The organism is Psychrobacillus sp. FSL K6-1267, from assembly GCF_038003265.1.
GTDB lineage: Bacteria > Bacillota > Bacilli > Bacillales_A > Planococcaceae > Psychrobacillus > Psychrobacillus faecigallinarum.
The window spans coordinates 1-922746 of record NZ_JBBOOR010000001.1; the positions used below are offsets into that span (position 1 = coordinate 1).

At 37.3% G+C, this 922746-nt stretch carries 883 protein-coding genes, 19 tRNA genes, 12 rRNA genes, 2 other RNA genes, 8 pseudogenes, 5 riboswitches and 2 other annotated features (1 of these 931 only partly in view); of the genes and pseudogenes, 688 read left to right on the plus strand and 236 right to left on the minus strand.

Translation table 11 applies throughout. The features are described 5' to 3' along the window. The 12 genes from dnaA (at position 1) to MHB55_RS00060 (ending at position 18509) form a co-directional block, all read left to right on the plus strand. Positions 1 to 1344 carry a chromosomal replication initiator protein DnaA gene (gene dnaA / locus MHB55_RS00005; protein WP_144540297.1) on the plus strand — a complete coding sequence of 448 codons (1344 nt, stop codon included), beginning with the start codon at positions 1 to 3 and terminating at the stop codon, positions 1342 to 1344. A gap of 170 nt (positions 1345 to 1514) precedes the next feature. Further along, positions 1515 to 2651 (plus strand): DNA polymerase III subunit beta, encoded by a 1137-nt coding sequence (gene dnaN / locus MHB55_RS00010; RefSeq protein ID WP_144540300.1) that lies wholly within the window; start codon positions 1515 to 1517, stop codon positions 2649 to 2651. Between the two features lie 165 nt (positions 2652 to 2816). Then, positions 2817 to 3044 (plus strand): S4 domain-containing protein YaaA, encoded by a 228-nt coding sequence (gene yaaA, locus MHB55_RS00015; RefSeq protein WP_144540301.1) that lies wholly within the window; start codon positions 2817 to 2819, stop codon positions 3042 to 3044. Between the two features lies 1 nt (position 3045). After that, positions 3046 to 4158: a DNA replication/repair protein RecF gene (recF, locus tag MHB55_RS00020; protein WP_144540304.1), complete on the plus strand. Its 1113-nt coding sequence runs from the start codon at positions 3046 to 3048 to the stop codon at positions 4156 to 4158. Positions 4159 to 4206: 48 nt separating this feature from the next. Then, entirely contained in the window at positions 4207 to 6129 is a 1923-nt protein-coding gene (gyrB, locus tag MHB55_RS00025; protein WP_144540335.1) for a DNA topoisomerase (ATP-hydrolyzing) subunit B, read from the plus strand. 27 nt (positions 6130 to 6156) lie between these two features. Beyond that, positions 6157 to 8667 carry a DNA gyrase subunit A gene (gene gyrA / locus MHB55_RS00030; RefSeq protein WP_144540306.1) on the plus strand — a complete coding sequence of 837 codons (2511 nt, stop codon included), beginning with the start codon at positions 6157 to 6159 and terminating at the stop codon, positions 8665 to 8667. Between the two features lie 106 nt (positions 8668 to 8773). Continuing rightward, positions 8774 to 9883: an HD-GYP domain-containing protein gene (locus tag MHB55_RS00035; RefSeq protein ID WP_151111899.1), complete on the plus strand. Its 1110-nt coding sequence runs from the start codon at positions 8774 to 8776 to the stop codon at positions 9881 to 9883. A gap of 384 nt (positions 9884 to 10267) precedes the next feature. After that, positions 10268 to 11821, plus strand: a 16S ribosomal RNA gene (locus MHB55_RS00040). 196 nt (positions 11822 to 12017) lie between these two features. Then, a 23S ribosomal RNA gene (locus MHB55_RS00045) occupies positions 12018 to 14945 on the plus strand. Between the two features lie 179 nt (positions 14946 to 15124). Further along, a 5S ribosomal RNA gene (gene rrf / locus MHB55_RS00050) occupies positions 15125 to 15240 on the plus strand. Together the 16S, 23S and 5S rRNA genes form the textbook arrangement of a ribosomal RNA operon. Before the next feature lie 338 nt (positions 15241 to 15578). Then, positions 15579 to 17045 (plus strand): IMP dehydrogenase, encoded by a 1467-nt coding sequence (gene guaB, locus MHB55_RS00055; RefSeq protein WP_151111895.1) that lies wholly within the window; start codon positions 15579 to 15581, stop codon positions 17043 to 17045. Between the two features lie 153 nt (positions 17046 to 17198). After that, a complete protein-coding gene (locus MHB55_RS00060; RefSeq protein ID WP_370455761.1) occupies positions 17199 to 18509 on the plus strand; it encodes a serine hydrolase in 1311 nt (436 codons plus the stop codon). Positions 18510 to 18636: 127 nt separating this feature from the next. Here the strand turns inward: MHB55_RS00060 and pdxR are convergent, their stop codons facing one another. Continuing rightward, positions 18637 to 20040 (minus strand): MocR-like pyridoxine biosynthesis transcription factor PdxR, encoded by a 1404-nt coding sequence (gene pdxR / locus MHB55_RS00065; RefSeq protein ID WP_151113807.1) that lies wholly within the window; start codon positions 20038 to 20040, stop codon positions 18637 to 18639. 108 nt (positions 20041 to 20148) lie between these two features. Here pdxR and pdxS point away from each other — a divergent pair, with 108 nt between their 5' ends. The 3 genes from pdxS (at position 20149) to serS (ending at position 23220) form a co-directional block, all read left to right on the plus strand. Continuing rightward, positions 20149 to 21033, plus strand: a complete 885-nt coding sequence (gene pdxS, locus MHB55_RS00070) for a pyridoxal 5'-phosphate synthase lyase subunit PdxS (RefSeq protein ID WP_191697987.1) — start codon at positions 20149 to 20151, stop codon at positions 21031 to 21033. 1 nt (position 21034) lies between these two features. After that, a complete protein-coding gene (gene pdxT / locus MHB55_RS00075) occupies positions 21035 to 21628 on the plus strand; it encodes a pyridoxal 5'-phosphate synthase glutaminase subunit PdxT (protein WP_154311976.1) in 594 nt (197 codons plus the stop codon). Between the two features lie 24 nt (positions 21629 to 21652). Continuing rightward, positions 21653 to 21867, plus strand: a binding site (T-box leader). A 78-nt stretch (positions 21868 to 21945) separates the two neighbouring features. Then, the gene (gene serS / locus MHB55_RS00080; protein ID WP_154311975.1) at positions 21946 to 23220 is read left to right on the plus strand and encodes a serine--tRNA ligase; all 1275 of its coding nucleotides are present in this window, start codon (positions 21946 to 21948) and stop codon (positions 23218 to 23220) included. A 96-nt stretch (positions 23221 to 23316) separates the two neighbouring features. Here serS and tadA read toward each other — a convergent pair whose 3' ends face one another. Then, positions 23317 to 23793 carry a tRNA adenosine(34) deaminase TadA gene (gene tadA, locus MHB55_RS00085; protein WP_144541962.1) on the minus strand — a complete coding sequence of 159 codons (477 nt, stop codon included), beginning with the start codon at positions 23791 to 23793 and terminating at the stop codon, positions 23317 to 23319. 76 nt (positions 23794 to 23869) lie between these two features. Between tadA and MHB55_RS00090 the strand changes: the two genes are divergently transcribed. From MHB55_RS00090 to MHB55_RS00105, 4 genes are all read left to right on the plus strand, one after another. After that, positions 23870 to 25006 carry a glycosyl hydrolase family 18 protein gene (locus tag MHB55_RS00090; protein ID WP_340862340.1) on the plus strand — a complete coding sequence of 379 codons (1137 nt, stop codon included), beginning with the start codon at positions 23870 to 23872 and terminating at the stop codon, positions 25004 to 25006. A gap of 105 nt (positions 25007 to 25111) precedes the next feature. Beyond that, a complete protein-coding gene (locus tag MHB55_RS00095; RefSeq protein ID WP_144541958.1) occupies positions 25112 to 25744 on the plus strand; it encodes a deoxynucleoside kinase in 633 nt (210 codons plus the stop codon). Position 25745: 1 nt separating this feature from the next. After that, entirely contained in the window at positions 25746 to 26420 is a 675-nt protein-coding gene (locus MHB55_RS00100) for a deoxynucleoside kinase (protein ID WP_151111886.1), read from the plus strand. A gap of 172 nt (positions 26421 to 26592) precedes the next feature. Further along, a complete protein-coding gene (locus MHB55_RS00105) occupies positions 26593 to 27012 on the plus strand; it encodes a GNAT family N-acetyltransferase (protein ID WP_340862341.1) in 420 nt (139 codons plus the stop codon). A gap of 119 nt (positions 27013 to 27131) precedes the next feature. Here the strand turns inward: MHB55_RS00105 and MHB55_RS00110 are convergent. Continuing rightward, positions 27132 to 27224 (minus strand) — tRNA-Ser (locus MHB55_RS00110). A 151-nt stretch (positions 27225 to 27375) separates the two neighbouring features. On the opposite strand from MHB55_RS00110, the gene ffs reads away from it, so the two are divergent. The 19 genes from ffs (at position 27376) to rsmI (ending at position 44442) form a co-directional block, all read left to right on the plus strand. Then, an RNA gene (gene ffs / locus MHB55_RS00115) (signal recognition particle sRNA large type) lies at positions 27376 to 27642 on the plus strand. A 149-nt stretch (positions 27643 to 27791) separates the two neighbouring features. Further along, complete coding sequence (dnaX, locus tag MHB55_RS00120) at positions 27792 to 29543, plus strand: DNA polymerase III subunit gamma/tau (protein WP_340862342.1); 1752 nt, start codon at positions 27792 to 27794, stop codon at positions 29541 to 29543. Between the two features lie 14 nt (positions 29544 to 29557). After that, positions 29558 to 29878 carry a YbaB/EbfC family nucleoid-associated protein gene (locus tag MHB55_RS00125; RefSeq protein WP_144541950.1) on the plus strand — a complete coding sequence of 107 codons (321 nt, stop codon included), beginning with the start codon at positions 29558 to 29560 and terminating at the stop codon, positions 29876 to 29878. A gap of 11 nt (positions 29879 to 29889) precedes the next feature. After that, positions 29890 to 30486, plus strand: coding sequence for a recombination mediator RecR (gene recR / locus MHB55_RS00130; RefSeq protein WP_144541947.1), 597 nt, complete (start codon positions 29890 to 29892; stop codon positions 30484 to 30486). A gap of 17 nt (positions 30487 to 30503) precedes the next feature. Next, the gene (locus tag MHB55_RS00135; RefSeq protein WP_144541945.1) at positions 30504 to 30716 is read left to right on the plus strand and encodes a YaaL family protein; all 213 of its coding nucleotides are present in this window, start codon (positions 30504 to 30506) and stop codon (positions 30714 to 30716) included. A 58-nt stretch (positions 30717 to 30774) separates the two neighbouring features. Beyond that, positions 30775 to 31032 (plus strand): pro-sigmaK processing inhibitor BofA family protein, encoded by a 258-nt coding sequence (locus MHB55_RS00140; RefSeq protein ID WP_186318286.1) that lies wholly within the window; start codon positions 30775 to 30777, stop codon positions 31030 to 31032. A gap of 233 nt (positions 31033 to 31265) precedes the next feature. Continuing rightward, positions 31266 to 32819: ribosomal RNA gene (locus tag MHB55_RS00145) — 16S ribosomal RNA — on the plus strand. A gap of 197 nt (positions 32820 to 33016) precedes the next feature. Beyond that, positions 33017 to 35944 (plus strand): 23S ribosomal RNA (locus MHB55_RS00150). Between the two features lie 179 nt (positions 35945 to 36123). Beyond that, positions 36124 to 36239, plus strand: a 5S ribosomal RNA gene (rrf, locus tag MHB55_RS00155). A 1020-nt stretch (positions 36240 to 37259) separates the two neighbouring features. Continuing rightward, positions 37260 to 38681: an aminotransferase class I/II-fold pyridoxal phosphate-dependent enzyme gene (locus MHB55_RS00160; protein WP_154311970.1), complete on the plus strand. Its 1422-nt coding sequence runs from the start codon at positions 37260 to 37262 to the stop codon at positions 38679 to 38681. Between the two features lie 2 nt (positions 38682 to 38683). Continuing rightward, on the plus strand, positions 38684 to 39325 hold the full coding sequence (gene tmk, locus MHB55_RS00165) for a dTMP kinase (protein ID WP_151111874.1): 642 nt from the start codon (positions 38684 to 38686) through the stop codon (positions 39323 to 39325). Positions 39326 to 39374: 49 nt separating this feature from the next. After that, complete coding sequence (locus MHB55_RS00170; RefSeq protein ID WP_151111872.1) at positions 39375 to 39704, plus strand: cyclic-di-AMP receptor; 330 nt, start codon at positions 39375 to 39377, stop codon at positions 39702 to 39704. 24 nt (positions 39705 to 39728) lie between these two features. Continuing rightward, positions 39729 to 40169, plus strand: a complete 441-nt coding sequence (locus MHB55_RS00175; RefSeq protein ID WP_151111870.1) for a YaaR family protein — start codon at positions 39729 to 39731, stop codon at positions 40167 to 40169. A gap of 138 nt (positions 40170 to 40307) precedes the next feature. Next, complete coding sequence (gene holB, locus MHB55_RS00180) at positions 40308 to 41318, plus strand: DNA polymerase III subunit delta' (protein WP_144541583.1); 1011 nt, start codon at positions 40308 to 40310, stop codon at positions 41316 to 41318. After that, positions 41311 to 42141 (plus strand): PSP1 domain-containing protein, encoded by an 831-nt coding sequence (locus tag MHB55_RS00185; protein WP_151111868.1) that lies wholly within the window; start codon positions 41311 to 41313, stop codon positions 42139 to 42141. Before holB ends, MHB55_RS00185 begins: the two co-directional genes overlap by 8 nt. Before the next feature lie 9 nt (positions 42142 to 42150). Beyond that, positions 42151 to 42507, plus strand: a complete 357-nt coding sequence (gene yabA, locus MHB55_RS00190) for a DNA replication initiation control protein YabA (protein WP_144541563.1) — start codon at positions 42151 to 42153, stop codon at positions 42505 to 42507. A 64-nt stretch (positions 42508 to 42571) separates the two neighbouring features. Further along, on the plus strand, positions 42572 to 43318 hold the full coding sequence (locus MHB55_RS00195; protein WP_340862343.1) for a tRNA1(Val) (adenine(37)-N6)-methyltransferase: 747 nt from the start codon (positions 42572 to 42574) through the stop codon (positions 43316 to 43318). After that, positions 43305 to 43562 (plus strand): GIY-YIG nuclease family protein, encoded by a 258-nt coding sequence (locus tag MHB55_RS00200; protein WP_151111862.1) that lies wholly within the window; start codon positions 43305 to 43307, stop codon positions 43560 to 43562. The genes MHB55_RS00195 and MHB55_RS00200 overlap by 14 nt, the downstream gene beginning before the upstream one ends. Before the next feature lie 4 nt (positions 43563 to 43566). Then, positions 43567 to 44442, plus strand: a complete 876-nt coding sequence (gene rsmI, locus MHB55_RS00205; protein WP_144541557.1) for a 16S rRNA (cytidine(1402)-2'-O)-methyltransferase — start codon at positions 43567 to 43569, stop codon at positions 44440 to 44442. 45 nt (positions 44443 to 44487) lie between these two features. On the opposite strand, the gene MHB55_RS00210 is transcribed toward rsmI, so the two are convergent. Next, positions 44488 to 44763: an AbrB/MazE/SpoVT family DNA-binding domain-containing protein gene (locus MHB55_RS00210; RefSeq protein WP_144541581.1), complete on the minus strand. Its 276-nt coding sequence runs from the start codon at positions 44761 to 44763 to the stop codon at positions 44488 to 44490. 333 nt (positions 44764 to 45096) lie between these two features. Between MHB55_RS00210 and metG the strand changes: the two genes are divergently transcribed. Further along, a complete protein-coding gene (metG, locus tag MHB55_RS00215; protein WP_151111859.1) occupies positions 45097 to 47058 on the plus strand; it encodes a methionine--tRNA ligase in 1962 nt (653 codons plus the stop codon). 409 nt (positions 47059 to 47467) lie between these two features. On the opposite strand, the gene MHB55_RS00220 is transcribed toward metG, so the two are convergent. The 3 genes from MHB55_RS00220 to MHB55_RS00230 all read right to left on the minus strand — a co-directional run bounded on the left by MHB55_RS00220 (position 47468) and on the right by MHB55_RS00230 (position 48876). After that, a complete protein-coding gene (locus tag MHB55_RS00220; RefSeq protein ID WP_225216180.1) occupies positions 47468 to 47683 on the minus strand; it encodes a spore coat protein in 216 nt (71 codons plus the stop codon). Between the two features lie 230 nt (positions 47684 to 47913). Continuing rightward, positions 47914 to 48336 carry a spore coat protein gene (locus MHB55_RS00225; RefSeq protein ID WP_151111857.1) on the minus strand — a complete coding sequence of 141 codons (423 nt, stop codon included), beginning with the start codon at positions 48334 to 48336 and terminating at the stop codon, positions 47914 to 47916. A 30-nt stretch (positions 48337 to 48366) separates the two neighbouring features. Then, on the minus strand, positions 48367 to 48876 hold the full coding sequence (locus MHB55_RS00230) for a spore coat protein (RefSeq protein WP_144541551.1): 510 nt from the start codon (positions 48874 to 48876) through the stop codon (positions 48367 to 48369). Between the two features lie 756 nt (positions 48877 to 49632). Here MHB55_RS00230 and MHB55_RS00235 point away from each other — a divergent pair. The 26 genes from MHB55_RS00235 to MHB55_RS00360 all read left to right on the plus strand — a co-directional run bounded on the left by MHB55_RS00235 (position 49633) and on the right by MHB55_RS00360 (position 72216). Beyond that, positions 49633 to 50403 carry a TatD family hydrolase gene (locus MHB55_RS00235; protein WP_144541549.1) on the plus strand — a complete coding sequence of 257 codons (771 nt, stop codon included), beginning with the start codon at positions 49633 to 49635 and terminating at the stop codon, positions 50401 to 50403. 122 nt (positions 50404 to 50525) lie between these two features. Then, the gene (locus MHB55_RS00240; RefSeq protein WP_340862344.1) at positions 50526 to 51743 is read left to right on the plus strand and encodes a ubiquitin-like domain-containing protein; all 1218 of its coding nucleotides are present in this window, start codon (positions 50526 to 50528) and stop codon (positions 51741 to 51743) included. 173 nt (positions 51744 to 51916) lie between these two features. Beyond that, positions 51917 to 52483 (plus strand): ribonuclease M5, encoded by a 567-nt coding sequence (rnmV, locus tag MHB55_RS00245; protein WP_154311967.1) that lies wholly within the window; start codon positions 51917 to 51919, stop codon positions 52481 to 52483. Next, positions 52480 to 53361, plus strand: coding sequence for a 16S rRNA (adenine(1518)-N(6)/adenine(1519)-N(6))-dimethyltransferase RsmA (rsmA, locus tag MHB55_RS00250; protein WP_154311966.1), 882 nt, complete (start codon positions 52480 to 52482; stop codon positions 53359 to 53361). The genes rnmV and rsmA overlap by 4 nt, the downstream gene beginning before the upstream one ends. Before the next feature lie 154 nt (positions 53362 to 53515). After that, entirely contained in the window at positions 53516 to 53779 is a 264-nt protein-coding gene (gene veg / locus MHB55_RS00255; protein ID WP_144541541.1) for a biofilm formation stimulator Veg, read from the plus strand. Positions 53780 to 53913: 134 nt separating this feature from the next. Continuing rightward, positions 53914 to 54090 carry a small, acid-soluble spore protein, alpha/beta type gene (locus tag MHB55_RS00260; protein WP_144541539.1) on the plus strand — a complete coding sequence of 59 codons (177 nt, stop codon included), beginning with the start codon at positions 53914 to 53916 and terminating at the stop codon, positions 54088 to 54090. A 152-nt stretch (positions 54091 to 54242) separates the two neighbouring features. Then, positions 54243 to 55109, plus strand: a complete 867-nt coding sequence (gene ispE, locus MHB55_RS00265) for a 4-(cytidine 5'-diphospho)-2-C-methyl-D-erythritol kinase (protein WP_154311965.1) — start codon at positions 54243 to 54245, stop codon at positions 55107 to 55109. A 55-nt stretch (positions 55110 to 55164) separates the two neighbouring features. Beyond that, on the plus strand, positions 55165 to 55995 hold the full coding sequence (gene purR / locus MHB55_RS00270; RefSeq protein ID WP_144541536.1) for a pur operon repressor: 831 nt from the start codon (positions 55165 to 55167) through the stop codon (positions 55993 to 55995). Continuing rightward, positions 55995 to 56366 (plus strand): RidA family protein, encoded by a 372-nt coding sequence (locus MHB55_RS00275; protein WP_144541577.1) that lies wholly within the window; start codon positions 55995 to 55997, stop codon positions 56364 to 56366. Before purR ends, MHB55_RS00275 begins: the two co-directional genes overlap by 1 nt. A 191-nt stretch (positions 56367 to 56557) precedes the next feature. Further along, on the plus strand, positions 56558 to 56854 hold the full coding sequence (spoVG, locus tag MHB55_RS00280; RefSeq protein ID WP_144541534.1) for a septation regulator SpoVG: 297 nt from the start codon (positions 56558 to 56560) through the stop codon (positions 56852 to 56854). A 422-nt stretch (positions 56855 to 57276) separates the two neighbouring features. Then, the gene (gene glmU, locus MHB55_RS00285; protein WP_191697931.1) at positions 57277 to 58647 is read left to right on the plus strand and encodes a bifunctional UDP-N-acetylglucosamine diphosphorylase/glucosamine-1-phosphate N-acetyltransferase GlmU; all 1371 of its coding nucleotides are present in this window, start codon (positions 57277 to 57279) and stop codon (positions 58645 to 58647) included. A 22-nt stretch (positions 58648 to 58669) separates the two neighbouring features. Continuing rightward, complete coding sequence (locus MHB55_RS00290; protein ID WP_144541530.1) at positions 58670 to 59629, plus strand: ribose-phosphate diphosphokinase; 960 nt, start codon at positions 58670 to 58672, stop codon at positions 59627 to 59629. A gap of 88 nt (positions 59630 to 59717) precedes the next feature. Then, positions 59718 to 60320: a 50S ribosomal protein L25/general stress protein Ctc gene (locus MHB55_RS00295; protein ID WP_144541528.1), complete on the plus strand. Its 603-nt coding sequence runs from the start codon at positions 59718 to 59720 to the stop codon at positions 60318 to 60320. Positions 60321 to 60489: 169 nt separating this feature from the next. Further along, positions 60490 to 61053, plus strand: a complete 564-nt coding sequence (pth, locus tag MHB55_RS00300) for an aminoacyl-tRNA hydrolase (RefSeq protein WP_144541526.1) — start codon at positions 60490 to 60492, stop codon at positions 61051 to 61053. 46 nt (positions 61054 to 61099) lie between these two features. Then, entirely contained in the window at positions 61100 to 61330 is a 231-nt protein-coding gene (locus MHB55_RS00305; protein ID WP_144541524.1) for an anti-sigma-F factor Fin, read from the plus strand. Positions 61331 to 61423: 93 nt separating this feature from the next. Further along, positions 61424 to 64951, plus strand: coding sequence for a transcription-repair coupling factor (mfd, locus tag MHB55_RS00310; RefSeq protein WP_191697930.1), 3528 nt, complete (start codon positions 61424 to 61426; stop codon positions 64949 to 64951). Between the two features lie 88 nt (positions 64952 to 65039). Next, positions 65040 to 65576, plus strand: a complete 537-nt coding sequence (spoVT, locus tag MHB55_RS00315) for a stage V sporulation protein T (protein ID WP_144541520.1) — start codon at positions 65040 to 65042, stop codon at positions 65574 to 65576. Between the two features lie 83 nt (positions 65577 to 65659). Next, the gene (locus MHB55_RS00320; protein ID WP_191697929.1) at positions 65660 to 67270 is read left to right on the plus strand and encodes a putative polysaccharide biosynthesis protein; all 1611 of its coding nucleotides are present in this window, start codon (positions 65660 to 65662) and stop codon (positions 67268 to 67270) included. A gap of 12 nt (positions 67271 to 67282) precedes the next feature. After that, the gene (mazG, locus tag MHB55_RS00325; protein WP_191697928.1) at positions 67283 to 68740 is read left to right on the plus strand and encodes a nucleoside triphosphate pyrophosphohydrolase; all 1458 of its coding nucleotides are present in this window, start codon (positions 67283 to 67285) and stop codon (positions 68738 to 68740) included. Between the two features lie 7 nt (positions 68741 to 68747). Next, positions 68748 to 69038, plus strand: coding sequence for an RNA-binding S4 domain-containing protein (locus MHB55_RS00330; protein WP_144541514.1), 291 nt, complete (start codon positions 68748 to 68750; stop codon positions 69036 to 69038). Positions 69039 to 69248: 210 nt separating this feature from the next. Further along, the gene (yabP, locus tag MHB55_RS00335) at positions 69249 to 69551 is read left to right on the plus strand and encodes a sporulation protein YabP (protein ID WP_144541512.1); all 303 of its coding nucleotides are present in this window, start codon (positions 69249 to 69251) and stop codon (positions 69549 to 69551) included. After that, entirely contained in the window at positions 69548 to 70054 is a 507-nt protein-coding gene (gene yabQ, locus MHB55_RS00340) for a spore cortex biosynthesis protein YabQ (RefSeq protein ID WP_191697927.1), read from the plus strand. Before yabP ends, yabQ begins: the two co-directional genes overlap by 4 nt. Before the next feature lie 11 nt (positions 70055 to 70065). After that, positions 70066 to 70464 (plus strand): FtsB family cell division protein, encoded by a 399-nt coding sequence (locus tag MHB55_RS00345; RefSeq protein WP_229653979.1) that lies wholly within the window; start codon positions 70066 to 70068, stop codon positions 70462 to 70464. Positions 70465 to 70604: 140 nt separating this feature from the next. Continuing rightward, entirely contained in the window at positions 70605 to 71036 is a 432-nt protein-coding gene (locus MHB55_RS00350; protein ID WP_144541508.1) for a S1 domain-containing RNA-binding protein, read from the plus strand. Positions 71037 to 71275: 239 nt separating this feature from the next. Next, the gene (locus tag MHB55_RS00355) at positions 71276 to 71734 is read left to right on the plus strand and encodes a DinB family protein (protein ID WP_151111847.1); all 459 of its coding nucleotides are present in this window, start codon (positions 71276 to 71278) and stop codon (positions 71732 to 71734) included. A gap of 119 nt (positions 71735 to 71853) precedes the next feature. Beyond that, positions 71854 to 72216: an NUDIX domain-containing protein gene (locus MHB55_RS00360; RefSeq protein ID WP_154311958.1), complete on the plus strand. Its 363-nt coding sequence runs from the start codon at positions 71854 to 71856 to the stop codon at positions 72214 to 72216. A gap of 265 nt (positions 72217 to 72481) precedes the next feature. Here the strand turns inward: MHB55_RS00360 and MHB55_RS00365 are convergent, their stop codons facing one another. From MHB55_RS00365 to MHB55_RS00375, 3 genes are all read right to left on the minus strand, one after another. Next, positions 72482 to 73213 (minus strand): nucleotidyltransferase domain-containing protein, encoded by a 732-nt coding sequence (locus MHB55_RS00365; RefSeq protein WP_154311957.1) that lies wholly within the window; start codon positions 73211 to 73213, stop codon positions 72482 to 72484. Between the two features lie 66 nt (positions 73214 to 73279). Next, positions 73280 to 73351 (minus strand) — tRNA-Glu (locus MHB55_RS00370). Positions 73352 to 73357: 6 nt separating this feature from the next. Next, positions 73358 to 73431: transfer RNA gene (locus MHB55_RS00375), tRNA-Met, on the minus strand. A 297-nt stretch (positions 73432 to 73728) separates the two neighbouring features. Here MHB55_RS00375 and MHB55_RS00380 point away from each other — a divergent pair. The 35 genes from MHB55_RS00380 to MHB55_RS00550 all read left to right on the plus strand — a co-directional run bounded on the left by MHB55_RS00380 (position 73729) and on the right by MHB55_RS00550 (position 105353). After that, positions 73729 to 76101 carry a SpoIIE family protein phosphatase gene (locus tag MHB55_RS00380; RefSeq protein WP_154311956.1) on the plus strand — a complete coding sequence of 791 codons (2373 nt, stop codon included), beginning with the start codon at positions 73729 to 73731 and terminating at the stop codon, positions 76099 to 76101. Positions 76102 to 76163: 62 nt separating this feature from the next. Beyond that, a complete protein-coding gene (gene tilS, locus MHB55_RS00385) occupies positions 76164 to 77558 on the plus strand; it encodes a tRNA lysidine(34) synthetase TilS (protein ID WP_154311955.1) in 1395 nt (464 codons plus the stop codon). Positions 77559 to 77570: 12 nt separating this feature from the next. Then, positions 77571 to 78113, plus strand: a complete 543-nt coding sequence (gene hpt / locus MHB55_RS00390; RefSeq protein WP_144541496.1) for a hypoxanthine phosphoribosyltransferase — start codon at positions 77571 to 77573, stop codon at positions 78111 to 78113. 185 nt (positions 78114 to 78298) lie between these two features. Then, entirely contained in the window at positions 78299 to 80332 is a 2034-nt protein-coding gene (gene ftsH / locus MHB55_RS00395; RefSeq protein ID WP_144541493.1) for an ATP-dependent zinc metalloprotease FtsH, read from the plus strand. Between the two features lie 113 nt (positions 80333 to 80445). Next, complete coding sequence (locus MHB55_RS00400) at positions 80446 to 81228, plus strand: type III pantothenate kinase (protein WP_144541491.1); 783 nt, start codon at positions 80446 to 80448, stop codon at positions 81226 to 81228. Next, positions 81229 to 82110 (plus strand): Hsp33 family molecular chaperone HslO, encoded by an 882-nt coding sequence (gene hslO, locus MHB55_RS00405; RefSeq protein ID WP_151111834.1) that lies wholly within the window; start codon positions 81229 to 81231, stop codon positions 82108 to 82110. Further along, complete coding sequence (locus tag MHB55_RS00410; RefSeq protein ID WP_191697925.1) at positions 82094 to 83023, plus strand: peptidyl-prolyl cis-trans isomerase; 930 nt, start codon at positions 82094 to 82096, stop codon at positions 83021 to 83023. Before hslO ends, MHB55_RS00410 begins: the two co-directional genes overlap by 17 nt. Positions 83024 to 83463: 440 nt before the next feature. Further along, positions 83464 to 84387, plus strand: a complete 924-nt coding sequence (gene cysK / locus MHB55_RS00415) for a cysteine synthase A (protein WP_144541485.1) — start codon at positions 83464 to 83466, stop codon at positions 84385 to 84387. Positions 84388 to 84558: 171 nt separating this feature from the next. Further along, positions 84559 to 85938, plus strand: coding sequence for an anthranilate synthase component I family protein (locus MHB55_RS00420; protein WP_191697933.1), 1380 nt, complete (start codon positions 84559 to 84561; stop codon positions 85936 to 85938). Continuing rightward, complete coding sequence (pabA, locus tag MHB55_RS00425; protein ID WP_144541483.1) at positions 85935 to 86522, plus strand: aminodeoxychorismate/anthranilate synthase component II; 588 nt, start codon at positions 85935 to 85937, stop codon at positions 86520 to 86522. The genes MHB55_RS00420 and pabA overlap by 4 nt, the downstream gene beginning before the upstream one ends. Then, positions 86523 to 87362: an aminodeoxychorismate lyase gene (gene pabC, locus MHB55_RS00430; protein WP_144541481.1), complete on the plus strand. Its 840-nt coding sequence runs from the start codon at positions 86523 to 86525 to the stop codon at positions 87360 to 87362. Between the two features lies 1 nt (position 87363). After that, positions 87364 to 88221, plus strand: coding sequence for a dihydropteroate synthase (gene folP / locus MHB55_RS00435; protein ID WP_144541479.1), 858 nt, complete (start codon positions 87364 to 87366; stop codon positions 88219 to 88221). A gap of 3 nt (positions 88222 to 88224) precedes the next feature. Beyond that, complete coding sequence (folB, locus tag MHB55_RS00440) at positions 88225 to 88590, plus strand: dihydroneopterin aldolase (RefSeq protein ID WP_144541476.1); 366 nt, start codon at positions 88225 to 88227, stop codon at positions 88588 to 88590. Continuing rightward, positions 88587 to 89105 carry a 2-amino-4-hydroxy-6-hydroxymethyldihydropteridine diphosphokinase gene (gene folK / locus MHB55_RS00445; protein ID WP_144541474.1) on the plus strand — a complete coding sequence of 173 codons (519 nt, stop codon included), beginning with the start codon at positions 88587 to 88589 and terminating at the stop codon, positions 89103 to 89105. The genes folB and folK overlap by 4 nt, the downstream gene beginning before the upstream one ends. Positions 89106 to 89107: 2 nt before the next feature. Then, positions 89108 to 89278: a helix-turn-helix domain-containing protein gene (locus MHB55_RS00450; RefSeq protein ID WP_340843977.1), complete on the plus strand. Its 171-nt coding sequence runs from the start codon at positions 89108 to 89110 to the stop codon at positions 89276 to 89278. Beyond that, positions 89278 to 90303, plus strand: a complete 1026-nt coding sequence (gene dusB / locus MHB55_RS00455; protein WP_154311953.1) for a tRNA dihydrouridine synthase DusB — start codon at positions 89278 to 89280, stop codon at positions 90301 to 90303. The genes MHB55_RS00450 and dusB overlap by 1 nt, the downstream gene beginning before the upstream one ends. A gap of 169 nt (positions 90304 to 90472) precedes the next feature. Beyond that, positions 90473 to 91963: a lysine--tRNA ligase gene (lysS, locus tag MHB55_RS00460; protein WP_144541468.1), complete on the plus strand. Its 1491-nt coding sequence runs from the start codon at positions 90473 to 90475 to the stop codon at positions 91961 to 91963. Between the two features lie 372 nt (positions 91964 to 92335). Then, positions 92336 to 93889: ribosomal RNA gene (locus MHB55_RS00465) — 16S ribosomal RNA — on the plus strand. A gap of 196 nt (positions 93890 to 94085) precedes the next feature. Continuing rightward, a 23S ribosomal RNA gene (locus tag MHB55_RS00470) occupies positions 94086 to 97013 on the plus strand. Positions 97014 to 97141: 128 nt separating this feature from the next. Beyond that, positions 97142 to 97257 (plus strand): 5S ribosomal RNA (gene rrf, locus MHB55_RS00475). A 26-nt stretch (positions 97258 to 97283) separates the two neighbouring features. Continuing rightward, positions 97284 to 97359, plus strand: a tRNA-Val gene (locus tag MHB55_RS00480). Positions 97360 to 97372: 13 nt separating this feature from the next. Beyond that, positions 97373 to 97448, plus strand: a tRNA-Thr gene (locus tag MHB55_RS00485). A 6-nt stretch (positions 97449 to 97454) separates the two neighbouring features. After that, a tRNA-Lys gene (locus MHB55_RS00490) sits at positions 97455 to 97527 on the plus strand. 23 nt (positions 97528 to 97550) lie between these two features. Then, a tRNA-Leu gene (locus MHB55_RS00495) sits at positions 97551 to 97635 on the plus strand. A 17-nt stretch (positions 97636 to 97652) separates the two neighbouring features. Further along, positions 97653 to 97727: transfer RNA gene (locus tag MHB55_RS00500), tRNA-Gly, on the plus strand. A gap of 15 nt (positions 97728 to 97742) precedes the next feature. Next, positions 97743 to 97831: transfer RNA gene (locus MHB55_RS00505), tRNA-Leu, on the plus strand. A 16-nt stretch (positions 97832 to 97847) separates the two neighbouring features. After that, positions 97848 to 97924: transfer RNA gene (locus MHB55_RS00510), tRNA-Arg, on the plus strand. Between the two features lie 6 nt (positions 97925 to 97930). Further along, positions 97931 to 98007 (plus strand) — tRNA-Pro (locus tag MHB55_RS00515). 15 nt (positions 98008 to 98022) lie between these two features. Next, a tRNA-Ala gene (locus MHB55_RS00520) sits at positions 98023 to 98098 on the plus strand. A 135-nt stretch (positions 98099 to 98233) separates the two neighbouring features. Next, a 16S ribosomal RNA gene (locus tag MHB55_RS00525) occupies positions 98234 to 99787 on the plus strand. 107 nt (positions 99788 to 99894) lie between these two features. After that, a tRNA-Ile gene (locus tag MHB55_RS00530) sits at positions 99895 to 99971 on the plus strand. A gap of 16 nt (positions 99972 to 99987) precedes the next feature. After that, positions 99988 to 100063: transfer RNA gene (locus MHB55_RS00535), tRNA-Ala, on the plus strand. Positions 100064 to 100179: 116 nt separating this feature from the next. Next, a 23S ribosomal RNA gene (locus MHB55_RS00540) occupies positions 100180 to 103107 on the plus strand. A gap of 179 nt (positions 103108 to 103286) precedes the next feature. Next, a 5S ribosomal RNA gene (rrf, locus tag MHB55_RS00545) occupies positions 103287 to 103402 on the plus strand. A 733-nt stretch (positions 103403 to 104135) separates the two neighbouring features. After that, complete coding sequence (locus tag MHB55_RS00550) at positions 104136 to 105353, plus strand: alpha/beta hydrolase family protein (protein WP_340862345.1); 1218 nt, start codon at positions 104136 to 104138, stop codon at positions 105351 to 105353. Between the two features lie 103 nt (positions 105354 to 105456). Here MHB55_RS00550 and MHB55_RS00555 read toward each other — a convergent pair whose 3' ends face one another. Together MHB55_RS00555 and MHB55_RS00560 are read right to left on the minus strand one after the other, a co-directional pair. Further along, entirely contained in the window at positions 105457 to 106362 is a 906-nt protein-coding gene (locus MHB55_RS00555) for an EamA family transporter (protein ID WP_144538268.1), read from the minus strand. 19 nt (positions 106363 to 106381) lie between these two features. Further along, the gene (locus tag MHB55_RS00560) at positions 106382 to 106951 is read right to left on the minus strand and encodes a GNAT family N-acetyltransferase (RefSeq protein ID WP_144538269.1); all 570 of its coding nucleotides are present in this window, start codon (positions 106949 to 106951) and stop codon (positions 106382 to 106384) included. Positions 106952 to 107036: 85 nt separating this feature from the next. Here MHB55_RS00560 and MHB55_RS00565 point away from each other — a divergent pair, with 85 nt between their 5' ends. From MHB55_RS00565 to MHB55_RS00590, 6 genes are all read left to right on the plus strand, one after another. Beyond that, positions 107037 to 107234, plus strand: a complete 198-nt coding sequence (locus tag MHB55_RS00565) for a PLDc N-terminal domain-containing protein (protein WP_225216048.1) — start codon at positions 107037 to 107039, stop codon at positions 107232 to 107234. Beyond that, entirely contained in the window at positions 107231 to 108130 is a 900-nt protein-coding gene (locus tag MHB55_RS00570; protein ID WP_144538270.1) for an ATP-binding cassette domain-containing protein, read from the plus strand. The genes MHB55_RS00565 and MHB55_RS00570 overlap by 4 nt, the downstream gene beginning before the upstream one ends. Beyond that, complete coding sequence (locus MHB55_RS00575) at positions 108127 to 108909, plus strand: ABC transporter permease (RefSeq protein WP_144538271.1); 783 nt, start codon at positions 108127 to 108129, stop codon at positions 108907 to 108909. Before MHB55_RS00570 ends, MHB55_RS00575 begins: the two co-directional genes overlap by 4 nt. Before the next feature lie 17 nt (positions 108910 to 108926). After that, on the plus strand, positions 108927 to 109631 hold the full coding sequence (locus tag MHB55_RS00580) for a CBS domain-containing protein (RefSeq protein ID WP_144538272.1): 705 nt from the start codon (positions 108927 to 108929) through the stop codon (positions 109629 to 109631). 100 nt (positions 109632 to 109731) lie between these two features. Continuing rightward, positions 109732 to 110019 (plus strand): hypothetical protein, encoded by a 288-nt coding sequence (locus tag MHB55_RS00585; protein WP_222123068.1) that lies wholly within the window; start codon positions 109732 to 109734, stop codon positions 110017 to 110019. Positions 110020 to 110140: 121 nt separating this feature from the next. Beyond that, positions 110141 to 110941, plus strand: coding sequence for a metallophosphoesterase (locus tag MHB55_RS00590; RefSeq protein ID WP_191697329.1), 801 nt, complete (start codon positions 110141 to 110143; stop codon positions 110939 to 110941). Positions 110942 to 110993: 52 nt separating this feature from the next. On the opposite strand, the gene MHB55_RS00595 is transcribed toward MHB55_RS00590, so the two are convergent. The 5 genes from MHB55_RS00595 to putP all read right to left on the minus strand — a co-directional run bounded on the left by MHB55_RS00595 (position 110994) and on the right by putP (position 116216). Continuing rightward, entirely contained in the window at positions 110994 to 111593 is a 600-nt protein-coding gene (locus tag MHB55_RS00595; protein ID WP_144538274.1) for a hypothetical protein, read from the minus strand. 114 nt (positions 111594 to 111707) lie between these two features. Then, positions 111708 to 112307 (minus strand): response regulator transcription factor, encoded by a 600-nt coding sequence (locus MHB55_RS00600; protein ID WP_144538275.1) that lies wholly within the window; start codon positions 112305 to 112307, stop codon positions 111708 to 111710. Positions 112308 to 112309: 2 nt separating this feature from the next. Continuing rightward, complete coding sequence (locus tag MHB55_RS00605; protein WP_340862346.1) at positions 112310 to 113440, minus strand: sensor histidine kinase; 1131 nt, start codon at positions 113438 to 113440, stop codon at positions 112310 to 112312. Between the two features lie 86 nt (positions 113441 to 113526). Next, a complete protein-coding gene (locus tag MHB55_RS00610) occupies positions 113527 to 114567 on the minus strand; it encodes a fatty acid desaturase (protein ID WP_144538277.1) in 1041 nt (346 codons plus the stop codon). 155 nt (positions 114568 to 114722) lie between these two features. Beyond that, positions 114723 to 116216 carry a sodium/proline symporter PutP gene (gene putP / locus MHB55_RS00615; RefSeq protein ID WP_144538278.1) on the minus strand — a complete coding sequence of 498 codons (1494 nt, stop codon included), beginning with the start codon at positions 116214 to 116216 and terminating at the stop codon, positions 114723 to 114725. Between the two features lie 146 nt (positions 116217 to 116362). Here putP and MHB55_RS00620 point away from each other — a divergent pair, with 146 nt between their 5' ends. From MHB55_RS00620 to MHB55_RS00630, 3 genes are read left to right on the plus strand one after another with little or no spacing between them, the layout of a single operon-like run. Further along, positions 116363 to 117529 (plus strand): exonuclease SbcCD subunit D, encoded by a 1167-nt coding sequence (locus tag MHB55_RS00620; RefSeq protein WP_151111806.1) that lies wholly within the window; start codon positions 116363 to 116365, stop codon positions 117527 to 117529. Then, complete coding sequence (locus tag MHB55_RS00625; protein WP_191697327.1) at positions 117526 to 120606, plus strand: AAA family ATPase; 3081 nt, start codon at positions 117526 to 117528, stop codon at positions 120604 to 120606. Before MHB55_RS00620 ends, MHB55_RS00625 begins: the two co-directional genes overlap by 4 nt. Positions 120607 to 120618: 12 nt before the next feature. Continuing rightward, positions 120619 to 121119, plus strand: coding sequence for a nucleoside deaminase (locus MHB55_RS00630; RefSeq protein WP_151111802.1), 501 nt, complete (start codon positions 120619 to 120621; stop codon positions 121117 to 121119). Between the two features lie 590 nt (positions 121120 to 121709). Here MHB55_RS00630 and MHB55_RS00635 read toward each other — a convergent pair. Continuing rightward, the gene (locus tag MHB55_RS00635) at positions 121710 to 123059 is read right to left on the minus strand and encodes a M48 family metallopeptidase (protein ID WP_144538282.1); all 1350 of its coding nucleotides are present in this window, start codon (positions 123057 to 123059) and stop codon (positions 121710 to 121712) included. A 122-nt stretch (positions 123060 to 123181) separates the two neighbouring features. Between MHB55_RS00635 and MHB55_RS00640 the strand changes: the two genes are divergently transcribed. The 4 genes from MHB55_RS00640 (at position 123182) to MHB55_RS00655 (ending at position 126597) form a co-directional block, all read left to right on the plus strand. Next, positions 123182 to 124009: an ABC transporter permease gene (locus MHB55_RS00640; protein ID WP_144538283.1), complete on the plus strand. Its 828-nt coding sequence runs from the start codon at positions 123182 to 123184 to the stop codon at positions 124007 to 124009. Between the two features lie 4 nt (positions 124010 to 124013). Continuing rightward, positions 124014 to 124793 (plus strand): ABC transporter ATP-binding protein, encoded by a 780-nt coding sequence (locus MHB55_RS00645; RefSeq protein WP_144538284.1) that lies wholly within the window; start codon positions 124014 to 124016, stop codon positions 124791 to 124793. Positions 124794 to 124805: 12 nt separating this feature from the next. Beyond that, positions 124806 to 125888, plus strand: a complete 1083-nt coding sequence (locus MHB55_RS00650) for an ABC transporter substrate-binding protein (RefSeq protein ID WP_144538285.1) — start codon at positions 124806 to 124808, stop codon at positions 125886 to 125888. A gap of 262 nt (positions 125889 to 126150) precedes the next feature. Then, positions 126151 to 126597 (plus strand): YaiI/YqxD family protein, encoded by a 447-nt coding sequence (locus MHB55_RS00655; protein WP_144538286.1) that lies wholly within the window; start codon positions 126151 to 126153, stop codon positions 126595 to 126597. A gap of 2 nt (positions 126598 to 126599) precedes the next feature. Here the strand turns inward: MHB55_RS00655 and MHB55_RS00660 are convergent, their stop codons facing one another. Beyond that, on the minus strand, positions 126600 to 127466 hold the full coding sequence (locus MHB55_RS00660) for a glycerophosphodiester phosphodiesterase family protein (RefSeq protein WP_191697326.1): 867 nt from the start codon (positions 127464 to 127466) through the stop codon (positions 126600 to 126602). A 220-nt stretch (positions 127467 to 127686) separates the two neighbouring features. Here MHB55_RS00660 and MHB55_RS00665 point away from each other — a divergent pair, with 220 nt between their 5' ends. From MHB55_RS00665 to MHB55_RS00695, 7 genes are all read left to right on the plus strand, one after another. Then, entirely contained in the window at positions 127687 to 128817 is a 1131-nt protein-coding gene (locus MHB55_RS00665) for an ABC transporter ATP-binding protein (protein ID WP_144538288.1), read from the plus strand. A gap of 20 nt (positions 128818 to 128837) precedes the next feature. Then, positions 128838 to 129749, plus strand: a complete 912-nt coding sequence (locus MHB55_RS00670) for a carbohydrate ABC transporter permease (protein ID WP_144538572.1) — start codon at positions 128838 to 128840, stop codon at positions 129747 to 129749. Next, the gene (locus tag MHB55_RS00675; RefSeq protein WP_144538289.1) at positions 129746 to 130558 is read left to right on the plus strand and encodes a carbohydrate ABC transporter permease; all 813 of its coding nucleotides are present in this window, start codon (positions 129746 to 129748) and stop codon (positions 130556 to 130558) included. Before MHB55_RS00670 ends, MHB55_RS00675 begins: the two co-directional genes overlap by 4 nt. A 34-nt stretch (positions 130559 to 130592) precedes the next feature. Next, the gene (locus MHB55_RS00680; RefSeq protein WP_151111800.1) at positions 130593 to 131954 is read left to right on the plus strand and encodes an ABC transporter substrate-binding protein; all 1362 of its coding nucleotides are present in this window, start codon (positions 130593 to 130595) and stop codon (positions 131952 to 131954) included. A 127-nt stretch (positions 131955 to 132081) separates the two neighbouring features. Then, on the plus strand, positions 132082 to 132210 hold the full coding sequence (locus tag MHB55_RS00685) for an endonuclease/exonuclease/phosphatase family protein (protein WP_255475358.1): 129 nt from the start codon (positions 132082 to 132084) through the stop codon (positions 132208 to 132210). A 444-nt stretch (positions 132211 to 132654) separates the two neighbouring features. Beyond that, positions 132655 to 133599, plus strand: a complete 945-nt coding sequence (trhO, locus tag MHB55_RS00690; protein ID WP_151111798.1) for an oxygen-dependent tRNA uridine(34) hydroxylase TrhO — start codon at positions 132655 to 132657, stop codon at positions 133597 to 133599. A 270-nt stretch (positions 133600 to 133869) separates the two neighbouring features. Continuing rightward, positions 133870 to 134307 (plus strand): GNAT family N-acetyltransferase, encoded by a 438-nt coding sequence (locus MHB55_RS00695; protein ID WP_144538293.1) that lies wholly within the window; start codon positions 133870 to 133872, stop codon positions 134305 to 134307. 72 nt (positions 134308 to 134379) lie between these two features. On the opposite strand, the gene MHB55_RS00700 is transcribed toward MHB55_RS00695, so the two are convergent. After that, positions 134380 to 134583, minus strand: a complete 204-nt coding sequence (locus MHB55_RS00700) for a hypothetical protein (RefSeq protein ID WP_144538294.1) — start codon at positions 134581 to 134583, stop codon at positions 134380 to 134382. A 250-nt stretch (positions 134584 to 134833) separates the two neighbouring features. Here MHB55_RS00700 and MHB55_RS00705 point away from each other — a divergent pair, with 250 nt between their 5' ends. The 3 genes from MHB55_RS00705 (at position 134834) to MHB55_RS00715 (ending at position 137398) form a co-directional block, all read left to right on the plus strand. Beyond that, positions 134834 to 135478, plus strand: coding sequence for an FMN-dependent NADH-azoreductase (locus tag MHB55_RS00705; RefSeq protein ID WP_144538295.1), 645 nt, complete (start codon positions 134834 to 134836; stop codon positions 135476 to 135478). Between the two features lie 424 nt (positions 135479 to 135902). Beyond that, on the plus strand, positions 135903 to 136286 hold the full coding sequence (locus MHB55_RS00710) for a GntR family transcriptional regulator (protein WP_144538297.1): 384 nt from the start codon (positions 135903 to 135905) through the stop codon (positions 136284 to 136286). Positions 136287 to 136288: 2 nt separating this feature from the next. Then, complete coding sequence (locus MHB55_RS00715) at positions 136289 to 137398, plus strand: DUF1648 domain-containing protein (RefSeq protein ID WP_186318150.1); 1110 nt, start codon at positions 136289 to 136291, stop codon at positions 137396 to 137398. A 181-nt stretch (positions 137399 to 137579) separates the two neighbouring features. Here MHB55_RS00715 and MHB55_RS00720 read toward each other — a convergent pair whose 3' ends face one another. From MHB55_RS00720 to MHB55_RS00735, 4 genes are all read right to left on the minus strand, one after another. After that, positions 137580 to 137789 (minus strand): YjcZ family sporulation protein, encoded by a 210-nt coding sequence (locus MHB55_RS00720; protein ID WP_144538299.1) that lies wholly within the window; start codon positions 137787 to 137789, stop codon positions 137580 to 137582. A 131-nt stretch (positions 137790 to 137920) separates the two neighbouring features. Next, a complete protein-coding gene (locus tag MHB55_RS00725) occupies positions 137921 to 138112 on the minus strand; it encodes a hypothetical protein (protein WP_144538300.1) in 192 nt (63 codons plus the stop codon). A gap of 376 nt (positions 138113 to 138488) precedes the next feature. Then, positions 138489 to 138662: a hypothetical protein gene (locus MHB55_RS00730; protein WP_186318151.1), complete on the minus strand. Its 174-nt coding sequence runs from the start codon at positions 138660 to 138662 to the stop codon at positions 138489 to 138491. 223 nt (positions 138663 to 138885) lie between these two features. Next, complete coding sequence (locus MHB55_RS00735; protein WP_144538301.1) at positions 138886 to 139326, minus strand: peptidylprolyl isomerase; 441 nt, start codon at positions 139324 to 139326, stop codon at positions 138886 to 138888. A 238-nt stretch (positions 139327 to 139564) separates the two neighbouring features. On the opposite strand from MHB55_RS00735, the gene MHB55_RS00740 reads away from it, so the two are divergent. The 3 genes from MHB55_RS00740 to nhaC (MHB55_RS00750) all read left to right on the plus strand — a co-directional run bounded on the left by MHB55_RS00740 (position 139565) and on the right by nhaC (MHB55_RS00750) (position 142448). After that, entirely contained in the window at positions 139565 to 139759 is a 195-nt protein-coding gene (locus MHB55_RS00740) for a YwbE family protein (RefSeq protein WP_144538302.1), read from the plus strand. A 53-nt stretch (positions 139760 to 139812) separates the two neighbouring features. Continuing rightward, a complete protein-coding gene (locus MHB55_RS00745; RefSeq protein WP_144538573.1) occupies positions 139813 to 140916 on the plus strand; it encodes an amidohydrolase in 1104 nt (367 codons plus the stop codon). A 92-nt stretch (positions 140917 to 141008) separates the two neighbouring features. Further along, entirely contained in the window at positions 141009 to 142448 is a 1440-nt protein-coding gene (nhaC, locus tag MHB55_RS00750) for a Na+/H+ antiporter NhaC (RefSeq protein WP_144538303.1), read from the plus strand. A 178-nt stretch (positions 142449 to 142626) separates the two neighbouring features. Here nhaC (MHB55_RS00750) and MHB55_RS00755 read toward each other — a convergent pair whose 3' ends face one another. Continuing rightward, the gene (locus MHB55_RS00755; RefSeq protein ID WP_144538304.1) at positions 142627 to 143859 is read right to left on the minus strand and encodes a transcriptional regulator; all 1233 of its coding nucleotides are present in this window, start codon (positions 143857 to 143859) and stop codon (positions 142627 to 142629) included. Between the two features lie 87 nt (positions 143860 to 143946). Between MHB55_RS00755 and MHB55_RS00760 the strand changes: the two genes are divergently transcribed. The 11 genes from MHB55_RS00760 to MHB55_RS00810 all read left to right on the plus strand — a co-directional run bounded on the left by MHB55_RS00760 (position 143947) and on the right by MHB55_RS00810 (position 156365). Further along, the gene (locus tag MHB55_RS00760) at positions 143947 to 145059 is read left to right on the plus strand and encodes a mandelate racemase/muconate lactonizing enzyme family protein (RefSeq protein ID WP_144538305.1); all 1113 of its coding nucleotides are present in this window, start codon (positions 143947 to 143949) and stop codon (positions 145057 to 145059) included. A 14-nt stretch (positions 145060 to 145073) separates the two neighbouring features. After that, positions 145074 to 145760, plus strand: a complete 687-nt coding sequence (locus MHB55_RS00765; RefSeq protein ID WP_144538306.1) for a GNAT family N-acetyltransferase — start codon at positions 145074 to 145076, stop codon at positions 145758 to 145760. A 378-nt stretch (positions 145761 to 146138) separates the two neighbouring features. Next, a complete protein-coding gene (locus tag MHB55_RS00770) occupies positions 146139 to 147374 on the plus strand; it encodes an MFS transporter (protein ID WP_144538307.1) in 1236 nt (411 codons plus the stop codon). A gap of 450 nt (positions 147375 to 147824) precedes the next feature. After that, positions 147825 to 148781: an ABC transporter permease gene (locus tag MHB55_RS00775; protein ID WP_144538308.1), complete on the plus strand. Its 957-nt coding sequence runs from the start codon at positions 147825 to 147827 to the stop codon at positions 148779 to 148781. Beyond that, entirely contained in the window at positions 148768 to 149724 is a 957-nt protein-coding gene (locus tag MHB55_RS00780) for an iron chelate uptake ABC transporter family permease subunit (RefSeq protein WP_144538309.1), read from the plus strand. Before MHB55_RS00775 ends, MHB55_RS00780 begins: the two co-directional genes overlap by 14 nt. Beyond that, on the plus strand, positions 149721 to 150485 hold the full coding sequence (locus tag MHB55_RS00785) for an iron ABC transporter ATP-binding protein (protein WP_154311929.1): 765 nt from the start codon (positions 149721 to 149723) through the stop codon (positions 150483 to 150485). The genes MHB55_RS00780 and MHB55_RS00785 overlap by 4 nt, the downstream gene beginning before the upstream one ends. Before the next feature lie 218 nt (positions 150486 to 150703). After that, on the plus strand, positions 150704 to 151744 hold the full coding sequence (locus MHB55_RS00790; protein ID WP_144538311.1) for an ABC transporter substrate-binding protein: 1041 nt from the start codon (positions 150704 to 150706) through the stop codon (positions 151742 to 151744). A 263-nt stretch (positions 151745 to 152007) separates the two neighbouring features. Next, on the plus strand, positions 152008 to 153666 hold the full coding sequence (locus MHB55_RS00795; RefSeq protein WP_340862347.1) for a hypothetical protein: 1659 nt from the start codon (positions 152008 to 152010) through the stop codon (positions 153664 to 153666). A 145-nt stretch (positions 153667 to 153811) separates the two neighbouring features. Further along, positions 153812 to 154591 carry an alpha/beta fold hydrolase gene (locus tag MHB55_RS00800; RefSeq protein ID WP_340863945.1) on the plus strand — a complete coding sequence of 260 codons (780 nt, stop codon included), beginning with the start codon at positions 153812 to 153814 and terminating at the stop codon, positions 154589 to 154591. A gap of 147 nt (positions 154592 to 154738) precedes the next feature. After that, positions 154739 to 155470 carry an SDR family NAD(P)-dependent oxidoreductase gene (locus MHB55_RS00805; RefSeq protein ID WP_191697312.1) on the plus strand — a complete coding sequence of 244 codons (732 nt, stop codon included), beginning with the start codon at positions 154739 to 154741 and terminating at the stop codon, positions 155468 to 155470. Between the two features lie 73 nt (positions 155471 to 155543). Continuing rightward, the gene (locus MHB55_RS00810) at positions 155544 to 156365 is read left to right on the plus strand and encodes a phytoene/squalene synthase family protein (protein WP_340844003.1); all 822 of its coding nucleotides are present in this window, start codon (positions 155544 to 155546) and stop codon (positions 156363 to 156365) included. 122 nt (positions 156366 to 156487) lie between these two features. Here MHB55_RS00810 and MHB55_RS00815 read toward each other — a convergent pair whose 3' ends face one another. The 5 genes from MHB55_RS00815 to MHB55_RS00835 all read right to left on the minus strand — a co-directional run bounded on the left by MHB55_RS00815 (position 156488) and on the right by MHB55_RS00835 (position 160523). Further along, positions 156488 to 157822 carry an NAD(P)-binding domain-containing protein gene (locus MHB55_RS00815; RefSeq protein ID WP_340862348.1) on the minus strand — a complete coding sequence of 445 codons (1335 nt, stop codon included), beginning with the start codon at positions 157820 to 157822 and terminating at the stop codon, positions 156488 to 156490. Positions 157823 to 157893: 71 nt separating this feature from the next. Then, a complete protein-coding gene (locus MHB55_RS00820; RefSeq protein WP_191697310.1) occupies positions 157894 to 158340 on the minus strand; it encodes a MarR family winged helix-turn-helix transcriptional regulator in 447 nt (148 codons plus the stop codon). Positions 158341 to 158432: 92 nt separating this feature from the next. Then, positions 158433 to 158852, minus strand: a complete 420-nt coding sequence (arsC, locus tag MHB55_RS00825) for an arsenate reductase (thioredoxin) (RefSeq protein WP_144538316.1) — start codon at positions 158850 to 158852, stop codon at positions 158433 to 158435. Positions 158853 to 158873: 21 nt separating this feature from the next. Further along, on the minus strand, positions 158874 to 160169 hold the full coding sequence (locus tag MHB55_RS00830) for an arsenic transporter (RefSeq protein WP_340862349.1): 1296 nt from the start codon (positions 160167 to 160169) through the stop codon (positions 158874 to 158876). A gap of 18 nt (positions 160170 to 160187) precedes the next feature. Continuing rightward, positions 160188 to 160523: an ArsR/SmtB family transcription factor gene (locus MHB55_RS00835; RefSeq protein ID WP_340862350.1), complete on the minus strand. Its 336-nt coding sequence runs from the start codon at positions 160521 to 160523 to the stop codon at positions 160188 to 160190. A 140-nt stretch (positions 160524 to 160663) separates the two neighbouring features. Here MHB55_RS00835 and MHB55_RS00840 point away from each other — a divergent pair, with 140 nt between their 5' ends. After that, entirely contained in the window at positions 160664 to 161089 is a 426-nt protein-coding gene (locus MHB55_RS00840) for a GatB/YqeY domain-containing protein (protein WP_144538319.1), read from the plus strand. Positions 161090 to 161788: 699 nt separating this feature from the next. Here MHB55_RS00840 and MHB55_RS00845 read toward each other — a convergent pair. Next, the gene (locus MHB55_RS00845) at positions 161789 to 162982 is read right to left on the minus strand and encodes a class I SAM-dependent rRNA methyltransferase (RefSeq protein ID WP_340862351.1); all 1194 of its coding nucleotides are present in this window, start codon (positions 162980 to 162982) and stop codon (positions 161789 to 161791) included. A 277-nt stretch (positions 162983 to 163259) separates the two neighbouring features. Between MHB55_RS00845 and MHB55_RS00850 the strand changes: the two genes are divergently transcribed. Together MHB55_RS00850 and recQ are read left to right on the plus strand one after the other, a co-directional pair. Beyond that, positions 163260 to 163505, plus strand: a complete 246-nt coding sequence (locus MHB55_RS00850; protein WP_144538321.1) for a hypothetical protein — start codon at positions 163260 to 163262, stop codon at positions 163503 to 163505. Positions 163506 to 163545: 40 nt separating this feature from the next. Next, a complete protein-coding gene (gene recQ / locus MHB55_RS00855) occupies positions 163546 to 165312 on the plus strand; it encodes a DNA helicase RecQ (protein WP_191697307.1) in 1767 nt (588 codons plus the stop codon). On the opposite strand, the gene MHB55_RS00860 is transcribed toward recQ, so the two are convergent. Continuing rightward, positions 165297 to 165518: a DUF2187 family protein gene (locus tag MHB55_RS00860; RefSeq protein WP_144538323.1), complete on the minus strand. Its 222-nt coding sequence runs from the start codon at positions 165516 to 165518 to the stop codon at positions 165297 to 165299. The two genes, recQ and MHB55_RS00860, sit on opposite strands and share 16 nt — an antisense overlap. Positions 165519 to 165793: 275 nt before the next feature. Here MHB55_RS00860 and MHB55_RS00865 point away from each other — a divergent pair, with 275 nt between their 5' ends. Beyond that, complete coding sequence (locus MHB55_RS00865) at positions 165794 to 167233, plus strand: DEAD/DEAH box helicase (protein WP_154311920.1); 1440 nt, start codon at positions 165794 to 165796, stop codon at positions 167231 to 167233. A 314-nt stretch (positions 167234 to 167547) separates the two neighbouring features. Here the strand turns inward: MHB55_RS00865 and MHB55_RS00870 are convergent, their stop codons facing one another. After that, positions 167548 to 167988, minus strand: a complete 441-nt coding sequence (locus MHB55_RS00870) for an NUDIX hydrolase (RefSeq protein ID WP_144538328.1) — start codon at positions 167986 to 167988, stop codon at positions 167548 to 167550. A 139-nt stretch (positions 167989 to 168127) separates the two neighbouring features. On the opposite strand from MHB55_RS00870, the gene MHB55_RS00875 reads away from it, so the two are divergent. Genes MHB55_RS00875 through MHB55_RS00885 form a run of 3 tightly spaced genes read left to right on the plus strand, consistent with a single transcriptional unit; the run spans position 168128 to position 170073 of the window. After that, positions 168128 to 169216, plus strand: a complete 1089-nt coding sequence (locus MHB55_RS00875) for an AI-2E family transporter (RefSeq protein WP_144538329.1) — start codon at positions 168128 to 168130, stop codon at positions 169214 to 169216. An 11-nt stretch (positions 169217 to 169227) separates the two neighbouring features. Beyond that, the gene (locus tag MHB55_RS00880) at positions 169228 to 169674 is read left to right on the plus strand and encodes a PH domain-containing protein (protein WP_154311919.1); all 447 of its coding nucleotides are present in this window, start codon (positions 169228 to 169230) and stop codon (positions 169672 to 169674) included. Between the two features lie 9 nt (positions 169675 to 169683). Further along, the gene (locus MHB55_RS00885; RefSeq protein WP_340862352.1) at positions 169684 to 170073 is read left to right on the plus strand and encodes a DnaJ family domain-containing protein; all 390 of its coding nucleotides are present in this window, start codon (positions 169684 to 169686) and stop codon (positions 170071 to 170073) included. 255 nt (positions 170074 to 170328) lie between these two features. Here the strand turns inward: MHB55_RS00885 and MHB55_RS00890 are convergent, their stop codons facing one another. Beyond that, entirely contained in the window at positions 170329 to 170541 is a 213-nt protein-coding gene (locus MHB55_RS00890; RefSeq protein ID WP_144538332.1) for a hypothetical protein, read from the minus strand. Beyond that, complete coding sequence (locus tag MHB55_RS00895) at positions 170531 to 170845, minus strand: DUF3243 domain-containing protein (protein ID WP_144538333.1); 315 nt, start codon at positions 170843 to 170845, stop codon at positions 170531 to 170533. The genes MHB55_RS00890 and MHB55_RS00895 overlap by 11 nt, the downstream gene beginning before the upstream one ends. Before the next feature lie 928 nt (positions 170846 to 171773). On the opposite strand from MHB55_RS00895, the gene MHB55_RS00900 reads away from it, so the two are divergent. Further along, positions 171774 to 172121: a DUF6054 family protein gene (locus tag MHB55_RS00900; RefSeq protein ID WP_144538334.1), complete on the plus strand. Its 348-nt coding sequence runs from the start codon at positions 171774 to 171776 to the stop codon at positions 172119 to 172121. Positions 172122 to 172266: 145 nt separating this feature from the next. Next, the gene (locus tag MHB55_RS00905; protein ID WP_154311916.1) at positions 172267 to 174423 is read left to right on the plus strand and encodes a YhgE/Pip family protein; all 2157 of its coding nucleotides are present in this window, start codon (positions 172267 to 172269) and stop codon (positions 174421 to 174423) included. A 64-nt stretch (positions 174424 to 174487) separates the two neighbouring features. On the opposite strand, the gene MHB55_RS00910 is transcribed toward MHB55_RS00905, so the two are convergent. The 5 genes from MHB55_RS00910 to MHB55_RS00930 all read right to left on the minus strand — a co-directional run bounded on the left by MHB55_RS00910 (position 174488) and on the right by MHB55_RS00930 (position 179738). Further along, positions 174488 to 175453, minus strand: a complete 966-nt coding sequence (locus tag MHB55_RS00910; protein ID WP_154311915.1) for a DMT family transporter — start codon at positions 175451 to 175453, stop codon at positions 174488 to 174490. A gap of 12 nt (positions 175454 to 175465) precedes the next feature. Then, positions 175466 to 176692, minus strand: a complete 1227-nt coding sequence (gene pepT / locus MHB55_RS00915; protein ID WP_144538337.1) for a peptidase T — start codon at positions 176690 to 176692, stop codon at positions 175466 to 175468. Between the two features lie 33 nt (positions 176693 to 176725). Beyond that, positions 176726 to 177379 carry a lysoplasmalogenase gene (locus MHB55_RS00920; RefSeq protein ID WP_154311914.1) on the minus strand — a complete coding sequence of 218 codons (654 nt, stop codon included), beginning with the start codon at positions 177377 to 177379 and terminating at the stop codon, positions 176726 to 176728. A 223-nt stretch (positions 177380 to 177602) separates the two neighbouring features. Further along, complete coding sequence (locus MHB55_RS00925; protein WP_340844011.1) at positions 177603 to 178013, minus strand: RDD family protein; 411 nt, start codon at positions 178011 to 178013, stop codon at positions 177603 to 177605. A 27-nt stretch (positions 178014 to 178040) separates the two neighbouring features. Beyond that, positions 178041 to 179738, minus strand: a complete 1698-nt coding sequence (locus MHB55_RS00930; protein WP_340844012.1) for a M3 family oligoendopeptidase — start codon at positions 179736 to 179738, stop codon at positions 178041 to 178043. Positions 179739 to 179892: 154 nt separating this feature from the next. Between MHB55_RS00930 and MHB55_RS00935 the strand changes: the two genes are divergently transcribed. Beyond that, on the plus strand, positions 179893 to 180642 hold the full coding sequence (locus MHB55_RS00935) for a DUF2087 domain-containing protein (protein ID WP_191697297.1): 750 nt from the start codon (positions 179893 to 179895) through the stop codon (positions 180640 to 180642). 157 nt (positions 180643 to 180799) lie between these two features. Here the strand turns inward: MHB55_RS00935 and MHB55_RS00940 are convergent, their stop codons facing one another. Both MHB55_RS00940 and MHB55_RS00945 read right to left on the minus strand, forming a co-directional pair. Continuing rightward, positions 180800 to 181387, minus strand: a complete 588-nt coding sequence (locus tag MHB55_RS00940; protein ID WP_151111703.1) for a YdcF family protein — start codon at positions 181385 to 181387, stop codon at positions 180800 to 180802. A gap of 13 nt (positions 181388 to 181400) precedes the next feature. After that, positions 181401 to 182042: a glycerol-3-phosphate acyltransferase gene (locus tag MHB55_RS00945; protein WP_151111701.1), complete on the minus strand. Its 642-nt coding sequence runs from the start codon at positions 182040 to 182042 to the stop codon at positions 181401 to 181403. A 145-nt stretch (positions 182043 to 182187) separates the two neighbouring features. Then, a riboswitch (SAM riboswitch) is annotated at positions 182188 to 182303 on the plus strand. A gap of 120 nt (positions 182304 to 182423) precedes the next feature. Here MHB55_RS00945 and MHB55_RS00950 point away from each other — a divergent pair. Beyond that, the gene (locus MHB55_RS00950) at positions 182424 to 183716 is read left to right on the plus strand and encodes an O-acetylhomoserine aminocarboxypropyltransferase/cysteine synthase family protein (protein ID WP_151111699.1); all 1293 of its coding nucleotides are present in this window, start codon (positions 182424 to 182426) and stop codon (positions 183714 to 183716) included. Between the two features lie 123 nt (positions 183717 to 183839). Next, positions 183840 to 184826 carry a homoserine dehydrogenase gene (locus MHB55_RS00955; RefSeq protein ID WP_144538345.1) on the plus strand — a complete coding sequence of 329 codons (987 nt, stop codon included), beginning with the start codon at positions 183840 to 183842 and terminating at the stop codon, positions 184824 to 184826. A gap of 60 nt (positions 184827 to 184886) precedes the next feature. Here MHB55_RS00955 and MHB55_RS00960 read toward each other — a convergent pair whose 3' ends face one another. Continuing rightward, positions 184887 to 185117: an excisionase family DNA-binding protein gene (locus MHB55_RS00960; protein ID WP_144538346.1), complete on the minus strand. Its 231-nt coding sequence runs from the start codon at positions 185115 to 185117 to the stop codon at positions 184887 to 184889. A 94-nt stretch (positions 185118 to 185211) separates the two neighbouring features. On the opposite strand from MHB55_RS00960, the gene MHB55_RS00965 reads away from it, so the two are divergent. Then, the gene (locus MHB55_RS00965) at positions 185212 to 186096 is read left to right on the plus strand and encodes a DMT family transporter (RefSeq protein WP_154311910.1); all 885 of its coding nucleotides are present in this window, start codon (positions 185212 to 185214) and stop codon (positions 186094 to 186096) included. A gap of 1 nt (position 186097) precedes the next feature. After that, entirely contained in the window at positions 186098 to 186697 is a 600-nt protein-coding gene (locus MHB55_RS00970; protein WP_340844014.1) for a CPBP family intramembrane glutamic endopeptidase, read from the plus strand. Positions 186698 to 186915: 218 nt separating this feature from the next. On the opposite strand, the gene MHB55_RS00975 is transcribed toward MHB55_RS00970, so the two are convergent. From MHB55_RS00975 to MHB55_RS00985, 3 genes are all read right to left on the minus strand, one after another. Then, complete coding sequence (locus MHB55_RS00975; protein ID WP_340862353.1) at positions 186916 to 187086, minus strand: hypothetical protein; 171 nt, start codon at positions 187084 to 187086, stop codon at positions 186916 to 186918. Next, positions 187079 to 187456 carry a YybH family protein gene (locus tag MHB55_RS00980; protein WP_144538351.1) on the minus strand — a complete coding sequence of 126 codons (378 nt, stop codon included), beginning with the start codon at positions 187454 to 187456 and terminating at the stop codon, positions 187079 to 187081. The genes MHB55_RS00975 and MHB55_RS00980 overlap by 8 nt, the downstream gene beginning before the upstream one ends. A 222-nt stretch (positions 187457 to 187678) precedes the next feature. After that, on the minus strand, positions 187679 to 188335 hold the full coding sequence (locus tag MHB55_RS00985) for a LytTR family DNA-binding domain-containing protein (protein WP_154311905.1): 657 nt from the start codon (positions 188333 to 188335) through the stop codon (positions 187679 to 187681). 199 nt (positions 188336 to 188534) lie between these two features. Here MHB55_RS00985 and aceA point away from each other — a divergent pair, with 199 nt between their 5' ends. Genes aceA through MHB55_RS01000 form a run of 3 tightly spaced genes read left to right on the plus strand, consistent with a single transcriptional unit; the run spans position 188535 to position 191576 of the window. Next, positions 188535 to 189818: an isocitrate lyase gene (aceA, locus tag MHB55_RS00990; protein ID WP_340862354.1), complete on the plus strand. Its 1284-nt coding sequence runs from the start codon at positions 188535 to 188537 to the stop codon at positions 189816 to 189818. A gap of 27 nt (positions 189819 to 189845) precedes the next feature. Then, a complete protein-coding gene (aceB, locus tag MHB55_RS00995) occupies positions 189846 to 191441 on the plus strand; it encodes a malate synthase A (protein ID WP_340862355.1) in 1596 nt (531 codons plus the stop codon). 12 nt (positions 191442 to 191453) lie between these two features. Then, entirely contained in the window at positions 191454 to 191576 is a 123-nt protein-coding gene (locus MHB55_RS01000; RefSeq protein WP_191697291.1) for a YhfH family protein, read from the plus strand. A 41-nt stretch (positions 191577 to 191617) separates the two neighbouring features. Here MHB55_RS01000 and MHB55_RS01005 read toward each other — a convergent pair whose 3' ends face one another. Next, positions 191618 to 192499, minus strand: coding sequence for a BsuPI-related putative proteinase inhibitor (locus MHB55_RS01005; RefSeq protein ID WP_340862356.1), 882 nt, complete (start codon positions 192497 to 192499; stop codon positions 191618 to 191620). A gap of 196 nt (positions 192500 to 192695) precedes the next feature. Here MHB55_RS01005 and MHB55_RS01010 point away from each other — a divergent pair, with 196 nt between their 5' ends. The 3 genes from MHB55_RS01010 (at position 192696) to MHB55_RS01020 (ending at position 194851) form a co-directional block, all read left to right on the plus strand. Further along, entirely contained in the window at positions 192696 to 193601 is a 906-nt protein-coding gene (locus MHB55_RS01010; protein ID WP_340862357.1) for a S16 family serine protease, read from the plus strand. A 157-nt stretch (positions 193602 to 193758) separates the two neighbouring features. After that, positions 193759 to 194223: a DinB family protein gene (locus MHB55_RS01015; protein ID WP_144538357.1), complete on the plus strand. Its 465-nt coding sequence runs from the start codon at positions 193759 to 193761 to the stop codon at positions 194221 to 194223. A 331-nt stretch (positions 194224 to 194554) separates the two neighbouring features. Beyond that, entirely contained in the window at positions 194555 to 194851 is a 297-nt protein-coding gene (locus tag MHB55_RS01020) for a transporter suffix domain-containing protein (RefSeq protein ID WP_340862358.1), read from the plus strand. Positions 194852 to 194868: 17 nt separating this feature from the next. Here the strand turns inward: MHB55_RS01020 and MHB55_RS01025 are convergent. Further along, a pseudogene (locus MHB55_RS01025) lies at positions 194869 to 195196 on the minus strand (MarR family transcriptional regulator). A 360-nt stretch (positions 195197 to 195556) separates the two neighbouring features. Here MHB55_RS01025 and MHB55_RS01030 point away from each other — a divergent pair. Both MHB55_RS01030 and MHB55_RS01035 read left to right on the plus strand, forming a co-directional pair. After that, positions 195557 to 196249, plus strand: coding sequence for a response regulator transcription factor (locus tag MHB55_RS01030; protein ID WP_144538363.1), 693 nt, complete (start codon positions 195557 to 195559; stop codon positions 196247 to 196249). Positions 196250 to 196387: 138 nt separating this feature from the next. Then, on the plus strand, positions 196388 to 198595 hold the full coding sequence (locus MHB55_RS01035; protein ID WP_340862359.1) for a sensor histidine kinase: 2208 nt from the start codon (positions 196388 to 196390) through the stop codon (positions 198593 to 198595). 319 nt (positions 198596 to 198914) lie between these two features. On the opposite strand, the gene MHB55_RS01040 is transcribed toward MHB55_RS01035, so the two are convergent. Further along, a complete protein-coding gene (locus tag MHB55_RS01040) occupies positions 198915 to 199871 on the minus strand; it encodes a nuclease-related domain-containing protein (RefSeq protein WP_340862360.1) in 957 nt (318 codons plus the stop codon). Between the two features lie 88 nt (positions 199872 to 199959). Here MHB55_RS01040 and MHB55_RS01045 point away from each other — a divergent pair, with 88 nt between their 5' ends. Beyond that, positions 199960 to 200424: a DinB family protein gene (locus MHB55_RS01045; protein WP_340862361.1), complete on the plus strand. Its 465-nt coding sequence runs from the start codon at positions 199960 to 199962 to the stop codon at positions 200422 to 200424. A gap of 3 nt (positions 200425 to 200427) precedes the next feature. Next, on the plus strand, positions 200428 to 200931 hold the full coding sequence (locus tag MHB55_RS01050; protein ID WP_340844020.1) for an AAA family ATPase: 504 nt from the start codon (positions 200428 to 200430) through the stop codon (positions 200929 to 200931). 52 nt (positions 200932 to 200983) lie between these two features. Here the strand turns inward: MHB55_RS01050 and MHB55_RS01055 are convergent, their stop codons facing one another. The 6 genes from MHB55_RS01055 to MHB55_RS01080 form a co-directional block, all read right to left on the minus strand. Beyond that, positions 200984 to 201238 carry a hypothetical protein gene (locus MHB55_RS01055; protein ID WP_154311896.1) on the minus strand — a complete coding sequence of 85 codons (255 nt, stop codon included), beginning with the start codon at positions 201236 to 201238 and terminating at the stop codon, positions 200984 to 200986. 60 nt (positions 201239 to 201298) lie between these two features. Beyond that, entirely contained in the window at positions 201299 to 201940 is a 642-nt protein-coding gene (locus MHB55_RS01060; RefSeq protein ID WP_144538368.1) for a response regulator transcription factor, read from the minus strand. A gap of 1 nt (position 201941) precedes the next feature. Beyond that, a complete protein-coding gene (locus MHB55_RS01065) occupies positions 201942 to 203015 on the minus strand; it encodes a sensor histidine kinase (protein ID WP_340862362.1) in 1074 nt (357 codons plus the stop codon). Beyond that, a complete protein-coding gene (gene liaF, locus MHB55_RS01070; protein ID WP_154311895.1) occupies positions 203012 to 203713 on the minus strand; it encodes a cell wall-active antibiotics response protein LiaF in 702 nt (233 codons plus the stop codon). The genes MHB55_RS01065 and liaF overlap by 4 nt, the downstream gene beginning before the upstream one ends. A gap of 98 nt (positions 203714 to 203811) precedes the next feature. After that, positions 203812 to 204450: a PspA/IM30 family protein gene (locus tag MHB55_RS01075; RefSeq protein ID WP_340862363.1), complete on the minus strand. Its 639-nt coding sequence runs from the start codon at positions 204448 to 204450 to the stop codon at positions 203812 to 203814. 13 nt (positions 204451 to 204463) lie between these two features. Next, positions 204464 to 204811, minus strand: a complete 348-nt coding sequence (locus MHB55_RS01080; protein ID WP_144538372.1) for a lmo0954 family membrane protein — start codon at positions 204809 to 204811, stop codon at positions 204464 to 204466. Positions 204812 to 204972: 161 nt separating this feature from the next. Between MHB55_RS01080 and MHB55_RS01085 the strand changes: the two genes are divergently transcribed. Genes MHB55_RS01085 through MHB55_RS01095 form a run of 3 tightly spaced genes read left to right on the plus strand, consistent with a single transcriptional unit; the run spans position 204973 to position 207500 of the window. Then, on the plus strand, positions 204973 to 206061 hold the full coding sequence (locus MHB55_RS01085; RefSeq protein WP_340862364.1) for a metallophosphoesterase: 1089 nt from the start codon (positions 204973 to 204975) through the stop codon (positions 206059 to 206061). Next, entirely contained in the window at positions 206061 to 206663 is a 603-nt protein-coding gene (locus tag MHB55_RS01090; protein WP_144538374.1) for a DedA family protein, read from the plus strand. Before MHB55_RS01085 ends, MHB55_RS01090 begins: the two co-directional genes overlap by 1 nt. Positions 206664 to 206672: 9 nt before the next feature. Then, entirely contained in the window at positions 206673 to 207500 is an 828-nt protein-coding gene (locus tag MHB55_RS01095) for an undecaprenyl-diphosphate phosphatase (protein ID WP_191697226.1), read from the plus strand. A 36-nt stretch (positions 207501 to 207536) separates the two neighbouring features. Here MHB55_RS01095 and MHB55_RS01100 read toward each other — a convergent pair whose 3' ends face one another. Next, positions 207537 to 209183: a sensor histidine kinase gene (locus tag MHB55_RS01100; RefSeq protein ID WP_340862365.1), complete on the minus strand. Its 1647-nt coding sequence runs from the start codon at positions 209181 to 209183 to the stop codon at positions 207537 to 207539. A 2-nt stretch (positions 209184 to 209185) separates the two neighbouring features. Beyond that, a complete protein-coding gene (locus MHB55_RS01105) occupies positions 209186 to 209890 on the minus strand; it encodes a response regulator transcription factor (protein ID WP_340862366.1) in 705 nt (234 codons plus the stop codon). 107 nt (positions 209891 to 209997) lie between these two features. Between MHB55_RS01105 and MHB55_RS01110 the strand changes: the two genes are divergently transcribed. From MHB55_RS01110 to MHB55_RS01125, 4 genes are all read left to right on the plus strand, one after another. Continuing rightward, positions 209998 to 211200 carry a DUF418 domain-containing protein gene (locus MHB55_RS01110; RefSeq protein ID WP_340862367.1) on the plus strand — a complete coding sequence of 401 codons (1203 nt, stop codon included), beginning with the start codon at positions 209998 to 210000 and terminating at the stop codon, positions 211198 to 211200. Positions 211201 to 211407: 207 nt separating this feature from the next. Then, positions 211408 to 211586, plus strand: a riboswitch (cobalamin riboswitch). Positions 211587 to 211744: 158 nt separating this feature from the next. Continuing rightward, on the plus strand, positions 211745 to 213970 hold the full coding sequence (locus MHB55_RS01115) for a ribonucleoside-diphosphate reductase subunit alpha (protein ID WP_340862368.1): 2226 nt from the start codon (positions 211745 to 211747) through the stop codon (positions 213968 to 213970). Continuing rightward, entirely contained in the window at positions 213970 to 214413 is a 444-nt protein-coding gene (locus tag MHB55_RS01120; protein ID WP_340862369.1) for a flavodoxin, read from the plus strand. The genes MHB55_RS01115 and MHB55_RS01120 overlap by 1 nt, the downstream gene beginning before the upstream one ends. Beyond that, positions 214385 to 215416: a ribonucleotide-diphosphate reductase subunit beta gene (locus MHB55_RS01125; RefSeq protein WP_340862370.1), complete on the plus strand. Its 1032-nt coding sequence runs from the start codon at positions 214385 to 214387 to the stop codon at positions 215414 to 215416. The genes MHB55_RS01120 and MHB55_RS01125 overlap by 29 nt, the downstream gene beginning before the upstream one ends. Before the next feature lie 258 nt (positions 215417 to 215674). On the opposite strand, the gene MHB55_RS01130 is transcribed toward MHB55_RS01125, so the two are convergent. Next, positions 215675 to 215857, minus strand: coding sequence for a hypothetical protein (locus MHB55_RS01130; RefSeq protein ID WP_340862371.1), 183 nt, complete (start codon positions 215855 to 215857; stop codon positions 215675 to 215677). A gap of 98 nt (positions 215858 to 215955) precedes the next feature. Between MHB55_RS01130 and MHB55_RS01135 the strand changes: the two genes are divergently transcribed. Continuing rightward, on the plus strand, positions 215956 to 216144 hold the full coding sequence (locus MHB55_RS01135) for a hypothetical protein (protein ID WP_154311891.1): 189 nt from the start codon (positions 215956 to 215958) through the stop codon (positions 216142 to 216144). A 134-nt stretch (positions 216145 to 216278) separates the two neighbouring features. Here the strand turns inward: MHB55_RS01135 and MHB55_RS01140 are convergent, their stop codons facing one another. Together MHB55_RS01140 and MHB55_RS01145 are read right to left on the minus strand one after the other, a co-directional pair. Then, entirely contained in the window at positions 216279 to 217313 is a 1035-nt protein-coding gene (locus tag MHB55_RS01140) for an ATP-binding protein (protein WP_195761962.1), read from the minus strand. 55 nt (positions 217314 to 217368) lie between these two features. Further along, positions 217369 to 218082: a response regulator transcription factor gene (locus tag MHB55_RS01145; protein WP_154311889.1), complete on the minus strand. Its 714-nt coding sequence runs from the start codon at positions 218080 to 218082 to the stop codon at positions 217369 to 217371. A gap of 173 nt (positions 218083 to 218255) precedes the next feature. Here MHB55_RS01145 and MHB55_RS01150 point away from each other — a divergent pair, with 173 nt between their 5' ends. Genes MHB55_RS01150 through MHB55_RS01160 form a run of 3 tightly spaced genes read left to right on the plus strand, consistent with a single transcriptional unit; the run spans position 218256 to position 221397 of the window. After that, complete coding sequence (locus MHB55_RS01150; protein ID WP_340862372.1) at positions 218256 to 219131, plus strand: ABC transporter ATP-binding protein; 876 nt, start codon at positions 218256 to 218258, stop codon at positions 219129 to 219131. Further along, entirely contained in the window at positions 219128 to 220669 is a 1542-nt protein-coding gene (locus MHB55_RS01155; protein ID WP_340862373.1) for a hypothetical protein, read from the plus strand. The genes MHB55_RS01150 and MHB55_RS01155 overlap by 4 nt, the downstream gene beginning before the upstream one ends. Before the next feature lie 2 nt (positions 220670 to 220671). Continuing rightward, positions 220672 to 221397 (plus strand): DUF4097 family beta strand repeat-containing protein, encoded by a 726-nt coding sequence (locus tag MHB55_RS01160; protein ID WP_154311886.1) that lies wholly within the window; start codon positions 220672 to 220674, stop codon positions 221395 to 221397. Here MHB55_RS01160 and MHB55_RS01165 read toward each other — a convergent pair. Together MHB55_RS01165 and MHB55_RS01170 are read right to left on the minus strand one after the other, a co-directional pair. Beyond that, a complete protein-coding gene (locus tag MHB55_RS01165; protein WP_154311885.1) occupies positions 221384 to 221593 on the minus strand; it encodes a hypothetical protein in 210 nt (69 codons plus the stop codon). The genes MHB55_RS01160 and MHB55_RS01165 overlap by 14 nt on opposite strands. A gap of 126 nt (positions 221594 to 221719) precedes the next feature. After that, positions 221720 to 222556: a TetR/AcrR family transcriptional regulator gene (locus tag MHB55_RS01170; RefSeq protein ID WP_340862374.1), complete on the minus strand. Its 837-nt coding sequence runs from the start codon at positions 222554 to 222556 to the stop codon at positions 221720 to 221722. Positions 222557 to 222652: 96 nt separating this feature from the next. Between MHB55_RS01170 and MHB55_RS01175 the strand changes: the two genes are divergently transcribed. After that, positions 222653 to 225742: an efflux RND transporter permease subunit gene (locus MHB55_RS01175; protein WP_340862375.1), complete on the plus strand. Its 3090-nt coding sequence runs from the start codon at positions 222653 to 222655 to the stop codon at positions 225740 to 225742. 176 nt (positions 225743 to 225918) lie between these two features. On the opposite strand, the gene MHB55_RS01180 is transcribed toward MHB55_RS01175, so the two are convergent. Then, positions 225919 to 226287 (minus strand): VOC family protein, encoded by a 369-nt coding sequence (locus MHB55_RS01180; protein WP_154311882.1) that lies wholly within the window; start codon positions 226285 to 226287, stop codon positions 225919 to 225921. A 104-nt stretch (positions 226288 to 226391) separates the two neighbouring features. Beyond that, positions 226392 to 226892, minus strand: a complete 501-nt coding sequence (locus MHB55_RS01185) for a DUF1697 domain-containing protein (RefSeq protein ID WP_340862376.1) — start codon at positions 226890 to 226892, stop codon at positions 226392 to 226394. A 309-nt stretch (positions 226893 to 227201) separates the two neighbouring features. Between MHB55_RS01185 and MHB55_RS01190 the strand changes: the two genes are divergently transcribed. Then, the gene (locus tag MHB55_RS01190; RefSeq protein WP_191697220.1) at positions 227202 to 229208 is read left to right on the plus strand and encodes a bifunctional diguanylate cyclase/phosphodiesterase; all 2007 of its coding nucleotides are present in this window, start codon (positions 227202 to 227204) and stop codon (positions 229206 to 229208) included. Positions 229209 to 229261: 53 nt separating this feature from the next. Here MHB55_RS01190 and MHB55_RS01195 read toward each other — a convergent pair whose 3' ends face one another. Genes MHB55_RS01195 through MHB55_RS01210 form a run of 4 tightly spaced genes read right to left on the minus strand, consistent with a single transcriptional unit; the run spans position 229262 to position 232528 of the window. Beyond that, positions 229262 to 230017 (minus strand): energy-coupling factor transporter transmembrane component T family protein, encoded by a 756-nt coding sequence (locus MHB55_RS01195; RefSeq protein ID WP_154311879.1) that lies wholly within the window; start codon positions 230015 to 230017, stop codon positions 229262 to 229264. After that, positions 230007 to 231371: an ABC transporter ATP-binding protein gene (locus tag MHB55_RS01200; protein WP_229653972.1), complete on the minus strand. Its 1365-nt coding sequence runs from the start codon at positions 231369 to 231371 to the stop codon at positions 230007 to 230009. The genes MHB55_RS01195 and MHB55_RS01200 overlap by 11 nt, the downstream gene beginning before the upstream one ends. Continuing rightward, the gene (locus MHB55_RS01205) at positions 231364 to 231945 is read right to left on the minus strand and encodes an ECF transporter S component (RefSeq protein WP_144538389.1); all 582 of its coding nucleotides are present in this window, start codon (positions 231943 to 231945) and stop codon (positions 231364 to 231366) included. Before MHB55_RS01205 ends, MHB55_RS01200 begins: the two co-directional genes overlap by 8 nt. Further along, positions 231938 to 232528 (minus strand): YkoF family thiamine/hydroxymethylpyrimidine-binding protein, encoded by a 591-nt coding sequence (locus tag MHB55_RS01210; RefSeq protein ID WP_154311877.1) that lies wholly within the window; start codon positions 232526 to 232528, stop codon positions 231938 to 231940. The genes MHB55_RS01205 and MHB55_RS01210 overlap by 8 nt, the downstream gene beginning before the upstream one ends. Before the next feature lie 76 nt (positions 232529 to 232604). Then, positions 232605 to 232712: riboswitch (TPP riboswitch) on the minus strand. 155 nt (positions 232713 to 232867) lie between these two features. Between MHB55_RS01210 and MHB55_RS01215 the strand changes: the two genes are divergently transcribed. From MHB55_RS01215 to MHB55_RS01255, 9 genes and pseudogenes are all read left to right on the plus strand, one after another. Further along, positions 232868 to 233827 (plus strand): 2-hydroxyacid dehydrogenase, encoded by a 960-nt coding sequence (locus MHB55_RS01215; RefSeq protein ID WP_154311876.1) that lies wholly within the window; start codon positions 232868 to 232870, stop codon positions 233825 to 233827. Positions 233828 to 234352: 525 nt separating this feature from the next. Further along, positions 234353 to 235348 (plus strand): ABC transporter substrate-binding protein, encoded by a 996-nt coding sequence (locus MHB55_RS01220; protein WP_144538391.1) that lies wholly within the window; start codon positions 234353 to 234355, stop codon positions 235346 to 235348. A 33-nt stretch (positions 235349 to 235381) separates the two neighbouring features. Next, a complete protein-coding gene (locus MHB55_RS01225; RefSeq protein ID WP_318245411.1) occupies positions 235382 to 236269 on the plus strand; it encodes an ABC transporter permease in 888 nt (295 codons plus the stop codon). Beyond that, entirely contained in the window at positions 236266 to 237471 is a 1206-nt protein-coding gene (locus MHB55_RS01230) for a quaternary amine ABC transporter ATP-binding protein (RefSeq protein WP_144538393.1), read from the plus strand. The genes MHB55_RS01225 and MHB55_RS01230 overlap by 4 nt, the downstream gene beginning before the upstream one ends. A 203-nt stretch (positions 237472 to 237674) precedes the next feature. Next, entirely contained in the window at positions 237675 to 238433 is a 759-nt protein-coding gene (locus tag MHB55_RS01235; RefSeq protein WP_191697219.1) for an SDR family oxidoreductase, read from the plus strand. Positions 238434 to 238467: 34 nt separating this feature from the next. Then, positions 238468 to 238797: pseudogene (locus tag MHB55_RS01240) on the plus strand (SDR family oxidoreductase); the annotation flags it as partial. Positions 238798 to 239043: 246 nt separating this feature from the next. Further along, positions 239044 to 239667 (plus strand): hypothetical protein, encoded by a 624-nt coding sequence (locus MHB55_RS01245; protein WP_340862377.1) that lies wholly within the window; start codon positions 239044 to 239046, stop codon positions 239665 to 239667. Positions 239668 to 239816: 149 nt separating this feature from the next. Further along, positions 239817 to 240455 carry a TetR/AcrR family transcriptional regulator gene (locus MHB55_RS01250; RefSeq protein ID WP_340862378.1) on the plus strand — a complete coding sequence of 213 codons (639 nt, stop codon included), beginning with the start codon at positions 239817 to 239819 and terminating at the stop codon, positions 240453 to 240455. Continuing rightward, positions 240445 to 241140, plus strand: coding sequence for an MBL fold metallo-hydrolase (locus MHB55_RS01255; protein WP_340862379.1), 696 nt, complete (start codon positions 240445 to 240447; stop codon positions 241138 to 241140). The genes MHB55_RS01250 and MHB55_RS01255 overlap by 11 nt, the downstream gene beginning before the upstream one ends. Positions 241141 to 241265: 125 nt before the next feature. Here MHB55_RS01255 and MHB55_RS01260 read toward each other — a convergent pair whose 3' ends face one another. Then, positions 241266 to 241613 carry a hypothetical protein gene (locus MHB55_RS01260; protein WP_340862380.1) on the minus strand — a complete coding sequence of 116 codons (348 nt, stop codon included), beginning with the start codon at positions 241611 to 241613 and terminating at the stop codon, positions 241266 to 241268. 213 nt (positions 241614 to 241826) lie between these two features. Between MHB55_RS01260 and hpaB the strand changes: the two genes are divergently transcribed. Then, the gene (gene hpaB / locus MHB55_RS01265; protein ID WP_340862381.1) at positions 241827 to 243257 is read left to right on the plus strand and encodes a 4-hydroxyphenylacetate 3-monooxygenase, oxygenase component; all 1431 of its coding nucleotides are present in this window, start codon (positions 241827 to 241829) and stop codon (positions 243255 to 243257) included. A 164-nt stretch (positions 243258 to 243421) separates the two neighbouring features. Here the strand turns inward: hpaB and MHB55_RS01270 are convergent, their stop codons facing one another. The 6 genes from MHB55_RS01270 to MHB55_RS01295 all read right to left on the minus strand — a co-directional run bounded on the left by MHB55_RS01270 (position 243422) and on the right by MHB55_RS01295 (position 249114). After that, on the minus strand, positions 243422 to 244546 hold the full coding sequence (locus MHB55_RS01270; RefSeq protein ID WP_225216037.1) for an alpha-hydroxy-acid oxidizing protein: 1125 nt from the start codon (positions 244544 to 244546) through the stop codon (positions 243422 to 243424). Between the two features lie 20 nt (positions 244547 to 244566). Then, positions 244567 to 245277 carry an ABC transporter ATP-binding protein gene (locus MHB55_RS01275; RefSeq protein ID WP_144538402.1) on the minus strand — a complete coding sequence of 237 codons (711 nt, stop codon included), beginning with the start codon at positions 245275 to 245277 and terminating at the stop codon, positions 244567 to 244569. Continuing rightward, on the minus strand, positions 245270 to 246043 hold the full coding sequence (locus MHB55_RS01280) for an ABC transporter ATP-binding protein (RefSeq protein ID WP_144538403.1): 774 nt from the start codon (positions 246041 to 246043) through the stop codon (positions 245270 to 245272). Before MHB55_RS01280 ends, MHB55_RS01275 begins: the two co-directional genes overlap by 8 nt. After that, complete coding sequence (locus tag MHB55_RS01285) at positions 246015 to 246995, minus strand: branched-chain amino acid ABC transporter permease (RefSeq protein ID WP_144538404.1); 981 nt, start codon at positions 246993 to 246995, stop codon at positions 246015 to 246017. The genes MHB55_RS01280 and MHB55_RS01285 overlap by 29 nt, the downstream gene beginning before the upstream one ends. A 7-nt stretch (positions 246996 to 247002) precedes the next feature. Beyond that, positions 247003 to 247887 (minus strand): branched-chain amino acid ABC transporter permease, encoded by an 885-nt coding sequence (locus MHB55_RS01290; protein ID WP_144538405.1) that lies wholly within the window; start codon positions 247885 to 247887, stop codon positions 247003 to 247005. A 66-nt stretch (positions 247888 to 247953) separates the two neighbouring features. Further along, positions 247954 to 249114 (minus strand): ABC transporter substrate-binding protein, encoded by a 1161-nt coding sequence (locus MHB55_RS01295; RefSeq protein ID WP_340862382.1) that lies wholly within the window; start codon positions 249112 to 249114, stop codon positions 247954 to 247956. A gap of 348 nt (positions 249115 to 249462) precedes the next feature. Here MHB55_RS01295 and MHB55_RS01300 point away from each other — a divergent pair, with 348 nt between their 5' ends. The 10 genes and pseudogenes from MHB55_RS01300 (at position 249463) to MHB55_RS01345 (ending at position 263579) form a co-directional block, all read left to right on the plus strand. Then, positions 249463 to 250860, plus strand: coding sequence for a YfcC family protein (locus MHB55_RS01300; RefSeq protein ID WP_144538407.1), 1398 nt, complete (start codon positions 249463 to 249465; stop codon positions 250858 to 250860). A 326-nt stretch (positions 250861 to 251186) separates the two neighbouring features. Continuing rightward, entirely contained in the window at positions 251187 to 251954 is a 768-nt protein-coding gene (locus MHB55_RS01305; RefSeq protein ID WP_225216036.1) for a GH-E family nuclease, read from the plus strand. A gap of 7 nt (positions 251955 to 251961) precedes the next feature. After that, positions 251962 to 252498 (plus strand): ankyrin repeat domain-containing protein, encoded by a 537-nt coding sequence (locus tag MHB55_RS01310; RefSeq protein ID WP_144538408.1) that lies wholly within the window; start codon positions 251962 to 251964, stop codon positions 252496 to 252498. Next, positions 252491 to 252829, plus strand: coding sequence for a DUF2185 domain-containing protein (locus tag MHB55_RS01315; protein ID WP_154311869.1), 339 nt, complete (start codon positions 252491 to 252493; stop codon positions 252827 to 252829). The genes MHB55_RS01310 and MHB55_RS01315 overlap by 8 nt, the downstream gene beginning before the upstream one ends. A 186-nt stretch (positions 252830 to 253015) precedes the next feature. After that, on the plus strand, positions 253016 to 256177 hold the full coding sequence (locus MHB55_RS01320) for an SNF2 helicase associated domain-containing protein (RefSeq protein ID WP_144538410.1): 3162 nt from the start codon (positions 253016 to 253018) through the stop codon (positions 256175 to 256177). 180 nt (positions 256178 to 256357) lie between these two features. Then, complete coding sequence (locus tag MHB55_RS01325; RefSeq protein WP_144538411.1) at positions 256358 to 258058, plus strand: LXG domain-containing protein; 1701 nt, start codon at positions 256358 to 256360, stop codon at positions 258056 to 258058. Next, entirely contained in the window at positions 258045 to 258395 is a 351-nt protein-coding gene (locus tag MHB55_RS01330; protein WP_225321605.1) for a hypothetical protein, read from the plus strand. Before MHB55_RS01325 ends, MHB55_RS01330 begins: the two co-directional genes overlap by 14 nt. A gap of 361 nt (positions 258396 to 258756) precedes the next feature. Then, positions 258757 to 259131 (plus strand): annotated as a pseudogene (locus tag MHB55_RS01335) (transposase); the annotation flags it as partial. 485 nt (positions 259132 to 259616) lie between these two features. Continuing rightward, positions 259617 to 260339 (plus strand): NERD domain-containing protein, encoded by a 723-nt coding sequence (locus MHB55_RS01340; protein WP_340862383.1) that lies wholly within the window; start codon positions 259617 to 259619, stop codon positions 260337 to 260339. 93 nt (positions 260340 to 260432) lie between these two features. Further along, the gene (locus MHB55_RS01345) at positions 260433 to 263579 is read left to right on the plus strand and encodes a DUF3427 domain-containing protein (RefSeq protein ID WP_225215989.1); all 3147 of its coding nucleotides are present in this window, start codon (positions 260433 to 260435) and stop codon (positions 263577 to 263579) included. A 327-nt stretch (positions 263580 to 263906) separates the two neighbouring features. Here the strand turns inward: MHB55_RS01345 and MHB55_RS01350 are convergent, their stop codons facing one another. Further along, entirely contained in the window at positions 263907 to 264779 is an 873-nt protein-coding gene (locus MHB55_RS01350) for a LysR family transcriptional regulator (RefSeq protein ID WP_340862384.1), read from the minus strand. A 193-nt stretch (positions 264780 to 264972) separates the two neighbouring features. Here MHB55_RS01350 and tcuA point away from each other — a divergent pair, with 193 nt between their 5' ends. The 6 genes from tcuA to MHB55_RS01380 all read left to right on the plus strand — a co-directional run bounded on the left by tcuA (position 264973) and on the right by MHB55_RS01380 (position 273244). Next, positions 264973 to 266481 (plus strand): FAD-dependent tricarballylate dehydrogenase TcuA, encoded by a 1509-nt coding sequence (gene tcuA, locus MHB55_RS01355; RefSeq protein WP_340862385.1) that lies wholly within the window; start codon positions 264973 to 264975, stop codon positions 266479 to 266481. Positions 266482 to 266571: 90 nt separating this feature from the next. Continuing rightward, positions 266572 to 267603: a tripartite tricarboxylate transporter substrate binding protein gene (locus tag MHB55_RS01360; protein ID WP_151111650.1), complete on the plus strand. Its 1032-nt coding sequence runs from the start codon at positions 266572 to 266574 to the stop codon at positions 267601 to 267603. Positions 267604 to 267662: 59 nt separating this feature from the next. Continuing rightward, positions 267663 to 268118, plus strand: a complete 456-nt coding sequence (locus MHB55_RS01365; RefSeq protein ID WP_340862386.1) for a tripartite tricarboxylate transporter TctB family protein — start codon at positions 267663 to 267665, stop codon at positions 268116 to 268118. Positions 268119 to 268130: 12 nt separating this feature from the next. Next, positions 268131 to 269657: a tripartite tricarboxylate transporter permease gene (locus MHB55_RS01370; RefSeq protein ID WP_340862387.1), complete on the plus strand. Its 1527-nt coding sequence runs from the start codon at positions 268131 to 268133 to the stop codon at positions 269655 to 269657. 657 nt (positions 269658 to 270314) lie between these two features. Beyond that, positions 270315 to 270677 (plus strand): hypothetical protein, encoded by a 363-nt coding sequence (locus tag MHB55_RS01375; protein ID WP_144538418.1) that lies wholly within the window; start codon positions 270315 to 270317, stop codon positions 270675 to 270677. A gap of 761 nt (positions 270678 to 271438) precedes the next feature. Then, on the plus strand, positions 271439 to 273244 hold the full coding sequence (locus MHB55_RS01380; RefSeq protein WP_154311853.1) for a carbon starvation CstA family protein: 1806 nt from the start codon (positions 271439 to 271441) through the stop codon (positions 273242 to 273244). A 113-nt stretch (positions 273245 to 273357) separates the two neighbouring features. Here the strand turns inward: MHB55_RS01380 and MHB55_RS01385 are convergent, their stop codons facing one another. From MHB55_RS01385 to MHB55_RS01395, 3 genes are all read right to left on the minus strand, one after another. Next, positions 273358 to 275007, minus strand: a complete 1650-nt coding sequence (locus MHB55_RS01385; protein ID WP_154311852.1) for a methyl-accepting chemotaxis protein — start codon at positions 275005 to 275007, stop codon at positions 273358 to 273360. 19 nt (positions 275008 to 275026) lie between these two features. After that, positions 275027 to 276004 (minus strand): BMP family lipoprotein, encoded by a 978-nt coding sequence (locus MHB55_RS01390; RefSeq protein ID WP_340862388.1) that lies wholly within the window; start codon positions 276002 to 276004, stop codon positions 275027 to 275029. A 188-nt stretch (positions 276005 to 276192) separates the two neighbouring features. Further along, complete coding sequence (locus tag MHB55_RS01395) at positions 276193 to 277068, minus strand: SPASM domain-containing protein (protein WP_144538422.1); 876 nt, start codon at positions 277066 to 277068, stop codon at positions 276193 to 276195. A 172-nt stretch (positions 277069 to 277240) separates the two neighbouring features. Here MHB55_RS01395 and MHB55_RS01400 point away from each other — a divergent pair, with 172 nt between their 5' ends. Further along, the gene (locus MHB55_RS01400) at positions 277241 to 278239 is read left to right on the plus strand and encodes a Gfo/Idh/MocA family protein (RefSeq protein WP_340862389.1); all 999 of its coding nucleotides are present in this window, start codon (positions 277241 to 277243) and stop codon (positions 278237 to 278239) included. Positions 278240 to 278425: 186 nt separating this feature from the next. Here MHB55_RS01400 and MHB55_RS01405 read toward each other — a convergent pair whose 3' ends face one another. Continuing rightward, the gene (locus tag MHB55_RS01405) at positions 278426 to 280036 is read right to left on the minus strand and encodes a glycoside hydrolase family 43 protein (protein ID WP_340862390.1); all 1611 of its coding nucleotides are present in this window, start codon (positions 280034 to 280036) and stop codon (positions 278426 to 278428) included. 207 nt (positions 280037 to 280243) lie between these two features. After that, positions 280244 to 281440, minus strand: a complete 1197-nt coding sequence (locus tag MHB55_RS01410; RefSeq protein ID WP_427657540.1) for an ROK family protein — start codon at positions 281438 to 281440, stop codon at positions 280244 to 280246. 165 nt (positions 281441 to 281605) lie between these two features. On the opposite strand from MHB55_RS01410, the gene MHB55_RS01415 reads away from it, so the two are divergent. From MHB55_RS01415 to MHB55_RS01425, 3 genes are all read left to right on the plus strand, one after another. Then, positions 281606 to 282898 (plus strand): extracellular solute-binding protein, encoded by a 1293-nt coding sequence (locus MHB55_RS01415; RefSeq protein ID WP_154311843.1) that lies wholly within the window; start codon positions 281606 to 281608, stop codon positions 282896 to 282898. Between the two features lie 93 nt (positions 282899 to 282991). Next, on the plus strand, positions 282992 to 283870 hold the full coding sequence (locus MHB55_RS01420; RefSeq protein WP_340862391.1) for a carbohydrate ABC transporter permease: 879 nt from the start codon (positions 282992 to 282994) through the stop codon (positions 283868 to 283870). A gap of 13 nt (positions 283871 to 283883) precedes the next feature. Further along, positions 283884 to 284705 (plus strand): carbohydrate ABC transporter permease, encoded by an 822-nt coding sequence (locus MHB55_RS01425; RefSeq protein ID WP_340862392.1) that lies wholly within the window; start codon positions 283884 to 283886, stop codon positions 284703 to 284705. Between the two features lie 29 nt (positions 284706 to 284734). Here the strand turns inward: MHB55_RS01425 and MHB55_RS01430 are convergent, their stop codons facing one another. After that, positions 284735 to 285370: a YesL family protein gene (locus tag MHB55_RS01430; protein ID WP_154311837.1), complete on the minus strand. Its 636-nt coding sequence runs from the start codon at positions 285368 to 285370 to the stop codon at positions 284735 to 284737. A 199-nt stretch (positions 285371 to 285569) separates the two neighbouring features. Between MHB55_RS01430 and xylA the strand changes: the two genes are divergently transcribed. From xylA to MHB55_RS01445, 3 genes are all read left to right on the plus strand, one after another. Further along, positions 285570 to 286892 carry a xylose isomerase gene (gene xylA / locus MHB55_RS01435; protein ID WP_340863947.1) on the plus strand — a complete coding sequence of 441 codons (1323 nt, stop codon included), beginning with the start codon at positions 285570 to 285572 and terminating at the stop codon, positions 286890 to 286892. A 30-nt stretch (positions 286893 to 286922) separates the two neighbouring features. Further along, entirely contained in the window at positions 286923 to 288422 is a 1500-nt protein-coding gene (gene xylB / locus MHB55_RS01440) for a xylulokinase (protein ID WP_154311835.1), read from the plus strand. Between the two features lie 98 nt (positions 288423 to 288520). Further along, complete coding sequence (locus tag MHB55_RS01445; RefSeq protein ID WP_445678241.1) at positions 288521 to 289570, plus strand: aldose epimerase family protein; 1050 nt, start codon at positions 288521 to 288523, stop codon at positions 289568 to 289570. A gap of 133 nt (positions 289571 to 289703) precedes the next feature. Here MHB55_RS01445 and MHB55_RS01450 read toward each other — a convergent pair whose 3' ends face one another. The 6 genes from MHB55_RS01450 to MHB55_RS01475 all read right to left on the minus strand — a co-directional run bounded on the left by MHB55_RS01450 (position 289704) and on the right by MHB55_RS01475 (position 291111). Continuing rightward, entirely contained in the window at positions 289704 to 290357 is a 654-nt protein-coding gene (locus MHB55_RS01450; protein ID WP_340862394.1) for a hypothetical protein, read from the minus strand. A 145-nt stretch (positions 290358 to 290502) separates the two neighbouring features. Continuing rightward, positions 290503 to 290573, minus strand: a tRNA-Gly gene (locus MHB55_RS01455). Positions 290574 to 290588: 15 nt separating this feature from the next. Beyond that, positions 290589 to 290664: transfer RNA gene (locus tag MHB55_RS01460), tRNA-Phe, on the minus strand. A gap of 111 nt (positions 290665 to 290775) precedes the next feature. Further along, positions 290776 to 290851: transfer RNA gene (locus MHB55_RS01465), tRNA-Asp, on the minus strand. 3 nt (positions 290852 to 290854) lie between these two features. Then, positions 290855 to 290931, minus strand: a tRNA-Met gene (locus tag MHB55_RS01470). An 87-nt stretch (positions 290932 to 291018) separates the two neighbouring features. Further along, positions 291019 to 291111 (minus strand) — tRNA-Ser (locus tag MHB55_RS01475). A gap of 199 nt (positions 291112 to 291310) precedes the next feature. Here MHB55_RS01475 and MHB55_RS01480 point away from each other — a divergent pair. The 4 genes from MHB55_RS01480 to MHB55_RS01495 all read left to right on the plus strand — a co-directional run bounded on the left by MHB55_RS01480 (position 291311) and on the right by MHB55_RS01495 (position 296876). Then, on the plus strand, positions 291311 to 292723 hold the full coding sequence (locus tag MHB55_RS01480; RefSeq protein WP_340862395.1) for a vWA domain-containing protein: 1413 nt from the start codon (positions 291311 to 291313) through the stop codon (positions 292721 to 292723). 14 nt (positions 292724 to 292737) lie between these two features. Then, on the plus strand, positions 292738 to 294426 hold the full coding sequence (locus MHB55_RS01485; RefSeq protein WP_340862396.1) for a MutS-related protein: 1689 nt from the start codon (positions 292738 to 292740) through the stop codon (positions 294424 to 294426). A 111-nt stretch (positions 294427 to 294537) separates the two neighbouring features. Beyond that, a complete protein-coding gene (locus MHB55_RS01490; protein ID WP_144538427.1) occupies positions 294538 to 296070 on the plus strand; it encodes a DEAD/DEAH box helicase in 1533 nt (510 codons plus the stop codon). Positions 296071 to 296099: 29 nt separating this feature from the next. Further along, entirely contained in the window at positions 296100 to 296876 is a 777-nt protein-coding gene (locus tag MHB55_RS01495) for a YqhG family protein (protein ID WP_144538428.1), read from the plus strand. Between the two features lie 46 nt (positions 296877 to 296922). Here the strand turns inward: MHB55_RS01495 and MHB55_RS01500 are convergent, their stop codons facing one another. Beyond that, the gene (locus MHB55_RS01500) at positions 296923 to 298041 is read right to left on the minus strand and encodes an NADH-dependent flavin oxidoreductase (protein ID WP_340862397.1); all 1119 of its coding nucleotides are present in this window, start codon (positions 298039 to 298041) and stop codon (positions 296923 to 296925) included. A gap of 158 nt (positions 298042 to 298199) precedes the next feature. On the opposite strand from MHB55_RS01500, the gene MHB55_RS01505 reads away from it, so the two are divergent. The 5 genes from MHB55_RS01505 (at position 298200) to MHB55_RS01525 (ending at position 301342) form a co-directional block, all read left to right on the plus strand. Beyond that, entirely contained in the window at positions 298200 to 298382 is a 183-nt protein-coding gene (locus tag MHB55_RS01505) for a hypothetical protein (protein WP_340862398.1), read from the plus strand. A 44-nt stretch (positions 298383 to 298426) separates the two neighbouring features. Continuing rightward, entirely contained in the window at positions 298427 to 298876 is a 450-nt protein-coding gene (locus tag MHB55_RS01510; protein WP_340863948.1) for an HAD family hydrolase, read from the plus strand. A 4-nt stretch (positions 298877 to 298880) separates the two neighbouring features. Further along, a complete protein-coding gene (locus MHB55_RS01515; RefSeq protein ID WP_340862399.1) occupies positions 298881 to 299633 on the plus strand; it encodes a YqjF family protein in 753 nt (250 codons plus the stop codon). Positions 299634 to 299655: 22 nt separating this feature from the next. Further along, on the plus strand, positions 299656 to 300600 hold the full coding sequence (locus MHB55_RS01520; RefSeq protein WP_340862400.1) for an MBL fold metallo-hydrolase: 945 nt from the start codon (positions 299656 to 299658) through the stop codon (positions 300598 to 300600). Positions 300601 to 300859: 259 nt separating this feature from the next. Further along, complete coding sequence (locus MHB55_RS01525; protein WP_340862401.1) at positions 300860 to 301342, plus strand: hypothetical protein; 483 nt, start codon at positions 300860 to 300862, stop codon at positions 301340 to 301342. Between the two features lie 36 nt (positions 301343 to 301378). Here MHB55_RS01525 and MHB55_RS01530 read toward each other — a convergent pair whose 3' ends face one another. The 4 genes from MHB55_RS01530 to MHB55_RS01545 are packed head-to-tail and all read right to left on the minus strand — an operon-like array spanning position 301379 to position 303550. Next, entirely contained in the window at positions 301379 to 301762 is a 384-nt protein-coding gene (locus MHB55_RS01530; RefSeq protein WP_340862402.1) for an SLAP domain-containing protein, read from the minus strand. A gap of 36 nt (positions 301763 to 301798) precedes the next feature. Continuing rightward, on the minus strand, positions 301799 to 302098 hold the full coding sequence (locus MHB55_RS01535; protein ID WP_144538435.1) for a hypothetical protein: 300 nt from the start codon (positions 302096 to 302098) through the stop codon (positions 301799 to 301801). Beyond that, a complete protein-coding gene (locus MHB55_RS01540) occupies positions 302080 to 303069 on the minus strand; it encodes an anti-sigma factor (RefSeq protein ID WP_340862403.1) in 990 nt (329 codons plus the stop codon). Before MHB55_RS01540 ends, MHB55_RS01535 begins: the two co-directional genes overlap by 19 nt. Next, positions 303062 to 303550 carry a sigma-70 family RNA polymerase sigma factor gene (locus MHB55_RS01545; protein ID WP_340862404.1) on the minus strand — a complete coding sequence of 163 codons (489 nt, stop codon included), beginning with the start codon at positions 303548 to 303550 and terminating at the stop codon, positions 303062 to 303064. Before MHB55_RS01545 ends, MHB55_RS01540 begins: the two co-directional genes overlap by 8 nt. A 147-nt stretch (positions 303551 to 303697) precedes the next feature. On the opposite strand from MHB55_RS01545, the gene MHB55_RS01550 reads away from it, so the two are divergent. Then, the gene (locus MHB55_RS01550) at positions 303698 to 304672 is read left to right on the plus strand and encodes a macro domain-containing protein (protein WP_340862405.1); all 975 of its coding nucleotides are present in this window, start codon (positions 303698 to 303700) and stop codon (positions 304670 to 304672) included. Between the two features lie 44 nt (positions 304673 to 304716). Here the strand turns inward: MHB55_RS01550 and MHB55_RS01555 are convergent, their stop codons facing one another. Both MHB55_RS01555 and MHB55_RS01560 read right to left on the minus strand, forming a co-directional pair. Further along, the gene (locus MHB55_RS01555) at positions 304717 to 304941 is read right to left on the minus strand and encodes a sulfurtransferase TusA family protein (protein WP_144538438.1); all 225 of its coding nucleotides are present in this window, start codon (positions 304939 to 304941) and stop codon (positions 304717 to 304719) included. Positions 304942 to 305011: 70 nt separating this feature from the next. Beyond that, positions 305012 to 306067 (minus strand): YeeE/YedE family protein, encoded by a 1056-nt coding sequence (locus MHB55_RS01560; protein ID WP_340863949.1) that lies wholly within the window; start codon positions 306065 to 306067, stop codon positions 305012 to 305014. A 211-nt stretch (positions 306068 to 306278) separates the two neighbouring features. On the opposite strand from MHB55_RS01560, the gene MHB55_RS01565 reads away from it, so the two are divergent. Together MHB55_RS01565 and hemH are read left to right on the plus strand one after the other, a co-directional pair. After that, a complete protein-coding gene (locus tag MHB55_RS01565; RefSeq protein ID WP_340862406.1) occupies positions 306279 to 306935 on the plus strand; it encodes a vWA domain-containing protein in 657 nt (218 codons plus the stop codon). Positions 306936 to 307093: 158 nt separating this feature from the next. Beyond that, complete coding sequence (hemH, locus tag MHB55_RS01570) at positions 307094 to 308005, plus strand: ferrochelatase (protein ID WP_340862407.1); 912 nt, start codon at positions 307094 to 307096, stop codon at positions 308003 to 308005. A 46-nt stretch (positions 308006 to 308051) separates the two neighbouring features. Here hemH and MHB55_RS01575 read toward each other — a convergent pair whose 3' ends face one another. Beyond that, positions 308052 to 308417 carry a hypothetical protein gene (locus MHB55_RS01575; protein WP_340862408.1) on the minus strand — a complete coding sequence of 122 codons (366 nt, stop codon included), beginning with the start codon at positions 308415 to 308417 and terminating at the stop codon, positions 308052 to 308054. A gap of 234 nt (positions 308418 to 308651) precedes the next feature. Between MHB55_RS01575 and MHB55_RS01580 the strand changes: the two genes are divergently transcribed. The 12 genes from MHB55_RS01580 (at position 308652) to MHB55_RS01635 (ending at position 324740) form a co-directional block, all read left to right on the plus strand. Beyond that, on the plus strand, positions 308652 to 309359 hold the full coding sequence (locus MHB55_RS01580) for an alpha/beta fold hydrolase (RefSeq protein WP_340862409.1): 708 nt from the start codon (positions 308652 to 308654) through the stop codon (positions 309357 to 309359). A 120-nt stretch (positions 309360 to 309479) separates the two neighbouring features. Next, positions 309480 to 310127, plus strand: coding sequence for an SIMPL domain-containing protein (locus MHB55_RS01585; protein ID WP_340862410.1), 648 nt, complete (start codon positions 309480 to 309482; stop codon positions 310125 to 310127). 97 nt (positions 310128 to 310224) lie between these two features. Continuing rightward, positions 310225 to 311430, plus strand: a complete 1206-nt coding sequence (locus tag MHB55_RS01590; protein WP_340862411.1) for an EAL-associated domain-containing protein — start codon at positions 310225 to 310227, stop codon at positions 311428 to 311430. Between the two features lie 250 nt (positions 311431 to 311680). After that, positions 311681 to 312892, plus strand: a complete 1212-nt coding sequence (locus tag MHB55_RS01595) for a NupC/NupG family nucleoside CNT transporter (protein ID WP_144538445.1) — start codon at positions 311681 to 311683, stop codon at positions 312890 to 312892. A gap of 244 nt (positions 312893 to 313136) precedes the next feature. After that, positions 313137 to 313910 carry an ATP-binding cassette domain-containing protein gene (locus tag MHB55_RS01600; RefSeq protein ID WP_144538446.1) on the plus strand — a complete coding sequence of 258 codons (774 nt, stop codon included), beginning with the start codon at positions 313137 to 313139 and terminating at the stop codon, positions 313908 to 313910. Positions 313911 to 313926: 16 nt separating this feature from the next. Then, positions 313927 to 315804, plus strand: a complete 1878-nt coding sequence (locus tag MHB55_RS01605) for an AMP-dependent synthetase/ligase (RefSeq protein WP_151111580.1) — start codon at positions 313927 to 313929, stop codon at positions 315802 to 315804. After that, the gene (locus MHB55_RS01610; RefSeq protein WP_144538448.1) at positions 315801 to 316685 is read left to right on the plus strand and encodes a branched-chain amino acid ABC transporter permease; all 885 of its coding nucleotides are present in this window, start codon (positions 315801 to 315803) and stop codon (positions 316683 to 316685) included. Before MHB55_RS01605 ends, MHB55_RS01610 begins: the two co-directional genes overlap by 4 nt. Positions 316686 to 316689: 4 nt before the next feature. Next, positions 316690 to 317751 (plus strand): ABC transporter permease subunit, encoded by a 1062-nt coding sequence (locus MHB55_RS01615; RefSeq protein WP_144538449.1) that lies wholly within the window; start codon positions 316690 to 316692, stop codon positions 317749 to 317751. A gap of 37 nt (positions 317752 to 317788) precedes the next feature. Further along, the gene (locus tag MHB55_RS01620) at positions 317789 to 319003 is read left to right on the plus strand and encodes an ABC transporter substrate-binding protein (RefSeq protein ID WP_340862412.1); all 1215 of its coding nucleotides are present in this window, start codon (positions 317789 to 317791) and stop codon (positions 319001 to 319003) included. Between the two features lie 20 nt (positions 319004 to 319023). Next, the gene (locus MHB55_RS01625) at positions 319024 to 319815 is read left to right on the plus strand and encodes an ABC transporter ATP-binding protein (protein WP_340862413.1); all 792 of its coding nucleotides are present in this window, start codon (positions 319024 to 319026) and stop codon (positions 319813 to 319815) included. A 533-nt stretch (positions 319816 to 320348) separates the two neighbouring features. Then, positions 320349 to 323087 (plus strand): bifunctional diguanylate cyclase/phosphodiesterase, encoded by a 2739-nt coding sequence (locus MHB55_RS01630; protein WP_154311795.1) that lies wholly within the window; start codon positions 320349 to 320351, stop codon positions 323085 to 323087. A 15-nt stretch (positions 323088 to 323102) separates the two neighbouring features. Beyond that, positions 323103 to 324740: a thiamine pyrophosphate-binding protein gene (locus MHB55_RS01635; RefSeq protein WP_144538453.1), complete on the plus strand. Its 1638-nt coding sequence runs from the start codon at positions 323103 to 323105 to the stop codon at positions 324738 to 324740. 50 nt (positions 324741 to 324790) lie between these two features. Here MHB55_RS01635 and MHB55_RS01640 read toward each other — a convergent pair whose 3' ends face one another. Then, positions 324791 to 325498 carry a hypothetical protein gene (locus MHB55_RS01640; RefSeq protein WP_144538454.1) on the minus strand — a complete coding sequence of 236 codons (708 nt, stop codon included), beginning with the start codon at positions 325496 to 325498 and terminating at the stop codon, positions 324791 to 324793. A gap of 406 nt (positions 325499 to 325904) precedes the next feature. Between MHB55_RS01640 and nagA the strand changes: the two genes are divergently transcribed. The 3 genes from nagA to MHB55_RS01655 all read left to right on the plus strand — a co-directional run bounded on the left by nagA (position 325905) and on the right by MHB55_RS01655 (position 328984). After that, positions 325905 to 327071, plus strand: a complete 1167-nt coding sequence (gene nagA / locus MHB55_RS01645) for an N-acetylglucosamine-6-phosphate deacetylase (protein ID WP_340862414.1) — start codon at positions 325905 to 325907, stop codon at positions 327069 to 327071. A 10-nt stretch (positions 327072 to 327081) separates the two neighbouring features. After that, on the plus strand, positions 327082 to 327789 hold the full coding sequence (gene nagB, locus MHB55_RS01650; protein ID WP_186318166.1) for a glucosamine-6-phosphate deaminase: 708 nt from the start codon (positions 327082 to 327084) through the stop codon (positions 327787 to 327789). A gap of 193 nt (positions 327790 to 327982) precedes the next feature. Further along, positions 327983 to 328984 (plus strand): YeiH family protein, encoded by a 1002-nt coding sequence (locus MHB55_RS01655; protein ID WP_340862415.1) that lies wholly within the window; start codon positions 327983 to 327985, stop codon positions 328982 to 328984. A gap of 69 nt (positions 328985 to 329053) precedes the next feature. On the opposite strand, the gene MHB55_RS01660 is transcribed toward MHB55_RS01655, so the two are convergent. Next, positions 329054 to 329683 (minus strand): alpha/beta hydrolase, encoded by a 630-nt coding sequence (locus MHB55_RS01660; RefSeq protein WP_340844032.1) that lies wholly within the window; start codon positions 329681 to 329683, stop codon positions 329054 to 329056. A gap of 151 nt (positions 329684 to 329834) precedes the next feature. On the opposite strand from MHB55_RS01660, the gene MHB55_RS01665 reads away from it, so the two are divergent. Next, positions 329835 to 331097: a cytochrome P450 gene (locus MHB55_RS01665; protein ID WP_151111573.1), complete on the plus strand. Its 1263-nt coding sequence runs from the start codon at positions 329835 to 329837 to the stop codon at positions 331095 to 331097. Between the two features lie 10 nt (positions 331098 to 331107). Beyond that, positions 331108 to 331341, plus strand: a complete 234-nt coding sequence (locus MHB55_RS01670) for a hypothetical protein (RefSeq protein WP_340862416.1) — start codon at positions 331108 to 331110, stop codon at positions 331339 to 331341. Positions 331342 to 331452: 111 nt separating this feature from the next. Here MHB55_RS01670 and MHB55_RS01675 read toward each other — a convergent pair whose 3' ends face one another. Beyond that, positions 331453 to 332370 carry a DMT family transporter gene (locus tag MHB55_RS01675; RefSeq protein ID WP_340862417.1) on the minus strand — a complete coding sequence of 306 codons (918 nt, stop codon included), beginning with the start codon at positions 332368 to 332370 and terminating at the stop codon, positions 331453 to 331455. A 292-nt stretch (positions 332371 to 332662) separates the two neighbouring features. On the opposite strand from MHB55_RS01675, the gene MHB55_RS01680 reads away from it, so the two are divergent. The 10 genes from MHB55_RS01680 (at position 332663) to MHB55_RS01725 (ending at position 339215) form a co-directional block, all read left to right on the plus strand. Next, positions 332663 to 332923: a metal-sensitive transcriptional regulator gene (locus MHB55_RS01680; protein ID WP_144538462.1), complete on the plus strand. Its 261-nt coding sequence runs from the start codon at positions 332663 to 332665 to the stop codon at positions 332921 to 332923. Between the two features lie 55 nt (positions 332924 to 332978). Beyond that, positions 332979 to 333455, plus strand: coding sequence for a DsrE/DsrF/DrsH-like family protein (locus MHB55_RS01685; protein WP_144538463.1), 477 nt, complete (start codon positions 332979 to 332981; stop codon positions 333453 to 333455). A gap of 11 nt (positions 333456 to 333466) precedes the next feature. Then, a complete protein-coding gene (locus tag MHB55_RS01690) occupies positions 333467 to 333808 on the plus strand; it encodes a rhodanese-like domain-containing protein (protein ID WP_144538464.1) in 342 nt (113 codons plus the stop codon). A gap of 15 nt (positions 333809 to 333823) precedes the next feature. After that, positions 333824 to 334120 carry a rhodanese-like domain-containing protein gene (locus tag MHB55_RS01695; protein ID WP_144538465.1) on the plus strand — a complete coding sequence of 99 codons (297 nt, stop codon included), beginning with the start codon at positions 333824 to 333826 and terminating at the stop codon, positions 334118 to 334120. Positions 334121 to 334171: 51 nt separating this feature from the next. Beyond that, positions 334172 to 334735, plus strand: coding sequence for a sulfurtransferase TusA family protein (locus MHB55_RS01700; RefSeq protein ID WP_144538466.1), 564 nt, complete (start codon positions 334172 to 334174; stop codon positions 334733 to 334735). A gap of 11 nt (positions 334736 to 334746) precedes the next feature. Continuing rightward, entirely contained in the window at positions 334747 to 335142 is a 396-nt protein-coding gene (locus MHB55_RS01705) for a DsrE/DsrF/DrsH-like family protein (protein ID WP_340862418.1), read from the plus strand. A 58-nt stretch (positions 335143 to 335200) separates the two neighbouring features. Then, entirely contained in the window at positions 335201 to 336328 is a 1128-nt protein-coding gene (locus MHB55_RS01710; RefSeq protein WP_340862419.1) for an MBL fold metallo-hydrolase, read from the plus strand. Between the two features lie 42 nt (positions 336329 to 336370). Continuing rightward, positions 336371 to 336598 (plus strand): sulfurtransferase TusA family protein, encoded by a 228-nt coding sequence (locus tag MHB55_RS01715; RefSeq protein WP_144538469.1) that lies wholly within the window; start codon positions 336371 to 336373, stop codon positions 336596 to 336598. A 100-nt stretch (positions 336599 to 336698) separates the two neighbouring features. Continuing rightward, positions 336699 to 337475, plus strand: a complete 777-nt coding sequence (locus MHB55_RS01720; protein WP_144538470.1) for a sulfite exporter TauE/SafE family protein — start codon at positions 336699 to 336701, stop codon at positions 337473 to 337475. Between the two features lie 510 nt (positions 337476 to 337985). Then, a complete protein-coding gene (locus MHB55_RS01725; protein ID WP_340862420.1) occupies positions 337986 to 339215 on the plus strand; it encodes a sugar ABC transporter substrate-binding protein in 1230 nt (409 codons plus the stop codon). Positions 339216 to 339237: 22 nt separating this feature from the next. On the opposite strand, the gene MHB55_RS22250 is transcribed toward MHB55_RS01725, so the two are convergent. Continuing rightward, positions 339238 to 339900, minus strand: a complete 663-nt coding sequence (locus MHB55_RS22250; RefSeq protein WP_144538472.1) for a DUF624 domain-containing protein — start codon at positions 339898 to 339900, stop codon at positions 339238 to 339240. Between the two features lie 661 nt (positions 339901 to 340561). Here MHB55_RS22250 and MHB55_RS01730 point away from each other — a divergent pair. The 13 genes from MHB55_RS01730 to MHB55_RS01790 all read left to right on the plus strand — a co-directional run bounded on the left by MHB55_RS01730 (position 340562) and on the right by MHB55_RS01790 (position 356973). Continuing rightward, positions 340562 to 341839, plus strand: a complete 1278-nt coding sequence (locus MHB55_RS01730; RefSeq protein ID WP_340862421.1) for a sugar ABC transporter substrate-binding protein — start codon at positions 340562 to 340564, stop codon at positions 341837 to 341839. Positions 341840 to 341957: 118 nt separating this feature from the next. After that, a complete protein-coding gene (locus tag MHB55_RS01735; protein ID WP_151113792.1) occupies positions 341958 to 342854 on the plus strand; it encodes a carbohydrate ABC transporter permease in 897 nt (298 codons plus the stop codon). 17 nt (positions 342855 to 342871) lie between these two features. Continuing rightward, on the plus strand, positions 342872 to 343675 hold the full coding sequence (locus tag MHB55_RS01740) for a carbohydrate ABC transporter permease (RefSeq protein ID WP_144538474.1): 804 nt from the start codon (positions 342872 to 342874) through the stop codon (positions 343673 to 343675). Between the two features lie 42 nt (positions 343676 to 343717). After that, positions 343718 to 344719 (plus strand): zinc-dependent alcohol dehydrogenase, encoded by a 1002-nt coding sequence (locus MHB55_RS01745; protein WP_340862422.1) that lies wholly within the window; start codon positions 343718 to 343720, stop codon positions 344717 to 344719. A gap of 32 nt (positions 344720 to 344751) precedes the next feature. Then, the gene (locus tag MHB55_RS01750) at positions 344752 to 345804 is read left to right on the plus strand and encodes a Gfo/Idh/MocA family protein (protein ID WP_144538476.1); all 1053 of its coding nucleotides are present in this window, start codon (positions 344752 to 344754) and stop codon (positions 345802 to 345804) included. Positions 345805 to 345839: 35 nt separating this feature from the next. Continuing rightward, positions 345840 to 346814 carry an acetylxylan esterase gene (locus tag MHB55_RS01755; RefSeq protein ID WP_144538477.1) on the plus strand — a complete coding sequence of 325 codons (975 nt, stop codon included), beginning with the start codon at positions 345840 to 345842 and terminating at the stop codon, positions 346812 to 346814. Positions 346815 to 346832: 18 nt separating this feature from the next. Continuing rightward, the gene (locus MHB55_RS01760) at positions 346833 to 347675 is read left to right on the plus strand and encodes a sugar phosphate isomerase/epimerase family protein (RefSeq protein ID WP_340862423.1); all 843 of its coding nucleotides are present in this window, start codon (positions 346833 to 346835) and stop codon (positions 347673 to 347675) included. Between the two features lie 14 nt (positions 347676 to 347689). Beyond that, on the plus strand, positions 347690 to 348376 hold the full coding sequence (locus MHB55_RS01765; RefSeq protein ID WP_144538479.1) for a hypothetical protein: 687 nt from the start codon (positions 347690 to 347692) through the stop codon (positions 348374 to 348376). Continuing rightward, a complete protein-coding gene (locus tag MHB55_RS01770; protein WP_340862424.1) occupies positions 348373 to 349347 on the plus strand; it encodes a Gfo/Idh/MocA family protein in 975 nt (324 codons plus the stop codon). Before MHB55_RS01765 ends, MHB55_RS01770 begins: the two co-directional genes overlap by 4 nt. 97 nt (positions 349348 to 349444) lie before the next feature. After that, positions 349445 to 351112 (plus strand): alpha-glucuronidase family glycosyl hydrolase, encoded by a 1668-nt coding sequence (locus MHB55_RS01775; RefSeq protein WP_340862425.1) that lies wholly within the window; start codon positions 349445 to 349447, stop codon positions 351110 to 351112. Positions 351113 to 351129: 17 nt separating this feature from the next. Continuing rightward, the gene (locus MHB55_RS01780; protein WP_340862426.1) at positions 351130 to 352722 is read left to right on the plus strand and encodes an FAD-dependent oxidoreductase; all 1593 of its coding nucleotides are present in this window, start codon (positions 351130 to 351132) and stop codon (positions 352720 to 352722) included. An 18-nt stretch (positions 352723 to 352740) separates the two neighbouring features. Continuing rightward, positions 352741 to 353700 (plus strand): GNAT family N-acetyltransferase, encoded by a 960-nt coding sequence (locus MHB55_RS01785; RefSeq protein WP_191697011.1) that lies wholly within the window; start codon positions 352741 to 352743, stop codon positions 353698 to 353700. 192 nt (positions 353701 to 353892) lie between these two features. Next, the gene (locus tag MHB55_RS01790; RefSeq protein WP_340862427.1) at positions 353893 to 356973 is read left to right on the plus strand and encodes a hypothetical protein; all 3081 of its coding nucleotides are present in this window, start codon (positions 353893 to 353895) and stop codon (positions 356971 to 356973) included. Between the two features lie 345 nt (positions 356974 to 357318). On the opposite strand, the gene MHB55_RS01795 is transcribed toward MHB55_RS01790, so the two are convergent. The 12 genes from MHB55_RS01795 to MHB55_RS01850 form a co-directional block, all read right to left on the minus strand. After that, positions 357319 to 358416 (minus strand): ABC transporter ATP-binding protein, encoded by a 1098-nt coding sequence (locus MHB55_RS01795; protein WP_144538485.1) that lies wholly within the window; start codon positions 358414 to 358416, stop codon positions 357319 to 357321. A 109-nt stretch (positions 358417 to 358525) separates the two neighbouring features. Further along, positions 358526 to 359422 (minus strand): PucR family transcriptional regulator, encoded by an 897-nt coding sequence (locus MHB55_RS01800; protein WP_340862428.1) that lies wholly within the window; start codon positions 359420 to 359422, stop codon positions 358526 to 358528. 362 nt (positions 359423 to 359784) lie between these two features. Then, positions 359785 to 360363, minus strand: a complete 579-nt coding sequence (locus tag MHB55_RS01805) for a TerD family protein (RefSeq protein WP_144538487.1) — start codon at positions 360361 to 360363, stop codon at positions 359785 to 359787. A gap of 40 nt (positions 360364 to 360403) precedes the next feature. Next, positions 360404 to 361480: a toxic anion resistance protein gene (locus MHB55_RS01810; protein ID WP_186318158.1), complete on the minus strand. Its 1077-nt coding sequence runs from the start codon at positions 361478 to 361480 to the stop codon at positions 360404 to 360406. A gap of 18 nt (positions 361481 to 361498) precedes the next feature. Then, on the minus strand, positions 361499 to 363112 hold the full coding sequence (locus tag MHB55_RS01815; protein WP_144538489.1) for a YceG family protein: 1614 nt from the start codon (positions 363110 to 363112) through the stop codon (positions 361499 to 361501). A 12-nt stretch (positions 363113 to 363124) separates the two neighbouring features. After that, a complete protein-coding gene (locus MHB55_RS01820) occupies positions 363125 to 363943 on the minus strand; it encodes an HAD hydrolase family protein (RefSeq protein WP_151111544.1) in 819 nt (272 codons plus the stop codon). Next, entirely contained in the window at positions 363940 to 365052 is a 1113-nt protein-coding gene (locus tag MHB55_RS01825; protein ID WP_340862429.1) for a cysteine protease StiP family protein, read from the minus strand. The genes MHB55_RS01820 and MHB55_RS01825 overlap by 4 nt, the downstream gene beginning before the upstream one ends. After that, a complete protein-coding gene (locus MHB55_RS01830) occupies positions 365042 to 366409 on the minus strand; it encodes a phosphoribosyltransferase family protein (RefSeq protein WP_340862430.1) in 1368 nt (455 codons plus the stop codon). The genes MHB55_RS01825 and MHB55_RS01830 overlap by 11 nt, the downstream gene beginning before the upstream one ends. Next, positions 366360 to 367457, minus strand: coding sequence for an HpcH/HpaI aldolase/citrate lyase family protein (locus MHB55_RS01835; protein ID WP_144538491.1), 1098 nt, complete (start codon positions 367455 to 367457; stop codon positions 366360 to 366362). The genes MHB55_RS01830 and MHB55_RS01835 overlap by 50 nt, the downstream gene beginning before the upstream one ends. A 111-nt stretch (positions 367458 to 367568) precedes the next feature. Next, a complete protein-coding gene (locus tag MHB55_RS01840) occupies positions 367569 to 368144 on the minus strand; it encodes a TerD family protein (RefSeq protein ID WP_340862431.1) in 576 nt (191 codons plus the stop codon). 16 nt (positions 368145 to 368160) lie between these two features. Further along, complete coding sequence (locus tag MHB55_RS01845) at positions 368161 to 368772, minus strand: TerD family protein (protein WP_144538493.1); 612 nt, start codon at positions 368770 to 368772, stop codon at positions 368161 to 368163. Positions 368773 to 368983: 211 nt separating this feature from the next. Beyond that, positions 368984 to 370153, minus strand: coding sequence for a M20 family metallopeptidase (locus MHB55_RS01850; protein WP_340862432.1), 1170 nt, complete (start codon positions 370151 to 370153; stop codon positions 368984 to 368986). A gap of 245 nt (positions 370154 to 370398) precedes the next feature. Between MHB55_RS01850 and MHB55_RS01855 the strand changes: the two genes are divergently transcribed. Beyond that, a complete protein-coding gene (locus tag MHB55_RS01855; RefSeq protein WP_340862433.1) occupies positions 370399 to 370947 on the plus strand; it encodes a YhcN/YlaJ family sporulation lipoprotein in 549 nt (182 codons plus the stop codon). A 43-nt stretch (positions 370948 to 370990) separates the two neighbouring features. Here the strand turns inward: MHB55_RS01855 and MHB55_RS01860 are convergent, their stop codons facing one another. Together MHB55_RS01860 and MHB55_RS01865 are read right to left on the minus strand one after the other, a co-directional pair. Further along, positions 370991 to 372514: a solute symporter family protein gene (locus MHB55_RS01860; protein WP_154312364.1), complete on the minus strand. Its 1524-nt coding sequence runs from the start codon at positions 372512 to 372514 to the stop codon at positions 370991 to 370993. 2 nt (positions 372515 to 372516) lie between these two features. Next, positions 372517 to 372849 carry a DUF485 domain-containing protein gene (locus MHB55_RS01865; protein WP_154312363.1) on the minus strand — a complete coding sequence of 111 codons (333 nt, stop codon included), beginning with the start codon at positions 372847 to 372849 and terminating at the stop codon, positions 372517 to 372519. 450 nt (positions 372850 to 373299) lie between these two features. Between MHB55_RS01865 and MHB55_RS01870 the strand changes: the two genes are divergently transcribed. Both MHB55_RS01870 and MHB55_RS01875 read left to right on the plus strand, forming a co-directional pair. After that, positions 373300 to 377139 carry an AAA domain-containing protein gene (locus MHB55_RS01870; protein ID WP_340862434.1) on the plus strand — a complete coding sequence of 1280 codons (3840 nt, stop codon included), beginning with the start codon at positions 373300 to 373302 and terminating at the stop codon, positions 377137 to 377139. Beyond that, positions 377139 to 377897 carry a hypothetical protein gene (locus MHB55_RS01875; protein WP_154311752.1) on the plus strand — a complete coding sequence of 253 codons (759 nt, stop codon included), beginning with the start codon at positions 377139 to 377141 and terminating at the stop codon, positions 377895 to 377897. The genes MHB55_RS01870 and MHB55_RS01875 overlap by 1 nt, the downstream gene beginning before the upstream one ends. A gap of 259 nt (positions 377898 to 378156) precedes the next feature. Here the strand turns inward: MHB55_RS01875 and MHB55_RS01880 are convergent, their stop codons facing one another. After that, positions 378157 to 378960: a S1C family serine protease gene (locus MHB55_RS01880; RefSeq protein WP_340862435.1), complete on the minus strand. Its 804-nt coding sequence runs from the start codon at positions 378958 to 378960 to the stop codon at positions 378157 to 378159. Positions 378961 to 379091: 131 nt separating this feature from the next. On the opposite strand from MHB55_RS01880, the gene ssrS reads away from it, so the two are divergent. The 4 genes from ssrS (at position 379092) to MHB55_RS01900 (ending at position 386900) form a co-directional block, all read left to right on the plus strand. Continuing rightward, positions 379092 to 379287, plus strand: a non-coding RNA gene (gene ssrS / locus MHB55_RS01885) — 6S RNA. A 449-nt stretch (positions 379288 to 379736) separates the two neighbouring features. Further along, complete coding sequence (locus MHB55_RS01890; RefSeq protein WP_340862436.1) at positions 379737 to 380510, plus strand: 3D domain-containing protein; 774 nt, start codon at positions 379737 to 379739, stop codon at positions 380508 to 380510. Positions 380511 to 380933: 423 nt separating this feature from the next. Next, on the plus strand, positions 380934 to 381698 hold the full coding sequence (locus MHB55_RS01895) for a YqjF family protein (protein WP_340862437.1): 765 nt from the start codon (positions 380934 to 380936) through the stop codon (positions 381696 to 381698). 789 nt (positions 381699 to 382487) lie between these two features. Beyond that, positions 382488 to 386900 carry a S8 family serine peptidase gene (locus MHB55_RS01900; RefSeq protein ID WP_340863950.1) on the plus strand — a complete coding sequence of 1471 codons (4413 nt, stop codon included), beginning with the start codon at positions 382488 to 382490 and terminating at the stop codon, positions 386898 to 386900. A gap of 207 nt (positions 386901 to 387107) precedes the next feature. Here the strand turns inward: MHB55_RS01900 and MHB55_RS01905 are convergent, their stop codons facing one another. Continuing rightward, a complete protein-coding gene (locus MHB55_RS01905; protein ID WP_144538501.1) occupies positions 387108 to 387410 on the minus strand; it encodes a YunC family protein in 303 nt (100 codons plus the stop codon). An 805-nt stretch (positions 387411 to 388215) separates the two neighbouring features. Here MHB55_RS01905 and MHB55_RS01910 point away from each other — a divergent pair. Then, a complete protein-coding gene (locus MHB55_RS01910; protein WP_144538502.1) occupies positions 388216 to 388413 on the plus strand; it encodes an alpha/beta-type small acid-soluble spore protein in 198 nt (65 codons plus the stop codon). Positions 388414 to 388530: 117 nt separating this feature from the next. On the opposite strand, the gene MHB55_RS01915 is transcribed toward MHB55_RS01910, so the two are convergent. From MHB55_RS01915 to hutH, 6 genes are all read right to left on the minus strand, one after another. After that, a complete protein-coding gene (locus MHB55_RS01915) occupies positions 388531 to 388821 on the minus strand; it encodes a DUF2653 family protein (protein ID WP_144538503.1) in 291 nt (96 codons plus the stop codon). Next, positions 388809 to 389255, minus strand: a complete 447-nt coding sequence (locus MHB55_RS01920) for a hypothetical protein (RefSeq protein WP_144538504.1) — start codon at positions 389253 to 389255, stop codon at positions 388809 to 388811. The genes MHB55_RS01915 and MHB55_RS01920 overlap by 13 nt, the downstream gene beginning before the upstream one ends. A gap of 107 nt (positions 389256 to 389362) precedes the next feature. After that, complete coding sequence (locus tag MHB55_RS01925; RefSeq protein ID WP_144538505.1) at positions 389363 to 389491, minus strand: sporulation histidine kinase inhibitor Sda; 129 nt, start codon at positions 389489 to 389491, stop codon at positions 389363 to 389365. A 487-nt stretch (positions 389492 to 389978) separates the two neighbouring features. Continuing rightward, complete coding sequence (locus MHB55_RS01930) at positions 389979 to 390137, minus strand: hypothetical protein (protein ID WP_154311746.1); 159 nt, start codon at positions 390135 to 390137, stop codon at positions 389979 to 389981. A 457-nt stretch (positions 390138 to 390594) separates the two neighbouring features. Beyond that, entirely contained in the window at positions 390595 to 390930 is a 336-nt protein-coding gene (locus MHB55_RS01935) for a L,D-transpeptidase (RefSeq protein ID WP_340862438.1), read from the minus strand. Positions 390931 to 391151: 221 nt separating this feature from the next. After that, entirely contained in the window at positions 391152 to 392663 is a 1512-nt protein-coding gene (hutH, locus tag MHB55_RS01940) for a histidine ammonia-lyase (RefSeq protein ID WP_340862439.1), read from the minus strand. A gap of 276 nt (positions 392664 to 392939) precedes the next feature. On the opposite strand from hutH, the gene MHB55_RS01945 reads away from it, so the two are divergent. After that, positions 392940 to 393824, plus strand: a complete 885-nt coding sequence (locus MHB55_RS01945) for a DUF4349 domain-containing protein (protein WP_340862440.1) — start codon at positions 392940 to 392942, stop codon at positions 393822 to 393824. A 182-nt stretch (positions 393825 to 394006) separates the two neighbouring features. Here the strand turns inward: MHB55_RS01945 and MHB55_RS01950 are convergent, their stop codons facing one another. From MHB55_RS01950 to MHB55_RS01960, 3 genes are all read right to left on the minus strand, one after another. Further along, positions 394007 to 394969 carry a polysaccharide biosynthesis protein gene (locus MHB55_RS01950; RefSeq protein WP_340862441.1) on the minus strand — a complete coding sequence of 321 codons (963 nt, stop codon included), beginning with the start codon at positions 394967 to 394969 and terminating at the stop codon, positions 394007 to 394009. A 40-nt stretch (positions 394970 to 395009) separates the two neighbouring features. Further along, positions 395010 to 395639, minus strand: a complete 630-nt coding sequence (locus MHB55_RS01955) for a DUF1796 family putative cysteine peptidase (protein ID WP_144538510.1) — start codon at positions 395637 to 395639, stop codon at positions 395010 to 395012. A 268-nt stretch (positions 395640 to 395907) separates the two neighbouring features. Further along, positions 395908 to 396282 carry a DUF4183 domain-containing protein gene (locus MHB55_RS01960; RefSeq protein WP_229653964.1) on the minus strand — a complete coding sequence of 125 codons (375 nt, stop codon included), beginning with the start codon at positions 396280 to 396282 and terminating at the stop codon, positions 395908 to 395910. A 170-nt stretch (positions 396283 to 396452) separates the two neighbouring features. On the opposite strand from MHB55_RS01960, the gene MHB55_RS01965 reads away from it, so the two are divergent. The 8 genes from MHB55_RS01965 to MHB55_RS02000 all read left to right on the plus strand — a co-directional run bounded on the left by MHB55_RS01965 (position 396453) and on the right by MHB55_RS02000 (position 405469). Continuing rightward, the gene (locus MHB55_RS01965; protein ID WP_154311738.1) at positions 396453 to 396812 is read left to right on the plus strand and encodes a DUF4183 domain-containing protein; all 360 of its coding nucleotides are present in this window, start codon (positions 396453 to 396455) and stop codon (positions 396810 to 396812) included. A gap of 86 nt (positions 396813 to 396898) precedes the next feature. After that, the gene (locus MHB55_RS01970; protein ID WP_340862442.1) at positions 396899 to 398152 is read left to right on the plus strand and encodes a glycosyltransferase family 4 protein; all 1254 of its coding nucleotides are present in this window, start codon (positions 396899 to 396901) and stop codon (positions 398150 to 398152) included. Next, on the plus strand, positions 398127 to 398774 hold the full coding sequence (locus MHB55_RS01975) for a hypothetical protein (protein WP_340862443.1): 648 nt from the start codon (positions 398127 to 398129) through the stop codon (positions 398772 to 398774). The genes MHB55_RS01970 and MHB55_RS01975 overlap by 26 nt, the downstream gene beginning before the upstream one ends. 149 nt (positions 398775 to 398923) lie before the next feature. Further along, positions 398924 to 399871, plus strand: a complete 948-nt coding sequence (locus tag MHB55_RS01980) for an NAD-dependent epimerase/dehydratase family protein (RefSeq protein WP_154311732.1) — start codon at positions 398924 to 398926, stop codon at positions 399869 to 399871. 36 nt (positions 399872 to 399907) lie between these two features. After that, positions 399908 to 400807 (plus strand): NAD-dependent epimerase/dehydratase family protein, encoded by a 900-nt coding sequence (locus tag MHB55_RS01985; protein WP_340863951.1) that lies wholly within the window; start codon positions 399908 to 399910, stop codon positions 400805 to 400807. 112 nt (positions 400808 to 400919) lie between these two features. Further along, positions 400920 to 402815 (plus strand): PrkA family serine protein kinase, encoded by a 1896-nt coding sequence (locus MHB55_RS01990; RefSeq protein WP_340862444.1) that lies wholly within the window; start codon positions 400920 to 400922, stop codon positions 402813 to 402815. A gap of 108 nt (positions 402816 to 402923) precedes the next feature. After that, positions 402924 to 404075, plus strand: coding sequence for a sporulation protein YhbH (yhbH, locus tag MHB55_RS01995; protein ID WP_154311727.1), 1152 nt, complete (start codon positions 402924 to 402926; stop codon positions 404073 to 404075). Continuing rightward, on the plus strand, positions 404075 to 405469 hold the full coding sequence (locus tag MHB55_RS02000; RefSeq protein WP_144538519.1) for a SpoVR family protein: 1395 nt from the start codon (positions 404075 to 404077) through the stop codon (positions 405467 to 405469). Before yhbH ends, MHB55_RS02000 begins: the two co-directional genes overlap by 1 nt. Positions 405470 to 405644: 175 nt before the next feature. Here the strand turns inward: MHB55_RS02000 and MHB55_RS02005 are convergent, their stop codons facing one another. After that, on the minus strand, positions 405645 to 406517 hold the full coding sequence (locus MHB55_RS02005) for an SDR family oxidoreductase (RefSeq protein ID WP_144538520.1): 873 nt from the start codon (positions 406515 to 406517) through the stop codon (positions 405645 to 405647). Positions 406518 to 406666: 149 nt separating this feature from the next. Between MHB55_RS02005 and MHB55_RS02010 the strand changes: the two genes are divergently transcribed. The 8 genes from MHB55_RS02010 to MHB55_RS02045 all read left to right on the plus strand — a co-directional run bounded on the left by MHB55_RS02010 (position 406667) and on the right by MHB55_RS02045 (position 413568). Beyond that, entirely contained in the window at positions 406667 to 407392 is a 726-nt protein-coding gene (locus MHB55_RS02010; RefSeq protein WP_340862445.1) for a gamma-glutamyl-gamma-aminobutyrate hydrolase family protein, read from the plus strand. Between the two features lie 25 nt (positions 407393 to 407417). Next, positions 407418 to 407558 (plus strand): hypothetical protein, encoded by a 141-nt coding sequence (locus MHB55_RS02015; RefSeq protein WP_154311721.1) that lies wholly within the window; start codon positions 407418 to 407420, stop codon positions 407556 to 407558. A 318-nt stretch (positions 407559 to 407876) separates the two neighbouring features. Next, positions 407877 to 408041, plus strand: a complete 165-nt coding sequence (locus tag MHB55_RS02020) for a hypothetical protein (protein ID WP_186318161.1) — start codon at positions 407877 to 407879, stop codon at positions 408039 to 408041. A gap of 337 nt (positions 408042 to 408378) precedes the next feature. Next, positions 408379 to 409251, plus strand: a complete 873-nt coding sequence (locus tag MHB55_RS02025) for a patatin-like phospholipase family protein (protein WP_154311719.1) — start codon at positions 408379 to 408381, stop codon at positions 409249 to 409251. A 70-nt stretch (positions 409252 to 409321) separates the two neighbouring features. Next, positions 409322 to 409738, plus strand: a complete 417-nt coding sequence (locus tag MHB55_RS02030) for a pyridoxamine 5'-phosphate oxidase family protein (RefSeq protein WP_154311717.1) — start codon at positions 409322 to 409324, stop codon at positions 409736 to 409738. A gap of 180 nt (positions 409739 to 409918) precedes the next feature. Beyond that, positions 409919 to 411373, plus strand: coding sequence for a spore germination protein (locus MHB55_RS02035; protein WP_340862446.1), 1455 nt, complete (start codon positions 409919 to 409921; stop codon positions 411371 to 411373). A 30-nt stretch (positions 411374 to 411403) separates the two neighbouring features. After that, positions 411404 to 412474 carry a GerAB/ArcD/ProY family transporter gene (locus tag MHB55_RS02040; RefSeq protein WP_340862447.1) on the plus strand — a complete coding sequence of 357 codons (1071 nt, stop codon included), beginning with the start codon at positions 411404 to 411406 and terminating at the stop codon, positions 412472 to 412474. After that, complete coding sequence (locus tag MHB55_RS02045) at positions 412471 to 413568, plus strand: Ger(x)C family spore germination protein (protein WP_340862448.1); 1098 nt, start codon at positions 412471 to 412473, stop codon at positions 413566 to 413568. The genes MHB55_RS02040 and MHB55_RS02045 overlap by 4 nt, the downstream gene beginning before the upstream one ends. A gap of 81 nt (positions 413569 to 413649) precedes the next feature. Here MHB55_RS02045 and MHB55_RS02050 read toward each other — a convergent pair whose 3' ends face one another. The 3 genes from MHB55_RS02050 to MHB55_RS02060 form a co-directional block, all read right to left on the minus strand. Continuing rightward, the gene (locus MHB55_RS02050; RefSeq protein WP_186318162.1) at positions 413650 to 413799 is read right to left on the minus strand and encodes a YfhD family protein; all 150 of its coding nucleotides are present in this window, start codon (positions 413797 to 413799) and stop codon (positions 413650 to 413652) included. Positions 413800 to 413882: 83 nt separating this feature from the next. Next, on the minus strand, positions 413883 to 415169 hold the full coding sequence (locus MHB55_RS02055; RefSeq protein ID WP_154311713.1) for a sensor histidine kinase: 1287 nt from the start codon (positions 415167 to 415169) through the stop codon (positions 413883 to 413885). A 33-nt stretch (positions 415170 to 415202) separates the two neighbouring features. Further along, the gene (locus tag MHB55_RS02060; RefSeq protein WP_340862449.1) at positions 415203 to 416138 is read right to left on the minus strand and encodes a HAMP domain-containing sensor histidine kinase; all 936 of its coding nucleotides are present in this window, start codon (positions 416136 to 416138) and stop codon (positions 415203 to 415205) included. 545 nt (positions 416139 to 416683) lie between these two features. Here MHB55_RS02060 and MHB55_RS02065 point away from each other — a divergent pair. Together MHB55_RS02065 and MHB55_RS02070 are read left to right on the plus strand one after the other, a co-directional pair. Then, entirely contained in the window at positions 416684 to 417835 is a 1152-nt protein-coding gene (locus MHB55_RS02065; protein WP_340862450.1) for a retropepsin-like aspartic protease, read from the plus strand. 108 nt (positions 417836 to 417943) lie between these two features. Beyond that, positions 417944 to 418411: a DUF6985 domain-containing protein gene (locus MHB55_RS02070; RefSeq protein WP_340862451.1), complete on the plus strand. Its 468-nt coding sequence runs from the start codon at positions 417944 to 417946 to the stop codon at positions 418409 to 418411. A gap of 234 nt (positions 418412 to 418645) precedes the next feature. Here MHB55_RS02070 and MHB55_RS02075 read toward each other — a convergent pair whose 3' ends face one another. Continuing rightward, positions 418646 to 419083: a hypothetical protein gene (locus MHB55_RS02075; RefSeq protein ID WP_144538530.1), complete on the minus strand. Its 438-nt coding sequence runs from the start codon at positions 419081 to 419083 to the stop codon at positions 418646 to 418648. 436 nt (positions 419084 to 419519) lie between these two features. On the opposite strand from MHB55_RS02075, the gene MHB55_RS02080 reads away from it, so the two are divergent. Continuing rightward, positions 419520 to 420041 carry a sigma-70 family RNA polymerase sigma factor gene (locus tag MHB55_RS02080; protein WP_340862452.1) on the plus strand — a complete coding sequence of 174 codons (522 nt, stop codon included), beginning with the start codon at positions 419520 to 419522 and terminating at the stop codon, positions 420039 to 420041. Continuing rightward, positions 420034 to 421389 (plus strand): DUF4179 domain-containing protein, encoded by a 1356-nt coding sequence (locus MHB55_RS02085; protein WP_340862453.1) that lies wholly within the window; start codon positions 420034 to 420036, stop codon positions 421387 to 421389. The genes MHB55_RS02080 and MHB55_RS02085 overlap by 8 nt, the downstream gene beginning before the upstream one ends. A 159-nt stretch (positions 421390 to 421548) precedes the next feature. On the opposite strand, the gene MHB55_RS02090 is transcribed toward MHB55_RS02085, so the two are convergent. Next, the gene (locus tag MHB55_RS02090; RefSeq protein WP_340862454.1) at positions 421549 to 422457 is read right to left on the minus strand and encodes a DL-endopeptidase inhibitor IseA family protein; all 909 of its coding nucleotides are present in this window, start codon (positions 422455 to 422457) and stop codon (positions 421549 to 421551) included. 115 nt (positions 422458 to 422572) lie between these two features. On the opposite strand from MHB55_RS02090, the gene MHB55_RS02095 reads away from it, so the two are divergent. Both MHB55_RS02095 and MHB55_RS02100 read left to right on the plus strand, forming a co-directional pair. After that, positions 422573 to 422839, plus strand: a complete 267-nt coding sequence (locus tag MHB55_RS02095) for a hypothetical protein (protein WP_340862455.1) — start codon at positions 422573 to 422575, stop codon at positions 422837 to 422839. 159 nt (positions 422840 to 422998) lie between these two features. Beyond that, complete coding sequence (locus tag MHB55_RS02100) at positions 422999 to 423328, plus strand: hypothetical protein (RefSeq protein WP_340862456.1); 330 nt, start codon at positions 422999 to 423001, stop codon at positions 423326 to 423328. Positions 423329 to 423413: 85 nt separating this feature from the next. Here the strand turns inward: MHB55_RS02100 and MHB55_RS02105 are convergent, their stop codons facing one another. After that, positions 423414 to 423716 (minus strand): nucleotide pyrophosphohydrolase, encoded by a 303-nt coding sequence (locus tag MHB55_RS02105; protein ID WP_144538535.1) that lies wholly within the window; start codon positions 423714 to 423716, stop codon positions 423414 to 423416. A gap of 206 nt (positions 423717 to 423922) precedes the next feature. On the opposite strand from MHB55_RS02105, the gene MHB55_RS02110 reads away from it, so the two are divergent. From MHB55_RS02110 to MHB55_RS02140, 7 genes are all read left to right on the plus strand, one after another. Next, complete coding sequence (locus MHB55_RS02110; RefSeq protein ID WP_154311693.1) at positions 423923 to 425059, plus strand: MFS transporter; 1137 nt, start codon at positions 423923 to 423925, stop codon at positions 425057 to 425059. A 113-nt stretch (positions 425060 to 425172) separates the two neighbouring features. Beyond that, positions 425173 to 426168, plus strand: a complete 996-nt coding sequence (locus MHB55_RS02115) for a LacI family DNA-binding transcriptional regulator (protein ID WP_340862457.1) — start codon at positions 425173 to 425175, stop codon at positions 426166 to 426168. A 110-nt stretch (positions 426169 to 426278) separates the two neighbouring features. Further along, positions 426279 to 427556 (plus strand): histidinol dehydrogenase, encoded by a 1278-nt coding sequence (gene hisD, locus MHB55_RS02120; protein ID WP_340862458.1) that lies wholly within the window; start codon positions 426279 to 426281, stop codon positions 427554 to 427556. Between the two features lie 26 nt (positions 427557 to 427582). Next, entirely contained in the window at positions 427583 to 428905 is a 1323-nt protein-coding gene (locus MHB55_RS02125; protein ID WP_154311686.1) for a GntP family permease, read from the plus strand. 84 nt (positions 428906 to 428989) lie between these two features. Then, on the plus strand, positions 428990 to 429937 hold the full coding sequence (locus MHB55_RS02130; protein WP_151111511.1) for a 3-hydroxyacyl-CoA dehydrogenase family protein: 948 nt from the start codon (positions 428990 to 428992) through the stop codon (positions 429935 to 429937). Beyond that, positions 429930 to 430694 carry an SDR family NAD(P)-dependent oxidoreductase gene (locus MHB55_RS02135; RefSeq protein WP_151111509.1) on the plus strand — a complete coding sequence of 255 codons (765 nt, stop codon included), beginning with the start codon at positions 429930 to 429932 and terminating at the stop codon, positions 430692 to 430694. The genes MHB55_RS02130 and MHB55_RS02135 overlap by 8 nt, the downstream gene beginning before the upstream one ends. 17 nt (positions 430695 to 430711) lie before the next feature. Then, positions 430712 to 431476, plus strand: a complete 765-nt coding sequence (locus tag MHB55_RS02140; protein WP_151111507.1) for a 3-hydroxybutyrate dehydrogenase — start codon at positions 430712 to 430714, stop codon at positions 431474 to 431476. 89 nt (positions 431477 to 431565) lie between these two features. Here the strand turns inward: MHB55_RS02140 and MHB55_RS02145 are convergent, their stop codons facing one another. Further along, a complete protein-coding gene (locus tag MHB55_RS02145) occupies positions 431566 to 431964 on the minus strand; it encodes a hypothetical protein (RefSeq protein WP_151111505.1) in 399 nt (132 codons plus the stop codon). A gap of 187 nt (positions 431965 to 432151) precedes the next feature. Here MHB55_RS02145 and MHB55_RS02150 point away from each other — a divergent pair, with 187 nt between their 5' ends. The 4 genes from MHB55_RS02150 to MHB55_RS02165 all read left to right on the plus strand — a co-directional run bounded on the left by MHB55_RS02150 (position 432152) and on the right by MHB55_RS02165 (position 437792). Continuing rightward, entirely contained in the window at positions 432152 to 434254 is a 2103-nt protein-coding gene (locus MHB55_RS02150; protein ID WP_340862459.1) for an MMPL family transporter, read from the plus strand. A 369-nt stretch (positions 434255 to 434623) separates the two neighbouring features. Next, complete coding sequence (locus tag MHB55_RS02155) at positions 434624 to 435298, plus strand: response regulator transcription factor (protein ID WP_340862460.1); 675 nt, start codon at positions 434624 to 434626, stop codon at positions 435296 to 435298. Continuing rightward, a complete protein-coding gene (locus MHB55_RS02160; RefSeq protein WP_191696999.1) occupies positions 435295 to 436668 on the plus strand; it encodes a sensor histidine kinase in 1374 nt (457 codons plus the stop codon). The genes MHB55_RS02155 and MHB55_RS02160 overlap by 4 nt, the downstream gene beginning before the upstream one ends. Positions 436669 to 436802: 134 nt before the next feature. Beyond that, positions 436803 to 437792: a YecA family protein gene (locus MHB55_RS02165; protein WP_340862461.1), complete on the plus strand. Its 990-nt coding sequence runs from the start codon at positions 436803 to 436805 to the stop codon at positions 437790 to 437792. A gap of 178 nt (positions 437793 to 437970) precedes the next feature. On the opposite strand, the gene MHB55_RS02170 is transcribed toward MHB55_RS02165, so the two are convergent. Next, positions 437971 to 441747, minus strand: coding sequence for a S8 family serine peptidase (locus MHB55_RS02170; RefSeq protein ID WP_340862462.1), 3777 nt, complete (start codon positions 441745 to 441747; stop codon positions 437971 to 437973). 422 nt (positions 441748 to 442169) lie between these two features. Between MHB55_RS02170 and MHB55_RS02175 the strand changes: the two genes are divergently transcribed. From MHB55_RS02175 to MHB55_RS02200, 6 genes are all read left to right on the plus strand, one after another. Then, complete coding sequence (locus tag MHB55_RS02175) at positions 442170 to 442409, plus strand: hypothetical protein (protein WP_144538547.1); 240 nt, start codon at positions 442170 to 442172, stop codon at positions 442407 to 442409. Positions 442410 to 442482: 73 nt separating this feature from the next. Beyond that, positions 442483 to 442923, plus strand: coding sequence for a YusW family protein (locus MHB55_RS02180; RefSeq protein ID WP_340862463.1), 441 nt, complete (start codon positions 442483 to 442485; stop codon positions 442921 to 442923). A gap of 235 nt (positions 442924 to 443158) precedes the next feature. Next, positions 443159 to 444010 carry a general stress protein gene (locus tag MHB55_RS02185; RefSeq protein ID WP_151111497.1) on the plus strand — a complete coding sequence of 284 codons (852 nt, stop codon included), beginning with the start codon at positions 443159 to 443161 and terminating at the stop codon, positions 444008 to 444010. Between the two features lie 623 nt (positions 444011 to 444633). After that, positions 444634 to 445548: an exonuclease domain-containing protein gene (locus MHB55_RS02190; RefSeq protein ID WP_340862464.1), complete on the plus strand. Its 915-nt coding sequence runs from the start codon at positions 444634 to 444636 to the stop codon at positions 445546 to 445548. A 216-nt stretch (positions 445549 to 445764) separates the two neighbouring features. Then, the gene (locus MHB55_RS02195; RefSeq protein WP_340862465.1) at positions 445765 to 446616 is read left to right on the plus strand and encodes an MBL fold metallo-hydrolase; all 852 of its coding nucleotides are present in this window, start codon (positions 445765 to 445767) and stop codon (positions 446614 to 446616) included. A 101-nt stretch (positions 446617 to 446717) separates the two neighbouring features. Beyond that, positions 446718 to 447563, plus strand: coding sequence for a DUF1028 domain-containing protein (locus tag MHB55_RS02200; RefSeq protein WP_151111491.1), 846 nt, complete (start codon positions 446718 to 446720; stop codon positions 447561 to 447563). 88 nt (positions 447564 to 447651) lie between these two features. On the opposite strand, the gene MHB55_RS02205 is transcribed toward MHB55_RS02200, so the two are convergent. Beyond that, complete coding sequence (locus tag MHB55_RS02205; protein WP_340862466.1) at positions 447652 to 450954, minus strand: DUF6359 domain-containing protein; 3303 nt, start codon at positions 450952 to 450954, stop codon at positions 447652 to 447654. A gap of 404 nt (positions 450955 to 451358) precedes the next feature. Here MHB55_RS02205 and MHB55_RS02210 point away from each other — a divergent pair, with 404 nt between their 5' ends. The 4 genes from MHB55_RS02210 to MHB55_RS02225 are packed head-to-tail and all read left to right on the plus strand — an operon-like array spanning position 451359 to position 456017. After that, positions 451359 to 452378 (plus strand): ABC transporter substrate-binding protein, encoded by a 1020-nt coding sequence (locus MHB55_RS02210; RefSeq protein WP_144538592.1) that lies wholly within the window; start codon positions 451359 to 451361, stop codon positions 452376 to 452378. Positions 452379 to 452394: 16 nt separating this feature from the next. Further along, complete coding sequence (locus MHB55_RS02215) at positions 452395 to 453525, plus strand: ATP-binding cassette domain-containing protein (protein ID WP_144538554.1); 1131 nt, start codon at positions 452395 to 452397, stop codon at positions 453523 to 453525. Then, positions 453522 to 455225, plus strand: a complete 1704-nt coding sequence (locus tag MHB55_RS02220; RefSeq protein WP_144538555.1) for an ABC transporter permease — start codon at positions 453522 to 453524, stop codon at positions 455223 to 455225. Before MHB55_RS02215 ends, MHB55_RS02220 begins: the two co-directional genes overlap by 4 nt. Positions 455226 to 455234: 9 nt before the next feature. Next, positions 455235 to 456017 (plus strand): HAD-IIA family hydrolase, encoded by a 783-nt coding sequence (locus tag MHB55_RS02225; RefSeq protein ID WP_313955893.1) that lies wholly within the window; start codon positions 455235 to 455237, stop codon positions 456015 to 456017. On the opposite strand, the gene MHB55_RS02230 is transcribed toward MHB55_RS02225, so the two are convergent. Continuing rightward, the gene (locus MHB55_RS02230) at positions 456012 to 456575 is read right to left on the minus strand and encodes a glycerol-3-phosphate responsive antiterminator (protein ID WP_340862467.1); all 564 of its coding nucleotides are present in this window, start codon (positions 456573 to 456575) and stop codon (positions 456012 to 456014) included. The genes MHB55_RS02225 and MHB55_RS02230 overlap by 6 nt on opposite strands. Positions 456576 to 456737: 162 nt before the next feature. Between MHB55_RS02230 and MHB55_RS02235 the strand changes: the two genes are divergently transcribed. Continuing rightward, on the plus strand, positions 456738 to 458384 hold the full coding sequence (locus MHB55_RS02235; protein ID WP_144538558.1) for an FAD-dependent oxidoreductase: 1647 nt from the start codon (positions 456738 to 456740) through the stop codon (positions 458382 to 458384). Between the two features lie 47 nt (positions 458385 to 458431). Here MHB55_RS02235 and MHB55_RS02240 read toward each other — a convergent pair whose 3' ends face one another. Continuing rightward, positions 458432 to 458872: a hypothetical protein gene (locus MHB55_RS02240; protein WP_154311669.1), complete on the minus strand. Its 441-nt coding sequence runs from the start codon at positions 458870 to 458872 to the stop codon at positions 458432 to 458434. A gap of 97 nt (positions 458873 to 458969) precedes the next feature. Beyond that, entirely contained in the window at positions 458970 to 459467 is a 498-nt protein-coding gene (locus MHB55_RS02245; RefSeq protein ID WP_154311667.1) for a TspO/MBR family protein, read from the minus strand. A 136-nt stretch (positions 459468 to 459603) separates the two neighbouring features. Between MHB55_RS02245 and MHB55_RS02250 the strand changes: the two genes are divergently transcribed. Both MHB55_RS02250 and MHB55_RS02255 read left to right on the plus strand, forming a co-directional pair. Next, complete coding sequence (locus tag MHB55_RS02250; protein ID WP_154311665.1) at positions 459604 to 460995, plus strand: bifunctional metallophosphatase/5'-nucleotidase; 1392 nt, start codon at positions 459604 to 459606, stop codon at positions 460993 to 460995. A gap of 14 nt (positions 460996 to 461009) precedes the next feature. Beyond that, the gene (locus tag MHB55_RS02255; protein WP_154312357.1) at positions 461010 to 462056 is read left to right on the plus strand and encodes a DmpA family aminopeptidase; all 1047 of its coding nucleotides are present in this window, start codon (positions 461010 to 461012) and stop codon (positions 462054 to 462056) included. Positions 462057 to 462216: 160 nt separating this feature from the next. On the opposite strand, the gene MHB55_RS02260 is transcribed toward MHB55_RS02255, so the two are convergent. Further along, on the minus strand, positions 462217 to 464358 hold the full coding sequence (locus tag MHB55_RS02260) for a type IA DNA topoisomerase (RefSeq protein ID WP_340862468.1): 2142 nt from the start codon (positions 464356 to 464358) through the stop codon (positions 462217 to 462219). A 364-nt stretch (positions 464359 to 464722) separates the two neighbouring features. Here MHB55_RS02260 and MHB55_RS02265 point away from each other — a divergent pair, with 364 nt between their 5' ends. Further along, positions 464723 to 465877 (plus strand): MFS transporter, encoded by a 1155-nt coding sequence (locus tag MHB55_RS02265; protein ID WP_340862469.1) that lies wholly within the window; start codon positions 464723 to 464725, stop codon positions 465875 to 465877. A 23-nt stretch (positions 465878 to 465900) separates the two neighbouring features. Here the strand turns inward: MHB55_RS02265 and MHB55_RS02270 are convergent, their stop codons facing one another. Then, positions 465901 to 466227 carry a general stress protein gene (locus MHB55_RS02270; protein ID WP_144538564.1) on the minus strand — a complete coding sequence of 109 codons (327 nt, stop codon included), beginning with the start codon at positions 466225 to 466227 and terminating at the stop codon, positions 465901 to 465903. A gap of 137 nt (positions 466228 to 466364) precedes the next feature. Here MHB55_RS02270 and MHB55_RS02275 point away from each other — a divergent pair, with 137 nt between their 5' ends. The 5 genes from MHB55_RS02275 (at position 466365) to MHB55_RS02295 (ending at position 473722) form a co-directional block, all read left to right on the plus strand. Continuing rightward, positions 466365 to 466862, plus strand: coding sequence for a flavin reductase family protein (locus MHB55_RS02275; RefSeq protein ID WP_154311660.1), 498 nt, complete (start codon positions 466365 to 466367; stop codon positions 466860 to 466862). A gap of 398 nt (positions 466863 to 467260) precedes the next feature. Then, positions 467261 to 468133 carry a response regulator transcription factor gene (locus tag MHB55_RS02280; protein WP_340862470.1) on the plus strand — a complete coding sequence of 291 codons (873 nt, stop codon included), beginning with the start codon at positions 467261 to 467263 and terminating at the stop codon, positions 468131 to 468133. Then, complete coding sequence (locus MHB55_RS02285) at positions 468130 to 469173, plus strand: HEAT repeat domain-containing protein (protein ID WP_154311657.1); 1044 nt, start codon at positions 468130 to 468132, stop codon at positions 469171 to 469173. The genes MHB55_RS02280 and MHB55_RS02285 overlap by 4 nt, the downstream gene beginning before the upstream one ends. Beyond that, positions 469173 to 470594: a glycosyltransferase family 2 protein gene (locus MHB55_RS02290; protein WP_151111469.1), complete on the plus strand. Its 1422-nt coding sequence runs from the start codon at positions 469173 to 469175 to the stop codon at positions 470592 to 470594. The genes MHB55_RS02285 and MHB55_RS02290 overlap by 1 nt, the downstream gene beginning before the upstream one ends. 5 nt (positions 470595 to 470599) lie before the next feature. After that, positions 470600 to 473722, plus strand: coding sequence for a hypothetical protein (locus MHB55_RS02295; protein ID WP_340862471.1), 3123 nt, complete (start codon positions 470600 to 470602; stop codon positions 473720 to 473722). Positions 473723 to 473886: 164 nt separating this feature from the next. Here the strand turns inward: MHB55_RS02295 and MHB55_RS02300 are convergent, their stop codons facing one another. Next, positions 473887 to 474924: a PTS transporter subunit IIC gene (locus MHB55_RS02300; RefSeq protein ID WP_144540036.1), complete on the minus strand. Its 1038-nt coding sequence runs from the start codon at positions 474922 to 474924 to the stop codon at positions 473887 to 473889. Positions 474925 to 475484: 560 nt separating this feature from the next. Beyond that, on the minus strand, positions 475485 to 476222 hold the full coding sequence (locus MHB55_RS02305) for a metallophosphoesterase family protein (protein ID WP_340862472.1): 738 nt from the start codon (positions 476220 to 476222) through the stop codon (positions 475485 to 475487). 205 nt (positions 476223 to 476427) lie between these two features. Here MHB55_RS02305 and MHB55_RS02310 point away from each other — a divergent pair, with 205 nt between their 5' ends. Both MHB55_RS02310 and MHB55_RS02315 read left to right on the plus strand, forming a co-directional pair. Continuing rightward, positions 476428 to 477543: a hypothetical protein gene (locus tag MHB55_RS02310; protein WP_144540032.1), complete on the plus strand. Its 1116-nt coding sequence runs from the start codon at positions 476428 to 476430 to the stop codon at positions 477541 to 477543. Between the two features lie 63 nt (positions 477544 to 477606). Beyond that, positions 477607 to 478251, plus strand: a complete 645-nt coding sequence (locus MHB55_RS02315) for an SMI1/KNR4 family protein (RefSeq protein ID WP_445678242.1) — start codon at positions 477607 to 477609, stop codon at positions 478249 to 478251. A 339-nt stretch (positions 478252 to 478590) separates the two neighbouring features. Here the strand turns inward: MHB55_RS02315 and MHB55_RS02320 are convergent, their stop codons facing one another. The 4 genes from MHB55_RS02320 to MHB55_RS02335 all read right to left on the minus strand — a co-directional run bounded on the left by MHB55_RS02320 (position 478591) and on the right by MHB55_RS02335 (position 481927). Then, positions 478591 to 479649 (minus strand): HAMP domain-containing sensor histidine kinase, encoded by a 1059-nt coding sequence (locus MHB55_RS02320; RefSeq protein WP_340862474.1) that lies wholly within the window; start codon positions 479647 to 479649, stop codon positions 478591 to 478593. Further along, complete coding sequence (locus tag MHB55_RS02325) at positions 479646 to 480332, minus strand: response regulator transcription factor (RefSeq protein ID WP_340862475.1); 687 nt, start codon at positions 480330 to 480332, stop codon at positions 479646 to 479648. Before MHB55_RS02325 ends, MHB55_RS02320 begins: the two co-directional genes overlap by 4 nt. Before the next feature lie 34 nt (positions 480333 to 480366). Next, positions 480367 to 480924: a class I SAM-dependent methyltransferase gene (locus tag MHB55_RS02330; protein ID WP_154311644.1), complete on the minus strand. Its 558-nt coding sequence runs from the start codon at positions 480922 to 480924 to the stop codon at positions 480367 to 480369. Between the two features lie 316 nt (positions 480925 to 481240). Further along, positions 481241 to 481927 carry a TVP38/TMEM64 family protein gene (locus MHB55_RS02335; RefSeq protein ID WP_154311642.1) on the minus strand — a complete coding sequence of 229 codons (687 nt, stop codon included), beginning with the start codon at positions 481925 to 481927 and terminating at the stop codon, positions 481241 to 481243. Between the two features lie 124 nt (positions 481928 to 482051). Between MHB55_RS02335 and MHB55_RS02340 the strand changes: the two genes are divergently transcribed. Next, positions 482052 to 482789 carry a class I SAM-dependent methyltransferase gene (locus MHB55_RS02340; RefSeq protein ID WP_154311640.1) on the plus strand — a complete coding sequence of 246 codons (738 nt, stop codon included), beginning with the start codon at positions 482052 to 482054 and terminating at the stop codon, positions 482787 to 482789. Here MHB55_RS02340 and MHB55_RS02345 read toward each other — a convergent pair. Continuing rightward, positions 482786 to 483991 carry an MFS transporter gene (locus MHB55_RS02345; protein ID WP_154311638.1) on the minus strand — a complete coding sequence of 402 codons (1206 nt, stop codon included), beginning with the start codon at positions 483989 to 483991 and terminating at the stop codon, positions 482786 to 482788. The genes MHB55_RS02340 and MHB55_RS02345 overlap by 4 nt on opposite strands. A gap of 63 nt (positions 483992 to 484054) precedes the next feature. Then, positions 484055 to 484314: a binding site (T-box leader), on the minus strand. 103 nt (positions 484315 to 484417) lie between these two features. On the opposite strand from MHB55_RS02345, the gene MHB55_RS02350 reads away from it, so the two are divergent. The 4 genes from MHB55_RS02350 to MHB55_RS02365 all read left to right on the plus strand — a co-directional run bounded on the left by MHB55_RS02350 (position 484418) and on the right by MHB55_RS02365 (position 490210). Beyond that, positions 484418 to 485668 carry an erythromycin esterase family protein gene (locus MHB55_RS02350; RefSeq protein WP_229653957.1) on the plus strand — a complete coding sequence of 417 codons (1251 nt, stop codon included), beginning with the start codon at positions 484418 to 484420 and terminating at the stop codon, positions 485666 to 485668. A 165-nt stretch (positions 485669 to 485833) separates the two neighbouring features. Then, the gene (dacB, locus tag MHB55_RS02355) at positions 485834 to 487318 is read left to right on the plus strand and encodes a D-alanyl-D-alanine carboxypeptidase/D-alanyl-D-alanine endopeptidase (RefSeq protein ID WP_229653956.1); all 1485 of its coding nucleotides are present in this window, start codon (positions 485834 to 485836) and stop codon (positions 487316 to 487318) included. A 119-nt stretch (positions 487319 to 487437) separates the two neighbouring features. After that, positions 487438 to 488013: a TetR/AcrR family transcriptional regulator gene (locus tag MHB55_RS02360; protein WP_186318226.1), complete on the plus strand. Its 576-nt coding sequence runs from the start codon at positions 487438 to 487440 to the stop codon at positions 488011 to 488013. Positions 488014 to 488113: 100 nt separating this feature from the next. Continuing rightward, on the plus strand, positions 488114 to 490210 hold the full coding sequence (locus tag MHB55_RS02365; protein ID WP_154311636.1) for an MMPL family transporter: 2097 nt from the start codon (positions 488114 to 488116) through the stop codon (positions 490208 to 490210). A 92-nt stretch (positions 490211 to 490302) separates the two neighbouring features. Here MHB55_RS02365 and MHB55_RS02370 read toward each other — a convergent pair whose 3' ends face one another. From MHB55_RS02370 to MHB55_RS02390, 5 genes are all read right to left on the minus strand, one after another. Next, on the minus strand, positions 490303 to 491037 hold the full coding sequence (locus tag MHB55_RS02370) for a polysaccharide deacetylase family protein (protein ID WP_144540009.1): 735 nt from the start codon (positions 491035 to 491037) through the stop codon (positions 490303 to 490305). Between the two features lie 232 nt (positions 491038 to 491269). Further along, complete coding sequence (locus tag MHB55_RS02375) at positions 491270 to 491839, minus strand: manganese catalase family protein (protein ID WP_144540007.1); 570 nt, start codon at positions 491837 to 491839, stop codon at positions 491270 to 491272. Between the two features lie 15 nt (positions 491840 to 491854). Then, complete coding sequence (locus tag MHB55_RS02380; protein ID WP_144540005.1) at positions 491855 to 492121, minus strand: spore coat protein CotJB; 267 nt, start codon at positions 492119 to 492121, stop codon at positions 491855 to 491857. Further along, positions 492118 to 492336: a spore coat associated protein CotJA gene (locus MHB55_RS02385; protein ID WP_144540003.1), complete on the minus strand. Its 219-nt coding sequence runs from the start codon at positions 492334 to 492336 to the stop codon at positions 492118 to 492120. The genes MHB55_RS02380 and MHB55_RS02385 overlap by 4 nt, the downstream gene beginning before the upstream one ends. A gap of 120 nt (positions 492337 to 492456) precedes the next feature. Further along, complete coding sequence (locus MHB55_RS02390) at positions 492457 to 493362, minus strand: AEC family transporter (RefSeq protein WP_340862477.1); 906 nt, start codon at positions 493360 to 493362, stop codon at positions 492457 to 492459. Between the two features lie 378 nt (positions 493363 to 493740). On the opposite strand from MHB55_RS02390, the gene MHB55_RS02395 reads away from it, so the two are divergent. Continuing rightward, entirely contained in the window at positions 493741 to 494160 is a 420-nt protein-coding gene (locus MHB55_RS02395) for a MarR family winged helix-turn-helix transcriptional regulator (RefSeq protein WP_340862478.1), read from the plus strand. After that, positions 494148 to 494495 (plus strand): DUF3147 family protein, encoded by a 348-nt coding sequence (locus MHB55_RS02400; protein WP_144539999.1) that lies wholly within the window; start codon positions 494148 to 494150, stop codon positions 494493 to 494495. Before MHB55_RS02395 ends, MHB55_RS02400 begins: the two co-directional genes overlap by 13 nt. A 23-nt stretch (positions 494496 to 494518) precedes the next feature. Here the strand turns inward: MHB55_RS02400 and MHB55_RS02405 are convergent, their stop codons facing one another. Next, the gene (locus MHB55_RS02405; RefSeq protein WP_340862479.1) at positions 494519 to 495211 is read right to left on the minus strand and encodes a Crp/Fnr family transcriptional regulator; all 693 of its coding nucleotides are present in this window, start codon (positions 495209 to 495211) and stop codon (positions 494519 to 494521) included. 82 nt (positions 495212 to 495293) lie between these two features. Between MHB55_RS02405 and MHB55_RS02410 the strand changes: the two genes are divergently transcribed. From MHB55_RS02410 to MHB55_RS02425, 4 genes are all read left to right on the plus strand, one after another. Next, complete coding sequence (locus tag MHB55_RS02410; RefSeq protein WP_340862480.1) at positions 495294 to 496043, plus strand: HAD family hydrolase; 750 nt, start codon at positions 495294 to 495296, stop codon at positions 496041 to 496043. Between the two features lie 144 nt (positions 496044 to 496187). After that, a complete protein-coding gene (locus MHB55_RS02415; RefSeq protein ID WP_144539995.1) occupies positions 496188 to 496388 on the plus strand; it encodes a helix-turn-helix transcriptional regulator in 201 nt (66 codons plus the stop codon). Beyond that, entirely contained in the window at positions 496388 to 497086 is a 699-nt protein-coding gene (locus MHB55_RS02420) for a DUF3169 family protein (protein ID WP_340862481.1), read from the plus strand. The genes MHB55_RS02415 and MHB55_RS02420 overlap by 1 nt, the downstream gene beginning before the upstream one ends. 21 nt (positions 497087 to 497107) lie before the next feature. Continuing rightward, positions 497108 to 497287 (plus strand): DUF6019 family protein, encoded by a 180-nt coding sequence (locus MHB55_RS02425; protein WP_144539991.1) that lies wholly within the window; start codon positions 497108 to 497110, stop codon positions 497285 to 497287. Positions 497288 to 497334: 47 nt separating this feature from the next. Here the strand turns inward: MHB55_RS02425 and MHB55_RS02430 are convergent, their stop codons facing one another. The 5 genes from MHB55_RS02430 to MHB55_RS02450 form a co-directional block, all read right to left on the minus strand. Further along, positions 497335 to 497637, minus strand: coding sequence for a hypothetical protein (locus tag MHB55_RS02430; protein WP_144539989.1), 303 nt, complete (start codon positions 497635 to 497637; stop codon positions 497335 to 497337). 160 nt (positions 497638 to 497797) lie between these two features. Then, positions 497798 to 498904: a 5-methyltetrahydropteroyltriglutamate--homocysteine S-methyltransferase gene (locus MHB55_RS02435; RefSeq protein WP_154311629.1), complete on the minus strand. Its 1107-nt coding sequence runs from the start codon at positions 498902 to 498904 to the stop codon at positions 497798 to 497800. Continuing rightward, positions 498901 to 500085 (minus strand): cystathionine beta-lyase, encoded by a 1185-nt coding sequence (gene metC, locus MHB55_RS02440; RefSeq protein ID WP_445678243.1) that lies wholly within the window; start codon positions 500083 to 500085, stop codon positions 498901 to 498903. Before metC ends, MHB55_RS02435 begins: the two co-directional genes overlap by 4 nt. A gap of 8 nt (positions 500086 to 500093) precedes the next feature. Then, positions 500094 to 501212, minus strand: a complete 1119-nt coding sequence (locus MHB55_RS02445) for a methionine biosynthesis PLP-dependent protein (protein WP_154311625.1) — start codon at positions 501210 to 501212, stop codon at positions 500094 to 500096. A gap of 167 nt (positions 501213 to 501379) precedes the next feature. Next, positions 501380 to 501484: riboswitch (SAM riboswitch) on the minus strand. Between the two features lie 69 nt (positions 501485 to 501553). Beyond that, on the minus strand, positions 501554 to 503296 hold the full coding sequence (locus tag MHB55_RS02450; protein WP_154311623.1) for an ABC transporter ATP-binding protein: 1743 nt from the start codon (positions 503294 to 503296) through the stop codon (positions 501554 to 501556). Positions 503297 to 503541: 245 nt separating this feature from the next. Between MHB55_RS02450 and MHB55_RS02455 the strand changes: the two genes are divergently transcribed. The 8 genes from MHB55_RS02455 (at position 503542) to MHB55_RS02490 (ending at position 514757) form a co-directional block, all read left to right on the plus strand. Next, positions 503542 to 504966, plus strand: a complete 1425-nt coding sequence (locus MHB55_RS02455; RefSeq protein WP_340862483.1) for an ABC transporter permease — start codon at positions 503542 to 503544, stop codon at positions 504964 to 504966. Between the two features lie 15 nt (positions 504967 to 504981). Further along, the gene (locus tag MHB55_RS02460; protein WP_340844066.1) at positions 504982 to 506472 is read left to right on the plus strand and encodes an ABC transporter permease; all 1491 of its coding nucleotides are present in this window, start codon (positions 504982 to 504984) and stop codon (positions 506470 to 506472) included. A gap of 26 nt (positions 506473 to 506498) precedes the next feature. Continuing rightward, positions 506499 to 508313, plus strand: a complete 1815-nt coding sequence (locus MHB55_RS02465; RefSeq protein ID WP_340862484.1) for an ABC transporter substrate-binding protein — start codon at positions 506499 to 506501, stop codon at positions 508311 to 508313. 170 nt (positions 508314 to 508483) lie between these two features. Beyond that, positions 508484 to 508960, plus strand: a complete 477-nt coding sequence (locus MHB55_RS02470; RefSeq protein ID WP_144539976.1) for a hypothetical protein — start codon at positions 508484 to 508486, stop codon at positions 508958 to 508960. A gap of 164 nt (positions 508961 to 509124) precedes the next feature. After that, positions 509125 to 510231, plus strand: a complete 1107-nt coding sequence (locus MHB55_RS02475; protein ID WP_340862485.1) for a hypothetical protein — start codon at positions 509125 to 509127, stop codon at positions 510229 to 510231. A 65-nt stretch (positions 510232 to 510296) separates the two neighbouring features. Next, positions 510297 to 512126 (plus strand): hypothetical protein, encoded by a 1830-nt coding sequence (locus MHB55_RS02480; RefSeq protein WP_154311618.1) that lies wholly within the window; start codon positions 510297 to 510299, stop codon positions 512124 to 512126. A gap of 157 nt (positions 512127 to 512283) precedes the next feature. Then, positions 512284 to 512958 (plus strand): DUF2642 domain-containing protein, encoded by a 675-nt coding sequence (locus MHB55_RS02485; RefSeq protein ID WP_144539972.1) that lies wholly within the window; start codon positions 512284 to 512286, stop codon positions 512956 to 512958. Between the two features lie 440 nt (positions 512959 to 513398). Continuing rightward, a complete protein-coding gene (locus tag MHB55_RS02490) occupies positions 513399 to 514757 on the plus strand; it encodes an arsenic transporter (protein ID WP_144539970.1) in 1359 nt (452 codons plus the stop codon). A gap of 665 nt (positions 514758 to 515422) precedes the next feature. On the opposite strand, the gene MHB55_RS02495 is transcribed toward MHB55_RS02490, so the two are convergent. Beyond that, complete coding sequence (locus MHB55_RS02495; RefSeq protein WP_144539968.1) at positions 515423 to 515620, minus strand: C4-dicarboxylate ABC transporter; 198 nt, start codon at positions 515618 to 515620, stop codon at positions 515423 to 515425. 225 nt (positions 515621 to 515845) lie between these two features. Continuing rightward, positions 515846 to 516643 (minus strand): TIGR00266 family protein, encoded by a 798-nt coding sequence (locus MHB55_RS02500; RefSeq protein WP_144539966.1) that lies wholly within the window; start codon positions 516641 to 516643, stop codon positions 515846 to 515848. A gap of 169 nt (positions 516644 to 516812) precedes the next feature. Here MHB55_RS02500 and MHB55_RS02505 point away from each other — a divergent pair, with 169 nt between their 5' ends. The 3 genes from MHB55_RS02505 to MHB55_RS02515 are packed head-to-tail and all read left to right on the plus strand — an operon-like array spanning position 516813 to position 520654. Continuing rightward, positions 516813 to 518288 (plus strand): aldehyde dehydrogenase family protein, encoded by a 1476-nt coding sequence (locus tag MHB55_RS02505; protein WP_154311614.1) that lies wholly within the window; start codon positions 516813 to 516815, stop codon positions 518286 to 518288. 13 nt (positions 518289 to 518301) lie between these two features. After that, the gene (locus tag MHB55_RS02510; protein WP_144539962.1) at positions 518302 to 519471 is read left to right on the plus strand and encodes a saccharopine dehydrogenase family protein; all 1170 of its coding nucleotides are present in this window, start codon (positions 518302 to 518304) and stop codon (positions 519469 to 519471) included. Beyond that, a complete protein-coding gene (locus MHB55_RS02515) occupies positions 519461 to 520654 on the plus strand; it encodes an acyl-CoA dehydrogenase family protein (protein WP_154311612.1) in 1194 nt (397 codons plus the stop codon). Before MHB55_RS02510 ends, MHB55_RS02515 begins: the two co-directional genes overlap by 11 nt. Before the next feature lie 64 nt (positions 520655 to 520718). Here the strand turns inward: MHB55_RS02515 and MHB55_RS02520 are convergent, their stop codons facing one another. Beyond that, entirely contained in the window at positions 520719 to 522035 is a 1317-nt protein-coding gene (locus MHB55_RS02520) for a short-chain fatty acid transporter (RefSeq protein WP_144539958.1), read from the minus strand. Between the two features lie 178 nt (positions 522036 to 522213). Between MHB55_RS02520 and MHB55_RS02525 the strand changes: the two genes are divergently transcribed. The 4 genes from MHB55_RS02525 (at position 522214) to MHB55_RS02540 (ending at position 526955) form a co-directional block, all read left to right on the plus strand. Continuing rightward, positions 522214 to 524319: a beta-propeller domain-containing protein gene (locus MHB55_RS02525; RefSeq protein ID WP_154311610.1), complete on the plus strand. Its 2106-nt coding sequence runs from the start codon at positions 522214 to 522216 to the stop codon at positions 524317 to 524319. Between the two features lie 307 nt (positions 524320 to 524626). Beyond that, positions 524627 to 525373, plus strand: a complete 747-nt coding sequence (locus tag MHB55_RS02530) for a threonine/serine exporter family protein (protein WP_144539954.1) — start codon at positions 524627 to 524629, stop codon at positions 525371 to 525373. A gap of 12 nt (positions 525374 to 525385) precedes the next feature. Continuing rightward, positions 525386 to 525835: a threonine/serine exporter family protein gene (locus MHB55_RS02535; RefSeq protein WP_144539952.1), complete on the plus strand. Its 450-nt coding sequence runs from the start codon at positions 525386 to 525388 to the stop codon at positions 525833 to 525835. Positions 525836 to 526223: 388 nt separating this feature from the next. Next, positions 526224 to 526955, plus strand: coding sequence for an MBL fold metallo-hydrolase (locus tag MHB55_RS02540; protein ID WP_154311608.1), 732 nt, complete (start codon positions 526224 to 526226; stop codon positions 526953 to 526955). Positions 526956 to 527053: 98 nt separating this feature from the next. Here MHB55_RS02540 and MHB55_RS02545 read toward each other — a convergent pair whose 3' ends face one another. After that, positions 527054 to 529081, minus strand: a complete 2028-nt coding sequence (locus tag MHB55_RS02545; RefSeq protein ID WP_154311606.1) for a bifunctional diguanylate cyclase/phosphodiesterase — start codon at positions 529079 to 529081, stop codon at positions 527054 to 527056. Positions 529082 to 529229: 148 nt separating this feature from the next. Between MHB55_RS02545 and MHB55_RS02550 the strand changes: the two genes are divergently transcribed. From MHB55_RS02550 to MHB55_RS02570, 5 genes are all read left to right on the plus strand, one after another. Continuing rightward, the gene (locus MHB55_RS02550; RefSeq protein ID WP_154311604.1) at positions 529230 to 530159 is read left to right on the plus strand and encodes a DMT family transporter; all 930 of its coding nucleotides are present in this window, start codon (positions 529230 to 529232) and stop codon (positions 530157 to 530159) included. Between the two features lie 131 nt (positions 530160 to 530290). Next, complete coding sequence (locus MHB55_RS02555) at positions 530291 to 532027, plus strand: ABC transporter ATP-binding protein (protein ID WP_340862486.1); 1737 nt, start codon at positions 530291 to 530293, stop codon at positions 532025 to 532027. Then, a complete protein-coding gene (locus MHB55_RS02560) occupies positions 532011 to 533831 on the plus strand; it encodes an ABC transporter ATP-binding protein (RefSeq protein WP_340862487.1) in 1821 nt (606 codons plus the stop codon). The genes MHB55_RS02555 and MHB55_RS02560 overlap by 17 nt, the downstream gene beginning before the upstream one ends. Positions 533832 to 533846: 15 nt before the next feature. Then, positions 533847 to 534716, plus strand: coding sequence for a GNAT family N-acetyltransferase (locus MHB55_RS02565; RefSeq protein ID WP_195761953.1), 870 nt, complete (start codon positions 533847 to 533849; stop codon positions 534714 to 534716). Between the two features lie 523 nt (positions 534717 to 535239). Next, positions 535240 to 535965: a glycerophosphodiester phosphodiesterase gene (locus MHB55_RS02570; protein WP_144539938.1), complete on the plus strand. Its 726-nt coding sequence runs from the start codon at positions 535240 to 535242 to the stop codon at positions 535963 to 535965. A 474-nt stretch (positions 535966 to 536439) separates the two neighbouring features. Here the strand turns inward: MHB55_RS02570 and MHB55_RS02575 are convergent, their stop codons facing one another. The 4 genes from MHB55_RS02575 to MHB55_RS02590 all read right to left on the minus strand — a co-directional run bounded on the left by MHB55_RS02575 (position 536440) and on the right by MHB55_RS02590 (position 540231). Then, on the minus strand, positions 536440 to 537447 hold the full coding sequence (locus tag MHB55_RS02575; RefSeq protein ID WP_144539936.1) for a FecCD family ABC transporter permease: 1008 nt from the start codon (positions 537445 to 537447) through the stop codon (positions 536440 to 536442). Continuing rightward, positions 537444 to 538442: a FecCD family ABC transporter permease gene (locus tag MHB55_RS02580; RefSeq protein WP_154311596.1), complete on the minus strand. Its 999-nt coding sequence runs from the start codon at positions 538440 to 538442 to the stop codon at positions 537444 to 537446. Before MHB55_RS02580 ends, MHB55_RS02575 begins: the two co-directional genes overlap by 4 nt. Positions 538443 to 538504: 62 nt before the next feature. Beyond that, complete coding sequence (locus MHB55_RS02585; RefSeq protein WP_154311595.1) at positions 538505 to 539434, minus strand: iron-hydroxamate ABC transporter substrate-binding protein; 930 nt, start codon at positions 539432 to 539434, stop codon at positions 538505 to 538507. Continuing rightward, positions 539431 to 540231, minus strand: a complete 801-nt coding sequence (locus MHB55_RS02590) for an ABC transporter ATP-binding protein (RefSeq protein ID WP_144539930.1) — start codon at positions 540229 to 540231, stop codon at positions 539431 to 539433. Before MHB55_RS02590 ends, MHB55_RS02585 begins: the two co-directional genes overlap by 4 nt. A 120-nt stretch (positions 540232 to 540351) precedes the next feature. On the opposite strand from MHB55_RS02590, the gene MHB55_RS02595 reads away from it, so the two are divergent. After that, positions 540352 to 541392, plus strand: coding sequence for an NAD(P)/FAD-dependent oxidoreductase (locus MHB55_RS02595; RefSeq protein ID WP_144539928.1), 1041 nt, complete (start codon positions 540352 to 540354; stop codon positions 541390 to 541392). Positions 541393 to 541599: 207 nt separating this feature from the next. Here MHB55_RS02595 and MHB55_RS02600 read toward each other — a convergent pair whose 3' ends face one another. After that, positions 541600 to 542622, minus strand: coding sequence for a DUF2804 domain-containing protein (locus MHB55_RS02600; protein WP_144539927.1), 1023 nt, complete (start codon positions 542620 to 542622; stop codon positions 541600 to 541602). 113 nt (positions 542623 to 542735) lie between these two features. On the opposite strand from MHB55_RS02600, the gene MHB55_RS02605 reads away from it, so the two are divergent. Beyond that, positions 542736 to 543227 carry an amidase domain-containing protein gene (locus tag MHB55_RS02605; RefSeq protein ID WP_144540060.1) on the plus strand — a complete coding sequence of 164 codons (492 nt, stop codon included), beginning with the start codon at positions 542736 to 542738 and terminating at the stop codon, positions 543225 to 543227. Positions 543228 to 543655: 428 nt separating this feature from the next. After that, entirely contained in the window at positions 543656 to 544246 is a 591-nt protein-coding gene (locus MHB55_RS02610; protein WP_144539925.1) for a GNAT family N-acetyltransferase, read from the plus strand. Positions 544247 to 544361: 115 nt separating this feature from the next. On the opposite strand, the gene MHB55_RS02615 is transcribed toward MHB55_RS02610, so the two are convergent. Together MHB55_RS02615 and MHB55_RS02620 are read right to left on the minus strand one after the other, a co-directional pair. Further along, positions 544362 to 545213 (minus strand): DegV family protein, encoded by an 852-nt coding sequence (locus MHB55_RS02615; protein ID WP_340862488.1) that lies wholly within the window; start codon positions 545211 to 545213, stop codon positions 544362 to 544364. 73 nt (positions 545214 to 545286) lie between these two features. Beyond that, positions 545287 to 545868, minus strand: a complete 582-nt coding sequence (locus MHB55_RS02620) for a glycerol-3-phosphate acyltransferase (protein WP_154311592.1) — start codon at positions 545866 to 545868, stop codon at positions 545287 to 545289. A gap of 188 nt (positions 545869 to 546056) precedes the next feature. On the opposite strand from MHB55_RS02620, the gene MHB55_RS02625 reads away from it, so the two are divergent. Beyond that, on the plus strand, positions 546057 to 546635 hold the full coding sequence (locus tag MHB55_RS02625; RefSeq protein ID WP_154311590.1) for a nitroreductase family protein: 579 nt from the start codon (positions 546057 to 546059) through the stop codon (positions 546633 to 546635). A 46-nt stretch (positions 546636 to 546681) separates the two neighbouring features. Here MHB55_RS02625 and MHB55_RS02630 read toward each other — a convergent pair whose 3' ends face one another. Both MHB55_RS02630 and MHB55_RS02635 read right to left on the minus strand, forming a co-directional pair. Then, positions 546682 to 547449, minus strand: coding sequence for a hypothetical protein (locus MHB55_RS02630; RefSeq protein WP_340844079.1), 768 nt, complete (start codon positions 547447 to 547449; stop codon positions 546682 to 546684). A gap of 118 nt (positions 547450 to 547567) precedes the next feature. Beyond that, the gene (locus tag MHB55_RS02635; protein ID WP_340862489.1) at positions 547568 to 548965 is read right to left on the minus strand and encodes a dipeptidase; all 1398 of its coding nucleotides are present in this window, start codon (positions 548963 to 548965) and stop codon (positions 547568 to 547570) included. A gap of 233 nt (positions 548966 to 549198) precedes the next feature. On the opposite strand from MHB55_RS02635, the gene MHB55_RS02640 reads away from it, so the two are divergent. The 5 genes and pseudogenes from MHB55_RS02640 (at position 549199) to MHB55_RS02660 (ending at position 554106) form a co-directional block, all read left to right on the plus strand. Next, a complete protein-coding gene (locus MHB55_RS02640; protein ID WP_340862490.1) occupies positions 549199 to 549573 on the plus strand; it encodes a VOC family protein in 375 nt (124 codons plus the stop codon). Positions 549574 to 549661: 88 nt separating this feature from the next. After that, positions 549662 to 550348 (plus strand): annotated as a pseudogene (locus tag MHB55_RS02645) (cyclase family protein). A 507-nt stretch (positions 550349 to 550855) separates the two neighbouring features. Next, a complete protein-coding gene (locus tag MHB55_RS02650) occupies positions 550856 to 551761 on the plus strand; it encodes a cation diffusion facilitator family transporter (RefSeq protein WP_144539908.1) in 906 nt (301 codons plus the stop codon). A gap of 306 nt (positions 551762 to 552067) precedes the next feature. Beyond that, a complete protein-coding gene (locus tag MHB55_RS02655; protein ID WP_225215978.1) occupies positions 552068 to 553333 on the plus strand; it encodes a hemolysin family protein in 1266 nt (421 codons plus the stop codon). Between the two features lie 224 nt (positions 553334 to 553557). Next, positions 553558 to 554106, plus strand: coding sequence for an RNA polymerase sigma factor (locus MHB55_RS02660; RefSeq protein WP_144540056.1), 549 nt, complete (start codon positions 553558 to 553560; stop codon positions 554104 to 554106). Positions 554107 to 554403: 297 nt separating this feature from the next. Here the strand turns inward: MHB55_RS02660 and MHB55_RS02665 are convergent, their stop codons facing one another. The 3 genes from MHB55_RS02665 to MHB55_RS02675 all read right to left on the minus strand — a co-directional run bounded on the left by MHB55_RS02665 (position 554404) and on the right by MHB55_RS02675 (position 557406). Then, positions 554404 to 555966 (minus strand): ABC-F family ATP-binding cassette domain-containing protein, encoded by a 1563-nt coding sequence (locus MHB55_RS02665; RefSeq protein WP_151111451.1) that lies wholly within the window; start codon positions 555964 to 555966, stop codon positions 554404 to 554406. Positions 555967 to 556171: 205 nt separating this feature from the next. Beyond that, positions 556172 to 556354 carry an SE1832 family protein gene (locus tag MHB55_RS02670; RefSeq protein ID WP_340862491.1) on the minus strand — a complete coding sequence of 61 codons (183 nt, stop codon included), beginning with the start codon at positions 556352 to 556354 and terminating at the stop codon, positions 556172 to 556174. Between the two features lie 47 nt (positions 556355 to 556401). After that, positions 556402 to 557406 (minus strand): hypothetical protein, encoded by a 1005-nt coding sequence (locus MHB55_RS02675; RefSeq protein WP_340862492.1) that lies wholly within the window; start codon positions 557404 to 557406, stop codon positions 556402 to 556404. Between the two features lie 112 nt (positions 557407 to 557518). Here MHB55_RS02675 and MHB55_RS02680 point away from each other — a divergent pair, with 112 nt between their 5' ends. The 5 genes from MHB55_RS02680 (at position 557519) to MHB55_RS02700 (ending at position 562771) form a co-directional block, all read left to right on the plus strand. Continuing rightward, a complete protein-coding gene (locus tag MHB55_RS02680; protein WP_151111447.1) occupies positions 557519 to 558274 on the plus strand; it encodes an NAD-dependent epimerase/dehydratase family protein in 756 nt (251 codons plus the stop codon). Between the two features lie 229 nt (positions 558275 to 558503). Further along, positions 558504 to 559070 (plus strand): NADPH-dependent FMN reductase, encoded by a 567-nt coding sequence (locus MHB55_RS02685; RefSeq protein WP_144539898.1) that lies wholly within the window; start codon positions 558504 to 558506, stop codon positions 559068 to 559070. 433 nt (positions 559071 to 559503) lie between these two features. Then, complete coding sequence (locus tag MHB55_RS02690; protein ID WP_340862493.1) at positions 559504 to 560022, plus strand: sigma-70 family RNA polymerase sigma factor; 519 nt, start codon at positions 559504 to 559506, stop codon at positions 560020 to 560022. Next, a complete protein-coding gene (locus MHB55_RS02695; protein ID WP_340862494.1) occupies positions 560015 to 561325 on the plus strand; it encodes a DUF4179 domain-containing protein in 1311 nt (436 codons plus the stop codon). Before MHB55_RS02690 ends, MHB55_RS02695 begins: the two co-directional genes overlap by 8 nt. 147 nt (positions 561326 to 561472) lie before the next feature. Then, a complete protein-coding gene (locus MHB55_RS02700) occupies positions 561473 to 562771 on the plus strand; it encodes an arsenic transporter (protein ID WP_340862495.1) in 1299 nt (432 codons plus the stop codon). A 387-nt stretch (positions 562772 to 563158) separates the two neighbouring features. On the opposite strand, the gene MHB55_RS02705 is transcribed toward MHB55_RS02700, so the two are convergent. After that, positions 563159 to 563749 carry a TetR/AcrR family transcriptional regulator gene (locus MHB55_RS02705; protein ID WP_151111439.1) on the minus strand — a complete coding sequence of 197 codons (591 nt, stop codon included), beginning with the start codon at positions 563747 to 563749 and terminating at the stop codon, positions 563159 to 563161. Between the two features lie 153 nt (positions 563750 to 563902). Between MHB55_RS02705 and MHB55_RS02710 the strand changes: the two genes are divergently transcribed. The 9 genes from MHB55_RS02710 to MHB55_RS02750 all read left to right on the plus strand — a co-directional run bounded on the left by MHB55_RS02710 (position 563903) and on the right by MHB55_RS02750 (position 573743). After that, entirely contained in the window at positions 563903 to 564661 is a 759-nt protein-coding gene (locus tag MHB55_RS02710; protein WP_144539888.1) for an SDR family oxidoreductase, read from the plus strand. A 296-nt stretch (positions 564662 to 564957) separates the two neighbouring features. Then, positions 564958 to 565677, plus strand: coding sequence for a PspA/IM30 family protein (locus MHB55_RS02715; protein ID WP_154311574.1), 720 nt, complete (start codon positions 564958 to 564960; stop codon positions 565675 to 565677). A 71-nt stretch (positions 565678 to 565748) separates the two neighbouring features. Next, positions 565749 to 566777, plus strand: a complete 1029-nt coding sequence (locus MHB55_RS02720) for a TFIIB-type zinc ribbon-containing protein (protein ID WP_151111435.1) — start codon at positions 565749 to 565751, stop codon at positions 566775 to 566777. After that, positions 566771 to 567547 (plus strand): TPM domain-containing protein, encoded by a 777-nt coding sequence (locus MHB55_RS02725; RefSeq protein ID WP_154311572.1) that lies wholly within the window; start codon positions 566771 to 566773, stop codon positions 567545 to 567547. Before MHB55_RS02720 ends, MHB55_RS02725 begins: the two co-directional genes overlap by 7 nt. Positions 567548 to 567584: 37 nt before the next feature. Beyond that, positions 567585 to 568586, plus strand: coding sequence for an SPFH domain-containing protein (locus tag MHB55_RS02730; RefSeq protein ID WP_154311570.1), 1002 nt, complete (start codon positions 567585 to 567587; stop codon positions 568584 to 568586). An 83-nt stretch (positions 568587 to 568669) separates the two neighbouring features. Next, positions 568670 to 569110 carry an NUDIX hydrolase gene (locus MHB55_RS02735; protein ID WP_154311568.1) on the plus strand — a complete coding sequence of 147 codons (441 nt, stop codon included), beginning with the start codon at positions 568670 to 568672 and terminating at the stop codon, positions 569108 to 569110. 375 nt (positions 569111 to 569485) lie between these two features. After that, positions 569486 to 571675 (plus strand): DNA topoisomerase III, encoded by a 2190-nt coding sequence (locus tag MHB55_RS02740; protein ID WP_154311566.1) that lies wholly within the window; start codon positions 569486 to 569488, stop codon positions 571673 to 571675. A gap of 176 nt (positions 571676 to 571851) precedes the next feature. Next, a complete protein-coding gene (locus tag MHB55_RS02745; protein WP_225321726.1) occupies positions 571852 to 572718 on the plus strand; it encodes an ABC transporter permease subunit in 867 nt (288 codons plus the stop codon). A gap of 47 nt (positions 572719 to 572765) precedes the next feature. Then, entirely contained in the window at positions 572766 to 573743 is a 978-nt protein-coding gene (locus tag MHB55_RS02750; protein WP_191696940.1) for a peptide ABC transporter permease, read from the plus strand. A 140-nt stretch (positions 573744 to 573883) separates the two neighbouring features. Here the strand turns inward: MHB55_RS02750 and MHB55_RS02755 are convergent, their stop codons facing one another. Continuing rightward, on the minus strand, positions 573884 to 574588 hold the full coding sequence (locus tag MHB55_RS02755; protein WP_154311563.1) for a DUF421 domain-containing protein: 705 nt from the start codon (positions 574586 to 574588) through the stop codon (positions 573884 to 573886). Between the two features lie 351 nt (positions 574589 to 574939). On the opposite strand from MHB55_RS02755, the gene MHB55_RS02760 reads away from it, so the two are divergent. Further along, positions 574940 to 575770 (plus strand): STAS domain-containing protein, encoded by an 831-nt coding sequence (locus tag MHB55_RS02760; protein WP_191696939.1) that lies wholly within the window; start codon positions 574940 to 574942, stop codon positions 575768 to 575770. A gap of 363 nt (positions 575771 to 576133) precedes the next feature. Here MHB55_RS02760 and MHB55_RS02765 read toward each other — a convergent pair whose 3' ends face one another. After that, positions 576134 to 576406: a hypothetical protein gene (locus tag MHB55_RS02765; RefSeq protein ID WP_340862496.1), complete on the minus strand. Its 273-nt coding sequence runs from the start codon at positions 576404 to 576406 to the stop codon at positions 576134 to 576136. A gap of 164 nt (positions 576407 to 576570) precedes the next feature. Continuing rightward, positions 576571 to 576840, minus strand: coding sequence for a translation initiation factor 2 (locus MHB55_RS02770; protein ID WP_340862497.1), 270 nt, complete (start codon positions 576838 to 576840; stop codon positions 576571 to 576573). 296 nt (positions 576841 to 577136) lie between these two features. On the opposite strand from MHB55_RS02770, the gene MHB55_RS02775 reads away from it, so the two are divergent. Next, the gene (locus tag MHB55_RS02775; RefSeq protein WP_144539868.1) at positions 577137 to 577379 is read left to right on the plus strand and encodes a hypothetical protein; all 243 of its coding nucleotides are present in this window, start codon (positions 577137 to 577139) and stop codon (positions 577377 to 577379) included. 427 nt (positions 577380 to 577806) lie between these two features. Here MHB55_RS02775 and MHB55_RS02780 read toward each other — a convergent pair whose 3' ends face one another. From MHB55_RS02780 to MHB55_RS02790, 3 genes are all read right to left on the minus strand, one after another. Further along, the gene (locus MHB55_RS02780; protein WP_340862498.1) at positions 577807 to 578961 is read right to left on the minus strand and encodes a tyrosine-type recombinase/integrase; all 1155 of its coding nucleotides are present in this window, start codon (positions 578959 to 578961) and stop codon (positions 577807 to 577809) included. Between the two features lie 96 nt (positions 578962 to 579057). Then, positions 579058 to 579504, minus strand: a complete 447-nt coding sequence (locus MHB55_RS02785; RefSeq protein ID WP_340862499.1) for an ImmA/IrrE family metallo-endopeptidase — start codon at positions 579502 to 579504, stop codon at positions 579058 to 579060. A gap of 14 nt (positions 579505 to 579518) precedes the next feature. Continuing rightward, entirely contained in the window at positions 579519 to 579950 is a 432-nt protein-coding gene (locus tag MHB55_RS02790) for a helix-turn-helix domain-containing protein (protein ID WP_340862500.1), read from the minus strand. A gap of 378 nt (positions 579951 to 580328) precedes the next feature. Between MHB55_RS02790 and MHB55_RS02795 the strand changes: the two genes are divergently transcribed. From MHB55_RS02795 to MHB55_RS02895, 21 genes are all read left to right on the plus strand, one after another. Next, a complete protein-coding gene (locus MHB55_RS02795; protein ID WP_340862501.1) occupies positions 580329 to 580511 on the plus strand; it encodes a helix-turn-helix domain-containing protein in 183 nt (60 codons plus the stop codon). 16 nt (positions 580512 to 580527) lie between these two features. After that, positions 580528 to 580800 carry a hypothetical protein gene (locus tag MHB55_RS02800; RefSeq protein ID WP_340862502.1) on the plus strand — a complete coding sequence of 91 codons (273 nt, stop codon included), beginning with the start codon at positions 580528 to 580530 and terminating at the stop codon, positions 580798 to 580800. Positions 580801 to 581150: 350 nt separating this feature from the next. Then, positions 581151 to 581759 carry a hypothetical protein gene (locus tag MHB55_RS02805; protein ID WP_340862503.1) on the plus strand — a complete coding sequence of 203 codons (609 nt, stop codon included), beginning with the start codon at positions 581151 to 581153 and terminating at the stop codon, positions 581757 to 581759. 42 nt (positions 581760 to 581801) lie between these two features. After that, positions 581802 to 582473 (plus strand): Rha family transcriptional regulator, encoded by a 672-nt coding sequence (locus MHB55_RS02810; RefSeq protein WP_340862504.1) that lies wholly within the window; start codon positions 581802 to 581804, stop codon positions 582471 to 582473. Positions 582474 to 582713: 240 nt separating this feature from the next. Continuing rightward, positions 582714 to 582986, plus strand: a complete 273-nt coding sequence (locus MHB55_RS02815; RefSeq protein ID WP_340862505.1) for an AbrB/MazE/SpoVT family DNA-binding domain-containing protein — start codon at positions 582714 to 582716, stop codon at positions 582984 to 582986. A 17-nt stretch (positions 582987 to 583003) separates the two neighbouring features. Further along, complete coding sequence (locus tag MHB55_RS02820; RefSeq protein ID WP_340862506.1) at positions 583004 to 583195, plus strand: hypothetical protein; 192 nt, start codon at positions 583004 to 583006, stop codon at positions 583193 to 583195. A gap of 92 nt (positions 583196 to 583287) precedes the next feature. Continuing rightward, on the plus strand, positions 583288 to 584019 hold the full coding sequence (locus MHB55_RS02825; protein WP_340862507.1) for a hypothetical protein: 732 nt from the start codon (positions 583288 to 583290) through the stop codon (positions 584017 to 584019). Beyond that, positions 584016 to 585980, plus strand: a complete 1965-nt coding sequence (locus MHB55_RS02830) for an AAA family ATPase (RefSeq protein WP_340862508.1) — start codon at positions 584016 to 584018, stop codon at positions 585978 to 585980. The genes MHB55_RS02825 and MHB55_RS02830 overlap by 4 nt, the downstream gene beginning before the upstream one ends. Continuing rightward, the gene (locus MHB55_RS02835; RefSeq protein ID WP_340862509.1) at positions 585973 to 586941 is read left to right on the plus strand and encodes a recombinase RecT; all 969 of its coding nucleotides are present in this window, start codon (positions 585973 to 585975) and stop codon (positions 586939 to 586941) included. The genes MHB55_RS02830 and MHB55_RS02835 overlap by 8 nt, the downstream gene beginning before the upstream one ends. After that, positions 586941 to 587642: an MBL fold metallo-hydrolase gene (locus MHB55_RS02840; protein ID WP_340862510.1), complete on the plus strand. Its 702-nt coding sequence runs from the start codon at positions 586941 to 586943 to the stop codon at positions 587640 to 587642. Before MHB55_RS02835 ends, MHB55_RS02840 begins: the two co-directional genes overlap by 1 nt. Positions 587643 to 587671: 29 nt before the next feature. After that, on the plus strand, positions 587672 to 588436 hold the full coding sequence (locus MHB55_RS02845; protein WP_340862511.1) for a DnaD domain protein: 765 nt from the start codon (positions 587672 to 587674) through the stop codon (positions 588434 to 588436). Further along, on the plus strand, positions 588333 to 589262 hold the full coding sequence (locus MHB55_RS02850; RefSeq protein ID WP_340862512.1) for an ATP-binding protein: 930 nt from the start codon (positions 588333 to 588335) through the stop codon (positions 589260 to 589262). Before MHB55_RS02845 ends, MHB55_RS02850 begins: the two co-directional genes overlap by 104 nt. Positions 589263 to 589274: 12 nt before the next feature. Continuing rightward, positions 589275 to 589415: a hypothetical protein gene (locus MHB55_RS02855; protein ID WP_340862513.1), complete on the plus strand. Its 141-nt coding sequence runs from the start codon at positions 589275 to 589277 to the stop codon at positions 589413 to 589415. Then, positions 589412 to 589579 carry a hypothetical protein gene (locus tag MHB55_RS02860; protein WP_340862514.1) on the plus strand — a complete coding sequence of 56 codons (168 nt, stop codon included), beginning with the start codon at positions 589412 to 589414 and terminating at the stop codon, positions 589577 to 589579. The genes MHB55_RS02855 and MHB55_RS02860 overlap by 4 nt, the downstream gene beginning before the upstream one ends. Continuing rightward, entirely contained in the window at positions 589576 to 589977 is a 402-nt protein-coding gene (locus MHB55_RS02865; RefSeq protein WP_340862515.1) for a YopX family protein, read from the plus strand. Before MHB55_RS02860 ends, MHB55_RS02865 begins: the two co-directional genes overlap by 4 nt. Further along, positions 589977 to 590243 carry a hypothetical protein gene (locus MHB55_RS02870; RefSeq protein WP_340862516.1) on the plus strand — a complete coding sequence of 89 codons (267 nt, stop codon included), beginning with the start codon at positions 589977 to 589979 and terminating at the stop codon, positions 590241 to 590243. Before MHB55_RS02865 ends, MHB55_RS02870 begins: the two co-directional genes overlap by 1 nt. Before the next feature lie 39 nt (positions 590244 to 590282). Then, a complete protein-coding gene (locus tag MHB55_RS02875; RefSeq protein WP_340862517.1) occupies positions 590283 to 590453 on the plus strand; it encodes a hypothetical protein in 171 nt (56 codons plus the stop codon). After that, positions 590450 to 590845 (plus strand): replication terminator protein, encoded by a 396-nt coding sequence (locus tag MHB55_RS02880; RefSeq protein ID WP_340862518.1) that lies wholly within the window; start codon positions 590450 to 590452, stop codon positions 590843 to 590845. The genes MHB55_RS02875 and MHB55_RS02880 overlap by 4 nt, the downstream gene beginning before the upstream one ends. Positions 590846 to 590895: 50 nt before the next feature. Continuing rightward, a complete protein-coding gene (locus MHB55_RS02885; RefSeq protein WP_340862519.1) occupies positions 590896 to 591606 on the plus strand; it encodes a hypothetical protein in 711 nt (236 codons plus the stop codon). A gap of 46 nt (positions 591607 to 591652) precedes the next feature. Continuing rightward, the gene (locus tag MHB55_RS02890; protein ID WP_340862520.1) at positions 591653 to 592063 is read left to right on the plus strand and encodes a RusA family crossover junction endodeoxyribonuclease; all 411 of its coding nucleotides are present in this window, start codon (positions 591653 to 591655) and stop codon (positions 592061 to 592063) included. Between the two features lie 110 nt (positions 592064 to 592173). After that, complete coding sequence (locus MHB55_RS02895) at positions 592174 to 593127, plus strand: DNA-methyltransferase (protein WP_340862521.1); 954 nt, start codon at positions 592174 to 592176, stop codon at positions 593125 to 593127. A 196-nt stretch (positions 593128 to 593323) separates the two neighbouring features. On the opposite strand, the gene MHB55_RS02900 is transcribed toward MHB55_RS02895, so the two are convergent. The 3 genes from MHB55_RS02900 to MHB55_RS02910 form a co-directional block, all read right to left on the minus strand. Then, positions 593324 to 594010: a hypothetical protein gene (locus MHB55_RS02900; RefSeq protein WP_340862522.1), complete on the minus strand. Its 687-nt coding sequence runs from the start codon at positions 594008 to 594010 to the stop codon at positions 593324 to 593326. Between the two features lie 27 nt (positions 594011 to 594037). Next, entirely contained in the window at positions 594038 to 594556 is a 519-nt protein-coding gene (locus MHB55_RS02905) for a hypothetical protein (protein WP_340862523.1), read from the minus strand. 1355 nt (positions 594557 to 595911) lie between these two features. Then, complete coding sequence (locus MHB55_RS02910) at positions 595912 to 596334, minus strand: ferritin-like domain-containing protein (protein WP_340862524.1); 423 nt, start codon at positions 596332 to 596334, stop codon at positions 595912 to 595914. Positions 596335 to 596557: 223 nt separating this feature from the next. Between MHB55_RS02910 and MHB55_RS02915 the strand changes: the two genes are divergently transcribed. Beyond that, positions 596558 to 596806, plus strand: coding sequence for a hypothetical protein (locus MHB55_RS02915; protein WP_340862525.1), 249 nt, complete (start codon positions 596558 to 596560; stop codon positions 596804 to 596806). Between the two features lie 56 nt (positions 596807 to 596862). On the opposite strand, the gene MHB55_RS02920 is transcribed toward MHB55_RS02915, so the two are convergent. The 5 genes from MHB55_RS02920 to MHB55_RS02940 all read right to left on the minus strand — a co-directional run bounded on the left by MHB55_RS02920 (position 596863) and on the right by MHB55_RS02940 (position 599561). Beyond that, positions 596863 to 597561 (minus strand): DUF421 domain-containing protein, encoded by a 699-nt coding sequence (locus MHB55_RS02920; RefSeq protein ID WP_340862526.1) that lies wholly within the window; start codon positions 597559 to 597561, stop codon positions 596863 to 596865. Between the two features lie 230 nt (positions 597562 to 597791). Beyond that, positions 597792 to 598016 (minus strand): hypothetical protein, encoded by a 225-nt coding sequence (locus MHB55_RS02925; RefSeq protein ID WP_340862527.1) that lies wholly within the window; start codon positions 598014 to 598016, stop codon positions 597792 to 597794. A gap of 67 nt (positions 598017 to 598083) precedes the next feature. Then, positions 598084 to 598476, minus strand: a complete 393-nt coding sequence (locus MHB55_RS02930; RefSeq protein WP_340862528.1) for a DUF1259 domain-containing protein — start codon at positions 598474 to 598476, stop codon at positions 598084 to 598086. A gap of 68 nt (positions 598477 to 598544) precedes the next feature. Further along, the gene (locus MHB55_RS02935; protein ID WP_340862529.1) at positions 598545 to 598817 is read right to left on the minus strand and encodes a hypothetical protein; all 273 of its coding nucleotides are present in this window, start codon (positions 598815 to 598817) and stop codon (positions 598545 to 598547) included. A 159-nt stretch (positions 598818 to 598976) separates the two neighbouring features. Beyond that, positions 598977 to 599561 carry a DUF6944 family repetitive protein gene (locus MHB55_RS02940; protein ID WP_340862530.1) on the minus strand — a complete coding sequence of 195 codons (585 nt, stop codon included), beginning with the start codon at positions 599559 to 599561 and terminating at the stop codon, positions 598977 to 598979. Positions 599562 to 599875: 314 nt separating this feature from the next. Between MHB55_RS02940 and MHB55_RS02945 the strand changes: the two are divergent. Beyond that, positions 599876 to 600486 (plus strand): annotated as a pseudogene (locus MHB55_RS02945) (polysaccharide deacetylase family protein). Between the two features lie 134 nt (positions 600487 to 600620). Here MHB55_RS02945 and MHB55_RS02950 read toward each other — a convergent pair. Further along, complete coding sequence (locus tag MHB55_RS02950) at positions 600621 to 600764, minus strand: YjcZ family sporulation protein (RefSeq protein ID WP_340862531.1); 144 nt, start codon at positions 600762 to 600764, stop codon at positions 600621 to 600623. 307 nt (positions 600765 to 601071) lie between these two features. On the opposite strand from MHB55_RS02950, the gene MHB55_RS02955 reads away from it, so the two are divergent. The 47 genes from MHB55_RS02955 to MHB55_RS03185 all read left to right on the plus strand — a co-directional run bounded on the left by MHB55_RS02955 (position 601072) and on the right by MHB55_RS03185 (position 629801). After that, positions 601072 to 601497 carry a hypothetical protein gene (locus MHB55_RS02955; RefSeq protein ID WP_340862532.1) on the plus strand — a complete coding sequence of 142 codons (426 nt, stop codon included), beginning with the start codon at positions 601072 to 601074 and terminating at the stop codon, positions 601495 to 601497. A 133-nt stretch (positions 601498 to 601630) separates the two neighbouring features. Further along, entirely contained in the window at positions 601631 to 602515 is an 885-nt protein-coding gene (locus MHB55_RS02960) for a terminase small subunit (RefSeq protein WP_340862533.1), read from the plus strand. Continuing rightward, positions 602493 to 603809, plus strand: coding sequence for a PBSX family phage terminase large subunit (locus MHB55_RS02965; RefSeq protein ID WP_340863952.1), 1317 nt, complete (start codon positions 602493 to 602495; stop codon positions 603807 to 603809). Before MHB55_RS02960 ends, MHB55_RS02965 begins: the two co-directional genes overlap by 23 nt. A gap of 9 nt (positions 603810 to 603818) precedes the next feature. Beyond that, the gene (locus MHB55_RS02970) at positions 603819 to 605261 is read left to right on the plus strand and encodes a phage portal protein (protein WP_340862534.1); all 1443 of its coding nucleotides are present in this window, start codon (positions 603819 to 603821) and stop codon (positions 605259 to 605261) included. Then, positions 605245 to 606804 (plus strand): minor capsid protein, encoded by a 1560-nt coding sequence (locus MHB55_RS02975; protein WP_340862535.1) that lies wholly within the window; start codon positions 605245 to 605247, stop codon positions 606802 to 606804. The genes MHB55_RS02970 and MHB55_RS02975 overlap by 17 nt, the downstream gene beginning before the upstream one ends. A gap of 4 nt (positions 606805 to 606808) precedes the next feature. After that, positions 606809 to 607009, plus strand: coding sequence for a hypothetical protein (locus tag MHB55_RS02980; protein WP_340862536.1), 201 nt, complete (start codon positions 606809 to 606811; stop codon positions 607007 to 607009). A gap of 62 nt (positions 607010 to 607071) precedes the next feature. Further along, positions 607072 to 607281, plus strand: coding sequence for a hypothetical protein (locus tag MHB55_RS02985; RefSeq protein ID WP_340862537.1), 210 nt, complete (start codon positions 607072 to 607074; stop codon positions 607279 to 607281). A 130-nt stretch (positions 607282 to 607411) separates the two neighbouring features. Next, entirely contained in the window at positions 607412 to 608005 is a 594-nt protein-coding gene (locus MHB55_RS02990) for a phage scaffolding protein (RefSeq protein WP_340862538.1), read from the plus strand. A gap of 14 nt (positions 608006 to 608019) precedes the next feature. Next, positions 608020 to 608376: a hypothetical protein gene (locus tag MHB55_RS02995; protein WP_340862539.1), complete on the plus strand. Its 357-nt coding sequence runs from the start codon at positions 608020 to 608022 to the stop codon at positions 608374 to 608376. Positions 608377 to 608392: 16 nt separating this feature from the next. Beyond that, complete coding sequence (locus tag MHB55_RS03000) at positions 608393 to 609436, plus strand: major capsid protein (RefSeq protein WP_340862540.1); 1044 nt, start codon at positions 608393 to 608395, stop codon at positions 609434 to 609436. Positions 609437 to 609452: 16 nt separating this feature from the next. Next, on the plus strand, positions 609453 to 609779 hold the full coding sequence (locus MHB55_RS03005; protein ID WP_340862541.1) for a hypothetical protein: 327 nt from the start codon (positions 609453 to 609455) through the stop codon (positions 609777 to 609779). Between the two features lie 13 nt (positions 609780 to 609792). Then, positions 609793 to 610143 carry a hypothetical protein gene (locus MHB55_RS03010; RefSeq protein ID WP_340862542.1) on the plus strand — a complete coding sequence of 117 codons (351 nt, stop codon included), beginning with the start codon at positions 609793 to 609795 and terminating at the stop codon, positions 610141 to 610143. Between the two features lies 1 nt (position 610144). Further along, positions 610145 to 610504: a hypothetical protein gene (locus MHB55_RS03015; RefSeq protein ID WP_340862543.1), complete on the plus strand. Its 360-nt coding sequence runs from the start codon at positions 610145 to 610147 to the stop codon at positions 610502 to 610504. Next, positions 610504 to 610938 carry an HK97 gp10 family phage protein gene (locus MHB55_RS03020; protein ID WP_340862544.1) on the plus strand — a complete coding sequence of 145 codons (435 nt, stop codon included), beginning with the start codon at positions 610504 to 610506 and terminating at the stop codon, positions 610936 to 610938. The genes MHB55_RS03015 and MHB55_RS03020 overlap by 1 nt, the downstream gene beginning before the upstream one ends. Next, positions 610928 to 611350: a phage tail terminator family protein gene (locus MHB55_RS03025; RefSeq protein WP_340862545.1), complete on the plus strand. Its 423-nt coding sequence runs from the start codon at positions 610928 to 610930 to the stop codon at positions 611348 to 611350. Before MHB55_RS03020 ends, MHB55_RS03025 begins: the two co-directional genes overlap by 11 nt. A gap of 5 nt (positions 611351 to 611355) precedes the next feature. Next, entirely contained in the window at positions 611356 to 611559 is a 204-nt protein-coding gene (locus tag MHB55_RS03030; protein WP_340862546.1) for a hypothetical protein, read from the plus strand. Next, positions 611559 to 612881 carry a phage tail sheath family protein gene (locus tag MHB55_RS03035; protein ID WP_340862547.1) on the plus strand — a complete coding sequence of 441 codons (1323 nt, stop codon included), beginning with the start codon at positions 611559 to 611561 and terminating at the stop codon, positions 612879 to 612881. The genes MHB55_RS03030 and MHB55_RS03035 overlap by 1 nt, the downstream gene beginning before the upstream one ends. A 17-nt stretch (positions 612882 to 612898) precedes the next feature. Continuing rightward, entirely contained in the window at positions 612899 to 613477 is a 579-nt protein-coding gene (locus MHB55_RS03040) for a phage tail tube protein (RefSeq protein WP_340862548.1), read from the plus strand. 66 nt (positions 613478 to 613543) lie between these two features. Beyond that, positions 613544 to 613975 (plus strand): phage tail assembly chaperone, encoded by a 432-nt coding sequence (locus MHB55_RS03045; RefSeq protein ID WP_340862549.1) that lies wholly within the window; start codon positions 613544 to 613546, stop codon positions 613973 to 613975. A 41-nt stretch (positions 613976 to 614016) separates the two neighbouring features. Further along, a complete protein-coding gene (locus MHB55_RS03050) occupies positions 614017 to 614181 on the plus strand; it encodes a hypothetical protein (protein WP_340862550.1) in 165 nt (54 codons plus the stop codon). A gap of 62 nt (positions 614182 to 614243) precedes the next feature. Continuing rightward, a complete protein-coding gene (locus tag MHB55_RS03055; protein WP_340862551.1) occupies positions 614244 to 614897 on the plus strand; it encodes a hypothetical protein in 654 nt (217 codons plus the stop codon). 64 nt (positions 614898 to 614961) lie between these two features. Next, on the plus strand, positions 614962 to 617073 hold the full coding sequence (locus tag MHB55_RS03060; protein WP_340862552.1) for a tape measure protein: 2112 nt from the start codon (positions 614962 to 614964) through the stop codon (positions 617071 to 617073). 3 nt (positions 617074 to 617076) lie between these two features. Beyond that, on the plus strand, positions 617077 to 617742 hold the full coding sequence (locus tag MHB55_RS03065; RefSeq protein WP_340862553.1) for a LysM peptidoglycan-binding domain-containing protein: 666 nt from the start codon (positions 617077 to 617079) through the stop codon (positions 617740 to 617742). Continuing rightward, positions 617739 to 618698: an XkdQ/YqbQ family protein gene (locus tag MHB55_RS03070; protein ID WP_340862554.1), complete on the plus strand. Its 960-nt coding sequence runs from the start codon at positions 617739 to 617741 to the stop codon at positions 618696 to 618698. Before MHB55_RS03065 ends, MHB55_RS03070 begins: the two co-directional genes overlap by 4 nt. Next, a complete protein-coding gene (locus tag MHB55_RS03075; RefSeq protein ID WP_340862555.1) occupies positions 618691 to 619053 on the plus strand; it encodes a DUF2577 domain-containing protein in 363 nt (120 codons plus the stop codon). Before MHB55_RS03070 ends, MHB55_RS03075 begins: the two co-directional genes overlap by 8 nt. Further along, positions 619050 to 619454 (plus strand): DUF2634 domain-containing protein, encoded by a 405-nt coding sequence (locus MHB55_RS03080; protein ID WP_340862556.1) that lies wholly within the window; start codon positions 619050 to 619052, stop codon positions 619452 to 619454. The genes MHB55_RS03075 and MHB55_RS03080 overlap by 4 nt, the downstream gene beginning before the upstream one ends. Next, on the plus strand, positions 619454 to 620539 hold the full coding sequence (locus MHB55_RS03085) for a baseplate J/gp47 family protein (RefSeq protein ID WP_340862557.1): 1086 nt from the start codon (positions 619454 to 619456) through the stop codon (positions 620537 to 620539). The genes MHB55_RS03080 and MHB55_RS03085 overlap by 1 nt, the downstream gene beginning before the upstream one ends. Continuing rightward, complete coding sequence (locus tag MHB55_RS03090) at positions 620532 to 621080, plus strand: putative phage tail protein (protein WP_340862558.1); 549 nt, start codon at positions 620532 to 620534, stop codon at positions 621078 to 621080. Before MHB55_RS03085 ends, MHB55_RS03090 begins: the two co-directional genes overlap by 8 nt. Continuing rightward, complete coding sequence (locus MHB55_RS03095; RefSeq protein ID WP_340862559.1) at positions 621080 to 621850, plus strand: hypothetical protein; 771 nt, start codon at positions 621080 to 621082, stop codon at positions 621848 to 621850. The genes MHB55_RS03090 and MHB55_RS03095 overlap by 1 nt, the downstream gene beginning before the upstream one ends. Positions 621851 to 621861: 11 nt before the next feature. Continuing rightward, positions 621862 to 622086 (plus strand): hypothetical protein, encoded by a 225-nt coding sequence (locus MHB55_RS03100; protein ID WP_340862560.1) that lies wholly within the window; start codon positions 621862 to 621864, stop codon positions 622084 to 622086. Continuing rightward, positions 622087 to 622224: a hypothetical protein gene (locus tag MHB55_RS03105; RefSeq protein ID WP_340862561.1), complete on the plus strand. Its 138-nt coding sequence runs from the start codon at positions 622087 to 622089 to the stop codon at positions 622222 to 622224. Further along, positions 622196 to 622411, plus strand: coding sequence for a CD1375 family protein (locus MHB55_RS03110; protein WP_340862562.1), 216 nt, complete (start codon positions 622196 to 622198; stop codon positions 622409 to 622411). Before MHB55_RS03105 ends, MHB55_RS03110 begins: the two co-directional genes overlap by 29 nt. 64 nt (positions 622412 to 622475) lie before the next feature. Continuing rightward, positions 622476 to 622787: a hypothetical protein gene (locus tag MHB55_RS03115; protein WP_340862563.1), complete on the plus strand. Its 312-nt coding sequence runs from the start codon at positions 622476 to 622478 to the stop codon at positions 622785 to 622787. Between the two features lie 100 nt (positions 622788 to 622887). Then, positions 622888 to 623319 (plus strand): hypothetical protein, encoded by a 432-nt coding sequence (locus tag MHB55_RS03120; protein WP_340862564.1) that lies wholly within the window; start codon positions 622888 to 622890, stop codon positions 623317 to 623319. A gap of 15 nt (positions 623320 to 623334) precedes the next feature. Next, positions 623335 to 623619, plus strand: a complete 285-nt coding sequence (locus tag MHB55_RS03125; RefSeq protein ID WP_340862565.1) for a phage holin family protein — start codon at positions 623335 to 623337, stop codon at positions 623617 to 623619. Next, positions 623613 to 624377, plus strand: coding sequence for a peptidoglycan recognition protein family protein (locus MHB55_RS03130; protein ID WP_340862566.1), 765 nt, complete (start codon positions 623613 to 623615; stop codon positions 624375 to 624377). Before MHB55_RS03125 ends, MHB55_RS03130 begins: the two co-directional genes overlap by 7 nt. Positions 624378 to 624508: 131 nt before the next feature. Then, positions 624509 to 624805 carry a hypothetical protein gene (locus MHB55_RS03135; protein WP_340862567.1) on the plus strand — a complete coding sequence of 99 codons (297 nt, stop codon included), beginning with the start codon at positions 624509 to 624511 and terminating at the stop codon, positions 624803 to 624805. Positions 624806 to 624807: 2 nt separating this feature from the next. Next, positions 624808 to 625161, plus strand: coding sequence for a hypothetical protein (locus MHB55_RS03140; protein ID WP_340862568.1), 354 nt, complete (start codon positions 624808 to 624810; stop codon positions 625159 to 625161). Between the two features lie 98 nt (positions 625162 to 625259). Further along, on the plus strand, positions 625260 to 625481 hold the full coding sequence (locus MHB55_RS03145; RefSeq protein ID WP_340862569.1) for a transcriptional regulator: 222 nt from the start codon (positions 625260 to 625262) through the stop codon (positions 625479 to 625481). Beyond that, complete coding sequence (locus MHB55_RS03150; protein ID WP_340862570.1) at positions 625481 to 625684, plus strand: LexA family protein; 204 nt, start codon at positions 625481 to 625483, stop codon at positions 625682 to 625684. Before MHB55_RS03145 ends, MHB55_RS03150 begins: the two co-directional genes overlap by 1 nt. A 17-nt stretch (positions 625685 to 625701) precedes the next feature. After that, positions 625702 to 626082 (plus strand): YolD-like family protein, encoded by a 381-nt coding sequence (locus tag MHB55_RS03155; protein WP_340862571.1) that lies wholly within the window; start codon positions 625702 to 625704, stop codon positions 626080 to 626082. An 11-nt stretch (positions 626083 to 626093) separates the two neighbouring features. Beyond that, positions 626094 to 626294 (plus strand): hypothetical protein, encoded by a 201-nt coding sequence (locus MHB55_RS03160; protein WP_340862572.1) that lies wholly within the window; start codon positions 626094 to 626096, stop codon positions 626292 to 626294. Positions 626295 to 626458: 164 nt separating this feature from the next. After that, a complete protein-coding gene (locus MHB55_RS03165; RefSeq protein ID WP_340862573.1) occupies positions 626459 to 627142 on the plus strand; it encodes a hypothetical protein in 684 nt (227 codons plus the stop codon). Positions 627143 to 627328: 186 nt separating this feature from the next. Continuing rightward, positions 627329 to 627793 carry a hypothetical protein gene (locus MHB55_RS03170; protein ID WP_340862574.1) on the plus strand — a complete coding sequence of 155 codons (465 nt, stop codon included), beginning with the start codon at positions 627329 to 627331 and terminating at the stop codon, positions 627791 to 627793. 65 nt (positions 627794 to 627858) lie between these two features. Beyond that, positions 627859 to 628050 (plus strand): hypothetical protein, encoded by a 192-nt coding sequence (locus tag MHB55_RS03175; RefSeq protein WP_144541839.1) that lies wholly within the window; start codon positions 627859 to 627861, stop codon positions 628048 to 628050. 223 nt (positions 628051 to 628273) lie between these two features. Next, positions 628274 to 628816, plus strand: a complete 543-nt coding sequence (locus MHB55_RS03180; protein WP_340862575.1) for a sigma-70 family RNA polymerase sigma factor — start codon at positions 628274 to 628276, stop codon at positions 628814 to 628816. Further along, on the plus strand, positions 628794 to 629801 hold the full coding sequence (locus MHB55_RS03185; protein WP_340862576.1) for a DUF4179 domain-containing protein: 1008 nt from the start codon (positions 628794 to 628796) through the stop codon (positions 629799 to 629801). Before MHB55_RS03180 ends, MHB55_RS03185 begins: the two co-directional genes overlap by 23 nt. A 336-nt stretch (positions 629802 to 630137) precedes the next feature. Here MHB55_RS03185 and MHB55_RS03190 read toward each other — a convergent pair whose 3' ends face one another. Further along, on the minus strand, positions 630138 to 630308 hold the full coding sequence (locus MHB55_RS03190) for a hypothetical protein (RefSeq protein ID WP_340862577.1): 171 nt from the start codon (positions 630306 to 630308) through the stop codon (positions 630138 to 630140). Between the two features lie 448 nt (positions 630309 to 630756). Between MHB55_RS03190 and MHB55_RS03195 the strand changes: the two genes are divergently transcribed. The 15 genes from MHB55_RS03195 (at position 630757) to MHB55_RS03265 (ending at position 642636) form a co-directional block, all read left to right on the plus strand. Next, positions 630757 to 631170 (plus strand): BlaI/MecI/CopY family transcriptional regulator, encoded by a 414-nt coding sequence (locus tag MHB55_RS03195; protein WP_151111429.1) that lies wholly within the window; start codon positions 630757 to 630759, stop codon positions 631168 to 631170. A 3-nt stretch (positions 631171 to 631173) separates the two neighbouring features. Further along, positions 631174 to 632022 carry a M56 family metallopeptidase gene (locus tag MHB55_RS03200; RefSeq protein ID WP_340862578.1) on the plus strand — a complete coding sequence of 283 codons (849 nt, stop codon included), beginning with the start codon at positions 631174 to 631176 and terminating at the stop codon, positions 632020 to 632022. A 40-nt stretch (positions 632023 to 632062) separates the two neighbouring features. Continuing rightward, on the plus strand, positions 632063 to 632713 hold the full coding sequence (locus MHB55_RS03205; RefSeq protein ID WP_340862579.1) for a DsbA family protein: 651 nt from the start codon (positions 632063 to 632065) through the stop codon (positions 632711 to 632713). Next, a complete protein-coding gene (locus MHB55_RS03210) occupies positions 632703 to 633107 on the plus strand; it encodes a disulfide oxidoreductase (RefSeq protein ID WP_340862580.1) in 405 nt (134 codons plus the stop codon). Before MHB55_RS03205 ends, MHB55_RS03210 begins: the two co-directional genes overlap by 11 nt. A gap of 33 nt (positions 633108 to 633140) precedes the next feature. Next, the gene (gene resA, locus MHB55_RS03215) at positions 633141 to 633671 is read left to right on the plus strand and encodes a thiol-disulfide oxidoreductase ResA (RefSeq protein WP_340862581.1); all 531 of its coding nucleotides are present in this window, start codon (positions 633141 to 633143) and stop codon (positions 633669 to 633671) included. Positions 633672 to 633886: 215 nt separating this feature from the next. Continuing rightward, the gene (locus MHB55_RS03220; RefSeq protein ID WP_186318219.1) at positions 633887 to 634216 is read left to right on the plus strand and encodes a metal-sensitive transcriptional regulator; all 330 of its coding nucleotides are present in this window, start codon (positions 633887 to 633889) and stop codon (positions 634214 to 634216) included. 11 nt (positions 634217 to 634227) lie between these two features. Further along, complete coding sequence (gene copZ / locus MHB55_RS03225; protein ID WP_340862582.1) at positions 634228 to 634437, plus strand: copper chaperone CopZ; 210 nt, start codon at positions 634228 to 634230, stop codon at positions 634435 to 634437. 79 nt (positions 634438 to 634516) lie between these two features. Continuing rightward, positions 634517 to 636934 (plus strand): heavy metal translocating P-type ATPase, encoded by a 2418-nt coding sequence (locus MHB55_RS03230; RefSeq protein WP_340862583.1) that lies wholly within the window; start codon positions 634517 to 634519, stop codon positions 636932 to 636934. Between the two features lie 112 nt (positions 636935 to 637046). Beyond that, positions 637047 to 637595 (plus strand): DUF1541 domain-containing protein, encoded by a 549-nt coding sequence (locus MHB55_RS03235; protein ID WP_144539852.1) that lies wholly within the window; start codon positions 637047 to 637049, stop codon positions 637593 to 637595. Positions 637596 to 637694: 99 nt separating this feature from the next. Continuing rightward, on the plus strand, positions 637695 to 638021 hold the full coding sequence (locus MHB55_RS03240; protein ID WP_144539850.1) for a four-helix bundle copper-binding protein: 327 nt from the start codon (positions 637695 to 637697) through the stop codon (positions 638019 to 638021). A 193-nt stretch (positions 638022 to 638214) separates the two neighbouring features. Next, the gene (locus MHB55_RS03245) at positions 638215 to 638898 is read left to right on the plus strand and encodes a hypothetical protein (RefSeq protein ID WP_340862584.1); all 684 of its coding nucleotides are present in this window, start codon (positions 638215 to 638217) and stop codon (positions 638896 to 638898) included. Positions 638899 to 638909: 11 nt separating this feature from the next. After that, entirely contained in the window at positions 638910 to 639401 is a 492-nt protein-coding gene (gene ybaK / locus MHB55_RS03250) for a Cys-tRNA(Pro) deacylase (RefSeq protein WP_144539846.1), read from the plus strand. Positions 639402 to 639504: 103 nt separating this feature from the next. After that, positions 639505 to 640152 (plus strand): YczE/YyaS/YitT family protein, encoded by a 648-nt coding sequence (locus MHB55_RS03255; protein ID WP_151111423.1) that lies wholly within the window; start codon positions 639505 to 639507, stop codon positions 640150 to 640152. A 75-nt stretch (positions 640153 to 640227) separates the two neighbouring features. Further along, positions 640228 to 641289, plus strand: coding sequence for a hypothetical protein (locus MHB55_RS03260; protein WP_191963903.1), 1062 nt, complete (start codon positions 640228 to 640230; stop codon positions 641287 to 641289). A 150-nt stretch (positions 641290 to 641439) separates the two neighbouring features. Then, positions 641440 to 642636 carry a glycine C-acetyltransferase gene (locus MHB55_RS03265; protein ID WP_370455757.1) on the plus strand — a complete coding sequence of 399 codons (1197 nt, stop codon included), beginning with the start codon at positions 641440 to 641442 and terminating at the stop codon, positions 642634 to 642636. Between the two features lie 860 nt (positions 642637 to 643496). Here MHB55_RS03265 and MHB55_RS03270 read toward each other — a convergent pair. Next, positions 643497 to 644132, minus strand: coding sequence for a hypothetical protein (locus MHB55_RS03270; RefSeq protein WP_340862585.1), 636 nt, complete (start codon positions 644130 to 644132; stop codon positions 643497 to 643499). 169 nt (positions 644133 to 644301) lie between these two features. Here MHB55_RS03270 and MHB55_RS03275 point away from each other — a divergent pair, with 169 nt between their 5' ends. Together MHB55_RS03275 and MHB55_RS03280 are read left to right on the plus strand one after the other, a co-directional pair. Continuing rightward, a complete protein-coding gene (locus tag MHB55_RS03275; protein WP_154311553.1) occupies positions 644302 to 645261 on the plus strand; it encodes an L-threonine 3-dehydrogenase in 960 nt (319 codons plus the stop codon). A gap of 182 nt (positions 645262 to 645443) precedes the next feature. Then, a complete protein-coding gene (locus tag MHB55_RS03280; protein ID WP_154311552.1) occupies positions 645444 to 646745 on the plus strand; it encodes an NCS2 family permease in 1302 nt (433 codons plus the stop codon). 258 nt (positions 646746 to 647003) lie between these two features. On the opposite strand, the gene MHB55_RS03285 is transcribed toward MHB55_RS03280, so the two are convergent. Beyond that, positions 647004 to 647345 (minus strand): hypothetical protein, encoded by a 342-nt coding sequence (locus MHB55_RS03285; protein ID WP_340862586.1) that lies wholly within the window; start codon positions 647343 to 647345, stop codon positions 647004 to 647006. A gap of 542 nt (positions 647346 to 647887) precedes the next feature. On the opposite strand from MHB55_RS03285, the gene MHB55_RS03290 reads away from it, so the two are divergent. The 6 genes from MHB55_RS03290 to MHB55_RS03315 all read left to right on the plus strand — a co-directional run bounded on the left by MHB55_RS03290 (position 647888) and on the right by MHB55_RS03315 (position 654837). After that, complete coding sequence (locus tag MHB55_RS03290; protein ID WP_340862587.1) at positions 647888 to 648868, plus strand: NADPH:quinone reductase; 981 nt, start codon at positions 647888 to 647890, stop codon at positions 648866 to 648868. Positions 648869 to 649272: 404 nt separating this feature from the next. Further along, the gene (locus MHB55_RS03295; RefSeq protein WP_154311547.1) at positions 649273 to 649962 is read left to right on the plus strand and encodes a response regulator transcription factor; all 690 of its coding nucleotides are present in this window, start codon (positions 649273 to 649275) and stop codon (positions 649960 to 649962) included. Then, positions 649959 to 651197, plus strand: coding sequence for a sensor histidine kinase (locus MHB55_RS03300; RefSeq protein ID WP_340862588.1), 1239 nt, complete (start codon positions 649959 to 649961; stop codon positions 651195 to 651197). Before MHB55_RS03295 ends, MHB55_RS03300 begins: the two co-directional genes overlap by 4 nt. 117 nt (positions 651198 to 651314) lie before the next feature. Then, positions 651315 to 652322 (plus strand): alpha/beta hydrolase fold domain-containing protein, encoded by a 1008-nt coding sequence (locus tag MHB55_RS03305; protein ID WP_229653949.1) that lies wholly within the window; start codon positions 651315 to 651317, stop codon positions 652320 to 652322. 897 nt (positions 652323 to 653219) lie between these two features. Then, the gene (locus tag MHB55_RS03310; RefSeq protein ID WP_154311544.1) at positions 653220 to 653522 is read left to right on the plus strand and encodes a hypothetical protein; all 303 of its coding nucleotides are present in this window, start codon (positions 653220 to 653222) and stop codon (positions 653520 to 653522) included. A 58-nt stretch (positions 653523 to 653580) separates the two neighbouring features. After that, positions 653581 to 654837: a neutral/alkaline non-lysosomal ceramidase N-terminal domain-containing protein gene (locus MHB55_RS03315; protein WP_340862589.1), complete on the plus strand. Its 1257-nt coding sequence runs from the start codon at positions 653581 to 653583 to the stop codon at positions 654835 to 654837. A 232-nt stretch (positions 654838 to 655069) separates the two neighbouring features. On the opposite strand, the gene MHB55_RS03320 is transcribed toward MHB55_RS03315, so the two are convergent. Both MHB55_RS03320 and MHB55_RS03325 read right to left on the minus strand, forming a co-directional pair. Then, the gene (locus MHB55_RS03320) at positions 655070 to 655540 is read right to left on the minus strand and encodes a DinB family protein (protein ID WP_154311542.1); all 471 of its coding nucleotides are present in this window, start codon (positions 655538 to 655540) and stop codon (positions 655070 to 655072) included. A gap of 89 nt (positions 655541 to 655629) precedes the next feature. Continuing rightward, positions 655630 to 655878, minus strand: coding sequence for a YesK family protein (locus MHB55_RS03325; RefSeq protein WP_340862590.1), 249 nt, complete (start codon positions 655876 to 655878; stop codon positions 655630 to 655632). A 199-nt stretch (positions 655879 to 656077) separates the two neighbouring features. On the opposite strand from MHB55_RS03325, the gene MHB55_RS03330 reads away from it, so the two are divergent. Further along, the gene (locus tag MHB55_RS03330) at positions 656078 to 656605 is read left to right on the plus strand and encodes an AAA family ATPase (RefSeq protein ID WP_340862591.1); all 528 of its coding nucleotides are present in this window, start codon (positions 656078 to 656080) and stop codon (positions 656603 to 656605) included. Between the two features lie 45 nt (positions 656606 to 656650). Beyond that, a complete protein-coding gene (locus MHB55_RS03335; RefSeq protein ID WP_144539817.1) occupies positions 656651 to 657094 on the plus strand; it encodes a GNAT family N-acetyltransferase in 444 nt (147 codons plus the stop codon). 71 nt (positions 657095 to 657165) lie between these two features. Here MHB55_RS03335 and MHB55_RS03340 read toward each other — a convergent pair whose 3' ends face one another. From MHB55_RS03340 to MHB55_RS03360, 5 genes are all read right to left on the minus strand, one after another. Beyond that, entirely contained in the window at positions 657166 to 658506 is a 1341-nt protein-coding gene (locus MHB55_RS03340) for a YjiH family protein (RefSeq protein WP_144539815.1), read from the minus strand. 102 nt (positions 658507 to 658608) lie between these two features. After that, positions 658609 to 659295 carry a bacillithiol biosynthesis deacetylase BshB2 gene (gene bshB2 / locus MHB55_RS03345; protein ID WP_340862592.1) on the minus strand — a complete coding sequence of 229 codons (687 nt, stop codon included), beginning with the start codon at positions 659293 to 659295 and terminating at the stop codon, positions 658609 to 658611. 12 nt (positions 659296 to 659307) lie between these two features. Continuing rightward, a complete protein-coding gene (locus MHB55_RS03350) occupies positions 659308 to 659658 on the minus strand; it encodes a YojF family protein (RefSeq protein ID WP_340862593.1) in 351 nt (116 codons plus the stop codon). A 148-nt stretch (positions 659659 to 659806) separates the two neighbouring features. After that, on the minus strand, positions 659807 to 660640 hold the full coding sequence (gene thiD, locus MHB55_RS03355) for a bifunctional hydroxymethylpyrimidine kinase/phosphomethylpyrimidine kinase (RefSeq protein WP_144539809.1): 834 nt from the start codon (positions 660638 to 660640) through the stop codon (positions 659807 to 659809). A 188-nt stretch (positions 660641 to 660828) separates the two neighbouring features. Beyond that, a complete protein-coding gene (locus MHB55_RS03360; RefSeq protein WP_154311537.1) occupies positions 660829 to 661086 on the minus strand; it encodes a hypothetical protein in 258 nt (85 codons plus the stop codon). 100 nt (positions 661087 to 661186) lie between these two features. Between MHB55_RS03360 and MHB55_RS03365 the strand changes: the two genes are divergently transcribed. Genes MHB55_RS03365 through MHB55_RS03385 form a run of 5 tightly spaced genes read left to right on the plus strand, consistent with a single transcriptional unit; the run spans position 661187 to position 663478 of the window. Further along, complete coding sequence (locus tag MHB55_RS03365; RefSeq protein ID WP_340862594.1) at positions 661187 to 661945, plus strand: DUF4230 domain-containing protein; 759 nt, start codon at positions 661187 to 661189, stop codon at positions 661943 to 661945. A 4-nt stretch (positions 661946 to 661949) separates the two neighbouring features. Continuing rightward, the gene (locus MHB55_RS03370; protein WP_144539804.1) at positions 661950 to 662603 is read left to right on the plus strand and encodes a uracil-DNA glycosylase; all 654 of its coding nucleotides are present in this window, start codon (positions 661950 to 661952) and stop codon (positions 662601 to 662603) included. A gap of 35 nt (positions 662604 to 662638) precedes the next feature. Then, positions 662639 to 662815 carry a uracil-DNA glycosylase gene (locus MHB55_RS03375; RefSeq protein WP_154311535.1) on the plus strand — a complete coding sequence of 59 codons (177 nt, stop codon included), beginning with the start codon at positions 662639 to 662641 and terminating at the stop codon, positions 662813 to 662815. Continuing rightward, entirely contained in the window at positions 662815 to 663075 is a 261-nt protein-coding gene (locus tag MHB55_RS03380; protein WP_144539801.1) for a YwdI family protein, read from the plus strand. The genes MHB55_RS03375 and MHB55_RS03380 overlap by 1 nt, the downstream gene beginning before the upstream one ends. A gap of 22 nt (positions 663076 to 663097) precedes the next feature. Then, positions 663098 to 663478: a DUF423 domain-containing protein gene (locus MHB55_RS03385; RefSeq protein ID WP_144539799.1), complete on the plus strand. Its 381-nt coding sequence runs from the start codon at positions 663098 to 663100 to the stop codon at positions 663476 to 663478. A 183-nt stretch (positions 663479 to 663661) separates the two neighbouring features. On the opposite strand, the gene gerQ is transcribed toward MHB55_RS03385, so the two are convergent. From gerQ to hemQ, 3 genes are all read right to left on the minus strand, one after another. After that, positions 663662 to 664024 carry a spore coat protein GerQ gene (gene gerQ, locus MHB55_RS03390; protein WP_340862595.1) on the minus strand — a complete coding sequence of 121 codons (363 nt, stop codon included), beginning with the start codon at positions 664022 to 664024 and terminating at the stop codon, positions 663662 to 663664. A 19-nt stretch (positions 664025 to 664043) separates the two neighbouring features. Then, positions 664044 to 664469, minus strand: coding sequence for a cell wall hydrolase (locus MHB55_RS03395; RefSeq protein WP_222123076.1), 426 nt, complete (start codon positions 664467 to 664469; stop codon positions 664044 to 664046). Positions 664470 to 664572: 103 nt separating this feature from the next. Continuing rightward, positions 664573 to 665322, minus strand: a complete 750-nt coding sequence (hemQ, locus tag MHB55_RS03400; protein WP_144539795.1) for a hydrogen peroxide-dependent heme synthase — start codon at positions 665320 to 665322, stop codon at positions 664573 to 664575. A 150-nt stretch (positions 665323 to 665472) separates the two neighbouring features. Between hemQ and pta the strand changes: the two genes are divergently transcribed. Together pta and MHB55_RS03410 are read left to right on the plus strand one after the other, a co-directional pair. After that, complete coding sequence (pta, locus tag MHB55_RS03405) at positions 665473 to 666417, plus strand: phosphate acetyltransferase (RefSeq protein WP_144539793.1); 945 nt, start codon at positions 665473 to 665475, stop codon at positions 666415 to 666417. A gap of 20 nt (positions 666418 to 666437) precedes the next feature. Then, positions 666438 to 667268: a lipoate--protein ligase family protein gene (locus tag MHB55_RS03410; protein ID WP_340863953.1), complete on the plus strand. Its 831-nt coding sequence runs from the start codon at positions 666438 to 666440 to the stop codon at positions 667266 to 667268. 131 nt (positions 667269 to 667399) lie between these two features. On the opposite strand, the gene MHB55_RS03415 is transcribed toward MHB55_RS03410, so the two are convergent. Beyond that, a complete protein-coding gene (locus tag MHB55_RS03415; RefSeq protein WP_144539791.1) occupies positions 667400 to 668023 on the minus strand; it encodes an RsfA family transcriptional regulator in 624 nt (207 codons plus the stop codon). A 156-nt stretch (positions 668024 to 668179) separates the two neighbouring features. On the opposite strand from MHB55_RS03415, the gene MHB55_RS03420 reads away from it, so the two are divergent. The 3 genes from MHB55_RS03420 (at position 668180) to MHB55_RS03430 (ending at position 670366) form a co-directional block, all read left to right on the plus strand. Beyond that, complete coding sequence (locus MHB55_RS03420) at positions 668180 to 668407, plus strand: DUF1450 domain-containing protein (protein ID WP_144539789.1); 228 nt, start codon at positions 668180 to 668182, stop codon at positions 668405 to 668407. A gap of 134 nt (positions 668408 to 668541) precedes the next feature. Then, complete coding sequence (locus MHB55_RS03425) at positions 668542 to 669837, plus strand: HD domain-containing protein (protein ID WP_144539787.1); 1296 nt, start codon at positions 668542 to 668544, stop codon at positions 669835 to 669837. A 13-nt stretch (positions 669838 to 669850) separates the two neighbouring features. Further along, positions 669851 to 670366 (plus strand): YwgA family protein, encoded by a 516-nt coding sequence (locus MHB55_RS03430; RefSeq protein ID WP_340862597.1) that lies wholly within the window; start codon positions 669851 to 669853, stop codon positions 670364 to 670366. 19 nt (positions 670367 to 670385) lie between these two features. Here the strand turns inward: MHB55_RS03430 and MHB55_RS03435 are convergent, their stop codons facing one another. After that, entirely contained in the window at positions 670386 to 670571 is a 186-nt protein-coding gene (locus MHB55_RS03435; protein ID WP_144539783.1) for a 2-hydroxymuconate tautomerase, read from the minus strand. A gap of 67 nt (positions 670572 to 670638) precedes the next feature. On the opposite strand from MHB55_RS03435, the gene MHB55_RS03440 reads away from it, so the two are divergent. Together MHB55_RS03440 and MHB55_RS03445 are read left to right on the plus strand one after the other, a co-directional pair. Next, a complete protein-coding gene (locus MHB55_RS03440) occupies positions 670639 to 671154 on the plus strand; it encodes a YwhD family protein (RefSeq protein WP_144539781.1) in 516 nt (171 codons plus the stop codon). 786 nt (positions 671155 to 671940) lie between these two features. After that, positions 671941 to 672214 (plus strand): annotated as a pseudogene (locus tag MHB55_RS03445) (transposase); the annotation flags it as partial. A gap of 341 nt (positions 672215 to 672555) precedes the next feature. On the opposite strand, the gene MHB55_RS03450 reads toward MHB55_RS03445, so the two are convergent. Further along, complete coding sequence (locus MHB55_RS03450) at positions 672556 to 674640, minus strand: transglycosylase domain-containing protein (protein ID WP_445678244.1); 2085 nt, start codon at positions 674638 to 674640, stop codon at positions 672556 to 672558. A gap of 167 nt (positions 674641 to 674807) precedes the next feature. On the opposite strand from MHB55_RS03450, the gene speE reads away from it, so the two are divergent. From speE to MHB55_RS03550, 20 genes are all read left to right on the plus strand, one after another. Beyond that, on the plus strand, positions 674808 to 675641 hold the full coding sequence (gene speE, locus MHB55_RS03455) for a spermidine synthase (protein WP_144539777.1): 834 nt from the start codon (positions 674808 to 674810) through the stop codon (positions 675639 to 675641). Positions 675642 to 675645: 4 nt separating this feature from the next. Next, a complete protein-coding gene (gene speB / locus MHB55_RS03460; RefSeq protein ID WP_144539775.1) occupies positions 675646 to 676518 on the plus strand; it encodes an agmatinase in 873 nt (290 codons plus the stop codon). Positions 676519 to 677544: 1026 nt separating this feature from the next. Next, positions 677545 to 677964 carry a DUF1934 domain-containing protein gene (locus MHB55_RS03465; protein ID WP_340862599.1) on the plus strand — a complete coding sequence of 140 codons (420 nt, stop codon included), beginning with the start codon at positions 677545 to 677547 and terminating at the stop codon, positions 677962 to 677964. Further along, entirely contained in the window at positions 677965 to 679632 is a 1668-nt protein-coding gene (argS, locus tag MHB55_RS03470) for an arginine--tRNA ligase (RefSeq protein WP_340862600.1), read from the plus strand. It abuts the gene before it with no gap. Between the two features lie 259 nt (positions 679633 to 679891). Further along, positions 679892 to 680374, plus strand: coding sequence for a DUF2975 domain-containing protein (locus MHB55_RS03475; protein WP_340862601.1), 483 nt, complete (start codon positions 679892 to 679894; stop codon positions 680372 to 680374). Between the two features lie 9 nt (positions 680375 to 680383). Then, a complete protein-coding gene (locus MHB55_RS03480; RefSeq protein WP_144539767.1) occupies positions 680384 to 680605 on the plus strand; it encodes a helix-turn-helix domain-containing protein in 222 nt (73 codons plus the stop codon). A gap of 152 nt (positions 680606 to 680757) precedes the next feature. Continuing rightward, a complete protein-coding gene (locus MHB55_RS03485; protein ID WP_340862602.1) occupies positions 680758 to 681387 on the plus strand; it encodes an immunity protein Imm33 domain-containing protein in 630 nt (209 codons plus the stop codon). A 30-nt stretch (positions 681388 to 681417) separates the two neighbouring features. Next, positions 681418 to 682098, plus strand: a complete 681-nt coding sequence (locus MHB55_RS03490) for a DUF1963 domain-containing protein (protein WP_340862603.1) — start codon at positions 681418 to 681420, stop codon at positions 682096 to 682098. Positions 682099 to 682254: 156 nt separating this feature from the next. Continuing rightward, a riboswitch (cobalamin riboswitch) is annotated at positions 682255 to 682396 on the plus strand. Between the two features lie 117 nt (positions 682397 to 682513). After that, the gene (locus tag MHB55_RS03495; protein WP_340862604.1) at positions 682514 to 683467 is read left to right on the plus strand and encodes an ABC transporter substrate-binding protein; all 954 of its coding nucleotides are present in this window, start codon (positions 682514 to 682516) and stop codon (positions 683465 to 683467) included. A 4-nt stretch (positions 683468 to 683471) separates the two neighbouring features. Then, positions 683472 to 684455: a FecCD family ABC transporter permease gene (locus tag MHB55_RS03500; RefSeq protein WP_186318228.1), complete on the plus strand. Its 984-nt coding sequence runs from the start codon at positions 683472 to 683474 to the stop codon at positions 684453 to 684455. Between the two features lies 1 nt (position 684456). Then, positions 684457 to 685926, plus strand: a complete 1470-nt coding sequence (locus MHB55_RS03505) for an adenosylcobinamide amidohydrolase (protein WP_340862605.1) — start codon at positions 684457 to 684459, stop codon at positions 685924 to 685926. A 1-nt stretch (position 685927) separates the two neighbouring features. Continuing rightward, positions 685928 to 686884: an adenosylcobinamide-phosphate synthase CbiB gene (gene cbiB / locus MHB55_RS03510; RefSeq protein WP_340862606.1), complete on the plus strand. Its 957-nt coding sequence runs from the start codon at positions 685928 to 685930 to the stop codon at positions 686882 to 686884. After that, positions 686871 to 687947, plus strand: a complete 1077-nt coding sequence (locus tag MHB55_RS03515) for a pyridoxal phosphate-dependent aminotransferase (protein ID WP_340862607.1) — start codon at positions 686871 to 686873, stop codon at positions 687945 to 687947. The genes cbiB and MHB55_RS03515 overlap by 14 nt, the downstream gene beginning before the upstream one ends. After that, positions 687920 to 688450, plus strand: a complete 531-nt coding sequence (locus MHB55_RS03520; protein WP_340862608.1) for a bifunctional adenosylcobinamide kinase/adenosylcobinamide-phosphate guanylyltransferase — start codon at positions 687920 to 687922, stop codon at positions 688448 to 688450. The genes MHB55_RS03515 and MHB55_RS03520 overlap by 28 nt, the downstream gene beginning before the upstream one ends. Before the next feature lie 9 nt (positions 688451 to 688459). Further along, positions 688460 to 689209 carry an adenosylcobinamide-GDP ribazoletransferase gene (gene cobS, locus MHB55_RS03525; protein ID WP_144539749.1) on the plus strand — a complete coding sequence of 250 codons (750 nt, stop codon included), beginning with the start codon at positions 688460 to 688462 and terminating at the stop codon, positions 689207 to 689209. Beyond that, positions 689179 to 689778, plus strand: a complete 600-nt coding sequence (locus MHB55_RS03530) for a histidine phosphatase family protein (RefSeq protein WP_144539747.1) — start codon at positions 689179 to 689181, stop codon at positions 689776 to 689778. Before cobS ends, MHB55_RS03530 begins: the two co-directional genes overlap by 31 nt. Then, positions 689730 to 690110, plus strand: coding sequence for a bifunctional adenosylcobinamide kinase/adenosylcobinamide-phosphate guanylyltransferase (locus MHB55_RS03535; RefSeq protein WP_144539745.1), 381 nt, complete (start codon positions 689730 to 689732; stop codon positions 690108 to 690110). Before MHB55_RS03530 ends, MHB55_RS03535 begins: the two co-directional genes overlap by 49 nt. A 5-nt stretch (positions 690111 to 690115) precedes the next feature. After that, on the plus strand, positions 690116 to 690706 hold the full coding sequence (locus MHB55_RS03540) for a cob(I)yrinic acid a,c-diamide adenosyltransferase (protein WP_144539743.1): 591 nt from the start codon (positions 690116 to 690118) through the stop codon (positions 690704 to 690706). A 5-nt stretch (positions 690707 to 690711) separates the two neighbouring features. Further along, the gene (locus MHB55_RS03545) at positions 690712 to 691194 is read left to right on the plus strand and encodes an ECF transporter S component (protein WP_340862609.1); all 483 of its coding nucleotides are present in this window, start codon (positions 690712 to 690714) and stop codon (positions 691192 to 691194) included. Further along, on the plus strand, positions 691187 to 691849 hold the full coding sequence (locus MHB55_RS03550; protein WP_340862610.1) for a hypothetical protein: 663 nt from the start codon (positions 691187 to 691189) through the stop codon (positions 691847 to 691849). The genes MHB55_RS03545 and MHB55_RS03550 overlap by 8 nt, the downstream gene beginning before the upstream one ends. A 174-nt stretch (positions 691850 to 692023) precedes the next feature. Here the strand turns inward: MHB55_RS03550 and MHB55_RS03555 are convergent, their stop codons facing one another. After that, complete coding sequence (locus MHB55_RS03555) at positions 692024 to 692398, minus strand: enoyl-CoA hydratase (RefSeq protein ID WP_340862611.1); 375 nt, start codon at positions 692396 to 692398, stop codon at positions 692024 to 692026. Between the two features lie 654 nt (positions 692399 to 693052). Here MHB55_RS03555 and MHB55_RS03560 point away from each other — a divergent pair. From MHB55_RS03560 to MHB55_RS03605, 10 genes are all read left to right on the plus strand, one after another. Further along, positions 693053 to 695107: an EAL domain-containing protein gene (locus MHB55_RS03560; protein ID WP_144539738.1), complete on the plus strand. Its 2055-nt coding sequence runs from the start codon at positions 693053 to 693055 to the stop codon at positions 695105 to 695107. Positions 695108 to 695908: 801 nt separating this feature from the next. Then, positions 695909 to 698062, plus strand: coding sequence for a heterodisulfide reductase-related iron-sulfur binding cluster (locus tag MHB55_RS03565; RefSeq protein WP_144539736.1), 2154 nt, complete (start codon positions 695909 to 695911; stop codon positions 698060 to 698062). 160 nt (positions 698063 to 698222) lie between these two features. Continuing rightward, the gene (locus tag MHB55_RS03570) at positions 698223 to 699431 is read left to right on the plus strand and encodes an acetyl-CoA C-acetyltransferase (RefSeq protein WP_144539734.1); all 1209 of its coding nucleotides are present in this window, start codon (positions 698223 to 698225) and stop codon (positions 699429 to 699431) included. Then, complete coding sequence (locus MHB55_RS03575; RefSeq protein ID WP_144539732.1) at positions 699428 to 700279, plus strand: 3-hydroxybutyryl-CoA dehydrogenase; 852 nt, start codon at positions 699428 to 699430, stop codon at positions 700277 to 700279. The genes MHB55_RS03570 and MHB55_RS03575 overlap by 4 nt, the downstream gene beginning before the upstream one ends. 20 nt (positions 700280 to 700299) lie before the next feature. Next, the gene (locus MHB55_RS03580) at positions 700300 to 701436 is read left to right on the plus strand and encodes an acyl-CoA dehydrogenase (protein WP_340862612.1); all 1137 of its coding nucleotides are present in this window, start codon (positions 700300 to 700302) and stop codon (positions 701434 to 701436) included. Positions 701437 to 701594: 158 nt separating this feature from the next. Further along, entirely contained in the window at positions 701595 to 702734 is a 1140-nt protein-coding gene (locus MHB55_RS03585; protein WP_151111380.1) for an acyl-CoA dehydrogenase, read from the plus strand. Between the two features lies 1 nt (position 702735). Next, positions 702736 to 703371: a TetR/AcrR family transcriptional regulator gene (locus tag MHB55_RS03590; protein ID WP_191696667.1), complete on the plus strand. Its 636-nt coding sequence runs from the start codon at positions 702736 to 702738 to the stop codon at positions 703369 to 703371. Between the two features lie 51 nt (positions 703372 to 703422). Next, on the plus strand, positions 703423 to 706680 hold the full coding sequence (gene icmF / locus MHB55_RS03595) for a fused isobutyryl-CoA mutase/GTPase IcmF (RefSeq protein ID WP_340862613.1): 3258 nt from the start codon (positions 703423 to 703425) through the stop codon (positions 706678 to 706680). A gap of 318 nt (positions 706681 to 706998) precedes the next feature. Continuing rightward, complete coding sequence (gene rpoE, locus MHB55_RS03600; protein ID WP_191696666.1) at positions 706999 to 707559, plus strand: DNA-directed RNA polymerase subunit delta; 561 nt, start codon at positions 706999 to 707001, stop codon at positions 707557 to 707559. A gap of 144 nt (positions 707560 to 707703) precedes the next feature. Next, positions 707704 to 709299, plus strand: a complete 1596-nt coding sequence (locus MHB55_RS03605) for a CTP synthase (RefSeq protein WP_144539722.1) — start codon at positions 707704 to 707706, stop codon at positions 709297 to 709299. Positions 709300 to 709753: 454 nt separating this feature from the next. Here the strand turns inward: MHB55_RS03605 and MHB55_RS03610 are convergent, their stop codons facing one another. Continuing rightward, positions 709754 to 710272 carry a DUF2529 family protein gene (locus MHB55_RS03610; RefSeq protein ID WP_144539720.1) on the minus strand — a complete coding sequence of 173 codons (519 nt, stop codon included), beginning with the start codon at positions 710270 to 710272 and terminating at the stop codon, positions 709754 to 709756. A gap of 730 nt (positions 710273 to 711002) precedes the next feature. On the opposite strand from MHB55_RS03610, the gene MHB55_RS03615 reads away from it, so the two are divergent. The 6 genes from MHB55_RS03615 to rho all read left to right on the plus strand — a co-directional run bounded on the left by MHB55_RS03615 (position 711003) and on the right by rho (position 716972). Beyond that, positions 711003 to 711359: a response regulator gene (locus MHB55_RS03615; RefSeq protein WP_144539718.1), complete on the plus strand. Its 357-nt coding sequence runs from the start codon at positions 711003 to 711005 to the stop codon at positions 711357 to 711359. A 198-nt stretch (positions 711360 to 711557) separates the two neighbouring features. Continuing rightward, on the plus strand, positions 711558 to 712415 hold the full coding sequence (locus tag MHB55_RS03620; protein WP_144539716.1) for a class II fructose-bisphosphate aldolase: 858 nt from the start codon (positions 711558 to 711560) through the stop codon (positions 712413 to 712415). A 128-nt stretch (positions 712416 to 712543) separates the two neighbouring features. Beyond that, on the plus strand, positions 712544 to 713191 hold the full coding sequence (gene fsa / locus MHB55_RS03625) for a fructose-6-phosphate aldolase (RefSeq protein WP_144539714.1): 648 nt from the start codon (positions 712544 to 712546) through the stop codon (positions 713189 to 713191). 19 nt (positions 713192 to 713210) lie between these two features. Beyond that, positions 713211 to 714488 carry a UDP-N-acetylglucosamine 1-carboxyvinyltransferase gene (locus MHB55_RS03630; protein ID WP_144539712.1) on the plus strand — a complete coding sequence of 426 codons (1278 nt, stop codon included), beginning with the start codon at positions 713211 to 713213 and terminating at the stop codon, positions 714486 to 714488. A gap of 122 nt (positions 714489 to 714610) precedes the next feature. Beyond that, complete coding sequence (glpX, locus tag MHB55_RS03635) at positions 714611 to 715573, plus strand: class II fructose-bisphosphatase (protein WP_144539710.1); 963 nt, start codon at positions 714611 to 714613, stop codon at positions 715571 to 715573. Positions 715574 to 715688: 115 nt separating this feature from the next. Further along, on the plus strand, positions 715689 to 716972 hold the full coding sequence (gene rho, locus MHB55_RS03640) for a transcription termination factor Rho (RefSeq protein WP_144539708.1): 1284 nt from the start codon (positions 715689 to 715691) through the stop codon (positions 716970 to 716972). 75 nt (positions 716973 to 717047) lie between these two features. Here the strand turns inward: rho and MHB55_RS03645 are convergent, their stop codons facing one another. Together MHB55_RS03645 and MHB55_RS03650 are read right to left on the minus strand one after the other, a co-directional pair. Then, positions 717048 to 718592: a hypothetical protein gene (locus MHB55_RS03645; protein WP_340862614.1), complete on the minus strand. Its 1545-nt coding sequence runs from the start codon at positions 718590 to 718592 to the stop codon at positions 717048 to 717050. After that, the gene (locus MHB55_RS03650) at positions 718585 to 719139 is read right to left on the minus strand and encodes a sigma-70 family RNA polymerase sigma factor (protein ID WP_144539704.1); all 555 of its coding nucleotides are present in this window, start codon (positions 719137 to 719139) and stop codon (positions 718585 to 718587) included. Before MHB55_RS03650 ends, MHB55_RS03645 begins: the two co-directional genes overlap by 8 nt. A 211-nt stretch (positions 719140 to 719350) precedes the next feature. Between MHB55_RS03650 and MHB55_RS03655 the strand changes: the two genes are divergently transcribed. The 10 genes from MHB55_RS03655 (at position 719351) to MHB55_RS03700 (ending at position 727856) form a co-directional block, all read left to right on the plus strand. After that, entirely contained in the window at positions 719351 to 720454 is a 1104-nt protein-coding gene (locus MHB55_RS03655) for a hypothetical protein (protein ID WP_340862615.1), read from the plus strand. A gap of 92 nt (positions 720455 to 720546) precedes the next feature. Next, positions 720547 to 721098, plus strand: coding sequence for a sigma-70 family RNA polymerase sigma factor (locus tag MHB55_RS03660; protein WP_340862616.1), 552 nt, complete (start codon positions 720547 to 720549; stop codon positions 721096 to 721098). Beyond that, on the plus strand, positions 721083 to 721499 hold the full coding sequence (gene lstR, locus MHB55_RS03665; protein WP_340862617.1) for a lineage-specific thermal regulator protein: 417 nt from the start codon (positions 721083 to 721085) through the stop codon (positions 721497 to 721499). Before MHB55_RS03660 ends, lstR begins: the two co-directional genes overlap by 16 nt. Next, on the plus strand, positions 721489 to 722808 hold the full coding sequence (locus MHB55_RS03670; RefSeq protein WP_340862618.1) for an FtsW/RodA/SpoVE family cell cycle protein: 1320 nt from the start codon (positions 721489 to 721491) through the stop codon (positions 722806 to 722808). The genes lstR and MHB55_RS03670 overlap by 11 nt, the downstream gene beginning before the upstream one ends. A gap of 153 nt (positions 722809 to 722961) precedes the next feature. Next, a complete protein-coding gene (gene rpmE / locus MHB55_RS03675; protein ID WP_144539694.1) occupies positions 722962 to 723177 on the plus strand; it encodes a 50S ribosomal protein L31 in 216 nt (71 codons plus the stop codon). A gap of 142 nt (positions 723178 to 723319) precedes the next feature. Beyond that, positions 723320 to 723898, plus strand: coding sequence for a thymidine kinase (locus tag MHB55_RS03680; protein WP_144539692.1), 579 nt, complete (start codon positions 723320 to 723322; stop codon positions 723896 to 723898). 350 nt (positions 723899 to 724248) lie between these two features. Then, a complete protein-coding gene (gene prfA, locus MHB55_RS03685; protein WP_144539690.1) occupies positions 724249 to 725328 on the plus strand; it encodes a peptide chain release factor 1 in 1080 nt (359 codons plus the stop codon). Continuing rightward, positions 725321 to 726178 (plus strand): peptide chain release factor N(5)-glutamine methyltransferase, encoded by an 858-nt coding sequence (prmC, locus tag MHB55_RS03690; RefSeq protein WP_340862619.1) that lies wholly within the window; start codon positions 725321 to 725323, stop codon positions 726176 to 726178. The genes prfA and prmC overlap by 8 nt, the downstream gene beginning before the upstream one ends. Before the next feature lie 45 nt (positions 726179 to 726223). Continuing rightward, the gene (locus MHB55_RS03695) at positions 726224 to 726754 is read left to right on the plus strand and encodes a stage II sporulation protein R (protein WP_340862620.1); all 531 of its coding nucleotides are present in this window, start codon (positions 726224 to 726226) and stop codon (positions 726752 to 726754) included. Positions 726755 to 726821: 67 nt separating this feature from the next. After that, on the plus strand, positions 726822 to 727856 hold the full coding sequence (locus MHB55_RS03700; protein ID WP_340862621.1) for an L-threonylcarbamoyladenylate synthase: 1035 nt from the start codon (positions 726822 to 726824) through the stop codon (positions 727854 to 727856). 142 nt (positions 727857 to 727998) lie between these two features. Here the strand turns inward: MHB55_RS03700 and arr are convergent, their stop codons facing one another. Then, entirely contained in the window at positions 727999 to 728415 is a 417-nt protein-coding gene (gene arr / locus MHB55_RS03705) for an NAD(+)--rifampin ADP-ribosyltransferase (RefSeq protein ID WP_191696660.1), read from the minus strand. A gap of 323 nt (positions 728416 to 728738) precedes the next feature. On the opposite strand from arr, the gene MHB55_RS03710 reads away from it, so the two are divergent. Next, positions 728739 to 729065, plus strand: a complete 327-nt coding sequence (locus MHB55_RS03710) for a hypothetical protein (RefSeq protein WP_340862622.1) — start codon at positions 728739 to 728741, stop codon at positions 729063 to 729065. On the opposite strand, the gene MHB55_RS03715 is transcribed toward MHB55_RS03710, so the two are convergent. After that, positions 729030 to 729425, minus strand: coding sequence for a VOC family protein (locus MHB55_RS03715; protein WP_154311481.1), 396 nt, complete (start codon positions 729423 to 729425; stop codon positions 729030 to 729032). The two genes, MHB55_RS03710 and MHB55_RS03715, sit on opposite strands and share 36 nt — an antisense overlap. Before the next feature lie 159 nt (positions 729426 to 729584). On the opposite strand from MHB55_RS03715, the gene MHB55_RS03720 reads away from it, so the two are divergent. The 13 genes and pseudogenes from MHB55_RS03720 (at position 729585) to MHB55_RS03780 (ending at position 738960) form a co-directional block, all read left to right on the plus strand. After that, positions 729585 to 729815 carry a hypothetical protein gene (locus MHB55_RS03720; RefSeq protein WP_340862623.1) on the plus strand — a complete coding sequence of 77 codons (231 nt, stop codon included), beginning with the start codon at positions 729585 to 729587 and terminating at the stop codon, positions 729813 to 729815. A 180-nt stretch (positions 729816 to 729995) separates the two neighbouring features. After that, the gene (locus tag MHB55_RS03725; protein ID WP_144540038.1) at positions 729996 to 730385 is read left to right on the plus strand and encodes a GNAT family N-acetyltransferase; all 390 of its coding nucleotides are present in this window, start codon (positions 729996 to 729998) and stop codon (positions 730383 to 730385) included. A gap of 27 nt (positions 730386 to 730412) precedes the next feature. Continuing rightward, a complete protein-coding gene (locus tag MHB55_RS03730; RefSeq protein ID WP_154311466.1) occupies positions 730413 to 731084 on the plus strand; it encodes a 5'-methylthioadenosine/S-adenosylhomocysteine nucleosidase family protein in 672 nt (223 codons plus the stop codon). A 1437-nt stretch (positions 731085 to 732521) separates the two neighbouring features. Beyond that, positions 732522 to 733049: a sigma-70 family RNA polymerase sigma factor gene (locus MHB55_RS03735; RefSeq protein WP_191696657.1), complete on the plus strand. Its 528-nt coding sequence runs from the start codon at positions 732522 to 732524 to the stop codon at positions 733047 to 733049. Beyond that, complete coding sequence (locus MHB55_RS03740; protein ID WP_191696656.1) at positions 733039 to 734037, plus strand: LCP family protein; 999 nt, start codon at positions 733039 to 733041, stop codon at positions 734035 to 734037. Before MHB55_RS03735 ends, MHB55_RS03740 begins: the two co-directional genes overlap by 11 nt. 450 nt (positions 734038 to 734487) lie before the next feature. Beyond that, positions 734488 to 734841, plus strand: coding sequence for a DUF5412 domain-containing protein (locus tag MHB55_RS03745; protein WP_445678245.1), 354 nt, complete (start codon positions 734488 to 734490; stop codon positions 734839 to 734841). 131 nt (positions 734842 to 734972) lie between these two features. After that, the gene (locus MHB55_RS03750; protein WP_154311459.1) at positions 734973 to 735164 is read left to right on the plus strand and encodes a hypothetical protein; all 192 of its coding nucleotides are present in this window, start codon (positions 734973 to 734975) and stop codon (positions 735162 to 735164) included. A 398-nt stretch (positions 735165 to 735562) separates the two neighbouring features. Further along, positions 735563 to 736087, plus strand: a complete 525-nt coding sequence (locus MHB55_RS03755; RefSeq protein WP_340862625.1) for a GNAT family N-acetyltransferase — start codon at positions 735563 to 735565, stop codon at positions 736085 to 736087. Positions 736088 to 736206: 119 nt separating this feature from the next. Then, positions 736207 to 736472 (plus strand): annotated as a pseudogene (locus MHB55_RS03760) (CPCC family cysteine-rich protein). A 112-nt stretch (positions 736473 to 736584) separates the two neighbouring features. Next, the gene (locus MHB55_RS03765; protein ID WP_340862627.1) at positions 736585 to 736899 is read left to right on the plus strand and encodes a hypothetical protein; all 315 of its coding nucleotides are present in this window, start codon (positions 736585 to 736587) and stop codon (positions 736897 to 736899) included. A gap of 459 nt (positions 736900 to 737358) precedes the next feature. Further along, positions 737359 to 738006 (plus strand): hypothetical protein, encoded by a 648-nt coding sequence (locus MHB55_RS03770; RefSeq protein ID WP_340862628.1) that lies wholly within the window; start codon positions 737359 to 737361, stop codon positions 738004 to 738006. Positions 738007 to 738143: 137 nt separating this feature from the next. Then, positions 738144 to 738605 (plus strand): DUF4279 domain-containing protein, encoded by a 462-nt coding sequence (locus MHB55_RS03775; protein WP_154311452.1) that lies wholly within the window; start codon positions 738144 to 738146, stop codon positions 738603 to 738605. Between the two features lie 199 nt (positions 738606 to 738804). Further along, positions 738805 to 738960 (plus strand): hypothetical protein, encoded by a 156-nt coding sequence (locus tag MHB55_RS03780; protein WP_191696654.1) that lies wholly within the window; start codon positions 738805 to 738807, stop codon positions 738958 to 738960. Positions 738961 to 739320: 360 nt separating this feature from the next. Here the strand turns inward: MHB55_RS03780 and nhaC (MHB55_RS03785) are convergent, their stop codons facing one another. Next, positions 739321 to 740706: a Na+/H+ antiporter NhaC gene (gene nhaC / locus MHB55_RS03785; protein ID WP_340862629.1), complete on the minus strand. Its 1386-nt coding sequence runs from the start codon at positions 740704 to 740706 to the stop codon at positions 739321 to 739323. Positions 740707 to 741317: 611 nt separating this feature from the next. Here nhaC (MHB55_RS03785) and MHB55_RS03790 point away from each other — a divergent pair. From MHB55_RS03790 to MHB55_RS03940, 31 genes are all read left to right on the plus strand, one after another. Next, complete coding sequence (locus MHB55_RS03790) at positions 741318 to 741911, plus strand: hypothetical protein (protein WP_340862630.1); 594 nt, start codon at positions 741318 to 741320, stop codon at positions 741909 to 741911. Between the two features lie 261 nt (positions 741912 to 742172). Then, entirely contained in the window at positions 742173 to 742391 is a 219-nt protein-coding gene (locus MHB55_RS03795) for a hypothetical protein (RefSeq protein WP_340862631.1), read from the plus strand. A 151-nt stretch (positions 742392 to 742542) separates the two neighbouring features. Next, positions 742543 to 742971: a DUF4181 domain-containing protein gene (locus MHB55_RS03800; protein WP_340862632.1), complete on the plus strand. Its 429-nt coding sequence runs from the start codon at positions 742543 to 742545 to the stop codon at positions 742969 to 742971. A 587-nt stretch (positions 742972 to 743558) separates the two neighbouring features. After that, positions 743559 to 744032, plus strand: a complete 474-nt coding sequence (locus MHB55_RS03805) for a GNAT family N-acetyltransferase (RefSeq protein ID WP_340862633.1) — start codon at positions 743559 to 743561, stop codon at positions 744030 to 744032. A 408-nt stretch (positions 744033 to 744440) separates the two neighbouring features. Next, positions 744441 to 744947 carry a manganese efflux pump gene (locus MHB55_RS03810; protein WP_151111303.1) on the plus strand — a complete coding sequence of 169 codons (507 nt, stop codon included), beginning with the start codon at positions 744441 to 744443 and terminating at the stop codon, positions 744945 to 744947. A 43-nt stretch (positions 744948 to 744990) separates the two neighbouring features. Continuing rightward, positions 744991 to 745431, plus strand: coding sequence for a low molecular weight protein arginine phosphatase (locus MHB55_RS03815; RefSeq protein WP_225215891.1), 441 nt, complete (start codon positions 744991 to 744993; stop codon positions 745429 to 745431). An 11-nt stretch (positions 745432 to 745442) separates the two neighbouring features. After that, the gene (locus MHB55_RS03820) at positions 745443 to 746753 is read left to right on the plus strand and encodes a methyl-accepting chemotaxis protein (RefSeq protein WP_154311448.1); all 1311 of its coding nucleotides are present in this window, start codon (positions 745443 to 745445) and stop codon (positions 746751 to 746753) included. Between the two features lie 118 nt (positions 746754 to 746871). Then, a complete protein-coding gene (gene rpiB / locus MHB55_RS03825; protein WP_340862634.1) occupies positions 746872 to 747309 on the plus strand; it encodes a ribose 5-phosphate isomerase B in 438 nt (145 codons plus the stop codon). Positions 747310 to 747330: 21 nt separating this feature from the next. Continuing rightward, positions 747331 to 747876: a TIGR01440 family protein gene (locus MHB55_RS03830; RefSeq protein ID WP_340862636.1), complete on the plus strand. Its 546-nt coding sequence runs from the start codon at positions 747331 to 747333 to the stop codon at positions 747874 to 747876. A gap of 20 nt (positions 747877 to 747896) precedes the next feature. After that, positions 747897 to 749132, plus strand: coding sequence for a serine hydroxymethyltransferase (glyA, locus tag MHB55_RS03835; RefSeq protein WP_445678226.1), 1236 nt, complete (start codon positions 747897 to 747899; stop codon positions 749130 to 749132). 255 nt (positions 749133 to 749387) lie between these two features. Then, positions 749388 to 750017: a uracil phosphoribosyltransferase gene (upp, locus tag MHB55_RS03840; protein WP_144540517.1), complete on the plus strand. Its 630-nt coding sequence runs from the start codon at positions 749388 to 749390 to the stop codon at positions 750015 to 750017. A gap of 601 nt (positions 750018 to 750618) precedes the next feature. Further along, entirely contained in the window at positions 750619 to 750990 is a 372-nt protein-coding gene (locus MHB55_RS03845) for an ATP synthase subunit I (protein WP_144540515.1), read from the plus strand. A gap of 26 nt (positions 750991 to 751016) precedes the next feature. Further along, positions 751017 to 751730 (plus strand): F0F1 ATP synthase subunit A, encoded by a 714-nt coding sequence (atpB, locus tag MHB55_RS03850; RefSeq protein WP_144540513.1) that lies wholly within the window; start codon positions 751017 to 751019, stop codon positions 751728 to 751730. 63 nt (positions 751731 to 751793) lie between these two features. Further along, positions 751794 to 752018 (plus strand): F0F1 ATP synthase subunit C, encoded by a 225-nt coding sequence (gene atpE, locus MHB55_RS03855; protein ID WP_144540512.1) that lies wholly within the window; start codon positions 751794 to 751796, stop codon positions 752016 to 752018. A 144-nt stretch (positions 752019 to 752162) separates the two neighbouring features. Further along, positions 752163 to 752690, plus strand: a complete 528-nt coding sequence (gene atpF, locus MHB55_RS03860) for a F0F1 ATP synthase subunit B (protein WP_144540509.1) — start codon at positions 752163 to 752165, stop codon at positions 752688 to 752690. After that, positions 752687 to 753223 (plus strand): F0F1 ATP synthase subunit delta, encoded by a 537-nt coding sequence (locus MHB55_RS03865; RefSeq protein ID WP_154311446.1) that lies wholly within the window; start codon positions 752687 to 752689, stop codon positions 753221 to 753223. The genes atpF and MHB55_RS03865 overlap by 4 nt, the downstream gene beginning before the upstream one ends. A 27-nt stretch (positions 753224 to 753250) precedes the next feature. Continuing rightward, complete coding sequence (gene atpA, locus MHB55_RS03870; protein ID WP_144540505.1) at positions 753251 to 754759, plus strand: F0F1 ATP synthase subunit alpha; 1509 nt, start codon at positions 753251 to 753253, stop codon at positions 754757 to 754759. Between the two features lie 44 nt (positions 754760 to 754803). Beyond that, positions 754804 to 755667: a F0F1 ATP synthase subunit gamma gene (locus tag MHB55_RS03875; RefSeq protein ID WP_144540502.1), complete on the plus strand. Its 864-nt coding sequence runs from the start codon at positions 754804 to 754806 to the stop codon at positions 755665 to 755667. A gap of 34 nt (positions 755668 to 755701) precedes the next feature. After that, positions 755702 to 757117 carry a F0F1 ATP synthase subunit beta gene (gene atpD, locus MHB55_RS03880; protein WP_144540500.1) on the plus strand — a complete coding sequence of 472 codons (1416 nt, stop codon included), beginning with the start codon at positions 755702 to 755704 and terminating at the stop codon, positions 757115 to 757117. A gap of 24 nt (positions 757118 to 757141) precedes the next feature. Next, on the plus strand, positions 757142 to 757546 hold the full coding sequence (locus tag MHB55_RS03885) for a F0F1 ATP synthase subunit epsilon (protein WP_144540498.1): 405 nt from the start codon (positions 757142 to 757144) through the stop codon (positions 757544 to 757546). A 283-nt stretch (positions 757547 to 757829) separates the two neighbouring features. Further along, the gene (locus MHB55_RS03890; RefSeq protein ID WP_340862638.1) at positions 757830 to 758063 is read left to right on the plus strand and encodes a DUF1146 family protein; all 234 of its coding nucleotides are present in this window, start codon (positions 757830 to 757832) and stop codon (positions 758061 to 758063) included. 327 nt (positions 758064 to 758390) lie between these two features. Beyond that, on the plus strand, positions 758391 to 759686 hold the full coding sequence (murA, locus tag MHB55_RS03895) for a UDP-N-acetylglucosamine 1-carboxyvinyltransferase (RefSeq protein ID WP_144540493.1): 1296 nt from the start codon (positions 758391 to 758393) through the stop codon (positions 759684 to 759686). Positions 759687 to 760020: 334 nt separating this feature from the next. Next, complete coding sequence (gene spoIID, locus MHB55_RS03900; protein WP_340862639.1) at positions 760021 to 761004, plus strand: stage II sporulation protein D; 984 nt, start codon at positions 760021 to 760023, stop codon at positions 761002 to 761004. A gap of 31 nt (positions 761005 to 761035) precedes the next feature. Continuing rightward, positions 761036 to 761695 (plus strand): M23 family metallopeptidase, encoded by a 660-nt coding sequence (locus tag MHB55_RS03905; protein ID WP_144540591.1) that lies wholly within the window; start codon positions 761036 to 761038, stop codon positions 761693 to 761695. A 68-nt stretch (positions 761696 to 761763) separates the two neighbouring features. Next, positions 761764 to 762024 carry a sporulation transcriptional regulator SpoIIID gene (locus MHB55_RS03910; protein ID WP_144540588.1) on the plus strand — a complete coding sequence of 87 codons (261 nt, stop codon included), beginning with the start codon at positions 761764 to 761766 and terminating at the stop codon, positions 762022 to 762024. 696 nt (positions 762025 to 762720) lie between these two features. Continuing rightward, a complete protein-coding gene (locus MHB55_RS03915; protein WP_151113772.1) occupies positions 762721 to 763713 on the plus strand; it encodes a rod shape-determining protein in 993 nt (330 codons plus the stop codon). A gap of 16 nt (positions 763714 to 763729) precedes the next feature. Next, entirely contained in the window at positions 763730 to 764569 is an 840-nt protein-coding gene (locus MHB55_RS03920; RefSeq protein ID WP_340862640.1) for a flagellar hook-basal body protein, read from the plus strand. 21 nt (positions 764570 to 764590) lie between these two features. Then, entirely contained in the window at positions 764591 to 765430 is an 840-nt protein-coding gene (locus tag MHB55_RS03925; protein WP_144540487.1) for a flagellar hook-basal body protein, read from the plus strand. 15 nt (positions 765431 to 765445) lie between these two features. Beyond that, complete coding sequence (locus MHB55_RS03930) at positions 765446 to 765730, plus strand: DNA-directed RNA polymerase subunit beta (protein ID WP_151111291.1); 285 nt, start codon at positions 765446 to 765448, stop codon at positions 765728 to 765730. Between the two features lie 15 nt (positions 765731 to 765745). After that, positions 765746 to 766186 carry a 3-hydroxyacyl-ACP dehydratase FabZ gene (gene fabZ, locus MHB55_RS03935; protein WP_154311442.1) on the plus strand — a complete coding sequence of 147 codons (441 nt, stop codon included), beginning with the start codon at positions 765746 to 765748 and terminating at the stop codon, positions 766184 to 766186. A 158-nt stretch (positions 766187 to 766344) separates the two neighbouring features. Next, complete coding sequence (locus tag MHB55_RS03940) at positions 766345 to 766701, plus strand: hypothetical protein (RefSeq protein ID WP_151111287.1); 357 nt, start codon at positions 766345 to 766347, stop codon at positions 766699 to 766701. A gap of 125 nt (positions 766702 to 766826) precedes the next feature. On the opposite strand, the gene MHB55_RS03945 is transcribed toward MHB55_RS03940, so the two are convergent. Continuing rightward, the gene (locus MHB55_RS03945) at positions 766827 to 767261 is read right to left on the minus strand and encodes a YwpF family protein (RefSeq protein ID WP_144540478.1); all 435 of its coding nucleotides are present in this window, start codon (positions 767259 to 767261) and stop codon (positions 766827 to 766829) included. A 250-nt stretch (positions 767262 to 767511) separates the two neighbouring features. On the opposite strand from MHB55_RS03945, the gene MHB55_RS03950 reads away from it, so the two are divergent. After that, complete coding sequence (locus MHB55_RS03950) at positions 767512 to 767910, plus strand: single-stranded DNA-binding protein (RefSeq protein WP_144540476.1); 399 nt, start codon at positions 767512 to 767514, stop codon at positions 767908 to 767910. Between the two features lie 88 nt (positions 767911 to 767998). Here MHB55_RS03950 and MHB55_RS03955 read toward each other — a convergent pair whose 3' ends face one another. The 3 genes from MHB55_RS03955 to MHB55_RS03965 form a co-directional block, all read right to left on the minus strand. Next, entirely contained in the window at positions 767999 to 770710 is a 2712-nt protein-coding gene (locus MHB55_RS03955) for a DEAD/DEAH box helicase (RefSeq protein ID WP_191696648.1), read from the minus strand. Beyond that, positions 770707 to 772287 (minus strand): hypothetical protein, encoded by a 1581-nt coding sequence (locus MHB55_RS03960; protein ID WP_151111283.1) that lies wholly within the window; start codon positions 772285 to 772287, stop codon positions 770707 to 770709. Before MHB55_RS03960 ends, MHB55_RS03955 begins: the two co-directional genes overlap by 4 nt. 132 nt (positions 772288 to 772419) lie before the next feature. Further along, complete coding sequence (locus tag MHB55_RS03965; protein WP_340862641.1) at positions 772420 to 772818, minus strand: helix-turn-helix domain-containing protein; 399 nt, start codon at positions 772816 to 772818, stop codon at positions 772420 to 772422. Positions 772819 to 772983: 165 nt separating this feature from the next. On the opposite strand from MHB55_RS03965, the gene MHB55_RS03970 reads away from it, so the two are divergent. The 31 genes from MHB55_RS03970 (at position 772984) to MHB55_RS04120 (ending at position 815131) form a co-directional block, all read left to right on the plus strand. Beyond that, a complete protein-coding gene (locus tag MHB55_RS03970; RefSeq protein WP_154311439.1) occupies positions 772984 to 773340 on the plus strand; it encodes a hypothetical protein in 357 nt (118 codons plus the stop codon). A 332-nt stretch (positions 773341 to 773672) separates the two neighbouring features. After that, on the plus strand, positions 773673 to 774137 hold the full coding sequence (locus MHB55_RS03975) for a transcriptional regulator (protein WP_144540466.1): 465 nt from the start codon (positions 773673 to 773675) through the stop codon (positions 774135 to 774137). A 354-nt stretch (positions 774138 to 774491) separates the two neighbouring features. Beyond that, positions 774492 to 775307, plus strand: coding sequence for a flagellin N-terminal helical domain-containing protein (locus MHB55_RS03980; RefSeq protein ID WP_340844156.1), 816 nt, complete (start codon positions 774492 to 774494; stop codon positions 775305 to 775307). Positions 775308 to 775485: 178 nt separating this feature from the next. Then, positions 775486 to 776865: a S41 family peptidase gene (locus MHB55_RS03985; protein WP_340862642.1), complete on the plus strand. Its 1380-nt coding sequence runs from the start codon at positions 775486 to 775488 to the stop codon at positions 776863 to 776865. A 14-nt stretch (positions 776866 to 776879) separates the two neighbouring features. Further along, positions 776880 to 777557, plus strand: a complete 678-nt coding sequence (locus MHB55_RS03990) for a hypothetical protein (RefSeq protein WP_154311437.1) — start codon at positions 776880 to 776882, stop codon at positions 777555 to 777557. Then, positions 777554 to 778810, plus strand: a complete 1257-nt coding sequence (locus MHB55_RS03995; RefSeq protein ID WP_340862643.1) for a hypothetical protein — start codon at positions 777554 to 777556, stop codon at positions 778808 to 778810. Before MHB55_RS03990 ends, MHB55_RS03995 begins: the two co-directional genes overlap by 4 nt. A 342-nt stretch (positions 778811 to 779152) precedes the next feature. Further along, on the plus strand, positions 779153 to 779566 hold the full coding sequence (locus MHB55_RS04000) for a DUF4262 domain-containing protein (protein ID WP_340862644.1): 414 nt from the start codon (positions 779153 to 779155) through the stop codon (positions 779564 to 779566). Between the two features lie 247 nt (positions 779567 to 779813). After that, on the plus strand, positions 779814 to 780728 hold the full coding sequence (locus MHB55_RS04005; protein WP_340862645.1) for a DMT family transporter: 915 nt from the start codon (positions 779814 to 779816) through the stop codon (positions 780726 to 780728). Positions 780729 to 780925: 197 nt separating this feature from the next. Continuing rightward, positions 780926 to 781873: a hypothetical protein gene (locus MHB55_RS04010; RefSeq protein ID WP_340862646.1), complete on the plus strand. Its 948-nt coding sequence runs from the start codon at positions 780926 to 780928 to the stop codon at positions 781871 to 781873. An 86-nt stretch (positions 781874 to 781959) separates the two neighbouring features. Then, positions 781960 to 782709: an RNA polymerase sigma-I factor gene (sigI, locus tag MHB55_RS04015; protein ID WP_340844161.1), complete on the plus strand. Its 750-nt coding sequence runs from the start codon at positions 781960 to 781962 to the stop codon at positions 782707 to 782709. Continuing rightward, positions 782709 to 783806, plus strand: a complete 1098-nt coding sequence (locus tag MHB55_RS04020) for an anti-sigma factor domain-containing protein (protein ID WP_340862647.1) — start codon at positions 782709 to 782711, stop codon at positions 783804 to 783806. The genes sigI and MHB55_RS04020 overlap by 1 nt, the downstream gene beginning before the upstream one ends. 571 nt (positions 783807 to 784377) lie before the next feature. Further along, entirely contained in the window at positions 784378 to 785334 is a 957-nt protein-coding gene (locus MHB55_RS04025) for an NAD-dependent epimerase/dehydratase family protein (protein WP_340862648.1), read from the plus strand. Positions 785335 to 785603: 269 nt separating this feature from the next. Next, positions 785604 to 786638, plus strand: coding sequence for an N-acetyl-gamma-glutamyl-phosphate reductase (gene argC, locus MHB55_RS04030; protein ID WP_340862649.1), 1035 nt, complete (start codon positions 785604 to 785606; stop codon positions 786636 to 786638). Between the two features lie 14 nt (positions 786639 to 786652). Next, positions 786653 to 787879 (plus strand): bifunctional glutamate N-acetyltransferase/amino-acid acetyltransferase ArgJ, encoded by a 1227-nt coding sequence (gene argJ / locus MHB55_RS04035; RefSeq protein WP_340862650.1) that lies wholly within the window; start codon positions 786653 to 786655, stop codon positions 787877 to 787879. Next, positions 787842 to 788621: an acetylglutamate kinase gene (gene argB, locus MHB55_RS04040; RefSeq protein WP_340862651.1), complete on the plus strand. Its 780-nt coding sequence runs from the start codon at positions 787842 to 787844 to the stop codon at positions 788619 to 788621. The genes argJ and argB overlap by 38 nt, the downstream gene beginning before the upstream one ends. Continuing rightward, the gene (locus MHB55_RS04045) at positions 788618 to 789742 is read left to right on the plus strand and encodes an acetylornithine transaminase (protein WP_340862652.1); all 1125 of its coding nucleotides are present in this window, start codon (positions 788618 to 788620) and stop codon (positions 789740 to 789742) included. The genes argB and MHB55_RS04045 overlap by 4 nt, the downstream gene beginning before the upstream one ends. A 547-nt stretch (positions 789743 to 790289) precedes the next feature. Next, positions 790290 to 790532: a hypothetical protein gene (locus tag MHB55_RS04050; RefSeq protein WP_191696633.1), complete on the plus strand. Its 243-nt coding sequence runs from the start codon at positions 790290 to 790292 to the stop codon at positions 790530 to 790532. A gap of 365 nt (positions 790533 to 790897) precedes the next feature. Then, on the plus strand, positions 790898 to 793120 hold the full coding sequence (locus MHB55_RS04055) for a hypothetical protein (protein ID WP_340862653.1): 2223 nt from the start codon (positions 790898 to 790900) through the stop codon (positions 793118 to 793120). A gap of 640 nt (positions 793121 to 793760) precedes the next feature. Further along, positions 793761 to 795986 (plus strand): hypothetical protein, encoded by a 2226-nt coding sequence (locus MHB55_RS04060; protein ID WP_340862654.1) that lies wholly within the window; start codon positions 793761 to 793763, stop codon positions 795984 to 795986. A 165-nt stretch (positions 795987 to 796151) separates the two neighbouring features. Continuing rightward, on the plus strand, positions 796152 to 797717 hold the full coding sequence (locus MHB55_RS04065) for an ABC transporter substrate-binding protein (RefSeq protein ID WP_340862655.1): 1566 nt from the start codon (positions 796152 to 796154) through the stop codon (positions 797715 to 797717). A 34-nt stretch (positions 797718 to 797751) separates the two neighbouring features. Further along, positions 797752 to 798672 (plus strand): ABC transporter permease, encoded by a 921-nt coding sequence (locus MHB55_RS04070; protein WP_340862656.1) that lies wholly within the window; start codon positions 797752 to 797754, stop codon positions 798670 to 798672. A 68-nt stretch (positions 798673 to 798740) separates the two neighbouring features. Next, on the plus strand, positions 798741 to 799583 hold the full coding sequence (locus tag MHB55_RS04075; RefSeq protein WP_427658905.1) for an ABC transporter permease: 843 nt from the start codon (positions 798741 to 798743) through the stop codon (positions 799581 to 799583). 23 nt (positions 799584 to 799606) lie between these two features. After that, entirely contained in the window at positions 799607 to 800500 is an 894-nt protein-coding gene (locus MHB55_RS04080; protein WP_154311421.1) for a serine hydrolase, read from the plus strand. A gap of 5 nt (positions 800501 to 800505) precedes the next feature. Further along, positions 800506 to 801498: an ABC transporter ATP-binding protein gene (locus tag MHB55_RS04085; RefSeq protein WP_340862658.1), complete on the plus strand. Its 993-nt coding sequence runs from the start codon at positions 800506 to 800508 to the stop codon at positions 801496 to 801498. Beyond that, a complete protein-coding gene (locus tag MHB55_RS04090) occupies positions 801495 to 802487 on the plus strand; it encodes an ABC transporter ATP-binding protein (protein WP_340862659.1) in 993 nt (330 codons plus the stop codon). The genes MHB55_RS04085 and MHB55_RS04090 overlap by 4 nt, the downstream gene beginning before the upstream one ends. 958 nt (positions 802488 to 803445) lie before the next feature. Continuing rightward, complete coding sequence (locus MHB55_RS04095; RefSeq protein ID WP_340862660.1) at positions 803446 to 808746, plus strand: S8 family serine peptidase; 5301 nt, start codon at positions 803446 to 803448, stop codon at positions 808744 to 808746. 754 nt (positions 808747 to 809500) lie between these two features. Beyond that, positions 809501 to 810742, plus strand: a complete 1242-nt coding sequence (locus MHB55_RS04100) for an Nramp family divalent metal transporter (protein ID WP_340862661.1) — start codon at positions 809501 to 809503, stop codon at positions 810740 to 810742. Positions 810743 to 810758: 16 nt separating this feature from the next. Then, the gene (locus MHB55_RS04105) at positions 810759 to 811775 is read left to right on the plus strand and encodes an NAD-dependent epimerase/dehydratase family protein (protein ID WP_340862662.1); all 1017 of its coding nucleotides are present in this window, start codon (positions 810759 to 810761) and stop codon (positions 811773 to 811775) included. Then, complete coding sequence (locus MHB55_RS04110; protein WP_340862663.1) at positions 811776 to 812846, plus strand: dihydrodipicolinate synthase family protein; 1071 nt, start codon at positions 811776 to 811778, stop codon at positions 812844 to 812846. It abuts the gene before it with no gap. Positions 812847 to 812949: 103 nt separating this feature from the next. After that, complete coding sequence (locus tag MHB55_RS04115; protein WP_340862664.1) at positions 812950 to 814260, plus strand: hypothetical protein; 1311 nt, start codon at positions 812950 to 812952, stop codon at positions 814258 to 814260. 10 nt (positions 814261 to 814270) lie between these two features. Next, positions 814271 to 815131: a Gfo/Idh/MocA family oxidoreductase gene (locus MHB55_RS04120; RefSeq protein ID WP_340862665.1), complete on the plus strand. Its 861-nt coding sequence runs from the start codon at positions 814271 to 814273 to the stop codon at positions 815129 to 815131. A 118-nt stretch (positions 815132 to 815249) separates the two neighbouring features. On the opposite strand, the gene MHB55_RS04125 is transcribed toward MHB55_RS04120, so the two are convergent. From MHB55_RS04125 to MHB55_RS04135, 3 genes are all read right to left on the minus strand, one after another. After that, a complete protein-coding gene (locus tag MHB55_RS04125) occupies positions 815250 to 816422 on the minus strand; it encodes an iron-containing alcohol dehydrogenase (protein WP_340862666.1) in 1173 nt (390 codons plus the stop codon). 12 nt (positions 816423 to 816434) lie between these two features. After that, positions 816435 to 817856 (minus strand): aldehyde dehydrogenase family protein, encoded by a 1422-nt coding sequence (locus MHB55_RS04130; RefSeq protein WP_340862667.1) that lies wholly within the window; start codon positions 817854 to 817856, stop codon positions 816435 to 816437. A 232-nt stretch (positions 817857 to 818088) separates the two neighbouring features. Next, positions 818089 to 819093 (minus strand): LacI family DNA-binding transcriptional regulator, encoded by a 1005-nt coding sequence (locus tag MHB55_RS04135; RefSeq protein WP_340862668.1) that lies wholly within the window; start codon positions 819091 to 819093, stop codon positions 818089 to 818091. 373 nt (positions 819094 to 819466) lie between these two features. Here MHB55_RS04135 and MHB55_RS04140 point away from each other — a divergent pair, with 373 nt between their 5' ends. The 9 genes from MHB55_RS04140 to MHB55_RS04180 are packed head-to-tail and all read left to right on the plus strand — an operon-like array spanning position 819467 to position 827221. Then, entirely contained in the window at positions 819467 to 820243 is a 777-nt protein-coding gene (locus tag MHB55_RS04140) for an enoyl-CoA hydratase/isomerase family protein (protein WP_313955914.1), read from the plus strand. Between the two features lie 29 nt (positions 820244 to 820272). Continuing rightward, positions 820273 to 821571, plus strand: coding sequence for a GntP family permease (locus MHB55_RS04145; RefSeq protein ID WP_144540408.1), 1299 nt, complete (start codon positions 820273 to 820275; stop codon positions 821569 to 821571). Positions 821572 to 821603: 32 nt separating this feature from the next. Beyond that, complete coding sequence (locus tag MHB55_RS04150) at positions 821604 to 822779, plus strand: thiolase family protein (protein ID WP_144540406.1); 1176 nt, start codon at positions 821604 to 821606, stop codon at positions 822777 to 822779. Between the two features lie 24 nt (positions 822780 to 822803). Next, a complete protein-coding gene (locus MHB55_RS04155; RefSeq protein WP_144540404.1) occupies positions 822804 to 823649 on the plus strand; it encodes a 3-hydroxyacyl-CoA dehydrogenase family protein in 846 nt (281 codons plus the stop codon). Then, entirely contained in the window at positions 823650 to 824021 is a 372-nt protein-coding gene (locus MHB55_RS04160) for a hypothetical protein (RefSeq protein WP_144540402.1), read from the plus strand. Continuing rightward, positions 824018 to 824398 carry a hypothetical protein gene (locus MHB55_RS04165; protein ID WP_144540400.1) on the plus strand — a complete coding sequence of 127 codons (381 nt, stop codon included), beginning with the start codon at positions 824018 to 824020 and terminating at the stop codon, positions 824396 to 824398. The genes MHB55_RS04160 and MHB55_RS04165 overlap by 4 nt, the downstream gene beginning before the upstream one ends. A 16-nt stretch (positions 824399 to 824414) precedes the next feature. After that, entirely contained in the window at positions 824415 to 824813 is a 399-nt protein-coding gene (locus tag MHB55_RS04170; RefSeq protein ID WP_144540398.1) for an acyl-CoA thioesterase, read from the plus strand. A gap of 17 nt (positions 824814 to 824830) precedes the next feature. After that, positions 824831 to 825610, plus strand: a complete 780-nt coding sequence (locus tag MHB55_RS04175; RefSeq protein WP_144540396.1) for an enoyl-CoA hydratase/isomerase family protein — start codon at positions 824831 to 824833, stop codon at positions 825608 to 825610. Positions 825611 to 825619: 9 nt separating this feature from the next. Beyond that, positions 825620 to 827221, plus strand: coding sequence for a class I adenylate-forming enzyme family protein (locus MHB55_RS04180; protein WP_154311411.1), 1602 nt, complete (start codon positions 825620 to 825622; stop codon positions 827219 to 827221). A gap of 184 nt (positions 827222 to 827405) precedes the next feature. On the opposite strand, the gene MHB55_RS04185 is transcribed toward MHB55_RS04180, so the two are convergent. Beyond that, entirely contained in the window at positions 827406 to 827543 is a 138-nt protein-coding gene (locus tag MHB55_RS04185) for a hypothetical protein (RefSeq protein ID WP_191696622.1), read from the minus strand. Between the two features lie 871 nt (positions 827544 to 828414). Here MHB55_RS04185 and MHB55_RS04190 point away from each other — a divergent pair. From MHB55_RS04190 to MHB55_RS04215, 6 genes are all read left to right on the plus strand, one after another. Then, a complete protein-coding gene (locus tag MHB55_RS04190) occupies positions 828415 to 829083 on the plus strand; it encodes a response regulator transcription factor (RefSeq protein WP_154311408.1) in 669 nt (222 codons plus the stop codon). Then, complete coding sequence (locus MHB55_RS04195) at positions 829080 to 830447, plus strand: sensor histidine kinase (RefSeq protein WP_340862669.1); 1368 nt, start codon at positions 829080 to 829082, stop codon at positions 830445 to 830447. Before MHB55_RS04190 ends, MHB55_RS04195 begins: the two co-directional genes overlap by 4 nt. A gap of 113 nt (positions 830448 to 830560) precedes the next feature. Next, entirely contained in the window at positions 830561 to 831472 is a 912-nt protein-coding gene (locus MHB55_RS04200; RefSeq protein ID WP_151111210.1) for an ABC transporter ATP-binding protein, read from the plus strand. Beyond that, positions 831469 to 832179 (plus strand): ABC transporter permease, encoded by a 711-nt coding sequence (locus tag MHB55_RS04205; RefSeq protein ID WP_340862670.1) that lies wholly within the window; start codon positions 831469 to 831471, stop codon positions 832177 to 832179. The genes MHB55_RS04200 and MHB55_RS04205 overlap by 4 nt, the downstream gene beginning before the upstream one ends. Then, positions 832180 to 832911, plus strand: a complete 732-nt coding sequence (locus MHB55_RS04210) for an ABC transporter permease (RefSeq protein ID WP_340862671.1) — start codon at positions 832180 to 832182, stop codon at positions 832909 to 832911. A gap of 17 nt (positions 832912 to 832928) precedes the next feature. Further along, positions 832929 to 834191, plus strand: coding sequence for an erythromycin esterase family protein (locus MHB55_RS04215; RefSeq protein ID WP_225215887.1), 1263 nt, complete (start codon positions 832929 to 832931; stop codon positions 834189 to 834191). A gap of 429 nt (positions 834192 to 834620) precedes the next feature. Here MHB55_RS04215 and MHB55_RS04220 read toward each other — a convergent pair whose 3' ends face one another. The 4 genes from MHB55_RS04220 to MHB55_RS04235 form a co-directional block, all read right to left on the minus strand. Then, the gene (locus tag MHB55_RS04220; protein ID WP_144540382.1) at positions 834621 to 835073 is read right to left on the minus strand and encodes a hypothetical protein; all 453 of its coding nucleotides are present in this window, start codon (positions 835071 to 835073) and stop codon (positions 834621 to 834623) included. A 55-nt stretch (positions 835074 to 835128) separates the two neighbouring features. Then, entirely contained in the window at positions 835129 to 835368 is a 240-nt protein-coding gene (locus tag MHB55_RS04225) for a hypothetical protein (protein ID WP_191696617.1), read from the minus strand. A gap of 163 nt (positions 835369 to 835531) precedes the next feature. Beyond that, positions 835532 to 836770, minus strand: coding sequence for an NlpC/P60 family protein (locus MHB55_RS04230; protein ID WP_340862672.1), 1239 nt, complete (start codon positions 836768 to 836770; stop codon positions 835532 to 835534). Next, the gene (locus MHB55_RS04235; protein WP_340862673.1) at positions 836757 to 837098 is read right to left on the minus strand and encodes an S-layer homology domain-containing protein; all 342 of its coding nucleotides are present in this window, start codon (positions 837096 to 837098) and stop codon (positions 836757 to 836759) included. The genes MHB55_RS04230 and MHB55_RS04235 overlap by 14 nt, the downstream gene beginning before the upstream one ends. A gap of 382 nt (positions 837099 to 837480) precedes the next feature. On the opposite strand from MHB55_RS04235, the gene MHB55_RS04240 reads away from it, so the two are divergent. From MHB55_RS04240 to MHB55_RS04385, 30 genes are all read left to right on the plus strand, one after another. Continuing rightward, positions 837481 to 838623, plus strand: a complete 1143-nt coding sequence (locus MHB55_RS04240) for a hypothetical protein (protein ID WP_340862674.1) — start codon at positions 837481 to 837483, stop codon at positions 838621 to 838623. 127 nt (positions 838624 to 838750) lie between these two features. Continuing rightward, on the plus strand, positions 838751 to 839431 hold the full coding sequence (locus MHB55_RS04245; protein ID WP_191696614.1) for a hypothetical protein: 681 nt from the start codon (positions 838751 to 838753) through the stop codon (positions 839429 to 839431). Positions 839432 to 839578: 147 nt separating this feature from the next. Then, a complete protein-coding gene (locus MHB55_RS04250) occupies positions 839579 to 840307 on the plus strand; it encodes a YveK family protein (RefSeq protein ID WP_144540371.1) in 729 nt (242 codons plus the stop codon). A 1-nt stretch (position 840308) separates the two neighbouring features. Then, positions 840309 to 841019 (plus strand): CpsD/CapB family tyrosine-protein kinase, encoded by a 711-nt coding sequence (locus MHB55_RS04255; protein WP_151111194.1) that lies wholly within the window; start codon positions 840309 to 840311, stop codon positions 841017 to 841019. 55 nt (positions 841020 to 841074) lie between these two features. Continuing rightward, a complete protein-coding gene (locus MHB55_RS04260; RefSeq protein ID WP_340862675.1) occupies positions 841075 to 841842 on the plus strand; it encodes a tyrosine-protein phosphatase in 768 nt (255 codons plus the stop codon). Positions 841843 to 842360: 518 nt separating this feature from the next. Beyond that, the gene (locus MHB55_RS04265) at positions 842361 to 844193 is read left to right on the plus strand and encodes a polysaccharide biosynthesis protein (protein ID WP_144540365.1); all 1833 of its coding nucleotides are present in this window, start codon (positions 842361 to 842363) and stop codon (positions 844191 to 844193) included. Positions 844194 to 844302: 109 nt separating this feature from the next. Next, the gene (locus MHB55_RS04270; protein ID WP_186318241.1) at positions 844303 to 845418 is read left to right on the plus strand and encodes a DegT/DnrJ/EryC1/StrS family aminotransferase; all 1116 of its coding nucleotides are present in this window, start codon (positions 844303 to 844305) and stop codon (positions 845416 to 845418) included. A gap of 3 nt (positions 845419 to 845421) precedes the next feature. Further along, positions 845422 to 846057, plus strand: coding sequence for a sugar transferase (locus tag MHB55_RS04275; protein ID WP_340862676.1), 636 nt, complete (start codon positions 845422 to 845424; stop codon positions 846055 to 846057). 26 nt (positions 846058 to 846083) lie between these two features. Continuing rightward, on the plus strand, positions 846084 to 846716 hold the full coding sequence (locus MHB55_RS04280) for an acetyltransferase (RefSeq protein WP_144540363.1): 633 nt from the start codon (positions 846084 to 846086) through the stop codon (positions 846714 to 846716). Positions 846717 to 846751: 35 nt separating this feature from the next. Beyond that, positions 846752 to 848041, plus strand: coding sequence for a phenylacetate--CoA ligase family protein (locus MHB55_RS04285; RefSeq protein ID WP_151111186.1), 1290 nt, complete (start codon positions 846752 to 846754; stop codon positions 848039 to 848041). Positions 848042 to 848068: 27 nt separating this feature from the next. Further along, positions 848069 to 849307 carry a glycosyltransferase family 4 protein gene (locus MHB55_RS04290; RefSeq protein ID WP_340862677.1) on the plus strand — a complete coding sequence of 413 codons (1239 nt, stop codon included), beginning with the start codon at positions 848069 to 848071 and terminating at the stop codon, positions 849305 to 849307. 46 nt (positions 849308 to 849353) lie between these two features. After that, positions 849354 to 850478, plus strand: coding sequence for a glycosyltransferase family 4 protein (locus MHB55_RS04295; protein ID WP_340862678.1), 1125 nt, complete (start codon positions 849354 to 849356; stop codon positions 850476 to 850478). Between the two features lie 18 nt (positions 850479 to 850496). Continuing rightward, a complete protein-coding gene (locus MHB55_RS04300) occupies positions 850497 to 851681 on the plus strand; it encodes an O-antigen ligase family protein (RefSeq protein ID WP_340862679.1) in 1185 nt (394 codons plus the stop codon). Then, positions 851678 to 852898 carry a lipopolysaccharide biosynthesis protein gene (locus MHB55_RS04305; RefSeq protein ID WP_154311396.1) on the plus strand — a complete coding sequence of 407 codons (1221 nt, stop codon included), beginning with the start codon at positions 851678 to 851680 and terminating at the stop codon, positions 852896 to 852898. Before MHB55_RS04300 ends, MHB55_RS04305 begins: the two co-directional genes overlap by 4 nt. Before the next feature lie 86 nt (positions 852899 to 852984). After that, positions 852985 to 854298 carry a nucleotide sugar dehydrogenase gene (locus tag MHB55_RS04310; RefSeq protein ID WP_340862680.1) on the plus strand — a complete coding sequence of 438 codons (1314 nt, stop codon included), beginning with the start codon at positions 852985 to 852987 and terminating at the stop codon, positions 854296 to 854298. A gap of 297 nt (positions 854299 to 854595) precedes the next feature. Next, complete coding sequence (locus MHB55_RS04315; RefSeq protein WP_340862681.1) at positions 854596 to 855159, plus strand: acyltransferase; 564 nt, start codon at positions 854596 to 854598, stop codon at positions 855157 to 855159. Positions 855160 to 855336: 177 nt separating this feature from the next. Continuing rightward, on the plus strand, positions 855337 to 856464 hold the full coding sequence (locus MHB55_RS04320; protein ID WP_144540347.1) for a DegT/DnrJ/EryC1/StrS family aminotransferase: 1128 nt from the start codon (positions 855337 to 855339) through the stop codon (positions 856462 to 856464). A gap of 252 nt (positions 856465 to 856716) precedes the next feature. Further along, positions 856717 to 857772, plus strand: a complete 1056-nt coding sequence (locus tag MHB55_RS04325) for a sugar-transfer associated ATP-grasp domain-containing protein (RefSeq protein WP_340862682.1) — start codon at positions 856717 to 856719, stop codon at positions 857770 to 857772. Between the two features lie 917 nt (positions 857773 to 858689). After that, entirely contained in the window at positions 858690 to 859166 is a 477-nt protein-coding gene (locus MHB55_RS04330; protein ID WP_191696609.1) for a DUF2628 domain-containing protein, read from the plus strand. A 156-nt stretch (positions 859167 to 859322) separates the two neighbouring features. Then, the gene (fabZ, locus tag MHB55_RS04335) at positions 859323 to 859748 is read left to right on the plus strand and encodes a 3-hydroxyacyl-ACP dehydratase FabZ (RefSeq protein WP_144540566.1); all 426 of its coding nucleotides are present in this window, start codon (positions 859323 to 859325) and stop codon (positions 859746 to 859748) included. A gap of 291 nt (positions 859749 to 860039) precedes the next feature. Next, positions 860040 to 860297, plus strand: coding sequence for a hypothetical protein (locus tag MHB55_RS04340; RefSeq protein ID WP_340862683.1), 258 nt, complete (start codon positions 860040 to 860042; stop codon positions 860295 to 860297). A gap of 139 nt (positions 860298 to 860436) precedes the next feature. Further along, positions 860437 to 860796 (plus strand): DUF7674 family protein, encoded by a 360-nt coding sequence (locus MHB55_RS04345; protein WP_144540339.1) that lies wholly within the window; start codon positions 860437 to 860439, stop codon positions 860794 to 860796. A gap of 231 nt (positions 860797 to 861027) precedes the next feature. Next, positions 861028 to 861318 (plus strand): hypothetical protein, encoded by a 291-nt coding sequence (locus tag MHB55_RS04350; protein WP_144540337.1) that lies wholly within the window; start codon positions 861028 to 861030, stop codon positions 861316 to 861318. 669 nt (positions 861319 to 861987) lie between these two features. Then, the gene (locus MHB55_RS04355) at positions 861988 to 862455 is read left to right on the plus strand and encodes a DUF2691 family protein (RefSeq protein ID WP_144542059.1); all 468 of its coding nucleotides are present in this window, start codon (positions 861988 to 861990) and stop codon (positions 862453 to 862455) included. A 663-nt stretch (positions 862456 to 863118) separates the two neighbouring features. Then, entirely contained in the window at positions 863119 to 863460 is a 342-nt protein-coding gene (locus MHB55_RS04360) for an NUDIX domain-containing protein (RefSeq protein WP_340862684.1), read from the plus strand. A gap of 214 nt (positions 863461 to 863674) precedes the next feature. Next, complete coding sequence (locus MHB55_RS04365) at positions 863675 to 863809, plus strand: hypothetical protein (RefSeq protein WP_340862685.1); 135 nt, start codon at positions 863675 to 863677, stop codon at positions 863807 to 863809. 243 nt (positions 863810 to 864052) lie between these two features. After that, positions 864053 to 865018 carry a M23 family metallopeptidase gene (locus MHB55_RS04370; protein WP_340862686.1) on the plus strand — a complete coding sequence of 322 codons (966 nt, stop codon included), beginning with the start codon at positions 864053 to 864055 and terminating at the stop codon, positions 865016 to 865018. A 542-nt stretch (positions 865019 to 865560) separates the two neighbouring features. Continuing rightward, positions 865561 to 866763 carry an IS110 family transposase gene (locus MHB55_RS04375; protein ID WP_340862687.1) on the plus strand — a complete coding sequence of 401 codons (1203 nt, stop codon included), beginning with the start codon at positions 865561 to 865563 and terminating at the stop codon, positions 866761 to 866763. Between the two features lie 294 nt (positions 866764 to 867057). After that, positions 867058 to 867498 (plus strand): hypothetical protein, encoded by a 441-nt coding sequence (locus tag MHB55_RS04380; protein ID WP_340862688.1) that lies wholly within the window; start codon positions 867058 to 867060, stop codon positions 867496 to 867498. A gap of 668 nt (positions 867499 to 868166) precedes the next feature. After that, positions 868167 to 868322 (plus strand): hypothetical protein, encoded by a 156-nt coding sequence (locus MHB55_RS04385; protein WP_154311391.1) that lies wholly within the window; start codon positions 868167 to 868169, stop codon positions 868320 to 868322. A gap of 439 nt (positions 868323 to 868761) precedes the next feature. Here the strand turns inward: MHB55_RS04385 and MHB55_RS04390 are convergent, their stop codons facing one another. After that, entirely contained in the window at positions 868762 to 869250 is a 489-nt protein-coding gene (locus MHB55_RS04390) for a hypothetical protein (protein WP_144537252.1), read from the minus strand. 351 nt (positions 869251 to 869601) lie between these two features. On the opposite strand from MHB55_RS04390, the gene MHB55_RS04395 reads away from it, so the two are divergent. The 6 genes from MHB55_RS04395 (at position 869602) to MHB55_RS04420 (ending at position 876198) form a co-directional block, all read left to right on the plus strand. After that, positions 869602 to 870906: an ABC transporter substrate-binding protein gene (locus tag MHB55_RS04395; RefSeq protein WP_340862689.1), complete on the plus strand. Its 1305-nt coding sequence runs from the start codon at positions 869602 to 869604 to the stop codon at positions 870904 to 870906. A gap of 80 nt (positions 870907 to 870986) precedes the next feature. Next, on the plus strand, positions 870987 to 871931 hold the full coding sequence (locus MHB55_RS04400) for a carbohydrate ABC transporter permease (protein ID WP_154311389.1): 945 nt from the start codon (positions 870987 to 870989) through the stop codon (positions 871929 to 871931). Positions 871932 to 872041: 110 nt separating this feature from the next. Beyond that, entirely contained in the window at positions 872042 to 872773 is a 732-nt protein-coding gene (locus MHB55_RS04405) for a carbohydrate ABC transporter permease (RefSeq protein WP_427658910.1), read from the plus strand. A 27-nt stretch (positions 872774 to 872800) separates the two neighbouring features. Further along, positions 872801 to 873829, plus strand: a complete 1029-nt coding sequence (locus tag MHB55_RS04410; RefSeq protein ID WP_144537260.1) for a LacI family DNA-binding transcriptional regulator — start codon at positions 872801 to 872803, stop codon at positions 873827 to 873829. Between the two features lie 4 nt (positions 873830 to 873833). Next, on the plus strand, positions 873834 to 874745 hold the full coding sequence (locus MHB55_RS04415; RefSeq protein ID WP_151111153.1) for an ROK family protein: 912 nt from the start codon (positions 873834 to 873836) through the stop codon (positions 874743 to 874745). 13 nt (positions 874746 to 874758) lie between these two features. Continuing rightward, on the plus strand, positions 874759 to 876198 hold the full coding sequence (locus tag MHB55_RS04420; protein ID WP_144537264.1) for a glycoside hydrolase family 1 protein: 1440 nt from the start codon (positions 874759 to 874761) through the stop codon (positions 876196 to 876198). A 22-nt stretch (positions 876199 to 876220) separates the two neighbouring features. Here MHB55_RS04420 and MHB55_RS04425 read toward each other — a convergent pair. Then, positions 876221 to 876304: pseudogene (locus tag MHB55_RS04425) on the minus strand (hypothetical protein); the annotation flags it as partial. A gap of 212 nt (positions 876305 to 876516) precedes the next feature. Between MHB55_RS04425 and MHB55_RS04430 the strand changes: the two are divergent. From MHB55_RS04430 to MHB55_RS04485, 12 genes are all read left to right on the plus strand, one after another. Further along, positions 876517 to 877725, plus strand: coding sequence for a M20 metallopeptidase family protein (locus MHB55_RS04430; protein WP_191696595.1), 1209 nt, complete (start codon positions 876517 to 876519; stop codon positions 877723 to 877725). A gap of 42 nt (positions 877726 to 877767) precedes the next feature. Continuing rightward, positions 877768 to 879315 carry an ABC transporter substrate-binding protein gene (locus tag MHB55_RS04435; RefSeq protein ID WP_144537268.1) on the plus strand — a complete coding sequence of 516 codons (1548 nt, stop codon included), beginning with the start codon at positions 877768 to 877770 and terminating at the stop codon, positions 879313 to 879315. Between the two features lie 110 nt (positions 879316 to 879425). After that, positions 879426 to 880343, plus strand: a complete 918-nt coding sequence (locus MHB55_RS04440; RefSeq protein ID WP_191696594.1) for an ABC transporter permease — start codon at positions 879426 to 879428, stop codon at positions 880341 to 880343. Between the two features lie 36 nt (positions 880344 to 880379). Beyond that, positions 880380 to 881255 carry an ABC transporter permease gene (locus tag MHB55_RS04445; RefSeq protein WP_144538221.1) on the plus strand — a complete coding sequence of 292 codons (876 nt, stop codon included), beginning with the start codon at positions 880380 to 880382 and terminating at the stop codon, positions 881253 to 881255. A gap of 19 nt (positions 881256 to 881274) precedes the next feature. Beyond that, positions 881275 to 882285 (plus strand): ABC transporter ATP-binding protein, encoded by a 1011-nt coding sequence (locus MHB55_RS04450; RefSeq protein ID WP_154311385.1) that lies wholly within the window; start codon positions 881275 to 881277, stop codon positions 882283 to 882285. Continuing rightward, positions 882257 to 883294 (plus strand): oligopeptide/dipeptide ABC transporter ATP-binding protein, encoded by a 1038-nt coding sequence (locus MHB55_RS04455; RefSeq protein WP_144537274.1) that lies wholly within the window; start codon positions 882257 to 882259, stop codon positions 883292 to 883294. Before MHB55_RS04450 ends, MHB55_RS04455 begins: the two co-directional genes overlap by 29 nt. Then, on the plus strand, positions 883281 to 884417 hold the full coding sequence (locus MHB55_RS04460) for a M20 family metallopeptidase (RefSeq protein WP_151111145.1): 1137 nt from the start codon (positions 883281 to 883283) through the stop codon (positions 884415 to 884417). The genes MHB55_RS04455 and MHB55_RS04460 overlap by 14 nt, the downstream gene beginning before the upstream one ends. Positions 884418 to 884962: 545 nt before the next feature. After that, positions 884963 to 885304 carry a hypothetical protein gene (locus MHB55_RS04465; protein ID WP_144537278.1) on the plus strand — a complete coding sequence of 114 codons (342 nt, stop codon included), beginning with the start codon at positions 884963 to 884965 and terminating at the stop codon, positions 885302 to 885304. Positions 885305 to 885392: 88 nt separating this feature from the next. Continuing rightward, positions 885393 to 885596: a hypothetical protein gene (locus MHB55_RS04470; RefSeq protein WP_340862690.1), complete on the plus strand. Its 204-nt coding sequence runs from the start codon at positions 885393 to 885395 to the stop codon at positions 885594 to 885596. Positions 885597 to 885709: 113 nt separating this feature from the next. Continuing rightward, positions 885710 to 886057 (plus strand): GNAT family N-acetyltransferase, encoded by a 348-nt coding sequence (locus MHB55_RS04475; RefSeq protein WP_340862691.1) that lies wholly within the window; start codon positions 885710 to 885712, stop codon positions 886055 to 886057. Between the two features lie 179 nt (positions 886058 to 886236). Then, on the plus strand, positions 886237 to 886713 hold the full coding sequence (locus MHB55_RS04480) for a hypothetical protein (protein ID WP_154311382.1): 477 nt from the start codon (positions 886237 to 886239) through the stop codon (positions 886711 to 886713). 74 nt (positions 886714 to 886787) lie between these two features. Continuing rightward, positions 886788 to 887288, plus strand: coding sequence for a HEAT repeat domain-containing protein (locus MHB55_RS04485; protein WP_154311381.1), 501 nt, complete (start codon positions 886788 to 886790; stop codon positions 887286 to 887288). 176 nt (positions 887289 to 887464) lie between these two features. Here the strand turns inward: MHB55_RS04485 and MHB55_RS04490 are convergent, their stop codons facing one another. The 3 genes from MHB55_RS04490 to MHB55_RS04500 all read right to left on the minus strand — a co-directional run bounded on the left by MHB55_RS04490 (position 887465) and on the right by MHB55_RS04500 (position 890746). Then, positions 887465 to 888844 (minus strand): Glu/Leu/Phe/Val family dehydrogenase, encoded by a 1380-nt coding sequence (locus MHB55_RS04490; RefSeq protein WP_340862692.1) that lies wholly within the window; start codon positions 888842 to 888844, stop codon positions 887465 to 887467. Between the two features lie 749 nt (positions 888845 to 889593). Further along, entirely contained in the window at positions 889594 to 890232 is a 639-nt protein-coding gene (locus MHB55_RS04495) for a hypothetical protein (protein WP_144537285.1), read from the minus strand. Beyond that, complete coding sequence (locus MHB55_RS04500; RefSeq protein ID WP_144537287.1) at positions 890222 to 890746, minus strand: sigma-70 family RNA polymerase sigma factor; 525 nt, start codon at positions 890744 to 890746, stop codon at positions 890222 to 890224. Before MHB55_RS04500 ends, MHB55_RS04495 begins: the two co-directional genes overlap by 11 nt. Before the next feature lie 348 nt (positions 890747 to 891094). On the opposite strand from MHB55_RS04500, the gene MHB55_RS04505 reads away from it, so the two are divergent. From MHB55_RS04505 to MHB55_RS04545, 9 genes are all read left to right on the plus strand, one after another. Continuing rightward, complete coding sequence (locus MHB55_RS04505; RefSeq protein WP_340862693.1) at positions 891095 to 891919, plus strand: phosphate ABC transporter substrate-binding protein; 825 nt, start codon at positions 891095 to 891097, stop codon at positions 891917 to 891919. 39 nt (positions 891920 to 891958) lie between these two features. Continuing rightward, on the plus strand, positions 891959 to 892870 hold the full coding sequence (gene pstC, locus MHB55_RS04510; RefSeq protein ID WP_144537291.1) for a phosphate ABC transporter permease subunit PstC: 912 nt from the start codon (positions 891959 to 891961) through the stop codon (positions 892868 to 892870). Between the two features lies 1 nt (position 892871). Then, the gene (gene pstA / locus MHB55_RS04515) at positions 892872 to 893696 is read left to right on the plus strand and encodes a phosphate ABC transporter permease PstA (protein ID WP_340862694.1); all 825 of its coding nucleotides are present in this window, start codon (positions 892872 to 892874) and stop codon (positions 893694 to 893696) included. A gap of 15 nt (positions 893697 to 893711) precedes the next feature. Then, positions 893712 to 894521, plus strand: a complete 810-nt coding sequence (gene pstB / locus MHB55_RS04520) for a phosphate ABC transporter ATP-binding protein PstB (RefSeq protein ID WP_151111126.1) — start codon at positions 893712 to 893714, stop codon at positions 894519 to 894521. An 18-nt stretch (positions 894522 to 894539) separates the two neighbouring features. Beyond that, positions 894540 to 895193 carry a phosphate signaling complex protein PhoU gene (gene phoU, locus MHB55_RS04525; RefSeq protein WP_144537296.1) on the plus strand — a complete coding sequence of 218 codons (654 nt, stop codon included), beginning with the start codon at positions 894540 to 894542 and terminating at the stop codon, positions 895191 to 895193. A 513-nt stretch (positions 895194 to 895706) separates the two neighbouring features. Then, entirely contained in the window at positions 895707 to 896789 is a 1083-nt protein-coding gene (locus tag MHB55_RS04530) for a Gfo/Idh/MocA family protein (protein WP_144537298.1), read from the plus strand. Positions 896790 to 896958: 169 nt separating this feature from the next. After that, positions 896959 to 897810 carry an STAS domain-containing protein gene (locus MHB55_RS04535; RefSeq protein ID WP_154311380.1) on the plus strand — a complete coding sequence of 284 codons (852 nt, stop codon included), beginning with the start codon at positions 896959 to 896961 and terminating at the stop codon, positions 897808 to 897810. A gap of 99 nt (positions 897811 to 897909) precedes the next feature. Further along, on the plus strand, positions 897910 to 898359 hold the full coding sequence (locus tag MHB55_RS04540) for a VanZ family protein (RefSeq protein ID WP_340862695.1): 450 nt from the start codon (positions 897910 to 897912) through the stop codon (positions 898357 to 898359). 27 nt (positions 898360 to 898386) lie between these two features. Beyond that, on the plus strand, positions 898387 to 899673 hold the full coding sequence (locus tag MHB55_RS04545) for an MFS transporter (RefSeq protein WP_151111118.1): 1287 nt from the start codon (positions 898387 to 898389) through the stop codon (positions 899671 to 899673). Positions 899674 to 899849: 176 nt separating this feature from the next. Here MHB55_RS04545 and MHB55_RS04550 read toward each other — a convergent pair whose 3' ends face one another. After that, positions 899850 to 900488, minus strand: coding sequence for a GDSL-type esterase/lipase family protein (locus MHB55_RS04550; protein ID WP_186318097.1), 639 nt, complete (start codon positions 900486 to 900488; stop codon positions 899850 to 899852). Between the two features lie 421 nt (positions 900489 to 900909). Here MHB55_RS04550 and MHB55_RS04555 point away from each other — a divergent pair, with 421 nt between their 5' ends. Next, the gene (locus MHB55_RS04555) at positions 900910 to 903594 is read left to right on the plus strand and encodes a 5'-nucleotidase C-terminal domain-containing protein (protein WP_340862696.1); all 2685 of its coding nucleotides are present in this window, start codon (positions 900910 to 900912) and stop codon (positions 903592 to 903594) included. Between the two features lie 46 nt (positions 903595 to 903640). Next, on the plus strand, positions 903641 to 908155 hold the full coding sequence (locus tag MHB55_RS04560; protein ID WP_340862697.1) for an endonuclease: 4515 nt from the start codon (positions 903641 to 903643) through the stop codon (positions 908153 to 908155). A gap of 266 nt (positions 908156 to 908421) precedes the next feature. On the opposite strand, the gene pruA is transcribed toward MHB55_RS04560, so the two are convergent. Continuing rightward, positions 908422 to 909966: an L-glutamate gamma-semialdehyde dehydrogenase gene (pruA, locus tag MHB55_RS04565; protein WP_340862698.1), complete on the minus strand. Its 1545-nt coding sequence runs from the start codon at positions 909964 to 909966 to the stop codon at positions 908422 to 908424. Positions 909967 to 910199: 233 nt separating this feature from the next. On the opposite strand from pruA, the gene MHB55_RS04570 reads away from it, so the two are divergent. Further along, positions 910200 to 911531: a sigma 54-interacting transcriptional regulator gene (locus MHB55_RS04570; RefSeq protein WP_340862699.1), complete on the plus strand. Its 1332-nt coding sequence runs from the start codon at positions 910200 to 910202 to the stop codon at positions 911529 to 911531. Positions 911532 to 911635: 104 nt separating this feature from the next. Here the strand turns inward: MHB55_RS04570 and MHB55_RS04575 are convergent, their stop codons facing one another. Next, positions 911636 to 912607: a proline dehydrogenase family protein gene (locus MHB55_RS04575; RefSeq protein ID WP_340862700.1), complete on the minus strand. Its 972-nt coding sequence runs from the start codon at positions 912605 to 912607 to the stop codon at positions 911636 to 911638. Between the two features lie 243 nt (positions 912608 to 912850). Between MHB55_RS04575 and MHB55_RS04580 the strand changes: the two genes are divergently transcribed. Both MHB55_RS04580 and brnQ read left to right on the plus strand, forming a co-directional pair. Continuing rightward, on the plus strand, positions 912851 to 913831 hold the full coding sequence (locus MHB55_RS04580; RefSeq protein WP_144537313.1) for a proline racemase family protein: 981 nt from the start codon (positions 912851 to 912853) through the stop codon (positions 913829 to 913831). 52 nt (positions 913832 to 913883) lie between these two features. Beyond that, positions 913884 to 915233 (plus strand): branched-chain amino acid transport system II carrier protein, encoded by a 1350-nt coding sequence (gene brnQ / locus MHB55_RS04585; RefSeq protein WP_144537315.1) that lies wholly within the window; start codon positions 913884 to 913886, stop codon positions 915231 to 915233. A 154-nt stretch (positions 915234 to 915387) separates the two neighbouring features. Here brnQ and MHB55_RS04590 read toward each other — a convergent pair whose 3' ends face one another. The 3 genes from MHB55_RS04590 to MHB55_RS04600 all read right to left on the minus strand — a co-directional run bounded on the left by MHB55_RS04590 (position 915388) and on the right by MHB55_RS04600 (position 919156). Then, positions 915388 to 916104: a YHYH domain-containing protein gene (locus tag MHB55_RS04590; protein ID WP_144537317.1), complete on the minus strand. Its 717-nt coding sequence runs from the start codon at positions 916102 to 916104 to the stop codon at positions 915388 to 915390. 156 nt (positions 916105 to 916260) lie between these two features. Then, positions 916261 to 918774, minus strand: a complete 2514-nt coding sequence (locus MHB55_RS04595; RefSeq protein WP_340862701.1) for a LuxR C-terminal-related transcriptional regulator — start codon at positions 918772 to 918774, stop codon at positions 916261 to 916263. A gap of 127 nt (positions 918775 to 918901) precedes the next feature. Beyond that, positions 918902 to 919156, minus strand: a complete 255-nt coding sequence (locus MHB55_RS04600; protein ID WP_340862702.1) for a hypothetical protein — start codon at positions 919154 to 919156, stop codon at positions 918902 to 918904. 445 nt (positions 919157 to 919601) lie between these two features. On the opposite strand from MHB55_RS04600, the gene MHB55_RS04605 reads away from it, so the two are divergent. The 3 genes from MHB55_RS04605 to MHB55_RS04615 all read left to right on the plus strand — a co-directional run. Continuing rightward, complete coding sequence (locus MHB55_RS04605) at positions 919602 to 920294, plus strand: ABC transporter ATP-binding protein (RefSeq protein ID WP_225215878.1); 693 nt, start codon at positions 919602 to 919604, stop codon at positions 920292 to 920294. After that, positions 920291 to 921616, plus strand: a complete 1326-nt coding sequence (locus MHB55_RS04610; protein ID WP_144537323.1) for an ABC transporter permease — start codon at positions 920291 to 920293, stop codon at positions 921614 to 921616. The genes MHB55_RS04605 and MHB55_RS04610 overlap by 4 nt, the downstream gene beginning before the upstream one ends. A gap of 166 nt (positions 921617 to 921782) precedes the next feature. Beyond that, positions 921783 to 922746 carry the 5' portion of a GDSL-type esterase/lipase family protein gene (locus MHB55_RS04615; RefSeq protein WP_340862703.1) on the plus strand. Its footprint extends 80 nt past the window's final position, so 964 of the gene's 1044 nt are visible here — the first part of the coding sequence; it begins with the start codon at positions 921783 to 921785; the stop codon falls past the right edge of the window.

Below are 922746 nucleotides of genomic sequence, written 5' to 3' on the forward strand. Positions count from 1 at the left end.
TTGGAACACTTAGAAGAACTTTGGGCTAAGGTTCTCTCTGAAGTTGAAAAGAAAACATCCAAACCAAGCTTTGAAACGTGGTTAAAATCTACTAAGATGCTTTCTTACAAAGGAGAGACTGTGACCATAGCTGCGCCAAATTCCTTTGCAAGGGATTGGCTAGAGAATCATTATGTTCACCTAATTGCTGGTATTCTCACAGAGTTGACTGGCAATGAACTACTTATTTCTTTTGTAGTTCCAAAAGGACAAGACTTTGAAGATTTTGATGTACCAAAGCCAAAAACACCGGTACCTCCAGACAATCAACCTGACTTTTCACCTGGGATGCTTAACTCCAAGAACACCTTTGATACCTTTGTCATTGGTTCCGGCAACCGTTTTGCCCATGCAGCTTCTTTGGCAGTCGCAGAGGCACCAGCAAAAGCATATAATCCTCTTTTTATATATGGAGGGGTAGGATTAGGAAAAACCCACTTAATGCATGCGATTGGACATTATGTTCAAGAACACAATCCGAATGCAAAAGTGGTTTATTTATCTTCTGAAAAGTTTACAAATGAATTTATCAACTCCATTAGAGATAACAAAGCAGTTGATTTCCGTAACAAATACCGAAATGTCGACGTGCTTCTTATAGATGATATTCAATTCCTTGCAGGAAAAGAATCAACTCAGGAAGAATTTTTCCATACTTTTAACGCTTTACATGAAGAATCGAAGCAAATTGTTATTTCAAGTGACCGTCCACCAAAAGAAATACCGACATTAGAGGACCGTTTGCGATCTCGTTTTGAGTGGGGATTAATAACTGATATAGCTCCTCCAGATCTAGAAACGAGAATTGCAATTTTACGTAAAAAAGCCCGCGCGGACGGCTTAGATATTTCCGATGAAGTAATGGCCTACATTGCAAATCAGATAGACTCAAATATACGTGAACTAGAAGGCGCCCTAATACGTGTGGTGGCCTATTCTTCACTTGTCAATAAAGATATAAATATAGATTTAGCTGCTGAAGCATTAAAAGATATATTGCCAAACGCACGTCCAAGAATCATTACTATATTAGATATTCAAAAGGTTGTAGGAGAACATTTCCATATTCGCTTAGAGGATTTTACTGCTAAAAAGCGTACAAAATCTATAGCTTTTCCTCGTCAAGTAGCAATGTATCTCTCTAGAGAATTAACCGACTTCTCTTTACCTAAAATTGGAGAAGAATTTGGGGGAAGAGATCACACAACTGTGATCCATGCTCATGAGAAGATTTCCACAATGCTAAAGGTAGATATGAATTTGCAGGACGATGTAAAGCAAATTAAATCTATCCTCGGAAGATAATCACATTGTGGATAAGTTGTATTTTAGGTGCTATACTTAAGAACAACTTATACACATGGGGATATGTGGCGGATTATAGCGAAATATGTAGTTATCAACATATCCACAGGCCCTATTACTATATCTATTAATCTTTTAATAAATAATAATTATATAAGTGAGGTATAAAAATGAAATTCGATGTAATGAGAGATAGTTTATTGAATGGACTAAATGATGTTATGAAAGCAGTTAGTTCTAAAACAACTATTCCAATATTAACTGGCCTAAAATTAGAAGTAACAAAAGAAGGATTATATATAACTGGTAGTGACTCAGATATTACAATTCAAACTTTCATACCAGTGGAGAAAAACGGAGAACAAATAATAAAAGTAATAGAAATAGGATCTATTGTATTACAAGCTAGAGTATTTAATGAGATTGTACGTAAATTACCTACCAATGATGTTGAAATTGAAGTAACAAATCAATTTCAAACATATATTCGCTCAGGTAAATCAGAATTTAACTTAATTGGTCTAGACGCTAGTGAATATCCTTTGCTTCCACAATTAGAAGAGGAACATCAATTCTTTATTCCGTCTGATTTGTTAAAGTCAATAATTAAAGAAACTGTTTTTGCCGTTTCCACATCTGAGAACCGTCCTGTTTTAACCGGTGTAAACTGGCAGGTTAACGATGGTGAATTACACTGTGTTGCAACAGACAGCCATCGCCTTGCTAAAAGAAAAACAGCTTTAAAAGATTTACCTGAAGAAGCATACAGTGTGGTTATTCCAGGGAAAAGCTTAAATGAACTGAACAAAATTTTAGAAGAAACTTCTTCAGAAGTCGCTATTGTTATGACACAACAACAAATCTTATTTAAAACTGAAGATGTATTGTTCTATTCTAGATTGTTAGAAGGAAATTATCCTGACACATCTCGTTTAATCCCAAGTGAATATAAAACAACCATTGTCGTAAATAGTAAATCATTGTTACAAGCAATTGACCGAGCTTCATTGTTGGCTCGTGAAGAAAGAAACAACGTAGTTCGCTTTTCCACAATCGATCAAAGCTCAGTAGAAGTTTCTTTCAACTCTCCCGAAATAGGTAAAGTTGAAGAAGAAATTCAAGCAGAAACAATTGATGGTGAAGAACTTAAAATATCTTTCAGTGCTAAATATATGATGGATGCTTTAAAGGCAATCGATGGACAAGACGTAAAAATTCTATTCTCAGGCGCAATGAGACCATTTGTATTGAAGTCTGTCCATGACGATTCTATTTTACAACTGATATTACCTGTAAGAACTTACTAAGAAATATGTAAGCACCCTTGTTTGCTCCGATAAGAGAAAACTTTTTTATCTTTAAAAAAACAATATAAGCAGAGATAGTCACTAATTGTGGCTATCTTTTTTACTTATTTACTTTATTAGAGTAAAATGAAGAGATAAAGAAAATGAGAAGAGGTTGGATGATTAGTGGAAGAGATTCGATTTGACTCGGAATATATTACGCTTGGTCAATTACTTAAAATGACAGACGCTATAGATTCAGGTGGAATGGCCAAATGGTTTTTGAGCGAAAATCCAGTATATATTAATGGAGAAGTAGATCAAAGAAGAGGAAGAAAATTAAGAAACAAAGACGTAGTGAATATTCCAGGAGTAGGAAAATTTCTAATGATTGGACCTGAGAACGGAGAGTAATATGTATATTGAACGACTCGAATTAAATGACTTCCGTAACTACGATTCAATCGAGCTGGATTTTTCCTCGAAGATTAATGTTCTTATTGGAGAAAATGCTCAAGGAAAGACGAATTTAATGGAATCCCTTTACGTTTTATCTATGGCAAAATCTCATAGAACTTCCAATGACAAAGAATTGATACGTTGGGAAGCAGAGTATGGTAAAATAAAAGGTGATATTCAAAAAAAATATGGGCGAATCCCTTTAGAATTGATCTTGTCTAAAAAAGGTAAAAAGGCTAAAGTTAATCATTTAGAACAAAGCAGACTCAGTGACTATATTGGTCAATTGAACGTAGTGATGTTTGCTCCAGAAGATTTATTTTTAGTAAAAGGAAGTCCGCTAGTTAGAAGACGATTTTTAGATATGGAAATTGGACAAATATCTCCAAGATATTTACATGATTTGCTTCAATTCCAAAAGATATTGAAACAAAGAAACCATATATTAAAACAAAATCAAGGAAAACCTAAGTTAACGGATGTCATGTTCGACGTATATACAGAACAATATATAGATGCAGCGGTAAAAGTTATCCAAAAAAGATTTCAATTTATGGATTTGCTTCAAAAGTGGGCGGAACCGATACATTTCGGTATTTCTAGAGGGTTAGAAAAACTCACAGTTGTATATGACTCTACTATAGGTATCAAAGCGGATTGGTCTGAAGATGCTATGAAGGCCAGCATGGAAAAGAAGTTATTTGATAGTCAAAAAAGAGAGTTAGATCGGGGAGTTACATTATATGGACCACATCGTGATGACCTCCAATTTTTTGTGAATAACTATGATGTCCAAACATACGGATCACAGGGACAACAACGAACCACGGCTTTATCTCTTAAATTAGCTGAAATCGAATTGATAAAACAGGAGGTAGGTGAAGCTCCTGTTTTATTGCTGGATGACGTATTATCGGAATTAGATGACTACAGACAATCTCATCTATTGACGACTATTCATGGCGATGTTCAAACCTTTGTTACGACTACAAGTGTAGAAGGAATTGCCCATGATACTATTCAACAGGCGAGAATGTTCCACGTGGAGCAAGGAGCAGTTATAAAGTAAAGATTCACCATTATTGAAGTGATGAAAGAGTGGGTGAGCAAGTTGGCAATGGAAGAAAAAGAATTACAACCATCTTATGATGCTGATCAGATACAAGTATTAGAAGGTTTAGAGGCAGTAAGAAAACGTCCAGGGATGTATATAGGTACTACTAGCTCTAAAGGTCTTCACCATCTTGTATGGGAAATTGTTGATAATAGTATTGACGAAGCTCTTGCTGGGTATTGTGATCACATTATAGTGACGATTGAAAAAGAAAATTGGATTCGAGTAGAAGACAATGGCCGTGGTATCCCAGTAGACAATCAAGAAAAAATGGGAAAACCAGCAGTTGAAGTAATCATGACAGTGCTCCATGCCGGCGGTAAATTTGGCGGCGGAGGCTATAAAGTCTCAGGAGGACTTCATGGTGTTGGTGCTTCAGTTGTAAATGCCTTGTCCGAACATACAGAAGTATATGTAAAACGTGATGGAAAAATGCATAGTATTAAATTTGAACGTGGTGCTGTTGTTTCTTCTCTTGAAATCATTGGAGATGCATCAGAAACAGGAACTACTACAAGATTTAAAGCAGACCCAGAGATTTTCACTGAAACTACAGTGTATGAGTATGATATTCTAGCTCACCGTGTAAGAGAATTGGCTTATTTGAACCGAGGATTATCTATTACGATTGCAGATGAAAGAGATGGCCAAGAAAAATCAGTTAAGTATCTATATGAAGGCGGTATTAAGTCTTACGTAGAAGATTTAAATAAATCAAAAGAGCCTATTACGGAAGAAGCAATATTTGTAGAGGGAGAAAAAGATGGAATATCTATAGAAATTGCTATGCAATACAATGGCGGATATTCATCTAATATTCTTTCTTTCGCAAATAATATTAATACGTATGAAGGCGGAACACATGAGTCTGGCTTTAAAACTGCGCTTACACGCGTTATCAATGACTATGCAAGAAAAAATGGATTGCTAAAAGAGGCAGATACTAATTTATCTGGAGATGATGTACGAGAAGGTTTAACAGCTATCGTATCGGTAAAACATCCAGATCCTCAATTTGAAGGCCAAACAAAAACGAAGCTAGGTAACTCAGAGGTAAGTACTATAACAAATAGTTTATTTGCTGAAGGTTTCGATAGATTTTTATTAGAAAATCCTCAAATTGCTCGAAAAATTGTCGACAAGGGGCTGATGGCTGCACGTGCTCGTGTTGCTGCGAAAAAAGCACGTGAGTTAACCCGTCGCAAATCTGCACTAGAGGTTTCAAGTCTACCTGGTAAACTAGCGGACTGTTCTTCCCGAGTTCCAGCTGAAAGTGAATTATATATTGTAGAGGGTGACTCTGCAGGAGGCTCTGCTAAGTCTGGTCGTGATCGACATTTCCAAGCCATTCTACCTTTAAGAGGTAAAATCCTAAATGTAGAAAAAGCTAGATTAGATAGAATCCTAGGTAATGCAGAAATCCGTACAATGATAACAGCGCTTGGTACAGGTATCGGTGAAGAATTTATATTGGAAAAAGCACGTTATCATAAAATTATAATCATGACGGATGCCGATGTAGACGGAGCACACATCCGAACATTATTACTTACATTTTTCTTCCGATTTATGAGACCATTGATTGAAGCAGGTTATGTATATGCTGCACAGCCGCCTCTATACCAAGTGAAACAAGGTAAACATGTGGAGTATTGTTATAATGATGAGCAATTGAAAGAAATTATAGATAGATTGCCGAAAACTTCAAAACCAAATATTCAACGATATAAAGGTCTAGGAGAAATGGATGCTACTCAATTATGGGAAACTACTATGGATCCTGACAATCGTACATTACTTCAGGTCAACCTTGACAATGCGATGGAGGCAGACGAAGTCTTCACACAATTAATGGGGGAAGAAGTAGAGCCAAGACGTCAATTTATTGAAGATAATGCTGTTTATGTGAAAAATTTAGATATTTAAGAATGTGTTTAACTGGAGGTCTTTAGGATGTCAGAAATACCGAATAAAGGTGTCAAAGGGATCAATATTAGTACAGAAATGAGAACATCCTTTCTTGACTATGCGATGAGTGTAATTGTGTCCCGTGCTTTACCAGATGTTCGTGATGGATTAAAGCCCGTACATCGTCGAATTTTATATGGGATGCAAGAGTTAGGAAATACACCAGATAAGCCTCATAAGAAATCTGCTCGTATCGTTGGGGATGTTATGGGGAAATACCATCCTCATGGTGACTCATCTATATACGAAGCAATGGTACGTATGGCACAAGATTTTAGTTATCGTTATATGCTCGTAGATGGTCATGGTAACTTTGGATCCGTAGATGGAGATGGAGCAGCTGCGATGCGTTATACGGAATCGCGTATGTCCAAAATTGCTTTAGAGTTATTGAGAGATATAAATAAAAATACAATTGATTATAAAGATAATTATGATGGACAAGAAAGAGAGCCTGTTGTCTTACCAAGTAGATATCCTAATTTACTAGTAAACGGTGCTTCAGGTATTGCAGTAGGAATGGCTACAAATATTCCTTCTCACAATTTGGGAGAAGTTATTAATGGTGTTTTAGCTTTATCTGAAAATCCTGCTATTACTATAGAGGAATTGATGAATATTATTCCTGGTCCTGATTTCCCAACGGGCGGGATTATTTTGGGTCGAAGCGGTATTCGTCGTGCTTATGAAACTGGTAAGGGCTCTATTTTAATCCGAGCAAAAGTGGAAATTGAGCAAAAACCTAGTGGAAAAGAAGTTATCATTGTTAAAGAAATACCTTATCAAGTTAACAAAGCTCGTTTAATAGAGAAAATCGCTGAACTAGTACGCGATAAAAAGATTGATGGAATTACTCATTTGGCCGACGAGTCAGATCGTAATGGTATGCGTATTGTAATTGAGGTACGCAAAGACGCTAACTCTCACGTTTTACTTAACAACTTATATAAACAAACAGCTCTTCAATCCAGCTTTGGTATCAATATGTTAGCTTTAGTAGATAACCAACCTAAAGTACTTAACATTAAAGAAATGCTTTACTATTACTTAGAACATCAAAAAGTGGTTATTCGCCGACGTACACAATTTGAATTGAATAAAGCGGAAGATCGAGCACATATCTTAGAAGGTTTACGTATTGCTTTAGATCATATCGATGAAATTATTAAATTGATCCGTTCATCTCAAACAGGTGAGGAAGCTAAAAGAGGCTTAACTGAACAATTTAATTTATCAGAACGCCAAGCACAAGCTATTCTAGATATGCGTTTACAACGTTTGACAGGATTAGAGCGCGATAAGATTGAGGAAGAATATAAAGCTTTAGTAGAACTAATTGAAGAACTTAAATTCATTTTAGCTAATGAATATCGAGTGATAGAAATTATTCGTGAAGAAATTACTGAAATTAGAGATCGATACTCTGATGATCGTAGAACAGAAATTGTAGCTGGTGGAGTAGAGGTATTTGAGGACGAAGATTTAATACCGGTTGAAAACTCTGTGCTTACTTTAACAAATAAAGGGTATATTAAACGTTTGCCTGCAAATACGTACAAGAGTCAAAAACGTGGTGGTCGTGGAGTTCAAGGAATGGGCACCAATGAAAATGACTTCGTAGAACATTTATTGAATACATCAACTCATGACACAATTCTATTCTTTACTAATAAAGGTAAGGTTTATCGTGCAAGAGGATTTGAGATACCAGAGTATGGACGCACAGCTAAAGGTCTACCACTCATTAATCTATTAGGAATTGAAAAAGACGAGCATGTTACTGCTATGATTCCAATGGCAACGTTTGAGGAAGATAGCTATTTTATCTTCACAACTAAGCATGGTGTAACAAAACGTACACCAGTGTCAGGTTTTGCTCATATTCGTGCTAATGGCTTAATAGCTATCTCTTTACGTGATGAGGACGAACTCATTGCAGTTCGTTTAACAGACGGTAAAAAACAAATTATAATTGGTACACGACAAGGCAAGCTTGTAAGATTTGAAGAAACTGATATTCGTTCTATGGGTCGTACAGCTGGTGGAGTAAGAGGAATTCGCTTGAAGGATGACGATTACGTTGTCGGTATGGAAATTATTGAACCTGGTCAAGAAATCCTAGTAGTAACTGAGAAGGGATATGGAAAACGTACCCCAGAATCAGAATATCGATTACAAACTAGAGGTGGGATGGGTGTGAAAACATGCCAAATCACTGAGAAAAATGGACCTTTATGTGCTGTGAAGGCAGTGGAAGGTTTAGAAGACTTAATGTTAATCACGATAAATGGAATGTTAATCCGTATGGATGTTAATGACATTTCAATTACAGGAAGAAGCACTCAAGGAGTGCGCCTGATGAGATTATCAAATAATGAGTTAATAGCTACCGTTGCTAAAGTTGCAAAAGAAGATGAGGAAGAAGAAACAGACGATGAAATTGTAGAAGAAGTAGCTTCTAACAATGAAGATGATTCTACCTCAATAGAAGAATAATTACTAAATCACCCTTAAACTTAGTTTAAGGGTGATTTTTTTACATATACAAAATTGAAAAAAATTTAGTATAATTAAGGAAAATAAAAGAAAAGCAGGGTATAAAATGGAATATACTTTACAAAATTTAGATGAAATTAGAATTGGTAGTATCGTTGCCGAAGATCTGTTTGTGAACACTAAATACCCAATTATGCGTAAAGATACAAGGCTGACAAGAGAGCATTTAGAAGTACTAAGAGCCTTCAACGTTACTAAAGTACCTGTGTCAATTGAAAATATCTTTAATAGGTCAGAAGAAGAAATTCTAGAACTTAATAACAAGGAACGTGTTATTGTAGAAAAAAGTAATTCTCTATCCCTTAATAAAACTAACTTTAAAACGTTATATAATGAATCTGTAAGTAACTTCTATAAAGAATTTTCTTCCTGGGAAGCTGGAGTGAAGGTGGATGTTGCAAAGTTAAGGCATATAGTAATGCCTTTAATAGATCGAGCGATGCAAGAAAAACAAATATTTTCTCTTCTAAATAGTTATTCATCCATTGATAAATACATAGCACATCATTCGTTGGCAGTGGGGATGCTATCTGGAGCAATTGCCAGGAAACTTCAATACACTTCTGGACAAATCAATCAAATAGCTACCGCAGGCCTTTTAGCTGATGTAGGAATGGCTAAGATTGATCAGAAGATTAGAGAAAAGAAGACTCCTCTTACAGAAAATGAATTCTCAGAAATTAAAAAACATACTATTTTTAGCTTTCAAGCTATCAAAGATAGTCCGCTGTTAAAGCCAGAGACAAAATTAGGAATCTTCCAACACCATGAACGTCTAGACGGTAGTGGTTATCCTAAGGGAGAAAAAATGGAAAACATCTCTTTGGTTGCTCAAATAATTGCAGTCGCAGATGTATACCATGCAATGACCTCAGAGAGAATATATCGAGCAAGAGCCTCTTCTTTTAAAGTATTGGAAATGATTAAGGAAGAAGAGTTTGGAAAATACAATATTGAAGCAGTTAATGCACTCATCTCTCTTGTATGCGATTTACCAATATCCACTCGAGTGAGATTATCAGATGGAGAGCTAGGAGAGATTATCTTTATCCATAGAGATTCTCCGATGAGACCTATGATACGATTGTCTGAAACTGGCCAAATCTTAGACTTAGCAGCTAAACGATCGTTACATATAGAAAGTATAATTGATTAATAATCTTTTTAGAGTTATCTATGTGTAAGTATAGAAGTAATACTTTGAGAACCAGAAAGACTTACCAAGCATTATAAAAGTAGTCGATAATTATATAGATTCATTAGGAAACATGACTAAAAACTTAAAACTATTTAAAGAATATCTCTTTCTTAAAATAGTTTTAAGTTTTATTTGATTAAAGTGTTGACTTATCTTTGAAACCTTGATAATATAGAGAAGTCGTCAAAACAAGACGAAAAAAACACATGAACATTGAAAACTGAACATGCAAAACGTTAAGACATATAGCATCAAACAACTTCGGTTGTATTGACGCAAAACAATTTTTGACATCATTTAATGATGATGCCAGCAAAACAAAATGAGCTTTTTAAGTTCTCTATTATGGAGAGTTTGATCCTGGCTCAGGACGAACGCTGGCGGCGTGCCTAATACATGCAAGTCGAGCGAATGATGAAGAAGCTTGCTTCTTCTGATTTAGCGGCGGACGGGTGAGTAACACGTGGGCAACCTGCCCTGTAGATTGGGATAACTCCGGGAAACCGGGGCTAATACCGAATAATCCATTTCCTCACATGAGGAGATGTTAAAAGACGGTTTCGGCTGTCACTACAGGATGGGCCCGCGGCGCATTAGCTAGTTGGTGAGGTAACGGCTCACCAAGGCGACGATGCGTAGCCGACCTGAGAGGGTGATCGGCCACACTGGGACTGAGACACGGCCCAGACTCCTACGGGAGGCAGCAGTAGGGAATCTTCCACAATGGACGAAAGTCTGATGGAGCAACGCCGCGTGAGTGAAGAAGGTTTTCGGATCGTAAAACTCTGTTGTGAGGGAAGAACAAGTATGAGAGTAACTGCTCGTACCTTGACGGTACCTCATTAGAAAGCCACGGCTAACTACGTGCCAGCAGCCGCGGTAATACGTAGGTGGCAAGCGTTGTCCGGAATTATTGGGCGTAAAGCGCGCGCAGGCGGTCCTTTAAGTCTGATGTGAAAGCCCACGGCTCAACCGTGGAGGGTCATTGGAAACTGGGGGACTTGAGTGCAGAAGAGGAAAGCGGAATTCCAAGTGTAGCGGTGAAATGCGTAGAGATTTGGAGGAACACCAGTGGCGAAGGCGGCTTTCTGGTCTGTAACTGACGCTGAGGCGCGAAAGCGTGGGGAGCAAACAGGATTAGATACCCTGGTAGTCCACGCCGTAAACGATGAGTGCTAAGTGTTAGGGGGTTTCCGCCCCTTAGTGCTGCAGCTAACGCATTAAGCACTCCGCCTGGGGAGTACGGTCGCAAGACTGAAACTCAAAGGAATTGACGGGGGCCCGCACAAGCGGTGGAGCATGTGGTTTAATTCGAAGCAACGCGAAGAACCTTACCAGGTCTTGACATCCCGCTGACCGGCCTAGAGATAGGCTTTTCCCTTCGGGGACAGCGGTGACAGGTGGTGCATGGTTGTCGTCAGCTCGTGTCGTGAGATGTTGGGTTAAGTCCCGCAACGAGCGCAACCCTTGATCTTAGTTGCCAGCATTCAGTTGGGCACTCTAAGGTGACTGCCGGTGATAAACCGGAGGAAGGTGGGGATGACGTCAAATCATCATGCCCCTTATGACCTGGGCTACACACGTGCTACAATGGACGGTACAGAGGGTCGCAACCCCGCGAGGGTGAGCTAATCCCATAAAACCGTTCTCAGTTCGGATTGTAGGCTGCAACTCGCCTACATGAAGCCGGAATCGCTAGTAATCGTGGATCAGCATGCCACGGTGAATACGTTCCCGGGCCTTGTACACACCGCCCGTCACACCACGAGAGTTTGTAACACCCGAAGTCGGTGGGGTAACCCTTTTGGGAGCCAGCCGCCGAAGGTGGGACAGATGATTGGGGTGAAGTCGTAACAAGGTAGCCGTATCGGAAGGTGCGGCTGGATCACCTCCTTTCTAAGGATATATTCGGAATACAGATCTTTATCTGTATCTTAACGTTTTGCAGTTCAGTTTTGAGTGTTCATTTTTATGATGAGCATTTAAATTGTTCTTTGAAAACTGGATAAAACGACATCAAAAAAGAAACAAACGCAAGATATTCAAATTGTGATCACTTACGTGATTGCAAGTGTAGTACTTTTAACTTTTAGGTTAAGTTAATAAGGGCGCACGGTGGATGCCTTGGCACTAGGAGTCGACGAAGGACGGCACTAACACCGATATGCTTCGGGGAGCTGTAAGTGAGCTTCGATCCGGAGATTTCCGAATGGGGAAACCCACTGCCCGTAATGGGGCAGTACATTTGCGTGAATACATAGCGCATCTGAGACACACCCAGGGAACTGAAACATCTAAGTACCTGGAGGAAGAGAAAGAAAATTCGATTCCCTGAGTAGCGGCGAGCGAAACGGGAAGAGCCCAAACCAAGAGGCTTGCCTCTTGGGGTTGTAGGACACTCTATACGGAGTTACAAAAGAATGAGTTAGATGAAGCGACCTGGAAAGGTCCGCAGGATAGGGTAAAAGCCCCGTAGTCCAAAATTCATTCCCTCCAGAGTGTATCCTGAGTACGGCGGAACACGTGAAATTCCGTCGGAATCCGGGAGGACCATCTCCCAAGGCTAAATACTACCTAGTGACCGATAGTGAACCAGTACCGTGAGGGAAAGGTGAAAAGCACCCCGGAAGGGGAGTGAAATAGACCCTGAAACCGTGTGCCTACAAATAGTCAAAGCCCGTTAACGGGTGATGGCGTGCCTTTTGTAGAATGAACCGGCGAGTTACGATTACATGCGAGGTTAAGTTGAGAAGACGGAGCCGCAGCGAAAGCGAGTCTGAATAGGGCGAATGAGTATGTGGTCGTAGACCCGAAACCAGGTGATCTACCCATGTCCAGGATGAAGGTAAGGTAACACTTACTGGAGGTCCGAACCCACGCACGTTGAAAAGTGCGGGGATGAGGTGTGGGTAGCGGAGAAATTCCAATCGAACCTGGAGATAGCTGGTTCTCTCCGAAATAGCTTTAGGGCTAGCCTCAAACGTTAGAATCTTGGAGGTAGAGCACTGTTTGGACTAGGGGCCCATCCCGGGTTACCGAATTCAGACAAACTCCGAATGCCAATGATTTATGTTTGGGAGTCAGACTGCGAGTGATAAGATCCGTAGTCAAGAGGGAAACAGCCCAGACCACCAGCTAAGGTCCCAAAGTATTTGTTAAGTGGAAAAGGATGTGGCGTTGCTTAGACAACCAGGATGTTGGCTTAGAAGCAGCCATCATTTAAAGAGTGCGTAATAGCTCACTGGTCGAGTGACGCTGCGCCGAAAATGTATCGGGGCTAAACAAATCACCGAAGCTGTGGATTGATACCTTTGGTATCAGTGGTAGGAGAGCGTTCTAAGGGCGTTGAAGTCAGACCGGAAGGACTGGTGGAGCGCTTAGAAGTGAGAATGCCGGTATGAGTAGCGAAAGATGGGTGAGAATCCCATCCACCGTATGACTAAGGTTTCCTGAGGAAGGCTCGTCCGCTCAGGGTTAGTCGGGACCTAAGTCGAGGCCGATAGGCGTAGACGATGGACAACAGGTTGATATTCCTGTACCACCACCCCACCGTTTGAGTGATGGGGGGACGCAGTAGGATAGGGTAAGCGTGCTGTTGGTTATGCACGTCCAAGCAGTGAGGTGTGAGTGTAGGCAAATCCGCACTCTGTAACATTGAGCTGTGATGGCGAGGACTTAGTCCGAAGTTCCTGATTTCACACTGCCAAGAAAAGCCTCTAACGAGGTGGGAGGTGCCCGTACCGCAAACCGACACAGGTAGTCGAGGAGAGAATCCTAAGGTGAGCGAGAGAACTCTCGTTAAGGAACTCGGCAAAATGACCCCGTAACTTCGGGAGAAGGGGTGCTCTTTTGGGTGTATAGCCTAGAAGAGCCGCAGTGAATAGGCCCAGGCGACTGTTTAGCAAAAACACAGGTCTCTGCAAAACCGTAAGGTGAAGTATAGGGGCTGACGCCTGCCCGGTGCTGGAAGGTTAAGAGGAGTGCTTAGCGCAAGCGAAGGTGCGAATTGAAGCCCCAGTAAACGGCGGCCGTAACTATAACGGTCCTAAGGTAGCGAAATTCCTTGTCGGGTAAGTTCCGACCCGCACGAAAGGCGTAACGATCTGGGCACTGTCTCAACGAGAGACTCGGTGAAATTATAGTACCTGTGAAGATGCAGGTTACCCGCGACAGGACGGAAAGACCCCGTGGAGCTTTACTGTAGCTTGATATTGAATTTTGGTGCAACTTGTACAGGATAGGTAGGAGCCTTAGAGCCCGGAGCGCCAGCTTCGGAGGAGGCGTCGGTGGGATACTACCCTGGTTGTATTGAAATTCTAACCCATACCCGTAACCCGGGTAGGAGACAGTGTCAGGCGGGCAGTTTGACTGGGGCGGTCGCCTCCTAAAGTGTAACGGAGGCGCCCAAAGGTTCCCTCAGAATGGTTGGAAATCATTCGAAGAGTGTAAAGGCAGAAGGGAGCTTGACTGCGAGACCTACAAGTCGAGCAGGGTCGAAAGACGGGCTTAGTGATCCGGTGGTTCCGCATGGAAGGGCCATCGCTCAACGGATAAAAGCTACCCCGGGGATAACAGGCTTATCTCCCCCAAGAGTCCACATCGACGGGGAGGTTTGGCACCTCGATGTCGGCTCATCGCATCCTGGGGCTGTAGTCGGTCCCAAGGGTTGGGCTGTTCGCCCATTAAAGCGGTACGCGAGCTGGGTTCAGAACGTCGTGAGACAGTTCGGTCCCTATCCGTCGTGGGCGTAGGAAATTTGAGAGGAGCTGTCCTTAGTACGAGAGGACCGGGATGGACACACCGCTGGTGTACCAGTTGTTCTGCCAAGGGCATCGCTGGGTAGCTATGTGTGGACGGGATAAGTGCTGAAAGCATCTAAGCACGAAGCCCCCCTCAAGATGAGATTTCCCATTACGCAAGTAAGTAAGATCCCTCAAAGACGATGAGGTAGATAGGTTCGGGGTGGAAGCGTGGCGACACGTGCAGCTGACGAATACTAATCGATCGAGGACTTAACCAAATTGTTTGTTTCCATTAATGATGTCTTTTATCCAGTTTTGAGTGAACAACTCAAGAGGATTTCAAAACACAAGCAGTGCTAGGAAACGAGTGAGCGAAGGAAGGAGCGTACTTACGTACGTGACTGACTGAACGAGCGAAGTTGACAACGCAATGCGCAGTGGATTGAAAGCCGAAAAGTCTAGTGATGATGGCGAAGAGGTCACACCCGTTCCCATACCGAACACGGAAGTTAAGCTCTTCAGCGCCGATGGTAGTTGGGGGTCTCCCCCTGCAAGAGTAGGACGTCGCTGGGCACTGGAAAAAGTCGTTACCGAGAAATCGGTGACGGCTTTTTTGTTTGTTCTATAAAGAAATTAGAAGTGCCGAAGGCACCTAACCATTTCTAACTAAGCAAGTGTGCGAGAAAGCAGAAATACAATTTAGAATACAATTTCAAATTAGATTAATTTTAAAGCTAGAGGACATTCCACTTCTTCGAAGTAAAAGAAAAATAAGATATCTCTCGTAAATATATTAAATATACAACTCGTCATAAAAGTCAGAATATATATATTATTTATCGATTCTTGACATGCCCTTTGACCGCTGATAACCTTGTAATAATATTTAAACAGAGGAGGAAGTCAGCGTAATGTGGGAATCAAAATTTCAAAAAGAAGGTTTAACGTTTGACGATGTTTTATTAGTTCCAGCTCAATCAGAGGTTCTACCAAAGGATATTAACTTATCAGTACAATTAACTTCAAAAATTAAGCTAAATATTCCTGTAGTAAGTGCTGGTATGGATACAGTTACAGAAGCGAAGATGGCTATTGCTATGGCTCGTCAAGGTGGACTGGGCATTATTCACAAAAACATGAGCATTGAGGAACAAGCAGAACAAGTGGAAACAGTTAAACGTTCAGAAAATGGAGTTATAACCGATCCTTTCTACCTTACACCAACTCACCAAGTTTATGATGCAGAGCATTTGATGGGTAAATACAGAATCTCTGGTGTGCCAATTGTAAACAATGAAGAAGAATTGAGACTTGTAGGGATTATTACAAATCGTGATTTACGCTTTATCCAAGACTACTCTTTACAAATATCCGATGTAATGACTAAAGAAAAATTAGTAACTGCTGCTGTTGGTACTACGTTAGAGCAGGCTGAAAAGATTCTTCAACAATACAAAATTGAAAAATTACCGATAGTGGATGACAATGGCATTCTAAAAGGTCTAATTACTATTAAAGATATTGAAAAAGTAATTGAGTTTCCAAATGCAGCAAAAGACCATCATGGTCGTTTGCTAGTAGGGGCTGCGGTTGGAGTAACGAAGGATACGATGATTCGAGTGCAGAAATTAGTAGAAGCACAGGTAGATGCAATCGTAATTGATACTGCTCATGGACATTCTAAAGGTGTTATTGAAGTAGTGAAAGAAATAAGAGCAACTTATCCAGATTTAGATATCGTTGCTGGAAATGTTGCAACTGGTGAGGCAACAAAGGCACTATTTGAAGCAGGGGCAGATGTAGTAAAAGTAGGAATTGGTCCAGGTTCTATTTGTACAACTCGTGTGGTGGCAGGTGTGGGAGTACCACAAATTACTGCAATCTATGACTGTGCTAACGAAGCTAGAAAGTCTGGAAAAACGATCATTGCAGATGGCGGTATTAAATTTTCCGGAGATATCGTGAAAGCATTAGCTGCTGGTGGACATGTAGTAATGCTTGGTAGTTTACTTGCAGGAACTACAGAAAGTCCAGGAGAAACAGAAATCTTCCAAGGTAGACGTTTTAAAGTATACCGAGGTATGGGGTCTATCGGTGCTATGGAAAAAGGTTCTAAGGACCGTTACTTCCAAGAGGATGCAAAGAAATTAGTACCAGAAGGAATTGAAGGGCGTTTGCCATACAAAGGGCCACTATCTGATACGATTCACCAACTTCTTGGTGGGGTTCGTGCAGGTATGGGGTATTGTGGTACAGGCACTCTAGAGGACTTACGTGAAAAGGCCCAATTTATACGCATGACTGGCGCTGGCCTACGTGAAAGTCATCCTCATGATGTACAAATTACAAAAGAGGCACCAAACTATTCTATCTCTTAATAAAGAAACTTTCGCACCCATTCACCGTCTATATATAGGCCGAATGGGTGCTTTTTTAAAGTGTTATGCACCTAGTTCAAAAAGTATGATAAAATGAGCAGTGATAATAGAAAAAGTGGAGGTACAGTAGTGAAGAAATTTTGGAAAACAACAATGGTAAAGTGGCTAGTACTTCCGATGTTGCTTGTGTCTTTAGTAGGTGTAATACCAGCTACCACAAAAGCAGAGGAAAGTTTGAATTTAAATGTGGACGCTGCAATCTTAGTAGATGCGGATTCCGGAAAAATTCTTTATGAACAAAATGCAGATGCAGCTTTAGGTATTGCGAGTATGACAAAAATGATGACGGAGTATCTTCTTTTCGAAGCAATTGAAGAAGGTAAAATCTCATGGGACCAACAATATTCAGTAAATGAATATACATATAAAATTTCTCAAGATCGTCGTTTAAGTAATGTACCTCTACGTGAGGACGGTACTTATTCAATTCGTGAATTATATGAAGCAATGGCTATCTATTCTGCAAATGCAGCAACTATTGCTATTGCAGAAACTATTGCTGGAACAGAAGAAAATTTTATAAAACTAATGAATGAAAAAGCTGGAGAAATGGGCTTAGAAAATTATAAGTTTGTTAACTCTACTGGTTTAAATAATGCTGATTTACAAGGGATGCATCCAAAGAGTACAGGGGCAACAGACGAGAATGTGATGCCTGCTAGCTCAGTAGCAAAATTGGCTTACCTTCTTATGAAAGACTACCCAGAAGTTTTAGAAACAACTAAAATACCTAAAAAAATCTTCCGTGAGGGTACACCGGATGCTATTGAAATGAGTAACTGGAACTGGATGCTACCAGGATTAGTTTATGAATATCAAGGCGTAGATGGTTTGAAAACAGGAACAACAGATTTTGCTGGTCATTCCTTCACTGGAACTGCTGAAAGAAATGGTATGAGAGTAATCGCTGTAGTGATGAAAGCAGTAGATGCTAATGGAAAGGGAAGTTATAAGGCTAGATTTGATGCAACTAGAGCTTTGTTTGATTTTGGATTTGCTCAATTTACTAAAGTAGAGCTAATACCAGCAGGATATAAAATTCCTGACCATGAAACTCTAGAAGTAAATAAAGGAAAAGAAGACAAAGTTGCAATTGCAGTCAAAGAACCTATTTCTATGATGATTAAATCTAGCGATAAAGATCTGTACAAGCCTGTATTTACTCCAACAAAAGACAAGTTAGAAGCTGAAGTTAAAAAGGATACAGTTGTAGGAACAGTACACCTTGAAAAAACAGAAGGCACTGATTACGGTTATATTATTGGTGACCAAGCAAGTGTCGATGTTGTAACAACAGAAGCTGTAGAAAGAGCTGGTTGGTTCAGTTTAATGTTCCAAGGTATTGGCAAATTCTTTAGCGGCTTGTGGGATAGTACGACCGACTTTGTAGGCGGATTATTTTAATAAATAAGAAAGCATGTGCAAAGTGTTACTAGTCAACCTAGACTTAGACACTTGCACCACCTTCTTACTATACTTAAGCACTGAAACTCAATTAGAGTTGTCAGTGCTTTTTTGTATAGGAAAGAAATTAAGAATGCTTGATTTTTATTGCCTTCATTAGCTCATGTATGGTTGTCGAAATATTTGAGAACTCTAATCCACCGAATCCTAATACCAATTTTGGGTGAGTTTCTTCTATGGGAAAGGTTATATACTTATTCAGACCATAGATTTGAATATTTGCTTGTTGAGCAAGGGCAACCAGTTCCTCTTCCTTCTTTTGTGTATGAATGGTCAATAAAAGATGCATTCCTGCCTGTTCTCCAGAAAGGGTAACAGCTGGCTCATATTCTAAAAGAGACTTCGTAATAATTTCTAGCTTTCTTTTATAAATTTTTCTCATTTTATTTAGATGCTTCCCGAAGTGACCGTCCTCCATAAACTTTGCAAGTATATATTGGTCCATTCGTGGGACAGTAGCTGAATAATAGTAATATTTCGCCTTGTATTGCTTTATAAGTGGTTTTGGAAGTACCGCATAGGCGATCCTTAAGGAAGGCATCAGAGACTTAGAAAACGTGCTTAAATAAATTACACGGTCGTTTTGGTCCATTCCTTGTAAAGAAGGAATTGGTTTACCAGTATATCTGAATTCACTGTCATAATCATCTTCAATAATATAACGTTTCTCATGTTGATAAGCCCAGGCTAGCAGCTGACTTCTTCGTGAAGCTGACATAACAGAACCAGTGGGAAATTGATGAGACGGAGTGACATACATAACAGTTGCATTAGTGTTTTCTAACTCCTGAACGACTAATCCCTCATCATCTACCCGGACAGGCACCGATTTTTCCTCATGCTCTAAAAAAAGATGATGAGAGAGTGGATAACCAGGGTTTTCATAGCCATAGACTGCCTCATTTCCAAGGAGGCGTATGAGTAGTGGCATAATCTGTTCTGTTCCTGAGCCTAAAATAATTTGTTCGGGTGTACTTTTTACACCACGAGATTGATAAAGGTATGAAGATATTTGCTGTCTTAGTATATAGTCTCCCTGAGGATGTCCAAGCTGAAGAAGCTCTTTATTTTCTTCATGAACCAAATCCCTTGCATATTTTCTCCACAGTGTAAAAGGAAAGGAATCCTCATCTATCCTTCCCGGAGAAAAATCCAAATGGTAGGATGGAGTTTTTTCTTCTTTAACAATTTGAGAATCTTCTATTTCGATCAAAGCAAGCTCCTCAATATTTTGAACAAAATATCCCCTTCTAGGTTCTGAATTTATGTAACCTTCTGCTAGCAGCTGACTATAAGAAAGCTCAATTGTAGTTTGGCTAAGATCAAGATAGTCAGCAAGCTTTCTTTTAGAGGGAAGCTTATCTCCTTCCTTAATATTGCCTTGTACTATGGCATCTTTTATAAATTTATATAGTTGTTCATATAATGGGCTGTTTGAATTTTTTTCTAAAGGAAACATGAGGAAATCCATAGTATCATCCAATCTGACCACTTTCATTTTAGTGTTTCTGGCGCTTTTCATATGGTCATATATCATTATACTAAATTTTATAACAGTTAGGAGGTATTCAAGATGAAAATACATATGACAGGTACTGAGATAGTAAAAAGAGGTATGGCAGAGATGCAAAAAGGTGGAGTTATAATGGATGTTATTAACGCAGAGCAAGCACGAATTGCGGAGGCAGCCGGTGCTGTGGCTGTAATGGCATTAGAACGTGTACCCTCTGATATCCGTGCAGCAGGGGGAGTTGCTCGCATGGCCGATCCACGCATAATGGAAGAGGTAATGGGTGCTGTAACGATACCAGTCATGGCAAAAGCTCGCATTGGACATATAACGGAGGCAAGAATTTTAGAGGCAATGGGTGTGGACTATATTGACGAATCAGAGGTGCTGACACCAGCCGATGAAGAATTTCATTTGCGTAAAAGTGAGTTCACAGTGCCGTTTGTTTGTGGGTGTAAGGATTTGGGAGAGGCAGCTCGACGTATAGGTGAAGGGGCATCAATGCTTCGGACGAAAGGCGAACCTGGGACAGGTAACATTGTAGAAGCTGTTCGCCATTTACGAAAGGTTAATGCACAGGTTAGAAAAATTGTGCATATGAACGAGGATGAACTAATGACAGAAGCGAAAATCTTAGGAGCGCCATATGAGATTTTATTGCAAATCAAACAAAAAGGAAAATTACCAGTAGTAAACTTCGCAGCAGGAGGAGTTGCTACTCCAGCAGATGCTGCGCTTATGATGGAACTTGGAGCAGATGGAGTGTTTGTCGGATCTGGAATATTCAAATCTGATAATCCAGAGAAATTTGCTCGTGCTATTGTGGAAGCAACTACTCATTATCGCGATTATAAATTATTAGTGGATATTTCAAAGGATTTAGGAATCCCTATGAAGGGAATTGAAATCTCTCGATTAACAGATGCAGAACGTATGCAAGATCGAGGTTGGTAAGATGGTGAAAATTGGAGTAATGGCTCTTCAAGGAGCTGTCATGGAACATATTCGTTCGTTAGAAGAATGCGGCGTAGAGGCAGTATTGGTCAAAACAAAAAGTGATCTTCAAAATATAGATGGTTTAATCTTTCCAGGTGGCGAAAGTACCACAATGCGCAAGCTTATAGATCGCTTTGATTTGCTAATTCCTTTAAAACAATTTGCAGAATCAGGCAAGCCAATGTTTGGTACATGTGCGGGCCTTATATTATTAGCAAGGAATATCCAAGATCAGGATTCCCAGCATATTGGTGTATTAGAAGCTACTGTCGAAAGAAATTCTTTTGGCCGTCAAGTGAATAGCTTTGAAACTATTTTAGAAATCCAAGGAGTAGCAGCTGACTTTCCTGCTGTTTTTATAAGAGCTCCCCATATTGTGGAGGTAGGGAAAAGCGTAGAAATACTTGCAACTCATGAAAATAGAATTGTAATGGCTAGACAGGACAATATATTAGGATGTTCCTTCCATCCTGAATTAACGAACGATCATCGTATAACTGCCTATTTTATACAAATGGTTCAGGAATCACTTGCCAAACAGGTCAACCTATAGTAAAGTATGATTAATTTCATGAATTAAAAAACGATGATAGGAAGTAGTAACAAGTAAGTTTTTTTTAGAGAGTCAGCGGTTGGTGGGAGCTGATAAAGACCCTTGTGAATCCGTCCTTTGAGTTGCGCAGCTGAAAAATAGGTAAGCTGTGGCCGGTTGAAAAGCCGTTATTAGACAAGTGGATCTGATCATGTGTCAGTTCAATCAGGGTGGCAACGCGGGTAGCTCTCGTCCCTTTTTTAGGGATGGGGGCTTTTTTGTCGTTATTTAATTAATGGTTGGTTAAAAGTGTCAAAATATTAAGAGGAGGAATTCATATGTTAGATGTAAAATTTGTACGTGATAATTATGAAGAAGTGAAAGCTAAACTTGCGAAGCGTGGAGAAGATATCTCTGAGTTCGATCAATTTCTTCCTTTAGACCAAAAGCGTAGAGAATTAATAGCAAAAACAGAAGTATTAAAGGCAGAAAGAAACGAGGTTTCTCAAAAAATCTCTCAAATGAAACGAAACAAAGAGAATGCTGATGATTTAATTGTGCGTATGCGTGAGGTTGGCGATGAGATTAAAGCGTTGGATGAAGAGCTACGTCAAGTAGAAGAGAAGTTTGACTACATGATGATGCGTATTCCAAATATTCCACATGATGACGTTCCGGTTGGTGACTCCGAGGATGATAATGTGGAAATCCGTAAGTGGGGAGATGTCCCTTCATTTGATTTTGATACAAAAGCTCACTGGGATATCGCCACAGATTTAAAAATAGTGGATTTTGAGCGTGCTGCAAAAGTAACTGGAAGCCGTTTTGCCTTTTACCGTGGTCTAGGTGCAAGATTGGAGCGCGCGCTATGGAATTTCATGATGGATCTTCATTCAGAAGAGCATGGCTACGAGGAAATGCTTCCACCTTATATGGCGAACCGTATGAGTTTAACAGGCACTGGTCAGCTTCCAAAGTTTGAAGAGGATGCTTTCCTAGTTAACGAGGAGGATTATTTCTTAATCCCAACTGCTGAGGTTCCAGTAACCAACTTCTACCGCGATGAGATTCTAGATGGGGCAGAACTTCCACAAGCGTTTACTGCATTTAGTGCTTGTTTCCGTTCGGAGGCCGGTTCTGCAGGTAGAGATACACGCGGACTAATCCGTCAGCATCAATTCAATAAAGTAGAGCTTGTACGTTTTGTAAAACCAGAGGATTCATACGAACAGTTGGAACTTCTAACAGGACATGCAGAAAAAGTGCTACAACTTTTGGGTCTTCCATATCGCGTACTACGTATGTGCACTGCCGACCTTGGTTTCACTGCTGCTAAAAAATATGATATTGAAGTATGGTTACCAAGCTATGGGGAGTATAAAGAGATTTCTTCTTGCAGTAACTTTGAAGACTTCCAAGCTCGTCGTGCAGGAATCCGTTTTAGAAGAGAAACGGGCGCTAAACCAGAGTTTGTACACACATTAAACGGAAGTGGACTAGCAATTGGGCGCACAGTTGCCGCTATCCTAGAAAATTATCAACAACCAGATGGTTCTGTTAAAATCCCAGAGGTACTACAACCTTACATGGGTGGCAAAAAAGTTATCCAATAAACTAAGAAAAGCACAAGCGCCTATGTCTGCCCCGACAAGCAAATGGGGAAAGCGAGGCAAACAATTTAAAAAACTTCTGTTTAGAACCAAAAATGCTCAGAGCTCCTGGCGTTTTTGGTTCTTTTTTTTCATTCGTAGCTCTCGAAAAAAAGTGGTTAGTAAATTACCGCAAGTCTCTGCAAGAACTCCCTCTGTTACCTCACAGACATGGTTAAATCTATTGTCATTTAATAGCGTATATAATGAGTCTACACAACCAGCTTTAAGGTCTCGAGCACCATAAACGACTCGTGGGATACGCGATTGCAATATTGCTCCTGCACACATAGGACAAGGTTCTAGAGTTACATAAAGAGTAGTTTCCTCTAGTCTCCAACTCCCGATTTTGGCACAAGCTTCTTGAATAGCCAGTAGCTCAGCATGGGTTGTCGCATTCTGTGTTGTCTCTCGTAAATTGTAGCCTCTCGCAATTACCTCATTTTTATGTACGATAATCGCACCTATAGGGACTTCTCCTATTGTAGCTGCTTTCTTTGCTTCTTCAATTGCTAAATTCATATAATACTCGTCCATTTGGAGTCAACTCCTTACGCGTATTTTAGCATGTTTTGTATGTCCCTTGCATAATTTAGTTTGAAGGAGTGATGGTATGAATTATGTAGTGAAAACTGGTGATAGTTTATACTCTATTGCAAAGCGTTTTGGAACGAGTGCGGCTACTCTTGCCTCTATTAATGGTTTACCGGATCAAGATGTATTGGTTGTAGGTCAGGCGATTGTTCTACCCTCCACGCCAGATCCAAACAGACCCTCTATTGAATCTAATTTATATGTTGAATGGTATACCGATGTCCCCTCGGAAACAGTGATTGAAAAAGTAAGAAATGTAGCTGCAGAACTAACTTATATGATGCCCTTTGCTTTTGACGTTAAAAGAGACGGATCGTTAACTCCAATGAATTGGGGAAGCTTGTCGGAGATAGCAGAAGAAAACAATGTTGAGACGGTTATTGTATTGACCAACATTGAAGAAGGAGCATTTAGTGACACGCTTGCCAATACAATTTTTACAAATGAAGAAGTTAAACAAAAGGTATTTGAAGAATCCGTGAAGGAGGCAAATAAAAGGGGTACAAATCATCTACACACTGATTTTGAATATATAAATCCCAATGATCGTGAGAAGTATGTACAATTCTTAAAAGAATTCCGTGAGTTTGCCCCTAGTTTTATTTTTTCTGCTAGCCTTGCTCCGAAAACTAGTGCCAATCAACCTGGTAAATGGTATGAGGGACATGACTATAAAGCCCTTGGCGAGGTTTTAGATTTTGTTGTTATTATGACCTATGAGTGGGGGTATAGCGGTGGCCCTCCAATGGCAGTTTCTCCAATAGGTCCTGTAAGAGATGTATTAGAATATGCAATTACAGAGATACCTTCTCAAAAGGTAATGATGGGTCAAAATTTATATGGCTATGATTGGACTTTGCCTTATAAACCAGGTAATCCTTTTGCTAGGGCGATAAGTCCACAGCAGGCTATTCAATTAGCCAGAGATCGAAATGCTGCTATTGAATATGATGAAGAGGCACAGGCACCGTTTTTTAATTACTGGAGAGAAGGGAAAGAGCATGAAGTGTGGTTCGAGGATGCAAGATCTATTCAAGCAAAATTTAATCTGTTAAAGGAATTAAATTTATTGGGGATTTCCTATTGGCATAGTGGCTTTGACTTCCCTCAAAACTGGTATCTTCTAAATGCTACATTTCGTATCAAGAAAAAATAGGGGGTATTTGTCTTTCTCTGGAAAGACAAATATCCTCTATTTTTCGTTATATCCCTATGCTAAAATAGAGGGTACGACTTGAAAATTTAGAGTGAGGTTAGAGATATGTCTATTCCATTTATAACGGTAGAGGGTCCAATAGGTGTTGGTAAGACCTCACTGGCTAAAGCAATTGGTAATACTTATCAATTTGAATTGTTAAAAGAGATCGTGGATGAAAACCCCTTTTTAAATAAATTCTATGAAGATATAGCAGAGTGGAGCTTTCAAACAGAGATGTTCTTTCTATGCAATCGCTATAAGCAATTAAGCGATATTGAAAAAAAATACTTATCGAAAGACACCGCTGTTGTAGCGGATTATCATATTTTTAAAAATCTTATCTTTGCTAAACGCTCCCTAAGTAAGGAGGAATATGAAAAATATGAGGCAATTTATCATATTTTAACGAAGGATATGCCAGTTCCTAATTTAGTTATTTATCTGGATGCTAGCATAGATGTGTTAGTAGACCGTATTGATTTGCGTGGGAGAGAGTTTGAAAAGAAAATTAGTACAACCTATCTGGAGCAGCTTTCTTCCGATTACCGAATGTTTATAGATGATTTTGAATTAAAGCATCCAGAAATACCGGTTATCCGCTTCAATGGAGATGAAATGGACTTTGTTCAAAATAACCAAGATTTACAGATAATTTTAGAAAAAGTAGATGAAACACTACATAGAAGGAGTTTATAACATGAATTTAAGAGAAAAGTATGGCATACCTTCCAATGCTGTAATAACAATAGCAGGAACTGTAGGAGTAGGTAAATCTACTATGACTAAGATGCTTGCTGAAGCACTACACTTTAAAACCTCTTTTGAAAAAGTAGACACTAACCCTTATTTAGATCGTTTCTATGAGGATTTCTCTAAATGGAGCTTTCATTTACAAATCTATTTCCTAGCAGAGCGTTTTAAGGAACAAAAGAGAATGTTTGAGTATGGCGGAGGTTTTATTCAGGACCGTTCCATTTATGAAGACACAGGGATTTTTGCACAAATGCATAAAGAAAAAGGAACAATGGATCCGGTAGACCATGAGACATATACAAGTCTTTTCGAAGCGATGGTTATGACTCCATACTTTCCACATCCGAACCTTCTCATCTATTTAGAAGGATCTTTGGATGATATTATAGACCGTATTCATGAAAGAGGTCGCCCAATGGAACAACAAACTCCAATCGCTTATTGGGAAGAGATGCATGGCAGATACGAAAAGTGGATTGATGGATTTAATGGCTGTCCAGTACTTCGTCTCAACATCAATGACTATGATATCGTAGAGAATCCAGAAGATGTTGAAGTAATTCTTGAAAGAATTGGCCATTTCATGGAGCAAACACAGACGATTACTTTACGTAAATAATAGAAAAGCTTCTGCATTTATTACAGAAGCTTTTTGCTTTCTAAAAGGGATTTTAAATAGGAGAGAGAATAGATTAGAAAGGGGGAATATAAAATGAGCATAGAAATAAATATTAGAAAAGCGATGGTTAATGATGCAGAAAAAAAGAATATTAAAGGAAAACCCTAGTTTCATGGCTACCACAGTTGAAGAATTTACGGTGTCGGTGGTGGAGCAGAGAGAAAAAATTGTGAATTGTAGTGAGAGAGGCTTAATGTTAGTAGCAGAACAGGAGAATCAAATAATTGGAATCCTTGATTTTCATCTATCCTCACGTAAAAGATTCAGTCATCAGGGTCTTTTTGGAATAAGTATTCAAGAAACCTTTGCCAATAAAGGTATAGGCACTTGTCTAATTAAAAAATTGTTAGAATGGGCTAGGAAACAGGAACATATAGAGAAGATATCGTTAGAGGTTTTTTCTAATAATGAAAGAGCAATTCATTTATACACAAAGCTAGGCTTTAAAGAGGAGGGAAGAAGGCATAAACACGTGAAATTTGGACCAAATGAATATGTAGACGACATTATTATGAGTCAATTTGTAAAATAAAAAAAGAAATTGACTTTTATAGTCAACTTCTTAATATTCTGAACACATATGGCTAAGAAAAATTCGTTACAAGAGCAACGAATTCAATCTCAAATTTATGCGTGTGTGTTGTTAAAAAATGGAGGAGGAAGAGGGATTCGAACCCCCGCGCGGTATGACCCGCCTGTCGGTTTTCAAGACCGATCCCTTCAGCCAGACTTGGGTATTCCTCCGAAGTACAAGAATTAATTTATCACGGATAAAAATCAAAGTCAACATATTTGAAAAAAATTTAATAATATTTTTTTAGTATAGAAAGTATAAAGAAAGAAATCAAATCGTAACCATTGATTTTTAAGTTTAAAATGCGTATACTAGTTATTGCCGTGCTAGGTGGGAAGGTAGCGGTGTCTTGTAACTCGCAATCCGCTCTAGCGAGACTGAACTCCTTCTCGAGGTTGTTTACATGTTAGGTCTGGTATTTGCACGTGATGTTGACGTCTGGGTCCTGCGCAATGGGAGCCCATGAACCATGTCAGGTCCGGAAGGAAGCAGCATTAAGTGGTGCATTCTCATGTGCCGCGGGGTTGCCTAGGCCGAGTTAACGACAAAGGTGCCGCTTATGTGTATCAATCGAAGGAAGGTGCACGGCTTTAATTTAATTATTATCAAACTCATTCATCCTCGGAGGAATGAGTTTTTTTTATTTATACTTATATGTACTTGTAAGGCGAAGTCAAGTTTTCTTTATGTTATAATATTTACATACTTTATCTAAAAAGAAGAGGGAGGGGAACTTGTTGTCGTATCAAGCTTTCTACCGCGCATATCGACCTCAGTCGTTTGCGGAAATGTCCGGTCAAACTCATATCAAACAAACCCTTCAAAATGCCCTCATTTACAATAAAACTACTCATGCATATTTATTTTCAGGACCAAGAGGTACAGGTAAAACAAGTGCTGCGAAAATTTTTGCTAAAGCGTTGAACTGTGAGAATGGGCCTGTCAAGGAACCATGCAATAAATGTGCAACTTGCAAAAGTATCACAGAGGGTTCCAATACAGATGTAATTGAGTTTGATGCTGCTTCCAACTCTCGTGTGGAAGAAATGCGTGACATTATTGAAAAAGTACGTTTTGCTCCTTCTAATGCGCGCTACAAAGTTTATATTATTGATGAAGTGCATATGCTCTCTACGAGTGCCTTTAATGCTTTGTTAAAAACATTAGAAGAGCCACCAGCTCATGTTGTTTTTATACTTGCAACAACAGAACCACATAAAATACCACTCACCATTATTTCAAGATGTCAAAGATTTGATTTTAAAAGGATTACATCTGCTGATATTGTTTCCAGGATGATAGAAGTGCTGACCGATGCAGGGATAGAATATGATGTGAATGTACTGAAAATTATCGCACAAGTGGCAGCTGGCGGTATGCGTGACGCACTCAGTATGCTAGATCAAGTAGTATCTTTCAGTGGAAAAATGATGACAATAGAAGATGCCCTGCTTGTAACGGGTTCTATTGGTCAGGATGTTTTTTATCAGTTGGCTGATGCTCTAAGTGAGAGAGACGTAGCACAGGCTTTAAGTAGTATCGAAAAGCTTGTAGAGGATGGAAAGGATCCTGTTCGATTAACGGAGGATTTTATCACATTCTATAGAGATTTGTTGGTACTTCAGGTTGCTCCAGACCAAGCGGAACTATTAGAAATTGCTACGGGCGATGAGCGGTTTAGAGAGCTGGCTACTAAATTTCCTGTGGAAACACTATATAAGAGTATTTCTATTCTCACAAACACTCAACAAGAAATGCGATTTTCCAATCATGCAAAAGTGTATTTAGAAACGGCAGTTATCCGTTTAGCGCAGGTCCCACAAGAGGCTGCTGTGGGGAATGCAAATAATGCTGAGTTGGAAAAGAAAGTTCAGTTACTAGAAGGGCAGCTTCAGCAGTTGCAGCAACAACTGAGCCAAGGTACGTTTGCACTTGGAACCAATCAAGGGACACAGCAAGAGCAACCAAAGAGAACAAGACAAAAAGCCTCTGGCGTGAAGGTGTCAAGTGGTCGAATACAAGAGATTTTAAAAACAGCAACAAAGTCAGATATTCAAACTATTAAATCACAATGGGCGAATATATTACAACAGCTTCAAAAATCACATGCTGCTTTGTTAAATGATGCAGAACCAGTTGCAGCATCTTCCAGTGCATTTGTGTTAAAATTTAAATATGATATACATTGTCAAATGGCAATGGAGAATAAAACTTTCTCTACCTCTTTTCCACAACTTATTTCAAGCTTAACCGGAACGATGTATGAGGTTGTATATGTACCGGAAGAAAGTTGGTTAAAGATTAGAGAAGAATTTATTCGGCAAAATGGATTGAAAAAGGACTCTACAGAGTCTACGCAGGAAGCTTCCTCTGAATCATCTGAAGTGATGGAACTGTTACAAGGAATGGAAGAAATCACGGAAGATCCTTTAATCGTGGAAGCAGAAAAACTATTTGGAAAAGAATTTGTAGAAGTACATGATGACTAAGGAGGAAAATAATTATGCGTGGAATGGGAAATATGCAAGGTATGATGAAACAAATGCAAAAAATGCAAAAGAAAATGGCTGAGGCTCAAGAGGAACTGGCAACCCAACGCTTTGAAGCAGTTGCTGGCGGAGGAATGGTAAAGGTTATCGTCTCAGGACAAAAAGAAGTATTAGAGGTAGCTCTAGATTCAGCAGTAGTAGACCCTGATGATGTGGAAATGCTACAAGATTTAATCGTAATTGCTACAAATGAAGCAATGAAAAAAGCGGAAGAAACAGCTAATGCCACTATGGGTCAATTCACGAAAGGGTTGAACCTTCCTGGCATGTTCTAGGAGGAAAAATAATGCATTATCCTGAACCGATATCAAAGCTAATAGAAAGCTTTATGAAATTGCCAGGAATCGGGCCGAAAACTGCGGCCCGTCTGGCATTTTTTGTGTTAACTATGAAGGAAGATACAGTACTAGACTTTGCAAAAGCACTAGTAGATGCCAAAAGAAACTTAAGCTATTGCTCTATTTGTGGACATATCACGGACATAGACCCTTGTCATATATGCCAAGACAAACAACGGGATGTATCAATGATTTGTGTAGTACAAGATACTAAAGACGTAATAGCAATGGAAAAAATGAGAGATTACAATGGTTTATACCATGTACTTCATGGAGCTATCTCTCCTATGGATGGAATAGGTCCAGAGGATATTAATGTTCCGTCTTTATTAAAAAGATTACAGGACACACAAGTAGAAGAACTGATTCTAGCAACCAACCCTACAATAGAAGGAGAAGCCACAGCTATGTATATATCTCGTCTTGTAAAACCTTCTGGTATTAAAACAACGAGAATTGCACACGGGCTACCTGTAGGGGGAGATTTAGAGTATGCAGATGAAGTTACTCTGTCTAAAGCTCTAGAAGGACGTCGGGAATTATAAGGAGAGTGTAGGGGTACGTGTTTTTTAAAAAGGGAAAATTAAAAAAAGAATTTGATCAACAATTTGTAACCCTCATTAAAGCCACCAAAGAAGATTGGCAGCAAGCACAGCTAATAGAAGATTATTTGAATGACTATGATCTTAATGCGGTGGCCAAAAGAAAAATAGCAGAGAGTATACATTTCTATCTATATAAAGAAGCAAAGATTAGGAATGTGATTATAAAATAGAATATTAGTAGTACTAGCTTCATACAATAAGGATATTGATTTTATGGAGGGATTGTACATGAAGTTAACCATTATTGTGTGTTCGCTAGTATTATTGTTGTTTTTAGTATTCAAAAGCTCTTTCTCTAATTTATTTGAAAGTCTAAGTATATTTTTATTTCGTTTAGGGTTTTCTATATTATTATTGTTTGGAGTTCATTTATTACTTGGTATGGCAGGATATGTGGTTCCTATAAACCTCTTCACAGGAGCTGTAGTAGCAGTGTTGGGAGTACCAGGGGTAGCCTCTGTAGTGACTATTTCTATACTGCTATAAAAAAATATAAAAAAGTTATCAAAAAGTGTTGACTTATATTTAAAACGAGAGTAATATAGTAGAAGTCGCCAAGAGGTAAACAAGTTTGGCTGACATGATGAACATTGAAAACTGAACATGCAAAACGTTAAGACATAAAGCATCAAACAACTTCGGTTGTATTGACGCAAAACAATTTTTGACATCATTTAATGATGATGCCAGCAAAACAAAATGAGCTTTTTAAGTTCTCTATTATGGAGAGTTTGATCCTGGCTCAGGACGAACGCTGGCGGCGTGCCTAATACATGCAAGTCGAGCGAATGATGAAGAAGCTTGCTTCTTCTGATTTAGCGGCGGACGGGTGAGTAACACGTGGGCAACCTGCCCTGTAGATTGGGATAACTCCGGGAAACCGGGGCTAATACCGAATAATCCATTACCTCACATGAGGAAATGTTAAAAGACGGTCTCGGCTGTCACTACAGGATGGGCCCGCGGCGCATTAGCTAGTTGGTGAGGTAACGGCTCACCAAGGCGACGATGCGTAGCCGACCTGAGAGGGTGATCGGCCACACTGGGACTGAGACACGGCCCAGACTCCTACGGGAGGCAGCAGTAGGGAATCTTCCACAATGGACGAAAGTCTGATGGAGCAACGCCGCGTGAGTGAAGAAGGTTTTCGGATCGTAAAACTCTGTTGTGAGGGAAGAACAAGTATGAGAGTAACTGCTCGTACCTTGACGGTACCTCATTAGAAAGCCACGGCTAACTACGTGCCAGCAGCCGCGGTAATACGTAGGTGGCAAGCGTTGTCCGGAATTATTGGGCGTAAAGCGCGCGCAGGCGGTCCTTTAAGTCTGATGTGAAAGCCCACGGCTCAACCGTGGAGGGTCATTGGAAACTGGGGGACTTGAGTGCAGAAGAGGAAAGCGGAATTCCAAGTGTAGCGGTGAAATGCGTAGAGATTTGGAGGAACACCAGTGGCGAAGGCGGCTTTCTGGTCTGTAACTGACGCTGAGGCGCGAAAGCGTGGGGAGCAAACAGGATTAGATACCCTGGTAGTCCACGCCGTAAACGATGAGTGCTAAGTGTTAGGGGGTTTCCGCCCCTTAGTGCTGCAGCTAACGCATTAAGCACTCCGCCTGGGGAGTACGGTCGCAAGACTGAAACTCAAAGGAATTGACGGGGGCCCGCACAAGCGGTGGAGCATGTGGTTTAATTCGAAGCAACGCGAAGAACCTTACCAGGTCTTGACATCCCGCTGACCGGCCTAGAGATAGGCTTTTCCCTTCGGGGACAGCGGTGACAGGTGGTGCATGGTTGTCGTCAGCTCGTGTCGTGAGATGTTGGGTTAAGTCCCGCAACGAGCGCAACCCTTGATCTTAGTTGCCAGCATTCAGTTGGGCACTCTAAGGTGACTGCCGGTGATAAACCGGAGGAAGGTGGGGATGACGTCAAATCATCATGCCCCTTATGACCTGGGCTACACACGTGCTACAATGGACGGTACAGAGGGTCGCAACCCCGCGAGGGTGAGCTAATCCCATAAAACCGTTCTCAGTTCGGATTGTAGGCTGCAACTCGCCTACATGAAGCCGGAATCGCTAGTAATCGTGGATCAGCATGCCACGGTGAATACGTTCCCGGGCCTTGTACACACCGCCCGTCACACCACGAGAGTTTGTAACACCCGAAGTCGGTGGGGTAACCCTTTTGGGAGCCAGCCGCCGAAGGTGGGACAGATGATTGGGGTGAAGTCGTAACAAGGTAGCCGTATCGGAAGGTGCGGCTGGATCACCTCCTTTCTAAGGATATATTCGGAATACAGATTTTTATCTGTATCTTAACGTTTTGCAGTTCAGTTTTGAGTGTTCATTTTTATGATGAGCATTTAAATTGTTCTTTGAAAACTGGATAAAACGACATCAAAAAAAGAAACAAACGCAAGATATTCAAATTGTGATTACTTACGTGATTGCAAGTGTAGTACTTTTAACTTTTAGGTTAAGTTAATAAGGGCGCACGGTGGATGCCTTGGCACTAGGAGTCGACGAAGGACGGCACTAACACCGATATGCTTCGGGGAGCTGTAAGTGAGCTTCGATCCGGAGATTTCCGAATGGGGAAACCCACTGCCCGTAATGGGGCAGTACATTTGCGTGAATACATAGCGCATCTGAGACACACCCAGGGAACTGAAACATCTAAGTACCTGGAGGAAGAGAAAGAAAATTCGATTCCCTGAGTAGCGGCGAGCGAAACGGGAAGAGCCCAAACCAAGAGGCTTGCCTCTTGGGGTTGTAGGACACTCTATACGGAGTTACAAAAGAATGAGTTAGATGAAGCGACCTGGAAAGGTCCGCAGGATAGGGTAAAAGCCCCGTAGTCCAAAATTCATTCCCTCCAGAGTGTATCCTGAGTACGGCGGAACACGTGAAATTCCGTCGGAATCCGGGAGGACCATCTCCCAAGGCTAAATACTACCTAGTGACCGATAGTGAACCAGTACCGTGAGGGAAAGGTGAAAAGCACCCCGGAAGGGGAGTGAAATAGACCCTGAAACCGTGTGCCTACAAATAGTCAAAGCCCGTTAACGGGTGATGGCGTGCCTTTTGTAGAATGAACCGGCGAGTTACGATTACATGCGAGGTTAAGTTGAGAAGACGGAGCCGCAGCGAAAGCGAGTCTGAATAGGGCGAATGAGTATGTGGTCGTAGACCCGAAACCAGGTGATCTACCCATGTCCAGGATGAAGGTAAGGTAACACTTACTGGAGGTCCGAACCCACGCACGTTGAAAAGTGCGGGGATGAGGTGTGGGTAGCGGAGAAATTCCAATCGAACCTGGAGATAGCTGGTTCTCTCCGAAATAGCTTTAGGGCTAGCCTCAAACGTTAGAATCTTGGAGGTAGAGCACTGTTTGGACTAGGGGCCCATCCCGGGTTACCGAATTCAGACAAACTCCGAATGCCAATGATTTATGTTTGGGAGTCAGACTGCGAGTGATAAGATCCGTAGTCAAGAGGGAAACAGCCCAGACCACCAGCTAAGGTCCCAAAGTATTTGTTAAGTGGAAAAGGATGTGGCGTTGCTTAGACAACCAGGATGTTGGCTTAGAAGCAGCCATCATTTAAAGAGTGCGTAATAGCTCACTGGTCGAGTGACGCTGCGCCGAAAATGTATCGGGGCTAAACAAATCACCGAAGCTGTGGATTGATACCTTTGGTATCAGTGGTAGGAGAGCGTTCTAAGGGCGTTGAAGTCAGACCGGAAGGACTGGTGGAGCGCTTAGAAGTGAGAATGCCGGTATGAGTAGCGAAAGATGGGTGAGAATCCCATCCACCGTATGACTAAGGTTTCCTGAGGAAGGCTCGTCCGCTCAGGGTTAGTCGGGACCTAAGTCGAGGCCGATAGGCGTAGACGATGGACAACAGGTTGATATTCCTGTACCACCACCCCACCGTTTGAGTGATGGGGGGACGCAGTAGGATAGGGTAAGCGTGCTGTTGGTTATGCACGTCCAAGCAGTGAGGTGTGAGTGTAGGCAAATCCGCACTCTGTAACATTGAGCTGTGATGGCGAGGACTTAGTCCGAAGTTCCTGATTTCACACTGCCAAGAAAAGCCTCTAACGAGGTGGGAGGTGCCCGTACCGCAAACCGACACAGGTAGTCGAGGAGAGAATCCTAAGGTGAGCGAGAGAACTCTCGTTAAGGAACTCGGCAAAATGACCCCGTAACTTCGGGAGAAGGGGTGCTCTTTTGGGTGTATAGCCTAGAAGAGCCGCAGTGAATAGGCCCAGGCGACTGTTTAGCAAAAACACAGGTCTCTGCAAAACCGTAAGGTGAAGTATAGGGGCTGACGCCTGCCCGGTGCTGGAAGGTTAAGAGGAGTGCTTAGCGCAAGCGAAGGTGCGAATTGAAGCCCCAGTAAACGGCGGCCGTAACTATAACGGTCCTAAGGTAGCGAAATTCCTTGTCGGGTAAGTTCCGACCCGCACGAAAGGCGTAACGATCTGGGCACTGTCTCAACGAGAGACTCGGTGAAATTATAGTACCTGTGAAGATGCAGGTTACCCGCGACAGGACGGAAAGACCCCGTGGAGCTTTACTGTAGCTTGATATTGAATTTTGGTGCAACTTGTACAGGATAGGTAGGAGCCTTAGAGCCCGGAGCGCCAGCTTCGGAGGAGGCGTCGGTGGGATACTACCCTGGTTGTATTGAAATTCTAACCCATACCCGTAACCCGGGTAGGAGACAGTGTCAGGCGGGCAGTTTGACTGGGGCGGTCGCCTCCTAAAGTGTAACGGAGGCGCCCAAAGGTTCCCTCAGAATGGTTGGAAATCATTCGAAGAGTGTAAAGGCAGAAGGGAGCTTGACTGCGAGACCTACAAGTCGAGCAGGGTCGAAAGACGGGCTTAGTGATCCGGTGGTTCCGCATGGAAGGGCCATCGCTCAACGGATAAAAGCTACCCCGGGGATAACAGGCTTATCTCCCCCAAGAGTCCACATCGACGGGGAGGTTTGGCACCTCGATGTCGGCTCATCGCATCCTGGGGCTGTAGTCGGTCCCAAGGGTTGGGCTGTTCGCCCATTAAAGCGGTACGCGAGCTGGGTTCAGAACGTCGTGAGACAGTTCGGTCCCTATCCGTCGTGGGCGTAGGAAATTTGAGAGGAGCTGTCCTTAGTACGAGAGGACCGGGATGGACACACCGCTGGTGTACCAGTTGTTCTGCCAAGGGCATCGCTGGGTAGCTATGTGTGGACGGGATAAGTGCTGAAAGCATCTAAGCACGAAGCCCCCCTCAAGATGAGATTTCCCATTACGCAAGTAAGTAAGATCCCTCAAAGACGATGAGGTAGATAGGTTCGGGGTGGAAGCGTGGCGACACGTGCAGCTGACGAATACTAATCGATCGAGGACTTAACCAAATTGTTTGTTTCCATTAATGATGTCTTTTATCCAGTTTTGAGTGAACAACTCAAGAGGATTTCAAAACACAAGCAGTGCTAGGAAACGAGTGAGCGAAGGAAGGAGCGTACTTACGTACGTGACTGACTGAACGAGCGAAGTTGACAACGCAATGCGCAGTGGATTGAAAGCCGAAAAGTCTAGTGATGATGGCGAAGAGGTCACACCCGTTCCCATACCGAACACGGAAGTTAAGCTCTTCAGCGCCGATGGTAGTTGGGGGTCTCCCCCTGCAAGAGTAGGACGTCGCTGGGCGCTATAGGAAGTCGTTACCGAGTAATCGGTGGCGGCTTTTTTGTATTAAGAGAAAAAGGCCGAAGGCAATCATCATTATCTAAGCAAGTGTGCGAGAAAGCAGAGGGGCAAAGAGTTCGAGGAAGCAAGGAAGAGAGGCTCGGAGCGTATAGCATACGCGAGAACCGATCGACTGCGGCTGACAAAGAAATCTGCCGTCTCTGGTTTCGCAGCCGAGCCGATGGTAGTTGGGGGTCCCCCTGCAAGAGTAGGACGTCGCTGGGCACTGGAAAAAGTCGTTACCGAGAAATCGGTGACGGCTTTTTTGTTTGTTCTATAAAGAAATTAGAAGTGCCGAAGGCACCTAACCATTTCTAACTAAGCAAGTGTGCGAGAAAGAAAAGGGGCAAAGAGTTCGAGGAAGCAAGGAAGAGAGGCTCGGAGCGTATAGCATACGCGAGAACCGATCGATTGCGGCTGACGAAGAAATCTGCCGCCCATCTGCTTTCGCAGCCGCGCCGATGGTAGTTGGGGGTCCCCCTGCAAGAGTAGGACGTCGCTGGTACATAGAAAGTCGTCACCAAGTGACTTTTTGTTTTGGTTTAGTTAATTACAAAGAGAAAGACCAAAGGAATATATAATTAGAGTAAGCATCTTTAAATACAGCCAGATAGATAAAATAATCAATTCTTTATAGAGTAAATGACACCTTCCTTTTATTTCATATGCATTTCTTACATATGAAGTGTTCTATTACTATTAAATAGAAAATAAGCAAGTAAGACATGAATAAAGAAACAAGGATTATCCTCAAGACTATTGTGTAGTCAAAGGGAGGACTCTCGCTCAAAAAAATCCTACTATTATCTTATAATCAAAGATCATTCAAAGTCATTAAAAGAAAATGACACCCTTCAAAAAATTTCCCGGAAAATAAATATATATTATAATATCCATCTTTTTAGGCCAAAAATAGGTTCAAAACATCTACTCCTATTTCATGTATAATAGAAAGATAATAAAATTTCGTGGGGTAAAAAAATGCATGAAAAACGTCCATTAGTAGAAGCATTAGAAAAATTTCATAATCAAAAAAATATATCCTTTCATGTTCCTGGTCATAAACATGGACTCTTATCTAACCTTCCAGCTCCTATTAAAGGTGCACTGTCCTACGACTTGACCGAATTAAATGGTTTAGATGACTATCATCATCCTGAAGAAGCTATTAAAGAAGCAGAAGAATTACTGGCATCGACTTATGGAGCAAAAAAAAGCTATTTTCTTGTGAATGGAACAACAGTTGGAAACTTAGCGATGCTATATGCTACCTGTCAGTATGGAGAACAAATAATTGTTCAAAGAAACGCCCATAAGTCTATTTTTCATGCAATTGAATTAGTAGGCGTTGAACCAATTTTTGTCTCACCGGAATGGGATGATCGTACAAAAACAGCCACTTATGTATCGGCAAAATCTATTCAGATTGCCATGGAAGAGTTTCCACAGGCAAAAGGTGTAATACTTACTTACCCAAGCTATTATGGAATGGCTTCGGAGGAGATTAAAAAAATTATAGACTACTGCCATGCAAGAAACCTTCCAGTATTAGTGGATGAAGCACATGGTGCCCATTTCCTAGTTTACAAAGGACTACCACAATCCGCTCTTCAATATGGTGCAGACATAGTTGTTCAATCGGCTCATAAGACATTGCCGGCTATGACGATGGGATCTTTTTTGCATATAAACTCTTCAATTATTGAAGCGCTCCGAGTAAATAAGTATTTAAGGATGCTTCAATCAAGCAGCCCTTCCTATCTACTGATGGCTTCACTAGACGACGCTAGGAGCTATGTGCAAAGATACAATGAAATGGATTTCAAGCAGCTACTATATAAAAGAGAGCTATTTAAACAGGCATTACAATCGATTAAACAAGTGGAGATTATAGAGGTAGATGATCCATTGAAACTGTTAATGCGTGTGGGAGATTATTCTGGATTTCAAGTTCAAAGGGCGTTACAAGATCAGCACATTTACGTTGAGCTTGCTGATACATATCAGGTTTTAATAATATTACCATTATTGAAAAAAGAGCAAGATTATCCTTTTGCAGAAGTAAGAAAGCGTATAAAAATGGCAGTAGATGAGCTTCAAAAAGAGGAGCCGATAGTTCCTAAGGCAATATCAAAAAGTTCTTTGAAAACAGTATCTACGATTGAAATGAATATAGGTTTGTTAAACTGTAAGCAAGGAGAATGGATTCCCTATGCTCGGTCAATAGGTAGAATTGCAAAAGGAATCATCATTCCATACCCACCTGGTATTCCATTAGTTATACCAGGGGAGAAAATTACGATCTCTATGTTAACAGAGCTAGAAGATTGGATTGATAAAGGTGCTTTCTTTCAAGGAGAGCATAGGCTTGCAGAAAAGCTAATATATGTAGTGGAGGATTAATAGTGCAGAAAAAAGGGTATTTTATATCAAGTGAAGGTCCTGAAGGTGCAGGGAAAACAACTGTTATGCAATTACTTGGGGAAAGATTAGTGAAAGAGGGCTACGATGTTGTCATGACAAGAGAGCCTGGTGGTATTAAAATCTCCGAGAAAATTCGTAGCATAATTTTAGATAACGAGCATACAATGATGGATAGCCGCACGGAAGCTTTGTTGTATGCAGCGGCTAGAAGACAGCATCTAGTGGAAAAAATTCAACCTTCCCTAGAGGCTGGAAAAATTGTTATTTGTGATCGTTTTATCGATAGCTCACTTGCATATCAAGGCTATGCAAGAGGAATTGGAGTAGAGGAGATATTATCCATTAACCAATTTGCAATTGGACAAACGATGCCAGACAAGACGCTTCTATTTGATATTGAGCCGAGTCTTGGACTGAAGCGAATTAATGCTCATAGCACCAGAGAGAAAAATAGATTAGACGTGGAAAGTCTTTATTTCCATCAAAAAGTGAGAGAAGGGTACCTATCATTAGTGGAACAATATCCTGAGAGAATACAAGTGATAGATGCCTCTAAATCATTGGAAGAGGTGTTGGAAGAGGCTTATAAAATGGTAAAAATGGAATTAGGAATTTTTAGGTAATAAATGCTATAATAAAATAAACAGAAAATAAAAGTAGGAGTGAGTAGCGATGAAATTAATAGTAGCTGTAGTGCAGGACCAAGATAGTAATAGATTATCGAATGCGTTAACGAAAGCAAAGTTTCGAGCGACAAAACTTGCTAGTACAGGTGGATTTCTAAGATCTGGGAATACTACATTTTTAATCGGTACAGATGACTCCTTGGTACCTTCTGCGTTAGAACTAATAAGAGATAATTGTCGTGCCCGGGAGCAGATGGTTGCTCCGGTTTCTCCTATGGGAGGTAACGCAGACTCATATATACCGTATCCGGTTGAAGTAGAGGTCGGTGGAGCAACGGTATTCGTACTCCCAATTGAACAATTCCATCATTTTTAATAATGAAGGAAAGGACAGAAAACGTTGAAAATTAATCAAGATTTACGAGTAGGGATAGATAAAATACGTAAAGATTCTATACAGAATAATACGAATTCGGCAAAATTTGGGCAAATGGTAACGAAGCATGACCAAAGAATGCAAACTGAAGCTCTGACTAGGCTGTTAGGTGATATTACAACAGCTGGTGATCGTCTAGCTCGGTCAAGAAACCTACGTGATATGGCAAAGTTTAAAATGCTAATTAAAAAGTTTTTGGAAGAAGCAGTAGATTTCGGTATGGGGCTAAAACAGTCTCATACGTGGAATAGATTTGGTGAAGGTAGAAAGCTAAAAATAGTAGAGACAATTGATGAGAAATTAGTAGAGCTAGCGGAAGAAATTCTAAGCCAAGAAAAGAGTTCCATTGAATTGTTGGATAAAATAGGTGAAATTAAAGGCTTACTTATTAATTTGTATACGTAGAAGCTCCCGTGTTTTCGCACAAAGCGAGACACGGGATTTTTTAGAAGATAGGAAGTATATGCTTTTTTGCAATTTATTTATTCGGTGTCTAGCTTCAGGAGCTTACGTTTTTATGAGAAAGGTGGAACAAGATTGAGCATGGTAGAAGAATGGTCAATACAAAACATAGAAAGAATGCAACCAGTAGCTATAAAACATATTCAATCTATTGTAGCTAAAAATCGTATTGGACATGCTTATATAATTGAAGGGGCCAAGGGTACAGGAAAAACAAAGGTTATGCAGTTTTTTGTACAACTGATGTTTTGCGAGAATTCGACAGGAAATGTTCCATGTGAAACATGTCGAAGCTGTAAAAGGCTAAAATCGCATAATCATTTAAATCTTAGTCAGATAGAGCCAGATGGACAAAATATAAAAAGAAATCAAATAGATGATCTGATACATGAGATGAGTAAAACCTCTTTAGAAAGCGGAAGAAAAGTTTATGTGATCCATGAAGCAGACCGATTAAACATTAGTTCCTCTAATACGCTGCTAAAATTTTTAGAGGAGCCACAAAGTGAGATTACAGCAATTTTATTGACAGATAAGATGCATGCTTTGCTTCCAACTATACGTTCAAGATGTCAGCATATCGGCTTGGCTACTATGCCTCAATCGATATTAAAGCAGAAGTTAATAGAGGAAGGAATCACAGATTCTATGGCTTCCACTGTAAGTAGAATGACGAATGAGGTAGAAGAAGGTCTAAATTTAGCGAAAGACGAGCAATTTGGACTTGCAAGGAAATCAGTGTTAAAATTGGTGGAAGCAAGTGAAAAAAGTGTTCAAGATGCATTAATGTGTATTCAAGAAGATTTTGGCCCACTTCTAAAAGAAAAGGAACAAGCAGAACAAGTATTAGATTTACTACTATTTGCTTATCGTGATATAGTAGCTATAAAAGCAACTCCACTCGCAGTTTGTACTTATCCAGATATGATTTCTTTTTGGAAACAGGTAGCATTGTATAAGACATACGAGCAATTGTCTAAACAGTTAGAACTAATTTTAGATGCAAAACAGAATTTGCATAGGAATATGAACCGGACACTGATGATGGAGCAGCTAATGCTTAACCTGCAGGAGGGGTATAGTTTTGTATAAAGTTGTAGGAGTCCGCTTTAAAAAAGCGGGTAAAATATATTATTTTGATCCAGTGGATTATGATTTAGAAAAGGATGATTATGTCATCGTAGAAACTGCTCGCGGGGTAGAGTACGGAAAAGTTGTCGTACCTATTAAGCAAGTAGGAGAAAATGATGTAGTTTTACCTTTAAAACAAGTAGTACGCCCTTCCACAGAAAAGGATCGAATCCAGGTGGAAGAAAATCGTTTAGAATCAGCTCAGGCATTAGCTCTGGGGACTGAAAAGATACTACAAAGAGAATTAGAGATGAAGCTTGTTGATGTTGAATATACATTCGATCGCAACAAAATAATCTTCTATTTTACAGCTGAAGGACGAGTAGATTTTCGTGATTTAGTAAAAGATCTTGCTTCAGTCTTCAGAACACGAATTGAACTTCGACAAATTGGAGTTCGAGATGAAGCTAAAATGTTAGGCGGCATAGGGCCTTGTGGAAGAATGCTTTGCTGTTCAACCTTTCTAGGAGATTTCGAACCAGTGTCTATTAAGATGGCAAAGGATCAAAATCTATCTCTAAATCCTTCTAAAATTTCAGGTTTATGCGGCCGCTTAATGTGTTGCTTAAAGTATGAAAATGATGAATACGAGACGGCAAGAGAGCAAATGCCTGACATTGGTGATAGAATTGAGACACCAGATGGATATGGAAAAGTTGTCAGCATGAATATTTTAGAAAGAATTTTACGTATTGAGTTGGGCGATCCTTTACGTGTGTTAGATTATACGTTAGATGAGATTGTAAACTATGCTAAAAACCCAGTTCAGTGGACGGGGCAATGAGGTGAATAGGTGATGGACCGTAATTTTTTGGATACAATTATAGAATTTGAAAAACAATTAGAGTCCACGCAACTCCAGTTTCGCGCGTTGAAAGAGTTTGTAGCGATTATGATAGAAGAACGACAAGCGTTACAAGAAGAAAATAATCATTTAAGACAAAGGCTAGATGAGATACATGAAAAAGAAGCAATGGACGAAAAGATACGAGAAAATCGATTGAACAAAGCTGATATAGGAGAAGGCTATGATAACTTAGCTAGGCTATATCAGGAAGGGTACCATGTATGTCATGTTCACTTTGGAAGTCCTCGTAAGGAGGAAGATTGTTTATTTTGCTTATCTTTTTTAAATAAACAAAATGTCTAATCAATTGACTGATGCCACTCCATAAGGTGGATGTCAGTCTTTTGTTTTTATGGAGGTAGGATTTATGGAACAATGGCTCAAGGATGATGAAAGGCTAGATTATTTATTGGCAGAGGAATTACGAATCATACAAAGCCCTTCTGTTTTCTCCTTTTCCTTGGATGCAGTATTACTGGCTCGATTTACATACGTGCCGATTAAAAAGGGAAAAATAGTTGATTTGTGTACAGGGAATGGTGCAATCCCTCTATTCCTAAGTGCTCGGTCAAAGTCAGAAATAATAGGTATTGAGTTGCAAGAAAGATTAGCCGATATGGCAATTAGAAGTACCAAATACAACCAACTAACCGATCAAATTCGTATTATACAAGACAATGTTATTGGTATCGCAGGAAAATTAGGTTCAGAGAAATACGATGTGGTTACCTGTAATCCCCCTTACTTTCCTGCTCATGAAGCAAGTGAAAAAAACCTAAAGGAACATATGGCCATTGCTAGGCATGAAATTCATCTAACCTTGGAAGAGGCTGTGCAATCTGCGAGTGAGCTGCTAAAGCAGGGCGGAAAAGCAGCATTTGTACATCGACCAGGTAGATTGTTGGACATTGTTACTGCAATGAGGGCCAATCGGTTAGAACCAAAACGTATTCGCTTTGTGTATCCAAAGAAGGGGAAGGAAGCAAATACATTATTAATAGAAGGAATAAAGGACGGTAAGCCTGATTTGAAGATTCTTCCTCCTTTATATGTGTACGAAGATGATGGAAAGTACACAGATGAAATAAAAGAGATGCTCTATGGAGACAAATAAAATTCATACCTTCTATGTATTACAATGTAAAGACGGTTCCTATTACGCCGGTTATACGAATGATTTAACGAAGCGGATTAAAACTCATAATGAGGGAAAAGGAGCCAAATACACACGAGCAAGAATTCCAGTTCAGTGCGTATATAAGGAAACCTTTGATACAAAGCAAGAGGCTATGCAGGCGGAGTATGCTTTTAAACAGTTAACTAGAAAGCAAAAAATAGCCTATATGAGAGGAGAGTAAGGAAATGAAATCACAAAAATCTACTGAGCACGAACAGAGTAGCTGTTTGTATTTAGTGGCAACTCCAATTGGCAATTTAGAAGATATGACTATGCGGGCTATTCGTATTTTGAAAGAGGTAGATTACATAGCAGCAGAGGACACAAGAAACTCAAAAAAACTATGTAATTATTTTGAGATATCTACCCCTTTAATGAGTTATCATGACCATAACCAACAAGTTGGCGGAGAAAAAATATTAGAAATACTGAGAGAAGGAAAACAAGTAGCTTTAGTCAGTGATGCTGGTTTACCTTGTATCTCAGATCCAGGAGCAGATATAGCAGCAAAAGCTATAGATGAAGGATTTGCGGTTGTCCCGGTGCCAGGAGCCAACGCTGCATTGAGTGCACTAATAGCTTCGGGTATGTCAACTCAGCCATTCTTTTTTTATGGATTTCTTAGCAGAAATAAAAAGGAACGAAAAAAAGAAATTACATTGCTCCAAAAGAGACAAGAGACGATACTATTGTATGAAGCTCCACATCGCCTGAAGGATACATTAAAAGATATACAAGCGATCATGGAAGGGTCACGTCGCATTGTGTTAGCTAGAGAACTCACTAAAAAGTTTGAGGAATTTTTAAGAGGAACGGTAGAGGAAGCATTAGAATGGGCCGAGTCTAATGAAATTCGTGGTGAATTTTGCATTGTGCTAGAAGGCAATGATACAGAAGAAGTACTAGAAGAAGAGGCATGGTGGATTAATTTAAGTATTGAGGAACACGTGGAACATTTAATGAATGAAAAACAATTAAAATCGAAAGAAGCTATTAAAGAGGTGGCTATTCAAAGAGGACTATCTAAAAGAGAAGTTTATCAAAGCTATCACGTAACATAATAAAACATCCGCCATAAGTTATGAACGGATGTTTTAATTAAGTAATTATTTTAAGCTGCTTTGAATTTCTTTGATTAACTGTTCTGCACCTTCTGGGCTAAGAATCAGTTTACCACCAACAAGACGAAGGTTTTCATCTGATACTTCACCAGTAACTGCACAAGTCATATTTGGCATATATTTTTTTAAGATGATTTTATCATCGTCAACATATATTTCAAGCGCATCTTTTTCAGCTATACCTAGTGTACGACGAAGTTCGATAGGAATAACTACGCGTCCTAATTCATCAACTTTACGAACAATACCTGTAGATTTCATTATTAAAGTTTCTCCTCTCAAGAGTGTATATTTTTCGCCAAAATTCGACATTAACCTCTTTTATGTACTTAATCATACCAAGTACTACCATATTGGTCAATAATTATTCTTCTGTTTTCATTAGATTTGATGATAAAAATATGACTACGCTTACATAATATTCCTCTAAAAAAGATGAATTATATCATTCTTGGGAATAATATTGATATTTTTGGAAATAATATGTGGAATAAATATAATTCGACAAAAATGCTTAGATGAATAGATTGAAACCCATAACCCATTTAGATAAAATGAATATTATAGAAGATTCAGCATTGGAGGCAGCAATCATTGAATGCACAAGACAAAACTTTTTATATAACGACACCAATTTACTATCCGAGTGGTAAATTCCATATTGGAACGGCTTATACAACTGTAGCTTCCGATGCAATGGCAAGATATAAACGCTTACGAGGTTATGATGTACGTTTCTTAACAGGTATGGACGAGCATGGACAGAAGATACAGGAAAAAGCCCAGGAAGCTGGAATGGAACCACAAGCTTACGTAGATGAAATTGCGGAAGCTTCTAAGAAAACATGGGCCACTATGAATATATCTTACGATGACTTTATTCAAACTACGGAAAAACGCCATACTCAAGCGGTAGAGAAAATTTTTAAAAAGTTCCTAGATAACGGAGATATTTATAAAGGTGAATATGAGGGTTTATATTGTACTCCTTGTGAATCTTTTTTCACAGAAACTCAATTAGATGAAGGAAACTGTCCTGATTGTGGTAGACCTGTTCATAAAGTAAAGGAAGAATCCTATTTCTTTAATATGAAGAAGTATGCTGATCGCTTGCTAGATTACTACGAAAATAATGTGGAATTTATCGAGCCAGAGTCTAGAAAAAATGAAATGATTAATAATTTCATCAAGCCAGGCCTAGAGGACCTATCTGTCTCTAGGACTTCCTTTGATTGGGGAATCCATGTTCCAGGGGATGCGAAGCATGTTATTTACGTATGGGTGGATGCTTTAACTAATTATATTACTTCACTAGGTTATATGTCAGATGATGATTCTCTATTCAAAAAGTACTGGCCAGCAGATGTACATGTAGTAGGGAAGGATATTGTACGTTTCCATACAATCTATTGGCCAATATTCTTAATGGCTTTAGACTTACCTCTACCTAAAAAGGTTTTTGCACATGGGTTTATCATGATGAAGGACGGTAAGATGTCTAAATCTAAAGGAAACGTTGTATACCCAGAGATGCTAGTAGAGAAATATGGCTTAGACGCTACTCGCTATTTCTTACTTCGTGAGCTTCCATTTGGTCAAGATGGTGTATTCTCTCCAGAATCCTTTGTAGAACGTACAAATTTTGACCTTGCAAACGACTTAGGGAATCTATTGAATAGAACAGTTTCTATGATTAATAAGTATTTTGGTGGTCAGATTCCTGTAAACCAAGGCGAACCTACTGAATTTGATAGTACATTACAACAATTTGCTAAAGAAGCAATTGAAAAATATGAATCAAATATGGAAAAAATGCAATTTAGTATTGTATTGGGAGAGCTTTGGTCTCTAGTATCTCGCACTAACAAATATATTGATGAGACACAACCATGGGTGCTTGCAAAGGATGAGGCGACTAAAGCGCAGCTAGCTAGTGTCATGACTAACCTAGCAGAAAGCCTTCGCCAAATAGCTACATTGATTCAACCATTTATGCCTAACAGCCCAAAAGAAATTATGGAGCAGCTGGGATTAACAGAAATGTATCTAGAATGGGATAAGTTAGGGAAATTTAATGTTATTCCAGAAGGTACACAAGTAATAAGTACAGGAGTACCGATTTTCCCTCGCTTAGACGTAGATGAGGAAGTTGCTTATATTCGTGAGAAAATGCGAGGTTCTGTTATGACTTCACAAGAAGAGGTGAAGGAAGAACCAGAAGAAGAGCAAACAGAGGAAATATCAATTGACGATTTCTTTAAAGTTGATCTACGTGTAGCAACTGTTTTAGAATGTGAAGCAATCCCTAAAGCAGACAAGCTACTTAAATTACAATTAGATTTAGGTTATGAGAAGCGCCAAGTAGTATCTGGGATTGCAAAGCATTATAAGCCGGAGGAACTTATCGGTAAGAAGGTAATTGTAGTGGCTAATTTAAAACCAGTTAAACTTAGAGGAGAGCTATCTCAAGGTATGATTTTGGCTGGTGAAAAAGATGGATTTTTAACTCTAGCAACTGTAGATGAAAAATTAGAAAATGGTGCACAAGTAAAATAATTGATTATCCAAAAAACTGTCGCATGAGCGGCAGTTTTTTTGTACTAATAAAGAGAATTTTTACTTTGAAAGCTTCTCCTTGGTGAAAGGTGGAAAAGCTGTAGTGTCAATTGTGTAGCAGTATTCAAAAATAAAACGCCTTTGTTAAAGGCGCTTTAGTAAATATCTATTTGAGGTATTACCTTAAATATTAATTGTCAGTACAACTTGGACATTAATTGTTGAAACTGCAGGTGACGATTCCAGTGGGATGAGTGAGACAGAAAGCCTTCACAAACATGCGTGAGCTTGTAGCGATGGCTTATCCGCTCTCCCCACTTAAAAGACTCCGCCCATAGCAGAAATCAAATATACGTTATTCTCTTCCATATTTCTTTAATACCGTTCTTCATCGGAAATTGAATTTAATTCATTTAGCATCCTTTTTATGGGATGTCGGTTGATCAACAAATTGATCAACTTGCATGGTTAGTTCTTCCACAAGCTCTTTAAGTAACTGCTTTTGCTCAGTGGATAATTTTCCTTTAACATCATCTAGATTTACGCCATTTTTACGCAGTGTATCACTTACTATTAAATCAATGACCTTTTCAGGAATTGCATTTTTTTTAGGTAAATCGCTCACGTCCATCACTCCTTCTTGTAATATCATTTGTATTATTATATGCAACTATGAATTAAGAGGAGACGAGGGATGTTTTTCGTTTTCCAAACCTACTAATTTTTAGACTCATTAAAAATCTTAGCTGGAGGTTAAATAGAAAATATTTTAAACATATAATCGCTCGAATCCATTTTGAGCGTACTATAATTATATTTAAGTTTTTCTAGACTCTTCGATTTATTTCGAATTTATTATAGAATATCTAACCTAGCTACTAAAGCAAGAAGGATTTGAAGCATTGCCTGAATGTTCACTGCCAAGTCGGTATCAGTGGTTGTAACTGTTATATTTCTTGACCCCTCGACAATCGTTTTTTGAACGTTTCGTTGTTTAGTTTTTATAAATTGTTTCATATCTTGAGCAACTGCTCTAGCTTGATCTGTATCTCCTAGAGTAACGCTAATAACTGCTGCAATTGCAGCTTGAATTCCTAATTGTAACGACAAAGCTGCTTGGGTATCTGTTGTTTGAATTTCAACACCTTCCGAATCCCTTACAATAATCCATTCATATGATTGTTGCTTATTGGAAACGATTTGTTCTCCGTTTTGCTGAACATCCGCATTGTTATTTCTGGTGTCATTGCAATGATCTAATGCTCTCCATTTATTCATATTTTCACCTCTTTTCATTTTATATTAAATTTAAAGAACATCTAATCTAACTACTAATGAAACCAATACTTGTAGCATTGCCTGAATATTCACGGCCAAGTCTGTATCAGTAGTTACAATGTTAACGTCATTTGAGTTATCAATAATGATTTTTTGTCTATTGGTTTGTTCGTCATTAAATTGTTGAAAAATGTCATTTGCAACAGCTTGACCCTGATCAGAATCCCCAATTGCAATACTTACTACTAGAGCAATTGCAAGTTGTAAGCCTACTTGAAGGGATACCGATGCTTGAGTATCTGTTGTCTGAACAGTAATGTTGCATGAATCCTTAATCCAGATTAGTTCATCGGATTCTTGGTCTACAGATGAGACCTGATCAAAATCTTCTAAGACCGTTGCTTCACTAAAGTCATTATTATAATGCCAGTGATTCTTTTCCTGGGCGCTATCCTCAGAATTAAAGCCGTTACAACGTTGGCAGTTCCTTACTGGATAATTACTTTCGTAACTACAATGTTTACATTTCCAGTGACTCATATAAAATCTCCTTTCCTATTTACTAGCTTGGTTGTAAAAAATGCTTAATTTGCAACCTCACTTCTGTATCATATGAACAAGTTAATTACTGACATAGTTTTTTTGACTATCTAAAAAAACTATGTTTTTTTAAATGAATATCTATTTTTAGAAGAAATCTTAAAAGTACAGTAGGTGTTTTAAAAACCCAGATTTAATCTGGCCTGAGGACTTCAATATAGGGAGATAAATAGTTTGATTATGGTGGAAGGTATAAATGATTTAGGAATTTTGTGTATTAAAGTTGATCATGAAGGAATGCGTTATCAGGAGGAAATTAGATGAGAGATTGGACATTTTTATATCTATTAAATTAATGTCATTAATAAAGCAATATAAAATTTTTCTCCAAAGAGTCGTTACCTATATAAAGCATAAAAAAGAGTCATTATTAATGACAAATACCCTATTTATGGTATTGTTTTAAAGTTAATTAACAAATTATTTAATCGAAATTTACCTAAAGAAAACCTTTCCTATTTAAAATTATTTAAGTCAATTTGGTTAATAATATTAAATCGATTAAGTTCCTAAAACATCTAAATAGTATTCGATAAATCCTATTTTTAATTGAATATTTTTGGGAAACTTGTCATTTTATAAGGTAAAATTAATCAAAATAATTGAAAAAATGACTCATTTAATGTAAATGTAATAGTATTGTGATGATTGTAAACAAATAAAAAAGTAAAATGAAGCTCAGATAGGAGAATGAATATGCTAATAGATACACATGTCCATTTAAACGCAGACCAATATGACGAAGATCTTCAGGAAGTAATTCAAAGAGCCTTGGAGGCAAATGTGAACAAAATGGTCGTAATTGGTTTTGATCGTAAAACAATTGAACGTGCAATGGAGTTAGCAGAAAAATATCCGTTTATTTACGCAGTAATCGGCTGGCATCCCGTGGACGCAATCGATTGTACTGAGGATGATTTACAATGGATTGAAGAGTTATCTGCTCATAAAAAAGTAGTAGGTATTGGTGAAACAGGGCTAGACTATTATTGGGACAAGTCTCCAAAAGAAATTCAGCAGACTATCTTCCGCAAGCAAATACGTTTAGCACAAAAGGTAAACTTGCCAATCATCATACATAATCGCGAAGCAACAGAAGATGTAGTAAGAATTCTTAAGGAGGAGGAGGCTCATCTTACAGGTGGGATTATGCACTGCTTCGGTGGAAGTGTAGAAACAGCTAAACAATGTATTGATATGAACTTTATGATTTCACTTGGTGGACCAGTAACATTTAAAAATGCCAAAAAGCCAAAAGAGGTGGCAACTGAAATTTCTTTAGATCATTTGTTAATCGAAACGGATGCTCCTTATTTGGCCCCACATCCTCATAGAGGTAAAAGAAATGAACCGGCACTTGTTGCCCTAGTAGCAGAAGAAATTGCACGATTGAAGGGTATCTCGGTTGAAGAAGTAGCTGAAGCAACAACCCGTAATGCCAAGAGGTTTTTCCACATCGAAGACTAAAATTTATCTGTAATTTTCAATTGGTATACGCACAGTTATGTAAAAATTGGTAAAAACCTAAAGTGTTGACAAGCTTAAAAGTACTCTATATAATCACACGAGTGAACAAGGAGGCGTTTTTCATGCAAGATAAAACCATGAAAAACCTGTTCTTTCATTCATTGAGGAGCAAGAAAACACTAGTAACGATAGCATCTTTACTATTGTTTTTTGCAGTAGTTTCGTTCGTTTTATACGAAGGAACAAAGAAAACTGTTGCTTTAACAGTTAACGGAGAACAACAAGAAATAACAACACATGCCAATACAGTTGGTGAGCTGCTAGATGAAAATAATCTAGTAATCACTAACGATGATTTTTTACATCCCTCAGTGAACACTTCAATCAAAAATAATTTAGAGATTGAGTGGGAGCAGGCAAGACAAATAGAAATTACGGTAGATGGTAAAATTCAAGCTGTCCAGACTACTGATGATTTAGTTTCAGAAGTACTAGCAAAGGCAAATGTTCCATACACCGAACATGATGCGATTACCCCTGCTGCAGATGCAGAGGTGGGACCCGATAATCGAATTGCAATTGAGAAAGCATATGAAGTAACGCTTATAGATGGCAAGGAAGAGAAAAAATTATGGTCCACTTCGACTACGGTCGCTGACTTTTTAAAAAAACATAAGATTCCATTGAATGAATTGGACCGTGTAGAACAGAAAATGGATGAAATTATACTTCCTAATTCTGCAATACAAATAGTGAGAGTAGAAAAGGTCACCGATGTAGTTGAGGAAGAAACAAACTTTGCAGTAGTTACAAAGAAAGACGATTCTCTTCTAAAAGGAAAAGAAAAAGTAGTTGAAACAGGCGAAAAAGGATCTATTGCGCGCACTTATGAGGTTATAAAAGAAAACGGAGTGGAAGTTTCTCGTAACATAGTAAGTGAAAAAGTAACAAAAGAGCCTAAGAAAAAGGTTGTTTCAGTGGGAACTAAAGTAATGACTGCCAGTGCCAACGTATCGCGTGGTACTAATACCTCAGCAGCCCCATCTGGAGGAAGCGAGTTTTATGTTACAGCTACAGCATACACTGCTAGCTGTAATGGCTGTACAGGAGTAACTGCTACTGGTATTAACCTAAAAGCAAATCCAGACGTGAAAGTTGTGGCGGTAGATCCTAGTGTCATTCCACTTGGATCTAAGGTGTGGGTTGAAGGCTATGGTTATGCAATAGCTGGAGATACTGGTGGAGCTATAAAAGGAAACAAAATAGATCTATTTATGGCTTCCAAATCGCAAGCCTATGATTTTGGTCGCAAAAAAGTACGTGTAAAAGTTTTAAAATAATACAAATGGGAATGTAAGTGGTTAGCATAGTATGAATTATCGGGTGTACTATGTGCTAGCTTGCATGAATATATGTATATAAATTTTCCGTATAGCTTTCCCTCTCGTTGATAGGGAGAGCTTTTTTGCGTTATGATAGAGGCTAGCATAGAAGCAGAAAAGAGGGAAAATGCTTGCGTATAAAAGAAATTATTGTCGTAGAAGGAAAAGATGATACGACTGCTATAAAAAGAGCAGTAGATGCTGATACTATAGAAACCAATGGGTCAGCCATTTCTAAAGAGACACTAATGAAAATTCAGCATGCACAGGAAAAAAGAGGAGTCATAGTATTTACTGACCCAGATTATCCTGGAAGAAGAATTCGTGCAATTATAGAAGAGCAAATACCTGGTGTGAAGCACGCTTTTTTATCTAAGGAAAAAACGATAGCGAAAAACGGTAAGAGCCTGGGAATTGAACATGCCAAGGATGAAGATATTCAACAAGCTCTTAGTGATATTTATACCCCAAAAACTGACTCGGAAACTCATATTTCAATACCTTTAGAGGTGTTAATAGAAGGAAGGTTAATTGGGCACCCCAAAGCCAAGGAACGGAGAACAAGACTGGGTGAATTTTTAAAAATTGGCTATACCAATGGAAAGCAGCTACAAAAAAGGCTATCTATTTTTCAAATACACAGGGAGCAGCTTGAAGCAGCTATTCTGCAACTCGATTTGGAGGACAACAAAGAATGACACAAAAAGATATAGCGACCCCGGTTCGCACACAAGAGATACTTAAAAAATATGGATTTTCATTTAAGAAAAGCTTAGGGCAAAATTTCTTAATAGACCCTAATATTCTTAGAAATATTGTAAGTCATGCTAATTTAACGAAAGAATCAGCAGCTATTGAAATAGGACCTGGTATTGGTGCCTTAACAGAGCACTTGGCAAGAGAGGCAGGAAAAGTAGTTGCATTTGAGATAGACCAACGTCTTTTACCAGTCTTAGATGACACACTGTCACCATATAATAACGTAGAAATCATTCATGGGGATATTCTTGAAGCAAATGTGCTACAAATGTTTGAAGAGAGATTGTCTGATTATAAGGATGTCATGGTTGTAGCTAATTTGCCATACTATGTAACAACCCCTATTTTACTAAAGCTGTTAATGGATCGCTTACCTATTCGGGGAATGGTTGTGATGATGCAAAAGGAGGTGGCAGATCGAATTACCGCTTCACCGGGTACCAAAGCATACGGATCCTTATCAATTGCCATTCAATATTACATGAAAGCAGAAGTAGCGATGACTGTTCCAAAGGCAGTATTTATGCCACAGCCTAACGTTGATTCTGCGGTCATAAAGCTAACTCGCCATGAAACACCGCCAGTCCAAGTTATTGATGAGGACTTCTTGTTTAAAGTTTCAAGAGGCTCCTTTGTTCAACGCAGAAAAACGATTATTAATAACCTTCAATCTTCTCTGCCAAATGGCAAGGAAAAAAAGGAATTAATCGTGCAAGCGTTAGAAAAGGTGGGGGTTAACCCTACTCGCAGAGGAGAAACATTAAGTATTGAAGAATTTGGGCGATTGGCAGATGAACTATATCCTAATTTCCATTAAATTTACTTGTTACAATATTAGTAATGTTAATAAATAAAAGTATCCTAAACTAATAATAAAAACGTTGACAAGAGTATGCTTATGTTGATAAAATGTTTTGTTTGACAAAAAAATGGATATGTGTTAATATTGTAATCAGTGAGGTGTAAGCGGAATGCCAAAAACTTTAGCTGATATTAAAAAGTCATTAGATCATCATTTAGGGAAACGTTTGCAGTTAAAAGCAAACGGAGGACGTAAGAAGACAATCGAACGAGCAGGTGTACTAAGAGAAACATATCATGCTGTATTCGTAATCGATTTGGATCAAGATGAAAATTCTTTTGAACGTGTATCTTATAGTTATGCAGACATTTTGACAGAAGCAGTAGAAATCACTATTTATGACGAAGCAAATAATTCAATTGTAGTAAAATGATTGTTTAGAACTTTTATTTTTACATTTTTATATGACAAAAACTTCTTTCCTCATTCGATTGAATGGGAAGGGAGTTTTTTTCTTTATATCGGACATACTAATATTGCTAGTTGTTATTAGGAGGATTCACCAATATGGCTAGAAGAGGAATTATGTCTAAAGAATTAAAAGAAGAGATTGCAAAAGATCTTGGATTTTATGATGTAGTTAAAACTGAAGGCTGGGGTGGGATTAAATCCCGTGATGCAGGTAATATGGTGAAACGCGCAATTGAAATGGCTGAACAACAAATGAACAACCAAAGTAAATAAATCTTACCGAGCACGATATCCAAAAATAACGTACAACTAGCAAAGAAAAGGCGAATTATTAGCCTTTTCTTTTTGATTGTTCTCATTTTTTTCAAAAAGGTAGTACTATGGTAAAATAGGGAACAGCATAAGTAGGAAAAGGAGCAGATGGGATGTACTACGTAAAAGCACCTGCTAAGATAAATTTAACACTCGATGTATTACATAAACGCCCCGATGGTTTTCATGAAGTGGAAATGATTATGACCACGGTTGATTTGGCAGACCGAATTGGGCTTGAATTGAGAGACGATGGAATCATACATATTATTTCAGTAGACCGCTTTGTTCCAAATGATCATCGTAACCTTGCCTATCAAGCGGCAAAGGTACTGAAGGAAATGTATAAGGTGAAATCTGGTGTCTCTATTAAAATTGAAAAGAATATACCAGTAGCAGCTGGTCTGGCTGGTGGTAGCAGCGATGCAGCAGCTACCTTGAAGGGTTTAAATATACTTTGGGAGTTAAACCTTACATTGGACGAGCTAGCTCAAATCGGGACAAAAATAGGATCAGACGTAGCATTTTGTGTATACGGAGGAACTGCTTTGGCAACAGGCCGAGGAGAAAAAATTCAAGAGCTCCCAACGCCAGCTAACTGTTGGGTGATATTAGCTAAGCCGACACTAGGTGTATCAACAGCTGATGTATATGGAAACTTAAAAGTTGATCAGATTGTTCATCCGAAAACGACGCAGATGTTGAAGGCTATACAGGAAAAAGATTATGAATTAATGTGTAACTCCCTAGGTAATGTTTTAGAGGATGTCACCTTAAAGCTTTATCCTGAAGTGGCAAACCTAAAGGAGCAAATGCAACGTTTTGGCGCAGATGCAGTATTGATGAGTGGAAGCGGTCCAACCGTCTTTGGTCTTGTCAACCATGAATCTAGAGTTCAGAGAGTATATAACGGACTAAGAGGATTTTGCGACGAAGTTTATGCAGTAAGACTAATGGGAGATAGAGAATTTCTTGCTTAAACACGTATAATTGTGTTAAGTTTTCTATAAAACATTCGTGATTAGAGGTGATAAGATGAAATGGAAAAGAAGCGAACGACTAGTTGATATGACTCAATATTTAATGGAACATCCTCATAAATTAATCCCTTTGACTTTTTTTGCTTCCTTATACCAATCTGCCAAGTCTTCTATTAGCGAAGACTTGACGATAGTTAAAGAAACATTTGAGGAAAGAGGTAAAGGTTTGCTAGTTACCATACCCGGTGCAGCAGGTGGAGTAAAATTTATCCCTACGATGACCGAAGAAGATGTGAAAAAGGTTGCTCAAGAACTGATGGTTCAGTTGTCGAAAGCAGAGCGCCTTCTACCAGGCGGTTATTTATACATGACAGATTTATTAGGCGAACCTGCTCTTATGAATAAGATAGGAAAAGTCTTTGCATCTGCATTTGCGAACGAAAAAATCGATGCTATTATGACAGTCGCAACTAAAGGTATTCCTATCGCACATGCTATAGCTAGACACTTAAACGTACCTGTAGTCGTAGTTAGAAGAGATAGTAAGGTTACGGAAGGACCGACTGTCAGCATCAATTATGTTTCTGGTTCTGCTAGAAGGATTCAAACAATGGTTCTATCTAAGAGAAGCATGGAAAAAGGGCAACGCGTTCTTATTACCGATGACTTTATGAAAGTCGGTGGAACAATTAACGGAATGAAGAGCCTGTTAGAAGAATTTAATTGTGAGCTTGCAGGGATTGCCGTTCTAGTAGAGGCGGAGCATGAAGGAGATCAACTAGTTAAGGACTACTTGTCCTTAGTTAAATTGCATGAAGTAAATGAAAAAGACGGAACCATCGCTTTAACAGAGGGAAATTATTTTTTAGAGGGGAGACAACAATGATGAAAATAGTATCAACAAATAATGCACCGGCTGCAATTGGTCCATATGTACAAGGTATGGTAGTAAACGGGATGTTTTATAGTTCTGGACAAATTCCTTTAACACCTGAAGGAAAGGTAGTAGAGGGATCTATTACAGAACAGACCGAGCAAGTATTTGCTAATCTAGATGCTGTTTTAACAGAAGCTGGGTCCTCCTTGACTCAAGTAGTCAAAACCTTAGTATTTTTGAAGGATATGAATGACTTTGCAGAGTTTAACCTAGCTTATGAAAAACATTTTGGTGAACATAAACCAGCTCGCTCAGCAGTAGAAGTAGCACGTCTACCTAAGGATGTAAAAGTAGAAATTGAAGTAATAGCAGTTGTTTAATAGTAAAACGCATGTTTTCCTCGGAAACCATGTGTTTTTTTGTATGAATAAACAGAACTAGCTGTATTACATAAATATTATTATAATCTATAAAATATTAAAAATATTCCCAAACTAAGAAGGAAATTTTAAATTTTTGTGGAATAGTAAGTTAATATAGATATTTGCAACTAGGGGGAAGGAGAAATTACATGGAAGTCACAGATGTAAGATTACGCAAAGTATTAACGGATGGTCGTATGAGAGCGATCGCTTCCATCACACTGGACAATGAGTTTGTAGTCCATGACATTAGAGTTATTGAGGGAAATGCAGGACTGTTTGTAGCCATGCCAAGTAAGCGAACACCTGAAGGAGAATTTCGAGATATAGCTCATCCCATTAACGTGGGCACTCGATCTAAAATCCAGGATGCGGTGTTGTATGCCTATCATTTAAGCGATGATGCAGTTCCTGAAGTAGAAGAAGCAACGGCAGAAGCATTATGATAAGATGCTGAATCATTAAGGTGTTTGTCTCCTAAAGGAAGCTTATGACGTAAAATTATCTGTCGAAATTAGATAGGCAGCTTTTTAATATTGTTGAAAAGCTGCCAATATAATCCTCGTTATTATTTTTTAACTACAATAAAGCTCTTCTGCTGGCCTTCATCATTTAACCTATCAAAACAATTATCCCTTACCTATCATTATCTGATATTATTCCCCGATGTAAGATTCATTTCTTCATGTATTATACGCCTATTAATATCCAAAGCTGTGGAAAAAGTTGTGTAATTATTAATAGAATAGGATAAAAAATATATATATTACTTGTTTTGTCATGTATTTGTCAAGAGAATTCCTTGAAAAAAACCCTCATTTCCTATATAGTCAAAAGAGGAAATTAGCCCACTGGAGGGAAATATCAAATGACAAATACCTATGCGGTTGTTTTAGCAGCCGGTAAAGGCACTCGTATGAAGTCTAGTCTATATAAAGTATTACATCCTGTATGTGGTAAGCCAATGGTAGAGCATGTTATTGATAACATGGAAAAAGTAGGAGTAGAGAAGATTGTTACAATCGTAGGCCATGGTGCTGAAATTGTAAAAAGTGAGCTTGGCAATCGAAGTGAATACGCATTACAAGCTGAGCAATTAGGTACGGCTCACGCAGTTTTACAGGCAGAAGAATCACTTGCTAATCTTCAGGGAACTACAATCGTTGTTTGCGGGGATACTCCATTAATTACTGCAGAAACTATTAAGGCTTTGCTAAAGCATCATGAAGAATCCAAAGCAAAAGCAACCATTTTAACTGCTATAGCAGATGATCCTACTGGTTATGGAAGAATTATTCGTAACGAGGCGGGACACGTTAAATCTATAGTAGAACATAAAGATGCAACAGCAACGGAGCAGCTAGTAAAAGAAATTAACTCTGGTACTTACTGCTTTGATAATGAAGCACTATTTAAATCACTAAAGTTAGTAAAAAATGAAAATGTTCAGGGTGAATATTATTTACCTGATGTAATTGGTATACTACAGCAGGACGGAGAAATTGTTTCTGCTTACGCAGCAAAAGATTTTGACGAAACTCTTGGTATTAATGATCGTGTAGCACTTTCTCAAGCAGAACAAATTATGCACTCACGAATTGCTCATCATCATATGCGTGAAGGTGTAACAATCATAGACCCTCAAAGTACATATATAAGCAGTGAAGCAGTTATTGGCGCTGACACTGTACTACAGCCCGGAGTCATTATTGAGGGAAAAACAATAATTGGAGAAAAGTGTACAATTGGTCCTAACAGCCATATTGTATCTAGTGTTATTGGGGCAGAAACAACTGTCCACTCCTCGGTTGTATTATCTAGTGAAGTTGGAAATCATACAGCTATTGGCCCGTTCGCACATATCCGTCCACAATCGGAACTTGGAGATCAAGTTAAAATTGGTAACTTCGTTGAAGTGAAAAAGTCGGTTGTAGGTAATGGAAGTAAAATTTCTCATCTAAGTTATATGGGGGATGCAGCCATTGGTACAAATGTAAACATTGGTTGCGGAGCAATTACGGTTAATTATGATGGTAAAAACAAATTTATGACGACAATTGAAGACGATGCATTTGTTGGATGTAATTCTAATCTTATAGCACCGGTAACGATAGGTAAAAAAGGATATGTAGCAGCAGGATCTACAATAACCAAGAATGTTCCTGGTGAAGCACTGGCTATTGGCCGAGCAAGACAAGAGAATAAAGAAGGCTACGTAAAAAAACTCAAACTAAAATAACCAATTATTCAGGAGGATTATCATGACTCATCGATATGAAAATGCCAAACTAAAAATATTTACTCTTAATTCTAATAAAAAATTAGCTGAAGAAATTGCAAAAGAAGTTGGAGTTCCGCTAGGGAAAAGTACTGTTACAAGATTTAGCGATGGCGAGGTCCAAATCAATATCGAAGAGAGCATTCGTGGGTGTGATGTATTTATCGTTCAATCCACCTCGGGTCCTGTAAACGAACATATAATGGAACTATTAATAATGTTAGATGCAGTAAAACGTGCTTCTGCTCGTAGCGTAAGCGTGGTTTTACCTTATTACGGATATGCTCGTCAAGACAGAAAAGCTCGTGCACGTGAGCCAATTACAGCTAAGCTAGTAGCTAATCTACTGACTTCTGCAGGTGCAACTCGAGCAATCGTTCTAGATTTGCATGCACCACAAATTCAAGGTTTCTTCGATATTCCAATAGACCATTTAGTGGCTGTGCCTATTCTATCTGACTATTTCTTAACGAAAAACCTAGATCCTTCTGAGGTTGTTATAGTTTCACCTGACCACGGTGGAGTTACACGTGCTCGCAAAATGGCAGACCGTTTAAAAGCACCAATTGCTATTATCGATAAACGACGTCCACGCCCGAATGTTGCTGAAGTAATGAACATAGTTGGTAATGTAGAAGGTAAAACGGCTATTTTAATCGATGATATCATTGATACAGCAGGGACAATTTCTATTGCTGCTAATGCCTTAATGGAGAGTGGCGCTAAAGAGGTTTACGCATGCTGTACACATCCTGTGTTATCGGGTCCTGCGATTGAACGTATTGATAACTCTGTTATTAAAGAATTGGTTATTACAAATTCTATCCAATTACCAGAAGATAAGCATTCTCCAAAAATTAAAGAGCTATCTGTAGCCAAACTATTAGGAGATGCGATTGTTCGTGTATTTGAAGAAAAATCTGTAAGTACGCTGTTTGATTAATGCTTATTTAACTTAATATATGTTTGAATCATCCTTCCGAAGGGTATCTTATTTATAGTTACTTATACTTCGGGAGGATGATTTGATTATGGCTACTATTATAAAGGCACAAAAAAGATCACAAAAAGAAAATTCCAAACTAAGAAACAGTGGTTACATACCAGCAGTAGTTTATGGTTTTAAGGTCGATTCCCAACCAATTGCGGTGGATGAAAAGGATTTAACAAAAACACTACGTGAGGTTGGAAGAAATGGTGTAATGAAGCTAGATGTGGAAGGCAGTTCTGTTAATGTAGTATTGAATGATTATCAAATGAACATCCTAAAGGGACAAATGATTCATGCCGATTTCCTTGCGATTAATATGAAGGAAGAGTTAGAAGTAAGTGTAACGGTCAATACTACTGGAACTTCTATTGGTGTTTCAGAGGGTGGGTTACTGCAACAACCAAATAGAGAAGTAACTGTATTAGTAAAACCTTCTGATATCCCAGATTCCATTGAAGTAGATGTTACAGAAACTGCTATTGGTGATACTATAACAGTCGGAGATGTTAGGGAAAAGGTAAATTATACTATAGTAGAAGATGATGATTTCACTTTAGTAACAGTATCTGCACCAAGAGTAGAAACAGAGCCTGAAACAGAAACAGAAGCTGAAGACACAGAAGAAGCACCATCAGAGGAATAGGTAGAAGAGATTGTCATAGACAATCTCTTTTTTTCAGGTAAGTAAGAAGTTTGGACTTTCCCGATTTCATGCCGTGTATACACACCAAGACATTCCACTCGCTTTATAGATGTTTATATCCACTGTTATGTTAGAATAAAAGAAATAAGAGTTAAAGGAATGGAATGTAATGAAAATGATCGTTGGCCTTGGAAATCCAGGCAAGCAGTATGAAGCTACGAGACATAATATTGGTTTTCAAGTAATAGATGAGCTTTCAAAAAGGTTGAGTATCCCACTTAACCAATCGAAGTTTAATGGTATGTATGGGACAGGACATATTGGAACTGAGAAAGTGATGCTTTTAAAGCCATTAACTTACATGAATCTATCGGGAGAATGTATTGTTCCCCTGATGGATTATTTTGGGGTAGAGGATGAAGAATTAGTTGTAATTTACGATGACTTGGATCTTCAAGTAGGAAAACTAAGACTAAGACAAAAGGGAAGCGCTGGAGGGCATAACGGGATAAAGTCAATCATTCAACATCTGGGTACGCAGGAATTCAATCGTATTCGCATAGGGATAGACCGACCCAAAAACGGCATGAAGGTTCCAGACTATGTCCTCTCAGATTTTACGAAGGAAGAAAAAATTGAAATAGAAATAGCTACTCAAAAGAGTGCAGATGCATGTGAACAATGGTTTAATAAGAGCTTCTTAGAAGTCATGAATATTTTTAACGGTGCATAAAACAAGAAGTAAAAGCCTATACTTCCTAAAAAGGGGGTTAATGGCTATGCCGATTCGTTATAGATGTCGCCATTGTGAAACAGAAGTAGGCCAGCTACCATTGGATTCCATAGACGAGGCTTTTCTACAAAAAAATAATATTGAGCCAGAAGAACAACATATATATATTCAAACGGGAGCTGAGGGAGATTATACAATCCAGTGTATTTGCGAAGAGTGCCAAACCTCTTTGCAGAAATTTCCGAGTTACTACGCATTAAAAAAATGGATACAGTAAATGCTTTGGCACATTTTGTGCACAAAGCCTTTTTCTGTTTTTGCTGTTCCAAATAAATCGTTTTATTTGTTTATTAGATAAGGGTGGGTGGAAATGGAACTGCTAAGTAATTTATTGATCGAAGATACACAAATGCAAAAGCTAGTGAAAGATTTAGAGAGTGGTACTGATCAAACTTTAGTAACGGGCCTCTCAGGGAGTGCCAGGGCTGTCTTTACTAAAATGCTGCATAAAGCATTAGAAAAACCAATCCTTATTGTCACACCAAACCTGCTACATGCGCAGAAGCTTACTGAGGATTTAGTTAAGCTCCTAGGAGAAGAATTGGTGAGATTGTATCCTGCAGATGAATTGATAGCTGCAGATATATCCATTGCAAGCCCCGAGTTACGTGCGCAACGGTTAGAAGCACTAGACCATATGCTCAATGTTAAACGAGGAGTCTACATTGTCCCGGTGTCTGGCTTGAAAAAGCGTATGGGAAATGTAGGTGATTGGAAGAATAGCTCCATCGTCCTTGTAGAGGGAGAGGACCTTATATTAGACACCTTCCTGCAAAATCTAGTGGATATGGGTTATGTCCGTCAGCCGATGGTTACCGCACCTGGGGAGTTTGCGCTTCGTGGCGGCATAATTGATATTTATCCCTTGTATTTAGAGAATCCAATTCGTATTGAATTGTTTGATACTGAGATTGATTCAATCCGTACCTTCTCTGCGGAAGATCAGCGTTCCTTAAAGAAGTTAAAGGATATTCGTATACTACCAGCTACTGAATACGTACTGACTAAGGGGAAAAAGGTATTGCTTGCTCAAAAGCTAGAGGACGCATTAGCGGAGAGCCTGAAAAAGGTAAAGCTTCCTGACATGAAGGAGAAGTTTTATCAAAACATTCAACAGGATATAGAGTTATTAAAACAAGGCGAACAACCGAAAGAATTCATGAAGTATATTTCGTTAATAGAAGAAGATAGTTTCTTAGGAGATTATTTTGATCCGAGTGGAATTATTTTATTTGACGAGCTCGGACGTATTCAAGAAGTAACGGAAACGTTAGAAAAGGAAGAGAATGATTGGTATCTTTCATTGCTCGAAGAAGGAAAAACGGTCCACGATGTAAAACCATCGTATAACTTAAAAGAGATTATCCAAAAGCTTCCCAACTATAAAGTATATCTATCCTTATTCTCGCGCACGTTCTCTGGGGTAGTTATTAAGAAAGCGATGAATGTATCTTGTAAGCCAATGCAAAATTTCCATGGACAAATGCATTTGTTGAAGAACGAAACGGAGAGGTTTGCCCAAGGTAAATTTAGAGTAGTCATTTTGGCAGACGGTAAAGACCGTGTACAAAAAGTTCATACTGTACTAGAAGACTATGAAATAGTATCTAAGATTGGACCAACTGCAAAGGACTTTGACAAACCTGGTATTTTTATCGTTGAGGGTGATTTAGAGGCTGGCTTCGAATTGCCTCTGCAAAGAATTGCGGTCATTACAGATTCTGAATTGTTTAAACAAAAGCATAAGAAAAAAGCGAGAACACAAAAAGTAACAAACGCAGAACGTATTAAAAGCTACTCAGAGATAAAACCTGGAGACAACGTTGTACATATCCATCATGGGATAGGGAAGTATATAGGAATAGAAACATTACTTGTAAACGGAATCCATAAAGACTATTTGCATATCCGCTACCGTGGAGAAGATAAGTTATTTGTCCCTGTAGATCAAATTGACTTAATACAAAAATATGTTGCTTCCGGAGAAAAGGATCCAAAGCTTCATAAACTAGGTGGAGCAGACTGGAAGAAAACAAAATCTAAAGTATCTGCAGCAGTGCAGGATATTGCAGATGAGCTTATCAAGCTCTATGCAAAACGAGAGGCCGAGGTGGGATATGCATTCGAACCAGATGGGGAAATGCAACATACCTTTGAGGCAGCATTCCCATACGAGGAAACAGAAGACCAGCTTCGTACAATAGAAGAAGTTAAAAGAGATATGGAAAGACCGAGGCCGATGGATCGCTTAGTATGCGGGGATGTGGGTTATGGTAAGACAGAAGTTGCTATTCGTGCTGCGTTTAAAGCAGTCATGGAAGGTAAACAAGTAGCATTCCTATGTCCTACGACCATACTTGCACAGCAACATTACGAAACGATGATGGAGCGTTTTCAAGATTTTCCGATTCAAGTAGGTCTGTTAAGTCGCTTTAGAACTAAAAAGCAACAGGCGGAAACTATTAATGGTTTGAAAAAGGGCCTTATAGACATTGCTGTGGGTACGCACAGAATCTTGTCAAAAGACGTGGAGTATCAAGATCTTGGACTATTAGTCGTCGATGAGGAGCAGCGTTTTGGGGTGAAGCATAAAGAGAAGATTAAACAGCTAAAAACCAACGTAGATGTTATTACACTAACAGCTACGCCAATTCCTCGTACACTTCATATGTCGATGATAGGCGTACGTGATTTGTCCGTCATCGAAACTCCTCCTAAAAACCGTTTTCCAGTACAAACCTATGTAATGGAATATAACGGTGCGTTAGTAAGAGAGGCAATTGAAAGAGAGCTAGCAAGGGGAGGACAGGCATTTTTCCTCTACAATCGAGTAGAAGACATTACACGCAAAGTGGATGAGATTCAAATGCTTGTTCCAACTGCTAGAGTTGGATACGCACATGGGCAGATGTCTGAAACAGAGTTGGAATCCGTAATTATCAGTTTCTTAGAGGGTGAATATGATGTGCTTGTTACGACGACTATTATAGAAACTGGGATTGATATACCGAACGTTAATACATTAATTATTCATGATGCTGATAAGATGGGGCTATCCCAGCTGTACCAATTACGTGGTCGAGTGGGTCGTTCCAACCGTGTTGCCTATGCCTATTTAATGTATCAAAGAGATAAAGTATTGACTGACGTAGCGGAAAAAAGACTACAGGCAGTGAAGGAATTCACAGAGCTAGGTTCCGGGTTCAAGATAGCAATGCGAGATTTATCGATTCGTGGAGCTGGAAATCTACTTGGCTCCCAACAGCATGGGTTTATCGATTCAGTAGGTTTTGATCTATATACGCAAATGCTAGAAGACGCTATCCAAGAAAAACAAACCGGTATTAAAAAGGAAGAATTACAGGAAATCGAAATAGTATTAGGAACAGATGCTTACATTTCAGATGAATATATTCCTGACGGATATCAAAAAATTCAAATGTATAAGCGTGTTAAAGCAATGGAAAAAGAAGAAGAGTACCTCGATTTAGTAGATGAACTACAGGATCGTTTTGGAGATATTCCTTTAGAAGCTGAAAGATTGCTCCGTATTGCTAGGATGAAGGTTTGGGGCAAAGAGGCCGGTGTAGAATCTATCAAAGAATCCGATAAAGTTACTACTATCCGTTTAAGTGCAGAGGGTACCAAGACTATTGATGGAGCGAAGCTTCTGGAGGAATCGATGAAATATGGTCGTGCCATAGGCTTTAATGTAGACAAGACAAATCTAGTTTTAACGATCGATGAACGTAAAACTGGGAAGTATAATGCGTTTGATGTTTTAGAAGATATCATGAGTTTATTGCCTAAATCAAAAAAGATATTAGAAGTAAATTAACGTATTGCATATTATTAGGAGATGTGAGCCATACTATGGCAGAAATGAACTTTAATTTCCATTCTGTCGAAAGAGAGGCACACATTACATGAAAGCAACTGGCATAGTACGTCGTATCGATGATTTAGGTAGAGTTGTAATACCAAAAGAAATTCGTAGAACCCTTCGTATCAGAGAGGGAGATCCATTAGAAATCTTCACTGACCGTGAAGGGGAAATCATCTTAAAAAAATATTCTCCAATTAGTGAGCTTGGTGACTTTGCAAAAGAATACGCAGAAACACTATATGAAACATTGGGCACACCAGTGCTTATAAGTGACCGTGATGAAATGATCGCGGCAGCCGGGTTATCTAAAAAGGATTATTTAAAACGAAGATTGAGTCCAGATGTGGAAGACGTCGTCAACAATAGAACGATGGTTATTGAAAAACATGAAAATTCTGTGGAATGGGTTCCAGGAGTGGTAGAAACAGTTAAGTCTTACTGCATCGCTCCAATTATCGCATCTGGGGATCCAATAGGTGCTATATTCCTTTTCTCTAAAGTGCACTTTATTGGAGAAGCAGAAATGAAGGCTATTGAAACTGCAGCTAATTTCTTAGCAAAACAAATGGAAAATTAAACCGACCTTCCTCTTATACAAGAGGAAGGTTTCTTTATATTCATGTATAATAGTGCTATTGCTGGATGGAAGAAGGATTACAGATGAGCAACGAATGGAATATGAAAACTTATATGAAGGGTGCTGCCATGCTAACAGTCGCGGCTATTATCGTGAAACTGTTAAGTGCTATTTATCGGGTACCCTTTCAAAATCTAGTTGGGGATGAAGGCTTTTATATATATCAACAGGTTTACCCTTTCATTGCGATTATTACCACTTGGACATCTTTTGGCTTTGCTGTAGCCCTATCTAAAATTATGTCAGACTATCGAGCTTCTGGTAAATCCTTTGCAATTCCCCAAATAAGAAGGATTGCTTTTTACTATATAGCAATTATTTCGGTGGTATTCTTTTGCTTATTATTTTTTGGTGCCAATTTATTGGCTAATTTTATGGGAGATATCCAACTAGCTCAGCTTTTAAAAGTAGGTTCATATGTTATTCTGCTTATGCCAATGCTTGCTGTCTTAAAAGGAGAATTTCAAGCTGACGGGCGAATGGGATACGTTGCGTATGCTCAAGTAGTCGAGCAGGCAATTCGAGTTTCTGTTATCTTATTTGGAACTTGGGTGGTCCTCTTAAACAGCATGGATCTATACAAAGCAGGAAGTATGGCTATGTATGGTGCAGTTGCAGGAGAATTAGGTGGGGTATTCTTTTTAGGGATAATCTATTGGAAAATAACAAGAAAAACACATACTAAAGAAAACAAATTATTGGTGCCTATTTGGCCAATTGTAAAGGAATTGACGATGCTAAGTGTAAGTGCAAGTATTAGTGCATTGCTGTTCCTACTCCTTCAATTGGTGGATTCCTTTACGGTATTTCAAATACTAGTAGATAATGGAATGGCAAGACAGGAAGCGATGGAAAAAAAGGGTGTGTATGATAGGGGCCAACCATTAGTACAGCTAGGGATTGTCATTGCTTCCACTCTTTCACTTGCCATTGTACCTCTTGTTGCTCATCGTTTAAATAAAGAAAAAGGAAGAACAGCCCTACCTTTTATGCAGCTGACATTTAGAGTAGCATTTACATTTGGAGTCGCTGCAGCGTTAGGACTTATCGCAGTACTGCCTTATTTGAATGAGATGCTGTTTAAAACGCGTGCAGAATCTATTACTCTAATGGTATTTTCATTTCAGATTATTTGGATGTCTTTAATCTTAACGCTAATGGCTATGCTTCAGGGTGGCGGTAAAACTAGAATTCCAACTATTATCTTATTGCTTGGTGTGTGCGGTAAATGGATATTAAACAACATACTAGTACCTAGCTATGGTGTATTAGGTGCTGCTTTAGCGGGTAATATTAGTTTAGCTCTTATATGTTTCTTAATGCTTTTCTACTTTAAGAATCTCTGGAGAATCCGTTTTGCTACGTTAAAATTTTATAAAGGAGTTTCTCTAGCGGCATTTATGATGCTTCTTGCCGTGATTGCATACACTAAGCTGGCAGAGAATATCTTCTTAGCGACTCTCTCAAGCAGAATGCAGGCAATAGTAATTTCAATTAGTGCCGTATCATTGGGAGCCGGTGTCTTTATATTTATATTGACGAAGAAGAGAGTTATCGGGGAGAAAGAATGGTTTTTACTTCCCTTTGGAAGAAGAATGGCCAAACTTCAGCTTTGGTTGAATAAAGAAAAGTAAGGTTGTGAGAAGATGAACGAAATCACGATAATTGGACTTGGAGCCGGCGATATAGACCAGCTTCCTCTAGGAATTTACAAAAAGTTAAAAAATACAGCACACTTATATGTTCGGACGGAACAGCATCCAGTGCTTCAAGAGCTACAAAAAGAGGGAGTGTCGTGGACTAGCTTTGATGAAATTTATGAAAAAAATGATCAATTTGAGAATGTGTACAAAGAGATTGTAGAAAGTCTTTTACAGCAGGCAGAAAATTTCCCACTAGTCTATGCTGTTCCGGGACATCCACTAGTGGCAGAACAAACCGTACAGCTTTTAATAGAAGCGGAAGAGCAAGGTAAGATAAAGATTAAAATAGAAGGTGGACAGAGCTTTTTAGATCCTATCTTTGGTGCTCTTCGTATTGATCCTATTGAAGGATTTCAATTATTAGATGGAACGAGCTTTAAACGAGATGAAGTTCAGATGAATGCCCATGTGTTAATAGGACAAGTATATGATGCGTTTAGTGCTTCCGAGGTGAAGCTAACTTTAATGGAGAAGTATCCTGACGATTATGAGGTGACCATTGTTACGGCAGCTGGCTCCTCGGAGGAGATTTTAAAGAAGGTGCCTTTATTTGAGCTAGACCGAGAAATGGAATTAAATAATCTCACTACTCTATACGTTCCACCAATTCATGAAAAAGAAAATCGTATAAAGGAATGGCAGACCCTCAGAGAAGTGGTAGCCCAATTAAGAGGTCCTGATGGCTGTCCTTGGGATAAAGAACAAACTCATACAACCTTGAAAAAATATGCAGTAGAAGAAGTATATGAACTACTTCAGGCGATAGATGAGGAAGACGACGATCATATTGTTGAAGAGCTAGGAGATGTCTTGTTACAGGTGTTTTTACATGCCCAAATTGGGGAAGATAATGGATACTTTAGTTTAGAGGATGTTTTAGCTTCTGTAACTGAAAAAATGATTCGAAGACATCCACATGTTTTCGGGGATGCAGTAGCAAACAATACAGATGACGTTTTACGTAACTGGCAGACGATTAAAGCGCAAGAGGGTAAGGAGTCAACTAAATCTCTACTTGAGGATGGACTGCGAACAGATTCTTCCTTGCTAACATCTTTTAACTATCAAAAAAAAGCAGCCAAAGTAGGTTTTGATTGGCCGGAGGTTTCTGAAGCTTGGGAGAAATTTGAGGAAGAATTACAGGAGTGGAAGGTTGAGCTCCAGTCAAACGATAAAGAAGCTCAAACAGATGAGTTAGGAGATTTATTATTTACTGTAGTGAATTTAGCACGTTTCCATGGGCTATCTCCAGAGCTTGCTATGATGCAGGCCAATCAAAAATTTAAAAGAAGATTTGAATATATAGAAAAATGTGTCAACCAAGGTAGAAGAAGCTTTGAAGAATATAATTTAGAGGAGCTTGACCAATTTTGGAACGACGCAAAAAAATTAGAGAGGTAGTGAGTACATGAGATTAGATAAGTTTTTAAAGGTTTCAAGACTGATTAAACGAAGAACGTTAGCCAAAGAAGTAGCAGATCAAGGGCGTGTCACCATCAATGGGAAGGTGGCAAAGGCCAGTTCAGATGTAAAGGTTGGAGACGAATTATCTATTCGTTTTGGACAGAAGGTTGTCACTGCTTCAGTGGACGGGATTAAAGATTCTGCCAAAAAAGAGGATGCTGCCTCCATGTTTACGATTATTAAAGAGGAGAGATTAGAAAAGGTCGACTCTCAATTTATTGATGACGAAGATTAATGGTAGATTCTTAAAGAAGATAATAATTAACTGGTCAACTAGTTTAGATCAAGTGTAACAAGTTTCGTAGCAATACCTCTGCTAAAATGTAATCTCCTTATCCAACTAAATCTATCACGAATAAATTCTTTTAAAAAAAAGCGTGATAACAAGTCATGCATCTTTTCAATGCTGCATACAATAGATTAGGACAAGGAGAGGAGAGAGTATATGCAATATCAAGCAGAGAATCAAACTATCACAATTCCGTCGGGGGATCATTTAATTTCACTAAGAAATCGTAAAAGAATGGACTTAACATCTGTAAAAACAATCGAACGATTTGATCAGCAAGAGTTTTATGTACGTACATCTCAAGGAACCCTTCATATTAAAGGAGAGGACTTGAAGATTGTCCATCTAGATGTTGATAAAGGGCTTCTAACTTTGGAGGGCATTGTACGATCAATGGAGTATGATGAGGAACAAAGTTCAGACGGCGCTAGAGGATTACTTCATAAATTATTCGGATGACACTTTCTCTACAGTTTTATAGTTTATTATTAATGATTGCTAGTGGTATCTTAGTAGGTGCAATAATCGAAGGAACGCGATTTATAACGGAGCATACTCCGAGGCGTTCCTTTGTTTTTAAATACCGAGTAATTTTAGAAATAATAGTCTGGATTCTTATGGGACTAGCAACCTTTTATATTCTTTTCAATGTACGCGACGGGATATGGAGAATTTATGATCCACTTGCTCAAGTATTTGGAATTCTCCTGTATCAGTTATTTTTTCAGCCCGTCTTTCGACTAGCTGGAAGAATCTTTTTGCGTTTAGTAGTAATGCCGATTTGGTTTATAATTCGTATCATTTTGACGATTCTTAGAAAAATTATGCATTTAATACTATTCATTATTCGTTTTATCCTAATGCCGTTTCTTATTCTATATAAAAAAATAAAGCAATTGGCCCTACAGAAATTGCCAAAAATGAGTTATAATAAAAGATACAAGAAATCTAAGAAAAGATAGGAGAGAACGATGTGAGACAGAGGCAAATAAAAGAAGAACCATACGAAAAACAAGTGGCATCTATAAATACAGACTATTTACGCTCTGTTCAACGTCGCGATTCTCGTATTAAATCTAAAAAAGTTCGGTTGTTGAGACGCTTAGTAAGTTTCTTCATTGTTTCTATAGCAGTAATAGGATTTTTAGTTACCATCTTGGTTAACAGTCATCAAACCTTGGCTGAGAAAAAAGAACAGCAGGTGCAGGTAGAAGAAGAACTGGCAAAAGCGCAAGAAGACCAAGAAATGCTTAAAATTCAAATATCTAAGTTAAACGATGATGAATACATTGGGAAGCTATTAAGAAAAGAATTTTTCCTTTCAGAAGAAGGAGAAATTATCTTCTCCTTACCAGAAGAAAGTGACAAATAACATAAAAAATCTAACTTGAAGAGAGTGGTCTTGTTGACACTCTTTTTTTGTTAGCTATAATAAAAGATAGGGTCTGTATAAAAAATATACAAATTCATTTATAAAGAACCGCTTAAATTCTAAGGAGGAGCATTTTTTTTATGTCAATTGAAGTAGGCAGCAAGGTACAAGGTAAAGTAACAGGAATCACTAACTTCGGAGCGTTCGTTGAGCTTCCTGGGGGCTCAACAGGTCTAGTTCACATTAGTGAAGTTGCAGATAACTATGTGAAGGATATTAATGAGCATTTAAAAGTAGGCGATATGGTCGAAGTAAAAGTGATGAATGTTGAAGCGGATGGCAAAATCGGCTTATCTATTCGTAAAGCAAAGCCACAAGCAGAAAGACCAGAGAGACCAGAACGTCCTCAGCGTCCACGCAATAATAACCGCCCGAACGATCGTGATCGTCCGAGCAAAGAGAATTTTGAGCAAAAAATGGCAAGATTCTTAAAGGATAGTGAAGATCGTTTGTCTACGTTAAAACGCGCAACAGAGTCTAAACGCGGTGGTAGAGGCGCAAAACGAGGATAATATGCTGTCTGTTTTATCGGTAGAAAAAATGTTTAATAGATGTGGAAAGGTGTTAGCATTGCTAACGCCTTTTTTGTATGGTAAATATTTTCACTATTGGAACAAATGAGGTAAAATATATATGTAATTTAAAGTAGGTTTATCTCATGGGAAATGTGAATTGACTTAAATGAAAAATGATTAATTGTAGAGTGATTGGGTAGTTAAATATTACGAACTATCAGTTTAGGAGGCAAAGCATGACTAAAGATGAAATACTAAAAGCGCATCAGCAATATTTAGAGTGGTTGGATTCTCTTGAGAGCTTAAGTGAAGAAGAAGGGAACACTCCTTACCGTGAAGGAAAATGGACGCCAAATGAAATTATTATGCATATGGCGGAATGGGACAAGTTTACGTTACAGGAACGTCTACCTTTAATGAAAGAAGGAGAAAAACATCAAGCGTATCCAAATTTCGAAGACTTCAATGCAAAAGCTGCAGCCCTTGCTAATGAACAAACATTTAAAGAAACCATTGCTCATGCAAAAGAACAGCGCAAAGCCATCATGGGAGAGCTTAAGAAGATTGATGAAATAGAATGGGATAAATATTTTTATATTGGGGATCATTCCAGCACTATACGCAACTATTTCACTGACTTCCTGGAGCACGACCTACATCATCAAAAACAGATTTCACCAGGCTATAGTAGTTAAATTCATAGTTAAAATTGCAACCCGTAGACCAATTTGAAAGCAATATATGGTCTGCGGGTTTTTAATGTTTAGGAGATTAATAAAATTTTGGGAAAGAAGTATGCTAGGGGGATTAATGAATGATAAAGAGAAACTCAGCGAAGGCTATTATAATTGATGATAAGAGAATATTAGTTATCAAGCTCCATGAAAATAATGAAATCTACTATATTTTGCCGGGCGGAGGGCAAGAGCCGGGGGAAATTTTACATGAAGCCCTCAAAAGAGAGTGTAGGGAAGAGGCAGGAGCAGAGATTATCATTGGAGATATAATATTTGTGCGAGAATATATTGGGAAGAACCATGAATTAGCAGGGAGACACGGAGATTATCATCAGACGGAGTTTATGTTTTTATGTAAAGTCGAGCCGTTAAACTTCGTAAAAAGTACTTTACCTGATAGAGGACAAATCGGTTTAGAGTGGATACCTATTTCCAGCTAATGGAATATAATTTTTCTCCTAAAGGCTTGAGACAACATATAGTTACTTATTTTAAGGAAGGAAAAGCACAGGTCTATGTCGGAGACATTAATTAATAGATAGAGCTTTAGGGCTTTAAGAAGTGCAGAATACAGATTGTGAAGAAAATTTCTCATAGAGAAACTCCGACCTCTTTGAAAATGTATACAGTTTGAGCCCACTTTATAGTGGGCCTATATTTGGTTGGCTCAAAACAAAATAAGTACTTTTCTATGTCGGAAAACGGTTAGTGATCGTTACTGGTAGATTTACCTAATGAAAAACCTTCAAACAAGCGACCACCAAATGGTTCTAGTATTTCGTCGACAAGCTCGATAATTTTTACTTTATCCCGATGCTTGTAATAGGCGTCGAAGACTTCAATAAATTTATGAGCAAACGATTCGTCAAATTGCTTCAATGCGCGATATCCCCACTTAGAAGTACCAACCCACTGACGATTCACTCTTAACACAAACTCGCTAGCTAGCTCTAGGAGGGTATGGACAATAAAGATATCCTCTTCGGGGGTTGTACTTCCGATAAAATCGTCTAAAACATCTGTAAGAAAATAGCGCTTCAATGTAATGGTAGCTTTTGACCATTCCTTCGGTCCATTCGACAATAACAAGCGGGCTTCTCCTTGAATAGACGATAATAACCCATCATCCTTTAAAACCATTCCCTCGACTATCATCTTCGGAAGCGATGGCTTAGCCCTCTCGCAATCCAACTCAAAGTAATGTTTGTAGGAACTTAAATTATGGATAAATACTTCTACAGGCCACCCTTCTACATAAAAGGACTCTCTAAAAGCTGAAAGAATACTATTATCAAAAATTACAATATCCAAGTCAGATGTGGAAGTACCTTCTCCACGAACAATACTCCCAGCCAAAATGGCACCCTGACAGTGAGGATAATATTGCTGAATAAAGTGATTAGCCACTGCAATTGGATCGTTTTTTTCCTTAAACACTTTCTTGCCCCCTTTTATTAAAGGATAGCAAAAAAGAGGCTGCATTTGTGCAACCTCTTTTTAAGATGACCCCTACGGGATTCGAACCCGTGTTACCGCCGTGAAAGGGCGGTGTCTTAACCGCTTGACCAAGGGGCCGTATAATGGCGGCCGAGGGGATCGAACCCCCGACCTCACGGGTATGAACCGTACGCTCTAGCCAGCTGAGCTAGGCCGCCGTTTTAACGAACAAATATCATATTACAAGCGTTTGGACAAAGTGTCAATACTTTTTTGAAAAGATATTTTAAAAAATATATCTACAAAAAAAACTGACAATTTACGTGGCTGCAAAAGCACCTAAATTACTAGGTTTTTAAAGAAGTATGGACCTTAAGTGTAGGCCTCATATTTTAATATTCAAATCATGGTATATCAGGTCGAAAAGTTTTTGAGAGGAGTGTCAGGAAGAGACATACTTTTTGAAATGCAGTAGGTATACTTCGAACATGAGTTGAATAGGGAGGTATACAAATATGAAAACGATTTACGAACAAGAACAAAAAAGAAGCTTTGCGTGGAGAAGGGTAGTAGAAAATATTCAGGCAAGAAAGGTCACCATCTCTTTAATGGTCACATTCTTTGTTCTTTCTTTTTTCTTAGCCCAGGTTGTTCTATTCGAGGCATCGGTCCCATTTTTCTTACCTATATGGGCGTTGGTTAATTTAAGGTTTCAACGTTTTATACCTTGGACGTTTGCAGGAGCACTTTTGGGTAGTATGACGCTTGGGCTAGGACAATTACTAATCCATGTATTTCAAGCGGTATTTTTTACACTTCAAGGAAAAAGGTTTATAGAGAAAATCCCAATACCTTTATTTGTCCTGATAGATGTTGTCCTTATTCAATTGATTTGGCAATTTGTATCGTATGGCGGCGCCGTTCCAATGTCTATTTTGTTAGCTATAGGCTATGAGGGAATCTTAAGTTTGTTCATGACTATCTTTTTATTTCAGTTATTTCTTCCTTTACCTGAGTTCCTTCATAAGAGATGGACTATGGAAAGGATGGGATCAGCTTTATTGATAGGGGCATTAGTTTTGACTGGCATGTCTTCTTTTATAGTTGGTTACGTCTCTGTTCCGTTAATTATTGCGCATTTAGTAATTGCTGTAGCTGCCGCGGTAGGGGGTGTTCAGCTTTCTACTGTTGTAGCAGTCCTGGCAGGTACGATATTAAGTATCTCCACCTTAAGCTTCAGTGGAATGATTGCCGTTTATGCCTTGACTGGTTTTTTAGCAGGCTTGCACAAAAGATTTGGCCGGCTTTGGCAAGCATTTAGTATGCTAGGTGCAACTTTTTTCTTTATCTTATATGATCATACACTACCATTAGATTCCGTTTATATCGGTTCTCTAGTAGCGGCCTCACTAATCTTTTTTATGATTCCCTCGAAGTGGATTAAAGATGTGAAGGAGCAGCTATACCCAGATACGACTCATGTCCTTTTGAGAAGGCAAAAGTGGATGACAGAGAAGGTGAATCATCAGCTACAGGAATTTCAGCATTTTGTAGATTTTATCACACGTTTTATATCGGATCGTTTTGAACCTAAATCGGCAACCGAGGAAGTAGTGGAGCCATTAGCAGCTTGTCAGTCTTGCTTTCATTATGAAAAATGTTGGGGGGAGAAATCTAACGGAATACCGAGTCTTATACAACAATGGGAGGACCAACCAAGAAAAGCGAGAATTCAGCTGGAGAAGAAGATGCAATATAAATGCGTTAAACCACTTCAAATATTGCAAGAGTTAAAGGAAAGAGAGGCGAAAAGACAGCTAGCATATGAAATGCAGCACGGTAAGAAAATGTTCGCACTAAAGCTGAGAGATATGGGAAATCATATGAGTGAGCTTATGAACAACTTAGAAAATAATGTATCGTTATATACATCACATGAAGAGGAAGTGAAGCAAAAATTTCAACAATGTAATATTCCGTTTTATCAAATAGACATTTTAAATATTGATGTAGGACAGATGGAGGTAGTCTGCTGTTTGCCAGTAGAGTCGAGAGGCAAAATGATAGGCGAACGATTGATCATACCAATCCTCTATGAACTATGGAAGGAGCCTTTTGAGATAACCTCCATGAAAGAAGTGCATCAGCCGTATGAGCATATTCAAATGACATTTAAATCATCCGTTAGATTTAATATTTCCCACGATATATTTACTTCCTCAAGTAGAAATACAATCTATTCTGGGGATGCTCATGCTGTATTTCCTTTACATCCCGGATTACTTGCAGTTATTTTATCGGATGGAATGGGCAACAATGTAGAAGCACACCGTGAAAGCAGAAGGGTTATGCAATTTATGAGAGAATGCCTTAACAAAAAAATGGATCCTGAAACGACCATGCATACGTTGCATTATATGATGAGCCTACAGGATGACTCTGATAGCTACGCAACCGTTGATCTGGCACTAATTGATCTTCAGAAGGGGGAACTATGGTCTTGGAAAGCAGGCAGTATGTCTACTTATCTAATTCGAGGAAATGAGATGAGGAAAATAGAAAGTAAACACGTTCCATTCGGCTTCTTACCTACGTTCTCGATAGAGGCGAGAAAGGTCGATATTAAGGACGGCGATATATTATTAATGTTATCGGATGGGGTGTTTTCAGCAAATACAACTATAGAGAAGCAGGAGGCATATTATAAAAAAGTATTACAGGATCCTTCTATGAACGCAGAGAAATTCGTAAAAATATTAGAAGAAACTTACTCATTACCAGGAGATGATCGCACGGTTATTTTTATGCACGTAAAGCATACTGTTCCGGAATGGTCAATATTTTCACCTAGACAAGCATCTAAGTTCCATGAAAAAATGGTACACTAGACTAGTATAAATGCTTATATAGAAGAGAATTATGTAGATAGATTGAAGGGAGAGATGAGAAGATGCATTCATTCGTTCGGAAGGTGAAGCAATATATAGACCGATACCGATTGATTGAGAAAGAAGAGCGTCTTCTTATCGCTTGTTCTGGTGGAACAGACTCTGTTGCTATTGTACTTGCGATGAAGGAATTGGAAAGCTTTTATCATTGTGAGTTAGGCATTGTTCATACTGACCATCAGTTAAGAGGTAAGGAATCTGCAGAAGATATGGAATTCGTTAAAGAGTTGGCGAATCAGTTAAACCTTCCTTTCTATTCTGCAGCATTAGAGGTTATGCGAAGAGTGGAGGAAGAGGGGGGCAATGTCCAAGTAATTTGTAGAGAAGAACGGTATGCCTTCTTTAATCACGTTATGAATACCAATAGTTACGATAAGCTTTTACTAGGGCATCATGCTGACGATCAAATTGAAACTGTCTTAATGTCTCTAATCCGAGGTACTAATAGTTCCACTATTACCGGGATACCTAAAAAAAGGCCTTTTTCTAGGGGACAAATTATCCGTCCTTTTTTAGGAGTTACAAAGCAAGAAATTGAAGAATATCTTTTAGACAAAAATCAACTTCATAGACATGACCCAAGCAATGACAAACATACATATACAAGAAATCGAATCCGTCATCGATTAGTGCCTCTCTTGAAGGAAGAAAATCCAAATGTAAGCGATCGAATAATGAATTTCGTAGAAAAACAGCTTCAGGATGAAGAGTATCTTCAAGAGGTGGCTAATGAAAAGTATGAACAGCTTGTGACAGTTAATGAGGAAGGGGGATTTGTTATAGATTCTGTAAGCTTTTCTACAGTTCCCATTGCTTTACAAAGAAGAGTGATTCTACTACTATTAGAGTATCTATACAAAAACTCCGATATACTACTTAACGATCGAATGATTGAATCCATTCTTACAGCTTGCAATAATCATGATGGCAACACAGTATTAAACTTGCCAAATGCTGTTACTCTCACACGCCATTACAATCACATACAATTTACTCCGTATCATAAGGAACCTGTAGTTAGTCAGGAAATTGTAATGAAGGAAGATTGTTGGATTGATTGTGGTGCAGGTTTTTTCATCTACTTGACGAGAAATTTAACAGACCAAATTACCGGTGAAAAGTATTTTGTACAATTAGAGGGTGAATCTTTGCCGCTTACTATTAGACAAAAGACTCAGGGCGACCGGATCCATATCAAAGGAATGTCCTCCTCTAAAAAAGTTTCCCGTTTATTTATCGATGAGAAAATCTCTCCTGAGGCCCGTTTATCTTGGCCATTACTAGTAACAGCTAAAAATGATATAATTGCAGTAATTGGCTTACGCTATGGAGAACAATTTTCGAAGCAATACAACTCGCAAAATTATGTAATGTATTTAAAGCGTATTAATCATTAGGGGGACTAAAAAATGCTAGAGAAAGACATACTAGAGATTTTATTGACAGAAGAACAGATTCAAGAGAAAACAATTGAGCTTGGGGCACAACTGACTGCTGACTATGCGGACAAGTTTCCACTTGCAATAGGAATCTTGAAAGGTGCAATGCCATTTATGTCTGATTTGATGAAACGTGTAGATACATATATTGAAATGGACTATATGGATGTTTCTAGTTATGGAAATGCTACTGTTTCTTCCGGAGAAGTAAAAATTGTAAAAGACTTGAATACAAGTGTGGAAGGGCGCGATATTCTAATTATTGAGGATATCATTGATAGCGGTATGACGTTAAGCTATTTAGTGGACCTATTTAAGTACCGCAAAGCAAAATCAATTAAAATTGTCACACTGTTGGATAAGCCTACGGGTAGAAAAGTAGATTTAGAAGCAGATTATGTTGGTTTTAATGTCCCAGATGCATTTGTTGTTGGTTACGGATTAGATTATGCAGAAAAATACCGAAACTTACCATATGTTGGTGTGCTAAAAAAAGAAGTTTATTCTTTTTAAGCTAGGTTTTGTAAACGTCTAATTGCTCATTTCTAGCAAAATTAGAATTTTGAAAGAAAAACAGCAATAGAGGACATAGCCTTAAATTTAAGTTCCTTTTTAAGAAGGCTTTTCATTGTACGCCAAAAAAAACGTATGTTAAGATAATCATTAGTTTTTCTGTTTACCTTGTGAGGAGGCTAGGAATGAATCGAGCATTGCGCTACGCCATATTGTATTTATTGATATTTTTTGTGATTGTAGGTATTTTTGCTACGTTTAACACAAATAATACCCCTACTAAAAATATTCGCTATGATGAATTTATGACTTCACTTTCAAAAGGTGATGTTACCAACTTTTCAATGCAACCAGAACAAGGTGTTTACTTTGTAGAAGGTTCCATGAAAGGATATGAGGAAGGAGAAAAGTTTTTAACTAAACTTCCTTATAATAGTGAAAAATTGCTAGATAGAATAGATTCACTAGCAACAGCAAATTCAGTGAAAATTGATGTAATTGAAACTTCTAAAACAAGTGGCTGGGTACAATTCTTCACTGGCTTACTACCTTTCTTGATTATCATCATTTTATTCTTCTTCTTATTGAGCCAATCTCAGGGCGGTGGTAACCGTGTGATGAACTTCGGTAAGAGTAAGGCAAAACTGTATGATAACGACAAGAAAAAAGTTAAATTCCCAGATGTTGCAGGTGCAGATGAAGAAAAAGCAGAACTAGTAGAAGTTGTAGATTTCTTAAAAGATCCACGCAAATTCGTGGAAATTGGAGCACGTATACCGAAAGGGATTCTTTTGGTAGGTCCCCCAGGTACTGGTAAAACATTACTTGCTCGTGCTGTAGCTGGCGAAGCTGGAGTACCTTTCTTCTCAATCAGTGGTTCTGATTTTGTTGAAATGTTCGTCGGTGTCGGGGCATCACGAGTACGTGATTTGTTTGAGAATGCGAAGAAAAATGCGCCATGTATCATTTTCATCGATGAAATTGATGCAGTTGGTCGTCAACGTGGAGCAGGTCTTGGTGGAGGTCACGATGAGCGTGAGCAAACACTAAACCAATTGCTAGTTGAGATGGATGGTTTTGGAGCAAATGAAGGTATTATTATCATTGCGGCTACAAACAGACCAGATATTTTAGACCCAGCACTTCTTCGTCCTGGACGCTTTGACCGTCAGATTACTGTAGGTCGCCCGGACGTGAAGGGCCGTGAAGCAGTACTTCAAGTACATGCACGTAACAAGCCTTTAGATGACACAGTGGACTTGAAAGCGATTGCTCAACGCACACCAGGATTCTCAGGAGCAGATTTAGAAAACTTATTGAACGAGGCTGCACTTGTTGCTGCTAGAAGAAATAAGAAAAAAATCGATATGTCTGATATTGATGAAGCAACGGATCGCGTTATCGCTGGACCAGCTAAATCAGGTAAGGTTATATCGCCAAAAGAACGTAAAATTGTTGCCTTCCATGAGGCTGGGCACGTAGTTGTTGGGTTAACTCTAGATGACGCAGAGATCGTTCATAAGGTAACCATTGTCCCTCGTGGGCAAGCTGGAGGATATGCAGTAATGCTTCCAAAAGAAGACCGTTACTTCATGACTAAACCAGAACTTCTGGATAAAGTTTCAGGATTACTTGGTGGACGTGTTGCTGAGGATATCGTCTTTGGAGAGGTATCTACAGGTGCTCACAATGACTTCCAGCGTGCGACAGGTATAGTGAGAAAAATGGTCACTGAATATGGTATGAGTGACAAGTTAGGACCAATGCAATTTGGTCAAACTCAAGGAGGAAATGTATTCTTGGGCCGCGACTTTAACTCAGAGCAAAACTATTCGGATAAGATTGCTTATGAAATCGACCATGAAATGCAAACGATGATTAAAGAGCAATACGAACGAACTAAACAGATTTTAACAGAGAAACGCGATTTGTTAGATTTAATCGCAAATACGTTATTAGAGGTTGAAACGTTAGATGCTGCTCAAATCTTACATTTACAAGAGCATGGAACTCTTCCGGTTCGTGAATACGACCAAGATAACCAAGCTGTTGATTTAAGTAAAGATGAGAAATCTGATGCTACAGGTGCAGTTTCTGACCCTACTATTGGTGACTTACCAAAAGAGGATGGAGAAACTAGCGAGGCAGGTCCTATTCAAGAGGAACGTCCAGATGATACATCAGGTCCAATTCAAGAAAAACGACCTACAGATAAATAATAATATATAAAAGCTGAGTGATTTTCGTCATTAGACGAGTCACTCAGCTTTTTTATTCCGTGGGAAATATGGTATGATGTTTTGGAAATCTACGTAAAGTGAGGAAAAGCTTCATGATACTTGTGCTTGATACAGGAAATACGAACATTGTTTTAGGAGTTTATCAAGATGATCAGCTGATCCATCACTGGAGAATGGAAACAGACCGTCGTAAAACAGAGGACGAATTCGGGATGCAGGTCAAAGCACTTTTTTCCCATGTGAATATATCCTTTGAACAAATAGAAGGTATTATTATTTCCTCGGTGGTTCCACCAATCATGTTTTCATTAGAGGCAATGTGTAAAAAATATTTCGGTATAAAACCCTTAGTAGTAGGTCCCGGTATAAAGACGGGATTAAATATAAAATATGAAAACCCACGTGAGGTCGGTGCAGATCGTATTGTCAATGCAGTAGCGGCAATTCATGAATATGGTGCTCCTTTAATAATTGTTGATTTTGGAACAGCAACAACATACTGTTATGTCAACGAAAAAGGAGAGTATATGGGAGGAGCAATAGCGCCCGGCATCGGAATCTCCACAGAAGCATTGTTTGAAAAGGCTAGTAAACTTCCTAGGATTGAACTTACTACTCCCGAGCATGTTATAGGAAAAAACACAGTTTCTGCCATGCAGTCAGGGATTGTTTTTGGATATGTGGGGCAGGTTGAGGGCATCGTAAATAGGATGAAAAAAGTTTCTAAAAAGGCACCAAAAGTTATCTCCACAGGAGGGCTAGCTTCTTTAATAGGAAATGAGTCGACTGTCATGGATATCATTGATCCCTTCTTGACATTGAAAGGGTTATATTTAATTTATCAACGAAATTTAGAAGAAAGAGGTATAAAATAAATGAATGATTATTTAGTAAGAGCTCTGGCTTTTGAAGGCAGTGTACGAGCATTTGCAGTTCGCACAACAGATACAGTAGGAGAGGCGCAACGACGTCATCAAACGTGGCCAACTGCCTCTGCAGCACTTGGTAGATCAATGACAGCAGCCGTTATGATGGGGGCAATGTTAAAAGGTGAGGACAAGTTAACGGTTAAAGTGGAAGGCGACGGTCCTATTGGTCCAATGATCATTGATAGCAATGCAAAAGGTGAGGTTCGTGGATATGTAACCAATCCTCAAGTACATTTTGACTTGAATGCCGTTGGTAAGCTGGATGTTCGTCGTGCAGTAGGAACAGAAGGTACTTTGACTGTTGTGAAGGATTTAGGTATGCGTGATTTCTTTACAGGACAAGTACCAATTGTTTCTGGCGAAGTAGCAGAGGACTTCACGTACTATTATGCAGTATCTGAACAGGTTCCCTCCTCTGTAGGGTTAGGGGTTTTAGTAAATCCAGATAACTCTATTTTGGCGGCTGGAGGATTTATCATTCAGTTATTACCAGGAACAGATGATGAAACAATTACAATTATTGAAGAACATTTAAATAAAATGGAACCAGTGTCCAAATTAATCGAAAGAGGATTAACTCCCGAGCAACTATTGTTTGAAATTTTAGGGGAGGACAATGTACAAATATTAAATAATATGCCTGTGGCGTTTGAATGTAATTGCTCTAAAGATCGATTTGGCAGTGCTATTATTAGCTTAGGAGAAAGTGAAATCCGGGACATGATAGAAGAGGACGGAGGGGCAGAGGCTCATTGTCACTTCTGTATGGAAAAATATAATTACTCAGTAAATGAACTGGAGTCCTTTATCGATGAAATCAATTCATAATAATATTCCAACTCAACCTAAACGACATTTAAAAACTAAACCGGTACTTGTAGTACTTGGTATACTTTTACTTGGCAACCTACTTTGGTTTATAGCTTGGTTAATACCAAATGATCGACAAGCAAAAGCATCTGAAGAAGTCGCGTCAGTTGATGGAAAGGTTATTACGAAAGAGCAATGGATGGCTACAATGGAAATGGTGTACGGGAAAGAAGTACTATTGGACATGGTTAATGCAGAGGTAATGGAAGCTGCAGCTAAGAAAAACGATATTAAGGTAACTGATGATGAAATAAATTTAGAGCTGGCATTAATACGTTCTACAAGGGAAGGCACAGACACTTCCCTTCAAGCATATGACGAAGAGGTATTAAGGAAAAAAATTCGCGCTCGTTTAATTTTAGAAAAGGTATTGGCAAAAGATATAAACGTAGAGGCGAAAGAGATGAAAGATTTCTATGAAAATAACAAAAATCTCTATAATATCCCAACTTCCTATCGTACTAGTTTAATTTATGTTGCTACAGAAGAGGAAGGTAATGCTGTTTTAACAGAATTAAAGGATGGCTCTTCCTTTGATGGATTAGCAAGAGAGCGCTCCATAGATCCTAGCTCCGCGAGCTTAGGGGGAGATGTCGGCTACATTTCAAAAGGCACTGACTCGATAGATGAAGCTATAGTTGAAGCTTTAGCAAAGGTTAAAGAAGGAAAAACGAGTGGGGTAATTGCACTTAAGGATGGCAGGTACGCGATAGCACTTGTACAGAATATATTTGAAGGGCAAGCCTTCTCTTATGATGAAGTAGAAGGCCATATAAAGCGAGAGCTTGCGCTGAGCCAAATACCCCAATCCGTAACTCAAGAATCATTCTGGCAGGAATATAAAGCAGAGTGGATATACGGTGAACAATAAACAAAAATATTTTTTATGCGTCAGGCGATGGACAAAGAAAAGCGAGATTCTCAATTCTTGGTTTTCTTTGTCTTTTTATTTATCGTAAAGAAAATAAGTAGTTAGCAAACTACCGAAATGAGCTTGTAGTAACAATTATTTTTCAGACTCATTTTTATGTGAGTTTTTTTAAAACACTGACAGAGAAATGAACAGTAAAAAGGAACTATAGAAGAATATTTATTTTTGGAAACACTGTATTGATAGAGAGAATTATAGGTAGACTATTTTTGTTTGAAGTCGCATAAAATTAAGAGAGGCTCCAATAATTTAGTTGGTCTTACCTCGAAAAAATTTACTTTATTTGGCGAACTGTATTAATTGACAGTAGTTCTCTAAGATTGATATGATATAGGAAATAAAACCTATCAATCAAGTAGGGATTAGGAGTGAATCGTAGAATGGCAAAGTTAGCGAATAGTGTAGCGGATTTAATAGGTAAAACACCGATTGTCAAACTAAACAGAGTGACTAACCCAGAAGATGCTGAAGTTTACGTAAAATTAGAATACTTCAACCCAGGTAGCAGCGTAAAAGACCGTATTGCTCTAGCAATGATTGAAAATGCTGAAAAATCGGGTAAATTAACTGCTGACAGTACTATTATCGAACCGACTAGCGGAAACACAGGAATTGGACTTGCGATGATTGCCTCAGCTAAAGGGTATAAAGCGGTATTAGTAATGCCTGATACAATGAGCTTAGAGCGTAGAAACCTACTTCGTGCTTACGGTGCGGAATTAGTTTTAACTCCTGGAGCAGACGGTATGAAGGGAGCAATTGCGAAATCGCAAGAATTAGCGGACAAAAATGGCTGGTTCATGCCCCAACAATTTAATAATCCAGCTAACCCAGAGGTACATCGTTTAACAACTGGTCCTGAAATTGTTGAAGCGTTTGACCAATTAGATGGATTTGTTGCAGGAATAGGTACTGGTGGTACAATCACAGGTGCTGGTGGCGTGTTGAAGGAAAAATTCCCAAACATTCATATTGCTGCTGTTGAACCAAAAGATTCTAGTGTTCTTTCTGGTGGTAAACCAGGACCCCATAAAATCCAAGGAATTGGAGCAGGGTTTGTACCAGAAGTATTAGATACAGAGTTATACAATTCCATTATTCAAGTTTCTAACGAGGACGCTTATGCAACTTCTCGTGAAGTAGCTAAAAACGAAGGGATTTTAGGCGGAGTTTCTGCAGGAGCTGCTATATATGGAGCGCTTCAGCTGGCAAAACAGCTTGGCAAAGGTAAAAAAGTTCTTGCTGTTATCCCTGATAACGGTGAGCGTTACTTAAGCACACCTCTTTATCAATTCGAAGACTAATTAAGTGCTTGGGATGTTAATTTCATAATAGTTGATTTCATGAGAGGAAGTTTATTTACTTCCTCTCTTTTTTGTGGCAAAAAGCAACAGTTTCGCGTTAAGATGAAGTCAGATTGTTTTTTTAGGGGGATAAAAATAGTGGAATTATACCTTGATACACATTCTTTTCAAATGTCTAAAGAGGCATTTTTTTATGGATATAAAGAACTTACCAAAAATGAAACACATCATTTGTTCTTAGAGAGCGGGAGAGGTGGGCATCTTTCTGTTGCAGCATGGAATCCTTTAGCTACTGTTAAGTCTGATGAGAAGGGAATCCACATTGTTTGGAGAGAAGGAGAAAAAGAATTTAGAGCAGGTGAACCTTTAGAGGAGCTAGAGCGACTCATTGCTGACTATAAAATCCTTTACGATGAAAAGCTTCCCGATTTTCAAGGAGGGGCTGCTGGTTTTATTAGCTATGATTATGCTAGAAAGATAGAATCCCTACCAAATCTCTCAAAAGACGATTTGCAAATACCGGATATCTATTTTTACCTGCTAGACTGCTGGGCTGTTTTAGATGTAGAGACAGAAGTGGTAACACTGATGAAGCTCTCCAACAGTAAAGAGGATTTAGTTAAAATGGAGGAACAATACAGACAGGCAGCTGACCAAGGCATATCGTCCAGAATATTTCTACCGGGAGCTGCCACTGAATTTAATGAGGACTCAGCTCAGCTACATGTATCTGTTAGTGCAGAGGAATTTAAAGCGGCTACTCTAAAAATTCAAGATTATATTGCTCAAGGAGATGTATTCCAAGTTAATTTATCAGTTCGCCAATCAAAAGAGTTAAAGGCATCACCCATCGAGATGTATGAGGCATTACGTACTTTCAATCCTTCTCCTTATATGGCGTATATACATTCTCCGGACTTTGCTGTTGTATCGGGATCTCCAGAACTGTTAGTGAAGAAAAAGGGAATGGAACTTTCTACACGTCCTATTGCTGGTACAAGACCTAGAGGAAAAGACGAAGCAGAGGATATATTGTTGGCTAATGAGCTGATTGAAAATGAAAAAGAGCGTGCTGAGCATGTAATGCTTGTTGATTTGGAACGGAACGATTTAGGACGTGTTTCTGCCTATGGCACCGTTGAAGTGAATGAGTTCATGGCGATTGAGCGATATTCTCATGTCATGCATATCGTCTCCAATGTAAAAGGAGAGTTACGTCCTGGTGTCACAAACGCAGATATAGTACGGGCAATGTTCCCAGGTGGTACTATTACTGGCGCTCCTAAAATAAGAACGATGGAAATAATTGAAGAATTAGAGCCTGTGCGAAGAGGTTTGTATACAGGTTCTATAGGATGGCTTGGTTATTCAGGGGATATAGAGCTTAATATTGTTATCCGGACGGCGTTTATTCAAGATAGAATGGCACATATCCAAGCTGGAGCAGGTATTGTGATTGATTCGAAGCCTAGCGCAGAATATAAGGAGTCGATTAACAAAGCGAAGGCATTATGGCAGGCGAAGGCAATGGCAGAAGGGGGAAGCAAATGATATTAATGATTGATAACTACGATTCTTTTACCTACAACCTTGTGCAATACATCGGAGAGCAGGGTGTAGAGGTAAGGGTCGTCCGTAATGATGAGCTTTCTATAGAAGAGATTGAACGATTGTCACCTCAAATCATCGTTGTGTCTCCCGGTCCCTGCACTCCGAATGAGGCAGGCATTAGCTTAGATGTAATAACCTATTTCGCAGGAAAAATTCCTATACTAGGGGTTTGTTTAGGGCATCAATCAATTGGTCAAGCTTTTGGCGGTAAAGTAATTCGCGCAGAACGATTGATGCACGGGAAAACGTCTCTAGTCTTTCATGATGATAAGGGTGTAAATAAGGACATGCCTAACCCGTTCTATGCTACTCGCTATCATTCTTTAATAGTGGAAAGAAAATCCCTTCCAGACTGTCTCGAAGTTACATCGTGGACGGAAGAGGGAGAAATAATGGGGCTGCGTCACAAAGAGTTTGCGGTAGAAGGCGTACAATTCCATCCCGAATCTATTATGACGGAGGAAGGGAAAAAGCTAATCCAAAATTTTGTGAAAGATCACTGTTACGCTAAGGAGATGCTTTAAATGGAGGCATGGAAGGATGGACAGCTATTTAAAGCAAATGAACTGACAGTATCAGCCTATGATCATGGCTTTTTGTATGGTCTAGGCTTTTTCGAAACGTTTCGAACTTACAATGGCGAAGTTTTTTTGTGGGACGAGCATTGGTCAAGACTCTCGAAGGCGCTGTCAGACTTTCGAATTGCAATACCATATGAGAAGCAGTCTATTCTGAAGGCTGTGAATTTATTAACAGCAGCGAATAACGGGGAAGATGGATATTTTCGATTAAATGTCTCTGCAGGCATTCATGACATTGGTCTTCAGCCAAGCGATTATCCTCAACCAACTGTTATTATATTTCGAAAGCCTCTTCCTTCTACCGTACGAGGAAAAGAGAAGTCAGCAATTTGGTTAAAGACTGTCAGAAATTCTCCAGAAAGCTCCATACGTCATAAATCCCATCACTTTGCAAACAATGTTCAAGCTAGATTTGAAATAGATTCTTTGGCCACGCAGGAAGGAATTTTTGTAAATGCAGAAGGTTTTGTTGCAGAAGGCATTACTTCTAATGTCTTTTGGGTGAAGGACGGTAAAGTATATACTCCCTCAGTAGAGACTGGTATTTTAAATGGCACGACTAGGAAGTGGATTTTAAAAAACTGTACAATGGATATAGCGGAAGGTCTTTATACAAAGTCTCAACTAGAATTGGCGGATGAGGTATTTATAACAAACGCAGTTCAGGAAATAGTTCCGATTAAAAGTATTGGGGAGAAACAGTTTTTGGGTAACCAGGGCTCTGTTTATAAAGTGCTTCATAAACAATACGTAGAATGTATAGAGGGAGAAAGGAGGACATAGCATGAATTTACAATACAACTCGCATCCATTTGAAATGGGAGGAGTCACACTAGATTTTCGAAATGAAACAATCATAATGGGTATTCTAAACGTGACGCCAGATTCTTTTTCAGATGGAGGAAAGTTTAATGAGATAGAACAAGCTGTTGCTAGAGCAAAACAAATGGTGGCAGAAGGAGCAAAGATAATAGATGTAGGAGGAGAATCTACAAGACCGGGATACACACTCATCTCTGACGAAGAAGAAATTGCACGTGTGGTGCCTGTCATTAAGGCTATCAGTCAGCAGGTAAATGCTATTATTTCTATTGATACATATAAATCTACTGTTGCAAGAGCAGCTATAGAAGCTGGTGCTCACATTATTAATGATATTTGGGGAGCCAAAAGAGATACCAAGATTGCCGAGGTGGCAGCAGAATTGAATGTCCCTATTATTCTAATGCACAATCGAGATAATGAAGACTATGTAGATTTTTGGACAGAAGCGAAGCGGGATTTAGAAGAAAGCATTCAAATTGCAAGGTCAGCAGGTATTCCTTATGAAAATATTTGGTTAGACCCCGGTATTGGATTTGCGAAGTCTCACGAACAAAATATTTTAATGATGCAGCATTTAGCTGACCTAGTGGATATGGGCTACCCAGTATTGCTTGCTACGTCCCGTAAGCGCATGATTGGCAATGTGTTAAATTTACCTGTGGACGAGCGAATGGAGGGCACAGGAGCCACTGTTTGCTATGGTGTCCAGCTTGGCTGTCATATAGTAAGAGTGCATGATGTCATGGAGATTGCAAGAATGACAAAAATGATGGATGCTTTAATGGGCAAAGGCACCGATATGAAAGTGGAGGGTTAACGAATGGATTATATTCATTTAAACGATTTAGAATTTTACGGCTTTCATGGAGCGCTTCCAGAGGAAACAAAGCTTGGTCAAATTTTTAAAGTAACGGTGACGCTTGCTTGCGACTTAAAAAAAGCTGGAGAAACAGATAATTTAAACGAAACGGTTAACTATGCTGAGGTATTTGAGCTTTGTAAGCAAATAGTGGAGGGAAGACCTTATTTGTTAATAGAAGCTGTGGCTGAGAAAATTGCTTCTCGAATACTGGAGGAGTATAAAGAAAAGGTAAGTGGATGTCGAATACATTTAGTGAAACCAAATCCTCCGATTATTGGGCACTACACTTCGGTTGCTGTCGATATAACGAGAGGTACAATATGAATTTAGCATATATTTCTCTAGGTTCTAATATTGGAAATCGTTTAGAGTTTTTACAAGAGGCAGTCGGTTTATTGAAAGAGACAAAACAGATAGAGGTAAAAAGGATGTCATCGGTCTATGAGACAGATCCAGTGGGATACGTGGACCAAGCCGCTTTTTTAAATATAGTCGTAGAGCTTGAAACTTTATATACTCCTCATGAATTATTAAAAAAATGCAACGAAATAGAGGACTTGCTCGGAAGAAAGAGATTAGTTCGCTGGGGTCCGAGAACTGTAGACCTTGACATTTTGTTGTATAATGAAGAAAATATGAAAACGGAAGACCTAATCATTCCTCATCCTAGGATGACAGAAAGAGGGTTCGTGCTTGTTCCGCTTGTGGAAATAAACTCTGAATTAGTCCATCCAAGTACAAAACAAGCTTTTTCGAATATAGTGCATGATCAGAAAGAGGGCGTCCATTTATGGAAATCGTTCGATGGGGTCGACGCATTCGTGCATTTCGAAGGTTAAAGATGATTAAGCAAGTAGAACTTGCAAAAGAAATGGATATGTCTGTGTCTATACTTGGCAAAATAGAACAAGGTAAGCGTGTTCCAACCGAAAAACAGTTGGAAAAAATAGCTGCTATACTTGATATAAAGCTAGAAGAACTAAAAGGAGTAGCAGAAGAAGGTGAAGAATAATGACTAACACATCAACTAAACCATTTCAAATTGGTAAGCACGTAATGGATAACCGAGTAGTTTTAGCTCCTATGGCTGGTATCTGTAATTCAGCATTCCGCCTAACAGTAAAAGAATTTGGAGCAGGACTAGTCTACGCTGAAATGATCAGTGATAAAGGGATCGTGTTTAAGAACGAAAAGACTTTGAGCATGCTTTATATTGATGAGCGAGAAAATCCACTATCACTTCAGATTTTTGGTGGTGAGAAGGAAACGCTTGTAGCAGCTGCTAAGTATGTAGATGAACATACTTCTGCAGACATTATAGATATTAACATGGGGTGCCCAGTTAACAAGATTATAAAATGTGAAGCTGGTGCAAGATGGCTTCTAGACCCTAACAAGATATATGAAATGGTTTCTGCAGTTGTAGATAACGTAAAAAAACCGGTAAGTGTTAAAATGCGCACTGGCTGGGATGAAGAGCATTTATACATGGTTGAAAATGCTCAAGCTGTGGAACGAGCTGGTGGAGCAGCAGTTGCCGTTCATGGACGTACTCGTGTGCAAATGTATGAAGGTCATGCAAATTGGGATTTAATCCGCCAAGTAAAGGAAGCAGTAAATATACCTGTCATCGGTAACGGTGATGTAAATACACCGCAAGATGCGAAGCGTATGTTAGAGGAAACAGGTGTCGACGCAGTAATGATTGGACGCGCTGCTTTAGGGGATCCATGGATGATTTATCGTACAGTGGAATACCTAGAAACAGGAGAATTGAAACCAGAGCCGACAGTCCAAGAGAAAATAGATGTATGTTTATTACATTTTGATCGTTTAACAGCTTTAAAGGGAGAAGGCATTGCCGTTCGTGAAATGCGTAAGCATGCATCTTGGTACCTTAAAGGCATTCGAGGGAATGGTACAGCAAGAAATATGATAAACCAAACAGAAACTGCTCAAGAGCTTAAGGACTACTTACGATTCTTTGCAGAAGAATCCTCAAAGGAATATAATGAGGCTAGTACAATTCTTGCTTAATTAGTGGGCTGTCACGACAAGTGGCGGCTCTTTCCGTTTTTATCATACGTCAGAAAAATGAAAAATCTTCGATTGTGAAATAAAAGATGAAGAGAACCCTGAAATTGTGTACAATAAATGCAACGTAAATGATACTTGCGAATAATAGATTGCAAAAGGAGTGAAGGAAATGTCTAACATGGAAGAATTAAATGATCAACTTTTGGTGAGACGCCAGAAGATGACTACCATACAAGAAAAAGGATTAGATCCTTTTGGTGGTAAATATGAAAGAACTCATTTAAGTAATCAAGTTATTGCTGAATTTGATGAGTTCACAAAAGAACAGTTAGAAGAAACATCTCACGAAGTAGTGGTTGCAGGTCGAATTATGACCAAGCGTGGAAAAGGGAAAGCTGGCTTTGCGCATATCCAAGACTTGGGTGGGCAAATTCAGATATATGTACGAAAAGATGCAATCGGTGAAGATGCCTATGAACTATTTACAACAGCTGACTTAGGAGACATTGTAGGAGTTCGCGGAAATGTATTTAGAACTCAGGTAGGTGAATTGTCAGTAAAAGCAACAGAATTTACCTTCTTAACAAAGTCATTACGTCCAATGCCGGAAAAATTTCATGGCTTAAAAGATGTGGAACAACGCTATCGCCAACGCTATTTAGATTTAATGACTAGCGAGGAAAGCAAAAATACATTTATCACTAGAAGTCGAATCATTCAATCGATGCGTCGTTACTTAGATAGCCAGGGCTACTTAGAAGTAGAAACACCATTGTTACATACTGTAGCAGGAGGGGCAGCAGCTCGTCCGTTTATTACGCATCATAATGCGTTAGATATGGAGCTTTACTTACGTATTGCAATCGAATTACATTTAAAACGCCTAATTGTAGGTGGACTGGAAAAGGTATATGAAATAGGTCGTGTGTTCCGTAACGAAGGTGTATCTACTCGACATAACCCAGAGTTTACAATGATTGAGTTATATGAGGCGTATGCTGATTATAAAGATATTATGAACCTGACAGAGAACATGGTAGCGCATGTAGCGCAGGAAGTTCTAGGTTCTTCTACCGTTAAATATGGAGACGATGAGATTAATTTAGCGCCTGGCTGGAGACGTTGGCATATGGCTGATGCGGTTAAAGAGACAACTGGAGTTGATTTCTGGAAAGAGATGACGAAAGAGGATGCTCATGCATTGGCTAAAGAACATGGTGTAGATGTGAAACCTTCTATGGAAGTAGGACATGTGTTAAATGAATTCTTTGAGCAAAAAGTAGAAGAGACTTTAGTTCAACCAACATTTATCTATGGTCATCCAGTAGAGGTTTCTCCGCTTGCGAAGAAAAATTCAGAAGATGGACGCTTTACTGATCGTTTTGAGTTGTTTATAGTTCGTCGTGAGCATGCTAATGCATTCACGGAGTTGAACGATCCTATCGATCAACGTCAACGCTTTGAAGCACAATTAGAAGAAAAAGCTGCTGGAAATGATGAAGCACATGAAATGGATGAGGATTTCTTAGAAGCTTTAGAATATGGAATGCCACCTACAGGAGGACTAGGAATCGGGATAGATCGTTTGGTAATGTTATTAACAAATTCTCCGTCTATTCGCGATGTCCTATTATTCCCTACAATGCGTCATAGAGATTAAAGGGAACAAGGAAAGAGATACTACCATTGGTAGTATCTCTTTTAATTTACATCACTATATATAGTGCGCCGAAAGTTTTATTTATTTTTTTGTATAAAACCCTTGTAAAAGGTGCACACATGGTGGTATAGTAATCAAGTTCTCATTTTTACTTCGAATTTCACGAAAAACAATTTAAAAAAATTTGTTGACATTGAAAAGTAGATTTGGTATGATATTAAAGTCGCCAAAACGAAACGGCGCAATGAACATTGAAAACTGAACATGCAAAACGTTAAGAAATATAGCTTGATAGACTAGTTCTTCAAGCAAAAGAAATGACATCATTTAATGATGATGCCAGCAAAACAAAATGAGCTTTTTAAGTTCTCTATTATGGAGAGTTTGATCCTGGCTCAGGACGAACGCTGGCGGCGTGCCTAATACATGCAAGTCGAGCGAATGATGAAGAAGCTTGCTTCTTCTGATTTAGCGGCGGACGGGTGAGTAACACGTGGGCAACCTGCCCTGTAGATTGGGATAACTCCGGGAAACCGGGGCTAATACCGAATAATCCATTTCCTCACATGGGGGAATGTTAAAAGACGGTTTCGGCTGTCACTACAGGATGGGCCCGCGGCGCATTAGCTAGTTGGTGAGGTAACGGCTCACCAAGGCGACGATGCGTAGCCGACCTGAGAGGGTGATCGGCCACACTGGGACTGAGACACGGCCCAGACTCCTACGGGAGGCAGCAGTAGGGAATCTTCCACAATGGACGAAAGTCTGATGGAGCAACGCCGCGTGAGTGAAGAAGGTTTTCGGATCGTAAAACTCTGTTGTGAGGGAAGAACAAGTATGAGAGTAACTGCTCGTACCTTGACGGTACCTCATTAGAAAGCCACGGCTAACTACGTGCCAGCAGCCGCGGTAATACGTAGGTGGCAAGCGTTGTCCGGAATTATTGGGCGTAAAGCGCGCGCAGGCGGTCCTTTAAGTCTGATGTGAAAGCCCACGGCTCAACCGTGGAGGGTCATTGGAAACTGGGGGACTTGAGTGCAGAAGAGGAAAGCGGAATTCCAAGTGTAGCGGTGAAATGCGTAGAGATTTGGAGGAACACCAGTGGCGAAGGCGGCTTTCTGGTCTGTAACTGACGCTGAGGCGCGAAAGCGTGGGGAGCAAACAGGATTAGATACCCTGGTAGTCCACGCCGTAAACGATGAGTGCTAAGTGTTAGGGGGTTTCCGCCCCTTAGTGCTGCAGCTAACGCATTAAGCACTCCGCCTGGGGAGTACGGTCGCAAGACTGAAACTCAAAGGAATTGACGGGGGCCCGCACAAGCGGTGGAGCATGTGGTTTAATTCGAAGCAACGCGAAGAACCTTACCAGGTCTTGACATCCCGCTGACCGGCCTAGAGATAGGCTTTTCCCTTCGGGGACAGCGGTGACAGGTGGTGCATGGTTGTCGTCAGCTCGTGTCGTGAGATGTTGGGTTAAGTCCCGCAACGAGCGCAACCCTTGATCTTAGTTGCCAGCATTCAGTTGGGCACTCTAAGGTGACTGCCGGTGATAAACCGGAGGAAGGTGGGGATGACGTCAAATCATCATGCCCCTTATGACCTGGGCTACACACGTGCTACAATGGACGGTACAGAGGGTCGCAACCCCGCGAGGGTGAGCTAATCCCATAAAACCGTTCTCAGTTCGGATTGTAGGCTGCAACTCGCCTACATGAAGCCGGAATCGCTAGTAATCGTGGATCAGCATGCCACGGTGAATACGTTCCCGGGCCTTGTACACACCGCCCGTCACACCACGAGAGTTTGTAACACCCGAAGTCGGTGGGGTAACCCTTTTGGGAGCCAGCCGCCGAAGGTGGGACAGATGATTGGGGTGAAGTCGTAACAAGGTAGCCGTATCGGAAGGTGCGGCTGGATCACCTCCTTTCTAAGGATATATTCGGAATACAGATCTTTATCTGTATCTTAACGTTTTGCAGTTCAGTTTTGAGTGTTCATTTTTATGATGAGCATTTAAATTGTTCTTTGAAAACTGGATAAAACGACATCAAAAAAGAAACAAACGCAAGATATTCAAATTGTGATCACTTACGTGATTACAAGTGTAGTACTTTTAACTTTTAGGTTAAGTTAATAAGGGCGCACGGTGGATGCCTTGGCACTAGGAGTCGACGAAGGACGGCACTAACACCGATATGCTTCGGGGAGCTGTAAGTGAGCTTCGATCCGGAGATTTCCGAATGGGGAAACCCACTGCCCGTAATGGGGCAGTACATTTGCGTGAATACATAGCGCATCTGAGACACACCCAGGGAACTGAAACATCTAAGTACCTGGAGGAAGAGAAAGAAAATTCGATTCCCTGAGTAGCGGCGAGCGAAACGGGAAGAGCCCAAACCAAGAGGCTTGCCTCTTGGGGTTGTAGGACACTCTATACGGAGTTACAAAAGAATGAGTTAGATGAAGCGACCTGGAAAGGTCCGCAGGATAGGGTAAAAGCCCCGTAGTCCAAAATTCATTCCCTCCAGAGTGTATCCTGAGTACGGCGGAACACGTGAAATTCCGTCGGAATCCGGGAGGACCATCTCCCAAGGCTAAATACTACCTAGTGACCGATAGTGAACCAGTACCGTGAGGGAAAGGTGAAAAGCACCCCGGAAGGGGAGTGAAATAGACCCTGAAACCGTGTGCCTACAAATAGTCAAAGCCCGTTAACGGGTGATGGCGTGCCTTTTGTAGAATGAACCGGCGAGTTACGATTACATGCGAGGTTAAGTTGAGAAGACGGAGCCGCAGCGAAAGCGAGTCTGAATAGGGCGAATGAGTATGTGGTCGTAGACCCGAAACCAGGTGATCTACCCATGTCCAGGATGAAGGTAAGGTAACACTTACTGGAGGTCCGAACCCACGCACGTTGAAAAGTGCGGGGATGAGGTGTGGGTAGCGGAGAAATTCCAATCGAACCTGGAGATAGCTGGTTCTCTCCGAAATAGCTTTAGGGCTAGCCTCAAACGTTAGAATCTTGGAGGTAGAGCACTGTTTGGACTAGGGGCCCATCCCGGGTTACCGAATTCAGACAAACTCCGAATGCCAATGATTTATGTTTGGGAGTCAGACTGCGAGTGATAAGATCCGTAGTCAAGAGGGAAACAGCCCAGACCACCAGCTAAGGTCCCAAAGTATTTGTTAAGTGGAAAAGGATGTGGCGTTGCTTAGACAACCAGGATGTTGGCTTAGAAGCAGCCATCATTTAAAGAGTGCGTAATAGCTCACTGGTCGAGTGACGCTGCGCCGAAAATGTATCGGGGCTAAACAAATCACCGAAGCTGTGGATTGATACCTTTGGTATCAGTGGTAGGAGAGCGTTCTAAGGGCGTTGAAGTCAGACCGGAAGGACTGGTGGAGCGCTTAGAAGTGAGAATGCCGGTATGAGTAGCGAAAGATGGGTGAGAATCCCATCCACCGTATGACTAAGGTTTCCTGAGGAAGGCTCGTCCGCTCAGGGTTAGTCGGGACCTAAGTCGAGGCCGATAGGCGTAGACGATGGACAACAGGTTGATATTCCTGTACCACCACCCCACCGTTTGAGTGATGGGGGGACGCAGTAGGATAGGGTAAGCGTGCTGTTGGTTATGCACGTCCAAGCAGTGAGGTGTGAGTGTAGGCAAATCCGCACTCTGTAACATTGAGCTGTGATGGCGAGGACTTAGTCCGAAGTTCCTGATTTCACACTGCCAAGAAAAGCCTCTAACGAGGTGGGAGGTGCCCGTACCGCAAACCGACACAGGTAGTCGAGGAGAGAATCCTAAGGTGAGCGAGAGAACTCTCGTTAAGGAACTCGGCAAAATGACCCCGTAACTTCGGGAGAAGGGGTGCTCTTTTGGGTGTATAGCCTAGAAGAGCCGCAGTGAATAGGCCCAGGCGACTGTTTAGCAAAAACACAGGTCTCTGCAAAACCGTAAGGTGAAGTATAGGGGCTGACGCCTGCCCGGTGCTGGAAGGTTAAGAGGAGTGCTTAGCGCAAGCGAAGGTGCGAATTGAAGCCCCAGTAAACGGCGGCCGTAACTATAACGGTCCTAAGGTAGCGAAATTCCTTGTCGGGTAAGTTCCGACCCGCACGAAAGGCGTAACGATCTGGGCACTGTCTCAACGAGAGACTCGGTGAAATTATAGTACCTGTGAAGATGCAGGTTACCCGCGACAGGACGGAAAGACCCCGTGGAGCTTTACTGTAGCTTGATATTGAATTTTGGTGCAACTTGTACAGGATAGGTAGGAGCCTTAGAGCCCGGAGCGCCAGCTTCGGAGGAGGCGTCGGTGGGATACTACCCTGGTTGTATTGAAATTCTAACCCATACCCGTAACCCGGGTAGGAGACAGTGTCAGGCGGGCAGTTTGACTGGGGCGGTCGCCTCCTAAAGTGTAACGGAGGCGCCCAAAGGTTCCCTCAGAATGGTTGGAAATCATTCGAAGAGTGTAAAGGCAGAAGGGAGCTTGACTGCGAGACCTACAAGTCGAGCAGGGTCGAAAGACGGGCTTAGTGATCCGGTGGTTCCGCATGGAAGGGCCATCGCTCAACGGATAAAAGCTACCCCGGGGATAACAGGCTTATCTCCCCCAAGAGTCCACATCGACGGGGAGGTTTGGCACCTCGATGTCGGCTCATCGCATCCTGGGGCTGTAGTCGGTCCCAAGGGTTGGGCTGTTCGCCCATTAAAGCGGTACGCGAGCTGGGTTCAGAACGTCGTGAGACAGTTCGGTCCCTATCCGTCGTGGGCGTAGGAAATTTGAGAGGAGCTGTCCTTAGTACGAGAGGACCGGGATGGACACACCGCTGGTGTACCAGTTGTTCTGCCAAGGGCATCGCTGGGTAGCTATGTGTGGACGGGATAAGTGCTGAAAGCATCTAAGCACGAAGCCCCCCTCAAGATGAGATTTCCCATTACGCAAGTAAGTAAGATCCCTCAAAGACGATGAGGTAGATAGGTTCGGGGTGGAAGCGTGGCGACACGTGCAGCTGACGAATACTAATCGATCGAGGACTTAACCAAATTGTTTGTTTCTATTAATGATGTCAGTTTATTCAGTTTTGAAAGAATAATATTTTTTTGATAATAAGGCTTGTAAAACTCTACAAACTTGTTATAATAGAACTTGTCTTTCAATTAAATTATTCAAGTCTAGTGATGATGGCGAAGAGGTCACACCCGTTCCCATACCGAACACGGAAGTTAAGCTCTTCAGCGCCGATGGTAGTTGGGGGTCTCCCCCTGCAAGAGTAGGACATCGCTGGGCTTGCAATAAGAAATTAATATTACCCAGGAGGATTAGCTCAGCTGGGAGAGCATCTGCCTTACAAGCAGAGGGTCGGCGGTTCGAGCCCGTCATCCTCCACCATAACTTTACTCCTGCCGGAGTAGCTCAACTGGTAGAGCAACTGACTTGTAATCAGTAGGTTGAGGGTTCAAGTCCTTTCTCCGGCACCATTTTTCGAGCCATTAGCTCAGTTGGTAGAGCATCTGACTTTTAATCAGAGGGTCGTAGGTTCGAATCCTACATGGCTCATTCACTTTTTGTGAAATAAATATGCGGGTGTGGCGGAACTGGCAGACGCACTAGACTTAGGATCTAGCGCCGCAAGGCGTGGGGGTTCGACTCCCTTCACCCGCACCATTTAATTTAATAACCGAGCGGAAGTAGTTCAGTGGTAGAACACCACCTTGCCAAGGTGGGGGTCGCGAGTTCGAACCTCGTCTTCCGCTCCAAAGATTCATCAAAGTGCCGGGGTGGCGGAACTGGCAGACGCACAGGACTTAAAATCCTGCGGTAGGTGACTACCGTACCGGTTCGATTCCGGTCCTCGGCACCACTTTTATGAAACATTAGCGCCCGTAGCTCAATTGGATAGAGCGTCTGACTACGGATCAGAAGGTTGTGGGTTCGACTCCTGCCGGGCGCGCCATATATACGGGAAGTAGCTCAGCTTGGTAGAGCACTTGGTTTGGGACCAAGGGGTCGCAGGTTCGAATCCTGTCTTCCCGACCAGTTATTTATAATATTGGGGCCTTAGCTCAGCTGGGAGAGCGCCTGCCTTGCACGCAGGAGGTCAGCGGTTCGATCCCGCTAGGCTCCACCATGAACATTGAAAACTGAACATGCAAAACGTTAAGACATATAGCATCAAACAACTTCGGTTGTATTGACGCAAAACAATTTTTGACATCATTTAATGATGATGCCAGCAAAACAAAATGAGCTTTTTAAGTTCTCTATTATGGAGAGTTTGATCCTGGCTCAGGACGAACGCTGGCGGCGTGCCTAATACATGCAAGTCGAGCGAATGATGAAGAAGCTTGCTTCTTCTGATTTAGCGGCGGACGGGTGAGTAACACGTGGGCAACCTGCCCTGTAGATTGGGATAACTCCGGGAAACCGGGGCTAATACCGAATAATCCATTTCCTCACATGGGGGAATGTTAAAAGACGGTTTCGGCTGTCACTACAGGATGGGCCCGCGGCGCATTAGCTAGTTGGTGAGGTAACGGCTCACCAAGGCGACGATGCGTAGCCGACCTGAGAGGGTGATCGGCCACACTGGGACTGAGACACGGCCCAGACTCCTACGGGAGGCAGCAGTAGGGAATCTTCCACAATGGACGAAAGTCTGATGGAGCAACGCCGCGTGAGTGAAGAAGGTTTTCGGATCGTAAAACTCTGTTGTGAGGGAAGAACAAGTACGAGAGTAACTGCTCGTACCTTGACGGTACCTCATTAGAAAGCCACGGCTAACTACGTGCCAGCAGCCGCGGTAATACGTAGGTGGCAAGCGTTGTCCGGAATTATTGGGCGTAAAGCGCGCGCAGGCGGTCCTTTAAGTCTGATGTGAAAGCCCACGGCTCAACCGTGGAGGGTCATTGGAAACTGGGGGACTTGAGTGCAGAAGAGGAAAGCGGAATTCCAAGTGTAGCGGTGAAATGCGTAGAGATTTGGAGGAACACCAGTGGCGAAGGCGGCTTTCTGGTCTGTAACTGACGCTGAGGCGCGAAAGCGTGGGGAGCAAACAGGATTAGATACCCTGGTAGTCCACGCCGTAAACGATGAGTGCTAAGTGTTAGGGGGTTTCCGCCCCTTAGTGCTGCAGCTAACGCATTAAGCACTCCGCCTGGGGAGTACGGTCGCAAGACTGAAACTCAAAGGAATTGACGGGGGCCCGCACAAGCGGTGGAGCATGTGGTTTAATTCGAAGCAACGCGAAGAACCTTACCAGGTCTTGACATCCCGCTGACCGGCCTAGAGATAGGCTTTTCCCTTCGGGGACAGCGGTGACAGGTGGTGCATGGTTGTCGTCAGCTCGTGTCGTGAGATGTTGGGTTAAGTCCCGCAACGAGCGCAACCCTTGATCTTAGTTGCCAGCATTCAGTTGGGCACTCTAAGGTGACTGCCGGTGATAAACCGGAGGAAGGTGGGGATGACGTCAAATCATCATGCCCCTTATGACCTGGGCTACACACGTGCTACAATGGACGGTACAGAGGGTCGCAACCCCGCGAGGGTGAGCTAATCCCATAAAACCGTTCTCAGTTCGGATTGTAGGCTGCAACTCGCCTACATGAAGCCGGAATCGCTAGTAATCGTGGATCAGCATGCCACGGTGAATACGTTCCCGGGCCTTGTACACACCGCCCGTCACACCACGAGAGTTTGTAACACCCGAAGTCGGTGGGGTAACCCTTTTGGGAGCCAGCCGCCGAAGGTGGGACAGATGATTGGGGTGAAGTCGTAACAAGGTAGCCGTATCGGAAGGTGCGGCTGGATCACCTCCTTTCTAAGGATATATTCGGAATACAGATCTTTATCTGTATCTTAACGTTTTGCAGTTCAGTTTTGAATGTTCATGTATATTAACATTTAATAGATATGGAAATTCAAAGAGGGCCTATAGCTCAGCTGGTTAGAGCGCACGCCTGATAAGCGTGAGGTCGATGGTTCGAGTCCATTTAGGCCCACCATACCTTTTTTTATTTCGGGGCCTTAGCTCAGCTGGGAGAGCGCCTGCCTTGCACGCAGGAGGTCAGCGGTTCGATCCCGCTAGGCTCCACCAACGAAATAATTTTGTTCTTTGAAAACTGGATAAAACGACATCAAAAAAGAAACAAACGCAAGATATTCAAATTGTGATCACTTACGTGATTACAAGTGTAGTACTTTTAACTTTTAGGTTAAGTTAATAAGGGCGCACGGTGGATGCCTTGGCACTAGGAGTCGACGAAGGACGGCACTAACACCGATATGCTTCGGGGAGCTGTAAGTGAGCTTCGATCCGGAGATTTCCGAATGGGGAAACCCACTGCCCGTAATGGGGCAGTACATTTGCGTGAATACATAGCGCATCTGAGACACACCCAGGGAACTGAAACATCTAAGTACCTGGAGGAAGAGAAAGAAAATTCGATTCCCTGAGTAGCGGCGAGCGAAACGGGAAGAGCCCAAACCAAGAGGCTTGCCTCTTGGGGTTGTAGGACACTCTATACGGAGTTACAAAAGAATGAGTTAGATGAAGCGACCTGGAAAGGTCCGCAGGATAGGGTAAAAGCCCCGTAGTCCAAAATTCATTCCCTCCAGAGTGTATCCTGAGTACGGCGGAACACGTGAAATTCCGTCGGAATCCGGGAGGACCATCTCCCAAGGCTAAATACTACCTAGTGACCGATAGTGAACCAGTACCGTGAGGGAAAGGTGAAAAGCACCCCGGAAGGGGAGTGAAATAGACCCTGAAACCGTGTGCCTACAAATAGTCAAAGCCCGTTAACGGGTGATGGCGTGCCTTTTGTAGAATGAACCGGCGAGTTACGATTACATGCGAGGTTAAGTTGAGAAGACGGAGCCGCAGCGAAAGCGAGTCTGAATAGGGCGAATGAGTATGTGGTCGTAGACCCGAAACCAGGTGATCTACCCATGTCCAGGATGAAGGTAAGGTAACACTTACTGGAGGTCCGAACCCACGCACGTTGAAAAGTGCGGGGATGAGGTGTGGGTAGCGGAGAAATTCCAATCGAACCTGGAGATAGCTGGTTCTCTCCGAAATAGCTTTAGGGCTAGCCTCAAACGTTAGAATCTTGGAGGTAGAGCACTGTTTGGACTAGGGGCCCATCCCGGGTTACCGAATTCAGACAAACTCCGAATGCCAATGATTTATGTTTGGGAGTCAGACTGCGAGTGATAAGATCCGTAGTCAAGAGGGAAACAGCCCAGACCACCAGCTAAGGTCCCAAAGTATTTGTTAAGTGGAAAAGGATGTGGCGTTGCTTAGACAACCAGGATGTTGGCTTAGAAGCAGCCATCATTTAAAGAGTGCGTAATAGCTCACTGGTCGAGTGACGCTGCGCCGAAAATGTATCGGGGCTAAACAAATCACCGAAGCTGTGGATTGATACCTTTGGTATCAGTGGTAGGAGAGCGTTCTAAGGGCGTTGAAGTCAGACCGGAAGGACTGGTGGAGCGCTTAGAAGTGAGAATGCCGGTATGAGTAGCGAAAGATGGGTGAGAATCCCATCCACCGTATGACTAAGGTTTCCTGAGGAAGGCTCGTCCGCTCAGGGTTAGTCGGGACCTAAGTCGAGGCCGATAGGCGTAGACGATGGACAACAGGTTGATATTCCTGTACCACCACCCCACCGTTTGAGTGATGGGGGGACGCAGTAGGATAGGGTAAGCGTGCTGTTGGTTATGCACGTCCAAGCAGTGAGGTGTGAGTGTAGGCAAATCCGCACTCTGTAACATTGAGCTGTGATGGCGAGGACTTAGTCCGAAGTTCCTGATTTCACACTGCCAAGAAAAGCCTCTAACGAGGTGGGAGGTGCCCGTACCGCAAACCGACACAGGTAGTCGAGGAGAGAATCCTAAGGTGAGCGAGAGAACTCTCGTTAAGGAACTCGGCAAAATGACCCCGTAACTTCGGGAGAAGGGGTGCTCTTTTGGGTGTATAGCCTAGAAGAGCCGCAGTGAATAGGCCCAGGCGACTGTTTAGCAAAAACACAGGTCTCTGCAAAACCGTAAGGTGAAGTATAGGGGCTGACGCCTGCCCGGTGCTGGAAGGTTAAGAGGAGTGCTTAGCGCAAGCGAAGGTGCGAATTGAAGCCCCAGTAAACGGCGGCCGTAACTATAACGGTCCTAAGGTAGCGAAATTCCTTGTCGGGTAAGTTCCGACCCGCACGAAAGGCGTAACGATCTGGGCACTGTCTCAACGAGAGACTCGGTGAAATTATAGTACCTGTGAAGATGCAGGTTACCCGCGACAGGACGGAAAGACCCCGTGGAGCTTTACTGTAGCTTGATATTGAATTTTGGTGCAACTTGTACAGGATAGGTAGGAGCCTTAGAGCCCGGAGCGCCAGCTTCGGAGGAGGCGTCGGTGGGATACTACCCTGGTTGTATTGAAATTCTAACCCATACCCGTAACCCGGGTAGGAGACAGTGTCAGGCGGGCAGTTTGACTGGGGCGGTCGCCTCCTAAAGTGTAACGGAGGCGCCCAAAGGTTCCCTCAGAATGGTTGGAAATCATTCGAAGAGTGTAAAGGCAGAAGGGAGCTTGACTGCGAGACCTACAAGTCGAGCAGGGTCGAAAGACGGGCTTAGTGATCCGGTGGTTCCGCATGGAAGGGCCATCGCTCAACGGATAAAAGCTACCCCGGGGATAACAGGCTTATCTCCCCCAAGAGTCCACATCGACGGGGAGGTTTGGCACCTCGATGTCGGCTCATCGCATCCTGGGGCTGTAGTCGGTCCCAAGGGTTGGGCTGTTCGCCCATTAAAGCGGTACGCGAGCTGGGTTCAGAACGTCGTGAGACAGTTCGGTCCCTATCCGTCGTGGGCGTAGGAAATTTGAGAGGAGCTGTCCTTAGTACGAGAGGACCGGGATGGACACACCGCTGGTGTACCAGTTGTTCTGCCAAGGGCATCGCTGGGTAGCTATGTGTGGACGGGATAAGTGCTGAAAGCATCTAAGCACGAAGCCCCCCTCAAGATGAGATTTCCCATTACGCAAGTAAGTAAGATCCCTCAAAGACGATGAGGTAGATAGGTTCGGGGTGGAAGCGTGGCGACACGTGCAGCTGACGAATACTAATCGATCGAGGACTTAACCAAATTGTTTGTTTCCATTAATGATGTCTTTTATCCAGTTTTGAGTGAACAACTCAAGAGGATTTCAAAACACAAGCAGTGCTAGGAAACGAGTGAGCGAAGGAAGGAGCGTACTTACGTACGTGACTGACTGAACGAGCGAAGTTGACAACGCAATGCGCAGTGGATTGAAAGCCGAAAAGTCTAGTGATGATGGCGAAGAGGTCACACCCGTTCCCATACCGAACACGGAAGTTAAGCTCTTCAGCGCCGATGGTAGTTGGGGGTCTCCCCCTGCAAGAGTAGGACGTCGCTGGGCACTGGAAAAAGTCGTTACCGAGAAATCGGTGACGGCTTTTTTGTTTGTTCTATAAAGAAATTAGAAGTGCCGAAGGCACCTAACCATTCCTAACTAAGCAAGTGTGCGAGAAAGCAGAGGGGCAAAGAGTTCAAGGAAGCAAGGAAGAGAGGCTCGGAGCGTATAGTATACGCGAGAACCGATCGACTGCGGCTGACGAAGAAATCTGCCGTCCATCTGGTTTCGCAGCCTGCGCCGATGGTAGTTGGGGGTCCCCCTGCAAGAGTAGGACGTCGCTGGGCACTGGAAAAAGTCGTTACCGAGAAATCGGTGACGGCTTTTTTGTTTGTTCTATAAAGAAATTAGAAGTGCCGAAGGTACTAACCATTCCTAACTAAGCAAGTGTACGAGAAAGCAGAGGGGCGGCAAAGAGTTCAAGGAAGCAAGGAAGAGAGGCTCGGAGCGTATAGCATACGCGAGAACCATCGACTGCGGCTGACGAAGAAATCTGCCACACCCATCTGTTTTCGCAGCCCAAGGAACATGCAAATTTAAACCCTTTAAGCTTATGATGAATAATTTTAATAATTATTTTAAACTACAATTAAAATATTTACTCCTTTATGCACTTCTGTTATACTTAAAATAGAACAGACGGGGGATGGAAATAATCAATAAAAAGGGCCTTATATTAACTTTAATATTTCTTTTTATAATACTTTCAGCTTGTAGTAACAAACAGGAGGTGAACGATGTGTCCAAAGGTAAGGATGAATCAAAGAAAACTGTTTCCTTAGAGACTGTAGAAGGGATTTGGGAAGGATCTATTAATGTGCCTAATCAGCCGTTACCAATCACTATACAGTTTACAAAAGAAAAAGGTAGTATTAGTATCCCTATCCAGGGTTTAAATGATCATCCGCTTACCAATATTACTCTAAACGATACTGATATTACTTTTAACATGCCGCTGCCGGGACAAAAGATATCCTTTCTAGGAAAGCTGGAGAATGAAAAAATCGCAGGGACGTTTACACAACAAGGGCAGTCGTTCCCGTTTGAATTGAGCAAAGTAAATGAACTTGAAGGAACTGCTGAGCATTTAGAAGAAATTGAAGTAATGGGTGGCAAAATGATTGGTCAAATAGAAGTTCCAGAGGGGGAAGGACCTTTTCCGCTTATGATTATTCTTGCAGGTTCAGGACCCACCGATCGTAATGGAAACTCCTTAGTTATGGCAGGGAAAAATAATAGCTTAAAAATGATTGCAGAAGAACTAGCAGCAGAGGGAATTGCTAGCATACGCTATGATAAAAGAGGAGTAGGACAAAACATTGATCTTGCCACAAAGGAAGAAGAACTAAGATTTCATCACTATATTGAAGATGCAGAAGCTTGGGCAAACTTTGCAAAAGATGACGAACGCTTTAGTGATATAGGCTTCATAGGTCATAGTGAAGGATCTCTTATAGGTATGGTTGCTGCAAAAGAGGTAGAAGCCTCTATATTTATATCACTAGCAGGTGCGGGAAGACCAATAGATGAGATATTAAAAGAGCAATTAAGCGCTCAGTTACCAAATAATCTTATGGAGGAATCTCAAAAAATATTAGAAAAGCTTAAGCAAGGTCAACAGGTGGATGAAGTCTCTAATGAATTACAAAGCATATTTCGTCCGTCTGTTCAACCATATACGATTTCATGGTTACAATACAATCCAGCTGAACAAATTCAACAATTAGATTCAAGAGTATTAATCGTGAACGGTACATTAGATATGCAAGTTCCAAGTAACGATGCAAAACTTTTACATCAAGCAAAGGGAGATTCTGAACTATTGATCATTGAGAAAATGAATCATGTATTAAAGGAATCCCCAGACGATGAAGCAGGAAATATGGCAACATATACAGATCCGAGCCTCCCGCTAGCAGATGGATTGGTTGAAGGAATCCTTAAGTTTATTAAATAAGAAAATGAAGGTATCTACCTTAAGTAAATGAGTGATAGAAAGCTATTCCTAAATCTTTTCTTATCATAAAAAAAACGCTGAACTAGTAGTTCAGCGTTTCAAGTTAAAATATAGCCTTCTGTTGTTTTTGTTTTCTTCGGATGTCTGCAATTGTAGGTATACACATACCTATCAATATGACAACGATTCCTAGTACCTGTAGCCAGGTAAGAGCTTCACTTAGAACAAGTACGGATACCATAACAGCAACTGGCAATTCCATAGCACTTAAAATAGATGAAACTGCACCGCCTACTTTTGGTACAGCAATTACGAAGAAATAAATTGGGATAATGATACCTAGTAATCCTAAGCCTAGTCCCAAGAAAAGAAGAGATTCTGTGAAAAGTTTCCCATTCCACATAATTTCTGGGCTTTGGAAAACCGAAATCATCAAAGCAGCGATAAAGGAAACCCATAGCAGACGAGTAGTAGTATTCATTCCCTCTACTTGTTTAGTATTGATGTTCATGTTAAGTGAGAAGGATACCGCGGCTGCGAAACCATAAACCCAGCCTCTCCAGTCGATTCCACTTAAATCGACGTCTAGTACACCTGCAGCTAGTAAAGTACCAGCAAATAAAATAATAAGAGAGATAACTTCTGCTCGAGAAGGTAATCTTTTTCTTATAATACAATCAATCAATGTGCCAATCCAAGTAAACTGGAAGAGCATGACTACTGCTAGAGAGGCTGGTAAATATATAAGAGCTTGTCCATAGACAATACCCGTAGTTGCTGTAAAAATACCTGCTAACAGTACAATTTTAAACCCGCCATAAAGGCGTGGTATTTTTCTTTGTGTAACCATGTAGATGAGTAATGCTAATAGGAAACCAACAATATATTGACTGGAAACAGCTTCAGAAGCTGTATATCCTTGTCCAATTGCTAACTTCACCATTGTTGATAAGGTCCCATAACAGCTGGCTGCGAAGACAACCATTAATGGGTAAATCCATAATTTCATAACCTTGCTTCTCCTTCAATCAGGGGCCTACCGTTTTCACCATGTGATAGAAAGGCTCGCCGATAATGGTCCAAGGACAAACATTTTCAAATCCTAGACGATTATATAAGCGTATTGCAGCCTCTTTCTCAGTTTCTACATTCAAGGAGAGTTTCCCGCCACCGTTATTTTTAACTACTTGTTCAGCAAAATTTAACAGTTTCGTTCCAATCCCATGTCCACGATAGGTTGGATCAACGACTACAGTATCTATATACCATTCTCCAGGTAACGTCTCTTTATCGATTGTAACCTGTGTTCCACTTTTGGCTGAAAGATACTTCTCTAAATTAGCATCCAAAGTAACTGCTTGTTCAGCAGTATAAAAAACTAGAACTCCAGCAACTTGACCTTCCATTTCTGCAACGTATGTATTTAAAAATGAATGACGATTGCTGGTTTGAGTAAATAAGTGAATGAATTCCTGGGTAATTGCTGATTCTTCAGTTTCACCAGTCATTTGCATAGAAATATCTCCGATTGCCTCCATGATCAGCGGAACTGAGGCTTCGGCGTCTTCTCTTTTAGCTTTTCTTATAATAGTTTCCATTCAATTCACCCCCCAATTTTTTATTATAACATAATTTATGAAACCTTTCTTTTATAAAGGTAGGAATTAAAAAGGAGGAACTATATTGAATTTTTCAACTATACCTTGGGAATTAGTATTACCAATTATTATTTTACAATTCATTTTAATGTTGGTAGCCTTTATTGACCTTATAAGAATATATGCAACAAATGGTCCTAAGTGGCTATGGGCAATAATTATATTAATATCTGGAATATTAGGTTCTATTTTATATTTTATAGTGGGGAGACGTAACGAATGACAATATTATTAAGCGTAGAATCACTAACAAAAGAATATGGAAGAGAAACAGTAGTTCGAGATGTATCCTTTTCATTGATGAAAAATACTTCTACTGCTTTGATTGGGCCTAATGGGGCGGGTAAAACGACTACTCTCTCTATGCTGACAGGTCTTGTGGAGCCAACATTTGGTGATATTAAGTTAGATGGAAATAAGAGTGATCTTAGGAGCATGATTGGTTTTTTACCCCAGTATCCTAAATTTTTTTCGTGGCTCACAGCACTTGAGTTTACCGAGATGACAGCAAAATTAAGTGGGATAGAGACGAGAACGGCCAAATTAGAAGCAGAGAAAATATTAGATTTTGTAGGTTTAGAAAAAGCAAAGAAGAAAAAAATAGGAACATTTTCTGGTGGAATGAAACAAAGGTTAGGATTAGCACAGGCTATTGTACACCAACCATCCCTCCTTTTGTTAGATGAGCCAGTATCGGCTTTGGACCCAGTAGGTAGACGAGAGATATTGAATCTCTTAAAGGAGCTTCAAGAAAAAACGACTATCCTATATTCCACGCATATTTTAAATGATGCAGAGGAAATGACAGATCAACTATTATTTTTAAGAAACGGAGAACTAGTCGAACAAGGATCTCTATCGATGGTTCGTGAAAAGTATGCCAATCCAATGATTAAAGTCTTTTTCTCTAACGAGCAAGATTCTGGAAGGTTTGTGAGTAGTTCCCCATGGAAAGCCATTCAAAAAGGGAAATCTGTCTGGATTCCTTTACGAGGAATGGAGCCTGAAATGAGAGAGATTCTAGCGTATGTTGCCCTGGATGACTGGAATATCCAAAAGATAGAGAAGGCTGCAGCTAATCTCGAGGAAATATTTATGCAGGTGGTGAACAAACAATGAGGACATTTCTAGTGTTATTTCAAAAGGAATGGAGAGAAAATACTCGTAATTTCAAACTTCTATGGATTCCTCTCGTATTTGTTCTCTTTGGAATTACTGAGCCAGTAGCTAATTACTATATGCCACAGATTTTAAGCTCTGTTGGCAATCTACCAGAGGGTACAGTCATTCAATTCCCTCCAATGACGCCTGAGCAAATACTAATGTCCACCATTAATCAATATCAATTAATCGGAATGCTAGTAGTGACATTAGCGTTTGCAGGGCTAGTATCTAGGGAACGAAAAAATGGAACAGCTACTTTGTTATATGTTCGGCCTATTTCATTTACCGACTATGTAAGTAGCAAACTAGCTGTAATGAGTATAATCGTTGTAGGAAGTTTTATTATAGGAATTATGGCAAGTCTATATTATACGTCGATTCTTTTTGGAACAATTGAATTCTCCAGCTTCTTTGGATTTTCAGGTACTTATATCATATGGCTTTTATTTGTCGTAAGTATTGTTTTGTTTTCAAGCGCTGCATTCTCTACAGGGATTGCTTCTACCATATCTGTCATTTTGGTAATATTTGTTCAGTTTGTAGATGGATTGTTAGGCACATACTGGACTATCTCTCCATGGAAGCTACCGATGTATGCGGGGCTAGTCTTAAATGGGGATATACCACAGAGTTCTTTCATGTGGAGCATGTTAATCACTATATTGGTAATTGGCATTTTACTGATTGGAGCAGTGTATTTTGCTAAAAAGAATATATTTAAAGCAAAAATATAATACGAGGTGACTAAAGCATGGAGTTACGTAACTCGGATCGTTTCATTACATCCTATAACCGTTTAGACAAAATCATGAGAGAGATGGTTGGTACGCAGGAGCACCTATCTTTTTTTAGGCTAATTGACTTCGCGAAAAAGAAGAACGCTATTATTAGAAGATATGAAGCAGATTTACGAGAGTATGGCGATTTAAGAAATGCCATTGTACATCATAGAACAACAATGGAATATGCTATAGCTGAACCTCATGAAGAGGTCGTAGCAAGGATGGAAGAACTAGAGGGCGCTCTTAGTAAACCTATAACTGTGGCTCAAATGTTCTCAGGTAATGTGACTACCTTTCAAGAAACAGATTCTTTAATCTATGCACTAAAGATTATTAAGGACAAAAAATATAATCAGTTTCCTGTATATAGTGATGATAAATTTAAGGGGCTCATTACACCTGTAGGGATTACTATGTGGATGGCAAGTGAGGCTGAATCCGAGAACTTCTCCCGAAAAAAAGCTACTTTGGGTGAAATTCTGAAGCATGAAAGTAATAGAGAGAATCATCGGTTTGTAGAAGCTGATATGTCTGTCTATGAGGCGCTGGAAATATTCAAATCTGCAATTGGAAGAGGGAAGAGATTAGAAGCTCTTCTCATTACCAAGAATGGAAAATTAAGCAATCAATTAATTGGAATTGTAACTCCAATGAGTATGATGAAAATTCAATAATTCTTTTCTATAATTAGATGACTATTTTACCTTTTATAACGTAAAATGGAAATAGACATGATTTTCTCATGTAATTATAATAGGGAATGGAGGAATTGATTTGAACACGTATGAAGAGGAGCAGCTACAAAAGTACAAACCAGAAGGCTCGACTTCAAAGACTTCTACTGAGATGTCCGTAGGAGATTGGCTAATCACTATGCTTATTATGATTATTCCAATCGCCAATTTAGTTATGCTGTTTATCTGGGGGTTTGGAAATCCAGATCCAAGACGTAACTATGCACGAGCAACACTTATTTGGATGGCTATTTCTATAGTGTTAACTATTTTGCTTTATGCTATTATAATTTTCTTTGTTTTTTCAGCCACTAGTGGAATGAACTAGCACTTATTTCCTGGGAAATAAGAAAAGTCGACAAATTTAGCAATCCCCATATAAATGTATGGGGATTATTTTGAATCTCACGTGAACAACCTCTTTGTACATACAAACTAGGAGATTTTAGATGAAAAAATGGATTTTTTTATTAGTAGTAATATTAGCTGTGTCGCTTTACATAGGGAACACTCGCGTAAGTATTAACGAAGTTACAATTGAATCAGAAAAGATTCCAGCTAGCTTTAATGATTGGACAATACTACAAATTTCAGACTTACATGATGCAACATTTGGGGAAAAACAAGTTAAACTCGTCAATAAGATTAAGGACATAAACCCGGACATTATTTTTATAACGGGTGATATAATTGACAGCAATCGCTATGACTTACAGAATAGTCTAGATTTAGTCAATCAAATTATTAATATAGCACCAGTTTACTATGTTACAGGGAATCATGAAATTGCCACCAATGATGTAAATCATATTAAAACTTCCTTACAGAATGTGGGTGTCCATGTTTTAACCAATGAAGAAGAAATGATGGAATATAACGGTGAAAAGATGCGTATTATCGGCATTGAAGACCCCTTAAGCGGTTTCTCAGTTAATGAGCAGCTTAAGCGGTTTGAAGATAGCGAGGATTATACGCTAGTGCTGTCCCACCGACCAGAGGTATTTCAAGACTATGTTGATTATAAAATGGATTTAGTGTTCTCTGGTCATGCGCATGGAGGCCAATTCCGAATTCCCGGATTAGGAGGTTTAGTTGCTCCTGGGCAGGGAGTGTTTCCTAAATATACATCAGGAACCTATGAAGCAGAGGATACAACAATGATTGTAAGCCGTGGTTTAGGTAACAGTTTGGTACCTATTCGTGTATTTAATACTCCTGAGTTAGTCGTTGTCACATTAAAAAGTAAGTAAAACCCCCTGCAAATTTCACATTTAGAGTGAATAAAAGCAGGGGGTTTTATATTTATTTATCTACTATTTGAAATGTCTCTAGTATACTTCGGAAATTCGAACCGTGACCTTCAGCAGCTTCTAGAAAATACTTCTGTGTAATAACAAAGCTGCCACCATTACCATTGTCAATGATATAAATGTCGCCGACCGGACTATCCCAATTAGTTAACCCCGTAGTATCATGGCTAATTGCGTGCAACCAGTATCCTCTCACTGGTTCTGTAACAGTTTCTGTTTCTTTCGGACTGGTATAATCCAATTCTATTTGTTTTTCTAAAATGGGGAGCAGCTCATCCGGTGTTTGATCTTTGATTTGTTCAAATTTCATAGAAACCTCTGGATACTTTTCCTCTAAAGGCTCTCTTGTTGTAAGAACGTCCGACTGGTCGCCTACGATTAGCTTATAACGATCTTCGTCAAAGTTAATCGTGTAATGCACTTGCTTGTCAGTGCTTTCCTGTTCCCGCTCCGTCATAATTGCCTCTTGATTCTCCTCGGATACTTCCTTGTCGGGAGCTTCAACATTGCTAAATACATTTGGGACAAAAACAATTAATAGTACGACACATGCAATTAGGACAAGGGTTAAAATAAGATACTTTTTTTTCATATTTCACTCTCCTCCTTTTATTAAAGGATTATTGACTTGACTAGTACAATTCAAAAGTGTGTAAAGTATTAGACGCGAAATATGGAAAAAAGTAACTATAAAAATTGAGAATTATTATTTGAACCAACCTTTTTCTTTAAAACGAGAGATTGCTTCAATTCGATTACCCACTTGAAGCTTTTCTAAAATCACTGATATATAATTTCGGACAGTCCCTGTTGTAATGAAAAGCTCATTTGCAATTTCTTTTGTATTTTTGCCATCGGCAATTAGTTCAAGAACTTGGCTCTCTCTTTCGGTTAAAGGATTCTCTTCTTCAAAGGCCATATCTACTAATTCTGGAGCATAAATTCTGCGGCCATCCATAATTATACGGATAGAATTTGCGAGCTCCTCACTAGGACTATCCTTTAAAAGATAACCATTAACTCCTGCTTTACGTGCTCTTTCAAAATATCCTGAGCGGGCAAAGGTAGTTAATATAATTACCTTACAAGGGTTATCTTTTAACTCTTCCGCAGCATCTAGTCCACTTTTAATAGGCATTTCAATATCCATAATACAAATATCAGGTTGAAGCTGTTGAATAAGTTTAAGAGCTTCCTCTCCATTATTTGCTTTACCGATTACTTCCATGTCTTCTTCTAGATTGAGAAGAGAGCCAAGTGCCCCTAACACCATCCGTTGATCTTCAGCTATAACAATTCGTATCATGTCTAATCCTCCTGCCGTGTTTGTAATATTACATTTGGAACTCGTATATTGATGGTAGTGCCATTTTTTGAATAGATATCAAGACTGCCATTTACAAATTCCAATCGTTCCTTAATACCTTGCAATCCATGTCCTTTAATCCAATCCTTACTAAGATCTAAACCCTTGCCATTGTCATGTACCTTCAGTAGGGTTTCTTTAGCAGACTGCTTGAGAGAAATCGAACACGATGTAGCTCCACTATGTTTTACTACATTCGTGACTGTTTCCTTCAGACACATACTTAGCATATTTTCTACAATTGGAGGGAGTTTAACAGTGTTGAGAGAACCACTAAACTTACAAGAAATTTCCGCCGCGTTTAATATTTGTTGCACTCGATAAATCTCATCCTCTAATTTAGTACCCCGCATGTTTGTAACTAATTCCCGTACTTCCTTCAAAACGGAACGTGCAGTCTGGTGAATATCTTGAATTTCATGCTTGGCTGCCTCAGGGTCCTTATCCATTAATCTTCCAGCTAAGTCGCTTTTCAATCCTATCATTGATAGCTTTTGACCAAGCGTATCGTGTAAATCTCTTGCTATTCTTTCTCGTTCCTCTATAACCATATACTGAGCAATCCGTTTATTAGCATCCTCTAATTGGCCCTCTAACATTTCTCGTTTATGTCGATTATAGGTGCTAAAAGGCAATAGGATTACACCAAGCATACATATGACTAAAAATGGCCATTGAGAGATAAATAGCTCTATTTCTACAAAGAAACCAATGATGACTACAGTTAAGGTTGCAACAATATTTAAGCTATATATTAAAAAGAAGCCTACCTTTTGTGTGATATTACCAATAAAGAAAGAAAGAAAAATAGAAAAGTATATATAGCCGTAAAAGAAGGTCATAAATAAGCTAATCGTAATTTCAATAGCTAAACAAACGTATAAAAACCAACCTGTAGACTTAAAGGAAAGACGATATGCAAGAAAGAATATACCGGTTAAGAGTAAGCCGAAAATAATTTCTGAAAGCTCATTGGAACGAAAGATGAAGAAGAAAGGGAAGATACAAAATACTACCCAAGCATAAATACTTAACCAGGGAGATTTAGGGAAAATTTGATACCACTTTGTCATTTATAAGACACCTCTCGCATATACGCTTTCCTACATTATAATAGAAAAACCATTCCCTCGTAAAAAGGAATGGTTAAATTAGGGATTTATTTTCCTTCAAATGTTGTATTTTTAGCATTTAGATTGGATTGCTTCAGCAAATGCTTAATCTCTTTAAAGCTTACAAAGCTTTTATTTTCTTCATCAAACAAACGGAAATGAATGGACTGTAAGCTAGTACGAAGATTGATGGTTGTTGCCTTGTGTAAAGGTGGTGTCGATTCATGTGCTTTTTCTAAATTGTAATTAGGAACTCTTGGACTTAGATGGTGCACATGATGAAAGCCGATATTGCCAGTTACCCATTGTAGTACACGTGGTAACTTGTAATAAGAGCTTCCTTCGATGGCAGCTTTCACATAATCCCATTCTTTCTCATCCTCGAAATAGGAATCCTCAAACTGATGTTGTACGTAGAATAACCAAATACCTAATGCTCCTGCTACAAAAAGAATAGTTCCTTGAATAATTGCAAAGGCTTGCCAGCCAATCATCCAAATCATGAAAGAATAAATTGCAATCACTGAAATGTTAATGATATACGTATTATTACGCTCTTTTCCTCGAGCGCCTTTACGATTAAAACGATTACTTACTAAAAATAGTAATGCAGGTCCTAAGCCAAACATAACGATAGGATTGCGATATAGTCGATAAGAAAGTCGCTTCATAGGTGAAGCCTCTACATACTCTTCAACGGTCATCATCCAAATATCGCCGACTCCACGTTTATCTAGGTTACCGCTAGTTGCATGATGAATATTATGCTCGCGTTTCCACTTTTCGTAAGCAAACAATGTGATAATACCAGTGATAGTTCCTGTTATATTGTTAGCTTTTTTATTTTTAAAGAAGGATCCGTGTGTGCAATCATGAAAGATAATAAATATACGAACGACAAATCCTGCAGCAATGACAGACAATCCAACAGTCAGCCATACAGAAATGTCGAGGCTTAAATAGGCTAAAAACCAGAGGATAAAAAATGGTGGAATCGTATTAACCAACTGGACGATACTTTTCTTTAACTCGGAATTTTCAAATGGCTTTACATTTTTACGTAACTCGAGTGTTTTTTCTCTACTCATTATTATTCCTCCTACATATAGAACTTGTTAGGTTAACTATATAGAAGTGTTGGTATTAGGAGTAGGCATAAACGTCAAGTCAACACTATGACAAATATCATATAGGACAATATATAGAAAAAGAGCTAACCGTAGATATGCGGTTAGCCCTTTGCTTATTTTTTACTACGTTCTTCTTTTAACAATCGAACTGTTTCATCGAATTCTTTTTCAATCTCTGCATTAGGCTTGTAGGTTAACAAGCTTACTACAACAGTGAAAATAAGAGCTAAAAGGAAACCTGGAACAATTTCATATAATGTATCTGAAAGTGTTTCGTTAGTACCCCAAATGACAACAGTTATTGCCCCGATGACCATTCCCCATACTGCGCCTTGTGAAGTTAGCTTTCTCCAATACAAAGAAAGTAAAATAACCGGTCCGAAAGCAGCTCCAAAACCAGCCCAAGCAAAGGAAACAAGTTTCAAGATAGTAGACTCTTGATCCCAACCAATTACCAAGGCTATTATAGATACAACTAGTACCGCAAGGCGTCCATATAAAACATATGTTTTATCAGAAGCATCTGTTTTAATCACTGCTTTGTACAAATCTTCTATTAGAGCCGAAGAAGTAACTATTAGCTGAGATGAGATGGTACTCATTACTGCAGCTAAAATAGCAGCTAGCATAATGCCTGCAATAAATGGATGGAATATAATTTGCCCAAGAGCAATAAATACAGTTTCAGGATTATCTAAACTAAGGTTTGGATTTTGTTGATAATATGCAACTCCAACTAAAGAAGTTCCAATTGCTCCAGCTAAACTTAAAATCATCCAACCGATACCGATGCGACGAGCTTGTTTAGTTTCTTTTACAGAGCTTATAGCCATAAAACGAACAATGATATGAGGCTGCCCAAAGTAGCCAAGTCCCCATGCAACGGCAGAAACAATTCCAACAAAGGTAGTACCTGCAAATAAGCTAAGATGAGTAGGATCTACTGCTTTTATCGATTCTACAGTTTCACTTAACCCACCAGTTGTAAATACTCCCACTATTGGAACAGCTATTAAAGCAAGGAACATGAGAAGACCTTGAAGGAAATCTGTGTAACTAACTGCAAGGAAGCCCCCAAATAGTGTATAGGCTACTGTTACTCCCGATACAATTAACAGACCCGTGTGGTAGTCTAATCCAAAAGAGCTTTCAAAGAAAACTCCGCCTGAAACCATTCCTGAAGATACATAAAATGTAAAGAATAAAAGAATAATCAGGCCGGAAGCCACTCGTAGTAAACGAGAAGATTGCTTTAAACGACTTTCTAAGTAACTTGGAATAGTAATGGAATCATTGGAAACTTGTGTGTATACACGTAATCGTGGAGCCACATATAACCAGTTTAAATATGCTCCAATGGTTAAACCAATCGCTATCCAAGCTTCTCCCATCCCACTAAGATATATTGCTCCGGGTAACCCCATCAATAACCAACCAGACATATCGGCAGCTCCTGCACTTAATGCAGTAACAGCTGGACCGAGTGAACGTCCGCCTAGCATATAATCTGTCAAATTAACCGTCTTTCTGTACGAATAATAACCAATAGCAAGCATGGCCACCATATATATGGCTATGGCTATTATTTGATAAGTTTCTGCTGACATATAACATCCTCCTCTGGTCATAATCATAACATTTTTACTTTTTAACTTCATTAGGAAATCTTAGCAAGTTAATATAACCTGTTATTTATAAATGATAAAATAGATATAAATAAACATACTAACTTTATATAGGAGGGTATTTTCTCTTGAAAATATTTCACACAGCAGACTGGCATTTAGGTAAATTAGTACAAGGTATCTATATGACCGAAGATCAGAGACTTGTGCTAGCCCAGTTTTTAAAAGCAATAGATGAAGAAAAACCAGATGTGGTGATTATAGCTGGTGATTTGTATGACCGAGCTGTGCCACCTTCTGATGCTGTAAATTTATTGAATGATATACTGGCTGATATCGTGTTAAAACATCAGACTCCTGTACTAAGCATCGCTGGAAATCATGACAGCCCAGGTCGTTTGAACTTTGGTAGCAACATTATGAAAGAAACTGGTTTACATATAGTGGGACAACTAACAAAAGAACTTACATCAGTGACAATAAATGATGACTATGGAGAAGTAGAGTTTCATCTAGTACCGTATATGGATCCTTCACAGGTTCGATTTATAATGGAGGATGAGACAATTACTAGTCATCAGCTAGCTATGAAAAAAATAGTGGAAGAAATAGAATTACAAATGGATTCTACTAAAAGACATGTATTAGTAGGACATGCCTTTGTTACACCTCAAGGACAAGAGGAGGAAAATACTAGTGAGTCAGAAAGACCACTAGCAATTGGAGGAGCCGAGTATGTCGACGCTTCTCTATTTAAGAACTTTCATTACACGGCATTAGGCCATCTTCATCAAGCACATTATGTGCAAAATGAAACCATTCAATACGCCGGATCACCTTTAAAATATTCAATATCAGAGGAACATCATAAAAAAGGTTTTTTAATAGTAGAACTTGATAAAGAGGGTAATTTAAAGGTAGAAAAGAGGCTGCTAATCCCTAACAGAGATATGCGTACAGTGGAAGGCTATTTAACTGACATTCTTCAGCACCCGACAAGTGAGGATTATATTTTTGTTAAGTTGCTAGACGATACACCAGTACTTTCGCCAATGGAGCAAATTCGAACTGTGTATCCTAATGCGATGCATGTAGAAAGAAAGGTATTTCAATCCATTGGATTAGGTAAAACAGAAGAACAGATAAGCCGCCATAAAATGGATGACTTTATGTTATTTGAATCGTTTTATGAGGAGATAAGGGGACAAGCTCCGGCAGAGGAAACTAAGGAGCTATTTAAGGGAGTGCTTTCCGGCTTAATGCTTGAAGAGAGAGAAGGAGGGAGCGGAGCATGAAGCCAATTCAATTGAAAATGACCGCATTCGGTCCTTATAAATTTACAGAAACCATTAACTTTTTGGATTTGAAGGACCATCGCCTATTTGTTATATCAGGAGCTACTGGAGCGGGGAAGACTACTATATTTGATGGCATAAGCTTTGCTCTATATGGCTCCGGAAGCGGGGAAGATAGAAAAGATACAAAAATGTTGCGAAGCGACTTTGCACTGGACAATACGCACACTTCTGTTGAATTGATTTTTGAAATATTTAATAGGAAATATCGTATTTTTAGACAGCTTCCTCATGTTAAAAAAGGAAATAAAAGCTCAACAGGTGAAAGATATGAGTTCTTTGAGATTAAGGAGACAGGAGAAGTACCTGTTGTCGAAAGACAAATAGTTTCAGAGATTAACAAAAAGGTTGAGGACATCATTGGGCTTACGCAAGATCAATTCAGCCAAATCGTCATGCTTCCCCAGGGGGAATTTAGGAAACTATTAACCTCTTCTACAGAAAACAAGGAAGCAATCCTTCGAAAAATTTTTAAAACCGAACCTTATAGAATGATTAATGAAAGGTTAAAAGAGAAAAAAGTAGTCGCTGAAGCTGAGCTTAAAAAAGAAGAAAGTACTCGCAATAGTTATTCCGAACAAATTGTGGCTTCGTTTCCGAAACGAGAATCTAGACTTTTTGAGTTACTGGAGGATGGTCAATTTAATATCTTCCAATTACAAGATGCCTTGCAGGAGGAGACTAAGTTTTACTGCCAAAAGATTAAAAAAGATGAAGTTTCCAGTGAGGAAGCATATGAAAATCAAATTGCCAAGCAGTCTGCATACTACAATGCTAAAAATACAAATATACAACTGGAAGATCTAGAGTTCAAAGAGCAGAAGTTACAACAGCTTCTTGGGCAGGAGATTGCGTATGTAGAAGAAGGAAAAAGGTTAGAGGCTGCAGAGAGAGCAAGCTCAATAGAAGCAATCGAAAACTACTATAGAGAAACAGTGACGGAAGAAAATCTAAAGGCAAGCCTAATGGAGAAAGCAAAGGAAGAGCTAGCTTTAAAGGCTAATTTCTTTAGCCAAATGGAGAAAGAATTTCTTCAAGAATCAAACAGGAAACAAGAGCGAGAGCTAAGTGTAAAGGCTTTAATCCAGCTAAATGCTCTACTGCCATTAATGGAAGAGCTAGAGCAAAAGAAAACGCAATTAAAAGAAACTGACGATAGCCAAAATAAATTAAAAGCACAGCTAGATTTAAAAATAGGCAAGTACCAGCAAGCTAAGGCAAGCATCCTTTTGTTGAAAGAGAAAAAAGAAGAACTAGAAGAGCGGGTCGATCTGTTAGATAACAAGGTTCAACAATATTCTCAGATTAAAGAGCATTATCAGCTAATGCAGGAATTTATACAGCAGGAGAAGACGTTTGAAGAATTGAAGCGTCTAGAAGAAACGGAAGAAAAAGTATTTCTGGAAGCCAAGCTAACACTTCAACATGAAGAGGAGAAATGGCTAACTAGCCAAGCAAGTATTCTGGCCTCTAAGCTCGTTGACGGGGAAGCTTGTCCTGTGTGTGGCAGTACCGAACATAAGCCAACTAGTACGCGAATTCATGAAGATATATTAAACGATGTCCAAATGCAAATGCTTAAAGGTAATTTAACCCAAAAGGAAACTAGCTTTTTAACCGTCCGTACCAAAAGAGAAAATGCTCAGGAAAATGTAGAAAAAATATTAGAGCAATTAGAAGAGCTTCAATTATCTATTTTAGAAATAGAGCAAGTGAAGCTAGATGTTGAAAAGCTAGAAATAGAAATAGGAGAGCTGCGTTCCGATAAAGCAAACCTAAATTCCTTAAAAGAAGCATACAAAAAAAACTTAGAACAAATAGAGCAATTAGAAGATGAAAAAAATAATATAGAAAAATTATACCTTCAGATAAAAGGTGAATATGAGCAGGTAAAAGCAGTAGTAGATTCAAAACAGAGCTCTATTCCAAGTACAGTGGCTAATTTAGACGACCTACAGGACCAAATTAGAGCGGCTAAAAGATTTAAGGAGCAGCTAGAAGATACGTGGGAGCAAGTGCAAAAGAAATATAAAGAAGCTGAGGATTCGAATACGAAAGCTGAGATGAAGCTCGAGCATGCCATTCAATCTGCGAAGGAAGCCATACGCAAGAAAGAGAAGGCCGATCACCAGTTCAAAGAAGCATTATCTAAGGCGGGCTTTGAGACGATAAGAGCTTATGAGGAAGCAAAAATGGGTGAACGTGATCGAGAGACACTAAAGGAACGCTGTGAAGCTTACAAACAGGCAGTGCATACCTTTACTGAGCAAGTTAAGGATGGGCAGAAGAAGCTTGAAGGTAAAAGTAAGGCTGATTTAAAGTTACTTGAAGAGGAGTTAACTCACCTTAAAAATGCATACGAATCAGCGTTAAACACTCTAAACAGTACAAAGGAATACGTAAAAGCTGGAACAGAAATACAAGAAAAATTATCATTATCTAGCGAGCGTATAGCCAAATTAGAGCAACAAGTAGGTCATATCCTCGATTTGTATGATTTGCTTAGAGGGCAAAATCCTTTAAAGATCTCATTTGAACGATATATACAAATTGAGTACTTAGAGCAAATCATTCATGCAGCCAATGAGAGGCTGAAGTATTTATCGAATGGCCAGTACCAACTAATGAGAAGCGATAGACAGGAAACCCATGGGAAACAAAGTGGGCTTGGATTAGATGTATATGATGCCTATACCGGTCAAATTCGTGATGTAAAAACATTGTCAGGAGGAGAAAAGTTTAATGCCTCCCTATGCCTTGCTCTCGGTATGTCGGACGTCATCCAGGGTTATCGTGGAAGTGTAAGGATTGAAACGATGTTTATCGACGAAGGCTTTGGTTCTCTAGACGAGGAATCATTAAATAACGCAATAGATACACTAGTAGACCTTCAGAAATCTGGACGAATGGTTGGTGTAATTTCTCATGTTAGTGAGCTTAAGTCGGCCATTCCTGCGATTCTTGAAGTGGAAAAGCTAAAAGAAGGCTACAGCCAAACAAAATTTGTGATTAAGTAACGGGGGAGCACCATGGACATAGATCGACACTTCTTAGAGATGGCATTAGAGGAAGCAGAAAAAGCTTTAGAGGAGAATACCTATCCAGTTGGTTCGGTTATTGTAGATGAACATTTTAACCTCATTGCAAAAGGCAGAAACAGAGTGCATCCAAGTCAGGATATTACGGCACATGCTGAGATTGAAGCCATACGAAACGCAGGATCAGCAATGTTTGATGCTAAAATAAAAAACAAGAAGTTTACGCTTTATAGCTCACTCGAGCCATGCCCAATGTGTACGGGAGGAATATTGTTTGCTAAGATCCAGCGGGTAGTATGGCTACTAAATGATGACGAGGGATTCGGAGGATATAAGAGGCTAAGGGACACCTCCATCTTCCTAGAAAAATTTGACCGTATTGAAGTGATGGAAGAACCGTTTGAGGATCTAAAGCAAAGACAAATGATATTAATGAATAGCTGGAAGACAAACATTAATAATGTAACATCATTACGTAATAATTTGTCATAGAAGGAAAAAGACTTTAGCTCATGGAGGAAATGATGATGACTTTTCTAATGCAAAAGACGCTCGCAAAAATGCAATTAAGTTGAGTATCTTCCTTTTTTGAGTGAGACCTTACTTTAAGCAGTAAAAACGAAGCGGAAATCGATTAAATACATTATTCTTAACTTAAATACTTTAGCTCAAATGCTTTTATAATAATGCAAAAAACAGATAATGAGCTAAATTACCAATAGCACTTTAACATTTCTACTTAATGCATGATTGTAGCGAAAGGCGGCGACTCCAGTGGGATGAGTGAGACAGATAAGACATCACAAACGCGCGTGTAGAGAGCGGTGATGGCTTAAAGCTCACCCCACGGAAAGCTATCATATTTGATTACTTAGCCCTTATTATTATTTATTAGTTGAAGAAAGAATATGGATGGCTTTACTAATAAAATTACCGAAAAAGGTGTCTGGTCATATCACGACCAGACACCTTAAATTTAAAAGATAATGTTATATAAGAAGACTGTTTCAACTGAAGGCTTTTAAAGTTGCTTTTGTATTTCTCCTATCTCCAGTAGCGCCCTTTAATGGTCTACTATAAAATTATTCTGGGATTAACCCTTTTACTGTATCTGCGAATTGTTCCTCACTAACCCCTAGAATATTAGTCCCAGAGTATCCTTCTGGATCAATCTTAGTAGGATCGGCTCCATACACATGTAATAAGGCTGCCAATTCGTAGTTATCTTCATAAAAAGAAGCAGTTAGAGCGTTTGAATAGAGATCCTCTGTATTAGCGTTAGCTCCAGCTTCGAGTAAAATATATGCTAACCTGGTATCGTTTGCATATACTGCATGATGTAAAGCGGTTGTTTCTTCTGCATCTCGTTCCTCTAAATCAACTCCACTGGCTACAAGCTCCTGAACCGTTATATAATCGCCATTCACAACTGCTTCCATTAAAGGAGTCATATTAAGGGATTCCATTGGTAATGGTGCGGAGGATGCGTCAACTGTTGACTCCTCTGAAACAGAAGTATTTAATGCTGCTTCATTCTCAAAAAAATCTTCAGGGAAAATACTAGCATAGGTTAGAGATCCTGCTAGAACTATAGCTATGATTCCAAAATAACCAATGAAGAAAATACCAAACAGGGCACCAACTCCAAGAGCTATTTTGTTTGCGTTAGGATAATAGGTAGGAGTTCCTTCTACCTGCATAAAATGCCCGACTGCTTGGACTCTTTTAGGAGTTGTTGGATGGGAAGAAAGTATTTCACCAAGCCATGTAATTACGTTAGACTCCGTCGAAATTTGTTCTAAATATGCATCCTCATTTACCTCTTTATAAAGTTCCTTTCCAATACTCAAAATGGTCAGTCCACGCTTAGCTGCTGCCCCGTCTTGGATGAAATAAGCTGCTTGGCGGTCGCATGTATACTCACAAGCACGGCTATAAGCTTGTGAAAGAAATGGAAGTAATTGAGCTGGCATGATTAAAATGTTTTTCCATATATGATTTCGTTTAATATGTGTAAGCTCATGGGCGATGATAAAATCAAGCTCTGCTTCGCCCTGCTCTCTAGCAAGCTCAAAAACTTCTGAATATAGAACAACCATATTTTTTCCTAAAAAGCGTGTTGCAAATGCGTTAAATGCCCCCTCGGAATGAACCACAAATATATCCGGTACACGTTTTAGTTTCATATCGTGAGACATACGTGTTATGCGTTCATACACATCAGGAAATTGCCTTTCACTAATTCGAATTCCATTTGCCCTAACATAGCCGAGATGCATAATAAGTGCATATGTACTGATTAAAAACAAGACTACAAAAATAGCAACCCCAAAAATAGTTGCTATAGCTATAACATAAATTAGCAGACTAAATAGGATACATAAAATAAAATATGGCAATTCTCGGTTAGATCTTAACTGTTTGTCTGTCATATTCTTCCTCCTTTTGATGATATTAAATTAACAAATACTACAATTTAAGTCAATTTTCATTATAGGCTCTTTCACACATTTTCGCCATTCGACATATTATTTTTAGAAAGAGGTGGTGAAAGATGCGCGATGAAAAAGGGCTTGTAGACAGGGATTACGAGCCTTATGAAACGGAACAAAAGGAATGGAAAAAGCAACAACTAAGAGAACGAGGTAAGCAACTTTTAACAATTACTTCACCAATACTCATCTTAATCCTTTGGGAGGTTTTTTCGCGAACGGGAATTTTAGATATTCGCTTTTTCCCTCCTCCTTCAGCCATAGTATCGACATTTTTTGAACTAGCTACAAACGGGATGCTCTGGACCCATGTATCAGTTTCGCTCTATAGAATTGCGATGGGTTTCCTGCTTGGTGTCATTCCTGGAGTGGTCATCGGGTTGTTAATGGGATTGTATGCACCTATTCGACATTTTATATCTCCAATTGTCATGGCTTTTATGCCAATTCCTACTCTCGCTTTAATGCCAATTATCATTATTCTTTTTGGTATTGGAGACTTCTCTAAAGTAGTAACAATTGCTGGAAGTGTATTTTTTCCTGTTGTTATTAATACAGTTGCTGGTGTGTTGAACATAGACCAAGTACATTTGGACGTAGCTAAAAATTATGGGGCAAGTCCAAAGAACTTCTTCGTAAAAATTGCTTTTCCTGGAGCCTTGCCCGTGATGCTAGAGGGCATTCAAATGGGGCAGGCAATCGCATTATTAACCATCGTTGCAGCAGAAATGATGGGAGCTACATCCGGTATTGGATTTTTAATATGGACCTCTTATAAGGCATTCATGTTAAAAGAAATGTTCGTTGGTTTAGTACTCATTTCTTTTTTTGGGTTTTTATTTTCCCTTCTCCTGCGTGGACTGCAAAAGAGAATCGTACCATGGAGGTGAGTAAATGAGTAGCAAAGTAAAAATATCGATTGATAACATGACTAAGGTTTTCTATAAAAAAAATAACAGTGTCACGGCTATAAAGAACATTTCCCTTCAAGTAAATGAAGGGGAATTCATCTGTTTAGTTGGACCAAGTGGGTGTGGAAAGACAACTCTTCTACGAATTCTTGCTGGACTTGAAACACCGAGCTCTGGATCTTTTTCAATTGATGCAGAGGCAGGCAACCGTCCTCTACAATCCATGGTTTTTCAAGAAAAAGGAGTTATTCCGTGGCTGACAGTTGAAGAAAACGTCGCCTTTGGATTAAAAATGAGGCATCTACCTCAGGAGTTTGTAAAGAAGCAAACTGACTATTACTTAAAAAAGGTAGGATTAATTAACTTTTCAACGCTTTATCCAAAGGAGCTTTCTGGAGGAATGAAGCAAAGGATTAGTATCGCTAGGGCTTTTGCCAATGACCCAGAAATACTTTTAATGGATGAACCATTTGCTGCTTTAGATGAACAGAACAAATTTATACTGCAGGAAGAATTATTATCTATCTGGTCTGAAAATAAAAAAACTGTTTTATTTATCACTCATAGCATTGATGAGGCGTTGTTACTGAGTGATCGGATAGTATTATTAAGCTCTCATCCAGGTGAGATTGTTAGGGAGATAAAAGTTCCTATGCCAAGACCACGTACGATGGAGCAGGTTAGGGCAAATGCAGAGATGGCTGAACAATTTATATCTATATGGAATCATTTACAGCAAGAAGTTCAAAAATCGAGAAAATAAAGGAGGAAAGTTGTGAAGAAACGCTGGTTCATACTATTTGCGTCCACTATTCTATTACTTGGTGCTTGTAGTTCGAAGGAAAAAGAAAGTTCTGGCAGCATTGACGATCAAGTCAGTAAGGATAACCCATCTGGAGATTTAGCTCCACTGGATAAAAAAGCGAAAGTAATTATAGCCGAGGATGGTGCTGCCTCAGGAGCAGGCTTTTACATTGCCAAGGAGAAAGGTTACTTTGAGGACTACAATATTGAAGTAGAATTTGCCCAATTTGCAAATAGTGATGAGATGCTTCCTGCCCTTGCTTCGGGGGACGTAGATATCGCTGGTGGAGTTTCTACTGCTTCATTTTTTAATGCCATTGCGCAGGGAATTGATGTGAAAATTATTGCAGATAAGGGTCATAACGTCCCAGGTAAATCGTATTTCACTTTCGTCATTGGAAACCATATGAAGGACGTCATCAAGGAGTATAAGGATTTTGAAGGAAAGCGTATTGCCGTTTCCTCCAAAAACTCGATCGATGAATATATTTATCTAGAAATGCTGAAGCACGCAGGTTTGACGCAGGAAGACGTGGAATTTGTACTGCTTGGTGATTTCGGGAGCATGCTTGGTGCCATTGAAAATGGATCTATAGATGCTGCTCTTCAAATTGAACCATTAATCACGCAGGGAATTGAAAATGGATTCCATGAGCGTTTTGGAGATGCAACGGATTATGCACCGGAATCTCAAATAGCGATGGTTTTAGGATCTCCTCAATTTATGAGTGAGGAACAAGATGTATCCCTTCGATTCATGGCTGCTTATCTAAAAGGAGTTCGTGATTATAATGATGCCTTTATAAAAGGGGAAGGAAAAGCGGAAATCATTGAAATCATGACAAAGCATACTTCCTTAAAGGACCCTGCATTATGGGAAAAGGTATTTGTCACAGGCTTAGACCCTGATGGTAAAATGTTTTTAGATGACGTTGTTAAGCAATATGATGCATACAAAGAAAATGGTGCAATTAGTGGAGATGTAGACTTTGATAAAGCAGTAGATACCTCCATCACAGAAAAAGCAGTAGAAATACTTGGTGAATATAAATAAATCCAATCGACAAAAGGTATGGAGATATACTTCTTCATACCTTTTTAACTTAAAAAGAATTGTAATGCTTTTTCTACTTTAAGATATAAAAAGTCTGCTTGCCCAAGGAAGTGGAGAGTTTCTGTAAAAGCAAAAATCAGAAATTTTGCAAGTAGATTCTAGCGTTTTTTTATAAGCTAAGCTAGAAGCGTTGTTTCCTAAATTCATAAAAATGCTCATTTAGTATACAATGAGGGATAAATAGCTGATAGGGGTGCTCGACATGGTGAATGTACTAGTGGATGCAGATGGTTGTCCAGTAGTGGACTTAACGATAGATATAGCAAAACAGTTCAATTTGAAGGTAACGTTATTATGTGACACCGCACATTATATGCAAAGAGAAGGAGCAGAAACAGTCATGGTTTCTAAAGGTGCGGATGCGGTGGATTTTGTGCTTGTAAATAAAGTAAAAAAGGGCGACATTGTTGTCACCCAGGATTATGGATTAGCAGCGATGGTTCTAGCTAAGCAAGGCTTTGCGATAGACCAAAATGGAAGATGGTTTACACCAGAAAACATAGATCAGCTGTTAGATAGTAGACATATATCTAAAAAAATCAGACAAGCAGGTGGTCGAACGAAGGGACCACGGAAACGTCAAAGAGAAGATAATGAAAAGTTTGAAATACATTTTAAGCGAATTTGTGAGCACGCTTTAAAGCAATAGATTTAATCCTCGGTATTTTGTAAAATGTCTATTGCTATATTGGGAGCATCTGCGAAAATACCATCAGCCTTGTAAATCAAGGCTTTTTTTATGTCTGCTTCACTTTTAAGGGAAAACAGATGAACCTTTAACCCATTTTCCTGGGCTTCATGAATAAAGGTACCGTCCACGGCATTCACGTTTACACCTATGCCGCTAGCATAGATGTTTAAGCTTTTAATCTCTTGGTTGGTTAGCTCTGCTTTCTCCTTATAGCTGAGCAATTGAATAAGGGGGATACTTGGCTCCAGCTCATGAAACTCTATTAAACTAGCACGATTAAAGGATTGAACGATCACTTTTGGTATTTCCGATTGGTGATTTAGCAAGTTATATTCCTCTAGCAAAGCAAGCAATTCTTCTTCCATGTCCTCATATATTTTTGGGGACTTCATTTCAATATAATAGTTTACTCTATCCCCAAAATTCTCAAATATTTCTCTTAGTGTGGGAACTCGAACCTTTTCATACACTTCGTTAGCGAATTCTGGATACGCATCATTAAACCACTTTCCTGCATTCAATTCTTTTAATTCTTCTAATGTGAAGTCCTTTACTAAACCTTCCCCATCTGTGGTTCGGTCCACTTTTTCGTCATGCATGGCTATTAGGGAGCCATCCTTGGTCATTTGTAGGTCAATTTCAATATAGGTCGCACCTAGTTGCTCAGCAACCTCGTAAGCTACCATTGTATGCTCTGGTGCATAGGTGGATGCCCCTCTATGCGCGATGACAAAAAACTCATCTGAAGCAATAGGTGTTACTTCGCTCCCTTTACATCCGCCAATGAGCACAATGAAAATCAATAAAATTAAACTACTTTTGCGCATAAATATGTCCTCCAAAGATGTAAACTTTTTATCTAAAAGTAAATATTCTGTAAAAATTGTAAATTTCTTTACTTTAGAATATTCGGTTTAGTAATATAGTTATGAAAAGATAACATAACTATGGAAGCTGAATAGAATCATTTTTTGCTAGCTTTCATAGTAAACTCTATAAACCTAATGTTTATAGTTACATAATTGAATAGAGGATGGGGGAAATCTTTTGAAGCGAGTAGAACTGATTGACATCTCTAAGTCGTATGACAAACAATCTAGCGTTATCTCTAATATTAACGTAACGATTGAACCAGGGGAATTCTTTGTACTTGTTGGGCCATCGGGGTGTGGAAAAAGTACAATGCTACGAATGATCGCAGGGCTAGAAGAGATAACAGGAGGAGTGCTCAAAATTGGTGAGCAGGAAGTGAATGATTTACCTCCAAGTAAGCGTGATTTGTCCATGGTATTTCAAAATTACGCCTTATATCCTCATCTTACTGTGGAGGAAAATATCCAGTTTGGTTTGCACGTAAAGAAAATTTCTAAAGAAGAACGGGCTAATCGAACAAAGGAAGTTGCTCAGATGCTTGGACTTTCTGATTACTTAAAGCGCAAGCCGAGAGAGCTTTCAGGAGGGCAAAGACAACGCGTTGCTCTTGCTCGAGCTATCGTAAACCAAGCACCAATTTGCTTAATGGATGAACCATTATCCAACTTAGATGCGAAGCTTCGCGCACATATGAGATCGGAAATAAGACAGATTCAACGCAGACTTGGAATTACAATGATCTATGTAACACATGACCAAATTGAGGCGATGACTATGGGTGATCGCATTATGATTCTGCATGAAGGATCCATTCAACAGATAGGCAAGCCAATTGATATTTATAATAATCCAGCTAATCCATTTGTAGCTACTTTTATTGGTTCACCACCAATGAATATTGCCGAAGGCGTTGGAAGTAAAGAGAAGCACGCTATTGTATTGAATGATTTAATTACTATCCCAGTGCCTGCTGAGGACGCACATTACCTCACAGACAATGTAATTGTTGGCATCCGTCCGGAACATATTAAAGCCGCAACTAAGGAATCAACTATTGAGGAAAAAGTAGTTGTCGAAATTGTAAATGTCGAGATTTTAGGAAATGAAACGGTGTTTTCATTTTTATTGAATGATCAGCAATGGCAAGTAAAATGGAGCGGCCAATGGCAAATAGCTGTAGGTGATAAAATTCCAGTAATTATGAATTATGATTCCTTTTGTTTCTTTGATAGCGTGACGAAGGAGATTATTAAAAAACCTTCTGATGTAGAAAACCATGTATTTGGTAAAGAGGTATTCGTATGACAGTAGTGAAATCGAAGCATATGACAGCCGCTAAATCGAAGCAAAAGAAAAGTATTTGGAAGCGTTCATTGGATGCCCGGACTGCTCTCCTATATTTATTGCCATCTATTATATTATTTTCTGTGTTTGTTTTTTATCCGATGTTTCGAACAATTTATTTAAGCTTTTTCTTAACCAATCAAGCAGGAGAGGCTGCAGTATTTGTTGGTCTTGAAAATTATGCGTATTTGCTTGAATCGTCAGCATTTCTAAATAGTATAAAGGCCACATTCCTATTTGTATTGTATACAGTTCCTACAGGAATTATTATAGCGCTAGGGCTCGCACTCCTTGCCAATGAAAAGCTAAAAGGAATTGGGTTCTTCCGTACGATCTATGCTTCTACTATGGGAGTTTCTGTGGCAGCGTCTTCTGTTGTATGGTTATTCCTGTTCCATCCGAGTATTGGAATGTTCAATAAAGTGCTTGCCATTTTAAATCTTCCACAAGTTGAATGGCTGCTAGACCCGACATGGGCATTGCTATCTGTGTCATTGACTACTATATGGTTGAACACAGGCTTCTGCTTTCTGATATTGCTAGGAGGACTACAAAATATTGATGAGCACTTATATGAAAGTGCACGTATTGACGGAGCAAGCTATTGGTATCGTTTGAGAAGAATAACTATTCCAATGTTATCTCCTACCTTGTTTTTTATCATTACGATCTCACTCATTAATGCATTTCAAACGTTTGGACAGGTGGATATTTTAACGAAGGGTGGACCTTCCCAATCTACTAATCTTATAGTGTATTCCATTTATCGAGAGGCATTTGTTAACTACCAATTCGGTACAGCAAGTGCGCAGGCAGTGTTCTTGTTTGTATGTATTTTAATCGTTACGATATTACAGTTTAAGCTAGGTGAAAAGAAGGTGCATTACCAATGAGAATATTTAAGCGCTCCGTCGTTTATTTTTTATTGATCATTACTGCCCTTATTATGTTTTTCCCAATTATCTATGCCTTAATGGTAAGCTTCATGACTGGAGGAGAAATTTTACAGGGAAAATTCCTCCCTTCTACCTTTAGCTTTGATAATTATGTGAAGGTGTTTGATCGCCTGCCTTTGTTAAATTATTTGATCAACAGCTTTATTGTTTCGTTTGGGGTCATGCTAGGGCAGCTAGTTGTTTGTAGTCTAGCAGCCTATGCATTTGTTTTTATCCCATTTAAAGGAAGGGATTTTGTATTCTTCCTGTTTATCTCCACAATGATGATACCTTGGGAAGCGACGATGATACCCAATTTCTTTACCATTCAAAATCTGAATTGGATTAACACATATCAAGGTATGACACTACCATTCTTTGCATTAGCATTCGGGACATTTTTACTCAGACAGCACTTCAAAACAATACCGAAGGAGCTACATGAGGCTTCTCAAATTGCAGGACTGAGCCGATTCGCTTTTTTCATACGTGTGATTCTACCAGTTTCTAAAACTAGTTTAGTAACACTAGGAGCTTATGGGTTCTTAACAACATGGAATATGTATTTATGGCCGCTGTTAGTTACAACCAATAATTCCGTTCGAACGGTACAAATTGGTTTGAAGCAGTTGCAGTCGCAAGAGGTTGCAACAGAATGGGGGGTGGTGATGGCAGGGGTAATCGTAGTTATTATTCCAACACTATTACTATTGTTTTTAGGACAAAAGCAATTGCAAAAGGGGTTAACGCAAGGGGCTTTAAAATAACAGTTGTTCCAAACTAAAAAAAGAGGTGTATGAAATGGGAAAGAAGTTTAAGTTTACGTGGTTGTTCATGATTTTATTAGGTATTCTAGCATTAGCTGCCTGTACAAATAGTGATGAGGGATCGTCAACAGAACCTGTGCAAAAAAGCGATGAAGATGTTGAAAAATCAGAAGAAGGTAAAACAGTCATTTCCTTCTGGCATGCTATGTCAGGATCAGGGCAGACTGCTCTAGACAGTCTTGTCGCAGACTTTAATGCATCACAGGATGACTATGAAGTTAAGGCAGAATTCCAAGGATCTTATGAAGAATCATTAACTAAGCTTCGTAGTGTTGGTGGTACTGCAGATGCTCCAGCCATAACGCAGGTGTTTGAGGTAGGGACTAAATATATGATTGAAAGTGGATTCATCGAGCCAATGCAAAAATTTATCGATGAAGATAACTATGATTTGTCTCAATTAGAGGAAAACATTTTAAATTATTATTCTTTAGATGGTGAATTATACTCTATGCCGTTTAACTCTTCTACACCGGTAATGCTTTATAACAAGGATGCTTTCAAGGAAGCTGGCTTAGATCCTGAGAATCCTCCTAAAACTTTCCAAGAGGTAATTGATGCAGCTGCTAAGCTTAAAACAGATGAAATGAAGGGCTTCTCTATGCTGACATACGGCTGGTTCTTCGAGCAGCTAGTAGCGACACAAGGTGGACTGTATGTAAATGAAGAAAATGGCCGCGCAGGTGACGCAACCGAAGCAGTTTTCAACGGAGAAGAAGGTCAACGTGTATTTGAATTCCTAAATACAATGAATAAAGCTGGCACATTTGGTAACTTCGGAACGAACTGGGATGACATCCGAGCTGCCTTCCAATCAGGGAAAGTGGCTATGTATATGGATTCTTCCGCAGGTGTACGTGGAATCATTGATAACGCACCATTTGAAGTAGGGGCAGCATACATTCCTTATGCAGATGAAGTAGATCGTAAAGGTGTTGTAATCGGAGGGGCATCTCTATGGATGTCTAAGGGAATCGCAGAAATTGAGCAAAAAGCGGCCTGGGAATTCATGAAATATCTAACTACTCCAGAGGTCCAAGCAAAATGGCATTTAGATACAGGTTACTTTGCGATCAACCCATCCGCATATGAAGAAGATATCGTAAAAAAAGCTTGGGAAGAGATGCCACAGTTAAAAGTAACGGTGGAGCAGCTTCAAAGCACGGAGCCTTCTATTGCTACTCAGGGAGCTTTAATCTCGGTTTTCCCAGAATCTCGTCAGCAAATCGTCACAGCTTTAGAGAATCTATACCAAGGGATGGATCCTAAAGAAGCGCTAGATGCTGCAGCAGAAGGAACTAATCGAGCAATCGATATAGCTAACAAAACAAAATAAATAAGAAAGCAAGCAGAGAGCAAAAGCTTTCTGCTTGTTTTATGGTTAAAGAGAGAATCAATTTAAGTCTAAACGAAGACATTCCTTTAAAAGTGACAGCCAAATACAAAATACCATAGGAGAAGTAATGAGAATAGCGACCTTTAATATTTGGAATAAGCAAGTAATGTGGAAGGACCGATTAATAGCAATTTGTGAAGAAATAAAAAAAGTAAATCCTGATATTATTTCTTTACAGGAAGTAATGGCGTATTGAAGAAGGTGAGAATTTAAATGTCGCTCAGTATATAGCAAACACTATCGGATATCCATATGGTATTTTTAACGAATATCCTGATTCTCCAGATGAAGGACTAGCTATCTTGAGTAAATATCCAATTAGATATTATAAATGTTAATGAAAGAATGAAAAATCAATGAAAACAAGTAAAAGAATCCCGTTTAGACCCAGCGAGTATAGACTTATGACCGGATAGATTTTTTTATGACCGTTCAACGAGGTTTTATGACCGGATAAAAATATTTATGACCGTTCACCAAGTTTCTTGGAAATTTTGTCGAGCGAACTTGAGATTCAAGCCTGTAGCATTACATGGAAAACTCCTCGTGGTCAAATTTTGATAAAACTAACTATTTAACTTCTCACATTTAATTTGTTATGATAAATTGATGGACAAAATTTGAAAAGGTGGAGTAAAAAATGGACACAAATGCATACAGAGTATTACTTTACTACAAATATGTCCCGATTGAAGATCCAGTAATATTTGCACAAGAACATCTTGCTGCATGTAAGGAAATTGGGTTAAAAGGGCGTATTTTAGTATCGAACGAAGGTATTAACGGAACTTGTTCCGGAACAATTGAACAAACAGACGCATACATGGACATGATGAAAGCGGACAATCGTTTCGCGGATATGGTGTTTAAAATAGATGAAGCGGATGGACATGCATTCAAAAAAATGCACGTTCGACCTAAGCGTGAAATTGTTCATTTAGGATTAGAGGAAGACATCAATCCTAATGAATTAACAGGAAAATATTTGTCTCCAAAAGAATTTTATGAGCAAATGCAAGCAGAAGATACAATAGTGATAGATGCTCGTAATGATTATGAGTTTGACTTAGGTCATTTCCGTGGGGCAATCCGTCCGGATATTCGTAACTTCCGTGATCTTCCTGAATGGATTCATGACAATAAGGAATTGTTTGAAGGTAAAAAGGTATTAACATATTGCACTGGCGGAATCCGTTGTGAAAAATTCTCTGGCTGGTTAGTAAGAGAAGGATTTGAAGACGTTGCTCAATTACACGGCGGTATTGCTACCTATGGTAAAGACCCAGAGGTTCGTGGTCAGCTGTGGGATGGCCAAATGTACGTTTTTGATGAGCGTATAGCTGTGCCGATTAACCAAGTCGAGCATGTAGTGGTAGGGAAAGACCATTTCACTGGAGAACCTTGCGAGCGATATGTAAACTGTGCAAATCCAGACTGTAATGACAAAATTCTTTGTTCTGAAGAAAATGAACACAAATATCTTCGTAGCTGTTCACATGAGTGTCGTGTGCACCCAAGAAATCGCTATATTGTAGAACATAATTTAACTGAAGAAGAAGTAGAAGCTAGATTAGCTGCTATTTAACATAATTTTTGATCAACCATGCTATTTAATTAGCATGGTTTTTTTATAATATTTCATTTTTAGAGCAAGATAGAATGTGTAAACATATTGTCTCCATTATAATGCGAAACATATGGAAAAACTGTACAAGAGGATTCACCATTGATGTATAATCTGTGACTGTATAATATAGTGGGAAACAAAATATAATAATAGGTATAAAGGGGTTTAGTGGTCTTATCTAGAAAGATACTAGGAGTTCGTTTTTTATAATAGAATGGAGGAACGTATATGGCAATCGAAGTGAGAAGAATTTCTGATTTGAAAGAGGTCGACGTATCCAAGCTAATTGAAGAAAGCGAAAAAGAAGGGTATCGTTTTGTCTCCAGACTGGCATCTGAATATGAGGATGGTACAAACAGATTTAGTGAACAGGGAGAAGCACTGTATGGTGCTTGGGAAGCAGAAGAGCTAGTTGCGATTGGTGGCCTGAATCGTGATATCTTGGGATCAGACTCTGCTAGATTACACCGATTTTATACTTTGCCTGATTACCGAAGAAAAGGAATCGGGAGTGAGCTATTTAAAGTAATTTTAGTAGGCGCAAAAGGCCAATTCAACGAAATCACTACTAAAACCGAATCAACAAAAGCTGATGCTTTTTATCGGGCAAACGGCTTTATATTTGACCGAAGATCTCCGGACACAACTCATGTAATAGGATTATAATAACTCAAACCAATTATAGTGCTCTTTGTGAAGGTATTTACAAGGAGCACCTTTTTTATTTATTGACTCCATTTATTCCTCCAGCTGTTTTCCTTCTCGTATAGCTTTTCGCTCCAAAAGCATAAAAGCTTCATTTTCTAAACGCAAAAGCTCTATCTCTAATTCCTTTTGCTTATGCTGCTGTTGTTTTACTGTTACGTAGCCTCCAATAGCAATTACGCTAAGCAAGGATAAGCCAATAGCAGAAAAAATAAATATAGCAATAATATCCTCCAAGCATGGCACCTCCCTTTGTATAAATAGTATAACAAATACAGGAATAGTTAAAGTTTCCAAATGGATGAAAAATAAGAATAATTTATTTGGTATAGCTGCAAATATTCTGGAGAAATCTATTGTAATGATCAAATAACTAACATGAGCTAACTTTTTGACAGTCACCTTATATTAATATAATATAGAGAAGTCTCGAAAGTGAGATAAATAAAACCTAAAAAAACATATAGATATATAGAGGAGTTTTAAAATGAACGTATTAGTAGTAAAAGCAAATAATCGTCCAGCAACAGAGGCAATTTCAAGTAAAATGTATGAAACATTCATGGCTGAGCTTGAAGGTAAAGACGTAAACGTAACTGTTTATGACGTATATGAAGAAGACACTCCATACTTTGGACAAGATCTTTTCAATGCTTTCGGTAAAGTACAAAATGGTGGAGAGTTAACTGATGTTGAATCTCGCTTGTTATCAGCTAAACAAAAAGCAATGGATTTATTAACTGCTGCAGATGTTGTAGTATTTGCATTCCCATTATGGAATCTAACTATTCCAGCTAAATTACAAACTTTCATTGATTATGTATATGCTGCAGGCTTTGCATTTAAATATGATGCGCAAGGCAACATGATTCAATTGATGACAGATAAAAAAGCAATCTTCCTAAACGCTCGCGGTGGTATTTACTCTACACCTGAGGCAGCACCAATGGAAATGGCTGTAAACTACATGCGCGCAGTATTTGGTGGAGTTTTCGGTATGCAAATTATTGATGAAGTAATTATTGAAGGTCATAACGCAATGCCTGACAAAGCACAAGAAATCATTTCTTCAGGTATGGAAGAAGTAAAAGCTTCTGCTCAACGTTTAGTAGACTTAGCAGTTAAAGCCTAATCAATTATATAAAGCCGTCAAGGTCCTTAAGCGACCTTGGCGGCTTTATTTTTATGCGGAAATAAGCTAAGTGAAATGTAGGAAAGACGGTTGAGAGCGCTCATCATAGGAGGGGATTGTGTAAACTATCGGGTGATTGTAGTAAATCAGTGGCTAATTGTCGTAAAGTAAGCTCTGATTGTAGTAAACCAGGCGGAAGCGTTCGCCATAGAATGGGATTGTAGTAAACTACCGGTTGATTGTAGTAATCTAGTGTCTGATTGTCGTAAAATAAGCTCCAATTGTAGTAAACCAGTGATCAATTGTCGTAAAACAACCAGGAACCATCCAACTAACACAGGATAATGCTCAATTATTTTTGATATACTATACATAGAACAGTGTGTTATAATATTAATAGAACAACGTAAATAGGAGGCATAATATGTTTATAGAGATAAAACCAAATTCATCCGTACCGATCTATTTACAGTTAGCTCAACAATTGATAGAAGGCATGGCTAGGGGTGAGTTAAAGCCAGGGGATTCTCTACCATCTGTAAGAAGTTTTGCAGCAGATTTGGGGATGAATATGCATACAGTTAACAAAGCGTATCACCTTTTAGAAGAAAAGGACTTCATTCAAATTGTCCCGAAATCTGGGGTCATTGTGCGGCCAAAAGGAATGGAAAAAGCAACACAACTACAACAGCAATTACTTGCAGAACAGATTCGCCCATTATTAGCGGAGGGAATGGTATTACAGCTTTCAGAGGAAGAAATGGTTGTGATGGTAAGAGAGCTTGTTCAACATATTAAGGAGGGGTAATGATGATTTTATTGTTATTTGGATTTATTCTATTATTTATTACGATATTACAGGCATTCATTCCAGTATTTTTAAAGCCAACACTCATCTTCGGTATAAATGTTCCAGATCAGCATGCAAAGGATAAGGAAATAATTCTACTAAAAAAAAGATATACCGGAGTCGTTCTCTCGGTTGGCTTAGCTATCTTTGCGGTCTATCTAGTATGGGCGATCAGTCAAAAGCCTGCAGAGGAGACTCTTGCCCTTGTTAGTGTGGGGATTCAATTTGTTGTTCTTTTTTTGAGTATCGCTTATTACTTTATCATGCATACAAGAATGAAGAAGTTAAAAGAGGAACGTCGTTGGTACTCTGATAAAAACGAAGTGAGAGTAGTGGATTTGAAATTCCATGAAAAGCTTCAATTACTTCCAAAAATGGCGTTTATCGTCCCGATGGTTGTAACAATCGGACTTATCGTTTATACAATTATGAAATATCCACAGATGCCGGAATTGATTCCTACTCATTGGGGTCCAACAGGGGAAGCAGATGCATTTAGTAAGAAAAGTTATTTTACTGCCATTTCTCTTCCATTGATATTATTGGTTGTTCAGGGAATGTTTTTATTTACAAGCGAGGGGATTAAATTGTCAGGAACAAGTATAAGCCCTCGAAACAAAAAAACTTCTGTAAAGCAGCAGCTAGCATTTCGAAAATATTCAAGTTGGCTTTCTTTTGTCATGTCGGTAGGGATTACTTTGATGATGGGGTATTTTCAGTTACAAACCATTCATCCTGAAATAGCCTCCTCGATAGTTATGCTTGTCCTCCCACTTGGATTCTTGGTACTTGCTTTTGCTAGCGTTGCTATTTTTACAATAAAAATTGGGCAAGGTGGTTCACGTATAAAAGTAGTAGAGGATGAAGCAGAAGTAAATCGTCATATTACATCTGTAGACGATGATCAGTTTTGGAAGGGCGGTATTTTCTATATTAACAAAGACGACCCTAGCATTTTTGTGGAAAAACGCTTTGGAGTCGGTTGGTCCATTAACTTTGCAAGACCATTAGCCTGGTTATTTATTTTAGGTCCCATTCTACTCATTCTTGCAATTTCGTTTCTTCTATAAAACGATGTCCCTAGAGTATAAAATGCTCTAGGGATTATTTTTATATTGCGCATATACAAAGAGACAAAGGATATAGGAATCCCCTTTGTTTATAACAATTATACTTTATGTAAATAGAGACAGGCTATAAGCCCGTCTCATGAATGAAAACGAAATAACTAGGAGGTACAGGAATCCTTACTTAGCAGGATTCACCGCCAACATTACCGCCGCCGTTACCATATCCAAAAGTACCAATTACGATAATTAAAAGAATAAATAATACTACTAATAAAGCGAATCCTGATCCGAAGCCGACTCCACCAACGTTACCGCCAGTGTTGCCACAGTAACCGCCATATCCGCCAGTATTACCACCACCATAGCCGCCACAATAATTTGAATAACTCATTATTAACACCTCCTCGCTAAGAGTTATCTTATTTTATGTGGGGAATTATGGTTAGACTGAGGAATATGTGGTAGTTCTCCATATTTTTTTAAAATAGAAGAAAAAAATGAAAATAAAAAAACGAGCAGTTATTATAACTGTTCGTTCTTCGCCTCTTTCATATTTTCTGTAACCGTCCAATGTTTAGATGGAATAATATTTTGATTTAGCTTTTGGACGAAGTTATGTGCATCTTCATAGTTCGTAAAAGATTTATCTAATTGGCTATTGGAATTTTTCAAGGTCTCTGTTGTACCATTTGATTGACGGGTAATAAGAAACATAGGTACACCTCCGACTATGACTTTTTATGTATATGATTATATCAACAAAAATAATGGAAAGGAATAAATATACAAATTTATATTCTTATTGTTATTTTATTGTAATATAACGACCATTTATTTTAAAAACAAACAATTATAACTATGAAAGTAAATATGTTACAAAATGATATTTATTTTTAGTGATTAATGGAGAACTTTGTGTGTAGAATCAAAATCTACAGATTGGAGCTATGGAGGAGTTAAATAACGTTGTCTAAAATATGATATTACAAAGCAGGCTCTCGGAAGTTTAATAAGAGCCAATTAAGGATTCTCTATTCGGCTATTAATTTATGGTAACTGGTAGCAGTCGTTCACTTTTAAATATAGGTATCTATTGATTTTCCTTTTCCATCAGCTTTCGAACGTTTTCTTTCGGGTTCCAACAATTAAATTTATATGTGGGCGCAGTTTGAAAGCCCAACCGTTTGCATTTATAAAACATTCCATTTTTCGTTTTTTCACTGATGAAATGAATACAAGTTGCACAGCAATGAAAATCCTTCATGCTAAAACCTCCTAAACGAAGTACTTGGTGGGGTAGAGATAATTATGTATATGAAATAGAAAAAAGAATGGTGCAGAAGGATCTTGCTGGGGGAAAGAGAACGTATGGAATAAAAATCACAGAGATGTTCATTTTTTGTATCTGTTCCCATACATCAAATAACTAGAAAAATGTAGGCTTTGGAACAAAAATTCCAAAGCCTAAACAGTTGTCTGTTATTTACTTACTCTTCGTCAAACACTTCAACTTTTTCCATTTTATCGCCATTTTTCATAGCTTTTGCAGCTTCTAAACCGCTTGTTACTTTACCGAAAACAGTGTGAACACCGTTTAGATGTGGTTGTGGTTCGTGCACGATGAAGAATTGGCTTGAGCCAGTGTCTTTTCCTGCATGAGCCATAGAAAGGCTACCTGCTTCGTGTTTGTGTGGGTTTCCAGCAGTTTCACATTTGATTGTTTTGCCGCTACCGCCCATGCCTGTTCCAGTTGGATCTCCACCTTGGCTTACAAAGCCAGGAATAACACGGTGGAATACTACACCGTTGTAAAAACCACTGTTAGCTAATTCTTCAAAGTTTGCTACTGTGTTTGGTGCTTCGTTTGGATATAATTCAAATTCAATTTTGTCCCCAGATTCCATAAGGAAATAACCTTTTTTCGCCATTATAAAACACTCCTTTTGTAATAAAAAATTCTTTCACAGTATAGCATGAACTCTAGCTTTTTCCAAAGAACATAACTGCAAAGCCGAGTGATTGGAAGCAAACAACATGGTTCAGCTGAAATTTATATAAATATCAGCTGATGGGTGTGGTAATCTCTTTCTTAAAATGTATATAGTATTAAACAAATGGATGTAAGCACAGCATGAAAGTGGTACGATACAAAAAGAGGTGAATTATATGAACGGACAAAATAGAAAAGATATTCATGCAGGACTAGAAGTGTATATAATTTTAAAAAAGGATCAGCGCTCAGGCAATAAAACAAAGGGAGTAGTTCAAGATATTTTAACGAATTCATCCTTTCATCCACACGGCATTAAAGTAAGATTGACGGACGGTCAAATAGGCAGAGTCTGCGAAATTATAAAATAAAGACTCAATAGGGGTCTATACATACATTGACAGTAAAGGGAGAGCGAGAAAAGATGCAGGTAGAATCTCAAATATTAGAGTGGTTTGAACATTTTCATAAATATCCGGAAGTAAGCTGGAAGGAATTCGAAACAACCAATAAAATTGCTGAAATCCTTGATTCACTAGAAGTTCCTTACCGACGTTTTGATGATGTAACAGGTCTCTTGGCAGAAATAGGCGAGGGAAAAGAAGTGATTGCAATTCGTGCAGATATCGATGCTTTATGGCAGGAGGTAGATGGAGTATACCAAGCAAATCATTCTTGTGGTCATGATGCGAATATTTCTATGGTTTTAGGAGCTCTTCTTTTATTGAAGGATTCAAAGCTGGATAAACGTATTCGCTTTATATTCCAGCCTGCTGAGGAAAAGGGAAATGGTGCGAATTCTATGATTGATAGAGGGGCACTAGAGGATGTTACCCATCTCTTTGGAGTGCATTTAAGACCCGTGGAAGAGCTACCTTTTGGTAAGGTGGCACCAGCGATACACCACGGTGCAGCAATGTTCCTTGAAGGGAAAATTAAAGGGATTGATGCACATGGAGCTCGACCTCATCAAGGAAAGAATGCGATTGATGTAGCAGTTGCAATCCATCAATCCTTAAAAAACCTATACTTTTCTCCTTTTGAGGCATACTCTGCAAAACTGACGAAAATACAGGCTGGTGGGGAAAGTTCCAATATTATCCCTGGTACAGCAAGCTTCTCGATCGATGCACGTGCTCAAAAAAACAATGTGCTTAAACAAATGAAAGAGCAAATTGAGAAACACTTACTTTCTCTTCAAGGGCTTTTTGATATAGAAATAGAATGGGAGTGGCAAGATATTACTCCTGGAGCAGAAGTTTCAAAAGAAGCCGCTTCAATAGCTAGAGAAGGTATCATTGAAGCGATTGGAACAAAGAACCTAGCAGAAGAGGTAATCACATCTGGTAGTGATGATTTCCATTTTTATACGATTAGACAGCCGAAATTAAAGGCTGCAATGATTGGCATAGGAGCAGACCTTTCTCCTGGTCTTCATCATCCTCATATGACTTTTGATCGCAAAGCCCTCTATATCGGTGCTCAAGTGCTTATGAAAGCGCTTTTAAAAATTGCTAAAAAAGATTGACGTAATTTTAATAAAAGATTAATATATCCCTAATAGCGACTAATAAACGACAATTGTAAATTATTGAACAAGTCGCGAAGGGGTGAATTGGTATGGTAGAAGAAAAGAAACCATTAGAGAAAAAAGAAATGTCCTTGATATGGGCGATCACGCCTTTATTAGTAATGATTTTAACAATGATTATTACTGTAGTTAAGTTGGAGCAAGGGCCTCACATTCCGTTAATAGTTGGTACAATCATAGCAGCATTTGTTGCTTGGAAACATGGCTTTAAATGGGATGAAGTCGAGGAAATGATGTACAAGGGGATTAAACTAGCGCTTCCAGCGGTAGTCATCATTATATTGGTAGGTCTTATCATAGGAGCATGGATCGGCGGTGGTGTAGTTGCTACGATGATTTATTTCGGACTAAAAATCATAACGCCAGCTTTCTTCTTAGTTACAATTTGTGTGATTTGTATGATAGTATCGCTTGCAATTGGTAGCTCTTGGTCCACGATGGGGACAATTGGGGTTGCAGGTATGGGAATCGGTTTAAGTATGGGAATTCCGGCTGCTATGATAGCTGGAGCAGTTATCTCTGGAGCTTATTTTGGAGACAAAATGTCACCGTTGTCCGATACAACCAATCTAGCGGCTGGTCTTACAGGAACAGATTTATTCGTACATATTCGACATATGTTTTACACTACTATACCCGCAGCAGTTATTGCGTTAGTAGCTTATGGTCTATTAGGAATGAAATATAAAAACAGCAGCATTGATCAGGAAAGCATACAGCAAACAATAGGCGTGCTTGATCAAAGCTTTGTTATATCACCGTGGTTATTGCTAATTCCGTTAGCAGTAATTGTATTAGTTGCTCTAAAGGTACCTGCTATTCCAGCTTTAGTAGTTGGTATTTTACTAGGATTCCTATCTCAGATTTTTGTTCAAGGAGGAGACGTGGCTTCAGCTGTTAGTGCTCTTCAAAGTGGATACGTTATTGAAACAGGTAACGCAATGGTAGATGAACTCTTTAACCGTGGTGGGTTAGATTCTATGATGTACACGGTGTCAATGACGATTGTTGCAATGACCTTTGGTGGGATACTTGAGTTTTCAGGGATGCTTCAGTCTATTATGAATCAGATTTTAAAGCTTGCAAAGACAGCATTTTCTATGGTAGCTGCTACTATATTAGCTTGTTTTACAACGAATGCTACTTGTTCAGAGCAATATATCTCGATCGTTGTACCAGCTAGAATGTTTTCTAAAGCGTACACGAATATGGGACTGCACTCTAAAAACTTATCACGAGCTTTAGAGGATGGAGGAACTTTGACATCGGTATTTATACCTTGGAACACTTGTGGTGTTTTCATATTAGGGACACTAGGGGTAGGTGCTTTTGAATATGCACCATATGCTATATTAAACTATACAGTGCCAATTCTATCTATTATTTATGCAGCAGTAGGTTTCTCCATTGTGAAAATCTCAGAGGAAGAAAAGCAAGAGATTTTAAACAAAGAGATTGCAGAAGCATAAAAAAGGAAAGTTCAGTGATAAGCTGAGCTTTCCTTTTCTTTTTAAGTGGCTTTTTAATGCCAAAAAGCTTTTTATGACCGGATAGAAAATTTTATAACCGGATAGAGGAGATTTATGACCGGATAAAAAAATTTATGACCGTTCAGCAAAATTACCTAGAACTCAGCAGGCTTTAAATTTAATAGGTAGGAAAGTTAAATTCATATACCGCTCGAGGTCGCCCCTGCTGATAGGTCATTTCTTCACCAACGATGGATGCATAACCGTGATCCGACAACTTTTTAAGAATCCTTTCAGTTGTTCGCCTACTGACCTTTAAAAAGACTTCTAAATCATGTGCAGTAAACTCGACGGAATGGTGGATGCGACTAAATTGCATAATCTTAGAAAGATTAGCTGGGCTTAATTTTGTCTCTTTGGCTACTAAAACAAGCCTAGGATCGTTCGTTCTTAAGTCGATTTTAGTTTCATTTTGAAGGAGTGGCCCAGTTAGTTGTTTTTCCTGGTTCATTAGATAGATATTGTTTTTTGTAGCATGTTTTAAGGCATCCTTAGCGTTTTCACTAGCTTCTAACACTGTCGTGCCATACCCAAAGGCAATGCGGACGGGGGTGCTAAAAAGGTCGAACCAGCTATTCACCACGTTGCTCTCCAAGGCAAGTTGAACCTTTCCTTGAGTAGTGAAAAGCATATAAAGCAGGTCATCGACTTTAACAATCGAAGCGTCTATAGAATCTGTTACTTTATTCAAGGAGGTTGCTGAGCTAGAGTCCTCTTGGTCTAGTAAAATAGAGCAAACGGCAATTTTGGAGGCTTCACTTTTTGCGAGAATTGCTAATGAATTGGTTTCTTCAATCGCTTTTAAAATAGAGTTTTTTGGGTCAATCATTCGAACGACAGGTATTCCACTTTGCATCAAAGATTCATAAACAGCGTGGACAGAAGTAATTGCAAGCTTTGTTTTTCCGGCATTTTGTAGGCTAATATGAAAAGACACCACCTCTTCTAAAGAGAATGCAGGATCAATTTGCATAAGAAAGGGAACGGCAGCTGTTTGGTTGATATCCTGTAAGACACTTTCTACAAGCTTTGGTTCTATTAAGTCCATGGAAACTTGATGAATAGGAGTATGACAAGTTGCTAATAATGTAGTAGCAACGGAAGTACTGTCCTGCTTTAAATAATAGGAAGGTACAGGCAAGAGCTCTCTCTCTTTTTTCGCATATAGGTAGGGGAGCGAACCAGAGAAAAATACAGCGGCGCATGGTTTTATATTTTTTACTAGTTCCTTCGCCTCTTTTGGAGTATTATAGTGATAATAATCCAAACGGATAAAAGGCATCTCATGTTCGAAATGCTTCAAGCGATCTATAAAGTTTGTAGAGCCAAGAACTGCTATACGTGATTGCATGATATCCCCCTTTTTTTATGTATTTAACGACTATTTAACGACAACTATAACCAAAAAATAAAAATATGTAAAGGAAGTTAGAAAAATATGAAAATTAAAGAAATAGAAATATCTGCTATTAGATTACCATTAATCGATCCATTTATCATTAGTTATCATACGTACGATGATATGCCTTCTATCATAGTGAAGCTCACAACAGAAGAAGGTCTAGTTGGGTATGGAGAGGCAGTCGCAGACGAGCACGTAACAGGAGAAACATGGGAGAGCACATATGCTATGCTAAAAAATACTTTAGCACCAGCTTTAATCGGAGAAAATCCGATGGAATTTGAGCGACTTCATGAAAAGATGGATAAAGCTGTCTACCAAGCACCAGCAGCTAAAGCAGCCTTAGACATTGCTTGCTACGATGTGGTCGGTAAAAAACTAGGTGTTCCAGTATACCAATTGCTAGGTGGGCGTTATCATGAAAGATTTCCAGTTACTCATGTATTGAGCATAGGCTCCCCAGAATCTATGGCAGAAGAAGCAGAAAAACGTATGAAAGAGGGCTATACTTCATTTAAAATGAAAGTAGGAACAGAAGTACAGGCTGATGTAAAACGAATCCAAGCAGTTAGAGAAAAGGTAGGCAATGAGATTGCCATTCGCGTAGACGTAAATCAGGGTTGGAAGAATAGTGCTAACACGATTTCTGCGATGCGTCAGCTAGAGCATACAGGACTAGATTGGCTGGAACAGCCTGTAATGGCAGATGATTTTAACGGAATGGTGGAGGTCAAGGCAAAAACTAGTACCCCCCTTATGATGGACGAAGGCTTGAGAGGGCTTCGTGATATGCGTGAGTTAATAGAGAAGCAAGCTGCACACAAAGTGAATATTAAGCTGATGAAATGTGGCGGTATATATCCCGCTATGAAGCTTGCTCATATGGCTGAAATGGCAGGCTTAGAATGTCAAATCGGTTCTATGGTCGAGTCTTCCATTGGTTCAGCCGCAGGATTTCATGTAGCTTTCTCTAAAAAAGCATTTACGAGTGTCGAATTGACGGGTCCACTTAAGTTCTCGAAGGACGTTGGAAATTTGCGCTATGATGTTCCTTTTATTAAACTTAATGAGCGACCAGGTTTAGGTATTGACGTGGATGAAGAGATGTTAAAAGAGTTAACGGAGTTCTCAGATAAAGTAATGAAGTAAGAGGAAGTGCATCAATGAAAGAGTGGATAGTCAGTCTTGGGGAAAAAGAGTACCCAGCTCGAGAGTTAACAAAGGACAATATAGAACAAATTTTAGCCTTACAGGACATTGTCTTGCAAAACTTAGATAATAAAGAGTTTTTACAGCCCCTTACAAAGGAGGAATTCGAAGACTCTCTAGAGCATCGTTTAATGGTAGGTGTATTTGCTGGTGAGGAGCTAATCGCATTTCGTACCCTTGCGATTCCAGCAATGGACAAGCATCATTTAGGATATGATATTGGTCTTTCGGAAGAACAATTAGGTGACGTTGTTTATCAAGAAATTACGAATGTCCATCCTGAATACCGCGGTTACGGTCTCCAAAGAAAACTAGCGGACCTTGTAATGGAGCTTATGCAGGATTCTACATACATCTATATTTGTGCGACGGTAGCACCATTTAACTTTGCCAGTTTAAAAGACAAGCTAAGCCAAGGAATGGTTATTAAAGCTCTCAAACGTAAGTATGATAATATGCTGCGTTACATATTTTACAAGAGAATCGATGGAAATGATTTTATAACATTTGGCGAAAAAGAGCTCCATATAAAAATGGGGGGCATAGAGGAACAGCAAAAATTACTAGCAGCGGGCTGGGTAGGCACAAGCATCTTCCAAAAAGATGAAGAGTGGTTTGTTGTATTTAAGGAAACTATATAAAGCGATTAGACCCTTAATGAAAATTCATTAGGGAGTCTCTTATCCGCAAAGCTCCCTAAATAGTTTTGAAGTAACCAAAAGGTTTTATCTCACTTGAGGTCTTAAAATAATATGTAAGGCAAATACATCATTTTTATCTACTGGGATTACGACCCATTAAGGTAAAAATGATTTTTTTTATTAGAAAATTTTTCAAATTATTTATGAAGTTCCTGTGCAGCCTTGTCACAAACAGGAGTATTGTGTTGGATGAAGAGCTACACCCTCTCTTTTCTTCAGTCAAATGTATGAGAACCATTCAAGACCTTTGACTGAATGCGAGATACTTCGACTCCCTTATATTTAAAATAGTAAGAATATTTTAAGGGGTGTTTGACGATGAAAACTTTATATCAGGATTCACGATTTTGGCTAATTATATTTGCTAATATAGCTTCCTCTATTGGCTCAGGAATAACGATGATTGCAATTCCTTGGATGCTAGTGACGAGTGACGATGGCAACGCTGTATTTGGGTACATTACAATTTCTATGACTATCATTAGTTTTATAATTACGCCCTTTGTAGGTTCTTTAGTGGATAGAATGTCCAGAAAAAAATTACTTTTAATCAGCGAAGTGGTTTGTTTAGTTGTATTATTGTTTTTTGCCTCTATTGGATTTTTAGGTTTATCCTATGAAATCTGGCACTATACACTAATTTATATGATAGGTAGTCTATATTACACCATTTTTTATCCAACCATGTTTGCGATGAATCAGGAAATTTTCCATAAGGATCAGTATAAGTCTTTAAATGGCACAATGGAGGTACAGGGCCAGCTTTCTAGTATGATTGCTGGGGGAGTGGCGAGTATTTTACTGATGAAATGGGATTTACATTATATTTTATTATTAGATGTATTGACGTACGGAGCAGCGATATACTTTTATGTTAAGCTACCTTACACAAGAGCGAAACGATCGAAGGCAGAAAAGGTGGAGAAAGGTAAAACGTGGGAAGGCTTAGTTTATATGTTGGCTCGCCCAACCATGTTTGTCTTTTTAGTATTTTCTTTTATGCCTTTTATAGGGGTCATGCTAACAAACTATTTGTTTCCTGTTTATCTAGTTGAAGTGTTAGACGCGGATGCAAGTGTATATGGTTTAGAAGGGATGATATATGCTGCTGGTGCAGTGCTAGCAGGTATTGTTGTTCCTATTCTGGCGCAAAAACTAGGAAATGAGAAGACAATCATTCTAGGAGTGCTTATTTATACGGTTGCGATTTCCATGATAGTCTTTGTTGAACTACCTATTTACTTAACATTAATGTTGTTTTTAGCGATTGGAAACAGTGGAGCTCGGGTTGCGAGGAATTCCTTCCTGATGGATCAAATTCCAAACGAAATCATTGGTAGGGTTGATAGTTTGTTTCGTTCCATTGGTTTACTCATAAGAATTTTATTGCTAGCCCTTTTTACTGGGATGGTTTCTTCAGGTCTAATCGTCATGTGTTTCTATGTTCTAAGTGGCGTATTGGTCGTGTCTGCCTTTATGGTGACGATCAGCTGGAAGAGGGGCTTTGAGGTTAAAAAGAAAAAGACTATATGTCTAGAAGAAGTTAGTATGTAGAAGTATATATTTCAAATAATAAGTTGTATGTTTGGGGGGCTTAGGGTAATGGATGAAGTCCCAAATGATGAACGAGCAAAGGGGTTCCGCTGAAGAATCGCAACCTTGGAGAAGCTTATAAGATTTACATTTGAAACAGGATGATAGAATTTTAATAAGTAATTAAATACTACTGCAAAAAGTTAATAAGTAATACAACTGCCTAATAAAAATGAGCAGTTTTTTCATATTCGCTTGATAGGGAAAGTAAGCGAGAGTCGAATTGCCCTTCTTCCATATCTTATTATAAATTCTCATAATTTTAGAGTACAAAGAATAGTGAAAATTAATAGTGTTATCGAGTAGAACAGGTTGATTTTACTATATTCGTTGTTTATAATGAAAGACGACTCAATAATGATAATCGTTATCAATAAAATTGAGAAAAATAATTTTTTATGGGGATTACAAATGAGATTATGGATATTAGTAGTAGCAACTATTATCCTATCCTTTATTTCGCTATTTATAGGAGCCATTGATATTAAACCGAGTGATCTGCTTGATTGGGACTCCCAAAAGACCCAAATCTTTTTAATGAGTCGATTGCCACGCTTAATGGCAATTATATTAGCTGGTGCAGGAATGGGTATTGCGGGCTTAATTATGCAAAGCTTAAGCCGAAACAAATTCGTATCACCGACAACGGCTGGTACACTTGATGCAGCAAAACTAGGTGTTATAGTTTCGATGATATTCTTTACAAATATGTCTTATATGGGACAGATTTTCTTTAGTTTTACATTTGCTCTAATTGGAACTTTTATCTTTATGCAATTGCTTGAGCGTATTAAATTTAAGGATGTTATTTTCGTACCTTTAATCGGTATTATGTACGGTAATATCATTGGGGCCATATCAACATTCTTAGGATATGAAGCAGATGTTTTACAAAACGTTGAATCATTCTTTTTAGGGAGCTTTACATTAGTTGTCTCTGGGCGCTATGAATTACTATACGTAGCTGTACCAGCGATTATTATTGCTTATATTTATGCAAATAAATTCACTGTAGCTGGTATGGGTGAGGATTTTGCAAAAAACTTAGGTCTAAGTTATCGTACAGTGTTAAATATAGGTCTTGTTATTGTAGCGATAATTTCTACAACGGTAGTTTTAACAGTAGGTATTATCCCATTCTTAGGTTTAATCGTTCCTAACCTTGTTTCTTTGTATTTGGGAGATAATTTACGCAAGACAATACCGCATACTATTTTCATGGGTGCTGCATTCTTACTAGCATGTGATATTATAAGCCGTTTAATTGTCCATCCATATGAAATTCCGGTAAATACGACAGTCGCCGTAATTGGCAGTGCGATCTTCTTAATTATGTTGTTTAGGGGGAAAGCATATGCGAAAAAATAGTACCAAGCTAATTATTTTAGCTGTTATTGCGTTAATATTTATGGCGTTGTTTGCATTTTATAATATTCAGGGTGGTTTCAGTTATGCCTTTCCAAAGCGTTTAGAGCGTTTAGCTGCAATGGTTATCACTGGTACAGCAATTGCATATGCGACGGTTATATTCCAGACTGTAACACATAACCGTTTATTAACACCTTCAGTGATGGGTATTGACTCTATGTATCAAGTAGTGCAAACGGTAATATACTTTACAGCAGGTTCAGCTTCTGTTTTCGTCGTAAGCCGTTACTTAAACTTTAGTGTATCTATTATTGCGATGGTAATTTTCGCTCTAATCTTATATCGTTTTTTATTCCGAGCAGATAAATATCCAATTTTCCTTCTATTGTTAGCGGGTATGATTATTGGAACCTTGTTAGGAAGTCTAGTAACATTCATGCAAGTTATTATTGATCCTGTAGAGTATGAAAGTCTACAAGCTCGATTGTTTGCAAGCTTTATGAATGTGAAAACAGAATTGTTACTTATTGCAATAGTTATACTGGGGCTGGCATTTTTGTATGGTTCTCGATTGTTGAGAGATTTGAATGTTGTATCATTAGGTCGAGATAATGCCATCAATCTAGGTGTTAACTATGACAGAATCGTACTACAAGTTTTAATATTATCTTCTGTGTTAATAGCTACTTCAACAGCGTTAGTTGGACCTGTCACATTCTTAGGTTTAATTGTAGCGAATGTAGCGTATCAATATTTAGACACCTATAAACATTCTGTATTAATTGTTGGGGCGAGCTTGATTAGTATTATAGCGCTTGTCGGAGGACAATTTCTCGTGCAGCATATATTCCATTTGAATACAACCATTAGTGTAATAATTAACTTTGTCGGTGGGATTTACTTTATTTACTTATTACTAAAGGAAAGTAGGAAAGCAGAATGATTGAAATTAAAGAGCTTTCTAAAAGCTTTGGGAAAAAAACGGTCGTTGAAAATGTAACATTAAAAATTCAACCAAAGGCTATCACTTCTTTTATTGGCCCAAATGGTGCTGGTAAATCCACCTTGTTATCAATGGTGAGCCGACTATTAGATGCTGATACAGGGGAAGTATTTTTAGATCAAACGGACGTAAAGAAAATGAAGTCAGATACTTTTGCAAAGCGAGTAGCTATTTTAAAACAGGCAAACCACTTAAATATCCGTTTAACTGTTCGCGAGCTTGTTTCCTTTGGTCGCTATCCGTATTCCAAGGGGCGACTAAATGCAGAGGATGAAAAATTGGTCGACCAAGCACTGGAATATATGAACTTAACCGAAATGCAAGATAATTTTTTAGATGAGTTATCGGGTGGTCAAAAGCAGCGTGCATTTATTTCAATGGTTATTGCTCAGGATACAGAATATATTTTATTAGATGAGCCCTTAAATAATCTAGATATGAAACATTCTGTACAAATTATGAAAATTTTACGCAAGCTTGTAGATGATTTAGGGAAAACTGTAGTCATTGTATTACATGACATTAACTTTGCTTCTGTATACTCTGATCGCATCGTAGCATTAAAGGATGGCCGTCTTGTAAAGGATGGTCCAACGCATGAGATTATTAACTCGGAAGCTTTACGTGATGTATATGATATGGATATTCCTGTACAAGTGCAAGATGGTTGCCGTATTTGCGTATACTTCAATTCCCATTAATTTTCAGCAAAATGTTTTATCTCTAATAGGTAGAAGATTCAATATGCGTGCATGAGTCTAGTCACTTATGCACGTATTTAATGCGGTTTAAATGAGAATGAGAATTAATTGCAAAAATGAGTTGACAAATTTTGTGCGTTTCATTTAAACTGATTACAGACGAATGAAAATGATAATCATTTTCAATTAAAGATAGTATTTCTAGGAGGAAGCAAAAGATGAAGAAATGGAAATTTTTAACTGCGTTAGCAGCTTTAACATTAATGCTGGGAGCATGTAACTCAGATGACGAATCATCAGCTGGAGAAACTACTGATAAAGAAACACCTGTTGCAGAAAATGAGGTTGCGGAAACTTCTGCATTCCCAATGACAGTATCTTCCTTAACTGCTTCACGTGAAGATGAAGAAAAAGGTACAACAATCACATTTGAAGATGTTACATTAGAAAAAATGCCTGAACGTATTATTACATTGGACTATGGTTTCTTAGATACACTTGACGCTTTAGGTGTGGAAGGTATCGTAGGAATCGCAGCTGGCGGTGGTAAAGGTAACATCCCTCCGCACTTAAAAGAAAAATATGTTGTTGACGGTGTTGCTGATGTTGGTACATTAAAACAAATTGACTTTGAAGCAGTAGCAGCTGCTGAACCAGATGTTATTTTTATCTCTGGTCGTCAATCTCCATTCTATGAAGAATTGAAAGAAATCACACCGAACGTAGTATTCATCGGTTCTGATAACCAAAACTATATTGATGCTGTAAATGAAACAGTTGACTTAGCAGCTCAAATCTTTGATAAAGAAACAGAAGCTAAAGAATTAAAAGCAGCGTTACAAGAGAAAGTAGATGCTGTGAAAGAAAAAGCAGCAGGTTATGAAAACGCATTAGTAGCAATGTACAACGATAAGAAAATCTCTGGTTTCGATAACGGGGCAGATTCTCGTTTTGCTTACGTATATAATGACTTTGGCTTTAAACCAGCGACTACTGATATTGAAGCTTCATCACACGGTTCTGATTTCTCTTACGAGTCAATCCTTTCTGTTGACCCAGAAGTATTACTAATTATTGATCGTACTGCTTCTGATGTAGAAACAATTAAAGCAGACATCGAAAATGATATTATCAAACAAACTCGTGCTTACAAAGAAGGCAAAATCGTATACCTAGACGGTGTTAACTGGTACTTCTCAAGCAACGGTGTAACAACAGAAACAGAAAAATTAGATGAAATCTTAAATGAATTAAAATAATTTTTTGGATCTCAACATTAAGTACCCTATAAGATAGACACTTTGAAAAAAGGTCATCTTATAGGGTCTTTTGTTTGTAAAGAAAATCCTATATGAAAAAATAGCTATGAAAATCGTATAAGGAGCGCATAGAAACGGTAAAATGGCGCCAAATTAATCAGCTCTTATGGCTACTTTCAAAAATCAATATAACGTAAAGCTTGAAACTATTTTGTCTTTCGACCGTATAAAGGAGTATGAATAAAAGAAAGAAGGATGGATAAATGGCTTATGTATTTATTATTTCAGCCGTAGTCGCAGTTGTTACTGCATTACTAGTTGTCCCGCTTAGCGGCGATCGAAAGGATAAAATTTCTTCTATTGCTTTACTAACAATCCTAACGTTCGTTGTAGTCGCAATTATATACTATGTAACCAATTTAGATAGAAACTGGACTGCCTTATGGCCTTGGCTAGTGATTATAACTTTTGCAGGAACATTTTTGGCGAGAGGTGCAGAACAAAAAGTAAAAGGAGTTCTTTTACTAGGAAGTTTAGCTTTAACGGTTTATATGCTTTCAGCTCCTGTATGGAATGCTGATAAGAAGTACGAAGTAGCGAAAATGGATGAACAAGTGGAAATTGAAGCATTCGATGAAACAAAGACGCCAGCGAGTGTTCCTCCTAAGTTTGCTCGTAATAAAATGAAGAAGGCATTTGGGCAAGTGCCAAACACAAGCTATTATGAATTGGGTAATTTACAAATTCAAAAAGTAGATGGCAAGTACGTTTATATTGCACCCGTAGAATTTTCAGGATTCTTCAAGTGGTGGAATGGGGATGTTACTCCAGGGTATTTTACAATGAGTGCAACCGATTCTGCGGATAATCCGAAATTTGTAAAAGCAGATATGACTTATACACCGTCTTCGTATCTTCATAAAAACTTGGAAAGACATATGCGTATGAAGCATCCGAATAAAATCTTTTATGGAGATGCACAATTAGAAATTGATGAAGATGGTAAGCCGTATTATATACGATCATATGGTAAATTCATCACAGCTCGTAACGGTTTTGATGTAGAAGGTATTGTCGTAGTAGACCCTTCGACAGGCCAAACAGAATCATTTGCGCTTGCAGATGTCCCAGAATTTATCGATGGTGCGGTGTCACCAGAGACTGTTAGCTTACAAAATAGCTATTACGGAAAATATGTACATGGGTTTATCAATAGCTTGATTGGTAAAAAGGACGTGAGACTGCCTTCAGATGAGGGAACAGAGGCAAACGTCAGCCCAATCTTCACTGAAAATGGGGAAATGTATTATTTTACAGACTTTACGAGTCCAAAAGAAGGTGTAGATTCTATGCTTGGCTATTCCTTGACGGACGGACGAACAGGCAAAGCGACCTACTACACGGGAAACCTTGAGGATTCCTATATGGACTCTCAAGGGGCACTTCAAATTATTGAAAAGAAATTTATTGAAAAGAAATGGTCCGGTGAAATGCCAGTTCTGTATAATTTCTACGGAGAGGCAAGCTGGCTAACACCAGTACTGGATTCAAACGGATTCTTACAGAATTACTTTATCGTCTCAGCTGCTAACCCAGAAATATCGGTGTATGGTAATACACCGAATGAGGCATTAAAACTCTATAAAACAGCAATTCAGCGTGGAGGAAGTACAGTAGATGGCAGTTCAAACGCTGAGGAAAAATCAGTCTCTGGCACAGTAGTACGTGTATTTAAAGAACGTGTGGGGGACTTCACGCAAGTATCGTTCTTGCTAGACAATAAAACAAATTACATCGTCTCTTCAGAAATGGCGCCATTCGTTGTTTATATGGAAGTAGGCGACAAGGTACAGGTGAAGTACTTAGAAACTGGAGAGCTATTCTTACCAGTGAAGGAAGTAACGATAGAAGGTATTGAATAACTGAATAGAGAGTGACTTACTCTTAATAGCTGAGCCCATTCTATGCCCTCCCAAGGCTAGAATGGGACTTTTTATGTCAAAAGTAACTCATGTCTAATGAGATGAATACGCTAATGAAAATCAATTGAACAATGGAGGAAGTAGTATAGGGTATTTTGTAAACGTAGAACCAGGTGTGAATTTATATGTGGAAGACATAAATCCTACCGGCTCAAAAACCATCTTGTTTGTTCATGGCTGGCCGTTAAGTCACAAGCAGTTTGAGTATCAGTTTGATGTGCTCCCACATATGGGGTATCGCTGTATAGGTCTGGATTGGAGAGGATTTGGCCAGTCTGATAAACCAATAGACGGGTACACGTATGATAGGCTGGCGGATGATATTCTAGCAATAGTAGATGCACTTCAATTAGATGATTTTGCACTAGTAGGTCATTCAACAGGAGGGGCAATAGCTATACGCTATATGTCTAGGCACAATGGAAAAGGTGTTACACATCTTGTTTTAGTGGATTCTGCAGCACCAACAGGTTTTACAAAAGACACAGCTGACCATTTTTTACATTTAGCATTGAATGATCGACCTAAGATGATGCGAGAAGTAACGGATAGTTTCTTTTTTCAATATGCTACGGAGGAGTTTTGTGATTGGTTCTTTCACATGGGATTGCAAGCAGCTGGGTGGTCTACAGCAGCAGTCATCGAGTTACTTAGAGATGAAAATGTTCAACAGGATCTACGCCAAATAGTTTCACCAACGATTATTGTACATGGCATCCATGATAGGGTTATCCCTTTTTCTCAAGCTGAGGAAATTCATCAGCAAATTTCAAACTCACAATTGTTGCCGTTTTACTACAGTGGTCATGGTCCCTTCTGGGAGGAAAGAGAAAGGTTTAATAGCTTGTTAATGGACTTTATTTAATGAAAGCTTGCTGGTGATTCTGACTAGACCTAGAAAAATATTTTCGAGGTCTTTTTTTATTTTCTCCAAACTTGTACATAAACATAATTGAAAGTAGCTAAAAGGAAAGATATGCTAATAGTAATAGCAATTGAAGGGGGAAATGAAATGGATGTATTTATCGTAACGGGATCAACTAACGGTATTGGACAAGAGTTAGTAAAGCAATTACTAGACAACAATAAAGTGGTATATGGGATTGCTAGAGGAGAAAGTAAATTTGAGCATTCTAATTATCATCACTTCATATTAGACTTAGCTAAAACTGAAAAAATAGCGGAAACTATGGAAGAGTTGATGAATGAAGTCATAGAGGGTGCAACGACTATAACACTTATCAATAACGCAGGAACAATTGAACCTATCGGGACAGCGGGAGATATAGATAACAATTTAGTGGCAAAAAGTATTGCAGTAAACTTAACTGCGCCTATGATTTTGACGGGAACATTTATAAAGATGACAGAACAAAAAGAAATTCCAAAGAAAGTTATGCAAATCTCTTCTGGCGCGGGCCGTAAGGGATATGAGGGGTGGAGCAGCTATTGTGCTGGGAAGGCTGGTCTAGATCGATTTACTGAAGCAGTTCAGCTGGAGGAGGCAAGCAAATCTAATGGAGTGAAATTGGTTTCGATTGCGCCAGGAATTATTGATACAAATATGCAAGGTAGAATTCGGGAATCCACGGAAAGTGAGTTTCCATTAGTAGATCGTTTCAAGGAATATAAGAATACCGGTCAGTTAAGTAGTGCGGAGGAAGTTGCTTCCAAACTAATTAGATTTGTGGAAAGCGAACAATATTATACAAGCGAAGTTGTAACAGATTTACGACAACTGTAAGGAGTCGTTTTATCTTTTTGTGAAAATCCGATACAATAGAGGATAGAGTAGATTGTGAAATGGAGGCCTAGTTGTGCGTGAAGTAGCAACATTACAAAAAGAAGCAATGGATATGCTGAAGAAAACAAGCAGAACCTTTTATATACCAATTACTTTTTTAGAACCTACTCTAAAAAAGGCGGTTGCCTCTGCGTATCTCTGTATGCGTGCAATTGACGAGATTGAAGACCATGAAACATTAGATTCACAAGCAAAACAGCGTTTACTATTAGAAACTAGCAAAATGCTGGTAAATGATTTTGATAAAAAAGAATATGAAATGCTTGTAGCTCCCTATGAAGAAACTCTGCCAGCAGTTTCCTTAAGACTGGGAGATTGGCTTGAAATTTGTCCGAAAGATCTAGTAGAGACTGTTAAGACCTATACTGCTGAAATGGCAGAAGGAATGGCAAAGTGGACAAAGAAGGAATGGCAAGTAAAAACAAAAGAAGACTTGGACGAGTATACGTACTATGTAGCTGGGCTTGTTGGTGTAATGCTTTCTGACCTATGGAAATGGAATGCTGACATTGAAACAGACCGTGATTTAGCAATTGCTTATGGTCGAGGCCTACAGGCAGTAAATATTTTACGTAATAAGGAAGAGGATAGTGAGCGCGGGGTTCAGTTTTTTCCAGAAGGATGGACACGAGCAGATATGTTTGAATATGCTGAGGGCAACCTAGCTAAAGCGGATGAATATATTAAAAGCATTAATCGCAAAAGCATCCTACTATTCTGCAAGCTACCTCTTGCATTAGCTCATAAAACATTAAAAGCACTAAAGAATGGACAAGAAAAAATGTCTCGTTCGGAAGTTGAAGAAACCGTTGTAGAAGTACAAGCGGAAGTTTAAATATACGTAAAAATCCCGAGACATAAGTTCTCGGGATTTTTTTAAAGAGATATATTTTTGTGAAGTTTAGTATAGCTTCTTGATTCTATATTAGAAAAAACTATAGAGCCTACACGCTTTTCCTAGCAACAAGTAGATGCTGGGTCATTCAAATTCACACTACAAACACCGGTTTCTGGCAAATCTAACTCAACATTTTTGGCAGAAACCAAATCTCCCGTCAGATATGCTACGATAGAGCGCACTTGCTCATATCCTGTAGCCATTAGAAATGTAGGTGCTCGACCATAGCTTTTCATACCAACAATGTAATATCCCTTTTCAGGCTGTCGTAATTCTTCTTCTCCATGAGGACGAACTGTTCCACAGCTATGAAGATTAGGGTCGATTAACGGAGCCAGAGCCTCTACGCTCTCGGTAGCAGTATCAATGCTTAATCGAATCTCTCTTGTCATGGAAAGATCTGGACGACTACCTGTATTAGCAATTATTTCATCGACAGGTGGGAGAACCATCTCTTTGCTCGCGAATTCTCCACCAATCTCAATACCTTTCTCTGTCTTGATAAGCTGGTGGATGTGGAATGGTGTAAATACTTGAATCTTGCCTGAATCGATTAACTGGTGAATTTTACTTCCTAATTCCCCTCGAGCTGCAAGTGCGTCCTTTTCCTCTCCTCCATATGCAGATTCTACATTTTTCTTTCTCATAATCCATGTGATTTTCACATTGTCTTTTAACTGAGCGAGCTCTAGAATTGTATTGATAGCCGAATGACCACCACCAACAACCGCTACTCGTTTTCCTTTGTATTTTTGTAAAGCTGATCCAAGAATATGAGGAATTCCATAATATATATGATCTTTTAAATCTTTTTCCTTATTAGTCCATATATTGTCTGCATTAATGGGATTTGGATTGGACCAAGTTCCAGTTGCATCAATAACAGCTCTCGCTTCGATTCTATTCGATAGTCCGCCTTGCTCCGTGTAAAGTATGAAGGGGGCATCTGATCGATTAGCAGTCTTCATTTTATCTAATCCTTTTTTGCTAATAGATAATACTCTCGTATTAAGGAAAAGATAGCTCTTTATTTCTGGAAGACTAGCTAAAGGCTCTAAATAATTGCTAACCAGTTCTTGACCTAGAGGAAGTTCCTCAGGATTTGGAGCAATCCACCCCTGTTTCTCCAACAATTTCTTCGCAACTTTATCCACGTTATATTGCCATGGGGAAAATAAACGAACATGCCCCCAAGAAGTAATATGGTGGCCAACATTTTGACCTGACTCAAGAATTATGAAACGTTCTCCTGCATTTACCAAATGAGCAGCAGCAGCTAAACCAATTGGTCCAGCACCAATAATGGCAATAGGTAAATCTTTGCTCGGTTCAACTTTTTCAGAAGGAGAACAACAGCATCCAGTGCTAATAGGCTTTAATTGTATTTTATTCATTTAAATAACCTCCAATATATTATTTGTAAATTGCAAGTAATTACTGTTTTTTTAAGCAAGCTTTCACTTGCTTAAAGTAGTGGGGTACAACAAACAGTTGATTTGGCCATCGCCTGATTCAATAATTGAATCGAGCGAATGACAGTTTCTTTTTCAAAATCATTCATATGGGAAAATACTTCTTCTAAATAGTCATTCATCGATTGGTCTATAGTTGTAGCGACGAACTTGCCTTGAGTTGTTAAAGAAAGTAGATAAACTCTTTTGTCTGTATGTGATGGTGTTTTCTTTACTAATTCCATCTTAACTAATGTTTGAATTTGTCTACTAAAGGTGGTGATATCTACTGCAAGAGCTTCAGCAATTTGTTGCATGGACCTTTCTGGCTGTTTATCGATTTCATAGAGAATATGGCTTTGTATGGTGGAAACGTCCACCGCCCCTATTGTACAGCAATTTTTATTTAATAATCCAAATCTACGTGTAAGTATTTGAAAAAGCTCTCGTTTATTATCCATGTGTTTCACCTCTGAATATAGCATATGCTAGTTATTTGTAAAATACAACTATTTTCTGTAAAACTTCGAGCTTTTTATGCTCGAAGTTATATTTACTTTCCGTATTCGCTAAAGTGCTTAATTCTTTCTCCAATTTCATCACGAACTCGCTGGAAGGTGCTCCATTTTTGTGCTTCCGAGCCATCTGCTTTGGCAGGATCATCAAACCCCCAATGCACTCTCTTTACGTGAGGAGGTGTGACGGGGCATTTATCTGCAGCATCTCCACATAGAGTGACAACTAGTTCTGCTTGATGAAGTGTTTCCTCATCAATAATATCCGAAGTGTGGTTAGAAATATCAATGCCAGCCTCTTTCATGGCTTTTATAGCGTTGGGATTAAGACCATGAGCTTCAATTCCAGCGCTTTTTACTGTCCAGTCTTTGCTTAAATAGTGTTTAGCCCAGCCCTCTGCCATTTGACTTCTGCAGGAATTACCCGTACACAAAAAGTAAATTATTTTGTTGGTCATATTAGATCTACTCCTTTATTTTTAGTAGGCTATTAAGGATAAATATAATCCTAAGAGTGTAATGAATAATATAGGTATTGTTAAGATAAGACCTGTTTTAAAATATACTCCCCAAGAAATCTTAACGCCTTTTTGTGAAAGAACATGAAGCCAAACAAGGGTTGCGAGTGATCCGATAGGTGTAATTTTAGGACCTAAGTCGGAACCTATTATATTGGCATATATAAGTGCCTCCCTAATCGTGCCCGTAGTATTCGTCTCGGCTATAGCTAAGGCATCGACCATTACAGTAGGCATATTGTTCATGATTGATGATAAGAATGCAGCAATGAAGCCCATAGACATCGTTGCAGTAAATAATCCGTGTTCTGCTGCTCCCTCAATAATCTTTGCCAAAGCATGTGTCAAACCAGCATTTCCAAGGCCATAAACGACTACATACATACCAATAGAGAAAAAGACAATATTCCAGGGTGCTCCTTTTACTACAGCTCGAGTATCCACAACCGTACTTTTTCTTGCCATAACAATAAAAAATATTGCAACCAAACCTGCTACAATTGAAACTGGAAGTCCTATAAATTCGCTTGTAAAGTAACCAACTAATAAAATAGAAAGCACAAACCAGGATAGATGAAACATTTTCTTATCTTTTATAGCTTCTTTAGGCTCTTTTAACCTTGTTAAATCATACGTTCTTGGGATACTTTTTCTAAAATAAAACAACAATACAAGGATAGTTGCAGCTAAAGAAAATATATTCGGTAGAATCATTCGAGAAGCGTATTCTATAAAACCAATGCCAAAGAAATCAGCAGAAACAATGTTTACCAGATTACTGACGACAAACGGTAAAGAAGTCGTATCTGCTATAAAACCACTTGCCATGATAAAGGGGAATATCATTTTCTCCGAAAAATTCAAATTACGAACCATTGCCAATACAATTGGCGTAAGGATTAGAGCAGCCCCATCATTAGCAAAGAAAGCTGCTACTATTGCACCTAGGAGACTGACATAGACAAACATTTTAATACCGTTGCTTTTTGCTGCTCTAGCCATATGAAGAGCAGCCCATTCAAAAAGTCCAATCTCATCCAAGATTAAAGATATAAGGATAATGGCAATAAAGGAAAGGGTCGCATTCCAGGTGATATCTATAACTTCTAGGACATCATTAAATCCGACGACCCCAACTAACAATGCTACAATTGCCCCTGCGCAGGCAGACCAACCAATATTCAAGCCCCTCGGCTGCCAAATGACAAAGATAAGTGTGACGATAAAAATAATCGTTGCTAAAATAAGTGGTGACAATTTATAAACCTCCAATAATTACTTGCATGAAATACGTCGTCCTTGTTCCTCTAGCTGCTTCAGGTTAAAGTCTTGATTCGGCAGATGTGCAAGAATGCTCTTCACAAGCGAAAAGAGTTCATTATCTCTATTTAGTGAATAGATAATCCATTGGCCCCGTCTAGACTCTCGAACTAACTCGGCATCCCTTAATTTTTTTATGTGCTGACTAATGGCAGGCTGGCTAGTTTTGAATATCTCCACAAATTCACAAACACAATAATCTTGAGATTCAAGCATCTTAATCATGCTGAGTCGTGTTTTATCACCCAACAGCTTGAATATATTCGCTGCTCGTTCTATTTCCTGTGTCATAAGATATTTCTCCTTTTGTATATAAGTAATCGCTTATATAATACTTTGCTTATATATTAAATGCAACTAAATTTTACAGCAGAAGAAGAGGTGGACTATAATAAAATAAATGAGATGTAAAGTAGAAGGGAAGTATTAAAATGTTAAAAACAGCAGTATTTGATCAATTGAAACAAGCGATGCGTGATAAAGATGTGCTTTCTAAGGGAGTATTAACCCTTTTAAAGGCAGCTCTAGATAAAGCAGAAAAAGAAAAAGGATCCTCTTTAACTCCAGAAGAGGAAGTAGCGGTAGTAAACCGTGAAGTAAAACAAACAAACCAAGCATTGGATGGCGCAAAAGATGCAGGACGTGAAGATTTAATCGAAAAAGAGGAAGCAAAGCTGGTATTACTCAAGAGCTTCTTGCCTAAACAATTAAGTGAGGAAGAAATTGCTGCAGCTCTAACAGAAGCTGGAGTTACTAAGGGAATGAACATGGGAGATGCAATGAAAATTGCTAAACCATTACTAGCAGGAAAAGCAGATGGCGCTACAACATCTAAAGTGGTAAAGAGCTTAATCTAAAAAAAAGGGATGGCCGTGACTTGAATCACGACCATCCCTTTTATATTTGCTTGGAGCGCCAAACAAAGTAGCTTATCGAGCGCATTGTAAACCTTGCGGGAAATGGGTTAAACCTTGCACAAATGGTCCAAAACCTTGCGGAAAAGGGTTAGAACCTTGCACAAATTTACTTAACCCTTGCAGAGAACACCCGGAACCTTGCAGTAATGAAAAAACATTGTCCCTTTACTTACTTGTCCGGTTCAGCGCAACCAAGGATATTTGCATCGAATGAAGAAATGCCTCCATTTGCTCGTCGGTGCAGAAACAGCCGCTTACCCTTTTCTTATTATCCAGTTTCAGCGGCTTGCCCCTCGAGGTCAAATGAGGAACTACTGCGGTGGCTGAGGAGCTGCCTCCTCGCATTTCCTCATTTGCTTGTCGGTGCAGAACAGCCGCTTACCCTTTTCTTATTGTCCAGTTTCAGCGGCTTGCCCTTCGAGGTCAAATGAGGAACTACTGCGGTGGCTGAGGAGCTGCCTCCTCGTATTTCCGCATTTGCTTGTCGGTGCAGAAACAGCCGCTTACCCTTTTCTTATTGTCCAGTTTCAGCGGCTTGCCCCTCGAGGTCAAATGAGGAACTACTGCGGTGGCTGAGGAGCTGCCTCTTCGCATTTCCTCATTTGCTCGTCGGTGCAGAAACAGCCGCTTACCCTTTTCTTATATAGCTCGTATGAAAAGTACTTTTAAATAGTTACCCTCTTTAAAAAGTGGGGAAGTACGGAAATCATTTGGTAAAGAGAATTCTTCCTCAATTACGTACTTTTGACTGCTTTCTTTAAAAGCTTTTTCTACAAAGCTTTTAAATTTTTTCATTCCAAAGGTTGCATTGTTCGTGGAGGCAACTATTACACCATTTTTTTCAGTAATAGCAATTGCATCCTTCAATAATTTTGTATAATCTTTGGCAGAGCTGAATGTATACTTTTTCGAACGTGCAAAGCTAGGGGGATCTAAAATGACCATATCAAAGGATAGCTCCTTGCGCTTCGCGTACTTGAAATAATCAAAGACATCCATGACGATGATATCCTGCTTCTCAACGTCAATTCCATTTACCTCAAATTGCTCAGTTGTTTTGCTCAAACTACGTTTAGCTAAATCGACGCTAGTAGTTTTCTTAGCACCACCAGCTGCAGCAAAAACAGAAAATGCACCAGTATAAGAGAATGTATTAAGAACATTTTTTCCTTTGGCATACTCATCACGAATTTTTTTTCGGACATCCCTTTGATCTAGAAAGACTCCGACCATCGCACCGTCGTTCAAGTATATTGCAAAATTTTCCCCATTTTCTTTTACTAGGAGAGGGAATTCTCCTCGATTGCCTTTGACAAAATCGTCGTCCTCTAAATATTGTCCCTTAGTATCAAATCGTTTCTTTTCATAAATTCCTTTGTAGGAAGGGACAGCAGATTCCAATGCTTCTAAAATTAGCTCCTTAAACGCAAAAATCCCCTGGCTGTACCAGCTGATTAAATAAAAACCATCAAAATAATCAATAGTTAAACCGCCGATTCCATCTCCTTCCCCATTAAAGATGCGGAAAGCAGTTGTATCATCGCTATTAAAATAATCATCCCGATGCTTCAAAGCACTGGTGATTTTCTTTAGGAAGAAGTCAGTATCAATTGCTTCGGCTTCATTTTTGGTAAGTAACCAGCCAATCCCTTTATTTTGCTTTCCGACGTAGCCTTTCCCGATAAACTTTCCACCGGGATTACGCAGCTTTAAGATTGTGCCCTCTACTAGCGAATCTATTTCATGAAAGCCATCCTTCAATAAAACAGGAACGCCCTTCTGTAAATCATTTGCTAACAACTCTTTTACTTTTATATCTATTTCATTTCTCATCAAATTCATCCTTAAAATGTGTTTACTCTATTATCACATAAGAAACTAGATTTAAAAAGGAATGGGGTATTTGGTGTGGAGCTTAAGGAATTTATGGAGAAGAAGACATAAGTGCTTAAACGAGACAATTAATGAGTTGTAGGAGGGCATATCTTACATAACTTTAATTGGCTCATTTCAAGAAGATAACAAACTCATTCCATATTTCACCCATGTACTCACATTATCCCTATGAATTTATGGTATACTAAACTATATGTCGGAAAGGAAGTTCGCTTTGAAAAAATCAAAAGTTATCATACCGATCATGGTAATTGTGGCTGTATTGGCATCGATTATTTTATCTCAAGAAGAATATAATGAAGTGACTATTATAAATAAGATCCTTATCGCACTTGGTGCAGCTATTGTGTCCTCTCTCTTAGGGTATATCCTCTTAAAACCAGACATCGACAAAGTTGATCCAAAACCCCAAACAAATCAAACTAATACAGGGAATAAAAAGAAGGGAAGCGGAAAATAATCTGTTTCCCTTTTTACTTCACTAGATAGGAGCGACCAGCATGCTAGAAAATGCAACTCAACTACTACAGGAATATTATGGGTATGACTCTTTTCGAGAAGGACAAGAGACTATTATAAACTATGTAATGGATGGCAAGTCGAGCCTATGCGTAATGCCAACAGGAGGCGGAAAGTCTCTTTGCTATCAAATTCCGTCCCTATTATTAGATGGTACAACGATAGTAATCTCTCCTCTAATCTCTCTGATGAAGGATCAAGTCGACACATTGTTGCAGGCTGGGATACCAGCAACTTTTATCAATAGTACATTGACGGCAGAAGAAGTCAGAGAAACGATGGAAGAGGTTTTGAATGGCCAATATAGAATGCTATATATTGCACCAGAGCGTTTGGAGTCTCAAAGTTTTTTAAACCAATTAAAAAAAGTGAAGGTGCCATTAATAGCAGTTGATGAGGCTCACTGTATCTCGCAATGGGGACATGATTTTCGACCTAGCTACCGTGCTATCCATCGGTTAAAGGACGTATTTACAGACCCCCCTGTTGTACTAGCACTAACAGCGACAGCAACACCAGCTGTACGAGACGACATTTGTCGTTTACTCCAAATTAATGACGACAATACCGTCATTACTGGATTTGCTCGTGCCAATCTTTCGTTCTCTGTTGTACTTGGACAAGACAAGAATAAATTTCTGAAGGATTTTATTAAAAAGAATGCGCACGAAGTTGGTATTATTTATGCAGCAACAAGAAAAACTGTAGATTTGCTGTATGATTTATTAAACAAATCAGGGGTTCAAGCAGCTAAATACCATGCTGGATTGCCTGAGGCATTTAGAAATAAGGAGCAGGAGCGATTTCTAACAGACGAGGCACAAGTTATGGTGGCTACAAATGCTTTTGGAATGGGAATTGACAAGTCCAATGTCAGATATGTCATTCACTATCAGCTTCCAAAAAACATGGAAAGTTATTACCAAGAGGCTGGAAGAGCTGGTCGTGATGGACTCGCAAGTGAATGTGTCGTGCTATATGCATCACAAGATGTACAAACTCAACGATTCTTAATAGATCAGGCTTTGGACCGTGAACGAATTCCCCAAGAGCTAGAAAAGCTACAAGGAATGGTAGACTACTGTCATACAGAAAGTTGCTTACAGCAGTACATTGTCCAATATTTCGGTGAGCCAAATGGAGAACCTTGTGGTCAATGTGGAAATTGTACGGATTCCAGAGAAGTGCAGGATGTAACAAAGGAAGTACAGATGGTTCTATCTTGTGTGGTAAGGATGGGACAAAAATTTGGTAAGACGATTATCGCTCAGGTATTAACTGGTTCTCAAAACAAAAAAGTAGTAGATTTTGGGTTTACTAAGCTATCTACTTATGGGATTTTAAAAAATAAATCCTCTAAAGAAGTTTTAGGGCTTATGGAGTTTATGATTGCGGAAGGATTACTATTAGTAAAGCAGGGTAGTATGCCGACAATTTATATATCAGATGCAGGAAAAGATGTGTTGTTAGGAAAGAGAAAGATAACTCGTAAGGGAGTGGCGGTCACAAAGCAAATCGCTAAGAATGACCCATTATTTGAAGGTTTAAGGGTACTTCGGAAAAAAATTGCGGACGAAGCTGGTGTTCCACCGTTTGTTATATTTTCTGATAAAACATTACAAGACATGTGTGTAAAGCGTCCGCAAACCGAAGATGAATTATTAGATGTACATGGAGTAGGTGCTAATAAGCGAGACAAATATGGTCAAGCTTTTCTGGAAGAAATACTTCGTTATAGCACCGTATAATTTTTATGAGATACTACTGTAAGGTTGGAAGGAACATTAATTTTCTTCGCATCCTCCATAGATATTTCGACAATAACAGATTGCTCTAAAATTTTAAAAATAGTACCTTGTACTTCAACATCATTACGTGTAAAAGAGATCTTCTCATCAATTTTCCGTGCTGCCACGAAAGGTGAAACGTCCTTAGGTTGTCGTTGGAAACTCATGTATCTGCCTCTTTTCAATTATTTTCACTCACAGAGCGATATGGTAATTATACCACAGTTCTATGATGAAAATTGTAGATTAAGATTATTAAAAAGAGTTTCCTTGCGAAAGCTGTCGAACTCTCTTTAGAATTTAAGGAGAAGTTTTGGGGAAGTATTAGAAATATAACCTATTTAGATATAACGTATAGATCCAAGGGTTTGAGAATAACGAATTTGTTCATGATAGAGATAGATGGCAAGATAAAAAAGGTTTCATATAGAGGAGATAATGCATGATGCATTTTAAAGAATTTAAGTTAGATGATAAAATATTGCAAGCTATAGAACAATTAGGATATATAGAACCAACCGAGGTACAACAGAAGGTGATACCAGTAGCGTTGTCAAAGCAAGATATTCTAGTGAAATCCAAAACCGGTAGTGGTAAAACGGCAGCTTTCGCTACACCTTTATGTGAGTTAGTGGACTGGGAAGAAAATAAGCCTCAGGCATTAGTGTTAACTCCAACAAGAGAGCTTGCAGTACAGGTTCAAGAGGATATTACGAATATCGGTCGCTATAAGCGAATTAAAGGATTAGCGTTATATGGAAAATCGCCTTTTGCAAAACAAAAGCTGGCATTAAAACAAAAAACACATATTGTTGTAGGTACACCAGGTCGAGTGCTTGACCACATGGAAAAAGGAACATTGGATGTGTCCAAGATAGAATACTTAGTTATCGATGAAGCAGACGAAATGTTAAATATGGGCTTCCTAGATCAAGTGGAATCTATTATAAAGCTACTTCCTAAAAAACGAACTACAATGCTATTTTCTGCTACTTTGTCACAAGAAATAAAAACGTTAAGCGGCAAATATATGAATGATGCAGTATCAATAGAAATAGACGCAGGTGAAGAAGACGCCCCTAAAATTGAGCACGTAAAATATGTTGTAAAGGATGATCAGAAGTTAGCATTTTTAGAAAAATTAACTATCGTAGAAAATCCTGATAGCTGTATTATCTTTTGCCGTACTAAAGAGCGCGTAGATCAGCTGGTAGATGCACTGGATCAAAAAGGTTATACAGCAGATAAGATTCATGGAGGCATGATGCAGGAGGATCGTTTTGAGGTAATGGACGATTTCCGAAGAGGAGAGTTCCGTTATTTGATAGCTACGGATGTTGCAGCCCGAGGTATAGATATTGAAGATATTACCCATGTTGTACATTATGATGTGCCATTAGAGCAAGAAAGCTATGTTCACCGGACAGGTCGAACAGGACGAGCAGGCAGAAGTGGAAAATCCATTATGCTAGCAACTCCTCATGAAGATAAATTTGTGAAAGAAATAGAAGCGTTTGTTGGCTTTGAAATTCCTAGTGGAAGTGAAATTAAGGCAGAAGCAGTAGCTCAGAATCGCGTGGCATTTGATTTGAAAATGCAGGAGCAGCCTGAATTTAAAAAGTCGAAGGGCGAGCAGCTGAACGCTAATATTACTAAGTTATATTTCAATGGCGGGAAGAAGAAGAAAATCCGTGCAGTAGATTTTGTTGGAACAATAGCTAAAATTGAAGGCATTTCTGCGGATGATATAGGTATTATTACTATTCAAGATAATGTTTCCTACGTTGAAATCCTAAATGGAAAAGGTCCTCTTGTTTTGAAAAAGATGAGAAATACAACGATAAAGGGTAAACTTCTAAAAGTTCATATTGCCCATAAATAAAAAAGAGAAGGAGTTTTCCTTCTCTTTTTTTAGTATGAAAGCAAATGCTTTTCAAATTTGGTTAGGCTACTTGAAGAGGGCTGTGAATTTTTACTCGTTTTTGGATTTAGATACCACCTTAAGCAAGACGAAGTGGGAAGTAGTAAAATTCCCACGATTTGAATATAAAGATAAGTAGGCATATCATGAATAAGATAAAATAAGTCAGCATCCATTAGGCCGCTGACTTTTTACTAATCATTTTATTCCTTTGTATATTCTTGGATCAAAAGAGACAGATTTTCACCTAGTATGTTAAGTTTAATAACTAGTGATTAGAATAGCTCGTTCTCTATAAAGGTGCGATAAGATGCTACAATACCTTCGGGCAAGTTATTTGGAGGGAAAAATTGAAGAGAGATAGTTTCCAAGCCATCTGGAGTAAGAATACCTTCAAATTCGTTTGTTTTGTAGACAGCTGTAACTGAATAGAAAGTATCTCCGTTTGGGTTTTCAATATAATAATCTTGACCAGAATAGACATGACATAGTGTAAGTTTACCTATACGCAAGCCTGTCTCCTCAAAGACCTCTCGGCGTGCAGTATCTTCCAAGCTCTCACCCAGCTCCATTAGACCGCCAGGCAGACCATAAACTCCTGTCGCTCTTTCTTGAAGTAGTACCTCTTTATTATTGTTTAGTATTAGCACGACTGACCCAGGAAGTATAAGAGGCTGATGACCAACATATTGGCGCAGTGTTTTATAGTATTCCAAAAGTCTTCCCCCCTCTCCAAATTAAGATTTATTAACAGTTTACTATAAAAATGTTACGATACGTATATAAGTGAAACTTACCTAAAGATAATGCGTATAGAATATTAAGTTAAACATACATTGAGGATGTGAAAGTTAGTTGACTAAAAAACTATGGTTTCAAGTTGGAACTGCAATTTTATTTACGTTATTGATTATTTTTATGTTCATGCAAGTTAAGTCTATTTTCTCTCCATTTATGATAATAGCTCAAGCAATTTTTATGCCGTTATTATTAGGAGGGGTGCTCTTCTACTTATCAAGACCTCTTCAAAAATGGCTAGAATCCAAAAAGTTTCCTAGATGGGCAAGTATTATATCTGTATTTATCGTAATTGGTCTACTTATATGGGGCTTTATAGCACTTGTAAGCCCGGTATTGACCAAACAGGTGAATGCTCTGGTAAATAATACACCGGAAATGGTAGAAGAAATAGAAGATTTTATTAATTACACAATTTCTCAACGAGAGAAAATAGGAGAACTACCAAAGGCCCTCCAAACAACTTTGGATAGCGCAAGCGGAAAAATTGAAACAATAGCAGTATCTGCCGGTGGTTTTATAGTCAAGTTCATCCAGAATGTTTTCCAAGGGGTATTTTTACTAGTTCTTGTACCATTCTTCCTTGTCTATATGTTGAAGGATCACGAAAAGTTTGTTCCTTTCATTACGCAGTTCTTTAAAGGTGAAAAGAAAATCTTCATACGTAAAACTTTATCGGATATTGACGATACACTTCGTTCTTATGTTCAAGGGCAATTGTTTGTTAGTTTTCTAGTGGGAGTTATGCTATTTATCGGATATACAGCTATTGGTCTAGAGTATGCATTACTGCTAGCACTGTTTGGGATGATTATGAATGTTATTCCTTTCTTAGGGCCGTATATATCATTAGTGCCTGCTCTCATTATTGCTTTAATTCAAGAGCCTAAGTTAGCTATCTATGTGGCAATTATTATGCTAGTTGCTCAGCAGATTGAAAGTAACTTCATTACGCCTAATGTAATGGGTAAATCATTGGATATTCATCCGTTAACGGTAATCACGATTATTTTAGCAGCAGGAAATATTGCCGGTCTTATGGGCATCATTTTAGGGGTACCAACCTATGCGGTAGTAAAAGCGATTTTGAAAAATATTTATGCCCACCGGGAAGGTATTAAGGACACAGCCACGAAATCTGTTTAGGAGGCGATGGGATGACCTTTAAATCTAAAATTGATAAAACCTTTACTTATATAATCATGAGTGCGATATCTATAGTAGCTCTTGCTACTCTGGTACCTGTAGTTTATGAACTATGGTCAGATAATGTAGATGTAAAAGCTGTAATTATTATTAGTTCATTGTTTGTCATGTGTGTTGCGTTTATTTTGTGGTTGACCTTTGATATTGAATACTCCTTCAAGGAGAATTATTTATTTATTAAAGGGGGACCATTCAGAAGTAAAATTCCATATGAAGATATTACGAAGGTCAATAAAACTTCACAGATCCTAGCTGGTTATCGGATTCTTTCTTCCAAGGATGCAATTGAGATTCACTATAAAAAAGCAACCCTTGGTAGTGTGATTATTTCGCCTAGTGAGCAACAGAAATTCTTATTAGTTTTGTCGGAAAAAGCTCCACATATCTCTTTGAAATGAGGATTAATGATGGACAAAGACGAATATATTCCTCCTGTGAATGATTTGATGGGGGACATTCTAAGGAACTATGAAAAAACTGGTGGGATGGAAAACTTAAAGGGCGCTGGAAAGCCGCTTTCTGAAGAGTATTTTAAGGGGGACATCTTTCAGCACTTTCAGAAAGTAGCTAAGGATGCCGGATATAAACCACATTGGCTCAAGCTACAGCATGAGATCCGTGATGAATTACAGCATATCGCTACGAAGTATGCACAGGGTCTTAATGAGGATCTGCACTTCCGAGTTACAAAGGTGAATGAAAAGATTTTAGCCTACAATAAATCCTGCCCACCTCCAATGCAAAAAAGTACGGTGAAATTAGAATCGGTAGAAAATGCATTAAACAGTTGGCATTAAGAAATAGTCTTACCTCGTGCACCTAAAATAATTAAATATATAAATCAATTAAGCGGGGTTATTTGGTCCTACTGGCGGCTATATTTTACCAACTTTTACAGCTGCGATATGTATTAGCTTTCTTTTAGACACATTAGGCTATAGTAAAAAAACAGCTATCGGTGCTAATATGCTTAGTATATTTATAATAAAAAAAAGAATGCTCCGAGGGGAACGGAGCATTCTTTTTTGTTGCTACTAGGAGCATTTTGAAACTTATCTTGGGGGAAATCGTTCTTCACTTGAAGAACGGTCTTTTGTGTGGGTATGATTTCTTTCATCTTGCACCTGTATGTTTAAATCCTCTACAGAAATTGCATCGACGGTTTGCATATCTTCATGCATATCAAACAGACTCATTTTCGTTGTCTTTACCCTATCGGGATTATCGAGTAAGCGACCATCTGATTCTTCCCGTCTATCCTTCATTTCTTGTAAGCTTTAAAAGCATATGACTAAGCGCATGTTGTTGATCTTTATCTGCACTTTTCCATAATTGCTGTAATAGGTGTTCTTCTCGGTTTTTTGGTTCTTCGTTAGCAGCAAGGTATCCAGCAACTTTTTCAGTAGCTTTCGCTAAAGTATCATCGCTAAGACCCATTTTTTCACCGATTCTCACTTTGTCAGATAGATAGTCCTTAAACGTAGTAAAGTTTTTTAGGATATCATTTTTTTCATCAGTACTGAAGCTTTCCAATGCGACTTCCACTTGTTTGTCTATTTTGCGATCCATTCTTTCTCACTCCTTTTTTTTGGATTGTTCTTAGCTATTCCCAAAGTTTTAGTGAATATGCATATTAGATTTTAATCAAATTTTTATAAAAAGTATAAGAGCTATAATTCCAAGTAAAAACCAAAATTTATAAATAGTTGACAACCCAATTGAAAATGATTATCATTATCGTATAGAGCTTGCTCAAATAGTGAGAAGGTTCTTACCAGCAACTTTTCTCCAAATTGTGGCTGAATTTTTGCAGACTTAACCCCCTCAACGTTAAGTTCGTGCATATTTTGAACGACATCCTAAGTGATGTCGTTTTTTTATGAATTTTTTACCTCGCCTGGCTTTCAAGGTTAGTTGGAATAGTAGCGGTGGGATTGTATCTTCAATTTTTTAATGTTATCTGGATTGTGAATAACAGAATGAACCAGACATAAAAGAAAGCAAAACAGGACAAATTATAAGGAAATGTGAAGGTATTAATGGATAGCGAGTGGACAATGACATTAAGAGAGCGATCGTTAAGGATTCGTAAGAGAGTAAAGGTAAATTAGAAGCAGAATCCTCATTACTTGTGATGACAGGAGATGATTAAAAAAGATTTGAAATTGTAGATGCATTCCCAATTAACTTTTATAGCGATAAATTTTTTCATGGAAGTGCAAGTAATAATAATCATATATTATTGATGATGCTGGAGCAGTAGGAATGGCTATTATAAAGGTCCTTGTCCAATTTGTTTATATATTAATTATTATGCGCGATTCAACAGCAGTTATTTACGAGAAAATGGAATGAACCGCATGACAATTTTATAGCCTACCTAAAGATTGCAATTAAGATGCTGATTATTTTTTGCGCTAAATCAAAATAGATACTTCCGTTAGTATTTGGAACCTTTTACCTTTTTAACCGTAAATTTAGAAAGGGGGAGTTTACAATGAAAGATGTGCGAGATTTTTATGTGAAAATTACACCTATTAATGCTCTGAGAGTGATAGAAGAATCAATTGTTACAGGGTCTATTTCTGGTAAGGTTCTAGACGTTTATAAACGTTCTGTGGGAAGTCAAGAGGTTGTTGTTTGTGTAATAGAAAAATTTTATTATAGAACTAGCAATAGAGCTTCTCTAACTATTACATTGGATAACCTAGAAGGAGACACAAAAGTTCATGCTGTTGCCTCTGGAGGAGGACAAGGGGCTTTTCTCCGTTTTGATTGGGGAGCTGGTGGAGACTTTGTGAATAGTGTCCGAAGAGCATTGGAAAATCATATTGTAGAACAGTGATATTTTGATATTTGTAGTCTATTATTACTATTCAACAAAAATAATGAAAAATCTAAAAATTTAAAATATAATTAATGTAGAAATAAAAATGAATGGTCATTCATTTTTTATTTCTACATTTTTTAATTTAAATAGGGGGTTATGTATGGGTGCGTTCCAAATGTTAGGCAAGGAGTTATCCAAGTTAACAGAGAAAAAAGGGGTGTTATTTTCACTAATTGGAGTTTTGTTAATTCCAGTAGTCTATGTAGCTGTTTTGTTATCTGCTACTTGGGGACCGTATGACAATCTTGACAATTTACCAGTGGCATTTGTTAATAATGATGCCGGCGCTGAATCAGGGGGAGCTCCAATAAATGTGGGGAATGATTTAGTGGCAGACTTGAAGAAAAATCCTTCACTTGGTTGGAACTTTGTATCGAAGGAAGAAGCTGAAAAGGGGCTGAAGAGTCAGAAGTATTATATGGCAATTGAAATTCCAGAGGATTTTTCTAGAAAAGTAACCACTGTACTTGATGCTAATCCAGAGGTGGCAGAAGTAATTTATACTCAAAATGAAGGTTTAAATTTCATGGCTGCTCAGGTAACCAAAAGTGCAACAGAAAAAATTCGAGAACAGCTAGGAAACAAAATTACTGAGACTTACACCAAAACATTATTTGCTAGATTTGGTGATATTTCTAATGGATTCGCTTCGGGAGCAGATGGTTCTAGCAAACTATATGAGGGGACTGCTAATCTTTCCGCAGGTACGAGTCAATTATTACAATCTCTAAATGAGAAGTCTGGAGATATCCAAAAGCTAGCATCTGGAGCTAAGACAGCCGAGGATGGCGCTAGCCAATTACTTAGTTCGATTAAAGGCGGAGAGAAAGATATTAAAAAGTTGGCTGCAGGTTCAAAAGAGGTTGTTCAAGGCATAGACTCTCTTAAAGCAGGATCTGACCAAGTACTAAATGGATTAAAGTCCGTTAGTACAGGGAGTACAACATTATCGACAGGCTTAGAGAAACAGTTAAAGCCAGGAGCGGAGCAGTTAGCAGGCGGAATGGCTAAAGTGACGGAATCCACGAAAACGCTTTCAGGAGGTTCTCAAGGGTTAACAGAAGGTTTGAAAGGTTATTTAGCAAAACATCCTGAGCTTGCAACAGATGTTGAATTTATGACTCTTGTTGGTACGAGTGATGCGATTACAAAAGGTCTTGCTCAATTTGATCAACAGGTTCAGCCGTTAAAGCAGGGAGCAGATGCATTAGTGGCAGGAGCGACTCAGCTAACCATTGGATCTAAGCAGCTGGATGCTGGTATCAATCAATTAGTGGAAGGGCAAACAGCAGCTAATGCTGGAATTACTCGACTAAAAACAGGAGCAAATCAGGTAGCAAATGGAAATGCTACTGTAGCTAGTTCTTGGACGAAGATTGGAAATGCAGTAAACGACTTAAAAGCAGGACTTACACAAATTAGTGATGGAAACCAAACTGTTGCGGTTGGTTGGGAGACGATGACTTTAGGGGTAACATCACTAAATGATGGTGCTAATCAATTGCAATCTGGAAGCCAGGAGCTTCAAACTGGTTTAGCTGGTGGAGCTGATCAGGTTAGCGGTATTCAAGTGAGTGAAGCCAACATTACTAAATTCTCTAATCCAGTTAGCTTTAAAGGTGAAACGGTGAATAGCTATAACTATTATCGCGATTCTACGGCCCCATACATTATTTCTTTAGCTTTATTTGTTGGCATTTTAATATTATCATTTATAGTTGACTTCAAACGTCCCGTTACTTTACCTGGTTCACTGTTTAGTTGGTACGCAAGTAAACTAATGCAGCTTTCATTATTTGCTATAGCACAAGGTCTAATAGTATCCTTATTTTCATTATTCATTTTAAAGCTTCAAGTAAATAACGTTGGATTGTTTATATTGTTTACAATCTTTGTTAGCTTGGCGTTTATGTCTATTATTTTCTTCTTAGTGGCAATAGGAGGAAACATTGGTCGCTTTATCGCTCTAGCTTTCATCGTACTTCAGCTTTCTACAACAGGATCCAATCTGCCGATACCTATGTTACCGGAAAATTTACAGGCACTTAGTAAGTTTTTACCGCTGACATACTCAAATGCAGGTCTGAAAGCTGTTATTTCTTTAGGTGATCCTGGATTTATGATGGCAAATGCATTTGTGCTTCTAATCTGCCTAGTAGCATTCCTTGTACTCACGTTTATCGTATTTGCTGTTAGCTACAAGCATGTAGCTCGCTACATCGCAGAAAAAAATCAAGTGGCAGAAGCTACAGTGTAACAAGTTAATCAAAATATAAAAAGAGACACTCGTCAAAGGACTTAACGAGTGTCTCTTATTTTTTCTAGTTATCTGGCCTAGTATTAGAAGTTATCAGTTTAGTACTTTGAACCGTTGTATAGTAGCAGTGTAATACCATACCGAAGATAATGACTCCTAAGCCTACTAATGCTAAGGCAGGAGGTAAAGGGATACTTAATAAAATCATTTCTCCAATTATTACAAAGATAATTTCTGTAGATTGTGTAGCCTCCACTGCCGCTAATTTTCCTTGGTTGTTTCGTACTCGATCGGTTGCCATAAAAAAGAGGGTGGTAGCGATAACTCCAGAGCTAACTCCCACGATAAAGGACTGAAATACTTGACTGCTGGAAGGAAGTCCTACAGTAAAGGCTGCATAGAGAGCAAGTATAATCCATAATGGCATAGAAGCAATAGTCATTCCAAGGACTCTTTGAAATGTATCAAGCCTGCCTTCTAAGTGCTCCATCATCTTTCGATTTCCGAGTGGATAAGCAAAAGTGGCTATCAGAACGGGTAAAACTCCTAAAAGCAACATGCTCCCGTTTAAGTTTTGGACATCAGGTACTTGTATAAGTACAATACCTACCAAAATAATCAAAGATATAAGAAGGGACACCCGTGGAATCCTCTGCCTTATGAGTCGATCTCCAACCCTTACAAGGAAAAAGGGCGCTAATAATACTCCTGAGACTATGGTAAATTGCCACATTCCAGAAATCAGCCAGCCAGGACCATAGGCAGCGGCAAAGGTTAAAGGAGCGTAGAACAAACCAAATCCTACAAAACTCCAGATTAACCAAGTGAATGGAGCAATTTTAAGCTCCTTAACCATAGTTGGTAATCCATTTCTAAAGAAAACAATGAAGAATAAAAATGGGACCATAAAAAAGTAACGAAGAGAAGAGCTCCAAAGCCAGCTCCCCCCCGATACTTCCATAGAACGATTAAGTATAAATGTAACAGCAAAAAATAGTGAGGCTAGAATTCCTAATAAGATTTCACGCATGGAAGCACCTACTTAGGCCTGTTTTTCAAAAGATTGAATGATTCCCTTCATCACTTCTGTAGCCTTTTCCATTGCATCTACAGAGATATACTCGTATTTTCCGTGATAGTTTTCTCCACCTGTAAAAATATTTGGAGTTGGCATACCCATGAAGGAAAGCTGAGAACCATCTGTTCCTCCGCGAATAGGAATGATTAATGGTTCAATATCTAATGAAACCATAACATTCTTCGCTATATCCACAATTTCCATAACAGGGGTAATTTTTTCGCCCATATTATAGTATTGGTCTTTTACGTCAACAGTAATTGCTTTCTCTCCATATTCGGCTATAATTTTTTCTGCAGTATCTTGGAAAAGCTGTTTTTTAGCTTCAAATTTTTCGCGATCATGATCACGAATAATGTAGCTTAACTCAGATTTTTCTACATCTCCATTAAAATTCATCAGATGAATAAATCCTTCATTTCCATCTGTTTTTTCTGGCACGGCATCTGTAGGCATATGAGACTGGAATTTAGTAGCCATTGTAATGGAATTCACCATTTTTCCCTTAGCAGAGCCAGGGTGCACACTCTTACCATGAGTGGTCACTTTAACGCCAGCTGCATTGAAGCTTTCATACTGCAGTTCCCCAAGTGGACCTCCGTCCATTGTGTACGCATATTTTGCTTCGAATCTCTCTACATCAAATTTATGTGGCCCACGACCAATTTCCTCATCTGGTGTAAATGCTACGCGGATTTTCCCATGTCTAACTTCCGGATTTTGCAGGAAGTATTCCATAGCGGTCATAATAATAGCGATTCCTGCTTTGTTATCAGCACCTAGTAAAGTTGTTCCATCTGTAGTCATCAATGTCTGACCTACATACTGTTTTAGTTCTGGAAAGTCTGTAACAGACATTACAGTATGATCATTTAGTTGAATATCCTGTCCATCATAGTTTTCGATTAGCTGAGGATTTACGTTTTTGCCTGTGTAGTCTGTTGCTGTATCCACATGTGCTAAGAAGCCAATTGTAGCCACTTCTTTATCTGTGTTAGCCGGAAGAGAAGCAAATAAGTAACCATTCTCATCTAATGTTATTTCTTCCATTCCAAGCTCTGCTAATTCCTTCTCCAATAAATGAAGTAGGTCCCATTGACCTTCGGTAGAAGGGCAAGAAGTGCTCGAAGCGTTGGATTGAGTATCTATTTTTGCGTATCTGGTTAAGCGTTCAATCAGTATTTCTTTCATGTTAAAATCTCCTCCAATATGCAAAGCATATGTTTATTTTAACAGATTATTCCGTGTAGCGGAATAATGGGAAATTATACTGAATGCAAATAGAAATTGTGCTCCGTAATATGAAAGCATTACTAGCGCATGCTCATAAGGAACGTCTATTATAAATTTGTTAATTGCAAGAATAGAGTCAGAGAATATAAACAAAGTAGCGCCAATAATGGCGAATTTATTCCCTGTTTGGAAAGCATTCCATCCCATAGTCAATATCACTGCTATGTAGAGAACTACAGCAACAGCTAAAATGGTTTCCTTTTCTGACCATAACGTTCCTGCTAGCCAAATGGTCATAATAAGACCGTATATTAATAATAATGCGGCTGCCCATTTAGGAATTGAATGTTTCTTAATTTTTCTAAAGGCAAAAATGTAAATAATATGTCCAATCAAAAATGTGATGAGACCAACTATAAACCAATAAATTAATCCATCTGCAAGCATACATACAAAAAGTCCTAAAATAATGAGTGTTTTATAAATCTTTGGCAAACCAGGCGCTTGATGGAACGCAAATAAAATAATAAGCAGCATAGGAATTAATTTGAACGTGATTTTTAATCCAACTGGATCATGAGGAATCAAGAATATATAGATGATTCCCATTAACGCAATAGCAATGGATAAGATTTTACTCCACATAACTGCACCCCTTTAAATTTGTTATTTACAAATATTTTCCTGATATTGTATGAGGTCCTAGTCTAATAAATTCTATATAACCACACTAAAAGGACTGAGACATGCTGTCCCAGTCCTATACTTCGGACACTAGAGATCAAATCTCAAAAAGCTGAGACCGCTCACCGCTCGGGAACTGCCTCTTCGCTTTTCTAAATTTGCTTGCCGGGGCAGATATAGGCGTTTAATCTTCATAATAAGGAGGATTATGTGTTACATAAGTTCCCCCTATAAAATCATGAAGAGCTCGCTTATCTTCACGTAAACCTACCATGAAGGCACTTACAATGACACCAATACCTAAAGTCAACCCATAAAGAAGCCCTGCGATTAAATCTCTCTTTACCATCGTCCAAATATCTACATTAGATCCGTCTATCTGGACGATTCGAATACCTGTGATTCTTTTACCTACCGTATATCCCACCCAAAAAATAGGTACTGCAAAGGAATAGAATGTCTGACCAATTGTGGTAAGCCAAGTATCACCTTCTCCTAAAAATATGAAGCTAATTAGTGATAACGGTATTCCAATAATAATTGCATCTAACAGACTTGCCCAAAAGCGTATCCAAAAACCAGCAGGATTGCTCATAAAGTATAAACCCCTTACTTTCTAATATTAAAGAGCAGCATCGTTTACGCTATTTAAGTAATCTTCAATCGTACCAATAACTGATTCCACGCAACCTTCTTCAAAAGGAGAAATGAGATGAGCTTCCTCTACAAGCTTGGTGAAGGACATAGAGCCTCCTAATTTACAAAGGTGTAAATAATCTCTCCACGCGGCTTCACGATCCTCTCTGGAACGTTTCCAAAATTGGAATGCACAAATCTGCGCCAATGTGTAATCAATGTAATAGAAAGGACTTGCGTATATATGTCCCTGACGGTGCCAGAAGCCACCAGCTTCGTAATAACTGTTGCCATCATAATCACGGTGAGGTACGTAAATTTGTTCAATTTTTCTCCACGTGGCCTTTCTTTCTGCAGGAGTCATTTCTGGATTTTCATATATAGCGTGCTGGAACTCGTCTACAGCTACTCCATAAGGCAAGAAGAGAAGCCCACTGCTTAAATGAGCAAATTTATATTTTTCGGTTTGGTCTTTGAAGAAAAGTTCCATCCAAGGCCAAGTAAAAAACTCCATACTCATCGAGTGAATTTCACAGGATTCGAAGGTTGGCCAAATATATTCCGGAATGCCAATGTTGCGACTAGTATATACCTGGAATGCATGACCTGCTTCGTGAGTAAGAACATCAATATCTCCTGAGGTTCCATTGAAGTTAGAGAAGATATATGGAGACTCATAGTCATCTACAAACGTACAATAGCCGCCAGCTTCTTTCCCTTTTTTAGCTTCTAAATCCATCAAGTCACGATCGATCATAAATTGAAAGAACTCAGCTGTCTCTGGAGATAGCTCTTCATACATTTTCTTCCCATTATCAATAATCCATTGTGGAGAGCCTTGTGGAGTAGCATTCCCTGTTAAGAAGTTAAGTGGTTCATCGTAAAATTTAAGTTTATCTACTCCAATGCGGTTAGCCTGTCTTTCATATAGCTTATTTGCAAGAGGAACAATGTGATCACGTACTTGGTCACGGAATTTTTTAACCATTTCCGCGTTATAGTCGATTCGATTCATACGAACATAGCCAAGCTCAACAAAGTTTTTATAGCCTAGTGTAGTTGCGATTTCATGACGAATTTTAACAAGTTGATCATAAATACTATCAAATTTTTCTTCGTTTTCTTGAAAGAATCCAGCTGAAGCTTCTCTAGCCTTTTTTCTTACTTCACGATCAGTAGACTCCGTAAATTTTCCGAGTTGTGCGAGTGTATATTTTTCCCCTTCAAACTCGACTTCGGCCGATGCAACAAGCTTAGAGTAGTCAGAAGTTAGTTTATTCTCCTTTTGCATTAAACTTATTACCTCTGAAGAGAACCCCTTGATTTGAAAGTCCGCAAGATCAAATAGTTGGCTACCCCATTTCTGTTCCAATACGTTTCTATATGGGGAATTTACTAGAACTTTATAGTATTCCGTTACAAGCTCATCTACCTCAGGGCTAATTTCATCAAAGAAATCTCGTTCTTTTTGATAAAATTCATCGTTTGTGTCAATAGAAGCTCGAATATAAACAAGGTTAGCCTGAGTAGAAAAATTGTTGCGAATTGCATTTATTTCTTCAATCACCGAGTTCTGCTCTTCAACAGATGTTGCTTCCTTCATTTTAGCCAATAGTTCATGAAAAGCCATCTTCATTTCTTGTAAATCTGGTCTCTTATATTTGTATTCCTTAAATGTAACCAACGTATTTCCCCCTATATATATATTAATCTATTCCTTCTAATTGTTTATTATTTTCAGATAAATTGCAACTTATAATTTAACTTGTTTTATTATAGATAATAATATAATATGTTTGTAAATAAATAAACATATTAAGGAGTTGTTTGTATTAGTCATGATAGAAAAATTTTGGGAAGTTACCATTGAAGAGATGAAAAAGGGATACGTGGAAGAAACAAACGTTTTTCAGTGTTTGCTATGTGGGGAACAGATAGAAAAGGGTGTCATCTACCCGGAGAATAATGTGTTATATGAAGCTGAGAAGTTTATGATTCGTCATATCGGCAACAAACATGTGTCAATTTTTGAGTATTTAAGTGGTTTAAACAAAAAGCTAACGGGCTTGACCGAACATCAAAACAGTCTGATTCGTCTATTTTTTGAGGGGAAGAGTGATTTAGAGATCCAAAAGGAGCTAGGAATAGGGAGTGCCTCAACTATTCGAAATCATCGGTTTGTTCTAAAGGAAAAGGAAAGACAGGCGAAAATATTTTTAACAATGATGGAACTGTTGAAGGAAAGAGATAATCATGCCCCTGCATTCCTGCCTGTTCACAAGAATGCAACCATGGTGGATGATCGCTACAATATCACGGAAGAAGAACAAGCTGAACTCGAAAGCAAATTTTTTCCCGAGGGGATTAACGGACCAATGCTAAAATTTCCGAAAAAGGAAAAACAAAAGCTTTCAACACTTAGAGTTATTATTCAACGTTTTGAACAAGAGAAAAATTACACTGAAAAAGAAATAAATACGATCTTAAAAAATGTCTATGAGGATTATGTGACGTTAAGACGTTATTTAATCGAGTATGGGTTTTTAGATAGAAAAGATGATGGCAGCACTTATTGGGTGAAGGATTAACGATGAATTAAAAAGAGCCTCAAGTAAACTCTGCAAGAGCTTATAGTGGATAGAAAGATACAGAGGAGAATCGATGTAACAAAGGGAGCTCGGATAAAGAAGTCAATCCGTTCTTTTAGCTAGGGAGAGATTATAATTTTTGCATCTCTCCCTTTTATTATTTTCCAGATACAAAGGTTTTGAGCAAGGCAGCCCTTTCACGTAATCGCAATTTTGACTCTGAAATTTGTGGTGTCTTAGCAGCAACCACATCTGCATTCCATCCTATTCCTTCTGCAATAATCTTTGCCCGTTGTAGATGAAAATCACTCGTAATAATTGTGACAGAGGTAACGCTATCGGGTAGAAGCTGTTGGGAGAACAGAAGGTTTTCATACGTAGAAGTGGATTGATCTTCTACGATTATTCGACTCTCGGGGATTCCATTCTCCATGAGATATTCCTTCATAACCACTGCTTCCTCTATATCCTCGTCCGGTCCTTGTCCTCCAGTCACAACGAGCTTTACATTATGATATGTGTTTGCATATTCTAGTGCAGCCTCTAGACGATATCGTAGTGCAAGAGAAGGAATCTGGCCTTGTTTAACCTTGGCCCCTAACACAATTGCGTATTCATTGGAACCGTTTGCCTTAGGTTTTAATCCATCCTCTAGCCATTTGCTTGTAAGCATCCACATACCGACTCCACTAGTTGCCATTATTATTAAAGGAACTAGCACAATCCACCTCTTTTTTTTGCTCATTTAACCACTCCTTTTACAGTGATGGCTTTTTTTTCTTCATAACAGAGGAAATCTTTACTTCTTCTTTTCGAATTAACCGCTGAACATTCTCTATATGTAAGAACGACGCCATTAGAAATAGAAATCCTGCAACTATGATTGGACCTATTCCATCTGCGGTCCATATAGAGGCTCCTATAAAGATAAGGTAGAAAAAGAATACACCTATCAATAAATAATCAGTCAAAAGTGTGATGCAGATTAACAATAATAGTCCTGCTAATCCAATCGGCCAATGTAACGCTAGCAGTACTCCAATGATGGAAGCTGTGCCTTTACCGCCTTTAAATTTTGTGTAAATAGGAAAGTTATGCCCTAAGATTACAGCAGCACCAGCTATATAAAGCAAAAAATCATGCTCAGAGGTACTAAGTGAGGTCAGCTGCGGAGCAATTAATCTTGCCCCAATAATCATAATTGCGCCTTTTAAAATATCTATGGCTCCTACTAAAACGCCATACTTCCATCCAAGCACTATGGTGGCGTTGGAAGCTCCTGAATTATTTAAGCCTTCTTTTTTTATATTAACACCACTCATCCATTGGGCTAATTTTGATCCATGAATCGAACCAACTAAGTAGCCTATTAAAAGAATGCTAACACTCCAAATAATCATTCTATGACACCCCCAAAAATAATATTCTATCTATTATATTAAACGATTATAAAATGATGAAGTTTCAGAATTTTATATAAAATAACTTGACTTATAAATAACGGAGGATTTATACTGTGTAACAAGATGGAACACTAATCTAATACTCTTATCAAGAGTGGCGGAGGGAATAGGCCCTACGATGCCCGGCAACCACCAAGTTCTTTTACTTGGAAAGGTGCTAAATCCTACAAATTCTTTTATGAATTTGGAAGATAAGAGGAGGAACATGTCAATTTGACCCCTCTTCTTAAGTGAAGAGGGGTTTTTACATTGGCAGTTCTATAATCCTCTCCCGCCTCCAAGCATCCATCTAATCTACTAATAACGGAGGAATTCAAAATGACAAATCTTCAAAAAGAAACACTTCTATTGCATGGTGGACAACAACCGGATCCAGTCACAGGATCAAGAGCGGTACCGATTCACAAAACAACCTCATATGTATTTCAAAACACTGAGCATGCTCAAAATCTATTTGCATTAAAAGAGACTGGTAACATCTATTCCCGAATAACAAACCCAACAGTTGATGTTTTTGAGCAAAGAATTGCATTACTTGAAGGAGGTACTGCCGCAGTGGCCCTTTCATCAGGGATGGCAGCCATTGCATTTTCTATTTTAAATATTGCAGGCGCTGGAGATGAAATTATCGCAGCTGAAAACTTATATGGAGGGACCTTTAATCTTTTTGCTCATACACTTCCTCGCTATGGAATTACTGTAAAGTTTATAGATTCAACGGATCCTGAGAATTTCAGATCAGCAGTTACTGAGAAGACAAAAGGTTTTTTTGCTGAAATTATTGGAAATCCAAGCTTAAATGTACTGGATGTGGAGCAGGTAGCTACCATTGCGAACGAAGTGGGGGTTCCATTACTAGTAGATAATACTTTCGCTACTCCGTTTGGTTCAAATCCAATTGAGCATGGCGCTCATATAGTTATCCATTCGGCGACAAAATGGATTGGAGGTCACGGTACAACAATTGGTGGAGTAGTAGTTGATGGAGGTAACTTCAACTGGAATTCTGAAAAATTCCCGGGCTTTACAGAGCCAGACGTAACCTATCATGGTTTGCGCTACGGAATCGATGTTCCAGGCGTGGCATTTGCTATAAAGCTAAGAGTCCAGTTGCTACGTGATTTTGGTCCTTCTCTAAGCCCAGAAGCAGCTTTCTCCTTTCTTCAAGGATTAGAAACACTTCACTTACGAGTGCCAAGACATAACGAAAATGCCCAGAAAATTGCGGAGTACTTAAATGACAATGAGGAAGTTTCATGGGTTAACTATTTAGGGCTTGAAAGCCATCCTACACATGAACTTGCTAAAAAGTATTTAAAGAATGGATACGGTTCTATTTTGACATTTGGAGCAAAGGGAGGTAGAGAAGCAGGTAGACATATTATCGATAATATAGAGATTTGGTCACATGTAGCAAATGTGGGAGACGCAAAATCTCTAATTATTCATCCAGCTTCCACTACTCACCAACAACTTACACCGGAGGATTTAGTAAAAACAGGGGTTACAGAGGATCTAATTCGCTTGTCTGTAGGCTTGGAGGCAGTAGAAGATTTACAAGAAGCACTCGGAAAAGTACTTTTAGAGAAAACAAATGTCCTCTCTAGATAGAATTTTGTTGTTAATTGAGTGGAAATAGTCTACAATATGTAAAATAGTCAATTAGTTAATTGAAATTTTATTCAAGTACGATTATTTAAATTCAATTGTACAGATTCATTTGGAGGAGACAGCATGGCAAAAATAAAAGCAGCAATCTTAGGATTTGGAACAGTCGGCCAAGGGATTTATCACATTGTGAATGAAAAACGAGAAGACTTAAAAAAGTCATTAGGATTGGACATCGAAATTTGTGCGATTCTCATTAATAATTTAGCTAAAGAAAGACCCGAGACCCCAGGCGTATTAGTGACAGATGACTTTGAGGATATTGAAAATATTCCTGGGCTTCAAGTAGTTTTTGAAGCAATAGTTAACGAAGAGCCGGCTTATAGCTATTTATGTAGAGCGATAGACAAGGGCTGTCACGTCATTACAGCAAATAAGGTCATGTTCTCAAAATATAGTATCCCATTGCAGGAACGTGCAAAGTCACGAGGAGTTTTTGTAGGGTATGAGGCGACCACTGCAGGTGGAGTCCCAATTATTAAGACATTAAAAAATCTACTTCAAGTAAACTCAGTGAAAAAGATTCAAGGCATTTTAAACGGAACGTCCAATTATATTTTGACACAAATGCGTTTAGAAGAATCTCCATTTGAAGATGCGTTAAAAGAAGCACAGTTATTAGGGTATGCGGAGGCAGATCCTTACAATGATATCTCTGGTCAGGATGCATTTCGCAAATTAATGATTTTAAGTGCATTAGCGTTTGGAAAACAGCCTGATTGGAACGAGGTACGTGTAGTAGGTATCGATGAAATTACATTAGAGGATGTGCGTAAAGCGAAGGATACCGGGCTCCGTTACCGCCATGTGGCAGAAATCGAACAGGATGAAAACGGAGAGCTTTATGCTTCAGTAGGACCTCAATTAGTGGGACCAGATCATCCGTTATATGCTATTGAAGGTGTAAATAATGCTGTATCCTTAGATACGAACTATATTGGAACACTAACATTGGTAGGACCTGGAGCTGGTATGTATCCTACTGCTAGTGTAATGGTAGAGGATTATGCAGAGATCATTGGAAAACGCGCAGGTTTTTTCATTACTATATAAAAAAACAAAAGGACATTTCCCAAGGAAACGTCCTTTTTGTTTGATGTATGCTTAAAACTGTTAGTCTTCGTCTTTAACGTCTATGTCTTCTGGAATAGGAGTGTTTCGCCACTCGTCGATTTGGCGTTTCAATTCTTCCACTTGCTCTAAATGGGTTTCGAACTGTGCACTATTGACGACATACTGCTCTCCGTCAAAGACAGCACGTATCTTTTTTTCGGCTATATACCTTTTGACCTGATCAAGTGGCATAGACAAGAAATCAGCCGTTTCTTCTACTGTCATGTACATGTACAAATCCCTCCTACATATTAGTATAATAGAGAAAAAGAAGTAACTCAACGCTCCTACTTATATTTTAGTGATAGCAGAAAGGATGAAATGAGTGACTGTTATACCATACATATTCGTATTACTCGGTGCCATGCTTTGGGGAACGACAGGCACTGCCCAAACATTTTTACCAGATAATGCACACCCATTTATTATTAGCGCAGGGCGTTCAGCAACGGGAGGAATTCCTTTACTGATCGTTATGATTTTACTAAAAAAATTTAAGTTTCGCTCTTGGCCATGGAAAGAAACATTATACGCTGCTATTTGCATATCCCTGTTTCAATTATTATTTTTCTCATCGGTTCGTTTAACAGGAGTGGCGATTGCTAGTGTGGTGGCTATAGGAAGTGCACCGGTATTCTCCGGAATGGTTGAGTGGATCTTCTTTAAAATGAGACCGACAAGAGTATGGGGTCTCTCTACTGGACTAGCAATAGTAGGCTGTCTGTTTTTATTTTTAACGAAGGGTGAAGTCACTATAGATCCCGTCGGCATTTCGTATTCACTGATCGCCGGACTTATTTTTGCCTTTTATACATTAACAAGCAAATCTCTTTTGCAAAAGGAAGAAGCGATACCCGTGGTAGCGATGACATTCTCGCTTAGTGCGTTTCTGTTAACACCATTTCTCTTTGTGTATGACATAAGTTGGCTAGCTGATGCAGGGAACGTGGGAATCATCTTCTATTTAGGATTAGCTACAACAAGCGTGGCCTACGTTTTGTATGGTTGGGGTCTTCGCAAAATCCCAGCCTCCTCTGCACTGACCTTGTCTCTAGCAGAGCCAACTACAGCAGCCCTTCTTGGTGTGGTTGTCGTAGGTGAGATATTGAGTGCTACTTCTTGGGTCGGTATTGGCCTCCTGCTTGGAAGTATTGTCATTCTGACTGTAGGCAGTAAAGCAAACAAAGAATCGAAACAGGTGGAGGTATAGGTTGAAAAATGTAAGCGAAAGACAAGTAAATCACATGAATCTGAAGAGTGCTATACCAGCATTTATGGGCTTGAATCTATGTTGCTTGGCAATCCTCCTTTTTATGGTGATAGAAGACTATTTGGCACTTTCAAGCGTCTTATCATTTAATGAAGTTTCGAAAATGATTATCTTAATAATCTTCGCATCGATTGTTTTAACCCTATATGGAATTTTACTTACCTATTTAACTTCAGCAGAACATATAAATGATACGAATAAGGGATATCAAAACAACTCGATTTTTGTTATTGTCTCGTTTATGTTTGTAGCTGCACTTTTTGAGGAACTACTTTTTCGAGGAATTATCCAAAATGTCTTGTTTTTAACCTTGGAACATCAATGGCTTGCAATTATTTTAACTGCTTTTTTGTTTGTTGCATTTCACATACAGTACTATAGGAAGCCGTGGATGCTGCTAAATATCACAGTTCCAAGCTTAGTGTTAGGCTGGAGTTATTTTTATACAGACAATTTATTGGTCCCTTTATTTATTCATTTTGTAAACAATGTTGGTATTACGATATTATTTAAATTTAATGTGATAAAACTAAAATCTTAATTGGAACCGCAGCCTTTTAAAAGGGGCTGTGTTTTTTGTTTTCAGGGAAAGGTGAATGAGTGCGACTTGTTGAATAATATAAAAAGAAGTCCTAATCAGGAGAGGAAAGCTACCATTTGCATGTATATGATACAGATGCCATGGAAAGTTCGGAGAGTCATATAGAAGAAACATTGGCTTTACCAAAGCATTGAGAGAGGGATCGTTATCCCTCTCTTTTAATCTAATTTGTTTGTGTTCTGAAGATTATCTAGCTTTCTAGAAATATCTTTTAATAGTTCATTGCGCTCTTTGCTTGAATGAACCAATGTAATGACAAACCAGATAATAAAAATCCAGAATGCAAAGAAAAGAATAAGAGGGATAATTGCAATAATTGTATTAATCATACTTCTCCTCCTTTACTATTTTATTGCTTAAATGCTCATGAATGAGTAACCACCTTCCTTCTTCCTTCACGAACACATTCGTAGCTCTACCTTCTCCACTTGAATACTCTCCATTGATGTACCCTTCATAAAAGTAAGTATAAATACAAGTGGCTGAAGTTTCACCTTGATGAAGCCAGTATACATTGCGAGCTTCATAGTTTTCGTCTTTTACAATGGTCCAAGCATTTTCAAAATAAGTCTGAATTGCTTGATGAGTGGTACAGGTTTGATCAGAAAAAAAATAAACGGCATCTTTGTGCAATACTTTTTGTACTTCTTCAAAGTTGTGGGTATTAGTTGCTGCTATATAAGTGTTCAATATTTCCATGATTATCCTCCAAATATGTATTATTTTTATAATATAGAAAACTTTTCGTGAAAACAACCGAGGTTTGAAACTAAAAAGGAGCTTCCAATTGGCAGCTCCTTTTGTTTATGTCCATTTAGCGAGATTTATGACCGCATAAAAAATTTTATGACCGTTCATAAGGAAAATATGACCGTATAGATTTTTTTATGACCGGATACAAGTATTTATGACCGTTCAGCTTTAAAATCCCAAAACGCTCCTAACCTCCGCCATATAAGATTGGCTAACGGGTAATTCCGTACCGTTCGTTAATACAACTAATAAATTTGATGAAAAGTCTCGAATGATTCGATCAATAAAGGAGATGTTGACGATATAAGAGCGATGTATACGTATAAAATTATCGGGTAGCCGCTTTTGAAGATCCTTTAAAGGAATAGTTGTTTTATACGTCTCTCCCTCTGCGTAAAACCAGGTCTTCTTTTGCAAACTTTCCATGTATTCTATTTTTTCAATGGGCACTGGCTTCCATTCATCTTCCTTTTTTCCTGTAAGAAATCGAAAGGGTTGAAACTTCTTCACGCTATGTTGTGGAGGGAGTATTACAACTAATACTGCATCTTCGCCATTAATCTCTATTGGGTATCCCACCCCGTAATAAGGTATATGAAACAAATTATCGTCTAACACAGCTTCCGCTCTGCATCCACTCTTCAAAACTACATCTGCAATACTTCCTGGCTGTACCTTCTGTCCTTCTTTTAACTGGAGATCATGCTCTCCTGCGTAGTAATAGATGTACTGGTCTTTAACGGCAATTGCTATGGAAGCCTCCTTAGGAATCCACTCCTCTAGCAGGCTACTATATCTCTTTAATTGGTTTTTTGTTATTTCCATTTATACACCTCCAAGGTCAATTATTTGCATTCATCCATCCTATTTCTAATTCATCCCTTTAAAAAAGCAACCTATCCAAAAACCGATACAGAATAATTCCTTCTGTTATATATTAGATTACAAGAAACACAGCTGTTATGATACAGTAAAAAAGACATATTTTCAATTATCGAAAAATTAAGGAGAGGTGTGTTGAATTATGATAAATAGACAACAACAAGTAGAAGAGCTTAGAAAGCAATGGGAAGAGGATAGCCGTTGGAAGGGAATAGAGCGCCCTTATACTCCAGAAGAGGTTATTAAACTTCGAGGATCGCTACAAATCGAGCATACATTGGCGCGCAAGGGAGCAGAACGCCTTTGGAAATCTCTTCATACAGAAGATTTCATAAATGCCTTAGGAGCCCTAACAGGAAACCAAGCAGTACAGCAGGTAAAAGCAGGTCTTCAAGCAATTTACTTGAGCGGCTGGCAGGTGGCAGCAGATGCTAACCTTTCAGGTCAAATGTACCCAGATCAAAGCCTTTACCCGGCAAACAGCGTGCCAGCAGTAGTTAAGCGTATTAACCAAGCTCTACAACGGGCAGACCAAATTGACCAAGCAGAGGGGCGTGAGGATGAGTTTGATTGGTTTGCACCGATCGTTGCAGACGCTGAGGCTGGTTTTGGTGGACCACTAAATGTATTTGAATTAATTAAAGGAATGATTGAAGCTGGGGCAGCAGGCGTTCACTTAGAGGACCAATTAGCCTCCGAGAAGAAATGTGGTCATTTGGGAGGGAAAGTTCTACTTCCTACGCAAAATGCTATCCGCAATTTAGTAGCAGCTCGTCTAGCAGCAGACGTGTCAGGGGTACCAACCGTTTTAATCGCACGTACAGATGCAGACGCTGCAGATATGGTTACAAGTGATATCGATCCAAGTGACCATGAATTTATTACTGGGGAAAGAACGCCAGAAGGCTTTTACCGAACAAAGGCAGGTATCGACCAAGCAATTGCACGTGGTTTAGCATATGCACCATACGCAGATCTAGTTTGGTGTGAAACGTCCCATCCAAGCCTAGAGGAAGCAAAACAATTTGCTGATGCCATCCATGCTAAATATCCAGATAAAATGCTTGCATACAACTGCTCTCCATCCTTTAACTGGAAGGCTAATCTGGATGAAGAAACGATAGCTGAGTATCAAGTAGAACTAGGCAAGATGGGTTACAAGTTCCAATTCGTTACACTTGCAGGTTTCCATTCACTGAATCACAGCATGTTTGAGCTTGCGCATGAATATAAAACTAAAGGCATGGCAGCTTATTCTAAATTGCAGCAAGCAGAGTTTGCCAATGAGTCAAAGGGGTATACAGCTACCAAACATCAGCGTGAGGTTGGTACTGGCTACTTTGATGAGGTATCTCAAATTGTATCTGGTGGAACTTCCTCTACAACTGCAATGAAGGGATCCACAGAAACAGCACAATTTGCTTGATCATTGAAGAAATGGGAGGGTAAAGGAATGGAACAAACAACTGCAAAAAATATTGAAGTAGTAGGGAATGAAGTTGAAGGAATGTACGAAATATTAACGCCAGAGGCTTTGGATTTCATCGCTTCACTTCATCAAACATTTGATGATCGAAGAAAGGGATTACTGATTGCTCGGAGAAAACGCCAAGAAAGGCTAGATAATGGTGAAAAGTTAGATTTTCTAGCAGAGACGAAGCATATCCGAGAAGGGGATTGGACAATTGCCCCAATCCCTCAGGATCTACAGGATAGAAGGGTAGAGATTACAGGGCCGGTCAATCGGAAAATGGTCATCAATGCCTTAAACTCTGGAGCCAAAGCATTCATGGCCTGCTTCGAGGATGCAACATCTCCTACGTGGGAGAATATGATTGAGGGTCAAATCAATATGAGGGATGCAGTTAAAAAGACGATTTCTTATATTCAACCTGAAACGGGTAAAAGCTATCATTTAAAGGATGAAACAGCAGTGTTGCTCGTGCGTCCAAGAGGTCTACATCTCATGGAGAAAAATATTCATATAGATGGAAAACCGATTTCCGGCAGCTTCTTTGACTTCGGTTTATATTTTTTCCATAACGCAAAAGAGGCAATCGAGCGGGGAACAGGACCGTACTTTTATCTGCCAAAGCTAGAAAGTCATCTAGAGGCTAGACTGTGGAACGATATCTTTGTTTTCGCTCAGGAGAAGCTAGGTATTCCACTGGGGACTATAAAAGCAACTGTATTAATAGAAACAATTATGGCGTCATTTGAAATGGATGAGATTTTATACGAGCTAAAAGAACATTCTGCAGGATTAAATTGTGGACGCTGGGATTATATTTTCAGCTACATCAAGCGCCTCCGCAATCAGCCAGGGGTAATCTTACCAGACCGAGGCCAGGTGACAATGACTTCTCCGTTTATGAGAGCATATACGCAGCTTTGTATTCAAACCTGTCACAAGAGAAATGCTTCCGCAATCGGTGGCATGGCAGCCCAAATCCCCATTAAGAATGACGAAGAGGCAAACGAGGCAGCCTTTGCCAAAGTACGTGAAGATAAAAGAAGAGAAGCCTCTGATGGTCATGATGGAACTTGGGTGGCCCATCCAGGGCTAGTACCAGTAGCATGGGAGCAATTCGATGAGCATATGCCAACCCCAAACCAAATCCATCGTAAACGAGAGGATGTGCAGGTAACTGCGGAGGATTTACTTGAAGTGCCAACTGGAACAATTACGGAAGAAGGACTTCGATTAAACTGTAGTGTTGGGGTTCAGTATATCGCCTCTTGGCTTCAAGGAAATGGAGCTGCACCTATTAACAACTTAATGGAGGATGCAGCGACGGCAGAAATTTCTCGTACGCAGGTTTGGCAATGGGTTAGACATCCAGAAGGAAAGCTAGAGGATGGAAGGGAAATTACAATGCCGCTTGTCGAGCAAGTTCTAACAGAGGAGCTAGGAAAGCTAAAAGCAGATTTCGGCAATGATATCTATTTGTCCGGTAGATATATGGAGGCAGCAGAGCTATTTTTGACTCTTGTAAAAGAGGATAACTTCATTGAATTTCTAACAATTCCAGGCTATGCAAAACTATAGGAGGTGATTGGAATGAATAAACCTACAAGTGAAAAAAATTCAAAGATTTGTCGCGAATGTGGATGTGTCATCCAAGAGCAAGTAGAATCTCCATTATTCGAATGCGAACGCTGTCTAAACAAAAGAAGTGAATAAATAAAAAGAGCTTGGAGGCAATCCAAGCTCTTTTCATTACATTAATTTGGTTTTGTATATTGTTCATCTCTTGTAAAGGTGCTAACTGCTCCCATATGTGGAAGAACAGCCGGGCTTCCATCTTGTTGCACGAAATCAATCTCCTCTAATTTAGGGAAGTTCTCAAAGTAGGAATGAAGGACTTTACCAATGAATAAATACTCCCCAGCCGTACCTTGTACGTTTTCTGTAGTTTTATCCATAACAAGCACTAGCTTTTTATCGTCATTTTCAAATCGATAGTCCAACAAACCGACTTTAGTTGTATCTATTTCCTCAAATATTTGCTTCACCATATCACCAGATGGATCGATTTCTACCTCATAAGGCTCCACGAATTCAGCATTATCGTCCTCGCGATAAAGAGTAACTTTACTTATTTCTTCTGCAGGAGGGGCGCTCTCCTCTGCTTTTTCCGTACCAGCCCATTCATAAGTAGTTTCAACTTTTTGGTCACTAAGTTCAGGTGCTAATGACCAAGCCACCAGCGTATACTTTCCAGCAGGTACATCCACGAGCTCATTTTCCAGGTCTAGCTCAAAGGTAATTTCTTCATTTGGCTGAAGCTTTTTTTCTTGAATTGCTTGTGTAAAGCTTTTATTTGCAGAGTACGTATATACTACTGTTTTATCTTGGTCCAGTAGCTGATATTCCACTTCCTGGCCACTGGTAAATGACAAGGTACTTTCTTTATTTGACTCGTTTTTTATAAGGAAAACTGCTTCTCCATTAGCGTCCACGTTTAACTGAGTAGACACTTTAGGCTCAGTTTCTTGCTGCTCGCTTCCCGTCGTAGAATTATTTTCATCATTATCATTAGTTCCGCAGCTTGCAAGAATTAAGAGCATAAAAACAGTTAGCAAACTCCATAGCATTTTTTTCATCTTGTTCACTCCTTTAAAACATTAGACAGTTTTTGCGCGAGAAAGTTTCAGATAAGACGGAAAAATAATAGAATAGATGCTACAATTAGATAAAAATGGTATTTTATAGGGCGAAATATTCTTATTTAGTTGTTAATTAATTTATATATAAGAACGATGACATGTAAGGTGAACAACATATAATTTTAGATTGGAGTTGAAAATTATTGATAAATTTCGTTCATTAAATGTAGTCCAAGTCATTTTAACGATCTTTTTTTATCTTTTATTTCTAATATTATATCTTCAAGATTACATTGATGGAATCTCGTTTTTACTAATATTACTGATTAGCCTAATTGTTTTATCTATCTCAATGATTGTGCTTCGAAAAAAACGAGCAACGAGACGAAAAATTGGAATTTCTCTATCCATACTTCTCCTATTATTTTGCTATGAGCTGCCGCTGTTAGGGTTTATCTCAAAAACACACGTAGCAGACGTATACTTAGAGCCAAGGCAGACAGTAGTAGGTTCAGGGATCTATATAGTAAGCGTTGCTTCTATACCTTTAGATAATATGGAAAGCAAACAGGAGGCACAGGAATATTTGATAAGAACAAATGAAGATTTTTATAAGATTACTAAATTGACGAATCAAATACTTTATAAAGAAAAAAATAAGACGCTATTAAGTTGGATACACCTAAATGAAAAATCTCCAAAAGACAAGATGAGAGAGAATCTGAAGCAATATTTCGGGAAAGAAGAGGTAAGGCTTACCGATTATTTTAAACATGATCAAGCTATAGGAGATAGTTCGGGGCTTAGCTTATTACTAACAGAACTCATTATAAAAGGCGAATTGCAAAATAGGTTAAAAATTGCTGTTACAGGGGCAATCGATGGAGACGGAAACGTATCAGCTATAGGAGGCTTGAAGGAAAAGCTACAAACTGCAGATAAATACGATTTTCACTTTATGATTATCCCGAGCGAAAATGCAAAAGAAGCTGTAGCTATTCAAAAAGAATTAAAACTAAATATGGAAGTCTATGATGTTGAACATGTAGATGGAGCGGTTGAACTTATTAATGATTTGAACGAAAAATATAGAAAATAACTTTTAAATAAAGTATCTATGAAGGATTATCTTCATTCTTTAAATAACTGAGAAGGTTTTTTGAAGAAAGAGGGATTATTTAAGTGGATGTTGAATAATTTTAATAGGTTAGTGAGGCTGGTTGATTAAAAAATGTTTTTTAAAGGAGGGCGATAAGATGGATGTTTTCAAAACCCAGTATGATTGGATACAACGTACAAGGGAATCTTTATTTGATTATTGCGAAACGTTGTCACCTGCAGATTATGTTAAAGAGCTTGAAAATTTCGGTGGTGATTCAGTTCAAAGTCTACATGTTCATGTAGCTAACTGTTATCGAGTATGGTTAGGAAATCGTGCACTTGGGAAATCACTTTCCAAAATAGAAATAGAATCAGTAAACAATGTCGAGAAAATGCGCGAGATTTTCAGGGGAACGGATGACTTGGTTTATGAATTTCTCAAAAAATTTAGTGGTAAATGGGATGAAATTAATAAGGTTGATGGAAGAGGGGAATTTACAGCATTGTGGCTTTTTACCCATACCATCACTCATGAATTTCACCATAAAGGACAAATCGTTAAAATAGGAAGACAACTTGGGTATATCCCGCCAGACACTGATCTCATTGAACCTCAATAGTTAGAGATTAGCAGTTTCGAGATGGCTTCGGCATCGTAGAGTCCTACTATCGTAACGGTTAAAGGGCAGTAATTTAATAAAAAGTAACATTGAGGGCATCCAATCGGGTGCTCTTTTAATATTTGATAGGAATAAAATGCACTTTCCTTATTGAACTTATACAGTAGGAAAGTTGAATTAGGAAAGGTGAAAATCGTAACGTATTTATAGAACAAACTTTTATATAATAGCTTGATTTTCGAGGATGCATTACCTAGTAATTAAACCATCTTTCCCATATAATTTATTTTAGTTAAGTTAACTAAAAAAAATTATATGGGAGGGCTTAGCATTGGAAAAAGAACTATTGGAAAACAAAAATAAACAAAAGAAACCATTTCTATTTAAACTTGGAATAATACTTCTAATCCTTTATCCTATATTTTGGGGGGCCGCAGCCATCGTACCTTTCACCTCATTGCCAACCCATATAAAGGCTACTATCATTCCCGTATGTATAGTAGTTGGCGAAATCATATTCTTGATAGGTGCTGTATTTGTTGGGAAAGAAGTGGTGAACAAATACAAAAACAAGTTAAACCCGAAAAACTGGAGAAGAAAAGGTGACAGTCAAGAGCATGAAGAATGAAAATATAGCTGAGAAAGTCAATCAAACAATTGAACCTGTGGCTTAAATACGTCACACTCTTTTTTATACAATAACCCCTTTTCTCCAAGTTCCACTGAAAATGTACGCTTATCTTCCACGTTTTGCTTTCTAATAATATATCCTTCTGCCTCAAGTTTAACTAACTGTTGACTGATTGCACTCTTGGTTATATTCATTTTTTCCGCCAACTTTTGTAGTAGTAGATGATGGGTGCTGAATAATTAATGTTAGCAACGTATATTGTTGATTATTTAATTGAAAATTCATATAATTTATTTCTTTTTCTTCTAGCAACAGCCATAGCACTATGCTGCAGAACGTCAATTCATGAAAACATTTTGAGTGCGTTGGTGCAATTCTTCATTAATGTTTCTAAAGACAACGATATGTATAAGCTAATATAGAGACTGATTAAATTCATATCTTTAAAACCACCGACTAGAGAATATGTTAGGTGGTATTTTTATGAGGAAAAGTATATTTAGTGTACCCCGTTTAAAAATGCTCATGACGTATTTAAAATAAATATTGTAAAACTGTAAAGTTCTGCAAGTCAACGATATCAAAGAAATCAATTAAATATATGAATTTCTTAAGATTTTCTTCAGAATTATACTGCTGGAATGTTAAGAAATGAAGGTTACAATAAGAAACATAAGAAAGCGATGCGGAGGAGGTATAAGGATGCCTGAGTTTACTGTACTAGTGACGGACGATGATCAAGATATTCGAGATGGAATAGAAATATATTTAAAAAATGAAGGCTACCGTGTATTGAAGGCGGGAAATGGATTAGAGGCGCTGGAGCTGTTGGAGGAAAACGAGGTTCATGTCATTGTACTAGACATTATGATGCCTCAAATGGATGGGATTTCTGCTACGTTTAAAATAAGAGAGCAAAGAAATATACCTATTATTATGTTAAGCGCTAAAGCCGAGGATTCAGACAAGATTCATGGATTGTCTGTTGGAGCGGATGATTACGTGACGAAGCCCTTTCACCCAATGGAGCTTGTAGCTCGAGTGAAGTCTCAACTAAGAAGGTATACAAAGCTTGGGACATATCAAGGGAAACAAGCAACCGTAGAGGTAGATGGACTTATATTAAATCAGGAAGCAAAGGAGCTCTCCGTGGAAGGCGAAGCAGTTAAGCTTACACCTATTGAGTATAAGATTACAGAGTTGCTGATGATTAATGCAGGTCGAGTTTTTTCTATTAATGAGATTTATGAGAGAGTTTGGAACGAGCCAGCTTATAACGCAGAAAATATTGTAGCCGTCCACATTCGAAAAATACGTGAAAAAATTGAGACGGATCCTAAAAACCCAAGATATTTAAAGGTGGTGTGGGGAGTTGGCTATAAAATCGACAAGTAAATGGAGTCTGATATTTTCTATAACTGCTATTTTATGTGGTGCACTTTGCTTATTTTATTGCACAATTCACCTAATTCCCATCATGGATATTAGTAGAACATTTACCGAAGCAATTGAATTAATGAAAGGGGGAGCAAGATGAAACGTCCGCTAGGAAAAGTAGTTATATTGAGTGTGTTAGCAGTAATAGCAATTGGTGCTCTATATACTCTCACAAATAAAGCCAGAGAGTACGTTGGTACTTCTTATTTTGATAGTTATGATTTTCAACAAGAGTTAAGTGAATATGAATCTGCACTAGTCCCATTAGTATTGGCTGTCCCAGATATAGAAGAAGTAAAGAAAAGTATAACAGTGTCCTCTAGTGAGATTGAAGAGTATCGAAATCGTTTTGGAAATTTAGAGGAGCAGATTTATTCAATTGAGCAAAATTATGAGGAAAGAATAAATTCTACAACAACAGAGGAGACCTCAACTGATGGTGATGCAGCACAGGAGCAGACCAAGGAAAACTCACTAAAAGACGGTATAATAGCAGAACGTGATGCAAAGATTGCCGATATTAGAAAGAACTTTGAAAGCGATGAATATGTAGAAGATAAGATTCGAAGAGAAAAAGAAGACGAAGTGGATGCTTACTTTCGAAACTTAACTAAGGCCAAGAATAGATTTCTCATTGAAAGAGATGATTTTAACTACGAATTAAAAAATATAGAAACTGGAGAAGTATTTACCAATGGTGATATTGGGAAGAAAAATGCATTTAAGAAAGTGTTCTCTAGTGATAATGGATTTTTAAAGAAAAGTAACGTTTATGATTTAGCAGAAATGGAAAGTAATTATTATGATGGTGAAGAGTGGGATCTGAGAGATGCCATTGGAGATCAGTATTCTCGTTTTGAAGGCACAATTGCCATATCTGAAGCAAGTATGCTAAGTGGAAATAGAGCTGATCAATACAATTACTTTAAAACACAACAGCTAATATTCTACGGTGTCATTGTTATAGGGATTCTTTCAGCAATATTTTTTGTTTCCTTATGGAGGAAGAATCGAGATACATTCCAATTTGAGCCAGGGCGAGAAAAATTTCAGAGCTTGCCTATGGATGTTCGTTTTGTGTTAGTTTTCGTTAGTGCTTATCTAGCAATCCTATTTTCTAAGGAAGCAATGCTATCTATCTTTTATTATGGCGGATATGATATTCCAATCGGTAGTTTTATTGCAGCAGTTATATTAACGGCATTAACCTTATATCAATTGCCATGGCTGAAAAAATCATTTAATACAGCAGATTGGAAAAATAGCTTAACAGTAAGTTGGATTAATTCATTAGAAGGTTTCTTCCTGAGACGTTCTATAGGGGTACAAACGATTATTCTGTTAGTAGTGATTTTCTTCTGGGGATTTGGAACAATGTTAACCTTTCAGTTATGGGAGTTAATTTTGGTTTGGATTCCAGCTACATTATTTATCGGTATTCCGGTATTAGGTATTTTAACTTCTCGGATGGCTTACTTGAACAGGATAATAGGAAAGACAGAAGAGATGGTTAAAGGTAACAATGGAACGGAAATAAAAGTAAAAGGCAAATCACCAATAGCAGAGCTTGCATCTAATGTTAATGAGCTTAGAGGTCGTGTGCAATCCTCTCAAACAGAGCAGGTAAAGAGTGAACGATTGAAGACCGAGCTAATCACAAATGTCAGCCATGATTTGCGTACACCTTTAACTTCTATTATTACGTACACTGACCTATTGAAAAATCCCGATATTACGGAGGAAGAGCGAGCTTCGTATATCGCGATTTTAGACAAAAAGTCATTACGTTTAAAAACATTGATAGAGGATCTATTTGAAGTTTCCAAAATGGCTACAGGAAATATTGAATTAGACAAACGTAAGGTAGATTTAACCCAGCTTTTGCAACAGGCAGTTGCCGAGCACCAGGAGGATATTGATAAATCAGGTCTCGATTACCGAGTAACTATCGGCACAAAACCGATCATGTCCTACGTAGATGGTCAGAAATGGTGGAGAGTTCTAGACAACCTTATTATTAATACGTTGAAGTACTCCCTACCTAACACACGGGTCTATATAAATTTAGATCAGGTGGATGGATACGCGGTGTTTGTTATTAAAAATATCGCTAAATATGAGCTAGGTGATGATGTGGCAGAACTTACTGAGAGATTTAAGCGCGCCGACACATCTCGTCATACAGATGGCTCTGGTCTAGGGCTTGCTATTGCACAATCCATCGTAGACCTACATGGCGGAATTCTAAGAATGGAAGTAGACGGAGACTTGTTTAAAGTTACTGTGAAAATACAAACAATCTAGTTAGAAAATGTACCCCCTCCTTTTGCGGAGGGGGTTTTTAGTATGGAAATGGATTGTAGTAAACCAGCGTGTAATTGTCGTAAAGTAGAGCTCGATTGTAGTAAAGGAGCTCCAGATTGTCGTCAAACTGTCTCGAAGTAAGGGGGAGGAAGTGCATTGTAGTAAAGTAGCGCTTGATTGTAGTAATCGAGCCCCCGATTGTCGTAAACGGGCTCGGGATTGTCGTAAAACTATCTCGAGAGAAGGAATAGGAATTGTAAATGAGACCCTAATCCAACCACACTCTGTAAACACATGTATTATTCAGAGACAGTGGCATTTATCTTTTTTGGATTACATAATATCTGCTTCTCGTGTTGTTTACCGGATATAATTTAGAGGTCTTCATTAAGTATGACGCCATATGCTTATCTTTTAGATTCAGGAAGTCCACACACTCTTTGTTAGAGATAGATTCTTTATACAAATAAAACCAGTCCTCTAATGCTTGATGCTGCATTATCTTTTTTAATGTTCCACAAGTAGGGCAATTACCTTCTATAAATTGAAAGCATTGTGAACATAGCATTCCTCGTTTTATATCTATAAGTTCCAACGGATAGCTATGAGATAGAGGCTTTGGAACAAACTCTGTCGAATGTGTCATTAGATATTTTATTAGTTGTTGAAATTTAGTAATGGATAAGACATCAGGGAGTGCATTGAGTGAATCGATGTGGGTGGCAATATCGCAGCCCATAACTGCTTTCACTTGTTTAGGAGGTTGTGCCACTATAGTTTTGGTAGATGCAAATACAATAAAAGATTTAATTGGAATTTGAATTTTTAGGGGATGTAGTAGTAAAGCTAGCTTTTGGGTATTGCGTATTACTTGTTGCTCGGGACATTTAAATGCAGTGATTTGGTCGTCGATTTCTCGTATAAGTTGTTCGGGATTTCTTTGGAAGGAGATTTTCCCACGAATATTTTTGACTTCAAGGATTGCTAAATACTTTGGGGTAAGAATTATGGTGTCTATTTGAAGATAGATGGAATCAGAAATAGAAAAGTGGAGGTCTTTTAAAATTGAGTAATGCTTAGAAAAGGGGATCTGTTTTAAAATATTATCAACGTAAGTCTCACCAGCGTAACCAGCTTCAAGACTGTAAATCCGATTTTCTATGTGCGGTATTAGTGGGTGTTGAGTAGAAAGACGATGAATGGAGCGCTTGTAAACTTCGATTGTTTTAGGAATACTTCGTGGTTGGTCTATATTAATCACTCCTTTCTTGTACAAGATACCACCTAGTAAAATATAAAACAAGTAGTAGGAGACAGAATTTTCCCATAAATGATATACTCAAATTAAAAGGAGGTGGGAAGCCATGGAATCTTTATACCAACTTAACTTTGCGAGAATCTATACACTAGGAAGGATTAAACAGTGCAAGGAAGATATGTGGGATATAAAGCCTAAAGGATTCTCCAACACCGTTCGATGGAACGTAGGACACCTCTATGTACAAATGGAAATATTGGTTCAAAAAGCAATTCCAACCTACAGTATTGTTCATCCCGAATGGATACAATTTTTTGCTCCAGGGACAGATCCGGATGACTGGCAGGAGGTCCCACCCTCAAAGGAAGAGCTTATAGTTAGTTTAAAAGATCAGCTAGACCGTGTGCTGGCACTTTTAGCACCTAATCTTCAGGATTATTTAATTGAAACATTAGAAATAGGAAATCTACATAGCATGGAAACAGTAGAAGCAATTGTCCAATTCATTGTTTGGCATGAGGGGGTTCATGCCGGAGTTATTCATTCTATCAATCAAGCAAATGCGGTGTAAAATATGAAAATATATATTGTAGGCTCTGTAGGAAGTGGCAAAACAACACTTGCTCGCCAGTTGGCACAGCATTATAGAATTCCCCATTTTGAAACAGATAACTTTGTTTGGACTAGAAATCATCAAGGGCAAGGGGATATTAGGAATTCTGTGGAAAAAAGGGATGAGCTACTAAAAGAAGCAGTGAACCTCGACCAATGGATAATCGAGGGTGTACATATAGATTGGACGGACCCAGGATTAGAAGCCTCCGATTACATTATTTTTCTAGATATTCCTGTGTCTATTAGGTATTTCCGAATTACAAAGAGGTATGCCCGTCAAGTGCTTAGATTGGAAGAGGCTAACTACCAACCGACCTTTTCTATTTTTCTAAAAATGTTTCAATGGACAAGCTACTTTGAAAAACAGATGAAACCAGAATTTTTAACGAAGTTTAGTAAGTATGAGATGAAAGTGGTACTACTGACAAAAAATGATTTATCAGTAGTTCAAAAAAATATATAGTTTTACTGGCACTGCTAAAACAGACAAAAAGATGACCCTCTTATGTATAGGGTCATCTCTTTCTTTTTAATGCTTCAAGTTCATTAATGACGTAGTCTAATTTTTTTTCTATTTGAGAAAGCTGAAGTTTTTGATTGCTCTTAGATTTTTTTTCGGATTGCTCTTCTTCTAAGTTTTCTTGGAGGGTAATTCCTTCTCCAATCGTGCCAATAAGAAAACCTAATGTCACGACGACAGAGCCCAAGAAGTCCAAAGTTGCGCCTAAGTTTGGTTGCTCACTGGATTTGTCGTTGTTTTTGGGATTCATATGTTGTCTATCATCCTTTGGCTGTCTTTTTAATAGCATATGACAGCTCGAGAGGATTGGTTATTTTTTTGTAGAGACTAACTTATGCTCATACGCATAAATGACAGCTTGAGTTCGATCATTGACCTCCAGCTTAGATAATATGTTGCTTACGTGTGTTTTTGCAGTTTTTAAAGCAATGTATAAAGTGTCCGCTATTTCCTGATTAGTTTTACCTTCAGCCATGAGAAGAAGTACCTCTCTTTCTCGATCGGTTAAATCTTCATGTAGTGCATGCCCGGAGCCTTGGCGCATTCGCATCATCATTTTATTGGTTACCTCTGGCTCTAATACGGCATTCCCACTTAAAGTTTTACGAATAGAATCAGCTATATGAGAAGCTTTCGAGGTTTTCAATAAATAGCTAATTGCTCCTGCCTCTAGTGCGGGGTATACCTTGTCATCGTCTATAAAACTAGTGACAACCATTACCTTTGCTGTGGGCCATTTTTGGATAATTTCCCGAGTTGCCTCTGCACCGTTTAAAATAGGCATGACCATGTCCATAAGGATGATGTCAGGTCTGTGCTCAAGAGCCAAGTCAACGGCTTCTTGACCATTCACTGCCTCCGCGACGACCTCCATATCTGGCTGTGCCTGTAAGTATGCCGAAACCCCAATTCGTACCATTTCATGATCGTCAGCTAACAAAATACGTATCATTCTATTCACTCCTCTCTGCGGTTGTAATTTTTTCTAAATTTATCGGTTGGGCTACTGGCTTTTCAATCGGCAGTTTAACTTCTACAATTGTCCCTTGAGAAGGAACAGATACTACCTTACAAGTAGCTCCAATTTCAACCGCACGTTCTCTGACACTTTGAATTCCGTAAGAGCCATTTTTACCTTCTCCAACTTCAAAGCCAACCCCGTTATCCTGTACACGGAAAATGGCAAGATTGTCTCTTTCAACAAATAGAATGTCTACTTCAGTTGCTTTAGCATGTCTTAACGTATTTGATAGAGTTTCCTGTGCAATACGGAATAAATGATCCTCAGCGCCTTTAGATAAGGAAACCTCTTCTAATCTGTATCGAATAGTAAAAAACACTTTCTCCTGAAGCTCCTGAAGTAACTCTTCTAAGCCTTCCTTCAGAGTTTTATTGTGTAGAGCAGCAGGACGTAAATGAAGAAGTAAAGCACGCATTTCTAATTGGGCCTGTTGCACAATTTTTTCCGTTTGCATTAATGTCTTTGGCACTTCTCCATTTTTAGCTTCCTCTATTTCAACCATAGTAGAGAGGAGCATGGAGGCTGCAAAGAGCTGCTGAGAAACAGAGTCGTGAAGCTCTCTCGCCAGTCTTTGTCTTTCTTGGACTAGTCTTTCCTGAATAATTCTGTCCTGGGTTTCTGCCTTTTCGTTGGTAATACGTTGCAAAGTTTTTCGCTGAGTTAATATTAGCTGTTCCAGTTGAGTAACAGTCGCCTGCATTCGCTTTGTTTGAGTATATTTTTTCTTACTCGGTTCAAAGGTTTCTGCAAGTAAAGGTCGTAGGCTCGTTTCTATTTTCTTTTCTTGGCTCCGTACCTTTTGGAGTGTGTTCAATGAAAAACCAAAGCTTATGAAGGCTAGAACAAATACAATCCACACACCAAAAGGGATTTGGGCATAGGTCGTCTCTAATAACGACAACCATGCCTCTTCATTAGGCCATCCCCAAATAACATACAAAAGCAAAGCGATAATAATAACTAAATAGGTAAAGATGGAGATTCCTTGCCCCAAAATTATTCTCATTTCCGGATCACCTCGATATCTCCAATCCAAGTAGAAACAGTAATCACTAGCTCAGCAGAATGAGCAACATCTTCCGAATACCCATCCTTTACAAGAACGGTTTGGTTCCACAAACGACGAGCACCACGAGAAAGAATATGGGCTTCGCCGATAATGGTAGTATAATGTATGCGGACTGGGATCTCATATGGTACATAAATAGTGACCTTACCTAAAGACTGACGAATAGAAATAAGGGAGGTACCTTTTGGGAGCACCGTTTCCGTCACGTCGATCAAGTAGTCACCGTAAAAACTTTGCACATGTACATCTTGCCATTCATAGGCTTGAAATGGAGTAGACTGTGATGTGAATAGCTTATTTTGAATAATACTATTCGGTGTTTCTTCATATACCGTTCCAAATGGTTTAATCACCTGGCTGATGGGTTCATTTTTCCAAAGCTTATAAAGGGAATAAACAATGATGGCTACTAAAAATAATCGTAGACTCCACATCGAAAAGACAGCCAAAATAAGAAAAATAAAACCTAGCCAGAAAATATACTTAGACTGCTTTCGCAAGCTAAAGTACATCATTCCTATGCCAAGAAGGACTAATATAATATTGCCATTCCCAAATATAGTAGCTTCTATAAAAATGAGAAAAACAAAACAAATAAGAAAAAAAGCTAGCTTGTTTGTTTGGTTTTCTTTCATGCTTGTATTCTCCCTTCTTCGCATAGTAATGCATGAGAAGGAGAAGGCGCTTGCCTTCTCCTCATTAGTCCTAAAAAATGGACAACCTTTTCTATATTTTACACAATTTCAGCCTTTGGTTGTTGGTTTTTTTCTAATTGTTCTAAACGTTGTTCCATTGAAGTGATTTCATGCTCTTTTTCGATCTTCTGTCCTAGACGTTCAATGTATTGCTCCATGTCTTGGAAAGTACCAAAGTTTTTCTGTGTTTCTTCAGGCTTTAATAATTGATCCATTTGGTGGTGGGCGCGAGTTACATTTTCTTTCCCCATCAGCTGTAATTGTCGGACCTTCATATCTTTCACCTTGTGTTTCATCTCTTCATACTTACGTTCTAATCCAAAGAGCTCCTCCATTGTTTGACGAATGCTGTTTTGTAAAGTTTTAGCACGCTCGTTATAAGCATTTACCTCAGCTTGAGCAAAGGAGATTAGATCCTCTTCGCCTGTAGCGGTAGCTAGCTCCACTTGTTTTTGACGTTTCTCTGCCATTTGTAATGTTTCTGTTAATTCTTTTTCAAGCTCTAATTTTAGTTTGCCTTGGCGCTCTAACCATTTACCTGTTTGTTCAGTTTGCTTTTCCGCTTCACGAATGTATTGGTTAAGCATAGCAATTGGGTTTTTTTCCTCTTTTTTATCAAATAATCGGTGTAGATCTGCTTCGACTGAATACTTTAATCGTTGTAGTAATGATGTCATGTTAGTTTCCTCCTTATTTGTTAAGTTCGTTCCACTGTTTTTCGAAGTTTACGAATGGGTCATCAGTTTTGGGTATCGAAAGGGAGATGTCGTCCTTTTTCCACTTCTTCCAGATGAAATAAAGTGCGACAATAGATAAGATACCAACAAATCCAGGTATGTTAGAAATAGCTGTTAATAACCCGATAATTCCAACAATTGCCCAAAAGATTTTCAATAAGCTTGAGTCGCTCTTTAGATAAAAATGTACACCTGCAAAGACGAATAGCGCGGATATCCCTAATCCTAACAACGGACCAAGATTCACCAAAGCGACAATTCCTGCGATTATTCCAAGTGTAACTAAACCAAATTTTTTCATATGTTTGTTCCTCCTCTCGTCTGTATATATAGCTTACCAATTCCTTGTGTTTAGCCAAACGGTCTTAAACATGATTTTCTTCTCGGTCTAGAGGCTGAGAAAGAGTAAATTATTCAAATCTGCTATACTAATGGGAAAAGACAAAAATGGAGAATTTCACAATGAAAAAAATTGGCTCTATTATATTAGCTATCATTATATATTCGTCTATTGTTTTTTACTTTGGTTGGAGCGTTTCAACATGGTTAGAAGCTTTCTTTACCATCAATTCTTGGCTGTTTTTAGTTATCTGGTTCTTATTTGCTTTTGCGATTATTATCGCAAGGCTTGACCACAGACTTAGAACTTTTAGTATAATAGGTTCTTATTGGCTTATCGTCATGCAATATGGGATTCTCCTTTTTCCTGTTGCAACTATATTTGCATGGGTTTTTCCAGGGCAGTTAAAGCTGATAGGTGGGATTGTTTTATTATTTTTTGTGTTAATAATGCTACTAGGAACATATAACGCTTTCTCGCCAGTTGTTCGCGAGCTTAAAATTACCATGCCAAAAAAGGATGCATCAGTGGACAGTCTAAAAGTTGTCGTTGCATCTGATTTCCATCTTGGCTTATTGTCCAATAAAGCGCATTTAATGCGATTTGTAAAAAAATCAAATGAACAAAATCCTGATCTTGTCTTATTGGTTGGAGATTTAGTGGACGATGACCCGATTTGGTTTGTAAAAAAAGGCATGTCCGAGGTGATGAAGCAGCTACGATCAACGTATGGTAATTATGGGGTTTTGGGAAATCACGAATACTACGGAAAGAAAATTCCACTCTTAATAGAAGAAATGGAAGCATCTAGTGTGCAAATGCTATTAGATGAAACAATCTTAGTGGCAGATACGTTCTATTTGACAGGACGTGAGGATTTAACAAATAGAAATCGAAAAGAGTTATCTGAATTGGCTCCAAAAGAAAAGAATTTACCTTGGTTTGTGATGGATCACACACCTTCCAATTTACTTATACCAGAGAAAGAAAAGGTAGACTTTCATGTTTCTGGCCATACGCATCGTGGACAAATGTGGCCGAATCATTTGTTTACTCAAAGAATTTTTGAGCTGGATTATGGGTATAGGGAAAAAGGGAGTATGCACGCGATTGTATCTTCTGGTTTTGGATTTTGGGGACCACCAATTCGACTAGGTAGTCGATCAGAGCTTTGGTCGATTGAGATTAAGTTAGAGGATGTGGAAGTTTAATGGAAGCCTGGATCACAGAATGGATGAACCAGTTTGGATATTTTGGCGTATTTTTATTGATTTTATTAGAGAATGTTTTTCCGCCAATCCCTTCTGAGGTCATTTTAACGCTCGGAGGATTTATGACGACATCTACTTCCATGACCAAGCTAGGTGTTATTTTGGCAGCTACAGCAGGGTCAGTGATAGGGGCAGCCATTCTATATGGGATTGGTTTGTTATTAGATGTAGAGCGTTTAGAGAAGATTGTAAAGAAATACGGTAAATTCTTGAGATTGACTGTAAAAGATATTCATAAGGCAGATGCCTGGTTTGATAAATACGGCGTATGGGCTGTATTTTTTGGACGACTTATTCCATTAGTAAGAAGCCTGATTTCTATTCCTGCAGGGATGTCAAACATGAAGTTTTGGCTGTTCCTTCTTTTTACTACTTTAGGTACTCTTATTTGGAATACTATTTTAGTTTCAGTAGGGTCAGCAGTTGGTGAAAATTGGGAAGATATCGTAGGGTATATGGATATCTATTCGAACGTAGTTTATATTATTTTAGCAATTGTAGGTATTGCATTTTTAGTATGGTATTTTAAAAAACGTGACTAAGGAGATCTTATGGAAATTCTAGAATTATTTAAAGCACTAATATTAGGTTTTGTAGAAGGTATGACAGAATTTGCTCCAGTATCATCTACGGGTCATATGATTATTGTGGATGATATGTGGCTGCAAACAAAAGATTTTTTAGGGGAATATTCAGCAAATACATTTAAAATTGTTATTCAACTTGGGTCGATTCTCGCTGTAGTTGTTGTTTTTTGGAAAAGGCTACTAAGTTTAATAGGCTTATATCGAATAAAGGATGCGCCAAAAGGTGAACAGTTAAAACTGACTCACGTAATTGTTGGTCTTATTCCGGCTGGTGTACTTGGTGTGTTATTTGAGGATTATATCGATGAGCATTTATTTACAACAAAGACGGTTTTAATAGGTTTAGTGCTTGGTGCTATTTTAATGATTATAGCAGATAAGTTAGGACCTAAGCATCCGAAAACGAATACACTAGACAAGATTACATATAAGCAGGCGATTCTTGTAGGGCTAATACAATGTCTATCATTATGGCCAGGGTTTTCTCGTTCTGGATCAACTATTTCCGGTGGGGTATTATTAGGGATGAACCATAAAACGGCGGCAGATTTTACTTTCATCATGGCTGTGCCGATTATGGCAGGGGCAAGCTTCCTTTCTCTTTTGAAAAACTGGGAATATGTAGAGATGGATCACATTGGCTTCTATGCAGTGGGCTTTGTCAGCGCATTTGTTTTTGCATTAATATCGATACGCTTCTTCTTGAAACTGATCGATAAAGTCAAGTTAACTCCGTTCGCAATTTATCGTATTGTATTAGCTGCAGTACTAGCAGTTATTATATTTTTATAAGAAAAACAAAAAGCATTGGGAGCTCCCAATGCTTTTTTATTCTATTGGAAAAGTGACGGTCACCAGTGTTCCTATTTTTGAGGATTCTACCAGTATCGTTCCGTTATGTGCTTCTATTAGTTGCTTGGAGATTGCTAAACCAAGCCCAGTGCCCGAAATTTCAGAGGTAGTATTTGTACCTCTATAATAACGGTTAAACAAGTTGTCTAAAGCTACCTTTGGAATACCAGGTCCCTCATCTCGGATGACCAGACAGGCTAAGCTATCTTTTTCATAAATTTCTAAGTGTACCTTGGTGCCCTTCGGAGTATGTTTTACTGCATTTCCTACAAGATTGTCGAGAACCCGTTCAAATAGCTTTGCATCTAAATAGACGGTAATATCCTTGTTTCCTATAGGTTCTTGAATATCATTCCAATCACAGGCGTAAACATAGGACCTTAAAAAATCAAAGAGATTCAACTTTTCTTTGTTAAGTTGAATCGCATCGTTTTTCAACTGGTAAGTATATGTCAAATCCTCGATTAACGCATTCATATAAATAGATTTTTCCTGCATTGTTTTAGCGAAACGTTGTACCTCTATGGGGGTCCATGTGTACTCATTAGATGATAGCATTATAGAATATCCATAAATAGAACTAAGAGGGGTTTTTAAGTCGTGAGAGAGACCAGTGATCCAATCCTCTCTTAGTTTTTCCGTTTTTATTATTTTCTCTTCGTTACTTTTCAATGTATTTGCTAATCTAGCTAGTGACTTGTCCACTTCCTCGTATATACGGTATTTTCGTTTAAATCTACCGGATTTTGGGGAACGTAATTTTTTGTCATTTGGAGGATCGTAGTCCTTTACGCTTAATTTTTCAATTCTATGTAAGAAATATAGTAAGGGACGACCAAATCGATATCCAATCCAAATGGAAAAAAGAATAGTAAAGATAAACAGGAAGAGATGGAACGCTAAAATGGAGAACACTAGCTTTTTCATAGTATCTATTAAGGCTGGTTCAAAGGGATGGTAATTAGTATTTGGCATTCGTACTACTAGGACTTTTCCATTTTCCATCGTTTGAAAGGCAGTAATTTCTTTTCTTTCAAAGTAATCCTGACTATTTGTAACTATCTCCATGCTACTTAATGCTTTATATACATCTCCATAAAGGATTTCTTCTCTTATCCCATCTTGGTTATATATTTCAACGGCTGCATCTACAGATGAAAACTCCTTTTCCAGCTCATCGTTCATTTGAATTTTATTATTAATGTAAAGTTTACCAAGCAACAAATCTACAGGTTGGTTTTCTATGAAAAGTAAGAACAGCTGGTCTGTTAACTCCCAAACAGCGTGATCTTGTTTCTGTATGGCAACCCATTCAATAGATAGTATTTCTTGTTCAGTAGTTGCAAGTACTTCGCCTGCTTGGTCTACAAGATATAAATGGCCGGAGTTTTGCTTAGCCAATTTAATAAAGTCCTCCGAAAATGCATAGCTGCCATCCGGTTGTTTTGCAATGTCACTTTCTATTTCAAAGGCTTCCAATGCACGAATATCTGAGATAGCTTCCTTTGAAAGCAGGTCGAAAATGATATAAGCAAACATTCCAAATGTGACTAAAAATAATACAGCATAAAATACAACAAAATAAACTAAAAATCTTAGAGATATTTTACTTGAAAGTCTCATTACTATTTCTCCTCGTTTACGAGCTTATAGCCAATCCCTCTAATTGTAATCAGCTGTTTAGGATTACTAGGGTTTTTTTGTTCAATCTTCTCTCGGAGTCTCCGTATATGTACCATGATTGTGTTGTCATCTATATAACTGTCTTCTCCCCAGATAGAAAGAAAAATTTGCTCCTTAGATAAAATCTGTCCGGCGTTTTCACAAAATAGGAGTAGTAAATGAAATAGTTTGCCCGTAACAATGCTTTTTTCTCCGTTCACAGTAAGTTCTGCGCTTCCTTTATCTAACAAAAAATGGCCGAATTTATATACTTTTTCATCGGAAGCTTTAAAGGAAGAAGTATAGCGTTTCATGTGTGCTTTCACTCGAGCAGCTAATTCCAGTGGATTAAAAGGTTTTGTTATGTAATCGTCAGCTCCATTCATAAATCCTCTTATTTTGTCAGCATCACTTTCTTTTGCTGTTAGAAAAAATATAGGAGCATCGGATTTAAACCGAATTTGTTTAGCTAAATCAAGTCCCACTCCATCCGGAAGCATTATATCGAGAATATATAAATCATAATGCATATTGGAAATATAATTACTTGCCTTCTGGTAAGTTTCACAAATAACAATATGTCGAAAATTTTCTTTTCTTAAAATAATTTCTACCATCTCAGCGATAGCAAGCTCGTCTTCAACTATCAAAATATTAGTTTCTTCCATTAGTAAATCACTCCTAGAAATATTTAAGGTTTCTGTAAGGTTAGTTTCAATTTATTATAAGCTTACCATTTTATACTAACTAAGAGATATTTTTAGGAGGTTTCATGATGAGAGAAGAAAGAGTGCGTTTTATAGATGCTTTAAGAGGAATCAGTTTGTTTGGTATATTATTAGCGAATTTGTTAATTTTCCATTACGGTATATGGGGAAAGGAAGAATTAGAGTACTTTACGGCTTCTGCCACAGACAAGACTATTTATGCTATTCTTAAAATAGCAGTAGAAGGTAGTTTTATGCCGATATTCACTTTTTTGTTTGGTTTTTCATTAATAAAACTAGCAGAATCAATTAAAAAAAAGAAAGGAAAAGTAAAAAGGCATTTATGGAGACGTTTTATATTTCTTTTTATTCTAGGTTTACTTCATTCAACCTATTTATGGGAAGGGGATATTCTAGCCTTTTACGGGTTAATGGGATTATTCCTATTACTTTTTTTAAATAGAAAAAAGAAAACTTTAATTATATGGGGAACGGTTTTGTTTGTATTGACTGGTGCTCTTAGTTACGGAATGGAAGAAAAAAGTAAGGAAGAGTTGGAAAAGCAATCATTATACATAAAAACCACAAATGAAGTCTATCAAAATGGCTCTTATGAGGAAATTAAGCAACACAGAAATACAGAGGATCCACTGTATTTTGAAAGTGAAGGGGAGAAAGTATTTTTTAGCTTGTTTATGCTTTTGTTTGGACCATTGTTGACGTCACCGATGTTTTTGTTTGGTATGGCAGCTGCAAAGGGTGGCTTATTTCTACACATGGAACGAGAACAAAAATGGTATATATTAAGTATGGCTCTTTTGCCAATTAGTTTACTTTTAAAATCTATCGCTATTATTGGAGAAGAAACAAATTGGACAGCAGTTCTATTACAAATGGGTACACAATTACTGTGTATATCCTATATTGGTATATTTGCTATCCTATTTATAAAGTTCTCAGGTAACAAGGTTTTCATTGGTTTTGAAAGTGTTGGGAAACTTTCTTTAACAAATTACATTATGCAAAGTGTTATTTGTACTTTTATCTATTACGGATACGGTTTAGGACAATTTGGCTCTTTGGGCATGCTAAATAGTGTCTTGCTGGGCTTTGTAATTTTTGTTCTACAGTGTATAGGTAGCTACTACTACTTGAAGGTATTCAAACGAGGTCCCTTGGAAATGATTCTTCGAATGGGAACAAACCTCTCCTGGAGCGGTCATATGAAAGCTAAGAAAAAGAAGGTAAAGCTGCAAGGTAAGCCTGTATGAATAAATACGAAAGTAAGTTTTCATAATACGGCTACGAAAGCTTATAAAATTTATATAGAATAGAGATTAGAAAGAGCGATTAAAGGGATATGAAATTAGTTTAATGTACAGAAATAAAGCTGTGTATCAAACGTCTAGTCTTTTTACCTATGTACAAGTTTAAACACAATATGTTAGGGTATATAAGTAATCAAAACACAATATATAGTATTTATACGATGAAAAGGTACCGTTATGGTTTAAAAGGGAATTCGGTGAAATACCAAAGCTGTCCCCGCAACTGTAAGTGTGGACGACTGTTGAATATGCCACTGCGATTTTTCGTGGGAAGGCCAGCAGAAGGAAGAAACACGAGCCAGTAGACCTGCCTGTTTATCGGTGAAGCAACACTTTCTTCGGGGGTTGAGAGGTGGGGGCGAGAGACTCTATCTTTAAACGAACGATACGTCTTGTTGTTTCCTACTTTAAAATCGTGAGCGATGACTCAGCCGAAGAGGCTAGAGCCATCGCTTTTTTGTTATGTAAAGACAGGGAGGAACTCTAAATGACCACTATTTCAAACACAGAAAAACAACAGGTACTATACCAATTAACACAGGAGTTTGGGGAAGAAAAGATAGCACCATTAAGGAGGTCACATGACAAGTGGCTACAAAAACACCCAGAGGGCAATATTGCTAGCTGGTCTAAAGCCATGTCCTTAGAGTCACTGAGCTTTCTTGATGAACATGAACCTTATTGGACATTTGTAGCGGCTCGAATCTATTTAGCAGAAGTATATTCGCAACAAGCGGAACGAAGAAATACAACGGCAGATGCAGTCTATACAAAGTTTGCAGATAACGTTCAAAAGCTATCGGCTAAGGGAATTTATGATTCTCGTATCATAGAAACCTATTCTACAGAGGAATTAGAGCAATTAGCAGAAATCCTCGTTACTGAAAGAGATTTCCTCTTCACATATATAGCTTTAAAAACGCTTTTAGATCGTTATGTAGCGAAGGATTTTGATAAGACTATTGTAGAATTGCCACAAGAACGCTGGATGATTATTGCAATGACGCTAATGAAGGACGAAAAAGAAAACCGCATAGAAAAAGTTAAAGAAGCCTATTGGGCGATGAGCAATTTATATATGACGGTTGCTACTCCTACTCTTTCTAATGCAGGAAAGCCACACGGGCAGCTTTCTAGCTGTTTTATCGACACGGTTGATGACAGTCTACAAGGAATTTATGATAGCAACACAGACATAGCCACACTTTCTAAGTTTGGAGGAGGAATAGGCGTTTATATGGGCAAGGTCCGTAGCCGTGGCTCTTCTATAAGAGGTTTTGTGGGAGCGTCTAGTGGCGTTCTTCCATGGATAAAGCAACTAAACAATACAGCTGTCAGCGTAGATCAGCTAGGCCAACGTCAAGGTGCAGTAGCTGTTTACTTGGATGTGTGGCATAAAGATATATTTACATTTTTAGATTTAAGACTAAATAATGGCGATGAACGACTTCGAGCACATGATATTTTTACTGGTGTATGCTTGCCAGATTTGTTTATGGAAAAGGTTGATGCAAGAGGAGAATGGCATTTGTTTGACCCTCACGAGGTTCGTCAGCTCAAAGGTTACTCATTAGAAGACTTTTATGATGAAAAACGTGGAGATGGTTCTTTCAGAGAAAAGTATGAAGAATGTGTAATGGATCATCGCCTTTCACGAGAAACAGTTCCAGCAATAGATTTGATGAAGCGAATTATGCGATCCCAGTTAGAAACGGGTGTCCCATTTATGTTTTATAGAGATGAAGTGAATCGCCGTAATCCAAACAAGCATGTTGGAATGATTTATAGTAGTAATCTTTGTACGGAAATTTTTCAAAACCAAAGTGCCACTGAATTTGAATCCATACAGCTAGAGGACGATGTGATTGTAACTCGCAGAAAACCTGGTGATTTCGTAGTTTGTAACCTTTCTTCTATTAATTTAGGTAAAGCAGTACCAGAGGATGTACTAGAACGATTAATAAACATCCAGGTAAGAATGTTAGACAATGTTATAGATATGAACATGATTCCAGTGCCACAGGCAGAGCGCACAAACGCAAGGTACCGTGGAATTGGACTTGGAACGTTTGGTTGGCATCATTTACTTGCCCTTAAGCAAATTCGTTGGGAATCAGAGGAAGCGGTAGAGCTTGCTGATAATCTATATGAAAGAATTGCCTATTTGACGATTCAAGCTTCCTTAAATCTTGCGAAGGAAAAAGGGGCCTACCCTTTATTCGAAGGTTCTGATTGGCAAACAGGGGCTTATTTTGAAAACCGTCAATATGACGGAGAGGAATGGGTAAGTCTGCGTGATAAAGTAGCTGAAAATGGTATCCGAAATGGATATTTGATGGCCGTTGCACCAAACTCATCTACTTCCATTTTAGCGGGAAGTACGGCAAGTATTGATCCGATTTTCCAAAAGACCTATTCAGAGGAAAAGAAAGATTATAAAATTCCAGTGACAGTCCCAGATTTAAATTCAGAGACGACATGGTATTACAAATCAGCTTACTTTATCGACCAGCACTGGACGTTAAAACAAAATGCCGCCCGTCAAAGACATATCGACCAAGGTGTTTCGCTAAATCTATATGTTCAAAATACTATTAAAGCTAAGGAATTGTTAGCGCTGCACTTAGATGCCTGGAACAGTGGTCTAAAAACAACTTATTATGTACGTTCCACTTCAATAGAACTGGTAGAATGTGAGTCTTGCTCGAGCTAATGAAAACCATCATTTGTTATTTGAGCTATAGCGGGAATACAGAAGAGATAGCTGAACTATTAAAAGTGAATTTAGAGGAACAAGGTTATATGGTGGACATGTATGAAATAGGTGATGGGATAGTGCCACAGCTATCGGCATACGACTTCCTATTCCTAGGAACCTTCACTTGGGACGAGGGTGGCATTCCGGATGAAGTGAAGGAATTTGTTCGAGCAGTCGGCTATAAACCGAAAAATGTCTATATATTTGGTTCAGGAGACACGCAATTCGGTGGCGACGACTTATTTTGCAATGCTGTAAACAAACTAACCGAGTTTTATGCTTGTGAATATGAAGGTTTAAAAATAGAACAATCACCAAGAGGAAGTCAAGAAAAAATAGTTACAAAATGGCTAGAGGGAGTTTTGGAAAATGTTAAAGGCAAAAACATTAGAACCTAGAAACCCAAACAAATCCACAGGGATATTTAATGGGAAATCGAGTGGAATTTTAAACTGGAATGATATAGCTTATCCGCATTGGCATAAAATCTATAAACGCTTACTAGGGAACTATTGGCAAGCAGATGAGATTAATATGTCGAATGATATTAAGCAATTTGATAGCTTAACAAAATCGGAGCAGGAGGCCTATTTGAAAATAATTGGTCTACTGGCTACATTAGATGCGCCCCAGACTCGTACAGCTCTGTTGCTGTCACTTTACGCTACAGATTCATCCGTACAATCTATTATGGCAGTAATCGCGCAGCAGGAAGCTGTACATAATGAAAGTTATTCTTATGTGTTGTCCTCCGTTGTTTCGCTTGATGAACAAAATAAATCCTTCGAGTTTGGAAGAACGGATGAGATTTTATTAAAGCGCAACCAAAATATTATGAAATACTATAATGAGTTTGTGGAGAAGCCAACGACAGAAAATATATTAAAAACATTAACTTATACAACGTTACTAGAGGGTTTATTTTTCTACTCAGGATTTGCCTATTTTTATAACCTTGCGCGCTACAACAAAATGGTAGGTACCTCTACAATGATTAGCTATATTAATAGAGACGAACTAGAGCATGGACGATTTATCTCAGAGTTATTCCGTGCTGTACTGGCGGAAAATCCTGAGCTAAATAATGAGGACATGATGAACTGGGTGTACGATCAATACAAAGAATCAGTGGAGCTCGAAATAGAATGGTCAAACTATGTGCTCAAGGACATTGAGGGAATTGATTTAGATGATATGCATGGATATATTAAGTACCGCGCTAATAAAATGCTGCGTCTTATCGGTCTTCATGAAATCTACCCAGAGTATGTAGAGAATCCTATGAAATGGATCCGTGCCTATGCTGATAATATAGATGGCACGAAAACAGATTTCTTCGAACAAAAGTCACGCCAGTATGTAAAAGTTAATGCCATCGATAATGGCTTTGACGACTTATAAGAAAAGCGCAAATGTCTATACTTACAGAGGACGGTCGTGACCTACGTCATGATCATCCTCCTTTTTAGTTAATAATAGAGGTAAGATAGACTATTTTTAATAGAATCTCATGAATACCATGATAATTAGAATTACTTGAAGTTTAGCGCTAAATTTTCTTGTGAAAATCGATAGTAGGGTTGCTCGTTTTAAACAACAGTGGAATATGTTTTATTAAAGGCCATGTTCAAGTTAATAGTTGATTTCAAATTCCCAGTATCATAATTCTCCATCTACACGGAGAATTGGGGCTATTTCATCTATCTCTCCACAATATATTTTGTCAAAATGTTTATATAATAATTGTCTTAACTCATCTAGATGGGGGCTAACAGCTTTACTAGAAGCACTATCTCCCATTTGAGAACCAAAGGTAATATAATAATTATCCTTTATTTCCATCAGTTCACCTTCATTCTTTAACTTCTTAATATAATGCTAACAGCTTCGTATCATCAAGCGAAAATTGATATTCACGGAATACAAGTAAAAGAGTTATAATGGTTATCAGCAAGGAAAAGGAAGTGTGCAAAATTAAAGAAGAAAATCAAATATTCAAAGCGTTTTTAAGAAGTCACCTTGATTGGTTGTCAGAGTTGCAAATTGCAATAAAAGAAAAAGACCTTGAAACAGCCGAAAAAATAATCGATAAAGTCGTAAGACAAGCGACGAACTCATTAGAGGATTAAAAGACAAGCTCACTTGAAAAAGTGGGTTCTTTTATTGCCTAAAAAAATAAAATTTTGCTATATCCGGCAAGCATTTTAAACCAGCCTACCATACACATAATCCGCTTTATAAAATTAAGATAAGAGGGCCTATTTTAATTTTTCGGTAAGTAAATTAAAAAAGTAGTGCCAATATTTAATGCACTTTCTACCTGGATTCGACCATTATGGGCTTGAATAAAACGATAAGCAATAGCTAGACCTAAACCTGTACCACTGCTTTTACTTGCTGTGGTAGTACCTCGATAGTATTTCGTGAAAAGCTGGTCTATCGTTTCTTTTTCCATCCCTATTCCGTTATCATTTATTTTTAATACAATTTCAGTTGGACTTAGTTGTGCGATAGAAAAGGTAATAGTTGTTTTAGGTGGATTGTGTACAATCGTATTTACTAAAATATTCTGAATGGATCTTTTTAACAGCACCTGATCGAACTGTATGTTTAATTTCTCTATTTCGGCTTCAAAAAAAATTTGAGTGTCATGATAGCGTGGATCCATTTTAAAATTCTCTATTACTTCTTGAATAACCGCAACGATATCTCCAGCTTTCAAAAAAATAGGTACTGTTTGTTCTGGTGAATCGATTAAAGCAACATGCTGTAAATCATTAATTAACTCTTCAATATGCTGTCCCTTATCTGCAATTTCCCCTACAAATGTTTGCTGTTCTTCGGTAGACCATTCATAAGAAGGATTGAGTAGCAATGTAGAATAGCCATTAATATAGGTTAATGGTGTTTTTAAATCATGGGAAATTCCTGCAATCCAATCTAGTTTTGCTTCATCAATTTTCTTTCGATGTTGTTCTGTCGCTTGTAAATTATCATGAAGAACACCTAAATCGACAATAATGTTTTTATAAATTAAATAACGTAGTTTGATTTTCCCCTTCTTGTTATAAATTTTACGGTCAAGGATGTCTTCATTAAATTCGCCGGTTGTTAAATGCTGAATCCATTTTTGAATGGACCATAGAGGGCTAGCAAAATACCACGCAAATAGGGAACTAAATGTAACGAGCTGTAAGGTGAATACGATAATGACGATGAGCGTTGCATAAGGGGTGTCGTCCATAAAACCTAGTGAAGGTAAAAGTATTTCTATAGTCACTGCCATGGCAATTGACATAGTACATACCCAGAGGATAATCCCCAATATGAAATAAATCATGAAATAAATCATATTATTGTTCCCTTTTAATTGGTGGAATGAATTTATAACCTAATCCACGCATATTGACAATGATTGTTGGATTTTTTGAGTAATCTCCAAGTTTTCTTCTGATTTTGGAAATATGCATCGCAACTGTTTTTTCATCGCCCCAAAATTGTTCACCCCAGACACGCTCATATAGCTGAGACGAAGTAAAAAGCTGATTTGGATGTTTAAAGAAAAATGTCATAAGTTCAATTTCTTTCGCAGTACATGGAACAACTTCATCATGTACTTTTAATAGTGCTTGTGTCTGGTCGAAAAAAATAGTTGGAAATTGATAAACTTCGGGTAGCGATGATTTTGTTTCGTAAAGTTTTTGACGTCTAAGTATCGACTTTATGCGTGCAACAACTTCGAGCGGGTTAAATGGTTTTGTAATATAATCATCTCCCCCAATACCTAAGCCAAGAAGCTTATCATAATCTGTTGATCGCGCTGTAACAAAAATTATAGGTGCTAATGAATGCGTGCGTATTTCTTGGCAAAGATCAAAACCATTACAATCTCCTAGCATGACATCGAGCAAAATAATATCATACGATTGCTGTTTTACTAAGGTCAGTGCTCCCATACCTGATGTAGCCGTTGTTATGTTTATAAAATGTTCCTTCATTAAGGTAATCTTTAGTAACGTTAAAATTCCCTCTTCATCGTCTACTAATAAAATTCGACTATTCTCCATTGATCCACCACCATCAATATTTAGATATCTACTTATAGCGTATCATATTTTTAGCCTCTAATTTCCATACAAAAAATGTTTCCTTCATTTTAATTACAGTTTACCTAATTTTTACTTTCATTTTCTATGCTTATTGTTAGTTGCGAATTGGTGTATTAAATGGAGGAAAGAAAATGAAAATATCAATAGAAAATGTAAGTCGAAAATATGGGCAGCATGTAGCTATTAACCAGTTAAATCTTGAGTTAACTAACGGTGTCTTTGGATTACTAGGTCCGAATGGTGCTGGGAAATCAACTTTAATGAAAATGCTTGCCACTATTGAAAAGCCGTCTGCAGGAAGAATCCTTGTTAATGATTTGAACATAACGAAGTCACCAAAACAAATACGTAAGCAATTAGGCTATTTACCTCAAGATTTTGGGATTTATCCAAATATGACACCGCTAGAATTTTTAGAATATATGGCAGTAATGAAAGGTCTCCCAGCAAAACCAGCTAAAATACGCATTCATGAACTGCTTGAGTTTTTGAATCTTGAGCAGCATCGAAACCGGATGATTGGTAATTTTTCTGGGGGAATGAAGCAACGAGTCGGAATTGCTCAGTCTTTATTGAATGATCCTAAGTTATTAATTGTCGATGAGCCAACAGTTGGTTTAGACCCACAAGAGCGTATTAATTTTAGAAATCTGCTGGCATCACTTTCAACAAATAGAATTATTATTTTATCTACACATATTGTGTCTGATATTGATAGTTTGGCTACGGATATAGCAATACTTGCGAAAGGCAATTTACAAGTACAGTCAAAACCAGAAGCATTAATTCAACAAGTCGAAAATAAGGTTTGGCATAGTGTCATTCCTTCAAGCGCTCTAGCGGAAGTACAGAAGAAATTTATAGTGAGCTCACTGGCACATCGTAGTGATGGCTTACATGTTCGTATTGTCAATGAACACAAGCCTTTACAAGATGCGATATTAGTTGAGTCATCTTTAGAGGATGCCTACTTGTATCACGTGGTAAAGAAGGGTGAACGTATATGAGGATAATTACAAATACCGCACTGATTGTGAAGGGGAATTTACTCACACAAATGCGGACATACACGTTTTTTTTGATGATTGGTTTAACGCTTTTTTTAAGTTACTTATTCATTCCTAGTGCCGACCTTCATTATGAAGTGTTTTATATTGGTGGGGTACGAGGTGTTTATAACTCAGCCTGGCTCGGGGGAATGCTTGCCATGGTCAGTAATTTACTATTATGGTTATTCGGCTTTTACTTTTTAAGAGGAACCATTAGTAATGATGAGCAGTTGCGTGTCGCACCGTTTATCGCGACCTCGCCAATTACAAAGAGTGCATACATTTGGACAAAGGTCATGTCAAATTTTTTTATTTTGGTCATCATTAGCACATCATTGCTACTATCGTTTATATTTATGCAGATTATTCGAGCAGAGGACACACAAATTTTATGGGGTGATTATTTGATGCCATATATTTGTATGACCCTTCCATCAATATTTCTTTTGGCATCGTTCACAATTGTTTTTGATGTGATTGGGTGGCTTAAAGGTACTTTAGGTAACATTATTTTTTTCTGTTTTTGGATAGCGATTAGTGTATTTTCGATTTCATTTCCAAATATACTTTTCGATTTATTTGGATTAAATAGAATCTTAACAAATATGGTAAATGACGCTACACAAGTATTCCCGTTTTTAAAGGATAGTGACAGTGGAGGGAGTTTTGGCTATTATCCGGTAGCGAATGTCTTAACATTCACATGGGAAGGGATTGTATGGACAAAGGGAATGCTGATAAGTAGTTTTCTTTGGTTATTCATCGCACTCTGTAATATTTTGTTAGCAATCTTAACGTTTAATCGTTCTCAGAAGCATAAGCCTCGTACATCTGGTCATAAAAAGCATGAAGTAAGTGATTTAACAAGAATACAAGTAGATGTACGGCTGTTATCACCAGTACAATACGAGCAATCATTCCACTATGCTCGATTGATCATTGCGGAGTGGAGGGTTTTACTAAGAGGGTATTCTAAATGGTTGTATAGTATTTTAATAATTTCTCTTATTTTGAGTTATGCACTGCCAATGAATATTTTAGGAAGCTGGTCTCCGTTATTCATGTTGTGTCCACTTGCTATTTGGTCAAAAATGGGTACGGTAGATACTACTCATCGAACTGAACAGTTAATAGTGTCCACACCCTATGCATCAATGAAATTTTTCATTACATGGCTTTCTGGACTGTTTATCACGCTCATTTATTCTTTCGGTATTGTTTTACGACTTAGTTTAGCTGGAAATATTAGCGCAGGGATTGCTTATGTAATCGGGATTTTATTTATTGTGACATTGGCGATTACATTGGGCTATTTTACTAAATCAAGAAGAGTCTTTGAATCGGTTTTTCTTTTACTATGGTATATGGGACCAGTTAATCAAATTCCATATTTAGATTTCACAGGAATTTCTATGGATCAATCGTTACAGTATTTCATTATTTCAGTATGTTTAATGGGTAGTGTAGTTATTTTACAAAAGAAAAGGTTGGGATAAGGATGAAATTCAAGATATTAAGTATTGTAAGTGTGGTAATTATTTTTATGATTATATTGATCTCCTATGTGTTAAATAAGGAAGAGTCAACAGCATCGAAGCAGTATAGTATCGAGAAAGTGAGTACTATAGAAGTTCAAACAACTGCTGCCAACATCATATTTGTTGCATCAGAAAATAGCGAGGTCACTGTACGAGCATCTGAAAAAATGAAGATAGATACTACTATTTCAGGTGATATATTACGTATTAAATCAGATGAAACAGGGAATGGAATCGTGAATTTAAAGAGTGGAGAAATACTAGTAGATATACCAACAAGTGCATTTCTAGGGTTAATTGCAAATACAGATTCCGGGAAAATACATGTGGAGGAAATGAGTTTATCCAATTTAAAAGCAACGTCAACATCAGGTGAAATCACTGTTAAACGACTAACTAATCACTTTACGATTATCAATGAATCGGGTGACGTTGAAGTAGCATCGATTGGAGATTCAATAGGGAAAAGTAGCATATCGACTAATTCTGGTCATATTAATGTACAGTTTTTAGAAAAACCACAAGCTATAGCTGCGGAAACAAAATCAGGGAAAATAGCAACCTCCTTATTTCCAGAGACTAGCATTAAATCAAAGAATGCTGGCTATGGACTTCATGAGGGACTTGAGACAGAAGATGATTTCTTACAGTTAAGTAGTATAACAGGAAATATTAAAATTCACTAGAATATTTGCAAGCCAAAGTAGCTAATTTTTCCTTTTCTTTTAACTTAAAACGATGTTGTCGAACCGTCGATACACTATTCGCTGAGGAGTGAGCGACAATGTCCTTGTCTGACCATCCTTTCGCAAAAAGTAAAAGCTTAAATAACTCTGTCTGTACCTCTGATAAACCTGTATGTTTCTTATCTAAATGAATCATGGCAGGCGGCACTCCCCCGTGGAACGCGTCCGCCTAAAGCGAAAATCAACCATCTATTGTTAAACGCAACATATAATACTTTCTCCTTAAAAAAACGTACAACCCAAAGGGATGCACGTTTTCTTGTTAAATGGAGTACTTCTCTCTTATTAAATAGGCAACCCACTTACATTGCGGGTTGTTTTTAATATTTTCCAATAAACCCTTAATAATGGCGAGGCTATTGTTTTCACTTTGTAAGCAATTTTTTAAGAGCTCCAATGATTCTTTTTCAATCGGCTCCTCAATTTCTATTATGAGCTGCTCGATTAATTCAATAATCTGTTTTGAATTATTATCAGTACCTTCAATATGATCCTGTAAGATCTGTGCACTTTCCTTGGTGATAAAAGGAATAGTAGAATGCTTAGCTAAGATGTTTGTCTTCTCTACTAGCGATTTAGTGAGGATATCTAGATCTAGTAGAGGTAATTCGTAGATTAAGAAAAGATCCACGTAGACCTTCATAAATCCTTTTATACAAATTAGCAAATCAAACTTAGTCTTTTCATTTTCTAATACCAAATGATCAATTATGTATAAGATAATGTCATTTACCTTACTATCATAATAAGACAATCTATTCAAAAGGTTTTCATTTACTGTATGGGTTTGCTCCTTAAAGAAAATCTTTGCAAAAGTAGAGTTATCTTGAAACGCTTTATTGGTAGTGTAAAAAAATGTAGATAGCATATCATCAGAATGTGAACAATCTTTGACTGATGAGTCAATATCAGCAATTATTTGTTTCATAAAGCAATCTACAAAAGAGATGATTAGTTCATCCTTAGATTTATAAGAAAGGTAGAAGGCACCTTTAGAAATTCCGCAATGGTCAGTAATTTGTTGGACTGATGTAGCTTCAAAACCTTGTTTAGCAAACAGTTCTAACGCTTTATCCATAATTAGTTGTTTCTTTACCATATATAATCGCTCCTAATGCATATTGTTGACAAATGACCAATTAGTCATTATTATAAATAAATGAGTTCGATAAGTCAATTGAGGGTAGGTGTAAGGGTGAAAGGGTTAGTAAATTTTGTCCTGAAAAATAAACTAGCAGTTTGGTTATTAACGATTATTATAACTGTTTCTGGTATTTATTCAGGTACAAGAATGAAAATGGAGACCATTCCAGATATCTCGATTCCGTTCTTAATGGTGATGGATGTTTATCCTGGTGCGACTCCTGAAAAAGTAATGGAAGACGTTTCGATGCCTTTTGAAAAAGCATTAGAAGGATTAGAAGATGTTAAGTCTGTATATTCTAATTCATATTCGAGTATGTCTAGCATTCAAGTGGAATACGAATACGGCACTGACATGGATGAAGCAAAACGCGCCATGGAATCTGCCTTGGATAAAATATCTTTACCGGAAGGTGCACAGGAGCCAACTATAACAGCAATCAGTATGAATATGATGCCAGTAGTTGCACTTAGTGTAAGTAGTACAGAAGAGGATATTGTAGAACTAACATCGACAGTAGAAGATATTTTACTTCCAAAAATTGATAAAATCGATGGCGTTGCATCGGCGACTATAACAGGTCAACATATTGAAGAAGTGGAGCTTACATATGACGAAGCGAAGATGGCTGAATTGGATGTAACAGAAGACACTGTCAAGCAAATGATTCAAGCAAGTGATATGGCTGTATCATTAGGATTGTTTGAATTTGAAGAAGGTGAGCAGGCAGTAGCAGTCGATGGTAAGTTTATGACTGCTGATGAATTAAAAGAAATGCTAATTCCTGTGACTCCATCTGCTACCAACCCATCTCCATTTGTTAAATTAGGGGATATTGCACAGGTTGAGGTTGTTGGTAAAGTAGAGTCTGTTTCACGTACTAATGGCAAGGATGCCATCGCAATTCAAATAGTAAAAAACCAAGAAGCTAACACAGTAACGGTAGTAAATGCAGTGAAGGATTTAATCGCAGAAGAAGAAAAGAACATTGATGGTATTGTTATTGATGTATCTCTAGACCAAGGTGCTCCTATCGAAGAATCTGTATTCACGATGGTAGAAAAAGCAGTCTTTGGTGGTTTGATCGCAGTATTAATCATTTTGCTATTCTTGCGCGATTTCAAATCTACTATTATTTCAATTGTATCTATACCAGTATCTATATTCATGGCTTTACTGCTATTAAATTGGTTAGATATAACGTTGAACATTATGACACTTGGAGCAATTACGGTTGCGATTGGACGGGTAATTGATGACTCCATTGTAGTAGTAGAAAATATTTATCGTCGTTTACATTTAAAAGGTGAGCCATTATCAGGTCGTGCTTTAGTTCGTGAAGCGACTATTGAAATGTTCAAGCCAATCCTTTCATCTACATTAGTAACAGTGGCAGTATTTGCACCGTTAATCTTCGTCGGTGGAATGGTTGGAGAATTATTCATGCCATTCGCATTAACAATGACTTTTGCTCTTGGTGCATCTTTATTGGTAGCAATTACGATTGTACCAGCAATGTCTCATTTCTTATTTAAGAAAAAACTTTATGCTGAAAAAACAGAAAGTAATCACAAAGAGCAAGGCAAATTAGCTGAAGGTTATAAGAAAATTCTAAAATGGACATTGAACCATAAAATTATTACTTCTATTGTTTCTATTGCATTATTAGTAGGTAGTCTAATGCTTACTCCTTTAATTGGCTTTAGTTTCTTAGGAAGTGAAGAAGAAAAAGTAATGTATTTAACATACACACCAAAAGCTGGTGAACTAAAAGAAGATACCTTAGCTAACGTTACAAAAGTTGAAGAAGAGATGCTAAAACGCAAAGATATCGATATCGCTCAAGTATCTATTAACGGTGACGGTGCAAATGACATGACTGCTATGATGGGCGGGGGTACAGGCGGAGCGTTAATGTACTTGATCTTTGATGAAGACATGGAAGATTTCCCTGGTGCTCGTGAAGAAATTGAGGAGTATGTCTTTAACATTGGTCAAACCGGCGAATGGAAGAGCCAAAACTTCTCGAGTATGTCTATGTCAACAAATGAAATCAGCTACACATTCTATAGCGAAAATTTAGATAAACTAAATGAAGCTGTATCTATGGTTGAAGGGGTAATGGGAGAAACAGAAGGATTAAAAGATGTTTCTTCAAGTGCCGAAGATAGCTATGTAGAGTATACGTTCCAAGTAGCACAGGATGAATTATTACAATATGGGTTAACAACAGGTCAAATCGTTATGATGTTAAGTCCTACTACTACTCAGGAAGTATTAACTACAGTTGAAAAAGACGGTAATACTTTAGAGGTTATCGTACAACAAGAACAAACAGAAACACCTAAATCAATTGATGATATTTTAGCAAAAGAAGTTCCGACAGCAATGGGAACAACAATCCCATTGTCTGAAATTGTAACAGTAGAAGAAGGGTACGCTTTAAATACGCTTGCGCGTAGTAAAGGAGAGTACTATGCTACTGTATCAGCTACAATCCTAGATGATGATATTTCAAAAGCTTCAGCAGATGTAGATGAAGCGATTGAAGAATTAGACTTACCTAAGGGTGTAACAGTTGGAGTTGCAGGGGTAACTGCAGATATGAATGAAACATTTACTCAGCTTGGAGTGGCGATGCTTGCAGCGATTGCGATTGTTTACTTCATCTTGGTAGTAACATTTGGTGAAGGTGTAGCGCCATTTGCTATCCTATTCTCGTTACCATTTGCAGTAATCGGTTCATTTGCAGGTCTATGGCTTGCAGATGAAACAATTTCCGTATCTGTTATGATGGGTCTCCTCATGCTGATAGGTATAGTTGTTACGAACGCTATCGTGCTTGTGGACCGTATTATTCATATGGAACGTGATGGTATGACAATGCGTGAAGCAATCTTAGAAGCTGGGGCAACACGTTTACGTCCAATTCTTATGACTGCGATTGCAACAATTGGAGCACTTGTTCCACTTGCGGTTGGTTCAGGTGGTGGCGGTGGTTTAATCTCTAAAGGATTAGGTATTACCGTAATCGGTGGTCTAGCAAGTTCAACATTGTTAACGCTGATTATAGTTCCAATCGTTTATGAGGTTCTTTCTAAGCTATTTAAGAAAAAACGTAACGAAGTACAAGATAATTAATTAAAATAAAAACGCCTGTGGGAGTCATTTTCCCATAGGCGTTTTTTCAAATATAAGTGTTCCTGCAAGATGCGTGAGTGGCGGTGATGGATTATTGGCTACTTCTACGGAAAGCGAAAACCTAAAGCGGAGTGGAAATCGAAGGACATTTTTGTCTCGACTGCGCTTTTTTTAAGTCACATCCACTCTAAAATCTCGATTCGATTACCAAATGGATCATGAATGTAGATGCGATTAGCTCCTGGTAGCTCTGCATCGACTACAAAGCTTACTCCTTGTTCGGATAAATGCTCTTTTAGAGCTTCTAAGTTTTCCACCTCGAATGCTGGATGTGCCTTCTTGGCAGGAGAAAAATTTTCTTCAACCCCAATGTGAATTTGATAGCTACCTAATGTAAACCATACACCGCCCTTCTTTTTTAGAAGAGGTGGTTTTTCTATTTCTGGCAATCCTAAAATTCCAGTGAAGAATCGGCGAGCTTCTTCTTCACAGCCCTTTGGAGCAGCTAATTGAATATGATCGATTTTTTTAAAAGTAAACGACATGCTTCATACCCCCTTATGAATAACTTTATTTTAACGTAAGTTTTCTGATAATAAAAATTTATTTAATTCATAAAAAGGTATAAGAAATTCTTATGTCAAACATACTACATTCTTTCTAATATTTTTATCACTGTATTTTTGTTTCTAGCTGTGCAAACCGTTTGGAGCTTCTTTTCAAAGAAGGCATTCGTATACTTTGTCTGGTGATAGTTCTTGGAATGATTAATGATCAAATTACGTCTATGAAGAATTACAAACTCGTCCTCTACTATTTCCTTAAGTATAGTAATCTGTTCGTTGGTAATTTTCCTTTGTAGAAACATGACAAAGGTTTGGTCATTTAAGAAAAGTGGATGGTTATGTACTTCTTCCAATTCAGATTTCGTTCTTAAAGTAACCGGAATAGAGAACCCATAGGTGATTCTTAGTGCTTCCTCTAATTTTCCCTCGCTACATTCACCGTTATCAAAAATAACGTTTCCTGTTTGAATATATGTACGTACATTATGAAAGCCCAATTCTTCAAAGAGTTGCTTTAGAGATTTCATATCTACTTTATTAATCTTTCCTAAATTAATTCCTCTTAGCAGAGCCACTGATGACATTTAAAGCCTCCTATATAATTTTCTGATAATACCTATTTTTAACAGTATTGGAATATTAGCAATAATTATATAACAAAATAAGTAATCATAAAGAACCAATTTTCAACAATTCGACACACATATATTGTAAAAATATTATAAAATAAAAGATTTAATCAAAATTATACAATTACATTATGGTTTTTATGTTATATGTCTGGTCGATATGGTATAGTTTAACAGATAAGTTGTTCGTCGAAAGGAATGACAAAGTTGTTTTTTAGTGCTATATCACCCATATATTCTATAGAGTTACAACCGGAGTATTCAATGGTCGGTGTGATAATTTCAATTATAGTTGCCTGTATTGCTTCATTTACTGCGCTATCGCTAAATGAAAGAGTCCAAAAAAATAGTTTTTTTCACTATTTATTTTGGTTAATATTAGCATCTATTTCACTTGGTTTGGGAATTTGGGCTATGCATTTTGTAGGTATGACCGCTATTACGTTGCCAATCAGTATGCATTACAATTGGATATTGACTTTTGTGTCATTAATTCCAGGTGTTTTAGCATCTTTTATTTTTTTCTATTGGGTAAATAAACCAATTCAATCTTGGTGGAAATATATAATTGCAAGTATTTTAATGGGGTTAGGGATAGCAGGAGTTCACTATATTGGAATCCGTTCCATGGAGATGGATGTGCAATACGTTTACGATAGACCTACTATATTTATCGCTTTGTGTATCTCTATCATGTTTACGCAGACTGCTTTATTTTCCATTAAATATTCATCTAAAAAGACAAAAAACTTTATTACTAAAACTTTTTCATCCATTTTAATTGGCTGTGCAATTGCTACAACTCATTATGTAGGAATATTAGCAATAAGTGTTTACGCCCCGAGAGATTATTTAGTCGCAACTGCAGAAAATCACTCGATGCATAATACTTTTCTAGGTGTAACTGTAACCTTTTTCCTTGGAATGCTAATAGGGGTATTACTTTTATCTAGTATGATGGATAGGTACGTAAAATATAGAGCCAATTATTTTGATAATCTCACAATGCTACCTAATCGTAGAAGCTTTGAATCATACATTGAAAAGTCTGTTATTGGTCAAACACTAGCAGTCTGGCATTTACATGACTTTGGAAAAATAAATCAAGAGTTTAGCTTCATGTTTGGTGACGAGGTCATTCAACATTTAACTAAAATCTTCATGGATTACAAGCCGCCATCAGCTCGTTTATTTAAATTTGAAAGCAATCGTTTCGCTTATATTATGAGAACTACTGATGACACAAATATCCATGAAATGCTAATAGCAATGGAAAAAATAGCGGAGATTTTAAAGAGACCCATTACAATTAAAAACAAAAAAATAGTACTTCCAGGGGTTTGTGCTATTTCCGCGGTAAAGGATTATCGAGACCTTCATTCAATCTATTCGAATGCCCTAGCTGTGTTTAATGACTCTTCCATTGAACATAAACATGAAGTAATTATGTTTGATCCGGTCATACATACGCATACGTTTGAAAAAGAATTAGTCGATGGAATTGAAAAAGCAATGATTAACAAAGAGTTATATCTCGTGTATCAACCAAAAATAAATCTACGAAATGTGGAAGTAGCAGGAGTAGAGGTTCTTCTAAGATGGAATAATTCAAAATATGGTTTTTTGTCTCCGGCTGTCTTTGTCCCTATACTAGAGGAAAATTCGAAGATGGAAATGGTTACGGACTGGATTGTAGAACAGGCTTGTAAACAAATGTACCAATGGAAGAAAGAAAATATTTCACTAGGAAAAGTAGCGATTAATATACCTGGACATTATGTTACCTCTTCAGCTCTACTAAAACGTTTGATAAGTATTACAAGTAGTTATGAAATCTGTCCAAATGAAATAGAGTTAGAAATTACGGAAACTAGCTTTGTAAGTAATATTGAAGAAGCAATGCGGGCGGTAGGAGTATTTAGGGAGAAAGGTTTCTCTGTTGCCCTGGATGACTTTGGAACAGGGGTATCCTCACTTTCTTATTTAAAGCAAATACCAATCTCTACCTTAAAGATTGACAAAACATTTATTGAGGAAGTTCCAAATTCTCATAAAGATTCTTTAATAGTACAGGCTATTATTGCACTAGGAACGTCACTCGGACTAGAAATAGTCTTTGAAGGAGTGGAAACAAAAGAACAGGTAGGATTTTTAAGGGCATCCTGCGAAAATCCTATTTTACAAGGTTATTATTTTGCTAAACCTATGCGAGCAGAAGAACTATTTCATTGGCAAGAGAATATAAAACAAAAGTTTGCTGATAAAATATGATTGTATTTAAAGGAAGAGAGTGTCACCCAAGTCTGGTGTCACTCTCTTTGTTTTTACACTAACCAAAAATTACTGAAACAACTGATTAATAATAAACCAATAAACAAGAATGCTAACATGAAATCATTCTTTTCAATAGTAACCTTATGATAAAAAACCCTTCTTGGTTCTCCTGTGAAACCCCTTGCTTCCATAGCAAATGCAACTTTCTCCGCTTTACGAACAGCTCCAGCGAGCATGGGGATTAGTACGCGCCGTAAACCTATTATTCTCTTGAAAATATTTGATTGGTCATCCAATCCCCTAAGTTTCTGTACCTGTTGAACTAGTATAAATTCATCCTTTAAGAGGGGTAGAAATTGATAACCAACCATAATTCCGTAAGCAATTTTTGGAGATAGTTTTAACTGCTGCATTAGGCTACGTATAAATATAATTGGATCGGTAGTTAAAGCAAATAACAAGCTTAGGCTAGAAAAAGCTAAAACGCGAAAGCTTAGGGACAAGGCGTGATTCAGTTGACTCATAGTTATTTCAACAGAACCGATAGACCAAAGAACAGGACCAGTCCTACTGTCTGCAAATAAAAGAGTAGTCCAAAGATAGCCAAATGCTGCTATAAAAAATGGTAGCATCAGTAAGCCCCATTTTCTCCAGGATATATGGCTTAAAAAGATTTGCACCACAATAATACTTAACCAAAAAATAAGTGGAGTCCATGGATTGAAAAAAAACGCAAGTGTCAGCATGCAAATCATTACTATCACAAACTTAACAGACGGATTCATCCTATGTAGGCTAGTGTGCATAGAGAGCACCTCGTCTAGGTGAGAGTAATTGATGTTCTAGCAGTAAATCTTCTTTACCCCAAAAGCTGTCAGAGTGATATTTTCCTGTAATTGCTCCGTCTTTCATTAGTAAAATGGTGTCTGCAACCTTATAAGCAAACTCCATATCATGTGTAACAATTAGGAAGGTAGTACCTGCCTTAGAACGATTATCAATTACTTTAAACAGTTCGGCTAAAGTAGCGGAGTCCTGGCCAGAAGTAGGCTCATCCATCAGTATCACTTCACGATTCTGACAAAGCATAATGGCTATAGCTAGGCGCCTTTTTTGCCCATGACTGATTGAAAAAGGATGTGCATCTGAAACAGTAGATAAATTCAGTCGCTCCAACATTTCCTCCGTATTTTGAACACCACCGAAAGAAACCTCTTCCTTCACTTGCCCTGTAATAAACAAAAATTCTGGTGATTGAGGTACATAGCCTAACATGCTAGGCTTTACTTTGCCATTAGAGGGTACAATACCTGAAAGAGCCTTCAATAATGTAGATTTCCCACTGCCATTTGGTCCAGCTAGCACTGCGATTTCTCCTTTATTTAAAGAGAATGAAGTTGGCTGTAAAAAATGCTTTGTACTAATATTTTCCACATGCAGAGACTTTTCTGCTTGAACCATGCTCTTCCTTTTGGTATAGCTTTCATACGGAATTCTATCTTCCTTTAACTTAATTGTTCGATGAAAGAAGTTGTCCCATAGGTCGAGTCTATGCTCAATCGCTAAGATGGTTATACTCGATTTTTGCTGAAGTAAGTCCAACCATTCAATATATTGTTTTGCGGTATACGGGTCCAGATGGGTGATAGGCTCATCTAACAATAATATTTCTGGCTCCATAATCATTGCACAAGCAGTGGCAACCCTTTGCTTCATACCTCCAGAAAGCGATTGAATGATGGAATGTCGATAATCCGTTAACCTAGTTAACTCCAATACTTCAGAAATCTTCGTCTCCATTTCTTCCCGTGCGACGAGTAAATTCTCTAAAGTAAAAGCAAGCTCTTCCTCTACAGTTGGCATACAAAATTGTGCATCGGGATCTTGAAATACTGTTGCGATACGATGATTGACCTCGCCAGGTCGATAGGAATCATTTTCTTTACCAAAAAGTTCTATTCTACCGGACACTATGCCATCGCAATTTTCTGGATAGAGACGATTGCACAAATAAAGTAAAGTGCTCTTTCCACAGCCGCTTGGTCCGGTTATGACGACACGCTCTCCTTTTTCGATAGACATAGAAAAGTTTGATAGAACAGCAGTATCCTTGTCTGGATAAGAAAAGGTGACATCTTCAAAATGGATAACTTTAGGCACGAATATCACCTTTTTTTGAACGCGAAATAGCATATCCTCTTAACGAACCAGTGGCAAGCAAGCCGTCAGCTACAGCTTTTCCACCTAAACCAGCAATGAGAGTTCCACTAAAAATACGAACAACTAGCATGAAAACTACATATCCAGTGGTATAAACGGCAAATCCTCCTAAGAAATAGCCATACACAAAGCTAAAAACTGCGGATCCTGCTCCCGCAAGCATTAAAACCCAAAGGTCAAACCGTTTGTAACGTGTAGCGGCGAATACAGCCTCGGCACCTAGACCTTGTATGACACCAGAAAGGATAAGACGTGGCCCGACGGCATTACCTAAAAGTACCTCTATTGCTGCTGCGATAGTTTCCGAGATAACCGCCGCCCCAGGTTTCCGAATGATGTACATACAGATAATTGAAACGATAAACCAAACACCAAAAATCCACTCATATGCGATTGGTCCGACGAAGCCAGACCAAATGTTTCCTACATGAAGGAAGAGTAAATAAACAATCCCAAACACTACTGCAAAGACCGACATTAAAACAATTTCTTTTAGCTTCCATGATTTAAGCATGGAGGTCATCTCCGTGAGAAGGGCTATTAATGCTCATCGATAAAGTCATCACTAAATGCTTGTGCTCTTCTGATCTAGCTCTGCTGAAGGCTGCCTCATAATAAGCAAACACGTCATGGATATCCCCATGAATCCCGCTAGCATAATGCATAGATTCATTGAATACACCCTTCACTTTAGCGTGCTCAATCTCTCTGTAGATCACATCCATATAGTTAGGATTGTTCATAGGGTATAAAGCAAATTGAGAAGAAACATATTGGTTTGTTTCATCCTTATTTGTCACTTCATCTCCCTTGTCTAAATAAACGTCAGCAGTGGTGTCGCCAGGACAACCCGCTGAAAATGTTCCAGAAAGAGCTACATGTACCCCTGTTTTGGCAGCATTCAGAGTAATAGATTTTGCCACATTAAATACATGAACTTGTTTTCCTCTGATAACGGTTGAGACATCATCCGTATGCATCCACACATTGGATACATCTGTATTCTGTAGTGCACCTTTAATAATACTTACAAATTCATTGCTCATCGGATGTAGGGAAAAACGAAACCCTACAATTGGGCTTAAACCACATTCCATCCTAAAAACCTCCCTCAATTTTTTCATAAAAAAAAGCTACATCCGTGAAGATGCAGCCACTAACCCTTATGAAAAAAGGAAAGTCACCGCACTTCCTCACGCAGGTATTATCCTGATCGAGTAATAAGGGATCGGAGCTAAAAAGCTCTCATCACAGCCAAAGTGGGCACCCCTAGTGCAGAAACGGTATGTAGTTTTACAGTTGTGTATAAATTTACACAATTTGTTTTCTTTATGTGCCCACAGTATAGCGTATAAAAATATAATTGTAAATATGGTTGAATTCTTTTCTCTAATCGTCCATGCTTAAATTATCAGAAAACATAAGGGGGAAACTAAATGGACAAAATTTTTATTACTCGAAAATTACCGGAGGAAATTGTACAGCCATTAAGAGAAAAATTTGAGGTGAATATGTGGCACAGCGAGGAAACTCCAATGGATTATGAAGATATAAAAAAGGAGGCAAAGGACGTCCATGCCCTGTGGACGGTTCTCTCTGATAAAGTGGACCGGGAACTTATAGAAAGTTTACCGAATTTAAAAATTATCAGTAATCTAGCGGTTGGCTTCAATAATATTGATGTGGAAGCAGCGAAAGAAAAAGGGGTTATGGTAACAAATACTCCTGGTGTATTAACTGAGACAACTGCAGACCTAACCTTTGCGTTGTTATTGGCTACTGCTCGTCGTATTACCGAAGCAGAACAGGATATTCGTGCAGGTAAATGGAAATCATGGACACCGATGCAACTGACGGGAATGGACGTTTTTGGAGCTACGTTAGGAATCATAGGCATGGGAAGAATCGGTGAAGCGGTAGCAAGACGTGCGAAGGGTTTTAATATGAAAGTCTTATATCATAATAGAACAAGAAAATTAGAGGCAGAGCAACAAAATAACTTTACATATGTGGAGCTAGAAACATTATTGCAAGAATCTGATTTTGTTGTAATATTGACACCTCTAACTCCAGAAACTAAAAGGATGATTGGAAAAAAAGAGTTAGGATTGATGAAGGAAACCTCTGCTCTTATTAATGTTGCACGTGGCGGAATCGTAGATGAGCAATCCCTTTATGATGCCCTCCTAAATAAAAGAATATGGGCCGCTGGACTAGATGTTTTTGAGACGGAGCCTGTTCCTTTAGATCATCCACTCTTAACCTTGCCTAATGTTACAGTCCTCCCCCATATCGGCAGTGCAAGTATTCATACGAGACTTGCTATGATGCAAATAAATGCTAAAGCAATTGAAAATGTTTTAGAGGGACAAGAACCTGACAATCGAGTTGTTTAAAGGAAAAAATTATAATCTAGGCTGCCATGAATCCAGTATTCATGGCATTTTTTATGAGGTAAGAAAGGTGTAAGTATGCGACGGGGATGGCTTATCGCTCACCCAACAGAAAGTGTCCACCTGAAATCAAGCTTACTATCCTATGTCCTAATCTAGTAGAAAGCAAGTGAGCATGCACTTTTCAATTAAAACTATACAAAAGCACTATCTATCAAATACTTGATAAAAATTACTGTTTTTAAACGAGAATATTGTACAATATTTACCTATTTATCTAATCGTATTGGTCTACTAAATTAATGCTAAATATTCAGATTAAAATAAAAAATTAACAACTATCTCTTTAAGTAATTTGCAATATACAAATTTGTTTAGTAGTATTAGTAGTTATAAATTAGGCGTCCTTTAATTTCAGTATTAGGAAGTTTAATTGTTTTGAAATTTTAGCAGTTATTTTATAGGTATTGAAGGAGGAACGATCGAACGTCTAATTTAAAAATTGAATGAAAAGAGGTAGTCAGACTAATGAAAAAAATTATGTTATTTTTTTCACTTTGCATGCTTTTAGTACTTACAGCTTGTGGTAACGAGACAAGCAAAGACAGTATTGAGGTGATTAAGTTTGCTGATGCAGGATGGGATAGTATACGCCTACACAACAGCATTGCTCAAACTATCATCGAAGAAGGTTATGGTTATGAAACCGAGGTAACAAGTGGAACAACAGCAGCTACGATGCAATCACTTGAAAAGGGCGACATAAATGTCTATATGGAAGTATGGACCGATAACATTAAAGATGTCTACGAAAAAGCAATTGAAAGTGGAAATATCATGAAGGTAGCTACTAATTTCGCTGATAACGCGCAAGGATTATATGTTCCAACTTACGTGATAGAGGGAGATGCAGAACGAGGAATTGAACCAATCGCTCCAGATTTAAAGACAGTTCAAGACTTAGAGAAGTATCCAGAAATTTTCCAAGATCCCGAAGATAGCAGTAAAGGCCGAGTGGTCGGAGCTCCATCTAGTTGGGTAGTAAGTGAGTATTTGGGGACGAAACTTGAAACATATGGCCTTGACGAACAATATAACTATCTAGCACCCGGCTCTGATTCTGCAATTGTTGCAGATTTAGCAGGAGCATATAAAAAAGGGGAGCCTTGGGTAGGATATTATTGGTCACCAACGTGGGTAACAGCTAGCTACGATTTAACTCTATTAGAAGACGCACCTTACGACGAAGCAAAATGGAATGAATCAAAAGGAACTGAGTTTCCACCAAATGATGTAGTTATTGCAGTTCATAAGGATTTACCAACACAAGCTAAGGACGTAGTAGACTTTTTAAGTAAATATGAAACTAGTAACGATTTAACGGAAAGTGCATTAGACTATATGCAGGAAAATGATGTTGAAGCAGATGAAGCCGCTATTTGGTGGATGAAAGAGTATGAAGATATTTGGACAGCTTGGGTGTCCGAAGAAGTGGCTGAAAAGGTAAAAGCTTCTTTGAAATAATTCATTACTTAATCTAACTAAAGAAAGGTGGTTGTGGCTGTACTTTTACAGTCCCATTCTATGACAGAATTTCCAAACGTACGATTTCCAATAGGGGATGTAGTAGAGAAATTCGTGGATTTTCTTGCCATGAATTTTGATGCATTCTTTGATTTTATCTTTATCATCTCGTCTTCCATGATTAAAGGTCTTGAGGCGGGTCTACTAGCAATTCCTTGGTGGTTATTTATTGTTATCATCTTTTTAATTGGATGGTTTTTTAATAATCTATATGGAGGACTGCTATATGCAGCATTTATCTTCTTAATTGGATCCTTTGATTTGTGGCCAGAAACAATGACCACCATTTCCATCGTTTTAATCTCCGTAATTTTGTCTCTTGTTATAGGAATACCACTAGGAGTTGGAATGGCTTTTAGTAAATCAATGTCCAGAATCATGCGTCCGATATTAGACGCGATGCAGACAATGCCAAGCTTTGTCTACTTAATACCAGTAATTTTCTTCTTTCCGCTCGGAAATGTACCAGCAGTTATTGCAACAATCATTTATGCATTACCACCAGTAATCCGTTTAACAGAATTAGGTATCCGAAGTGTAGATAAAGAGATTGTAGAATCTGCACAATCATTCGGCTCCTCTTCCTCTCAAATGCTCATGAAAGTACAACTACCACAAGCCTTACCTACAATTATGGCAGGTATAAATCAAACAACAATGATGGCGCTAGCAATGGCGGTTGTTGGTTCTATGGTTGGTGCGCAGGGACTTGGAGAACGAGTACTCTTTGCAATTAACCGAATAGACATCTCACTAGGTTTTGAAGCTGGGATCAGTATTGTTTTCCTAGCGATTATCATCGACCGCGTTACCGGAGGAATTGCGAATCGCCTTCAGAAACATAGGAGGGATGCCGCATGACAGTAAAATTAAAATTAGAAAACGTATCGAAGATTTTTGGGTCTCGACCTAAAAAAATTATTCCGATGGTAGAGAAGGGTGTACCAAAGGAAGAGATATTAGCTAAAACAGGGCATACGGTCGGAGTGTACAATGCATCAATGGAAATCATGGAGGGAGAGACCTTCGTGATTATGGGGTTATCAGGAAGTGGTAAGTCTACCCTAATTCGTTGTTTAAATTTATTGAATAGACCTACTTCTGGCGCTATATACGTCGATGGAGAAAATGTCGTGGATTACAATAAGACACAGTTAAAATACTATCGTCAAAAGAAAATAGCTATGGTATTCCAGCATTTTGGGCTGTTTAGCCATCGTACGGTATTAGAAAATATTGAGTATGGTTTAGAGATAAGAGGAATGTCTAAGAACGAGCGCCAGGAAATTGCTCAGAAACATTTAGAAACAGTTGGTCTTAAAGGTTATGAAAACCAATATCCAGATGAACTTTCTGGAGGTATGCGCCAGCGAGTAGGCATCGCCAGAGCACTTGCTAACGATCCAGATATACTATTAATGGATGAGCCCTTCAGTGCACTTGACCCATTAATCCGTAGAGAAATGCAGCTAGAGCTTCTTGATATCCAAAATCGCCTTCAAAAGACAATAATCTTCATCACACATGATGTCAACGAGGCTTTTAAAATTGGGGACCGTGTTGCGGTTATGAAAAACGGAAAAGTTGAGCAAATTGGCACTCCAGAAGAGATTCTGGAAAATCCGGCAAGTAGCTATATATCAGAGTTTATACGAGATATTGATCGCACTAAAATTCTTCAAGCAGAGCATATTATGTCTAAGCCCAACGGATTAGTATCATTAAAGGATGGACTAAATGTTGCAATCCAGGTGATGAGAGAGAATGGGAACTCGAGTGCTTTTGTGGTAGACAGAAAGCGTCAGTTGCAAGGTATCATTACCATTGACCAGGCTATCGAGGGCATGAAGCAGAAGAAATCCTTACAAGAAACAATGTCAAAGGATGTGAATACAGTCCATCCTGAAGAATATGTACAAGACTTGATTCAGCAAGTCCTCGATTCTAAGTATCCTCTTGTTGTAACAGACGAGGAAGGAACGATGAAAGGAATGATTTTACGCGTTCACGTTTTGGCAAGCTTAATAAGTGATCCTGTAGAGGAGCCTGAACAAAAAGCGTAAGTTGGAGAGCCCAAAAACGATTAATTCGTCTTTGGGCTTTTCTATGAATTGAATTAAAAACGTTTAATTTTTTCAAAAATGTTCACAGGTTATCTATTGTAAAATTGGATTTTTTTAACTAAACTAAAGCTAGTAAGAGATGATTTGTGAACTACTAAAACAATAATGTAAGCGCATTCAATCAAACCGAGGAGGTAGTTGGAATGAGACTTCAAGACAAAGTAGCGGTAGTAACAGGTGCGGGTTCAGGTATGGGAAAGGCGATTGCAGTTCTCTATGCTAAAGAGGGGGCTAAGGTCGCTGTTTCGGATTTAAACGAAGAGACGGCGAAGGCTACGGTCGACGAGATTAAAGCAAATGGTGGAGAGGCAATAGCCATAACTGCGAATGTTGCAAAGGAAGAGGATATTCAAAATCTGATTGATACGACGGTAAATACGTATGGTACTGTTGATATTTTAGTGAACAACGCAGGTATAATGGACAACTTTGAGCCTGCTGGGGATATCGAAGATAGCAACTGGGAAAGAATATTTTCAGTTAATACTACGAGTGTCATGCGTTCCACACGTAAGGTATTACCAATCTTCTTAGATAAGCAAAAGGGAGTTATTATCAATGTAGCCTCTGTTGGTGGACTGCAAGGATCTAGAGCTGGCGGTGCTTATACTGCTTCTAAGCATGCAGTGGTGGGGTTCACTAAAAATACTGGATATATGTATGCGGACCAAGGCATTCGCTGTAATGCAATCGCACCGGGTGGGGTAGAAACTAACATAAATAATTCTATGACGAGTGTGAGTGAAAAAGGAATGGGGCGTATTCGATTAGGAATGGGCAACAATCCAAGAATGGGTAAATCAGAAGAGATAGCAACTGTAGCATTATTTCTTGCTTCTGACGATTCAAGCTTTGTTAATGGAACTGTCATAACAGCAGATGCAGGCTGGCTTTCCTATTAAATAACTTCAGAAAACCCTTCTCCATTATGGAGGAACTGCCTCAGTCGTAGCATATGAGGGACATAAGCATTTGATGGACTATACTGCTACTAAAGCTGCTAATGTAGGGTTTACTCGGGCACTTGCAAATAACCTAGTAAGCCAAGGGATTAGAGTCAATGCAATTGCTCCGGGAAAAATTTGGACACCACTGATCCCAGCTAGCTTTTCTGCAGATGAGGTCACACAAGCTGGCAATCCTATGGAGCGGCAGGGTCAACCATTTGAGCTAGCACCTACTTTTGTTTATTTAGCTTCAGATGATTCTCGGTTTGTAACTGGCCAAACACTTCACGTAAACGGCGGGCAAGTAACTTCTTCCTAAAAGCAACAATTTAACTCTTCTAAGGCCAACTCACTCGTGATTTGGTCTTATTTATGAGTGGTTCTTCAAAGAAGGTTCTTAAAATGAATGAATATCTAAAATTCATGTTTCCAATCAATTAAATACTAAATTTTCCTGTATTGAGTTTATCAGCCATGTTTTTAGGCTATATAGATAAAATGAATGTCGAATTTTGTTATTAAACACAAAGTGTTACGTACATTAATCTTTTAAAGGAGGTCTAGTATGTTAAAAAAAGTACTATTTTTAGCTGCACTTAGTTTACTACTTGCAGCCTGCTCAGATGAAGAGACAACAGTGAAGAAAGATAACGATGTTGAGGGAAGTGAGAAAGAAGTTGTTGAAGATGAGGAGTTCTCACTTGAGGTAACAGATGAAGAATGGCTAGCATTATCTAACCAAAGCAAATGGTGGGAGGAAAATGAACTAACTGAGCCAGAATTTGGACAAGCAGTAATTGTTCAATTTGACGAGGATACTATTCCAGAAGTCGTTATTCCTTATACGCAAGCTAAAGAGGAACCCCAAGGCCTACTAATAGGGAAGTATAATGAGACTGAGGAAAAGTGGGCAATCTCACAAAACATACCTATCGAAAACAATATGAAAATAGAAATATTAAACGATAAAATAACATTTAATAATGGATCTGAGCTACTCATCACACAAGAAAGTGACGATAAAAATAAAACACTAGCAACTTATAAATACTCTAAAACAGATGAACAAGTAATTGCTGAGCACAGAATTGCCGTAGATGTGGACCAAGCTATCGAAATCGATACAGAGGGTAACACAATTAGCTATTTTGTTAAAGGAGAAGAGAAACAAGAGACATTAGAGGAGTAACCTTACAGGCGTAGACAAAGATTATGTTTGAGCTGCTTCCATTTATAAGCAAAGAAAATGCTCTGAGGTCTTAAAGGACTTTAGAGCAATTTTTGACACAACACTAACCATTGGTTATAATATAACCAATGGTTAGTTGAGGTGATTAGATGACAAATAGACAAAGTGCACGTTCAGACGAAACGAAGAAAGAAATTATCAATGCAGCAGAGCAATTATTTTCTCAAAAGGGTTTTGATGCTGTTACCATACGAGAAATTGCAAAGTTGGCCGGATGTTCTCATACCACTATTTACCTTTACTATAAGGATAAAGAGGCTCTTCTCTACAAGTTGTCCATGCCACATCTGAATGATTTATACATTCAAATGGAACAAACGCTTCAACAAACGAATGTATCAGCAGAAGAAAAATTAAAAACAATTAGCAAAAAATATATTTACTTCTGTCTACAAAACAAAAGTATGTATAGCATATTTTTTAACGAAATGTCTTCTAGGGTAGATGAAAAGCCGGTGACGGAAATAAATAAATTACGTCTTTCTATATTTAATTTGTTAAAAACAGCTGTTACAAATTGTCTGCAAATTAAATCAGAACAGCAAATTCTAGCCTATTCTCGTATATTTTATTTTAATTTAAATGGCATACTTAGCACCTATTCCTACCAGCACGAGCCGCTTGAAGTGCTAATGGAAAGATTGATTCCGACATTCGATTTGGCAGTAGAGATTATGTTAGAGGGTATGAAGGGGAAATGTATAGGGGGAGAAAAAATTGAAGATTAAACAGGTTTCAGAAAATATTTGGAGCATAAGATCTTGGATGATATGGCTAGTTATACCTGTTCAAGTATGGGTAGTAGTGGAGGAGGACGGTGTTACGTTAGTGGACGCTGGCTTACCAAAAATGGCTAAGGGAATATTGGGGTTTATTGAACAGCTAAACGCTGGACCCTTGAAAAGAATAGTATTGACGCATGGGCATGCAGATCATGTGGGTGCAGTTGAGCACATTGTAAAGGTGAAGGAAGTTCCGGTATTTGCACACGCAAAAGAAATTCCGTATGCGGAGGGCAAAATACTCTACCCAAGACGACAGAAGCTCGAGCAGAATCTTCCTAACGGACTGACACAGTCTTTGTATGAAGTAGCAGGAGAGCTTCAAAATGTAGGAGCACTTAAGCCAGTATATACTCCTGGTCATTCCCCAGGGCATGTGGTTTACTACCATGAGCTAGATGATGTTCTTTTGGCCGGAGATTTATTTACGACGCGCAATGGAAAACTGCATCAACCTATGCCAATGTTTACTGGAGATATGAAGCAGGCTACAGAAAGCGGAATTTCTGCCATAAATGATATAAGGCCGAAACAGCTAGAGGTTTGTCATGGAAAAACAATAGATAATCCGTTTGATGGCATTACTACTTACATTAATCAAATGGGAAAAACTTTAAAAGCAAAGCTCTGATTAAGAATTAATTTTATAAAATCCACTTTGCCGATAAAACACGGATAATTGAAGAATGACTACTTTATGAAATATTATAGCTTGAATACAAAAAACAGTCCCCGAGGGAATTCGGGGACTGTTTTTTATAATATTTCATTGTAAAGAATGCCTTCATCATTAAGCTGAATGACTTTTAAATAATTCTCGTCTTTAACAAAAACACTTTTATATGTTTTATTGCCATCAGAATCTTCAAAGAAAATTATTCGTGACCCTTTGTTATCCGTCTCAATATCTGCCACATATACTTGTAAATCAATAATGTCATCTAGAATTGGGTATTCAGGGAAGTCCTTTAGTACTTGGTTTTGCTTTGGTAGTTCTGCTTTAGAGCTGTTTTCGGTTAGTGTGCCATCTGCAGCTTTTTCTTGTCCATCGGAGCAACCGGCAAGTAGTGACAAACCTACCATAGCAACTAATAACTTTTTCATTTTTGCATGACTCCTTTATTATTTATTTAATTGTATTTAGAGAATACATCACTATTTATAATTATGAAAAAATTATTCCTTGAATAGTTATCCTAGAATACTGAATTTAGTAAGTCAAATGATACCCCTTATTCTTTGTCACCAATTTAGAAAAAAAATAATAATATAAGCAGATAAATTAAATAATTTGAAGTTACATTTAGGAGTGTGTTTATGCCTGCAATTAATGGAAAACAGTATATAGATCGCATTAATAGGTTGAATTCTGAAGTATGGATTGATGGAAAGCAAGTAACAGGCAACATATCTGAGCACCCGGCGTTCAAAGGCATTATGAAGACCCAGGCGGCGTTGTTTGATATGCAGCATGACCCTCAATACAAAGAAATATTAACCTATGCTTCGCCAACCACGGGAAATTTAGTAGGTTTGTCCTTTTTGGAGCCCAAGTCAAAAGAAGATTTGGCAAAAAAACGAATGATGGTGCAGGAATGGGCTCGAGTAACTCATGGATTGATGGGTAGAAGTCCTGATTATATGAATACGACCTTAATGGCATTTGCCTCTTCTGTTAAATTATTAGAAGGCAAAAAAAACTGTTTCCCTCAGTATTTCCGATCTTACTATGAATATGTACGAGAAAATGATTTAACTTTGACTCATAGCTTTATCGAGCCCCAAGTGAATCGAGCGTATTACTATTTAGAAACTGCAGAGGAGCCGATTGCGGCAAAGGTTATTGGTGAAAATGATCAAGGAATCATTATAAAAGGTGCGCGCCTTCTTGCTACACAGGGTGGAATTACCGATGAAATATTAGTACTCTCTACAGGTTCTTCATTAGAGGAAGGAAAGGGCTATTGCTTTTCTATCCCAAGTAATACGAAGGGAGTAAAATTTATATGTCGTGAGTCACTAGTTGGTGGCGAGTCAACCTTCAATTATCCACTTAGCTCCAAGTATGAAGAGATGGATACCATTGTAGTCTTTGATAATGTGTTAATCCCTTGGGAGCGTGTATTTTTTTATGATGATACGACCGTTGCAAATGACTTTATGATTAGTAGTTCGTTCCACTCGTTCTCCCTTCATCAGGTGATAGCTAGACAGATTATTAAAACTGAATTTGTCCTAGGAATTGTACAATCAATTATTAAAACTATTAATATAGCAGAGTACCAGCACGTGCAGGAAAAGGCGACAGAGGTAATCGTAGCATTGGAATCATTAAAAGCTCTGTTAATGAAATCGGAGATGGAAGCGAAGGTCAATAGTTTCGGACTCATGGAGCCAGATCGATTAACATTGCACGCAGCTATTACTATTTTTCCGCGTATCTACCCAAGGCTGACAGAAATCATTCAGCTATTAGGAGCAAGCGGGCTTATGTCTATTCCAACAGAAAATGATTTTAACTCACCCATTAGAAAGGATCTCGATCATTATATGCAGGCTAAGGCTGCCTCTGCTTTAGAGCGGGTAAAATTGTTTCGACTAGCCTGGGATCTCACGATGAGTCCATTCGGTACGAGGCAAACTATATATGAGCGATTTTTCTTTGGAGACCCAATACGCGTAGCAAGCCTGCTATACTCTGCCTATGATAAAGAGCCTTATGTTCAACGTATTAACGATATTTTATAGAGCTGCTTTAAATTTGGAGGAAATCTGGCTGAATAGGACGTTTACTATTGATTAAAGCTGATAATCCGCCAACTTCTCACAGAATTCTAACTTATAACCATATAATTTAGAAAGGCAAGAATGCATGATTTCAGCATTCTTGCCTTTAGCTATTCTGACTAAACTTATTTCTTTCTTCTAATAAGAGAGGAGTTGACCTCTTTCATCGAGGCAAACCCAGATAAAGCTAAAGTTACATCAATATCATTAATCATATTACGTAAAACATGCTCTACTCCTTGTTCTCCTGCAACAGCTAGGCCATAAATAAAAGGTCTGCCAAGTAGAACTACATCTGCTCCAAGTGCCTTTGCTTTTACGACGTCAGAGCCCCGTCTTATCCCGCTGTCTAATAATACCGGAATCTTCCCCTGGACGATTTCCGCTATGGATGGGAGGGCCTCTAGTGATGAAATACATCCATCTAGCTGTCTGCCTCCATGATTTGAAACTATAATTCCATCGACTCCGTGGTGTAAAGCTTTTCTTGCATCTTCCTCATGAAGAATACCCTTAAGCAAAATAGGAAGCTTTGTATGCTCCTTAATAGTTTTGAGATTCTCCCATGTTAATGAAGGATTAAAGATAATATCTACAATATTCTTGATGACCTCTGGATCGTCTGCAGAAGGAGGACTAGCAAACCTACCTTGAAAGACAGGATCGTGTAAGTAGTTTGCAGCTCCTTTTCCCAATTTTAAAGGAGAATAACGATTATTCAAGTCACGCTCTCTATTACCAAGAAGAGAGGTATCAATCGTTATTACAATAGCCGAGTATCCTGCTTTTTCTGCTCGACGCACCATACTTATTGCCATTTCTTCATCGTTTGACCAATACAACTGATACCAACGAGGGGTGTTTCCTAGGTTGGCGGCAATATCTTCTAAAGGATAAGAGGATAATGTGCTAGCTATAAAGGGTACTCCACAAGCGGCAGCAGCCCGTGCTGAAGCCAGCTCACCCTCTGGATGAAAAATACTTTGAACGCCGATTGGTGCAAGTGCAAAGGAGGAAGGAAAGGTAGTGCCTAGTAAAGTAGCTGAAGTGTCCCTGAAGCTCACATCATTCAAATACTGGGGCACGATATACCAATCCTCAAAGGCCGCCTCATTGGCACGAAGCGTGCTTTCATTGCCGGCTCCGCTATGGACATAGGTAAACGGCCCTTTTTCAATAGACTTGGAAGCCATTTGCTCTAACAGAGAAATAGAATGTGGTAGTTCCACATGAGAAATAGAACTTGTCATACATATCATCCTTTCAAAATTTAACTAGTTTTTTTCCCTAAATATGCCTCGACAACTCTTGGGTCCTCCAGTAGGTTACTCGCTTCACCGTTAATGATTATCTTTCCTGTCTCCATGACATAACCATAGTCTGCTACTTTAAGAGCCTGCTTCGCATTTTGCTCAACCAACAAAACGGTTGTACCGCTATCTTTAATTTCACGAATCATTTTAAAAATATCCGCTACGATTAAAGGTGCAAGACCCATAGAAGGCTCATCCAATAGCAAAAGTTTCGGCTTAGATAGTAGAGCTCTAGCTATAGCAAGCATTTGCTGCTGACCACCAGAAAGGGTGCCTCCTAATTGGTCCTCACGTTCTTTTAAAATAGGAAATTGTTGCATAACATTTTCGATATCCTTTTTTATGTCCTTATCATTTCTGTGGAAAGCTCCCATTTCTAGGTTCTCGAGAACGGTCATCGTAGAAAGGATAGCTCGCCCTTCTGGAACAAGGGCGATACCTTTTCGAACAAGCTGATCTGGTCTCATACCTGTAATGTTTTCTCCTAAAAATTCAACTGTTCCCTTTTGCGGTTTTAACAGACCGGCAATTGTTTTCATCGTAGTCGTTTTCCCAGCGCCATTTGCACCAAGTAGGGTTACAATCTGCCCCTGCTCTACTACTAGGTTCACATTTTTAAGAGCCTGTATTTTCCCATAAAATGTTTCAATACCAGATACCTTAAGCAATTTCTTCATCCTCCTCTGAGCCGAGGTAAGCTTCAATTACATCTTGATTGTTTTGTATTTCCGTTGGAGTACCTTCAGCAAGCTTCTTCCCAAAATTTAAAACGGTAATTCTGTCGCAAAGCTTCATAACAAAAGGCATGTCATGCTCTATCAATAAAACAGTAACTCCACGCTGTTGAACCTTTTTGATCAAATCAAATAAATTCTCTGTTTCTGTTTCATTCATGCCAGCTGCTGGCTCGTCTAATAATAAAAGCTTTGGATTACTTGCCAAGGCTCTGGCAATTTCCAATCTTCGTTGTTGACCGTAAGCTAAATTTTCTGCAATGGTATCTTCATATCTAGATAGACCTACTAACTCTAGTAATTCTAAAGCGACTTCATGGTTACTCTTTTCTTCATGCTTTTGAGATTTGGTTCTAAGTACGCTTGTTAAAACACCAGATTTATTTCGACAGTGGGCACCTACTAAAACATTTTCCAAAACAGACATTTGAGAAAATAACCTTATATTTTGAAACGTACGACAGATGCCTTTATCAGTGATTTTATGTGGCTTAATACCAGAAATATTTTCTCCGAGAAAAAGAATTTCCCCAGAGGTAGGGGCGAACATATTCGTAATTACATTAAACATAGTTGTTTTACCAGCACCGTTAGGGCCGATTAAGCCGAATATCTCTCCTTCGTTGATTTGGAAAGAAACATCAGTTAAAGCAGAGATACCACCAAAGTTTTTAGTTATATTTTTTAGCTCTAATACCATTGGAGTCCCTCCTTTTAAATGTAAATGTTCTCTTTAGCCAATTTAATACGGGGACATCTATAATTCCTTGAGGGCGGAAAGCCATCAACAAAATAAGAATTATTCCGTAAATCATGTATCTATATTCACTGATGAATCGCAATGCTTCTGGAAGAAGCGTCATAAAGGTTGCGCCGAATATTGCTCCCCAAATAACCTCACTTCCGCCAAAAATGGAGAATATTAAAATATCTATTGCACGGTGATAAGCGAAATCTGCTGGACTAATATAAGCTAATACATGGGCATATAAAGCGCCTGCGAAGCCTGCTAAAATAGCTCCCTGGGTGAAGGACAGTACTTTGTAGTAAGTGATATTAATACCCATCGCTTCCGCGGCTTTTTCATCCATTTTAATAGCAGCGTATGCTCTGCCTACACGTGACTTGTTCTGTCTGATAAAGAACCAAATGATGGAAATGGTAATTATTAGTAAAACAAGTACAACTATTAAATAGATAGCTTGATTGTTTTTAAGACCAAGCATATCTGGGTCAAAGCCTAAGTCTCTTAAAAATTGAAAAAGCTCTCTACCAAGATGGGGTATACCTGACAATCCAACCGAGCCCTTCGTGACAGAGTCCCAGTTTACAAAGATTACTCGAATTACTTCCCCAAAGCCTAATGTTGCTATAGCTAGGTAAACCCCGCTTAACCTTAGAGCAGGTATACCGATTAGAACCCCAAAAGCACCTGCAACTAAAGCGCCTAAAATAATACTTATATACAGAGGAACCTCAAAGTTGATAGTCAGTAGTGCAGACGTATAGGCTCCGATACCCATGAAGCCTGCATTTCCTAAAGATAATTGTCCAGAGGAAAGCGTTATGTAAATGCTTATCCCTAATATAATATTGATAAGAATGAAAGAGATAATTTGTAGATGGTATGGGTTTAAGATTTCTCCTAGCATGTCATCATCACCTTCCTGCCTCAGCGGTTTTATTGCCGAAAATACCCTGTGGCCTTATGAGAAGGATAAAAATAATGGCGATAAATGCAACAGCATCTCTGTATCCGGAGTCTCCATAGGCAACAATCATTGTTTCTGAAAGACCAAGGAGTAATCCTCCAACCATCGCACCCTTTACATTTCCCATTCCTCCTAGAATGATGATGGCTAAACCCTTTAAACCCATGGATAAGCCCATCTGAGGGTTAACAGAGTTAAAGGCCATGCCTACTAGAATTCCAGCAATTCCACCTAGAGCGGATGCCAGTATGACGGTAGTTGTAATGGTTCGCTTCGTATTCACACCTAGTAAACTGGCAGTCTCTAAGTTTTCAGCAGTCGCACGTAATGCCTTTCCAGCTTTCGTTTTAGCGAGCCAGTAGGAAAGTACAACCATCAAGGTAATAGAAATAGCAAAAATTAAAATTTGTACTAAATAAATTGTAATTGAACCAACTTGAATTTGAATTTGTGCAAAAGAATGGCGGAACGGATGATTACCTGCGCCAAATAAATGATGGGAGAGATTCTCCAATAATATGGAAACCCCAATCGTACTGATCAAAGGGGCTAGATGCGAAACTCCCTGTTTACCGCGTAGGGGGCGAAGTGCAATTCTTTCTAACAAGTACCCTAAGATAGCAGTCACAATTACTGCTGAAAGAAAGGCTACCCACAGTGGTAAGCCTAATACGCTTGTTACTAACACTCCTATAAAAGCACCAATCATGAAAATCTCACCATGGGCCATGTTAAGGATACCTAGTACTCCAAAGACAAGCGTAAATCCAAGGGCAACGATCGCATAAATGCTTCCGAGTGTTATTCCGTTAATGATTTGTTCTAAAAGCAAGAAAGCTCACCCTTTCAAAATAAGGTAAGGGCTATGCACCCTTACCTGTATTAGTTAAATTTTGAACTACTCAAACAACTGGAATTCTCCATCCTGGATGATAAGAACTGTAGGATCCATTATTACGTCTCCGTCCTTGTCAAAAGAAATCTTCCCTAGGATGCCTTCTAAATCCTTAATTTCAGCCAGAGCATCACGAAGCGCATCTCTGTCTGCTTCTCCAGCATTTTTTAATGCCTCTGCAATAATATAAAGAGCATCATAGGCCTGTGCAGCGAACTGGTCAGGCTTGTGACCATACGCTTCTTCATATTTTTCTACAAAAGCTTGAACTTTTTCATCTGGTTTATCCGCAAACCAAGGAGTTGCAACAATTAATCCGTTAGATGCTTCTCCGGCAATTTCAATTACTTGAGGGGAGTTGAATCCATTACCTCCAACAAAAGGAACATCAATCCCCATTTTTCTTGCTTGGTCCATGATTACTGCACCCTCATTATATAGAGCGGAAGCCAAGATTAGATCTGGCTGAAGATCTTTAATCTTAGTAAGTTGCGCATTATAATCGGACTGTCCTTTTTGAAAGGTCTCGATTGTTAAAATTTCAAGCCCCATATTTTCAGCTTCTGCCTTCATCGTATCGAATCCGGACTGAGTGAATAGATCATCATTTCCATATAGAATAGCAACTTTTTTAGCTCCATATTTGTCTACCGCTTTTTCCAATGCAGCAGGGATTGCTAGGGATTCTGGTATAGAATTACGGAATACATAATCTCCAATCTGAGGAATACCTGCCGCGGTAGTGGAAGTCCCCATAATTGGGATACTATTGAGATCAGCTTCAGGTCCAACAACGTTCATCTCTGTACTTAATGTTGGTCCTATGATTGCAACAATATCGTCCTGACTCATCAATTTTTGACCCACAGATAATGCCTGCTCTTGTTTTCCGACTGAATCTTCAATTGCAAGCTCAATTTTTACATCGCCTTTTTCATTAATTTCTTCTAAAGCTAATTTCAATCCATTTGTGATTGCTTCTCCATAAGCAGCACCAGGACCTGTCATGTATGAGATAACCCCAATTTTTGCTGAAATCGTTCCATTCTCGCCTTTGCTATTTTCTCCACTTGAAGTTGAAGATTCTCCCGTTCCACAAGCTGCCAATAAAACTAACATCATAATGGAAAGCAAAATAGATAGTTTTTTAAAAGTCTTTCCCATTCCCAAACCCCCTAAAGATAATTGTGAAACATATATCTATATTAAAGCCTTTATAAGGATGATGTAAAGTTAATATTTAGAATTGTTATAATAGTAAGAATTTGATTGGTTGGGTTAGAATTCTATAAAACATAGAGAAATTCAAAATTAATAGAGTATGTTAGGGCATAATGAGGATTTAAAAGGTTACTAATAAATAATAATATTTTTAAGTTTTTATCTTGTTTTAGGAAATTTATTAGGGTAAGTAAAAAAATATATACTTTTATTACTATTTAATTTATTATATTTTAATATAACATTCGATTAATATTGAAATATCTGAAATTATGAATAGGGGCGTAATTGATGAGAGAAAAAAAGAAAAGGTCCTGGTTTAAGGTACCGCACACATATACATTAATATTTACTATTATTATAATTGCCGGACTAGCTTCTTATGTAGTACCCGCAGGAGAGTTTGAACGAGTAGAAGATGAAGAATCAGGGAGAACGCTTGTAGTAGATGGAAGTTACAAAGAAATAGAGAGCGATCCAGTGAGCTTTTTTGAGCTGTTTACAGCTATTCCGATGGGTTTAGAAAAAGGCGCACAAATTATTTTCTATATCTTTTTAGTAAGTGGTGTATTTGGAATCATCCATAAAACTGGTGCTATTGAAGCTGGAGTGTATAAAGGAGTACGTGCTTTAGAAGGTAAAGAAAAGCTTCTGATTCCAATGAGTATGATTCTCTTTTCTATAGGAGGATTTACTATGGGGATGGCAGAGGAAGCCATCATTTTTGTCCCAATTGGAATAGCAATAGCTCGAGGAATGGGTTTTGATGCAGTGACAGGTACAGCAATGATTACACTTGGAGCTGCTAGTGGATTTTTTGGAGGTATGTTAAATCCATTTACGGTAGGTGTAGCACAGTCGTTAGCCGATGTACCTTTATTTTCGGGTATTGGCTTTCGTTTCGCTGTATACATATTAGTTTTGGGCTTTGCGATTTGGTATGTGATGCGCTATGCCTTCAAGGTGAAGCGAAACCCTGAACTTAGCGTTATATATGATATTGAACAAAAAGAAGTTAATGCAGATATGAAAAACTTTGCTAAACTGACAGGTAAACACAAGCTAGTTTTTTTGACAATGGCTATTGGAATAGGATTTAATATTTATGGAGTTTTTAACTGGGAATGGTTTATCACTGAGCTGGCAGCCTCGTTTTTAATAATGGGAATTATAGCAGGATTACTAGGTGGTCTAAACACTACACGTATTTTTGACTCTTTTATTGACGGAGCAAAAGCGGTAACATTTGGTGCATTAATTGTTGGATTTGCACGTGCAATTACCGTCGTATTAGAGGAAGGGAAGATTATAGACACTATCGTGTATTATGCTGCAGAAGGTATTGGTAATCTTCCTCAATCAATTAGTGTGATCGGCATGTTATTTATTCAAGCAGTGCTTAACTTATTTATATCCTCTGGTAGTGGTCAGGCAGCAGCTACAATGCCAATAATGATTCCTATAACAGATCTGCTAGGCCTTGAAAGACAAGTGGCGGTATTAGCATTCCAATATGGAGACTCTATTACCAATTCAATTATTCCTACTTCTTCAGCTTTGATGGGTTATTTGGCTGTTGCTGGTATTCCTTATGAACGATGGGTAAAATTTATATGGAAAATGATTCTTGGCTGGGCTATTATTGCATGCTTTGCATTACTAGTGGCTGTTGCCATTGGTATTTCCTAAATGTTCGCTTTGTAAGGTGAATAATCTATTTTAAACTAAGTATATATGAGAGGATTGTCCCTAGGTAGGGGCAATCTTTTTTGCATTTTAAATGTAAGGCATGAAAGGTATTTATAATCAAGCCTAAATTTCAAAAGTGATAAAATAGAGATAAGCGTGTAGCACAAATGAAAAGGACACCTGGGAAGGGATTTAGATGATGAATCAATGGATCTCTAAAATAGAATCCATATTTATGTCTGGTCTAACAGATGTAAATTTCGAAGCGAATAGATAATATAGATGAGTTAGTAGGAACAGAAATCGATTCTGAGATACGGAGTATTATGGAAAATGGTAGGGTTAAATCGGTTGAGGGTGAGCCAGATGAAACTACATTGTTTGTCAGGTATCATATTTATGACAACGGACTTATTGTAAAAGAATTTCAAACTAACGAATCAGCCCCAATTCAATATGAAATAGTATCCAAGGTAGAGGAAGCACAGGCGAATAAACCTAAAGACAAAAACTTTTTTGAAGCTACCGCTGACTTTCTATTTATGGATGATTTCCGAACATTAACCGATCCAAATGCGTCTTTTTTGGATAAAGGAATAGCTGCTGCCTCCCTTATCCCTCTTCCTGTAGGAAAAGCAGTAAAAGGTGGCGCAACAGCTGTAAAAGCTATAGACAATGCCGTTGATGCCTCAAAAGCTGCAGATAAGGTGGGAGATGCTTCTAAAATTGTAGATAAGTTACCTCCTATTGAAAATGGACCATATATTAAAAATGGAAAACCACGAGGTAGACCACAATTATCAGGGGACAAAAAAATAGAATTTGAACGGAATGTATATGAAAACAATGTTGGACCTGATGGCATTTTACGTGATCCTAATACGATGGAGGTCCTTGATTGGAAGCCAGGTCTACCAAGAAAAGGTGCAGTAGACTTTGGACATCGACAGGGATATGAGTATCATCCTATGTTTGAAAAATATAGGAATCGTGAAATAACCTTAGAAGAATTGAAAGAGTTCCAGTTTAATCCTGAAAACTTTAGGATAGAGAGTCCTGGAGCAAATAGAAGTCGTAAATTCGAAGGGAAATGATAAGGATATGAAAATTACAAATGTGTTTGATGCAGTACTTAAGGGAACCTTTGAGGATTTTAAAAATTTTTATAACGGAGAGGCAAATCAGATTAATCCGCATAGTAAGTTTAACTTGTTGTCTACCGCAATGCTTAATGATAAGAATCCCGAGGATAAGCTTGCCATTACTAAATATCTATTAAAAGACGGCATAGACGTCTCCTTTACAGACTCTTTGTATAATAGAAATGCTCTCCATACTTTTTTCTTTAACATTATGAAAGGTCCAAAAGATTATATGGAAACGGTTGTTAGACTACTAGTAGAAAATGGTGTGGACGTAAATGCCGTGGACAAATTTAACTCTATACCATTAAAATATGCGATAACAGTCAATAAAAACACTACAGAGGATATGAAGGATATTTATTATTATTTAGTGGAAAAGGGATCCGATGTAAATATAAAGGATACTTTTAATAAATCGATTCTAGACTACGCGAAAGAGTTTCCTTGGAGAAATGACTTCTTGGAAATAGTAAAGGAGTATGAGCATGGATAATAGAAATGATGCATATGGCGGTTTCATGATATCCAAAAACGTATTGAATGGTGTACCCATCCGATATAGCTTTAGAGAACCGAGTACAATTCCTCAATTAAACGGATGGAATATTTTTTCGGAGTTAGACGATGATGAATATGTGAACAATCCTGATAATTTTGTCATTGTGAATGCCGAAACTATCTATTCACTGGCACCTCAGATGCTAGAAATTTTTGAAGCACCATATGGGACAGATTTATTTTGGGTATATGAAGAAAACGTACACATCGGTTTTTATGATTTAGTGGCTGATAAGACAACATCAATTGAGCAAATTCTAGCATAGAGGTAATAAGCTGGCAGTAGAAAACTTACAAGAAATTTTAGAAGCTAAATAAGAGGAGGAAAAGGGTGTCCAACAATGGGCGTCCTTTTCTTTTCGTTTAGAAATGGTAAAGGTATGTACAGGACGCACAAACATTCCTATCATGCTAAAATAGAGCTAACAGAAACATAGAAAGGGTTTTAGATGATGAAAAGTACAATAAACGAAAAGAAAATTAAAGAATTATGTGGCATTACTGCTTATAAAAAGGGTAAGGCTTATTTTCTTGCGGATAAGGTACATCTTCATCCTAGCCCGAACAATCAAAAAGTGATGGAAGCTACTGTGAAGGCTGGAGAAGATTTCATTGTTACTATAAAAGCTGACTCTGCTGGAGAGGTTGTAGCTACTTGTACATGTCCCCCAGTAGGATTCATTTCCACCTATTGTCAGCATATTGCCGCTACCCTCATATCAATCGATGAAAAGCAGCGAATGGATGGATATTTGGCAGAAAGAATGCTGAATCTATTCGAAAAAAAGACATCACCTCCTACAGGTAAGCAATTACATTTTGATGAAAGAAAGATTTTGGAGATGGAGTTTACTTGCTGTTCAGTACCCTTGGATGATGAAGCATATGGATTCGGTATTCAGTTAGCTATTGGTCTCGGATCCTTTCATGAAATCAAGCAAGTAGCGAAGTTTTTAAACGAGATGGAAAGAAGAAGGCCTTTCGAATATTCTACAGGCAGCTTCTACTCACCGGAAATTTATAGCTTTTCAAAGGAAACGGATGATGTACTTCAATTACTGATGAAAAGTCAGCGCTTAAATAGTAAGGCTAATATACAAGAGGATATCTTACTTATCTCGGTATCGGATTGGGAACGACTCCTACCTTTACTTGTAAAAGCACCAAGGGTCAAGTTTCTGCATAATGATCTATATTATGAAGGAATTCAGCTTGGACAAGAGCTGCCTATTCGTTTTGAATTTGATGAAGCGAAGAAGCCTGATTATCAGTTAAACGTAAAAGGTCTAGATTTAGTGACTGTTTTCCGATCTTACGGCTATGCCTTCTCCAAGGGGGTGCTGTATAAACTCCAGCCAGAGGAAGCAAGCAGACTCGCTGAACTCAAAAGTATGCTAGATCAGTCCGGGAAGCACGAGCTAGTCATTCTTGAGAAGAATATAGACCATTTCATGAAAACAGTCCTGCCGGGCTTGATGAAGCTTGGTCAGGTATATATAGCGGAGCCTATTTCCAAAAGGATGGGTGAGACACCACTCAAGGCCAAGTTATTTTTAGATAGGGTAAAAAATCGACTGCTAGCAGGCTTAGAATTCCATTACGGCCATCTGCTAGTCAATCCCTGTGAAGAAACAGAGGAATCCTTTACTCATTTTCCTGGAGTGCGGCGTCAAAGAGAAAAGGAGCTTGAAATCATGAAGCTCCTATTGGACTGTGGGTTTACCCAAACACCAGGGGGATTTTACTTGATGGATGAGGAAGACGAATATAACTTCCTATACTATGTACTGCCTAACGTGGAAAACTGGGTGCAGGTATATGCTTCTACTGCTGTAAAGATACGAGTTATAAAGGAATATACGGGTCCGAAGATAAGAATTGAGATGAAGGAAAGAACAGAATGGCTAGAGTTTCGGTTCGAGCTGGATGGTATAAAAGAAAAAGAAATTCAGCACCTTATGACAGCCATTGAAGAGAAAAGAAAATTTTATCGAATACCAAATGGCAATTTAGTATCGCTTGAAACACCCGAATTTTTGGATCTCGCAAGATTCATGGAGGATATGGAGGTAAGCAGTGAACATTTCCGAGAAGGAATGAAAGTTCCACTCCTAAAAGGAATGCAAATTGCACAGTCTTTGAGTCATGGAGATTTACTAGAGCCTGGTTTACAATTTGCGAAGCTTCTAAAAAACTTAAACGACCCTGCAAATCTGGAAGAGGATGTGCCAAGAGGGTTAGAAAATGTGCTACGAGATTATCAAAAAGCAGGATACAGATGGTTTAAGCTTATGGCATCCTATGGATTTGGAGGAATACTCGCAGACGATATGGGCCTGGGGAAAACGCTGCAAAGCATTGCTTTTATAGAATCAGTGCTACCTGAGGTTCGGGCACGGAAACAACCAATATTAGTAGTTTCCCCAGCCTCACTTCTTTATAACTGGACAAACGAGTTAGAGAAGTTCGCACCCCATATAGATGCACGAATTATTGACGGTAGTAAGGCGGACAGAAATACAGCATGGCTCACTGCAACAGATGCGGATGTCATTGTTACCTCCTATCCTACATTGAGAATGGATACTGACCGTTATCGGGATATGTTCTTTCATACGGTGTTTTTTGATGAGGCACAAGCATTTAAAAATCCTATGACGAAGACGGCTAGGGCGGTAAAAATGCTGCAGGCCAAGCATCGATTTGCACTTACTGGAACACCGATAGAAAATTCCTTAGACGAGCTATGGTCTATTTTCTACGTAGTATTTCCTGGTCTATTGCCAAACAGAAGAGAATTCAGTGAAATGAGAAGAGAGCATATAGCGAAGCAGGTTCGCCCATTTATATTGCGTCGTATGAAAAAAGATGTTTTAGAAGAGCTGCCTAAGAAAACCGAGATGGTTATCTACTCCGAGCTTCAGGTGGAGCAGAAAAAGCTTTATGCAGCTCATTTGGCAGAGCTAAAGCATGATGCTCTGAAGCATTTGAAGAAAAAAACCTTTCGAAAAAATCGTATCAAGTTTCTAGCGGGACTCACAAGACTTAGACAGTTATGCTGCCACCCAGCCCTATTTGTTGAAGGCTATGAGGGTAGCTCGGCAAAGTATGAACAACTGATGGAGATTCTAGAGGATTGTCGTATGACCGGTAGACGAGTGCTTGTCTTCTCACAGTTTACTCAAATGCTAGCAATCATTCGGAGACAGCTTGTCAAACAGGGTGCACCTTACTTTTATATAGACGGACAAACCCCTCCAGTTGAACGTGTCAGTCTATGCGAACGTTTCAATAACGGTGAGGGTGACTTATTTCTCGTGTCATTAAAGGCAGGGGGTACTGGTCTCAACCTTACTGGAGCAGATACGGTTATCCTGTACGATTTATGGTGGAACCCAGCTGTTGAACAGCAGGCTGCTGACCGCGCCCACCGTATGGGACAAACAAATGAGGTTCAAGTCATTCGACTAGTTGCGAAGGGTACCATTGAAGAGAAAATAACCCAGCTTCAACACAGAAAACAAAGTCTAATCGAGGAAGTTATTCATTCCGAAAAGGATATGCTCATTAGTATGAGCGAAGAAGACATTTTAGAAGTTTTGATAGGAGAGTAACTTTAATAAAACAAGATAAAACACATCATAAATATACAATGTGAGAAGTCTTTAGTAATGATTATTTCATCTGACTTTCCGACATAAGAATTATTTTATATATATATCTATCTCTCATTTCCATTTATCCTAATAAATGGAATACAATATTATCAATAAAATGGATATGGGAGGGAGCTTATGAAGGTATTAGATGTCGATCAATTACAAATAGGGTTAAAAGATAATATTTCTATGCTTGATAGACTTCAAACGGAAACAGAGACTATTCATCAAAATATTAAAGGGTTAGTTGGTATGAACGAAGTACTAAAAGGGCACGGAGGGAATTCCATCCGGGCTTTTTATGAGGAGTGTCACTTACCCTTCCTTGAATTTTTTCAACTTTTTACTACGGAATATAAACGAGTGCTGCAGTCCACCGAGAACGCATTACTTTCACTTGAACCAAGTACCGCAGGACATATGGTTGAAAGATATATGGATGGTGAAATAGAAGAAGGACTCAAGATGATCTCAGATCTTACAAAAAATTTAGTAGAAGCGACAAATAGCATTATAGATCAGGTCTCTGATATTGTTTCGCTACCTCATCTGGATGATAGTGATGTGCAGGATGGAGTTGTAAGATCTAGAACTAAAAAAGATGACACATTAGATAAACTATATGAGTTTGATAATACACAGTATACTGCCTTGTTATCTATTGAAAATGGTATAAGCTTAATGGAAAACTGGGTTACTGATATAGAGGCATTAATGCAAAGTGGACTAACAGATAAAGACTTTCAAAATAATAAATGGAATTTACTATCGGTCAATAGCGAGCTAACAGTTGCATTAGAAACTCAAACGTATCCTATTTTAAGTTGTTCAATTAAAAATGAACATGAAAAGCTGATTGGCACTGAGCTATCGGCAGATACCTTTAATTTAATGAAGGGTAAGCTAGAAAGAACGGTAGAGCGAGAATTATTTGGTGATTTCACTTTAATAAATTATCACGAATATGAAAATGGACTTGTAATTAAAGAATATAGTTTAAAAGGAGACGGCACCATTTATTACGAGATTGTCTCGGAAGTAAAAGAGGAAATATTGTCTCCAAAAGAAGCTTATAAATTAGGGGAAGATGAATATATTGAATATATTTCATCCTTGTCTGACGGGGAAAAGGAATTATTCCTAAGAAAGTTAATGGATGCACAGGTAGAGGAAGAAATGAAATTGACAAAAGGGATATTAGACTTTCTCATTTTAGATGACGTTAAAGCTCTTTTTGGTCAAGATTCTTCTTTATGGGAAAGAGGGCTAGCGGCTGCTGGATTTATACCAGTAGGTAAGTTAACAAAGTTGGGGAAATTAGCTAAACTAGGTGACAATGTTGATGATATCCCTACAAATAAAATAGATGATGTACTTGAGGCTAGAGGAATAAAGATTGTCGATGGTAGAGTAGGTAATAAAATACCAGTAGAGGAATTTCAACATATAAGAGGTGCCTCTATTCATAATCCAGATGCAAGCTCTATGACGCTTGGAAAATATACGCCCTCTGTCAAGAATGGAAAAGAAGACTGGACTAAGCCGGGACCAGATTCTTATATTGCTAGAGCTGGAAATAATTCCACTTACTTTGATTTGGGAGGCGACTGGGGTACAATTCAAAGAAAATATAACTTGTCCGACCAAGAGATGTTTGATTACCTAAATGTACCAGCATTAGATGATGCTGTTGCTAGTGGCAAAGCAATAAGGTTTTCTCACAATCCCAATGACTACAAAGGAAGCTATCTTAACCAGGAGTGGGAATATTTAAAAAAGGAGCATGGCTTTACTGAACTAATTGAAGAAGGAGGAATGTGGTATGCAGAAAGATAATACTGTCACTGCAAAGGACACTGCAAAGATATTTACTAAAGCAATGAGAGAGTATTTCGGAGACCGAGTAGATAATTACTCAATCTATAACTTAACAGATACACCTCATCAAACGTTTTCCATAGATTTTCAAGCATATAAATACTTCATCATTACGTTAACCTATGATAGAGGCAGCTTTGGTTGTGCTATAAACTATGGTAAGTCTAGCATAGGATTAGATAATAGTCAGCAATGGTTCGATAAAGCAGATATGAATGTCTTTTTAAGAGAACTGGAACAACAGCTTGAATTAAGAATACCAGATAAATTCTTAGAATTTAACGGTTGGAAATAGATGGAAATAAGGTGTACAAATGAAAAGGATTTAAATACAGTTTTTAAGTATCGGATTGGAAAGAATATTGTTATATTTGGAAAATTAGAAAATAAAGTAGATGCTGTTTCTTCAGCAGCTCTCAGACTGTAGACAAACACCATGAATTTTGGTGTTTTGCCTACAATCTTTTTTCTTTTAAGAGATAAAGCTAGAAATGTTGATCTCCGCTGCGAGCGGACGCTTTCCGCGGGCACGGCTTCAGCCGCTTCCCTCGCTACGCTCAGTCCAGGGTCTTCAGCTCGCGCTATTCCCGCTGGAGTCGCCGCTCTCCGCTCCAATCAACAGTGCTTCCTATTAAAGGAATGAGGGGATGGATAGGATGACCAAGAATCAAACTCAATGAACGCGAACAGTTGGAGATACTGACCATAGAGCAGTTGGTTCCTAAAGACCATCTGGTGCGCAAACTGGATGCGGCAATTGATTTCTCCTTTATCTATCGATTAGTTGAAGATCTTTACTCAACCATTGGGAGACCCAGCATAGATCCTGTAGTACTGATCCAAGTGACATTCATCTATTACACCTTTGGTATCCGTTCCATACGCCAGACAAACAAGGAAATTGAAACGAATGTGGCATACCGTTGGTTTCTAGGATTCGACTTTCATACAGAGGTTCCTCACTTCTCCATGTTAGGTAAAACTATGTCCGACGTTTCGCAGATACTGATCTGTTCGAGCAGATCTTACATACCGATCAACCACAAAGGAAGGATAGTGCACGCATAGTAAGAATCACCAAAAAATGATTCAACGCCACATTTGGCATGACTACCTGGATGTAGCTGAAGACTTGCGACACAACCATTAAAGAAGTATATGGAAAGAGTAAAGAAAAGCATGGTATACGATGGACAACCCTAAAGGAATTAAAAAAATTGTCCATGCAGGCGATGCTGACTTTTGCTGCCTTAAATTCTAAGAAACTAGCCGGTTTGACATGGAAAACCCAACCTGGCGTAATAAGAACCAAAATGATAAGCTGCAACGGACTTTTTCACCGATTTAACCTAGATTAATTGGAAAAGGGTTGGAAATCGAAATGGTTTCCAACCCTTTTGTCTACACTCTGGCAGATACTCTTTCTTCATTATCTGTTTTTTATTTTTCGGCTTATTTATGGAATAATTTTCATCTAAAGTATAACTATCGTCTACTGGGAAAGGGGTGAAATAAGATGATAGTCATATTAATAGCAATATGTTTTGTGACTCTTTTAGTTAGTTTAAATAATCCATCTGTAAAGGGATCTATTGGAGAGTGGCAAGTAAAACGTCGTTTAAAGGGGTTAAATGAAGAGGAATATATTGTACTTCATGACCTGTTGCTTCCTTACGAGGAAGGAACCACCCAAATTGATCATGTTGTGTTATCAACGGTAGGTATATTCGTTATTGAGATAAAAAATTATAAGGGATGGATTTATGGTAAAGAGAAGCAAAAATATTGGAAGCAAGTAATTTATAAGAACAAATATAATTTTCTCAATCCAATTATGCAGAACTTTGCTCATCTAACTGCAATACAAACGTTACTAAAAGAAATGTACGATGGACCTTATTATTCAATAATAGCATTTAGTAGTGAAGCTACCTTTAAAAATCTAGAAATAAGTTCTGACCATGTACGAGTCTTATACATATCAGGTCTTTTTAAAACGATAAAATCCTATGAACAGAAAGTAATCCTTCCTTATCGAGTGAAACAGATTGCAAAAATATTAATAAATGCGAATATACAAGGAAAAGAATCAAGAAAAGTCCATGTTCGAGAAATAAAAACCAAACTAAATATGAATATTTGTCCCCGTTGTAAAAGCCAACTTATCACTAGAACAGGTAAATATGGTGATTTTAAAGGTTGTTCTAATTTTCCAAAATGTCGGTATGTGCTAAAGTGATTGGAAATCTAAAGCAAATTATAAATATTAGAGTAAAAAGGGGTAACATATAATAAACTTGATTTAGATTAAGTTTTCTATGGAGGTGTTTCTTTGAAAGAAGGCATTTACGACCTACCTATAAATAAAAACATTTATTCAGAGTTAAAGAAGCTTTCTCCTGAAATGTACGCAATTGACTTAGATAAAATGGATTTCGAAGAGGCAAAAACCTACTTTGCTTCATATATTTCAGAGGTTACTAAAAAAGCTCTCTCATATATCCGGGAAGATGCAAAAGAAGATGAAGAAGCGCTTTTGTTGCAAATTCAAACTTGTAATCAAATTATTCAATTGTTAAATTCAAAATTACACGATGAGGATTTTGTAAATCTACAACTAGATGAAAGAGGAGAAATACTTACTTCCGTATATAAAAAGCTAAACAGTGTACGTACAGTTCGTAAAGAGAAGCCAACTCGACCAATCACTTCAATTTCTCAAAGCTCTCTTTTCACGGGATCTCAATATGAACCTAACATGTTAGAAGAATTAAAAAAAGAGATTGCTTCCTCTGATGAAATTGAATGGATAGTTTCTTTTATTAAATGGTCTGGACTCAGGATCATATTAAATGAACTTAGGGATTTTACTATAGAACGTGGTGGAAGGCTAAGAATTATTACGACTTCGTACATGGAAGCAACAGACTATAAAGCACTTGTGGAGCTTAGTAAATTACCTAATACAGAAGTAAGGGTATCCTTAGATAAGCAACGAACTAGACTTCATGCAAAGGCATATTTATTTAAACGCGATTCTGGCTTTAGTACGGCTTACATCGGTTCTTCCAACTTATCTAATCCAGCATTAACTTCGGGGTTAGAATGGAATTTAAAGATAACCGAAAGGGATTCTTTTGATGTCCTTCGAAAGTTTGGGGCAACCTTTGAAAGTTATTGGAACGATGAGGAATTTAAATCTCTCTTACCTGATGAACACGAAAATTGGGAAATGGTGCAGTACTCATTGTCAAAAGAGACTGTAGCCGAAGAAACCGAACAGTATTATTTTGATATCCAGCCTTATCATTATCAAAAAGAAATATTAGATGAGTTGGAAGTAGAAAGAGTTATTCACGGTCAGATGAAAAATCTCGTAGTGGCTGCGACGGGAGTTGGAAAAACAGTAATATCTGCTTTTGATTTTAAACGATTTCTAAAACAAAAACCTAACGCAAAGTTATTATTTATAGCACATAGAGAAGAAATACTACGACAAAGTTTGGTGACTTTCCGAACGATTTTGAAGGATGCTAACTTTGGTGAAATGTTTGTTGGGAAGCACGAGCCTAAGTCTTTTGATCAATTATTTATGAGTATTCAAAGCTGGAATAGCAAAAAGATGAGTGAAAATACAACTTTTGATTTTTATGATTATATTATTGTTGATGAATTTCATCATGCCACAGCACCCTCGTACAGAGCATTATTAGATTTTTATCAACCAACTATTTTACTTGGTTTAACAGCTACACCTGAACGAATGGATAATGATAGTATTTTAAGCTATTTTAATGATCGAATTGCTGCTGAAATGAGGTTAACAGAAGCAATAAATAGAAAATTATTAAGTCCATTCCATTACTTTTGTGTAACTGATAACGTTGATTTAACTAGTATTAAATGGTCAAGAAAAGGATATGACATAGGAGAACTAACAAATATTTATACTGCAAATCATCGCAGGAGTGATCTAGTTATACAAAGTATAAAAAGGTATGTTACCTCTCTAAATGAAGTAAAAGCGTTAGGGTTTTGCGTGTCAGTAGATCACGCAAAATATATGTCAACATATTTTAATCAAAAAAATATACCTTCCATTTCATTGCATGGTAAATCATCACCTGAGGAACGAGTTGTAGCTCAAAGAAAATTAGTAAGCGGTGAGATAAATTTTATCTTTGTTGTGGATTTATATAATGAAGGAATAGATATTCCAGAAATAAACACGGTATTATTTTTACGTCCAACAGAAAGTCTAACTGTCTTTTTACAGCAACTTGGTAGAGGATTAAGACTAGCGGATGATAAAGAATGTTTAACTGTACTTGATTTTGTTGGACAAGCCCATAAGAATTATCCTTTTGAAGAGAAATTCCGATCGTTAGTAGGGAAAACAAAACATTCTATTCATCATTATATTGAAAATGGTTTTTTCCATTTACCTAAGGGCTCTGTTATCCAAATGGAGAAACAGGCAAAAGAATATATATTAAGAAATATTAAGGAAGCACGAATTAATAAACAAAATCTTATTGCAAAAATTAAACACTTCGAAGCTGATTCTGGAAGACGCCTAACTTTAAAAAACTTTTTACAATATTATCATCTATCATTAGCAGATGTTTATGGGTCACAAAAAAACCGTAGCTTTGAAAGGATGAAGGTAGAGGCGGGGGTTACAAAAGAATATAAAGCGGAATATGAGGATCTTTTGATGAAAAAAATCCATAAACTATTTCATTTGGATTCCTTAGATTTGATAAGTTTTTACAAAAAATATATAGAAAAGACTGATGTTAATACAGAGGAAGAGCAAAGAATGGAAGCAATGTTGTACTATTCATTTTTCTCTAAGCCTCCTAGGGATTTAGGTTTTTCTTCCATAAAGGAAGGACTTCGAGAAATATTAACGAGTCAAGCATTAAAAGACGAAATTCTCCAAGTAATCGAGGTTTGTTTTGAAAATTTAAGATTACTTGAGAAAAAATCTCCGTTCGATTTTGTGTCTCCTCTAAGAGTACATGCACATTATACTATAGACCAAATATTAGCTGCGTTTGGTTACTATAATGAAAAACAAAAGCCTGCTTTTAGAGAAGGAGTTAAGTATTTTGAAGAGGAAAAAACGGATGTTTTTTTCGTTACTTTAAATAAATCCGATAAAGATTTCTCTCCTTCGACTTTATATGAAGACTATGCAATTAATGAACAATTATTTCATTGGCAATCTCAAAGTAGAACCTCAGATACCAGCCCAACAGCAATTAGGCTCTTTAATCATCGGAAAACGAATAATCAGATTTCTATCTTTATAAGGGAATATAGGAATGAAGGACCGTATACCTCACCCTTTATTTTTCTTGGAACAGCTGATTATGTTAAGCATGAGGGTAGTAAACCTGTGAGTATTATTTGGAAATTGCACGAACCAATGCCAGCATACCTTGTATCAAGTGCTAATAAAAATGTTTTATAATATAATTTTCTTTTTGAACTCATTCAGACTGTCAACAAACCCTTATGTAGGGCCTAATTAGCTCCAAAGTGATGTGAATTAAGCAGAAAAGTGCCAACCTAAGAGGATATCTAATCCGTAGGTTGGCACTTTTTTCTTTTTAAATTATCTTGAACACTATCTATATCCACGAGTTACTAGTTGTTGAGGAACTAAATGAAATTAGCTGATCTTCCCTACTAGAATTTTTCTATGTTCATAAAGATAGCTATTTATGTAATAGATCTGGAAATCACTATAATCACTGTCATTATAGTGAAAAATGGCAAGAAAGCGTGACAAACAGATTCATAATACTACTTCTTGTTTTGTTTCGTTTAAAAAATGGATAAATGCTTTTACTTGGGCTAGCTCTAACGTAACATCTCTATAAAATAACCAAGTATTGCGGGTCAGAAAACGATTGTCGTCTATTTTAATAGGTGACACACACAACAGGTCGTTTTCTTGGATACAAATTTCTGGTAAAATGGCATACCCGAGCCCGTTTAGGACTAGCTCCTTGCAAGTATCAATTCTATCAACCTCCATGGAAATCATTGGTGGTTTCGTATAAGTTTCCTGCCACCAATTATCAATGGTATTTTTTAAGGATGGATCTGTTTTGTAATTTACTCTTGGAAGAGAAGGAAGTTCTTTAAAATTTATATTCCTACTAGATGCTATGCAAATTTTTTCTTCTCGTAATAATATTTTATGTTCCTTCCAGCTATAATCTCCTCTTACAATTCCAAGATGTGCCTCTTCTTTTTGCAGCATCTGCTGTATCTCGGTACTCCAGCCTGTTTTCAAATTGACATCAACTTGCGGGTACTCCTTTAAAAAATCTTTTAATAATGAAGGGAGCTCAAATCGGGCAAACAATCCAGAAACGCCCAATCTAAGCGTACCTTTCACTGCTTCATCCATATTAGTAATATGTTCTTTTGTATGGCGAAGCTGATAAATCATTTGATTTGCATATTGAACAAGGTATTCCCCCTTTACGGTAAACTCCACCCCTTTTTTTCTTCGTGAAACAATCTTTGTGCAGAATTCTTTTTCTAATTGTTGGATTCGATACGTTAATGCAGGCTGAGAAATATAGAGACGCTGGGCAGTTCTTGTTATATTTCTTTCATCGTGAAGTGTAGTTAATATATGCCAATCTTTTTCGTCCAAATATAACTAACTCCTCTCTCTTTTAAAAAGAATTTTCAATTTATTCTAACATTAAATGCTATGTAAATCACATATATGGCGCTCTTATAAGATTTTTCTATGAAGAAAAATAGAAAAGTAATATTATTATTTTCTGAATTTTATATTTATTATATTTTTTAAGATTCATTATAACTTATTAGGAGGAATTAGCATGTCTCATACACATAATTATGATGTTGTAGTAGTAGGAGCTGGAAATGCAGCTTTATGTGCAGCAATTGCAGCGAAGGAGGGTGGCGCCAGTGTCCTGGTTTTAGAAAAAGGACCAATAGAAAAACGCGGAGGTAACTCTTATTTTACTGATGGAGCGATTCGAGTTGCCTACAATAATTTAGACGCTATCAGAAAAATAATACCCAAATTGACAGACGATGAGGCAGAAAATATTGTGATGCCAGAGTACACGGAACAAGATTATTATGATGACTTAATGCGAGTAACGAGTGGGAAAAGCGATCCTCAACTAGGTCAACAGCTTGTTTCCAAGTCCTATGACACAATTGCATGGATGCAAAATCAAGGTATTAACTTTGAATTGAACTATGATAATCAATCTTTTCTACAAGACGGCAAACGACATTTTTGGGGAGGTTTGCCGATTAAAACAGAAAACAAAGGCGTTGGATTAATAAAGAAGCTTTTTGAAAGAGCTCAAGAGCTTAGTATTGAGATTTGGTATGATTCCCGTGCTATAAAATTAAATAAAGAAGATGAGCAAATTACAGGTGTTGTTGTGCAAAAAGAAAATGAATCGATTACTGTAAATACATTTGGTGTGATTTTAGCTTGTGGTAGCTTTGAGGCCAATAAGAATTGGAGAAGTGAGCATATTGGGGAAGAATGGGAAGCTGCCATTGTCCGTGGAACTGAATTCAATACAGGTGATGGTATTACGATGGCTTTAGAAGTAGGAGCACAAAAATATGGGGAGTGGGAAGGCTGCCATTCAATTGGTACAGATTATAATGCTCCAAAAGTAGGTGACTTTGCAAAACCCGGCGATATTTTTAAAAAGCACTCTTATCCATATAGCATCATGCTAAATAAAGATGGAAAGCGTTTTGTTGATGAGGGAGCAGATTTACGAAATTATACGTATGCCAAATATGGTCGTGAAATACTGAAGCAACCTGGCCATGTCGCATATCAACTCTATGATGCGCAGGTTAGACCTATGTTAAGGAAAGAATACGATCTGGAAGAAGCTACTTTTTTTCAAGCGGATACTTTAGAAGAACTAGTAAATTTGTTACCAGTGGATAAAAAGCAATTTTTAGATACGGTGAGCGAATACAATCGAGCAGTAGAGGAAGGCGAATACAAGCCAGCGGAGAAGGACGGGAAGGGAACGAAGGGAATTACCCCTCTTAAATCCAATTGGGCACTTCGAATAGAACAAGGTCCGTTCTATGCTTTTCCAGTTACGTGTGGCATCACTTTTTCGTTTGGCGGACTACACGTAGATACGACAGGTCATGTATTAGATGCAAGAGAAGAGCCGATAAATGGACTTTTTGCAGCAGGTGAAATGATTGGTGGAATCTTTTACGAAAACTATCCTGGCGGGTCAGGTTTAATGTCGGGTGCTGTATTTGGGAAGTTGGCAGGAGCATCAGCAGCTAATTATATTAATAGGGAAAGAACAGAATTAGCCAAATAGCATATATTCTCCTCGTGTCTGGAAGCCGAGGAGAATTCATTTAAATAAAAATGTAGGCGCTTTCATACTATTCGAAGAGGTGAAGAAGTTATGAAGAAAACTGCAAAATGGAAAGGTGTTTTGGTAGGGATTGCATTAGTTTTGACTTTAGCGGGTTGTAGTGGGAATGGAAATAATACTGCGAGTGGAGCTGGAAAAAGTAATGGAACTTATCCAGAGAAACCAATTGTTGTTGTAGCACCGTCAGGTCCAGGTGGAGGCTGGGATCGGACAGCAAGGACCTTTTCAAAGGTGATGGCGGAATCTAAATTATTGGATAAGACGATGACAGTTGAAAACAAACCCGGTGGCGGAGGAACAGTATTTATTGCTAGTTATGCCACACAAGATGTTAAAAACGATTATAAACTATTTACTGGCTCCCCTCCTGTATTAATAAATAATTTAAAAAAGGAAGGTAATAGTCCTTTTGGACATAAAGATACAACACCTCTAGCTCAATTGACGAAAGACTATGGATCCATTGTTGTTAGGTCAGATTCTAAGTATAACGACCTCCCAGCTTTATTGGAGGATTTAGAAGAGGATCCAACTTCCGTAACATTCGCTGGAGGATCGGGACCAGGATCCATGTATCATTTAGTCTCTATTTTACCAGCGTATAAGTCTGGAATTGATCATAAATCTATAAAATATGTTTCGTATGATGGCACCGGTGAAGCAATGACGGCTTTACTAGGTGGTAATGCTGGAGCTATTGCAACAGATGCATCATCTGTCACAGAGTATGTAAAGGCAGGAAAAGTAAAAGTACTAGCAGTTGCGGCACCAGAGCGAATAGAAGGAGAGCTTAGTGATGTGCCGACTATGAAAGAGTTAGGTATAGATGCAGAATTTATGATTTGGCGAGGGATATTCGGACCAAAAGAGATGAGTGAGGAAGCGCTTAGCTTTTGGGACGATAAAATTCAGCAAATGGTAGAAACAGAAGAGTGGAAGAAATCAATGGAAAGCGCTGGGTGGGAAAGTGATTATAAAAACTCAAACGATTTCAAATTATTTTTAGATGAGCAAAGTAATCAAATAGCTGAACTGCTTCATGCGCTTGATATGGCTAAATAATCATGCAGAGGGAAAGAGAGTATCTCTTTCCCCTAATTTTTTTCGGAGGTGATGGCAAAGTGAATCTAAGTTTTGATCGTATGATAAGTATTTTATTTTTACTTATAGGGGTTGCATTTATAGCTGGAAGCTTAAAAATTCCAGAAACAGCTTATGGGAGTAATGTAGGACCAGACGTATTCCCAACAGCCTTAGGGGTAATATTAATTCTCCTTAGCTTTCGCCTCTTTTTTGAAACTTGTAATCATTCTTCTGAGAAAATTCAAAAAGTAAAAATAGAATATAAAAGGTTTTTAATTATTTTTGTCTCTGCTATTTTATATGTCTTGTTGCTTGAAAAGTTAGGATATGTAATTACTACAATTTTATTTTTAGTCATTGGATTTCAGGTAATGGAAAAGGGTGGTTGGCTTAAAACTATCCTAATAGCTGGAGGGTTTTCTCTTGGAATATATTTTGTGTTTGTGAAATTATTAGAAGGTTCTTTACCAGAGTTCCCAACAATTTTTTATTGAGAGGTGATAATAGTGGAAGCACTACATTTTCTTGCTGATGGATTTTCGGTTGCGTTTCAATGGCATAATCTACTATTTGCATTTTTTGGAGTATTGATAGGGACAGCAGTTGGAGTACTGCCTGGAATTGGCCCTATGAGCGGGGTTGCCTTATTAATCCCGGTCACGGCCACTATTACAAGCGGGCTTGACCCACAATCTGCCGCTACTAGTTCTATAATTATGTTAGCAGGAGTTTATTATGGAGCCATGTACGGTGGTTCTACGACATCTATTCTTTTGAATACACCAGGTGAGTCGTCTTCTGTTGTAACGGTATTGGATGGATACCAGATGGCGAAGAACGGCCGGGCCGGAGCTGCTTTATCCATTGCAGCTATCGGATCTTTTATTGCTGGGATTGTTTCATTAATCGGTCTTGTGCTTCTTGCAGAACCATTATCCGACATTGCATTAAAGTTTGGGCCAGCTGAATATTTTTCTTTAATGTTATTAGGCTTGTGTGCGGTTAGTGGACTTGCTGGCAATTCAATGACAAAATCTCTTATGATGACAGTATTGGGATTATTGTTAGCTACGATAGGGATAGATGCAGTGTCTGGAGTTGGCCGTTTTACATTTAATAATCCCAATTTATATTCCGGTCTTGAGTTTTTAACAATAGCGGTAGGATTGTTCGCACTAGGAGAAGTATTTAAAACGATAATAGAAAAAGATAACGGGAGTACTGAATTGATAAAAATAGGTAGAATCCTTCCCACTCGAAAGGATTTAAGAGATAGCTCAGGTGCAATTACTCGTGGATCGTTATTAGGCTTCTTTATAGGAGTTCTACCTGGTGCAGGAGCAACGTTGGCATCTTTTTTCTCTTATATCATGGAGAAAAAAGTAAGCAAAAATCCACAGAAGTTCGGAAAAGGTGCAATTGAGGGAGTGGCAGCACCAGAATCTGCTAATAACGCTGCATCTGGTGGAGCTTTAATACCTTTATTAACTCTTGGAATACCGGGATCCGGTACTACTGCTATTTTGATGGGAGCATTAATCATGTATGATGTTCAGCCAGGTCCACTTCTATTCGACAATCATCCACAAGTAGCATGGGGGTTAATCGCTAGTATGTTTTTAGGAAATATTATGCTTCTAGTACTTAACATGCCTCTAGTAAAGGTATTTTCAAAAATTATTGAAACACCTAAGAAATATCTTCTGCCAAGTATTATTGCAATTTCAATCTTTGGTGTCTATGCGGTCCAATACACGGTGTTTGATTTAATGTTACTTCTCTTTTTCGGAGTGGTAGGTTACTTTTTTGCAAAGAACGATTATCCACTTGCTCCTCTAGTATTAGGTTTAGTACTCGGACCAATGATTGAAAACAATATGAGACGTGCGTTAACAGGCTCAAATGGTGACTTCATAGTCTTCTTACAGAGTCCTATTTCTCTAGTATTTCTAATTTTTGCTGTTCTTTGGGTAGTAATACCAATGATTCTGAAAATGAGAGGGAGAAACTTAGTTACCAATGAAGAAGGATGAGAAGTAGTCAGTCGAAATTAAATTTCGGCTGTTTTTTTTATTAAGCTTTGTTAAAGTTATTGGTTGATTTTGACTTGTAAACATTACAAAGGGAAAATTCAAATGACTATTATGAACATAAATAGATTAAGAAAATGGGATGGAGTTAGTTTTCCTGCTTTTTTTATGTGAGATAATTTCATAAATAGAGCTTTATGTATGAAATAAATGCGTTCTCCATTTATTGAATGGAGTGATTACGGCGACTCCAACGGGATGAGGGAGACAGATAAGACATCACAACCACGCGCGTAAGCGATGGATGATGGCTTATCGTTCACCCCGCGGAAAGCGTCCGGCTGTCGCGGAAATCAATTCTACTCTTTGATTTAGAGATTTATTTGCATCATAAATCAACCCTAGCATTTAACATAGCCTTTAATTAAGCTTTACATTAGTAGTTAAATTTCTATTCCAAATGTTATTATCTGTTATCTTTATGAAAAAAAGGGTATTAGTTAATATAATAAAACTTTGTAATTAAAAAGAGATAGTATTTTAGTGGTAATTAATGGATGTTAAAGATGGTGAATCATATATCTGTAATAGTTGGTTATACTTCTGTACACAGAGATTTTACAAAGCTGTAAGTTTATAGCTAATCGAGAGGTGATTAAAATGCGAAAATCATGGATGGTTCTAGTGATATGCTGTATTTTACCGATCATTACAGGCTGTACGGAATATGACCAAATGACTGTACAAAGCGAAGTGATACAAGTCCATGCAGATAGCCCAGCGATGTTGATTGCAAATGGCAATAGATTTACTGAGGTTAGAGAATCTGCTGGGAGTGAATTTACCATTGGAGAAAAGGTTGGAGAAGTACAAGAAAAAGTTGCTTCAGACGTTGTACCAAGCAGCGACTATTCTTCAAATGCCTTAGAGGTTGGTACTGAGATTTATTCTATTCTTGAGGATCCTGATATCTTTCTTGCAAAGGTTTCTGGAAGTAGCTATATGATTTATATTAGTGAATAAGGTTGAAAATAGTTTTTTGAGTTAGTGGAAATAATGTTTTAAACTGAATTGTTCAAAGACAAGGTAAAAGGATAATAATTTAGAGAAGAATACTCTCTAATGGTTAACTTTTACCTTTTACTATTCGTTAAAATAGAACGTATGTGTGGTATAATAAAGAGATAATAGTGCGGTAGCTCAAGGGTGGTTGGCTCACTCCCGATAGGAAGGGGGTGGTGCCTTGTCGGTATTCGAAGCATTAATGTTCGCAGTAGCATTCGCAACATTGGTCGTTGTAATACTGTCATTTAACCATAAAAAATAACCCATCCTTGAGTTGAGAGCTCTGATGGGTTAATCCTTTTACCAGCCAATCCCTTTGGGAACCAACTATTATATTTGGCTGATTGATGCACTAACATCAATCAGTCTTTTTTAATGTACTCAGTAGTTACTTTAAGTATACGTTTGGACAGAATTCTTTTCAAGTAGTTAGGTTCCATTAAAGTAACGTCCTCTTTTCTTAAAAATCACGATAAACTATGATTTCAATAGACTTAACCAAACAAATGAATCCTTAGTTTTTCTTGTACAGATCTATAAATAATTATCAACAATAATCATTTAGTTATTATTTCATGGTTTTTTTCTATTATTTATTCATGTATTATATAAATAATTGAAATTTATATATATTTATATAATTCAATTTATTATACGAATTTATCATTCTCTTTTTTAGTATGATTATTGTAGATTAATAGGATGGAGGAGAAAAAATAATGAATGCGGTTACTATAGTAATTGGATCTATCTGTATTTTATTAATTGCTTATCGTTTGTATGGCACATTTATGGCTGCAAAAGTATTAAAATTAGATGATTCCAAACCAACCCCGGCACATGAACTGGAGGATGGGAAAGATTACGTACCCACGAACAAATGGGTCACGTTTGGTCACCATTTTGCTGCGATTGCTGCGGCGGGACCATTAGTTGGACCGATATTAGCGGCACAGTTTGGTTATTTGCCTGGCTTGCTTTGGCTTCTAATAGGTGCGGTGATAGGGGGAGCAGTTCATGACATGGTTGTGCTATTTGCATCCATGCGTCAGGATGGGAAATCATTATCTGAAATTGCGAAAAAAGAGCTCGGTCCTGTGGCAGGCTTTTGTGCAGGATTAGCAATGCTATTTATTATTACGATAACGATGGCGGGTCTTTCTTTAGTCGTGTTGAGCGCATTAGAGAGAAATCCGTGGGGAACCTTTGCAGTAGGAATTACAATTCCCATTGCAATGGCAGTTGGGTTGTACCATAAGAAAACAGGAAACTTGAAAGTAGCTACGATCGTAGGCTTTGGACTTATTATGGCGGCTATTATTTGGGGACCTAATATTCAAGGAACTGCATTTGGTGATTTCTTAACATTAGAAAAGAGTACAATCGCTTTAGCTTTACCAATCTATGCATTTTTTGCAGCAGCTCTACCAGTTTGGTTATTGCTAGCACCTCGCGATTATTTAAGTACTTTTATGAAAATTGGTGTTTTTGCAGCATTAATCATTGGTGTGTTCTATGTAAACCCAGCAGTTCAATTTCCTGCATTAACTGAGTTTATCAATGGTGGTGGTCCAATTATTGCGGGACCGGTTTGGCCATTCGTTTCCATTACCATTGCTTGTGGAGCGATATCAGGGTTCCACGCATTCGTTGGTTCAGGGACAACTCCAAAAATGATTAATCGCTGGAGCGACATTAAAGGGGTAGCCTTTGGCGCAATGCTTGTAGAGTGTTTAGTTGCAATTATGGCTTTGATTGCTGCTGTATCATTAATGCCAGGAGATTATTTTGCTATAAACTCCACACCAGAGAAATACGCTACATTAGGAATGGAAACAGTTCATCTAGATAAGCTTAGTGAGGAAATTGGAATGGACTTGGAAGGAAGAACAGGCGGGGCTGTTACGCTTGCTGTAGGTATGACGTATATCTTTACAGAAATTCCTATCTTTGAAAAAATGGCCTCTTATTTTTATCAATTTGTTATCCTCTTTGAGGCAGTCTTCATCCTAACGGCGATCGACTCGGGAACACGAGTTGCTCGTTATCTGATCCAAGACTTCGGGGGGACATTCTTTAAACCTTTAAAAAGGACGGATTCGTTATGGGCAAATATTTTTGCCAGCGCCTTAGCGTGCTTTTTATGGGGCTATTTACTTTATTCCGGTGATATTAGTTCGGTTTGGGCACTATTCGGAGTATCTAACCAGCTGATGGCTTCTATTGGTTTAATAATAGGAGCAACTATTGTACTAAAGATTGCAGATAAACGATGGTATATACTTACATGCCTGATACCTCTTTCTTATTTGTATGTCACTGTAAATGTAGCGGGGTATTGGATGGTAAAAAATGTGTACTGGAATTCAGACAATCCTGGATTTAGCTTTTTAAATGGGACACTGTCTGTAATTATGCTAGTCCTTGGTTTTATTATACTCGTAACCTCTATCCGGAAATGGGTTGAACTTTGGAAAATACCACAGAAAAAGTTAGTTGAACTTGCCGAGAAGGGTGCCGTCTAATTAATATAGAGAGGCCTTAAATGAATAAGTAACATTTTAAATTACTAACCCATCCGAGTGTTTATCGGATGGGTTAGTGCGTGTTGGTCATTTAATGTTGCTGCATTTGATAGTTACACTGTAAATTTAGAAATTTTTATCTGTAAATCTTCTGCAAGATTTGCTAAGGAAACAGCTGCTGCAGTTACTTCCTCCATAGAAGCTAATTGCTCCTCGGATGCAGAGGCTACAGATGCAGAATTGTCTGATGTCACTTTTGTTGCTTCGGACATTTCTTGTGCTCTTGTAGTAACTTGAGTAACCTGAGTTTGAATTTTGTTGGAGATCAGTGAGATATTACTTACTTGGTCTTTAACTTGCTCAACAGCTGTTAGGATATCATGAAATGTCACCTTCGTTGAATGAGCAATCCTTATACCAGATTTAACTCTTTCCTTTGCATCATTAATGGATTGAATGGTTTTTTTGGTGTCACCTTCAATCTCAACAGCAATACCTGTAATATCTGATACAGATTTTCTTGTTTGTTCGGAAAGCTTTCTCACTTCACCAGCCACTACGGCAAATCCTTTTCCTGCTTCACCAGCTCTGGCTGCTTCTATCGCTGCGTTTAATGCAAGTAGGTTCGTTTGCTCTGCGATATCTGTTATTAATTTTAATACATGTACAATTTCGGCTGTTCGATTATTAAGGATGACAAGTGCGCTATCCGTATCTTCTACAGCCTCGCTTATACGATTCATTTGTGTAACGGTTTCTGACACAAAATTTGAACCCTCTATAGTCATTTGATTCGTAGAAATTGTTAGTTGTAAAGCTGAATTAGCCTGTGCTGCAATATGTGTTATTTCAACTGAGCTTTCTTCAGCTGAAACAGCAGATTCGTCTGAAATACGTTTCTGATGTTCGGTATCATCTGACACTTGTTGAATAGTAGTAGAGATTAATTCGGTGCCCTTCATCGTTTCATCGGCACTAGCCATCAATTCTTCGGCTGAAGCTGCAACTTGGTTGGAGCTATCTGAGACATGAGAAATGATTTCTTTTAAATTTAAAGTCATTTTCTCAAAAGCTACTTGTAATGTAGCTACTTCGTCACGAGAATGGATTTTCTTCATATCAACTACTAGATTCCCGTTTGCGATTTCTTCTGCATTTTTAGTAATTTGTTTAATTGGAGAAACAATGCGATTTGTGAAAAACACAACAATTGCGATACTACCTATTAATAAAATCAATGCTAAAGCAATAGAAATACTTATGATACTATCTATTTTTGCATGCAAATACATTTGCATGTCCGTATATTCTTTGTTTATATTTCTTTTTAGTTCTATGACGTCATTTATTAACCCTTTTGTTCGTAGAGATTGACGTTTGACCTCGGCTTGATTGTTATTTGTTATAGCAGCTTCTGTCTCTTTTAAGACTTCATTATATTTCTTAGATATTTGTTGAGAAATATCTATTTGTTTTTCACTAGTCAAACTAGGAGTTAATATATCGTAAGTGGATTGGATAGAGTCTAAGTCTACCTGTATATCATTTTTATTGCTCTCTGATGTGTTGAGAGAATATGCACTTAATGATTTTTGTAAGCTTTTGGTTGAGCTATTAAGTTCCTCTACATTAAGAAGTGTTTGAACAATTGTCTCCGTAGAAGCATTTAAAGATTTTAACTGAATAATATTAAAACCGATAATGCAAGTGGAGAGCATTAAGGGAATAATGGAAATGAGTAATATTTTTTGTTTAAGTTTCAATCTATCGTCACCTTAATTTCTATTTTAATATTGTAATATTCCCATTTGAAATTTCTTCTCGTAATTTCTTCAATCTTTCCTCTTCAGTAGGTGAAAGGTCGATAATGCGAATAGGTGCAATATCTACACCGTTCTCTTTTAAACCTAATTCACTATTCTTGTTAGCAATTTTTCCGGATTCAACAATTTCTTTTACAGTATTAAATATTACTTGATCCACCTGTTTAATCATGGAGCTGACAACTGCTTTTTCAGCTAAGTAAAACTGATCACTATCTACACCGAAAGAATATGTACCTAAACGTTGGGATTCATTTATAACGCCTACACCAGTAAATCCTGCAGCGGGATAGATAAAGTCTGCTTTATCAGCGATAAATTGCTCAGCGATTTTTTCTCCTAATTTATCGTCATCATAAGTATTGGCATACTGACTTAGTATTTCTGCATTGGGGTTTTCAGATTTAACTCCCTGAACAAACCCTTTTTCAAATTTTTGTATGAGAGGATTGTTTTCTCCACCGACGAACCCAACTACGTTAGTCTTGGTTTTCATACCAGCTAGTGCCCCTATTAAAAAAGAAGCTTCTTCTTCTTTGAAAGTAATATTATAAATATTAGGAAGATCTGACTGAGAGTCAATTAATAAAAAAGTCTTGTCTGGATACTTTTTTGCTATTGTTTCCATAGGTTCTAGCATAGAGAATCCTAAACCAATGATTAAATCATTCTCTTGTTTTACTAATTCCTCTAAACCATTTTCATAGGTTTTACTATCTTGGATTTCTCGATAATCAAAAGAAATATTTAATTCATCTCGTGCCTTTTCAAGACCCGCAAATCCTAAATCTGAAAAAGATTGGTCGCCTAAACCAGCTTCTGAAAGCATGATACCTATTTTCATTTGGTTGCTTTGATTGTCTATTTGGGAACTCGAACAAGCAGTTATCATGAGACTAAAAATTATTATACTTATAATAAGGATAATTTTATTCATTAAATCAATTCCAATCTTTATTTATTGTCACTAAGAAGATATCGTCCGTATTTTATATTTATTTATATATATTAAAATAGTAACTTTAGTTGAAAAATTCTATTACTTCTATATTTAAGACAGATAAAAACCCATCGGAGAAAAGTTCTCGATGGGCTGCTACTTATTTCTTTTATATATGAACAAAATTAAACCCCAAACCTCTGTCTATATCCACATTTTCTGCACATTTCTTCAACGGCTTCTCTTCTTGTGAATCCATCATAAAGTGCATTTGCTCGTTCACTTTCAATGATTTCGGAGAAGGGGGTTTTATTGACATTGCCTAAGTTAATGACACCTTCACCGTCTAAACAACACGGGACAACTGTTCCGTCTACTAAGATGGCGGCTTGGCTACGAAGGGCGTGGCAGAATCCTTTGCCGTCGTCCTCAGGGGCTTGAAGGCTTGGCCATTGAAATTCATGGTCTTGGTTTAGGAAAACGTTTGGTGCAATTTTAATCCCTTTGCCTGGCTGTACCTTTTCTTCGATCTTGAAGTCTAGGTTATATTCGTTTTCTAGAATTTCTAAGGTTTCACGATTTCTTCGTTGTACCAGATCAGACACCTGATCTTGTTGGAGATTCCATAAACGATAGGAAATGATAGTATTATGCTCTCTCGAATCACGAACAAATTCAAGAATATCTCCTAGGTACTTTTCTCGATTCTCAGATCCCTCATGGCCATCAAAGCTGTGAAGAGAGAAGTTTATTTGGCGTAGTGCAGGTTTTCCTAATAATTTCTCTCGGTTCTTCTTAATAAGTGTCCCGTTTGTAGTAATATTCACTTTAAACCCTTTGGCATGAGCTGCGTCTAGAAGCTGGTCAATTCTAGCATGGAGCAATGGCTCTCCTTTAACATGCAGGTAAATATATCTCGTATGGTCCTTTATCTGATCAAGGATGTTATTAAAGGCATCCAATTTAATGATGTTGGCCTTGCGAGCAGTTGGTGGACAAAAGCTACAAGCAAGATTACAAACACTTGTAATTTCAATATACATCTTCTTAAAAGTTTTCAAGTTTTCTTCACCGTTCCAGTTCTATTTGATAAACAACTATACTCATTTTAACAGAAAATGAATTTAGGAGAGGACTTTCTAAAAGTATATTTTTGTGTAGGAGGAAAATACTCAGACTTTGCCGAACAAAGCATTAAGAAATACTCTATGAAAATACAAGGAGGCGAGTACAGTGGCGAACAAAATTCGTTGGGGAGTTTTAAGTACAGCAAGAATTGCGCAAGAGCAGCTTATTCCGGCTATCAAAAGGGCGAGCAATGCTGAATTGGTTGCTATTGCGGGTAGAGGAAGTAATGTTCACGATGTGGCGAGAGCTTTAGATATTCCTATTGCTTATGAAAGCTATGAGGAGCTTCTCGCTAATCCAATAATTGATGCGGTCTATATTCCGCTACCTAATCATTTGCATAAGGAGTGGGTATTTAAATCAGCTAAGGCAGGAAAGCATATACTTTGTGAAAAGCCCATTTCTCTTACAGCAAAAGAGGCGTCAGAGATGGTAGAAATTTGTATGGAACAAAATGTGAAATTCATGGAGGCTTTCATGTATCAGCTCCATCCACAGCATAATCGTGTGAAAGAACTGATTTCATCTGGTGCGATAGGAGAAATTAAACTAATCACATCAAGTCACTCATTTTATATGGGCAATCGTAAAAGCCAATTTAGAATGAATAAAGAAATGGGGGGAGGCAGTCTATTTGATGTGGGCTGTTATTGTATTCATGCAATCCGATACATGGCGGGTGCAGAACCAGTGAAGGTCCATTGCTTGGCAGATCTAGATAGTGAAACCGAAGTCGACATAAGTGCTTTTGGAACTTTACAATTAGATAATGGTATTCATGCTACCTTCAATTGTAGCTTTGACATGGCAGGAAGAAATGAATATGAAATAGTGGGATCTTTAGGGACGATTAAAGTACCATTCGCATTTCGGCCAGACCAGAATGGTGGTTTAGGAAGAATTTTAATCCAACAACATGACATGACACGAGAAGAAAGTATACATGGTGACCTCTACCGTATAGAAGTGGAACATTTCTCGGATGCCATCTTAAACAACACAAACCCCGAAGTGACTGGGGGATTTAGTGTGGAGAACATGCGAGTGATAGAAGCTTGTCTGGAATCTATTAAAACAGGTGAAGTGATAGAAATAATAAGTTAAATTATATTTTATTTATGGAGTGCTATATGAGGGGTATTAAAGGACTGCTAGTACAATTCATCACCTAAAAAAGCACCGCAATTGCGGTGCTAAAATTTTTATATTTTAGTGACTACTAAATACACTTGGAAATAGACAATTTATTCGTTATCAAAGCCTTCTTTCATTTAGAAGGATTTTTCAATGTTATTCTGTTTCTTTATAGATAAAATAATCAAAATCGGCAGGCAGACTTTGCCCCGAAGTATCCTGACACTGCATACCGACAAATGCACCGGTAAAGAAGCCGCCACCTTGAATATAGTCATCGGATAATTTATGTGAAGCAAATGGAATAGGGATTAGTGTCCAGCTTTCGCCATTATATGAATACGAATATTCGTAAATAGACGTCTTAACATCTACTCGTAGATATATATATTCCAACTCTTCAGGAATAATAATTTCTCTTCCTTGGAGCGGTTGGTCAAACACAAAGTTATCGCATGTACTTAACTCAAGAATTCTTCCCTTTTCCTCATGCCACGAAATCTGAAGTGCTGTCCAGTTTTCCGTATTATAGTAATTAACAAGACCAGCCGATTGCTGGAAGCTATTCGGGTTAAAGGCTACTTTTGTTTCTGCAGTGAAGTTAAAGTGTTGCCAACGTCTTGCTATAAACGCTTGTGTAAATTTTGATGTTAATGATTCCTTCCCGTAAAGCCTTAAATGGCCGGGGTTATCTTTTAATGAAACAATATGTTCTCCAAGTGGTATACGCAGTGATTGGAAATGATTATTTAAGCGTTCGCCATTAAAATTGTCCTTCTCCTCAAAATCTTTTTCCCATGCTACTTCTTCAATAGCTGGCCCTTCAATTTCAAGTGATGGTCCGTTACCATTAACGACATAAGGCCAATCATTCTTCCACTCTAATCTTTGAATGGCCGTCTCTCTTCCCAGTGGACAATATCCTCGTGGATCGAGTAATGGCTGGTTATCTTTTGGTAGTGGTCTGCCAGTTAAGTGAACTAAAAACCATTCATCCGTATGGGTGTGAACGATAGAAGCATGACCAGACTTTTGTAAAGGATTTCGTGGATAGGGAAATGAAGTTATTAACGGATTATCCGGATGTACCTCGTAAGGCCCCTCTAATTTTTTCGAACGTGCAATAGTTGCAGCATGGTCGTATTTTGTGCCACCTTCTGCAGTCAATAAATAATAATAGTCATTGATCTTGTAAAGGTGAGGGGCCTCTACCAACTTAATATCTGTTCCTTTAAAAATAATAGTAGACTCCCCAACTAGTTTTTGCTGCTTTACATCATATTCCTGAAGTTCAATACCATAAAAATTATGATGGTGAAGACGGTGATCCCATTTCATATTTACTAAGTACTTTTTTCCAGATTCATCATGGTATAAGGATGGATCAAAACCAGAACTGTTCAGATAGATAGGCTCTGACCATTCTCCGTCAATTTTGTCGCATGTAACAAGATAGTTATGGCAATCCTTCCATTGTCCCTCTGTGACTTTTACATCCGTGAAAATTAGCCAAAACTGGCCATCACTGTAGGATAATGCAGGAGCCCAAACACCACCGGAGTTAGGATTCCCCATCATATTCAATTGACTAATACGATTAAGAGGACGGGAAGCTAAACGCCAATTTTTTAAATCCTTTGAATGATAAATACCAACACCGGGGAACCATTCAAATGTAGAAACGGCAATATAATAGTCTTCCCCAACTCTGCAAATACTTGGATCTGGATTAAACCCGGGTAAAATGGGATTTCGTATAGTTGTCAATTGTCATCATCCTTTGCATCCGATTATTTTTTGTCTACTTCAAGCTTATGTAGTTTCTATACAATACATTTGAAGATAGACTTCGCAGTATTGATGTCTCTTCTAATAATCTCGAAATAAATTTTCCAATATACCAATACATTTAACACTAGAAAAAATAAAACGGCAAGTCATAATTTTTAGATAATTTTAAAACTAGTAAAGCTTTTATTCTAATGTATTATCTTGTTGGATACTGACACTCAAAAAATTTTCAATGGAAAAAGCAGCAACCCCTAGAGCCGTAGATCGTGTCGAGAGCTCTGAAAAATCGATTTGCAAATCATTTTGTTGGAACCATAAAGCTTGATTCGAGACTCTCTTGTTTAACGAGTACTTTAACCATTTTTCAGAGTAAGCTAAACGGTTACCGATGATTACTTGTTGTGGGTTAAAGATATTAATAATGTTATTAATACCGATACCTAAATAGTCTCCCGTCTGTTCAAACAGTTTAATGACCTCGTCATTTCCACTCTCTGCTAGGTTTACTAAACCTTCTAAGTCTTGCGTATCAGAAGGAATATCCAATTTCTCAGCATGTCTAATGAGAGCTTGTTCTGAAGCATATAACTCCCAGCAACCCTCGTTTCCACAGCGACATTTAGCATCCCCTGCTTGGATGGTCATGTGACCTAATTCACCAGAGAATCCATTAAATCCTTTATAAAGGGAGCCATTGAGTATTAACCCAACACCGATACCTATACCAGCACTCACGTATATGACGTTTTCAAAATCTTTACCTGCACCGAAATGTTTTTCCCCGTATGCTCCGGCATTGGCTTCGTTTTCTATGATGATTGGAAGATTATATTTTTCTTCTAGTACCTCTTTCAGGTTTACATTTCTCCAGTTTAAATTCGGTGCTAGTAGAATGTTACCATCCTTATCCACAATCCCAGGTACGCCAACACCGATTCCTATAACGCCATGAGGACATTCAGGAGTGGCAGTGAGGAGGAACTCTATTGTTTCAAATAACTTTATCTCAATCTGTTCATAGGATAAATTCTTAAATGTTATTTGCTTCTCTTTGTGAATATTTCCGTTAAGGTCTGTTAGCACGCCAAGTAAATAGTTAACACCTATGTCTATTCCGATGGAGTAACCTGCTTTTTCATTGAAAAGCAACATAACTGGTCTTCTTCCACCACTGGATTCTCCAGGCCCAGATTCATAGATGAGATGTTCGTCTAGTAAATCATTTACTAAAGATGACACAGTTCCTTTGTTTAATCCGACCTGACTTGCAACAGAGGCCCTGGAGATAGGGGAATTGTATTTTATTTTATCTAGAACTAGCGATTTGTTCCCTTTTTTCACCACATGATGATTCCATGTTTGGTTAGCACTCAGTTTCATCCTATTCAGCTCTTTCTATATCATTTTCATCATTCTAACATATAAATGACAAAGAAAAAAACTTTGTTTATCCACTAGACTAACATAGTGTTATTTGCTACAATGAAAACGCATACAATAGTCAGAATATTGTTGTAAAAATAATTTGGGGTGGGGGAAATAAGAATGAAAATCAACAAAATGATTAAAATTCTATTATTTGCTTCTGTATTTTATTTATTGGCAGGATGTTCAGATTCAAACGAAACATCTTCAAACGCAAATGGGGACAAAGAGATTAAGTTTATGCATTTATGGCCCGAAGGAAGTTCCAAGCAGCATTACGATGTAGTAAATGAAATTATTGCGGATTATGAAAAAGAACATGAAGGAGTCAAGGTGGATCTGGAAGTTTTAAGTAATGAACAGTATAAAGACAAGTTAAGAGTTTTATCGACATCTAAAGAGCTTCCTGATGTAGGGATGACCTGGGCAGCAGGGTTCTTAGAGCCATATGTTGGTGGTAACATGTTCGCTCCTTTAGATGATGTCATTAAAGATCAATTAAGCGATAGCTTCGTTCCAGGAACTGCGGAAGCCTATGCCCTAGACGGTAAAACATACGGTTTACCATTAGAGTTAAACATTGTAACTCTTTATTATAATAAAGCCATGTTTGAGGAACATAATTTAGAAGCACCAAAGACTTTTGAAGAATTAGAAAATGTTATAAAAGTCTTTAAAGAAGATGGTATTGATCCAATTGCTTTAGGAAACAAAGATGCTTGGACAGGGTCACTTTGGTATATGTATTTAGCGGATCGTCTTGGAGGAGCAGAAGTTCTAAACAAGGCAATTGATCGTTCAGGTTCTTTTGAAGATCCAGCATTAGTAGAGGCAGCGAAAAAGGTACAAGATCTTGTGAATATGGGTGCATTCGTCAATGGGTTTAATGGTTTAGCAGATGAAGAAGCAAAAAGTATGTTCATGAGTGAGCAGGTTCCAATGTATTTGATAGCTACTTGGGATCTACCGAACTATACAACAAATGAATCTGTTCCGCAGGAATTTAGAGATTCTGTTGAATATCTGAAATTCCCGACTGTTGACGGTAATGGAGATATGGATAGCTTTGTTGGAGGACCAGGGGTAGGGCTATTCGTAGCTGAGAACTCAGATGTAAAAGAAGAAGCAAAGGATTTTGCAGCATACTTTGTTAAGCAATGGGGAGAAAAAGCTGTTACACAAGCTGGCGTAATCCCTGCTACTAAAGTAGATGCAGATTCATTGGATCTTCCGGAGATGTATATCAATATTTTGAATGAACTAAATGAGGCAAGTAATATTACTCTATTTGCAGATGTTCAAATGAGTCCAAATGTGGCGCAAGTTCATTTAGATTCTATTCAAGCTCTTTTTGGAAAGGAAATGACTCCAGAAGAATTTTCAAAAGCACATGAGGATGCCCTTTCAAAATAGAAGATAGCTTTAAGAAGAATTGTCAGTGTATGTGAGGGTTATCCTATTAGTTGGATAGCCCTTGTCTACCTGATAAGGAGGGAGTTACTTGTTATGAACAAGGTAATGTCTAACAAACTGCTAATAGCGTTATATATTTCTCCGGCGCTATTACTAGTTTTGGTGTTGGTATTCATTCCGCTAATTTTATCGGGATACTATGGCTTAATGGAATGGGATGGGATAGGTGAAAAAACGTTCGTCGGATTAGAGAATTATATAAAAGGTCTCCAGGATATGAAATTTTGGAGTAGTGCCTATCATTCATTCTTGTTAGCGATATTCTCCACGCTGAGCTTGGCCATTTATTTAACAATATCTTTTGTTTTGGCATCCAAGATAAAAGGATCTGATCTTTTAAGAAAAATATATTTAATACCGATGTTACTGTCCTCTGTGGCGATAGCACAGCTCTGGATTAAAGTGTATAACCCATCTAACGGTATTTTAAATGTTTTTCTAAAGCAAATAGGAGTGGAAAACCCTCCTGCTTGGTTAGCGGATCCGTCTCTCGTTTTGTTTGCTATATTTATCCCGATTTTGTGGCAATATGCAGGATTTTATATTTTGATTTACTATGCTGCATTGAAGAATATCCCAGAGTCATTAATTGAAGCAGCAAGAATGGATGGTGCTACAGCATTCCAAATTGCCACAAGGATTAAGCTGCCATTAATCAAAGAAGTCGTAAGTGTGACAGTCGTATTAGCGATAATTGGGTCGTTAAAATACTTTGATTTAATTTATGTGATGACTTCTGGTGGTCCGAATGGTGCAAGTGAAGTAATGGCTTCCTATATGTATAAACTAGCATTTTCAAGCTATAACTTTGGATATGGAAGTGCGATTGGATTCCTTCTATTAATTATTACTTTAATTGTAACTTTTGTTATTCGTAAATTAACTACACCAAAAGAGAGAATAGAATATTAAAGGAGGTTTGTATATGAAACGCGTTGGCTACTTCTTTCTATATTTCAGTCTAATAGTAGTAGCATTGTTTCAAATCATCCCGCTAATATGGTTATTTATTTTCTCATTAAAAGATAATCGGGAAATATTTGCGGGATCACCATTTGCCTTACCTTCTGAGTTTAGGTGGGAAAATTATCTAAAAGTTTGGGATGGAGGTATAGGAGTTTACTTTTTTAATAGTGTTTGGATTACAGCTCTTGCGATAGTGTTAACTGTTCTTTTTGCAAGTATGGCTACTTTTGCTATTACTCGAATGAGGTGGAAGCTAAGCGGAGCTGTACTAAGTCTGTTTATCATCGGGTTAATGATTCCTATCCATTCAGCGCTTATCCCACTCTACAGTATGTTTTTGAGTGTAAATTTAATAGATAACCCGTTCGGTGTTGTTATTACATATACAGCCTATAATCTGCCAATTACCATGATGATCTTACTCGGGTTCTATTACACGCTACCAAAGGAAATTGAGGAAGCTGCTGTTATAGACGGTTGCTCAGTTAATCGGATGTTTTTTAAGGTTATTCTTCCAATGACCACACCAGTAATGGCTACAACAGTAGTCATTAATATGATCTATAACTGGAATGAGTTTGTGTTCGTCAATACATTTATAAGCTCTGAGAAATACAAAACGTTAACGGTTGGTATCCAAAATTTCATTGGACAGTATATGACGGATTGGGGAGCGATAGGAGCTACACTGATCATAAGCGTATTGCCAATCATTATCGCCTTTATTTTCTTTAGCAATAAAGTAGTGGAAGGTATCTCGGCAAGTGCTGTGAAAGGGTAAAGCTAATAGCTTCACGTATATAGAAGCTATTACCCATTGCTTGATTTTAATGCCTCTTGTTTTTCACTTACTTTTTGAAATGCAAGGAGGCCAAATCTCATAGATATAAGAGCATAGACGCTTCCGCCAAATATAAATCCGATAGCTGGAAGAATGCTTATTAAATAGAAGAAGGGCAATAAGCAGAGAAAGATGAATAGCGTAGTAATTGGATTGATTAGCATAATAAAAAAGGAATTTTTTATCACCTGTCCTAGCTTTAAATTGAAATGTACAAAGGATGGAAAAAGGTAAAACAAAAACATAATGAATAGTAGCATAAAAGCAAATAGAGGAAGGTATGTCCAACTTAAAAGCTTGCTATTGGTAGATTGAATATAAAAAATATCTAACACAATAACTACTCCGATGATGGTAACAAAGATTCCTAACAAATTGCTTTTAACAAATTCATTTCTATAATGCTTCCAGAAAGTACTGAACAAGGGTAAATCGGTTTCACCTTTCAGCCACTCTCTTACAACTGCGAACATCGAAATAGTGGAGGGGAAAAAACCGAAAATTACGCCACCTAGCAGAGTAAAAAGTATCCATAGCACATTTAAATAAGCAAATTTAGTAATCCATTCGGTTGCGTTATAAATAAAGCTACTAGTTGCATTCATAGAAATCCGCCTTTGTTTTCTATTTTTTTTAATAAGTTAAATAATTATTAATAGCATACACTCTACTTTTGAAGAATGTCACCACTTTTATTTGAAAGTTATAACTTTGTTCAGATAATTTACAAACTAAATTAAAATACGCTCAGTGATATAACATCCTAAATCTGGTTGCTGAGAGTATAATCCGGAGGTATAAATGATGGTCTATTTTCAAAATGTAAAAAAAGTTAGATTCGAAGGTGCTACTTCGAAAAATCCTTATGCATTTAAGTTTTATAATCCGCAGGAGAAAATTGGCGATAAAACAATGGAAGAGGCCTTAAGGTATGCCGTGTCCTATTGGCATACGTTTACAATGGACGGTTCAGATCCATTTGGAGCGGGAAGTATGAATCGCCCTTGGGACAATTTTAGGGGGTTGGATTTAGCAAAAGCAAGGGTAGAGGCGTCCTTTGAGTTCTACGAAAAGATGGATGTCCCGTTTTTCTGCTTCCATGATGTTGATATTGCTCCAGAGGGAATTAATTTAAAGGAAAGCAATAATAATTTAGACGTGATTGTAAGCATGATAAAGGATTATATGAAAACTAGTAAAGCAAAATTGCTTTGGAATACGGCAAATAACTTTACCCATCCTCGCTTTGTTCATGGAGCTGCAACTTCGAGTAATGCGGATGTATTTGCGTACTCCGCTGCTAAAGTGAAAAAAGGGTTAGAAATTGGTAAGGAGCTTGGTGCACAAAATTATGTGTTCTGGGGTGGGCGAGAAGGTTACGACACTTTATTGAATACAAATATGAAACTAGAATTGGATAACCTGGCTCGTTTTTATCATATGGCTGTAGATTACGCTAAAGAAATTGGCTTTGATGCTCAATTCTTAATAGAACCAAAACCAAAAGAGCCATCTACTCACCAATATGATTATGATGTAGCCACTGCACATGCATTTTTACAAAGCTATGGTCTGGAAAAATCATTCAAGTTTAATATTGAAGCAAATCATGCAACGCTTGCTGGTCATACATTTGAGCATGAGCTTCATTATGCGCGCATTAATAATATGTTAGGCTCAGTTGATGCTAACCAAGGTAACCCACTTCTTGGATGGGATACCGACGAATTCCCAACAGATTTATGGACTACAACTCTTGCGATGTATGAAATCTTGCAAAATGGTGGACTAGGCAGAGGTGGTTTAAACTTTGATGCAAAAGTTAGAAGAGCATCATTTGAACCAGAGGACTTGTTCCATGCACATATCGCTGGAATGGACGCTTTTGCAGTAGGTTTACGAGTGGCTCAAAATCTAATAGATGATAAAGTGCTTGAAAATGTTGTAGAAGATCGTTACAAAACGTACAAAGAAGGCATTGGATTAGAGATAGTTGAAGGTAAAACAGATTTCCATAAACTAGAAGCATATGCTTTAGAGCTACAAGATATTAAACAGACTTCCGGTCGTCTAGAGCAGATTAAGGCGACAATCAATCAGTATTTATTACAGGCGTTTAAGAAATAATACGCTTTCATATGGTAGGGGGGCTGAAGTATGAAATATGTCATTGGAGTAGATTTAGGAACGAGTGCTGTAAAAATATTACTCATAAATAAAAACGGAAAAGTCGTTCAAAGTGTTTCGAGATCATACCCCTTAATACAGGAAAAAACAGGTTACAGCGAACAAAATCCTCAGCACTGGGTTGACCAAACACTTTTGGGGTTAGAGGAGCTTTTGAAGGATTACTCGGACGATGTTGTGAATATAGAAGGGTTAAGTTTTTCTGGTCAGATGCACGGTCTGGTTCTGTTAGATGAGCAAAATGAAGTATTACGGCCTGCGATTCTTTGGAATGACACTCGTACTTCCGCTCAGTGTCAGCAAATCTATGATGTGATTGGCGAGGAAAGACTGCTTCAAATAACAAAAAATCCTGCTTTAGAGGGTTTTACTCTACCGAAAATATTATGGGTGAAGGAACATGAGCCAAATATATTTGAGAAGGCAAAGACATTTATACTCCCTAAGGATTATCTAAGATTTAAACTTACAGGACAACTACATATGGAGTATTCGGATGCTGCTGGAACTCTTCTACTAGATGTTAGTAGAAAAGAATGGAGCACGGCTATATGTACATTATTAGATATCAATCCTAGTCTATGCCCTCCATTGGTAGAATCCCACGACGAAGTTGGTTCACTTTCTTTGGAGGCTGCGCAAGCCACTGGTCTTTCAGCTACTACTCGTGTATTTGCTGGTGGTGCGGATAATGCATGTGGAGCGATAGGTTCTGGAATTTTAGAAGATGGAAAAACTCTATGCAGCATAGGTACATCCGGAGTTGTATTATCCTATGAAGCAACATCGAATAAAAATTTTGATGGAAAGGTTCATTATTTTAATCACGGAGCGCCGGATGCTTTTTATACAATGGGTGTAACGCTTTCAGCAGGATACAGCTTAACTTGGTTTAAAGAGGTATTTGCAAAGGAAGAATCGTTCCAACAACTATTGTCTGAGGTAGGTTCTGTTCCAGTAGGTTCAAATGGGTTAGTATTTACCCCTTATCTAGTTGGAGAAAGAACTCCTTATGCAGACGCGGCAGTTCGTGCAAGTTTTATTGGGATGGACAGTTCTCACCAACGTAAGAATTTTACTCGTGCAATTTTAGAAGGAATAACATTCTCTCTGCTAGAATCTATTGAAATCTTTCGACAAAACGGTAAGTTAATAGATACTATTGTGTCCATTGGCGGTGGCGCTCAAAATGAAGATTGGCTTCAAATGCAGGCAGATATTTTTAATGCCAAAATTGTTCGCTTAACGAGTGAACAGGGCCCAGGAATGGGTGCTGCGATGTTAGCAGCCTATGGTTGTGGATGGTTCGATTCGTTAAAGGATTGTGCAGACGAGTTTTTGAAGGTGGAGAAGCAGTTTACTCCTATTAAAGCCAATGTAATAAAATATAAGAAATTATTTCCTATTTATCAAAAGGTTTATTTTCACACGAAAGACCTGAATAAAAATCTTTTAGAATTCCGTGAGTAAGGATGAATAAATTGAGTCTCAACTTATATAGTTGGGACTCTTATTTATAAGGCGATTGGAAGTGAAATTACATAGGAGAGGAATGAAGCAAAGTGTTAGTGCAGAAGAAGCTAATTGGATTAATAGACGACGACCAGCCTGTTACATTGTTTACAGTAAAAAATAAAAATGGTTTTGAAATATCTTGCATGAATTATGGATGTGTAATTACTAAAATTTTAGCATCTGACCGTAGAGGGCAATATGAAAATGTAGTATTGGGGTTCGATACAATTGAGGAGTACGGTCAAAACGCCAAGTATTTAGGAGCTGTCGTAGGTCGAGTCGCTGGTCGTATTAAACGAGGAACTTTCCGCTTAGGAGAGAATGTCTACAATATTCCAAAGAACGAGAAAAACAACCATATACATGGAGGGGCCAAAGGATTCAGTCACGTATTATGGGATGCTACCGTGTTAGAAGGAGAAGAGGAAACAACGATTGAATTTACATACTTAAGTGAAGATGGGGAAGAGGGGTACCCTGGAAATTTAGAAATGAAAGTAACTTATACGATTCTAAATGAAAGAGACACTCTATCTATTACGTACAAAGGTATTTGTGATAGGGATACTGTGGTAAACGTAACAAATCACTCTTATTTCAATCTTAGTGGAAACCTACAGAGGGATGTATTGGACCATGAACTAATGATAGAAAGTTCTACATACTTGGAGTTGGATGAGGAATTTCTCCCAACTGGAAATTTAGTTCCAGTAGATGATACTGTATTTGACTTTCGGAAGTTTCGTAAAATTGCTGATGGAGTAGACTCGGTTCATCCTCAAACTGTGCTAGTAGGTCACGGTTATGATCATCCATTTCTATTGGAAGATAATTCTGGCACAATCGTATTAACAGAAAAGGAAAGTGGTCGCAAACTAATAGTAGAAACGACAGAATCTGCAGTAGTCCTCTATTCTGGAAATAACTTGGCTGGCTCTGAAACAATGAGAGGAGAACAGGTAAGAAACTATTTAGGTGTATGCTTAGAAACACAAGGTCCACCTGACTCCATTCATCATCCTCATTTTCCTTCCTCAATTCTACTAGCAGGGAATGAGTACAAATCAACGACAATCTATTCCTTTGAAGTGATAATTGATTGACAATGTATGTAAAAGAGGATCTTCTTGGCATAGGTGCAAATATATTTGAGGATAAAGTAAGACAGTGGTTGATTATTTAACACATAATAAAACATCTTCAATTGGCACTTGTCCAATTGAAGATGTAAAATAATTAAAGATCAATAATTTCATCATATCCGATTAATTTATCCATATGGCTTGCGATCATAGCTATAATTGTACTTGCCTCATCTTTTTTAAAAGTAAAGGTACTTTCATCGACGAACTCCTCATCATCTACCCAGCTACGATTTCTTCTACGGAGAACACCATCGCCATTGGCACTGTCTATACCGAACTGATATGTTACCTCAATATTATCATCTATTAAAAATGCAGTAACCTCAGGTGTTTCCCAATCCACATCAATTTCTTCTAACATGATTTCATCGTCATCATCATTGTCATCGTTGTCACCATCATCATCCAAATAAATTAATTCACTTACACTGTCATCTTCAAGAAATTCGTGAAAGCTTTCATGAACAGCTTCTATAATATCAGTAATGTCATCTAACATTATTCTGGTAGGTTGGAGAAGTTCAACATCGAAACTTTCAACATAGAACTCTTCATTATAAGGATCAAATAGAATAGTGCAAAAATAGTCTCGCTCATCCTCTAACGTACTAACAAAAAATTCAATTCGCGGATGTTTAGAGGCGCGATTAATGTTCATGTGGCCGACTTGATCGTACTGCTCGCAAATCGAATTCAAATGATCCTGTAGCTCCTCTGTTACTCTGTCAAACCATTCTGTAGTCATAGTCATTACCGCCTCTCATCATTTTCTCCTACTATCTTGTCCTAACAAGGAGTTATTATTCCAACGAATGAAAGAAATTGAAAAAGAAACGACAAAAAAAGAAGGCCCATTGATCTTTGCATCAATAGGTCTTCTTTTTATTGGAAGCGGGTGAAGAGAATCGAACTCTCATCATCAGCTTGGAAGGCTGAGGTTTTACCACTAAACTACACCCGCATATTAAAACATAAATGGTGGCTCAGGACGGAATCGAACCGCCGACACAAGGATTTTCAGTCCTTTGCTCTACCGACTGAGCTACTGAGCCTAAATTTGTATCAAGTAAACGAAGCTTAGTATCTCATAGTCAGTTAAGTATAATACAAAATATGTATGTTATATCACTTAGTTGCATAGGAACTGCTTGCTTACAAAAAAATGGCGGTCCCGACCGGGATCGAACCGGCGATCTCCTGCGTGACAGGCAGGCATGTTAACCGCTACACCACGGGACCATTTGGTTGCGGGGACAGGATTTGAACCTGTGACCTTCGGGTTATGAGCCCGACGAGCTACCGAACTGCTCCACCCCGCGACAATAAGAAAGAGTTGAAATTTAAATCAACTACGCATTATAAACTAGTATACTATATTTTAAACTTACAAACAACGTAAATAAAAATGGAGGAGGAAGAGGGATTCGAACCCCCGCGCGGTATGACCCGCCTGTCGGTTTTCAAGACCGATCCCTTCAGCCGAACTTGGGTATTCCTCCATATAATGTTACTGTACTAGCAACAAGACAAGAACTAGTATACCATTTTAAAAAAATAAAAGCAACCTCCTTTTTCTTCTAAAACAAATTTTAAGGTTATATCCGTAATAATAAAAGTTGTTTCTTCTCTTAAATGAAACATTTTTCCATTATGTTACGTATGGAATTATAAGTAAGTTTAAAAGCAAGGAGGAATTTCATGAATCGGCTATTTACTTTATTAACTATATTGCTCATATTGTTCCTATCAGCTTGCTCGAATGAATCTCAAGCAGGTGAAGAAAATAAAAAAATAAATGACAATCAAAAAATAGTAACAGAAGAGGAGAACACTGAAAAAGAAAAACTCCTCGCAATTGAAAAAATTATTATTCCGACAGATTTAGAGGAATGGAAGAATTCTGAGCCAGGTTTGTTCGCACTAGACTATTCTTTTGAACACGAAACATCCAGTTGGCCAAAGGATGCAAGAGAGTTAACACTAGATGAACAAGAAGAGCTTAAAAATACTACGGACATGATAAAAGATGAGGAAACATTATTTAAAATGCTTCTCTATTATTTCGGTAGCACTGTGTATAGTTATCTGTTAGATAAACAGATGAATTATGTAGCCGTTTTAAATGAACCATATTTGCCTGAGCCTACTAAAGAAACAATCTCAGGTGGAAGTAATGAGGAAGTTACACCAAAGTCGATGCTATTACTCGATGCAAGTTCAAGTATGCTATTGTCCGTAGATGGCAAACAAAAGATGGGGATAGCAAAAACTGCTATGAAGCGTTTTGCAAAGACGATTGGAGCTTCTAGTGAAGTTTCTCTTTATGTCTATGGCCATGAAGGTTCACAGGAGGATAAAGATAAGGAACTTTCTTGTACAAAGATAGATGAGATTTATCCAATGCAGTCTTATAGTACGGATAAATTTGATCCTGTAGTGGATGATGTCGCAGCAAAAGGATGGACTCCATTAGCTGCCGCCATAAAAACAGCAAATGAAGCAAGTAAGAATTATGAAGGTGCATTAACTGTTTATATTGTTAGTGACGGAGCAGAGACATGCGACGGGGATCCTATTAAAGAGGCTGAAGAGTTTGCTAAAGGAAATGAAAACCGTCAAGTAAATATTATTGGCTTTAATGTAGACCAAAAAGGTCAAGATCAATTAAAGGCTGTAGCTGAAGCGGGAAAAGGAGAATATATTTCTGCTGAAAATAGCGACGAATTGAATAAAAGTATCGAAGAAAAGTGGGTTATTCCAAGTGTCTTAGATGTGGCTTATATTCAATTAAATGCACCCAATGGTTTTGCTATTTCTAATGCGCAGTATGATATTAGTAAAATTTCGCTTTCCCTTTCTTTTGCCATTTCCAATGAACGGAATCGATTGAGTCAAATGGTGACATGGATGGAAACGGAAGAAATAATATCAGCACATCAAGCAGAAGCACTACAAACTAAGGTGCAGGAACGAAAAGACACATTATCCAAGTGGAATGATGATTTAAGTGAATCAAAAAAACAGACGGTGGAAAACGAATATAATCGCATCCATCAAAAAATTAAAGCTTGGACAGATGAAGTGAATAAGCTGAGGTCTGAACAGTCTTAATAGGAGGGCTATTAATGAGTACATTTTTCATTATCGCAATCGTGGTAATTGCCTTCATTTTTTATCATTTACTTACTAGAGAAAGAAAGAAATTAAAGAAGTTTAGAGAAGAATGGGCTTCTGGTATATTTTCCTCACCAGAAGCAGATTTGAACTCCATATCCTCCTATTGGTTTAATGAGAAAAAACAATTGAAAGTTTATGATGGTGTGGATGAGCTGACGTGGGCTGATTTAGGAATGAATGAGGTTTTCAAAAAGCTAAATTACACTCAATCATCTGTAGGGGAGGAATACTTATTTAATGAGCTTCGAGCAATCGACCCAAACAAGAAAGAAAGCAATGAAGCATTGTATTCGCTACTTACAGAAAACGTAAACTTGAGAGAAAAAATACTTCTAATACTTTCTGATCTTGGCAAAGAAAACTATACAAATTCATCTTCCTATTTCTTTGACTTCAAAGAGATTGAAATAAAAAATACTTATATGTACGTAATCCTTGCACTTCTGCCCATAGCTTCTCTACTTTTCCTATTTATAAGTATTAAATATGGAATATTAAGTTTTATAGGCTCACTGATCTTAAATGGAATCATTTATTATCGAAACAAGACAAAGATAGAAAATAACCTTCATTCGGTGGGGTATGCTGCTGCTATTATATTTGCTGGTAAGCGAATAGCTTCTCTTAAAGATTTGATGCTAATGCCATATATAGATGGACTAAAAAAAAGTGTTCAGCCTTTAAAAAAGGTAGTTACCTTTAACAGAATTGCAACCTTAGGAAGTGGAGGAAGTGGTGAGTTTGATTTATTGTTAGAATACGTGCGTATCCTCTTTTTGTTAGATTTTATTTCCTATAATAAGATTTTCAAAACAATTTCTGCTCACCAAAAGGAATATGAAGAAGTTTGGACTTTAGTAGGAAAGCTTGATGCGGCAATAGCAGTCAGTTATTACCGTAATACATTAGATACATACTGTACACCTACTTTTACAGACCAAGAGGTACTTACATTTGAAAAAATGGCGCATCCTCTTCTAGTAAAGCCAGTTTTAAATTCTTCTCATTTAAGGAAATCTACGCTTATCACAGGCTCTAATGCTTCTGGGAAGTCTACATATATTAAAGCTGTGGCTATTAATGCCATCCTAGCACAAACAATCAATACAGCAATTGCAAAAAGCTGGACTATGAAGCCTAGTTATATCGTAACTTCTATGGCGGTTCAGGATAATGTGTTGAATGGTGACAGCTATTTTATTGCTGAGATAAAATCGTTACAGCGAATTATTCGCCTCATAACGGGAGGAAAGCCTTGTATTTCGTTTATAGATGAAATTCTAAAAGGGACAAATACCATTGAACGAATAGCAGCGTCGGCCTCCATTATGGAGTGGCTATCTCTAAATAAAGGTATAAATTTGTTGGCAACCCATGACATCGAGCTGACCGAAATAGCGGAAAGTATATATGATAATTATCACTTTAGGGAAAAGGTTGAAGGTGGAGAAGTACAATTTGATTATAAAATTCATGATGGGCCTTCTATTTCAAGAAATGCTATAAAATTGCTAGAAATACTTGGATATCCAGATGAGATAACCAAAAGATCTAACGTTTTAGCTCAAAACTTTACAGTACATAGAACATGGGAAGCTTTAAAGGGAAGAGAAAACACGATAGATAGTTTATTTTAAGAATGAATTTTCCATTTTGAGAGTCTTTATATTTTATATTCTCGAAAATAAATCATACACACCTCACATTTGGGCAATCTAAGAAAAATGATTTGCTGGGAGGTGTTTTTTATGTTGATTGAAAGATCGTCTTCCTGGAAGGAAGGCTTAACAAAACGATTGGAAAATGAAGAGTCATGGGATAATTGGAATCTCTATAATATGAGCTATGACATAGTAAAAAATAATTTAATAACTGAGTTTACGGGACTTCAGTCTCCAAAGTATTTGCCAAATCTTCAGGCTTTAAACCATCAATTAGAGGTGGCGCAGACAGTTATTGAACGTATGAATGGGAAAGCAATTTTAGCGGACGAGGTAGGTCTGGGTAAAACGATTGAGGCAGGCTTAATATTGAAAGAATATATGGTACGGGGACTTGTTAAAAAGGCTCTAATACTAGCACCAGCATCTTTGATTAATCAATGGGTGGAAGAGATGAATTTCAAATTTCATATACCTGCCATCCCATACAAAAAGAGTTATTCCCTTGACCACAATGACATTGTCATAATGAGCATGGATACAGCCAAAAAAAGTCCGCATAAAGAACTCATATATGCTCAAAATTATGACATGATCATCATTGACGAGGCGCACAAGCTGAAAAATCATAAAACGAAAATATATGAATTCGTTCAAGGGTTAAAAAAGAAATTCTGCTTGCTGTTAACAGCGACGCCTGTTCAAAACGATGTATTTGAATTATTTTATCTTATTTCTCTATTGAAGCCAGGTCATTTGGGTAATTATGAGACATTCCAGGAGTCTTTTTCTGCAAGCAAGCACAGCCTAGAGCATGATGAGTATTTAAGGGAACTGGTGAATCAGGTAATGGTAAGAAACAGAAGGCAGGATACTGGAATTGAATGGACAACTCGTAAGGTGAATATAATTCCAATTGAATTTACAAAAGAGGAAAAGGAAGCATATGAGATGATTTCCGATTTAAAGAATATTTCCTCTGTTTTTTCTGGTGCTTTTTCTATGATTACACTTCAAAAGGAAATGTGTAGCAGCAAGGAAGCAACCTGTTTAACACTTAATAACATGGTGGAGAAATGTACCAACCGCGAAGAGGTTGCTTATGTGCAAAGTGTGATGCAGAAGCTCATGTCTCTTGAAGTTAACTCTAAAGCAGAAAAAGCTTATGAGATTATTGCAGAAGCAAATGACAAGGTGATTATTTTTACGGAATACCGTGCAAGTCAAATTTATCTGCAATGGTATTTAAGCACGAAGGGAATTACAAGTGTTTTATTTAACGGGAAGTTCAACAAAAACAAGCGTGATTGGATGAAGCATTTGTTCAAGGAGCAGGCACAGGTGCTAATAGCAACCGAATCGGGTGGAGAAGGTATCAATCTCCAGTTTTGTCATCATGTTATCAACTATGATCTTCCTTGGAACCCGATGAAGCTAGAGCAACGAATTGGGCGAGTGCATAGATTAGGGCAAGAGCATGATGTCCACATCTATAATTTGGCTATTCAGGATACGATTGAGCAGCATATTCTAGATTTGCTTTACACCAAAATCGATGTATTTGAAAAGGTAGTCGGCGAACTAGATGATATTCTAACGACTTATAAAAAAACAATATAGTGCAGGTAGGGTATGGAAGGAGGGTATGCATGTACCCAAAACAAGTTCACGATTTTTTACTTCAATTTTTTAAAGAAAATAATTGCCCGATATTAAGTGAGAGCGACCATTACGTGGTCGTTCAATTGACGGAAGAGATGGATAAAAAGCTTATGAATCGACCGTATTATTGGCAATATGTAGAAGCAACTGGTGCCGAGTCGAGTCCTATGCAGCTGACATTCATTACAGACAAAACGAAGCTGCAAGAGGATATAAAAGGAGAGGTAATCCATTTTGGTTCGAACAGGCTTAACCAAATGTTCCAAGCGGCACAGGAGCTCGGGTCATTTGTCCATATGTATGAAAAGGTAGTAAGTGATACCCAAGTCATATTTACACCTTGGTTAGGGGTCAATTATAAGGTTACCTACTATAGTGATCAGACAAAGGAAACTCTCTTCTCCTTGGGGTTAAATTTAATGACTGGAATTGTTAGGGAGGATTTCCACGATTCGATGAAAGAAATTAGTTTTGATGTGGCTATGCCAGACAATGTATTTAATCTGCCATATATCATTAAGCCATTACGTGGTTTAGAGCGGTTAGATGCAGTAATTGACGGTATTATTGCTAACGACGATCATACATGGGCGGAAGAAGCAAAAGAAAGATGGCGAAGGAGCCTAGAGGTACTTGAATACTTTTATGAAGGTGTAGAAGAGAAGCCAGAGTGCTACGAAATGGAGAAAAAGGCTCTCGAGGAGCAGTATGCGGCTCGAGTTGGTATTGAGATTATTAGCGGTGGTTTGTTTTATATGCGATGATAAATGACGGCTCCGGAAAATTAATCTCCGGAGCCGTTTTTAAATGTTAGTCTGCAACCTTAAACCAACCTTTAACCTGCATAATTTTATCCCATAATGGATCTGGAATGTCCAGTTCCTCTTTTTTGCTTACATACACAGCTGGGAAGATGGTGTCGTCTTCTCCTTTTTCCAGTTTTGAAAACCATTCAGGGTCAGTTACTAGTGCACGTCCAATCGCAACAAGGGGAGTCACCTCTAATGCTTTTTCAACGTCCTCTCTAGTTTCCAAAGTACCAACGCCCATTACAGGAACTTTGTCTCCAATTGCTTCCTGGATAAGTTTAATGCGTGGAGTAGTATCGTTTTCATCACGATTAGAGGAATCAAAGAAATGCCCAAGGGAAACGTGAATATAATCTAGATTTTTCTCAGATAAAACATGTACAAGCTCCAAAGAATCTTCCATTGTAAATCCAGGATCCTGATACTCCTCTGGTGAAAAACGATATCCTATTATGAATGGCTCTGTTGAGTACTGCTTAGCTGCCGTCTGAACAGCCTCAACAATTGCTAACGGGAATGTCATGCGCTTTTCTAAGCTTCCGCCCCATTTGTCTGTTCTACGATTGGAGTGTGGAGAGAAGAACTGGTGGATTAAGTAAGTGTTCGCCCCATGGATTTCTACTCCATCAAATCCTGCCTCAATAGCTCTTCGCGTTGCTTCTTTAAAAGAAGCAATTGTTTTTTCAATTTCTTCTGCTGTCATTTCGCGTGGCACTTCTGCATTGTCGCGTGGAGCAGCAACAGCACTGGCAGATACAGGCTGTTCGCCATTTAACACCTTCGAATTCGATTGTCGCCCGGCATGGAAGATTTGTAGTATAGCCTTTGCTCCATTGTCTTTAATAGCATTTGCTAGCTTTTTCAGACTAGGAATTCTATCGTCAGATTCAGCACCTATTGAGTATTCGAATCCAGCACCAAGTGGCTCTGCATAAGCACACGCTGTAATAACTGCCCCGATTCCACTTTTAGCACGTCGAGCATAATAGATTAGTTCGTCATCTGATATATCGCCATTTTTCTCGGATGAATAAGTTGTCATTGGAGCCATTAAAATTCGATTTTTTAATGTAACGCCAGATGGTAATTTGTATGAATCAAACATAGAAGTATTTCCCATTAAGTAACATCTCCTTTTCATTAAATCAACTATATATATACCCTAAAGGAATGCATTGTAAATTCAAAATAATTGGCCTCAAATCTCCCAGTAGGAAGGTTTTTGCTTATAATCTGTAGAAGGTTACCTGTAACTCACAAAATTTAGGGGTGACCTTTTTGATTCAAGCGGTGTTTTTTGATTTGTTTGAGACACTTATTACGGAATGGAAAGAGGGAGGTAAGAAAGCAAGCTACTCTGTAGAATCTCTTGGATTGGAGGAATCGCTCTATAAAAGAGAATGGCATGCGAGAGTTAATGAAAGAATGGACGGAACTTATCTCGATCATCCTAGTGTTTAAGAGAAATATTAAAAGAAAACGGCCTACCAATTGATGAACAGGCCATCAAAATAATACATGAGCAAAGGGTATTTGTTAAGTCGGTCGCCTTTGAGAATATAGATGAATCTATTATAAAAATGATAGAAAATCTTAAAGCCTTGGATATTAAAATTGGACTTATTAGTAATTGTACTTCAGAAGAGGTAAAAGCCTGGAATAAGTGTTTGTTGCCGTCTTATTTTGATGATGTAGTATTCTCTTACCTAGTGAGAGAGCGTAAACCAAATCCAGCAATCTACCTAATTGCCTGCAACAATCTAAATGTGCATCCTGAGCATTGTTTATTTATAGGAGATGGGGGTTCCGATGAGCTAAGGGGAGCATTTGAGGTGGGGATGAGACCTTACCAGGCTACATGGTTTTTACCGTCTAGCGTAAGTGATCAACTCTACGGATTTCCTAAGTTAAAACAGCCAATGGAGATAATAGACATTGTAAAAGAAAAGGAGTAAAGCTATGGAGGACAAAAAAGATAAATGGGATGCTATTCACCGGTCCTGGCCACTCCCTAAACTACCTTGGACGATGACCCAGACATGGAATGACCTGTTGTTTGTACATTATCCTATTGATCTTAATGTTTTACGAAAAATCGTACCTGACGTACTGCCTTTAGATTCGTTTAATGGCAAAGGTTGGATTGGTGTCGTTCCTTTCCATATGACAAACATTAGGCTGCGTGGAACACCAAGAGTTCCTGGGACCGATCGTTTTGCTGAGTTGAATGTTCGAACTTATGTCACGATAAATGGAAAGCCAGGCGTGTTTTTCTTTAGTTTGGATGCGGAAAATTTACTTGCCGTGAAGTTGGCCCAAACGGTATACCATTTACCTTATATGCATGCAGATATGAAGGTAGTTAGAAGCCAATCGACCATCGAATATTCAAGCAAGCGGCGACATGGTGTAAATGCAAAGCTAGAATGCAGTTACCGTCCTATCTCCCAACCATTCTATGCAGAAGAAGGCAGTTTTGAGGAGTGGCTGACAGAGCGCTATTGCTTATATACGTTAAGTAAAAAAGGGGAGCCACTCCGTTGTGACATACTTCATAGGAAGTGGCCATTACAGCAGGCGGAGGCTGAAATTCGAGTAAATACCATGCTTTCCGAGCAGGGAATCCAGGTGGAAGGCGATGAGCCAGTCCTACATTATTCCAAAAGTATGGAGGTTAGAATGTGGCCATTAGTTTCCGCGATGGACAATTAAGAGTGAAAAAGGAGGAAGTAAGATGAAAAACAGATATCCATTAAAGCTGAATGACAGAATATATTTAATCGATGGTTATGATATGGGATTAACAGAAAGAACAGGTACATATGTCATTCAGGAAGAGAAATTAACAATAGTGGAAACAGGACCAAGTCCCTCGGTCAAGCATTTGAAGGAAGGTTTACAGGAACTGGGATTCTCCTTAGATGAGGTTAAATATATTATTGTGACACATATTCATCTAGATCATGCTGGGGGAGCAGGCCTGTTATTGCAGGAATGTCCTAATGCGAAAGTAGTTGTGCATCCAAAGGGTGCCAGACATTTGGCTGAGCCTGAGCGACTTATTGCAGGCGCAAGAGCAGTATATGGTTCAAAATTTGATGACTTGTTTGATCCTATTGTTGCGATTCCAGAGGAAAGACTGTTAACCAGGGCAGAAGGAGAAACGTTACAGATTGGAGAAAATTGTACACTGACCTTCTTTGATACTCCGGGTCATGCCAATCATCATTTTGGCATTTATGATCCGGTCAGTAATGGCATGTTTTCAGGAGACACGGTTGGAGTTCGTTACGAGCAGCTAGCTAAAGATGGTATTGATCTAGTGCTACCTTCCACTTCACCAAATCAATTCAATCCAGAGGCGATGCAAAAAGCTATCGAGCGATTCCAAAATATGAAATTAAGCTATATTTACTATGGTCACTTTGGAATGACTGCTGATGCAGAAGCAGGACTAGCGCAGGTTTCTGAATGGCTTCCGTTATTCTTGGAAACGGCAAAGGACGTTAAAAGAGAACAAAAAGACCATGAGGAGCTGGCAAAAAGACTTCAGGCATTAGTAAAGGATCATTTAAGAGGGCAAGAGATTCCTGATGACCATGAAGTATATCAAATCATCCAAATTGACACCGAGGTTGGTGCTATGGGGTTATTGGATTATTTGGAGAAGCAACATTAAAAAATTACACAGGGTGTAGAAAAAGTAAAAGTAAGAGATTAACAGAGATATAGTTTTAGGAGGAACAAAATGTTTAAAATATTTTCTACAAAATGCTCCATTTGTCATAGAAAAGCAGGCCCTTACCGTTTGTTTAAAAGTCCAGAGGGAAAGAAGCTGAAACTTTGTTATGGCTGCTCAGAATATGCAACGAGACGAGCTTATAAAAAATTGTCATAAAAGAAAAATATAAGATGTGTAACTAGAGTGGAGGGTCTTGTTGAAGAAAAAAATTTACATCCTTTTAGGAGCTCTCATATCGTTTGTGCTCTTTGTATTGGGAGCTCTCTATTTAAATGAACGGTTATTTCAGGGGGAATATTATCATTACGAAGATGGCGTGACAATTGAGGTGACTAATTCAAGTGATGAAGAACTAACCAATTTAAGTTTTATTATTAACCCACTCTTCCAGGATTTAGGTAGTATCGGAAGTTTGGAGCCTAAGGAGAGTATAAGTCTTTATACTCCCGCTATAAATAAGGTTGGTAATGATCGGAGCTTATATTTAAAGTATCTCAACAACCAAATGAGAGAAGAACAGGTAAGTCTCGCTTATCTAGCCTCGTACAATCCTAGAAAAATTGTGGTTATTTTAGATATAACTGGCAAGAATCATATGGGAAGATTCTTATATCGTGTTAAAGGATTTGATAATGTTAGCCATTTTGAGTATGAAATAACTACTCACGAAGATAATTGAAAAGGATGATCGTGATTTAAGTCACAATCATCCTTTTTAAATAGAATGTATTTGTAATCTTCCATTTTCTAAAAAGCCTGCCGCGATATAACTTCCTTCTGGAAATATAAATGTCCAAGGCATACTAGCTTTAGGAGGGATTATAAGCATCGGTATTGTGAATAGGTGTCTTGCCTTTATCTCGTTACCAATGGCATAGACTAACCGAGTCTGGTCAAAGATGAGCTCCTGATCGGTAAAATTATGTACCAGGACAGTTACAAGAAACTCTTTTTTATAATTGATTGCTTCCCGAATAGGAGTGAAAAGAATATCCTCGATCATCAGGTCTTTCGTTTTCAGAAAAATGAGTTCAATTTGTTCTCGATCCTGGGTAGCTACTGCTTTGTCCCAGGACTTTTCCCATTGTAGCTTCTGCATATTAAATCCCTCCTCATGAAACTAGTTTAGCATTTCTTACGGAAACGGGATAACCATCCAGCCTAAAAAGAAAATAACTGTTTGAAATAGCATGAGAAATACTCCCAAACCAATACCCCATACACCTAGTGATCGGCTAGTTCTTGAAAATAGAGCCAAAACGCTTAAAATAATCGTAAGTCCAACTGCAATTGAGTAAAGGCTATTTATATCAATAGCAAAGTTTGTTAAAATCCCGATGTTTAGAAAAAATAGAGCAGCTAATCCACTTAAAATTCCAATCCAGCCTGCAATGTTTAATATACGATCGAAACGTTTTAATGTGACCAATTCCATAATTTCACCTCACCAATTTTTAATGTCCGTATAACGCTTAGATCCTTTAATCCAAGCAGGTCTTGTTTTGGACCTGTCACTACTACTGCGTATGTCTTCACACCATTTTTTTCTATATATTCAATGCGTTCAGATAGAGCTAAATTCTTAGCGCTAGACACTTCTGTCGCTAATTCTTCATGCTTAACGATAAACTGGAGAATATCGATAAAAGCCTCTTCATTGGAAGCCACATCTCTAAAAGGTGACCAATAAGTTTGATCAAGCTGTATAGGATAACCAATTGGAGAAACGACATCTCCATCCTTACTTAAATTTTTGTCTTCTACACCAGTATCAATAGCTGCCCACACGATATCTACATTAGGCATTAGTTTTTCTATTTCTTCTACATCTACTACATCGTTTAACGAAATGTAGGCCTCTGCTACTGTTTCATCAGGTAAGCCTTCGAGAACCTTCCATTCACGAGAATTATCAATTTCATTGCGATTATCTGGGTGGGTCAACCAAGGATTTGTTTCTGTAGGATGTTTAGCACCCACTCGCTCAAGAGATGTATCCACTTCTTTTTTAGAAAGGCTCCCTAGCGTAAATTGTAAGTTGTAAGTGTTCGCTATATAATCCTCTTCTCCGATACGTTTATACTGGTCGAATCCTAGTTTCATAGAAAAGGGGGTAAATTCCATGTCAAATTCCATTTCCTCTAGTGAAGTGTTGGGTTCCGTCACGTATAATGTGTTGCTCGCAACATCCATTAGTGTTGTAGAGCTTGTACCAAATGCATAGTAGATAAAGGTTAAAAGATAACTGATTGGCACAATGAGTAATCCAGTTGTAAGGGTTGCAAGAATCAATTTCCACCTAGATGAAGAAATACTTCTTCTCATAGATTTTTGTAATTTATTTGTATCAGTTGCATTCTCCCAATCTCTTTTGGAGTTCGCAAGTAATTTCTCATATTCATCCATTTTTCGTTTCCTCCTTTGTCAGTAACAACCTCATTTTCTTTCTCCCACGAAGTAAATGGCTCTTCACTGTATTTAATTTCAAGTCTAATATATTAGCTGCCTGCTCATAAGTGCATTCATGTACGTCACAAAGCATTATTGCCTGCTTTTCATATGGAGATAACTGATCCAATAACTTTAAGAGCGCTCGGTATGATTCTTCCTCCAATACAACTGTCTCGGGGGTATCTATAGTTTGGGTTTTAATATTGTTAGAAGGCTGCGTGTGGTTTTCCTTCCGTATGTAATCTATAAATGTATAGTAGGCCACTTTAAATAACCACGGCTTGATATCTCTAATTTCATTGGAAAGTAAAGCGATGTGGGCTTTATAAAACGTGTCCTGCATTAAGTCCTCTGCGATAGCTTTATTTTTGCACAGAGAATAGATGTAACGATAAATATCGTTCACATACTGTAAATAAAGCATTTCAATGTCCATTTCTTCCCACCTTTCACATTATCCTCGTATGGAGTATTTAAAAAGTTGCAATAAAATAAAAAAATATGTCATACTTTTCAACTTGTTCTGTTTTGTCTATCATTTAACTTAATAGAAAATGACCGTGAGGGAAAGGGGATAGAGAGTATGCCATTAGAAATCGTTCGAAACGATATTACGAAAATGCATGTAGATGCTATTGTTAATGCGGCAAATCGAGACCTCCAAATGGGAGGCGGTGTATGCGGAGCAATCTTTCAGGCGGCTGGATCGACGAGGCTACAAGAGGCTTGTAATAATCTAGGGAGTTGTCCAACAGGCGAAGTTGTAATGACCGAAGCCTTTCAATTAAAAGCTAAATATATTATTCATACAGTAGGGCCAGTATGGGAAGGTGGTTCAAATAAAGAAGAGGAGCTACTAAAGGCATGCTACAAAAATTCATTGGATTTAGCTTCATCATATGGATGTGAATCTATTGCTTTCCCTTTAATTTCTTCCGGTATATACGGTTATCCAAAGGAGCAGGCACTACAAGTTGCAATTTCTACGATAAGTTCCTTCTTAATGAAACATGAAATGCTTGTTTATATCGTTGTGTTTGATAAAAAAGCGTTTAAATTAAGTGAGAAACTGTTTAGGTCTATCGAAGAATTTATCGATGAGCATTATGTAGACGAAATGGATTTAAGCTTCGGGAGGAATAGAAGGGAAAGGTATCTACAAGAAGATTTAATGGAGGTGCAATCCAATCAGACTCTAGAGGAAATGGTAGAGCATATGGATAAGTCCTTCTCCGAGACGCTTCTTTGCTACATAGACGCGAAGGGTATGAGTGATGTGGCAGTATACAAAAGAGCGAATATTGATCGTCGTCTGTTTTCTAAAATCAGAAATAACAAAGATTATACCCCATTAAAGAAAACTGTAGTTGCCTTTGCCATTGCTCTACAATTAGATCTAAAAGAAACAAATGAACTACTAGGAAAAGCAGGCTATACGCTATCTAGAAGTCATAAATTTGATGTTATTATTGAGTACTTTATCCAACAAGAAAACTATAATATATTCGAGATTAATGAGGCCCTGTTTAGTTTTGACCAAGTAATATTAGGAGCATAAAAGAAAAAGAGGGATCCTGACTAGTGTCTGGATCCCCTAATATATTATTTCTTTTTAACTGTAATTGTCCAAGCTGCATCACTTAGCTGTTCGTAGTTAGTGATGTTGTGTCCTTCTTCTGCTGCCCAACGAGGGATGCTTTCAGTAGCCTGTGTACAATCGAACTCAATTACAAGCTCGTCACCTGAGTTTAATTCAGCGATAGCTTCTTTTGCTTCTACTAAAGGGAAAGGACAAACCATTCCCATAACTTCTAATACTTGTTTCATATAAAATCTCTCCTTTTTTATGATAAGTAATTTTTAAAATTGGTGGTTGAGGAGCAGTCTCTCGCACTTATTAAGCTGTTTTTACACTTGCTTTCATTGCTTTGTTTTTTTGGCGTCCACGGACAAATACGAAGTATACCGCAGTCCATGTTCCGAGAATCATAAATACTAAAGCAATCCAACCTTGCCAAGTCATCATGGCAGTCATAACTAAACCATTACCTATAGAGCATCCACCAGCTAAGCTAGCGCCGAAGCCCATTAAATTACCACCCACAAAACTATTAATACCCGTTTTAACATCGGGCATTCTGAAGCGGAACTCGCGGCTGGCTTTTGCTGCGATAAATGAGCCGATGAAAATACCAAGCACTAAAAATACGCCCCAATTGATAAACGCAGTGTCACCGGTAGTTAAATACTGGAGGATGTTAGCGGAAGGAGTAGTAATCCCTAGCCCACCTATACGTCCTGTTGCCACACTTAATGGCCATGCTAAAACTGCAATAGCCCCAACTAAAACTGCTGTTACAAATGGATGCCAGCGTTTTTCAAATAAAATATGTGCTAACCCAGTTCTTTTAGCTTTCAATGATGGAATGAAGACTTTTGGTTTCGTTACTTCTTTATAAATTATCCATCCTACAATAGCAACTAATATTCCTATTAAAATCCATACATTGATTCCAAGTGTTTCGGGAATTGAGTTAGTTGATAGCTGAGGAGAGCTTATTTTATCGTTTAAAGGTACCAATACCCCAGTTTTCATGATTGTAGCCATTAGCATATATCCCGCTAAAGCAATCCAGCTTCCGATTAAGCCTTCTCCAGCACGATACCAAGTACCTGTCGCACATCCTCCTGCTAACACAATACCGATACCAAAAATAAATGAACCTACTATAATTGCTAATAATGGTAGAGTACCAGCATTAAATTCAAAAACGCCTAACTCTATTAATGTATAGACACCTACACTTTGAACGGCAATTGCTATTAATAACGCATAAAACATGCGATTGTCTTTTGTTAAGTACATGTCACGGAAACCGCCAGTCAAGCAAAATCTACCACGTTGCATGACGAATCCCAATAGGGCTCCACAAAATAAGCCTGTAATGAGCATTTGTATCACGTTTATCCCGCCTTCTTTTTAATTCATACTAAACTGATAGGATTATATTACATTGGAACAGTAATTATGACAATGTTTTTGCTCGAAAAAAATGATTGCCAATTTGTGGGGAGAAATATGAATGTCCCTTCGAAAGCGACCTTTTATATAGTAGTAATTGATATTCTACATTTGTAAACAAAAAACAAATGGAGGAAATATAATGAAAAATAATTTAACAGAACTAGTTTTTATATTAGACAAAAGTGGTTCAATGGCAGGGCTGGAGACAGATACTATTGGAGGGTTCAATGCCATGCTTGCGAACCAAAAGAAGGAAGAAGGAGAGGCAATCGTTACAACCGTATTGTTTAACGATAACTATGACCTATTGCATGATCGGATAAATGTTAAGGGCGTTTCGTCAATCACGGAGCAAGATTATCTGGTAGGGGGGATGACAGCTTTACTCGATGCAATAGGATCATCCATACAGAAAATCGGGAATATACAAAAAAGAACTAGCCACGAGGAACGTGCAGATAGGGTATTATTTGTTATTACGACTGATGGGATGGAAAACTCTAGCTGTGAGTACACATATGAAAAAATTAGAGCAATGATTTCACATCAGAAAGAAAAGTATGGATGGGAATTCATATTTCTCGGCGCCAATATTGATGCAATTGCTACTGCGGCTAATTTTGGGATTGCAGAGGAGTTTGCAGTAAAATACCATGCAGACAAAGAAGGAACTCGCTTGAACTACGAATCTGTTAGTAACGTAGTATCCTCCTATCGAAAAGGTACCAACATAGATCGTTCATGGAAGCAGGGAATAGAGAGAGATTTTAATAGCCGCAAGCAACAAAGAAAATAAACATATATATATTAAGGTCAGTCAAACGACTGGCCTTTTGAAATAAAGTAGATGCTTTTGTCTAGATTTCATCATATTGGAGTTCAAATGATAAAAGCTATGATGCTCTTTTATTTTTCTTATAATGTCTACTAGACTAGAAGGGAGTAAAAAGAACAATGATTGGAATTATTTTTTATGCGTATGGAGCTCCAAAATCAAAAGATGATTTACCTGATTTTTTTGCCCACCTTATTCAAGGGAAAGAGGTAACCATAAAGATGATAGGGGACTTTGTTAAAAGATATCGAGAGTTCGGATCCAATGATCCATTGGGTGCACATTCCGAACGCATTGCTCAAGGGTTGGAGAAATTATTGTCTAACTATCCTAAAGACATAAAAGTATATAATGCCTACAAGCATACGTTTCCTTATTTAAATGAGACGCTTAAGAGAATGATAGAAGATGGGGTAGATACCGTTGTTACTTTCTCAGTAAACCCTATATTTTCTCTAAGTGGAGCTGGTGTGTATCAAAAAGAAGTAGAGGATTTCCTAAATCGATCAGGAGAAAATAAAAAGCTTATTCATATCGAAAAATGGAATACTCACCCAGCTATTATTTCTGTTTACGCCGATCGAGTGAGGCGCGCCTACAAGTGGCTTCCGGCACATGTACAGGATGATGCATTTGTATTATTTACCGTCCATAGCCAACCTCTCTACCCAGAAGGAAACGATGATTATATTGAACAATTTCAAGCAATGGCTCAGGCTGTTGCAAGAGAAGCTGGGGTATCTAACTGGATGATGTCTTATCGCAGTGCTAGCAGTAAGGTAGGATGGCTTGGTCCAGATGTCAAGGATACTATCAGGTCGTTAGCAGCAGCGGGCTCTCGAGGATTTGTAACATGCGAGCTTTTATCCATAGTAACTGACATGGAATCCTATTTTGAAATAGGAAGAGATACACAACTTGTTAGCGAAGAGTTAAAGGTAGAGTTTGTCCGTTCTGAATTTCCCGGAGATTCATTTGATACGGTTATTGCATTGGCGGAAATAGTGAAGGAACAAATAACGAAGTGTTAAACAAAAAAAGAACCTCATTTGTCTGAAGTTCTTTTTATAGCTATTACTATTCATACAACGTACTATCTAAGTCCCCATCTTCCTGATAAATAGCGAGAATTCCATTATGATCATTGACGTAAGGCTTTGCCTTTTCAAGCAAGGCTTCCTTGGTATCCTCTGAGAAAATAGCGCGTTCTCCACCATCCTTTAGTAGTACCCAGTCATCCTCTCGGGCTTTTACTTCATATCTTGGTCGGCCGCTATCATCTCCGTTCACTGCCTTCCTAGCCTGAGCAGTTGCAATAGCAATTGCTCTTCCTTCATCCGTGTCATCTCTTAATAATGCATTGGCTATTTCAATAGCCTTCTCTCGAATGTCTGGCTCAAGATTTTTCATTGAATCTGGATAATCATTTTTACTCCACGGCATCCCTATCGCCTCCTTGCTTAAAATTTCCCGAAAACTATTTAATATAAACATACGAGTTGGAAATATTGAAGGAAAAAATAGGAGCACACTTTAAATTAACTAAATATTTTTAATTTATATATATTTAACTTTTCTATTTATGTATAATTTTATATATACCATATTTTGTAAGGGTTATTCGGATGTATCCATCTTTAACTAAACATGAGCAATTGATTGGAGAGGGGCTACTAAATGATTTTACATACACATATTCAGGGAAGTGGAGAGCCGCTTATCTTTTTACATACTGGACTACAGACAGGGGATACTGATTTTGAATATCAAAGGGAGTTTTTCTGCAAAAGCTATCGGGTGTTCTCTCCAGATTTAAGAGGGCACGGTCAGTCGGCTTCAGATGAAATAGAAGACTTCTTTATAGATTCTGCACATGATTTATTAGAAACCATCGAGCATTATGGATTAGCTAAGGTTCATTTGGTTGGATGTTCACTTGGAGCTATTGTGGCTGTACAATTTGCAAGGCTATTTCCAGCTAGCGTTCATACACTTACTGTTTCGGGCATTATGCCTGTTAAACCAAATAACTGGCTTGATTTACATATGCAGGACGTAAGGACTCAGGAAAAGGTTTTGCTAAACGATGAGTTCGTCCCTTATTTCAATCAACTACATTTATCTGATTGGAGGCGGTTCATCTACTTAGGGAAAAAAGAGGATTGGTATCCTTTTGAGGATATGTTATCAATGTATCGATTCCATTTCCCTGTACTTTACATAGTAGGGGAAAACAATGCTCATGAAACCGTGGGAGCAACAATTTATCCGAAAGAAAACAAGCATATACATGTGGCCATAATTCCTTTTGCAGGACATTTAGTGCATGAGGATCAACCGGTTATTTATACAAAAGTAGTGGAGGCATTTCTAAAGAAACATTGATACTGCAAGAAAGAAATGTAACAAGAGTCCAATATTCTCCGCTTGTGAAATTATTATTTTAAACAAGTTTTTTGGATGAGGAGCATATGCTATTGTATATGCAATATGGAAGGGGATCTTATGTATACAAATGCTTTACAGCCTTGTCCTCTAATTAGAACTATTTCCGTTAATGGGGAGGGAACGGTAAAGGTTCCGCCGAATCATGCTTTCCTGCAGGTAGAAGTTAGTACGGAAGGCAACGAAGTAGAGGAAGCTCAACAAAGAAATGCAGCAATTATGAATCAGGTTATTCAATCTATACTGGAGTTAGAAATTCCGAGAGAGAATATTCAAACCGCTGTATATAATATTTTCCCTCGTTACGATTTTGTAGATGGGAAACAGGTTTTCAGAGAATATGAGGTGACTAATGCCATCTCAGTGAAAATACCTGACGTAGGCCTAGTTGGAAAAGTAATTGATACAGCAGTCAGTAATGGAGCTAATCGAATTTCTTCTATAGAATTTCGATTAGATAACGAAGAAACATACTATCAAATGGCACTTAGCAAGGCATTACTTAATGCACAGTCAAAGGCTAAGACGATAGCAGATACGATGAGGCTTTCTGTTGCTCCTCAAGTAATAGAAATAGTGGAAAACAACGAAGGAAGCCCTATAGTGCCGTATAGAATGATGTCACTGGATTCTGCTGTCGGAGCAACTCCTATTGAACAGGGCGTTATCACGATTAAAGCAAATGTTACAGTTAAGTTTCAGTTTTAATAATTATAATTTTTTTTGTATAAAAATACGAAAAGTCCATTTGCATAATACCTTTTTACGACTTATCATGTATTTATGGAGATAAGGGGGGTTCAGGATGGATGCAATCGATGTTCTAACTAACTTAGATAATGTAAAGGTTTATTTTCAACCTATCTTTAGCGCAGACGAGCATGTCGTTGTTGCATACGAGGTTTCTGGCAAACTAAAATACGATGACAAGCTCCTCGACCTAAATAGTTTCGCTTACGATGAGGAGGTTCCCGAAGAATATAGAAATGATGTGGAGCATAAAATCCTCCATATTGCTTTGGGAGAGCTTGTTAATCAGCCAAAGAACTTTGATATTTATCTGCCATGTAATGCTAATTTGCTTGTGCTAGATTACGGAGAAAGCTTCTTTGAAATTATCAAGCACTATATTCCTGAGGAAGAACTTTCTCGAGTGGTTTTAGTGATATCTGAACATGATTTTAAAGGTGATTTTCATCAATTAAATAATGTAGTGCGCTATTTCAAAACTTATGGAATAAAAATAGCCATTAACCAGCTAGGCTCTGAGAGTCATTTAGACTATATTCAAATGCTTGCACCTAATATACTTAAAGTAAATATTGAACAGCTAAGCTATGAATCATGGGGAGTACAAAATGACCTCTTTACATCACTTAGTTCATTGGCGCGTAAAATTGGAGCAAATATGTTGTTCGAAGGTATCGATACTGTCCATCAACTTCAATTTGCTTGGAAGAATAGTGGCAGATACTATCAGGGGAAATATTTGGCTGAAGCAAGTACAGTACTAATTCCTCGTAATCAACTAAAGAAAAGCTTTAAGGATAGATGTCGTCAATTTATTGCTACTGAAAAACGGATATTGGAAGAGAATTTTAATGCATTGAAGGAATTACAAAACAAACTAGAGAAAAAGGTCCAAGCGATTAAATCATCTAGTGAGGATGTAAATCAATTATTGCAATTGGCGGAAGAATTGGGTGAATACTCATTCCGTCTTTATATTTGTGATGAGGAGGGCTTCCAGACATCACCGAATATTGTTCGAATTGATTCCAAATGGCGAATTCAAGAAGAAGCAATTAACAAAAATTGGAGCTGGCGACCATACTTTTTGAAAACCATCATTAAAATGAGAAATGATCAGAGTGGCGTGTTCTCGGATGTTTATAGTGATATTGAAACAGGAGAAATGACGAGAACTTTCTCAGTTCCAATCAATAACAGCGAGTATATTTTTATTGATATTTCCTATGACTATTTATTTAAAAAAAATATATTCAGATAAAAAAAAGCCTGCTTTCTTAAAAGAAAGCAGGCTTTTTTGAAAGTTTTACATCGTCAGTATTTCTAAACTTTAAGACAATTGAATATTAACTCCGTCGAAATCCTATTTCTAAGATTTCGATTTTTTATGTGTGTCAATATAAATTATTATAAAATGATTAACCGGTTTTTTCGAAGAAAATAGGGAATAGCTAGAATATGTCTAAATTGAGTAAAGCTATTAACACACTAAAAAAGAAGGTGTTTTGCATATGAATATACTTTGGGGAATGGCTGGTATTCTTGTTGTTTTAGCGATAGCATTTCTTCTCTCCAATGCCAAAAGGTCAATAAATTTAAGGACTATATTAATTGGCTTAGCCATACAGCTTGTATTTGCATTTATCGTATTAAAGTGGGATTTAGGGCGGAAAGCATTGCTTATGCTTTCAGAAGGGGTACAAAATTTAACTGGGTATGCTAGCGAGGGTATCTCTTTCTTATTTGGTTCACTATCTGATGTTGATCAGTTTGGTAGCATCTTTGTTATACAGGTTTTGACCATTATTATTTTCTTCTCAGCTTTGATTTCTGTTTTATATTATTTGGGCATCATGCAATTTTTCATAAAAATTATTGGAGGAGGACTTTCAAAGCTTTTAGGAACTAGTAGAGCTGAATCAGTATCGGCTGCTGCTAATATCTTTGTTGGACAAACAGAGGCTCCTTTAGTTGTTCGTCCCTTTATTGCAAATATGACAAAATCAGAGCTTTTTGCCGTTATGACTGGAGGACTTGCATCAGTATCGGGATCTGTTTTAGTAGGATATTCATTATTAGGCGTACCTCTCGAATACTTACTTGCTGCGAGCTTCATGGCTGCACCAGCGGGACTGATAATGGCAAAATTAATCTTTCCTGAAACTGAAACAATTGATGATACAAATTTTAAGCTGGAAAAGGATGATTCAAAAGTAAATGTTATTGATGCTGCTGCAAGTGGAGCAGCAGATGGGATGAAACTGGCAGTGAATGTGGGGGCAATGTTATTAGCATTTATTGCTTTGATTGCTCTTTTAAACGGCCTTATTGGCGGAATTACTGGGCTATTCGGCTATAAGGGAGTTACTATAGAAGGTATTTTAGGCTTTATCTTTTCTCCACTAGCTTTTGCAATAGGCGTCCCGTGGTCGGAGGCAGTGGAAGCCGGGTCCTTTATAGGTCAAAAGCTAGTTTTGAATGAGTTTGTTGCCTATAAGTCATTTACTGATGAGATGGCGGGACTTTCCCAAAAAACAAATCTTGTTGTAAGCTTTGCTCTTTGCGGCTTTGCAAATTTGAGCTCTATGGCAATATTGTTAGGTGGATTAGGTTCATTGGCTCCAAACCGACGAGAGGATATTGCACGCCTAGGATTTAAGGCGGTTATCGCTGGAGCGTTAGCGTCATTATTGAGTGCAGCAATAGCGGGAATGTTTTTATAAAATAGAAAAATTATTTGTCGAATAATGATTTTACAAAACCTCCTATGGGACTAGACATAGGGGGTTTTTATTTTGATGAATAAAAGATATTTACCACCACTCATTTTAATTCAACAGTTTCAAACATATAACGACAAAATATTAGGAAATAAGTCGCATTAATTTCATTGACAAAGCTATTGAATGTACAGTAATATTCAAAAAAAGCTTAACTGTAAACCCTTACATAAAAGGAGGAGTCCTAGTGGATCCTATATTAGAGATAAAAAATGTTTCTTTACAATTTGGTGGAGTGAAGGCGCTAGAGGATGTCAGCTACCATATAAACAGAGGGGAGATTTTTTCATTAATAGGGCCAAATGGAGCTGGGAAAACTAGTATGTTGAATTGTATCAGTGGTCTCTATCATCCGACTAGTGGCTCCATTTTATATAATGGACAGGAAATTATAAATATGAAGCCTTATAATCGTACTGCACTAGGGATTGCTAGAGCATTTCAAAATATAGCGTTATTTGCCCATATGTCCGTTCTTGATAATCTAAAGCTTGGAAGACATTCATTGATGAACTCAGGTCCTCTAAGTGGCGGGTTATACGTTGGGAAAGCAGCAAGGGAAGAGATAGAGCATAGAAAGAAGGTAGAAGAGGTAATTGAATTTTTAGAGTTACAGGATATTCGTCATATTCCAGTCGGCACGCTGCCTTATGGATTACAAAAAAGAGTGGAGGTAGGAAGAGCGCTGGCATTAAGTCCTGACTTGATATTATTGGATGAACCAATGGCCGGGATGAATAATGCTGAAAAAGATATTATGTCTCACTTTATCTTGGAAATGCATGAGGTTATGGATATAACGGTAGTATTAATTGAGCATGATTTGGGTGTTGTAATGAATTTATCTGACCATATAGCTGTGTTAGATTTTGGTAGGCGTATTGGTTTTGGAACTCCAGCAGAAATTCAAGAAAATCCAAACGTTATAAAGGCCTATATTGGAGAAGAAACCGTTATTTAGAAAGGGGAAACTAGGAATGGATAGAAAAACATTACCCACTCTTTTAGCGGAAAGGTCTGCTAACCATCAGCAAGAGATTGCTCTAAGACAAAAGCATCTAGGAATATGGAATGAGGTAACTTGGGGAGAATATGTTAAAAAGGTAAATCAACTGTCTATTGTTTTATCTGAATATTTTGATTTTTATAAAGGAGAAAGTCTTGCGATTATTGGGGATAATAGGCCTGAGTGGGTTTATACTCAGCTTGCAGTTCAAAGTTTAGGTGGCGTAGCAGTAGGGATTTATCCAGAATCTTTACCCGAACAGCTTGTATTCTACTTAAATGACTGTCAAGCGCGTATTGTAGTTGTTGAAAATCATGAGCAAGTAGATAAATTATTAGAAATTGAAGAGCAAATACCTTTAATTGAGCAAATAATCTTTTATAACAAACAGGGGATGAGGAATTATAAGCATCCGAAGTTGGTAGATTTTGAGGATTTATTAACGGATGGGATAGCATTGTTGAGAGAAAGAGCAAAATTCTCTTTAGAACCACTTCCAGAGGTTTTCGCAGATGATCCAGCAATCATTGCGTATAGTGCAGCTACATCCGGAACGCCTAAGGGAGTTATTTTAACTCATGCAAATCTTATACAGGCAGCAGTGGGTCTGTTAGCAATAGATAAAGTGAAAACGAAGGATGATTATTTTTCCTTCCTACCTTTTGCATGGGTTCATGAACAGATATTAGGAATAGTAACTCCATTAATAGAAGGAACAGTAGTTAACTTCCCTGAAAGACCCCAAACAGTTTTAGGAGACTTAAGAGAGATAGGGCCACACACATTATTAGCGCCGCCAAGAGTCTATCAATCTATTATGTCTAGCTTTACTAACAGAATGGAAGCATCTAGCAAATTTAAAAAGACTATTTTTAGATACTTTAAGAAATTCGGTGACAAGGTAGCTTATGCAGAATTAAACCAAGAATCTCTTCGATTCATTGATAAAGCCATGTATATATTAGGAGATATGGTCATTTTTAGTGCTATCCGAGACCATTTAGGATTGGCAAGAGTTAAAAGAGCCTATGTTGCAGGAGCGGCATTACATTCAGAAGCGTTTTACTTTTATCACAGCATCGGAGTAAACCTTAAGCAAACCTATGGGGGAACTGAGGTTGCTGGAATAGCCTTTGTCCAAAGAGATAAAGAAGTAAGAGCCGGGAGTTCAGGGAAGGCTCTACCAAATACGATGGCTAAAATTGGCGAGGATGGAGCAGTTTATATTAAAAATACTGCTGTTACAAACGGCAGCGTAAATGGGGAAAATGAACAGGGATTAGACGGATGGATATCCTTAGGGGATTGCGGTCACCTTGAGGATGATGGCCATCTATATATATTAGATCGAATAGAGGATATTATTGTTAACCAAAATGGTGAGGTTATATATCCAAGATTGATAGAAAGTAAGTTGAAGTCAAATCCCTACATTCTAGAGGCAGTTTGCTTTGGTCAAAATAAGCCATATGTTACTGCCATTATAAATATGGATTGGATAAGCGTGGGGAGATGGGCAGATAAGAAAAAAATAACTTATACAGAATATGCGGAGTTGGCCAGACACAGTCAAGTAATAGAGTTTCTTGAACGACAGGTGTCATTACTAATGAATGAATTGCCTGCCTTTGCAAGGGTAAAAAAATTTACTCTTCTACACAAGCCGTTTTCTGTGGATGATGGAGAGCTCACCCGAACCTATAAAATTAGAAGGAAGTTTATAGAAAATCGTTATGAGATGCTAATAGATGGTATGTATACAGAAAAAGAAAACATCTCTATGGGGATGAGTGAGAATGAGGTTTTGCGAGTGGTTCAACTAAATAGAGAGCAGGAGGTGACTTTATGACATTTTTTCTTCAAATGCTTGTCACTGGTGTGGTCGTAGGAAGTATCTATGGACTTGTAGCATTAGGATTCGTGTTGATTTATAGGGCAAGTGGTGCACTAAATTTGGCAAATGGAGAGTTTGTTATTATAGGTCCCTATATTTGCTTAGTTTTGATAACTGCTTACCGTATTCCATTTTTCATTGCATTGCTGATAACACTTATATTCAGCGCACTCCTAGGGCTAATCGTGGAGCGATTAGTTATTAGACCAATACAAAATGCGCCTGTCGTGTCCGTTATTATGGCGACTATTGGACTGTCTAGTTTGTTGGGAGGAGCAGTTCATATGATTTGGGGTCATCAAACAAGAATGTTCCCTAAAATATTCCCGACGACGCCTATAAATATTTCTGGGATTATTATTAGTCCCGTTTATCTTTGGTCCTTCGCAATTGTGATAATTCTACTCACGATATTCCTATTGCTGTTCAAATTCTCTAAAATGGGAATCGCCATGCGAGCGGTAGCGGATGACCGACAGGCTGCTATGTCTATGGGCATAAGTGTGAAATATGTGTATGCAGCGACCTGGACTATAGCTGCTGTAGTTGCGGCGGTAGGTGGAATATTACTAGGAAATATCAATGGACTGAGCCCCACTATGTCAGCTATTGGTTTGACCGTCCTTCCAGTTGTAATTCTAGGTGGATTGGACAGTGTTCTTGGAGCAATTGTAGGTGGTTTTGTAATTGGTATTCTTCAAAATCTGGCGGGAGGATACATAGATCCACTCGTTGGAGGAGGTTTAAAGGAGGTTGCTCCATTTATAGTGGTTTTACTCATCTTAATGTTAAAACCATACGGATTATTTGGTAGTAGAACAATTGAGAGGGTGTGAACCTGTGAGAAACCTGTTTGTTAGAGAAAGTGGAAATTATAAAACCTCCTATTTAGATGACGCCAAAATGTTTGGGACGACCTCTGGCAAGGTCAAGGGTCTATTAATAGTAGCGATAGTCCTCCTGCTCCCATTAGTTACCACCAATTATTGGATAGGCTTGCTTACTTTATGTGCTATCTCGGCAGTTGGGGCAATCGGACTTAATATATTGACCGGTTTTACAGGCCAAATCTCTATAGGAGTAGGAGCATTTTTAGGAGTGGGGGGATACACCTCAGCTATTCTTACTTCCACATATGGATTGAGTTTTTGGATTTCTCTACCACTAGCTGGCATTATTACAGCTTTAATAGGGGGACTGTTTGGAATACCGTCCCTGCGCTTGAAAGGATTGTACTTGGCGATTGCTACTTTGGCTGCACAAGTTATTATTTTATTCGTCATTAGTAGATGGGATAGTTTGACGGGCGGCACTGCTGGGATGGTCTTGAATCGGCCGAAGGTGGGAAATGTGTCTTTGACAAGTAATACACAGTATTACTATCTTTGTGTCATCATTTTATTACTCACAATCATGTATGCCACTAATTTATTGAGAACGAGGACTGGCCGAGCTTTTCTAGCTGTCAGAGACAGAGATATTGCCGCACAAATAATGGGGATTAATTTATTTAAATATAAAGTGATGGCTTTTGCCATAAGTTCATTTTTTGTAGGAATCTCTGGTGCATTGCTTGCACACTATACGATGATTGTAAGTCCCGAGCTCTATAATTTCCATGTATCTATTGAGTACCTTGCCATGATTTTAATAGGTGGTTTGGGAAGTGTGTTCGGTTCTATTTTAGGGGCGGCATTTATCACGCTGCTGCCTGTAATGCTAGGCTCATTCATAGATATTTTGGCAGCATTTATGCCTGATTTCTATCAGTTGTTTTCAGCCTTTAAAGACTTTGTATTTGGAGCGGTGATAATTTTGTTCTTAATCTTTGAGCCAGGGGGACTCGCACATATATGGATCAATATAAAGAAGTACTTTAGGCTTTGGCCATTTTCATATTAGCTAGTTAGTTTTTCATTAGAAGCAAGGGGGATTGAGGATGAAGTTGAGAAGTAATAAATTTATATTCACAATAATGGGTATTCTGTTCGTGTTGCTATTAGGCGCTTGTTCAGAGGAGGGTGCATCCGAAGGCAGTGATGGTGCTAGAAAGGTAGTTGTTGGTGGCCTGTACGATATTACTGGCGGAACTGGGGACGTGGGAACACCATACGCTGAAGGAGAGAAAGCATATTTTAAATATGCAAAGGATAAAGGAGAAATAGAGGGTGTTGATTTGGTGTTAAACGGGAAGGATTATGCTTATTCTATTCCAGAAGCCCAAAAGATTTATCAAGAGCTACGTGATAAGGAGAAAGTCTCTGCAGTTCTTGGGTGGGGAACTGGAGATACAGAAGCATTACGTCAGCAAGTGGCAAGTGATAAGCTTCCATTCTTCTCTGCATCTTATTCAGAGAGCTTGAAAAATCTAGAGGAAAGTCCTTATAACTTCTTAGTTGCAGCATCATATTCAGACCAAGGAAGATCTGTGCTTAAGTGGATTAAGGATAATCATAAAGGATCAGATCCAACGGTAGCACTATTATATAATGATACAGCATTTGGACGTTCTCCAATTGAAGATATTAAAGCCTATGCAGCGGAAATTGGTATTAAGATAGTGGATGAACAAATAGTGGATGTTCAAGCTACAGAGGCGCAATCTCAATTACTGAATATGGAGAAGAAAAATCCAGACTATGCAATTATCCAAGAAACATGGGGTGCAACGGCAACAATTCTACGGGATGCTAAAACCCTAAATATAGACACTCAATTCATCGGCTTGAATTGGGCCTCTGGTGAAGGAGTTATTACAATGGTAGGAGAAGAAGTGGCAGAGGGCTACATTGGTATTCTTTCTCACGCTCTACCATACGAGGATCATCCAGGAATGACAGAGGTGGAGGAATATTTAAAATCTGAGGGAAAAACAATAGAGGATATCAATCAAAAGTTTATCCAAGGCTGGTCGGCCGCCAAAATCATGGTTGCTGGTATAGAAGAAGCTGCTAAAAAGCATCCAGATGGTGATATAACAGGAGAAGAGATCCGATCTGGTCTTGAATCTTTAAAAGAATTTGATCTTGGTGGACTTGGAGCACCTGTAAGCTTTAGCGCTGACAATCATACAGGTACGGAGCAAACTCGTCTAGGAATTGTGAAGGGTGGTAAATGGGAACCTTTGACGGATTACTTTAGCTATAAGGACTAAAATAGAAAAGAGGAACTGACATGCTAAAAGTTAATAATGTAGAAGCAGTATACTCAAAAATTATTTTAGCTTTAAAGGGAACATCCCTTCAGGTTCCAACCGGAGATATCGTGGCTCTTTTAGGTAGTAACGGTGCAGGGAAATCGACAACACTTAAAGCTATTTCGGGGCTGCTTTATGCCGAGGATGGGCAATTAACAGACGGAACTATCGAATTTGAAGGTAGGTTATTAAAGGGACTTACTCCTGATGTAATTGTAAGACACGGTATATTCTTGTGTATGGAGGGTAGACGCGTTTTTAAAGATTTAACGGTAGAGGAAAATCTTATGGCGGGTGCATTCACTCGAAAAGACCGTTCAAATATAAAAAAGGATATAGAAAAAATATATGGATATTTCCCAAAGCTTCAACCTCTATCTTCCCGAAAGGCAGGCTTCCTTTCAGGTGGTGAGCAGCAAATGCTTGCTATAGGCAGAGGGATTATGGCTAAGCCTAAGCTGCTGCTATTGGATGAACCGTCCTTAGGGATAGCACCTTTATTGGTGAAGGAAATATTCCAAAATATAAAGCAAATAAATAAGGAGGAAGGTACCTCTATCCTAGTTGTAGAGCAGAATGCCAATGTGGCATTATCTATCGCGGATTATGGATATATAATGGAAAATGGCAGAGTAGTTTTGCAAGGTGACGCTCCAAGTCTTCTGTCGAATACAGAGGTAAAGGAACATTATTTAGGAATTGGTAAAGATGGAGAGAGGAATTACAGAGACAATAAGGAGGTTAGGCGTAAACAGCGAATGGTTTGGTGATAAATCTAAAAGAGTGTGGCGAACCTTGCGGAGATGCCGCTGAACTTTGCAGAGATGAGTTCAAATCTTGCGCAAAAGGATCCCAATGTTGCAGAGAAGTCGCAGAACCTTGCACAAAGAGCATCTTCAAGGAAATATTAAGAGGAGTATATTCTCATTGCGTCTATTTCAATATAGTCAATGGGTATCTACTCGCTACAATGAAAAACCTATTATACTATTTTAAGGATGAACTCTAAGTTCATCCTTTTTTTAGTTTATAATACACCTATATAATTACTCGCTAATAAATCACTTATAAATAAAGAATAGGAGATTTAGGTACTAAGCTCTATATTTTTAGTTTTAATATTTTGTTAATAGGGAAAAGTATTAATATTTACAATATATTTTTTGATGAGAAAGTTTTAGTTCTTCCTAATTCTCGATAAATAATAATATTACTAGATTTATTGACAAAAAAAGGTGTTATTATAGATATTAATTTAACTAAAATGAAAGACTTATAGATTATTCAAAAATGGAGGTCCCTTATGAAAAAGCAAACGAGATATTCTCGTCTAGCACATATAACTAAGTTGATTAATACTACATTAGACCTAAGAGAAGTATTGGAGCAAGTCGTCAAGGCTATATCCGAGGAGATTGTTCGGTGCGATTCTGTAGGAATTTATTTGCCGCAGCAGGATGGACAGTTTAGAGGCTTCGTTGGAAAACCGGATTTTATCAATGGGTTTACGTTAGATATGCATATGATCGAAACGGAATATGATCTACTTGCAAAAGAAGTGATAGAAACGCAAAAAACTATTTACATACCCGACACTTCGAAGGATTCAAGGCCAGATCCAAGAGCCGTAAAAACATTTCAGATAAAGTCTCTATTAGCTTTACCTATCTCATTTGAAAGTGAACTTTTTGGACTTGTGTTCTTATTCGATTACGGTTCACCTATGAATTTGACGGAAGATGAAATCCAAACAGTAGAGGCTTATGTCAATATGGCTGGAGTAGCTATTCAAAATGCTACAAATCTTACGCGCAAGGAAAATCTTATAGCGGAAAAACAATTACTTTTGGATCATACCCGAGAGTTATCCATGTGTTCAACCATGCAGGAAGTCATAGACCGCTGTTTCTTTTATGTCGGTAAGGTGTTAGGCAACTATAACATCGGGGTTCATTTATTGGATCCTATGGCTGAAAAAAATATTAAGCCAGCCAGCCTGAGTCAGAATAGTGACTGGACAGAAGAAGACTGGATGAAAACGCATAAAACTTTAAAGGTAGACGAAAATGACCCTGTATTTCAGGAGGTTATTTTAACTAAAAAGGCCATAATGATTCCAGACGTATTTGCTGACGATCGTCCTAATCATGAGGCCTGTAAAACATTTGGTATAAAAGGGATGTTCCTATTTCCATTAGTAACAATGGGAGAGGTGCTGGGGTTAATCGCAGTTGTGAATCTAGATGAAGAAGGATTGGAGTATTCGGAGTCCGACATTCTTCTCACCCAATCTATCGTAGATGCGACTGCAGCAAGCCTATCTAATCTGCTTTTCATGGACAAGCAGGAAACCATCATAGAAGAGAGAACATCGGAAATTCGAGTTAAAAACACAGAATTGGAAAGAGTAGTTCATGAGCTGCAACATTTAAGTAAAGAAAAGGAGTTAATATTAAACTCTGCCGGGGAGGGAATTTTTGGAATAGATTTGGATGGAAGAATAACATTTTGTAATCCCGCTAGTGAAAAAATGCTTGGATACGAAAAGGGAGAACTAATTGGAACACCATCGTCTACAGTTATTTGTCATGAGCCAGACCATTCGCCATTTGGAGAGACAGTACAAATGTTTTGTAAGAAAGATAAAACAATTTTAGCTGTAGAATATGTACTTTCTTCTATAGAAGAGGATGGAAACGTGATAGGGCAAGTTGTAACATTTAAGGACATCACTGAAAGAAAGAAAATGGAAGAAGAGATTAGATACCTGGCATATTATGATAGTTTAACTGATCTCCCAAACAGAGTTTTGTTAAACGATAAGTTAAAAAAAATACTAGAAAACAAAGAACAACAGGTGGCAGTTTTGTACTTGGATCTAGACCGTTTTAAGTTAGTTAATGATAGTTTAGGACACAGCTATGGCGACTTGTTGCTTCGCGAGGTGGCAAACCGTCTTAAAATTATAATTCCAAAAGAAGCAATTGCTTCCCGACAGGGGGGCGATGAGTTCACTGTTGTTCTGCCTGACATTAATGGTATAGAAGATGTGTTACTTGTAGTAGACCATATTTCGGACATATTCTCTCAGCCTTTTTCCTTAATGGGAAATGAAGTATACATTAAAACGAGCATAGGAATCAGTATGTTTCCTAAAGACGGTGAAGATGGAGAAGTTTTAATAAAAAATGCAGACGCTGCCATGTATAAATCTAAGGAAAAATCCGGAACTGGATATCACTTCTTTGAGAGTGAGATGAATAACCGATCATTAGAGAGCATTAAGCTAGAAAATGCCTTATATAAAGCGCTAGACCGAAATGAATTAGATATATATTATCAGCCACAAATTGATAGTAGGACAAACTCTATTATAGGAGTTGAAGCCCTTTTGAGATGGATTCACCCAACAGAAGGGATGATTTCTCCAGCTGATTTTATTCCCATTGCAGAGGATACTGGTTTAATAGTGCCAATCGGAGAATGGGTATTGGAAAATGCTTGTAAGCAATTGAAGAAATGGCACGAAGAGGGGAATCATGCATTGAGTGTTTCCGTTAACTTATCAAGTAGACAATTTGAAGAAAATGATTTAGTAGAAGTAGTTCAGAGGATTTTAATCGATGTAAATTTGGCGCCCGAATTTTTACATTTAGAGCTGACGGAAAATCAAATCATTAAAAACAAAGACTTGACGGTTGAAATGATGGAGCAGCTAAAAGAGATTGGCGTGAAGATAGCGATAGATGACTTTGGCACAGGATATTCGTCATTAGGATATCTTAAGAACTTTCCAATTGATGCGTTAAAAATCGACAAATCATTCATTCAGGATATTAGAGAAGATGATGATAGTAATTCAGCCATTACCAATACAATCATCACACTAGCACAGAATTTGAAGCTTAATGTAATTGCGGAAGGTGTCGAAACAAAGGAACAGTTAGATTTTCTGTTGTCAAAGGATTGCTATTTAATGCAAGGATATTATTTTAGTGTTCCTTTAAAAGCAGAGGCATTAAAAGAAAAATATTTGATTTAATAGGGGGATATGAAAATGAAGGCTGTTCGTTCTGTGTTGGAATATTTAAAGGGGATCGGTGTACAACACGTATTTGGAATACCAGCAGGCTCTGTGAACGCTTTTTTCAATGAATTATATGATATGCCGGAGATAACGCCAATTGTAACTAAGCATGAGGGGGCAGCCTCTTATATGGCGGCAGCCTATGCAAAGTACTCCAATCAGCTAAGTGTGTGTATTGGAAGCAGTGGACCTGGCGGCACTAACTTAGTGACAGGTGCAGCAAATGCCATGAGAGAACACTTGCCGATTTTGTTTTTAACGGGAGCTGTACCAGTGAGTACGGAAGGCTTAAATGCTTCTCAAGAGCTTGATGCGGACCCTATTTATAAATCTGTAACGAAGTATAGTGTGACAGTAAGAGACTCAAAGGATTTGTTAAAGGAGATTGTAAAGGCTACAAAAATTGCTGTTTCTGGAGTACCTGGACCAGTTCATATTGCTATGCCAATTGATGTTCAACAAGGGCCTAGTGGCATTGAAGAGATTCCTTCCATACTAGTACGAGAAGAAGTAATACCAAACCTTGAAACGATTAAGCTGGTAGCTAAAGAGCTAGTGGAAAGAAAAAGTGGTTATATATTTGTAGGGCAAGGAGTTAGAAATTCTGTAGACCTATTATTTGAGTTAGCCGAAATTCTGGAATGGCCAATAATGACAACTCCTGTCGCAAAAGGCTATGTTCGCCAAGATCACCCATTATCTGCTGGGGTATTTGGATTTGCAGCTACAGAACAAGCCACTAATCTTATAAATGATGGAGACGGTAAGTCACTTTTAATTATTGGTTCAAGCCTTGGAGAAACAGCGACTAATAACTATAACAGCAGTCTTACTGATGGGCGCTTTACGGTTCAAATGGACTTCGATGAAACCGTCTTTAATCGCAAGTATTCAATTGATATCCCTGTCCTAGGCGATATTCAACTAAGCCTTTCTGCATTAATAGAGGAGCTTAAGTCTTTAGGGCTTACGAGAAAAGAAATGGCGTTTAATAGAAAAGAAAATAATGATCAAATTCTAGATGAATATAGCACTAAGAATGTATTGCTACAGTTGCAGTCTTATCTTCCTTCTTCTACTCGATACACAATAGATATTGGGGAATTTATGGCTTATGTTATACATCATATGGATGTTCTTGAATATAGCACATTTGATATAAATGTTCATTTCGGTGCTATGGGAAGTGGTATAGGGTCTGCCATAGGTGCAAAGCTTGCGGAGCCAGATCGTCCTACAGTTTCAATTACAGGAGACGGATGTTTCTTCATGCATGGGATGGAAATTTTGACTGCTAAAGAATACAACATTCCTGTTCTATTTGTTGTTATGAACAATGCCCGATTAGGCATGGTATACCATGGTCATAATCTGCAATACAAACGTGTTCATCCAACATTTGCACAAGAGCCGATTAACATTGCTGCAATGGCTGCAGCAATGAACATACCTAGTATTCGTATAGAAGAAATGGGAGACCTGAATGAGGAAGTAGTTAATAGCCTCCTTCAGATGAATGGCCCGGCTATATTAGAGATATCTTTGGTGGATAACAACATTCCGCCGATGGGAGATCGGGTTAAATTCCTGTCATCATTTGGAAAATAAATTATAAAGCTCTTATCTGTTTTTCTCAGGTAAGAGCTTTCCTTCTATATTTACATGGCATGGCTGTACTTAGTATTTATCACTTCTATTAAACTATCAAGGACCTGTTTTTTAAATGCGTCAGGTACTGGCTGGTTATCAGAAGTACAATAGTAATAACACATTTTTTCATGGTCATAGGTAAAACCAAGACTATTTAAGTTTTCATGTAAACTCTCTGGTAAGCCGTCTAATCCAGTTTTAAGTTTAAAAAAATCAGTTGCTATTATGTATACATCTATGTCATTAGCTCCAGTAGATACAATAAACAAATCACTGTCCTGTCGAAGAATCCACTGCTTTTTAGAATATAAGGAGATTCCTTTATTTTCTAAGAATGCAAGACCATTTGTGTTAATGCCAAACAGCTTTATTAATAGAGCACGAATTTGCTCGCCGGTCCATTCTTGTTGATGATTGGACAAACACCAAGTAATAGCAGCCTTTGGAGAAGGATCTTCTAGCTTTGCTGAAGTTTCCTTGTCTAACAGATAAGCTTTGTCTAAATCAATATAAAAAGCATGGTGGACAAAATGGGCAATTGATTCGGTATTTACTTGTATCTCTTCGGAATCAAAATATCGATCCATTGCTTCAATTTTAGACATATTCTTAAGCCTTGAATCTAATGATATTTCATCTAACCCTTCTTTTTTTAAGGTATGAATAATTATTTGATCAATAGATGGGTGGTATTTTAAAGAAAATGAGTATGCCATAATATTCCTCCTTATTTTTATATATCATACATTAAAACTTTGATGAAACAATTATTTTTAATGAATATATTATAATTTTGAGTAATATGAGCTAATTACATATATAGCACTTTACTATTAAATCCCAACTTTTTTACACTGTTTCTTTTAGCGCCAGACAGCGACTCCAGTGAGCTTATCATCCGCAACGGAAAGGGTCTTCTAAATAGGAAATCAATCATACCTTGTATTAACTTCCCATAGCTCGTCTTTTTTAATCATGAAATGGATTCATACAAATATGGATTAGAAGATCTTATTTAAATAAAGCTCTGAAGAGATATTAATCTTTCGTTATATATTGTATGATTATTTAGAAATATATAATTTTTTAGTGGTCAAAATATTCAATGGAAAGGTGTTTCTAATGAGTAACTATCTTATTCAAAACGTTCAGATTTGCGCAGAAGATGGCCGATTGATTGATGGAGATATTTTAATAATGAACGAAAAGATTGCTTGTATATCTGAGGGTAAAATAGAAGGATATGAGGGAGCTATAATGGACGGGAGGGGTTACGTGGCAATGCCTGGCTTTATTGATATTCATATCCATGGAGCAGTGGGGGCGGACTTTATGGACGGAGAGATAGATGCAACAGAACGAATATCTGCGTACTTACCCCAAGAAGGCACTACATCTTTTTTAGCAACAACTATTACTCATTCACAGGAACGTATACAGCAATCGGTAGATGTGAACACAAGCTTTTTAAAAAAATCTAATGAGGAACAGGGTGCAGAAATGCTAGGCTTCCATTTGGAAGGGCCATTTATTCACCCGGAGCAGGCGGGAGCTCAGCCTATTCAGCATATACAAAAACCATCTGTTTCATTGTTGAAAACCTGGTTTGGAGAACATCTTGCTCAATTAAAAGTTGTCACACTAGCCCCGGAACTTGACGAAGAATTTAAGATGCTTCAATTTTTACAAGAACAGGGGGTAATTTCTTCCGCAGGACATTCAAAGGCATCTTATTTGGAGGTTAATGACGCGGTGCAAAATGGTTTATCCCATTTAACCCATTTTACTAATGCGATGACAGGTCTTCATCATCGAGAAATAGGCATGGTAGGTGCGGGCTTCATGAATGACTCGCTTTTTTGTGAGATAATCGCTGATGGCATCCACCTCTCCGATGATATGCTCCAATTAGTAATGAAGGTAATTGGCACTGATAGAATCATCCTCATAACAGATTCCATGAGAGCGAAGGGACTTCCCGATGGAATCTATACACTTGGTGATCAAAAGGTTAAGGTAGTTGATCGTACTGCCACCTTGGAAAATGGAACTCTAGCTGGAAGTGTGCTTAAAATGAATGAAGGTATGAGAAGGATTCAGAGTTTAACTAATCTACCTTTACATGAGCTAGTGAAAATAACGTCGACAAACGCAGCAAAGAGATTAGGGATAAATAATCGAAAAGGAAGTCTTGCAGTTGGAAAAGATGCGGACATTGTATTGCTAAACGATTCCTTTGAGGTTCAATATACTTTTTGTAGAGGAAGGCTGAGTTATTCTAATGGTTAAAGCAAATAATATAAAATGGATAAAAGTAAATACATATGATGAAATGAGCAAAATGGCAGCCGCTATTTTTGAGAAGCAGCTAATTGAAAAGCCGCAAAGTGTGTTAGGGATGGCTACAGGAGGAACCCCAGAAGGATTTTACAAAGAACTAGTCCAATGCCACATGAAGGGCGATATTTCCTTTGCGGAGGTAAATACCTTTAACTTGGATGAATATGTGGGAATTGCAGCGGAGGAGGCTACTAGCTACCATAATTATATGTACGAGCACCTATTTAAGCATATTAATATTCCGCGACAAAATGCTCATCTTCCGAATGGCTTAGCAGAGGATTTGGAGAAGGAATGTGCCTATTATGATAAGTTAATTGAGCAGAATGGTGGTATTGATCTTCAGTTGTTAGGGATTGGGGTAAATGGTCATATCGGGTTTAACGAGCCTGGTACTTCTTTTCAAACAAGAACCCATATTGTAGAGCTTGCTGAGAAAACAAGGCAGGATAATGCCAAATATTTTCCTGAAGAAAAAGAAGTTCCCAAGCTTGCAATTACCATGGGGATTGAAACTATTATGGAAGCTAAGCGAATTATTCTCTTGGCTTTTGGCGAAAATAAAACTGAAACTCTTAAGCGTATCCAGCAAGAAGGTATTTCAGAGGAATTTCCAGCTAGCTGTCTAAAGAATCATCCTGATGTGACGATTATTTACGGTAGTTAAAAAAGCATATACTAAATCCTCCCTCTTACAAGTTGGAGGATTTTTTGGTTTCCAACTATTTAGGAGGTCAGGTATCTACTAAGTACTTAATAGCTTTTTTTCATTTTACTTACGATAATAAAAGTCTTATTCTAAAGTTTAGTATAAAGAAAACTAACGCTTTTTATTTAGAAGTTTAGTGCGAGGGATAGATATGAAAAAAATTGCTCGAATTTTACCAGGGTTGTTCTTATGTATGATCATTGCGGTTATAGCAAGGTTTATCGGGGAGTTATTTCCTGCTTTGGGAAGTGGACTGTTTGCTATTTTAATCGGTATTTTAATTGGGAATTTGAAAATTAGTTCGTCTCCAAGATGGTCTGCTGGAGTGAAATTTTCTGAAAGTAATCTCTTGTATTACTCCATCGTTTTATTGGGGGCGACTTTAACTTTCCAAACAATCATGGAAATGGGAGTGTCAGGGCTTTCTTTTATCGTTATTCAAATGTCTTTAACCATCATTTTTGTTGTCTGGCTTGGTAAAAAGCTAAGATTTGGCGAAGATTTCTCCTTACTAATGGCTAGTGGTAATGCTGTATGTGGGTCCTCGGCCATTGCTGCGACAGGGCCAGCAATCCAGGCCAAATCCTCTGATATTGCTTTATCTGTGACATTGGTTAACCTTCTTGGATCTGTTCTAATGATTTTTTTACCGGTAATCACAAATCTTGTATTTTCTAATGCTGTGATACCATCTGCTGCTCTCATAGGAGGTACGCTACAATCGGTAGGACAAGTAGTTGCGAGTGGGAGTATTGTTGGAGAAGAGGTAAAGGACCAAGCAGCGGTATTTAAGATAAGTCGAATTATTTTTTTAGTCGCAGTAGTTTTTGTGTTAAAGCAGATTAAATTCAGAAAACAGGAAAGTAAGGTAGCGACGAAAGATAAGTTTAGCTTTGGTAAAATTATTCCTTGGTATGTGGCAGGATTCCTTCTACTATGCTGTATTAATAGTTTATTGCAGCCATCTGCTACCATTACTAATCCTATAAAAGAGCTAGGAGGATATTTAGAAATTATCGCACTAGCAGGGATAGGGATGGGGGTAAAGATAAAAGAACTTATAAAGTCGGGATGGAATTTAACTATATATGCTGGAGGAGTAGGGGTATTCCAAATTTCTGTGGCTTTAATTTTAATATTGCTTTTATTGTAGATGTTATATAAAAATGCTCTAAGTTGATTATTAGCAAATCAGCTTAGAGCATTTTTCATAGAAATTTTCTTATAGTTCTTTTATAAAAGTAACGATATCACGCTGATTTTCAGGAATAACACCATGACCGTCTTCGTATGTTTTAAACGTCACATTAGCTCCTTGTTCCTCAAAGTACTCTTTGCTCTCTGCTCCCCATTGAGATGGAATGACATAATCATAATCCCCATGAGATATGAAAACGTTCAAATGTTCAATAGGATGCTTTCTGTATTCCTCTTTAACGAAATCGGGTAAATAACCACTTAAAGCAACTACTCCATTAATAACATTACCCATAGTAAAAGCTAAAGTTTGAGCCAATACAGCTCCTTGGCTGAAACCTAATAAATTTATTTTGTTTTGATCCAGATTATATTCTTCTATGGCCTCTGCGATGAATTGGTGCAGATAAGTCACGACCTTATCAAAAACCTCTCTATGTGGTTTTCCCGCTTCTTCAATAGTAAAAAATGCATATCCAGGACTAAACACGATGGGTCCACGCAAACTAAATATATGATGGCTTCCTTCGAATTCTTTTACAAGCTGGAGCAGATCCTCTTCGTTACTACCCATACCATGCAGTAAAAATAGAGATGGTTGGTTGGGAGTGATAGTTTTAGGTGGTAAGTATTTGTATGTAAAAGGTGATTTCATAATGGTTTCTTCCCTTCTGGAGACTGTACATTTATTTTAGCATACCAACCTTATATCTTTTAAAACATTAGTGTTAGCCCCTTGCTAGTTTTAATCAGATTAAAAAGGGAAAAGTAAACCAACAATAGTAGCTAATAAGGAGATGGTTGAAATGACGAATTCAAGTCAAATGCCAAAAGAAGAGGGTTTGGATCATAGCCTCACATTATTACGGGAAGGATATATGTACTTGGCTAATAGGCGGAAGAGTTTCGCCTCTAATATTTTTGAAACTCGTCTCCTAGGACAAAAGGCAATATGTTTGGGTGGAGAGGAAGCATCAAAACTTTTTTATGACAATGACAAATTTATGAGGAATGGAGCTGCACCAAAGAGACTTCAAAAAACGTTATTTGGTGAGGGGGGAGTTCAAACTTTAGACGAGGAAGAGCATAGAAACCGAAAAGGTATGTTCATGTCTATAATGACACCTTCACATTTGGAGCACTTAAAAAGTCTGACTCATAAGAATTGGGATTTAAAGGGTAGCGAATGGGAGCAAAAAGAACAGATTAATTTATACGATGAATCCAGAGAGTTATTATGCCAACTAGCATGTGAATGGGCAGGCGTTCCTTTAAATGAGGGTGAACTTAAAAAGCGGACGGAGCAACTGACTAAATTATTTGAATCTGCGTCTGCGTTAGGTCCCGAACATTGGATGGGAAGGCATGCAAGGAAGGAATTAGAGGATTGGGTTGGAGAAATGGTGGAGCAAGTTAGAAATAAGGAGTTATCACCACGGGAAGGCTCTGCCTTGTATAACTTTTCAATTCATAGGGATATAGATGGTAAACTTTTGGACAAAGAAATCGTTGCAGTGGAAGTACTGAATATTATCAGGCCAATTGTAGCAATTTCCGTCTATATTACCTTCACTGGATTAGCTGTTCATCAATATCCAGAAAATAAATCAAGACTTTTAAAGAATGAAGAACAATTCCAACAAATGTTTGTCCAAGAGGTACGTCGCTTTTATCCATTCTTTCCAATGGCTGTTGCAAGAGTGAAGAAGGATTTTATATGGAACAATTTTCAATTTGAAAAGGGTACGTTAACGCTATTGGACTTATATGGTACCAACCATGACCCAAACCTATGGGATAATCCTGAAGTTTTTAATCCTGAACGTTTCGAGGGGTGGGATGAGAGTCCATTTAGCTTTATTCCACAAGGCGGAGGTGACTTCAATATGGGACATCGCTGTGCTGGAGAATGGGTAACCATTGAAGTAATGAAGGTGAGTCTTCAATATCTTTCAAATAAACTTGATTATGAAATTCCAAATCAAGATTTAAGTTATAGTATGGTGAGTATACCTAGTCTCCCACATAGCAAATTTATCATGGCTAATGTAAGAAGCAAGCCGCAATAGGAGAACAAATATGAAAGAATTTAAAGTAACCTACTTTTTTGATGAAAACCACTACATTAGGAGGTTTATACACTTAGATTCTCAAGAAGAAGCTGAGGACCTTATCCAAAGTGAGAGAGACCAATATATTTCCTTTCGAGATAGTAGAGGAATTTACCATGAGTTAAATACAGAGGATGTCCGAGTAATCCAAATATCTGAATACCATCGTGTAGATAAAACTAAAAAAAAGGTACCTAAGTGAATTTTCAGTCACTAGGTACCTTTTTAAAAGACAAGAAGCAAAGATTTGTCTAGTGCCTTGCCCCTCGAGAAAAAGTAGCGGTAGCTGAAGAACTACCTACTCACTTGCCAATCATGTATGAGACTTGACCAACTTTTTTTGTTGTAGGGATAGCCGTTGTTTTTTTCCATAAAGGTTGACGAACAACAAGCTGCTAATAGCAATTACTCCTCCAACAATAGAGAGAGGAGATGGAAGCTCGTGAAGCCAAATCCAAGTGATGACTATAGCTACAACCGGCTCAGCGTATAATGTATTTGAAACAGAGCTTGCATTACTTTGAGATAAAGCTATTGCCCATGTGAGGTAGGCAAGTGCGGTAGGGAATATTCCAATATAAATAGCCGATAAATTAGCTTCATTTGTTGCACTTTGGAGTGTATCAAACAGTCCTGGAGCAAAAAATAGAAAAGGCAAAGTACCTGTCCATGTAAAATAAGCAGTAAGTTCAATAGCGCTATACTTTTTAAATAAAGGCTTTTGGTAAACGAAAAAAATAGAAGTTGCAATAGCTGCTATTAAAACTAGGAATACTCCTGGAGAGATATCAAAGGAAGAATCCCCAGTTCCAAAAGCAATAAGAATAATTCCGATAAAGCCGAAAGCTAAACCACCCCATCCTACCTTACCTAAACGTTCCTTTAAAATAATTACAGCCATCACAGTGGTAACGATTGGTGCAGAACCAATTAACATGCCTGCAGTCCCTGCAGAAATAGTCATCTGTCCAAAAGTGACGCATATATGATACAAACTAATACCAATCCAGCCTAAGATTATTATTTTCCACCCATCCTGCTTTTCGGGTAGTTTAAATTTACTTCCTGGCCAGAGTGCAATGAGTAAAAATATAAGCGAGGCAATCAAAAAACGGAATAATGCCAAATGACCGGGAGGATAACCTCCGTTTAAGCTGGCGCTAATTGCTGCAAAAGAAGATCCCCAAATTGCTACAGTCAAAATCGCCAGTAAAAAAGCTTTCGTATTCATCTATAGTTCACCTTACCTTTAGATTAAGTGTGTTAAAGTAAGTAAAAATATTTTAATATAACTAGTGAATTTTACAACATATATGTAAATTAAACAATCCATCTATTTTTTGATTAAAAATAAATAATTAATTTATCAACTAGTGTTTAGTACACATACCTTTTTGCAGATATATAAGGGAAATTATCACTAAGGGACAAAATTACTTTTTTATATTGGTTGACAAAATACCTAGAGGGGTATAATATAACGGTTATAACATTCATCAAATTTTCAGAAGGAGGTGTGCTTGTTGGCATACGATGCAAAAACTATTAATCGTATTAAACGAATGGAAGGCCAGCTTCGTGGAATTTTACGGATGATGGAGGAGGGCAAGGACTGCAAGGAAGTCGTTACCCAGCTTTCAGCAGTTCGCTCTGCAGCAGATCGTACAATTGGTGTAATTGTTAGTAACAATCTTTTAGAATGTGTGCAAGAAGCAGAAGGAAATAAAGATAAAATGAATTCTGTTATTCAAGAGGCAATGAATTTGGTTGTAAAGAGCCGATAGTCCGGCTTTTTTATTTAAATAAAATAATACCCCGGCAGGTATGAAGGAGATTGAGATGGAAAAGAAAAGAACTACGATAGTTTTATTCAGTGGTGATTATGATAAGGCGATGGCAGCATACATTATTGCAAACGGTGCAGCAGCTTACGATCATGAGGTTACAATATTTCACACATTTTGGGGAATAAATGCGCTACGTAAACAACAGCATATTGAGGTTAAAAAAGGATTTTTAGAAAAAATGTTTGGCAAAATGATGCCGAGGGGAGCAGAGCAGCTTGGACTATCTAAAATGCAGATGGCTGGTATGGGACCTAAAATGATTAAGCATGTCATGAAAAAGCATAATGCACTTTCTTTAACTCAGTTAATAGAGATGGCACAGGAGCAAGATATAAAATTAGTTTCTTGTACTATGACGATGGATTTGCTGGGCTTACAACAAGAAGAATTACTCGATGGTGTTCAGTATGCGGGAGTAGCAGCGTACTTGGCTGACGCTGAAGATGGCACTGTAAATCTATTTATATAGGAGAGAGACAAATGGAATGGATATTTGTTGCATTAGTAGTAGTATTTTTTGCATGGAAGATGTTGCCTGCAAAGGGTATTAAAAATATTACTACTACAGAGCTGAAAAATATATTAAATGACAAAGATAAATTCTTCATAGATGTGAGGACTCCAGCTGAATATAAAGGGAGAAATATTCGACAGTTTAAAAATATCCCATTGGGATCTAAATTGGATGAGCTACCGAAGGATAAAGAGATTGTAGTGATTTGTCAAAGTGGTATGCGTAGTAGTAATGCGTGTAAACAATTAAAAAAAATAGGCTATGATCGTGTCACAAATGTCCGTGGTGGCATGAGTGCATGGAGATAAGAGGAGGAAGTTTAAATGAAAGAGATAACAGCAAAAGAATTAGAACAAAAACTAGTAAAGGGTGAGAAAGTAAATTTAATTGACGTGCGAGAAGTAGATGAAGTGGAGCAAGGAGCAATACCAGGGATTATTCACATCCCACTAGGTCTGTTAGAATTTCGTATGAATGAGCTCTCGAAAAAAGATTCCTACGTTATTGTATGCCGATCTGGAGGTAGAAGTGGACGTGCCACACAGTTTTTAGATAGCCAAGGCTATGATGTTACAAATATGACTGGTGGAATGTTAGCTTGGGAAGGTGAAATAAACTAAAAAAATTTTTTCTAAAATATAATACCCTATTAGGTATGGAGGAGAGTATAAATGAGTTTAAAAGCAGATGTTCAATTAGATGCAAAAGGTTTGGCTTGTCCAATGCCTATAGTAAAGACAAAAAAGGTCATGGCTGGTTTAGAAGATGGTCAAATTTTAGAAGTTTCAGCTACGGACAAGGGCTCTAAGGCAGATCTTGCCGCGTGGTCTAAAACAGTGGGGCATCAATACATTGGAACAATTGAAGATGGGGATGTACTAAAGCATTACATTCGTAAATGTTCAAATGAGGCTATGGAAGAAAATCAGCATCAAGAAATCATTGCCTTGGATGAACTAATAGCAAAAGTGGCAGATGGAGGAACAATTTTAGATGTTCGCGAGACTGCTGAGTTTGCTTTTGGACACATAGATGGAGCTAAGTCTATTCCAATGGGCGAGTTAGAAGAAAGAATGGATGAACTTGATAAAGACTTGCCGGTTTATGTGATATGTAGAACAGGCAAGCGAAGCGATCTTGCAGCACAAACACTAGTGCAAAATGGATTTGCAAAAGTTTGGAATGTCATACCAGGTATGACAGAGTGGAGCGGAAGCGTTAAAAAAACAATTTAGGAGGAAAAATGATGACAAACAAAGTAGCAATCATAGCAAGTAATGGTGGACTTTTTGATGCATACAAAGTGTTCAATATAGCAACAGCTGCAGCAGCAACAGAAAAAGAGGTAGCAATATTTTTTACGTTCGAAGGGTTGAATTTAATCCATAAACAAGGAATGCAGGTATTACCAATGCCTGAAGGCAGAGAGAGCCTAGCGGAAGGGTTTAAAAACGCGAATATACCTAATATTCCTCAACTGGTGGAAATGTCGCAGGAATTAGGGGTTAAATTTATTGCTTGTCAAATGACTATGGATGTAATGGGATTAACAAAGGAGGATTTTGTTAATGGTATCGAAGTGGGAGGAGCAGTGACGTTTCTAGAATTTGCAAAAGACGCGTCTCCGACATTGACTTTCTAACCGTACAAAATGCTTAAAAATTTTTAACGAAAATAATACCTATGGGGGTAATTTGGACATGACAGTAACTAAATGGACAGCAGATATAATTGCAAAAAAAGTAATTAATAATGAAAATCTATTCATTTTAGATGTACGTAACACGGATGCATTTGCTGATTGGAAAATAGAAGGACATAAATTTAAATACTTAAATATACCTTATTTTGAATTACTGGATGGTGTAGAAGAAATTCTACCTCAAATACCTGCTGACAAAGATATTTTAGTCGTTTGTGCGAAGGAAGGGTCGTCCATTATGGTAGCAGAAATGCTTTCAGATGCAGGACGTGACGCTGCTTATCTACAAGGTGGGATGAAGGCATGGAGTGAATACCTCGAGCCAATTAAAGTGAGTGACCTACAGGATGGAGGCGAACTATACCAATTTGTTCGTTTAGGAAAAGGCTGCTTATCTTATATGGTTATCTCTAATGGGGAAGCGGCAATTATAGATGCTACTCGCATGGCTGATGTATTTATCAATTTCGCAGCAAGTAAAAAAGCAAAGATTACACATATTTTTGATACGCATTTACATGCAGACCATATTTCTGGTGGCCGTCAAATTGCTGCGCAGACAGGTGCTACTTATTACTTGCCACCAAAGGACGCAGTAGAAGTCGTATTTGACTACACACCGTTAGTAGATGATGAAAAAGTGGAAATTGGTCATACAACTATTGCTATCCAAGCAATTTATTCACCAGGGCATACAATAGGATCTACTTCTTTTATTGTAGATAACAAGTTTTTATTAACAGGTGATATCTTATTTATTGATTCCATAGGACGCCCAGATTTAGCTGGTCTGGCAGAAGACTGGGTTGGAGATTTAAGAGAAACATTGTATACACGCTATCGCGAGCTTTCTGATGATTTAATCGTTCTACCTGCTCACTTCATGATAATTGATGAATTAAATGTAGATGGAACTGTTGCGAAAAGATTAGGAGATTTGTTTTTAGAAAACCATGGTTTAAATATTGAGGATGAAAATAAATTCCGTAGCATTGTTACTGATAATCTTCCTCCACAACCTAATGCCTATCAAGAAATCCGTCAAGTCAATATGGGGAAAATAACGCCGACCTCAGAAGAACAAACAGAAATGGAAATAGGTCCAAACCGTTGTGCTGTGCGCTAATTAGTCTAAAGAAAAACTATTTACTAAAAGGAGAAATGAAAAATGAATTCAACAAAAGTATTAGATGCAAAAGGTTTAGCTTGTCCAATGCCGATCGTTCGTACTAAAAAGGCAATGGATACAATTGAGTCCGGTGAAATATTAGAAGTACATGTAACCGATAAAGGAGCTTTGGCAGATATTCCTGCCTGGGCTTCATCTGGAGGTCACACTATTTTAGAGCAATTAGAGGAAGCTGGAGTTCTAAAGTTTTGGATTCAAAAAGCATAAGTGGATAGGGGGACCCTAGAGTGGTCCCCTTTTTTCATAAATAAGGAAACAAAAGCTGTTTTCAAAGTTTGTCTGTCTTTTCTTAAAAGGAGGAATAAATATGGATATACCTTGGATCATTACAATTTTTCTTATAGGATTTGTCGGTTCATATGTGTCTGGTATGCTAGGCATTGGGGGATCAATCATTAAATACCCGATGCTATTATATATACCAGTCATGTTCGGATTTACAGCATTTACATCACATGAGGTATCAGGGATTAGCGCAGTACAGGTGCTCTTTGCCTCTATAGCGGGTGTATGGGCTTACCGTAAAGGTGGATATTTAAATAAGTCACTTATTATTTATATGGGTGGAGCTATTTTAATAGGTAGTTTTGTAGGTAGCTTCGGTTCAAAGGGATTAACCGAGGAGACAGTTAACATTGTGTATGGCATTTTAGCGTTAATAGCGGCAGTCATGATGTTTGTACCAAAAAAACAGGTGGATGATAAGCCTTTAAATGAAGTCACCTTTAACAAGTTTTTAGCAGCTATTTTAGCTTTTATAGTAGGAATTGGATCGGGAATTGTAGGGGCAGCAGGTGGATTTCTGTTAGTGCCAATTATGCTAGTAGTATTAAAAATACCAACACGAATGACAATTGCTACAAGCTTAGCAATTACTTTTATATCTTCTATTGGTGCGACAATAGGTAAAGTATCAACGGGACAGGTTGAATATTATCCTGCAGTTATTATGATTGTAGCTAGTTTAATAGCAGCACCACTTGGAGCCAAAGCAGGCAAGAGTATGAATACGAAAGTTTTACAGTTCATACTTGCATTACTCATTTTAGGAACTGCCATTAAAATTTGGTTGGATATTTTATAGGATTATAAAGAAGTATCATTATTAATGATGTTGCAAACTATAGACAAATTCAAAGAAATTTGAAACTGTCTATAGTCTTTTTTCGTTTCAGGCGCTACGCTTTCTACGTGGATGGTTACACCCTTCTCCCTCCATGCAGAGACAGATGATAAACGATTTGTTTAAGAGCGATTGTTAGACTCGGAAAAGGCCATTGATACCCTCGATGTGAAACTCTTGGGTTATTTTTCCACGCTCTTAATTCATTCACAATAATGTCGTTTTATTTAATATGGGGAATTACAGACCATTTCTAGACATTGTTTCTTTCTAGTCAATCATATACTATTAGGTCACTATTTGATTTAGAATCTGTAATTTTTGTTAATATATACCTTAGTGTAATTTGTATTATTGCTTACTATCCTTGAGAACAGTCGGATGAAAATGAAAGGAGGAATTTGAGAAGGTTGGTTTTTATGAAAATAAAAAAATGTAATCTGAATACAAATAGTTAGGAGGGAAAGTGAAATGAAAAAGTTATTTTCTTTGTTTCTATTCTGTACTTTATTACTAGTTGCTTGTAATGATGATTCTGAAACGTCTGGTTCTAATGACAAAGGGGAAATAACCGTTTGGGCTCATCCATACACTGACAATCAAGAAAAAGAAGGAGAAATGTGGAAAGAGTTAATTGCTTCATATGAGGAGACTTCCGGTGTGAAAGTTAATTTTGAACAAATCCCTTGGGCTAATCGCGATCAAAAAATTTTGACTGCTCTTGCTGCCAATAATGGACCCGATGTGTTTTACGCCATTCCCGATCAGATGCCTCAATATGCTGAAGCAGGGATGCTCGTAGATCTAAGCCCTTATTTGGAAGACAATGATATGGACGATTTTGTAGAAAGCTCTTTAATCCCTACTAAATGGAAGGGGAAAATGTACGGTGTACCAATTCTTCAATCTGTCGAGACCTTTATGTACAATGTGGATGTAGTGAAAGCGATTGGAGAAGACCCTTCAAAGCTTCCTACCACTTGGGAAGAGTTTGAAAAATGGGCTGCTAAAGCTAAAGAAAAAGGTTATTATGCCTCTAGCTTTCAAGGCGGAGGTTCAATGAATGGGACACTTTACCCTTATCTATGGCAAGCAGGCGGTGAAATTCTTACAGAAGATAACAAAGTGTTGATTAATAACGAAAACGGAGTAGAGGCATTTGAATTTATCAATAAAATATATAACAACGGTTACATTCCAAAGGACTCTATTACTGCTTTAGATCATGATGCATTATGGGATAGCGGTAAGCTGCTGTCTATTCAAGGGGCAGGGAAATCAGTTAGTAGAATGCTAGAAAAAGAGACGTTTGACTTTGTGATAGCACCGCCATTAAAAAATAAAAAACAGGCTACTTATGGTACTACTGGGATGTTTGTTGTGCCAGTTAATTCAGATAATAAAGATGCTGCTGCAGAGTTTATAAAGGTAATCACCAATGCAGAAAATCAAAGGAAGTTTAATAGAGAAACCCAATTCATTCCTACTAGAGAATCGGCAAAGGATATTTACGATGATCAAAAATATTTAGCACAATTGGCATCTTACACTCAATTTACACAGTCAGGGGTCATTCATCCGGAAGGGCGAAACATTATGCCTTTAATACAAGCGGAACTACAAACAATGTTAGAAGGCAAGAAAACTCCTAAAGAAGCTGCAGATGCAGCAGCCAAGGCAATTGAAGAAAAATTAAAATAAAGAAAAAGAGAGCTTAATCTTATTAATAGATTGAGCTCTCTTTAGTTAGAGAAGGGACTTCCTCAAATTTAGTACTATCATTCAAAGAGATAGAATCTGCGTTTCTGTTCTTTTCTTGTCTTTTCTCGATTCTTCTGAAGGCTCTAAAGCTCAACAAGGTTATGACGTAGGCAAGTAGGCTTCCAGAGAAAAGCGGGATTGCCCCAGGCAAAAATGTAAGAAAAAAATACATAGCAACTGTGCTTGCTAAAATGCCTAAAAGCTCTAATGGAGAGGTAATAGCTATGAGTAAGGATTGCTTTATGTACTCAAAGTACTTTAAGTCAAAATGAACATAAACAGGAAAGAAAAACGATAAAATAAGAATACTAGAGAGAAGAATAAAAAATAGAATTGGTATTAAAAAAGTAAATTGGCCATCATTTAACAGAATAAATTGAAAGTCAAAAACTAGAAAATAACCCACGAGAACAAAAATTAAGGCGTAGCCATTTGCCTTCCAAAAATCCTTTTTAAAAAATCTCCAATACGTAGGGAAAATTTTAATCGATTCATAGTTCTCTTTGTTTAGCAGTTTTCTAATAGTACTAAACAAAGCGATAGTAGAAGGAAATAAACCAAAAGCCCCTAACCCTACAATGCTAAAAAAAATCCATAAAAAATTTAAATAGATCAGTGAAAGCATCCTATAGGCGATGTTATTAAAGCTATCCCAATTCAGAATATATCACGCCTTTCAATTCTCAAATTTAAAAGTTTAATATTAAATTGAGTTGATTTCGTAAATAGTTCTTTACCAATTAAACACGAAGATTCCTAATATATTGATTGTAGCGACAGGTGCGGCGACTCCTGCGGGATGAGTGAAACAGATAAGCCATCGCAAACGATGCGTAACCGACGGTGAAGGCTTATATCATAGTTCGATTGTTCGTGTTTTTTAAAAAAACAGGAATTATGAAATTGATTTAATTTTACTAAATAAAACATTTTATCAATTAAAGACTATTTATAGACATTGTCTCTTTATTACTAATCATATAAGATTAATTAAAAGTTAATTAATAATTTAGTAATTTCAGTATATTAAAAGGCGATTAAAAAGTAAATATTTAAAAAAATTTATAATTTTGCTATGACAGCGCTTACTATTTTACGGAATAAGAAGTAGAACTTTTTATTGAGTATTTTTCTAGTTAAGTGATTAGCTCCATTTGCTAGAGACAAAGGCGCTGGCTACGTTCCTTATTAAAAAGATTGGCTTATTTGAAGGGAGGTAGTCTTTTAAAAACAGCTAGTTGTCAGCTCTAAGAGAAAACCGTTATAAATGGGAAGGGGTAAATGAAATGAAAAAGCTGTGCTTTTTTTTATTGTTATTAATATTTAGTGCTCTAATGGTAGCTTGTAGTGAGGAAGATGCTTCGGATGCGGGTGAAAAGATAGAAACTTCTGGAAAAGCAGGAAATAAAGAAGATGGTTTCTCAGGGGAAATAACAGTTTGGGCACACCCTTTTACAGGTGACCAGGAAGTAGAAGGTAAGATGTGGAAGGAAATAATTAGTTCTTATGAAGAAACTACTGGAGTGAAAGTGAACTTTGAACAAATACCTTGGGCGAATCGTGATCAAAAAGTGCTGACTGCTTTAGCAGCTAATAATGGGCCAGATGTATTCTATGCTATTCCTGACCAAATGCCGCAATATGCCGAAGCGGGGATGTTATTGGATCTTAATCCATATTTAAAAGATAATGACATGGAAGATTTTGTGGAGAGTGCATTAGTTTCAACTACTTGGAAGGATAAGGTATATGGATTACCAATTCTTCAGGAAGCATATACATTCCTATATAACGTGGACATCATTAAAGAAATTGGAGAAGACCCATCAAAGCTTCCAGCAACTTGGGCAGAATTTGAAAAATGGGCTGAAAAAGCAAAAGAAAAAGGATATTATGCATCTAGCTTCCAAGGCGGTGGTTCTATGAATGGAACGTTGTATCCATATCTATGGCAAGCAGGTGGAGAAGTGCTTACAGCTGACAATGAAGTAATGATTAACAGCGATGCTGGAGTAGAAGCCTTCGAATTTATCAACAAAATGTATAAAAATGAGTGGATTCCAAAGGATTCTATTACTGCATTAGAGCACGACGCTTTATGGGATAGCAGTAAAATGCTTTCTGTTCAAGGATCTGGGGCATCAATTAGCCGTATGTTAAGTAAAGATACATTTGAATTTGTTATTGCACCTCCATTAAAGAACAAAAAACAAGTTACTTATGGAACTACTGGTATGTTCGTAGTACCTATTAACTCAGAAAATCCAGATGCAGCAGCTGAATTTGTAAAAATTATGACGAGTGCAGAAAACCAACGTAAATTTAATCAGGTTACTCAGTACATTCCAACACGTGAATCTGCAAAGGATATCTTTGGAGAACAGAAGTATCTTGCGCAGCTAGCAACTTATACTGAGTTTGCAATGCCGGGGGTTATACATCCAGAGGGACGTAACATCATGCCGTTAATCCAAGCGGAGCTTCAAACAATGATGGAAGGCAAGAAAACTCCAAAAGAGGCAGCGGATGCGGCAGCTGAAGCGATTAAAGGAAAAGTAAAATAAATCTAATAGAGAGTTTGATCTAAAACAGATCAAGCTCTCTATTGATTAATTTACATAAGAAAGGGTGTTTACACTGGTAAATACATTAGGTAAGCCTTTAGTGTCCAAGAAAAGCGGGATGACTCTTCGGGCAAGATTAAAAAGACAATGGGATCGTAATGCGATCGTCTATATTTTTCTTATCCCCATATTAATACATTTTGCTATTTTCCAAGTGTATCCATTTCTTTTGAGCTTCTATTTGACTTTTATGGATTGGAAGGTAATTGGAGATCCAGAATTTGTAGGTCTTAAACATTGGGAATATTTTTTAAGCGATAAGCTCGCATGGAAAGCCATATGGAACACAGTAAAATTCTCCGTATATTATATAGTACCAACAATGGCTGTAGGACTGATACTTGCTTTAATTATTAATTCAGGAGTAAAGATGGCCGGATTTTTTAAAGGGATATTTTTCTTGCCGGTTGTTACCTCTTTTGTAATTATTGCCGGTATATGGGGTTGGTTATTTAGAGGAACAGAAGAAGGGATGATTAACTATCTAATAGGCTTAATAGGCATTGAGCCTCAATTATTTTTATCTGATTCTAGCCAGGCTTTACCAGTGTTAGCAGCACTAAGCGTTTTTAAAGTAGCAGGCAGCACAATGATTTATTATTTTGCAGGACTTCAATCAATAGATAAGGGTTTATATGAAGCTGCCAAAATGGATGGGGCATCCACTACTAAAATCTTTTGGAAGGTAACTTTTCCTTTATTGAAGCCTATACACTTTTATGTTGCCATTACGACAACCATTGGCTCTTTCCAAATCTTTGACTCTGCCTACCTATTAACAGGTGGCGGTCCAAATTATGCAACGACGACGATTGTTTATTACTTATACAATCAAGGCTTTACTAGCTTAAATTTAAGCTACGCAGCAGTACTTTCCTATGTGTTATTCTTCATCATCCTAATGATCTCTCTTTTACAAAGAAGGTTCTTAGGGAAAGAATCTAATCTCTATTAGAAGGGAGATGAAAAACTATGAAAAAGGTTATTTCCTACATTGCTTTGTTATTGTTAGGGTTTTGTTTTCTCATGCCCTTTATCATTATGATTTTAGGCTCCTTTAAAAATGTAGAGTATGCCCAGCTAGATCCACTTTTTTGGATACCGGATGAACCAACTCTAAAAAACTATTTATATATTATGAGGGACGGTCTATTTGTCAGATGGATTTTCAACTCCATAGTTATCACAGTTATCCCGGTAGCTAGTCAGATGATTTTCTGTGCAATTTTAGGATATATTTTTGCGAAGAAAAAATTCTTCGGGAGAGAATTTATATTTTGGGTATTTATGGGGGTTATTATGATTCCTCAGCAATTGCTAATCATTCCAAAATATATTATGTTCTCCGATTTTGGATGGATCAACACCTATTGGGCACTCATTGTTCCTGAGCTTTGGGGAATCATGGGAGTATTCCTAGTAAGACAGTTTTTACAGGGAATACCAAATGATTTAGAAGAGGCTGCCTATATAGACGGAGCAAATGATTTACAAATATTCTTTAAAGTTATTTTGCCACTTTCTATTCCAGTAGTGGCTACTGTAGGAACATTTGCCTTTATATCAAACTGGAACGATTTATTTCAACCACTAATTTATTTAACGCAGGAAAAAATGTTCCCAGTAACACTAGGATTGGCGTCCATGCTAGGGAAGGAAGGTAACTTTGGAATAGAAATGGCTGGTTCAGCAGTTTCCTTTATACCAACCTTTCTTATTTTCCTGTTTTTTCAACGATATTTCACAGAAGGAATACAAATGTCAGGTTTGAAATAATGAAGCCTAACTGAATAGGTTTTGAAGTAAGGAGTGAGTGAAGTGAAGTCAGTTATTGCTAAAGATCAAAAGGTTTTTATAGAGGACAGACCCAAAATGGATATTATGCCTTCCTTTCTTTTGATTAAGACGTTGTACAGTGCGATTTCTCCAGGAACGGAGCTAAGCTTAATAACAGCAAGCAATGAAAGAGAGATTTCCTTAGGCTATAGCGCAGTTGGTATTGTGGAGGAATGCGGTGATGGTATAACCGGCTTTCAAAAAGGAGATATAGTCGCTTGCTATGGAGCACCTTACGTAGGACATTCCGAGTATCTATGTGTGCCAATGACCTTATGTGCGAAAGTGCCACAGGGGATGGATCCAAAAGAAGCATCTCTAGCTGGAATTGGAGCAATCGCTATTCATGCACTTCGAGTAGCTAAATTAGCCTTTGGAGAAATAGTAGTGATTGTTGGTCTTGGATTGTTAGGGCAAATGATTGCAAAGATTGCTCATGCTGCAGCTTACGATGTTATTGCTTTCGATACACAAGCAGAGCGAGGAGCTATGTTAACAGAAGAGTCAGGAATTACTTCCTTTTCTAAGCTAGACGAGATGGAAGAAGAGATTAAAAAGCACACTGCCAACAGAGGAACAGATGCTGTACTGCTTTGTACAGGCGGCAAGAGAACTACACTTACAGGACAAAGCTTAGAGTGGATACGCGGTCAAGGAAAAATAGTTATTGTAGGTGATGTCGAGCCGAATTTCCCTAGGGAATTAATGTTTGGAAAAGAGGCTCAAATTCTTATATCCAGGGCAGGGGGGCCAGGGAGATATGATCCTGTCTATGAGAAGCAAGCGGTGGACTATCCTTATGGATATGTAAGGTGGACAGAGGGAAGAAATGTAGCGGAATATTTAAGACTAGTAAAAGAAAAGCGTATTAAGATTGATTCATTTATAACAGAAGAAGTGAACATAGATCAGGCGCCAGCTGCATATAAAGATTTGATTAATAAGAAATCGAAAACGTTGACGAAGCTTATTAGTTTTCGATAAGTAGATTTTTATAAACTGAGAGGAGAGTTTTAATGTTAAAGGTTGGTGTAATTGGTGGAGGGTCAATTTCGCAATTTCATATTACCCCTTATATCCTACATAAACAGGTAGAACTAATAGCATTATGTGATCAAAATGAACAAAGGCTTACGGAGTGTGGACACCAATATGGGGTCACTCATTTGTATTCTAACTATAAAGAGTTATTAGCCAACAAAGATGTGGATGCTGTAAGTATTTGTACATGGAATAATACTCATGCTGAAATAGCTATTGCAGCAATGGAAGCTGGAAAACATGTGTTAGTTGAGAAACCATTATGTATGACGGTAGAAGAGGCTTTAGCAGTGGAAGCAGCAGCAGAAAAATCTGGAAAGGTTTTACTAGTCGGCTTTGTTAGAAGACATGGTGATAACACGAATCTCTTAAAAGAATTTATAGATCAAGATTATTTAGGAGAAATTTATTATGCAAAGGCTTCTTGTTTAAGAAGGTTAGGCAATCCAGGTGGCTGGTTTAGTGATAAGTCTAAATCTGGGGGAGGAGCTCTCATGGATTTGGGTGTTCATATGATTGATATATGCTGGTATATGATGGGGAAACCACGTCCGATTTCAGTTAGCGGCAATACCTACTCGAAATTAGGTAACCGCAGTAATATTAAGAATCTTTCCTTTTACAAGGCTGCTGATTATGATTCCTCTTTAAATAATGTAGAAGATTTAGCAAATGCATTGATTCGTTTTGAAAACGGTGCTTCCTTAGCTGTAGATGTGAGTTTTACGCTTCAGGCAAAGGAGGATCAACTGAGCGTGAAATTGTATGGAAACAAAGGTGGAGCTGAAATAGAACCAGAGCTGGTTATTGTAACAGAGCAGAACGATACGATTTTGAATATACTTCCTCAGGTTGACAATAAAAGCTTTGACTTCGCTGGATCCTTTACAAATGAAATTAATCATTTTGTAGAATGTTGCTTGGAAGGCAAATCTCCTGTTGCTCCTGTTGAAGACGGGGTAGAAGTAATGAAAATGTTAAATGCTATCTATGAGTCGGCTCAAACTGGTAAAGAAGTTTATTTGTGAGCATTTGGTTCAATTAGAGAAAGGGCTTGATAAATATGGGTAGACAAATCGCAGATTTCCCATTAAACCAACTTAAAGTATATCAACCAAAGCTTATTCACAAGCCGTCAGATTTTGGTGAATTTTGGGTCGAACAACAGCAACAAATAAATAGCTTACAGCCGAAGGTCTCAATCGATTGGAAGGAGTATGTGATTCCTACAATGGAGGTCGCGGATTTGTTGTTTGTAAGCTGGGATGGTACACCGTTAAAAGGGTGGGCCATAAAACCAAAGGGAGTAGATCAGTGTCCTGTAATGCTGAGTATTCATGGTTACACAGGTAGCCGCGGATTACCTTTGGATTACGTAAAGTGGGTTTCTATGGGCATTGCAGTTTATGCATTTGATGTCCGCGCACAAGGTAGTTCTCCGGACTATGCTAAATATAACAATGGGGGTAGGACACTGGGCTGGATGTTGAATGGTATTCATGAGCCTGAAAATTATTATTATACGAACGTGTATAAGGATCTTTTATTTCAGCTCAATTGGATAAGGTCGTCTGAAACTCCAATTGAGCCAACGAGGATTGGACTTCTTGGAAGTTCCCAAGGAGGAGGATTAGCTCTAGGTCTTGCAGGATTGGATCAAGGGGTAGAGCTAGTTGTTGCAGATTATCCATTCCTAGCAAACTTTGAGCGAGCAATAGAGATTTCTCAAGCAGGTCCTTATCTGGAGTTTGTGAATTATTTTAAGTATACAGATCCGCAATATGAAACCTATGAATCAGTAATGCAAACACTAGGCTATATAGATTGTGTCCACTTTTGTGATTCTATTATTTGCCCGACCTTAATATCTATTGGACTGGAGGATCCTGTTACCCCTCCCTCTACTGTCTTTGCAGCCTATAATCATTTACGAACATCAAATAAGGAAATTGAAATCTATCCTCAATACGCACATGAGGTAAATCCCTTTCATGAAGAAAAGAAACTAGAGTTTGTAAGAAAGAATTGGTTGGAGTGATAGATAGGGGGTCAGATGATGAAAATCAGTATAAGTATGTATAGTTTAGCTTCTACTCTTCGGCGAGAGAGTTGGAGAGTAACAGAATTTATTGAGTATGCAAAAACGATTTCCTTGGACGGGGTAGAGCTGTTAGATATTTACTGGCAAAACCCAGCAAATAAAGATGAAGAAATTAAGGAAATTGTCGAGAATTTACAACGAAACAATCTAGAAGTTTCAGCTTATGATATTACAAATAATTTCGTTCATCAAAAAAAGATTGAGCGAAAAGCTGAGGTCGAGAAGGTAATTGAGGGCATTCGTGTGGCCAAAGAATTGAATGCTAATACTGTTCGTGTTTTCTGTGGGGATATTAGAGAGGGTCTTATCTATGAAGAATGTTTTGATTGGATAATTGAAGGTTTAAAAGAAAGTGCAAAGATAGCAGAACAAGAAAAGATAGTCTTAGCTGTTGAGAACCATGGATTACTAGCAGGAAAAAGTCTACAGATTCATGAAATTCTTAGAGCAGTCAACAGTCCGTATGTGAAGTCAACCTTTGATACAGGTAACTTCTTATTAGTCCATGAAGAGCCTACGAAAGCATTTGATCGACTTAAGCAAGAAATTGCTCATGTTCATTTTAAGGATTTTAGAGAGAAGCACACTCATGAAAGCGTAAAAGGATTCCGTTCTACAGAAGGAAAAGAGTTAATTGGAGTTATCCCAGGAGATGGGAAAGTCGATCTTGCCTATATAGTAGAGGGGTTAAAAAAATATGGTTACCAGGATTGGCTCTCAATCGAGTATGAAGGTTTTGAGGATGCAAAAATGGCTAACGAGGAAGCTGTACGCCGTCTGAGAAAGCTGTTGAAATGAAGGAGTGAAACATTATGAGTGTTATTTTGAGTAGCTTTAACAATATAGAATTAGCGCAAGCAGATAAACTTCATTCTGTTGAACAACTAGTGATGATTAATAGTACAAAAAGTTCTTTTGTGATGGATGCGACAGAGTCAAATTTAACAGCCCTAGAAAAAAGAGGACATGAGTTTTATATTCCGTCAGACTTACTTAAGCATGTGAATGAGGATAGTAATGCTAAAGTATATTTTGACTTAGAGTGTCATCCATTTTATCAAAAGATAAAAGAAGTTATAGAAAAAGGTATTACATCAAACGGTGTGTTTCGTTTTCGAAGAATATCCAAAGGGAATAACCCTCAGCTTATAGCAGATGACCTTTACGTCCTGTCCTTATTATTTGGTGAACCTAAAGAGAAACACATAAAAAAGAGTAAGCTTGAGACTGTAATAAGTCATATTATTCTGATGATACGTTTTGAAAGTGGAGTCATGGCCCATGTGGAATTTACGTTTGCTAATGTTAATCGTATTGAATTGGAATGGAGTGGCATCAAACAGATAGTTGAATTTGATAGTGATGAGTTAAGGGGGCAATTACTCCCGCTACAATACTCTGCTAACGATTTAGTCTCCTCTGCTAAAAAGATAGATGCTGTGCTTATTGACAAAGTACGATATTATAAGAATTTCGTAGCTGGGGGTGCACTTATATGAAGGTAGGTATGATGAGTTTTGCTCATATGCATGCAAACAGTTATGCTGATGCACTAACAAAAATTAAAGATGTGCAGATTGTTGCTGTTTTTGATGATTTGGTGGAGAGAGGGCAAAAGGCAGCTGCTTTGTTTAATACAGAATATTATATGGATCAGGAATTATTTCTTTCCATAGAGATGGATGCAGTTATCATTTGTAGTGAAAATTTTCGCCATAAAGAGATGGTGATAAGTGCCGCAAAAGCAAAAAAGCATATTTTATGTGAAAAGCCTATCGCCATTAACATAGAAGATGCAAAGGAAATGATACAAGTTTGCCAAGAACAAGCCGTCATTCTGCAAGTAGCGTACCCAGTTAGATTTAGTTCTCCGATTCTGCATTTAAAAGGGATGATTGAAAAGGGAGAGTTAGGAGATATTATTTCTTTTCGTACGACTAACAGAGGACAAAACCCTGGTGGCTGGTTTATAGAGGAAGAAAAGGCTGGAGGGGGAGCAGTGCTTGATCATACTGTACATATGGTGGATATTATGCGTTGGTATTTAAAAGAGGAAATTACGGAAGTGTCTTCTATAGTTGACTCTTATTTTCATCATATTGAAATAGATGATGCTGGTTTACTGACGTTAGAGTTTGCAAACGGAGTAATAGCCTCTCATGATCCAAGTTGGTCAAGATTCTCGGAGTATCCTGCTTGGGGTGATGCAACAATAGAAGTTATTGGTACCAAACAAATTGTTAAGGTAGATGCCTTTAAAGAGCATTTCCGTATGTTTATTAGTGGAGAAAAGTCTCTTGAGCATGTTTTTTATGGAAATGACATGGACTTTGGATTAATACAGGACTTCGTTCAATGTGTTAAAGAGGGAAGAGAGCCATCGGTTACTGGCTATGATGGTTTAAAATCACTAGAGGTTGCCTTGGCCGCATATGAATCCAGCAAATTAAAACAACCAATAAAATTATAGAGTTTCAAAGGCGCATGTTTTCATCAACTAAGAGAAAATCATGTGCCTTTTACTGTAACTAAGAAGAAATATATTAACTATAAAGGGTGGTGAAGAGATGTGTTTGATTACTTATTTTGACGAACAAGAAACAATTCTATTTGCAGTAGGAGAGTTAAGGAGATTGTTAAGGAAGGCAGGTATAGAAAGTACCCTTCAATATAATGAAAAATTGAAAGAGAGCGCCCAAGATGAAAAACGAATTCTGTTAGTCACTAGAAAACAATATGAAGCTTTACTAAATGTGGACAAAGTAGCTATAAATTTAAAACTAGATGGCTTTGCCATAGTAAAACAAGGCTCAAATACATGGATTATTGGGGAGGAACCACGCTCTGTCTTGTATGGAATTTACAAGTACTGTGAAATATACATGGGATACAGATGGATTCATTTGAATCAAGAAGAATTAGTCCATGCATCGTTGAAAGAGGAATTGGTACTTTCTATATTTGAACCGTCCTTTCAAAGAAGGGGAAATATTATTGAAACGATTGATGATCCAATGTTTATTAACTCATTAATTGATTGGGGAGTAAAAAATGGTCATAATGAATATTTTTTTACTTTCTTTTTATGGGAAAAAGTAAAAGCTTATGTCGCACCTACGTTACAAAAAAGAGGTGTGAAGGTGACGTTAGGTGGTCATTCCCTGCAATTTTTATTAAACGAGATAGAAATTAAGAGTGATAAACAAGAAAATCTTCAATTTATTACAAAAGACAAGGCAATACAGGAGCAGGTCATTCAAAAAATAGTAGACATTTGTAAAGAGAATGAAGTCATCTCAAGAATATCCTTGTGGCCAGAGGATGTTGGTATTGGTGAGAAAAACGGTAGAGACTTCATGTCCAGTTATATTTTGTTTACTGAAAATTTAAATAAATTATTAAAGAGTAGTGGCCAGTCAGTAGAGGTAGAGCATATAGTCTATAATGCTGGACTTTCGTGGAATATGCTAGAACGTGGTAATGACACTAATGTCTCGTCTGATGTTGATATTCTATTTGCGTACTGGGGTAGAAACTACGCCGATAGTATAAAATCTCAAGAGATTAATCAGCAAAGAGCTACCCATGCATTAAAGGATTGGAACGCACAAGTCATACAGAACGGTAGAAATCTAACCGTTTTAGAATATTATAGTGACCATTTCATGCTAAGCGAGTTATTCCCACCCCTAGCAAGAAGAATTGATGAAGACCTAAAGGATTATCAGCAGCAAAACATAACAGGAATGTTAAATCTGATTGTACCACCACATTTGAAAGAACATTCCTCGGAAATGGACAAAAGATATCCATGGAAGTGGGTCCAACATTTCAATAATTATATATATACGAAGCTTGCTTGGGGCGAGGAATTAGAACGAGCGTTAGACTTATATTTCCAAAGCTATCAGGATTCGAAGAAGTTCAAGCGGACGTTTCTATTGTTAGAAGAAATCATTGCACCTTACACTCAATGGAACATTCCGTTATTCCCGGCTAGAGTAGTAGACCCCGAGAAGGTTACAAATATCGTAGAGGTTCAGGAGATTTTAAACTATTTACAAAAGATAGGTCAGTTTTTTGACGAGTGGGATTTTACTGAGGTAGAGACGCTACTACCTATTTATTCAAAGGATAATAACCAATCATATAATTCTGAGGAAATGTCCAAATTCTACTTCTATTATGTAAAAACTATTGCAGAGAAAACTCTACAGGAATGGCTCGATAAATAAAAGATGGAGGTAAGATAATGGATTTTAAATCACTATACTATTACAAGCCAACATTGCCGAAATTAGACTTTAAAATAATAGAAAAGGATTTAATTGTATACGGTGGAACTCCAGCAGGTTTAACTGCCGCTGTCCAGGCACGACGAAATGGTCTGACTGTTGCAGTGGTAGAATTCAGTCGAAATATCGGTGGGATGACTGCTAGTGGGTTAGGTGCTACTGATCTTGGCGCAGAAAGTGCCATTGGTGGGATCGCTAAAGAGTTTTATGATGAGATAGCTAGATACTATAACAAAGAAAAGCAATGGAGATTCGAACCTAAGGCTGCTCAATCTATATTTGACTCATGGATGGATAAGTACGATATTCCCGTGTTTCTTAATGAGCATTTACAAAAAGTCATTAAAGAGGATGAAAAAATAATTGACATAGTAATGGAGAGTAATAATCGTTTTAAAGGAAAAATCTTTATGGATTGTAGCTATGAAGGCGATTTACTAGCTCAATCTGGTGTGTCCTTTTTTGTAGGGAGAGAATCTAATGCCACCTATAAAGAAATCTACAATGGCGTACAGTTTGGAGCACCACACCATAAATTTGAGAAGTGGATTGATCCATATGTGATAGAGGGTCAGAAGGAAAGTGGAATATTACCAGGTATAAGCGAGGACAGTAAAGAGTCTCTAGGATACCAGGGACAGGGGGATCATCGGATTCAAGCTTACAACTTTCGAATTTGTTTAACGAATAACCCTAAAAATCGTATTCCTTTTCCAAAACCCCCTAAATATGAGCCTCAACGTTATGAGCTATTATTACGTTATATTAAGTCTGGCGTATGGGACGCTATGAAACTTCATACTCCACTTCCAAATGATAAGTCAGATTTGAATAACCATGGGGCAATCTCGACTGACAATATAGGAAACAATTATGAATGGCCGGAGGGTAGCTACGAAAAACGGGAGGAAATTTTTCAAAATCACGTAAACTATGATCTTGGAATGCTCTATTTTCTATCTAATGATGAAAGAGTTCCACATTCAATTCGTGAGGAGGTAGCATCTTGGGGGCTTCCAAAGGATGAATTTAAAGAAACGGGACATTGGCCACATCAGCTATATATTAGAGAAGCAAGGAGAATGATCTCAGATTATGTTATGACAGACCATAACTGTCTTGGACAATCCCTTGTTAAAGACCCTGTTGGATTAGCATCCTTCCATATGGATTCACATAACTGTAGACGTGTAGTGATTGATGGTAGGTGTGTCAATGAGGGGGATGTGCAGGTCCCAATTTCTCCTTTTGAGATTTCCTATCGATCAATACGCCCTAAGTCAGAAGAGTGTGTTAATCTGCTCGTTCCAGTTTGCCTATCAAGCTCACATATCGCATATGGCTCAATCCGCATGGAGCCCGTTTTCATGATCCTTGGACAATCCGCAAGTGTTGCAGCAAATTTAGCTATCAAAAATAATACATCCGTCCAAGATATAGATTATCAGGAACTAAAACAAGAGCTGAAGAAAGTAAACCAGGTTGTTGAGTGGAGTAGCGACATGGAAGATGACCCTATTAAACGTATGCAAGAGACATTCGGACAGTAGTAGAAAGGGTGACGTGAAATGAAAGTAATACCTTGGGAAGCTAGTAGGCTAGAGGAAATGGTAAAGCTCTGGAACAAAGAGTTAGGAGAAGAATATCCAATGCGTCAGAAGCTTTTTAACCAAAACAGTTTGGAAGACAAGAATGTTCTAGAAGATGGTTGCGCCATGGCGGTAGATGAACAAAACAACTTAATAGGATTTATTATAGCTAAAAAGTGGCAAGAGCAAGTAGATATAAAAATGGATTCAAAAAGGGGATGGATTCAAGTCCTCTTGGTTGATAAAAATTATCGAAATAAAGGAGTAGGAACAAAGTTACTTGGTAAGGCGGAAGAAACACTAAGAGATAATGGCATAGAAGAAATTCAACTGGGCGGAGATCCTTTTCATTATTTCTCTGGAGTCCCTCTTCAATATGAAGAGACGCAACAATGGGCGGAAAAGAAGGGCTATTTGAAAAGAATCGACACATATGACCTGATTAATCACCTTAGTAAGAACTATTCCATGCCAGAAGACAATACAGTTTCCTATTCAATTCTACAAGCGGAGGAAAAGGAAGAGTTTCTAACCTTTTTAAACAAGTCTTTTCCTGGTAGATGGGAATATGAGGCGATAAAATATTTTGAATCGAAGGGGAGTGGCAGAGAGTTTGTAGTTCTCAAAAAGAATGGAGGTATCATTGGTTTTTGTCGAATCAATGATGATGCATCACCAACTATTGCTCAGAATGTTTACTGGAGCCCCTCCTTTACAACTAAGGTCGGAGGAATTGGACCACTTGGAGTAGATTCTAGTGAACAAAAGCAAGGATATGGATTAGGAATTGTACAGGCTGCGATAGTGATTTTACAGGAAAGAAAAATCGAAACTATTATTATTGATTGGACGATACTAGTAGATTTCTATAAAAAACTAGACTTCGATATTTGGAAGACTTACGGAATTTATTTGAAGGATTTAACTAGCGAGAAATGAAATATGCTCGAAGTTTCATTTGCTATCCATTCCATGTTCCCGAATCTAACTACTGATCATAAGCAGGATTAATTTATTTTTACTTACACATTGCGTGATAGTATGCGCAAGAATCCTAGAATCCTAGAATCCTAGAATCCTAGAATCCTAGAATCCTAGTGTTAAAAACTATAAATATGGGAGGAAGAATAAATGAAAAAGCTCTTGAAAATTATGATAACTACAGTGATTTGCACCATTGTAGCACTAGGGAACTTTGCACCTCTATCCATATCTCATGCGGAGGAAGTGCCAATTGAGGTACGAAACGCAGGATTTGAAGAGGCAAATAATGACCCGTCTACTATACCGGGCTGGTCAATGGAAAATAACAGTAGTACTCCAGCAACTATTATCAACACCATTTCTCACACAGGGCTTCACAGCCTACATTTTAAAGACGAATCAGACAAAGCAGGTAGTAGGATATTTAGTGACAGAGTATCAGTCATTCCAGGTAAATCCTATACTGCAAAGGTCATGACGAATGTGGTAAAGCAAACCCATAATATTGTGTATGAGGTGCACTATTACGACAAAGATAATAGAAAGCTCACAAACAATGTCAAAACAGAGTTATTCGGAAACTTACCTAAAAACAAGTGGGCAGAACTAAAAGTCTTCACTGAGGTTCCTATGAATGCAGCATATGTAAGATTAGCTTTCTACTCAGGAGGAATTAGCTTAACAGAAGCTTACTTTGACGACGTATCTTGGGAGCAAGCAGCGGAAGATATTCCTTTAGAAAGAGAATATGCTTCTCCAGTCGATTTAGGTGAAATGGTTAACGTGCAGTTAGGACAAGCAGCAGTCATCCAAAAAAACAGTCTTGGAGAAAATGAGGTATATTATCATTCTAACGGCCTTCCGGGCACCTTTTCTGTTTTAAATGCGGAGACAGGAGAGCTTAAATTTTCTAAAGTAATAGAAGGAACAGAAGCCTTATGGGCAATCACTGTCGGTTCCGATCAAAATGTGTATTTTGCAGGGACCGGGGATGGTAAGCTTTATCGATATTTACCCGAAGAGAAGAAAGTAGAAGAATTAGGGGTCAATCCATCTGATGACTGGGTATGGGATTTAGAAGGGACAACGGACGGGAAGATTTATGGATCTACCTATCCCCATGCAGGTGTATTTGAATACGACATAAAAAGCGGTGTTTTCCATAACTTTGGTAGTGCGAAGGAAGGACAGCAATATGCCAGAGGTATTGGAGTAGATGACGAATCCATTTATGTTGGAGTAGGTACTAAAAAGCATTTGATAAAAATTAATAGATTAACAGGGGAAAAAGAAGAAATTATAATTGATGGTCACTCAGGTCTGGATGGAATGATAGAAAACATTTTTATCGTAAATGATAAGCTTTTTGTTTCTGCTGGATCGGTAACTATGTTAGTTCTAGATATAGAGACGCACGAAGTGATTAATCAGTTTAGTTACAGCAATATGATTTCAGAACCTTCTCCACACGATAATAATTTAATTTACTTTAAGTTTGAAAAGAAATTGTATCAGTACGATTCTAGTAAAAATGAAACAAAAGAAATTGAAGGTATTCCTTTATTGCCTGACACAGTCCGAGTAAAAGATATGGCATGGATAACTTTAAGCAATGGAGAGACGGTTCTTGCAATGATTACGCAGTATGGCGAATATATGTTATATGAGCCGGTTAATAATGAGATAACGTTTATTGACATGAATATTGCCTCTCAATCCGTAGAGATTCAGGCGCTAGAAGCTGGACAAGACGGCAAACTATATATGGGTGGCTACCAACGTGGACTAAGTATATACAACCCATTTACGAATGAAAGAGAAGTCAATATACCTTCCTTTGCCCAACCAGAAGGTATCGGCTTTCTAAACAACAAAGTATATTATGGAACTTATGTAGGGGCTATGATGTATAGCTATGATCCAAGTAAGGACATAGATTTAAATAGTAATCCTAAACTTGAATATGATATAACGGACCATCAAGATAGACCATTTACGATGACATCCGGAGATAATAAGCTATTTGTCGGTACGGTACCAGATTACGGTGTATTAGGTGGAGTTTTAGCCATATTTGATGAAAATACTGGTAAATGGTCACAATATAGAAATGTAGTAGAAGATCAAAGTATTATTGGATTAGCCTATAAGGACGGGAAACTATATGGTAGCACGTCCATTTGGGGTGGGCTAGGCTTGGACCCAAAAGCAAAAGAGGCTAAGATATTTGTTTGGGATGTAGCTACTTCACAAAAAATAGCAGAATTTACACCTACTATTCCTGGAATAGACGAAACTCCGAGAATGATTGGAGAAATCTCTATTGGGCCAGATGGTAACCTATGGGGCATAGTAGATGGGACGATATTTGCGATAGATCCAGAAACGCTGGAAGTTGTTAAGAGCAAAACCATTCATCCAAGCTTATATAATAGCAGTAAATGGCTACCTTACCGACTAGAATGGGCACCAGATGGAATGCTCTATACTACACTTTCCCGAAAGTTAGTTGCTATTGATCCAGAAACTCTGTCACATAAAGTTATCGTAGATCGCTTTATAAATAATATGGCGGTAGGGATGAACGGAAGCATTTATTACGCACTAGGCAACAAGCTGCAAATGATTGCAGTACCCGAAACAGATGCAACGCTAAAATCTATTCTAATTGGTGGAAGAGCTATTTCTGATTTCTCACCAGGAAAGAGCCGATATAGCTTACCGGAACTAGAAAGATCAAGCTTACAAGCTATAGCAAATCAAACAGAAGCTAAGGTAAATATTATTGATGAGGGAAAAGTTTCTACTATTACAGTCATTGCTACAGATGGTAAGTCAAAGAAAGTATATAGTATCCATTGGGAGCAGCAAGCAGAGAATCCGGAATATGCAATGGACGTGAGTGTAAAATTCCAGGATGAGAAAGGAAAGGAAATACACAAGCTAACAAAGGAAAAAAAGATTACTGCTGCCGTAGAGGTTGTTAACACTAGAAATAAAAATCAAGATATATTAGTGCTAATGGAATTAATAGATGAAAACGGAAAAGTAGTTGATCAAGACCAAAGCTCAAGAACAATCCCAAAAGGTAAAACGATGAAAATGTCCACAAAGCTTAAGTTGCCTAAAAACATTAAAGGCTATCAAGTAAAAGTAACTGCGTGGGAAGGGAAGAAGATAAAGGAGAATATGGTGCCGTTATCGGAAGAGTTTATCATTAAGGAATAAAGCCTCAAGGACATACACTAGGGGTAGAAAATAAAAAGTATAAGAAAATGCTGGGGCATGTGTTTGAAAGAGGAGGCGGCGACTCTTGGGGGAGCAGCGCGAGCATAAAAGCCTAAGCAGGAGCAAAGCGACGAGGAGATAGATGCCGTGCTCCCGGAAAGCGTCCGATGTAACAGAAAACAACTATAGGTAATTTGAATAGAAGCCCCGAAAACTTTTCCAGGTCGTAAAGTTTTCGAGGCTCTTTATTTTGAGTAGAGTTTTTTATAGATAATTGTTGTATAAGGTTAAGGGTCTACCTATTATAAAAGCCCACACCCCTTTAATGGGCTGTGGGCAAAGATTTTATCGAATACGACTTTCCGTTTCCTTGTCAAAGAAGTGTGCCTTTGACATATCAAATGTAAGTTGGATGTGTTGCCCAGTTTCTAAAAGTGAATCTGCATTGATACGAGCAACGTACTGCTGTTCTCCTAGAGTAGAATAAACCATGAACTCTGCTCCAGTTAACTCGCATACATCTACATGTGCATTTACAACAGATTCTGGTGTGCGAGTAAGATCCTCTGGATCAGCAGAAATATGTTCAGGGCGGATACCGAATATAACGTCCTTCCCATTGTAGCCTTGCCCATTTAACAGGGAAGCCTTTTCTGGAGATAACTTAATCTTATGCTCACCAGCAATAAAATAACCATCTTTTACGTGCCCTTGGAAGAAGTTCATAGCAGGTGACCCGATGAAGCCTCCAACAAATACATTTTCAGGATTTTCATAAACGTCTTTTGGCGTTCCCACCTGTTGAATGAGACCGTCCTTCATAACTACTAAACGAGAAGCCATCGTCATTGCTTCCGTTTGGTCATGCGTAACGTAGACAGTAGTTGTTTTAAGACGGTGATGAAGCTTAATAATTTCAGCACGCATTTGGACACGTAATTTAGCATCTAGATTAGATAAAGGCTCATCCATTAGGAAGAGCTTTGCGTCACGAACAATTGCACGACCAAGTGCAACACGCTGGCGCTGTCCGCCTGATAATGCTTTTGGTTTTCTGTTTAAAAGAGGCTCAAGTCCCAAAATATCTGCTGCATTTTTCACTCGCTTGTCGATATCTGCTTTTGGAAATTTTCTTAGCTTTAATCCGAAGGCCATATTATCATAAACAGACATATGTGGATAAAGAGCGTAGTTTTGGAAAACCATTGCGATGTCACGGTCTTTAGGTGCAACATTATTCATTAGCTTACCCTCAATACGAAGCTCACCTTTAGAGATTTCTTCAAGTCCAGCAATCATACGAAGAGTTGTAGATTTACCACAGCCTGATGGACCAACAAGAACGATAAATTCCTTGTCCTGAACATGTAAATTAAAGTCTGAAACTGCAGTTGAAGTGTCATCGTAAATTTTAAAGATATTTTCAAGAACCATTTTTTCCATTAGTAATCCCCCTAAAATTGTTTTTACCTTTCTTTAAGATTACCAATAGGAAATAATGGTTGATATGGATGATATGCACAAGATTTAATAAAATATATTGTGCATGTTGTTATTCATAGTTTACGAGCAAGCTTGCGCAATATACAATAAGTGCCCCGTCAAAGTCACGGACTGATATACCTGTGATTTCTTGAAATTTAGATAGTCTATAATGAAGGGTGTTTCGGTGAATATGTAATTTTTTTGAAGTAATAGAGGCGTTAAAGCCATTTTCAAAAAAAGCCTGTACGGTTTGCAGTAACTCCGTATCGAATTCAATAGGGATGAGCACCTCTTGGTGAATGATTTGTCTTAAGCTCTCGGACATTTCTTTTATTAAGATAGTCGGGAATATATTTTCAAGCGTATAAATTCTTCCGGGATAGTAATTTACGATACCGTTAGAGAACCATTCTCTTTCCAAAGTGTAACGTGAAGGGGTTTGTTCGTTTACAGTATTAAACTTTCCTACAAAGAGGTCTGCTTTTATGAAGAAATCACTTTCTAGAGCAAAGATAAAGGATGCAAGATCCTCTGTAGATTGAACATAAGTAGACTTTTGCTCAATAAGCAAGGCATTATCGTTGGAGATGAAAACCAGCTGCACAGCATCTTCAAAAAACAATTGGACTGCCTTAGTTAAATCTTCATTTAGAAAGTCACTATTCTTTATGACAAGTTGGATAATACGAAGTTCAGTACCAGCTTCAATAGGGAGTTCACCAGATCCATGAAGGAAACGAATCCATTTTTCGGAAAGTGAATAATTAGTAGGAAATGTTAAATCGACTACTGTGTAGAAAGAAGAGAGTAGTGCATAATCCCGAGAAGATACTTCATCCTTATTGATTTGTATCCACTGATTATTAGGGGCATCATGAAAAGTAAGGAAATTGTTATCTTTATTATTAGGGTATTCCGAAAATAATTGATAGGAAGGGAAAATTACTGATAAATCTTTACGCATGTTTTAAACTCCTTTCTTTTGAATACCTCTATTGTCCACAACATAGAAGAGGAATAAAGTATTAACTGGTTTAAACTAAAGTTTTCAATTTTAGAATTTTCATCTTAATCTCATTTTATCAAACTAAGGAATAATAAGAAAATTACAAATGCCTATATATATCCCTACAAATAAGAAAAGAAAATCACATAATATTATTCGATCCATATTAGGTAATCCAAAAATAAAAAGGGCTTTAAACAAAAATCTCCCAAGTTTCAAATGAACTCGAGAGATTTCTTATATTATTCAGATGACTGGAGCGCTTATTTTGTGTTGATTCTAGACCAATCTTTCAAGGTGCGATGTATTTATTACATAGGTTAGTTGAGACCAAACTCTGTAATTAAAGAGGCTAATCCGCCGTGAAAACCGCTCCCAATTGCATTAAACTTCCATTCATTACCGTGTCTGTATATCTCCCCAACCACGAGAGCAGTTTCAATTGAAAAGTCTTCTCCCAAATCATATCGAACTATTTCTTCGTGCGTCTCGTCGTTTACAATTCGAATAAAGGCATTTGAAACCTGGCCAAAGTTCTGACTTCTCGTGTCTGCGTCATGGATGGTAACAGTGAAGACTACCCTATGCACAGCGCTTGGCACTTGTCGTAGGTTAACTAACAATTGTTCGTCGTCGCCATCACCATCACCTGTTCGATTATCCCCAGTATGAACAACTGAGCCGTCCTCGCTTTGAAGATTATTATAGAAGATGAAACTTTTATCGCTTAGTGCTTTCCCATTTTGATCAACTAAGAAAGCAGAGGCATCTAAGTCAAAGTCATGACCACCACTATAGCGATTAGTATCCCAACCCAATCCAACCATGATTTTTGTTAATCCAGGATTCGTTTTTGTAAGATCAATCTTTTGTCCTTTAGATAGGTTAATAACTGACATTCAAATTCCTCCTTAAAATTAGATAGTATTAGACAATTAGTTATTTTCTCTGACCATCTTCATATTTCTTTTGTAGTTCCTCTAGTCGAAGACGACCTTGTTCCCTCATTTTGCGATTTTCTTCCTCAATTGCTTTTGTTTCGTTCATCCCTCGCATAATCGTATCCCACGTTTGCTCAATAGTTTCAATTTTAATGCTAGATTGACCAGACAGCTTAGCAATTTCTACACTCTGCTTAGAAATATCATTCGCATTTCTTAGCAGCATTTCGTTTGTGCGACGATCTAATTCACTCATGGATTGGGCGACCAGATTTTGTCTCTTTGCGGAAATAGCATTTATCAACCCGGTTTTAAATATAGGAATCGTTGTGACAAAGGCAGAGTTAATCTTTCCTATAAGCTTAGTGTTGCCACGTTGTAGCATTCTAATTTGAGGAGCAGACTGATATGCAACCTGTTTGGCCATTTCTAAGTCATAAATTCTTTGATCCAGCAATTCAATAGCGTTTTGCAGGGAGTTCAATTCCATTAAAACAAGCTGATCTCCTTTTTCCGCCTTTTCCTGCAGGGTAGGGAGTTGCTGACGTAATTGGTTAACCTTTAATTCCCCTGCAACAATATATTTCTCTAGCTCCATAAAATAGTTAAAGTTTTTATCATAGAGGTCTTCTAACGTTTGGGTAGACGTTTTCATCTCTTTTTCATATTTCGTAATTTCAATGTAGACTTTGTCTATTTCTTTTCCCATTGTTTGATATTTGTTGAAGAGCTTTTCGATTAGCTTTTCACCCTTTTTGAATACTTTGGTTAAGAGTGATGGCTTTTCTACAAAGTCTTTTTTATCGAACTTATCCATAATTTTACCTAGCTGTTTTAAAAGCTCGCTGGATTCTTCCATACTACTAGATTTTATTGTGTTTAAAATACGGCCCGTAAAAGCAGATATTTCATTGGCAGGTTCGCGACCAAACTCTAATAACTCCACCTGATTTTTAGGGTCAATTTTCGCCACCAATTGTAAAACCTGAGGGTCTCTCTTCAATTGTGTTTTAAGTTCATTGCTTTCCTCTAAAAGTTGTTCTTTCTGTTCCAATTCTAATTTTTGTAGTTCCAAATTACTTCAGCCCCTATATCATCTAAATTTTTTGAAAATTTTACTTACAACATTTTGTTCCTTATAAGGTTCATTGAAGGATCTATCATCCATCCAGTGCAAATCAAACATTCCTTCCTGGACCCACTTTTCGATATCCAAATGTCCTTGAGGATTTACTAAGATAATATCTAAACCAAGATAATGCATCATACATAAAGCGTTTGCATCTGCTCTACTCAACTCTGGTCCTTTTTCTTCGTTATATAAGAAGATAGTAGGGACAAATTGAGGATAATCGAATGTCTGAAACAAACGAATTACAAAATTAGGTAAATACATGGATTGAGAAAATGCATATAGCTGCAGTTCCTCAAATGATTCATTACCTTGGGGGATAAGAATTGGATCACGAACATGCTTAGCTATGGCTTCACCGATGGCTGTTTGTGTACCAGTTGGCAATTTACCATAAGACCACCAGTTAGAAGTTTTCATAATCTCTGGATTTAATGTTCCATCTGAACTTAAAGCATTGCGGTAATGGAACAAGGGATTTGTTTTCTGTTCCTTAGTGAATGGAAATTGACGAATTACATGGGTATCTTCTCGAGAGGTTAAGGAATGAACGTTGTTCCAAAAACGCTTTCGATTGCGGTCAATTCCCATGTATTTTGCAAAGACGACAGGAATAGTTACTAGCTGATTACTTACCTGAAAGTGAGGTCTAATCATGGCGCGCTCTTTGGCTATTAAAAATGCCTCATCCTCGGTAGTTTTTAACCTCACGGAATTTATTGAATGTGATTTAAACTGAAAGGGCTTATATAGGCCGGAGTCATCGTGATGTAAGAGTTCATTTATCTCTTGAGTAGCCTTAAAGGCAACTGTACCAGCAATTTTAGGCATTTCACTTGGAAATTCACTTGGCTTACTTGCGATTTTTGGGAATTTAAAGGAATGCTCCTCATCTATTCCAAACATTTGCTTAGGCCAGGATTCATCACAGGGATTGAATATTACTATATGAAATCCATAAGCTGCTAAATATTTCAGAAACCATCTCTCGCTAGGGGTGGCATCACCGTACCAAAGGAAACCGGGTAGACCGGTTTTAAAATCTAGTTTTTCTAGAACAGGTTCGACATGATTGAATATCCATTTAATCATGTCAATCGTTATCCGTCGGTATTCATGATGCTGAGTCCCTTCGACGTAGTTGGATTGGAGCTGTTTTAATAAATCTATTAAGACAATTCTTATACGTCTGTTTAAATCATTATCATTGAGCCTTGGTAGCAAGAAATGACCTTCCAAAAATGCAACCATTCGATTAGGGGAAAGTCCTTTTTCTTGTCGATGGATTTCAAAAAGCTGATTAATAGCACGTAGTTTATCAGACGAAATTTCTTTATTAAGAGAATTAGTAAGATTAATCAGCTTACCATCAGAATCATTGATCTGTGTATGCAGAATAGTAAAATATTCATCTTCATCTAAAGAGACACCAATAAATTGGCATAATAACTGGGGATACATCAGGCTATCTTGATCGATTGTAACTATACTTGGATCCTCTAAAGAGTTCTTTAGCCATTTCCCAATGTTAGATGAATCCCACGACTGCATCCTTATTGGATTTAACTTCACCATGGGTTTTACCTCCTATTCATACATATTATAACAAATTTCAGATACTTTTTTAATTATTTCTTCACCTGCCAATACACCAGTGTGATCGGTTATTTGAACGTGAGAGGGAAGGGTCCTATTATTTAAAATAACCTCCCCATGCTGTGGGATAAAGCCATAATCAGCACCCAAAACCATATCTAAATCTAACAAGGAATCGCCTGCTGCAATTACAATTTCTGCCTCTAAACGATCTGTCACAAACTCCAGTGCAAGCGATTTATTAATACAATTAGGCATTACGTATAATTTTCTCCCTTGTTTAGACAAGGTGAATCCTTGTTTGAAAAATAGTTGGGAAAGGTCTTCAAAATCCTCAACAGTAAACCTGTCTTCATCGATAATCATATATACAAACCAGTTCTCTGCCTGTAAGGAGTTCAAGATGGAACCTCTTTGGATATAAGGTTCTATTTGTGAAAGAACGTGAGGAATTGATGTACAGTCTGCCTCAAGCTCCTCCTTTACTTTATCCGACCACTCAGGGATCGGCCTTCCGTTCTCTAATATTACGGCTCCATTGGAGACAATAGAATATGTCGGTTTTTCCTGTGGATTATATAATCCAAATAAACGTTCATATTGTTTATTGGTTCGAGTAGTAACCGGTAAAAATTCAATCGAGGAGGAAAGTTCCTTGAAAATTTCCAGCCCCTCCTTGGTCATAAATGCAGCGGGATTATTCTCGCGCCATTCGACTATAGCTAAATCATGTTCACTTACTTCGTGTCCTCTAGATTTTTTACTATATATAAGTGTACGGTCTAAATCGCTTGCAAATAGAATAGTCATATTAGTTCCTCCGATTCTATAAGACCGATAGCACGATAATAAAGGTCAGGAATTATTTCGATAGGTATATTTTTTTCTTGGCATAAGCTTAAAATATGCTTAACAGCTTCATCACTTTCATCTCTTAATAGAATTTTGTATGGCTTTCTCCTTAATAACGTTCTGGTAGTTTCTCCAACGCTAGGCTTCACTTTGGTTAGGTCAGAGTTTTTGTAATATTTATGTGCTATTTCCTGAGCTACCTGCATGCCTAACCATGTTCTTTCATTCTTAATAGGGAATTCTTTTGACCGCGCTAAGATAGCTTTCTCTTGAGCCAAAAAGTGTGCAGAGATTTGATTTACGAAAGCATTTGATACATCTTCCTCCTCAAGATCAGCATAATACTTGGCCCCATGGTAATCTTCTGGCGACTGAAAAGAGTTATTTAAAATAGTTCTACTGATTAAACCAGATACTGTGGAATTTAAAAAAGCATTCGGTATAAGAATATCCTCTCTTGTACTATATAGAGTTGCACATCCCCCTGGATCGGAAAGGACTGCAAGGTCATCATTTAGATGTAGACCCTGCTGATTCAATTTTTGAATAGACTTGGTCAATTCTTTTTGAATAGCACCTTTTCCAGTCCAACCATCTACAAATTGTAAGTGATAATTAGGATATAACTCACGAATTGTTTTAATAGCATTTTCGTCAATCCCTTTTCCTCTTAAAATGGACACACTAAAATGTGGCCAGTCTAAGTCTAAAAATGACCGGGCATATCTTCTCATTAAAATCCCTACTGGGCTTCCGGCACGCGCCAAAGAAACAATGACGACGTGATCCGTTTTGGCATATTTATGGACGCGTCTGGTGACAATGCCTACTAATTGAGCTACATAGCTGGAAAGTTGAAGCATAGCCTGATTGTATAAATGAAGATACTCTTCGGATGGGCGATATTCTATAGGTAAAGACTCAGAATAATGATGTCCTAAAGAAAATGCCTTTTCTCGAGTGTCTACATTGGATTCAATCTGAATTTTGGACATATCCTTTAAGAGGAAGGTTATATCTTCAGGCGAGTAGCTTGTTTTTACTAAATCGGCAGTTTTAAGCATCATTTATTCCACCTCTTTTAGTTGGAGCTGCAAGGGATAACCATGTAACGGGACCCTTGCTTTGTAAGTAGTTCAGTAACGGAGACCAGGTATCCTTGTTTTTAACAGACTCGGCCACCACTAAGATTTGTTCAAATTCATGCTCTGTAAGGTTATATAAGTATTGTTCAATATTGTTAGAGTCAGGCAATATAAATTTACACTTGTTTTTAATAGGATAGTTTTCTTTATTTTTTGCAAAAATCGGGCTACGAGTCGTTGTTTGTATCTTAGTGTGTTTACCTAATGCGAGAGCAATACGACATGGAATATAAATATTTTCTCCTAAACCTATAACAAGCGTTGGCTTATTCCTATCAAGTTTCAGCGTATCAAGCAATTTATGTATCCAATCATCCATCGCTGCATGGTTTTCACTCGTAAGACCAAATCTACCAGTAAAATTGCTATAAATAGCATGCTCGCTAAAATAAGGAGCGGTATACTGAGAGGAAAAGTCATCTTCTAAAGGTAGATCGAAGTCTTCTCTACCTTTTAGGTAAGGTATGATATCCTCATGGATTATCTCTGTATTATGCAATGTGAATTGACCGGAGAGAATTGAAATTATTTCCGCATGAATCCCGTGCTTATTCATTAGGCTGTGAAAATTGTTTTTATTCTCAAGACTTCTCCAATCCAGAATAGATAAAATTTTAAATTGTTTTTTTGGGAACTTTTTATTTAAGGATATTATTAAGTTGGAAAGTGTGAGGCCAGAGGTTATCTCGTCATCAATCAGCACAATCGTCTCTGCTTCTTTTAACGAATTCTCAGAAGCGTATACTCGGTGAGAGGTAGCATGTGAGTGCTCTTCTTCAAAAACAAAAGAAGGGGTGAGATTGACGATATCTTCTCGCGTAGTATGAATATACTGCGCCTCCTCAAAATGATTAAAAACAGCATGACCTAATCCGGTAGCAGTTTCTGCGAAACCTATAAAGACCGTATTTGTCGGTAATCTAACTTTATATTTTAAAGAGCTTAGGCTAAGTTCACGGTCAGGCTTCCCTGAATCAATCATATGAATAATATCCATTAACTGAGGATGAGAAGATAAACCTTCGTTCTCCATTAACATAGAAGCAAGAACTGTTCCCGTACCTAGTGAAAGGGAAGGGTCTACTGCTAAGTGCTTCCCGAGAAGGCGACTAATAAATAGAAATTGCCTCTTTTTATTTATTCTTACTCCCATTTCAAAAAGTTGCTCAGGTGAAAGGTTATACGGATTATTTTGAATCTCAATGGTTAGCTTTAAATTTCCATGTAAATTATAAGTTCTTGATGTAGCCGATAAAGTCGTGTGTGGTAACATTTTCATTTAGCACCCCATATATCTCTGCTTGCGCTAGTATTTTTATAGCCCAACTATAATGAGGCTTTACCTCATTCATTTTATTTTTAGTAGGGCTTCTTAAAACTCCATTAGTTACATATCGATTTCCTGCAATCATGCTAGCATCGTCAAAAGTTTCTTTAGAAACAGGATACACAGCGTTAACGATGTCTATTTGGTTTGGATGAATGCATGTTTTACCATAGAAACCATTCAAAAGGTCCAATTGCACCTCTTCAAATAAAATCTTCTCGCTTTTAGTATCAAAGTATTCAAATACTGGACCAGAAATTATAAAGTTATTATCATATCTGTTGAAAGTATTTAGAATTTCTGTCAAACAATCTACGATCAACTGTAGTTGGTAAACAGTTCGATTGTAAGGGCGTCTAAGGCTAAAGAGGCTAGAAAAATCTGTTGCTCCAACTCTAATCGTTAAGATTAGACGTTCATAATGCAGGAATATTGCATATAGCTTTTGAAGCTCCTCTTGTCGAGATTCTTTATAAATAATTTCTTTTGTTTCGATAATAGGTAGACCGTATAGCGAAAAGGATTTTTCTTTATTTAAAGATTCCAGGCATGAAAAGAAATCTGAAGCATTATTAGAATTACATTTAGGAAAGACAATACCAGTAATGAGTCCAAGACTGTTTCCTAACTCTCGAGAAAGCCTAAGTAACTGTTCTGTATTCCGAATTCTTAAAAATAGTAGGGGTAGGTTATTCTGTAAGCTTGAATGTTCCTCGATTGCTTCTGCCAACGTGCGTAACTGTTCCACTACATTATTTTCTGCTTCTATTAAATCGTTGTCTGAAATAGAATCCTCTAAACAAATAATTCCGCTAGTGAGATTTTCAAAAGAGTTCTCAACGAACTTTAAGGAGAAATTACTCATAAGGCCAGGGATATATAAAGTAGCTCCTAGTGCAATCCCCAATTTTAGCTTATCCGTCGTTTTCGAAAATTCGTTAGGGGGTATATGAAAAAAATTATTAATCTCATTTTCACTCAAACCCTTAAAATGTCTCATGGTAATCACTCCTTAAATGAAGAAGGGGCTATAGGTCACCCAAATTCTATGAAATTTACTATTTGTAAAAAAAAAGCAAGGAAAAAGACCCTCGCTTTAGAAAAGATTTAACTAGTTTAAGCCAAAGTCAGAAACTAAAGCTCCTAACCCTCCTTGATAGCCGCTTCCAATTGCATTAAATTTCCATTCGTTATTGTGGCGATATAATTCACCAACAACGACAGCTGTTTCAATAGAGAAATCTTCTCCCAGGTCGTAACGGATAAGTTCTTCCTGAGTGTCCGCATTGACAATTCGTACATATGAATTATTTACTTGACCAAAATTTTGTCCTCTAGTGTCTGCATCATGAATAGTAATGCTAAATGCAATTTTTTCAATTGAGCTTGAGACCTTTGTCAGTTCAATGTTAACTTGCTCGTCATCGCCGTCGCCTTCACCAGTTCGATTATCTCCAGTATGAACTACTGCCCCATTACTACCTGAAGTATTATTATAAAAAATAAAATCAGCTTCAGAGTTACATTTTCCACTACCGTTTAATAGGAAGACGGATGAGTCTAAGTCGAAATCGTTGCGACCGTCATATTTGTTAGTATCCCATCCTAGTCCAACAATAATATTTGTTAAGCCTGGATTAGTTTTGGTTAAGTCTACCTTTTGTCCTTTTGATAAATTAATAGCCATATTTATTTAACACTCCTTAAAAATATTTGTTTGCAATAGATGTAATATCAGAGTCGGTTGTTCCTTCTCCAATTGCAGAGAATTTCCACTCTTCTCCAGCGCGATACAGTTCCCCTAGGAAAAGTGAAGTTTTTCCAGAATAATTGTCTGATAGATTATAGTGCACCAGTTCTTGTTTTGTATCGTTGTCTACTAAACGAATAAATGCATTTTTAATCAAGCCAAAGTCTTGTTTACGTTGTTTTGCTTGATAAATATTAACGACAAACAATAGCTTATGAACGGAACTTGGAACCGTTTTAAGGTTTACGTTGATAATTTCATCGTCTCCATCCCCAGCTCCGGTACGGTTGTCACCGGTATGTACGACGCTTCCATTATTAGAACTTTTGTTTCCGAAATATATTAATTGTTGTTTAGACGAGAGCTTATTATTTTCATTTAAAAGCAGAACAGAAGCATCGCAGTCTATTGCAGCACCACTAGAACCTCCACCAAAAAGACCTCCTAAAAACCCACCACTCTTTTGACTGACAGGATCCCAGCCGAGTCCTACCATTACACTCTTTAAGGAAGATCTTCCTTTAGTAAGGTCGATCTTTTGTCCCTTTACTAGATTAATAGCCATTAATAAACAAACCTCCCTAATTTCTGAATTTAATTAATTTTACGTAATTAACGTTGGAAAAGTTTCATTAAATGGTAATTTTTTTAACATTACCCATTCTTTTATATTTTAACGTTTTGTATCGAAAATTGGAAATTTTAAAATTATTGAGCCGATCTGCTAAAAATTTATTTAAAAAAACTTTGCTTTAGGCAAAGTTTTTTACTTACATTTATTGTTCCTGGTAGCTAATAGCTGCTAGCCCCAAAGTTTTAGCTGCTGTTAGCATGGCCTTCTCGTTAAAGTCAAACTTTGGACTATGATGAGGATATACATCTCCATTAGGCATCGCTCCAGTAAAGAAAAATGTTCCTGGGATCTGTTCAAGGTAGTATCCATAATCTTCGCCAATCATTAAAAGATCAGATTCTACTACTTCTTTAACATCAGGAATCTGTCTAGCTATTAAGGAAAGATATTCTGTTTCTTCTTTATGGTTAATAACTGGAGGGTAACCTCTTTCGTATGTGAGCGTATAAGTGCAGTCAGCTGTCATACAAGTGCCTTCCAACACACGTCGTAACTCATTTTCCATTAAGTCTCTTACAATAGGTGTAAATGTTCTTATGGTCCCACTCAATTTTACGGAATCGGCTATAATGTTAAATGCATTGTCGGCCACAAATGAACCGACAGAAAGGACAGCAGACTCCGTGGGATTAACTCTTCTAGAGACTATTTGCTGTAAATTTACTACTAGCTGAGAAGCAACTAGGATGGCGTCTTTCGTATCATGCGGATTAGCACCGTGACCACCGCGACCTTGAATTTTAATGATAAAACGATCAGCTGCAGCCATGACAGGACCAGAACGGTAGGCGACCGTACCAAGAGGTGTTTGAGACCACAAATGTGTACCAAAAATCACATCTACATTTTTTAAACAACCAGCCTCAATCATTGGCTTCGCTCCACCTGGAGCATATTCCTCCGCATGTTGATGTATAAATACATATTCTCCGCTAAGTTCTTCCTTTATCTCATTGAGTGTACGGGCAAGTATAAGTAAAGCAGCAGTGTGTCCATCATGACCACAGGCATGCATTACACCTGGAACGGTAGATTTGTATGGAACATCCTTTTCATCTTGAATAGGTAGAGCATCAAAGTCGGCCCGTAGAGCAATAGTCTTTCCAGGCTTTGAGCCTTTAACTCTTGCCACGACACCATTTCCACCGATATTGGCATCGAAAGGTATACCAAGCTGTAAATAAAATTCTTGAATATATTTAGCAGTTTGTACTTCTTGAAAGGATACCTCAGGATGCATATGTAAATACCTTCTAATCGTTACCATGTCGTCGTAGCTAGCTTCTAAGCTTTCCAATAGAACAGTATTCATAACAACACCTCTTTTATATTTTTTTTTGCATAGTAAATAGATAAGTAATAACGCTGCTAAAAGAAAATTTTTAACTATATTATCAGTTTAGAAAAGGTTAGAATTCTTCATCTCTAAAAATTATAACAGATTATAACTTGTATATTTTAAATTATTTAAATAATCTATTTTTTGTTTGGGTGTATATTGTGTAGATTAATTCACATCCTACAACTGTAATAATTTATTGAAAAGGAGAAAATAAAATGATTAAAAAAATGAAAATATTAATTGCTATTCTTATAATCGGTTTTCTAACAGCCTGTGGAAATGATGATAAGAAGGATGACACAACAACCGATACAACGACAACAGATACAAACAAAGATGAGAATATGGATCCAAATGCAACTGTTGACACTGGTAATGACGGAGATATTGGAGATGAAAAAGGAAAAGATGTTTCCACTAATGGTGACCAAAAAGTTGATGTAGCAGATGATTTGGCAGCAAAAGTTGCGGAACTGGATGAAGTGGATGCAGCTCACGTATTAGTGACGGACACAAATGCGTATGTTGCAGTAAGGCTAAAGGACGGAGTGAAAGAGAGCGAGGATATAAAAACTCGTATTTCTGATAAAGCCAAAGAAGGTAAAGGTAATTTAACCTTTGAAAACGTATACGTTTCTTTAGATCCTGATTTTGTTGGTAAAATGGAAGAGTACGGAACAAAGATCAGAGAAGGTGAACCAGTAGAAGGGTTCTTTGATGAATTCCGTGATACAGTTGATCGTATATTTCCTGACGCACGTTAAGACAATAAAGAAAGGCGAAGAGTTTTATCTCTTCGCCTTTTCATTATTTTAAACCAATATTTGCTTTGACATCCACCTCAGCATATTTTTTCTGATCTGCCCTGGCACCAATCAAGGCACCTACAAATCCACCTAAAAAGCCGGCTGGTACTGAAATAATTGCGGGGTTAGTCAATGAGAAAAGAGCAGTGCCATTGAAAAGATGTGTGCCGTCTGTTCCCCATAGGTTTGGACTCAATGAAACTAATACTAAAGCAGTTACCAGACCTGTAATAATCGCAGTCATAGCACCAGTAGTGTTAAATTTTTTCCAATAGATGGTGTAGATGATAACAGGTAAATTAGCACTCGCCGCAATACAGAAAGCAAGAGAAACTAGAAATGCTACGTTCATCGTCTGCGCACCTAAAGCTAGTATGATAGAAAGTACAGAAACTCCAACAGATGCAAGACGAGCGGCTTTCATTTGCTCTTTTTCTGTTGCTTTACCTTTTTTGATAATTTGTCCATAAATATCATGAGCAAATGCAGATGCCCCTGATAAAACAAGGCCTGCTACAACAGCAAGAATGGTTGCGAAGGCTACTGCAGACACGAAGGACATGAGAAAGTCTCCGCCAAGTGCTTTTGCTAGTAATGGCGCTGCCATGTTTCCTGCCGAGTTTGCTGCCATAATGTCACTAGCACCTACAAAATACGCAGCCCCGAAGCCTAAGAAAATAGTAAGCACATAGAAGATACCTACAATCCAAGTGGCATATACAACAGAAGAGCGAGCTGTCTTTGCATCTTTTACAGTGAAGAAGCGCATAAGGATATGCGGCAAGCCAGCAGTACCTAAAACTAAAGCAATCATCATAGAAATGGTATCCAAGCCATTCGTATATTTGACACCAGGATTTAAGTAATTTTCACCTTGTGCTGTAACCGTTTTCATTTCGGTGAACATTCCAAATATATTAAAGTTGAACTCCAATAATACTAAAAATGAAATGACAACCGTCCCAATCATTAACAGAACTGCTTTGATAATTTGTACCCAACTCGTAGCTGCCATTCCACCCCAAAGAACATAGATTGTCATCATAGTACCTACGATTAATACAGCAACCCAATAGTCAATGCCTAGTAATAATTGTATAAGTGCCCCTGCACCAACAAGCTGTGCAATCATATAAAACAAAACAATCGTAATTGTACTTATCGCTGCGGCCCCTCGAACTTTCTTTTGGTTGAAGCGTGCTGTAATCATATCTGCAAGCGTGTAGCGTCCAAGGTTTCGAAGTGGCTCGGCAACAATATAAAGAACTACTAAGTATGCTACTAAGTAACCTATACTGTAGAAGAAACCGTCAAATCCAAAGAGAGCAATAGCACCAGCGATCCCAAGAAACGATGCTGCGGAGAGGTAATCTCCAGCAATGGCTATACCGTTTTGCCAGCCAGTCAATCCTCCACCTGCCGTGTAAAATTCACTTGCAGAGTTTGTTCTTTTGGAGGCAATATATGTTACAAATAAGGTTAAAGCTACAATTCCTACAAAAAATATTAGACCAACTCCACTCATATTCATACATAGTCACCAGCCTTTTCTTTCTCAATTATTGCTTCAGCATCTTTATCAAATCCATTAGCTTTGCTCACGTAAATCATACATAAAGCCCAAGTCATTATGAACTGAGCGAAGGCAAACACCCAAACCCATGTAATATCTCCAATGGCTGGCTTATTCAATATCGTTGTATAAGAAGTCAGAATGGGTAAAGAAATATAAAATAGCAGAAAGAAAGCGGCGATTGGAATAATAAAGTTTCTTTTTTTCTTCTTTAAAGCTTTAAAATCCGGGCTTTGTGCGATAGCTTCATAGTTGTAAAGTGGTGGCTCAGTTCCACTTTTCTTCATTTTTTTAGAGTTTTTTTGAGGACTAGCAGGGTCTAATACACTTCCAGCTTTTTTTGGCATTTTCCTTCCTCCTATAACTTTATTAGTTTTCCGAATATTAAGTTAGAAAACTGTATATTTAATGATAGGGAAAATTAATCCAAATATCAATAAAAAATTCACAAAATTTACATTTTTCTAAAAATATATTTATATAATATTTAAAGCTTTAAATTTATTTGTTGGTCTAAAATTAGTTTCTTAATTCCACCTTTTCTAGGAAAGAATTGAACCTTAGGTTATTGAGCATGGCGGTGTATTTGTTAGTGATTTATTTAAAATAATTTTTTACTAAAATGTTTATTTCTAAATATCACCAAATCAAATTGTTAAATGATAATTTAAGATTTCCTTAAAAAATGCTAACATATATAAGTTGGACTAAAAAAAATTAACCAAGGAGGTCTGTTCATGAGTAATGCTTCAACCCTAGAAAAAACAATGCGCTGCAACCTGATGATAACGAATAATGCTCGCAAAGGAATCCAGGAATGGTCAACTGATGAACATGACTTTTTTAATATACAAAGAGAGTTTCGTGTTTATATTGAGAAACGTCCAGTTAACAATCAAGGAAATATATCTATTGCATTATATTTTGACAACATAGAGAATGTCGCACTGACAGAAAAACTTGGTGGCAAAGTAGCTGTAATGGACTGTGTGCTACAGAATAATGGGTTTTTGGCGACTGGATTCCATTTAAGAGGTGCTCGAGTTCCTATCCAAACGAATAGAAGACTACCGGTAAGCCTTACATTTGTCACCGAAAAAAATAATGGTGCAGGACTTCCTATACAACTACATACAAGAATAAGGGAGCTGCCTGTAGCAGAAGAACGCTCCGAATATGTTAAAAAGCGGATCTCGAGCTGGGAAGGCTATTTAAAAATACAGGAACGAAACGCCGATATTGCCGATATTACTGCTAGTTTTTCTAGAATTCAGTTTAATGAAGACTTTAGTAGAGTTTCTTTAATGGGCAGTGAAGTGAATGGGGACGAATGGAACAAAATAAAAGGTCTAAGTATTAGCTTTAAAGGTTATCAAAATGATATAGGTGATGTTCTAAAGGCAGACCGTGGCAAGAATATAATTGAGATAGAGCTAAGGCCGAAATATAGAGAAATGGCAAGAAAAAATAGTTTACACCCTAAGTTCAAGGAAGTGGTCTTTAGTAACTTTGCGACTTTAAGTCAAATACGTAGACTGCGAAAGGGTTTTGAAGACCTGCAAAATGGTTTGGCAGCAAATGCTAATCTTGAAAAAATTCTGTTTGAGGACCGCCCTACTATTAGGATTACAAATAAACAAAAGGAACTTGAATTTCATAACCGCCTAAATGAGTTTCAACAGGAAGCAGTTGTTGGGGCAATGTCAGCAGAGGATCTTTACGTGATACAAGGTCCTCCAGGGACGGGTAAAACAACAGTTATCTCCGAAATATGTCAGCAAAATGCTAAAGCAGGGCTTCGTACACTTGTAGCATCACAGTCCAACTTAGCAGTAGACAATGCTCTGAGTAGACTGCTTTCCAATAAAGAGATACGTATCTTGCGTTTTGGCCGAACGGAAAGTATAGAAGAGGAAGGGAAAAGATTTATAGAAGAAAATGTTGGCCAGTATTGGAAAGAGCAAACGCTAGCCACACTGAAGGCTGAACTAGAGAAACAAGCTTCTAAAGAGGGAACTCTAAAGCAACAGCTAGCCGACAATTATTCAGAAGAGAAAAGTATTAAAGAAGAGCAGCTACGCTTAGAGGAGGCTATCGAAAGAAAAGTCATAGCACAGGCTGAGCACGATGAACGTAATAATGAAATAAGAAAGCTAAAAAAAGCATTGGTATTGTTAAAAAAGGAACGAGAGGAAATAGAGGCTTCCTTGCTACCTCTTCGTACTCGCTCGGAACAGCTGGCTGAAGAAATAGAAAAAATGGATAAATTCGTAGAAGAAAATCCAACTGCCCAAGAGGTAACTGAGCAAATAGGTCAGCTGACAAAAGAAATAGAAAATACACATGAAAAAATACTGTTTAAAGAGACAATGGATTCCTTACAAAGAACAAAAAAAGAAATAGAAGAAACGAGAGAACAATATCACCTGCTCCATAAGAAATTGGGGGCTTTAGAAACTTTTAGGAAAGAAATTGAGACAATTCGTAAGGTTGATGAATTGAAAGAGAGGATGGAGCGTTGTGAAATTACACCTTCTTCTCTTGTAAAACGACAGATGGAAGAACTAGATGTGTTGATTGAGAATATTAAATCTTCTGCGGATTGGCAAGATTTATATGCTCGTTTGCAATCAGCAATCGAGTTTATCGAAAAACTGTTAAGAAAGTATAAGTTCCCTGTTGAAAATGTAAAAAATAATATGGGAAGAAGTGGAATCGTATTTGATTCAACCTATACAGTGAAAGAGATTCATCAATTTATGAACCGACTGAAGCATATTATGACATCAGATGAGGATGAGCTTACTACTGAAAAATTAGCTATTTTACTTGAGGGCTTGTACGTTCGAGAAAAATACGTATTGAAGCAGCAAGCAAATGTACAATTTTCGAAAAACAATTCTATTTCTAAGTATCAAGCTATTAAAACACAAGTAGGTAGCGAATTGGACAATGCATTAATCACTCTACAAAAACAGACAAATACATTAATCGATATGGGATCAACTCAAAAGAATCGTCTTGCAATGTTAGAACAAAAAATTCAACAAACTTATGAAGATATAGAGATGTATGAAAATATTCCAATGTTAGCCATATTGAGTTCTAGCTTATCAGACATGGAGAAGAAGCGAGAAACACTTACCAGTACATTCGAAAAGATTTCATCCTATATGGAACAACTTGTTCATAAAAAGAGTGACTGGGAGAACATAAACACTCAAGTTATAGAGAAGGAAACAATTCTCCAAGAAAAAGAATTAGAAAGCAAGAAAGTGAATGCACAGGGCTTGGAGCAAGAAAGACATTTAAAGGCTTTGGATGAAATTATTCTACAAAATCCAGAAACGGCTTTAAAAAAATCTAAAGAAAAGATAGTAGAACTAGTCCAAGAGGCAGGAAAGCTTAAACAGCAATTGGATAGTCTGCCGGTTACACAAGCTCTTCAAGATGAATGGTACTCCTTGCTACAGGATGCGAATGACCATGATTTAGAGGAAATCCGTAAATTATATGTCCGTCATGCAAATGTAATTGGTACAACTTGTGTAGCTTCGGCTCGTAAGGAATTCATGGAAAACTACCCAACCTTCGATGTAGTGATTATTGACGAGGTTTCGAAAGCGACCCCACCGGAATTGCTACTGCCTATGCTCAAGGGCAAGAAGGTTATTCTAGTTGGCGACCATCATCAGTTACCTCCACTTGTTGGGGAGGATACATTGGATGAGACCCTTCAGGCTATTTTGGAAGAGAGCGACAGCTTGGAAGAAAAAGAGGAATTGAAAAAGCTGTTGAAGGAGTCTCTATTCGAACGATTGTTCAAAAACCTGCCTAAAAGCAATAAAACCATGCTTGCCATTCAATATCGAATGCATGAGAGTATTATGGAAACCATTACTCCATTCTATGAAGAAGAAAATTACCGATTACAATGCGGTCTATCTGATTCAGATGCAATGCGCGATCATTTGCTGGATTCAAATATAGTTAAAAGAAAAGACCATCTTCTTTGGGTGGACATGCCTAATGAGAAGCGATACTTTGAAGAACGTATGAAAAACGGTAAGAGTCGCTTCAATCAGGCGGAGCTCGATTCCATTAGAAAAATTCTTATTGATTTGAATAAAGCAACAGAAACCGCTAAGACAGAGGGAAAAATGGAGCAACATGAAAAGAAAAGCATAGGAGTCATTAGTTTTTATGGGGAACAGGTAAAAAGAATTGATCGTCTCATCCAACAGGAATTGAACTTAAAGCATTTAAATTTTAGAACAGGAACAGTCGATAAATTTCAAGGAATGGAAATGGACGTCATCATATTGAGTATGGTACGAAACAACCAAGATAAGAGTGGAGATATCGGGTTTGCCAACGATTACCGACGACTAAATGTAGCTTTATCAAGGGCTAGAGAGCTGTTAATCCTAGTCGGTAGTGTAGAAATGTTCACGAAACGGGCTAAACAAAAAAGCTCTAGAGAAATGTACGGCCGTCTGAAAAGAATTGTAAAAGAGAAGGAAGGCTTCCGTAATCCTGAAATGATCGATCAAGGGAGCCAAATAGGAGTTAAATGATGCAATCATTACAAAATCGTTTGAAGCAGGAAATTCAACAGAATTCAAAACTAAAAATAATGGAATCTTTTCTATGGTGTGTTCCAATTCATACAATTGAGGTTGAGTACAAACGTATTAAGCGTACGAAGATGGATGTCCTGATGAAAATAATGCTGATTTCCTTTCAAAAGACAGACATCACATCTTCTATGCAGCTTAGTGAGCTATTACTTGTAGAGAATTTATTCATCGATGATTTAATAGATGTTATGAAGAAATCAGGTTTGATAGAGAAGGAAGAGGATTCTATTTCTTTAACGAGCAAGGGAATCCAGCAGCTGGAAGAGGGGATCTTTGAAGAAGAGCAGGAACCTGGCACACAAAATATCCTGTATAGTCCTAGCCACGAAGCCTTTTTAAAAGGAGAGATTAAGCCTGCTTCTGAGGGCGAGGAGTTGCTTGAAGTATATAGATATGCGAAAGAAGAAAAAAAGAAACTACTATTAGAAGATAGGTTGTTATTAGAAGCGGTTGAAGAATCTAAAGTTGAAGTGACAGAAGGAGACGCTCCGCTGATTATCATTTCCGAGATTATTACATCTTCTGAATTGTATATTGATGACATCCCATGCTTAGAATACATCGTTTATAACGAAAGTGATGACCTATTCTTTGCAAGAGTATGGAACACGCTTACGGATCGGTGGGATGAAGTTCTAGAAGAACAGTTAAATGAAAAAGAACGATTGAACTGGAGAAAAAAATATTTGAACTAAAGAGTGAAGCTCACCTTATGTGGTGGGCTTCTCTTTTTGAATCAATTTCATAATTTCTATTTATGTAAAAACGAACAATAGAAAAATAATTAATGGTATCTATATATTTACAATGAATAAAGTATAATCGATTTCCACTTTAAGTGGATACCTTCCTCCGCGTGGGGAGCGATAAGCCATCATCGTCGCATTCGGGTCGTTTGCTTATGGTTAGGGATGGGATTTGCGAGATTAACTCACATAAAAATATTTTTTCACTTTATTTAGTTACCTTGTAATACTCATCTATAGGTATAAAAAGTCCGACTTTTCCATGCTCCTCGTGATTTAATGTAGCAAAAACTACACCAATTACTAGGCCATTTTCATTGAATACAGGACTTCCGCTATTACCTCTATAAACTGGTGCCTTCATCATCATGACCGGCACTTCCCAGTCAACTAATTGATAAGGTTCAATAAGCATTCCTTCATTTGCAATACTTGTAAATCGAAGAGGGTTTCCAATGAATGTAATATGATCGTCTTTCTTAGCCGACATACTATCTGCCAAGTCTAAATATGGAAGACCAGCTTCGTCAGGGATTTGTAAAACTGCTAAATCGATTTCAGGGAAAGTTTGGATAACTTCTGCTTTAAAACGGCCTGCCTCAGGGAAGCCAACTTTCACATTTTTATTTCCTTCTACTACATGATTATTTGTAATAATTTTTCCCTCACTTGAAACAGAAAAACCAGTACCTTTACTGTCATCTGTTAAAACAACTACAACAGCCTTTTTATCTGCCGAAACTTCATCTTGAGCTGAAAGGCGCGCAGATGTTTTTAAAAATTCAATTGCAGGAATGGAGTATATTTGAAAAATAAGACCAAAAGTATTCACGAATAATACAGCAGCCATTACGTAAAAGATCCATTTTGGAAAAGGACGCACTCGAGTTGGATTATTTTTTTCTCTCGCAGCCTTTTGAAGAGCCTCGGCTTGAGCCTCTAAAACCAAGCGCTGCAATTCTTCATCATCTATGTCCTCTTCCCATTCTTCTCTTTTGCGATCATAAGGCATCTTTATTCACTTCCTCGCAACCAAGTATGTATTATCATTATACATAAATGTTAACTAAGCACATTTACTTAATTGGCAAGACTAGAAATTATTTCACTTGAAATTAAGGGAAAAGGGGTTTATTATATGACTATAAGCTGCATTGTTCGTATGAATATTAAGTTTTAACCTTTATGCTGTAACAGGGAGTTTTATATAGAGCCGGAATGACAAGCTTCGTTCTCTTTTTAGACAATGAAGACATGCATAGAAGGTTTCTGCGAACACCCACTTTGAGGAGTGGTGGTTTAAAACTTTCATATAAGATACGGCAAAGGCGGCTTTTACCATTAAAGTATAGTTTCAATAAAACTTTCTAGCCAAGCATCTTCCCTTTTAAGGGAAGGTGCTTTTTTGTATAGAAAAGTTTTTTAGGATTTTCTCATAAATCATATGGCATAACCCCATTTGCTTGTCGGGGCAGACATAGGCGCTTGCGCTTTTCTTATTGTCAGCGCCTTGTCCCTCGAGGTCAAATGGGAAAAAGCTGTGGTGGCTGAGGAACTGCCTCCTCGCTGTTCCCCATTTGCTTGTCGGGGCAGACATCAGGCGCTTGCGCATTTCTTCATAAAATCATTTTTAGAAATTTTTAGAAAGATTTCATGTAAGAAACCATTTGTAATACTCCTTTGGGTTCTGTCATGTATTTATTATCTCTTTAACACTATTCTGAAATAGCTTTGACATCTTTAAGTGTTATGCTAGGAGTCGTTAGTGAAAAGGAGGAAATTCATTTTATGAAAAAACACATTGTAGCACTAACAGCTATAGCAGCACTATCAGTAGGGACAGCAGGACAAGCTTTTGCATCAAGTGTCCATACGGTAGAAAAAGGCGATACACTTTGGTCCATTTCACAAGATAATAATGTTAGTGTGGAAAATTTACAAGCATGGAACGATCTCGATACAACACTTATATACCCAGCTCAACAATTAAAATTAGGGGAATCCACTGATACTTATACAGTTGTTTCAGGGGACACTATTTCTGGAATTGCCAGCAAGCATGGTATGAGTGTGACTGAACTAATGACTAGTAACCAGCTAATAGACGATTTAATATATCCTGGAGACAAATTAGTTGTTAGTGCAGGCAAAGTACAATCACAGGTAAGTGCAGCTCAAAGTCCTGCAAGCAGCAACTCAAACACTACTAATTCAAGTAAACCAGCGGCTTCAACGTCTACTAGTTCAAGTAAACCAGTGGCGTCAACCTCTGAAAAAGAGATAACCGTAACTTCTACTGCATATACTGCTTCCTGTAAAGGGTGTTCCGGAATTACTTCCACTGGAATCGATTTAAATGCCAATCCAAATCAAAAGGTTATTTCAGTTGATCCTTCTGTTATTCCTTTAGGTTCAAAAGTTTGGGTCGAAGGTTATGGAGAGGCTATTGCTGGGGACACTGGTGGAGCTATTAAAGGAAATACAATTGATATATATATGCCTTCCTATGAAGATGCTATTAAGTGGGGACGCAAGACAGTTACAGTAAAAATATTAAAATAAAACTTTTCTGATTAATAAAAAGGCCTATAGTCGTTATGGATAAAAAAATGGATGTTATAGGCAGTCACTAATGAAAAAATCGTTATATCATTCATAATTTTTACATTGAAAATCTCAATATTTTTTTATCTTTAATATTTTGGTTTCTATGTAAATAACTAGCGGTTTAAAAATTCACCTAGAGGTGTATAATACCGATATGAGAAACAGTTAATCACTGAAGAAGATCTCCCTTCGTTTTTCTCATCTGGTTTCCATAAGTGAAATCGGGCCCCACTGTTGAAGAAGTGGGGCTATTTTTTTGCGTAAATTTATTTTAAAAAAATAGCATTTTATTCTTAATAATACATAGAAAAATGGAAATTTGTATAACCATTTATATATTGGGTATATATTAATTAAAAAGAAAAGAGGATAGAAGACATGGGAAATTTCTTGAGCGATAAATCAGCTCAATGGGATGAAAGTCATCGTCTTTGGCCTATGCCCGATATACCTTGGATAATAACACAAACTTGGAATAATCTTTTGTTTGCTCATTATCCAGTAGATTTAAAAGTCCTCCAAAGCTTAATACCTGATGAATTAACATTAGATACTTATAATGGAACAGGTTGGGTGGGTATTGTAGCTTTTCGTATTACCGGGAGTAGAGTGAGAGGTGTCCCACCTTTACCAGGAATGGCGAACTTTCCTGAAATTAATGTGAGAACTTATGTAACTTTTGATGAAAAACCTGGTGTTTACTTCTTTAGTATGGATGCTAGCAATATTCTTGTGGTAGGAGGGGCAAGGACGTTATACCATCTACCTTATGTAACTTCAGAGATGAAAGTGGATTACAATCATCCTTTTATTAAGTATAAAAGTAACAGATTAGACAAAAGTGGAGCGGCATTAAATTGTAGCTACAGACCAATTTCAGATCCTTATAATGCTCCAGCGAGTTCATTTGAAAAATGGATGGCTGAACGCTATTGCTTATATACAGTCAATAAGAGGGGAGAATTACGTCGCTGTGATATTCTGCATCAGCCCTGGTTACTTCAGAAAGCAGAAGCAAATATTAGCTTAAACACAATGCTTTCATCTCAAGGTATTCCAGTCGAGTCCGATAAACCTATTTTACATTTCTCTAAAAAGAAGAAGGTACGTATGTGGCCGTTAGTAAATCCGTTTGAAAGGTAGAATAATATTAGAAGTGCGTTAGATTCAAGGGAGATTCCTTGTATTTAACGCTTTTTGATTTTTCTAAGAGAAATATTATTTGTCAGATTTTCTGAAAGATAGATGCTCTTCTTAAAATTATGGAATGGAGAATCCTGTTGAAATGGTAGCTATAATAAAACATCTTAAGAGTTACAGGTATTTAGAACTTCTTAATAAATAGTGCTTAATAATCGTTGTACTTTTTTATGAAACTGTAAAGCTATATTCTAAAAGGGTTTCCTTTGAACAGTTAAGTAGTTCTTTTTTCCTTTAAGTAAAATTACCGCTTAAAATATTTTAAATATTTAGAATAATATAGTATTATTTAATTATTTTTTAGTTAATAGAGATTTTATGTAAATTTTCAATAAAAGGTTAATTCTTACATATCAAAGGATTAGTACAGCCTAGAATGAAAATTCAATGAAATAAAAAAGTTCTTTATACCTAAGTAAATTAAGTTGAAATTAGTCTTAATCAATCAAATTAGAAAAAATGTACTAATTCGTGTCAAATTTCGACAATATATTTATATTTACTGCTTTATAGTTTTAATTACATCAAGAGCTTTCGTAGACACCATGGAATTCTGCCTAAATTAATTAGGGAGGGGGGAAAGGGTGTTTTTGTGTTTTTAGAAAAGTATAGACACTTGTTCGGGCAGGGAAAGACATGAAGTAAAAATCAGAGGAGGAATGGAAGTTGAGTAGTAGAAAAAATAGTCGAACTAAACGTACTAAAGCCGTTAGTATCGCAGCATCTATACTTATGACATTTTCACTGATCGCTCCAAACGTGGCTAGTGCAGAGGCTAATAGCAAACTGCACCAATCTATGAGAGAGTCGAGTCCAAGTAATATATCTGTTCAGGACAAACTGAGTAGTAGATTGCTAGAAAGCTTTAAACAGGATGAAAAAGTAACCTTTTTGATTAAATTTAAAGAAAAGGCTGATACGGCAGGAGTGGCAGCGGAAGCTAGGGAAAATGCCGAAGGTAAAAACCTATCTGCTCATAATACGAAGCTTGTTCAGCGGTCAGCGGTTGTTTCAGAGTTAAAGTCCACTTCTATGGAATCTCAAGAAACTGTGATGGATTTTCTTGAGAAGGAAGTTGAAAAAGGAAACGCTAGTGACTTAGAATCCTATTACATCGTTAATGGTATGTCCGTAACGACAACGAAAGAAATTGCCGAAAAAATAGCTACTTTTCCTGAGGTAGAGAAAATACTTCCAAATGAAACCCGACAGTTATTTACCACGAAAACAGAAAATGCGGTAATGCCTAAGGCAGAAATTGCAAATGTAGAGTGGAGTATTGAACGGGTCAAGGCTCCAGAGGTTTGGGAAATGGGTATTGATGGCGCAGGTACTGTTGTTGCTAGTATTGATACTGGAGTTCAATGGGATCATCCAGCTCTAAAAGAAAAGTACCGTGGTTATAACAAAGCAACTGGACAAGTGTCCCATGACTTTAACTGGTTTGATGCAACCTCAGCAGCTCGTGCTACACCGTATGATGACCTAGAACATGGTACGCATGTAACTGGAACAATGGTAGGTAGCGAACCAAATGGCTCAAACCAAATTGGGGTTGCCCCAGGTGCTAAGTACATTGCTGTTAAAGCGTTTACCGCATCTGGTGGGTCTGACGCGGACCTTTTAGAAGCAGCACAATGGATTTTAGCTCCAACTGATGCTAATGGAAATACACGTGTAGATTTAGCTCCGGATGTAGTAAATAACTCTTGGGGTGGCGGACCAGGACTTGACGAGTGGTACCGAGACGTTGTAAATAACTGGCGTGCTGCAGAAATTTTCCCTGAGTTTTCTGCGGGTAATACTACTCTTACAAATCCAGGAGGAGCAGGCTCTGTAGCAGCACCTGCTAACTATCCTGAGTCTTTTGCTACTGGAGCAATCGACATTAATAATAAAGTTGCAAATTTCTCTCTTCGTGGTCCATCTCCATACGCAGAAATTAAACCTGATATCTCTGCACCTGGTGTGAACATTCGTTCATCCATTCCAGGTGGTGGCTATGAAGGTGGTTGGAATGGAACATCTATGTCAGGACCAGCGGTATCTGGTGTAGCTGCATTACTTAAACAAGTTAATGCAAACCTGACTGTAGATGAAATGGAAGAAATTTTATTAAATACAGCTATTCCATTAACTGATACCCAATATACGGCAGTTCCAAACCATGGCTATGGATATGGATTAGTTGATGCTGAAGCAGCTGTTTCCTCGATCCTTACAGGTCTTGGTACTTTAAAAGGGCAAGTAACGCAAGAAGGCGATGACAACGAAGCGCCAATACTTGAACATTCTGCACCTGCTGAAACTTATGAAGGAATGAGTTTAACTTTAACTGCAAATGTTACAGATAACATTAGTGTTTCTTCTGTAGTTTTAAATTACCTAGATGCAAACGGGGCTTGGCAAGAGATTGAAGCTGGCCGCACATCTGGCGACTATAAGTCTGGAGTATACTCAGTAGTGGTTCCTGGAGATTTAATCACAGGTACTTCCTTCAAATATACTTGGACTGTTACTGACTTTGGAAATAACGAAGTAACTAGTGATGAATATACTGTACAAGTAAAACCAGGGATTACTGTTGGTTACTCAGAAGATTTTGAAGCACAATCAACTGGATGGTATTCTTTTGGAAACCAAGATAGCTGGGAATGGGGAGTACCAACATCTGGCCCTGGAAATGCTGCATCTGGTGAAAAAGTATATGCTACTAATCTAGATGGTCTTTATGCAAACAGCATGAATGCAACACTTGTAGCACCTCCAATCGATTTACCTGAAGGAAACTCTTATCTTCAGTTCAAGCATTGGCATAACTTTGAACAAGCATCTTCTGGAAGAGCTTATGATTACGGCCATGTATTTGTTTCTACTGACCAAGTAAACTGGGAACAATTATTAATGGTTACGGGAATTTCTACTGCTTGGGAAGATGCGGAAGTTGATTTATCTGCATATGCTGGTCAACGTATCTATATTGGATTTAATGCATTTTCTGATGGAAGTGTACAAAGAGACGGTTGGTACATTGATGATGTTGCCTTAACGGATGTATCTCAAACAGGTAAAGTATCAAAAGGCAATGCTGGAAACAAAGGTAATGCTGGAAATGCTGGAAATGCAGGAAATAAAGGAGAAAACCAAAAAGATATTGATGCTAAAAAAGAAACGGTAGATCCTACAAAGATCAAACCAGTCCTACCTGAAGTGAAAGCTGCTCCACCAGTAGGCGAAGATGCAGCTGTGCCGACATTGCTACCTCTTGGTGCTCAAGTAAGTGTTCTTGAATCGGGTCGCTCTGTTTATACGGATCCGGCAAATGGTTCATACTCAATGACTCATGGAGCTGGAACATTTACAGCGAAAGCTGAAGCTTACGGCTTCACATCTGAGCAAAAATCAGTTGTGATTGAAGCAGATGGAACTGCAACAGCTAACTTCACTTTAGACGAAGTAGAGCAAAATACTGTTAGTGGTACTATTACAGATTCTGCTACAGGCGAAGGTATCGCTGGAGCAACTATATTGCTTGTAGAGGATGCTAATATTACTCCTGTAGTAACGGATGAGAATGGTAACTACTCTATCACTGCTTATGTAGGAGACTACACACTTAAAGTTATTGCTCGTGGATATCATGGTCAAGAACTTCCTGTAAGTATTGACGGTGAGCCGATTACGAAAGATATCGCATTAGAGCCTTTCTACACTTACCCAGGTGGGGAAATTGGTTATGATGACGGAACAGCAGAAAATGCTAGAGCATTTAATGCAGCTGGAAATGCATGGGCTGTAAAAATGTCACTTCCTGAAGGAAAAGAAAGTGGTATTGTAACAGATGGTGTGTTTAAATTCTGGACTACTGAATGGCCTGTACCGGGTGGAACTGCATTTGCAGTGGAAGTTTGGGATGCAAGTGGAGCTGATGGTACACCAGGTAAAATGCTAGCTGGTCCTGTAGACGCGACAGCACTTCGAAATGGTGAATGGACTGTTGTTGACCTAACAGAACACAACATCGTAGTAACTGGAGATTTCTATATGGTTTATCGTCAAACGACTGCAAATCCAAATTCTCCAGGCTTAGGAACAGATGAAAATGGTACAAATGCTGGCAGAAGCTATCAAGGAGTTTCTGGTGCATGGTCGCCTTCACCTACCGCAGAGGGTAACTACATGATACGAGCTCGTGTAAGCTACGAGGTAGTTGGCCCAGTTATCACTTCTCCTCAAGAAGGTTTAGTGACTAATGAAGAAGAAATTACAATAGAGGGATCTGCATCACCAACTACAACAATCGAGTTGAAGCAAAATGGTGAAGTAGTAGAATCTACAGAAGTTGGAACTGACGGTAAATTTGCTATTGATGCAGTATTAACAGAAGGTGAAAATGAATTTACAGTTGTCTCTAATTTGGATGGTCGTGAAACTGGAGAGTCTGCTCCTGTAACTGTTATTTTAGACACTCAAAAGCCTGAACTAGCTATTACTAAACCAGTTGATGGCGAGAAAACAAATCGTGAGAGTGTTACTGTTGAAGGTACAATTGCAGATGCTAATTTAGAGTATGTTCATGTAAATGGACAACCTGCAACAGTAACTAACGGTAAGTTCTCTAAACGTGTCCTTTTAGAGGAAGGATTAAATGAAATCACTGTAGAAGCGAAGGACAGAGCAGGAAACATAGAAACAAAAACAATTAAAGTTACTGCTGACTCCATAGCTCCAGAGATTTCTAATCTGAAACCAGCGACTGATTTAAACCTTAAAACTGGTCGTAGTGTTAAAATTGAATTTGACAGTGAACCAGGATTAAAATCTACATTTGTTATTCATATGCCACTTACAAATGTGGGTAATGTACAAAATGCTACAGAGCTTCCAATGATGGAAACTGGAAATGGACATTATGTAGGTTATTGGACAGTACCAGCTGATACTGTAGCTAATGGAGCGGTAATTGAGGTTATTACAGTTGATGGCTTTGCGAATGAAACGCGTCAAAAAGCAGCAGGTAAACTGTATATTAACGTAGATGCACCGTCTTCACAACCGTCAGTGGAAAAACCTGCTGATTTAGAGGGGCCTGCAAAAGAAAACGCAGATAAAAAAGAAGAAATTGATAACTTATTAACAAAATAATTCGGCAAAATTTAAAAGAGTGTCAGTAAGGAATTTCCTTGCTGACACTTTTTCTATTATTGGCGATACACCAAAAAATGAATGAAATTTATAAAAGGCGTCGACTTCCTTAGGATATGGAAGTGATAAATTCTGTTCAATTTTTATTTGAAAGAAAAAGTGTTTCATTTTGCCGGTCCTACTAATTACTCGGAGTCATTCTCCTTTCTAGACCATTCTTAATAATGCATCCTTTCCTACCATTCCAGTAGTAATTCCCATTTCTATTGCTTCTAATGTAACTGATTCTAATGGAGCGTTTAAAAGCTGGTCAATTGTTTTAACTCCAACTGCGCGGCCTGCAATAATTTGACGATCCTTCAATTTTTCATTGAGCAATCCTATGTCTAGTGCCCCACACATAATATAACCTTTGTCATTGGACACGGTAAGTAAGTTAGTTTTAGGAAGTTCAACTGAAACAGCTATAAAAGTATTGCCCTCTATTTCTATTGGTTGTACTTTAATCATGTTAATATCCACTCCTTTTAACGTTTCCCTACAAGTTATGAAATAGGGTGACAAAGGGTGCATTATTACTAAATAAGATTGCTAAATATGCTTTTACACCTCATATACTTCTTATAGTAGGGGAAAGTTAAAAACGTAATGCTTTGTTATATTAGCTACAAAAACCTTTAAAAACTGTTGTTTTCTTTAACTTCTACCTGATAGTGGGGGATTTATGGGCCGAGCAGGAAATTCATGGTGTAAGAATCTAAAGGGTACTAAGAGTGAATTAAGAATAGTTTAGAAACAGATAGGTAGCTTGCGAATTAGTGCCTTTAAATAAAAAACATTCTTAAATCAGATTGAATAATTTAATTACTTTAATTTCATAAATAGCACTTTACCAGTTAAATACGTACATTTCATACTTGTTGATAGTAGCGTCAGGTGGCGACTCCGGAGGGATGAGTGAGCAGGAAAGCCATCACAACAGGAGTGTATGCACGGTGATGGCTTATCGATCACCCCACGGAAAGCCTCCGTCTAGAGTGGAAATCAATTATTATATTCTTAAAAAAGCATCTGTATATCATTGTTCTTATCTTGATAATTCGTACTTTTTCATAAAAACAGGAATTATTAAATTGAATCACTTCTATAAAAAGCTTAACCAAAGATAAATAAATAATGCTTGATTAAAGCTGTTCTTTAAAAAAGAAAAAATTTCTGTTTCGGTGGTTTATAAAATAACAATAATTTCCTCTTGTTTTCGTTGGTATAAATAAAGTCAAATGGCACAATCTAATCTCACAAGGAGGTGAGAAAAATGTCAAACAACAACAATAAACTACTTGTACCAGGTGTTAAACAAGCTCTTGATCAAATGAAATATGAAATCGCTCAAGAATTCGGTGTGCAACTTGGAGGAGAATCTACAGCGCGTGCTAACGGTTCCGTTGGCGGAGAAATTACTAAGCGTTTAGTAGCTCAAGCTCAAGGACAAATGAACGGATCACAAAAATAATTAAACTTTACGGCCGATGGCTATTTTAGCCATCGGTTTTTAATGTGCAATGAAAAACATAAGTGTTAGGAAAAATAAGCCAAGAAAAAAACCGAAGAAAGATTCTTCGGTTTTTTCTTAGCTTACTATAGCGATAATTCCCTCTTCTTCATCAAAAACAAGCTCGATTCCTGTAGTAATAGGATCTAAATTTAAAAATTCTCTCATTGTTTGGCGAAGAGATTCGATAATGTCTAATGTGCTTAAGTTATGTTGCTGATTATTTATATAAGCTTCTGCGGAAAAACCAACCTCATCATCAAAGATTAGTTCTACTTCAACCTCTTCAGGAGTAGTATTAAATTTACGACCAAAATGGACGCAAATAGCATTAATAATATTTTGTTCTGGTATAACTAGTTTCTCCATGTGTGTGGATCCTCTTTTTTCTTCTTGTCTTTAAACATGTTGAAGATTTTAAGTGCAAGCACAATAATAACAATGATTGCCACTGCATTTATTAAGAAGCCTAATACAGATCCTAGGATACCCATATTAGCAAATAGACTACCAAAAAGTAATCCAGCTAAACCACCAACAAAAAGACCCTTCATTAGTCCCCCAGCAGAAAATCCTCCTTTAGGAGTAGTGTTGTTAGTAGTTTTGTTTGTTGCTGTTGTATCATCTTTTTTATCCTTTTGAATATTTGAATTAGTGTTATTAGAGTTGTTATTTGAGTTAAATCCTTTTTTTCCGGATTTATACTTTTTTGCTTCAGCAGTAATATCATCTTGGAAGACGAAGCTACCGACAGATGAAAAGACAAGTGTGATGGTAAGTAAAGCGACGAGCAATTTTTTCAATGTATTAACCTCCGTTGAATAGTAATAGCTGATATAGTATGGGTCTACTGTATTACCTTATACTATATACGAAGGAATGGAAAGAAAGTTTCACTTTTAGATAAAAACTATAAATCAACCTTGAGTGAGCGACGTTGAATTTCGCTTTCTAATAGAGCTAAAAAGTCGGGGCAAAGTTCTAGTTCCTTAGCAGTAAAATATGATTCTAATAATAAATCATCTGACATTTTACTCATGTTTTTTCCTCCTGTTAGTTAAATAGTAATATATGAGAAAAGTTTTTCTTATTAAATAATTATTATAATAGATACTTTACCAAATAATCTCAGATAGAACAATCGTTCTTTTTATCCACAGTAATGTATGGATAAGTTGTGTATAAACTGTTTATAATAATTTCAAATGCTTACTCTTCTAGTGTGAGTTCTGTGTGTAATTTTATCCACAGTAAGAAAAAAAGGCGGATTTTGTCGAAACATTTTAATGTAAAAACATTTTTTTTACTTCTAATTGAAAAAAATGAAACATATTATATGTTTTAAATATTTTTCAAGTATATTCAATAACTTTTTGTTCTTTTTATTCATTTAATCCTGTGGATAAACAAAATATTTCCTTTTATTAAATACCCATAAAGAATAAACTTAAACCAATTAATTGAATTTTTTTAAAAAAATATTCTCTATCCATATCCATTATCTCTTCGTCTGTTTTCTCTACCTTTTATTTATCCACTTCTTGTTCCATATTTTGTTCCTCTACGTTGATATCTTCAGGACCTTCATCGTTTTTATTGGTTGAATCATTGTCACACGCACCAAGCAGGCCTAATGAAATCAATGAAAAAGCGCCGATTTTTGCGCGTTTATTTTTAGCAAACATATATATTACCTCCGAAATTTTTTCTTAATTAACAAACGTCATCCCTAAAATGAGTTTTCTTATTTACTTACCTCTCTTTTCAAGAGGTAAACTTAAAAAGGAGTAATAGGTAAAAAATACATACAGTGTTGTGATCTATGGTTTATCCAAAAAATTTAGGAAGCATTACAACTGAAAAAGTTAATTTAACAAAGATATGTAGACAATCATAGAGGAACAAGAAGTCATATGCTAATATGAATCGCTAAAACGAACTGGAATAGGGTAAAAGGGTTGAAAGTCAAAAGTAGGGAAGAAACTTACAAAATATATTTAGAAATTGGACGAAGTAGAAAGTGTAGGATCATTTGTGCAGGGGAACTTAATTAGCATAGTGAATTGGAAGATATAATTTTATTAATATAAGACTTACACTTCGTCTGTAATTAGTAACATATAGCGAGTTACATAGAAATTTTCATTTATGAATGTATACATTTGTTTGAATGGGGACCATAGAAGAAAGTTCTATAACATCATCGTTGTACATCCTTATACAACCTAACGAAACCTCTTTACCAATGGAGCTAGGGTCGTTAGTTCCATGAATGCCATAATGGGGCTTTGAGAGACCCATCCACAACTCTCCATAAGGACCTCCAGGGTCAATTTCTTTATTAATAATTATATAATTGCCTGTAGGGGTAGGAGTTAAAATTTTTCCAACTGCAATGGGGTATGTTTTAAGTAATTTGCTTGCATCATAAAGCTTTAGCTGACGCTTACTAACAGACACATCAATCCAAAGTGTCAAAGAACCACTCTCCTAAAATGTTATTCATCTTATTATATGTGAATGGCTAGGAAACGTTTAAAGAAGAGAAGGATGAATGCATGGTACCTGTCTAAGGGTGGGCGAGTTATTCCATAAATCGAATATGGTTCAAGAGGATTGAAAAAAGTGAAAAGGCTTTTCTACTAGCGACTATAACACTGTAGAGGATGCCTTTTCACAATTCTATATAAGAAATTATTTTAACTATTATTAAGCACTTTGCTTTTTATAGTTTCTTCTTTTAAATATGCTTGCATAAGTTTTATATCATTACTAAAGACGCGATCTTCTTTTATAGATGGGATGAAGGAACGGATTTCTTGCCACTTCTTCAGAAGTCTTGGAGACATAAGATCCTTCCCGCGATATTCAGTACCTTGAATAGCACAAATAGCCTCGATAGCAATAACATGACGAGTATTTTGGATAATTTGAAAAGCGTGCCTTGCACCTATTGTTCCCATGCTTACATGATCCTCTTGGTTTGCTGAAGATGGAATGGAATCGACAGAAGCAGGGTGGGCAAGTGTTTTGTTTTCTGAAACAAGACTTGCGGCTGCATATTGTATAATCATGACTCCAGATTGTAGGCCAGGCTCAGGACTTAAAAAGGGAGGAAGTCCATTGTTTAACTGTGGATTTACTAATCGTTCAATACGACGCTCCGAAACATTTGCAAGCTCTGCCATACCCACTTTTAAAAAGTCCATAGCAAACGCGATGGGTTGCCCATGAAAATTTCCTCCTGAAATAACAGAACGTCCGTCTTCAACAATTAACGGATTATCTGTAGCCGCATTCATTTCAATCTCTAACTTTTCCTTCACATAGGAAAGAACCTGCCATGTAGCTCCGTGGATTTGGGGGATACATCTTAACGAATAAGCATCCTGCACTCGTTCCTCCCCTTGCTTAGTGACGAGTTTGCTTCCCTCCAACCATTGGAGCATTCGCTTAGCCACTTCTACTTGTTCTATATAACCTCTTGCTTCATGGATTGCGGGATGAAAGGCATCTGTTATTCCATGCAAAGCCTCCATAGTAATAGCAGCAATCCACTCACTTTGGTAAGCGAGTGTTTCAGACTCTAACCAGTTAATCACGCCTTGCGCAGTCATCGCTTGGGTTCCATTTATGAGAGCTAGACCTTCCTTTGCCTCTAGAACTATTGGATCTAAGCCATGTCTTTTCCATATCTCTGCTGAAGAGATATGTTTGTTATTCTCCCAAACTAGTCCTTCACCGACTAGAACAAGAGCTAGATGAGATAATGGAGCTAAATCTCCTGATGCTCCAAGTGAGCCTTGAGATGGAATTACGGGATGAATGCTATGATTAGCCATATATGCTAGTCTTTCCAAAACCTCTAAACGAATGCCTGAAAACCCCTTCAATAACGCATTCAAGCGAAGTACAACCATTGCTCTAGAAACCAACTCATCAAAAGGAGCACCGATTCCACAGGCATGTGATCGGATAAGGTGTAGCTGGAGTGCATGAACATCTTCTTCATTTATACTCACATCACTAAATTTTCCAAATCCTGTATTAATTCCATAGACAGTTTGCTTACTACTAACAATATCTTCTACAACTTTTCTACTATTAAGTACGCGGTTGACAGCTTCCGTGTTTAAAGCTATTTTTTCATTATTATATAAAATAGCTCTCATTTGTTCTAATGTTAGGCAATATCCATTTAAATGAATCATTTTTCACAGTCCTCACGTCATTGTGTAATTTATATAAAATAATTCTTTAGCTAAGAGTAGTGTAATTTCAGCGCTGATGTTTTCAACTGCTTTATCACAGCAAAAAAATTCTCTTCTTTATTCTATCGAAATATTTAAATAAATTAAGTGTTTTTACTATAAAAGTAAAAATTTCTCATCTGCTAATAAAATATCCTGTTAGTGTACTAAAACAAATGGCTGTAACTAAACGAAACTATATCCGTCTATTTATACAAAGAAAGGGGATATTTGGAAATGGTAAAGTGGATTAGACATGTTAGCTTCCTATTCGTCTTTTTATTGGTAGGTTGTAGTGCAAACGAAGAATCTGCTAAAAGTGATATGCTTGAAACAGATTCAGCCGATTATTCCAATGAAGTAGCGAATATAAGTGAAGAAGCAAAAGAAGAGAGCTTAACAGATCAAAGCAAAGAGACAGAGAGTTCCAATGAAACAAAAACACAAAGAATGATTATTCATAATGCAGCCATAAGTGCAAATGTTAAAGAGCTTTCGGTTGCCCAAGAAAAAATCACGCAAAAAGTAAAAAAATATAATGGATACATTGTAGAATCAACCGTATATCAAGAGAGTGAGTCTAACAGTTATGGTAAAATGGTTGTCCGAGTTCCAGAGGAGCATTTTGAAACCTTTTTAGTAGAAGCAGAATCCGAAGTAACCAAAGTACTAGAGCATAATGTTACTGGAGAGGATGTAACTGAGCAATATGTTGATTTAGAATCAAGACTAAAATCAAAAAGAGCAGTGGAAGCCCGTTTACTAGTGTTTATGGAAAAGGCAGAAAAAACCGAGGATTTACTTAAAATTTCAGATGATTTAGCGAAGGTACAGGAAGAAATAGAAATAATAGTAGGGAAAATGAAGTTTCTAGAAAATCAAACTTCGTTATCAACGATTGAAATGACCTTGTATGAAAATAAAATAGTTGTTCCAAGCATTGAAAATGATGACTTAAATACATGGGAGAAGATAAAGAAGCAATTTGTTACAAGTATTAATTTTCTTTTATCCATAGGTTCCAATATTCTTGTCATACTACTTGGTAATTTGCCGGTGTTAGTTATTTTAGGTGTGCTTGCATTTATCTCGTACTCGTTATTTAAAAGAAGAAAGAAATAACTAAGCAATATCATCTAAAAATCTATTCTTTATAGTTTTTGTTTTTATGTAAATTGAAATAATAAAATTTAGTGGATATTAATAACTAAAAGCCAACTCTTATTTGATCTTGTCTCTTGAGTTGATCAGATAAAGTTGGATTTTAGTTATAATCTAATTTTGTAGTAGGTATTTTTATTTGCTTATGATAAGAAATTGCCTTCTATAAGCATTTGTTTTATTTCTTCCTTAGTCATGATTATGTTATTAGTATCTAGTAGCACGTCAGGTATGGCTTGGTCATTATTAGAACCTGTATTAGATATAAGGATTAAGTTATTGTTAAAGATGCTCGCTAATGGTCTCTCATTTTCAGCTATTAGAGCTTCGTGAATTTTCTCTCCTCTTCTAGCACCTATTTCTATTAGACTTACATCTTTCTTTTGGTAATACTCAATAAGCACCTCTGCTAGGTCGAGGATTTTACATGCACCCATTTTCATGACAAAAATCTCTCCCCCATTACCTAACTCAGCTGCCTGTAGTAGAGTTTTAATGGCATATTGGGGTGTAACGAAGTACCTTGTCATAGCTTTGTCTGTGATAAGAATCTGGTTATCTTCTTGTAATTGCTTTATAAATAAAGGAACTACGCTCCCGTTGCTTCCTAATACATTTCCACCTCTAAGGCACATGAATCTAGTAGTTGATGAAGTGTTATTAGCATGAATAATTAATTTTTCACCAAGTGCTTTAGTCATTCCGTAAGTATTAGCTGGATCAGCTGCTTTATCGGTCGATACATAAATCACTTTTTTCACCTTGTTAGCAATAGACGCCTCGATAACATTGTAAGTACCTAATACATTTGTTTTAAAAGCTTCTAAAGGGTTTTCCTCACATACAGTAACATGCTTTAAGGCAGCTAAGTGAAAAATATAGTCAACTTGCTGGCAAGCGTGATTTAATGCCTCTCTGTCTCTTATATCACCAAGGAAAAAATGTATTCTTGAATCATCGAGGCTTCTACGTAAGGTAACTTGCTTATCCTCATTTCTTGAGAGAATAATAATCTTCTTCGGGTTAAAAGGTAGTAGCTGATCAGTTAACTCAATACCCCATGAGCCTGTCCCCCCGGTTATCAGTATCGTTGAATTTGTAAACACTGCATTTCCTCCTGAATTAAATTTATTTTGTTTTGATATGTCATTTACTTTTTGTTAAATAAATATCACTTAATACCTCTTTCCACAGTTCTCCATTCCCTTCCCAAATATCTTCATTTGGAAATTCCATCATGCAGACTTTTTCTAAAGGACAGTGTTTTTCGACCATCCATTTGACTGGAGTATGATTAATTAGTAATACATTAAAATCGTGTTTGACCATTTCAGATAAAGTATTTTGAAGTGATGCTGCATCCTCTAAAGTTCCTTCTGTTCTAACGAAAAGTATACGTTTAGCTGTCTGCATTTGATGAAGAAACCTTTGGATTCTTCTTTCGTATTTCTCCATCACTTCTAGATATGATCCTAAAAATTCTAGGGTATTTTTTTCTCTACTAAAATCATGGTTAGAAACTAGGTTGTAGGCATCATCTGACACACAAATATTAGAGTCAGCATAGCCTATAACACGTAAGTTATCGTAATCCATGAATCCAATGAATCGATTTTCTAAAAGTTCATTTACTGTTGATAAAGTAGGACTCGCCATCCAATCAAGGACACCAGAGAAGGGTCTCAGATTATGTTTTTTTAACTGAATAGATGCTAAGCATAAATCTCCTAAACTGAAAACTGCATCGTAGCCCCCTTTTAGCTTCGATAGTTCCATAATTTCACCTCCTTATATTTTTAAAGGTTTAAGAATGAGCAGAAAGCATAATAACCATACTTTTCATTCCTATTTGTATTAGATGCAGCAAATGAAAAGAGAACAGGGGCTGATTCCTACCTTTTTTAAATATTTAATAGAGAAAATGGTTTCCAAAAAGTTTTACTTATTTCTTTACTGGAGCGAGTCCATGTTTAATAGCGCTTCATCTAAATAGACAAAATAAAAGAAGGCTCGTGAACAATTCACGAGCCTTCTTATCTTTATATCAATCTGGTGTATTAATTTCGGGAGCGAAGTTAATGATTTCCATAATAATTGGCGTTCCTTTAGGAATTTCAGCATCCTCTGGTAGAGAAATTAATAAAGAGCCTACTCCATCTTCTCCAGCAGTATAGGCAAAATTGTCATCCATCTGTAGTACACCATTTATATATACATTAAAGTAGCTATTGTTTAAATTGAGTAAAGGTAAATTTTGAGCAACCTCTCCACGATCATCTAAAAACATAGATGTATCAATCTTATGGGTACTGACATCCGTTATGATCTCAGGAACTTCATGAAAAAGCCGCGTTACCATCGGTGAAGCTGAAACACTTTGTTTAGGGCCAATAGCAAGTTTAATTATTTTTAATGACAAGTATTTTCCTCCTTTGAACTTCTTTAACAACATATGTGTCCAAAGGAATTCATGTTAAACAGGGACATGTACTTTTTTGAAAATAGGAATAAAGACCTTATGTGTACACATAATGATTTACTTATGGATACAATATGGCATATAAATTTATCTGTATGATGGGGGATATAATGAATAACCAGCCATATATACCACGAAAATCCATTGAGAGACACTCGCGTCCGATATTATTTCCTGTGTCTGTCAACAAAGCAGAAAGAGAGGTTTTTAGCCCTAAGGAAGTTAATACTTATGAATTTTTTGTCTTGTCAGATGGAAGTAAAAGGATTTACTCAGAGAATGATGCAATGTTGGAATATGGAGTTCAAAAAATACCTGATCCTTCTACAGTTTCCTACATGAATTTATTTATAAATGGAATTTTACAGCCTAAAGCAAATTATGAAATTGCACAGGGAAAAATAACGTTATTGACTGAAGATGTTCCATTAACAGGCTGTCCTATCATATTGCAGATGATAAAAATATAAATGCTAAAAAAAGTTTAATGCGCCCAATCTCTTACATGGTGGAAAAATAAATTAGAATAAGTGGTTAAAATAGGGGGATGTATACATTGAAAATACTGTTAGCGACGTACTGGCCTGTTCCTCATTTAGGCGGAGTGTGGAATTACATGGTGCAGTTGAAAAATAAGCTAGAGTCAAATGGCCATGAGGTGGACATAATTGGCTACGACGAAAATAATATAAATATTTGTCTTTATAATCAAAATAAGATTGTTTCGAGAGACAAGTTGCTACCTTTGCTACAGGCTAAGATTAATCAGCAAAATTTTCCGGAATTATACGAAAACAAGCTTATTGAATATACAGAGTTCCAAAGGTACGTGTTTGAATTGGGAGTGGCGTATTTTGGGTTAGAGAAATATGACATAATTCACACGCAGGATGTTATTTCTAGTGCTTGTATAAATCGGATTCGTCCAGATCATGTTCCGCTGGTTGCGACTCTACACGGCTCAGTAGCACATGAAATTCACCATCAGTTGACTACCATTCATAAAACTCCAAATGCCTACATGGCTAGAACTTATTATGATGCTTTAGAAGAAGAGGGAGCAACTTCTCCGGAAGTAACAATTGTTGCAAATAACTGGTTAAAGCATATTTTGGTAAACGAATTTAATGTACCAGATGAACAAGTGAAAGTACTTCATTATGGTTTTGATACTGAAAATTTCATTAAGCAAATGAAGGTGAAGTCTAGTGTTCCTGCTGCTAAAAATAAAAAAGTTATTATTTATACAGGTAGATTAACAGATTTAAAAGGAGTACAGCATCTCATCACGGCATTAGGGAAACTTAAAAAGAAACGTCAGGATTGGGTATGTTGGATAGCGGGAGTTGGAGATGATGAATCTAAGTTAAGAGTTAAAAGCAAGGTATTTGGATTAGAGGACTATGTTGTTTTTTTAGGAAAACGAGATGATGTCCCGTATCTTTTAGGGAAATCAGATATATTTGTTCTGCCAACCTTATTAGAAAACCAACCTTTATCTCTTATTGAAGCCCAAATTGCTGGGAGAGCATCCATTGTAAGTGATGTTGGTGGAATAAATGAAATGATAGAACATAAAGTTACTGGTTTATTAATTCCTCCAGCAAATCCTGATCTATTGGCTGAGAATCTTGACTTGCTTTTATCGGATGAGCAGCTCAGAAAAAATTTAGGATCTAATGCAAAAAAATGGGGAATGACACATTGGTCCATTGAACAGGGAATCAAAGATCTATTAAATGTTTATAATGAAGCAATATCCATGAGGAAGAACGGTGTTGAGAATGTCACAGATGTTTCAACAAATTAAACTTTGGATATTGTCGTGGCTAGTAAAGGGTAGGGATTTTTGTCAAAGAGTTTGGAAATCATTTTTTCCTTCAAAGATTGATCATCTTAAAGAAGACAAGGTAGAGATAGAAGAAAATGTTTTTGCCACTAGTCGAAAATACGATCGTCTTTTCCCATTACAGCAGTCAAAAGAGCATATTTTAGTATCTGAAACGGTTTGGAATAAAATTCAAGATTCAATACCGAGTGGTTATATAATTCCCAATGAACAATCTCTTCACTTGCTATCAACTATGAGTTCCGACTACTACAATAATTTCTTCCATGATCCTCCTTCTACGCCTCACCTATTTGTAGAAGGGGAAGTTTGGAAAAAGATTATGGAGAATATAAGAGAAGATTATATTATTCCTACCTCTTTGTTTGAGAAAGTTATGACACCCATGAGTAGTGATTATTACGATAAACTTTTCCCTCAATCATATAAAACCTCCAAAGTTTTTGTAGATAATCAGATTTGGGAACAAATAATTAAAAATATACCAGAATCGTATAGTATACCTAGTAAACATACAGATAGTCTAATTTCTAAACTCTCTCATAGTAACCATAACTCTATTCTAATGAAGCCCCAATTTTAACTAATTTATCTAATTCAAAATCCTCTTTTGTCGATGAATGGAATACCCAAGCTACCCTTTTCCTTCATTCATCGATTTCTTTGGGAATATGTCCATGAACGATACTATTTTGCGGCATATGATAAGGAAAATCTTAAGGAGGACAAATTTTGAAAGTAATTGTAACAGGTGGTGCAGGCTTTATTGGATCCCATCTTGTTGATGAGCTTATTTCTCGAGGGATAGAAGTTCATGTTTTAGACAATTTAGTCTCAGGTCAGCTACATCAAGTTAACCCAGAAGCCCATATGTATGTAGTAGATATTCGAAGTGAAGAAGCAAGGCGAATTATTCTACAAGTGAAACCAGAGGCAATATTTCATTTAGCAGCGCAGGCGGATATTGGAAGATCTGTACAGCATCCCAATTATGATGCTGATGTCAATATTATTGGTACCATTAATTTATTGGAAGCAGCAAGAAATGCCAAGGTAAGAAAGTTTATATTTGCTAGTACTTCGGCTGTTTATGGTAATTCATACAATGCGCTTATTTCTGAAGCCGATGTAACGATTCCTTCTTCTTATTATGGTTTGTCCAAGCTCACTGCGGAGTCTTACATAAGACTTTATTATGAGCTTTATAGACAATCATACACTATTTTAAGATACGCGAATGTATATGGTCCTAGGCAAATACCGAAGGGAGAAGGAGGGGTTGTATCTGTATTTCTTGACCGTATAAAAAAAGGAGAAAGTTTAAATGTTCACGGGGATGGTCAACAGACGAGAGACTTTATCTATGTAAAGGATGTTGTAGCAGCTAATCTTGCTGCAATGAATAGCGGTGACCAACAAATTCTCCAAGTTAGTACCTCACAGAAGACTTCTATTAATGAAATACTAAAGCTTTTATCCAACAAATTTGATGTAAGTGTCAAAAAAGTATTCACCTCCCCAAGAGAAGGAGATATTATGCACAGCTGTCTATGTAACAAAAAGGCTGCTGATATATTAAATTGGCAACCTCATTATACGATAGAGGATGGATTAGAAGAAATCCGTGCTTTTGTCTCTCAAACAGAAGACGCTTTAAAGGAGATGGAAAGGTATGAGTAATCCATTTATTGAAGTAGAGCGGAATGTTAAGTGACTATGAAACAGAAAATAATGATAACAGGTGCCACTGGTTTTACGGGAAGTCATGCTTGCCAACATTTTAAAAGAAATGGTTATAATGTGATAGCTGTTTCAAGAAGCATAAAGACTTACGTAAACGAAGAAAACATTTTGGTTGAGCAATGTGATTTAACAAACAAATATGAAGTTAATAAATTGATTCAAAGAGTGCAACCAAACTATTTACTGCATCTAGCTGGGCAAAATCATGTGCAAGAATCTTGGTTAGACCCAATTGCTTCTCTTGAAGCAAATGCTCTATCTACTGCTTTTTTAATGGAAGCACTACGACAATATAGTCCCCCTTGCAAAGCAATTGTAGTAGGATCAGCTCTTCAATTTAATTTAAGTAATATATCCTCTCTTTCTCACCCTTATAGCCTAAGCAAATCGCTTCAAGTACTAATAGCCCAATCATGGGAAGCACTTTTTGATATGAACATTATTATTGCCAAGCCCTCCAATTTAATAGGACCAGGAGTATCTAATGGAGTGTGCTCCATACTGGCAAAGCAGGTGGCTGAACTGGAGATACTTAAAGGAGCGGGAAACATTACAGTAAATAATTTATACGCTCAGAGAGACTTTATTGATGTAAGAGATGCAGTTCTTGCGTATGAGAAAATATTACAATATGGCCAGTCAGGAGAGGTTTATGATATTTCCTCTGGAAGGCCAAGGTTTGTAAAGGATATTACTGATTGCTTAATGGCCCTTTCTAACGTGCCATTGGACGTCAATGCTGTAGAGAATATTTCAGAAAAAATACAAGCGGTTGAACCTAAGGCGCTTTTAGACATAGGATGGAATCCTAGTATTCCATTTGAAAATTCGATGGAGGACATCCTTAACTATCATCGAGAATTATTAAAGTAGCTTGGTTGAGTTAGCTTATTAATTTTCCAAGCAAAAGGAACCCTTATAAACGTGTATCATTTATATAATCTTTTCATACAATGTATAAACTAAGCCCTGAATGGAGGGAAACATGGACATTTTAAACAAAGTGAGAAATTACCGGGAAGCAGAAAATGATCTGAAATGGGAAGGTACATTCAGTGAATTTTTAGACATTGTAAAAGAACGACCAGAGGTAGCTCAAACAGCACATGCACGAGTATATAGTATGATTAAAAGTGCTGGGAGTTCGAATAAGAACGGAAAGAAAAGTTATCACTTTTTTGAAAATGAAATGTTTGGTCTTGATGAAGCATTAGAGCGTCTCATAGAAGAGTATTTCCATCCAGCAGCGAAGCGATTAGATGTTAGAAAGAGAATTTTGCTGTTGATGGGTCCAGTAAGTGGTGGCAAGTCGACGATTGTAACTTTGTTGAAGAGAGGTTTTGAGCAGTATTCTAGAACGGATGCAGGAGCAGTTTATGCTATTAAAGGCTGTCCAATGCATGAGGATCCGCTTCATTTAATTCCTTCACATCTACGGGAGGACTTTTTCGAAGAGTTTGGTATTCGTATAGAAGGAAGCTTATCGCCCCTTAACTCTATGCGCTTGGAGCAGGAGTATGGCGGAAGAGTAGAAGATGTTTTAGTAGAAAGAATTTTCTTTTCAGAAGATAAGAGAGTAGGTATTGGTACTTTCACTCCTTCTGACCCTAAGTCACAGGACATTGCAGATTTAACAGGCAGTATAGATTTTTCAACGATAGCAGAATTTGGTTCAGAATCAGATCCACGTGCTTATCGATTTGATGGAGAACTAAACAAAGCCAATCGAGGAATGATGGAATTTCAAGAAATGCTAAAGTTGGATGAGAAGTTCTTGTGGCATTTACTTTCTTTAACGCAAGAAGGTAATTTTAAGGCTGGTCGATTCGCATTGATTAGCGCTGACGAACTTATCGTTGCCCATACGAATGAAACGGAGTATCGATCTTTTATATCCAATAAAAAAAATGAAGCCCTGCATTCTCGTATTATAGTAATGCCTATTCCGTACAATTTGAAGGTTAGCCAAGAAGAACGTATATACGAAAAAATGATTCATGAAAGCGATATGGCTCATGTGCATATTGCACCTCATGCATTAAGAGCGGCTGCAATTTTCTCTATACTAACTAGACTAGAGGACCCTAAAAAACAGGGTGTAGATATCGTAAAGAAAATGAAATTATATGATGGAGAAAATATAGAAGGCTTCAATGAAATAGATGTGGAAGAAATGAAGAAGGAATCCTCGAGTGAAGGTATGCATGGAATTGACCCAAGATACGTGATTAATAGAATATCCTCTGCCATTATTCGTAAAGAGGTACCGTCTATTAATGCATTAGATGTATTACGAGCACTTAAAGAGGGCCTTGATCAGCACGCCTCTATTTCAGATGAGGACAGAGAAAAGTATTTAAATTATATTGCAATTGCTCGGAAGGAATATGACGAAATCGCTAAAAATGAGGTCCAAAAAGCATTTGTTTATTCATATGAAGAGTCTGCTATTACGATGATGAATAACTATTTAGACAACGTAGAAGCATTTTGCAATAAAAATAAGATGAGAGATCCTCTAACTGGAGAAGAAATGAATCCAGATGAAAAATTAATGCGTTCTATTGAGGAGCAAATTGGTATCTCTGAAAACGCTAAAAAAGGATTCCGAGAAGAAATCTTAATCAGGCTTTCCGCATATGCGAGGAAAGGCAAACGTTTTGAGTATAACTCTCATGAACGGTTGAGAGAAGCTATTCAAAAGAAGCTGTTTGCAGATTTAAAAGACGTAGTGAAAATTACTACCTCTACTAAAACACCTGATGAAGCTCATTTGAAAAAGATAAATGAAGTAGTTGCTAGGTTAATTGATGAGCATGGCTATAACTCCATATCAGCAAATGAATTATTACGCTATGTAGGAAGTCTTCTTAATCGATAACATCATAAACACAAGACTAATATGTTTCATTGGTCTTGTTTTTTTTATACTTTGGCAATAACTCTGTCGCACCGGCATATGATAAAAAAATATAGGTAGGTGTTAAGGATGGATGAAAAAGAAAAAAATCAATTTGTTATTTCACAGGAAAACTGGTCGCTACATCGAAAAGGACATCAGGATCAGCAACGGCATGCAGAAAAAGTGAAGGAAGCAATAAAAAATAATCTACCAGATTTAATAAGTGACGAGAGTATTATCATGTCAAATGGACGAGACGTTATTAAAATTCCGATTAGATCGTTGGACGAATATAAAATTAGATATAACTATGATACTTCTAAGCATGTGGGTCAGGGTAAGGGTGACAGTAAAGTTGGTGATGTTGTAGCGAAAGGTCCAGGAGAAGGTAATGCTTCCGGCAATGGTAAGAAGGCGGGTGACAAAGCAGGTCAGGATTACTATGAGACAGTTAGTATGGAAGAAATAGAAAGTGCCCTTTTTAGTGATATGGAGCTGCCTAGCCTAGAAGACAAAGAAAAAGCTGAAATTCTCACAGATCATATCGAGTTTAATGATATACGCAAAAAAGGATTAATGGGTAATATTGACAAAAAAAGAACGCTTATAACAGCTATCAAAAGGAATGCATTAAAAGGAGAAGCTTCCATTTCTCCTATACATCAAGATGATCTACGATTTAAAACATGGGATGAAGTAGTTAAGCATGAATCTAAAGCAGTGGTTCTTGCTATGATGGATACAAGTGGTTCTATGGGAGCATTCGAAAAGTATTGTGCACGTAGCTTCTTCTTTTGGATGACGAGATTTTTACGTTCTAAATACGAAGCAGTAGAAATTGAATTTATCGCTCATCATACGGAGGCAAAGGTCGTTTCTGAGGAAGCATTTTTTACAAAAGGAGAAAGTGGGGGCACTATTTGTTCCTCTGCTTATAAAAAAGCACTTGAGCTTATCAAGGAAAAGTACCCTCCTTCACGATTTAATATATATCCTGTTCATTTCTCGGATGGTGAGAATATGACAAGTGATAATGAAAAATGTCTAAAGCTAGTTAACGAATTGATGAGTGTTTCACAAATTTTTGGCTATGGGGAAGTAAATGAGCATAGCAGATACTCATCATTGATGAATACCTATAAAACAATAGAAAATTCCAAGTTCCGTCATTATGTGATTAAAGACAATAAAGATGTCTACGAAGCATTGAAAAGTATTTTTAAAAAGGGAGTTAAGTGATGGACACAAAACTTCAATATGCAATTGCTGAAATTACTGAAATTGCAACTGGTTTTGGTTTGGATACATTTCCGATGAGATACGAAATATGTCCCGCAGATATCATTTATACATTCGGAGCATACGGGATGCCAACTCGATTTGCTCATTGGAGCTTTGGTAAACAATTTCATAAAATGAAAATGCAATATGATTTTGGGTTAAGCCAAATCTATGAATTAGTAATTAATTCTAATCCCTGCTATGCATTTTTGTTGGATACAAATAGTTTGATACAGAATAAGCTAATCATTGCTCATGTGCTTGCCCATTGTGACTTTTTCAAACATAACGTTCGCTTTTCCAATACAAGACGGGACATGGTCGAAAGCATGACTGCTACTGCTGAGAGAATTGCCCACTATGAAATGATTCATGGGAAAGAAGAGGTAGAAAGCTTTTTAGATGCTGTCCTTGCGATTCAAGAACATATTGATCCATCTATTGTGCGTCCCAAGCTCCCAAGCTACGATTTAGAACAAGAAGAAACAGAGGAAGTTAAAAAGAGTGAATATGATGATTTGTGGAATATAGATAAGAAGGATAATCCTAAGCTTATTCTTCCATACCGAAAAAAGTTTCCTCCGCGCCCCGAAAAGGATTTACTACTTTTTATAGAGCAATATAGTAGAGAATTAGAAGATTGGCAAAGGGATATTTTAACCATGATGAGAGAAGAAATGCTTTATTTTTGGCCACAGCTAGAAACTAAAATTATGAATGAGGGATGGGCAACTTTTTGGCATCAGCGGATTATAAGAGAAATGGATTTAACCTCAGATGAAACAATTGAATTTGCTAAGTTAAATGCAAATGTGGTTCAACCTTCTAAAACATCTATTAATCCTTATTATTTAGGACTTAAAATCTTTGAAGATATAGAAAGAAGATATGATTCCCCAACAGAAGAAATGAGAAAGCATGGTATCCTTGCCGGACAGGGAAGAGAAAAAATATTTGAGGTAAGGGAAATTGAATCTGATATTTCTTTTATACGAAATTACCTTACGAAGGAATTGGTTAAGCAGGAGGATCTTTATCTTTTTGAAAAGAAAAATGGGAACTATGAAATCACAGATAAGGATTATGAGAATGTTAGAGATGAAATTATAGCTATTCGGGAAAATGGAAGTTATCCATATATAGTAGTGGAAAATGGTGACTACTCAAGAAATGGAGAACTACATCTAAAACATAATTATGAAGGAACGGAACTTGATGCACATTATTTGGAGCATGTGCTTCCGTATATTTATCAGCTTTGGGGGCGATCTATTCATATGGAAACGTACATGGATAAAAAGCCTGTCTTTTATACTTATGATGGTAAAAAGGTTTCAAGGAGTCTAATGTAATGAAAAATAAAGAGGTTTCATAAAAGGAAGTAAAGCGTTTTAAACAAGGGGGGACGCCCCTAAAAGGTAGAAAAGCGCACCTAAATAGCTGGAAACCGCCCCTAAAGAAGGTGGAAGTGGCTCATAAAAGGGACTGTGAGTATTCACAGTCCCTTCCTCTATATTTTATGAAGTTTTATGAACCTACAAAATCTCCACCATCTACGTGAATTGTCTGCCCTGTAATATAGCTTGAATCATTGGAAGCTAAGAATACATAAGCAGGTGCATTCTCTGCTGGTTGACCTCGTCTGCCAGTAGGGTTGCTATCACCATGCTTCTCTACTGTTTCAGCATCAAAAGTTGCCGGAATTAGTGGAGTCCAAATTGGACCAGGTGCAACTGCATTTACGCGAATTCCTTTTTCTACTAAGTTTAGTGCTAAGGAACGTGTAAATGAAGTAATTGCTCCCTTGGTTGCTGAATAATCGATTAACTCAGGCGCACCTCTGTAAGCTGTGACGGAAGATGTATTTACAATTGTGTCTCCTTTAGACATATGAGGAAGAGCGGCCTGTGTTAAATAGAACATAGAGTATATGTTGGTAGAGAATGTCTCCTGTAGTTGATCAGGAGTAATCTCTAAGAAATTTTTTGTAGGGAACTGTTTCCCTGCATTATTTACTAAAATATTTAATTGGCCAAATTCTCCAATAACCTGTTCTACTAATTTCTCGCAGTTTTCATCATCACTGATATCTGTAGCAATACTTAGCGCCTTCACGCCATAGTTTTCAATTAGCTTCACAGTCTCTTTTGCATCCTCATGCTCATCTAAATATGCAATAGCTACGTTTGCTCCTTCTTTTGCAAATGCAATAGCAACCGCTTTACCAATACCGCTATCTCCACCAGTAATTAAAGCAGTTTTTCCTTTTAGCTTTTCAGATCCCTTATAATTTTCATCATCAAAAATAGGTTTAGGATTCATCTCATTTTCAAAACCTGGTTGACGATCCTGAGTTTGTCCAGAAATTTCATTTTCAATTTTTTCGTATTTATTACTCATTGTAAGTCCTCCTTTAACGCTGTCTAGTAAATATATTCCCCAAAGAATTTAAAAACAAACGTGAAAATAAAAAGGGATGAGTAGTTTGTATACTCTAAGATTAGGGTATTAATATAAGGCGTCAAATTATAAAGAGCGGAGAGTTTAATATGAAACCAATAATAGGAATTACAGCTGAAGTTAAAGATGATAAAAGTTATTACTTATCTTCAGTTTATTCAGATACAGTTTTACAAGCGGGAGGTGTTCCTTTACTAATACCATTGATACCTGACAAGGATATGAATCAGCTATGTCAGCAAATAGATGGGCTAATTATTACAGGCGGAGAAGATATTGACCCGGCATATTATGGTGAATTACCACATCCCTCATTAAAACGAATAACTCCACAATTAGATGAGATGGAATTTGCACTTGTACAAAAAATTCTAGAATTGGACAAGCCATATATAGGAACATGTAGGGGTCTGCATATGCTAAACGTTGTGATGGGTGGTTCTTTACATCAATCAATACATGATCAAAGGGAGGAATATTCATTCCTGCACAGACAAAATGCTATAAGAACTCATAGATCCCATCCTGTAAAGTTAGACAAGAAAAGTAAAGTTTTTCAAATGTTTCAGGAGGAAGAATTTAAGGTGAACTCTTTTCACCACCAAGGGGTAAATAGAGTAGGCGAAGGCTTAAAGGTAGCTGCTACAGCACCTGACGGCATAGTGGAGGCAGTGGAGAGTGAGAACCATACATTTATCTATGGTTTTCAATGGCATCCAGAAGAGTTTGCTCTTATTGGAGATGAACCATCCAAAAAATTATTTGCTAAGTTTATCGAAGCGGCTATTGAAAGAAAAAATAAAGAACGAGCATAGTCACTAATTAGGAGGTGTGCCTTATATGGGAAAAGATAAGAAAGAAAATGATATTCAATATAATTCAAATTTAAATCCAGATGACTTTAAAGAAACCGATAAAGACAATGCAGATAAGAAAGATATTACTAAGCCAGGGGAAAAGAAAGAAACTGAAAAGAAATAGTAAAGGAAGAGTCAGTTTGAACGTTAAGTTCAAGCTGACTCTTTAATATTTGTGCAAATCAATACATCTGATATGAAAAGCGACAAATAATAGATGGTAGATTTCTGCTCACGAGCTCCAACGGGAGTCGTCGCCTGCATGTCCAATCACATGTTATGTACAAAATATTAAAAGTGGAGAATCCAAAATTTACTGAAATAAAAGAGAAATAGTGGCAGGAGCTTCCTTATTGCTTGTTAAAGCAGAAAGAGACGTTTGTGCTTTTTTAGCATAAATAATACAAAATAGTACAAGTTATTCTTCAGGAGGTGAAGTCTCATGACGGATAAAAAGAAAAAGAAGGAAAACACTTTAGATCGTGAAGAATACGGTTATGGTTATGATATTAGTCCGAAAGATTTAGGTGTGGTCGGCCAAAATGAAGCCGCGAAAAGAAAAAATAATGGCAAACAACAAGAATACGCTAGTCCAAAATTAAAATAATAATTTTTAGAGCCAGTAGAGGATATCTGCTGGCTCTTTGAAGAATAAAACAGTACTAAATAGCACTTTACCAATCAAACACGAACAATTATTTTTGTTGATTGTTGCAGCAGGTTGGCGGGAACAGTGAGATAGATAAGACATCACAATGCGCACGTAAAGGTGAGTAGGGTCATCACAGTTTTGTTCAAAGCCATCCCAAGAAAAGTGTTATTTTAAACTTAAGCACTTTGGAAAAATCCATACATAGACAATATATTTGTCGATTATTGTTCTAATCATCCTTCCTCTTTCTTAGAGTGATATAACAACATTTTAGAAAAAGAAAGGGTTGTGTATGTATATAGATGGAGTATTCTCAGGCGGGGGTATGAAAGGAATTGGTTTAGTAGGTGCTTACCAGGTGTTGGAGGAGAAGGGATATCGATTTAAAAGAGTCGCTGGCACAAGTGCTGGTGCTATTTTAGCCTGCTTGATAGCTGCCGGATATAATGGCAGAGAGATGGAAGAGCTTATGATGGAACAAAATTTTCAAAAGCTCTTAGATCAACGTAGGAGAGTTATACCTCTTCCTTTTATGAAATGGCTCAATTTGTATTGGGGTTTGGGTCTATACCAGGGAAAAGCATTGGAGGATTGGTTTCTAGAAAAATTGGCGGTTAAAGGTATTTATACGTTTGGAGATTTACCTAAAGGTTCCTTAAAGTTAGTTGCCTCCGATTTAACAAATGGAAAGATGATTATTCTTCCGGATGATTTAAAAAATTATGGCATAGAGCCTGATACCTTTTTAGTAAGTAGAGCCTTGCGTATGAGCTGTGGAATTCCCTTTTTCTTTGAGCCAATAAAATTACAAACAGGTCTTGGTGACGTCGTAGTTGTGGATGGGGGCGTATTAAGTAATTTTCCAATGTGGATATTTGATAATGGCTTAAGAGAGAGGCCGGTATTAGGCATTCGACTTAGTGCAAACATTGAGGAACCACAACCAAAGCAAATAAAAAATGGGCTAGACCTATTTGAAGGCTTATTTACAACGATGAAAGATGCACATGATACAAGGTATATATCGAGGAAAATTGAAAAGAATATTATTTTTATACCAGCCGATGAATATAGTGCTACCCAATTCGATTTAGATTATGATTCCAAATTAAGTTTATTACAAAAGGGTAGAGCGTCCTCAACACAATTTTTAAAAACATGGTAATGTGATAAATGTTTAATATTATCATGGGAAGGAATAATACTAACTAAACATAAAAGTGAGGGGATTTAAAATGACAAATGCTAAAGAACAAGCACTGAAAATTCTAAACGATAATATGATTGGAACAATGGCCACTGTGCAACAAAATAAACCACATTCTCGTTATATGACTTTTTTTAATGATGATTTCATCCTCTACACAGCCACTAGTAAAAAAACTCATAAAGTAGAAGATATTGAACAAAACCCATATACACATATCCTTTTAGGATATGATGGAAATGGACTTGGTGATTCATTTTTAGAAATTGAAGGTAAAGTAGAAGAATCGGATGACGAGTCTATGAAAGAAAAGGTTTGGAATGATGCATTAAAAGGCTGGTTTGATGGCCCAGAGGATCCAGACTTAGTCATCCTAAAGATTGTACCAACGCAAGTACGTGTCATGAATTCAAAAGGCAAAGAGCCAGAGGTAGTTAAATTTTAAATACTAGAAACGCTCAAGACCAAAAGGTCTTGAGCGTTTTTTGCATTTTGGGAGAAATTCTACAACAATTATCAACTAAAATGAAGTCGCTTGTTCTTTTCTTATCGACGAGGTTTGTTTGAATACATAATAAATAAATGGACAAACTAATCAAATCTATAGGAAAGGCAAGTGATTCTTATGAAAAAAATGATATTAGTAAAGAAGAGTCTGCTTGCTTATTTTACGAATCGCGGAGCATCAAAGGGAGATCTAGTAGAAAAAAATATTCAATATTATAAAAAAGTTACACGAGAAAATAATGATATTATTTATAAAAAAGTACCGACAAGTGAAGGAGTTGTAACAGTAATCTATCCAAACTCCTTAACAGAAAAAATGACCTTAGAAATGATGGTCATGATTCCTATAGCAAATTACATCCATCAAATACACCAAGTTGCAGAAAGCGTAAATCCTTTTAATATAGCTGACATTACAAAAAGGCTTTCAATCGGAGAAACTCTATTGTACTTCCATGAAACAAATCGATTATTGAGTATGGACACTTACAGTGTGAACACTCGAGATGTTTCTATTTCTGAGATGGAAAGTACATTCATTGGTCCACAGGATGTTTTTACAGAATCATTGGAAACAAATCTTTCACTTGTAAAAAGAAGAATACAAAATTCCATGCTCAAAGATGAAGAACTAATAATAGGCAACGTCACCAATACTAAAATTGCGCTCTTATATATTGATGATTTGGTGGAAAAAAAGAAACTAAAAAATTTAAAAAATCGTTTGGACAAGATTGATTATCCTACATTCTTGGATATTTCCATTCTCATGCAATTGATTGAAGACAATCCATATTCCCCATTTCCCCAATATTATATGACGATAAAACCAGACACTATTTCGCATTATTTAGCGGATGGAAGAATAGTTATTTTAATGGATAACAGTCAATCTGCTCTAGTATGTCCGACCTCTTTTTTAGAACTATTTATCACTATGGAGGATTACTATAATCGCTGGCCATCTGCGAGTTTAATGAGACTACTACGGTTTTTTGGTTTTTTCTTAACAATAATGATTACTCCAACTTATGTTTCCTCCTTAACTTTCCATCAGGAGGTGCTTCCTTATGAGCTCTTACTTAATTTACAGGAATCTAGGATGAAGGTACCTTTTTCTCCACTATTTGAGGTTTTATTTATTGAATTAATTATAGAGGTATTAAGAGAGGCAGGAGCTAGGATGCCTGCAAAAATTGGACAAACGATAGGGATTGTTGGTGGGATTGTTATTGGGACTGCAGCTGTTGAAGCAGGACTCGTAAGTAATATTTTAATCGTAATAGTTGCAACCTCTGCACTACTATCCTTCCTGCCGCCTGTTTTTCATATGAGTAATACGAGCAGGTTTATACGTTATATTTTTATTCTTGCAGCGGGCATGTTTGGTTTATATGGTCAGATGCTGGCATTTGCTTGGCTCATTGCTCATTTATTAAGAATAAATTCTCTTGGAACACCTTTTATGTCAACGGTAATACCTAGAAAAATTTCTGATTTGAAAGATAGTGTTGTACGCTTTCCAACAGCGTATTTAAAGAAGAAAAGTGGAATCTCTAGTGAAAATAAATAAAGTATATAGGTTGGTGAGAGCAACTTGAGTGTGAATAAAGAAACGCTAAAGGGCTACCATGTCATTTTTTTAGTACAAAGTATTATGTTTGGCACAGGAGCGCTTTCACTGCCTGAAAGATTGAGTATTCTTGGATACAGCCAGACATTAATGCCAATCTTTTTTGGAATAATTGCGAGTATTTCTATATGGCCGATGATTTGGATTTGCTCCAAATACCAATCAAAGAACTTGTTTGAAATAAATGAAGAAATTTTAGGGAAAAACCTAGGAAAGTTTATAAATGTATTTATAGTTATTCAATTAATTTTACTTCCGACTGCAAAAGTAAGTAATTATGTCCAATTGATACAAAGTACAGCTCTACAAGAGCAAACAACAACTATACCGCTTATTTTATTGTTGCTATTAGTGTTATACATCGTAAATGGTGGAATAATAAATATTGCCAGATTCTGTATAATTGCTTTTTTTATTACTCTACCAATAATCTTTTTCCTGAAATGGTCTATAGAAAAGGGCGATATAAGCCATGTATTTCCTATCTTTAATAATAGTTGGAGTGAATTTTTTATAGCGTTTGACCGAGGATACAATAGTATAGCGGGCTATGAAGTTATATTAATATTTTTCCCGTATATAATATCTAAACGAAAAGCATATAAGCATGCATTAATAGGTATTTGGATAACTGTATTTCTTTGTTTCTTGACAACTTTGGTAAGTGTAATGTATTTCTCTGAATGGCAATTAAGGAATATACAATATTCGGTACTACATTTATTTAAAGCAGGTGGCTTTTCTTTTTTAGAAAGAATAGATATTTTCGGAATTACTTTATGGGTATTTTTAGTTATTTCAACAGTTACAGGTTATATATGGGCAGCTATGAAAGGAGTAAATTCCATTATATCTAAAAGAAAAAGCTCTCATATTTATATAATAGGAGTCATCATTTTTGTTATTCTTTCGCTACCGCTCTCTCATGAAAATTTGGAAAAAGTTTTTATCGTAAGTTATAGGGTTGGTTATGCACTGTTGCTATGGCCCATAATTTTAATTGGAATTTATTTTATTAAGAAAAAGCAGGTGCAATCATGACTAGGAAAAAATTTTCAATCTTACTAATAGTTATGGTTATCCTTGCGGGATGCAATTTGAGGGAAAAAAGAGTACCAATCGAAGGTATTGATATGGTTGGAATACTAGCTTTTGACTTTGAAAGTGACGCAACCTTTAAGCTAACTGCGGCCATTCCACAAAAATCTAAGCATGCCAATCAAATAACACAAATTTATACCACTTCTACTGATTTAGTGACAGATGGCATAGTGAAAATTGAGCAGGAAACGGAGAAAAAAGTAGTTTTAAATCAACTGAGAGTAATTCTGCTTAGTGAGGAATTTGCAACTAGTGGGAGAGTTGAGGAAGTGATAAAGCATCTATACCGAAATACTCAAATAGGAAACGAGATATTAATGGCAATCGTAAAAGGTAGCACTGAGGAATTACTACGACAGGATTATCCGGATAAGGCAAGTATCATTAACTATGTGAGTGACCTCCTTCAGCCAAGCGTAAACTTAGCGTTTAACCCAAATACAAATATTCATGACTTTATATATACGCAAACTAATCCGAACTTTGACCCAATAATTCCAGTAATTGAAATGAAAAAGGAGAAAGTTGAGTTAACGGGTGTTGCTTTATTTAAAGATAAAAGTATGAAGACCATATTAACTCCAGATGATGCTTTATTTATTCAAGCTATACAGGGCAAGAGAAAGCTAGCTCCCATTAATCTAACGACGAATGAGGGAGATAGGTTATTGCTTGATTTTATTGATAATAACGTGAAAATTATAAGCAATAAAAGTTTAAAATCACCAAGGCTAAAAATTCTACTTAACGTAGAAGGGACGATGACAGAATTTAAAGGGAAAGAAGAAAGCTTTAAACATCCTGATAGCATTCAACGATTAGAAAAAGAAGTGGAGAAGGAGCTGGAAGATAAAATAAACACCTTGTTAATGGAATTGAAACAATTACAAGTAGATCCAATTGGACTGACGGAAAATGTACGTAGACATCGTCGAGGAAAGTGGGATACGGAGCTTACACGGGAAACTATCAGTAAAATGAAGTGGGATATTAAGGTTGATGTGTCTATTCTGAGTACTGGTATTCTAAATTAATTAGATACTCGGTTTAAAATAAAAAAGAGGGAGGACCTCTACAGAATTTATGTTCTGTCGTCCTCCTCCAACTATTGAAATTTATTTTTTCTTTTTAGAGGAACGGCTTAGTTCTGCAAATTCACGAGCAAACTCTTCTTGAACATCTTTAGGCTTAATTTTCATGTTTTTTGGTGTTTGAGGTAAAGATCCAGTGTTATTGCTGCTTCCTTTTTTATCGTCTCTTCCCATAGTTGTAGCTCCTTTCTAAGGAAATTCTTTCTTCCTTAAGATGTAGTAGCTAGCGTGGTTCTACACATGGAAATATCGAACAATTAATTGTGCACCATATTCCTTTTTTCAGTTTCGTTTTCACTTAAGCAATCTTCGGCCAAAGAAGACCTAAAGACAAGTTCAAAGGTTGTACCTTTACCAAGACAAGAATCTACATGTATATTCCCATTCATTGACCGGATAACGCTAAAAACAACCATTGTTCCAAGACCTGTTCCTTGGTCACCCTTTGTAGAGTAATAAGGTTCACCTAAACGGTCTAGTTGTTCTTCCGTCATACCTATTCCTGTATCTTGAATGGTTATTATAACGTTTGTAGTTGTGGTATCGGTCTCCACTGTTAAAGTTCCTCCATAAGGCATCGACTCTATACCATTTTTCATAATATTTACTAGGCATTGATGAAATTTTTGGCTATCGCCGATTACGATTGATTCTTTCGAAAAATTTGAGATGATTTCAACCGTATTTTTTTGGGCTGAGGGGCGGAGCATTTGAATAACATTATTTAAAGCTTCGTTAATAAAAATTGTGTCTTCTGCGTCTGCTTTTGCCTTAGAGAATGTAAGGTAATCTTGAATGACTCTTTCAGCTGATTTAAGCTCACTCCTTACTATCGCCAAGTATTGTAATCTACTCTCAGGTGAAAGAGAATCACTATGTAAAAGTTGTACGAAGCCACTCGCAGCAGTTAATGGGTTCCTTATCTCATGAGAAATAGCAGCACCCATCTTTTCAACGACCTCTTGTCTTTCAATAGTAATAAGTTGTTGTCTATAAATGATAAACTTATCAAACTCCTCAACAAAGTAGGCAATCATACCAACTCCTAAAGGCTGTATCAATAAAAAAGCAAGATTAACATCAAGTATTGGATGTCCTTCCAAAGCAATATTTAAAGGAAGAGTTTGATAAATGCTGACAATGTACATAAAACCTATAGCAATCAAAATTCGTTGTTTTCTACTTTTCTCTAAAAACCAAGGGTGTAATTTCCAAAACATTAAAGAGAAAACAGTATAGAATGGTAAAGATACCCAAAACCCTAAATCTATTCCGAAAAATGCTCGAATAATAATTGCTGCTAAGCCGAGGTAAGGCCCTATCCCAATATAAAGAGAACCAATTACAAAGGGAATGTTTCTTAGGTCAAATAATATGTAATCTGTTAGTGGGTAACTAAATCCGTAACAGATTAAAAGACTAGAGAAACAATAAAATATTCCTGCAGATTGTACCTTTTTCGTGTTCTCGGTCCATATTAAACTAAAAAAAAGTAATACTATTAAAAGAGATAAATTGAATAAAAAGTGTAAAGTCAGCTCCATAGCATTACCTCTCTTCGATTAGACTGGTGTGTATCAGCTAAAACTGATTATACATTTAAGTGGTGTCTTCATAGATCGAAAGGAAAAATAATAAGTAGTTCCGTTTTCTGTTATTTTTGTTTGGACAGAACCTTTCATATTTTTAATAATACCAAAATCGATAGACATATCTAATGTCATAGTTTTCATCTGAATCATTGGAGTAGAGCTATTAATTGTGATAAAAATATTGGTCTTAGTTTCCTCTGTGTTAATGAATATGGTGCCTCCGTCAGACATAACTATTAAATTTTTAATAATATTTATAAAGGAATGCTGAAATTTAGCTCGATCTCCTTCTATTAAGCTCATAGAGGAAAGATTGGAGATAATTTCTACTGAGTAATAGTTAGCTAGTGGTTGTAAGAGCTTTAGTACAATGGGAAGTTCTTCTTGAATATTTAATTCCTTTGAAGTTTCTACGCTAGGTTTAGAATAAGCTAAGTAATCTTGAATAATCTTCTCTGCAAAATCTAGTTCCTCTTTTAAAATAGTCAAATATTGTTTGCGCTTATCTGATTCTAAGGGTTCTTTGTTTAACAATTCTAAAAATCCAATAGCGGTTGTTAGAGGATTGCGAATTTCATGAGAAATAGCAGCACCCATTTGTTCTACAGCCTCTCTCTTTTCAGCTTTTATAAAAAGCTGTCGCTGGAGTAAAATTTTTTCCACCATTTCTATAGTATACGCATGAATCGCAACTCCCAGTGGAGGAACAAAAACATATGCAATAAATAAGTCTAGTGTATGACCAGCCCCAATTGTGTTTAAAACCAATGTTAATGTAAATATACTTACTATGAGCGTTAACATGGTAGAGCTAATAATACGATATTTAGAGCTTAATTGTAAAAAATGAGGATGCACCTTCCAAAGGAAAATGCTGAGAATTCCATAGATAGGTATACTTAAGTAGAATCCTAAGTCCATACCATAAAAACCCCTAAGAGAAATAACTATTAATCCTAATATAGGGCTTAGTCCTAAGTAAAGCCCACCAATTATCAATGGAATAATTCTTAAGTCTAATATAACCTCATCGTTTAAGGAATAGGAGAATAAATAGCATATTAATAAGGATATGATGAAATATAAAATAGAGGTGCGTTTTCGTTGTAGTATACTCCCGGATATTCTTAGGATAGAAAAATAAAAGAAAAAAAAGATGACTAATAAGGATAAATTGAAAAGAAAGTGAATTGTAATTAATTCCACTATTAAACCTCATCTCACCGGTAGGATTATAAATTTATATTATCTTTAAACCAAGAGGTATTCAAGTTTTTAATTAACTATTTTGAAAATTTAATAAAATCGCTCAGAATACATTCTCTGTATCAAATAGTATAGTTTCATTTCAATAAATATTATATTAAATTCTGGATAATTCTGTGAAGAAATATACTTGAAATAATAGAGGAATTAACAGAATTATATAGAAATAGTAACTATCTAGATTTATTGGAGGGGAAAAGTTGAAGGTTATAGAAGAGTTGGAGAAGTTTGATTTTGCAATGGTGGAAATTAATGATGAACAAAAAAAGTTTGTATCTGCTTTAAAGTTAATTACAGATGGAAAAGAAAGTTTGGGTGCGGAAAGGTTAAAGAATCTATATTGTGAGTCTCAGGATCCTTCCTTACGAAGTAGCTGTGCCAAGATTTTATTTGAGCTGTATTTTACTAAATCAGAGTGGAAACAACTAGAGACGCTTGGACTTCTGGATGATCACAGCATTGATCAAAGCAATCGTTTAATTGCAAAAGCGTGTAGCCAGTATGAAACTACTTCTTTCTCCTTCTTAAAAGAACAAATATGTGTTCCAATGAAGTTAAGCAACTCTGGCTCTCCGACTATTGATATTATGATTAATGGAAAGAAGAAATGCTTTTGGCTAGATACTGGAGCAGGGATGACGGTCATCTCAAATTCTTTAGTGAAAGACTGTGATATTAACATTAAGAAAATTGAAGAATTAGAGGTTGGAAATTCAACAAACCAAAATTTCAGTACCGATTTGGCAATAATCGATTCAATTGTCATACAGAGCCTGACGATTCTTAACCAGCCTACATTAGTTTTAGCGAATGAATTGTTAATGATTCAAAATCCTAAAACGAAAGAAATAATGAAGATTGACGGTATCATTGGATGGGATATTATACAACATATTTTTCTGGAAATAGACTATGCACGAAAACAGGTTATTATTCAGAAACCGGTACGAAAAGAAGGGGGGGAGAACAACCTTTTCTTCTGTGGGTATCCAATTATAAAAGTCAAAGGAAAGAATCAAGTACCCTTGTATTTCGGTTTAGACACTGGTGCAAATAAAACCCATTTTGGACAACCTCTTCTATCGAAAATCGATGATCTTAAAATAGAGAAGAGAATGATACTTTCTGGTGGCTTCGGTAGTGTAAAAGAAAGAGAATTAGACAGCATAGCAAGTTTAATAGTTTTCCTGAATAGGAATCAATCCATCAGCTTACAAAACGTGAGAGAGATGTTGACAGATCTTGCTACTTTTTTTAAGTTAGATGGTGTTTTTGGTAGTGATATTGCTAAGGATGGGCGTTTGGTGATTGATTATACAAATAGAAAAGTTGAGCTTGTATTTAACAATTGATACTTCTATATTTAAGCAATGATTGCGACATCTTTATTGATTTAATCTTTTTTAAGATTTTATAATTAGAAGGATGAATGCTAATTTGGCTAGGGGGGAGTAATTACAGTGGTTATTAAAAACCTTAAAACCAATGAATATTTCGAAGTAGAAGGAGAAGCCTACTTAGAATTATTTGATCAAAATATTACTGTATATATAGAACAAGAGTCAGATATTGAATACGCGGAACTATGTATAACTTACTTGAACACTTTAAGTGATGGACTAATAGATGATATTTGTAACGCATCTATTAGATACTGTAATGAATTTCTTGATGATATTGGTGAAGATATTATAGAATTCAATAAACCGACAGATGTTTTACCTTATATTACACCAAACACTATATGTATTCCGAAGCCTAAGAATAAAACAGAACCTGTCATTGATTTAGAATTAAATTGCGAATGGGAAGAAGAGCATGGTATGGAATGGATCATACGCAATGGGGTAGTTATGTATGTTGGACCGTATAATGGAATAAATCCGTATGGGCATTGTGATATCGGAGAAGAATGGAATTATACTTAATGTAATACATTAATACATGTTTATATTGTATTTAAAGAGCTATTTTATTTATAGGTGTAAATCGAATGTTAAGAAAAACAAAGAAAGTGAAGTACAATGAGCTTGGAGATACATTCTCAAGCTCATTTTTATATTCCTGTCACTAGAATTCAAACTTACAGATCGAGCTATATCTTTAACGTAACCTAAATTAATACAAAAAAAACCAGACCTATTTTCTAGATCTGGTTTTTATTAAACATTTTCTTTACCAAAAAAAGAAATTAGCTGTTTATTGGTAGGGGCTTGAATTTTAAAAGTCAGCTCTCTATCACCGCTATTTTCTATACGTGGAATGATTGATTCAATCACATGAAACTTCCAAAAGGATGGTTTACTTTTCGTACTCTTTTCGGTTTCTGTAGTCATCATTTTTCTTTGGAAGGGATGTAATTTGCACATTAAAAATTTTTCTTTAAGACGAATGAGCAAATAACCTTCATCCGTTTCAGGATTGAACTTTTTCATAAGTGATTCACCTAGTTCAAACGTATTTGATTTATTTTGAACGGAAGGAGAAATGACAAAATAATTCCCTTTACGAAATAGGGAAGTATTGGAAACCTGTTGAAGACCTAATTCATTAATTAAAAAATCGAGATTTACTTGTGATGCTTCACTAGCGACTGACATAAAGTGCCTCCTTTACAAATCCACAAACTCATTACTATTAAGTATACCCCATTTTGTCAGTAATATCTTGGATATACCTAATAAAATTAGTAATATACTGATTTTTCTTGAAAAAAACTAATAAAAATGTAAAAGTAAATCAATTCATAATTCCTATTTAATAAAAATAGCGCTAACAATAGTAAAGTAGAACAAATAATTACATACTTTAACCCCAAATTATAGGTGAAATTAATTTAAGTACCTACCTTTAAGTATATCTTTAGGAGAAACACTTAATTCCACTATTATTAAAAAACTTTTTATATCGCCCATTACTTTGTACTCCCGCCAATCTTCTTAAAATAATGAAGCAAATATAATTGTTTAAAATTGTCAAAACTTTTCTTGCTTTAGGAAGTCTAATTAATAGGGAAATTTGAAATGAGGTGATGTTTTGAGCGAGCATCAATTAGAAAGGAAAGCGATAAAGGGAAGCGAGGATGCTTTTTTAGATCTGATGCGTACTCATCAGGAGGCATTATATAGAACTGCCATGTCCTACTTAAAAAATGAAGAGGATGCTTTAGAGGCTGTTCAGGAAGTAACCTATAGGGCCTTTAAACATATCAAAACACTTAAAGAGCCAGCATATTTTAAAACCTGGGTAACAAGGATCATGATGAACTATTGTCAGGATACGATAAAAAAAAGTAAGAGAGAGATTTGTGAGGAAAGCTTACTACTAGTATTCGGAAAAAAAGAAGATTATACGTTTTTGGAAATAGAGGAGGCACTTGCCAATCTATCTGACTACGAAAGAGAGTTACTCCATCTCAAGTACTTTGAGGACGTCAAAATTAAAGACATAGCAGTCATGTGGAAGACACCGGAGGGAACGATCAAAACTAGATTACATAAGGCACTCCGTTCATTTCGACATCATTTTGAGGAGAAAGGGGAGATGAAACGTGTTTGAAGAGGAAAAACAAAAATTGGAGAAACGAAAAAATGTGATCAATCAGGTAGATGTTCCTTTGGACAAGGTACAGATGTCCGTAAGAAACGGCTTTGAAAAAGCAAAACAAGAGAAAAAAAGGAAGAGAATAATTACTCAGCGTAGTCTGTGGTCTGTCGCAATGGTAGCTCTATTATTTATAGCATTTGTAACCTCTATAAACGTTTCTCCAGCCTTTGCAAACAAGGTATCAGCAATTCCTGGCATGGAGCGTGTAGTAGCTCTTGTTCAAAATGACAAGGGTCTAGTAGCGGCAGTAGAAAATGATTTTTATCAACCGATTAATGAATCTCAAACAAAAAATGGAATTACAGTTACGTTGGATGGGGTTATCGCAGATAAAAAAGGAATGGTTGTTTTTTATACAGTTAATTCAGAAGAAAAGGATCTTCCAATTGAAATCGAACGTTTAGAATTATTAACTCAGGAATACATGAACCTGCCTGCTTATAGTACCACCTTTTGGGGAGGGGCTAGCAATATAATAAGAGAAACAGAATTTAGTTCTAAGATGACCATTGAATATATGGAAGGTCATTGGGTTTATAAAAACGAGCTTTTATTTACTTTAGGTTTAAACCACAAAGGCAAAGTAGATAACTTTAAAATTCCATTTACCTTTGAGAGGTCAAAATTAGATAGTAAGAAAATTGTATTAAATAAAGAAGTTTCTATAGAGGGACAAAAAATGAAGGTAAAGGAAATTTTAATAAATCCTATTCGAGCTGAGGTTAAAATAGACGTTGATCCTAGTAACTCAATGGAGATATTTTCTTTAAATAATCTCAAGCTTAGAAATGATTTAGGAGACGAGTGGGTAATAGACAACGCTGGAACGGTGTTTAGAAGTTTAGATGGAGCTGAGTGGAACATTAAACTTCAAAGTCCTTATTTTAATCGAACAGATAATTTATATCTTACATTTGGAGAAATAGCAGCATTAGACAAAGATGAAACCTATATACTAATTGATACAGAATCAGAAGAGTTTTTAAAGCAACCTACAAATTCTATCTTCTCTAATCTCAAAATTAAAAATGGAAATATCAGTTTTAACGTAGGAGAAGAACACTATATCCTTTTTTCTTCCTTTATGGATAGTAAAGGAAAAGAATTTTTGATTAAAGATCAATATACTAACATACGACCAGAGAACAAGTATGTAAATGGCTCATTGACGAAAATTTCAGGGGGGTTAAAGCTCGAATTTAATCTGCCTGAAGAACCAATAACAAATCCTATTAGACTTGATTTTCACTATTACCCTAATTGGATTAAGGATGATGTCGAAGTAGAAATACTTCCATAAGCGGTTTTGTCTCAAAAGTTGTTTTGCCACAAAAAAATATATTTCAAGAAGGCAAGAATGCTATTAACATAGCAATCTTGCCTTTAGATATGTTCTCTGTTTTGGCTAAACTACATTCTATTTATCTACTTAGACCTTTAGAATTGGAAACTCCCCAAATTAATACATACTAATCAGCCCGACCTGATGAATTTTAAAGTCCATATATCCATTAGGCTCCACGATAAAATACATTCTATTTTCACCAGAGACTAGGGGGCCATTATAGTCTTTTTCGAGTTCAACGAAAATTGTGGCAACAAACTCCACGTGGTAAGATCCCCTATCTACCTCTTTAAGCTTTGATAACTCTATTTTTTTTATACCCGTCTTAAATTCATTTACATCAAAATAAGAAGTTGGCAATAGCTGTTTCTGAGAAATTTGTGGGTTGTTTAATAGGTTGGTGAAAAGAATATTAATGGGATTTGCTTTATCTGGGATGTCAAGATCAACAGCTGGCTGCTTGCTAATACGCCAGCCAACCTTTTCAACAAATTGATACTCTACAACGTAGGTTGTTTTATCAGCGCCTTCCCCAAAGGGAACAGTTAGTCGATATTGAGCTTTATCGGACTCTTTCTTGATAATTTCTGCTGTAGCTTTTTCCCAGTTCTCTTGGGACCCCATGTCGGCTTCTTTTTGAGCCAGTTTTCCTTTATACTCCAGGATTTCTAAATCCTTTATAAACTGTTCCGCTGTTTTTGAGGTCAAAGTTTGAGTTAAATACTTCAAGAGCTTAGTCTTTGTATCAATTTTACTGGATAGGTACCGGTAAGCGAAGTCATTGTAAAGAAAAGTATTATATTCTCTATCTTTATAGCCCCCGCCACTACTAACGAATAGATATGCCTCATGATATTTAGCTGCTAAATCAATTGCCATTTTCTCTGTTAGTAATTGGGCGTTTTGCGTAACTGTTTGGGAAACCTTAGTATTTTCTTTGGTTGTAGCCTCGGTAACACCAGTAAATGTAGTGCTTAAAAGACTAACTGCTGTAAATGCAATTAATAGTTTTGCTGTTTTCATGATAAATCCTCCAATTTGTGATTTGTTGTTGGTATAAGCAAAAATGTTAGGAAGGGTATTTGTAAAGTTTCTAGAATAGGTAATTAATAAATATTATGTAGAGGGAGCAAAGATTATGTCTGATGACTTAAAAGTAGCTTATGGAAATTACTTAATTCCGAAAGAAATCTTGCAGCTGATTCAGTTAGAGAGGAATCTAACTAAGGAAAATTTATCTATAGATATGATTGGATTCAGACCAGTTACCGAGCCTTCTCCTTACTCAATCACACCACCTGATTTAATACTGTTTGCTGAAAGTGGAGGAGGAGGGATTCATTTTGGTTTTCTGACCGACTTTCATAAAACTACCGATTTAATGAAAATGCGTTTCACCTACTAACGACCCACCAATACGTTATTTAGCAAACAATTTCCAGAGATTTATTAGTCTAGTATTTTCAGTACCTCATGCTGAAATGCTTGAGCAATTAAATACTATTTCAAATAAAGAACAAGAAAAGGCAATACTAGATGAATATATAGTCGATCTTCCATTTTCATGGAAAATATAACAAGAAAAAGTTTTCTCTGCATTAAAAACATCTATCCTTTAGGAGAAAAGGTAGATGTTATTACAACTATTACTTTAGCGAAGCGGAAACGGGAGGATAAAGTAGTTATCACTACCTTTGATGGATTGGGTGTTATAGGGAAAAGTAGTGGAGAAAGATATGAATTTTTGGAGAGTCAAAATAGTGATGCAGAAGAGTTATTAAGGATGCGTCAATTTCTTCAAGAGGCAACACTAGAAGAAAAACAAGCCTTTATAAGAGATATACAGTATTGGTATATAGTAGATCCTGATTATAATATGAGATTTGGTCATTAGTTCAAGAGGTAATCCATACGTTTAATGAGTATATTTAATATAAAAACTACCACTATACATGTTATCTCATAGTGGTAGATCAACTTTAGTTAGGTATAGGGTATTTTAACGCATTCTTCTGGATTTTCTTTTTTGCAGCTTCCTTTAAATCTATATCTAATAAGTTCGCCAGCTGTAAAAGGTATATTAAAACATCTGCTGCTTCTTCTTCAATACCTTGTTTATTATTTGCTATAGCTTCTTCAGAGGAAAGCCATTGAAAGTGCTCTAAGAGCTCACTTGCCTCTAATGAAACAGATATAGCCAGACTACGAGCACGACCATCTGTATTGCTACCCCAGCCTCTTTCTTCATTGAACTTCATAATTTCCTTTGTCAATTCATCCATATTATTAGTCCTTTCTTTCAGTAATTTTAAGTGATAGATATGTATTTTGTTACCATATTTATTTTATCAAACGGTAAGCAGTGAATCCATAGTTGAACCCAATACCTAGGAGTACATTCAAGCAGAGTTCTATATGATTTTTTGTTTCAGAGTATTGTATTGGTATAATAATTGAATAATTACTATCTATGGATGGAGGGGGAGAAATGAATCTTAAAGGAGTCTTATTGTTAATATTCTTGTTTCATACTGTAGTAAACGCAACTAGACCGGTTATTACTCTTTCCGCGGATGAGTATGGAGCATCTATTTGGATCATTGGTATTTTAACTTCCACATTTGCTTTTTTGCCATTATTATTTTCGATCCATGCCGGAAAAATTATAGACAAGATAGGGGATAGGCTTCCCATTATTATAGGCTTTGTCAGCTTGATTGCCGGTATGATTGTTCCTGCCGTTTATTCTACTATTTGGTCTTTGTTTGCAAGTCAGCTGCTTTTAGGGATAGGAAATATAAGTGTTCCTATTGCTTTGCAAAATCAATTGGGACATCAAACAACCAAAAAAAATAGAGATTATTATTTCAGCATGTTTAGTCTCTGTGTTGCATTTGGAGCGGTAGTAGGACCTCTAATGGGGGGGTACTTGTCGGAACATATTTCCTTTCAAATTGTATACATTTCGTGTGTAGGGATTGGACTAGCAGGGATTGTCTTTTCCCTAAGAATCCCCAAGGTAGAGCGTCAAATACATAGCTCCCCTACTAAAATGCTGGATTCGATAAAGCTTCTCGAAAGCCCGCTTATACGAAAGGCTTTGTTTTCAAGTGCCTTGGTTTTATATTCAAAGGACATATTTGTTGCATATTTTCCGTTACTAGGGAAACAAATGAATTTGTCTACATCAACTATAGGATGGATAATTGCTCTACAAGGGTTGGCAACTATGTTTGTTCGTTTTGTGTTGCCTAAGCTTTTAGAAATATACAAGAGAGAATTTATATTATTTGTATCTATATTTGTTGCAGGGGTTGCCTTTTTATTGTTGCCTTTAACTAGTTCCTCCATCATTATTGCTTTTCTCGCTATTATGATGGGATTAGGTCTTGGATGTGGACAGCCTATATCTATGACAACAACCTATAATGCATCCCCACCAGAACGTACGGGAGAAGTTTTAGGCCTACGAATAACTATTAATCGTCTATTTCAATTAATCGCACCAGCTTTTTTTGGCGTAATTGGTGGCTCTGTCGGGATGATTGGCGTATTTCTCTTTAGTGGGGTCCTTTTGGTAGGAGGCTCTTTGTTTTTTAAGGGAGGTAAGGAAGTAGAAGATTGAATTCGTTAGTAAACACTAAACTTTAAAAGAAGATTAGTGTTTATTATTTCCAAAAATATAATCTCATTGTATAGTTTGAAATAAGTAATATTTTTAAGAAGGTAGTGAGTAAGGTGAAACAAGGAATTACTGCAAAGGACGTGGCAAAGCTTGCTGGTGTTTCTCAATCTTCTGTCTCACGTGTGTATTTTGAAGGAGCTACTGTATCTCAAAAGACTCGTGAGAAGGTGTTAGCTGCTGCAAAAGAATTGGGTTATAGACCGAATGAATTTGCTCGTAGCCTAATAACAAATAGAACGAAGATAATTGGTCTAGTTATGAAGGGAGTTCAAAACCCTTTTTATCCACAGGTTTTAAAACAATTTACAACCGCATTTAAAAAGTTAGGCTACAGTATTTTGTTTGTGTATACGAATAACGATGAGATTCAAAAAGATGATATCGATACATTACTTAATTATAATGTTGCGGGTGTTATTATTACTGACGCAACGTTGTCCTTACAGGCAAACGAAGATCTATTTAACAACAGAATTCCTTTAGTGTTATTTAATAGAAAAATTGTTGGTAATAAATTTTTTTCTGTTTGCTGTAACAATTTAGAGGCAAGTAAACAGATTGCACAGTACTTATTGAAGACGGGTTGCTCTAATATGATTTATATTTCGGGTAATGAAAATACATCGACTAGTAAAGAGCGTGAGAAAGGTTTTGTAACGGTATTAGAAGAAAATGAAGTGAAATATAAAAAATATATTTCCGATTATACATATGAAGGCGGGTACGAAACAATTGAGGAAATAGTTTCTCAAGGTAAAATACCAGAGGCAATATTTGTAGCGAATGATATTATGGCTCTGGGTGTGATTGATGCTTTAAAAAAACATCAAATATCTGTCCCAGATGAAGTAAAGGTTGTTGGCTTCGATAATATTGAGATGTCTGCTTGGCCATCGTATAGCTTAACAACATGGGAGCAGCCAATAAATGAAATGGTCAAAAGAACAGTTGATTATTTAACCGCAGAAATCAACGAATACTCTGGTTTCACCAAAAATATAGAGGTTGATGGAAGGTTAATTGTACGAAATTCGACATATAATAGTTGACTAATTGATTTTTTTAGAATAATCTTATTTGTATATATTTTTTGCATACGTATGCAAAAATAAAATGAATGATTTTGAATGCGTTTTCAAACAAAGGGGAGGAAGAACAAATGGTTAAAGTAATAAAGGCCGGAAAGTCACAAGAAGAGGTAAGTGCTAATGATTTAAAGGTATCACAAATAGTTTCAGAAGCCTTACAGGATGTAGAAACAAGAGGAGATCAAGCAGTTCGTGAATTATCAGAGAAGTTTGATAAGTGGTCACCTCAAACATTTCGTTTATCCACAAAACAAATTGAAGAAATCGTAGCTAAAGTACCTTCAGAGGTATTAGAGGATATAAAATTTGCCCAAAAAAATATACGTGAATTTGCTGAGGCACAACTAGCATCCATGCATGATGTGGAAGTAGAAAATATACCAGGAGTTACTTTAGGACATAAAAATATACCAGTCAATAGTGTGGGTTGCTATATTCCAGGAGGACGTTACCCAATGGTGGCTTCGGCTCATATGAGTGTTTTAACTGCAAAAGTTGCAGGTGTAAAACGAGTAATCGCATGTACCCCGCCTATTAACGGGGAAATTCCACATGCCACTATTGCTGCTATGTCTTTAGCTGGTGCAGATGAAATTTACTTGCTAGGTGGTATTCAAGCTATGGCAGCCATGGCCATTGGAACAGAATCTATCAAAGCAGTAGATATGATCGTAGGGCCGGGTAATGCATTTGTTGCAGAGGCAAAACGTCAGCTTTATGGACGTGTGGGAATTGACTTATTTGCTGGTCCGACTGAAACGTTAGTGGTGGCAGACCATACAGCGGACGCTGAAATGGTTGCTACAGATATTCTTGGTCAAGGAGAACATGGTCCGACCTCTCCAGGTGCTTTAATAACAACATCGGAGAAACTTGCAGAAGAAACTTTGAAAGAAATTGAACGCCAGCTACAAGTTTTGCCTACAGCAGATGTTGCTGGAGTATCGTGGGAGGATTACGGACAAATCTTACTTGTAGATTCTATTGAGGAAGCACGAGTGGAAGCAGACCGTCTGGCATTTGAACATGTAGAAATCTTAACAGAGGACCCAAACTACTTCTTAGAAAATATGACCAACTATGGCTGTCTTTTCTTAGGACCAGAAACAAATGTGGCCTATGGGGATAAAGTAATTGGTACGAATCATACGCTACCGACTAAGGGTGCGGCAAGATATACGGGCGGTTTATGGGTAGGTAAGTTTATTAAAACAGTAACCTATCAAAAAGTAACACCAGAGGCAAGTGCATATATAGGGGAGTATGCTGCACGCTTATGTCAGTTAGAGAACTTTGCTGGACATGCTGAGCAGGCGTTACTAAGAGTAAGAAGATACGGAAATAAATAATTCTTAGGGGTTTAGGGGGAGAAAGTATGTTAGGTCTCATAGGGTTATTCGGTGGGCTAGCTTTATTGATTTATTTAACTATGAAGGGAATGAACCTTCTCATTGCCGCACCACTCACAGCACTGCTAGTTGGGGTATTTAATGGGCTTCCGTTGTTTCCGCAGCTTGTAGAGGAAGGTGCTGCCAATTTCTTAACTAATTACATGGGAGGGTTTACTAGCTTCATAGCTTCTTGGTGGCTAATGTTCTTAGCTGGTGCCATTTTTGGTAAAGTCATGGAGGATAGCGGGGCAGCAGATAGTGTGTCCCAATGGATCGTCAGCAAAATAGGTATTAAACGTGCAGCGTTAGCTGTAGTGATTGCCTGTGCTGTTTTAACTTATGGGGGAGTAAGTTTGTTTGTCGTGGCATTCTCCGTTTATCCAATGGCTTTAAGTTTATTTAAACAAGCGGATTTGCCAAGAAGGTTTATACCGGCTGCACTTGGTTTTGGTTCTACAACCTTTACTATGACATCAGCGGGATCACCAGAAATTCAAAACTGGATTCCTATCCCATTTTTAAAGACAACACCTTATGCAGGATGGGAAGTTAGTTTTATTGTAGCTGTTTTCATGATGGCGTTTGGTTATTGGTGGCTGAAAAAAATGATTAAAAAAGCAATGGCTAATGGAGAAAAGTTTGTTAGTAGGGAATCAGATGTAACGACGGTTGCTCGTAAAGAGTTGCCTAATCCTTTACTAAGTATGGTTCCTTTAGGCGTAGTGTTAATCATCTCGTTTTTCTTACATAAAGAGCTTGAAACGTCAGCATTAATCATTGCCTTGTCTGGTGGTATTCTTGCTACCTACCTGTTAAACAAAAAGTATTTTCATAATTTCGGTGGAGCTGTTGCAGAAGGGGCAATGGGAGCTGTAATCGCCATTGCAAATACTGCTGCTGTTGTAGGTTTTGGGGGTGTAGTAAAGGCAACCCCAGCATTTGAATCGGCGGTTGATGTAATGACATCTATTCCAGGTAGTCCTCTGATTGGGGGAGCAGTTGCTGTGGCGGTTATTGCAGGTTTAACGGGATCATCATCGGGTGGGCAAGCTATAGCCTTACCTCTTTTGGCCCCACATTATTTAGACCTAGGCGTAAATGCAGAAGCCCTTCACAGATCCGTGGCCATTTCTTCTGGGTCTCTAGATTCGTTGCCACAAGGAGGCTATGTTGTTACTACCATTCGCTCTATCTGTGGAGAAACGCATAAGGATGCTTACCCGGCCTTTGGTGCTTTAACAGTTGTTGTACCGATTCTCGGTGTAATATTAGCCGTAATTCTATTCTCCTTTGGAGTAGGGATTTAATAATACATTATAATACCCGACAAACATAAGTATGATGTTTGTTGGGTATTGATTGTTATAGAAACAATTAAGGGGTGTGAACAAATGGAAATCGTATCAATTTTAGGTTGTGGAACGATGGGGCACTCTATTGCTCTATCCGCAGCTTGGGCAGGCATGCAGGTAAAGGTATATGGAGTTAGTGAACAGGACTTAGAGATTGCTAAAAAAGGTCTCCACAATAAATTGAAAGTGATGAAGGATAATGAATTGTTTGATGAAAAAGAAGCGTCACGCATTATGGACCTCATTGTGTTATCTCCTTCTCTAGAAGAGGTTGTAAAAGAAGCAACCTTTATTATTGAAGTAATACCTGAAGTACTAGATCTTAAAAAGGGCATGTACAAAAAATTAGAGGAACTAGTTGATAAAGACGTAATTATTGCAAGCAATACCTCTGGCTTCATGCCAAGTTTGCTAGCAGAGGGAATGGATTACCCTAATCGTTTTGTTGTAACTCACTTTTGGAATCCCGGTCATCTAATCCCGCTAGTTGAAGTCGTAAAAGGTGAAAAGACGGATAATGGTACAGTTCAGCGAGCTATGCAGGTACTACAACATATGAATAAGAAACCAGTATTACTGAATAGAGAGATACCAGGGTTTATAGGAAATCGTTTACAGTATGCGTTATTTCGAGAAGCCCAATCACTACTTGATGCAGGTGTAGCGACTAAAGAGGACATAGATGCTGCAGTAACTTATAGCATAGGGCGTCGTCTTCCGATAACTGGTCCATTAATGACAGCAGATTTGGGAGGGCTTGATGTTTTTTCAGCTATTTCAAATTATCTATTTGAGGATTTGAGTACCGATCAAAAATCTGGTCGCGTGCTCACACAGTTAGTGGAAGAGAATAAGTTTGGAGACAAGAGTGGTGAAGGGTTCTATTCATGGGACGAGCAATTCTCTATGTTAAAAAATGTGGAACGTGAACAAATGCTTATTCATTTTCTTAAGGGTGACTTGAAGTTAGGAGGTAGCAATGAATAACTTCTTTTCTGAATTAGAGCATAAAACAGTAATCGTAACAGGCGGTAGTAAAGGGATAGGGAAAGATATAGCCCTGACATTTGCTAAGTTAAAAGCAAATGTTGTAATTTCTGGTCGAGATAATCAGGTGTTAGAGGAAACGCTGAAAGAACTAAAAAATTATAATAATCGATGTATGGCAGTACAAGGAGATTTAAGTATAATCGAGAACATTAAAAATCTAATTGAAACGACTGCAAAAGAATTTGGAACAATAGATATACTTATAAATAATGCTGGAGTAAATATTGCAAAGCCTGCCTTAGAAGTAACAGAGGCTGACTGGGATACTGTCTTAGACTTAAACTTAAAATCTGTGTTCTTTACAAGCCAAGCAGCGGCTAAATACATGAGTAAACAAAAAAATGGTAAAATTATAAATATAGCATCTCAGATGGCATTTGTAGGCTATTACAATAGAGCAGCGTATTGTTCTAGTAAGGGTGGTCTAGTCCAATTAACGAAAGCACTTGCAGTTGAGTGGGCAAAGCTTGGCATAAACGTTAATGCAGTAGCACCAACATTTATAGAAACAGAATTGACTGCCAAGATGTTTGAAGATGAAGCTTTTAAAAAGGATGTGGAAAATCGCATTCTCTTAAAGGGACTTTCTCAGCCGAAGGATATCTCTGGTGCAGTACTATACTTAGCATCTGATTTGGCGAACTTCGTTACAGGAGAAACCTTAAAAGTTGATGGCGGCTGGACTGCAATTTAAGGATTGGGGGATTTCAAGTGAAGGATAAAGTTGTATTTATAACTGGGGCAGCCAGAGGAATTGGCTTTGATGTGGCTAAGGCATTTTTAGAGGCCGGAGCGAGCGTGATTATTTCTGATGTGGATCGCGAGTCATTAGACGAAGCTGTCTTCACTCTAAATGGGCCAGTAAAGGGAATCGTCTGTGATGTAACGAAAGAAGAGGACATTAAAAATGCAATCGAATATACAGTAAAATCATTTGGGAGAATAGATATACTGATAAACAATGCGGGGATGCAACATGTATCGTATATAGAAGATTTCCCAACAGAGAAGTTTGAATTGCTAATAAAAATAATGCTTACAGCTCCTTTTGTAGCGATGAAGCATGCATTGCCATATATGAAAAAACAACAGTTTGGTCGAATTCTTAACATGGCTTCTATAAATGGATTAATAGGATTTGCTGGAAAGGCCGCATATAATTCGGCTAAGCATGGAGTTATCGGTTTAACGAAGGTAGCAGCATTAGAGACTGCAGCCGATGGAATAACAGTGAATGCAATATGTCCAGGTTATGTAGATACCCTTCTTGTACGCAATCAGTTTAAAGATTTAGCAAAGACAAGGAATATTGAAGTAGAGCAGGTGCTTGAAGAAGTGCTATATCCACTTGTTCCTCAAAGAAGGTTGTTGGATGTTCAAGAAATTACAGACTTGGCTTTGTACTTGGCAAGTGATTCAGCCAAAGGAATGACGGGTCAAGCAATTGTTTTAGATGGTGGTTATACAGCGCAATAATAAAAAGGTCCTTAAAGTAAAACTTACTTAAGGACCTTTTGTATATACAAAATAATAGATTGTTTAAACAGAGATAGCTTCTTTTTGCCTTATGCTTTATTTGATTTTTCCGTAAAGAAGGTGATAACTAAAAACATAAAAAATGCAAAAAGTAAGATTGTTCCTCCAACGATAAAGAAGACCATGACCAATGTTTCGTTAAGGTTGAATGGATTTATATTATACATCCACATCCCCAAAGTTAAACCTAATGCACCAATCATGGCGCTTATACTTTGTAAAGTAACCATCCATTTATGCTTTACTGTAAATACTTGATAGAAAATCCCCCATGCAAATACAGATAACCACCCTACTAAAAGTACGTGAGCGTGAATCGGTCTTAATGAGTAGTCCATCTGACCAGCCATATGCGAGCCAAGATAAGTTCCAAAAAGGCCGAATAGTGCAGCAAATCGAATTAGTCGTATACTCCATGTTTTTTCCATTTCAATCTCTCCTCTCAAGCAATCAGTCTAATGATTTCATAAGTATTAAACAAGTAAATATTAAACTTTGACTTGAATAATTCATATTTGAATAGAAACAATAAAAAGTAGAAGAAAAGTTCATAGAGAGTTCATATAACAGATGTACACTAACCCTTTGAAGGAAATTTGAAGGAGGAAATACTCTATGAAAAAACTTTTACACCCGATTACTGATTGGGTTTCTACTAAAAGAGGTATGTGGATTACCATTATTGCTTGGCTAGTCCTAATGATAGGTTTAAGTGCGGGTCCTAAGCTTGGAGATTACAAAGCAACCAATTTTCAATCTTTACCTGACGAAGCAGCTTCTATTATCGCTAGCGAAAAACTGGATGAATATTTCCCAAATGACCAAGGAACTCCCGGGATTCTAGTTTTCCATAATGAAAATGGAAATGTAGACGTTGAAAGTGTAATAAATATAATTCAAGGTATTCAAGAAGAAAAAATTAATGGAATCGATACAATTGTTGATATTGAAGGATTACCAGCGTCTGCACTCAATTCCTTTAAATCTGAAGATAATACAACTATGATTGTTCCAATGAATCTTGAGCCTGGTTTAGGGAGTTCCGAATATGCTGATATTAATGACAAGGCTTCAGAAATAGGGAATGATATTGCTGAAAGCACAGGAAATATACAGTTTTATATTACTGGACCCGCTGGAATTGCCGGTGATACTGTTAAGCTGTTTGAACAAGCAGATATACAATTAATTTTTGCTACAATTTTTATTATTTTAATTTTACTAATAGTTATTTACAGATCTCCATTGCTTGCTTTTATTCCATTGCTTGCCACTGTTATTGTTTATCAGGTTGCTAACCAAACAATAGCTCTTATGGGAGCTGGAGGGCTAGAAATTAATAATTCTACAACCTCCATTATGAGTATTTTATTATTCGCGGCCGTTATTGACTATTCGTTATTTGTATTTTCACGTTATCGTGAAGAATTGAATCATTATGAAAGTAAATATGAAGCTATGAAGTATGCAATGCGTGCTACTGGAGAGCCAGTATTATTTGCAGGTGGGACTGTTCTAGCTGCAATGCTAATTCTGTTCTTTGCAGATTTCCGTGATTATCAAAACTTTGCACCAATTTTTGGGACAGCAGTTTTTATCATCATGATTGCTTCTGTAACCTTAGTGCCAGCTCTATTTACCTTATTTGGACGCAAGGCATTTTGGCCCAAAGTTCCTAAATTCGATGATCGTAAAGAAGTGAAACACGGTATTTGGGGACCGGTTGCTAAGTTTGTAGTCAACAAGCCATTCTTATCAGGTGGTCTAGTTTTTATTTTCATGATTATCACGGCACTTAATATGTTCAATCTTGATTTTGAATTTGATACAGTCAAATCGTTTCCAGAGGACCTCCCATCTCGCGTAGGCTATGAAATTGTTGAATCCAAATTTGACAAAGGAGAGCTTGCTCCTTCTTCTATTTTAGTAGAAAGCAGTTCTCATCTTTCAGACGAGCAAGTAGAAGACTTAAGGAGATTACTAGAGGAGCAAGAGAATGTAGCTTCTGTGCGGTTAAGTAATATCAATGATGATCAATCCTTAGTAAAATATAATCTTGTATTTGATATCAATCCTTATTCGGCTGAAGCAATTGATGAGATGGATGATATGCGCACAAATGGAGAGGATATTCTAAAGAAAGCACAAATTGATGGAGATATTCATTTTGCAGGTACTACTGCAAAAATAGTGGATGAACGAAATATAAACAACAGTGATATATATAAAATAGTGATTTTGGAAACATTATTAATATTAGCTCTATTATTTGTGCTTACTCGCTCATGGAAGATGCCTATATACATGATGGCAACCATTCTCCTTTCGTACTTATCAGCGTTAGGGCTAGGTATTTTCTTAATAGATATATTATTCGGCTATGATGCTTTAAGTACCCGAGTTCCAGTTTATGCCTTCATCTTCTTAGTTGCACTTGGTATAGATTACAATATAATTTTAGTTTCGAGATTTATTGAAGAACGTAAAACTCACAAGGTTAAGGAAGCACTTGAAATTGCTATACGTAATACAGGTGGTGTAATTTCTTCCGCAGGTATAATTCTTGCAGCAACTTTTGCGGCATTGACCACTATGCCCATAGCGGATTTATTCGTATTTGGCTTTATCGTCTCAATAGGAATAATTATCGATACATTCCTAGTACGAGGAATGCTACTTCCATCCTTAATACTTATGTACGAAAAAGATAAAAAATAACAAGAAAAGCGTAAGCGCCTGTCTCTGCCCTGACAGGCAAATGGGGAAAAGCGAGGAGGCAGCCCCACAGCCACCGGAGCTTTTTTTCATTTGACCCCGAGGGGCAAGGCGCTGAAGTTAGACAACAAGAAAAGCGTAAGCGCCTGTCTCTGCCCCGACAGGCAAATGGAGAAAAGCGAGGAGGCAGCCCCCCAGCCACCGGAGCTTTTTACGATTTGACCCTGAAGGGTGAGGCACATAAGCTAGCTAGACCAAGGAAGCGAAAAAGAGGGTGTTTGTAAGGTGAACTTACAAAACAACCCTCTTTTTAAAATAGAAAGTATAATTTAATTAGTAATATGGATAGTACAGAGGGCAGGAGGAAATTCAATGAATATTTTAATAGTGGATGATGATTTAAATATACAAACACTAGTGATGATTCACTTAAAGAGGGCTGGTTATGAAGTAATTGCAGCAAAAAATGGAGAGGAAGCTCTTGCTTTATTAAAGGATAGCTGGGCAGACTTAGCGTTAGTTGATGTAATGATGCCAGGGATGGACGGCTTTGCTTTAACAAGAATTTTAAGTGAGGAATATGACATACCAGTAATTTTACTAACTGCTAAAGGAGCCTTGGAAGATAAGGAACAGGGCTTTTTAGCAGGCTCAGATGACTATCTAGTAAAGCCCTTTGAACCAAAGGAATTACTATATAGAATTGCTGTAATCTTACGTAGACTCGACAAGACCTTCAAGCCAATTATGATGATTGGAAACGTTACGATAAATCGCTCTACACATGAGGTTACAGTAGGAAAACAAACCCTCTTACTACCTTTGAAGGAGTTTGAGCTCTTAAGCGTATTATCTTCCAAGCCAGAACAGGTTTTCACAAGGACTAATTTAATGGAAAAAGTATGGGGCTATGATTATGAAGGAGATGATCAAACGTTAAATACACATATTAAGCGTTTAAGGCAAAGATTAGAGCGTGCGGGGGCCTTGATGGAGATTCAAACGCTTCGTGGGATTGGATATAAGTTGGATGTGAGGGCACAATGAGATCTTTATATAGACAATATACATTAGCGACTTTATTTATTATTACGATTAGTATTTTAGCTGGATTACTAATTGTGAGTCTGGTTTATAACATTCAAATTAAAGAAAAAAATGATGAGAAGAACGTAGAAGTAGCAATAGAAATCACTACTGTATTAGAGGAAATGCACGGAGGAGGTTTTGATAAATATTTAGAATCTATTACTAAGCTGGGCTATCAAGCTTATGTCATTAATGAAAAGGGGGAAGAATATTCATTTGGAGAACCATTTTCGGACAAGGAGCTAAGCGATGAAACCCGTTTCCAAGTATTAAATGGAAATATTTATCACGGTATGCGTGATTATCAAGGCAAACTTTTTATCTTTAATCATTATGCGAATAGTGTTAGTAATACAGTTGGTATTCCCTACGAGCATGAAGGGATGGTTTACGGTTTATTTATTCGACCAAATAATCAGTTATTGTTCTCTGACATGCACCTGTTACTACTCGGCTTCTTACTTGCACTTGCAGTAATAATTCTAACTTCTATGCTAGTATTGGCACAGCAACTCGTTAAACCGATTAAGCAATTGAATGATGCAACCAAACACGTAATGGAAGAGAACTATCGAGTAGATTTAGACATTACACGTAAAGATGAGCTTGGGCAACTAGCTAGAAATTTCTCTAATATGGTTAAGCAGCTCGAGCTTAACGATGAGTCCAGAAAGGCTTTTATAAGTAATGTGTCACATGATTTTCAATCACCTCTTTTAAATATTCAAGGATATGCGGATTTGTTAAAATCAACTGATCTTAATATGGAAGAAAGAGAAAGCTACCTACAAGTTATTGAACAGGAAACAAAAAGATTATCTAATCTGACTAAGCAATTGTTATTATTAACATCACTTGACCAATCTGCGAGACCTGTCAGAAAATCGAACTTCAAATTAGATGAACAGCTCAAGGAAGTCATTTATAAATATAGATGGCGACTAGAGGAACAGAATATTGATCTTTCTTATGAAATGGAACCAGTTATGTTTTATGGAGACGCAGATCTGTTGGAAAATGTTTGGGATAACGTACTAACAAATGCTATTAAATATAATATGGCTAATGGAGAAATTTCTATAAGAGTTATAGAAGATAATGAATATGTAAATATATCCTTTCAGGATAGTGGAATTGGTATGGAAGTAGAGGAAATAAACCAGATTTTTGAACGATTCTATCGTATAGATAGTTCTCGAACAAAAGATGGTTCTGGTTTGGGTTTAGCGATTGTAAAGGAAATTGTTGATTTGCATAGTGGCAAAGTAGAAGTAACGAGCAATGGAAAAGAGGGTACTTTATTCGTCATTTCTTTACCAAGGAATTGAACGGAGTGCGGAATTGATTTTTATAGAGTTATGTTTTTTAGTCAGTCCCATTTAACTATTTCAAAGGAGATTTTAATTTAAGGTGTATTTCGTGTTAAAATAAGCACTTAGTAAACAAGAAGGAAGTGTTTTAAATGGTAGGACGAAATGATCCTTGTCCATGTGGTAGTGGAAAAAAATATAAAAAGTGCTGTGAGTCTAAAGAGACTATTTCTATAGAAGAAGTAAAAACCGAAGAATTAGAACGTGTGCTACAAACCTTCTATGATGAATATCCAGAAAGAAAGGATTATGCTGCTTTCGGTGATTTTGCAACTGAGTGGACCAAATCCTTGAAGAACTTTATGGAGCAAGAAATGATAGAAGCTATAGCAATGGATGAGTTCTTCTTTCACCAACGTATAGATATTTGGACAGGATATCTAGAAAAACAAAGAAAGAAAATAGCTAGACCTTCCACGTTAAAGGTACTAGATAGCTGGAATGAACCACGTGCACTTGTAGGAGAAGTAACTGTTGTAGAAGAGCAGTACTTGACCGTTAAACATGTATTGTCTAATGAAACGATTTTATTAAGAAGAGAAAATGATAAGCCTGTTCCCGTTGGAATGCATATATATTGTTTTATACTGCCAGATGGACAAGGAGACGGTCACTACTTGGCTGTCTCTAGTCTTGTATTTTTCCCTACTGACCACAAGGTAGTATTTGAAGACTTTACGAAAAAATTTAAAGCACTCGATGATACGACTGAGCAAGTTTTCCTAAAAGAGAATGGTATGAAGCTTTGGATCGCTCTTGGAGAAAACGGCTATGAGGGCGGAGAGTACACATTTTTTGAAGCAGGGGTACTCCAACAGGCTATGGATTTTCTTGAAAAAAATAGTCGAGAATATAAGAAGTTAATAGAAGTGGTAGAAGATTATTTGTTTGAGCAACAGCCAAATGCAAGAAAAGAAGTGGCTATAGCTGCGGGAGCAATTCGATTTGGGCAAGAAAATGGCTTCTTTGAGCCATTAGGCTTTACAGTGAAAGAAATTGCAGAAGCTTTTGACGTTTCAACTTCTTCATTAAACAAATATTATCAGGAATTAAATGCATATTACGCAGAGATGAAAATTTAATTAGAAGGCTATGTAGATAATTTCTACATAGCCTTTTTCAAAGAACTTTTCAAATTATTTGTCTAAATACAGTGACTTGGCCTCAAAGAATAAACAGAGAATGATTGCTCAAATGAAAAAGCCAATCATGACTAATCATGATTGGCTTAAAAATATAGAATGCTATAATTTTAAAAACTTAATTGCTTTTTCCTTTACCATTTCCATTTCCATTGCCATTGCCATTGCCGTTCCCATTTCCGTTACTATTCCCACTACCATTCACTTTCTTTTCAACTGTAATGGTTTGTGTAGATTCATGACCTACTAAATCTACTACTTTTAATACAAATTCATTGCTTCCTTCCTCTAAAGGAAGCTCCACATCTACAGTTTTACTATAGCCATTCATAGCGTATGGTGAAGAAACTGGGTTATAGAAGACTTCGCTATCATTTAGATACAGACGGACTTCGTCGAAGTTATCTCCAACCTTCACTTGAATAACAGGATTTTCTGCATCAGCATTAAGTTTCCCTTTTGGAAGAGATTTCTTCACAGCTTCTACAGTTGGTTTTTGAGTATCTACAATGATTTTGCGAGTAATCGCCATTTTATTGTCGAATTCGTCAATAGCTTCTACGTTTACACTTTGTACTCCATCTTTTAAGGACAAGGTATGAGAGAATGCTTTTCCATCAAATGAACTAGCAGGTACTCCATTGATTTTTAATGACTTAATCTTAGAGTCATCTTCTACTGTTCCTTCTACTAAAACATCACCAGTCTGATAGTAGCCGAAAAACTCAGGTGATTGGATAAAGATAACTGGCTCCTTTGTTTCTTCCTCCGGAGCTGGTTCAGTCTCAGGTGCATCTTCTACAACAATTTCTTCTACTGTAGAGTTTCCAGCGATATCCCATACTTTAACTGTTATCTTATCTCCAGTTTTAGCTTGCTCTACTACATAGCTCTCAAGTGTTGCAGCTTCTGTAATTTCTTCATCATTTAAGTAAACTTCGATACGATCGATTCCAACACCTTGGTCGCTTGCATTAGCAAGGGTCAGTGTTTTTGTTTTTGCATCAAATGTAATTTCTGCAGTAGGAGCCTTTGTATCTAAGATAATAGGGTACTCAATAGTTTGCCATTCGGCACCTGCATGATCAATGACACCTCTAAGCTGAATCTTATATTGACCATCTGCAGCAGGTTTTCCATTGATCATTCCATCCCATGCATTAACGCTAGAGAACGTGTATGCATTAGTAGAGATGTAGTGTTTTCTTAAATATTTTTCAGTACGAATGGTACGGAGTTTCTTACCATTTGCATCTAATATATTTATTTGGAAGTCCTTCACATTACGCATTAGAGAATAAACAGGAATCACTTTGTCTAATGTGCCATCTCCGTTAGGGGAGAATGCAAATTTAGTAGGATCGAATTCTTCGCTTAAAGAAGATCCATTGATAAAGTCACCTTTGTCATCAGCTAATGCTTGGAATCCCCAATAAGTTAAATCCTCCCAAAGGAACTCATCAAAGATTGGTGCATCGTCCCAAGAACCATTGAAGCCAAAGAATGGGACAGTTAATGGTACATTTCCAGAAGTCTCTTCCGATGGGTCAGTCAAGCGTACGAAACCATCAATGAAGTAGCCATTAGGGAAATATTGGTATAACCAATCAGAGTTAGAAGCATCAACGGAAACCTGAATGGTAGTTTCCCCATTAGCAGGAACCGTGACAGTAGCAGGAACTGAAATGCTAGCATCTGATTCCTCTAAAACATAGGAGCCGTAAGCTTCATTATTAGGAATAGTTACGTAGTTTGCTCCAGCATTTACTGGACGATCTACTTGTAATTGAACATCGACGTTATAAGTTTTAGCTTCATCGCTATAATTTTTAGCTTTTAAAGAGAAGTTGAATTGACTTCCGCTAATTTCTTTTAGTGCAACTTTTGCTTCACCAGTGGATGAATTAGTTACTAATACATCTGTTTCTAAAGCATTTGCAAGTTGCATAATCCCAGCCCCTTGACGACGTGGAGACACATATTCTCCAGCTTTTAACTCAATCGGCTTAGCTGTGTTCATCATAAGGTTTTTAGCAAACTGAACACGTTCTGCACCAGTTAATCCAAATTCTTCATTTACACGTTCCAATACTAATGCAGTACCACCAGCAACATGAGGAGCAGCCATAGACGTACCACTCATTAGTCCATAGTTATCATCATTTAAAGTTGAAAAAATGTTACCACCAGGAGCTGTAATTTCAGGCTTGAAATCTAAGTTAGGTGTTGGTCCCCAAGATGTAAATGAACTCATTTTACCTTTAGATGGGTTTGGAGTATCAATATACTCTCCATCAAATGATACTGTGACTGTTTTTCCAGCATCAATGCCAGCTTTGATAGCTAGTCCATCAGCTTGTAAAGCAGACATAAATGGAATGCGAATAGCAGGGTCGGAAGCCATATTAATAGTTCCCTCTGCATTGTTATAGATAATAACTCCTACAGCACCAGCTTCTTGAGCATTTAAACCTTTTTCTACAAATGAAATACTACCTCGGGAAACTAAAGCAAACTTTCCGGATACATCTTTACCAGCGAAGTCCTCAGGTGTACCGAGCCCAGCTTCCACTACTTCGTAAGAATCGGCAGGTAGAGAAGCAGGATCCTTGTCATTTGCCAATAAGAACATTGCTTGACCGCTTTCGGCTCCATCAAAAGCATATTGGAAGCTAGAAGCAGTGATAGAATCATTTTCGTAAGAAGCAACACCAAATGAATCTTCCGAAACAGAAGGAGAACCAGTTAATCCGTAGTCTTGGTTAGAGGCATATGGATACCAAGTACCAGAACCAAACATGTCAGAGTTACCTGCAGATATTGCTACAAGTAAACCATTATCCTGTGCACGAGTAACTGCTTGCTGCTCAGGGCTGTTACTATCAACAAATCCGGCAGTAGATCCAAGAGACATATTTAAAGCATCCGCGCCTAGCTTAATAGCATCGTCCATTGCTTTAACATAAACATCTCCGTATGTGGAAGGGAACAATGGGTCGTTACCAAATACTTTAAGTGCAAGAAGCTGTACCTCTGGAGCAACCCCCTTGATACCGCCGTTTTCTTCATCCCCATTAGCACCTACAGTACCGGATACATGCATCCCATGCATTGAAGCGTCGGGACCGATGTCACGAATTTCTGTATTTTCATCCATATAGTTATAACCGAATGGAACCTTAGGAGTGAAATACAAGCCAGGTTCAATAGAGCCATCACTTAATAATGTGCTTACTTCTGCAGAAGTTATTTCCCCCGTATTTTCATCTGAAAGAATCATATCGCGGTGGTTAGGGTCAATTCCCGTATCGATAACACCTACAACCATGCCTTCTCCTTTAAAGGAGTATTTCTCCCATGCTAGCTGCGCTTGTACAAGTTCCTTCGAATGAACCATCTGTGGTGTTATTTTCGGACGGTCATATTCAGTAGATTCATACACTCGTTTAACGCCGTCAATCAATCCAATACCAGCAACATCTCTAGCATCTACCTCTGCCGAGAAGCCATTAAATATAGCATTAAATTCTTCTTTGTATTGTATATTCTTTGAAACTCTCTTAACTTTATCCTTTACATTTCGTTGGTCTGTTTCAATAGCAGATTCGACAGACTTTCTTTCAGACTTAGATAAATTTTTGTAGAGAACTCCTTTTTTTGTCGCAGTCTCAATTGCCGGAGCCTTCTCGAGTTCGACAATGATTCGAACTTTTTCGCTAGGATTCTCAGGAACTAGTAACCTCTCTGGTATTTGTGGTAATCTTTGAACCTGAGTATTGGTGAGTTGTTTTTCAATCTGTTTAGCAGATGCTGGACTTGCCAAACCAACAGATGTCGTACTGAACATAAGTGAAGTGACCACAGCTAGAATAGTAGTATTTTTCTTAATTCCCAATTCCCTTTCCTCCTCATATTTTCATAATGTCTATTTGAACTTATCATATATTCAGAACATTTAAAATAGAGTGTGTAAGCAAACATTTTACTTAAATAAATCAATTTGGAAAGAAAAGTAATCATTAAGATACTTATCCATTTATTTACTGTAATCTTATGTGCTCAATTTCAGAATAAATAAATATAGTATTATACTATTATTTTTGTAGAAATTAGTCCCAGGTTATAAAAATAAGTATAAATTACAGCAAAAAATTCCTGGGATAAAGGAAAAAATAAAAAAAAGAGAGTAATTTACAAAAATAGTTCAATATATATAGCGGTGAGACTATAGTCTTGTATACTATCAATATTTTCTAAAAATGTTTATTAAATTTAAGAGAGGTTATATAAATAGAAACCACGAAGGAGTGAGTAAAGATGGATAAAAATCATTCAATTAACAAGGATAAAGATTCTGAAAGACAAGATATTCCTGGACGTATTTTGGATAATCCAGATTTACTGGATACAGAGAAAGAAAGTATTTTTGATAGAGACGAAGAAATGAAAAATGTCGATCCGATACCTATGGAAGAATTAAACCAAAAAGTGAAGGATGAAAAAAATCATAGTAAGACAAAAAATACTTCCGCTACCGATAAACGTTATCCTGGCTGAATTAATGTTTAAGAATACGCTTTCCGGAGAATGCTAATAATATGAATTAGAAATTAGCTGAGGAGTGATTATAATGGTTATGTTAAAAAGAAAAATATTAGGAAGCGCTTTTCTTTCAACAGTTCTAATCTTAGGAGCATGTGGGGATAAAGAAGAGGTAAGCGATCCCCCAACTGCTGATGCGGTTGAAAGTGAATTTGGGTTTACCTCTTTTGACCTCGATATCGATACTGCAGAACAACGTGATGCTGTTGAAGCTTCTTTTGAAGTAGATGCCACTGGAGTAGAAGCAGAATATGTAAACTCTTTAGATTCTAAGAAACTACATGGAGATGAAGCATATGAGTTTCTTAAGCCTATTTTTACTGATCTTGCCTTAACGAAGGACATGGAGAAGGAAGAAGTAATGGAAAAAGTTTTAACAGCTTTTGGAATAAGTGAATATACAGAGTTTGACCTAGAGGTACAATATGAAGATGGTCAAGAAATAGAGTATAAGGATCTAAAGAAATAAAAGACGGTTTGTGAAATAAAACAAAAAAATTACAGCCAAAAGGTATCGTTAGGAAAGTCCTAGCGATACCTTTTCTTATTTTTGAAAACCTAGTTGATTTAAATATTATTAAGAAGAGTTTATGTCAATTATTACAAATCGATTAAAAGGATGATAAATAGGTTAGTGATGTGAAAGAGGGGGTATTCATCTAATAACACAAACCACCACATAAATTAAAAGGGAGGCTTTACAAATGAATTTAAATTCTAATAGAAGAATTGAAATTGCTCGAACAGAAGAAGAGATGTATGAAAAACTAGAGGCGTTACAAAAACAAGGTTTTGAAGAAAGTGATATTCACGTTATATCTTCAGAAAGCAGTGATTTGAATGCATTAAGTCGCCATTCAGAAGTGTCGACACATGAAGCTGGAACTTTCATGGATAAGTTTAAATCTTGGTTTACAGGAGAATCTGCTATCGTAGAAGGCTTAAAAAAGTTAGATTTAAACGAGGAAGAAGCAGAACAATATGCAAGAGAAGTGTCTTCAGGAAGTATAGTATTATATACTGACTCCGACACTCTTGACGAAGGTTATTTAAATAACGCTGCTGACTCTGAAGTTGCAGCAACAACAGAGTATACTGATACTATTGGAACTGATGTTGTGCAAAACCGTTTCACGGAGGGAGAGGCACCTATATCCGACTATGCAAAGGAAAGTGGATTTACTCCTTCGACTAATGAAGTAGTTAACAAAACTGATGGACGGTTGGATGAACAACAGGATAAGTTTGCGAGGGGAGAAACTTTTGCGACTGATCCTCTACTAGCAAGAGATGAAAATCATTTTGGGCATACTATGCAAGAAGACGAATTGGTCCAAAATAAGCGTCCTACCATTGATGAAAGTGTAACAATGGAAGAAAAAACATATGGGGCACATTCTCCAGGTGCCGATCCGAACTTGGGGCCAGCGGCATTTAGTGATGATGAGGTTGAAATGGATGAGGAAGAAAGAAGAATCAATAAACAACAGCGCGAAGAAGAGCTGGAACGTCAGCAGAAATTGGATGAAACTTCTCCTATAAATCGATTATATTAATAAGTATTTTCAAAGTGCCCCTCTATTGTTAGAGGGGTTTTTGAGTTTAGTAAGGATTACTTACATAATTTCAGAAATATAATTTGATCATAATGTATGAATTATAGATGGCAGATTTCCGCTTTCGGCGGTCGCTTTCCGTGGGGTGAGCGATAAGCCATCACCGTCGCTAGCGCGTCGTATGTAATGTCTTATCTTTCTCACTGATCCCACAGGAGTCGCCGCCTGTAGCTTCAAACATATATGGTGTAGTAATGAGAAAGTAGCGCGGAGAAATTATCACAAGAATAAATTGTATCGTTATTAGAGCTATCCTATTAATAAATTTATAGGAAAAGCTTGAACAATAAATAACTGATTTCCGCTTTCGGCGGTCGCTTTCCGTGGGGTGAGCGATAAGCCATCACCGTTGCTAGCCCGTCGTATGTAATGTCTTATCTTTCTCACTGATCCCGCAGGAGTCGCCGCCTGTCGCTTCAATCTCATGTATTGTGATGTATGGTGAAATAAAATGATTTAAATTTACTCCAAAATCTTGTCATGGTAACCTAAGTGTTTGCGCTTCTCTTAATTATTATTAGTATGAGATAATAGAAGTATTCAAGATATTTGAGGTGGTATAAATGGATTTTGTTGCAATAGATTTTGAAACTGCAAATAGTCTACGATCTAGTGTTTGCTCAGTAGGGGTTGTGGTTGTAAAGAATGGCAAAATACATGAAGAAGTACAAACGCTTATCAATCCACTTAGTGAGTTTCACTATTTTAATACAAGAGTACATGGAATAACAGAAAATATGGTGCAAGATGCTCCAACATTTGAAGAGTTTTGGCCGCAGCTTAAGCCTTATATAGACAAACAAATGATCATAGCCCATAATGCAAGCTTTGATATAGGAGTATTAAAGGAATCCGTGGGCAGATGCTATGAAACTCAACCAGAATACCAATATTCTTGTTCCTATAGAATTGCAAAGAAAGTATGGCCTGATTTGTATAATCATAAATTATCCACAGTGGCAAACTACTTAAGTATAAGTTTAAAGCATCATGATGCTTTAGAGGATGCCAGAGCTGCAGCTTTAATTGTATTAGAAGCTATGAAAAAAACAAGAACCAGTTCTATTAATGAGCTGTCTCATTTGCATAAGATTAAAATTGGAGATTCCGTGACACTTAAAAAACCAAATTCTCGTGCAAAGATAAGTATAGAGGACAAGCCCCTAACCTATATAGAGACTCAAATAAATGAACCGAATCCCCGACATCCATTTTACGGAGCCCATATTGTCTTCACAGGAAAAATGGACTCTATGACAAGGTCGAGCGCAGCCCAATATGCAGTTGACCGTGGTGCTATTTGCAAAGGTGCTGTTGATGTAGATACTAACTTTTTAATAGTAGGTGATCAAGCTCTGACTAAATACGTAGAAGGAGTGAAGAGCTCAAAAATGCTAAAAGCAGAGGCGCTAATCCAAAAAGGAATTCCTTTAGAAATCGTTGGAGAGCAAGATTTTTTAAAATTGGTTAGACATTAAAATAAAAGGAGCGATGGATAATTAGTTGATTATCTATCGCTCTTTTTGGCATTCGTCTGCAGATTCTTTATGCCAACATAATAAATTATAATAGGTATTTTATAACAAAAGAAGAAGAGAATGTTTAGAATGCTCTAAATCAGTGTAAACGATAATAAAGTATAAATTTTAGGAGGGAAGAGAAACTAAGAAAATATGGAGAGGAGCTTGAACATAATGGACAATTCGATATCTTATGGGGACGCTTATAAATACATTCCAACTACATCGGTTGGCAGTGGGGTAGGACTAGAAATTTTGCCAGATGTCTATTGTTACACCGTTCAAATAGTAAATATTTGTTTGGTAGGCAAGCCAGGTTCGGATGATTTTGTATTAGTAGATGCTGGAATGCCTCATTCGGCTGAGAAGATAATCGGGGTAGTGGAGGAGAGATTTGGGGAGCATAAAAACCCTAAGGCTATCATTTTAACTCATGGTCACTTCGATCATGTAGGAGCGATAAAAGAATTGATAGAAAAATGGAATATACCTGTCTATGCACATCAATTGGAATTACCATTTTTAACTGGGAAAGAGGACTATCCAGAACCGGATCCAACGGTTGAAGGTGGGATGGTGGCAAAAATGTCATCTATGTTTCCTAACGAAGCAATAGATTTGGGGAGTCATGTAATAGCATTGCCAGAGGATGGCTCTGTTCCTTTTTTACCTAGTTTTAAATGGTATCATACACCAGGACATTCGCCAGGACATATTTCTCTATTTCGTAAGGAAGATGGGCTTCTTATAGCGGGTGATGCTTTTGTTACAGTTAAACAGGAGTATTTATACAAAGTGTTGACTCAAGAGCAAGAAATAAGTGGGCCACCTCGTTATTTTACAACGAATTGGGAGGATGCGGAGTACTCAGTGAAGGTATTAAAATCATTAAACCCTAATACTGCTATTACAGGACATGGCCTTCCAATGAGTGGAGAATTGCTTAAAAGTAATCTTCATTTACTAGTTAGCGAATTTCAACGAATTGCGAAACCTAGTTATGGAAAGTTTGTTGATAATGAATAATCGCAGAAATCCTATCAGCCCTTTGGAGAGGATAGGATTTCTTTTCATTTTCTTATAGAAAGATTAGAATATATACAATTATGTAGGAGTGGGGGATGTGTATGACGTTTTCGATAATTGGTTTTGACCCAGAAACGAAAGAGTTAGGTATAGCGGTGGCTTCCAAATTTTTAAGTGTCGGTGCAGTAGTTCCTTTTGCTAAAGCAGGGGTGGGAGCAATTGCGACTCAGTCTTGGGCTAACCTGGAATACGGTAAAAGAGGATTAAGCCTTTTAAAACAAGGGCTCGAGCCAGAAGAAGTGTTAAAAGAACTTATTAAGGACGATGATAAGTCTTCTGTGCGACAAGTTGGTATTGTGAATGCGAATGGTCGAAGTATCACATTCACAGGAGAAGAATGCTTTGAATGGGCCGGTGGTGTAGCGGGTACTAACTATGCGATTCAGGGAAATATTCTAGTAGATTCAGAGACTGTAAATGAAATGGAAAAAACTTTTATAGAAACAGATGGTAGTCTAGCCGACCGGTTATTGGCGGCCCTGTGTGCAGGGGAATTAGCGGGTGGCGACAGTAGGGGCAAACAATCTGCAGCTCTTTATATTGTAAAAGAAAAAGGAAGCTACGGGGGATATACAGATAGATTCATAGACTTACGAGTAGATGACCATAGTGATCCGGTAAAGGAACTATTAAGATTGTTGAAGCTTCATCGCCTATACTTTGAGCATTCGGCGATAGAGGATATTGTAGCAATAGAAGGAGAATTAGAAGAAGAAATACAAAATTTACTGTTTGAAAATGGACACTTGGACCGAGATCTAATAGAACGTGATGACTTGTTAGACGCTGTGCAATCATATCATCTTATTGAAAATTTTGATGAGCGATTACAAGAGAGAGGATACATCGACTTAAAGGTAGTAGAATATATGAAAATTAAAAAGTAAAGAGGCAGATGGTAGTTCTATTTTGATTCTAATCATTAGTAAGAAACCTGACCAACATATATTGGTCAGGTTTCATGGTCAAGAGTAACTATTTAGTTTTGCCATTTTTAGCTTTTACTGTAACCTTAATAGAAACTGATTTATTGCTATAAGTAGCTTTAATTGTAGTGCTTCCAGCTGCTTTAGCAGTGATAACCCCTTTTTGGTCAACAGAGATTATATTTTTATCATAGCCTGTATAGGTTGCATCTGCGGTTACATCAATAGTCGAGTTTTTCTTCCCTTTATTTTTCACCATAGCAGATACTTTAATAGTTGCTGTTTTACCAGAGTCTAATTTAATATTCTTTTTATCAACTTTTAGGTTTAAGATTTTAGGAACCCCTGGTTCTTGCTCTTGCTTCTCCAAGTCTATTTGGATTAGAACTGGATCATGGTCAGAAGCACGTCCATGGATATCCATATAGTTTGCATTGATGTGGATCATATCTACCACTGTTTTTTCTGATAAATTATTCGTTACTAAAATATGATCTAATACTTGGTTGTTACCTTGATAATAATAAGAGAACCGTTCGCCTACTGGAACTTTCTCTACCATATTTGTTAAAATTCCACCTTTTAAAGCGGCAAGAGCAGGAGTGAATTCAAAGTCATTCATATCTCCCGCAACAATTACATTTAACTCTGGATCTTTAGCTTGTCCAGCCTTGATGAAGTTGTTTATCATTGTTGCAAGCTCAATTCGCTCAGCCTCTGAACCCAATACAGGAGGTTGGTTTTTGCCAAATAAAGGCTGGTCTCCTCCCTTAGAATTTAAGTGAGCACCAATTACAACTACTTTTTCCCCTTGGAAATCAAATTGGGCAGCTAGTGGTTTACGAGTGTCTTCCTGAGGTAAGTCAAGGATACGTCCAGGGTTTAAGGTTAGATTTCCTTCTTCACTCCAAGCAACTGGGTCAGTTGAACCACCCTTTGTGCCTTCAGAAAGTGTCACTCTATCCGGATTGTATAGGTAGCCAACTCGTATGTTACCTCCAGGTTGTCCACCATCGCGGTTGTATTCAGGTGCTATATCAGTCCATTCATACGCTGGTCCGCCTTCTGCTATAATAGCTGCGATCAATCGTTCATAGCTCGCAGATGCATCTGAGTTACCAGAGGCTGTAGGACCATCATTGTCTTGAACTTCAACTAAAGTAATGATATCCGGTGCTTTCATATTTTCAACAAATGATCGAGCTATTTTTATTACTTTTTCATCAGGAGTGTTTTCTGCATTAGCAGAGAAATTCTCTACGTTATAAGAAGCAACCGTTAGTTTTTCTTCGGTAGGAACAATATCTGTCACCGTCACTGGTTTTTCAATGCGTGTAATTGGAGGGAGTGATTCCTCTTCTGCCCATAACTTAAAGTTTCCGAAACCAAACCCCAAGACTCCAATGATGTCTTCCGTAAAGTAATCACCTGATTTAGCATCGTATTTATCATTATCAATAAGAACTGTAATTCGTTCTGGATTATAATCATTAACGGAAATATTAATTCCACCTAAAACATTAAATGTAGTATTAGCCGAGTTTCCTGCCACCACCACAATTTCGCCATAATCCTGCGGCCCTACAACTTTAGCATTTGGTACGGCTAATCGCATTAATTCAACAGATTCCCAAAAATCAATTCCATCCTCTAATGCATCGAAGGAAGTCAGGCCATCATTATCAATGATTTCAGTAGGTGGATTAATATCTTCACCAATTACTAGTGGTGCAGGCAATTCTGCAGTTCCTATTTTACTCGTTTCTGAAGCTCTAATTCTTGTGATGGGTAGGTCGTTTGTTTTCATATCGGAATAGCCATCGTAATACCATTCCTCTACTGTACCCGCAACTGTTACTAAATCTCCAACCTTTAATCCATTATTTGCTTTATTTACGATAATAGCTTCAGATGTATGATTATTATCATCTGGATTTATGTCTTGAATAACAAAGTTTGCTGAATTGTACAGATGAGTGACTACGCCTGTAATATTTTGTACTATCGTACCTTCATAATCAGAGAAGTGTCCTTGTCCTTGAATATCACGGATAGAAAGGTTCTCTGTCTTTAAGACATTGTACGTAAATATAAAGACTTCTGATGTAATATCGCCTATTGCAACAGCTTTAATTGTTGTGTCTTTTGTTAATGTGATAGGCTCAACATATTTTTTACTTGAAGCAGTTGGGGGAGAGCCATCTAATGTGTAATAGATACTAGCTGCTTCCCAGTGGGTTGTTAATGTAATTTTTGTCCCTTCTGAAACAGTTCCAGGGAAAATGTTTGGATATACAGCAGGCTTGTTCACTTGTTCAAAGCTTTCTAAGCCAAGTGTTTTAACTTGGAAAGTGGTATTAAAAATAGATCCAATACCGGACACATTTATTAAATCACCATTGTTGTATTGTTTAGTAAATGTCTCATAGTCTAGACCATTGCGATTATCATTTCGAATAATGACTGATTCGCCATTTTCGTGTGTTGCTGTAAACTCAAACGTTCCATAATCATTAGTAGCTACTAGATTAGAAATAGTTACATTGTTTAGTAAAACTCTTTCACCCTGAGTATTTTCATTCACTCCCGCTGGCGTGATTTCTTGAACAGAGGGTAGTGGATTATCTGAAGAAAGCTTACTAATAGTTGTTGGTTGAATTTGAAGCTCTCCACTATAAGGACTTACCTTTCCTTCCAACTCAACAAGATCTCCAGGTTGTACATCTGCTGAGGAAGTGTATGCATAAAGCCCACCTGTTTCGTCTTGAATATAGAAAGCTTTTCCGCCCCATAATCCTTGACCAGTTGTAACTGTCCCAGTCACACGGACAACTTTATTTTGATCTGTTATAGCTCGTGCTGCAGAAATATTTTCTAATACCTCAACCTCAGTAGGAGGGGTTTCTCCTTCAGAAATGATTGTATAAGCACTGGCACTTCTCATTCCAGGAACAGAGAAATAGGCAGACAAGGTTCCTGTCACAGTAACCTTTCCTTGAAACAAGCTTGAGTTGTCTACTAAATTTAAACCAGCACGGACTGCTCCGGTAGGTAATTGCACTGGTAGAATGTTAGCAGGATTGGTTTCCTCAGGAGAGTCAGCTAAACCTATATTTGTTGCAACTGTAAAGGGAGCTTCCTGATCATAGGAAGTCCCTGAGGAGGCAGTTCCTACTATATAGCCTTGTACTGTTGCAATCCCAGTATTGTTGCTAATCGCCTCTGCCACAGTAATGGGTTCAGCAGCCTGGGTTTCGGTCACGAAGATAAACGGGAAAACCATAGAAATAACTAGCAGTAAAGATAGTGTTATTTTATTAAAAGGACCTGTCCAAAAATCTTTTCTTACCATTCATTTCACTCCTTGTAATGTATTATGTTCAAAAGGAGTATAGCAGAGGAATATTAATAAATTATTTAATTTCTACAAATTTTTAGTTTTCTGGCTAAAAACAGGATAGAAGTAGGGGAGCTGTAAATATATTGAGGAAAATAGAATTACTTTAAAATGGTAAAAAAGATTCTGCAAAGAAATACTTAACTGAATAAAAAGTATTGCAATATAGTTTAAATATTTTGTATTTTAAGTGTTGTAATTGTCAGAATTTGTTGTATACTTTAAATTAAGTTAAATAACTAGGCAGAGACTATGAGATGAAAGCCTAAATGTAAGCCTTTTTGTAAAGGCTTACATTTGGTGTTCATCTTTATTTTTTTGCCGTTAACTAAAACAAAGGGGGATATACAGTGAAGAAAATGACAGGTCTAGTAGCAAGCGTATTGCTTGCGGGAAGTATTTTAGCTGGCTGTGCAGGCGATGACACTAGTGAAGGGGGAAGTGGAGGAGAACGAATAACTCTTTATTCTCCTGAAACACCTGATTTTACTAAAGAGTTGGCAGCTAAATATGAAGAAGTGCACGGTGGAAAAGTAGATGTACAATACGCTGGAACAAATGTACTTGTTAATCAAATGTTAGCAGAAAAAGATAATCCAAAAGCTGATGTATGGTATGGCGGAGGAGGAATACTACCTTTTGAAGCAGCAGTCGAGCGTGGAATTTTAGCAGAGTATATTCCAGATTTTGCAGCAGATTGGGACGTAGTTGAAGACGGCATCAAGATGAAACATGAAGACGGTAAGTATGTTGGAATTGAAATTTTCGTATTGGGATTCTCTTATAATACGGAGCTAGTGACTGAGGAAGAGGCTCCAAAAACGTGGGAAGATCTGTTAGACCCTAAATGGGAAGGGAAAATCCAGTTTCCAAATCCTGCAGCCTCTGGAACAGCGACTTTAATGGTTATGGATCAAATGATGAGAAAAGGTGAAGATGAGGCTTGGAAGTACTTTGAACAATTAGTGAAGCAGTCTAACTCTATGCCAGACTCTGGTTCAGCTCCAACGAAAGGGGTAGCAATGGGTGAAGCACACATTGGAATTGGCTTTGACTTTATGGCGTATGAACAAAAAAGTAAGGGAGAAAGCGTAGACTTTATCGTACCTGATCAGACACCAGTTCTTGTAAATCCTGCATCACTAATTGAGGGTGGCCCAAATGCTAAAGGTGGTAAAGAATTTATAGATTTCCTTCTATCTGAGGATGCTCAACAAATCATGGCGGATTGGTATCATATACCGATTAATCCTAACGTAGAATCTAAAACACCTTTGACTTTGGAGAAGGTAAAAGAGGTAGCAGTTGATCTCGATATAGATTGGGTTAACGAAAACTATGACCGAGTAAGAAACGAGTGGAAAGATAAATTTCAATAAATAAGGGTGAATATAAATGGGATCAGTAAAAATAAGTAACATCACAAAAAAGTTTGGGGACGTTACTGCGCTTCATGATATTAACCTTGATATCAAGGAGGGCGAGTTTTTCGCTCTTCTTGGTCCTTCGGGATGTGGAAAAACGACAACAATGAGATGTATTGCTGGTTTTGAAAGTCCTACTTCAGGAAAAATTTACATAGGAGATAACGAAGTAGAGAACATTCCCGCAAACAAGCGTAATTGTGGCATGGTTTTTCAAAGCTATGCATTATTTCCTCATATGAACGTATTTGACAATGTCGCCTACAGTCTAAATATTAAAGAGTTAAACTCTAGTAATCCAGTTAAACAGCTAGGTATTTATGCGCGTTTACTAAATAAAAGATTAGGAAAAACGCCAAAAACAATTCAAGAAAAGGTTATGAAGATTCTTCAATACGTCGAGCTAGACAAATATGCAAATCGTTTAACTAGCGAGCTTTCTGGAGGTCAGCAGCAGAGGGTTGCTCTAGCTAGGGCATTAGTGATGGAGCCGGCCGTTCTATTAATGGATGAGCCACTTTCTAATCTCGATCAAAAGCTTCGCCACTCTATGAGGAATACTATCAGATCTATTCAACAGGATTTAGGTATTACAACTATTTTTGTTACGCATGACCAAGAAGAAGCGATGAGTATGGCAGACCGTATTGCGGTTATGGACAAAGGGGAAATCGTACAAATTGGTACACCGACAGATCTATATAGTAATCCATCAACACCTTTTATAGCAGACTTCGTTGGTACTTCCAATATATTGAAGGGTGAAGTTGTAGGGGATGAAAATGGCTTGCTAATTGTTAGTGGGGATGGTTTTAAATTGAAATCCTCTAATAGCACTGCTAAGAAAGACGTGGATATCATTATACGTCCAGAGCACGTGATGGTTGAGCCTGTCGATAGTATAGTAGATTCTTCTACAACGAATGTTATAGAAGGTACAGTCCTTATGTCTACATATCTAGGTTCGATTGTTCGCTATGATATTCAGGTTGGGGAATATCAATTGATCGTTGATACAACTTACTCCACAGGAGCTAATATATTTGAAGAAGGAAAAAAAGTGAAGCTAACAGTAGAGTTTGAAAGGGTGCTATTGATATGAAGAAATCATTAAAAAACTTCAGTGGATTATCAGTAGTAAAAATATTTATATACGTATTTTTTGGCCTTTTCATGATACTACCACTATTTTCAGTATTTCTTGTGAGCTTCACAGGACAGCCAATAAATATTTTGGGTTCCATAACGGATCCCTCAATTTTTAGTTCAACTATTGAAAAGTTGAAAGGCTCGTCATTAGACAATTATAAAAATATATTTACAAACTCAGGCTATTTAGATGCCTTAAAAAACAGTCTATATTTGGGTTTTTTAGTAACAGTTATTGTCATTACCCTTTGCATTCCTATGGCCTATGGAATAGCACGTACTAAAATGCCTTTTAAAAAAACAATTTCCGCCTTGTGTACAATTCCGCTAATTGTTCCAACTTTTATATCAGCCTACGCTTTTATCATAATGTTCGGGAGAGCGGGCTGGGTAACGGAAATTTACAACCTATTAGGCGGAGAGGGGATGCTTCTCAACCCCTACTCCATGGCAGGTGTAGTAATGGTGCAAGTGTTTTTCTTCTTCCCTTACGCGTTATGGCCATTAGTTGCGGCATTTAAAATAAGTGATATTAGTTTAGAAGAGGCTTCACAAAATTTAGGTGCAAAGAGTTGGTTCACATTTACTTTTGTGACTTTTCCATTGGCACTTCCAGGCATTATCTCAAGTGCATTATTAATTTTTACGGTGAGTTTTTCCGATTTTGGTACCCCTATTGTGCTAGCTCCGAAAGAGTTAAACCTTTTAGTAGTAGAGGCTTATCGTGAAATAGCTGGTTTCTTTAACTGGGGTGGTGCTGCGATTCTAACGGTAGTTATGGTAATTGTTGCTGCATTCTTTTTCTGGCTTCAACACTTATTTACTAAAAGTAGAAACTACGGTTCTGTTTCTGGTAAACCCAAAAAACAGAAATTAATAGAAAACAAATTATTAACAAGAGTTTTATCAGGTTACTCTTTTTTAGTAGTATTAATCCCACTTTTAGCAATGTTATCAGTAGCACTACAATCTGTGGCTACAACTTGGGGGAAAGATTTGTTGCCTAACGGTTATACACTAAATCACTATAAAACAATTTTTTCCACCTCTATGGGGAATATTCAAAACAGTATTATGCTAGCGACAGGAGCACTTGTATTAAGTGTTATCATAGCAACTTTTGTTTCTTATTTTGTAGTAAGACAAAATTCATCTAAGTTAGATTTCATGGCTTCTATACCTTTAGTTGTCCCTGGAATTGCATTCGGTATAGCATTGATTCAAACATTTAACACAGCTCCTTTGCAATTAACTGGTACAGCTGTTTTATTAATTATTGCATATACAATTCGAAGACTGCCATATATGGTCAGGTCTACTATGGGAGCGATGAGAGCGATTAAGCAAGACATTGAAGAGGCGGCTATCAATCTTGGAGCGACTCCTTTAACTGCTGCTATAACCATTGTTGGGCCGCTTATGCTACCTGGGATAGCGGCTGGATCAGTATTGGTATTTATAACCGTCATTAAAGAGGCGAGCGTATCCATATTACTTGCACCACCTGAATGGGCGCCCATGAGCTTAGCTATATTCCAAAATATACTACGTGCAGAGTATTACTCTGCTGCTGCGATGTCCATCGTTCTTATAGTACTCGTGCTCCTTTTACAAGGGGTAGCTAATTTCTTGTCAAGAAAACAACAGTTATAGTTTATTGGAGTGAAGACTTTGAATGGATATATATTTGATCTAGACGGTACAATCTACATTGATAATGAGATAATCGCAGGAGTTCCGGAAGCTATTAAAAGCTTGAAGGCAAGAGGAGATAAGGTAATCTTTCTCACAAACAAATCTATAGCGAGTAGAAAAGATTATGTAGAAAAGTTAAAGAAGTTAGATATAGAAGTAAAATTAGAGGAAGTTATTAATTCAAACTATATTACTGCTCATTATTTAAAAAAGGTTATGAAGCCAGAGGACTCCGTATATGTGATTGGAGAAGCCCCCTTATTCGAGGAGCTTAGAGGAGAAAATATAAAACTAGCGGAGTGTTCAGCTAGAGCTTCCCATGTTGTATTAGGCTGGGATAGAGATTTTACTTATGATAAGCTAAACCAAGCCTATCAAGCTTGGAAAAATGGTGCAGAAATTATAGCTACCAATCCCGATCGAACCTGTCCTGTTAGAGAGGGGGACATACCAGACTGTGGGGCAATGATAGGTGCTCTAGAAGGAACTACGGGTGAACCTATCAAGCTCATTACTGGAAAGCCCTCCTCTCTGATGGCTAATTATGTATTGAATGATGTATTACAAATGGAAGCTTCTAATTGCTATATGATAGGAGACAGATTAGAAACAGATATAAAAATGGGTAATGATGCAGGAATGCATTCAGTTTTAGTGATGACAGGGATTACAACTCTGAATATGTTAGAAAATCCTGTCCATAAACCTAAATACATTTTAGAAAGTGTACGGGATATCCTTACTTTATAGATTAAAATTCCACATTTCTGGGATTCCAGCAGAGACAGCTAAGGCACCATTTTCTAGGGCCTGATGGACCTCAGAAATGTTATCAATAAGACCTCCAGCTATTATAGGAAAAACAAGGCTCATAGAGAGCTGGTCAATTACTTTAGGCATAATACCAGGCATTACCTCTACAGCATCTGGTCTGCAGGAGTTTACCATTTCAATTCCTTTAGTTATCGCACTTCTATCAAGCAAAAATATTCGTTGGATGGTCATTAGTCCGGCTTCTTTAGCCAACTTAACCACATGGCTCTTTGTGGTAATGATACCTGTAGGTTTCCATTGGTCTGCTACAAAGGTTAAAGCTGTTTTTGAACTAGAAATACCATCTATGAAGTCAAGGTGGACAAAGACATATTTATTCGCTTGTTTTAGTTGACTAATGTAACCGCCTGCTGTCAGCAGGTTTCCTGTTAGCAGAAAGACAATATTTGCCTTACTATTAATTGCTTGTTTTAAATCTTGTTCATTAGTAACGGAAGCTATTATCTGTGACTCTACCATGTCTACTAAAATCATCGTTGCTCACCTTTTCTATCTATTAGTTTTTAAACCATTGTAACATATTTAAAATATTCAGAAGAAAATAATTTTGGTTAGAGAATGTAGAGAAGACCATTACAAGGCTTGCCTAGGTGCAAGTTTATTGTAATGGTCTTTTTTAATGCAAAGGAGAAAATAATGAAAAATTTTTCATATATCGAAAGAGAGAAACGACTGTCGACACTAGAAGGGAACCACTATGATGTGATAGTCATTGGTGGAGGTATTACTGGTACGGGAATTGCTTTAGACTGTGCTACGAGAGGTTTAAAAGTGTTAGTAGTAGAAATGCAGGATTTTGCTGCTGGAACTTCTAGCAGATCAACCAAACTTGTCCATGGTGGTCTTCGCTACTTAAAACAGCTAGAGGTTAAAATGGTCGCAGATGTCGGAAAAGAAAGGGAGATTGTTTATCTTAATGCGCCTCATGTAACTCATCCAGAGTGGATGCTCTTACCTATTTATAAAAAGGGGACCTTTGGAAAATACTCAACTTCTGTTGGTCTCATGGTATATGACTTTTTAGCAGGAGTGAAAAGACATGAAAGAAGAAAAATGCTTACTCGAAATGAGACCATTGAAAAAGAGCCTTTGTTAAAGCAGGAGGATTTGGTTGGCGGAGGGTACTATGTCGAATATAGAACAGATGATGCAAGACTCACAATAGAGGTTGCCAAAAAAGCTTACGAAAAGGGAGCTGATCTCCTTAATTATGTGAAAGCCGAAAAGCTAATTTATTCGGAAAATGGGAAGATTTGTGGGATTACAGTGAATGATCTTATATCTGAATGTCAATTCGATGTTTTTGCGAAGAAAATAGTTAATGCTTCGGGGCCATGGGTAGAAAGTATAATTGGTTTAGACAAAAAAATAGCAGGAAAAAGTTTGCTGCATACAAAGGGTATTCATATAGTAATAGATCAGAAAAGATTTCCTTTAAGGCAGGCTGTCTACTTCGATACACCAGATGGAAGAATGGTATTTGCCATTCCTAGAGAAGGCAAAGCTTATGTGGGAACTACAGATACTGTCTTTGAAGAAGATTTAGTCAATCCAAGCATAGATAAGGACGATCAAAACTATTTAATTCAATGTATAGATTTTATGTTTCCTCAAACGAAACTTACAATCAATGATATTGAATCTAGCTGGGCTGGGGTTAGACCATTGATTCGAGAGGAAGGGAAGGGGCCTTCTGAAATATCGAGAAAAGACGAGATTTGGACATCTGAAACAGGTCTTATAACAATTGCAGGAGGAAAATTAACTGGTTACCGAAAGATGGCTGAAACGATTACTGATTTATTGTGTAAGGATTTACAAAAAAGCGGCATTTCGGTTGGAAATTCAATTACTAAAACCTTGAAATTATCTGGAGGTGAATTTAAAAGCCCGACAGACTATGCGAGCTACATATCAAGGAAAACAAAAGACTTAATGACTTTAGGTTTAACCAACGAAGAAGCAACCTCGCTGGCTGCAATGTATGGTACTAATACGGATAAAATTCTTAAGCTAGCGGATAATGTATTAGAGGAAACAAACTTACCGATGATTATGAAATTAACTCTCCATTATGCAATTGACCATGAGATGGCAATAACTGCAGTAGACTATTTATTAAGAAGGACAGGGAGTATATTGTTTAATATTACTATTGCTCAAAAATGGAAACTAGAGGTAATAGACTACATGGCTATAGCAATGAAATGGGATGAAAAAACAAAAGAGTTTATGTGGGCTGATTTGGAGTTAAAGCTTCATCAAGCTACAAATAACAAATAAAAGTAGGGCCTGGAAAAATACAGGTCCTAACTGTTTTTTGTAATTAATTATTGGAATACTACAATAGGATAGATTTTTACTATAGACGAGGCAGGGTCTAATGCTTCACGCTCATATTCCTCTACAACCCAGTTGATAGAAAGAAGTTGTCTTAAGGTACTTAGCTGCTGGGGGGTGAGTTCTAATAATTCTATAGTATGATTATTAATCTTATAATCTTGGTCTTCTATTTTTTCAAATTTCATCTTTAGTAAGTTTTTCAATCCGTTAATGGTAATAAATTTTACGGAGTACCCATTTTCTAATAACTCTTTAAATTGAGGTTTGTTTTGTACATACACGTTTAATAGTGTTTGATATTCATTAGAGTAGAGATCCTCCCATGAATGGCTTTCTAAATTATCTATTAGTTCCTTGTTTGATACACCATTGCTTCGTAAAACTTCCAATAGGACGGCTTCCTTCATGGTTAACTTAAAATTTTCCATTGTCTCACTCCTATGTTTGTCTTTTTATTCTATTAAGTATATCAAATCAACAGGACATAAAAACACCAGATTATTTTAGACATCTGGTGTTTTGGTTTTATTTATTTAGTTTCCACACAGAGTAATTTAAGCCTAAAGCAAACGTCACCCAACCGATGTATGGAATCATCAGAGCACCTGCAGTAGTATCTTTCTTCTGAAATTCGTATGCTGTCATAGCGATTGCACCTAACAGAATGGTCATTTCTATAAGAGCTGTTCCTCTGAGACCCCAACGGAAAAATAAGAAAGACCATAGGAAATTTAAACCTAACTGTAAGTCATAGAAGGGAATGGTGGGAGAATCGGAATCCTCCTGCTCAACTTTTTGGTCGGCACGATATTTAGCTAATCCCATAATTGCGTATAAAGAAGTCCACACAATAGGGAAGACAGGAGCGGGGGGAGCAAAGGAAGGCTGCTTTAATTTTTTATACTTCTTTTGTGCATTTCTATTTGCTAACCAGCCAGTAACCGAACCTCCGATGATGGGTACTAGAATACTAATTGCTAGTTTTTTCTTGTCTAACTCTCCGTTTATTTTTAATAATTCCATTTGGTTACCTCCTTAATAATATTAGTAATATTATTCCCTGTTTTTAGGGGAATACGCTTATATTTTTTAAAATTATTAAGTTAATAGAATTGTTAGAATATGGTATGATTAGAAAATAATTAGGGGGCTGAAGTTCATGACAAGATTAAAAATATTACATACGAATGATTTACATAGTCACTTCGACAATTATAAAAAAATAGTTTCTTTAATTCGAGAGCATCGTGACGCTGATACCATTGTGTTAGACGGGGGAGATTTTGCAGACTTTAAAAGTATTGAATTGCAGGGAACAAAAGGGATTGCTGCAATTGAATTGCTAGAAGCTGCAGGCTACGATGCGATTACAATTGGTAACAACGAAATGTTCAATGGGGTAGATACATTAGAGCATATGGCTAGCAAAAGTACGATTCCTTTTATTAGTAATAATTTAATGAAAAAAGACAAAACAGCTATTAAAGGTGTTTGTAAGAGTACTCTTCTAGAGAAAAATGGATTACGTCTTCTAATTACAGGTTCTTCTCCAGATATGGGCGTGTTTAATGAGGGGCTAGGCCTTCACATGACTGATTATACTGTTGCCATTAAGGAAGAAATTCATAGAAACAAAGGTAAATATGATGTATGTATCTTGCTTAGTCATGTTGGCACTTTTGCTGACGAACCATTAGCAAATGAAATAGAGGAAATTGATATTATCATTTCGGCTCATGATCATAAACTATTCAACGAGGCAAAGCTTATTAATGAAACAATTATGAACAGTGCCGGAAACTATGGGGAATATTTAGGAATAGTCGAAATAGAAGTGTCGGATGGAAAGGTTCAGCTTATTAACTCTCAGACAATATCAACTAAGGAAATACAAGAGGATCCACAAATTGTTTCAATCTTAAAGGTAAATAAAGATAAAGCAATTAACACATTAAGTCAGCCACTATATTCTTTAGCCCTTCCTCTATGGCATGATGTAGTGGAGGAAAATCCTATTAGTAATTTAATAGCTGATGGCCTGAAGGATTTGCTTAAGGCGGATATTGGCCTTATCAACAGCGGTATTTGTAACGCTGGTATTTTCCGTGAGATGTCTAGAAAAAAACTAATTGAAGTATGTCCGTCTCCGTTGAACCCTACTCTTTTTGAGATTCAAGGGAAGAATTTAAAGGAAGCCCTTGAATCATCCTTAGATGCTCAGATTTGTTTGGCTGAAGGACGTGGACCGGGATTTAGAGGAAGATTTGTAGGGGGATTACATGTCTCTGGACTAGAAATCGAGCACGATGGAAAACATATTAAAACTATCTATTTAAATGAGATTCCACTTGAAGATGAAAAATGGTATTTAGTCGCAAGCTCGGATTATTTACAAAGAGGCTCTGGTTACCCTAGTCTTGCCAATAATCGGAACGAACAATATTGGGCAGAAGAAATTAAGGATATTATTGAAATATATGGAGAGAAATCTGATTTTGTTGAATCTGCACATCAAAATAGATGGAAGGAACTAGCTAATATAAGGGGATAGATGGTATGAAGCCGATGAAAATACGACAACGTGGTGTCACAATAGGAAATCTTCCTGTGGGGCAGAAGAATTGCATTACAGATGTGGCTGGAGTCAAAGTGGGCCATACAACGCTCGAGCACGAATTTGGAGAGGAAAAGTATGCATGTACCGGTGTTACAGCTATACTGCCTCATGACGATAATTTGTTTCATCATAAGGTAGTCGCTGCTAGCTACATATTAAATGGATTTGGCAAAACAACCGGCTTGGTACAAGTAGATGAGTTAGGTGTAATCGAAGCACCTATTATGCTAACTAATACTTTTGGTGTACCAGCCGTTACTCAAGGTGCATTAATGTATATGTTAAAAGCAAATCCTGATATTGGAGTATCTACCGGAACTATTAATATTGTCGTTGGAGAATGTAACGACGGAAGATTAAACTCTATTCGTGAGCTTCCAGTGGAACCAAAGCATGCAGTAGAGGCAATCCAAAATGCTAAGATGGAAGCTGCTGAAGAAGGCGCTGTCGGGGCTGGTAAGGGAATGATTTGTTTTGGATATAAGGGCGGAATAGGATCATCATCTAGGGTAGTTTATGATACATCCAGTGATACTGCCTATACGATTGGATGCATGGTCTTAAGTAATTTCGGTCAGAAAGAAGAATTTCAAGCGGAGCGTTACAAGGCAACAGAAGAGAATTCTGTACCAGCCTATCCAACGCCTGCAGATGGTTCAATAATAATCGTGTTAGCAACTGATGCACCGCTTGGCAGCAATCAGCTTAAGCGAGTTGCAAAGCGTTGTGGTATTGGTTTAGGAAGAACAGGCAGTCATTTTAGCAACGGAAGTGGTGACATTGTCATTGCTTTTTCTACCGCTCATAAAATTCCTCATGTCTCTGAAATCAGTGTTGAAACAAGGTATATGCTGAGAGATGACCATGCTGTTATGAATGACCTCTTTCAAGCAGCATCAGAAGCGACGGAGGAAGCCATTATAAACTCTTTATCTCAGGCTGTTACAACTAAAGGCCGTCAGGGTGAAACAGTCTATGCATATCCTTTCGATTAGAAGATTATTAAATTAAAAGGCTGCCAATTCAATTACAAATTGGCAACCTCTGTTTTTTTACACGAGAAAGTATTAGCAATAAATGCTAGATTTAGGAATTACTGATGGTAGTGTTTTTGGGATTTTTAAGTATATCCTACCATTCCACTTTAAAAGAAAATCACTTAAATTCTAACTTTACTTTGCCTTCTTCTAGAGCAAGCTTTGCATCAAATTTTTGCCCATTTTCTGCTTCAAAACCTTTAATAATATTTGTCATACCCTTTGTGCAAAGAAGCTTTATCTGACTTGGGGTTATCTTTTTCTTTAAGAAGAAGCCATTGAATGTCTGTGTGCATCCATTTTTATAATTAGTACACCCATAAAAATTCTTACGGGCTACAATAGAACCTTGTCCACATCTAGGACATGGAGCGATAGGTTCCAGTTTAAACCTCGCATACTTTGAGCTTGGCTCCCTAGGAGGAAGCTTTATAGTAATATTTTTATTTTTTAACTGACTTGGTGTTTCATTAATTAGGCTATAAATAAACTTTGCAATGCTTCCAAGAAAACGGTCCTGAGAGCCTTCTCCATTCCCTATTTTACGAAGATAGTTTTCCCATTTTGCAGTCATAGAAGGACTAGAGAGTAGATTGCCTTCGATCGCTTGACATAGGACGCGACCTTTATCTGTTATTGAAACAATATTTTTAGTTACCTGTATATAGCTATGTTTTTTTAGGGTTTCTATAATTCCGCTACGAGTAGCCTCGGTACCTAATCCTTCTACTTCCTTTAGAATTTCGATTTCACCCTTGTCCTCTATAAGTTTACCACAGGTTTTCATCATCGCTATTAACTGACCTTCCGTGTATGGTTTGGGAGGCGTGGTCTTTCCTTCTTTAATTTCAATTTTGCTTGAAACCTGCTCGTTCTCAGTTAAAGGAGGGAGAGTGGGTTCTTCTTTTTCTTTTTCATTAGAAGAACGAACAAAAAGAGCTTTCCAGCCTTTGTCGACCTCAGTTTTTCCAGTTGTAAAGAAAAGCAGTCCATTTACATCAGTTGTTACCTTAGTTTCCGTATAAAGATAGTCAGTATGAAACATACCTAGAGTTGTTCGAACAATCTCTTCATAAAGATTTCGCTCCATCGGTGAAAGCTTGGCAAGAACCGATGGAGAAGGAATCTTTTTGGTTGGAATAATCGCATAATGCTCCTGTACCTTAGAGCTATCTACATAGCGTTTTTTCGGAGAACGGGAGGCTATAGGAAACGGTTGATTGATGAGTCTTTGATAATCTTCTACTTGCCCAACTATATAAGCAAACTCATTGGGCGTGATATGGCGAGAATCAGTTCTAGGATACGTCACTAGTTTTTTTTCATAGAGTCCTTGCATTGTTTTTAATACATTAGCAGGGCTAATTTTCCATAATCTATTAGCTGTAGCCTGCAAAGTCGATAACGAATGAAGCTGTTGAGGCGGAATTCGCTTATCTTGCGTCACTACAGAAGTAACTATGCCTGGCGAATTAGGTTGAATGCCGTGCTTTGCTAAAAGAGCTTGAATAATTTCTCTTTTTGGCTCCTTTGCTTTTGTCTTTCCCTTATAGCTTCCATGCTCAGCTGTAAAAACGGCTTCTATCTCATAAAACGGCTCTGATACAAAGTTTTCAATTTCCATATGACGCTGATAGATTAAATATAGTGTAGGCGATTGAACTCGGCCGATTGGAAATACATCTTGAATCCCTTGTTCTTTCAATAAGAGAGAATATAGGCGAGATGCATTCATACCGACAAGCCAATCACTGATTTGTCGAGCTCTTGCCTCCTCATACATTAGTAAATCCTTTTGGTTGTTCTGTAGATTGGCGAATCCTTTTCGCACTTCATCTATTTCTAAAGAGTTAATCCATAAACGTTTAATATTTTTTCCTCTTGCACCTGTTTGGTTATAAATACTATAGAAGATATTAGATCCTTCGCGATCAACGTCACAGGCGTTAATAACCGTGTCGGTAGATTTAATCAATTTTTTAACGATTGTAAATTGCTTGGATTTTCCTTTAGCCACTTGAAATTCATAGCGCTCAGGCAATATGGGCAGGCTTGCAAGTGACCATCTATTCCATTTGGGATCGTATGCCTTAGGTTCCTTCAATTCTACTAAATGTCCGATTCCCCAAGTGATAAAAGCTCCTTCAGGAAAGATAGGTGAGGGTAAGATTTCAATATAGCCTTCATGACGCTTAACTGAAAAAGCATCTGCATAGGCTTTAGCTTGACTTGGTTTTTCAGCAAGTATTACTGGTTTCATGATTTCACCTCTTCAAGATTCATATGTTTATTGTGCAACAAACGGACTTAAAACACAAAGGACTCAAGGGAAAATATATAAGTTACCGTACTAAACTCGTTATTTAAACTACTAGAGCTATTTCTAAAAACCCAATACTTTCCCTATTTTATTTACCAAAACTTATATTCTTTAGGATAAATCTTATGAGTTTTGCTATAATTATGACAATTAAATACGGAGCTAGGTATGATCACACCACCTATAGGAGTAAATCTCTTGTAGTGAGTGGCATGTGGCTTCCTGAAAGAATGGGATAATATTGAGTGACTCAAGAAATTTTAAAGGATATTCTATTAGAGATTTTCAATTTTGGAGAATAGTAATGAGCCTGGGGTTTGCATCCATGTTTATCTTTGGTGCTATGTATTCGGTACAGCCAATACTTCCAATGTTTACGGAGGAGTTTAATGTTAAGGTCTCATACTCAAGTATGGCGATGTCTTTAACTACATGTGGTCTAATTATAGGGTTAGTTGTTTTAGGTTTTTTCTCAGATCGAATAGGAAGAACTATCTTTGTGAAAATATCCCTTGTTGGATCACTCCTACCTTTTATTCTCATGCCTCTAACAGAGAGCTTTGGTTGGATTATCTTTTTACGATTTGTTCAAGGTTTTTTATTGGCAGGTGTACCTTCTACTGCTCTTGCCTATATAAGTGAGGAAATAAATAAGAAATTTATAAGCGTAGCCACTGCCTTATATATTTCCTGCAATGCTTTAGGAGGAATGATAGGTAGAGTAGTTACAGGCTATGCAACTGAGCATTTCTCTTGGGAAATAGCTTTCTATATTTTAGCGGCCAGTGGTGTGTTTGTGTTTATTTTAGTCTTGTTTGCTTTACCTAAATCTAGGAACTTTCAGCCTCAAGAAGCTAGCTTTAGGGAAGACTTTGAAGGTTTTACTTATCATTTAAAAAATCCATCCTTACTTTTGATGTTCGGCTTAGGAATTGTACTTCAATTATCTTTTACTGGGATTTGGACATATATCCCATTCCATCTTACTGAAGAACCTTTTTTACTTTCCATTGATGCTGTTTCTAATTTGTTCTTCGCTTATGGCCTTGGAGTAATTGGTTCTCCCCTCGCAAGCTGGCTTGCGAGCAAAATTGGTCAAAGAAAGGTACTAATAACAGGAGTTTTTGTATTAAGTGGAGGTGTACTATTTACAATGAGTAGCTCCGTTTGGATAATTGTGTTTGGTTTATGTGTGGCGTGTTTAGGCTTTTTTACAGCCCATTCTTTAGCGGCCTCTTCAGTTAGCAGGGAGGCAAATCATCATAAAGGAAGTGCCTCTAGTCTATACCTCGTGTCCTACTATATAGGAGTAGGAGCCGGGAGTACTTTACTTGGACCGATATGGGAACAATTAGGATGGAGAGGACTTGTAATACTAACTACTTTAGCCCCCACACTGTACATATTACTTGTAACCTTGGTGCGGCTTCGTAAGACAAAAAAACAGCCCATTGTTTAACAATGGGCTGTTTTTGTTTATTCTTATTTAGGGTCGTGAGCGACAATAACTAGCTTACCTTCATCTAGTTCTCTCTCAGCAGCCTCTGCCTCTTGAGTAGTTAAGCCTGCTCCGCTCATTTTTGCTCTTAATTCATCTCCACGTGAAGTGAACATATTTTTCATGGATTGTAGGAATCCCATTTCCTTCATACCAACATCAGATGTATCTAATGCATCATTTACATCATCTGCACGTTCTTTTGAATGAGCGAAAATGTGGATATGGTCTTTATGGTATCCTTGAGTTTCTAATCGCTCGATTTCTTGCTTAGCCTGTACGGCATTTTCTACGGTTAATTTGACTGTCATATAAAATCCCTCCAGTTGTTTGTTCTACATAGATACTTTACCCGTAAGAACAAAATTTAAACAAAAGATAAAACTTATTATGTGAAAGAATAAAGGTCATTTGATATGATGAAAGAAAAAAGAATGGAAGTTGCCAGATGGAAAATGAATCTAAACAAATAGAAAATTTCAAAGCAGCTATGGGGAACTATCCAACAGGAGTCACGGTGGTCACTGCTTTAAATCAGCAAGGCAAGCCAATGGGAATGACGGTTAACTCATTTGCATCTGTTTCTCTGGATCCATTACTTATATTATGGTCCATTGATAAAAGAGTTTTTTCATATGAAGAATTTTTAAAGGTAGATAAATTTGCAGTAAATATATTAGCTGATGATCAAAGTGAATTATGTAATTTATTCGCTAGTCGAATAGAGGACCGTTTCTCAGGATGTGATTGGAGTGAATCTGAGTTAAATCTGCCCATTTTAACAAATAGTCAATCTGTTTTACAATGTACCTTATTTAAGCAGGTGGATGCAGGAGATCACACTATATTAATAGGTAAAGTTGTGGATATAAAAAATGAGGAAAAGAATCCATTACTTTATCATCGTCGTACAATAGGAGCAATACCTAAAGATTTTTATCAATAAGTTATAAATAGATAAAGCAGTCAGCAGACTATTCTTCAAAAAGTAAAATACCCGGAGAGTTTCGCCTCTCTGGGTATTTTTTGTTTTTAAATTTTTTTTATGAATCGTCCCTACGAGCACGTTTCGAATTGCTTGCATGAACAAGTTTAATTCCTCGTAGGGTTGTTCAATATTAGTCGATTGGATTGAAGGCTGAGGCCATGGTGCTCGCGGAAAGCGTAGTACTTGAAACGGAAATCGACGATTTTTTACTACGTGTAGGAACTATGTAAGGGATACATATAAAAGAAAATTTAAAATTGTCTATTCTTCAATAAAATGGGTATATAAATGGTAAAATTATATTATTTGTAAATAAAAATTAATTAATGGATAATATTTCTAAAAGAGGTGAAGGAATGAGCTTAACTAAAAATAGGAGTGAAGCTGGGTCTCAACAAAATTTTACTCAAATTAAAGAATTCTTTAATGTATTAAAAGCTAATGTCGTCCGCTCTCGCACAACTATTACTGCAGTTTTTTTATCGGCTGCTTTAAAGGAAGAAATATTTCAGCAAGATGATTTAACTTCATATTTAGGCAGCAAGATTAGACAAACGGATTTTCTTTTTGAGTTAATAGAGCCAAACAACTGGTGTATTATACTATCTCAAAGTGGTGAAGAAGAAGCGCAAGCATTTCTTAACAGATTATTTAAAGATTCAAAAATAGTGTCAACCTCAACTCTCTATGCAAGTGTTGTAGAGATAGGAAACAATCGTGCAGATTTTGAAAAACTGTTAGAGGTTGGAGTAGGGGCTCTAAAGGAAGTAATTAATCGCGGTGGCTCCTTTGAAGTTAATTACATACAGGATTTTAAAGAAAAAGATATGGAAAAAATTAAGATAAGTATATTAGAGGAAAATGAGATATTCCGTAGAGTACTTAGCTCATCGTTGGAAAAGATGAATGTGGACTATTTCGAATTAGAGATTAAAGCATTTTCCGATGGCTATGAGTTTTTAAAATCTGATTGGTATTTTACTAGTCATACGCACATTATTATTATGAATGATATTTTACCGAGAAAAAATGGCTTGGAAGTTTTACATACGGTTAAACAGCTCCCTAATAGTCAGCGTTTTATAACCTTCATGATGACTAAGAAAAAAACCGAGGAGGACATGCTCTATGCCTATGAAATAGGGGTAGATGAGTATTTAATAAAACCTTTTAATCTTAGGTTATTTGAAGCACAAATTAAAAGAACCTTTGAAAGGCTATGGCTATGATTCAGATATCGATTAAGTTTGTCCTTCTGCTTATCTTTCTATTAACCCTGATATTAATATCAATTGGATTATATTTAATTTTTAAGAGAATAAGAGAAGTAAAAGTTAATGGGAAAATTGAGTCTTATGTTCACGACTATGAAGGGGATTGGCATCGCTTTTTAATAGACGGGATACCTTTTAACAAGTATCTCATTCCTCGCAGTAGAGAAGAGATAATGGGCATAGAAGAAATTTTTGCTACATATTTAAAAAATCTCTCTAACGAATCTATACAAGATAAAATCAGTGAATTTTCCAATAGATACCTAAAGGATTACTATAGCGTTCTTTTGCATAGTAAGAGTTGGAGCAAGCGAATGAACGCTATGTTTCGTATAGAGGATTTTAGGATTAGTTCTCTTCAAAAGGATTGTGAAAAGCTAGGTAGAAAAAGAATTTCAAGAGAAGAATACTTTCAGCTTTTAAAGATATATTCGCTTTTTAATAAGAAATTATTTTTACAACATATGTTAGTCAGTACTGTTCCTCTATCAGAATATGAGTATAAAAAGCTTCTTTTAAATCTCACACCAGAGCTAATAGACAACTTAACGGATAAAATAGGTGATTTACCTAAGACTTGTCGCTACTCCTTAATTGAAACGATGGGACTTAAAAGAGATATTGAGTATTTACCTCATTTAGAAGTGCAATTGAAGCAAGAGGATGTAGAAATTCGTATAAGGTCCCTAAGGGCAATTTATGAAATTGGAGTTATTATAAATCCGGAAACTTATTTGCCGTTTGTGAAATCTCCTATTTGGGAGGAGAGATTAATGATTGCTAAGCTTTTTCAGCTATTACCACTATCCTACACGTTACCCCATTTACAAATATTGTTAGAGGACGAGTCCTGGTGGGTTCGATCACAGGCTGCCAGAACTATGATGAATGATAAAAATGGGAGAGAGAGTTTGGAGGAGTACATAGAAAATTCTAGTGATCGATACGCAATTGATATGGCCTATGAGGCACTAGGGAAAGGACAAAAACCATAATGGGCTTAGCTAATATTCTTGAATATATTCTATTATTTTTTGCGGGAATAATATTATTTTATATGCTTATCGTTATTTTAACTTACAGTATTATGCTATTAATGGCCTTCCACCAGCTAAGAAAGCAATCTAAGCTGGACAAGGATGAACTAGACGATGATTATATTGATGTCATCTATTCAAAGCCTGTGTCTATTATTGTGCCCGCATACAATGAAGAAGCGGGTGTAATTGATAGTATACATTCTCTCTTGAGCCTACGTTATCCACAAACAGAGCTAATAGTAGTCAATGATGGCTCTACAGACACTACACAACAGAAAGTAATCGAACAATTTAAAATGAAAAAGATAAAAAAAATTATAAGAGATCAGCTTACTACGGAACCTATACTAGATATTTACCAATCCGATATTCACCCTAATTTACTGTTAGTAAACAAGAAGAATGGGGGAAAGGCAGATGCGTTAAATGCTGGCATCAATGTAGCGAGGTATCCTTATTTTTGCTCCATAGATGGTGATTCTATACTAGAAGAAACCTCTCTGTTGAGGGTGATGAAGCCAATTATTTTGTCTAACGGCGAAGTAATAGCGACTGGAGGGAATATCCGTATAGCTAATGGGTCAGATATTCAACTAGGATCTATTTTTAAAACCGGCCTATCCGATAATTTCTTGGTTGTCATGCAAGTAGTTGAATATTTGAGAGCTTTTCTTATGGGAAGAATTGCTCTTAGTAAATTTAATTTGGTACTAATTATATCCGGAGCCTTCAGTGTTTTCTCCAAGCAATGGGTCATAGAGGCTGGAGGATATTCCAAGCATAACATTGGAGAAGATATGGAATTGGTTGTTAAGCTACATCGCCTATTAAAGGAAAGAAATTCTAAGAAACGTATAGAATTTGTTCCAGATCCGGTTTGTTGGACAGAGGCTCCACAAGATTTAGCTACTTTAAGAAAGCAAAGAAGAAGATGGCATCAAGGTTTAATCACAAGCCTATGGAAGCATAGAAAGATGACCTTCAATCCAAAGTACGGTGGGATTGGTATGATTTCTTTTCCTTATTTCTGGATTGTTGAATGCTTGGGGCCAATTATTGAGCTAGGTGGATATGTATATATTATCTTTGCCTTCTTTTTAGGAGACATTTATTATGAAATTGCTATTTTACTCTCCCTATTATTTGTGGTTTATGGGGCAATTTTTTCAGCATTATCGATATTATTGGAGGCATGGAGCACAAATACATTCCCAAAAGTGAGAGATGTCTTTCGGTTAATTGTTATCTCCCTCACAGAAATTTTTTGGTACAAGCCACTAACTCTATTTTGGAGATGTGAAGGAATTGTCCATTTCATGCTAGGGAAAAATGTGTGGGGAACTATGCAGCGTAAAGGTCTTTCTCAGAAAGGATAGTGGAGATGAAACGATTTTATTTAGTTTGTGTTATTATTCTCTTCATCTTACTTCTACCAATTATTCTTTGGTTTATAGAGCCAGCTAATAAGATGAGTATAGCTATCATAGATAAAACGGTACCAGATGAGTCTTATCGAGAGCATTTAGGGCTTACTTGGCTATTGAATCATTTGAAATATTCAAATGGCAACGATGAATATGATGCTACATCAGACTACTATGGGTATATACCGAACAAAAAAGAGGGGCAAACACGACAATTACCCAAAGATTACTCAAATTATGACGTGATTTATTTGGCAGATACTTACGGTGTCTATGAGGGTAGCAATAAGGTGTATGGAGGACTTGAGCAAGAGGAATGGAATCATATTCTTGAAAGACTAAATGATCAAGAAAAAAGCTTGTTAATTGCCGAGTTCAATACTTTTGCATATCCTACCGAGCCTAAAGTTAGAGAGAGTATAGAAAATTATCTAGGACTCAATTGGACTGGGTGGACAGGGCGATACTTCGCAGATTTGGACCCAAAAAGCAATGAAGAGATTCCTAAGTGGATGATTGACGCCGTAGAAAGTTGGAACTATAAAGGCGGAGGTTTTGTTTTAGTAAATGACAAAAATGAAGTTTTAGTTTTAGAAAGTGATAAACATTTTGGGGAGAAAGGAATTCAAGTATCCTTTACGGAGCCTGGGGAATCAAAGTTTGACCTAGAGCAAAGTACAGATTACCAATATTGGTTTGACATTGTCCTTCCCAAAGAGGGTGCAAAGGTTTTAGCTAACTATCAATGGGATCTAACAGAGGCTGGTAAGAGTTTACTAGAGGAGTACTCTATACCTACAGAGTTTGCAGCAGTTTTGGAGAAAACACATTCGCATTCTTCCAGTTATTATTTTGCAGGAGATTTTAATGATGTTGCAAAGGTACCGTCTTTTTATCAGCTGAAGGGTCTTTCTCATATCTATAACTTAGCAGAGAGATTTGCGGAAAATGCTTTTTATTGGTCCACATATTTTCCTATGATGAAGGTTATATTAGAAGACTTCGATACAAGTGAGGAAACCGTAATGGAAACTGACTTACGCTATACCGCAAGAATTCAGGGTGAGACATTTGAAGTGTTTGAGAATGACAAGTGGACTCCTTTAACAGTCAAGGGAGTAAACATTGGTATGGGAAAACCAGGCTACTTTCCAGGTGAAGCTGCCATCACTGAAGAAGAATACTATCGCTGGTTTGAACAAATAGGTGAAATGAACGCGAACATGGTACGTGTTTATACACTGCATCCACCAGGCTTTTACAATGCCCTAAAACGCTATAATGAAGAACATGACAATAAAATCTATGTGCTACACGGGGTCTGGATCAATGAAGAAAAGCTCGAGGAATCATTAGATGCCTTCGATGAAGAAAATTTAAAAGATTTTCAAACAGAGATGAAGACCATTGTGGATGTTATTCATGGAAACAAAACAGTGAAGGAAAGGGCTGGTCATGCTTCAGGTGTATATACTGCAGACGTTTCTGAGTATATCGCCGGATGGGTGCTTGGAATTGAGTGGTATCCCTATATGGTGTTAAATACGAACGAGAAGTATAGCTCCTTAGGAGAATATAGCGGTACATATTTTGAAACTCAGGGAGCAAAGCCATTTGAATATTGGCTAGCGGAGCAAATGGATACTATCGTTAAGTACGAAAAGGAACGTTATAACTGGATTAGACCTATGAGCTTTACAAATTGGGTGACAACAGATATTTTAGATCATCCTGCAGAACCTGCTGAGCAGGAAGACTTAGTAGGAGTGGACCCAAACGTAATTTATACTAAAAATGAAATGAAGCTAACTAACCAATTTGCTTCATATCACGTATATCCTTATTATCCGGACTTCTTTAATTATGAAGAATCTTATCAAACTTTTGTTGACCATCGTGGAGAATTTAATAGCTATGCTGCATATTTAAAAGAATTGCATGAGGCACATCGTCTCCCTGTTTTAATAGCCGAATTTGGGGTGCCCGGTTCGAGGGGGCTAACACATAAAAACCCATTTGGGTGGAATCAAGGATTCCTTTCTGAAGACGAGCAGGGAAAAATAATTAGCCGTCTATTTGAAGATATCATGGCAGAGAAGCTACTAGGTGGTTTGGTTTTCACCTGGCAGGATGAATGGTTTAAGCGAACTTGGAATACAGTTGACTATGATAATCCAGATAGACGCCCTTATTGGTCTAATGCTCAAACAAATGAGCAACAATTTGGTTTGTTAAGTTTTGATCGACATAAGGTAAAAGTGGATGGAGAAACGGATGAGTGGGAAGTAGAGCCTCTATATAAAAAAGAAGATGGAAGCATCAACTCTTTATATGTGGACCATGACGAAAGGTACCTTTATCTAAGGCTTGACTATGAAACCAAAAATGATGGATATCCTATCTTCCTTTTGGATATTGTTCCTGATCAAGGGAATACAAAGATTAACGGTATATCCGATCTTTCTTTTAATAACGGCATAGATTTCATACTAAATCTTAAGGAAAGTGAATCTAGACTGTTGGTCGATAAATATTATGATTTTTTCTCGTATCAATATGGTCATGTTTTAAATTTACTTAAGCCAAAGCCAAGTACCACTTCACTAGATAGCGGTGAATTTGTAGTAGAGCAGTATGCCTTAAACAAGGAATTATACTTGCCTCAACAAAATACTACACTTCCCTTTGAAGCCTATGAAGCTGGTAAGCTGAAAAAAGGTAATGGAGACCCAGAAGCCGACGATTATGATTCTTTGGCCGACTATTATATAGCGGACGGTAAGATTGAGCTTAGAATCCCCTGGCTATTAATACGTGCAAAGGATCCAAGTCAAAAAGAGTTTACTGGTGATTTATATAGGGACGGAATAGAGGCAAGCAAGTTTGTGGATGAAATATATATAGGAGCCTTATTCATGGACAAGCAGGACAGTATTCAAGATACGTTGCCATCCATGGAAGCTGGCAAGTTGCAGACTTTGAAAAGCTATAAATGGGATAACTGGGATTTACCAGAATACGAGGAACGTTTAAAAAAATCCTATTATACAGTCCAAGACTTGTTTGATAGTTATAAATAAATAAAGAGAGATAGCATAATCGCTATCTCTCTTTTTATTTTTTAGTCATAAACGTTAGTAGATGTCTGATTCAAATAGGATAGCTCTTTATGATTGAAAAATAGTATGATGCTGATAGGAGTTTAATTCTAATTAAGTCACACAAAAAATCCTCGTATGTACACTTATTCAAAATCTAGCTTGTAATCCTGTGATTTAATCATTTTCAGCTTACGAGAAAACAAATATATCAACCCAATATTTAATGCAATGGGAAGAATCAGAAAAGTACTCAGCATAATTGCAGTATTCTCTAGGTTCCATCCGCCCTCAGCTAGATTTATGTAATTTAAAGGACCAATAAGACCAGATAATCCAAAGCCGGCACTCATCGGTGTACCTTGTATATTTAAAGCTCCTGCTAATCCACCTAGGATGGCAGCTGTTATAATCATTGGAAAAACAATTTTAGGCTTCATAAAAAAGTTGCGCATTTGTATTTTAGGAGAACCAAGCACGTGTGCTAGTGCAGTACCTAGGTTATTTGCTTTGTAGCTAGCAATTGCTAGGCCGACACCTGTGGCTACAATCCCTAAATTAGCTGCCCCAGAGCCAATTCCAGATAGCATAATGACAGTTGCAACACCAACAGTTGATATAGGAGATAAAATGATAAGACAAAATGCAACTGCAATTACTGCTCCCATAACAACTGGTTGTAAGGTTGTAAGATAAGCGATGCCATCACCTAATAAGCCTGTTGATTTTTTCATGAACGGCAATAGATTGTAACCAATCAAACCTGGAAACAAAATAGTTAAGGTAGGGATTAAAAGAATCGCATAAGCTTTCAGCTTATCTCCGATAAATTTCACAAATAATACCGCTAATGCAGCTGTTATACCTGTGTTCAATACCACTCCTATACCACTTAAGGCAAACAAACCATCTGCTGTTTTTGTAATGGCCCCGCTTCCAACCATAGCAGCTAAGCCAACGCTAGCTGTTTGAATAGGAGTCAGCTTAAAGGTCATTCCAACCATCACCCCAATTAAAATAGAAAGCATACTCATTAGATATACAGTTATATCGAATATTGGCTGTAAAACAGGAAAGTGTGGAATTAACAATTTTAGCATTTCGCCTAGCAATGCATTTGGTATTAGGGCCACCACAATTCCAATACTCATACCAGTAAGTAGTTTACTTATAAAATCTTTCATTATCGCTGTCTCCCATCCTTACAGATTGTTGTTAATTATAAGAACTATTCAGAATAGGGTCAATACACTTTACTGATTTAAAGTGAAAAAGTGTTAATGAGTATCATTAAAATACTATTACTTAACATTTAATTGATATAATCAAAGGTGAATTAAAAATAAAAAGAGGCTCGGACAAAATTCACCTTAGAAATTCAAAAGTCCCGAAATTTACTATTAGTAATTTCCGGGACTCTTTTCTACTACTAAGTCGTTGTTCTCCGCTACAGCGGACGCTTTCCTGGGGGGACGAGTCGAGCCTGTAGTCTCTCCCACGCGCGTGTCCCCTAAGAGTCGCCGCCTATGCTCCGAACAACTAAAATTCTTTGATATCAAGTGAAAACTGTATATAATCTCAGATATAAAAGAGAACATCTTTAGTTAAATTAATATTTACCAAAACGGAATTCATTCAGAACGAGGTATCCTTATAGTTATGGATTAGTACAAGAATTAACTCACTGCCTCTTTACTTAGCTTCAAGGGATTAGTGTTTAAAATATAATTTGTAACATGAGCGCTTATTCTCCTACATAAAATAATTTAAAAAGTATTTCTCTTTGGGGAACGTCTAGCAACTTAAATTTTTCCAGAAATTTTCTTTTATCATAATTTACATGGTGAATAGTAACAGTTGTTTTGCCAGTTGAAACGTCAATAATTGCATATGGAGCAGTGCTTCCTTTTGATACTCCGAGAGCTCCTGGATTTAAATAAATCTGCTTGTCATTTGAGAAAAAATGTTCAGGATGATGATGTCCAAAACAGATTATGTCTGCGGGATATGATTTAAACATTTTCTCCATGTTTTCTAATGTGGCATCTAAAATGGTGTAAAAGGGCTCATCCTTTATATGGGCGAATCTCTTTTTTTCTTCTATATGATAATGAATGCCGAGAATATGCACTCCATTTATATCTTTTTCAAGAATACGTGGAAGATTCTTAAGTCTGTCTGCATTTCTATCGCTTAATTGGTCAGCTATCCAATGATGATGTTCGCGAGTATGCTTATAGCTATCTGGATGACCTTCTCCTATTTTGAGAGATAGTACAGCCTCATCATGATTACCTGTAATCATTCGGATATCAGGTCGAGAAAATAAAAGATCTAGCACTTCGTTTGTATCTGGTCCCATTGCAATCATATCGCCCAAGCACCAGATTTCTTCTATATCTGATCTTGCATCAATATCCTTTAAGGCGGCTTTCAGTGCAAGTCCATTTCCATGGATATCTGTGAATATGGCAATTTTCATAGCTACTATCTCCTATATTTACATAAATTTTTCCTTCTTTTTTATTATATCAAATAGAGATTAGGGGGCATTTAGCATTCATAAAAGAATTAAATAAATTGACCGAAAGGGATATAGAAAATATGTTAAAATAAGTATAAACGAATTTACAGAATTTTTAAATATAGAGCGCTGATTAGCAACTAAGGTGGGGGGATAAAGTGATATGAAATCTAAATTGATAATTTTAGGAGTAAGCCATGCATATCAGCTAGTTTCAAGAGAATGTCAACCTGCCGTTTATCGTGCATTCTTTGATCGAGTAAAGCCAGATTTAATAGGAATAGAAAGAAGTCCTGAAAAATTTGCCCGATTAGACTTTCAGGATTTTACTTATGAGCAGCAGGAAATTATTTTACCGTATGCGCGACAAAGGGGAATACCTGTTTTTCCCTTTGATTGGAATGCCTCCCCAAATGATCAACAATTAGCACTCGGTATAAATGATATTGATCAACCAGCATTTGTCAGAGGAGAAAACTCTTTTAAGAAATTTGTATCTTTTCCTAACTTAAAAGAAGACTTCTTTTATTCCGAAAGAAAAGAAGTCATTAAACAGATGAATGAGTGGATTCAAACGAAATCATCAGGGGAAAAGGATTTTTCAAGAAGACTCTTTCAGTATAGAACTTATATGCAGGCAATGAGTATTAAAGCCATAGCCAAAGAAAATGCAGGTAAAACATTATTAATCATTGTTAACCACCTACACAAGAACGATATAGAAAATATATTATTTAACAATCCATCCGTTGAGATTATCCAACCTTCCAAATTTGGCTACCCATCAGTAGAGGAAATCAAAGAGCATATAGAGGTAAAGGATGCGTTTGCTATTTGTTCCTTTAATATTTTAGGCTTGCAGTCAGACTATGGAGTAGATGTAAAGTGGGTAGAAGAAAACTTAAACATATTAAGAGAACATGATTATACAAGTGAAGTAAAGCTAATAGAGACTAAATTAGAGCTATTAAAGGAAACAATTACGGAATCCGAGGCGATAAAAAGATACATTGAGCTTGAGAAGGAGTTAAACTACTACCAACGCTTTACCTACACAGGGGTGAAGGATAAATCGAGAATAGATTCTTATTTCGATCCCTTTGGTAATTTATCTGTAAAGAACCGATTAAGAGTAGAACTTGGTAAAAACTTTTATAATATAAAGCAAAAAGATAAAGTTCAGGTTTTAAAAGAAGAAATATTAAATATGAGTAGCTTAACCATTTTTCAAGAAAGACAGCTAGAGGCCTATTGGAGTATGTATATTTCAACCATTTAAAAAGATAACCCTTTCGTTTATATAACGAAATGATGATAGGATGTTATTACTTTGAATGATTTAATGTTTAATTCCTATCAACAAAAAGAAGACATTGAAAGGAACTTGAAGCAAATCAATTTAGAGTATGAAAAAATTAAAGACTATGTAGACTTTGATGTATTCTTTTTTGAACAATTAGGTAAGTATCAAGTGGGCTATAGTTTCGATTTAGATGGAAATTCTCTTATAACCGGTGAAGAGGGTTCCTGGGATGATAACTGGATTGTTATTGCTTATGAAACGCTGTGTGGTGATCCAATTATTATAGGTTTAAATGAAGAAGGTTACCCAGTGTCATTATTGTTGCACGGATTAGGGAGTTGGGGAACTGGTAGTTTCCTTGCGAATTCAATGGATTCATTCATAAATATTCTAATAGAAATAAAATGTTTTCTTGAAGAAAAAGAATTATTATTAGGAAATCAATCAATAAAGGTAAATGATGTAAAATCACTATTAGCAAAAATAATAGCAAAAAATAATTTCTCTGATTATGAGATATGGGAGTCATTATTAAACCCTTTGTTCATTATTGCCGAAGAATATGAAGAAGCAATGGTGTACAAGGTGAGAGAAATGAAAACAGCTGGAAAGAAAATCACTGAAATCCTTTCTTTACTTAATATCCCGCCTAAAAATGTATATGAGTACATGAAGAAAAATTAAACACTACATTCAAATAGTCAAAAAGGGACTGCAACAAAACTTAATTGATTAGTTAAGGATAGATAAAACCAATAAATTAAAAAGGCTATATTAAAGTTAGTTTTAAAAATGTTCATAAAAAATGAGCTGGGATATGTATCTCCAAGCTCATTTTATTTTACTAAGGCAACCGTTAGTATAAGTGCGTTCTTTCACAATCCAGTTTAACTATATGGAAATTTAGCTATGAATAGTATTAAGACTATAATTCTTCATCATAAATCAACTTTCACCATTCCATTTTAATAAATCCACTAAAAAAATTCCAACAATATACAGTTTGCCGTTTCCCATAAAAAATTATTCTTTAATGATATTTTCAATTGTAAAGGTTAACCAACCTTCTCTATAATTAGCCTCAATCGTTCCACCATGAAGCTCTATAATCCTTTTAGATATGGCAAGTCCAATACCAGACCCTCCATCTTCCTTCCTTGCCATATCTCCTCGATAAAAGCGTTCAAATAATTTATTTACGTCTTGTACGGGTAAGTTCTCTACTTGATTGGATATAGTAAAAATAGCTTTAATGCCAACTATATGAAGATCTACTTTTAATATAGAGGGTTTTTTGCTGTATTTTATTACATTCATTAGAAGATTGTCATAGACACGCACCATTTTTTCAATATCTATAGATACGTGTATATCTTCTTCAGTTATCGATTTTTGAATGTCCAGTTCTTCCTTTTCTAAAATTGGCATGTACTCTCCTAATATTTGTTCTAATAATCCGCCTAACTCAACTTCAGTAAAGTTTAATTTTAGATCAGGACTTGTAAGTTTGGTGTATTCAAATAGTTCATTAATAAGTTTGCTGAAATTTTGTGATTTAGAATAAATGGTTTCCAAATAATCATATAATTGTTCGTCATCTCTATATTCTTTTTTTCTCAACAAATCTACATATCCAATGATAGAAGTTAAAGGTGTACGCAAATCGTGAGAAATATTTGTAATAAGTTCATTTTTTGCACTCACTATTTGCCTCTCATGTTCGAACTTACTTTTCAACTCTTTTGACATATAGTTGATATTTTTAGCAAGCTGACTTAACTCATCATTTCCCTTAATTTCAATAGTAGTACCCAGATTTCCATTTGCAATGGTTTGAACACTATCTGTAATATGTTGAAGATATTTTATTTTTCTACGAATCATTACTAAAAGACTTATAATAAAAGTTAAGATAACAGTAGTTATCCAAATGAAATAATAGATAGTTATCCCAATAAAATTAGGTTTTTTTAAAAAAATATCCATGACATATAGTATAATATTACTAACAATTGGGACTGAGATAAAAAAGCTTATTGCTATTGCTGTAAGGAGTTGAACGCTTAGCTTTTTACTCCTCATATTTTATACCCCACTCCCCAAATGGTTTTGATGTAAATAGGATTTTTCGGATCATCTTCAATTTTGAATCTGATTTTTGTAATATGAACCATTACAGTGTTATCAGATTTAAAGTAATTCTCTTTCCAAACAGCTTCATATATTTTCTCGACGCTAAGGACAATGCCTTTATTACGTGCGAGAAGTTCAAGGATATCAAATTCTTTTGGTGTAAGCCTTACTTCGCTACTCTTAATCCACACTTGGCGAGTATCTGTATTTATCGTTAAATCAACAATCTTAATAACACTCTTATTACTTTCTGTTTTAATATTATATTTTTTATACCTTCTGAGTTGAGATTTGACCCTGGCTATTAATTCTAAGGGGTTAAACGGTTTGCTTAGATAATCATCTGCACCAGAAACTAGCCCTTTAATTTTATCGATATCCTCGGATTTAGCTGATAGCATGATGATAGGCATATTACGTGCTTCCCTAATTTTCAAACATGCCTCGATTCCATCCATTTTAGGCATCATAATATCCAAAATAATCAAATCATAATTATGGGCTTCCAATAATTCCAATGCTTCTAGGGCGTCGCTCGCCTTGGTTATTTCTAGCCCTTCATTTTCTAAATAGATGGAAATTAGATTTCTAATTTCTAGATCATCATCAACAATTAAGACCTTTCCATTCAAATCAATTCACACCTTCTATAAGATTCTCCATATATTAATTACTACAACCGAATACATATGCTGGGGGAATATTTCTATACTCACGTGTTATATTAACATGCTTAAAATAGTGACCAATAAGTCCTTTCTTAAATAACGTATATTGGAAAGTAATAAAAATCCCATTTTTCCTTAACAGATTTTTCGTATTAATTAATATATCTCTTGAGACACTTTTTGGCAAACTTGCAAAAGGAAGACCAGAAACTACATAATCTAGATATGGGATATTAAAGTCCTTTGTATACTTGTTGATATCCTCAGCAGAACCATGAATAATAATCAGATTCCTTTCGTACTTATACCTTTCTTCTAATAACATACAAAACTCTTTATTGCTCTCAATCAACATAACAACCGTATGTTCAATTCTGCTTTTAATAATCTTATTTGTAAAAACTCCTGTACCCGGACCCAATTCTACGATGTATTTTGCATTATGGAAATCAATACTATCTACCATTTTTTCCGCAAGATAATTTGAACTTGGCAAGACTGCACCAATCTCCCTAGGGTTTAATAAATATTGAAAAATAAAACTGAAAGCTTTCATGTACACTATCACTCCATAGGTTTGAATTTTCTACGGCTTTAGAATACATTTCAAACCTAAAGAAACAGTAGGAAAAATACTTAAGAATCCTTAAGATTTTTAAAGTACATAGTGATTAGTTTTATTAGATGTTGAGAAGTTGTCATATTACCATTTTACGAAAAACAACTTCTACCTTTACCTTTAACAGAGCCATTAAAAAAAGAGGGTGGCCGGAATATTAGTCACAGCCATCCTCTTTTTAAGTTTTTTGAAGATGTGTAATAAGGAGACCCAATGTTGCAAGAGAAATTATGCTTTTCTTATGCGCGTATGATTACTCACTATTTTCAGACTCAGCAAGTGGCTTTCGTTTATGCTTTATGTGCTTAAATACGTAATATAAGGCAATAGATACAAATATAATGCCTAAAATCAAATATTCATCTAAATCTGCAGACAAAATTCCAGCGGGGATTAGAGCAAGCACAAAGAAGTATATGAAATTACCAACTGTTGTTGCGATGGTAAAAGGAAAAATTCGTAAAGTACTTAACCCACCTAATATATTCACAAGGCTTGTTGGAACGAAAGGAAACAGTCTAGCTTGAAAAACGTAAGCAAATCCATTTACGTCTACTTTTTCAATTACTTTTGTATTAAACTTATGAATAATCATACTTTGGAAAATGTATCGAACTCCATAAAAAACAATGATGGAAGCAATAACACTAGTAAACCAGCTCCATAAAAATCCGTTTATAAAACCAAATAAAGTAATATTAATCGTTATAACTAAGATTAGAGGAAATACAGTAAATGAATTTTGAATAAGCATGATCAGTCCCATGAAAAATAAGGCATAGCCAATGTTTTTGTCTAAAAATTCTTTTGCTTTATCTACATCTCCTTTTAAGAGAATATTGATTAGGTCTTGGTTAAATAGGAAAAAGAATAACAGGAATAGAAATCCGCCTACTAGTATCCATTGTTTTTGTGAGAGATTTACTTTTTTCTTTTTCATAACTCACCTGTTTCTTTCTAAATTGAAATAAACCTTATTTTATTCCCTCATCGTACCATTTTCTGCTCGTTATCTAAACTTTGATGTACCGCTATTTTACTAAAATTATTGGGAGGTTATTGTATTGTCACATAAAGGGTCCGATGTTTATAATCAGCCAGATTTTTTTTCGAATTATTTAAATAGAAGAGGTCGACCGGATAGTCCAAATAATGCAATTGAAGGACCAATTATGTTTGAGCTAGTAGGTAATTTTAAGAATAAGTCCATATTAGATTTAGGCTGTGGTGATGGTTTATTTGGTAAGGAATTATTACGAGATGGGGCAGCTAAGTATACAGGTGTTGAGGGATCCAGAAAAATGGCAGATGTTGCGACAACAAATTTAAAAGACACAAACGGAGAAGTGATTTTGAATACAATGGAATCCTATTCTTACCCGGAGAACTCGTTTGACTTAGTTACTTCGAGATTTGCTATACATTATGTGTCTAATATAAATGAGTTATTCCGCTCTATACATAAGAGTCTAAAGAATAATGGAAAATTAGTGTTTAGTGTCCAACATCCTCTCACGACATCTTCCTTTTTAAGCAAGCAAACAGGAGAGAGACGTGAGAATTGGATTGTGGACAATTATTTTATAGATGGTGAAAGAGAAGAACCTTGGATTGATCATGTTGTGGTGAAATTTCACCGCACAATTGAACAATACTTTACAGCGTTACGTGAAGAAGGCTTTACTATCTTGGAATTACGCGAAGGTACACCTAAGCGTGAGCACTTCTCGAGTGAGGAAGAATTTAAGAGAAGGCAAAGGATACCTGTTGTATTAGCCTTTTCCTGCGTAAAAAATGGTTAAATGTTATCTATTATCTTTTGGTTAGAGAACTTCCATACAACAGTTAATAGATAGCATGACACGATGAGCATGAGCAAGGAGCCGCCAATAACAACAGCTTTGACAGATATCCAGCCTGCGAATATACCAAAAAGCAATACTGCAATCATTTGAACGAAGCTGGAAGCCATTTCATATAAGCTTGAGATTCTTCCCATCATATTAGAGTCTATATGAGATTGTATAAACGTCATATAACCGGTATTGGCTATTGAAAGAAAAAATGACAAGATTAGAAATCCGAGACTTGCAACAAAATAGGTAGTAGAAATACTATAAATAAAATATCCAGTTGCTACTAAAAGTGTCCCAACGCTCATTAAAGCTTTAGGTGAAAGAAATCTTACTAATAGATTCGTACATATGGCGCCTAATAGAAAGCCTACTCCTCCTATGCTTACAAGTGAGCCATAAGCAGCGTCCGTGAGGGAGAGAACCTCTTTAGCAAATGCAACTTCAGTAGAGTCTAATGCAGCAGTCAACAGCATTGTTCCTTGGAAAGTCATATAAATTAAGAAAAAGGGTAATGATTTTTTACTGAACTTCCAAACTAATAACCAATCTTCTCGCACCTCTTTTAAATCGAGGTGTTTTTTTGCTTCTATTGTAGCATTGAGTTTATTGGGCAAGAACGAAGTCCATATGCCGCAGCAAATAAAAATAATAATATTTACTAATAGAGAAAACTCAAGTGGGACAAGCATAAATAGAATCCCAGCTAGGAAGGGACCCGTCACAAAGGCACCTGAATGAACAAAGCTTAGCAAGGCATTAAATTTGTTTCGCTCCTCTTCTGGTAGCAATAAAGTCATATAAGTAAATGAGCTTGTTTCAAACATAGCACCAGCCATTTGAATAAATAAAACCATCACATAGATTGCCCATAGCGAATCGACCAAGAGCAATGACCCTACAAGAAGGGCTCGTAGTAAATCTAAAAATATCATTAAATGCTTTGTAGATACTCGGTCGATTACACTTCCAGCCCAAGGCCCTATTAACATACTAGCAAATGGTTTAATTATATATAATCCAGTAACGGCTAATACAGACCCGGTTTTCTCCAAAATAATTAAATTGAGGGCAAGTAAATAAATCCAGCCTCCAATGTTTGCAAGCCCCACTACACCTAAATAGAGTGTTCTTGTTTTTCGATTACTCATTTATATTCCTCCCGACATGATAATTATTTACAAATAAAAAAATCCCACCCCCAAGACGTTTGTCTTGGGGACGAGATTATCATGTCGTGGTGCCACCCCAGTTTGTTCCATTGTCACCAATGGAACCTTTTCAAGTACGGCATAGAATATGCTTATACTTTAGCTCTATAACAGGAGCACCCGTCACATCATACCCCGTATAGAACAGGTCCTATGTGAAGCTCAGAGGCTTGTTTCAGTAATTTCTTCTTCATCCCTTTTCAGCTACGGGGACTCTCTTTGGAAGACTTTAAATTACTTACTCTTCTCTTCGTCGCATTTAATTTACAATATCATACCATAAATTCGTTTAATTTCTACTTAGAATTTAAAATGGAATAAAATAATTTTAGATTACTCAAACTTTATGGGAGAGGAGTGCTTTTATTGAAGAATTTAAAGGAGTCTATTCAAAGGTATGCTTTACCACTATCTATGAATGAGGACTTTAACCCTCTTTTAGAGGCAATTGGGGAAGCTAAAATTGTTTTACTTGGAGAGGCGAGTCACGGGACCTCGGAATTTTATAAAGTAAGAGCAGAGATTTCCAAAAGGTTAATAAAAGAAAAAGGTTTTACGTTGATAGCAGTTGAGGGGGACTGGCCCTCCACCCAGCAGGTTAACCGATTTGTAAAAGGTTACAGTAAATATTCCAATGTTAAAGAAATGCTCCAGTCTGCATTTGAACGATGGCCAGCTTGGATGTGGGCAAATGAAGAAATTACAGAATTTACGGCATGGTTAAGGACTTATAATGACAATAAGGTTAAGGAAGACAAAGTGGGATTCTATGGAATAGATGTCTATAGTCTATGGGAATCCTTAGATGAAGTCATTCGTTATTTGAAGGAAACCGATCCAAATGGAGTGGATCTACAATTTGCTCAAAGAGCCTTTTCTTGTTTTGAACCGTTTAACCGTCATCCGGAAACGTACGCGCTATCGACGTTAGATATTTCGGAAGCTTGCATAGAAGAAGTGTCAAAGCTTATCAAGTCCATTAGGGCACATGAAGACAATTTTAAAGACGAGGAAGAAAATGACTTAAATTTAAAGATGAACGCTATGGTTGCACAAAATGCAGAGGAGTATTACCGAGCGATGGTTCGAAGTGATAACCTGTCTTGGAATGTGCGGGATGAACATATGGTAGAAGCAATCAATGAAATAATGGATTATGACGGAAAGAATGCAAAAATAATTATTTGGGAGCATAATACGCATATTGGTGATGCTTCAGCTACAGATATGAAAGATGCAGGTATGCTAAACGTTGGTCAAATTCTTCGACTTCAAAATAGAAAAGATAACGTATTTGCTGTGGGATTTGGTACTTACTCTGGAACAGTTGTTGCAGCAGATGAATGGGGTATTCCGTACAAAAAGGAAAAGGTTCCCCCAGCACGAAAGGATTCTTGGGAGGATGTACTCCATGAAGCAGGAGCAGAAGATAAGATGCTGATCTTTAATGAAGAGAATCGTTATCTGTTCAACCAATGGATCGGTCACCGAGCAATTGGAGTAGTGTATAACCCTGCATTTGAAGCATATGGAAATTATGTGCCCTCCAAAATAAGTGAACGGTATAATGCGTTTATTTATTTGGAACATACTCAAGCTTTAAGGCCTTTAGATTAGGGTGAGAAGAGTAGGAGACTTTACACCGCTTCTTTTAATATCTAGAACTTGAAAAGTTAGACTATAGGAAATTAGACCGTATTTTTTTAATATATTATATTTTAACTTATTATCTTACAATTACGTGTTAAACTAACAGAAAATAGAAAAGATGGAGGTAGAAAAGTGCTGGTTTGGAAAAAACTATTTTTCACAATAGTATCTATCATGTTACTAGTAAGCGCTGTGTTAGTGCCAACTACAGCTTCTTCATCAGTAGAGGCTGCTACATCCTATGCTAGTTTAACGAATAAATTAAATACGATAATGGCAGATACCCGCATGAAGAATGCAACAACTAGTATTACGATTAGAAAAGCATCGACTGGAGAGGTTATCTATGAGCGAAATGGGGATAAAGGCATTACTCCTGCCTCATCCTTAAAATTATTAACTGGCGCAGCCGCTTTGGATACTTTAGGTGAAAATTTTCAATTCTCTACTGCTGTATTAATGGATGGAAAGATAAATAAGGGTACCTTGCAAGGTAATCTTTACTTGAAGGGTCAAGGAGATCCAACGTTATTGAAGAGCCATTTTGACAATTTTGCCGCTGGTTTATCTAAAAAAGGTATTAAACACATTTCAGGAAATCTAGTAGGTGATGACACTTGGTATGAGAGTGTTCGGTTGTCTGCTGGTATTTTAGCAGAGGACGTGCCTTATTATTATGCAGCTCCTATTTCTGCGCTGACCTTATCTCCAAATGGAGACTTTGATGCGGGCTCTGTGATTGTAGAAGCGAAACCGACTAGCAATGGAAAAGCTACAAGAGTAACCTTAACTCCAAATACAGGCGTATTACAGGTCGTCAACAGATCCAAGACAGTACCAAAAGGAAATAAAAATACGTTAAAAATTACTCGTGAAGTGGGAACAAACAAAGTTATTGTAACAGGGAGTTCTCCTATTGGGACATCCGGATCTAAGGAATGGATTGCTGTAAAAGACCCAACGATGTATGCTTTAGATATTTTCAAGCGATCTTTAGCTGAAAAGGGGATAAGCCTAAGCAAGAGTACTAAATTAGTGAAGGGGAAAGCTCCAGCGAGCGCAAAAACTTTACTATCTAAAAAATCTCAGCCTTTAAAAGATTTAATCGTTCCATTTATGAAGTTAAGCAATAATGTGCATGCAGAGATTTTAGCTAAGGAAATGGGTAGAAAGGTTTATGGTGAAGGAAGCTGGGACGCGGGCTTACAGGTAATGCGTGACTATGCATTTTCAGTGGGGATAGACGTTTCTAAATGGAAATTCGAGGATGCCTCTGGGCTATCATACTCTAACAAAATTACATCTAGCGAGCTTTCTCATTTGTTATACGTGATTAGAAAAGAGCCTTGGTATAACACGTATTACAAGAGCCTACCTATTGCTGGATCTAAGGATCGATATGTTGGGGGAACATTACGCTACAGACTAAATACAGCCCCTGCTGCAGGAAATATCATGGCGAAAACAGGAAGTCTTAAAAACATTAAAGCACTTGCTGGCTATGCCAAAACAAAAGACGGAGAACTACTCATATTTACCGTACTAACAGAAAACAACAAAACAAGCACAATCCCTTCCATTGACCAAATTGCAACAGCCATAGCAAACCATAAATAACTAGATTACAGCAATGTTGCAGGTGCCTGGCACCTGCAACATTGCTGTAATCTTTTTGTGTATATGTTTATGCTAATAGAATTTTGTAATATACTGAAGAGAATAGTGAGGTGTTGGATGTGGCTCGTGAGCGAAAATTTACAGATGAGCATCTTTTTCAGGAAACAAAGGAACTAATTATCCATGATGGTTATGAGGCTTTTACTTTTAGTAAACTGGCTTCTAGGTTGAAGGTTTCAAGAGGAAGTATTTATAAGTATTATGAAAATAAGGATGAACTTATCTCAGAGTTTTTAATGTATGAAATGGCTAGATTTTTAAGTGACTTTGAAAAATTAAATAAAACGGCAGATTTTCCAACTCAATTTAATGAGTTAATTGATTTTATTTTTACGCAAAGTAATATTTACGGTGTGTTGGAAATCATCGGTCAAATCCCGGCACCTACAACAAAGCGAGCATTGAATAATAAATCTAAAATAAGCGAATACTATATTAGTATGTATCAGCAATTTGAAGGGTTTATTGAGCTGGGAAGAAAAGAAGGAGTTATTAAAGAGCATTTGCCTACGGCTATTTTGTTGGGGATGATCTTTCAAATTATTGCGATTCCTAATCATTTTAATATTCCAGAGAAAGAATGGATTGGTTCTATCAAGGAAATTTTAAGTAGTGGGATGTTCAAGCACGATTAATTGACAGGAAAAGGATAGAAAAGGATAATGTAAATGAAAATGTTTTTTTATTCAAAGTGACACTAGTGTCACTTAAATAAGCTAGTAGGGAGTGGAATTGTTGAAAAAGTTACTAGGAAGTGTAACAGATTTTGTGGCCACTAAAAAAGGGATGTGGACCACAATTGGAGTATGGCTAGCCATCACAGTCTTACTGACTGTATTTGCACCTAGCGCAGGAGAATATAAAGTATCAAGCGTAGCGTCTTTACCTGAGGATGCTCAATCAGTAATTGCGCAGAATCATATTGATGAGCATTTTAAGGATGCGGAAAGTCTTCCGGCTATTCTGGTGTTACAATCTAAGGACTCAGAAATCGATGTTGCTGCACTTGGGGAAGCGTTGGATAAAGTAAGTGCTGCAAATATTAATGGTGTTAAGGAAGTTGTTCCTTTTAGTAGCCTGCCACCTCAAGCTTTAGCTGGATTCTTTTCAGAGGATAAAAGGACAGCAGTTGTGCCATTAAACTTTGTAACGTCTTTAGAAACGGCTGAATTAGAAAAATCCTTAGAAGATATTAGAGACATTGTTTCTGAAGAATCTGGGACAGAGGTATATATTACTGGACCAGCAGGTATTGCTGTAGACACAACTAATTTGTTTGAAAGAGCAGATTTAGTTTTAATTTTAGCAACTGTTGGTATCATATTAATTCTTTTAATCGTTATTTATCGTTCTCCATTGTTAGCAATTATTCCATTATTGGCTGCTGGTATTGTGTATCAGGTAGTTAACCAATTGCTTGGTATTTTGGGAGCTGGTGGTTTAGACTTAGCAGTCCAATCCGTATCGATCATGTCTATTCTGCTATTTGCAGCAACCATAGACTATTCTTTATTTGTTTTCTCTCGTTACCGAGAAGAACTAAAGAATTACGATAGTAAGTTTGATTCGATGAAGTGGGCTATGAGAGAAACAGGTATTCCTGTATTCTTCGCGGGTGGAACTGTGCTTGCTGCAATGCTAGTATTGTTCTTTGCGAACTTCGGAGATTATAAAAACTTTGCTCCGATCTTTGGTACAACAATGTTTGTTATTATGTTTGCTTCTGTAACATTAATCCCTGCATTGTTCACATTATTTGGTCGTAAATCATTCTGGCCACGCATTCCTAAATACGGGGAAGGGGAAGAGAAGGTCAATAGACTATGGAGTAAAATTGGTTCATTCGTTGCGAGAAAACCAATTGTAGCTGCTCTTATTATATTAGTTATTTTAGTTGTTTCGGCTTTAAATATGTTCAATCTGAAATACGAATTTGACACGATGAAGTCATTCCCAGAAGATATGCCATCACGTATGGGTTATGAAATCATGGAAGAAGAGTTTGCTAAAGGTGATTTAGCACCAACTACTGTACTTTTTGAATCAAAGGAAGAAGTTACAGAGGAAGTTCAAGCCAGCATTCTGGAGCAACTTCAAAAACAAGATCTAGTTAGCTCTGTACGTCCAACAGGTGTATCAGAGGATGGCTTAGCAGTTCAATATCAACTAACCTTTGAGGAAAGTCCTTATTCTACTGAATCAATGGATGCTCTGGAAAAGATGGTAGAAGAGAAAGAGGATATTGTTTCATCTATAGATGCTAACGGCGAGTTATACTTTGCAGGAGAGACAGCTTCTCAAGTGGATGACCGCGCTGTAAATGATCGTGATTTAATAGTTATTGTAGTACTAGAAACTATCCTAATCTTCATCCTATTAATCGTATTAACTAAGTCTATTAAGATGCCTATTTATATGATGGGAACGATACTTTTATCATTCTTGGCTGCATTAGGTTTAGGGATGTTCTTATCTAATTTATTCTTTGACATTGATACGATTAGTAACCGTGTTCCGTTGTATTCCTTTGTATTCTTGGTCGCGCTTGGTATAGATTATAATATTATTTTAATCTCTCGTTTCTTAGAGGAAAGACAGAAGCATTCTGTGAAGGAAGCTGTTCAAATAGCTGTGTCGCACACAGGTGGAGTAATTTCCTCGGCTGGTATTTTATTGGCAGCTACATTTGCTGTGTTAATGACTCAGCCAATACAATTATTATTCGTCTTTGGATTCATAGTAGCGGTAGGTATTATACTCGATACTTTCTTGATTCGCGGTATTTTACTACCAGCATTAATTGTTTTGTTTGAAAAGGATAAAAATAAATAAACTAAGAAAAAAGCTTGAATCATTAGTTATTTAATGATTCAAGCATTTTATTTTTGGAGTAGAAAAGGTAATTGTACTCATACTAGGTTTTATTAGGGGCTAGCAGGCATAGTGTAAATTTCAATAAGTTCAGAAACTGTGACAAATTTATAACCCTGTTGTTGAAGCTCTGGTAGTATTTCCTCCAACGCTTGGATGGTTTGTGAGCGGTCTCCTCCTGAATCATGAAACAAAACGATATTCCCTGGCTGAACTCCAGACAATACTTTTTTCACTATCTTTTTGACACCTGGGGTTTTCCAATCCTCCGTATCTTGATGCCAGGACCACATGATCACCTTATAACCTTCATTTATCGCTGTATTAATAATTTTATCGTTATACTGTCCACCTACCGGTCGATAAAAGATTGGGTAAGTACCAGTAATGTCGTGAATAATATCATTCGTTTTTTTTAATTCTTCCTTTAACTTTGCAGGGGAAATGCTTAATGGGTGGGTATACGTATGGTTGGCAATCTCATGGTTTTCTTCCCCAATTCTAGATACAACTTCCGGATATTTTTCAGCTCTTTCTCCAATTACAAAAAAGGTAGCTTTGGCATCGTATTTTTTCAGTAAATCTAAAACCTGCGGAGTGTATGTAGGATGTGGCCCATCATCAAAGGTCAAAGCAATGACTTTTTCATCTGTTTTAATCTCCCAAAGGACATAACCCTTTTCTTCGTAATATGGTCGTCCCTTATCCTTGGCAGAAGTAGCGAAACCAATACCAATACCAAAGAACACAAGGAATACTACTCCAACTTTAATGACTAATGATTTCATCTCGCTATATTCCTCCTTGCCATTTTAATTGGGCGGAAGTAATACATTATCCTTCAAGTTATTGTTGCCTAAGCCAAACTGAATATACAAACCAAGCTCTCCCAAAAAAATACAGAAGTATGATCAGATGCAGGAATGTTACAGGTGCCTGGCACCTGTAACATTCCTAAAACTATAATTAGCAAAAATAAAAGGCTTAGAAACTAGAAAACTAGTCGCCAAGCACTTTAAATTAAAATATCTTTTTCCGGTCTCGCTCTTCTTTAAGTATCTCCACAGATTCTCTAAATCGTAAGGAATGAATGTTTTCTCTTTCTCTTAAGAATCGAAGAGCATCATTAATACCAGGGTCATCTGAGATATCAATCAGCCATTGATAAGTTGCACGGGCTTTTTCCTCCGCTGCTATATCCTCATATAAGTCAGCAATTGGGTCTCCCTTAGATTGAATATACGTAGCAGTAAAGGGAACACCACCAGCATTTTCATAGAATAAAGAATGTCCATGATTCACAAAATGAGCTCCTAAGCCTGCTTTTTCTAATTGTTCAGGAGTAGCATCCTTTGTCAGCTTGTAAATCATCGTTGCAAGCATTTCTAGATGAGAAAACTCTTCCGTAGAAATATCTGTTAGAACACCTATTACCTTATCAGGAACAGTATATCGTTGATTCATATATCTTAATGCAGCAGCCAGCTCTCCATCAGCACCGCCATATTGCTCCATAAGATACCTAGCAAGCATCGGATTGCATGTGGTTACCTCAACAGGATAAAGCAGCTTTTTCTCATAAACCCACATTATTTATCCCCTTTCTTAAATTTGCCATGGCCATGGAGTAGAGTTCCATCGCCAGCCAACCTCTAATGCCTGCTTGGAGGGAATAGTATTTAATGAAATTGGTCCATATTGTGCTTCATATTTCTTTCTGACAGCAGCTGCATTTTTTATAGCTTCTCTCCATTGTTCTAGAGCATCCATATCATCCGGATGTGTATCTGTGTAAAGTGTTAGTTCCACAACAACAAAGTCCATTTGTTGAACCTGTTTCAATAAATTCCATTGGTGATCGCTGGACGTCAAGAAATTCCCTCCTCCCTATAAAATCCATCAACAAATTGTGGCCATAAAGAACCTTGCTTTAAAGCTTCTGCTGGTGTATTTTGCGGCAGTCCTGGTGGTTGAAAATTAGTAAATAGCTGTGGAGGAAGTACAAATTTCTTAACTAAAATAGGAGGGCAAGGGTCCCGTGGAGAAACGTATGGCTTATAACTACCTCGAAATTGCCAATTTTCCATCTGTTATCACTCCTTCAAATTAACCTATGAAAAACAAATCCTATTCATACTTGAAGGACTAGCAATAATTTATAGAGTTCTATTATTACAGGTGCCTGGCACCTGTAATAATAGAAGGAATCATATTCCTAGGAAAAATAGTGTTAATGGGATAGTGATAATGCTTAGAATGGTAGTGATAAAGGTCATAAACGAAACGAGATCCGGTTCGGTGCCAAACTGTAGGGCGAGGAGAGTTGTGTTGGCAGCAGTTGGCATAGCTGATTGGATAATAAATACGGTTTTATATAAATCATCTAAAGGCATAAATGAAACAATTACTGCTGCAACTAAAGGTGATACTGCCATACGTATAATGGTCGCTGTTGATACCAAACGATACGCTACCTTCTTTTTAGAAATAACGGCAAGCTGCATACCTAATACAAGCATAACTGTAGGGATAGAAGCGTCCGCGGCAAGGCCAACTCCCTCCATTACTGCTTGAGGAACTGTTATATCTACTAACTGGAGTAAGATACCGAGTGCTGAAGCATAAGCCAAAGGCATTCTTAACACTTTATAAATAGCCTGTTTCCATGTAGCTTTTTCCTCTCCACCTAATGATGCAAAGAATATTCCGATCGTATTAATGATTAACCCGTGGAAAACCATAATTACGACAGCATAATCAAACCCAACTGCTCCTAAAGCGAATAGAACTACAGGAGCCCCATAATTACCGCTATTCGGAAAAACGCTTCCTAAAATCAATGCGGACAACTCTGAACGCGTAGTTTGCATAAAAAGAGAAGACAACCAAGCGATTAATAACAGAGAAAATGTTAGTCCAAGACAAGCGATAAGAATATATACATAATCTATGGATAGCTCGTGTGTATAAAATGTTCGGAAGGCTAAAAAAGGAGACATCAAATAAAGAGCGGCAGAGGAAATAGATTTAATATCAAATCCTATCAACCGTTGTCCTATAAAACCAATAAAAAATATAATAAAGACCGGCAAAATTATTAAAAGCAAATTCATTCTATTATCACCCCAAATATTATTACTATTGTTACAGGTGCCTGGCACCTGTAACAATAGTAATAAAAAAAATATAAATAAGTTCGATATCCGTAATATATAAAACTATATCATTTGTTGAATCTTTTTTCTGAAATAATTAAATGATGAGGAGTCAGGTTTTCTTTAGCTAAGCTTTTAGAAATCGAAAAGTTTATCATTTTACAAGTGTTTCTAAGCTCAGTCTCTTGCAATCGAGTTGAAATAGAAAAGCTATAGTCATGAGAGCTGCTTCCTGAAATTTCCCGTTCGCTTGTCAGGTAAGATATAGGAACTTGTTCTTTTGTTATTCTTATGTTAAATTTATATCGTAATATACGATATAAAAGGAGGCAAAAAATGAGCATTCAAGTCAATCAATTGAATCAGTATTGGACAGACATTTATTTTTATTTACATTATCCACATGTGGATAAAATAACTCATCAAGCAGTACGAATACTTCAGCTTATAGATAAACAACCGAATACCGGGATAAATGAAGTGGCAATGGTTTTACAAATATCGCATAATACTGCCTCAGAACATGTGAAAAGACTAATAGACAAAAAATACATAATAAAAGAGACGAGTGGAGAGGACCGTAGAAGGGTCATATTACGCTTAACCGAGCTAGGGTCAAATGTTTTATATCGAAATACAAGCCTGGATGATGAAAAATTAATGAAAATAGTAGAACAGCTTTCTAAGGAAGAACAAATAATAATTGAGAAAGCATTCAAGACCTTAAGTGAGGTAGCTAAAAAATGTACGTTATAATGAAAGTCGTTATTTCTGCCATTATAATAGCTATTGTAACGGAGATTTCGAGGAGATTTCCTACATATGGAGGAATTATTGCAGCTTTGCCTTTAGTAAGCTTACTAAGTATTATCTGGTTGTATGTTCAAGGAGAACAATCCCCCGCCTTGAGTAAGTTTGCTTTGGGTGTATTATGGGGTTTCCCAGCTACCGCAGTAATGTTACTTATTGTATATTTGGCCTTACAAAATTCTCTTCATCTATTTATATCCATTTTGTTAGGGATAGCAGGGTGGTTGTTCTTTTTATACATACAAGACATTGTGGTTACTTACATAAAACATATAGTCTAAAGGGGGGGACGTTGACTATCCCCTCATTCATATTTAACACCATTAGAAAGCTCTTCTAAAAATCCCCAATCCAACACAATTAATATTTTCTTCTCTTTTTTAATTATTTTCTTCTTTAAAAATGAAAGGATAATTCGATTTAAGTGTCGATGAGTTGTTCCGATGAGAGAGGCAATTTCCTCTGTTTGGTTTGTCGTTATTTCTTTGCCAAAGTAGTTGTGGATATCTCGAGTAGTTAATAAGTAGCTTGCAAATCTGGCTTCCACTGTGGCCAACAAGTTTACGCGAGATGCTGTAGTGCAGGTTTGCAATTTATAGGATAAATGCTTAGATAGCTCCCCTAAAAATAAAGAATCCTTCATTAAATATAATTCTACTGATAACTTGTCTAAAAATAATAAAGAGGTTTCTTCTACTGCCTCTACCTGTGACTGTATTTCTATCTTTTGCAAGAGCTCTATGTCACCAAAAATTGCATGAGGATGACAAAAGCGTAATAACAGCGATTTTCCTGTTTCTATACTAGAGGTTACCTTTGTCCTCCCGGTTACCTGAAAATATAATCCATCCAATTCATTTCCTTCTTTAAGTATAGCTTCACCTGGATTATAGTGACGTAGCTGAAAAGAGAGATTTTGGGGAGAGGTAATTTTCTCCTGAATATTAAATTGAGATAGATACTGGTTAATGATTGTTGGGGTTTGAATAATCTTCATCTTTTTCTCCTTTTTGGACATATGTCCTTTTTTTATTATATAGCAAATTGTTATGATTATTTTATAAGAGGAGGGATATAGGATGAAGTTTGTTTTTGATTTGGATGGAACAATTTGTTTTCAAGGGAAGCCCTTAACTCATGCGATGGTGAAAGCATTAGAAGATTTAGGGGCTATGGGGCATGAAGTAATTCTAGCCTCTGCAAGACCGATTCGTGATCTATTGCCTATTCTCCCTAAACACTTTCATCAGCTACCGATGATTGGAGGTAACGGAGCATTTGTAGCGAATGAGGGACGAATTATATCAAGCACTCATTTTGATAAGCAAACCTCTGAAAAAATTATACAGCTTCTAGGAAAATATAAAGCAGAGTTCCTAGTAGATAGCGAATGGGACTACGCTTACACAGGTGACGAAAACCATCCTATAAAAAGGAATTTGGATCCAAAGCAACAAGCTAAAAAATTGGAATTACATAAGTTAAACGAAATAGTAAAAGTAGTCATAATACATAGCAATGATCAAGAAAGCCTACTAAAGGAACTCCAAGAACTCCCAGTTGTGATTTATAACCATGGACTCGAAAAGATTTTAGATATAAGTCCACTGGGTGTTGATAAATGGAATGGATTACAAAAGCTTGGAGTACAGAGCAAGCAGTTTATAGCATTTGGAAACGACGCAAACGATGTATCTATGTTTCTTCAAGCACAAAGCTCAGTCTGTATAGGAGACTATGCAGAGCTTATTTCAATTGCTAGTTCTCATGTGGCAAACGAGGAAGAGCTAGTTATAAATAAGCTTAAAGATATTGCAAGAGATTTATAAGTGTCTTTAAGAATAAAGGAGGTGCATGCTTTTAGTGCTACCTCCTTTTAAAATTAAATATTATAAATTATCATAGTCATTATGACAATTATAGTTGTCAAAATGACTATGATTATGTATATTAAAAAGGAGGAGGCGATTATTGTGAAAAGTCGCTTAAAAGAATTGCGAGCGAGAGAGGGGCTCAATCAAACCGAGCTAGCCAAATTAGCTAAAATTTCTAGACAAACGATTAGCTTGATTGAACGTGAAGAATATATGCCATCCATTTTAATTGCTGTTAGAATAGCAAGAATTTTTAATGAGTCTGTAGAAAACGTCTTTTTGATAGGGGAGGATGAATGATGAAAAAGGTATTTACAACTATTATTAGCTTACTGCTTGGAGGATTAGCTGGCTTTACTATCACACTTGCTATAATGATGGATAAAAATAAAATAGATGAAGCATTGGCACAGCCAGTAAATATATTATTATATATTGTTTTAGCCATTCTCTTGATTTTGTTAGTGACTAGTCTGCTATTAATCAAAAAGTTGAAAAAGGTTAATGCTCAAAAGTTTGTTGGAGAGCAAGAGGATTTGATGGAAGAATTTAAGTACAAAAAATTTGCTGATTTGAATATAACAGCTAATACATCTTTGATTCTATCAATCTTAGCTGTAGCGATATCTATTCTTATGTCGAATAATTCAATCCTTCAAATTGGGTTTATTCTCTTGTTTATTGCTAGCAGTGTCATTTCCATTTTTGGTATAAATCTCGTAAGAAATATTTACCCAGAAAGAAACCTTCCGAGTGTTACTTCAAAGGATTATGAAAAAAAGTTTATGGAATCTATGGATGATGGAGAGAAATATGTCACATTACAAGGTCTCTACAGGGCTCATCAGCTATTTAACCTTTTCATGCTCATAAGTATTATTTTGGCTGTAGCATTTTCTTTCTTTAGTGAGCAATCTCAAATGTTTTCTATTGCATTGATGTGCTTAGTCATGTTGGTTGTTAATACAAGCTATCTAGTTGTTGTACGAAACAAATAAATGGAGAGTAAGGTGAATTAAATGACTACAGGGCAATTACTGCTTTGGATATTGGGTGTTTCTATCCTGCTATATTTTGTTATCAAGTGGGGTGTAAAAAATGGCATCAATGAGTCTTTGTTAATTTCTGAAGAAGCTAGAAGGAAGAACCAGCAGGAGAGGGAAGTGCAAGCCCAAAGCTACTGGAATGATTTGAAATAATAAAAAGCTGATACTTGTCTATTAAAAGACTAGTATCAGCTCATTGGTTATCCAGCGTGTGACCAAGTTGTAGGAACACCGGATTTAGGGCAGTTTGGGAAAATTGCTCCAGCCTCCAGAAATGCTTCATCTCCATCTTCGTCTACATATCGACCAGATTCTAAAACTTCCTGACCAGAAGCGTGAGAATGACTATTAGCGCGCTTCCAATAAGTAACTACTTCTGTATCAGGACATGATGGAAACTTCGAACCTTCTTCTAATGTTCTAGTTACACCAGATTCACAAATATAATCTCCAGTTTCCTCTACAATATCATCTGTTGTATATTCATAAGCTTGTTTACTCATCATACATTCCTCCTTAAAGAAGTTACCGTCTTACTCTATAATTACCCCAACAAATAAAGTAAAAACCTTCTTTAAGGAAGGTTCATTTTAGTTAAAGAGGTTAGCCGGACTTTAGTCCAACCAACCTCGCTTAATTTTTTGGTTATCCACATGTGGATACTTATTTCCAAACATCCTGTGCTATTTTCACCACATGGCGAATTTTCGCCCATTGTTCATCTTCTGTTAATAAGTTGCCTTCCTCGGTAGAGGAGAACCCACATTGAGGGCTCAAGCAAAGCTGTTCAATTGGTACGTATTTGGATGCCTCTTCTATTCTAGCTTTAACTAAATCCTCTTCCTCGAGTTCGCCGTGCTTAGAGGTGATCAGCCCTAACACGATGTAAAGGTCTTTTCTGTTAACATGACGCAATGGCTCAAAGCCACCTGAACGATCATCATCAAATTCTAAAAATAATCCATCCACATCTAATCCACCGAATATAGTTTCTGATACTAATTCATAGCTGCCGCTCGTAATATACGTGGAGCGGAAATTTCCTCGACAAATATGCATTGTCACTAGCATATCGGCAGGTCTTTTTGAAATAGACTCATTAATAGCTCGTGCAGAAAAGGACAAGGCTTGCTCTAATGACAATCCTTTGTCTTTCAAAGAAGCAATTCCTTCCTCGGAAAAGGAGGTTGCCCAGGAAGTATCATCGATTTGTAGATAACGACAGCCTTCATCGTATAATGCTTGGATAAAACCTTGATAAGCTGTGATCAAGTCGGCTAATATTTCCTCATCGTTGTTATACACACCTTCCTCAAATGCTGCTCTATAATAAAGCATATTCGGGCTTGGGATAGTGAATTTTACTACAGCATCACCTGCAACTTCTTTTAAGAACTTGAAATGCTCTATCATATAGTGAGTGCTAAAGCCAATTTTTCCTGTTACTTTAATGCCATGAGCTTTTGTTTGGACTCCCTTAAAAGACAAGCCTTTATCGGGTTCATAAAACTCTACACCATCTAGTCCTCCTAAGAAATCGAAATGCCACCATTTACGACGGAATTCGCCGTCTGTAATGGAAAGTAACCCAGCTTCTTTCTGTTTTTCAACCAGTTTAATAATTTCTTCATTTTCAATCTGAGTTAGCAGCTCTAAAGTTATCTCTTTCTCTTCAAATTGAGCTCGCGCTTTTTTTAAGCGTTCTGGTCTTAAGAAACTTCCTACATGATCTGCTTTGAAGGGTGCTTTTACTAGTAATTGATTGGTCATATTAAACTCCTACTTTCTTTATAATGTGTAGTAACTATTTCCAATGATTGTTCAAAGTCTGCTAACAGGTCATCCACATGTTCAAGCCCAACCGAAAAGCGAAGCAGTCCATTAGTAATTCCACGCTTTTCTCGTTCCTCCTTAGGCATTGCTGCATGGGACATAGTAGCGGGGTGGGAGAGAATAGATTCTACTCCACCCAAACTTACTGCAAAAACAGGTATTCTTAGATTTTCAACAAATATTTTTGTAGCTGCCTTGCCTGGCAAACGAAAGGAAAATATAGCACCAGAGCTGGCCGCCTGTTTTTTATGAATTTCATGTCCTGGATGAGATGATAATCCAGGATAGAAAACTTCCTCCACTAATGGGTGATTTGCTAGATAATTGACCAAACTAATAGCCGTCTCCGTAGATTTTTCGAAGCGCACACTTGTTGTTTTAATGCCCTGTATGAGTGTATAGGAATCTTGAACACCCAGTATGGCTCCAAAGGAATTTTGAAGAAAACCTAACTTGCTACCAAGCAACTCATCCTTTGTAACTGCAAGGCCGGCAATGATATCACTATGTCCAGACAAGAACTTAGTTGCACTATGCAAAACAACGTCTACACCTAATTCGAGCGGCCTTTGGTAGAGTGGTGTCATGAAGGTATTGTCTAAAAAGGTTAGACAATTATTGGCTTTAGCTATGTCTACAATACCGGCAATATCAGTTATACCTACTCTCGGATTTGAGGGAGTTTCTATATATATTAGTTTGGTATTGGACTGAATTGCCTGCTCAACAGCATCTAAATTAGAAAGGTTAACAAAAGAATGCTCTATACCAAAGCGAGGTAAAACCTCTGTCACAAAGCGAAAGGTGCCACCATAAACGTCCTCCGTCATGATTATATGGTCTCCGGCAGATAACAGCATTAAAGAGGTTGATATCGCTGCCAGACCAGAAGCGAAAGCAAATCCTCGCGTACCACCCTCTAGCTCTGCTATGGTTTTTTCTAATGCTTCTCTGGTTGGATTACCAGACCGACTATAATCAAAGGGGCCGAAGCTATCCAAACTTTCCTGATGGAAGGTAGAAGATAAATAGATTGGAACATTCACAGCACCGGTTCTTCTTTCATAATTACCTCGAGTTGAAGCAGTAATTAAACTAGTTTCAAGTTGTTGATGAATAGACTCCATTAAACAATAACCTCCTTCTCTAAAGCTACAAATACTTGCTTTAGGTCATTGATTAAATCTTCCGCTTCCTCAATACCAACAGAAAACCTTAATAAACTATTATCTACTCCCCGAGCAATCCGTTCAGATTCTGGTATATCTGCGTGTGTTTGAGTGGCAGGGTAAGTAATGAAGCTTTCCACACCACCAAGACTTTCAGCAAATATGATTAACTTTAGCTTTTCTAAAAAAGGACCTACCAGTTCGCTTCTTTGAAGACGGAAGGAGAGCATGCCACCCTTGCCTGCATAGAGAACATCTTTTATTAAATGCTGTTGCTCTAAAAATTTTACTAACTTCTTTGCGTTTGCTTCATGCTGTTTCATTCTTAGATGGAGAGTTTTTAAACCACGTATCAACAGCCATGAATCAAATGGTGAAAGGACTGCACCTGCTGCGTTATGGTTAGCCTGTAATTTCTCGCCCAATTTAATGCCTTTTGATACAACCAACCCAGCCAGTACATCATTGTGACCTCCGATATATTTAGTAGCACTATGTATGACAATGTCTGCGCCAAGTTCTATTGGCCTCTGTAAAAAAGGAGTTAAGAAGGTATTATCCACAATTAAAAGTAACTCATGCTTCTTAGCTAACTCCGCGTATAGCTGAATATCAATCTCTTGCATTAACGGATTAGTAGGTGTTTCAAGAAAGATTGCCTTCGTATTTTTGGTAATAAGAGATTCCACCTCTACGTAAGAGGTAAATTTACTATAAATAGTCCTAATATTATAGGAGTCAGAATATTGATTGAAAAGGCGATAAGTACCTCCATATAAGTCCTCTGGGGCAATCAATTCATTACCTGAACGGAAAAGGGAAAGGACCAATTGAATGGCTGCCATTCCCGAACTACAGGCAAATCCTGTATCGCCTTGCTCTAGCTTGGCTATTCCCTCCTCTAAAATAGCTCGTGTAGGGTTTTTAGTTCGAGTATAGTCATAGCCGGTAGATTGGCCAAGACCATGATGTTTATAGGCTGTGGATAAATAGATAGGAGGATTAACTGCTCCAGTTTTTGGATCACAATGATTACCTAATTGAACTAATTGTGTATTAATGTGAGTTTTGGACATTGTTATTCACCTCTTATTATTAATAGGTTCAACATTTCTAAAATAAATCACAAAGTAGACTCTAAGATAAAAAAATTCAGGATAAATATAGAATAGAAGCATTTTGCCAAATAAAAAGAGGGCTCTCTTCATAAGAAGAGAACCCCCAATATAGATTGAAGTCATTCTTCTTATCTTCAAGACAAAAATGTCTATTGGATTTAGCACCACACCTATAATGGCTGGTTGCTGAGACATCATAGGGCCAATCCCTCCGTCTCTCTTGATAAGAAATAAAAATATATAATTTTCAAAATTTAGCGATAAGTAAGTTTATCATGGGATGAATATAAATTCAAGAGTTATTTCACATTTGGAATTGCTACCCAGTGACCGGAGGAAACTTCCACAAGCTTAGATTGCTTCAATTGATATCTATCCTCTACATTTGATTCCTCCAAAAGCTTCCTTTTTTTCTTAGCTTCTACCTTAGGATCAGGAATAGGGATTGCTGCTAATAGGGATTTTGTATAAGGATGTTGTGGGTTAGAATAAAGCTCTTCACTTTCCGCAAGCTCCACAATTTTACCAGCATACATCACCGCTACCCGATCACTAATATGCTTAACCATAGATAGATCATGTGCGATGAAAAGGTAAGTTAGACCTAGTCTATGCTGTAAATCCTCTAGTAGTTCTACAATTTGTGCCTGTATAGAAACGTCTAAAGCTGATAGTGGTTCATCACAGACGATAAAGTCAGGCTCTACTGCCAGTGCTCGGGCAATGCCGATTCGTTGTCGTTGTCCACCTGAAAACTCATGTGGATAACGCATGGCATGGGAGGAATCCAACCCTACCATTTTTAGTAACTCTTCTACACGTTGTTTTCTTTCCTCTGCATTTTTGCTCAAACGATGAATATCTAATGCCTGGCCGATAATATCTAACACCTTTAAACGAGGATTTAAGGAAGAATACGGATCCTGAAAGATAATCTGCATATGTCGTCGCATCGTTTTTAATTCACTTTTACTCAAACGGTTGATGGCGATTCCCTGATAAAGCACATCTCCATCCGTAGGCTCATGTAACCGAAGAATGGACCGACCGGTAGTTGATTTTCCTGAGCCAGATTCTCCTACAAGTCCAAGGGTTTCTCCAGGTTTGATGAAGAAGCTGATATCATCCACGGCCTTCAGCACATTCCCTTTGCCTAATTGGAAATGCTGCTTTAAAGATTTGACCTCTAATAACGGCTTGCCATTTTCTAAACCAATGGAACGAAGCGGTGGTCTCTTGGGTTTCTTCCTTTCATCTAAACGAGGAAGTGCATTTAATAATTTTTTTGTATAGTCATGCTGAGGATTTTCAAATATCTTTTCAGTTGTCCCGGTTTCTACAATTTCGCCATTTTTCATAACTGCCACTCGATCGCACATACCTGCAACTACACCCAAATCATGAGTGATTAAAATAATGGAGGTGCCAAATCTTTGCTGCATATCCTTCATTAAATTCAAAATCTGAGCCTGAATGGTAACGTCTAGTGCAGTTGTCGGTTCATCTGCTATTAATAGCGTTGGCTTGCAGGCAAGTGCAATAGCGATCATAACTCTTTGGCGCATACCACCTGAAAATTCGTGAGGATACTGGTTGTAGCGCTCTTCGCTATTCTTAATGCCTACTAGCTTCAAGATTTCAACTGCTTGGTTCTTTGCCTTTTTTTTAGAAAGCTGCTGGTGCTTGATAAGACTTTCTGCAATCTGTGGGCCAATTCGAATGGTAGGGTTTAAAGATGTCATGGGATCCTGGAAAATCATACTGATGTCTCTTCCTCTAATACTCTCCATTTCCTTTTCAGTTTTTGTCTCAAGAGATTCTCCTAAAAATTCAATGGAGCCATTTTTCATGAAGGAGGGGGGAGAAGGCAGCAGGCGCATGATGGAGCGGGCAGTGACACTTTTTCCACTACCTGATTCTCCTACAATGCCAAGTGTTTCTCCTTTTCTTACTTCAAAGCTTACGCCTCGAACAGCCTCAAATTCATTGTCGTTTGTTAAAAAAGAAATCTGTAAATCTTTTACTTTTAAAATAGTTTCCATGAAAACCACCTATCTGATTAAAATCTTCAATTTATTATTTATGATTCATGCTCTTTCAGTAGAGAGCGTATATTTTAAGTAATATGAGCGGTTTCTACAAAAAAGAAGACTAAACACGCACAATTATGGCGCATTTAACCCTACGCTTAATAGAACCAAATTATTTGCGTTGACTTAATAGTAGTTCGAATCTATACTATACTATACCACTCGGATTTATACAATATAGGGAGGGGGTATTTGGTATGGGAAGAAAATCTTCTTCCAACGCACTAAGTTTGACCTATGGAAGACTACAACATCATTCTTTCTTTAGAATCTTATTATTTTTACTTGGCTTGCCAGTTCATATAATAACCTTTCTACTTTTTTACCTAAAAAAGCAGAAGGATCCTAGTTCTTCCTTAAATAGCGATCTAAAGTCTTCACTTGTGGCAAGGGGGATAAAAGAGGAGCTATACGAGGAGTTTAAGGAGCAGTATGAACGAAAGCATGCCTTTTTTAATGAAAAAATTAATGAAGAAAAAATGACAGTAGAAATAAATAAACTCGTGGAAGATAGAGTAGAAAAGCTTGTATACAATGAAATGAATGAAATACATGAGTTAAATGGTACTAAGCCACTCACTTATACAACATATTTTTTAGGTTTATTAGAGAATACTGCATTTCTAATTGTTTCGTTTATTCCTGGCTTACTGATGTATATTTTATTGGGTCTTTATAGTAATGCGTTTAGTAAATTTATTTTTGAAAGATTGATCATGAGTATCTTTGTTATAACAGGCGTATCGGTTTTGGTGTTCACCATTTTATATTTATCGCCTTTTGATCCAGCTGCTAACCTTTTAGGAGAAAGTGCCACTAAGGAACAGATGGCTGCGTTCAATCAAATGCATGGGTTAGACTTGCCTTATCTCAATCAGCTATGGAATACAATAAAAGGAATTGCAACCTTTGATCTAGGAGCATCCTTTACAGGTAATGAGGATGTTGCAACAAGTATTGCCAATAAGTTCCCAGTTACATTAATGATTGCAATCTTCTCTTTATTAATGGCAGTAGTAATAGCAATTCCTGTAGGAATTATATCTGCAACTAGACAAAACTCCTTCTTAGATTATGCCTTTATGTTCATTGCTTTAATTGGATTGTCCATACCAAACTTTTGGCAAGGGCTTATATTCATCTTGAACTTCTCTATTAAGCTACAATGGCTTCCTGCAACTTATAGTCCGCAAAACTGGTCATCAATTATTATGCCAGTGATTGTGCTTGGTACAGGACTTACTGCTTCAGTAGCTAGGATGACTCGTTCCTCCGTATTAGAAATTATAAATGAGGATTATATTATCACTGCAAAAGCAAAAGGCTTAAACCAACGCCAAGTGCTTTGGAAACACGCCATTGGAAATGCAATGATTCCGATTGTCACTGTTATCGGCTTACTGTTTGGTGGAATGCTTGGAGGAGCGGCTGTAACAGAGAAGGTATTCAATATTAGCGGGATTGGTAGCTATATTGTCGATAAACAATTTATCCCCGATATACCGGCTATTATGGGTGGAGTAATCTATATTGCAATAACCATTTCCTTGGTTAATGTGCTCATCGATATTTTATATGCGTTTTTTGATCCGCGTATAAAATCTAAGATGAAGCAATTGTAAGAAGTAGGTGTAAAAGTGGTAACTAAAAAACAACATGCATTAAAGCTGTCACGAGAATATACACAGGCGAACTTTGCAGGAGTACTTTCTCTTCTAGTAACTATAGTTTTATTATTTAATAGTTTTGATTTTGATATGGGCACGATTAAGCCGATTGCTTGTAGTATTTTTGCTGTGTATGCCTTTTTCACAGCACTTCAATTTTTTATTATCTGGAGAATGAGGCGAGAGCTTTTGAATCTAGGACATTTAAAATCATCTACAAGAAGGCTTGGCTATGTACAAATAATTGCGATATTAACTGCTAATATCTTTGTATCCTCGTTTGGTTTTAACTTGATAAAAGAAAAGAAAACACCGGAATATACATTTAGCATTTGGATGATTTTCACCCAGCTGTTTATCCTAGTTATTTCTGCATTTAATCTTTTTAAACCATATGTGTCAGACACTTTTTTAACCTCAATAGGTATTTTAATCGTTATTTTAGTTCTTCAAGTATTTACTTTGATAGCTGTTGCCAAGTATGTCAGAGATGAAGGGGCACCAGGGTGGATGCAAGGCCTAGCCATTGTATTAATCATTACGTCTCTAACGGGTAATATTTTTAACTTTGTGCTTGGTATTAGTTTAATCATTAAAACCCGAAGTAACAGTCTTTCACGCATAGTGAAGTGGAATACGATGTGGGATAAAATCACTCGTAATTCTACTGCTATATTAGGAATGTTTTTTATCGTTCTTATGTTCGCTTTGTCTGTAACTAGCAGGTTTACGTTTGACTATGATTTTGCAGTAGAGAACAACTATGAGGCATTGCTCCAGCCGCCAAGCTTGGAGTATCCATTTGGTACAGATAATTACGGAAGAGATTTATTTTCTCGAATTATTTTCGGGGCAAGAATATCCCTAATAGTGGGCTTTGCTTCGACCCTAATTCCATTCGTGGTTGGAGGAGCATTAGGAGCGTTGGCAGGCTATTATAGCAAGCGTACAGATAACATCATTATGCGTTTGCTAGATATCTTGTACGCAATACCAGGAATATTACTAGCCATCGCTATTATTGCAGCATTTGGAGCAAATACTACGAATCTTATACTAGCTTTAAGTGTTGGTTCGATTCCGACTTATGCCCGAACAATGCGAGCTAATGTAATGATGGTATCGAACTACGAATATGTAGACTCGGCTCGAGCTTTAGGAGCTTCCAATCTATCAATCATCTTTAAGCAAATTGTTCCCAATTCACTTGCACCTATGATCGTCAAAGCTACACTGACGATAGGCACAGCAGTAATTGCAACAAGCAGCTTGAGCTTTTTAGGTCTTGGAGTAGAACCCCATATACCAGAATGGGGCAATATTTTAAAGATAGGCAGTACTTATTTAGAGTCCAATTCCTATTTGGCGATTATACCGGGTTTAGCAATTATAGGACTCGTATTATCTTTCAACTTTTTAGGTGACGGACTTAGAGATGCATTCGATCCGAGAATGGATTAAAGCAAGCTCAACAAGGAGGAAAAAATATGAAGAACACAAAAGGATTATTAGCTTTATTGTTTACTCTAGTTTTAGTATTGGCGGGCTGTGTTAATACTAAATCAGATCTTGATAAAGCAACTGACAAATCCGATTCCAAAACAGAGCAAGGTGACGTTGTAATTGAATTATTAGGCATGAGTTCTAGTGAAGCGGATATGAACATTGTACGCGACCAATTAATTAAAAACGGCTTTGAAGTAAAACTAAACATACAACCTGATTACGGTAGTTTTACAGCTCAAAAAGATGCTGGAAACTATGATTTGGCATTATCAAGCTGGACGACAGTTACGGGTAACCCAGATTATGCAGTACGTGCATTATTTAAATCAGATGGCGATAACAGTATTATGTCTGATAAGAAAATTGATGAATTAATTGAAAGAGCAAGTACAGAAACACCGGAAGAATACACAAAAACGTATAAAGAATTTGAAGAACTTCTAGTTTTAGAAAAAGCTTATATTGCACCTTTATATAACTCTTTCAAAGCGCAAGGAGTAAACAAAGAAGTGTTGAATGAAGATACAGTAAGACTAGCTAAATCTCGTGCAATAGCATGGGAGACAATTGACTTTACAGACACTTCTAAAAGAAACTCTGAACCATTGGTTATGCAACAAGGTATTGCATCCTTAACTTCTTTAGATCCTATCAAAGGCAATGACGGTTCTATCAATACATTGAATACAAATATGTATGTCCGTTTAGTTAACTTAACAGATGATGATAAAGTAGTTTCTGATGGATCTCTATCATTGAATCATGCGATAGCAGATGGCAACAAAGATTATTATTTCTTACTAAGAGATGATATTAACTTCGCTGCAGTAACAGATAAAAAAGCAGTAGACACTGGTGAACGCGTGGGTGCAGAGGATGTTGTATTCTCATTAAACCGTGCAAAAGACAGCAAATCAGTTCCAGATCACCGCACATACAGCTTACATGAAAGCATGGAAAATATAGAAATCGTTACAGATCTTTCAGAACTTGATGTGAAGCAATCCGGAAGCGAGACTTCTGTAAAAGAAGCTTTAGAAAAAGGTGTGGATTCTGGCATTAACGAATTAGTGTCAAATAAAACAGAAGCTGATGCAGCTGCTGGAAAATACCAAGTAGTAAAAATTACTACTACGAATCCATTCCCGCAAGTTTTAAACTACCTGGCTCACCAATCAGCAGGTATTGTTTCTCAGAAACAAGTAGAAAGCATTAACACGTATGAAGTAGATTCATTTGATGTAAAAACAGATATTCCTTATGGGGATCAGAATACTGTAACGGAAGGCTCTTCTTATAACAATACTTTATATGCAAGTGGTCCTTATATTCTGACTTACAAAAATGATTACGAAGCAGTATTCATGAAAAACCCAGCCTATATGCCAGGTACAGAAAATGAGGCGAAAATTACAAATGTGACCGTACGCTTTATCGCGGATGCTGACAGTGCATTATCAGCTCTTCGCAATGGCGAAATTCATATATTTAATGGAGTACCAGAAACTAAATACGATTTAGTTGAGAACGACAGCAAGCTATCCCTTCAAAAAAATGATAGTAATGCAGTAAGTTACTTGTTATTTAATACGAAGGATCGTGAAGTTGCGAAAAGTGAATCCTTACGTAAAGCAGTTTTATATTCCATTAACCAAGATGAAATATTGAATTACTACCAAGGCAACAAGAAAAAAGCCGTGTCCACTGTAAGTCCTCTTGTGGAAACAGGAAACGAATTAAAAGCTGATACAGATAAAGTCAAAGAGTACTTAAATGAATTTAAACAAGGTAAGTAAAAGTTAAAAATACGTTAAAAGCTCAGCAAAGAGAGGAACCCCTCCTTGCTGAGCTTTTTTATGTCGAATTTTATGAGAGACATTAAATATAAAAGTGGGCGTATGTCTATTACAAGACATTCAGCTTATACATATGAATATTAAGATAAATAAAAAGGAGGCTAGAAGAATTGGATATTAAAATGTTACACTCCCTTGTTGATAACATCATAAAAATAGACAGAGGTGGTCCAGAATCCAGGGAAGGAAGGCTAATTGCGGTAGGAGGAGACTACATCGCGTTGTTAACTGAAAACGAAGGTGTTGTATATTATAGAACTCATCACATAAAAAGTTTAACTTCAAATACAAAAAACGATTCGCAATTTGATTTTCAAGTTCCTGAAGATTTTAGATTTATTCAAGCAGAGGATTTTAAGGGAGTTTTAGAAAGCTTAAAATACCATTGGGTACAAATTAATCGTGGAGGACCAGAAAAGCTAGAAGGCATTGTCGATCAAGTAAACGATAATTTTGTAACCATTATAGCGAAAGAAGAAGTTATCAGAATTTCTATGTTCCATATTAGAAACGTTAGTTACGAAGTAAAAGATCGTAAAAACAAGGACTCTAATGAAAAAAAAACTGAGGATAATACAAAGTCCTAAGTAAATATATAAAAATTTATTCGTCGTTTCTGATTTCTAGAATCGGCGAATTTTAAAAATTAAACTAATTAGCTTGGCCTATCAAGGATAGTTAGGCTTATGTCTGTTACTTAATAATCCTAAGATACATATAGATACTAGGATAATAAAAAGGGGGGAATTTTATGGAGAAAGAAATGCTGCTTTCTTTAGTAAATAGGATTATTAAGGTGGATAGAGGTGGGCCAGAATCGCGCGTAGGTAGGCTGCTTGCAGTAGGAAAGGATTATCTTACATTGCACACTAAAGAGGATGGAATCATTTACTATAATAGACATCACGTGAAGAGTTTGACACATAACGCTAAAAAATCTGTGGATTTAGAAGTGGAAACAGAGGAATTAGATTTTATACAAGCGAGAGATTTTCAAGATATTTTAGAGTGTCTGAGATATAAATGGGTCAAAGTTAATCGCGGTGGACCAGAATCATTAGAAGGTGTATTGGAAGGCGTTAATAATGAATTTGTAACTATAATTTCAAACGAAGAAGTAATTCGGGTTTCCTTGTTCCATATGCGTAACATTAGCCAAATTTCTACATGTGGAAAATCCAAAGAAGATAAAAAAGAAAAGTCCAAAGAAAAAGATAAAGATGAACATTGTAAAGATAAAAAAAATAGTAGCGACAAAGGAAATAAAGAAAGTAAAGAAAAGAAAGAAAATAATGAAGACAAAGCCAATACCGTAAATGAACAGAGTCACAATGATAAAGCAAACAAAGAAGATAAATCAAATAAAGAAGACAAAGAAAAACACGAAGATAAAGCAAACAAAGAAGACAAAGAAAAACACGAAGGTAAAGCAAACAAAGAAGACAAAGAAAAACGCGAAGGTAAAGCAAATAAAGAAGACAAAGAAAAAAACAAAGAAGACAAAGAAAAACACGAAGGTAAAGCAAACAAAGAAGACAAAGAAAAACACGAAGGTAAAGCAAATAAAGAAGACAAAGAAAAACACGAAAGTAAAGCAAGCAAAGAAGACAAAGAAAAACACGAAGGTAAAGCAAACAAAGAAGACAAAGAAAAACACGAAGGTAAAGCAAACAAAGAAGACAAAGAAAAACACGAAGGTAAAGCAAACAAAGAAGACAAAGAAAAACGCGAAGAAAAAGCAAACAAGGAAGAGAAAGCAAAACACGAAGATAAGCACCAAAAAGGTGAAAAGCCTAAGCACGAAGTGGAAATAAATGAAGCAAATATCAATCATGAAGTAAAAAATGAAAATGAATAGATGACCATGCGTTCGTCGTTTCTGTAATTCAGAGTCGACGAATGTTTTAAAAGGAGGCGCTACCAATGCAGTCTAAAAAAATTGAAGAAGCTTTAAGCGCCCTAAAACGTAACAAAGTTGGTTTGTTTCTTAAGGGCGATCAATTTATTGAGGGAATCTTGTTGAATGTCAAAAACGATTACCTGATCTGTGAAATAACTAATAACGTCTACTATATCTCCCTACATCATATTCTTGCTTTTTCAAAAAATGCTAAGGATAATTTTATTTCCTCTGAAGCGGTACCCTATCTTAACAGTAACTATTTCACGAATACATTAATAGGAATGAAATACAACTGGGTTAAGATTAATAGTTTCAGTAATCAGCAACTAATAGGAGTCTTAAGCAAAATCTATAAAGATTATATCGTATTAGTAAATGATGAAAATCTAATTTATGTGCCACACTCGAGCATATCAAGTGTCTTTAGCAAGATTACTGAAAAACAGATTAGTTTATTTAATAGTAAGGAACATCTTTATGTTGAGCAATCATATATACCTCTTGTTAATAATAGTAGGGCACAGGAAGTGATTAAGATTGATAAACATAATAATAAGCGGGATACAGAAAAACAAAATCTGCAAGAGGGAACATCTGTGAGGCCTATTTTAGGGATAGGCAATTTGGAAGAGAACTTAGAAGAAGCTGTGAACAATACGTTGATGGAACAACTAACAAAAATTGAAATTCTAAATAGTACCGACCAAGAGGAAGGTCCGACTGATTTTGTTCTGGAAGAGAACTTAGAAGAAGTTGTGGACAATACGTTGACGGAACAACTAACAGAAATTGAGATTCTAAATAGTACCGACCAAGAGGAAGGTCCGACTGATTTTGTTCTGGAAGAGAACTTAGAAGAAGCTGTGAACAATACGTTGATGGAACAGCTAACAGAAATTGAGATTCTAAATAGTATCCACCAAGAGGAAGGTCTGACTGATTTTGTTTTGGAAGAGAACTTAGAAGAAACTGTGACGCTAACGGAACAACTAACAAAAATTGAAATTTTGGAGAGAGCCGACCAAGAGGAAGATCCAAATGACTTTAATATAGAAGAAAAACAAGAAGAAGCAACTGATATTGCAAATATAGATCATAAAATTGTAAAAGAAAATACAGTTAGAGCTAATGAAGAGGAAGATTCATTTGTTTATAAAAAAGTTAGGATGCCAAAGTTCAATGACTCGTTACAGCCTAATAGACAAGGTGTACAGCCTATAAGAGAACGATTTTTACGCGCAGCAAATCCCGATAATATTATAAACGAAAGTAAAACTCTTAATAGCGTAGAGCCTATAATGGAAACTAATTTAGAAGAAAATATAACCTCCAAAAAATCCCTGCCTTTTAGATTTATAAAAGCTGAGTCCCAAACTATACATTCCCCAGAAACTGCTGAAGAAAATGATGTATTAATACCAGAAGTAAAAGAAAACGAAAAAGAACAGGACCTGAACGACTTTAATAACTTATTTTATTTTAGGCGTAAAAGGAAAAAAAAAATAAAATTAAAAATGAAAAAAACTAATTTCTCCAATGAAAATCTTGAGCACGAAATAATAACTGTACCTGAAACCTCAATTATAAAGTTAAACCCAAAAGAAGAAAGAGCAATTTTAGAAAAACAGTATTATTCTTTAATGAATCATGCAACCAATATGTATGAGCGTCTTCAAAATATAGAATCTGATGCTTTTGAAAAGTATGGGCAAGAAGAAAGCAACCAAAAAGTAATCTACGGAAAACAAACGGAAGACTTCATGTTGGAAAGACAGTATTATGCTTTAATGGAATTTTCGAAAAAGAGATACCAGCAAATAATCGAAGAAAGACTAGGAAATAGAGCCTGACAGGCAACGACAGGAATAAGTAGCGTTTAATAAACGAGGCTCTCCAAATGACTAATGGTGATGAAATATATGAGTTTATGTAACTTACCCTTAAATTTCTCTAAGCTTAAATGTATGATTTTGCTATTTAGATAATAACTAGAAAGGAGGGTTAACCTTGAATAATATTATTCAAAATCTTATAACAGAAGTTGTCGAAATAGAGGTTTCAGGGAAAAAAATGATGAATGGTACGCTCGTAGATTCAGGAAGTGATCTGGTTGTCCTTTTTAATGGGATAGATTTTGTATACATTTCTTTAGAACATATACAGCGTTTTGAAGTAAATATTAATGAAGATGATATTATGGCTCCTACACACGCTCCAACTATCTCTACAGTTGAAGAGGAAAAAGATCTTTCTTTTAGAGAGATTCTTACTCAAGCTAAAGGAAATTACGTTGAGCTGTATGTAACAGATGGACCGCCTATTCATGGATATATTTTAAGTTTGATGGACGATTATATTGAATTCTATTCCCCTGTTTATAAAATAGTATATGTTTCCCTCCGTCACTTAAAGGTGCTTATACCCTACGCTGAAAACGAAAGTCCCTACGGTAAAAACTTTCATAATAGCCTAGTGCAATCGAGTAGGCAGATATTAGCAAGCACATTTAAACAACAAATTGAAAAGTTCAAAGATAAAATTGTCGTGCTTAATGCTGGGGGGAATAAAAGTCATATAGGAAAATTAAACGAAATAGAGGAAAATTTAGTTGAAATTCATGGAGCAAAATTGCATTCGTATTATTTAAATCTAGATCATATTAAAACTTTACACCAAGTTTAAACATAATTAATGTACTTCTACTTAGAATTAAAATTTCACTTGCGAGCCTGCATAACTTCACAAATAGTTATAAATTGTAAGAATAAAACCGTCCTTTATGGCTGACGAGAAAGTATCGACAGCCTATTTTCTATTCTTGTGTATGGGGTAAAAGATAACAGACACTTTTGTGCTTTCTTTTAAATGCTGTATATGTCTTAAACAGCCCACGAGTTGCAACCTGCTCCTGCATGAACAAATTGACAAAAGTTAGTTTTTGAATAGTAAGTTGTCATTTATAAAAATGCTCAAATGTCTATTTTTTTAATAGGCGTTTTTTGTTAAAAAATATATAATTCCAAGCTATAGACAGACATCTTGCTCTTTCTAGAGAAAAGCGAATATACATATATGGAAACGGACAAACATTTATTTTTATTTCGAGAGGAAATGGTATATGCATGAGCTTTCAGATTGGAATCGCCAGTTTGGTGTTCCTAGCAACTATGATTGTCATATTTTGGAGACCAAAAGAGTTAAATGAGGCATGGCCAGCTTCAGTAGGTGCAGCAATTATTATACTTACAGGAATAGTGTCTCAGGCTGACGTTATAGATATTATTACTAAAATTGGAAGTGCCTCTTTAACCATTATCGCAACAATTGTCATGGCTATAATATTAGAAAGCTTTGGATTTTTTAATTGGGTAGCGGCTAGGCTGACAAGCTTGGCAAGGGGGTCTGGACTTCGGTTATATTGGTATATTCAATTATTATGTTTTTTGATGACATTATTATTTAATAATGATGGAAGTATATTAATTACAACTCCAATATTAATCCTGCTCTTAAAAAATCTTCGTTTAAAACCTCGTCAGCAGCTTCCTTATTTGTTAAGTGGAGCTTTAATAGCAACTGCTTCCAGTGCGCCGATTGGAGTAAGTAATATTGTAAACTTAATTGCATTAAAGATAGTTGATATGTCACTTTGGGCACATACGGCAATGATGTTCGTTCCTTCAACATTGGGTTTGTTATTCATGTCTTTCTTAATGTATATTGTCTTAAGAAAAAAACTACCGAAAACTTTACCAAATTCCTCAATGGACATAGAAGAATTCTTTTTCACTAAAAATTTTCATCCGTTCAAAGCAAAGACTTCATTTGAAACAAAACAAAAACGTTCCAAATTTATGTTGAAAATATTAGTATTTGTATTTATTATTCGATGTCTACTTTTTATTGCATCATATTTAACCATACCTATTGAGATTGTCGCAGTACTTGGATCTGCTGTACTATTGTTGTGGAGATGGTATCATTTAAGGACTAGTCCAGTTGATATACTTAAGAAGACCCCTTGGCATATACTTGTTTTTGCATTTTCAATGTATGTCATAATATACGGGTTGAATAATGTAGGATTGACATCACTATTAGTTCAATTATGTGAACCAATTGTAAATCAGGGATTGTTTCAAGCAAGTATTATCATGGGAGGATTAGTATCCGTTCTTTCTAATATATTCAATAATCATCCGGCGCTAATGATTGGAACCATTACTTTAACAGAGATGGGATTAGATCCAATTACTTTAAAGACTATTTATCTTGCGAATATTATTGGTAGCGATATGGGGGCATTATTATTACCTATCGGTACACTTGCCTCACTAATTTGGATGCATATTCTAAAAAGTAACAAGATAAAGGTCTCTTGGAAAGATTATTTAAGCGTAACATTGATAGTCGTTCCAATAACTACAATTGTAACTTTGATATTGTTATTTTTTTGGGTGCAAATAGTTTTTTCTTCTTGAGGTTGAGAAGAGTGTACGCTAAATAATAATGGGTAAGATGAGAATATACTTCTCTAACTTTACTTGAAGGGGTATGTGTCAAAGTGAAAGAATATAGCTTTTTATTCACTTTTAGTTTTCAAAATTATTATATCAATCATGCATTAAGTAAATTTATACTAAGGTAGCGGGAAAATACACAGCTAGTTTCCTGCTATACTATACATAAAAATGGAAGAGAACAATCCGAGTAAGCTGGGTTGATTACATAAATGAATAGAATCCATATCTAAAAATGTCTTGTAATCCCATCCAGGAGAATATGGAAATTAGGATAGCTAAAGATGTCATTAATATGGATTCCTTTATATGTTTGATAAGTCGGATGTTTTTTTAAAATTCAACTTATATTGTCAACATTTCTGCATTCATTTCTATAAGAATAAATAAATAGGATTTCGCTTAATGTCCAATTAATAGGGGAAGTTATTGTATGTATATGTTACTTTTGGGGTAAATGATACTGCATAACTACTATTAAATATGAACTCTAATGGAAGCAGAATATCAATTTTACTTAAAATAAAAGGCATATATGGGATTCCACACATGCCTATAAACTATTTTCTCCTAAACTGGTATTAACCAGTAACCTCTATTTAGTACTTCGGTCATTGATTCTCAAATCATATAAATTGAAGTAATAATATAATAACTCCTAATATAATTGACAGCCAGCCCAAGATTATTTGCTTATAATGATATAGTGCTACGAAACCTAATACAACGGCAGCAATTCCAAGCCAAATCGGATAGAAAAAGTAGCCGACTACCGCTAAGATAATACCTAAAAGACCAAGCCAAAATCCAAAATTATATTCCATTTATAATTCCCCCCTTCATTTCTATAAGAAATATGGTGCTTCTATTCTTATTAATTAGTATATGAAGGGAGGAGTTCAAAATTATAAGCAATATGCTGGGTTAAAATAATTATATGTTTAAAAAAGACGATCAGAATTCAAAAAGACAAGCATGCTGTAAAAACAACATTCTTGCCTTTGGGTACATATTCAAGCTTTCTTGTAATTTATGGACATCTATTTTCGTTATTTACCGCCTAAAAGATCAAACAAGCCTCCAGTAATACTACCTTCTCCCTTAGAACCACCACCAGGAGTTTGTGGAGCAGCAGCAAATACTCGGCTAGCTAGACGGCTAAACGGAAGGGATTGAATCCAAACTGTTCCAGGGCCACGTAAAGTTGCGAAGAATAATCCTTCTCCTCCAAATAGAGCAGTTTTAACGCCTTTTACCATTTCTATGTTGTAATCGACTTCTGAAGTCATAGCAACTAGACATCCAGTGTCTACTCGTAATACCTCACCCGGTTGTAAAACTTTCTGGTGAATTGTACCACCTGCATGAACAAATGCTAGACCATCTCCTTCAAGCTTTTGCATGATGAATCCCTCTCCACCAAAGAAACCGGTACCTAATTTACGTTGAAACTCTACTCCTACAGATACTCCCTTAGCAGCAGCCAAAAAAGCATCCTTTTGACAAATGATTTTTCCACGATGCTCGCTTAAATCCATTGGAATAATCTTCCCTGGATATGGAGAGGCGAAGGAAACATGTTTTTTCCCATTACCTACATTTGTAAAGGTAGTCATGAATAAACTTTCGCCGGTTAACATACGTTTACCTGCACCCATTAATTTCCCCATCAGGCCACTTCCACTGTTGCCAGAGCCGTCGCCAAAGATGGTTTCCATAGAGATTCCGTCCTCCATCATCATTAAGCTTCCTGCTTCTGCAACGACTGTTTCCTGTGGATCTAGTTCAATTTCAACAAACTGCATATCGTCACCATACAATTTGTAATCTATTTCATGATTATTCAATATATATTTCCCTCCTCATAGTAATTAAATATGTATACGAACAATAAAATAAAAGGTTTCAGCTTTTCAATTTTTCAAATTTTTTAGTTTTTTTAAAGGGTTTTAATAGAAGTTAGAGAATGTAATATTTATGAAACCGTTTTCAATTTATAAGGAAAGAGGTAGGAAAATGAAATTATCAAACTTTATTAATGGGGAATGGCAAGAGGGAGAAGCAACATATACAGCTGTATTGAACCCTGCAAATGATGAGCAGCTAGCGGAGGTAAGGATGTCTACAAAAGAAGATGTGGACAGAGCAGTCAAGGCAGCCGTCAATGCGCAAAAAAAGTGGGCACTAGTTCCGGCTCCAAAGCGAGCAGACTATCTATATGAAATTGGCAGACTAATGAAAGAAAGAAAGGAACATCTTGCCCAAGTGTTGACAAAAGAAATGGGGAAAGTCATTGAGGAAGGTCGGGGAGAAGTTCAGGAAGGCATAGACATGGCCTTTTATATGGCGGGTGAGGGAAGAAGGTTATTCGGTGAAACAACACCTTCTGAGCTAGCAGATAAATTTGCAATGAGTGTTCGAGCACCGATTGGAGTAGTGGGGCTAATAACTCCATGGAATTTTCCGGTTGCGATTGCTACGTGGAAGTCATTTCCGGCAATAGTGGCAGGAAATGCATTTATTTGGAAACCAGCTACTGAAACCCCAATGATGGCCTATGAAATGGCTAAGATATTCCAAGAAGTTGGTTTGCCGCCTGGAGTGGCAAACGTCGTTTTTGGGTCTGGATTAGAAGTAGGGACAGCAATGATTGAACATGAGGATGTCAAGGTTATTTCCTTTACTGGATCTACAGACACTGGAAGTAAGGTGGCAGAACTCGGAGGGAAACACTTGAAAAAAGTGTCCTTAGAAATGGGCGGCAAAAACGCAGTAATTGTTATGGAGGACGCAGATTTAAATCTTGCAGTAGAAGGCATTTTGTGGAGCGCGTTCGGGACAGCAGGACAACGTTGTACAGCATGCAGTAGGGTGATTGTACACAAAGATGTGAAGAAGGAATTGGAGACAATGCTTCTTGAAAGAATGGAGAAGTTGACCATAGGAGACGGCATGGATGAATCCGTTAAAGTAGGCCCAGTTATTAACAAAAATGCCCTAGAGAAAATACACTCTTATGTCCAGATAGGAAAAGAGGAGGGTGCTAATTTAGTAGTAGGTGGAGAAATTTTAGACAATGGTGATTTAGCAAAAGGGAACTATTATGCACCAACTCTATTCTCTAATGTTAAGCCCGATATGAGAATTGCTCAGGAAGAAATTTTTGGTCCGGTTGTTTCTTTAATCGAGGTTGATTCCTTAGAGGAAGCAATCGAAGTAAACAATGGTGTGAAATTTGGTTTATCTAGTTCTATTTTTTCTCGAGATGTTAATAAAATATTTAGAGCGCAGCGTGACCTTGATACGGGTATTGTCTATGTCAATGCAGGAACAACAGGGGCAGAAATTCATCTGCCGTTTGGAGGGACAAAAGGAACTGGAAATGGACACCGAGATTCCGGAGTAGCAGCGTTAGATGTTTATACAGAGTGGAAAAGTATCTATATAGATTACAGCGGTAAGTTACAGAGAGCGCAAATAGACACAGAATAAGGAGGATAATGATATGAAGGTTGCTGTATTAGGTGCAGGTTTAATGGGTAAAGAGGCTGCAAGGGATTTAATTTTGAGTCCAAATGTAGATAAAATTTATTTATGTGATTTAGATGTGGGACAGGCAAATATGTTTAAAGAGAAGATGCAAAATTCTAAGATAGAAGTATTAAGGCTAGATGCAAACGACGATGTCAATTTGATGGAGGTCATGAAAAAGGCAGATGTCGTGATTAACGCATTATTTTATTCGTTCAATGAAAAAGTGGCACGAATCGCAGTAGAGGTTGGCGTTCACTCCATCGACCTCGGTGGTCATATTGGTGGAGCGACAGATGCGGTGCTTTCGTTGGATGAAAAGGCTCGTGAAAAAGGAATAACTTTAATACCGGATCTTGGAGTTGCTCCTGGAATGATTAATATACTTACTGGCTACGGTGCAAGTAAATTAGATGAGGTGACGGATATTCACCTATACGTGGGTGGAATTCCAGTTGAGCCTGAAGGGATATTTAAATACAATATTGTTTTCTCCCTAGAAGGAGTATTCGATCATTACACAGACCCATCGCATGTAATTAGAAATGGCCAACTAGAGGAAATTGCCTCTTTAACAGAAGTTGAGCCAATTCAGTTTGAAGGTTATGAGGAGCTAGAAGCATTCCATACAGCAGGGGGTACATCCACTCTGACTAAATCATTTCCAAATGTCCAAACACTGGAGTATAAGACAATCCGATACAAGGGACACGCTGAAAAGTTTAAGTTATTAGTAGATTTAGGTCTTACTGATAAGAACAAGACGGTAAACGCTGGTGGCAATATTATCAACGTTCGAGAAGTGCTAAAAGAAGTACTTACACCTTCTCTTCTCCTTGGAGACAAAGAGGATGCAGTACTACTAAGAGTTGTTGTAAAAGGGGAAAAAGACGGTGATGAGACAATCTATACGTATGAGATGGCAACCAAAAAGGACCCTCTATCCGGTGAAACTGCTATGGCTCGCGCAACAGCAAACACTATTTCGGTCGTAGCACAAATGATTGGGAATGGTGTTATTAAAAAACCAGGAGTCTCTACACCAGAGCTGATTGTACCAGGGGAGTTATATATTAGAGAAATGGCGGCAAGAGGAGTAGAAATAAAAGAATATGTGGCAAGAGGTGAGAAGATTGAACTTTGAATTCTCAGATGAGCAGGAGCTTCTTCGTAAGACCGTTCGACAATTTGTAGATAACGAAATCATCCCTCATATCGCAAAGTGGGAGGAGCAGGGTGCGTTTGATCCTAAAATATGGAGCCGTCTTTCTGAATTGGGATTGATGGGAGTTTGTATCCCTGAGAAATACGGCGGAAGTGGTATGGACTATAATTCTCTTGCTATTGTGTGTGAAGAATTAGAAAGAGGAGACACTGCTTTTAGAACAGCTGTATCCGTTCATACGGGCTTAAACTCGATGACCTTACTGCAATGGGGAACAGAGGAACAAAAGCAGAAGTATTTGGAGCCACAAGCTAAGGGAGAAAAAATAGGTGCTTTCGGTCTTACAGAGCCTGGAGCTGGCTCCGATGTAGCTGCAATGTCTACCATAGCTGTTCGAGATGGTGATAATTATATTTTAAATGGGCAAAAAACTTGGATCTCCTTATGTGATGCGGCAGACCATTTTATCGTGTTTGCTTATACCGATAAATCTAAAAAGCATCATGGGATTAGTGCGTTCATCGTGGAACGTACAATGGAGGGCTTTTCTTCCAAGGCCATCAAAGGAAAATATGGCATTAAGTCAGGGAATACCGGGGAAATCTTCTTCGAAAACATGAAAGTGCCTAAAGAGAATCTTCTAGGAGAAGAAGGAGAAGGTTTTAAAATTGCAATGGCTTCTTTAGACAATGGTAGGTTTACAGTTGCCGCTGGGGCTGCAGGTCTATCGCTCGCGTGTCTAGAAGCCTGTGTTAAATATGCTAAGGAACGAGAAACCTTTGGGAAAGAGATTGGCAAGCATCAGCTTGTGCAACAAATGATTGCCAAAATGGAAGCCGGTCTTCAAATGAGCCGTCTGCTTGTATATCGGGTTGGAGAACTTAAGAACAAAGGGGTACGCAATACTAGAGAGACCTCCTTGGCAAAATGGCAGGCATGTGACTTTGCTAATAAGGCTGCTGACGATGCAGTTCAAATTCATGGAGCTTATGGATATTCCGATGAGTATCCGGTCGCTCGATACCTAAGAAACTCGAAGGCGCCTGTCATTTATGAAGGAACAAGAGAAATCCATACAATCATGCAGGCAGAATATGTGCTTGGCTATCGTGAAGATAAAAAGTTAAACAGAATGCTACCGAAATGGCCGTTTGAAGAATAAGAAAAGAGGATCCCATGAAAAGGGATCCTCTTTAGCATATAAGGGGAATGTATAAATAATATTTTTAGAAAAAGAACAGACCTATGCTAATAATGACACCGCTTAATAATAATACAAATACACAATAACCCATGATATCTTTTGCCTTTAACCCGGCAATTGCCAAAGCTGGTAGAGCCCAGAATGGCTGAATCATGTTCGTCCAGGCATCTCCCCAGGCAATAGCCATGGCAGTTTTTGCGTAGTCTAGGTCAAGTGCTGATGCAGCCTCCAACATAATTGGTGCTTGAACAGTCCATTGTCCTCCACCAGAAGGAATGAAGAAGTTAACTATTCCAGCAGCATAAAAAGTGAAGAGGTAAAATGTATGCTCGTTAGAAATGCTTATAAATGCTTCCGAAACAACTCCAGCTAGACCAGAAGCAACCATCATGCCCATGATGCCAGCGTAAAAAGGAAATTGAATAACGATATCTCCAACTGTACTTGCAGCATTTTTAACGGCTAATAAAAAGTTTTTTGGTGTGCCGTGACAGATGATGCCAAGCACAACGAAAATAAGATTAACAATATTTAAGTTTAAGTCAAAGCCTTTAGTAATAAAATGGTTTATCAAATAGACTAGTCCCAGTAGACCGATTAATCCGGTCAACAAATAGCTTCGTTCTAGTCTTGCGGCAGGAGTAGGTTTTTCAGTAGATTTTTCTATTACTACCTCTTCCTCTAGCAAAGAAGGGTCAATAGACAATGTATCTTCCTTGCTTGGCATCATCCATCTGTTTAAAAGAGGTACAGAAATAAATAATGCAATTACAATGATTAAATTATACCGTGTAAATAATGTCTCTGTAGTTGGTATTACGCCCATGATATCGGCAAATGGATGACCCTCGGTTGCAATAGAAAGTGGTATAGAACCAGCTAGACCACCATGCCAAATGATAAATCCTGAATATGCACTTGCAATTAATAGGCGGTAGTCTACATTTTTAACCTGCTTGGCAATTTCCTTGGCAAAAAGTGCCCCAATTACTAAACCAAACCCCCAGTTAATCCAACAGCCAATTAAAGAAACTACTGAAACTAACAAAATTGCTGAGCCTGGTGACTTAGCAATTCTAGCTAAAGAGCTCAATATTTTCTTGAAAAGCGGACTACTTGCCAGTACATGACCAGCTAACAAAACAACAACCATTTGCATAGTGAAAGATAGTAATCCCCAAAAACCATCTCCCCAATATGTTGCCATTTCCAGTGGCGTAGAATCGGTTAAGATTATCCCTAACAAAAATACTAATAGAGTTAGCATTGCAACAAATATGTATGGATCAGGTAGATATCTGACCATTAAAGTGTTTGAAAATCGAGTAAGTGCCTTCAAAATTTTTCCCCCTTTGTTTTTTTACATCCCCCTCTTAATCTATGTTATATGAAAGTAAGAAAATTCTCTATAATTCTAATAACAATATTCGACAAAAAAACAATAAATTTGTATTGTAACTATTTATAAAAAATTCAGTCTAATAGTTAAAATAAATGTAAAAGAAAGGAAGCGCGAAATGAAAAAGTGGCTAATATCCTTCATAGCAATAGGGCTTTGTTTAACGGTTAGTACTGTCTGGATTTACTTTTCCAATCAAAAGGTATCAGCGCAAAGTTATGTATTATCCAACCAAATTTTTAAGGCGGACTTTTCGAAGGCTGTCAGTAAAGACGCCTTGGAAAAAGAGGCGGTGTACTTAACGGATAAGTCGGGAAATAAGGTTAAGGCAGCTTATAAGCTGACGAATAAAGGGAAGTCCATTGAAATAACTGGACTCCAAAAAGGTAAATACACTCTTTATGTGGATGAAAAGTATAGGCTAGGAAAAAGTGAATATACATTTGAGGTCCATGAAGCATTTCCTACAGTAAAGTCTCGAGAAGAGTTAGAGGCATATTTTAAGTTAGTGATGGGATCAAGAGAAAACGTAAAACAAGAAACAGCCGAAGACATGGCGATGGAAGCAGAAACGAAATCTACTGGAAGCGGGGGTTACTCCACGACGAACAATCAAGTTGAAGGAGTAGAAGAAGCAGATATCGTCCAGACGAATGGTTCTCATGTATTTGCTATAAGTGAAAATAACGTTGTTGTTAATAGTATTGATGATGGAAAGAATATGAAAATGGAAAATAAGATACGATTTACAGATTCATTCTATCCTAGTCAACTTTTATTGAAGGGGAAAACACTTCTAGTGATTGGGCAAAAGAATGTGTATCATACTTTGGACGCTAGAGATTCTCAATCACGAATAGATCCTGCTTGGGAAAGTATGACTAGTGTTTTTCTATACGATATCTCCAACCCTAAATCTCCAAAGCTAATGAGAGAAATAGCTTCGGAGGGTTATATGAATGGGGTACGTTTAAATGGAGATATTCTTTACCTTGTTTCAACAGTAATGCCAAGATATTGGATGATGAAGGAAAACAAAGACACGGAGTTAAGGCCATTCACGTATGACTCAAAGAATAGTCAAGAAGCTGTACCTTTAGATTATCAACAAATCTCAATCTTACCTGGTTCTTTAGATGGGAATTATACCGTTATTACAGCATTAGATATTTCGAATCCTTTAGTGAATGAGGCTCAGACGAAGAGTTTTCTAGGAGGAAGTCAGCAATTATATATGTCCACAGAAAATCTTTATTTAACCTCAGTCATTTATAAGAATAGAGAGGCCGGAACAAGTAAAAAAATGATATGGAACCCTGGTGAAATGGATACCGAGGTATATAAATTTTCTCTACAGGACACCTCCGTTGAATTTGTTGATTCAGCTAAGCTCACAGGAACAATCCTTAACCAATTTTCCATGGATGAGCATAACGGTTATTTTAGAACAGTCACCACAACAGGTAATCCTTGGGACCAAAGTAATACTTCAGAAAATAATTTATTTATATTAGATAAATCCATGGAAATTGCAGGGTCTATTACAGGCTTAGCAAAAGAGGAAAGAATTTATTCGGCAAGATTTATGGGAGACAAAGCGTATATGGTAACATTCAGAGAAACAGATCCGTTGTTTGTGATTGATGTCGCTGATCCTAATAAGCCCAAAGTGCTAGGCGAATTAAAAATTCCTGGTTTCAGTAATTACCTACATCCATTAGGGGAAAACCATCTAATCGGCTTTGGCTACGAAACAACTTCTTTTGTACCAAATGGTAGCAAGGAGCCTATAATACAGACGGAAGGAATGAAGGTATCCCTTTTTGATGTTAGCGACTTTGCAAATCCAAAGGAAGTGGACACGGAGATAATTGGTGGCCAAGGGACATATTCACCTATTCAATATGATCATCATGCATTGTTCCAACATGTTGAGAAAAATCTCTATGGTTTCCCCGTGGCTATTTATGACAAACTAGAGGGGCAGGAATATAGTAGCTATAAGCAAGATGGTGCAATGATTTACGAAATAACACCGGAAGCAGGAATCATTTTAAAGGCAGAGCTGCTTACCAAAGAAAATCCAGCACAGTTATATGAAGATTGGGAATCCATGATTCAAAGAATTATTTATGCAAATGATTTCTTATATACGATTGCTTTGAAGGAAATGAAAAGCTATAACCTGAACACCTTTAAAGAAATTGGTTTACTTTCCTATTAAGCAGCAATTATAGTTAAAAGGCTGTGATACATCATCCACCATAGAAATTCAAAAGTCCCAAAAATGTAATAAATTTTTGGGGCTTTATTTTTTTCTATTACATTGAACGTCATAAACCAAGTATGTAAGGAACTACTTCCTCACTTCTTTCTATTATCTTGTAGGAACAAATATAGGCGCTAAGCTTTATAGATAAAAGCTCTTTTTCGAAATCTTCTCATTCACCTTTTTTTTGTTAGTAAATGTTATATTAGATTAAACGTTTCTAAAAAGGGAAATTGTAATGTTAGTAGAAGGAGGGTGAGGAGTGTTGAAAACCGATTATGAACTAGCGGTAGAGTGCTGTTTACTTGCTGGAAAATTGATGATGGAAAGTGGGGCAGAGACGTATCGAGCAGAGGATACAATGGATCGAATGGCATTGTCCCAACAATTGACTCAGTCCCAAAGCTTTGTGACCCCAACCGGAATTCTCTTCAGTGGCAAAAATAATCTTCCAACACGATTAGTAAGAGTAAATAATAGAACAACGGACTTAGAAAAAATTGCTCTTGTGAATGCAGTATCCCGCAAGCTAGCCTCCAATGAAATGAGTTTGGAAGAAGCATATATTGAATTAAAAAGAATTGACGAAGACCATAAGATGTATGCTTTTTGGATTCGGATCGCAGCAGCTGCAGTTGCTTCAGGTGCCTTTCTGTGGTTATTTGGCGCTCCTTTAATAGATGTACCTCATGCTATGTTTGCTGGTGGAATTGGCTATGCAGTAGCTAACTTGCTGGAAGAAAAAACGAGAGTGAAATTCTTCGCCGAATTTTTTGCAGCACTTATTATCAGTATGATTGCTATGCTCTCTATTCGTTATGGGTATGGTGTAGAAATAGACAAAATTATTATTGGCTCGGTAATGCCTCTTGTTCCAGGTTTGCTAATTACTAATGCTGTTCGTGACTTAATGGCAGGGCACTTTATGTCTGGTCTTTCAAAGGGAGCGGAAGCTTTTCTAACTGCCTTTGCAATTGGAGCGGGCGTAGCATTTATATTATCTTTATAAGGAGGAATGGATATGTCTTTTGCAGCACAGGGTATCATAAGCTTTATAGCTGCTGCGGCATTTGGAGTTATCTTTAATGCTCCAAGGAAGTCCCTCGTCTACTGTGGCTTAGTAGGAATGGTTGGTTGGCTAGTATTTTCTCTTGTGAGGTATCTCAATGATGATCCGATTATTGCTTCTTTCGCTGGAGCGTTCTCTATCGCATTCGTAGCTCACATAATGGCTAAGAAGTTTAAAATGCCTATGATTATATTTAGTGTAGCTGGTATTATTCCGCTTGTTCCAGGAGGGTCTGCTTATAATGCTATGAGAAATGTAGTGGAGGAAGATTACGGAGTAGCAGTAGAATATGCTGCACTTGCACTAATGATTTCCGGAGCGGTAGCAATGGGGTTAGTGTTCGCAGAAATTATAACGCAGATATGGTTAAAAAGCCTAAAAAGCATGAAAGTGAAAATCTAGTAAGCCGTGAGTATGGTATTCCTTACTCACGGTTTTTTCGATAGCAATATTAAATAATCTTTAAAAATTATATTTCGATAACTAGTGACCTTTTATTTGAGTTATAAAAAAGCCATTTTTCCAATGTTTATTCTCTAAAGAACATTTAACTTGTAACTGATTGGAGCGGCAGGCGACTCCAGTGGGATGATTGAGACAGATAAGCAATAACAAACGACGCGTTAGCGACGGTGTGTTTTTCGTTCACCCCACGGAAAGCGGAAATTTGAATTTTTATTTGCTATTCGTGGCAGTTATAGGCGCATGCGCTTTTCTATTGGATTAGAAGGTGTTTTAGGAATGTGAATTGAATAGAGAAGGTAAGGTTATTAATTGAAGGAGGAAGTTTATGAAGTGTAGAGTTATAGGAATGTGGGGCGGTTTTCCTAAAGAGAACGGACCTTGTTCGGGTTATTTAATTGAACAGGATGAATTTAAAGTACTATTAGACTGTGGAAGTGGGGTATTAACTAATGTTCAAAAATATGTGGATTTAAACAATATAAATCACGTGCTTTTATCCCATTATCATTACGATCATTTTAGTGATATTGGTGCTTATTTGTTTTCGAGACTAGTTAATACAAAAATTGGTAATACAGATGAGGCATTACATGTATATGGACCAGATGATGAGGAAATGAAACGTAGGGTAGAGGAGATAGAGTACTGCGAGTTCTCCACTATCGATAAAAATAGCGAGTTGCATATTGGTCCCTTTAGGTTCACTTTTATGAGAAATAACCACCCAATTAAAACGTACAGTATTAAAATTGAAAGTGGACATAAAAAGATTGTATATACTTCGGACACTAGCTACACTAGCAAACTAATAGAATTTGCAGCTGATGCTGACCTCTTAATCGCAGAAAGTAGCTTATACGATGGCATGGACGGGAGTGCTTCAGGACATATGACTTCGAGCGAAGCGGGTATGTTGGCTTATCAGTCGAAGGCTAAAAAGGTGATTTTAACCCATCTTCCACATTATGGAGAGTTAGAGGAGCTATTAGCTAGCGCTTTGAATGAAGGAAACCATGCGATTGAATTAGCACGCCCAGGAGTGCTTATTGAGCTATAGTGAAAAAAGGTACTTATGGTTAGGGAACTAAAAATATTTTAGGAAAAGAAAGAGGCCGTGATCAAGTCACGACCTCTTCTGTAAATTTAATAGCAGTATTAAACCTCGTTTAACATAATTAGCCTTTCAACTTCCTCTGCAGTAATAGGCTCGCTAATAAAATAGCCTTGCACCGCATCACAGCCCATTTCACTAAGCAGGTTAAACTGATCCTTGGTTTCAACACCTTCAGCGACAACTATAACATCTAGAGATTGTCCGAAGTGTATTAATCCTTGAATAAGCTGTTGTAGCTTTTTTTGTTGCATAATTGAGCTCACGAAGGATTTATCAATTTTTAGTTTACCAATTGGCAGTAACTGCAAGTATCTTAAAGATGCGTAACCAGTTCCAAAATCATCTAATGCAAAAGTAATTCCTTCTTGATGGAGTGTTTGCATCTGTTGGATAATTTTTTTCTCTGCCTCTGCTTCCAATGCAAACTTCTCAGTAAACTCTATTTGAATCAAGTCGGATGGACAATTATATTTTTTCAATACAGAGCGAACGGTTTTCACCATATTTTTATCTCTGAATTCTCTTATAGAGGAGTTGTAGCTAACTTTTATCCCTAAACCCTTTTGTTTCCATATTGCGGCCTGTTGGCATGCTTTTTCGAGCATAAAAGTGCCAATGTCATTAATAAGGCCCGTTTCTTCAGCGATTGGAATTAGCTCATCTGGATGAATAACTCCTAGAACCTCGTCCTTCCAACGAACTAAAGCTTCTACAGAAGTGACTTTTCCGGTAGCAACATTACGTTGAGGTAGGTACATAACATGAAAATCATTATGATTCAGTGCTTCTATTAATCTCTTTTCAATTTGGAGCGTTCTTGTAAGCTTATGATGGTCTGATTGAGAAAGAGAAGATATAATGCCTCCGCCTTCTAGTTTTACCTTTTGAAGAGTTGTATTAGTAGCCTTCAAGAGATGTAAATAGGTTTGTTGATCTTCAGGATATTTAGTGATAGCTCCACTTACTGTAATTGGGATCGCCTTGTTTTCTAAATAAATAGGATTTTGTTTTAAGAAATGTATAAATCCTTCAATATACCAATCGCTTAGAGGAGTGATAATAGCAAAATCATCTCTTCCCGCTCTGGCAATAATTGAATCTTCAAAGTAAATTTTAAGCCTTTTCGTTAGTTCAACCATTAACAATGACTCTGTTTCTACATCCAAAATCTCTTTTAGTGTATAGAAATGGTTGATGCTAATAAAAACAAAGGAAAAGTTTTTCCGTTCCTCAATATGCTCGTTTACAACTTCTTCTAAACGATGTCTGCTCATTAGCCCTGTTTCAGCATCTACGTAAGCAATTTCCTCAAGTCGTGATTGTAATAATTTTTTTTCCGTAACTTCTTCTTCCAAAAGTAGATAGTACAGCGTATTATTTTCAATATCAGTTATAGGAATTGCTAGTAATTCAACCCAATAGTTAGTTCCGTCTTTTGTCATTTTTTCTACGGTGCCTTGGTAGGTATTTCCTCTTTGAATGCAATTCATTACTTCATCTGCCACTGCTATATGCTCGGGTGTATTAGGGAAAAGCTGCCAAAAGGATTTTCCTATGATTCTTTTTGGGGTCCAATTACTTTTCTTCAGGAACAGGTCATTGGCATGCATGATCAGTCCTTCTTTATCCAAATATAGGACCATAAAACTTTGAGAAAGTGCTTTTTTCAGTAAGTCTAATTCAAATGATGCTGTTTGATCAGTATCGTTTATTCGATTGGAATCCAATTGGAATAAAGCATACGTAGCATTGTTAATAGAAAGGGATTTTACTATAAGCGTTGTTTTTAATAACTGCTGGTCTTTTGTGTACAGGGTTACTGGATTAATACGAATTGCTTCTTCCTTCGTCATAATCTTTTCCCACTTAGCTGATAGATGACCGAGAGTATAATCGTTAAAAAAAGGTAATCTTGCACCCTTTACTTCTTCGGAAGTATAACCAAAGTGCTTTTCAGCTTCATAGCCCCACCAAACGATTAGACCATCCTGGTCTGTTAAAAAGGTCGGATATGGTATATGATTCAACACAGCTTCACTTAAATCTAGTTCTTTTGCTTGCAGATACATCGTCAGGCCCCCATAAAAATTATCTATAAGTAATTATACAGAATTTAGAGAATATAGTCATTAGCCTAGAACAATATATTCATAAAAAAAAATAATATAGGTTATATTACCTGTGAAAATATTAAAACATTAATGGAGGGTGATTAAAATGGAACGAGGAAAAGGAATTTTTCTAATTATTTTAGGTTCTATTCTCTGGGGTGCAACAGGACCAATGATGGAATGGGTTCTACATAATAGTGAAGTAACCGTGTCATTCTTCCTAACAGTCCGACTGATTGTGGCTGGAATGAGTATACTAATCTTTTTAATGCTACAAAGAAAAAAAGTGTTTGCAATATGGAAGGAGCCCGTTTGGTTAAAGCAATTATTTATTTTTGCGATACTAGGGATGCTAGGAATTCAATACACTTTTATTGCAGCAATTGAGGCTAGTAATGCATCTATAGCCACGCTTCTACAATTCCTTGGTCCTATTTATATTATTATGTACGTTTCCTGTAAGGGGAAGGTCTTTCCTCCTAAGTATCAGGTGATAGGAATAATAGGAACGCTGGTTGGATTGTTTTTATTGCTAACTAATGCACAAATAGGTGGACTATTAATCAGCAACAAGGCGCTGTTTTGGGGGTTATTGCTTGGTATTGCTTTTTCAATATATACCGTCTATCCAGCTAGGCTGATGAAAGAATGGGGTGTACTCGTTGTTGTTGGTTGGGGAATGCTAATTGGTGGGATTGTCCTATCAACTGTCTCTCAAATTTGGAGCACTAGTCAATGGAATGAATTGTTGGAATATCCAATTATTATATTCGTGGTACTGATTATTTTTATGGGGACTATTGCATTTGTTATGTTCCTCTCAAGCATGAAATACATAACAGCGGTGGAGACAAGTATTTTATCTAGTATAGAGCCTTTAACAGCGATGATTATATCAGTATTTTGGTTTAATCAAATCCTAGGCGGTTGGCAATACACAGGTGTAGTAGTCATGCTTTTATTTGTGACGTGGCTTTCGGTAGCGGGTGATGTCAATTTGGATTTATTAAAAAAACTTAAAAAAAGAAGAGGATAGAATGCTTTTATATCTCCTTATCGACAAATAAACAGATTATTATTTTTTTTCTATTTATTAGCTATGGGATATGGCATAATAGATTTTACAGTAAATTAATTCGAGTGACGAAGAATTTAGGAGTGTTTTAGATGAAGACCATTTTTTCTTATTTAAAGCCATATAAGTGGCTTGTCATTGCTGCGCTATTTTTTATGCTAGTTGAGCTTTCGGTAGAGCTCATTCAGCCGCTATTAATTGCAGTTATTATAGATGATGGTATCGTCGCGGGGGACCAATCATCTATCATATTTTGGGGAAGTATTATGTTGGTCCTCTCTATCGTGGCATTTTTTGCTGGTATTATTAATACTTTCATAGCTTCTCATGCAGTGCAGAGCTATGGCTACGATATACGTCAGGCCTTGTTTCGACAAGTCCAGTCCTTTACGATGACAACTTTTCTAAAATTTCCAACGTCTAGTTTAATCACTAGACTCACAAGTGACGTTACGATTACTCAAAATCTTATATTTATGGGTCTCCGAATTATGCTTAGAGCTCCATTACTAGTAGTAGGAAGTATTATAATGTCCTTTTTCGTCCATCCAAAGCTAGCACTATATTTAGTTATTGGTGCACCATTTCTATTGGTCTTTCTCTATTTAATGAGTCGAAAAGGATTAACATTGTTTTCCAAAGTACAAAAAAGCGTGGACAGTGTTACACGTAAGATTCAAGAAAACCTGCAGGCAGTTCGTTTGATAAAGGCTTATTTAAGAGGTGATTTCGAATCTAGTAGATTTGGAAAAGTCGCAGACATTCTAAAAGTAGACAATGTAAAAGCATTTCGAATTATGGAGTTAATACTTCCAGTTCTTTTGTTTGTTATGAATGTAAGCTTAATGGCAGTACTATGGTTTGGAGCAAAGGAAATTCAAACTGGTGGCGCGCAAATTGGTGAGCTGGTTGCAATCGTCAATTATGCAATGCGAATGACGGGTGCTTTTTCTATGTTTTCTTTCATTATCATATTCTTTTCACGTGCAAAAGCTTCATCTGAACGAATGGAAGAAGTGCTGTTAGTTGAAGATGGCATTGAAAATATTGATAGCCAAATAGTAGAAAAGCCTTCTAGTATTGGTAAATTAGAATTTCAAAATGTTTCCTTTACATACCCAGAAACGTTGAACCCTGTGTTACAAGATGTTTCCTTTATAGTAAAGCCTGGTTCTAAGCTTGCCATCATGGGTGCAACAGGTTCAGGTAAATCTACCTTGCTCAATTTAATCCCACGATTTTTTGATGCGACAGAAGGCGGGATATTGGTTAACGAAAAAGAAGTGCAGCAATGGTCTTTAAAAGAGCTTAGACAAGTGATTGGACTAGTACCTCAGCAATCGATCCTCTTTACAGGTAGTATTGAAGAAAATCTAGGCTGGGGAGACTCGATGGCTACAGAGGAGTTATTGAAAGAAGCGGCGAAGCAGGCGCAAATACATAATTCCATTGAGCAGTTTCCTGATCAATACGATACTAGGGTAGGCCAAAAAGGAGTTAATTTGTCTGGAGGACAAAAGCAAAGGCTTTCTATTGCTAGAGCATTAGTGCGTAAGCCAGAGATTTTACTATTTGATGATAGTACAAGTGCGTTAGATGTAGCTACAGAGAATGCCTTATGGGAAGCCTTAGAAGGAGAAAATGCTACAATGCTGGTAATAACACAAAAAATTAGAACTGCTAAGGGTGCAGATCAAATACTTCTTCTAGAGGAAGGGCAAGTATCGGCATATGGCACGCACGATGAGCTAATGAAAAATTCTCCTCTGTATAGAGAGATTGCAGAATCGCAACAGGAGGTGGACGAACAAGATGAACTTCATTCGTAAACCTTTTGGCTATGAGCCGGTTATAACAAAGGAAGATTTGAAAAAGAAGAACAAAAAGAAAATTGATAAGGCATCGGATTGGAAGGGTGTGCTTAGTCGCATTTGGAAGCTAGTGGATGAACAGCGCTTTTTACTCATTGTTGTATTGATGTTAGTAGTAGTTAGTTCAGCCCTATCCTTATTAGGACCATATTTAATAGGGGTAATTATTGATGAATATATTTCGGTAAATGTGTTTGAAGGTCTAGCAAGCTTAATTGGCATTTTAATAATTGTCTATGTATTTCTTTCTATCTCAATGTATTTACAAAGCTATTGGATGATTGGAATTTCCCAGCAAACAATCTATAGACTTCGTACAGTTTTGTTTAATAAGCTTCAAAAACTCCCGGTGTCTTTTTTCGATAAGCGTCAGCATGGGGAGCTTATGAGTAGAATGACTAACGATATTGAAAACGTTAGTCAGACGTTAAACTCCTCCTTTATACAAGTCTTCTCTAGCGTTTTAACTTTAGTTGGAACTACGGTCGTTATGCTAATGTTAAGTCCGCTACTAACGCTAGTGACATTAGTCATTGTTCCAGTAATGTTCTTTGCGATGAAATGGATTACCAAAAGAACATCGAAACTTTTCAAGGAACAGCAGCAGGCAGTGGGGGAATTGAATGGGATGATTGAGGAAACCATTTCCGGACAGCGAATTGTCAAAGCATTCTCTCAGGAGCAGCGTATGCTAGAGGAATTTGCGGTTAAAAGTGAACGTCTAAAACGAACTGGATTTTGGGCGCTTACATATTCTGGATTTATACCTAAGGTTATGAACCTTTTGAACAATACAAGCTTTACATTGGTTGCAGCTGCGGGAGGAGTACTAGCTTACCATGGTTATGTGTCTATCGGAGAAATTGTTATTTTTACGGAATATGCACGTCAATTTACTAGACCTTTAAACGATTTAGCTAACCAGTTTAATACTGTGCTCTCAGCTATTGCAGGAGCTGAACGTGTTTTTGCTATCATTGATGAGCCAGAAGAAAAGGATACAGCGGTAGATAATAATGACTATAAGCTCAAAGGTAATGTGGTTTTTGAAAACGTAACCTTTAAATACAATAAAGATGATGAAAAACCAACTATTGATAATGTGTCCTTCAAGGTAGAGGCAGGTCAGACTGCTGCTTTAGTAGGTGCTACGGGTGCTGGTAAAACAACTATTATGCAGTTATTAGCTCGGTTTTATGAAGCAAATGATGGTAAGGTTTTAATTGATAATATTGCTATTGATGAAATGCCTAGAAATACTTTAAGAAGCCAAACTGCTTTTGTTTTGCAGGATCCTTTCCTTTTTGAAATGAGTGTAAAAGAAAATATACAATATGGAAAGCTAAATGCGACAGATGAAGAAATTGTTCAGGCAGCTAAGGAAGCGAATGCACATGAATTTATCACGAAGCTACCTAATGGATATGATACTATTTTATCGGCAGATGGCAGTGAGATAAGTCAGGGGCAAAAGCAACTGCTTTCTATTGCAAGAGCTTTAGTTGCAGATCCAGCAATCTTGTTGTTAGATGAAGCTACCTCGAGCATTGATACTGTAACAGAGCTTAAAATACAAGAAGCACTGGAAAGATTGATGGAAGGTAGAACGAGTTTTGTAATAGCCCATCGCTTAAATACGGTAAGAAAAGCAGATTTAATATTTGTCATGGAAAATGGAAAGCTGATAGAATCAGGATCACAAGAGGAACTTATAAATACGCAAGGTCGTTTTTATAGTATGCTGATGAATTCAAAGATTTAGAAGGGAAGTATGTACATGGACATATCAGTTATGACTGTGTCAATTCCAGTTGACGGTGAAACGTTAGAGGAAATAAAAATATTAGTGGATGAAGCTACTCATGTAGATTTAATCAATTATAGTCGTTTGTTAAACGTTACAGAGTTAACGGACTATTTTTTGAAAGGTTTTTGCATATTAGTTTATAATGATGATTCAGACCAATTAGTCGGTATTTTAACTGCCATAGATCGTTTAGGAACAATAGATTATGAATGGAGTGCCTTGGTACTCCCGAGTGCAAGAAAAGCAGGCATAGCAAGCAAAATGTTCCAGGAGCTCAATAGAAACTTAGAGCTAAGGGGAGCTACAGCCGATATCGCTCTAGTTCCTAGTACTGCGACGATTGGTCAACATATGCTGACAAGTAATGGATACTCTCATGAGATTTCAGAAATTACCATGGTCGCGAATACTGCTCCTGAACAAACGAAAAGTGAATTTGAAATAGCTCCTTTTGTAAATGAAGGAGATGAGCTTATAAATGTTCTGAAGAGTGCATTTGGTGACACTCAAGAAGAAGCAAAAGAAATGATATCCTTTAATTTGCAAACCCCAAATAGAAAGCTGATGCTTGCAAAGCAAGCTAATAAAGTATTAGGTACTGCTACGACGGTAGATAACCAAGAACAGCTATGGATTACAGGTTTAGCCGTGCATAATGATGCAAGAGGTAAGGGAGTAGCAAAGGCTCTGTTAAATTGGTGTAAGCATGAGGCATACATTTTAGGGAAACAACAAGTTTATTTGGATGTAGAAACCGATAATGATATAGCGCTATCAGTTTATCAAAAACAAGGCTTTCAAACAGCAGCGCATACTCTTTTTTATAGAAGAAAAAATTAAAGGAAAGGGTGGTCCAAGAAACTGGATCACCCTTTTTTGTACAGTGAATTAATAACACTAATTGAGCTGAACACGGAAGATTAAGATAACATTTACAAAGTCTAAACATAACCACTATATTCTTTTCATACTATCACTATAAGATGAATGTATAAACATTCAATCGTAAAGGAGAGATCTTATTGGGGTTAAACGAACATCATGTAACAATGAAAAATTCAGACAAAAGGTTACATTCAATGCGGATTACCCACGTAAAACAAAAAATTCAAATCACTCTACAATGGATGATATTAAAAAAAACTCGTCCACCTAAGCGTAAATACATAAAGATTCCACCGAGAATATAGAACCTGCCTCTTTATATAAGAGGTTTTTTTGAAGAGAAATTACATTTATCTCGCTTTAGCAAGTCGCATTTTCAGACAAAGGTTAGGTTAGTCAGGACATGATAATAAAATCCATTTACATATTGTTCCATCAAAAGATATACTAACTATAACAAATATGAGGGAGGTATATTATGAAAATTTATGCACATAGAGGCTCATCTGGAACGCATCCTGAAAACACTATTTCGGCCTTTAAAGCAGCAGCAGCTTTACCTGTACATGGAGTAGAATTTGATGTTCATATGACAAAAGATGGAGAACTTGTAGTTATCCACGATGAGAAAATTAATCGAACTTCCAATGGACAAGGTTATGTGAAGGATATGACGCTAGCGCAATTAGAATCCTACGATTTTGGTGCATGGTTCTCATCAAAATTTAAAGGTGAAAAGATCCCCACTCTAAGAGAAGTTTTATATGTGTTTAAGGATACTCATCATCATATTAATATTGAATTGAAGTCTGACGTTTTTCCATACGAAGGAATGGAAGAGAAAGCAATCAATATGTTAAGAGATTATAGATTAGTAAATCGTGTCGTTATTTCCTCCTTTAATCATGAAATGATACAAAGTTTTAAAGAGAAGGCTCCAGAGGTGGAGACAGCTATCTTATTCATGGAAGTGATGGTGGCCCCACATTTATATGCGGAGGCTGTAGGAGCGGATGCCTTGCACACTTTCTTTCCGACGGTATTTAGAAGAATGGGACAAGAAGCAGTAGCAAGTGGAAAAAAAGTACGCGTCTTCACTGTAAATGAAGAGGCTTATGTGGATATGTTAATGTCAGTAGGAATAGATGCCATTTTTACTGACTATCCAAAGAAAATGCTAGACTACTTAAATAATCGAAAATAATAAAAAAGATAGTGTGAAATCACACTATCTTTTTTATATAGACATTCTAAATAGATCAAGACCTAATGCTCATGACGTTTTTATTGAGCGGAGAAATTTATAAATAATATATTACCATTACGGACAAATCTGGTGTTGAAAGTAACAAAACAACCTTTGAGGTTACATTTACAATTTGATAGCCATAACCAAAGCGCAATTACTATTCTTAAAGCTCGAAGATATTCTAGTTTAGTGAACTAGAACAAAAATGAAATAATTATGTAGTAGCTTGTTTTGTTGCAAGCAATTTATTTTTTGTTGATTGGAGCGACAGGCGGCGACTCCAGCGGGATGAGTGAGACAGATAAGACATCCCAAACGACGCGTAAGCGACGGGGATGGCTTATCGCTCACCCCGCGGAAAGCGTCCGACTAAAGCGGAAATCACTCACTTTGATTTAATATACATATGCTTTTTCTAAAAAAAATCATTTATTTCCTTAATAACAAATACATAAAGTAAGGTGCGCCTATTAACGCGACTACAATTCCGGTAGGGATGCCACTCGGCTCGATAACATTTCTTCCGATAGTATCTGCTAACAGAAGCAACCAGCCACCTAAAAGAATACAAATAGGCAAAAACAGCTGATGACGTGGGCCTACAAGAGACTTTGCTATATGTGGAGCCATGAGTCCTATAAAAGCAATTCCTCCAGTTACACTAACTGCTGACGCAGCTAGAGCTACTGCTACTAAAAGAAAAATAATACGTTCTTTTTCAATAGAGACGCCTACTCCAATTGCAGCGGGCTCACTTAAACCTAAGAGATTTAGGCGATTAGCACGATACATAGTAAAAGGAACTAAAACAATGAGCCATGGAAGAAGAGCTAAAATGAATGGCCAATCAGCTCCCCATATATTACCTGCTAGCCATTTAGCTATAAAGTCGACCTTTTGCGTCTCCGCAGAGGAAATAATAACAATCATTAATCCCGAAAGAGCCATTGAAAAACCAACACCAATGAGAACTAAACGAACAGGCTGCAATCCAATTTCTCGATTATAGGAAAAAATATAAATGACAAATGCTGTTATTAAAGCTCCTAAAAATGCTACAAGAGGAAGCATATATATGAAGGAGCCAGGCTGTATAGGAAAGTAGAGAAAGAAAACAGCAATTGCAACACCAGCCCCAGAATTTATCCCAATTATTCCGGGATCAGCCAAATCGTTCCTAGTAACTCCCTGCAAAATTGCACCGGATAGAGCTAAAGCCATTCCGGCTAATAAGGTAATAATAATTCTAGGTAAGCGAACAGAAAAAAATACAAATTCCTCTTTAAAAGACCCATTCCCTAGAATAGTTGGCAACAACCGGTTAAAGGATAGGGAAGAGTAGCCGATTCCAGCGCTTAGAAAAGCCGTTAATAAGATTAAAGCAAGAAGACTAAAAAATAGTATTCGTTGTTTTTTTATTGTTTTTGGATGAATCATTGAAATACTTTACCCCCTTTTCGTACGATGATTAGAAAGAAGGGTAAGCCCATTATAGCAATGATTGCAGCAACAGGAGTCTCATAAGGCATATTTATGGTGCGCCCAATCGTATCGGCAAGAACCATAAGAATGGCTCCTACTATTGCTGACATAGGGATGATGAATCGATAATCCGTTCCAACAATAGCTCGAACTATATGTGGAACCATCAGCCCAACAAAAGCCATGTTCCCTACAAGTGCCACCGAAGATCCAGCAAGTAAAATAACCACTATGAAGAGTACCATTTTCACTAAAAGTATTCTTTGCCCAAGACCAACTGCTACCTCTTCATTTAAACTTAAAATTGTTAGCTGTCTGGAAAGAAGCAGTGAAACCAATATCCCTAAAATAATAAAAGGGGAGATTATTTGTAGCTGACTCCAAGATGTACCTATTAAGCCTCCTGAAGTCCACATAGACACATCCTTAGAGATTTTAAAATAGATACCTACTCCATCTGCAATTGCATACAGGAAAGCAGAAACTGCAGCCCCCGCAAGAACAATACGTAAAGGAGAAAAACCTCCTTTTCTTGCTGCCCCTATACTAAAAACCATGATGGCCCCCACAGCAGAGCCTATAAAGCAGGCGATTGTAATACCCAAGTAATTGGTTGCAGGAAGAAGGGCAATAGTTACCGCTAACGCAGCATTTGCTCCTGAGGTCAGACCTAACAAACCAGGATCTGCTAAAGGATTTCGTGTTATACCTTGCATAATAGCTCCTGAAATTGCCAGAGCAGCCCCTACTAAAACTGCTCCAACTTCTCTAGGAAGACGTATTTCTCGCAGTATATTAATAGAATCACTTTTGATAGTAGAGAAAACAGCATTCCATACATCCTGCACAGTTGTTTGAGCAGCTCCGAGCACCAAAGCTAAACAAAACACAACAATAAGCAACAGGCCCCCGATTAAAAATTTTAAACTGAAATGCGCAGAAGATTTCATATTATTATTCCTTTCCTAACATGAAGAAGGAGGAATTCCTAATATGAATCCCTCCAACATATTTATTTACTGTTCAAAAATTGTTCTTTAAAAAATTCTAGCTGATTATCTAATGAAATTGGATCGTTGAAATAAAATTCTTCTGCATTTGCCTCAAAGACACGTCCGTTTTTTACTGCAGGAATATTTTTATATACATCTGTTTCTTGGAAAGAGTTATCTTGAGTGGAAACCTTGCTGAAAATGATATAGTCTCCTGCATATTCAGGAAGAACTTCTAATGATAAGGCATAATATCCATCCTTTAAAGCCATTTCCTGTACTTTCTTAGGCATTGCTAGATTCATTTCCTGATAGAGAATTTCTGTCCCTCGTCCCCAGTTATCGCCGAAAACATAAATTTGTTTGTCAAAATTTTCAATGACAGAAACAGTTGCATCTTCCCCAATTTTTGCTTTTATTTCTTCGCCAGCTTTTTGTGCACGCTCTTTAAAATCATCAATCCATTCCTGAGCCTCTTTTTCCTTGTTTAATAACTTTCCTATTTCTAATTGCTGTTCCAAGTAGTCTACTTTTCCATATGTGAAAGTTACTGTAGGAGCAATCTCTTTTAATTTATCAAGATTTTGAGCAGTGGAAAGTCCAATGATTAAATCAGGATCTAATTCAATGATTTTTTCCAGATTTTCTTCTGAAATCTCTTCTACATCCGCAAAGTATTCATTAAATTGAGGATTTGATTTAGCCCAAGCGTCCACACCAACAATGTTTACTCCAAGTGAAGCTACATTTCCCGCATAGGTAGAGACTACTACCACACGTTTCGGATTTGCAGGAACTTCGATAGGGCCTTCCTCGGATTCATATGTAATAGTATCAGTTTCATTTTTATCATTATTGCTATTTGCGTCTGTATTACTAGACTCATCACTATTACAAGCAGCTAATGTTAATATAAGTAAAATTAAAAACGGCATTAATAGCTTTTTCATATTTTATATTCTCCCTTAAGTAAGTTATAAGTGATGCACATAGGTTTATTTGTTCGGGGATCTTTACCTATTTCTGCATCAATTTGGAACACATTTCTTAACACATCTTTTGAAATAACTTCATTGCAATCTCCGGCTTTAACAATTTGTCCACCTTTTAGTGCAATTATATAATCAGCAAAACGAGCCGCCTGGTTTAAATCATGTAAAACCATTACAATTGTTCTCTTTTCTTGTTGATTTAATTTTTGTAAAAGCTCTAATACCTCTAATTGGTGTGCCATATCCAGATAAGTGGTTGGCTCATCTAAAAAGATGATTTCGGTTTCCTGTGCAAGAGCCATAGCAATCCATACTCTTTGGCGTTGTCCGCCTGAAAGTGAATCTACTGGTAGATATTTAAAATTGATCGTCCCAGTTACTTCCAAAGCCCAATCAATTACTTCATAATCTTTTTGGCTTAGGCGTCCAAACCCATTTTGATAGGGGAATCGACCATATGACACAAGCTCTCCAACTGTGAGTCCACTTGCACTCTCAGGAGTTTGCGGAAGGATCGCCATCTTTTTAGCTAGTACTTTAGTGTTTTCCCTTGAGACTGTTTTGCCATCTAGAACAATGGAGCCAGAGTGATGGGGAATAATCCGAGTGATAGCTTTTAGTAGGGTGGATTTTCCACAGCCATTAGGTCCGATAATCGTCGTAATTTTTTGATCGGGAATCTGTACAGAAAGATCCTTCACTATGAGTTTTTCGCCGTAACCTATAGACAAATCCTCTGTAAAAAGGCGAACCATTTCAAAACCTCCAAACTAACAGTTGATAAAATTAGTGATAACGATTATCATTATCATAAAGAAACTATATGGAATTTTTGGACAGAAGTCAACAATAACTTTTAGAGGAGACTAAAGCATATGCAGGATGTATTTGATGTAACAATCATTGGTGGTGGTCCAGCAGGATTATATTCAGCTTTTTATAGTGGATTACGAGAAATGAGGACAAAAATTATTGAATTTCAGCCTCAGTTGGGCGGAAAAATACATGTATACCCTGAAAAAATGATATGGGATGTAGGGGGACAGCCTCCTATATCAGGTGAACGTTTGATAGGTCAGCTGGTGGAGCAGGGGCTAACGTTTAATCCAGAGGTTGTATTAAATGAAAAGGTAGAATCCATCACCAAAAGCAATGAAAAGATTTTTTGCTTAACAACTGCATCCGGTCAAGTCCATTACTCTAAGACGATTATCCTCGCTATCGGAGGTGGGATTCTTAATCCACTTAAGTTAGATATAGAAGGGGCAGAACGTTTTGAAGTAAGTAATTTAAATTACACTATTAAATCTAAACGTCGCTTCAAGGATAAAACGGTTATTATCTCTGGCGGTGGAAACTCTGCGATTGATTGGGCAAACGAGCTGGAGCCAATTGCAAAAAAGGTTTATGTTACTTACAGAAAAGATGCATTAAACGGACATGAGGCGCAAATTACTCAATTGATGAACAGTACGGTCACCTGCTTATTTAATACGTCTATCTCTAAATTAATTGCGTCGAATAACCATGAAATTATCGAGCAAGTGGCGTTGACGAATAATGAAACAGGAGAAGTGAACTTCTTAGACATTGATGAGGTAATTATCAATCATGGCTATGAAAGAGACGCGGAACTTATTGAAAATAGTACAGTCAACATTGCGGTAAAGGATGAATATTACGTAGACGGTACAAGTACAAGCGAGACATCCGTAGCAGGCATTTATGCCGCTGGGGACATATTAGCTCATCCCGGGAAGCTCCATTTAATAGCGGGTACATTTCAGGACGCAGCTAACGCTGTAAACCGTGCAAAACGTTTTATTCAGCCAGATGCCCATAGTGCAGCAATGGTTTCCTCTCATAATGAGATTTTTAAAGAAAAAAATAAACAAATGCTTGAGCTACTTATTTAAAAAGTGAAGTTCAATTATTACTAGAGTGAACAGCAAAGATAGCTTATCAACTAACAAAAGGATCGTAGCCTGCATTTCTTTAGAATCCTTTAATAATATTGTTCATTTCATGTAAAATTGTTGGCATGCTGAAATTGATTTAAATATATATGTTTTAGACAAGAGGGTGCAAAAGAATTAATTCTTTTGCACCCTCTTGTTTATATCTTACCATTTGGCCTTATGCTCTTCTATACATCCAAGCATCTGTAGAATCTGTAAAGTTGGGCCATCCTCCAATTGGATTTTTCCATTGTAGTAACCCATCATCTGGTTTACTTCTGATGAAACCAGTTTTGCATCTGTCTTAGCTACTCTATGGAAGAAGGGGGTAAAGGTTAAATCTACATCATTAGAAAACTTCGTTTTAATCGTCCATGGTACCATGAAGTCATTTGTTTGATAGTGAAAAATCAAATCCTCATGAATCTTCGTTAAGATTCCATCTACAATCACAGCATTTTCAGTCATACCAGTTCCGTCAGTCCATTTACCTCCAAGGTTTAAGCCAATTCGTTTTAAGCCTACACGTTGTGAAGCAAACCCCCAGTTCCATGTTGCTTGACGCGGCCAGACCCCTCTTCCATAGTCCAAGACTGCAAAGTTGTCATGCTCCTGAAGGTGATAGCGGGAATCTCCCATTTTTACAAAACCCTTGGTAGGTAAGAGGTGGTGCTTTGCGGTAAATTGAAATTGAGTCCTATTCCAAGGAATCACCACATTCAGGGAATCATCGTCTGGTGGATGGGTGATATGTATGTCAGCGTGTAACATTTCTCCATCAAAATTAGGAACAGTAACTGTCATATGGGTCTCATTTTGAATATACAAAAGTTGGATGGACATTTCCTCCGAATGAAGGTGAACGCTTTCTAATACCTGATCAGGCATCTTAACTTTATTGCCTAAGGGAATGGTTACGGTCTTTTCAACAAAGCGTTGTGTTTCGTAATTCAGGAAATAGACAAAGCAGACGGCTGCGTAGTCTAAGTGGCTAATAGTTGCTGAGAATAGAATTTCATCTCCAAACACACACCAGTAATTCCACTTTTTCTTCCGCATATAATGACCCTTTAAGTTACTTTCAATTATTGGCTTTCTAGCAAAACCTATTGCCTTGGGATTTAGATTCCCTTTATCATCGCATAGCAAAGTCGGCGAGGTGATTTCCTTTTCTGCATGTTGTCGCATAAGCCAACTTCCTTTCCTAAAATATAAATTGAATTCACAAAAAATTTCCAGTTACCTTCATACTAGCATATATTTTCGATGAATACATATAAACAGAATAGAAGGAGGTGGAAATTTTGGTAAAATATAATCGGCAAGCAGCAGTTCAGTACGCGGAAACATGGTGGAATAGCTATAACCCTAATTTTCCTATTTTTGATGTGGACTGTACGAATTATATTTCTCAATGCTTGCTCGCTGGAGGCGCTCCTATGAGAGGGCAGCCTAATAGGCAGAAAGGTTGGTGGTTAGGAAACAATACATGGAGTCTAAGTTGGTCAACACCCCATTCTTTACGCTGGTACCTAGCTGGCTCTACTATTGGGCTACAAGCCAAACAAGTGAATTCAGCGCAAGAACTGATTCTTGGAGATCTAATATTTTATGATTTTGAGGGAGACGGCCGATGGGATCATTCAACAATCGTAACACGTATTCAAGATGGAGTACCCTACGTAAATGCGCACACTAATAATAGTAGAAACAGGTACTGGGACTATCATGACTCATATGCTTATACATCAAATACGAAATATATATTCTTCCATGTTAAGGACGATTTCTAAGGGGTTTTATAAGGAGGAGAAAAGGGAGGGCGAATAAAACGCCCTTTCTTTTTATTTGTTTATATGACTGATTAGCAACTAGTCGTGATTATTATGATTATTGAAATTGACGATTTCTTTCAACAAGTTCTACTTATGTGTAAAAAGTGTTCAAAACAGCGACTAAAGCAAAAGTACCTCAATGCTAAAGAATCAGTATTAGAGACAAGTAATCTTACAAATGTATTTTCAGACTTCAAAATTTTGAACAAATACCTTATTCCAACAATATAAAAGTTGATTTTGTAATTGATACTGATACAGATAGGATTTACTCACCCTCTTATTAAACTAACTGGACCTTTACTTCTAAAACTCCTTTTTCAAAAGCCGGTTGAATATTATGTTAATATTAGTTTAAACAGATATAGAGGAGGGAATTTACATTTATGATAAAAATCGTCGGGCAAAAAGTTGAATTGAAAGAGGCTAACCAACAAGATATTGATGACTTATATTATTGGAAGTATGAAGATAAGAAACAAGAAGCGAAGAAATGGAATGGCCCTTACATACCTGAGACTAAAATAACAAAAGAAGAGTTTAAAATAAATTGGGATAAAGACTATCAAATTGCACCCAACACTCCTAATTCATTAATCATTTTTGTAGGAAATAAATTAATTGGAACGGTAGGCTCTTATTGGGTAGATAAAAACACTAATTGGTTAGAAACTGGAATAGTCATTTATGATAACAATTACTGGAATGGTGGCTATGGAACCGAGGCTTATAAACTCTGGATAGATTTCTTATTCAGTTCTACTGATTTACATAGGTTAGGAATGTCAACGTGGTCAGGTAATGTAAGGATGATGAAGGTAGCAGAAAGAATTGGGATGAAAGAAGAAGCACGAATAAGAAACGCTAGAATGGTTGACGGGGAATATTTTGATGCAATTAAGATGGGAATGTTACGAGAAGAATGGGAAGAAAAACAGGGAATTGATAAATCTAAAGCATCCTTTTTAATGCACTAACGGGTGCTTAAGTAAAAAATGGACATCAAAATGGAATGAGCTTGGAGATGTATTCTCCAGCTCATTTTTTATGGCTTTTTAAAATCAAACTTTAGCTTTTATATGGCATGAAGATTTAAGGGGCGTACCATAATACTGCAATTGTATCCTCCCCTGCGTGTACTGCTAGTGAGGTACTTATTTCTCCTATAACTATGTCTAATTGTGGACAGTGAAGCAAAAGGGCTTCTTTTAAATCATTTGCTTGTTGTAGGGCATTGGCATGCATAATATAAATCGTCTTACTTCCTTCATTATTTGCTGAATCAACCACTTTATTGATTAAATACTGAATTGCCTTTATATGTGATCTAACTTTATCGAGCTCTTGTAATTCGCCTTTATTGTTTATCTGTATTACAGGTTTTATTTTTAACAGAGTGCCTAAGTAAAACTGAGCGCTACTTAACCTTCCACCTTTATAAAGCTGCGTAAGATTTCCTATTAAAATATAATTATTAAATTTAGTAGCCTCTGTCTTTAAATTGGCTACTATTTCTTTGTAAGGAATTCCATCTTCATCAAGCTTCATTCCCTTTTCTACCAGACCGGTAATCCCTGCTGATAGAGAAAGAGAATCGATACAATCAACTTCTACTTGGGCAATTTGCGCTCCAGCTACAGACGAGGAAAGGGTACCACTTAAGCTTTGTGAAACATGAATGGCGATAATAGAGCTATATTCGGTACTTAGTTTTGTATACAATTGAGCAAATTCTCCAGCTGAAGGCTGTGAGGTTTTTATGGAATCAGCCCCGTTTCTGATTCGCTCATACAACTGCTCGGACGTCAAATCGACACCATCGACAAATTGTTCCGTTCCAAAGTGAATGTTGATAGGTACAACATATACGTCTGGATGATTTCTTAATAAATTACTTATATAAGCACTGCTATCTACTACCCATGCGATTTTTTGTGAGGTCATTACTTACATCCTATCTATTTTAATTTTAATCATAATTAGGAAATCATACTCCTGTTAAATTCTTTAATATCAATTAATTTAAATTGGATTTGTTCCACCAACGTTCATGCCAGGAATCTACTACATCATGTCGGTGTTTTATTATAATGATTATAATTATTAAGGAAAGAGGTGCCAAATCTTGATATTCCGGTATAACTAAACATAGAATACCGTATGCACTAAAGGCTAAAATCATGCTTAATGTTGCACTGCGGATAACGGAAAGTAAGAGTAGAAAAACGACTGCCAGCATTCCGAACAAAAAAGGGTTAAGAGCAAGTGACACCCCTATAAAGGTAGCAATTCCTTTTCCTCCTTTTCCTTTTAACCAAAGGGGGTAAAGGTGACCAATTATAACGAAGAAAGCCCCGGTAGCAATAGTAAGGATAGAGAAATCTAAAACATAGCCTACATAAAGAACTAGAATGCCTTTTAATGCATCACCAACGAAGGTTAAACCAAAGGCTGCCTTCCCTAAAACTGCGCCAGCATTCCTAGCGCCGAGGTTGCCACTGCGTTCCGTCCTTAAATCTGTATTTTTCCACTTACCGACCCACCAGGCTGTAAGGAAATTACCAACAAAATAGCTGAAAATCCAGTAGAGTAGGAGCAATGTATCACCTCAAAAATGTTAGTAATGTATTAATACACAAAAGAAAAAATTCCCATTTGTTTTATTTTACACTAAGATTTAAAGTAACGTTACATAAAACTAGGTAACAACTGAAAGACTTTTAAACTCTGATATAAATTGGTATGATTGAATGGATGAAAAAGACTGACAATTAAGAGGGTGTAATAATGAATGAACAATCATTGACGGTAAAAGATGCAATTATTCAAAGAAGATCTATAAAATTATTTAATGGACAGCCTGTAGACAGAGAAGAGCTACTATCTATTATGGAGGACGCTCTATGGGCACCTAATCATCAGCTAAGACAGCCATGGCGCTTTATCGTCGCATGTGGGTCAGAATTAAATGAATTACATGAGCTGTTAAAAGAATATGGGATACCGAAATGGCATGAGCTTTCAGAGGATGCCTTAGAAAAACAAATGCAAAAGTATAAAAATCCAGGTGGTTATGTATTTGTTATTGTTCCGGAAGATGCACGCCAAAAGGAACGTTTAGAGGATTATGCTGCAGCTAGCATGCTTGTTCAAAATATCCAACTGTTAGCATGGGATCGAGGCATCGGATCATGCTGGAAAACGCCAGGATTCCTAGATAATCCAAAATTTCGTGAATCTTTAGGAGTAAAGCCAGGAGAACGTATCATTAGCATGTTACAGGTCGGTTATTATGACGAGGCTCCTAAACCAAAACCACGAAAGAGTATAGAAGAAGTTATCACATTCTTTGGAAACGAGAACTAACTAATATTGAGGCGAGTAAGAGTGGGGGGGCCCATTCTTACTCGCCTTATTTTTTATAGTAAGGGGGGGATTTACCGCCTTCGCTATGAAGAGATACTGAATTCCTATTGACTATATATGAAACAGAATAGGTCCCATTTACATACCCTTTTTCCCAGGTTTCTGTAAATGTAACGAGATACTGATCATCACCTATTTTTCTAGCAGATGTTTTTCTAGATACGTTAAAACCTTCAATGTTACCGCTCCATTTATCCTTCTCTTTTGGAAAGTTACTAGAAATAGTGTCTTCTCCAGATGTTGCAAGCGCAATTGCCTCTTCACTAGTAAAAGGTGGCCGAGATTCTGAAATTAGGGAGAAAAATAACCAGAGAACCACAGCAAGAGCAATCGGAGAAAGAAATCCAAAGGTAATATGGCGGCCGTCCAAATTTTTAGTATATAACCATCTATCAACTATGCTGTATATGAGGGCAGGAACAATACCTAAAAACATAAGGTCTAATTTCTGGTAAAAGAATAGACCACCAAAAAGAGCATGAAACAAAATATATAACCAATTATACTTGGGCATTTTTTTTCTTAAGATAAATTCTAGGAGGAGGGAGACAGGTGTGCCATATATAAGTATGATGAATCCGCTATAGAAAAATAAAATCAAAGCCCAAGCTATGAACTCTTCACCACGACTATACGGCGGAATAGAATCATTGCCAATCAAGTTATAAGAAGAAAAAATTAAACCAAAAATCATTGCAGTAATAACAGGTGTAATAACCTTCCTAGCAATTAGCTTTATGCCTTGTACTTGCATTTGAGTACTCTCCTTCTATATGGGATGTTAATCCATTTAATGAATAATTATACATTAGGAGGATAATAAAAACACATGAATTCAAAAAGAAGCCATGTGCTAAATTATATTATTATTATTATTTTTTTAATTCTTCTTTTGATAGGCTAGACAGTTCATTATAGTAATCACCAATAACACGTAATCCCTTATCAAAATTATCTAAATGGAAATGCTCATTAGGAGCATGGAAGTTTTCGGTAGATAATCCGAAGCCCATCAATACTACTGGTAGTTCAAGAATTTCATCGAAAGCTGCTACGATTGGAATTGATCCACCACCGCGAGTATAAGCAGTTGGTACAGCATATATTTTTTCGTAGCTGCGACCTGCTGCTTGAATAGCAGGATGGTCAAAAGGTGTGATGAAAGGTTTTCCTTTATCAAATTCAGTTACTTTCACTGTTACACCGGCTGGTTTATGCTTTTCAATATGTGCTTTCAGTTTTGTAACAATTTCTTCAGGGTCCTGATCTGGTACTAAGCGACAAGTAATTTTTGCTCCTGCCTCGCTCGGTAATACAGTTTTAATACCTTCCCCAGAGAAACCACCAAATATCCCATTAATTTCGAGAGTTGGACGTGCCCAAACACGTTCTAGATGAGTATATCCTTTTTCACCAAATAACTCAGTGACGCCAACTTCTTGTTTCAAATCATCCTCGTTGAAACCAAGAGCAGCGTATGCTTCACGTTCTTCTTCCATTAAAGGACGAACATTATCATAGAAGCCCTCTACTTCGATGGTACCTTCTTCGTCACGGAAAGACTCTAAAATGGAGACTAACGCATGGATGGAGTTTTGTACACCGCCACCGTAAAGTCCAGAATGTAGGTCGCCTTTTGCACCTTTTACATCAATTTGAACACCACATAAACCACGTAAACCATAACAAACTGCTGGTTGTCCAGGTCCTTGCATACCTGTATCGGAAATAACGATTACATCTGCTGCAAGCTTATCCTTATTGCTTTCGATGTACTCTTCTAAATTAGGGCTGCCAACCTCTTCTTCGCCTTCTATTAGGAACTTCACATTGACAGGTAAGGATCCCTCAAGTTCAAGAAGTGCTTCGACAGCTTTAACATGCATAAATACTTGACCTTTATCGTCACTAGCACCACGTGCATATAGCTTGTTATCGCGTACCTCTGGATTAAATGGTTCAGATTCCCAAAGGTTCAAAGGGTCTACAGGCTGAACATCGTAATGTCCATAAATAAGCACAGTTGGCTTGTCCTCCGCATGTAACCAATCAGCATACACTACTGGATGCCCCTTTGTTTCATCAATCACAATATTTTCTAGACCAGCTTGCTTAAATGAATCTGATAGCCATTCTGCACCCTTTTGCATATCGGCTTTGTGCTCTGATAAGGATGAAATGCTTGGTATACTAAGAAATTTTTTCAATTCTTCTAAGTGTTTTTCTCTTTTTTCTGCAAAGTAATTGTCTAAGATTGTTAGTTGGCTCATGGATCCATCCTTCTTTCTAAAGATATAGTAAAAACAGTATAGCATAAGTTTTGTGACAACTAAATAACTCGGAGAATCTAGTGGCGCTAAGGTTTTAGAAGAGATATATGATTATCATTAGAAGTACCAAATAGAGAAATATAAACATTTAGAAAAGAAAGACTATATTTAAAAGGTATTTTGTTTCCGTTTAAAGAATAGTAATAAAATTACAATATCAGGGAGGAATACAATTGTTTGAAAATCAAACTATTTTTAATGGCAATGTAGTTGTTTGGTGTTTTGTGAAGGATTTATCGGCTTCAGTGGATTGGTATACAAACATATTAGGTATCAAACCTACTAACAACATTGATGTTGCATACTTTTTCCCTATAAATGAAAATACAAAACTAGCAATTAGTAATCGTTTCAAAGCCAGTGATTTAAATGTGTTGCCCAAAAGTGTTGCTTTGGATTTGCAAAGTGATCACGTTTTCGAGACGCACAGCCTATTGAAGGAAAAGGGAGTTCAAGTCCAAGCGATAGAAAATCCTGTATTAAATTATCACGAGTTTTATTTTAAAGATTTAGATGACAATTTAATTAGGGTACACGGTTTTGCTTAAAGAGGGAGTATTCTTCTAGGTGCTATCTACAAGAAGATAATATTCACTCTATAGAATTTACAAATAAATATATAGGGAGCATGCCAGAATGAAGAAACATGTTGAAATTGGTTACCCGATTTATGAAGGAATGCCCGTTTATCCAGGTTTACCGGAAGTGAAATTAGAGCCGAGAGAGCGTTTGGAAAAAGGAGATGACTGGAATGGTAGCGTATTGAGCATGTATCTTCACGCTGGGACGCATGTGGATGCCCCCTGGCATCATTTAAATAATGGCAAGGGAATAGACGCTATTCCAATTGAAGACTTCATTTAATAAAATCCGTTGTTAATCGATTGTCCAGTAGGTCCAAACGGCTTTATCACTTTTGAAAAGCTAGAGGAATATGAAGAATTGAAGGAAGCTGATATTCTAATTTTTAATACTAGCCACTGGAAATATCGTGAAAATGATTTCGAAAAATATGCTAATAACTTCCCATCTGTTTCACCGGATGCAGCCGAATATATACGGACGAAATTGCCGAACTGTAAAGCTGTAGCCATTGATACTTTAAGTATTGAAAACTTAACAGAAGCGAAAGAAAATGGCTATTTTGTCCACCATGCTTTTTTAGATCATGAAAGATACGAGGAACCGACAATGCTTATCTATGAAGACATCAATCCTGAGCCCTTAATAGGCAAAAAGATCATTTCTGCTTTTACAGCACCTTTACGTATCAAAAATCATGATGCATCTGTTGTTAATGTAGTGGTCCAAATTGAAGAATAAAAAAATGATGTGTACTACTTTATAAAAGTATAGAAGGGTATATGCAATTTCAACTCTTATAGTACAAAAACTCTTCAATATACTAGATTCGAATATCATAAAAAAGAACAGTGAAAGTAACCATCTAAAATTGAACGCCACAAACCTAATCTATATCTAACAAGGGACAAGATGATTTAAAGTTTTACACACGAAAATTTATCGTGTTAATTTTAGCGACAGAAGTATTACATGGGGGTGGCTTATCCTTCACACGTTTTGTTATGTTTTTTCAGAAAGAATTTATGTGGAAGTCATTCTATGTATTACATGTTCACACTTTTCCTAATTAACTGGATTCGTTTATAAAGTTTCAAAAATGGAAATTCAAGGGTACTACACGTAAAACTATCTTTAAATACGAACAAATGCTATAATGAAAAAACTAACTATAGAGGTTACCCATTGTCGTTTAGGCAATGGGTAGCCTCTTTCGTGTTTTTAGGGAAGTTGCGGAGGGGAAACATTTTGGAGCTATACACAAACTTGCGCGCAGGTGAAAAAGGCGCATACTTATCTATAGTCACATATATTGTGTTAAGTGTATTTAAATTAACAGTTGGATATTTCGGAAATTCAGAGGCATTACGTGCGGATGGTCTTAATAATACTACAGATATTATTGCATCCGTGGCAGTACTGATCGGGCTACGTATTTCACAGCGGCCACCAGATGATGACCACCGTTATGGCCATTTTCGTGCAGAAACAGTATCCTCTTTAATAGCTTCGTTCATTATGATATATGTAGGGATCGAGGTACTGATCTCAGCTGTAGAAAATATGCTACATCCGACAAATGAAGATCCGGAAATAATAACAATCTTTGTGTCACTAATAAGTGCCGCAATTATGTTTGCTGTATATAAATACAACTACAAGCTAGCTGAAAAAGTAAAAAGTACTGCTGTAAAGGCTGCTGCTTACGACAATCGTTCGGATGCTTTTGTAAGTATTGGAACAGCAATTGGTATTGTAGCGGCAATTATTGGATTCCCTATAATTGATACAATTACAGCTTTTATCATTGGAGTTATTATAATCAAAACAGCAATAGATATTTTTAAAGAAGCTGTATATCTATTAACTGATGGATTTGATAGTAAATTCTTAGCCCAAGTCCGTGCAGAAGTGGAAAATATGGCGCAAGTTCGTGAAATTAATGAAATTCGCGGTCGTCAGCATGGAGGTATGATGTTAATTGATATTACTATTAGTGTCAATCCACATTTAAACGTTAGGCGCTCACATGATATCTCCGATAGAATTGAAAAACGGATAGAATCATTAAATAGTCAGGCGGTAACCTTTGTACATATTGAACCGTATGATCCAAAGGAAATCGTCATTTCTGAAGATGACTATCATTTTTAAATCAGGCTTTCTAAAAGGTGTATTTTTTCAGAAGAGTATTTACTTCGTTTACGCTGCTAGCCTATAGTCCGCTAAAGGAGTAGAAAATTTGTTTATTAATGAACTAAAACATCTTGAAGTCTAGTGGGGAAGAGTTTACAAATAGGAAATTTTTCATCCCTTTTTCTCATTTATTTTGTGGAAACATAGGCTTGGACTTTTTTATTCCATAGCTTTTGAATCGCGTTTGTTTTGTGACAACTAAAATGACAGTATGCTATAGTTATAAGAAGAGATTTGAACGTGAATAAATAGGAGGATATAAAATTGTACATAGAATTTGTACTTTTAGCTGTGTCTATCGTGGTTTCCTTTTTTCTTTCAGGAAGCGAAACAGCATTAATGACAGTAAATAGGACCAAGGTCCAGCTGAAAGCTGAGCAGGGGGAGGTAGCTGCAGTAAAATTACTTGCCCAGCTGATGAAGCCGGACCGGATGATTATTACTATCCTCATTGGTAATACAATAGCAAATACATCCATGACGTTACTAGCCATATTGATAGCGGATTATTATGATTTGCATATTGGTTGGTCTGTAGTAGTTGTAGCAGCATTTATTATATTATTTTGTGAGGTATTGCCTAAGACAATCGCTGCAACTTTTTCAGAAACGGTTGTCTACATGGTAGCTCCTTTTATAAGATTCTTAGTGGCAATACTTCGACCAGTGACCTTCTTGATTGCTGAGTTTACGAATATGCTAATCAGAATAGGGTCAAATGGTGCAGTAAAAGAGACAATGATTACAAAGGAAGAGCTGCTATCAATGGTGGATTTAGCATCAAATGATGGCACCTTTGAGGTAGAGGAGTCAGAGAGAATAAGAGGGATTCTAGATTTCCCAAATAAGGATGTCTCAGATGTTCTCTGTACTCATAGAACAGACGTAGTAGGTATCCCAATAGAGGCAACCTATGAGGAAGTAAGGGATACAATTTTAGAGCATTCGTACACACGCTATCCTATATATGAAGATAGCTTAGATACAATTGTTGGGATGTTTTATTCTAAAAAACTAATAGAGTGGTCGATTGAGCCATCTCTTATTCTAGAAGATATTATTGATAAAGAGCCATTGTTTGTAGTACAAACGCTAAGTGTGGAAAAAGTGTTTAAGCTTATGCTCAACCATAAAAAGCATATGGCTATTGTATTAGATGAATATGGCGGTACTCTTGGTATTGTGACTCATGAAGATTTAATAGAAGAAATGATTGGTCAAGAGATTGAGGATGAAACGGATGATGATGAAGAGATTCTTTTATTTGAATCATCCGAAAGCCAAATTGTATGCTCTGGACGCTTTGAAATTGAAGAGCTAAATGAAATGCTTAAGCTTGCTATTGAAACAGAGAATGATACAATAGGCGGGCTCGTTTTAGAGCAGCTTGGTCATGTGCCAGAAGAAAATGAAAAATTCCGTTTTGAAAACCTTTATATAGAAATAAATGAAATGGAGCGCAATAGAATCGTCCGGGTAACAATTACTAAGGACACAGAAGATGCTTCAAATGAAACACAAGAGGATTAATTTCTCTTGTGTTTTTTTGTACCCTAAGATTTTGCACGCCGCGGAACGCACCCGCCTAAAGCGAAAATCAATCATCTATAGTTCGTACTTATCTTGAAACTTTCTGGTACGTTTTTATGGTTTCTTACACGTTTGTAATTTTTCTGAAAGAGAATCCGATGGAGGGTAAGGTTATGGTTTGGCATTATATAGTTATAAAGAAAAGCCAACCGGAGGATATTAAAATGCAAATTACAATTGAAAATATATACGAAGAATATAACCGTTACATATATTATTTATGTTTGAAACTAACAAAAAATCCTGTAGAAGCAGAAGACTTAATGCAAGAGGTATGGATGAAAGTTGTAAGGTACGAGTCTTATATGAAGGAAGTAGATCATATTAAAGCATGGCTGACTACTATTTGTATGAATACATTCCGCGATCGCTATCGTAAGCAAGTGAGACGTAGTAAATACGTAGCCAACCAACCAGAGCAATTAGATATTTCCTTGCTTGACCTCATCGCATCAGACGTTTTATCTGTAGAGGAGCAGCTGGAAAAAGAAGATGTTTGCGAAATTGTTCGTACAAAAATTTCTGAGCTAGATGCCATTTACCAAAAAACTGTAATGTACTTCTACGTTCATCAATTTTCACTGAATGAAATTGCTGAGGTCATGAAGGTTTCTATTGGAACAGTAAAATCACGATTATTCAGAGCAAAACAGCGCTTAAAGGAAATGATTATGAATGATGAAATGGCAAAAGAATCGTTAGCTTTTGCTTAATCTAAGGAAGCACCTACAAATAAGAGACGTGAAATCGTGTCATAGGTTTCACGTTTTATATTTTTTTAGTTAGGCTTTTTGAATTTCATCGATTATTATCTTAAGCAAACGAGCTTGGGGAAACAATTCCAAGCTCGTTTTTCCTGTTAATTTCTTTTTCATATCGCAGTTAGAAAATCTTAACAGAGGAAATGGCAAATACATAAGATGAATTTAAAGAAAAAGTACCAAAGAACTCAAAAAAGCTGATCGTGATACCTCTCACGATCAGCTTTTTATATCTATCAGGTCAAAATCTTACTCTTCAATAATTTCTTTTCCTGTAGAGAACCACTCTTCTACATTCCAAACTTTTGTAACTAAGCCTTCATAAAATTCAGGCTCATGGCTGACAAGGACAATCGTGCCCTTAAATTCTTTCATCGCACGTTTTAATTCTTCTTTTGCATGGATATCTAAATGGTTGGTCGGTTCGTCAAAAATTAGCCAGTTACTTTCTTCCATCATCAGCTTACATAAACGGACCTTCGCTTGCTCACCACCACTTAAACTGGAAAGGGGACGAGTAATGTGCTCACTTTTCAGGCCAGTGCGTGCTAAGGCTGCTCGAACTTGGCTTTGCTCCATGCTTGGATACGTTTCCCACACAGACTCAATTGGTGTAATGTTACCAGCTTTTACTTCCTGTTCAAAGTAAGAAGGGAATAAGAAATCGCCGCGGATTACTTTACCACCAATAGGAGGGATTTTCCCAAGTATCGTTTTTAGCAAGGTAGATTTACCAATTCCGTTCATCCCGACAAGGGCAATTTTTTCTCCACGCTCAATCGTAAACGTTAAAGGTGGAAGAAGTGGCTTGTCGTAACCAATCTCTAAATGCTCCGCTTCAATTACATAACGCCCAGAGCTACGAGACTCCTTAAAGCCAAACTCTGGCTTTGCTGCTGTCTCCGGACGGTCAATGCGCTCAATACGATCCAATTGTTTTTGGCGAGATTTAGCTCGTCCTGTTGTTGAGTATCGTGCTTTGTTTTTTGCTATGAATTCCTCTTGTTTTTTTATGAAATCCTGTTGTTTTTCATAAGCATCAAGATGCTGTCTTTTATTTAGCTCCGCAAGCTCTAAAAATTTCTCATAGGAAGCAGTGTAGCGTGTAAGCTTCGAAAATTCTAAATGGAAAATGACATCTACAATTCCATTCATGAATTCTGTATCATGGGAGATCAATAGAAATGCATGTGGATAGTTTTTTAGATAGTTGGATAACCAGTTGACATGCTCTTCATCTAAATAGTTGGTAGGCTCATCTAGTAAAAGAACCTTTGGCTTTTCCAATAAAAGCTTTGCAAGTAAAACCTTTGTACGCTGACCCCCGGATAGTGCCTCAACTGGGCGATCTAATCCAATTGCATCTAAACCAAGTCCTCTAGCTACCTCTTCTATCTTCATATCTAATGAATAGAAGTCACCAGCATCTAATGCGTCTTGAATTTCTGCCATTTGTTCAAGCAATACTTCTAATTCCTCAGGCGTGGCATCGCCCATTTTTCCAATAATCTCATTCAGCTCTTCCTCTTTTTTATAAAGAGGTAAGAACGCATCACGAAGTGTATCGAACATAGAACGACCTGGCTGTAAACGTGTATGCTGATCCAAGTATCCATAATGAGTACCAGGCAGCCATTCTACTCTACCTTCGTCATATATAATTTCTCCAGTTAAAATGCTCATCAACGTTGATTTTCCAACACCGTTTGCCCCTACAAGTCCTACATGCTCACCTTCAACTAAGCGAAAAGAAACCTCTTTAAATAATGTGCGATCTCCGAATGTATGTCCTAAATTTACTACGTTTAACATATGATTTTTTCCTCCAAAAAGAAAGCTCGCAAACGAATAAAACAATAATCTTTTCTGTATCTCTGCTCAAAAATGCATCGCAAAGATATTTTTTTCTGTATATGCTCTACAGAAGTTACAGACAGGAATAGTTATGAAATCAACCCATCGAGGGACGGATTTTACATATTCTATTTCTCCCGTCTGCAAACAGAAAAAATACGTTTTACAGTTCAGCGAGCTGTTTGTTTAGTTCTGCAAGGTCTTCTTCCATTTTGGCTAGTCTACGTTCAGCATTTTCTACTTGAGCAGGATGTCCGTTAGATTCAAGCTTTTCCATGTCGCCTTGTAATCGAATATAGTCCATTTTCAACTCAGCAATTTGTGCTTGTAGCTGTTGTTTTGTCATGAATGTTCACCTTCAGCTTTTTGCTTCATTGTAGCATAAATATTAACTTAATGCGCAATTTCTTCTTCCTCTTTTTTTGAGACTATAACTTGCTCTATAAGTCCAACAACTTCTTCTAAATGGTTGCTAAAATCAAGCTGCTTTTGTTTGTACTTATAAGCATTTTTACGATTTTCATGAAGAATGATCTCCATCACAGCATTTTGCAGATAGGATTGTTTAATTTTTCTTCCTAGACCGAGGTTAGCGAAGCCATGTTTTTCTGTGGGGAACCCATAGTTAACCTCTTCTTCATGTGCGCATAGGATTATACAAGGAACATTAAATTGTGAAACCAAATAAGGGACATAGGATCCAGAGCTTATAACGATGTCGCTTAGGGGAATATAAATTTCTGGTTCATTGGTTTTTATAATGCCAATGGATTTTCGCGTAAGCGCGAAACGCTTTAGCTCAGTCACATCGTGCTTGTATTGGTCATTCACAAGAACGCTAATGCGTAATGGAATATGAAGCTGAACAAGATGTCTTAGTGTACGGTACGTTAAATTTTCAGGGTCTTCATATGGAAAAGCTACCACTATATGCGGGGGAAGGTCCGGCATGTTATTATTTTTATAAACAATCTTGTGTACTGGTATATAGCCGATAGGACCATAAACGTAGTTTTCCTTTGAAATCTCTTTAGGAGTTTCATAGAGTGCTTGAAAGACGATGTCTGCAAGCATACCACCATCTCCATGATCATCAAAATGGATAAGGGAACGGTTATCCCTTTTTAATCTTTTAATAAGATCCTTCTCGGAATTGCCGCTATCATGAATAATGCAATCCGGTTGGAAGGAATCCATTTCTGCCACTAATTGAGCATTCGTTTTATACAAACAGGGCTTAATCTGCTGTTTTTCTAAGTAGTTAATCAGGCTTGTATTAGAAGCAGGCACAAAAACTTTATTTTCCTTCGCCTTCATTGCAGAAATCAGACTGTTTGCACGATCGGCAGGATATAATCCTCGATGAGGCAATGTGTTTAATAGGTAAGCTAGTTTCAAGTTTCATCATCTTCCTTTCCGACATATTCTTTCTATTGTATGGAAAAGGACAGGGGTATATGACAATACATTCAGGAAAGGTGCAGTCTTGCATTAAGAAGGGGGTATAAAAATGGCAAAGCGAACGGCTATAGTTGTGGGAGCGACCGGGTTTACGGGTCAGTTTTTAGTAAAGCAATTATGTGAGAGTGAAGAATATGCAGCAGTGTCTATTATTACAAGGAGAAAGCCGGAATACGATCATCTAAAGCTAGACGTAAAAATAAAGGATTTTAATCGACTAGAGGAAGAGGATTTAGAAATCGCGGATGATTTATTTTGCTGCTTAGGAACAACGATAAAAAAAGCAAAAACAAAAGAAAATTTTCAAAAAGTAGATTTAGAGTATCCTCTTCAAATTGCTTCCTTAGCGAAAAAAAGAGGGATACCTAATTTTTATGTCATCTCTGCAGTTGGTTCAAACAAAAAATCTCCTTTTTTCTACAGTCAGGTGAAGGGACGATTAGAGGAAGAGCTAATAGAGCTCAATATGCCGAGTCTCTCTATTTTTAAACCATCCTTGATAATTGGCGGGAGAGAGGAATTTAGACTGGGAGAACGTGTTTCCGAAGGGTTATTTAAAGCACTAAATCCAGTGTTTGTTGGTCCCTTAAAAAAAATGAGAGCGATTCATGGGAGACAGCTAGCTTATGCGATGTATCACTATGCGCTTTATGGAAAGAAAAGCAAAGTAAATATATATCAAAATATAGATATTATAAATGCTAGACCAATAGAGACTACAGAAGATCAGCCTATATCTAGGGAAGAGCTATTTAACTGGGAGAAAAGAGAGGGTCTCTTTGTAGAAAAGGAAAAACAGGAGTAGGGGATATAGAGGTAAATATGTAATTGTCGTTCATGCTAAAAGTGCATATACTGCATTAATCTATGTTTATCCCGCTTTTAGACGGGTTAAAACTGGGAATTGCCCAGAAGAAAAAAGGAAACAAGCTTTCTCAGTCAAAAGGATGAACTTCATCAAACAGGAACTTTTCTACTAAAATGGGGCTATTTTTTTGATATAATAAAGAGCGAAAAAAGGAGGTTCTGTTAAGGTGAAAATTCTATTGGTAGACGGAACAATTATCGGGACGAAAACAGGTGTGTTATTAGAACAAGTGAAAGACTATATAGAAGAATTAAATAAAGACTACACTTTGGAAATCATTAAGCTTTCTAACTATGAGCATCAATTTGTAGACGGTCGACCATTTCAGCAATATAACGATGATATGAAGCTATTGGTCAGCAAATTCGATCAGGCAGACGGGTTTATTTTTGCTACGCCTATCTTTCAAGGGTCTATTCCAGGCGTATTAAAAAATACTTTCGACTTCTTGCATCCAAAATCGATGCGTTACAAGCCGGTTTCCATTGTTGCTAATGGTGGGACCTTTCAACATCATCTAGTAGTAGAAAACCAACTAAAGCCAATACTTGACTACTTTAAATGCTTAGTTACTCCAAACTACGTTTACACTCAAACAAGCCACTTTGATGAAAATAATAAAATTATTGATAAAGATGTCCATGTTCGTTTGAAAGAGCTTGCTCGCGTGTTTGTTTTATATGCTGACATGAGTCAAAACCTGACAAAAGAGGCAACGATTCGTATTAATTAATATGGCTCTCCGTATCATCCATGTGAGCTTTATGACTGGACAGCTCAAATTGATGACCTTGGGTTAAACAAATGAATAAAAAATTATTGTAGCTTAATCAAAGCCCCCAGCTGGGCTAACTATTGAAAAAAATTCATTTTATGACCGGATAGCAGTGATTTATAACCGGATAAAAATATTTATGACCGGATAGCTCGAATTTACGACCGGATAGAAAAATTTATGACCGTTGGGTGAAATAAGCTCATAATTTCTTCTTAGGCGAAAGCGCGAACTCAGACTATAAACAAACTCAAAGAAATTTGAAGTTTGTTTATAGTCTTTTTGTGTACTTGCAGTATCGAGTTTCTATTTGTAAAAATTTTATTTTCAATGAACTTTTTCTTTGTTCGGGTGTCTAATGTATATCAGTAAGCCAAAAAGGGGTGTCCATGTGGAAGAGTTAGAAATTGCAAAGAAAGCAATACAAAGAGATGAGCAGGCTTTTTTGCAATTAATGCAGGTACATAAAGCTGCTCTCTATCGAACGGCATATGCTTTTCTGAAAAATGAGCACGAGGCGATAGAAGCAATGCAGGAAGTAACATTTAGAGCCTATCAAAAAATTCATACAGTAAAAGAACCAAAATATATAAAAACTTGGCTAGTCAGAATCATGATCAATTACTGTCAAACTCAGTTAAAGAAAAATAGGCGCTTTATATCAGGGGAGGTACTTCAAGAACTGAGATATGACGAAAACAGCTCTTATTTAGAAATAGATGAAGCAATTTCATCCCTGTCGGAGAAGGAACAGCAACTCATTCATATGAAATACTATCAAGACTCTAAAATTAAGGAAATAGCAAAAATAGAGAATATTCCTGAAGGAACGGTAAAGTCTCGGCTCAATAAAGCTCTAAAGTCATTGAGAAATTTTTTATCGGAGAAAGGAGGTGCCGATCATGTTTGAGAGAGAGGAAGAAATGATAAACGAATCAAAGAAACGTTTAGAAGAAGTCTCGATTCCTGATGAATTGGTAAACAGTGCGATTCAAGAAGGCCTACAAAAAGCAAAGGCAAAAAGGCGTAAACGCAGAAAAACAATTTGGACTCTTGGAGTGGCAGTTGTGCTCATACTGGCTTTTACGACTTCCATACGTGTTTCTCCTGCTTTTGCAAGTGCAGTTGCATCCATACCGGGTTTGGAACGATTTGTGCATATACTTCAGCCGGAGTTCGATAAAGGCTTGGAAGCAATTATCGAAAATGAATACTATGAGCCAATTGCAATCAGTCAAACGAGGAATAATATTACCTTTACATTAGATGGAGTAATTATAGATGAGACTGGAGCAGAAATTTTCTATACACTCGAAGCACCAAGGTCTATAAAAAATATAGACTATGGAGATATAAAATTTTTGAATGGAGATAGAGAATTGGTGGGCTCCATAGCGTATAATTCTCCCAATCAGGAAGATGATAATCGAAAAACAGACAAGTTTAGTTTTACCTTTGTTGATATAGAAAAATTTAAAACGAAGGATTTTACTATTAAGTTTGAAGTCGAAGAGGGAAGAGAAGATTTAACGTCCTTCGAAATCCCATTTACGATTAAAAATGACCTAATGAACGGTAAAGTATTCGAGGTAAACGAAGAAGTAGTAATAGATGGTCAAAAAGTTTTTGTAGAAGAAGTGAAAATTTATCCACTTCGTGTAGCACTTACCATGCGCTTTGATGCGGGAAATGATATGGTGCTTCTCCAATTTGAAGATATCCGACTAGAGGATGAGAAAGGTGAGATCTGGAGTTCTATACGAAATGGCTCTTCTGGCTTTGGGGGATTAGGAGATTTAGAGAAAACCTTCTTTTTACAAAGTAATTATTTTAAAGAGCCAAAGGAGCTATACTTAAAGTTTGATAAAGTGCAGGCACTACCGAAGAAGGAAAGCTACCTTTTAGTCGATTTTAGTAAAAAGGAAATTTTAGAACAACCCTCCTTTGAAAAAATAAAAGTTACGAAAATTCTTTCAGAAGGTTTGGAACTGGAATATAAACCTATTAAGGAAAATCATACTTATTCCTTATTTTCTCGAGGAGAGAATGCGAATGGAGAGTACGTAGATATGCCATATCAGTCAAGCTGGCAGGATGAGGAATACCAATATGCCAGTATACAACTTGAAGGAAATATTATGAATCCAGTGAAGCTACCTTTTGATGCTTATCCAAATTATTTAAAGGGGTCAGCATCCATTCAGATAAAGTAGACAAAAGGCGAGAGTGCTGTTAAATCAGTATTCTCGTTTTTAGCATGGATACATACTTTAACAAAACTCCACAGCTTCTATTTACTAAATTCAAACAACCCTTTATAGTAGTATTATTTGAGTATTGGTAGTAGTGGAGGGCTTTTTGTGGTTTCAACTGTATTGGCAATTATTATTTTTATCATCACGCTCGCGCTTGTTATTTTACAGCCTAGAAATTTGTCGATTGGCTGGTCTGCCTGTGGAGGAGCATTAGCAGCCCTTTTAGTAGGAGTGGTCGATTTTCAGGACGTACTTGATGTAACAAGCATTGTCTGGAATGCAACTCTGGCCTTCATAGGGATTATTATTATTTCCTTAATCTTAGATGAGGTTGGTTTTTTTGAATGGTCTGCACTCCATGTAGCAAGAGCTGCAAAGGGAAATGGAGTACGCATGTTTATCTTTGTAACTGTATTAGGTGCTGTGGTCTCTGCATTATTTGCAAATGACGGAGCAGCCCTGATTTTAACACCAATCGTGTTGGCTATGGTACGTAACTTAAACTTCAATGAAAAAATGGTATTCCCATTTATCATGGCAAGTGGATTTATCGCAGATACTACCTCGCTTCCATTTATCATAAGCAATCTAGTAAACATTGTTTCTGCTGATTTTTTCGGTATTGGGTTTGTAGAATATGCTTCCCGAATGATCGTGCCCAACCTGTTTTCATTGGTAGCTAGTGTAGTCGTGCTTTATTTATTCTTCCGAAAAAGTATTCCAAGGAATTATGATACCTCTGACTTAAAGGAGCCAATGGATGCAGTTAGAGATTTGAGAATGTTCAAGCTCTCTTGGTATGTCTTAGCTATTTTGTTGATAGGTTATCTCTCTAGTGAGTTTATTGGGGTACCAGTTTCCTTTGTAGTAGGAATTATAGCGATATTCTTTTTGCTGATGGCTAGAAGAAGTCCTTCTATTGAAACAGGTAGAATTGTGAGGGGAGCACCATGGAACATCATATTCTTTTCGATTGGAATGTATGTAGTTGTCTATGGACTACAGAATGTTGGCATGACTTCTATCTTGGCAGATGTAATCCAATCCGCTTCAGACAATGGTTTGTTTGTCGGAACTATTTCCATGGGCTTTATCGCAGCTATTCTTTCCTCGGTGATGAATAATCTTCCAACGGTCATGATTGATGCATTAGCCATTGCGGAAACGTCCACAACTGGGATTATGCGTGAGGCACTCATTTATGCGAACGTTATAGGATCGGATTTAGGACCGAAAATCACTCCAATCGGTTCACTTGCAACATTGATTTGGCTGCATGTCCTGTCTCGTAAAGGAGTAAAGGTTTCCTGGAGTACATACTTTAAAGTAGGAATAGTCCTTACTGTACCAACACTTTTTATAACATTAGTGGGCCTATATATTTGGCTACTGGTCATTTTATAAAAAAACGTCTGAGTTCGTTGCTCAGACGTTTTTATGTATGTACTTATGTTTAAAATGTTAAGAAATATTCCAAGATTAGTCGTTGCAGCATAATTAGCACCCGAAATTGACTAAAAAAGTTTACTCTATTGAACAAACTTCACTTTATGACCGGATAGCGGAGGTTTATGACCGTATAAAAAAATTTATGACCGGATAGAGCAGATTTATGACCGGATAGAAAATTTTATGACCGGATAGAACAGATTTCTGACCGCTAAGCAAAATGATGCCAATTTAATCAGCGATACCAGGTCAAATAAGTGTTTAAATTAAAACTAACTTAATAAGACTCTCCTTATGTAGTGAATAGAAGAAAAAAAGCCGGATAAAATATAGGAGTATTTATTATTCCACATCGCCTTGTTGATCAGGAAACCATTTGAGTAGGTTGGAGAAGTTATAGAGATACTCATTTAGCTCATCTGGAGATGTAGAAAATTGATTGCTATGCCATTCCACTAAAATACCCATAATTGCGTTAGTTTGATAGCTAACAAAATACTCCATTTGTTCTTCAGGAAGATAGTCAATGGAATTCATGGTAAGTTCCTTCATCATCTTGCGTATAGCGTGAAAAAGCTTGTAATAGTATCTTATAGGATTGGTCTCATCAAAAATGATGTGATAAAACCCTTCGTATCTTTTCACGTGATGAAAAATAATAATCATGTCTGATTTCAAATTTTGGATATTAAAATTGGTTTGATGATAGGGTTCTTCATAAGATTTCCTCAAATCATCGATAATTTCCTCGAAGTAGCTTTCAAAAACTCCATGAACATTTTGATAGTGAAGGTAGAAGGTGCCTCTGTTTATTTTGGCGAGACGACAAAGCTCCGTAATATTAATGGACTCTAACGGTTTGTTTTTCAAAAGCTCTAGTAATGCGTTTCGCAGGCTTTCCTGTGTTTTTAAAATACGTAAATCAGTTTTCATTATTTTCCTCCAAATGTTAATAAACAATTTCTTTAAATTTGTTCTATAATATACAGTTTTGGATTTTGTGTTGTTTGTATGAAGCTATTATATAAAGTATAATTTTAAATGAACAGGTGTTCAATAGAGTATCCTAAAAAGGAGGCAATTATAATGAAATTACAAGACAAAGTAGCTATAGTTACTGGAGCAGCATCAGGTATGGGTAAAGCAATCGCTGAAGGCTATGCAGCAGAGGGCGCAAAAGTTGTCGTATCAGATATGAATTTAGATGGCGCGAAAGCGGTTGCAGAAGCAATCACTGCAAATGGTGGAACTGCATTTGCAATTGACACAAATGTAACAAAAGATGACGATCTTACTCGCTTATTTGATGAAACAGTTAAAACTTACGGTAAGTTAGATATTTTAGTAAATAACGCTGGAATCATGGACGGTATGGAGCCGGTAAATGAAATTTCAGACGCACGCTGGGATATGGTATTTGCAGTAAATACTACTGCAACTATGAAAACAATGCGTTTAGCAACTGACCTTTTCTTAAAACAAGGCAGCGGTGTAATCGTAAACAATATTTCTGCTGGTGGTCTGTATGGAGGGCGTGCAGGAGCTGCATATACAGCTTCTAAGCATGCAGTTGTAGGTTTAACAAAAAACACAGCGTTCATGTTTGCTGATAAAGGAATTCGTTGTAACGGAATCGCACCAGGTGCAGTAGTTACGAACATTTCATCTACTATGACTAACATCAGTCAATATGGAGTTGGAAAACAACAACTAGGTATGGGGTTAAATCCTCGTGCTGGACAGCCAGAGGAAATTGCAAAACTTGCTATTTTCTTAGGATCAGAAGACGCTAGCTTTATCAATGGTGTAGTTGTAGCAGCTGATGGCGGTTGGACTACTTATTAATAGCTACTAAAAATGTAAACCACTGAAGTTACTTTAACTTTGGTGGTTTTTTGGTGCCTTACAACTTGCGGTTACTTTTTTCTAGAAAAGGGAATGGAAAAATAGAGTGAAACTTTTGATGGCATCTTCTCGTATAAAAGATATAACTCAAAGTAGCGTTAAAAACTCTTTATGTATGCTAAGTGACTATTCATTTTGATATTTACAGCTTGCATACAATAAACGGAATTTCCTTGCATAGGCAAGAGTTATATCCAAAAGTTAAAATTTAAAACTAGAATAAGGGAGAGTGTGTAATGGAAGTTTTAAGAAGATTCCGCGATATTATGTCAAGCAATATTAATGCGTTATTAGATAAGGCAGAGGACCCAGAAAAAATGATCGACCAATACTTGCGCGACCTAAATAGAGATCTTGGGAAGGTAAAATCCGAAACGGCTACAATTATGGCTGCTGAAAAACGGGCGACACGTGAGCTAGAGGAGTGCCAAACGGACATTGTAAGCATGCAAAAATATGCAGTTAAAGCATTAGAGGCTGGTAATGAAGAGGATGCAAGAAAATTCCTGAACAAAAAGGCTGAATATACAGCGAAGGAAACAGACTTAAAAACGGCAAAAGAGTTAGCTTCCGCTAATACAGTACAAATGAGACAAATGCACGACAAGCTTGTCGCTGATATGGGAGAACTGGAATCTAGAAGATCTATCCTTAAGGGAAAAGCGTCTGTTGCTAAGACACAGAAGAAGGTCAATGAATTTACCTCTTCTATGGGAGGAGCGAGTCGCTCAATGTCTGCCTTCGATAAGATGGAGGCTAAAATTAACCAGGAGCTGGATGAAGCAAATGCAATGGCCGAGCTAAATAAAGGTATAGGAGAAGATATAGAAAATCTTGCCTCTAAGTATGATACAGACAAGGATGTAGAAAATGAACTTTCTGCATTGAAAGCTCAATTAAACGTTGACGACGAGCTGGCAGCTTTAAAGGAACAGCTACAAACAAAAAAAGAATAGAAAAAATATACAAGGCTGTAGCAATTGCTACAGCCTGATTTAAAAATACAAAAAAGTAGAGGAAGGGAATAATGGTTATCCAATATAAATGTCCTAACTGTGGATCAGATATGGAGTTTGATAGTACCTCGGGTATGCTATCCTGTAACAGCTGTGGGAGAAAGGACAATATAGAGAGTTTCTCAGATGAGTTCATCACAACCACTTTTGAAGAGGATGAGGCTAAGCAATACAATTGTAATAACTGTGGTGCAGTCATAATTACTGATGCGGATACGACAGCGACTAACTGCAGCTTTTGTGGAGCAGCTGTGGTTTTGGGGGATAGATTGTCCGGTGACTTAGCTCCTGCTAAAGTTATTCCTTTCACCATAAACAAAGAGCAAGCGATGGAAGCCTTTCGGAAGTGGTGCAAAAACGGCCGTTTGACTCCCTCGGGGTTTATGACTGCCGATAGGGTAAAAGGAATTACTGGTATTTACGTACCCTTCTGGCTGTATGACTTGGATAGCAAGGCAAAGGTTGACGCTGTTGGCACACAGGTTAGAACCTACACAAGAGGGGATTATATCTATACGGAAACAAAGTTCTATGATGTCTACCGAGATATTGATTTAAGCTATGTAAAGGTGCCAGTTGATGCCTCAGAAAAGCTAGATGATGAGCTAATGGATAAACTTGAGCCATATGATTATAACAGCCTGAAGGATTTCAAAACACCTTATCTAGCTGGTTATATTGCCGAGAAATACAACTTTACAGATCAGGAATTGCTCACACGAGTAAAAACGAAGGTGCAGCCATACATAGACAGTTATATTAGCTCGACAATTGCTGGTTACTCCTCCGTTCAATACAAAAATAAACAAATTGATACAAACAAGAAGAAGGCGCATTACGTACTTTTACCAGTTTGGATGGTTTATTATGACTTTGGCAATAAGGAGCACATCTTTGCAATGAATGGACAGACAGGGAAAGTTGTTGGAAAGCCACCACTTAGCATGGGTAAGGTTGCTGGATGGTTTAGTGGTATTGCTGCAGCATCCTTTATCATTTTGAAGGGTATTTCCTTCGCAATTGGTGGTGTTCTATGGTGAAAAAACATTCGATTTTACTCCTTACACTATTCCTATTATTATTTCCCTTAGGACTAACACAAGCAGCCGATACAAAGCAACGCGTTTTTGATGATGCAGGTATTTTATCTGCAAGTGAAGTAGAAGCATTAGAGATACTGTCTTCAGAATATAGCGAGAAAAACGAAACAGACTTTGTATTTCTTACGACAAATGGTGCAGATGATAAAGGTATTGAGACTTACGTGGAAGATTTTGCAGATAGTACAGGAATTGGCTATCGAAAGCACAATGGAAGTGCAGCCTTAGTCGGTATAGATATGATTAATAGAGACGTTACGCTAAGGGGCTTCGATAAGGCAGAGGAATATCTTGATGACGAAAGAATGGACCTACTCAGAGATAAAATCAAGCCCGCTTTATCTGCTGGAAACTACTATGAAGCATTTCGTGAATTTATTATTACCTCGGATAAATATATGGAATATAGACCTGGTGTAAATCCTGAAAGTATCCTTTTCAAATGGTGGTTCCAGGTTGGTGCATCTCTAGCACTTGGAGGTATAATTGTTGGTATTATGGCATTTAACTCTGGTGGTAGGGTAACAGTGAATAGTCAGACCTATTTCGAAGCGAACAATTCAAGAGTAACTAGTAAACGTGATGTCTTCGTCAATCAAACGGTTTCCAAAATAAAGAAGCCAACTAACAACAATAGTGGTGGAGGAAGCAGTGGTGGCGGAGTAACAAGCGGTGGTAGATCATTTAGCGGAAGTAGCGGAAAATTCTAAGGCTTTCAATTTACTTAATCATGAAGGGAATGAGATAATGTCTTTTTTTAGAAATCAATTTTCAGATGTAGTGGAATGGCGAGAATTTAGAGAAGATATGATTTTCTGGAAATGGAACAATGAAGAAATTAAGAAAGGAAGCAAGCTAATCATCCGACCTGGCCAGGATGCTGTGTTTTTTAATGGTGGACGCATCGAAGGGATTTTTGAGGATGATGGCGAGTATGATATTGAGTCTCAAATCGTACCTTTTCTTTCCACTTTAAAAGGATTTAGATTCGGTTTTAACAGCGGGATGCGTGTTGAGGTGCTTTTCGTTAATACGAAGGAATTTACCGTAAAGTGGGGAACTCAGAACCCTATTAATATCCCAACACCTCAGCTACCTGGAGGAATGCCAATTCGTGCGAATGGTACATTTAATTTTAAAGTTAATGACTATGTGGGACTAATCGATAAGGTTGCAGGCGTGCGCACAAGCTATCTTGTGGATGACGTAAAGATTCGTATTACTTCTGTTTTGGATCAGCTATTGATGAAATGGATAAGCCGCGAAGGTAAGGATATGTTCAACCTACAGGCAAATGCCTCAGATATAGCTGGGGGTATTAAGGATGATCTAGATATGCAAATCATGGATATGGGTATGAAAATCACTGGGTTCAATATTATGAGCTTCAATTATCCAAAGGAAATCCAAGATATGATCACAAAGAATGCATCCCATGGGATGATCGGAGATCTCTCCAAATACCAACAGGTTTCTGTTACGGATGCGATGGCTTCAGGAAAGCTTTCTGGATCAGGAGCAGCCTCGGATATGGCGGGAATGATGATGGGCATGAATATGGCAAATGAAATGATGAAAAACATGAACCAGAGTAATCCAAATCAAAGTCAAAGCCAGGCTTCTTCCCAAACTAACCAACCAAGCAGTAGTAATGCCGGCGGTGGTCAAATGCCGAACTTCTGTCCGAACTGTGGACAAAAAACAACTGGTGCAAACTTCTGCCCAAATTGTGGACAGAAGCTAGTATAAGTAAAAATTTAAACAAAGGATAATCAACCTGTATAGGCTGATTATCCTTTCATTTTGATGGAGTAAGGAAAGGGGAGAAAAGTGTGGAAAATGTAAAGGTTGTTTATATACTTCTTTTTGATGAAAGTGGTAAGCAGGTTTTAATGGTTAAAAACAAAGGGGGTCATGGCTCTTACTATACACTTCCAGGAGGAAGAGTAGAAAAAGGAGAAACTCTACAGGAAGCAGCGATTCGAGAAACTAAAGAAGAGACAGGCATAGATATCGCGATAGAGGGAATTATCTTTGTAAATGAAGCCTTTATTGAAAATGTAAAACAGCATTCTATTTTTATCACCTTTAAAGGGAAACGTATAGGTGGAGATTTGGTTCTTTCGCGTCCAGATGAAATAGAGGAGATTGTGTGGATGGATGTAGCTTCAGCTGAAAAGTTTATACATATCCCTGCGAAACTAGAAGGATTATTTAGCCAACAGATTTTGGTTCCATATTTTAATAGAGGCGAAGTAGCTCATAAATACTAGTGTATCTGCAAAAGAAAGGAATAGTAGGGAATAATTTAGGTTTCTTAATATAGAGTTAACTTCAAAATGAGACTATAAGATAGGAAGATATATTACTTGGCTAATTGGATAGAGGTGGCGTCTCCAGCGTGATGAGTGAGAGAGATAAGACATCACAAATGACGCTCAAGCGATGGGGTTGATTAATCGTTCTCACCGCACGGAAAGTGACCGCGGAGAGTGGAAACAATTATACATTTTTTTAATAATTATTTGTCTAGCTTCAGCATGAGCTTCTCTTATTAAGAACAGTTAGGCAACATCTTGGCGTGCTAACTGAATCTAACGGAAACCTATGATATATTAATCATAGGGATTTACGAAAGGATGTTATGAATGGCAAAACGCTTAGTATTAGCAGAAAAACCATCTGTTGCAAGAGATATTGCACGGGTACTTAAATGTGATAAAAAAGGAAATGGATATATAGAGGGCAAAGATTATGTAGTTACATGGGCACTAGGACACCTAGTAACATTAGCAGATCCAGAAAGCTATGATGTTAAATATAAAACGTGGAATTTAGAAGATTTACCGATGTTACCAGAAAACCTTAAACTGACTGTGATAAAACAATCAGGTAAACAATATAATGCTGTTAAATCGCAGCTAACGCGTGGCGATATCAATGAAATTATTATAGCTACTGACGCAGGTCGAGAAGGCGAATTAGTTGCTCGCTGGATTATTGCAAAAGCGAAAGTAAATAAGCCGATTAAACGCCTATGGATTTCTTCTGTAACTGATAAAGCGATTAAAGATGGCTTTGCAAACTTAAAGCCTGGCAAAGCGTATGAAAACCTCTATTCATCTGCTGTAGCTCGTTCTGAGGCAGATTGGTATATTGGTCTTAATGCCAGCCGTGCGCTATCTACAAAATTCAATGCACAGCTAAATTGTGGACGAGTTCAGACTCCAGTAGTGGCTATTATTGCAAAGCGTGAAGATGAAATAAAACATTTCAAGGCTCAGACTTACTATGGAATTGAAGCGCAAACAGTAGACAATTTAAAGCTTACTTGGCAAGATTCTAAAGGAAATGGTCGTAGCTTTGAAAAAGAAAAAATTGATGATATCGTGAAAAAGATTGGTAAAGGAAACGCTATAGTAACGGAAGTTGAGAAAAAGCATAAGAAATCGTTTGCTCCTGGTCTATATGATTTAACCGAGTTACAACGTGATGCAAATAAAATTTTTGGTTACTCTGCAAAAGAAACATTGAATATCATGCAAAAGCTGTATGAGCAACACAAAGTATTAACTTATCCTCGTACAGATTCACGCTTCATCTCATCTGATATTGTTAGCACCCTTCCGGAACGTTTAAAAGCTTGCGCAGTAGGAGAATATAGACCGTTAGCCAACAAAATCTTGAACAAGTCGATAAAAGCTTCTAAATCATTTGTAGATGACAGCAAGGTTTCAGATCACCATGCTATTATACCAACGGAAGGTTATGTAAATTTCTCTGCCTTTAATGATAAAGAACGCAAAATTTATGATTTAGTTGTTAAACGTTTCCTATCTGTTCTATTCCCAGCATTTGAGTACGAACAATTAACGTTGCGTGCGAAAATCGGTGATGAGAACTTTGTTGCTAGAGGAAAAACAATTCTAACAAGTGGTTGGAAAGAGGTCTATCAAAATCACTTTGAAGATGAGTCAACGGATGATTTAAAAGAACAGATTTTACCAAGAATCGAAAAGGGCGATTCGTTAAACGTCAAGTTGATCGCTCAAACCTCTGGCCAAACAAAGCCACCTGCACGCTTTAATGAAGCAACTTTATTAACAGCAATGGAAAACCCTACGAAGTATATGGAAATGCAGAATAAACAGCTCGCAGACACGTTAAAGTCCACAGGCGGATTAGGTACGGTTGCAACACGTGCCGACATCATCGATAAGCTATTTAATTCATTTTTAATTGAGAAGCGTGGTAAAGATATTCACATTACTTCCAAAGGTCGACAATTACTTGATTTAGTACCTGAAGAATTAAAATCCCCTACACTAACAGGGGAATGGGAACAAAAGCTAGAGGCTATAGCTAACGGCAAACTAAAAAAAGAAATATTCATTGCTGAAATGAAGAAATATACGAAAGAAATCGTTTCTGATATAAAAAGCAGTAATAAGAAATATAAACACGATAACATATCCACTAAATCTTGCCCTGACTGTGGAAAACCGATGCTTGAAGTTAACGGCAAAAAAGGTAAAATGCTTGTCTGCCAAGATCGTGAATGTGGTCACCGTAAGAATGTGGCACGTGTGACGAACGCTCGCTGCCCGCAATGTAAGAAAAAGTTAGAGCTTCGTGGTGAAGGGGAAGGACAAATTTTCGTATGTAAATGTGGCTATCGTGAGAAATTATCTGCATTTGAGGCCCGCCGTAAAAAAGAAGGTGGCGGTAAAGTTGATAAAAAATCGGTACAGCAGTATTTGAAAAAGCAAAATAAAGAAGAAGAACCGATTAATAATGCTTTTGCGGATTTATTAAAAGGTATAAAATTTGATAAATAATTATAGAAGATGGGTTGTGTCATATTTTGACCAACCCATCTTTTATAATTATTAAATAAAGTTCTACAATTTCTGTGGAATATATAGTATGAAATTACTTTAAATTCAAAATTTTAATACAAGTAAAATGCCATATAGTGTACATTGTATTTAACAAGGAGGAAGGGGGGGACTATTTGAAACATATATTAGAATCTATTTTGCGCTTTTTTTGCGTTGTCTTCGGTTTGATTCTTCTAAGTGCATTTGTAGGATTGTTTACAAAGGGTATTCAGTTAAACATTGGTATGTATTTGGATAACATCATTCAAATCATTCAAGGATTGACTAGTCCCCAAAATATAGTGTTTATTGGACCAACCGGTTTTGAGTACTCCATTTTTATTGATTTTTGGGATAACTATTTCTATTCTATGATTTTATTTCTTACGGCATTATTAATATCTATAGTCATTGGGATTTTTATAACTTATTTGACTATACTATTACCCCAAAAAAGTAATCAATTTATCGTAAAAATAGTTTCACTATTAGAATCATTGCCGGACTTACTCATTATTATAATTATTCAGTTAGCAGTGCTGTTTTATTATAAACGGACAGGTACTTTACTTTTTTCAACTGCTGGAACTTCTCAAAATAAAACGTACTTTTTACCAATGATTTCTTTGTCATTAATCCCTGCTGTTATGGTTTTTAAAGTCATTCTTTATTTGGCAAATGAAGAGTTGGAGAAAACTTATATACTTTTAGCTAAAAGTAAAGGATTTAACAGTTCCGAATTATTCTTTTCGCATGTTCTAAGAAATATTGCTCCTAACATTATTATTCATAGCAAATCCATTATTTTAATACTGTTATCTTCTATGGTAGTTTTTGAAAAATTATTTAATATAAATGGGATATTTTCATTTATTATTGCATATCCCAACCCTGACATAATTGCCTTTACGCTAATTATGATTTATATACCAATTTTCATTTTATATACACTTGTCACGAAAATTATCTATAAGCAAACTGGTCAAAGATTGGAATGGTGATATAAGTGAATATAATGAAAAGAGTTTTTAAAAATAAGCAGTTCCTTTTGGGTTTTAGTATAATTAGTGGATTATTATCAATAAGTATATTGTATTTTCTTATTTATCAAGATCGAATACCTACGGTAGGATTGTTGCTTGATAGTAGCGGGAAACCTATACGAGCACCTTATAGTGGTAAAGCATATCCACCTTTAGGGACTGATAATTTCGGAAGAAACATTGTAGTTGTAATGATCGTTGGGGCCAAATACACTATATTCGCAGGAATAGTTATTTCAATTATTAGAGTCGTTCCCTCCATATTCTTTGGGTTTATCATTCATTTTTATCTTCAAAAGATTAAGACTCCAATTAAATATCTTGCAGATACTATTAATTATTTTCCAATTACTTTGTTCGCATTTTTGATTTTAAATTGGGTTAGTTTTCAAGGGATATTGATGATGGAGGCAACCAACTCTTATTGGGATCTAGTAATGCTCTATATTTTAGTTGTATCCATTGTTTTTATTCCAACCAATTCCATACTAATAGCTAATGAAGTGCAATTAATAAACAAAATGGAATTTATTGAATGCTCTCGAACGTTAGGAGCAAGATCTTGGCGCATTATTACAAATCACATTAAACCGTTTTTAATGCCACAATTATATATAATCTTTATCAGGGAGTTTATACAATCGCTCATTCTCATGGCTCACTTAGGTGTTTTAAGTATATTTATTGGAGGAATAGCCTTCAAAGATGATTTGTTTGGATATTCTAAGCCAATTTCTCCAACTAGTGAATGGGCAGGTACGTTAGGGATGTGGTGGAGTTTTCTTTGGACATCTTACCCGTGGATTTCTTTAGTACCTATTGTTTTGTTAACAATATTAATCTTAGCGGCTAAATCTATATTAAATGGTTTGCAGACTGTTCTTTCATCAGAAGAACAGATTGTTAGTGTGGCTGATTACAAATCGGTTAAACAAATTGAAAGCCTTGAACCATTTCAGTTGGTCAAGGAGAAGTCTACTTGATTGTTTTCAAGTGGTTAAAAAAGCTTTGAAACGTTGTACTTCAACGTTTCAAAGCTTTTTAATAACCAAATTCTAAAAGTGTGTTCCCTCTTCACTCATTCCTGTATTTCGCTAAACTGATGGCCTTTAGTTAAAATTCTCTATTTATATAAAAATGCTTGAAAGGTATCCTTCTGGTCGATTGTGGCTAATAAGACATTACTTATGTCCACGTTATATGCTGACTCGACTTTATTTATTAGCCACTCCTTACTATGATTTGTTTTGTTTAATACATCGTAGTTAATTTTCCCTTCTTTAATAAGGACAGAAGGAAGAGGGACGGCTTCAGGAACTATATTCATATCTGCTCGAGTAGGAGTTTGGTGTTGAGGGTATAAAAAACTAGAAATAGAACCGTCTGGCTCCCATAAAGCACAAGCGACTTTTTGTACATCTTCTATCTTTTCTTTTCTTAATTCTGATAGAAGAAACTCAAGAGAAATTCTTGCCTTACGTAAGTTTGCATCAACAATCTTTCCGTTTTTAATAAGTGGAATGGGAGGGTGGTCTATAAAATGGCGAAACAGAGTCCACTTTAGGCTTAATGAGACACCGAGTGTATATAAAATAACTAAAGCAGACATGGTAATCATGGACCCCTTCATTCCTAAACCTTCATCAGACAAGGGGTGAGCGATAATATTACCGATAGATATTGCCATAGCAAAGTCGAGCAATCTTAACTGTGAAATTGAACGCTGGCCCATAACTTTTGTCGCAAAGAGTAAAAAGAAGAAAGCAACAACCGCTCTTAGAATCCATTGAATTGCTGTAAGTGATTCTTGGGAATGAAAGAAGTCCACATTTGATACATCCTTTATCGCTTTATGTTTGTTCTTATTGTCTCCTTTATAATTATGATTATGTGTTTGTTCTAAACAAGAAGAAAAAGTAGCCAAGTGGTAAAATATTCGATAGAGGAAAAGGAATAGCTTACTTCATATAATGCTTTATTAAATATGGAAAGATAGTAAAGTTTCGATTGAGAGTATGTCCTATTTATTTGATAGTTAGAAGCTTAGTTGTACAATCGCTATATCATATTGGATAAAAATTATAATATTGGAAATAAAAAAAATCTATGTTACTATCAAAATATTGGTACAAAAAATTGTTTTACAAGATTGAATCATTAACGGAAGTAGGAAAATTAAATGGTCAGTAATGAAAAATTTTATAATTTTCTTAAAAGTAAAACATGGGATCTAACAGAAAAATGGTACGAGAATCTTAACAAAGATCTAAATGGAATTTATAGTACTAATAATCAAGAGGAAATACAATTGCTTAAAGAGCAGAACCATCTATTCCATGAGAAATTTGTAGAGTTGTTTAACAATTCTAGTGAAGAAGGTCTAAAAAGTTTTGATGACTTTATCGAAGTAATAGTCAATGACAATGGTCATCAACGTACCCCCCTTACGGAAATAATAGGGGAATTTTTTCATCAACAATATCTTTATTTAGAATTATTAGAGGAATTTGTATCAAAATATGAGAACGAACTAAGTGACAAACAGATAATTGAATTTAGTACCGCTATTTTGTCTACAATCAATGATATTATTCTTAAGTTTACTAAAGAGTTTATAGAGCAATCTCAAATAAGATTGAAATCCCAACAAGAGATGATTATTGAATTAAGTGCACCAGTTATTAAATTAACGGCTGACTCCGCATTGCTACCACTAATTGGGGAAGTAGATACAAATAGGGCTAAAGTAATTTTAGAACAATCACTTCAACAATGTGCGGATATGAAAATCAAACACTTATATATTGATTTGTTAGGCGTTCCGGTTGTGGATACTATGGTTGCACAACAATTATTTCAAATGATCAGTGCACTAAAGTTAATTGGAGTGAGTACCTCACTTTCAGGGGTTCGCCCTAGTATTGCACAAACAACCATACAATTAGGAATTGATTTTAAAGGTGTAGAGACACATTCTAGCATTGAACAGGCTATGAGGAAACATAGATAATTTAAGTCAGAACGTTCCTATTAGGAGCGTTTTTTATTTTATATAAAATGGAAGGGGAATAATCTTAGAAGTAGGAACTAATCAATAGAGTCAAAGTGTAACTGACAAAAAGGAAGTATAAATAGAGGACATTAACATTCCTAAAAGTTCGAAGCGAATGTAAAAGTGGAGTGGATTAAGGAGTTATCAACAACTTTACCACAGTTGTGGATAATTAAGTGAAAATTAAAATAAATGATATGATTTTAGTGCACTAGAAATATATATAGCTCATAGAAAATTTAAAAGTATCTTATATGAATGATTGTTGTTTGGTATATATGGTATGGGTGTATAAAATGTTCAATATTTCAGTTTGATATATTACTTTTTCCTATATGCCCTTAACGATACTTTTAAAGCTGAATAATTCCCTATAGCTGCATAACCATAAAACCAACCCATAAAAAGGCCCGCAACAATATGATGGCGATGGCTGATAAAGACAGAAATAATAAGGCCTAAGATCAAGGCTATGAAAGGGACATTTTTGGCTTGTACGCGAAAAAGAATTTTGATTATTTGAGTGATAATTATGATTACAGGTATAGCTATTACAGCATCCCAAAAATTTGTATGTATTAAAGGAAAATTCATATCACACCTCAATTTATTTCAGTTAGGTATAGATTTACCTAAAAAAAAGTGATTCATACTCTTTATAGTATAAAAAAGGTAAAAATATAAATGCCATACAATTGGATAAAGGCTAAACGGAGGCTTATGTATAAAACAGAAAGTAAAAAGTAAGAGACAATTTTTTATCTCTTACTACGCTCAATTTTATCTAACTTTCTTGTTAATTCATTAATTTGTTTTTGCATTTGTTCTATTTGAGCCGATTGATTTGACTGCTCAGAGGATTTTTGATTATTTGTATTTTCTAATCCTTTAAGTGCAATACCTGCTGCTAAAGCTGCTATTCCATCTCCTATTGTAGTAAGTGTAGCTCCGAAAAGTGCTAATTTAGCTACTAGAAGATCCGTTGATTCTGAACTTGAATCATTTTGTAAATCATTCTTATTATTCATTAACATGCTTCCTTGTCTATATTATTAGCAATTATGCTTTATCACATGTTATTCAAGCCATTCAAACAAGCAAGGGCGTTTTTATTTAGACCCTAAGAAAAAAGGTCCTAAATAGCATATTAAATATGTTCCCGCTAGTGGTCTACAACAGCATTTAAATTGCCTCTCTATATTCAATGTAGAGAAGGTGTGCCTCTGTAAAGAAAGTAATATCGTTGTTGTTCTCCACAAAATAACCAACACTCTTATGTTGGCATATTCTAGACAAAAGACAGCCAAAGGATGTTAGACAAGATATGCATTCCAAAAACAACGAAAAATTCATTGAGCAGCCTAACTTAGGCCCAACATTGGAGTTCTTAGGTTCTGCTTTCGAAACACTAGGTCTACTTATTGGGACGATTGGAGAAGGAATATCCCTACAAGAAATGTTAGAGGAAGAACACTCCGAAAAGAAAATTATGAGTGATCAAAAAAGTCAACTATCTCAAATAGAAAAAAAACTAGACTGCATCATTAAGGAGCTTAAATCATTATAGTTGTGATTTTTAAGAAAAATAAAAAGGACCTTTCAATCATAGGTCCTCGTGACGGAGATGAGAGTGAGGAAATTTCTCAGTTGTTAATATTTAGCATATGTAAGAACAAATTATTGTACAGAGACAATTATTCTTAACACTAGAGCCTAAGACAGAATCAAATAAACAATTCATATAAACCTTATCTGTTTGTCCCCCCAAATGCACCCGATTTCCTTTGGGGGTTATTGTGATTCTGAGGAAGTTCATAAAATTGTTATTATTACAATGTTCCTGAGTATAAAAAACTTCACTTTAATTAATAGATACACTACAATGAGTAATATTTTGTTATCGAAGAAAACTTGATTCTTCAGGGGTTGAAGGAGGGTATAAATAAAACCTCCCCCAAAACCTCCCCCAAAACCTCCCCCAAAACCTCCCCCAATTAGATTATTTTTAATGCATCTCCAAACACTTGGACAGCTTCTAATTCTAATTCTTTGAGATTGTGCCCATAAACATTATTAATCATTTCCGGACTATTACCTAAACGTTCCGAAATAGTTTTTACCGGTATTCTTTCTTTCATCAAAATAGTAGCGTGTGTATGGCGTAAACCATGAGGAGTCACTTCTTTCAGATTATGCTTTTCAATTATTCGCTTCATAGCATTGTTAATCATAGTGCAGTTAATTTCTAAGCCACTTGTACCATTAATAAATACATAGGTGTTTTCATTGAAGGGAAGACCATATTTAATTCTAGTTTCTCTACACCATTTCTTATAAATGTTCATTTGTTTGACAAGTACGGGATCCATCACTATAGAACGAAAGCTATTTTTAGTTTTTGGTGGCCGTACCCCATTATCGTCTCTGGTGCAATTGATAGAACAAATATCATCCTGTATGTCTCTCCATTTCAATCCGCAAGCTTCCCCCTTACGTACACCTGTATAGGCAAGAAACATCCCCATGGAATAATTCGTGATTGTCTCGACTTTTTTACAGATGTGTAAAAACTCAACAAGTTCTTGTGCTGTAAAGTAGTTGTTACCTACAGTTTCTTCATCAAAAGTGATATTAGTGAAACGATTACGGGGAATTATCTCTGCATCTACTGCAGCATTCACTGCAATTTTAAATACTTTGTGTAATTGTTTAACGCTTGTTGGTTTCATTGTTTTGAGTAACTTCTGAATAAATTTAATTTTGTAAGTGCTCTTATCTAATTCAGCTACTTTATAGTGGCCTAGTAAAGGCTTCATATGTTTTTTGATATCTCTTTCTCTTTGTAATCGGGTTGTAATCCCCCATTCGTGATTGGAAGATTCATACCATATATCAAGCCATTCTGAAATTGTAACGTTAGCTTTGGCTACCTGTTTAACATCTCCATTGATTATCTTTGTCCGAACTTCTAGTAAACCTCTATATGCTTCATTTTCACTTTTAAAACCTTGTTTTTGTTTTTCTCTTCTATTGCCTAATGAATCATAATATCTGTGTCGATAAGCAAAACGCTTTTCATCCTTAGTATTGAAATAATAATAAAGCTCAGGATCTTTTCTTAATCTATGCATTACTGTTTTTTTAGTCATATTTTTTCCCTTTCAAACGTTGACAGGCGTTAGATGGGGGAGACTTCAAATAATTGGCATCACTCCTTCCAATGGGAATGTACGTTCCGTTTTTGGTTAAATTTTTTTACCATCTAAACTTTTTAAAGTTAAAAGTTCTGAAGGGATACCATAACCTTGAATAGCTTCAACGACAGTAAAACTTGTATTGTTTTGTTCATTTAAATATTCATCTAATATCAATAATTCGACTGCAAAAGTGTTGGCCTGTATTTCTAAAATATCTGTGGAAAATAGTGTGTTCTGCCTTAAAAAAGAAGTGTTAACATCTGGATGTTGAATAGCATGTCCAAGCTCATGGGCACAAATGAAAAATTGTTTTTCTTTGGGTGCGTCTTGGTTAATATGTATGATAGGTACTCTAAAATTTTTATTATAATAACCCAGTGCAGTACCTAAAGGTTCAAATACAATTAGAATTCCCATGAGCTGTGCAAGTTTAAAAGGATCATTTGTACCGTGTTTCTTAACTAATTGACTAACTAAAGATTTAATGTGGGTCACAAGGAACACTCCTATTATTTTCTATATTTTTTAGGGGTGAACTTCTGTTTAGCTACACGTTTGGCTAGTCTTAAGGAATTTTCTAAGCTTGACAATAATAATTCTCTGTCTTCCAGTTCTTCCTCGCTTAACTCATCGAGAGTCCTTCCATCAAAAGCAGCATGCCCACTAGTTGACAAACCTTCAATCATTTTTTGTAGTTCATTTTGAATATCTTGTTCATCTTTTTCGGTTAGATCAAAATAACGTTTCTTTTCAGTTCGACATAGAAGGTAGTCAACAGATACTCCAAAATAGTCTGCAACTTTTTCTAAGTTAGCGCCATTCGGAATTTTTTTCTTCCATCCGTAAAGAGAGTTTCTACCGAAACCAAGTTTTTCTTCTAATTCAACAATAGATATTTTCTGTTCTTCACAAAGACTTTTCAATCTATCAAATGTAGTCATGTCAACCATCCTCATGGCTCTGAATAAAATAAATTAATCTTTAAACTAAAAAAGTTTGACTTTTAGTTATAAAGCTAATATACTTTGTTCATAAGCTAAGTTATTCGCTAAAAGACAACAAAAAGAGACAACCTATAAAAAACACATTTGACGTTGGGGAACGGATTAAATGTAATGTTTTCGGGCTTTTATAAGTCTTATTTAGCTATGTCTATATTCTATATTAAAGGCTAAAAACAGTCAATATAATTAGTTAATAATTTAGCTTATTTTTATTGAGGTGCTGTGATACCGAGCCAATGACGGTATATCTTATTCAAAATAATAGCTAACAGGACGGTAGCAACGTCATTAGTATGTTGAAAAGGAGGTTAAGTTATGCCTGAAGATTTAGGTGCAAAAGTAAGAAGTGAAATCTTTAAAAGGAACATGACTCAGAATGAGCTAGCAAAATTAGTAGGAATTTCAAATGCATATCTATCTGATATTATTCGTGGACGAAAAGATGGTCCAAAAGCACAAGAGCATATAAAACACATTAGAAAAATTTTAAGCATTTGATGTGGAGGCGTGATTCATGACTATCGCAAATGTACAAATCGAAGTGAACCAAGAAGAGATTAGAAATTACATCAATGAGAAGTTAGATGAAACTATGAGACAAACTTTGTTCACATGGGATATTAACGAAATGTCAAAGAGAACTTGTATGAGTAAAACATTTCTTGAACAAGAGTTTCTCCATGATCCTCGAATGAAATTATTAGAACGTAGAAAGGAAAAAGGTAAGCGTCTTTGGTTTTATGAACCCAGTTTAAAAGTAATGCAAGAGATTATGGATGAATGGTAATAAAAATAAAATACGTTGACAGGCGTAAAACAATGAGTTTAGGAGGGAATACATGACACCCACAGCACTTATGGTAGTAGCGATTATTGGTTTCATTAGCATAATCAGCTGGGGAGTATACACGTGGAGAGAAATGGGTTAGTAATCTAGCAATCTAGCATTATCACACCCAGCAATAAATATTCAAACCGAGCGGAGTACGCCAGGACAGGCCAGTTTAAGCCTCGAGCGACAGCAATAGCCAACGCCAAGACGTTTGAGCATTTACTGGTGGGTGTGAGAGAAAAGTGAGGTGAAGTAAATTTTAGGAGTTCGTAATTGAAACATTAAGCGAAGGAAGGCTGATAGAAGTGGATTATTTAGAAAAAGCGAAAAAGGAAATTCGTGAACGGTGGTTCGAAAATCACAAGATTAAAAGCATCGAAGGAAATGAAGGTTTTCAACGTATTGTATGGGGTGAAGAAGGTACGAGAATGTACCAAGTAACTTATGTGTTGGCTGGCAATATGGTTTTTATTTCTGGTGATCTAGGTGATGCAGCTTATTCTTTAACATGTTTAGCTACTTTACAAAATATCAAAGATTTCGATTTATCATACTTTACTGGGAAATTAACGGCTCGCCAAAGAGAAAAATATGAGTTTGATGGCAAATTAGCAAAAAAACAAATAGAAGAGTATTTCCTCGATTGGTGCGAAGTTGAAAAAACAAGTGATTTGGAGAAGGATAGCAAAGAATTGCTTAATCAACTTATTTCAGAAACTTCACAATGGAGTATGTGTCATCATTTTTCAACAGGAGTTTATTCTATCTATCAATATACAAACGTTGATTGGTTTGATAGCGATGCGGCTAGTTGTATTGCAGATTGTGGAAGTAGACTTTCATATTCAATGATTTCATACTGGGTAGGTTTGAAGATGATCATAGAACAACAAGAGAAAGAGAAAGTAGCTTAACCCATAGTACGTAGAAATGATGAAACAGAAAGGAAGTTATCAATGGATCAATTAAAAGTAATTTCTTTAGATGGACAACTTGTAACAGATAGTCGTGATGTCTCTGAAATGCTTGATAAGCGTCATACAGATCTTATGCGTTCAATCAGTGGATACGTAGAAATTTTAGAAAACGCAAAATTGCGTTCTCAGGATTTCTTTATTCCTAGCACTTATAAAACGGAAGGAAACAACAAAACATACGATTGTTTCTTACTAACTAGGAAAGGTTGCGACATGGTAGCTAACAAAATGACTGGTGAAAAAGGTGTTCTATTTACTGCAGCATATGTTACAAGATTTGAAGAAATGGAAAAAGCCAGTCTCTTGCCGAAACCTCTTTCAGAAAAAGAACAATTAAAAGCTTCTATGAGACTATCTTTAGAAACATCAGAAGATGTAGAGGTTTTAAAGGTTGAGGTAAATGAGTTAAAAAACAAGGTGGACAACCAGATAACTTTAGACCATGGAGAACAAAGAAGGCTCCAAAGATTAATTAGTTCTAAGGTATTTGAACATGCAAACTCAGACGAACATAAACGATTACTCTACCCAGAGTTGCATCGGGAAATAAAAGACCGCTTCGGAGTGTCTAGCTACAAAGATGTTAAGCGACATGAATTACAATCTGCTATTAAATATGTTGAATCATGGATTCCTAGGAAGAGTGGTTGATCTAATTGGCTGAAAGTAAATCGAAGAAGATTAAAAGATTCAACTCAACAATATACAAGACTAGGCTCAAGCTCATTGAATTATCCTTAAAGCTTGAAATGACACCCTATATGACTGCTGACCAACGCAGACAAATAAAAGGGCAAATTAAAAAGCTGCAAGACAAGATCCTAATGTACAATCGCAAAATCAAAGCACTAGATCTTCAACAAAAAAACTAACTAAAAGGGAGATAGAAAAATGAAAAGTACAGGTATCGTTCGTAAAGTAGATGAATTAGGTCGTGTGGTTATTCCAAAGGAGTTACGTAGAACATTAGAAATCGCTGAAAAAGATCCACTTGAAATTTATGTAGAAGAAGACCAAATCATTCTTAAGAAGTATCAGGCTAAAAACGCTTGTGCAGTGACAGGTGAGATATCAGATTACAACTTAACACTGTTGGACGGAAAACTTGTCTTAAGCCAAGAAGGTATAAATGTGTTGTTATCACAGTTAGAAAAGAAAATGTAATAAGGAGGTTAGAGGAAATGGAGCAAATAAACGAAAAACTAGATGCTTGGTACAACGATGAATCTGAGTTACTAGATATTAAAGCTCACGATGTTGCCCAAGCAGATGATGTAGATGAAATGTTGAAAGCTAAATCTTTGTATGATGTTCAATCTGCGAAGGTAGAAACAATTCGTGAAGCGATTAAATTAGTAAATGAGCAAAAATAAAACCCGTTGTTGGCGCAACGAGTTCGGGTCCTGCTATAAATATACAACTTCATTTTAGTACAGGACCTCTAAAAAAACAAGGAGGTAATAATATGAACATTAATAATGGAATGGATAATAAGTTTCGCACTGAGGTGTCAGATCTCATGACAAAAACCATTGTGGAAGTATACGAAACGGGTTTCAAAAAAGGATACGAAGCTGGGAAGTTAGTTGGTGTAGTGGATAGTGTGGCAGAAATCAATAATAAATGGTTAGCCGAACGAAAAACAAAAACACCTAACCAACAACGTGCTGAATTGATTGAGAAGGCTAAAAAGTTTATAGAGGAATGTAAAAAAGATAGCACTTGGGGTGGTCGAGTATATTTTGTCCCAATGGCCAACGGTGGTCAATGGATTTGTGATGTGAGGTTTGAAGTTAATGCAAGCAAACGAACAATAGTAGCGCTACTATTTTGGAAACCTCGTCATTATAAAAAAGGTGTATTGAAAGCTAAAGGAATCGCTAAATGTATGCCTGGCGATGTATTCAACGAACACATCGGACAAGCTATCGCACTAGCAAAAGCATTACAGATTGATATTCCAGTAGAGTTTTTGAAGGCTGTTCAACCGAGTGAGATTGTAATTGGGATGACAGTTAAAAATGAAAAAGATTTTCCACAAGCTATAGATGGACCAATTAGCAAAGGTGAAATATTTAAAGTCGTTAAAGATGAAAGACCGCCGTCAAAAGGTGAATGCCAAACGAATTCTGTAATTGCTCACTCTGCAACAATCATTGACGACACAAACGCACAATACGAGGTGACTGTTTTATGAAGAACATAAAGCTACTATCGATGAACCTTGAAAACTTCAAGGGAGTTAAGAAATTTTCACTTGTAACAAATGGTCAAAGCGTACGTGTATTTGGTGACAATGCTACTGGGAAAACAACTATTCTGGACGGTTTTCTATGGTTGTTATTCGATAAGGATTCCCAGAATAAAAAGGACTTTGCAATTAAATCCTTAGAAGTAACGGGCCACGAAGTGCATAACCTAAATCATGTTGTAGAAGCAACATTTGATATTGATGGTACAGAAGTGATCTTGAAAAAAGTGTACTTTGAGGACTGGGTACAGAAGCGTGGTTCAGCAAATAAGGAATTCAGTGGGCATAAAACAAAGTACTATATCGATGAAGTTCCTAAAAAGAAAAAGGAGTTCGTTGATTTTGTTGTAGAACTTGTGGAAGAAGAATTATTCAAGTTGATCACTAGTCCAATATTCTTTAATGAACAAATCAAGTGGCAGGAGCGAAGAAAGCTACTTATAGATATTTGTGGTGATATCACAGACGAAGAGGTATTTGCTTCAGATAATCAACTGAAAGGCCTAGAACTTATTTTAAAAGGTCGTTCACTTGAGGATCATCGGAAAGTAATAGGTGAGCGAAGAAAAGTAATCAATGACGACTTAAAAATGATTCCTGTCCGTATCGATGAAATCAACAAATCGATTCCAGAAGAAAGTATTGATTTAGGAAGTATACGTACGGAGTTAAAGCAATTAGAAGAAAAGATTGATTCCAACAAAACTTTAATAAGCAATATACAAAATGGACAAGCTCTTCAATCGAAAGAGCTGGAGCTTAAGAAGGTAGAAAATGATTTAGAGACAGTTAAACGTGCATTTGAATCAGATTCTAAAGACAAGCTTTATCAGTTACAAGCAAAGCTCCAAGAAGAACAGAGCAATCTGAGAATTACTGAAATGAAAATGGAAGAGCAAAAACGTTCCGTCGATTATGCCAACAATAACGTTAAGAACATTGATTCTGATTTATCCAAGTTACGTGATGATTGGTCAGAAATTAATAATTCCGAGCTTCAGCATATAGATGAATGTGTTTGCCCAACGTGTAAGCAAGACTTACCAGTCGAACAAGTAGAGGATGCTCGTCAAAAAGCTATGGAAGCATTCAAGTTAAATAAATCTAATCGATTAGCTGAAATCGATAATAAGGGCAAAGCAATGGTTCAGAAGAAAGAAAAGATACTGGAAGAGGTCCAAGGTTATGAATCCAGTATCAAAAAATCTGAGGATATTCGTTTAGGAAAAGAAAAAGTAATAGAGAAACTTACAGGTGAAATAGAAATACTAAGGGATGGCTTAAAAGACGTTTCTGAATCACCTGAATACATTAAATTTATGAACCTAAGACAAGCTTTAGAACAGGATATTGCAACTATTAAAAATCAATCTGCCCAAGCAATTCAAGATATCAAAGATGCCAACACTAAGTTGGAATCTAAGAAACGTGAACTGAATGCTGAAATAGCCAAGTACGCTAACATCGATGGACTTAAAGTGCGTATTAAAGAGTATGAAGATCAAGAAGAAGCACTCACGAAAGAGTTCCAAAAACTAGAACACCAAATGTTCTTAACAGAAGAATTTATTCGAAGAAAAGTAGAGCTGCTTACTGAGAAAATTAACTCTAAGTTCAAGTTGGCACGCTTCAAAATGTTCGAGAATCAGATTAACGGTGGACTTCAAGAGGTTTGTGAAACGACTTATAACGGAGTACCTTATAGCTCTTTAAACAATGCCATGCGGATTAATGTTGGTTTGGATATTATCGAAACTCTTTCTCGTCATTACGGAATCATAGCTCCTATATTTGTAGACAATGCAGAGGCTGTTACTAAGCTCAATGCGATAGATGCACAGATTATTAGTTTGGTAGTTTCAGAGGAAGATAAAAAGTTGAGAGTGGAGGATATAAACAATGACTAATCAAAACCAACTAACAAACCAGGATACAAGTATCCAAGCAACACAATCAGAACGATTTCTAAAAAACGTTGAAACACAATTTGCTGCAGAAGCTGGAGCTCCAATGGCTTTTACAGACTATGAAAGAACTCTTGCTCAACACTTATTTTTGAAAGTGGATAACGTTCTAAAAGATCTTGAAACAAAACGATTGAGTGCTGATAAACCATATGGAACTGCTTATGAGTGGAAGAACGTTAACATGCGAAAAATGGCATTAGATTCTGTGCACAGAGTTAAATTGGGGTTAGATGCTTTAATCCCAAATCATGTACATCCTGTCCCTTACTTTAATAAACGTGAGGGTAAGTATGATATCGATCTAAGAGTTGGTTATGTGGGTGAAGCTTATTACAAAATACAAAACGCTGTTGATGAGCCAATAGACGTTATTTACGAATTGGTTTATGACACTGACGAATTTATACCAATTAAGAAATCACATAAAAATAAGATTGAATCTTATGAGTTTACTATAAAAAATCCATTTAGTCGTGGAAAAATAATTGGTGGATTTGGATATATCGTTTATGAAAACGAGATAAAAAATGAATTAGTAATGGTTACAGAAGAAGATTTTTTGAAGTCTAGGAAAGCTGCACAAAGTAAAACTTTTTGGGATGGACATCCAACTGAGATGCGTTTTAAAACGCTTGTTCATCGAGTGACAAGTAAGTTGAAAATAGATCCTAAAAAAGTGAATGCTGCATCTTATGCCTATGTAGAAAATCAAAATCAAGAAGATTCAATCAGAAGAGAAATTAATGAAAATGCAAACTCTGAAATCTTAGATATTGAAGGTGGAGAGGTTGAAGATATCATGCAAATTGATGTAGATGAAGAAACTGGGGAAGTTATAGAAGGACAAGCCACAGAAATTATTGAAGAACCAACGACTCAAGATAATGGACCTGGTTGGTAATGATTGAAATTCAAACCTTAGCAACAGGAAGCAAAGGTAACTGCTACTACGTGACGGATGGGACAACCCCCATCCTCATAGAGTGCGGTATTTCCTTCAAGCAGATTCAACGAAAGCTTAACTTTTCTACTACAGACATTGCCGCTTGCCTGGTAACACACGAACACAAAGATCATTGCGGAGGGTTAATAGGTGTTTTAAATGCAGGGATTCGTTGCTATATGAGTCCAGGAACTAAAGAAGCTATTGGTATGAACCATCACCGTATAAAGACAGTAGGAAATAAAAAACAATTCAGTATAGGAACATGGACGATATTGCCTTTTGACGTACAACATGACGTATCTGAACCATTTGGTTTTCTTCTAGTAAATAAAGCTGGAGAAAAGCTCCTATTCGCTACAGATACGTATTACATCAAGTATCGTTTTCAAGGTATTACCCATCTAATGGTGGAGTGCAACTACTGTCAATCCGTATTAGATGCAAATGTAGAGACTGGCCGTATACATCCATCGATGAAAAAGCGTGTAATGAAGTCGCATTTCAGTTTAGAGAATGTACTCGAATTTTTAAAAGCTAACGATCTATCAAAACTACAAGAAATTTGGTTGCTGCATCTATCTGATAGCAATAGTGATGAATTTTTAATAAGACAAGAAGTAGCGAAAGCCACTGGTAAATTGATTCATATTCCATGAAGGTTAGACAAAAAAGAAGGTGTTTGAAATTGGAAGGGTGGATTAAATTACATCGTGAGTTACTAGAGAAACCGATTTGGGAAGGGTCTACTCCAGAACAAAAGGTGATATTAATCACCCTTCTCACGATGGCAAATCACAAAGAAAAGGAATGGGAATTTAAAGGTGAGAAATACAAAGCTTTACCTGGTCAATTTGTTACAAGCTTGGAGTCAATCGTCAAAAAAGCAGGGAATGGGATCTCAATTAAGAATGTCAGAACTGCTTTAAATCGTTTCGAAAAATTTGGTTTTCTGGCAAACCAATCGACAAACAAAAATAGGCTCATAACCATTGTCAATTGGGAACTTTATCAAGCTTTAAGTGATACTACTGGCAAGCAAAACGGCAAGCAACTGGCAAGCAACGGGCAGGCAACCGGCAAGCAACTGGCAACTAACAAGAATGTAAGAATGATAGAAGGTAATAAAGAAGATGATAAAGGGCCTTCAAACCCATTTCAATTTTATGAACAAGAAGGTTTTGGAACCATTAGTTCATTCATTGCAGATCAACTAGGTGGATTGATTGATGACTTCGGTGAAGAAAAAGTAATTCAAGCAATGAAAGAAACTAGGTTAAACGGTTCTAACAGCTTGAACTATACCAGAAAGATATTAACCAACCCCAAACGTGTAAGAGGTGAAAACAATGCAACCGATAAGCCAAGTACTCCAGGAGATGATGAAATCCAATCCCGAATTAGCGCAGCGAATGAAAGACGCAAAAAGCTCGCTGGAATCAGATCCGATTGAGGTACTCACTAAGCCTTCTGAGAAATGTCCTTATCGTAAATGTGATGGAACAGGATGGATATGGACTAAAGATTGGTCTCGTCAGAATAAGAAGGATGAGATTGACGAGGACGGAAATTTAAAACGTGCTGAATGGATGGAAAAGTGTCAGTGTCACGAGCAACGATTAAAACAATCAGAGATTGATAAAAAACTGGATCTAGCTGGTATTCCTATGATTTTCAAGGACGCCACCGTTAATTCTTTTGATGTCAATTTGTATAAGGATAACGAAAGCATAGAGACTGCTGCAATAGCTAAAAAAGCTGCAGGAAACTTCGTAGCTAATTATGAAACCTTAAAAAACAACGGCAAAGGGTTATATCTATTCAGTACTACAAAAGGGTCTGGCAAAACAAGACTAGTCTCTAGTATTGCTAATGCCCTAATGAAAGTACATTCAGTTGATCTTGCTTTTATAAAGGCAAACGATCTTCTCACTCAGATAAAAAAGACATTTGGTGACAATACAACCTCAGAGAGTGAAATCATCAAAAGTTTAAGAGAAGTGGAAGTACTTGTCATTGATGATTTAGCTGTTGAAAAAAAGAGTGAATTTGCTGAAAGGGTATTTTACGACATAACAGATTACCGATTGGAACATAAAAAGGTCACTCTATTCACATCCAACAAGACCATTGATAACTTAGATCAAATCTATAAAGAAGGTCGAGTAAAAAGCAGAGTGAAAAAAATGTGCCTTGAAATATACATGCCTGAAGAATCCATTAGGGATGAAGAAGCTGAGAAAGAAAATGAAGAGTATGAACGGCTCTTATTTGAATAGGAGGACGGTGTAATGGCTAACTGGATACCAGGACAAGGGTTTTCCCTAGTCCAACCCTCAGAGCCTTATAACAAAGAAAAATGTGATCGTGAAATGGAACTACTTGAAACTAAATTAAGAAAAGCTGAAAAGCGGATGGAGGCAGCTAAATGATTGGACAAACTGTAAAGCCTTCCTTGGAAACGAGAAGACAGATGCTTATAGATGATCTGCAACGCGTTAAAATCCACGAAGGTCCAAAAGGTGAGCAACTGCAGAAGATGGACTATTACTCTCTTAGAAGTCTGCTAGCTAGAAGAATGGCGGTGGAGTCGTGAGAGAGGCAAAATATAGAGGTTTTTCAAAAGACGATGGTAATTGGCATTTTGGACATGGGCATTTTCTTATTAAACATTGCGAAGATAGTGGTTTAGAGGATTACTCAGTCTTACACACTGATGGTTCACCAAAGTATGTAGTACCAGAATCCGTTGGAGAATACACAGGTTTAAAGGATAAAAATGGTCTAGAGATTTATGAGGGGGATATCTTAGCCATTGAAGATGATAAATTTGTTTGGTCAGTCGAATATGATTTATGTTGTTTTGTTGCAAATGGCGGAGAATACAATCAAAAAGAAGAATTGATTGAGTTTTACGACTGGAAAGAAGAATCACTTGATGTTGTTATCATCGGCAACATATACGAACATCCAGACTTACTGGAGGCAAACTAATGAGTTGGACAAGTGAAGTATATAAAAACACTGCCTCTAAGCCAATGGATATTGTTTCAGAAAACGCTCGAATTATCAATGTTATCTCTTCTAGTGACCAGAGCTTGAAGGATCCAAACGAAATAGCATTTGTTGTTTCAAGAACTCGTGAGTTTGAAGATTATAAAAAGGTGTTTAGGCAGTATAAGCGGTCAACCAATCCTGATTTAACATTAACCTCGTATAGCGAAAGCTTATTGGAATCTTGCTTCCGGGGGTGGAACTGATGATACCAGCTGATACTGGCTATTAGGATGTGATCCACATTGCTAATCACAACTATGTACAAGGCCGTGGACCGCCAAGTGATGACAGTTAGTGGACATTTAAACAAACAAGAGATTAGTAGTTTTAAAGCGGAGGGTTGGCGATTAGAACAACCGCAAGTCAATAAAACAGGAATACCAGTACAAACCCATAGGAGGAAACATACATGAATAAAATCATCGACTTAAATACATTTGCAAATGGTGCATTAGCTGAAAAGGTAAATATCGAGTTGCAGAAAGCTCTTGATAACATTGCTGATCCAAACACAGACCATAAGAAAGCTAGAAAGGTAACGGTTAGTATCACCCTTAAAGCTAATGAGAAACGTAACCTTGCTAATGTGGTGGTTGATACGAAGTCTACCCTTGTACCAGCTGTTGGAGTAGAAACAGAGTTAATCATCGATTACACAGGTGATGGTAAAGTAACCGGTGCTGAATTAAAGTCAGGCATTCCAGGACAATCATTTATGAGTGACAATGGAGAGATTTTGGACGACAAAGGGAAACCACTTCCAGCAGAAGAGCCTATCAACAAAAAAGTAGTTCAATTCAAATAAATTCTAGCAATCTATCAAACAAAAACTAAAAACCGAAAAGAGGAAATCACATGTTAAAAGAATTCGTATCGTACCTATTAGAGTTAAAACGCCCTGAAACAATTGAAGCTGCTGGAAAGGTTTATTCCACTAACCAACTTTACCGTTTGGATAAGGAACAAGAGGTTACTGCAATTAATGTTCGTAGCTTATCTGGACTAGTGGATTATGTGAAGTCGAACTTTGACCATGAGCGCACATTGATGATTCATGTAGAGTCTCCAACTAAAGTAAATGTTTTTGATGCTCTGAACGATATAAATGATCGTCGTACTTATGTTAGAGCTGGAGCGTTATTACCGAGTATCACATTTGAGCGTTTTATCGATCGTGAAGAATTCCAAATCATGCTGCAGGCTTGTTTTGTAGGTAACCAAGATAAAGAACAGGTTCTTAAGGTGGTTAGTTCCATCATTGAAGAAAATTCAGTTCAGACACAAGACGATGGAGTTACACAACGAGTTACAGCTAAAACAGGGGTAGCTACTGTAGGAAATGTAAACGTACCTAATCCAGTCACTTTAAAGCCATTCAGAACATTTGCAGAGGTACCACAACCAGAGTCAGAATTTGTACTTCGCCTTAAAGATGGTGGTCGGGTTGGATTGTTCGAGGCTGATGGTGGTGCTTGGGAGCTTAATGCCATGGCAAACATTGCAGAGTATTTAAGTAATGAACTATCAGAAGAAATTGAATCAAAAAAGGTTTATATCATCGACTAACTAGAGAGGGGCCAAGTGCCCCTTTAAATTTCAAAGGAGTGTAAGAATGAACATATTATTCGAAATACCAGGCAACATCCAACCACAAGAACGTCCTAAATTCTCAACATTCGGTGGTCACGTCAGAGCAATAGATCCTATCAAATCAAGAGACTTTAAACAATTTGTAAAAATGGTTGCTGCAAATCATGCACCAGCTTCACTAATAGAAACGGAAATTCGATTGTATGTAGATATATACAGACCTATCCCAAAATCGTTAAGCAAGAAAAAAAGGGCTGAAGCAATAGCTGGGCAACTAAGGCCAACTAAGAAACCTGATCTGGATAATTTGGTGAAGGGTATTAAGGATGGGATGAGTAAAGTAATTTGGCATGATGATGCTCAAATAGTAGAAATGAATGTTCGTAAGTTTTATTCAGAGAATCCAAGGGCAGTAGTGAAAGTTTATTGGTGATTAAAGAGTTATCAACATCTTTGCCACAGGTGTGGATAAATGTTTGAAAATTTAAAAAATAGTAACGTTATGACGCACTAGAATAATAAAGCGAATTAAGGAGTGAGACGATGGAACTTAATAAAATCTATCAAGGCCATTGTCTTGATGTATTAGAAACACTTCAAGACCAGAGTATAAATACTGTAATTACGAGCCCACCATATTGGGGGTTAAGGGATTACGGAGTTGAAGGTCAAATTGGTTTAGAAAGTTCTGTTGATGAATATGTAATGGAGTTAGTCAAAGTTTTTCGAGAGGTTAAGAGAGTGCTGAGGGACGACGGCACAATTTGGTTAAATCTCGGAGATGCATATGCAGGAAGTGGCAAAGGCAGAAATGCTGATGGTAAAGGTAATCCGGGAAATAATCATATGCAAAGCAAAGGTCAATTTAAAGGAATTGTTAAATTACCTAAGATTGTAGATGGTTTGAAGCCTAAAGATTTAATTGGTTTACCTTGGAGAGTTGCTTTTGCACTTCAAAAGGATGGATGGTATTTAAGGCAAGATATTATTTGGAACAAACCTAATGCTATGCCTGAGAGTGTAACTGATAGGCCGACCAAATCTCATGAATATATCTTTCTGTTATCCAAATCACCTAAGTATTTTTACAATCATGAAATCATAAAAGAACAAGCGGTTTATGGGACACAGGATGTGAGAGGATCTCGAGCAACATTTGGTCAACCACAAAAGCAAAGAAGAGAAGATAAGGGTCGAGGTTCATTCAACGGGAAGTATGGAAACGATGCTTTCCGAGCTATACGTGATAAAAGAAACAAACGATCAGTATGGACAGTTTCCACTAAACCATTGAAAGAAGCTCATTTTGCAACTTTTCCAGAAGAATTAATTGAGCCATGTGTATTAGCTGGTAGCCCTATCAATGGAATTGTTTTGGATCCATTCTTCGGTTCTGGAACAACAGGTTTAGTTTCTCTTAAACATGGCCGTAATTTCGTTGGAGTTGAGCTTAATCCTGACTATGATGTGCAGCTGGAATTGATTCATGAAATGTAATACGACAAATTACGTAGATTTTACCTCACAGTCGAAATAAAGAGTGTAATAAAAGAAGAGATTTATTTGGAGCATTGGTCAGATACTTATCCTCATAAAGTATGGACTAATATTATGGTTATTGATAATAAAATAATAGATTCTAGCTAAACCAAAAAGAGTCTTCTTCTGGATTTTTGCAGACTCTTTTTTGAAATTAAAACTTAATATGGACATATAAAACTAGATTAGTTTCAGTATCAACCATTAAATATAATCCTTTAGTTTTCCTATGATTACTAAAATATCTAATTGCTAACGAGTTCTTTAATTCATCATTTACTAACCAATTTTTTGGATAAATAAGAATGTCTTCTTTTCCAGAAGAAATTGCACAAAGACATTCGTAAATTGTATCGAATTCAATATTTTCATATGAATCAATAAAAGAAAAATCAACCTGATAAAGCATTTTACTTTTTACTTGATAAGGGTGTAACTGTTTATAGTTACCTTCCCTCATAAAAACATCATTAATAATAGGGTTAATCTCTATCTCACTACAATGTTTCAACGAACTTTCAAGAGGTTGACTTAACATTATCTCTGTAACTTTTTCGTCCTCTTGTATTAATTCTATTGATTTGAAGTGCAGAGCAACTTCTTGGATTATTAGTGCAAAGACATCATTATTAGGAATATTTATGTGTATAAGAATGTCAGTTGTTGATGTCTCTAATTGTTTTTTATAGGATATTAAAAAGTATTGTGTTAAAGAAGTAAACTTAGGAAAAATATTATCTGGATTATTAAAAATAGAAACTTGAAAATTCATGGAATTATTATCTTTGACACTTTCAGAAAACATTATTTTATCTTCAGATACTTTCTTTAGCCATTTCATTTTAATCCTCCATATATAAACATGAATTTAATTCACTTCAAAATTTGCCCAATCATAACCAATAGGCACGAAAGTACCGTTTGTTAATAGAATAAATGTACCACCTAATCTAGCACGATATTCGCCTTTAGGTAAATCAAAAGTTTTTGTGTTTCTTAATGTACTTATATTAGCAGATTCACTTATCTTATAGTTATAACTATAAGAGTCATAAGCTTTCCACCCACCATTTAACCACCCATGATTTTTCTGAATATCAATTGTTACGCCGTTGTATACAAAGTAATCACCTGTTACTTTAATATTCCAGTTACAATCTGTTCTTCCACCATAGGGCATACAAGCAATAAAACCGTTTTCGATTTTAAATTTTAATGGAGAAATTTCTTCATCATTTGATTTTTCCGGTCCATATTGTGTTTGAGCGCCATTTGATTCTTCATTTGAAACAGAATCATTAGATGTTGCTAAAACATTCGTGTTTAAACTGAATACCAACAAAAATAATGTGAAAATTGGAATGCATAGTAATAATTTTTTTACCATATCTTATTTCCTCCTACTATATAGTTTACCAAATAATTAATTTCAGATATAAAAAATGTAATCCAGAAAACACTTTTATATCTAAAATATTCCATTTGGTAATCAAATAATACCATATTATTTTAAATATTTGTATAATTATAAAGAAAATTATCTATTTTTGTAATATTAAGAAGTTAAAATAGGGATTAGTGTTCTTTGTAGAATCAAAGGTTGATATATATAAAACCTTTATCGGAAATAACTGCATAGTTCGTAGAAAGTACGTCGCAATACAAAAAGGATCTTCATAAGAAGATCCTGAGACCAACTGGACATTAAAACGGAGGTTAAAACAGACACACATCCCAGCGGTTTTATAGTATATGTAATTTCTAGCTAGGTGTGCGTACTAAGCAAAATAAAAGGACCCCACTGGAATAAGGTCCTTTTGTTAACTAAGGAGTAAGGAAAGAAGATCTAATCAGTATCTCTGATCTCTTATAGCATATGTATTGGAGGAATTATGTTAAAGGCGTTTGACAGGTATACAAAAAATAAGAGCCTAGATCGGCATAATCAACAGGCTTCCTAGGACTGCTTTTCGGCTCTAGTAATATGGTAGACAAAGATGAATTATTTTATACAGTTTTTTGGATGAAACAAAAGGTGAAGTAGAGAAAATCATTTGAAGATGATTTATCGAACGTATTCAGATACAGAAGTAGAACAACTAGCACGAATGTAGAGTGAACTCATTGTGGAATTGAATGACTCGAAGGCATTTGGATGCTAATTAATATTTCATTCGACAAAAAACGACATACAAAAATTGTAAAAGAAGATGCTCTGCAAGAATAACTTACCCAAAGCTAAATCTATAATTGGAGCTGCATTATTGAAATTATAAAGGTCATGGACAACGGGATTATGGCAATTTGTAGGAAATATGAAAAAAAGACCTTCTCATGAAGGCCAATAGAACAGCTGGCAAAAGAAATGGAGGGTATAATCAGCAATCATCCCAGCTGTAACTATAGTTTATACAAATAGAAAGCGATTATGTATTTGATCTTTAGCCAAAATAAAAAGGACCCTTGGATAATAGGTCCTTTTATTAACCGAGAGGCAAAGAAGGGATGACTACTTTACATCTCAGTTGTCCTTTAGCATATGCACACGGCGAAAATAAATGAAAAGTAGGTTTGCAAAATATTAGAGTCAATATATGCAAAATAAACAGGCTTCTTAGGACTGTTATTCACCTTTGGTCACCTTCTAGACAAGGAAAAATGATTTTATATAGTTTTCGTAGTTGAAATTAATTGTGAAGTAGCAAAAGCCGAAATAATCGTCGGCTATATACTTTACAATTACTAATTGTTCATGAAATACAAAAACCAAACCGCATGATTTTGTTCATCAGCTGAGGCACGTGTAAAAGCGTCTCTAACAACTTGATTATTGGTATTTCTAGCGATATCATGATAAAAATCAACGGTTTCCTGTTCATCTATGAATGCAGCGAGTATTCCGCTTCTATAATCGGCAGGACATTGTCTATTGATTTTAGGAGAAGGTTCCTTTCCGGTTAGAGAAATATACAGATACCAAAAGGTTTCGTAGTGTCTAATTTCATCATTTCTTATTTCAAGAATACGTTGTTTAATATCAGCATTTGGAGCCTGGTCTGCTAATAACTCATAGCATGAAATTGCTGTGAACTCACCATCAATCGCTTTCAAAATGTCACTTAATACTTCTGAATTCGTAGAAGTCTGAATGGAATTTTGATTCACTCTTTTTTCACCTCCAATTTTAATATATGGGTAAACATAATTTTATGGACCTTGTCTCAGAGAAATTGTTTTAAATATGAATACTACAATATTTGTGGCTATTAAGATTTGAAAAAACGGTGTCAATGAATAGAATTGAACAAAATACTTTTGTCAAAAATAACAAAAATTCTCAAGTTGTCATATTCTAAGCAAAAGACAATTAAAGGATGATTGACAGTACATGCAATCCAAAAACAACGAAAAATTTATTGAGCAACCAAACTTAGGGTTAACATTAGGGTTTTTGGGATCCGTATTTGAAACATTGGGCCTTCTTATTGGAACTATAGGGGAAGGAGTTATACTACAGGAAATGGTAGAGGAAGAACAAGTTGAAAAGAAAATTAGAAGTGATCAAAAAAACCAACTTTCCCAAATAGAAAAAAAGTTAGACTATGTCATTAAGGAGCTTGAGCTATTAAAAAGATGATCCAATAATAAAGGGTCATCTTTTTCCTTTAAATTTAATTGTTTATTGAGGAATTATTATAAATCATTATCCTTTAAATTTATTGAAAGTGAACCATTTGTCTGTAATTGTGCAAAATAAACATCTTTAATCGATTGAACACCATGTTTATTTAATTTTTTCAATATCCATTCTTCATTTAAATTAAGCTCTTTTAGATTTTTATATAAAATTTTACCATCTGATATGATTTCTGTTGGCATATAAGTTGGTAAAGAAACGTCAGCTTTGACATTTTGTTTCGTTGCGTTTTGTTCAGAAGGCTTTTTGAAAACACTGAGTTCTCCGTTTGTTTCTAATACTGCGAATAGAACGTCATCTATGGAAAAAATCGATTGTTCTCTTAATAGCATCATTACATCGTCCATATTCAACCGTGTAGATTTTAATGATTTCAAAGATATTTTTCCATCTTTAATAATAATAGTCGGCTCGTCATCCAATAATAAACGAATTTTAGGAGAAATTTGAGAAAGATACGTCATTAGGATTGTAAGTGCAGCCCAGCATACTAGTGATATTAATCCATCAACAAATGGAGTTTCTTTTTGTGCAGCTATTTCTGCAGCAATTGACCCGATAGTTATTCCTGTAATGTAATGAAAGAAAGTGAGCTGACTTATCTGCTTCTTCCCCATAACCCGTGCTAAAATAAGCAAAATCAAAAATGAAATGGTTGTTCTCCAGATCATGTCCCAAAAATTTATGTCATTCATATAAATCGATGCCCCTTTATAGATAAATATCTTTAATTATTGTGGCTCATTAGCATCGAACTATTCTTATTAATGATTCTTTAAAAATTGATTATCAAAATTAGCATTCTGAGTCTAGCTTCATTTTATGCTAAAAGTATGTTAATAGATTAATTGCAAAGTATTATATGTTGAATACTATAAAAGGACCTTCATATGAAGGTCCTTAAAGATTAAATAATTTTTAAAATTTATTTTCTGTTAGCTTTTATTCTTTCAACTTCAGACATAATATTATTAATCTGTTGTTGCATTTTTTCTCTTTTTATTTTGCTTTGTTGCTTTTCTTCCATTATTACTTCCGCATCTGATTTAATTGATTCAGATATTTTAATTATTTCCTCACCCATATTGGCGAGCTCCTTCAATAATGATTCGAGAGTTCGATTTGATTCGTTTGGATTAAAATTGTTCAAATACTGTCCTCCTACAATGATATTATTACAACGAATAAATTGTTCTTTTGAATTGGTTTCATTTTATTCATTGACTTATAAGTCTAAAGGAATCTGAAAACTTTTTAGCAAATGACAAAGGTGGTTCTACAGATTGGAAATGTACGTATAGGACGGTTGGATTTGTGAAAATCCAGTGATTATGAATAGCGCTAACAATTAGATTGTTTCTTACTAATGCTTTAAGAAATATCGGTAATTCTTCTTGAAGGACAACCACTTCACCAAGATTGAGAGCATTTCCTTCTGCATCTAATGATTCAAAAGTAATACCAGCTGGGAGGGCACTTCTGCTCGGTCTTCCTTGGATAGTTAACCCAAATGAACGTTCGAGCTCTACTGAACAAATGCCCTGCTTCATGTTCAGTTTGCCATTTACAATCTGAGCGTATTTGCTACAAAGGTTCTGGTAATTTTGCATTTTACACACTCCTTTGTTTATATTTATGAGAAGAGTGTATAAAGTGTTCGAGATTTTAGGTTGAATGATTACTTTTTTCTATATGCCATTAATGAGGCTTTTAGAGCTGAGTAATTACCTATAGCAGCATAGCCATAAAACCAGCCCATAAATAAACCGGCAATAAGATGGTGACGATGGCTGATGAAAACGGAAATAAGAAGTCCTAATAATAAGGCTACAAGGGGAACATATTTGGACTGTGTTCGAAAAACAATCTTGATTATTTGGGTGATAATTATAATCACGGGAATTGCTATTACAGCATCCCAAAAATTTGTATGTATTATTGGAAAATTCATTTCACACCTCGTTTTACTTTTACTTAGACATAGAATTACCAAATAAAAATATTTCATACGATTATTTTTCTTCATCAGCTCAATTCTGATTCATGTAAATTGTAGTTAGTGAAAGTTAAATTGAAAGAATATAAAAAAGCATTATCAACTTTAAATATTTTAGTTGTCGTAATCTGATGCCAAAGCTGTTATTACAGTGCCACCTGCCTGAATCCAAACACCTAATGCATTCATATTTATACCTTCTTCTGTACTCGTGTTAGCAAACACTTGAATTGTATTGCCTATCGCTTGAATAATATTACCTATATTATCTATGGTTTGAATGAAGGATAAGTTCTCTTGAGTGTTTATAGAGACCCCTGTTCCTAATATTTGAAGAAGATTGCCCTGAGTTAATAAACGTTGACTTGATTGCTCATTTGAAGCTAAAATACCTGCCACAACTGTAACGTTACCTATTGCTTGAAGTTGATCACCTACTATGTCTAATAATAATTCTTCATTATCAGCTACAAGAGCACTTCCACTTGCTTGCAATACATTTCCGATTAGACGAAAATCCTTTAACATAGATTTCGAAAGTACTTTAGAAGGTGTATTCCCAATTGCAGCTACAATGGTTCCAATTGCTTCTATCCATCCACCTGTGATAGCAGTATTGTAAGATGATGATTTAGTTGAATTATGAATCTGATAAGTGTTATTAGAAATTGGACTATAATGATTTTCATTTTTCCACATTTTTTTTACCTTCTTACATTAATGAGCTTCTATTAGTATATGTATATTTAAAAAATATCGTTAGACAACTTTCTTCTTTTTAGGTGAATATTAAATAACTAAAATTTTTAAGAAAAGAATAATTTTTTGGAAAATGTAAAAAGTAATCGAAGATTGGTGAACATTAAAAAAAGATTGGATTGTGATGAATAATGAAAAAGGTGTTCACTTTTATTGTGTGCTTGCTTTTTGTGGGATCAATGCTTGTACTTATATCAGATATAAGGGTTTCTGCTGAAAAGGATAGATATTTTTATGAAAAAACGGGAGAAATAATGTGGGAGATTGAGACAAAAGAAAAGGTAGTTGCTTTAACATTTGACGATGGACCTCATCCAAAATACACAGCAGAAATACTAGATATCTTAGCGAAACATAATGCAAAGGCTACGTTTTTTGTTGTAGGTGAAAACGCTGAAAAAAATCCAGAGTTAATTTTACGACAATATAATGAGGGTCATGAAATAGCCAATCACACCTTTACACATCCTTTAAAACAACGTTGCCCAAATTAGAGATTGAGTTAAAACAAACAGATGATTTAATTTTTAGTATCACTGGAAATCATCCAAAGCTTTTCCGACCGGTAGAGGGGCAATATACTGATGAAATGATTCAAAATGTTGTAAAAAAGGGTTATCAAGTGGTGATGTGGTCTTGGCATCAAGATACAGAGGATTGGAAAAGTCCTGGTGTCCATCGTATAGAAAAGACGGTATTAAAGGGAGTAGAACCTGGGAACATAATTTTATTTCATGATGGTGGGGGAGATAGAAGTCAAACTGTAAAAGCTTTAGATAAAATTATTAATAAACTCCAAAAACAAGGCTATGAATTTGTAACTGTTTCAGATTTAATAAAGATGAAAAATCTAGAAGAAAATTAGGGAATCCAGTGGCTCTAAACTTCCTACTAAAAGAATAGGAACTGTATCATCTACAGGCTTATCTTTCTAATCATAATGAAAAGACAGGTCGAATATCCTGTCTTGTTCTATCATCAGTATGGTTGAAATTAATTTTAGCAATAGTTACCGGGATATCCACGGTGATTTATAAAAGTTGCACCAATGATTATTAACAATATAAACAATACTATTAGTAATGCAAATCCTGCACCAGCTGGCCTAGCATGTTCGGGACCATATCCAGTTGAATAACTCAATTTTCTGCACCTCCATTTACTAAGTTAATCCATTTTATGTACTTTATCTATCATTGATTGGTTCATTTGCTTAATTAATTATAATTTTAATAAATACACCTGAGTGATGAAGCAAAGGGAGGTGCAAGCATCTCTCAGGGAATTTGTAGTGTCTACAGTTACAACATATTCAAGTAAATAATATAGAGATTGGGCTAGCAATTTAATTAAAGACCAGTTATGAATTAGGTATAAGTTTACTTTATTTAATAAAAATCTGTTTTAGTTTTCAGTCTTGATCTGTCATTAGATATTAAGGAGTGAAAGTATGGAAATTATAAAAAATTATGTTGATCTGTGTAGAAAGATAGAGATAATTGAAATACAACTATTCCAAGTGGATATCGATTTGGATTATTGGTTTGGAAAAGGAACGATGCCCTTCACTGGTACCGGTGCAGATGACTTTGGCGTTATTGCTGCTATTGATAAGATTGAGGTCTATCATGAAAAGAAGCATAGGCTACAGAAGATGCTTGAGTTCTACGGGGATATAAAGAAGGAAACAGAGGAAAAGGTAAATCGGCTAGAGGGATTACAATATCAGATTGCTCGAATGAAGTATATGGAGAATAAATCGTATAAGCAAATAGCTGAGGATTTAAACATGAATTACAGCTATATTCGACGAGTTGCTTCAAAAGGTAACAAAGAGGTAACAATTAACTTGCAAAATAAAGAAATAAAATTATAATTGAAACAAAGAGACCGTGTGCACGCTAGTGTGGAGTGGTAGTTATACTAACTTAATATATTTATATAGACCCCTGATATCATTAGGGGTCTTTTTTATGTCTAAAAATAAGGGAGGTAGTAGGTGATGTGACATGGTCAACTGGGATGAAATAAAACAAGAGTGGGAAACCACAAAAATAACCTTAGCTGCATTAGCTGAAAAACATGATATCAAATTAGGTACATTAAAAAGCCGAAAAAGTCGTGAATCATGGGTAAGAGGTATACCTAAAATAGATGCAACTAAATCGAAGAAGGTTGCAACCAATTCAAAAAAGGATGCAACTAATAGCGTAGATGAAATACCTTCGCTAGACCAGCTTATAGAAGATATAAGCATGACTGAAAAACAAAGTCTTTTCTGTATTTATTACGTAAAATCATTCAATGCTACACAGTCAGCTATTAAAGCGGGTTATGCAAAAGATAGTGCTCATGTTGAAGGAAGTCGATTGCTAAGAAACGCTAAGGTAGTAGAAGAGATTAGAAGAGTTAAGGGCGAGATGAGAAAGGGCATATTCATCGATGCTATGGACGTATTAGACAAGTACATCAAAATAGCCTTTGCTGATATCACAGATTACACTACCTTCGGTAAAAAAGAAGTACCAGTAATAGGCATGATGGGACCTGTATTAGATGAAGATGGTAATCAACTCATGAAAGAAATAAATTATGTAGATCTCAATGAATCTTCCATGGTGGATGGCACTATCATCACAGAGGTTAAGCAGGGTAAAGATGGTGTGTCTATCAAAATAGCAGATAAGATGAAAGCTCTAGATAAGCTATCGTTGTACTTTGATCTATTCCCTGACAAGTTCCAACGAGAAGTAGAAGAAGAAAAACTTAAAATCGCTCATCATAAAGTGTTTGGAAGCAATGAACCAGAACAATATGAAGATGATGGATTCAACGATGCTTTAAATGCTACGACTTTGGAGGTGTGGAGTGATGACGACACCGACGAAGACTAGGTACCTTTCTTTTTTTACAGAGAAAAGTAATTTTAAGAAGAAACCAGCTCCTTTTAAGTTTCAGACCTTCTCCAAAAAACAGAAACAAGTGTTGACCTGGTGGAGAGAGGGGTCTCCTCACAAAGATAAAGACGGTATCATTTGTGATGGTTCTGTCAGAGCGGGAAAAACGGTTGTTATGTCCCTTTCCTATGTTATGTGGGCCATGGACTCCTTCAAAGATGAAAACTTCGGGATGGCTGGTAAAACTATAGGCTCATTCAGACGTAATGTAATCACTCCGTTGAAACGGATGCTTAAGTCTAGAGGATATAAGGTTAAAGATCACCGCGCTGACAACTTCCTAACGATTGAATATAAAGGTGTAACGAATTACTTTTACGTTTTCGGTGGGAAAGATGAAGGCTCCCAAGACCTTATTCAAGGAATAACGCTTGCGGGTATGTTTTTTGATGAGGTTGCCCTTATGCCTGAATCATTTGTATCTCAAGCAACTGCTCGTTGTTCGGTGGAAGGGTCTAAGTTTTGGTTTAACTGCAACCCTGCTGGACCATACCATTGGTTTAAAGAGCAATGGATTGACCGACGAAAAGAAAAGAACATGCTGCAGCTGCATTTCACGATGGATGATAACTTATCGTTAGGTGAAAAGACAAAAGAACGTTATAAACGGATGTACACTGGTCTATTCTATCAGCGTTTCATCCTTGGTTTATGGGTGATGGCTGAAGGTGTTATCTTCAGTATGTTCGATGAAAAGAAAAACAAAGTTAATACAGAAGAACGCAGATACACTAAATACTATGTGTCTTGTGACTACGGTACTCAAAATCCTATGGCATTTGGATTATGGGGATTATATCAAGATACCTGGTACAAAGTGAAAGAGTATCATCATGATGCTAGGAAAAAGAACGTACAAAAAACAGATGATGAATATGCAAAAGACCTTGAAGAATTTGTAGATGGGCTCACGAGACAGATAATCGTGGATCCCTCAGCAAGTTCTTTTATTATTTTACTGAAGAAACGAGGTTGGAAAGTGAAGAAGGCCAAGAATGATGTATTAGAAGGCATAAGGAACATGGCTACTGCCCTTAGTACTGAATTGATAAAGTATAACGACTGTTGCAAAGAAACATTAAGAGAAATTAACTCTTATGTTTGGGATGAAAAAGCCATTGCTCGTGGGGAAGATAAGCCTATAAAGCAGAATGACCATCAAATGGATGCAGACCGTTACTTTGTAAACACGATTTTGTTTAATAGCCAAAGTGTGGCAGTACTGAAATGAGGTGAATAAATGTTGGTTGAAGATCTATACAAGAGACCTTATTACGAATATCTGAACGACATTATCCGTCGTATGGTAGGTGAAGGGCTAACCATCAATGAAGTATTGGTTCAAGAACTTAAAGACTGGAAAGCTTCAGAAAGCTACAAGAGTATGCTAACTGGTGAAAAATACTATCTAGAGAAAATGGACATTAGAGAAAACAAGAGGCAAGAAATTGAATGGAAATCTAATATCAAGCTAGAACATGGTTTTGCTAAGAAGCTGGTTAACCAAAAGGTGGGCTATCTATTATCTAAGGAACCAACCATCGCTACGGAAAACAAAACATATGCAGAACATTTAAAGCAGGTGTTCAATCGAAAGTTCTTAAAGACCTTGAAGAACATTGGGAAAGAAGCAATTAACAATGGTAAGGCTTATTTATATGTTTACTTTGATGAAGAAGGAAACATTGCATTCAAGAAGCTGCCTTCTCAACAAGTCATTCCGTTTTGGAAAGACAATGAGCATACGGCCATTCAATCATTTATATATTTTTATTCCGAGTCCATCTATGAAAACAAAATAAAGAAGGTCATAGAGAAGGTAGAATATCATCATGAAAAAGGTATAGACTATTTTATCTTTGATGGTGCTAAGCTAGTTCCAGATGACGTTGCTGGTCTTAGTGTTGGCCATAACTTCATGATAAACGGTGAACCTTTTTTGTGGGAACGAATACCGCTAATCCCTTTTAAATATAACGAGGAAGAGCAACCATTGATTGAAAGTATCAAGTCACTTATCGATAACTACAATATGCAAGCTTCAACGAATGCGGATATATTAGCGGATATAGCACAAGTGATATGGAAGTTAAAAAATTATGGTGGCGAGGATCTTGCAGAGTTCTTAGGAGACTTAAATAGATATCGTGCAATTAATCTTGATGAAAATGGCGACGTGGATACCATTCAGTCAAAGCCTGAAACAGATGCAAATGAAAAAGAACTGGAACGAGGACGTAAAACCATCTATGAGTTCGGTAGAGGTGTAGACACAACCGATTCTAACTTAGGTAATGCCTCTGGTGTCGCATTACGGTACCGCTACTCTGATTTAGATATGGACTGCAACATTCTTGAGACTGAGTTCCAAGCGAGCTTAGAACAGGTTATTTGGTTTGTTAATAGTTATCTTCAGGTAAAGAAATTTGGAGACTTTTCCAATGAGAAAGTAGACTTCATCTTTAACCGAGACATCATCATCAGTGAATCAGAAGTGATTACTGATTGCGCTAACTCAGTAGGAATCCTAGATGATAAAACCATTCGAGAAAACCATCCATGGTATACAGATGAGGTGGAGGAACGCTTAGAAGTTCAGAGAAAGAAAGAAATGGATATGCATGATAACTACGACACTACCTTCCAGAAGAAGCAAGGTGATGTAAATGGCACAGACACGTGATTACTGGCGAGAACGTTTTGAAGAGTTAGAAGATGCTCAATTTAACAAAGGGGCTACTTACTATAAGGACTTGGAAAAAGCCTATATTCAAACGTACAACGTTATTGAGGCAGACATTTTGAAATGGTATAACCGATTTGCTATTAACAATGAGATTTCACTTGATAAAGCTAAGATATTATTAAAGTCCGGTGAGCTTAAAGAGTTTCAATGGACAGTAGAAGAGTACATTAAATACGGTGAAAAGAATGCCATTAACCAAGAATGGATGAAGGAACTAGAAAATGCTTCTTCTCGTGTCCATATAAGCCGTTTAGAGAGTTTACAATTACAACTAAGGCATCACGTTGAAAAGCTCTACGGGGAACAGTTAGAAGGCTTTGAGCAACTGATGAAAGAGACCTATCAAGAACAGTATTATCATGTGGCGTTTGAGATACAAAAAGGTTTTGAAGTCGGGTTTACCTTGCAAGCGATCGATGAGGTACAACTTATAAAAATAATCAGTAAGCCATGGACTGCGGATGACATGACATTCAGTCGGAGAATATGGCGTGATCAGAACCAATTAATCCATTTACTACAAACCAATCTGATGCAAACTGTGGCAAGAGGAGAGGCTCCAGATAGATTAATCAGTGTAATTACTAAGAAAATGGGTTCTTCCCGTTCTAATGCAGCTCGTTTAGTTCAAACGGAAGCTTCTTTCTTCAGTGCTGCAGCTCAAAAAGATGCTTTCAATGAGCTTGATGTTCGAAAGTATGAAATCATTGCAACACTCGATGGTAAGACAAGTGAAATATGCCGGAGCATGGATGGCAAAGTATTTAACATGACTGATTTCGAGCCTGGTGTAACAGCTAATCCTTTCCATGCTAGGTGTAGGACTACAACGGCACCTTATTTTGAGGATGATTATAGTGAGCGAATTGCAAGAGATTTGGAAGGTAAAACATATTATGTACCTGGCAACATGAAGTATGGTGAATGGTATCAGTCGCAAGTTGAAAAACATGGCGAAGAGAAATTGGCTAATTCTAAGAAAAAGAAAGCGAATAAACAAGCGGATAAAAAAGAGTATGCAAGTTATAAACAAATAATAGGTGATAATGATCCTAATACATTGGATGCCTTCCAAGAAATAAAGTATAATGATAGCAATGAATGGTACCATCTTAAGGGTTTTAAAATGGCTGTTGAGAAAGGTGATATTCACACACTGACGGGTTATAATACGTATAAAAGTGTTGCTAACGAAATTCGAGAAAACTTGGTTGGTCTTACTACGTCTGACGGTATTGCAATTACAAGCTATAAATCACATTTTGTAGATAGAATTATTGGGCAAATTGAAGCTGGAACGGCCAAAAAAGGGAAAAGGACCGGTGTACAAATTGAAGATGTCAAAGAGGCACTCTTGAACCCAATAAATATTAAAGATAGTAGAAATAATGCACGTCAATATATTAATGAAAAATGTATAGTGACCATAAACATGATAACAGGTCATTTGATTCAAACTACACCTAAAGCAAAGGAGTGATACTGTGATTAAAATGTCAAAAAAAGATGAAGAGTTTTTAAGGAAACATCTCTCTAACCTTGATGAGCTACGAAAAGGAAAAGTAAATGACTTATTGTCGGAAGTATACGATATCACCCTTGAAGGGTTAGATGAAAATGATGATGCGACAGATTTATATTTTGAAGCGCAAAAAGTTTATGACTCCATATATTTATTAAATTAGTTGAGCACCTAACCAAACAAAATGGTTGAGTGCTTTTTATTATGCCTTAAAGGTGGTGAGAAGTGTTGGTAACGGTGCTATTTCAATTATTACTCATCGGTTTGTTGGTTCTATTTTGCCTAATCGTTAAAAAGAAACCTCAAAAAACATATTTAAATAATCCTGAAGAATTTGTAACTGTTGAACCTGTTTTATCTGATTTGCCTAAAACAGCTGTAAAGAACACCCATTGGTTTACACATACATTCATGCGACCTCGCAAGAAAGGGTAAGGTGATCTATTGTCTTCGAGCTATCGGTTAAATAGCATTCGTCTTTTTGGTATTGAAGACGTTAAAGAACAAGACAAATCCGTGGACGACACCCACGTTAAAAAGCGTAATTTGAAGGAGGAAGAATGAAATGAATAATGTAGAGTTAATTGCATTAGGTTTAACTGCAGAGCAAGCAGATAAAGTAATCTCAGGTTACGGCAATACTATACCTAAGTCCCGTTTTGATGAAGTGAACACTGCTAAAAAGCAACTTGAAAAGGATATAGCTTCACGAGATCAACAATTAGAGGAACTTAAGAAAGTAGATGCTGCTGGATTGCAGGCTAAGATTGCTGAATTGCAACAGGAAAACACAACTGCAAAGGAACAATATGAAAAAGATTTAAAAGAAACACAGCTATCCAGTGCTATCAAGCTAGCTCTTGTTGGTAAGGTACATGATACGGATATCGCCATTACACAGATTGATAAGGCCACAATTGAATTTGACGACAATGGCAAGGTTACCAAAGGTCTAGATGAGCAGTTAAAGACACTGCAAGCATCGAAGCCTTTTTTGTTTGTTCCAGAAGGTGCTCAAAGAATCAATGGAGTAGCTCCAGCAACACCACATGGAGGACAAAACCAAAATCCAGGTAACGATTACGGTAAGCAGATTGCTGAAGAACGTAGCAAAGGCAATGAAGGATTAGTGGAAGCACAAAAATCTTACTTTGAATAAGGAGGAAAATATTAATGAGTAAATTTGTAGAAACAACATTCACAAACAAGAAAGAAATTTTGAAATTCCCGGACCATTACGTAAACGTAGCGGTAACTGTATCAGATGCAGGGGTTACATCAGTAAACGGAAAGAAAATAGTACCAGCTGGCACTATTTTAGGTGGGGGCTTTTTAGCGGATGAATCCGTAGTGGCAGTCAAAACAAATGCTGCAGGTGCCGAGGGAGTCTTATTTAACGATACGGACGTAACACATGGTCCTGCACCAGGCGCAGCTTTAGTACACGGATTTATCGATTTAGACAAGCTTCCGGAAGCTCCTGTAGCAGAAGCGGTAACAGCATTAAAACAAATTACATTTTTGAAATAAGAGAGGATGACTATTAATGCCAACAATTTTTGATTTAGTAAATGCAAAAAATATTGCAGCTTATTACCAGAACAACCCTTCCAATGGGATTCCATACTTAGGGGCAACACTTTTCCCAGCCAAGAAACAACTTGGGTTAGATTTAAGCTGGATTAAAGGATCTAATGGATTACCAGTAGCATTAATGCCGTCTGAATTCGATGCTAAAGCTACTGTTCGTGACCGTATTGGATTTAATAAAATACAAACGGAGATGCCTTTCTTTCGTGAATCAATGAGAATCGGTGAAAAGGATCGTCAAGAATTAAATCGCCTTGCTGCATCTAATCTGGATGAAATGACTAAAACGTTAGTTGCGAATATCTATGATGATGTTACAACACTTGTTAATGGTGCGAATGTTCAACCAGAAAGAATGATCATGCAGCTCTTGGCTACCGGTAAAATTGCCATTACTGCGAATCGTATTAATTATGATTATGATTACAAAATGAAGAGTGACCATAAGGAAGTATTAGCGGGAGGAGCACAATGGAGCGCTGCTGATTCCACGCCAATCCAAGACATTTTGAGATGGCAGGATACGGTTGAGGATAATACCGGTACTCGACCAACTAAAGCAATCACTACTCGTAAAACATGGGGCTACCTAATGAAGCATAAGAGTATTCTTCTTGATATGAATCCACTTGGCGGACAAAACGTAATCATGACAGATGCTCTATTAAAACAATACCTTCAAACAAAGTTTGGACTTTCTGTTGCTGTTTACAATAAAAAATATCGAGATGAAAAGGGCGTCCTACAGAACTTCTTCCCGGATGACTATTTCACTCTAATTCCAGAAGGACAGTTAGGAAATACGTTCTATGGTACAACTCCAGAAGAATCTGATTTAATGACAGGACAATCAGTCGCTGATGTGTCTATTGTTAACACTGGTGTAGCCATAACAACAATTAAAGAACCTCATCCAGTGAATGTTCAAACGATCGTGTCTGAAATTGTGATACCTTCATTCGAAACATTAGACAATATATTTGCAGCAAAAGTTAACTAAGAAGGGAGACTTTTATATGTCCGATTACAGAGTTACATTTACGAACAACGTTAAACTTGGCCAAGATTTATACCGCGCTGGGGATGAGGCTACAATTTCCGAGGAACTATTTGAATCAATCGAGGATTTAAAGGTGATTGAGTCAAAATTCGAACGTATTGAAAAAGTACCTAAGACAATTGAGGAAATGACTGTACCTGAATTGAAGAAGTATGCAAAGGACAACAACATTGATCTTGGGGATGCCAAAAAGCAAAAAGAGATATTGGATGCTATCCAAGCTGCTGAAAACAGTAATGACTCAGAAGACGGAGAAGATAGCCAAACTCCTTCAGGAGAATAGGAGGGGTAAGGGCATGAATGTATTTGACATCATCAAAGCCAAACTGCCAGCTGAATTACTTCCTGATGATACCTCTTTAGCAATGGATGTTGCAGAGGTGGGGCAAACCATCCTCACCTTCTGCAATCGTACGGATATTCCTAAAGAACTTGTATTTACTCATGCGAATATGGTCGTTGATTTGATAAGAGGAAATTCGAGACGAAGTGATACGGATAGCCCGGGTACAGTTAAAGCCATCAAGGAAGGAGATCTGCAAGTGACATTTGAGGCAACTCGGTCAAGTTCTCGAGAGTCCCACATGGAAGCACTTCTCTTCGATTATGCTAGTCAGTTAAATCGTTTTAGGAAACTGAGGTGGTAAATTGAATGCAGTAAGAAACGCAATAGAGACATTATACAAAGGAATCTGTACAGTACAGATTTGGATGGAAGTAGAAGATCCTGTAACACACGTTTCCTCTTTCCAAGAAGTTCCTTTATTAACTAAACAAAAGTGTAGGTTGTCTTTTGAAAAACAAATGACAACAACAAACACCGTAGGGCCAGCTGTGATTGCACAGACAACGAAATTGTTCATTGCACCAGAACTAGACATTCCTGCTGGGTCCAAAATAACTGTAACTCAAGAAGGAAGAACATTAGATTTTGCGAGGAGTGGAGAACCAGCTATTTATTCCAACCATCAAGAAATATTGCTAGAACCTTTTAAGAGGTACGCATAATGGCTAGATGGGGCAGGGTGGACTATCGACAACTGAAGCGCCTACAAGAAAAGATGCAGAAACTAGAGGCTGCAGGCTTAGCAACATTTTGTGAAGATGCTGCGAAAGAAATAGCTGCTAGGTTGCTTTCAAAAGCAATTAAGCGTACTCCAGTTGGTGTATATGAAGATGGTAAAACTGGAGGTACATTACGACGAGGATGGACCATAGATGCGAACGTGGTTAGACGTGGTAATGTATATGAAATAGAAGTAATTAATCCAGTGGAATATGCACAGTATGTTGAATTTGGACATCGTACAAGAAACCACCAGGGCTGGGTTAAAGGGAGGTTCATGATGACCATTTCTGCTGACGAAGTACAACAACAGGCACCGAAGTTACTAGAAAAGAAACTCAATAAACTATTGAAGGAGGCTTTCGATGGAGATTAATGGCATCCAAGAAGCTATATCCATGAAGCTTCATCAAGCTTTCGGATTTGGTTACAAGAAGTATATCGATGAAGTACCGCAGGGGTTTATAACTCCTGCTTTTTTGATTCAATTTTTGAACTTAGAACATATCCGGCAAATCGGTAATCGATGGAAGGTGACTACGCTATTTAACGTACAGTACTTCCCTCAAAACGGTTCGTCTGAAGCTTCTAATATGACATTGAAGACACAACAAGCACTAAAACAAATAGCGCTGTTAAATGGCTCTCAAATGCTAGGCACTGGTTCTAATAGTGAATTGGTAGACGGCATAGCTCATAATTTTATCCACTTTAATTTTTTCCTACAGGAATTCGAGGAGAAGACATTTATGGAATCGTTGAGCCATGGCGCAAAATTGAAAGGGTGAACTGGATGGCTAAAAGAAAGTTACAAGAAACAACTGCAAACACTGATGAAATAGCATCCTTCAAATTCGGTAAGAGACAGCTGCTCCAAAGTAACAAATACGCAGGACGTACGGATCTGTTAAATGCCTTATTAAAGGACGACGAAGTTTATACATTCGCTCAGGTGGATGATTTAATCAAGCGATTTGACGAAGGAGGTAAAGAATAATGTCGTTAGGTGGAGGCCCATTCATTACACAAAACAAATTGCTACCAGGCACATACCACAACTTCATAAGTAAAGCTCGCGCATTTGTTAATCTTAGCGAGCGAGGATTTGTTGGGTTACCTATCCCTCTTGATTGGGGACCAGATGAAGAAGTATTTGCAGTAACACAGGAAGATTTACAAAAAGATTCACGTAAAATCTTTGGTTATGATTATACGGATTCAAAGTTAAAAGGTATTCGTGATGTATTTAAAAATGCCGTCACGGTCTATTTCTATAAACTCGCAGTTAGTGCGACTGCAGCTGAGAATACTTTCGCTAAAGCAAAGTATAAGGGCGTTCGAGGGAATGACATAACGGTCGTGATTCAAGCTAATGTAGATGATCCTACAAAGTTTGATGTACACACATTACTTGAGAATGAATTAGTAGATGAACAGATAGCTGTTTCTTCTGCAACGGATCTTGTTGGGAACGATTTTGTCACTTTCAAAGCTGACGCTACATTAGTAGCAACAGCTGGAACACCTTTAGCAGGCGGTTCTAATGGTTCTACAGTTCCAGGTGGTGCACACCAAGAAGCATTGGATGCTTTAGAAGCATATGGATTTAATACATTAGGCTGCTTATCAACAGAGAGTGCTGTTAAATCACTTTATGTTGAATATGCCAAGCGTTTACGGGATCAAGTAGGGGCTAAGTTCCAATTGGTTGGTCATAAGTTTGGTAATACAGACCATGAAGGCGTTATCGATGTTCCAAACAACGCGATTGGAATTGATGAAGAAGTATTTGGTGCAGTTTATTGGACTGCAGGCGCGCAGGCTGGCGTGGCGGTGAATAAATCAAATACGAATAAAAAGTATGACGGTGAGTTCACGCTTGATATGAGCGAAACGAAAACACAGTCACAATTGACTGCATTATTGAAAGACGGTAAGTATGTTTTCCATCGTGTAGGCGATGAGATACGCGTACTGGAAGATGTAAATACCTTCACTTCCTTCACAGTCGATAAAAACGAGGATTTCAGTATGAACCAGGTTATCCGAGTGTTAGACCAGATCGCTATTGATACAGCCCATTTATTTAATACTCGCTATCTTGGACAAGTGCCAAATGATGCTGACGGGCGTATTTCTCTCTGGGCTGACATTGGAGCTCATCGTACAGAGATGCAACGTATACGAGCAATCCAAAATTATAACAAAGATGAGCTGAAGGTTGATCAAGGGAATTCAAAAAAATCGGTAGTAGTAAGTGAGGTTGTAACACCAACAGTGGCCATGTCGCAACTTTATATCACTACCACAGTAGCGTAAAGGAAGGGGAACTATAGATGAACAAAATTTTTAAACGAATCGTGGCAGTGACATTGTTGTCACGTTTTTTAAGTCAAAGCAAAATACCCCAATTACCGATGAGATTAAATTTACAGTTCTTTTCCGAACCAACTATGGATGCATGGGAAGCAATTCATGGAGCACAGGGTCGCGCATTTGTAACAATCGAAGGAAATCGTTATCGTTTTGCAAATTTAATCAATCTAGATGCGGATATGACCAAAACAAAATCTAAGATTCCTATTATGGGACGTATCTCTAAGGGGAATAAGTCAGCAGGTGCAGAGTATGAAGGTAGTGCAACTTTCCATTTTAACACTTCAATCTTTCGCCAATTATTAAAACGGTATAAAGATACGGGTGAAGATATCTATTTTGATATCCAAGTTACTAATGAAGATGGTGGATCTGGTATAGGTCGTCAAACTACTATCTTAATTGACTGTAACTTAGATGGTGGAAAAATTGCCAAATTGGACGCTGATGCCGAATATTTAGAAGATGAAATCTCGTTTACATTTGAAGATTGGGATATGCCAGAAGAGTTTTCTCCTTTGAAATCTATGCAATCTTAATTAGCTTGCCTACTATTCGGCAGGCTTTCTTATACCTAAAAATAAAAAGAGGAATGGTGAATATAAATGAGTAACTTAACAGCTTTTTTAGCACAAAATGCAATCAAGGTAGAAATAGCAGAACATCCAGTGTCCAAGCGTTTTATTGATCCAGAAACAAAAGAAGTAATGAATTGGAAAGTTGGTGCAGTAACTTCTGATGAAGATGAGTCATTAAGAAAGCAGCATACTAAACGTTTACCTGTTCCAGGTAAGAAGAATATGTTTCAACCAACCACTGATTATGATGCTTACCTTGCTTCATTAGCTGTGAAATGTACGTTGTTCCCTGACTTAAACAACAAAGAACTTCAAGATAGCTACAAAGTATTGGATGCAGAATCATTACTGAAGAAAATGTTATTACCAGGTGAGTACGCAGATTATCTAAAATTCATTCAAAATAAAAATGGTTTTGATGTAGGTATGGAAGAGGCTGTCGAAGAAGCAAAAAACTAATTGACGACGGTGACTATGATGCCAATGTAGCGTACTATTGTTTGCATAAACTTCATAAGTGGCCGTCTGAATTTGAATCTCTCCCTAAGTATGAAAAGGCTTTTGTCATTGCAGCTGTTCAGATAAAAATGGAAAATGACAAAAAGAAAGAAGAAGAAGCCAAGAGGGATAGTAGAAAAGGAAGAAAAGGAAGAAAAAAGAAATAGTTGTGGTAATATTTACTCTCTATATTGTATGCTTTAAGTATTAGTGTATTGGAGGGTATCAGGTGAAAAAAGGGTGTTTAATTGTTTTTATAACTTTTTTTATAATATTTTTTATAATTTTAGTAGTTGCTACTATATTTGCTTTTAAAAATGCTGATAGTTTAGGGGCAACTCCGAGTAGTAAGATAGCAAAATCGCTAGATATTTCTGGGGATAATGCTGAAATAGTTTTAGATATTTTCAAAGAAATCGGAATTGATGAAAAAGTTAAAATTGAACATGATGAGTTATTGGATAATGCTCATTTTGAAGGGGAAAAAGGTTATAGGCTTAATACAAATGATGTTTCAAGCCTTATTCTGTACATGAATGTAGATGAAACAGTCTATTTGATTAAATATGTAGATAATGTACTATACGAGAATGGAAATGTTGTGTCAAAATTAAATGAATTTATATTAACTCTAAATGAAAAGTCAATCCTGCAAAATAGAAGTCAAAAAGCTATTAAAACTATTTTGAAGGCGCCTTCTACTGCTAAATTTCCTAATATTAATGAATGGAGATTCGGAAAGCAAGACGGAGTAATAACTATACAGAGTTACGTTGAATCACAAAACAGTTTTAGTGCTATGATCCGTTCTGATTTTCAAATAAAAATTCAAAATGAAGAAGTCATTTCTTTAATTTTAGATGGTCAAGAATATATAAAATAATATTGGATTAGAAGCATCTGGGATAAACCAGATGCTTTTTATTATATTTAAGGTGGTGAAACATATGGCAACAATAAGAACGGCAATACAAATTCAAGATAATATGTCACGAGCTTTTCAGTCGATGAATACGGCAATGAATGTTGTAATTAGCAGTTTTGAGTCATTACAGCATGCTTCTGGTAATGCAGTTGATACAAGAAGTATTCAACTAGCCAGGCAAGAATTATCTCGAGCAGAAGGTGCGTTTAATGAAGTTGAACAAGAGATTAGACAAGCAGAACATGCACAAGAACGGTTTAATCAAGAAATAAGAGCTGGAACTTCCGCTGCTGACGGTTTGCTAGGTAAAATAGGCGGTCTTATAGCTGCCTATGTAGGTATCAGAAGCCTTGAAGAGATTATAAAAGTTTCTGATTCCCTTGTTCAGACAAGCGCGCGCTTAGATATGATAAATGATGGACTACAAACAAATAAACAATTGCAGCAAATGATATTTGCTTCTGCTGAACGTTCTAGAGCTTCGTATATGGACACCGCACAAATTGTTGCTAGAGTAGGTATGAATGCTGGTGACGCATTTTCAAGTACTAAAGAGATGGTGTTTTTTGCAGAACAGTTAAACAAGAAATTCAAAATAGCTGGTGCAACAACGGAAGAAATGAGTTCTGCCATTCTTCAGTTAACACAAGGGCTTGGTTCAGGCGTTTTAAGGGGTGAAGAATTAAATGCGGTATTTGAAAGTGCTCCTAACATCATTCGGAGTATAGCAGATTATCTAGATGTACCAATAGGTAAAATCAGAGAGATGGCTTCTGACGGTGCACTTACAGCAGATATCGTAAAAAACGCTATGTTTGCTGCAGCAGAAGAAACCAACGCTGCCTTCGAAAAAATGCCTAAGACTTTTTCGGATCTTTGGACAAGTTTTAAGAATCAAGCTTTAGCGGCTTTTGAGCCAATTTTGATTAAGTTGAATGAAATCGCTAATAACGAAAAGTTTCAAGGAGCTATAAATTCTATAGTGAATTCGTTATATTCGCTTTCTACTGTCGCTTCAGCAACTTTAGATGTTTTAGGTAGCATAGGAGGTTTTCTTTATGATCATTGGGGCTACTTAGGACCAATAATATACGGTGTTGGTGGAGCAATATTGGCATTATATAGTTATTTAACTTTAGCAAGATATGCAACAATTTTAATGACAGCCGCGATGTGGGCATTAGATGCAGCCATGATGGCCAATCCAATTGGGTTAGTAATTGCAGCTATTGTACTTTTGATTGGTCTGTTTTATGGAGCAATTGGTGCTATAAACCACTTCGCAGGTACTTCTATTAGTGCTACAGGTATAGTAACAGGTTCTTTTATGTTAATGTTTGCTGTTATAAATAATCAATTTGCACTTCTCTGGAATATCATCGCATCCGTTGTTGAGTTTTTCGTAAACGTTTGGCAACATCCAACATACTCAGTTATGAAACTTTTTGCAAATCTGACAAATAGCTTCTTAGACAATGCTCTTGCAATGACTAGTGGCTGGGATGGATTTGCTACAGCATTTGTTAATGCAATTATATCTGCAGTAAATGGTGCTATAAAGGCTTGGAACTGGTTCATTGATTTATTACCAGATGATATTGCCAGTACATTAGGTTTAGGCAAAGGAACAGAATTTAGCCATAGAACTTCCATTACAAGTGATTTATCCACAATGAAAAATGCAGTAAATGCCATGGTCGGAGAAGCACCTGAAGGTTACTGGGAAGCTCCAAAAATGGAATCAAAGAATTTAAAAGCCGCTTGGGATACTGGTTATGATAAGGGATCTAATTTTAGTTTTGGAGATGACCGAAAAGACGGTTCATCTGAAAATCCTTTTGAAGATATCCTTAATGGTATTCAAGGGGCTGTTAATCCTTTAAGTGAAGCAGGTAAGGACACGGCTGGTAATACTGCCAAAATGGCCAAAAAGATGGATGCCTCTGCAGAAGACTTAAAGTATTTAAGAGACATTGCCGAACGTGATGTAATTAATCGATTCACAACTGCAGAAGTGAAAGTGAATATGAAGAACGATAACTATATCAATTCAGAGATGGATCTGGATGGTGTTATTGACCACTTTGGTGAGAAGTTAGAAGAAACATTAGAATCATTAGCGGAAGGGGTGTAACAGGTGGCATATAGTTTCTTTATAGATGGAATACAACTTCCTGTTGCTCCTTCTTCGTTAGAAATGAAAATTAATAATCAAAACAAGACCATCACCTTGATCAATGAAGGGGAGGTCAATTTATTAAAACAGGCAGGGCTGACAGATATTAGTTTGGAAGTTCTATTGCCTAATGTAAAATATCCTTTCGCTGTGTATCCAGATGGATTTCAACCGGCAACCTTCTATCTCGAAAAACTAGAAAAACTGAAAATATCTAAGAAGCCCTTTCAATTCATTGTCACTCGATTAAAGCCGAGTGGCGATTTACTATTTGATACGAATATAAAGGTCTCTTTAGAAGACTACTCCATTGAAGAAGATGCAGAGAATGGTTTTGATATTACAGTTCCTATTACTCTCAAACAATATAGAGAATATGGAACAAAGGTGATTCAAGTTAAAAAAGCTACATCTGCTAAGGCTAAGCCAGTGGCTGTTGCAGTTAAAAAAAGAGCTTCAACCAAAGCTCCTCCAAAGTCATATAAGGTTGTAAAGGGTGATTCATTATGGGCAATATGTAAGAAACATTTTGGAACAGTAACTAGAACTATGACAGATGAGTTAGCTGCTAAAAACGGAATAAAAAACCCTAACATTATTTATCCTGGGCAGGTGATTAAATTTTGAGTATACAGTTAATCATCCAAAATGGGGATAGGTTGATGGAGCCAGCAGTAGAAGACGGTATCGTGTGGGAGACTTCTCGAAAAGGGTCTCCCGGTAAATTAACGTTTAGTGTTGTGAAGGACCAAGCTCTTCAATTTGAAGAGGGAAATGCTGTCCGTTTCAAGAAAGATGGGCAAAATGTCTTTTTTGGCTTTGTTTTTACCAAGAAGCGTTCTAAAGATGGTTTAATCAGTGTTACTGCCTATGACCAGCTGCGCTACTTAAAAAATAAAGATACGTATGTATACACGAATAAAACGGCAAGCGAGTTTATTAAGATGGTAGCAAATGATTTCCGAATGAACACAGGAACCATTGAAGATACAGGGTTTAAAATTGCTAGCCGTGTGGAGGATAACAAAACCTTATTCGATATGTTTCAAAATGCCCTTGATTTAACTATGAACAGCACTAAAAAGATGTACATTCTTTATGATAACAACGGCAAACTTACCCTTAGAAATTTAGAAAAAATGAAACTCGATTTATTATTGGATGAAGAGACAGGTGAGAATTTTGACTATACATCTTCTATTGATTCCAACACATACAATAAAATTAAGTTATCCTATGAAAATGAGAAGAAGGGTAAACGTGAAATTTATATAGCACAGGATAGTAAGAATATGAATAAATGGGGAGTTTTACAACACTTCGAAACCATTCAGGAAGGAACGAATGGGAAGGCCAAAGCGGATGCATTGCTCGCGCTCTATAACCGTAAAACTAGAAGCCTTAATATGAACAAAGCATTCGGAAACATCTATGTACGTGGAGGAAACATGTTGGTGGTTCGATTGAACTTGGATGATGTCAAACTCATGAATTACATGATTGTAGAGAACGTGAAACATACATTTAATGAGAATGAGCATTTCATGGATTTACAATTGATTGGCGGTGAGTTCAATGCGTAGTATGGAAGACATTCTAAAAATGTTTAAGCGAGCTGCTAAAGAAGCGATTGAAGCTGCAGATCCGACGGCCATTGAATTTGGTACGGTTACAAGTGTTTCTCCATTGAAAATCTTAGTGGAACAAAAGAAGGAACTTACCAATGCACAATTGGTATTGACTCGAAATGTCCGCGATTATGAAATCGAAATGACCATAGAACATGCGACAGAAGAGGCTGAATCACATACCCATGAATATAAAGGGAAAAAGAAATTTACCGTACACAATGCACTTAAATTGGGTGACGACGTTATGCTCGTCAAAATGCAAGGAGGGCAAAAATATATTGTCCTCGATAAGGATGTGAGCCAATGATACCTCAGTCGAGTAATGATTTGCTAAGCGATTTTGAAGAAGCTGTAGAACAACCCACTAAAAATTATAAATTACATGTAGACAAGAATCGTATTGCAGGATTTATCGATGAGATAGAGGCCTTAAAGCAAGCGATTTTTTTAATGCTCTCTATTGAAAGATACGATCACATTATTTACTCATGGAATTTTGGCGTAGAATTCAAAGACTTGTTTGGACAGCCTGTGGCATTCGTTCTCCCTGAGATAAAAAGACGTATCGCCGAATGTCTTCTTCAAGATGATCGAATTCAGGAGGTAGACAACTTTGTTTTTGAAACACAGAAAGGTAAGGTACATGTAATGTTTACAGTCCATAGCATATACGGTGATTTCGAAAGCGAGAAGGAGGTGGATTACTAATGCCAATTGATTTAGACATCACTTATGAGGATTTACTCGAGCAAAAATTAGCTGGTGTCAATCCTACTCTCGATAAGAGGGAAGGTACATCAATCATTTACAATGCAACGGCAGCCAACACTATTGAAATTATTCAAATGTTGGATACGTTAAAGAATCAGATAGACCTGGTATTTGCAGATACTGCTCCTAGGGAGTATTTAATAAGACGTGGAGCTGAGCGCGGTAAAAAACCGTTAGAGGCTACTAGAGCCAGACTAAGAGGTGTGTTCAATAAGAGTGTGAATATAGGGGAGCGCTTTTCTCTCGAAGACCTCAATTATGTGGTTACCCAGAAGATTACTGACTTTGAATATGTGTTAGAGGCTGAAACAGTAGGGGAGATTGGAAACTTATATCTTGGAACACTGATACCAATCAACTATATAGATGGCCTTACAACTGCAGAGTTAGTAGAAGTTTTAGTGCCAGGGGAAGATGAAGAAGATACGGAAGTTTTTCGTGAGCAATACTTCGATAGTTTTGATTCTACAGCCTTTGGTGGCAATCGGAAGGATTACAAAGACAAGGTGAGGCCTTTGCCGGGTGTTGGTGGGGTTAAAGTATACCGAGCTTGGAATGGTGGTGGTACGGTCAAATTAGTAATCATTGATTCGCAATTTAAAGTACCCACTCAAAGTTTGGTTAATGAGGTTCAAGAAAAGGTAGACCCTTTATCTGCTCAAGGGGAGGGGGTCGGCTTAGCACCGATGGACCATATAGTAACAATTTTTCCTGTGGAAGGCACGGCTATAGACATTGTTCTTAATATCACTTATCAAACGGATTGGACGTGGCAGGATATCGAGGCAAGCGTTCATACGGTAATTGATAATTATTTCACGGAATTGGCGAAAGAGTGGGCAGGAGCTAATAGCTATGAAGAGGATCATGCAGGACTAGTAGTTCGTATATCGCAGATTGAAACTAGGATACTAGGAGTTCCAGGAGTTGTTGATATCGCTAACACCCAACTTAATGGAGGTACTTCTAATATCGTTCTTTCTCCAGAGGCTATACCGAAACGGGGTGTAGTAAGTGGCTAAAGAAGTAGATATTCTAAGTTATTTGCCACCAGTTTTTCATGAGATGAAAGAATTGGTTGAAGTGGCTGCAATCGAAAATCCGGTTCTCAGCAGTTTATGGGAAGAAATAGAACAAAGTTTAAACGATCAATTCGTGGCTACAGCAAGTGAAAGAGGTATAGCTCGTTATGAAAAGATGTTAAAGCTCAATGTACCTGCTACTGATTCACTGGAGACTAGGCGATTCCGCGTGCTTACTCGCTATCAAGAACAAGCACCCTACAGCTATAAAGTATTGAAACAAATACTAGACAGTATACTTGGGGCAGGACAATACAAGGTAGAACGTGACGTAACTGCTAAAATACTGAAGGTGAAAATCGAGTTAACGGTAAAAGGGATGTTTGAAGCAGTGGTTGTTATGTTAGAACGTATCACTCCTCAGAACATGGTTCTAACTGTCGAATTACGATACAACCAATATGCTCTTCTTTCAAAATTTACACACGCTCAACTATCGCAATTCACACACGAACAATTAAGAAATGAGGTGTTAACTTAATGCCAACTAATACTCCTAACTTTAAGTTGATAAAACCAACGCAAGAAGAATTCTATGACGTGGATGTATCAAATAATAATATGGACATCATAGATGGGATATTAAAGACATTACAAGATGCTATTACTTCAGGAGCTACTGAACAAGAACTAACCGCCATTAGAGAAGCCCTTGCGATGCACTTGGATGATAATATAAAACATATAAGCGATACTGAAAGAAATAAGTGGAATGGAAAATATTCTAAACCAGCAAGCGGAATCCCTAAAACGGATTTAGATTCGGCACTACAAGCAGCGTTAAGTAAATCAGAAAAAATAGGTGGCGAATTATTAGCAAATATAACTTTACCTAGTGACACACTAAAATTCGATATTGCTAATATAGGTGGTTATGATTACTATGAAATTTTCGTAGAACCTCTCGCACAAGACGGAGGAACATCAAATTTCATTCTTAGATTTAACGATGATGCTAGCAGTTCGTATTTTTCAAACAATACTAATGCTAGCACAGGGATCCCATTAAGCGGAACTACTGTTACTAATAGTGGAGTAGGTTTTAATGTTCTCACAATAAGCAACAACGATGCATCAAAATGGAAAATGTTTAACGGAATGAATACAGTAGCCATCGGAACTCAACAACCTCTTAATATGGGAGGGAAATGGCAAAATGTAACAGAACGAATTAATAAAATGAGCGTAGTCCACACTGGTGGATTAGTTGTAAAAGCAGGATCAAGAATAATGGTTATAGGTCGTAAATAGGAGGTTGTAGAATGAATAAATTAGTGTTCAATTCAAAAACAAATGAAATGCAAGTAGTGGCATTAACTGCTGAAGAAATAGAACAAAATGAAATTGATAGAACCACTGTAATTCCACCTCAACCGCCATCTGAAATAGAATTTTTGAAACAAGAAAACAAGAAATTAAAAGAAGAAGATTTAAACAACAAAGAAGCGATTGCAGAACTTTACCTCCTAATGTCGGGAGGTATCTAAATGCTTGAAATTAAACCAATACACCGTATCTTTGCTGCTTTAATTGCAGCTGAACCACCAAGAAGAAGTATTGAAGATGTGCCAGAGATAGACCGTGAGGTGGTGCAATATGTACTGGATACAGAATATAGCAATTAAAATACTATTAAAAATTATTGGAGGTAATATTATGTTTATGGTAGCAATTTTTTCAGGGTTAATCGCTGGGAAACGTAGAAATATTGGAGATGTTCCGGACCATTTGAAAGAACCTGTATTAGCTGATTTAGCTACACTTGGATTGGACGGTTATGGTAATCCAGTGATGCATGAGCAAACAGCATAATTAGTTGAAGGATTTCCTCCCTCTTTTGTCGAATTGTGGATGGGAGAGGGAGAGGGTTATTTATATGAAGATAAAAGATATTACAGCATACCGCAACAAAACTAAATGTTATCTGATTGAGGATAAAGAGGGCGACTTCTTTGTGATTTATGGTACAAAATGTAGAAAAGTATTGTCAGGTGATTTATACGATGTAATAATTTCTTTCAAACAAGAGAAAGTTCGATGGAGGTTTGTTGAAAGAAGGATTAAATTAAATAGAGACGATGAATACCTTACAAGAAATAAAAATAATTGGCTCTACTTAGATAGAGATGTTTATGAAAGTGAAGTTGATGTAGTTTCTTTATATGTTGATGGTGAGAAGAAGATATAAAAAATTTAATAAGATTAATTGAGAGCATCCGATAGGGTGCTCTTTTATTTTTATTTATATAAAAAGGGGTGAGAGGATGCCAGAAGGAGGCGGCTCTTCGATGTTTGAAACAGTTAAAGTACATGGAGAAGAGATAGAGCAATTAAAGAAAGACAGAGAATATTTATTGAAAGGCCAAAACGCTCTGTTCGAATGGAAAAAGGAAATGGAAAAATGGCGACTTGAGTCCGACGCCAATTATCATGATTTAAAGACAACCATTCTTACAGAAAACAAAGAAACGCGTTCTTTCTTTCAGTCTATTATGGACAAACAATGGGATTTGATAAAATCCACAACAGGTATGCAACAGGAACTAAGAAAAGCTGACTTAGACATGCAGCAGGAACAAAGGAAGGCAGATATCGAAATAAAAAAAGTTGATACCGAGATTAAACGGGATAATTGGGCCAAAGCATGGGATTTCATGAAAACACTATTTGCTGCTGGTGGCATTCTCTACTTAATATTCGAAGCGTTTATTTTAAAATAAGAGGAGGAATTCATAATGAAATTAAACTTAAAGGTGCGTTTTAAGAATCCGGTATTTATTTTTCAACTAGTATTAACTGCATTTGCTCCAATCCTTGCTTACACAGGTCTTAGTTGGGAAGGGTTGACTACTTGGCAGTCTGTGGGTGATTTAATTGTACAAGCATATAGTAATCCCTTTCTATGCGGTTTAGTTGCTATTGCTTTATACAACCAATTGACAGACCCTACAACCGAAGGGCATTTTGATTCTTCACAGGTGATGAAGTATGACAAACCTAGGGAGGATGGCAAATGGTAAAAATACAAGACATTCGCCAACAAGTTGCTCCGTCAAAAACTAGAAGAAATATCAATCAAATAAAAAAAGTAGCACGTCATCATTCAGCAACAACGAGTGGTGACTATTTTGCTTTTTGGAACAATCGTTGGAAGGGTCTAGGATGGACGAAGGGTGGCTATCATGAAATCATTTTACGTGATGGTACGGTTCAACTTTGCTATGATCCATACTATCCGACTAATGGAATTGGTAATCACAATACTGAAACTTATCATATTTGTGTGGTTGGTAATGGTAGCTTTACTGAAGCACAAGAAAAAGCATTTGAAGAACGATGCTTATTAGCTCTACAAAACTTTGGATTAAGTGCGGAAGATGTGCTTGGGCATAACGAGTTTAGTGGTACTGCAACGTCATGTCCTGGAATTAATATGAACAATGTTAGAAAACGACTTAAAGAGCTGCAAACACCTGACAAGGCAGTTGGAGGTGTCACAAACACAGATAAAATCATGTGGGGTAAGACAGAGCTAAAAAAAGGTCAAATTGGAAAGATTACAATCCTAAAGCCTATAAATCTGTGGACGGAGAAAGACGGAAAACTTGTAGAGGTACGCGTTCTAAATCCGGAAGAGGAATACAGAGTATATAACTATCGTGAGGAACATGGTGGGCAGTATAATGTGGGAGACGGACATTGGATTACTAAAATGCCGGAACATATTAAATATGAAACACCTTCTAAAGCAATGCTCGAGAAATTAAATTTTAAATAAAATTAAGCCTGTCCACTTAATTGTGGATGGGTTTTTTATTTATAGACTAATAGACTTACAAAATGTACTATTATATGTATATACACATGCATTTATTCATTGTAATACATATTCTGAAAGGAAAAGTGAAAATGGAGGAAAAATGGTACTATATTCTCGTAACAATATTAGTTATTTCAGGGGTAGTGGCTTTAATATTAAAAAATAAAAATGAAACTATTACTTTAAGAACAGGGATAGCTGAGGTAACTTATGCTTTTGTAGCTGGAGGTATAGTGTATTTAATGGTTAACCCACTAGATTTTCGACAAGCAGCAACCTTAGGCCTTATAACTGGTTTCAATGCAGAATACATAAATCAGATGTTTAAATCAAATTCTCTGAAATCTTTAAATGAACAAAAATCACTCTCATTAGAGGAGAATTAAAAATGAAAGAAAATAATTTAGCGAAAAGTAAAAGTAGAATTACGGGCAAGAAAATTAGTGGAAATAGAAATATTGTTCTAAGAGATAAAAAAACTGGGAAAAGTCTAGCCCTTTCTGCAACTAGTCTTGCACAGAAAAAGAAAAAACAATCAAAACTTATAATACCTTTAGTAGTTAAAAAACCATTAAAAATCTATGATATATTAACAAGTGAAGAAAAAAACAAATTAAACATGTACGAGGTAAACATTGAAAAATCAGTTACACCTATAGGCGTATTTATTAACAAAGTTAAAGCAGAAAATCTTTTAAATAATGCTAAAAAAAGATATTTCCAAGACGACGCTCAATACTAATGAAAGCTTCCTTTAAAGGAAGCTTTTTTGTATTCCTAAAATTACGGTTGCAAAATCAAACGCTTGTTCGTATAATGAATAAAAAGGAGGGAACAAACGTGCGTATTTTAATTTTAAAATCGATGAAAACCAATCAAGTCTCGGAAATGATTTATATGAAAAACAACGGTGATATAAGCAAACGAAGAGTGAAGGTATTAAGTGTTACAAATGAAACATTCCAAGCTTATTGTTTCTTGAGAGGTACCAAGAGGATTTTTAAAATAGAAAACGTATTAGCATTTGTTCCCGTTATCAACAAGGAAAGAAGTGTTGTATGATGACCAAAAGACAAAGAGAAATATACGAATACATAAAAACGTTTATATCAGAACACCATTATTCTCCTACTATCAGAGAAATCACTAAGGCATTAGGTCTAAAATCGTCATCAACCGTACATGGTCATTTGGAAACGATGAGGAAGAAAGGTTACATTACTTATATCGATTCATTTCCTAGAACATTACAAATTACAGGTTAACAAAGGAGTGTACGGTGATGAGTTTTCATGATGCGTTTTTTGAGGAAATAAAAAAATCTAAATATCCGTTAGATCCGCGTAGAAATATTAAATGGGGCACATCGATGATGTTAACAGAACATGTTGGCATGCTTCGTGACTATTACGAAGAAGTGAAGAAAGAGCCTAAACCTGAGTTAACTGAGTATGACTATGTGCTTTTATCAGAGTCAATTGAGCTCGCTTTTTCCTCCTATGCAGATACTAAAATTAAGCGTTGGAAAGATGGCCGATTTATTTATAACAGAGGTACCATTGATGAAGTGGATTTAAAACGGAGGGTGATTCAGCTGCAGGATCCTTTTTATTTATTAGCAATAAAAATGGATGATATAGTAGATGTAATTATCATGGACTGAGGAGTAGTTGGATGAGGAAGACTGATGAGCAAGTAAAAATTGAGCAAACAGTAAATGAACTATATGATAAGTATCCAAAAGACACAGTTAATACATTTTTAGAGTGGATTAGCGAAATGACAGCTGAAGAATTTGAGGCAACAGTAAAATTATGCGAGTTAATAGAGAGTGCAGAAGAAGACGATAGAAAGAAAGAAACCACCGACCACTGATGGAAGGTGGTTATATTTATTTTAGGCTATGCTAAAAGCTAGGGTTGATTTTTAGTGGGCTGATTTTGTTTGTGAAATGTTACACTTAAACTAATGCAGCAGGTTAGTTCAATAAGAGAAAATGGTAAAATTGAGAAAAAAGAAATATAAGGGAGTCATTTACGATGGATTACTGGAGGAATAATACAATTTGGTTTGACGACATCCCCAACGATCTCTTTCTTCAACTTAATTTAAAAGAAGAAAAGTTAAAGGAAGACATACTAAAGGACATTGAGTATTTAATCCTATGGCATTATAAAAAAGGTAAGTCAGGTAATTTTGTTGACATTTCTGAAAGCCTTGTCTTTTTAAACCTAATCTGGTCTAATATACAAAATTTCGATGGCATAGAAAGACTTACTAAAATAAAGAGACTAGACCTAGATTACTGCGTTAAATTAGAAAATGATAAAGGTATTTCCAAGTTAGCTGACACCTTAGAGTATTTACATATTGATAATTCAAAGAAATTCGTTCCAGGAGAAGAATTCTTTTCTCTTAAAAATCTTCGTGTTCTTTCCCTTAATTCTTGTGGAAACCTCGAAAATTTATCTTTTTTAAGTCATTTCCCTAAGTTAATCGATTTTCGGTTTGTTGATACAAACGTAATTGACGGCGATTTAACTCCGATAAAAGAACATCCAACAATCAGAAGTGTCGGCTTTTTAAATAAAAGGCATTACAATTTAAGTGAGGAAAAAATCGAATCACACTTAAAAGAGAAAAATGAAGGTATGGATTATAAAACCACAATTATGAAGAGAGATGGAAGCAGAAAATATTATTCTTTTAGATACAATTATTAACCAATGGACATGCAACATTGTGAAGGATTGTACTTACGCTAACGGGTGCTTTACTTCAAGAAGGAGGAAAGCCATTTCTGTTATTGAATTAAAGCAGCAGTTTAGTTGAAGAAGGTTAAATATCCCTTTGCAAATATGAGGTAAAATTAGAGTGATTGAGGAAGGAGTTCGAAAGGAGGAAATTCTGTGTTTTTATATCATTTAGTTATTGAAGATGATATTGACTCAAGTATAAGCTCACAAAGGGTTTTAAAAGAAGGTTTAAACCATGGAACAGCAACAAAATGGTATTCAAGAGGTGCAAATTTCTTTCCTGACCTAACAGAACGTTTCAGACCAGGAAACTTACCAACATGGATTGATTTTAAAGTTGCCTTTGGGGCAAATCTGGAGCCATATGAAGAACAACCTTATTTTCGATTTCCTGTCTTCAGTAATAAAATTTTAGTTTTTAACTTCGATATATCAAGTGATTTATTTGCTCATATGGAAGGCTATGTTGAAGGATTACCCTCAAAGGAGGATTTAATATTACAGTATTGGGCAAGTATGCATACCCTGGCTGATTATTTGAAACACAAGCCTTTTAATAACCCTGAAGTTTACATTTTTGAACAAGTTCCAGCAAAGCTAATTGACTATATAGAATAGATTCTTGTTCAACTAACGTGGTGCTTTAGAAGAGTTATAAAGCATATCAAATGAGGAGGTTGGAAATGAAAAAAAATACTAGGTTTTTCGAAGAATATAACATTAGTAGCGTAATTATTTTTTATGGAATTGTTTTGCTTTACACCTTGTGGATTGGTATAGAGATAGATGTAAAAAAAATATTTACAATTCTAGTTTTCACAATTATTTTTTGGTTAGCAAATAGTTTGCAATCATCCAAATCACCCCAAAAGTAATTTATTTTTGCAATATTATATATATTTTTGAAATAAACAAGCGGCTGCCTGTAATGGTAGCTTTTTCTTATTGAACTAACGCAGCAGTTTAGTTGAATTAGGAAAGTGTTTAATAGAAAGTTATTTAAAAGGGCGTATTCATTTGAATAGTTCTTTTTTATTTCAAAAAAGTGCATCTTTTTTTGAAGGTACGCTCTCTAATAGATAGGATGGTGAAAAAAAGATGACGAATAAGGAAAAGAAAGTAAAACTATCTATTGGAGGGGATCAAGAAGCACTGCTTTTTTTACTTAAACAAGAAAAAGAGAAACTTTATAGGACTGCTTATAGTTATGTTCGTAATGAGGCGGATGCTTTAGACGTTTTCCAGCAAACAGTGCTGCTGGCAATAGAGTCTATTCATCAGTTACGAGAGCCTAAGTATTTCACGACATGGCTGATGAAAATTTGTATCAATGTATCACTTGGTGTACTTGAAAAACAAAAGAAAGTGATTTCAATGGATGACCTAAAGTTTCAATCCCTCTCCATAGAAATAGCGACATCTGATGAAAAGATGGACTTACTCGATGCGATTTATCAATTAGATGAAAAATATAAAACAGTTCTTCTTTTAAAATATTATGAGGATTTAACTTTTGAGCAAATAGCAGAGATACTTGGTGAACCGATTGGTACTGTCAAATCTAACGGTAAGAGAGCGTTAACAAAAATTAAAAAAATATTAAAGGGAGTGTACATAGATGAACGAACAAAACAGATTTAAAGATGCACTTAATGAAATTCCTGTTCCTTCTAAAGAATTAGATGCTATATTGTCAGACGCTTTTAAAAAGGAGAAGAAGCATGTAAAATTCTCCTACAAAAAAGTGGCTAAATATATTGCAGCCGCAGGGTTAATATCCATTTGTACTGTTTCATCTGCTTACGTATCACCCGCATTTGCTAACTTTGTTACACAAATTCCTATTTTTGGTCAGGCATTCGACTATTTCATCTTACAAGAAGACTACTATCAAGCGTACGAGGAAATCAGTACAGATATAGGTTTGGCTGAAAAAAGCAATGGGATAGAGATAAACATTCAGAAAGCATTTTATGATGGGAATACAGTGACCCTTTCATATGTTTTACAAACAGAAGAGGATCTAGGTTCGTTTCCAACATTTGAGAATCTGCCAACTAATATAAGTGGTGGTGGCTATGAAGGAGAGTATGTGGATGGTGTCGGTTATGTAGGCATGATGACGTTATCTATGCGTAATAACTCACAAGACAAAGTAAATATAGATTGGAATCCTCAAGCAATTTTATCAGAAGGACATATAATTGAAGGCGACTGGCATTTTGGATTTTCTTTAAACAAATTAGAAGGAAAACATATCGCGATTAATGAACAAGTAAGCCAAGATGGCGTTTCGGTCGAGTTAATTGATGCAGTGAAAACGGATGTTAATTTAACGATAAATTATTTACAAGATGTCGATCCTTCCATTCATGAAAAGTGGATGGCAGTAGAAGCTGAGTTAAGTGCAATTGATAATTTGGGCAATAAATATAAAGTGCCTTATAATGGGGGAACTGGTACTAAGGGGGGTGATTCGAGTGAAGATATCACATGGAATGCAACAATTCATGGTCTAAACCCGGAAGCAACATCCATTACCTTTTATCCATTTGCTAATGTGAGTAACAGTCAAATAGATCATAAACGAATTGATTTCGATCCTATTACGATTGAATTAAATTAACTAGTGATACTGTAATATCCTCAATCTTTCAAGGTTTCGAATTTGTTATACGAATAATGTGAAGGATTGCACTTAAACTAACGGGTGCTTTAGTAAAAATCAAAGGGCTGTAAAAATGTACCCTATAAGATGACCTTTTTTAAAGTGTCTAAATTATAGGGTACATTTTTGAATTAATCTTTTTTGATTTGAAAATTAAAAACGCTTGTTAATATTTGAAGCTATTATTGCTACACAATAGCGTCACACCATGAAAAGTTCCAACCGTATCTTCTTTTGTGGATTATAAGGAAATACCTTATTAGAGAGTCCCTTTTCTAAGAATAATTCATTTCTTTACTGTTGTTGATTCTGTCCCTGCATCCCAGTTCCCATTCCCGTCATATTAGAGACAAGTGGCATCATATTTTTCATTTTTCCGCCATTTCCACTAAACATTTGATAAGCAGCTATACCTACTCCAACTGAAGCAACAACCGGTAAAATTTTAATCATGTTTGGCTTCATCTACATCACCTTCTTTTTAAAATTTTGTTCATTGCTTTAATATTATGGTTTAAAAAACCTTAAAAATTCAGGTACTTGTTACCACAACAATTTGTAAAAAAGATGGTTTAAAGGAAAATTGAGATATATTAAACATCTAATTAATATAACAAATCAAAAATTTTTTCTTCAAGATTTCCAACTCATTTTTTGTGTGGTATATAACTAAAAAAGACCACGCTTTATGAGTGGTCCGGTATATTATTCATTTAACGCCTGTCTGTTTTCTTATTTATTCCCCCAAATGCTCCCCCAACCTCCCCCATTTTAATGAGATTATCTGGGGGGAATTGCAAAAGTTAAATTTGGTTAATTGTGTGTAAACGTTGTTAAATCAACACTTCCCTAAAATAAATACTTTCTTTTGTTAAGCAGATACACTACAATGAGTAATGTGAGGTGAGCTTACGTGAAAATTGGAAAGTTTAAAATGAATGAAAGTGGACTGAATCGCTTTTTCGGACCACTTGAATCTAAAATAATGGATATTCTTTGGACTGGTACGGAGATGACCATTAAGGATGTACAAAAGGTATTAGACTGTGAAAAAGCAACAAATTTTAACACGGTTATGACCGTCATGAACAGATTAGTGGATAAAGGAATACTACAAAAAAGAGCAGAGGGTAGATCTTCTATGTATATGCCAGTTCTTTCGAGAGAAGAGTTTATCAATACTCAATCTAAGGAAATGACAAACGAGCTTATGGACGAGTTTGGCAATGTGGTTGTCAGTCATATGCTAGATGCCATAGAAGATGTTGATGATGATCTAGTTGCTAAGCTTGAACAAAAAATAAAAGAGTGGAAAAAGGAAATGTAGCTTATGAACAAACGTCAATCGACCCATATGTTTATAGCGTCTTTACTTATTTCTGGAATCATTTTTTTCCAGATGGCCATTTATGTTATTTCTATGCTTGCGGGATGGGATGTGAAGTTTAACCTTGTAGAAGTATGTCATAGCACATTAAAAATGATTGGTTTATCCTCACTGGAATATGCACTTGACGGTTTAGTCATCTTTACATTGGTTTATCTGTTCTGGAAGGTATGTATACAATTTGTTCAAGCGAAAAGGATGAAATTAAAGTTTCAACAATATAAAGAGAAGAACCTAACAAAGAATTTAAATGAATCGTTTAGCAACGAAAAGGAAGAATTTATCGTAATCTCTTATCCAACTCCTCTAGCCATTACAATGGGATTCTTTACACCTAAGATTGTTATATCAACTGGTCTTGTAAATATACTTACCGAGGAAGAGCTAAATGCAGTTTTAGCACATGAGATGTACCATAAGAATAACCGTGATCCTTTAAAAATGTTCATGTTATCGTTATTTTCTACTACTATAAGATATATTCCGATATTAAAGTGGTTCCATCAAAAATATAGAATTGTCCAAGAAGTGTTGGCAGATGAATATGCTATAGAGAGACAAGCAACATCTGCAAGTTTAAGTAGTGCACTTTTAAAGATGTTAAAGGTAGGAAAGTTAGACCAAATGCCTTTTACATATGCATCATTTGCAGATACCTCTGTCAATTACCGTATAGAATATTTATTAAACCCTTTAACAGAAGTAAAGTTGCAAATTCCATGGAGAGACACTGTTTTATCGATTGCTATATTTACGTTAATATGTAGCTTTTTTATTTACGCATTAGCGTAAATTTTTTACCCAATTACACTACGTTATGTAGTTTTAGGAGATGTTGAATTTGTCTAAGAAGATTTTTTGGTTTATAGGTGTTATTGCAATATGTATTGTTGGAATCATTGTATTAACAGATACGAAGGCAGAATCTGTTGTTATTGAATATGATGGACAGCCTTATATAGGTGAAGCATCTGCTCCGGTGGAAATTGTAGAATTTGGTGATTATAAATGCTCACATTGTAAAGACTTTAATGACAGTCTCTTCCCACTAATTAATGAGGAATTCGTAGAAACGGGGAAGGCGAAGTTTTACTACATGAACTATTCTTTCATTGCTGCTGATTCTAATACAGCCGCACAGTTTGGAGAAACGGTATATAAGGAACTCGGAAATGAAAAATTTTGGTCCTTCCATCATTTGTTATTTGCAAATCAAACAAATGCAAGCGGTCAAGAAAACCTAATGTCAGATGAATTTTTAGTGGCGGTACTAGCTGAAATAGCGAGCGAAGAAGAAGTGGAAAAGGTTAAACAGGCATTTAGTGAAGAGGGAGGAAAGGAAGCGTGGAATCTAGATATGAGTACAGCAAAAAATCTTGGTATAGTTGCCACTCCATCCATTTATATTGGCGGTAAGGAGTTTACAGGGAAAACGATGACGGACTTTGCTAAAATGGTGGAAGAGGCTGCAAATGCTAAATAAATCTATTTTAGCTGCTTGGCTTGTAGCGCTTATCGCAACGATAGGTAGTTTATTTTTTAGTGAACGGATGGGATTTATTCCATGTACACTTTGCTGGTATCAGAGGATTTTAATGTACCCGCTGGTGTTTCTATTGGGTGTAGCTTTCTATAGAAACGACAAAAAGATTTATGTATATGCGCTACCATTATCTATAATTGGCATATGTGTTTCCAGCTACCATTATGCCCTGCAGAAAATTCCTTCCTTGCAGGAATTTAGCGCATGTACAAGCGGAGTGCCCTGTTCAGGACAATATATCAATTGGTTTGGTTTTGTAACTATTCCATTTCTAGCATTGTTAGCATTCGTTATGATTACCGTTTTCATGCTTGTTCTTTGGAAGAAAAAATAACAATTTATTATAAAAAGAGAGGAGGAAGTTTAGATGAACAAGAAAAAGAGATTTTATATTCGAGCTCTCATTTTGGCTTTAATGGTTGTTGCCATTATATTTACGATATACTCGAATGTAACAAAGGAGAAAAATGCAATCTTGAAGGAGGGGGACGCCGCACCTGATTTTGCATTAGTAGATATGAACGGTGAGAAGCATCAATTATCCGATTACAAAGGACAGGGAGTCTTTCTAAACTTTTGGGGGACATGGTGTAAGCCTTGTGAAAGAGAATTTCCTATCATAGATGAACAATATCAAAACTATAAAGATCAAGGGCTTGAAATCCTCGCGGTAAATGTAGGCGAGTCGGATTTAAAGGTTCAAAGATACATTGATAGAAAGGGATTAACATTCCCAGTTCTAATTGATAACAATAAAAGTGTTATCAACGCCTTCAATATTAACCCGTTGCCTACGACCCTACTCATCAACTCTGAAGGTAAAATAGAAAAGATCATAACCGGTGAAATGAGCGAGGAAAGCATCAAGAAATATATGGAGCAAATACTACCAATTTAATATCTAATTTAAGACGCTTCCTTAGTTAAACTAGGAACGTCTTTTTATATAGCGTTTTTCTATGTCTCTTCCAACTGATAATCATAAAATCGATTCATTAGGTGAAAACTATTAAAAGTTCGTAGTTAAAATAGCTTCAAAAATTTAAAAATCAAATAAGTTGCATACCCCTTTAGGGTATCATATACTGGTATTAGGAATAGGAGGTTGGTTACTTGGACAATGTAATAGAGGAAAATACAGAATTACCATCAGACTTGTCTTGTAGGAGAAGTCACCATCCTGAGCATGTAAAAAAAGATTTAACCAATAGACTGAATCGTATTGAAGGACAAATTCGTGGCATTAAAGGGATGGTTGAAAAGGATATTTACTGTGACGATATAATTACCCAACTATCTGCAACCCAGTCGGCTTTAAATAGTGTTGCTAAGGTTCTTTTGCAAGGACATTTAAAGGGGTGCGTGGCTAATAGGTTAGCTGAAGGCGATGAAGAAGTGTTAGATGAACTGCTCGTTACGATTCAAAAACTAATGAGAAAATAGGAGGAATTAAAATGTTAAATCAAGTTACTTTAGAAGTTAAAGGCATGTCATGTGGACATTGCGTTAAGTCGGTAGAAACAAGTGTAGGTAATCTAGATGGCGTTGAACAAGTAAAAGTATATCTTGAATCCGGAAAAGTAGATGTATCCTTTGAAGAAGACAAAGTTACTTTAGCCAAAATAAAAGATACAATCGATGAACAAGGCTACGATGTCCAATAATAGATGGAGTGCTCATACAGGCACTCTCTTTATTTAGGTAATATATACCCCCTAGACGTATATGAGAAAGGTGAGGGTTATGGAAAATAATATAAAGCAGACTAGCTATAAAATAACTGGGATGACCTGTGCGGCATGTTCTGCGCGAATAGAAAAAGTTATTAACAAAATGGACGGTGTGGAAGAAGCTAATGTAAATTTAGCGCTCGAAAAATCAGTTATCAAATATGACCCTGAGAAAGTAACAGAAGAAGACTTTGAGAAGAAAATTGAGGCACTTGGTTACGGAGTGGTGAAAGAGAAGAAAGAGTTTGCTATTACCGGTATGACTTGTGCTGCTTGCTCTACCCGCATTGAAAAAGGTCTAAACAAATTAGAGGGAGTAAGTTCTGCCAATGTGAATCTGGCCCTCGAACGTGCAACCGTTGAGTTTAATCCCTCCGACATAACTATAAACGATATTATTCAAAAGGTAGAAAAGCTTGGTTATGGTGCAATAATTAAATCGGAGGATAAAGAGTCGGTCGATTATCGAGAGGAAGCAATACAAAAGCAAAAGGTGAAATTTATTGTTTCAGCTATTTTATCTTTGCCACTTCTCTGGACGATGGTTGGACATTTTTCTTTTACTTCTTTTATTTACATGCCAGAATTTTTGATGAATCCGTGGGTGCAAATGGTATTGGCAACACCTGTCCAATTCATCATCGGAAGACAGTTTTATGTTAGTGCATACAAAGCATTGAGAAATGGCAGTGCCAACATGGATGTACTCGTTGTGTTAGGAACCTCAGCAGCTTATTTTTATAGCGTTTATCAAGCAATCATTACTGCCGGTGAACATCATACAGCTAACCTTTACTTTGAAACAAGCGCGGTCCTTATCACACTGATTTTATTGGGTAAGCTGTTCGAAGCAAAGGCAAAGGGGCGCTCTTCGGAGGCTATAAAAAAACTAATAGGGCTACAGGCGAAAACGGCATTGGTTATTAGAGATGGTGCTGAATTGGTAATTCCCATTGAGGAAGTATTAGTAGGAGATACCATTCTAGTGAAGCCCGGAGAAAAAATTCCTGTTGATGGAGAAGTGATTGCTGGAAATAGTGCAGTCGATGAATCTATGTTAACTGGAGAGAGTATACCAGTTGATAAAGTAACTGGAGATTCGTTGTTCGGATCCACCATCAATAAAAATGGTTCCATTAAAATGAAAGCAACGAAAATTGGAAGAGACACTGCACTTGCTCAAATTATTAAGGTAGTAGAAGATGCCCAAGGCTCAAAAGCGCCTATTCAACGTTTGGCAGATAAGATTTCTGGGATATTCGTTCCAATCGTTGTAGGAATAGCAATAGTTACATTCTTAGTCTGGTTCTTAGTCGTTGAACCTGGTGAAATCACCCCAGCGCTTGAGGCATTGATAGCTGTGCTTGTCATTGCTTGTCCATGTGCTTTAGGTCTTGCAACACCAACATCTATCATGGCGGGCTCCGGTCGTGCTGCAGAGTTCGGAATCCTGTTTAAGGGTGGAGAACATTTAGAAACGACACACCATATTGATACGGTGGTGGTTGATAAAACTGGGACAGTCACTTACGGAAAGCCGAAGCTAACAGATGTGCTTATGGAAGAGGGAATGAAGGAATCCGACTTTCTCGCTTATATCGGGGCAGCTGAAAGGCAGTCGGAACACCCACTTGCAGAAGCAATTGTAGATGGGATCAAGGAGCGTGGGATAACACTACTAGAGGTAACTTCCTTTGAGGCCATACCAGGATACGGTGTAAAAGCAGTGGTAAATGAGCAAGAAGTGTTAGTTGGTACTAAAAAATTAATGAATCAAAATAATATTAATATAGCAGCTATTCTTAAACGAATGGAAGAGCTCGAGGGACAAGGGAAAACTGCTATGCTAGCAAGTATAAATGGAAAATTTGTTGGTATGATTGCAGTCGCTGATACGATTAAGGAATCCTCTTTACAGGCTATTAAACGATTGAAGGAAATGAATATTGATGTCATGATGATCACTGGTGATAACCAGTTAACAGCCACTGCCATTGGAAAACAGGCAGGAATTGACCAGGTAATTGCGGAGGTGCTTCCAGAAGGTAAGGCAGCGGAAATTAAAAAGCTACAATCCTCCGGCAAAAAAGTAGCAATGGTCGGTGACGGTATCAATGATGCACCAGCTTTAGCAGTTGCTGATATTGGAATGGCTATCGGCACAGGAACAGATGTTGCGATGGAGGCAGCTGATATTACATTAATTCGTGGGGACTTAAACAGCATTGCCGATGCGATTATAATGAGTCGCAAAACAATGAGAAATATAAAGCAAAATCTATTCTGGGCATTTGCCTATAATACATTAGGTATTCCAATTGCAGCGGTTGGTTTACTCGCACCATGGGTAGCCGGTGCAGCTATGGCATTCAGTTCAGTTTCGGTGGTTTTGAATGCTTTACGTTTACAACGTGTGAAATTGGATAAATAGAGTGGTAAGGAGAACGGCTGCTGAAGTAGCGGTCGTTTTCTTTAATTAAGGTTCAAGGCCAAAAAGGCTTTCAAATATTTATTGGAGATTAACATTAAAAGGAGAGTTATATATGAAAAAAATAGCTGTAACGGGATTATGCACTTTATTTTTATTGGCAGGCTGTGGTGATGAAGGCGAAGAAACTACAAAGGACAATAATATGGAGCAGGAGCATGCTCATATGAATCATATAGATGACGGTGGAGAGATTCCCGAGGGCTTGGAAGAAGCACAAAATCCTAAATTTGAAGTAGGAAGTAAGGCAGTGATAGAAGCTGATCACATGGGTGGTATGAAAGGTGCAGAGGCTACAATTGTAGGTGCTTTTGATACAACGGTTTATGCTGTTTCGTATACTTCTACGACAGATGGCAAAAAGGTAGAGAACCATAAATGGGTTATCCATGAAGAGTTAGAGGCAACTGATGGAAAAGGGATAGTTGGCTCTAACGTTAAGCTGAATGCTAAACACATGGAAGGTATGGAAGGAGCCGAAGCTATCATTGAATCTTCTGAGGATACAACTGTTTACATGATAGATTATGTTTCAACCACTGATGGAACAGAGGTTAAAAATCATAAATGGGTGACCGAGGACGAATTGTCCGAAGTTAAATAGCAGTGATTTTGATCAATATATAGTCTACGCTTTTCTTGTTTAAATCTCCCCTTTAAGGGAAAAATAATAGCGGATACTTAAACAAGAGGAGGAGAAATAATGAATACGAAGTATGAAGATTGTTTAAAGGCTTGCATAGAATGCTTAGAGGCTTGTAATAATTGCTTTGACGCCTGCCTAAAGGAAGAACATATTAAAATGATGGCGGGTTGTATCAGGTTAGACCGTGAGTGTGCAGATGTTTGTTCATATGCGGCTCAAGCTATAACAAGAAATAGCCCATTTGTTCAGGAAATTTGTAAGCTCTGTGCACAAATTTGTGATGCATGCGGAGAAGAGTGTGGGAAGCACGATCATGAGCACTGTCAAAAATGTGCAGAGGCTTGTCGTAAATGCGCCGAGGCTTGTCGCCAAATGGTCGCATAAAAAATGCAAAAAATGGAGACTGTTAGACTATTTTCTGACAGTCTCCTTTTTAGAATTGAAATTAGGTAATTTTAACTAATTGGAGGAAAAATACATAAATATTGAATTGATTATTATGCCTTATATTAAATTATGCCTAAAGTTTATTTCATTATTTTGACAAATTAGGTAGACTGTAAAGAAGGAAATTTGTATGGAAGGGATGGTGAACATGATGAGTTTAGTGAAAGCTACAGGAAATGGGATGTCTAACTTAGTATCTAGTATGCGAGCAGTCCAAAGAAAGGACGCAGGACAGGCATATAGAAAGCATCATGAGTATTTCCAACCGAAAACTCCCTCTTTAAATGAATTGGAAGAACTTTTGCTTGGGAATAAAGAAAAAGAAAAAGACACCCCAGAACTTTCTGCTGCAATTCGTGAATTTCAAGAAATGGAAAAACAAACTATATTGGATATTAAGGGACCTGGCACTCCAATACAAAGCATAGGAGGACCGACACCTGAAAAAACAATTGAGCTATTAGAAAAAGTTCGTAGTCAGGCTTTAGCAGAAATGCCTGCGACACCTCAGCATTTACTAGTGGCTGCAAATGCAACTTCGAAAATTAGACAAGAGGAAGCCCAACTAACGTTAAATGAAATGGCGAATAGACAAATTGAGTTAGAAACTCAGAGGCAAAAAGAAATGGAGGCTGAAGTTTTTAATCGTTCTATGCAGGTGGACTTTCAAACACCAAAAGTGTTGGAGGAAGACTTTCAGAGCCTTCAAACTAAACGTTTAAAAGAACAGGCTATTGCTAAATATTCGTATCAAGTTCATTTAAGAAAGTATGGCTTTTCGGATCAGCAACCGAGCTTCTTCCAAATAGCATAGGAGTAATAAACATGACTAAAAAACAGAAGACCAATGCTGTTCGTATGTTAGAACAGCAGAAAATAGCTTTTGATTTAATCGAATACGAGCTGACTGGTGATCAAGTCGATGGGGTAACTGTAGCAAACAAAATAGGCTACCCCGTTTTTGTCGTGTATAAAACATTACTAGTTACCGCTGGTTCAAATAAATACTATGTCTGCATTATCCCTGTGGATCAAGAGCTAAATCTCAAAAGTGTGGCAAAGGAAGTTGGAGAGAAAAAGGTGGAGCTGTTGCATCTAAAGGACCTTTTGCCAACGACTGGTTATATCCGGGGAGGCTGCTCACCAATAGGGATGAAAAAGCTGTTTCCGACAATTGTAGATAGTAGCGCCGAAAACAACGACTATATTATCGTTAGCGGAGGAAGGATAGGGCTTCAAGTGAAGCTTTCGCTAACTGACCTACTCCGTATGACTAAAGGGAAAACGGCAGTAATTAGCAATTCCAAAAATGACTAGCAATCTTTTCTTAAGCGACTATAATAGATATAGTATTAAATGATTCCATTCCAACTTTTTAGTTGAGAATGGTTTTTTCGTTAAAGGAAAGTAGGATAGAAACATGAAGGAACTTGTTTGGCGTTGGGTCTTTTTTATAGTGGGTATAACGATTATGTCCTTAGGGATTTCGATGACTATAAAAGGATATTTATTTGGTATTGGGCCTTGGGATGTTTTGCACGTTGGTCTTTTCAATCATTTAGGATTATCAATCGGCACATGGGCTATTTTAACGGGTATCATTATTGTGTTGATCACGATCATCAGTACAAAAAAAATTCCTGCATTAGGGACATGGCTTAATATTTTGTTTGTAGGATCATTTATCGATATGTTTAATTGGTTACTGCCCAATCCAACAGACTTGTTGGGACAGTCGATCATTTTTATATTAGGAGTTATGGTGATGAGCATAGGGATCGGGATTTACGTTTCACCGAATCTAGGAGCGGGACCACGTGATTCTTTAATGCTTCTCATAATAGAAAAAACAGGTTGGAGCTTAAAGAAAGTGCGGACAGGCATTGAAGTGATAGTCGCGATTGTCGGTTGGATACTAGGAGGCCCAGTAGGCATTGGTACAATACTTATCGCAATAGGGCTTGGACAATTAGTACACTATACATTACCTGCTTCGCAAAAATATTTGAATAAAATAAGTGGTTATACACTACCATTCGTGAAGAAGAGCGCTGAGAAACATATATGATTCTCAGTGCTTTTCATATTTTTGGTTGATGCAGCATACATTATCTATTGAATGAACGATAGAAAGGATGACTATTTGAACGGAACAATTACACACTTTATGGGGAAATCTTATACGGGACAAGGTGTTAAAAACTTCTATAAAGAACTCATTCAGGAAGCGAAAAAGGTATATTTTTTTAAAGGCCCAGCAAGCTCTAGACTCTCCGAAACCTTAAAAGAAATTGGATATGCAGCTATACGAAGAGGGAATGATATGGAATGGTTTTTAGATCCGCTCGACGAGGACGCTGTAGAGGCTGTTTATATTGTTGACACAAAAACACTTTATCTTCAAACGAATACGATTGATCCTTTCTTCTATGGGGCAGGGCATGAGTGGGTAACTTATTATGATGCCTATAAACTCGACAGGTTACGGGATGTGGGACTAGTTGTCCGCGACAAGCATCTAGAGGGAGAGGCTTGGCTTGCAAAGGGTTTGCAGACCCTATCGAAAGCTAAGCTAATACATGATGACTGGGAGCAATTAATTCAACCTGGAATGGACTGGAAGGGTATTGATTCATTATTAGATGATCTTCAAAAAAAATATATAGGGAATGTGAAACTACAAAAAAATCCGAAGCTAACTCACCGTTTAATGGGTTCTTTAACGCCGTTAGGGGCAAAGGATACGTTTAGTTCAATTTCCAAAAGTTTAAAGACGCGTTTGTATATAAAAGGGCTGCCTGGCAGCGGGAAATCCTCCTTTATGAAAAAATTTGGAGAAGAAGCAAAGTCTCATGGTCTAGACGTTCGCTACATTTGGTGTGGGTTAGATGCCAATAGTATTGATGGGGTAGTGATACCGGAGCTTCAATTGAGTATTGTGGATGCGACTAGTCCACATATTTATGACCCTGAAAGAGAAGGGGATGAAATTGTAGATTTCTTCCCATATATCGACCAAAACCAATGGGCTGAAGAGGAATTGACGAAAGTCAGAGAGGCATACTCAAGCGAGATGGAATTGGCTCAAGATTACATCAGTACTTATTTTGCAGAGGCAAAGCTTATTAAATCACTCTATGACTCTGCCATAGATGAGGATAAATGGAGAGAACTTCACGATAAAATGCTAGAAACAATTGAGTGAGTAGGTTTCCTACTCGCTTTTTTTTTATGGTTTTTGACTAGCGTTTGCCAGGTGAAGAAGGCATAGACATTTATTTATCAAAAGAGACATATCTTAGTCTTTCTTCTATAACAATGGTAAAATAAAATGGACTATTTGTTTGAAAGGAAGATGAACTTGTCTAATGTATTAAATAACTTTTTAACAGAAAACCTAGAGCAATTAAAGAGTCAAGGTCTATATAACGAAATCGATCCTGTTGAAGGAGCTAATGGCCCAATTATAACAGTTGGCGGAAATGAGCTAATCAACCTATCCTCCAACAATTATTTGGGACTAGCTACAAATGACGAATTAAAGCGTATTGCAAAAGAAACGATAGATAAATATGGTGTAGGAGCGGGAGCAGTACGTACGATTAACGGAACGCTAGACCTACACGTAAAGCTAGAGGAAAAGCTTGCTGAGTTCAAAGGAACAGAAGCAGCAATATCTTATCAATCGGGCTTTAACTGTAATATGGCTGCAATTTCTGCGGTAATGGACAAAAATGATGCGATTCTTTCTGACCAATTAAACCATGCATCCATCATCGATGGTTGCCGACTTTCTAAAGCTAAAATCATTCCATTTAACCACTCTGATATGGATGATCTTCGCAATAAAGCGAAAGAAGCAACGAAATCTGGCCAGTACAACAAAGTAATGGTAATTACAGATGGCGTATTCTCGATGGATGGTGACATTGCAAAGCTTCCAGAAATCGTTGAAATTGCAAAAGAATTTGACCTAATCACGTATGTGGATGATGCACATGGTTCTGGTGTTACTGGTAAGGGTAAAGGAACAGTGAAGCACTTTGGTTTAGAAAAAGAAATCGATTTCCAAATTGGAACACTTTCTAAAGCAATCGGGGTAGTCGGTGGATACGTTGCAGGGAAGAAGGACTTAATCGACTGGTTAAAGGTTCGTTCACGTCCATTCCTATTCTCTACTGCTTTACCACCTGGCGATGTAGCAGCAATAACAGCTGCAGTCCAAATGATCATCGATTCCACAGAGCTTCATGACAAGCTTTGGGAAAATGGTGACTACTTGAAGGCGGGCTTATCTAAGCTTGGATTTGATATTGGTGCATCTGAAACACCAATCACTCCATGTATCATTGGAGACGAAAAACTAACTCAGCAATTCTCTAAACGCCTATTTGAAGAGGGAGTATATGCAAAATCTATTGTCTTCCCTACGGTACCTAAAGGAACTGGACGCGTTCGCAACATGCCAACAGCTGCCCATACAAAAGAAATGCTAGATAATGCCATAGCTACTTACGAAAAAGTTGGAAAAGAACTAGGCGTTATTAAATAGAATAAGATTCCGGCTACCAATTGTTTGGTAGCCTTTTTTGTGGGGGATACAATCGCAAAGTTTCTCTAAGTGGCAGTTAAATAAAGGGGAAGATAAACGGATGAGAAGCGTCTCCTAAATGCTAGAAATCGTCTCCTAAGTGGTGGTTGCGCCCCTAAATATGGAGAAATGTCTCCTAAAACGGTGGGAATCGCTCATAAATGGGTGAGAAGTGTCTCCTAAACGCTGGAAATCGTCTCCTAAGTGGTGGTTGCGCCCCTAAATATGGAGAAATGTCTCGTAAAACAGTTAGAAGCGCTCGTAAACGATGGGAAGTGCCTCCTAAATGAGAGAAAGAGTCTCCTAAAGTGAGATGGTGCCCCTAAATATGGAGAAATGTCTCCTAAAACGGTGGAAAGCGCTCGTAAACGATGGGAAGTGTCTCCTAAATGCTAGAAATCGTCTCCTAAGTGGTGGTTGCGCCCCTAAATATGGAGAAATGTCTCGTAAAACAGTGAGAAGCGCTCGTAAACGATGGGAAGTGTCTCCTATATGCTAGAAATTGTCTCCTAAGTGGTGGGTACGCTCCTAAATATGGAGAAATGTCTCCTAAAACGGTGGGAATCGCTCATAAATGGATGAGAAGTGTCTCCTAAACGCTGGAAATCGTCTCCTAAGTGGTGGTTGCGCCCCTAAAAATGGGGAAATGTCTCCTAAAACAGTGGAAAACGCTCGTAAATGGATGGAAAGAGTCCCCTAATGCCACGAATTATCGTTAAAAATATAAATGATATTAGTTTATAGTAAAAAGCCCACCGTAGTGGGCTTTTATATTGAAATCGAATGATCTTACTGCCGAGTTCCAAGAATAATTGGTCCACTCATTTCAAATTATTTATCTCTTGCTGAAAAGAATAATAAAGGCTATATTTTTGGACGCCTGTTGCAAGCTCAATGCTTTTGTTCGCTTCTTGTTCATAGAGGTCGTTGTTGCCTTGCTCTTTTGCGATGACAGCTTCGATTGCATGCTGCATCCAACCTTTTGGGAGTTGAACCTTTAGTGTATGAGCCTCATCAAAGTCTCCTTTAAGAGCTTCTACATATGCTAAATAATAGGTTCTTAATGGTTCTTTGCTTATTTGTTTAGCTAGGTGCTCGAATTTAGAGACGTTGTTTTCAAAAAGTGCCAATATGGTTTTATATACTTCCTGCATATAGGGTTGTTTGTGCCTTTTCAAAATTTCCTCTAAGGAGCGTATGATCTGTTCTCGATCGCCAGTTTTCAAAGCTAGCGGGTAAGCAAATATCGGCTTTCGCTTATTCTTTTCTAGATATTGCTCTATCTTTTTCAAATTTTTTGATTTATAAACCGTATACATTTGAGGTACGACTATTAAAAGTAAATATACGGCTACTACTACCAAATAAATTAACCAAAAAGGTAAATTGAAAAAAGTCATAACCATAGTCAATATTACCCCTAGCAAAAAAATGAGTGCATATTTTAATATTTTCATAAATACCTCCTAATTAAACTATTATATCAAAAAATGAAATCGGATATGGTTGTATTTCACGAATGAACACGATATAATTATTACTTGATAAACGTAGTGATATCAAGGTGTTTTATTGATATAATGTACTTTCCAAAAATACAATTGTTTTTGAAAGGGAGAAATAAAGATGAAGAAAATTATGGTTACCGGAGCTTTAGGACAAATTGGTTCGGAACTAGTTGCGAAACTACGAAAAGAATATGGTTCAGACAATATTTTGGCCACAGACATTAGACATATATCATCGTCAGTAACAGAAAATGGTCCATTTGACATTTTAGATGTGACTGATGGAGAGAAAATGCATCAGCTTGCGAAGAATTTTCAAGCGGACACTATGATTCATATGGCTGCATTACTTTCTGCAACAGCAGAAGCGAAGCCGCTATTGGCGTGGAATTTAAATATGGGTGGATTAGTAAATGCATTGGAGGCTTCACGTGAATTAGGGATGCAATTCTTTACTCCAAGCTCTATTGGCGCTTTCGGACCTTCTACTCCTAAGAAAAACACACCTCAGGATACATTGCAGCGTCCAACTACTATGTATGGAGTAAACAAAGTATCAGGAGAATTACTATGTGATTACTACTTTCAAAAATTCGGCGTGGATACAAGAGGAGTTCGTTTTCCTGGATTGATCTCCAATGAGACATTACCAGGGGGTGGAACAACCGACTATGCAGTTGACATTTACTATAAAGCATTAGAGGATGGCGCTTACACGTCCTATATAGCAAAAGGAACATATATGGATATGATGTATATGCCGGATGCGCTTCAAGCGATTGTTGATTTAATGGAGGCAGATCCGACTAAGCTAATTCATCGTAATGCATTTAATGTAACGGCAATGAGCTTTGAACCGGAACAAATTGCTGCATCTATCCGCAAGGAAATACCTTCCTTTAAGATGAATTATGAAGTAGACCCAGTTCGCCAAGCAATTGCTGATAGCTGGCCAGACAACATTGATGCGACTGCAGCAAAAGAAGAGTGGGGCTTTACGTATAAATACGATTTAGACGCAATGACGAAGGATATGTTACTAACGCTAAAGAATAAAAAAACGGCAGGCTCCTTATAAAGGACCTGCTTTTTTTTATAACAATTAATATAAATTTGCGTACTACTTAATTCTTAAAGTGAATGTAACCGAAGAATTTTGAGAATAATGACTTTGAGTAAAAGGGTTGTATTTTATCTAAAAAACGAATAATATATTTAATGTTATTAAAAATGTTCGTGTTTAAGGAAGAAGGTAATAAAATGTTTCGTTTGAAGGAGCATAGTACGAATGTAAAGACTGAACTTATTGCTGGAATGACCACATTTCTCACAATGGTATATATCGTTGTTGTAAATCCGATTATTTTATCGGATGCAGGTGTACCACTTGATCAAGTGTTTATGGCAACTATTATTTCTGCTGTTATCGGTACATTATGGATGTCGCTTTGCGCCAATTATCCAATCGCAATTGCTCCTGGTATGGGATTGAATGCATATTTCACTTACGCTGTCGTGTTAGCGTCAGACGGAAAAATTGATTATTTAACAGCTTTTGCTGCTGTTTTCGTAGCAGGTATAATTTTTATTCTTTTATCTTTAACACCTTTGAGAGAAAAGTTAATAACGGCAATTCCGAAAAATTTAAAACATGCAATTACTGCAGGTATTGGGTTATTTATTGCCTTTCTAGGCTTACGAATGGCTAAAGTAGTTGTGGCAAGTGATAGTAACTTAGTGATGCTAGGTGATTTAACTTCCCCTGGTGTTCTCTTAACTTTATTTGGTTTATTAATCACTGTGATTTTAATGGTACGTAATATAAATGGTGCATTATTTATTGGTATGGTTATTACTGGTATCGTAGCTGTGTTAACAAATCAACTACATATTGATAAAGTGGTAGCTCTGCCTCATTTACCAGAAGGTATTTTAATTTGGAATCCAATTGAAGCAATTAGCCAAGTTATTTCTTATGGTTTATACGGAGTAGTATTCTCATTCATTTTAGTTACACTCTTTGATACTACAGGTACTATGGTTGGTGTTGCTAAACAAGCTGGTTTGATGAAAGACGAAAAATTACCTCGTGCTCGTCAAGCATTACTGGCTGACTCAGTTGCGACGACTGTTGGGTCTATGTTTGGAACTAGTCCGACAACAGCATTTGTTGAGTCTTCATCTGGTGTTGCTGTGGGTGGCCGTACAGGTTTAACTAGTTTAACCGTTGCTGTTTTATTCATTGTTGCTTCTTTCTTTGGACCTTTAGTAGGTGCCATATCTGGTGTTGCGGCGATTACCTCTCCAACCCTAATTATTGTTGGTACATTGATGATTGGTTCTGTAAAAGAAATTGAATGGAGTAAATTTGACGAAGCATTCCCTGCTTTCTTAATCATCTTGATCATGCCTCTTACTTCAAGCATTGCAACTGGAATTGCTTTTGGGTTTATCATTTACCCTATTTTGAAAATAGTTAAAGGTGAAGCAAAAAAAGTACATCCGATGCTATATATATTTGCTATCCTATTTGCATTTCAATTATTGTTTTTACCACACTAATAAAAATAAAATGCTCCCTGCATATTTAGATGCGGAGAGCATTTTTTTAGTTCAGAAGGCTAAAGAAATAAAAAGTAGTTATTTTAAGAAGGTTTAATCTTCTTTAAGTTCAATCTAATTAAAGGATAATGATACATTGGATCAAAATAGATATCGGAACATAGTAAGTTCTTATTTCACTCTGTGGCACTTCCATCACTTCATTTAGTAAAAAACCCACCAAATAGGTGAGCTTGGGATAAATTTCACTTAGTAGTTTTATTCAATAGCGAACGTAGCAAACCAACCATTTAAAGATCTTACAGCTTGGATTAAACTCATATCACCGAATTCTTCATAATAATGGGTCTCTTGTATATCGGAGAAGTTGGAATAAAATACTTCAATGGTGTTGTCCTCTGAAACAGCTATAATTTGCCCATCTTTGTAACCTATATTGTTCCTTGTTAAATATGAGTCGTCTAAAGTGTCTGAAGCATATATAACTTGGCCATCTACGTAACTTTTATCGTTCTCGTCTGCAAAAGAATTTGTAGAAAATGAAAAGAACACAAACACTAATCCTATTAAAAACAATGATATACTTAATAGTTTTTTCATTTACATCACCTTTCTCCATATTAATTTCCTTAATTATACCTAAAAATACAGAATATTCAATAAAGGGAGTTAAGTACATTTTTTTGAGGTGGATAAGTTTCAATAGATTAGGTTTTTTTTGATGTTTTTTAACATTGGGTCTTAGTTACAGGTCGCTTAGGAAACTTTAATTTTTTTTTGAACTTATAGCAACGGGTTGGTTAAATAAGAGAAAACTAATTTGAAGTTAATGCTTGAGTATATTCGTGCTTAATTTAAGGGGGAATGTTTTTGAAACACGCAAAGTTAAAAATGTACTTTTCGGATAACCGTGTGGCTAAAGCGAAGGATTAAAAAAAATCAATAGATTATCATCAATTTACATTCTATTTATAATTTACTTTTCTTTGTAGCGGTATTTGGTAGTTTTCTGATTTGGGCATGGTTGCTAACGTGTGCTCAAGTTAAACAAAAAGTAGATTTGGCGATGCAGTATGAATTGTTATATAAAAACTGTAAATTAATAATTTTCTGTATATAATAAATGAGAGGAGGTTGACAACATGAAAGCAATTCAAGTTACAAATTTTGGTGGACCTGAGAAGTTAGCATACACAGACGTTGAGGATGTAGTAGTAGGAAAAAAAGACGTATGTATTCGTTTATACGCTGCGGGAGTTAATTCGAGTGATACCTATACATTAACAGGTACATATGCGTTTTGTGTACCGCAATTGCCTTATACTCCTGGCTTAGACGGTGCAGGGGTTGTAGAGGCGATTGGAGAAGAAGTCACAAATATTCGAGTTGGTGACCGTGTATTTATTGCTTCTTTACTGAGAAGTAATAGTACCGGGACATTTGCACAAAAGATGGTGTGTGATGAAACGTTGGTTCATTTGTTACCAGACCATGTATCTTTTGAACAAGGTGCAGCATTAGGGGTACCTGCGTTAACTGCATATCGTGCATTATTTCAACGTGCCTGTATGAGACCAGGTCAAACTATTTTTATTCATGGAGCCAGTGGTGGGGTAGGATTACAGGCTGTCCAAATGGCAAAATCTCACGGTGCTAAAGTGATTGGGACAGCAAGTAAGCCTAAAGGTAAAAAAATGGTTAAGCAAGCTGGTGCAGATATCGTCATTGATCATGTGACTGAAGCAACGATTGAAGATGTGCTAGCCTTAACAGATGGCAATGGACCAGACGTAATTATTGAGTTTTTAGCAAATATTAATTTAGAAACAGATTTAAAGCTTATTGCACCATTTGGCAAGATTGTAATCATCGGAAATCGTGGTTCTATAGAAATAAATCCACGTCTTGCAATGCAAAAGGAATGTGATATTTTAGCAACGGCTCTTTGGAATGCACCGAAAGATGAATATGAACAAAGCATTCATGGTGTAATTGGAATGTTAAATAGTGGAGCATTACGTCCGATTATTGGTACTACTTTGCCACTTCAGCAAGCATCGCAGGCCTTTGATCAGCTATCAAAAGGTATAGGAAATGGTAAACTTGTTTTAATAATTGACTAATTATTTTACATAATAAAAGTTAACAAATTTTAGGAAATATTGTACTTAAACTAACGCAACAGGAACTTTAAGAGTCGCGTATTTAATTAAACAACTTTATTGTTAGCGTTTAGAATATTACGCCTTTAGGAACAGATTAAGCTAGTGTAAATCTAAAATTAAAAAAATTAAAAAAGCAACAGTAAAAGTTCATTGTACACTTTTATCGTTGCTTTTTTTCAATTGATGGTTCGCTTTAATATTTGCGCAACAAAGAGTAATTCAATGAAAGTATACAGAAGAGGAGTTATGGTCAAAAAGCTATTCGAATTGCTTTTTTATTTAATATGTGAAAATATAGAGTTCGAAAAAACTATTAAAATAACAAAACAAATGAACTTTAGAGATTGAAGGGATTTACCGTAATGAATCATAACATAACCATATTAATCTGTGACGATAATGTCGCTGTTCATGAAAGTATTAATGCTTATTTACAAGCTGAAGGTATGAATAGTGTATCTGCTTACGATGGAGAGATGTCACTCAAACTCCTAAAAGAAAACAATTTTGATCTAGTGGTACTTGATATCATGATGCCCGGTCTTTTTGGGACCGAAGTATGTAAGGAGATACGCAAAACTAGCGATATTCCTATTCTTATGCTTAGCGCTAGAAGCGAAGAAGTGGATCGGATTGTCGGACTTGAAATTGGTGCCGATGACTATATAACAAAGCCCTTTTCTCCACGAGAGATAGTAGTAAGGATCAAAACGATATTAAAAAGGGTGCAACCAAAAAAAGAAAATACCCACTATTTAAAAGCAGGAAATCTGTCCATTGATATTGATGGATATGAAGTTCTGATCAATAATCAGGAAATTGAATTTACTGCAAAAGAGGTGGAGTTTTTGACCTTTCTAGTCAAAAACACAGGGAAAGTGGTCAACCGTGAGGAATTACTGTACAAAGTTTGGGGATATGATTATATCGGAGACACGCGTGCAGTCGATACGCTAATCAAACGAATCCGTCAAAAAATCGCTAAAGCTTCTCCTGAGTTTTCCATAAAGTCCGTCTACGGTGTCGGTTATAAATTTGAGTTATTTGTATGAAGCGGTTATTTTCAAGTAAGCTGTGGATTGCATTTGTCATTCTATTGATATTTATTTCTGGTCAGCTCTTGGGGGCTTTTGCAATCAAACATTACTTTACCCAATCAAAAATTGAAGAACTCCAGCCGCCCCTCACGTTGATCGGAGAAGAGGTTGCGGATGGTGAAAATATAAGAAAAACCGATGATTATTTAATTAAGGCTTATGATGTCCATGGAATGGAAATCAATGTTTACAACGATGAACCAATCTCAAGATTTTCTTCTGATGCGAAAGTAAACAAGGAATTAACCTCGTACTTGCCAAAAATTATCAGTGGCAAAACCGTAGTTGAAATCCAGGAAGTACCGGGGTATTCTGCGCAAGCAATTATAATCGGGCAACCATTGGTCCAGGACAACAAAGTGACAGGTGGTATCTATTTATTAAAAGAGGCACGCGCTTATCAAGCAGCGCTTAATGGTTTTTACCTTGTATTCTTCGTAACTCTGGCTATTGGAACAATCATCATTCTGGTTTTTCTTGCGTTGTTTATCAAAGAGAAAAATCACCTTGAACAAATGCGCAAAGACTATGTCGCCAATATTAGCCATGAACTGAAAACACCGCTTGCATCTATCAAAGCTTTGACAGAGACACTGTCGGACCATGTTGTCACAGATCAGGAAAAAATCGACCAATACTACAGCATCATCTTGAGAGAAAGTGTTCGCTTAGAAAAACTCATCTCGGATTTGCTTGAATTATCGAGGCTGCAATACAAAAAAACGGCATATACTAAATCAATCGTGAATACAAAAGAAATCATAGCGAAAGTTTCAGAGCCATTTGCTATTTTAGCAGACGACATGGATCTTCAATTTCAAATTACAGAACGTGTGAAAAGTTTGCCCGCAACCTATTCAAATGAAGATCGTATCACACAAGTGCTTACCATTTTGCTCGATAACGCGTTTAAGTTCACTCCGGAAAATGGCAAAGTGACTATCGACGCCAAAACGACAGCTCGTAAAGCGGAAATCATGATAATGGACAATGGCCCAGGTATTTCTAAGGAAGTTCTTCCGCACATATTCGAGCGGTTTAACAAGGAAGACTTATCGCATACAAGTACAGGCAGTGGCCTCGGGCTGTCCATTGCGCTCGAAATCATGGAACAGCTTGGGGAGAAAATCAGTGTGAAAAGTCAGGCTAATGCAGGAACCACATTTACTATCACCTTAAAAAAAGCATAAAATTTTTGGCAGAAAAACGTTCATTTTACCTCGTTTTTCTGCCATTTTTGTGCCACAATGTTTTGTTATGATCAATTTATAGAAAGAACATACAAAACAATTAGGAGTGAAGCACAAATGAAAAAATCTATATCAACAATTTTATCAATGTCCCTCGCAATGGGATTATTAGCTGGGTGTTCATCAAGCAGTTCCAAAGAAACGGCTCCAAAAAATAGTGAAGAAACGGAAACAACTCAGCAAGCAGAAACGAAACAACAGGTTGCTGAGGCAATTGATACCTCTTTCATTAAGAACAAACAATTAGATGTAAAATACGGCAGCCAATCGGAAACGCAAAAGCTGGACATTTATTTTCCCAATGAAGGCGAAGGACCGTTTCCAGTAATCATCGCAATCCACGGGGGTGGATTCATGCAGGGAGATAAAACAGGGACGGACCTGACTGCCATGATTGAAGGTGTCAATCACGGGTATGCAGTTGTAGCGGTCAACTATAGACTTTCAGGTGAAGCGATATTTCCTGCAGCGATTAGTGATATAAAAGCTGCAATTCGTTATGTTAAAGCTAATGCGGAAGAATACAACTTGGACTCTGAAAAGGTTGTGGCATGGGGAGGCAGTGCGGGCGGAAATTTAGCGGCACTAGTCGGTACGAGTGGAGATGACGACTCTTTAAATGGTCAAAATACTGAAAATATGGAATATTCATCTGAAGTACAAGCTGTCGTTGATTGGTATGGACAAATTGACTTTATGAAACTGGATGAGCAGTTTAAGGAATCCGGAATCACGCCAAAAATAGGAGAACGAAGCTCAGATGATTCTCCGGAAAGCAAGTACATCGGAGGAAATATTACCGAAAAGATAGAGGAAGTAGAAAAAGCGAATCCGGAAACTTATATTACTAAAAATGATCCAGCCTTCTTTATCCAACACGGAACGGCTGATCCGAACGTGCCAACGCAACAGTCCATTGATTTCTCTGAAAAACTAACAGATGTTTTAGGTGATGAGAAGGTAGAGCTTACACTTTTGGAAGGCGCAGTTCACGGAGGGGAACCTTTTAATTCAGAGGAAAACCTTAAAGAAGTATTTAGTTTTCTCGATCGTGTATTAAAATAAATTCTTGCGGGTGGCAATTTTGCCACCCTATTTTTATTTTAATCTATTTTTAAAATAGTGAATTATTTCTTTATAGCCTATGGTTATATCACTTGGAATGACGAAGGTTTTGTTTAAAGCTTCCGAAAAACAGTCTTTTATGAGATTGAATTTATAATCTATTATTTTCCCTATTAGGATTGTTTCTTTTTAAAAAGCAAATATGGATTTAAGATATTGAAGTGCTTATTAAGTTAAAAGGATCGTTACCGGTCCCTATGCCACATATTCGCTCTTAATCATAATTGTTATATTAAGGTTATTATCCGTCTACTTTAAATGGAAACTACCACGTAATATTGATAATAATAGAAGTGCGGATAATTAAAAAAAACAGGATATTGCTAGCCTTCCCAACGTTTATTATAGGGAGCATCATTATTTTTTATAATGAACAAATATCCATATATTCGATTGTCTTGTTAAACTAAAGGTTACTTTAATGAAAGATATTGTTGAGCTGCTTAGGCGGCTCTTTTTTCTTATAATACTTTTGAAGCAATGTAGTTTAACGAGCAGGTATTATTAGCGCGATGTCGAAGGTGTTAATTGAGTGAATCATTCTATAAGAGAAAGAGCTATTGAATGTGGGGAAACTAAAGAAAAAATGAATTATTGGACTGGGTGAAAGTAATATCACTTATGAAAACGATGAACTTTTTATTAACGGTTAAAGTTACGAAGAACCTTACTTAGCACAAAATTAAGGTGTAATTGCTCTGCCAGATGGAAACCTTTTTGTACTAGGAGACCGTCTTAACAGTTCAGATCGTAGAGACTTGTTTTTTCTTTAGTAAAATGATGAAGTGGCTTGTGATATAAATGTTAAAATTTTTTAATAAAAAGTTAGGAGAGTACATGAAAGTCTTGTTGGAGTTAATACGAGTAATATTCATATTTGCTATTGTAGGTGCAATTTTAGGTTACTTTTTAAAAGGAATGTATATCGGAATTGGCACTTATGCTGAAAAATATAGCTGGCTAGGTTCTTTAGCTATTCTTATTTTGATTTTTGTACTTTATAGAAATAAATTTCAATTTAGCGGATGGTATAAAGGAAAAGGTAGAAAAAAATTACCGAAAATAGTTTCTAGAGTACTTATTTTCAGTTCAATTAGCCTCTTATTATTACCACCAGTACTGAGTTTCTTATTAAACTAACGAAACAGATTGTTGAAGAACAATTTGATAAGTTAATCTAAAGAATGGAGAGAACTATTTGAGTAGAGCAGGAGTTTACAAGGTAGATATTACACCTCCTTTGGGTATTGATTTTATCGGATTCCATCGGCCGACAGGAGTTAGTAATATTGACGAACATATCTTTGTAACTGCATTTGTGTTTGAAAACAATAATACTAAATCTGTGTTTATTAGTATTGATAATATAGGAATGTTAGTTGAAGACACTTTAGTTATCCGTAAACAAATTTCAAGTAAGTTGAAAATTCCTACTGAACAAATTACAGTAGTTTATACTCATACGCATTCTGGTCCCGCTACAGTAAGCACAAAAAAAATAGTTAAGATTTATAAAGACACATTAATGAGCAACGCTGTAAAAGCAGCGATTTTGGCCGATAAAAATTTACAACTATCAGAGATTGGTTGGAATGTAACTCTTGGTGAATTAGGAATTAATCGAAGGGAAAATACTCCTGACGGTAAAGTGATAATGGGTACAAATCCAATTGGTCCAGTTGATAAAAGAGTTGGTCTTTTAGTGATAAGAAACGAGAAAACAAAGAAATTATCCGGACTAATTATATTCTGTACAGCTCATCCGAATGTATTAAAAGGAGATAGTGATATCTTATCAGCAGATTATCCAGGCTTAACAAGGGAAATCCTTGAAAATATATTAAAATGTACTGTAATCGTTGTACAAGGGGCTTCGGGGAATATTAATGCTATGTATCGAGGTTCATTGGAGAATATGGAAAAAATGGCACAAGCTTTAAGCGGTTACGTGTTAACCATGCTTCCTAAAGTAAAATTTGAACCTATTAAAATTTTAAAGGTAGTCTCAACTACATTATTGATGAGATTGAAAGAAATACCTGAACCTTTAGAAATACATAAAATGGCCAAACTAGCTGAAAAAGAATGGGGTGTAAATACCGATAGATGGCATTCTGTCATTTTAGATAAACGCAAACGAAATGAGACATATTTAACTATCAATATAGAAATTCAGTCAACTCAAGTTAACGAAGGGTCGTTTACTGGAATACCAATGGAACCTTTCTCAGAAACGGCCATTGAATTCAAAGAAAAACTTTCGGATGAGCTTGCCTTTTTTGGTGGCTACACTAACGGTTATTTAGGATATTTGCCTACAAAAGAGGCCTTTTTGGAAGGTGGTTATGAAGTTGAACTAAACCATGTGGTATATGGACCAATTACAAATCTATGGATGCCACCTGATGAAAATACAGCTACACTTATTATTGAGAGGGCATTAGATTTATTTTAAAAATATAAGTTACATTGATTCGAGAAAAATTATTAGGGGAGGAACCATTCTACAGGGTTTCCTTTTACTAGACTACTTAAAGATCATGGGCTTGCTAAGACAATTTTTTTTCTTACTGAAATAAAGCAGTATAGTTGAATAGGAGAAGAGGATATTTTAAGTCGCATATTGCTCAAGTCACTTATTATCTAAAAAAAGGCATATCACTTAAGTGATACACCTCTAAGATAAATTAATCCCAAACACGTACTCTTGGAACCTCTGCCATTCTTAAGTAATCCAGCAATTGGCCGGTATGGACAGATTCATGATAGGCGACTCTTAGCAACATGTCACCCAAACTTCTTATGTAACCAGAATCAGAACGATCAATTTTAATACTTGATAAATCTTCTTCTGAAAATGACTTAATAGTTTCTAAAAAGTGATTTCTAAATGGTTCTGCAAATTTCAATTCCGCATTTACGGTAGAAAAGGGTTGCTTATCAAAAGGGGATTCAAATACTGCCAAGCTGCCTTGATTTTGGATAGCTAAATGGTAATAATGTTCACTTTCAAGAACATGTCTAATCATCTCTAAACAAGTCATTGCTTCGTCATCAGGTTTCCAGTTTAGTTTTTCTTGGGGAATAGATGTCCAAACTTTAACACTTCTTCTTCGTACTTCGTTGAAATTTAAAAGAATTAAATCAATTGAGTTCATAATTTATTCTCCTTTATTTGGTATGTATTAAATATACACGAATGAACGTTCGATTAAAAGAGAGTGATTGTTGATAACTAACATGCGCTTTAGTTTAATAACATTGAAATTCCTGTGCCAATAAGTGAACCGATGGTAATGCAAATAAACATAAGGAAAAACCCCATTGATTCCCAGCCATCCAATGTGAAAAAGCTTACGACAGCGATTACAAATGATACTCCTATTAAAAAAGCAGTAGGTATCCCATACTTTCGATAATTCTTTCTTCGAAGAATTGTAGATGAAATGGTAACTATGATAATAGTAGCTAAAGCTATATAAATAAAGATTTGCACAAAGCTTCTCTCCCTTTAGTGGAAAAATAATCTAATATATATTGTTTTATCTGAAAATTAAATCTTTTTATTGCAGTAATTATCAAGGAATATAATGTATCTGTCGTGTTGGAAGAGCGCCCTTTTCTTTTTCCTAATCTAACGGAGCATTAGAGCTTGTTTGATAGATTTATTTTGAATAATTGGAGGTAGTATTCAGATGTTTGAAAAGTTTAATTTTGACTTAATTTATCGTGAACGAGATGACCTCACTCCTCTAGTAGTAATGATGTGTGGTGTGGCTGGTTCTGGAAAAACTACATTCTCCCAACGATTAGAAAAAGAAGGCTTTTTTCGTCTTTCTATTGATGAAGAAATATGGGCTACTAATGGTCGGTTCGGGATTGATTTTCCAATGGAAATGATTGAGGAGTACAAGAAAGAGGCAGAAAGAAAATTGCGAAATCAGTTAATAAAATTAATTCAGGACAAACAACAGGTAGTAATTGACTTCAGTTTTTGGAATCGTGTGAGAAGAGAACAATATAAAAAGCTTATTGAAAAGTACGGCGGTAAGTGGAAACTTATTTATTTAAAAGTTCATCCTGATGATTTGCGTGAACGACTTAAAATACGAAACAAACGTTTTGATGCCAATGCGTTCCCGATTACAGAAGAAGTTTTAATTTCCTACCTTAATGGTTTCGAAACACCAAAAGGAGAGGGAGAAATTGTAATTGAAAATTAGAACTATCATGTAATATTGCCCATCCATTATAAAGGAGAGAGAAGTATGGAAATATTCCAAGCTACCATTGAAGATTTAGAAGGTATGTCAAATTTATTTAATCTTTATCGCATATTTTATCAGCAGGAGTCAGATATAGAAGGTGCAAAAACCTACATAAAAAAACGTTTAGTAAATGAAGATTCGGTCATATTTGTAGTAAGAGATCGAGAAGTCTACGTTGGTTTTACACAACTATATCCTACATTTTCATCAGTATCTATGAAAAGAACTTGGATTTTAAACGACTTATATGTAGACAAAACAGCCAGAAAAAAAGGAGTAGGAGAAATGCTCTTACAAAAAGCAAAAGATTATGCTATTGAAACAGGAGCAAAAAGCATTAGTCTATCTACAGCAATAGACAATTATGCTGCACAGAGACTATATGAAAAAAGTGGATACACTAAGGATTCTCAATTTTATCAGTATGAGTTAAATCTGATATAACATAGGAAATACCGCTTAAAGTGTCCAGCAGATAATAAAAAAACGCTTGGAGTTTTCCAAGCGTTTTCCTTTTAAAACAATAGATGTGCGACTACCGCAATGATAGGGAATGAAATCAGTGTACGCAATAAGAAAATTACAATTAAGTCTTTAAAGTTAACCGGAATTTTAGAGCCAAGTAATAATCCACCAACTTCGGACATGTAAATCAACTGAGTAACTGACATAGTTGCTATAAAGAATCTCGTTAGCTCAGATTCAATTGAAGCACCTAGAATAGTAGGAAGGAACATATCCGCAAAGCCAACTACCATTGTTTGTGCAGCTGCTGCAGCCTCTGGTATTCCAAATAACAGGAGCAGTGGCTCAAATGGTTTACCTAATATCGTAAAGAATGGTGTGTACTCAGCTAGCATCAATGCAATTGTTCCAAATGCTAGTACGACTGGAGCAACACCTATATACATATCAATGACATTCTTTATACCATCTGAAAAAAATCTTTTAACAGAACGGTTTTTATTAGCTGTGTTTAACGCATTTTCTAAACCATGTGTTAGAGCATTATAATTTTCTGGATATTTCTCTGCTTCTAGGTCTAATGGGCGACCGTCTATATGAACTTCTTCTTTGCCTGCTAATGGATAAATTCGTGGCATTATAAATGCAAGTACCACACCACAAAGCAGGACAGTTAAGTAATAGGGTGCGAAATACTTTTCTAACCCGACTTGTTCAAGTACGACAATACAGAAGGTGATGGAAACAACTGAAAAAGTGGAGCCAATAATAGCCGCTTCTTTTTTTGTGTAATAGCCTTCCTCATATTGTCTGCTTGTTAACAAGACACCAATGGTTCCATCTCCAACCCAAGAAGTAAGTGCATCTACAGCGGAGCGTCCTGGAAGCTTAAATAATGGACGCATAATTTTAACCATCATCGTCCCAAAAAACTCTAATAAACCAAAATTCAATAGAAGAGGCAGTAATAGACCTGCAAATAGGAAAATTGTAAACAGGAAGGAAACCAGCCCATCAGGTGCTAGTAAAAGTCCTCCCGTATTTTCGCTCCAAATAACCTCGGGGCCAATTTGGAAAATGATTAATACAGAAAAAACTGCACCGACTACTCGGGTGATTGTCCAAAATATAGAAACCTTAAATAGGTTATTAATAAACGAATTGTTCTTTGGAATAAACAAAAAAACTAGAGAACCAATAGCCGCAATGAACAAAGTGATAAGGGCGACCCAATGCACGATCGGTTCAAGTACTCCTGATAATAGGCTCGCAAACCATGCGATAGGAATTTTAACTTCTCCACCAATCGGTAGCGGGATCATGAAAAGGATGACACCAGCTATAGAAGGGAGAAGAAATAAAAGCCAAGTAAATAAGCTAAATTTTTTCAAGTGAAGGCCAACTTTCTTTTTGAATAATTATGCAAGAAATAGGTGTTTTACACATGATAATTCATTCCAGAAGGTAAGTCTATAGCTGGTAAAAATGTTCCATTATTCGAAATCTTTATTGAAATCGTATGTGTAGAACCGCTCAAAGTGTAGCCAATTTTCAGCTTCTGGCTCTCCATCAGCTAAACGTTTTTCCATTTCCTCTAGCATCCAAGCTGTTTGGGAAATGTGTGCTCGCATAGAGCCCATTTTTTCCTCACTTGATCCAGAAATATCATGGATTATATCTGGCTCGCCTAACACTTCTTTTGAATCGTTTGAAAATGCTAGTGCGTATACCTTTGGACGTTGTTCTTCTGGCATTCTACGAACTGCGCGAATCATTGCTCTTCCGGTTGCATCGTGATCTGGATGCACGGCATAGTTAGGATAGAATGTAATGACCAAAGAAGGATTCGTATCAGCGATTAAATCCTCCATCATTTTGACCATCTTTTCATCATCTTCGAATTCTACTGTCTTGTCTCGAAGACCCATCATTCGTAGGTCTGTAACTCCCATAGACTTTGCTGAGGCAAGCAACTCCTGCTTACGAATTTGTGGCAATGTCTCGCGAGTTGCAAAAGGAGGGTTCCCAAGGTTTCGACCCATTTCCCCTAAAGTTAGGCAAGCGTAAGTCACAGGGACTCCTTGTTTCACATAAGTAGCTATTGTTCCAGAAACTCCGAAAGCCTCGTCATCTGGGTGAGGGAATACGACCAAGACAGATCGTTCCATTGGTAAATTCATTTTTATTCCTCCTTAATATGTAAATGGTGTTTTGCTTATTTCAAGAGCTACAGCAAGCTTTCCACTTTGGTCGTGTCCAGCCATTAGCAGTCTACCGTGCTCATCTAATTCATAATGAGTGATCCCTTGTGCATAGACCCATCCGTGAAGAAGCTTTAGTCCAACACGATGAGGAGCTTCTCCAGCTACTTTTCCAAGCTCATAGCGAATCATTACATTCCGAATAAATGCACCTGCATTAAACACATTTTCGTTGAAATGAGTAGCATATGCACCATTTGTCGTTTCCAAATGTATATACACATCCTCATTTGCAAAGCTATTTAATAATTCTTGTAGTCGTTCCATATTCACTAGTTCCATACTTTCATTGCCTCCTAGCATACTGTCTTTTAATAGTATAATGAAAAACAGTTCATCAAGCGAATGATTGAACCGTTGTTTATATTACGTAATCTTATATGATGTAAAAACTCGCAAAGCCTCGTTAGACTTTGCGAGTGGAGGAGTATCAAACTGTAGTAGTTGTTACTTCTGGGGCACCGAATTTTCCTTTGGCACCATGAAGAACTGGTCCCACGTATTGGTTCAGCTTCCATCCATGTGCAATTGCGGCAGCCACAAATTCTTTAGCTTTCAACACCGCATCTGCTACAGAAAGGCCATTTGCTAAGTTTGCTGTAATAGCAGCTGCAAATGTACAACCAGCACCATGATTATAAGTAGTTTCTGTTTTCTCTGTTTCTAACAGTGTGTGAGTTTGTCCGTCATAGAAAAGATCAACCGCTTTATCGTGAGCCAGTTGTTTTCCACCCTTGATGACTACATTTTTAGCCCCAAGTGAATGAATTTTCTCAGCGGCTGCCTTCATATCTTCAATAGATTTAAGTGTTCCTAATCCTGACAGCTGACCAGCTTCAAATAAATTAGGGGTTACTACAAGTGCACGAGGTAACAAATGAGTAATCATTGCGTCTACTGTCCCAGGATTCAAAACCTCGTCTTCTCCCTTACAAACCATAACAGGATCTATAACGATACTAGTAACTCCAGATTTCTCGATAATATTGCCGGTTTCTTCAATAATTTCTTCCGTACTTAGCATCCCAGTTTTAATGGCATCGACGTTTGTAGATAACGCTGTTTTAGCTTGACGTTTAATCTCATCTACTGGAAGGGAAAATACTCCATGACTCCAATTATTATCTGGATCCATTGTAGCTATCACTGTAAGAACATTTATCCCGTAGGTTCCGTGTTCCTGGAATGTTTTTAAGTCAGCTTGTATCCCAGCACCACCTGAAGTATCAGAACCTGCAATTGTTAATGTTTTTTTTATTGTCATGTGAAGTTCTCCTTTTTACTTAAAAGTTGATTGTTTTTTAGATAAGAAAATCAAAGTTGATCTAGCTCTGAGCGCTTAGTCCCTAGTGGAAAGAGGAACTGCCTCCTCACTTTTCCCCATTTGCTTGTCGGGGCAGAAATAGGCGCTTGCGCTTTTCTTCATTGTATCAGATAGGTATGAAAATTCAATTAAGGTAGCTTTGGGGCTGTCCATAGTTTAAACAATATGAAAGCAAATACCAGAGCGACCATAAAAGTGATAATCGAACCTATGAAAATTTCGTTATAATATAGAGAGATAGACAAAAATAATAAGAAACATATAAAAATTATTGTACCCAGTAAAAAACAACCTATCCCAATATTATTTGCCTTGGCAGGAACGTTATTGTTTACTGCAGCTTCTTCAAGTTTTTTCAATTTTTCTCGATTTTGAAAATCTGCCATATGCATTTCCCCTTTTTACCATCGTATCATTGGGCGGATTAGTTGTTAATAGAGAAACTTTTCTTTACTGTAAACGTATTAGATTAATAGGAAGAGAGGGATGGACTTGCACAAAGATGATAAGATTCGAGCAATGGAAAAGCTTCTTAAGGAATTGAAGGCCCAAAATGAGGAAAGTGCAGCTACAATTGTAGAAGAGAGACCGAAAAGAAGTTTTAAGCTTTGGAGTATTCCTCTATTTTTCTCTAGATTTAAATTTAAAACTGTTCTATTCCTCTCTGTTATTGCTTTCTTACTAATTGCTGCTTTACCATTCGCAGCATTTTGGGCAATTCAAGGGAGCACCTTTACAGAAACAAAGGGGTCATTTGTAGAAAGGGTGCAGGGGCTAAATGAATTATCCACTGCACAGGCATATACAAAGGTAATAATTGAACGACAAGATAATGCGGTTTTTGGAAAAGAAATTGGACTAGATTTACCAGGGACAAAGAGACAGCTTTTAGTTGTAGTTCCAGGGTCAGTTAAAGCTGGTGTTGATTTTTCGGAGGTGACCGAATCAGATATTAAGGTAGATGAAGAAAACAAGACTGCTGTTTTAACATTGCCTAAGCCGGAATTTTTAGGAGGTCCAGAAATACTCTTCGATCAAGTAGAGGTGTTTTCCTACGAGGGATTATTTCGAGAAAAGGCCGATATTGAAGAGGCGTATGAACTAGCTTCGACTGCCAAGGAAATGATGATTGAAGAATCTACTGGACAAGGAATTCTCGAGCTAGCAGAAGAAAATGCTATAAAAGCTGTACAGGAAATGTTCCAGCTCATCGAATATGATGTACAAGTACAATTTGAGGAGTGATGCTATGACTAGCTGGAAAGAGGTTTTAGGAGAAGAATGGGAAAAGTCTTACTTCCAAGAGCTACAATCCTTTCTGGATAAGGAATATGCCGAACATACGATTTTTCCTCCCAGAGAAGAAATAGGGAGCGCTTTCCTTTTAACTCCATATGAAGAAGTAAAGGTGGTCATTTTAGGGCAAGACCCATACCACGGTCCTGGACAGGCTCACGGTTTAAGCTTTTCTGTGAAGCCGGGAGTTAAAGTTCCACCAAGCTTGCGAAATATGTTAAAGGAGCTAGAAGAGGATTTAGGTTGTCCTATTCCATCGAATGGACATCTGGAAAAATGGGCAAAGCAAGGTGTTTTATTATTAAACACAGTTTTGACAGTAAGAGCGGGAGTTGCAAATTCTCACAAAGGAATGGGCTGGGAACGTTTCACAGATACAGTCATTCAGAAACTTTCCGATCGTGAAAAGCCTATCATTTTTGTACTATGGGGAAAGCCTGCTCAAGCTAAGATGAAAATGATAGACACACCGAGGCACCATATCATTCAATCGACTCACCCTAGTCCTTTGAGTGCTCACAGAGGCTTTTTAGGGAGCAGACCCTACTCACAAATTAATGCGAAGCTACAAGAGTGGAATGACAAGCCAATCGATTTTTGCCTCTGACTATGCTAATATAACTTAAGAAAGTAGGGAGTAAATTGGCTGTAAATTGCTTTAGATGTCGTCATTTTTTTACAACCTGGGATGCAAACCATCCACGTGGCTGTAAGGCGTACCAGTTTAAAACAAAGGAGCTCCCATCTGCATTAGTAAAAAAATCTTCAGGTGTGGAATGCTTAAAATTTGAACTAAAGCAAGTGGAGGGGCGTAAATAATGATTTCCAATAGACAGATTTTGCTGCAAATAGAAAAACAGCTTCAGGAGGCAAAGGCAGTCTCAGGAGACCAATCAATCCGAGAAAGTCTTGCTGCTATCAAAGCTTTATGTGACGTAGCACTTACTGTGCCACTCTCAGAGAGCCCAAATGTGCATGTGCCTTCTACTATGATGGTTACCAAAAGCAATGTGTTAACTGCACCTTCCACCACTCTAAAGGAAGAGGATGCAAACGGAGAATCACTATTTGACTTTTAACAATAGAAAGTAGGGAAAGACCTTGAAATTTTTCATCATCGCAGGTGCTATCAATGGATTCCTATCGGTAGCCCTAGGTGCCTTTGGCGCCCATTTATTAGAAGGTAGAGTCGCAGACAAGTATTTAGCAACATGGGAAACTGCCGTTCAATATCAAATGTTTCATGCTCTAGCGCTAGTAGCCATTGGTATCTTGATGAGCAGTAAAGTATGGGGGTCTGTGTCGCAGCTAAACACGGCGGGTTATCTTATACTTGCAGGAATTATTATTTTCTCGGGAAGTCTTTATATCCTTAGCTTAACGGGCATTAGTGTCCTAGGCGCAATCACACCAATTGGTGGCGTAGCATTCCTAGCAGGTTGGATAATGCTAATAGTTGCAGCGGCAAAATACGCAAATTAATAAATAAATTAAGGCAGGCTCTGGAGAAAGAAGAGTCTGCTTTTTTTATGTGCATGCTTAAGAAGGGCAATAGGTGGAGAGGCAGTGTCAAAGCATCTGATACACTGGGGGAGGTATGCATTAGTAATATATATTTTGCTCATGAGAAAAGGCTTACTCTAAAAAAGAATAAGCCATACATTTTTAATAGTAATTTATTTCTTCATCAAATGTGGCATAATCAAAGTAAATCATTAACATTAAGTAACGTTTACCATTTTGGTCGCTGAGAATAACATGGTCACGTCCAGCAGCCTCTACATACCCAGTCACGATTACATTGTTTCGTGTTGCATTGTTTTCAAAAGTAAAATAGAACGTGCCTAATTTTCCTCTGTTTGCTCTCAAGATGTTTTCAACATAGGATTCTTCTTGGCGCCCGCCAGCGGGTATTTGCACACCTGGAGTATACTGCTGTTGTTGACCAGGGATTTGCTGTGCTTGTTGTTGTCCTTGTTGATATTGCTGATTTGGATAGCTACCAGGGTACCAATAATACTGAACCATTTATACATCCTCTCTGTTTTTAAATCTCTGGACATTCCTCTGCAGTAGGTGAAAAGAAGCAATGTGCTTTGAAACGCCCGGTATTCCATTGACCATACCATTGAGCAGGGCATGGCGTATTCTCACCTGGATCAAAAAACCAGAGTGATCTAGTAGCCGGATGAAAACGCTCACCGTTGACCACTCGCTGTGCTAATCTTATGTCGGCATCTCTTGCACGCTGGTAAAAATATGGCTTAGTAGTAGCTTCAAAACCACCCGGGCGTTGAAAAACCATTTCTTCGAGGTTTCGTATATTCTCAAAATCTAAACAAGCAGTACGAACTCGATTAACGCCAACATTGCCGACCATCAACATTCCTAGCTCGCCTTCCCCCTCCGCTTCTGCCCGCATTAGCCTTGCTAGTAGGTCGATTTGTTTGGATGTAGCCTTAACTACTGCCAATGCATCACCTCCTACATTAAACTATGTAAATGCATGACCTAACATGACAAATTTTGCAGATAAAAAAAGACCACCAAAAGGCGGCCTTTTTCATATATTCCAATTATAGATTGAAGAAAGTAGAACGTTTTTCTCCTTCTAAAATAGTACCAACGAAGAATGAACCGAATTCTCCATATCGAGCACTTACTTCATCAAAGCGCATTTCATAAACTAATTTTTTAAATTGAAGTACATCATCTGAGAATAATGTTACTCCCCATTCGAAATCGTCAAAGCCAACAGAACCAGAGATAATTTGTTTTACTTTTCCAGCATAGCTTCGACCGATCATTCCGTGGCTGCGCATTAATTCTTTGCGTTGTTCCATTGGAAGCATATACCAGTTATCATTACCTTCACGGCGTTTGTCCATTGGGTAGAAGCAAACGTATTGAGAACGCTGAAGTTGTGGATATAGTCGTGATCGCACATGTGGATTTTGATAAGGATCTTCATTTGATTCACCAGACAGGTAATTAGATAATTCTACTACTGATACGTAAGAATATGCAGGAAGCGTAAAGTCCGCGATTGTAAGTTTGTTGAATCGTGCCTCTAGCTCTTGTAATTCATCCATAGTTGGACGTAACGTCATTAACATAAAGTCTGCTTTTTGGCCAACAATAGTATAGAAAGCATGCGCTCCGGTTTTTGCATCATCTGCTTGTTGTAATTCATCTAAAAATGCAACAAATTCATCTGTTGCTTGTTTACGAAGTTCAGGATCTACTTGTTTCCATGATGCCCAATCCATTTGTCGGAAATCATGTAAAACGTACCAACCATCTAATGTAATAGCTGCTTCATTCATTATTATGACACTCCCTTTAATAAATATTTCGCATATTTAGTTTACCACACCCGAATTTAGAATTCCCTTATTTGCCCCATTTTAGAATGACATAATGTGACAAACTCGTGTATGCTTATTCTATAAATAATCCTTAAAGGAGGCGTAGTTATGGCAGATTTATTTGAAGAAATAAAAGATAGGCTAAGAGGCAAAAACATATCTATAATTTTACCTGAGGGAAATGATGAGAGAATCATCGAGGCAGCGTTGAAGTTACAGAAAGAGGGAGTAATTCACCCAATCGTAATAGGCAGTGGTGCAGAAATTACACCTGAACTAGAAGTATTAAATCCTAAAACTTATGAATATATGGACGAGCTTGTGAATGCATTTGTCGAAAGAAGAAAAGGTAAAGCGACACCTGAGCAAGCACAAGAGATATTAATGGATGTCAATTATTTCGGTACGATGCTTGTGTACACAAAAAAAGCTCATGGCTTAGTTAGTGGAGCTGCCCACACAACAGCTGAAACTGTTCGGCCTGCATTGCAAATTATCAAGACAAAGCCTGGTGTATCTAAGACGAGTGGAGCATTTTTAATGGTAAAGAATGACACTCGTTATATTTTTGCAGACTGCGCAATCACTATTGCTCCTACAAGTGAGGATTTAGCAGAAATAGCGATAGAGGGAGCAAAAACAGCTGCTGCCTTTGGTATAAAGCCGAAAGTAGCTATGCTATCCTTTTCAACAAAAGGTTCTGCGAAATCAGAGGAAACGGAAAAGGTCGTTCAAGCGACTATTCTGGCTAAAGAAAGAGCTCCTCATTTGTCGATAGAAGGAGAGCTGCAATTCGATGCAAGCGTTGTTCCTTCTATTGCAGATAAGAAGGCACCAGGTGCTGAGGTTAGAGGAGATGCGAGTGTCTTTGTTTTCCCATCTCTGGAAGCAGGAAATATAGGTTATAAAATCGCAGAACGTCTTGGAGAATTTGAAGCAATAGGGCCGATTCTACAAGGATTAAATGCCCCTGTTAATGATTTATCTCGAGGCTGTAATGCAGAAGATGTATACAAGCTTGCTTATATTACGGCAGCTCAAGCACTAGATTAAGGAGAATAGGAATGTCAGAAATAGATGTTTTATTGGAGCAAAATGCATGGCGCTTTTGGGACCAATCACTGAGTGGGAAAAGCCGTTCAGCGTTAGAATCCTTTGCAGCGGACGATTTACTTTGTCATGTGGTGGGACAAGGACAATCACCGGCAACTGTTCGCACATGGATACATGATCAAACAGTTGTGATGGGAATCCAGGATCATCGGCTACCGTTTGTTGAAGACGCCCAAGATTTCTTGCGTACACGTGGCTACAATCCGATTGTTCGAAATTCAGGAGGACTGGCGGTTGTGTTGGATGAAGGTGTTTTAAATATATCAATCGTGCTATCCGAAAAAAATCAATCCATAGATATATCGACCGGATACGAAGTTATGTTGGCGTTTGTCCAGCTACTTTTTCCAGAGGCAGAAGGTAAAATAGAAGCTTATGAAATTGTAGGATCCTATTGTCCAGGTTCCTATGATTTAAGTATCGAGGGCAAGAAATTTGCTGGAATTTCACAACGAAGGCTAAGACAGGGAATTGCCGTTCAAGTATATCTTTGTGTGGAAGGAAGCGGAAGCGAACGAGCCCGCCTAATCCAAGAGTTTTACAGTATTGGCATCCAGGGAGAGGAAACTAAGTTTACTTACCCACAGATTAAACCAGATGTAATGGCCTCTCTCAATGAGTTATTGGAAACAAACTTTAGCGTGCAAGATATCGTAATACGCATACAGAGGTTACTACAGCATCTGTCCAAACAAGTAATCTCGCAATCACTTACCCAAGAGGAAGCGGAATTATATCACTTCTATTTAGAAAGAGTGCTAAAGCGAAACCAAAAAATGCTAGAAGGATGAAGAACGGCATAGTTTCTTAGTCTTTGGCTAGCGTTCACAAAGTATTAGTTTCTATGATCGGCTACTTGCTTGTTATACTTGTATAGACCAATAAAAGATTTTAGATAAACATAGAAAAAACCACCAATCGATTAAACGGTTGGTGGTTCTTTTGTTACTAGATTGCCGTTTTTCTCCATTTGAAATACTGGAACAGCTGGCATCTCTTCATCATTTAAAGTTACTAGACGTCGAGCGCGGTTCATAATCTGAACAAATTGCTCGTAATCTTGTTTAATCGCTGCGTTTTCTTTTTCAAGTTTTGCAAGCTCGCTTTCTAACTTACGAATCTTTTCGTTCGAAATAGTCGCCATATGGCGGTATCTAGAAATATCTGAATCACTGTGCTGTAAACGTACTAGATAAGCAATAATTATATCTATGGATAATGCTGAAACAGGAATAGATTGAGTGCGTTCTCCTTCTTCCTGAGGCTTAGCTAAGTATATTCCATTTCCTCTACGACGATAATCCTTACCTAAAATACGTAGCTTTTCTTTACGTTCTTTCTTTGCATCCTTTAGCTCTGTTTCATATTGATGGCGAACTACTGCATTCCATCTAAACCCACAGGCTGCGGCAGTACGATTTAACTCGTCACCTGCTTCTTCAAATGCGTTTAGCTGAGTACTACCTTCTCGAACGTGTCTTAACACTAATTCTGCTAACAATTCATCGTTTTCTCTCATCCATGCGTCTTGTCTTATCTTTACCATGTTTGTCCTCCTACCATGTTCATAGTTTCGTTGTTCTATTAACATCATGGACAACATATCGCTCTTTTATTCACGTAATTTACACTTGATAGCAATATAAACTTTAAGATACAATGACGTGTAGACAATATCTATTTATAGAAAGGGTTGTGTACTATGGCAAACCATTTTCGAGTTTGCGATGAGTGTCAGGCCGTTAACCTAAAAACATTAATTCCAAAACTAAAAGCAATCGATCCAGAGGCAGAGGTTGAAATAAAAGAATGTCAGTCATACTGTGGCCCTGGCCGCAAGAAGACATTTGCTTTTATTAATAATCGTCCAGTAGCAGCTTTAACCGAAGACGAATTAATGGAGAAAGTACGCGCCAAGCTGGAGTCATAATAATAGACATTCTTTGCAAGAAGGTTATCCTATATGTATTGAACTATTGCCGCCTTTTCATAAGCGGCTTTTTTCTTTATACTTAATAGTTAATAGTAATTAGCTTTTTTTATATAGAGACTGGAGGGTGACAAATGAGCTATGCTACACAAAAGCTAGCAGAAGAAAAAGTATTTAAAGATCCAGTCCATCGTTATATTCATGTACGCGACCAAGTGATTTGGGATGTAATCGGCGCTAAGGAGTTCCAAAGGCTTCGACGTATTAAACAGCTGGGCACTACCTATCTAGTATTCCATGGTGCAGAGCATAGCAGATTTAATCATTCACTAGGTGTATATGAAATTGTACGACGAATCGTGGACGATAGTTTTGAAGGAAGACCTGCGTGGGACCCCTCTGAAAGACTGGTAGTTTTGTGTGCAGCACTTCTACATGATTTAGGTCATGGACCATTTTCTCATGCATTTGAAAATGTTTTTGGCTTGGACCATGAGGAATTTACGAAACAAATCTTACTTGGAGATACAGAGGTAAATGAAATTCTTTCAAGGGTGAGCGATGACTTTCCACAAAAAGTGGCGGATGTCATTGGTAAAACGTATCCGAATAAACAAGTTGTAAGCTTAATCTCCAGTCAAATAGATGCAGATCGTATGGATTACTTGCAAAGAGATGCTTATTTTACCGGGGTAAGCTATGGGCATTTCGATATGGAGCGGATTTTACGAGTTATGCGTCCGTTAGATGATCAAGTGGTTATCAAATCTACTGGGATGCACGCAGTGGAAGATTATATTATGAGTCGTTATCAAATGTATTGGCAAGTATATTTTCATCCAGTTTCCAGAAGTGCAGAAGTTATTTTAACGAAAATTTTACATCGTGCGAAAGCGTTAAGTGAAACTGGTTATGCCTTTGAACAGCAGCCTACTCACTTTTTGCGTTTTTTTGATAATAGCTTTACCCTACAGGATTACCTTGCGCTAGATGAGGGAGTTTTATTGACTTATTTCCAACTATGGATGAACGAGAAGGATTCTATCCTATCTGATTTGTGTAATCGCTTTGTGAATCGTAAGCTGTTCCAATATATAGAGTTTGATTTGGCTAAGGATTACGTAAAAATGAAGGAGTTAGAGCAGCTATTTAAACGGGCTGGAATCGATCCAGAGTATTACTTAGTATTTGATTCGTCCTCCGATTTACCTTACGATTTTTATCGTCCAGGGGAAGAGGGAGAACGTATTCCTATTCACCTTCAAATGCCAAATGGAGAAATTAGAGAGCTCTCTCGCCAGTCAGAGGTAGTAGAGGCTATTTCAGGGAAAAGACGCACAGACCATAAATTATATTTTCCCGAGGACTTCTTAACAGCAGATGGCAAGAAGAAGGCATTAAAGAAACAGATACTCGATTTACTAAAATAGAGGTGGGTTTGTATTGTTAGAGGAACATGCAAAAATTGTACAATTTATCGGAGCAGCAGACGGGATCACGGGAAGAAAGAAACTACAGAAAATGGTCTATATTGCTAAGAAGTTGCAGTTTCCATATAAAGAGAAATATGATTTTCATATTTATGGGCCATACTCAGAAGAGTTAACATTACGTGTAGAGGAGCTTTGTAATATGGGCTTCTTGCAGGAGGAACGACAAGACAAAGGCTCGTATGTCCAATACAAATATCAAATGACGGATGCAGGGGAACATTTTATGGAAATGGCTCAGGTACCAGAGGCAAGTCCAGCATTGAAGATGTGCATTGAGCAAATGAAAGAAAAAAGCTCCCGTTTTCTAGAGCTAGTTTCTACGCTATTATACTTTGAGAACTTTCCAAAGGAAGAACAAATAGAAAAAGTTCACGTTGTAAAAGGGAAATTGAATTACACAGAGGAAGAAATTGAAGAGGCTTTCTCTTTTGTGATGAATTTGATGAATGAAAAAGCTATCCACTAGGGATAGCTTTCTAAGGTAATTATTTATCGCTTAAAAGAGTACCAGCTACAGCGTAATGGTTTTTAGGCATCTCTTCGATGAACACAACTACATTCTCAACGGGTGCATTAGTTGTTTCTGCAACTACCTCAGTCACTTTTTCTACTAATGCGCGTTTTTGGTCATCGGAACGACCTTCTAACATTTTTACAGTTACATATGGCATTTCGTTACCTCCTTTGTAGAAATTATCAGTATACTTAACATCATAACAGAGTGAAAGGAGTTTACGCATGACTAATGAAGAAAAACCAAAACAAAAAGTAGGATTTACAATTATAAAAAATGACCCAACAGACGGGCATAAGGGATTTGGAATTGGCTCTCTATCTCTAGAGAACGTATCTCCAGTCATTATAGATATAGAAGAAGGCACAGCAAAAGTAGAAATAGGTGCCATGCATGCTAGAAGCGATACAGAAAGAGGCATCAAGTTTACTACAAATCGTGAGGATTCCGAAGGCGGTAAGCCCTATTGGCTAGTCTGGGTAACAATTGACCATAAAGCGGACGGACCATATTACGCGGGAGTAGCAGCATGTGAGATGGTGGTTAATCGGGAGAAGCGACGTGGCTATAAGATTTTAGCAGACCATGTAAATCGAATGGATAAATCGATGAAACGACAAATTTTAGTCGATTTTATGGACAATCGCTCAAAAGAAATCTTAAAGAGTTTCCTACAATCCCATAACCTAGAAATCTGGGAAAGAAGCGATATCAAGCTTCACCAAGACCTTGAGATATGATATTAAAATAATTTATAGTTCAATTCGATTATAATTTAGTCCGTTTAGGTGGTTGAATAAATCGAAAAAAGAAAGTACAATTTACTTAAAGCTTACTTCACAGTAATGCTAGGACACTTAGTAATATGAGTAAGTAGCGGGCTGGGAAGCATTGTGAAACCCAATCCAAAACATTCCTACCTTAAGCAGAAAGTTATACTAAGAAAAAGCTTTTCACTCTCTTAGGAGGGTGGAAGGCTTTTTATTTTGTGCTAAATTAGCATATGCTTCTTCAAAGGTGCTTATCTAGCCTCAGTGTATATGCTGATTGCTTTAAAAATAAAGAATACATTTGTTTGATTTTCGCTCTTTGCGAACCCGTTCGGCGGGGGAGAGTGCTTGCTGCATGTTATTACAATGAGTAGAAGTTAGTCACTTCATCTAAAGAAGGGACTAAGTAATCTTTTATGGAGTAGTTACAATTTCATTTATTGTACTTATTAAAACTGAACTTTCGATTATGAGTAATCTTACAAATGTAAAAGAGCTGCAAAACGCTTGCAGCTCTCATACTGTAGATAAACACCATGAATTTTGGTGTTTTGCCTACAATCTTTTTTCTTTTAAGAGATAAAGCTAGAAATGTTGATCTCCGCTGCGAGCGGACGCTTTCCGCGGGCACGGCTTCAGCCGCTTCCCTCGCTACGCTCAGTCCAGGGTCTTCAGCTCGCGCTATTCCCGCTGGAGTCGCCGCTCTCCGCTCCAATCAACAGTGCTTCCTATTAAAGGAATGAGGGGATGGATAGGATGGCCAAGAATCAAACTCAATGAACGCGAACAGTTGGAGATACTGACCATAGAGCAGTTGGTTCCTAAAGACCATCTGGTGCGCAAACTGGATGCGGCAATTGATTTCTCCTTTATCTATCGATTAGTTGAAGGTCTTTACTCAACCATAGGGAGACCCAGCATAGATTCTGTAGTACTGATCCAGATGACATTCATCTAATACAGCTTTGGTATCCGTTCCATGCGCCAGACAAACAAGGAAATTGAAACGAATGTGGCATACCGCCAGTATGCATTGACTCCTTCTTTTTGAGAGTCGTGTCCAGTGATTTAGCCAGTGTACGCATAGTAAGAATCACCAAAAATGATTCAACGCCACATCTGGCATGACTACCTGGATGTAGCTGAGGACTTGCGACACAATCATTAAAGAAGTATATGGAAAGAGTAAAGAAAAGCATGGTATGCGATGGACAACCCTAAAGGAATTAAAAAAATTGTCCATGCAGGGACTTTTTCTGACTTAAATCTTAAGAAACTAGCCAGTTTGACATGGAAAACGCCAACCATGGCGTAATAAGAACCAAAATGAAAAGCTGCAAAATGCTTGCAGCTCATTTTTTCTAATACGTTTTAATTTCCAAAGAAGGGGAAGGGGAAGATAGACCATGGCTCATCATTGTCTCCGTTTTCATCCGCTGTAAGATCTTCAAAGGTATGCTGTTTCAAACGTGGATCCGTACAAAGCTGTTTCGGAACATCCTTCTCCTTTAAGTAAATAAGTCTCTGCTTATCGCAATCAGCTGTTGCAATTCCGCCAGTTTCAATGTCAACTATGACTCCTCGAACTCCCGCTGGAGCAATAAACGGTTCTTCTGGCAATCCGCGATGAACCAGCTCCATAAACTCAATCCAAACCTGCTTGGTCACCTGCTTTGCTTCGGCATCGCTTACAGCTTTTCCTTGATCGTAGCCGTTCCAAACCCCAGTAGTAAGCTGAGGGGAGAAGCCGATTAAATATTGGTCAGTATTGGTTGTTCCTGATTTAGCCGCGTAAGGACGAGTTTGTTTTGCACGAATGCTAATACCAGTTGCCGGGGAGTAATCATTAAAGGTAGGATCAAAGGTTCCTGTCATTAAGTGAGACAAAACAAATGCATCCTCTTCTAATAGCACCTTCTTACCCTTACGTTTTTCCTCTGTGACGTCATACAATACTTTTCCATCATTGTCAGTAATCTTAGTAATATAGGTTGGTTGCATCTGAACCCCTTTATCCGATATTGTGTTATAAACCTTTGTCATGTCTAGTAAGGATACTTCTGGTGTTCCTAAGGCAACGGCAGGAGTATGGTCAATTTCCATATTGATATTAAAGCGCTCGACCAACTGTTCTAAAGGCTTATAGCCTATTTGCTCCAATGTTTTAACCGCATAGATATTATCAGAGATGGCAATAGCCTGAGCCATGGAAATAGGATGATTAGCAAACTCTCCATTTACATTTTTGGGCTCATATTCTCTACGTCCGTTATCATAGGTAAATATTGTTCGTTCACTTTTTAAATAGGTCAATGGAGAAAATCCATTTTCTAGAGCAGCGGCAAATAATAAAGGTTTAATCGTTGAACCAGGCTGCCTTTTTGCCTGTGTAACCCGGTTAAAGGGACTTTCTGTAAAGCTTCGTCCCCCAACCATAGCAGTAATGTAACCTGTTTTTGGTTCCATGCTGACGAATCCAACTTGTAGCTCGCCCTCTGGCATCCATTTTTTTATAGTTTCTTCAGCTGCCTGTTGATGCTTTTGATTTAATGTGGTCGTAATCGTCCAACCGCCCTCTTCAATACGGCGCCCCTTGCTCTCTACAATATTTGTTGCTTCCTTCCATACCTCTTCTAAAAAATATGGTGCTGTCTTTTTAGTAACTACTGATTCCTCGGTTTTTAATACAAAATGCTCTTGATTTGCATGTTCTTTTTGCTCAGCAGTGATAAACTGCTGATTATTCATAAGTTGTAAAATTAGCTTTTGACGATTGACTGCTTTTTCCTCATTAACTAAAGGGGAGTAATGGGTAGGACCTTTTGGAATTCCCATAAGAAGAGCAGACTCTGCTAGAGTTAAAGACTTAGCGCTCTTCCCAAAATAAAACCTGCTTGCAGCCTCTACTCCGTACATCCCATGTCCAAAGTAAACAGTGTTCAAATAGCCCTCTAGAAGTTCATCCTTCTCGTAGAAAATTTCTAACCGATAGGCATATAATGCTTCATTCAATTTACGAGTCCATGATTTTTCGTGGGTTAAAAATACATTACGAGCATATTGCTGAGTAATTGTACTGGCTCCCTCTACTTTTTTGCCAGCCTTTACGTCTTTTAGAAGAGCCGAGGCAATCCGAGAATAATCAAATCCATTATGCTCATAAAATTCCTGGTCCTCAACAGAAATAGTAGCCTGCGGTATGAAAGGCGACATTTCATCAAGAGATACCCAGTATCTACGTTGATCCTCAAAGCGGTCTCCAATAACATTATCCTGACTGTCTAAAAAAACAGAGGAAATAGGAACTTGTATTATAGGGGCACCAACAATTTGAGCGTAAATGCGAAGAGTGACCAGGGCACTTAAAACTGCACAGCTTGCGGCAATTCCTAACAAAAATACTCTTTTTACTCTTTTACTTCGAGTTGCCTTCTTTTTATATTGCGAGCGCTTCAAAAAATCCACCCCGTTTTCATCCATGTTTCTATCAGTATGAGAACAATAGATTCAAATTAAACGGGAAAACAAAAAACTATTGCACTTTTGCCAAAAACCTCTATACTTTCTTTGTATTTACTTTTTTGATAAAGTAAAAGAATTATGTATTGGAAGGAGATAGATAAATGGCTGGATTTTGGTTTACAGAAAAGCAAACCGAGAATTTTGGCATCACAATGAAGGTGAAACGCACACTTCATACTGAGCAAACGGATTTCCAACTGTTAGAAATGGCAGAAACAGAAGAATGGGGTAACATGCTCTTTTTAGACGGAATGGTTATGACGTCTCAAAAGGATGAGTTTGTTTACCATGAAATGGTGGCACATGTTCCTTTATTTACACATCCAAACCCAGAAAACGTATTAGTTGTTGGTGGAGGAGACGGTGGAGTAATTCGTGAAATTATGAAGCATCCAAAAGTAAAAAAAGCGACACTTGTTGATATAGATGGAAAAGTAATAGAGTACTCAAAAAAATATTTACCAGAGATTGCTTGTGAATTAGAAAACCCTCGTGTAGATGTGCAGGTTGGAGACGGCTTCATGCATATTGCTGAGTCTGAAAACGAGTATGATGTTATTATGGTAGATTCAACAGAACCAGTGGGACCTGCAGTAAATCTATTTACAAAAGGATTCTATGCTGGTATTTCTAAAGCACTAAAAGAAGATGGTCTATTTGTTGCTCAATCGGACAACCCTTGGTTTAAGGCAGACTTAATCCGTCAGGTCCAAAAGGACGTAAAGGAAATATTCCCAATTACAAATATGTATTTAGCTAATATTCCTACGTATCCAAGTGGTCTTTGGTGCTTTACAATTGGCTCGAAGAAATATGATCCACTACAGGTTCCAGAGGAACAATTCTTCGATATTGATACAAAATATTATACAAAAGAGCTTCACAAAGCAGCATTCGTTTTACCGAAATTTGTGAAAGACCTTGCAGGAGAGTAAGCCCATGCGATTTGATGAAGCATACTCAGGCAATGTATTTATAAAAAGTAAGCAAAACTACGAAAAAGCTCAGGCAGTTATTTATGGTATGCCGATGGACTGGACAGTTAGCTACCGTCCAGGATCTCGTTTTGGGCCACAACGCATTAGAGAGGTTTCTATCGGGCTAGAGGAATATTCGCCATATCTTGATAGAGAGCTAGATGACGTAAACTATTTCGATGCAGGGGATATCCCTCTTCCATTTGGAAACGCAGCGAAAAGCCTCGAGCTAATAGGTGATTACATTCGTCAATTGTTACAAGATGGGAAAATTCCAGTTGGCATGGGCGGAGAGCATTTAGTCTCTTGGCCAGTAATGAAAGCTGTGGCAGACAAATATGATAATTTAGCAATTATCCACATGGATGCTCACACCGATTTACGTGTGGAATATGAAGGCGAGCCACTATCTCACTCAACTCCAATCCGTAAAATCGCAGAATATATTGGCCCAAAAAACGTCTACTCATTTGGAATTCGTTCTGGAATGAAGGAAGAGTTCGACTGGGCTAAAGAAAATGGCATGCAAATCGCCAAATTTGAAGTGCTAGAGCCATTGAAGGAAGTACTTCCGACACTAGAGGGTCGTCCGGTCTATGTAACAATTGATATCGATGTGCTTGACCCAGCACACGCACCAGGAACAGGAACTGTAGACTGTGGAGGAATAACAAGCCGCGAGCTGCTAGCCTCCATCCATGCTATCGCAAACTCAGGTGTTAACGTAGTAGGCTTCGACCTTGTAGAAGTAGCCCCAATCTACGACCAATCGGAGCAAACCGCAAACACTGCATCGAAGCTAATGAGAGAAATGCTACTAGGATGGGTTAAATAGAAAATAGTCTCCATTATTCTGCGTAGCTGAACAAAGTGAAGCGGAAGCAAACCGCCAACACTGCATCGAAGCTCCTACGCGAAATGATTTTAGGCTGGGTAAAATAGAAAGTAATATCTAAATGTATCTGCGACGATCAGTGCGCGGGAGTGCAATTTAATAAAGAAAAAAGTGATGTTCTTTAATGGACATCACTTTTTTTGTATTGAGTAAAATTAAAATGATATTTATAACTATTTATTCCATTACTCTAACAAACAGCTGCTAATAGTGTATAGTGTTTAAGGTTTAGTTGTAACTTAAGCGAAATTTAAGCTATAATATGAAGGTTATATTAACAAACTTCTTTTAAAAGTTATAATTAGTAATTAGGTTTGCATACTAACAATTGTTTAGTTGATTGTAGCGGCAGTCGGCGACTCCAGTGGGATGAGTGAGACAGATAAGACATCACAAACGCCGCGCAAGCGGCGGTGGTGGCTTATCGCTCCCCCCACGGAAAGCGCCCGACTAAAGCGGAAATCTGCCATCTATTCTATTCAGGCAAGCAATTTATATTTGATGGATATCGTATAATTTTTTTCACTCTAGCTAATCTCATAAATACTCATCTTATGATTGTAGCGGCAGTCGGCGACTCCAGTGGGATGAGTGAGGCAGATAAGACATCACAAATGACGTGCAAGCGACGGTGATGACTTATCGCCCACGAAAAGCGCCCGACTAAAGCGGAAATCTGCCATCTATTCTATTCATGCAAGCAATTTATATTTGATGGATATCGTATAATTTTTTTCACTCTAGCTAATCTCATATATACTCATCTTATGATTGTAGCGGCAGTCGGCGACTCCAGTGGGATGAGTGAGACAGATAAGACATCACAAACGACGCGCAAGCGGCGGTGGTGGCTTATCGCTCACCCCACGGAAAGCGTCCGACTAAAGCGGAAATCTACCATATATTCTATGGAAGCAAGCAATAGAAATTAAATAAATCATTAATATGCTCTAAAGGATGAAGTCCATGTCTGAACCATTAAAAAAATCAGTTGAAGTTCGTTTACGATCAACGATCCAACACCCTAAAGCAAAAAAAGAATTCTTTGACATTCGCACTACGGGCGTTCTAACCTTAAAGGGAGAGCAGCCTTATTTAGTTTATGAGGAAGTACAGAATGAAAAAGCTGTTCGAACAACAGTCAAATTACATGAGGAGTCTGCTTTGATATTGCGAAGCGGTGGCGTTAAAATGCGTCTTCCATTTCAAAAGGGAGAGCAGCAAACCGGTAGCTATGACACAGGTTACGGCACCTTCATGATTTCAACAAATACAAAGCATTTACAATTCAAGGATGGTCATTTTCTAGTACATTATGAACTAATAGTGGATGAAGAAGTGGTCGGTACATATAAATTAGAACTAATATATTCGGAGGCGGAATAAATGAACGCAGTAGAAAAAGTACAACAATCTATTAAGGAAGCAATACAACAAGCAATTCTTAAAGCAGAGCTTGTGACAGAAGAGCAGCTCCCATCTGTTCATCTGGAAACACCAAAAGACAAAGCAAATGGCGACTACGCAACAAATATTGCTATGCAATTAACAAAAATTGCGAAGAAAAACCCTCGTCAAATTGCAGAAGCAATCATTGAAAATCTTAATATGGATGGCACAATGATGGAGAAAGTTGACATTGCTGGTCCAGGGTTTATGAACATTACAGTACGTAAAGATTATTTACAAGATGTTGTGAAAGCTGTCCTTACTGAAGAAAAAAATTACGGACGTACGAAATCCGGGGCTGGAGAAAAAATTCAAGTGGAATTTGTTTCTGCCAATCCAACAGGTGACCTACACCTAGGGCATGCTCGTGGAGCTTCTGTGGGAGATTCCTTATGCAACGTATTGGACTTTGCCGGCTATGATGTTTCTCGTGAGTATTATATTAATGATGCAGGCAATCAAATCAATAACTTAGCCGTTTCTATTGAAGTGCGATATTTTGAAGCATTAGGTATGGAAAAGGAAATGCCAGAAGACGGATATAGAGGACAAGACATTATCGATATTGCTGCTGACATTGCAAAAGAGCATGGGGATAAATTTGTTCATATGTCAGATGAGGAACGTTTCCAAGCATTCCGTACACATGGTTTAAAAGTTGAATTGGCGAAGCTTCAAAAGGATCTATCAGACTTCCGTGTAAGCTTTGACAATTGGTTCTCGGAAACCTCCTTATATGAAGGCGGAAAAATTGATATTGCATTAAACAAATTACGTGAAAACGGTCATATCTTTGAAGAAGAGGGGGCAACCTGGTTACGCTCTACTACATTTGGAGATGATAAGGATCGTGTACTTATTAAAAGTGATGGCTCATTCACTTATTTACTTCCAGACATTGCATACCATGAGAATAAGCTGGCTCGTGGCTTCGATCAGCTCATTAATATTTGGGGAGCAGACCATCACGGATACATTCCGCGTATGAAGGCTGCTTTTGAGGCACTTGGATATGAACGTGAAAAGCTAGAAGTATCTGTTATCCAAATGGTTCAGCTATATAAAGACGGCGAAAAAATGAAAATGAGTAAACGTACAGGTAAAGCTGTAACGATGCGTGAGCTTGTGGAAGAAGTAGGATTAGACGCTGTGCGTTATTTCTTCGGTATGCGCTCTGGTGATTCTCATATGGACTTTGACCTTGATTTAGCCGTTTCTCAATCCAATGAAAACCCAGTGTACTATGCGCAATACGCACATGCTCGTATTTGTTCTATTTTACGTTCTGCAGAAACACAAGGAATGAAGGCGTCTACAAATTCCTTGGAGTTATTGCAAAGCGAAAAAGAACTTGATCTATTGAAAAAAATCGGTGACTTCCCACAAGTTGTAGCAGATGCAGCGAAACTTCGTGCACCTCACCGTGTAGCAACCTATATCCAGGAACTAGCAGCAACATTCCACAGTTTCTATAATGCAGACAAAGTACTAAACGCTGACAATGTACCTCTTTCAGAAGCACGTCTTGCGCTAGTAACATCTGCACGCCAAACAATTGCAAATGCATTAAAACTAATAGGAGTATCTGCTCCAGAAAAAATGTAATTAAAATTCCTAGAGGCATTAAGAAACCAATTCTTAATGCCTCTTTTGTTTGTTTATTAGTGTAATCAAACAGATTAAATAGGAAAATAACAAGTTTATAAAAAGCAAGAACTTGAGCCAAGATGTTCCGAATGATGTCTGCACGTCACCACATTTTCATTTATCAATAAAAATACTTTAAAAAACAATATTTATTTATTCTAAAACGATAAATCTTATAATATAATTATATTGAATTATATTTAAGTGAGGTGCTTTTATGAAAAAAGGAACAACATTATTTTTAAAGATGGCAATTATTGTTATGGGAATTCCCGTTCTGGCTTTGTGTATCTTTTTGGTACCTGAAATAGCAAATTTTGCAGAAGAATTATACCCTGACATTCCATATCTCAAATATCTCGTTTTTATCGATTTGTATGCAACGGCTATACCTTTTTACTTTGCTTTGTACCAAGCTTTTAAACTTTTAAGTTATATTGATATGGGTAATGCTTTCTCGGAAATATCTGTAAGAGCGTTAAAGAATATTAAATACTGTGCACTGGCAATTAGCTCTTTATATGTATTAGGCATGCCACTATTTTTTCTTGTGGCAGATAAGGATGACGCTCCAGGAGTTATAGTAATCGGGCTTATCATGATTTTTGCCTCTATGGTAATTGTCGTTTTTTCAGCCGTTCTCCAAAAACTTTTACAAGAAGCTATTCATATAAAATCTGAAAACGATTTAACGGTCTGAGGTGAAAATATGGCGATTATTATTAATATCGATGTGATGTTGGCTAAAAGAAAAATGAGCGTAACAGAACTTTCAGAGAGGGTTGGAATAACAATGGCTAACCTTTCTATATTAAAAAATGGTAAAGCTAAAGCAATTAGGCTTTCTACATTAGAATCAATTTGTAAGGCTTTAGAATGCCAGCCTGGGGATCTTTTAGAATACAAAAGAGATGAAGAAGCTCACGAATGAGTAAAGTTCCCTCAATAAGAAGGAATTATTTTTGAAAACGCGAAGTAATAAATTAGGAACTAACTCATTGGAGGGCTTTAATCAATGGATTAATGCCCTCTTTTTTATATTCAAGTTAGAATAGGCTTATAACGATGCAAGGAGGAAGCGAAGTGCCATGGTATATAGATAGTGCCTATAAAAGAAATAAGGATGCACCCTATACTTTTTATATTCCTAGCAAAGAAGTGATAGGTAATTTAAATATAGGAGATATGGTCAAACTAATCTTTGAAATCGAGACAAGAACAGACGGGTATGCGGGAGAAAAAATGTGGGTTGAAATTACTCATAGGGATATGGAGAACTTTAAGGGAATTCTTACGAATGATCCATTTAATCTAAGTGAGTTAAAAAGAGGACAAGAAGTATCATTTCGGACAGAACATATTTGTGACACGGAGTATAATGATCCGTATTCATCCAAATGGGATTACTATTTTGACACAAAAATAATTGTGAGCAAAGATGTTTTGGAGAGAGATGAATTTAATTTTATGTTAAGAGACGAGCCAAGGGATGAGCAAGACTCTGGTTGGTCTGTATTAAGTGGTTATGAAGATGATGAATTTTTAAATAATCATGAAAATCTGCAATATATATCTATAGGGGTAATTTTAAATATTGATGACTCTATTTTAGCTTTTATTGAAGATTTACCCCTCTGTGCATATGAGAGAAATGACAATGGCGCATTCTACAAAATAAATGATTATGATTGGGAGTCCTACTTAAGTGAATAAGCTTGGACATAGATTTAGGAGGTAATTGCGTTGAATATTACTCAATTAAAACAATCACTATTTAAACGAGCTACGATTTTTGAAACAGGAGGATCTCGGCCGACGGAAGAATTGGGAGAGAGCTGGATAGGAAATGTTATGTGGGGTAGCGGAGAAAATAAATCTCCTCAGTTTGAACCAATATGTACTATATTTCTAAAGAATTTACCTTATGTACCGAAGGAGCTAAAAAACATTCAGTTAATCACTGTTTATATGGATTTTAATGTATATAATCATTTAATTGAAGATAATTTAGCTTCTTTTTTTAAGATAAATTGTTTTACTAATATTAATGAAATACAAAAGATAAATGAACAATCTTCAAGAATGAAGTCTTTTCCATTAAAACCAATATTAGTTGAGAACGATACCCCAGCATGGGATTCAGGAGATATAGAACCAGAAATTCAAGATGAAATTTTACGTCTTGAATTGGAGAGTGATATAGAGTATTACGACGATATCGTCGAAAATATTTATCCCATGCACAAGGTTGGTGGATATCCATCCTATACACAGAGCGGAGTCTCATATGGTGAAGATTATCCGTTTGTCTTTCAGATAAGCTCTGATGCCAAGGCGCAATTCAATATAGTAGATAGTGGCAGTTTTTATTTTTTCTACAATCAAGATAAACAAGATTGGATTGTGTACTGCGATTTTTATTAATAGTCCAGTGATTACTCATAGATTACAAGGTTAAGGAATTAATGTTTCGCTAAACTCGGAAAATTGCTTGATATTAATTTATTTCTCGAATTTCTCTTCTAGTCTCCATCTCGACAACATTTAATTATAAGGTATAATAAATGCAAAGCAGCAATGGAATATTTTTTGCGTAAAGGTGCTCTAGTTACGGATTGCTAGAGTTAAAAGGGAAGCTGGTTAAAGTCCAGCGCGGTCCCGCCACTGTTAGTGATGCATATGCATCATAAGCCAGAAAACCTGCCCTTACGTGCATACCCATTACCTACGCGGATAGGTCTGGTGTAGGTCAGCTATCGGTATTTTGTGGCAGATTTATACCTATCTATCTCTCATCCTAGGATGGGAGATTTTTTATTGATTTTAGGAGGAATGAAGGATGAAAAAGTTTTGGTTAATTATAGGAATGACCTTGCTTGTGTTAGTTGGATGTAATGAGCAAGAGACACTTCCATCAGAAAAAGAAGATAGTTCAGAAATTGGAAATTCAGAAACTGCATTTCCGCTTACATTGACGGATGCTGTAGGCCAAGAAATCACATTAGAGGAAGCTCCGAAGACCATTATTTCCATGATTCCAAGTAATACGGAAATTCTATTTGCATTAGGGCTTGATGAGGAAATTGTCGGCGTTAATGATTACGAGAGCTATCCAGAGGAAGCCTTAGAAAAAGAAAAAATTGGTGGCATGGAGTATAACATTGAAAAAATTATCTCTTTGAATCCGGATATTGTCTTCGCTCATGAGTCCGTAGTAGGAATGGCTGACGCTGGGTTACAACAGCTACGAGATTCTGGTGTAAAGGTTTATGTAGTACAGGATGCAAAGGATTTTAACTTAACCTATACATCCATCGAGCAGATTGGTCGTGCAACAGGCAAAAATGAGGAAGCACAGGCCATTATAAAGGATATGAAGGCAAAGGTTGACGAAATTCAAGAAAAAGTTTCAAAAGTAGAAACAAAGAAAACAGTTTTTGTAGAAACCTCAGATGTGCCTGAGATCTATACTCCTGGTAATAATACATTTATGCAAGAAATTCTAACGATGGTCAACGCAGAAAATATCATGGCTGACCAAGAGGGCTGGTTCCAAGTCAGCCCAGAAGAAATTGTAAGTCGTAATCCTGATGTTATGTTAATCACGTATGATTACGTGGATGGCATTGTTGAAAAGGTCAAGCAACGTGATGGTTTCGATACAGTGACAGCTATTAAAAATAATGCAGTAGTACAAGTGGATGAGGATACCACAAGTCGCCAAGGTCCACGTTTAGTAGAAGGTTTAGAGGAAGTGGCGAAGGCTATCTATCCGGAGGCATTTAGTGAGTAAATCAATGATCGGTTACATTCTGTCACTGGCTACGTTGGCTGTAGCCATTTGGCTAGGTGTATCGGTCGGATCTGTAAAGGTGCCGATCAGTACTTTATGGGATACAGGAACAGATGCGATTGCAACTAATATAGTATGGAAGATTCGCATGCCGCGGGTTATACTCGCAGGATTAGTCGGAGCATCCCTGGCAATAGCGGGAGCGGCCTTTCAAAGCTTGCTTAAAAACCCACTAGCCGACCCTTATACACTGGGAGTGTCGTCCGGAGCATCTGTTGGTGCAGTGGCTACACTCTTTTTTGGAATTTCGGTACCTTTCTTAGGAATGTTCACCTTGCCTGTTTTCAGTATGGTAGGGGCATTAGTTACAATGCTCATCGTTATTTCCTTCGCAAGGCTAGTAGATCGCGCGATGAAAATGGAAACGATTATTTTAACAGGTATTATATTTAGCTCATTTCTTGGTTCAGTCATTTCCTTAATGATTGCTCTGACAGGTGAAGAGCTACGGCAAATTATTGGTTGGCTGTTAGGCAGTGTATCTATGAGGGGCTGGAGCTATGTTCAGATGGCATTGCCATTCATGGTAATCGGTTCACTATTACTATGGTTAAATCGTAGGGAGCTAAATGCCATGCTCTTTGGAGAAGAACGAGCACAGCATCTAGGTGTGGATGTAAAGAAGCGTAAAATGATGATATTAATTGGTGGGTCAATGCTTACAGGCACAGCCGTATCAGTGTCTGGAACCATTGGTTTTGTTGGATTGGTAGTGCCACATATGACTAGACTTTTATTTGGCTCCGATAACCGGCACGTGCTTCCTTTGAGCTTTATAAATGGAGCTTCTTTATTGATCATTTGTGATCTTGTATCCCGTACGATTATTTCTCCAACAGAGCTTCCAATAGGGGTAATTACTGCGTTTATAGGGGCACCTGTTTTTGCTTTTATCTTCTTTAGACAACGTAAAAAAGGAGGCGCTTAACTTGCTAGAAGTAAAAAATATTTCTGGTGGCTACGATCAAAAGCTAGTAGTGGAGGACGTTTCCTTTCAAGTATCAAAAGGAGAAATGCTAGGAATATTAGGACCAAATGGGAGTGGAAAATCTACTCTCCTTAAACTAATGAGTGGCATACTCACACCATCATCTGGAGAGGTACTAATCGAAGGTAAGCTGTTAAAGTCCTTTGCCTCGAAGGAGCTAGCGAAAAAGTTGGCTGTGCTTCCACAGCTGCACAATCAGGCTTTCTCACATACCGTTCGAGAAACAGTTGCACTTGGTCGTTATCCTCATCAATCAGGGTGGTTTTCTACATGGTCTTCAGAAGATGAATTCGCTATAAAGGAAGCAATGAGACTGACTGCCGTCGATAAGTACGATAAGCATTTACTAGAGCTTTTGTCTGGTGGAGAGCAACAGAGAGTATTTGTAGCCCAGGCATTAGCTCAGCAGGCTCCCATACTGTTGTTAGATGAACCGACGAATCACTTGGATATCGCTCATCAAAAGCAGCTGTTAGATACAATCAAAACACAAGCAATTGAGAATGACATTACAATTATTAGTATTTTTCATGATATTAATCTTGCATCGCTATACTGTGACAGACTTTTACTAATGGACCAGGGGCGCATTAAAGTAATCGGGGAGCCCCAAGAGGTAGTGAAAAAAAGTTTAGTGGAAAATGTTTATGAGGCTAGGGTTAGTACTAGTCCCCATCCAGAGCGCCCTAAACCGCAAATAACTATTTTACCAGACGTAAATGAAAAACAAGACAATCAACTAATTACTTCATTCAACTTTAAAGTAACTGGAGAATATGTCCTCTTTCAGGCAGAAAATCAATTAAAAACTTGGTCTTCTGCAGTCATTAACGCGGGAAGTGGCTGGTATAGAAACTTCGTGAATAGAAGAGTAGATGCACAGTATCACTGTGATAATGTGCAGGAGGAAATGTTAAATTATCTTGCTGCTCGAGGTTTATCGGAGGCGGATACTGTAGGCATGATGACTGCAGTCAGGACTACAGACGCTGTGATAAAAGAGTATGTAACACCTTTAGGGAGTCTTGTGGTAATGGTTACCGCGGGGGTTGGAAATGCAGTCGATGTTTCGCGAGCTCACGAAGTAGAAATGTTCCCCGCCATAGGTACCATCAATACATGGGTTATTATTAATGGAGAGCTTGCGGAGGAGGCTTTTATCCAGTCTGTCATCACTGCTACGGAAGCTAAAACGAAGGCAATGGCACATGAACAAGTCATGGATCCTCGGACGGGTACTCTTGCCACTGGTACATCGACAGATAGTGTATTAATAGCTGCGACACAAAAAGGGACCTATATAGAGTATGCAGGTCCTATAACTGAGATTGGTAAAAAGATTGGGCAAGGAGTCTTTGAATGTACCGTTGAAGCTATTCAGATATACAAAAAGGCAAAGGGATGGGTGTAAGATGGCATCTCATATGTTAGCGGTAACAATTGGTCTTCTGCTAGATCGATTAATTGGAGATCCACCAAATTGGCCACATCCAGTTCGGTGGATTGGAACGCTTATCTCAAAATTAACTAAGCGATTAAACAAAGGAAGTTATAGGAAAGTAAAGGGATTACTTTTAGTCCTAATAATAGTAGGGTTATCATTCAGTATTGCTCTAGTATTAGTGTTCACTGCGTACTCAGTTCATATTGTCCTTGGTATTGCTGTGGAGAGTATTTTGATAGCCTCTGGGCTAGCTCAAAAAAGCTTGAAGGTTGCAGCGATGGAGGTCCACAAGCCTTTGATAGAGGGAGATTTAGACACTGCTCGTTTAAAGCTTTCCTGGATTGTTGGAAGAGACACTGAAGATCTAGGAGAGGGGGAAATAACAAGAGGGGTGGTAGAAACAGTCTCCGAGAATATAAGTGATGGAGTAACCGCCCCATTGTTTTTTGCCTTTTTATTTGGGGCTCCTGGGTTATGGGCTTATAAAGCAATTAATACATTAGATTCTATGGTAGGCTATAAAAACGAAATATTTAAAGATTTTGGCTATGTTGCTGCCAAGCTAGACGACATTGCAAACTATATTCCAAGTCGTCTAACTGGGTTGGCAATTATGCTTGGTGGAAGGAAAGAAACTAGTCTTCCCTTTAAGCATCGAATGACTCGCTGGTTGATAGATGCAAAGAAACATCCAAGCCCCAATAGCGGCTATTTAGAAGCTGCCACTGCTTATCAGCTAGGTATACAGCTTGGCGGAAGAAATACATATAAAGGGATAGTTTCTAATCGTGCATTAATGGGAAGCAAAGAGGTCTCACTAAGTGCCAGACATATATTAGGAGCCATTTCACATTTACACACAGCTGTCCTTCTTTTTTGGTTTGGGATGACAGTGATAGGAGGTTTAATACTTGTTGTTACCTAGTCACGGAGCAAATGCTCAACAATTATATCAGCGCTTGAACATGTCTATGCCTGAGACAGTGATAGATTATAGTGAAAATGTGAACCCTCTAGGTCCTCCAGATTTTGTTAAGGAGCAGTGGGTATCATATAGAGACCTAATAACTAAGTATCCTCATCCGCAGGGCGAGCCCTTCCTGACTGCAGCTGCAAATTATCACAGTGTAGGCTCTGAACAAATACTTATTGGAAATGGTGCAGCAGAAATTTTTGCAACCATAGCTATCCGGTATCAGCAGAAAAAAGCATTGATTATCCATCCAACGTTCTCTGAATATGAGGCTACGCTAGCACCATATCAAACATCCATTAAGGAGATTATAGCTATCGGTAAGCTTCCGATAGAGGAGGTTCTTAGTGAGCTTGAGAAGGCTGATGTTATTTATATATGCCGACCGAATAATCCTACTGGCTACCTGATTCCATTAGAAGAGATTATACAGATAGCGAATCATGCTAAAATGTATAACTGTGATTTGGTTTTGGATGAGGCTTTTTTAGATTTTATAGACGAAAAGGAATCCTTTATCCCATATTTAAACAACCTTAAAAATGTAATTGTCGTCCGTTCGATGACTAAAATGTATGCAATTCCTGGACTGCGGTTAGGCTATGCAATTGCTAATAAGGAAATTATAAATAGTCTTCGCTCAATGCTGCCTCACTGGAATAGCAATGCATTAGCGACTACAATTGGAGCCCAGTGCTTCATGGAGACAAAGTATAGACAGAGAACAGTTGACTTCGCAATAAAGGCGAGAGAGGATTTTCAACAATTTTTAGGTGAGCTAGATTGTAGAGTTCTACCATCTAATACAAACTTTCTATGCTTCCAGCTACCTAATCCATTGCAGTCGAAGATATTCTTTGAACATTTACTAGCTCGAGGCTATGTGCTCCGCCATACCGAAAACTTTAAGGGTCTAGACGGTGATTGGTTTCGAGTGGGTATGAAGAAAGAAGAACAAATGGAGCAATTAAAAAAGGAGATGACCTCATGGTTCGAGGAAAACTCGTCTTCATAACAGGTGGAGTGCGGAGCGGAAAAAGCAGCTTTGCGGAGCAATATCTGATGAATGAGCAGGCACTACGTAACGTCTACGTTGCTTCCGGTGTAGCAACAGACAAAGAAATGGAGCAAAGAATTGAGTATCACCAAAGAGACCGAGCTAGTTATCCGGTGGAATGGGTTACAATCGAGCAATCGAGACATTTTGAGCAACTAACGGCAGTTATAAAGCAGGATGACGGAATTCTTTGGGACTGTGTCACGACTTGGTTAGCGAACGAACTGTATGTGAGTAATATGGAACAGGTAGAGAAGCGGCTATTTGAAACAATTGACCGTTTGCTAGAAAAGGTTAAGGTGATGGTGATTGTTTCAAATGAAGTACTAGATGAGCATCTTTCTATCTATGAAAGCGTGGTTCGATATCAGCAATGGATTGGTCGGATTCACCAAAGGTTAGTTATAAATGCTGATGAAGCATATGAAATGGAATATGGGTTAGGTCATCAATGGAAATGAGGTGGAGTAATGAATAGCTTGCTACTAGCATTTCAATTTTTTACCGTAGTCCCAATTCAAAAAAGTCTTCCGATGGAAAAGAGACATATAACGGGAATGTATAGTTTCTTTCCTTGGATAGGAGCAGTCATTGGATCAATTGCTTGTTTGCCCATCTACTTTGATTGGAGCTCGTTAATGACCGCATTTGCTGTTGTAAGTCTAGGAATCCTGTTGTCAGGTGGACTCCATATGGATGGGTTCATCGATACTTCAGATGCTTACTTTTCCTATAGAGAACAAGCAAAGCGAATGGAAATTTTAGACGACCCTCGGGTTGGGGCTTTCGGTGTAATGGCGACTGTTTTATTGATTTTAGGCAAAATAATCATTATATCTGAGGTATTGTCTGCTGAAAGCTTTCACTTCCTATTTATTATCATTATTCCTTTTTTATCAAGAGTGGTTCTTGTGATTCTATTTGGAATTACGGAAAATGCTAAAGAGAGCGGCCTTGCCCATTTTTTTAAACAAAAGCTACACGTTCAAACAATTATACCTCTGACAACGAGTTTTTTGTTTATAGCCATTTGTCTGATTGGGCTAATGACATATTGGCTGATTGCGATGACTCTTTTAAGTGTGTTAATTCTATTCATTTGCATATATCGCAGTTGGTCATTAAAAAATTTCGGGGGAATCACAGGTGATTTACTCGGAGCCAGCTTAGAGCTTACGGAGGTCATACTATGGATAACGCTTTTACTGTTACTCTCGTAAGGCATTTTCCAACACAGGGAAATGTCCACAAAAAATATATTGGCTGGACAGACGAACCCATTATGTCTGGTCTTAAGGCAGTTAATAGGTTAGGGGAAGCTAAGCAAGTGCTTGGCAGCGATTTACTTCGATGCCGACAGACCGCTGAAATGCTATTTGATGATATTTCTTATATAGGAAGTGCAAAGCTTAGAGAATGTTCCTTTGGTATTTGGGAGAAAAAGACGTACAAGGAATTAAAGGACAATGAAAAGTACCAGACCTGGCTAGAGGATTTTTATCGTAATGCACCTCCTGAAGGGGAATCGCTACAGCAACTAGAATCTCGGGTGATAGAAGGATTTTATGAAGGAATTTCTCAATCTAATCCTGTAATCATTATTACACATGGTGGGCCAATTCGAGCTTTGCTGAGTAAATTTGTTAATAGCTCCAAAAGCTTTTGGGAATGGGAAGTGCCACACGGAAGCGCTTATACATTGCATTGGAAGGATAAACAAGAAGTAATGGAGGGAAAACATTGCATATCATTTTCGGTGGAGCATTTAATGGAAAAAGAGCTTTTGTAGAGAAGCAGCTAGCTGGTCAAAATGTTCAATGGATAAATGCAGAAGAGGGGATCCCAACAATTTTGCCTAATATAGAAGTGTTGGCAGTAACAGGATTTGAAAATATTCAAGAAGATCAGTTAAACAAGTGGTTTTCCCAGTTGAAGCAATGGGACGATGAAAAAGAGATTTATGTTGTTGCTACTGAAATAGGAAGAGGCATTGTTCCGATGGAAGCCAGTATGCGAAAGCTAAGGGATGATGTAGGGAGATTCTATCAGCAGCTTTTTGCAGTCGCAGAAAGTGTCACACGTATTTGGTATGGTATACCACAAACTATAAAAGGGAGATGATCATATTGAAAATTTATACAAAAACAGGTGACAAGGGGCAAACAGGTTTAATAGGTGGCAGAACAGATAAAGACGATATTCGTGTAGAGGCGTATGGAACGATAGACGAGTTAAACTCCTTCATCGGAAAAGCGGTGACAGAGCTAGATTCAGTTAAATTCAAGGACATTTTAGAGGATTTGGAAACGATTCAGCATGAGCTATTTGACTGTGGAGGAGATTTAGCAAATGTATCCAATCGTCGTATTTATAAAATGACTGACGAGGCAATAGAGGCAATGGAAAAACGAATTGATGTACTTGTAGAGGAAGGACCAGTATTAGAGAGATTCATCCTTCCAGGAGGAACTCCTGCTGCAGCAACACTCCATATTGCTCGCACCATCACTCGTCGTGCGGAACGATTAACAGTCACTTTGTCTAAGACAGAAGTGGATGTGCCTTCTGTTGTTCAACGCTACTTAAATCGTCTATCTGACTATTTATTTGCAGCAGCACGAGTAGCAAATGTTCGAGAAAATGTAAGTGATGTGGAATACGTAAGAAGTGCAAAAGTGTTTAAAAACGTAGGTAGTGAGAAAAAAGAAGGGGAATAATTTAGATGAAACTTCGATTATTAACACTTGCTGCAATGTTTGCAGCTCTATCAGCTATAGGGGCTTTAATAAAAATTCCTGTAGGAATTGGGAGTGCGGCACTAGACACAGTGCCTGCACTTATTTCATCTCTATTCTTACCTCCCGTATACGCTGGTGCTGCCTCTCTAGTAGGTCATATTGCCTCTTCCTTGTCAGCAGGTTTCCCATTCGGGCCACTACATATCATCATAGCTCTAGAGATGTTTATTATCCTATTTGTCTTTACAAAACTCCATCAAAAGGGATATCACTTTTGGAAATGGGTTTTCTTTATCGTTGCAAATAGTGTACTGGCCACTTTACCATTCTATTGGATTATTTCACCTGCATTCTTCATTGGCGCATTACCAGGCATCACATTGGCGACCATATTAAATGCTTCCATTGCCATGATCGTTTCACCTGTTGTTGAAAAAGTAATGGAACGAGTAAAGACACATGCGTAACGCAATTTTATTGCCTAATGGGCTGGTGCTTACAACTGATAACTCGGCAGCAATAGGAGAAAAGGAAAAAGATGTAGTGCATATAGCGGATGAAGTAGTTGCTTACTTTGCAGCTAGAGTAACCATTTTGGAGCAATGGGCAGCTAAAGCATTTCCACAAACGATTATCGTACATAACTTTTCTGGAAACGAAAGCTGGAGCAAATATATAAAAGGGATTAAACAATTATTTGATGAGATTGCTGAGGAATGCCCCATAATAACGGGGAGCAGCGAAACGAATATGGAAACTTTGCAATCTGCCATGGCCCTATCCATGATTGGTGAAAAACAACTAGAAAAATTTCATGATTTTCAGTGGTATGCCTACGGAAAACCATGTGTTGGAGAAGAAGTAATAAAAGAAATACAAGCTATCGCAGACTTAAAGAAAATCTGGGAAGCAATGAAGTCAGGAATGGTTCATGCAGTTTGGCCAGTTGGCTCTACAGGTATCGCAGGAGAATGTAACCGGTTAGGAATCGAGGGCTATCTAGATGGATGGAATTTAAATATTTCAGCTGGTCCAGCAACGACTGTTCTTTTAGGTATTAGTCCGACGAGAGAACAGGAAGCTAAATTACATTTTGGAAAACACTTTCAAGTCATTAAATAGAAGACTTGCAATCTATTGAAAAACAAATTCCGTTTTCATGAATAAAATTTCTTTTGCAGTCTATTTCATAATTGAAATGGACTGCTTCTTTTTTATTTGATGCCTCAGTTACTAAAGACATCAAATAAAAAAGCTTAAATTCTCGTTTTGAAAAGAGAAATTAAGCTATAAATATTATAGTATCACTCCTGAAAAATTGCCTCTAATCACTAGAATGTCATTTTGATTGTAGCATATAAAGGATGCAACAATGGACGTTCTATTTTCCTGCTTTTCGAATTTTTCAATAATTACCTCACAAATTATTGTGTCGCCAGTATATACAGGTTTTAAAAACTCAAAATTCATGTTCCGAGCTAGCACATTGTTATCACCACCTACTTTTGTTGGTAATGTAGCAGTCATTAACCCTTGAACCACTACTCTTCCTTGTTCATCTGGTTTCATATGATGAATCCCCTCATCACCTGAAACCTTTGTAAATAATTCCACATCTTCTAATGTAAAAGTTCTTTCAAATCTAATTATTTCTCCAACTCTTAATGACATATTATCCTCCTTTAAAAAAATTTTTCCTTATCAATTAATTCCAATATAAACCAATTTAAATTCTACCGTTATAGCTATTAAAAATATAATTCTTAATTATTATTTTACTTCACCGACTATCTAAACTACGAAATTCAAACAATGATGTAATTGAGACCCGTCCGATACGACTTCTTCGCTAGTAATCGGATTTTTCTCTTTTTCCTCATGTGTAATAAAAATGCTAAATTTAATTTTTTTAAAAAGGGGGAAAAAACATTCTAATGCTAAACACCGCGAAAAAAATATAGGGGAGCGTTGAAAAAAGTTAATCTATAAGACTCTCTGCCGATAAAAGGAGGGTGATTAGGTACACTTTTTGTTCATATTCAAGAAAGTAAATTCTAGCTCCAGCGCCTTGCCCCTCGAGGTCAAATGGATAAAAGCTCCGGTGGCTGAGGGACTGCCTCCTCGCTTTTTCTCATTTGCTTGTCAGGGCAGATATAGGCGCTTGCGCTTTTCTATCTGTCTAGCTCCAGCGCCTTGCCCCTCGAGGTCAAATGAGTTAAAGCTCCGGTGGCTGAAGAACTGCCTCCTCGCTTTTTCTCATTTGCTTGTCAGGGCAGATATAGGCGCTTGCGCTTTTCTATTAAGAAGTATAAAGGAGATAAACTAATGTTTCGTAATTATGTGGAAGGTGATATGGTCGTCATTCAAGGTGACTATGCAGCTTCTATTGTTTTATTATCCGTTTTAATCGCTGTTATTGCTTCTTATTCGGCTTTGGCGATGAATGGAAGAGCTCAAAGGAATGGTTTCTTTCATCGATATATTTGGTTGTTATTTGCATCAATTGCTATGGGATTTGGAATTTGGTCTATGCATTTTGTCGGAATGAGTGCATTTTCCTTACCAGTCCATATGAAATACAATGTACCGCTAACGGTTTTATCTATAGTACCAGCTATGATAGCTTCCTTTTTAGCTTTTTATCTTTCGAGCCTTTCTAAAAGAGGATTTTGGATGTACGTCTTAGCTGGAATCTCAATGGGTACAGGGATTTCCACCATGCACTATATGGGAATGTATGCAATGGAAATGGACATCTTTTATACTTATGATCGTTTACTGTTTGCAGTTTCTATAGGGATCGCAGTAGCAGTCTCAATGATAGCAGTCTATATATTTTCAAGTCTGCAGCTCTATATGAAAAATCGTTGGATTCAATTGTGTACTGCAGTGATTATGGGATTGGCTGTTTCTAGCATGCACTATACAGGGATGTCAGCTATCACTTTTTATATGCCAAAGGATTTCCCAATACATACACTTGCACACGAGATGGAGAATATTGGAGGCTTAGTTATTATAGTCACTGTTGGGATGGCATTTTTGCTCGGTATGCTTTTTTTATCGGGGCAAATTGACCGTTATGTGGAATACCGCACGAATTTTTTTGATTCCTATACGAAGCTGCCAAACCGACGTTCATTTGAACAGGATCTTCAGAAACATCTGTTTCCAGAGTATTTGAGCATCTGGCATTTGAATGGCTTGGAGGAGCTAAATAAAGAATATAGCTATCAAATTGTAGATGAAGTTATCAAGCGATTAGCAGAAAAGTTTAAATCACTGGCTCCAGCTTCATCTGAACTATATAGAATGGAGGAGAACCGCTTTGCTTTTTTGATGAAGGACGTTAAAGACAATTCGCAAGTAAAAGAAGCAATGCAGAGAATTGCCGATTATTTGCAAAAGCCTCTTTTGATTGATGGTGAAAAGATTTATCTTTCTTCAGTTTGTGCCGTTGCAGAGGCCAACAATAAAACGGAGGCAGTTGCTTTATACGCTAACGTTCTAGCAGTTATCGACCATTCCTCTACAAATTTCGTAAACGAGGTAATTTTCTATGATCCATCCATTCACACCCGCACTTTTGAACGGGAGTTAGTAGATGATATTAGTCGTGCCATTAAAGATGGTGAATTATTTTTAGTCTATCAGCCGAAGGTTTCTCTCAGGGGGAATCAGGTAGAAGGTCTTGAAACTTTGCTCAGATGGAACCACCCAACACATGGGCTTCTATCTCCTGCAGTATTTATCCCTATACTTGAAACGCATAATCGAATGGTGGGAGTTACGGACTGGATTATTGAGCAAGTCTGTAGGCAGATTGCAAACTGGAGGGAGAATGGCATTTCTTTTGAGCAAATCTCTATTAATATTCCTGGAGAATATGTAACATCACCGAAGCTTCTCCATGTGTTGAAAGACAATATGCAGCATTATAAGGTGTCAGCCTCCCAGTTAGAGTTAGAAATAACCGAAACAAGCTTTGTCAGAAATATAGACAAAGCAATACAAGCGGTCATAGCTTTTCGAAAGGAAGGGCTATCAGTAGCCTTAGATGATTTTGGTACAGGAGTTTCATCTTTGTCCTATTTAAAAAAGATGCCTATTTCTACATTAAAGATAGACAAATCCTTTATAGATGAAATTCCAGCATCTGAAAAGGACTCTTCCATCATGGAAGCAATGATTGGGCTTGGTCAATCCCTAAAATTGACCATTGTATTTGAAGGAGTAGAAACGAAGGAACAAATAGAGTTCTTAAAAAATGCCTGCATCATGCCCGTCGTGCAGGGATATTATTTTTCTAAGCCACAAACGAGCGAGGAAATAGTTTTGTGGAATCAAGTTCATTTAGCGACAACTAAAGCATTAGCCTAGAAAGCATCGATTCCTACTCGATGCTTTTTCCAAATGAAAAAAATAGTGACTAAGCAATGTCTCAAATCCTATAACTAGAATGCCTTCTAATTGATCAGAATTGAATTAATTTAAATTATACAAAGGATAATTTTCATTCATACATGAATATTGGAACAAAAGTTGATTGCAGCGGCAGTCGGCGACTCCGTGTGAGGATGGGGAAAGATAAGCCATTACAAACGACGCGCAAGCGACGATGATGGCTTATCGCTCCCCCACGGAAAGCGTCCGACTAAAGCGCAAATCAACCATACTTAGTCCAAGGTTTCACTTTTTAGGAAGTGTATTTGTTGAATTATCTCTTAAATGGAATTAGTTAAACAAAAATAGTTTTTATTCAAACACAACCATTTATCCAAAAGTTGATTGCAGCGGCAGTCGGCGACTCCAGTGGGAGGAGGGAGAAAGATAAGCCATCACAAACGACGCGCAAGCGAAGGTGATGGCTAATCGCTCCCCCACGGAAAGCGTCCGACTAAAGCGAAAATCCATCATACTTTTCCCCAAGCCTTTCTAGAATTTATACATGGGTAAATACCTCAGAGAGGATCTACCTAACCTTTTCTTATTCCAGCCTAACCTTTAACTAATAAACCAATTAATCTAATCCTTATATTAAAATATTTTTCATTTTAGCAATTATTCTTTAATTTGCTATTGACTGAATGCTCATTCAGTTTTAATATTGTATTAATTCATATAATTCTATTATAATGTTATTCTATTATTAATTAGGCACATCTTAGAGGGGGAAAAGGGATGAATCCGTTGTTAATCGCAAACTGGGTGTTATTCATCGGAGTAGTACTGTATGCGTCCTATCTATTTGTATATCTACTACGAACAAGGTATGCATACATTAAATTGGGGAAAAAAGTTGAGTTTGAAGACAATGTGAAGGAAAGACTTAGAAAAATTTGGGTGTATGTTTTTGGGCAAAAGAAGCTACTGAAAGACAAGAAAAGTGGAGCAATCCATGTCATGTTCTTCTATGGCTTCATCCTTGTACAATTTGGAGCAATCGATTTTATATGGAAGGGACTAGCACCAGATTCGCATTTACCGCTAGGACCACTATATCCAGCATTTACATTCTTCCAGGAGATTGTAACACTAACAATCTTAGTTGCAGTAATTTGGGCGTTCTATCGTCGTTATGTTGAAAAGCTAGTCCGTTTAAAACGTGGATGGAAAAATGGTTTAGTACTTATTTTCATCGGTGGACTAATGGTTTCAGTATTAATCGGTAATGGTATGGGAATGATTTGGCACGGTCATGAGGCAACATGGAGTGAGCCTGTAGCATCTGCTATTGCAACCGTTTTCCAAGCAATTCCGGAGGCTGCGGCAATCACTGTGTTCTTTGTAATGTGGTGGGTACATTTATTGTTCCTATTAACGTTCTTAGTTTATATTCCACAATCTAAGCATTTCCACTTAATCACTGGTCCTGCTAACGTTTACTTCCATCGTTTAGACAAAGTAGGCAGACTACGTCCGATTAACTTTGAAGAGGAAGAGGACGAAGAAGCGGATGAGGAAGAAATGCCAGTCTTTGGTGTTGGACGTGTTCAAGACTTTACACAAGCGCAAATGATTGATTTCTATGCATGTGTAGAATGTGGTCGTTGTACGAATATGTGTCCCGCAACAGGAACAGGTAAAATGCTATCTCCAATGGATTTAATTGTGAAGCTACGTGATCATTTAACATTTACTGGAGCAGTAGAAACAAAACAAAAGCCATGGGTTCCAGCTCTTGCGTTCAAAGGTACAAAAGGAAACCAGTTGGCAATGGCAGCTGGCGCAGAAGGTGCTGTAATTGAAGATATTTATAGCCCATCATTAATCGGGGATGTAATTACTGAGGAAGAAATTTGGGCTTGTACGACTTGCCGTAACTGTGAAGATCAATGCCCAGTTATGAACGAGCATGTAGATAAAATAATAGACCTTCGTCGTTATTTAGTAATGACAGAAGGTAAAGTAAACCCGGATGCACAACGTGCGATGACAAACATTGAACGTCAGGGTAATCCATGGGGTCTTAACCGTAAAGAAAAAGAAAATTGGAGAGATGCTCGTCCAGATCTTCACATTCCAACAGTAAAAGAAGTATCCAAAGCTGGGGAAGAGTTTGAATATCTATTCTGGGTTGGATCTATGGGATCCTTTGACAACCGCTCTCAAAAAATTGCTTTATCATTCGCTCACTTGATGAACGAGGCAGGAGTGAAGTTTGCGATTCTTGGTAATAAAGAAAAGAACTCGGGAGACACACCGCGCCGACTAGGGAACGAATTTATGTTCCAAGAGCTTGCGGCAGCGAATATTAAAGAATTTGAAAAGGCAGAGGTAACGAAAATAGTCACAATCGATCCTCATGCATATAATATTTTCAAAAATGAATACGGTGATTTTGGCTGGAGTGGAGAAGTTCTACACCATACTGAGTTGCTTTACGATTTAGTAATGTCTGGTCGCTTAAAACCAAAATATGAAGTAAATGAAACAATCACCTTCCATGACTCTTGTTATTTGGGACGTTATAACGATGTGTACGATGCACCTCGTGAAATTCTGAAATCTATCCCTGGTGTGAAGCTAGTGGAAATGGCACGTAACCGTGAAAGCGGAATGTGCTGTGGAGCTGGTGGAGGTTTAATGTGGATGGAGGAGCATGTGGGTAACCGCGTAAACGTTGCTCGTACAGAACAAGCGTTAGATGTAAACCCAACAGTTATCTCTTCGGGATGTCCTTATTGCTTGACGATGCTATCAGATGGTACAAAGGCTAAGGAAGTAGAAGACACAGTTGGAACATATGATATTGCAGAGCTTCTAGAAAAATCAATCTTTGGTGAGTCAATGACCGAAATAGAAGAAGTAAACGAAGAACAAAATGTTCAATAATAATTGCCAACCTCAATTACTTTAAGTAAACTAAAAGTAATTGAGGCAGGGAGTGGAAACACTCCCTTTTCTTAACAATATAAGTCGAGCGAGCGTTCAGTCAGTAATTTTTATTTTTTATAGATGTTGAAAGCGCATACAAATCAAAGGGGTGGCTGTATTGACGAAAACAGTAATTTTGGATGGAGCACGAACAGCTTTTGGAAAGTTTGGAGGAGCGCTAAGCACTTTAAATGCTTCTGATTTAGGTGGAGTCGTTATAAAAGAAGCACTTGCAAAAGCAGGCGTGAGCCCAGAGCAAGTGGATGAAGTAATCATGGGAACAGTTTTACAGGCTGGTCAAGGACAAATTCCTTCCCGACAGGCAGCCAACAAGGCAGGAATCCCATGGGCAGTTCAAACAGAAACGATTAACAAGGTTTGTGCCTCTGGAATGCGTAGTGTAACACTGGCAGATCAAATCATTCGTTTAGGGGACGAAGAAGTGATCGTTGCTGGGGGAATGGAATCTATGTCTAACGCTCCTTACTATTTACCAAAGGGCAGATTCGGATTAAGAATGGGTGATGGGCAAATGGTAGATGGGATGATTTATGACGGTCTATCCTGTTCATTTCATCCAAAGCGCGTCCATATGGGGACTTACGGAAATTCTACTGCAGAAGCATTTGAATTATCTCGTGAAAAGCAAGATGAGTGGTCTTTTAGAAGCCATAGCTTAGCCTTGAAAGCAATTGAAGAAGGTTTATTTGCGGAAGAAATCGTACCTGTTGAAATTCCACAGAGAAAAGGTGAACCAATAGTCGTAGACCAAGACGAGGCACCTCGGACAGATACCTCTGTTGAATCACTTGCCAAACTAAAACCAGCGTTTGGTAAGGATGGGTCTATCACGGCAGGTAACGCACCTGGGGTAAATGATGGAGCTTGTGCACTTGTTTTAACAAATGAGGATAAAGCAAAAGAGCTTGGAAAAGAGCCTTTAGCATATGTAGTTGGACACACTGCAATTGCAATTGAACCGGAAAACTTTCCACAAACGCCTGGTATTGTTATTAATAGTCTACTAGAGAAGACTGGAAAAACAATTGAAGAGATTGATTTATTTGAGATAAATGAAGCTTTTGCTGCAGTCGCTTTAGTAAGCAGTCAAATTGCCGGACTTGATGAGAGCAAGGTTAATGTCAATGGTGGAGCAGTAGCCTTAGGACACCCGATTGGAGCGTCAGGAGCTCGTATCATTTTGACGTTAGCATACGAGTTGAAACGCAGAGGCGGAGGAATTGGAATTGCAGCCATTTGTTCTGGCGGCGGCCAAGGAGATGCCATCATGATTGAAGTTCCAAAAACAGGAGGGAATCTAGCATGAACATTCAAAAGGTAATGGTAATCGGAGCAGGACAAATGGGGTCTGGAATAGCGCAGGTCTGTGCACAGGCAGGATATGAAGTGAAGCTTAATGATCGTGAAGAGAAATTCTTTGATCGTGGACTTCAAACAATTACAAAGAACCTCTCTCGAAATGTGGAAAAGGGAAGAATGACAGAGGACGAAAAACAAGTCATTTTAAATAAAATCACGAAATCACTTTCCCTAGAGGATGCAAATGACGTAGACATAGTTATTGAAGCAGCAGTCGAAAATATGGAAATCAAGCAATCTATTTTTAAACAGCTAGATGAGATAACACCAGCACATACAATTTTAGCGACAAACACTTCCTCTCTGCCGATTACAGAAATTGCAGCAGCAACAAATCGTCCAGAGCAAGTAATTGGAATGCATTTTATGAATCCAGTTCCAGTAATGAAGCTAGTAGAAATTATTCGAGGCCTTGCAACTAATGATGATATTTATATGGCCATTGAAGAAATGACGAAAAAGCTAAATAAGGTTCCTGTAGAGGTAAATGACTTCCCAGGTTTTGTTGCTAATCGTGTATTGATGCCAATGATTAACGAGGCAATTTATACGTTATATGAAGGCGTAGCAACGAAGGAGGCAATTGATGACGTGATGAAGATGGGGATGAATCATCCGATGGGTCCTCTTCAGCTAGCTGACTTTATTGGTCTAGACACTTGCCTGTACATTATGGAAGTTCTTCACGACGGCTTTGGAGACAGCAAGTATCGACCATGCCCGTTATTACGTAAATATGTGAAAGCTGGATGGTTAGGTAAGAAAACTGGTAGAGGCTTCTACATATACGAATAACAAACAAAGGGGATTAATCGATGGATTTACATTTCACAGAAGAACAACTAATGATGCGCAACATGGTCCGTGATTTTGCAAAAACCGAAATTGAGCCATTTATAGAACGTATGGAGCAAGGGGAGTTCCCGCGCGAGATTATTAAAAAAATGGGAGAGCTTGGATTGATGGGAATCACAATCCCAGAAAAATATGGTGGCTCGGAGATGGATTTTACTAGTTACGTCATCGCCATCAATGAATTATCAAAGGTGAGTGCAGTTGTAGGGGTTATCCTTTCTGTCCACACGTCAGTAGGCACAAATCCAATTCTTTATTTTGGAAATGAGGAGCAAAAACAAAAATATATTCCAAAGCTTGCTGCCGGAGAATATTTAGGTGCATTTTGTTTAACAGAACCATCTGCTGGCTCAGATGCAGGAGCTCTTAAAACGAAGGCAGTCAAAAAAGGTGATGAATATGTGATTAATGGCTCAAAGGTATTCATCACGAATGGCGGAGAGGCAGACGTTTATATCGTATTCGCTTCCACAGATGCTACACAAGGTTCCCGAGGAATCTCTGCATTTATCGTGGAGAAAGATACATCTGGTTTTATCATCGGAAAAGATGAGCAAAAAATGGGCTTACATGGCTCAAGAACGGTTCAAATCACCTTTGAAGATATGAAAATCCCAGTTGAAAACCTACTAGGGGAAGAGGGAGAAGGCTTCAAAATAGCTATGGCCAACTTAAACACTGGCCGTATTGGTATTGCTACCCAAGCACTAGGTATTGCAGAAGCTGCCTTTGAAGCAGCAGTAGGCTACGCTAAGGAGCGTATTCAATTCGGCAAGCCAATTGCAGCCAACCAAGGAGTAGGCTTCAAACTAGCTGACATGGGGACAGCAGTAGAAGCGTCTAGATTACTAGTTTACCGTGCTGCAAGTATGCGAGATAAGGGACTCCCTTGTGGAAAAGAGGCATCTATGGCCAAACTATTCGCATCCAAAACAGCAGTAGATGTAGCAATCGAAGCGGTTCAAGTATTCGGAGGCTACGGCTACACGGAGGATTATCCAGTAGAGCGTTACTTCCGTGATGCAAAGATTACCGAAATATATGAGGGCACAAGTGAAATTCAGCGAATCGTAATTAGCAAGCACTTGATGAATTAATAATAGATGGTTGCTATAAATTAGGGTTTGAACATCACAAAAAACAAATTGTCACCAAACCCAAACTGAAAGTCTCAAATAGTAAATGGAATATCACAAAACCTAAACTAACCTATGAATCACAAAAACTAAATCAAATCAAAAGGCGGAATGTTCAAATGAATTTTCAACTAACAGAAGAGCATGAAATGATTCGTAAAATGGTACGCGATTTTGCAGTGAAAGAAGTGGCTCCAACAGCTGCAGAACGTGATGAAGAAGAGCGCTTTGACCGTGAAATTTTTGACAAAATGGCTGAGCTTGGCTTAACAGGGATTCCGTGGCCAGAGGAGTACGGTGGAATCGGTTCAGATTATCTGGCGTACTGTATCGCAGTGGAGGAATTATCTCGAGTATGTGCATCGACAGGTGTAACTCTTTCAGCTCACACATCTTTAGCTGGATGGCCAATTTTCAAGTACGGTAACGAAGAGCAAAAGCAAAAATACCTTCGTCCGATGGCAGAAGGAACGAAAATCGGTGGCTATGGTTTAACAGAAGCAGGTTCAGGGTCTGATGCTGGTGGTATGAGAACAACCGCTAAATTAGATGGCGATCATTATGTGTTAAATGGATCTAAAATCTTCATTACAAACGGTGGAATTGCCGATATCTATGTTGTATTTGCAGTGACTGATCCAGAATCTAAGCATAAGGGAACTAGTGCATTTATTGTGGAAGCTGACTTTGAAGGGTTCTCAGTAGGGAAGAAAGAGAAGAAGCTAGGGATTCGTTCATCACCTACAACAGAAATAATCTTTGATAACTGCCGAGTGCCTAAAGAAAACTTACTAGGCCAAGAAGGAGAAGGTTTTATCATTGCGATGAAAACATTAGACGGTGGTCGCAACGGGATTGCTGCTCAAGCAGTTGGTATTGCACAGGGTGCTTTAGATGCTTCTGTTAGCTACGCAAAGGAACGTGTACAGTTTGGTAAACCGATTGCTGCTAACCAAGGAGTATCATTCAAATTAGCAGACATGGCAACTTCCATTGAAGCCTCTCGTTTACTGACCTATCAAGCAGCATGGTTAGAATCTAATGGTCTTTCCTATGGGAAGGAGTCTGCTATGGCGAAGCTGATGGCAGGAGACACAGCGATGAAGGTAACAACTGAAGCTGTTCAAGTGTATGGTGGATACGGATATACAAAGGATTACCCAGTAGAGCGTTTTATGCGTGATGCAAAAATAACTCAAATTTATGAGGGTACTCAAGAAATTCAGCGTCTTGTCATCTCTCGTATGTTGACTAAGTAGCATGGATAAAAAACACGAAGTACTGACCTCTGTAAAGGACGGTAATCTTATTGAAAAAAGACGCCAGCAAATGATTCGAGCTGCGGTGACTTTATTCAAACAGAAAGGTTTTCATCGTACTACTACTAGAGAAATTGCGAAGGAAGCCGGTTTCAGTATTGGGACGCTGTATGAATATATCCGTACTAAGGAGGATGTCCTCTATTTAGTATGCGATAGCATTTATCATGAGGTACACGAGAGGCTATCCAAATTCCAACCTGAGAACGGTACAATCGAGGACTTACGAAATGCGATTCATCACTATTATGGGGTGATAGATGATATGTCGGATGAGTTCGTTGTCATGTACCAGGAATCTAAATCCTTACCAAAGCAAGCGCTCGAATATGTATTACTCAAGGAACTGGAAATGGTGGAAATCTTCCACAAGATTATTGTTGGCTGTATTCAAGGTGGGGAGCTTAAGTTGACCGGAGAACAGGCTAAGCTTTACGCTCATACATTGGTCGTTCAAGGGCAAATGTGGGCTTTTAGAAGATGGGCTCTCCGCAAGGAATTTTCAATTGAACAATTTACAGATTTACAAGTGCAATTATTACTCAGTGGGATGGGTAATGCGAAGGACATCATTTAAGTGTCAGTCCTAAGTTCATAAGAAATGTTCATACAAACAAGGAGGAACAACATGTCTAAGGTAGAAGTATATCGTCCAAAAAATCATGTTCGTTTTGTAACGGCGTCGAGCCTTTTTGACGGGCATGATGCATCCATCAATATTATGCGTCGCATTTTACAGGCGAGCGGAGCAGAGGTTATCCACTTAGGGCATAATCGCTCGGTTGAAGAGGTAGTTAATGCCGCTATTCAAGAGGATGTTCAAGGGATTGCCATCTCTTCCTATCAGGGAGGACATGTCGAGTATTTTAAATATATGAAGGATTTACTTGCGGAAAGGGGCGCACCACATATTCGTATATTTGGTGGCGGCGGCGGAGTAATCATTCCAAAGGAAATAAAAGAGTTACAGGATTACGGAATTTCCGGCATATTCTCACCTGAGGATGGCCGTAAGCTAGGGTTACAGGGAATGATCAATCAAATGCTGATGGAATGTGACGTACCTACGAAAGCTTCAGGCGCAAAGGAAGCAATAGAAAACGTGACAACGGAAAATCCAGAAGTACTTGCACATCTAATTACGCTAGCAGAAGAAGCCTATCAAACTGGAGAACAAGACACTACTAGTATGCTAGAACAGGCAAAAGGTTTGTCAAAAGGAACACCGGTTTTGGGGATTACTGGCACTGGTGGTGCAGGGAAAAGTTCTTTGACAGATGAGCTGATCCGTCGTTTTCTACAAGAATTACCAGACAAGAAAATAGCGGTTCTATCTATTGATCCAACAAAGCAAAAAACCGGTGGGGCACTTCTGGGAGACCGTATCCGTATGAATGCCATCTTCAATAATAGAGTATTCATGAGAAGCTTGGCGACTCGTGGATCGCGAACGGAGCTGTCTGGTGCAATTGCAGATGTACTCGATGTAGTGAAGGTCGCAGGCTATGATTTAATAATTGTTGAAACAAGTGGAATAGGGCAAGGTGACGCAGAAATTACAAACGTTTCGGATCTTTCCATGTACGTCATGACAAGTGAGTTCGGGGCACCTTCTCAATTAGAAAAAATCGATATGATAGATTATGCCGATTTAATCGTTATCAATAAATTCGAACGCAAGGGCTCAGAGGATGCATTAAGACAGGTCCAAAAGCAGTATCAACGCAGCCACGAGCTTTGGGATGAAGAACTGGATAAAATGCCTGTTTACGGTACAATTGCTAGCCAGTTCAATGATAAGGGGACTAACTCATTATTTGCAGCATTGATTGAAACCGTAAATAAAAAAATGGGAACTGATTGGGAAACCTCGTATGAGCAATTTATAAAAACACAAAAGCAAAATGTCATCATTCCTAACGATCGTCGCTATTATTTGCGTGAAATCACAGATACGGTGAGAGGCTATCATAAGAAATCAGAAGAGCAGGTTGAGTTTGCGAGAAGGCTATTCCAATTAGAAGGCGCTATTGATGAGGTAAAGAAAAAAGGAACGGAGGATGCATTGATTCAATCTTTAGAGTCTTTAGCAGCGGGCATTAAAGATGAATTATCAGCAGAATCTAAACGTATTCTAGAAAATTGGCATGCTTTGAAGGATGCATATGCAGGAGACGAATTCGTTACGAAGATTCGAGATAAAGAGATTCGTACGATTCTTCGTACGGAAAGCCTATCAGGCTTGAAAATTCCTAAAGTAGCTCTACCGAAATTTGTCGATTACGGGGAGATTTTAAAATGGGTATATAAAGAGAATGTGCCTGGCTCATTTCCATATACCGCTGGAGTTTTTCCTTTCCGAAGAGAAGGAGAGGATCCAAAGCGTCAATTTGCAGGAGAAGGAACACCAGAGCGTACAAACCGTCGCTTCCATTACTTATCAAAGGATGACGATGCGAAGCGACTATCTACAGCCTTTGATTCTGTAACATTATACGGGGAAGACCCAGACTACAGACCTGATATTTACGGAAAAGTTGGAGAGTCAGGGGTCAGCATCTGTACGTTAGAGGATATGAAGAAGCTATATGCTGGCTTCGATTTATGTGCGCCATCTACATCCGTATCGATGACCATCAATGGTCCGGCTCCAATCATTTTGGCAATGTTTATGAACACTGCAATCGATCAGCAAGTTCGCCTAAAGGAAGAGGAGCTAGGTAGAACCTTGACTGTAGAGGAATTTACTCAGGTTAAAGAAGCGACACTGCAAGTAGTTCGTGGGACTGTACAGGCGGACATTCTAAAAGAAGACCAAGGTCAAAATACTTGTATATTCTCTACGGAATTTGCACTTCGCATGATGGGTGATATTCAACAATATTTTATTGACCAAAAGGTTCGTAATTATTACTCTGTTTCAATCTCTGGGTATCATATTGCTGAAGCCGGAGCAAATCCTATTTCACAGCTAGCCTTCACGCTCGCGAATGGATTCACGTATGTGGAATATTATTTGAGCCGTGGTATGAATATTGACGACTTTGCACCGAATCTATCATTCTTCTTCTCAAATGGGCTTGATCCAGAATATACAGTAATTGGTCGAGTGGCACGTCGTATTTGGGCAGTCGTCATGCGTGAGAAGTATGGTGCCAACGAACGCAGCCAAAAGTTAAAATACCATGTTCAAACATCGGGCAGAAGTCTTCATGCGCAGGAAATAGATTTCAACGATATCCGCACGACTCTTCAAGCTTTGATGGCATTGCAAGATAACTGTAACTCTTTACACACCAATGCGTACGATGAAGCAATTACGACTCCAACAGAGGAATCTGTACGTCGTGCGATGGCTATACAGATGATTATTACGAAAGAGCATGGTTTGTCGAAAAACGAAAACTCTTTACAAGGATCATTTGTTGTAGATGAGCTGACGGATATAGTAGAAGAGGCAGTACTTGCTGAGTTCGATCGCATTAATGATCGTGGAGGAGTACTTGGTGCCATGGAGACTCAGTATCAACGTGGAAAAATTCAAGAAGAGTCTATGTACTATGAAATGAAGAAGCACACAGGTGAACTGCCAATTATCGGAGTGAATACTTATTTAAACCCAAATCCGGCATCTGAGGATGACATTAACAATATGGAGCTAGCCCGTGCTTCAAAAGAGGAAAAAGAAACCCAGATTAAGAATCTTCAAGATTTCCAACTCAAGCATGAAGCAGACGTTCAAAACTCGTTGAACCGTTTGAAGCAGGTAGCGATGAGTGGTGGAAATATTTTTGAAGAGCTAATGAGCACTGTTCAAAAGGCGAGTCTAGGTCAAATTACTAATGCTCTTTACGAGGTTGGAGGGCAATACCGTCGAAATATGTAAAAAAAAGTGTCTCTAAGTATATTAGAGACACTTTTTTATTATATTCTTTAGTATAATGTATTTATTAAGTCGTAGAGGAGAAGTGTTATGAAAAAAACGGTACAAATGATGGTTATAATTGTTCTCCTCTTAACAACAATTTGGCTGTATAATAAAAGACTCGCCTCTATACCTTTACTCTTGCTTTCTTTTTATTTGTTTTCTATAGTTGGTAGGAAAATATCTCTTTTCAAAAAGAATAAATGAATGTAGCATATAACATAATTGTTTGTATATAATGGAAAGTATGCAAGCGGAAACAGAAAGGACGTGCACGATTTGAATTTTCGTGAAATGACAACAGCACAACTACAAGAAGAATCATTAATAGATATTGGTTTTGCCATACTAGAAGATAAGAAAAACTCGATGACATTAACGGAGCTTTTCGATGAAATTCAAAATTTGAACGGCTTTACAGATGAGGAAATGGCAGCTCGTAAGCCACAATTTTACACAGATATGAATATTGACGGACGCTTCCTTGCGATTGCTGAAAATCAATGGGGCCTAAGAGAATGGTACCCAGTGGAACAAATTGAGGAAGAAACTGCTCCTACAGTAAAAGTACGTAAGAAGAAAGCAAAAGCAGTGGATGATTTAGACGATCTTGATGACTTGGATGAAGATGAAATCATCTTTGAAGAGGAATTCGATGAATTTACTGAAGACGACGACGATGATGATGACGATGAAGAGGATGACGTTGCAATCGATTTTGTAGAAGAGGAAATCGATGAAGTAGACGTTATCGAGGAAGACCTGATTGATGAGGATGATGATGAATTCGAAATCATAGATGATGAGGAACTAGACGAAGAGGATGAAGACGAAGAATAATCCTTGACTTCTTAATCTAAACGCTATAAGATTTTATTGGGCTCTTTTTGAAGAGACGTACTCATGTGCATACGCGCTCCCCTGCTAAAACCAGCAGGAGGAGCGCTTTTATTATTTGGTACACCATATATAGGAGGAACGACAATGACTAAATTTATTTTTGTTACTGGTGGGGTTGTATCTTCACTTGGTAAAGGTATTACAGCCGCGTCTCTTGGGCGTTTGTTAAAAAATAGAGGATTGAAAATTACTATTCAAAAATTTGATCCTTATATCAATCTAGATCCTGGGACAATGAGTCCTTATCAGCATGGAGAAGTATTCGTAACTGATGATGGAGCGGAAACTGACTTAGACTTAGGTCACTACGAACGTTTTATCGACATTAATCTCAATAAATATTCTAATATTACAACAGGAAAAGTGTATTCCTCTGTTCTTAGAAAAGAGCGTCGTGGCGATTACAATGGTGGAACTGTACAAGTTATTCCACATATTACAAACGAAATTAAAGAACGTTTATTCCTTGCTGCTAGAGAAACTCAAGCTGACATCGTTATAACAGAGATCGGTGGAACAGTAGGAGATATTGAATCACTTCCTTTCCTTGAGACAATCCGCCAAATGAAACGTGACGTAGGAAGCAATAATGTTATGTACATTCACTGTACGCTAGTTCCATTTATCAAGGCTGCTGGTGAAATGAAAACTAAACCAACTCAGCACAGTGTAAAAGAACTTCGTAGCTTAGGTATTCAACCAAATGTCATTGTTGTTCGTTCAGAAATGCCTGTACCACAAGACATGAAGGATAAAATTGCATTGTTCTGTGATATTAAACCAGAAGAAGTAATCGAATGTATTGATGCTGACTCTCTATATGAAATTCCGTTAAACTTACAAGCACAGCATTTAGATCAAATTGTTGTGGATCACTTCCAACTAAAAACACCAGAAGCTGATATGACAGATTGGCTTGGTTTGGTCGATCAAGTTAAGTCTTTATCCAAAAAAGTACGCATCGGTCTAGTAGGTAAATACGTAGAGCTTCAAGATGCTTATATTTCTGTTGTAGAAGCAATGAAGCATGCTGGATATGCTTTTGATGCTGATGTAGAAATCAACTGGGTAAATGCAGAGCATGTGAATGATGAAAATGTCGCTGAAATTCTTTCAGATGTTGATGGTATTCTTGTTCCTGGTGGATTTGGTGATCGAGGAGTAGAAGGGAAAATCTCTGCGATTAAATTTGCTCGTGAGAACAAAGTACCTTTCTTAGGAATTTGTTTAGGTATGCAATTAGCTACAGTTGAATACGCTCGTAACGTGTTAAACCTAGAGGGGGCACACTCAACAGAGCTAGATCCAAGTACACCGCATTCTATAATTGACCTATTACCAGAACAAAAAGATGTAGAGGACCTAGGTGGTACGCTTCGTCTAGGATTGTATCCATGTAAGCTGACGCCGGGCTCTAAGGCACAACAAGCATATGGAGAAGAACTTGTATATGAACGTCATCGTCATCGTTATGAGTTCAATAACGAGTTCCGTGAGCAATTCGAAGCTGCTGGATTTATATTCTCAGGGACAAGTCCAAATGGTCGCTTAATCGAAATTATCGAGCTTTCTGAACATCCTTTCTTCGTAGCATCACAGTTCCATCCGGAATTTGTGTCACGCCCTCAGCGTCCACAACCACTATTCCGTGAATTTATTAAAGCTTCTGTCGGAGAATAATAATTGGAAAAATGCAGTTCGACTAGTAATCGAACTGCATTTTTTTATTTATAATTCATTTTAATAGGATAAAAAGTCCGGTATAGAGGTCCTATTGAGAATTGCTAAGTAATAGGATAATATTGGTTTATATGTAATGTTATATAAAAATAGTGATAATTTATAATTCGAAATTTCAATAATTAAATGTAAAAATTATGTATTTTAAGTTATGATATAAATATGAAAAAAACTAAATAAAGTGAGGAATTAAGAAAGAAACAAGGCATATAAAGTAGATGATGAACACTTATACATACTAAGATTCTCGCTTAATTTTGTGTAATTATTATCCAAAATTAGTTGTGAGACTTCGGTGAAAAGAACATAAAATTGGAAATAGACTTTGAGATAACTTAAAAAATGGCATTAAAAGAAGGCTAGCTTTTTCAACTAGCCTCCACTAAATAATACTTTATTCTTCTCCCTTAATCATTTCATCCAGCTGTAACTTAACAGCCTCGTAAATGAATAATCCAGCTAAAGCATGGGGTTGAACGAGTCGAGAACCATCATCTGCGGGTAGTAATCCTTTTGTAATTTTCAAGGAAATATATGTATAAGATAGGTCAAAGAGCATATTTCCTTCTTCCGCCGGTTCACTAGCTAGAGCGCTAAAAGGGATAAAATTTTCATTTAACTTCTTAGCAAGAGCTAGCGCTTCCTCATTTGTAGAGGAACGAGTGAGAATCCATACTCTATCTGCACTTGTCAAAGTGATATCAGGCTTCCATTGCTCCATACGTGGAAATGGTTCGGCTGCATACTTTGCATTGATAGAAATACTTTCCATCTCTTCAAATGAAGCAAAATAGATTTTTCCTTCACCAGCTGCAGCTTGTGCAAGTAGACGAGCTGTGTCGTCTATATTTTCTTCCTCGGAACTTGCAATTCTTTGAAATAGTCCAGAAAGCTGTGTCGTGAGCATTTTCATTTAATTTCACCTCTCAACTATTATATAAGAATTTTTGGTTTCATTATAGCTACTTGTCCAATAAAAGCGCAAGCGCCTATGTTTGCCCCGACAAGCAAATGAGGGAAGCGAGGAGGCAGCTCTTCAGCCACCGGAGCTTTAACTCATTTGACCTCGAGGGGCAAGGCTGCTTGCGCTAGACAACCAAGAAAAGCGCAAGCGCCTATATCTGCCCCGACAAGCAAATGGGGGAAAGCGAGGAGGTAGCTCTTCAGCCACCGGAGCTTTAACTCATTTGACCTCGAGGGGCAAGGCTGCTTGCGCTAGACAACCAAGAAAAACGCAAGCGCCTATATCTGCCCCGACAAGCAAATGGGGGAAAGCGAGGAGGCAGCTCTTCAGCCACCGGAGCTTTAACTCATTTGACCTCGAGGGGCAAGGCTGCTTGCGCTAGACAAACAAGAAAAGCGCAAACGCTTACATTTACATCGACAAGTAAATGGGATTGTGTTGTTACGTGAGGAGCAAACTGGTGGCAAATGCTTACTCAGCTTAACTTAATTGATAAAAATTCCATGCTATATTCGTTCATTACGTAAATTTTTATCTTTTCTTGTCTTTAATAAGGTACTCTTTAAACGGGATTTTTATCCTTTTTACAATAAATTTGTAAGAAAGAAAGAGGAAAGTCGACGTTTAATAGCGAATATTATAATACGCGAAAATACGGTAAAAAAAGGGGTCTTCCTTCATGAAACACTTATTGATTGTAGATGATCAACTTGGGATACGAATGCTTTTAAAAGAGGTGTTTGCCCAAGAAGGATATGAAATTAGCTTAGCGTCCAATGGTTATGAGGCATTAAAGCTTGTAGAAGAAAAACCAATTAATGGTGTATTACTAGATATGAAAATACCAGGAATGGACGGAATTCAAATTCTAAAAAAGATGAAAAAAGAGTTTCCAGATCTACCGATTATGATGATGACGGCATATGGAGAGTTAAACCTCATTCAAGAAGCGATGGATTTAGGTGCCTCACTTTATTTTACCAAGCCTTTTGATATCTTTGAAGTAAGGGACGCTGTGAATAATTTACTAAAATAACAAGCACATGAGCAGGCAGTGGAAAACATCGCCTGTTTTTGTTATGATAATGTTGGAAATAAGCAGGTTACCTCTAAACGGTTTTTTCGGATAACAAATAGGGCATAATAGATTATGAACTATCGTTTAGTAGGGCGTCCTACTTAGCATTTTGATAATATTTACGATGCACAATTAAAATATAGGAGGTCCTTTTCAATGGCTTTAGTTTCAATGAAAGAGATGCTTGAAAAAGGTAAAAAAGAAGGCTATGCAGTTGGACAATTCAACATTAATAACTTGGAATTCACGCAAGCTATTTTACAAGCAGCTGAAGAAGAAAAATCACCTGTTATTTTAGGTGTTTCCGAAGGTGCAGCTAAGTACATGGGTGGATTTACTACAGTTGTACATATGGTTAAAGGATTAATGGTGGACTATAATATTACGGTTCCAGTTGCAATCCACTTAGACCATGGTTCAAGCTTTGAAAAATGTAAAGCTGCAATCGATGCTGGATTCACTTCTGTCATGATTGACGCATCACACCATCCTTTCGAGGAAAACGTTGAGATTACTTCAAAAGTAGTTGAATACGCTCATGCTCACAATGTGTCAGTTGAAGCAGAGCTAGGGACTGTTGGTGGGCAAGAAGACGATGTAATTGCTGACGGAGTTATTTATGCTGACCCTACTGAATGTGCGGATCTAGTTAAACGTACTGCTATTGACTGTCTGGCTCCTGCTCTTGGTTCTGTACACGGTCCATATAAAGGAGAACCGAATTTAGGGTTTAAAGAAATGGAGGAAATATCTAAGTTAGCTGATTTACCATTAGTGCTACATGGTGGTACAGGGATCCCAACAAAAGATATTACTCGTGCTATTTCTTTAGGTACTGCTAAAATTAATGTTAATACTGAAAACCAAATTTCAGCTACAAAAGCAATTCGTGAGTATTTGGCTGCAAATGAACACCAATACGATCCACGAAAATATTTAATTCCAGCGCGTGATGCGATTAAAGCAACCGTAATTGGAAAAATGCGTGAGTTCGGAAGCTCTAACAAAGCATAAGAAATATAAATAGATATAAAGGAGAAGTGCTCGACTTATAGGCTCTATCTTAGGCTTTGAATCTGAGAAACAGAGTTAAAAAAGAGAGCCTTCTCCTGTTTTTCCATCATGAGGAGGATATTATTAATATGAAATTTTTTATCGATACAGCAAACTTTGACGAAATTAAAGAAGCACATTCATGGGGAGTTATTTCTGGAGTTACAACAAACCCATCATTAGTTGCAAAAGAAAACATTTCTTTTCATGATCGTTTACGTGAAATCACAGCTTTAGTAGATGGCTCTGTAAGTGCAGAGGTTATTGCACTAGATGCAGAAGGTATGATTAAGGAAGGTAGAGAATTAGCTGCCATTGCACCAAACATTACGGTAAAGCTTCCAATGACACCAGAAGGATTAAAGGCCTGCTCTGTATTTCGTTCAGAAGGCATCAAAACGAATGTAACGCTTATCTTTAGTGCAAACCAAGCTTTAATGGCGGCACGCGCAGGCGCAACATATGTATCCCCATTCTTGGGTCGTTTAGACGACATTGGCCATGACGGTATGGAATTAATAGCAAAAATCTCAACTATTTTCTCCATTCATAACATCGATACAGAAATTATTGCTGCATCGATTAGACATCCACAACATATTACTGATGCAGCATTAAATGGTGCACATATTTCCACTACTCCATTTAAAGTTTTAAAACAGCTTTTCAATCACCCTTTAACTGACAAGGGGATAGAAGGTTTCTTAGCAGATTGGAATAACCGTAAAAGCGAGTAACAACACGAAGGAGAACATTATGGAAGTTTATAAAATAAAAGGAGGAAAGAGCCTCCGAGGCACGATTAAAGTAAGTGGTGCAAAAAACAGTGCAGTAGCCCTTATACCAGCTTCGTTAATGGCGAATTCTCCTGTTACGATAGAAGGCTTACCTGAAATATTAGATGTTTTCACATTAAAGGAAATTCTAGAAGAGGTTGGAGCCAAAGTGACCTTCTCTAATGGGACAATGGTAATAGACCCTACTAATGTGGTAGATATGCCAATGCCTAACGGAAATATAAAGAAATTACGCGCTTCCTATTACTTAATGGGTGTGATGTTAGGTAAATTTAAGAAAGCGGCAATTGGCCTTCCTGGAGGGTGTCATTTAGGCCCAAGACCTATAGATCAGCATATTAAAGGCTTTGAGGCATTAGGTGCAGAAGTTAGCAACGAGCATGGCGCAATCTATTTAAGAGCAGACGAGCTAGTAGGCTCTAAGATATATCTAGATGTTGTCAGCGTTGGTGCTACTATTAATATTATGCTTGCTGCAGTTCTTGCAAAAGGCAGAACTATTATTGAAAATGCCGCAAAAGAGCCTGAGATTATTGATGTTGCTACTTTATTATCAAATATGGGTGCTAACATAAAGGGAGCAGGGACGAACGTCATCCGCATTGACGGGGTAGAAGAACTACATGGTACAAAACACACCATCATCCCTGATCGAATTGAGGCAGGGACATTCATGATTATGGCGGCCATTGCAGGAGATGGTGTAACCATTGATAATGTTATTCCTTTCCATGTTGAGGCATTAACTGCCAAACTGCGAGAAATAGGTATTACGGTAGAAGAGCAGGAAGAGAAAATTTTTATACCAAAAGCAGAAAACTTACAATCGGTAGATGTTAAGACGCTCGTGTATCCAGGCTTTCCTACAGACTTGCAACAACCATTCTCAGTATTGTTAACTCAGGCTGCGGGTACTTCTGTTATTACAGATTCCATATACTCAGCACGTTTTAAACAAATCGATGAGCTTCGTCGAATGAATGCAAATGGTCGAGTGGATGGTAGAACTGCAGTCTTAACAGGTCCTGTTAAGCTTGAAGCCGCAACTGTCCGAGCTAGTGACCTTCGAGCAGGTGCTGCTCTCGTATTAGCAGGGCTGATAGCTGAAGGTGAAACTGAAATCCAAGATATCTATCATATTGATAGAGGATATAGTTCACTTATTGAGAAATTGCAAGGTCTTGGAGCAGATATAAGACGAGTGGAAGTTCAAGAAATTGAAGTAAATAAAGGATAAATTTGAAGGATGGAGGTACCCTTACCTCCTCTTTTCTTATTTGACAAATATGCTACAATGATATCGGAAGAAACAAAGTTGTATATTTATACACAAACCGTAAAACGGGAGGCACAAACTAAATGGAACGTAGTTTATCAATGGAATTAGTCCGAGTAACAGAAGCAGCCGCAATTGCATCTGCCCGATGGATGGGACGCGGATTAAAGAATGAAGCAGATGATGCAGCAACTACTGCAATGCGAACAGTATTTGACACAATTCCAATGGAGGGTGTCGTAGTAATTGGGGAAGGTGAGATGGACGAAGCACCAATGTTATACATTGGAGAAAAGCTTGGACATGGCACAGGAGGTCCTCAAGTCGATGTAGCAGTAGATCCTTTAGAGGGTACTAATATCGTAGCTTCTGGAGGCTGGAATGCTTTAGCAGTTCTAGCAATTGCAGATCGCGGAAATTTACTTCATGCACCAGATATGTATATGGAAAAATTGGCAGTAGGACCTGAATCGGTTGGCCAAGTAGACATAAACGCATCTGTACTTGATAATTTACGTGCTGTAGCACGTGCAAAAAACAAAGATATTGAAGATGTTGTAGCTACAATCTTAGGCCGCAACCGTCATCAAAAAATAATTGATGAAATTAGAGCTGCAGGGGCTCGTATCAAGTTAATCACTGATGGAGATGTCGCTGGAGCTATTAACACTGCTTTTGACGATACAGGCGTAGATATCTTATTCGGCATGGGTGGAGCTCCAGAAGGAGTTATCTCAGCTGTTGGATTAAAATGCTTAGGCGGAGAAATTCAAGGTAAGCTTGTCCCACAAGATGAAGCAGAGCTTGAAAGATGTAAGAAAATGGGGCTAGATGTCAATAAGGTTTTACGTATGAATGACCTTGTTAAAGGCGATGATGCAATCTTCGCTGCAACTGGAGTTACTGATGGAGAGCTTCTTCGAGGAGTACAATTTAAGGGTGCCTTTGGTTCAACCCATTCCATTGTAATGCGTGCGAAATCCGGAACTATTCGTTTCGTAGAAGGCCGTCACAGTTTAAACAAAAAACCGAATTTAGTACTATAAAACTAAACTTCTTTGTATACCCGATAGTCCGCTATCGGGTATCCTCTAAATAAACTTCTTTCCTTTTAATCCAGTAAAGTAAACAATAAAATATAGTAAAGAGTGGTGCGTGCTAATGACACAAACAACAATTAATGAATTAGAGAATATGACGCTAAAAGAGCTCTATACTCTCGCGCGCAAGTACAAAATAGCTGCTTATAGCAAATTATCAAAAAAAGAACTTATTTTTGCAATCTTAAAGTCTCGCGCAGAGCAAGAAGGCTTTTTCTTCATGGAAGGTGTCTTAGAAATTATTCAGCAGGAGGGCTTTGGTTTCCTACGACCTATTAACTATTCTCCTAGCTCTGAAGATATTTATATTTCAGCTTCACAAATCAGAAGATTTGATTTGCGTAATGGCGACAAAGTAACTGGAAAAGTACGTCCTCCAAAAGAAAGTGAACGATATTATGGACTTCTTCATGTAGAGCTTGTGAATGGAGAAGACCCAGAAATCGCAAAAGAGCGAGTACATTTTCCGGGGCTTACACCTTTGTATCCCGATCGTCATATCAAATTGGAAACGACACCAGAGAAACTATCTACCAGAATTATGGATTTAGTAGCACCAGTTGGATATGGTCAACGTGGACTGATCGTGGCACCACCAAAAGCCGGGAAAACATTGTTGATTAAAGAGATTGCTAATGCAATTACTACGAACCATCCAAATGCTGAGCTAATTGTACTGTTGATAGACGAGCGTCCAGAGGAAGTAACGGACATTGAGCGTTCTGTTAAAGCTGATGTAGTAAGCTCAACCTTTGATGAAGTACCGGAAAACCATGTCAAGGTTGCTGAGCTTGTATTAGAAAGAGCTATGCGTCTCGTAGAACACAAACGCGATGTTATCATTCTAATGGATTCTATTACTCGTTTAGCGCGTGCCTATAACCTTGTCATTCCGCCAAGCGGACGTACTTTATCAGGTGGTATTGACCCAGCGGCATTCCACCGTCCAAAACGCTTCTTCGGTGCTGCCCGTAATATTGAAGAGGGTGGAAGCTTAACAATTCTAGCCACTGCTTTAGTAGACACTGGATCGCGTATGGATGAAGTTATTTATGAGGAATTTAAAGGTACAGGTAATCTAGAGCTTCACTTAGACCGTAGTCTTGCCGAGCGCCGAATCTTCCCTGCGATTGACATCCGTCGCTCCGGAACGAGAAAAGAAGAATTACTTATACCTAAAGACCAGTTGGATAAACTATGGGCTATTCGTAAAACATTTTCAGATTCTTCCGATTTTGCAGAGCGTTTCTTAAAAAAGCTTCGTCAATCTAAAACGAACGAAGGCTTCTTCGAGCAATTAACCGAAGAAATGAAAGCACATCGTAGCGGGAAAGTAACACTTTAAAGTTAAAATACAGTAAAATATCTGTAAGAATAAAAGAGGGTTCTGACATTAGTCAGGACCCTCTTTTAAACGTTTTTATTTGATTGGCTTCAAAGATTCCAACAAATCTTTTGTCTCTTGATAAGTAACTGATCCGCTCACTTGGCTCACTACCTCATAAATATATTCATCTTTGCTTCCAATGAAATGAGTACCTGTAAGATTACTTAGCTCATATGATCTCCATTCTATTCCGTTTACAGTAAAAGTTTCTTTCATTTCTCCCTTATCTTTTTCAAAATCACTGGTAGTACGAATAAGAGAATTTTTATGATATGTTCGTAGGTAAAATACACCTAGGTCATTCTTATACGTATACGTAAGATACCCATGGTTAAAGTTTTGATATTTCTCATACATTGCTGAGAAGATTTCAAGATCAGGATGATTGAATTCATATAAAAAAGGTAAATCCTTACGAAGTAATTCCAGAACTTCGTCCCTATCTTCTTTAATAGCGTCAGCTTGGGCTACCATTTCTATTTCTTCTTCTTTTGGATCAGGGTGTAAAAATTCCTTTTTGACGAAAGGTTTAAAGCCATCTAGTTTTGGTACAAATTCTTGTAGATTAATCTCACTATTCACGACTAAATATTCAGGATGAAGATAACTAGCTAGTTCACCATTTATATCATACGTTTCGTATTTAATTAAGATTCCAGTATCTTTATCTACCCAAAAACGGAATGTGTCAATAGTTCCTATCATGTTAAATCGACTTTTCACTTGGTCATCGATTTTTCCGTTTAGAACAATAGTGTTATGATCTAACAATGCTTCATTTTGTTTTTCAATTTCCCATAAACTCATATTTCTTAAATAAATAGAGGCTTCTTCATAGGGGAATAAGGATATGCCTGATCCGCCGATTGGTGGCCGTTCCCTAAAATCGTTATCAGATTTATATATATCTTTTAAGCTAATACTAAGCGCTTCCTCAAGAGTTAACGCATCTTGAGTTGGTGCCTGTTGATAGTCATTGACAAAATAAGTCTTGGTATCATTATATTTTATCCAAATTTTTTCGTTATTATAATTGATTTCTTGAATCAATTTTTCGTCAAATAAATTTGTACTTTTTTCATAGCCGCCAATTTCATTTTTTATACTTACTTTAAACTCAGTGATATCCTTACTATCTGAATCATCAGCATAAATGTCATAATTTACAAATTTACCGGTTGCTGTATCAAAATTATCTACTGAATTTAACATCTTTAAAAAAACATCCTCTTTTGTCATATCTTCAAAAGATTCTTCCTTGGCAGGTGGTTTAATAAAAGACATTTCGTTTTCTGGGACATTTAAAACATTCTCACTGGTGTTATTTAAAAAAACAGTTTGGTTTTCTGTAGATAAAATCCCTAATTCACTCAAAATAAAATAACTTATTCCTAAAAAAAACAGACAGGTTGCACCTAGAGGTAATAGAAAGTGAATAGTTGGCTTTAGATTAAACCGTTTCTTTTTTCTATTTTCTATTGCTTGTCTTACTTTTTCTTTATTTTTTTCATTAAAATCAATGTCCTTTAAAACAGTTTGGTTCATATTATCTGTAATATTTTTAAATATCTTATCCATTTATTTTGCTCCCTTCTAGTGAATTTTTTAACAAAAGTCGAGCCCTATGTAGTCTGGACTTAATTGTTTGTAAGCTGAGATTTAATAAGTCAGAGATTTGGTTATAAGACATCTCTTCGTAATAATATAAAATAACAATTTCTCGATACTTCACTGGTAAGCAAAGAATTTTTTCAGAAATCAATTGTTTATCTTCTAAACTGATGATTTCCATTTCAGGCGATTTATTTGTACTCTTTGTTTTTGAAAAAAATTCTGTCAGGACGATATTTCTAAAAGACCAACTTCTTAACTTATCCTTACACAAGTTCACCGTGATTCTGTATAACCATGTCTTATAAGAAGACTCATAACGAAAGTTGTCTAGGTTTTCGTAACATTTTATAAATACTTCTTGTGCAATATCTTCAGCGAGTTGCTTCTGCTTCATATAAGTGAATGCTAAACGAGCTACATTTTCACCAAATTCATTCATTAACCATTCAAGTTTTTCCTCACTACTTATGTCCCTTCTGTCTTCCACTTTTATATCTTCTTTTTGAACCATCCTCTACACCCTTTCAATTGTTAGACGAAGCAAGTTCTATTTGGTTGTAAGAAATTTACCACAGAGTTTTGTTTTTATAGCTGGTTATTATTTAATATTAAATGATTATTTTTATTCAACTAAAGTCATGAAGGATTATCTAGTGTTTTATTGAACTTAATAACAGAGGCGGAGGCAAGTCTAAAAACTGTTGCCAGAAAGGAAACTAATAATGAAAAAGGTTGAAATTGATAATATCATTGGTAAATTTAAAAATGAAAATATAAAGATGGAAGGTATTACAGAACTAGGTGAGGGAGCTTGGCATAAGGTCTACAGGGTAGAGAGGAAAAACGAGGATGACCTTGTACTAAGGGTTAGGAAAAAGATAGCTTATGGGGAAATTCAAGCTTTTAAGGATATTGACTTAATTACTGAATATGAATCTGCAAAGGCTTATTACTTACAAGCAAATCAGTGTATGGATTTAATAAGTCCTTCTTTCTATGAATATTACATGGATGATTCCTTAGTTTTTAACATTGAAAGTTATATGGGTGGTGAAAAAACTTTTAAGAGCCTTGAACTTTCTGAAGCATTTGAAGTAGGAGAGAAAATCGGAAACTTTCTTAAAATAATGCACGGAAAAAATCCTGATTTAAATGGGTACGGCAATCTTGAATGGAATGGTGAGCGTCTTGAAGGAGAGTTACAACAAGAAGTAAGTCAAATTTGGCAAATGGATAATGACTTTTATATAAGAATATTAAACAAGTTGAAAGATACCAATTTATCATATAATCGCGATAAAGTTGGAAATATGATATTAAAATTAATAGAAGATAGAAGGAAATGCCCACAAAAGATATCTCTGGTCAACCAAGATGTAACACCAGAGAATATTATATTTAATATAGATAACCTTTCTATTATTGATCCATATCCAAGATTAGATTTTGATATGAAATATGCTGGTTTTTTCGTTTTTTGTTATAACTTCCTTCTTCCAGCCTATTCAAATACGGATAGATATAAAAAACACTCTTATAATCAGTATTCAAATATATTGACACGTATTGCAGAAGGTTTTATTGAAGGCTATATAGAGGGCAATGATTATTTTTATAAGAATTTATTGGATGAATACATCTTGTGGATATTATTAGAGGCTTATGAGCACTATGAGATATTAAATGAAGATGTCTTAAATTCTAAGGTGAGGCAACAAATGGGCGATGAAGAGATGATTAAGAATAGATTAGCACTATGCTTAAAGGAATTAGAAAATGCAGCATCTGATAATGCTTTTCCTTATTTAAATTACAAGATGGAATAGTTATGTTATCGCTAACAAATGAAGAATAAGAATAAATACTGCAAACTTTTTCGCCTGCACACTCGTCTAATGTGCGAAAAGGGGGGAAGACGGTGGAAGAATTATTTGTAGCAGATGCTAAATCAACGAATTATGAGCAGCTTATCGATGAATTGATGAACACATATGGTCAAGATATATTGCAGCTAGTATATGCTTATGTACATAATGAAGCTCTGGCAGAGGATTTAACGCAAGAAATTTTTGTGAAGTGCTTCAAGGGGCTACCAACCTATACTGGGCGGTCATCCATTAAAACATGGCTGTGGCGTATTGCCATCAATCATGCCAAGGACTATTTAAAAAGCTGGTACAACCAGAACGTAAAGGTAACAGAAGATGCTATTTTAAGTAGAGCAACTATATCTTCAAGTGTTGAACAAGTCATTGTACAACAGGACGAGGATACAGAACTTACAGCAGCTGTTATGAACTTACCTATTAAATATCGTGAAGTGATCTTTTTATTTTATTTTGAAGAATTATCTATTAAGGAAATTGCAGCCGTCTTACAATGTAACGAAAATACAATTAAAACAAGGCTACGCAAAGGTAAATTATTATTAAAGGGTATATTGGAGGGGTCCGAATGGAAGAGAGATTAAAAGGATTAAAAAAAGCCATGAAAAATACTACGTTTGAGAGCCTACAATTTTCGGAGGAACTTCAGCAAAAAGTGAACGATCAAATCAGACAAATCTCTCCAGTTGCTTTAACAGAAGTAATATTACCTTTTTTAATAGAGTCAAAGACTGGTAGAGAGCTAGCAGAGATTCTACATATAACGGGGGAAAAATCTATCCTTTCTAATGAGGGCTGCATATATACCCATCTTCATCAGGCAGAACAAAACGTAATAATAGATTCCTTTTGGGCAGAAGACGGTGAAAAATATTATAGATTATCGAAAAAAGGTAAGAAACTATTGCAAAAAGAGTGTCCTTCACCATCTAATCGTTTCTCTCTTAAGCAGTTATTTCTAGAGGTGACCACCGATGAACATTAAGCAATATTTAGAGTCGGTTGTAGCCCATATTCGCTCCAAAGAGGCAAAGGTCTATGTGGAAGCTGAGCTAGCTAAACATATGGAACACTCGAAAATGGCTTGGATGACAAAAGGATATACGGAAACAGACGCAGAAGATAAAGCAGCATCAGAAATGGGCAGTCCTATCGAGCTTGGTAAATCATTGAACAAGGTCCACAAGCCTAAAATAGATTGGCTACTCCTATCTTTATTCATCGGAATATTATTTCTTAGCTTTTTGCCGATTTTAGCTTTACATCAACCACAGTATGATTACAGATTTGGTCATATGATTCCTTTATTTTTGTCTAATCATATACTTCATATAATTCTTGGATTTGTCGTAGCTATTGGATTGATGTATTTTGATTATCGAAAGTTTGCGCAATGGGGTTATATTTTTTACGGTATAGGTTCTTTATTTATTATATTCTTATATGTTTTTCACAACACTCAAATAAACGGTGAAGTAATGTTTGAGATAGGTTCATTAAAATTGCAGGTTTGGATGGCTATTCCGCTATACTTCATTGCCTGGTCAGCATTGTTTACTAAAGAAACCTTTGCACTATGGCAAGGGATTGTGTTAGTGTCGCTATCATTCCTTTTGTTTAGCTATATAGCAAATTTGTCGGCATTATTTATTTACAGTGTACTTGTTGGCGTGTTATTTATGTATAGTAAATTTTCTAGAAAGCAAAAAGTTATAGTAGTCGGAGCTGTGGCGACTTTAATCATTAGCTACATAATATTTATGTGGCTCAGCTATCAAAATGGCATTATAGAGAACTATCAGATTGCACGTTTATTAGGTTATTTAAATCCAATTGCTTATGCTGAAGATGCGGGTTATATGTATGTACTGCTCTCTGATCTTCTACAAGGAGCAAAATGGTTTGGCTCTGGAACTTCCCATACCATTCCAACCGCTCATACAGATTTGGTGTTTGGACATTTAATACAATCCTATGGTTTAGCCTTAGCTCTTGGAATAGTGATAATTTTAAGCTTATTCGTTATTCGCTTTATACGAATCTCTGCTATGACAAAGCATTCCTTTGGTAGACTACTGATTATAGGATGTATTACAATTTTCTCTACACAATTCATATATACTGTTGCGATGACGCTCGGAGTGGTTCCTATAGTATCTTTGTCACTGCCGTTTCTAAGCTACGGATTTATGCCGACCGTTCTCAATTCCTTCTTGTTAGGGTTGGTTCTCAGTGTCTACAGACGCAAAAACTTTATACAGGATGTATCGTTTTCAAAATTAAATGCAAACTAATGACTTGTATAGAACAAGATGACGTGTTATTATATGATACGTAAGATTATACATTTCTGCTACATATGCGATTGACATCAATCGGATCGTGTAAGGTATCAGTTTCATAACCAACTCTGTTCCAGATGGTTCAGGGCGAGAGGAGAGATAGAGATGAAAGCAGGAATTCATCCCGATTACAAAGAAGCAACAGTATCATGTTCATGTGGTAACACATTCACAACTGGTTCTGTAAAATCAGACATCAAAGTCGAGTTCTGTAACGAATGTCACCCATTCTATACTGGACGTCAAAAATTCGCAGCTGCGGATGGCCGTGTTGATCGCTTCAACAAAAAATACGGAATTAAAGAAGAAACACAAAACTAATAACAAAATACCTGCAGAGCACATAGTGCTTTGCAGGTATTTTTGTTTGTGACAATTCGTCTAAAAGAGTTTCAGGTATTCCACTCGTATGATATAAATAGATAGAAGTAAAATACATAGTCGATAAGTAAGGAGATATATCATGGCTCAACTATTTTTTAAGCATGGCGCAATGAACAGTGGAAAATCAATTGAAATTTTAAAGGTGGCACATAACTACGAGGAACAAAATAAACCAGTCGTTATTTTCACACCTGGTATTGACACTCGAGATGAAGTAGGACATGTCTCAAGTCGAATCGGATTGAAACGTAAAGCTAATGCTATTTTTGATGACACGGACCTATTTGAATTAGTAAAAGAAATTGATCCAAAACCGTATTGTGTGCTAATCGATGAAGTGCAATTCCTAAAAAAAGAGCATGTTCTTCAACTTACGCAAATAGTAGATGAGCTTGATATTCCGGTCATGGGCTTTGGTTTAAAAAATGACTTCCAAAACGAAATGTTTGAAGGAAGCAAATATATGCTGATTTATGCCGATAAAATTGAAGAAATGAAAACAATATGCTGGTTCTGCCATCGTAAAGCAATTATGAATCTGAGAGTAGACGAGAAGGGTCACCCAGTATACACAGGTGAACAAATTCAAATCGGAGGCAATGACTCCTATTATCCGGTTTGCCGTAAATGCCACGCTAATCCTCCGCTAACTCATTGAAGTCCGTGATTAAGTAAGTAGGTATTTCATTTGAAAGCCGGGGAACCTTGCGGAGACGGCGACGAACCTTGCGGAGTTCAGCCAGATCCTTGCAGAGACGGAGACAAACCTTGCGGAAATGGTCCAGAACCTTGCAGAGAAGGTTTATTTAAACCTAAGATTGGTAAATGAGTGGGAAGCGAGCGAAATTGCATCTTCGCGAGCCTTTTAATGAAAAGAGCAGTCATCTATTCACTCGTTAGCTTAAAAGCCCTTAATACGCAGTTGAAGCAAAACAGAAAAAGTAGCAAGGACTGTACTTTTTCTTTATAATAGTACTATTAGACACATAAATGAACGAGGTGAGCTCGATGTTTGATCGATTACAATCGGTAGAAGACCGTTATAATAATTTAAATGAATTGCTTAGTGATCCAGATGTTGTCAATGACACAAATAAGCTAAGAGACTATTCAAGAGAGCAATCGAATTTGCAGCCAACAGTGGATGCTTATCGAGAATATAAGGAAGTAAAAAGCCAATACCAAGATGCAAAGCAAATGCTTGATGAAAAGCTTGATGCTGACATGCGAGAGATGGTAAAGGAAGAGGTAAGTGAGCTAGAAGGCCAAATCGCTGAGCTAGAAGAACGCTTGCGTATTTTATTGATACCAAAAGATCCGAATGATGACAAAAACGTTATTATGGAAATTCGTGGAGCAGCTGGTGGTGACGAAGCTGCACTATTTGCAGGTAACTTGTTCCGAATGTACAGCCGTTTTGCGGAGACGCAAGGCTGGAAGATCGATATTATGGAATCCTCACCTACAGGTCTAGGTGGATTTAAAGAGATTATCTTCATGATTAATGGTAACAATGCCTTTTCTAAGATGAAATATGAAAATGGTGCACATCGTGTGCAACGTGTTCCGGAAACGGAGTCAGGTGGACGTATTCATACTTCAACTGCAACTGTTGCAGTACTTCCGGAAGCTGAGGAAGTAGACGTGGATATTCATGAAAAGGATGTGCGAGTGGATACTTTTGCATCTTCAGGTGCCGGTGGACAATCGGTTAACACAACGATGTCAGCTGTTCGTATGACTCATTTACCTACAGGTATTACTGTTTCAATGCAGGATGAAAAATCTCAAATTAAAAACAGAGAAAAAGCAATGAAAATCCTTCGTGCTCGTGTTGCGGACAAGTTTCGTCAAGAGGCACAAGCGGAGTATGATGCAGTTCGTAAGTCTGCAGTAGGTACCGGAGACCGCTCAGAGCGAATTCGTACTTACAATTATCCACAAAATCGAGTGACTGATCATCGTATCGGTTTGACTATTCAAAAGCTGGACCAAATTTTAGAAGGCAAGCTGAACGAAGTCATTGATGCGCTAATTTTAGAGGATCAAGCAGAAAAACTAGAAAGAATGAATGATACGAATGTCTAAGACAATCTATGAGGCCCTAAATCGGGCTTCTTCTTTTTTAGGGGAAAATAATCGTGAAAAAGAAGTAGCCCGCTATCTATTACAATTTGTCCTTGGAAAAAATTATTCGCAGCTTATGATGGCTATGTATGAGGAGATATCCACAGTAGATTTTAATACTTTCTGGAGCTATGTAGAGGAGCATACGACGGGAAGACCCTTTCAATATATTATTGGTCAGGAAACTTTTTACGACCGAGAGTTTTTAGTAAATGAGTCTGTTTTGATTCCTCGCCCAGAAACGGAAGAGTTAATAGAAGAAGTAAAAAAACGCGCATCCGTAATATTTAGAGATGGGGCTCCCCTGCATATAGCAGATATAGGAACAGGGAGCGGAGCAATAGCTGTAACTATTCAAAAAGAAATACCTCATTCTCTAGTAACAGCAACCGATATTTCTGAAAAGGCGCTAGAGGTTGCAAGTCATAACGCTAGGCGACTTGAGGCAACTATTAATTTCAAGCACGGAGATTTATTGCAGCCGATTATGGATGAAAAGTGGGACATAGTGTTATCTAATCCTCCTTATATTGGGCATGATGAAGCTCCATCCTTATCAGATACAGTCATCGATTTCGAGCCACATTTAGCTTTGTTTGCTGAGGAGGATGGATTACAGCTTTATCGAAAAATGGCTGTAAATCTCCCAAGTTTGATGAAAATACCAAGTTTAATAGGTTTTGAGATTGGCTATGAACAAGGAGAGGCAGTAGCAAATATGCTTCAAAAGGCTTTTCCTAATGGGAAGGTAGAGATTGTTAAGGATATCAATGGAAAAAATCGTTTTGTTTTTTGTACAAATGCTGAATAAGATATGAATCTATTGGTAACAATGTTCCTAAGGGAGGAATGTTATATGTTACCAGATTACGAGATAAAAAGAGCAACCTCAGTAGGACAAAAAATTGACGCAACAATTCTATTTGTATGGATGCTATTAGTCATTCAAACATTTTTGTTTTTGTTTATCCACGATACAGAACAAACTGAAGCGATGCGCTTTCGCTTAGTTGCAAATAGTAATACTGTCTACGATCAACAGGTAAAGAAAGAAGTACAGGAAATAATAGCTCCAATGCTTATCAATTACGAGATGAACCCAGAACAAACATATACAGAACTTGAGAAAGTTGTGGAAAGCTTATCATCAAGCTTCCAAGAAAAGATGACAATTACTAAGGGGCAAACTATGTTCCCTCCTAAGGAATGGGAGAGTGGAATTGCTGCTCAAACCAATGTCGAGGCGATTGTCATTTCAATTGGAAGTGGTAGAGGAGACAATTGGTGGTGTGGCCTATTTCCAAAGGCTTGTTATAAAGAAGAAGTAAAAGAGGAAAAGCCTAAGTTTTTTGTATGGGAATGGTTAAAGAAGAAATTTTCCACATAGTTTTCCACAATAATCTGAAAGTTATCAACATTTTGTGGATAAGAATGGAAGAAGGGAGAGATTATGTATGAATACAAAAATTTTAGCTGTGGGTAACTTGTCCACAGAAGAAGCAACTTATGCACAAGCTGTTCATTTATTAGAGTCTGGTGAAGTTGTTGCTTTCCCAACTGAAACGGTTTACGGCTTAGGAGCAGTTGCTACTAATGAACAAGCAGTAGCAAAAATATTTGAAGCAAAGGGAAGACCACAGGATAATCCCCTTATTGTTCATATTGGCTCTAATGAAGAAATTCATGAGTTTATTTCGGATATACCGAAAATAGCGCAGGAGTGCATGGATGCATTTTGGCCAGGACCATTGACGCTGATATTACCATTAAAGCCAGGCATATTAGCGAACAATGTTAGTGCAGGATTGAATACGGTTGGAGTAAGAATGCCTAATCATCCAGTAGCTTTAAAACTATTAAGACAACTAAAGCAACCGGTTGCCGCTCCAAGTGCCAATAGAAGTGGAAAACCAAGTCCGACGAAAGCAAATCATGTATTCCACGATTTAAACGGAAGAATTCCTTCCATAATTGATGGTGGAGTAACAGGAATGGGATTAGAATCAACAGTGTTAGATTGTACTAGTGAAATACCAACTATCCTGCGCCCAGGTGGGATTACGAAGGAAATGCTTGAGCAAGTCATTGGCCCTGTTAATGAAGCTAAGCTGACAGATCGAGCGGAAGCACCAAGAGCGCCAGGGATGAAGTATGCTCACTATGCACCAAATGCTCCTGTTTTTTTAATAGATGCGTCGTTAAATTCTATTCGTAAAGCTATTGAAAGCATACATAGAGAACAAAAAAAAGCGGCTCTAATTGCAACAGAGCAGTTCCAGTTGCCAGAGGCTGACTATTATTTCACATTAGGAAACGACGGCCAAATAGATGAAGCTGCTCATTTGTTGTATCAGGCGCTTAGAAGTTGTGACGATACGGATGCGGATATAGTACTCGTTCCAGTATTTCCGAAAACAGGAGTTGGAGCGGCGATTATGAATCGTTTAGAAAAAGCCGCAAATGGCAAATGGTATTTGGGAAATGACTAAGAAAAGCAAAAAAGACTTTTAAGTGCCATTTCTTATTACAGATACTAGAGAAAATTTAAGAGGACGATCTTGGCGTAAGTCAGGATCAGGCTTCTTCCTTAATTTTTGGTATCCTAAATTATTACCTTATAGATATTCTGGATTAATCGTATATTACATTTTTTCCTTGTTCACTTAACTTTTTTAATGATGTAAGCATATGATTTACTTCTTCGTCGGAATGTCTTTCCCATGAACTTAATTCAGCGATTATTTTCAAAGGAGATTTAGAACGATAAGAACGTGTTGGGTTTCCAGGAAATCTTTTGTCAGTTAAGTTCGGATCATTTTCAAAAAAACCTAATGGTTCTACAATATAAATTCTTTCTTTTGATTTAGATCTTGCCAATTCGGCACCCCATTTAGCAGCATCTAAGGTTGCAGTAAAATAAATATAGTTAGATTTTTTATCTTGGTAATTTGATAAGTGTTGGGCTTCTAATAAATCTCCAATTTTTAGTTCTGCTTTAGTACCATGAAAAAAAGGACCGTTATCTAGGATATCTGTTTTGTCATTCATATACTTATACACTCCTTATATTTTTAGATTTGGAATACTAGTATAGTATGGGGATTATAAAAAGAGTAGTCTATATTTAACCTGTAAGTAATGGTATAATGTAAGTAGAAAGAATGATATTGAACGACAATTACCTTTTTACCTTTTAATTAGCAATAATTTTTTGTGTGAAAAATAATACTTAAGCTTACAGTGCTGTAGTTATACAAGACCATCAACTTGATGGTCTATTTTTACGTCCAAAAACATCAATTAGATATCGGTGGTCCATTGTGTGAAATGTTACACTTAAATTAACGAAGCAGCTTAGAAGGAACTATTCGATGGAACAGAGAACATTACTTAAGATAAAAAGTCTTGCGGAGGAGACAATGAAAAAAACTCTGATTTTTATACTCTTATGTGTATCAATGGTACTTACATCTTGTGTTGGACCATATACATCGACAACGTCTTATTTGAAAATAATAGAAAAAGGTCACTCGGACAATTATAAGGAATACTGGATAAAAGCTTATGACCCGAATAATGACACGGAAGAAGATGCTTTTAAAATCGTTGTAAATGAAGCGCAAAAAAATTACGCCTGTAACTCAAATAGTAAAAAAGATTTTTTACTGTTCTGGGTGAAGAATATTGCAGGCACTTAACCAATTTCCAGAAGGATCTTTAAATCCAAAACCTCCAAATTCGCCTTGTAAATTTAAAGGACCAACTTCAACTTGTTTTCCTTCAAGCCACTCATATAATTCTTTTAAGGAAGGAGTATAAAAGTCAATTACGCTATGAACGATATTAGTATTTGTATTTCTGAATGATAATCCATTAATTTCTTCCGTTTCAACCAAAAAAATCGTTGGAACTCCTTTTGATTTCATAGTAAGCATAGCATTTTTTTCTCCTTGAAAGTGGACTTCGGCACCAAGGATATCGATATAAAACGCTATAGATTCTTCTAAATTAGTAACAGGTATTTCCATTGTTGCAATATGTGATATTAAATTAGTCATAGTAGCCTCCTGTGTTTTGTTTACACATATATTTTTCTACACTCAATTAAGAAATCCCTCTTAAGTTTCAAGCCTTTTATGGAACAAACGTTGCAGGATAATTGAATAAAGAAGATTGAAAGGAAAGTAATTCACACAAAAAAAATGGAGGTATAAAAGGTGGACATATTACTCTGGATATCTATTGGTTTCATAATAATCGGATTTGTTGTTCTCATTTCTATGAAAAAAGGTATGGAAAGTAAGCTCGATTTTATAACAGCAAATAGGGAAGAAGAGGAAAGTTTAACAAAATCTAAATCCATCATTTGGTGGATAGTGAGCACCACAGCTTGGGGAATAGTGAGTATGATCCTTATTGTTTGGTGGTTTCATAATCACTTTGGATAACTGTTGGTTCAATTGTACTTGCAAACGGGTAGCTTTACTTCAAGAAGGAGTAAAGCCTTTTTGCTGCCTTTTGAGGTGACTTTTTCATATTGAACTAACGACGTAGGTTAGTTGAAGAAGAGAGCTCTATACTATAATTGAAAAATTAATGAAAAGCCAAAGGGGGATGACAGCTTGAATATGCAATTTTTAAGTTTTTCTGAAAGACCATTTAAAGGCACTGAACTTATGATGCTCTATAAAAATGCAGGTTGGTGGGAAGAAAGAAATGAGCAAGATATTGAAGAAATGCTAAAACAAAATATATCAATTGGTGCGTGGATTGACGATAATCTTATTGGGTTCGCAAGAGCGATTTCAGACAATAAATTTAGGGCATACATTGAAGATGTAGTTATACATAATGAATTTCAACATACAGGTATAGGAACGAAACTTGTATCAAAATTGTTGGACGAACTCACTCATATTGATGTTATTAGCCTATTTTGTGGAGAAGATTTAATTTCGTTTTACGAGAAAAATAACTTTAAGTTCAGTAAGTCTCAATATGTATTGCATAGAAAATGAAAAATTTATTTGTAGGGTGATAAGTAGATGATAGGAATAAGTATTGCAACGAAGTGGGAATATGAAGCGACACTGGAATACTTTAGCGTAAAAAATAACGAACGTTTTGGTTATGCATATGGCGAGTATTTCATAAGAACAATTAATGATACTGAGCTTGTTTTTTATAGTACAGGTGTAAGAAAAGTAAATGGTGTTGGTGGTAATCAATATATGATTTCTAAATTTAATTTAACTAAAGTAATCGTTGCTGGAACATGTGCAGGAATAGATGATAAGTTCAGTAATTTGGATATTTTTGTACCCGATAAAGCCGTTCAATATGATTGTACAGTAAAAGAAACTGAGCCTCTTATTAAACAATCCTTCATAGTCAATATTGATTTATCGAAATATGGAAATGATTTTTATACAGGAACAATTGGCACCGCTGATAAAGCAGTAGTTATGTGGAAGGACTATTTAGAACTTAAAGAAAACGAAATAACAATAGCCGATACAGAAGCGGGTGCGATTGCTTATACCTGTAAGAAGAATGATGTTGAATGTATTATAATTAAAGGAATATCTGATTTTCCAACAGATGAAAGAAACTCTGATAAATTCGAATCGAACATTGAACAGATTAATGTTTATTTAGAAAACACACCCAAAGTTATGAACAAAATATTTAGCAAATATTTAAAAAGATTTATTTAAATAAATTTAAAGTTAAATAGAAAGATTATGATTGTTGATGAAACTTGTCTTTTATTGAACTGTTGTTTTCGGATAGTTCCAAATCCTTTATTTTTTGTGCTTCCGGTAAATATATTGTAGTAGGTGTTAACTGGAATGCGAAGTTGATTGGGGTGGAAGTAGAGCCTTCTGAATTACTTGAAGAATTGGAAGAAATATGTGGAAAATAAGCTTATTGAACGAACGGGTGCTTTACATAAGGAGAAGAGCCTTATTCTTCTTAAACTAACGCAGCAGTAAGAATAACAGAGAGGTTATTTAATGTAAGATGTAATAAGCCTAATAGATACAAGTAAAATAAGCGTTGATGAATCAGATATAAAGGCAACAGAAGATAAGTTAGATGCAGTCTTCCTAGAGCAATAGAAGGAACTTTTCAAGTTAATCAATAATGCCGAAATAGGTGAATGGACACTTTATCCTATCAAAGACCATAGAAATTCAAAATAGACTTGGGATACTTTAAAACCGAGAAAAGGACTGTAAAAAAAATATGGTTACTGGGGACCAAACATGACGGTTGAGTATATTAATTTTAGTAAAAGAAAGTAGGTAAATATGAAGTATTTAAAAATAGTCTTCATAATATATACAGTAATTTGTATTATCGATGCTTTGCTATTATATAAAAAATATAGTAGAGTCCAAAAATCTCAAGAGGACATGGAACAGTTGAAAAAAACCATAAAAAGAAATTTTTTATTTTTAGTAATCTTTTTATTAATGGGGTTTATACTAATAACCCTTCGCTAATAGTGGTGGTATTTCTTATTTGTTAAAAAATTAATTTGATTCATAATGAAGCTTATAGTAATCTTATTATTTTTGAATAATTTCCAGATATTTAGAGGGTTGTTAGATATATCATACAGTTATTCCATTAATATTATTTTTAAATTATTTATAGATATATATGACAGCAGAGTTTTAAATACGTTATTTAGAGTTTGCTTTGGATTGTTTTTTCTATTCGTAATTTGGCTTGTTCAACCTAATAGAAATAATGTGGACGATAAGATTAAAAGAGATTAATGAGGATTAATATTGTTTTATTACGTTAACATGGAACTTTGTTATTAAAGTAATGGGTGATTTACCTCAAGAAGGAGTAAAACTTTTTTCTTATTGAACCAATGCGGCAGAATAGTGAAAACTTGAATAATTATAAACAATAAGCCTGTATCTATGATTGTTTGGTAATCTAAGATACAGGTTTTGTATTTCAGTTATAATTGTAGGCATGCATTTCTATGAATATTATAAAGAAAAATTAAATATTAAACGTCGATTAGAATAGAATCTGTCTTCAATATTAAATATTTTTAAGAAATTGAACCTATTATGAATTGATAATCGTCTAATAGCAGAATTTGAAGTAGGTTGAAAGGGGGGAGTAAATTGGACAGAGAAGAAAAAGATTACATATTAGAAAAAATGATGATTGAATATGGTAATGAGTTGGTACGATTGGCATTTTCTTATGTGAAAGATACAGAGACAGCTAAGGATATGGTTCAAAATACGTTCATCAAATGCTACAAAAACCTTGATTCGTTTCGATTTGACGCACAAATAAAAACATGGCTATTTCGTATAACAATTAACGAATGTAAGGATCACTTAAAAAGTTGGAATTACAAAATGGTACAGGTAAAAAGTTTTATTAATGTAACAGCAAAGTCGATATTACCATCAACAGAAAAAACAGTTATTGATAAATACAATAATGAAGAAATAAAAGATACTATTTTTTCTCTACCAAAAGTGTATCTAGAAGTCGTTTATCTATACTATTATGATTCATTTACGACGGAGGAAATTGCCGAAGTTTTAGATATTCCAGTGAATACAGTGAAAACTCGATTGAGAAGAGCAAAACAAAGGCTAGAGTCGATGATAAAGGAGGCGGAACTAAATGGCAGATAAACGATTAAGAGATAGATTTTATAATGCGTCAGATCAAGAACTAAGGTTTACGAAAGAAGATCGTAATGAAGTATTTGAACAAATTCATAAACTGGAGAAGAATCATCATGAACAAAAGAAGTTTCATGTTTCTTCTAAAAAAATTGTTCCATTTACAGTTTCCTTATTATTGATAGGCTTGAGTATGTTCTTGTTTCTTCCATCGATTCTATCTGGAAACTTCAATAAAGAATCTAACAGCAGTAATGCAAGTGAATCAGTATTCCAGGAAGATGAGTTATTAACCACTCTATTTACGGTGAAAGATGACAATCTTAGAATTCCTCTTAACCTTTTACTTACTTATAGTAAAGATAAAAAGACGATGAAAGTTCTATCTATCCCTCGTGATACTTATGCTCCGATAGTGGATAAGAATGATGGGACTACTTCATATGATAAATTGACATTTGCTTATGCCTACGGTTCGGGAGGGGCTGAAAATGTAAGAACAACAGTTTCTAAGTTATTTGATTTACCCATCGATTATTATGCTGTTATGGATCTAGAAACTCTTTCAACGTTGATTGACTCAGTGAATGGTATAGAATACTATTTGGAAGAAGATATTCAAGTAAGAGCTATATCTAGAGTGTCATTTGAATTCGAAAAGGGGACGAATCGTTTGAATGGAGAAGAGGTTGTGGCATTAATGATGGCTGCTACAGTAGGAAAATTGGGTGAAGAAAACCAGTTAAACCTAATGAATGCGTTTATAAATCAAACATTAAACGTATTACCACAAACACAATTAAAACAATTTGCTACTAAAATAGAAGGCAATATTCCAATTGAACAATTGTTAGAGAATAAAATGGAATCTGACTTGATACAATCGGTATCATTAATCGATGGAATGAAAGATGTAATGATAGATGAGGCTTACTATATTAAATTTGAAAAAGATTTTTTAAATTCTATTTCAAAAGAGTTAACCACATTTAACTAAAAAAATTTTGGTGTATTTAGTAATTACTTACAGATGTAATTTTGTACTAAGAGAATTTAAAGGTGTATTAATTAAATGTAGATTAACGCACTTTTTAAGAGTGATGTTCAACTAAAGGGTGCTTTACTTCAAGAAGGAATTGAATAGAGGTAGAAAAGTTGAGGAGAAAGCAAATACTCTATTACCTGTTTTGGAACAGTTTTGTGATTGGGGAGAAAAAAACCGCAATAATTAACATGGAGTTAAACAAGTAGCTGTCTGTAAGGATAGCTTTTTCTTAGAACCAATGCCGCAGGTTAGTTTAATAAGTTATGTAGTGGAAACTTTATTGGTTGGTTTACCGTATTTATTACAAGGAGTTTAAATTTTTAGGTAATTAAAACGAAAAGGAGGGTGGCTTTGGAGTATAATAAATCAAATGTTGAGTATAAGAAAAAGAAACTTAATAAATTGTTAAAGATATTCATAATGATTGGTTTGTTAATTGTTGGACTTATCGGATATGGAGTTTATTGGGCTTTCTTTGATATGAATAGGTTGCCGACAGGAGAATATCTAACTGAAGAGATATCACCTGGTGGAAAGTATACATTAAAAGCATATGTCATCAATGGTGGGGCAACAACATCATATTTTGTTCGTGGTGAGTTGGTATTTAATATTAAAGATAAAAAAACTAAAAATATCTATTGGAACAATCAAGAAGACACCGCCACTATTTCTTGGAAGGACAATAACACAGTAGAAATTAATGGACATACGTTAGATGTGAAAAGGGATAAATTTGATTTTAGGAATCAATAATAATTTCCTTTCTTATTGAACTAACGAGGGCTTTAGTTAACAAGGGGCTACCTGTAAGGGTAGCTTTTTCTTATTGAACTAACGTTGCAGATTAGTTGAACAATGATAAACAACTACAAAGGAGTGAGAATATGATTATTGCCTATGCCTTTCTATTAATAGGGGCTTTTAATGCCTATCTTGTGCGTTATATTTTGTTTGAATTTGGTTTCTATATTGAAAAAGGTAAAACACGAAGAAAAAACTACGGTCAATACCGTTTGGCTTACAATGTCGTTTACTTTTATTATGTGGAGCATTGCAATGCTAGCAGCAGGCATTAATAATTAAGCTAACGAGGTGCTTTACTTCAGAAGGAGTAAAGCTTTTTCTTGTTGAACTAAAATCAAGAAAAAAATATATTGACGTTCGGAGGGGGCACTTTGTCAACAGAACGAGAAGCAATGATTAGATCCTTGAAACAACAAGTTACTCAACGTTACGAGAACGAGGTTTTAAGGGTTCTTTTCCTCACTTTTATAGGAAGTCAGAAATGGAGTACATATCCGAACTGGCGGAACAGCTAGATTAATTCACTGCTTGTTCAACTACCGTGTGCTTAGTTCAAGAAGGAGTAAAGATTTTTTCTTCTTAAACTAAAGGTGCAGGATAGTGTAAGAAGGAGTTTATTTTTATTTGTAGAATTATTATAAAAATAAGCAAAGGTAATGGGGGCAGACAGATGACGAATAGTAGTAACCAGGTAACCCTAAGAATTGGGAATATAAATGATGCAGAAGCTGTTCTAAAACTTCAAAAGGAAATTCTTTCAGAAAGTGAATTTATGATTTCGGTATTAGAAGAGTTTGAAGAAACTGTGGAGCAAATAAGAAACTGGATAGAGAAAATCTTAGCGAATGAAAGAGAAAAGCTAATCATGGCGGAAAGCAATGGGCAGATTGTTGGTTGTATTGTTTTTCGCGCAAAAAGTACTAAAAGGCTTTTACATACTGGTTCTTTTACGGCAATGGTCAAAAAAGAGTTCCGCAATCAAGGCATTGGTAAACTGCTGATTAAAGAACTTTTAAACTGGGCGGAACACAACCCTTTAATAGAGAAAGTTAGTTTAGGTGTTTTATCAACAAATCAACGAGCAATCGAATTGTACAAAAATATGGGATTTGTTGAAGAAGGACGTAAAATTAAAGAAGTTAAGTTTAATGATGACTTATATGTAGACGATATACTTATGTATAAACTGGTTTAACAATCTATTTAAACGGAGAGCTACTATATAAAATAATTGTTTGTGAAGAAATGTACTTAAGCTAACGGGTCCTTTACTTCAATAAGGAGTAAAGCCTTTTTCCTTCTTCAGGTGATTGCATGAAATATACTTGTCCTTGCTGTGGATATAAAACTTTGGATGAAGAACCAACAGATACAGATGCAATTTGCAAAATATGCTTTTGGCATGATGACGGTGTTCAATTTCGAGACCCTGATTATGAAGGTGGGGCAAATGAAGTCTCATTAAAACAAGCACAAAAAAATTTATTAATTTTGGGGCATGTGAAGAATACTGTATTAAATTTGTCAGAAAGCCAAATAAGGAAGATATAAAAGACACTAATTGGAAACTACTTGATTAGTGATTTCTTATTCAGCTAAAGGGTGGTTTAGCAAAATATGGCCATCATTTCGGTGGTCTATTTATATGTATAAAACATAAGGTTGAACCCAGATATGCAAAGGGGTGTTATTGTGAAAAATATAATCACAATAAGTTTATTATTATTGATTTTTTTACTTTTTGCTGGTTGTTCTAATTATCAAGAGAGCTTTGCTATCACAGGGACAGTAGAGGAGATACTTGTTGAGGAAGAAATGTTAGTAATTAAAGAATACGGCGGAGTTGATGAAGGTAGAAAAGATGGAAATGTATACGAAATACCTGTTGATGAGGTAGAGAAATATAATATTGGGCAGAAACTTGAAATAACTGTCTTTTCTAATACTACTGCTGATATTTGGGATTTAGATTATATGAAGTTCGATATAAAAACAGTCGAAAGTTAAACTTCTTATTCAACTCCCATGAAAATTAAAAAATGCTCCAAATATACATAATTGCATAACAAAAGAGACTCAGAAATTGCTTTTTTTAAAAAAACTGAGCCTTCAGAATGTTTATATTAAGTTAAAAGGTAAATCAAGAATCAACTCCATATTCTTGTAAGAATAAAGGCAGGCTGGTGCAATAACCAGAGTAGGATTAATCTACCATGAGTGCTACTCATATAGAGTGCGACAGTCTGTGATGCAACGTGGTCGTCGGAGTCAGACTAACGGATGGGCTCAATGGCAACATAGTTGATCGACCTTCTTCGCCAGCCATAGTATCCTATACCCGATTTTCACATTTTCATTCTCTGTGGCGTAGCGCTGGTTTTGCGCTATATGGATGGCTAACGGTGCAGTTTAGTGCAAGAAGGATAGTGATTACATATATCTCTTTTTGATGGAAGGCGTGTATGAATGAAATTATTAATAATCCAACCAAAACTTGAAAAACATATTGAACAGCTCGAAGCTGAACTAAAAAATAACCCTGATGTTGATGTAGTCATTTTTCCAGAGGGGTATCTAAATGAAAATGTTAAAAAAGCATGTGATTTAGCTAAAAGATATAATACTATCTTAATCGGCGGACATAAAAGGCTACAAGAAAGACCAAAAGACAGAGTTATAGTAATAAATCGTATGGGTGAGATAATTTTAGATAGAGTAAAGTATAGTACAACATCTTTCGTAGTAGTAGAGGGCTTGAAAATTGGTCACATTCTTTGCGATGAGTTAATGGTACAAGGAATTAAGGGTGAAGAATATAATGACGTAGACTTAATTGTACATCCAATTGGTGTAGGGATGTTTAGCAATGAACAGTTCGAAGAATGGATTACAGAAGCAGCAAAAATCGCAATCAAATATAAAACAATGGTTATTGGGACTAGCCACGCTGATGGTTTATTTGGAGATACAGGTATTTCTATACCAATTGCTTATTGTATTGACAAAGATGGTTCAGTTGTTTTTATATCAGAGAACGATGTCCGAGCACGAATTTTAAATTTTGAAACAAAAGAAGTGTTAGTTCTAAGTGAAGGCTTAATTCTTCAAGATTAGTTTGTGAAGAATTGCACTTAAAGTAACGGGTGCTTTAGTAAAGATCATTGGGATGCTTAGGAAACTCTTTTTTCTTATTGAAGTAAAGGGGCAGTTTGTTCAATAAGAAAAAAGAAGATAAAATCAAGAGGTAAAAAATGAAAAAAACAAATAGTTATACTTATTTTGGAATAGGTAGTAAAGGAAAAATAGATCATAGAGGCTTCGTTGCTTATGAAAGTGGTATTTTCAATCCAGATGATATAACTAAGCTACTTGGAATACAACCATTTAGCAGTTGGAACTATGGTGATACAAGAAGGAATGGTTTGAAGTATTTGTTTTCGGATTGGTCTGCTGAAAAATCTAACGTAGATAGGTTAGATGTTGAAGCGCAATGTATGGACACCATTAAAAATCTAAAAAATAAAATATCACTACTAAAGGAAATCAAGGAACAATATGATGTACACTATGTAATCATGATTGTTCCCAGTATTTATGGCGAAGAAAAACCACTAATGGGTTTTAATGAAGAAATAATTGAATTCTGCTATTTAACAGGTACTACCATAGAGGTTGATATGTATGTGTATCCAGATGAAGTTGAGAGTATATAGATACTAACCTAACGGATGCTTTAGCAAAACATGGCCATCTTTCGATGATCTATTTTTATATCCAAAACATTAAGTGGAACCCAGCTATGCATTGTGAAATGCTAGATTTAAACTAACGGTGCAGTTTTAGTCTAAGAATTCGCTTTGAATATGGTAAAATATAGTTTATATTTCATTACTTGGGGATAGGGGATGTAATATGAATAAGACGGTTGAAGCTTTTAAAAATATGTTCTTGGATTTAGTTTCGATGGGTAAAGGCTTAGTATATGGATTTGTAATGATTGGATTGTTGATTTTAATTGGTGGTGCTTTATTATACGGTATTCTGTTTCTAAGAAATCTTATGTTTTAACCATTGTTTATGAATTTGAAATTAATTTCCTTGTTCAAAGAGGTGCTTAAGCAAAATATGGCCGTCGCATTTCGAAGGTATATTTTTATGTCCAAAACATTAAGTGGATCCCAGATAGCATTGTGAAATGTTACGTTAAAACTAACGGTGTAGGTTAGTTGAAGTACAATCTATAACTTTAGTACGTATTATGCATCTAATTTTTTAAAGGGGTTGTTATTGTGAAAAATAAAATCACAATAAGCTTTTTCAAACTTGCGAACAGAATAGCGTACAATGGACGGTCTTATCCATCTATATTTATAGTAAAAGCCTCATTACTAAAGAAAATTAGTAATGAGGCTTTAAGCTTAAAAAATACTATTTTTCTTCGATATAAGTCAGTGTTTTTCCAGTCAGTCCAAATAATATAGTCAAGATCGGACTAAGCAAGCAGAAAAATGCAAATGGTAAGTAGTCGAGTGTTGTAACAGCCAATACATTCGTAATGAAAATTCCACATACACTCCATGGTACAAGGGGGTTTACAACCGTACCAGCATCTTCCATTACGCGTGCTAAGTTTTTATTCGCTAAACCAACTTTTTTAAATTGTGCTTGGAATGCTTCTCCAGTCAATAAAATTGATAAGTACTGCTCTCCGATAAGTGTATTCACCCCAATTGCGGTAAAAGCAGTTGCTGCAATAACAGAACTAACTTTCTTTAGCGAACTTTCCACTTTCATCAGTAAGCTTTGAACTATGCCGAGTGTAAACAAAAGTCCACCCATACTTAAGGCAAGAAGAACAAGCCCAATCGTAAACATCATGCTATTAATGCCTCCCCTAGAAAGTAAGGAGTCTATTGCTTCAATACCTGTGCTAGATGTAAAACCATAAAATAGTATATTCAATACTTCACTAAAACTAATAAAGTGATGGAAATAGGAAATAAGTATAGCAACAACTGATGTTAAAGCTAAAGATAATATAGCAGGCACTTTCTTAATGGAAAGTATAACGAGTAAAACAAGGGGGATTAATGTATACCAATGAATCATCCCTGTTTGGAGTAGTCCTGCTTGAAATTCATTTAGTTGCTCGAGCTCTTGAAATTCTTTGTTTGGCGATAAAATTCCATATCCAATTAGCGAAATAAAGAATGCTGGGATCGTTGTCCATCCCATATTCCGAATATGTTCAAATAAATCTACCTGAACGATAGCAGATGCAAGATTTGTAGTATCTGACAGTGGAGACATTTTGTCTCCGAAAAAAGCTCCTGAAACAATGGCTCCAGCTGTAATAGCTAAAGAGATATCCATAGCACTAGCCATTCCAATAAAAGCAACACCTATTGTAGCTACTGTTGTTAGGGAACTTCCTATCGATAAACCAACGATACAAGTTACTAGAAATACAATAGCATAAAAAAAGTGTGGCGTAATAAATTGAAAGCCTAAGTGAATAAGTGTTGGAATCGTACCACCCATCATTAAGCTACTTACTAATATACCAATAAAGAAAAAGATGAAAATTGCGCCAAGGCCCGCTTTGGCACCATCTACTAGTCCTTCTTCTAGTTTTTTGTAAGGTACTTTCTTCATAAGACCATAAGTTATAAGTAATAGAACTGCCAGTAAGATAGGCATATGAGGAACTGAATCAAATTTTATGATACAAAGCGCCATTATAGCGATAATCATAGTACTAAGTAGTGCCGCCTCCGCAAATGAGGGGGAGATTGTGGAACGAATACGAAACATTGTAAATCCTCCTAATAATAGTTTTTAGGAATGAAAAAAAACCTTCCAATCCCTATAGCTAGGGACGAAGGAAATCTCCGCGGTACCACCCTATTTGTCGAACAATTTGTATGTTCAACCACTTCATTAAAAACGAGTTTACTTGATTGTTGTAATTCATCTATCATGTTTACCTGAACTTTCACCAACCGTTCAGTCTCTTTGTGCTGGGTACATGCAGATTACTAGGACAATCACTCGTACATATTATGCTTTCGCGATTCAACGCTTTCAATCACTAAAGTAATTAGAATTTTATCATGTTTTACCGCACTGTCAAGAGGTATTATTTAAAATGTAGTGAGTTTCCTAGCTAACTGGATTTTACCAATGATAGTAGGAGCGGCAATAAGGGAGGATGAATTCCAAGAATTAACCCGATGGTTTTTTCGTTTAAAAAACAGTTCTTCAACTAGCGGGTGCTTTACTTCAAGAAGGAGTATAGCTTTTTTTCTTATTGAACTAAAGGTGCAGTTTATTTTAAGAAAATAATTGGAATTTTTATGGTAAAATATAAATGATTAATAGATGATTTTATGTTAAGGATTTTCAATCACAGGGGGTGCAGAATAATGAAGCTAATAACATTCGCATTTACAGGATTATTGGTAAGTGGATTATTAACTGGATTTACGAAGGAAGAAACGAAAGTTGAACAATATAAAACAGAAGACACGGAAGTTGAACAAGTAAAAGCAGAAGCCGAAGTCAACGACCCGAAGACGTGGAAGGATGTTTCAACGCCTGAAGGCTTCAACAGTAATGGAATAGAACCAACGTTGGAAGCTTGGATTGCCTATCACGCTGAAGATATTGCCAAAACAACCGACGTCAAAGAATATTACCCGAGGGCAAATCGTCTCAGATCGGAAATGAAATATTTTCGGATTCAAGGTGAAGACCTTCAAAAAGACTTTGAAAATTTGGAGGTGCTTCAAACTTTGATGGGTAATCTTGTTTATTCTATTTCGGTGGCAGAAGAGCAAGGGATTGAAACGTCAGGAACCTATGACGAATTAAAAAAATCTTTTAGGTATTTCACCGAACTAGTTCACGATATCGACATTGTAATAAATCGCGATGGAAAGGGCGAAACTTTTGGGTTCACGCACCAATTAGACGGGAAAAAGGTTAAGGAAATGGAAACGTTCATCTATATAGATTAACTAGTTTTGAGGTCACTTCAAGAAGGAATACTGCTTTTTTTGTTGAACCTATTAAGCTAACTGGTGCTTTACTTAAACAAGACTATCAGTTTTGATGGTCTATGGTTGTGCTTAAACTATCGGGTGCTTACTTCAAGAAGGAGTAACGCCTTTTTTCTTGTTGAACTAACGGATCAGTAATTTAGTTGAATAATAGTATTTAATTTGTTTTCAACAATCTGAAGATTAGGGGAGTTGTGTTAATAGAAGTTTTTCAAGAAGATGAATAATAAAGAATCACTTAACTGGAAAAAGGGAATTGCTTTTGGTTTTTATACTTATATGTTAATAACAGTTGTAAACTATTTTTATTATTTATCAACTGAAAATGGCTTTTTTTCTCCGACTTTTATTTTTTGGAGTGGTCTATTAGCTGCTTTTGCGTATGATTTTATTTTAAATCTTATAGATAAAAAACAATCCAACATTAAATTATCTTAATTGAGAAAGTCATTCTTATTGCACTAAGTTGAGCTTAGTTATAGATCATGGATTGCAAATGCATTTCTTTTTTTCTTGTTTAGCTAATGTCACAGGGTGAAACAATTGTGATTATTAAACGTAGAATGAATTGAATGGAGGTAATGTTACTGTGTATGGTATTGAACCGATATTTTGGCTTAAGTTAATCTTCTTGATAGTAATCCTTTCATTATTGTTTATTGTTTTTGGTTCAGTTATGAGAAGATGGTTGAAAGTTGAAAAGAAGAAGTTTTTTTCACATAATCACGTGAATGAAAAACACAAAAAATTGGATTGGACGATTAGAATAGTTTTCATCGCTTTTATAATATTGGGATCTTTTATTAATGCCACTTTAGAGTTTTCAGAACGAATTTGGTTCTTAGAGCCATGGTATTTATTATTCGGTCTAACTATATTGTCTGAGACGGTTCGAGCATTGATGGAATGGAAATATGCGGATAATAAAAACTCATATATTTTTACTTTGAGTCAGTTAGTTTTTGGCATGATATTAGTAATTTCAATATTAACAACTAACTTTTGGGGGATAGTTTAAGGAACTTTGTTTCTTAAACTAACTGGTGCTTTACTTTAAAAAGGGTAAAGCTTTTTTCTTGAGGACTAAATTATTTTATTTATACTTTTGCTTTTCGTAATATTATTAGGAGTTTTATGGTTTTAAACTTTATTGCTTTTTCGAAAAACTTAAAGAATGGAAAAGCACTCTTAAACCTTGCTCTATTGTAGTTTAATTTAATAAAACTTTTTGAAAGGATGTGTCTAAAGAAATGGAAATAACAAATAAACGGAAGTTTTTTCAGTGGGGCGGGTATTTTGTAATAACGCTTACTCTTCTTTTAAGTATAGTGCTGAATATATCTGAAAACACACTGGATGCTTTCAAATGGACTGGGCTAGGGCTAGGGGTTTTTCTAACGTTGATTTCCTTTTTATTTCCCGATAAGAAGTAAAAGGATGGTACAAAGAATATCAACAAATGAGTGCTTTAATTGAAGAAGTAAAGCTTTTTTCTTATTTGAAAGGTGCATTTTAGTTGAGGAAGGAAATGATAAAATTTGTTATCGTATTTTAAAATAGATAAAGTAATCTTATATTAAATATTAAGAGAATGGGGGAATTCAATTGAGTATTAAAGAAATAACGATAGTAAATAGAGAAAAGGTTGTTTCATTTTTTAAGGAGCATTGGGGAAGCACTGAAATGGTAATTTCAACAGGTGTTTATCAATGTGATACATTGGATGGTTTCATTTTTGAGGGAACTAATCAGATTATTGGTTTGGTTACGTATGTCATTAAAGATAATGAAATGGAGATTATTTCGTTAGATAGTCTCCAAGAAGGAAAAGGTATTGGATCTTCATTAATGAAAAGTGTTGAATACATAGCAAAGCAGAAAAAAATACAAGTAGTAAGTTTAGTAACAACAAATGATAATTTGAACGCTTTAAAATTTTATCAAAAAAGAGGTTACAGAATAACGTCTATTATTCCTAACGGTGTAATCAAGGCACGAAGCTTAAAACCTTCAATACCTTTAATAGGACATGAAGGGATTCCATTAAATGATGAATTAATATTAAAGAAAATATTGTAGTTACATAAAAATTATTGAGGATTGCTTATTTAATGGGATTTCTTCTTTGACTAACGGAGCTTTAGTAAAAAACGGACATTGGAGAAAAAGAGCTTGTAGATTCATTTTGCTGCTCATTTTTTATATGTATTTATAAATAAGCCATGCATCCATACATAAATTACTTATGATTACAGCGACAGGTCCGACTCCAGTGGGATAAGTGATACAGATAAGAGGTGGCTAATCGTTCACCCCACGGAAAGCGTCCATCCAAAGCGGAAATCTGCCATCTATTGTCCATATTTTTACGTAAAACAATTATATAGATAGAAATATATCCTTCTTTAAAAAAGGTTGTCTATAATTTGTATTCTCTTCCCTTTTTTTGCATACATTTAATTATGCAAATAGACGGGAGAGATTTTTTTGTGGACAGAAATAATAGCAGGACTCTTAATGTCGGTCGATGTACTTATCTTATTTTCTCTTGTATCATATAGAAAACAGGTTTTGACTCTTGCGGCTTGGGTGGCATCATTACACATGCTCTTTCCCTTAATAGGATATTATGCAGGTGTTTTAGTACAAACCTACTTACAGCAGGCGAGTCCTTATTTGTCAGGGGTTCTTCTTTCGTTGGTTGGACTTCAAATGGTACTATCCAAATCACCAAAAGAAACTCCGATCATGCCCCCCTTCGTATTAGCGATAGTGGCAAGTCTAGATACCTTTTCTGTGAGTATTTCATTTGGTATGCTTCAAGTGGAAAAGCTAATCTTTATACTAAGCTCTGGATTCTTCGCATTTGTCGGCGTAATAATTGCCCAGAAGATTATATTTAAAAAGACAGTGATGAACAGAGGAATCATTATGAAGCTTGCAGGTGTAGTTCTATTAACAATGGGCCTATTAACACTTCAAAACATACAATAATATCAAAGTATATTCGTAATCCAATATATAATAGAGACGAGGAATGATCGCAGTGAATATTTTATTTGTTTGTACTGGTAATACATGTAGAAGTCCCATGGCAGAGGCTATTTTAAAATCTAAAAATCTAAAAAACATACAAGTTCAATCCGCAGGTATTTATGCTTCGGACGGCGAGAACATGTCCGCTAACAGTCGTAAAGTACTAGAAAATAAAGGGGTTCCTTTTGCTCATAAGTCTTCATCTCTACAGCCTTCTACGGTTGAGTGGGCAGATCTTATATTAACGATGACTGCTGCGCATAAGCAAGCTATTATTTATGCCTTTCCAGAAGCAATTTCTAAGGTTTATATGTATAAAGAATTTGCAACTCCGGACGATATACAGGATGTAATGGATCCTTTTGGTGGGAATATAGGTATATATGAACAAACATTTGAAGAACTAAATGTATTAACAGAGGAACTAGTGAAGAGACTATAGGGGGAAAAGGGATGAAAGAAAAGAGAAAGAGGAACGCTTTTGGCATTCAAAAGAAAATTGTTCTATTTGTAACGGTACTTGCTTTAATTACTTACTCTACAAGTGCATTCTTTATTAATTATGTACAGCCTTATTTGCAATCCTTAGACATTAATATTGGAACAATTCAATTTGAAATTCTTACATATGCGTTAGGAATTTTTTGGTCAGGCCTTTTAGCTTATTTTTTCAGTGGACTTATTATCAAACCCTTATTTAATCTAGAAAAGGTTGCCACTCTTGCTTCAGAAGGAAAAATAGGAGTCGATGTGGAAGTACCAAACTCAAAAGATGAAATACAATCAGTTGCTATAGCTTTTCAAACGATGCTAGAAAACCTGCGAGAAATGGTTCAAAGTATCGAAAAGAATTTTGATAAAACAAATAAAAGTGTGCAAAAGCTTTCTGAGGAATCGTCAGTTGCCTCTGAACAAGCGGAGGCCATTGCCTCCACAATTGCTCAAATTTCAGAGGGAGCAGAGCAATCGGCAATAGCAGTCCAAGAAACTGCAGAGTCTGTCGAGGATGTTCGAGTGCTAGCTTCTGAGGTAAACAAGCGTGCAGAAAAATCTTCTATACATTCAAAAGAAATGATCACAGAGCTTTCGGAGACAACAGAAGTCATACAATCACTTGTCAGTGGAATCCAAAAGATTGCAACAGGAAGTGAGTCAGCTTTAGGTAATGTCCACCAGCTGGAAGAGAATGCTGGGAAGGTGGAAAGTATTATTCAATTAGTTGGAGATATAGCAGCCCAAACTAATCTACTAGCTTTAAATGCTTCTATTGAAGCTGCTCGTGCAGGTGAGCATGGTAAGGGCTTCGCTGTAGTAGCAGAGGAAGTTCGTAAGCTAGCCGATGAGAGTGCGAAGGCTGTTCAAGGAATTTCAGAACTAATATTAGCAATCCAAACGGATGTTAAAACGGTCGTACAGCAAATGACTAACCAAGTTAGCTTTGCTGTTAGTGAAGCAAAACGAGTATCTGAGACAAACGCAGCAGTCGAAGGAATGTCTATAAAAATTCATGAAATGGCTGAGTCAGTAGTCGAGATTTCATCATTAGTTGAAAAACAGCTGACTAATATTGAAAGCACTGCTCGCCAATCACAGGATGTTGCAGCTATTGCGGAGGAGACATCAGCTGGTGCTGAGGAAGTAAGAAGTGCTACAGATGAACAAGCCCGTTCTATAGAAGAAATTGATATTTTAGCAGCTGACTTGAAGCATCAATCGGAAGATTTATTCAAGGTAATCTCTCAATTTGACCGCTCTTCCAAATAATTCATATCAAAAAGGTATGTTAAAAAAACAGATACAACTCATACTATATGAGTTGTATTTTTTTGCTCAAAAAGATGTTATGATTGGGTTGAGTACTAAACAGAAAAGAGGGAACAAGATGAAAATTGCAATTTCTTCTGATCACGGAGGGAATAATCTTCGGAAAGAAATTATTCAGCAGCTTGAAGAACTCGGTCATTCCTATAAGGACTTTGGTCCACAAACGAATGATTCTGTTGACTATCCAGATTATGCGGCACCAGTAACAGAGGGTGTAGCTAGTGGGGAATATGATCGCGGAATTTTAATTTGTGGAACAGGTATTGGGATGTCCATTGCTGCTAATAAAATGAAGGGCATTCGCTGTGCATTAGTGCATGATGTTTTTTCTGCTAAAGCTACACGATGCCATAACGACTCAAATGTTCTCGCTATGGGAGAACGAGTGATTGGTCCAGGACTTGCCAGAGAAATCGTAGCTACTTGGTTAGCTCAAGAATTTGAAGGTGGCCGTCACGAACGACGTATTGAAAAAATTTCAGCATTAGAAAAATAAGCTTGAATAGAGGGATTTCAGATGGAAGCAAAAAATTTGTGGCAACAACAAATGGAACAGCTTCTCCTGGAAGTAGAGCAGCAAATTACTTTTTCTAAGGATGATTTGTTTGTCGTTGGCTGCTCTACCTCTGAAGTCATTGGGGAAAAGATAGGAACTGCTGGCGGTTTAGAAGTGGCTGAGGTTTTATTTGAACCAATTAAGGCTTTTGCTGAACGAAATAAAATCCATCTTGCCTTTCAAGGCTGTGAGCACATCAACCGTGCTCTAACGATGGAAAGAAAAACGCAGCAGCTCTATAGACTGCCAGAGGTTTCTGTTATCCCAGTAGTTCGCGCAGGGGGTTCCATGTCTGCATATGCGTACACACAGCTTGAAGAGCCTGTAGTAGTAGAAAGCGTTCAAGCCAAGGCAGGGATTGATATTGGTCAAACTATGATTGGTATGCAGCTACAACCCGTTGCTGTACCAATACGTGTATCTATCAAGAAGGTTGGAGAAGCGATTATTACCATTGCAACAACCCGTCCAAAGCTAATTGGTGGGACAAGGGCATTTTACGGATGATATTAGAGGAGGAACTAGTAGTGGAAAAAATTCAATCACAAGATCCAGCGGTATTTGAGGCAATGTTAGCGGAGAAAAAACGTCAACAATCAAATATTGAACTAATTGCGTCAGAAAATTTTGTTTCAGAGGCTGTAATGGAAGCTCAGGGCTCTGTTCTTACAAATAAATATGCAGAGGGCTATCCGGGCAAACGTTATTACGGTGGCTGTGAGCATGTAGATGTAGTAGAAGATATTGCTCGTGATCGTTTGAAAGAAATTTTTGGGGCAGAGCATGCAAATGTACAACCACATTCTGGTTCCCAAGCGAACATGGCGGTTTATATGACTGCTCTTCAACCAGGTGACACTATTCTAGGTATGAACTTATCTCATGGTGGACATTTAACACATGGCTCTCCTGTTAACTTTAGTGGTATTCAATATAACTTTATTGAATATGGAGTAAATAAAGAAACCGAAATGATAGATTATGAGGAAGTTCGCTCAATAGCTTTAGAGCATAAGCCTAAAATGATTGTTGCTGGGGCAAGTGCTTACTCACGTACAATCGATTTCGCTAAATTCCGTGAAATTGCAGACGAGATTGGAGCTTATTTATTCGTAGATATGGCTCATATTGCAGGTCTAGCTGCTGCGGGTCTTCATCCAAATCCAGTGCCACACGCACACTTTGTAACTTCTACAACACATAAAACTTTACGTGGCCCACGTGGTGGTATGATTTTAACTACAGAAGAATTTGCGAAGAAAGTTGATAAAACAATTTTCCCTGGTATCCAAGGCGGACCGCTAATGCACGTAATCGCTGCAAAAGCAGTTGCCTTTGGAGAAGCTCTTCAACCGGAATTTAAAGAATACCAAAAGCAAGTTGTAGCTAATGCTAAAACTCTAGCAGATAGTTTAACAGAAGAAGGTCTACGTATTGTATCTGGTGGTACAGACAACCATGTAATGCTATTAGATGTATCTGCTTTAGGACTAACTGGTAAAGTAGCAGAACATGTACTAGACGAGGTTGGTATTACTGCAAACAAAAATACTATTCCTTTTGATACTTCTAGCCCATTCATCACTTCTGGAGTGCGTATTGGTACACCAGCTGTAACTTCAAGAGGTTTTGCTGAGCAAGAAATGAAGGAAATCGCTTCTATTATTGCTAAACTATTAAAAAATCACGAGGATGCTTCAGTAATTGCTGAAGCAAAAGAAAGAGTGCAAGCTCTAACTGATAAATTCCCTCTATATAATTAATTGATAATAGGGAGGCTTATGACAACATCATAAGTCTCCTTTAACTATGATTAAATAGGTTGCGCATAAGATTGTTTGATTTTATCCCAAAAGCAAATATATTCCTGCTAATCGCTTGAACCAAAGGACAACCTAAGGCTGTTGTTTCTATAAATGAAATAGACGAAATATTAAGTCCCTAGGATTAGTGGTATGATGTGTATCGTTTTTGGTATAATGACAAAGATGTAAAAACAACAAAAGGAGAGATGTTAAATGGCTAAAGTATACGTATTTGATCATCCACTGATTCAACATAAACTTACATATATCCGTGATGTGAAAACTGGTACAAAAGAATTTCGTGAGCTTGTAGATGAGGTTGCTACATTGATGGCCTTTGAAATTACGCGTGACCTTCCTTTAGAGGAAGTAGAAGTAGAGACTCCTGTTCAACTTACGAAATCTAAAGTAATTGCAGGAAAGAAATTGGGACTAGTTCCAATCCTTCGTGCAGGTATTGGAATGATTGATGGCATGTTAAATCTTATTCCAGCTGCAAAAGTAGGTCACATCGGACTTTATCGTGATCCAGAAACATTGAAGCCAGTCGAATACTACGTTAAGCTTCCTGCAGATGTTGCTGATCGTGACTTTATCTTAGTAGACCCAATGTTAGCAACTGGAGGCTCTGCAATAGAAGCAGTTAACTCTCTGAAAAAACGCGGTGCAATGAGCATTAAGTTCATGTGTCTTATTGCTGCTCCAGAAGGCGTAAAAGCACTTCAAGATGCTCACCCAGATGTTGATATTTATATTGCAGCACTAGATGAGAAACTTAATGATCATGGCTATATCGTGCCTGGTCTTGGAGACGCAGGAGATCGCTTGTTTGGAACAAAGTAAAATTGAATCTCTCTAAAAGATATTCGGTTGTTTAAGCAAAAGTAGCAATCAGCTGACTTTTCCTTTTTATAAGGGCATGTCAACTTATTATACAGATGGAAGATAAGACTGTGAAAATGTGTCTAAACGGATGTTAAGTTTTAAAATTAATGAATGAAATTGATTATGAAGAATAAGTTTCTACAATATTCTTTAAAATTTGTCGATAAATTGTCAATCTAATCATCTACGTGAAGTTTTTCACTGATAGCAATTGACATCAAATAGCCCCTATTGTATGCTTACTTAGGATAATCATGATAGGGGTTTCATGCGTGGAACACTTGATGTATCAACTTTCTACTAGATTCACAGTTTTTACTTATTTCAAGGAAAACGTGAGGATACTTTTATGCGTCATTTTGACGTCCGTTACAAGGGATAGCTCATTATTCAGCGATTCTCTCACAGCTTGTCGGTTCTATAATGATAGGTATTCACAAAAAGTGGATTGATCATACTTTTGGAACCACTCCAATCTTTTAGTAAATTGTCTACTGCCTGCTTTGCGCATTGACAATCCTTACTACCATTCGAAAATATGATTCAGGAGATTAGACCAATGCTAGAAATGCAACGTATTTTTACGAGGCAAAAGAAGTGCATATTTTTTTTGCTTGCGTTATGTGTGTTAGGGTGGGCATTTACGCCGTATTCTTCCATTTTTGCAGGCTTAGCAGTAGGTTCCATATTCGGTCTGTATAATTTCTGGATACTAGTACGTAGAATGGAGAAATTTGATCGTGTGATGATGGGTGAAAAAGGTCGAGCACGCTTAGGGACAAGCTTTAGATTTGCCTCTGGTATTGCTGCCGTTGCTATTGCACTTCTTTTCCCAGATGAAATTCATCTTATCAGCACGGTTATCGGATTAATGATTCCCTATGTTCTACTTATTGTGGAACGCATTTTGTTAGTTAGAAATCAACCATGAGTATGTGAAAGAGAGGTGAAAGAATCGTGGGACACTCAAATCCAGAGTTTGTGCTTTGGGGTATGACAGGGAACTGGTCAAACATCCTTATGTTGTTTGTAACTTCTCTAGTTGTTTTCTTAATTGCATTTATTGCAACTAGAAACTTGAAGCTTAAACCAACGGGTATGCAAAACTTCATGGAGTGGATTATGGACTTCGTGAAAGGAATTATCAAAAGTAATCTCGACTGGAAAACAGGCGGTAGATTCCATATTCTAGGGATTACATTAATTATGTTTATCGCGATAGCCAATTTGCTTGGACTTCCGTTTTCAATTTCGTATGACGGAGTACTTTGGTGGAAATCACCAACTGCGGATCCAACAATTGCAATGACACTATCAGTGATGATTATCGTTTTAACTCACTATTACGGTATTAAGATGAAAGGTTTCAAACAGTACAATATTGATACCTACTTAAAACCGATGCCGGTATTATTCCCACTTAAAATTATAGAAGAATTCGCAAATACATTGACACTTGGTCTTCGTCTTTACGGAAATATCTATGCAGGGGAAGTATTATTAGGTCTTATTGCAGGCTTAGCAACAGCGAGCTGGTTTGGCTTTGTTGGTGCAATTATCCCAGCAATGGCTTGGCAAGGATTCTCTATCTTTATCGGTGGAATCCAAGCGTTCATTTTCGTTATGTTAACAATGGTTTATATGTCACATAAAGTGTCAGCAGACCATTAATATAACTGTTTAGGAAACTAAGCAGAAAAAATAAAAACAACATTCCAAGGAGGAAATTAAACAATGGTAGGTTCAGTTGGTCTTTTAGCAGCAGCTATAGCAGTTGGTTTAGGTGCACTTGGTGCAGGTATTGGTAATGGTCTAATCGTTTCAAAAACAGTAGAAGGTATTGCTCGTCAACCAGAAGCACGTGGAGCTTTACAAACAGTTATGTTCATCGGGGTAGCGTTAGTTGAAGCCGTGCCGATTATCGCAGTAGTTATCGCGTTCATCGTATTAAACCAATAGTATGTATAAATAAAGTCAATAATGGCGGAAACTAACTCCGCCATTCTCTTTATGAATAAAACCTGAATTAGAAAATAATAAACAAAAGTTTAAACATTATATAAGTAAGATCTCTTAATAGCGTTTGAAAGGAGTGAAACAATCGTGTCTTTTGAATACCTCGCACTTGGTGCTGGTGAGACCCATAATGGGTTAAATGTTTTGGATATTGGAGCTACATTATTCTTCTTCATCTTACTGATGATCTTATTGAAGAAAGTGGCTTGGGGTCCTTTAATGGGGATTATGACACAGCGTGAAGAGTTGATCGCGAGTGAAATCGAAGCAGCAGAAACTAGCCGCCAAGAATCTCAACGTTTACTTGAAGAACAACGTGACTTACTAAAAGAAGCACGCACAGAAGCGTTAGCGATTGTAGAAAATGCGAAGAAGCAAGGGGAAGCATCACGTGAAGAAATTATCACAACTGCTCGCTCTGAAGCTGCGCGTTTAAAAGAATCTGCTATTCGTGAAATCGATACAGAAAAAGAAAGAGCGATTGCAGCGGTACGAGAAGAAGTCGTTTCACTATCAGTACTTGCAGCAGCTAAAGTTCTTGAAAAAGAAGTTTCGGAAGAAGATAACCGTGCGCTGATCGAGGCAACGATTGCGAAGGCAGGCGAAGTTAATTGAGTAATTCAACTGCAGCAAAACGCTATGCCATCGCGTTGTTCGAACTAGCACAACAAAAAAATGAACTTCAATCGGTTGAAAATGATTTACGTGAGCTTAATGTTGTATGGAAAGGCAATAAGGATTTGAAAACATTGTTTACATCTCCTAAGCTTTCTTTAGACAAGAAAAAAGCGCTAATCCGAGAAATCTTCTCAAACGCTAATCCAATCGTTATCAATACACTACTAGTGCTTATTGATAAGAAAAGATTACATGAAGTTACTGATATTATTTCAGAGTATATGGCACTTTCCAATGAAGCACAAGGTGTTGCTGAAGCGAAGGTCTATACAACACGCGAATTAACAGAAGCAGAACGTGCAAACGTTTCATCTGTATTTGCAAAAAACGTAGGGAAACAATCTTTACGCATTCAAAACATCGTAGATCCATCCATTATTGGTGGTATCCGCGTTCAAATCGGAAACCGCATTTACGACAGCACTCTTAGCTCTAAGCTAGATCGCTTAAAACGTAACTTGATCGGTTAATATTATGAATTATGAGAGGTGACATACATGAGCATCAAAGCTGAAGAAATCAGTGTCTTGATTAAACAGCAGATTGAGAATTATGAATCTGAGATGAAAGTTAGCGACGTTGGTACGGTTATTACAATTGGTGACGGTATCGCGCGTGCTCATGGCCTCGACAACGTCATGGCTGGAGAGCTTTTAGAATTCTCAACTGGTGTGTTAGGTATGGCACAAAACTTGGAAGCGAATAACGTTGGTATCGTTATCCTTGGACCATACACAGACATCAAAGAAGGCGATGAAGTACGTCGTACAGGCCGTATTATGGAAGTTCCTGTTGGTAAAGAATTGATTGGCCGCGTAGTCAATCCACTTGGCCAACCAGTTGACGGACAAGGTCCTATCGCAACTACAAAATCTCGTCCAATCGAAAGTCCTGCACAAGGGGTTATGGCACGTAAATCTGTTCATGAACCACTTCAAACAGGTATTAAAGCGATTGACGCTCTTGTACCAATCGGGCGTGGACAACGTGAGTTAATCATCGGTGACCGCCAAACAGGTAAAACATCTGTTGCGATTGATACAATCCTTAACCAAGCAGACCAAGATATGATTTGTATCTACGTAGCAATCGGTCAAAAAGAATCGACTGTTCGTAATGTAGTAGAAACACTTCGTAAAAAAGGTGCTTTAGATTACACAATCGTTGTAACTGCATCTGCATCTGCTCCAGCTCCATTATTATACTTAGCTCCTTATGCTGGTGTAACAATGGCAGAAGAATTTATGTTCGAAGGTAAGCACGTATTAATCGTTTATGATGATTTATCTAAACAAGCTGCTGCATACCGTGAACTTTCATTACTTCTTAAACGTCCTCCAGGTCGTGAAGCATATCCAGGGGATGTATTCTACTTACACAGCCGTCTACTTGAGCGTGCTGCGAAGTTAAATGAAACATTAGGTGCAGGTTCAATCACTGCATTACCATTCGTTGAAACACAAGCTGGAGATATCTCTGCTTACATTCCAACAAACGTAATTTCTATTACGGATGGTCAAATCTTCTTACAATCTGATTTATTCTTCTCTGGTGTACGTCCAGCGATCAATGCTGGTTTATCCGTATCACGCGTAGGTGGATCAGCTCAAATTAAAGCAATGAAAAAAGTTGCCGGTACACTTCGTCTTGACTTAGCTGCATACCGTGAGCTTGAAGCATTTTCTCAATTTGGATCAGATTTAGATGCTGCAACACAAGCTAAACTTAATCGTGGTGTACGTACAGTAGAAGTATTAAAACAAGACTTGAACTCTCCTATTAAAGTAGAAAAACAAGTTATTATTTTATACGCTCTAACACGTGGCCATTTAGATGATATTCCAGTTAAAGATATTTCTCGTTTTGAGGCTGAACTTAGTAGCTGGTTAGATTCAAACCACACAAACGTTTTAGATCATATTCGCACGACAAAAGATCTTCCTTCAGAAGAGGATTTAAACAATGCAATCTCTGCATTCAAGAAAACTTTTGCTATATCTGAATAATATCTTTGTCTAAGTGAAAAAAACAATAAGGTGGTGAAATACCAGTGGCATCTTTACGCGACATTAAAAATAAAATTACGTCAACTAAGAAAACAAGTCAGATAACAAAAGCTATGCAAATGGTTTCTGCTTCTAAATTGAACCGTGCGGAGGAAAATGCGAAAGCATACGTTCCTTACATGTCTAAAATGCAAGAGGTAGTAGGCTCCATTGCTTCAGGAACAAGTGATAGTGGACATCCAATGTTAACTCATCGACCTGTAAAGAAAACTGCATATATCGTCATTACTTCTGATCGTGGTTTAGCAGGGGCATATAACAGTAATGTTATACGTGCTGTGGCGAATGCTATTACTGAACGCCATGCTTCAAAGGATGAGTATGTAATTTTTGCAATTGGACGCATGGGACGTGACTTCTTCGTAAAACGTGGTTCAAACGTAATTGGAGAAGTGATAGGGTTACCAGACCAACCTTCTTTTTCGCATGTTAAAGAAATAGCGCGCAAAGCTGTTGGTATGTTCACGGATGGTACATATGATGAACTTTATATGTACTATAACCACTTTGTAAGTGCCATCTCCAGTGAGGTAACTGAGAAAAAGGTGCTACCGCTTACGGATATTGCAGCAGAAACTACAGGCTCAACTGCTTCTTATGAATTCGAACCTTCTAGTGAGGCGATTTTAGAAGTACTTCTTCCACAATATGCGGAAAGCCTAATTTTTGGTGCATTACTCGACGGTAAAGCAAGTGAACATGCTTCGCGTATGTCTGCTATGAAATCTGCAACAGACAACGCAACTGATTTGATTAGTAACTTAACGTTAGTATATAACCGAGCACGTCAAGCTGCGATTACGCAAGAAATTACGGAAATTGTCGGCGGTGCATCGGCTCTAGAATAGGTAAAGAAAGAAAGTAAGACAGGAGGGAACAGTAGTGAACAAAGGACAAGTACTACAAGTAATGGGTCCAGTTGTTGACGTTAAGTTTGACAACGGCCACTTACCAGCTATCTATAATGCATTAACTGTAGCGATTGAACGTCCAAATGAAGCTCCTACTACATTAACTTTAGAAGTAGCTTTACACTTAGGTGATGACTCAGTTCGTACAATTGCGATGTCATCTACTGATGGACTTAAACGTGGTGCAGAGGTATTAGATGCTGGCGCAGCAATTTCTGTTCCAGTTGGTAACGTAACTTTAGGACGTGTATTCAACGTTCTTGGTGAAGTAATTGACTTAGGAGAAGAAATTTCTACTGCTGAGCGTCGTGACCCAATTCACCGTCAAGCACCAACATTTGAAAACCTTTCAACTGAAGTTGAAATTCTTGAAACAGGTATCAAAGTAGTAGACCTTTTAGCTCCATACATTAAAGGTGGTAAAATCGGTCTGTTCGGTGGTGCCGGAGTAGGGAAAACAGTTCTTATCCAAGAACTTATCAATAACATTGCTCAAGAGCATGGCGGTATCTCAGTATTCGCTGGTGTTGGAGAGCGTACGCGTGAAGGAAATGACTTATTCCACGAGATGAGCGATTCTGGCGTTATTAAGAAAACAGCAATGGTATTCGGTCAAATGAACGAGCCACCAGGAGCACGTATGCGTGTTGCACTAACTGGTCTTACAATGGCTGAATATTTCCGTGATGAACAAGGTGCAGACGTACTTTTATTCATCGATAATATCTTCCGTTTCACACAAGCAGGGTCTGAGGTATCAGCACTTTTAGGCCGTATGCCTTCAGCAGCTGGTTACCAACCAACACTTGCTACAGAAATGGGTGCACTTCAAGAGCGTATCACGTCAACTAATACAGGTTCTGTTACATCTATCCAAGCGATCTATGTACCAGCCGATGACTATACGGATCCAGCTCCTGCAACAACATTCGCTCACTTAGATGCAACAACAAACTTAGAGCGTAAATTATCTGAGATGGGTATCTATCCAGCGGTAGATCCATTAGCTTCTTCTTCTCGTGCGCTTTCTCCTGAAGTAGTAGGACAAGAGCATTACGAAGTAGCACGTCAAGTACAATATACTTTACAACGCTACAGAGAGCTTCAAGATATTATTGCGATCCTAGGTATGGATGAATTAGGAGACGAGGATAAGGTTGTAGTTAACCGTGCTCGCCGTATTCAGTTCTACCTATCTCAAAACTTCCATGTTGCTGAACAATTTACAGGTCAAAAAGGTTCTTATGTTCCTGTTAAAGAAACTGTTGAAGGCTTCAAACAGATTCTTGAAGGAAAATATGACCATTTACCAGAGGATGCATTCCGTTTAGTTGGACGTATCGAAGAAGTTGTGGAAAAAGCGAAAAGCATGGGCGTAGAAGTATAATAAATCGGACCTGGAGGTAAAAATATGAAGACAGTTTCAGTCAATATTGTCACTCCCGACGGCCCGGTATACGATTCTGAAATAGACATGATTATCGCTAAAACAGCATCGGGTGAAATCGGTATTTTACCTGGCCATATTCCAATGGTTGCACCACTTGAAATTGGTTCGGTTAAATTGAAAAAAGATGGTAAATCAGAATTTGTAGCAGTGAGTGGCGGATTTATTGAGGTTCGTCCTGAAAAGGTTACAATCTTGGCTCAATCCGCTGAAATTGCTTCAAGTATAGATTTAGCTCGTGCTCAAGAAGCGAAGAAACGTGCAGAAGAACTACTTCAAAGTAAACAAGAATCAGTTGATTTTAATCGTGCTGAACTTGCTTTGAAGAGAGCGCTTAATCGTATCAACGCTTATGAGGGTAGATTATAATTGTTTTTTTGATAAAACGGGCAGAGATTATTTCTGTCCGTTTTTTCTTTCTTGACTGTTAAGAATGTACTTGCTTTGCTAAGTGTTTTTCCTAATTTGAGGGTCTTTAAACTTTATGGTCAGATTTGGGAGCTTTGAATTTCTTGCTATAAAAAGTGGGAGATTTTACAGTAATTTGACGAGGGTATTTTTGAAACGACAATAACATAAACATGTTAATTGTTTTGTTGAGCAGTACATCGTTCTAGGAAGGCTTTCGTTTTTAAAAACTGGAGGGAAAATAATGGGTCTTTTGACTTCAGAGCAAGCTGTTATCGCTATATTAGCTAATATCTTTTTTATCGGTATTTCTTTTTATACATTACAAGCTCTTATGGTGGACAAATTTATTAAAAAGAATCATGTATTTCAAGCCCAGCTTTTCTTTATTTTGGTAAGTATTATGTTAGGCTCGACAGTAGCTAATTTCTTTTTAAATTTAACTTCCTGGTCTAACCAATTACAGTACTTATTTTAGTAGAAGATCCTGCATGCTCATGCAAATTATGGACAAGTTTGTATGAGCATGTAGAATCTCCTCATATTTCCTGGGAAATATGCTGTCGAATATGTTTATTACATAACATGTGGGGTAATTTATAAATATCTACACGAAAAGACTGGGTATTACGTATAATAGACTAAGAAAATTTACCAAAAGAGGACAAGAAAATAGGGTTTTCGGTGCTTGTATATAGTCGAAATACGTTGTATGATGATATTGTTTTGAAATAACAAAAAACAACACCATACATATTTCTTTTATATATTAGCTTAAGAGGATTATGAACGCGGAGGGAACTAAGTGGATAAAATTGTTGTTAAAGGCGGCCAAAGGTTAAAAGGTAACGTACGGGTCGAGGGTGCTAAAAATGCAGTATTACCTGTACTTGCAGCAGCTTTGCTCGCGACAAAAGGGAAAAATGTGATTAAAGATGTACCAACACTTGCAGATGTTTTGACGATAAATGAAGTATTAAAAAGTTTAAATACAGAAATCAAATATAGCCCAGAGCACAACGAAGTAATTATTGACTCACAGCAAAGACTATCAAGTGAAGCACAATTTGAATATGTGCGCAAAATGAGAGCGTCAATCCTTGTTATGGGTCCAATTCTTGCGCGCAATGGTTTTGCTCGAGTAGCTCTTCCTGGGGGCTGTGCTATTGGTTCAAGACCTATTGACCAACATTTAAAGGGCTTTGAAGCAATGGGTGCAGAGATTTCATTTGGTCATGGATTTGTAGAAGCGAAAACTGTTGGACGTTTAAAAGGTGCTAAAATTTATTTAGATGTACCTAGTGTGGGCGCTACAGAAAATATTATGACTGCAGCAGCTTTAGCTGAAGGAACAACGATTATCGAAAATGCTGCTAAAGAACCGGAAATCGTAGACTTAGCAAACTTTATCAATGAAATGGGCGGTAAAGTAAAAGGTGCTGGAACTGATACTATTCGTATCGAGGGAGTTGAAGAACTTCATGGCACTGAGCATCACATTATTCCTGATCGTATTGAAGCTGGTACTTTCATGGTTGCAGCAGCCATCACAAAAGGCGATGTATTAATTGAAAATGCAGTACCAGAGCATATGACAGCTCTAATATCTAAAATGCAAGAGATGGGTGTGGAAATTACTGAAGAGAACCAAGGGCTACGTGTGCGTTCTAAAGGAAACTTGAAATCAGTAGACATCAAAACTATGCCACATCCAGGTTTTCCTACAGATATGCAATCGCAAATGATGGCATTGATGATGACAGCCTATGGTACCGGTATCATTACGGAAACTGTATTTGAGAACAGATTTATGCATGTGGAAGAGTTTAGACGTATGAACGGAAACATGAAAATCGAAGGTCGCTCTGTCATGATGGATTCCCCATCTAACCTTCAAGGTGCAGAGGTAGCAGCTACAGATCTTCGTGCAGCGGCAGCTCTAATCATTGCAGGTCTAGTTGCAGAAGGCGTAACTCGTGTAACTGAACTTTACCATTTAGATCGTGGATACGTTGATTTTGACAAAAAGCTAGCAGCTTTAGGTGCAGACATCGAACGTATTGGAACAGAAAACACAGAAAAAGCAGTTCAACTCGTTTAATAATATATGTAAAGCACAATACACCTATTCGTGTATTGTGCTTTTTTTGATGTAATTTTTCACGCTGTTTTTAGGCGTTTTAAGAGTGAAAATTAACATTTTAGTATAAATGCTCATCTATAAGATTAAATAGCCTCTAAGGCGCTAAAATAGTGTATAAAGGCTACTTAAATATAAAGATTCAAATAGATTCTTATAGCATTCCATAAATTTAACAAGAATTCATGTCCATATACTATTGGTTAAATGGATGATTTCAGAAATGATAGAGTATAAACACTTTCCTATTACTCATCTGTATGACAAGAGATAGATCAAGCAGCTTTTCTATAGCTTGTCCGTCATTAGATTCTTTGTAGCTGCATATATTACCCCTATGAAACAAAACATTCTCTTAGTAATCGTATGCATCTGCCTTATGTTATTACCTTTTTTATTGATCAAAGACAGAGTGAAAGAAAAAGCTGCACCAGAAGTCGTACCGGAAACTGAAGTTGACTGTCCAATAGAAATTGAGGTGAAAGGGGTAAAGGAAAAAATTCCTCTAGAAACGTATGTATTAGGAGTAGTTGCCGCGGAAATGCCAATCACATTCCATGAAGAAGCATTGAAGGCACAGTCTATTGCTGCTAGGACCTATGTTTTAAGAGAAACCGATTACGGAGCAAAGTCAATCGACAAGACGGTACAGAAGCAAGTGTATGTTGGTCCAGAGGAGAGAAAAAAGCGTTGGGGTGCTTCCTTTGAGGAATACGAAAAGAAGCTTCAAAAAATCGTAGCTTCTACAGAGGGAGAAATTATTGTTTATAAGGATCAGTTAATCACTGCAATGTTTTTTTCAACAAGCAATGGGCAAACAGAAAGCGCGGAGAATTATAGCGGATATGCAATTCCCTATTTAGTATCAGTGCCGAGTGAAAAGGAAGAGCAATTCTCAAATAAAATGAAACAGAAATTTGAATTTACGAGTAAAGAATGGTCGGACATTTTTAAGATGAAGTGGTCTAATAATATTGGGGGTACTGTCAAAATAGCACGGACAGACTCCAATCGAGTAAAGTCAGTAGAAATGAACGGCAAAAGTTGGACAGGCAGAGAAATTAGAACTTTACTTGGACTACCCTCTACTGATTTTTCAATAGCTTTTCAAAATGATAAAGTTGTAGTGGAAACTATTGGATATGGGCACGGAGTAGGAATGAGCCAGTATGGAGCTGAGGTAATGGCTAACAATTCTGCGAAGGCTCATGATATTTTATTGCATTATTATACAGGAACCGAAATAAAAAATTTTTCTCCATGTTTAAAATCTCCTTAATATGCCAACAATGCAATTAGAGGTGATGAAAATGAGAGAAGAACAATCTAAAAAGCCTTCTCAGAAGAAGAGTAACAGCCCGAAAAAACCTTGGTTTTGGCCACTAGTATATGCAGGTTTTTCGGTAGCATTTGTTGGAATGATTTGGGGTTATAATGTGTATGTCAGCGATGATTCTGCAGAAGAATCCGAGTGGACCGATGCAAGTAATCCAGACAAAGTAACAATTGAAACGAACGCTAAAGCAGAATCTATGAAATACCCTTTCAAAGAAGCTATGCTAGATAACGTTGAAATTGTTCAGCACTACTATGATATGGAAGCAGACGAAGCGACTCGTGAGAAATCTCTACTTGTTTTTGATCAAACTTACGTAGCTAGCACAGGAGTTTCCCTAACTATGAAGAACGAGCCATTTGAAGTTGTTGCAGCATTAAGCGGAAAAGTAGAAGAAGTAAATCTTGATCCATTTGTTGGTGACGAAATCGTAATCTCTCATGCAAATGGTATGCTAACAAAATATCGCTCTGTCACTGGCATTCTAGTAAAAGCAGGAGATGTAGTGGAACAAGGACAATCCCTTGCAACTGCAGCGGAAAATGAGTGGAATCCTACTGCTGGAATCCATCTTCAATTCGAAGTATTAGAAAACGGAGTCCTTGTAAATCCGGAATCATATCTAGCATTTTAATTCATATTAGCCCTTCGCTATGCATAAAGTGGTGAAAAGTGTTCCTTTACTAACGAAAGGAAGAGTTGGTGCACGAAACGATTCGTCATAGATGCATACGTTTGGGTGAAATGGTAATTGAAACAAAGAAAACAGTTCGCGCTATTGCGAGCAAAACAGGTCATTCCAAAAGCACCGTACACAAAGACTTAACCGAAAGACTCCACCTTGTGGATCCTGTGCTGGCTAAGGAAGTCAAAGAAATCCTTGCTTACCATAAGTCAGTCAGACACCTACGAGGCGGAGAAGCTACGAAGCAAAAATGGAGGACCAAAAAGGAAGATAGGTAAGGTCGTGAAATGTATTATTTCACGGCCTTTTCTTATATCCGAAATAATTCGTTGTCTGAGTAGTATGAGTAAGTCTTTACAGAATATACATAGGTCAATAAAAATAAATTAGCATCAGAAAAAGTCCAGTTTAAAAGAGAGAGCGCAAGGAGGAAGGGCATTCTAATAACAGGAAAAGGACATGTGGAATTTATAAGGAGTATAGAGCCTGCAACAGATTCTTTGACTTAAAAGTTGTATACTCTAAAAAGTATGAAACACTGCTTGTATAACGAAGTCCAACGTTCGGATCCTTTAGGGAGGGAACTATTGCTAGGAAAGCTCTTATGGACAATTAATCCCCTTACATATGGTAACTAATTGTGATACTTGAAAAAAATCCGTAGCTCTGGAATAGTCTTTCAAGAACATACAAAATAATTCGTAACTATCAACTGAAATACTATATCTCTCAAACAGACAGCTTCCTACTCAACTTCACCTCTAAAGTCACAACATAAAAATGAGCGTACTGACCTATAGAAGAATCGGGATAATAGTTTATAATTCGTCAAAAATTTCTAATTTCTTCATAATTTTTTCCAAAATACTCTTCAAAAAAACTGTTTTTATGACAAAACTATGATAAAATTAGAAGTTAGATACATTACGGAGTTTACAAACAAAAGTTATAGCAAGGAAGGGGAAACACTGGTAATGTTTGCAAAGGATATAGGAATAGATTTAGGAACAGCAAATGTATTGATTCACGTGAAGGGAAAAGGGATTGTGTTAAACGAACCTTCAGTGGTCGCTTTAGATAGAAATACGAATAAAGTACTAGCAGTCGGAGAAGAAGCTCGACAAATGCTAGGTAGAACCCCAGGAAATATAGTGGCTATTCGCCCGTTAAAAGATGGAGTAATTGCGGATTTTGATGTGACAGAAGCTATGCTTAAGCATTTCATTAATAAATTAAACGTAAAGGGATTCTTATCGAAGCCACGAATTTTAATTTGCTGTCCGACAAACATTACAAGTGTGGAGCAAAAGGCCATTCGAGAAGCTGCGGAGAAATCTGGTGGTAAAAAGGTTTATTTAGAAGAAGAACCTAAAGTTGCAGCAATCGGAGCAGGGATGGATATCTTCCAACCAAGCGGAAATATGGTTGTAGACATAGGTGGGGGCACAACTGATGTTGCTGTTCTATCTATGGGTGATATAGTTACCTCGGAGTCTATTAAGGTAGCAGGAGATGTGTTTGATAACGATATTCTTCAATATATCAAAAAAGAGTACAAGCTTCTAATCGGTGAACGAACAGCTGAGAATATAAAGATTGAGATTGGAACTGTTTTTCCAAACAGTCGTCATGAAGAGATGGATATCCGTGGGCGAGACATGGTTTCAGGTCTGCCAAGAACGATTACTATTAAATCTGATGAAATCGAACACGCGTTAAGAGAGTCTGTATCTGTCATAGTACAAGCTGCCAAAAATGTGTTAGAAAAAACACCGCCTGAGTTGTCCGCAGATATTATTGACCGTGGCGTTATTATCACTGGTGGCGGTGCGCTACTACATGGTATGGATAGTCTGTTGATGGAAGAATTAAAGGTTCCTGTGTTTATTGCGGAACAACCGATGGATTGTGTGGCTATTGGCACTGGAATTATGCTAGATAATATCGATAAAATAAGTAGAAGATAAGAGTGGAGGCTTCATCATGTTTCGTGGATTTAATACTGTAGCATCTGGGATGATTGCTCAACAGCGTAGAACCGAGCTGCTAACTAATAATATGGCTAATGCGAATACACCAGGCTTTAAGGCTGATCAGTCTACCATTCGTTCTTTTCCAGATATGCTGATGTCACGTCTAGGGCCAGCTAAAATTCCTACGGAGAATCCGATCAGTGGGAAAAAACTGTCAACTGTCGGTGGAATTAGTACAGGCGTTTATATGTCAGAAACCGTTGCTCTGCAAACACAGGGGCAGCTTCAGCAAACAGGCTTGAACACTGATATAGCTTTAATCGATGGAGTACTTCCAGTGGATGCAGAATCAGGGCAATCAGGTGCGCTATTTTTCCGTTTAGAACACCCAATTGAGGGAGAAGCATATACACGTAACGGAAACTTCACATTGGACGCTTCAGGTTTTTTAACGAATGCAAGTGGACTATATGTTTTAGATGATGCAGGCCAACGTATTCAATTGCAAAATGATGATTTCCGTGTAGGGGATAATGGCCAAGTTTTTGTGGATGACGTAGCGGTGGCTCAGCTAGGGGTTTCATATGCTGCTAATCCGGATCGTTTATTGAAGCAGGATAATGGTTTATATAGAACGGAAGATGGCATGGAGCTACCATCCGCGTATAATACTGGTGATGTGAGCTTTGCTATGCAACAGGGCTATATTGAAGGATCAAATGTAGACAGTGCGAAAACAATGACAGAGCTTATGTCAGCATATAGAACATTTGAAGCCAATCAAAAAATTCTACAAGCATACGATCAGAGCATGCAGAAAGCTGTCAACGAGGTTGGTCGTGTTAACTAATTACCAAGGAGGTGTGGTTGAATGTTACGCACAATGATAACAGCAACAAACACAATGTCCCAATTGCAAAATCAACTGGATATTATAGGGAATAATCTTTCCAATTCAAATACCCATGGATATAAGTCAAAAGAAGTAAAATTCCAAGAATTACTTTATCAGCAATTTAATAACGATAAATTAGATAAAACAGAGAGACAATCACCTGTTGGGATACGCTATGGAGTGGGAGCAGCACTTGCACAGTCTCAAATGAACTGGAAGCAAGGGAGCATCCAGTCTACTGGCAGAGATCTAGACTTTGCTTTTCAGGAGCCTAAGCAATATTTTCAAATCATTATGCCCGACGGACAAAATGGAGAAAAAACTGCATACACTCGTCAAGGAGCTTTCTATGTTTCTCCAATAGAAAATGGACAAATGATGCTTGTTAACGGAGATGGTTATCCTGTTTCCGACTCACAGGGACAGGCTATTACGATTCCTGAGGGAGCTTCTAGCTTTTCTGTAAATGAAAGAGGAGTGCTAACTGCAACATATCCTGATGGTACTACAGCACAAAGAGAGTTAGCTGTTTCCGTTTTGCAAAAGCCACAATTCATGGAACACTTGTCTGCGACATATATTGTAATGCCCGAGAATTTAGATGAGTTAGGTGCAAATGCTGAGGATGTAATGACCGACCTTCAAGGAGCAGACAGAGAAGAAATTTCCTTGAGCAATCAGGTTTTAGAAATGTCTAATGTAGATGTTTCCAAAGAAATGACCGATTTAATGACAACGCAGCGTCAGTATCAGTTTAGTGCTCGTTCTATTACAATCGCCGATCAAATGATGGGCTTGATCAATGGAATTCGCTAGTAAGGAGTTATTTTAATGACGGAAGAAGTAAAGGCTTCTAGCCGACAACAGCGTAGGTTAGAAAAAGTACAAGAAGAAGTAAATAAGAAAGAAACGGTAGACAATACCAAACCAACCAAGTGGGTACAAATTCGTATGTTTCCTATATGGCTGCGTATACTAATTGTTATTGCTCTTTTTTGCATATCTGCAATAGCTGGACTAATGATTGGCTATGGGGTTATAGGTGATGGTGAGCCGAAGGATGCGCTAAAATGGGAAACGTACCAACATATAATTGATATAAAAGACGGTAAATAATTGGAGGACGATTCCATGCTAACAACGGAGCAATTACAAGCTATTTTGCCTCATCGATATCCATTTTTAATGGTTGATCGTATTCTAGAAATTGAAGAAGGTAAACGAGCAGTTGGATTAAAAAATGTAACAATTAATGAAGAATTTTTTAATGGTCACTTTCCTGGCTATCCAGTAATGCCGGGCGTTCTTATTGTGGAAGCGTTGGCTCAAGTAGGAGCAGTGGCTGTGCTTCAAATTCCCGAAAATAAAGGAAGACTTGCTTTTTTTACAGGAATTGATAACTGTCGATTTAAAAAACAGGTCAAACCAGGAGACCAGCTTAAACTGGAAGTTGAGCTTACTAAGCTCCGCGGACCAATGGGCAAAGGACATGGCATAGCTACTGTCGATGGAGAGCTTGTTTGTGAAACAGATATCCTGTTTGCATTAGGTCCAGTTGCAAACAACGACTAATAAATAGTATTATTCCACTTCTTTTAAAGTATATGCGAGTATGCTGAGCATTGAAAAAAGAGGTAATAATGCCATAGGATAGTTCCTTCTTTTCTTGGATAACCTATCGTAAGTCACGTGAAGAGTGTGATGACGATATCAAGAAAGGAGGAATTTTTATGTTGAAAAAAGTCGTTCCTACTGTGGCATTATGTTCGCTTTTACTCGTTGGATGTAATAATGATGAAGCAGTACCTTCAAACAATGAAACACCAATGGGGGAATTAAACAACGGTAATCGTGTAATTACTCCATCTCCTGATGAGAACACTGGTAATAACGGAGCTGGAACTACTAATGGTGGTATGAATGAAGGCACAAACGGTAAGAATGATATGAATGGTCTTAACGATGATCTGAACAATGGTCTTAACAATGGTGATAATAATGATTTAAATGGAAATATGGATCATTCAAACATGGATGAACGTACATTTGTAGATGAGCCAGAGGTTAATGGAAATAAAGATAAATAGTCCCTTTCTGTAACTTATGGAGCGTTTTTAAATTTGAAATGGTTGATCAAACAAAAAATAGGCAACTTCTTGTATTGTAAACAAGAAGTTGCCTATTTCTTTAGGCATTAGTCAGTATGCCTATATCAATTTTCTTTGTCTTTCTTTAAGGAAGGACGCGTTTTCATATCCTTTTCGAATTGTGTCAACAATTCTTCTCCAATTAATCCATCCTCAATAAGTTCAGCAAGTAACGATTCAGCGTATTTTCTACGTGCACGCTTTAATGTTCCGCGAAGTAACACGGAAAGATGATCTCCTATTTTCTTAACGGAGTAGGTTGCCACTTCAAAATGTGCAGGCTCATTCTCGGGGTAAGAGATAACGACCTTAGCATTAAATAATTCATTGGATGTTTTTAATTCATTAAAGAAATCCTCATGTTTTTGATCAATAAATAATTCTAAAATCCAAGAACGACTTGTGTTTTCTTGATTAATTACTATGCCATCCTCTAGTAAAATCGGCATTTCATCATTATTGCGGATAAGGGACACGGATATCATTTTAAATGTTTTCATATACAATCCACCTTTTAGTAGGACTAATTAATCTTCATTATAGCATAGGGATTCTATGGAAAAAAATAAATGTGAAAATGCCAATTTCTTATTTTTGATTTCAATGAATGCGGTAAGATGAGGGATATTTTTGAAAGCAAATAACATTATTTTATTTTGACCCAGAAAAACGACCCAAAATGAAATAACTGCGCTTTGCCAACAAATTTTCAAAGGCTTATGATATGGCTAATGAAAGGGAGGTGACAGATTGAATACAGTTTCGATAATTGGAAGAATGACGAAGGCTCCACAGCTGAAGCACTTATCTGAGGGGAGAGTGCAAACAGGATTTGTTGTTGCAGTGAGTAAGGGCTATAAGAGCGAAGAAGCTAATTTCGTGCTTTGCACAATTTGGGGGAAACTAGCTGAAACCACGGTAAAGTACTGTGGAAAGGGCTCTTTAGTAGGAATCACTGGCCGCTTGAACACAAGATCTTATGAAAAAGGGGAAGGCATAAGAGTATTTGTAACAGAGGTTATTGTGGAGGATATCAGATTTTTAGCTACCAAAAGTCGCGACGAAACCGAACAAACTAGAGAGGAAAATAAGCAAGTAGAAAGTGATTTTGAATTTCCAGCAGAACAAATAAAAAAACTTCCAGTGTAAAATTTTGAATGGCCGCAACCATCCAAATGATACAAGAGAGAAAAAACCTGACCAGAATATGGCCAGGTTTTTGTTAACAAGATATCAGTTAGATTGAAAGAGTAAGCAAATCCTTTAGATCTGCATCCGACATTTCTGTAATCCATTGACTAGAGTGGATCAGTTCTTCAGACAATGCTTGCTTCTGTTCAAGAAGTTTGTCTATTTTTTCTTCAATTGTACCGATAGTTATGAACTTATGGACATGGACGAAATTAGTTTGACCGATACGATAAGCTCTGTCAGTTGCCTGGTTTTCGACTGCAGGGTTCCACCATCTATCCGCATGCAGCACGTGGCTTGCGGCAGTAAGGTTCAAACCAGTTCCACCAGCCTTTAAGGATAGAAGGAATACAGGGAATTCCTTTGCCTGAAACGCCTCTACTAAATGGTCACGCTGATTTTTTGGCATGCTTCCTGTCAAGAAAGGAGCATCTATATCGAACAGCTCAGTTAGGCAATGCTGCAGCAAATGACCCATTCCGATATACTGTGTAAATATCAGACATTGCTCACCACGAGCAGCAATTTCTCCAGCGAGTGTCACAATACGAGCAAGCTTCTCAGAGCGTTCAAGCATATCTTCTGCATCATCAAATGGCTCTTTCAGATAAAGGGCCGGGTGATTACATAGTTGTTTTAGCTTGCTAAGCATTTTGAGAATAAGCCCCTTTTTCTCAAAGCCGGTTAGTGTATCAAGCTTGCTAACGGTTTCTTGAATAAGGGATTCATATAACGCTGCTTGCTCGGTAGTTAAACCACAATACTCGCGTTGCTCTAATTTTTCTGGGAGGTTTAACAACAATTCTGGATCCTGCTTGGTTCTTCTTAATAAGAACGGCTGAATTTTGACCCGGAGTTTATGCTTAACCGAGTCAGAGTTATCTCGCTCAATCGGCGCGATATAATTTTCCTGGAATTTACGGAAGGAACCCAAATAACCTTTATGAATAAAGTCGAAGATAGACCAAAGCTCGGATAATCTATTTTCAACCGGTGTTCCAGTTAAAGCAATATGATGCTTGCCTGTAAGCTTGCGAATCGCACGAGATTGCTTTGTATGCATATTTTTAATGTTTTGAGCCTCATCGAGAGTTATACTAGCCCATTCTAAATCCTCTAATGCTTCAATGTCCTGCATTGCTGTACCAAAGGTTGTGATTACTACGTCAGCTTCTTTATCAATTTCTCGGGTTCGCGCTGTGCCATAATGTGTTTGGACATTTAAAGAAGGAGCAAATTTAGCCAGCTCTTTCTGCCAGTTTCCAAGCACGGAGGTTGGACAAATGATCAAAGAAGGCGTTGTTTGTTCACCGCTTTCATGGACATGAAGTAGATATGCGATTAATTGGACTGTCTTACCAAGACCCATATCATCAGCTAAGCAGGAGCCAAATTTTTCATTTCGCATAAATACAAGCCAGTCTAAGCCCAGCTGCTGATATGGTCGAAGAGTCGTCAACAGATTGGATGAGACCTCCACAGTGGGATAACCTTTTTTCTCAGACAGCTGTTCCATCAATACTTTAAGAGATTGCTGCATTTCAAATTGGAATAATGGATCCTCATCAGATTGCTCATCATCATCGATAGCTAAAGCAATTTCCTCCGGGATTTCTCGGAATAAAAGCTCCTTCACAGTCCAATTTTCATCCTCGGACTGCTTCATAAGTTCTCGAATTTGATGCATCCACGCAGCATCTATTCGGAACCACTCATTGCCTGCCTGTATATATGATCGATTTTCAGTGACCATTTTTTGAAAATCCTCTGCAGAGATTTCCTGTCCGTTTAGAGAAAAACTCCAGTTAAATTGCAGGATTTCATTTAAGCCAGCGGCGGTTTTATAAGTATTGGCAGTCTTTGCAACAGTCTTAACACGCATTTTAGATTCTTTCAAGCTCTTCAGCCAAGATGGCAGAACAACTTCGAAACCAAGAGCCTGCAGTTTGATTAGGTCATCACGTAAAAAACGTCGCACTTCTTCATCGGTTAATGGAGAGGAGAAGAAGGTCGACAGTTCTACGGCATCTATCGAGGAGACTAGGGAAAAGATTTTTGCCTGAGTTTCTTCGATATAGGTGTTATATTCATTCCATTTATCAGGAAGAGCCTGCTTAATAGGCAATACTTTTTTTCGGAAGGATGGCGTCCAGTATACACTGCTTTTCTTACCGCGAACGACTGTTTCTAATAACCAGGTGTCATCAAATTCATCCGGCTCGGACAGGCGCAATGCTACTAACAGATTTGGATGGGTCGATTGCGATTTTAGGGGCCAGCCGCCTTGTTGAAAGAAAGGAATGAGGGCGGGTAGGTCCTCCATCGTAAGCCCTGCCTGAAAAAGCTTTTGCTTGATAGCATTTTCAACTAGCTGCTTTCCTTTGTCCTCTATGGGAGCAGACAACTCTAAATTGTCTTCCTGTAATTCGACTGTCTTCCAAAGATCAGGTGAATTCCAAACACTTCCTGCTTCTTTAAAGGTTTTAAGCCATTGAAGCGAGGGCTCGGTAGCTCCAGAGAATGTGATGAAGGGATGAGCTTCAGATGAAAAGAGTTCAATGACTTCTACTGGAGAAGCTATTAATACGTCATCCTCAACTTGTGCGTTAAGACCAAAAAAGCTTTCTCTATGATTTAAGTAGAGCGTCTCCACCCATTTTTCGATAGGCGCATCATTACATGATAGAAGAAAGCTTCCATTTGCTGCTTGATCGATATACAGGGAAAATTCTTTTGTAATAGATAAAGGTTTATTCATAATGGCAGGTTTCCTTTCTCTATTTCTTGTTGTAAGGCACGAAGACGGCGATACTTTTCACGAATACTTTCCACATAAGCATTCCAGTAATCAATTTCGTTTGCTTTCTTCGCTACCTGTTTCATTTTCTTCCAAATACGAACAGCTTGCTTATAGCTATATCTGTTTTTTTCTTGGATAAACCTCATTGCATAATGGTGGTAAAGCGGAAGAAGGACTTCTGGTGCCTCATCCTTCACTATAGATAATCCACAGGACTCAGCATATTCAAGAGATGAGTTGGCAGATTGGTGCAATGCCATCCATTCCCTATAACGTTTTTGTTCGATTAGTAAGTTGGAGTATGATTGGATTCCATATAAACCGAATGATTGATACAGTTTTTCCAGTTCCTCCGTTTTTAAACTTACTTGGTTGAATAGCAATTCTAATCTTCTAATGAGCATGACTCTAGAAGGGTTTTGTATGACTTCATTTAAATAATAAGAAATGTGAGGGAGTAATTTTCTAGCTAGCTCGCTAACTAATTCCTTGTTGGAGGAATGAATGGCCTTTTCACAAACCTCCACCCACTCCAAAAGCTGATCCTTCTCCATATGCTCAGCAGAATCTAATAGCTCATCCATCATCGACAAGGTGAGGTAAAAGTATGGAAGTACCATATTTAACGGGATTCCGTCCTCTTCAATGGTCAGCTCTTGAAGATATTTGACTTCCTGCATTCGCGCTGCTTTATCTGTTACTAAAGCTTCCCAGCAGGCTAAATATACGTGCTTCCGATAACGAACAAGGCCTTCCTCTTCAAAGTAAAAGGACCGTACGTTTTCCATCATTTGATCGAAAAAGGGGTCCGCTGCAAACATTTTAGGCTTTGCAGCAAGCTGGGACAGGCTATCATCAATATCCTCTATATAATCATTTAAAAACTGGTAAACGCGATTACGCATATTAGTATCGTTGTATTCAATTAAATAAGGCCATGCGCGTGTTAGTATGGCCAGATTGACATATACATCAAAGATAGGTTGCCATTCTCGTTCAAATGGTCGAGATTTACGAACCTGGGCCTTCAAGTCATGAATAGCAAATTCTAAAAGATAAAAGCTTGTTGGCGGATAGCTGGAGATAAACTTTCTAAAAAAGTTATCCACTAGCATATCCCAGCTTTTGGGACTACGTTCATCTCGAAGTAAAGATAGCTGTAGGTGGTCTATGTTAGCTTTCCACTCCGAGATCCAAGTGGATAGGGAGTTGTTTTGTTGATATAAATAAAAAACCGCTGCGACGATATGTCTACATGGCTTCTGCATTTGGCAAGGGCAATGGATCAGGTCAACCATTGGCAAGTATCGTACCTCGATGTTAGTTACATCTCTAACCACAAAATCAATTCGATTGTCCTTTAGTGAATAATTTGCAATTGAAACCGCGCCATTACGCACAAAAAAGGTCGCTCTTCGAACAAGCTCCTCATCTTCCGTAACAGTAGGGTTAAGTTTCTCTTCAATCGTCCGCATGGACGCATCTATATATTGGTTATAATGATTGGCTAATTTTTGATACGAAGTTAGGTTCAAACAAATCTCTCCTAATGAAAAAAGGCTTTCCTTCCATTATACGTTTAATCCTGCTCGAATAAAAGCCAGAGGAGTGTAAAAGTGATTCACTAAAATAAAAAGCCTTACCTATGCTGATCATAAGTAAGGATTTTAATCTTTTTTTAATAAGCCTTTTATGTATCGTTTAAGTTCCTTTTCCTCTTTGGAAACTGATTTAATATCCATTACAAGAAGACGAAACTCTTTATAGGATGCAAGTGGGGTAACATATTCCTCCTGAAATGCTTCTATATACTTTGATCGACTTTCACGCGCCTCCAAGCCAGGATTCTTACTTTTAGAAGGCTTATCCTCCAGCATATTTAGAAAATAGTCATTCGAGATCGCATACACCTCTTTAATTTTCATAAGTAAGTCAATGGGAATGGCTAAGTCACCCTTTTCGTATTTAGACAAAACTGAATGGCCAATGCCTATTCTTCTCGCTGCTTCCATTTGAGTAATATCTAATTGTTCTCGATAAGCACGGAGATGCTCGTAAAATGCCATATAATTACCTCCTTTACAATGCAACAAGAATATCGAAAAGATAGGATTAAACTGTAATAATCGCCAAATTGGAGATATTTATTAAAAGAGCGGTTAAATATAGTATATAAAGCTTATAGGACAATTTACATAAGAAAGGAGTGGGGAGTAGTAGAAAGAATTCAATTGCATATACCTTTTTTATTAGAATCTCTGGACATTTATTCGAAAAATGGATTCAATCATGTCAAGGTAATAGGAGTAAAGGCGCGGAACATAAAATACATTGTGGAAAGTCCTATAAACAATTTAAAGCACATACCGTTAATCGCATCAGAGTACTACAGCATATACGATCTACAGCTTGATTTTGAAAAAAATATGCTTCAATTTTATATTAAAAGCGTGAGAGAAGCATCGAAGGAAGAGATCCTGCAAAGGGTGTTTGAAGCCATTTTAGTAGAATACAGTCCTAAAAAATACGGTTTCTTTACAAGTCCAAGAGAAAAAGGAAGAGCAGAAAGTGCATTGCAATTTAAATAGAAATATTTTAATGGCGAATGCATATTGCGTTCGCTTTTTTGGATTTTAAGAAAGTATATTCTCTTTTTTGATTATTTGTCTATCTTGAAGGGTATTTCCTCATAAGAAAAAAATAGAAAGCTCGACTATAGAACCGGAACTTGGCTCCCTCTCCTATAGTGGAAATTAACTATCATTTATTCTAAGATTCGCTGTTTTAAATTTGAATAGAGAAGCCTATACCTACAAGGATATGAATGCGTTTTTTTGGATAAATACACTACACGAAAAATGTAGAATATGATATACTAATATAAATCAGAAAATTCAAAAAGGACAGGAGGGGATATGGAATGTTACTTGTACAATTAATGAAGCCTTTTTATACTCAGCTCGAGGGAGATAGGATAAAGCTTGTATTTGCCTATCAATACTTTTCCTTGCGCAAGGACGACGAGCTATTTGATTTTATTCCTGTAGAAGGAAAAGAGATAATAGTCAACGCTAACTCGTTACAAGTCGAAAACCTGTCCGAGGTATTTGTCTTTCAAAAAGGAAACCGATTTATACGACTTCCTTTATACCAACTCCTACTAGTCTCTGATATTCATGTGCATTTACAAACAATTATTAATTCAAACAATAATGTAGAAGAATCTAGCTCGATGCTATTGGAAGGAACAAAAGAGATTATTAAACAATTGGAAAAAGAGAATTTTGAACGTATGATAGATTATGCATTACTTCATAAAGACGCAGCACTATTCAAAGAACTACAACAATATAAAGACACATACGGAGGACACCATGTGGACTAATTTTTCAACATAAAAAACACCTTACGAAAAGATTATTTCGAAGGTGTTTTTTATATGAACAAAAAGTTAAAAGGAAGTAAAATAGTAAAGGAAAAAGATAAACGCACTTGAGCCGAGCACCCCAAACAAAATATCCTCCCAACTGAAACCAAATTTAGTCATTTTCATGCCTACCCTCACCTCTTTTCTGTTTAATAGATAAGTCGGAATTAAGTCTATAAAGGTTACAGCTAATATATTACAGGTGCCAGGCACCTGTAATATATTAGCTGTAATAAAAAAATAATTTATCTATTGATATTTTTGTGGGATGAGTCGATATAAAGGTTAAATAGATGGGGTGGGGGTGGAGAGATGCTAGGCAAGTGGAATGCGACTGGTTTGAATATTCTTCGTAATATGAATAACCAATGGGCGATTGCTAATCGGTCGATGGAACGTCTATCTTCTGGCTATCGTATTAACCGTGCAGCGGATGATCCTGCGGGTTTAGCGATTTCTGAAAAGATGCGAGCTCAGATCAGAGGCCTTGGGCAGGCAGCACGTAATATTCAGGACGGTATTTCATTGTTGCAGACGGCGGAAGGTGCACTAAATGAAACGCACGCTATTTTGCAACGGATGAGGGAATTGGGTGTGCAGGCGGCTAATGATACGCTGACGGACAATGACCGTGATTTGCTTAATATCGAGTTTGAGGAATTGAAGAAAGAAGTAAATCGAATTTCTAAGGATACTAATTTCAATACAAAGACATTATTGGATGGCACTCAAACCTCCATCAAAATTCAGGCAGGTGCAAACTCAGGGCAATCTATCGAGCTTAACATTGGGAATATGTCTGGTGATAGCATAGGATTAAAAGATCTCTCGATATCGACAAGAGAGAAAGCAGATGCTGCGATAGCTGGCATGGATGAAGCCATTAAGCAGGTGTCTCGAGAGCGTTCCAAAATGGGTGCCTATACTAATAGGCTGGAGCACGCTTATAATAACGCAGTTAATATGGAAGAGAACTTAACAGCTGCTGAATCTCGCATAAGAGATGCGGATATAGCTAAAGAGATGATGACACTCGCTAAAGCAAATATTTTAATGCAGGCCGGTCAATATGTTTTAAGCTTGCATATGCAGCAGGCTCAATCCGTACTACAGCTACTAAAAAGTTAACTCATTCTAACAATCGTGAATTGAAATTTTCACGGTTGTTTTATTTTGCTGAGTAGTTAAATGCATTTATGTTGTAATAAAATTGAATTTTTATATTGCCAAATATATAAACTTTTTAGCATTTCATATTTTTTTAAGTTAAGATAGGTTTATAGCATATGGGAAGTGGGAATTAGTTATGAAGAAAGTCTCTGCATTAACTACATTTTTATTAATAATAGGACTGCTGTTTGCTCCTATTTTAACATTGGCTGCCCCTATTGATGAGGTCAGGCAAGTAATAGAAGAAAATTATAAAGGGGAGCTTCCAACCAATTTAATGGAACTAAGCTCTATTGATGCTATCATCGAGCAGCTCGACCCTTACTCAACCTATTTTACAAAGGAAGAGTTTAAGAGATATACAGACTCTATTAATAATACAACAACAGGTATTGGGGTTGTTATAGAAGAACACGAGATGGGTATCCAAGTAGTGAGCACATTTGAAGGAACTGCAGCAATGGAAGCTGGAATTGAATCAGGAGATATTATTATATCTATAGACGGGACATCGACTGAGAAAATGTCTGTGCAGCAGGCTTCTACCCTGATCACTGGAAAGGCTGATACAAAGGTTAACATAGAAGTTTTGAAATCAACGGGCCAAAAGAAAACATACATATTAACGAGAAAAAACTTTAGTGTCCCGGTAGTTACACACAAGCTTTTAAATGAGGGTGTAGGTTATATTGGTGTCAATTCCTTTTCTGAGGATGGTGCCTCCCTGGTAATTTCGGCAAAGGAGGAGCTAGCGAGGAAAGGTGCAACCTCCTATATTTTAGACCTTCGTAACAATGGCGGAGGTTTTGTTAAAACCGCAGAGGAGCTAATTGGTTTATTTCCGAACAGTCCATACGCGTATATGCTTATGATGAAGAATCAGGTTGGTCTTGTTGAATCTATTCCGCAAAAGGCATTGTTTCCAAAGGATACAAAGGTGCTTGTGAATGGATATAGCGCGAGCGCATCTGAAATGACTGCAGCAGCGCTCTTGGACCAGAAGTCTGCCAAGCTTTATGGTCAAAAGACTTATGGGAAAGGCTCCATGCAATCGTTCTATCCGTTAACGGACGGCTCATTTTTGAAGCTGACAATCGCGGAGTTTGCAGGTCCTAAAGGCAGCTCTGTGAATAAAACCGGAGTGAAGCCCCAAGTAGTTACTGAAGAAGGTATGGAGCTAGAAAAAGCACATTTAGACGCAATTCTTGAAAATTATCAAACATATAAGAAAATGCCGGTCATAAAAAACGTGATGACCAATAAACAATTTACTATTACATTTTCTAAAACGATTCAACTGAATGACAAAGAGAGAGTTGAATTGATTAAATTGGGTGAGACAGAGGGAACTCCAGTCACAATAGAGCAAAAGTCAGCAAAACAATTAAAAGTCATACCAAAAGCAGCATTAGAAAGAGGAGCAGCATACCTCCTACTCATCCACCCAACCTTCCAGTCAAACAAAGACACTAAGATGGAAAAAGGTGCATATGTCGAGGTGACTGTTCAACCATAAAGGGGGAACACCTAGTGTTTTTTGAATTTAGATTTTGGAAATATCTTTTTCATCAACAAGAATTAGCAATGTCATTAAAGGATTCGACCATGCGCGACTTTAAAGGACGCGTATGGTTCGTTGTATTATGCGGGGTGCTTCTGTTTGCACTTCGAGACGTTTGGGGAATGCATACAGAAGGACTTACCTCCCTATTTGCAAAAGGATTTGGAGAAACATATGTGATTGCTAGAATCGTTTCCCTTATAGGAGCTATTCTTTGGTCGCTTATTTATATCGCATTTTATTTTTTCGGGATTTCATACATACTTCATAAACTAACGAACGTGGACTTAGCAAAGATTGCTGTATTACAGCTTTTTGTAGTGAGTCTGCTGTTAATGGAAAAAGCATTTGTTTTTATTTTATATTCATTAGTTGGATATACAACAGACTTTTCGGTCCTATCATTTGGTCCGATGGCAGCCTTATTTTTAAGCAATAAGTTTTTTATATACTTTTTTAATGAATTAAGTCTAGTTACGGGGTTAATTGTTGCACTTCAATATCAGTTTCTACGTATCTACACAGACTTGTCGGGTCGTAATCTAATAATTATTTTAATAGCAATCCCGGTAGTGCTGGCTTTGCTAGTTGCAGGGTTCGAGATCCTTCCTATTGAAAAATGGATAGAAGGGGGGCAAGCAGTATGAACAAGTGGCTAGTAATCGGAATCTCTATCATTGTATCTACCTTTGTTGCGGCTAATGCAATTCTGCTGTTCTCGGATAAGAGTGAAATTGCGAGATCGTATTATTTAAATGATCACGAGAGAGTGAACACGAATACATATGCTAAAGAATTAGAGAAAGAATCCGTTGTTGTACCTACAGATGAAATAACGGTGACAGTCGATGCTGAACAAGTAAGTAACATCATGGTAAAAGAAGGAGAAGAAATAGCAGCAGATTCGGAGCTTGCACAATTAAAGCAAGACTCCGCTGAAGAGCAACGAGCGATTTGGGAAACAGAAATACAGGCTTATATGCAGGAGCAAAGCCAGCTGCAACAAATTATTGGAAACCTTGAGTCGGAGAAATCTAGCTCCCAGGGCAGTTACTCTGATACAGACACAACTACTAGCAATGAAGGCAACGACGTCACAGATGTGAATGTGCAAGTGGATGTTCAGCTTAAACAAGACGGAAGCTATGCCCAAGCTATTGCCGCAGCAGAGCAAAAGCTAGCTGATATAGAGCGCCAAATGCAAATCATTAACGCACAGCTCAGTCAGGAGACAGGAGCAGTCTCAGTCCTTAGCCCAATTGCAGGAACCATTGCATCTGTTGAAAATCTAGACGGTAAATACAATATAAACATCTATTCACAGGAGAAGTCGCTACTTACCTTCGTTCCTGAAAAGGAATGGCATGAGCTAGAAAAGGATCAGCCAGTTCGAAACTACTCCTCACATAGTGAAACTGTGGTAGAAGGTGGCATTATAACGAAAAATCAAGTCCCGACTAACAGTTCTCCATGGCTGTCGGCCTACAAGCAATTCGACTCAAAAGCTGAGGAGCCACTATATGGGGTCATGATCCAACCAACTGGAGAGCCGGTAAATCTGCCATTTGCCGCAAATATGAACTCCGTTATTACAACTGCTCAAACAGACAATGCAGTAAAAATAAAATCTGATTGGCTGTTAAACCCTTCAAAGGAAAAAGCAGAGCTCTACATATTAACTGAAGAAGGAAAAATTGCCCGAACAAAAGTAACCATACCCTTCTATCTAGATAACTTTGCTATTCTTTCGGGACTTGAAAGTGGAATGATTGTCCTAGAAAAGGAGCCAAAAACAGATAAGGCACCAGCATTCTTGCCATTTCCATTAGATGCACCATCCTGGAATAGCATAAAAGCAGTAAGCTGGAAAGATTACCTTAAATACCTAACATACAAATAACTATATAGTAGTCTACTAAACAATTAAGAGGATATGATGTTCATTAGGGCATATATTCTCTTTTTTGTATTTTACATTGTTTTAAGGATGGTAGCTCGATATAGGAAAACAATTAAGGTCAATTGTAATAAGGAATATATTCAATCTAGTCGTACGCTTTCCACTGAGGGAGCGGTAAGTCATCACAACAGTCGCTTTCGTATGGTGTTCATGACACACACTAGAGTGCTTTATTCGTCTTGTAAAATACTTATAAAGAATTACACGATTTAAAGAAAGTTGCGTATTTGCTAGAAAATATGTAAGCAAACCTTAGCTGAATAAAGATTTGGAGGAAATCACTTGGAAAATGAGAAATGGGAAAAGCAAATGATAGAAGAATACGGCTGGTATATGGATATTATTTACGCTGAAGAATATGACCAAATTCACTCTAATTATCATACTCATGGAGTGAAAGAGAATTTTAATCATATTGATTTTCAAATAGTACTTAATATTGACCCAGAAGTTGCGAATGGTATTTTCTTCAATTTAATAAAGGACATCCGAAATGGGAAAATATTTGAGGAAGACAAAAAATACTCCGACATCATAGAGGGTTATAGAGTGGAATTTAAACAGTATAGAGAAATGGGACGGGATGTGTTAAGAGTCCTTCTGCCTGATGAAGGTGGAGTGTTGCCAACTGAAGAGAACTGTCACGAATTTTATAAAAGTCAGCTAGATGATTATGATTTTGATAGCGATGTTTAATATGCAAAAACGATAAAAAGATATGGGAAGCGGGAAAATTAGGTGTTAAAAACACTTATCAAAGGTAGTCATTAATAAATGAATTAGATAATAGAGAGGGCATAACATATTGTTTTATAGTTATGTCTTTTCTTATTTTGTGTCGGCTGGCGAAAACCCGAATACATACAGGATGATTCTCTTAACATATTACCATTATTTCGATATACTAAGGTTTAACCTAAATGAAAGCAAGGCGAATAACTATATGAACCAGTGGAAAATATACGGTATGCTCGTATTTGTAATGTTAATATGGGGAGTTAATCTACCAATGCTAAAGTATTTAATAGCAGAGGTTTCACCGGTAACCCTCACTGCCTTCCGTATTTTGACAGCTGGTATAACAGTATTTCTAATTTTATGGAAAATGAAATTAATCCGAAAGCCGTCTAAGCAGGAATGGAAATATATAGCGATTGGGTCACTGACGAACGTAGTGGGCCATCATTATTTTTTAAACATGGGGCTATCGATTACAAGTGGCACGCATGGTGGATTGATTCTTGGGACAGGACCGATGCTAACAGCTATAGCGGGGGCATTTATCTTAAGATACTTTCCTTCTAAAATACAATGGCTGGGAGTTATTTTTGGGACAATCGGAGTAAGTCTCTCAGTGGCTGGGGGCAGTGATATTGGTAGTTCCGTTCTAGGAGATTTCTTTGTATTTCTTGCTATAATCGCACAGGTAATGAGTTATATGGTCATCAGCAAGGCCGCTAGAACATTGGATCCTAGACTGCTGACAGCTTATATGCTAGTAATTGGTTCGCTAATTCTAATCATAATTAGCTTTATCCAAGAGCCGAATGCGATCAATCAATTTGCAGAAATGGATTTAAAGTTCTGGGCAATTTTCTTCGCCTCTGCAATCTTCAGTACTGCAATTGGTCATATGCTATACAATTATGCAGTCGGCAAAGCAGGAGCAACCAAATCCGCCATTTTTATGAACCTGAACACCGTATTCTCGCTAATCTTTTCTGTCATTTTCTTAGGAGAAGTACTAGGGTGGAATCACCTTGCTAGCCTAATATTCATCATAGCCGGAGTAATCCTTGGCTCAGGAGCAGCAGAAGATCTATGGAAAAAGCATAAAACCAAAAAAGTAGCTACCTGAGGGTAGCTGCTTTTTTGATTACAGCTTTATGTCAGGTGCCTGGCACCCGTAATGTAGTAGTAACAATATTACAAGTGCCAGGCACCTGTAACAAAACAAAAAAGTTTTTAAATCGACCCCCATAAAAAATGTTCATCGTTCGAATAACTAGGTGTCCGCATAAGAAACGCTGGGCAAATTCTATTCGAGGTGATCAAATGCAGAAATGGAAGAAGACTGGAGTAGCTGTATTAGTAGCTACTTTGACAGTATCAGGGGCAGGTTATGCGTGGGCTAGTGGAAATTATGACACGGTCAGCATCAATGATGTATACAAAAACACAAACGAATCAACAGAAGCAACTCAAACAACGACAACACCAGAAACAACAAAAGCAGCCGCAGAATCAACAACTACTACTGCAACACCAGCAACAAATTTGGATATTCCAGTGGAAGTGTCGACGGAAAAGCTAGTTGGATTGATGAAGGCTTACGAAAATGCTGGCAGCACAGAAGCAAAAGCAGCAATCTTAAACGTGATTAATCGAGTTATTGCAGAGTATGAAACTACTCAAAAAGATATCTATAAAGAGAAAGCGCCAGAGCTTACGGCTGCAATCGATCGATTAATCGTGTTGTTCAAAACTTATCAGCAAGCTCCTAGTGCAGACACAAAAGCGGCAATTATCACACAAGTTAAAGCAGTGATTACTGAGCTTCAAAATTATTTAAATAAACAAGATGAGCCTAAAGAAGACAAACCTGTCATTGTCCCTCCAGTAAACGATAAACCTAACAAAGACAAGGAACAGGACAAAGCAGAAAAAGAAAAGAAAAAAGCTGAGCTAGAAAAGAAAAAAGCAGAAGAAAAAGCAGCTAAGGAAGCAGAAAAAGCAGAAGCTGAGGCAAAAAGAGCTGCAGAAAAAGCTGCAAAAGAAGCAAAACGCGAAGCTGAAAAAGCAGCAGAAATTGCAGCAAAAAAAGCACTACAGGAACAAAAAGTGGCTGATAAAAAAGCAGAAAAGCAACATAAGCATCCACATGGGAAAGACGACAAACAACATAATCATGGCCCAAATCACAACCAAAATAATAACCATGACAAGCACAATAAACATGATAATAACAACAACCAACACAACGACAAAAATGATAGAAATTAATCATATTTCATCATACCGCTTTTCATTTCCCGAATAGACAGCTACAATACAAGTTTATACGGAGCTTATGAGAACGGAGGGTATGTATGCTTTTGTCCATTATTCAGGGCCTATTCAAAACAAAACAGAATAAAAGAAAGCTAGGTTCAGGGACATTAGCTGGCGAAGAGGAGGCAATCAATGACCTCCTTTTAGCCAATACCTCCTTTATAAAGAAGACTGCAGCTTATATTTGTAAGCGGCCAATCGATGAGCAGGATGAAGAATATAGTATCGCGCTTAATGGCTTTCATGAAGCATTACTTGCTTACAATCCAAAAGAAAATGCATCACTACAAACACTTGCTCATCTAATCATTAAAAGGCGGCTCGTTGACTTTATTCGAAAAGAAGCTGCCCGTAAGGAAAAGGTGCTCTTACTCCATACTGGGGCATCTGACGAAAGCGTAGACGAGCAACATTTTATATGGAATGAGCAATCGATTGAATCATATACGGAAGAACAATTGACGGAGGCTAGGAGAGAGGAACTGATTCGATACGGGGAGCTGCTTGCGGAATATAATTTATCATTTAATGAATTAACCGTGGCTGCGCCAAAGCATAAGGATGCAAGGAAGACTGCCTTTTTAGTGGCACAAATCATCTCCGAATCAGAGGAACTCTATCAATCCTTTATCAAGCATAAACGGCTTCCGCTCAAAGATATCGAAGCACTGGTTGATGTATCACGCAAAACATTAGAACGGCATCGTAAATACATGATTGCTGTAATATTGTTGCTAAACAGTGACTTCGTTTATATAAAAGATTATGTGAAAGGAGAAATCATATGATGCGCACGTATAGAGGCGTTGTCTGCGAAAAGAAAGACGTCTACTACGTCTTTCTTACAGGCGAAGGCGAATTTCTGCGTGGTACCCCATTGGTTGATGACCCAGTGATTGGTGCCGAGGTAGAATTTCAAGTGCTAGAAGCAGGTGCTCCATTTTTACTGACACAAATAAAGCCAAAGATTCTAGCACCAGTGCTTGTAGCGGCAGTTGTCCTCATTTTCTTTGTCGCATCATTGATTCCTCAGCAAAACAGTGCTTATGCGTATGTACAACTTGAAGGGGAAAGGGCTGTCGAAATCGGTGTAGATGAGGAAGGGAATGTATTTTCTCTCCGTTCCTTAGATGACGACATCCCCCTTGATGTTACAGAGTGGGAGGATCTAACGCTAGCTGCTGTCTTAGTCCACGCAGTGAAGCATGTAGGAGCCAAACAGGATGAACTTGTAATCACCACAGTGTATGAGAAAGAAGCTAACCCAGAAGTGAAATCTCAGGTAGAACAAGCGGTGAAGGAAGTACAGGCTGTACAAACAGAGCAAAAAGTGAATGTGAAGGAAAGCTCTGCAGAGGAACGTAAAAGAGCGAACGAAGAAAAAACCTCCATTCAAAAGTACAAACAAAAAGAACAAAAGCCAGTGAAAGAAAATAAAACCGGCAAAGAACAACCAAGCAACACCAGTGTAGATAAACCAAACAACACAAATGTAGAGCAACCAAATAACTCAGTCGAAAAACCAGTCGTTCCATCTCATGCTCCAGCTGCTACTGACAAGCGGGAGAAGGAGAAAAAGGAACAACCGAACAAAGATGTAAAAGAACAAAAAAATAAATCTCATAATCCCGAAAACAAACCGAACCCTAACCAGTCGAAAGAAAAGCAAGAATATCAAAACAAACATGAACAACCCCAGTCTAATAAACATGATCAGCCAAAAGGCAAGAATCAGAACAACCGAAATAATAATTCGCAAAATAACAAGCCAGACGGCAAGAACGACAATAATAATGGCAATAAAGGTAACAATAATAAAGACACCCATCATGGTAACCAAAAAGATAATAATAATGCGAACAAACAACAACATGAGCATAGATAAAAAAGAAGACCCAGAAATTTTTCTGGGTCTTCTTCTCTTTTTATGACAATGATTGATTATTACAAGTGCCTGGCACCTGTAATAATCGTTTTGTGATAATAATAAGATGTTTTTCATATATATCCATGATGGTTTGGCAAAAATAGAATAGGCTTGAACTATATTCTCCTTGAACATAAGACATTATGTTCAAGGAGATTTTTGTTGGAAAAATTATGGATTTGACCATTGTTTTAAAGGTTAGTAAAAATATTTTTCCTAAAAAGGTAATATACTTTGAATTTGAACATATATTAATTCTAGTCCAAACGATATAGGATATTTTTCATGAACATCATTTTTTAGATTGAATTAAGTGCTTGAGGATATAATTCGAACTTTTTCGTTAGAAAGAGAGACAAATTCATGTTTTAACAAAATATAAGAAAGATATTAGAGAAAGAAATCTGAAATCTTCTTTCATGAAAGGAGCGACTGTTAAAAAGTATGTAATTATAACAACAACAATATTAGAAAAATACTTTCATCAAAAATATGTTTGGGGGGAATGGTACACATGAGGAGAACTGGGATGAAAGTGCTCATAACAGGGGGCTATGGTTTTATTGGCTCACATGTAGCAGAAAGATTTTTTAATGAGGGCCATGAAGTGTTCATTATTGATAATTTGTCCTCTGGAAAAAAAGAAAATATTACGTTTAAGCATGAGCATTACCGAGTATCGGTGATAGATTCTTGCTGTGAACAAGTTTTCCAAGCTTATAACTTTGATATAGTCGTTCATTTAGCCGCCCAAGTTAGCGTAGCCAAATCTATAATAAATCCAAGGCTAGATACAGAGATTAATACAGTAGGTCTAGTGAATATCCTTTCTTTATCTCATAAGTATAACGTCAAGAAGTTTATTTTTGCCTCCTCTGCAGCAGTTTATGGAATGAACGAGAAAATTCCTCTAACAGAAGACATCCCATGTAGTCCTATCTCTCCGTATGGAATAAGCAAATGGATTGGGGAATCCTATTGTCAAAAATGGAAGGAGCTATACGGTTTAGATAGTGTCGTACTTCGATTTTCAAATGTGTATGGACCACGCCAAAGTAATGAAGGAGAGGGAGGAGTAGTATCTATATTTTTAGACAGGCTTTTAAAAGGAAAACCTCTAGAAGTATTTGGTGATGGGGAACAAACTAGAGATTTTATTTATGTAGCAGATGTAGCAGATGCTATATATAAAGCTTCCTATTCTAACCTAACCGGAATTTATAATCTCTCCACCCAAAGTGAGTGTAATTTAAAGAATCTTATAAAACTAATGGCAAATATACACGGGGATCTTCAAGTTACCTATTCAACAGCCAAACAAGGCGACATTTATAAATCCAAGCTAAGCAACCAAAAGTTGAGAGAAAATCTTAACTGGAGCCCTGCCTTTGGAATGGAAAAAGGAATAGAACAAACTTATAACTGGCTAGTGGAAACAAAAACAGAAAAAGAAGAACGAACAATCCTAAACCCAGTCTTAATATAAGATGAGTTCAATGTGGATGTGATGTTATATGTTACAGGTGCCTGGCACCCGTAACATACTAAAATCCGAAAACTAACAAAGAAAATCTGATCGGAGCTGTACAAACAGCTACTTTGATCGGATTTTCTTTTTACTTCGCTTTATTACAGGTGCCAGGCACCTGTAATAAAGCAACTATTATAAAATACATCAAAAATAAATAAAAATACAGTTGACTTTATAATTATGCATAGTTATAATATTTTTAACAAATGGTAAGAGGTGGGTATATGAAGGTAGGAATTATAGGAGCTACGGGCTACGGTGGACTTGAGTTAATGCGGCTTTTACATAATCACTCTGAAGTGCAAGGTATTGATCTATTTTCTTCATCGGAAGAGGGTATGCATTTTTCGCATAAATATTCATTTTTAATGAATATTTACGACCAGCCATTATTAAAAATCGAGACTGATAGATTAGCAGAGTATGATGTATTGTTCACGAGCACTCCCTCAGGGGTTTCCTCTGAGTTATTGCCAGCACTGATTGGAACGAAGCCAAAACTAATCGACCTATCCGGTGACTTTCGTCTGAAGGATCTTCCTACATACGAGCAGTGGTACAAAAAGGCTCCAGCTCCGGCTGATGCGGTTGAAAAAAGTGTATATGGCTTAACGGAATGGAATACTCCTGCTATCGCCAAAGCACAGCTCATTGCTAACCCGGGATGTTACCCAACTGCCGTCCTGCTTTCCTTGCTACCGCTTATCAAAGAAAACCTGATCGACGCTAGACATCTCGTCATTGATGCTAAAAGTGGTATCTCTGGAGCAGGCAACAAGCCGAGCCAGATGACACATTACAGTGAGACAAACGAAAATACAGCAATATACAAGCTGCACGAGCACCAGCATATACCGGAAATCGAACAGGCAATTCAAATGTTTGCGAACCAGTCGACGCCAATTACCTTCACGACTCACCTTGTTCCGATGACAAGAGGAATTCTTGCAACGAGCTATGCACCAGTGAACGAAGGGGTCACAGAAGCTGACCTAGTAAACACGTTGCAGGAAACATACGCAAACCAATCATTTGTCCGAATAATAAAAGACACCAATAAATTCGGCACAAACCAGGTATACGGCTCCAACTATTGCGATATTCATGTGAAGGTAGACCCGCGTACGAACCGAGCAACTATTGTTTCGGTTATCGACAACCTAGTCAAAGGTGCAGCAGGGCAGGCCGTTCAAAACATGAATGTCCAATTTAATCTTCAACAAACAACGGGTCTCTCGCTCGTACCATTATTCATTTAATAGGAGGAAACCACATGTTAACGGAAACGATGACGATGAAGCGCATAACGTACAAAAACATCGCTTCACCAAAAGGTTTCAAGGCGACCGGCATCCACTGCGGCGTTAAGCACAAGAAAAAAGACTTAGCTCTACTGACAAGTGAAGTGCCCGCAAGCGTTGCCGGGGTTTTCTCCACAAATGCAGTTCAAGGGGCTCCACTTGTCGTAACGAAGGAAGTTGTCTACACCACACAGAAAATGCAGGCACTAGTCGTGAGCTCTGGCATTGCGAATTCCTGTACAGGAAAACAGGGCTTAATCGACGCCTACACAATGCAGGAAAAGACAGCAGAAAAGATTGGTATCGAGCCAGGACTAGTCGGCGTTGCCTCAACTGGAGTCATCGGTGAAATGATGAAAATGGAGCCAGTCCTATCGGGAATAAAAAAACTTGAGCCAACCGACGAGTTAGAAGGAGCCATCAACTTCTCCCAAGCAATCATGACAACAGACACTGTTACAAAGGATACTTCCTATAAAACAGTAATCGATGGCAAGGAAGTCATTATCGCAGGAACTGCCAAGGGCTCCGGTATGATTGAACCAAACATGGCAACAATGTTTGCCTTCATAACAACCGATGCCAACATCGAATCAAACCATTTGCAGTCAGCATTAAAATCCATTACTGATGTGACCTTCAATGCAATCACAGTGGACGGCGATACGTCCACGAATGACATGGTAGTAGTGATGGCAAATGGATTAGCAGAAAACAATCCGTTGACTCCATTACATCCAGACTGGGATAACTTTGTTCAAACACTCCATACCGTTTCATTGGATTTAGCTAAAATGATTGCAAAAGACGGTGAAGGAGCAACAAAGCTCATTGAAGTTGAGGTGAAAGGGGCTCTTAGCGATGAAGAGGCACGTAAAATCGCTAAGAATGTCGTCGGTTCGCCACTTGTGAAAACAGCTGTATTTGGTAGCGATGCAAACTGGGGGAGGGTTATATGTGCGGTCGGCTATAGCGGAGCAACCATAGATCCGAACGCCATTAAAATTTCTATTGGACCAACGCCGGTTGTAGAGAACGGAGAGCCTGTCTTATTTTCCGAGGAAGAGACGATGCTGTATTTGAAGCAGGCTGAAGTGAAGTTTTTAATCGAACTCAACCAAGGGAATGGCCAAGGAACCGCATGGGGGTGTGATTTGACTTATGACTACGTCCAAATCAATGCAACCTATCGTTCCTAATCGCATCGTCATCAAGCTCGGTGGCAGTATGCTCGAGGGATTGAACGAAGAATTCTTTGCAAACTTTAAAAAGCTACAAGCCGAGGACCATGAAATAATTATTGTCCACGGTGGTGGCCCGGCTATCAATAAATCGCTAGCTGATCATGGAGTAACATCCACTACCATCAATGGCTTCCGCGTAACATCCGAGGAAGCGGTAGATATCGTACAATGCACGCTAGTCGGTAAAGTCAATCCATCTCTAGTGCTCCAGTTAAACCAAAACGGAATTGCAGCACTAGGCATGAGCGGATATGACGGTAACTTATTGGAATGCGACTTCTTAGACAAGGGAGTTTACGGTTTTGTCGGGGAAATAAAAAAGGTGAACACTGCCATCCTAGATATACAACTCGTCAACGGCATCACACCAGTCATTTCCTGTATCGGCTGCCTACCTGACAGCACTCCGCTCAATATAAACGCTGACACAGTTGCAAGCAAAATAGCTCTGGCAATAAAAGCAGAATGTCTGCTGCTAGTAACGGACACACCAGGTATTGAGATAAACGGAGAAATCCAAGAGGTTGTCCAAACATCCTCTATCAAGGAGTGGATCGAATCCGAAGACATATATGGTGGCATGATTCCAAAAGTGAATGCAGCCATGGATTGCCTTAAGGAAGGGATCCCATCTGTGAAAATTGTAGATGAGCAGCTGCACGGCACTACCATAGTACATCAGGAGGTTTACGTATGAGTTCTTTATTTCCAAACTACGCTCGACGGCCTGTCCATTTAATAGAAGGAAAAGGCACAATCGTCAAGGACGAACAGGGTAAAAGCTACTTGGATTTCACTAGCGGGATCGCCGTACTCAGTCTAGGGCACGCGCATCCTGCCATTGTAAAAGCACTCCAAGAGCAAAGCGAAAAGCTATGGCATACATCTAATTTATTCGAAAGTCCAAAGCAGGAGCAGCTTGCAAACATTTTAATAGAAGAAACTCATTTCGCCCATGCTTTTTTCTGTAACAGTGGAGCAGAGGCAAATGAAGCAGCGATCAAGCTTGCGCGTAAGCATACAGGCAAGCACGTCATCATTACCTTTGAAAATTCCTTCCACGGTAGAACGTTTGGAGCAATGTCCGCTACTGGTCAGGAAAAGGTACGTCAAGGATTTGGCCCGGTGCTGGAAACCTTCCGTACTGTTCCCTTTAATGATGTAGAGAAGCTAGAAGCGGCAATTGATGACGAAGTCGGTGCTATCATGCTGGAGGTTATCCAAGGAGAAGGTGGAGTCAACAAAGTAACGCCAGAGTTTGCCGGATCCATCTCTAGCATATGCGAATCCAAGGGCATCCTACTAATTGTCGACGAGGTACAAACCGGCATCAGTCGAACTGGCACACGCTACGCCTACGAACAAACCGTCTTAAAGCCGGATATTATTACACTCGCTAAAGGACTTGGCGGTGGCTTTCCAATCGGAGCGATGCTAGGAACAAGCGAACTGGGAGAAACATTCGGTCCTGGAACACACGGTACCACATTTGGAGGGAACCCACTTGCAGTGACCGTTGCCAAGGCTGTATTAGAACATGTCTTTGTCTCAGACTTTCTAGACGAGGTCAATATAAAATCCGAGTATTTCGTGCATAAACTAAATGAAGCACTGCCATCCTATAAGGTAGTTGGTGCCGGCTTATTACTAGGAATTGTCTGTGAAGACGAAGCGGCACCATACATAACCGAAGCTGAAAAGGCAGGACTTCTATTAGTAGGAGCAGGACCAAACGTCATCCGCCTACTGCCACCCCTAACCGTTTCTCATGAAGAAATCGATCAAGCAGTAGACATACTGGGTACAATCTTAAACTAAATAAACTTGAATTAAAGCGCTCAGCGAATCGCTATTCACAAAACATGAACCCCTCTCTATTAGATGAGGGTTCTTTTTGTTTTTATATTAGTCCATTAACCAAAGATTTAATTGCTGCATTCGAGCAAGCTGAAACTGTTTTTCTGCTTCCGTTGGAATTTAAGCTCGCAATTAGCTTGAACCACTAACTAACTCTATTGGTTTTTTCTATTTGTAAGGAAGAAAAAGCTATGATGATTGTATTACAGGTGCCTGGCACTTGTAATAATTAGTAGTTTCCAAGGAAAACATTATATAAATATAGAGAAATTCCTTTGAAACTTTCCATATAGCTAAATCGTTATTCCTATTATAAATAGACTAGTGTTTCAATTTTTTTACAGGAGTTTTACATACAAAAAAGAGATATTACAATGGTAAATAGCTCGTCATTAGATTTATAAGGTAATATATGAGTTCAATCGGACTAGGTTGCTAGGGTCATATAAATACCATTCTAATATAAGAATTCTTGGTTGGATCTGCTAGAAAAGAAGAAAGAGTGAAGATGTGTATCTATTATATAGAAGGAAAAGACAATGAAAAAGCATCGACCCAGTGGAGAGTCGATGCTAATTTGAAAATCAATTTATATAAGCCAGATAAAATAAGAAAAGAAGCATCCGAAGTTCAGATGCTTCTTTTCTTGAGCGATAAAACGAAGGAAGTAGAAGGCTGCACACTAATGAATGTACAAACAAGTTTACGGCGTTACACATCTATAAGTAACCTTCTATACTGTACATCATAACATATATTTGGAAAAATGCACGCCTTTTTCTAAAAAATATAAAATAATTTTTTTAATCAGACTTATCCTAATAAAAGTAAAATCATATAAATCTATTAAACTTAAGAGTATTAAGAAAATTTTCTAAAAAAGACTAGCACATTTGGTAATATTACTGTATTATGGAAAGTGTAATGTAGTCACTGGTGCTTTCATAACATCATTCTTTAAAAAAACTGGTAAACTTTCTAGTTTATTGGTTGATTTTAGTATAAGAGTTGGGTATACTCATATATTGTTAGGGTGATGATAATGGACGCGATCAGGCGACCGCTTTTACACACTAAAAAAAATGCAACACACAAGCGAAGGGAGATCACAAGTTTATGAAGAAAAAAGCTATCAAAATTGCAGCTTCAACTGCAGTAGCAGCTTCAGCATTCGTTGCAGCAGCACCAGCACAACAAGCTGACGCAGCAACAAACGTAAATCAATTATTAACAGACGCACAAAATGCAGGTACAGTATTAAAATGGGCTATCTCAGTAGAAGGTTCTGCTGATTACAAGACACAACCATTTACACAATACAACGCTGCTAAAAAAGCAATTGCAGCAGCAGAATCAGCTGCAAAAAAACTTTCAGCATCTGAAAAATTAAGCGCAGACGCTAAACTTGTAGAACCAAAATTACAAGTAAAACGCGCTCAAGCTTACATTGATGCAATCACTTCAAGTGAAAAAATTAAAGCGGACACTGCTGCATTAGATGCTGCTATCAAATCTAATGACATCGAAAAAGTAGAAACTGCTTACCACAAAGCAACTGGTGAATACCGTAAACAAGCTGCTCTATTAGACCGCGTTTATGGACAATCAACTCGTGACGGTATCCGTAACGAAGTTAAACCTGCTATCGAAAAACTAGTTGCTGACGTGAAAAACGAAGTAACTGTTAACATGCTTGCAAAAGCAGCAGCAGCTGACGTTAAAGCAGGTAAAACTGCAGATGCATCTAAGAAAATTGCTGAAGCACAAGCAATTCTTGATGCTAATGTACTTAAATGGGAAACTGCTTTACAAAAATCAGTTGATGATGTAACTACAGCTCTTCCATTAGCTATCTCAACAGTTAGCTATGTAGATAACAAAACTCTAGTTGTAACATTAACTAAACCAGTTGTTGCTGTTTCTGAGTCAGAAGTAGTTTTAGATAATGGTGCTGTAGTAACAAAAACGGCATTGTCTTCAGACAAAAAGACTTTAACTTTAACAACTACTGCTTTAAGTGCAGCTACAAAGTATTCTGTAACTTACAAAAATTCTACAGTTTCTTTTGATACGCCAGCAGCTCCAATTGGAAATGTTGATGTTAATCAAACTGCATTACATGCAGAAGTAGGTCAATCATTGGCTATTTCTTCTTCATTCAAAACATCACAAGGTACAACTCATAGCGGACCTGTTAAAGTTACATTAACTGATGCTGCTAATTATGAGTTAGCTACTGTAAATGGTGCAGCTGTAGCTCCTGGTACTGAAATTTTTTATCCAGTAAATGGACAATTAGTAGTAACTGTTAAAGCTTCTGGTGCAACTGCTGCAACTGGTGGTAAAGTGAAATTTGAATCTTTAACTGGAGTGGCTGGAAGTGTTATTGAAACAAAAACTTCTGGTTCATTAAACTTCTATACAGTACCACCGACTAAAACTTTAGCACAAGGTGTTACAGGAACTGTTAAATATGTAGATCTTGCTAACAACTACTTTGTTACTGAAGATAATGAAAAAATTCTATTATCTGCTACTGGAAACGTATACCAAGATACTAACAACGCAGTTATTACTTTAGACGCTTTAAAAGCTAAATTATCTAAAGGTGATGTAGTTACTGGTTCTTATGTTAAAACTGGTGGTTCTACACTTCAATTAGTTCTTGATAAAGTTGCTGGTGTTGATTTCTCAGTAGATCAAGAATACTTAGGAAATACTACAGCTTTCCGTGTTGAAGGTAATACTGTTACTTTAACGGGTACTGGTGAAGCTGGTAAATTAGTATCAATTTACAATCCATCATTATTAAAGCCTGTAGCACAAACTACAGTAAAATCTAATGGTACTTGGTCAGTTGCTCTAAATGTTGATCCAACTGCTCCGGTAACATTCCAAGCTCGTCAAGCTGCTAATGTAAATGAAGTAGCTCCTGACTATGCAGCAGGACTTGCAGGATTAAGTGATGAATTAGTAGTAGTTGCTGGTAAATTTGATGCAACTGCAGCACCTGCAGCAGCTGGAGATAATACGTCTCTATCAGGTAAAGTAGTTAACTTCACAGCTACTAAAACTGTAGATCAAAACAATGTTAAAGTTTCTAAAGCACAAATCACAGTACTTGATGGTGACTTAACTAGAGCAACTTATGTTGATGGAGTTAATAATACTTCAATCACTAAAACTGCAACTGGTTTTGATATTACATTTGGTGCACCTTCAACTATCTCTGGTGGAGATGGAAAATTAACTGGTCCATTAACAGTTAATGCTGTAACTGGTGTAACTAATGAATATGGTCTAAAAGTTAACGTAACTAACACTATTGCTGGTTACTAATTAACAAATATATAAATTCCAAAAAGCTATTTCTAAGTTTATCTTAGAAATAGCTTTTTTATGTTTGCCAGGAATGTAAAGAAAAAAGTACGAGGCTATGAAGACAAAAGTAAGAATTAATCTAGAGAAGAGGCACCCAAACTTATAAGAATCTAAGTACTTTCGAGACAAAACATAGGTTAGAAGAATATGGATTTCATAAAAGGCTGGGTATTATTAGTAGGGTATGTATAGAAAAAATTAGACAGTAAATAACAGTAAGGATGCTTAATTAATAAAACAATTTAATTGCTCGAGCATGTACGTTACAGAGAATTAATCTACTCTTAAAGATAGGAGTAGTACCCAACACATTCAATTTTTCAAAAGCAAAGTGTATTACTTTGTAATTGAACTTCCAGAATTGATTTTACTAAGTTTTTATACACACACTTTAATAGAATAGGAAACAAGTCTAATCAGAGTTTGATTTATCCAGCCTAATAGTTTTCTTCTCTACCTTAACGACATTAAAAAATATTTTATTTGTTAAATAAAAATTATGAAATATCTGTATTTGAAGTTATAATTAAATTAGTAGATTGTTAATTATATATAACTAGATAATTTAAAATATCTAGTTATTAAGGAGAGAACTGGAATGAATAACAAAACAAACAGAATAATAATAGCTACCGCCATCGCAGCATCTTCAATTGTAGCAATCGCACCTACTCAAACAAATGCAGCAGACAACATCGATCAATTAATGACAAACGTTCAAAATTCAAGTACTGTCTTGAAATGGGCAATTTCCATAGAAGGTTCAGCTGATGGGGTAACTCAGCCATGGAGTCAATACAATGGAGCGAAAGATGCTATTTCTAAGGCAGAGACTGCATTGAAAAAACTAAGCTTTTCTGATCAATTAAAGTATGATGCTAGATTGACAGAAGCTAAAACTCAATTAAAAAGAGCTCAAGGATACTTAGATGCAATAACGGCAAGCACCAAAATCAAGGAAAAAACAAACGCACTTTCTTCAGCATCTGCAGCAAATAACCTAGATTTAGTGGAAAAATCTTATCATGAAATGACTGCTGAGTTTCGTAAGCAGACAATTTTATTAGATCGTGTATATGGACAATCTACACGTGATAAGATTCGAAGTGTGGTGAAGGGCCCTGCTGAAAAGTTAATTAGTGATTTGAAGAATGATGTAACTGTTCATATGTTAACAAAAGGCGCGATGGAAGATATTAGAACATCTAGACAAGCAGAAGCATCTCGAAAAATATATGAAGCTCAAGCAATACTAGATGCAAATAATCTTAAGTGGGAGAGCACGCTTCAAAGAAGCTTAACAACCGTGGCTACTTCTTTGCCTGTAGAAATAACATCTATTACAAGAATAGATAGTACAACACTTAATTTAAAATTAAATAGAGCGGTGTCATCCGTAAAAGTTTCAGAATTTACTGTAGATAACTCTTTGACAATCACTAATGCGACATTAAGTAATGATGGATTAACAGTGACATTAACTACCTCAGCACAAACACCAAGTGTAAAATACTCATTAAAATATAAAGGAAGCTCGGTAAGTTTCACTGTACCTGGTTCTATTGTTCCTATTCAAATGGGTAATTCTACAACACAGCATAGAGATACTTCAGAAGTGCTTGCTCTAAGTGGCACTTTCAGTGGTTACGGGTATAGCACAGTAAGAGTTGATATTCCAACTGGCGTAAAAGTATTAACGATCAATGGTATAGAAAATAATATTACTGGAGCTAAAAACGTAAATGTGGTGCCTGATAAAAATGGTACAGTTACGGTTACTTTTACTGCAAGCAATGTGAGTACTCCAGTATTAGATAAAGTAATTACCTTTAATAGACTGGAAAATAATAGAGTTGCAGATACACAGACCTCTCCAACTTTAAATTTTTATGCTCCTGCTAAGACAGGCACAATTTCTAACAAGAATGTTCATTATGTTGACTTTTATAATAATTATTTTGTAACTTCAGATGGCTTAAAATATATTTTAAAAGGAAACTCAGATACTTATAAGAATGAAGGGGTCGCTGTTTCTTTAGATACATTTAAAGCTGCATTGAATATTGATGATACTGTTACTGGAACATATCAAACAGCTTCGTCATCTTCTTTCAATATCTCAGTTAATCATTACTCAGTGCCATTACTAATGGATACTCAATTTAGTTATAAAAATGCTTATGGATACCGTATGCTAGGGAATCAATTCGAATTCTCAGGAACGGGCCAACCTAACTATGAAGTATTCTTCTTTAAGAATACAGGAGCATATCTTGGTAAGGTAAAAATGGGCGCCGCAGGAACCTGGAAGTACAAAACAGCAATAGAACAAAATGCAATTAATGACATCTATATGGTTCAACAGCCTGCTGGAAAAGTAACTCCTGCTTTTAATAGTGGAACAGTATTTAGAGTTATTGAAGGACCTTTCAATCTACAATCGGTAGGTGAGGGGAAAACAGACGATGGAGATATCACGAATGAAGAATTAGAGTTCACTATTGCGCCAATCTCGCGTTCCAATGCATTTGTTTATAGAGATAATGCGATAATAACTCAATCTGCATATATCACATTAAAAGATGAAGATGGCACAACCGTGCAATATACTAATAATAAAGCGGGTAATCTATTCACTAAAACAACTAATGGATTCAAAGTGAAATTTGGTCCAACATTGGATGAGAAGCTAGCTGGGGAGATACTACAGGTAGGTTCAGAACCTGGGCTGTCAGGTACTTTAGAAGTAATAGCTGTTGAAGGTGTAAATAACTCCTATAATAATGTAAACTTAGTTTCCAAATTACTAATAACTAAATATTAATTATCTTTAATCCTCCAAAGAAAATTATTCTTTGGAGGATTTTTATGTCCAAGTGGTAATTACTTTTTAACACAAAGACATATCTATATACCTCCATGAATATATTGTTGGTAATACAAATTTCCGATATGGACAAGTTGCCATAGGAAAATGGGGGGAAGAAAAATGGGGAGAAAGCGGTTGGGATTTATCAGCTTGTTTATTGTACTTGCACTTGTTCTGTCTGGCTGTAATTGGTGGAAGCAATCGGATTCCAAGGGAGGTTCGGGGGAGGTAGTTGTTGGTTTGGTGTCGGAGCCAGATTCTGTTGATATTCATCGAACATCGTCGACAGGAGAGGCGAATACTCCTTTGTATGATACCTTACTGAAGCTTGATGATGAGGGGAATATTGTTCCAAATCTAATCACTGATTATGAGATTGTAGGAGATGGGAAAGAGGTAATCTTTAATCTTAAAGAGGGAGAGAAGTTCCATTCGGGGAAGCCAGTCAATGCAGAGGCAGTTAAACTTTCCTTCGAAAGATTAGTGGAATCGTCTCCTTTTAGTACAAATGCTGGGGACATAGATAGCATAGATGTGCTTAGCGAATATTCTTTTAAGATCACATGGAAGAATCAGTTTGCACCATTTTTTATTAATGCGACCACTTCCTTTTTGGCACCGATAGACGTTTCTGTTTTAGATGAAAAGGGAGAAGGCTTTGAGAAAAATCCTAGTGGTTCAGGCCCGTTAAAGCTAAGTAAAATTAATCGCGGAGACTCACTGGTATATGAGCCGTATAAGGATTTTGATTGGAATGATGGTGGTCCAGGATTTGATAGCGTGAAATTTAGATTTATACCGGATGAAGAGACTAGGATTTTAGAGTTTAAGAAAGGTAATGTGGATGTTTTATTGAATGTACCTTACCAATATATTGAGGATTTAGAGAAGGATTCAGAAGTGACAATTGAACGAGTACCAGGAGATGTTTTAAGTTATTTAGGCTGGAACAATAAACTCCCTATTTTCCAAGATAAAAAGGTTAGACAAGCTATTGCAATGGCAATTGATAGAGATTCTATTATAGATAATACATTAAATGGTGAAGCGAAAGCAGTATTTGGACCATTACCGAAGGCTGCATTTGGCTATAGCGAGAAAATTGAAACGATGGCCCACGAGAAATATACAAGAGACACAGAGCAGGCGAAGAAGCTATTAGCGGAAGCGGGCTGGAAAGAGTCGAACAATGATGGAGTGGCTATGAAGGATGGCAAGCCGTTTGCAGTAGATTTATGGGTAGACGATGATCCAGCCAATCAACGATCGGCTCAGGTTATACAAAATCAACTAATGGAGATTGGTATTAAAATAAACATCTCTGTGAAGGAATCCGCAACTATTATTGAGCAAACACCTAAGGGAGCACATCAAATGTTGCTATGGAGCTTTGGATGGCCGGATGCGGACGTGCTGAACTTCTTGTTATTCGGGAAAGAAAAATCGAAGCGACTTCATTATGAAAATGAAGAGATATATAGCATTTTGGACAAGGCTGCGATTGAAATGGATCAGGATGCAAGATTAAAGCTGTATGAAGAGGCGATGGAAATGCTAGTGGAGGAATCACCATTTGTACCGCTATATGTGAAAGAAAATATTACAGCAGTTCGTAATTTTGAAAGCTTTAAGATTCATCCAATCGAGGGCACGATCCAATGGCAGGATGTAAAAGTAAAGGAATAGAAGAAAATTAATCTGCACAAAAGGAGGCGTTTACTTGTCATCCTATCTATTCAAAAGAATCACTACAATGCTTATTACCATTATTGGAGTCTCCATTTTAGTGTTTATGATTATTCATTTAATCCCAGGTAATCCAGTCAATCATATACTAGGTGACTATGCGACAGAGGAGTCTATTCAAGAATTAGAATCTAGATTAGGACTAGATAGGCCAATAACCGTTCAATATGTATCCTATATGGCGAATGCTATTCAAGGAGATTTGGGAACTTCTTTTATAACTGGTTATACGGTCGTTGAAGAGATTATGAATCGAATACCTGTGACCGCACAATTAGCTTTTTATAGTATCATATTTGGTTCGTTTTTAGGGATAGGCATAGGAGTATTAGCTGCCGTCAAAAAGAACACCATTTACGATCAGCTAGCAATGACTTTGGCTCTAATTGGTATTTCTGCACCGGGTTTTTGGATTGCTTTGTTTTTAATCCTACTATTTTCTTATCAATTAAGTATTTTTCCAATCTCAGGGTATAGCGGGTTTTATTCGCTTATACTTCCCTCTATCACTTTAGGTTTGGGTACCGCAGGAAGTATTGCGAGAATGACACGCTCCAGTATGCTAGACGTGATAAAACAGGATTATATACGAACTGCTCGAGCTAAAGGAGCAGGCGCGTATCGGTTAATCTTTCAACATTGTTTGCAAAATGCTGTCATACCGGTTATTACATTAATCGGTATGCAGTTCGGTTATTTGATGGCAGGAGCAGTAGTTACTGAGACTGTATATGCACTGCCAGGCCTCGGCAGTCTAATCGTTTCAGCAATATCTACCCGAGATATTCCAACTGTTCAAGGATTATTGTTATTTATGGGCTCTATTATTATACTTGTTAACTTTGTAGTTGATTTGCTTTATACCAAATTAGATCCTCGTATTCAATACGAATAAAGAGTCGTGTGAGGGGAGAGAGAAAGCTGAAATTAGTAGATAATTCGACTATTTTAACAGCAGAATCTATTCATAGGAAATCTTCTTTAGCTATTTTTATTCAAAAAATGACGAATAACAAAGGGGCCGTCATTGGCTCCCTCATCTTACTATTTTTCATCATCACTTCAGCGTTTGCTCCATGGTTTGCAACTTATCCTGTAAATGAAATGAACTTTGAGGATAGCCTAAAGGGGCCAAGCGTAGAGCATTGGCTAGGGACAGATGAATTTGGCAGAGATATTTGGACACGCATTCTCTACGGAGGAAGAGTTTCCTTATTGATGGGGTTATTTGCAGTAGTTGTTTCAGGGACGATCGGTGTCATTTTAGGGGTTGTGGCTGGATATTATAGAAAATTAGATATGTATATCATGCAATTTATAGATATTCTAATGGTTTTTCCTTCATTGCTGATGGCGATCGCAATAGTTGCAGTTTTAGGGGTAGGTCTAACGAATGCAATGATCGCAGTTGCTATATCAGCTGTTCCCTCCTTTGTAAGAGTAGTCAGGGGAGCAGTTTTAACAATAAGAGAGACGGAATACGTGGAGGCTGCTAGAGCGTTAGGGCTACGGAACTTCAAAATAATATTCAAGCATATACTACCGAATGTCACCTCACCAATCATCATATTAGCTACTTTGGAATTTGGAAGTGCCATCCTCTCCGCAGCATCCTTGAGCTTTTTAGGACTAGGAGCACAACCACCTAATCCTGAGTGGGGAGCACTAGTCTATGTAGGAAAATCATTTTTAAGTCAGGCATGGTGGATGACCTTGTTTCCCGGACTAGCAATAATGCTAGTAGTACTAGGCTTTAACCTGTTAGGTGACGGTCTAAGAGATGCGTTAGATCCAAAATCAAAATAATAATCAAACAAGGAGTGACTCAGATGAGCTTACAGAAAATAATAGAGTCTTATGTGACGAATATTGAAGCTGACTTTGGAATTTATATTAAGCATCTACAAACAAATGAGGAAGTAAATATACAGGGAGACAAGCTATTTCAAACGGCAAGCGTGATGAAGCTTCCAGTTTTAGCAACATTATATGAAAAAGCGTATAAAGGTGAGATTAATCTTCAACATCGAATACAGCTGACTGAACAAGATTATGTACCAGGCTCTGGGGTATTTCAGGAAATGGAGTATGGCATAAAGCCAACGATTAAGGATCTAGCTACGATGATGATCATCGTAAGTGATAATCTTGCCACAGATAAATTATTAAAAATTCTTGGTGGGGTTAATCCAGTGAAAGAGACAATGGACAGATTAGGGCTTAATAACATTTATATTAAGCATTCTATTTGGGAGCTTCTAAGCTTAAGTGTAGGAATACCGTATCAGCCATACAGCTCTGAACTTTTTGATGAAATCATTAGACGCTTGAAGGAACAGGAAATAGATTGGGAAAGTGTCGTGTATCAGCACAATAAAGAGAGCAATGTGAGTTCAGCAAAGGATATGTCTCTTTTACTAGAATTGTTCGCAAAAGGAGAGTTTGTCTCTACTAAATGTTCAAGAGAGATAATAGATATATTGCATAGACAGCACTACCAGCAACGTATTGGCGGGCTTCTACCGCGCAATACGCCTGTAGCCAATAAAACTGGTAGCCTTGGAGCTATGTACAATGATGCAGGAGTTGTTTACTTACCTGAAGATAAAGGTCAGTATGTCATTTGCGTCTTCTCTAATGGACATTCCTTAGAATATGAGGGGGACGAGCCCATTGCTCAAATTTCCAAAATAGCATATGAATATTTCTTGGATGGGAGGTAGTATCATTGACTATCTCACTAGATTTGTTATCAGTGGAGCATGTAAATATATCTTTTAAAAATGATAAATCGCTAAATATACCAGCAGTAAGAGACTTGTCATTTCATATTCAGCAAGGGGAAACAGTTGGCTTAGTTGGAGAATCCGGCTGTGGAAAAAGTGTAACAGCACTTTCATTGATGCAGCTAGTGGAGAAAAATACGAGCTCTATTGAAGGAAACATTGTCTTTGAAGGAGAAAATCTAAATACATTTTCAGAAAAAGAGATGCAGGAGGTTCGTGGAAATAAAATCTCGATGATATTTCAAGAGCCTATGACATCCTTGAATCCAGTCCATAAAATAGGCAAGCAAATTAGTGAGGTTCTTTTTCTACATGGGTTTGCCACGAGAGCTAACAGCAAGGAAAAAACAATTGAGATTCTAAGAAAGGTAGGGATTCCTCGAGCAGAAAGCATTATAAATGAATATCCCCATCAGCTTTCGGGAGGTATGAGACAAAGGGTGATGATCGCTATGGCAATGGCCTGTAACCCTAAACTCCTTATCGCGGACGAGCCTACCACTGCCTTAGACGTAACTATTCAAGCACAAATACTAGATTTGATGAAAAAGTTGCAGCAGCAATATCATACGGCAATCTTACTCATCACGCATGATTTAGGGGTCATCTCAGAAATGGCTGATCGGGTCATTGTCATGTATTACGGACAAATAGTAGAGCAGGCAGATGTTAGAATAATTTTCAAGAATCCAAAGCATCCCTATACAATTGGTTTGTTGAATTCTGTACCGAATATCTATAGTGAGAGTAATGATCGACTCACTCCTATTGAGGGAAATGTCCCAAATATAGGGGCAATAAAGGAAGGCTGTCCATTTCGTTTTAGATGTCAGCAAGTACATGCAAAATGTCATGAGCATAACCCATCCTTATTTAAGCTCGATTCTCAGCTAGTACGTTGCTGGTTATACGAGGAGCAGGGGGTGAAAGCTTGAATAATCCTCTATTAGAAGTTGAAAACCTGAAAACTCACTTTCCTATTAAAAAGCGTTTTCTAAAAAAAGAAAAGCAGTTTGTAAAAGCTGTAGACGGACTCAATTTTTACGTAAATAAAGGAGAAACACTAGGGATAGTAGGAGAGAGTGGCTGCGGAAAATCCACAATGGGCAGAAGTATTCTTCGTCTTATAGAACCTACTGAAGGTAGGATTACCTTTCAAGGAAAGGAAATAACCTCATTAAATGATAAGGACTTAAGAAAAATGAGAGGCGAAATGCAAATAGTATTTCAGGATCCCTATGCCTCTCTTAATCCTAAAATGACAGTTGGTGCTATATTAGGCGAGGCACTTCAGACTCATGGTATCTCCCAAGGATCTAAGGAAAGAACAGAAAAAGTTCAAGAGCTATTAGTGAATGTAGGGCTAAGCCCGATTCACATCGACCGCTACCCACATGAATTTAGTGGGGGACAAAGGCAGCGTATTGGTATTGCGAGGGCTATCGCTGTAAATCCCTCTTTAATAATTGCAGACGAACCAGTATCTGCTCTAGATGTATCGGTTCAGGCACAAATCCTCAATCTATTTCAAGACTTAAAGGAGTCTCTAGGACTTACTTATATATTCATCGCTCATGACCTTAGTGTCGTCAAGCATGTCAGCGATAGAATAGGAGTTATGTATTTAGGAAAAATAGTAGAGCTATCTGATAAGAAAGGGTTATTTCAAAATCCACTACACCCTTATACTCAAGCACTCATGTCTGCCGTACCCTCATTAGATCCTGATATAAAAAAGGAAAGAATTATCCTAACTGGTGACGTACCAAGCCCCTCCAACCCACCAAGTGGCTGCACCTTTCATACAAGATGTCCCTATAAACAAAATGTATGTGAATCTGTGATTCCACAAGAAATCAATGTTGCTGAAGGTAGGTATGTCAGCTGTCATAAGTATGACGATCAATATAGTAAGCAATTCTAATAGTCCCCCTGTTCTCAGAATAGAGAACAGGGGATATTGCTTTAAAGATCCATTTCTTTATTTTTTCGTTCTCCTCTCCAAATTAAACCCGAACCTCTTTTCTCTATTGATTAGAGCTACAGGTGGCGACTCCTGTGGGATGAGTGAGATGATAAGACATCACAAACGACGCGACAGCGACGGTGATGGCTTATCGCTCACCCCACGGAAAGCGTCCACCTAAAGCGGAAATCAAACATACTTTGCCTCTTTTTTAGTAAGAAAATGAGTTATTATCCCTTCCCCGAACACTATTCACTAGATTGATTGAAGCGACAGGTGGCGACTCCAGCGGGATGAGTGAGACAGATTAGCCATCACAAACGACGCGACAGCGACGGTGATGGCTTATCGCTCACCCCACGGAAAGCGCCTACCTAAAGCGGAAATCAAGCATACTTTGCCTCTTTTTTAAAGAGTAAGTAAATAAGTTAGTTACAAAATTATCCCTTCCCCGAACACTATTTACTAAATTGATTGAAGCGACAGGTGGCGACTCCAGCGGGATGGGTGAGACAGATTAGCCATCACAAACGACGCGACAGCGACGGTGGTGGCTTATCGCTCACCCCGCGGAAAGCGCCCACCTAAAGCGGAAATCAATTACTTTATTAATTGTAAAGTATCTAAATATCATTATTTACTCTTCATTTATTCGTGTTCTTTCACATAAATGCTACAAGAATCATAAGCAAACAGAAACTCATATTTAAAATTTTCCAAACATAGATAGCTAATTTTTCACATTCTAAATCATACAAATAGGGACTAGCACATAGATTAGAAAAGTATCAAATTATAAGTTTGTTACTTCATCTCATAGGAAGGATGCGATCCTCATATTACGACATTAGCTAATGGAAGGTGCAAAATCACACTTTTAAAAGTGAAAAACATTTGTGCTAAAGGGGGATATTAAATGAAGAAAAACCTAGTTAATAAGTTTTTTAGAGTATTTTTGGTAATAGCTATGGTCTTGACGATGTTCAGTCCAATGATGACTGCATCGGCAAACGGTGCGACAAAGCAGTTTAAACCAAATACTACTAGTGAAAGCACAATGCAGTTAAAGTCAGCAATCGCTGAGCAAACAAGTTTGGGGAATGGTGGACCGAAGCTTCACAAAGACTTACAGAAACTATCGGGTAATCAGGAAGTTGCAGTTATCATACATCTATCCGAGAAACCTGTTGCTCTTGAAAAAGGTATTAGTGAATTAAAGGGAAAATCACTCTCTTCTTCTCAAGAAAATAGTATAAGAAATAAGGTAAAAGCTCAACAAACAGCTGTAAAAAAAGAAATAAATATAAAAAAGATTGCTATGAAGCAAGGCTATACATTTGATACAGTATTAAACGGTTTTGCAGCGGTTGTCAAAGCGGACGATCTTCCAAAACTATTAGATATTAAAGGCGTAACACTAGTGGAGCCTGATGCAATCGTTCACGCATCAGAAGAACCACAAAAAACGAAGCCTGTTAAATCTACTGTCACTAAAAAAGAAGATAAATTAGATGCAAAGATGAATACAAGTATTTCATTCCTAGGCATTGAAAGACTATGGAATGAGGGAATAGAAGGGCAAGGTATTAAGGTTGCAGTACTGGATACAGGTATTGATGCTGATCATCCAGAATTTGCAGGTATCTATAAGGGTGGAAAAAATTTCATCCCTAATTCATCTACCTATACTAGAGCTCGTGCGGATAATGACGCATCGGAAACTTCACCGGCGGAACGTCCTGCAGGAACTCCAGAATTTAATGCGAAAGGAGATGCATTCTATACTTCTCATGGTACACATGTAGCGGGTACCATCGCAGCAATAGGCGCGAATGAATACGGCATTAAAGGGATTGCTCCAAAAGTAGACCTTTACGCTTACCGCGTACTAGGTGCTTACGGCAGTGGATCTTCCTCTGGTATTGTAAAAGCCATAGATACGGCAGTAATAGAAGGAATGGATGTTATTAACCTTTCACTTGGTGGAGGAGCTAACTCAGAAACGGATAGCGGATCCTTTGCAATAAATAATGCGATGATGGCTGGCACTATTTCTGTCATTGCAACAGGTAATTCAGGTCCAAATCGTGGGACAATGGGTACTCCTGCGACATCCCGTTTAGGAATTGCTGTTGGTAACACTACTAATCCTGAAGTCATGCATAACGGAAAAGTAAATGTTACGGTTGGCGAATATAAACTTACGAAACAATTACAATTGATGGGAACTACTTTTGGTACGGATGTTTCCACTCAGCTTCAAGGCGAATTTGACTTAGTCGCTGTTCCTGGTAACGGTGAAGCTAAGGATTATAACGGGCTTGATGTACAAGGGAAAGTTGTAGTGGTTTCTCGTGGTGCGATCGCTTTTGTAGATAAAATTGCACATGCAAAGTCAAATGGTGCAGCAGCAGCCATTATTCATAACTTTGCTGGAGGCTCAAATGCACCAAATGCCTCTGGAACATTCTTAGGAGATTCATTTGAATTTATCCCAACGTTTGATATGTCTCAAACTGACGGGGATGCAATTCGTGCAGCATTAGTAAATGGCGCAGGGAAGGTTTCATTCGGGGACTTTGGCTCTGCACAAACTACTGGAGATGAAGTAAATAGCTCTAGCTCACGTGGACCATCTACACCAAATTTTGATATTAAGCCAGATGTAAGTGCACCTGGAACTAATATTATGTCAGCAATTCCTATGTATAAAGCAGATTTCCCAGATGTAGTATATGGAGAAGCGTATGACCGCAAAACGGGAACGTCCATGGCTACGCCACATATCGCAGGGATTGCGGCGCTTGTTAAACAAGCAAATCCAACATGGAATGCTTTCGATGTAAAGGTTGCTCTTTCAAATACGGCTAAAATCTTGAACACTACTAACTATGATGTGTTCGCTCAAGGTGCTGGTCGAGTAGACGCATATAGTGCTGCTCATCCGAATGTACTTGCCTATGCAATCGATCAAGCTGTTTTAGATGCAAGTGGAGCAACTGTTGAAAACTTGAAGGGAACTGTAACTTTCGGTCCGCAGTCTTTGAAGGATAAAAACATTTCTGTCACAAAACAAATTAGAGTAAAAGATTTAAAGGGTCAAGGTGGAAATTATAATGTAACAGTTGATGTGACCAAAAAGTTTGGTGATGCCAAAGTGACTGTTGATAAGCCTTCATTTACATTGGCTGGAGAGCAGGTATTAAATGTTACATTGACTGCTTCTAAAGCAACAGCTCCAAATGGCTCTGAAATTCTAGGTTATATCCGTATTAACGGTGGAGGTTCAGAGGTTTCATTGCCATTCGCCGCAGACTTCTCTGGAGTGACTGCTACAGAAATTAGAAATATGGCCATATCAGGAACTGATCTATCCTTTAATGGAGATGGTGTGAAGGATTCAGCCGAGCTTACATTTACTTTGACTGGGAACGTGACAACGAACTATATCGAGCTTTGGGATATCATGGATCCTGAAGGTGGAGAATATGGTGATGGTTACATTGGTTATTTACATGCAGGTTCTTCACTTGCAGCAGGCTCATGGAGACTACCGGTTGATGGAGAGTATCAACCATGGAGTGGTGCACCTGCAACAACAATTCCAGATGGTCTTTATACAATTGACTTTAATGCTATTGCAGCATCAGGAGCTGTAAGTGCTTATGTTGGTCCTGTCGTTGTAAAAACAACAAAAACTGAAATCACGGGCTCTGTGAAGGATGGAGTGGCAACAGGGAAAGTAACAGACAAATATATAACGTATAACGAAGAATTATATTTGTATGGACTAGAATATGATTTGAATGAAAAACTAAAAGCTTCCTATATTGCAACTGTAAACGGTGTACCAGCGGAACCTGTGAAATTCAATTTGGCACAGGACGGAGCATTTACGTTCCCAGTAACAGCTGAAACTGATTCTATTAAGGTTGTTGTGAACGATGCAGCAGGTAATGTAGGGGAAACATTGATATATGAAAGCGAAGATCCAGAACCAGAGCCAGTCGTAACACTTTCTGTTAACCCGACTGAACTTACTTTAGAAACTGGAAAAACAGCTAAGCTTTCTGTTACGGAAACTTCAACGCCAGCTGAAGGTGCAGCGACAACTAAAGATGTTACTGAAGCAGCTACTTACGCTGTAGCGGACGAAAGTGTTGTAAAAGTTTCTAAAGGATTAGTAACTGCAGTAGGTAAGGGATCCTCAACGATCATTATTACTCATGGTAAAAATACATTGACTGTCAATGTGACTGTAAAAGATTCCGTTGTTATAGTACCTGGAGTGAAGCTAGTTGCAAACAAAACACAAGTTGACTTGGAGCCTAAAAAAGAAGCACAGCTAACTATTAAAGAGGTAACAACAACATCGGATGGTAAAACAAAAACACAGGATGTAACGAAAGCTGCCACTTACAAAGTAGCAGACAGTAAAGTTGCATCAGTAAAAAATGGTTTAATCACTGCTAAAAATGCAGGAAGTACAACAATTACCGTTAAATATGGCAAAAGCGAATTGACGATTAATGTGAATGTTATAGAACCAGTCGTAACATTGACTGCTAACAAAACTGAGCTTGCTTTGGAGCCAGGAAAAGAAGCACAGCTTACGATCAAAGAAGTAACAACTGGAGCAGACGGAAAAACAAAACAGGTTGATGTAACGAAGGCTGCAACATACAAAGTAGCAGATAGTAAAGTAGTTTCTGCAAAGAATGGTTTAGTAATAGCGAAAAAAGCAGGTAGCACAACAATCACTGTTAAATACGGTAAAAATGAATTAACTGTAAATGTAACTGTTACAGAACCAGGAGTAACGTTAACTTCAAACAAAACACAGGTAGACCTGGAGCCAGGTAAGGAAGCGCAGCTGGTTATTAAAGAAGTAACAACAGGCGCTGACGGAAAAACAAAACAAGTTGATGTAACAAAATCTGCAACCTATAAAGTAGCAAATAGCAAAGTTGCTTCCGTGAGCAATGGTTTAATCACAGCGAAAAGTGCAGGTGACACAACAATCACTGTTAAATATGGTAAAAACGAATTAACAGTAAATGTGACTGTTACAGAACCAGTTGTAACGCTGACTACGAACAAAACGGAAGTGAATCTGGAGCCAGGAAAAGAATCACAGCTGAAAATTAAAGAAGTAACAACATCAGGTGGGAAAACAAAAGAGACGGACGTAACTAGCTTTGCAACATATAAAGTAGCAAATAACAAGGTTGCAACCGTAAGTGGTGGTCTAGTAAAAGCTAAAGGCGTAGGTAATACAACCATTACGGTTAAATACGGTAAAAATGAATTAACTGTAAATGTAACGGTCACAGAACCGGAAGTAACATTAAGCATAGACAAAACGGAAATCAGCCTTGAACCAGGCAAAGAAGCGAAATTGAAAGTGAAGGAAGTAACAACAACAGCAGATGGAAAAACAACTGAAAAAGATGTCACTGCAAACGCATCTTATAAAGTAGCAGATGGTAAAGTTGCCTCTGTAAGCAGTGGTTTAGTAAGAGCAAAAGCTGCCGGAAATACAACCATTACTGTTAAATATGGCAAAAACGAATTAACGGTAAGCGTGACGGTCGCAGAACCAGAAGTTACACTAAGCGTAGACAGCAGCCAAATCAATTTGGAGCCAGGAAAAGAAGCACAGCTGACCGTTAAAGAAGTAACGACAACAGCAGATGGAAAAACAACAGAAAGAAATATTACGACGTCCGCAACCTATAAAGTAGCAGATAGTAAAGTGGCTTCTGTAACTAGTGGATTAGTAAGAGCAAAAGCTACAGGAGACACAATCATCACGGTTAAATACGGTAAAAACGAGCTAACAGTAAATGTCTCTGTCTCAGCTCCAGAAGTGACAATAACTGCAGATCAAACACAAATTGACTTGAAGCCTGGAAAAGAGAAACAACTGAGAATTACAGAAGTAACGACAACAGCAGATGGAAAAACAACAGAAAGAGATATTACGATAGCAGCTTCGTATAAAGTAGAAAATACTAAAGTAGCATCTGTTAGCAATGGTTTAGTGAGAGCAAAAAGCCTAGGAGAAACAATCATTACCGTTAAATATGGCAAGAAGGAAATTACAATAGCTGTTACCGTTTCAGATATAGGGAAATCCGGGAATGACGTAATAGAGAATGAGTTACATGCCACTGAACTTCCTTTACCTTTGACAGAAGTAACACTTGCTAACTAATAAAAGATGAAAAGAAGTAGCCAGATTCTGGCTACTTCTTTTTTGGGAGCAGAAAATGCAGCTTATTATAGATAGATTTCTTATTTATGACCGTTCGTGGAGATTTATGACCGGATAGAATTTATTATGACCGGATAGCTCGACTTTATGACCGGATAGAATTTTTTATGACCGGATAGCCCAATTTTATGACCGTTCAGCATGTTTCTATATCTTTAAGGTTTGAAAATTTGAAAAGAAGTAGCCAGTGAGAAATCATCCGGCTACTTCTTATTTTGGAGCAGAAAATGCAGCTTATTATAGATAGATTTCTTATTTATGACCGTTCGCGGAGATTTATGACCGGATAGCTCGACTTTATGACCGGATAGAATTTTTTTTGACCGGATAGCCCAATTTTATGACCGTTCACCATTTTTCTATATTTTTAAGGTTTTAAAAGTTTGAAAGAAGTAGCCAGTGAGAAATCATCTGGCTACTTCTTATTTTGGATCAGAAAATGCAGCTTTTTATAGAGAAATTTCTTATTTATGACCGTTCGCGGAGATTTATGACCGGATAGAAAATTTTATGACCGGATAGCCCAATTTTATGACCGTTCACCATTTTTATGGCTTTAAATAAGAAGTAGCCAATGAGAAAGTGGCTACTTCTTTCTGATTAACAGTCCTATTAACGTCATGTCATTATATAGAATTATAAGATACTATAAAGTTATATATTTCAGAAAAGTCAATTAAAGGGAGGGTTAAAAATGAATGAGGGTGCAAAAATTGGGGTTGCTAATAACACCAAGGTCGGTAGAAAGAGTATTTTTAGTTATTTGGGTCCGGCATTAATTACCTCTGCGTTAGTTTTAGGGCCGGGGAGTGTGACTTTGTCCTCGAAGATTGGGGCTATTTATGGCTCGCAGCTTGTATGGACATTGGTTTTAGCGGTTGTGCTGATGATGGTGTACACGGAGATGAGTACACGAATTGGAATAGCTGCGAAGAATAGCTTCATAGGGGTTATGAAGGAAAAATGGGGATTTTGGTCCGGGCTGCTTATTGGGATTGGCGCATTTTTGGTTACGGCTTCGTTCCAGGCGGGGAATGCGATTGGAACTGGTCTTGCTATTTCCACGGTGACTAATATGAAGCCGACTGTTTGGATAATCGTATTTACGCTTATTTCTATTGGGCTATTGTTTGCGAAGCAGTTCTATCAAATACTTGAGAAGCTTATGCTTGTTTTGGTAGTAGTGATGCTATTGGCATTCCTTATTACAGTCATTTTAGTAAAGCCATCGATCGTTGAAATTTTTCAAGGGTTTATTCCTGTGATTCCTGATGGAAGTATGGGATTGATTATTGCCTTATTTGCAACAAGCTTTTCCATAGTTGGTGCGTTGTATCAATCATACTTGGTTAAAGAAAAGGGTTGGACGCTTACAGATGCAGCCAGCGGAAAGAAGGAGTCTTTCTTAGGTATTTTCCTGCTTGGATTTATTTCTTTTTTAATCATGATCACAGCTGCCACTATCTTAAAACCACAGGGCCTAGTCGTGAATAATGCAACGGAAATGGGCTTGGCATTAGAGCCTTTATTCGGTAGCTGGTCAACTTTCGTGTTTATGCTTGGGCTGTTTGGTGCTTCGTTTTCCTCGCTTATGGGAAATGCAACGATTGGCGGCTCATTGCTTGCAGATGGATTTGGGCTAGGAAGTAACCTTTCTAATATGAAAGTAAAGCTTCTCATTATTTTAGTGATTTTGTTTGGTTCGGTTATTGGAATTGTATTTGGTTCCGCACCGCTCAATTTAATAGTCTTTGCTCAGGCGGTGACGATCTTTGTTGTTCCGTTTATCGCAATCGCAATTTTAGTTGTGGCGAATGACAAGCGAGTGATGGGCGAGTTGAAAAACAAATGGCTAAGCAATGTATTAGGAATCATTGGTTTGCTTGTGTTGATTTATCTTGCATATAACAACGTACAAAATATCTTTTTTACTTAATAGAATGGAGGACAATATGAAAACAGTAGAAGAATTAGAGAACCTGATGACGCAGCCATCTGCTGCATTGATAGATGACTTAGTGAAGCTAGAAGGAAATATTATGGTTTTGGGTATCGGCGGGAAGATGGGCCCGACGCTTGCGATAATGGCAAAGCGAGCGATTGATGCGGCAGGCTTGGATAAGAAGGTGATTGGGGTTTCCAGATTTTCGAATGGCACGCTGAAAGATGAGCTAGAGTCCGCAGGTGTTGAAACGATTGCCTGTGATTTGTTAGATGAGGATGAGCTAAAAAAGTTACCGGTAGAAAAAAATGTCATTTATATGGCTGGGAATAAATTCGGGACGACTGGTAACGAGCATTTCACATGGGCGATGAATACGTATTTACCAGGTAGAGTAGCAGAACATTTTAAAGGCTCAAATATTGTGGCATTCTCTACGGGAAATGTTTATCCATTAGTTCCTGTTTATGCAAACGGCTGCGATGAGAATCATCCTGTGGCTCCAGTCGGTGAATACGGTCAATCGTCCTTAGGGAGAGAGCGCGTGTTTACTTATTTCTCACAAAGAGACAATACACCACTTGCTATATTCCGATTGAATTATGCAATTGATATGCGCTACGGGGTTTTATTGGAAATTGCCAAGTCCGTCTTTAATGAAACACCGCTTGACCTTTCCATGGGGCATGTCAATGTGATCTGGCAGGGAGATGCAAATGAGTATGCGATTCGTTCACTTCTTCATGCGAGCTCGCCTCCGACAATCATCAATGTGACAGGTCCAGAGACGCTCTCAGTTCGCTGGCTGGCAAAAGAGTTTGGGCGCTTGTTCGATAAGAACCCTGTGTTTGTTGGGGAGGAGCAAGAAAATGCATTACTCAACAATGCGAGTAAAGCTCATCAGCTATTTGGTTATCCACGCGTTTCTATTAGAGAAATGATTGAATGGATAGCTGACTGGGTGGCTAATGACGGAGAGACGATTAATAAGCCGACCCACTTCCAGGAGAGGAAGGGTGAATTTTAAATGGCACTAACTGACGAGCTGAAGCAGCATTTACACGATGGAGCTTTCATACCTGCTCATCCACTGGCAATCACACAGGATAAACAGCTAGATGAAGAGGCTCAGCGCCGATTAACTCGATATTATATAGATGCAGGTGTTGGTGGGGTGGCGGTTGGTGTCCATACGACACAATTTGAAATTCGTGATCCGCAATTTAATTTGTATGAAACGGTATTGAAGCTTGCAATGGAGGAAATCGAAAAGGCAAAAATTGATCGACCATTCCTTAAAATTGCAGGTGCTTGTGGAAAAACAGAGCAGGCAGTAGAAGAGGCAAATACTGCTAAAAATCTTGGGTATGATATGGTATTATTAAGTAACGGTGGATTAAATGAATATTCAGAAAAGGAATTGATTGAGCGTACAATGGCAGTGGCGGATATCATCCCAGTTTTCGGATTTTATCTGCAGCCAGCTGTAGGAGGACGTGTATTTAGCTACGATTTTTGGGAGAAGTTCTCAGCTATCGACAATGTGTTCGGTATTAAGATGGCACCATTTGACCGCTATTTGACGTTAGATGTTATTCGTGCGGTAAACGCCTCTCCTAGAAGAAATGAAATCGCACTGTACACAGGTAATGACGACAATATAGTGACTGACCTATTTACAGAGTATGAAGCAGAAGTGAATGGTCAGAAAGCATCGAAACAAATTGTCGGCGGCTTGCTCGGTCATTGGTCTGTCTGGACACATAAGGCAGTAGAGCTTTTTGAACAAATAAAAGAAGCGAGAGCAAATGAACAAATTGATAAAAAGTGGTTCTCCATCGCTCAACAAGTGACGGATGCAAATGCAGCATTCTTTGATTCTAAGCATGATTTTAAGGGGAGCATTGCTGGAATCAATGAAGTACTCAGAAGACAGGGGCTTATGAAGGGAAGCTGGTGCCTGATGGACCATGAAGTGCTAAGTGATGGGCAGCTAGAGGAAATAGACCGTGTTTATGCTGCTTATCCAGAGCTGAATGATGATTCCTTCGTAAAAGAGTTTTTGGAAAAGGAAATCGCAGTGCCTAGACTGTCTTGAAATATATGTCTAGGTAAGGAAGAGGATATCGCAGGAAAAGAAACAGCATTCTACAGACACATCAAAAGGTGTGTCTTTCTTCTATTCCAAGGGGGTGGGTTTTGTGGAAACTAGTATTAGAGTAGGAGTTATAGGGCCACAGTGGATTCGAGAAACAATGGTGAGATGCTTTGGACTTTTTCCGAATATCCAACCGATTTTTAGTTTATCGGATGAAATAGTAGATGCTAGGCAATTAACAACAGAGCTTATCGATCATGTAGATTGTTTGTTTTATTCGGGAAGAATACCGTACTTAGTTTCGAAGGATGAAATCCCTATAGAGGTTCCAGCTTTTTATATACCTTTGAAGGGAGCAGGACTTTATCAAGCACTTTATAAGCTGAAGAGCAAAAAGAGTCTATCGAATATTAGTCTAGATGGTATTCAGAACAATTACATGGAAATAGTGAAAAATAATTTAGAAGAAACGTTTACCTATCAAAGCTTTCAAGAAATCGTCTATATGGAAAACAAAGAAGATGTAGTAACCTTCCATGAAAAGAATGTGTTGGACAACCCCGATACAGTAGTGATTACTAGCTTAAAGCTAGTAAGTGAACAGCTGACTAGTATGAATATTGTAAATGAGTGGCTGAAGCCAACAGATCAGGATATTATTGTGGCAATCGAGCGAATGCTGCTTGCGACCAATCAACGAAAGCAAAAGGAAATGCAAATTATAATAGGTAGGATTTTTATCGAAAGTTCCGGGGATGTCCATGAATTTATGACGGAGCAGCAGGTACATAAACGAAGTCATGCTATTCACCGTATGCTACTTCAATTTGCAGAGCAAATAAACGGTTATCTCATTGCACTCAGCAGCAGTGAGTATATATTCGTTACCAATCGAGGCATTTTTGAAAGAATTACAGAGGGTTACAAATACTTGCCAATTGTCGATGAGATGAAGAAAAAGCTAGAGGTATCTCTATCAATTGGTGTAGGTTTTGGCTTCTCAGCTTTAGAGGCTGGCTCGCATGCCAGGGTTGCTCTCATTCAGGCACAGGAAAACGGAGGGGGCTGCTGCTTCATCGTCCGTGAAGATCGCAGTGTTTTCGGTCCAATTGATTTAATCGTACCAATGAAATACCCACTCACAGTGACCGATCAGTTACTAATCAGTAAAGCAGAATTTGTTGGCATGAGTGCTGCAAATATAGAAAAAACGATGGCTGTTATCAAGCGAAAACAAAAGAATGAATTCACAGCACATGAATTAGCAACTATCCTTAGCATCACACCAAGAAGTGCACATCGAATCATTCAATCCTGGTTAGACGCTGAGCTGATCAAAATCATAGGGATGGAGAAAATTTCAAGGCGAGGCAGACCGAGACAGGTATTTGCAATTATTATGAACGAGGAATAGGAGGAGCTCTATGAAAATAGGATTAATAGGTCTAGACACCTCTCACAGTGAAATATTCACGAGATTATTAAATGACCTGGACGATACGTACCACGTGAAAGGTGCTAAAATCACCCATGCCATTCCGACCTTCTCAGAGGATTTACCAATCAGCTCCAACAGATTCCCTGATTACTACCAAATTGTTATAAAAAAATACGGAGTAGCAGAGGTAGAGACAGTTGAGGAAATAATGAATGAAGTAGACGCAATCATAATTGGAACAGTTGACGGAAGAAACCATCTGGACTGGTTCAAACAGGTTGTGACCTATCGTAAGCCAGTTTTCATCGATAAGCCAGTCGTCATGAGCAGTGAGGAAATGGCTGAGGTCATGGGCCTGAGTAAAAAAAATGGAACACCGGTCATGAGCTCATCCGCTTTACGTTTTTCTGAATCAGTCATGGCTGTTAATAGGAAAGGGAATTGGAGTAGCGGCTATTTCTACGGTCCTACCCCAATGCAGGAGCAAATGCCCGGCTACTTTTGGTATGGCATTCATTTAGTAGAAATGGCTGTCACGCTTTTTGGAACAGGCGTTGATAAAGTACAGGTCGAGTACAAGTCCGATTGTCATCAGGTTCATCTGACATATAAGGATGGTCGACATCTCTTAATTCGCGGAGAATCAGAATGGCATGGCCGCTTCGGAGCGGTACTTCATTCTGCAGATGATGTTCAGATGTTAAAGCTATGGGAAGAGGAGAAGCCCTTTTACGCAGGACTCGTCGAGTATATTGTAGAATTTTTTGAAACAGGGAAGGGGGCAGTTTCTCTAGAAGAAACAGCTGAGATTGTTAGGATTATTGAAGAGATTAATAAGGGGTTATAAGGGAGGGTACCATTGAGCTAGGGCTTGAATGGTACTATTTTTATGGGGCTGAGACGTTATAGCTTCCAAACAAAAATCCCTATGCCTTCAACTGGCACAGGGATTAACTCAAAGCAGTTTACTCCACAATCTTCCCATCAAAAGCAGCTTGATAGATCGCAGAAATTTCTTCACGTCCTAGCTCCATCGGACTTCGAGCTAATATACGCTTCTGTTTCAATGCATCCTCAGTTAAACTTTCCAAGGCACTTTCTGGAATGTCGAAGCCTTGTAAGTTAGAAGGGATTCCAACATCTTCTACTAATCTTTTTAACTCAGCGACACATTTATAGGATGCTTCCTCCTGTGATAGATTAGCAGAGCTGAAGCCCATTACATCGTATATGTCCTTCATGCGTTTTTCGCAGCTTTTACGTATGTATCCCATGACGTAAGGGAGAAGCACAGCATTGGAATCTCCGTGTGCGATATGGAACTGCCCGCCAAGCGGGTAAGCGAGTGCATGTACTCCAGCAACTCCTGCATTGAAGAAGGCAAGGCCAGCTAAATAGCTGCCGTAGCTCATATCTGTACGAGCTTGTTTATCATCACCATTCGATACAGCAGTGCGAATAGAATTGCTGATCAACCGAATTGCCTGTAGCGCTAATGCATCCGACACAGGACTAGCATTCTTAGAGATATACGCCTCAACGGCATGTGTCAGTGCATCTACTCCCGTTGCAGCAGTTACCTTCGGAGGCAATGAAATTGTTAATGCTGGATCTACAATCGCCACGTCCGCCAATAAATAATCATGCGTCACCACGTCTTTTGTAGTTTCCAAGGACAAAACCGAGATGTTTGTAACCTCTGATCCAGTACCAGAAGTGGTAGGTATTAAAATAGTTGGTAAACCTTTATGGGTAATATGCTTCGTTCCAGTTAGGTTCAAATAATCTGCCACATTACCATCATGAGAAGCTAGCACTCCTGCAAGCTTGGATAAATCCAAAGCGCTACCACCACCGACGCCAATTACCATATCAAAGGCATGCTCACGTGTATAGGAAACAAGTTTTTCGCCGATTGCTAGAGGTGGCTCTGGCACTACATCTGTATATATTTCAACGATGTAGTCAGCATTCTCTAGTGGCTCCGAGACTTTATTAGTCAATCCGATATTCTTTAAAGAAGGATCTGTGACGATTAATATTTTCTTCACTTCAAAGCGTTTCACTTCAGCTAGAAGATGGGAAAGTGAATCCCATCCTGTATAGCTGATTGGTGTAAACGTAATTTTTTCTGACATATTGCACACTCCTTACTGATTATTCCATACAACAAGCTTTGTTTCAGTCATTTCATGGATTGCATATTTTATGCCTTCCTTGCCAGTTCCGCTGTCCTTCACACCACCATATGGCATTTGGTCTACACGGTAGGTAGGAATGTCGTTAATCATTACGCCGCCAACCTCTAAAAGCTTCGAGGCTTTAAATGCAGTTTGAATATCGTTAGTAAAAATCCCAGCCTGTAGTCCGAAGTCCGAGTGGTTGATGGCTTCAATTCCCTCTTCAATAGAAGATATGCGACTCACCCCAACAATCGGTGCGAAAACCTCCTGACAGGAAACCTTTGAGATAGCATTTACATTTTTTAAAATAGTAGGCTGAAACACATCGTTTTCAATCTTACCGCCAGTGATGATTTCAGCACCATGCTCTACAGCTTCCTCGACCCATTCCAAAGCTCGCTCCGATTCGCTAGCAGCAATCATTGCAGAAATGTCAGTCGACTCATCGAATGGACTACCGACAACAAGCTTCTTCGTCATCTCACTAAATTGGTCGATAAACTCATCGAAAATCTCATCCATTACAAACGTACGTTGTAACGAAATACAAACCTGCCCCTGGTTAGAGAAGGCACCCATCACACATTTCGGTACAATTTTAGATAAATCTACATTTTTATCGATGATTAAACCTGCGTTAGACCCAAGCTCAAGCGCCACCTTTTTTAAGCCTGCCTTATTACGAATGCCCTTACCTACTGCAGGACTACCAGTGAAAGTAATCATCTTCACCTTGTCGCTTTCAACTAAAGCATCGCCAACCTCGCGACCGCTACCAGTCACTACATTAAAAGCACCTTTTGGAAGTGCCGTTTGCTCGATCAATTCTGCTAAAAATAAAGCAGAAAGAGGAGTCTGTGAAGCAGGCTTCAATACAATAGTATTTCCTGCTGCAATAGCAGGTCCGACTTTATGTGCTACTAGATTTTGTGGGAAGTTAAAGGGAGTAATTGCTCCGATTACACCGATAGGCTCCTCGATTGTATAGCCAAATCGATCAGCGCCATTTTTTGCAGCATCCATCGGAATCATTTCTCCAGTTAAACGCTTAGCTTCCTCTGCAGCAAATTTATACGTTTCAATCGTCCGATCGATTTCTCCATACGCATATTTCAAAGGCTTTGAAGCCTCTAAGGAAATAATCTTTGCAGCTTCCTCACGATGAATTATAAATAGCTGTGTAATCTGTTCCAAAATAGCAGAGCGTTCGAATGCTGTTAAAGCAGCCATTTTCTCACGTGCACCGTACGCCACTTCAATTGCTTCATCCACTTCCTCACGAGTTGCCTGAGGTATTTTCGCTATAAGCTCTTTCGTATGAGGGGAGTACAGCTCCGCATATTTCTCTGAAGATTTCCATTCACCATTTACAAAATATTTTCTTTCCATTTGAATCATCCTTTCGTTGTGTGAGAGCCATACAAAGCTCTGGGTAACAATATATTACCACTTGCTCGTCTTAATTTCTTATGATAGGACTGATAGCAACTTTATATGATGAATTTTATCCTGTCTGGGATTGTACAAATTTTAATTAAAGATTTACAATGTTTACGTATTCATAACTTCATAAAAAGAAATGTATACGCATTCATTTTACTATAAAATAAAAACAAACTCTTTAAGTTTGTTTTACTTTTTGAGATGTGGTGCTTCTTGGAAATATCTTAACAGGTTCTGTTATTTTAACGCAACTATTATTTTTGTTTTCAATCATATCTATTAGTTTTTGTATTGCTAGGTGACCCAAATTCCTACCTGAAATGCTGCCTACCGTAGTGAGTTGAATAGAACCATGAGAGCTAAGATTTACATTGTCAATTCCAATGATGCTAACATCCTTTGGCACCTCTAAACCCATACTAATAGCATTATCCATTACATTAAGAGCGAGAGAATCACTGCCAGCACAAATTGCAGAAGGAGGATTTTTTAGGTTCATCAATTGGTGGAAGGATGCCGAAATATCGGTACTTGTTGTATCAGTGTTAAATATATATTCTGGTTTTAAGCCAATTCGCTCATCTTTTAATGCTTGACTGAATCCTTGGAAACGATGATAGAAGGTGCTAAAATTTTGTGGGCCTCCAACCCAGGCGATTAGTTCATGTCCTTGGTCAATCATATGTTTTGCAGACAAATAACCAGCCTCATAATTATCAATTTCTACAAAGTACTCATTGTTTTGATGCTTGCGATTATAGGTGATAAAGGGAACATTCATCCGCTTCAATTTTTCAAAAATAGGATCGTCATTTAAAATACAGGAGAGAATGATTCCATCCACCTTATGTTCCAAAGCAATCGTATATGCGTCATTTAGTTTATGATCGTTTACAAACTGTACTTGAATTCTATAATCCATCTGACTTGCATAATTGACAATAGCGGTCGTAGTATCCACAAAAAATGGATTATGCAATGGACCAGATAATAGAGCGATCGTTCTGGATTTGTTTTGAACTAAAGAACGTGCCTGAGCATTTGGAATGTAATTTAAATCGTTGATTGCTCTCTGAACTTTTTCAAGTGTTGGCTTCTTAACTAAATCAGGAGTATTAAGGACACGAGAAACCGTAGCCTGCGATACTCCTGCTAGTTTAGCCACATCTTTAGATGATACCAATGGGATTACCTCCAAATAGAATATTTTCTTATTCTGAGTAAATTATACAATCATTATCTACTTTTCTCACTATTTTATCTTAAAATCCATTAGACAGAGATTTGAAAAAATATAAAATGGTTGGTAGGAATTTTTTTAAGTTTACGATGATATAATATAAAAATTCAGAATATGTTGACAACAGACAAAAGAGAAAGTATATTTATTCGTGCAAACGTAAAAGTAAAAATGTAAACGTATTCATTTATTAAAAATAACATAGAAAGGACCAAAAGTGATAGGTAAAATTTTAGATTAAACTGTTTTTACTTGGTGGATGTTTAAAGTAAGACTGCGTTTTTAGTAGCAAGAAAATTAAAAAGAAGGTGATATAGTGAGCGAACTAGTTAAAGTTACTGTAAGTGACAAAGTTGCCATCATAACTATTGATAACCCTCCTGTAAATGTATTAAGCAGTAAGGTAGCACAGGGGTTGTTAGAGACATTTAGACGGATGGAGGAAGATAAAGATATAAGGGCCATTGTATTAACTGGGGCAGGACAAAAGGCATTTATGGCAGGGGCAGATATTAAAGAATTTCCTACTTGGCTTGGTCGAAATGACATGGTGGAGCATGTCGAACTGAATCATCAAGTCTTTCAATATATTGAGAGATTGGTGAAGCCTACCATTGCTATGCTGAACGGTCTCACGTTGGGGGGAGGCTGTGAACTAGCGTTAAGCTGCGACTTTAGAATAGCAGAGGAGCATGTGAAGATTGGTTTACCAGAGATTAATCTAGGGATTTTACCCGGTGGAGGAGGAACTCAAAGATTACCAAAGCTAATAGGAATTTCGAAAGCGAAAGAGTTAATGTTCTTTGGAGATAGCATTAGTGCTGATGAAGCATTATCAATAGGCTTAGTGAATAAGGTGACAACATCAGGAACTGGTATGGCAGTTGCATTGGAATGGGCAACGAAGCTTGCAGAGAAATCGTTAAACTCTATTAAAAATATAAAAGAATCTATGGAGTGTGGCTATGAAATTTCTTTTGCTGCGGGAATCCAAAAGGAAACCGAACTTTTTTGTAAAACTTTTCATCATGTTGACGCCTATGAAGGAATAAATGCTTTTATAGAAAAGAGAAAGCCAGTCTTTAAGAATTAAAAAATTGGATTAGGATAGGGAGATGTAGGATGAGTGTATTTATGTTGTTGATTGGTTTAGCGATTCTAATCTATATGACCGTAAAGGGTATAAATATAATTATCAGTGCGGTTACAGCAAGTGCATTTGTTGCATTAACTTCTGGACAAGACATTATTGAAGCTATGACAGGTACGTATATGCAGGGCTTTACTGGTTACTTTGCTACGTACTTTTTATTGTTCCTGCTAGGGGCAATTTTTGGAAAGGTTATGGCAGAAACAGGAGCTGCAGAGGCCATTGCTGAATGGGTTATGAAAATTATTGGACCTAAAGGTGCTGTCATGGCAGTCGTGTTAGCCTGTGCCATCATGACCTATGGAGGGGTATCTTTATTTGTAGTAGGCTTTGCTGTTTATCCGCTTGCAGTTTCTTTGTTTAGAAATGCAAATTTACCAAGAAGATTTATACCAGCGGCATTAGTTTTCGGTTCTGTTACTTTTACAATGTTCTTGCCTGGATCACCTGAAATTCAAAACATTATGCCAACAGAATTTTTTGGAACAACCCCTTATTCAGGTTTTTGGATTGGTATGATTGCATCTGCATTTAACTTTATATTAGGCACTTTTTTCCTTCATTTACTGATTAGAAATGCAGTTAAAAGAGGAGAAAAATTTGAAAAATATGACTCAGATATTGAGACCGACGAAGAAAATAAAAAGAAATTACCCCATATCGTGGTTGCATTGTTACCGATAATTGTAGTAGTAGGTGGAATGGTTACGTATTCACAATTATTTAATGCCAATACTGCTGCCATTTTAGCACTTTTAGGTGCGATTATCGTTGCATGTCTGACTATGTTCAAATTCATCACTGGCTTTTGGGATGTTTTAGGAAAAGGCTCCAACGATGCAATAGTAGCTATCTGTAATACAAGTGCTGTTATCGCATTCGGTAAGGTCGCAGCTTTGACTACAGGATTCACACAAATTGTTGAAACCGTATTAGAAATCCCTGGTCCACCACTGTTAAGTATGGCAATTTGTATCAATCTTATAGCTGGATTAACAGGTTCCGCATCTGGTGGTTTAGGAATTTCACTTCCTATTTTAGCTCCAATTTATTTAAATATGGGCGTAGATCCAGGTGCATTACACAGAGTATCCGTAATGTCATCTGATGGCTTGGCATCGTTACCACACAACGGTTATATTGTTACGACTATTCGTAATATCAGTCATGAAACCTTTAAACGGGCATATCCTGCGGTAGCTCTGATGGCCGTAGTGCTCACAATGTGTGCAACTGCATTAGCTGTAATCTTATTTACTATTTTCACATAAATGCTAGTTTACTAACAAAATGAGGTGACCTGATGGAAAAAGTATATATAGTATCTGCACAAAGAACAGCTGTAGGAAGATTTGGGGGAAGTTTAAAACAATTTAGCTCTTCAGAATTATGCGCAGAAGTGATAAAAGCAATGGTCAAGGATTTGAAAGTCCCATTAGAGAAAATAGATGAAATCATTATTGGCAATGTTTATCAAGCTGGAGGGAAAGCCAACCCGGCGAGGCAAGCTGCCTTAAAGGGTGGCTTGCCTACTTCCATTCCAGCAATGACTATCAACAAGCAATGTGCCTCTGGTATGCGTTCTGTTTCCTTAGCCTATCAGCAAATAAAGGCCGGAGATGGGAATCTAATCATTGCCGGTGGAACAGAAAGTATGAGCAATGTTCCTTATATATCGAAGGAGAGTAGATGGGGAAAGAAATTAGGGGCCATTCAGCTAGAAGATAGTTTGCTACATGATGGATTAGTTTGCTCAAGTGAAAACTATCATATGGGAGTAACTGCCGAAAATGTGGCGGAACAATATAATATTTCTCGTCAACAACAGGATGAGTATGCTTTACGTAGTCAAACAAAAGCAGCTAAGGCCATTGCTAATGGTGTATTTGAAAAGGAAATTGTACCAATTGTAACAAAAAAAGAAGAATTCAAAGTGGATGAACATCCACGGGCTACAACAATAGATGCATTACAGAATCTATCAGCTGCCTTTAAGGAAGATGGGACTGTCACAGCAGGAAATGCATCTGGGTTAAATGATGGTGCCTCTGTGATACTTATTGCTTCGGAGAGATTGGTTATAGAATATGGGTTAACTCCTTTAGCAGAGATAATTTCTGTTGCTTCTGCTGGGGTAGACCCAAGGGTGATGGGAATTGGACCAGTTCCAGCAACAAGGCTTGCACTAGAAAAAGCAGGCATGGAAATAGAGGATATAGATCTTATCGAGCTAAATGAAGCTTTCGCAGCACAAGCACTTGCTGTGATAGAGGAACTAAATATTAACGAAAGTATTGTCAATGTAAATGGCGGCGCCATAGCACTAGGACATCCAGTAGGAAGCTCGGGATCTAGAATTATAGTTTCATTAGTACATGAATTAATCAGAAGTAACAAAAAATATGGTCTGGCAACATTATGTATCGGTGGTGGTCAGGGTGCATCGGTAATAGTAAAAAACGTCCAATTCCAAGATTAATATATAGAAATGAGGCGAAGCAACATGGAAAAGAAAGTAATGATAGTGGGGGCAGGTCTGATGGGTAGTGGAATTGCCCAGATTTTTGCATTAGCAGGTTTGCCAGTAGTATTAACAGACCGCTCAGAGGAAGATTTAACAAGAGGGAAAAATTTTATAAATAAAAGCATTCAATCAATGTTAAAAAGAGAAAAGTATACCCCTACGGATGAACAAAGAATTAATGATTCTATACTTTTTTCAACTAATATTCAAGATGGAAAAGATGTGGATTTAGTTATTGAAGCAGTTCCTGAAAGATTAGACTTAAAGCAACAGGTGTTTAGGCAACTCGATGAGATCGTTCAACCTAATGCTATATTAGCAAGCAACACGTCATCATTATCCATTGCGGCAATTGGTTCTGTAACAAATCGCCCAGAAAAAGTAGTAGGTATGCATTTTTTTAGCCCAGTACCAATTATGAAACTATTAGAAATTATTACCTCAATAGAAACTTCAGAAGATACCCTTGTAAGGGTGAGGGAATACGGAAACCTTATCAATAAAGAAACGGTCATTGCTCAGGATTATCCTGGATTCATCGTCAATCGAATTTTACTACCAATGATGAATGAGGCATCATTTCTAGTAATGGAGGGTACAGATCCGGAGGAGGTAGATCGAGGTCTGAAGTTAGGGGCAAACCATCCTATCGGACCTTTACGCTTGGCAGATGAATGTGGATTAGACACAACACTGTATGCACTGGAAAGCCTGTATGAGGGCTTCGGAGATTCCAAGTATCGTCCATGTCCATTACTCAAGAGAATGGTGGAAGCCGGAAAGCTCGGGAAGAAATCAGGTAAAGGTTTTTATGACTATAACTAGATGGAAAAACAAACAGGTCAACTAAAAATAACAGAAAACCATCTTTTACTCCCTATGATTTGGGAAGGAAATTTAAATATTCATTCCAATATGCCTTTAATGGAAAATTCTCGTTTCAAAAGTGTTATTTTACATGGTGACACAATCTTTACTCTAGCAATATCATTGATAGAAAAGCAGGAAATCCCTTTTACTAAAATTCATGAATTTACTAGTTACTATAAAAAAAGTATCACAGTGGGTGACGAAATTTATGTAGTTTACAGACTAAGAGGCGAAGTATTAAGGTTCTCTGTGTATAAAAAAGAAGATGAGCTAGTCATGGAAGGATCTTTAATCTATTTCTGTGAAGAAAGGATGTTAGAGATTTGAATTTTATTAATCAAGTCAAAACACCTATTCATCGAACTATATACAAAACAGATGTAGAACTTTTTCAAATGATGCTAAACGAGCAAAAATCAAATCTAAAATATTATATAGACAACCGTCAGCTTGTGATGGTCGCGATTGGAATTTTAAACAGGACATTCAACTTGGAAGATTATCTAGTAGCAGTTGTAGGACAAAATTGGAGATTTAGAAAAGGCGTAAAAGTTGGAGAAACTATCTCAGTAGATTATCAAATTTGTGAAAATAATACCCTCACTAAAAAAAGTTGTATCTATGATATTCATATCGAGGTTCTTGCAGATGATCATCCAGTGGCAGAAGGAATCTGGTCGATTATGTTGAACAGTAAATTATAGGAAGGGAGATATTGTAATGTATCAAACAATTGTAGAACCACGAGTTTCTGAAACGGATGGCGTAGGGCATATTAATAACACCACAGTACCTGTCTGGCTTGAAGGTGGTAGAAACAAACTTTTCTCTTTGTTCATGCCAGACCTTAGCTTTAGTAATTGGAAAATGATTATCCTAAAAACAACTGTAGAGTACAAGGCACAAATCTACTTTGGTACTAGCGTAGAAATAAAATGCTGGGTAAAACGCATCGGCAACACTAGTCTAGAACTATATGAAGAAATATGGCAAGGAAATAAGCTAACTGTTCAAGCAAATACGATATACGTTAACTATAATGTCCAAGAGAACAAAAGTGAGATTATCCCCGATCATATAAGAGAAGAACTGGAGAGGCATTTGTATATTGAACAATAGATTAAAGGAGGGATCAAATGGGAACGAAAGTTATATATAAAGTGGAAAATAATATTGCGAGAATTACACTTAATCGCCCGGAAGCCTTGAATGCATTAGATAATGATATGGTTGCAGATCTTATTCATTATCTAAATCAAACTAAAAAAGATGATGAAGTGCGTGTCATTATAATAGAGGGGTTGGGAAAGGCATTTTGTGCAGGGGATGACCTAGTTGATATGGGAACAGAAAAAAATCCAAATCCTACGGACAAATTAACAGAGTACTCGGATGGATATCCTGCAGTAGTTTTAGCTATGAAAAACTTAGAGAAGCCGATTATAGTGAAGGCACATAAATACGCATTAGGAGCCGGTTTTGAAATTGCGTTGGCAGCAGACTTTATCATTGCTTCGAATGAGACTAAGTTTGGACTGCCTTTCGTTTTAAGAGGGATATCTGCAGGTACATATCTTTTGCAAAAACGTATAGGATATCATCGAGCTGCACGTTATCTCTTTTTAGGAGAAATGTTCGGAACAAATGAGGCAAGTGAGTGGGGACTACTGTATAAGCAAGTGGAACAAGATAAACTGGAGGAAGTGGTTGAGGACTTGGCAATTCATTTAACTAGTAGTGCTACAAGAGCAATTGGCCTAATGAAAAAGGCAATGCACAATAGCGATGGGATGACGATAGAAAATGCATTCCAAGTACAGACTTATTCAACACTAGCCTCTTATTATACAGTCGATTATGCAGAGGGCAAGCAGGCCTTTATTGAAAAACGTTCTTCAAATTTTAAAGGAAAGTGAGGGATTATTATGCATTTAGCTCTACAAAATAAGCCAATCCATTCGTATATTGAACAGCATGCTCAAACAACTCCTGAGAAAACAGCGATTAACTTTTATGGAAGGCAAATATCATATGGGGAACTCTGGGGTTCGATTAAACGTGTAGCAAGCTTTCTGACTGACAAGGGTATTCAAAAAGGGGATACCGTCGCTCTTTTCCTTCAAAATTGTCCGCAGTACGTGATTGCTTTTTTTGCTATTCAAAAAATAGGGGCAATAGTAGGACCATGTAATCCCATGTTCAAAGAGTGGGAGCTAAAATATCAGCTTAATGACTTGGAAGCCAAAGCTATATTTACTACTCCGGATTTATATGAAGTTTTTCAAAAAATAGAGAGTGAAACGAAAGTAGAAAGTAAAATAGTAACAAACTATAAGGATTATTTGCCAGAAAACCCTTACCCGGCATTTCCAGAAAAAGTGCTCGAAAACCGATGGGAGGACACCTATGACTGGATGACAATATTGCAAAATGACCAGTACAGCAATGATATTAATACAAACATTAATATGGCAGAAGATGTTAGTCTGATCATTTATACATCTGGTACTACCGGTTCTCCAAAGGGAGCAATGCTTACATTTCAAAACTCAGAATTCCAAGCAGCTTGTGTAGCCAAGAACTTTGGATTCACTAAAGAAGATACCTATATTAGTGTTATGCCAATCTTTCATATAGCAGGGAAATTGGTCGGTCTACTAAGTGCAATGGAAGTAGGAGCGTCAGTTGTGCTGCTTACACGCTTCGATCCAAAGGGAATGCTCCAGGCATTCCAGCAATATAATGCTACGGTATTATATACGACTACCCCTATGAACATACAAATGATGAGAGAACCTTCTATCCAAAATATTGATTTTAGTAAACTTAAAATAGATATAGTAACTAGCTTTGGTGTTCAATTGTCTCAAGAGATATCAGATGAATGGAAATCTATAACTGGTAAGCCGCTAATGGAATTTGCTTATGGCATGAGTGAAACTCATACTGGCAATACGATGACTCCACCAGGTGACATTCGATATGGCTCAGTTGGAAAGCCTACATTTGATACTGACGTGAAAGTGGTAGATTTTGAAAATTATCATTTAGAAATGGCCATTGGGGAACAAGGAATGATTCTTGTAAAGGGACCAAGTGTCTTCAAAGGCTATAAAGGAAGAAACGAGGAGACACAAAAATCTTTTTTCCACGATTACTTTGTAACAGGTGATATTGGGAAGTTTGATGAAGACGGTTTTCTCTATTTTCTTGGAAGAGTAAAAGAAATGATAAAATGCTCCGGCTACAGTGTATATCCAGAGGAAGTAGAAAAAATGCTTTCACAACATGAAAAAATTAACCAAGTAGCAGTAATTGGCATTCCAGATCCAATAAGAGGAGAGTCAGTCAAGGCCTTTGTTGTCCTAGAAGAAGGATCAATCGCAACAGAAAATGAAATTATTGAATGGGCAAAAGAAAGAATGTCTGCCTACAAATATCCACGAGAAGTAGAATTTATAGAGGAACTTCCAAAAACAAGCTCTGGCAAAATATTGAGGCGAATGTTAAAAAAGGAAACAGTTTAACCTTATTAGAGAGCTGGGTATGATAAAAAACTCTTTATCTTTAATTAGGTAGAGAGTTTTTTAATAACTGGAGTAAAGGGCGTGTAGAAAATATTAAAGGACCATAGTCAGGCCCTGGTTTTATGCATGTTATGATATTGATGATGGTACTTTGGCTGCTTTATTGTAGTTATCAAATTTTTATTTACTTAATATGGCCTTGCTTATTTATTAACTGCCCCACATGAACCATCCTGCCACCGGCTATAACCTTTGGAGCAACAAATGCAGTATTAATCTTGTTTAAGCTATTTTTATCTAAAGCTAAAAGTGTATTTGTCACTTATTTTTCCTGCAACCCTAAAAAGTACGTGCGGAACGACACATCATTGAAAGCTGAACCCCATCCAAACGCTCTAGCTGGTTTCGGTGTTTGTTTAATTATTAATCTTAGAAAAAACTATTATAGGAATATGCATTCTATTAAATACAATAATAGGATTATTTGTATTGTCTTAGAATCATTCATGATATAATGTCTGCATTGTTAGAATTTTGAAATGAGTTTCTAAATCTTAGTGACCATTGCAAGTGCTAAAAAAGACTGTGCCGTATAACTGGCTTTCACGATAACCTGTGGCTGTTTACGACAATAGGATACTACTTTACTACAATCCAGCGTTACTTTACGACAATCGGCATCCTGCTCCACTCCACGAGCAAGATTTACGACAATCCAGGGCTAGTTTACGACAATAGGTCGCTACTTTACTACAATCAAGCGTTACTTTACGACAATCGGCATCCTGCTCCACTCCGCGAGTAAGATTTACGACAATCCAGGGCTAGTTTACGACAATAGGTCGCTAGTTTACGACAATCCAGGGCTAGTTTACGAAAATAGGTCGCTAGTTTACTACAATCCAGCATTACTTTAGACAATCGCCATCCTGCTCCACTCCGCGAGCATGGTTTACGACAATCCCTCGACCGCTCTATATATTTAGCGAGCTATTGGAGTCTTTTGGCCATTTGAATTGCGAGAGAGAGTTTCATGGAACACCAGTTAACTATACAAGGTTGGAACAAAACTCTCTGCCTTAACTGAGGTAGAGAGTTTTTTTGAAGGGGTATGGTCTTAAACGACTCTAATTTCTTAGAAGCATGTAGCGATTCAGCTAACAAATCACAATCCCAATAACAGGAGGACAAACATGGTACACATTCTTTACATAGAAGATGAAGTGGATATAGGAAACTGGGTGAGAAAGGATTTAACAGAAAGAGGGTATGAGGTGACATGGCTGAAATCTGGGCAGGATGCTGAAAAGTATATTTCAAGTGTGGATATGGCAATTTTGGATGTGATGATCCCAGGGTTAGATGGCTTTTCAATTGGAAGGCGTATTAAAAAAGAAAAGGGAGACCTGCCTATTTTAATGCTCTCTGCGAGGACTGCGGTGGAGGATAAAATAGAGGGGCTAAATTTTGCAGATGATTATTTAACAAAGCCGTTTCATCCGGATGAGCTTGCAGCTCGTGTCGAAGTATTGCTACGGAGATACCAAAAGAATGACGATATATTAAAGCTTCAGCATCTGATGATCTATACAAAGGACATGAGAATAGTAGACGGTGAAAAAGAGGAGGAAATCCAATTAACCGGCAAGCAATATCATCTTTTGCAGTACTTCGTTCGTCATTTGAATCAAATATTAACAAAGGAACAGCTGTATGAGGGAGTGTGGGGAGAGCGTTATATCGAAGGAGATAAGACGTTGATGGTTCATATTCGTTATTTACGAGAGAGAATTGAAAGGGACCCAGCAAAACCATCAATTATTGAAACCATTCGCGGAATTGGGTATAGGGTAAAAATATGAAGAGGTTTTTCCGGTCCTTACTAGCGAAGTATATGTTTCTGATCCTATTAGCAATGTCTATTGTTCAAGTTTCCTATTTAATTATTGCTTTATTTGTATTTGGTGTTTCTAGTAACACGCAGGGTGACACTTTAAACAACCATACTATAGAGGAAGGTGACGTAGAGGAAAAATGGCATCAAGAAGCAAATGGTATGCAAGTTGTGACTTCTGAAACAATAGAAGAGCATTTTACTAAGTGGAAGCAGCAACATCCAAAAGCATCAATGTTCTGGGTGGATGGTCAAGGGACGCTCGCTAATCAAGTGAACGTAAAGGAGCAGTTGCCTGCCGAGTGGTCGGCAGTATATACAGCAAAATTTATAAAACAGCACTATGGAGGGGACCCATTTACAGTTATTGCGTTTGTTGGACAAGATGAAATGAATGGTTTCATTGTACTGGAGATGCCTAGGTCAGAGTTTGATCCACCTCTTAAAAATATTTATGATGAATATGGACTTATTTTTGTATCTGGTGTTATTTTTATTATTTTTCTGTTTTTATTAGTATCCTTTTTATTCTTTAGGAGTATTAGAAAACGGTTATTGCAATTGCAAGAGGCAATGGAAATACGGGATGTGGACGGGCTACCGATTGAGATTACGGTGAAAAAGAAGGACGAAATTGGACAGCTTGAAAAAACGTTCAATCAAATGGTATTTGAGCTAAGGGAAAGTAAACAGAGCGAGCAGAAAGAGGAACAGCTACGTCGGGAGCTAATCGCTAATCTTTCTCATGATCTGCGTACACCTTTAACAAAGGTAAGGGCTCAAACTTATTCCATTGCTAAAGAAGATTTATCGGAGGAAGGTCAAAAAGCGATAGAATCCTTGGAAGCCTCTGTTGTAAATATTGACAGACTGATTGAAAACTTGATGTCATACACGTTACTAATGGCTAGTAAATATAAATTTGAAACAAAGGATATTGATGTTATTCGTTATGTACGTGAATGTTTAGCTTTATGGTACCCTGTCTTTGAAAAGGAAGAGTTTAAATTTGAAGTCAATTTGACTCCGTTCGAACAAAATAAGTGGAAAATCGACCCTATTTGGTTAGGAAGTATAATAGATAATTTATTGCAAAACGTGCTTCGCCATGCAAAAAGCGGAGGATATATTTGTGTTAAAACCGAATCTACAAATCTATACGATGCTATTGTAATTTCAGACAAAGGAAACGGGATGAAAAATGAATCCGATGAAGCAGGTGCAGGAATAGGCTTGTCTATTGTTGATATGATGGTAAAGGGTATGAAGCTAGATTGGGATATTGAGTCAAGTGAAGTGGGAACAACTATTAAAATAAAGAAATACAAATAATGGTGTATTTGAAGGGGCATCCTTTCAAATACACTTTTTTTAAACAAAATTTAAACTTGCCCCTTACCTAGTTTTAATATTCTATCTCTAAGATAGAAAATGAGGTGAGGGAAATGGAATATGTAGTGCAGACAAACAATTTATCCAAACGTTTTGGTAAGGAAAATGCCGTAGTAGGATTGGATATGAAAATACGTAAAGGAGAAATATACGGATTTTTAGGGCCTAATGGAGCAGGAAAGACAACAACCATCCGAATGCTTTTAGGTTTGATGAAATCAACATCCGGTACGATTCAAATCTTTGAAAAGGATTTAAAAAGAGAAAGAATAGACATTTTAAAAAGAGTGGGCTCCCTAGTAGAGAATCCATCCTACTATCCCCATTTAACTGCTTATGAAAATTTAGAGGCATTAAGAAAGATTTTAGGTGTTCCAAAAACAAGAATTCATGAGGTGTTAGAAATTGTTCGGTTATCCGAAGTAGCGAATAAAAAGGTAAAAGGATTTTCACTAGGAATGAAACAACGATTAGGGATTGCAGCTTCCCTATTAAACAATCCGGAGTTACTAATCTTAGATGAGCCGACCAACGGGCTAGACCCATCCGGTATTATTGAAATCCGTAATTTAATTAAACAGTTGCCCGCCGAAACAGGTATGACCATCTTGATCTCCAGTCACTTATTATCGGAAATCGATCAAATGGCGACAACAGTCGGAATAGTTACGAAAGGAAAAATGATCTACCAGGATTCCATCGAAGCTTTGCGCAAGTACGCACAGCAGAAGATTCTATTAAAGGTTAGTGATAGTGAGCAAGCGTGGCGCTCATTATTAGGAAATGGAATAAAAGCTGAGTGGCAGGATGGCATCATTTTATTGTCGGAGCATTCAAATGAAGGAGTGGCAAAAGCAGTATTTACGCTCGTTCAAGGGGGCTATTCAATTTACCGTGTAGAAGAGGAAAAAAGATCACTGGAAGATACTTTCCTTCAAATGACTACTGAGGAGAAGGTAGTATGATTGGGAAACTTTTACTGGCTGATTTTTTGAAATTAAAACGTAAAGGATTATGGTTTCTAGCGTTTTTAGGCCCTTTCGGAGTTATTGCCTTGCAGATGGTTAACTATGGAGTCAGAAAAGATTACTTATTACAGCAGAGTGAGGATGATTGGGGATATTATTTTATGAATGTACATTCTTTTACCCCTCTTGCACTTATATTAGGAATTGCCATATTAACTTCTTTTATAGCGAGTATAGAAAATGAAACAAATGCTTGGAAGCAACTGATTTCGTTGCCTGTCTCCAAAATGAGTGTGTATTTATCGAAATTTACTGTACTTGCAAGCTTACTATTTGTGTCTTCTCTTTTACTATTAGTGTTTTCACTTTGTTATGGAGTTTTACTAAATTTAGGAAATGATATTCCTTACTTGGAGTTATTGAAATATAGCTTCTATCCTTATTTTGCAGCCTTGCCAATACTTGCGTTGCAACTCTGGATTGCATCCGTGAGCCAAAACCAAGGGATTCCGATTACGACCGGGGTCTTAGGTGTGATTTTTGCCTTTTCCGCTTTTGTTTTACCTGATTGGATGATATGGAAGTGGCCATCTTTAATGAACGAATGGGATGAGCCGTTGATTAATGTGCTGCTTGGGATTGGAGTAGGTATTGTATTGTATATCGTTGGAATGCTCGACTTTATGAGAAGGGATGTGAAATAAATGATCTCAATTCTACAATCAGAATGGTTTAAGTTTCGACATTCAAAGATTATGTTCATAATATTTACCGTACCAATTATAGGAATTTTTCTTGGATTAACAAGCAGGTTTTCCAATGAAGATATGGAGATTAATGAATGGTATTTATCATTACTCTCCATGAATTTAACCTATGCTTTACTATTTTTACCCTTGATAACAGGAGTTTTAGCAAGTGCCATTTGCAGATATGAACATCAGGCAGGTGGCTGGAAACAGCTTCTAGCATTACCTGTAACGCGGGGAAGAGTATTTACGGCGAAGTATTTATTGTTGATGCTGCTTGTATTGGTTGTACAAATATTATTTTTTGCTGCTCTATACATAGTAGGGATGATAAAAGGCTTCACCGATCCTTTCCCAATGGGGATAGTGTGGAAATGTTTGGTTGGGGGATGGGTAGCGACATTGCCATTAGTTGCTCTGCAGTTATGGATGTCTATACTATTCAAGAGCTTTGCAGCGCCTTTTGCTGTTAACGTTATCCTGACATTGCCTACAATACTTGTTGTAAACTCAGAGCGTTTAGGTTCTTTCTATCCTTGGGCACAGCCTTTTTTGATGATGTATATCGGTGGTGAGACTGGCGATACATTTTTCGTTCCTTGGGATCAGTTATTAACCGTTGTAGGCGGAAGCTTTATATTATTTTTTGTCGGTGGATATTTATATTTTCAAAGGAAAGCAATTTAAGAAGGAAGTTTAAGGGGATGATGAAAATTAATAATAAGAGTTTTATATTATGTTTGGTAATTTTTATTTCTGTTTTATTGATCGGGTGCAATGGCGAAGCAGTTGACGATGCAGAATCATACATTACCCAAGTGGAGGATATTGACATCCCAGATAATGTGAAGTTAATCGGCTTAGGGGAGGCAACACATGGGAACATTGAATTTCAAAAACTGAAAAAAGATGTATTTGAGGTGTTAATAAAAAATGAAAATGTCCGTGTATTTGTCTTAGAGGGTGATTTCGGAGGTGGACAGCAAATAAATCAATTCATTTTAAATGGAAATGGCACAGCTGAAGAGGCAGTAAACACGCTAGACTATAGTATTTATAAAACGGAGCAAATGGTCAATCTTGTACAATGGATGCATGATTATAACGCGACAGCGAGCGAGGAAGAGAAGGTTTATTTTTATGGTAATGACATGCAACGCTATGACTATAGTAAAAAAGGCGTGCTCGAATACTACAAAGCCGTAAACCCAGATTTGTTCAAAAATTATGACTCAAAGTTGGAGATCGTCACCAATGAGAAAATGCGTGAGTTAACGAAGGAGCAATTGCACGATATCAATGAAACAGTTGAAAATATCATTTTAGACTTACAATCAAATAAAGCAGCTTATGTAGAACAATCTTCCGAGGAATCCCATGTCTTTGCCCTACAAAATGCGCAAATTTTGAAGCAGCGTACGCAATTGTTTTTGAATGAAGGAGAATACACGCAGCTTCGCGATCAATATTTAACGGACAACTTACAATGGATTATTGATTATGAAGCAGCACGAGGAAACGAAAAAGTATTTATCAATGGTCATAATGGACATATTGAAAAAACATCAGCATCTTTAGCTGGCTATAAGTCGATGGGAAATTATTTAGATGAACGATACGGTGAAGAGTATTTTGCAATAGGTAGCGACTTTATCAAAAGTAAGTTTCAATCGAAAAATGGTAGTGGGGAACGAAAGAATTTTACAGTGAAGAATCACAATGATTTAGTGGATGCCTTCAGTGAGGTGGAATCAAATACTTTCTTTGTGGATTTTGAAAATGCGAGTGAGTCAGATGAGTTATCGGATATAATTTCTTCGGAGCAAAAGATGGCTAATATCGGGGATGACTTTCGTATGTGGTACAAGTTTTTAAAGATGTTTTATACGATTGAAATGACACCGAATGAAGCATATGACGGTATGATTATCGTAAAGGAAGCAACACCGACTAGTGTAAAAGAATAAAAAATAAACGAATCCATTTTGATATTTAGTTATCTAAATGGATTCGTTTTTTTTTTATAACATATTGGTATATGGGAGTGTATAAGCTATGACTAGGACTTGTTTTTGTTATTAAAACTGAGCTCATTTCAAAATAGCACTTTACTAATAAAATACGAACATTTATCTCTTTGTTGATTGCAGCGACAGGCGACGCCAGTGGAATGAGTGAGACAGATAAGCCAACACAAACGATGCGTTAGCAGCGGTGAGGGCTTACCTTACCGCTCATGCCACGGAAAGCGTCCGCTGAGAGTGGAAATTGTGATTTTTCATTCATGTTTTCAATATAAGTAGGATAACTTAACTCGGCATTTCGTAATATGCAATAGCATCATTGAAAAGGTAGCATATTTATTATACGCGACGGTAGAAAGTGTAAAACAATCTTTATTCAACGACAACTGAGAAAGCATAGTTTCCGTCTCCTTGCTTCCAATCAGCTGTTATATAGTAGACATATACTCCTTTTTCCTTTGGAGCTACGATTGAATTATCTTTCATTTGAATAGCATTTACATTTTCTTCATCGATCCATTGCTCCACTATTAATGATTCATCGATGGGGTCTTTTCTAAAATCAATTTTAATTTCTTCTCCTGGAGAAACAGATGTGGGCGTATGTTTTTTTGCCATATCTAACGGACTGGTATAAACCATATCAACACACTTGGCTGATATCGGTCCGTTCCAACAATAAGAACCCTGTGTGGTAGAAATTTTTGTTTTTCCAACTGTTACAGTTGGAGAAGGAGGCTCTGAACGAAAAGGCTCAAAAACAAAAAATCCAATAATAATTAGACCGATGATACTTACTGTTAAAATCCTTCTAATGATTATCACCCCTTTATCTACAATAGACGTAGAGATTCGGAATGTGTTACATAAAATGGTAGAACTATATTTTTATCGAAGGTTTAGTGCGTGTTATAAAACTCTTCACCTTATATACACCCCATAGCGCAAAAGTTACGGTTAAGGCGGAAATAGTATATTGTAGGTAGCCCGCCAATTCTAAACCATTTGTTGTTGAGTAAGAATTTGGATTATAAAGCAGTGTTAAAATAACTCCCTGTATTAAATCAGCTACTCCAACTGAGATAAGTACAATGATGAAAATACTAATTATTTTTTTCATTATTCTTCCTCCTATCTATCATACTTACTGATTTTACACGTAAAAAGTTTCAACATTATTCCTGATCGCGCAAATTCGGCTTCTTTAAATAGCTTAGGAATTCAAATTAAAAAAACTGCTGCCTTAGCCGCAGCAGTTTAACTAAATTTTTTCCTCCATCTAATCAGTCCAAATATCTCCGTGCACCTGCATAATTCGTCTTAAAGGTCCCAACATTCATCGACTCAATTTTTACCTTAGAGGAGGAGCTTGGGGCATGAAGCATTTTACCTTCTCCGATGTAAAGACCCACGTGATATACCTTTCCTTTTCCTCGATTACCTGCAAAAAACACTAAATCTCCTGGTTGAAGGTTAGCCTTTGACACAGCTTTCCCTTTTGTTGCTTGAACAAAGGAGTCTCTTGGAATGATGATTCCGTGATTTTTGTAGACAGAGTAGATGATGCCTGAACAATCATATCCAAAGGAGGAGGTGCCACCCCAGAGATATGGGAGGTCTAGGAACATTTTGGCACTATTTACGATATCCTTTTGATTTGGTTTAGGGATAGATTGGTAGTTTTTAAATAATTTCGCGTCTTTTTTTTGCATGTACTTCACGCCGTTTTGTGGAGTTTGCACGTGTAACCAATTGCCTTCTTCCTTGATGACTGGAAGGATAGTAGAGTAGCTGAGACTGATGTATTTATTTTTTTTTGCAGTATCGCTATAAAGCATGGTGCTTTTTGCATTTACTACTGCAATGGAGCAATCTGAATAATCCTTAGCTGTTTCTATTATATGTGATTTTGGCACCCAGCCCGGATAGCCTTCCTTTTGGTTAGGAACATATTGGTCCTTTACAGCTATTTTGACCCAGTTGCCACTAGTTTTCAAAATGGTTACTTCATCTCCAAACAATGCTTGGGTGTCGACTCTATTAACCAACCACCATTTTTCCTTTTGACTCATATTTTTTGTCCATTTATGAATGTCTACAGGAGCCGTTATAGACGGTTTATCTACAGTACGATAAGCGTTTGGCAGCTTCCACAGTGTAGTGACCTGAACATTTACTTTCACTATTTTTTTATTGCTAGGTTTCTCACAGGACTTAGTAGGAGGAGCAGCAGGAGTGGGGGTTTTACGTAAATCTGGCTGAAGGCTACGTGCTAACCAAACAGCAAAGTCTCCTCTTGTTACATTTTCTAATGGTCTAAAAGTATTGTCGGAAGAGGTGCTAATGATATTGTGAAATTGCAGTGTTTTTATATCATCCGTCACCCAATATTCCGGTAGTACATCTTTAAAAGTCTTCGGAACAGTTCCAGTCAATCCAAATGCTCGAACAAGAAAAACCGCAGCTTCTCCTCTAGAAAACGGCTGCTCTCTATTAAATGCACCTTCTTCATCGAGGCTCATAATCCCCCTTTTCTACTACAGCTGCAATGATTGGATAGCTAGCGTGATCTGAATCTAGATCCGTCACTATTACTTCAAATGGTTTAGTAGTATCAAGGTCAAGTGCTTCGACGAATAATTCAGCAGCCTCTAAGCGAGTCATATCCTTATTTATACCAAAATTACTAGCCGAATTTGCAACAATAATACCTTTTGCAACTAAGAAATCAAAGGCGGCTTTGTCTGGATGGGTATCCACAATGTCCTTATATAGTGCAGCGGCTGATGCGGTAGTGTAAGAGGACAATAGCAGAACAAACAAGGCGACAATCATGATGATTTTCTTCAAATTCTTGCTCCTTTCCTATTAACAACTATATAACCGAATGGTTGTTTATAAATATATTATATGGTTTAAAATGGAAAAATAAAATGCTATTTTATCCCTAAAAAATGAAATTAATAAAATATTATGACTTTAATATACTACTAATTACTAAAAATTAATTTTATAGTTATGAATATATTGAAGGATAAAAATCCTAAAAAAGGAATTTGTGAAATAGATATAATTTACCATAGTTAATTAAATTATCCATATAAATGGTACGAAAATTGTGAATTTATGGGGTTTTTGTTTGAAATTTGTCGAAACGGAGAGTACTATGAAGCTGTTGAAATATATTGGTCATTCTCAACATACTTTACTATTAGATAAGAGGAGGAGTAATATGACAAGGATTTGGAAACAAACGGCAGCAGCAGTATTGTTAACATCTTCAGTTCTATCATTTTCATCCGTGGCTTATGGGAACACATCAAATGTAAATCGATCCATTGAGGCAACAAAAGCTGAATTGAATCGAAGTACGACACATTATGTTTACCCGGCGTTGGAAGACAAATTGGTATCAAGTAACTCACTTAATTCATCGTTAAATAGTGCAAAGAAGAACTACCAACAAACTAGAAATCTGATAGCTTCGTCTACCTATTCTTCTTCACAAAAGCAATCATATCTAAGAGAGTTAGATGCACTGTACGATGAGAAAGTATCAAAAGGAATGGTTCCATATATTGATGCATATAATTACGCGACAAAATATCTTGTACCTATTATGAATAATATTAACAATGCTCAATCTAGGAATGATTTTGCAACAGTTGAAAAAGAATATCATAAATTATCCTATCAGCTAAAAGGTAGAACAGCTATCTTATATAGATTTTCAGGTAAGGCAGCTCGAGATTTATTACTTGAACAGTACAAAAAGCCAGCTGATGCTAAGCGCGCTGAGCTAATGGTTCCTGTAACTATTTATATGAAAACTGTTAAAATTAACGATTTCTTAGCTGCGGGTAAACTTATAGAAGCCCAAGCTGCCTACAATGAAATTAATGTTCTTTTAAGCAGTCTACCATCTTCCACGAACAATCCGTTTATAGCGGCATTATTAGAGGAGGTAGCTAAAGCTAAAAAAGCAATTGATAATGCAGCTAATCCGCTACAACAAGAGATTCTTAACTCTAAAATTGCTAACTTAGTCACAACATTAAATGCAGCTCAAAGTAATATTGCTACGTTAGAATCAACTGGACTGAACGCTGTAACTGTGACAGTTAAGGCTGATGCAAAACCAGAGGATGTAGCGAATTATTTAGGGCAAGAACTTTTTAATAATGTGGTTAGTCAATTGGGAGTAACTCATGTTAATGGTTTCACTCCTCTTTCACCAGAGGGACTGGCTTACGTTAAAGCACTGGTTCCTGGAGCTGACTCATTGGGAGATGTAAAAGGAAAAACAATTTCACTTCCTTTAACAGTAAACAATGGCGTGCCGATGAATGTGGATTTTACCATTACATTTAAATAAGTTACTAATCTATTAGGCCCACCACATATAAAAAGTGGTGGGTTTTTATACATAATGTTGGCACATTATATACTATTAGAATATTTATCATGCTAAACTAAGGTTACTTTTCGGGAGGGATATATCAATGAAGAAGTTGAAGATTTTTGCTATTATTGTCCTTGTTTTAATTATCGCAGGGGGCAGTTACTTACTGTATACTTTTAAATTTAAGGAATATGATGTTGCAGATGACGAAGTAAAAGAAATTGTAGAAAAAGAACCGTATAAAGTAGAGCTGCCAGGTGGAGTTATTATTTCTATGGATGAAAATGGTGAAGTGATAGAAGAAGAGGGAACAAGTGGAGAAACTGTAGGGAACAATGCTGTCGATGGAAACGGAGAGAGCTCCAATAACGTAACTGGAAATGATGGTACCGATAATTCTTCAGGGACAAGCTCTGGTTCCTCCAATGAAACTACGGTTGCTGCGATTAAAGAAAAATATACACCTGCTTTAGAAGGATTAGAGGATCAAGCAGATACGAAAGTAAATGCCTTGATTGTTAAAGCTAAAAAAGAATACGTAGACAAACAAGCAAATGGCGAAAAAATTAATGTTGGATATTTTTATAACAAATATATGGCTGCTGCAAAGGATTTGGAAGGGAACACAGACAAAGTGTTTGATGCAGTTTTGAATGCCGTCGAAAAAGACTTAGCAGCAAATGGCTTTGATAAGACTGAAGCTAAAGCAATGGAAGAAGAGTATGAAGCAAAAAAGAAAGCCCGACGAGATAGTATATTGAAAAAGGCTTTAGGAAATTAAATTATTGAATAAATATTCATTTAGTTTGCATAAGGATAGTAAGGATTGTTATCAGTAGTTTTAATAAGTTTGTCTATGATAGAATAATATAAACTTTTTAGCATTGTCTAATTTAGTAATAAAAGATAGAAGGAGTTATCAATTTGAATGGAAGAAACAATAACACTTCAAGATATTTTTAAAACACTTAAAAAGCGATTATCATTAATTATAATATTGACGATAATTGCATTAGCTATCAGTGCGGTAGTGAGCTATTTTGTTATAACTCCTATTTACCAATCGTCAACACAGATCTTAATAAATCAAGAGAAAACAGAGGTAAATACGTTTAGTTCACAGGATATAGAAACCAATCTTCAACTTATTAATACATATAATGTGATTATTAAAAGTCCAGCGATTTTATCATTAGTAATTGATGAGTTGGATTTAAATACTACACCTGCTGCCTTGACCAATAAAATTACAGTAAATAATGCAGAGGATTCGCAAGTAGTCAATATTACGGTTCAAGATCCTGATCCTCAAAGAGCGGTGGATATTGCTAACAAAACTGCTCAGGTTTTTCAAGCGCAAATAAAGACTCTGATGCAAGTAGATAATGTTAGTGTTCTAACTCCAGCTGTTCTTGGAGATAATCCTTCACCTGTTAAGCCAGATCCAATGTTAAACATGGCAATAGCAGCGGTAATTGGTCTGATGCTTGGAGTAGGACTTGCTTTTCTATTAGAATATTTAGATACGACTGTAAAAACAGAAGAAGATATAGAAGAATTATTAAACCTGCCTGTGTTAGGTTTAATCAGTAATATTTCAGAAAAAGATCTTCAAGACACCAAACTAGAAGTAATCGATAGACGAAAGAGGTTGTGAAATGCCAACTAACAAAAAGAAAAATAAACCATTATTGACTGCAGCTAGAAAGCTGATCACATCATCTAATCCTAAGGCAATTGTTTCAGAACAATTTAGAACGCTAAGAACAAATATCAACTTCTCAATGCCAGACAAGGAAATAAAATCTATGTTATTTACTTCTGCCTCACCTAGTGAGGGGAAATCCACAGTGGCTGCAAATAGTGCTGTGGTATTTGCACAGGAAGGAAAGAGAGTGCTTCTGATTGACGGTGATATGCGAAAGCCAACAGTGCATTATACTTTTCATCTAACTAACACTTTAGGTCTTTCTAATTTGCTTACGCGTCAAGCTCTTTTAGAGGAAGTTATTAAGCATGATGATGTACAAAATTTAGATATAATTACATGTGGCCCAATTCCTCCGAACCCAGCTGAATTACTTGGTTCTAAGACGATGGAAAAGGTCCTGGAAGACTTGAAAGAAAAATACGATATGATTATTTTTGATGCTCCTCCTGTATTATCAGTGACCGATGCACAAATATTATCTAATTTATGCGATGGTACAGTTATCGTGTTAAGTGCCGGAAAAACAGAAAAGGATGCACTATTGAAGGCTAAAGAAGCATTAATTTCTTCCAAGGCAAATATTTTGGGGGCGGTTTTAAATAACTATGTACTTCAAAAAGATCATTACTACTATCAATATTATGGATCTGAAGAGTGATTGGGAACCATCCTAATCACTCGTTTTTCTATTTAAATTGAATGGAGGTTATATTATGGTAGATATCCACGCACATATTCTTCCGGGAGTTGATGATGGTCCTGAAACGTTGGTAGAATCGCTTGGGCTTGTATATCAAGCGGTAAAAGAAGGTATTACAGATATTATTGTGACCCCTCATGCATATCATCCACAATATAAAGTGCTGAAGGAAGCTGTAGTAGAAAAATACAATAATATCAAAGAGGAAATAGCTAAAGAAAATTTGCAAATAAAATTGCACCTAGGGCAAGAAATAAGAATTGGGGATTCTATCGTAGAACAACTGAGAGAAGGGAGTGCTTTAACATTAGCTGGTTCAAAATATGTTTTGTTAGAGCTGCCATCATCGAATGTGCCCAATTATACGATAGCTATCATTCAAGAAATATTAAGCATGGGAAAAGTACCGGTCATTGCACATCCCGAAAGAAATAAAGCTATCGCAGAAAAACCGAGTAGATTACTTAAGCTTATAAATCATGGTGCTATCTCTCAAATTACAGCAGGTAGCTTAGCAGGACACTTCGGTAAAAGTATACAGAAAACCTCTATACAGCTAATAGATTGTAATTTAGTCCATACGTATGGTTCCGATGTGCATAGCAAAAAAACAAGACCATTCTTATTTGATGCAGGACTATGCTATCTAGAAAAGCAAAAAAAGCTAGATACTGTAGATATTTTTCTAGAAAACAATGCAAGAATTGTAGAAAATAAAGAAGTTATTCTTTTAGAACCAACGGAACCCACTCCTAAAAAATGGTGGAGCTTTATCGGATAACAATAACTATTCTTTTATCATATTTTTAATAAGAATTAAAGTCATACTTGAGACAAATAAGCCATCACCATCGCCCAACGAAAGCGATGGTGATGGCTTATTACTTTGCCTAATGAAATTCTATATTTGTTTGTTCTCTTTAATGAAATCTATACTTAAAAACACTTATTATCATACCCTTTTTTAAGGAAAATAAACTATATGGTAAGCTAAAACCTTTAAAATAAATTTAGAATCAAATGAACTATTCTGTAAATATAATTGTAAAATAATTGATTTTTATCATAAATAACGGTAAATAATAACAGTTAAAAAGGAATAATAAGGAAATTAATGAGGATATGTAAGATAAAATTAAAAGGACAAAATACCCACATAACAGTTATATTTCAATTGCATTACAATAAAATTACAACAAATTTATATCCAAAGTGCTATAATTATGTGCAGTGAGAATAGAAATTATACATAGGTAAAAGAAATAGCTTACATAGGTAAAAGAATAGGAGAGTGACACGATGTCATTAAAGCGAAGAATGTCGATGCTGATATTAGTCGATTCATGTATAGTGTTATTTTCAATATACATCGGCTATTTTCTACTGCATCCAATCGATAATCCATTTACGGATGTATTATTATTGATTAGTTCGCTTACGATATTTGTAGCGCATCACAGCTTTGCAATGTATTACGGACTGTATCGGAAGGTATGGGAATATGCATCCGTGAAAGAATTATTGTCGATATTTAAGGCAGTAACTTTCTCCATACTAACAGTCGCTCTTATCCAAGTAATCGTAACGGGAGACGTACTTGTTAGAGCATTATTCGTTACATGGATGTTGCATATGCTACTAATTGGTGGGACAAGATTATCTTGGAGAGTGATAAGAGACACCTTCATAAGTGGGCAAAATTTAAAAGGCTCTAAAAAAAGGACGCTTATTATTGGCGCAGGTGCAGCTGGGACAATGATTGCTCGACAATTATTGAAGAATGCGAACTCGCCGCTTAAGCCAATTGCTTTTTTAGATGATGATATAACTAAAAAGGGATTGGATATCTTTAACATGAGAGTGTTAGGTGGAACCGACATAATTGAGGATGTAGTCTTGAATCAGAACATTGAGCACATTATTATTGCTATTCCTTCAATGGAAAAGACGCGTCGTGCAATGCTTTTACAGCTATGCTTAGATACTGGAGTTCGTACGCAAACAATGCCTCTTATAGAAGACTTACTAACAGGGAAAGTATCAATCAATGAAATAAGAGATGTGAGAATTGAGGACTTACTTGGTCGTGACGAAGTAGAACTTGACCTTGAAACAATTTCATCTAAACTAACTAACAAAACTATTCTCATTACTGGAGCGGGCGGCTCCATTGGTTCAGAGATTTGTAGACAAGTAGCCAGATTCAATCCAAAGGCAATTATTCTACTCGGTCACGGAGAAAATTCTATCTATACTATAGACATGGAATTGCGACAAAAGGTTTCCATGATTACAAAAATAATTCCGATAATCGCAGATGTTCAAGACCGTGGACGTATTTTCGACATTGTATCGGAGTATAAACCTGATGTAATTTATCACGCAGCTGCACATAAGCATGTTCCATTGATGGAACACAATCCAATGGAAGCCGTAAAAAACAATATTTTCGGCACAAAAAATATTGCTGAGGCAGCAGATGTGTTCGGAGTGGAATACTTCGTTATGATTTCTACTGATAAAGCAGTTAATCCACCGAATATTATGGGTGCTACCAAACGTTTCGCAGAGATGGTTGTGCAAAATCTTGCTAAAGAGAGTAAGACGAAATTTGCAGCGGTTCGCTTTGGTAATGTTCTTGGATCTCGTGGTAGTGTAGTGCCACTCTTTAAAAAACAAATTGCTGTAGGCGGACCAATAACTGTCACAGACCCAGAAATGACGAGGTATTTCATGACAATACCCGAAGCTTCTAGACTTGTTCTTCAGGCGGGGAGCTTAGCTAGCGGGGGAGAAGTATTTGTTCTAGATATGGGCGAGCCGGTTAAAATTGTTGACCTAGCTAAAAATTTAATCAAGCTCTCTGGCTATAGAGAAGATGAAATAGGTATAGAGTTTTCAGGTATTAGACCGGGAGAAAAATTGTATGAAGAGCTCTTAAGCGAAAATGAGATTCAAAGCAGATTTATCTTTCCAAAAATTCATATTGGAAAGGCAAATCCAATCAGTCAGTCTGAATTGAAATATGTGATGGAGAAGCTTCCTCATATGAACAATGCAACACTTAAAGAAACGTTAATAGGATTAGCGAATCATAAGTTTGTCGACTCCCCTATTAAGGAACACGTTTAAAAGATAAATCTTTATAAATTTGAGAAAACATTATGTTTGGAAATAAGGTTAGATGTATGAATGTTGAAAACCTATCCAGATGCTATTTAAATAGGAAGGAAGTCAAATAATGAATGAAAGAATTTTCCTTTCGTCTCCTCATATGAGTGAGGAAGGATATGAAATGCAATATGTGAAAGAAGCATTTGATACTAACTGGATTGCGCCATTAGGAGAAAATGTAAATAATTTTGAAAAAGAACTTGCTGCAAAGGTGGGCTCGAAATCAGCAGCAGCTCTATCATCTGGAACAGCCGCGATCCATCTGGCGCTAAAGGCTGCGGGAGTAGGGGAAGGGGACATTGTATTTTGTCCGACACTAACATTTTCTGCTACTGCTAATCCTATTATCTATCAAAATGCAATACCTGTTTTTATAGATAGTGATCATGAAACGTGGAATATGTGTCCAAAAGCTTTGGAAGAGGCTTTTGCTAAGTATCCTAATGTTAAAGCTGTTATAGTGGTTCATTTATATGGTTTATCTGCCGATATGGACAAAATAGTAGCGCTTTGCAATAAGCATAATGTTGCTTTAATAGAGGATGCAGCAGAATCGTTAGGGACATATTATAAAGGGCAGCATACAGGGACCTTTGGTGACTATGGTATTTTTTCTTTTAATGGAAATAAAATCATCACTACTTCAGGTGGTGGAATGCTCGTATCTAACAATGAAGAGAGAATTGAAAAAGCAAGATTCTGGGCTACCCAATCTAGAGATCAAGCTAGACATTATCAACATAGTGAGCTCGGTTACAATTATCGAATGAGCAACGTGGTTGCTGGAATTGGTAGAGGGCAGCTTAAGGTCTTGGATAAGAGAGTGGAAAAGAAAAATTACATATTTAATTTTTACAAACAAGAGCTCAGCGGTCTAGATGGTATAGAATTTATGCCTAGTAATGAATGGGACAAGCCTAACTACTGGTTAAGCGCCTTAACTTTAAATGGACATGTTAGACCGATTGATGTTATGCAAGCCCTAGAAAACGAAAATATTGAATCTAGACCAGTATGGAAGCCAATGCATTTGCAACCGTTCTTTGAAAAATATGACTATATCGGTAGTGATGTTTCGGAAAATCTATTTAATAATGGAGTTTGCTTGCCATCTGATTCGAAAATAACAGATTCAGAACTAGAGAGAGTTACTAAGACTATAAAGAGGATTTGGGAGGCATAACTCATGAGGCAAAAAGATGGGATTTACAAAAAGCTCATTAAAAGACCATTAGATTTTATCGTTTCCCTTACGATGCTTATCATCCTTAGTCCTCTACTGCTAGTCGTGGCGATTCTCGTTAGAAACAAATTAGGGAGTCCGATTTTATTTAAACAAAATAGACCTGGTTTACATGAAAAGGTTTTTACAATGTATAAATTTCGAACAATGACAGAGGAGAGAGATGAACATGGAGAGCTGTTACCCGACCATGTAAGGCTTACTCGCTTCGGGAAATTCCTCCGTTCTACTTCCATAGATGAACTACCAGAGCTTTTAAATATATTAAAAGGAGATATGTCCTTTATTGGTCCACGACCTTTATTGGTTGAGTATCTTAATTTATATAATGAAGAGCAAAGAAAAAGACATAATGTTCGTCCAGGTTTGTCTGGTCTTGCCCAAGTAAGTGGTCGAAATTCACTTAGCTGGGAAGACAAATTCAATTTAGATGTTAAATATGTAAAGAATATATCTTTTCTAGAGGATCTTGAGATTATATTTATGACAATTAAAAAAGTGTTTGTAAAAGAAGGCATCAACTTCGACAATACTAAAACAAATAATCGATTTCAAGGAACTGGAAGTAATCAAAAGTGAACCAAATTTGAATTCGAGGGTGACATATGAAAAAGCTTTTTATAATAGGTAGTGGTGGTTTTAGTAAGCAGGTTATAGAAATTGTAGAAAAGCTAAACGTAAACGAAGAAAGATATAAACTCTTAGGCTTAATAGATGATGATGAAAATCTCGTTGGAAGCAATATAATGGGCTATGAGATTCTTGGTACAACCGATTATTTGAAAGAATACTCAGAGCAAAATGAAGTATTTGGTGTGATAGCAATAGCTAATTGTAACGTCCGAAAGCTCCTAGTTAAAAAATTAACATCCGTTAACTGGCTAAACTTAATCCATCCAGACGCTATAGTAAGTAACTATATTCAACTGGGAAAGGGTAATATTGTTTGCGCTGGTGTGGTTATAAATCCTGATTGCTATATTGAAGATCATTGTCATATTAATATAGGAACAACCATGGGACATGATATACAAATGGAGAGTTTTGTCACAGTCATGCCTGGCAGTCGAATCTCCGGTAATGTTACTCTAAAGGATTGCTCAATGATTGGGACTGGTTCTACTATTTTGCAGGGCTTGACTATCGAGGAAAACGTAAGTATTGGTGCTGGTGCAGTAGTCACAAAAAATACAAGTGCTAATGGTCTGTATAAGGGTTTACCAGCTAAGAGATATTAGATAAATAGAAGGCGATTAAATGAAGGGTGATTATAATGGTAAGAAAGACTCTTAGAGGAACTGTGTTTTGGGGAATGGATGCATTAAAAGGTAAGACAATCAAACAGAATTATAATGATATTAAACAAATAATGGAAAGTAATACTTCGAATCTTAAACAGCTTCAGTCAATTTGCAATCATGCTTATGATACTGTCCCTTTTTACAATCCATTAAAGTCATCCAATTTCAGTGATTTACCTGTTGTAACAAAAAACCATTATAAAGAAATGTATACATCTTTTCAATCTCAAAAACATTTGAATAATGTATATCATCAAATGTCTACTAGTGGTTCCACTGGAACTCCTTTTACGGTAAATCAGGACAGAGCAAAGCGTGAGAGAACGATGGCAGAGGTAATCTATTTCAATGAAATAGAAGGACAGACACTTGGTCAAAAATATATGTACTTTAAAGCTTGGCCAGAAAAGAAAACTACAATTGAAAAGCTTAAACAAAATTTAGTTCCTATAGACATATTGCGATTAGATGAAGAGGCATTAGAAAGTATTCGAAGAACATTACAGAACGATAAGCATATTAATAGCTGCTTGGCCTATGCTTCTTCCTATGAAATTCTAAGTAATTATATATATGAAAAAGGCGATACACCGGATATGTATAATTTAAAGGTTATCTTTTCTAGTTCCTCGTTATTAAAAGAAGAAACGAGAGAAAAGCTAGAGAAGATTTTTGGTTGTCCTATTATCGACAGATATTCCAATCAAGAAAATGGGATTTTAGCCCAGACAAAATCTAATGATAGAGTGTTTAGGGTAAATAGAGCAAGCTACTTTATTGAATTATTAAAGTTAGATAGTGATGAACCGGTAAACCCTGGAGAACTAGGGCGGATAGTTGTCACAGATTTATATAACCATGCGATGCCTATTATTCGATATGATACAGGAGATTTAGCTATATCAGATGATTTAGATCGTCATAATATTTCTACCTTGAGAAGTATTCAAGGAAGACGAATCGATATGGTGTATGATGCACAAGGAAATGTTTTAACGCCACATACTATAAGCGTACATATGAAACGATATAAAAAATTAAAACAATGGCAATTTATTCAAGAAGATAAAACGTATTATATTTTAAAGGTCAATGGAGCAGAGGGCATTTATGCGGAAAATGATTTTATAGATTCGTTTAAAGGAATTTTAGGTGAGGATGCCCGTATTGATGTGAAGTTTGTAAATGAGATCCCTGTTTTAGCTTCAGGTAAGTTTAAGAATACTATATGTAATTATAAAGTGCCGGAGAAAGTAAAATAATTACATCAAACAGAAGAGGATATGACAATGCAGAAAAAAACAGTATGGATTTTCAATCATTATGCTCATGGTACATACTTCAATAACGGTGGGCGACATTATTGGTTTGCCAAAAATCTTATTAAAAAAGGTTATGAGCCCACTATTTTTTGTGCAAGCACTAGACATAATAGTGATTCTCAGATATCGATAACGAACGGAACTTACGAGTTAAAGTCTGTAGAGAAAATACCTTATGTTTTTGTGAAAACTACCAAATACAAAAATGGTATAGAACGACTACAAAATATGTGGAATTTCTACAAAAACCTTTTTCCCACTACAAAGGAATATAGTAAAAAGTATGGTAAACCGGATATAATCATTGCTTCTAGTGTACATCCACTAACTCTATTAGCAGGTATTAAGATAGCTAAAAAATTTAATGTTCCCTGCATTTGTGAGATTAGAGATTTATGGCCCGAGACAATTGTCCAATACGGAACTCTTAAAAAGAATAGTTTTGTGGCAAAGCTTTTGTACAAGGGTGAAAAATGGTTATATAAGAAGGCGGACAAGCTTATCTTTACTATTCCAGGAGGAAAGGATTATGTGGAAGAAATCGGACTCGACTCATCTAAAGTAAGATACATAAACAATGGTGTGGATTTAGAAGAGTATAATAAAAACAAAAACGAGTTCATTTACTCTGACGACAATCTTGATAATCCTTCTACTTTCAAAGTTCTTTATACGGGTAGCATGGGCGTAGCTAATGAATTAACCTATTTAGTAAAAGCAGCAGAGGAAATCCAAAATAAAGGAATAGACGATATTCAATTTATCTTATTTGGCCATGGCAGCCAAAGAGAAAAGCTTGAAGAATATGTAGCTAGTAAAGGGTTAACTAATATTGTTTTTAAAGGTAAGGTCGATAAAAAGCTAATTCCTAATATTTTAAGTAAATCTAATTTAAATATATTCACTGGTAAGCATATTCCTTTATATAAGTATGGCTTAAGCTTGAATAAGCTCTTTGATTATATGGCGTCTGGAAAGCCTACGTTGTCCAATATGGAAAATGGCTATGATATATTAACAAAGCAAAACTGTGGGAAAACTGTAAAAGGTGGCTCAGTGGACGCTTTAGTACAAGGTATTTTAGAGTTTTACCATATGGATAAGCAAGAATACAATCAATACTGTCAAAACTCTTTATCAACTATACAGAATTATGACTTTAAAACGCTAACGGATAAATTAGAGAGCATTATTATAGAAAGTTAATCGATTTTTACATACTAGTGAAAGTAACCAATGGGGTGGAGTAAATATGAAGGTTTTACATATAAATTCATATTACGGAGGCGGAATGCTATATAAAAATATATACGATCGCCAAGTAAGAAATGGCATCCCTATTGATGTTTATGTCCCAACCCCTTTTACTACGGACTTATCTCATTTACAGTTAGGGGAATATACAACCGTTAGAAAAAATCATTATAAATTTGATCGTTATTTGTTTTATGTGAAGCATAAAAAAATTTATAAGGATTTAGTAAAAAATTTCAATGTGCAGGATTATTCACTAGTGCATGCACATACTCTCTTTTCTAATGGTTATATTGCTTTGCAGACAAAGAAAAAATTTGGCATCCCTTATGTAGTAGCTGTAAGAAATACAGACGTAAATCAATTTTTTAAGCGAAGAGTTTTTTTACGTAGTTTGGGTATTGAAATATTAAAGGAAGCAGAGTCTATTATTTTTCTTTCCGATTCTTATAAAAATATTGTTGTAGAAACTTATGTTGCTGAGAAAGACAAAAAAGAAATCCTAGAAAAGTCTATCATTATTCCTAACGGGATTGATGAATTTTGGTTCAATAATTTAGGAAATCCTAAAACACTATCTCAGCCTAAAAGTATTAATATAATTTTTATAGGAGCAGTAAACAATAACAAGAATATACTGACCTCTGCTAGAGCGCTTGAGATGTTACAGGGTAGGGGCTACAAAGTTAAGTTCACTGTTGTGGGGAAGATAAGCAATGAACAAGTTTATGAAGAGCTGATGAAGTTTTCTTTCGTAAATTATTTAAAGCCTCAGCCAAAAGAGAGTCTTTTAGAAATATATCGTTCTCATGATATTTTTGTTATGCCATCTTTAACAGAAACTTTTGGACTCGTATATCCAGAAGCCATGAGTCAAGGTTTGCCACTGATTTACTCAAAGGGACAAGGATTTGATGGTCAATTTGAAGAGGGGAAAGTTGGATATCATGTTGATTCTCTTGATCCTACTATGATAGCGGACCGAATAATAGACATTATGAAAAATTATGAGGATATATCAAAAAATTGCTTGGCGCTAGTAGACAATTTTAATTGGGATAGATTGCTGACTCAATATGATGATGTATACGCTAGAGCATTGCAGAATGAATCCAAAAGATAAGAGGAATGTGAATAATTTATGGTGAAAAATAAATCAGATGATCAAAAAATAAGCATAGCAATAATGGCATCCTTTATAGTTCTTACTATACAATATTTTCTTCTGATTTATTTTAATCTTATTGGGACTGCAGTGGGCTCAGGAGTACAACTGATATCGAAAGTACTAGTAGGTGTATTGTTTTTGTATGCCTTACCTGCAGTGCTAAAAAGAAGCTTAGGGAAATTTATAGGAGTATATTTTGTAGCTATTCTCATCTTTCTTTTAAATTATTTATTTTTCCCTCAAAATCATTTCTATTTAAAGCAGTTAATATTCCCGTTATTTGGAATGTGCTTGCCGGCGTTTATATATACGATGAGCTTAAGAGATTTTGAGATTTTTAAGAAAGTGATGATCAAGTCAAGCTATATAGTATTCTTTTTTGGAGCATTATTGGGTCTCATAATAGTTTCTGGAAATGCAACTGCCGGTTCATATAGTATGGCTCTTTCCTATTATATGCTACTGCCAGCAATTCTATTTTTAGATAGTCTGATAGATAAATATTCCAACAAGGCTCTTCTTTTTTCTTTAATATCTATTTTTGTTATTCTAGCCCTTGGTTCAAGGGGGGCGCTATTATGTATTGTTGTATTTATTGCGTTAAAAATGATTCGTTTGATCTTTCAGATTTCCTATTCTAAAGTCTTTTATAACCTTTTAGTAGTGGTCAGTCTAGTTTTCTTAAGCCTCAATTTAGATAAATTATTTAATATGCTATATGAAATATTAAATAAATACGACATTAATAGTAGAAGCATAAAACTATTTTTGAGCGGTGAAGTACATCTAAGCGGTAGAGATTACATATATGAAAATCTAATAAAGGCTGTTATGAACAACCCCTTCCTAGGACTCGGACTAGGGGCGGATCGGCGAATTATTGGTAAAGAGGGAGGATATGCACATAATTTCTTTCTCGAGATGGTTGTTAACTTTGGTGTAATAGCTGGAGGTATAGCAATCCTTATCATCTTGTTTTTATTAGTAAGAAGTCTATTAACAAAAAATCTAAATAACTATTTTTTAATAATCATTTGGATTGGTTTAGGGTTTGTCCATTTAATGATAAGTAGTTCCTATATTACGGATATTAAGTTTTGGATTTTATTAGGTTTACTTATCAAACTAAATTTAGAAAACGGTGAGAGATTAACATGAAAAACAAGAAATTTCTCGTGGATTCCCTATTAAATATTATATCAGCTGCTCTACCATTACTTATCCTACAGCTTGTATCCTATCCTCTAATCGCAAAAGCTTTAGGAGGAGAAGAATACGGGCTAATAATAACACTAATCAGTGTGTTTACGGTTGTGAGTTTTCCATTAGGTAATGTATTGAACAATATACGTTTATTGAAGGATAATGAATACAAGGAAAAAAACGAAGAAGGAGATTTTAATCCTTTACTGGTAGGTTCTTCTTTTGTAAGTATTCTTCTAATTATTGCTATTTCCTTCTACATAGACTCCAGTTTAACCCTTCTGGATTATCTATTATTAAGTCTGATAACTGTTGCATCAATCTGGAAGGAGTATTTAGTAGTAACTTTCCGATTAGTTTTGAATTATAAAGGGATTCTTTTAAATAATATCTATATGAGTGTCGGTTACCTAATAGGTTCCATCATATTTTTATATTTTGAAAGCTGGCAGATTATCTATTTCACCGGACTGCTATTTAGCTTGATCTATATTTTTCGTCACACAAGCTTACATAAGGAAAAGTTTAAATTATCTGCTCTATATAAGGACACTGCTTCAAAAGGTGTATTATTGTATATAGCCAATCTATTGAAAAATGTTCTTTCATATGCTGACAAATTAATCTTACTTCCTTTGCTAGGACCTGTTAGTGTAGCTATTTATTATAGCTCCACTATTCTGGGGAAAATTATTTCGATGATGATTAACCCAGTTAACTCTGTCATTTTAAGCTATTTAGTTAAGGTAGATAATATTAGTTTGAAAAAAGTAATAAAAATGTTTAGCATCTCTTGTGTATTAGGTGCAGTCGGCTATCTTGCAACTGTTTGGATAAGCCCATACTTCTTAGGTTTTTTCTATAACGACTGGGCAAAAGAGTCGCTAGAGTTGGTTTATATTACTACAGCTACTGCTATTATAAGTGTGCTATCTACAGTAGTTCAGCCATTCAATCTTCGTTTTAACAAAATTAGCTGGCAAATTTACATGAGCGGACTTCATTTAGTCGTTTACGTTTCGGCAGCCTATTATTTTTACAAGATAGGTGGATTGAAAGGATTTACATTTGGTGTTCTTGTAGCAGCAGTTTTTAAGCTAATTATGCAGTTAAGTGTTTTTATGCTTAATTATCGAAGAAGCAAAACAGTTAAAAGTTCCAAAGGTGGTTAAGTCCAACCTAAAGGACTTCCAAAATTGGTACTAAATAAATTTACATAAACAAATAAAAAACGTTAGAAGAAAGTAGGACATAGAAGATGAAAAGAAAATTATTAGACAAGATTGAAAACAAACAAATTACAGTAGGTGTAATAGGGCTAGGATATGTTGGACTTCCATTAGCTGTTGAAAAAGCGAAGGCGGGCTTTAAAACAATAGGCTTTGATGTTCAACAAGAAAAAGTGGATATGGTCAATAAAGGACAAAATTATATTGGAGATGTAGTTGAGACAGAATTATCTAGTATAGTTGAATCTGGCTTGCTATCAGCTACCACCGATTTTAGTCATATAAAAGATGTCGATTTCATTGCTATTTGCGTTCCAACTCCTTTAGACGAATATCAACAACCAGACGTAAGCTATCTGGAAAGCTCTTCAAAAGAAATAGCTAAGTATCTTACAAAAGAAACGATGGTTGTCCTTGAGTCAACAACTTACCCTGGAACAACAGAGGAATTAATTAAACCAATTTTAGAAAATGGTTCTGACTTAGTTTGTGGAACTGATTTTTACTTAGGATTCTCTCCAGAGCGTGTAGACCCAGGTAATTTAGTTTACAAAACAAACAATACACCGAAAGTAGTTGGTGCAATTGGAGAAGAAGCTACAGAGGTTATTGCAGAAATGTATCGTGCAGTTTTAAAAGGAGAAGTAATTACTGTTTCCTCTCCGGCAATTGCAGAAATGGAAAAAATTCTTGAAAATACATATAGAAATGTTAACATTGGGCTTATAAATGAGCTTGCGATGTTAAGTAATAAAATGGGGATTAATCTATGGGAAGTTATTGATGCAGCTAAATCTAAGCCTTATGGTTTCCAAGCGTTTTATCCAGGTCCAGGGTTAGGTGGTCATTGTATCCCTCTTGACCCATACTATTTGTCATGGAAAGCTCGTGAATTTGGTTTCCACACATCAATGATTGAATCTTCGATGATGGTTAATGATCGTATGCCTGAGTATTGTGCAGAAAGAGCAAGTAAAATCTTGAACAGAGATAGAAAACCTATGAATGGATCTAGAATTTTAGTGCTAGGTGTTGCTTATAAGCAAGATATTGAAGATTTTAGAGAAAGTCCGGCTATTCGAGTAATTGAGGAGTTAGAGAAAGAAGGAGCAGACGTAGTTTACTTTGACCCATTTGTTCCTGAATATCGCGAAAATGGTGAAGTGAAAAAAGGTGAACCTGAGTTAACTGCTGAATTACTAGGTAATGCAGATCTAGTAATCATAACAACAGCTCACACAACTGTAGACTATGACTTTGTTCAAAAACATTCTAGAGTGATTTTTGATACGAAGAATGCTATGAAATCTATCACTAATAGAGAAAATGTAGAATTATTATAGTTAATTTTATTTCATAAATAGCAGTTTACCAATTAAACACGAACATCTCTTCTTTGTTGATTGGGCGGCGACTCTGGGGAGATGAGTGAGCCAGATAAGCCATCACAACGCGCGCGGTGATGGCTTATCGATCACTCCGCCGAAAGCGGCCGACAAGAACGTCAATTATATTATAAGAAGAAAAGCATGTATATATCATAGTGCCTTCTTGATTGTTCGTGTTTTTCATAAAAACAGGAATTATGAAAATGATTCAATTTTAAAAGATAACTGTATTTACGATATGGAGGCCTGAACATGAATTTCTATGTACATCCGAGTAGTTACGTAGACGAAGGTGTTATAATCGGTGAGGACACAAAAATTTGGCATTTTAGTCATATTCAAAAAGGCGCAAAAATTGGTGAAAAATGTTCTTTAGGTCAAAACGTCAATATTTCTAACAATGTCCAAATAGGTAATGGAGTGAAGATCCAAAATAATGTTTCCATTTACGAGGGTGTAGAGTTAGAGGATTACGTATTTTGCGGACCATCGATGGTTTTTACAAATGATTTGACTCCTAGAAGTAAGTATCCTAAGGGAGCAGAAGGATACAAAAGAACGTTAGTTAAATACGGTGCTTCGATTGGGGCAAATGCAACTATCGTGTGTGGTAATACGATTGGTCGTTGGGCAATGATTGCTTCAGGAGCGGTAGTAACCAAAGATGTCCCTGATTATGCTTTAATGACAGGAATACCTGCCAAACAAAAAGGTTGGGTTTGTGAATGTGGGCATGTACTGAAAAATGAGTTAAAATGTAGCGAATGTGAAAGAGAGTATAATCTTTCTAACGGGGTTCTAACAGAGGGTAAATAAAATATAGTTGAATATTTAGGCGACCAATTTTAAGTGTGTGGAGTGATAAGCAACCCCGCTGGATTTGTCGCCTGTAGTTTTAACTAGCCAGATGACTAAGGATATTTTATGATGATAAAATAATCCCTACCAAATTCACTAAAGTAACGACTATTAAGAATAGAAAGCTGGGCTATCATGGAATTTAGAGATTTAAAAACTCAATATCAAACATATAAAGATGAAATTGATACAGCAATTCAGAAAGTGATTAGTAATGCAAACTTTATAGGTGGCAATGAAGTAAAAGAACTAGAACTACAATTATCAAAGTATACAGGAGCCAAACATACTATTACATGTGCTAATGGAACAGAGGCATTATCTCTTGTTTTAATGGCCTGGGGTATTAAAGAGGGAGATGCAGTATTTTTACCTGATTTTACTTTCTTTTCAACAGGTGAAGTAGTTTCATTTGTTGGAGCTACTCCCATTTTTGTTGATGTAGATAGAAACACCTTTAATATTGATACGAAAAAACTAGAACAGGCAATCATTAAAACAATGGAAGAAGGAAAACTATCTCCAAAGGTTATCATTCCTGTAGATCTATTTGGACTTCCAGCTAATTATCCAGAGATCTTAAAAATTGCTCAAAAGTATAATCTTTTAGTTTTGGAAGATGGTGCTCAGGGCTTTGGTGGAAGCATTGATGGAAAAAGAGCTTGCAGCTTTGGTGATGCGGCAACTACTTCCTTCTTTCCAGCTAAACCATTAGGAGGCTATGGAGATGGAGGAGCTATCTTTACTGATGACGACAATTTAGCAGAGTTGTTACAGTCTCTAAAAGTACATGGAAAAGGAAGTAATAAATACGACAATGTAAGAATCGGTGTGAACTCGAGATTAGATACTATCCAAGCTGCCATTCTTCAAGTCAAACTAAAAGCCTTTGATAAGCATGAGGTTACAGATGTCAATCGTGTAGCAAGTCATTACAATGAACGCTTAAAGGATGTCGTTGAAATTCCTTATATTCCTGAAGGCTATGTTTCTAGTTTTGCTCAATACACGATTAAGCTTAAGAATAAGACTGAACGAGATAATCTCCAAAACAAGCTAAAAGAAGAGAATATCCCAAGTATGGTCTATTACGTCAAACCAATGCACAAACAAGAAGCATTTGAAAACTTAGAGTATATAGAAGAAGATTTCATCGTAACAAATGAGCTATGTGATACAGTACTTTCCTTACCGATGCATCCGTATTTGAGTGAAGCGGAAGTCGATCAAGTTTGTAAAGTTATTAAAGAATTTATGAGTTAAAATCATGAGCAGTCGAAGTAATTCGACTGCTTTTCTATACTTGATAAAGATCTAATTGGAAATTATAATTTGCTGATTTAGTTTCATCAATTTAGATAAAGAAACAAAGAAGAATATTACTGGTCAAAGAAGTTAATGTGCATCTGTCACGCAATCAACCAAGTAATAAATATTAGTACTTCACTGAACAAGTGTACTATCTATGAAATTAACACAGCTATTTATTTAATTCAAAAAGGTGGATGTGCTTTTATGATAAAGAATAAAGCGATTAATCTATACCGTCAAACTAATATCTATCGTACTTTTATGAAGAAAAACTTAAAATCCTCTGTGAATAAAGGAATTAGTAAGAAAATCAATTTTTCTAGAAAAGGTTTCTTAAGTGAGTCTGCGATAATTTATAATTTTACTAAAAATGATCCGAAAGAGTACTTATCCGATATCCAACGATTAAATACTAGATACTTAAATAGCCCCTATAGTTTTATTTTAGATGAAAAGTTAGTGTTCGAATCCATGTACAAGCAACATATTACTATTCCTAAAAATTTTAGTTTAATTGAAAAAGGAAAGTTTTTGTGCTTAGAAAATGAGGAAAAAATTGATTCGGCATTAAAAATTTTAAACTACTTAGATAAACATAATGCCTGTGTTATTAAGCCTATACGCAATGGCGGTGGATATGGGATTTTTGTTTTAAAGAAAATCAAAGAAGAATATTACTTAAATGAAAAACAAGTAGATGAAAAAGAATTAGAAAAAGTAATTTCTAAGTTGCACAATTATGTAGTGAATGAGTTCGTAGGACAAAGTAATTTCAGTAAGGAGTTTTATCCAAAGACTACTAATACTATTAGAATCCTAACTATGATAGACCCAGTCACTAACAAACCTTTTATACCTATAGCTGTTCAAAGAATGGGGAACTTAACATCCATTCCTGCTGATAATTGGACGCAGGGCGGTTTAAGTGCAGAGATTGATCTGAATAGTGGAGAGTTAAGCGAAGGTGTGACTTATCCTAAAAACGGAAAACTAGAATGGTATAGTGAACACCCAGAAACTAAGTCTAAAATTAAGGGAAAGATAGTTCCCCATTGGCATGAAATTAAAGAAAGTATATTAAATGCAGCCTCTCTCTATCCATATATTAAATACGTTGGTTGGGATATTGTAATTACAGATGATGGATTTTCTGTACTTGAGGGAAATAATTTTAGTGACGTAAACTTATTACAGGTCCATCGACCATTACTAAGCGATGAAAGAGTATCAAAATTTTATAAATACCATGGAATCATATAGTAATGATTTCCGCTTTTATTTCTTTCCTCAGGATGAACAGTTAAAATTTTTTAGAAAGAAAATAAAGACGAGGTCACAGAAATCATTAATTCTGTGGCTTTTTTATATTTAAATGGAAAGTAAGTTTATAAAAACTATTAATTGTATCTAGTACAAGAAAGATGAAAAAGCTTGGTGGGCCATATTGTATATGGTTGGGAACAGTAGATAGCTTAATGCGGTAAAGAGACATTGACAGTCTGGGGATAAAGTAAGGGCTACACGAAGCCGACCACAAAAATTGTGAAGCATTGTTAGTTGAATTGACGAAGATTCTAAGTGAACAATGACTAAGACAAAATTATATCATAGGAAAATCGTTTATAGAAAAAGAAACAGTTATTTTGGTAGTCTAATTAGCTGCTTCAATTAGATTAGTTTTTAGAGTTAAACTCAAACCGTTTTATATAATTACAACCCTCACAAGCCATGCCAAGTTGTTTATTAGTTTCTGGATCGATAAAATAATACTCATCATAGCCACAAATTTCACATTCTTTTATGTGTAGAATTTTTCGAGGCCCAATCTCCTTGTCTAACTTAGAACGAAAGTCTGATAACAATCTTTACACCCCTTCATATAATCTCTTTTATTTCCCTTATAATTCGACAAAAATCTTGTGCATTTAATAATATTTTGTGCATATATTCGACGAAATCATGTCTTTTAACTTTCAATTTTATCTTACAAGAAAATTAATCAGGAAAAATAGAAGTTTTAAAAATATAGATTTCATATTTTGTGATTCTTTTCATAAATAAATTCATGAAATTAACATTTAAATAGATTTTTGTGTTTATGAAGTGGTGAAAATAGGTATAAAAGAAATGGTTCAAAAATATAATGAACATTAAAATTATAATGGGGAGGTACACAGGTGGTCAACAAGAATTTCCCAGAGATAGAAGAGAGGTTGCTAGGGGCTTATGTTGGAGCTAAAAACAGAGAGTATTATTTTAATAAATGGGCGAAGAGTGCTCAAACTTGGAACTGGGCAGCTTTTTTCCTTTCTTTTTTATGGCTAGGCTATCGTAAGATGTATTCCTATATTTTCATGGTGATTGGTATTTTCCTTTTGTACGACCTAATCATTGTTTTTAGTGGATTTGAATTTGGTATGGATAGCACGATAGGCATAACAGTATCTGTTATTTGTGGGCTATTAGGCAATTATTTATATCTAATGCATGCAAACAAGGAAATAAAAAGAGTTACTGAACAGAATTCAGCGAGTATGGAAAATATTCATGCAGAGCTCGAAAAGCGTGGGGGAACTAGCTGGCTAGGGGTGCTAGTAGCTTTTGGAATGATAATTATGTATATCATACTAGCAGCATTTATATATGGAGTTTAATAATACTTTCGTAAAAACCGATGCAGTTACGTTACTGTACATCGGTTTTGTCGTTTTTAATACATAATGATTAATATTGAAATTTATAGTATCAACTATTAGTAGTAAGTGCTAATATAAATGTTAAAAGTATTATTAGGAGGAAAGAGTTTAATGATATTAGACATTCAAAAAATTAAAGAAGTAATTAGACATCGCTATCCATTTCTTTTAGTGGATAGAATTATGGAATTAGAAGAAGGAAAACGAGCAGTTGGTATAAAAAATATTACTGCTAACGAGAATTTTTTTAACGGACATTTTCCGGACTATCCAGTGATGCCAGGTGTATTAATAGTAGAGGCATTAGCTCAAGTAAGTGCAGTTGTAATGTTAACAAAAGAAGGGAACCAAGGACGATTAGGGCTTTTAGCAGGTATAGATAAATGCCGTTTCAAAAAGCAAGTTAAACCAGGAGACCAACTTAGGCTAGAGATCGAGATTACAAGATTAAAGGGACCTATAGGGAAGTGCAAAGGTATAGCAACAGTCGATGGAGAACTGGTTTGCGAAGCAGAAATAACATTTGCATTCGGTGATTAAAAAATACTAGGGAGAACTTATTCAACTAACGGATGTTTAAAATTTGACCATCGTTTCGATGGTCTATTTTTATGTACAGAACATTAAGTTGATCCCAGATATGCATTGTGAAATGTTACACTTAAACTAACGGTGCAGTTTAGTTGAAGAATTTAACTGTTTTTTTTTTTACTTGTTTCAATAGTTTGGAGAGTAGCCTAAAATTGAGTTCTATAGTGGTAAGAAAGAGGTTTATATATGATTTTCAAGAGAACGTTTATTGTAATATTACAGGCAAGGAATCTTTAAGTAATGAATGAAGCAAGTTTAGTATCAGGAGTTTTATTTTTTGTGTGCTTTATTGGGTTAATACTAGTTATTGGTGTTAAAGAATCCAGTATTCCAAAAGAACATTCCACCATAAGTAGTGCACCTTTTTGGTTGAATTTAATTATAGTAGCTATGTCATATTTGCAGTACAGAGTCTGGAAATTGATAAATGTGATTTTCTTATTATTACTAACTATTTTGTTTGGTTATCTATTTTTAACTACATTGGGAATAAATTAATAAAACTAAATCTTTTTCAACTAATGCGTGCTTTACTTGAAGAACATAGAGATGCTTAGACAACTCTTATTCTTATTGAACTAAAGGTGCAGTTTAGTTGAAGAAATTGTTATAAAGACGTTCAGCAACAGGAGAAAAAATGGAATATAAAGACTTAGCAATACACTTTACAGATGAATTTGAAGAGTACAAGCGTTACTTACAAGAACATATTGAATTTAATGGTGAAATCCTAAATCATGTCTTCTTTGGTGAATGCAGCAATTATTTTAATGAACTCATTGGAAAAGAGAAGGATATACCAAAGATAAAGGAATTATTTGATTATCTTGAACTGATGGCAACTTCAGGAGATGATGAAGTGAAAGAATTACTAAGCGTTACTATTCTTGCACAACTTGGCGACTCTAAAAAACTATTAAAAAATGCTTATAAGTATATGGGTTCAGAGACGAGGAAAGCCTCAAATGAAATTGAAAAATTTTGGGGTAGAAATTGAACTAACAAGTACTTTAGCAAAATATGGCCATTTTTTAGATGGTCTATTTTTATGTCCAAAACATTAAGTTGATCCCATATATGCAATGTGAAATGTTACACTTAAACTAAAGGTGCAGTTTAGTTGAATAAGGAACAGGAAATATTTTTATATAGCGTATTCGATATAATAATGATTAAAATGGGATGACGTATGTTTTATTACTAAGTTTTATTAAGAGTGGGAGATTGTATGAAAACCTATATGAAAATTTTTATGTATTTCTTTGTAATGATAGCTATAATCGGGATGACGAGTATTTATTCTAGTGAATATTTTCAAAGGTCATTTAATACTTTAGATGTTATGGATATTTCAAGAATGATTTTGATATACATAATTAAATTAGTGAGTGGATTACTTCTTATTGATACTTACATGAGATTTAACGAAATATCCAATGTAAAAAAAACATTATTATTAGTAATTGCTATTCCAAGCTCAATGTTTGTTTGTGCATTTCTCACAACCATTGAGCTTTAAAAAAATTTAATGTTCATCAACTAACGAGGTGCTTAGTTAAACAAGTGGCTGCCTGTAAGGGAGCTTTTTCTTATTGAACTCACGGGGCAGGTTAGTTGAATAATGTTGTTTAACTTGTGAGAAAATCTTTTGTTTAAAAAAACAGTTTTAAGAAGGTGAAAGTTCTGGAAAGAAAAGTTGAATTAAAACACTTTTTATTAGGTGGTTATACAATCGGTTTTGTTGCTGGATGTCTAGGGGGCCTTCTATCCACGATCAGCACCACATTTACTCTTAGTTTTTCTTTTGAAAGTATTTTTTGTATTGTTGTGGTTTTACCAATATTTTATTGGGTGTATCGCTATTCAGGAATGGTTTTCAATGACGAAACAATGAAAATGAAGTTGTTATACTTTTTTATTTCAATGTTAGGTTTATTTTTTGGATTATTCTTTTCTGAATTACTTTTAAGTTAATAAATAATCTCTCAACGTAGAGGGGTATGAAAATTAAGTACGAGCCAGCTTCAATAACCTTTGATTTTTCAATCGGACGATTATTTTAAGAAACGTCTCTGTTCTTCTTCAACTAACGGGTGCTAGACTTGTAGAGCATTGATGCTTAGACAGCTCTTATTCTTATTGAACTAAAGGTGCAGGTTAATTCAATAAATTAAAGGCAGGTGAAGAAATGAAACGAGGAATCAGTTTTGAAATTCCCAATGAATACGGAAGGTTTCTTTGGGAGGTATTAACTCCCTTTGAAATTACTAAATTCATTTGGCTAAGTGGAGGCGAGGAATCATATTTAGTTGAGGATGATGAATTAGGAAAACCACTATTCGCAGACGAGGTAAACTGGATAGAGGGCTTATCCCTTAAAGAACTTTTAGAAGATAATAGATATTATCTCATTTTTGTGGACTTAAAAGCCTACTCAAAAGAGAAAAATCCATCAGTAATTGAGACGTATAGAGATTTTTTAAATAGTGATTGTGAACTCGTATTATTAGTTGTTGATTCTGTTTATGTCACGATTTATTGTAAGGACAATGAAAAACTTGAAAGATTTTATGATAATGCAAAGATAAAAAGGTTTGAAAACCTCCAATACATTACTGATAAAAATGACACAAGAATAAAGCTATCAAATTGGTAACAGTGATTTATAACTATGCCTTCTTATTCCACTAACGAGGTGCTTTAGCAAAATATGGCCATCTTTTCGATGGTCTATTTTTATGTCCAAAACATTAAGTTGATCTCAGATATACATTGTGAGATGGTACACTAAATTAACGTCGCAGGTTAGTTGAACAAGGAAATCTGATAAAATAAGGATTCATTTATAAAAAAATCTAAGCTATATGACTGATTAGCAACCAGTCGTGATTATTATGATTATTGAAATTGACGGTTTTTTTCAACAAGTTCTACTTACGGGTAAAAAGTGTTCAAAACAGCAACTAAAGCTAAAGTACCTCAAAGCTAAAGAATTAGCATTAGAGACAAGTAATAGTAATCTTACAAATGTCTTTTGCAGTCTTCACAATTTTGAACAAATACCTTATTCCAACCATATTAAAGTTGATTTTGTAATTGATACTGATACAGATAGGATATATTCACCCTCTTATTAAGCTAACGGGTAGCTTTACTTCAAGAAGGAGTAAAGCCTTGTTCTTATTCAACTAAAGTAGCAGTTTAGTTGAATAAGAACAAATAAAGGATTTTATTATTTAACGTTGAATTATCTAAATTAATCAAGTGCATTTTCATCGTTATAATGTTACTTTTTGAAATTAAATTAGGGGGTTATTAAATGCAGTTTCATATCAGAGTACGAGCAGGTGCAATTATCATAGAAAATAATAATATATTATTAACAGTATATAATGACCCGATAAGAGGTATCGTCTATGATTTACCTGCAGGTGGAACAGAACCAAATGAATCTATTACTGATGCAGTTAAAAGAGAAGCCAAAGAAGAAGCATGTATCGATGTAGAAGTAGGCCCTTTAGCATTTGTTTATGAATATACACCACATCTTAATCTTGAAAAGTTTGGAAAAACACATACATTAGTTATGATGTTTGAATGCAAAATAATAAACCACACGACTCCAAAATTACCCAAAAAAATCCGGACTCGAATCAAATAGATGTTAAATGGCTACCTATAGCAGAGTTACAAAATGTTGAAATGTATGCTAATATCGGTTCTTATTTACAGAGTTACACCACTAACGGTAGAAACATTGAACTAATCGAAGAACATAAACTAAATCAAGCTGTTAGGTGAAATTTTGAGGAATTAAATATGACCATCTTTCGATGGTCTATTTTTATACCCAAAACATTAAGTTGATCCCAGATATGCGTTGTGGAATGTTTGATTTTGGGGATGCAATTACAGGACTTGTTGAACTACCAATACAAATCGAATTCGTTGGATGGACATCACTAGAAGCAACTTACCATTTGATGCAAATAGAATGTAAGAATACCTAAGTGATTACAATGAAGAGGGTTATATTGTAAAATGTGATTTCTTATTCATCTAGCGGTGCAGTTTATTGTACCAAGGATTATAGTCAGATTTACAAAGCTAAGTAAAGAAATCTTATCAAACAATGCTTTGGGAAACTTTTAAAACAACTAAACTATTCTTCCATTTTTCGAAACTTTCAGTTCATTGTATTCGTAAAGATAAACGAATGGATTATTTTTGAATGCTGAGATTGGAGGATACATATGTCAAAATTAGACTTAAATAAATTTGGGGCACATTTTATCAATGAAGAGTTTGAATTACTTTATAAAACTACATCAAAAGATTTTCAAAATCTTCTTGGGTTAAATGAATTTCAAAATATATGCCATTCTTATAAACAAGGTATACAAAAATTAGAGAAGTTTTCCGAAAAGGAATGGTTTGGTACAACTCAAGTTATTTGGATAGACCAAAATAAAGAAAAAGCGATTCAGTTAGCATATGATCCTAGGCAAGTAATTACAGGATTTTATTTGAAACCTTTTATCACTTACGACTCTGACAAAAGACGGACAAAAAACCAATATCGAATGCCAATCCGTGATGAGTGGTTCGTATTTTGGGGCGGTACAAATGAGTTTGATAATTATCATTATGCGTATGAAAACCAACGCTATGCTTACGATTTAGTACGTGTAATAAACGGGGTAACATATGAGGGTACAAATTTAATCAATGAAAATTATTTTGCTTTCGGCAAAGATATTGTTGCTCCGTTGAATGGGAAAGTTGTAGAAGTAGTAGATGGTATTAAAGATAATGTACCTGGTAAAATGAACGAGCAATATCCAGCCGGCAACTATATAGTAATTGAACATTCAAACAAGGAAAATAGTATGATTGCACATTTTAAAAACGGCTCGATTTTAGTAAAGGAAGGCGAACATGTTAAAGAAGGCCAACTATTAGGGCTATGTGGGAATTCAGGCAATTCGTCAGAGGCACATATCCATTTTCAAGTAATGGACCGCCCACAATTTGAAAAAGCTAAATCAATTCGCATCCAGTTCCAAAATCATCTTGAACCAGTACAGGGAGATACAGTGACGTCATGGCCTTTGGATGACAATAAGATGGATACTTTTGATAAATTAGAAAATTCATTAACCTTTACAGATATAGTACTAACGATTCCAAAAATCATTGGACAGTATTTTAAGGGATAAAGAAAAAATTTATAAAGCATGCAAAACAAATTCAAAAAATGTTCCCAAATAAAGTTTGGAATTAAATATAACCTCTTAGAATTTTGACTTAACAGCGTTGTAGGAGATTTCTCTTTGTTTAACTTTAAACAGCTTTTTATTAAGTCGTTTAATGATGGATACCACAAGACTTTTTTATTGTTCACCCTCAGAGTTGTGAACTTATATTGGATTGTGAAGATTTCGACTCATATACAGAATGTACAAAAGAAGAGGTTTAGGTTAGATTGTGAAATATTGTACTTAAACTAACGGGTGCTTCGTATTATAAGGTTAACCAGTTTTTACTGGTTGACCTTATTTTTATAGGATTTAATATATCAGTAGCCAGGGTAGGACGTACGGGTGCGTGGGACAATGATCCCGTCGGCTAAACTGTCCACCCCCTACTTGTAGAAACATGTTTGAGGCTGGTTGGGACATAGATCTCGTATAACAAGCGAAGCTATGACACTATAAGGAGGAACAGGGGTACTGGTGAGTTAGTCAGAGGAGGAAGTTAAATGAACCCAGTAGTTGGTCTGGATGTGGCAAAAGGAGAGAGCCAAGTTCAGGCATTTTTAGATAAATCGAAGCCGTTTGGAAAGAGTTATTCTATGAAGCATACACGAGAGGATTTAGACCATTTTATAGGCTTCTTACATGAGATTGAAGTGATGACCGGGCAAATGCCTATAGTCATTCTAGAATCTACAGGCCATTACCACTCTCCTGTTATTCAATGCTTGGAGGAGAACGAGGTTTTATATATCTTGCTTAACCCTATTATTTCTTATCAAGCGAAGAGATCTAGTTTAAGAAAGGTAAAAACAGACGCAATTGATGCGTATCAGTTGTGTATGCTTTATTACAAAGAAGATTTTGAACCTCATAAAAAAAGAGGGATTCAACTCTTAAATCTTAGAAATCTATCGAGACAACAGGAGATTGTGACGAATATGTATGTGGAGGCTAAGCTACAGTTTCACACTATTCTAGATCAAGTGTTTCCTGAATACCGCAAGGTTTTTGGTGATCTTTATTCAAAGGTTTCTTTATTGATGTTAAAGAAATATCCCACTTCAGAAGATGTAATAACGGCTGGAGAAAGTAAGCTAGCAGAGTGTGTGATGGAGTTTTGTCCAAGACGTTCTAGTCAATGGTCATTGGAAAAGGCAAAAAAACTAATGGATTCTGCCTATCGAAATCCATTTCCAAAAGTGGTGTATCATAGTCACTTGATCAATCTTCAAATGTATATTGAAATGCTTTTTCAGTACCAAGGGCACCTTTCGGAGTTGGAAATTCGTATAGTGACCTTGGCAAATGAATTAGAAGATTACAAGATTGTCCAATCGATTCCAGGAATCGGAGAAAAGATCGCTGCCACGATAATCTCTGAGATCGGAGAAATCGAACGGTTTAATCATCCGAAAAAACTAGTTGCCTTTGCAGGAGTAGATCCCAGTGTTCACTCATCAGGAAAGTTTACTGCCACAACCAATCGTATTACAAAACGAGGTTCAAGTAGATTACGCCATGCTTTGTATCTTGCCGTATTGTGTGGTATCAGAAGTTCAAGAAACAACAAGCTGAAAGAATTCTATGATAAGAAGAAATCAGAGGGAAAGCCTGCAAAAGTGGCGATAGTAGCCTGTATTAACAAACTGCTTCATTGGATTTATGCTTTATTAAATAGCAAAGAAACTTTCCAAGATATAGCGTAATTACTGGTTACAAGTAATTAAGAGAAAACCTTCCAAAAGGTTTTTGGAGGGCTATTTGTCATGCATAAAATAGTATATCATAAGATTAATAATAATTTTAGAGAAAAATATTGACATTCTATTAGCTGGTTTAGCAAAATATGGCCATCCTTTCGATGGTCTATTTTTATGTCCAAAACATTAAGTTGATCCCAGATATGCCTTGTGAGATGTTACACTTAGACTAACGGGCAGATTAGTTCAATAAGAAGATGTAAAATCAATGAATAGTATGTTTCAAAATGAGGTGATAAATTGTTATATCAAGATTTAATGAAGTTAAAAAACATTGACTTAATTGGAAAGACAGAACTACAAGTAAACAGCCTTAGACTCTTTTTTGAAAGGCGCAAAGTAATTGAAACAGAAGAGAAATATGTAATTGGAGATGTGTCGATTGAAGGATATCCTGTAACTACAGATGAAAGTTTACCTATCATTCAAATTCATTTCGAAAACTATATAAGCTACTCTGTAACGAATGAGTCCTTTACTCAATGGGATGAATACGAGGAATTTGAAGGAAAAGCATTTAGAGTTTATAGTAAATCACATTTCCTTGATTTTGTTCAATCCCATACGTTTGCATCAAAAGATTATCCAGGACCCTTTAAACATTATGGAATGATCTGTATTGACCATATTGTGAACATTGCTTCTACTTCCATACCTATCATTACCGAAGTAGAAAAATAGGTCATTTCATGTATTCTTACTCAACTAACGGCGCAGTTTAGTTCAATAAGAGGAAAAGTTAAAAATATTAATAGGAGTAAATTAATGCGTACAATAAATGATCTTAGAGAAATATGTAAAAGATTCAAAAATGGAGAATTTGATTTGCAAGAATTACAAGGAAGGTTAAACACTGTTGTAATGCCAGAGCCTGATCTACCTCAATTATCTAAGCTGTTATCAAGTCTAGAAAATGATATAGAAGAGATATTTTTACATCATTAGAAGGCGGTCAGCGTAAAAATGGCTTACAAGTTATTAGTGTTTTTTTACACAGACTTAATGATATAGCAAGAAATTTTTGACTATTCTAACGGGTGCTTTACTTCAAGAAGGAGTAAAGCTTTTTTTCTAATTGAACTAAAGCGGCAGTTTAGTTTAATAAACACAAATGAAATTTTAATTGGAAATTAACGACTTATTATGAAAAGGGGGGAAAGCGTATTAGAATAAAATACTTTTTCTTTTTATTATTAGCTATTGCTTTCTTATCGGGTTGCACCAACGATTCAACAGCGAAAGAAACCACTGAAGAGCTCATAATCGGTGAACCTCTTCCACTGCAATGGATAAATTATGATGGTGAGAAGTATGTTTTTAACAGGATTATTCCAAAAGATGAAGTGGATATGAGTCAAATAGTCTCAACAAACACTTTAACAGCATTAGGAGATGGTGCTGAATCTGGTAATGAAATTTTTCTTTATAAGAAAGACGGTAGTTTATTCATAATAGATAACACAGGACCTACTGAACAATGGGCGAACTTCACTAAAAATGATTAAAAGTAGCTATTTTTCTTGTTGAACTAACGGGTGCTTAGTAAAAAGGAAATCAAATTAAAATGAGCTTGGAGAAAATATCCCAGCTCATTTTTTGTGTCTTAAATCAACCTTTACCTTTAACATAGCCATATTAATTTAACTAAAGATGTCCTCTTTTATTTCTGAGATTATATACAGTTTTCACCTGAATAAAGAATTTTAGTTGTTTTGAGCGAAGGCGGCGAATCCTAGGGGACAAGCGCGTAGGAGATACTACAGGCTCGCTCCGTGTCCCCAGAAAAGCGTTCACTGTAGCGGAGAACACAGCCTCTTGAATTTCTAAGAAAGGTTTTGTCCTAGCCTTTCAACTTCATAAAATGTTCATACAAGGATTCTAAGCGTCTCTTAAAATAGCTAATCAGTGAGGTGCAAAGAACCCCGGGCACTTATATTCGTCCTTCTAACACCAAACAATAATTTTATACGGCGTGGTTTGGGCAGGAATGCTTCGGGTGGTGGGGCCATAGATTACAATTAGATTTCGGTTTGCTGGACTTTTTGTAAAAGCTTGCCCGTTTGTCAAAATTATGGGGGTATACGGTGAAATATTTAAGCTCAATTGACCATCGCTACTAACAAACTGGCTGTTAAAGAAGTCAACTTTTACAAATTGATTTGGATTATTTTTTACTATAACAAGTGCCTGATATTGTGGTGGAAAGATTAAAGGAACGGGTGCATTTCCATCATAGTATCCAGTAACCCAATCTCCAACCCCTACCATTTCTTGGTCTACAAAATAAGTAGAGGGTGATACTACAAAATTTACTAAAGCCCCGTTACCGTTGTCTACTGACATTAACGTATAACAACCATCTTCTCCATTTAACCCTGTTGCAAAATCACTTATCATAGTAACAATCCCATGAAAAGATTGGAAACTCACCATACTTTATCCCTCCAACGCTATTTAAGCATTTCCTTATACATGTTATGCATTTCTAAGACTTTGTGTTATCCGTCCTCAGTTATGGAAAGCGTTTTCTAAAAGTATTAAGAAAATTCTTGATTTTATATCAATCTAGTTTTATAATTCAAATTGAAAGCGGTTTCACCTTCTAATAATCGCTCTTTTTCATCAAGTTTAGAAACCGGTTTCCGAAGTATGGTAAATAAGTTTAGTTTTTATGAGGAAAACAATATGGGAGGTGAATGATACAAAAATAATAACTTTCATTATTTTTGTTGAAGAATTACAACCTGTAAGAAAACATTAGTCAAAAAAATAGGGGGAATCAAATTGAAAGGTTTGAAAAAATTAAGTGCAATAGGCTTGTCAACAGTTCTTGCATTTTCATTGGCAGCTTGTAGTGGAACCGAAAAGGAATCGTCTAATAGCGAAAAAGGCGGAGACAAACAAGAACAAGTTACATTAAATTTTTGGACTTTTGGTGCTACTGGTTATGAAGACTTGGCGAAAGTATATGAAGAAGAAAACCCTAATGTGAAAATAAAAGTAAGAGCTGCTGAAACAGCAGAGCATCATGATGCATTATTTACGGCATTATCGGCTGGAAGCGGAGCTCCAGATATTACGATGTTAGAGATTGATCAATTAGACCGTTTTAAAGTAGCACAAGACCAATTTGAAAACCTCTATGATCTTGGTGCAAAAGATATTAAAGATCAATACCTGGATTGGAAATGGAACACAGGGGAGAATAATGCTGGGGATTTCTTAATCGGCTTACCAACAGATATTGGTCCTAAAGCTTTATACTATCGTACAGATGTATTTGAAGCAGCTGGGTTACCAACTGAACCTGAAGAAGTAACTAATTTAATCAGTACTCCAAAAGCATTTGAAGAAGCGGGTATAAAGGTGAAGGAAAAGACAGGAAAACCATTCGTAGATAGTATAGAAATGGCATTCAGAGCTTACTTAGACGCAGCTCAAGAAACCTTCCTTAATCCTGAGGGTGAATTACTACTAGAGCAAGATGAAAATGCTGTTAAAGCAGCATATGATTACGCTGTACATTTAAATGAGCTTGGAATTGTTGGGAAATTTGAAATGTGGTCACCGGAGTGGGCAAATGCTGTGAATAAAGGTGAATTTGCAGCAGAATTAGGAGCTGGTTGGTTAAAAGGTTGGATGGAAGGTAATGCACCGGAAGCTGTTGGCAAATGGAGAGTAGCTACTTTACCAACTGAATTTGCTGCAAACTGGGGCGGTTCTTTTATCTCCATTCCAAAGGAAACTAAAAATGCTGATGAAGCTTATAAATTCGCAGAATGGTTAATCTCTCCAGACAATCAATTGAAATCATTCCAAACAAAAGGATTATTCCCATCTGCACCAGCTGTTTATGATATGGATGCCTTCAAAAACAATGAAGATGAATTCTTTGGAGGACAATCGACAGCACCAGTATTTGCAAAAGCTGCCCAAGACATTAATGGAGCAGTTTATAAAGGAGAGAAATACTTCCCACTTTATCAGGAAGTGTTGAATGCCTTGAAGAATGTTCAATCTAAAGGAGCAGATCCAGAAAAAGAATGGACATCGGCAGTTAAACGTGCAAAAGATTTATTAAATCGCTAGATAAAAAGATTACTAGATATGAAGGTGGATGAGGGGTTAATGAGCTCCAATTCCACCTTTGATAGGGATGAGGTGAGTACATGAATACTGTAAGTAATAAGGAAAAGGTAAGAAAAAAAAGGTACATGTCTGAACAGAAAAAAGATATGGCTTCAGGCTATTTATATATAGCCCCTTTCTTTATTATTTTTGCTATTATTGGGTTATATCCAGCATTATTTAGTATTTATTTAGGGTTTCAAAAATGGAACGGATTAAGTCCTATGACATTTGTTGGCTTAGCTAATTTTAAAATAGTCTTAACCGATCCTCTTTTTTGGAAATCAGTTTACAATACAATCGTCATGGGAATCATGGGTACCGCCCCACAATTACTGTTCGGAATCATTTTTGCCTATTTATTGAATCTTGCATTTCTTAAGTTTAAGAACTTCTTTAGAGTAACGATTTTTATGCCGTATATTACTTCCATGGTAGCTGTAGCTCTTATTTTCAGTGTGTTGTTTAGTGATCATGAATCTTCTTTAGCCAACTATGTGTTAAGTTTGGCGGGTCTAGATCCTGTGAACTGGAGCAGCTCTGAATGGGGAACGAAAATTGCCATATCGATTATGGTGTTTTGGAGATGGGTAGGGTATAACACCATTATTTATCTTGCTGGTATTCAAAGTATTCCAAATGATTTGTATGAAGCTGCAACGATTGACGGAGCAAATAAATTTCAGCAGCTTATGTACATTACCATACCGATGCTTAAGCCATTTATCATCTTAACTGTATTCACATCGACTGTAGGGGCTTTGCAGTTATTTTCTGAACCAACTATCTTTTTAGGAACTAGTGCTTTCACAAGAGACGAAGGCATGACTATTGTGATGTATTTATATCGGGATGCCTTTAAATTACAATCTTTTGGAACAGCGTCAGCTACAGCTATTATATTATTAGTATTGATAACTGTTTTTGCTGCCATAAATACTTTCTTAACCTCAGGTATTGGCAGGAAGAAAAGAGGTGGAAACTAGTGAATAAATCGGAGAAGGGAAAAAAACCGTCCATTAGCAGAATCCTTGCTTATGTACTATTATCCATTGCATCGCTACTTTCGTTGTTTCCGTTTTATTGGATGTTTGTAATGGCAACAAGCCCTAGTTCTGCTTACAATTCCATTCCACCAACGGTTACACCAGGGAGCTTGTTAATAGAAAATTTTAATAAGGTCTTGGATAAAATCGATTTCTTTCAAGCAATGTGGAACTCATTCATTGTTTGTTCCATTGTCACCATTGTGGTTTTATTTATTAGTTCATTAGCTGGGTTTGCCTTTGCGAAGTTTAAGTTTCGAGGTAAAAATGTACTTTTTACAGCTATTCTCTTAACGATGATTATACCGCCGCAATTAGGGTTAATCCCACAGTATTTCTTGATTTCTAAGGCAGGATTACTTGATACATTACCAGGTGTGATGGTATTGTTCTTCCTTAATCCTCTGGGGATTTTCCTGATGAGACAATATATTAGTCAATCTGTACCGGATGAGTTAATTGAAGCAGCAAAATTAGATGGGTGCTCCAACTTTAAAATTTATCGTAGTATTGTGCTTCCAATTATACTTCCGGCATTTGCAACTTTAGGGATAATTGTCTTCTCAGCTGCATGGGGCGAGTTTTTATGGCAATTTACTGTTTTAAGAGATCCAGAGATGTATACGATTCAAGTTGCTTTAGCCCAGTTAAGTAATACACAATATGCAGATTTTGGCATGATCTTATCAGGTGTTTTTTGGGCAACTGTACCACTTTTGATTATTTTCCTATTGTTTAACCGCTTATTTATATCAAGTATTACTGAAGGCTCTGTGAAATAAAGTAACGTGAAATAGAAGGGATTAGAGATGAATTTAACAATTAAAGATATAGCGCAAATGGCAGGTGTTTCCCCAGGTACTGTTTCAAAAGTCATCAACAACTATGAAGGCATTAGTGAGAAAACAAAGAAACAAGTAATGGATGTCATTAACCAAAAGGGTTATGAACCCAACTTTTCTGCAAGATCACTGGCAACAAAAAAGTCAAACCTAATCGGACTGATCTATGCTGGGAAGATTAATGTTGAAATGACACATCCTTATTTTAATGAGGTTATATCAGCTTTCAAAAAGAATATTGGTCTACTAGGTTATGATATTATCATGTTTTCAAATGAACGCTTTCAAACGGGGCATGGCAGCTATTTAGCAAGATGTCGACATTTTCATGTCGATGGCTGTATAGTGATTGCGGGTGAGGAAGTGGAAGAGGCTATCTATGATGTGGCAAAGGAAGGAATTCCGTGTATTGGGATTGATATTGAGTTAAAAGGTCCAAAATCTAGTTACATCATGACAGATAACGTGGATTTATCGAGAAAAGTGATCGAATTTTTTTATTTACATTCTGTAAGAAAGATTGGTTATATAGGCGGCAAATGGGATTCAGCTATTTCTCGTTATCGGAAACAAGGTTTCTATGAAGCCATGCAACAATTTGGTCTTGAAATACGCGGAGAATGGATTCAGTATGGTGACTTTCATGAAGAAAGCGGATATGAAGCGATGAAGAAAATACTTCGATGCAAAGAGTATCCTGAAGCTGTTTTTGCCACATCTGACTTGATGGCGTTGGGTGCTCTAAGAGCGATAAAGGAAGAGGGACTTAGTGTTCCACAAGATATTCAAATTGTCGGGTGTGATGACATTGTAGCTTGCCGCTATAGCGAGCCGAAACTTACGACAGTAAAGCAGGATAAAGAAAAATTCGGGAAATTATCAGCTTATATGTTGAATGATTTGATAAATGGAGAAACACAATTAAAGCCAGTATTGATTGACTCAGAATTAATCATTAGGGAGTCGTGTGGAACGAAAAGGGTTGATAGGAGGTAATTGTGTGAATTACTACGCTGTTTTTGATGTTGGAGGTTCTTCTATTAAATATGCCCTTATGGATGAGGTAGGATTATTTATTGAAAAGTCCTCTGCTCCTACACCTGAGACTAGTCTTGAACTGTTTGTAGATACGGTAGAATCCATCGTGAAGAATTTTCAAAAAAGGTATGCATTAAAAGGTATCGCTATAAGTTTGCCTGGTGCAGTGAATGTAGAAACAGGACATATTGGTGGAGTCACAGCACTTCCGTATATCCATGGACCGAGTATAAAGGAACTTGTTCAGGAACGGACACATATACGTGTTGAAATTGAAAATGATGCTAATTGCGCTGGATTAGCAGAAGGATGGATTGGTGCTGCAAAGGATGTACAGGATTATATTTGTATTGTGATTGGCACCGGTATCGGAGGCGCGTTAGTTCTTGATAAAAAAATCCGGCATGGTAAGAATCGATTTGCTGGAGAATTTGGTTATATGATCATGGAGGATTATTTCGAAGAGCCAATAGGGAAAACATGGAGTACTTTAGCTGCAATCGGTGGATTGATCAACCAAGTGGCAAAACGAGAAGGAATGGATCCGAATTCCCTTACCGGCAAAACTGTGTTTGAATTGGCCGAAGATGGTAATAAAGAAATACGAGATGAAATAGAAAAATTTGTGAAGCGATTAGCAGTAGGGATTTATAATTTACAGTATGTAATTGATCCGGAGAAAATCTTGATAGGTGGAGCCATCAGTACTCGAGAAGGTTTCATTGATCAGATTAATGAAACCTTAAATCAAATGAAACACAATAAGGATAGCTTAACCATCCAAGTAGAAAGATGTCAGTTTGGTAACGATTCTAATTTAATCGGTGCTTTGTATCACTTCTTACAGAGACAATCGATGAATGTGAAAAGATAGGAGGATGAAAACAGTGATACATCAAACGCTTAAACCGTTTCCAAAGGATTTCTTATGGGGAGCAGCCTCTGCAGCCTATCAAGTGGAGGGTGCTTGGGATGAGGATGGAAAAGGTGCTTCAAACTGGGATAAGTTTGTTCGTATACCCGGTAAGACCTTTAAAGGGACAACCGGTGATGTTGCAGTAGACCACTACCATCGTTATAAGGAAGATGTTCGTTTGATGGCGGAAATGGGTATGAAAACCTATCGTTTCTCTGTTGCTTGGACACGTATTTTCCCCAATGGTAGAGGAGAAATCAATCAAAAAGGCTTGGAATTTTATGATCACTTAATCAATGAATTAAAGGTAAATAAGATTGAGCCGATTTTGACATTGTATCACTGGGATTTACCACAGGCACTTCAGGATGAATATGGAGGCTGGGAGTCTAGGAGAATTATAGAGGACTTCACGAATTATAGTGTTGAACTATTTAAACACTTTGGTGACCGTGTGAAATATTGGGTTAGCTTAAATGAACAAAATATTTTCACGAACCATGGCTACCATTTGGCGACACATCCACCAGGTATTAAAGATGAGAAGTTATTTTATCAAGTCAATCACCATGCGAATCTTGCGAATGCTAGTGTGATTAAGGAATTCCATAAATATATTCCCGATGGAAAAATTGGCCCAAGCTTTGCCTACTCACCTTCCTATGCCGCATCTTCTAGTCCAAAAGATATTATGGCAGCTGAAAATGCCGAAGAGCTCAATAGTCATTGGTGGATGGATACGTATGTATGGGGCAAGTATCCAGAAGTAGCATGGAATTACTTAGAGGAAAAAGGACTAGCTCCTTTAATTGAAAAAGGCGATTTTGATTTATTAAAAGAAGGTAAGCCAGACTTTATTGGTTTAAATTATTATCAGACAACAACTTTTGAAGAGAATCCCTTAGAAGGCGGTATTGGTTCATCGGAAATGAATACAACCGGTAAAAAAGGAACATCCAAGGATTCTGGAATACCAGGACTGTATAAAACAATTGCCAATCCAAACTTGGAAAGAACGAATTGGGATTGGAATATCGATCCTCAAGGGTTAAGAATTGCTCTACGTAGAATGACTAATCGTTACGGACTCCCTATTTTGATAAGTGAAAATGGGTTGGGGGAATATGACAAGTTAGATGCGGATGGAGTAGTTCAAGATGATTATCGGATTGAATATCTGCGTTCCCATATAATCGCCATTCAGGAGGCAATTTCCGACGGAGTAGATGTAATGGGTTATTGTGTCTGGTCCTTCACTGATTTGTTAAGTTGGCTAAACGGCTTCCAAAAACGCTATGGGTTAGTTTATGTAAATCAGCATGAAGAGGGTGTACATGATCTCCGTCGCATAAAGAAGAACAGCTATTATTGGTACAAAAAAGTCATCGAATCGAATGGCACCTCCTTGTAGTTGATGAAAATAGTAAGTAAAGTTACACAAATAATTTAACGACTTCTAAGATCTGAGTTCGGTATTCTACTGGATTTAGGTCTTTTAATTTTGCCTTCATTCGTTTGTGGTTTTAATACTCGATATATTCATCTAGTTTTCCTTGGGATTAATAAGATTACTTTCAAGAGAATCGCTTTAAAAAAAACAAAAAATGATGTCGAAAAATTGGGAAATTAGTCTTGACTAAAGAAATATTCTAAACTAGTATTAATACAATAATCAGAAAATACTTTTATTTCCGAATATTATATTAAATAAATTAAATAGGAGGATTAAATGAAACACAAAGTAGTAGAAGAAAACGTTTTGCTTAAAGAGGCACTTGACCTTAAGGATAATTTAATACAATGGCGTAGACATCTTCATGTGAATCCGGAACTATCATTTGAAGAATATGAAACTTCAAAGTTTGTTTTGGAAAATTTAAAAGAACTTGGTTTAGAAATTCAAGCACCAGTGGCGAAAACTGGAATAGTTGCTCTTCTACAAGGTACTCATCCAGGTCCGACTGTTGCTTTAAGAGCAGATATGGATGCACTTCCTATACAAGATGAAAAAAATGTTTTATACGCCTCGTCTGTTCCTGGGGTTGCACATTTATGTGGACATGACGCTCATACAGCCATTTTGTTGGGAGCAGCCAAATTACTAAGTAAACATAGACCCCAAAAAGGGAATATCAAATTTATATTTCAGCCAGCAGAGGAAGGTTTAGCAGGGGCCCTACATATGGTTCAGGAAGGGGTGCTTAACAATCCTGATGTAGATGTTATTGCCGGTTTGCATGTACATCCTACAGCAAACACAGGGTATATAACTGTTGCGAAAGATGTCGCAATGGCATGTGCGGATTCCTTTGACATAGAAGTGATTGGAGAGGGGGGGCATGCGGCTCATCCACATATGTCGATCGACTCGATAACGGTAGCAGCCGAAGTTATCTCTTCGTTACAGCAAATTGTGAGCCGATCAATCGACCCTCTAAAACCAGCTGTTTTGACAATAGGTAAAATAGAAGGTGGCTTTAAAAGAAATGTTATTGCACCGTCCGTCCGATTGGAAGGCACAGTTAGAGTCTTAGATCCTTCGTTAAGAGAGGTCATTTCTCAAAGAATGGAAAGATATATTAAAGGTGTCTGTGAAGGGATGGGGGCTAGTTATAAATTTGATTATCAATTTGGCTATCCTTCCGTTAAAAATGACAATACATTGATCCCATTATTAGATTCAGTTGCTGAGAAAATATTGGGCGCCAGTACGCTTTCAATTGTGAATCCGAGCATGGGGGGAGAGGATTTTGCTTACTATGCTGAGAAAGTGCCAGGTATTTTCTTTAGATTGGGTACTTACAATGAAACAAAAGATTGTATCTATCCAAATCACCATCCAAAATTTGATATTGATGAAGATGCACTGCCGTATGGCTCTGCTTTATTGGCCCAATTCGCTCTTGATTACATAGAGAATAATTCAACCGAACAATAAGTATTTGATTCATGAAAAATATATAGATAAAGGGGTATGAGTATGAGGAAATGGGTAGGGTTAGCTAGTTCTATACTTTTGACAGTGGGCTTGTTGGCAGCCTGTAATGGAGAGGAATCTTCCACTTCGACGCCAAAAAAAGAGGATGATAGAACATTAACGATTGCAATGGGAACGGACATGGTAACATTTGACGTTCATAATCATGTAAATACTTCCACAGAAGCAATTCACGTGAATATGTTTAACTATTTGTTTAAACGAGATAACGAAACTGGAGAGATTTTACCAGACTTAGCAGAAGGTTATGAAAAAATAGATGATAAGACTTGGGAAGTGAAACTAAAAGAAGGCGTTACTTTCCATAACGGCGAAACTTTAGATTCTGAGGATGTTAAATTCTCACTTGAACGTGTTGCACATGATTCAACACTTCTTGATCACATTAACTATAACTCTATTAAAGAGGTACAAGTTATTGATGAACTTACAATCCGTATTATTACAAATGAACCAGATCCAGCTTTGCTAAATAGAATTTCAAGAATTGCATCTAGTATCCTTCCTTCCGAATATATTGAAGAAAATGGAATGGATTATTTCTTGGAAAATCCAGTTGGGACAGGACCATTTAAGTTTTCCAAATGGGTACGCGACGATAGAATTGTCCTAGAAGTATATGATGATTATTTTGAAGGAAAAAATGAAGAATGGGACGAAGTGGTGTTCCGTGTAATCCCGGAAAACTCTACACGTGTCTCTGAGCTACTAACAGGTGGAGTTGATATTGCAACAAACATGCCTCCAAGTGAGTGGAAACGTATTGAGGATAACGATGGCACCCATTTATCACAAGGAACTTCTAACCGGACAATGATGATATTTTTGCGTTCAACTGAAGGATATCCAACTTCTGATCCTCGAGTTAGAGAAGCTTTGGACTTGGCAATTGATAACAAGGCAATAACGGATAATTTATTAAATGGCGCAGGAATACCTACCATTACACGAGTAGCGCCAGGAAACTTTGGTTTTGCTGAAGATCTTTATGACACCTATAACTATGATGTAGAAAAAGCAAAAAAATTATTGGCAGAAGCAGGCTATCCTGATGGCTTTGAAATGACCTTCCATTCTCCAAAAGGACGTTATTTACAGGATGCTGAAATAGCTGAGATGGTTGCCGGAATGTGGACTGCGATTGGGGTAAAAGCAAATGTAGAATTCATGGAGTGGAGTAGTTTCGTTGAACTTCGTAATTCAGGCAAAAATAAGGATGCTTATTTACTAGCTTTGGGTAACTCTATGTTTGATGCTGCGAATGCATTAGATTGGTATAACTACGAAAGATTTAAAGGACAAATTGATTATTACAATGAAGAAGTAGAGGGATTATTGGCAGCTGCTGCTCAAAATATGGACCCAGAAGAAAGAGCACAGCAATATATTAAAGCACAACATTTATTAGCTGAAGACACAGCTCACATTGTTTTACATCAAGAATCTATTAACGTAGGTGTGAGTGATGCAATTGATTATACTCCTACAATGGATGAAATAATTTACGTGGATTCCATTAATAAAAAGTAGGTACGGTTATCGGTAGGGAGAGCTTGCTCTTCCTTCCTTTACTATTTGGTTGTGTAAAAAAATAGTAGGTTACAATAAATCATTTCAAAATATGTGTGAGGTGACAATTGATGAACAATTACTTTGTAAGGCGAATACTACAAATAATACCTGTTTTATTAATCATTTCATTTATTGTCTTTTCACTAGTCTTTATCGCGGGAGACCCAGTTGCATTAATGCTCCCTGATGACGCATCCCAGGAAGATGTGGAGCTATTAAGAGAATCCTTAGGTTTAAACGAAGCCTTTATCGTTCAATACACTACATACCTTATGAACCTTGTACAAGGTGACTTTGGAGAATCCTACCGTTATGGTCAGGACGCTATGGAAATCGTCCTTGAGCGTCTCCCCGCAACACTTGAACTAGGTATCGCAGCGCTTATAATCGCAATTGTTGTATCGATTCCACTTGGTATTTGGTCTGCTACAAAACAAAACTCTAGTCTAGACTTAGTGGCGACGGGTGCGGCTGTCATAGGAAAAGCAATGCCGAACTTTTGGTTGGGTATCATGTTGATTTTATTGTTTTCTGTCACTTTAAGTTTCTTCCCGGTTTCAGGAAGAGGGACGCTGTTACATTTGGTTCTCCCTTCCATAACTCTTGCTACTGGGATAGCTGCGGAAATGACACGACTCATCCGGTCTAGCATGATTGAAACCTTGAATCAGGATTACGTACGGACAGCGAAGAGTAAAGGTTTAAAGGATAGAATCGTAGTTTATAAGCATGCTTTCCGAAATTCACTTATTCCTGTCATAACCATTACTGCATTACAAACCTCCACTTTGGTTGGGGGGACATTGATTACTGAAACTGTCTTTTCATGGCCGGGTTTAGGTCAATTATTAATACAGGCTGTAAATACGCGTGATATGGCAATTGTTCAAGCCAGTGTATTTGTCATTGCAACACTCGTAATTCTTATGAATCTAGTAGCAGATATTCTTTACCGACTATTAGATCCACGGATTAAATATAGCTAGGGGGAAGTTAAGTTGACCCAATCACAGACAATAAGCATGACACAAAACAAACCCTCTTCTTTTAAAAGGTGGAGTAGATTATTACTTAGAAGTAAGACAGGCACAGTAGGATTCTTTATCGTTTTCTTTGTTTTCTTAGTGGCCATTTTTGCACCACTACTAGCACCACATGATCCCGCTGCTATTAATGCGGCTAATATGCTAAAGCCTCCTTTCTGGATGGAAGGTGGTAGTACTGCAAATCTATTGGGAACGGATAACCTTGGTAGGGATATTCTTAGTCGGATTATCTATGGTTCTCAAATTTCCTTATTAGTAGGTATTACCTCTGTCGTTGTTGCGGGAATTATCGGTGTTACTATTGGTTTGATAGCAGGGTATTATGGTGGTTTTATCGACAATGTGTTAATGCGCCTTGTAGATTCCTTCCTAGCAATACCAACTATTCTTTTTGCGCTAGTAATACTTAGTGTTTTTGGACCAAGTGTTATTACTCTTATTTTCGTTCTGGGTGCTACGAATTGGGTAAACTATGCACGGCTTGTACGTGGCGAAGTGCTAACTATAAAGGAACGTGATTTTGTAAGAGCTGCCCGTTCAATTGGAGTAAAAAACAATAAGATAATTATTCGTCATTTACTACCGAATGTTATTTCCTCTTTTATCGTAATTTCTACGTTAAGTGTGGCAACAACGATCATTCTTGAAGCATCACTTAGCTTTTTGGGGCTTGGTGTTCAACCACCGACTGTTTCATGGGGGTCTATTTTGAGTGATGGAAGAGATTATTTAGCCACAAGTTGGTGGCTTGCGACTTTTCCGGGTCTAGCCATTACAGTAACAGTTCTAGGAATAATATTCTTGGGTGATTGGTTAAGAGATGTTCTAGATCCTCGCTCTATCAAAAAATAATCTTAAGGAGGAATCCCTAATGGCGGAAGAAGTACTGAATGTAAAAAACCTCAAAACTTATTTCCATACTGAAAATGGGATTGTTCCCTCAGTCGATGACGTTTCAATTAGGATAAAAAAAGGAGAGACATTAGCTATAGTAGGTGAATCGGGATCAGGGAAAAGCGTGACGTCCCTATCCATTATGCGTTTAATTGACTCTCCTGGAAAAATTCAGGATGGACAGATTTTGTTTAAAGGAAGAGACATTGTTCCTATCTCGATGAAAGAGATGCGTAACCTTCGTGGTAATGAGATTGCGATGATTTTCCAAGAGCCTCTTACTTCTTTGAATCCAGTTTTCACCATAGGAAATCAAATGGCAGAATCCATTATGTTACACCAAAAGAAGGGTAAGAAAGAAGCACGAAAGCTCAGTATTGAAATGCTGAAAAAAGTAGGAATACCAAGAGCGGAAAAAGTAATTGATTCATTTCCACATTCATTAAGTGGAGGTATGAGACAACGTGTAATGATTGCAATGGCACTCTCCTGTAATCCTGAATTATTGATTGCAGATGAGCCAACTACTGCTCTTGATGTAACAATCCAGGCTCAAATTCTTAAATTAATGAAGGGGTTAATTACGGAGTTTGATACTTCTATTTTGTTAATCACCCATGACCTAGGTGTAGTGGCTGAAATGGCAGACCGTGTAGTTGTTATGTATGCAGGTCAAGTAGTGGAGGAAACGGATGTATTTACATTATTTAGAGAACCTAAACACCCGTATACGAAAGGGCTGATGGACAGTACGCCTAAGATTCATGAATTAAAAGATGAATTAACCTCAATACCTGGAACTGTTCCAAATCCGTTAAATTATCCAAAAGGTTGTCGTTTTATGGATCGCTGTCCATATGCTATGCAAAAGTGTGCAGAAGCTCAACCAAAACTTGAAGAAATTTTGACAGATCACAAGGTCAGATGCTGGCTTCATGAAGAAAAGGTGGTTGATTTGTATGAAACAAAATCATTTGCTGGAAGTTAGAGGATTGAAAAAAGCATTTGATATATCTGAAGGTTTCTTAAAAAGAAAAAAACAGTTTCTTTATGCAGTCGATGGCTTGGACTTTTATGTGGACGAAGGAGAAACGCTTGGTATAGTAGGTGAATCAGGATGTGGAAAGTCAACTACAGGAAACTTGATTGGTCATTTACTTGATGCAACGGAAGGAGAAATTCTTTTTGAAGGAGAAGATTTGACTAAGCTAAAAGGAGAGGCTTTAAGAAAGAAACGAGCAGATATCCAAATGGTTTTTCAGGATCCTTTCTCTTCTTTAAATCCACGTATGCGAGTTTTTGATTTGATAGCCGAACCGTTGAGAACTCATAAATCTTTCAATAAAAAAGAACTCTCTGAACGAGTAATGGAACTGATGGATCTAGTTGGTTTAAACCGTTCTTATGTCAATCGATATCCACATGAATTTAGCGGGGGACAGAGGCAAAGAATCGGAATTGCCCGTGCTATTTCCTTAAATCCAAAGTTGATCGTATGTGATGAACCAGTTTCTGCACTTGATGTATCAATTCAATCCCAAATATTAAACTTACTATCTAAATTACAAAAGGAACTAAATCTAACTTTCATTTTTATCGGACATGGATTACCAGCTGTAAAGCATATCAGTGACAGAATTGCTGTGATGTATCTCGGTAAAATAGTGGAGCTGACGACAAAAGAAAAGTTGTTTCTACATCCGATGCATCCTTATACAGAAGGTCTATTGTCCGCTGTGCCAGTTCCGGATCCTCTTCAACGAAACATTGAGGGAAGACAACTTCTGGAAGGCGATATCCCGAGTCCAGCCAATCCACCACCTGGGTGCAATTTCCATACGAGATGCCCTTATGCTCAGCAAATATGCAGTAAAAACGAACCTGTATTTGAGGAGAAATCACCAGGTCAATTTGTAGCATGTCATTTTCCTCTTAAGGATGGAAAAGGAATTATCAATGAAGAGAAAGTGATGGTAGATACTCATGGACTATCTTAAAAAAAAACTTGAACCAATGCTTAACCTCATTGAAAAATTAGTGAACATCGATAGTGGTTCAACAAATAAAGTTGGAGTCGATAAGATTGGAAAAATACTTATAGAAGAATATAAACAAATGGATTTTACTATAGAAGTTAAAGAAAACAAAGACTTTGGGAATAATATCCTAATTAAGCATAAAGAAGCTATGAAGCCTGAAATTCTGCTTATTGCTCATATGGATACTGTATTTCCGATTGGAACAGCAGCAGAAAGGCCGTTTACTATTAAAAATGGCCTTGCCTTTGGTCCAGGAGTGGCTGATATGAAAGCAAGTCAGGTTACATTATTGTATGCTATGAAATATTTGTACGAGAAAAAAGATGCGGCAATGAAAAACGTCATCATTATATTAAATAGTGATGAGGAAATAGGTTCACCTACTTCAAGGGAGCTCATTGAGGAAATTTCAAAAAATGTTAAATATGCATTGGTTATGGAACCTGCCCGTAAAGATGGATCGATTGTGTCCTCGAGAAGAGGGGGAGGCAGGTATACGTTGCATGTACACGGAAGATCTGCACATTCAGGAGTAGCTCCAGAAGAAGGCAGAAGCGCTATTGAGGAACTTGCGTATAAAACGATAAAACTTAATCATTTAACTGACCACGAACAAGGAATATCAGTAAGTGTAGGCATAGTTGAAGGTGGAGACGCGGTAAATATGATACCAGATAGCGCCACTGGATATGTGGATGTACGCGTTGAGAGTGATGAGCAAAGTTTAGAAATCGCAAAGAAAATCGAAAGTATTTGTTCAGTACCAGATGTACCAGGGACAACAATTGACTTAGAAGGCGGAATTACTCGCCCACCAATGGAACCTGATGAAAAGAACCAGAAATTACTAGAGATAGTTAAGGAAGTCGGGAATTCCTTTGGCTTGATAGTAACGGATTCTCATACGGGTGGAGGATCAGATGCATCATTTCCCTCTCACCTTGGCGTAGCAACTATAGATGGTGTAGGACCGATTGGCGGAAAACTGCACAATGAAGGTGAATACCTTGAAATAGACTCACTGACTGAAAGGTGTTTTCTGTTAGCCGAAACAGTATCTAAACTATCAGAAAGCAATTAGCAAATAATCATGTTTAAATTTATGTACACAATGCAAAATCTCTATTAGTATACGATCTACAAAGATTAATCGGATTAGAACTATTTACTAAATTACATAGTGGTGCGTAAACCTAAAGAAAAATAAACCTTGCAACCTTAGAGCGAGTGTTACTTGTAGAACCTAACTTGCTTTATAATTACTACACAACATGTGATAGTAGCGAAACATGATACTTAGCGAGATGAGCAAGACACTACAAGCAACGCGTGGAGGCAACATATTATCATCCCACTGAATTCAACCATCTATAGTTCGTTTTTATGTATATAATTCATTAAAAGCCGAGGAGGATTTATTCGCTCGGCTTTTTAGATTTTTAAGGCTATGTTTAAGGCTAGGGTTGTTTTTTCGTGAATCGATTTAGTTTGTGAAATGTTACACTTAAACTAACGGTGCAGGTTTAGTTTAATAAGAAGGTATATATGAAATGAATCGAAATAGTCAATAAAAGAGAGTTATTTTATATTATAATTAATTTATTAATTGGGGAAAGAGGTAAGAAAATGAAAAAAAATATGTTAATAGCGATTGCATTTACTTTAGTAGCGATGTTTACGTTCAGCATCACTTCAGAAGCTTCATCCACAAAAGTAATGTGGGGTAAAACGGAACTTAAAGCAGGGCAGATTGGTAAAGTAACACTTTACGGAGATATGGGAACATTTAAGACAGATGGCTCTAGAGGAAAAGTGTTACCAGCGGGTGGTGAGTACCGTGTCTATTCATTCCGTAAAGATATTTTCGGAGGAGAATACGGCTTAGGCGGCGGATTGTTTGTCCATATGTACGGTCCTTTGGAGTACAAAACACCTTCTAAGGCTAAGTTAGCATTACTTAATAAGTAATAATTCAATAGATTAAAAGAAATAGAAGGATAGATATTATACAATGTAGTCCAGTTTTAAGCTGGGCTATTTTTTTATGGAGGAAAAAATGTGTTTAGTGAATGCGAGGATAGTACAACGACAAGAAATTCATGAGATTGGTATGTCAATGGTTGAAGTGACAGGTTCTCAAACAAAATTAGGCGATGGTGTACAACATAATCAAGATATTTATCTCAATAAGAAAGATGGTAGTTTATTTGTAATCAGTATAGATGGACCAGTCGAACGGGGGGGTAAGTTATACCAATGAGGGATAGTATAGACCTCTTTGTTCAACTAACGGGTGCTTTGGTAATATATGGCCATCATTTCGATGGTCTATTTTTATGTGCAATATATTAAGTTGATCTCAGAATATGCATTGTGAAAAGTAATGAATCTGAAGACTTTGTTCGAATGGGAATAGAATTGAAAGAAAGGTTAGTTGGGTATGCAGATTTAGCCTGTATTAAAGATAATGCAGCTGAATTAGGTATTGCAATTGGTGAGAGTACATTATGGGGAAAAGGAATTGGGACTAATTCTATTCTATGTATGATGGATTACGCTTCTATAAACTTAGGAATTACAATTTTTAATGCAGAAACCCACGAAGAGAATATTCGCTCCAGAAAAATGCTTGAGAAAATAGGATTTATAGAGATAAGCAGGATTGGCAATGAAGAATACTTAGGAACGGAAAACCAACTAATACAATATAGATATAAATAAATATACTTCTATATCTTATTGAACTAACGGGTGTTTTGCAAAATATGACCATCTTTTCGATGGTCCATTTTTATGTCCAAAATATTAGGTTGATCCTAAATATGCATTGTGAAATGTTACACTTAAACTACGGAGCAGGTTAGTTGAACAAGGAAAGAGGAAAATAAAAGGAGGAAGTGATGGAAACTAAAATGTTGTATTATAAAATATTCGAAAAGAAAGTAGAACCTGTCGATTATGTTAATTGGGCTACCCAAATGTCAGAAAATAGTGATACATCTACATCACTAAATATACTTTCTTCCCTAAGTGAAACTCTAAATATTTTTGAGGTAGAAGATTATTTTCATAGGGCAGTAAGAGAATTAAGTATGGAAGAACCCACACAGGATGAGTGTTCTAAGTATTACTTCTGGTATTTGCTAAAACAAATAATAGATAATGAATCTATTGCAATTAACTATGCATATGAAATTTACCAAGTAGTTCGTGAAGAATTTGTTAGCGAAGAATTAAATGTATGGTATGAGATCAGTGAAATGATAGACGACTATCGATATGGTGATAATGTAGAGGGAATTACAAGAGAATCTCTAATTACAACCATTGTAAAAGAAGCGGAAAAACAATTAAATTGTAACTTCTTATTGAACTAACGCGTGCTTTAGCAAAATATGATCATTATATAAAATTTTATTATGGTAAATGACAAGGAGTTTGGATAAGTATTATGGACAATAATTCATTAAGATTTGCAATAGAAAATGAAAAGTTTGATGAAGCAGAAATCATTTTAGAAGAAATTAGCAGAAGTAAGGACATTCAAGCAATTCCTTTACTTATTGAATATTTACAAAGAACTGAAAATCCTTTATTAAGAAACTCTATTGCTTTAACGTTAAGTGATATTGGGAACGAAGAAGTGGTACAACCGTTAATAGATGTTATTAATGACCCAAAAACTTTAGGTTATAGAGGAACACTATTATACGCACTAGAACCATTCGATTGTTCAGCACATTTAGAAACACTAATTTACCATTTGATAAATGGAAACTTTGAAGTACAAGCACAAGCATATCAATTGATAGAATCAATTAAAGGTGAAATATCAGATGAAGTTTTATTGAACTGTATTATAGAGGTAAAAGAAGAGTTAAATGATAAAGAAAGACAAATGGAGATATTATCAGATACGATAGAAACTTTGTGTACTTTTAAGAAAAAATAATTAAGCCTTGTTTCACTATTGGTGCTTACATAAAGAAAGTAGAAATGCTTTGGTGTCTTCTATTTCTTATTCAACTAACGGGTGCTTTAATAAAAAGGAAATAAAATAAAATGAGCTTGGAGAAAATATCCCAGCTCATTTTTTGTGTCTTACATCTACCTTTAACATAGCCATTTTTAATAAAGCTTCCCTTGTCTATACAGCACAGTAGATAAGCGAATAACCGCATGGATATAGCAATTTTGGCGAAGTGGTAAAGGATCTCCAAAATATAATGGCAGTAATGTATCCATCGTATTTTTCATTTTCGCTAGAAGCTGGTTGTACACTTCTTCCTCTGAGTAAAACTGTGTTTCTCGTCCCTGAAGCCATTCTAAATAAGAAACAATTACCCCACCGGCATTTGCTAAAATGTCTGGGATGATGATGACGCCTTTTTTGCTCAAGTAGTCGTCTGCCTCCTTAGTAGTTGGGGCATTCGCTCCTTCTACGATAATTCGAGCCTTAATATCAGCTTTATTGGAGTCATTCAATTGATTTTCTAGCGCTGCAAGGAATAAAACGTCTACATCCATTGTAAGAATTTCTTCTCTGCTTAATATAGACGCGGTGACCCCTATTTCTTTTAGCTGCTCCTCTGAAGTCGGAAGGTCGCCTTTGTTCTCGGATGAAAATTGTGCAAGTGTCTGAATATCCAGCCCATCTGAGTTATATAGAGTGACATTACGATCACTTATTGCAACGACCTTGTTTTGAAGAAGTGTACAGCGAGCAGCCTCAAGCGCTGTAACTGATCCAACATTACCGAATCCTTGCACCGCAATTGTTAAAGGGCGGTTGGAATATTCCAGTGCCGTTTTGGCAAAAGGGTTTTCAGAGCTTTCTAATGTTTGCGCATGTTCCTTTACATAATTACTTAACATGTAGCGGAAGGTGAAGTAAACTCCCTTGCCAGTAGCCTCTCTACGGCCTAAAGATCCACCATTTGCAATACTTTTTCCTGTAAAACTGCCCAAGTATGGTTGCCCTTGGTTAATCTTTTTGTACTCTGCCATCATCCAATCCATCTCTCGTTCACCGGATCCAACGTCTGGTGCTGGAATGTCACGATCAGGACCAAGGACATCGTTAAAATAGCGCACATATTTTATGCAAATACGATGTAATTCCTTGTCGGTAAAGTTTTTAGGATTGATGACGATTCCGCCTTTTCCTCCACCGAAGGGTACATTATGAAGTGCATTTTTTAGCGTCATTAGAAATGCCAAATTAATAACCTCTAACTCATTAACCGACTCATGAAAACGAATACCACCCTTATACGGACCAAGGGCATCATTATGATGCACACGATAAGAGGGAATCCGAACAATTTCTCCGCTTTCCAGCGGAACACGCAGGAAAGACTTATGTATCTGATTAGGTGTAGATAGAATTGCATTCAATGAATTAAATGCCTTTGTCCGCATCTCTCCTTGTAAATCAGGCAAAAAGGTCTCGTTCTCCAATAATGCATTTAGCGACTGCTTTACAATTGATATTGTTTGTTCTTCCACTTATTTCAGCACCTCCGTAAATATAGTTCATCGGAGTTAGTTATACCCTAAACTGCTGGGAAAAAACGTAGGGAAGTTCATTAAATTTTGATAAATTCATATCCGAATGGACAAGACAAAAGGGACTTAAACAACGCTTAGATGCAGTACAACAAATTATTGAATATTCAAGGACAATCAGACCTATTAGCGAAAGCAACGCAAGCAGTGTTAAAAGCGAAAGGAAGGTGAATACTACTTCATTATATCCACCAAGTTTATTAGAAAGGGTGATTCATTTGACTAAATCTTATATGTTAAATGAGTTTGAATACACGTTATCAAACTATCGAATGAAATATAATTCAAGTTTCCACGAAAACCGTAGTAAACCTTTTACAGAAGAATGGCTCGGTTACATATGTTCGATATGTGATGTCACTAAAAAGGATAGCATATCGAGAGTTCTGGGTAGAGCGCATGTAACAAGTTTGAAGAAAGTAAGTGATTTAAGAAGGAATGGCCAATTTGAAAATTATTAACGAAAGGGTTTAGACCTTTATCATATGCAATTATATGGGCAGACTGCAGACAAAGTCAAAAAATTTGAAATTGTCTATAGTCTTTTTAATTTTAAAATCATTTATCCAGTAAAACACCTTTATTTCAATACTGGCGGTCCATGTATTAAATATGTTGATTTCTGATTAGAAAATTTGGAAACCCAAAAAGAGATTGGCTACCTTGCAGCAGCCAATCTCTTTTATTCGCTAATTCCCAAACGGTATTTCATTTTCATACTCTATTTTATATTCTTGGATTAGATTATTTTTTTCATCATTATTATTAATTAAAATGTCCCCATACACGGGTACTAAGGTATACCAATTTTCTTCTTGCAGATACTTTGTAACAAATAAATATAATTGTCCCTCTTTAAGTAGTGGATCATTTTCTACTAATATTAATTCTTCTTTTGTGTATCCACCTTGTTGATTCACTATTATGGTTTCTTCAAGGTCACCTTTAATGTTATCTGTAACTTCTACTTCAAATTGAGTTTCGGGGATACCACCCAATGATTTAGTACCAGATTGTTTTATAACTTTTCCAATGAATACATTGTCTGCCCAACCAATAAGGCGAGGAGTGTCCGACAAATCAAAGCTACTGCTGTATTCCATTGTTTTTATTATAGGATTTTCCGGTACTGAGTCATTTGTAAAGTAACTTGAAGTAAAAATACCTATTGCTAATGAAGCTACTATCGCTGGTGCAATTATAAAAGAGCGCTTAAATTTAGGTTTACCTCTTTCTGATTTCACTTTTGAAATTCCTAATTTACTTCTTTCACTAATTTCTTTTGGTATTTCTATTTTACTCATTTCTTGTTTAATTTTATTGCTCATATATATGATCTCCTTCCAAATTTTTTCGAAGTTTATTTAAGGCTCTATACAAAATAGTCTTTGTTGTACCTAAAGGAATTTCCAAAGTTTTAGATACTTCTTTTATAGTTAAATCATCATAGAACCTTAAAATAATTACACTTTTTTCGTCTTCATTTAAACATTCGATTAACTCATTTAACGTTATTTCTTCAAATATATCTTCGTTAAAATCTCCTGCTATAAAGTTTTCAAATTCTGAATTTAGAGGAAGAATATTTTTCTGTTTTCTAAGTAAATCAAGTGCACAGTTTATCGCAATTCTTATCAACCAAGTTTTAAAATATTTAGGTTCTTTTAGATTTTTTATTGATTTAAAGGACTGATATGCTGTTTCTTGAACAACATCAAGGGCATCATTTTGATTTTTCACATATACAAAAGCTACTCTGTAAATGTCATTTTCATACTTTTGAAATAATGTCAAAAATGCGTTGTCATTACCTTTTTGAGCTTTATTCACTAAATTTAAAATTTAAAACACCTCCTTATTTTCTATCAACTATTAGACGGTCTAGAACTCCATTTGGCTTTAATTTCAAGCGGAAATATGGTTTCAAACGTTATTCAGCAGCTATACATATGAACACTTATTGAAGGGCAAACTAAGAGAAACTATATCAGTGTGCATTATATTTTATAATTCACTTGTTTAGAGTAGAAATTAATGTAAATGAGTTTACTTTAATTTTCAATAAATTCACAATATATTTAATTCAATTTTAGAAAGTTTACAATACCTTTACATTCAGTTAATAAAGGGTTAAAAAATTAACATTATGATGGAAAGTAGATAGAAGTCTATAACTCTTGGAGGTTTCCCATGTTATTTAAGAAAATGATCATTTCTCTTGTTATTCCCTTGGCGATTCTTACTGGCTGTGGAAGTGATGATACAGAACACTCAAGTGGCGATAAGCAAACTATCTCTATATCAGGATCTACTTCGGTCGGACCTTTGGCAGAGAAGTTAGCGGTGAAATATGAAGAAACAGAATCGGTCAATATAGAGGTCAATCAGATCGGATCATCTGCGGGTATTACGAATGCAACAAACGGTGTTTCTGAAATAGGAATGAGTTCTCGTGATTTAAAGGAAGAGGAAGCTGCACAATTAGAGGAAATTATCATTGCCTATGATGGGATTGTAATTGTTACACATCCATCGAATAAGGTTCAGGATTTAACGATGGAGCAGGTGAAGCAAATCTTCACTGGTGAAGTGACGAACTGGAAGCAGCTTGGCGGAGAGGATTTAGAAATTGTGGTAGTATCGCGTGAGGATGGCTCAGGCTCCCGTGATGCCTTTCAGGAAATTGTCGGCTATTCCTCCGGTGAATTGATTCGAAATGCGATTGTCGCAAGTGGGAATGGAAATATAAAGACTACTGTGGCAACTAACAAGCACGCAGTTGGATTTATATCCTTCGAGTATATTGATGAAACGATTTACCCGATGAAGATAAACGGAGTAGAGCCGACTGCTCAAAACGTGTTAGACAACAAATACAGTCTTTCAAGACCATTTTTGTTCGTATACAAAGATGGTGATTTAACGCAAGGCGGACAGAAATTTATCGATTATATTTTAGGCTCTAATGGACAGGAAATAGTTTCCGAAGCGGGTGCTATCCCTATTCTGCAATAAACAACATATGTTGAATTTACAAAATGGGAGGAAACTTGCGTGACTACACCACCATTCGAAAAGCAAACTGAAATAGAAAAAGCAAATAAACGTAAGTATTTTTTAGAAGGTTTATCTGCAAAGGTTTTCCTTGCTTGTGCATTATTATCTGTAGTGAGTTTAGCGTTAATTGTAGGCTTTGTGTTTTATAAGGGCTCTTATCCGTTTATAGCAGAGGGCTACAGCTTTATAGATTTTATTTTCGGCACAGACTGGGTTCCGAGCGAGGATAAATTCGGTATTTTTCCAATGATCGTAGCATCTCTATTCGCTACACTTGGTGCACTAATTATTGGAGTTCCGATTGGTTTATTTACAGCCATCTTCCTAGCGGAAATTGCACCTAAGAGATTAGCCAAGCTCATTTCTCCGGCTATTCAGCTTCTTGCTGGTATTCCATCTGTTTTATACGGAGTATTCGGACTCGCGATTATCGTTCCTTTATTACAGGACAATTTTGGTCTTGCGAGAGGGCAAAGCTTACTAGCTGTTATTCTAGTGCTTGCTATTATGATGCTTCCTACTATTGTTACTGTGGCAGAGACATCGATAAGAGCGGTTCCCAAATCTTACACAGAAGGCTCTTTAGCTCTAGGGGTTTCACATATTGGGACCATTTTTAAAGTAATCGTTCCTGCTGCAAAGTCCGGGATTATGGCGGCAATCGTCCTTGGTTTAGGACGAGCTATCGGGGAGACAATGGCAGTTATATTGGTTGCTGGAAACAGTCTGATTATCCCTACAAGTCTTACAGACAGTGTTCGTCCGCTAACTACGAATATTGCATTGGAGATGGGATATGCGTTTGGTACTCATCAGGAAATGCTATTCGCAACTGGGATAGTGTTATTCTCCTTTATTCTCATCTTAAATTTCGTACTAGCTAGAATTACAGCAAGGGGAGGCAACTAATATGAACAAGGTAAAGGACAATATTCTCCGAGGTCTCTTATGGTTTTCGGCCTTTATATCTGTTGCCATTCTAGTTGTAATTGTCGGCTACATATTCTACAAAGGCTTTCGATTGATCAATTTAGAGTTTATCTTCGGTGATTACTCGCCAACTGGTGGAGGAGGCATTTGGCCTATGATCGTCACCACTGTTTATTCAATTTTAATATCGTTGGCTATCGCTACACCAATCGGGATTTTGGCTGCAGTGTACTTACATGAGTATGCGAAACAAGGTCGACTAGTGAAAATAATTCGTTATGCGACTGAGAGCTTAACAGGGATTCCTTCTATTATATATGGACTGTTCGGAGCGGTGTTTTTTGTTGCAACCTTGAAGCTGGGTATGTCTATCATCGCGGCATCTTTAACCTTAACCATTATCGTATTACCGGTTATTATTCGAACAACTGAAGAAGCGTTAAAGACAGTGCCTAATACTTATAGAGAGGGATCTTTGGCACTTGGGACAACCAAGCTGCAGACTCTTTATAAAATTATTTTACCGAGTGCAATGCCGGGAATTCTTTCGGGAATTATACTATCCATTGGGCGGATAGTGGGCGAATCGGCAGCTATTTTCTTAACAGCTGGTACAGTGGCTGCCATGCCAGAAAGTATTTTTTCTTCTGCTCGTACACTAACGGTGCATTCTTATTTAGTTACTCAGGAGACAGGAAATATTGAACTGGCGGCGGCCATTGGTATTGTGTTAATCGTGATCATCTTAATACTTAACGTATCTGCTACGTATATATCCAAGAAATTCAATAAGGCAAATCATTAAACGAAGGAGACCAACATGAAGAAATTACTTTTTAAATCTACCTCTGAGAGCTTTGGGTCAACGACTACTACTGAGCATTCGAAAATCAATGTGTATGATCTCAATTTATTTTACGGGGAGAAGCAAGCATTGTACGGTGTTTCCCTAGGTATTCAGGAAAAAGAAGTAACAGCATTGATTGGCCCTTCTGGTTGTGGGAAATCAACCTTTCTACGTACGTTAAACCGTATGAATGATTTAATCGATGGAGTTAAAATCACTGGAAAAATTGTAATTGATGAAGAGGATATATATGCAAGTCAGGATGTTATAAAGCTTCGTACGAAAGTGGGAATGGTTTTTCAAAAGCCTAACCTGTTCCCAATGAGTATATATGACAATGTTGCTTACGGTCCACGTATGCAGGGCATTAAAAACAAGAAGGCTTTAAACGAAATTGTAGAAGAAAGTCTTCGTGGCGCTGCCATCTGGGATGAGGTGAAGGACCGCCTAAAAACCTCTGCCCTTGGTCTTTCTGGTGGTCAGCAACAGCGTGTTTGTATCGCTCGTGCTATTGCAATGAAGCCAGATGTTATATTAATGGACGAACCGACTTCTGCCCTTGACCCAATCTCAACATTGAAGGTAGAAGAGCTTATCACCCAAATGAAAAAAGACTACACGATTGTCATCGTAACACACAATATGCAGCAGGCTGCCAGAATCTCCGATAAAACAGCATTCTTCTTAAATGGAGAAGTAATTGAGTACGATAAAACAGACGTTATCTTTTCAACACCGAATGATTCAAGAACAGAAGATTATATAACTGGACGTTTCGGATAACAAGATGGGAGACGGAAAATGATACGCGAAAACTTCGAAAACAATATGCAGGAGCTGGAAAATAAGCTTGCGGAAATGGTTCGAATAACTGAAGAGCAATTGGAGCAATCATACAAAGCTCTAAAAACGCAGGACATTGAGCTTGCTTTGAGAACAATAGAAAAAGACAATACGATAGATGAAATGGAAAAGGAGATAAATCAAATGGCTATTTGGTTTATCTCCAAGGAACAGCCACTTGCACGTGACTTACGCAGAATCATTGGTGTTTTGAAAATTTCGAGCGATATCGAGCGTATTGCTGATTTCGCGGTTAACATTTCAAAGGCAACTATTAAAATAGGAGAGCGACCGTCCCTATTGTATTTGACAGAACTCGAGCCGATGAAGACAGTCTCCATAGTCATGCTACAAAAATCACTAGAATCCTTTGTGAAAGAAAATATTACGTTAGCAAAGGAAGTAGCAGACCTCGATGATCAGGTCGATGCTAACAGCAAGACTAATTACCAAAATATCACACATTATTTAAGTGAACACCCAGAAGACACGAGTCAGCTCGTGCAGCTCCTGTTCATCAATCGTTTCTTAGAACGTACAGCTGATCATATTACAAATATAGCAGAAAGCACTGCCTATCTGATCAAAGGGCAGATGTATGATTTTAACTGATAAATTGATCTATTGAGTAAACTCCATGTAACTTTACCTTTAAATATAAAGGAGCCTTCGAAATTAAATTTTCCGAGGCTCCTTAAAATTGAACTCATTTACATACATGATTTGAAATTCACAAATAGTACTTTGTCATTAAAATACAAATATATATCATTATGTTGAGGAAAGATGATATGTTTAACTCAGACCGGATGAGTATGGCGCATAAGCTATTAAAAACAACGTGTGAACTACGATGGTAGCCTATCACTTATCCCGTGGGAGGTGCCCAGTTGTAGCCAAAATAAACTATATTCCATGTAAAGGACATAATTCTTTAGTTTCCTTTATATTATTCGTATGAATCAATTATATAATTGATTCATATGTAGTTGATAAAACTATAGATTGAATTATGATATAATAGTGGAGGCTTTATGTGAAGATAATCACTTAGAGTATAACTTTGAGTGTTTGGGTAGCATAAGAGCATATAGACATTGGGTATTCCAAAGGAGGAACACGAAAGTGAGTTTAAAATATGCAATTATCGGGTGTGGACGAATCTCTCCTAATCATGTTGCTGCAGCTATAGAAAATAATTTAGATATCGTGGCATTATGTGATGTAGATGAGAGCAAAATGGATGCAACAATATCCATGTTCGAGCTTCCGGAAACAGTAAAAAAATATACTGATTACAAGGAAATGCTTCAGCAGGAATCTCCTGAGCTAATCGGGATTTGTACAGAAAGTGGAAAGCATGCTCAAATCGCTTTAGATTGTATTGAACATGGAAGCAACCTAATCATTGAGAAGCCAATCGCTTTATCTTTAGAAGAAGCAGATCAAATCATTGCTTTAGCTAAAGAGAAAAACGTTAAAGTAAGTGCTTGTCACCAAAACCGTTTCAATAAATCTGTTCAAAAAATGAGAGAAGCTGTAGAAGAAGGTCGCTTCGGAAGATTACTTCACGGAACTGCTCATATTCGTTGGAACCGTGGAGAAGATTATTATACACAAGCTCCATGGCGCGGAACTTGGGAGCAAGATGGCGGCGCGTTGATGAACCAATGTATACATAATATTGACTTGTTACGTTGGATGATGGGTGACGAAATCGTAGAAGTCGTTGGTATGACAGACAACTTAATGCACGGCTTCATCGAGGCAGAAGACCTTGGTATGGCTTTAGTTCGCTTTAAAAACGGAAGCTATGGAATTATTGAAGGTACTACTAATATCTTCCCTAAAAATCTTGAAGAAACGCTTTATGTTTTTGGTGAAGAAGGTACTGTTAAAATCGGTGGTAAATCCGTTAATATTATTGAAGAGTGGATGTTTGCAGATAACAAGGATAACTCCGAAGAAGTAAAAGCAAAATACTTCGAAAATCCACCATCCGTTTATGGCTTTGGTCATAACCCACTATATACTGATGTGATCGATGCGATTAAAAATGACAGAGATCCTTATGTAACAGCAGTGGACGGTAGAAACGCACTTGAGCTAGTGTTAGCAATTTATAAATCAGCTGCAGAAGGCAAAAGTGTTAAGCTTCCAATGGAAAAATGCAGCACAATGGATTTTAAAGGAAGATTTTCGAAATAATATAGAGTACTCTAGCAGCCGAATTTACCTTCGGCTGCTTTTTTCATATTTCTTAAGGTGATAATATTATTCGAATAATGTAGAAAATATAGAATAAAATACCTTTTTCCTTCTGGAGGATTTATAATAGAGTTACTTACTATTAATTAGATAGAAAGAAGGGAAGCATTTGTCTTCTATTAACCAGCAACTTTATAGTTATTTAATCGAAAACTCTCAAAATATTACCAAACAGTGGTTTGAGGAAAAAAGAAAGTTTACAGATCCTTTTTACTCGAATAATCCGAACCCTCAGATAGATGTGATACTTCAAGAACAGCATGCGCTAACTATTAGAACGGTAGCTAGTGCTTTATGGGAGGGTGAAAATTCCTTTCCTGAACTTTTAGACATTTGGGCAGAAAATGTTGCAAAAAATAGAGTAGAAAATAGTATAGCTATTCATAATGTAATTGAAGCACTCAATAAAACTAGGGAGACCATTTGGAGTTTTGTAGAATCTTTTGTGAATGAAAAAACAGATAGCATTACTCATGGCGATATATTGAAATGGAGCTCTGTCTATAATATATCTTTCGATCGGTTAATTTTTGAGTTTTCTAAACGCTATTATCTTCTTTCTAATACTCGTTTTAATGCACAGCAAACGCTAATCCGAGAATTGAGCAGTCCAATTATCCCTATTTTAGAAAAGGTTGGTGTATTGCCGATCGTTGGGGATATTGATACATATCGTGCGAAGTCTCTAACTGATGAAATACCACAAAAGTGTATAGAGCTTGGTATAGATAAGCTATTTATCGATATTTCCGCAGTACCGATTATAGATACGATGGTCGCAAATGAGTTGTTCAAATTTATGGAGATTTTAAGCTTACTAGGCATTCAGCCATTTGTATCAGGTATTAGCCCAGAGGTTGCTCAAACTTCTGTCCAATTAGGATTGGACTTCGGGAATATTTCTACTTATAGTTCATTAAGACAAGCTTTGCTACGTACGGGTGTTTACAAAAATATGTAATATTTATAGTGGGGCAGCTGAAGTTCACTCTTTAGCTGCTTTTATTAGGTTTCTCGTGTTTAAGATAAGAAGTAGCTAGAAAGTGCAAGGTGAGTATAAATGTCTAAAGTTCTTTCTTTTGTTGCTGTGATTTTATGGATGGGTTTGATTTTCTTTTTCTCCAGTCAACCAGCTGCGGATTCAAAAGAGTTAAGCTTAGGAGTCACGGAAATGTTTTTATCGATAGTGGAGATGGCAGCTCCTGATTCGGATTTGTTTATGGAGAACTCTCATCATTTTGTACGAAAGAATGCACATTTTTTTATTTATTTCGTTTTAGGAATATTGGTAGTACGTGCATTAAGGTTGAGCAAATTTTGGAACAAGAAAGATATTGGGTTAGCGTTCTTGATTTGTGTCATTTATGCGATTAGTGATGAGCTGCATCAACTGTTTGTACCTGGAAGAGCGGCAAAAGTGAAGGATGTATGGATTGATAGCGCCGGTGCTTTAGTTGGTATCTTGCTATGCAGATGGCTGATAGGATTAAGGAATAAACGTAAAGCATAGTATTGTGGAAGATGGGAGTGAAGGGTCATATTAAAGGGAAATAGTTCTACAGAAATTAAGAAATACATAGATTCTCCAGAAGAAATACAGCGACTTTATAAAAGAACTCTATGGATTGTCGTTTTGTCACAGATATTCGGAGGAGCAGGGCTTGCGGCTGGAATCACAGTGGGTGCTTTGATTGCTCAGGATATGCTAGGGACGGATAGCTATGCAGGAGTGCCTACAGCGTTATTTACATTAGGATCAGCTGGAGCAGCGTTAATCGTTGGGAGAATGTCTCAGCGTTTTGGTAGGAGGTATGGCTTGTCTTCTGGGTTTATCGTTGGTGGTATAGGAGCTATAGGGGTAGTTATTGCTTCTCTGAGTGAAAGTATTGTATTGCTGTTTGTATCACTTTTGATATATGGCGCTGGGTCTGCAACGAATTTACAGGCAAGGTATGCTGGTACGGATTTAGCAAGTGCAAAGCAACGAGGAACGGCAATTAGTGTGGCGATGGTATCTACCACTTTAGGGGCGTTTGCAGGTCCCAATTTAGTTGGGGTGATGGGTGAATTTGCTACTTCTATAGGAGTTCCATCTCTTGCAGGTCCTTTTATATTGGCAGCGGCTGCTTATATTTTAGCTGGAGCTGTTCTTTTAATTTTATTGAGACCAGATCCTTTAGTTATTTCGACTGCTATTAACAAGCATAAGGCAGATGTGAGTGCTAGTAACGATTTAGAGGAGCAAGTAGAGGATAAAAGGGGTATTTATACTGGAGCTGCGATTATGGTCATCACTCAAGTCGTGATGGTTTCCATAATGACGATGACACCTGTTCATATGAGGCATCATGGGCATGATTTAAATGCTGTCGGCTTAGTGATTGGATTTCATGTGGCGGCAATGTATTTGCCTTCACTGGTTACAGGGATGCTTGTAGATCGCTTTGGACGAATGGCAGTGGGTGTTGCTTCCGGTTTTACTTTGCTTGCAGCAGGGCTTGTGGCTGCGTTTGCTCCCGGAGACTCCTTAGGGATGCTCATTTTGGCATTAGCATTGTTAGGTTTAGGATGGAACTTTGGTTTAATTAGTAGCACCGCTTTGATAGTAGATTCTACTGTGCCTGCGACGAGAGCTAAAAGACAGGGCTCGGTGGATGTATGGGTTGCACTAGCCGGTGTCTCAGGTGGTGGATTGTCCGGTGTAATCGCTGCGCAAACTAGCTACATGATGTTGTCTTTAGTTGCTGGAATTTTGTCGTTCGTGTTAATAGTTGGTTTGTGTAAAGTTCCTAATCGGGTTTGGAGATTTTCTTGGAAAAGTTAAAGATTTTAGTTGAATGGGCTGTCTTTTTTGTCTAATACTCAGTGATTTTAGGTGTTTTACTACAATTTTGGCTTGTTTTACGACAATCGAGACCTATTTTACTACAATCAACACGAATTTTACGACAATCGAATATTAACAAGAAAAAGCTCCCGAATCTAGGAGCTTTTTCTTTTCTATAGTCCTTCTATAAAAGGAATCATTTTAAAGGCTAGTTTCTTATGACCAGCATCATTTAGATGAATACCATCGATCATATAACGCTCACGGTACCAAGTTAGCCATGGATATTGATTGGCTTGGTGATAAAGATTCAAGCAAGGGATTCCGTATTTTGCAGTTACTTCTAACTCAGCTCTCACCATTGCTTCCAGCTGAGGGTTAGTAGGCTGTCCCACATCGCGTCTAAACTGGGTGAATGTAGCGATGGTTGCGTTTGGAAACATATTGATAGCTGTGCTGATAGTGTGATCTAATGCACCATAAAAGGAAGAGAGGGCATCAGTATCACCTAAAGTACCTAAAACAAAGGGCTTCTCCGTTTCAGCATAATCATTACCGCCTCCTAAGAAGGTGATTAAATCTGCCTCTTTATCTACCTCATCTAATCTTAGGTAGAATGCCTCGTAACCAGCCTTCCAAGTATTGAACCACCCAGATCCACTTTTTCCTAAGTTTTGTACTTTTAACCCAAGATCTTCAGAGATGTAGCCGGGATATTTTATTTCACCGGCCCAATTGAGCTCCGTGTTACTGTCACCAACGACTGTCCAATTTTTATTGTTCCATCTGCTTATGAATAGTGGACTATACAAGATTTAACCCTCCTTATAAATAGAATATATGTAACATTTTGAGTTTCGCTTGTCTTCCTAAAACTCCACTAATTTATGTGAATGGTGTAAAAGTTTTTACTAAATCTTAAATTTAACCCCTGCTGTTTGTAATATTTTCAATTGTTATATTAACGGGGAGGTTTTAATTTATAGCTTAATCCAGTTTTAAACTCAAAAGAAAACTTGTGAAATCGTATTTTATTCAGAGCAATCTTTGTTAAAGTTTATAGCTCATAAAATTTATTTTAAATATTACAAATATTTAATAATTTTCGAATTGAACTTAATTGTTTCCCATGTTATGGTAAATATTACATACACATTAATGAAAAATTTCTAATTATTGTAAAATAATTTAATGTGAAATGTATGTTTTACCATTAAAAATTGGAGGGAAATCATGAATAACAAGATGAAGAAATCTGTCATTGCAGCAGTCCTCGTTACATCTATGTTGGCTTCTACGAATGTAGGGCATACAAAAAATTCACTGCAATCTATGGTAGATCAGGCAAGAAAGGATATGAAGGATGCTGCATATGCTTATGTCATTCCAGCGCAGAACAACAAGATTGCAACTAGTACGGATTTATATCCAGTACTGAATACTGCCAAGTTGAATTATCAAAAGGCGCGAAGTGCTATACAAAAATCTAATGCTACCAACAAGGATGCTATGTTAAGAGATTTAGATGTTTTATACGAGGAGCGTATTACTAAGGGTATTATACCTTATATTGATGCTTATAATTACACGGATAAGTATTTAAATCCAATAATGGCTGATATAAAAAGGGCTGAGACTGCAAAAGATTGGGAGAAAATTGAAGCACTTTATCACAAGCTTTCTGTTCAACTAAAAAATAGAACAGTTATACTTTATCGTTTTTCTGGTAAGGCAGCTAGAGATCTTCTATTAGAACAGTACAAGGAGCCTGCAAACCAAAAAAGAGATCAGTTAATGGTTCCCATAACAATTTACATGAAAGTGAAGGAAGCGGATAAATTACTTGGAGCAGGCAAAAAGGAGGAAGCTATTAAGGTTTTAGAATCTATTAAACCTTTAATTAATCGTTTGCCGCCTTCTAGTACGTTTCCTATGGTGAAAGAGCTTATCGATAAGGTGACAGAGGTATCTAAAAAAGCGGGAATTGATATTATTATACCAACTCCTATGCCTACACCAAATCCAAATCCACCATCATCAGGTGGCGGTAACGGCGGAGGAAGTGGTGGTAACACGGGCTCTAATTTTAAATTATCTATTATGCATACGAATGACACGCATGCTCAATTAGATAATGTTGCAAAACGAGTAACAGCTGTAAAAGATTTTCGTAAAGAGAAACCTTCAGCCTTACTGATCGATGCAGGGGATGTATTCTCTGGAACTTTATATTTTAATGAATTTAAAGGTCAAGCTGATGTAGAATTTATGAATCTGATGAAATATGATGTGATGACCTTAGGAAATCATGAGTTCGACTTAGGTTCGAGTTCTGACGGACATAAAGCATTAGCCGAATTTATTCAGAAATCTAATTTCCCTATTGTAAGCTCAAATGTAGATTTTTCTAAGGAAGTAGATCTTAAAGGACTATTTAATGTAAAAGTAGCAAATAGTGCAAAAAACGGTCAAATTTATAGCGGAATTATCAAAGTAGTAAATGGACAAAAAATTGGATTGTTTGGTTTAACGACAGAAGAAACAAAAGATATATCTAGTCCTGTAGATGTAACTTTTAATGACTATATAGAGGCAGCTGAAAAAATGGTTGCAGAGTTTAAAAAGCAAGGTGTCAACAAGGTTATTGCCGTGTCACACCTCGGATATGACGATAATCCTGCTTATGATAATGACTTAGAGCTAGCAGCAAGAGTTGCTGGTATAGATATAATAGTTGGAGGACATAGCCATACAAAACTAGAAAATCCAGTTGTAATTAACAAAGATAATAGTGGCAAACCTAAGGAACCAACTGTCATTGTACAAGCCTATCAGTATAGTGAGTTTTTAGGTACTTTGGATGTAGAGTTTGATAAAAACGGGAAAATAGTAAAGAATGCTGGGAAATTAATTAGTATAAATGATAAAAAAGAAGACGCAGAAGCAGCTGAATTACTGAAAAAATATGCAGGAAAAATTAAAGAGATAAAAGAGGAAGAAACAGGGGCTACTGCTGTTAAAATCTTAGAGAATCCTCGCGCAAGTGGTAGCAATCTTAACAGTGTTCGAAGCAATGAAACGCCACTTGGAAACTTAATTACTGATGGGATGCTTAATAAGGCAAGAGTATATAACAAAGATGTTATTATGGCATTCCAAAATGGTGGAGGTATTCGCTCCGCTATTAATCAAGGACCAATAACAGTTGGAGAGGTAATCTCTGTACTTCCATTCGGAAATACCTTGGCGACTATGAAACTATCAGGTGCGGAAATAAAAGCTGCATTTGAGATCAGCTTTAAGGAATCTCCAAAGGAAAATGGTGGTTTTCTCCATGTCTCAGGAGCAAAGGTTGTATATGATTCCTCCAAACCCGTTGGAAAAAGAGTTGTGTCTATTGAATACAAAAATGCTACAAATGATTATGTTCCCCTGGAAAATGAGCAAGAATATATGATTGCAACAAATGCATTCACGGCTAAAGGTGGAGACGGCTACGATGTACTAAAAAAAGCGTATGAACAAGGTCGAGTGACTGATTTAGGTCTCTCTGATTGGGAAAACTTCCGTGAGCATCTCGCAGCTCTTAAAAATGTAGATCCTCAAGTCGAAGGACGCATTCTTGATATTGCGGGACAAGGTGAAACAGATATTCCTGGAGGAGATATACCTGCTGCGGACTTCTCTGGAACTCCAGAAAAGCTGAAAGTATACAACGGTGATGTAACAGTTTCTTTATCAGATGTAAGTAAGCTTGAAAATGCTGTAGTTAAAGGAAATCTCACGTTAGTTGGCAGTCCTTCTACAAGTGTGTCCTTCTCAAATCTCACTGTAGAGGGTAATGCAGACTTTACGGGCTTAGATAGTGATAACTACGAATTAGTCGGTTTAACAATCTTAGGTAATATCATTCTATAACTTTTATTTACTACTAAAATCCCTAACTAAAAGGAGAATTATATAGATGATAAAAAGGAATTGGAAAAAGCATTTGAAAGTGCTTTTATCTGCGTCACTTATGGCTGGTTTAGTTTTGCCGGTATTACCCTTAAAGGCAGTTGCTGCTACTAACGCTTCGGACTTGATAATTTCAGAGTATGTTGAGGGAAGTAGCAATAACAAGGCTATCGAGCTCTATAATGGGACTGGCTCTGCTCTAGATTTAACTAACTATTCAATAGAGCTTTATGCGAACGGTAAAACAACAGGACCAGCCTCTTTAGTATTATCAGGTACATTGGAACATGGAGATACTTATGTAATTTACAATGGTCAAGCACATACTAATCTTAAGAGCAAAGGGGATTTATTAAGCAATGCCGTGACGGCCTTTAATGGTGACGATGTTATTCTTTTAAAGAAATCCAATGAGGTTGTAGATTCCTTTGGTCAATTAGGAGAAATGATAAAATGGGGTGAAAACGTTACCCTAGTGAAAAAAGCATCAATTATTTCCGGGGATTCAAATCCTAATGATGTATATGATGTTACAGTACAATGGGATTCACACGGAAGTGACACATTTGATTTTTTAGGTTCCCATACAATGGATGGCTCTATTCCTGTTGAGCCAAATCCAGAGGAACCTGAGGTGCCTTCATTCTCTACGGTAGCAGAGGCACGTACAGGGAATATCGGGGACACCGTTAACATTAAAGCCATTGTAACGGCTAACTTGAAAAACACAGTTTCCGTACAAGATGGTACAGCAGGAATTGCCGTTCGTCCTGCAAGCCTTTCTGCAAAGATTGGTGATGAAGTCATATTAACGGGTAAACTCGCTGATTATCGTGGACTTCTTCAATTAGACAGTACTACTATTGTTAAAAAGCAAGAAAATGTAGGGGCACCATCTCCTAAGACTGTAGCAGGTGCAGAAGTGAATGAAGCAAATGAATCACTTCTAGTCCAAGCTAAAGACATTACGTTAACAGCAGTGAACGCAAATAATTTTACTGCCACTGACGGAACGACAAGTTTTATCGTTCGTGATGAAAACGGAACATTGAATTTAAAAGTTGGTAATGTCTACGAATCTATTACTGGAATCGTTCAACAATTTGATAGTGATTATCAAATTATTCCTCGATCATCTACAGATATCGTAGAAGATAGCTCTATTTTAAAGCCAGTAGTTGCTTCACCGGGAAGCGGGACATATGTAGGAGGAACAACAGTTACACTGTCGACTACTACATCTGGTGCAGAAATCTTTTACACAATAGATGGATCAGTACCTACTGTAGAAAGTATAAAATATACAACACCATTAAATATTCGATCGAATATGACTGTTAAGGCGGTAGCTGTTACTGCTGAAGGAGCTTCTGAAGTAAAAACTTTTGAATATTCGATTACTGACAGTTTACAAATCCACGATATCCAAGGAGAGGGGCATAGTTCTTCTTTTGACAATAAAACCGTAGAAGGAGTACAAGGGATTGTCACATATTCATTTGTTCTTAACGGATCAAATTACTATACTATGCAAACTCCAGATGATTTAGTGGATAACAATCCAAATACTTCGGAAGGAATCTTGCTTTACAGTGGATCCAAGACATGGCCAATTAAAGTGGGAGATTTAGTAGAGGTTGCTGGGAAAGTTAGTGAGTACGCATATGATGGTTATTCCGATGCTAACCAAACTGATTTAAAAACAACTCAAATCAATGTACGAAATGACCAAGGTGGAAAAGTAGTTGTTGTGGAAAGCAATGTATCTTTACCGGCTCCAATTGTCATCGACGAGTCTAAGATGAATTTACAAGAAATTGATAGCGATTATTTAAAAGTGTTTAACCCAACGATAGATGCAATTGATTTCTGGGAAAGTATTGAAGGAATGAGAGTACAAGTTGGTAATGTTAAGGCGGTAGCTCCTCAGGAGCATGGGGACTTGATAACTGTTTTAGAAAAAGAACCGACCAACTCTCTTCACGGTGGAGTTCTTTTCGAGGAGGACAATCAAAATCCAAATCGTATTCAATTTCGTATGGAGCCAAATGGAACAGCGCGTGAATTTGAGGTAGCAACTGGAGATAAATTTAAGGGACCAATTGTTGGGATTGTCGGATACTCTTATCAAAACTTTAAAATTTACGTTTCTCTAGATCAAATGCAAGCAGCACATATGAAAGGCGCTGCCACTCCAGAGAAAACTACGATTGTTAAAGATGAAAACAAGTTAACAATTGCTTCTTACAATCTGGAGAATTTCTCTAATAACAAATCATCTACTTCAGATGAAAAAGCAAAAAAATTAGCTAGAGCCATTGCTAATGATATGCAAAGTCCTGATATCGTTGGGGTAACAGAGGTTCAAGATAATAATGGAGAAATGGTAGGAGATTCTAAAGCAGATCAAAGCTATCAAAGGTTGATAGCTGCTATTAAAGCTGCCGGTGGAGTGGAATATAAATTTGTAAATATCGATCCTGTCAACAATTCAGATGGGGGAGCACCTAATGCGAATATTCGTGTTGGATTTCTTTATAACCCGGATCGTGTTTCGTTAACAGAAGGAATTCCAACTGGGAATGCAACTAATGCAGTTGGCTATGATAATGGTAAACTAACGCTAAATCCAGGTCGTATTGACCCTATGAATAGTGCGTTTAATAGCAGTCGCAAACCATTGGCAGCACAATTCGACTTCCAAGATGAGAGTGTTATTGTGATTGCAAATCACTGGAACTCTAAATCAGGAGATACTCCTTTATTTGGAGCTATTCAACCACCTGTCTATCAAAGTGAAGTACAGCGGCATAAAATTGCAAATATAGTATATAACTTTGTAAAAGATATTAACACAAAAAATCCGGACGCTAATATAGTTTCTTTGGGTGACTTCAACGACTATCAGTTTTCTCAATCGTTAAGAATTCACGAGGGCGAATTAATGAAGAATATGATCAATGTAGTGGATGCTACGGATAGGTACACATATTTATACCAAGGGAATTCACAAGTTCTAGATCATATATTGGTCACTAATAATCTAGCTAACAAAACAAAAATTGATATTCTTCATATCAATGCTGACTTTACAGACATGGCAGGTCGTGCATCAGACCATGATCCTGTAATGGTTCAAATTGACTTGCTTGCGGATGATGAAGTGTCACCAATCACTGTAGAAAAATATTATAATTTGAAAAACATTCAATCGAACAGATTAACAATTACTAAACCTAGTGTTTCCATTGAACTAGATGCTCAATCCGAAATAACAGAAGGTATCTTCTTCACTGGTGCTTACGCGGAGTTTAAAGGAGAAGGATTTGCAGAGCATTCTGTGACACTTAACCCTGCAAAAGAGGAGGTAATAACGGATTTTAAAGGTACGACGGTCCTTAAGGTAATTGTTGATGGTACAAATGTAAAAGAAATAAAAGGCGCTGAAAATATCCAGGAATTCGAATTTATTAACGGAGCAACCAGAGATTCTATCAAAATTACCAATTCAAAAGGGGAACCCATCGTGGTTCCTTCTTTGCCTGGCGAAAACCAAGCACCGATAGCTACAACTATACCTAACATGACTTTAAAAGTAGGAGAAACAAAATCCATTAATTTAACGGATTACTTCTCTGATCCAGATGCTGATAGCCTTACTTTTAAGTCCACTTTAGGAACAATTAAAGGGACAGTGTTAACTCTAAACTTAGAAGAGGGAACTCACCTTATTGGAGTTACGGGATCAGACGGAGATAAAGAAGTAACAACAAGATTTAGTGTAGTTGTATCAGCTGCAAGTTCTCCTACAGATGATTATTACAAGGACGCACTAGGTAAGGAAGGGGCTGCTCTAAAAGCGGCGTTGCATGAAATTATAGATGACCACACAGAATTATCTTATAGCCAAGTATGGGAAGCATTACGTGAAACTGACGAGGATCCCAATAATAGAAATAACGTTCTTTTATTTTATTCTGGGCTGTCTCGTTCTAAAACTGCCAACGGTGGCAATGTAGGGCAGTGGAACCGAGAACATACATGGGCTAAATCCCATGGGAATTTTGGAACAACTAAAGGTCCTGGAACAGACATTCATCATCTTCGTCCAACAGACGTTCAAGTGAATAGTGCAAGGGGGAACTTAGATTTTGATAACGGTGGTAATCCTGTCAACGGATGTAATGGATGCTACAAGACAAACAATTCGTTTGAGCCACCAGATAGAGTGAAAGGAGATGTCGCTCGTATTCTGTTTTATATGGCGACACGGTACGAAGTAGGAGATAAAGTAGATTTAGAGCTAAATGAAAAGCTTAATAATAACAGTGCTCCTTATCATGGAAAGCTATCAGTCTTATTAGAGTGGCATGAGCTAGACCCAGTTGACGAATTTGAAAGAAATCGAAACAATATTATCCAGGAGTGGCAGGGAAACCGCAATCCATTTATAGATCATCCGGAATGGGTGGAATTAATATGGGGGCAAGCAAGTTCTACTAAAATTCCCAAAGCTTCATAAGGCATCAAGCGAAAATTAAATCAAATAGTTCAATATTTCTTCGTCTCTCATAGTCAGCTATATGAGAGACTTTTCTTTTAAAGACAAACTTTTAAGCGGACTTGTTATGTCAGAATGGTTACAGGTGCCAGGCACCTGTAACCATTCTGTAACCAATGTGGTGAGTATTTTCCAATTCTGGTATGATGGAAGATGTGTTAGGAAGTAAAAAGGCCTGCAAGGTTGCAGGCCACAAAAAGAGTATCTTCCTATTAAATATAGAAGTATTATAGAGCTTCGGATGTAGTTTTTGCTTGCATGTGAAGCTGTAAGTAGTCGGGACCACCGGCTTTAGAGTCTGTTCCAGACATATTAAAGCCTCCGAAAGGTTGGTAGCCTACGATAGCACCTGTACAACCACGATTGAAGTATAGGTTTCCTACATGGAAGCGTTGGCGTGCATATTCAATGTTCGTTCGATTAGTAGAGATAACTGCACCTGTTAGACCGTACTCTGTAGCGTTAGCAATCTTTATTGCTTCTTCGAAGTTAGCTGCTTTCGTAATGGCAACAACTGGTCCGAAGATTTCTTCCTTCATGATTCGTGCATCAAATGAAACGTCTGCAAATACTGTTGGATGTACGAAGTAACCTTCTGATTGGTCAGAGGTACCACCAGCAATTAGGCGTCCTTCTTGCTTTCCGATTTCAATATAGTCTGTAATTTTGTTAAAGGCAGCCTCGTCAATAACTGGGCCTGTATAGTTTGTTGGATCCAGTGGACTTCCAACATTTAACGCCTTTGTTTTTTCTTCGACTCGTTTCACAATTTCGTCGTATACATCTTCGACTATAACTGCTCGAGAACAAGCGGAGCATTTTTGACCACTAAAACCAAAAGCTGATTTGACAATAGAGTCTGCTGCTAATTCTAGATCTGCTTCCTTGTCTACTACAATGGTATCTTTTCCGCCCATTTCAGCAATGACGCGCTTAATCCAAATTTGACCTTCATTTACAACAGATGCTCGTTGGTTGATACGAAGACCCACGTCACGTGATCCAGTGAAGCTAATAAAGCGAGTAAGTGGGTGATCGACTAGATAATCCCCAACCTCTGCACCAGATCCTGGAATGAAGTTCACTACACCTGCAGGAAGTCCTGCCTCTTCTAACACTTCTACAAATTTGTACGCTATAACAGGGGTAGTAGAGGCAGGTTTTAATAGAACTGTGTTACCAGTTACAACAGCTGCCACTGTAGTGCCGGCCATAATTGCAAATGGGAAATTCCAAGGGGAGATAATAACGCCCACACCTAACGGAATATAATCATAGCGATTTCTTTCACCAGGACGGCTTTCTACTGGTTGCCCGTCCTTGATAGTTAACATCTGACGTCCATAATATTCTAAAAAGTCGATTGCTTCAGCAGTATCAGCATCTGCTTCATTCCATGGTTTCCCGGCTTCATAGGTTAACCAAGCAGAAAATTCATGCTTGCGACGACGAATGATTGCTGCAGCTTTGAATAAAATATCTGCACGAACCTCTGCAGATATGTATTGCCACTCCTGAAAGGTTGAGTAAGCAGACTTCATTGCTTTTTCAGCTAATTCTTGAGTTGCCTTTGAAACAGATCCGATTAGCTCAGATTTCTTGGCTGGATTATATGAATTTATCTTTTGTTCGGTAGTTATTCTTTCACCATTTATAACTAAAGGATAATGATTTCCTAATTTATTTTTCACAAGCTCTAGAGCTGCTTTATATGCTTCAGTGTTTGTATTGACTGTAAAATCTGTGAATGGTTCATGTTTATAAGAAATCAATTTTATCCCCCTAAGTGAAAAGGTGCAAACTCATTTTGCACTTTTGCGAAAAGTATATATATAATAATGCAATAACATTTGGCATATTTCAACTACTAAATTTAGAAAACTTTAATAAATTTCGAACAGTTGTAGTTTTTGGTCACTTAACTACTATATTTTGTTTATATACTGTCTAATTTTCATACATATTTGCTTTATCCATATCTAAGAGTAAAGGAGCTGTGAATCCAGTGGAGCATAAACACCTACTTCAAATATATGAATTCATCACAGAGATGAGTGATAACGGAATTCGTGCAATCGATATGCAAGGTAGACCTGTTGTCTACAATCAAAAAATGAAAGAGCTGGAGGGACTAACTAACGAAGAAGCGGAGAAGCGTATCGCCAAAGAGATTATTCAGTTTGGAATGGAAGAGAGCATCCTACAACAAGTTCTTCAAAATGGACAGTCCATCAAAAATCAGAAGAAGACCTTTTGGAATGAAAAGGGACAAGAAATCACTACCATTCGTAATATCTTACCGATAGAGAATGATGGTCATATTTTAGGAGTAGTAGAGTTTGCGAGAGATATTTCAGCACAAGAATTTATGATGTATCAGCCGCTTCGTAGATATGGACAGCCACTCATGTTTGAAACGATTACTGCAGTTTCGGACGTAATGAGAAATGTTATTTCAACAGCAAAGGTGGCGGCAGCTAATCGAATCCCTGTTATGCTAATCGGTGAATCGGGCACAGGGAAAGATATGATTGCAGAGGGAATCCATCATGCATTATCTGAACCAAACTCCCAGTTCATTACGCTGATTTGTAGAAGAGATGAGGCAACTGTCATAGCCCAGCTTGAAAAGTATGTAACTGAGCTATCTAATATTACTTTTTTTGCCGAGCGAATTGAATATTTATCAATGGATGCTCAAGAAAAAATTGTGAAGATGCTTAAACAACATGAGAAAAAGAATCATGTTTTTATTGCGAGTATTGGTGATGATCCAATTGAACTTATCAATACTGGTAAGCTCTCTAAGAGGCTATATTATTTCTTTTCTACCATCACGATACAGATTCCATCACTTCGTGAACGAAAGGAGGATATTATGCCATTTGTGGTCGATTACCTTTCTAGACTTCGGCAAAATGTTGGTTGTATTGTGAAGGGACTTGAAGCAGACGTTGAACAAATCTTTTTATCTTACGACTGGCCTGGAAATCTAAAGGAGCTGGAGGTGCTACTCGACGAGATTGCCTCCCTCATTACTACAGAAGAATATATAACGAAGGATATGTTACCGATTTATTTTCGTTGGAAGACACAGGAGATTAATCCGAAAGACCATCATACAGATACCGATTTATTTATCGTTCAATCGGAAAAGGATCTCCGACCACTCGACCAATATATTCGAGAAGTTGAAGATTATTATATTTTAAATGCGTTGAGCTTCTTCAAGGGCAATGTATCCCAGACTGCTAAAGCGCTAGGGATAAAGCGTCAAAGTTTGCAATATCGCATGAAGAGGATGAAAGCAGTGGAAGAAAAAGAATATAGTGAATAAAAAAACTGGACCACCTGTAAAGAGGAGGTCCAGTTTTTTTAGGATAAGAGAATATACTAATACCCATCTGATTGCCGATACAGAAATAGATGCTTGTACTTCTCTTATTTGCGTTTTGTTAAACGTCCAGCTAGGAATGCAGCAGCAGCTAATCCAATAACTGTGTTTGTTTTTTTAGTGAAGACCTGCTTGGTCACAAGGGCTAAATTTTGTGGGCGTTCAGCTAGACGGCGCATGAAGTAACCATACCAATCACGACCAAAAGGAACATAAGTACAGAAATTATATCCTTCTTTTGCTAGCTGTAGCTGCATGTCCTTACGGAAGCCGTATAGCATTTGGAACTCAAATTTATCATTAGGAATGTTATTAACTTTTACAAATTGCTTTACATGATCAATAACGTTATGGTCATGTGTTGCGATAGATGTAAATTTGCCATTTAGTAAATGATACTCAATCAATTCAATAAACTTATGGTCAATTTCCGCTTTGTCCTGATATGCGATGTTAGCAGGCTCTTTATAAGCACCTTTAACAATTCTTAAACGATAGTTTTTATATTTTTCAATATTTTCATCAGACTCGTGGAAGTATGCTTGAATTACAGTTCCCACGTTTTTATGCTCTTCGTTCAACTCCTCCATCAATTCAAAAGAAGGATGTAAACGGTCATAGTTTTCCATATCGAAGTTAACAAAAATATTGTATTCGTCAGCAAGAGCGACAATCTCTTTTAAATTTTGATAGCAGAAATCACGCTCAATATCTAAGCCCAGTTGAGAAGGCTTTAGAGAGATATGCGCATCCACTCCGTTTTCGTGAATTGCTTTAATAACTTCGAGAATTTGCTCCTTAGCCGCAGTAGCCTCTGACTTTTCATATACGAACTCGCCTAGGTTATCAACCGTGCAAGAGATTCCTTGTTTGTTTAACTCTTTAATACTTTCGATTGTTTCTTGAATGTTAGTTCCCGCAACAACGCTTTGGGCTCCCATTTTTAAACCATATTTTTGAGCTGCACTATTTAGTGTGCGGTTTTCTGATAAAGCGATAAAAAAGTCACGTAATGCCATCTAAAACCTCTCCCTTATTTTGCTGAAATAATTTCCAGAGCATTATATCACAGAAATTAAAAAAACAATAAATTTCTCTTATTTATTTTTAGAATATTTGTTGATTAAGCCGCTGACCTACAGGCTTTGTTATATATAAATAATTATTTTATAAGAAATATATGAATTCATTATACTTTTCAAAAGATATAAAATAATATATGTTTTTAATTATGTAAAAAATTTTTGTAAAGGAGGAATAGTATGGAACAGTATATTTTAAGTATTGAAACAATCGATACACATACTATGGGAGAAGCTACACGTATAGTTATCAACGGTTTTCCAAAGATTATTGGGAAAACGATGATGGAAAAAAAGGAATATGTTAAGGAAAACTATGACCATATTCGCAAGTTGTTGATGAATGAACCAAGGGGACATAAGGATATGTTTGGTTCCATTTTGACAGAGCCGACAAACGAGAAATGTGATATTGGAATAATTTTTATGGATAGTGGATCATACTTAAATATGTGCGGCCATGGAACTATTGGCACGGTAACGATGTGCTTAACTAAAGGTATTATTCCCAAAAAAGAACTTATATATGTGGATACTCCATCAGGAATAATAGAATGCAGAGTGAGCTTCAATGGAGAAAGAGTGGAAAGCGTAGAATTTACGAATGTGCCTGCATTTATTCTACATAAAGGCTTGTCCATAGACTTAAAAGAAATTGGAAATGTATCAGTGGACATAGCATTCGGAGGAAGTTTTTTCGGAATAATAAATTCCTCTGATTTAGGGGTCAAAATTGATTTGTCTGATAAACATAGAATAATAGAGCTGGCTACAGAGGCTAGAGATTATATTAATAAAAATATAAACATTGAGCACCCGACTATTCCCAATATCCGAACAGTGGATCTAATCGAAATTACTGACAAGATTAGTGACAACCACTATAAAAACGTAGTTGTTTTTGGAGATGGACAAATCGACCGTTCTCCTTGTGGAACGGGAACCTGTGCAAAAATGGCAGCATTGAATTTAGAGACTGGTGCATCTATTATTCAAGAAAGTATTATAGGTTCTACATTTGAAGGAAAAGTTTTAGGGAAAACAAAGGTTGCAGAAATGGAAGCTATTATTCCAGCAATTAAGGGGTCTGCTTGGATCACTGGCGAGCACAAATTTATCCTACAAGACGCAGATATTTATGCGGAAGGTTTCGCTATATAATTATATTAAAATATCTTTTGTTTAAAAGTTTTTAAAAAAAGGGAGAAAATAAATGGAAAAAAAATTATCGTTTTTTCAAATTGTAGCCATTGGGTTTATGTTATTCGCCATGTTCTTGGGTGCTGGTAATGTAATTTTTGCTCCAGTTCTAGGGCAACAAGCAGGTACAAATACGCCGATTGCTATGGCAGGTTTCTTGGTAACAGGGGTAGGGTTAGTTTTGTTGGCAATTATTGCACTTACAAAGGGTGGAGGCACTGTAGAAAAACTTGCAAGTCGTGTCTCTCCTAAATTTGCTATTGTTTTCTCGGTGTTATTATTCCTAACTTTAGGGCCAATATACGTTATTCCAAGAACTACGTCAGTTGTCTATGAGATTGCTATAAAACAGCTGATCGCCGACAGTAGTCAAATTGGTTTGTTTTTACTTATCTTTTCTATTATTTTTATCGCTTTAACGGTTTACCTATCATGGGAAACTACTAAATTTGTTGATAGATTAGGGAAGTTGATCACACCTGTTTTTGCAACTCTTTTAGTGATCATTGTTGCAAAATCTATTTTTACTCCAATGGGTTCTGTATACGGACCGATAGAAGGAAAGGGCTACGAAACTGCTAGCGATGCATTTCTGAAGGGTTTTACTCAAGGTTACTTTACTATGGATGTGCTAGCTGCATTTGTGTTTGGTGGAATTTTCATTAAATCGATTGATGCTTTGGGAATTCGTTCAAAAAAAGAAGTATCCAAAGTATTCATTAAGGCAGGCCTCATCACTGTGGTGGGACTAGTTCTTCTGCAGGTGTCTATGTCATGGATAGGTGCAACTAGTGTGGATGCTGTTGGTTATACAACAAATGGTGGAGAACTGATTGCGCTTGCTTCTAAGGCGTTATTTGGACAAATCGGTATTTATTTAATTGGAATAGTTATTTTCTTAACAGGTATTACAACAAATGTAGCATGTTTAGCTGCTGTTGCAGAATACTTCGAACGCATTATTCCGAAAGTTTCCTATAAAAAATGGTTAATAATCTTCTCACTTGGAAGCTTGATCATCACAAACTTTGGATTAACAAAAATATTAACAATGGCTTCTCCAATATTAATGTTACTCTATCCAATTGCCATTGCGTTAATAATACTTATTTTTACAGATAGCTGGTTCAAGGGATCACGTTCGGTTTATGTAGGTACTATTATCGGAGTTGGTATGGTAGCAATTACAGATGCGCTTAAAGAAGCAAACATTGCTGTGGAAGCGCTTAATAACGTATTTGGTTTTATTCCTTTATTTACAAGTGGAGCTGGCTGGATCGTGACAGGACTTATCGGTGCGGTGATCGGTTACTTCTTTAAAAAGGAAAAGGAAGAAGAGACAGGGGAATTGCAGGAAGTATAGAAATTTTGACATAACGTGATGGCGATGAGATTTGATTTGCAAATCGACATAGAGCGAATAACGGAAAAAAGACTTCAACAATATATTAAAAGATTATAAAAATGTCCCTGAAAGATTTACTCTTCGCAGGGACATTTTTTTGTTAAAAACGATGCTAGTTAGTTATATTAAACTTTTTAAGCATTGCTTCGCGTGTACTTTTACCATATACGCGATAAATCATTGTATTAGTTTTTTGTGTTTGCTTTTGAAATGCTACATATGCTTGTTTTGTTTTCTCGCCGTTTGAATCAAGTTTATTGAGTGATTGATAATCTTGAAATTGATTTAATAGTTTTTCTCCAGAGTTAATAGCATCGATATATGCCTGAGTTCTTAGGTAAATCTCTGTTACTTTCTTCAGTCTCTCTTCTAAATCATTATATAAAGTAACGTTTGAATTAGCTCTTGCAGCCGTGATAGCATTTTTAGTATTGTTGTAAAGCTTCATATCAATTTGACTAATTGGGTTATTAGAATATTTTGTTGCTCTATAATCGTAAGAAGTTTCCCATTTAAGTGACCCAGCGTAGCTTTCTGCTTGTTTTATTAGTGCCTCAGCTTCTGTGTAAGGATCGATGGATACTATATTCTTTTGGCTACTTGCAGTATTACTTGTATTGCTTTTAGTAGTCTTGTTAGTAGCTGGCTTCTTGGTCGTGCCTCCATTATGGTAATGATACTCTCCATAATCTAATCCCCATTTTCCACAATTTGTCCGACAAGTGTGTCCACCGTTTGAATCTGTTCGCCCAGGGTGTGCCATAGCAGGTGTGGTCAGCCCTACTAACAATAAAGTGAAGGTTAATAATGATACAACTAGTTTTTTCATAGTTTCTCTCTCCTTTTTATGTAAAACAAGTGTTAATTTTACCATAAAAAATACAAAAAGAAATATAAAAAAGTAAATTAAAGGTAAAAATAGAGACGAAAGAGGTGAGTAATATTTGCTATAGAAAAATTAGCGTTGCGTGACAAATATAAATAGTTACTTCAGTAATATCGCCTTTGCTCTAGAAGTGACACCAAGCTTACTATAAATAGTTGTCAAGTATACACGAACGGTTCCTTCTGTTAGAAAAAGCTTTTTTGCAATTTCGCGATTGGTTGCACCATCTACAAGCAGATTAAAAACTTCCATTTCTCGTGGTGTGAGTAAATCTAATAAATTATCCGCTTCCCTTGAATTTTCTATTAGAAGTTCTACGTAGCTCAACGGCACTGAATTCCAAGATATTTTTTTATTCTTTTGGCGCATTTTCAAATAAGCTTTTAACAGATTTAAACTGGCTTCTTCATCTAAAAAAGTTCGGACATACCCATAAGCTGAGCCATGGCTCAATGCTTCATGCAATGCTTTTACAGCACTGTCTTTATGCCCCATCTGCATTTCACATATTGCCTCTAACATAGTAGCTTCTATAATAGTAGATACTTGCTCTTCCTGTAATGCTTTCGTTTTTACCTGTATTATTGTCTTTAGAGCCTCTTCTAACTTTGCTTTTGCTAATAAAAAGCGAACATGCGCGAGTAACCAAAAAGGTTGTTTCGACTCCGCTTTTCTCAACTCGACTTCCGTGCGTAACATATCTCCTTCAAGTAGATAACATCGTGCTTTCATCGTGCGCAATATATTCAACCAATGCTTCTCACTTACCAAATCCATCACATTATCTATTAATGCATGAGCTGCTATATAGTTTTTATTTAGGACGTAAATCTGAGCTTTTAATACATACATAGGTATAAATAATCCTGGATCTTGTAGGCTGTGGCCATATTTTATAGCCACTTCTAATTCGGATTGGGCTGCATCTAGATAGTTTTTTTCATACATTGTTTCTGCGGAAACCCCGTAGCTAAAAGCGGTCATACTTTTATCTTTGAATTCTGTTTCTCGAAATAACTTGGCGAATGGAATGGATTGCTCCCAAGACCAAAATTTACCCTTAGATCCAATGCTCGTGCGCAAAATCTTATGTTCAAATAAGTTATATTGCATTGGAATATGGTCCCATCTAGAACCAACAATTCCTTTTTCTAATTGTTTTTGAATTATTTCTGTCGCTTGTTCAATATCCTTACCCATTCCAATAAGACCATACGCCTTCACTGTAACAAAAATATCTGCAATTCCTCTATTTTTCTCTTGGTCCATCCATTGGCCTATACGTTGTTTTTCATCCAACTCATAAATAAGTAGACCAGCCTCTACTATTTCAAATGTAGATATTAATGTGATTATATACATAACGAGTATTTCAAAATTAGCATCGTAATGATTACTACGTAAAATTTTTACCCACCTTGCAAAGGTAGCGGTTTGCCCTGTCTGAAATATATCTACAAGATGTTCTATTATCCACGATTCAGCAAGTTCATATTCACTTTCATTTAAAGCTATTTCAATCGCAGCGATAAAATCCCCTTTGTTATGCAGAAGTGTTGCAGCCTCCAGATTTATCGAAGAAACGATTTCCTTAGAATAACGATGTCTTAGTTCAATTTGTAAAGCTTCGGCAAATAAATGATGATATCGAAATAATGGTTGGTTAGAATTTAATCGGACAGTAAATATGCCCTTTTTTTCAAGCTCTATTAGCACTGTATAACTATCCGTTCGATTCGTTAGGATATTACAAATTTCTGGCTCTAAAGATTGTAACAAAGAGGTGCGAAGAAGAAAGTCCTGTATTGATGAAGGGAGCGTATTCAGAATCTCCTGCAATAAAAAATCAGTTATAGAGGGCTGCAAATGATCAGTTCTATCAACTATTAAAGCATTTTTTGAGGATGCGATCTTCGAAATACTTGTTAATTGGATTCCGGCCGCCCAGCCTTCTGTTGTATTTAACACATGAGAAAGTAATTTATCTTCCTTGTAAAAGAGGTTTTTATTTTCATAATACTGTTTTATTTCTTCGAAGGTAAAACATAGCTGCTGCGTATCGATCTCCCAAAGCCAAGATTTAACGCGCCATTTGGCGATAGGAAGGGGTAGATTAATGCGAGTAGTTAGATAAATGTGAACGTTGTCAGGTAAGTTTTCGATTAATTGAACGAGCATTTGATGAATAACATCATTTTCAATTAAATGATAGTCTTCCAATACGATACATATTCTGTGTTTGATTTGACTCATTTCGTATAAAAATGAGTCAATTAAAAATTCTAAAGTAGAAGGATCCTGGGATTGGAGCAAAGAGGAAAGAGTATTATACATATTGCTTTGAGTGATATTAGATGTTGTATGAATGACATATTTCCAAAATCGAATTGGATCATTATCCGAGGTATTTAAGGAAATCCATGCAACAGGTTCGGTTGAATAACTAAACCATTGGCTTAATAAAGTTGTTTTACCATAGCCTGCTGGAGCTTGAACAACGGTGATTTTTTTTGCTTGATTGTTGCGAAGTAATTCATATAACCGTTCTCTTTCAACAGCTTCAGCCATAGCTCTAGGCACCGTTGTTTTAGAACTCAACCAAACCATTTGCATTCTCTTACCTCCATGAAATTATTTTTTTGCAAAACATAAGGATAAATCACTAGTTCGTATAGCTATTATACTATTAAGGTATGTCTTTTTCTTCTAAAAATTCAAAAATATTAACATTCTTCCATGTTTAAATGATTTCGACTATTTTAGAGTTTAACGGTATTTGTTTATGGCAGAGCATCAACAGATGAGCAAAGAATTTTAAAGAGAGGGGAGAAATATTGAATAAACTCTGGCCATCTATTAAAGACAACCACGTTAATAAGTAACTGAAGCGTGTTAATGCAAGTAAGTAGAAAAAATGGTACATATCAGGAAGGATTTTTTTAAAGAGGAATGTATTTAAAACGACAACAGCAGCAGCTTTATTGGCAAGTTCCATAATGGCATTTTCCCCGACTGCCTTTGGAAAACTATTTCTGTGGATCAATCTATACGAATGTGAAAAATGATATGAACATGGCAGTGAGCCAATATGTTTTTCGAGCACTTGAAGTTAAATTATCTCCAAGCGATACATTTCTTTCTGAAAAAAAAAATTACACCCTAAGCTGTGGCTATAATTAAAAAGAGGTTATGCAAATTTATATGTTTGCATAACCTCTTTATTTTTTACCTACAGAGTGAAAACAATATTATTTATTCTTATTGTTTATATCCATATAAATTAGACTGAGGGTTTAGGGAGAGATAAAACCTAAAGAAAGCTGCTCTTGAACAGTCAAAATCTCATATACACTTTTTTTATTATGGGAGTATAGAGTCATTTTCTCCATTAAATAAAGGATTTCAACTAGGTTTGTCGAATCTTGGGAGGGGGATTGAGGATGCTTATGGGTGTAAGAAATGAGGGATGCAAGATGATTGAACTACGTGATGTGCAAAAGAAATATCGATCAGGAACTAAGCAGTTGGAAATATTGCGTGGGATGAATCTCCGAGTAGAGCAAGGAGAATATGTGGCTATTATGGGGAAGTCGGGCTCAGGCAAGAGTACAATGCTCAATCTATTAGGGACATTGGATTTATTAGATAAAGGAATATATGAACTAGCTGGAAAATCTGTACATAAAATGGGAAAGGCTCGTCGTGCAAGACTTAGAAACGAGGAGATTGGATTTGTGTTTCAGCATTTTCAGCTCATCCCAAACTTGTCAGTTTATCAAAATGTGTTACTTCCCTTAACATATGGGAAGAAAAGATTTAAAAGGAAGAAAGCAAGAGTTCTTGCAATGCTAGAAGAAATGGGCATCCTGGATAAGAAAAACCAAAAGCCTGACCAATTATCTGGTGGTGAAAAGCAACGGGTTGCTATTGCAAGGGCTTTGGTCAATGAACCATCGCTTATACTTGCAGATGAGCCGACAGGGAGCTTAGATGAAGAAACCACCGAAAGCATTTTAAAGCTGTTTGACCGTGTGCATGAAAAAGGAGCGACTCTTATTGTTATTACACATGACATGGAAGTGGCTTCTCGTGCTCAACGTGTTTTACAGCTGCAGAACGGGGTGCTCGTATGAAACTACTTACTTCGTTTAAACTAGCCTGCTTTGGTTTATGGTCTAATCGCTTTCGAGTATTGTCGGCCATGATGGGCGTGGTCATTGGTATGTTTGCTGTTATTGTTTTAACTGCGATTGCCATCGGGGTCAAAGATACATTGATGAAGCAGATGGGTAGTCTTGGGGCAGAGCAGATTCTCGTAATGCCAGGACGGCTTCTAGACACCACAACTGGTGAGAAGGATTTACTTAGCGGATTGACTAGCGTGCCTAGCACACTTACATATGAGGATGCCGAAGCGGTGGCAGAGGCCGAAGAAGTTAAAACTGTTACTCCTATTTTAGAAACTATTAATGTGGTGAAGTATGGAGAAAAAAGTGCTCAGTCTTCAATGGTCGGGACAACTGATCAATTCTTGCGCGTTCAGCATGCAGAGCTGTCGGAAGGTCGTTTCTTTACACAAGAGGAGCAGGATGCAAAGGCAAGGGTAATCGTGCTGGGTAACAACATACATAAGACTCTTCTTGATAAGGAAGTGTCTACCACGGAAGGAGAGTCTCCGGAGGATACCAAAGTGGAGCCAGAGCCCTGGTGGAAGCGAATAATGAACAAGATTCTAGGAGAGAGCGCCTCTGCAGAGGAACTTTCTACGTTGGTTGGTCAAACCATCACGATAAATGAAGAAACGTATGAGGTCATAGGTGTATTGGCGCCAAACGCCACTCTTGGCTCTAGTACTGACAATAATGTCGTTATTCCTATTCAAACTGCTCTTGAAACTACCGATATGAAAAATTTAACCAAAATCATTGTAGAAGCATCTAGTGTGGGAGCGGTTGATCGAGTGGATAGTGCGGTGTTTGGTGCAATTAAGACCAATCATTCAGAAATAGATTTCAGCGTCGTAAAGCAGGAGCAAATGCTTGGAGCATTAGGGAAGGTAACTACTATTTTACAGGTTATGCTGTTTGGTATCACTGCAACTGCATTGGTAATTAGTGGGACTGGTATTATGAATGTAATGGTCATGTCTGTTAGAGAAAGAACAAAGGAAATCGGTATTAGAAAGGCGCTCGGTGCAACTACCTTTGAAATTTTGATGCAGTTCTTCTTTGAGACCTTGTTGCTTTGTATCTTAGGAGGAGCGGTAGGGATCGGCCTCGGCTATGTGTTCATAGAATTCTGGAACAATAACGTGGAGATTTTCGCATTGGTGTTACCGCTTTGGGCAGTAAAACTTGCACTGTATACTTCTTTTGGAATTGGAAGCTTGTTTGGAATTTATCCTGCCTTAAAAGCTGCACGTATGAATCCTAGTGAGGCTTTGAGATATGAATAATTTTAAGTAATATTTAAGCAGTCGAGTTTTTTCTCGGCTGCTTTTTATCATTTTTTAATTTTAAAGGATTTAAAAGCAAATATAGGGAAATAAATAAGGTATAGAGCTTTTAATATATATGTAGGGAAAATTGCTTTAGAGAGTTCTAATGAAGGGAGTTTTGGGAATGAAGCAAAAAATGATGGTTGTGGTGGCTTTATTATTGTTGGTGTTTAGTATCAACATGCCTGCTGCCTATGCGAACAATGCAAAGGTGGATTACGTAGCTCTGGGAGATTCGATTGCAAGTGGTCATACTCCTTACGGGGAAAAGATCGGTCGAGGCTTTACAGATATGATTGCAGAGAGACTTGAGAAGGAAGGGAAGTTAGGTTCATTTACTAAAGAGTTTGCTACATCTGGCGAAACAACTAATGGACTTTTAGAAAAATTGAAGCGAAAAGACGTTCAGCAGTCTCTAAAGGATGCTGAGCTTGTTACCATTGTCAGTGGAGCGAATGATTTTATAAAAGCCTTTTATGATCCAAAAGACGAGAGTGTGGATGTAGATTTAGCGGCTGCAACATTGTTATTGAACCAGGTTTCAGAAAATTTAACTTCTGCGGTAAAACAGGTAAAGGCAATAAACCCAAATGCGGAGATTTACTTGTTTGGCTATTATTTTCCATTCCCTTATTTAAAGGATCCAGCAACGAAGCAGCAGATGCAAATGGTCTTCACTATTGTGAACAATCAAATAGCTGCTATTGCAGAACGTGAAGGTGTCCATTTTGTCAATGTAGCCCCCGCCTTTGATATTAAGGGTACTGACTATTTGGAGAATCCAAAGGATATTCATCCTAATGAGGCAGGCTATCAAGTGATTGCAGATCAATTTTTCTTAAATACTTTACCAGAGTTACCAATTGGCTGGGGCAAAGTGATGGAAAAAAATATTCCGGTAGCTTCTAACAAGAAGTGGACAATTACGTTGAGCCAAGAAATCGACCCAACAAGCTTAGACCAATCGATTTTCGTGACGAAAGACGGAGCAAAGGGAATTTCAGTTGAGAAATCTGTTTCTAAAGCAAACGGAAAGCAAATAGAGGTATACGCCCCTAAAGAAGGATATTCCCCAGGTGCATACGAGC

What these genes read in the sequence shown, in the direction of transcription:
- MHB55_RS03940 (WP_151111287.1), top strand. Translation starts at nt 766,345, where the DNA reads ATGTTGAAAAAAGTCGTTCCTACTGTGGCATTATGTTCGCTTTTACTC.
- MHB55_RS03310 (WP_154311544.1), top strand. Translation starts at nt 653,220, where the DNA reads ATGAAAGTCTTGTTGGAGTTAATACGAGTAATATTCATATTTGCTATT.
- MHB55_RS03780 (WP_191696654.1), top strand. Translation starts at nt 738,805, where the DNA reads ATGAATAAGACGGTTGAAGCTTTTAAAAATATGTTCTTGGATTTAGTT.
- MHB55_RS00555 (WP_144538268.1), bottom strand. Translation starts at nt 106,362, where the DNA reads ATGAAATTATGGATTTACCCATTAATGGTTGTCTTCGCAGCCAGCTGT.
- pstA (WP_340862694.1), top strand. Translation starts at nt 892,872, where the DNA reads ATGAACAAGGTAAAGGACAATATTCTCCGAGGTCTCTTATGGTTTTCG.
- MHB55_RS03770 (WP_340862628.1), top strand. Translation starts at nt 737,359, where the DNA reads ATGAAATTATTAATAATCCAACCAAAACTTGAAAAACATATTGAACAG.
- MHB55_RS01985 (WP_340863951.1), top strand. Translation starts at nt 399,908, where the DNA reads ATGAAACAGAAAATAATGATAACAGGTGCCACTGGTTTTACGGGAAGT.
- argJ (WP_340862650.1), top strand. Translation starts at nt 786,653, where the DNA reads ATGTTAACGGAAACGATGACGATGAAGCGCATAACGTACAAAAACATC.
- MHB55_RS03885 (WP_144540498.1), top strand. Translation starts at nt 757,142, where the DNA reads ATGAAGACAGTTTCAGTCAATATTGTCACTCCCGACGGCCCGGTATAC.
- MHB55_RS00695 (WP_144538293.1), top strand. Translation starts at nt 133,870, where the DNA reads ATGGCAATCGAAGTGAGAAGAATTTCTGATTTGAAAGAGGTCGACGTA.
- brnQ (WP_144537315.1), top strand. Translation starts at nt 913,884, where the DNA reads ATGGAAAAAAAATTATCGTTTTTTCAAATTGTAGCCATTGGGTTTATG.
- MHB55_RS02005 (WP_144538520.1), bottom strand. Translation starts at nt 406,517, where the DNA reads ATGAGTAATAAATACGAAAAAATTGAAAATGAAATTTCTGGACAAACT.
- MHB55_RS02280 (WP_340862470.1), top strand. Translation starts at nt 467,261, where the DNA reads ATGAGCTTAACTAAAAATAGGAGTGAAGCTGGGTCTCAACAAAATTTT.
- MHB55_RS00765 (WP_144538306.1), top strand. Translation starts at nt 145,074, where the DNA reads ATGAAAGAGTGGATAGTCAGTCTTGGGGAAAAAGAGTACCCAGCTCGA.
- MHB55_RS02820 (WP_340862506.1), top strand. Translation starts at nt 583,004, where the DNA reads ATGGAGCAAATAAACGAAAAACTAGATGCTTGGTACAACGATGAATCT.
- MHB55_RS01235 (WP_191697219.1), top strand. Translation starts at nt 237,675, where the DNA reads ATGAGACTTCAAGACAAAGTAGCGGTAGTAACAGGTGCGGGTTCAGGT.
- MHB55_RS02175 (WP_144538547.1), top strand. Translation starts at nt 442,170, where the DNA reads ATGGATAAAAATCATTCAATTAACAAGGATAAAGATTCTGAAAGACAA.
- MHB55_RS01450 (WP_340862394.1), bottom strand. Translation starts at nt 290,357, where the DNA reads ATGACTACAGAATGGTTTGACAGAGTAACAGAGGAGCTACAGGATCAT.
- holB (WP_144541583.1), top strand. Translation starts at nt 40,308, where the DNA reads ATGGTAGAAGAATGGTCAATACAAAACATAGAAAGAATGCAACCAGTA.
- MHB55_RS02010 (WP_340862445.1), top strand. Translation starts at nt 406,667, where the DNA reads ATGAAACCAATAATAGGAATTACAGCTGAAGTTAAAGATGATAAAAGT.
- MHB55_RS03020 (WP_340862544.1), top strand. Translation starts at nt 610,504, where the DNA reads ATGGCTAGATGGGGCAGGGTGGACTATCGACAACTGAAGCGCCTACAA.
- MHB55_RS04505 (WP_340862693.1), top strand. Translation starts at nt 891,095, where the DNA reads ATGTTATTTAAGAAAATGATCATTTCTCTTGTTATTCCCTTGGCGATT.
- xylA (WP_340863947.1), top strand. Translation starts at nt 285,570, where the DNA reads ATGGTCTATTTTCAAAATGTAAAAAAAGTTAGATTCGAAGGTGCTACT.
- MHB55_RS02795 (WP_340862501.1), top strand. Translation starts at nt 580,329, where the DNA reads ATGCCTGAAGATTTAGGTGCAAAAGTAAGAAGTGAAATCTTTAAAAGG.
- MHB55_RS03820 (WP_154311448.1), top strand. Translation starts at nt 745,443, where the DNA reads ATGAAAGAAAAGAGAAAGAGGAACGCTTTTGGCATTCAAAAGAAAATT.
- MHB55_RS03520 (WP_340862608.1), top strand. Translation starts at nt 687,920, where the DNA reads ATGGTTCGAGGAAAACTCGTCTTCATAACAGGTGGAGTGCGGAGCGGA.
- MHB55_RS03985 (WP_340862642.1), top strand. Translation starts at nt 775,486, where the DNA reads ATGAAGAAAGTCTCTGCATTAACTACATTTTTATTAATAATAGGACTG.
- MHB55_RS01065 (WP_340862362.1), bottom strand. Translation starts at nt 203,015, where the DNA reads ATGAGAATAATTTTGGGGCAAGGAATCTCCATCTTTACCTATTTAGTT.
- trhO (WP_151111798.1), top strand. Translation starts at nt 132,655, where the DNA reads ATGGACACAAATGCATACAGAGTATTACTTTACTACAAATATGTCCCG.
- MHB55_RS03845 (WP_144540515.1), top strand. Translation starts at nt 750,619, where the DNA reads ATGCTAGAAATGCAACGTATTTTTACGAGGCAAAAGAAGTGCATATTT.
- MHB55_RS03725 (WP_144540038.1), top strand. Translation starts at nt 729,996, where the DNA reads ATGCAATTTTTAAGTTTTTCTGAAAGACCATTTAAAGGCACTGAACTT.
- MHB55_RS00955 (WP_144538345.1), top strand. Translation starts at nt 183,840, where the DNA reads ATGGCAAAAATAAAAGCAGCAATCTTAGGATTTGGAACAGTCGGCCAA.
- MHB55_RS01865 (WP_154312363.1), bottom strand. Translation starts at nt 372,849, where the DNA reads ATGAAGAAAAGTGGAACTGAGCCACCACTTTACAACTATGAAGCTATC.
- MHB55_RS01420 (WP_340862391.1), top strand. Translation starts at nt 282,992, where the DNA reads ATGAACAAGGTAATGTCTAACAAACTGCTAATAGCGTTATATATTTCT.
- MHB55_RS03830 (WP_340862636.1), top strand. Translation starts at nt 747,331, where the DNA reads ATGGAAGCAAAAAATTTGTGGCAACAACAAATGGAACAGCTTCTCCTG.
- MHB55_RS02615 (WP_340862488.1), bottom strand. Translation starts at nt 545,213, where the DNA reads ATGACCTCACAAAAAATCGCATGGGTAGTAGATAGCAGTGCTTATATA.
- MHB55_RS02215 (WP_144538554.1), top strand. Translation starts at nt 452,395, where the DNA reads ATGGGATCAGTAAAAATAAGTAACATCACAAAAAAGTTTGGGGACGTT.
- MHB55_RS02205 (WP_340862466.1), bottom strand. Translation starts at nt 450,954, where the DNA reads ATGGTAAGAAAAGATTTTTGGACAGGTCCTTTTAATAAAATAACACTA.
- MHB55_RS02385 (WP_144540003.1), bottom strand. Translation starts at nt 492,336, where the DNA reads ATGGAAAATTGGCAATTTCGAGGTAGTTATAAGCCATACGTTTCTCCA.
- MHB55_RS02830 (WP_340862508.1), top strand. Translation starts at nt 584,016, where the DNA reads ATGAAGAACATAAAGCTACTATCGATGAACCTTGAAAACTTCAAGGGA.
- MHB55_RS00355 (WP_151111847.1), top strand. Translation starts at nt 71,276, where the DNA reads ATGACTAAAGATGAAATACTAAAAGCGCATCAGCAATATTTAGAGTGG.
- MHB55_RS03475 (WP_340862601.1), top strand. Translation starts at nt 679,892, where the DNA reads ATGAAAAAAGGAACAACATTATTTTTAAAGATGGCAATTATTGTTATG.
- MHB55_RS00575 (WP_144538271.1), top strand. Translation starts at nt 108,127, where the DNA reads ATGAGGACATTTCTAGTGTTATTTCAAAAGGAATGGAGAGAAAATACT.
- MHB55_RS02235 (WP_144538558.1), top strand. Translation starts at nt 456,738, where the DNA reads ATGAAAAATTTTTCATATATCGAAAGAGAGAAACGACTGTCGACACTA.
- MHB55_RS03120 (WP_340862564.1), top strand. Translation starts at nt 622,888, where the DNA reads ATGTTTGAAACAGTTAAAGTACATGGAGAAGAGATAGAGCAATTAAAG.
- MHB55_RS02900 (WP_340862522.1), bottom strand. Translation starts at nt 594,010, where the DNA reads ATGAAATGGCTAAAGAAAGTATCTGAAGATAAAATAATGTTTTCTGAA.
- MHB55_RS02720 (WP_151111435.1), top strand. Translation starts at nt 565,749, where the DNA reads ATGGTTATCCAATATAAATGTCCTAACTGTGGATCAGATATGGAGTTT.
- MHB55_RS02045 (WP_340862448.1), top strand. Translation starts at nt 412,471, where the DNA reads ATGACTAGGAAAAAATTTTCAATCTTACTAATAGTTATGGTTATCCTT.
- MHB55_RS03975 (WP_144540466.1), top strand. Translation starts at nt 773,673, where the DNA reads ATGTTACTTGTACAATTAATGAAGCCTTTTTATACTCAGCTCGAGGGA.
- MHB55_RS03440 (WP_144539781.1), top strand. Translation starts at nt 670,639, where the DNA reads ATGACTAATGAAGAAAAACCAAAACAAAAAGTAGGATTTACAATTATA.
- MHB55_RS04065 (WP_340862655.1), top strand. Translation starts at nt 796,152, where the DNA reads ATGGGGAGAAAGCGGTTGGGATTTATCAGCTTGTTTATTGTACTTGCA.
- MHB55_RS02995 (WP_340862539.1), top strand. Translation starts at nt 608,020, where the DNA reads ATGAGTAAATTTGTAGAAACAACATTCACAAACAAGAAAGAAATTTTG.
- MHB55_RS01845 (WP_144538493.1), bottom strand. Translation starts at nt 368,772, where the DNA reads ATGGCTATTAATCTAGTAAAGGGACAAAAGATCGACCTTACTAAAGGA.
- MHB55_RS01610 (WP_144538448.1), top strand. Translation starts at nt 315,801, where the DNA reads ATGACATTTTTTCTTCAAATGCTTGTCACTGGTGTGGTCGTAGGAAGT.
- MHB55_RS02495 (WP_144539968.1), bottom strand. Translation starts at nt 515,620, where the DNA reads ATGGAATATAATTTTGGATTTTGGCTTGGTCTTTTAGGTATTATCTTA.
- MHB55_RS03380 (WP_144539801.1), top strand. Translation starts at nt 662,815, where the DNA reads ATGATTTCCAATAGACAGATTTTGCTGCAAATAGAAAAACAGCTTCAG.
- MHB55_RS04155 (WP_144540404.1), top strand. Translation starts at nt 822,804, where the DNA reads ATGGAAAAGAAAGTAATGATAGTGGGGGCAGGTCTGATGGGTAGTGGA.
- MHB55_RS00660 (WP_191697326.1), bottom strand. Translation starts at nt 127,466, where the DNA reads ATGCGCAAAAGTAGTTTAATTTTATTGATTTTCATTGTGCTCATTGGC.
- fabZ (WP_154311442.1), top strand. Translation starts at nt 765,746, where the DNA reads ATGCTAACAACGGAGCAATTACAAGCTATTTTGCCTCATCGATATCCA.
- MHB55_RS01075 (WP_340862363.1), bottom strand. Translation starts at nt 204,450, where the DNA reads ATGACATCATTACTACAACGATTAAAGTATTCAGTCGAAGCAGATCTA.
- MHB55_RS02455 (WP_340862483.1), top strand. Translation starts at nt 503,542, where the DNA reads ATGGGAAGAAAATCTTCTTCCAACGCACTAAGTTTGACCTATGGAAGA.
- MHB55_RS01775 (WP_340862425.1), top strand. Translation starts at nt 349,445, where the DNA reads ATGTGTTTGATTACTTATTTTGACGAACAAGAAACAATTCTATTTGCA.
- MHB55_RS03155 (WP_340862571.1), top strand. Translation starts at nt 625,702, where the DNA reads ATGAGTTTTCATGATGCGTTTTTTGAGGAAATAAAAAAATCTAAATAT.
- MHB55_RS01945 (WP_340862440.1), top strand. Translation starts at nt 392,940, where the DNA reads ATGGTAAAGTGGATTAGACATGTTAGCTTCCTATTCGTCTTTTTATTG.
- MHB55_RS02895 (WP_340862521.1), top strand. Translation starts at nt 592,174, where the DNA reads ATGGAACTTAATAAAATCTATCAAGGCCATTGTCTTGATGTATTAGAA.
- MHB55_RS03150 (WP_340862570.1), top strand. Translation starts at nt 625,481, where the DNA reads ATGACCAAAAGACAAAGAGAAATATACGAATACATAAAAACGTTTATA.
- MHB55_RS03100 (WP_340862560.1), top strand. Translation starts at nt 621,862, where the DNA reads ATGAATAAATTAGTGTTCAATTCAAAAACAAATGAAATGCAAGTAGTG.
- MHB55_RS00775 (WP_144538308.1), top strand. Translation starts at nt 147,825, where the DNA reads ATGAGATTATGGATATTAGTAGTAGCAACTATTATCCTATCCTTTATT.
- MHB55_RS03700 (WP_340862621.1), top strand. Translation starts at nt 726,822, where the DNA reads ATGAATACAAAAATTTTAGCTGTGGGTAACTTGTCCACAGAAGAAGCA.
- MHB55_RS00760 (WP_144538305.1), top strand. Translation starts at nt 143,947, where the DNA reads ATGAAAATTAAAGAAATAGAAATATCTGCTATTAGATTACCATTAATC.
- MHB55_RS03025 (WP_340862545.1), top strand. Translation starts at nt 610,928, where the DNA reads ATGGAGATTAATGGCATCCAAGAAGCTATATCCATGAAGCTTCATCAA.
- MHB55_RS02600 (WP_144539927.1), bottom strand. Translation starts at nt 542,622, where the DNA reads ATGCGACAACATGCAGAAAAGGAAATCACCTCGCCGACTTTGCTATGC.
- MHB55_RS01785 (WP_191697011.1), top strand. Translation starts at nt 352,741, where the DNA reads ATGAAAGTAATACCTTGGGAAGCTAGTAGGCTAGAGGAAATGGTAAAG.
- MHB55_RS00795 (WP_340862347.1), top strand. Translation starts at nt 152,008, where the DNA reads ATGGCTTATGTATTTATTATTTCAGCCGTAGTCGCAGTTGTTACTGCA.
- MHB55_RS01620 (WP_340862412.1), top strand. Translation starts at nt 317,789, where the DNA reads ATGAAGTTGAGAAGTAATAAATTTATATTCACAATAATGGGTATTCTG.
- MHB55_RS03630 (WP_144539712.1), top strand. Translation starts at nt 713,211, where the DNA reads ATGGAAGTTTATAAAATAAAAGGAGGAAAGAGCCTCCGAGGCACGATT.
- MHB55_RS02480 (WP_154311618.1), top strand. Translation starts at nt 510,297, where the DNA reads ATGCAGTCTAAAAAAATTGAAGAAGCTTTAAGCGCCCTAAAACGTAAC.
- MHB55_RS01705 (WP_340862418.1), top strand. Translation starts at nt 334,747, where the DNA reads ATGACAAACAAAGTAGCAATCATAGCAAGTAATGGTGGACTTTTTGAT.
- ftsH (WP_144541493.1), top strand. Translation starts at nt 78,299, where the DNA reads ATGAATCGAGCATTGCGCTACGCCATATTGTATTTATTGATATTTTTT.
- MHB55_RS00595 (WP_144538274.1), bottom strand. Translation starts at nt 111,593, where the DNA reads ATGAAAAAAAAGTATCTTATTTTAACCCTTGTCCTAATTGCATGTGTC.
- MHB55_RS00305 (WP_144541524.1), top strand. Translation starts at nt 61,100, where the DNA reads ATGCCGATTCGTTATAGATGTCGCCATTGTGAAACAGAAGTAGGCCAG.
- MHB55_RS01230 (WP_144538393.1), top strand. Translation starts at nt 236,266, where the DNA reads ATGACAGTAAAATTAAAATTAGAAAACGTATCGAAGATTTTTGGGTCT.
- dusB (WP_154311953.1), top strand. Translation starts at nt 89,278, where the DNA reads ATGACTAACACATCAACTAAACCATTTCAAATTGGTAAGCACGTAATG.
- MHB55_RS02705 (WP_151111439.1), bottom strand. Translation starts at nt 563,749, where the DNA reads ATGAAAACTGATTTACGTATTTTAAAAACACAGGAAAGCCTGCGAAAC.
- MHB55_RS04315 (WP_340862681.1), top strand. Translation starts at nt 854,596, where the DNA reads ATGAATTTCTATGTACATCCGAGTAGTTACGTAGACGAAGGTGTTATA.
- MHB55_RS02775 (WP_144539868.1), top strand. Translation starts at nt 577,137, where the DNA reads ATGCATTCCAAAAACAACGAAAAATTCATTGAGCAGCCTAACTTAGGC.
- MHB55_RS01585 (WP_340862410.1), top strand. Translation starts at nt 309,480, where the DNA reads ATGTATACAAATGCTTTACAGCCTTGTCCTCTAATTAGAACTATTTCC.
- MHB55_RS04555 (WP_340862696.1), top strand. Translation starts at nt 900,910, where the DNA reads ATGAATAACAAGATGAAGAAATCTGTCATTGCAGCAGTCCTCGTTACA.
- MHB55_RS00860 (WP_144538323.1), bottom strand. Translation starts at nt 165,518, where the DNA reads ATGAGTTTCCAACGACAACCTAAGGACGTTTCACCTTTCGTGGCAGCA.
- MHB55_RS02935 (WP_340862529.1), bottom strand. Translation starts at nt 598,817, where the DNA reads ATGAATTTTCCAATAATACATACAAATTTTTGGGATGCTGTAATAGCA.
- speB (WP_144539775.1), top strand. Translation starts at nt 675,646, where the DNA reads ATGCGATTTGATGAAGCATACTCAGGCAATGTATTTATAAAAAGTAAG.
- MHB55_RS03365 (WP_340862594.1), top strand. Translation starts at nt 661,187, where the DNA reads ATGGACTTGCACAAAGATGATAAGATTCGAGCAATGGAAAAGCTTCTT.
- MHB55_RS04610 (WP_144537323.1), top strand. Translation starts at nt 920,291, where the DNA reads ATGAAACTACTTACTTCGTTTAAACTAGCCTGCTTTGGTTTATGGTCT.
- MHB55_RS00400 (WP_144541491.1), top strand. Translation starts at nt 80,446, where the DNA reads ATGATACTTGTGCTTGATACAGGAAATACGAACATTGTTTTAGGAGTT.
- MHB55_RS04195 (WP_340862669.1), top strand. Translation starts at nt 829,080, where the DNA reads ATGAAGAGGTTTTTCCGGTCCTTACTAGCGAAGTATATGTTTCTGATC.
- MHB55_RS01710 (WP_340862419.1), top strand. Translation starts at nt 335,201, where the DNA reads ATGACAGTAACTAAATGGACAGCAGATATAATTGCAAAAAAAGTAATT.
- MHB55_RS03435 (WP_144539783.1), bottom strand. Translation starts at nt 670,571, where the DNA reads ATGCCATATGTAACTGTAAAAATGTTAGAAGGTCGTTCCGATGACCAA.
- MHB55_RS01765 (WP_144538479.1), top strand. Translation starts at nt 347,690, where the DNA reads ATGAGTGTTATTTTGAGTAGCTTTAACAATATAGAATTAGCGCAAGCA.
- MHB55_RS00635 (WP_144538282.1), bottom strand. Translation starts at nt 123,059, where the DNA reads ATGACAGACAAACAGTTAAGATCTAACCGAGAATTGCCATATTTTATT.
- MHB55_RS02770 (WP_340862497.1), bottom strand. Translation starts at nt 576,840, where the DNA reads ATGAATAATAAGAATGATTTACAAAATGATTCAAGTTCAGAATCAACG.
- MHB55_RS01825 (WP_340862429.1), bottom strand. Translation starts at nt 365,052, where the DNA reads ATGATGCTTAAAACTGCCGATTTAGTAAAAACAAGCTACTCGCCTGAA.
- MHB55_RS04255 (WP_151111194.1), top strand. Translation starts at nt 840,309, where the DNA reads ATGCCAACTAACAAAAAGAAAAATAAACCATTATTGACTGCAGCTAGA.
- MHB55_RS01410 (WP_427657540.1), bottom strand. Translation starts at nt 281,440, where the DNA reads ATGAAACTGAGTGCTAACCAAACATGGAATCATCATGTGGTGAAAAAA.
- MHB55_RS02575 (WP_144539936.1), bottom strand. Translation starts at nt 537,447, where the DNA reads ATGATTCATCCAAAAACAATAAAAAAACAACGAATACTATTTTTTAGT.
- MHB55_RS01855 (WP_340862433.1), top strand. Translation starts at nt 370,399, where the DNA reads ATGATTAAAAAAATGAAAATATTAATTGCTATTCTTATAATCGGTTTT.
- MHB55_RS00865 (WP_154311920.1), top strand. Translation starts at nt 165,794, where the DNA reads ATGATGCATTTTAAAGAATTTAAGTTAGATGATAAAATATTGCAAGCT.
- MHB55_RS02885 (WP_340862519.1), top strand. Translation starts at nt 590,896, where the DNA reads ATGTTAAAAGAATTCGTATCGTACCTATTAGAGTTAAAACGCCCTGAA.
- MHB55_RS01125 (WP_340862370.1), top strand. Translation starts at nt 214,385, where the DNA reads ATGTTAAAGGCAAAAACATTAGAACCTAGAAACCCAAACAAATCCACA.
- MHB55_RS02015 (WP_154311721.1), top strand. Translation starts at nt 407,418, where the DNA reads ATGGGAAAAGATAAGAAAGAAAATGATATTCAATATAATTCAAATTTA.
- MHB55_RS02180 (WP_340862463.1), top strand. Translation starts at nt 442,483, where the DNA reads ATGGTTATGTTAAAAAGAAAAATATTAGGAAGCGCTTTTCTTTCAACA.
- MHB55_RS01800 (WP_340862428.1), bottom strand. Translation starts at nt 359,422, where the DNA reads ATGCGTAAAGATTTATCAGTAATTTTCCCTTCCTATCAATTATTTTCG.
- MHB55_RS03075 (WP_340862555.1), top strand. Translation starts at nt 618,691, where the DNA reads ATGCGTAGTATGGAAGACATTCTAAAAATGTTTAAGCGAGCTGCTAAA.
- MHB55_RS01735 (WP_151113792.1), top strand. Translation starts at nt 341,958, where the DNA reads ATGACTCTTCGGGCAAGATTAAAAAGACAATGGGATCGTAATGCGATC.
- MHB55_RS04190 (WP_154311408.1), top strand. Translation starts at nt 828,415, where the DNA reads ATGGTACACATTCTTTACATAGAAGATGAAGTGGATATAGGAAACTGG.
- MHB55_RS00720 (WP_144538299.1), bottom strand. Translation starts at nt 137,789, where the DNA reads ATGAGTTATTCAAATTATTGTGGCGGCTATGGTGGTGGTAATACTGGC.
- MHB55_RS02970 (WP_340862534.1), top strand. Translation starts at nt 603,819, where the DNA reads ATGTTGGTTGAAGATCTATACAAGAGACCTTATTACGAATATCTGAAC.
- folP (WP_144541479.1), top strand. Translation starts at nt 87,364, where the DNA reads ATGAATTTACAATACAACTCGCATCCATTTGAAATGGGAGGAGTCACA.
- MHB55_RS02020 (WP_186318161.1), top strand. Translation starts at nt 407,877, where the DNA reads ATGACGGATAAAAAGAAAAAGAAGGAAAACACTTTAGATCGTGAAGAA.
- MHB55_RS03670 (WP_340862618.1), top strand. Translation starts at nt 721,489, where the DNA reads ATGAACATTAAGCAATATTTAGAGTCGGTTGTAGCCCATATTCGCTCC.
- MHB55_RS04345 (WP_144540339.1), top strand. Translation starts at nt 860,437, where the DNA reads ATGGAATATAAAGACTTAGCAATACACTTTACAGATGAATTTGAAGAG.
- MHB55_RS03175 (WP_144541839.1), top strand. Translation starts at nt 627,859, where the DNA reads ATGAAAAAAAATACTAGGTTTTTCGAAGAATATAACATTAGTAGCGTA.
- MHB55_RS01150 (WP_340862372.1), top strand. Translation starts at nt 218,256, where the DNA reads ATGAAAATATCAATAGAAAATGTAAGTCGAAAATATGGGCAGCATGTA.
- MHB55_RS04210 (WP_340862671.1), top strand. Translation starts at nt 832,180, where the DNA reads ATGATCTCAATTCTACAATCAGAATGGTTTAAGTTTCGACATTCAAAG.
- MHB55_RS02210 (WP_144538592.1), top strand. Translation starts at nt 451,359, where the DNA reads ATGACAGGTCTAGTAGCAAGCGTATTGCTTGCGGGAAGTATTTTAGCT.
- MHB55_RS02740 (WP_154311566.1), top strand. Translation starts at nt 569,486, where the DNA reads ATGGCAAAACGCTTAGTATTAGCAGAAAAACCATCTGTTGCAAGAGAT.
- MHB55_RS02540 (WP_154311608.1), top strand. Translation starts at nt 526,224, where the DNA reads ATGAAGTGTAGAGTTATAGGAATGTGGGGCGGTTTTCCTAAAGAGAAC.
- MHB55_RS01015 (WP_144538357.1), top strand. Translation starts at nt 193,759, where the DNA reads ATGGATGTTTTCAAAACCCAGTATGATTGGATACAACGTACAAGGGAA.
- MHB55_RS02145 (WP_151111505.1), bottom strand. Translation starts at nt 431,964, where the DNA reads ATGGAAAAAACATGGAGTATACGACTAATTCGATTTGCTGCACTATTC.
- MHB55_RS01315 (WP_154311869.1), top strand. Translation starts at nt 252,491, where the DNA reads ATGGATAATAGAAATGATGCATATGGCGGTTTCATGATATCCAAAAAC.
- MHB55_RS03165 (WP_340862573.1), top strand. Translation starts at nt 626,459, where the DNA reads ATGGATTACTGGAGGAATAATACAATTTGGTTTGACGACATCCCCAAC.
- MHB55_RS01280 (WP_144538403.1), bottom strand. Translation starts at nt 246,043, where the DNA reads ATGGTATTAGAGCTAAAAAATATAACTAAAAACTTTGGTGGTATCTCT.
- MHB55_RS03285 (WP_340862586.1), bottom strand. Translation starts at nt 647,345, where the DNA reads ATGAAAAAACTATTAAGTATATCATTGTTTTTAATAGGATTAGTGTTT.
- MHB55_RS02880 (WP_340862518.1), top strand. Translation starts at nt 590,450, where the DNA reads ATGAATAAAATCATCGACTTAAATACATTTGCAAATGGTGCATTAGCT.
- MHB55_RS02570 (WP_144539938.1), top strand. Translation starts at nt 535,240, where the DNA reads ATGAAAATTTATGCACATAGAGGCTCATCTGGAACGCATCCTGAAAAC.
- MHB55_RS03105 (WP_340862561.1), top strand. Translation starts at nt 622,087, where the DNA reads ATGCTTGAAATTAAACCAATACACCGTATCTTTGCTGCTTTAATTGCA.
- MHB55_RS04370 (WP_340862686.1), top strand. Translation starts at nt 864,053, where the DNA reads ATGTCAAAATTAGACTTAAATAAATTTGGGGCACATTTTATCAATGAA.
- MHB55_RS02850 (WP_340862512.1), top strand. Translation starts at nt 588,333, where the DNA reads ATGCAACCGATAAGCCAAGTACTCCAGGAGATGATGAAATCCAATCCC.
- MHB55_RS02665 (WP_151111451.1), bottom strand. Translation starts at nt 555,966, where the DNA reads ATGTTAAACGTAGTAAATTTAGGACATACATTCGGAGATCGCACATTA.
- copZ (WP_340862582.1), top strand. Translation starts at nt 634,228, where the DNA reads ATGTTAAATCAAGTTACTTTAGAAGTTAAAGGCATGTCATGTGGACAT.
- MHB55_RS04325 (WP_340862682.1), top strand. Translation starts at nt 856,717, where the DNA reads ATGATAAAGAATAAAGCGATTAATCTATACCGTCAAACTAATATCTAT.
- MHB55_RS01215 (WP_154311876.1), top strand. Translation starts at nt 232,868, where the DNA reads ATGGACAAAATTTTTATTACTCGAAAATTACCGGAGGAAATTGTACAG.
- MHB55_RS01740 (WP_144538474.1), top strand. Translation starts at nt 342,872, where the DNA reads ATGAAAAAGGTTATTTCCTACATTGCTTTGTTATTGTTAGGGTTTTGT.
- MHB55_RS00420 (WP_191697933.1), top strand. Translation starts at nt 84,559, where the DNA reads ATGTCTAAAGAGGCATTTTTTTATGGATATAAAGAACTTACCAAAAAT.
- MHB55_RS01325 (WP_144538411.1), top strand. Translation starts at nt 256,358, where the DNA reads ATGAAGGTATTAGATGTCGATCAATTACAAATAGGGTTAAAAGATAAT.
- MHB55_RS04240 (WP_340862674.1), top strand. Translation starts at nt 837,481, where the DNA reads ATGACAAGGATTTGGAAACAAACGGCAGCAGCAGTATTGTTAACATCT.
- MHB55_RS02765 (WP_340862496.1), bottom strand. Translation starts at nt 576,406, where the DNA reads ATGAATTTTCCTTTAATACATACAAATTTTTGGGATGCTGTAATAGCT.
- MHB55_RS03230 (WP_340862583.1), top strand. Translation starts at nt 634,517, where the DNA reads ATGGAAAATAATATAAAGCAGACTAGCTATAAAATAACTGGGATGACC.
- gerQ (WP_340862595.1), bottom strand. Translation starts at nt 664,024, where the DNA reads ATGGTTCAGTATTATTGGTACCCTGGTAGCTATCCAAATCAGCAATAT.
- MHB55_RS00320 (WP_191697929.1), top strand. Translation starts at nt 65,660, where the DNA reads ATGAGCAACGAATGGAATATGAAAACTTATATGAAGGGTGCTGCCATG.
- MHB55_RS03330 (WP_340862591.1), top strand. Translation starts at nt 656,078, where the DNA reads ATGTTTGAAAAGTTTAATTTTGACTTAATTTATCGTGAACGAGATGAC.
- MHB55_RS00935 (WP_191697297.1), top strand. Translation starts at nt 179,893, where the DNA reads ATGATAGAAAAATTTTGGGAAGTTACCATTGAAGAGATGAAAAAGGGA.
- MHB55_RS00985 (WP_154311905.1), bottom strand. Translation starts at nt 188,335, where the DNA reads ATGGAAATAACAAAAAACCAATTAAAGAGATATAGTAGCCTGCTAGAG.
- MHB55_RS04410 (WP_144537260.1), top strand. Translation starts at nt 872,801, where the DNA reads ATGAATTTAACAATTAAAGATATAGCGCAAATGGCAGGTGTTTCCCCA.
- MHB55_RS01415 (WP_154311843.1), top strand. Translation starts at nt 281,606, where the DNA reads ATGAAAATCAACAAAATGATTAAAATTCTATTATTTGCTTCTGTATTT.
- MHB55_RS03555 (WP_340862611.1), bottom strand. Translation starts at nt 692,398, where the DNA reads ATGTCATTAAGAGTTGGAGAAATAATTAGATTTGAAAGAACTTTTACA.
- MHB55_RS02580 (WP_154311596.1), bottom strand. Translation starts at nt 538,442, where the DNA reads ATGAAATCTTCTGCGCATTTCAGTTTAAAATTTTTAATCGGGGGCCTG.
- MHB55_RS00655 (WP_144538286.1), top strand. Translation starts at nt 126,151, where the DNA reads ATGGTGAATGTACTAGTGGATGCAGATGGTTGTCCAGTAGTGGACTTA.
- MHB55_RS01530 (WP_340862402.1), bottom strand. Translation starts at nt 301,762, where the DNA reads ATGCAGAAGCTACAATGGGAAAAGTCCTGGGACAAAGCAGTAGCTACC.
- MHB55_RS01795 (WP_144538485.1), bottom strand. Translation starts at nt 358,416, where the DNA reads ATGGAAAAAATGGTTCTTGAAAATATCTTTAAAATTTACGATGACACT.
- MHB55_RS02815 (WP_340862505.1), top strand. Translation starts at nt 582,714, where the DNA reads ATGAAAAGTACAGGTATCGTTCGTAAAGTAGATGAATTAGGTCGTGTG.
- prfA (WP_144539690.1), top strand. Translation starts at nt 724,249, where the DNA reads ATGTTTGATCGATTACAATCGGTAGAAGACCGTTATAATAATTTAAAT.
- arr (WP_191696660.1), bottom strand. Translation starts at nt 728,415, where the DNA reads ATGAATGACAAAACAGATATCCTAGATAACGGTCCTTTTTTTCATGGT.
- MHB55_RS03210 (WP_340862580.1), top strand. Translation starts at nt 632,703, where the DNA reads ATGCTAAATAAATCTATTTTAGCTGCTTGGCTTGTAGCGCTTATCGCA.
- MHB55_RS04440 (WP_191696594.1), top strand. Translation starts at nt 879,426, where the DNA reads ATGAACAATTACTTTGTAAGGCGAATACTACAAATAATACCTGTTTTA.
- hpt (WP_144541496.1), top strand. Translation starts at nt 77,571, where the DNA reads ATGCTAGAGAAAGACATACTAGAGATTTTATTGACAGAAGAACAGATT.
- hemQ (WP_144539795.1), bottom strand. Translation starts at nt 665,322, where the DNA reads ATGAATGAAGCAGCTATTACATTAGATGGTTGGTACGTTTTACATGAT.
- MHB55_RS01660 (WP_340844032.1), bottom strand. Translation starts at nt 329,683, where the DNA reads ATGAAATCACCTTTTACATACAAATACTTACCACCTAAAACTATCACT.
- MHB55_RS00675 (WP_144538289.1), top strand. Translation starts at nt 129,746, where the DNA reads ATGAGAATATTTAAGCGCTCCGTCGTTTATTTTTTATTGATCATTACT.
- MHB55_RS00275 (WP_144541577.1), top strand. Translation starts at nt 55,995, where the DNA reads ATGAAAATAGTATCAACAAATAATGCACCGGCTGCAATTGGTCCATAT.
- MHB55_RS02195 (WP_340862465.1), top strand. Translation starts at nt 445,765, where the DNA reads ATGGACAATTCGATATCTTATGGGGACGCTTATAAATACATTCCAACT.
- MHB55_RS02230 (WP_340862467.1), bottom strand. Translation starts at nt 456,575, where the DNA reads ATGATTTTAGTAGACATGGTAGAGTCACAGATAATAGCTTCCGTTACT.
- MHB55_RS03925 (WP_144540487.1), top strand. Translation starts at nt 764,591, where the DNA reads ATGTTACGCACAATGATAACAGCAACAAACACAATGTCCCAATTGCAA.
- MHB55_RS04320 (WP_144540347.1), top strand. Translation starts at nt 855,337, where the DNA reads ATGGAATTTAGAGATTTAAAAACTCAATATCAAACATATAAAGATGAA.
- MHB55_RS02535 (WP_144539952.1), top strand. Translation starts at nt 525,386, where the DNA reads ATGTCTTTTGCAGCACAGGGTATCATAAGCTTTATAGCTGCTGCGGCA.
- MHB55_RS01875 (WP_154311752.1), top strand. Translation starts at nt 377,139, where the DNA reads ATGCAATCATTACAAAATCGTTTGAAGCAGGAAATTCAACAGAATTCA.
- MHB55_RS03915 (WP_151113772.1), top strand. Translation starts at nt 762,721, where the DNA reads ATGTTTGCAAAGGATATAGGAATAGATTTAGGAACAGCAAATGTATTG.
- MHB55_RS00295 (WP_144541528.1), top strand. Translation starts at nt 59,718, where the DNA reads ATGGCTACTATTATAAAGGCACAAAAAAGATCACAAAAAGAAAATTCC.
- MHB55_RS00780 (WP_144538309.1), top strand. Translation starts at nt 148,768, where the DNA reads ATGCGAAAAAATAGTACCAAGCTAATTATTTTAGCTGTTATTGCGTTA.
- MHB55_RS01160 (WP_154311886.1), top strand. Translation starts at nt 220,672, where the DNA reads ATGAAATTCAAGATATTAAGTATTGTAAGTGTGGTAATTATTTTTATG.
- MHB55_RS02095 (WP_340862455.1), top strand. Translation starts at nt 422,573, where the DNA reads ATGTCTGATGACTTAAAAGTAGCTTATGGAAATTACTTAATTCCGAAA.
- MHB55_RS02920 (WP_340862526.1), bottom strand. Translation starts at nt 597,561, where the DNA reads ATGAATGACATAAATTTTTGGGACATGATCTGGAGAACAACCATTTCA.
- icmF (WP_340862613.1), top strand. Translation starts at nt 703,423, where the DNA reads ATGTCTAAGGTAGAAGTATATCGTCCAAAAAATCATGTTCGTTTTGTA.
- recQ (WP_191697307.1), top strand. Translation starts at nt 163,546, where the DNA reads ATGCTAGAAAATGCAACTCAACTACTACAGGAATATTATGGGTATGAC.
- MHB55_RS00095 (WP_144541958.1), top strand. Translation starts at nt 25,112, where the DNA reads ATGTCTATTCCATTTATAACGGTAGAGGGTCCAATAGGTGTTGGTAAG.
- MHB55_RS01375 (WP_144538418.1), top strand. Translation starts at nt 270,315, where the DNA reads ATGCGAAAATCATGGATGGTTCTAGTGATATGCTGTATTTTACCGATC.
- MHB55_RS01535 (WP_144538435.1), bottom strand. Translation starts at nt 302,098, where the DNA reads ATGGAATTGGTCACATTAAAACGTTTCGATCGTATATTAAACATTGCA.
- MHB55_RS02760 (WP_191696939.1), top strand. Translation starts at nt 574,940, where the DNA reads ATGGTCAGTAATGAAAAATTTTATAATTTTCTTAAAAGTAAAACATGG.
- MHB55_RS00160 (WP_154311970.1), top strand. Translation starts at nt 37,260, where the DNA reads ATGCATGAAAAACGTCCATTAGTAGAAGCATTAGAAAAATTTCATAAT.
- MHB55_RS01870 (WP_340862434.1), top strand. Translation starts at nt 373,300, where the DNA reads ATGAGTAATGCTTCAACCCTAGAAAAAACAATGCGCTGCAACCTGATG.
- MHB55_RS01005 (WP_340862356.1), bottom strand. Translation starts at nt 192,499, where the DNA reads ATGAAAAAAATGCTATGGAGTTTGCTAACTGTTTTTATGCTCTTAATT.
- MHB55_RS00450 (WP_340843977.1), top strand. Translation starts at nt 89,108, where the DNA reads ATGATTAAGCAAGTAGAACTTGCAAAAGAAATGGATATGTCTGTGTCT.
- MHB55_RS00610 (WP_144538277.1), bottom strand. Translation starts at nt 114,567, where the DNA reads ATGAGTAGAGAAAAAACACTCGAGTTACGTAAAAATGTAAAGCCATTT.
- MHB55_RS03305 (WP_229653949.1), top strand. Translation starts at nt 651,315, where the DNA reads ATGAAAAAATCTATATCAACAATTTTATCAATGTCCCTCGCAATGGGA.
- MHB55_RS03560 (WP_144539738.1), top strand. Translation starts at nt 693,053, where the DNA reads ATGTTTCGTAATTATGTGGAAGGTGATATGGTCGTCATTCAAGGTGAC.
- MHB55_RS01655 (WP_340862415.1), top strand. Translation starts at nt 327,983, where the DNA reads ATGAAAAAAATTGCTCGAATTTTACCAGGGTTGTTCTTATGTATGATC.
- MHB55_RS01755 (WP_144538477.1), top strand. Translation starts at nt 345,840, where the DNA reads ATGGGTAGACAAATCGCAGATTTCCCATTAAACCAACTTAAAGTATAT.
- MHB55_RS03550 (WP_340862610.1), top strand. Translation starts at nt 691,187, where the DNA reads ATGCGTAACGCAATTTTATTGCCTAATGGGCTGGTGCTTACAACTGAT.
- MHB55_RS01575 (WP_340862408.1), bottom strand. Translation starts at nt 308,417, where the DNA reads ATGCCGTGGAGTAAAAATGATTATCCAGATTCAATGAAAAATCTTGAG.
- lstR (WP_340862617.1), top strand. Translation starts at nt 721,083, where the DNA reads ATGGAAGAGAGATTAAAAGGATTAAAAAAAGCCATGAAAAATACTACG.
- MHB55_RS03575 (WP_144539732.1), top strand. Translation starts at nt 699,428, where the DNA reads ATGAACATTCAAAAGGTAATGGTAATCGGAGCAGGACAAATGGGGTCT.
- MHB55_RS02595 (WP_144539928.1), top strand. Translation starts at nt 540,352, where the DNA reads ATGCAGGATGTATTTGATGTAACAATCATTGGTGGTGGTCCAGCAGGA.
- pta (WP_144539793.1), top strand. Translation starts at nt 665,473, where the DNA reads ATGGCAGATTTATTTGAAGAAATAAAAGATAGGCTAAGAGGCAAAAAC.
- MHB55_RS04450 (WP_154311385.1), top strand. Translation starts at nt 881,275, where the DNA reads ATGGCGGAAGAAGTACTGAATGTAAAAAACCTCAAAACTTATTTCCAT.
- MHB55_RS01095 (WP_191697226.1), top strand. Translation starts at nt 206,673, where the DNA reads ATGGAAATTCTAGAATTATTTAAAGCACTAATATTAGGTTTTGTAGAA.
- bshB2 (WP_340862592.1), bottom strand. Translation starts at nt 659,295, where the DNA reads ATGAATTTACCAATGGAACGATCTGTCTTGGTCGTATTCCCTCACCCA.
- MHB55_RS02345 (WP_154311638.1), bottom strand. Translation starts at nt 483,991, where the DNA reads ATGAGTAATCGAAAAACAAGAACACTCTATTTAGGTGTAGTGGGGCTT.
- MHB55_RS01730 (WP_340862421.1), top strand. Translation starts at nt 340,562, where the DNA reads ATGAAAAAGCTGTGCTTTTTTTTATTGTTATTAATATTTAGTGCTCTA.
- MHB55_RS04385 (WP_154311391.1), top strand. Translation starts at nt 868,167, where the DNA reads ATGAGTCAAATAGTCTCAACAAACACTTTAACAGCATTAGGAGATGGT.
- MHB55_RS04445 (WP_144538221.1), top strand. Translation starts at nt 880,380, where the DNA reads ATGACACAAAACAAACCCTCTTCTTTTAAAAGGTGGAGTAGATTATTA.
- MHB55_RS01285 (WP_144538404.1), bottom strand. Translation starts at nt 246,995, where the DNA reads ATGCTAGGAGAAATCTTAAACCCATACCATCTACAAATTATCTCTTTC.
- MHB55_RS02255 (WP_154312357.1), top strand. Translation starts at nt 461,010, where the DNA reads ATGAAAATACGACAACGTGGTGTCACAATAGGAAATCTTCCTGTGGGG.
- yabP (WP_144541512.1), top strand. Translation starts at nt 69,249, where the DNA reads ATGCAATATCAAGCAGAGAATCAAACTATCACAATTCCGTCGGGGGAT.
- MHB55_RS02200 (WP_151111491.1), top strand. Translation starts at nt 446,718, where the DNA reads ATGACGTTTTCGATAATTGGTTTTGACCCAGAAACGAAAGAGTTAGGT.
- gyrB (WP_144540335.1), top strand. Translation starts at nt 4,207, where the DNA reads ATGGAAGAAAAAGAATTACAACCATCTTATGATGCTGATCAGATACAA.
- MHB55_RS00625 (WP_191697327.1), top strand. Translation starts at nt 117,526, where the DNA reads ATGAAGCCAATTCAATTGAAAATGACCGCATTCGGTCCTTATAAATTT.
- hisD (WP_340862458.1), top strand. Translation starts at nt 426,279, where the DNA reads ATGGTTAAAGTAATAAAGGCCGGAAAGTCACAAGAAGAGGTAAGTGCT.
- atpA (WP_144540505.1), top strand. Translation starts at nt 753,251, where the DNA reads ATGAGCATCAAAGCTGAAGAAATCAGTGTCTTGATTAAACAGCAGATT.
- MHB55_RS00885 (WP_340862352.1), top strand. Translation starts at nt 169,684, where the DNA reads ATGGACAAAGACGAATATATTCCTCCTGTGAATGATTTGATGGGGGAC.
- MHB55_RS00785 (WP_154311929.1), top strand. Translation starts at nt 149,721, where the DNA reads ATGATTGAAATTAAAGAGCTTTCTAAAAGCTTTGGGAAAAAAACGGTC.
- MHB55_RS02840 (WP_340862510.1), top strand. Translation starts at nt 586,941, where the DNA reads ATGATTGAAATTCAAACCTTAGCAACAGGAAGCAAAGGTAACTGCTAC.
- MHB55_RS03920 (WP_340862640.1), top strand. Translation starts at nt 763,730, where the DNA reads ATGTTTCGTGGATTTAATACTGTAGCATCTGGGATGATTGCTCAACAG.
- MHB55_RS02730 (WP_154311570.1), top strand. Translation starts at nt 567,585, where the DNA reads ATGTCTTTTTTTAGAAATCAATTTTCAGATGTAGTGGAATGGCGAGAA.
- MHB55_RS00840 (WP_144538319.1), top strand. Translation starts at nt 160,664, where the DNA reads ATGTTAAAAACAGCAGTATTTGATCAATTGAAACAAGCGATGCGTGAT.
- MHB55_RS03280 (WP_154311552.1), top strand. Translation starts at nt 645,444, where the DNA reads ATGTTTCGTTTGAAGGAGCATAGTACGAATGTAAAGACTGAACTTATT.
- MHB55_RS02585 (WP_154311595.1), bottom strand. Translation starts at nt 539,434, where the DNA reads ATGAAAAAGCTATTAATGCCGTTTTTAATTTTACTTATATTAACATTA.
- MHB55_RS03300 (WP_340862588.1), top strand. Translation starts at nt 649,959, where the DNA reads ATGAAGCGGTTATTTTCAAGTAAGCTGTGGATTGCATTTGTCATTCTA.
- MHB55_RS01490 (WP_144538427.1), top strand. Translation starts at nt 294,538, where the DNA reads ATGTTGATTGAAAGATCGTCTTCCTGGAAGGAAGGCTTAACAAAACGA.
- mazG (WP_191697928.1), top strand. Translation starts at nt 67,283, where the DNA reads ATGAACGAAATCACGATAATTGGACTTGGAGCCGGCGATATAGACCAG.
- MHB55_RS01890 (WP_340862436.1), top strand. Translation starts at nt 379,737, where the DNA reads ATGAAAAAACACATTGTAGCACTAACAGCTATAGCAGCACTATCAGTA.
- prmC (WP_340862619.1), top strand. Translation starts at nt 725,321, where the DNA reads ATGTCTAAGACAATCTATGAGGCCCTAAATCGGGCTTCTTCTTTTTTA.
- MHB55_RS03130 (WP_340862566.1), top strand. Translation starts at nt 623,613, where the DNA reads ATGGTAAAAATACAAGACATTCGCCAACAAGTTGCTCCGTCAAAAACT.
- MHB55_RS03010 (WP_340862542.1), top strand. Translation starts at nt 609,793, where the DNA reads ATGAATGTATTTGACATCATCAAAGCCAAACTGCCAGCTGAATTACTT.
- MHB55_RS03200 (WP_340862578.1), top strand. Translation starts at nt 631,174, where the DNA reads ATGAACAAACGTCAATCGACCCATATGTTTATAGCGTCTTTACTTATT.
- MHB55_RS02335 (WP_154311642.1), bottom strand. Translation starts at nt 481,927, where the DNA reads ATGAAAAAGAAAAAAGTAAATCTCTCACAAAAACAATGGATACTAGTA.
- MHB55_RS04470 (WP_340862690.1), top strand. Translation starts at nt 885,393, where the DNA reads ATGTGTTTAGTGAATGCGAGGATAGTACAACGACAAGAAATTCATGAG.
- MHB55_RS01670 (WP_340862416.1), top strand. Translation starts at nt 331,108, where the DNA reads ATGAAAGAATTTAAAGTAACCTACTTTTTTGATGAAAACCACTACATT.
- xylB (WP_154311835.1), top strand. Translation starts at nt 286,923, where the DNA reads ATGAAATATGTCATTGGAGTAGATTTAGGAACGAGTGCTGTAAAAATA.
- MHB55_RS02260 (WP_340862468.1), bottom strand. Translation starts at nt 464,358, where the DNA reads ATGAAACCAGTAATACTTGCTGAAAAACCAAGTCAAGCTAAAGCCTAT.
- MHB55_RS03905 (WP_144540591.1), top strand. Translation starts at nt 761,036, where the DNA reads ATGAGAGAAGAACAATCTAAAAAGCCTTCTCAGAAGAAGAGTAACAGC.
- MHB55_RS00745 (WP_144538573.1), top strand. Translation starts at nt 139,813, where the DNA reads ATGCAGGTAGAATCTCAAATATTAGAGTGGTTTGAACATTTTCATAAA.
- MHB55_RS02960 (WP_340862533.1), top strand. Translation starts at nt 601,631, where the DNA reads ATGGTCAACTGGGATGAAATAAAACAAGAGTGGGAAACCACAAAAATA.
- MHB55_RS01665 (WP_151111573.1), top strand. Translation starts at nt 329,835, where the DNA reads ATGACGAATTCAAGTCAAATGCCAAAAGAAGAGGGTTTGGATCATAGC.
- MHB55_RS01835 (WP_144538491.1), bottom strand. Translation starts at nt 367,457, where the DNA reads ATGAGACATTTTAAGGGTTTGAGTGAAAATGAGATTAATAATTTTTTT.
- MHB55_RS00290 (WP_144541530.1), top strand. Translation starts at nt 58,670, where the DNA reads ATGACTCATCGATATGAAAATGCCAAACTAAAAATATTTACTCTTAAT.
- MHB55_RS01555 (WP_144538438.1), bottom strand. Translation starts at nt 304,941, where the DNA reads ATGAAACAAGTATTAGAAGTTATGGGAATGGTTTGTCCTTTCCCTTTA.
- MHB55_RS03580 (WP_340862612.1), top strand. Translation starts at nt 700,300, where the DNA reads ATGGATTTACATTTCACAGAAGAACAACTAATGATGCGCAACATGGTC.
- MHB55_RS03030 (WP_340862546.1), top strand. Translation starts at nt 611,356, where the DNA reads ATGGCTAAAAGAAAGTTACAAGAAACAACTGCAAACACTGATGAAATA.
- MHB55_RS00770 (WP_144538307.1), top strand. Translation starts at nt 146,139, where the DNA reads ATGAAAACTTTATATCAGGATTCACGATTTTGGCTAATTATATTTGCT.
- MHB55_RS03930 (WP_151111291.1), top strand. Translation starts at nt 765,446, where the DNA reads ATGACGGAAGAAGTAAAGGCTTCTAGCCGACAACAGCGTAGGTTAGAA.
- MHB55_RS01895 (WP_340862437.1), top strand. Translation starts at nt 380,934, where the DNA reads ATGGGAAATTTCTTGAGCGATAAATCAGCTCAATGGGATGAAAGTCAT.
- MHB55_RS03615 (WP_144539718.1), top strand. Translation starts at nt 711,003, where the DNA reads ATGAAACACTTATTGATTGTAGATGATCAACTTGGGATACGAATGCTT.
- MHB55_RS00890 (WP_144538332.1), bottom strand. Translation starts at nt 170,541, where the DNA reads ATGAAGGATAGACGGGAAGAATCAGATGGTCGCTTACTCGATAATCCC.
- MHB55_RS04180 (WP_154311411.1), top strand. Translation starts at nt 825,620, where the DNA reads ATGCATTTAGCTCTACAAAATAAGCCAATCCATTCGTATATTGAACAG.
- MHB55_RS01690 (WP_144538464.1), top strand. Translation starts at nt 333,467, where the DNA reads ATGGAATGGATATTTGTTGCATTAGTAGTAGTATTTTTTGCATGGAAG.
- cobS (WP_144539749.1), top strand. Translation starts at nt 688,460, where the DNA reads ATGAATAGCTTGCTACTAGCATTTCAATTTTTTACCGTAGTCCCAATT.
- MHB55_RS01695 (WP_144538465.1), top strand. Translation starts at nt 333,824, where the DNA reads ATGAAAGAGATAACAGCAAAAGAATTAGAACAAAAACTAGTAAAGGGT.
- MHB55_RS00170 (WP_151111872.1), top strand. Translation starts at nt 39,375, where the DNA reads ATGAAATTAATAGTAGCTGTAGTGCAGGACCAAGATAGTAATAGATTA.
- MHB55_RS04355 (WP_144542059.1), top strand. Translation starts at nt 861,988, where the DNA reads ATGAAACGAGGAATCAGTTTTGAAATTCCCAATGAATACGGAAGGTTT.
- MHB55_RS02270 (WP_144538564.1), bottom strand. Translation starts at nt 466,227, where the DNA reads ATGACAGTCAAATTAACCGTAGAAAATGCCGTACAGGCTAAGCAAGAA.
- MHB55_RS03980 (WP_340844156.1), top strand. Translation starts at nt 774,492, where the DNA reads ATGCTAGGCAAGTGGAATGCGACTGGTTTGAATATTCTTCGTAATATG.
- MHB55_RS02445 (WP_154311625.1), bottom strand. Translation starts at nt 501,212, where the DNA reads ATGTCCAAAACTCACATTAATACACAATTAGTTCAATTAGGTAATCAT.
- MHB55_RS00735 (WP_144538301.1), bottom strand. Translation starts at nt 139,326, where the DNA reads ATGGCGAAAAAAGGTTATTTCCTTATGGAATCTGGGGACAAAATTGAA.
- MHB55_RS01035 (WP_340862359.1), top strand. Translation starts at nt 196,388, where the DNA reads ATGAAACGTCCGCTAGGAAAAGTAGTTATATTGAGTGTGTTAGCAGTA.
- MHB55_RS04145 (WP_144540408.1), top strand. Translation starts at nt 820,273, where the DNA reads ATGAGTGTATTTATGTTGTTGATTGGTTTAGCGATTCTAATCTATATG.
- MHB55_RS02110 (WP_154311693.1), top strand. Translation starts at nt 423,923, where the DNA reads ATGAATCTTAAAGGAGTCTTATTGTTAATATTCTTGTTTCATACTGTA.
- MHB55_RS03425 (WP_144539787.1), top strand. Translation starts at nt 668,542, where the DNA reads ATGAGCTATGCTACACAAAAGCTAGCAGAAGAAAAAGTATTTAAAGAT.
- MHB55_RS00640 (WP_144538283.1), top strand. Translation starts at nt 123,182, where the DNA reads ATGCGCGATGAAAAAGGGCTTGTAGACAGGGATTACGAGCCTTATGAA.
- pabC (WP_144541481.1), top strand. Translation starts at nt 86,523, where the DNA reads ATGGAGGCATGGAAGGATGGACAGCTATTTAAAGCAAATGAACTGACA.
- MHB55_RS02465 (WP_340862484.1), top strand. Translation starts at nt 506,499, where the DNA reads ATGAAGAACACAAAAGGATTATTAGCTTTATTGTTTACTCTAGTTTTA.
- MHB55_RS02090 (WP_340862454.1), bottom strand. Translation starts at nt 422,457, where the DNA reads ATGAAAACAGCAAAACTATTAATTGCATTTACAGCAGTTAGTCTTTTA.
- MHB55_RS02330 (WP_154311644.1), bottom strand. Translation starts at nt 480,924, where the DNA reads ATGAAAGCTTTCAGTTTTATTTTTCAATATTTATTAAACCCTAGGGAG.
- folK (WP_144541474.1), top strand. Translation starts at nt 88,587, where the DNA reads ATGAATTTAGCATATATTTCTCTAGGTTCTAATATTGGAAATCGTTTA.
- MHB55_RS02400 (WP_144539999.1), top strand. Translation starts at nt 494,148, where the DNA reads ATGTACGTTATAATGAAAGTCGTTATTTCTGCCATTATAATAGCTATT.
- MHB55_RS01190 (WP_191697220.1), top strand. Translation starts at nt 227,202, where the DNA reads ATGGTCGGTGTGATAATTTCAATTATAGTTGCCTGTATTGCTTCATTT.
- MHB55_RS01925 (WP_144538505.1), bottom strand. Translation starts at nt 389,491, where the DNA reads ATGAGTAAAATGTCAGATGATTTATTATTAGAATCATATTTTACTGCT.
- MHB55_RS04005 (WP_340862645.1), top strand. Translation starts at nt 779,814, where the DNA reads ATGAACCAGTGGAAAATATACGGTATGCTCGTATTTGTAATGTTAATA.
- MHB55_RS00605 (WP_340862346.1), bottom strand. Translation starts at nt 113,440, where the DNA reads ATGACAAAGTGGTATCAAATTTTCCCTAAATCTCCCTGGTTAAGTATT.
- MHB55_RS03350 (WP_340862593.1), bottom strand. Translation starts at nt 659,658, where the DNA reads ATGGAACTAGTGAATATGGAACGACTACAAGAATTATTAAATAGCTTT.
- MHB55_RS01990 (WP_340862444.1), top strand. Translation starts at nt 400,920, where the DNA reads ATGGACATTTTAAACAAAGTGAGAAATTACCGGGAAGCAGAAAATGAT.
- MHB55_RS00730 (WP_186318151.1), bottom strand. Translation starts at nt 138,662, where the DNA reads ATGAAGGATTTTCATTGCTGTGCAACTTGTATTCATTTCATCAGTGAA.
- MHB55_RS03275 (WP_154311553.1), top strand. Translation starts at nt 644,302, where the DNA reads ATGAAGAAAATTATGGTTACCGGAGCTTTAGGACAAATTGGTTCGGAA.
- MHB55_RS04160 (WP_144540402.1), top strand. Translation starts at nt 823,650, where the DNA reads ATGGAAAAACAAACAGGTCAACTAAAAATAACAGAAAACCATCTTTTA.
- MHB55_RS00600 (WP_144538275.1), bottom strand. Translation starts at nt 112,307, where the DNA reads ATGATACGAATTGTTATAGCTGAAGATCAACGGATGGTGTTAGGGGCA.
- MHB55_RS01725 (WP_340862420.1), top strand. Translation starts at nt 337,986, where the DNA reads ATGAAAAAGTTATTTTCTTTGTTTCTATTCTGTACTTTATTACTAGTT.
- MHB55_RS04360 (WP_340862684.1), top strand. Translation starts at nt 863,119, where the DNA reads ATGCAGTTTCATATCAGAGTACGAGCAGGTGCAATTATCATAGAAAAT.
- MHB55_RS03035 (WP_340862547.1), top strand. Translation starts at nt 611,559, where the DNA reads ATGTCGTTAGGTGGAGGCCCATTCATTACACAAAACAAATTGCTACCA.
- MHB55_RS00260 (WP_144541539.1), top strand. Translation starts at nt 53,914, where the DNA reads ATGGCTAGAAGAGGAATTATGTCTAAAGAATTAAAAGAAGAGATTGCA.
- recF (WP_144540304.1), top strand. Translation starts at nt 3,046, where the DNA reads ATGTATATTGAACGACTCGAATTAAATGACTTCCGTAACTACGATTCA.
- MHB55_RS01540 (WP_340862403.1), bottom strand. Translation starts at nt 303,069, where the DNA reads ATGGATGAATATGAGAAATTACTTGCGAACTCCAAAAGAGATTGGGAG.
- MHB55_RS02060 (WP_340862449.1), bottom strand. Translation starts at nt 416,138, where the DNA reads ATGGACTTAGGATTCTACTTAAGTATACCTATCTATGGAATTCTCAGC.
- MHB55_RS02435 (WP_154311629.1), bottom strand. Translation starts at nt 498,904, where the DNA reads ATGACCAATCAATTACTAGTAAAAGCACCCTTCAAAGCAGATCATGTA.
- MHB55_RS01205 (WP_144538389.1), bottom strand. Translation starts at nt 231,945, where the DNA reads ATGCTTAAATCATGGAAGCTAAAAGAAATTGTTTTAATGTCGGTCTTT.
- MHB55_RS04095 (WP_340862660.1), top strand. Translation starts at nt 803,446, where the DNA reads ATGAAGAAAAACCTAGTTAATAAGTTTTTTAGAGTATTTTTGGTAATA.
- MHB55_RS01210 (WP_154311877.1), bottom strand. Translation starts at nt 232,528, where the DNA reads ATGGAATGTGGTTTAAGCCCAATTGTAGGGTTTCGTTTTTCCCTACAT.
- MHB55_RS00125 (WP_144541950.1), top strand. Translation starts at nt 29,558, where the DNA reads ATGCGTGGAATGGGAAATATGCAAGGTATGATGAAACAAATGCAAAAA.
- MHB55_RS01975 (WP_340862443.1), top strand. Translation starts at nt 398,127, where the DNA reads ATGTCACAGATGTTTCAACAAATTAAACTTTGGATATTGTCGTGGCTA.
- MHB55_RS03245 (WP_340862584.1), top strand. Translation starts at nt 638,215, where the DNA reads ATGGAAGGGATGGTGAACATGATGAGTTTAGTGAAAGCTACAGGAAAT.
- MHB55_RS01155 (WP_340862373.1), top strand. Translation starts at nt 219,128, where the DNA reads ATGAGGATAATTACAAATACCGCACTGATTGTGAAGGGGAATTTACTC.
- MHB55_RS03000 (WP_340862540.1), top strand. Translation starts at nt 608,393, where the DNA reads ATGCCAACAATTTTTGATTTAGTAAATGCAAAAAATATTGCAGCTTAT.
- MHB55_RS02315 (WP_445678242.1), top strand. Translation starts at nt 477,607, where the DNA reads ATGTTTAATTCCTATCAACAAAAAGAAGACATTGAAAGGAACTTGAAG.
- tcuA (WP_340862385.1), top strand. Translation starts at nt 264,973, where the DNA reads ATGTCTCATACACATAATTATGATGTTGTAGTAGTAGGAGCTGGAAAT.
- MHB55_RS01880 (WP_340862435.1), bottom strand. Translation starts at nt 378,960, where the DNA reads ATGCCTTATGATCGCAAAAGAGAAGAATGGGAAGAGGACATAGATGAT.
- MHB55_RS04595 (WP_340862701.1), bottom strand. Translation starts at nt 918,774, where the DNA reads ATGCAAATGGTTTGGTTGAGTTCTAAAACAACGGTGCCTAGAGCTATG.
- MHB55_RS02560 (WP_340862487.1), top strand. Translation starts at nt 532,011, where the DNA reads ATGAACTTCATTCGTAAACCTTTTGGCTATGAGCCGGTTATAACAAAG.
- MHB55_RS03335 (WP_144539817.1), top strand. Translation starts at nt 656,651, where the DNA reads ATGGAAATATTCCAAGCTACCATTGAAGATTTAGAAGGTATGTCAAAT.
- MHB55_RS03295 (WP_154311547.1), top strand. Translation starts at nt 649,273, where the DNA reads ATGAATCATAACATAACCATATTAATCTGTGACGATAATGTCGCTGTT.
- spoVG (WP_144541534.1), top strand. Translation starts at nt 56,558, where the DNA reads ATGGAAGTCACAGATGTAAGATTACGCAAAGTATTAACGGATGGTCGT.
- pabA (WP_144541483.1), top strand. Translation starts at nt 85,935, where the DNA reads ATGATATTAATGATTGATAACTACGATTCTTTTACCTACAACCTTGTG.
- MHB55_RS02305 (WP_340862472.1), bottom strand. Translation starts at nt 476,222, where the DNA reads ATGAAAATTGCCATATTCACAGATATCCATGGAAATGGACTTGCACTG.
- MHB55_RS01135 (WP_154311891.1), top strand. Translation starts at nt 215,956, where the DNA reads ATGGTTATCAGCAAGGAAAAGGAAGTGTGCAAAATTAAAGAAGAAAAT.
- MHB55_RS02405 (WP_340862479.1), bottom strand. Translation starts at nt 495,211, where the DNA reads ATGAAGATTATTCAAACCCCAACAATCATTAACCAGTATCTATCTCAA.
- lysS (WP_144541468.1), top strand. Translation starts at nt 90,473, where the DNA reads ATGTCTAACATGGAAGAATTAAATGATCAACTTTTGGTGAGACGCCAG.
- purR (WP_144541536.1), top strand. Translation starts at nt 55,165, where the DNA reads ATGAAATGGAAAAGAAGCGAACGACTAGTTGATATGACTCAATATTTA.
- MHB55_RS02000 (WP_144538519.1), top strand. Translation starts at nt 404,075, where the DNA reads ATGGACACAAAACTTCAATATGCAATTGCTGAAATTACTGAAATTGCA.
- MHB55_RS01930 (WP_154311746.1), bottom strand. Translation starts at nt 390,137, where the DNA reads ATGTTTGCTAAAAATAAACGCGCAAAAATCGGCGCTTTTTCATTGATT.
- MHB55_RS02825 (WP_340862507.1), top strand. Translation starts at nt 583,288, where the DNA reads ATGAACATTAATAATGGAATGGATAATAAGTTTCGCACTGAGGTGTCA.
- nhaC (WP_340862629.1), bottom strand. Translation starts at nt 740,706, where the DNA reads ATGTTTCGTATTCGTTCCACAATCTCCCCCTCATTTGCGGAGGCGGCA.
- upp (WP_144540517.1), top strand. Translation starts at nt 749,388, where the DNA reads ATGGCTAAAGTATACGTATTTGATCATCCACTGATTCAACATAAACTT.
- aceB (WP_340862355.1), top strand. Translation starts at nt 189,846, where the DNA reads ATGGAACAAACAACTGCAAAAAATATTGAAGTAGTAGGGAATGAAGTT.
- MHB55_RS02990 (WP_340862538.1), top strand. Translation starts at nt 607,412, where the DNA reads ATGAATAATGTAGAGTTAATTGCATTAGGTTTAACTGCAGAGCAAGCA.
- pstB (WP_151111126.1), top strand. Translation starts at nt 893,712, where the DNA reads ATGAAGAAATTACTTTTTAAATCTACCTCTGAGAGCTTTGGGTCAACG.
- MHB55_RS00230 (WP_144541551.1), bottom strand. Translation starts at nt 48,876, where the DNA reads ATGAGTCACTGGAAATGTAAACATTGTAGTTACGAAAGTAATTATCCA.
- MHB55_RS03715 (WP_154311481.1), bottom strand. Translation starts at nt 729,425, where the DNA reads ATGACTAATTTAATATCACATATTGCAACAATGGAAATACCTGTTACT.
- MHB55_RS00100 (WP_151111886.1), top strand. Translation starts at nt 25,746, where the DNA reads ATGAATTTAAGAGAAAAGTATGGCATACCTTCCAATGCTGTAATAACA.
- MHB55_RS02125 (WP_154311686.1), top strand. Translation starts at nt 427,583, where the DNA reads ATGTTAGGTCTCATAGGGTTATTCGGTGGGCTAGCTTTATTGATTTAT.
- MHB55_RS01195 (WP_154311879.1), bottom strand. Translation starts at nt 230,017, where the DNA reads ATGCACACTAGCCTACATAGGATGAATCCGTCTGTTAAGTTTGTGATA.
- MHB55_RS00960 (WP_144538346.1), bottom strand. Translation starts at nt 185,117, where the DNA reads ATGTACATGACAGTAGAAGAAACGGCTGATTTCTTGTCTATGCCACTT.
- MHB55_RS03420 (WP_144539789.1), top strand. Translation starts at nt 668,180, where the DNA reads ATGGCAAACCATTTTCGAGTTTGCGATGAGTGTCAGGCCGTTAACCTA.
- MHB55_RS01145 (WP_154311889.1), bottom strand. Translation starts at nt 218,082, where the DNA reads ATGGAGAATAGTCGAATTTTATTAGTAGACGATGAAGAGGGAATTTTA.
- MHB55_RS03645 (WP_340862614.1), bottom strand. Translation starts at nt 718,592, where the DNA reads ATGGATAAGATATTTAAAAATATTACAGATAATATGAACCAAACTGTT.
- MHB55_RS01820 (WP_151111544.1), bottom strand. Translation starts at nt 363,943, where the DNA reads ATGACTATTCTATTTGCAAGCGATTTAGACCGTACACTTATATATAGT.
- MHB55_RS00105 (WP_340862341.1), top strand. Translation starts at nt 26,593, where the DNA reads ATGGCTACCACAGTTGAAGAATTTACGGTGTCGGTGGTGGAGCAGAGA.
- MHB55_RS02905 (WP_340862523.1), bottom strand. Translation starts at nt 594,556, where the DNA reads ATGGTAAAAAAATTATTACTATGCATTCCAATTTTCACATTATTTTTG.
- MHB55_RS03110 (WP_340862562.1), top strand. Translation starts at nt 622,196, where the DNA reads ATGTACTGGATACAGAATATAGCAATTAAAATACTATTAAAAATTATT.
- MHB55_RS04120 (WP_340862665.1), top strand. Translation starts at nt 814,271, where the DNA reads ATGAAAATAGGATTAATAGGTCTAGACACCTCTCACAGTGAAATATTC.
- MHB55_RS04105 (WP_340862662.1), top strand. Translation starts at nt 810,759, where the DNA reads ATGAAAACAGTAGAAGAATTAGAGAACCTGATGACGCAGCCATCTGCT.
- MHB55_RS00975 (WP_340862353.1), bottom strand. Translation starts at nt 187,086, where the DNA reads ATGATTAATACAATTATTGCAATTATCCCTCTTATTCTTTTCTTTGCA.
- MHB55_RS03790 (WP_340862630.1), top strand. Translation starts at nt 741,318, where the DNA reads ATGAAGCTAATAACATTCGCATTTACAGGATTATTGGTAAGTGGATTA.
- rsmI (WP_144541557.1), top strand. Translation starts at nt 43,567, where the DNA reads ATGAAATCACAAAAATCTACTGAGCACGAACAGAGTAGCTGTTTGTAT.
- MHB55_RS01380 (WP_154311853.1), top strand. Translation starts at nt 271,439, where the DNA reads ATGAATGCGGTTACTATAGTAATTGGATCTATCTGTATTTTATTAATT.
- MHB55_RS00570 (WP_144538270.1), top strand. Translation starts at nt 107,231, where the DNA reads ATGACAATATTATTAAGCGTAGAATCACTAACAAAAGAATATGGAAGA.
- MHB55_RS00740 (WP_144538302.1), top strand. Translation starts at nt 139,565, where the DNA reads ATGAACGGACAAAATAGAAAAGATATTCATGCAGGACTAGAAGTGTAT.
- MHB55_RS04580 (WP_144537313.1), top strand. Translation starts at nt 912,851, where the DNA reads ATGGAACAGTATATTTTAAGTATTGAAACAATCGATACACATACTATG.
- MHB55_RS02390 (WP_340862477.1), bottom strand. Translation starts at nt 493,362, where the DNA reads ATGAATTTGCTTTTAATAATTTTGCCGGTCTTTATTATATTTTTTATT.
- MHB55_RS02290 (WP_151111469.1), top strand. Translation starts at nt 469,173, where the DNA reads ATGGGCTTAGCTAATATTCTTGAATATATTCTATTATTTTTTGCGGGA.
- MHB55_RS03270 (WP_340862585.1), bottom strand. Translation starts at nt 644,132, where the DNA reads ATGAAAATATTAAAATATGCACTCATTTTTTTGCTAGGGGTAATATTG.
- MHB55_RS00200 (WP_151111862.1), top strand. Translation starts at nt 43,305, where the DNA reads ATGGAGACAAATAAAATTCATACCTTCTATGTATTACAATGTAAAGAC.
- MHB55_RS00590 (WP_191697329.1), top strand. Translation starts at nt 110,141, where the DNA reads ATGAAAAAATGGATTTTTTTATTAGTAGTAATATTAGCTGTGTCGCTT.
- MHB55_RS02545 (WP_154311606.1), bottom strand. Translation starts at nt 529,081, where the DNA reads ATGTATCTGCAAGCAAAAGAACTAGATTTAAGTGAAGCTGTGTTGAAT.
- MHB55_RS00900 (WP_144538334.1), top strand. Translation starts at nt 171,774, where the DNA reads ATGAAAGATGTGCGAGATTTTTATGTGAAAATTACACCTATTAATGCT.
- MHB55_RS04305 (WP_154311396.1), top strand. Translation starts at nt 851,678, where the DNA reads ATGAAAAACAAGAAATTTCTCGTGGATTCCCTATTAAATATTATATCA.
- MHB55_RS02955 (WP_340862532.1), top strand. Translation starts at nt 601,072, where the DNA reads ATGGAAATTATAAAAAATTATGTTGATCTGTGTAGAAAGATAGAGATA.
- yabQ (WP_191697927.1), top strand. Translation starts at nt 69,548, where the DNA reads ATGACACTTTCTCTACAGTTTTATAGTTTATTATTAATGATTGCTAGT.
- MHB55_RS01185 (WP_340862376.1), bottom strand. Translation starts at nt 226,892, where the DNA reads ATGTCATCAGTGGCTCTGCTAAGAGGAATTAATTTAGGAAAGATTAAT.
- MHB55_RS02870 (WP_340862516.1), top strand. Translation starts at nt 589,977, where the DNA reads ATGAGTTGGACAAGTGAAGTATATAAAAACACTGCCTCTAAGCCAATG.
- MHB55_RS03815 (WP_225215891.1), top strand. Translation starts at nt 744,991, where the DNA reads ATGATCGCAGTGAATATTTTATTTGTTTGTACTGGTAATACATGTAGA.
- MHB55_RS04285 (WP_151111186.1), top strand. Translation starts at nt 846,752, where the DNA reads ATGGTAAGAAAGACTCTTAGAGGAACTGTGTTTTGGGGAATGGATGCA.
- MHB55_RS02030 (WP_154311717.1), top strand. Translation starts at nt 409,322, where the DNA reads ATGACAAATGCTAAAGAACAAGCACTGAAAATTCTAAACGATAATATG.
- cysK (WP_144541485.1), top strand. Translation starts at nt 83,464, where the DNA reads ATGGCAAAGTTAGCGAATAGTGTAGCGGATTTAATAGGTAAAACACCG.
- MHB55_RS03890 (WP_340862638.1), top strand. Translation starts at nt 757,830, where the DNA reads ATGGGTCTTTTGACTTCAGAGCAAGCTGTTATCGCTATATTAGCTAAT.
- MHB55_RS03500 (WP_186318228.1), top strand. Translation starts at nt 683,472, where the DNA reads ATGATCGGTTACATTCTGTCACTGGCTACGTTGGCTGTAGCCATTTGG.
- MHB55_RS02410 (WP_340862480.1), top strand. Translation starts at nt 495,294, where the DNA reads ATGAAGTTTGTTTTTGATTTGGATGGAACAATTTGTTTTCAAGGGAAG.
- MHB55_RS04340 (WP_340862683.1), top strand. Translation starts at nt 860,040, where the DNA reads ATGAATGAAGCAAGTTTAGTATCAGGAGTTTTATTTTTTGTGTGCTTT.
- MHB55_RS03185 (WP_340862576.1), top strand. Translation starts at nt 628,794, where the DNA reads ATGAACGAACAAAACAGATTTAAAGATGCACTTAATGAAATTCCTGTT.
- tadA (WP_144541962.1), bottom strand. Translation starts at nt 23,793, where the DNA reads ATGGACGAGTATTATATGAATTTAGCAATTGAAGAAGCAAAGAAAGCA.
- MHB55_RS04560 (WP_340862697.1), top strand. Translation starts at nt 903,641, where the DNA reads ATGATAAAAAGGAATTGGAAAAAGCATTTGAAAGTGCTTTTATCTGCG.
- MHB55_RS02590 (WP_144539930.1), bottom strand. Translation starts at nt 540,231, where the DNA reads ATGGTTCGCCTTTTTACAGAGGATTTGTCTATAGGTTACGGCGAAAAA.
- MHB55_RS01595 (WP_144538445.1), top strand. Translation starts at nt 311,681, where the DNA reads ATGAATATACTTTGGGGAATGGCTGGTATTCTTGTTGTTTTAGCGATA.
- MHB55_RS02430 (WP_144539989.1), bottom strand. Translation starts at nt 497,637, where the DNA reads ATGAGTAAACAAGCTTATGAATATACAACAGATGATATTGTAGAGGAA.
- MHB55_RS03360 (WP_154311537.1), bottom strand. Translation starts at nt 661,086, where the DNA reads ATGGCAGATTTTCAAAATCGAGAAAAATTGAAAAAACTTGAAGAAGCT.
- MHB55_RS01565 (WP_340862406.1), top strand. Translation starts at nt 306,279, where the DNA reads ATGAAAAATAATTTAACAGAACTAGTTTTTATATTAGACAAAAGTGGT.
- MHB55_RS00815 (WP_340862348.1), bottom strand. Translation starts at nt 157,822, where the DNA reads ATGAATAAAATACAATTAAAGCCTATTAGCACTGGATGCTGTTGTTCT.
- MHB55_RS00820 (WP_191697310.1), bottom strand. Translation starts at nt 158,340, where the DNA reads ATGGATAATAAACGAGAGCTTTTTCAAATACTTACACGTAGATTTGGA.
- tilS (WP_154311955.1), top strand. Translation starts at nt 76,164, where the DNA reads ATGCATTCATTCGTTCGGAAGGTGAAGCAATATATAGACCGATACCGA.
- MHB55_RS01675 (WP_340862417.1), bottom strand. Translation starts at nt 332,370, where the DNA reads ATGAATACGAAAGCTTTTTTACTGGCGATTTTGACTGTAGCAATTTGG.
- MHB55_RS04310 (WP_340862680.1), top strand. Translation starts at nt 852,985, where the DNA reads ATGAAAAGAAAATTATTAGACAAGATTGAAAACAAACAAATTACAGTA.
- MHB55_RS02695 (WP_340862494.1), top strand. Translation starts at nt 560,015, where the DNA reads ATGTTTGAGAGAGAGGAAGAAATGATAAACGAATCAAAGAAACGTTTA.
- MHB55_RS01270 (WP_225216037.1), bottom strand. Translation starts at nt 244,546, where the DNA reads ATGACAAGTTCTATTTCTCATGTGGAACTACCACATTCTATTTCTCTG.
- serS (WP_154311975.1), top strand. Translation starts at nt 21,946, where the DNA reads ATGTTAGATGTAAAATTTGTACGTGATAATTATGAAGAAGTGAAAGCT.
- MHB55_RS02035 (WP_340862446.1), top strand. Translation starts at nt 409,919, where the DNA reads ATGAAAAAAATGATATTAGTAAAGAAGAGTCTGCTTGCTTATTTTACG.
- MHB55_RS01760 (WP_340862423.1), top strand. Translation starts at nt 346,833, where the DNA reads ATGAAAATCAGTATAAGTATGTATAGTTTAGCTTCTACTCTTCGGCGA.
- ybaK (WP_144539846.1), top strand. Translation starts at nt 638,910, where the DNA reads ATGACTAAAAAACAGAAGACCAATGCTGTTCGTATGTTAGAACAGCAG.
- MHB55_RS02220 (WP_144538555.1), top strand. Translation starts at nt 453,522, where the DNA reads ATGAAGAAATCATTAAAAAACTTCAGTGGATTATCAGTAGTAAAAATA.
- MHB55_RS01640 (WP_144538454.1), bottom strand. Translation starts at nt 325,498, where the DNA reads ATGGCATACTCATTTTCTTTAAAATACCACCCATCTATTGATCAAATA.
- MHB55_RS02565 (WP_195761953.1), top strand. Translation starts at nt 533,847, where the DNA reads ATGGACATATCAGTTATGACTGTGTCAATTCCAGTTGACGGTGAAACG.
- MHB55_RS00410 (WP_191697925.1), top strand. Translation starts at nt 82,094, where the DNA reads ATGAAATCAATTCATAATAATATTCCAACTCAACCTAAACGACATTTA.
- MHB55_RS01030 (WP_144538363.1), top strand. Translation starts at nt 195,557, where the DNA reads ATGCCTGAGTTTACTGTACTAGTGACGGACGATGATCAAGATATTCGA.
- MHB55_RS01430 (WP_154311837.1), bottom strand. Translation starts at nt 285,370, where the DNA reads ATGAATGCAACTAGTAGCTTTATTTATAACGCAACCGAATGGATTACT.
- speE (WP_144539777.1), top strand. Translation starts at nt 674,808, where the DNA reads ATGGCTGGATTTTGGTTTACAGAAAAGCAAACCGAGAATTTTGGCATC.
- MHB55_RS01340 (WP_340862383.1), top strand. Translation starts at nt 259,617, where the DNA reads ATGATAGTCATATTAATAGCAATATGTTTTGTGACTCTTTTAGTTAGT.
- MHB55_RS00940 (WP_151111703.1), bottom strand. Translation starts at nt 181,387, where the DNA reads ATGAGCAAAAAAAAGAGGTGGATTGTGCTAGTTCCTTTAATAATAATG.
- MHB55_RS00925 (WP_340844011.1), bottom strand. Translation starts at nt 178,013, where the DNA reads ATGAGCAATCCTGCTGGTTTTTGGATACGCTTTTGGGCAAGTCTGTTA.
- MHB55_RS01545 (WP_340862404.1), bottom strand. Translation starts at nt 303,550, where the DNA reads ATGGACATTGAAATGCTTTATTTACAGTATGTGAACGATATTTATCGT.
- MHB55_RS00715 (WP_186318150.1), top strand. Translation starts at nt 136,289, where the DNA reads ATGATTTTATTGTTATTTGGATTTATTCTATTATTTATTACGATATTA.
- MHB55_RS03040 (WP_340862548.1), top strand. Translation starts at nt 612,899, where the DNA reads ATGAACAAAATTTTTAAACGAATCGTGGCAGTGACATTGTTGTCACGT.
- MHB55_RS03545 (WP_340862609.1), top strand. Translation starts at nt 690,712, where the DNA reads ATGAAACTTCGATTATTAACACTTGCTGCAATGTTTGCAGCTCTATCA.
- MHB55_RS04060 (WP_340862654.1), top strand. Translation starts at nt 793,761, where the DNA reads ATGAATAACAAAACAAACAGAATAATAATAGCTACCGCCATCGCAGCA.
- MHB55_RS03605 (WP_144539722.1), top strand. Translation starts at nt 707,704, where the DNA reads ATGACTAAATTTATTTTTGTTACTGGTGGGGTTGTATCTTCACTTGGT.
- MHB55_RS04080 (WP_154311421.1), top strand. Translation starts at nt 799,607, where the DNA reads ATGAGCTTACAGAAAATAATAGAGTCTTATGTGACGAATATTGAAGCT.
- MHB55_RS04270 (WP_186318241.1), top strand. Translation starts at nt 844,303, where the DNA reads ATGAATGAAAGAATTTTCCTTTCGTCTCCTCATATGAGTGAGGAAGGA.
- MHB55_RS01425 (WP_340862392.1), top strand. Translation starts at nt 283,884, where the DNA reads ATGAAACGCGTTGGCTACTTCTTTCTATATTTCAGTCTAATAGTAGTA.
- MHB55_RS01165 (WP_154311885.1), bottom strand. Translation starts at nt 221,593, where the DNA reads ATGATTCATTTAGATAAGAAACATACAGGTTTATCAGAGGTACAGACA.
- MHB55_RS04265 (WP_144540365.1), top strand. Translation starts at nt 842,361, where the DNA reads ATGTCATTAAAGCGAAGAATGTCGATGCTGATATTAGTCGATTCATGT.
- MHB55_RS04100 (WP_340862661.1), top strand. Translation starts at nt 809,501, where the DNA reads ATGAATGAGGGTGCAAAAATTGGGGTTGCTAATAACACCAAGGTCGGT.
- MHB55_RS01590 (WP_340862411.1), top strand. Translation starts at nt 310,225, where the DNA reads ATGGATGCAATCGATGTTCTAACTAACTTAGATAATGTAAAGGTTTAT.
- MHB55_RS04215 (WP_225215887.1), top strand. Translation starts at nt 832,929, where the DNA reads ATGATGAAAATTAATAATAAGAGTTTTATATTATGTTTGGTAATTTTT.
- glmU (WP_191697931.1), top strand. Translation starts at nt 57,277, where the DNA reads ATGACAAATACCTATGCGGTTGTTTTAGCAGCCGGTAAAGGCACTCGT.
- MHB55_RS01130 (WP_340862371.1), bottom strand. Translation starts at nt 215,857, where the DNA reads ATGGAAATAAAGGATAATTATTATATTACCTTTGGTTCTCAAATGGGA.
- MHB55_RS02160 (WP_191696999.1), top strand. Translation starts at nt 435,295, where the DNA reads ATGAGATCTTTATATAGACAATATACATTAGCGACTTTATTTATTATT.
- MHB55_RS02265 (WP_340862469.1), top strand. Translation starts at nt 464,723, where the DNA reads ATGAGCCTGGGGTTTGCATCCATGTTTATCTTTGGTGCTATGTATTCG.
- MHB55_RS00725 (WP_144538300.1), bottom strand. Translation starts at nt 138,112, where the DNA reads ATGTTTCTTATTACCCGTCAATCAAATGGTACAACAGAGACCTTGAAA.
- pdxR (WP_151113807.1), bottom strand. Translation starts at nt 20,040, where the DNA reads ATGGATTTCCTCATGTTTCCTTTAGAAAAAAATTCAAACAGCCCATTA.
- MHB55_RS02075 (WP_144538530.1), bottom strand. Translation starts at nt 419,083, where the DNA reads ATGTCAGTCGCTAGTGAAGCATCACAAGTAAATCTCGATTTTTTAATT.
- MHB55_RS00235 (WP_144541549.1), top strand. Translation starts at nt 49,633, where the DNA reads ATGCTAATAGATACACATGTCCATTTAAACGCAGACCAATATGACGAA.
- MHB55_RS00350 (WP_144541508.1), top strand. Translation starts at nt 70,605, where the DNA reads ATGTCAATTGAAGTAGGCAGCAAGGTACAAGGTAAAGTAACAGGAATC.
- MHB55_RS01480 (WP_340862395.1), top strand. Translation starts at nt 291,311, where the DNA reads ATGAATCGGCTATTTACTTTATTAACTATATTGCTCATATTGTTCCTA.
- MHB55_RS02450 (WP_154311623.1), bottom strand. Translation starts at nt 503,296, where the DNA reads ATGGAAACTATTTTAAAAGTAAAAGATTTACAGATTTCTTTTTTAACA.
- hemH (WP_340862407.1), top strand. Translation starts at nt 307,094, where the DNA reads ATGATTGGAATTATTTTTTATGCGTATGGAGCTCCAAAATCAAAAGAT.
- MHB55_RS01050 (WP_340844020.1), top strand. Translation starts at nt 200,428, where the DNA reads ATGAAAATATATATTGTAGGCTCTGTAGGAAGTGGCAAAACAACACTT.
- MHB55_RS02710 (WP_144539888.1), top strand. Translation starts at nt 563,903, where the DNA reads ATGAAATTACAAGACAAAGTAGCTATAGTTACTGGAGCAGCATCAGGT.
- MHB55_RS02185 (WP_151111497.1), top strand. Translation starts at nt 443,159, where the DNA reads ATGAATTTAAATTCTAATAGAAGAATTGAAATTGCTCGAACAGAAGAA.
- MHB55_RS03565 (WP_144539736.1), top strand. Translation starts at nt 695,909, where the DNA reads ATGAATCCGTTGTTAATCGCAAACTGGGTGTTATTCATCGGAGTAGTA.
- MHB55_RS01805 (WP_144538487.1), bottom strand. Translation starts at nt 360,363, where the DNA reads ATGTCAGTTATTAACCTATCTAAAGGACAAAAGATTGATCTTACAAAA.
- MHB55_RS02320 (WP_340862474.1), bottom strand. Translation starts at nt 479,649, where the DNA reads ATGAGGAGTAAAAAGCTAAGCGTTCAACTCCTTACAGCAATAGCAATA.
- MHB55_RS04010 (WP_340862646.1), top strand. Translation starts at nt 780,926, where the DNA reads ATGCAGAAATGGAAGAAGACTGGAGTAGCTGTATTAGTAGCTACTTTG.
- MHB55_RS01105 (WP_340862366.1), bottom strand. Translation starts at nt 209,890, where the DNA reads ATGGAAGAAACTAATATTTTGATAGTTGAAGACGAGCTTGCTATCGCT.
- MHB55_RS01720 (WP_144538470.1), top strand. Translation starts at nt 336,699, where the DNA reads ATGGATATACCTTGGATCATTACAATTTTTCTTATAGGATTTGTCGGT.
- MHB55_RS03265 (WP_370455757.1), top strand. Translation starts at nt 641,440, where the DNA reads ATGAACTTGTCTAATGTATTAAATAACTTTTTAACAGAAAACCTAGAG.
- pepT (WP_144538337.1), bottom strand. Translation starts at nt 176,692, where the DNA reads ATGAAAGAAATACTGATTGAACGCTTAACCAGATACGCAAAAATAGAT.
- putP (WP_144538278.1), bottom strand. Translation starts at nt 116,216, where the DNA reads ATGTCAGCAGAAACTTATCAAATAATAGCCATAGCCATATATATGGTG.
- MHB55_RS03590 (WP_191696667.1), top strand. Translation starts at nt 702,736, where the DNA reads ATGGATAAAAAACACGAAGTACTGACCTCTGTAAAGGACGGTAATCTT.
- MHB55_RS04405 (WP_427658910.1), top strand. Translation starts at nt 872,042, where the DNA reads ATGGCAACAAGCCCTAGTTCTGCTTACAATTCCATTCCACCAACGGTT.
- MHB55_RS01770 (WP_340862424.1), top strand. Translation starts at nt 348,373, where the DNA reads ATGAAGGTAGGTATGATGAGTTTTGCTCATATGCATGCAAACAGTTAT.
- MHB55_RS02630 (WP_340844079.1), bottom strand. Translation starts at nt 547,449, where the DNA reads ATGCAAGTACAAGGCATAAAGCTAATTGCTAGGAAGGTTATTACACCT.
- MHB55_RS01250 (WP_340862378.1), top strand. Translation starts at nt 239,817, where the DNA reads ATGACAAATAGACAAAGTGCACGTTCAGACGAAACGAAGAAAGAAATT.
- MHB55_RS03180 (WP_340862575.1), top strand. Translation starts at nt 628,274, where the DNA reads ATGACGAATAAGGAAAAGAAAGTAAAACTATCTATTGGAGGGGATCAA.
- MHB55_RS02940 (WP_340862530.1), bottom strand. Translation starts at nt 599,561, where the DNA reads ATGTGGAAAAATGAAAATCATTATAGTCCAATTTCTAATAACACTTAT.
- MHB55_RS04365 (WP_340862685.1), top strand. Translation starts at nt 863,675, where the DNA reads ATGCGTTGTGGAATGTTTGATTTTGGGGATGCAATTACAGGACTTGTT.
- MHB55_RS00950 (WP_151111699.1), top strand. Translation starts at nt 182,424, where the DNA reads ATGACAAATCTTCAAAAAGAAACACTTCTATTGCATGGTGGACAACAA.
- MHB55_RS02250 (WP_154311665.1), top strand. Translation starts at nt 459,604, where the DNA reads ATGACAAGATTAAAAATATTACATACGAATGATTTACATAGTCACTTC.
- gyrA (WP_144540306.1), top strand. Translation starts at nt 6,157, where the DNA reads ATGTCAGAAATACCGAATAAAGGTGTCAAAGGGATCAATATTAGTACA.
- MHB55_RS01305 (WP_225216036.1), top strand. Translation starts at nt 251,187, where the DNA reads ATGGAAAATGGTAGGGTTAAATCGGTTGAGGGTGAGCCAGATGAAACT.
- MHB55_RS04260 (WP_340862675.1), top strand. Translation starts at nt 841,075, where the DNA reads ATGGTAGATATCCACGCACATATTCTTCCGGGAGTTGATGATGGTCCT.
- MHB55_RS00805 (WP_191697312.1), top strand. Translation starts at nt 154,739, where the DNA reads ATGGATGTATTTATCGTAACGGGATCAACTAACGGTATTGGACAAGAG.
- MHB55_RS01685 (WP_144538463.1), top strand. Translation starts at nt 332,979, where the DNA reads ATGGAAAAGAAAAGAACTACGATAGTTTTATTCAGTGGTGATTATGAT.
- MHB55_RS04200 (WP_151111210.1), top strand. Translation starts at nt 830,561, where the DNA reads ATGGAATATGTAGTGCAGACAAACAATTTATCCAAACGTTTTGGTAAG.
- MHB55_RS03240 (WP_144539850.1), top strand. Translation starts at nt 637,695, where the DNA reads ATGAATACGAAGTATGAAGATTGTTTAAAGGCTTGCATAGAATGCTTA.
- MHB55_RS02855 (WP_340862513.1), top strand. Translation starts at nt 589,275, where the DNA reads ATGGCTAACTGGATACCAGGACAAGGGTTTTCCCTAGTCCAACCCTCA.
- MHB55_RS03190 (WP_340862577.1), bottom strand. Translation starts at nt 630,308, where the DNA reads ATGAAGCCAAACATGATTAAAATTTTACCGGTTGTTGCTTCAGTTGGA.
- MHB55_RS01840 (WP_340862431.1), bottom strand. Translation starts at nt 368,144, where the DNA reads ATGGCTATTAATTTATCAAAAGGACAAAAGGTAGACTTAACCAAAACT.
- MHB55_RS04055 (WP_340862653.1), top strand. Translation starts at nt 790,898, where the DNA reads ATGAAGAAAAAAGCTATCAAAATTGCAGCTTCAACTGCAGTAGCAGCT.
- MHB55_RS02680 (WP_151111447.1), top strand. Translation starts at nt 557,519, where the DNA reads ATGGCAAAGCGAACGGCTATAGTTGTGGGAGCGACCGGGTTTACGGGT.
- MHB55_RS03495 (WP_340862604.1), top strand. Translation starts at nt 682,514, where the DNA reads ATGAAAAAGTTTTGGTTAATTATAGGAATGACCTTGCTTGTGTTAGTT.
- MHB55_RS04575 (WP_340862700.1), bottom strand. Translation starts at nt 912,607, where the DNA reads ATGGCATTACGTGACTTTTTTATCGCTTTATCAGAAAACCGCACACTA.
- folB (WP_144541476.1), top strand. Translation starts at nt 88,225, where the DNA reads ATGGATTATATTCATTTAAACGATTTAGAATTTTACGGCTTTCATGGA.
- hutH (WP_340862439.1), bottom strand. Translation starts at nt 392,663, where the DNA reads ATGATTCATTTAAATGGATATTGCCTAACATTAGAACAAATGAGAGCT.
- MHB55_RS03530 (WP_144539747.1), top strand. Translation starts at nt 689,179, where the DNA reads ATGGATAACGCTTTTACTGTTACTCTCGTAAGGCATTTTCCAACACAG.
- MHB55_RS03080 (WP_340862556.1), top strand. Translation starts at nt 619,050, where the DNA reads ATGATACCTCAGTCGAGTAATGATTTGCTAAGCGATTTTGAAGAAGCT.
- MHB55_RS02395 (WP_340862478.1), top strand. Translation starts at nt 493,741, where the DNA reads ATGAGCATTCAAGTCAATCAATTGAATCAGTATTGGACAGACATTTAT.
- MHB55_RS02965 (WP_340863952.1), top strand. Translation starts at nt 602,493, where the DNA reads ATGACGACACCGACGAAGACTAGGTACCTTTCTTTTTTTACAGAGAAA.
- MHB55_RS01905 (WP_144538501.1), bottom strand. Translation starts at nt 387,410, where the DNA reads ATGATTAAAGTACAACCAATAGAAATAGAGGGCAATACTTTTATAGCT.
- MHB55_RS03320 (WP_154311542.1), bottom strand. Translation starts at nt 655,540, where the DNA reads ATGAACTCAATTGATTTAATTCTTTTAAATTTCAACGAAGTACGAAGA.
- MHB55_RS03650 (WP_144539704.1), bottom strand. Translation starts at nt 719,139, where the DNA reads ATGGTTCAAAAAGAAGATATAAAAGTGGAAGACAGAAGGGACATAAGT.
- MHB55_RS03005 (WP_340862541.1), top strand. Translation starts at nt 609,453, where the DNA reads ATGTCCGATTACAGAGTTACATTTACGAACAACGTTAAACTTGGCCAA.
- pdxT (WP_154311976.1), top strand. Translation starts at nt 21,035, where the DNA reads ATGGTGAAAATTGGAGTAATGGCTCTTCAAGGAGCTGTCATGGAACAT.
- argC (WP_340862649.1), top strand. Translation starts at nt 785,604, where the DNA reads ATGAAGGTAGGAATTATAGGAGCTACGGGCTACGGTGGACTTGAGTTA.
- MHB55_RS02190 (WP_340862464.1), top strand. Translation starts at nt 444,634, where the DNA reads ATGGATTTTGTTGCAATAGATTTTGAAACTGCAAATAGTCTACGATCT.
- MHB55_RS01260 (WP_340862380.1), bottom strand. Translation starts at nt 241,613, where the DNA reads ATGAAAAAGTTATTAGTTGCTATGGTAGGTTTGTCACTACTTGCCGGT.
- hslO (WP_151111834.1), top strand. Translation starts at nt 81,229, where the DNA reads ATGAATGATTATTTAGTAAGAGCTCTGGCTTTTGAAGGCAGTGTACGA.
- MHB55_RS01965 (WP_154311738.1), top strand. Translation starts at nt 396,453, where the DNA reads ATGAATAACCAGCCATATATACCACGAAAATCCATTGAGAGACACTCG.
- MHB55_RS00755 (WP_144538304.1), bottom strand. Translation starts at nt 143,859, where the DNA reads ATGCAATCACGTATAGCAGTTCTTGGCTCTACAAACTTTATAGATCGC.
- MHB55_RS00880 (WP_154311919.1), top strand. Translation starts at nt 169,228, where the DNA reads ATGACCTTTAAATCTAAAATTGATAAAACCTTTACTTATATAATCATG.
- MHB55_RS01910 (WP_144538502.1), top strand. Translation starts at nt 388,216, where the DNA reads ATGTCAAACAACAACAATAAACTACTTGTACCAGGTGTTAAACAAGCT.
- MHB55_RS02425 (WP_144539991.1), top strand. Translation starts at nt 497,108, where the DNA reads ATGACTACAGGGCAATTACTGCTTTGGATATTGGGTGTTTCTATCCTG.
- atpE (WP_144540512.1), top strand. Translation starts at nt 751,794, where the DNA reads ATGGTAGGTTCAGTTGGTCTTTTAGCAGCAGCTATAGCAGTTGGTTTA.
- MHB55_RS00210 (WP_144541581.1), bottom strand. Translation starts at nt 44,763, where the DNA reads ATGAAATCTACAGGTATTGTTCGTAAAGTTGATGAATTAGGACGCGTA.
- MHB55_RS02130 (WP_151111511.1), top strand. Translation starts at nt 428,990, where the DNA reads ATGGAAATCGTATCAATTTTAGGTTGTGGAACGATGGGGCACTCTATT.
- MHB55_RS00910 (WP_154311915.1), bottom strand. Translation starts at nt 175,453, where the DNA reads ATGCGTGAAATCTTATTAGGAATTCTAGCCTCACTATTTTTTGCTGTT.
- MHB55_RS01120 (WP_340862369.1), top strand. Translation starts at nt 213,970, where the DNA reads ATGAAAACCATCATTTGTTATTTGAGCTATAGCGGGAATACAGAAGAG.
- MHB55_RS04540 (WP_340862695.1), top strand. Translation starts at nt 897,910, where the DNA reads ATGTCTAAAGTTCTTTCTTTTGTTGCTGTGATTTTATGGATGGGTTTG.
- MHB55_RS00980 (WP_144538351.1), bottom strand. Translation starts at nt 187,456, where the DNA reads ATGGAAATATTGAACACTTATATAGCAGCAACTAATACCCACAACTTT.
- MHB55_RS01485 (WP_340862396.1), top strand. Translation starts at nt 292,738, where the DNA reads ATGAGTACATTTTTCATTATCGCAATCGTGGTAATTGCCTTCATTTTT.
- MHB55_RS04600 (WP_340862702.1), bottom strand. Translation starts at nt 919,156, where the DNA reads ATGGAACTTGCCAATAAAGCTGCTGCTGTTGTCGTTTTAAATACATTC.
- MHB55_RS01515 (WP_340862399.1), top strand. Translation starts at nt 298,881, where the DNA reads ATGGAGGACAAAAAAGATAAATGGGATGCTATTCACCGGTCCTGGCCA.
- MHB55_RS03060 (WP_340862552.1), top strand. Translation starts at nt 614,962, where the DNA reads ATGGCAACAATAAGAACGGCAATACAAATTCAAGATAATATGTCACGA.
- nhaC (WP_144538303.1), top strand. Translation starts at nt 141,009, where the DNA reads ATGGTAGAAGAAAAGAAACCATTAGAGAAAAAAGAAATGTCCTTGATA.
- MHB55_RS03205 (WP_340862579.1), top strand. Translation starts at nt 632,063, where the DNA reads ATGTTGAATTTGTCTAAGAAGATTTTTTGGTTTATAGGTGTTATTGCA.
- MHB55_RS00645 (WP_144538284.1), top strand. Translation starts at nt 124,014, where the DNA reads ATGAGTAGCAAAGTAAAAATATCGATTGATAACATGACTAAGGTTTTC.
- MHB55_RS02375 (WP_144540007.1), bottom strand. Translation starts at nt 491,839, where the DNA reads ATGTGGGTTTATGAGAAAAAGCTGCTTTATCCTGTTGAGGTAACCACA.
- MHB55_RS02800 (WP_340862502.1), top strand. Translation starts at nt 580,528, where the DNA reads ATGACTATCGCAAATGTACAAATCGAAGTGAACCAAGAAGAGATTAGA.
- MHB55_RS04130 (WP_340862667.1), bottom strand. Translation starts at nt 817,856, where the DNA reads ATGGAAAGAAAATATTTTGTAAATGGTGAATGGAAATCTTCAGAGAAA.
- MHB55_RS04605 (WP_225215878.1), top strand. Translation starts at nt 919,602, where the DNA reads ATGCTTATGGGTGTAAGAAATGAGGGATGCAAGATGATTGAACTACGT.
- MHB55_RS02975 (WP_340862535.1), top strand. Translation starts at nt 605,245, where the DNA reads ATGGCACAGACACGTGATTACTGGCGAGAACGTTTTGAAGAGTTAGAA.
- MHB55_RS04300 (WP_340862679.1), top strand. Translation starts at nt 850,497, where the DNA reads ATGGTGAAAAATAAATCAGATGATCAAAAAATAAGCATAGCAATAATG.
- MHB55_RS03045 (WP_340862549.1), top strand. Translation starts at nt 613,544, where the DNA reads ATGAGTAACTTAACAGCTTTTTTAGCACAAAATGCAATCAAGGTAGAA.
- MHB55_RS01310 (WP_144538408.1), top strand. Translation starts at nt 251,962, where the DNA reads ATGAAAATTACAAATGTGTTTGATGCAGTACTTAAGGGAACCTTTGAG.
- MHB55_RS02555 (WP_340862486.1), top strand. Translation starts at nt 530,291, where the DNA reads ATGAAGACCATTTTTTCTTATTTAAAGCCATATAAGTGGCTTGTCATT.
- MHB55_RS01955 (WP_144538510.1), bottom strand. Translation starts at nt 395,639, where the DNA reads ATGGAACTATCGAAGCTAAAAGGGGGCTACGATGCAGTTTTCAGTTTA.
- MHB55_RS01300 (WP_144538407.1), top strand. Translation starts at nt 249,463, where the DNA reads ATGAGAGAAAAAAAGAAAAGGTCCTGGTTTAAGGTACCGCACACATAT.
- MHB55_RS01700 (WP_144538466.1), top strand. Translation starts at nt 334,172, where the DNA reads ATGAGTTTAAAAGCAGATGTTCAATTAGATGCAAAAGGTTTGGCTTGT.
- MHB55_RS02660 (WP_144540056.1), top strand. Translation starts at nt 553,558, where the DNA reads ATGCAAATTACAATTGAAAATATATACGAAGAATATAACCGTTACATA.
- MHB55_RS03945 (WP_144540478.1), bottom strand. Translation starts at nt 767,261, where the DNA reads ATGAAAACATTTAAAATGATATCCGTGTCCCTTATCCGCAATAATGAT.
- MHB55_RS02245 (WP_154311667.1), bottom strand. Translation starts at nt 459,467, where the DNA reads ATGGAATTATTAAAAATAAACGGAGAGTTAGACAAGAAAAAACTAGCA.
- MHB55_RS03480 (WP_144539767.1), top strand. Translation starts at nt 680,384, where the DNA reads ATGGCGATTATTATTAATATCGATGTGATGTTGGCTAAAAGAAAAATG.
- MHB55_RS02790 (WP_340862500.1), bottom strand. Translation starts at nt 579,950, where the DNA reads ATGACTACATTTGATAGATTGAAAAGTCTTTGTGAAGAACAGAAAATA.
- MHB55_RS02285 (WP_154311657.1), top strand. Translation starts at nt 468,130, where the DNA reads ATGATTCAGATATCGATTAAGTTTGTCCTTCTGCTTATCTTTCTATTA.
- MHB55_RS01715 (WP_144538469.1), top strand. Translation starts at nt 336,371, where the DNA reads ATGAATTCAACAAAAGTATTAGATGCAAAAGGTTTAGCTTGTCCAATG.
- MHB55_RS02635 (WP_340862489.1), bottom strand. Translation starts at nt 548,965, where the DNA reads ATGAGCCAACTAACAATCTTAGACAATTACTTTGCAGAAAAAAGAGAA.
- aceA (WP_340862354.1), top strand. Translation starts at nt 188,535, where the DNA reads ATGATAAATAGACAACAACAAGTAGAAGAGCTTAGAAAGCAATGGGAA.
- MHB55_RS02670 (WP_340862491.1), bottom strand. Translation starts at nt 556,354, where the DNA reads ATGACAAAACAACAGCTACAAGCACAAATTGCTGAGTTGAAAATGGAC.
- MHB55_RS01180 (WP_154311882.1), bottom strand. Translation starts at nt 226,287, where the DNA reads ATGTCGTTTACTTTTAAAAAAATCGATCATATTCAATTAGCTGCTCCA.
- MHB55_RS01635 (WP_144538453.1), top strand. Translation starts at nt 323,103, where the DNA reads ATGAAGGCTGTTCGTTCTGTGTTGGAATATTTAAAGGGGATCGGTGTA.
- MHB55_RS02050 (WP_186318162.1), bottom strand. Translation starts at nt 413,799, where the DNA reads ATGGGAAGAGACGATAAAAAAGGAAGCAGCAATAACACTGGATCTTTA.
- MHB55_RS00380 (WP_154311956.1), top strand. Translation starts at nt 73,729, where the DNA reads ATGAAAACGATTTACGAACAAGAACAAAAAAGAAGCTTTGCGTGGAGA.
- MHB55_RS03620 (WP_144539716.1), top strand. Translation starts at nt 711,558, where the DNA reads ATGGCTTTAGTTTCAATGAAAGAGATGCTTGAAAAAGGTAAAAAAGAA.
- MHB55_RS02155 (WP_340862460.1), top strand. Translation starts at nt 434,624, where the DNA reads ATGAATATTTTAATAGTGGATGATGATTTAAATATACAAACACTAGTG.
- MHB55_RS04020 (WP_340862647.1), top strand. Translation starts at nt 782,709, where the DNA reads ATGCGCACGTATAGAGGCGTTGTCTGCGAAAAGAAAGACGTCTACTAC.
- yhbH (WP_154311727.1), top strand. Translation starts at nt 402,924, where the DNA reads ATGGATGAAAAAGAAAAAAATCAATTTGTTATTTCACAGGAAAACTGG.
- MHB55_RS03235 (WP_144539852.1), top strand. Translation starts at nt 637,047, where the DNA reads ATGAAAAAAATAGCTGTAACGGGATTATGCACTTTATTTTTATTGGCA.
- MHB55_RS01390 (WP_340862388.1), bottom strand. Translation starts at nt 276,004, where the DNA reads ATGAATAAAATTATCCTTATTATAAGTATAATAATTTTTAGTCTCATG.
- MHB55_RS04150 (WP_144540406.1), top strand. Translation starts at nt 821,604, where the DNA reads ATGGAAAAAGTATATATAGTATCTGCACAAAGAACAGCTGTAGGAAGA.
- MHB55_RS04455 (WP_144537274.1), top strand. Translation starts at nt 882,257, where the DNA reads ATGAAACAAAATCATTTGCTGGAAGTTAGAGGATTGAAAAAAGCATTT.
- MHB55_RS02550 (WP_154311604.1), top strand. Translation starts at nt 529,230, where the DNA reads ATGGAACGAGGAAAAGGAATTTTTCTAATTATTTTAGGTTCTATTCTC.
- ispE (WP_154311965.1), top strand. Translation starts at nt 54,243, where the DNA reads ATGTACTACGTAAAAGCACCTGCTAAGATAAATTTAACACTCGATGTA.
- MHB55_RS04295 (WP_340862678.1), top strand. Translation starts at nt 849,354, where the DNA reads ATGAAGGTTTTACATATAAATTCATATTACGGAGGCGGAATGCTATAT.
- MHB55_RS01115 (WP_340862368.1), top strand. Translation starts at nt 211,745, where the DNA reads ATGACCACTATTTCAAACACAGAAAAACAACAGGTACTATACCAATTA.
- MHB55_RS04460 (WP_151111145.1), top strand. Translation starts at nt 883,281, where the DNA reads ATGGACTATCTTAAAAAAAAACTTGAACCAATGCTTAACCTCATTGAA.
- MHB55_RS02135 (WP_151111509.1), top strand. Translation starts at nt 429,930, where the DNA reads ATGAATAACTTCTTTTCTGAATTAGAGCATAAAACAGTAATCGTAACA.
- MHB55_RS02915 (WP_340862525.1), top strand. Translation starts at nt 596,558, where the DNA reads ATGCAATCCAAAAACAACGAAAAATTTATTGAGCAACCAAACTTAGGG.
- MHB55_RS03710 (WP_340862622.1), top strand. Translation starts at nt 728,739, where the DNA reads ATGGAACAGAGAACATTACTTAAGATAAAAAGTCTTGCGGAGGAGACA.
- MHB55_RS04390 (WP_144537252.1), bottom strand. Translation starts at nt 869,250, where the DNA reads ATGGTGAGTTTCCAATCTTTTCATGGGATTGTTACTATGATAAGTGAT.
- MHB55_RS03255 (WP_151111423.1), top strand. Translation starts at nt 639,505, where the DNA reads ATGAAGGAACTTGTTTGGCGTTGGGTCTTTTTTATAGTGGGTATAACG.
- MHB55_RS04230 (WP_340862672.1), bottom strand. Translation starts at nt 836,770, where the DNA reads ATGAGCCTCGATGAAGAAGGTGCATTTAATAGAGAGCAGCCGTTTTCT.
- arsC (WP_144538316.1), bottom strand. Translation starts at nt 158,852, where the DNA reads ATGACCAACAAAATAATTTACTTTTTGTGTACGGGTAATTCCTGCAGA.
- MHB55_RS00240 (WP_340862344.1), top strand. Translation starts at nt 50,526, where the DNA reads ATGCAAGATAAAACCATGAAAAACCTGTTCTTTCATTCATTGAGGAGC.
- MHB55_RS01625 (WP_340862413.1), top strand. Translation starts at nt 319,024, where the DNA reads ATGCTAAAAGTTAATAATGTAGAAGCAGTATACTCAAAAATTATTTTA.
- MHB55_RS04245 (WP_191696614.1), top strand. Translation starts at nt 838,751, where the DNA reads ATGAAGAAGTTGAAGATTTTTGCTATTATTGTCCTTGTTTTAATTATC.
- MHB55_RS01220 (WP_144538391.1), top strand. Translation starts at nt 234,353, where the DNA reads ATGAAAAAAATTATGTTATTTTTTTCACTTTGCATGCTTTTAGTACTT.
- MHB55_RS03695 (WP_340862620.1), top strand. Translation starts at nt 726,224, where the DNA reads ATGTTACCAGATTACGAGATAAAAAGAGCAACCTCAGTAGGACAAAAA.
- rpiB (WP_340862634.1), top strand. Translation starts at nt 746,872, where the DNA reads ATGAAAATTGCAATTTCTTCTGATCACGGAGGGAATAATCTTCGGAAA.
- MHB55_RS00195 (WP_340862343.1), top strand. Translation starts at nt 42,572, where the DNA reads ATGGAACAATGGCTCAAGGATGATGAAAGGCTAGATTATTTATTGGCA.
- MHB55_RS03125 (WP_340862565.1), top strand. Translation starts at nt 623,335, where the DNA reads ATGAAATTAAACTTAAAGGTGCGTTTTAAGAATCCGGTATTTATTTTT.
- MHB55_RS03415 (WP_144539791.1), bottom strand. Translation starts at nt 668,023, where the DNA reads ATGGTAAAGATAAGACAAGACGCATGGATGAGAGAAAACGATGAATTG.
- MHB55_RS04170 (WP_144540398.1), top strand. Translation starts at nt 824,415, where the DNA reads ATGTATCAAACAATTGTAGAACCACGAGTTTCTGAAACGGATGGCGTA.
- MHB55_RS00225 (WP_151111857.1), bottom strand. Translation starts at nt 48,336, where the DNA reads ATGAATAAATGGAGAGCATTAGATCATTGCAATGACACCAGAAATAAC.
- veg (WP_144541541.1), top strand. Translation starts at nt 53,516, where the DNA reads ATGCCAAAAACTTTAGCTGATATTAAAAAGTCATTAGATCATCATTTA.
- rho (WP_144539708.1), top strand. Translation starts at nt 715,689, where the DNA reads ATGACACAAACAACAATTAATGAATTAGAGAATATGACGCTAAAAGAG.
- MHB55_RS03085 (WP_340862557.1), top strand. Translation starts at nt 619,454, where the DNA reads ATGCCAATTGATTTAGACATCACTTATGAGGATTTACTCGAGCAAAAA.
- MHB55_RS02420 (WP_340862481.1), top strand. Translation starts at nt 496,388, where the DNA reads ATGAAAAAGGTATTTACAACTATTATTAGCTTACTGCTTGGAGGATTA.
- MHB55_RS01850 (WP_340862432.1), bottom strand. Translation starts at nt 370,153, where the DNA reads ATGAATACTGTTCTATTGGAAAGCTTAGAAGCTAGCTACGACGACATG.
- nagA (WP_340862414.1), top strand. Translation starts at nt 325,905, where the DNA reads ATGAGTAACTATCTTATTCAAAACGTTCAGATTTGCGCAGAAGATGGC.
- MHB55_RS02835 (WP_340862509.1), top strand. Translation starts at nt 585,973, where the DNA reads ATGACTAATCAAAACCAACTAACAAACCAGGATACAAGTATCCAAGCA.
- MHB55_RS02025 (WP_154311719.1), top strand. Translation starts at nt 408,379, where the DNA reads ATGTATATAGATGGAGTATTCTCAGGCGGGGGTATGAAAGGAATTGGT.
- MHB55_RS01580 (WP_340862409.1), top strand. Translation starts at nt 308,652, where the DNA reads ATGATTTTACATACACATATTCAGGGAAGTGGAGAGCCGCTTATCTTT.
- MHB55_RS03370 (WP_144539804.1), top strand. Translation starts at nt 661,950, where the DNA reads ATGACTAGCTGGAAAGAGGTTTTAGGAGAAGAATGGGAAAAGTCTTAC.
- MHB55_RS02780 (WP_340862498.1), bottom strand. Translation starts at nt 578,961, where the DNA reads ATGACTAAAAAAACAGTAATGCATAGATTAAGAAAAGATCCTGAGCTT.
- fsa (WP_144539714.1), top strand. Translation starts at nt 712,544, where the DNA reads ATGAAATTTTTTATCGATACAGCAAACTTTGACGAAATTAAAGAAGCA.
- MHB55_RS04590 (WP_144537317.1), bottom strand. Translation starts at nt 916,104, where the DNA reads ATGAAAAAACTAGTTGTATCATTATTAACCTTCACTTTATTGTTAGTA.
- MHB55_RS03115 (WP_340862563.1), top strand. Translation starts at nt 622,476, where the DNA reads ATGAAGATAAAAGATATTACAGCATACCGCAACAAAACTAAATGTTAT.
- MHB55_RS04045 (WP_340862652.1), top strand. Translation starts at nt 788,618, where the DNA reads ATGAGTTCTTTATTTCCAAACTACGCTCGACGGCCTGTCCATTTAATA.
- MHB55_RS01750 (WP_144538476.1), top strand. Translation starts at nt 344,752, where the DNA reads ATGTTAAAGGTTGGTGTAATTGGTGGAGGGTCAATTTCGCAATTTCAT.
- MHB55_RS01900 (WP_340863950.1), top strand. Translation starts at nt 382,488, where the DNA reads ATGACATTTTCACTGATCGCTCCAAACGTGGCTAGTGCAGAGGCTAAT.
- MHB55_RS02370 (WP_144540009.1), bottom strand. Translation starts at nt 491,037, where the DNA reads ATGAAATCATTAGTCATTAAAGTTGGAGTAGTATTCCTTGTGTTCTTT.
- MHB55_RS03465 (WP_340862599.1), top strand. Translation starts at nt 677,545, where the DNA reads ATGTCTGAACCATTAAAAAAATCAGTTGAAGTTCGTTTACGATCAACG.
- MHB55_RS00685 (WP_255475358.1), top strand. Translation starts at nt 132,082, where the DNA reads ATGAGAATAGCGACCTTTAATATTTGGAATAAGCAAGTAATGTGGAAG.
- MHB55_RS01060 (WP_144538368.1), bottom strand. Translation starts at nt 201,940, where the DNA reads ATGATACGTATTTTGTTAGCTGACGATCATGAAATGGTACGAATTGGG.
- cbiB (WP_340862606.1), top strand. Translation starts at nt 685,928, where the DNA reads ATGGCATCTCATATGTTAGCGGTAACAATTGGTCTTCTGCTAGATCGA.
- MHB55_RS00630 (WP_151111802.1), top strand. Translation starts at nt 120,619, where the DNA reads ATGGACATAGATCGACACTTCTTAGAGATGGCATTAGAGGAAGCAGAA.
- mfd (WP_191697930.1), top strand. Translation starts at nt 61,424, where the DNA reads ATGGAACTGCTAAGTAATTTATTGATCGAAGATACACAAATGCAAAAG.
- MHB55_RS00580 (WP_144538272.1), top strand. Translation starts at nt 108,927, where the DNA reads ATGGAGTTACGTAACTCGGATCGTTTCATTACATCCTATAACCGTTTA.
- MHB55_RS00945 (WP_151111701.1), bottom strand. Translation starts at nt 182,042, where the DNA reads ATGATTATTTGGAGTGTTAGCATTCTTTTAATAGGCTACTTAGTTGGT.
- MHB55_RS03995 (WP_340862643.1), top strand. Translation starts at nt 777,554, where the DNA reads ATGAACAAGTGGCTAGTAATCGGAATCTCTATCATTGTATCTACCTTT.
- MHB55_RS02295 (WP_340862471.1), top strand. Translation starts at nt 470,600, where the DNA reads ATGAAACGATTTTATTTAGTTTGTGTTATTATTCTCTTCATCTTACTT.
- MHB55_RS01045 (WP_340862361.1), top strand. Translation starts at nt 199,960, where the DNA reads ATGGAATCTTTATACCAACTTAACTTTGCGAGAATCTATACACTAGGA.
- MHB55_RS22250 (WP_144538472.1), bottom strand. Translation starts at nt 339,900, where the DNA reads ATGCTTTCACTGATCTATTTAAATTTTTTATGGATTTTTTTTAGCATT.
- MHB55_RS01090 (WP_144538374.1), top strand. Translation starts at nt 206,061, where the DNA reads ATGGAAGCCTGGATCACAGAATGGATGAACCAGTTTGGATATTTTGGC.
- MHB55_RS00360 (WP_154311958.1), top strand. Translation starts at nt 71,854, where the DNA reads ATGATAAAGAGAAACTCAGCGAAGGCTATTATAATTGATGATAAGAGA.
- MHB55_RS00060 (WP_370455761.1), top strand. Translation starts at nt 17,199, where the DNA reads ATGGTAAAGTGGCTAGTACTTCCGATGTTGCTTGTGTCTTTAGTAGGT.
- MHB55_RS04275 (WP_340862676.1), top strand. Translation starts at nt 845,422, where the DNA reads ATGAGGCAAAAAGATGGGATTTACAAAAAGCTCATTAAAAGACCATTA.
- MHB55_RS00560 (WP_144538269.1), bottom strand. Translation starts at nt 106,951, where the DNA reads ATGGAAACTATTATAAGAAAAGCTAAAAGAGAAGACGCCGAAGCCTCA.
- MHB55_RS01915 (WP_144538503.1), bottom strand. Translation starts at nt 388,821, where the DNA reads ATGGAGAAACTAGTTATACCAGAACAAAATATTATTAATGCTATTTGC.
- MHB55_RS04400 (WP_154311389.1), top strand. Translation starts at nt 870,987, where the DNA reads ATGAATACTGTAAGTAATAAGGAAAAGGTAAGAAAAAAAAGGTACATG.
- MHB55_RS04050 (WP_191696633.1), top strand. Translation starts at nt 790,290, where the DNA reads ATGTGTATCTATTATATAGAAGGAAAAGACAATGAAAAAGCATCGACC.
- MHB55_RS01495 (WP_144538428.1), top strand. Translation starts at nt 296,100, where the DNA reads ATGTACCCAAAACAAGTTCACGATTTTTTACTTCAATTTTTTAAAGAA.
- MHB55_RS00140 (WP_186318286.1), top strand. Translation starts at nt 30,775, where the DNA reads ATGAAGTTAACCATTATTGTGTGTTCGCTAGTATTATTGTTGTTTTTA.
- MHB55_RS03730 (WP_154311466.1), top strand. Translation starts at nt 730,413, where the DNA reads ATGATAGGAATAAGTATTGCAACGAAGTGGGAATATGAAGCGACACTG.
- MHB55_RS03095 (WP_340862559.1), top strand. Translation starts at nt 621,080, where the DNA reads ATGCCAACTAATACTCCTAACTTTAAGTTGATAAAACCAACGCAAGAA.
- MHB55_RS04495 (WP_144537285.1), bottom strand. Translation starts at nt 890,232, where the DNA reads ATGAGCAATAAAATTAAACAAGAAATGAGTAAAATAGAAATACCAAAA.
- MHB55_RS04485 (WP_154311381.1), top strand. Translation starts at nt 886,788, where the DNA reads ATGGACAATAATTCATTAAGATTTGCAATAGAAAATGAAAAGTTTGAT.
- rsmA (WP_154311966.1), top strand. Translation starts at nt 52,480, where the DNA reads ATGACACAAAAAGATATAGCGACCCCGGTTCGCACACAAGAGATACTT.
- argS (WP_340862600.1), top strand. Translation starts at nt 677,965, where the DNA reads ATGAACGCAGTAGAAAAAGTACAACAATCTATTAAGGAAGCAATACAA.
- MHB55_RS02810 (WP_340862504.1), top strand. Translation starts at nt 581,802, where the DNA reads ATGGATCAATTAAAAGTAATTTCTTTAGATGGACAACTTGTAACAGAT.
- MHB55_RS01520 (WP_340862400.1), top strand. Translation starts at nt 299,656, where the DNA reads ATGAAAAACAGATATCCATTAAAGCTGAATGACAGAATATATTTAATC.
- MHB55_RS00330 (WP_144541514.1), top strand. Translation starts at nt 68,748, where the DNA reads ATGAGATTAGATAAGTTTTTAAAGGTTTCAAGACTGATTAAACGAAGA.
- MHB55_RS03135 (WP_340862567.1), top strand. Translation starts at nt 624,509, where the DNA reads ATGGAGGAAAAATGGTACTATATTCTCGTAACAATATTAGTTATTTCA.
- MHB55_RS01330 (WP_225321605.1), top strand. Translation starts at nt 258,045, where the DNA reads ATGCAGAAAGATAATACTGTCACTGCAAAGGACACTGCAAAGATATTT.
- MHB55_RS01860 (WP_154312364.1), bottom strand. Translation starts at nt 372,514, where the DNA reads ATGAGTGGAGTTGGTCTAATATTTTTTGTAGGAATTGTAGCTTTAACC.
- phoU (WP_144537296.1), top strand. Translation starts at nt 894,540, where the DNA reads ATGATACGCGAAAACTTCGAAAACAATATGCAGGAGCTGGAAAATAAG.
- MHB55_RS02715 (WP_154311574.1), top strand. Translation starts at nt 564,958, where the DNA reads ATGGAAGTTTTAAGAAGATTCCGCGATATTATGTCAAGCAATATTAAT.
- MHB55_RS02275 (WP_154311660.1), top strand. Translation starts at nt 466,365, where the DNA reads ATGGAAAATGAATCTAAACAAATAGAAAATTTCAAAGCAGCTATGGGG.
- pth (WP_144541526.1), top strand. Translation starts at nt 60,490, where the DNA reads ATGAAAATGATCGTTGGCCTTGGAAATCCAGGCAAGCAGTATGAAGCT.
- MHB55_RS03755 (WP_340862625.1), top strand. Translation starts at nt 735,563, where the DNA reads ATGACGAATAGTAGTAACCAGGTAACCCTAAGAATTGGGAATATAAAT.
- MHB55_RS04465 (WP_144537278.1), top strand. Translation starts at nt 884,963, where the DNA reads ATGAAAAAAAATATGTTAATAGCGATTGCATTTACTTTAGTAGCGATG.
- MHB55_RS00090 (WP_340862340.1), top strand. Translation starts at nt 23,870, where the DNA reads ATGAATTATGTAGTGAAAACTGGTGATAGTTTATACTCTATTGCAAAG.
- MHB55_RS00835 (WP_340862350.1), bottom strand. Translation starts at nt 160,523, where the DNA reads ATGACACAGGAAATAGAACGAGCAGCGAATATATTCAAGCTGTTGGGT.
- MHB55_RS03585 (WP_151111380.1), top strand. Translation starts at nt 701,595, where the DNA reads ATGAATTTTCAACTAACAGAAGAGCATGAAATGATTCGTAAAATGGTA.
- MHB55_RS01110 (WP_340862367.1), top strand. Translation starts at nt 209,998, where the DNA reads ATGAGAGAAGAAAGAGTGCGTTTTATAGATGCTTTAAGAGGAATCAGT.
- MHB55_RS01815 (WP_144538489.1), bottom strand. Translation starts at nt 363,112, where the DNA reads ATGGTGAAGTTAAATCCAATAAGGATGCAGTCGTGGGATTCATCTAAC.
- MHB55_RS01080 (WP_144538372.1), bottom strand. Translation starts at nt 204,811, where the DNA reads ATGAAAAAATTTGGTTTAGTTACACTTGGAATAATCGCAGGAATTGTC.
- MHB55_RS02890 (WP_340862520.1), top strand. Translation starts at nt 591,653, where the DNA reads ATGAACATATTATTCGAAATACCAGGCAACATCCAACCACAAGAACGT.
- dnaN (WP_144540300.1), top strand. Translation starts at nt 1,515, where the DNA reads ATGAAATTCGATGTAATGAGAGATAGTTTATTGAATGGACTAAATGAT.
- MHB55_RS00905 (WP_154311916.1), top strand. Translation starts at nt 172,267, where the DNA reads ATGGGTGCGTTCCAAATGTTAGGCAAGGAGTTATCCAAGTTAACAGAG.
- MHB55_RS04225 (WP_191696617.1), bottom strand. Translation starts at nt 835,368, where the DNA reads ATGAAAAAAATAATTAGTATTTTCATCATTGTACTTATCTCAGTTGGA.
- MHB55_RS03680 (WP_144539692.1), top strand. Translation starts at nt 723,320, where the DNA reads ATGGCTCAACTATTTTTTAAGCATGGCGCAATGAACAGTGGAAAATCA.
- MHB55_RS02860 (WP_340862514.1), top strand. Translation starts at nt 589,412, where the DNA reads ATGATTGGACAAACTGTAAAGCCTTCCTTGGAAACGAGAAGACAGATG.
- MHB55_RS02475 (WP_340862485.1), top strand. Translation starts at nt 509,125, where the DNA reads ATGGAGAAAGAAATGCTGCTTTCTTTAGTAAATAGGATTATTAAGGTG.
- sigI (WP_340844161.1), top strand. Translation starts at nt 781,960, where the DNA reads ATGCTTTTGTCCATTATTCAGGGCCTATTCAAAACAAAACAGAATAAA.
- MHB55_RS03740 (WP_191696656.1), top strand. Translation starts at nt 733,039, where the DNA reads ATGGCAGATAAACGATTAAGAGATAGATTTTATAATGCGTCAGATCAA.
- MHB55_RS02150 (WP_340862459.1), top strand. Translation starts at nt 432,152, where the DNA reads ATGAAAAAACTTTTACACCCGATTACTGATTGGGTTTCTACTAAAAGA.
- MHB55_RS02165 (WP_340862461.1), top strand. Translation starts at nt 436,803, where the DNA reads ATGGTAGGACGAAATGATCCTTGTCCATGTGGTAGTGGAAAAAAATAT.
- MHB55_RS01055 (WP_154311896.1), bottom strand. Translation starts at nt 201,238, where the DNA reads ATGAATCCCAAAAACAACGACAAATCCAGTGAGCAACCAAACTTAGGC.
- MHB55_RS02625 (WP_154311590.1), top strand. Translation starts at nt 546,057, where the DNA reads ATGAATGAACAATCATTGACGGTAAAAGATGCAATTATTCAAAGAAGA.
- resA (WP_340862581.1), top strand. Translation starts at nt 633,141, where the DNA reads ATGAACAAGAAAAAGAGATTTTATATTCGAGCTCTCATTTTGGCTTTA.
- MHB55_RS04250 (WP_144540371.1), top strand. Translation starts at nt 839,579, where the DNA reads ATGGAAGAAACAATAACACTTCAAGATATTTTTAAAACACTTAAAAAG.
- MHB55_RS01245 (WP_340862377.1), top strand. Translation starts at nt 239,044, where the DNA reads ATGTTAAAAAAAGTACTATTTTTAGCTGCACTTAGTTTACTACTTGCA.
- MHB55_RS00920 (WP_154311914.1), bottom strand. Translation starts at nt 177,379, where the DNA reads ATGTGGAGTAAAATCTTATCCATTGCTATTGCGTTAATGGGAATCATC.
- MHB55_RS04025 (WP_340862648.1), top strand. Translation starts at nt 784,378, where the DNA reads ATGAAAGTGCTCATAACAGGGGGCTATGGTTTTATTGGCTCACATGTA.
- MHB55_RS01550 (WP_340862405.1), top strand. Translation starts at nt 303,698, where the DNA reads ATGCCATTAGAAATCGTTCGAAACGATATTACGAAAATGCATGTAGAT.
- MHB55_RS02490 (WP_144539970.1), top strand. Translation starts at nt 513,399, where the DNA reads ATGAGCTTTCAGATTGGAATCGCCAGTTTGGTGTTCCTAGCAACTATG.
- MHB55_RS04480 (WP_154311382.1), top strand. Translation starts at nt 886,237, where the DNA reads ATGGAAACTAAAATGTTGTATTATAAAATATTCGAAAAGAAAGTAGAA.
- MHB55_RS02725 (WP_154311572.1), top strand. Translation starts at nt 566,771, where the DNA reads ATGGTGAAAAAACATTCGATTTTACTCCTTACACTATTCCTATTATTA.
- MHB55_RS03775 (WP_154311452.1), top strand. Translation starts at nt 738,144, where the DNA reads ATGAAAAAAACAAATAGTTATACTTATTTTGGAATAGGTAGTAAAGGA.
- MHB55_RS00845 (WP_340862351.1), bottom strand. Translation starts at nt 162,982, where the DNA reads ATGAGAAATGAAATAGATATAAAAGTAAAAGAGTTGTTAGCAAATGAT.
- MHB55_RS01560 (WP_340863949.1), bottom strand. Translation starts at nt 306,067, where the DNA reads ATGCTCATTACAGGCTTATTTTGTGGAGCCCTATTGGGATTCGTCATG.
- MHB55_RS00670 (WP_144538572.1), top strand. Translation starts at nt 128,838, where the DNA reads ATGACAGCCGCTAAATCGAAGCAAAAGAAAAGTATTTGGAAGCGTTCA.
- MHB55_RS01320 (WP_144538410.1), top strand. Translation starts at nt 253,016, where the DNA reads ATGAAAAGTACAATAAACGAAAAGAAAATTAAAGAATTATGTGGCATT.
- MHB55_RS01780 (WP_340862426.1), top strand. Translation starts at nt 351,130, where the DNA reads ATGGATTTTAAATCACTATACTATTACAAGCCAACATTGCCGAAATTA.
- thiD (WP_144539809.1), bottom strand. Translation starts at nt 660,640, where the DNA reads ATGACAATAAAAAAAACATTAACAATTGCAGGTTCTGATACTTCAGGT.
- MHB55_RS03750 (WP_154311459.1), top strand. Translation starts at nt 734,973, where the DNA reads ATGATTATTGCCTATGCCTTTCTATTAATAGGGGCTTTTAATGCCTAT.
- MHB55_RS02100 (WP_340862456.1), top strand. Translation starts at nt 422,999, where the DNA reads ATGGAAAATATAACAAGAAAAAGTTTTCTCTGCATTAAAAACATCTAT.
- MHB55_RS01830 (WP_340862430.1), bottom strand. Translation starts at nt 366,409, where the DNA reads ATGAAAATGTTACCACACACGACTTTATCGGCTACATCAAGAACTTAT.
- MHB55_RS02505 (WP_154311614.1), top strand. Translation starts at nt 516,813, where the DNA reads ATGAAATTATCAAACTTTATTAATGGGGAATGGCAAGAGGGAGAAGCA.
- MHB55_RS03160 (WP_340862572.1), top strand. Translation starts at nt 626,094, where the DNA reads ATGAGGAAGACTGATGAGCAAGTAAAAATTGAGCAAACAGTAAATGAA.
- glpX (WP_144539710.1), top strand. Translation starts at nt 714,611, where the DNA reads ATGGAACGTAGTTTATCAATGGAATTAGTCCGAGTAACAGAAGCAGCC.
- hpaB (WP_340862381.1), top strand. Translation starts at nt 241,827, where the DNA reads ATGCCTGCAATTAATGGAAAACAGTATATAGATCGCATTAATAGGTTG.
- MHB55_RS01100 (WP_340862365.1), bottom strand. Translation starts at nt 209,183, where the DNA reads ATGAGACTTTCAAGTAAAATATCTCTAAGATTTTTAGTTTATTTTGTT.
- MHB55_RS03610 (WP_144539720.1), bottom strand. Translation starts at nt 710,272, where the DNA reads ATGAAAATGCTCACGACACAGCTTTCTGGACTATTTCAAAGAATTGCA.
- MHB55_RS04430 (WP_191696595.1), top strand. Translation starts at nt 876,517, where the DNA reads ATGAAACACAAAGTAGTAGAAGAAAACGTTTTGCTTAAAGAGGCACTT.
- MHB55_RS01630 (WP_154311795.1), top strand. Translation starts at nt 320,349, where the DNA reads ATGAAAAAGCAAACGAGATATTCTCGTCTAGCACATATAACTAAGTTG.
- MHB55_RS04110 (WP_340862663.1), top strand. Translation starts at nt 811,776, where the DNA reads ATGGCACTAACTGACGAGCTGAAGCAGCATTTACACGATGGAGCTTTC.
- MHB55_RS00680 (WP_151111800.1), top strand. Translation starts at nt 130,593, where the DNA reads ATGGGAAAGAAGTTTAAGTTTACGTGGTTGTTCATGATTTTATTAGGT.
- MHB55_RS01085 (WP_340862364.1), top strand. Translation starts at nt 204,973, where the DNA reads ATGAAAAAAATTGGCTCTATTATATTAGCTATCATTATATATTCGTCT.
- MHB55_RS03955 (WP_191696648.1), bottom strand. Translation starts at nt 770,710, where the DNA reads ATGAATAAACCTTTATCTATTACAAAAGAATTTTCCCTGTATATCGAT.
- guaB (WP_151111895.1), top strand. Translation starts at nt 15,579, where the DNA reads ATGTGGGAATCAAAATTTCAAAAAGAAGGTTTAACGTTTGACGATGTT.
- MHB55_RS01170 (WP_340862374.1), bottom strand. Translation starts at nt 222,556, where the DNA reads ATGGTAAAGAAACAACTAATTATGGATAAAGCGTTAGAACTGTTTGCT.
- MHB55_RS00035 (WP_151111899.1), top strand. Translation starts at nt 8,774, where the DNA reads ATGGAATATACTTTACAAAATTTAGATGAAATTAGAATTGGTAGTATC.
- MHB55_RS00895 (WP_144538333.1), bottom strand. Translation starts at nt 170,845, where the DNA reads ATGGATCGCAAAATAGACAAACAAGTGGAAGTCGCATTGGAAAGCTTC.
- MHB55_RS04125 (WP_340862666.1), bottom strand. Translation starts at nt 816,422, where the DNA reads ATGTCAGAAAAAATTACGTTTACACCAATCAGCTATACAGGATGGGAT.
- MHB55_RS01295 (WP_340862382.1), bottom strand. Translation starts at nt 249,114, where the DNA reads ATGGGAAAGACTTTTAAAAAACTATCTATTTTGCTTTCCATTATGATG.
- MHB55_RS04375 (WP_340862687.1), top strand. Translation starts at nt 865,561, where the DNA reads ATGAACCCAGTAGTTGGTCTGGATGTGGCAAAAGGAGAGAGCCAAGTT.
- MHB55_RS03965 (WP_340862641.1), bottom strand. Translation starts at nt 772,818, where the DNA reads ATGGCATTTTACGAGCATCTCCGTGCTTATCGAGAACAATTAGATATT.
- rpmE (WP_144539694.1), top strand. Translation starts at nt 722,962, where the DNA reads ATGAAAGCAGGAATTCATCCCGATTACAAAGAAGCAACAGTATCATGT.
- MHB55_RS04280 (WP_144540363.1), top strand. Translation starts at nt 846,084, where the DNA reads ATGAAAAAGCTTTTTATAATAGGTAGTGGTGGTTTTAGTAAGCAGGTT.
- MHB55_RS02310 (WP_144540032.1), top strand. Translation starts at nt 476,428, where the DNA reads ATGAAATCTAAATTGATAATTTTAGGAGTAAGCCATGCATATCAGCTA.
- argB (WP_340862651.1), top strand. Translation starts at nt 787,842, where the DNA reads ATGACTACGTCCAAATCAATGCAACCTATCGTTCCTAATCGCATCGTC.
- MHB55_RS01500 (WP_340862397.1), bottom strand. Translation starts at nt 298,041, where the DNA reads ATGGGAAATACTTCTATGTTTGATTCATACAAATTACCATCTGGCGTT.
- MHB55_RS01605 (WP_151111580.1), top strand. Translation starts at nt 313,927, where the DNA reads ATGGATAGAAAAACATTACCCACTCTTTTAGCGGAAAGGTCTGCTAAC.
- MHB55_RS04350 (WP_144540337.1), top strand. Translation starts at nt 861,028, where the DNA reads ATGAAAACCTATATGAAAATTTTTATGTATTTCTTTGTAATGATAGCT.
- MHB55_RS01140 (WP_195761962.1), bottom strand. Translation starts at nt 217,313, where the DNA reads ATGTCAATTGCCATGGCAGTGACTATAGAAATACTTTTACCTTCACTA.
- liaF (WP_154311895.1), bottom strand. Translation starts at nt 203,713, where the DNA reads ATGAAAGAAAACCAAACAAACAAGCTAGCTTTTTTTCTTATTTGTTTT.
- MHB55_RS03140 (WP_340862568.1), top strand. Translation starts at nt 624,808, where the DNA reads ATGAAAGAAAATAATTTAGCGAAAAGTAAAAGTAGAATTACGGGCAAG.
- MHB55_RS01790 (WP_340862427.1), top strand. Translation starts at nt 353,893, where the DNA reads ATGAAAAAGCTCTTGAAAATTATGATAACTACAGTGATTTGCACCATT.
- MHB55_RS02105 (WP_144538535.1), bottom strand. Translation starts at nt 423,716, where the DNA reads ATGGATGAATTGACAAAGGAAATTATGAAGTTCAATGAAGAAAGAGGC.
- MHB55_RS00790 (WP_144538311.1), top strand. Translation starts at nt 150,704, where the DNA reads ATGAAGAAATGGAAATTTTTAACTGCGTTAGCAGCTTTAACATTAATG.
- MHB55_RS04435 (WP_144537268.1), top strand. Translation starts at nt 877,768, where the DNA reads ATGAGGAAATGGGTAGGGTTAGCTAGTTCTATACTTTTGACAGTGGGC.
- MHB55_RS03655 (WP_340862615.1), top strand. Translation starts at nt 719,351, where the DNA reads ATGAAAAAGGTTGAAATTGATAATATCATTGGTAAATTTAAAAATGAA.
- MHB55_RS03795 (WP_340862631.1), top strand. Translation starts at nt 742,173, where the DNA reads ATGAATAATAAAGAATCACTTAACTGGAAAAAGGGAATTGCTTTTGGT.
- MHB55_RS02240 (WP_154311669.1), bottom strand. Translation starts at nt 458,872, where the DNA reads ATGGAAAATTTTAAGTTAACCATGAAGGAAGCCGTCCTATTGGAAGTT.
- MHB55_RS00705 (WP_144538295.1), top strand. Translation starts at nt 134,834, where the DNA reads ATGAACGTATTAGTAGTAAAAGCAAATAATCGTCCAGCAACAGAGGCA.
- MHB55_RS04290 (WP_340862677.1), top strand. Translation starts at nt 848,069, where the DNA reads ATGCAGAAAAAAACAGTATGGATTTTCAATCATTATGCTCATGGTACA.
- MHB55_RS02055 (WP_154311713.1), bottom strand. Translation starts at nt 415,169, where the DNA reads ATGGAGCTGACTTTACACTTTTTATTCAATTTATCTCTTTTAATAGTA.
- MHB55_RS01360 (WP_151111650.1), top strand. Translation starts at nt 266,572, where the DNA reads ATGAAGAAAACTGCAAAATGGAAAGGTGTTTTGGTAGGGATTGCATTA.
- MHB55_RS02300 (WP_144540036.1), bottom strand. Translation starts at nt 474,924, where the DNA reads ATGAAAGATTTTATAAGTAAACTACTTACTGGTATGAGTATTGGAATT.
- MHB55_RS02525 (WP_154311610.1), top strand. Translation starts at nt 522,214, where the DNA reads ATGAAAAAGTGGCTAATATCCTTCATAGCAATAGGGCTTTGTTTAACG.
- MHB55_RS00710 (WP_144538297.1), top strand. Translation starts at nt 135,903, where the DNA reads ATGTTTATAGAGATAAAACCAAATTCATCCGTACCGATCTATTTACAG.
- spoVT (WP_144541520.1), top strand. Translation starts at nt 65,040, where the DNA reads ATGAAAGCAACTGGCATAGTACGTCGTATCGATGATTTAGGTAGAGTT.
- MHB55_RS02510 (WP_144539962.1), top strand. Translation starts at nt 518,302, where the DNA reads ATGAAGGTTGCTGTATTAGGTGCAGGTTTAATGGGTAAAGAGGCTGCA.
- MHB55_RS01000 (WP_191697291.1), top strand. Translation starts at nt 191,454, where the DNA reads ATGAATAAACCTACAAGTGAAAAAAATTCAAAGATTTGTCGCGAATGT.
- MHB55_RS04175 (WP_144540396.1), top strand. Translation starts at nt 824,831, where the DNA reads ATGGGAACGAAAGTTATATATAAAGTGGAAAATAATATTGCGAGAATT.
- MHB55_RS03290 (WP_340862587.1), top strand. Translation starts at nt 647,888, where the DNA reads ATGAAAGCAATTCAAGTTACAAATTTTGGTGGACCTGAGAAGTTAGCA.
- MHB55_RS02930 (WP_340862528.1), bottom strand. Translation starts at nt 598,476, where the DNA reads ATGCAAAATTACCAGAACCTTTGTAGCAAATACGCTCAGATTGTAAAT.
- MHB55_RS04205 (WP_340862670.1), top strand. Translation starts at nt 831,469, where the DNA reads ATGATTGGGAAACTTTTACTGGCTGATTTTTTGAAATTAAAACGTAAA.
- recR (WP_144541947.1), top strand. Translation starts at nt 29,890, where the DNA reads ATGCATTATCCTGAACCGATATCAAAGCTAATAGAAAGCTTTATGAAA.
- MHB55_RS02610 (WP_144539925.1), top strand. Translation starts at nt 543,656, where the DNA reads ATGATAAAAATCGTCGGGCAAAAAGTTGAATTGAAAGAGGCTAACCAA.